The sequence below is a fragment of the Pseudomonas sp. C9D1 genome (assembly GCF_056491235.1).
Genome location: NZ_JBSZIE010000002.1, coordinates 57,672 through 958,985, shown reverse-complemented (window position 1 = coordinate 958,985; position 901,314 = coordinate 57,672). Strand labels below are relative to the sequence as shown.

Genomic DNA, 901,314 nt, shown 5'->3' with positions numbered 1-901,314 from the left:
GCTGGAGGCGAACCGGCGGGCGTTGTGTCGCCTGCTCTGGCAGCTGTGGTCACCAACCTGGCGCTTCGATGAGGCCACCTATGCCGCCAGCGCCGAGGCCTTCGACAACCCGGACTTCGTCGAGGTGGTGATCCATTCCTACCGCCATCGCTATGGCTACGCACCGGGCGACCCGGCGCTGGAGGCCATCGAGCGGCAGCTGGCGGCGCAACCGGTCATCGGCGTGCCAAGCATCTCCCTCAGCGGCCTGGACGATGGCGTCGGCCCACCGCCCGAGGTGGACGACAGCGCCGCGCACTTCACCGGCCCCTACCGACGCCAGCTGTTGCCCGGTGTCGGCCACAACATCCCCCAGGAAGCACCGGAGGACACGGTAGCTGCCGTGCTGGAGCTGCTGCAGCCCTGAGCCGACGAAGCGAAGGGCCCGTACGGAATATTGCAATCTGGCGGCAGCACACTGCCCGCATCCATTCCCAGGAGGCGTCATCCCGTGAGCCAGAATCCCCTTTCGCCGTACCGCCTGCTGGTCGTCGCGTTCATCGGCCTGCTGGGCCTGCAACAGGCACTGGCCGACGGTTGGCGCGAGGCTGTGCCGGATGCGCAGGTGGTGGGTAGCGGCGAGTTCAGCGCCTACGGCTTCCATATCTACGATGCCAGGCTGTGGGCCCCCGGCGCGGTGCTGGGGGAGGACCGGCCCTTCGCCCTGGAACTGGTCTACCAGCGCACCATCAGCCGCGACACCCTGGTGGAAGCCAGCCTCGACGACCTGCAGCGCCTCGGCGGCGAGGCGGTGGATGCGGCCCGGCTGGGTGCCTGGCAGGCGGAGATGGAGCGCGCCTTCGTCGATGTCGAACCCGGTCAGCGCATCACCGGCGTCTACCTGCCCGGCGTCGGCGGGCGCCTGTACGTGGAAGGGCGCGCGCCCTATGAGGTGCGCGACCCGCTGTTCGCACGGACCTTTTTCGGCATCTGGCTGGACCCACGCACCCAGGACCCCGAACTGCGCCTGCAACTGCTCGGCGGCCTGCGCTCGCCCTTCGAGCCGGGCACGGCGGTGGTCACCGGCTGCTGCCCCGTGCAGCCCTAGCGGCCGCCTGCCTTAGCGCAGGCCCAGCCTGCAGTCCAGCGACCAGGCGCCCGCGCCGCGCCCGACGAGCAGCAGCAGGAGCCCGGCCCAGCTGAGGTGGGTGGACCAGGCGTCGGGGTAGACGAACACCTGGATCACCAGCGTCATGCCCAGCAGCGCCAGGGCCGAGAGGCGGGTGCACAGGCCCAGCACCAGCAGCAGCGGGAACAGGTGTTCGGCATAGGTGGCCAGGTGCGCGGCCACTTCCGGCGGCAGCAGGGGCAGCGCGTATTCGCTGCGGAACAGCTCGTAGGTGCTGTCGGTGATACTCAGGACACCCTCCACCTTGGTGCGCCCGGAGAGGAAGAACACCCCGGCGATGCCCAGGCGTGCCACCAGCAACAGCAACGCGTCGGGGAGCAGGGCGTGCAGCCGCGCGGCCAGGCTGCGGGGGGCGATGGGGCCGGCCGAGATCGGCTGGGCGTGCGGGGTATCCATGGGCGGTGCTCCGGTCAGGTGTCGCGCGTGGCGAGCAGGGGAGTGAAGGCGCCGGCCGCCAGCAGGCGGCCGAGCAGGTCGATGAAATCGAGTGTGGGGTCGGCGGCCAGGGCCAGGCCGCTGGCCTCGTCCAGTGTCAGGCCCCGGGCGCAGGCGTCGAGGAAGGCGCAGCCGCCCGGGCCCAGGGGCTGCCAGGTCACCTGGCCGTCGCTGCGGCCGAGCAGGGCGCCTTCGCCGTGCCATTCCAGGCTGTCGGGCAGGGGCCGCTCCTCGCGCTGGTGGCGCCAGATGCTGTAGGCCGGCATGTCGGCGCACCAGAGCCAGCGCAGTGCCGGTCGTGGGCGCAGGCACAGGGCGCCCAGCGCCTCGGGGCCGAGGTCGGCGATGGCGCCGAGCGCGAGAGACGGCCGCTCCGCTGCGGCGAACACCTCGACCCAGAGCCGGTCCAGCCGCGCCACCGCGCCCAGGTAGGGCAGATCGCGGGCCGGCTCGAAGGCATCGAGGAAGTCAGCGAAGCCAAGGCCGTAGTCGAGCAACTGCACCGAGGCCGGGGGCGACTGGCGCACATGCAACGCCGCCGCCGCGCCGAACCAGTCGGCGCCCACCAGGCGCTCCACTGCTGGGAAGTTGGCCCGCAGCGCATCCACGCAGCCCTTCATCAGGGTGTTGCGGTAGAGGTCGAAACCGGCCTGGCCGGCGAGTTCGGCCACCAGCCGCCGCTCTGCGCTGTCCGGTGCCCCGGGGTTGCCACGGGCGGCGTCGATGAAGGCGTCCTGGAAGGCGCCGAGGGCGAGGCTCATGGCCGTGGCTCCAGGCCGTCGAGCAAGGCCTGGGCGGTGTCGCGCTCGGCCAGCAATTCGGTGAAGGGGGGGATGCGGTCGTCGCGTTCGATCAGGGTCGGGCGCGGGCCGATGCGGGCGATCAGGCGCCGATACAGTGCCCAGACCGCGGCGTCGATGGGGGCGTCGTGGGAGTCCACCAGCAGCCCGCTGCCGCCTTCGTCGCGGCTGTGCCCGGCGAGGTGCAGTTCAAGGATGGCCTCGGCGGGGAAGGCGTCCACGTAGGCGCCCGGGTCGAAGTCCAGGTTGTGCGCGCTGACCTGCACGTTGTTCAGGTCCAGCAGCAATCCGCAACCGCTGCGCCGGCTCAGTTCGGCGAGGAAGTCGATCTCCTGGCGTTCGTGGCCGTTCATGCGCAGGTAGTGGCTGGGGTTCTCGATGGCGATGCGCCGCCCCAGGGCGTCCTGGGTGCGGGCGATGTTGTCGGTGATGCGCTCCAGTGCCGCCTCGGTGCGGGGGAAGGGCAGCAGGTCCGGGTTGTAGACGCCGCGCCAGGTGGACCAGGCGAGGTGCTCGGAGACCAGGGCCGGCTGTACCCGATCCGCCAGGGCGCGCAGGCGCCGCAGGTGGTCCGGGTCGGGCGGGCAGTCCGCTGCCAGGGACAGCGAAACCCCGTGCAGCGACAGCGGGTGGCGCGCACCTATGGCTTGCAGCCAGTCCAGGCGCGGGCCGCCGTCGACCATGTAGTTCTCCGGGTGCACCTCGAACCACAGCCCCGGCGCCGTGCAGGCGTGAGCCTGTTCGTAGTGCTCGGGCTTGAGGCCCAGTCCGGCGCCCAGCGTCGCATGGCGTTCCATGGTCGACGGCCGGCGATCAGGACTTGATCGGGGTCAGCGAGCCCATGCCGTTGGGCGTCTTGATCGAGGTGCAGGTGCCGGCCGGGACGTTCTTCCAGGCGTCGCCCTGGTAGTCCTTTTTCGAGGTGCCCGCGCAGCTGGTGCCGGCGCCGGCCTTGCAATCGTTCTGCCCGGCCATGGCCACGCCGTAGCACTTCTCCATGGCGCCGGGCTTGGCGTCGGCGGCGACGGCACCGCCGGCGAGGGTGGCGAGGGCCAGGGCAGCGGCGGTGAGAGCGATGTTGTTCATGTCGTATCTCCAATGTCCGTTGAGGGTGGCGACCGGCCTTTCACCGGTGGCTCGATGGGTAATTCGCCGGCACCGGGCATTCGGTTACAGCCCACTGAAAATTTTTTGAGATTTTTTTCGCCGCGCCCTAACGTGTGTCGCCCGAACCCCGGCAGGTGCCGGTGGCGGGAAAATTTCATCCGGTGTGTAACCAGGGCGGTCGATGAAGCGAATTAGTGACCAAGAGGCGCTCGAAGCACGGGAAGCCGGATTGCAGGCCCTGCTGCTCAAGGGGCTGGCGGGTGAGGCGGCCGCGTACCGGGAGTTCCTCGGCCGGCTCGGCGCCCACCTGCGGGCCTTCCTGATGCGTCGCCTGCAGCAGCCGAGTGATTGCGAGGACCTGGTGCAGGAGGTGTTGCTGGCCGTGCACAACGCTCGCCACACCTACCGCGCCGACCAGCCGGTGACGGCCTGGGTGCAGGCCATCGCGCGCTACAAGCTGGCCGACTATTTCCGCGCTCGGGGTCGGCGCGAGGCGCTGCACGACCCGCTGGACGAGGACGACCTGTTCGATGAGGCCGACGCGCAGCCAGGCGAGGCCAGCCGTGATCTGGGCCGCCTGCTCGAGCAACTGCCCGACAAGCAGCGGCTGCCGATCATCCACGTGAAGCTGGAGGGCCTCTCGGTGGAGGAAACCGCGCAGCTCACCGGGCTTTCCAGCTCTGCCGTCAAGGTCGGCATACACCGCGGGCTCAAGGCCCTGGCGGACATGATTCGAGGTAAGCGATGAAGACCGATGACCTGATTTCCATGCTCGCTGCCGGCAACCCGGCCCCGCCACGGGCGCCTTCGGCGCGGCGTTTCGCCCTGGCGCTGTTCTGCGGCCTGCTGGGCGCATTGCTGCTGATGGCCTGCCTGTTCGGCGTGCGCAAGGACCTGGCCGAGGTGGCCGCCACTCCGCTGTTCTGGGCCAAGGTGGCGTTGCCGGCGGCCCTGGTGCTGGGGGCACTCTGGGCCAGCGGCCGGCTGGCGAGGCCAGGCGTGGCGGTGGGCGCGCGCTGGGCGGCCATCGGCGTGCCCGTGGCGCTGGTCTGGGGGGCGAGCCTGGTGCTGTTGGCGGCACTGCCCGCCGGGGACCGGTTGGCGCAGGTGCTGGGCACTACCTGGCGCACCTGTCCGTTGAACATCGCCTTGCTCTCGGTGCCGGCGTTCATCGCGGTGCTCTGGGCCATCCGTGGCCTGGCACCCACCCGGTTGCGCCTGGCCGGGGCGGCTGGCGGCCTGCTCGCGGGGGCGTTGGCGACCCTGGTCTATTGCCTGCACTGCCCGGAGATGGCGGTGCCGTTCTGGGGTGTCTGGTACGTGCTCGGCATGGCGCTGCCGACCTTCGCCGGCTGGCTGCTGGGGCCCCGCTGGCTGCGTTGGTGATCCGGCCTCGCCGGGCTTGCCCTGAAGCGCCGCGCTGGTGCAGGCTGCGCCGTCCCGTTTCGCAGCCTTCCGGAGCCTTGCCATGTCCGCCGATCACCGCCGCCCCGTTCCCCTGGCCAAGGCCTATCGCCTGATCAACCACGGCCCCACCGTGCTGGTCAGCGCGGCCCATGGCGGCAAGCGCAATGTCATGGCGGCGGCCTGGGCCATGGCCCTGGATTTCGAGCCGCCCAAGGTTTCGGTGGTGCTCGACAAATCCACCTGGACCCGCCGCCTGCTGGAAGCCTCCGGCAGCTTCGTTCTCAACGTGCCGGCGCGCTGCCAGGTCGACCTGGTGCAGACGGTCGGCTCCAGCTCCGGGCAGACCCTGGACGAGGCGGGGCACGACAAGTTCGACGCCTACGGCATCGCCACCTTTTCCAGCGAGCAGGTCGAGGCACCGCTGGTGGAAGGCTGCGTGGCCTGGCTGGAATGCCGCCTTCTGCCCGAGCCGCACATCCAGGAACGCTACGACCTGTTCCTCGGCGAAGTGGTGGCCGCCTGGGCCGATGCGCGGGTGTTCAGCGAGGGCCGCTGGAACTTCGAGGGGCATGACGACCTGCGCACCCTGCACCATGTGGCGGGCGGGCATTACCTGGTGATAGGCGAGTGTGTTGGCGGGAAGGAGTTGCCGCTCAAGGGGTGAGGGCTTCCCGTTAGGTGTGGGAGCGGTTTCAACCGCGAAAGACCTTGCGCAGGCACTCGGCTGCGAATGGCCGGGTAGCCCATTCGCGAATGAATTGGCTCTGTCTGCGTTAAGTGTTGCTAGAAGAATTGAGCCCAGCTGATTGCCGAGCTCTGGTGATGTTTCTGGTTTCGCCCCCCGGGCGAGTCTCTTTTGGCAGTCGTCGGGGTGCCGAACCACCCAAAAGAAACCAAAAGGGCTTGCCCCATCATCCGGCCCCGGCTTCGCCGGGGTTCCCTCACTCCATCGTCGTTACTCGCTACGCTCGCCCTTCGGGCCGCACTGAAGTGCGTTCGCCGCAAGCGTCGTCTGGGGGCCGGCGCGATGGGCCATCCATGGCCTGGCGCGCCTCTCGCGGCATCCATGCCGCTCGTCCCCCGGCGCAACGACTGCGTTCGGCCTCCTGGAGGGGCGTTGGCGGCTGCTCCAACTTCTTCGTCCAGCGCATCGCCATGTGGTGCGCACGGGCTTTCGTAGGATGGTGTAGAGCGAAGCGAAACCCATGCGGTGGAGGTGGAAGAAATCCATAAATGCCTGGAAAGCACCGTGCTTGAGCCCTTGCTTTAAAACCACAACAGCTAACGCCGACAGATCCAATGAATTCGCTCCCGCAAGGGGAGACGCCCCACCCGTGAGGGCGGGGCGCTTGCATCACTCGGCGGTGGCGGCCGGGGCGGCCTCGGGCTGGACGGGAGTGAAGTCCAGCTGCAGGCGCTCGTGGCTCCAGGCGCGGGTGGCGTTGGTCAGCTCGACGTCGTCGTTCAGCTTGCGGCCGTAGGAGGGGATGATCGCCTTCAGGCGGGCCTGCCAGGCATCGCTTTTCATCTTCTCGGGGAAGATCTTCTCCAGCACGCTGAGCATGATCGGCGCGGCGGTGGAGGCACCCGGGGAGGCGCCCAGCAGCGCGGCGATGGAACCGTCGGCGGCGCTGACCACTTCGGTGCCGAACTGCAGCACGCCGCCTTTCTCGGCGTCCTTCTTGATCACCTGCACGCGCTGGCCGGCCTGGATCAGTTCCCAGTCGGCGTCCTGGGCATCGGGGAAGTACTCGCGCAGGGCGGCCATGCGGTCGTCCTGGCTGAGCATCAGCTGGCCGATCAGGTACTGGCTGAGGTCCATGTTGTCGATGCCGGCATTGGTCATCGGGCCGATGTTGTCGGTGGTGATGGCACTGAACATGTCCATGTGCGAGCCATTCTTGAGGAACTTGGTGGAGAAGGTGGCGAAGGGGCCGAACAGCAGCACCTCCTGGCCATCGACCACGCGGGTGTCCAGGTGCGGCACGGACATGGGCGGCGAGCCGACCGAGGCCTTGCCGTAGAGCTTGGCGTGGTGGCGCGCGACGATGTCCTGGTTGCGGGTCATCAGGAACGAGCCGCCCACCGGGAAGCCGGCGTAGCCGTCGGCCTCGGGGATGGCGGATTTCTGCAGCAGCTTGAGGGCGCCGCCGCCGGCGCCGATGAACACGAAGCGGGCGTTGACCGCGCGCTCCTCGCCGCCCTTGGCCAGGTCGGCGACCACGACTTTCCAGGTGCCGTCTTCGTTGCGCACGATGTCGCGCACTTCATGGCTGAGGTTGAGCTTGAAGTTGGGCGACTCGGACAGCGAGCCGAACAGCTGGCGGGTGATCTCGCCGAAGTTCACGTCGGTGCCGATGGGCATGCGGGTGGCGGCGATCTTCTGGTCCTGGGCGCGGTTCTCCATCACCAGCGGTACCCACTGGTCGATCTGCGCGTGGTCCTCGCTGTACTCCATGCCGCGGAACAGCGGGCTGTGCTGCAAGGCCGCGTGGCGCTTCTTCAGGTAGGCGACGTTGTCGTCACCCCAGACGAAGCTCATGTGCGGCACGGTGTTGATGAAGGAGTGCGGGTTCTTCAGCACGCCCTGGTCGATCTGGTAAGCCCAGAACTGCTTGGATATCTCGAAGGATTCGTTGATCGCCACGGCCTTGCTGATGTCGATGCCGCCATCGGCGGTCTCGGGGGTGTAGTTCAGCTCGCAGAAGGCGGAGTGGCCGGTGCCGGCGTTGTTCAGGGCGTTGGAGCTCTCCTCGGCGACCTGGTCCAGGCGCTCGAAGGTTTCGATCTTCCACTCGGGTTCGAGCTCGTGCAGGTAGGTGCCGAGGCTGGCGCTCATGATGCCGCCGCCGATCAGCAGCACGTCCAGGGGTTTCTCGGAGGAATCGGGCTGGGAGCAGCCCATGACGCTCAGGCACAGGAGCGCCAGCAGTAGTTTCTTCATTTACCAACCGTCCAGATTTCGAGCATGGCCTGCCGCCCCGGGGGCACGCGGAGTGACGAACCCCGCTGGCTCGGTGGCGCTCGGGTGGTTCGTCTTCCTGGGCTGGCGGCCATGCATTCTCGTGGCCGGGGCGTGTGCGGCGCCCCGGTCAGGCGCCTCGGCGCCCTGCATGCGGTGGCTGTTCGCCACCGTGGGCGGCCAATAGAGCAAGGAGCGTGCCTGGCGGCTTCAGGCCAGGCGCTGTGCGGGTCATGCCGTCAGGCAGGGGGCTTGTAGTGGCGGGAGTCCGCCATTACAGGGGCACGCGTGGGGTGATCTAGGCGGAATTTCGCCCGACCGGCCGTAACCGAGCGCCCCGAGGCTGTTTTTACGCAGCATCACCGAGCGCAGGTATTTTTCAGCCCCGGGTGCGCGGGTCCACGTAGTAGGTCACCTGCTGCCGCGGGTCGAGGTATTCCAGCGCATCCGCTGGCACCTGCCCGGGGCGCACGCTGCGGGCGATGGTGATCGAGGGCTCGTGCTCGAGGTTGACGATCAGCGCCTCTTCCTTCGGCACCTTGGGGTCGAAGAGGATCAGCGTCGGCTTCAGCGGCAGGGTCGGGTGCATGCCCAGCACCAGGCCGTAGCGATCGTCCTGCAGCTGCACCAGGCTGCCCGGCGGGTAGACGCCCATGCAGCGGATGAAGGCCTTGAGCATCACCTCGTCGAAGCGCTGGCGGTACTGCCCGTACATGCGCGACAGGGCCTCATGGGGGCTGAGGCCGTCGCGCGGGTTGAGCGGGTTGCACAGGTTGTCGAAGTGGTTGGTGATGCACACCACCCGGCTCAGGCGGCCGATGCTCGCCTCGTGCAGCTGCTTGGGGTAGCCGCTGCCGTCGCAGTACTCGTGGTGCTCGTGGATGATCCGCTGCACCTCGTCATCGAGCATCAGCTGCTGGCTGCGGCGCAGGCCGAATTCGGTGTGCATCTGCAGCAGCTGCTGCTCGGGGCGGGTCAGGGGTTCGGGCTTGAGCAGCACCTTGCTGGGCACGTCCATCTTGCCCATGTCGTGGAGCAGGGCGCCGAGGCCGAGGCTGTGGCAGGCCTCGCTGTCGTAGCCGAGCTGGCGGCCGAGCATGACCGAGAGCACGGTGACGTTCAGCGAATGGAAGTAGGCGTCTTCGGCGGGCTTGCCGTTGATGCTGTGCAGAGCGGCGCCGTCTTCGCCGAGCACCGACGCCACCAGGTCGCCGACCACCTGGCCGGCCTGCTTGAGGGCCTCCTCGGGCTGGCTGCGCAGGGTCTGGTTGAGCTGCTTGACCTGCTGGCTGGCGAGGATGAACTTGCGGTCCACCTCCGCCAGGCGCTTGCGCAGCTTGCTGAGCTTGACCACCCGCTCCTGGCGGGCGATGTCCTCGGGGCTGGGCGCTGGTGCTTCCTCGGGTTCCGGCGGGTGCGGCGCGTCGGGTTCCAGCTCCAGGGGCTCGCAATCGCTGCGCGCCGGGTCGTAGCGCAGGCGCTTGAGGCCGAGGTCGCGCAGGGCCTTGATCTGCCCCTCGTCCTTGATCTTGAAGTTGCTGAAGGTGAAATCGTGCTCCCACCAGCCCAGTTCGAGCTGGATGTAGAGGCCGACGCAAAGCTGGTCCGGCGTGATGTAGGCAGGTGCTGCGGTCATTCCATGGCCCAGGTGCTGGCTAAGTGATGGCAGTCTAACGGTTTGCCTTCCTCGGAGCAGCCCTGTCATCCGTTCGGCCGCCCGTGCCCGGCCGTCAGGATTCGCGGGGTTGCATCGGCGCCGGTCGATGCCGCGATCCGCCCTCGTTTCCTTTGAGTGGCCAGGTTTCACGGGGTTCAGCATAGTTGCTCCGCAGGCGGCGCAAGGGCCGGCCGCCTGCGGGGCGTGCTCAGGAGAGGATCACGTAGTCGCTGCGCTGGGTGATGCCGCGGTGCTCGCCTTCCACCAGTTGCACGTAGCGGCCGTCCACCTGGTCGATGGGAACGCAGTCGTCGACGTCCAGCAGGGCGTCGGTGTGGGGTTTGTCCCAGCCGGCGAGCATGCGCCGCTTGCCCTTTTCCTTGGCCTCGGCCTTGTCCCGCGCCACCACCAGCAGGTAGCGATGGGCTTCGCCGAAGGCGCCCGGCTCGTAGCCGCCGAGGTTGAGGAAGAACAGGCGAGGCGCACCGGCAGCGGGGGCGGCATTGCCGAGGCTGACGCGGTAGCCGTCGACGCCTTCGATGGCCATCCACGAGTCGATGTGCAGGCCGGCGGGGCTGCCGAACCATTCGTGGCGCAATTGCGGGTGGGTGTCTTCGATGGCGTCGGCGAAGGCGAACACCACGTCATGGACTTCGATCTTGGCCCGGGGGTGCTTGCCTCCGAGCATCACGACGAACAGCATCTTGGGTCCTGGCAGGTCGATCGGGCCCGGCATCCGGTGCCGGGTGGGGGCGCCATGGTAAGGCGCCGCTTCGTTGGGTGGTAGCGCCGTCCGGCGCCCGGACGAAGCGTCGTCCCTCAACCGCGCCTGGCGGCGAGCCCGGCGATGCCGTCCACCGCTTCGGCGAGCTGGCGCTGGGTGAAGGGCTTGGACAGGCGCGGCAGGTCCAGGCGCACCCCGGTGGGCAGCTCGGCGTAGCCGGACACCATCAGCACCGGCAGCCCGGGGTGGCGCGCGCGAACCTCCAGTGCCAGCTGCGCGCCGGTCATGTAGGGCATCGCATGGTCGGTCACCAGCAGGTCGTAGCGCTCGCGCTCGAGCAGGTCCAGGGCTTCCTTGGCGGAGTGGGCGACGGCCACGTGGTGGCCGAGGTCCTCCAGCATCTCGGCGGTGTTGGTCAGCACCAGGTCGTCATCGTCCACCGCGAGAATCGCCAGGCCCGGCGCTGTCGAGGCACCGGCCGGTGCCAACACCGTGACCTGCCGCACCGGGGGCTCGCCGTGCAGCGCCTCTTGCGCGGGCAGCCAGATCTCCGCCGTGGTGCCGCGCCGTGGCGTGCTGTGCAGGCGCAGCACGCCGTCGGACTGCTGGGCGAAACCGTGGACCATGGACAGCCCGAGCCCGGTGCCCTTGCCGATGCCCTTGGTGGTGAAGAAGGGCTCGGTGGCGCGCTTGAGCGTGGCTTCATCCATGCCTTCGCCCATGTCGGTGACGGCCAGGCACACGTAGCGCCCGGGCCGCAGCCCGCTGTCGCCCAGGGGCACCGCCTCCTCGCGGGCGGCGATGACGATGCGGCCTTCGCCGCCCATGGCGTCGCGGGCGTTGACGGCGAGGTTGAGCAGGGCGGATTCCAGCTGGTTGGGGTCGGTCTCCACCGCCGGCAGCTGCAGCGGGAAGAGGGTCTCGACGGCGATGGTGGAGCCCAGGGCGCTCTGCAGCAGCTCGGTCATGTCCTCCACCAGCTGGCGCAGGTCGATGAGTTCGCGGCGCAGGTCCTGGCGCCGGGCGAAGGCGAGCATGCGCGTGGTCAGCGAGGCACCGCGTTCGGCGGCGCTGCGGGCGTTGTCCACCAGGCGCAGCAGCGGCGCCTCCTGTGGCATGCGCCGGCGCAGCAGTTCGAGGCTACCGAGCACCGCCATCAGCAGGTTGTTGAAGTCGTGGGCGATGCCGCCGGTGAGGCTGCCGATGGCCTCCATCTTCTGCACCTGCTGCAGGGCCTGCTCGGCCTTGACCCGTGCGGTTTTCTCCACCGCTTCGGGCACCATGGCGACCACCTCGCCGGTTTCGTTGAGCACCGGCCGCAGGGAGAAGTCGAACAGCCGGGTGCCGCCGGGCAGGTCCAGGGCCATGCCGAGGTTCTCGGTGGCGCCGGCGGCGACCCGTTGCACCGCCGCGCGGATCACCTCGGGCATGCCGGGCGTGCGGGTGAACCAGGGGGTTTCCCAGAAGGGCTTGCCGGCTACCTGTTCCAGGCTGGCGTCGATACCCGCCAGGGCGGTGGCGTTGAAGTGCAGCACCTCGCCACTGGCGGCGATCAGCCCCTGGTAGAGGTGCGAGGTTTCGAAGATGGCGCGGATGTTGGCTTCGCTCTGGGCCAGGGCGGCGGTGCGTTCGGCCACCTTGGCTTCCAGCTCCTCGCGGAAGCGGCGCTCGCCCTCGCGGGCCTCGGCCTCCGAGCGCACCCGTTCGATGTGGGCCCAGGAGCGCTCGGTCACCTCGGTGAGCAAGGCCAGCTCCTTGTGCGTCCAGTTGCGTGGGCGGCTGTCGTGGATGGCCATCAGTGCGGTGAGCCGGCCGCCCTTGACCAGGGGCAGGCAGAGGGTCGCCGCCAGGCCGATGGCGAGGTAGGTGGCGGCCTCTGCGGGCGCCAGTTGGCCACGGTTGTCGTCCAGCACCAGGGGCAGCCCGGCGCCGAGGCGCTGCACCGCCAGCTGGCCGAAATCGGAAAGGTGATAGTGGCCGACGATGCTCTGGCTGCCCGGGGCGGCCCAGTCGCCGCGGATGGTGAAGCCGTCGCCGTCGGGGTCCATGTCGGCGTAGGCGCAGACGGCCACGCCCAGGTGCTCGCCGAGCATGCGGGTGGTGATGGCGAGGATCTGGTCGGCATCGACGCTGCGGGAGGTTTCCTTGCCGAGGGCGTCGAGGAACAGCAGCCGCGCCTCATTCTCGCGCAGGGCGTCCTCGGCCAGGTGGCGCCCGGTCATGTCGCTGGCGGCACCGAACCATTCGCTGATCTCGCCGTCGGCATCCAGCAAGGGCACGGCACGGGAGAAGGTCCAGCCCAGGCTGCCATCGAGCAGGTACACGCGGTGCTCCAGCTGGAAGATGCCTTTGGTGCGTACGGCCTGGTCGATGGCCGCGCGTACCCGGGGCTGGTCCTCGGCGGGGATGTAGTCCTGCAGCCAGTTGGCGGTGGGGCGGCGGAGGTCGGCGATCAGGCCCTTGCCGTCGAGGCGGCGCATTTCGGTCCAGTGCGGGTCCATGCGAAAGAGCATGTCGGAGGAGGCGTTGACCAGCGCGCGGAAGCGCTCCTCGCTCTCGCGCACGCGGGCCTCGGCGGCGGCGCGTTCGGTGATGTCCTGGCCCTCGACGAAGATGGCGGTGACCCGGCCCTGGCCATCCACCACCGGCTGGTAGACGAAGTCGAGCACGCGCTCTTCCTCGATGCCGCCGGGTTCGCGCTGCAGCATGACGTGCACGCCGGTGCCGACATAGGCCTTGCCGCTGGTGCGGACCTGGTCGAGTAGCTCGATGAAACCTTGTCGCTCCACCTCCGGCAGGGCCTCGCGCAGGGGGCGGCCGATCAGGTCGCGGTCGCCCACCAGGCGGCGGTAGACGGGGTTGGCCAGCTCGAACACGTAGTCCGGCCCGGCGAGCAGCGCCATCAGTCCCGGGGCCTGTTCGAACAGGCTCTGCAGGCGGCTGCGCTCGGCCTGCATGTGGCGCTCGGCGCGGACCCGCTCGGTGGTCTCGACGACGATGGCGATGACCCCGGCGGGGTGGCCGCTCTCGTCGAGCACGGGTGAGTAGTCGAGGTTCATCCACACCGATTCGGGGCGGCCGTTGCGGTGCAGGGTGAGTTCCTGGTCCTTGTAGGCGAGGGTGCCGCCGGCCAGGCCGACCTTCATCACGTTGTCGTTGAAGTCGGCGACCTCGGGCCAGCCCTGGCGCACCTCGGAGCCCAGCAACTGCGGGTGGCGCCCGCCGGCGAACACCGAATAGGCGTCGTTGTAGATCATGGTGCCGGCCTCGCCCCACAGCAGCACGATGGGCACCGGCGAGAGCAACAGCATGCCGGTGACGGTCTTCAGGCTTTGTGGCCAGGCCTCGATGGGCCCAAGGGGCGTCGCCGCCCAGTCATGGGCGTTGATCAGCCGGCCCAGCTCGCCGCTGCTGGGCAGGAATTGCGGGCTCGGCGTGCCGGTTGGCGAGCGGGGCGCTTCATCGGTCATCGGGGCTGGATCCAGGGCGGCAAGGCTGTCGACGAGAGGGCATGGGCGGGCATGGCCCTGGCTTTCGGCAGCATAGCATCGGGAAAGTTGCGACCCTAAGGGGGCGCACGACGCAGCGCTATGGCCGCGCGGCGATCATGCAGTCGATGGTCGAGGCGATCGTGGCGTTGCGGGGGGCGCACCGGGCCGGTTGAACCGGCCCGGGCAGAGGGGGCTCAGTGCTTGCCGCTTTCGTCGGGCAGGGCGAGGAATTGCTTTTCCTGGTTCCAGTCGAAGGGCTCGTCGTTCTCTTCGGCTTCGAAGCGGCGCTCGTCGAGGCGCTGGAACAGGGCGATTTCTTCGTCGGGCATGAAGTGCAGGCAGTCGCCGCCGAAGAACCACAGCAGGTCGCGGGGGACCAGGTGGGCGATCTGCGGGTAGCGGTGGAACACCTGGCTGATCAGGTCCTGGCCCAGGTAGAGGCTGGCCTCGGGGTCGCGCGGCAGTTCGCTCATCAGCTCTTCGAAGCGTTCGACGAAGAGGGCGTGGTTCTCTTCGGGAACCTGCTCGGCTTCGCCCAGGGCGACCAGGATGCCGCGCAGGTGGGCGAGCAGGGCGAGGTGGTGGTCGAGGTAGGAGTTGGCCATGGCGTGGGTCCTGGAGCGGAATGAAAACGGGCGCGGAGTATAAGTCGCTCCGCGCCCGCTGTCCCGCCCACCGGGCCGGGTGGTGGCCCTAGCGGACCTGGCCTTCGTTGAGCAGCAGCTCTTCCTTGGCGTAGTCGTCGACGTCGATCACCTTGCGCCGCGCCACTTCGGCGGCGCGCAGGCGCTGGGCCTCGCTGGCGTCGACCACGCCGGCGGCCAGGGCGGCGTCGATCAGGTTCTCGCCGGCTGCGGGTTTCACCTGGCCTTCCTTGACGGCCTTGTGCAGCTTCTTCTGCAGCGGCTGTACGGCGGCCAGGGCGTCGACGGCGTGCTGCAGTGCGCCGACCGGGTCGTTTTCGGCCTGTGGGCGGAAGCAGCCGGCGAGCAGGTTTTCCAGCGCCGGGTCGCCACGGTCGCGGCCGATGATGGCGGCGATTTCCGCATCGAGTTCATCCGACGGCCCCTTGTGGCGGCGGCCGAAGGGGAACACCAGCACGCCGAGCAGGCAGCCGAAGATGCGGTTGGGGAAGTTGGCCAGCAGGCCGGCGAGGGCGTCCTCGGCCTTGCCCAGGCTTTCCTCCAGGGCCCAGCGCAACAGAGGGCGCAGGTGCTCGGGGCTGTCCAGGTCGTGGTAGCGCTTGAGCGCGGCGGAACCCAGGTAGAGGTGGCTGAGCACATCACCCAGGCGCGCCGAGAGGCGTTCGCGGCGCTTCAGCTCGCCGCCCAGCAGCATCATGCTGAAGTCGGCGAGCAGGGCGAAGGCGGCGGCCAGGCGGTTGAGGCTGCGGAAGTAGCCCTGGGCCAGGCGGTCACCGGGGGCGCTGCCGAGCTGGCCGAAGGTCAGGCCCAGCAGCAGGGTGCTGGCGGCGTTGCTGACGGCGAAACCGATGTGCTGCATCAGCAGGTCGTCGAACTCTTCCAGGGCGCGGTCGTGGTCCTCGCGGCCGGCGAGGGCCATTTCCTTGAGCACGAATGGATGGCAGCGGATGGCGCCCTGGCCGAAGATCATCAGGTTGCGCGAAAGGATGTTGGCGCCTTCCACGGTGATGAAGATCGGCGCGCCCTGCCAGGAGCGGCCCAGGTAGTTGTTCGGGCCCATGATGATGCCCTTGCCGCCGTGCACGTCCATGGCGTGGCCGATGCACTCGCGGCCGCGTTCGGTGAGGTGGTACTTGAGGATGGCCGAGAGCACCGAGGGCTTCTCGCCCAGATCCACCGCGTTGGCGGTGAGCATGCGCGCGGCGTCCATCATCCAGGCATTGCCGCCGATGCGCGCCATGGCTTCCTGGATACCTTCGAAGGCCGACAGCGGCACGTTGAACTGCTCGCGCACGCGGGTGTACTGGCCGGTGACCAGGCTGGTGTACTTGGCGGCGCCGGTGCCCACCGCCGGCAGGGAGATGGAGCGGCCGACGGAGAGGCAGTTCATCAGCATCATCCAGCCCTTGCCGAGCATGGGCTGGCCGCCGATCAGGTAGTCCAGCGGCACGAACACGTCCTTGCCGGAGTTGGGGCCGTTCATGAAGGCGGCGCCCAGGGGCAGGTGGCGGCGGCCGATTTCCACGCCGGGGGTGTCGGTGGGGACCAGCGCCAGGCTGATGCCGAGGTCTTCCTCGTCACCCAGCAGGTGCTCGGGGTCGTAGGCCTTGAAGGCCAGGCCGAGCAGGGTGGCCACCGGGCCCAGGGTGATGTAGCGCTTCTCCCAGGTCAGGCGCAGGCCGATGACTTCTTCACCCTCCCACTGGCCCTTGCAGATGATGCCGACGTCGGGCATGGCGCCGGCGTCGGAGCCGGCCAGCGGGCCGGTGAGGGCGAAGCAGGGGATGTCTTCACCACGGGCCAGGCGCGGCAGGTAGTGCTGGCGCTGCTCGTCGGTGCCGTAGTGCAGCAGCAGTTCGGCCGGGCCGAGGGAGTTGGGCACCATCACGGTGGAGGCGAGGTCGCCGCTGCGGGTGGCCAGCTTCATGGCCACCTGGGAGTGGGCGTAGGCAGAGAAGCCCTTGCCGCCGTATTCCTTGGGAATGATCAGGGCGAAGAAGCCGTTGGCCTTGATGTGTTCCCAGGCTTCCTGGGGCAGGTCCATGCGCTGGCCGATGTCCCAGTCGCTGACCATGGCGCAGAGTTCTTCGGTGGGGCCGTCGATGAAGGCCTGCTCTTCGGCGGTAAGCGCCGGGCGCGGGTAGTCGAGCAGCTTGTTCCAGTCGGGGCGACCGCTGAACAGTTCGCCGTCCCACCACACGGTGCCGGCCTCGATGGCGTCGCGCTCGGTCTCCGACATGGGTGGCAGCACGCGCTGGAACCAGGAGAACAGCGGGGCGGTGATCAGCTTGCGGCGCATCTCCGGCAGGGCCAGGGGCAGGGCGACCGCCAGCCACAGGACCCAGAGGATCGCCAGCAACCAGCCCGGCGAGTGGCTGAACACCCCCATCGCCAGGAGGTACAGGGCCACCGCGCCGAGGGCGGGCAGGGGGGCGGTACGGCGGTGCGCCAGCCAGGCGACCCCCAGGACCAGAACGAGCAACCAGACGAACACCATGTGTGATCCTCCTTGATGACGGTGCGGTAAGGGCGCGACCGTCACGAGCGTAGTCGTCGCCATGGAAGGTGGCGACATGGGCAGTGAGCTTGGCCGGATCGTCGTTAGGCGGGCGTCGGGGCCGCCCCTAGACTGGGAACGGTTCACCGAGGAGAAATGCCATGCAGCCTTACCTGCGATCCGGTCGCTTCGTTGATAGTGACCACCCCCTGGTGGTTGAGTTCGCCTCGCGAAACTGCGGCGGGAGCGCGCAACCGCGTGACCGGGCGGTCAGTCTGTACTACGCCGTGCGCGACTCCATCCGCTACAACCCCTACGCCTTCAGCCGCGACCCCGAGTCGCTCAGGGCCAGCACCGCCCTGGCGGTGGGCGAGTCGTACTGCGTGCCCAAGGCCATCCTCCTCGCGGCCTGTGCGCGGCATTGCGGCATCCCCGCGCGTATCGGCCTGGCCGATGTGCGCAACCACCTCGCCACCCCGCGCCTGCTGCAGTTGCTGAAGAGCGAGGTGTTCGCCATGCATGGCTACACCGAGCTGTACCTCGATGGGCGCTGGGTCAAGGCGACGCCGGCCTTCAACCTGGAGCTGTGCCGGCTGTTCGATGTCGCGCCGCTGGAGTTCGATGGGGCGACCGACAGCGTCTTCCACCCCTTCAACCGCCAGGGCGAGCGCTACATGGAATACCTCGCCGACCACGGCCAGTTCGACGACCTGCCGGAGGCGCTGTTCTTCGGCCACCTGGAACAGGTCTACCCGCACCTGTTCGAGGCCGATGCGGCCTTCATGAGCGGTGACCTGCACAGCGAGGCGGCTGCCGTAAAGACACCGTAGGTTGGCGCCGAGCGCAGCGAGGCCCAACGCATCGTGGTCCGGTCCCGCCGCATCGGGCTTCACCCCAAGCACGCCTTCGTCCATTCGCCACCCCGCTCCGGTCGATATGCGTTATCAACGCAAATCCTTGGCCAGGGTGGGGGGATTTGCCTCTAGAATCGACGCCTCATGAAAAGTCAGGACAATCACAGATGCTGAAGATCTGGGGCCGCAAGAATTCGTCCAATGTGAGAAAGGCGCTCTGGGCTGCCGAAGAGGCTGGTATCGCCTTCGAGGCGATCGATGCCGGAGGCGCCTTCGGCCTGGTCAACGACCCCGAGTACCGGGCCAGGAACCCCAACGGCCTGGTGCCGCTGATCGAGGATGGCGAGCTGGTGCTCTGGGAATCCAACGCCATCGTCCGCTACCTGGCCGCGCGTTATGCCGCGGGCCGTCTCTACCCTGAAGACCCGGTGCTGCGTGCCCGGGGCGACAAGTGGATGGACTGGACCACCTCGGCCTTCGCCCCGGTGTTCCGCGACCTGTTCTGGGGCACCCTGCGTACGCCGCCGGCGGAACGCGACCCGGCGAAGATCGCCGCCGCCCTGGCCCGTTGCAGCGAGCTGCTGGCGATGCCCGAGCGGGCCCTGGCCGAGCAGCCATTCCTCTCCGGCGAGCATTTCGCCATGGGTGACATCCCCTTGGGCAGCTTCATCTATGCCTGGTTCGAGATGCCCATCCAGCGCCCCGAGCTGCCGGCCCTGGAGGCCTGGTACGGCCGCCTCAAGGAGCGCCCGGCCTACCGCAAGGCGGTGATGACCGCCCTGACCTGATGCTAGGCTCAACCCATCAAGCGGCTTGATGGTTGCGTTTGCAGCCATCAAGACGAATTTCCATCTATTTGCACAAAGGCACGTCATGACATCTGCTCTGTCCATCCGGCAGCTGACCAAGACCTACGGCAACGGCTTCCAGGCCCTCAAGGGCATCGACCTGGAAGTGGCCGAAGGCGATTTCTTCGCACTGTTGGGCCCCAACGGCGCCGGCAAGTCCACCACCATCGGCATCCTCTCCACCCTGGTGAACAAGACCAGCGGCACGGTCAATGTCTTCGGCAACGACCTCGACACCTCGCCCTACGCGCTCAAGCGCTGCCTTGGCGTGGTGCCCCAGGAGTTCAACTTCAACCAGTTCGAGAAGGTCTTCGACATAGTCGTGACCCAGGCCGGCTACTACGGCATCCCGGCGAAGATCGCCAAGGAGCGCGCCGAGCAGTACCTCACCCAGTTGGGCCTGTGGGACAAGCGTGACGCGGCGTCCCGCGAGCTGTCCGGCGGCATGAAGCGGCGCCTGATGATCGCCCGAGCGCTGGTCCACGAGCCGCGCCTGCTGATCCTCGACGAGCCCACCGCCGGCGTCGACATCGAGCTGCGCCGCTCCATGTGGAGTTTCCTCACCGGGCTCAACGCCCAGGGCATCACCATCATCCTCACTACCCACTACCTCGAGGAAGCCGAGCAGCTGTGCCGCAACATCGGCATCATCGACCACGGCACCATCGTCGAGAACACCAGCATGAAGTCGCTGCTGAAGAAGCTCCACGTGGAGACCTTCCTGCTCGACCTCAAGGATTCCCTGGCCAGCCTGCCGCAGCTCGCCGGCTACCCGGCGCGCCTGGTGGACCACCACACCCTGGAGGTGCAGGTGGACAAGAGCCAGGGCATCACTGAGCTGTTCCGCCAGCTCTCGGCGCTGAACATCGATGTGATCAGCCTGCGCAACAAGACCAACCGCCTGGAGGAGCTGTTCGTGTCCCTGGTCGAGAAGAACCTGTCGAAGGTGGCCGTATGAGTTCCGAACTGCGCGCCAACCTGGTCGCCCTCAACACCATCGTCTACCGCGAAGTCCGCCGCTTCACCCGCATCTGGCCGCAAACCCTGCTGCCCCCGGGCATCACCATGGCCCTGTACTTCGTGATCTTCGGCAACCTGATCGGCCGGCAGATCGGCGACATGGGCGGCTTCAGCTACATGGAGTACATCGTGCCGGGGCTGATCATGATGTCGGTGATCACCAACTCGTACAGCAACGTGGTCTCCAGCTTCTTCGGCAGCAAGTTCCAGCGTTCGGTGGAGGAGCTGCTGGTGTCGCCGGTCTCGCCGCACACCATCCTCCTCGGCTACACCATCGGCGGCGTGCTGCGGGGCCTGGCGGTGGGGGTGATCGTGACCCTGCTGTCGCTGTTCTTCACCAAGCTGCAGGTGCACCACCTGGGCGTGACCGTGCTGGTGGTGCTGCTGACCGCCACCACCTTCTCCCTGGGTGGCTTCATCAACGCGGTGTATGCGCGCAACTTCGACGACATCTCCATCGTCCCGACCTTCGTGCTGACGCCGCTGACCTACCTGGGCGGGGTGTTCTACTCCATCAGCCTGCTGCCGCCGTTCTGGCAGACGGTGTCCCTGGCCAACCCCATCCTGCACATGGTCAACGCCTTCCGTTACGGCATCCTCGGTGTCTCCGACATCAACATCGGCATCGCCATCGGCCTGATGACGCTGACCACGGTGATCCTCTACATCGCCTGCATCCGCCTGCTGGTGAGCGGTCGGGGTATGCGCCAGTAAGGCATCGCTGATGAGGGCAAGGGTGCTCCAGCCGTAGGAGCGAGCTCTGCTCGCGAACCTTGAATGGCGGGGGCTGGATGGCATTGCTCTGTCATGGGAGCGAATTCATTTGAACTTGGAAAACCACGTCCTTAGGGCGTGGTCATCGGTTCTGCCTGTGACGATTTGAATTGATAGCCCTGCAGGATGAACGCGTGTCGTAGGGTGTGCCGTGCGCACCTCCGCGCGGTGCTTCCGGCGAGTCCGAGGTGCGCGCAGCACACCCTACGTCCGAAGTGAGCGGCGGCTGCTTGCTCCAAGGTCTGATTGCGCCCCTTCTAGGGGGCCAAAAGCAAAGCACGTTCTAAGAACGTGGATTTTTACTCGCGAATAAAGGCCCGTACCGGGCATCGCGGTTGAAACCGCTGGCCCGCCTCCGAATTGCACCCACTCCGATACAAAGCGTCACAGACTGCATCTATCTTTACGTGCCCCTGACAAAAGTCTGCCGATACTCTCGGTAGACTTTTTCATTTCCGACAAGAACGACTCGAAAAGAGGCTGTTGATGATCGCTCGTCGCCGCGCCTGGCCGTTGCTGCTGTGTGGATTGCTCGCCTGTCCGGCCTTCGCCGCCAATCCGCCCCTGGTGGAGGTGGCCGAGCCCCAGCGGGCGCTGGTGCGGGATGAGCTGGTGACCTTCGGCTCGTTGCGCTCCGACGAGTCGGTGACCATCCGCCCGGAGATCGAAGGGCGCCTGGCGCGCCTGCATTTCAAGGAAGGGCAGCAAGTGAAGGGCGGCGACCTGTTGGTCAGCCTCGACGACGCCATCGCCCGTGCCGAGCTGGACCAGGCCCGGGCCAACCTGGAGCTGGCGGAGAAGAGCTACCAGCGCGCGCAGATGCTGTTCAAGCGCGGCGCCAGCAATGCCCAGGCCCAGGACGAGGCGCAGTCCCAGCAACAAGCCGCCCGTGCCAGCCTGGCCTTGGCCCAGGCGCGCCTCGACAAGACCCAGATCCGCGCGCCCTACGACGGCTTCCTCGGCCTGCGCCAGGTGAGCACCGGCGACTACCTCAGCCCCGGCCAGGACATCGTCAACCTGGAGGTGCTCGACCCGCTCAAGGTGGACTTCCGCGTGCCGCAGAAGGCCGTGGCCCAGGTGCATGTCGGGCAAACCGTGGAGATCAGCGTCGATGCTTACCTGGGTGAGCGCTTCCGTGGCCGCATCATCGCCCTCAACCCGCGCCTGGACGAAGTCGGTCGCAGCCAGGCCATCCGCGCGCAGATCGGCAACGCCGACCACCGCCTCAAGCCTGGCCAGTTCGTCAAGGTTTCGGTCATCCTCGAAGAGCGCCCCGACGCGCTGCTGATCCCCGAGGAAGCGGTGATCCCCGTGGGCCAGCAGCTGTTCGTCGCCATAGTCGTGGACGGCAAGGTGGAGCGCCGGCAGATCCGCATCGGCCAGCGCCAGCGCGGCAAGGCCGAGGTGCGCGAAGGCCTGCAGGGCAACGAGCAGGTGATCACCGCGGGCTGGCAGAAGGCCGGGCCCGGGCAGGAGGTGCGCAGCGTGGCGCGGGGTGAGCTATGACCCTGTCCGACCTGTGCATCCGCCGCCCGGTATTCGCCACCGTCCTCTCCCTGGTGGTGGTGCTGCTGGGGTTGATGGCCTACCAGCGCCTGACGGTGCGTGAGTACCCGAACATCGACGTGCCCATCGTCACGGTCAACGTCATCTACCCCGGTGCCAGCCCGGAGATCATGGAATCCCAGGTGGCGCAGCCCATCGAGGACGTGCTCTCGGGCATCGAGGGGCTGGACTTCGTGTCCTCCATCAGCCGCTCCGAGAACACCCAGATCACCGCGCAGTTCCGCCTCGGCACCGACGCCGATGAAGCGGCCAACGACGTGCGCGACCGCCTTGGCCGGGTACGCGGGCTGCTGCCCACCGAGATCGACGAGCCGGTGGTGCAGAAGGTCGAGGCCGATGCCCAGCCGGTGGTGTGGATCGCCTTCTACAGCGAGCAGCACTCGGCGATGGAGATCACCGACGTGCTGGAGCGGGTGGTGCAGGACCGCCTGCAGACCATCCCCGGCGTCTCCGAGGTGCAGATCCGCGGCGCGCGCACCTACGCCATGCGCATCTGGCTCGACCCGGAGAAGCTCGCCGCCCACGACCTCACCGTGCAGGATGTGGAAGACGCCTTGCGCCGGCAGAACGTGGAGATCCCCGCCGGGCGCATCGAGTCGGTGCAGCGCGAGTTCAGCGTGCTCTCGGAAACCGACCTGAAGACCCCCGAGGAATTCAACGACCTGATCATCGACGATCGCCGTGGCTACCTGCTGCGCCTGTCCGATGTGGGCCATGCCGAGATCGGCGCCGCCGACGAGCGCTCGCTGGTGCGCTTCAACGGCCGCCCGGCGGTGTCCCTCGGCCTGGTGCGCCAGGCCACGGCCAACCCGCTGGAGATTTCCGACGGCCTCAACGCCGCGTTGCCGGATGTGCGCGAACTGCTGCCCGAGGGCATGCAAATGGCCATCGCCAACGACAACTCGCTGTTCATCCGCGAATCCATCTCCAACGTCTACGCCACCATCTGGGAGGCGGTGGTGCTGGTGGTTCTGATCATCTTCCTGTTCCTGCGCTCGCTGCGGGCGACGCTGATCCCGCTGGTGACCATCCCGGTGTCGCTGATCGGTGCCTGCGCGCTGATGGCGCTGATGGGCTTCACGGTCAACACCCTCACGCTGCTGGCGATGGTCCTGGCCATCGGCCTGGTGGTGGACGACGCCATCGTGGTGCTGGAGAACATCCACCGGCATATCGAGGCGGGCCTGTCGCCGGTACAGGCGGCCTTCAAGGGCAGCCGCGAGATCGCCTTCGCGGTGATCGCCATGACCCTGACCCTGGCCGCCGTCTATGCGCCCATCGGCTTCATGCAGGGCACCTCGGGCAAGCTGTTCACCGAGTTCTCCTGGACCCTGGCCGGCGCCGTGCTGGTTTCCGGCTTCGTCGCCCTGACCCTGTCGCCGATGATGTGCGGCCAACTGCTCAAGCCGCACCGGCCCGACCATCGCCACGGCCGCGTCTACAACCTGATCGAAGGCTTCCTCAATGGCCTCACCTACAGCTACCGCCACCTGCTGGAGCGGGTGCTGCGGGCCTGGGTGCTGATCGCCATCTTCCTGGTCGGCGTGTTGCTGCTGTGCGCCTGGATGTTCACCGGCCTGCGCAGCGAGCTGGCGCCCACCGAGGACACCGGCACCATAGTCGGCACCCTCAACGGCCCGGACGGCGCCACCCTGCAGTACACCAGCCGCTACGCGAAGATGCTCGAGGACGCCTACAAGTCCATCCCCGAGACCAACCGCTACATGGTGGTGGTGGGCTTCCCCACCGTGGCCCAGGGCCTGTCGTTCATGAAGCTGGAGGACTGGGACAAACGCAGCCGCAGCCAGTTCGAGATCCGCGACGAGCTCCTGCCCAAGTTGCAGGACATCCCCGGCGTGCGCGCCTTCCCGGTCAACCGCCCGCCGCTGGGGCAGAGCGCGCGCAACCAGCCGGTGAACTTCGTCATCCGCTCGTCCCTGGAATACGCCGAGCTGCAGCAGTACGTGGACAGGCTGCTGGAGCGCATCCGCGACTACCCGGGGCTGGAGAGCATCGACACCGACCTCAAGCTCAACACCCCGCAGCTCAAGGTCACGGTCAACCGCGAGCAGGCCACCGCCGTAGGCACCGACGTCGCCACCATCGGCCGCAGCCTGGAGAGCCTATTCGGCAGCCGCCAGGTGACCCGCTTCAAGCAGAACGGTGAGCAGTACGACGTGCTGGTGCAACTGGCCAACGTCGACCGCAGCAACCCCGACGACCTCAACCGCGTGTACGTGCGCGGCCGCGACGACAGCATGGTGCAGCTCTCCAACCTGATCGAGGTGAAGGAGACGGTGTCGCCGCGCGAGCTCAACCACTTCAACCAGCTGCGCGCTGTGACCCTCAGCGCCAACGTCGGCAGCGGCTACACCCTGGGCGAGGCGCTGACCCACCTGGAGCGCGTGGCCCGCGAGGTGATGCCGCCGGAGACCCAGTTCGACTACACCGGCACCTCCCGCGACTTCAAGGAATCCAGCGCCGGGGTGGCGCTGACCTTCGCCCTGGCCCTGGTGTTCATCTACCTGGTGCTGGCGGCGCAGTTCGAAAGCTTCGTCGACCCGCTGATCATCCTCTTCAGCGTGCCGCTCTCCATCGCCGGCGCCTTGCTCGCCCTGGAGCTGTTCGGCGGCACCCTGAACATCTATTCCCAGGTGGGCATGGTCACGCTCATCGGCCTGATCACCAAGCACGGCATCCTCATCGTCGAGTTCGCCAACCAGCTGCTGCGCGAGGGCCGCAGCCTGGACGAGGCGGTGATGGAAGCCTCGGTACAGCGCCTGCGGCCGATCCTCATGACCACCGGCGCCATGGTCCTCGGCTCGCTGCCCCTGGCCATCGCCACCGGCGCCGGCGCGGAAAGCCGCCAGCAGATCGGCATGGTGATAGTCGGCGGCCTGCTGGTGGGCACCTTCTTCACCCTGTTCGTGGTGCCGACCCTGTACCGCAAGCTGCGCCAATGGCGGCCGATGCGCCTGGAGGAGCCGGCGCTGGCGTGATGCCCCATGGGCTTGTAGGGGCGAATTCATTCGCCCGCTCTTGCCGTGGCACCGACTATCAAGGGGCGTAGGGTGGAGGTCGCTTTTTACCTCCACCAAGCGGAGTCGGGATTAGCACGCGCTTATGCCTTGAACCGTGGCCGAAACGATTGGCTATTTACAGGGGAGCGCCCCGGGCTGAAGCCCGGGCTACGGGGCCTTTGTGGGAGCGGATTCATCCGCGATGAGGCCCGTGCGGGCCGTAGGTCGGGTGCAACCCGACGGATTGCGGACCCTTCAATCGAACGCGTATTCCACACCCGCCGCGACATACCAGGCGCGCCCCGGACCGGGTTCGTAGTAGCGCTGGTTGCCGTCACCGACGATGACCGAGCCGATGTAGCGGCGGTCCAGCAGGTTGTCCAGGCGCAGGGTCTGGCTGAAGGTCAGGCGCTCGAGCGTCTGCTCGAAGCGGGCGCGCCAGTTGAGCAGGGCGTAGCCGGGGGCCGGGCGGGCGCTGTTGCTGTCTTCCACATAGAGCTTGCTGCGGTAGAGACCCTCCAGCGCGGTGCTGATGCCCGCGCGCGGGCGCCATTCCAGTTCGCCCCAGAGGCTGGTGGCGGGCACGCCGGGCAGGTGGCGCCCGGCGGGAATGTTACGACCGCCGCTGGTGAAGCCCTGGTCGTAGGTGGCGCTGAGGCGGGTGTAGGCGAGGCGGGTGTGCAGGGTTTCGCTCAGCGCGCTGTCCACGGACAGCTCCAGCCCGTGGCGCCGGGTGCGGGCGGCGTTCTGGTAACGGGTGCGGCCACCGCTGGCGGCATCCACCACCAGTTCGTCCTCGGTGTCGATGCGGAACAGTGCCAGGTTGAGGCGGGTGGCTTCGCCGACCAAGCTCTTGAGGCCCACTTCGTATTGCCGGCTGGTGGCCGCGCTCAGGTCGAAGCCAAAGCTGTCGCCGGGCCCGGAGTAGGACAGTTCGTTGAGCGTCGGCGTCTCGAAGCCATTGCCCCAACTGGCGTAGAGGTTCAGTTCCGGGGTCAGCGCGTAGCTGGCGCCCAGGGTCGGGGTCAGGTCGCGGTAGGTGACCGAGCCGCTGTCGTCGCCGTTGCCGGGGCGGATGTAGTGGTCGTCCACGTCGAACGCCACTTCGTTGTATCGCAGGCCGCCCTGCAGGTTGAAATCCCCCAGGCGCCAGCCGAGTTGCAGGTAGGGGGCGATGCTGCTGACTGCGTCGCGCTCGTCCCGGCGCAGGTTGCCGCGCACGCCCAGCTGGCTGCCGACGAAGTTCTCGTAGCCCTGGCGGTCGTCGCTGGACTGGTCGTAGTCCACCCCGGTGGTGAGGGTGAGGTTGCCCAGGCCGGGGTCGAAGTCCTGCAGCCAGCGGGTGCTGGCGCCATGGAAGCTGCGCTCGAAATCGATCACGCCGCCGGCGCTGCGCGGGCTGGCCTGGGCGGACGAGGGGATCGCCTGGTACTGGATCACCCGCCGCGTGCCGCCATAGAGGGTGGCCTGCCAGGTGCCGGCGGCAAAGGCGCGCTCGTAGTTGAGGCCGGCCTGGCGGTGGTCGATGGTCTTGCGCGTGTCGTAGTTCAGCGCCGTATCGACGACGCCGCGCGGATCGGCCTGGTAGCTGGCCCAGGTCAGGCCGAGCGGGTCCTGGGTGCCGTTCTGGTTCAGCTGGCTGAAGGTCAGCGCCAGCTTGCTGTCGTCGTCCGGGTACAGGGTCAGCTTGGCGAAGCTCTTGTCCAGGGTCGCGGCGCTGTGCTTGCGGTAGCCGTCGCTCTCGTAATGGGACTGGTTGACCAGGAAGCCGCCCCGGTCGTTGCCGCCCTCGGCGGTGATGCGGGTGCGGGAGGTGCCCCAGGCGCCCTGGGAGGTTTCGCTGGAGACCTTGGGCGCACCCTGGCCGTCGCGGGAGAACACCTGGATCACGCCGCCGGCGTTGCTGCCATAGATGCTGGCGAAGGGGCCGCGCAGCACCTCGATGTGGTCGAGGGTGTCGAGGTCGAAGGTGGCCGCCTGGCCCTGGCCGTCCGGGTTGGAGGCAGGGATGCCGTCGGCGATCAGCTTGATGCCGCGGATGCCGAAGGCCGAGCGGGCGCCGAAGCCGCGCGAGGACACTTGCAGGTCCTGCGCCTGGTTCTGGCGGTTCTGCACCACCAGGCCGGGCACGGCGTTGAGCGCTTCGGAGAGGTTGACCCCGGGCTGGCCGGAACTGGCCTGTTCGCGCTCGATGCGGTCGACGGAGAAGGGCAGCTCGAAGCCGCTGGCCGGGTAGCGGCTGCCGGTGATCACCAGCGGTTCGACCTGCAGCGTCTCGGCCTGGGCCAGCGGGGTGAGTGCCAGGGACAGCGCCCAGGCAGAACGGTAGGTCGGCATGGGGCGTCCTTGCGTGGCGGGTCAGGCTTTCTCGGCTTTTTCCGCGCGTTGCTCCTGGGCGGTAACCTGCTGGCAGATCTCGATCATCTGCTCGCGCATCCAGCGGTTGGCCGGGTCCTGGTCGGTGCTTTCGTGCCAGTAGAGGTGGGTTTCCAGGGAGGGCACGTCGTTCACCGGCAGCTCGACGTAGTGCAGCTCGTGGCGGCGGGCGAAGCGCTCGGGCACGGTCATCGCCATGTCGGTGTTCTGCATCACGGTGGAGGCCATCAGGTAGTGCTGGGAGCGCAGGGCGATCTTGCGCTGGATGCCCATCTTGCCGAGGGACAGGTCGATGTAGCCGAGGCCGCTGCGGCGGCTGGAGATATGGATGTGGGTCAGCGACAGGTATTCGTCGAGGCTGATCTTCTCCTTCGCCAGCGGGTGGCCACGGCGCATGGCGCAGACGTAGCGGTCTTCCATCAGCTTGACGTGGCGCACCTGCGGGTCGGTGTTCAGCGGGGCGTCGACGGCGAAGTCCAGGCGCCCGGCTGCCAGCTCCTTGGTGGTTTCGCGGCGCTTGGCCAGGAAGCTCTCGATCTGCACGTTGGGGGCGAGCCGGCGCAGGCGCTGGAACAGCGGCGGCAGGATCACCGTCTCGGTGAGGTCGGTCATGCTGATGCGGTAGGTCTTGTTGGCCTGGCTCGGGTTGAAGGTGCGGCTCTCCTGCACCGAGATGCGCAGCTGCTGCAGGGCGTTGCGCACCGGGCCGATGATGTTCTGCGCCATGGGCGTGGGCACCATGCCCTGGGCGGTGCGCACAAAGAGCGGGTCGTTGAAGGTCTCGCGCAGGCGGGCGAGGGCGTTGGAAACGGCGGGCTGGGTAATGCCTACGATCTGCCCGGCGCGGGTCAGGTTGGCCTCGGTATAGATGGCATCGAAGACGATGAAGAGGTTGAGGTCGACCTTGTTCAGGTTCATGTCCGAGTGCACTCCGTAGGCTGTTTTTATGGGCGGATCATATATCGGTGATGAATGTTTATACACGGTGAAAATAGGTTAGATAAATCTTAATCGCTGTTCTAGCATCATTTCCACACCTCACCCGTACCCAGAAAACATCCGTCAGAAGGTAGCTCCGCATGGATTTCGCCTACTCCCCCAAGGTCCAGGAACTGCGTGAACGCGTAACGGCGTTCATGGACACCTACGTCTACCCGGCCGAGCCGGTATTCGAGCAACAGGTCGCAGAGGGTGATCGCTGGCAGCCCACCGCGATCATGGAAGAGCTCAAGGCCAAGGCCAAGGCCGAAGGCCTGTGGAACCTGTTCCTGCCCGAGTCCGAACTCGGTGCCGGCCTGACCAACATGGAATACGCACCGCTGGCCGAGATCATGGGCCGCTCGTTGCTGGGCCCGGAGCCGTTCAACTGCTCCGCGCCGGATACCGGCAACATGGAAGTGCTGGTGCGCTACGCCAACGAAGAACAGAAGAAGCAATGGCTGGAGCCGCTGCTGCGCGGCGAGATCCGCTCTGCCTTCGCCATGACCGAGCCGGGCGTGGCTTCGTCCGACGCCACCAACATGGAAGCCCGCGCCGTGCGCCAGGGTGACGAGTGGGTGATCAACGGCCGCAAGTGGTGGACCTCCGGCGCCTGCGACCCGCGCTGCAAGATCCTCGTGTTCATGGGCCTGTCCAACCCGGACGCGCCGCGCCACCAGCAGCACTCGATGATCCTGGTCCCGGTGGACACCCCCGGGGTGAAGATCCTCCGCCCGCTGCCGGTATTCGGTTACGACGACGCGCCCCACGGCCACGCCGAAGTGCTGTTCGAAGACGTGCGCGTGCCCTATGAGAACGTGCTGCTCGGCGAAGGCCGCGGCTTCGAGATCGCCCAGGGCCGCCTCGGCCCAGGCCGCATCCACCACTGCATGCGCTCCATCGGCATGGCCGAGCGCGCGCTGGAGCTGATGTGCAAGCGCGCCGTCAGCCGCACCGCCTTCGGCAAGCCGCTGGCCCGCCTGGGTGGCAACATCGACAAGATCGCCGACTCGCGGATGGAGATCGACATGGCGCGCCTGCTGACCCTGAAGGCGGCCTACATGATGGACACCGTGGGCAACAAGGTGGCCAAGAGCGAGATCGCCCAGATCAAGGTGGTGGCGCCCAACGTCGCCCTGCGGGTGATCGACCGCGCCATCCAGATCCACGGCGGTGCCGGTGTCTCCAACGACTTCCCGCTGGCCTACATGTACGCCATGCAGCGCACCCTGCGCCTGGCCGACGGCCCGGACGAAGTGCACCGCGCGGCCATCGGCAAGTTCGAGATCGGCAAGTACGTACCGAAAGAGATGCTGCGCAGCGGTCATTGATCGCCGAGCAGTAATGAAGAGGCCCGCACGGGAAACCGTGCGGGCCTCTTTCGTTTCAGGCGGTGGAGGGGGTCAGCCGCGTGCGGCCATCAGGTGGCCCATGGCCTGGCGCAGGTAGTCCAGCAGTGCATCGCTGGCCCAGGAGCCGTGGCGCAGTTCCGGTTCGCTCACCAGCGCCTGGCGGATCTTCTGCTGGGTGCGCGGGTCGGCACCGGCGTAGGAGCGGAACAGCTCCAGCCAGCGCCGGGCGAGGGCCAGGGTCGCCGGGGCATCGGCTGGTGCGCCGGATTCCATCTGCTGCTGCACCTCGGCGATCAGCGGTGGCCATTCGTGCATGCGCTTGCCGTAGTTGGCCTTGAGGTAGGCGAACTCCTCGGGCGTCAGGTGGCGCTGGTAGATCGCCATCTTGGTTTCGCTGAAGGCCTGGACCACATAGGCCATGGTCTGCGGGGTGATGCCCGTTTCCTCGCGCAGCGCCGGCTCTGCCTCGTGCATGGCATTGAGCTTGGCGAACAGCACCGGGTTGCCGCCGGTATCCGCCTCCAGCATGGTCATCCAGGTACGCGACAACGCCTGTGCCTCCTCGGCCTGGGGTGGTACGCCCTGGGCGATCAGTGCCTGGACCCGGGCCACCAGCCCGGCCCATTCGCGCCGCCGCGCCTCGTCCGCATACAGGCGCAGTTGCTGCAGTTCTTCCGGGGAGAAATAGCTGTCGTACATATTCATCAACTCCAGAGTGGTGAGCCATTCGGAGAGCTCCGGCTCCTGGCCGCTCTTCAGCTGGCCACCGAGGGTGGCCAGGCGTTCGCGCAGAAGCTGCCGGTGGGCGATCTCCCGGTCGAGCTGGTGAATCTGCTGCTCGATGAGGGGGGAGAGCGATACCGGCGCCTCGTCCAGCCACCCGCCGATCTCCGCCAGGGACAGGCCCAGCTTGCGCAGGACCTGGATCTGGTGGAGACGGGCGATGTCCGAGCGGCCATAGAGGCGATAACCGGAACCCGAGCGCGCGGAAGGGCGGAGCAGGCCGATCTGGTCGTAGTGGTGCAGGGTGCGGACGGTCAGCCCGCAGCGCTTGGCCAGTTCACCGACTTTCAATGACATGTCCTTGTGTCTCCTCGCGTGCCTGGCGGCATCCTCGGGCCTGACGTTGCGTGAGGGTCAAGCGAGGGCTGGAATCAATTCTGATTCAATCCTGGTGAGGCAGGGAGGGTTCGTGAGAAAGGGGCGGCGCGGCGTCGCGCTGCTGGCGCAGCCACTCCAGGCGCATGTGCAGCTGGGCGGCGAAGGTACGCGCGGCGAGCTCCTCGTGGAAGCTCACCCCGCGTTGTCCCATCTTTACCTGCCAGATCACTCGACCCCGTTGTTCGAGCACTACGATCTGCACGTCTCGCATCGATTCTCAGTCTCCGGCTGATGAAGCCTGGGGGCGGTCGCGGGTCTTGAACAGCGACAGCAGCACGCCACCGGCAAGCAGGCCAAAGGTTACGCCAAGAGAGATCAGCGCGGGAATCTTGCCGATGAAACCGTGCAGGAAGATCTTGCCGCCGATGAAGATCAGCACCAGCGCCAGGGCGTACTTCAGGTAGACGAAGCGGTGCATCAGCGCGGCCAGGGCGAAGTACAGCGAGCGCAGGCCGAGGATGGCGAAGATGTTCGAGGTGTAGACGATGAAAGGGTCCTGGGTGATGGAGAAGATCGCCGGCACGCTGTCCACGGCGAACACCAGGTCGGCCAGCTCGATCAGCACCAGGGTGAGGAACAGCGGGGTGGCCCAGAGCAGGTGGTGCCCGGAGGCGTTCTGCAGGCGCACGAAGAAGTGCGCGCCGTGCAGGTCATCGGTGACCCGCATGTGCTTGCGCACGAACTTCAGCACGGGGTTCTGCGAGAGGTCGCGCTCGGCGTCCTCGCGGGCGAACAGCATCTTCACCCCGGTGAACAGCAGGAAGGCGCCGAAGATGTAGAGGATCCAGTCGAACTCTTTCACCAGCGCGGTGCCCAGGCCGATCATCAGCGCGCGCAGCACGATCACCCCGAGGATGCCCCAGAACAGCACCCGGTGCTGGTAGCGGCGGGGGATGGCGAAGAAGCCGAAGATCATCGCCATGACGAAGACGTTGTCCATGGACAGCGACTGCTCCACCAGGAAACCGGTGTAGAACTCCAGCGCGGCCTGGGAACCCAGCTCGTACCAGACCCAGCCGCCGAAGGCGACGCCCACGCAGAAGTAGCCGCTGTAGAGCAGCAGGCTCTCGCGCATCTCGATTTCATGCTGGTCGCGGTGCAGGACGCCGAGGTCGAACACCAGCAGGCCGAAGACGATGGCCAGGAACACCAGCCACAGCCAGGTGGCGGTGCCGAGGAAGTCGGCGAACAGGAACGTGTGCAGAGCTGACATGAGCCCCTCCTTGCTTGTCGTGTTGAATGCTCAACAGTGACTCCGACATGGCGGGTGCAAACCGTCAGAGGGGCCCGGCGTCACATAAGGGAAGGCTAGCGCAGCGGCGTCGCCGGTAAAACCGGCAACGTTTCATTTCATTGCGCGCGGTCAAGGTTATCGACTGCGGAAGGGGCGGGGAGTGCGAAGGGAATGTTCAGCCGTGCTTTCCGGGACGAGGTGCCCGGCTTTCCACGAGGTTCATCGATGCGGCGTTCCAGGCACGGTGACGTGCCGCGCAGGACTCCGTCTGGTGGAGGTAAAAAGCGACCTCCACCCTACACATCGGTCATGTCCGGCGTGGGGCATTCGCAAGGGCGATTGTAGGGGCGACTTCAGTCGCCAAGCGGCGCGCAGCGCCGCCATCCCCGCGGGAGCGAATTCATTCGCGAAAAGCGGCCCGTCCCGGGCATCGCGGTTGAAACCGCTCCCACACCTTGAGCCAAAAGAATCGCCCCCGTCCGGAGCGAACCGGACAGGGGCGACGATGACGCGGAAGGTCGGATCGGTCAGTAGACCCAGACTTCCACCCGGCGATTCTTGATGCGGCCTTCCTCGCTGTTGGCGGCCACCGGCAGTTCATCGCCCAGGCCGGTGATCTCGCGGAAGGACACGCCGGCCTTGGCCAGTTCGCGGCGCACGGCCATGGCGCGCAGCTTGGAGAGGAGGGCGGCACGGCCCGGGTCGGCCTTGGGGTCGCCGAAGCCCACCAGGGTCACCTGGTTGGACAGCTTGCCGCTCTCCTTGAGATAGTCCAGCACGCGCTCCACGTCGCGCAGGGCCTTGTTGTCGAGGTTGGCGCTGCCTTCCTGGAAGCGGAAGTTCACCGACAGGCGCTGGGCGTCGCGGGCCAGTTGCTGATAGTCCTTGGGCATGTCGGGCTGGGCGGCGACCTTCACCGCCTGCACCGTCTGCGCGACGAAACCGGTCTGGGCGACGATGGCCTGGCCGCGCGGGCCTTGGGCGAAGCGCACCAGGGCCTGGGCCCAGGGGTTCTTCTCGCCGGGCTTCATATAGAAGAACAGGCGGCGCGACAGCGGGTAGTCCTCGGTGGCGATCTGCGTCACCGACGGCGCCATGGCCTGGGACTCGCCATCGGCGATGGAGGCGGCGCGGGACTTGCCCACCGAGGCGAGGCCGACGAAGCCGATGCCGGCGGCGTCGGCGCTGACGGCTTCGGAGAGCTTGTCGTTGGATTCGAAGCGCTTGGCGCTGGCGGCGAGGCTCTTGCCGTGGGCGGCCAGCACCAGTTCCTTGAAGGTGTCGAAGGTGCCGGACTTGTCGTCGCGGGCGTACAGGTGGATGGCACCGCCCTTGCCGCCGATCTCCTCCCAGGTCTTCACCTCGCCGGCGAAGATGCGTGCCAGCTGCTCGGTGCCCAGGCTGGCCAGGGTGTTGCCTGGGTTGACGATGATGGCCAGGCCGTCGATGGCGATCACATGCTCGCCGTAGCGGCTCTTGAGGTCGCCGAACACCGAGAGGTCACTGGCTTCGGCGTCCTTGATCGGGCGCGAGGCGGCGGCCAGGTCGGCGCTGCCGTCCTTGATCGCGACGAAGCCGGTGCCCGAGCCGTGGGCGGCCACGGTGATGCGCACGTCGCGGCCGTTGGGCGCACGGCCCACCAACTGCACTTCGTTTTCCTGGGTGCCGGGCTCCTGGCGGATGCCGCCCAGGCCTTCCTCTTCCATCAGGCCGCGCACCAGCGCCGGGCCGAGCTTGGCGCCGATGGTGTTGGAACCCTGGATGCGCAATGCCGGGCTCTTGTCGGCGGGCAGGGGCAGGGCGGCGAACACCGACCAGGGCAGGGCGTAGCAGACGAAACCGAGCAGCAGCATGCTGAGGGTCCGGCTCCAGATATCTCGTTCACTGAGGTCGCGCATCATGCGGCGGGCCTTATCGCTAGGGGTGACTGGGAAGTGCCGCGAGATTAAGTCAGCGAGGTGACGGAGATATTACAAAGCGCTCTGCAATGGGCCTCGGGACCTTTCCCGCCCCGCGTATGGACCAGGGCCTACGACGGCTGCCCGGGCACCCCGACATACCGCTCGCGCGGCCATCGGTATGGTTCGCAACTTTGTCTGGCCGGGCGGCAGGCAAGGAAGCTCAAGCGTCCCTCGTCCGCCCGTGCCAGGCACCAAGCCCCGCTTTTTGGGGCATCCATCTGTGACTAAGGAGTTGGAAATGGCTGGCTGGTTCGAGCTGAAGAAGTACGGCAACGGTGAATATCGCTTCCGCCTGAAGACCCGGGAGGCGCAGGTCGTGCTGCAAAGCGGCCGCTACCCCTGCCGGGACAGCGCCGAAAGTGCCATCGCGCTGTTCCGCAACCACTGCGCCAATGAGGAGCGCTATGAGCGCCGCATGGCCACGGGTGGCAAGAACTACTTCCGCCTCAAGGCCGGTCGCGAGGTGATCCTCGAAAGCCACCTCTACGATTCGGAGCCGACCCTCGACGCCGCCATCGAAAGGATCATGACCCTCGGCACCACGCCCAAGGTCGAGCTGGCCTAAGCCCGGCGGATAGCAAAAAGCCCATCGCGAGATGGGCTTTTTTGTGCCTGATTGCCGGGAAACCCGGCGCGATCAGCTCAGTTCCAGCCAGATCGGCGCGTGGTCGGAGGGTTTCTCCATGCCGCGCAGGTCGTAGTCGATGCCGGCGTCCTTGATCCGTGCCTGCAGCGGGCTGGTGGCGAGGATCACATCGATGCGCAGGCCGCGCTTGGGGTCGTCCTCGAAGCCGCGGCTGCGGTAGTCGAACCAGCTGAAGCGGTCGTTCACCTCGGGGTTGAGGTGGCGGAAGCTGTCCACCAGGCCCCAGCTCTTCAGGGTCGCCAGCCACTCGCGCTCTTCCGGAAGGAAGCTGCACTTGCCGGTCTTCAGCCAGCGCTTGCGGTTCTCCTCGCCGATGCCGATGTCGCAGTCTTCCGGCGAGATGTTGATGTCGCCCATCACCACCAGCGGCTGATCCGGCTTGAAGTTGCCCAGCAGCAGCTCCTGCAGGTCGGCGTAGAAGCGTTGCTTGGCCGGGAACTTGGTCGGGTGGTCGCGGCTCTCGCCCTGGGGGAAGTAACCGTTCATCACCGTCACCGGGTTGCCCTGTTCATCGGCGAAGGTGCCGTAGATGAAGCGGCGCTGGGACTCCTCGTCGTCGTTGGGGAAGCCCTTGTGCAGGGACAGCGGCTCCTGGCGCGAGAGCAGGGCGACACCGTAGTGGCCCTTCTGCCCGTGGTAGTGCACGTGGTAGCCGAGCTTGCGGATATCCGCCTCGGGGAACTGGTCGTCGGAGACCTTGGTTTCCTGCAGGCCGATGACGTCCGGCTGGTGTTTGGCGATCAGCGCTTCGAGCTGGTGAGGACGGGCACGCAGGCCGTTGATATTGAAAGAAACGATCTTCATGACGGAGCCATCCTGGAAAAACGCCGATCCTAGCCCATCGTCGGCACGCCCTGCCACCCGTGTGGCGAGGCCTTTGGGGCGGTGCTACCTTGCCTGTGGGCCTGATAACCACATAACAAACGAGGTCACCGTGAATGCCTGGATACGTCCCCACCGCGCCGGTTGAAGTCCGCATGCTCGACGGCGGCTATGCCCGCGAGGCACGTTCGCTGCTCTACCACGCCTATCGCCACGAACCCACCTTCGCCTACCTCTTCGAGGCCGAGCGCGCCGGCTACGACCAGCGCGTGCGCGCCACGGTGCGCGAGCTGGTGCAGCAGCATTTCCTCGAAGACCTGCCGGCCATCGGCCTGCTCATCGAGGACCGCCTGGTGGGCATCGCCCTGATCGCGCCGCCGCAACGCCGGCTGGATATCACCGAAAGCTGGGGCTGGCGCCTGCGCATGCTGATGACCACCGGCTTCCGCTGCACCAAGCGCTACCTGGAGTACCACGACGCGGTGCTCGCCTGCCTGCCGCCGGGGCCTTACCACGTATTGCCGCTGCTGGGCATCCACCCGGAATTCCAGGGCAAGCACCTGGGCGAGAAGCTGCTGCAGGCCCTGCACGACTGGTGCGCCGAGGACGCCGGCTCCCAGGGCGTGGTGCTGGACACCGGCAACGCCCGCTACCTGGATTTCTACAAGCGCCAGGGCTACGAGGAGATCGGCGAGGTCGCGCTGGGGCCTGTGCTGGAACACGTGTTCTTCCATCCCAATCCGACGCCGGCGCTGCAAGCGAACGCGTAGGACGAGACTGTAGGCAACACGTGCTAGCATCCCGCGAATGAATTGGTGCCAAGGATTGCGTGGGCTACTCGCGCTCGGATTGTCGTGTCTCTGTTCGACCGCGCTGGCCAAGGCCTCGCTGGACGTCAAGGTGACCCCCGCCAATGCTGCCCTGAAGGCCAATATCGAGGCCTTCATCGGCAGCCTTGGCGACCGTGATGAAACCGCCCTGCGGCGTTATCGGCGTGCCGCCGAGGACCAGGCGCAGCAAGCTGTCCAGGCCCTCGGCTACTACCAGGCGGAGATCGACAGCCGTGTACTTCCCGGCAACGACCCCAAGCTGCAGCTGGAGGTCGTGCCCGGCGAACCCGTGCGCCTGCGCAACGTGCAGGTGCGCATCGAGGGCGAAGCGGGTGTCCTCAAGGCGTTCCGCGTGCCCCAGAGCAAGGCACTGCAGCCCGGCCAGCCGCTCAATCACGGCGCCTATGAAGACGCCAAGAAGCTCATCCAGAACCAGGCCCTGCGCTACGGCTTCTTCGATGGCAAGTTCCTCTCCCAGCGCCTCGACATCGACCCCCGCGCCGGCATCGCCGACATCGACCTGGTGTACGCCAGCGGTCCGCGCTACGACCTGGGCCGGGTCAGCTTCCAGGGCGATACCCCTTTCGACGAGGCGCTGCTCGCGCGCCTGGTGCCCTTCGCCGCCAACACCCCCTACGACGCCGACCTGGTGGCCAAGCTCAACCAGAACCTCCAGGCCAGCGGCTACTTCGACGAGGTGCGGGTGGATGCCCTGCCCGACCCGGGGGAGGGCCGGCGGATACCGGTCAAGGTCCAGCTCAGCGCGGTGAAGCCGCGCACCATGGGGCTGGGCGTCGGCTTCTCCACCGACGTCGGGCCGCGCGCGCGGGCCAACTGGACGCGCCACTGGGTCAACCCCCAGGGCCATCGCCTGGGCGCCGAGACCGAAGTCTCCGCGTCGCGGCAGAACGTCGGCGCCTGGTACGAGATTCCCCTCGACCCGCCGCTGACCGACAGCCTGCGTTTTACCAGCGGCTTCCAGCGCGAACAGCTGGTGGACGTCGAGAGCCGCCGCTTCACCCTCGGCACCCAGTGGCAATCGAAGCTGCCGGACGACTGGCAGCGGGTCGTCTCCCTGCGCTGGGAGCAGGAGAGCTATGACTTCGGCGACGGCAGCCCGGACGGGCGCAGCAGCTTCCTCATCCCCGGCATCGGCTACAGCGTCACCCGCAGCGACAACCGTCTCGACCCCAGCCAGGGCTACCACCTGCAGGTGGACCTGCGCGCGGCCAAGGAGGGCATCCTCTCCGACGCCGACATGACCTACGCCAGCGCCCTGGCCAAGGGGCTCTACACCCTGCCCGGCGGGCACCGGGTGCTGGCCCGGGCCCAGGTCGGCGGCATCGCCACCACCGACTTCAGCGCCATCCCGCCGTCGCTGCGCTTCTTCGCCGGTGGCGACCAGAGCGTGCGCGGCTATGACTACCAGACCCTGTCCCCCGAGGACCGCCAGGGCAACAAGGTCGGCGGCCGCTACCTGGTGGTGGGCAGCGCCGAATACCAGTACCCGGTGGCCGAGCGCTGGCGCATCGCCGCCTTCGTCGACCGCGGCAACGCCATGGACTCGCTCAATGCGGCGATGAAGACAGGCGCCGGCATCGGCGTGCGCTGGGTGTCGCCGGTGGGGCCGATCCGCCTCGACTTGGCCAAGGCGCTGGACGACCCCGGCGGCTTCCGCATCCACTTCTCCATGGGTCCCGAACTGTGAGGCGCGGGCTCCGGCTCGGCCTGTTCGCGGTGGCCGGCGTGCTGGTCCTGACGCTGGCGGGTGTCGGTGCGCTGCTGTTCAGCGAAGCCGGCGGGCGCTGGCTGCTGGCGCGGGTGCCGGGCATCACCGTGGAAGGCTTCAGCGGCACGCTTGGCGGGCGCTGGAGCGCCGAGCGCCTGGCTTGGCAACAGGCGGGCGACAGCCTGTCGATCACCGCGCCGGTGCTGGAATGGTCGCCAGGCTGCCTGCTGCAGCTGACCCTGTGCATCGACACGCTGACGGCCGACGACGTGGCCCTGAGCCTGGCCCCGGGCGGTGAGACCTCCGATGAGCCGCTGCAACTGCCGGCCCTCGAGCTGCCCCTGGCGATCCGCCTGGGCGAGGTACGCGTGCAGCGCTTCGAGCTGGACGGCAGCGAACAGCTCAGTGACCTGCACCTGCGCGCCCAATGGCTGGGCGACGGCCTGCATATAGACGAAGCCAGTCTGCGCCACGGCGACCTGGCCCTGGCACTCCAGGGCACCCTGCAACCCCGTGACGGCTGGCCGCTCGAGGCCAGCGGCAGCCTGCAATTACCCGCCGTCGAGGGCCAGCCCTGGTCCCTGGCCCTGGAGGCGAAAGGCGACCTGCAAGGCACCCTCACGGCCCAGGCGACCAGCAGCGGCTACCTGGCCGCCACCCTCGACGGCCAGCTGCAGCCCCTGGCGCCGCACCTGCCCGCCAGCGCGCGCATCCGCGCTGCCGCCTTCAAGGCCCAGGCCGGGCTGCCGGACACCCTCACCCTGCAACGCGTGGAGCTGGACGCCAAGGGCGACCTGCAACAGGGCTACACGGTGCAGGGCCGCGCCAACCTGCCGGGGCAGGGCGGTGATGTCGCTCTCGACCTGGCCGGCAAGGTCACCGCCGCCGGGGCCGAGATCCAGCGCCTGCTGCTCAGCGCCGCCGCCGAACAGAGCGTGCAGCTGCAGGGGCGCATCGACTGGCAGCAGGCCCTGGCCATCGACGCCCAGCTCGCCTGGCGCGACTTCCCCTGGCAGCACCTCTACCCCCAGGAGCAGGAGCCGCCCGTGGCGCTGCAACGCCTGGACGGCGAGGTGCATTTCAGCGAGGGCCGCTACCAGGGCCGCTTCGACGCCGCGCTCAAGGGGCCGGAAGGCGACTTCAGCCTGGCCAGCCCGCTGCAGGGCGACCTGGCCCGCGTCGAGCTGCCCGACCTGCAACTGAAGGCCGGGCAGGGCAAGGCCCGTGGCCGCCTGCAGCTGGGCTTCGCCGACGGCGTCGACTGGGACAGCGAACTGACCCTGAGCGACCTTGACCCGGCCTACTGGCTGGCCGAATTACCGGGCCGCCTGGCCGGCACCCTGGCGAGCAAGGGCAGCTTCCGCCAGCAGCTCGAACTCAAGGCCGATCTCGATCTCAAGGGCCAGCTGCGCGGCCAGCCGGCGCTGCTCAAGGCCGTGGCCGAGGGTGCCGGGCAGCGCTGGGACCTGGGCCAGCTGCAGGTCCGCCTGGGCGACAACCGCATCGATGGCAAGGGCCGCCTCGACCAGCGCCTGGACGGCCAGTTGGACATTGCACTGGGCCGCCTGGGCCAGCTCTGGCCCGGCTTGTTCGGCGGGCTGACCGGCAAGCTGGTGGTCGCCGGCAGCGCCGACGCACCCCAGGGGCAGCTGGACCTCAAGGGCGATCGCCTGGGCATGGGCGACCAGCGCCTGCGCCAACTGACCCTGCAGGCGCGGCTGGATGCACGGCAGAACGCCACCCTGCAGCTGGACGCCAGCCAGCTCCAGGCCGGCGACAAGGCCCTGGGCGACCTCAGCCTCAAGGCCTCGGGCGACAAACAGCGGCAGCAGCTGGAAACGCGCCTGCAAGGCCCCTTGCTCGACCTGCAGCTGGCCCTCGACGGCCTGCTGGACAAGGGCGACTGGCGCGGCCGCCTGAGCCGTGGCGAACTGCAAAGCGGCGGCCAGGACTGGCGCCTGGAGCAACCCGCGAAGCTGCAACGCCTGGCCGACGGTCGCCTGGAACTGGGCGCCCATTGCTGGCGCTCTGGCCCCGCCAGCCTCTGTGGCGGCGACCAGCGCCTGCTGCCCGAGCCGAAGCTCGACTACCGCCTGCGCGACTTCCCCCTCGATAGCCTGGCCGAATGGCTGCCGGACGATTTCGCCTGGCACGGCACGCTCGACGGCGATGTACAGCTCGAATTGCCCGCGCGCGGCCCCAGCGGCCGCGTGCAGCTGGATGCCAGCAACGGCGTGCTGCGCCTGCGCGAGGAGAGCAAGGACGGCAAATGGGTCGACTTCCCCTACCAGGCCATGCGCCTGGAAAGCACCCTGCGCCCGCAGAGCATCGACAGCCGCCTGCTGTTCCAGGGCGAGCGCCTCGGCCGCCTGCAGGTGGACGCCCGGCTCGACCCGCGCCCGCTGCGCAAGCCGCTGTCCGGCGACTTCCGCCTGGAAGGGCTGGACCTCGCCGTGCTGCGCCCCTTCGTCGCCGGTGTCGAGGAACTGGAAGGCCAGCTGGACGGTGCCGGCACCCTCGGCGGCACCCTGCTGGCGCCCAATGTGCTGGGCCAGGTGCGCCTGCACGGCGGCAAGCTGGCCGGCGGCGACCTGCCCACCCGCATCGAAGACCTGAACCTGGATGCCCGCATCGCCGGCGAGAGCCTGGAACTCAGCGGCGCCTGGCGCAGCGGCGAGAAAGGCAACGGCAACCTCTCCGGCACCCTGGCCTGGAGCCAGGGCCTGGACATGGACCTGGCCATCCGTGGCAGTTCGCTGCCGGTGGTGGTGGAGCCCTACGCCAACCTGGAAGTGGACCCCGACCTGCGGGTGCGCCTGGCCGACCAGCGCCTGGCGCTCACTGGCAAGGTGCGGGTGCCCCGTGGCCAGATCAAGATCCGCGAGCTGCCGCCCCAGGCGGTCAAGGTGTCGCCGGACGCGCACCTGGTGGGTGAGCAGGAGGACGAGCAGGCACCGCTGCAACTGGCCATGGACGTCGACGTCGAGGTGGGCCAGGAGCGCCTGTCCTTCAGCGGCTTCGGCCTCACCGCCGACCTCGTCGGCCACCTCAAGGTGGGCGACAACCTGGCCGGGCGCGGCGAGCTCAACCTGAAGAACGGCCGCTACCGCGCCTACGGCCAGCGCCTCGACCTGCGCCGGGCGCGCCTGCTGTTCGCCGGGCCGCTGGACCAGCCCTACCTGGACGTCGAGGCGGTGCGCAAGATCGGTGACGTCACCGCCGGCATCCGCCTCAACGGCCGCGCCGACGAGCCCACCACCCAGGTCTTCTCCACCCCGGCCATGAGCCAGGAGCAGGCACTGTCCTACCTGGTGCTGGGCCGTCCGCTGGAGCGCGGCAGCGACGGCAACGCACTGGGCCAGGCGGCACTGGCGCTGGGCCTGTCCGGCAGTGCGCCGCTGACCTCGGAGCTCGCGCAGAAGCTCGGCCTCAAGGACTTCCAGATCGGCGACGACGGCGCCACCGGCGTGCTCACCGACCGCCTGAGCATCCGCTACGGCCTCGGCGTGCTCGAGCCCACCAGCGTCGTCGCCCTGCGCTACGAACTCACCAAGCGCCTGTACCTCGAAGCCGCCAGCGGCCTCGCCAGCTCCCTGGACCTGTTCTACAAGCGCGACTTCTGATGGGGCAGGGGACGCAGGGGCGAATTCATTCGCCCATGGGCAACGGAGCGGCCCTGTTGGTGAGCGAAGCGGAACCCATGCGGATCGGCGCGGCTGAGGACTCGACAGGATGAGCGCGTGCCGTAGGGTGTGCCGTGCGCACCGCCGCCGCACGGTGTCTCCGGCGACCCCGAGGTGCGCGCAGCACACCCTACGTTCGGAGTCCGTAGGGCGGGTGAAACCCGCGAGCTTGTATTCGTCGGGTTGCACCCGACCTACATCCGATGGTTGTGCCTTGGGGAGGCTGGAAGGCCGCCGCAAGCGCAACGGCGCGGGTTTCAGGCGACTGACGGTGCTTTTCAGGGGCGGCGATGGGCCTCAGAATCCATACCGAACCCACCTCTCCGGGAATCGAAACGCGTGGAAGTTTCCGCCGCCTCCATCTCCGACGCCAGCTCCGCCCAACTCGCCATGAAGGTGCAGGTCGCCGTGCTTAAGCAGTCGATGGACATTCAATCCCAGAGCGCCCTTGCGCTGCTGGAGGCGGTGCCATCGCCGGTTTCCAGCAACCCGCCGAACCTCGGCAACACCATCGACGTAATGGCCTGAGCCGCTGCGCTCGGCGTCCCCGATCCGTCCGCTTTCCTCAGTCGCCGTTACCCGGCTCGCTGCACACACGGTTGCGCCCTGACTGCTTGGCCCGATAAAGGGCGCGGTCGGCGCGGGCGATCAGGCTGTGCAGGGTGTCGTCCGGGTGCATCTCGGCCAGGCCGATGCTCACCGTCACCTGCAATTCCTTGCCTTCGAACGGGTAGTGCTGCGCCTGCACCTGCTCGCGGATCTTCTCCGCCAGGAGGAAGGCCGTGGCGCTGCCGCTGTCCTTGAGCAGCAGGATGAACTCCTCGCCACCCCAGCGGCAGATGATGTCCGACTGGCGCAGGCCGGCCTTGAGGTTCTGCGCGAAGCCATGCAGCACATGGTCGCCGGCCAGGTGGCCATAGGTGTCGTTGAGCACCTTGAAGTGGTCGAGGTCCAGCAGCAGCGCCGTCAGCGGGCGCTGTTCGCGGCGGGCTTCCTGCAGCGCCTGGCCGGCGAGGATGTCGAAGCCGCGGCGGTTGGGCAGGTCGGTCAGCACGTCGGTGGTGGCCAGCGCGGCGATGCGCACCTGGTAGCGGCGCACCAGCAGGTTGAGCAGGGTGAGCACCACGGCGGTGACCACCAGGCAGATGAACAGGTTGAGGTAGAGCGTGTTGCGGATGTGCGAGAGTGCGCCGTCCTCGGCCTTGTCGACGAACAGGTACCAGTCCAGCTCGGGGATGAAGCGCACGTTCAGGTAGTGGCTGTCGCCCTGTTCGTTCCAGGTGAAGTCGCCGCCCTGGGGGCGCGGCAGCTTGGCCACCAGGTCGCGCATGCCGTCGATATCCGCCAGGTTCTGCCCGACCGTGGCCCCCATCGGCCCGCCCTGGGCGCTGGTCAGCACCAGCTTGCCGGTGGTGTCGACGAAGTAGATGGAACGCTCGTAGCGCTCCTGGTAGGCGTCGATCAGCTTGACCACCGCATCCACCGTCAGGCCCACGCCGGTGGCGCCGATGAAGCGGCCGTCGTAGTCCAGCACCTTGTAGTTGATGAAGATGGTCATGCGGTCCTGGTTGGCCATGTCGACGTCGACATTGATCTCGTAGGGCTCCTTCATGTCGCGCACACGGTAGTACCAGACGTCGCGCTGCTCGTCCTCGCTCACCTTCTTCAGCACGCCCTTGGCCTGGTAGTAGGTCTGGGTGCGCTCGGAGATGTAGAAGCTGGTGAAGGCGCCGTAGTGCTCCTGCACCTCGCGCAGGTAGCGGGTCATCTGCCCCGGGTCCTGCTCGCCCTGCATGGCCCAGTCGCGCAGGAAGGTGTCGCGGCTCATCATCGAGGAGATGAGGATCGGCCGCACCAGGTCCTTCTGGATCTCGGAATAGACGTTGTCCGAGGTCAGCGGCAGCTCGGTGTTGACGATGCTGTCGCGGATCGACTCCAGGGAGGCGTAGTAGCTCACCAGCGAAGTGACGAGAAAGCCGCTGGCGAGCAGCAGCACGAGCAACACCACCAGCAGGTGCTGGGTCTTTCTGGAGCGTGGGCTGGAAGGCATCGGGCGAGGAGGTCCCTGGTCAAGTGGCACTATGCTAGCCACTCGTCAGGGCGGCGTCACGGGTGATATGCCCGGCATTTCAGCCTTTGGGCACCACCACCTCGCTGATCCAGGGCTCCAGGCGCTTGCCGTAATTCAGTTGCAGTTCCAGCGGCCCGTTGGGCGGCATGTAGGCGCTGTCGCGCAACTGGCTGTCCAGCGCCTCACGCCAGTGGAGGGGCACCTGCACGGCCGGCACCGCGAGCCGCGAAATCTCGCCCACCATGCGCGTCTTGCCGTCGTCGGTGCGCAGCCAGACATAGACTTCGCCACGCACCACCGCCTGTCGCTGGCGGTCGGGGTGGCGTGCACGCAGGGCTTCGGCGTCCAGGCCGACGTCGACCACGAACAGGCGGCTGGCGGTATCACGTTCCTGCTCCAGCGCCTTGCGGGCGTCCGACTCGCGCTCCTTGCGTTCACTGTCGCCCGGGTCGCGGGCCAGGGCCTCGGTGGCCTTTCGCAGCCGCTGTTCGGCGCGCTGCAGCGCCTGCTGCCGGGCCGGGCCGTCCAGTTCCAGCACCAGGAAGGCTTCATGGGTGTTCAGGTCGATTTCATTGGCGGCCGGGTCATAGGGCGGGAAGCCGAGCTCCACCAGGCGGTCGTTCTCCAGCCATTCACCCCGGTATGGCTCGTCCTCGTCGTTGAGCGGCAGTACGCGCCAGTCCAGCCTCAGGGCCAGGGCGCTGTTTTCATCGCTGCCCCAGCCGAAGCTGGTGTAGTCGCGGTGCACTTCCCGTTCGCTCAGGCGCAGGCTGCTGTCCGGCTCGCCGGAGCGGTTGTACCAGGCGCCGCCGAAGACCACGGCATTGGTGGCTAGCACCAGGGCCAGGGCGGCGGGCAGGGCGTAGGTGCGGTCGAAGAGCTTCATGGGCGTTCCTCCCCATTGAGCCAGCTGCGGCGCAGGCGGCCCAGCACCAGCAGGATGAGCACGGCGATCAGGCCGAGCAGCAGGAAGAACAGGTACTTGGGCATCAGCTCCCACCACCAGTCGAAGAGCTTGGTGTAGAGGAAGATGATGAAGAAGGTCAGGGCGCCGTTGACCACTTCGGGCCAGTCGCGGCGGGTGCCCAGCCAGATGCCCAGGGCCGCGAGCACGAAGCCGGCCAGCTGGTAGCCGCCCTCGATCAGGTCGTGGCTGCCGGGCAGGTAGCTGCCGCTGCCCCAGTTGGCGAGGATCAGCAGGGTGAGGAACAGGGTGATCAGCCCCACCAGGCGGTAGGTGGCGGCGAAGCCGGCGTAGCCCGCCTGGGAGATGAACTGCGGGATCAGGAACACCCCCAGCGCGGCCGGGATGAAGTTTTCCGGGCGCTCGCCCACCTGCAGCCAGTAGCAGCCGCCCCAACTGCCGACCCGTGCCGAGACGAAGCCCATCAGGCAGATCAGCCCGGCCACCAGCAGCAGGCGTGCGTCACAGCCATAGGCCAGCAGCAGGGCGAAGGCACCCCAGGCGAGGAAGGCACGGTCGGAGGGGGTGATGTTGAAGATTTGCCCGAGCATCACCAGGTTCAGCACGAAGGCGACGAAGGTGAGCATCGCCGCCAGCTTGCTGAAATAGCCGGACGGGTCGCGGCGGCGCACCTGCCAGGTCAGCGCCAGGCCGAGCAGCGGCGCGCCGCCCAGGATCAGCACCTGCGCGCTTTCCGGCAGCAGGCCCCAGAACTGGTAGAAGAAGAACAGCAGGCTGGCGCCCAGGGCCAGGGCGCCCAGCAGCGAGGCGATGCGCATGCTCAGGGACAGGCGGCGGGTCTGCTTGTCGGGGTCGATATCGAAGCGGCCGTGGAAGTCGGCCAGCACCCGGCGATGGTGCTCGCCCAGGCGCGCCATCTGCGCGTCGTCCAGGGGCAGTGCCTGCTCCTGGCGCAGGCGTTCCGCTTCACGCTGAAAGGCCTGGATGTCGTCAGCGCGTTGCTGCGCCTGGTCGCGGTTTTGCGGCTGCATGGCGGGTCCTTTTGCGTGCGTTGCCGCCTCGCACTCTAGAACCGTCGCGGTGGATGGGCAATGCGTAGAGTGCGGGCGCGCGACATGGATCGCTTTATGGCAACGGGCACAGCCTTGTAGGAGCGGCTTCAGCCGCGAAAGACCCGCCGCCGGCACCTTGCTGCGAGCGGCCGGATGATCCATCGCGAATGAATTCGCTTCCACAAAATGGAGAGGGGCGTGCCGTGTGTGGCCCCTACGCCTCCTCCATCACCACCACCCGCTGCCCGGCGCGCACCGGGGAGCCGGGTTGCACGCGGACTTCGCGGACCACGCCGTCGCGGGGGGCGGTGAGGGGGATTTCCATCTTCATCGACTCCAGGATCACCAGCACATCGCCGGCCTTGACGCTGGCGCCGGTCTCCACCTGCACCTGCCAGAGGTTGCCGGCGATATGGCTTTCGATGGCGTGCTGGCCGGCGCCCAGGGGCGCGTCTTCGCCCAGGTCCGGCGCCAGCTCCTCGCTGTCGAAATGCGCCTGGCCGGAGGCGATCCAGCGTTCGCGCTCGGCGTTGAACGCCCCCTGCTGCTGGGCGCGGAAGGCGGCGATGCCCTCGGCTTCGGTGGCGAGGAAGGCCTGGTAGTCGGCCAGGCGCAGTTCGCTGTGCTCGATGCGCAGCGGGAAGCGCCCCAGGGGGAAGTCGCGGCGGATGCGCAGCAGCTCATCGGCGCTCACCGGGTAGAAGCGGATCTGGTCGAAGAAGCGCAGCAGCCAGGGCTTGCCGTCGAAGGCCGCGACGTCGCGGTAGCGGTTCCACATCTGCAGGGTGCGGCCGACGAACTGGTAGCCGCCGGGGCCTTCCATGCCATACACGCACATGTAGGCGCCGCCGATGCCCACCGAGTTCTCCGCCGTCCAGGTGCGCGCCGGGTTGTACTTGGTGGTCACCAGGCGGTGGCGCGGGTCCAGCGGGGTGGCCACCGGCGCGCCGAGGTAGACGTCGCCCAGGCCCATCACCAGGTAGCGGGCGTCGAACACCGTGCGCTGCACCTCGTCGAGGTTGGGCAGGTCGTTGATGCGGCGGATGAACTCCAGGTTGCTCGGGCACCAGGGTGCGTCCTTGCGCACGGTGGTCATGTACTTCTCGATGGCCAGCTGGCAGGCCGGGTCGTCCCAGGACAGCGGCAGGTGGACGATGCGCGATGGCACGGCGAGGTCGCCGGCGGCGCAGACGCCGTCCCAGAGCCCCGCGACCACCTGCAGCAGGCGTTCCAGGGGCAGGGTCTCCGGCTGGTAGTGCACCTGCAGCGAGCGGATGCCCGGGGTCAGGTCGATGACGCCGGCCAGCGCCTCGGCCTCCAGTGCCTGCATCAGCGCATGGCCGCGGAAGCGCAGCACCAGGTCCAGCTCCGCCGCGCCGATCTCCAGCAGCAGGTGGGTGTCGCCGGAGAGGCGGGCCACCAGGCGTGTGGCGTCCTGGCCCAGGTCGAGGACGATGGGGCTCGAAAGCTCGGCCGTACTTGTAGGAGCGGATTCATCCGCGATTTGGCTGCTACCCGCATCGCGAATGAATTCGCTCGTGCAGAGGGTGGTGCATTCGCGGTTGCGTGCCTGGGCCAATTCCCGCGCCGTGGTGATATCCACCGGCTCGAAGCGCACCTTGTCGCCGGCCTTGAGCTGGCCGAGTTGCCAGAGGTCGGCTTCGATGATGGTCACCGGGCAGACGAAGCCGCCGAGGCTGGGGCCGTCCGGACCGAGGATCACCGGCATGTCGCCGGTGAAGTCCACCGCGCCTATGGCGTAGGGGTTGTCGTGGATGTTGGAGGGGTGCAGGCCGGCCTCGCCGCCGCTCTCGCGCACCCATTCCGGCTTCGGGCCGATCAGGCGCACGCCGGTGCGGCTGGAGTTGAAGTGTACTTCCCAGGCGGTGGCGAAGAAGGTCTCGATAGAGGCCAGGGTGAAGTATTCCGGCGCGCCGTGGGGGCCGTAGATCACACGGATGCGGCGCAGCGCCGGCAGCGGCGGGCACAGCTCGGCGGGCAGGCTGGCGCCGGCTGCATGGTCGGCCAGGGGCAGCAGGTGCAGCATGTCGCCGGCGCGCAGGGCGCGGCCGCCGTGGCCGCCGAACTGGCCGAGGGTGAAGGTGCTCTTGCTGCCCAGGTAGTCCGGCAGCTGCAGGCCGCCGCGCAGGCACAGGTAGCTGCGCGCACCGGCGCCGGTGATGGTGCCGAGGGCCAGGATGGAACCGGCTGGCACCCGCAGCGCGGTGTTCAGCAGCTGCGGTTGACCGTCGAGGGTGAGCGGGATCGGCGCGCCGGTGACGGCCACCACCGCGTCGGTGTTGAAGCGCAGGCTGGGGCCGCTCATGGTGATTTCCAGCGCGGCGGTGCCTTCCGCGTTGCCCAGCAGACGGTTGCCCAGGCGCAGGGCGCGGCTGTCCATGGGACCGGACGGCGGCACGCCCACGGCCCAGTAGCCGAGGCGGCCGGGGTAGTCCTGCACCGTGGTTTGGGTGCCGGCGCCGAGCACTTCGAAGGTGTGGGCGCGGTAGGCGAGGTTTTCCAGGCAGCGGGTCCAGGGCTGGCCGCTGGCGAAGGGTGCGTCGATCAGGATCTGCCGCAGGTAGTCGCGGTTGCTTTCCACGCCGTAGAGCTGCGTGTCGGCCAGCGCGCGGTCGAGGGCGACGCTGGCCTCATCGCGGTCCGCTGCCCAGGTGATCAGCTTGGCGATCATCGGGTCGAAGTAGGGCGGGATCTCGCAGCCGGCTTCCACCCAGGTGTCGATGCGCAGGGCGCGGCCGTCCGCCTCGGGGAAGTGCACGGCGGTGAGCAGGCCGGGGCTGGGCTGGAAGTCGCGGCCCGGGTCCTCGGCGTAGAGGCGCGCCTGGATGGCGTGGCCGCTGGGCGCAAGGCCACGGGCCAGCTCGGCGAGCGGGGGCAGGGTGCCGGCGGCCAGTTCGACCATCCAGCGCACCAGGTCGACGCCCCAGACCTGTTCGGTAACGCCGTGTTCCACCTGCAGGCGGGTGTTCACTTCGAGGAAGTAGAAGCGCTCGGCCTCGCTGTCGTAGACGAATTCCACGGTGCCGGCGCTGCGGTAGCTGACCGCCTTGGCCAGCTGGATGGCGGCGGCGCAAAGGTCCTCGGCCATGCCGGCGGGCAGGTTGGGCGCGGGGGTTTCCTCTAGCACCTTCTGGTTGCGCCGCTGCACCGAGCAGTCGCGCACGCCGAGGGCGATCACCTCGCCACGGCCGTCGCCGAACACCTGCACTTCCAGGTGGCGGGCGCGCTGGATGTACTTCTCGATGAACACCCCGGCGTCGCTGAAGTTGTTCTGCCCCAGGCGCTTCACCGCGTCGAAGGCCTCGCTCAGCTCACTGGCCGAGCGGCATACGCGCATGCCGATGCCGCCACCGCCGGCGGTGCTTTTCAGCATCACCGGGTAGCCCACCTGCTCGCCAGCCACCAGCGCCGCGTCGAGGCTTTCCAGCAGTTCAGTGCCTTCGAGCATCGGCACCCCCTCGGCCTTGGCCAGGGCACGGGCGGTGTGCTTGAGGCCGAAGACGCGCAGCTGCGCGGGCGTCGGCCCGACGAAGGCGATGCCGGCCGCCTCGCAGGCCTCGGCGAAGGCGGCGTTCTCGGAGAGGAAGCCATAGCCCGGGTGGATCGCCTGGGCGCCGCTCTCGCGGGCCACGGCGAGGATCTTCTCCACCACCAGGTAGGTGCTGGCGGCTGGGCCGTCGCCCAGGCTGTGCGCCTCGTCGGCCTGCTGGACGTGCAGGCTGGCGACATCCGCCTCGGCGTACACGGCGACGCCGCGCACGTCGAGCTGGCGCAGGGTGCGGAGGATGCGGCAGGCGATGGCGCCGCGGTTGGCGATCAGCAATTTCTTGAACATGAGGTCGGCCTCATGGGTGGCGGGCCGTCCCGCCGGAATTGGGTCTGCGCCACGGTCGTCCGCGGAGCATCAGTTGGAAGCTGGAAGCTGGAAGCTGGAAGCTGGAAGCTGGAAGCCAGAAGCCAGAAGCCAGAAGCCAGAAGCTAGAGCGTCGGCTCCGATTTTTTCGGCGGTGTTTGCAGGCATTGCCCTGAGCGGCTCTGGCACAGGCGGAACAGCCAGCGCCGAAAGGCTTCCTGCTTCCGGCTTCCCGCTTCCAGCTGCTCTTTCACTCCCATACCAACACCTGCGCCGGGGTGGGGTTGTAGCCGTTGCAGGGGTTGTTCAGCTGTGGGCAGTTGGAGATGAGGACGATGATGTCCATGTGCGCGACCAGCTCGACGTATTTGCCGGGGGCGGAGATGCCGTCCTCGAAGGTGAGGCCGCCTTCGGGGGTGACCGGCACGTTCATGAAGAAGTTGATGTTGGCGCTGATGTCGCGCTTGGCCAGGCGGCCGTCATGCAGGCTGGCGCGCAGGAAGTTGTCGCGGCAGCTGTGCATGTAGCGGGTGTCCAGGGCGTAGCGCACGGTGTTGCTTTCCTGGGCGCAGGCGCCGCCGAGGGTGTCGTGGCGGCCGCAGGTGTCGGCGACGATGCTCAGCATGGGGTTGCCGAGGTTCGAATAGAGCACGCTGCCGGCGCTGAGGTAGACGCGGTTCTGCTTGCGCAGGGTGCGCTGCACGTCATAGCGCTCGCGGGGGTTCTGCGCGCTGTAGAAGAGGGTGTCCACCGCCTGGTTGCCTTCGAGGTCGAGCAGGCGCAGGGTCTGGCCGGCCTTCACTTCGGTCATGAAGGGTTCGCCGGCGGCGATCACGGCGGTGTAGACGGCGGCTTCGGGGTGCTTGTCGCTGGGAGTGGGGTTCATCGGGTAGCCCTCAGATGTACAGACGTTCGGTGTTGTGGAAGCCGCGGCCGTTTTCCGGGCGCGAGGTGCGGCAGAGCACGCTGATGCCGTCGCTCTCGACCTTGTGCCAGCTCAGGTTCACCGGCTTCGGGGCGTAAACGGGGTCGGGGTCCATGGGGTGCTGCAGGGCGGTGAGCACCACCAGGCTGTCCATCGGCGCGTAGAGCTCGACGTAGTCGTCGGCTTTCGAGTGGCCGGGCTGGAAGTGGAAGCAGCCGTCGGCGTCCACCGTGACCTTGCTGAACAGGTTCAGGCACATGAGCAGGTCCTGCAGGTTCAGGTCCCACTTGCCCATCTCCACCAGCAGGTTGTCGACGCCGTTGCGGAAGAAGCCGTTGCGCAGTTCCTGGTAGCGGCCGGCGCCGTATTTCTCCTGCACTTCATTGGCACTGAGCACGCCGCCGAAGCTGTCGTGCCAGCCGCAGCTGTCGGCGGTGATGGCGGCGAGCACGCGGCCCATGTCCGAGTACAGGCAGTGGCCGGCGGTGAGCTTGGCGGTGTGCTGGCACTTGAGGCTGTCCGGCAGGTTCAGGCGCTCGCTTTTCTCGGCGGCGTTGAACAGCAGCAGGCTGACGTTGGCGCCGCCTTCGATGTCGCTGATGCGCAGCAGCTGGCCGCGCTTGAGGACGAAGGAGGTGTGGCCGCCGCCGGGGACGGTTTCTTCATAAAGGGTGGGGCGCAGGGCCAGGGATGCGGTCATGGTCGGGCTCCTTTCAATGGGCCGGGGCGGGCTGCAGGGCGCGGGTGACGCGCTCCGGCAGGGCTTCGACGGCGGCGCGCGCGGCGCGGCGGTCGCTGTTCAGGGGGATGTCGTAGGTGATGCGTGCGCCATAGGCGCCGGGCGCCTGCGGGTCATGGCGGACCTTGTCGAAGACCATCAGCCGGGTGCCGAGGGTGAAGCCTTCGGCCAGGTCGTGGGTGACCATGAACACGGTCAGCCGGGTTTCCTGCCACAGGCCCAGCAGCAGCTCGTGCATGTCCTTGCGGATGCCCGGGTCGAGGGCGCCGAAGGGCTCGTCGAGCAGCAGCACGCGGGGCTTCATCACCAGCGCCTGGGCGATGGCCAGGCGCTGCTGCATGCCGCCGGAGAGCTGCGCGGGGTACTTGCCGAGGGCGTGGTCGAGGCCGACCTTCTCCAGCATCACGGCGGCCTGTTCACGGGCGGCGCGACGGGCACCGCCGAACAGGCGGCCGAACAGCGGCGCGCGGGGCAGCTCCAGGCCGAGGGCGACGTTGTCCAGCACCGAGAGGTGGGGGAACACCGAGTAGCGCTGGAACACCACGCCGCGGCTGGCATCGGGCTCGGCCACCAGGGGCTGGCCGTCCAGCAGCAGCTGGCCACGGCTGGGCGTTTCCTGGCCCAGCAGCATGCGCAGGAAGGTGGACTTGCCGCAGCCCGAGGCGCCGACCAGGGTGCAGAACTCGCCTTCGGCGACGCTCAGGCTGAGGTTCTCCAGCACCACCTGCTCACCGTATTCCTGCCACAGGTTCTTCACTTCGATGAAGGCGCTCATGCCTTGGCTCCTTCGTACCAGGGGAAGGCCAGGCGGGTGAGCTGGCGCAGGCCCAGGTCCATCAGCCAGGCGAGCAGGGTGATCCACACCACGTAGGGCAGGATCACGTCCATGGCCAGGTAGCGGCGGACCAGGAAGATGCGGTAGCCGAGGCCGTCGGTGGAGGCGATGGCCTCGGCGGCGATGAGGAACAGCCAGGCCGAGCCCAGCACCAGGCGCAGGGAGATGAGCAGGCGCGGCAGCAGCTGCGGCAGCACCACGCGCAGGATCAGGGTCCAGGTGTTGGCGCCCAGGGTCTGCGCCTTGATCAGCAGTTCGCGGGGGATCTCCCGGGCGCGCTGCTCCAGGTCGCGGGCGAGCACCGGGGTGATGCCGATGACGATCAGCATCACCTTGGACAGCTCGCCGAGGCCGAAGACGATGAACAGGATCGGCAGGATCGCCAGCGGCGGCACCATCGACAGCACCGTGAGCAGCGGCGACAACGGCGCGCCGAACAGCGGCAGGGTGCCGGCGGCGATGCCCAGGCACAGGCCCAGCAGGGCGGCGACGGCGAGGCCGATGGCCAGGCGCTTGAGGCTGGAGGCGCTGTCCTGCCAGAACAGGTATTGGCCGCTGCGCTTGTCTTCGGTGAAGGCCAGGCGTTGCACCGCGTCGACCATCTGCGTGGCGCTGGGCAGCAGCTTGTCGTTGGGGTTTTCCGTGAGCCGCGCCGCCGACCCGGTGAAGTAGGCGAACAGCAGCAGGGCGAAGGGCAGCAGGATCAGCAGCAGCCTTCCTGCACGGTCCGGGTGGCGGTTGATCAGGCGCATGGCGAGGTCTCGGTGATAGGGGGCGGGTAGGTTGGTGCCGAGGAACGAGGCCCAACGTTGGGCCGCGCTGCGCTTGGCACCAACCTACGGAACCGTGTCGGCGGTCAGAGCTTCCCTTCGGCGGCCATCTGCACGTAGGTCGGGTCGAAGCGCAGCTTGACGTTGGCCTTGTCGCCGGTGACCACGCCCTTGGCGAAGCTCATGCCCACCGCGTGGGCATCCTTGGCACCTTCACCCAGCAGGCCGTGGGCGAAGGAGAAGGTGGCCACCTTGTCCATGGTCGCCGGCAGCTTCGGGCGGGTGACGAACTCCAGGGCCTCGGCCGGTGTGGCGAACAGGCGGGTGGCGTCCAGCTGGGCCTGGTAACCGGCCAGGTCGGTGCCCGAGGCCTTGGCCATGTGCGTCAGTGCGGCGGTGCTCTCGGCGCTGCCGGCCTTCATCAGCGCGACGATCTCGAACCAGGCACCGGTCAGCGCCTTGCCCAGGGCCGGGTTGTCCTTCAGGGTCTCGGTGTTCACCACCATCATGTCCATGATCTCGCCGGGCACCTTGCTGGAGTCGAACACCAGGCTGGTGCCGGGCTTGGCCTTGATCTCGGCGAGCATCGGGTTCCAGGTGGTTACCGCCTGCACTTCGTCGGTGTCGAAGGCGGCGGCGATATCGGCATCGGAGGTGTTCACCACCTGCACGTCCTTCTCGGCCAGGTGGGCGCGCTCCAGGGCGCGGGCCAGCAGGTAGTGGGAGACGGACAGCTCCACCAGGTTCACCGGCAGGCCCTTGAGGTCGCCGAGGGTCTTGCCTTCACCCTTGAGCACGATGCCGTCGTTGCCATTGGAGAAGTCGCTGACGATCAGCGCGGTGCTGTCCACGCCGCCGGCAGCGGGGATGGTCAGGGCGTCCATGTTGGTCATGGTGCAGCCGTCGAACTGGCCGGCGGTGTACTGGTTGATCGACTCGACGTAGTCGTTGAGCTGGGTGACCTGGATGTCGATCCCGTACTTCTTCGCCCATTTGTCGACGATGCCCTGGGTGGCACCGTATTCCCATGGCATCCAGCCGGCATAGATGGTCCAGCAGACGTTGAAGCTGTCCTTCTGCGCTGCGTTGGAGTTGAAGCTGATGGCGGCGGCTAGGCCGGCAGCGAGTACGGCGAACAGACGGGGCTTGCGCATGGATGACCTCCAGTTCGGTTAGGGACAGCGGGAGCGGCGCGGCACTTCCCTGCATGCAGGGGCGCGTTCTCCCGGGCTTTTGTCCCGCCGTGTAACCTCGGAGGAGGTCGCCGGCTCTCGGACCAGCCACCCGCTTTCGCGAGCCGGAACCCTAGCCAGCCATTGCAAATTGTGGTGCCGCGGACCCCGGCTTCCACCGGGTTGCTCCTGCACGCCTGATCCTTAGCGAAGGCCGTGCCAACCCGGCGCGAGCCGCTGGCGGCGGGCGTTGTGGGGCAGGGCGGAGTGAATGCCAGCGCTGTAAAGGGGCGGGGCGTGCCCGTCTCTGGGGCGGGGCGCTTCATGCTGGTGCGCGGTAATAACTGGAAATGGATTTTGCCGACGGAGGGATGCACACCGGCCGTGTGAAACGGTGTCGAAGATTGTGGGAGAAATCCCGGGTGCCGACATTCGTTGGCGCCGTCCCAGCGGTTGAAGGAGGCCGCCATGTCCTATCGAACGATGTTGATCGCAGTACTGGGCCTGTCCCTGGGTGGTTGTGCCGTCTACGACTATGACGACGATTACCGTGGCTACCCGCGCAGCTATGGCGGCGGTGGCTATGTCGTGCAGCAGCCGGCCTATTACCAGGGTTCTCCGACCTACTACTACCGGACCGAGCGCATCTACCAGCCGCAGCGCTACTACCAGGTGCGCCCGCAGCCCTACCAGCCGCCGCGCCATGACCGCCGCTACGACGGGCGCAACGACCATCGCTACGACCGCCACGACGATCGCCATGACAACCGGCACGACTCGCGGCGCTGGGACAACCGCAACCCGCCGCGCCCGGACTGGAACGAGCGTCGCCACGACTACACCCCGCGCCTGCAGAACTGGGGCGGCAACCGCCCGCCGCAACGGGGCTGGAACCAGGGCGGCGGTCGCCCCAGCTACGCCGTGCCGCCGGCCTACCAGGTGCGCCCCCACGAAAACCCCATCCGCCCGCACCGCAGTGACTGGTCGCAGCAGAACCGTCGCTGACAAGCTTTCGTAGACCCATGCGAGGGCCGTGGCCTAAGGCGAGCGCTTCGATTCCGGTGTTTCGGTCAGCTCAAGCGCACTGAGATCTGAAACCTGGCTAGAGAGTTGGAGCGGCGACCAACGCCCCTCCAGGAGGCCGAACGCAGTCGTTGCGCCGGGGGACGAGCGGCATGGATGCCGCGAGAGGCGCGCCAGGCCATGGATGGCCCATCGCGCCGGCCCCCAGAGCGGCGATGAAGTGAGGGAACCCCGGCGAAGCCGGGGCCGGATGATGGGGCAAGCCCTTTTGGTTCCTTTTAAGGCGATTGTTAAAAGGGACTCGCCCGGGTGGGCGAAACAGGAAACATCACCCAAGCTCGGTAAAGAGCTGAGCTCAAATCTGTTGGCAACGCTAATAGCCGGTAATGGGCTGGGCGTCTTCTTCCAGCAAGTACTCCACCATCGCCCGCGCAGCCGGTGACAGGCTGCGCCCGGCGTGGCTGACGATGCCATAGGCCGAGCGGGCGTCGAGGTTGTCCACCGGCAGCAGCACCGCCAGGCGGCCGGCCGCGACGTCTTCGGCCAGTACGTCCCAGGGCGCCATGCTGATCACCTCGCTGTCGGCCACCAGGGCCTTGAGCACCATGAAGTTGTCGCACTCGATGCCCAGCGGTTGCGCCTTGTTGTTCAGCGCACCGAGGGTGCGCGCCACCTCGACGGGCAGCTGGGTGCCGGCCAGCGGGTAGACGGCCAGGTCCTCGACCCGCAGGCGGGGTCGCTGCAGCAGCGGGTGGCTGGGGCGGCAGAAGAGGGTGCCGGCGTGGCGGCGCAGGGGCGTGATGTGCAGCAGCGGGTCGCCTTCGAACTCGCGCACGTCCGCCACGAACAGCTCGATGGCGTCCCCCAGCAATTGGCTGCGCAGGCTGTGCCAATCCTCGATGCGCAACTGCACCTGCACGCCCGGGTGGGCCCCGGCGAAGCGGCCCAGCGTGCGGGGCACCAGGCGCGCGGCGGGGTAGGGGCCGGCACCCAGGCGCAGTTCGCCGCTGTCGAGGTTCTCCAACTGCGCCACGGCGCTGTGCAGGGCGCGGCGGCCGTCCAGCAGGCGCTGGGCATGCTCCAGCACCAATCGGCCGTGGGCGGTGAGGGCGATCTGCCGGGGGCCGCGGTCCAGCAGGCTGCAGCCGAGGCTGGCCTCCAGGGCCTGGATGCTGCGGCTGAGGGCCGGCTGGCTGAGGTTGACGGCCTCCGCCGCACGGGCGAAGTGGCCGTGTTGTGCGAGGGCGACGAAGTGGCGGAGCTGGCGTAGGTCGTTCATGCGTATCCCGCATCGATTTCGGCAGAGGAATGCATTGGAATTATTGACCGGTGCCTGCCAGCCTGTCTGCTCCCATAACAACAACGAGCCGACATCATGCGCATCACCACCCGCTTCGGCGGCCTGCTGCTGGCCGCCGCCCTGCCATTCGGCGCCGACGCGACGCTGCCCGACGAGACCCTGGAGCCGAGCATCAACGCCGAGCTTGCCGAGCACACCCGGCACTTTGACGAGAAGGTCTACAAGATCGCCGACAACGTCTGGTCGGCGGTGGGCTGGAACCTGGCCAACAGCGTGATGATCGAGGCGCCGGAAGGCCTGATCATCGTCGACACGGGCGAGTCCGCCGAGCAGTCGCGCAAGGTGCTGGCGGAGTTCCGCAAGATCAGCGCCAAGCCGATCAAGGCCATCGTCTACACCCACTTCCACCCGGACCACATCAACGGCGTGAAGGGCTTCGTCAGCGAAGAGCAGGTGAAGCGTGGCGAGGTGCAGATCTACGCCCAGGAAACCCTGCTGGACAACGTGGTGACCCAGGGCGCGCTGGTGGGTCCGATCCTCGGCATGCGCTCGGGCTACAGCTTCGGCGCGGCCCTGCCGGACAGCGACAAGCGCGACATGAACTCCGGCCTCGGCCCGCTGGCCCATCCCGGCGCCTCCACCTTCATCGCGCCGACCGTCACCTTCAAGGAAGCCCTGGATACCACCATCGCCGGGCTGAAGGTGCAGTTCCTCCATGTGCCCAGCGAGGCGCCGGACGAGATCGTCCTCTACCTGCCGGACAACCGCGTGCTGATCAGTGCCGAGGTGACCCAGGGGCCGACCCTGCCCAACGTCCACACCCTGCGCGGCACCAAGTTCCGCGACCCGGTGGTGTGGGTGCAGAGCCTCGACAAGCTGCGTGCCTTCAAGGCCGACTACATGGTGCCGCTGCACGGCCAGCCGGTGTCCGGCCGCGACAAGGTGGAAGAGGTGCTGCGCATGACCCGCGACGCCATCGCCTACATCCACGATCAGACCGTGCGCTGGATGAACAAGGGCCTGACCCCCGACGAGTTGGTGGAGAAGGTCAAGCTGCCGCCGCACCTGGCCGGTTACACGCCCTACCTGCGCGAGTACTACGGCACCGTGAAGCACAGCGTGCGGCAGATCTACCAGGGCTACCTGGGCTGGTTCCAGGGCGACCCGGTGGACCTCGACCCGACGCCGCCGGCGGAGAAGGCCAAGCGCCTGATCGCCCTCATGGGTGGGCGTGACAAGCTGCTGCTGGCCGCCGGCGACGCCTACCTCAAGGGGGACTGGCAATGGGCGGCCGAGCTGGCCAGCTACGCCATCCGCGTCGACCACGACGACAAGTTGGCTCGCGACATCAAGGCCCGCAGCTTCCGCCGCCTGGGCTACGCCAGCATGAACATCAACTGGCGCAACTGGTACCTGATGAGCGCCATGGAGCTGGAGGGCAAGCTCGAGGGCGATGCCGCGCTGCAGCTGTCCCAGGGGCTGCGCAACGCCTTCCTCTCGCCGGACATGCTGAAGAACCTGCCGGCGCGGATCTTCCTGCAGAACTGGGTCACCCGCATCGACCCGGAGAAGAGCGCCGACGTGAACCTCACCCTGGGCTTCGTCTTCCCCGATATCAACGAGCAGTGGGCGCTAGAGATACGCCGCGGCGTGGTGGAGATGCACCCGGGCATCCCCGAGGGCACCACGTTGAAGCTGACCTTCGACAAGACCTACCTCGACACCGTGATCAGCGGCGAGAACGGCCTGCTCAAGGGCGCGCTGCTGGGCGACGTGAAGGTGGACGGCAACCTGCTGGACATCAAGACCTTCCTCGGTTGCTTCGACTTCGAGGACGCCCCCATCGCCCTGACGGTGCGCTGACCCACCCCGAGCGCGCAGGCGGGCTGACCCACCGTCGCGCGCGCCGGCCAAACGAAAGTGCGGAAGGCGCGCGCGACCGGAGACGGCACACTGCAAGGCTCAACCTTGCAATGGAGAACCCCTATGCACGTCCTGTCGTTCGCCAAGGGCGCCCTGGCCATGTTCTGGCTGGTGGCGATCCTCAACATCGTCTACCCCTTCGGCGAGCCCCTGCACCGCCCCCTGCTGCTGGTGGCCGGTGTGATGCTGCTGGTCCACGTGGCCGAGGCCGCGCTGTTCAACCGCAAGCTCAAGGCCCGTCCCTTCCCCTGGCTGGAGCGCACCCAGGTGCTGCTGTTCGGCTTCCTCCATCTGCGCGGGCTGCGCTGATCCTGCCTCCACCGTTCCCGGGCTGAAGCCCGGGCTACGCCTGGGTGCTCCCGTCGCCACCGTCGGTGGAGTGCGGTGGTAGGGCGGGTGAAACCCGCGATGTTGTTGTGCGAAACCCTTGTCGGGTTGCACCCGACCTACACCGGCACGGTGGTTGGGTTGGGCATGGCGCCGTAGGTTGGCGCCGAGCGCAGCGAGGCCCAACGGAGCGAGGCCCGACCCTGCTGCGTTGGGCTTCGTCCCTCAGCCCAACCTACGGGGCTCCGTGTTTCCGATGGCACTGAAACCCTCACGGCGCAGGTCGGATAGGGGCACTGTGCCATTGTTTTTTCCGCTTCCAGCCCGCACCATTCGCGCCTCGTTATCGGGGCCGCCTGTCGGTTCCATTGGCAGGAAATCGGATTTTGCTCAGCAGTATCGGCAAATGGCGAAGCACGGGTAGGCCGGGGGTTATAGGCCCGGCGCTGCTGTTGCTGTTCGCCTTGCTGGCCGGTGCCCTGCAGGCGGATTGGGATTTCACCCTGATCAGCCGTCGCGCCGAATCCCTCTATGGCCCCCTGGGCGATGGCAAGCAGCGCATCGATGACTGGCAGCGCCTGCTGGCCAGCCAGGCGGGCGCCAGCGAGGCGGAGCAGTTGAAGGAGGTCAATCGCTTCTTCAACGCCAAGCTGCGTTTCACTGATGACCTCGCCCTGTGGAACCAGGTGGATTACTGGGCGACACCGGTGGAGGCGTTGCGCCGCGGGGCGGGCGATTGCGAGGACTACGCCATCGCCAAGTACATCAGCCTGCGTCACCTGGGGGTGCCGGCGGAGAAGCTGCGCATCACCTACGTCAAGGCACTACGCCTGAACCAGGCGCACATGGTGCTGACCTATTACGAGAAGCCCGACGCGGTGCCCCTGGTGCTGGACAACCTGATCGGCAGCATCCTGCCGGCGTCCCAGCGCAGTGACCTGTTGCCGGTCTACGCCTTCAACGGTGAGGGCCTGTGGCTGACCAACCAGGGCGGCGGCAAGAAGGTGGGCGACGCCAAGCGTCTGTCCCGCTGGCAGGACCTGTTGAAAAAGATGAAAGCCGAAGGCTTTCCCACGAGCGAATAGCGGAGTCGAGATGTCCCTGTTCAAACAGCTGTTGATCGCCATCTGCCTGTTCCTGGTCGTCGCCTTCAGCGGCAGCTTCATGGTCAGCCTGGAAAGCTCGCGCGAGCAGTACGTCAACCAGTTGCGTTCCCATGCCCAGGACGCGGCGACGGCCCTGGGCCTGTCGCTGACGCCGCACATCGACGATGCGGCGATGGTCGAGCTGATGGTCAGTTCGATCTTCGACAGCGGCTACTTCGAGCGCATCCGCGTGATCGACATGGCCACCGGCAAGGTGATCGTGGAGCGCACCGGCGTGCCCGATGCGGTGGCGGCCCAGGTGCCGCAGTGGTTCGTGTCGCTGATCGGCCTGGAGTCGGCCGGCGGCGATGCCATTGTCAGCCGTGGCTGGACCCAGGCCGCGCGGGTCGAGGTGCAGAGCCACCCGATGTTCGCCATCGCCAAGCTGTGGCAGAGCGCCCTCGGCAGCCTCGGCTGGCTGGCTCTGTGCGGCCTGGTCAGCGCCGGCCTCGGTGCGGTGCTGCTGCGCCGCCAGCTGCGCCCGCTGGACTACATGGTGGAGCAGTCCCACGCCATCGCCCGTCGCGAATTCCTCAGCCTGCCGCAGTTGCCGCGCACCCCCGAGCTGCGCCGTGTGGTGCAGGCGATGAACCAGATGGTGGAGAAGCTCAAGGCGCTGTTCCAGGAGCAGGCCGAGCGCAGCGAGCGCCTGCGTGACGAGGCCTACCAGGACAGCCTCACCGGCCTGGGCAACCGCCGTTATTTCGAGATGCAGCTCAGCGCCCGCCTGAGTGCCGAGGACCAGGCCAGCAGCGGCTACCTGCTGCTGTTGCGGGTCAACGACCTGGCCGGCCTCAACCAGCGCCTGGGTGGCCAGCGCACCGACCAGTTGCTCAAGGCCGTGGCCGAGCAGCTCGCGCGCAACAGCGCGGGGCAGGGCGCCGGCCAGTTGCTGGCGCGTAGCCGCGGTGGCGAGTTCATCCTGCTGGCGCCGGGCCTGGTGCGCGAGGAGGCCGAGCAACTGGCCACCCGCCTCGATGGCGCCCTGGGCAGCCTGGCCAGCACTGGTGCCACCGACACCCATCCCGTGGCCCATATCGGCCTGGTGCCCTTCGCCCCGGGCGAGTCGCAGCAGGACCTGATGATGCTCGCCGACGAGGCCCTGGCCCAGGCCGAGCGCCAGGCCGACCGCGCCTGGGCGTGCATCGAGCAGACCAGCGCCGGCAATGTCGGCGATGACCGTCACGCCTGGCACGCCTTGCTGGACAAAGCCCTGGCCCAGGGGCGCTTCCAGCTGTTCTTCCAGCCGGTGGTGGCCAGCCGCGAGCCGTCGCGGGTGTTGCATTACAAGGTGCTGTCGCGCCTGCCGGACGAGCAGGGCGAGAGCATCCCCGCCGGGCGTTTCCTGCCCTGGCTGGAGCGCTTCGGCTGGTCCACGCGCCTTGACCTGGTGATGCTGGAACTGGTGCTGGCGCAGATGGCCGGCCACGACCAGCCCCTGGCGCTGAACCTGTCCGGCGCGCTGCTGCGTGACGAGAAGGCGCTGAACCGTGCCCTCGACCTGCTGCGTCAGCATCCGCAACTGGGCCCGCGCCTGACCCTGGAACTGGAGGAAGACCAGTTGCCCGAGCAGGCGGTGCTGGAGAGCCTGACCCGGCGCCTGCGCGAGCTGGGTTTCGCCCTCAGCCTGCAGCACTTCGGCGGTCGCTTCAGCATGATCGGCAACCTGGCGCGCCTGGGCCTGGCCTACCTGAAGGTGGATGGCAGCCACATCCGCGCCATCGACACCGAGAACGACAAGCGCCTGTTCATTGAGGCCATGCAGCGCGCGGCCCATAGCATCGACCTGCCGCTGATCGCCGAGCGCGTCGAGACCGAGGGCGAGCTGCGGGTGCTGCAGGAAATGGGCATCCAGGGTGCCCAGGGCCAGCTGTTTGGCGTTCCTGCGCCCTGGCGTTGATCCCGGGCGGAGGCGGGCGCCACGGCCCCGCCTTCCGGCCGCTGCCTTGAACCATCCGGCGTTTCACCCGGTCCCCTGAAGTACGCCAGAACACGGACTTCAGGAGGCTCCATGCGCATCCACCTGCCGCGTATCGGGCTGGGCGGCGCACCGCTCGGCAATATGTTCCACTCCGTGGCCGAAGAGCAGGCCGACGCCACACTGGTGGCCGCCTGGCAAGCCGGTTTCCGCTACTACGACACCTCTCCCCATTACGGCGCCGGGCTGGCCGAGGAACGCTTCGGCCGCCTGCTGCGCACCCGCCGGCGCGACGAGTACCTGCTGAGTACCAAGGTGGGGCGGTTGCTGGAGCCGGCCGCCGCGCCGGAGAACGCCAAGCCCTTCGTCCATGAGCTGCCCAACCGGCGCATCCTCGACTACTCCGCCGCCGGCGCCCGGCGCTCCCTGGAGGACAGTCTGGTGCGCATGGGCGTGGAACGCATCGATCTGGTGTTCATCCATGACGTCTCCGAGGACCAGCATGGCCCGCGCTGGCGCGAGTACTTCGCCCAGGCCATGGCGGGGGCGGCGAAGGAGCTGACGGCCATGCGCGAGGAGGGGCTGATCCGTGGCTGGGGGCTGGGCGTGAACCGTGTCGAACCCTGCCGACTGGCGCTGGAACAGGCCGACCCGGACCTGTTTCTGCTGGCCGGGCGCTACAGCCTGCTGGACCACCGCGAGGCGCTGGAGAAGCTGTTTCCCGCCTGCCTCGCGCGCGGCGTGGGCATCGTCGTCGGTGGGCCGTTCAATTCCGGTGTACTGGCCGGGAGCGATCACTACGAGTACGACCGCATCCCGGCGGAGGTGAAGAGCCGGGCGCAGCGGCTGATGGCGCTGTGCGAGCGCTTCGGCATCGATTCGCGGGCAGCGGCGCTGCAGTTCTGCCTGGCCAACCCGGCGGTGCTGTCGGTGATTCCCGGCACCGCGACACCGGCACGCCCGGCGCAGTACATGGCGCAACTGCAGGCCGAGGTGCCTCGGGCGTTCTGGTTGGCGCTACGGGAAGAGGAACTGGTTGGCGCGGATGTGCCGTTGCCGGTGTAGGGCCCGGCGCAGCGGCGGCAAAGGGGGAGGCAGGGGCCGGGTCAGATGACGCCGGACTCCTCGTCGTTGATCAGGCGGTTCAGGCCGCCGAGGGCCTCGCGTGCCTGGTTACGGCTGAGCAGCTTGGATTGCGCGGCCTGGGGCAGGTCGGTGATGCGGATCACGCCCTTGGTCATCAGCAGGCCGATGAGGTCTTCCAGTACCCGGATCATTTCCTGGTCGCTCTGCTTGAGCTGCATCAGGCTGGCTTCGACGGTCTGGTTGGAATACCAGGCGAGCACGAGCTGGTCATCGGCGGGGAGCATGCCGGTGAAGCCTTCGAACTCTGCCGCTTCCACGCGCACCAGTTGACCCTGGTCGTCTTGCTGAACGTAAAGCATGGGGTACCCCCTTTCTGAGGACATGAAAAGACCTGCGCCAATCTACACGCGCAGGCCAGTGGGGAACATGGGGAAAGCGAACCGGCCGCCTCCCCGCCGCCGGTGTACGGCGACGGGGAGGGGCGTTGTCGGTGGATCAGTGGTGCTCGGTTTTCACCAGCGGGTCGGAGCCGGCCACCAGGGAGCTGACGATCTGCGAGGAGGTGGAACCGTACTGGGTCAGGTCCACGCCTTCGAGCTTGATGGTCACATCGGCGCCGCTGTTGACGTTGCCGGTGGTGCTCACCTGCAGGGTGCTGGTGGCGGTGTCGACCTTGAGGTAATCGAGGAGGTTGCCGGAGTGCGCGGCATCGGGCAGCAGGTCGCTGAGGTCGATGCGGTCGCCCTGGGTGGCGTTGAAGTCCTTGATCACGTCGTTGCCGACATCGCCCGCCTTCCACATGAAGACGTCCGCGCCTGCGCCACCGGTGAGGGTGTCGTTGCCGATACCGCCGATCAGCAGGTCGTTGCCGTCACCACCGTTGAGCAGGTCGTTGCCAGCGTTGCCGTAGAGCACGTCGTGGCCGTTGCCGCCGTTGATGATGTCGGAGTACTTGCTGCCATTGATCAGGTCGCTGGCTTCGGTGCCGGTGGTGGTCTGGATGGTGTGAACCGCCCAGCCGGTGCTGGTTTCCACGAATTCCTGGCCGCTGGACAGGGTGGTGGCCTGGAACAGCTGGTAATCGCCGGTACCGAGGGTCTTGTACGCCGAGTCATCGCTGCCGCTGGGCTTGAGCTCGATCTTCAGGGTGGCGGAGCCGCCCTGGTCCCAGTACAGCAGTTCCAGCGCCTGCAAGCCGCCGGTGAGGCTGACGTTCTTGTAGGTGTCGGTGGTGGTGGACTGGATCTTGTCGGCGTTGGCGACGTCCTGGCCGTCGATCAGCAGGCGGTAACCGTCGTCCGCCGTGATGCGGATGTCGTAGGTTCCGCCGTTGCCGACGTCGATGAAGCCGTGAGCGCGGATGATGGCGTCACTGGTGTCACCCAGGTTCGACCCGCCGGCCTTGAGGCTGGAGACGTTGCCGGTACTGGCTGCCGTGAGGAAGTCGTACAGGTTGTTCTGGCTGTTGTTGGATGTGCCGATGGTGGTGCCGTTGTTGACGGTGCGGTTGTCACCGAGGTCGTCGCTGAACACCGGGCTGCCGTTCTTCAGGCCGTAGTCGATGACATTGGCGATGAAGGTGGCATTGACCGAGCCGTTCGCCGCGTTGGTGTTGGAACCCACCAGGCTGCTGTTGTTGCCGGAACGGCCCTCGATGTAGTTCTCGACCTGGCTCAGGGTGGTGAGGTTCGGCCGGCTGGTGCCGTTCTCGCTGTAGCCCCAGTACTCGCCGGTCAAGCCGCCGCTCAGGCTGGTGGTGCCGGTGGCGTCGGCCATGGTGATGGTGTTGGTGGTGTAGCTGGTGTGCTCCACGCCGCCATCGACGATGTTCAGGGTCAGGTGCTGGGACGCCGTGCTGGCAGTGCTGCCGTTGGGTTCGGTGCTGACCGCCTTGACGTCCAGGCCGATGTCGCCGCGCACGTCACCGGAAACCTGCAGCTTGGCGGTGGCCAGCTGGGCCGCGGTGAGGGTGTACACGCCGTTGACCGCGCTGAGGGTGGTGCCGCCGACGACGATGCTCGAACCGTTGGACAGGTTGCTCAGCTGGTAGCTCAGGCTCTCGGAGCCGTCTGTGTCGGTCAGTGCGCCGCCAATGTAGTTGGCCAGGGCGATGCTGGTCTTGCCGCTGACGCCGCCATCGCCGGCCACCACGCCCTGGGACGAGGTGAGGGTGATGTTGTCGATCAGCGCGCCACGACCGCTGGAGTCGGTGGAGGTGCCGGCCAGCTTGATGGTCAGGGCCTCGGTGTTGCCGGTGCCGACGAAGCTGAAGTGGATGTTTTCCCAGTTCAGGCTGGTCTGGCTGCTGGTGGAGGCGTATTCGCCCACCAGGGTGCTGCCGAGGTAGACGGCGATCTTGGTGAAGCTGGCGTCGAAGCCCGAGCGACCGGCGTAGTCCAGGTTCAACTCGTAGACCTTGCCGACCTCGGTGGCGACGTTGCGGGTGACGCCCAGGGTCTGGGACATGCTGCCGCCCGCGTCGTTGAGTTCCAGCGCGTCTCCGTTGTTGGTGCCCGGCAGCTTGACGGTGACGTAGCTGCCGGCCTGGTTCTGCATGCTGTCGCCGTTGGCCCAGATCTCGAACACGTTGCTGCCGCCACTGCGCACGTCGCCGGTGGTGACCAGGCTCCAGTTCTCGAAGGTCGGGCCGGCCACGTCCTGGGAGGTGCTGTCGCTGTTGGGCGCCGATTCCCAGGTGGTGGTGAACAGCGTGCTGGCCGCAGCGGACTTCACGGTCAGGGTCGGCACGTCGGCCACCGGCGCGATATCGATGCTCATGGTGCTGCTGGCGGTGCTCAGGGAGCCGTCGCTGCCGCTGTACTTGAACTCGGCGTAGGTCTGCTTGTTCAGGCCGACACCGGTGTTGCTGAAGCTGTCGTGACCGGATTCGTTGGAATCCGGCACGAAGCGCAGGCCGCCGCCATCGATCACCGACTTGGTGACGGTGGTGTTGGCGCTGACATCGGTCCAGGTGTTGCCCACCTTGACCTGCAGCTTGCCTTCGCCCGGCAGGCTCTCGACCTTGATCGACAGGCTGCTGTTGGCGTCCACGTCGCTGACCTTGAAGTCGCTCCAGCTGAAGACGTAGTTGGTGTCTTCGTTGCCGGTGACCGCAGCGCCAGCGACCACCACGGGGGCTTCGTTGACGTTGGTCACGGCGATGGAGTAGGTCGCCGACTGGGTGCTGCCGTCGGAGCTGGTGGCCAGCACGGTGATGGTGTGGCTGGTAGCGGCCTCGTAGTCGAGCTTGCTGCCATCGGCCACGGTGACCACACCTGTGGTGGCATTGATGGCGAAGCGGCCGCCGGCGTTGTCGGTCAGCGCGTAGGTCACGCTGGTGCCGGCATCGCCGTCCACACCCAGGGCGGTGACGCCCACGCGGGTGCCGGTGGCGGCGTTCTCGGCCACGGTATTGGTGGCGCTGTCGGAGTCGCTGAGGGTCACGCCGTTGTCGTTCACATTGCTCAGGTTGATGGTGAACACCTGGGTGTTGGTGCTGCCATCGGAGCTGGTCACCTTGACGGTGATGTTGTGGCTGGTGGCGGCCTCGTAGTCGAGCTTGCTGCCATCGGCCACGGTGACCACACCGGTGGTGGCGTTGATCGCGAAGCGGCCACCGGCGTTGTCGGTCAGTTCGTACTTGGTGATGGTGGCGCCGGCGTCGCCGTCGGTGCCCAGTACGGTGAGGCCGACGGTGCTGCCGTTGGCGGCATTCTCGGCAACGGTGTTGGCGGCGGCGTTGCTGTCGGTGATGACCACGCCGTTGTCATTGACGTTGGTGAGGTTGATGGTGAACACCTGGGTGTTGGTGCTGCCATCGGAGCTGGTGACCTTGACGGTGATGTTGTGGCTGGTAGCCGCCTCGTAGTCGAGTTTGCTGCCATCGGCCACGGTCACCACACCGGTGGTGGCGTTGATGGCGAAGCGGCCACCGGCGTTGTCGGTCAGCTCGTACTTGGTGATGGTGGTGCCGGCATCGCCGTCCACGCCCAGTACGGTGAGGCCGACGGTGGAACCGTTGGCGGCGTTCTCGGCAACGGTGTTGGCTGCCGCGTTGCTGTCGGTGATGACCACGCCGTTGTCGTTCACATTGCTCAGGTTGATGGTGAACACCTGGGTGTTGGTGCTGCCATCGGAGCTGGTGACCTTGACGGTGATGTTGTGGCTGGTAGCCGCCTCGTAGTCGAGTTTGCTGCCGTCAGCGACGGTCACGACACCGGTGGTGGCATTGATGGCGAAGCGTCCACCGGCGTTGTCGGTCAGTTCGTACTTGGTGATGGTGGCGCCGGCGTCGCCGTCGGTGCCCAGTACGGTGAGGCCGACGGTGCTGCCGTTGGCGGCGTTTTCGGCGACGGTGTTGGCTGCCGCGTTGCTGTCGGTGATGACCACGCCGTTGTCGTTGACGTTGCTCAGGTTGATGGTGAACACCTGGGTGTTGGTGCTGCCGTCGGAGCTGGTCACCTTGACGGTAATGTCGTGGCTGGTAGCCGCCTCGTAGTCGAGTTTGCTGCCGTCAGCGATGGTCACGACACCGGTGGTGGCATTGATCGCGAAGCGGCCACCGGCGTTGTCGGTCAGTTCGTACTTGGTGATGGTGGCGCCGGCGTCGCCGTCGGTGCCCAGTACGGTGAGGCCGACGGTGCTGCCGTTGGCGGCGTTTTCGGCGACGGTGTTGGCTGCCGCGTTGCTGTCGGTGATGACCACGCCGTTGTCGTTCACATTGCTCAGGTTGATGGTGAACACCTGGGTGTTGGTGCTGCCATCGGAGCTGGTGACCTTGACGGTGATGTTGTGGCTGGTGGCGGCCTCGTAGTCGAGCTTGGTGCCATCGGCCACGGTGACCACACCGGTGGTGGCGTTGATGGCGAAGCGGCCACCGGCGTTGTCGGTCAGTTCGTACTTGGTGATGGTGGCGCCGGCGTCGCCGTCGGTGCCCAGTACGGTGAGGCCGACGGTGCTGCCGTTGGCGGCATTCTCGGCAACGGTGTTGGCGGCGGCGTTGCTGTCGGTGATGACCACGCCGTTGTCATTGACGTTGGTGAGGTTGATGGTGAACACCTGGGTGTTGGTGCTGCCATCGGAGCTGGTGACCTTGACGGTGATGTTGTGGCTGGTAGCCGCCTCGTAGTCGAGTTTGCTGCCGTCAGCGACGGTCACGACACCGGTGGTGGCATTGATGGCGAAGCGTCCACCGGCGTTGTCGGTCAGTTCGTACTTGGTGATGGTGGCGCCGGCGTCGCCGTCGGTGCCCAGTACGGTGAGGCCGACGGTGCTGCCGTTGGCGGCATTCTCGGCAACGGTGTTGGCTGCCGCGTTGCTGTCGGTGATGACCACGCCGTTGTCGTTGACGTTGCTCAGGTTGATGGTGAACACCTGGGTGTTGGTGCTGCCATCGGAGCTGGTGACCTTGACGGTGATGTTGTGGCTGGTGGCGGCCTCGTAGTCGAGTTTGCTGCCATCGGCGACGGTCACGACACCGGTGGTGGCATTGATCGCGAAGCGGCCACCGGCGTTGTCGGTCAGCTCGTACTTGGTGATGGTCGCGCCGGCGTCGCCGTCGGTGCCCAGTACGGTCAGGCCCACGGTGGAGCCATTGGCAGCGTTCTCGGCAACGGTGTTGGCGGCGGCGTTGCTGTCGGTGATGACCACGCCGTTGTCGTTGACGTTGGTGACGTCGATGGTGACGGTGGCGGTGACCGGGGTCTTGCCGTCGGTGGCGCTGACCTGCAGCTGGTGCTGGGTGGCGGTCTCGTAGTCCAGGGTCTTGCCGTTGGCGAGGGTGATCACGCCGGTGCTGGAGTTGATGCTGAACAGGCCAGCGTCGTTGCCACCGGTGATGCTGTAGAACAGCGGCTCGCCATCACGGTCCTGGTCGGTGCCGGTGAAGCGGTCGCTGAGGTCGGCGATGGTGCTGCCGGAGGCGATGTTTTCGGCGAAGCTCACGGTGCTGTTGGCCAGGCCTGGGGCACTGTCCAACGCCGCGACCTGGATGGTCATGGTGTTGGGCGTGGAGAAGGCGCCGCTCTGGTCCTGCACCGAGAAGCTGAAGCTGCTGTTGCCGTTGGCATTGGCTGCCGGGGTGTAGACCAGGGAGGCGATCTGCGCCGCGGTGATGATCATGCCGACGGTGACGGCTTCGTTGCCCAGGCTGAGGCTGCCGCTGGCCGGCAGGCTGTTGATGCGGATGCCCTTGAGGCTATCGCCGGTATCGACATCGTTGAAGGCGAAGTCGCCGCTGGTGAAGCTGCGCGGGGTGTCTTCGTTGGTGTTGACGGTGTTGTCGGCGCTGGTGGGCGCGTCATTCACGGCGTGCACGGTCACCGGCAGGGTCAGGTTGGTGCTGGCCTTGTCGCCGTTGGCCCCTTCGGTAGCGGTCGCGGTGACCTTCAGGTCGAAGGTGCCGTTGTAGTTGGCGGGCGGGGTGATGCTCAGGTTGCCCAGGTTCCAGCTGCTGATGTCCGTGCTGGTGCTGCCGCTGGTGGCGGTGAAGCTGTTCACACCGTCGGTCAGGGTGGCGCCCTCGGGGATCTGCGAGATGCCCACGGAGAGGCTTTCCGAGCCGTCGGTGTCCTTCAGCGAGGCGGTCAGGCGCGACAGCGGGATGCTGCTGTCCTCGTCACCTTCGTTGACGTTGTAGAGCTGGTAGTAGCCCTTGCCGTCGCTGCCATGCAGCTCCGACAGGTGCAGGCCGTTGCCGGCCAGGTCGCTGGGCTTGGTGTAGAGCTGCACGTTGGCGCTGGACAGGTCCTGCACCGGGCCGTTGCCGACCTTGACGTTGACGTCCAGGGTGCCCGGGCCGCTCTGGTTGTGCTGGTAGATGTCCAGGGTGTAGTAGCCGCTCTCCTGGGCGGTGTAGCTGCCGCTGAACTGGCCAGTGGAGCCGCCCCAGGTTGCGTTGGCCACGGTGGTGCCACCCACGGAGACGAGCACGCTGTCGTCACCCGAGCCGCTGAAGGTGTAGGTCTGGCCGGCTTCGAGGTAGATCAGGCCGGAAAGCTTGTTGGCCACGCCGGCGTTGACGCTGTCGATGTGGGCATCGGCCAGGTTGCCGCTGCTGGCGGGGGTGCCGGCGGCGTCGATGGTGCTCTTCAGGGTGGCCGGGTTGGCACCGTTGCCGCCGCTGCCCAGGGGCAGGTTGTTCCAGCTCTGTTGCAGCAGGCCGGTGGCCGCGGGGTTGCCGCTTGGGGCCTGGGCGCCGAGGTTCGGGGCATCGGCCACGGCCTGGATGCCGACCTGGACGGTGGCGGTGCTGTTGCCGCCCTTACCATCGGTGACGGTGTAGGTGATGGTGTCCGCACCGCTGTAGTCGCCGGTGGGGGTGTAGACCAGCTTGCCGTCGACGATGCTGACGCTGCCGTGCTGCGCGTTGGCGCCGGTCAGGGTCAGGCTGTCGCCGTCGGTGTCGCGATCGTTGGCCAGCACGTCGATGGTGACGGCGGAGTCTTCCAGGGTGCTGGCGGTGTCGTTGGCCGCAGTCGGGGCATCGTTGACCGGGTTGACGGTGATGTTGACCACGGTGTCGACCACGCCACCCTTGCCGTCGCTGACGGTGACCACGAAGCTGTCCGGCCCGTTGTAGTCGCCGTTGGGCTTGTAGGTGTACTCGCCGGTGTTCGGGTTGAGCACCAGGCTGCCGTTGGCGGTGCCGGTCTTCAGGGTGTAGGTGAGGCTGTCGCCTTCCGCATCGGTGGCGGTGATGCGGCTGGTCAGGGTGCCGTCCTCGTCCACGCTGGCGGTGCTGTCGGGCGCGACGGGGGCATCGTTGACCGGCTTGACGGTGACGCTGACCACGCTGGTGGTGGTGCCGCCGTTGCCATCGCTGATGGTGACGGTGAAGGCATCGCTGCCGTTGAAGTCCTTGGCCGGCTGGTAGGTGTAGGTGCCGTCGGCGTTGAGCGTGACGGTGCCGTGCTGCGGGCCGTTGCCGTTGGCGATGCTGTAGGTGAGGGTGTCGCCGTCGACGTCACGGGCGGTGACCTTGCCGTCGATCGGGGTGTCCTCGTCGGTGCTGACGCTGGACGGGCTGCTGGTCGGTGCATCGTTGACCGGGTTGACCTTGATGGACACCACGGAGTCGGCATAGCCGAGCTTCGGATCGTAGACCCGGATGGTGAAGGTGTCGGTGCCGTTGAAGTCCTTGTTCGGCGTGTAGGTGTACTCGCCGGTGACGGTGTTGAGCAGCAGCGAGCCGTGGTCGACGCCGGCCTGGATGACGTAGGTCAGCTTGTCGCCGTCCACGTCGCTGGCGACGATCTTGCCGCTGACGCTCTGGTCTTCATCGGTTTCCTTGGCCTGGTCGGCGGTGACCGGGGCGTCGTTGACCGGTTTGACGGTGACGCTGACCACGCTGGTGGTGGTGCCGCCGTGGCCATCGTCGATGGTGACGGTAAAGGCGTCGCTGCCGTTGAAGTCCTTGCCCGGCTGATAGGTGTAGCTGCCGTCGGCGTTGAGCGTGACGGTGCCATGCTGCGGGCCGTTGCCATTGGCGATGCTGTAGGTGAGGGCGTCGCCATCGGCATCGCGGGCGACGATCCGGCCGTCGATCGGGGTGTCTTCGTTGGTGCTGATGCTGGACGGGCTGCTCACCGGTGCGTCGTTGACCGGGTTGACCTTCACGCTCACCACGGAGTCGGCGTAGGCGCCTTTGGCGTCATAGACGCGGATGGTGAAGGTGTCGTTGCCGTTGTAGTCCTTGTTCGGCGTGTAGGTGTACTCGCCGGTGACGGTGTTGAGCAGCAGGGAGCCGTGGTCGACGCCGGCCTGGATGATGTAGGTCAGCTTGTCGCCTTCCACGTCGGTGGCGACGATCTTGCCGCTGACGCTCTGGTCTTCGTCGGTTTCCTTGGCCTGGTCAGCGGTGACCGGTGCATCGTTGACCGGGGTCACGTCGATGCTGATGAGGCTGGTGGTGGTGCCGCCCTTGCCATCGCTGATGGTGACGGTGAAGGCATCTGGCCCGTTGTAGTCCTTGTTCGGCCGGTAGGTGTAGCTGCCGTCGGTGTAGAGGGTGAGGGTGCCGTTCTGCGGGCCGTTGCCGCTGGCGATACGGTAGGTGAGGGTGTCGCCGTCGATGTCGCGGGCATCCACCTTGCCGCTCACCGGGGTGTCTTCGGCAACGCTCAGGTTGGCCGGGTTGGCAGTCGGCGCGTCGTTGATCGGGTTGACGGTGATTTGCACCACGGCGTCGACCACGCCGCCCTTGCCGTCGTTGACGGTGACGGTGAAGGAGTCCGGACCGTTGTAGTTGGCGTTGGGCTTGTAGGTGTACTCGCCGGTGGCGGTATCCAGGACCAGCGTACCGTTGCTGGTGCCGGACTTGAGGGTGTAGGTCAGGGTGTCGCCATCGGCGTCGGTGGCGTTCAGCTGGCTGGTGAGGCTGCTGTCTTCGTCCACGTTGACGGATGCGTCGTTCATCACCGGCAGGTCGTTCACCGGGTTCACGCCCAGGGCGACCTGGCCGCTGACGGTGACGGTGCCGTCGTTGACGCTGTAGGTGAAGCTGCCAACGGCCTGGCCGGCGCTGTAGTCGGCCGGAGCGTTGTACTTCAGGCCTTGCAGCTGGGCGCTGGTGAGGGTCTGGCCATTGGTGAGGGCGGTGCCGTCGGCCAGGGTCACGCTGCCGAGGGTGGGCAGGCCGGTGACGGTGATGGTGAGGCTGTCGCCATCGGCGTCGGTCGGGGCCTTGAGGCCCAGGTCGGTGCCGACGCTTTCTTCGTTGACGGTCAGGTTGGCGCTGTCGGCGACCGGCGCATCGTTCACCGGATTCACGCCCAGGGCGACCTGGCCGCTGACGGTGACGGTGCCGTCGTTGACGCTGTAGGTGAAGCTGCCGACGGCCTGGCCGGCGCTGTAGTCGGCCGGCGCGTTGTACTTCAGGCCTTGCAGCTGGGCGCTGGTCAGGCTCTGGCCATTGGTCACGGCGGTGCCGTCGGCCAGGGTCACGGTGCCCACGGTGGGCAGGCCGGTGACGGTGATGGTGAGGCTGTCGCCATCGACATCGCTCGGCGCCTTGAGGCCCAGGTCGGTGCCGATGCTTTCTTCGTTGACGGTCAGGTTGGTGCTGTCGACGACCGGCGCATCGTTCACCGGAGTGACGCCCAGGGTGACCTGGCCGTTCACGGTGGCGGTGCCGTCGTTGACGCTGTAGGTGAAGTTGCCAACGGCCTGGCCGGCGCTGTAGTCGGCCGGGGCGTTGTACTTCAGGCCTTGCAGCTGGGCGCTGGTCAGGGTTTGGCCATTGGTCACGGTGGTGCCGTCGGCCAGGGTCACGGTGCCGAGGGTCGGCAGGCCGGTGACCTTGATGGTCAGCGGGTTGCCGTCCACGTCGGTCGGGGCTTTCAGGCCCAGGTTGGTGCCGACGCTTTCCTCCGCCACGGTGAGGGAGGTGCTGTCGACCACCGGTGCATCGTTGACCGGCTTGACGCCTACGGTGACGGTGGCGGTATCGGTGCCGCCGTGGCCGTCGCTCACGGTGTAGGTGAAGGAGCCGGTGCCGTTGAAGTTCGGCGCAGGGGTGAATACCACCTTGCCGTTGACCAGTTCTACGGTGCCGTTCTTGGCGCCCTGGACGCTGAGGATGGTGAGGCTGTCGCCGTCGACATCGGTGTCGTTGCCCAGCAGGGTGGAGGGCTCGATGGTCAGCGGCTGGTCTTCGTTGGTGGTCAGTACGTCGTTGCCTGCCTGGGTCAGCTGGCTGCCGCCGACCACGGTGTAGGTGCCGCCTTCCGGACGCAGTTCGACCTTCAGCTGGGCCTGGCCGCCCTGGTCCCAGTAGACGATCTGGATATTGTGGGCGCCGCTTTCGGCAAGGGTGAAGGTGGCCGATTCGCGCGCGGTCGGGCCCTGGTTGCCGTTGTATTCGGCGACCACCTTGCCGTCGATGACGATGCTGAAGCCGTCGTCGGCGGTGACCTTGAACTGGTAGGTGCCGGCGGCGAGGCTGATCTGGCCGGTGAGCTGGATGATGGCGTCCGAGCTGTTCGCCGGGTCGGTGTTCAGGGAGCCGGCATCGGCGCCGAGGAATTTCTGCAGCTGCTGGTCGCCGCCCAGGTTGCTGGACACGCCGTTGCCGTAGTTCAGCTCGGTGGCGGTGAAGGTGGCGCTGGGGGTGCGGCCGGCGATGAAGGCGGTGACGCCCGCGAGGTTCTCTAGGTTGCCGCCGTCGGTGCCTTCACGGTAGGCGTAGTAGTTGCCCTTGAGGCCGGCGATGACACCGAAGTCGTCGTTGGCATCGGGCGCGTCGTTGATCGGGTTGACGCCCAGGGTGACCTTGCCTTCGACGGTGGTGGTGCCGTCGTTGACGCTGTACTTGAAGTCGCCAACCGGGTCGCCGGCCTTGTAGTCGGCCGGGCCGTTGTACTTCAGGCCCTGCAGTTCGGCGCTGGTCAGGGTCTGGCCGTTGGTCACCGGGGTGCCATTGGCCAGGGTCACGGTGCCTACGGTGGGCAGGCCGCTGACGGTGATGGTCAGGACGTTGCTGGTGTCGACGTCGGTCGGGGCGGCGATGTTCAGCGGAGTGCCGGTGCTTTCTTCGTCGACGGTGACGCTGGTGTCGGTGACCACCGGGGCGTCGTTGCGGCCCTCGATGGTGACCGAGGCGTTGGCGCTGGTGACGCCGCCGTGGCCGTCGCTGACTTCGTAGCTGTAGGTGAGGACGACCTTCTCGCCCACGGCCAGGTAGTCGTACTTGGACGGGTCGATCTTCAGGCTGTTGCTGGCGGCGTCGAAGCTGACGCCGGACGCATCGCCGCTGCCCACCTGCTGGACGTTGCCGACGCTGAGGACGTCGTTGGCGTCTTCGTCGGAGGCGTGCTGCAGCAGGTCGAGGCTGTAGGCGGACGCGTCTTCGTGGGTCAGGGTGGTGGCGACACCGCTCACCACCGGGGCGTCGTTGCTGCCGGTGAGGGTGATGGTGACGTCACGGGAGACCGGGGCGCCGCTGCTGTCGGTGACGGTGACGCGGTAGACCAGGGTGACGGTCTCGCCGGCGCCCAGGTAGTCCAGCGCGCCGGCGGCGACGCTGTAGTTCCAGTGCACGGAGCCCTGGCCGTCGCCCTGGGCGGCATCGCTGATGCTGGCGCTGAGGTTGCCCAGCACGTTGACGCTCTGGCCGTTGCCGTCCTTCGCGCTGACCAGCTCGGTGCCCACGGTGTGGGTGTTGCTCAGGTCGGCGTCGCTGAAGCCGAAGTCGCCGCTGGCGGTCAGGCTGCCGGCGTTCTCGCCGGGCACGCCGTCGGCGCGCTCGGTGATGCTGCCGCTCTGTACGGTGCTTTCCAGTACGGGGGCGTCGTTGCGGCCCTCGATGGTAAGGGTGGCGGTGGTGGGGGTGACGCCGCCGTTGTTGTCGACCACGTCGTAGCTGTAGGTGAGCACCAGTTTCTCGCCGGCGGCGAGGTAGTTGTAGGCGTTCGGGTTCACCTGCAGGCCGTTGCCGCTGAGGGTCACGCCCGAAGCGTCGCCGCTGCCGACCTGCTTGAAGTTGCTGATGCCCAGCACGTCGATGAGGTCGACGTCGCTGGCGTTGGCCAGCAGGTCGACGCTGAAGGAGGCGGCGTCTTCGTTGCTGTCCACGGCGATGGCGCTGCTGACCACCGGCGCGTCGTTGACGCCGTCGATGGTGACGGTGGCGCTGGTGGTGACCAGGCCGCCCTTGCCGTCGCTGACCTGGTATTCGTAGGTCAGGACCACGCTCTCGCCCTTGGCCAGGTAGTTGTACCGGGACGGGTCGACCACCAGGGTGTTGCCCTGGACGGTGACACCGGCGGCGTCGTTGCCGCTGGTCTCCCTGACGTTGACGGCGCTGAGCACGTCCTTGGCGTCGGCATCACTGGCCTTGGCCAGCAGGTCGATCACCTGGCCGGCGGCGTCTTCGTTGGTGCCGTAGGTGATGGCGCCGCTGACGACCGGCACATCGTTCACGCCGGTGACGGTGATGGTCAGGGTGTTGCCGCTGGACAGCGAGCCGTCGGTGGCGGTGAAGGGAATCTGGATGATCAACTGCTCGCCCTGGCCCAGGGCCTGGTAGGCGGCGTTGCTCGGGTCGAAGGTCCAGGTGCCGTCGGCGTTCAGGCTGAAGCCGGCCGGGGCGGGGTTGTTCAGGGTGAAGGTCAGGGTGTCGCCGTCGACGTCGGTGGCATCGAGCTTGCCGCCGATGGCCGGGGCGTCTTCGACGGTGGTGGCGCTGCTGGCGCTGGCCACCGGGGCGTCGTTCACCGGAGTGATGTTCAGGGTGATGCTGTCGGTGTCGCTCAGCTTGCCGTCGCTGGTGCTGATGGTCAGGGTGTCCTGGCCGTTGTAGTTGGCAGCGGGGACGTACTTCAGGCCCTGCAGGGCGGCGTTGATGGCCGCCTGGCTACCGGACAGGGTGATGCTGCCGGTGCCGTTGCCGCTGAAGGTCAGGCCGTTGGCGAGGATCGGGCCGAGGCTCAGCACGCCGTGGTCGACGCTGAGGGTGGTGGTCAGCTTGTCGCCGTCCACGTCGCTCACGGCGACGCTGTTGTTGCCGAAGAGGCTGAAGACCTTGCTGCCGTCCTCGGCCAGGGTCTGGGCGCCCGGGGTGCTGTTGACCGGGGCATCGTTGACCGGGGTGATGTCGAACTTGAGGGTGGCGGTGCTGGTGAGGCTGCCGTCGCTCAGGGTGTAGGTGACGCTCGGGACCGGGCCGTGGTAGTCCTTGGCCGGCTCGAAGGTGAATTCGCCGTTGGCCTTGATGGTCAGCTTGCCGGTGCCCAGCAGGTCGATGGTGCCGCCGGCATTGGCGCTGACGAGCGGGAAGCCGGTGATGTTGAACTTGGTGACCACCAGGGTATCGCCGTCCACGTCCTTGTCGTTGGTCAGGACGTTGCCGGTGGCGGTCTGGTCTTCGTTCAGGGTGACGCTGTCGTTGACGCCGACCGGGCGGTCGTTGACCGGGGCGACGGTGATGGTCGCGGTGGCCTTGTCGGCCGAGACGGCGCCATTGTTATCGACGGCGCTGTATTCGAAGGTGGTGGTGCCGTTCCAGTCCTTGGCCGGGACGAAGTACACCGGGCCGGTGACGCTGTCGCCGGCCTTCAGGGCGGTACCGCCGTTGGCGCCGGCGTACAGGGTGCCGTTGGCGGGCACGGAACCGATGGTGAAGCCGGTGACGCTGCCGTCGACATCGCTGCCGGACAGGTTCACCTGGATGCGTGCGGCCTGGTCTTCGTTGCCCGAAGCGCTGACGGCATTGGCCACCGGTGCGTCGTTGGTGCCGGTGAGGGTGATGGTCAGGGTGCTGTCGGCACTGGCGCCGTGCTCGTCGGTGACGGTGACCGGTACCGTGATGACCAGTTGCTCGCCACCTTTGAGGTAGTCGTAGGCGGCGTTGCTGGCGTCGAAGGTCCACTTGCCGTCGCTGCCCAGGGTCAGGCCGGCGACATTGGCGGTGGTGCTGAAGGCGAGGACCGCGCCGTCGTCGACGTCATTGGCGGCGATCTGGCCGTTGATCTGGCCGTCGCCTTCGCTGGCGGCAGCGGTGGCGGCGGTGATGGTCGGCTTGTCGTTCACGCCGGTGACGGTGATGGTCAGGGTGCTGCTGCTGGACAGCTTGCCGTCGGTGGCGGTGAAGTTGATGGTCAGGGTGGTGGACGCGCCTTCGGCCAGGTGCTGGTAGTCGGCGTGGCTCGGGTCCAGGGTCCAGGTGCCATCGGTGTTCAGGGTGAAGCCGCCGGGCAGGGTGCCCTTGGCGCTGTAGGTCAGGGTGTCGCCGTCGACGTCGGTGGCGGCCAGCTTGCCGCCGATGGCCGGGGCGTCTTCGGTGGTGGCCTCGCTGGTGGGGGTGGCCACCGGCGCGTCGTTCACCGGCTTGATGGTGAGGGTGACGCTGTCACTGTCGCTCAGCTTGCCGTCGGTGGTGTTGATGGTCAGGGTGTCCTGGCCGTTGTAGTCCTTGGCCGGAACGTACTTCAGGCCCTGCAGGGCGGCATTGATGGCCGCCTGGCTGCCCACCAGGGTGATGCTGCCGGTGCCGTTGCCGCTGAAGGAAACGCCGCCGCTCAGCGGGCCGAGGGTCAGCGCGCCGTGTTCGACGGAAAGGGTGGTGGTCAGCTGGTCGCCGTCGATGTCGCGGACCGCGATGCTGTTGCCGGTCAGCAGGCTGAAGCTCTTGCTGCTGTCTTCGTTCAGGCTCTGGGCGCCGGGCACGGTGTTGACCGGGGCGTCGTTGACCGGGGTGATGTCGAAGGTGAGGGTGGCGGTGCTGGTGGCGCTGCCATCGCTCAGGGTGTAGGTGATGGACGGCACCGGGCCGTTGTAGTCCTTGGCCGGTACGAAGGTGAATTCGCCGTTGGCCTTGATGGTCAGCTTGCCGATGAGCAGGTCGGCGGTCTCGCCGGCCTTGAAGCTGACGAAGGGCAGGTTGGTCAGGCTGAACTTGGTGACGGTCAGGCTGCTGCTGTCGACGTCGGTGTCGTTGCTCAGCACGTTGCCGGTGGCGGTGGTGTCTTCGTCCTGGGTGATCTTGTCGGCCACGCCCACCGGGGCATCGTTGGTGCCGTTGATGGTGATGGTGACACTGGTCTTGGTGCCGTCGGCAGCGGAGACCTCGAAGCTTTCGGTGCGCTTGTCACCGACGTTCAGCTCGTTGAAGGCCGAGTTGGCGACGAAGGTCCACTTGCCGTCGGTGCCGATGCTGAAGGTGCCGTAGTTGCCGGCGACGTTGTTCTGCGCCACGAAGGTGTTCGGGCTGTCGACGTCGCTGATGGTCAGGGTGCCGTTGGCGGTCACCGGGGCGTTGGTCTCGGTCAGCTGCACGTTGGCGCTGCTGAGGACGGCCGCGTCGTTGGTTCCATTGATGGTGACGGTGACGCTGGTCTCGGTGCCGTCGGCGGAGACGACCTTGAAGGATTCGCTGTAGGACTGGCCAACGTTCAGCTCGTTGAAGGCCGAGTTGGCGACGAAGCTCCAGTTGCCGTTGGCGTCGATGTTGAAGGTGCCGTAGGTGCCGGCAACGTTGCTCTGGGCAACGAAGGTGTTCGGGCTGTCGACATCGCTGATGGACAGGGTGCCGGCGGTGCTCAGCGGGGCGTTGGTTTCGGTCAGCTGCACGTTGGCGCTGCCGAGGATGGCCGGGTCGTTCACCCCGGTGACGGTCACGGTCAGGGTGTTGGTGGCCTGGGCGCCGTGCTCGTCGGTGACGATGTACTGGATGGTGACGGTGGTGGTCTCGCCTTCAGCCAGGGACTGGTAGGCGGCGTCGCCGGCGTTGAAGGCCCAGGAGCCGTCGGCATTCAGGGTGAAGCCGGCCGGGGCCTTGCCATCCACCGCATAGGAGAGGACCGCGCCCTTGTCGGCGTCGGTGGCCACCAGGTTGCCGGTGATGCTCTGGTCTTCGGTGACGTCCGCAGTGGTAGCGGTGGCGATCGGGGTGTCGTTGGTGCCGGTGAAGTTGATGGTGATGACGCGGGTATCGCTGGCGCCGGAGGGGTCCTTCACGGTGACGGTGAAGTTCTCGCTGGCGTTCTCGCCCAGGCCCAGGCCGTTCACGGCATCGGCATTGACGACATAGGTGTAGCTGCCATCGGCGTTGACGGTGAGCTCGCCGTAGGCGCCCTTGGCGCTGCCGCTCCAGGTCAGAACGGTGTCGTCGACGTCGGTGGCGGCCAGTTGGCCCTTGATGTCGGCGAAGGTGTCGGCGGCGGCGGTGTCATCGACATTGGCTTCATAGGTGCCGCTGGCGACCGGGGCGTCGTTCACCGGGTTGATGCCGACGTTGACGGTCAGCGGGGTGGAGGCGCCGCGGCTGTCGCTCACGGTTACTTCGAAGCTGTCGCTACCGTTGTAGTCCTGGCCCGGGGTGTAGGTCCAGGTGCCGTCCGGGTTCAGGGCGAGGGTGCCGTTGGCCGGTACGCGGGTGACGGAAAAGGTCACAAGGTCGCCGTTGGCGTCACGGCTGGTGAAGGTGCCGCTCAGCGGTACGTCTTCGTCGGTGGTCAGGTTGAAGGTGGTGATGGGGTTGCCGGAGCCGTCGACGAACTCGGGGGCGACGTTCTGCAGCGGGTCCTGGGTTTCGTCATCGCCGGCCGCCTGGAAGGCCAGGCCTTCGGTGTTGAAACCGACGGTGGGGTCGACGCGCTCGCCCGTGGCGTCCAGCAGCACGAAGCTGTGGCTGCCGCCGGCCGTGCCAGTACCGCCAGCACCGCCCGCAGCAGGGGCGCCGCCGGCCGCGGTGGCTTCGAAGGCTTGAGTCGGGTCGACGCCGGCGGCGATGGCTTTCTGCAGCTCATCGGCGCTGGGTGCCTGGGTGGCCGGCTTGTCGTCAGCGGCCTGGGGGGCGATCTCGGCGCTGCTCCACTGGGTGTCGCGGCCGAGGTCGAGCATTTTGCCGTTGGGCAGTTCAAGGGTCACCATGCCCGCAGCGCCGGTGATCAGCTGATCGCCCTGGAAGATGCGATCACCTTCTATGAGCTGGCGCTGCACACCCTCCGGAGAGACTGCAACTACTTGGCCGACAACGCTCTTGACGATTGCAACGACACTGCTCATGAGGGTGACTCTCCTGGTTTGGCTCTAGCTTCGGCGTGCTGCTTCGGTGCTCTTGCGAAGAGCCGTTTCGATGCAGGCATTCCCTTGTTTAATGGTGGTATTTTTTTGTCGTCAATTTATTGGCTTATCGCGTTTTGCTATTAAGTTTATGCCAATGTATTGACCAATTGGCATCCATCCTAAACAATCGTTTTCGTAATGTCACTTTGATATTCGATGGCCGTCCGGAATTTTTCAATGAGACTTGGATCACGGTTTTCTGCTCCGCGAGAGCGAGGTTGATGCCAATTTCATGACGGTGATTTCGGCCTTCAAACTACTGTCTCCAACACTCTGATAAGGATGCCAATCCATGCGTCTGCGTTTTGCTTGTGTCGTGCCTTTCGCTCTTGCTGCGAGTCTTCCGCTCCATGCCCAGACTCTTTCCGAAGCCATGCAGCGCGCACTGGATGTACACCCCGAAGTCCAGGCCGGCATCAATAGCCGGATGTCCGCCGATTACCAACTGAAGGCCGCCAAGGGCGGTTACCTGCCGAAAGTCGACCTGCTCGCCGGCTATGGCCGCGAGGGTTCCGACAACACCACCACCCGCGGCCAGGGCGACCACTGGAAGACCATGACCCGTGGCGAATCGTCGCTGCGCCTGCAACAGATGGTGTTCGACGGCTTCGCCACCTCCAGCGAAGTGGCCCGCCAGCAAGCCACAGTCAATTCCCGTGCCTACTCGCTGCTCGGTACGTCGGAAAGAACGGCCCTGGACGCAGCCCAGGTCTACATCGACGTGATCCAGCGCCAGGAGATGGTCCGCCTGGCGGAAAACAACCTGAAGAGCCACCAGCGCATCTATGACCAGATCAGCCTGCGCAGCAGCCGTGGTGTCGGTCGCCTGGCCGACCAGGACCAGGCCGAAGCGCGCCTGGCCCAGGCCCGCAACAACCTGATCACCGAGCAGACCAACCTGGCTGACGCCCGCACCAACTTCTATAGCGTAGTCGGCATCGACCCGGTGGACCTGAGCGAGCCGGCCGGCCTGGCGGGCCAACTGCCCACCGACATCGCCGAAGCCCGCCAGACCCTGTTGGCCAACAGCCCGATCCTGCGTTCCGCCGAGTCGGACGTCGCCGCTGCCGAGAAGCAGTACGACGCGGCCAAGTCCTTCTTCTACCCGCGCTTCGACGCCGAGCTGAGCCGTGGCGCCGACAACGACCTGGACGGCCAGAACGGCCACGTCAACGAATGGCAGGCCATGCTGCGCATGCGCTACAACCTGTTCGCCGGTGGCAGCAACAAGGCCGACCTGGAATCCAAGGCCTACCAGATCAACCAGGCGCTGGACATCCGCAACAACGCCCTGCGCGTGCTCAACGAAGACCTGGGTCTGTCCATGAACGCCCTGGCCAACGCCCGCGAACAAATCCCGATCGCCCAGCAATATGTCGACTACAGTACCCGGGTACGCGAGTCCTACCAGAAGCAGTTCAGCATCGGTGAGCGCACCCTGCTGGACCTGCTGGACAGCGAGAACGAACTGTTCACCGCGTCCCGCCGCCTGGTGGAAATTCGCTACGTCGAACTGTTTACTCAGTACCGGATCAAGGCGACCATTGGCGAACTGCTCAAGAGCCAGGGCGTGGTCGCGCCGATGGCCTCCGTCGTCCAGTCCGAACTCAAGCCCGAGGCGACCCTGCCGGGCCTGAACTGAGCCTTCACCCGTCCTAGAGAAAGAGTGTCCAAGCGTGGATCCAGAAGTCAGCCGAGTACCCTTCAGTCACGATCCACGCGGACAGCTTGACGATCCACTCCTGGATAGCCTGCTCTCCCTTTGCCTGCAGCATCAGCGTCCGGCCAGCCGAGCCATGCTCACCGCCGGCCTGCCGCTGCCCGGCCAGCGCCTGACCCCCGAGCTGCTGCCCCGTGCCGCAGCCCGTGCGGGCCTGCAGGGGCGGGTGCTGCAACGCAAGCTGGAGCAGATCCCGGCGATCGCCTTGCCGGCCCTGCTGCTGCTCAAGGAAGGGCGCTGTGCCCTGTTGCTGTCCTGGGAAGAAAATGGCGACGCGCGCCTGCTGCTCAGCGAAAGCGATGGTGGCGAGGTGCGGGTCAAGCGCGAACTGCTGGCCGAGGACTACAGCGGCCAGTCGTTCTTCGCCCAGCCGCAGCACAAGTTCGACCTCAACCACGGCAGCCTCATTCCCCGGGTCAGCCACTGGTTCCGCGACACCCTCAAGCGTTCCCGCTGGCTCTATATAGATGCGGTGGCCGCCAGCCTGCTGATCAACCTGATCGGCCTCGGCGCCCCATTGTTCGTGATGAACGTCTACGACCGCGTGGTGCCCAACCAGGCCGCCGCCACCCTCTGGGTGCTGGCCATCGGCATCTCCGGCGCCTACCTGTTCGACCTGCTGCTCAAGACCATGCGCGGGCTGTGCCTCGATCTTGCCGGCAAGAAGACCGACATGATCATCTCGGCCACGCTGTTCGAGCGCATCGTCGGCATGGCCATGAAGAACCGCCCGGCGCGGGTCGGCAGCTTTGCCCAGAACATCCACGAATTCCAGTCGCTGCGGGACTTCCTCGCCTCGCTGACCATGACCAGCGTGATCGACCTGCCGTTCACCCTGTTGATCCTCCTGGTGATCGGCATCCTCGGCGGCCACCTGGTGTGGATCCCCGTGGTCGCCTTCGTCCTTGCGATGACCATCGGCTGGCTGCTGCAGAAGCCCCTGGTGGAAACCATGGACCGCACCATGGCGCTGTCCGCCGAGCGCCAGTCCAGCCTGATCGAAACCCTGGCCGGCCTCGACGCGGTCAAGGTCAACAACGCCGAAAGCGAGCGCCAGTACCTCTGGGAGCAGACCATCGGCACCCTCGGCCGCCTCGAGCTGCGGGTGAAGATGCTCTCCAGCCTCTCGCTCAACCTCACGCTGCTCATCCAGCAGTTGGCCGGCGTGGTGATGATCGTCGCCGGCGTCTACCTGATCATTGCCGGCGAGCTCAGCATGGGCGGCCTGATCGCCTGCTACATGCTCAACGGCCGCGCCCTCGGCCCGATGACCCAGCTCTCGGGCCTGATCACCCGCTACCAGCAGGCGCGCCTGACCATGCTCTCGGTCAACCACATGATGGAGCTGCCCCAGGAGCGCCACGAGGACGAACGCCCGCTGACGCGCCAGACCCTGCAGGGCGCCGTCGAAATGCGCCAGCTGAACTTCACCTACCCGAACCAGCAGACCCCGGCGCTGAACAACATCAACCTGATCGTCCGCCCCGGCGAGAAGATCGGCATCGTCGGCCGCAGCGGCTCGGGCAAGAGCTCCCTGGCCAAGCTCATCGTCGGCCTCTACCAGGCCGACTCCGGCAGCCTGCTGATCGACGGCGTCGACGTGCGCCAGCTGGACGTCAGCGACCTGCGCCACAACATCGGCTACGTGCCCCAGGACATCCAGCTGCTGGCCGGCACCCTGCGTGACAACCTGGTGTCCGGTGCCCGCTACGTCGAGGACGAACTGGTGCTGCAGGCTGCCGAGCTGTCCGGCGTCCACGAATTCGTCCGCCTGCACCCCCAGGGCTACGAGCTGCAAGTGGGCGAGCGTGGGCAGAACCTCTCCGGCGGCCAGCGACAGAACGTCGCCCTGGCGCGCGCGCTGCTGCTCGACCCGCCCATCCTGCTGCTCGACGAGCCCACCAGCTCCATGGACAACACCGGCGAGGAACGCCTCAAGCAGCGCCTCAACGCGGTGATCACCAATAAGACCGTGCTGCTGGTCACCCACCGCGCCTCCATGCTCTCGCTGGTGGACCGCCTGCTGATCGTCGACAAAGGGCAGATCATCGCCGACGGTCCGAAGGACGCCGTGATGGAAGCGCTGAAAAAGGGGCAGATCAGTGTCGCGTAAGTCTCTGGGCCAATCGTTGCTGAGCTATTTCAAAGGCCGCGAAGACCTCTCCGGCCAGCCCCTGCCGGAAGTCAGCAAGGCACTGGTCGAGGACGCCCCCCGCGTGGTGCGCCTGACCATCTGGACGCTGATCGGCTTCACCCTGTTCCTCGGCTTCTGGGCGCATTTCGCCGAGATCGACGAAGTCACCCGTGGCGATGGCAAGGCGATCCCCTCGTCCAAGCTGCAGAAGATCTCCAACCTCGAAGGCGGCATCATCTCCGAGATGTTCGTCCACGAAGGCCAGGTGGTCGAAATCGGCGACCCGTTGTTGCGCCTGGATGCCACGCGCTTCCAGTCCAACGTCGGCGAAACCGATGCCGACCGCGTCGCCATGGCCCTGCGCGTCGAGCGCCTGAGCGCCGAGGTGGAGGGCCGCGAGCTGGCCATCAGCGAAGAGCTGCGTGCCAAGGCTCCCGGCCAGGCGCAGAGCGAGGAAGCGCTGTTCGGCAGCCGCCAGCAGCAGTTGCACGACGAAGTCGCCGGCCTCGAAGAGCAACTGGTGCAGAAACAGCAGGAACTGCGCGAATTCGCCTCCAAGCAGGGCCAGTACCGCAACAGCCTGGAGCTGCTGCGCCAGGAGATCGCCATCTCCGAGCCCCTGGTGGCCGACGGCGCCATCTCCAAGGTGGAAGTGCTGCGCCTGCGCCGCGCCGAAGTGGAGAACCGTGGCCAGCTCGAGGCCACCAACCTGGCCATTCCCCGCGCCGAATCGGCGATCAAGGAAGTGGAACAGAAGATCGCCGAAACCCGCTCGCGCTTCCGCAGCGAGGCGCTCACCCAGCTCAACGAGGCGCGCACCGACCTGAACAAGGCCGAGGCCACCGGCAAGGCGCTGGAGGACCGGGTCAACCGCACCCTGGTCACCTCGCCGGTGCGTGGCATCGTCAAGCAACTGCTGATCAACACCATCGGCGGCGTGATCCAGCCGGGCAGCGACCTGGTGGAAATCGTCCCGCTGGATGACACCCTGCTGGTGGAGGCGCGCATCCGTCCCCAGGACATCGCCTTCCTCCACCCCGGGCAGAAGGCCATGGTGAAGTTCACCGCCTACGACTACACCATCTACGGCGGCCTGCAGGCCGAGCTGGAGCAGATCGGCGCGGACACCATCACCGACGAAGAGGGCAACAGCTTCTACCTGATCAAGCTGCGTACCCGCAAAAGCCACCTGGGCACCGATGAGAAGCCGCTGCTGATCATCCCCGGCATGGTCGCCTCGGTGGACATCATGACCGGCAAGAAGAGCATCCTCAGCTACCTGCTCAAGCCCATCATCCGCGCCCGCGCCGAAGCCCTGCGCGAGCGTTGATTGCTTCACGCCGTGCCGCCCTCCGGCACGGCGTTCATCGCTTCGTCACATTGCCTTCACGCGCCAGTGGACAGCCCGCCGGCCATCTCGTAGCGTTCGCTCCATCGCCGCAACCGCGCAAGGAGCACCACCATGGACGCATTCATGCAGGCCGCCATCGACGAAGCCCGCCAGGGCCTGGCCGAAGGCGGCATTCCCATCGGCTCGGTCATCGTCCACAAGGGCCGTATCATCGGCCGTGGCCACAACCGCCGGGTGCAGGAAGGCAGTGCCATCCGCCACGGTGAAATGGACGCCTTCGAAAACGCCGGCCGCCAGCCCGCCAGCGTCTACCGCGAAGCGGTGCTCTATACCACGCTGTCGCCGTGCTCCATGTGCAGCGGCGCGATCCTCCTCTACGGCATCCCGCGCATCATCGTCGGCGAGAACCGCACCTTCCTCGGTGAGGAAGAACTGCTGCGCTCCCGCGGCGTCGAGGTCGAGGTGCTGCAGGACGCCACCTGCATCGCCCTGATGGAAGAATTCATCGAGGCCCGCCCGGAACTCTGGAACGAAGACATCGGCGAATAACGCCGCCCGGTACAGGGACGTACGCATGCCATCCACCTCCCTCCAGGCCCGCCGGTGCCGGTCATGAGCGCTCAGCTCCGCTCCCTCGGGGTGACGCTGCGCCTGCTCTGCTACCTGCTGTTCGGCGTGCTCGCCGCTCTGCCGCTGGCGCTGCTCTCCCTGCTGTTGCCCTGGAGCACTCATCTGTTCTCGGCGTTTCTGCTGCTGGGCGCCTGGGCGGGTACCGCCGGCCTGGTGCGTGCGTTGCTGATCGAACCGGCCCAGGCCTCGCTGCTGGGCAACCTGATCACCAGCGCGCTGCTGCTGATCGGCATACGGACCATGCTGGTCGGGCTGCTGCTCGATCCGGGCCAGGAAAGCCTGCGCCAGAGTGGCCTCGACCAGGACTTCGACCTGCGCATGCTGGGCCTGCTGGCGATGGTCTACGGGCCGATACTGGTCGCCCTGCATTACCTGGCGCGAGTGGCCAGGGCCTTCTACCGCGACGCCGATTGCCAGGGCCTGCGCCTGCTCGCCGGCCTGGCCCTGGTCATATTGCTGGTCCCGCAGCTGGTCAAGCTCGCCTGGCCCATGCTGCTTCCGGTGTTCATGCCGATCACCTAGTCCTCCCTTCTTTTCCCGCCCAAGGATCGACCATGAAACCCGCCTCGCTCGCCCTGACCCTCGCCACGCTGCTGCTCGCCACCCGCGCCGGCGCCGCCGATTACAGGCTCGACGACCTCTACGGCCCCTGGTGCCTCAAGGGCATGTCCCTGACCCAGGACGGCGAGCGCGAGCCCGACAACTCCACCTACGACTTCACCCGCGCAGGCACCCTCGACTACAGCATGGGCGGCTTCACCCAAAGCGGCGCCTACCGCGTCGAAGGCGACACCATCAGCACCGAAGGCATGGGCAACTACACAATCGTCTCCATCGGCAAGCAGGAGATGGTGCTGCACTACATGGGCTACTTCTTCTTCCAGCGCGGGGCGTGCGAGTAAGGGATGGACGAGATCTTTGGCGGGGTGTTGCGGGTTATCGGCTGGCTTCTCCGTGCAGTGCTCGAGGTGCTGGTGGAGGGGGTGCTGTTCTGGATTGGTTGGCCCTTCGTGAAAGCCTTCACCCTCGGCCGCTACCCACGGGGGCGCTTCCTGGATGACATGCCAGAATCCGCCTGGGTCTCTGCCGTCGGGCTGCTGGTCTGCGTACTCGTCGTGCTGCTGGCAATCTGGCTGTTGTAGGTCGGGTGCAACCCGACACCCCGGCACACGCGGGTTTCACCCGCCCTACGATGCGGTGCCTGGGACGTTCTTTTCATCCACTAATCGGTGTTGCCGGGAGGCACGCAAGGTGGACCGGTGAGGCGTGGTCCACCCTACACACGTGCCCAATCCCGGGCCACGGCGCCAACCGGTGCGTAGGGTGGATGACGCTCTTTTCATCCACCACTGGCGGTCCGTCCGGGCGGTGAGGGTTGGTCTCGCTGCGCTCCACCCATTTCGCGAATGAATTCGCTCCCACGGTCGGGGAGGGTGCCTGGCCGGGAGCGCTGCGCGCTCCTTGGCGACTGAAGTCGCCCCTACATCGGGTGCAACCCGACAGCTCGTGCCTGCATACACGCGGGTTTCACCCGCCCTACGATGCGGTGCCTGGGACGTTCTTTTCATCCACCACGCGGTGTTGCCGGGAGGCACGCAAGGTGGACCGGTGAGGCGTGGTCCACCCTACACATGTGCCCAATCCCGGGCCGCGGCGCCAACCGGTGCGTAGGGTGGATGGCGCTCTTTTCATCCACCACTGGCGGTCCGTCCGGGCGGTGAGGGTGGGTCTCGCTGCGCTCCACCCATTTCGCGAATGAATTCGCTCCTACGGTCGGGGAGGGTGCCTGGCCGGGAGCGCTGCGCGCTCCTTGGCGACTGAAGGCGCCCCTACATCGGTTGCAACCCGACGGCCCTGTGCCTGCATACACGCGGGTTTCTCCCGCCCTACGGCTCAACCGACGAACGACCCCGTGCAAACCCGGCGATCCTCCTGTCCAGATGCCCTGCAATCCATTCGACCCCGGGAGGTCAGCATGCACCTGGAAGGTTCCTGCCATTGCCAAGCCGTGTCCTTCAGCCTGGACAGCGCCCATCCCTATCCCTACCAGCGCTGCTATTGCTCCATCTGCCGCAAGACCCAGGGTGGCGGTGGCTATGCCATCAACCTCTCCGGGGATGCGCAGAGCCTGAAGGTCACCGGGCGCAAGCACATCAGCGTCTACCACGCGCGGCTCAAGGAGGAGGGCAACAAGCGGGCCCACGCCAGCACCGCCGAGCGGCATTTCTGCTCGCTGTGCGGCAGCGGGCTGTGGCTGTTCAGCCCGGAGTGGCCGGAGCTGATCCACCCCTTCGCCTCGGCCATCGACACGTCCCTGCCGGTGCCGCCGGAGCACACCCACCTGATGCTCGGCTCGAAAGCCGAATGGGTGGAGGTGGCGGCCGGCGCCAAGGACCAGCGCTTCGATCTCTACCCGCAGGAATCCATCGCCCAGTGGCACCAGCGCCTCGGCCTGGAGGGCTGATCAGGCCGTGCGCGGCACGTCGTCCACCTGGGACAGCGGCGCCGCCACGCTTTCCAGCGGCTGGCGCTCCGCTGCCACGCCCCAGAACGCCTGCACCAGGCCGGCGCCGACCATCAGTGCGGCGCCGATCAGGTAGCCGATGAATACGTTGCTGCGCTCGGCGCTCTCGATCAACTGGCCGAACAGCAACGGGCCGACGATGCCGCCCAAACCGGTGCCGAAGGCGTAGAACACGGCGATGGCCAGGGCGCGGATCTCCAGCGGGAAGGTCTCCGCCACCGTCAGGTAGGCCGAACTGGCCGCTGCCGAGGCGAAGAAGAAGATCACCATCCAGGCGATGGTCTGCTGGGTGGCGTCGAGCATCTCCTGCTGGAACAGGTAGCCGCTCAGGGTCAGCAGCACGCCGGAAATGATGTAGGTGCCGCTGATCATCACCCGCCGCCCCACATGGTCGAACAGCCGGCCGAGCAGCAGCGGCCCGCAGAAGTTGCCCAGGGCGAAGGGCAGGATGTACCAGCCCACGTTCTCGCTGGGCACGTCGTAGAAGTCGGTCAGCACCAGGGCATAGGTGAAGAAGATGGCGTTGTAGAAGAACGCCTGGCTGGTGAGCAGGCTCAGGCCCACGATGGCGCGGCGCCGGTGCACGTTGAACAGGGTGTGGAACACCTCGCTCAGGGGCGTGTGGTCGCGGCCGCGCAGGCGCATCTTCGGCAGGTGATCGATGCTGGAGAGCTCGTGGCCCTCGCGGCGGAAGCGCGCCTCGATGTCGTCGATGATCGCCAGGGCCTCCTTGGGCCGGTTGTGGATCATCAGCCAGCGCGGGCTTTCCGGCAGCCACAGGCGCATCAGCAGGATCACCAGGCCCAGGGCCGCACCGATGCCGAAGCACAGGCGCCAGCCCATGTCGCCACCGAGGATGTCCGGGTCCAGCAGGATCACCGAACCCACCGCGCCCAGGGCCGCGCCGACCCAGAAGGTGCCGTTGATGCCCAGGTCCACCCAGCCACGGAAGCGCGCCGGGGTGAACTCCTGGATGGTCGAGTTGATGGCCGAATACTCGCCGCCGATGCCGGCGCCGGTGAGGAAGCGGAACAGCATGAAGCTCCACATGTTCCAGGCGAAGGCGGTGGCGGCGGTGGCGCTGATGTACACGGCCAGGGTGAGGAAGAACATCTTGCGCCGGCCGATGCGGTCGGTGAGCCAGCCGAAGAACAGCGCCCCCAGCACCGCCCCGGCGATGTACATGCCGCCGGCCAGGCCCACCTCGGCGTTGGTCAGGTGCAGCACGGGGCTGTCCTTCAGCGCGCCGGCCACCGAGCCCGCCAGGGTCACCTCCAGCCCGTCCAGCAGCCAGGTGATGCCCAGTGCCATCACCAGCAGCGTATGGAAGCGGCCCCAGGGCAGGCGGTCCAGGCGCGCCGGCAGGTCGGTCTCGTAGCAGTGCGGGTCGTCGCCCGTGGTCGCGCGTTCCCGGGCGGCATCGGCGGGCAGGGTGGTCGAGTTCATCGCAGGCTCCCTTGATCTTGTTCTTGCAGGCCGTGGGCCTGGCCATTGATCAAGAGAGCGCGGTGTCTGGCGGGGAGTTCAGGTTGTTTGCCGACCGGCGCAGGGCGCGCCGGTGGCGGGGCGGGCGGTCACAGGCTGCTGAGGACCTTGGCTTTCGCGCTCTCGTACTCGGCGGCGGACAGCGTGCCCGCGTCGAACTGCTTCTTCGCCTCGGCCATGCCCTTGGCCAGCTTCTCGGCGCTGGCGGACGCGGTCGCCGGGTTCATCAGCTTGGCCATGCCGGCCAGGGCGCCGAAATCCCCCTTGCCCTGGAAGGAGAAGGAGTCGCCTTCATCCACGGTGCTTTCGACGGTGGTGCTGCTGGTGGTGCGCGGCGAGCCGACGGTCGTGTGGCTGACCGTGCCAGGCGTCGCACCGGAGAAGGCGGCGGAAAAGAGCGCGTCGAAGGCCGGGGTTCCCGGCATGGGGATGTTGGGCATGGGGGCGCCCGCCGTTCCGGCGGTTCCGGCAACGCCGGTGGTACCCGGCATGCTGGCAAAGCCGAACCCCGAGCGCTCTTCCATGCCGCGGACGCGGTTCTTTTCGCGCCACTCCTGTTCCTGCCGCTGGCAGTACACGTACAGGGCGCGGGCGCTCACCGGCTCCAGGCCGTCGATGCGCACCAGGGTGCCGTTGTACAGGCGCAGGCTCAGCACGGCGCCGAACAGGCCCGGCAGCAGGTTCTCGTCGATGGCGGCGTCCTGCAGGTCCTGCCAGCGGATGTCGTGCATGCGGTAGCCGCCGAACACGCGGCGGATGAATACGATCAGGCGCATGTTGGTGGCGACCACGATCTCCCGCCGGTGCTTCAGCGCCTTCAGGCGCAGCTGGTGCGAACTCTGGATGACGGTCTCGTCGGTGAGCAGCAGGGACTTGAGGGTGGTGAGGGCGGCCTCGATCCGGTCCATGGACATTTCCTGGGAAGTGGAGTGGCGGCAGATTGCCAGCTGGCGCCATGTCGGGCAAGCGCTCTGCGACGCACTTCACACGACCGTGTTGACAGCACGCGTGCTGCGGGTTTTCAATGCGCGCCTTTCCGATCCACCCCTCCATCCAAGTGGTGAAGCCAATGCCCCGCGCCAGCCAACACGCCTGATACCGACGACGGTTCACCGAGCCCTGTTGCTGGCCGCCCCTGGGTGGCTTCCACTGATTCCCCGCTGAAGCGCGTCGTCGGTTTTCCCTTTTTCACAGGAGAAGACCATGACGGATCATTCCTGCGCCCATGCGCAAAATCTCGAGCTGTTCAAATACCCGCGGACCCCGCACCTCGAATCCTCACGCCTGCAGGTCGGTGACAGCGATGCCGACCAACTGGCCTACCGCGAGCTCGCCGGCTGCCACCTGGTGGTGGAAGAGAAGCTCGATGGCGCCAATGCCGCCATCAGTTTTTCCGCCGGTGGCGAGCTGCTGCTGCAGTCCCGTGGGCACTACCTGATCGGTGGTGGCCGCGAGCGCCAGTTCAGCCAGTTCAAGCAGTGGGCCCGGGCCCACGAGCACCTGCTGCTGGAACGGCTGGAGGACCGCTACGTGCTGTTCGGCGAGGTGTGCAGCAAGCTGCATTCGGTGTTCTACGACCGCCTGCCGCACCTGTTCCTCGAGTTCGACATCTGGGACCGCCAGCAACGGGCCTTCCTTTCCACCCGGGCGCGGCGCGCGCTGCTGGCCGGCAGCCCGGTGCTGTCCGTGCCGGTGCTCCACGAAGGCGCACCGCCGCCCCGGCTGGCGGATCTGCTCAAGTTGGTGCGGCCGTCCCTGGCGCGCTCCGCCGGCTGGCGCGAGGCCTTTGAACACACCGTGCGGCGCGAAGGGCTGGACCTGGCCCGCGCCTGGGCCAACGGCGACAGCTCCGAGCTGATGGAAGGGCTGTACCTGAAGATCGAAAGCCCCGAACACACCCTTGGCCGGGTCAAGTGGGTACGGCCGGACTTCGTCCAGGCCATCCTCGACTCCGGCATCCACCATTCACAGCAGCCGTTCATTCCCAACCTGCTGGCTCCGGGCGTCGATCTCTACGCCCCCGAGCCGGTGGTGACCTGGGCTGATCCGGCCGCTGCACAAGGACGACACCCATGAACATGGAACACTTGCGGGCCCTGGTGCCCGCACCCGGCGGTGCAGCGGACTTCGCCGCCTGCCTGGCGCTGATCCCGGCGCTGGGCGAGCTGGCCAGCACCCCGCAAGACCCGGTCTACCACGCCGAAGGCGATGTCTGGACCCACACGCAAATGGTGGTCGAGGCACTGCTGGGGCAGGGCGCCTACGCCACGGCGGACGACGACGAGCGCTTCGTGCTGTTCATCGCCGCGCTGCTGCACGACATCGCCAAGCCGGCGACCACGGTGATCGACGACATCACCGGCAAGATCGGCCAGCCCGGCCATTCCCGGCGCGGCGCCATCGACGTGCGCATCCTGCTGTGGCGTGCCGGTGTGCCCTTCGCCTTGCGCGAGCGCATCTGCCGGATCATCGCCGTGCACCAGCTGCCGTTCTTCGCCCTGGCGGGGGACAAGAGCGGGCGTTCGGCGGAATTCATCCTGCACAAGCTGTCCTGGGAGCTGCCAGTGTGGATGCTCTGCGCCGTGGCGCGGGCCGATATGCAGGGCCGTCACTTCCACGGCAAGCAGGCGCTGCTGGACGATATCGAGCTGGTGGAGCAACTGGCCGAGGAGGAGGGCTGCCTGCGCGGGCCCAAGGCCTTCGTCGACGACTACACGCGGGTGCGCTACTTCCGTGGCGCGCGGGTGCTGCCGGACTATCCCCTGCACCGCGAGGTGGAGGGCTCCCAGGTGATCGTGCTGTCCGGGTTGCCGGCCAGCGGCAAGAACTCCTGGCAGGCGAAGCACCAGCCCGAGCTGCCGGTGATCTCCTTCGACGACGCACGCGAGGCGCTGGGCCTGCGCCATGGCCAGAACGAGGGGGCCGCTGCGCACTTCGCCATCGACCAGGCCAAGGCACTGTTGCGTTCGCGCCAGCCCTTCGTGTGGAACGCCACGCACCTGTCGGCGCAGATGCGCAAGAAGACCCTCGACCTGCTCTACGCCTACGACGCCCGCGTGCAACTGGTGTACCTGGAGGCCAGCGAAGCGGAGATCCGCCGGCGCAACACCCGGCGCGACAGCAGCCTGCGCAACCAGGACATCGCGCGGATGCTGTTCAAATGGGAAGTGCCGCTGCCCACCGAGGCCGAGGAGGTGGTCTACCCCGGCGCCTGAGGCGGCGCTCAGGGGTTGTCGAGGGCGCGGGCGAGATGGCCGAGGATCATGTTCCAGCCGTCGCGGGTGGCGGTGGCGTAGTGGGCCCAGGCCGGGCGCATCTCATGCTCCAGCAGCAGTTCGCAGCCCTCGCCCAGGGGGGTGAAGCTGAGGCTGATGCGGTCGCGTGAAGGGTCGTCGCGGTCGATGCCGAAGGTGAACACCAGGCGCGTCGGCCGCTCGATCTCCAGGTACTCGCCCAGGTGCTCGGCATCCTCCTCGCCGCGTCGCTCGATGATGCAGTAGCTGCCTTCGACCCGGGCGTCGATGTCCACCACGCGCATCTCGCCGTCCGCCGTGGCGAACAGGAAGCGCGAGGCGATCGCCGGGTCGAGCCAGGCGTCGAACACCTGCTCGGCGCTCTGGCGGAAGCGCCGCATGACGCTGATGGTGGTGGGGGCCGCTTCGGTCATCGGGTGGCTCCTGGGCCATGGCTTGCTGTGTTGGACCGCCTCAGGCGCCGATCTTCTTCCTCACCATGCGCAGAAGCTTCTCGCCGACCCGCTCGATGCCTTTGTTCTGCGAGACGATCTGCGCGCCCTCCATCAGGTAGGTCAGCTCCTCGGCCACGTCTTGCGCCTCGGCCAGGCCGGCCTCGACGCAGAGTGCGGCGAGGCGGCGGAACTGCGCCTGCTTGTGCGCCTCGATCAGCACCCGGGCGGGGTGCTGGTCGTCGGGTATCTCGGCGATCACGTTGGTGAACGAGCAACCCCGGTACGAAGAGGTGGACAGATCGTCGGCGATGAACTGGGCGAAGCCTAGCAGCTGCGCCCGGGCGTCGCCGGGGTGGGCCTGCGCCAGGCGCTCGAAGATGTCGCGGTACTGCTCGATGTGCAGGCGGATCCACTCCAGCACCAGGGCATCCTTGGATTCGAAGTGACGGTACAGGGTCATCTTGGTGGACTCGGCCTTGGCCGCGATGGCGTCCACCGTGACGCGGGTGATCCCCTCGTTGAAAAACAGCTCCTGCGCGGCATCGATGATGCGTTCGCGAGGGGGCAGGCGCATGACGCGCTCGGGTCGCATGGCGTTCTCCGCTTGACGGACGATACTGATGAGTATCATTGTATACCGAACAGTATCGCTCGATACTGGATGGTATCAATCATACCTGCTTCAGCTGGCAGGTGAACCTGGAGAGCCCCATGAATCTGTCTGAATACGCCGCTCAGGATGCACTCGGCCTGGCCGCGCTCATCGCCCGCCGCGAGGTGACCGCCGCCGAGGTCAGGGACGCCGCGTTGGCGGCTTTCGCGGCGCTCAACCCCGCGATCAACGCGCTGGTCGAGTACTGGGACGACGAGCCGGCACCTGCCGCCGGGCCGCTGCACGGCGTGCCGTTCCTGATCAAGGACGTGGGCGTGGCCATGGCCGGGCGCCGCAACGAGCTGGGCAGCCGCCTGGCCGAGGGGCTGATGAGCCCGGCTGATTCCAACCTGATGCAGCGCTTCCGCCAGGCCGGCCTGGTGACCCTGGGCCGCACCACGGTGCCGGAGCTGGCCGCCAGCACCGCCACCGAATCCCTGGCCAACGGCCCCACCCGCAACCCCTGGAACCCGCAGCACGGTGCCGGCGGCTCCAGCGGTGGCGCCGCCGCTGCCGTGGCGGCCGGCCTGGTGCCGGTGGCCCATGCCACTGATGGCGGCGGTTCGATCCGCGTGCCGGCGTCGGTCACCGGCCTGTTCGGCCTCAAGCCCAGCCGCGGGCGGGTGTCCATCGGCCCGGCGCTGGACGAGGTGTGGAGCGGGCTGGCGGTGCAGGGCGTGCTCAGCCGCTCGGTGCGCGACAGCGCCGCGCTGCTGGATGCCATCCAGGGCCACGCCACGGGCGACCCGTATCGCATCCCCGCGCCCGTGCGGCCCTACCTGGAGGAAGTGGGGCGCGAACCCGGCCCGCTGAAGATCGGGCTGCTGCTGCACCCGCTCGATGGGGGACGCAGCGCGGCGTCCATCGTCCAGGCGACGGAAGGGCTCGCCCGGCAGCTGCAGGAAATGGGGCACCGGGTCGAGGCGGTGCAGCCGGATATCGGTTTGAGCTGGGAGGCCTTCGTCGAACTCAATGCGCGCTTCTGGGCCGCCAACACCGCCGACTGGATCGACGCCCTGGCAGCGCAGACCGGCCGGCCCATCGACGCCAGTACCCTGGAGCCGGCCAGCCTGGCCCTCTACCAGCTGGGCCGTGGCCTCAGCGCCATCGACCTGCTCGGTGCCATGCACATGCGCAACACCGTGGCCCGGCGCATGGGCGAATTCTTCACCCGCTTCGACCTGCTGCTGAGTCCGACCCTGCCGCACCTGGCGCCGCCCATCGGCGAATACAACCGGGGCCAGGAGACGCTGGACGGCCGCGGCTGGATGCAGCGGGTGTTCCGGCAATCACCCTTCACCGCCCTGGCCAACGTCACCGGTGCCCCCTCCATGTCCGTGCCCCTGGCCCAGGACGCGGCCAGCGGGCTGCCCATCGGCCTGCAGTTCAGCGCCGACTGCGGCCGCGAAGACCTGCTGCTGCGCCTCGCCGGGCAACTGGAACGCGCACTGCCCTGGGCCAACCGCCGGCCGCCGATCTGGGTGGGGCGCCAGGCCTGAGGCGCGCTAGGCCCCAGCCTCCACCAGCAACCGCGCCCGTGCCTGGCCGTCGGGGCTGACCTCCAGCCCCAGGCTGGCGACCCGGGCGCCGGCCTGCTGCAACTGCCGCAGCCAGCCGATCAGGTCATCCAGCGCGCCCTCCAGGCCGAGGTTGATGCGCCCGGCGCCTTCATGGTCCATGCGCTCGATGTTCAGCCGCGCCTCGGCGCTGGTGCGTGCCAGCAGGCCGGGGAGGGCCTCGGCGGTCAGCTTTGCCTGCGGGCGCGCAGCCGGCAGGCGCGCCAGGTCGGCCTGCAGGGCCAGGGCCTGCTGGTAGTCCTGTTCAGCCTGGTGCAGGGCCTGGCGCTGGGGCTGCAATAGCAGCGTCCAGGCCAGCACCGGGCCAAGGAACAGGCCCAGCAGGAGCAGCGCCCGGCGCTCACGGGTGGGCAGCTGGCGCCAGCGGTTGTGCAGGGAGGAGAGCGGGTTCATCAGCGGGGTTCCTTGGTTTGGCGGGTGCCGGTTGCGGGGTTCATTCAGCGATGCGCAAGCGTGCGCTCACGCCCTGGGCGCCGCGCACGCTGGAGTCGGCCTGCACCTCCAGGCCCTGGCTGGCGAGGCCTTCGCGCAGGCGCTCGATATCGGCGAAGGAGTCGGCCTCCACGCGCAGGGTCCAGCCTTCGCCGGCTTGGTAGTCGAGGCGCTGCACTCGGGCCAGGCTGCCGCCACCGGCACTCCAGCGGGTGGCCAGGCTTTCCAGGCCGTTGGCCAGGCCCTGGGCCGGGCGTTGAGCTGCGGACAACCGTGCTTGCACCTGGCGGCCCAGGTCGACCACCCGAGGCTCCTCCGGGAAGCGCCGCTGCCATTCGTCGAGGCTGGCCTGTTGCAGCACAGCGCTGCCCTGTTCCAGCCAGTGGCGATGCAGCAGGTCCTGGGCCAGTTGGGCGCCCCCGGCGAGAACGGCGAGCAGCGCCAGAGCGCCGACGGGCACGCGCTTGCCGTTCCGTTGGGCGAATTCGCCCTGGCGCAGGTCGATGGCCCGTGGCGCGCCTTCCACCAGCAGTGGCCAGGGGGATTCCTCACGGCGCACGAGCCCCTCGGGCAGCAGCTCCGCGAGGGCGTCCCATTGCGCGTCGGGCAACGCCGAACACAGGCCCGCTCCGCCGCCCAGCAACCAGCGGCCCGCACAGTGCAGGGCACAGGGCTCGCCCGCTGGCAGGCAGTCGGCATCGAGGTGGATGCGGCTGGGCACCAGGCCGTGCTGGGCGAGCCGGGCCAGGCACCCCTGCAGCCAGGCACGGTCCAGTGCGATCACCCGGCAGCGGCGTCCGTCCAGCAGGGGGCCCCGGGCCAGGTGCAGGTTGTCGATGTCATCCAGCAGGCGCTCCTCCAGGGCGGAGCGCAGCGCCTGGCGCAGCCAGCGGCCGCTGCGGGCCGGCACCTCCACTTCATGGGCGCTGGCGGCTTCGGCGGGCAGCAACAGGGTCAGCCGCTGGCCGGCCAGCGCCGTGGCTGCCTGCTGCAGGTCGCCCTGTTCGGGGGCGTGGGCGTCCAGCCACCAGGTCAGGGGGCTGTCGTCGTCGAGGGTGGCGAGGTGGAGCCAGGCGTGCACGGGGGTTACTCCGGGTGTGAGAGGTCGGGCGCCAGCAGTTGCCGGCGCAGGACGTTGATACGGCCATCGCGCTCCAGGCGCAGGTCGCTGGCGAGGTACAGCTGCCGCTCGCCCAGGCGCACCTGCAGGTGGGCGCGGAAGTGCCGGCTGTCGACGCTCAGCTCCCGGCTGCTCACCTCGCGGCCGTGCAGCAGCGGCTGTTCCATGAAGGCCTGCACGCTGGCGTAGCCCTGGGGCGGTCGTGCCTGCACCAGGGTGCGGGCGATGGCCGGGTCGAGGCCTTCGAGGCTGGCCAGCTGCTCGGCCGAGGCGGTGTTGAGGTTGAGCGCTACGCCGCCGAGGGTGGCGACATGCGGGCGCAGGCGTTGCAGGCCGGCGGCGTCCAGTTGCCCCAGGCGCGCCAGTTCGCTGCTGTCGGCGAAGGGCTGCGGCTTGCCGTCGGCGCCGGGCCGTTGCGGCAGCAGCGCCGGGTCATGGTGGGGCAGGCCGAGGTTGGCCAGCAGGCGCTGGTAGCGTGCACGGGCCAGGCGGCTGGTGCCGCGCTGGGTGTCGAGGTCGAAACGCCCGGCCAGGTCTTCGATGCGGATGCGGATCTGCCCGCCATCGAGGTCGAACAGGTTGCCGTCCCGGGCCCAGCCCTGGCCGAGGTGCACGCGCAGCGGCTCCTCGCGCGTGGCGAGGTCATCGTGCAGCTGCTGGCGGGCCCAGGCCTCGCCGCTCAGGGCCAGTTGCCAGAGCTGTTGCTGCTGCAGCTGGTTGGCACTGCTGGCCAGGCTCAGGCGCTGACGGGCGAGCATGTCGCTGATGATCAGGGTGACCAGCGCCGTGACCAGCAGCACGCTGATCAGTGCCACGCCCCGCTGGCGGTGCCGTTCACTCATCGTCCGGCACCTTCAGGCCCGGCAGCAGGATGACCCGGCGCAGCTCCGGGTAGCCCGGCGCGTCCAGCTCGATCTCCAGCGCCCGGGGCAGGTTCAGCGGGCCGCCGCCTGCCGGCCAGGCGTCCATGGGCTGGCCGCGGTCATCGATGTAGCGCAGCCGGGTCAGCTCCACGCCTTCCAGCAGGCGCTGGCTGTGTTCCGCACCGTCGTCGCCCCGGTAGGCCCGCAGCCACTGGCCCTGCTCCCAGCGGTGCTCGACCCACATCACCTCGCTGCGGCGCTGCTGCAAGGGGTTGGCCCAGCCGCCGCGCATCAGCCGCAGTTGGTGGTCGCGGCCGATCAGCGCCTGGCGTCGGCTCGGGTCATCGTGCAGGGCGGCGGGGAGGGCCTGCCACAGGTCGCGCTGGAAGATCTCCAGCGCGCGCTGCAACTGGCGCAGTTGCTGTTCGTGCTGCTGGATGCGCCGCTCGCTGTGCAGCACCCGTTCCAGCAACTGGTAACTGGCCAGGCCGAGCAGGGCGAACAGGGCGATGGCGATCAGCACTTCCAGGAGGGTGAAGCCACGCTCGTTCATCGCGGCGCCTCGATGAAGCCGCTGAGCAGCGCGCGGGTCAGCGGTGGGTCGTTGGGCACCGCCACGTCCACCTTTACCTCCAGCAGGCGCGGGTCGGGGGCGGCGCTGATCTCGGTGCCCAGCAGCCATTGGCGGCCGGCGAAGGCGATGCGCTCCTGGCGGTAGCCGCGTTGTGGCTCGCGCATGCCGGCGCGCAGTTCGTTGAGGCGGTTGTCCGCCAGCCACTGGGCCAGGCTGCGCTCGGTGAGCCCGGCGTTGTTGCCGGCGATATGCCCGGCGGCGCTGTACAGCGCCACGGAGAGGGTGGCGAAGATGGCCAGGGCGACCATCACCTCCAGCAGGGTGAAGCCCTCACAGCGTTTCAATGCGCACCTCTTCCAGGCCATCGCTGGCCAGGGTCAGCAGCGGCTTGCCGCGCAGCTCCAGGTACAGGGTGAAGGGCGAGATCTCGTCGCTGGAGAGCACCAGCAACTGCGGCGCGCTGCCCCCGGGTGCATTGCCCAGCTGCGCGGCATCCTCGGCGGCTTCCATGCGCAAGCGCAGGGGCTCGGCCAGGTGCTGCGGGCGGTAACCGGGAGCGGGGGCCCAGCGGCCGTTGGGCTCCAGGCGCTGCACGGCGTAGCCGTCGGCGTCCACGCGCAGGCCGAACTGGCGCTGGGCGAGCAGCGCATCCTCGCGCAGCAGGGCGATCAGCATGCGCAGGCGCTCGGCCTCGCGGCGTGCCTGCTGGCCGCCGTGGTCGCCCTGGGCCAGGCCGGCCAATCCCGCCACCAGGCCGATCAGCAGGATGACCACGAGGATCTCCAGCAGGGTGAAGCCCCGCGCGCGGTTCATGGGTGGGCTCCGGTGTGGGCGGCATCGCGAATGAATTCGCTCCCACAGGGCCGCGAGGGAGTCACCTCTCTTCGTAGGATGGGTAGAGCGGAGCGAAACCCATGCGGCCAAGGTGATGGGTTTCCCGGCCCCATACGAAGCGGCGAATGCCCGGTGCGATGTGCTGGCGATGGCGTTGCCTTGGCTCCCTCGGTGCGGCAGCCCGCTTCGTAGGATGGGTAGAGCGGAGCGAAACCCATGCTGCCGAGGTGATGGGTTTCGCGGGGCTCTACCCATCCTACGGGAAGCGTTTTCACATGCTGCGGCATTTCAGCGATCCCAGTTGCCGATGTCGGCGTTGAGGCCGTCGCCACCGGCGCGGCCGTCGGCGCCGAAGGAGAACAGGTCATAGGCGTTGCCCTGGCTGCCGGGGGTGATGAACTGGTAGGGGTTGCCCCAGGGGTCCACGGGCAGGCGCTTGAGGTAGCCGTCGGGGTTCCAGTTGCGCGCCGGCGGGCTGCCGCTGGGCTTGCTCACCAGCGCATCGAGGCCTTGCTGGGTGCCGGGGTAGCCGTGGTTGTCGAGCTTGTAGATGTCCAGGGCCATGGCGATGGCGTTGATGTCGGCGCGCGCGGCGGTGACCTTGGCCTGGTCGGGGCGGCTCATGATCTGCGGCACCACCAGGGCGGCGAGCACGCCTAGGATGACCACCACGACCATGATCTCGATAAGGGTGAAGCCTGCTTGGCTGCGTTTACTGTGCATGGGGAGTCCTGCCGTTCAGGCGATGAGTTGGTTGAGGCTGAGGATGGGCATGAGGATCGCCAGCACGATCACCAGCACGCTGGCGCCCATGAACACGAGCATCGCCGGCTCGAACAGGCCCACCAGCATGGCGATGCGGGTGGCCAGTTGCGCTTCCTGCTGGCGCGCGGCGCGGTCGAGCATGGCGTCCAGTTCGCCGGAGCGTTCACCGCTGGCGATCATGTAAAGCATCATCGGCGGGAAGTGGCCGCTGCGTTCCAGGGCCCGTGTCAGCGGGCCACCTTCGCGCACGGCGCGGGCGACGTCTTTCAGACCGGTCCGAATCTGCCCGTTGGCCACCACTTCGGCGGCGATCTCCAGGGCATCCACCAGGGGCACGCCGCTGCGCCCGAGGATCGCCAGGGTGCTGGTGAAGCGCGTGCAGTCGCTGGCCCGCACCAGGCGCCCGAGCAGCGGTAGGCGCAGCAGCAAACGGTGCCAGGCGAGCCGCGTGGCGGGCCTGCGCAGGGCCAGGCGCAAGGCGCAGATGCCCCCGGCGCTGGCCAGCAGCAAGGCCAGGCCGTGGTGTTGCAACAGTTCGCTGGCGGCGATCAGGCCGCGGGTCAGCGCGGGCAGCTCCTGGCCGCTGTCGATGAACACCTTGACCACGTCCGGCACCACGAAGCCCAGCAGGAAGCCGACGATGCCGAAGGCGGCCAGCAGCAGGATGCTCGGGTAGAGCAGGGCCAGTTGCACCTGCTGGCGCGCAGCCTGGCGCGATTCGGTGTAGTCGGCCAGTTGCAGCAGCACCTGGCCGAGGTGCCCGGCGCGCTCGCCGGCTGCCACGGTGGCGCGGTACAGCGGCGGGAAGGCGCGGGGGAAGCCGGCCATCGCCTGGGCCAGGCCGTGGCCCTCCAGCACCCGCGCGCGGATGGCCAGCACCATGGCCTGCTGGCTGCGCTTTTCCGACTGCGCGGCGACGGCGGCGAGCACTTCCTCCAGGGGCAGGGCGGCCTGCACCAGGGTGGCCAGCTGGCGGGTCAGCAGGGCCAGTTCGGCGGCGCCCAGGCCACGCCCGGACGGCTTGCCACCGGCGCTGCGGCTGCCCTTGGCCAGGCGCAGGCGCAGCGGCACCAGCTGGCGTTCACGCAGCAGCTGGCGGGCCTGGCGTTCGCTGTCGGCTTCCTGCACGCCGCGCTGCTTGCCGCCGCCTGCATCCATGGCGAGGTATTCGTAGGCCGCCATCTCAATCCTCCCGAGTCACGCGCAGCAGCTCTTCGAGGCTGGTGACGCCGGCCAGGACCTTGTCCCGGCCGTCGGCGAACAGGCTCGGCCCGTGCTGGCGGGCATGGCGTGCCAGGTCGGCCTCGCCGCTGCCCTGGTGGATCAGCTGGCGCAAGGTTTCGTCCAGCAGCACCAGCTCGTAGAGGCCCTGGCGGCCCCGGTAGCCGCTGTGCTGGCAGGCCGGGCAACCGCTCGGCTGCCACAGCCGGGGCGCCGCGTCCGGGGCCAGGCCCAGCTGGGCGCAGGCAGCGGCGTCGGCGCGGGTTTCGACCTTGCAATGGGGGCAGAGCACGCGCACCAGGCGCTGGGCCAGCACGCCGAGCAGCGAGGTGCAGAGCAGGAAGGGTTCGACGCCCATGTCCACCAGGCGGGTGACCGCACCCACGGCGCTGTTGGTGTGCAGGGTGGAGATCACCAGGTGCCCGGTGAGGGAAGCCTGCACGGCGATCTCGGCGGTTTCGCGGTCGCGGATCTCGCCCACCATCACCACGTCCGGGTCCTGGCGGAGGATGGCGCGCAGGCCCCGGGCGAAGGTCATGTCGACCTTGGTGTTGACCTGGGTCTGGCCGATGCCGGGCAGGTGGTACTCCACCGGGTCTTCGATGGTGAGGATGTTGCGCGACTCGCTGTTGAGGCTGGAGAGCCCGGCGTACAGCGTGGTGGTCTTGCCCGAGCCGGTGGGGCCGGTGACCAGGAGGATGCCGTGGGGCCGCGCCAGGGCGCCTTCGAGGCGCGTGCGGGTGGCGGCGTCCATGCCCAGGCGGGCGAGGTCGAGGCGCCCGGCCTGTTTGTCCAGCAGGCGCATCACCACCCGCTCGCCATGGGCCGAGGGCAGGGTGGAGACGCGCACGTCCACCTCGTGGCCGGCGATGCGCAAGGCGATGCGGCCGTCCTGGGGGATGCGCTTCTCGGCGATGTCCAGCCGCGCCATGACCTTGATCCGCGACACCAGCAGGCCCGCCAGTTCGCGACGCGGCCGGAGGATCTCGCGCAGCAGGCCGTCCACGCGCATGCGCACCGAAAGGTGCTGCTCGAAGGTCTCCAGGTGGATGTCCGAGGCATGGGCCTTCACCGCCTCGCCGAGGATGGCGTTGATCAGGCGGATGATCGGCGCGTCGTCTTCCTGGTCCATCAGGTCGGTGGTCTGCGGCAGGTGCTCGGCCAGGCTGGCGAGGTCGTCGTCGCCGGCCATCTGCTCGCCCAGGCCGGCGGCCACCTGCTGGGCGTCGCCCTGGCCGTCCCGATAGTGCAGGGCCAGGCGTTCGGCGAAGGCGTCCTGGCCGAGCACCCGGCAGCGCGCCGGCTCGCCGTGCAGGCGGCGCACCTCGGTGAGGATGGCCAGGTGCGTGTCGGCGCGGCACAGCAGTTCGCCGTCGTCCAGCAGCACCCCGTGGCGCCGGGCGTAGCTGAAGGGCAGGCGGGCCACGGCGCTCATCGGCGGGCCCCGTCGCGCAGGTCGACGGCCGGCTCGGCGGTGGGGTCGAACAGCTGGCGCGGCGCGCTGGGCAGCAGCAGGCGGTTGGCCGCCGGGTCGTTGCTGCGCAACTGGCGCAGGTCTTCGTACTTGCGCTGGCCGAGGCGTTCGGCGGCTTCGCTGCTGCGCAACAGGGTGGGGCGCAGGAACACCATCAGGTTGGTCTTCTCCACCACCTCCTTGCTGGAGCGGAACAGCGCGCCCAGCAGCGGGATGTCGCCCAGCAGCGGCACCTTGCTGACCTGGGTCTTGACGTTGTCCTTGATCAGCCCGCCGATGACGATGATTTGCCCGTCGTCGGCGAGGATGGTGCTCTTCACCGCGCGTTTGTTGGTGATCACGTCGCTGGTGGAGATGCCCGCCGGCGCGGCCGCCAGCTCCGAGCTTTCCTGCTCGACCTTGAGCCGCAGGGTGTCGCCGTCGTTGATGTGCGGGGTGACCTTGAGGGTGATGCCGATGTCGCGGCGCTCCACCGTGGTGAAGGGGTTGGAGGCGCCGGCGCTGTCGGTGGTGTAGGAGCCGGTCTGGAAGGGCACGTTCTGGCCGACGAGGATTTCCGCCGCCTCGTTGTCCAGGGTCAGCAGGCTGGGGGTGGAGAGCAGGTTGTTGTTGGAGTCGCTGGACAGGGCGCTGATCAGCGCACCGAAGTTGCGGCTGCCGATGCCGATCAGGGTGCCGTCCGGCAGCGTCGGGCGCTTGCCGTCCTCCAGGGCGTTGATCACCGAGCCGATGGCGATGCCGTTGCCGCCGAACTGCACGGCGCCGGCGATATCGCCGCCGCGACCGGCCCACTGCACGCCGAGGGCTTCGTTGATGTCGCCGCTGACTTCGACGATCGCCGCCTCCACCAGCACCTGGGCGCGGGGGCGGTCGAGCTGGGCGATGATGCCGTCGAGCATCGCCAGTTGCGCCGGCTCGGCCATCAGCACCAGGGCGTTCTGGCTCTCGTCGGCACTGATGAGAATGGAGCCGGCCTGGCCTTCCTTGCCGCCACGCCCCACTTCCAGGCGCTTGCCGATGCCGCTGAGCAGCTCGGCCAGGCGCTTGGCGTCGCTGTGGTGCAGGCGGACCACGCGGGTGCCGTCGCTGGCGTCACCGGGCGTGTCCAGGGCGCGGGCCAGGCGCGCCATTTGCGCGCGGGCCGGCTCCGGGCCGATGAGGATCAGGCGGTTGCTGCGGGCATCGGCCACCGCCTTGGCGCCCGGTGCGCCGCCATTGGCCTGGTTGACGCTCTCGCTCAGGGTGCTGGCCAGGTCGCTGGCCCAGGCGTGCTTCAGGCTCAGGGTGCTGAAGGCACGCTGGCCGGAGTCGTCCAGTTCGCGGACCACCTGGCGGATGCGCTCGACGTTGCTGGCGCTGTCGGTCACCACCAGGGCGTTGGCGGTGGTGGAGGGCGCGATATAGGCGTCGGTGGCCACCAGCGGACGCACCACGGCGGCCACTTCGGCGGCGCTGGCGTTGTGCAGCGGCAGCACCTGGGTGACCACGGCTTCACCGGCGCTGCCGTCGTGTTCGCTGGCGCGGGTCTTGGCGTCGGCCACCGGCACGATGAGCACGCGGTTGCCCTGATCCAGCGCGGCAAAGCCCTGGCTGCGCAGCACGCTGAGGAACAGCGCATAGATGCCGGCCTGGTCCATGGCGGCGGCCGATTGCACGGTGACCTTGCCGCTCATGCGTGGGTCCAGGACCATGGTCTTGCCGGTGATCGCACCGACTTCGCTGACCAGGTCGCGCAGGTCGGCGTCCTTCATGTTGAGGGTCCACTGGCGCTGCTCGTCCTTGGCAGCGTATGCGGCGAGGGGGCAGAGCAGGGTGCCGAGCATCAGCAGGGCGCGGGTGGTGCGGGTGAGGTTCATGGCGTCGTCTCGGGCGAGGGCGCTGGCGCGGCCAGGGGCACCAGCAGGGTTTCGGCGGGGCGGGCGAAGCCCAGGCGCTGTTCGCGGCCATTGCGCAGGATGAGCACGTGGTCGGCCTCCACGCTGCGCAGCAGGGCGCCACCGGGCAGGCGCTCGCCGGGGCGGTGGAAGGCGCTGCCGCCGGGGGAGGCGATCAGCGCGCGGGAATCTTCAGGGTGGTCGGCACGCAGGCTGGCGAGCAGCGTCAGGAGCATGCCGGGGTCTTCCTCGTGGGCGTCCTGCTGCGGCGGCATGGCGCCGAACATCAGGGCGATGGTGGTGGCATCCAGGCTCGGCGCTGGCATGGCCGTCGGCAGCGACGGTCGGGTCGGCGGTGCGTCGGCTTGGGCCCGCAGGGCCTGGTGGTAGTCGCCGCTGCCCAGGCCCAGCCAGGCCAGCCAGGCGCACAACAGCAGCGCAGCCAGGCCATGCAGGGCTTGGGGCGGCAGCGCGCGCGGCAGGGTGGGGATGAGCGTCATGGCGGCAGTTCCGTCGGGGACGGGAACGGCCCGGCGGCTCCTGGCCGTCGGGCGTTCCGGTTCATCGGGGTGGGGGCTCGGGCGATGGCCCGGCCCCCGGTCGGGTTACTTGCGGTCCCAGGCCATGTTCCAGTGGGAACCCTTGCCCGGTTCGAACTGGTTCGAGCTCGGGGTCCACTGCTTGCAGTAGCCGCTGGCGGGGAAGGGCTTGCACTGGTAGACGTTGCCGTCCTTGGCCAGCACGGTGGTGCCGGCCTTGTAGCCGGCCAGGCCGTCCGGGAAGACGAAGTCGTACTTGGCGTTGCCCGGGTTTTCGCCTTCGCCCGGGTTCTCGCCACCGTTACCCGGTTCGGCGATCAGGCTGAAGCTGTGGGTCTGCTGCAGCAGCTCGCCCTTCTTCGGCGTGGCCACGACCACCAGGTCGTGCTTGCCGGCTTCGGCCTTCAGCACCGGGATGTGGAAGTGCGGGTTGTTGCCCGGCGCGGCTTCCTGGTGGGCGACGGTCTCGCCTTTGGCGTTGAGTACGGTGGCTTTCACCTGGTACTCGCCACCCTGGGCGATGGCGTTGAAGTGCAGGTCGGCCTGGCCGTTCTTGATCTCGTAGCTGCCCTGCAGGCCGGTGAGGTTCAGCGAGCCCGGCACGGTCGGCTGGTCCTTCTGCACCTCGACGCGCACCACCTTGCTGTCGGCCTTCACATGGATGCCGTTGCGGCCGTAGTTGGGCACCACGTCGCCGGTGGTGTTCAGCTCGCCCAGCTTGTAGCCGAGGTCGGCGGCGTTGACCTTCTGCGCCAGCAGGAAGGGCCAGTTGTTGGCCTGGGCCTGGTTGGCGTTCTCGATCTTCAGCGAAATGCTGTTGAGCTGCCCGGTCTTGGCGAAGGCGCGCAGGGTCACGGTGTCGCCGACGCTGAGGGGCTCGGGCTGCACGGCGCCGATCTGGTTCCATTCCGGTGCCGGCGGGGTGGTGCCGCCGTTGCCGGCGCCATCGTTGTCGATGTTGACGTCGACCGCCTGGTAGAAGGTGGCGTCGGTGTCGCCGATGCGCCAGGTGGCGAGGATCACATGGTAGCCACTGCGGTCAGCGGGAATGTTCAGGCGGTGGGTGCTGGAGCCTTGGGAAACCGGCTTGGCATGCCCGCTGGTGGCGAAGTCTTCGTGCAGCAGCGGGGCGGCTTCGAAGGAGGCGCGGGTCAGCGGCTGGTTGGGGTTCCAGTCCTTCTTGGTGATGTAGAACTGCCAGTAGGCGGTGGCGTGGCCAGCGGTGTACTTCCAGCGGAATTCCTGCATGCCCGACTTGATGGTGGTCTTGTGCCAGCGGGTGGCGGTCTGCTCGTTCAGCGGGCTGTAGCTGTTGTGGCCGCCGGCGGCGATGGTGCCGTCGGCCGGGCCGCACTCACGGAAGGTGCCGCCGCACCATTTGCCACCGAAGTGGTTCTGCGCGTCGGGGCGGTATTCCACGCTCTGCGGTTCCCACTGGATGGAGCCGCAGTTGGCGTTGAGGTTGCCGCCGCCCATGCTGCACATCAGCGAGCGGGATTTCGGGCTCTCGATGTAGCCATGGGAAAAGGCTTGCTGGGATGCCAGGGTGGCGAGGCCGACCGCGAGGGCCAGGGGCAGCTTGCGCAGGGTGCGCTTGGAAATGCTCATCGAAGTACCTTTCTGAGAGGGTGACGAAAATGGGCGCTCCGATACCGCCGCCTGCTGCGAGCAGGCCCGCCGCGACAGGTTGGCGGCGTTATCTGGAGCGGATTCAGGATGCCTCCGGGGAGGTTCCTGTCCCATCGGACGAGTCCGAGAATGGCGTTGTGAATACGCGGGGGTTGGGCGCGGCCAGGCGACGTCGATTTCGACGTCCGGGGCGGCGCCACGGCGATCGGGCTGCTTGAATCAAAGGTCGTCGAGGGCTGTCAGAGCCAAGGGTCCAGTCGTCGGGAGGACATATGGACGTAACCCCTCTCCCCACCAATGAAACCGAACGCCAGAACAGGGTCCGCGCGCTGCGGCCGCTGGAAAATCGACAGGACGAGGTCTTCGAGAAGCTGGTGCAGATGGCCACCCGGTATTTCGAGGTGCCCATCGCGCTGATCTCGATCATCGATGACAACCGCCAGTGGTTCTGCGCCAGGGTGGGCCTCGCCGTGAGCGAGACGCCCCGGCGTGACGCGTTCTGCGCCCACGCGGTGATGTCGGAGCAGTTGTTCCAGGTCGGCGATGCGCGCCTGGACGAGCGCTTTTGCGACAACCCGCTGGTCACCGGCGAGCCCGGCATCCGCTTCTACGCCAGTGTGCCGCTGCTCACCGAGGAGCGCCTGGCCCTGGGCAGCTTCTGCATCATCGACAGCGAGCCGCGCCCGCCGCTGTCGGCGCGCGATGCCGCCATGCTGGAGTCCCTCGCGGAACTGGCGATGCTGCGCCTGCGCAACATCCGCGAGGCCACCTTCATCGACCAGCCAACAGGCCTGTACAACCGCTTGCGCCTGGAGGAGGACGTGGAGGGCGCGCTGCGCGCCGGTCAGCGCATCACCGTGGTCGCGGCGGACATGATCGCGCCGGCCTTCCTCAACGACATCGTCAAGGTGCTCGGCTACCCCTTCTCGGCGGCGTTGATGCTGCTGATCAAGACCCGTCTGCAGCAGGCGCTGCCGGAGGGGCACCTGCTCTACAAGATCAGCCCCACGCGCTTTGGCTTCATCATCCACGGCGCCCGGCGCGAGGCCGTGGAAAGGCTCTCCCACCGCCTCGCCGACGTTTTCTCGGCGCCCATCGAGTGCGAGGGCATCCCGCTGCAGATCCGCTTCGGCGCCGGCATTCTCGATCTCGATCCGCAGACGGACAATCGCGACTGGCTGCGGTTGCTGGTCAGCTCCGCCGACAACGCCCGGGAAACCGGGGTGCGCTGGCGCTACTACGAGGCCGCGCTGGACCATGCCCAGCAGCGTGCCTTCATCCTCCTGTCGTCGTTGTCCAGGGCGGTGCACGCCGAGAACCAGCTGCGTCTGGAGTACCAGCCCCGTGTCGACCTGGTCAGCGGTCGCCTGGTCGGGGTCGAGGGGCTGCTGCGCTGGCGCCACCCGCAACTGGGAGGCATCAGCCCGGCGGAATTCATCCCTCTGGCCGAGCGCACCGCGCTGATCCGCCCGTTGAGCCTGTGGGTGGCCGAGCGGGCCATCGTGCAGGCCCGCGAATGGCAGCGGCAGGGCTGGGGCTGGAAGGTGTCGATCAACGTCTCGGCCAGCGACATGGACGATGCCGATTTCGTCGACCGCATCATCGAGCTGGTGCGCAGCCACCAGATCGACGGCTCATGCCTGGAGCTGGAGTTCACCGAAAGCGTGCTGATGAAGAACCCGGAGGAGGTGCGGCGCAACCTGTTCCGCCTGCGCGACCAGGGCATCGAGCTGGCCATCGACGACTTCGGCACCGGCTACAGCAACTGGTCCTACCTGCGCGACCTGCCCGCCAGTTCGGTGAAGCTGGACCAGTCGTTCATGCGCAACGTGCAGACCGAGCTGCGCGACCAGCGGGTGGTGGGCGCGGTGATCCAGCTCGCGCGGCAATTGGGCTATCGCGTGGTGGCCGAGGGCGTGGAGACCGAGGAGCTGTACCGCCTGATGCAGTGGTGGGGCTGCGACGAGGTGCAGGGCTACTACGTGGCCCGACCGATGTCACCGGAGCAGCTGGAGGAGTGGCACCGCTCGCGCAGCTGACCCGGGCCGGCGAGGGCCCGGGCAGGCGGAGCGATCAGGACAGGGCGGGCTGGCCTTCGGTGGCCGGGCCGGCCTGGGCGAGGATGAAGGCCTGGGGCACCAGCGGATGCAGCGCGGCATCCGTTTCCTGGCGCACGGCTTCGGCCTCGTCGAGCAGGTGGCGCCAGGTTTCCGCATCCAGCCCGGCGAAATCACGCAGCGCGTTGATATAACCCTGTGCCACGCCGAAACGGTAGGCGAGGGTGCGTCCATCAGCGGCGTTGCGCATGTGCTGCAGCCGTTCGCGGGCTTGGGACAGGGCCAGTTCAGGGGAAATATTCATCGAAGTTCGACTCCTTCGTAACGATATGGCGCTTCGATCGCCACCTGGCGCATCGATATGATGTTGATCTCATATCTATATGAAGGGTTCAGGTCAGTTTCGCGGTTTTTGCAGCGAACAGGGCAGGTGGGGGCGGTTTCATCCGCGAAAGGCATCGCGGATGAATTCGCTCCCACCGGGCCCGGTGCCTATCGGGGTGTAGGGTGGATGACGCTCTTTTCATCCACCAGGCGGGGGTGGGCGCGGCCCCGGGCTGAAGCCCGGGCTACGGTGCTGTCCTGGGCAACGGAAGTCGCCCCTCTCCCGCAGGAGAGGGGCGGTGCGTCACTCCTGCGGCTGTGCCTTGCGACGGGCGCGGCGGGACAGCATGTTGAGCGCTTCGATGGCGGCGGAGAAGGCCATGGCGGCGTAGATGTAGCCCTTGGGCACATGGGCGCCGAAGCCTTCGGCGATCAGGGTCATGCCGATCATGATCAGGAAGCCCAGGGCCAGCATCACCACCGTGGGGTTGTTGTTGATGAAGCGCGCCAGGGGATCGGCAGCCAGCAGCATCACGGTGACGGCGGCGACCACGGCGATGACCATGATCGGCACATGCTCGGTCATGCCCACGGCGGTGATGATGCTGTCGACGGAGAACACCAGGTCCAGCAGCAGGATCTGCACGATGGCCGAGCTGAAGCCGATGGCGGCGACCTGCTTGCCGACGAACATGTCGCCTTCCGGCGCCGGGTCCACCGAGTGGCGGATTTCCGTGGTGGCCTTCCACAGCAGGAACAGGCCGCCGGCGATGAGGATCATGTCCTTCCAGGAGAACGCGTGGTCGAACACCTCGAACACCGGGTGCACCAGTTGCACGATCCAGGCCACGGTGCCGAGCAGGCCCAGGCGCAGGATCAGCGCCATGCCGATGCCCAGGCGGCGGGCCTTGGCGCGCTGGTGCTCGGGCAGCTTGTTGGTGAGGATCGAGATGAAGATCAGGTTGTCGATACCCAGTACCACTTCCATGACCACCAGGGTGGCCAGGGCGATCCAGGCGGTGGGGTTCGACACGAGTTGCAGGAGGTAATCCACGTCGGCTATCCGAAGATTCAGGGAGGCGCCATTCTGGAGATTCGACCGAACGGCGGCGATGGAGGAATAGCAACAAGTCTTTTCAAAGCGCACGCCGGCGCAAGGCGCTGTCCCGGGTTCCCGACAGGCGGTGCAGCGGCGGCGCCAATGGGGGCTCGGGCGGAGGCGGGAAATTGTTCGCAGACAGTGTCCCAGAGCCTGTTCATACTGCCCACACCCTCCCTCGGAACGACCCTGCCGCTGCATGAAGACCGTTGCCATCCTGCTATTCCCCGACCTGCTGATGCTCGATGTGGCCGGCCCCATGGATGTGTTTTCCATCGCCAACCGCTACCTGCCGCCGCAAGAGGCCTATCGCATCGTCACCCTGGCCGCCGGCGAGCGCACGGTGCGCGCCTCCAACGGCCTGGCCATGCAGGCCGACCTGCTGATAGAGGACGCCGAGCCGACCTATGACCTGTTGCTGGTGCCCGGTGGCCCGGGTGCCTACAACGACCGCCAGGATGAGGCCGTGCTCACCTGGCTTGGCCGGGCCGCCGAGGCGTCGCGGCGCTATGGCTCGATCTGCACCGGTGCCTTCATCCTCGGCGAGGCCGGGTTACTCGAAGGCCGCCGCGTCACCACCCACTGGCACTACATCGAGCGCCTGGCCGCGCGCTGTCCGGGCGCCGAGATCGAGACCGACCAGATCTACATCCGCGACGGCAAGCTGTTCACCTCCGGCGGCGTCACCGCCGGCATCGACCTGGCCCTGGGCGTGGTCGCCGAGGACCATGGCCGCAAGCTGGCCCTGGACGTGGCCAAGGTGCTGCTGGTGGTGATGCAGCGCCAGGGCGGCCAGGCGCAATTCAGCCCGCTGGCGGCCGGCGTGGTGGGAGGTGATTCGCCCATTGCGCGCGTGCAGAACCACGTGCTGGAGCACCTGGACGAGCCCTTCAGCATCGAGCGCATGGCCACCCTGGTGGCCATGAGCCCCCGGCACTTCTCCCGGGTGTTCGCCCGCGAGGTGAAGATGACGCCCATGGAGTTCCTCCAGGGCGCGCGCCTCGACCGCGCCCGCCACCTGCTGGAAACCGGCGACCTGCCCCTGAAGACCGTGGCTTATCGCAGCGGTTTCGGCAGCGTGCGGCACATGAGTTTCCTCTTCGCCGAAAAGCTTGGCCTCAGCCCTGCACAGTATCGCCGCCAGTTCAGTTGACCCCGGGGTGCCGGGCCAAGGGCCTCGCCGGGGCCCGTGTCCGTCCTGGGCATCGCCTTGGCCGTTCTTATCCTCCCGTTGCCGTTGTCCTGTCGCATCAGGCTGGGATGATGGGAAGCATTCTCGAAAGGAGGGTGCACGGGCCCGGATCGGGGCCTTGCAGGCAGTTCGCAGGGTGCCCGCCGGTTGCCGGCATACAGTGACATGCACGACATCAGCACCACCCTGGATGAGCGGGTCCTGCGCTTCGGCGCGTTCCGCTTTCACGTTCAGCAGCGCCTGCTGCTCGAAGACGGCCAGCCGCTGCGCCTGGGCAGCCGAGCCCTGGACATCCTCCAGCTGTTGCTGGAGAACGCCGGCCACCTGGTCGGCAAGGACTGCATCATCGCCCGCGTCTGGCCGACCACTGTGGTGGAGGAAACCAACCTGCGGGTGCACATCGCCGCCCTGCGCCGCGCCCTTGGCGATGGTCGCGACGGGCGCCGCTTCATCGCCAATGTGCCGCAGCGCGGCTACAGCTTCGTCGCCGAGGTCGCCTGTGAAGGCAGTGTCTCGACCCCGGCGGCGCTACCGGCACACAACCTGCCCATACGGCTGACCCGTATCGAGGGGCGCGATGCCGTGGTCGGCACGCTGGTGAGCCAGTTGCCGGCGCGGCGCTTCTTCACCCTGGTGGGCCCCGGCGGCATGGGCAAGACCACCGTGGCCCTGCGCGTCGCCGAGTTGCTGCTGGAGCACTACGCGGACGGCGTGCACTTCATCGACCTGGCCGCCTGCGGGCCCGAAGGCGTGGCCGCTGCGGTGGCCACGGTGCTTGGCCTGGCGCCGGCCAACGGCGAGCCCCTCGCCGCCCTCGGCTGCCAACTGCGGCAGCGCCACGCGCTGCTGGTGCTGGACAACTGCGAGCACGTCATCGATGCCAGCGCGCTGCTTGCCGAAGGCCTGCTGCGCCGTGCGCCGCGCCTGGCGATCCTGGCCACCAGCCGCGAACCCTTGCTGGCCGAAGGCGAGTGCATCCAGCGCCTGGCGGGGTTGCCGGTGCCGCCACCACCGGGCGACTGCGGCGTGGACGAGGCGCTGGGCTGTGCGGCCATCCGCCTGTTCGTCGCCTGCGCCCGTGCGCGCCAGGACGGCTTCCGCCTGCGCCCCGGGACGTGCCGCTGGTGAGCGACATCTGCCGTCGCCTCGACGGCCTGCCCCTGGCCATCGAACTGGCGGCGGCCCAGGTGGATGGCCTGGGCCTCGAAGGCCTGCAACGGCTGCTCGATGGCCAGTTCCAGCTGTTGGCCCAGGGGCGTCGCACCGCAGCGGCCCGGCATCAGAGCCTGCGGGCGAACCTGGATTGGAGCTACGATCTGCTCTCTGCCCTGGAGCGTGTCGTGCTGCAACGCCTGGCGCTGTTCAAGCAGGCCTTCACCTTCGAAAGCGCCGTTCGCGTCATCGGCTGCGAGCGCCTCAGCGAGACACGGCTGTACGAGGCCATCAGCCATCTGGTGGCGAAATCCCTGCTGCTGGCGGAGCCGGAGGAGGAGCAGGTGTGCTACCGCCTGCTGGAAACCACCCGCGCCTACGCCCTGGACAAGTTGCACAGCGGCGGCGAGCTGCTGGAACTGCACCCCCCGCGTGCCCCCGAATGGCGCCAGGCGCTGCTGCTGCCCAGCCTCTGGCGCGGCGCACCGATGCCGGTAGTGCCCCATTGAGTCTGCAGGTTGAGCGAACCCTGCAGCGAGGCCGAACTTCGCACCGTTGGGCCTTGCTGCGCTTGGCGCCAACCTACGGCGCCGTGCCCCACCCGAACCACGGTGCCGACCGGTGTGTAGGGTGGATGACGCTCTTTTCATCCACCGAGCGATGCCGCCAGGGGCACCGTGTCAGGACAGCCCTGCGGCCTGCTTGGCGACTGAAGTCGCCCCTACATGGGTCGCGAGCCAGCCCGTAGGTCGAGCACGTAGGGCGGGTGAAACCCGCGGTGCATGGGCTGCGTCGCTGTCGGGTTGCACCCGACCTACATGAGGCACCAAGGGAACGAACTCATTGGGATCACTCGCCGATCAGCCGCCAGCTCATCGGGTTGACCCCTTCGGCGCGGGTGAAGAGGCGGGAGAAGTGGGCCTGGTCGTAGAAGCCGCATTCGAGGCCGATGCGGGTGAGGCTGAGGTCGGAGGTGCGGATCAGCTCCTTGGCGCGGGCCAGGCGTTGCTGGCGCAGCCAGTCCTGGGGCGTCATGCCGGTGCTGCACTTGAAGGCGCGGGCGAAGTGGCTGCGGGAGAGGGCGCAGGCCTCGGCCAGGCGGGCGACGGGGATGCCCTCGGCGAGGTGGTCGAGGAGCATCTGCTTGGCCAGGCGCTCGCGCCAGGGGGCGAGGCCGCCGGAAGTTCCGGCATCGACGGGCTGTTCGTGCTCGCAGGTGCTGTCGTGGTGGAGGCTGGCCATGGCGTTCATCCCGGTTCGCGGTGGCTGGCCCGTGGCCTGGTGGGGCCACGGGAGGATCACCGGGATTGTTCGGGGCGCCGCCCTGGGGCGCGAGTTAAACGTTGTTAATTCGCCTCAGAGCCCGTCTTCGCTCATGAACCGCACGATCTGCGTGCGCAGCCAGCGCTCGGCGGTGTCGTTGTCCTGGGCACCGCGCCAGGCCATCGTCAGCTTGGCCGGGACTATCTCGAAAGGTGGTGGCTCGGCGCGCAGGCCGCCACCGGCCACCAGTTCGCTGGCGGCGTAGTCGGGCACGGTGGCGATCAGCTCGGAGTTGGCCAGCAGCGCGCGCAGGCCGTTGAACTGCGGCACGGCCAGGGTCACGCGGCGCGAACGGCCGATGCGCGCCAGGTCCTGGTCGATGTTGCCGCACAGGTCGCCGGAGAAGGAGATCAGCGCGTGGGGACGGCTGCAGTAGTCGTCCAGGGTCAGCGGCTCGGGGCGCTTGTCGGCGCGCAGCACCATGGTCTGGATGCGCCGCAGGGTGCGGCACTTGGCGTTGGCCGGCAGCTCGGTGGTGTAGCTGACACCAACGGAAATCTCCCCCGAGGCCAGCAGGCTTGGCATCAGCAGGAAGTTGGCGCGGCGCACCACCAGCACGATGTTCGGCGCCACCTCGCGCAGGTGGTTGAGCAGCGGCGGCAGCAGGCCGCACTCGACGTCGTCGGAAAGGCCGATGCGGAACACCAGGTTGCTGGTGGCCGGGTCGAACTCGTGGGCGTGGCTTAGGGCGTTGGACATGGCGTCCAGTGCCGGGCGCAGCTGCTGGAGGATCTCCACCGCGCGGGTGGTGGGCTCCATGGCGCGGCCGCTGCGCACGAACAGCGGGTCGTTGAAATAGTCACGCAGGCGCGACAGGGCGGCGCTGATCGCCGGCTGGCCGAGGAACAGCTTCTCGGCGGTGCGGGTCAGGTTGCGTTCATGCATCAGCGTCTCGAAGACGATCAGCATGTTGAGATCGACGCGGCGCATTTCGCTGCGGTTCATGCGTGGGTTCCTTTATCCGTGCAGAGGGGCAGCGGGCCGTCAGCCTTGCACAACGGCCGGCGGCCGGCTTGTACGCATGTGCGCTTGTGCAGCGCCTGCGCGAGGGGGCGCGCAGGCGCTGCGATCACACGCGGAAGCGCGCCACCAGGCCATTGAGGTCAATGGCCAGGCGCGACAGCTCCTGGCTGGCGGAGCTGGTCTGGTGGGCGCCGGCGGCGGTCTGCTGGGCCAGGTCGCGGATGTTCACCAGGTTGCGGTCCACCTCGCGGGCCACCTGGGCCTGCTCCTCGGAGGCGCTGGCGATCACCAGGTTGCGCTCGCTGATGTGGCTGATGGCTTCGGTGATGGTGTCCAGCGCCTGGCCGGCGGCACGGGCCATTTCCAGGGTGGCGCGGGCGCGCTGGCTGCTGTTCTGCATGGCATCCACCGCCTGGTTGGTGCCCTGCTGGATGCCGCCGATCATCTGCTCGATCTCCTGGGTCGACTGCTGGGTGCGGTGGGCGAGGGCGCGCACCTCGTCGGCGACCACGGCGAAGCCCCGGCCGGCGTCACCGGCGCGGGCGGCCTCGATGGCTGCGTTGAGGGCCAGCAGGTTGGTCTGCTCGGCGATGGCGCGTATCACGTCCAGAACCTTGCTGATGCCCTGCACCTTGCCGGCCAGCTCTTCCACCTGGCTGGAGGTCTGGCCGACGTCACGGGCCAGGTCGCTGATGGAGTCCACCGTGCGGTTGACCTGATCCTGGCCTCCGCGGGCGGTGCGGTCGGATTCCCGCGAGGCCTCGGAGGTGGCGACGGCGTTGCGCGCCACTTCGTCCACGGCGGTGGTCATCTCGTTGACTGCGGTGGCGGCCTGCTCGATCTCCTGGTTCTGCTGGTGCAGGCCACGGCTGGAGTCTTCGGTCACCGCGTTGAGTTCCTCGGCGGCGGAGGCCAACTGGTCGGAGGAGCGGGCGATGTGCTCGATGGTGGTCTTCAGGCTCTGCTGCATGGTGCGCAGGGAGCCGAGCAGCAGGGCCGGTTCGTCGCTGCCGTGCACCTCGATGCGCTCGGTGAGGTTACCGGAGGCCACGCTGTCGGCCACCTTCATCGCCTCGTCCAGCGGGGTGACGATGCTGCGGGTGAGGATCAGGGCGAGCACGCCGGTGAGCAGGGCGGCGAGGATCATCACCGCGCTGACCACCAGCACCGCGCTGTCGTACTGGTCGATGGCGTGCTGCTCTGTCTCGGCGGCGTTGCGCTGGTTGATCTTCATCAGGGTTTCCAGCTGCACGCCCAGCTCGTCGGAGTACTTCTTGTACTCGCCGCCCAGCAGCGTGCGGAGCTCGTCGAGCTTGTCGGCATCGGAGAGCCGCACCAGTTGGTCGTTGACCCGGTAGTAGCCCTCCAGCACCGACTTGAAGCGGTTGTACTGGGCCAGCTCCTCGCCGTCGTCCACCAGCTTCTCGTAGTCGCCCTGGGCCTTGTGCAGCTGGCCGGTGAGCTCTGCCTGGCGCTGGTTGGTGGCGCGCAGCAGCGCCGGCTCGCGGTCCACCAGGATGCGGAAGGAGACGATGCGCAGGCGCAGCATCTTCTCGTTGATCGTGCCCAGTGCCGCGTAGCTGGGCATGCTGTTTTCGCTGAGCATCACGGTGGAGGCGCGGATGCCTTTCATCTGGTGCAGGGCGAACAGCCCGAGCAGGATCACCAGCAGCGCAACCACGGAGAAGCTGAAGATGGCGCGCGGCGCGATCTTCATACGGCGTAAAAGCATGGGGACGACTCCCGATTTGTTATGGATCGTTTTGGGGTAGCCAGTTGCAGACACGGCGCCGGCCCTGGGCTTAAGCGAAGCGCGTACCAGGCTATCGGCAGGGGCTGTGGGAAGCTGAAGGGTGAGGTGTGAGGTTGTTTACGGATGGGGGTGGCGTCTGGACGGTGTGATGCAGGGGGAGGGGGGGGTAGGGGCGACTTCAGTCGCCCACGTGGGCGAATTCATTCGCGAATGACCTTCACCGTGACGCCCCGGATCAGCCGGCCCCGTCCACAGGCGGATGCACCCGGTCACGCCCGGCGGCCTTGGCGCTATAGAGTGCTTCGTCGGCGGCGCGCAGCAGGTGGCTGTCCGGGGTGTTGTCGTTGGGGACGGGGATGTAGGCGTAGATGCCGGCACTGAGGGTGACCAGCCCCAGGTCGCTGCCTTCGTGGCGGATGCCCAGCTCGCGCACGGCGAGGCGCACCTGTTCGGCGACAGCGCGGGTTTCCGCCTCGCTGGTGTTGGGCAGCAGCAGGGTCATCTCTTCGCCGCCATAGCGGGCAGCCAGGTCGCCGGCACGGCGGGCGAAGCTGCCCACCACCTGGGCGACGGCTCTGATGCACTGGTCACCGGCGGGGTGGCCGTAGCGGTCGTTGTAGCGCTTGAAGTGGTCGATATCGAGCATGACGATGCCCAGCGGCGCGCCCTGGCGTCGTGCGCGGTTGGCTTCGATGGGCAATACGGCGTCGAGGCGGCGTCGGTTGGCCAGGCCGGTGAGGCCATCGACCATGGCCAGTTGTTCGAGGGCGTCGTGGGCCAGGCGCAGCTCCTCTTCGGCCAGGGCGCCGGATTCGATGCGGCGTATCAGCGCCTGGGCGAACAGCGCCAGGCCGACGATCATCGCCACCACCACCATGGCCGAGCGCGCCACCTGGTCCAGCCAGGGCGCGGTGATGGAGCGGGTGGCGATACCGGTTTCCACCACCAGCGGGTAGTCCGCCAACTGGCGGTAGCTGAACAGCCGCTCCATGCCGTCCACCTGGCCATGAAAGATCGCCGCGCCCGCCGGCGCCTCGCGCAGCAGCTCGCTGAACACCAGCCCCTTGGCAAGGCTGGCGCCGATGGATTCGGGGAGGAAGGGGCGGCGCACCAATAGGGTGCCGTCCTGCAGGGCGAGGATGATGATGCCCGAGTCGCCGACGTCGAAGCTGTCGTAGAAGCGCACGAAGTAATCCACCTTGAGCGTGGCCAGGGCGACGCCGGCGAAGCTGCCGTCAGGGTTGTCGATGCGCCGTGACACCGGGATGACCAGGTCGCCGGTGGAGCGGCTGCTGATCACCTTGCCGATGTACAGGTCGTTGTCTGCGTGTTCGCGGTGATGGATGAAGTACTCGCGGTCGGCGTTGTTGGCGCCGGGGGGGACGTGGTCCTTGTCGGTCACCAGCCAGTTGCCGTCCTTGTCGTAGATGAACAGGCCGTGTAACTGGGGCAGGTAGCGCTGCTGGCGCTTCATCAGGCCGCGCATGCGCTCCACCTGGAGCTTGTCGATGCCGTCCCATTCCACCCGTTCGATCAGCCCCACCAGCAGCGCGTCGGCCTGGCGTACCGCGTCGCGGGCATGCTGGGCGGCAGCGCTGGCGACGTTGGTGGCGTTGACCTCGGCGCGGCGGAACTCTTGCTGGTGGGCCTTCCATACCTGCCAGCTCTCCATGGCCAGGATCGCCACGATCACCAGCGCGGTGAAGCCGAACGCCAGGCGGCGTGCCTGGATATGGCCCTGGGGGTTCTCCATGGGGGGCGGCCTGTTCATGGCTGTCGGGCTCGACGATTACGCAGGGACGTCATGGTTATGACCATGGTCGCGGGAAAACCTCCGAAGAGTCGGGACACAGGCAGCCTAGCAGCGCTGCGGTTAGAATGCCGCGCCTCTGAACCAGGACTCCCTTCATGACCCCCGCCGCCCTCGACACCCTCCGCCTCCAGCTGACTGCCGCCCTGGGCGACCTGCCCACCGAGACCCGCCGCCTGTTCCACGGCCGTGGCCGGCGCTGGCCGGGGCTGGAGCATCTGGTGGTGGATTGGCTGGAGGGCGTGGTGCAGGTGGCGCTGTTCCGCGAACCGGAGGACGAGGCCCTGGCCGCGCTGAAGGCGATGCTCGCCGAGCTGGTGGCCAGCGACGCCTGGCGTGCCGCACCGGTGCGCAGCCTGCTGCTGCAGCGGCGCTACCTGCCGGGCAGCGAGACCGAGCTGCTGTGGGGCGAGGCGGTGGCGCAATGGAGCATGCACGAGGACGGGCTGGCTTACCGCCTGGACCTGATGCGCAACCAGAACATCGGCCTGTTCCTCGACATGCGCTACGGCCGCCGCTGGGTGCGCGAGCAGGCCGCCGGCAAGCGCGTGCTCAACCTGTTCGCCTACACCTGCGGCTTTTCCGTGGCCGCCATCGCTGGCGGCGCCGCGGCGGTGGTCAACCTGGACATGGCCCGCGCCGCGCTGAGCCGGGGCCGCGACAACCACCGGCTGAACGGCCACGACCTGACCCAGGTGATGTTCCTCGGCCACGAGCTGTTCAAGTCCTGGGGCAAGGTGAAGAAATGCGGGCCCTATGACCTGGTGATCATCGACCCGCCGTCGTTCCAGAAGGGCAGCTTCGAGCTGGACCGCGACTACCGCAAGATCCTCCGCCGCCTGCCGGAGCTGCTGGCCGAGGGCGGCCAGGTGCTGGCCTGCGTCAACGACCCGGCCACGGGGGCGGATTTCATCGTCCGCACCATGGCCGAGGAAGCGCCGGGGCTGGCCTTCCGCGAGCGCCTGGCCAACCCGCCGGAATTCGAGGACGTGGACCCGGAAGGCGGGCTCAAGGCCCTGGTGTTTACCCAGGGCGTGTAAGGCGTAGCCCGGACTTCAGCCCGGGAAGGCAGGGAATGCGGGATGCAGGGGCCGTCCCTGCACCCCTGCCTGGCTCCGCTGGCGGCTCAGTGGCCGCTTTCCACCACCCGGTAGCAGGGCACGTAGGCCGCGCCGCCGGGGAGCTTCATGCGGTGTTGCTCGACGAAGGCCTGGAGCAGACGGTCCAGCGGCTGCATCACTTGCGCGTCGCCGTGGATCTCGTAGGGGCCGTGTTCCTCGATCAGGCGGATGCCCTTGTCCTTGACGTTGCCGGCGACGATGCCGGAGAACGCGCGGCGCAAGTTGGCGGCCAGCTCGTGGGGCGGCAGCGAGCGGCTGAGCTGCAGGCTGGCCATGTTGGCGTGGGTGGGGTCGAAGGGGCGCTGGAAGCCTTCGTCGATCTTCAGTAGCCAGTTGAAGTGGAAGGCGTCGTTGCGCTCGCGGCGGAAGCGCTTCACCTCCTTCAGGCCCTGGGCCATCTGTCGGGCCACTTCGGCCGGGTCGTTGATGATGATCTGGTAGCGCTTCTGCGCCTCCTCGCCCAGGGTGGCGCCGACGAAGGCGTGCAGTTGCTGCAGGTAGGGCTCGGCGCTGCGCGGGCCGGTGAGGATGACGGGAAGGGCAGCTCGAGGTTGTCCGGGTGCATGAGGATGCCCAGCAGGTAGAGGAACTCCTCCGCCGTGCCCACGCCACCGGGGAAGATGATGATGCCGTGGCCGACGCGGACGAAGGCCTCCAGGCGCTTCTCGATGTCCGGCAGGATCACCAGCTCGTTGACGATGGGGTTGGGCGCTTCGGCGGCGATGATGCCCGGCTCGGTCAGGCCCAGGTAGCGGCCGCCGACGATGCGCTGCTTGGCGTGGCTGATGGTGGCGCCCTTCATCGGCCCCTTCATCACGCCCGGGCCGCAGCCGGTGCACACGTCCAGGCTGCGCAGGCCCAGCTCGTGGCCGACGCGCTTGGTGTACTTGTATTCCTCGGTGCTGATGGAGTGGCCGCCCCAGCACACGACGATCTTCGGCTCCACGCCCGGGCGCAGGGTGCGGGCGTTGCGCAGCAGGTGGAAGACGTAGTCGGTGATGCCCTGGGAGCTCTCCAGGTCGATGCGCAGGCTGTCCAGCTCGCTGGCGGCGTAGACGATGTCGCGCAGGGCGCTGAACAGCATTTCGCGGGTGCTGGCGATCATCTCGCCGTCGACGAAGGCATCGGCCGGGGCGTTGAGCAGTTCCAGGCGCACGCCGCGGTCCTGCTGGTGGATGCGCACCTCGAAGTCCTTGTAGGCGTCGAGGATGGTCTTGGCGTTATCGATCTGCGCGCCGGTGTTGAGGATGGCCAGGGCGCACTGGCGGAACAGCGTGTAGATGCTGCCGGAACCGGCTTCGCTCAGTTGCTGCACTTCGCGTTGGGAGAGGGTTTCCAGGCTGCCTTTGGGGCTTACTTCGGCGTTGACCACGTGTCTCGGGGGCATTCTCTATTCCATGAAAAGCGATGTCGGGCGGGCCGCTCGGCCCCCCGCATCGGGGTGATGAGCGCCGGGCGCGGATTCTGGCGTGGCACCGGCAGTCGTGTGACGCGCCGGGGGTGTGCTTCAGGCACTGTCGATCGGCGCACCGCAATCAGGTGGGTTCACGTAGATAGCGGGAACCCTTGGGCTCTGACAAGCATTTTGTGCGATCTGCTCCATGAGGAATGGGCACAATCAATGCCGTCGGGTTGCACCCGACCTACGGGGGCGCCGTACCTGTAGGGGCGAATTCATTCGCCCAGCAGACCGCAGGTCTGCCCCCGCTCAATGTCACAGGCCACCTCGTCGTGGGAGCGAATTCATTCGCGATAGATGCCGTGCCGGGCCCGCGGTTGAAACCGCTCCCACACTCGCCGGCCCACTCCGGCGACCCACCGGTCATTCGCCGTGGTGCGAGGGGCGATGGGGGCGTAGAATCGCCGCTTCCAGGCCGTACCCCCTCCCATTCCAAGAACAAACCCTGCCGCAGCCGTCCGCCCCGTGCCTTGCTCCCCGGGTGGCCCCTGGCATGCGCGGTGGAGGCGCATCGACCCTGTCCCGACCCCAGCCTCAGCCCCGGAACAGCCCTTGAGCCCTGAACGCCCCACCCTCGACCCGACACCCGAACCCCGCGCCGGCAGCTGGCTGAGCGTGATCGCCCTGGCCCTGGCCGCCTTCATCTTCAACACCACCGAGTTCGTCCCGGTGGGCCTGCTCAGCGACATCGGCCGCAGCTTCGAGATGCCCACCGCCCAGGTCGGCCTGATGCTGACCCTCTACGCCTGGGTGGTGACCCTGGCCTCGCTGCCGCTGATGCTGCTCACGCGCAATATCGAGCGGCGCACGCTGCTGGTGTGCGTCTTCCTGCTGTTCATCGTCAGCCACCTGCTCTCCAGCGTGGCCTGGAGCTTCGGCGTGCTGATGCTCAGCCGCATCGGCATCGCCTTCGCCCATGCGGTGTTCTGGTCCATCACCGCGTCGCTGGCGGTGCGCGTGGCGCCGCCGGGCAAGCAGGCCAAGGCCCTGGGGCTGCTGGCCACCGGCACCATCATGGCGATGGTCCTGGGCATTCCCCTCGGTCGCGTGGTGGGCGAGGCCCTGGGCTGGCGCACCACCTTCCTCGCCATCGCCGGGCTGGCGGTGCTCACGGCGCTGTGCCTGGCGCGCACCCTGCCGCTGTTGCCGAGCCAGAACTCCGGCTCCCTGCGCAGCCTGCCGATGCTGCTCAAGCGCCCGCCGCTGGTGGCGCTCTACGTGCTCACCGTGCTGGTGATCACCGCACAGTTCACCGCCTACAGCTACGTCGAGCCCTTCTCCCGGGACGTGGCCGGCATGAGCGGGCAGATGACCACCCTGTTGCTGTTGCTCTCCGGCGGCGCCGGCATCTTCGGCTCGGTGCTTTTCAGTCGCTACAGCGACCGCTTCCCCCGGGGGCTGCTGCTGGTGGCGGTCAGTACCCTGGCGGCGAGCCTGCTGCTGCTCCTGCCGCTGGCCCAGCACCATGGCTGGCTGCTGGGCATGAGCATGCTCTGGGGCATGGCGATCATGTGCTTCGGCCTGGCCCAGCAATCCAGCGTGCTGCGCCTGGCGTCCGACGCCACGGACGTGGCCATGGCGCTGTTCTCCGGGCTGTACAACGTCGGCATCGGCGGTGGTGCGCTGCTGGGCAGCCTGGTCAGCCAGCACATCGCCCTGCAGCAGGTGGGCAATGCCGGTGCGGTGCTCGCCGTGACGGGTCTGGTGCTGGCGCTGTTCGCCTGCTGGAAGTTCGCCGATGCCTTGCGGGGTGGGCGCTGAGCAGAAGGGGACCGGCTTCACGGCAACGGCGGGCGGCGCTTGCTAACGTGGCGCCGCTGGCACTCCGCCACCCACCCCACCGAGAAGGATTTCCCATGGCGCTCCGTTCCCTGCTGCTGATCGGCTCCCTGCTGCTGCCCGTCGCTGTGCAAGCGACCACCCTCGACGCGGATCAGTCGCGCTACCGGGGCGCGGTGTCCTGCATCGACCGACTGTTCTACGACGGCGGCTATGACGTTGGCGATGCCAAGCGCGAGGCGCTGATCACCGAATTCCTCGCCCACTACCAGCTGCCCGCCTATGACGAGGCCCGCTACGCCGCCGGCGAAGGCGCGGACATCGACCGGGACGCCTACATGGCGGGCTACATGCTGTGTGACGAGGATGTGGACTACGTCGACAAGCTCGGTGCCAAGCACGGCAAGCACCTGCCCAGCGAGTAAGGCGGAAGGCAGACGCGGTCTGCGTTAAGTGTGGCTGGGAGATTCGAACTCGGTTGATTGCCGAGTTCTGCTGATGCTTCTGGTTTCGCCCACCCGGGCGAGTCCCTTTTGACAATCGCCTCAAAAGGAACCAAAAGGGCTTGCCCCATCATCCGGCCCCGGCTTCGCCGAGGTTCCCTCACTCCATCGCCGCTCCGGGGGCCGGCGCGAAGGGCCATCCATGGCCAGTCGCGCCTCTCACGGCATCCATGCCGTTCGTCCCCCTACGCAACGACTGCGTTCGGCCTCCTGGAGGGGCGTTGGCGGCTGCTCCAGCTTTCTTCGCCCAACGCATCACGACGTGGTGCGCACGGACTTTCGTAGGATGGCGTAGAGCGAAGCGAAACCCATGCTGTGGGCGTAGAACGGTGGGCTCGGGAGTGGCGAGGCCGCCTCAATCGGCCGGCTTGGCCTCATCCAGCGTCTTCCTGATGCTCGCGCCGAGCTGGAGGGCGTTGCTGCAGGCGGGGTCTTCCTCGCCGTGCTTGCAGGACTTCTCCAGCACCTCCAGGGCCTTTGGCAGGTCCTTCTTCACGCCGATGCCGCGAGACAGGTACATGCCGAGCATGGTGCAGGCCCAGGGGTCGTCCTGGTCGCAGGCGCGGGTGAAGCTGCGGGCGGCACAGGCTTGCACGCGCTCGTTCTGCATGTCGGCGCGGTACAGCCCGGCGGCGTGGTTGGTGCAGCCGGAGGCGGCGCCCAGCTTGCAGGCGCGCTGGTACAGGGGTTCGAAGCCGGCGGGGTCGCCGCCGAGTTGCTGCAGGGTCACGGCCGTGCGCAGGCAGGAGTAGGCGTCCCCGGCGGTGCAGAGCGTGAGGCAGCCATCCAGCTGGTCGGCGGTATTGCAGTCATAGGCGTTGATTTCCAGTGCCCGGCGAGCGGGCATCAGGTCGGCCGGGCATTGTTCGGCCTCCTGGGTCCATTGCGCGTTGGCGCGGACCTGGGCGTCGATGCGTTCGACGATCTGCGCGTCCTCCTCGGCCACGGCGGTTTGCAGCAGCGAAAGTGAAACGGCGGCGAGAAGCATCAGCGTCCTGATGACCATGGGAATTCCTTTGCGTGAAAAGAGGGTTGTTGCACGCCCCGCAGTGGGGGCGTCAGGGACCGGGAATCAGCTCGACGCGTTCGCTTTCCAGGTCCAGCAGCACCAGGCCTTCCTGTCCGTCGGGGAGGGTGCCGAGGCAGTCGCCCTGGCGGTTCCAGGCGGCGGATTGGCCGGTGGTGAGGAAGTCTTCCACCGGGCCGATGCTATTGCTCATCAGCAGCGGCATGCCATGGCGGCGGGCCATGGCGGGGTAGTGCTGTTGCCCGGCGGCGATGCCGTTGGCCGATTTGGCGACACTGACCAGATAGAAGTCGGCACCCGCCGCGACGGCCTCGTCGGCGTGCTCGGGGAGCATGGATTCGTAGCAGATGGCCGGCGCCAGGTTGTGCTCGCCGAGGCGGATCAGCGCCTGGCCTTCGCCGGGGCTGAACCAGGGCAGCTCGTCGGCGTGCAGGTGCTGCTTGCAGTAGAGGCCGCGGGGCTGGTGGGCCTGGAAGATGACCATGCCGATGCGCGGCAGCGGCACGCCGGTCACCGGCAGGCCGGCGCAGATGATGATGCCGTGCATGTCGGCGAGGTGCTGCAGGGCGTCGAGGCGTGGGTCGTCGGGCGTGGTGGCCAGGCCCTGGGCCAGGGACGGCGCGTAGTGGGTCAGCGAGAGCTCGGGAAACAGGATCAAGGCGGCGCCCTGTTCCACCGCCCGCTGGATGAACGCGCAGTGCTTGCCGATATTGCCTTCGATGTCGCCCGTGATCGACGACAGTTGCGCGGCGCAAAGCTTCACGTGGTGTGCTCCTGCAGATGAGGGCGCCATGCTAAATCGCCGTGGCAGCCCCACGCCAGAGCCTTTTCGAAGGGTGGCCCATGCACCTGTACCGCGTGCACGTCATTCAGCGGCTGATTGATCCATGGCGGCATCTGGACGCGCTTCCGGCGCCTTTCTAGACTGGCTTTCCGCTGGCCGCCCACCCCACAAGGAATCGCCCCATGAGCACCTATCAGGAACTGCGGATCAACCGCACGCAGCTGGATGATTGCCAGTCCCACCGTCGCGAGCTGGCCGTCGAGCTGGATGAGGGACAGGTGCTGCTGGGCGTCGAGCGCTTCGCCTTCACCGCCAACAACATCAGCTATGCGGCGCTGGGCGATGCCATGGGTTACTGGCGCTTCTTCCCCACGGTGGAGGGCCAGGGGCTGATCCCGGTCTGGGGCTTCGCCGTGGTGCTGCAGTCGCGCTGCGAGGGTGTCGCCGAGGGTGAGCGCTTCTACGGTTACTACCCCATGGCCAGCCATGTGGTGATGGAGCCGGGGCGCGTCGATGCCCAGGGCTTCACCGACACCATCGCCCATCGCCAGGGCCTGCCGGCCATCTACAACCACTACCTGAACTGCGCCACCGACCCGCTTTACAGCGACGACAGCGAGGCCCCGCAGATGCTCCTGCGGCCGCTGTTCACCACGGCCTTCCTGCTCGACGAGTTCGTCGCCGGCAACCAGGCCTTCGGCGCGCGCCAGGTGATCATCACCAGTGCCTCGTCCAAGACCGCCATCAGCCTGGCCTACCTGCTCAGCCGGCACCGTGCCGAGCGTGGCCAGGACTACGAGGTGATCGGCCTGTCCTCGACGGCCAACCGCGCCTTCGCCGCCGGGCTGGGTTGCTATGACCGGGTGCTGGAATACGGCGAGGTGGAATCCTTGGCCGGTGATGTGCCGTCGATGGTCATCGACCTGGCGGGCAACAGCCAGCTGCTCGCTCACCTGCACGGCCATCTGCAGGCGGCGCTGCGCTACAGCTGCCAGGTCGGCGCCTCCCACTGGGACCAGCGCCAGGCACTGCCGAATGGCCTGCCCGGGCCGAAACCGGTGTTCTTCTTCGCCCCCAACGAGGGCAAGCGCCTGCACCAGTTGTGGGGATCGGAGGCCTTCGCCCGCACGCTCGCCGAGCGCTGGCAGGCCTTCAACGGCTTCGCCCGCTCGTGGCTGATCTTCGAGTACGGCCACGGCGCCGAGGTGGTGCGCGAGCGTTACCTGGCGGCCTTGCAGGGGCAACTGGAGCCGCAAGTGGGTGTGGTGCTTTCCCTGGCCGAGTGAGCCGCGGGGCAGGGCGCGCGGTGAGGGCGGAATGATTCTCGTCCCAGTAGACGCGGCCCGCGCGCCTGCTTAGACTGGCCAACTGCTATGACCGCCGCCCCGGCGGCATCCCAGGCAAAGCGCCCATGACCCTTCCCGAGTCCCCGACAGTACCGGCCCGGCACCGCCGAGGGCGCATTCCCGACGTGTTGCAGCCGGCGTTCCGCGCCTATGTGCTGGAGCACCACCGGGGCTTCCTGCTGGCGATCAACTTCATCGCGATGATCGCCTACGACTCATACGTGCTGGCCGACGCGGTGCTGATCCCGGACATGGCCATGGAGTCGCTGGTCACCCGTGGCCTGCTCAGCCTGCTCGGGCTGCTGAATATCTTCCTGGTGTTCCGCTACAGCCGCAGCGTGTTGCTGATGGACATGCTCATGCCGCTGCATGACATCGTCTCCACCGTCGCCTGGTTCGAGCTGCTCAAGCGCAGCGACTCGCCCGATGTGGCCACCTTCCTCTATGCCTCGGTGGTGTTCATCGTGCTGGGCAACCTGGGGGTGCGCTACTCGTTCCGGGGCATCCTGGCCTGCTCGCTGGTCATCTCCGGGGTGATCCTCTACAACGTCGCGCTGCTCCATCCCGGCGATACCAAGGCACTGCTGATCTTCACCCTGGTCTACCTGCCGGTGCTGGTCTTCAGCCTGTTCATCAGCTGGACCAATATCCGTGGCGTGCGCCAGGCCTTCCTCGCCGACCAGGAGGGCCGCCGCCAGCGCGCCGAACTGGCCACGCTGAACAGCCGCCTGCACGAACTGGCCAGCACCGATGCGCTCACCGGCGTGGGCAACCGCCGCGCCTTCGATCGCGTGCTGGAGGAGTACTGGTACCAGATGAGCCTGCACGGCCGGCCCTTCGCGCTGCTGTTGGCGGACATCGACTACTTCAAGCCCTACAACGACCACTACGGCCACCTCGCCGGCGACCGCTGCCTGCGCGAGGTGGTGGACAGCCTGGTGCACACCCTGCGCGACGGCCAGGCGAAGGTCTTCCGCTATGGCGGCGAGGAATTCGTCGTGCTGTTGCAGGTGAGCTGCCAGGCCGAGCTGGAGCACATCACCGAGCGCCTGCGGGTGCAGGTGGCGGGCCTGGACATGGAGCACCTGCACCGCCCCGATGGCCTGCGCCACCACACCATCAGCCTGGGCGCCTCGCTCTCCAGCGGCGAGGGCCTGGTCCAGGCCCAGGACCTGCTGGCGCGCTGCGACCAGCTGCTCTACCAGGCCAAGCAGGAAGGCCGCAACCGTGCCTGCCTGGCGGCCATGACGCTCTGCTGAGCGGGTTAGGCAATGCCCGGGTGAAGCAGCGCTGTGTTGGGCCTCGCTGCGCTCGGCGCCAACCTACGGGTACCGGGGCACGATCCCGTAGGAGCGAGCCCTGCTCGCGAAGCGCTTGCGGGAATCTGTAGGAGCGAATTCATTGGCGATGGAATAACCGGCCACCCGCAGCCTTGTGCCGGCGGCGAGTCTTTCGTGGCTGAAGCCGCTCCTACGGGGAACGCCTGAGCGAGGCCGGACATTGCTGCCCTCGGCGCCGCCAGGGCGACGAGGGCGAGCGCGCCGGATTGCCCGGCGCACATGCGGGTGATCAGAGGATGCTGATCGGGTACTCGACGAAGGCGCGGATTTCGTTCAGGTCCGGGCCCACGTTGTTGTCGGCGCGGTAGATCGAGTTGCGCAGCTTGAGGGACAGGTCCTTGGCCGGGCCGTCCTGCACCACGTACTTGAACTGGTTGAACAGCTCGCGCTCGGTGCCGTCGCTCTCGCCGCCAGCCTCGATGTTGCTGCCGCGTACGTAGGCGACCTTGTAGCTCAGGCCGGGTACGCCGTAGGTGGCGAAGTCCAGCTCGTAGCTCGCCTGCCAGGAGCGCTCGTTCTTCAGGTTGAAGTCGGAGTAGTAGGAGTTGGCTACGTATATGGTGCTGCCGCCGTCGCCGTAGTCGTACGCATAGCCGGCGTCACCGGTGTTGCGCTGGTGAGCGATGATGAACGCGTGGGCGCCGACGCTGTATTTGGCGGCCAGGCTCCACAGGGTGTTCTTGTCGTTGTTGCCGTCACCGCCGAAGTCCAGCGCGGCATCGGAGTTGTCGTCGTAGTCGGTGCGGTAGATGTTGAAGTCGAAGTTCAGGGCCTGTTCCGCGTTGAACGGAATCGTGTAGTTCACATTGCCGTAGTACTTCTTGAAGGTGTCTTCGACATCGGAGTGGTACAGGGCCACGGACAGCGCATCGTTGACGACGTAGCTGCCGCCGATCACATCGATGCTCTTCAGGCGATTGGGGTCGCGTGCCGGGTCGCCCATGGGGCTGTCGGCGGTGAAGCGGCCGACGTTCAGTTCCAGGCCTTCGATTTCCTTGCTGGTCACCAGGGTGCCGGTGAAAGCTTGCGGCAGCAGGCGGCTGTCGTCATAGGCGAGCACGGGCAGGGAGGGGAACTGGTTGCCGTACTTGAGCACGGTGTTGGAGAAGCGCAGCTTCACCGCGCCGCCGGCTTCGGAGAGGTCATCCACCGGGTGGCCGTCGCTGTCGGTGTCGAAGAAGGCGCTGTAGTTACGGCCCCGGCCGCTGTCCAGCTTGATGCCGAGCAGGCCGTACGCGTCCACGCCGAAACCGATGGTGCCCTGGGTGAAACCGGACTCGAAGGTACCGATGAAGCCCTGGCCCCAGACCTTGGCGTCGTTGGTTTTGTCCTTGTAGTCACGGTTGAAATAGGCGTTGCGCAGCAGGACCTTGAGGCTGGCGTCTTCGACGAAGCCCTTGGCGTCGGACTGCTCGCTGGCGTGGGCCTGGGCGATGCTCAGGGCCAACAGCGTGCAGGCGGCTATATAGTTTCGGTTATGCATGGATGCTCCCAGATATTGGTTTTTTTGATGGCTTGGAGTCGGCAGGAAGAGACCGCTTATTCAATTGCCGATCGACCGGGAAACTGTAGATTCCCAACCGTGACAGTGCGAACTAATTGTTGCTTATAAGGTCCGCAGAATAAGTGGCGGGTAACAGTTAACACGCGCGCGCAAGTAATCCGTAACTGATGAGGTTGATGATTAATATCAATGAAATTAATAGTTTGCGATTGGGTGTGGCGCGTATTCTGGCGGCGATGAATACCTCAGGGCGCTGCTCCAGTTCGTTGTCGGAGTGGCGCCTTGCTCCAGTTCATCATCCTTTGGTTTATTTGCCGCTTCTCTTGAAGCGGCTTTTTTTTTGGCCGCGATTTATAGGCGCGAGAAGAGGATTGCTGCACTCGCCAAGTTGCACTGTTGGAGTATCGGGCAATGGGTTAAATATCGGTTCGAGCGAAACGCGTGCAATGCATCTTACATATATAAGTCTGGGCAGTTGATTGCTCATTCACTTCCGCCCTATGCGTCATGGCGCCGCACAAGCTAACCGCATGGCCAGGTTTTTCGCCGCCTGGCGGGCAGGGTGGGTCGACTCCCCGGAGAGCCGGTCCGGCGCTTCACAAACCTCGTATCAGGGCCTGGCAGAGGTCTCGCCGGGCTAATGCCCCATCATCGACACGGCGAATGGCCAAGCGCCTCGTTGCAGTATCAGGCAATGCGTCGAGCGCTCTGGAATGCACCTTTCAAGGCGTTCGACGATTGGCAGGAATGGGCAATCACGCCGGAGTAGTCGGCTACCGGACAGACCCCGTCGACGCTTAATCTTCGCTCCTGGCCGGATTCCGGGCCCGCCTATCCCATCGAAGGCCGACGCGTCGGCTGATCCTCAACCCCTGGAGTACTGCAAATGTTCACAATCGGTTATGCCGCGCAAACCGCCGCTGCACCGCTCGCGCCCTTCAAGTTCGAGCGCCGCGAACTGCGCCCCAACGACGTGGCGATGGAAATCCTCTACTGCGGCGTTTGCCACTCCGACCTGCACCAGGCCCGCAACGACTGGGGCTTCAGCCTGTATCCCATCGTGCCCGGCCACGAGATCATCGGCCGGGTCATCGAAGTGGGCTCGGCGGTGACGCGCCACAAGGTCGGCGACAACGTCGCGGTGGGCTGCATGGTCGACTCCTGCATGCAGTGCGACCAGTGCCGCAAGGGCGAGGAGCAGCTGTGCCGCGAGCGCAACACCCAGACCTACAACAGCCGTGACCGCATCACCAAGGAAGTCACCCTGGGCGGCTACTCCAAGCACCTGGTGGTGCGCGAGGAGTTCGTCCTGCGCGTGCCGGAAGGCCTCGACCTGGCCAAGGCGGCGCCGCTGCTCTGTGCCGGCATCACCAGCTACTCGCCGCTGCGCACCTGGAACGTCGGCCCCGGCAGCCGCGTGGGCGTGATCGGCCTCGGCGGCCTCGGCCACATGGCGGTCAAGCTCGCCGTCGGCCTGGGTGCCGAAGTCACCGTGCTCAGTCGCAGCGCCGACAAGGCCGATGACGCCAAGGCCCTGGGCGCCGACCGCCTGCTGGTGTCCTCCGACAAGAAGGCGATGACCGCCGCGCAGTCCAGCTTCGACCTGATCATCGACACCGTGCCCTCGCGCCACGACGTCTCGCCCTACATGTCGCTGCTGGATATCGACGGCACCCTGGTGATAGTCGGGCAGATCGGCCCCATCGACGAACAGCTGACCATCCCCTTCGTCCTCGGCCGCCGTCGCCTTGCCGGCTCGCCCATCGGCGGCATCGCCGAGACCCAGGAGATGCTCGACTTCTGCGCCCGCAAGAACATCCTCCCGGACTGCGAAATGATCCGCATGGACCAGATCAACGAAGCCTTCGAGCGCATGGAGAAATCCGATGTGCGCTACCGCTTCGTGATCGACATGGCCTCGCTGTCCGAAGCGGGTTGATCGACGCAGGGGCCTGAGCCGCCAGGCCCAGGCACAGAAAAATGCCCGGCCATCGCATCAGCGGTGGCCGGGCATTTTCATAGGTGGGACCACCGGGTTTCGCGGTCAGAACAGGTGCGCGCTGCGGCTACCCCGAGCGGTCTCGATGCCTGCACCTTTGTCTCGGGAAGAAACCAGCCCTCAGTGCTGCACACCCGCCCGCTTGAGCAACTGCTTGCAACGCTCGGACAGGTGCACCACGCGCAGGTGCTTGCCGGCCTTGGTGTAGCGCTCGCGCAGGGTCATCAGCGCGGTGAGGGCCGAGTAGTCGACGAAGCTCAAATGGCGGCAGTCCAGGGTCACCTGGGCCGGGTCGCCCGCCGGGTCGAACTGGGCGAGGAAGGGCGTGGTGGAGGCGAAGAACAGCGTGCCGTGCACCTGGTACAGCTTGCTGCCGTCGGCTTCCAGGTGGCTGTCGGCGTAGAGCTCGCGGGCGTGCTGCCAGGCGAAGTTGATGGCGGCGATGACGATGCCCAGCATCACCGCGGTGGCCAGGTCGGTGAACACGGTGATCACGGTCACCGCGATGATCACCAGCATGTCGTTGACCGGCACCTTGTGCAGGACCCGCAGCGAGGCCCAGGCGAAGGTCTGCTGCGACACCACGAACATCACGCCCACCAGCGCGGCCAGGGGGATGCGCTCGATCAGCGGCGAGAGGAACAGCACGAAGAGCAGGATCATGCCCCCGGCCACCACGCCGGAGAGGCGGCCACGGCCGCCGGAGCTGAGGTTGATCACGGTCTGGCCGATCATCGCGCAGCCGCCCATGCCGCCGAACAGGCCCGAGGCCATGTTCGCCGCGCCCAGGGCCACGCACTCGCGGTCCGGGTAGCCCCGGCTCTCGGTGATCTCGTCGGTGAGGTTCAGGGTCAGCAGGGTTTCCAGCAGCCCGACCATCGCCATCAGCAGCGCATAGGGGGCGATGATGCGTAGCGTCTCCAGGCTCCACGGTACCTCGGGCAGCGCAAAGGCCGGCAGGCCGCCGGCGATATGCGCCATGTCGCCCAGGGTACGGGTGGGCAGGCCGATGAAGTACACCAGCAGGCCGACGCCAAGGATGGCCGCCAGGGCCGGCGGGATGGCGCGGGTCAGGCGCGGCAGCAGGTAGACGATGGCCATGGTCAGCGCCACCAGGCCGAGCATGGTCGCCAGGGGCATGCCCGACAGCCAGGTCTCGCCGGCCTTGAAGTGCTCCAACTGGGCCAGGGCGATGATGATCGCCAGGCCGTTGACGAAGCCCAGCATCACCGGGTGCGGCACCATGCGCACCAGCTTGCCCAGGCGCAGCAACCCGAAGGCCATCATGATCACCCCGCCCAGCAGCACCGTGGCCAGCAGGTACTGCACGCCGTGCTGAACCACCAGCGCCACGATCACCACCGCCATCGACCCGGCTGCGCCGGACACCATGCCCGGCCGCCCGCCGAACAGCGCCGTCAGGGTGCAGATGATGATCGCGCCATACAGACCCATCAGCGGATTGAGCTGCGCCACCAGGGCAAAGGCGATGCACTCGGGCACCAGGGCGAAAGAAGTCGTCAGGCCGGCCAGGACGTCGGCGCGAATGCGGGCTGGTTTCATGGATTACCGGAGGAGGGCGGGACAAGGGAAGGGGCGGCGGATTCTACGGAAACTCCCCTGCCCGGACCAGTTGCCCCGGTCGGCTGGCCCAACCCGGACCTCCACCTCGCTGCCCATCTCGTGGGAGCGAATTCATTCGCGATGGAATACCCGGCCGCTCGCAGCTGGGTGCCGGCGGCGAGTCTTTCGCGGCTGAAGCCGCTCCCACAGGGAGAGGCCGCCGCGAGACCGGACATGGCGGTGTTGGGCCTCGCTGCGCTCGGCGCCAACCTACGGCACCTTGCCCAATCCGGGCACGGTACCAACCGGTGTGTAGGGTGGATGACGCTCTTTTCATCCACCAGCGGTGCCATATGGAGCCCCGAAGCTGGGGCAGTCCTGCGGACTGCTTGGCGACTGAAGTCGCCCCTACAGTCGCCTCGACAGGTGGGGGCCGCCTTGGGGGAGGGCTTCATGCCTCCACGGGGCGGGCTGCGGGTGCCTGGGCGAACAGCGATTGGCCGAGGCTGCGGGCTGCCCGAAGGTAGTCGCCCGGGTCGCGGCTTTCCGATTCCAGCAGCAGTTCGGAGCTGAGCACCTGGGCCCCGCAGTAGTCGAAGATGCCGTGGTCGATCTGCGCCTTCATCGCTTCCAGGTAGCCGTGGCGTTCATAGGTGCCGGCATCGGCGCCGCCGACCCCGATCAGGTGCACCTTGAGGTGGCCGAGCTTCTTCTCGAAGCGCTGGTCGAGGACGAAGTCGAAGGCCCAGCCGTTGCTGAACACCCGGTCGATCCAGCCCTTGAGCAGGCCCGGCATCGACCACCAGTACACCGGGTAGACCAGCACCAGGGCATCGGCGCCGTCGATGCGTGCCTGCTCGGCGAGCACATCCGCCGGGGGTGTGGCCTGGTGGCGGTGCACGGCGTGGTCGGCGGTGTTGAAGCGGGGGTCGAAGCCTTCCTGGAAGAGGTCGGCGGTTTCACTGCCGTGGCCCGGCGCGGACTCGGCCACGCCTCGGGCGACTTCGGCGGCGATGGCGTGGGTGAGCGACTCGGGGTCGTGATGGGCGACAACGATAAGGGCGTGCATGTCGGTGGCTCCTGTGGCTCGATTGCGGGAGAGCTGAAAGCGCTTATATACTTTCAGTAAGTTACGATTGGTAAGTTACTTTTGGTAGGTTTCCCATGTCAAGCGATGAGAAGCAACAGGATTCCGCCGCGCAGCCGCGCCGTCGGTTGTCCCGCGAGGAACGGCAGAAACAACTGCTGGAAGCGGCCTGGCGCCTGGTGCGGGAGGAGGGCAGCGATGCGCTGACCCTGGGCCGCCTGGCCGAGCTGGCGGGTGTGACCAAGCCGGTGGTGTACGACCACTTCGGCACGCGGCAGGGCTTGCTGGCGGTGCTCTACCAGGATTTCGACGCGCGCCAGACGGCGGTCATGGATGCGGCACTGGACACCGCCGAGCCAACGCTCGAGGGCATCGCCCGGGTCATCGCCTCGTCCTACGTCGCCTGTGTGCTGCAGCAGGGGCGCGAGATCCCCGGGGTCACCGCGGCGCTGGCCGGCTCGCCGGAGCTGGAGCGCATCAAGCGTGAATACGAGGCGATCTTCCTCGCCAAGTGCCGCGCAGTGCTGAGCCCGTTCACCGGGCAGGGCGGCCTCGGCGCCCCTGGGTTGCGGGCCATGCTCGGCGCGGCGGAGGCGCTGTCCCACGCCGCCGCCGCCGAGGAAATCACCCCCGCCCAGGCCGAGGAAGAACTCTTCGCCACCATCGTCGCGCTGGTGCAGCGCAGCCAGCGGGCGGGTTGATCAAGTCGCGCGGCGCGGCCGGTCGGCGAGGGCGAGTAGCAGTGCGATGAGCACCAGACCCAGGGCGACGAGGAAGGTGCCGCGCATGCCGGCAGCGATGGCCTCGGGCGCCGCACGGGTGATGTCGTCGCTCGCCGCGCCCAAGGCGAACACCGCGCCCAGGGCCGAGGCACCGGTGACCAGCCCCAGGTTGCGCGACAGGTTGAGCAGGCCCGACACCAGGCCGCGCCGCTGTGCCGGCACCTCCGCCATCACCCGGGTGTTGTTGGCCGCCTGGAACAGTGCATAGCCCGCCGTCAGCCCGGCCAGCGGCACGATATAGCCGAGCACGCCCAGGCGCGTCGGCAGCAGCGGCAGGGCCAGGGTGGCCAGCGCCATGCCCAGCAGGCCGATGCGCACCATGGGCGCGGCGCCGAGGCGGTCCACCAGGCGCCCGGCGGGCACGCCCATCAGCGCCGACACCAGCGGCCCGCAGGACATGGCCAGCCCCACCTGGGCCGGCGCCAGATGCAGCGCGCCGGAGAGGTAGAAGGGCCCCACCACCAGGGTCGCCATCAGCACGCTGGTGACCAGCGCCCCCATGGCCAGCCCGGCGCGCAGCTGCGGGTCGCGGAACATCGCCAGGTGCAGCAGCGGTGAGGCGACGCGCCGTTCCACGCGGATGAACAGCGCCAGGCCCAGGCCCGCTGCCAGCAGCAGGGCGCCGTTGAGCGAGCCGAAGTGGCCGTGGCCCAGGGTCAGCCCCAGGGCATAGGCGGCCAGGGTCAGGGCCAGCAGCAGGGTGCCGGGGATGTCGAAGCGGGCGCCACCGTCGTTCACCCGGTCGCGCGGCAGGTGGCGGTGGGCGAGGGCGAAGGCCAGCAGGCCCAGGGGCAGGCCGACCAGAAACAGCGCCCGCCAGCCGGGCCCGGCCAGCAGCAGCCCGCCGAGGGAGGGGCCCAGCGCGGTGCCGATGGCCGACAGGGTGCCGAGCAGGCCCATGGCGCTGCCGGTCTTCTCGCGTGGCACCGTCTCGCCGATCAGGGCCATCGCCAGGGTCATCATCATCGCCGCACCCAGGCCCTGCAGCGCGCGGGCGCCGATCAGCCAGCCGAGGGACGGCGCCAGGCCGCACAGGGTGGAGGCGCCACTGAACAGCAGCAGGCCCGCCAGCAGCAGGCGACGGCGCCCCAGCAGGTCGCCGAGGCGGCCCGCACCCACGCTCAGTGTGGTGATGGCCAGCAGGTAGGCCAGCACCACCCACTGCACGTTCTGGAAGTGGGCGCCGAAGGCTTCGGCCAGGGTCGGCAGGCCGACGTTGGCGATGCTGGTGCCCAGGGAGGCGAGCAGGGTGGCCAGGGCAAGGCTGGCCAATGCCCATTTCGAGCCGCTCGCCTGTTCGGTGGTCGCTGGGTTGGCTGTGGGGGTCTGCATGGCGGGGCTCCGTGGGGTGGGTCGCCAGCACAGTCTGGGCGCGGTGCTGATAGGGCGGAAGGCGCAGCATTTGCACTTTATTCATGCATCCAACGCCATAGGTGAGCCGGCCGTGCTAGTTTTTCCGTCCATGAGCCATCCCGATTTCAACCTGCTGATCACCCTCGACGTGCTGCTCGCCGAAGGCAGCGTCGCGCGCGCTGCCAAGCGCCTGCACCTGAGCCCCTCAGCCATGAGCCGGGCCCTGGCGCGGCTGCGGGAAACCCTCGGTGACCCGCTGCTGGTACGCGCCGGTCGCGGTCTGGTGCCCACGCCCCGGGCGCTGGAGCTGCGCGAGCAGGTCAGCCAACTGGTGCTGGGGGTGGAGGGCGTGCTGCGCCCGGTGGAGCACCTCGACCTGCAGCGCCTGGTGCGCACCTTCACCCTGCGCGTGGGTGATGGCTTCGTGGAGAACTTCGGCCCGGCACTGATCGAGCGTATGGGGGCCGAGGCGCCGGGCGTGCGCCTGCGCTTCGTGGCCAAGACCGACAAGGACAGTGCGCCCCTGCGTGACGGCAGCGTCGATCTCGATACCGGCGTGGTAGGCGCCGACGCCGGCCCGGAGATCCGCACCCGTGCGCTGTTCCAGGACCGCTTCGTCGGCGTGGTGCGCCAAGGCCACCCGCTGACCCGTGGTGCCATCACCGCCGAACGTTATGCCGGTGGGCGCCATGTGCTGGTGTCGCGCCGTGGCAAGGACCGGGGCCCGGTGGACGACGCTCTCAAGGCTGCCGGCCTCGAACGGGATGTCGTCACCCTGGTGGGCGGCTTCTCAGCCGCCCTGGCGCTGGCCCGCGCCACCGACCTCATCGCCACGGTGCCCGAACGCCACAGCGGCAGCCTGCGCGCGGGGCTGTTCAGCTTCCCGCTGCCGCTGGATGTAGAGCCCATCAAGGTCTCCATGCTCTGGCACCCACGGATGGATGCCGACCCCGCACACCGCTGGCTGCGCGAGTGCGTGCGGGGCGCCTGTGGGGAGGGCGGTCAGCCCAGCGGGTAGACGCGGCTGCTGCCGTCGGCGTTGTACACCGTCAGCACCGGGGCGGCGCACTCGCTGCGCCGTTGTGGCGGGGTGCCGGCTTGGCGGCCGATCTTGCCGGGGCTGTTGCGCAGTGTGTGCAGGGTGGTGCAGACCATCACCTCGTTGAAGGCCCGGGCCAGCGGCCCACTCCGGGGCGCGGCGAGCTGGCGGCCGCTGAACTGCCGGGCGCTGTCTTCCAGCCCCTGCAGCACCACCACGCAGAGCAGGCGCTCGACGTTGCGGGGGATGCGCCGGCGGTGCGTCGGGTTGACCCCGAGCAGGTCCAGCAAGCGGGGCGTCTCCAGTTCGTCCAGCACCTGCGGTTCGTTGGCGATCAGCAACTGGCCGGTGGAGCGCAGCAGCGCCTGGTAGGAAGCCAGGTGCGCGTGCTGCGCGGCTTCGAGTTCCTTGAGGGTGTGGCGGGTGAAGGGCAGGTGCTCGCGCATGCGGCGGCGCTGGTCCCACAGCTTGCCCTGCTGCAGGTCGTGCTGCTGCGCCGCCTTGCGGATCGCCATGCGCGTCGCGGCCAGGCGGTTGGCCCAGCCCCGTTGCGGGTCATTGGCGATGCTCAGCAGCTTTTCGAAATATCCAGGTACCACGCTTCGGCTCTCCGCCTACTGACTTCAACCCCACCCCAGGCACCATCCGGGTGCCCGTTTCAGCCGCATAGACACCACGATCCAGGCCTTGCGCTCAAGGAGTTTATTGGCACCGAGTCAATTGCGCAGGGGGACATGGGTCGCTAGGGCGCTCAGGGGCGTTGCCCGATGTGCCGGCGCAAGGCGGCCTGGGCGATCAGCGATGCAGCCTGGTCGGAGCCGCTCTTCAGCGCCGAGGTGGCGATGCCCCGGGCGGCGGCGAGCAGGTCTTCGCGGTCCACACCGGCTTCTTCCGCGGCCGCCAGGGTGGCCTCCAGCGCTATCCACAAGGCTTCCTGCAGGGCTGCCGTCCGCACTGGGTTCATGTCCCGCTCCTCAGTTCAGGGTGACGATATTGAGCGTGCGCCCATCCTGGTAGGTGATCAGCCCCTCCACGCTGAGGCCGTTGGGCAGGGTGATGTGCAGCGAGTCGGCATCGCCCAGGTCCAGGTCGCAGGTGAGGCTGAAGATGCCGGGGATGGTTTCGTCGAGCACGACGGTGGTGCTGCAGGCGGTCGGCATGGTCGACCTGCCCTGGTGGCCGGGCGCGTAGACGAGGGTGGCCTGGCCTTCATAGTGGGTGTGCATGGTGCGGTCCTCCGAGGGGCATGCTGGAGTGACTGCGGCGGCTTCGGCGGAGTTCAGGCTATGGGATGACCGGGGCTGCCGAGGGCCGCCACCGGCCGACGGATTGACGGAACGACAAGCGGCGCGGGCGGCTCCACCGAACCTGAGCAACCCACTGGAAACGACCATGAACGACCTTCCCCGCACTCCCGATAACCAGAGCGTCGAATCGCGCCCGGGCAGGCGCGAGCTGACCTGACGGAGGCCTCCGGGATGATCCACGAGATCGACTGCCTGGGCATGGCCGCCGACGCGGTTACTTCGTCTATCCATTCCTGAGGGGCGTGGTCGCCGGGCCTGTCGGGTTGCACCCGACCTACAGGCCCGAGGCGGCCCATGGCAACCTGCGCCCGGCGGCATCTGGTGGATGAAAAGAGCGCCATCCACCCTGGGTCCCGGCATGACTGCGGAGTGGCTTTTCGTAGGGTGCACAACGCTCTTTTTGTCCACCAGCGGAGCCCCGTGCGTGCGCTCCAGCTGCCGCTGTGCGCGCGACGCTAGGACGCGGGCTGTTCCGGCTGTGCTGCCTCCGCCTCGCGCCTCTGGCGGTAGTAGGGCCCTGGGCGGGAGAACGTGATTGGCTGCTGCCCCGCTCGATCATCCCTCAGCAGGCTGATGTCCAGAATCTCCAGCCCGCAGCTGGCGAGCCAGACCATCGCGGACAGGTTGCCGAGCGGCCTGGGTGGCTTGTCGCCGAAGGCGTGTTCCACCACGCAGCGGGCAGTCGTCTTGTGGTTGGGCAGATGGTTCGAGCGAATGGTGACCGACTTATCCTGACCTTCAGCGTTGCGGTAGCTGATGAGCCAATCCATATCTCCTCCTGATAGCAATGACCCGCGGGAAGGGGCGGACAGCGCTATAGAGCAGAGTGGCCAGGGGAATGTTTCAACAAAAAAACAGGCGAACCGACGATCAGGATTTCGGCTCGGCCGCCTTGGCGAGCTCGTGCTCGATACGGTCGGTGATGCGCTGGATGATCTGGCTGTATTCCTCGCCCTCCACCAGCTCGCACAGCCGCATCGCCGTTGCCATGCCGATGGCCACGGAGTAGGAAATCTGCCGGGCGGGGAAGGGGCCGCCGCGCTGGGAGTCGAGGGTGGCCTGGATCGCGTCGTTGAGACGGTTCTTCATCTCGTCCTGGGTCATGGCGTTCTCCGCTGGCTGGGAAAACCAAGCATAGACCGCGTCCGCGCCCAGCCCATTTTCCTCGAGCCGAACGCGATGCCGATAACCGTCATCCCACCGCACCGGTACGAGGGAGATAGGCCGATGGCGGCCATCGTGCCCATGCCCTGCACGATGCAGTGGCCGCCTAACGCCTGCGCGCCCGCTACGGCTTGCGCGTCAGGCCTCGCGGGCGCCCGTGGCCTTGCCCTGCTCGGCCTCCAGCGCCTGCTGGATGCGCCGGTAGATCTCCTCGCGGTGCACCGGTACGGAGCGCGGCGCCCCGATGGCCATCTTCACCGAGAAGCCGCGGATCTCCGTAATGGTGATCACTACATCGTTGCCGATGTGGAACTGCTGGTCCTTCTCACAGGTGATGATGCGCGTCCGGCCCTCGGCAGCCTGCTCGGGCGGTACCGGCGCGGGCGTCATTGCGGGTCCCTCGAACCGTCGTCGCCCTGGATGTCCGGGTCGCCCGGGTGCACCTCGGGGTGGTTCCCGGGCCGTCGTTCGACGGCAGAGCCCGGGTCTTCGTTGCCGGGGTCGTTGATGGGATCGTCTTCGTCCTTGTGCATGGCGGGTTCCTCGTGTGCGGCGGGTGGCCCAGCCCCGACCCCGCCTGCGCGGAGCCCGGGCTGCGATTACGGCTTACGAGTTACGGTTGCCACCGCTGCTCTGGACGCCTTTACGGCCCGATTCGGAGGCTTTTTCACGGTCGCTGCTGAAGTTGCCGGGGTTCTTGTTGCTCATGATGGTGCTCCTTTCAGGCAGGCCGGGATTGGCCCTACCTGAACTCTGAACGGAGCCCGGCGGAATTGTTCGCCTCGCCTTGCGCTTCGCTAAGCGATTGATCGACAAACGGTTTTCATGATGACTCGGCGATGGCGCGGTGATGTTCGCGCGGTGGCGAAGGCCCACCCTGGTGGCTTCCCAAGGCTCGATTCCCTGAACCTGTGGGGTGGCAGGCTCTTCCAATGTTGCAAGGGGGAGCGCTGTGCGCGGCGGCTCCCCGTCATCGCCACCAGCGGAGGAGACGATCATGTCCGCACCCTTTTCCTATTTCTGGATCGCCATGGCGGCGATCCTGATCCTGCTCGATATCTGGGCCATCATCAGCGTCTTCCGCAGCGACAAGACCGTGGGCACCAAGGCGCTGTGGGCCCTGGGCATCTCGCTGTTCCCCATACTCGGCCTTGTCTACTGGGGCATCGCCGGGCCACGGGGCGTGGTGGAGGGGCCGTCGTCGCCGGAGCACAGCAAGTAGCCTGAACCTATCGAGCCGACCCGTCCTCCCACTAAAGGTGTGACCTTCACCTCTTCATCCACCCGGGTTTTCACTTGGCCCAGGTGGATTTTTTTTGGCTATGCCTGGATGTGTGCATCACCACCGGTATGCGCCGCGGCTGGCGGCTTTCGTAGGATGGTGTAGAGCGAAGCGAAACCCATGGGTGGGCGTTCCAGGAATCCAGAAAGACGCTTCAAGCACTGTTCTTGAGCCTTTTCATTGAATTCACAGCAGCGAACGCAGACAGAGCCATTTTTCTCCCACCTACAGGCATAGCCTGGGTGCGCCCCTGCCGTCAGCGCAGGCGCTTCCAGCTCGGTTCATCGCTCAGTGCGGGGTCATCGTGGGCGGCGAGGAACACCGGTAGGTCGCCCCGGGCGATCCACAGTTCGCCCTGCCACTTCAAGGCGTTCACCGAGTGTTCGGCCCACACCATGTAGGCCCGCCGTGGCGTGGCCTCGTCGTCGCGGTGCTGGTCGTACAGGTTGGGCACCACCTCTTCGCTGAGCCAGCGGCTGATGCCGCGATGCTCGGGGTGGTTGAAGCGGTACAGCAGGCGATAGGCACCGGCCTCGCTGATGGCCAGCACCTCCTCGCGGCCACCGCTGGCGTGGCGCAGCACCACGACACGGCGCTGGTGCGGGTCCACCAGGCGGGTCATGCGGTAGGGGCGCAGGGCGCCGATCAGGCGGGCGAAGTCGTGGGCGACGAACCAGGGCTGGTTGTCGACCATTACGGTGCGCAACTGATGGTTGTGGCGTTGGAAAACGATGGGGGTGGATGCGTCATGCATGGTGTGGCTCCTGGGCAAATTAAGGAGCTGCCGCCATCGCTGTCAGTCGAAAGGGCGGCAGACCGCGCGGGGTTGACAGACCGGGCCCAGAGAACCGGCAGATCACGAGGATCTCCCCGCGCGATCTGCCATAGAGCAGAGCAGCCAAGAAAGCTGCATGCGTGCCGATGCCTGCAAAAAACGTCCGCCGTTTTTCGCATGCACCTATAGGCGCATTCGCGCCTGGGCTTCGGGCTGTCAAACCCGGCCGCGGGATTGACCGCGACCGCCGCAGGATAGGGAGCGAAGCGGAGGAGGGCAAGGGGCCGGGCTCAGCCGGCCGCCTCCACCAGCCGGGCGAGGCGCTCGGCCAGTTCCGCGCGGCGGAAGGGCTTGCTCAGCACCTCGGTACCCTGGAGTTGCGCCGAGGTGAGGGTGGCGAAGCCGGTGATGATCAGTGCCGGCATGGCGATCTTGCGCTGGCGCAATTCCTCGACGAGCTGGGCGCCGGTCTGGTCGACCATGATGTGGTCGGTGACCAGCACATCCGGCAGCGGGCCCTGTTCGATGATGCGCAACGCGGCGCTGGCCGAACTGGCTTCGGTCACCTGGTAGCCCAGGTCCTGCAGTTGCAGGGCGACGGTCTGGCGGACCATCTCCTCGTCGTCCACCAGCAGCACATGGGTGGGTTTCTGTGGCGCTGGCGCGGCGTCGGCGAGGGGCGGCTCGTGGCTGCCCTGTTCGGCGCTGATGGGCAGCCACAAGGTCACCCGGGTGCCCTTGCCGGCTTCGGAGCCGATCGTGATACCGCCACCGGATTGCGCGGCCAGCCCCTGCACCATCGACAGGCCGAGCCCAGTGCCCTTGCCCACGCCCTTGGTGGTGAAGAAGGGCTCTAGGCAGCGGTCGAGGGTGACTTCGTCCATGCCGCTGCCGGTATCGCTGACGCTCAGGCTGACGTAGCGGCCCTCGGCGAGGCCCGGCACCCGGCCGGCGGGCACGGTGTCCAGCGCTGCGGCGAGGGTCAGCTGGCCACGGCCCTCCATGGCGTCGCGGGCGTTGACCGCGAGGTTGAGGATGGCCAGTTCGAGCTGGTGCGGGTCGACCACCACGGCCGGCAGGCGGCCGGGGATGTTCACCTCGACGTCTATCATCGGCCCCAGCGAGCGCTCGATGAGTTCGCGCATGTCGTTGACCAGCACGCTCAGGGCCACCGCCCGGGGGTTGAGCGTCTGCCGGCGGGCGAAGGTCAGCAGCCGGGCCACCAGCACCCGCGCGCGGTCGGAGGCCTGCAGGGCGCTGTCGATGAGGGTGCGGCTGCGCTCGTCATCCACGCGCCGGCGCACCAGTTCCAGCGAGGCCATGATCGGTGTCAGCAGGTTGTTGAAGTCGTGGGCGATGCCGCCCGTGAGCTGGCCGATGGTTTCCATCTTGCGGGCTTCGTGCAGTTGCGCCAGCGCCGTTTCGCGCTGCGCGACCATGGCCGTGACGCGGGCCTCCAGGCCCTCGTTCAGCTCCCGCAGCTGCGCCTCGGCCTGGATGCGCGAGCTGATGTCCATGCACACGCAGAGCATGCTGTTGACGGCGCCTTGCTCATCCACAAGGGGGGTGATCTGGCTGTGCACCCAGGCCGGTTCGCCGTCGGGGCGGGTGTAGCGCTCGGTCATCTCGAAGGGCGAGTCGGCGTCGAGGGGGTGCAGGTGCAGGTGCGCGGAGGGGCTTTCCGGGTGGGCGATTTCCTGCAGGCTCAGGCCGAGCAGGGCTTCGCGCGGGCGGCCGACGATCTGGCAATAGCGGTCGTTGACCAGGGTGAAGTGCCAGGTGCGGTCATACACGGCAATGCCGGCGCTGGCCTGGTCGAACATGGCCGATATCTGCGCCGAGCTGGCGTGCAGGGCGCGCTCGGCACGGGCGTGGCTGATCAGCATCCAGGCCAGCTTGGCGGTTTCTTCCACCAGCCGGCGTTCCTGTTCGGAAAACACATGGGGGTGCGCGTGGTGGATGACCAGCATCGCCTCCAGTTGCTCATGGCGCAGCACCGGTACGTGGAGCGTGGCGGCCAGGCCAAGCTCGTGGGCCAGTGCCCTTTCGCCGGGGCCCAGGCCGGAGTCCTGGTGGAGGTCGTCGCGCGCGACGCTTTCGCCCGCCTGCAGCGAGGCCAGCAGGTGGGCGCCGAAATTGCGGTAGCGGTGGTGGCCGGCGGCGGAGCGGGCGTCGCGGAGGTATTCATGGCGCACGCTGAAGGTCTGCCCGTCGCCGTTGTCCTCGCCGAACAGCACCCGCGCTGCGCCCAGCTCTTCGCCGAGGCGGCGCGCGGTGAGGATGGCGATGCGCTCGGGATCGGTGATCGAGGGCAGGGTGCGGCCCAGTTCGAGGAGGAAGGCCTGGCGGTGCTCGAAGCGCACCCGTTCGGTGGTCTCGTTGACGATGCACAGCACGCCGCCCACCGCGCCATCCTCCTCGCGCACCGCCGAGTAGGAGACGTCGAAGTACACGGTCTCGCCGTGGCCGTGGCGCTCGATGTAGAAGGGGCGGTCCTTGGCGTGAAAGGTCTCGCCGGTCTCCCGCACGCTGCGCAACAGGGGTTCGAGGTCGTCCCAGAGCTCGCTCCAGTTTTCCTGCGCCGGGCGGCCCAGGGCCCGTGGGTGTTTGGTGCCGATGCTCGGCGCGTAGGCGTCGTTGTACAGCGCCACGTAGTCAGGGCCCCAGAACAGCACGATCTGCGCCTTGGCCGGCAGCACCATGGCCATCAGCGTCTTCAGCGCTGGGGTCCAGTCTTCGGGCGTGCCGAGCGGTGAGTCCTTGCAGTGGCCGTGTTGCAGCAGCGCAGCGATCTCGCCGCCGTTGCGCAGGAAACCGGGGGTGGCCGGCAGGGCATTCTCGCGGGGGGTGTCTTGAGGCGATTCCATGTCGTGGGTCAGGTTCCGCGCGTGGGCTGGTCAACAACTATGAGCGGCGAAGTCGGCCAGGCGTTCAGTCCATCTGCGCCTGAAACGTGAGAAGAAAAGCAGCCGCGACGGCCGGCGGCAAGGCGGGGGAGCGGGGTTGCCCGACTGGTCTACCCTTTCCCTCTCTTGCAGAAGGACGAGACCGATGGAAGACATTCGCCACACCGCCGTGAACGACGCCCTCTGGGTGGCACTGGAGGCCGTGCTGGCTGCCGCCGTGGACGCGGGGCTGGACCGCGAACAGCTGGTTCGCGCGGCCAAGCGCGAAGCCGCCACCGGGCTGAGCGCCAATGCCGTGCAGGCGCCGGAGTTCATCGAACTGGCGGTGCTGCGCCGGCATATCGGCCCGAAGATCTGAGCGCCCACCGACGGGCGCCCAGGCTCAGTGCATGGTGGCGGCGTTACGCTTGCGTTCCTGTTTGATGCGGTACATCTCGCGGTCGGCGCGCTTGATCGCTTCCTCCGCGTCGACGCCCTCGGGCAGCAGGGCCACCACGCCGGCGCTGGCACCGCAGTAGTCGATGCTGTTCTCGCCGCTCAAGGTGTAGTGCCCGACGGTGGCACTGGCCAGACGCTGTTGCAGGTGCGTGGCGGCACGGCTCATTTCGCTGGCCAGGTCCTGTTGCTCGCCACGCGGGCCCAGGGCCACGACGATGAACTCGTCCCCACCGGTGCGGCCGAGCATGTCGCTGGTGCGTAGGCCGTTCTGCAGGTTGGTGGCCACCTGGATGAGGAACAGGTCCCCGGACTGGTGGCCGTGTTCGTCGTTGATGGCCTTGAAGCCATCCAGGTCCACCACCCCCACCAGCAGGTAGCGGTCCTCGCGCCGGGCCAGGGCCAGCAGGCGCGGAATCTCCGCGAGGATGGCGCGGCGGTTGTAGAGCCCCGTCAGCGCATCGGTCAGGGCCAGCCGGGCCAGCTCCGCATTGGTGCTTTGCAACTGCTCCACGAGGATTTCCCGCTCCAGGGAAAAGCTCAGCAGGCCGGACATCAGCAACAGTGTCGGTTCCACTTCCGGCGCGCGCGCCATCTGGCTGGCGCTGGCCGCGCACACGGTGCCCAGCAGCCGACCGTCGCGGGCCCGCAGCGGAGCACTGACATAGGTGCGGATGCCCAGCGCCTTGGCCGCCTCGGAGTCCCCCCAGCATTCGGAGACATTGTCCGAATACAGGCGGTTCTCATCGAGCGCGCGTTTGCACAGGGTGTCTCCCCAGGGCACGGCGAGCCCTTCGGGAATCTCCATATCCCCCGCGTTGCGGGCGAACTCCACCCGCTGGACGCCGGCATCGAGGTCGATGGTGGTGAGGTAGGTGGACTCCATCCCGGTGACCTTGCTGAGCAGTGTCAGCAACGGACGAGTGAGTTGCTCGACCGTCTTGGCGTCGGGAACGGTTTCAGAAAGCAGAGACAGTAGGTTTTCCATGCTGAACTTCACTGGCGCATGACGGCGAGAATTGTTGCTCAACCTCCTTCCCGGTGAGTAGCTCCGTAATGCCGCGGTCTTCGAATATGCAGATTAGTCGACTTTTCCAGCGGCTTCGCTTGGTGTCGACCAACGACAGAGCCCGGCCTCGCGGCGGGCTCCCTGTGGGAGCGGCTTAAGCCGCGAAAGACACGCCGCCGGCACTTGGCTGCGAGTGGCCGGAGGCTTAATCGCGAATGAATTGGCTCCCACGAGGTGGGCTGCGAGATCGTTTGGTGGATGAGAAGAGCGCCATCCACCCTACGCACCGGTCGGCACCCTGGTTCGGGTTGGGCACGGCGCCGTAGGTTGGCGCCGAGCGCAGCGAGGCCCAACGCAGCGATGTGTGGCCTCGCAGCGGCTTTCCCGTGGGAGCGGCTTCAGCCGCGAAGGACCCGCCGCCGGCACCCGGCTGCAAGTGGCCGGGTGTTCCATCGCGAATGAATTCCCACTTGGCTTCGTGGTTCGGGCTGGGCACGGCGCCGTAGGTTGGCGCCGAGCGCAGCGAGGCCCAACGGTGCTAGGCCAACAGATCCTCGTAGAACGCACCGAAGGGCCGCTGCGGGTGGGCCAGCTGGATTTCCAGGATCCACAGGCCGACGTTGGGGCAGGCGGCGAAATCGCCCAGGTCGCCGGCGCGGTAGATGGCGTGGGGGAAGTCGCTGACGCGGTGGCCCTTGATGTCCAGGTTGAGCATCCAGCCCATGGCCTCGGCCTGTTCGGCGGCGTAGCGGTACAGCTCCTGGCCGGCCACGTGTTCTTCGCGCCAGTAGCGCTCGACCTGGTCGAAGAGGGTCTTGCAGGCGGCGGCGCAGGCCAGCATCTCGGGGTCGTTGCCAGTGGTGAAGGTGGCGCCGGCGTCGCCTTCATGGCCGTCCCACACCGCGCCCAGGTCGATGAAGTAGATGTCGTGTTCGCCGAGCCGCAGGTCGCCGTCGGAGCGCTGCTTGAAGGTCTTCAGGGTGTTGGCGCCGAAGCGGATCAGCAGCGGGTGCCAGATGCGCTGCATGCCCAGCTCGGTGAGCACCTGCTTGCCGAGGGCGGTGGCCTCGGATTCCAGCATGCCGGGGCGAATCAGCTCCGAGAGCTGTTCGATGGCGCGCCAGGTCATGCTCTGCGCGTACTTCATGGCGTCCAGGCTGTAGAGCTCGCCCACGGCTTCCTTCGCTGCTGATGCAGTCATTCTTGCCCTCCAAGGCTGTATCGGCACGGTACCGAAGCGCAGTATTAAATTTTATACAGCGATGCCGATCAATGCTCAGTTGCGAACGGCCGGAGCGGTACACTTTGCCTTGCCCGCACCTCGGGTGCTGCTGTGCGTCGCAGGCCAAACGGGGTCGCCAGGCTCTATAGTTGCGCCCATCCCCGCCGTACCTGCCGAGCCCTATCCGATGATCACGCGTCCCCAGAATCCCTCGATCCCGGTCCTGCTGTTCTCCCTCAAGGGGTCGATCATCCCGGCCATCTGGCGCAAGGTGCTGTTCACCGTGCTGATCAGCTCGGTGGTGGTGGCCACCCACGGCACGCTCTATCACTACAAGGTGATCCTCACCGCCACGCCCTTCACCCTCTGGGGGCTGACCCTGGCGATCTTCCTCGGCTTCAGGAACACCGTGGCCTACCAGCGCTTCTGGGAGGCGCGCACGCTGTGGGGCGAGCTGCTGATCGTCACCCGCAACCTGACCCGCCAGTTGCTGAGCCTGACCCCGGCCATGGCGCCAACCGAGCGCCGCCGGCTGGTGGATGCGCTGGCCGCCTTCAGCCACGCGTTGCGCGACCACCTGCGTGGCGGTGGCGACGGTGCCGACGTGCAGCGCCTGCTGGACGAGCCCACCCGCGCGCAACTGGCCGGCAAGGGCAACGTGCCCAGCGCGCTGCTGGGCCTGATCGGCCAGCGGGTGATGGCGGCGAGCCGCGAAGCAGGGGCGGGGGAGATGGTCCAGGCCACCCTCGACGAGCAACTGACCCGGTTGTCCTACGTGCTGGGCGGCTGCGAGCGCATCAAGAACACGCCCATCCCCTATCCCTACATCCTCATGCTGCACCGCATCGTTCACGTGTACTGCTTCCTGCTGCCGTTCTGCCTGGTGGACGCCATCGGCTGGTTCACGCCCTTCGCGGTCTGCGTGCTGGCGTACACCTTCTTCGGCCTGGACGCCTTGGGCGACCAGATCTCCGACCCCTTCGACACCCAGCCCAACGACCTGCCGCTGAACGCCATGTGCCGCAACATCGAGATCACGGTGCTGGAGCTGCTGGACGAGCCGGCGCCCGAGCCGGAGCAGCCGATCAAGGGCGTGCTGCTCTGACTCCGGCGTCGTTCAGCTACCGGCCTCAGGCCGTCTGCTCGAAGGCCTCCAGGGCACGCAGCGAGTAGATGTAGGCGGCGCCGGCGTTGAGCGAGAGGGCGGTGGCCAGGGCCTGGGCCAGTTCGGCCTCGGTGGCGCCGGCCTTGCGCGCGGCCTCGGCATGCACGCCGATGCAGCCGTCGCAGCGGGTGGTGATGGCCACGGCCATGGCGATCAGTTCGCGGGTCTTGGCGTCCAGTGCGTCGCCATCGCTGGCGGCGGCACCCAGGGCTTGGTAGGCGGCGAGCATCTTGGGATGGGACTTGCCGAGCTTGCCGAAGGCTTTTTTAACGGCGGGAACGTAGTCGGACCAGTTGAACAGCATGATGGCTTCTCCTAGCTTTGCACGGGGCCGGTAATCGGCCGGTGAGGAGAGTTTCCCGCTGGCGCGCTCCCGGCGTTTTGCATTCCTGCCCATCCCTTTGCCGAAACGTCCCAATGCATGCATTCGACCACCTGATCGACCTGGCCAACCTGCGTGGCGTGCTGGACCTTCGCTGCCAGCTGCACGGCAACTGGGCCCTGGACCACCCACGCCTGCCGGCGGGCCAGGCCAGCTACCACATCCTGCTGCGCGGCGAGTGCCGCCTGGAACTCGCCGGCCAGCCGCCCCGACGCCTGCGCGCGGGGGAGATCCTGCTGCTGCCGCGTAGCGACTCCCACCTATTGCAGGCAGACCAGACGGGGCGCGTGCGCCCCCCGCCGCCCCCGTACCAAGAGCCCGGGCGCATCCCGCTGCTGCGCATCGGCCAGGGCGGGGAGGGCTTCGAGATGCTCTGCGGGCGCATCCACTACAGCCCGGGTGCGACCCTGCTGGAGGCGCTGCCGGATGTGCTGGTGGTGCCGGCCGGGGAGGCCATGCAGGGCCGGCTGGCCGCCGTGGTGGAACTGATGCGCCTGGAAGCTGAGGGCGAGGAGGTGGCCAACCAGGCGATGGTCGATGGACTGTCGGTGATCCTCTTCACCCTGGTGATGCGCGCCTACCTGCAGGAGCAGCATGAATTGCCGGGAATCTTCGCCCTGCTGCGCGACCGGCGCCTGGGCAAGGCGGCGCTGGCGCTGCTGGCGGACCTCTCGCGGGAGTGGCCGGTGGAGGCCCTGGCGGCCGAGGCGAACATGTCCCGCTCCAGCTTCATGCGCAGCTTCACCCAGCTCGCCGGCACCTCGCCCGGCGCCCTGGTCACGCGCCTGCGCCTGGAGCGTGCGCAACAGTTGCTGCTGGGCACGGCGATGAGCATCGGCGCCATCGCCTTGGAGGTCGGCTACCCGAGCCAGGCCTCCTTCAGCCGCGTGTTCCGCCAGCACCTCGGCGAATCGCCCGCGGCGTTCAGGCAGCGCAAGCGCGGGTGATCGGGCATCCACTGTGGGAGCGGCTTCAGCCGCGAAAGACCTCCAGTAGGCACTCGGCTGGGAATGGCCGGATGCTCCATCGCGAATGAATTCGCTCCTACAGTCATGCACGTAGCGTCATCGTGGCACCTTTAGGGTGGCGTAGAGCGCAGCACACACGTGCAATCCCATTGTTATCCGAGGAGGGGATAGTGCGGGCTTGAGCGGTTGCGCATGGCCCGCTCCAGCACCACCTATCCCAACAACGTTCAACTGGAGGTTTGCATGACCACGTTCTTAACCCGTGATGGCACCGAGCTCTATTACAAGGATTGGGGCAGCGGCAAGCCCGTGCTGTTCAGCCATGGCTGGCCGCTGGATGCCGACATGTGGGAATACCAGATGCAGTACCTGAGCAGCCGCGGCTACCGCACCATCGCCTTCGACCGCCGTGGCTTCGGTCGCTCCAGCCAGCCGTGGAATGGCTACGACTACGACACCTTCGCCGACGACATCGCCCAGCTGATCGAGCACCTGGACCTGCAGGACGTGACCCTGGTGGGCTTCTCCATGGGCGGTGGCGACGTCAGCCGCTACATCGGCCGCCACGGCACCGGCCGGGTCGCCAAGCTGGCGCTGCTGGGCGCGGTGACGCCGATCTTCGGCAAGACCGCCGACCACCCGCAGGGCGTCGACCAGGCGGTGTTCGACGGCATCAAGGCCGGCCTGCTGCAGGACCGCGCGCAGTTCATCGCCGACTTCGCCGCGCCGTTCTACGGCATCAACCATGGCCAGGAAATCTCCCAGGGCGTGCTCACCCAGACCCTGAACATCGCCCTGCTGGCGTCGCTCAAGGGCACTATCGACTGCGTGACCGCCTTCGCCGGCACCGACTTCCGTGGCGACCTGGCCAAGGTCGATGTACCCACCCTGGTGATCCATGGCGACGACGACCAGATCGTGCCCCTGGAGGCCACCGGCAAGCTGGCGGCGGAGCTGATCCCCGGTGCCGAGCTCAAGGTCTACGCCGGCGCACCGCATGGCTTCGCCGTGACCCACGCGGAGCAATTGAACGAAGACCTGCTGGCCTTCCTCGCGCAGTAGTTACACCGCTTCGAACATCGGCTCCGCGCCAGTAGGGCGTGGAGCCGATGAGCCTGATGGACCCGATCGGATGCTGGCGGCTGACAGAGCCAGGCTATCGACCCCCAATGCTCGCTCTATTAGACCTCCGGTGCAGGGGGTCTAGTCTTGATCTGGCGTTGGGCTTGGACCGACGCCAACTGATGAAGGGATAACAACAGAGTCCTGCTGCAACCGTGGTTGGAACACCCTGCCAGTCAGCGCTCCCGTGTGGCCGTGACGGCCTTGCGTCGGGTCTGCTCCTCGGTGTTCCGGCCTGCGCGGGTTGAGCAGATGGACCAACGCGACCCGAGGTGGATCAAAATGTCGACCGAATCGAAATGCCCGTTCAACCATGCCGCTGGCAGTGGCACCAGCAACCGTGACTGGTGGCCCAACCAGCTCAACCTGAAAATCCTCCACCAGCATTCCTCCCTGTCCGACCCGATGGACCCGGACTTCGACTACGCCAAGGCCTTCAAGAGCCTCGACTTCGCTGCGGTCAAGCGCGACCTGACCGCCCTGATGACCGACTCCCAGGACTGGTGGCCCGCCGACTTCGGCCACTACGGCCCGCTCTTCGTGCGTATGGCCTGGCACAGCGCCGGCACCTACCGCACCGGCGATGGCCGTGGCGGCGCCGGCACCGGCCAGCAACGCTTCGCCCCGCTCAACAGCTGGCCGGACAACGTCAGCCTGGACAAGGCGCGCCGGCTGATCTGGCCGATCAAGCAGAAGTACGGGCGCAACCTGTCCTGGGCTGACCTGATCGTCCTCACCGGTAACGTCGCCCTCGAATCCATGGGCTTCAAGACCTTCGGCTTCTCCGGTGGCCGCCCCGATGTGTGGGAGCCGGACGAGGACGTCTACTGGGGCACCGAGACCGTCTGGCTCGGCGGTGACGAGCGCTACGGCAACACCAAGGCGGTGCAGGAGCCGGGCGACGGCACCCTGGTGGCCGAACCCGGGAAGCACGCCCAGGAAGAGAGCCGCACCAACCAGGGCGAGCGCAACCTGGAGAACCCCCTGGCCGCCGTGCAGATGGGCCTGATCTACGTGAACCCGGAAGGCCCCGAAGGCAACCCGGACCCGCTCGCCTCGGCCAAGGACATCCGCGAGACCTTCGGCCGCATGGCGATGAACGACGAGGAAACCGTGGCGCTGATCGCCGGCGGCCACGCCTTCGGCAAGACCCACGGCGCCGGCCCGGCCGACAACGTCGGGCCCGAGCCCGAGGCGGCGGGCCTGGAAGAGCAGGGCCTGGGCTGGAAGAACGCCTTCGGCAGCGGCAAGGGCGGCGATACCATCACCAGCGGCCTGGAGGTGACCTGGACCTCGACCCCGGCACGCTGGAGCAACGAGTACCTGGAGAACCTCTTCGGCTACGAATGGGAACTGACCAAGAGTCCGGCCGGCGCCCACCAGTGGCGGCCCAAGGGCGGGGCGGGCGATGGCAAGATCCCCGACGCCCACGACCCGAGCAAGCGCCGCGCGCCGTCGATGCTCACCTCCGACCTGGCGCTGCGCTTCGACCCGATCTACGAGCCGATCTCGCGGCGCTTCCTGGCCAACCCGGACCAGCTCGCCGACGCCTTCGCCCGCGCCTGGTACAAGCTGATCCACCGTGACATGGGGCCGCTGTCCCGCTACCTGGGGCCGGAGCTGCCCGCCGAGGAACTGCTGTGGCAGGACCCGATCCCCGCCGTGAACCACCCGCTGGTCGACGATGCCGACGTCGCCGCGCTCAAGGCCAAGGTGCTGGGTTCGGGGCTGTCGGTGGCGCAGCTGGTGTCCACTGCCTGGGCCGCTGCTTCCAGCTTCCGTGGCTCGGACAAGCGCGGCGGTGCCAACGGCGGGCGCCTGCGCCTGGAGCCGCAGCGCTCCTGGGAAGCCAACCAGCCCGAGCAGTTGAAGAACGTGCTGGCGATTCTCGAAAGCATCCAGGGCGAGTTCAACGGCGCCCAGGCCGGCGGCAAGAAGATCTCCCTCGCCGACCTCATCGTCCTGGCCGGCAGCGCCGGGGTGGAGCAGGCGGCGAAGAGCGCCGGGCACAGCATCACCGTGCCCTTCACGCCGGGGCGCATGGACGCCTCCCAGGAGCAGACGGATGTGGAATCCTTCGGCTTCCTGGAGCCCATCGCCGACGGCTTCCGCAACTACCTCAAGGGCCGCTACAGCGTTTCCGCCGAGCAGCTGCTGGTGGACAAGGCGCAACTGCTGACCCTGTCCGCACCGGAGATGACCGTGCTGGTGGGCGGCCTGCGCGTGCTCGGGGCCAACGTGGGGCAGAGCAAACACGGCGTCTTCACCGACCGCCCCGGGGTGCTGAGCAACGACTTCTTCACCCACCTGCTGGACATGGGCGTGGAATGGAAGCCGGCCTCGGCCACCAGTTATGAGGGGCGCGACCGCAAGACCGGCCAGGTGAAATGGACCGGCACCCGCGTCGACCTGGTGTTCGGCTCCCACGCGCAACTGCGCGCCATCGCCGAGGTGTACGCCAGCGCCGATGCCAAGGACAAGTTCGTCAAGGACTTCGTCGCCGCCTGGACCAAGGTGATGAACCTCGACCGCTTCGACCTGGCCTGATCCACCCCCCGGGCTGAACCACGGCGCCTCCTTCGGGAGGCGTCGTGCATTCGGGCCATCGCGGTGCGGCATGGGGGGCATGCGCCTCTGGTATTGGCCGGCCCGCACCATGCTCCCTAGAGTCGGACGGCGACCGTTGCGGCCGCTCATTCCAACAAGACCAGAAAGAGCCCCTTCATGCCCATTTCCCGTCTCAGCGCCCTTGCCCTGGCGCTCCTGTCCTGCGGCGTCGTGTACGCCGACTCCGCCGCCACCGGCAAGCCCGCCACGGCCATCACCGCCGAGCTGAACCAGTCCTGGCTGCAGCACCTGCCGTTCTCCGACAAGACCGACTTCGACGACGCCCGGCGCGGCCTGGTGGAAGCCTTCGATGGCGTCATCGCCAACACCGAGGGCAAGGAGGTGTGGAACCGCCGGGCCTACGACTTCCTCGACGGCAACGAGGCGCCGGCCAGCGTCAATCCGAGCCTGTGGCGCATCGCCCAGTTGAACAACATCGCCGGGCTGTTCGAGGTCGGCGAGCGCATCTATCAGGTGCGCGGCATGGATCTGTCGAACATGACCGTCATCGAGGGCGACAGCGGGCTGATCCTCATCGATCCGCTGATCAGTGCCGAGACCGCCCGCGCCGGCCTGGAGCTGTACTACAAGCACCGGCCGCGCAAGCCGGTGGTGGCGGTGATCTACAGCCATGCCCACGTCGACCACTTCGGCGGTGTGCGCGGGGTGATAGACGAAGCCGACGTGAAGGCTGGCAAGGTGCGGGTGATCGCCCCGGAAGGCTTCTTCGAGCATGCGGTCAGCGAGAACGTGCTGGCCGGCCCGGCGATGATGCGCCGCGCCCAGTACATGTACGGCTCGTTGCTGCCGCGCGGCGTGCAGGGCCAGGTGGATGCGGGCCTGGGCAAGGGCACGCCGAGCAACGCCACGGTGACCCTGATCGCCCCCAGCGAGGTGATCAGCCAGGCGGTGGAGACCCGCACCGTCGACGGCGTGGAGATCGAGTTCCAGCTCACCCCCGGTACCGAGGCGCCGGCGGAGATGAACATGTACTTCCCGCAGTTCAAGACCCTGTGCATGGCCGAGAACGCCACCCACACCCAGCACAACGTGCTGACCCTGCGCGGCGCACTGGTGCGGGACTCCAAGGTCTGGGCGCATTACCTGGACGATGCGCTGGTGCGCTACGGCGACAAGGCCGAGGTGCTGTTCGCCCAGCATCACTGGCCGACCTGGGGCGGCGCGCGGATACGCGAGTACCTGGCCGACCAGCGCGACATGTACGCCTTCCTCGACAGCCAGACGCTGCGCCTGATCAACCAGGGGCTGACGCCCACCGAGATCGCCGCGAAGCTGACGACCCTGCCGCCGCGCCTGGCTGGCAAGTGGTACAGCCGTGACTACTACGGTTCCCTCAGCCATAACGTGCGCGCCGTGTACCAGCGCTACATGGGCTTCTACGACGGCAACCCGGCCAACCTCGACCCGCTGCCGCCGGAAGAAGCGGGCAAGCGCTACGTCGAGGCCATGGGTGGTGCGGAGGCGGTGCTGGTCCAGGCGCGCAAGGCGTACGAGGCCGGCGACTATCGCTGGGCGGCGCAACTGCTCAACCACCTGGTCTTCGCCGAACCCGGCAACCCGGCCGCCCACGCCCTGCAGGCCGACACCCTGGAGCAGCTCGGCTACCAGAGCGAGAACGCCACCTGGCGCAACATCTACCTCAGCGGCGCCCTGGAGCTGCGCCAGGGCGTGGCCCAGGGCAAGGTGCGCAACAGCGCGCCGGACATGGTCCGCGCGCTGACCCCGAGCCTGTTCTTCGACTACCTGGCGGTGCGCATCGACGCGATGAAGGCGGCTGACGAGGACCTACTGATCAACTGGCGCTTCAGCGACCTCGGCGAGGACTACGCCCTGACCCTGCGCAACGGCGTGCTCACCCACCGCAACGGCGCCCGCCATGCCGAGCCGGACGTCAGCCTGAGCATGACCAAGGCGCTGCTCGATCGTATCGCCCTCAAGGAAACCGGCTTCCTCAAGGAATCGATGATCGGCGGCATCGACATCGACCAGGGCCGCATCAAGCTGCTGCGCCTGCTCGGTGGCCTGGACGAGGCCAACCCGCAGTTCAACCTGGTCACCCCCTGAGCCCCCGCCATGCCCGCCGAGCCGGTGGGCATGGCGTTTGCGCACAGGGGAAACCCGTAGGCGCGCATTCATTCGCGATCGGGCCTGTCGGGTCGCACCCGACCTGGGGCCCTTCGCGCCGAAGGCTCGACAGGATGGGATCGTGCCGTAGGAAGTGCCGTGCGCACTGCCGCAGGGCGCATCCGCCGGCGTAGCCCGGGCTTCAGCCCGGGGAGGCGGGGCAGCCAGCCATCGCGGCCTTCGCCATCGCCAGCAACGTCATCACCCCCATCGCCAGGCCGGTACCGAGCACGGTGCAGGGCCGTGCCCGGCCGTTTTCGTCGCGCAGCATGGCGAGGCTGTGGCGGTAGCGCGGGTGCTGGCCGAGCCAGAGAACGGTGGCGCTGCCGAGGGCGACCAGCGCCAGTAACGGGTCGGCGCCGCGCAAGGCCAGGCAGGCGATCACCAGCAGCGAAAGCTGGGTGCGCCGCCAGGCGAGTTCGGTGCGTTCGGCCTGGGTTTCACCCATGCCAGCGCGGCCAGAACAGCCCGGCCAGGACCAGCGCCGCCACGCAGCAGCCGAGCGCCAGCAGCGGCACCAGGGCCGGCAGGGGCAGGGCGCGGCGGTGACGCAGGGCGCGCTCAAGCGCCAGCCAGCGCAGGCAGGCCCCGAGGCTGACCAACAGGCTCAGCGACAGCAGGCCGAGGGTGATGACCAGGCGCAGGCGCGGCTCGAAGGCCTGGCCGGCGAAGGTTTCCACGGCGATGCCGCCGCCCAGCAGGGCGAGGGCGGTGCGTATCCAGGCCAGGAAGGTGCGTTCGTTGGCCAGGGTGAAGCGCGGGTCGGGTTCGTCGCCGCCCAATAGGCGCTGGCTGAGCGGGGGGCGTGGTGCGGGTCTGGGCATGGCTACTCGGCGAATGTGAAGGACCGCCGGGCGGTCGCAGGGGGGGCTTCAGGGGATGCCGGCGGGCAGCGAGGCGTGGTCGGCGAAGGCGATCACCCGTAGACCTCGAACAGGCCGGCGGCACCCATGCCGCCCCCCACGCACAGGGTCACCACCACGTAGCGCACGCCGCGTCGACGGCCCTCCAGCAGGGCGTGGCCGACCATGCGCGCGCCGCTCATGCCATAGGGGTGGCCGATGGCGATGGCACCACCGTTGACGTTGAGCCGGTCGTTGTCGATGCCGAGTCGGTCGCGGCAGTACAACACCTGGCAGGCGAAGGCCTCGTTCAGCTCCCACAGGCCGATGTCATCCACCCGCAGGCCGTGGGCCTTGAGCAGTTTCGGCACCGCCAGCACCGGGCCGATGCCCATCTCCTCCGGTGCCAGGCCGGCCACGGCGATGCCGCGGTAGGCGCCCAGGGGATCGAGGTTGCGTCGTTCGGCCAGGCGCCCATCCATCAGCACGCAGGCGCTGGCGCCGTCGGACAGCTGGCTGGCGTTGCCGGCGGTGACGCAACCGCCGTCGATCACCGGCTTCAGGGCAGCGAGGTCTTCCAGGCGCGTCTGCGGGCGGTTGCCTTCGTCCTGGGTGAGGGTCACCTCCTCGAAGCCTGTGGCACCGCTGTGCTTGTCGACGACCTGCCTGCGCACCCGTACCGGAACGATCTCGCTGGCGAACAACCCGTCGCGCTGGGCGGCGGCGGTGCGCTGCTGGGACTGCAGCGCGTAGGCGTCCTGGGCCTCGCGGCTGATGCCGTAGCGCCGGGCGACCTGCTCGGCGGTCTGCAGCATGGGCAGGTAGGCGTGGGGCGCATGGGCGATGACCTGTTCGTCCTGGTACTCGGTGATCCACTCGTTGTGGCGATGCTGCACCAGGCTGATGTGCTCCTGGCCGGCACCGAGGGTCACCTGCATGCCGTCGCCGGTGATCTGCTTGGCGGCGGTGGCGATGGCCATCAACCCGGAGGCGCACTGGCGGTCGATGGTCTGGCCGCTGACCGAGACCGGCAGGCCGGCGGCCAGGGCGCTCATGCGGCCGAGGTTCCAGCCGGCAGTGCCGGCGGGCATCGCCGTGCCCATCACCAGGTCCTCGATCTCGCCGGCCTCTATGCCGGCGCGCTCCACCGCGGCGCGGATGGCGAAGGCCGCCATGCTCGGCGAACGGGTGACGTTAAAGGCGCCACGGAAGGCCTTGGCGATGGGGGTACGGGCGGTGGCGAGGATGACGGCTTCTGTCATGGTGCGTGCCCTCACTTGCCCAGGCGCTTGAGCTGCGCCGGGGTGAATTCGGCCTTGGACATGGACTCGCCGTACTGCGCCTTGCTGGTGACCTCGTTGGTCAGGTAGTTCACCGCGTAGCGGCCGGAGATCAGGTCGTAGGTGGCTTCGGCCACGGTCAGCGGCAACTGGATGTCATGCAGCATGGCCAGGTGCGACTCGTAGCTGCGCCACAACTCGCCACGGGCGTCGTACATGTCGGCGGCAAGGATCTGCCAGGTGTCCTCGTCGAGGTAGAAGCGGCGCTTGCCATAGACATGGCGGCTGTTGGGCTTGAGGGTGGCTTCCACCACCCAGACGCGGTGCTTCTCGTAGCGTGCGTAGTCGGGGTTGAGGTAGCCGGGCTTGAGCAGGTCGGCGTAGCGCACCTGCTTGCTGGCCATGCGGTAGGCGTTGTAGGGCACGAGCATTTCGCGCTTGCCGAGCAGCTTCCAGTCGTAGCGGTCGGGCGCGCCGTTGTAGCCGTCGACGCTGTCCGCCACCACCTGGCCGAAGCTGTAGCGCGCGCTGCTGTCGTAGGCCACGGTGGGGGCGCGGCGCACGCGGCGCTGGCCGGGGTTGTACTGCCAGGCCGAGCGCGGCCCGGAGACCTGGTTGATGGGCTCGTGCACGAGGGTCACCTCGCCCGCATAGCGCGAGGGCGCGGTGGTGCGCACGCGGTTGAAGAACAACAGGTTCTCGCCGGGTTCGAGGTCGCTGACCCGTTCGCGGAAGGCGGTCAGGCCGTCGGAATTGACCAGGGTGTAGTCGCCTCGCTCCTGCACGGTGGCCGAGGCGAACTGGCGGCGGATGGAGCCGCCGCGGTAGCGGGTCAGGTGGTTCCACATCACTTCCAGCCCCTCGGTGGGCTGGGGGAAGGGCACGCCGAAGTTGTAGCCGTCCAGGCCGTAGCCGCCATCGGTCAGGCTGACCTTGGCGAGGTTGGCACGGGTCTCGTCGAGGTAGGCCTGGGGCACGGCGGCGCTGCGGTGGCTGGGGTACACGCGCATGCGGTAGTCCGGGTAGCGGGTGAGCATGCCTTGCTGGCCCGGGCTGAGCTGATCGCGGTACTGCTCCAGGTTGGCCCGGGTGATCTCGTACAGCGGCTGCTCGGCGGCGAAGGGGTCGCTGTAGTCGCCGTTGGCGCTGACCGGTGCCGCCCCGGGTTTCATGCCGCCGTCCCAGGCGGGGATGCTGCCGTCGGCGTTGGCGGCGCGCTCGGCGCCCACCGGGGTGAGCGGGCCGTCCAGGCGGGCGGGGTCGTTTTCCTTGGCCTGGGCCAGGGAGCCGGCGGCCAGCAGGGCGATGGCCAGGGTGAGGTGCTTGAAGGCGGGAGTCATGGTCAGAAGCTCGCTTTGAGGGTGACCGAGGCGAAGTCGCGGTCATCGATGACGGAGAACTCGTTCGAGCCGAAGAAGCTGTTGTAGGCCAGCTCGAGGGAGTAGTCGTTGCGGTAGTCGAATGTGAGGGCGAGGCCTACGGCCTGCTGGCCTTCCTGGAAGCTGGGGCCATAGCCCTCGACGTCGTGGCGCCAGTTGATCGAGGGCGTGATGACGGTGGCCGGCAGCACGCCTTCGTAGTTCAGGCCCATGCGCAGGCGATAGCCCCAGGAGAAGGCGGTCATCACCCCGTGGGTGTTGCAGTGGTTGGCCGCAGCCAGTTCCTCGGCGGTGAGGCCCGCCGCGTTCTGTGCCGAGGGGGTGAAGCAGGGCGTGCCATCGGAGGTGGGCGTGCGGCCGAAGGCACCGGAGCGGCCGAAGCGCTCGTCCTGCGGGTCGAGCCCGCCGATCCAGTTGGCGCCGGCCTCCACGGCCCAGGCCAGGCGCTGGGCGCCGAGCACGTTGGACAGGCTGTCGGCGGCGCCGAGGCTGAATTGCCACACTTCCTTGCGCCGGTAGCCATCCACCCGGCTGCCACGGGCCTCGGCCAGCTGCGCCGCGTTCATGGGCATGATCCAGCTGTTGGCCTGGCCGGCGAGCAGGTTGACCAGGTCGGAGGAGTTGAGGTTCAGCGGCATGTTGGGGCGGTAGCTCAACTCGCTGAACACGGCGGTGTCGCCGACCACGGCGCTGAGGCTGGCGCCGAACAGGCGGATGTTCTCCGGGTAGACGGTGAAGTAGTCGCCGGTGTTGATGTTGGGGCCGGGGTTGCCGGCGGCGTTCGGCGCCTGGCGGGCGATCACCCCCGAGAGCACCGGTGTGCGGCTGTGGTAGTTCAGGTAGTAGAGGCCGAGGTCGGCGTTGTTCAGCGAGTCGATCAGGTAGTGCATGGCCAGGCCGTACTGGCCGTTGTCGCTGGCCCAGTCGGTGGCGGTGCGCTGCAGGTAGCGCTCGGAAGCCGGGCGCAGCGCCGCGGGCACGTCGAGGGCGTTCTCCACGCTGGAGTTGGCGGTGGTGGAGATGCCACCGGCGATCAGCTTGTCGGCCCCGCAGCCTTCCTGCAGCGAATCGTTGGAGCTGAAGAAGGTGCCGCAGCCTTCGAGCACCGAGGGGCGGAAGTTGTACTGCCAGAAGCCCTCGAGGCTGACGGCGTCGGTCAGGTCGTAGTTGAAGCTGAACATTTCCGCCGGCAGCAGGCCCTCCTTGAGCTCGGTGCCGGGGCGGTTGAAGGCGGAGACGTCCAGGGGGTTGATGGCGTTCACACCGTTCTGCAGGAACAGTGCCTCGCCCCAGCTCAGCACCTGCTTGCCGAGCTTCAGGCTCAGCGGGCGGCCGGCCAGCTCGAGGTCCTTCCAGAGGTAGGCGTCGAGGACTTCGAAGCCCTTGAAGCGGGCCAGGTCCTGCCAGCCGGAATCATCGAAGCGGGTGAAGTCGCCGTCGCCGGTCTCCATGGCGTGGTCGTACCAGTACTTGACGCGGACGAAGGCGCCCTGGGAGCCGTCGTTGAGGTCGAAGTCGGTCAGGCCCTTGAACAGGGTGGAAATAGTGTCGCCCTTGTCGTAGTTGAGCTTGCCGTCGTCACCGTTGTAGTTGGTGCCCGTACCGGTCTTGCCGATGGTCGCGGCGTCGGCCTTGTTCATCAGGTGCCTGTCGGCGTTCTCCAGCGACCAGCTGGTGCCCAGGGACAGCGAGGTGTTGCTGGTCAGGCTCCAGTCGTCGTCCAGCTGCCAGGTGGCGGCCTGGGACAGCGGGGCCGCTGCGGCCAGGGCGACGCCCAGGGCCAGGGCGGTGGGGCGGAAGGCGCGCCGGATGCGGTCGCGCTGGGGTGAGGTCGAACCGTTCATGAAACCCTCTCGTTGTTGTTGTCGGGTCGGTGGCCGGCCTGGGCTGTGCGCGGGCAAGGCGCCGCCCGGGCTGCGCAGTCGCCTGCGCAGCCTTTGGCGTGGCCGGGGGTGGGGTTTAGTGCGGCAGTTGGTCGAGCAGGGCGCTGACCAGGTTGTTGAAGGTGGTGGCCGAGTCGATGGCGCGGGTGCCGGCGCGGTCTTCGCCGCTGACGCTGGTGGCGCGACGGGCCTGGTCCGGCGTGGCCGAGAGCTTGACGATCACCAGCTCGCGCGCGGGGTTGATGTAGATCTTCTGGCCGAAGCGCCCGCTGGCTTCGAGGGAGCCGTCGCCATCGTTTTTCTGGAACCAGTAGTTGCGGTAGGTGTAGCCCGGGCGGCCGGGGGCGAGGTTGCCGCGGTCGAAGGCCGCCTTGTCACCGGATTGAAGGAGGCTGCGCACCGCCTGGTTGAAGCTGTCCCCGGGCGTCTCGCGGCCCAGTTCGCGGCGCACCAGCTCGGCGAAGCGCGCGGTGTCCCGCAGGTTGCAGCTGATGCCGCCGCTGGCCATCTCGGTGCCCAGTGGGTCCACCTGCACGTAGGCGTCTTCTTCGGCGAAGCGCGACCAGATGCGTTCCTCCACCAGTTCCGCCCAGGTCTTGCCGGAGATGCGCCGCAGCGCCCAGGCCAGGGCTTCGGGGGAGCCGTTCTGGTAGAAGAACGGCGCCGCGCTCGTGCCGTCGCCACTGCGCTGGGCCATCTTGAGGAAGGCGTAGATGTCCTCGGGCATGCCCGGCTTGCGAGGGATCAGGCCGGCGGCGGCGAACAGGCCGAGGTCCGGCGGCACGCTCTTCGGGTAGGCCACCTCCACCAGCATGTCGAGGTTGGCGCGCACGCTGCTTTCGCCGAAGGGCGTGCCTTCGAGCTCGTGCACGTAGTGGGCCAGGCGGGCCTGCGGGTCGAGGGTGCCCTCGGCGATGAACTGCGCGGCCAGCAGGCCGGTGACCGACTTGGTCATGGAGGCCCAGATATGCGGCTGGCGCTCGCCCAGGCCGTCCAGGTGGCGCTCGTAGATCACCCGCCCGTGGTGCAGGACGATGAAGCCGTCGGTGACGGTTTCCTGCAGGTACTGGTCGAGGACGAGGGTTTCATCGCCGGCCTTGAAGCTCAGCGCGGCCAGGTCCAGCGGTTGGCCGGCGGCCAGAGCCAGGGGTGTGCGTGCCCGGGCCAGGTTACGGGTGGCGGACACTTCGCGGGCATGGGTCATGGACCAGCGCAGGTACGGCGGCAGGAAGGCGTTGGCTTTGTTCACGCGGAGCTCCGGAGCGGGGGGGAAGCCCTGCATGACACCGGCGCTGGGCGCGGTGGTGGCGTGGGCCGGTTGCAGGGTGCAGGTGAGCAGGAGGCCGGTGCCCAGCAGCAGGCCGAGGGCGTGCCGCTGGCGCGACGGTGAGGGGCTTGGCGTCATTGTTGTTATCCCATTGGCGGGTTGTGCCCGGGGGGCTTTTTTGCGGATGTTAGGCAGCACCAGGCATAGATACAATGAACCGTTGAGGTCGAAGTCATAACCATAAGGAATGCCCTTTGGACACCCGTGATCTTGAATACGTCGTCGCCGTCCGCCACAACGGCTCCATCGGCAAGGCCGCCGAGGCACTGGGCATTTCCCAGCCCGCGCTGACCAAGGCGGTGCGCCGGGTCGAGGAGCAGCTGGGCCTGCAGCTGTTCGAGCGGGTGCCCCAGGGCATGCGCCCCACCCAGGCCGGCGAGCTGTTCCTGGAGCGCGCCCAGAAGCTGCGCCGCGACTACGACGACGCCATGGCGGAGATGCGCTGCCTGCTCACCGGCGAGCAGGGCGTGGTGCGCATCGGCTATTCGCTGACCTTCCCCGACCAATTGCTCCACACCGCCTGCAAGCGGCTGTTGCGCGAACGTCCGGCGGCCAAGCTCAAGCTCTGCTGCCGCATGGCCCAGGAACTGCTGAGCGCCCTGCGCGCGGGGGACCTGGACATCGTCTTCGTGCCGATCCAGGCCTTCGAGCCGGACCTGGATATCCAGCCCCTGTACCAGGATCGCCTGGTGGTGGCGGCGGACGCAGACCACCCGCTGTGCCGTCGCAAGCAACTGCGCCTTGAGGACCTTGTGGGCGAGGACTGGGCCCTGCCGGCGGGGCACATCACGGTACGCCGCATGCTCGACGAGACCTTCGGCCAGCGCGGCCTGCCGGTGCCCGCCACGCGCGTGGAGGCGGATTTCAGCAGCCCCAACGCCTACCAGCTGATCGTTGGCAGCCGCATGCTGACCCTGGCCCGCTACAGTCGCGAGTTCTTTGGCACCGGCATGGCGGCGCTGGACCTGGCGCCGGGAGAGATCAACCTGAACCGCCACATCGGCATGGCCACTCGCACCCACGGCTTTCTCTCGCCGGTTTGCCGCCGGGCCATCGAGCTGTTCGGGGAGGAGATCGCCAAGGGTAATTTCGGTGTCGAGGTGATGCACCCGGAGTGATTTGGAGTTATCCATCCAATCCTGTTATGGCATCCGGGCGAAGTCGATCCCGACGCCGGGGCTGCGATGTGCCGCCCGGGGCGTGAAGGTGTGTTGCCCGGGCAGGTTTTCGAAGTGTGCGCGGGGGCCGTGGATTTCCTTTCGCTGACTTGTGTCCATTGCGTGGCAAGGCTTTCAGCGCTTTATTTCGATAATGTGTTGGCTCGATGGGCCGGATGCTTTGTGCATGGGCATCCCGCCTTGCCGATTTTTCAGGAATACTAGGCGCGCCTCCAGAAACGCCGCCCATAGCGATTCCAGATGGCAGCCATATCAGTTCGGCATAGGTGAGACCTTCATGACCCTCAAGCAGCTCCGCTACCTGATCGCCATCGCCGAGGCGGGAAGCTTCTCTGCGGCGGCGCGCCGCTCGTTCATCGCACAACCGGCCCTGAGCCGGCAGATCGGCCTGCTGGAGGACGAACTGGAGGTGCAATTGCTGGAGCGCCAGCACGATGGTGTGGCGCTCACCGGTGCCGGGCGCCAGCTCTACGAAGTAGCCCGCTCGGTGGTGCAGAAGCTGGACACGGTGAAGGACGAGCTGGCCTCCACGCGGGGCGATCCCAAGGGCCAGGTGTCGATTTCCATCCCGGCGACGGCTTCGGCGCTGCTGCTGCCGGAAATCATCTCGCGGGCGGCACGGCAGTTTCCCAGCATCGCCCTCACCGTGTGCGATGGACTGACCCGCGAGGGCGGGCAGGCCATCGAGTTGGGCAAGGTGGACTTTGGCGTGCTGCCCAATGCCGAGGAATTGCAGCACGTGGCGGCCGAGCCGATCTTCGTCGAGGACCTCTACTGGGTCGGGCACGGCGAGGGGGATGAGACGCCCATCAGCCTGGCCGAAGCGGCGGCTACGCGCCTGGTGATGGCGCCTCGGGCGCTGCACCTGCGGCGGCGCATCGAGCAGGCGGCGATGGAGGCGGGGGTGGTGCTCAATGTCGCCTATGAACAGCAGTCGACGCCGGGCATCGCCAGCCTGGTGCGCAGCGGGCTGGCGGCGACCCTCATCAACTGGCCGCCGCTGCTGGAGCTGTTCCAGCCGACCACCGCGCGGCTGATCGTCGAGCCGCGCATCACCCGCACCGTGTCCATCGCCCATTCGGTGCACCGGCCGCTGTCCTTCGCCGCCTCGTGCATGCGTGACCTGGTGCGCGAACTGCTGGTGGAGGCCGTGCGCGACGGCCGCTGGCGCGGCAACCTGATCGAGCGCGATGGCATGGCGCTGGATCAGGCGCGGGAGCAGACCGCCGACGTGTCGTCCTGAGCCAGGCGCTCGCGCGAGCGTTGCGGGTTCATGGTCAGCAGACCGACCAGGCCGGCCAGTGCCATCACCCCACCGCAGACCAGGAAGCCCTGGGCGTAGCCCTGCGGGTGGGCGGCACCGGCGCCGCTCACCAGCAGGCCGGTGACCACCGGCGCCGAGAGCCCGGCCAATGAGGCCACGGCATTGCCGATGGCGAGGATGCCGCCGCGCTGGCTACTGGGGGTGAACTCGGCGAGCATCGCCGGCCCCACCGAATACATCACCAGGGCCATGCCGCCGCTCAGGGTCAGGTTGATGATGCGCACCACCACCGGCAGTTCCAGCATCAACGAGGCCGAGAACAACCCACCGGCGATCAGGCAGCCCGAGACGAAGGCGCCGCGCGCCAGGCGCGAGGGCAGGCCGCGGCGCAGCAGGCGTTGCGACACCCAGGCCAGGATCAGGCTGAGCGGGGTGGTGACCACCACGAAGAGCACGAACATGTGCCCGGTGCGCAGTGGGTCGATGCCCAGGCCGATCTGCAGGTAGCTGGGCACCCAGGTCAGGGTCAGCGCCAGCGACCAGTTGGCGGCGAAATGGCAGAGGTAGTTGCCCAGCACGCTGGGGTCGCCGAGCAGGCGGCGGTAGGGCACCCGATGGGCGTCGGGCGCCGTCAGCTGGCCACGGCGCAGGGTGTCGAGCGTGCCTTCGCGGCCCAGCAGCAGCCACAGCCCGCACCACACCAGGCCGATCACGGCGAGCACCGCGAAGTTGGTGCGCCAGCCGTAGTGCAGGCTGATCCAGGGGATCATCGCGCCGGCTACCAGCAGGCCCATGGCGCTGCCGGAGTGCAGCAGCGCCACCGGCAGGCTGCGGCGGTCGTCGGGGAACCACTTGTACAACGCGTGGGTGGCCACCGGGGAAGCGGGGCCTTCGCCGATGCCCAGCAGCACGCGGCAGGCGACGATCATCCACAGCGAGCTGGCCAGCAGCATCGGCAGCTGGATCAGCGCCCAGAACAGGCCCATGCCGAAGAGCAGGGTGCGGGTGGGGCGGCGGTTGGCGAGGAAGCCGCCGACCACGGCGGAGACGGCGAACAGCCAGTGCAGGGCGCCGCCGATCAGGCCGAACTCGGTGGGGGAGAGGCCCAGTTCCTGGGTCATGGGCACGGCGACCAGGCCGATGACGACCTTGTCGAGGAAGTTGACCAGCATCATGAAGGCCAGCAGGAAGGCGATCGTCCAGGCGGGGCCGGGGCGGAAGGCAGTGTCTTCTCGGGTCATGGCGAATCTCGTTGTTCTTGTTCTGAAGAGCCCGGCCGCTTCCTGGCGGACGGGCGCTGCGGGGCTTGGGCCGCGCAGGGCGTGAGGGTGCAAGGTGCGGCCCACGGCGACGGCCGGGTCGTGGCCGGCGTGCCTCCGGAGCCGCATGTCGAGGCTCAGCCCGGCATCAGGATGCCCTTGGCGATGGTGTTGCGCTGGATCTCGCTGGTGCCGGTGAGGATGCGCATCATACGGGTTGCACGGAACATCCACTCGACGGGATGCCCCTTGATCAGCCCGGCGCCGCCATGCACCTGCACGGCCTTGTCGACGATGCGGAAGGCGGTCTCCGAGGCGTACAGCTTGCACATCGGCGCCTGCACCTTGATGTCGCCGCCGGCGTCGTTATTGGCCGCCGTGGCGTACATCATGCTGCGCGCGGCATAGAGCTCGGTGGCCATGTCGGCGAGCATGTGGTTGACCGCCTGGAACATGGCGATGGGCTGGCCGAACTGCTTGCGGGTGCGGGCGTGGTCCAGCGACAGCTGCAGCGCCAGGCCGGCCATGCCGAGCATGGTGGGGCAGTGCAGCAGGCGGTTGAGGGTGATGCGCCCCATGGCCAGCTTGAAGCCTTCGCCCTCGGCGCCGATGCGGTTCGCCACCGGCACGCGCACGTCCTCCAGGACGATGTCGCCATGGGCGCCGCCGCCGGACATCACCGAATAGTCGCTGTCCACGCGCACGCCGGGCGCGGCGAGGTCGACGAAGAACGCCGAGATGCCCTGCGGGCCGCGACCGGGGCCGGTGACCGCCAGCAGCACGGCGAGGTCGGCGTAGGACGCGCCGGAGATGTAGCGCTTGGCGCCACGCAGCACATAGTGGTCGCCCTCGAGGCGCGCCTCGGTGGTGATGGCGGTGGCGTCGGATCCGGCCTCGGCCTCGGTGAGGGCGAAGCACACCGCCTTCTCGGCGCGGCAGACCGGGCGCAGGAAGGCCTCGACCTGGTGCTCGCTGGCCACGCGGAACAGGTGGCCGATACGCGGCGGGCCGGAGAGCTCGCCCAGTACGTGCGGGGCCAGGGGCGAGCCGGTGAGCACCGCCGCTTCCTTCACCGCGCACAGCTCGGCGACGTTGAGCCCGGCACCGCCCAGGGCTTCGGGCAGCATCGCGTTGTAGAAGCCCAGTTCGCAGGAGCGGCGCCAGATGTCGCGCAGCAACGGCCTGGCCACGGGCTCGCCCCAGAGGATGCCTTCGCGCTCGACGAACGGAGCCAGTTCGTCACGGACGAAGGCCTGGATGCCGGCGATGAGACGCGCGGCTTTTTCGCTTGGTTCGATCATGTGTGGTTCTCCCGTCAGATCCGTCGTTCGCTGTTCTGCCAGTACGCTTCGCGGATCAGGCGGCGCACGACCTTGCCGTTGGGGTTCTTCGGCAGTTCCCGGACGAAGTCCACCGCGCGCGGCTTCTTGAAGCCGGCCAGGGAGCGTCCGCAGTGCTCGATGACCTGCTCGGCGCTGAGGCTCTCGCCGGGCTTGAGCACGATGACCGCGCGCACCGCCTCGCCCCATTGCTCGTCGGGCACGCCGACCACCGCCGCCTCGAACACCTGGGGCAGGGTGTAGAGCACCTGCTCCACTTCGGTGGGGTAGATGTTGAAGCCGCCGGAAATGATCATTTCCTTCTTGCGGTCGACGATGAAGACGTAGCCGCGCTCATCCACCCTGGCCAGATCGCCGGTGAGGTAGTAGCCGTCGCGCATCACCTCGGCGGTGAGCTCCGGCGCCTGCCAGTAGCCCTGCATGATGTCCGGGCCCTTGACCACGATCTCGCCGATCTCCCCGGGGCGTACGTCCTCGAAGGCGTCGTTGACCACCCGCAGGTCGGTCTCGAAGTAGCAGCGCCCGCAGGAGGCCAGGCGATCAGGGTCGTCGCCCTCGATCAGGTGGTCGCGCTCGGTGAGCACGGTGACCAGCGAGCAGGTTTCGCCGGCGCCGTAGCCCTGGGCGAGGATCGGCCCGAACAGCGCGATGGCGCGCTTGACCAGGGCCGGGGCCATGGGCGCAGCGCCGTACATCACCAGGTTCAGGCTGGAGAGGTCGAAGCGCTCGACGCCGGGCACGTTGACCAGGCGGTTGATCATCGCCGGCACCAGGAACAGGCGGTTCACCCGCTCGCGCTGGATGGTCTCCAGCAGCAACTGATCGTCGTAGCGCTCCAGTAGCAGGTTGCAGGCGCCCACCGCCAGCAGCGGCATGATCTGCATGCCGCTGGCGTGGGTGATGGGGCCGACATGGGCCATCACGTCGCCCGGTGCGGCACGGCGGGTGGGGCTGGCGATGCTCTTGCGGATCAACGCCTTGCGGTTACCGAAGGAGAGCATCGCGGCCTTGAGCACGCCGGAGCTGCCGGAGGTGTAATGCAGCACCGCCAGGGCGTCGTCGGCCGGGTCGCAGTGCACCGGCGCCTCGCTGCCGCGCGCCAGTACGGCGGCGTATTCGGCGTCACCGGCGCTGCCGTCCAGGGAGACGATCAGGCGCAGCCGTGGCAGCTCGCCACGACGGGCGTGCAGGGCCGCGGCGAAGCGCCCGTCGGCGATCACCGCCTGGCTATGGGAGTCGTCGAGCACCTGGATGATTTCGTCCAGGGACAGGCGTGCATTGATCGGCACCTTGACCATGCCGGCCTTGTAGAAGGCCACCTCGGCCTCCACCAGCTCGATACGGTTGAGCGCGAGGATCGCCACGTGCGCGCCCTCGGCCAGGCCAAGGGCCTGCAGGCCGGAGGCCAGGCGGTTGGTGTGGCGTTCGAGCTGGGCGAAGGTGATGCGTTGCCGGCTGTCGATCAGCGCTTCCTGGTCGGGCCAGTACAGCGCACTGCGGCTGATGATCTTTCCTAAATTCAACGTGTTGTTCTCATCGGCAGGGAGAGTGCGCCGATGCTATCCAAGCGAACTATCGCGCCACCAATACAACAGTACGATGCGGGCCATATCGATATGGAATGGGTGGGGCGGGCGAGGTGCTGCATTCGACTCCGCCTGGTGGATGAAAGAGCGCCATCCACCCTACGCAGCGGTCATGTCCGCGCGGGGGCGGTTCCCCCTCTATCCCCGCGCGGCAACCGATTCCAGGTAGGCGCAGAGCATGTCGGCCATGGCGTCGGCGTAGCGCTCGATCTCCTCCGCCGTGCGCGTGCGCTCGGAGAATTGCTTGCCCACGGTGCCGAGGGTGGTGGTGACCAGGTCGCTGGCCAGGGTGCGGGTGGCGCCCGGGGCGGCGGGCAGTACCTCTTCCATGAAGGTTTCGAAGATGCGCCCGGCAGCGGCCTTGGCTTCCTGCGCCTCGGGGGCGTCGCGGTAGAGCGGGGCGGCGTCGTCGAGGGCGATGCGCATGTCGGCTTCCTCGCATTCGGAGCGGAGGAAGGCGTGGACCAGGGTGCGCAGGCGCGTCAGCGGCGGGGTGGCGAGGTCTTCGAGGATGCTGCGCAGCAGTTCGCTGGTCTGGCGCCACTCGTCGCTCTGCAGGCGGAACAGGATGGCCGCCTTGTTGGGGAAGTACTGGTACAGCGAGCCGACGCTGACGCCGGCGCGCTCGGCCACCCGCGCCGTGGTGAAGCGCTGCGCGCCCTCCTTGGCCAGAACCTGAATAGCGGCCTGCAGGATGGTGGCGACCAGCTCGGTGGAACGGGCCTGCTGGGGTTGCTTGCGCGAGGAGATACGCGGGTTCTGGCGTTCGGTCATGGCGGGGCCTGGCAATGCGAATAGTAAGACCTGACGGATTGATCGCATTCTATTCCGGCGCCGACGATGCGCTCAACGAAGCCTGGAGACCTTGCATGAACACCCTGACCCAACCCGCCCTCACCGCCTTGCTGGACCGCCTGTTCGCCGAGGCCGACACGGCCTGGCAGGCACTGGGGCCGAGCCTTGCCGAGCTTGCCGAAGGCGAAGTGGCGAGGCTGATGCGGAGCAAGACCGAATACCGCGAGTTCTACGCTCGCCTCAAGGACGTGGCGCTGCCCGTCTCCCGCGAGACCGGCCGCCTGCTGTACATGCTGGCGCGCAGCAGCGGTGCGCGGACCATCGTCGAGTTCGGCACCTCCTTCGGCATCTCCACGCTGCACCTGGCCGCCGCGCTGCGCGACAACGGCGGCGGCCGGCTGATCACCAGCGAGTTCGAACCCACCAAGGTGGCGCGGGCCCGTGGCAACCTCGCCGCCGGCGGGCTGGAGGACCTGGTGGAGTTCCGCGTGGGCGATGCGCTGAGCACCCTGGCGCGGGACCTGCCCGAGGCCATCGACCTGCTGTTGCTCGACGGTGCCAAGGCGCTCTACCCGGAGATTCTCGCCCTGGTGGAAAGCCGCCTGCGCCCCGGCGCGCTGGTGATCGCCGACAACGCCGAGCACAGCCCCGAGTACCTGGCGCGGGTGCGCGAGGCGGGCAGCGGCTACCTCTCCGTGCCCTTCGCCGAGGACGTGGAACTGTCGCTGCGCCTGGGGGCGTGAGCGTCGGTGGGCGGGTAGAGGACGACGGACGCACGCAGCTTGTTGCCGCCGAACAGGCGCATGCGCTGGAAGCGCGCATGGCTCACCGGCATGTGCTGGCAGTCCAGCGCCTGGCGGTGGCGGCTGTGGTCGATGTCCGGGTCGTGGAGGTAGACGAAATCCTCGTCGCAGCCGGTGACCAGCACCCAGTGCGGGGCCTTGGTGCGGGTCAGCTGGTAGCTGCTGATCAGCACCAGCGGCAGGCCGCCTTCGGCGAGTTGCGCGGGCAGGTCCTGGCGGCTGGCGGGCACCTGCTCGACGTCGCTCGCGCGCAGCTCGTCGCAGAAGGCCTCGTGCACCAGGCGCATGACCTCGCGCTTGCCTTCGCTGCGCACGCCGCTGAGGAACAAGGGGCCTGCGACACTGACCTGCAGGCGCACGCGAAAGCCCCGGCGCCAGGCGGCCAGGGCCAGCCCCTGGGGGCTGCAGCCGCCGTGGCCGGAGGTCATGAACACCGTGGTCGCCTCACGCCAGAGCTGCACTTCCTCGCGCCGCGTGAGCGGGCGTCCCGGTTGCAGGCCGGCCATGGCCATCATCAGGCAGGCGGGGCCGCAGGTGAACTCGGTGCTCTGCTGGTAGTAGGGCACCGCCCGCGCGGCATCGAGCGGGCGCTGGACGATGCGCTTTTCGTAGCGCAGCGCCTGGGCGTGGTCCTCGTAGTAGTCGTCGATGCAGGCGAAACGGCGGTAGCCGACCCGCTCGTAGAGGGCGATGGCGGGGTGGTTGTCCGGGCGCACCTCCAGGCGCAGGTAGGCGCAGTCGTGGTCGCGGGCGCGGCGCTCCGCCTCCGCCAGCAGCGCCTTGCCCAGGCCATGGCCACGGGCGTCGGGGGCGATGGCGATGGAGTACAGGCGGGCCAGCGAGGTGCCGCGGTGGAACAGCAGCAGCGCGTAGCCCATGACCTGGCCGGCGGCCTCGGCCACCGCCAGGCTGGCGTGGGCGCGGGCGATCATCCACTGGAAGCTGCGCGGCGACAGGCGATCGAGTTCGAAGCACTGGTTCTCCAGGTGGAGCAGGGCGTCGAGGTCGTCGGGGCGGGCATCGCGAAAGCTGAAATTCATGGCGCTTCCTGGCTCAGGCAGGGGGCCGGGCACGGTTGCGCCCGGCGCGAGGGGCTTAGCGGCGGGGTGTCCGTCGCGACGCCTTGTCGCGCGCCTGTCGCGCCAGGTCGCCGGGCTTCATGCGGCTGTCGACGTAGTTGATGGCGATGCTCAGGGCGACGATGGCGACGAGGACGCTGAGGGCGATGTGCAGGGGTTCCATGGGGCTTCCTTGGGGTGAGTGATGCCAGCGGGCGGGATGCCCGGCGGCGGTTGCGAGTGGGGGGCGTTGCGTCAGCTGGCCGGGGGCGATGCGCGGGCGGCCACCAGCCGGCGCAGGGCCAGCAGCATCAGGCCCGCCAGCACGGCGAGGGCGAGGACGAACAGCGGGTAGGAGAGCCACCAGGGGATGGCGGCGGTCATCATGCTGAACTCGGACATGCCGCCGATGCCGGCGATCAGGTTCAGCGGCAGGAACACCACGTTGATCAGGGTGAGCTTGCGCAGCATCTCGTTCATGGTGGTGTTCAGCAGGCTGCCGCGCGCCTCCATGAGGCCGGCCAGCACCGTGGAATAGATTTCCGCCTGCTTGATGCACTGGTCGTTCTCGATGATCAGGTCGTCGAGCAGCTCCAGGCTTACCGGGGGGAAGCCCAGGCGCTCGCCCTGGCTGCGCAGGCGTGCCAGCACCGCGCCGTTGCCGTGGATGGCGTTGAGGTAATACACCAGGCTTTCGCTGAGGCCGAGCATCTGCAGCAGGTGGCGGTTGTGCTGGCTCTGGTTGAAGCGCTGCTGCAGCTCGCGGGCGACCAGCTTGATCACCTTGAGGTGGCCCTCGTAGTGGTGGATGTTGCCCAGCAGGATGGCCAGCAGCACATCCAGCGGCTGGCGCAGGTCATGGCGCCCGGCGAGGCCGCCGAGCAGCGAGTCGGCGTTGGAAATGAGTACCAGTTGGCGCTCGTCCAGCAGCATGCCGAAGGAGGACACCTCGAAGGCGAAACGCTCGCCGCCGGAGTAGTTCTCCGGGCGCTTCCAGATGAGGAACAGCGAGCCGGCGCGGAACTCCACGCGGGCCACCTCGTCCGGGTCCAGGGCCGAGGCCAGGGCATGGGCGTCGAGGCCGAAGCGGCTGCGCAGCCACTCCAGCTCCTCGGCCTCGGGGGCGATGCACAGCTGCAGCGGCGCCGCGTCGTCGGTGCAGGGGCGCAGGGTGCCGTCGGTCAGCCTGTAGCTCTGGCGCATGGGCCGTGCTCCTTCAGTGGGCGCCGCCACGGCGCTTGAGTTCGAGGCGGCGGATGAAGTCTTCCAGCACCAGGCTATAGAGCTCATCGCGCAGGTGGGCGTCCTCGATGCCGGCGTCGAGGTTGGGGTTGTCGTTCACCTCGATGACCTTGACGCTGCCGTCCACTTCCTTGAGGTCGACGCCATAGAGCCCGTCGCCGATCAGGTTGGCGGTCTTCAGAGCCAGCTCCACCACCGCCTTCGGCGCCTGTTCCACCGGCAGGGTGCGGCATTCGCCGATCACCTCGGTGCCCTGGGCCTTGTGGTTGACGATCTGCCAGTGGCCCTTGGACATGAAGTACTGGCAGGCGAAGATCGGCCGGCGGTTGAGGATGCCGATGCGCCAGTCGTATTCGGTGAAGAGAAATTCCTGGGCGAGGAGCAGCACCGAGTGCTCGAACAGCCCGGCGCTGGCCTCGCGCAGCTGCTGCAGGTTCTCCACCTTGATCACCCCGCGCGAGAAGCAGCCGTCGGGGATCTTCAGCACCAGGGGGAAGCCCAGGCGCTCGCCGACCTTGTCCAGCTCCTGGGGGTTGTCGCGGTAGAGGATTTCGGTGGCCGGCATGCTCAGGCCGTGGCTGCGCAGCAGGTCGGTGAGGAACACCTTGTTGGTGCAGCGCAGGATCGACGCCGGGTCGTCCATCACGATCAGCCCCTCGCTCTCGGCCTTCTTGGCGAAGCGGTAGGTGTGGTCGTCGACGCTGGTGGTCTCGCGGATCAGCAGCGCGTCGTACTCGGCCAGGCGCGAATAGTCCTTCTTCTCGATCAGGTCCACTTCTATGCCCAGGCGCTTGCCGACCCGCACGAAGTTCTCCAGGGCGCGGGCATTGGAGGGCGGCAGCGGCTCGTCCGGGTTGTGCAGGATGGCCAGGTCGTAGCGCGCGACCCGGCGCGAGCGCGGCAGGCGCCAGACCTTGCGGTTGAAGCCGTCGAGGGCGCTGGCGAACTGGTCTTCCTGGGCCTCGCGCAGCTTGTGCAGCGAACCCGGGCGCAGGCCGGCGATGCGCCAGGTGTCGCCCTTGCGTACGTCCACCAGGAGGATGGGGCAGGGGAAGGCCTCGAACAGCTGGCGGGCGATGTCCTGCAGCGGCTCGAAGTCGGTGCGGCCGAAGTACAGGCTGAGGGTGAAGCCTTCGGTGTTGGCCCAGGGGTGCTGGGCGAGGGCCTCTTCCAGGGACTTCTCCAGGTCGTCCAGGGCCAGGCCGTAGAGCGACTTGCGCGCCAGCTCGCTGATGGTGCGCACCGAGGGGATGACCTTGTGCCCGCGCGCCTCGGCCAGCAGCGAGCAGTAGTAGCCGTGGCCCAGGTACTTGTAGTGACGGCACAGGTTGATGACCTGGACCTTCTTGTCCAGCTCACCGCCGCGCGACTGCTCGAGGTACTCCCGCGCGGTGAGCATCTCCTCGCTGGGGATGTAGGAGGACCAGTCCTCCCGGCGCTCGACGATGATCAATACCTGGCCGCCGTCGCGGCGCTGCAGGAGGTCCTGAGCGAGGCCGACGGCCTGGAGTGGGTCGGGGGGAATGCTGCTGAGACTGGCTTGAACCGAAGACATCTTCACGGGCCCGCTTGAGAGGTGGTGCGCCTCAATTAAGCAGCAAGCCGGGGCCCTGTCTCGCGTCGTTACGCAGGCTTTACGGGGGCTGTGGCGATCCTTATGCAAACGCTGCGCGGCGGGCGTTCTAGGGGCTTGGTGGTGGGCCGGCTTGGCAGCTGGCGGGAGTCTGCTAGCGTCAATCCAGCGTCTGCCGCTTCGCTTGGGAGCCTATCCGGGAAGGGGCGATGCATCCGGGGTTCCTCGCTAGCGCCTTGACCAGGAGTCATCGATGAAACACGCATTGGTATCTGCCGCCCTCGCGCTGTCCACCGCGCTGGTGGGCTGTTCGAGCACGCTGACCCAGCCGGACCAGTACTCCGGCTTCCTTTCCAACTACGACAGCCTGCAGCAAGCCACCACGCCCTCCGGCGCGGAGGTGATGCGCTGGATCGACCCCGCCGTGGACATCGGCCGCTACACCGCCGTCTACGTCGAGCCCACCCAGTTCTACCCACGCCCCCAGGCCACCGAGAAAATCCCCCAGAGCACCCTGGACGGCATCACCCGCTACTACGACATGGCGCTCAAGCGCGAAATCAGCAACAGCCTGTCGCTGGCCAGCAAGCCGGGGCCGGGCGTCATCGTCGTGCGCGCGGCCATCACCGGTGTCAGCAGCAAGACCGAAGGGCTCAAACCCTATGAGGTCATTCCGGTGGCCCTGGTGGCAGCGGCGGTGAGTACCGCCAGTGGCATCCGCGACCAGGAGACCGAACTGGCCACCGAGGCGCAGTTCCTCGATGGCGGCAGCAACAAGGTGATCGCCCAGGTGGTGCGCAAAGGGACCGGTACGCCGCTGGAGAACAGCGCCCAGGTGATGCAGCCGGCGGATGTCACGGGCGTTATCGACGGCTGGGCCAAGGACATGAACCAGAGCTACCAGAAGCTCAAGGCGAAGTAGCGCGCCCTCAGGCCGCCTGAACGGGTAGCTCCAGCTCCATGGTTTGGGCCAGCAGCGCGGAGCCTTCGCGCAGCGGCTCCGGCTCGCCGACGGGGCGGAAGCCCTGGGCGCGGTACAGGCCCATGGCCGGGCTCTCGGCCAGGGTGACGCCGAGACGCACGCGGCGCACGCCCAGGCTTTGCGCCCAGGCCAGGGCATCGGCCAGCAGTGCGCGGCCGGCACCTAGGCCACGGCGCGCCGGGTCGACCCACATCTGGTAGAGGTCGGCCACGGCGGGCTCGCTGGCCGAACGGCGGCACCAGAGCAGCCCGCAGGCGGCACCCTCATCGAGCGCGAACAGCACCCTGTCATTGCCGGAGGCAATCGCGTTGGCGATCCGGCTGGCCCAGGCGTCGTCCGACCGCGTGTGTTCCGCCGCGAAGGTGCTGCCGAAGGCCTCCGGCGAGTCGCGCAGGGCCTGCAGGCGCAGGTCGCGGTAGGCCGGCCATTCGCCGGCCTCTATCGGGCGTATGCGCAGCGCCGTCATTCGGCGGTCCACACCGCCAGCTCGTAGCCGTCCGGGTCGATGAAGTGGAAGCGACGCCCGCCGGGGAAGGCGAAGGTTTCACGGCTGATGGTGGCACCGGCGGCCTGCAGGCGGCTCTGGGTCTGTGCCAGGTCGTCGGCGTAGAGGATCACCAGCGGGCCACCCGGGCGCACCGGCTCACCCGTGGTGAAGCCGCCAGTGAGGCGGCCGTCGGTGAACTCGCTGTAGGTGGGGCCGTAGTCGGTGAAGGTCCAGCCGAAGGCCGCGCCGTAGAAGGCCTTGCTGCGGGCGATGTCGGTGACGTTGAACTCGATGTTGTCGATCTGGCGGTCGTTCCCTCGGGTGCCCATGGCGGCTTCCTTGACGTGTGTGGAGGGCCATCTTAGAGCCCTCCGCCCGCTATCGGAAGGGCGATCAGGGTTCGCCTTTGCGCTCCCGGGTGGCGTGCCAGCAGATCAGCGAGCCGGCGGTAACCAGCACCGCACCCTGCCAGAACTGCAGCGTCAGGCTGGCGCCGAGCCAGGCCGCGGCGAAGGCCGAGGAGAGCACCGGGGCGAAGTAGGAGGCGGTGGCCAGCAGGGTGAGGTTGCCGCGCAGGATGCCGATGTTCCACAACGCGTAGCCGCCGGCCATGGCGATGCCGGCGGCGAATAGTTCGGCGCCGCCACGCAGGGTGAACTCAGGCAGTGCCTGGCCGGCGAAGGCGAACTTCAGCCAGAGCACGGCCGCCGTGAGGATGAAGAAGAACGCCACGTGGTTCTCGCCCCGGGCATAGCGCCGGGTGACGTTGCAGTAGAGCGCGAAGGTGATGGCGCAGGCCGCCGCCAGGCTGTAGCTCAGCGGGTTGGATTGCACGTTGGCGATAAGGCTCGGTAGCGACAGCCCATCGGTGCTCACCACCCAGAGGATGCCGAACAGCGCGATGGCGGTGCCGGGCAGGATCAGCCAGCGCGCCGGCTGACGGTTCATGACGATGGCCAGCAGCACCGTGAGGCTCGGCCACAGGTAGTTGACCACGCCGAGCTGGATGGCCTGGTTGCTGTCGAGGGCGTAGCCCTGGGCCAGGGACAGGCAGATCTCGTAGGTGACGAACAGCGTCGTGCCGATGACCAGGTAGAAGCGCGAGCTGGAGCGCAGGCGCGGCCGGCCCAGCAGGGCGATGAGCAGGATGGCGCCGAGGCTGTAGATCAGCGCCGCGCCGCCGATGGGACCGAAGAAGCCGCTCACGCTGCGGATCAGCCCGGAGGCGGTGCTCCACAGGAGGATGGCCGCCAGTCCACACGCCGTCGCGCTTCGCCCACTGCTGATCCGCATCGTTCACCCACAGGAAAAAGGCGGTGATTCTACAGGCTCGGTTGGCCGAGGGGGCGGTTGGCGGCCGTCTCCGCCAGCCTCTGTCGGATGACAGCCAGGGCGTCGCGGAAGATCGGGTGCCATTCCTCGGTGGGGAGTTCGTCCAGCGGGTGCCAGAAGAAGCGGAACTCATGGCCGCCGTCGTCGGCCGTGTGGTGGCTCCAGGCATCCGCCAGGTCTGCGGCCGCCCGGCAGAGGTGGAAGGCCCAGGTGTGCCCGGTGGGGGTGGCTTGCCAGGTGCCCAGGTCGAGGATCGCCTCACCCTGGATGCCGGCCTCTTCGGCCAGCTCGCGAACGGCCGCCGCCGCGCTGCTTTCCCCGGGCTCGACGCTGCCCTTGACCAGCTGCCCGCCAGGGGGTGGAGGAAGGCGAGTACCTCCAGCCTGTCGCGCTGGCGCAGCACCACGGGGCAGGCCTTGTCGACCTTGATGGCGGCGATCACAGGGTCATGACCATCTCGTGCCAGGCCATGCCGCCATGGTCGGACGGGGAGGGCCGCACATAGGCGTAGCCCATGCGCCGGTACAGCTCGACGTGGCGCTCCTTGCACATCAGGTGGATGGTCGCCTTGCCCATCTCGCGCATGCGCTGCACGAAGGTGCGCATCAGCAGCGTGGAGAAGCCCTTGCCCTGGTGCGCCGGGTCGACCACCACCGACATGATCACCACGTTTGGCGCGGCGGCGTCATGGCCGACCAGCTCCTTGAAGGCCTCGTCGGACATCACCACCTCGTGGGCGCAGCCGCTGTTGATGAAGCCCACCACCTCGCCGTCCTGCTCCAGGATCAGGAAGCCTTCCGGGTACTGGGCGATGCGCGTCTCGATCTTCTCGCGGGTCGCAGCCTCGTCGCCTTCATAGGCGGAAATCTCGATCTGGTAGCAGCGGTCGGTATCGGACAGGGTGGCGGTGCGGAAACTGGGCGTGCTCATGGAAGACCTCGATGCAAGTGCGGCGCGGCATGGTAAAGCAGGCGCCGGAGCCTGGACAGTTGCGGGGTTCGGCCTCGCTGCGAGCGCCCCCGGTGGGAGCGGCTTCAGCCGCGAAAGACCCGCAGCCGGCACAAGGCTGCACGTGGCCGGATATTCCGTCGCGAATGAATTGGCTGTCTGCGTTAAGTGCTGCTAGAGGATTTGAGCCCAGCTGATTGCCGAGCTTTGGTGATGTTTCTGGTTTCGCCCTCCCGGGCGAGTCTCTTTTGGCAGTCGCCCCAAAAGAAACCAAAAGGGCTTGCCCCATCATCCGGCCCGACTGCGTCGGGTGCCCTCACTCCATCGTCGCTATCGGGGGCCGGCGCGATGGGCCATCCATGGCCTGGCGCGCCTCTCGCGGCATCCATGCCGCTCGTCCCCCGGCGCAACGATTGCGTTCAGCCTCCTGGAGGGGCGTTGGCGGCTGCTCCAACTTTCTTCGTCCAGCGCATCACCACGTGGTGCGCACAGGCTTTCGTAGGATGGTGTAGAGCGAAGCGAAACCCATGCGGTGGAGGTGGTACGAACTCTTGGGCGCCCGGAAATGGCCGTGCTTGAGCGCTTGCTTTAAAACCACAACAGCTAACGCAGACAGAGCCAATGAATTCGCCCACGAGGTGGGCGGCGGTGTGGGCTGCAAGATCCTTTGGTGGATGAGAAGAGCGCCATCCACCCTACACACCGGTCGGCGCCGTGGTGCGGGTTGCACTGTCTGTCGTCTTCGACGGGGGCCGGGCGCTAAGCTGTGGCCCTCTCGAAAATGGGGCGTGATGCCGGGCGGTGAGGGTGGACAGGTTCCAGGAAATGAAGGTGCTGCTGGCGGTGACCGAGGCGGAGAGCTTCGCCGGTGGCGCCAAGCTGATGGGCATGTCGCCACCCGGCGTGACCCGCGCCATCGCGGCGCTGGAGGCGCGCCTGGGCACCTTGCTGCTGGCCCGCAGCACACGCAGCCTGCGCCTGACCGAGGCCGGGCGGCGCTATGTGGAGGATTGCCGGCGCATCCTGCTGGAACTGGAAGAGGCCGAGGAGCTGGCCGCCGGCAGCCATGTGCGCCCGCGCGGGCGGCTGACGGTGACGGCGCCGGTGATGTTCGGCGAGCTGTACCTCATCCCGCTGATCGCCGAGTACCTCGACGCCTACCCGGAAGTGGAGATCAACGCGCTGCTGGTGGACCGCGTGGTGAACATGGTGGAGGAGGGCGTGGATGTGGCGGTGCGCATCGGCCACCTGCGCGAGGGCGAGCACGGGGCGCTGCAGGTGGGGCAGATACGCCCGGTGGTGTGCGCGGCACCCGGCTACCTCGACAAGGTGGGGCGGCCGCGCCGGCCGGAAGAGCTGCAGGACGCGCCCATCGTCATGTCGTCCGCCAGCGGGCTGTTGCGCCACTGGCAGTTCGAGGGGCCCGATGGCCCCTTCGGCTTCACGCCCACGCCGCGCCTGCTGGTCAGCTCCAACCAGGCGGCGATCAACGCCGCGCGCCTGGGCTGGGGCTACACCCGGGTGCTGTCCTACCAGGTGGCGGGCGCCGTGGCTCGGGGTGAGCTGGAAACCGTGCTGGATGCCTTCGAGACCGCGGCGCTGCCGGTGCACATCATCCAGCAGGGCGGGCGCCGGGAGTCGGCCAAGGTGCGCACCTTCATCGACCATTGCGTGACGCGCCTGCGGGCCGACAGCGCCCTGCGCGCGGCCGGGCGATGAGTAAACACCGCGAGATGCAGGTGTTCCTGGCCGTGGCCCAGGCGGGCAGCCTGGCGGCGGCGGCGCGGGCGCTGGAACTGTCCCAGGCTACGGTGATGCGCACCGTCGCCGCGCTGGAGGCGCGCATTGGCTCGGCCCTGCTGGTACGCAGCCCCCGCGGCGTGAGCCCGAGCCCGGCCGGCGAGCGCTTCGCCGAAAGCTGCCGGCGCATCCTCGAACAGCTCGGCGAGGCGGAGCGTTCCGTGGCCGGGTTGCACGCGCAACCCGTGGGGCAACTGACCCTGGCCATGCCGCTGCTCATGGCGCACCAGGTGTTCACCCCTATCGCGCTCGATTACCTCAATGCCTTCCCCGAGCTCTCGCTGAACATCCAGGCGTGCGAGGCCCTGCCCAGGTTGCTGGAGGAGGGCGTGGACGTGGCCCTGGTGGTCGGCCAGTTGCCGGATTCCTCCGGCTTCGCGGTGCCGGTGGGGCGGGTGCGACCGGTGGTGTGCGCGGCCCCGGCCTACCTGGCGCGCCGAGGGCGCCCGCAAAGCCCCGAGGCGTTGCAGGGGCACCGCACCATCGCGACCTCGTCCACCGGCCATGCGGGGGATTGGCGCTTCGCCGGCGGCGCGGTGAAGGTCGTGCCCCGCTTGATCTGCAGCACCCCCCAGGCGGCCATCCGCGCCGCCGTTGCCGGCTTCGGCCTGGTCCACTGCCTGAGTTACGAGGTGCACCAGGAGCTGCAGGATGGCCAGCTGCACAGGCTGCTGGAGCCCTTCGCCGCCGAGCCCGTACCGGTGCAACTCTTCTACCGCGAAGGACGCCGCGCCGCCGCCCGGGTGCGCAGCTTCCTCGACTTCGCCGTGCCACGGCTGCGCGCGCACCCTGCGTTCGAGGGCTGAGCCGGGTTGCACCCGACCTACAAGGGCACGGTGCCGTAGGTTGGCGCCGAGCGCAGCGAGGCCCAACACAGCGATGCATAGTCCCGCTGGTACCCCTCTGTGGGAGCGGCTTCAGCCGCGAAAGGCCCCCAGCCGGCACAGGGCTGCGCATGGGCGGGTATTCCATCGCGAATGAATCTCCCACGATGGTGCTGCTGGGCGAATGAATTGGCTCTGTCTGCGTTAGCTGTTGTGGTTTTAATGCAGACGCTCAAGCACGGCCATTTTCGGTCGCCAAAGGGTTCGTACCACCTCCGCCGCATGGGTTTCGCTTCGCTCTACACCATCCTACGAAAGCCGCCAGCCGCGGCGTACACCCGCAGGTGATGCGCACATCAATGTGGGGATTCGAGCGAAGAACGTTGGAGCAGCCGCCAAACGCCCCTTTCAGGAGGCCGAGCGAATCGTCGTGTAAGGGGGTGAGCGACATGGATGTCGCGAGAGCCGCGATGGGCCAGGGATGGCCCTTCGCGGCGTGCCCCTGGAACGATGATAGAGCGAGGGAAGTCTGGCGAAGCCAGACCCGTATGCAGGGGCAAGCCCTTTTGGTTCCTTTTAAGGCGATTGTTAAAAGGGACTCGCCCGGGTGGGCGAAACCAGAAGCATCACCAGAACTCGGCAATCAGCTGAGCTCAAATCCTCTAGCAACACTTAACGCAGACAAAGCCAATGAATTCGCCCCTACAGAAGGCCGCTGCACGGGTATGACCGCCTCATCCCGTTATTTCAGAAAATGAAAGAGTGGATTGCCTTTGATGGTGATTCTGCTCAGCGGTGCGTGGGCTCAACATGGCTCCATCGTCGTGAACGCCCAGCCGGGCGGTTCACGGTGAACCACCCGAACCCATAAGGAGTCACCGCCATGTCCCGTCCCGCCATCAAGCTGTACCGCCACCCGCTGTCCGGCCACGCCCATCGTGTGGAGCTGATGCTCTCGCTGCTGCAGCTGCCCACCGAGCTGGTCTTCGTCGACCTGGCCAACGGCGCCCACAAGCAGGCCGACTTCCTGGCCATCAACCCCTTCGGCCAGGTGCCGGTGATCGATGACGCCGGCACCCTGGTCAACGACTCCAACGCCATCCTCGTCTACCTGGCCAAGCGCTACGGCGAAGGCCGCTGGCTGGCCGAAGACGCCGTCGGCGCCGCCCAGGTGCAGCGCTGGTTGTCGGTGGCCGCCGGCCAGGTGGCCTATGGCCCGGCCGCAGCGCGCCTGATCACCGTGTTCGGTGCGGCGTTCAACGCCGATGAAGTGATCAACCGTGCCCACGTGCTGCTCACGGTGATGGAAGGCGAGCTGGGCTCGACGGCGTTCCTGACCGGCACCGAGCCCTCCATCGCCGACGTGGCCAACTACAGTTACATCGCCCATGCGCCGGAGGGCAACGTGTCGCTGGAGGCCTACCCGAATGTGCGTGCCTGGTTGGCCCGCATCGAAGCGCTGCCGGGCTTCGTGCCCATGCAACGCACCGCCGCCGGCCTGCAGGCCGCCTGAGCCGACCCGAGGCTGCCGGCCCGCCCGGCAGCCCTTTTCACAAGGAGGGCAAACCATGGAACCGATTCCCAGCCAGCGCCCCTCGCCCTGGCATGCCGGTGAAAAGCAGCTGCAGGAAACGGTCGGCGTGGCCGAGCGGATGGAAGCCCACGGGCAGAAGGTCATCCGCGACTACATGCCCGACCAGCACCGCGCCTTTTTCCATCAGTTGCCCTTCCTGATCGCCGGTGCGGTGGATGGCGAAGGCCGCCCCTGGGCCACCCTGGTCGAAGGCCCGGAAGGCTTCGTCACCTCGCCCGACCCCAAACGCCTGGTGCTCGACCTGGCCGCGCGCCCGCTGGACCCACTGGACCCGGCCACCCCCGGCCTCGGTGCCGGCGCCGCCCTCGGCCTGCTCGGCATCGAACTGCACACGCGGCGGCGCAACCGCCTCAATGGTTCGATCGGCCAGGCTTCGGCGCAGCAACTGGAGGTGCAGGTCGAGCATTCCTTCGGCAACTGCCCGCAGTACATCCAGCTGCGTGAATGGAGCAGTTCCCCCGAGCCCCGTGGCACGGTCCGCCAGGACGCCAGCGAGCTGGACGAGCGCGCCCGCGCGATGATCCTCGCTGCCGACACCTTCTTCGTCGCCAGCTATGTCGACCACGAGGAAGGCGGTCGCGCCGTGGACGTTTCCCACCGTGGCGGGCGCCCCGGTTTCGTGCGGGTGGAAGGCAACCGCCTGACCATCCCGGACTATGCCGGCAACCTGCACTTCAATACCTTGGGCAACCTGATCAGCAACCCGCGCGCCGGCCTGCTGTTCGTCGATTTCGAGCAGGGCAATGTGCTGCAGGTGCAGGGCCGTGCCGAGGTGATTCTCGACAGCCCGCTGATCGCCGCCTTCGAAGGGGCCGAACGCATCTGGACCCTGGATATCGAGCAGGTGGTGTTCCGCCCGGGCGCGATGTCGCTGCGTTGGGCCTTCGACGAATACGCCCCCACCAGCCTGATGACCGGCACCTGGGCCGAAGCGGAAGAGCGCCTGCGTGAAGGCGAGCGGCGTCGCCAGTGGCAGCAGTGGCGGGTGCTCAGCCAGCAGCAGGAGAGCGCCGATATCCGCTCCCTGGTCCTGGCCCCGGAAGACGAGGGCGAGGTGAATTTCACCCCCGGCCAGCACATTCCCCTGCGCCTGCTCACCGCTGATGGTGAGGCCCTGGTGCGCACCTACAGCGTCTCCAGCGCGCCGAGCGACGGTTACCTGCGCATCAGCGTCAAGGCGCAGGGCAAGGGCTCGCGGCACCTGCACGAACAGGTGCAGGTCGGTGATGTGCTGGAGGCGCGCCCGCCCCTGGGCAGCTTCACCCTGAAGACCGACAGCCAGCGCCCGGTGGTGCTGATCGGTGCGGGGGTGGGCATCACCCCGATGGTTTCCATGGCCCGTGAGCTGGTGGCGCTCAACGAGCGGCAGGCGCAGGGTCGACGCATCCACCTGTTCCAGGGCGCCCGGACGCTGCACGACCTGCCGTTCCAGGCCGAGTTGCAGGCCCTGGTGCAGCGCGGCAATGGCTTGCTGAAGCTGACCCGCGCCCTGAGTGCCCCCGAGGCCGAAGCACAGCCGGGGCGCGATTTCGAGCTGAGCGGCCGGCTGGGCCTGGCGCAGATCCAGGCCGCCCTGTCCTTCGATGACTACGACTTCTACCTGTGTGGCCCGGGTGGGTTCATCCAGGCCCTCTACGACGGTTTGCGCGGGCTGAATGTCGCCGACGGCCGCATCCATGCCGAAGCCTTTGGCCCCTCGGCTCTGCAGCGGCACAGCGAGGCCCAGGCCGCGGTGCCGTCCCAGCCGCCGGCAGCGACCACGGCGGTGCCGGTGTACTTCACTGCCTCGGCCAAGGAAGCGCGCTGGACGCCCGAGAGCGGCAGCCTGCTGGAGCTGGCCGAGAGCCGTGGCCTGACCCCCGAGTTCAGTTGCCGGGGCGGTTCCTGCGGTACCTGCAAGACGCGCCGGGTCAGTGGCCAGGTGCATTACCCCAACCCGCCGGCGGAGTTGCCGGAGGCGGACATGGTGCTGATCTGCTGCGCCGTACCGGCCGAGGGCGAGGATGGCCCGCAGCCCCTTGTGCTCGATCTCTGACGAGGTGATGACATGTTCGACAAACCGCAAGCCAATGCCCGCCCCGTCGCGCTCCTGCAGTGGAACGACGTCCCGGACCTACCCACCCGCGACGCCTCAGGTGTGCAGCGCTGGGCGGAGTCGGAGGCCGGTTACCTGCTGCCGCAGCTGCTGTTCCCCATGGAGTGCGTGGCGCCGGCCCAGCCAGGTTGCTCTGCGCCTTTCATCTGAGCCTGGTCATGGGCCCGCTGAGGGCTCGGCAGGATGTGCGCATGCCGTAGGGTGTGCCGTGTGCACCTCCGCACGGTGCTTCCGGTGAATTCCAGGTGCGCGCAGCACACCCTACAAGTGAGCTCAATCCACCCCGTCCCTGTCGCCAGTCCGCTGCCGGGCGCAGTGGAGCCTGTGCAGGGTGATCTTGCGCACCTCCGCCTTGCTCACTTCGATGTGCTCGCGCAGCAGTTGGCAGGCCGGCTCGGCGTGCCGTTGCAGGATGGCCTCGAGGATGCGCCCGTGCTCGTCGTAGGTGGCGGCGATGCGTGGCTGCTGGGTGAAATCCAGGCGCCGGATGATGCGGATCTTCTCGCTGATCTCGCGGTGCGTGAGGGCCATTTCGCGGTTGCCGGCAGCCGCTACCAGGGCGCAGTGGAAGGCCTCGTCCAGCTCCGATACCGCGCGCCCATCCGTTAGCCGCTGGTGCGCGTCCACCTGCCAGGTGCGGGTCAGCGCGTCCAGGCGCTGCGGCAGCTCGGTGCCCATCTCGCACAGGCGCCTGACCGCCGCCAGCTCCAGCACGATGCGCAGGTCGTAGAGCTCCTCGAAGCGCTCGAAGTCGAAGGGCCGGACCTGCCAGCCGCTGCGGAAGTGCACCTCCAGGTAGCCCTCGCGTTCCAGCCGGTGCAGGGCCTGCCGCACCGGGGTGCGGCTGACCGCCGTGCGCGCGGCGACATCGCCTTCGCTGAAGCGATCACCGGGCAGCAGGCGGAACTCGAAGATGTCGTCCTTCAACACCTGGTAGATGCGCTCGACCAGGTTGTCGGGCCGCTCCTTGGCGGCCCGGGTGGCGGTGGTGGCGAGTTGCATGGCGCCTCCTCAGGCCACGGGGTCGAGCAGCATCAGGGTGTCCCCAGGCAACACGGCCTTACCTGGCTGGCAACGCACGGCGCGTACGGTCCCGCTGACGGGCGCGGTAACGGCCAGCTCCATTTTCATCGCCTCGACGACGATCAGCGGCGTGCCTGCCTCCACCGCCTGGCCCGGCTGCACCAGGACCTTCCAGACGCTGCCGCACATATCGGCGCTGACCACGTGAGCGCTGCCGCCTTCGTCGGCTTCCTGCAGGTGCTGCACTGGTGCCAGCACCTGCTCGTCGTCTTCTTGCCAGCGCGCCACCTCCGCATCGAACGCAGCCTTCTGGTGCGCCTGGAAGGCGGCGATGTCGGCTGCATTGTCCTGCAGGAAGTGCTGGTACTCGGCGAAGTCGAATACGCCCTGTTCGATGCGTATCTCGGCGCGCCCTTCGCGGAAGGCTTCGCGGAAGTGCTCCAACTCCGCTTCGCTGACCGGGTAGAACCTGACCTGGTCGAAGAAGTGCAGCAGCCAGGGCTGGCCGTCCTTGAACTGGGCGTTCTTCGAGAAGCGGTTCCAGATCGGCAAGGTCCGCCCCACCAGTTGGTAGCCGCCGGGGGAGTCCATGCCGTAGATGCACATGTACATGCCGCCGATGCCCACGGTGCCTTCGGCCGTGAACGTCCGCGCCGGGTTGTACTTCGAGCTGAGCAGCCGGTGGCGCGGGTCCAGTGGAACGGCACAGGGTGCGTCGAGGTAGACATCCCCCAGCCCCAGGATCAGGTAGCTGGCATCGAAGAGGATGTCGCGCACCGCCTCGCGGGTGGCCAGGCCGTTGGCGCGCTGGATGAAGTCGACGTTGTTCGGCAGCCAGGGCGCTTCGCTGCGAACCGTCTCGCTGTAACGCTGGACCGCTCCCAGGGTGGCGCTGTCTTCGAACGCCATGGGCAGGTGAATGATCCGGGTCGGAATCCTGACCCGATCCACATCCGGCAGGGTGGCTTCCAGCTTCAGCAGGTGCTCGAGCAAGGCCGCCTGGTGCAGAACCCGGCTGTTGTAGCGCAGTTGCAGCGAACGCACGCCCGGGGCCAGCTCTTCCAGGCCGGGCAGGGCGGCGGCCTTGAGTGCTTCCATCAGCAGGTGGACGCGCAGCCGCAGGGCGAGGTCGAGCACGTTGTCGCCGTACTCCAGCAACAGGTAGGCATCACCGGCTTGGCGATAGGTGACGTGGGGCCGGTTGGCACTCGCGGGCAGCTCCGTCAGGACCGCAGCGGAGACCGTGTCGGCCGGAAGCAGGCTGGGCGCGGGCAGGGTGACGGCTGAAATGGCGGCCAGCGACGCGATGCTGCCGAGTTGGGCCTGCTCCAGGCTTTGCGCCTGCTGGAAGCTGATGGGGTGGAAGCGCAGCCTGTCTCCTGGCTTGACCTGGCCGACCTTCCACAGCTCGGCCTTGGCGATGGTGACCGGACAGACGAAGCCGCCCAGGCTCGGGCCATCCTTGGCCAGGATCACCGGGAAATCGCCGGTGAAGTTGATGGCACCGATGGCGTATTCGCAGTCATGGACGTTGGAGGGGTGCAGGCCCGCCTCGCCACCATCCGCGCGTGCCCAGCTCGGTTTGGGGCCGGACAGGCGAACGCCGAGCCGGTTGGAGTTGTAGTGCACCTCCCATTCGGCGGCGAAGAATTCGTCGATGGCCTCCTGGGTGAAAAAGTCCGGTGCGCCGTGGGGGCCGTACAGCACTCCGATGTTCCAGGTCTGGCCGTAGTGCGGGATCAGGCTGTCGTCCAGCGCCTGGGGGCTGCTCACCGGGGCCGGTGTGGTGCAGGCGGCCAATGCCGGCTGGGAAATGGCGAGCATGTCGGCGGGGCGCAGGGTGCGCCCCGCGTGGCCGCCGAACTGTCCGAGGGCGAAGGTGGAACGGCTGCCCAGGTAGACCGGTACATCCAGGCCATTGCGTACTGCCAGGTAGCTGCGGCAACCGGACCGTGCCCGGCCGAGCTTCAGCACCTGGCCGGCCTTGACGCTGATCGGCGCCCAGTACGGCATGGTTTCGCCATCCAGTTCCGCAGGGCAGTCGGCCCCGGTGAGGGCGATCAGGCAGTCGCTGTGGAAGCGCAGGGTCGGCCCCTGCAGGGTGAACTCCAGCCCGGCGGCGCTCTCGTGGTTGCCGACGATGCGGTTGGCGAGGCGGAAGGCGAAATCATCCATGGGGCCGGATGGCGGCACGCCGATATCCCAGTAGCCGAGCCGGCCCGGGTAGTCCTGCACGCTTGAGTAGGTTCCCGGCTCCAGTACCTCGATGACCTGAGGCCGGTAGTCGAAGGTGTCGAGCAGCCGCGTCCATACCGTGCCGTCGTGGAAACGCGGCTCCGCCACCACCTGGCGCAGGTAGTCGAGGTTGGTGGCGATGCCGTGCAGGCGAGTGGCCGCCAGGGCTTGCTGCATGCTGGCGATGGCCTGCTGGCGATCCTCGGCATGGACGATCAGCTTGGCGATCATCGGGTCGTAGAAGGGCGATACCTCGCTGCCGCTGGTGACCCAGCCATCGACCCGCACACCTTCGGGGAAGTGCACGTCGGTCAGCAGGCCCGGGCTGGGCTGGAAGTTCTTCAGCGGGTCTTCGGCGTAGATCCGTACTTCGATGGCCGCGCCGGTGGGCGCGCGCAGCAAGGCCGGCCAGTCGAGGCCGTCGCCAGCGGCGACCCTCAACATGCACTCGATCAGGTCGAGGCCGGTGACCATCTCGGTGACCGGGTGCTCCACCTGCAGGCGGGTGTTCACCTCCAGGAAATAGAAGTCGTCACGGGCGGCGTCGTAGATGAACTCGACGGTGCCGGCGCTGCGATAGTTGACCGACTCCCCGAGCTGGATGGCCGCCGCGTGCAGCCGGTCCCGGGTCGCTTGTGGCAGGTTCGGGGCGGGCGTTTCTTCCACCACCTTCTGGTTGCGCCGTTGCAGCGAGCAGTCACGTTCGCCGAGGGCGGCGACGCGCCCGTAGCCGTCACCGAAGATCTGCACTTCGACATGGCGGGCCTGGTCGACGAAGCGCTCGAGAAAGACGCCCGCATCACTGAAGAACTGCTCACCCATGCGCTTTACGCTTTCATAGGCATTGCGCAGGGCATCGGCGTCCGCGCAGCGGGTGAGGCCGATACCGCCACCGCCGGCGGTGGTCTTGAGCATCACCGGATAGCCGATCTGATCGGCGGCGGCGAGTGCATCCTCCAGGCTTTGCAGCAGGCCGGTGCCCGGTGCCATCGGCACCTGGGCGTCGGCGGCCAGCTCGCGTGCCCGGTGCTTGAGCCCGAACTCCCTGATCTGCTGGCCGGTGGGACCGACGAAGGCGATACCGGCCGCTTCGCAGGCGTCGGCGAACTCCGCGCTTTCGGAGAGAAAACCGTACCCGGGGTAGATCGCCTGGGCGCCGCTTTCCCGTGCTGCGGCGAGGATCTTCTCGATCCGCAGGTAGCTGTCGGCGGGCTTGTCGCCGCCGAGGGCGATGGCGATATCGGCATCGTGCACGTGCTGCGCGTTGCGGTCGGCGTCTGAGTAGACGGCCACACTTCTGACGCCGAGGCGCTTGAGGGTGCGGATGGCGCGTACGGCGATTTCGCCGCGGTTGGCGATCAGGACGGTATCGAACATGGCTCTCTCCTTAAGCGTTTAAGCGGGTTTGCGGCTGGCGATGAAGGCGCGCCAGCCACCGAAGGCGGTGATGTCTTCGGCGCTGTGCAGGGCCCAGGGCTCGCAGATGAAGCCCTTGACCCAGCGACCGTCCTCCAATTGCAGGTTGCCGATGCCCAGGGGCGGCGGAATCTCCGCCACGAACTCGCCGAAGCGGGCGAGGGGGATGTCCCACAGCTCGACGATGATCGATGCGCCCTCGGCGGCCCTGGCCAGCCCCGGCTTGGGCGGCACCGAGCCGGGCAGCGCGTAGAGGCGGTAGGTGGGGGCGGTGAGGGTCTGCTCCACCAGCACCGCATTGCGGCTGACCAGCTGGAAGTTCAGCGGCATGCCGGTGAGGTGCGCGCCGACCACGGCGACCCGCACGCTGCCGGGTGCCTGCACGGGCGCTGCGGCGGGCGGCAAGGGGCGGCCAGTGGCGCCCAGGGGCAGGCCGAGTGAGGCTTGCCAGCGCTTGCCCAGGGAGGCCAGGGCGTGGTCGTGCCAGGCCGGGGCGAGCAGGGTGATGCCGGCAGGCAGGCCGTCGTCGCGCAGGCCGGCGGGCAGCGCCAGGGCGCTGAGGTCGGCGAGGTTGGTGAAGTTGGTGTAGGTGCCGAACTGGCTGTTGAACAGCACGGGCTCGGCGGCCATTTCCTCCAGGGTACGTAGGGTGGGGGAGGTGGGCACCACCAGGGCGTCGAAGCCGGTCAGGGCGAGGTTGATGGCCCGGCTCAGCTCGGCCCGCAGGTACTCGGCGCGGTAGGCGTCGCAGGCGCTGTAGCCGAAGCCCTTCTCGACGATGCCGCGCACCACGGGGTCGACCGCCTCGGCGGCGTTTTCCAGCATGCCGGCCATGGCCACGGTGCGCTCGGCCACCCAGGAACCCTGGTAGAGCTGTTCGGCCAGTTGGCGGAAGGGCGTGAAGTCGATGGGCACCAGCTCGGCGCCGAGCCCGCGCAGGCGCTCCAGGGCTTGCTGGAAGACCGCCTGGTTGCGGCTGTCGCCGTGGAATTCGAGGGTATCGGGGATCGCCAGGCGCGGCCTGGCGCCGATGGCCACCGGGGCGCTGCCGGGGTTGGTGCGGGAGTAGGCGTCGGCGGCGTCGTAGCCCCCGGCGATGTCGACGACGCGCTCGGCGTCCTCCACCGTCAGGGCGAACACCGAGATGCAATCCAGGGTGCGGCAGGCGGGAACCAGGCCCTTGTTGGACAGCCAGCCCCGGCTGGGCTTGAGCCCGACGATGTTGTTGAAGCCCGCCGGCACGCGGCCGGAACCGGCGGTGTCGGTGCCGAGTGAGAAGGGCACCAGGCCGCGCGCCACCACCGAGGCGGAGCCGGAGCTGGAGCCGCCGCTGACGTAGGCGGCGTCGAAGCTGTTGGGCACCGCGCCGAAGGGCGAGCGCGTGCCCACCAGGCCGGTGGCGAACTGGTCGAGGTTGGTCTTGCCGATCAATACCGCGCCGGCGGCCTGCAGGCGCGCGACCACGGTGGCGTCCTCGCTGGCCGGGTAGGCGAACGCGGGGCAGGCGGCGCTGGTGGGCCAGCCGGCGGCGTCGATGTTGTCCTTGATGGCGAAGGGCACGCCATAGAGCGGCAGGCGGGCGAGGTCACCACCGACGGCGGCCAGCTGTTCGGCGAGGGCGGCGAGGCGCTCGCTCAACTGCTCAGGGCTGGCGAGGACGATCCAGGCCGGGTCTTCGTCCTGCAATTGCTGCAGCAGCTCGAAGAGGATGGCGGGGCTGAGGGTGGCGTCGCGGTAGGCGGCCTGCCATTGGCCGAGGGTCCAGCCGAGGCTGTGCGGAGTTGCGGATTGCATGAGGTGCTCCATCTTGTATCCAAGTTGGAGTGCAGGATTGCAACCGCCGGGCCAAGGTCCTGGAGCCCTTGTAGGGCCTGGCGCGGGTGGATTCGGGTAAGCGCTGGATGCAGCCTGGATGCTAACGATTGGTGCAAGCGTGCATGGATGTGGTGCGCAGGGCGCGCCTGCCGTGATGGCGGCAGGCGCGGGCCGGCATCAGACGCGGAAGCGGGTGACCATGCCGCTGAGCTCGATGGCCAGGCGCGACAGTTCCTGGCTGGAGGCACTGGTCTGGTTGGCGCCGGCGGCGGTCTGCAGGGACAGGTCGCGGATGTTGGTGAGGTTGCGGTCCACCTCGCGGGCCACCTGGGCCTGCTGTTCCGAGGCGCTGGCGATGATCAGGTTGCGCTCGTTGATGTGGGTGATCGAGGCGGTGATGCGCTCCAGTGCCATGCCGGCGTTGGCGGCCGACTTGAGCGTCTGCTCGGCCTGCCCGGCACCGGCGAGGAGGGCGTCCACGGTGCCCTGGGTGCCGGTCTGGATGTTGTCGATCATTTCTTCGATCTCCTCGGTGGAGCTTTGCGTGCGCTGCGCCAGGGAGCGCACCTCGTCGGCGACCACGGCGAAGCCACGGCCGGCCTCACCGGCACGCGCGGCCTCGATGGCGGCATTGAGCGCCAGGAGGTTGGTTTGCGCGGCGATGCCACGGATCACGTCGAGCACCGTGCTGATGTCGCGGGTCTGGCTGGCCAGTTCCGAGGCGCGGACGGAGGCCTGGGTGACCTGGCCGGCCAGGGTGCGGATCGAGGTGATGGCGTCGTTGACCTGGATGAAGCCCTGGCGGCCGGCTTCGTCGCTTTCCTTCGAGGCGGCGGCCGTGCTCACGGCGTTGCGCGCCACTTCTTCCACGGCGGCGGTCATCTGGTTGACGGCGGTGGCGGCCTGCTCGATCTCGGCGTTCTGCTGGTGCAGGCCACGGTTGGCGTCTTCGGTCACTGCGTGCAGTTCTTCGGAGGCGGAGGCCAACTGGTCGGACGAGCTGCCGATCTGCTGGATGGTGGCCCGCAGGTTGCCCTGCATGGTGCGCAGGGCGGCCAGCAGCATGGCCGGCTCGTCCTTGCCGATGACCGTGATGTCGCGGGTCAGGTCGCCGCTGGCCACGCGTTCGGCGAAGACCACCGCCTCGCCCAGCGGAGTGACGATGCTGCGGGTCAGCACCAGGGCGACGGTGACGGTGACGCCGAGGATCACTACCAGGGCGACCAGGGCGAAGAAGAAGGCGTCGTCCGATGCTTCGTCGCTGCGCTTGGCCGCTTCGGATGCCCCGGTGGAGTTGAAGCGGATCAGCTCGCCCAGCGCACTCATCATCGCGTTGGCGTAATCCACCAGGGGGCCATTGACCAGGCGGTCGGCCTCGTCGAGGTGGTCGTCATCGATGGCGTCGAGTATCTGCTCCTGCAGCCCTCGGTAGGTTTCGTAGGTGTGGATGAAGCGCTTGAAGAGTTCGCGATCCTGCGCCTGGGCGATGGTGCTTTCATAGGCGGCGAACTGCCCAGGCAGTGCGGCCTGGATGCCTCGGATGGTGGACACGGCGCGGAGCTGCTCGGCCCGCTCGTCGACGATGATGCCGCGCAGCGTCAGTGCTCGCCCATTACCGATGGCGGTGCCTATTTCGCTCAGTGCGATGATCCCGGGCAACCAGGTGCCACGGACCTCGATCGACGCGTTGTCCATCCTGTTGGTTTGGTACAGGTTGCTGCCGCCCATGGCCAGGACCAGCAGGGCCAGCAGTGAAAAGATAAGTCCCGCGCGTTTTCCGATGGCAAGGTTTCTCAACTGAATACTCCTTCAAACGACAGTTGGTGGTGGCTGAAAAGGCTGAAAGCCGGGTGCAGGCGAGCGCCAGCGGGTGGCCGGAATCGGTGATCAGCGATCAGGTGTCGCTGCGTGTGGCAGTGGGGCGCAGCTAGGGAACGGGCAGGGGGCCGGCGGCCGGGGTGGCTCGCGGGGCTTCTTCCAAGGGGCGCAGTGCCTGGGGCCGGGGCTGGCCCGAGCGCTGTTCCGCCAGGCGCAGCCATTCGTTCTCGCTGGCCAGGCTGTTGCTGAACTCGGCGAGGCCAACACGGATGCGCGCCTCCGGCAGCCCGGTGCCGCCGGCGAAACAGTGGGCGAAACCGTCTTCGATGCGGTCGGTGAGGGATTGCGCGCCGAGCCGCCTGGCCTGCAACAGAAGCACCAGGAATTCCCCCCGGCGCTTCATGCACAAGAGGTCGGTGCTGCGTATCCCGGCCTTGATCAGGTGCCCGAGCCGAACGCTCAGTGCGTCCGCCACCAGCGCACCGTGGCGCTCGCGCAGCAAGGGGAATTCATCGATGCGGATATGCGCCACGGTGGCCTGGCCGGAACCGCAGCGGCAGCGCAGGAAGACCCGCGCCAACTGGTACATCCAGCGGTTGTGGGAGGTGAGCATGCGCTCGTCGAAGCCGCTGACGATGGACAGCGCCTTCTGCTGCCTGACCAGCCGCTGCGTCAGGCTGTAGCTCGTCCAGCCGACCACGAAGGGGTAGATCACCAGCATCGGCAGGCAGGCCCAGACCACGGCCGGCGGGGTTTCCAGCGCCACTTCGAAGCCGAGGGCGGCCCCGGCCAGGGCCATCCCCAGCAGGTTGGCGGCCAGGCCGTAGAGCATGAAACGGATGCCCTTGGCGCTGACGCTGTTCATGGCGACCATCGACAGGAGCAGCAAGGATGGCAGCACGCTGAACTGCATCGCAGCGACCCAGCCGCCGGCGAAGACGCAATCGAGCAGAAGATTGCGCAGCTCGGTGCGGTAGGGCACGCGGGCTCGCACTGCCAGCTGGTACGCCAGGCAGGGCCAGATGAAGGCATTGAGCAGCATCAGCACCCAGAGCGGCGAGGGCCCGGGGTAGGTGGTGGTGGCGACGAAAATAAAGCTGAGCGCGCAGCCCAGGGCTCGTGGTTTGTAGACGCGGTTGGCAAAGCCGATACCCGTGCTCCTAGTACGATCAAAAGCCATGAGCCCTCGCGGATTGGCGGTAAAATTACCGCTGTATGCCTTGAATAAACCGGGGTGCGCGGGTGTGGGGTTCCCGAGGGAATTCGCCAGCGGTTCCGGTCGATGGGCAGAGGTGCATTCGTGCGCGCGTCGGAGCCTGGTCCTGTAACGGGCGAGGCACGTGCCATAAGCGGGATGGACCTCACTGTGAGCCCCGGTGAGGGGGTGGAAAATAAAAATACGATCGTATTCTAATTCGAGAAAGCCTGATGAGTAAACGCCCTGTGATCGACAGGAACCTGGTGCTGGATGCCGCCATATCGGTGGTGATGGACCAAGGCATTTCTGCATTGAGCATTGGTGAGGTGGCCAAGGCCGCCGGCATAAGCAAGGGCGGCGTGCAGTCCTGCTTCGGTACCAAGGACGGCCTGGTCGAGGCCATGGTCAACCGTTGGAAGGCCGACTACGAGGCGTCGGTGATGGCCCGGCTGGCACCGGATGCGGGGGTGCTGGAGTTGCTGACCGCGCAGATCCACATCATCGCCATCCCGGACGAAGAGCTGAGCAAGCGGGCGGCGGCGATCCTTATGGCGATGTTCAGCCAGGACAGTCTGCGCGCCCAGGCCAACGACTGGTACCGCTCCCTGCTGCTGGGCGGAGCGTTCGAAAGCGAGCGCGGCAAGCGTGTGCGGCTGGCCTTTCTCGCGGCCACCGGGGCCTTCTTCCTGCGCTCCTTCGGCATCATGGAAATCTCGGAAGCGGAGTGGAAAACCTTCAGCGAGGACATCGCCCGGTTGCTGCCCGCCGACGCCTCCGCGCCCTAGGTGACCGCCCCCTTGCCCCCTCCCAGGGGCTGGCCATTGCTCTTGTGCTGCGCTTGTTGACCTCAAGCTAGGTTGAGGTTTTAGAGTGCCGCTCGGCTCGCCTGTCGCTGCCCGCCCGGGTTCGCTTCAGGCGCTTCCGAACCCACGCACAAGGACCAGGAATGGATACCCAGACCTCACTGATGATTTTCCAGGGCACCTGCTTTCTCGGCTTCAGCCTGTGGCTGAGCGTTGCGCTGATCAACAACCTGCACGCCTTCGCCAGTTCGGTCGGGGCCATCGGCGCGACCATGTCCATGGCGCCCCTGCGACAGCCGCCGGTGATCGACATCCCGCTGCTGCGGCGTGGCTTGGATTCCCCCTTCATGCATCGCCTGGCGCTGCTGGTCATCGTGGTGTTGCAGGCGGCTGCCGTGCTCGCGGCCTGGGCCGGTTGCTACCAACTGCTGCTCGGCACCGGGCTGGAGCCCGCCCGGCCCTGGCTGAACCTGGCCCTGAGCGCTGCCCTGGGCTTTCTGTTCGCCATGCTGCTGGGCGGGCTCTGGTTCGGTTACTGGATACGCCAGGAAGGGCTGCAGCTGACCCACCTGGTGCTGGTCATCTGGGTGTTGCTGGATTTCGTCGTGCTCAACCTGCGTTGGGCCTAGCGGGCAAGGAACGGACAAGGAGCAATGGCATGAAGATGATGATCGTAGGGGCGAGCAGGGGGCTGGGCCGGGCGCTGGTGGAAGGGCTCGGCAAGCCGGGTGACGAGGTGATAGGTGTCTCGCGCAGGCGGCCGGAGCACCTGCCGCTGGCTCCGGGTGTCGAGCTCGGCTGGATCGAGGCGGACCTGGCCCGCCCCGTAGTGGCCGTGGCGCAGATCGAGGCCGGGGCGCCCGCCGCGCTCGATGTGCTGGTGTGCAATGTCGGCATCTGGGAAGAGCACGCCTTCAGCGAGCACTACGACTTCCTCGGCGACAGCGATGAGTCCATCAGCCGGCTGGTGGAGGTGAACATCACCGCCACGCTGTTGCTGCTCAAGCGGCTGGTGCCCCGGTTGCTGGCGTCCGCCAGGCCGCAGCTGATCCTGATTGGCTCCACCTCGGCCCTGCGCCAGAGCGGGCGCCCGGAAGTGGCGTTCGGCGCCTCCAAGTTCGCCCTCAATGGCATGGCCGATGCGTTGCGCGAAGGCTTCCGTGATCAGCGCCTGGCGGTGACCGTGCTGCACCCGGGCTACCTGAATACCGACGACCCGCTGTCCACGCCGCTGGCGGCAGCCGCCGCGCGCGGGGAGGGGCAGTTGGTGCCGGTGCATGACGTGGTGACGATGGTGGATGCGCTGCTGCGGCTCTCCGCCGCTTCGTTCGTGCGCGAGCTGACGCTGCCAGCGATCAGGGATGAGCGCTTCTGAACGGATGTAACCGGGAGCGGAGGGGCCGCCTTCCCTGACGCTTCCGGCTGTCGCTGAGACGCTGTAGCCATCCGTGTGACGTGCGTTAGCCATTGCCTATTCAATGGTGGCAGTATGCCTGCAAATAAAACAGGGACTGGTCACCTCATGAGACAGGCACTGCCGTTACTTTTCGTCGTCGCTGGAACACTGAGTGGTTGCATGCTGGACCCGATAACCTTGGCGATGAGTGCCGCCGATGCGGCCGGCCCCAGCGAGGCCGAATACCAGGCCGAGTTCGAGCGCTCCGTCCGCGAGTCGGTGATCGCCGACTTTCGCACCCAATCCTGCACGCAGCTCACGAATCTATGGCCTGAGGTCAAGGCGCTGCATCAGAAGGACGCTGAAAACGGGCAGATGTTCATCGAAACGCGTGAGCAGGTGATCGCCGAAAAAGGCTGCACAGTGCCAGCGCCCCTGGCAGAAAGCACTGCCCAGGCGAAGCCGGATGCAGGCAAGACTGCCGCCGCACCTGCGGCGGTCGCTGCGGCCCCGTCCACTCCCGTCTCTCCGGCGCCTGCTCCTGCCGTAACGCCCGCCAGCAGCGGGGCGTTGAGCACGTCGATTGCAGAGTACATCGCCATGGAAACGCCGGAGCGCTACCGCAACCGCTCCTGCGATTACCTGCATGCGCGGTTGATCGAAACCTCGCCGGGGTTCGCCAGCGAAGACCACGAAATCAGGCAATGGGTGCAGAAGGCACAAACTGTCGTAAACCAGACCCTGGCGGAAAAGCGTTGCGCACCGGCTTCCTGGGTGGGGGGCCGCATCGGGGCGAGGATATCCACCATCGACCCCGTCAAGGCGCCACGCCTGAGGCTTCCAAGCACCGGGGTCTGGGTTGAGGGAACCCTGCCCGGCAGCCCATCGGCAGCGGCCGGGCTGCTCCGTGGTGACACCCTGGTGGCGGTCAACGGCACGCCCGTCGCAGACGCTTCGGAGTTCTTCGTCATCGTCCTCAAGCAGCCCATCGGCTCGACCATTCAGGTGAAGTTCTGGCGCGTGAACGCCTTCCAGGAAGTCCCGGTCGTGATCGGTGCGCCGCAGTAGCGAGACAGGCCTGGCCTCTGGCTCGCGTGCCGTTGCTGTGGATCAGTCGTTCAGCATCGACTGCAGCGGGGCGGGGGCGTAGAGCGCGCTCTGGAAGCTCGGCACGTACTCGTATTTCATCATCGTGCCCAGGTCCAGGGCCTTGATGTAGGTCGACAGGCTGCCGTCGCCGAGCACCAGCTTCACTGTGCTCTCGTCGCTGCTGGAGGCGTGGCTCAACTGGCGGGAAACCGCGTAGCCGTAGGCCAGTTCGCCGTCGTGCCCGGTGTTGGTGAAGCTGTTGGTGACCAGTTCGGCCTCGCTGGAGAGGTCGCCCAGCTTGTCCGTTTCCAGGGTGACGTCGACCTTGCCCGTCTGGCTGTCGATGATCTCGTAGACCACCGTCTTGTCGTTGTCCTTGAGGTGGATACCGGTCAGCCACTTGGGCAGGTTGTAGCCCACCACGCCGCGCACCCTGGCGAGCTCGGTGTCCACCGGCAGCTTGAGCACGTAGCCCCAGAAGTCCTTCGACATCGACTGGCCGACCAGGGAGACCGGGCCCAGGTTGGCGTTGCCGGGCCGGTTGGTGACGATGGACAGCGAGACCTCGTTGTAGCTGTCGTTGTCGCAGTATTCATAGGTGTAGGCGGTCAGCGCCACCAGGCCGCGGCCGGGCCACACCTGCAGCGGCTGCACCTGCTCCAGCACCTTGGCAGGCATCAGCGACTTGAGCGTGGCCAGGTCGGCGGTGAACACCGCCGTCACCTTGCTGTTCTTGTAATAGAAGTTCGGCGAGTAGGACTCGAAGCCGATGTCGACCCTGGTTTTCTGCAGGGTCTTGAACCAGCTCAGGTCCACATCCGGCGCCTCGGAGGCGATGACGGAAAGCGGCGGGTTGGAGTGGAAGCGGTCATACAGGCCGCCCGCCAGCAGCGGCACCGTGTGGCCGGCGATCACGGTGCTGGCGGTCCCGACCGGATGCGTGGCCGGCACCTCGCTTGCCCATGAGGTCATCGCGATGGTGCTGAGGAAAATACCTGCCGCTGCTGCAACCCTGGTGGATCTCATGTCTGTCTGTTCTCCGCGTCGTGATGGGGTCCATGCCCCTGGAACCCCGGCGTATCTGCCCCCGGAAATAAGCCCGGGAGATGGGGTGCGGAAACCCTAACGTTCAACTCAACTTTAAGGTCAAGCGTCGTTTTCAGGCCGTTTGGCGTTCCCGTCGCGGTATCGATTGGCTGAATCCCTGGTAATAACCGGGAGGCGTATCGGGTTGCCCAGGACGGGCCCGGCAGGACGTGTTCGTGCCCAGTGCATCGCCGCGAGCGGACCTATTTGCGAAGCCTTGCCGCCGGCCAATCACGGACCAACACGCGGGGTGGGCATCTACGACTAGCCGCCTGTAGGTCGGGTGCAACCCGACAGATTCGGCGCTGGGGATTCGCGGGTTTCACCCGCCCTACGACGTGCCGCAACAGCCAGCACGGAGAGGGTCCATGTGTAGGGTGGACCACGCTTTATCGGTCCACCTTTCGGGCTCGCCGGACGCTCCGCTGGTGGATGAGAAGAGCGTCATCCACCCTACGCAAGGTCAATTCCGTGCAGCTGCACAGCATGGGTTTCGCAGAGCTCTACCCATCCTACGGGCCGTATTTGTGGGTGGGGCGGGCGGCGTTCCACGAGCGGAGCGAATCCCATCATTTCGCAGCCACGGCGATTATCCGGGCGTAGATACCGTCTTGATCCCTAGTGAGCAAGGGCCAGTTTTACGTCGTACGGCTGGCCCGATTTCAAGACGCCATAAGCGATGTTCAGCAGCTTACGCATCGCTGCGCAGATGATCTGCATGCCGGTCTTGCCCTTGGCTCTGAGGCGTTCTCTCATCGCTTTGATCGCCCCGTTGTGCTGCAGGGCGCAAACGGCAGGCATGTACAGCCCAGCACGCAGCCGCGATGAGCCCATCTTGGAAATGCGGGTCTGCCCCCGGTACTTACCAGACTCCTGCAAACGCGGGTTGAGCCCGGCAAAGGCGGTAATCGCGCGGCTGCTGGTGAAGCGATGAGGGTCGCCCAGCTCCGCCAGGATCAGGGCGGCTGTCTTGTCCGCGATGCCATCAATGCTGGTCAACAGATCACGTCTGCCGCGCAGATCCGGGTCATTGTCGATGTGGTTGTTGATGGCCTTGAGGGTTTCCTCGATCTGTTGCTCGATGTGCCGCAACACTGAGCGGATCGACTCCTGCACGCTGGTATCGGCCACCTCCAGGCGATTGCTCTCCATCTGCTGGATTTCCTGCAGATCCGCCAGGCGCCGCATCAGTGCTTTCAGGCGCCGTATGGCGCGAGGTTCAGGCTGCCAGGGCCGTAGCTCGTCCTGGTGGCGCTCGCCGTACTCGGCGATCAGCTTGGCGTCGACCTTGTCAGTTTTCACGCGCTGCAGCTGACTGCGGGCGTAGTGGGCGATCTGCGCAGGGTTGAGGACGCAGACCCGATAGTTCTGTTCCAGCAGCCATTCGGCCAGGGCTTCATGGTGGATGCCGGTGGCTTCCATCACGACCCAGGCACCCGCCTCGCTGTGCTTGTTCAGCCACTCCTGCAGCGTGCGAAAGCCCGCCTCGCTGTTGGCCAACTTGGCCTTGGTGCGGTACTTGCCGTTCGCCTGCAGGGTGGCGATATCGAACGTGTGCTTGGCAATGTCGATACCAATGACACAGGGCATGTGAGCTCCTCCTGATCTTTTCAGACACGATCATCACTGCACCCGGCCCAACCTTGTGAATGCGAGCTCTGGGCTCAAGATACCGTTCGGGCTGTTCGAGTGAGTGTGGAGGGGCGGAGCACTATCTACGTCGCAGGCTCAGGGCCTAAGGGTGGACACGACTTCCAGCCCCTCCCCCGATGATCAGTCGGGAACTATTACCCCTGATGGGGTAGTTAGTCGAGATACAAGGGTGGACCACGTGCTCAGCCGGGGGACATAGGTGACAGGTGTCGGGAGACATAGGTAACGCATTTAGGCTTACGGAATCCTTCGAAGAGGAGTTCGAGCGATGCCGTGGCAGGAGTGCACCACCATGTCGATACGACGTGAATTCGTATTGTTGGCCCAACACCCGCAGAGCAACATCCGGGAGCTCTGTCGACGCTACGGCATCAGCCCCAAGACGGCTTACAAATGGCTGGAGCGATATCAAGAACTGGGTGATTCCGCTCTGCAGGACCAATCCCGTCGTCCGCTGACGAGTCCTGGACGCAGCAGCGCCGAGCTGGAGCGAGAGGTGGTGCGCCTGCATCACCAATTCCCTTATTGGGGCGCTCGCAAGCTGCTCCATCTGTTGCCAAAGGCCATGGATCGCCCTCATCACAGCACCCTCGATGCGATTCTTCGGCGCCATGGCTGCCAGGTGCGCTATCACGCCGAAGACGCCCAGGCACCGGCCACCCAACGCTTCGAGCACAAGCAACCCAACGAGCTCTGGCAGATCGACTTCAAGGGCAACTTCCATCTTTCGGACCGTAACTCGCCACGTTGTCACCCGCTGACGGTGCTCGATGACCATTCACGCTTTGCGCTCTGCCTGCAGGGCTGTGAAGGGGAGCGCCTGGAACTGGTTCGCCCCAAGCTGGCCGCGGTTTTCCGTCGCTATGGGCTGCCATGCCGGATAACGGCCGATAACGGCCGACAACGGCCCGCCCTGGGGCTCAAACATCGAGGGCGGCCTATCTACGATGGAGGTCTGGCTGATGCGCCTAGGCATCGACGTCAGTCATAGCCGCCCTTACCACCCACAGACCCAAGGCAAGCTTGAGCGTTTCCATCAAACCCTCAAGCGTGAGCTGCTGCATCGCAGCTTCAGTGACATGGAGCACTGCCAGCGCGTGATGGACCAATGGCGAGACCAGTACAACCGAGGCACTGGGCCAGTTACCACCGATATCGTGCTATCAGCCAAGCCTAAGGGCGTACCCGGAGCAATTGCCGGAAATCGAGTACGAGCCGGAGGACAAGGTGCTCAAGGTAGGGGGAACCGGACAGGTGCAATTCAAAGGGAAAAGCCGGTTCGTCGGTGGTGGGTTATTGGGCGAGCGAATCGCAATACGCCCCACCGGTGTGGATGGTGTCTACGATGTGATTTTCATCCATAAGACAATCCGCCAGTTCGACCTGAGAGAGAAGAAGTAACGACCAGCAACCCGTTACCCCTGTCCCCCGACAAGCGTTACCCATGTATCCCGGCTGAACACCACGCTCCACCGGTCCACCAAGCGAGGCCAGGCGTGGCACCCAAGCCCGGCCCCAGCCCCCGATCGTAGGAGCGAATTCATTCGCGAAAAGCAGGCCGGCACCCGGGCATCGGTCCGGGGTCAAGATCAGCGCCGCCCCCGCCCGTCCCCCTTGGCGCAGCCCGCCCGCGAATGCGATTCTGTCGCCCGTCCTGCAGCAGTCATCGGGGGAGAGGCAATGGACGCGGCACGCATCGAAGGTTTCCTGCTGGATCTGGACGGCACCCTGGTGGATACCGAGAGCATCAACCTGGCGAGCACCGTGGCCGCCATCGAGGCCCTGGGCCTGGTGGGTGCCGCCGAGCTGTGCGAGGCGCTGGTGGGCATCGACTGGCCGGCCTACCGCCAGCGCCTGTTCGACCACTACGGAGCTGACTTCCCGCTCAAGGACTTCGGCGCCGCCTACTTCGCCCACAAGGCGAAGATCATGGAGAACGGTCTGCCGCTCAAGGCCGGCGTGGTGCCGCTGCTGGAGGCCATGCGCGCCAGCGGCCGGCCCATGGCCATCGCCACCTCCTCCGGCCGCGAGACCGCCGAGGAGCACCTGGAGCTGGGTGGCATCGCCCACTACTTCGATGCCGTCGCCACCCGTGACGACGTGCCCCTGGGCAAGCCCGACCCGGCCCTGTACCTGCTCGCCGCCCGGCATATCGAGCGCCGCCCCGGCCATTGCCTGGCCATCGAGGACTCCATCCCCGGCGTCGCCGCTGCCCACGCCGCCGGCGTGCCGACGCTGATGGTGCCGGACCTGCGCCAGCCGCCCGAAGCGACCCGCGCCCTGTGCCTGGACGTGCTGCCGAGCCTGGTGCAGGTGCTGGAATTGCTCAGGCGCCAGGGCGTGGTCTGAGATCACCTGAACAAAGCCCGCGCTACGCCGCTCTCAACAAGGGAAGTGCCGCCGGCCGGTTCCCGGTGGCCACCCACCCGGGAGCGAGCGATGCCTACCCACGACAGCGACCAGGTCACCTGGCTGGTCGAACATTCCATGCTCGAAACCGCGCGCCAGCGTGCGCGCCTCTACGCCGGCCAGCCGCGCCTGTGGCAGCACCCCTATGCGCAGACGCGCCCGCGCAGCGTCACAGCCGTGGCCTCGGTCTGGGTGACCGTCTACCCCGCCTCGATCATCACCGCCGAGGGCGGCTCGGTGCTCCAGGCGCTGGGGGACGAACGCCTTTGGGCGGCCTTCTCCGACCTGGGCATCCAGGGCATCCACACCGGGCCGCTGAAGCGCTCCGGCGGGCTGCGCGGGCGTGACTACACCCCCACCGTGGACGGCAACTTCGACCGCATCGGCCTGGATATCGACCCCAGCTTCGGCACCGACGAGCAGCAGGTGCACCTCAGCCGCGTGGCTGCCGCCCATAACGCGGTGACCATCGACGACACCATCCCCGCCCACACCGGCAAGGGCGCCGACTTCCGCCTGGCGGAGATGGCCTACGGCGACTACCCCGGCATCTACCACATGGTGGAGATCCAGGAAGCCGACTGGCCGTTGCTGCCGGAGGTGCCCGAGGGGCGCGACGCGGTGAACCTGTCGCCGGAGACGGTGGACGCCCTGCGCGACCGCAACTACCTGGTGGGCCAGTTGCAGCGGGTGATCTTCTTCGAGCCCGGGGTCAAGGAGACCGACTGGAGCGCCACGCTGCCGGTGAAGGGCGTGGACGGCAAGCGGCGGCGCTGGGTGTACCTGCACTACTTCAAGGAGGGCCAGCCGTCGCTGAACTGGCTGGACCCGACCTTCGCCGCGCAGCAGCTGATCATCGGCGACGCCCTGCACTCCATCGACGTGCTCGGCGCCCGTGTGCTGCGCCTGGACGCCAACGGCTTCCTCGGCGTCGAGCGGCGCGCCCAGGGCAACGCCTGGTCGGAGAGCCACCCGCTGTCGGTCACCGGCAACCAGTTGCTCGGCGGCATGATCCGCAAGGCCGGCGGCTTCAGCTTCCAGGAGCTGAACCTGACCCTGGACGACATCGCCGCCATGTCCCAGGGCGGCGCCGACCTCTCCTACGACTTCATCACCCGGCCGGCCTACCAGCACGCGCTGCTCACCGGCGATACCGAGTTCCTGCGCCTGATGCTCAACCAGATGCACGCCTTCGGCATCGACCCGGCCTCGCTGATCCACGCCCTGCAGAACCACGACGAGCTGACCCTGGAGCTGGTGCACTTCTGGACCCTGCACGCCAACGACACCTATGTGTTCAAGGGCCAGAGCCTGCCGGGGTCCATCCTCCGCGAGCATATCCGCAGCGAGATGTACGAGCGCCTGGCCGGCAAGGACGCGCCCTATAACCTCAAGTTCGTCACCAACGGCGTGGCCTGCACCACGGTGAGCATCATCACCGCCGCCCTGGGTATCACCGACCTCGACGCCATCGGCCCGGCGGACATCGCGCGCATCCGCCAGGTGCACCTGTTGCTGCTGATGTTCAACGCCATGCAGCCGGGCATCGTCGCCCTCTCCGGCTGGGACCTGGTGGGCGCCCTGCCCCTGGCGCCCGAACAGGTGGAGGCATTGCTGGCCGACGGCGACACACGCTGGATCCATCGTGGCGCCTACGACCTGGCCGACCTCGACCCCAGCGCCGAACGCTCCAGCGAAGGCCTGCCCAAGGCCCGCAGCCTCTACGGCAGCCTGGTGGAGCAGCTGCAGGACCCGGACTCCTTCGCCGCCCAGGCGCGGCGCATGCTGGCGGTGCGCCGCGCCTACGGGGTGGCGTCGAGCCGGCAGATCCTCATCCCCGAGACGCAGCACCCGGCGCTACTGGTGATGGTCCACGAGCTGCCGGCCGGTCGCGGCATCCAGGTCACCGCGCTGAACTTCGGCGCCGAGCCGCTGAGCGAGGTCATCGTCCTGCCCAACGTCCCGCCGGGCCCGGTGGTGGACATGATCAACGAGCGCCTGGAAGGCGACCTCACCGAACAGGGCGAGCTACGCCTGGAGCTGGATGGCTACGAAGGCCTGGCCCTGCGCGTGGTGACTCATGCGCCGTTGGGCATGTAGGGCGGGGCACGGCGCCTGCTCGGGCGTACGACGTAGGAGCCAGCGCTGCTCGCGAAGCGCTCATCCACCACCGCTCCCGGGCTGAAGCCCGGGCTACGGGCGACCTGTTAATCGCTGTGCGCGGGATCGTCGGGTTGCACCCGACCTACGCCACCAATGCTCTCCCGAGGCTCTGACGTAGGAGCGAGCTCTGCTCGCGAAGCCCTCACCCACCACCATTCCCGGGCTGAAGCCCGGGCTACGGGGGGCCAGCGACTCATCACGTAGGGCGGGTGAAACCCGCGACAGGGGGCTCGATCGTAGGGCGGGTATCGCTTGCCGGGCGCGCGGGCGCGTTTTTTTCGCCGCCATCCATGGCCGCGCACCCGGCGCTGGCATACCCTAGCGGCATTCCGGCCTCGCGCCTTCCCCTGTTGGAGATCCCCCATGTACCAGGACACCGTCACCCTGACCGTCAGCGCCGAACACCATGGCCGCGAGAACGAGGCGGTGGACAACGCCGCCGTGGATGTCGGCCTGGAGACCGTCACTTCCGGCGTGATGAAGGTGCACTTCAACGGCCAACTGGCCGCCCCGGACGAGCCCACCCATGTGTGCATCACCCTGAACAACGGCCTGTCCTACTACGGCCCGATCACCGGTGGCGACGCCAATGCCGAAGGCGGCTGGCTGAGCTTCGAATGCGACATGCTCGACCCCGAACTGCTGAAGTGACCACCCCGGCGCGCTGCTCCAAAAAAGGGACGAGCGCGCCGACCCGCCCCGTTATGGTTCAGCCAGGCGCCACCGCAGCGGGCTGAATCCACGCCATCGCCAGCGCCCCTCGCAACGCTGCATTCCTTGCCCCGCAAGGGCTGCATCCCCCTCGCGCACCCGCCGCCCCGGCACCTGGCATGCAACCTGCTTTTGCTCCCTCGGCACTGAGGGGACAGCCCCGCAGGAGCCTCCCGGGCGGTCGCCGATGACCCACCCACCGGGACGGAGGGCCAGGGCAACGACGCCCGCGCGGCCCTTCCGCACACCACACGAACACCAGGCAAAGGCGCCTGGAGCCGCTAGACGGTTCCAGGCGTTTTTTTTTGCGTTTTTTTCCGCACGCCCCGGCAGCGGCTTCGACAGAGGAAGGCACATGAACGCCATCGTCACCCCGATCAAAAGCGAGATCCTGGTCGTCATCGGCAACGGCATGGTCGGTCACCACTGCGTGGAACAGTTGATCGAACGCGGTGCGCTGGCGCGCTACCAGGTGCACGTCTACGGCGAGGAGCGCCAACGCGCCTACGACCGCGTGCACCTCTCCGAATACTTCGCCGGCAAGGATGCCGAAGCCCTGGCCCTGGGCGACGCCGGCCTCTATGCCCGCTACGGCGTGCACCTGCACCTGGGCGAGGCGGTGCTGGAGATCGACCGCGAGCGCCGCGAGGTGGTCACCGCGACGGGCCGCCAGCCCTACGACCGCCTGGTGCTGGCCACCGGCTCCTACCCCTTCGTGCCGCCGATCCCCGGAGCCGAGGGCCGCTCGCGCCTGGTCTACCGCACCCTGGACGACCTGGACGGCATCCGCGAGGCCGCCGCCAGCGCCCGCCGTGGCGTGGTGGTGGGTGGCGGCCTGCTGGGCCTGGAGGCTGCCAACGCGCTGAAGTCCCTGGGCCTGGAGGCCCACGTGGTGGAGTTCGCCCCCCGGCTGATGCCCGTGCAGCTGGATGCCGACGGCGGCGCCGCCCTGCGCGCCCGCATCGAAGCCCTGGGCGTGGGCGTGCACCTGTCGCGCGCCACCCAGGAGATCGTCGTCGGCGAGGAATACGCCTACCGCATGCAGTTCAATGACGGCGAATTCCTCGAAACCGACCTGATCGTCTTCTCTGCCGGCATCCGCCCCCAGGATGCCCTCGGCCGCGCCGCCGGCCTGGAGGTGGCGCCGCGCGGCGGCGTGGTGATCGACAACGACTGCCGCACCAGCGACCCGGCGATCTTCGCCATCGGCGAGTGCGCCTCCTGGAACGGCAGCGTCTTCGGCCTGGTCGCCCCCGGCTACAACATGGCGCGCAATCTCGCCGCGCTGCTGGCCGGCCAGCCCCACGAGCCCTTCACCGGCGCCGACATGTCCACCAAGCTCAAGCTGCTGGGGGTGGACGTGGGCTCCATCGGCGATGCCCACGCCGCCACCCCCGGCGCGCGCAGCTACCGCTTCATCGACGAAACCAGCGCCAGCTACCGGCGCCTGGTGGTGTCCGCCGATGGCCAGCACGTGCTGGGCGCGGTATTGGTGGGCGACAACAGCTACTACGACACCCTGCTGCAATACGCCCAGAACGGCATCAAGCTGCCGGCGGAGCCCTCGGGCCTGATCCTGCCCCTCGGCGACGCCGCGCCGACCCTGGGCGCCGACGCCCTGCCGGCCAGCGCGACCATCTGCTCGTGCCACAACGTCAGCAAGGGCGCGGTGTGCTGCGCGGTGGACGCCGGCTGCACCGACCTCGGCGAACTCAAGGCGCAGACCAAGGCCGCGACCGGCTGCGGCGGTTGCAGCGCCCTGCTCAAGCAGGTGTTCGAGCACGAGCTGAGCGCCCGGGGCGTGGCCGTGGACAAGAGCCTGTGCGAACACTTCGCCCACACCCGCCAGGAGCTCTACGCACTGGTGCGGGTGGGGGGCATCCAGACCTTCGAGGAACTGCTGGCCCGCCACGGCCGTGGCCACACCGGCTGCGACACCTGCAAGCCGGCGGTGGGCTCGATCCTCGCGTCCTGCTGGAACCAGTCCATCACCGACCCGGCACTGGTGCCGCTGCAGGACACCAACGACACCTTCATGGCCAACATGCAGAAGAACGGCACCTACTCCATCGTGCCGCGCATCGCCGGGGGCGAGATCACCCCGGACAAGCTCATCGTCCTCGGCCAGGTGGCGAAGAAGTACGACCTCTACACCAAGATCACCGGCGGCCAGCGCATCGACCTGTTCGGCGCCCAGCTGCACGAGCTGCCGGCTATCTGGGGCGAGCTGATCGCCGCCGGCTTCGAGACCGGCCACGCCTACGGCAAGTCCCTGCGCACGGTGAAGTCCTGCGTCGGCAGCACCTGGTGCCGCTACGGCGTGCAGGACAGCGTAGCCATGGCCCTGCACCTGGAGAACCGCTACAAGGGCCTGCGCTCGCCGCACAAGATCAAGTTCGCCGTCTCCGGCTGCACCCGCGAATGCGCCGAGGCACAGAGCAAGGACATCGGCGTGATCGCCACCGAGAAGGGCTGGAACCTCTACATCTGCGGCAACGGCGGCATGCGCCCGCGCCACGCCGAGCTGTTCGCCACCGACCTTGATGACGAGGGCCTGGTGCGCGCCATCGACCGCGTGCTGATGTTCTACGTGCGCACCGCCGACAAGCTGCAGCGCACCTCGGTGTGGCGCGAGAGCCTGGAAGGCGGGCTGGACTACCTCAAGGCGGTGATCCTCGACGACAGCCTCGGCCTGGGCGCCGAGCTGGAAGCGCAGATGCAGCTGGTGGTGGACCGCTACGAATGCGAATGGGCCAACGCCCTGAAGGACCCGGAGAAGCTCAAGCGCTTCCGCACCTTCGTCAACGACCGGCGCGGCGACCCGGACATCCACTTCGTCCAGGAACGCGGCCAGCGCCGGCCGCTCAGCGCACGCGAACTCCACTTGATCCCCGTCACAGAGGAGGCACTCTGATGAGCCCATCCAACGCCCTGCAACTCGACACCTCCACCGCCACCCAGTGGCGCCCGCTGTGCAGCCGCCACGACCTGGTGGCCAACTCCGGCGTGGTCGCCTGGCTCGATGGCGAGCAGGTCGCCCTCTTCCACCTGCCCCAGGCGGACGGCGAGCGCGTCTTCGCCCTCGACAACCGCGACCCGAAATCCGGCGCCAACGTCATCGGCCGCGGCATCGTCGGCCAGCTCAAGGGCGACCTGGTGATCGCCTCGCCGCTGTACAAGCAGCACTTCCGCCTGGAAGACGGCAGCTGCCTGGAATACCCCGAACAACGCCTGCGCACCTGGCCGGTACGGGTCAACGGCGATGCGGTGGAAGTGGCGGTAGACGCGTTGTAGGGGCGAGTTCATTCGCCCAGGGCGTGGGTCGGGTGAAACCCGGCAATCACAGCACCGCGCCACACGCGGGTTGCACCCGCCCTACGGGGCCACTCCTTGCCTCGACCTATCGTCGTGGGAATTCATTCACGAAATGGGTGAAGGCCGCTGCGTTGGAGGGACACCGCTGGTGGAGGTAAAGAGCGACCTCCACCCTACTGTGGTGAGGCTTTCGGGCGCGTGCATATCCGGTGCGGGTAGGGTGGATGACGCTCTTTTCATCCACCAGGCGGGGTCGATTGAAGCCCCGGGCTGAAGCCCGGGCTACGAGCCATCCACCGGCACGGATCGGCCGCAGGTCGACGGTGGTTTTCTAGCCCTCCAGCGCCGCGAAATAGCGGGCCGGCGGCATGCCCAGGGCCTTCTTGAACATGGTGATGAAGGCGCTCACCGATTCGTAGCCCAGCTCCCCCGAGACCCATTGCACCGAGGCGCCGCCGGCCAGCAGGCGCAGGGCGATCAGCAGGTGCAGTTGCTGGCGCCAGCGGCCGAAGCTGAGGCCGGTTTCCTTCAGCACCAGGCGCGCCAGGCTGCGTTCGCTCATGGCCACCCGCGCGGCCCATTGCGCCAGGGTGCCGCGGTCGGCCGGGTCGTCGGCCAGGGCCTGGGCGATCAGGCGGATGCGCGGGTCGTCGGAGATCGGCAGCAGGTGCCGCTCGCGGGGCATGCGCGCCAGTTCGGCGAGGAGGAAGCGCACCAGGTGGTCGGTGGCGCTGCCGGGCGGGTAGTCCCAGGGCAGCTCGGCCAGGTGGCGGATGCCTTCGCGCAGCAGCGGGGTGATGCTCAGGGTGCAGCACTCGTCCGGCAGCTCGGCGCAGCCGGGTTCGACGAAGAGGAACCAGATGTGCGCGTTGGCCGTGGCGCGGTTGCTGTGGGGCGTGCCGCCAGGCAGCCAGATGGCGCATTGCGGCGGCACCATCAACATGGCGTTGGGCACCTCGCAGGTGAGGCCGCCGCGCAGGGCGATGATCAGCTGGCCCTTGCGGTGGCTGTGCATGGGCGCTTCGCTGCGGCTGTCGGAGGTGTCCACCTTCATCGCCACGGCGGGGCTGTGGGAGAGGTCCGGGTCGATGCGCAGGGCGCGTTCCAGTGACATGGCGAATTCTGGCCGGATTTGAAAATAGATCGGCAATATATCCAGATTCAGCCGGCTGGAGTAGGCCGTAACGTAGCGGCTTTCCCTTCGTTGGCCCTGTCCATGAACACCCGCACCTTCACCGCTTCGGTCGCGCGCCCCGCGCTGCTGATCCTCGGCATCCTGCTGATCGCCGCCAACCTGCGTGCCCCCGTGACCGGCGTGGCCCCGTTGCTGGGGCTGATCCAGCCGGAGTTCGGCCTGTCCAACGCCGAGGCCGGCATCCTCACCACGCTGCCGCTGCTGGCCTTCGCCCTGATCTCGCCGTTCTCCGCCATGCTGGCGCGGGAATATGGCCTGGAGCCCACCCTGTTCGGCGCGCTGATCCTCATCGCCGGCGGCATCGTGCTGCGTTCGCTGGGCTCGGTCTGGTGCCTGTACCTGGGCACCTGGGTGATCGGCTCCGGCATCGCCGTGGGCAACGTGCTGCTGCCTAGCCTGCTCAAGCGCGACTTCCCCAACAACATCGCCAGCCTCACCGGTGCCTACGCGGTGACCATGGGCGTCGCGGCGGCCCTGGCCTCCATGGTCGCGGTGCCCCTGGCCGAGGGCGCGGAGCACGGTTGGCGCCTGGCGCTGGGCGCGGTGATCGTCCTGCCGCTGCTGGCGATGACGGTCTGGAGCCCGCAGCTCGCCCAGCACAGCGCGCCGGCCCAGGGCACGCCCGGGCCGCTGCATGGCGGGCCCATCTGGCGTTCCGCGCTGGCCTGGCAGATCACCCTGTTCATGGGCATCAACTCCTTCCTCTACTACGTGCTGGTGGGCTGGCTGCCGTCGATCATGGCCAACGCCGGCTATTCCCCGGCCGAGGCGGGCACCGCCCATGGCCTGCTGCAACTGGCTTCGGCGCTGCCGGGGCTGGTGTTGGCGCCGCTGGTCAACCGCATGAAGGACCAGCGCCTCATCGCCCTGGCCATGGCCCTGCTGGCCGCCGTCGGGCTGCTCGGCCTGATGCTGGCGCCGGGCTGGTCGATCCTCTGGGCCATGCTCTTCGGCGCCGGTGCGGGGGCGGTGATCATCCTCGGCCTGACCTTCATCAGCCTGCGCGCCGGCAACCCCCAGCAGGCCGCCGCGCTCTCCGGCATGGTGCAGTGCGTGGGCTACCTGTTGGCCGCCTTCGGCCCACCGCTGATGGGCCGCCTGCACGACGCTGCCGGCGGCTGGGGCCTGGCGCTGGCCCTGTGCCTGGCGCTGTCCCTGGCCATGGCGGTGGCCGGGCTGCTGGCGGGCCGGGCGCGGCAGATCGGCTAGGGCAGGGCGGTCGCCGCCGGTTTTTCCTTCCGCTGTGCAGCAGCCCGGTGCGGCGCCGGGCGTCGCGCGCTAGGATGACGCTCCCCGAGAGACGGACCTTTCCCATGCGCTTCAAGACACTCATCGGCACCTGCCTGGCACTCCTCATCAGCGGCCCGGTAGCGGCGGCCCAGACGGTCGACCCCAACAGCGTGCGCCTCAACGACCGCGTGCACGAGCAACTGCCGGCGCCACTGCTGGCGCGCATCCGTGCGGTGACGCAGGTGTTCGAGCCCATCGACGGCATCAGCTACGAGCGGGCGGTGGACCTCTACAAGCGCGACGCCGACCCCGAGGCCAACTTGGTCATCTTCGAGGAGATGGCGCGGGTCTACCGCCAGTTCTGCGCCAGCCGCTGCAGCACGCCGGAGGAACGCATGGACGTCTACCGGCTGGTGCTGCTGCGCTCGATGTACAGCTCCGAGGAGACCCTGCGCCAGGCGCAGCTCGACGTGCTATCGAAGGCGGAGGCGAAGGCCATTGTCGATGCCTATCGGCTCCGCGCTATCCCTATCACCGTAGAGAAACGCTAACCAGCTCGCTGTTTACTCCACCGGCTCACAGGGCAACCCCACGTAGTTCTCGGCGATGCTGGTGCGTCCGGCCTCGGAGCCGACGAAGTAGTCCAGCTCGGCCTGCTGCATGCGCCGGCTGAAGGCGTCGGTGTCGGGGAAGCGGTGCAGCATCGAGGTCATCCACCAGGAGAAGCGTTCGGCCTTCCAGATGCGTTTCAGGCAGATCTCCGAGTAGCGCGCGGTGAGTGCGTGGCGGCCTTCGCGGTACACCGCCAGGAGGATGCGGTGGAGGGTGCTGACGTCGCTGGCGGCGAGGTTCAGGCCCTTGGCACCGGTGGGCGGGACGATGTGCGCGGCATCGCCCACCAGGAACAGCCGGCCGTGCTGCATGGGCTCGACCACGAAGCTGCGCAGGGGCGCGATGCTCTTCTCGATGGACGGCCCGGTGACCAGGCTCGCGGCCGTCTCGGCGGGCAGGCGGCGCTTGAGTTCCTCCCAGAAACGCGCGTCGGGCCAGTCCTCCACCCGTTCATCCATGCCCACCTGCACGTAGTAACGGGTGCGGGTCGGCGAGCGCATGCTGCACAGGGCGAAGCCGCGTTCGTGGGCGGCGTAGATCAGCTCCTCGGCCACCGGCGGGGTGTCGGCCAGCACGCCGAGCCAGCCGAAGGGGTAGACCCGTTCGAACGCCTTGAGCACCCCGGCGGGGATGGACTGGCGCGCTACGCCGTGGAAGCCGTCGCAGCCGGCGATGTAGTCGCAGTCCAGGCGGTGCACCTCGCCCCCGTGGATGAAGGTGACGTGGGGGCTGTCGCCTTGCAGGTCGTGCAGGGCGACGTCGGTGGCGCTGTAAAAGGTCGGTGCGCCGCAGGCCTGGCGGGCCTCCATCAGGTCGCGGGTGACTTCGGTCTGGCCGTAGATCATCACCGTGCGGCCGCCGGTGAGGCCCTTGAGGTCGATGCGTTCGCGGCGGCCGTCGAAGGCCAGTTCGAAGCCGTCGTGGACCAGCCCTTCGCGGTCCATGCGCGCGCCGACGCTGGCTTCGCGCAGCAGCTCGACCATGCCCTGTTCGAGCACGCCGGCACGGATGCGGCCGAGCACGTGGTCGGCGGACTGGCGTTCGAGGATGACGTTGTCGATACCGGCCTTGTGCAGCAGTTGGCCGAGCAGGAGGCCGGAGGGGCCGGCGCCGATGATGGCGATGCGAGTCTTCATTGTTGTTGTCCTCATGGGGCCTCGGTCGACACGCCGCCGGGCCCGCTTGTTGTTGTGTGCCCCTGTATTTTTGGTGGATGGCGGGTGCCTTTGAAGGCACTATCCAGTTGGTTTCATGGACTTTCCGAGGGTGTCATGCCGCAGCATTCCCCGGTCCCGGTGTTCCGTCTCTACGGCGAGACCGATGCCTGGCCGACGCCGGACCTGATCCATTGCGAGTCGATTCCCGCGCGCAGTGCCCTGCACGACTGGGACATCCGCCCCCACCGCCATGGCGAGCTGGTGCAACTGCTCTACGTGCAGGGCGGCACCGCGGAGCTGGAAGTGGAGGGCGTGGTCAGCCGCGTGGAGGTGGCCGCGTTGCAGGTGGTGCCGGCGCTGTGCGTGCACGGCTTCCGCTTCTCGGAAGACATCCGTGGCTATGTGCTGAGCCTGGCGCTGCCGCTGGTGGAGCAGCTCGGCGCGGCCCTCGACGAGCCGCCGCTGGCCCGCGCCGCCTGCTACCCGGTGGCGGGGCAGAAGCGCTACCTGGATGCGCTGTTCGAATCCCTGGCCCAGGAATACGCCGAGCAGGCACCGGGGCGCGAGCTGATGCTGCAATCGCTGATCAGCGCGCTGCTGGTGTGGGTGGGGCGCCGCTCCCTGGCGCTGTCCCGCGCCGAGGCGCCGGTGCAGGACCGTGGCCGCGAACACCTGCAGGGCTTCACCCGCCTGCTCGAAGCCCATTACCGCGAGCACCGCCCCATCGACTGGTACGCCGCCACCCTCGGCATCAGCGCCGCCCACCTCAACGCCCTGTGCCGGCGCCTGGCTGGGCAATCGGCGTTGCAGATGATTAGTGCCCGCCTGCTGCTGGAGGCCAAGCGCTGCCTGGTCTACACGGCCATGACCATCAACCAGGTCTCCGACAGCCTGGGCTTCTCCGAACCGGCCTACTTCTCGCGCTTCTTCAAGCGCGGCACCGGGCAATCGCCCAAGGCATTCCGCATACGGCGGTAGGGGCGACTTCAGTCGCCAAGCAGGCCGCAGGGCTGCCCTGGCTCCGCGCCCCCGGTGGCACCGCTTGGTGGACGAAAAGAGCGTCGTCCACCCGCATGGGTCGGCGCGGTGGTTTGGGTCGGCACAGCACCGTAGGTTGGCGCCGAGCGCAGCGAGGCCCAACGCAGCGATGTTCGGCCGTGTCGCGTTGGGCTTCGTGCCTCAGCCCAACCTACGAAGAGGTGGGTGTTTCCCGGGCTCGCTGCAGGGCCAGTGCCATGGCCAGGCGTTCGAGCCCGATGCCGAAGCCGGCGCCTTCGGCATAGGCGCCGCCGCCCACCACCTGGCGCTGGTTCTCGAGCACCGGGCAGCGCACTTCGAAGCCCTGGCCACCCAGGTAGTAGGTCAGCCCGCGGCTGGCACGCAGGTCCAGTTCATACGCGAGCCCGAGCGAGTCGAGGAAGCCGATGCAAAGCGCCTGGCTGCGGGCCAGGCCGCGCTCGGGGTCGCCGAGCACCTCGACGCCCAGTTGGGTGAATTCGCGGTAGCGCAGGGCCTGGGGGCGCTCGTAGCGGTAGCAGCGCGCGGCGTAGAAGAAGGTGGCTTCCCGGCGCCCGGCCAGCAGGAGGGCGCTGCGCTCCTGGAACAGCGCGGTGGCTTCGGGGATCAGGCAGCAGGGGCGCCCGGCCTTGTCATCGAAGGCCCACATCTGGCCCATGATCTCGCTGCCGCCGGTCTTCTCGATGAAGGTGTCCTGGCCCCACAGCGCGGGGACTATCGCTTCCTCAGCCCCGGCGTCGATGAAGCCAGCTCCGGAAGCGGCCCTCGATTTCGCGCATGGTTTTGGCTTCTTCGCCGGTGATGATCCGGGTTCCTCGTAGCATGGTCATTTCTGGTTCCTCTCTGGTTTTCTACAGGCATGAAAAAAGGCGCCCTTGGGCGCCTTTGCGTGTCCATCGCAGCCGGTCAGTCGGCTTGCAACGGGCATGAGCAATCACGGCGCCCGGAAGGGGTGCCGTGATGATGGATGCGGTTGCTCGGGAAGCTGTTCATGGCGCGAATCCTGGCATGAGCCATCGTTCGCCGGCAAGGGGGTAGCTTGGAATTGATCGCCGGGTTGCACCCGACCTACAGGCCCCGCGCTTCCATGTGGCAGCCATGTGTAGGGGCGACTTCAGTCGCCAAGCAGTCCGCAGGGCTGCCCTGGCTCCGCGCTCCCCCGGCAGCACCTATTGGTGGACGAAAAGAGCGTCGTCCACCCGCGTCGATTGGCACCCTGTGGTTGGGATGGTGCAGTAGGGCGGGTGAAACCCGCGAGGTCAACTCGCCTGGCTGTGCAGGCCGTCGTCGATTGTCTTGGCCTTGATGCCGAAGCGGCGCTGGAGCTGGGCGCTGCCCTTGGGGGTGATGCGCAGGGCGCGGGAGTCGAGGTGGCGGGTGAGCCAGCCGCGCTTGAGCATCAGCTCCAGCAACAGCGCGCCGAGGGCGCCGGCCAGGTGCGGGGCGCGTTGGCTCCAGTCCATGCAGGGGTAGGCGAGGCGGCGGCGTTGCTGGTGCAGGGCGTCGAGGTCCAGGCCCAGTTCGGTCAGAGCGTCGGCGCCGCTGGCGGTGAGACGGTAGTCGCGGCCATCGGCTTCGATCCAGCCGGAGCCCAGCAGCACGTCGTGCAGTTTCACCGCCAGTTCGCCCGCGCAGTGGTCGTAACAGGTGCGCGCATAGCGCAGGGCGGATGGGGTGGAGGGCTTGAAAGTGGGGCGGGGCAGGTCGGAGACGATCAGCAGCGCCTCCAGCGCCGTGGCCACCCGGGCGTTGGCCAGCCGGTAGTAGCGGTGGCGGCCCTGCACCAGCATCTCCACCAGGCCGCTGTCGCGCAGGCGGGCGAAGTGGCTGCTGGCGGTGGAGGCGCTGATGTCGGCGACGGCGGCCAGCTCGGTGGCAGTGCGCGCGTGGCCGTCGAGAAGGCTGCAGAGCATCCGCGCGCGAGCAGGGTCGGCGATGGCCCCGGCGATGCCGGAGAGCTGGTGGTCGGCGGTCTGTGCATCCATGTTTCGATGGCCCTCGAAGTGTCCCTTTTGCGCCTGAGCATACTGCCATTCACTCACTGGACGGGAATGGAGTGTGCACATGAAAACCTCGGATTTTTTCGGCGCCAGGGTGGTACTGGCGACCTTCGTACTGGCCTTGTTCGGCTGGGGCATCGGCTTCTACGGGCCGCCCATCTACCTCTATGCGGTGATCCAGCGCACCGGCTGGTCGGTGGAGCTGTGCTCGGCGGCGGTGACCCTGCATTTTCTCGCCGGCACCCTGGTGATCGCCAACCTGCCACGGCTTTATGGGCGCTTCGGGATTCCCCGGGTGACTGTCACGGGCACCTTGTCGCTGGTGCTGGGGGTGTTCGGCTGGGCGGTGGCGGTGCAGCCCTGGCAGCTGTTCCTGGCGGCGACCCTGAGCGGCTTGGGCTGGGTGACGCTGGGGGCGGCGGCGGTGAACGCGATCATCTCGCCCTGGTTCGTGGCGAAGCGCCCGGCGGCGTTGGCCATGGCTTATAACGGCGCGAGCCTGGGCGGGGTGGTGTTTTCCTCGGCCTGGGTCTTCCTGATCGCGCGCCTGGGGTTCGCGCCGGCATCGCTACTGGTGGGCGCGCTGGCGTTGCTGGTGATCGGCTTCTGCGCCTGGCGGGTGTTCCGCTTCACGCCGGAACGCCTCGGCCAGCAGCCCGATGGCCTGGACGCGCCGAGCGCTGCTGTCGCCCAGGTCGCCCCGACGCGCACGCTGGCAGGACGCGCGCTATGGACTGACCGGCGCTTCCTCAGCCTGGCGGCGGGCATGGCCCTGGGGTTGTTCGCGCAGATCGGCCTGATCGCCCACCTGTTCCTGCTGCTGGTGCCCCGGCTGGGCGAGCAGCAGGCCGGGCTGGCCATGGGCCTGGCGACCCTGTGCGCGATAGTCGGGCGCACCCTGGTGGGCGCCTGCATCCGCCTCGGCACCAACCGGCGCACGGTGGCTTGCATGAGCTATGGGGTGCAGCTGCTGGGTTGCCTGGCGTTGCTGATGGCCGATGCCCATGTGGCGCTGGTGTGGTTGGGCGTGGCGCTGTTCGGGGTGGGGATCGGCAACGCCACCTCCTTGCCGCCGCTGATCGCCCAGAGCGAGTTCGAGCGTGGCGACGTGCCCCGCGTGGTGGCGTTGATCGTGGCCATGGCCCAGGGCTGCTATGCCTTTGCCCCGGCCATCTTCGGCGTGTTGCTGGCGATGGGCGATGCGGCTGCAGCGTCCAGTGCGTTGTTCATCGGCGCTGGCGCCGTGCAGCTGCTGGCGATCCTGGCGCTGAGCCTGGGCGGTGCCGCGCGGGGTGTGACGGCCGCCGCCCGGCAACAGGCATTGGGGCGCTGAATGGCCTTTGTCAGGCCCGCGCTCCCTGGTGGCACCGATTGGTGGACGAAAAGAGCGTCGTCCACGCTTCGGTCGGCACTGCGGTTTGGGCGGCCGTTTACCAGTGGAAGGAGACCGAGCCCAGCAGGCTGCGTTCTTCGCCCCAGTAGCAGCGCCCGGCGTTGTTGCAGCCGGCGACGTATTCCTTGTCGAGGAGGTTCTTGGCGTTCACCTCGGCGGACCAGTTGTCGTTGATGGTGTAGCCGACGGCGGCGTCCAGCAGGGTCACGTCGCCGGTGTCCAGGCGGCCGTAGAGCGAGGCGGCGGTGTAGGCGAAGGTGCTGTCGAAGTGGCGCACGCCACCGCCGATGCGCAGGCCCTTGAGAGCGCCGTCGAGGAAGCGGTAGCTGGCCCAGGCCGAGGCCTGGTTGCGCGGTACGCCGGTCATCTGGTGGTCTTCGAGCAGCGAGCCCTGGGCGTCCTTGGTGATGCGCGAGTCGGTGTAGGTGTAGGCGGCGGTGAGGTTGATGTTCTCGGTGACGTCGCTGTTGAGTTCCAGCTCCACGCCCTTGGCGCGGCTCTCGCCCACCTGGCGATAGTCGTTGGCGGCGCTGTCGAAGATCACGTCATCGGTCTTGCGCAGGTCGTAGACGGAGGCAGTGAAGGAGGTGTTCCAGCCCTTGGGCTCGTACTTGATGCCGGCCTCGTACTGCTCGGCGGTGGTCGGGTCCAGGGGGCCGGAGCGGCTGGAGGTCTGCTGGGTCGGGGCGAAGGCCGTGGAGTAGCTGACGTAGGGCGAGAGGCCGTTGTCGAACTGGTACATCAGGCCGGCCTGCCAGGTGAAGTCGGTGTCCCAGTAGTCGAGGTCGGCGGCGGCGTTGGTGGTGCCGGGCTTGTTGCGGTACTGGCTGTTGACCCGGTCGAGGCGGCCACCGAGCAGCAGCACCCAGTTGTCGTAGCGGGTCTGCAACTGGCTGTAGGCGGCGTACATCGACTGGTCGAGCTGGGCGTTCTGGATGTGCACCGGGGTGGTCGGGGTGCTGGTCCACACCGGGTTGAAGACGTTGATCAGGCCGCCGGCGCCGGCATCCCAGTTCTGGTTGAACGAGGTGCGGTCGAGGCTGGCGCCGAGCAGCACCGTGTGGTCGAAGTCGCCGCTGGCGAAGTGGCCTTCGAACTGGTTGTCCAGGGAGTAGGCGATGGATTTGTTGGTGCGGTCGTAGGCGGTGTAGGCGAGGGTGGTGCCGAAGCCGCCGGCGTTGAGGTTGCCGGGCCACATCTCGTGGCGGTCGATGCGCGACTGCATGTAGCGCGAGTTCTGGCGGAACTGCCAGGTGTCGTTGAGCTGGTGGGAGAACTCGTAGCCCAGGGTCCAGGTTTCGCGCTCGAACTTGTCCCAGTCGGGGTGGCCGAGCAGGGTGTCCTTGTCGATCTTGCCGTTGGGGTTGCGCAGCAGGGTGCCGGCGGCGGGGTAGCCCAGCTCCATCAGGGTGCGGTCGCGCTGGTAGGTCGACAGCAGCGTCAGCGAGGTGGCGTCGCTGAGGTTGAGGGTCATGGACGGGGCGATGTAGAGGCGATCATCCGGCTGGCCGTCGACCTGGCTGTCGGCGTTGCGGCCCAGCATCACCAGGCGGCCGAGGACGTTGTCGCCTTCGCTCAGCGGGCCGGAGACGTCGATGCCCAACTGGCGGCGGTTGTTGCTGCCGTAGGTGAATTCGACCTCGCCGTGCGGGTTGGCGGTGGGGCGCTTGCTGACCATGTTGACCACGCCACCCGGGGCGTTCTCGCCGTAGAGGATCGAGGTCGGGCCGCGGAACACTTCGACGCGCTCCAGGCCGTAGGGCTCGCTGCTGGTGTCGTAGCGGTTGCCCTGCACGCGCAGGCCGTCGCGGAGCAGGCCGTAGCCCCAGTCGGTGGCGTTGAAGCCACGGACGAAGAACAGGTCGCCGGCCTGGCCGTCACCGGCGGCGAAGGGCGGCGCGAAGATGCCGGGCACATAGCCGAGCACTTCGGTGAGGGTCTGGGACTTCTGGTCTTCCATGCGCTGGCGGGTGACCACGGACACCGAGCGCGGCGTGTCGGCCAGGGCGGTGGCGGTCTTGCCGGCGGTGCTGCTGACTTCGGCGCGGTAGCCACGGTCGGCCTGGCCCGGGCCGCTGGCGAGGCCGGCGCCGACGATGGAGGTCGGGTCCAGTTGCATCACGCCGTCCTGGAGGGCCGGCTGCAGGACGTAGCCGCCGTTGCCCTGGTCGATGGCGCGCAGGCCGCTGTCCTGCAGCAGCAGGGCGAGGCCCTGGGCGACGCTGTAGCGGCCGTGCAGGCCGGCGCTGGTCTTGCCGGCGGCCAGGCTGTTGTGGCCGGCGAGGTAGATGCCGGCCTGGCTGCTGAATTCGTTGAGCGAGGCGACCAGGGGGCCCGGGGCGATGTCGTACTGACGCTCGGCGACACCCTGTTGCGCGGTTTCGGCCTGGGCCAGCGAGGCGGGCAGGGCCAGTTGCGCGGCGCCGAGCAGGGTGACCGGGATGGCGAGCGCGAGCGGCCGCAGGGCGAAACGGAGGGTCGGGTTGGCGAGCAAGTGCATGGTGTCCCCTGGAAATGTTCGGTGGCGGATGGCGTTGTTGTCTGGTTGAACCGAACGAGAAATGGAAAAGGGAACCGCTCGCTGAAAATTATTTTCCGGGGCGTCGGCGTGACGGGTTCAGCGGGGTGTTCAGGCGGGCTCGACGCTGAGCCACCAGTCGCTGAGGCGGTGCACGCGGATGGGCAGGGCGGCGCTGAGCAGTTCCAGCGCCTGCTCGGTGTCGCCCAGGGGGAAGGCGCCCATCACCGGCAGTTGGGCGACCGCCGGGTGGCAGCCGAGGTGACCGTGGCGGTAGCGGGCGAGGGCGGTGATCAGCTCGCCCAGGGGCATGTCGTCGGCCACCAGCACCTGGCGGGTCCAGGATTCGCCGGCGAGTTGCACCGGGGCCGGGGTGCCGAGGGACAGGCTGTCGAAGTCGACCCGCTGGCCGGCCTCGATGACGCTGAGCTGGCCGCTGTCGGCGGTGCGCACTTCCACCGCGCCCTGGTAGACGCTGAGGCGGGTGATGCCGTCGTCCTGGCGCACGCCGAAGCGCGTGCCGAGGGCGCGCAGGCGGCCGTGCTGGTTTTCCAGCAGGAAGGGCCGCGTCGCATCCTTGGCGGTGTCGATCAGCACTTCGCCGAAGCGCAGCCGCAGCAGGCGTTGCTCGGTGTCGAAGGCGGCGTCCACGGCGCTCTGCGCGCGCAGCCACAGGTGGCTGCCGTCGGCCAGCAGGGTTTCGCGGGTTTCGCCGGTGCCGGTGACGAAGTCCGCCGACCAGCCGGCCACCAGGCGCGGCAGCGGCGTGGTGCGCCAGGTGCCCCAGCCGAGCAGTGAACCGGCGCCCACCACCAGCAGGGTCTTGAGGCCCTGGCGGCGGCTGATGCGGCGCGGGTCGTCACGGAGCATGCGGCTGGCCAGTTCGCGCTCGCCGCCGGTTTGCAGCGGGGCGAAGCGCTGGCCCACCCGCTCGACGTAGCGCCAGGCATCGCGGTGTTCGGGTTGCTGGTCGAGCCAGGCCTGCCACTGCGCCCGCAGCTGGGCGCTGGGGGCGTCGTCGTGCAGCAGCACATACCAGTTGGCGGCCTGTTGCAGGCTGGCGTGGCTGAGGGTGCGTTCCGGGCTGGCCATGCCGCTCATTCCACCAGCAGGCCGTCGAGCTCTGCCTCCAGTACCGCGCAGTGGAGGAAGGCCTGGGCCAGGTACTTCTTCACCATGCGTTCGGAGACGCCGATCGCCAGGGCGATCTCGCGGTAGGGCATGTCGTCCAACTGGGCCATGAGGAAGGCGCAGCGCACCTTGTGCGGCAGGCGCAGGAGCATGGCGTCGACTTCATGCAGGGTCTCGATGATCAGCGCCTGCTGTTCGGGGGAGGCTTGCAGCGGTTCCGGGCGGGCGGCCATGGCCTCGAGCCAGTCCTGCTCCAGCTGCCGGCGCCGCCAGTGGTCGATGCACAGGCCGCGGGCGATGGTGGCCAGGTAGGAGCGCTCGCCCGTGGCGCCGTCGAAGGTGCGGGGCCGCAGCAGCACGCGCAGGAAGGTGTCCTGCATCAGGTCGGCGGCATCGAAGCCGCTGCCCAGGCGACGGCGCAGAAAACCCAGCAGCCAGGCGGAATGGCTCAGGTAGAAATCGTGGAAGGGGGCGTTGGTCGACGGCATCGAGAGCGGGGTGTCCGGCGCGGGATGCGCTCGTTCGCGAATGAGAATTAGTGGCAACTATACGGATCGGCTTTACGCCCCGCAATCCGTCTTCGTCGTTGCCCTTCTCTCCGGGTTCGCTACCCCATGGCCTGGCGTCGGGCCCTTGCGGGCCCCGCCTGGGTGCCGCCGCTGGTGCTGGCGGTCAGCGCGACAGCCCGCGCCGTTCCATGCCGCGTGCGGTGTTGCCCAGTTGCAGCGGCGAGCCGATGAAGCCCGGCAGCTCGCCCAGCTTGCGCTGCTTGCACATGGCATCCACGCAGGCCACCAGGAGCATCTCCTCGGCCACCTCGCGGATCAGGCAGCGGATGCGCCGCTGGCTGAAGGCCGCCTCGCCATCGAACTCGCGGCTCAGCTCCTGCACGCCGCCCTTGCTCAGGGTCAGCAGCCACTTGCCGTCGCTGCGCGGGGTGATGGCGACGGCGTGGTCGGGAAAGGCTTCGTAGATTTCCTTGATGGCGGTGAACATGGGCTGTGCCTCCATTGTTTTAGTCAGCGCAGCAGCCTGTTGCAGCGGCCGTGCCAACCGGGCACGGGCCGCGAGCCCAGCAGAATCAAGCCATTGGCTATAAGCGCAGCGCCGGCTCCCGTGCAAAGTGCATGAGCGGCCCCTTCGGGCCTTGGCAATTTGCAAGGTGCGGGAGGGGTCAGTCGGCGTCGCGGGGCGGCGTTTCCACCAACTGCGGCTGCAGCAGCTCGGCGATGCGGTCGCGCACGCTTTGCTCCGGCTCGCGGTCGAGGGTGCGCCGCAGCAGTTGCAGGGCGTCCGCCGGCCATTGGTTGCGGCCCCAGGCGGCGAGGGTCTTGAGCGCCATGTGGCGGTTGCGCACCACCGGGCTGGCGAGGCCGGTGGCGACCAGGTCCCAGCCCTGCACGGGGAAGCGGCCGAGGTCCTGGAGGATGAAGTCCAGGGCGCTGTGCTGGCGGTACTCGGGGCCCAGGCCGAGGGCGTTGCTCGGGCCGCTGGCGATGTGTTCGAGGTCCAGCTGCTGGCGCGCGAGGTCGATGACCCGGGTGATGCGCTGCGGGTCGCTGGTCTGCATCAGCTGGTACCAGGCCGAGGAGCGCTGGCTGCGCTGGCGTTCGTACCAGGCGTCCCAGGGGTCGATGTCCAGGCGCTTGCCGGCGTGGGCGGCGAGCCAGAAGGCGCGTTCCTCTTCCTGCTCCAGGCCGGCGTGCACCAGCGCCGACCAGTGCGGGTCGTTGCGGATGGCCTCGGCGCGGCGGGCGATGTCGTCGCGGCTGGCCTGGGTCCAGCCGTGGCCGGCGAGGCCGTCCCAGTCCTGGTTGGGGTCGCGGACGAAATCGAGGATGCCTTCCACCGCGAGGAAGTGCCCCAGGTGGCGCGGCGGCCGCCGGGCCAGGTGGTCGAGCAGGTGCAGCACCGCTTCGGTGCCGTCGGCGTAGTCGTTGATGTCCCGCGCGGGGCCGCCGTTGATCAGCGCTTCGATCATTTCCACGGCGCCGTCGAGCAGGGCGTCGTCCACGTCCTGGCCGCTGAGGGCCGCCAGCAGGTTGCCGCCCACGGCGCAGGGGTAGGCGAGGTATTCCACCATCACCGAGTTCTGGTAGCCCTCGCGCAGCAGCCAGTCCTGCACGGCGGGCGAGGGGTTCTCGGCGAGGCGCTCCACCAGGTGGATGCGCCCCCAGCCCCGCACCTTGCGCGCCAGCGCCCACCAGGCGCGTTCGCGTTCCGGCGGCGCCAGGGTGTGGCCCAGGGCGATGGTGGCGAAGAGGGTGAATTCCTCGTGCTGGCCGAAGGTGAGGAACAACTCGCGCTGGCTGCCGCTGTCGAGCACGCCGAGCAGGGCCAGGGCGAACTTCACCGCGCCACGGTCCGGGCTGCTGCGCGCCAGCCACAGGGCCAGGGCGTGGAGCCGTGCGCGGGGCAGGCCGGGGCGCTGCTGCAGGCGCTCGACGAGCTGGTCGATGAAGCCGAGCACGCTGCCGTCGGCCACCAGTTGGTAGAGGCGGGCCATGTGCCGGGTGGGGTCGTCGAGGGTGGCGAGCAGGGCGGCCATCACCTCGTTGGCGGTGTCCATGTCATCGGCCGAGGCATGGTGGCCGAGCACGCCGTCGAGGGCACCGGGTGCCCAGCGCAGTTCGCTGCCTTCACCGGGCGGCGCCTCGTCGGGCAGGGTGAGCTCGCTGTCCGGCAGGCCCTCGGGGCTGTCGGCATAGGCGGCGAGGAAGGCGTACAGGCTGGGGCGCTCGATGGCCCAGGGAATGGGGTAGCCCTGCGTCTGGCCCTTGTCGTCCCTGACGATGCGGAAGAAGGTGGCGATCCAGTTTTTCATCGTGTGTGACGGCGACTGCGAAAAGAGCACCTCTTACCGCAACCACCGACTCGCGGCAATCGCGGCGCGTCAGGAGCACGACGCAGTCGACGCGGTTCAGGCGGCGTTGCGTTCACGCACCTCGCCGAGCATGCGCTGCAGTTCGGCCACCAGCAGCGCCTGGCAGCGCAGCAGGCGCGGGGCGTCGTCGCCGGCCTGGCGCAGCGCGTTGCAGGCACGCAGGAGCCCCGTTGCATCGACGGTGCAGGCGAGCCCGGAGAGGCGGTGCACGCATTGGCCGATAAGGTCCTGGCGCTCTGGAGACAGGGGCGTGGCCAGGCGCTGCAGCTCGTCTTCGAGGTTGCGTGCCAGCTCGCCGAGCAGGCGTTTGGCGAGCGTGGGGTCGAGGCCTTCCAGGTGGCCGAGGTCGAAGGCCGGGGCAGGGGGCTGTGCCTTGATGGCAGCCGGGTCGCCCCCGGCGAGGGCGGCTTCCAGGCGCGCCAGGGTCACGGGCTTGACCAGCAGTTCGTCCATGCCGGCCTCGCGGCAGCGTTCGGCCTCGCCGGCCAGGGCGCTGGCGCTGTAGCCGATGATCCGCTGGCGCGCGCGGCCGATCTCACGCTCACGCTTGCGCACGGCGCGGGTCAGTTGGTAGCCGTCCATGTCGGGCATGTTGCAGTCGGTGATCAGCAGGTCGAAGTCGTCTGCGGCCCAGGTGGCCAGGGCCTCGCGCGCGTCGGTCAGCACCTGGGCGCTGTGGCCGAGGCTGTGCAATTGCTGTTGCAGCACCCGGGCATTGATGGAGAGGTCGTCCACCACCAGCACGCGCAGCCGCGGGCTGTGCTCACCGGCTGGTCGGGACGCCGGGCGATGCTGCCCGGAGGGGGCGGGGCGCCAGTCCAGAGGCAGTTCGAGGGTGATGCGGCAGCCCTGGCCCGGTTCGCTGTCGAGGCCGATGCGGCCGCCCATCAGTTGCACCAGCTGGCGGCAGATGTGCAGGCCGAGCCCCGAGCCGCCATGCAGCTGGGTGACTTCGGCGCAGCCCTGGCGGTAGGGCTCGAAGATCCGCGCCTGCACGCTGTGGGGAATGCCGATGCCGTCGTCCACCACATAAAGGGTGAGCAGGCTGCTGCCCGGGGTGGTGTCCCGCAGGTGCCCTTGCAGACGCACGCTGCCGGCGCCGGTGAACTTGATGGCGTTGGCCAGCAGGTTATGCAGCACCTGGCGCAGGCGCAGGGGGTCGACGCGGTACAGGCGGTGGGCCGGCAAGGGGCAGTCCAGTTGCAGCGCCAGGCCCTTTTCCCGAGCGCGGGCGGCGAACAGTTCCAGGCACTCCCGCAGCAGCGCGGCCAGTTCCACCGGGCGCGGCGCCAGTTGCATGCGGCCGTTCTCGATGCGGTCGAGGTCGAGGATGTCGCCCACCAGGTCGATCATCGCGTCGGCGGACTGGCGGGCGATGCGCAGGTTGCTCGACTCCGGGCGGGCGCGGCTTTCCAGCTCCAGCAGGCCCACCAGGGCGTTGAGCGGGGTGCGCAGCTCGTGGCTCATGGTGGCGAGGAAGCGGCCCTTGGCCGCGCTGGCGTCCAGGGCCTGGCGCTGGGCGTCGCGCAGGCGGGTTTCCAGCTCCTTGCGGTCGCTGATGTCGATCCAGCCGCCGAGCACGCCGAGCAACTTGCCCCGGGCGCTGTAGAAGGGCACCTGCCACTGGTACAGGTGGCGCGGCTCGCCGGCCTCCTCGGTGCAGCTGTCGAAGAAGCGCGGCTGGCGGCTTTCCAGCACCTCCAGCATGCCGCCTTCTAGGGCATCCGCCAGGGCGCGGCACATGCCCTGCTGGCGCGGCGTGGTGCCGTGCATTTCCTCCTGGGAGCTGGCGAAGAACTGCTCGTAGGCGCGGTTGCAGCTGCTCAGGCGGCCTTGCAGGTCACGCACGTAGAGCGGCGTGGGCTGGCCGTTGAGCAGGGAGAACTGGAAGGCCAGCTGGTCGCTGAGCTGGGTCTGGGCCGCCTGGCGCTGGCGCACCTGGCGTTGCAGGCGCCAGTTCCACAGCAGCGAGAGGATGATCACCACCAGTACCAGCACCAGCAGGTGGCCGAGGTTCTCCGGCATCTCGTGGCGCAGGGGCGGTGAGGGCTCGGGGGTGTCCAGGGGCCAGGTGACCGAGTAGGCCCAGGCGTTGGACAGGGCGGTGAGGCACAGGCCGAGCAGGGCCAGGGCGCGCAGGGTGAGCGTGGGCATGTCGTGGTCCTCAGGCCAGGCCGTTTTCCTGGATGTAGAGGAACAGCGCGGCGTTGGTGTCCAGGCCGAGCTTGCGCATGGCGCTGGTCTTCTGCGCGCTGATGGTCTGCTTGCTGCGGCACAGGCGCTGGGCGATTTCGCCGATGGCCAGGCCGCTGCCGTACAGGCGCAGCACTTCCGCCTCGCGGGGGGAGAGTTCGTCGAAGCGCGCCAGGGGCTTGCCGTGGGCGGCTTCGCCTATCTGCAACAGGCGGCGCAGGGAGGCGGAAACGAAGGGGCGCGTGGCGCTGGCGGCCAGGGCGCGGGGCAGGTCGGCGAGCAGCCCGCGCTTGCTCACCAGGCCCTGGATGCCGAGCTTGAGCAGGGAGGCGGCGAGGGCCGGGTTGTCGAGCATGGTGACGACGATGATCGCCAGCTGCGGGTAGCGCCGGCGCAGTTGCTCGATCAGGCGCAGGCCGTCCGCCTGGTGGCTGTCCGGCATCATCAGGTCGGTGACCAGCAGCTCGCAGGGGTGGCTGGCGAGCTGGTCCAGCAGGCCGTCGGCGCTATGGGCTTCGCCGACGATCTGCAACGAGCTTTCGCGGCTCAGCAGGGCGCGCAGGCCGATCAGGGTGATGGGGTGGTCGTCGACTATCAGGGTACGTCTGTGCATCTGCTACCGGGGCTCGCTGGGTGGGGGCGGCGCACATGGTAGGGATGGCAGGGACGCAGAAAACGGACCCCGGCTGCAGTTGGGTAGGAATCGGAGCAATCCGACATTTGTCGTCGGGCGCTTCCCACCGGGGTGCTGAAGTCTTACGGAAAAGTGATGGGCGTCGGGAATGGGACGACGCCCATCAGGGAGGGCAGCGCTTACTGGACCTGCTGCTGGGGCGGCTGGATGGCATTGTCCAGCGCCGCGATCATCGAGCCCACCAGGCCCGGCTGCTGCTGTTCGGCGTTCTGCAGGATGGGCGCCAGGCCGGCGATGCGCTCGGCGGCGGGGCCGCTGCCGCGGTTGGCGGCCACGGCGAACCAGGTGTAGGACTCCAGCTCCGGCTGGGTCGAGGGGTATTCGCCACTGAGCAGCTTCTCGGCGTAGAGGACCATGGCGTCGAGATCGCCGGAGAGGGCGGCGAGCTTGGTGGCTTCGGCGGCGGCTTCGTTTTCGGCCGGCTCGGCGTTCAGGGCGATGGCGGTGGCGTCGCGCTCGGCCGGTGCGGCGATGCTCGACGCCAGGCACGGCAGCGGCTCGTGGGCCTGGGCCACCGAGGCTTCGATGGGCTGGCCTTCCTGCTGGCGCAGGGCGAGTTGGTAGAGCGGGCCGGAGATGCTGTCACCGGCGTCGCTGGCCACCTTGAGCAGGGCCAGGCCGCGTTCGGGGTTGTTGAGGAAGGGCTCGCAGGTGTTGAGGTAGAGCAGGCTGACTTCACGCAGGGCACGGTCGCTGCTGCGGGCGGCCTTCTCCATCAGGCGCGTGCCGTATTCCACGTCCTGCTGCACGCCGGTGCCGCGCAGGTAGTTCCAGGCCAGCACGCGGCTGGCCTCGGCGCTGCCCAGGGCATCGGCCTGGCTGAGGTGGTCGAGGGCCGCGGCCTGGTCGGTGGGCACGCCTTCACCGCTGAGGTAGTGGCGGGCCAGCTCATAGTGGGCGCGGGCGTTGCCGGCGTCGGCGGCTTCCTGCAGGCGCACCAGCATGGTTTCGGTGTCGCCGATCTGCTCGGTGACCATGGCCTGGGCCAGCGTTTCCTGGGCCGGCTCCGGGCGCGGCTCGATATTGCGCGTGCTGCCTTGCACCTCGTCCGGGTCTTCGGCGACCCACACCAGCGGCGCTTCGTAGCTGGGCACGCCATAGACAGGGTCTTCCGGCGGCAGGGGGTGATTACCCGACATGACGGCGGGCTTGGATTTGAGCGGCTGGAAGCCGGAGCTGCAGCCGGCGGCGAACACGGCGGCGAGCAGAAGCAGGGTAAAACGCATCTTCATGGGAACGTTCGGAGCCTTGAAACCATTGCGGGAGACGGGTCGGAGGCTGCATAGCATTCCAGAGTGCGGCGCCCGATCCAAGCTGCAGAGCGGAATTGAGGGTGCCGTACGTCAGGCTGGCGAGGCGGGGTGGGGGATTTGCGCATGGGTGGGCCAGTTGGTGGGCTGAAGCGGAACGCCGCCCGGCCCACCCTACGGCGCGCGTGCCCTTGTGGGAGCGGCTTCAGCCGCGAAAGACCTGCCGCCGGCACTGGGCGGTGAGTGGGCGGGTGCTCGCTCCCACCGGGGGGGCACGGCGGTGCCTGGCGGGGGCGCGATGGTGGGTTTCGCTGCGCTCTACGCCACCCTACGGGATTGGGATGGGGCGGATTGCTCGGCGTCAGGCGCCGAGCATGCCCGCGCGGGTGGAGGGGTTGAGCATGGCCCGCAGGCGCGGGTCTTCGGTGTTGAGGGAGACCAGGTCGACGCCGCGTTTGCGCAGCTCTTCTTCCTGCTGGATGGCGGCCAGCTCGGTCATGCGCTGGGCGATCTGCTTCTCGATCTGCTCCTGCTGCTCCGGCGGCATGGCGTCGATCTCTTCTTCGGTCAGGCCCAGCTCCTTGAGGATCTTGTCTCGCATCTTCTCGCCGGCGGACTTGTTCATGTAGTCATGGAATTCCTGGGCGGCGGCGCTTTGGGCGGGCGTGCCCACGCTGGCGGCGGCGCTTTCGGCATCGGCATAGACGTCGTTGGTGAGCGTGTCGGCGCCGCTGGCCGAGGTGCTGCCATCCACGCTGCCGCTCTGCATGCCCACGCGCATGCGGGCGAAGGCTTCGTGGTAGGCGGCGTCGCGCTGGGCGGCGGCCTGGTCGATCTTGGGCGTGGGCTTGGCCTGGGGCGGCTGCGGGGTGGCGGTAGGTTGTGTGGTTTGCGGGGGGACCGGACGACCGTCGCCATAACGCACGAGTTTGAGCGTGTGCGTCATGTCCTGCAGTTTGGAGCGATCGAGGCCGGAGAGGCCGGTACCGAAGAGGCTCATGCTGAATCCATCCCTAGGAAGTCCTTGTGGGCGGCTGTGCAGCAAGGCCTGTGCCAAGGGCTGGAACGCCCGTTCCAGGGCCTTCTGCCGTCGGCATGGCGGTGGCCGGGCGGCAAGGAATTGCCGCTCGCGCCCCTCCCTTTGCCGCCCCCTTGCCGCAACCTTGTAGACTGCCGCCCGATTCGCAACCGGAGCGGGAGAGGGAATGGAAGGCTTATCGCCACTGGCGGCCTATCGGCACGCGGTGGATGACCTGGGGTTCGCGCCCGATGCCGCGCAGCTGCACGCGGCCACGTTGCTGGAGGCCTGCCAGCGGGCCCTGCACCAGGGCGAGGACGGCATCGCCGGCGTCTATCTATGGGGCCCGGTGGGGCGCGGCAAGACCTGGCTGCTGGACCGCTTCCACCAGAGCCTGCAGGTGCCCGCCCGGCGCCTGCACTTCCACCACTTCATGCGCTGGGTGCACCAGCGCTTGTTCGCCCTGACCGGCACCGCCGACCCGCTGCGCGCCCTGGCCCGCGAGCTGGCGGGGGAGGTGCGGGTGCTGTGCTTCGACGAGCTGTTCGTCAGCGATATCGGCGACGCCATCATCCTCGGCGGCCTGCTGCAGGTGATGTTCGAGGAAGGCGTGGTGCTGGTGGCCACCTCCAACCAGCCGCCGACCCAGCTCTACGCCGACGGCTTCAACCGCCAGCGCTTCGTCCCGGCCATCGAGGCCATCGAACGGCACATGCAGGTGGTCGGGGTGGATGGCGGCCAGGACCACCGCCTGCACCCCGGCAAGGCGCAGCAGCGCTACTGGGTGAGCGAGCCGGGCCAGCCGAGCGTGCTGGCCAGGCTGTTCGCCGAACTCGAGGATGGCGCTGCGAGCCATGCCGCGCCGCTGCACCTGGGCCACCGCGACATCCCCGTGCACCGCCAGGGCCCGCAGGTGCTCTGGTGCGACTACGCCGCCCTGTGCGAGTCGCCCCTGGCCGCGCTGGATTTCATCGCCCTGTGCGACCGCTTCAGCACCATCCTCCTCGGCGCGGTGCCGCGCCTGGGGGCGGCACGCCGTGAGGGGCGCATCGCCCGGGGCACCGAGGATGGCGCCGAGCGCGTGGCGGCCGGTGACCGCCAGTTGCCGCAGCTGTCGCCCCTGGACGATGGCGTGCGCCGCTTCATCGCCCTGGTGGATGAGTGCTACGACCGCCGCGTGCCCCTCTATATCGAGGCCGAGGTGCCGCTGGAGCAGCTCTATACCGAAGGCTGGCTGGAGTTCCCCTTCCGCCGCACCCTCAGCCGCCTGCGCGAGATGCAGCTGGCGCGCTTCGGCCAGGGCTGAGCCCGCGCCTGCGATGGGCGGCCCTTGAGGGGCTGCCCGGCCGGCCGCATATTGGCCGGCATGAAGCCGACTTCCCCCACCGCCGCCAGCGCCCTGGCCGACTTCCACCCGGTCGTGCGGGCCTGGTTCGCCGGGCGTTTCGCCGCGCCCACCCCGGCCCAGGCCCAAGCCTGGCCGGCCATCCGCGCCGGGCGCTCGACCCTGGTGGCCGCGCCCACCGGTTCCGGCAAGACCCTCACGGCCTTTCTCGCCGCCATCGACGAGCTGGTGGAGCAGGGCCTGGCCGAGGGCGGGCTGCCGGAGGCCTGCTTCGTGGTCTATGTGTCGCCGCTCAAGGCGCTGTCCAACGACATCCGCATCAACCTCGACGAGCCCCTGGCCGGCATCCGCGAGGAACTGCAGCGCCAGGGCCTGGGCGACGTGGAGATCCGCACGGCGGTGCGCACCGGCGACACGCCCCAGGGCGAGCGCCAGGCCATGCGCAAGCGCGCGCCGCACATCCTGGTGACCACGCCCGAGTCCCTCTATGTACTGCTCGGTTCCGCCTCCGGGCGGGCCATGCTCGCCAGCTGCCGCAGCCTGATCGTCGACGAGATCCACGCCATCGCCGGGAGCAAGCGCGGCAGCCACCTGGCACTGAGCCTGGAGCGCCTGGAAAGCCTCTGCGGCCGACCGTTGCAGCGCATCGGCCTGTCCGCCACGCAAAAGCCCATCGAGGCGGTGGCGCGTTTTCTCGGCGGCAACCCCGCCAGCGGCGAGGCCCCGGCGCCGTCCCGTGATTGCCTGATCGTCGATGTCGGCTACAGCCGCGAGCGCGACCTGGCCATCGAGGTGCCGCCGCTGCCGCTGGAAGCGGTGATGAGCAACGACGCCTGGGAAACGGTCTACGACCGCCTGGCGCTGCTGGTGGCCGAGCACCGCACCACGCTGGTGTTCGTCAACACGCGGCGCCTGGCCGAGCGTGCCGCGCGGCACCTCTCCGAACGCCTGGGCAACGCCGCCGTCGCCGCCCACCACGGCAGCCTGGCCCGCGAGCTGCGCCTGGACGCCGAGCAGCGCCTGAAGCGCGGCGAGCTGCGGGTGCTAGTGGCCACCGCCTCCCTGGAACTGGGCATCGATATCGGCGATGTCGAGCTGGTCTGCCAGCTGGGTTCGCCGCGCAGCATCGCCGCCTTCCTGCAGCGTGTCGGGCGTTCCGGCCACAGCGTCGGCGGCACGCCCAAGGGGCGCCTGTTCCCGCAGTCGCGGGACGACCTGATCGAATGCGCGGCACTGCTCGACTGCGTGCGCCGCGGCGAGCTGGATAGCCTGGTGATCCCCCGGCAGCCGCTGGATGTGCTGGCCCAGCAGATCGTCGCCGAGGTGGCCAGCCAGGAGTGGGACGAGGATGCGCTGTTCGCCTTGGTGACCCGCGCCGCGCCCTATGCGCAACTGAGCCGGGCCCGCTACGAGGCGGTGCTGGCCATGCTCGCCGAGGGCTACAACGGCCGCGCCGGCGTGCGCGCCGCCTACCTGCACCGTGATGCGGTCAACCGCCGCCTGCGCGGGCGGCGCTCGGCGCGGCTGGTGGCGCTGACCTCCGGCGGCACCATCCCCGATGCCGGCGACTACAACGTGCTGCTGGAGCCCCAGGGCATGCAGGTGGGCACGGTGCACGAGGACTTCGCCGTGGAGAGCATCGCCGGCGATGTGTTCCAGCTGGGCAACCAGTCCTACCGCATCCTGCGCATCGAGGCCGGGCGGGTGCGGGTGGAGGATGCCGCCGGGCAGCCGCCGAGCATCCCGTTCTGGCTGGGCGAGGCGCCGGGGCGCAGCGACGAGCTGTCCGCCGGGGTCGCGCGGCTGCGCGGGGAGATCGAGCAGGCGCTGGTGGCGAGTGACGGCGAGCTGCAGCCGGTCATCGACTGGCTGGTGGCCGAGCGTGGCCTGAGCCCGGCAGCGGCCCGGCAGATGGTGGAGTACCTGGCCCGCGCCCGTGCCGCCCTGGGTCGTTTGCCGACCCGCGATTGCCTGGTGATGGAGCGCTTCTTCGACGAATCCGGCGGCATGCAATTGATCATCCATTCGCCCCTCGGCAGCCGGGTCAACCGCGCCTGGGGGCTGGCGCTGCGCAAGCGCTTCTGCCGCAGCTTCAACTTCGAGCTGCAGGCCGCCGCCACCGAAGACGCCCTGGTGCTGTCGCTGTCCACCAGCCACAGCTTCCCGCTGGACGAGGTGTGGCGCTACCTGCACTCCAACAGCGCCGAGCACCTGCTGATCCAGGCGCTGCTGGACGCGCCGCTGTTCGGCGTGCGCTGGCGCTGGAACGCCACCTGCGCCCTGGGCCTGCCCCGTGCCTCCGGGGGCCGCAAGGTGGCGCCGCAGCTGCAGCGCATGCGCAGCGAAGACCTGCTGGCCAGCGTCTTCCCCGACCAGGTGGCCTGCCAGGAGAACCTGGTGGGCGAGCGCGAGGTGCCCGACCACCCGCTGGTGGTGCAGACCCTCGACGACTGCCTGCACGAGGCCATGGACGCCGAAGCCTGGCTGGCCCTGCTGCGGCGCATGGAGAGTGGCGCCGTCGAACTGGTGGCCCGCGACCTGCCGGCGCCCTCGGCGCTGGCGGCGGAAATCCTCGGTGCGCGGCCCTACGCCTTTCTCGACGACGCGCCACTGGAAGAGCGTCGTACCCAGGCGGTACAGAACCGCCGCTGGAGCGACCCGGAATCCGCCGACGACCTCGGCGCCCTGGATGCCGAGGCCATCGTTGCCGTCGCCGAGGAAGCCTGGCCCCGGGTGCGTGATGCCGACGAGATGCACGAGGCGCTGCTGGCGTTGGGCTGCATCACCCCCGAGGAAATTGCGGCCAACGACGGCTGGGCGGGCTGGCTGGCGCAACTGGCCAAGGCCCGTCGCGCCGCCTGCATGCACCTGGAGGATCGCCCGGCGTTCTGGCTCGCCGCCGAGCGCCTGCCACAGCTATTGGCCCTGCACCCGCTGGGCTCGTTGAAGCCCGCCATGGTCGCCCCGGCGGGCCATGACCGGCCCTGGCAGGCCGAGGCGGCGTTGGTGGGGCTGGTGCGCTCGCGCCTGGGTGGGTTCGGCCCGCTGACCCTGGCACGCCTGGCTACCGACTTGCGCCAGGCGCCGGGGGATATCGCCTTCGCCCTGGCCGCGCTGGAGCGCGAAGGGCATGTGCTGCGTGGCCGCTTCAGCCCGGGTGTGGCGGCGGACGAGTGGTGCGAGCGGCACCTGCTGGCGCGCATCCATCGCTACACGGTCAAGCGCCTGCGGCGGGAGATCGAACCGGTGGAGCCGGCCGATTTCATGCGCTTTCTCTGCGATTGGCAGCACCTCTCGGCGGGCACCCGTCTGCGCGGGGCCGAAGCCCTGGGCGGGGTGCTGGGTTTGCTGGAGGGCTACCAGGCCGCTGCGGCGGCCTGGGAGGCCGAGCTGCTGCCGACGCGGGTGGCGGACTACGGCATCAACTGGCTGGACGACCTGTGCCGCTCCGGGCGCATCGCCTGGAGCCGCCTGGCCGCCCCGGCGCGTGCTTCCAGCGGGCCCTTGCGCAGCACGCCCATCCTGCTGCTGCCACGCAAGAGCCAGGGCACCTGGCGGGCCTGCGCCGGCGCCGGGCCGGTGGCCGAGCCGTCGCCCCGCGCGGCCCGTGTGCGGGAGGTGCTGGCCGGGCAGGGCGCGCTGTTCTTCGATGAATTGCTGGACGAGACCCGCCTGCTGCGCAGCGAGCTGGAGGACTGCCTCGGCGAGCTGGTGGCCCTGGGGCTGGCCAGCGCCGACAGCTTCGCCGGCCTGCGCTCGCTGCTGCTGCCCGCCGCACGGCGCAGCCGCAACGACCGGCGTGCGCGCCTGGCGCTGGCGAACATGCAGGACGCCGGGCGCTGGTCGCTGCTGCGGGGCCGGGGCGAGGAGGGGGGCGCACCGCCCGCCGAGGCCCTGGAGCATGTCGCCCGCACCTTGCTGCGCCGCTACGGCGTGGTCTGCTGGCGCCTGCTGGAGCGCGAGGCGGACTGGCTGCCCAGCTGGCGCGAGCTGCTGCGCGTCTATCACCGCCTGGAGGCGCGGGGGGAGGTACGCGGCGGGCGCTTCGTCGCCGGCGTAGCGGGCGAGCAGTTCGCCCTGCCCGATGCGGTCGGCCTGCTGCGCGAGGTGCGCAAGCGGCCGCTGACGGGCGAGCTGGTGGGGTTCTCCGCCTGCGACCCGCTCAACCTGCTGGGCACGCTGCTGCCGGGCGCCAAGGTGCCCGCCGTGGTGGGCAACCGCCTGCTGCTGCGCGACGGCGTGCCGGTGGCGACCCTGGTGGCCGGCAAGGTCAACCTGTTGCAGGCGGCCGATGGCTTCAGCGTCGCCGAGTGGCAGGCCGCGCTCATCCGCCAACCCACCGCCAGCGCCCTCCACGGCCATGGCGCCAGGCGCATGACGCTGCGGCCGTGAAACCGTCGGGTTGCATCTGGCCTGCTGTGGCACGGCACCGGTGATGACTGTAGGGGCGACTTCAGTCGCCCAGCAGCCCGCAGGGGTGCCCTGGCTCCGCGCTCCCATGACGCACCGCCGGTGGATGAAAAGAGCGCCATCCACCCTACGCAGCGGTCGGCTGCGTGTTCTGGGCCTGGGTTTTGCGCGGGAATGGGATCTATTCAGCCTTTTCATCGAACATTTTCAGACGTTACCGCTTGATAGGGCCTTGGTACTTTTCGGCGGCAGCTATGCTCTTTTTGGGCTCGTTCGAGGAGTAAGAGCAATGGATTTTTTCGCCACCCCCGCTTCGCCACCGTCCCCTTCACCCGCTAGCAGGTCATTGGCCCCCTGGTGCGTGCTGGTGATCGACGACGACCCGGAGGTCCACGCGGTAACCCGGCTGGCCCTGCGCGGCTTCGAGTTCCAGCAGCGGCCGCTGGAGCTGCTGTCGGCCTACTCGGCGGCGGAGGCGCGGGAGACCTTCCGCCAGCGCGGCGACATCGCCCTGGCCCTGGTGGACGTGGTGATGGAAACCGAGCACGCCGGGCTGGACCTGGTGCGCTACCTGCGCGAGGAGTGCGACAACCGCATGACGCGCCTGGTGCTGCGCACCGGCCAGGCAGGCCAGGCGCCGGAGGACCAGGTCATCCGCGAATACGAGGTGGACGACTACAAGGAGAAGACCGAGCTCACCACCCAGAAGCTGCGCACCCTGCTCTATTCCATGCTCCGCGCCTACCGCGACCTGGGGGTGATCGACGCCCAGCGCAAGGGCCTGAGCAATGTGCTGGAGGCCTGCGCCCAGGTGCAGAACGCCGCCACCCTCAAGCTGTTCTCCTCTACGGTGCTGGAGCAGCTCACCTCGCTGCTGTGCCTGGGTGACTCGGCGCTCTATTGCCTGATCCGCACCGACGACCACGAGCCACAGACCCGCACCCTGGCGGCCACCGGGGAGTTCGTCCACTACGAGCCGGACTCGGCGCTGGAGACGCTGCCGGCCATGGTGGTCCAGCGTTTCGACCAGGTGCTGCAACTGGGCGCTTCGCAGCACTTCGACGATGCCTACGTGCTGTTCCGCCGCAACGACCGGGGCGGGGCGAGCCTGCTCTACGTCACCCATGTGGAGCCGCTCAGCGACCTGGACCGGCAACTGCTGGAAATCTACGTGCGCAGCGTGGCGATCACCTTCGAGAACATCCACCTGATGGAGGACCTGCAAGCCACCTCCAAGGAGCTGGTCTACACCCTGGCCAACGCGGTGGAGGTGCGCAGCAAGGAGACCGGCGCCCACGTGCAGCGGGTGGCGCTGTTCAGCGAGCTGCTGGCGCGCCTGCATGGCCTGCCCGAGCGCGAGGTGCAGCTGATCCAGCACGCGTCTCCCCTGCACGACATCGGCAAGGTGGCGATCCCCGACGCCATCCTGCATAAGCCCGGCAAGCTCGACGAGGCCGAATGGGCGCTGATGAAGAAGCACGTCGACTTCGGCGTGGACATCCTCCAGCGTTCGCGCCGCGAGCTGATGCGCGTGGGGGCGGTGATCGCCGGCAGCCACCACGAGCGCTGGGACGGCCGCGGCTACCCGCGCGGGCTGGAGGGGGAGGACATTCCCCTGAGCGGGCGCATCGTCGCCCTGGCCGATGTGTTCGATGCCCTGGGGTCGCGGCGCAGCTACAAGGAACCCTGGACCCCCGAGCAGGTGCTGGAGCTGATCCGTGCCGAGCGCGGCGCCCACTTCGACCCACACCTGGTGGACCTGCTGCTGGCCAATCATGAGGAGTTCCTGGCCATCCGCGAGCGCTACCCGGACGAGCCCCATTCATGAACCCGGCCTTCCAGCGACCCGCGCCGTCGCGGATCGGCCGCAGCCTGTCTTCCAGCCTGGTACGCATCAACCTGCTGTGCGCCTGCCTGCTCGGCCTGGCCATCAGCGTGGTGCAGGTGGGCCTGGACTACTACCGCGCCCGCGCGCAGCCCGAAGACGACATGCAGGCCCTCTTCGACATGGTGCGCGAGCCGGTCACGGCGGTGGTCTTCAGCCTCGACCCGCGCACCGCCAGCGATCTGCTCAGCGGCATGCTCAAGCAACCGGCCCTGGCCTCGGCGCGCATCCTGCTGCCCGAGGGCAAGGTGTTCGCCGAGCACCACCGCGAGCTGGGCGCGCAGGAGGGGCGGCGCCTCAACGACCTGCTGTTCGGCGCCACCCTGCATTTTCAGTGGCCCCTGCAGGCGGACCTGCCCGGTGCCGGCCAGCGTGAGGAGCTGGGCACCCTGCAGGTGGAGGTGGACACCTACCGCTACGGGCGGGACTTTCTCGACCGTGCGCTGATCACCCTGCTGGGCAGCCTGTTCTACGCCCTGGCCATCTCCGCCATCCTCCTGCTGGTGTTCTACCTGTGGGTGACGCGACCGCTGCGCAGCCTGATCCTGTCCATCGCCCGGGTGGACATCGACGCACCGGAAACCACCCGCCTGCAGGAGCCCCCCGGCCACGCCGACAACGAGATCGGCGTGCTGGTGCGTTCCACCAACCAGCACCTGCAGGCCATCGGCGACAACCTGCGCCAGGTGCGCGAGGCCGAGGGCAAGCTGAAGTTCTATTCCGACCAGCTCGAGTCCACCGTCGCCGAACGCACCCGCGAGCTGTCCCAGAGCGTGCGCCAGTTGCAGGCGGCGCAGCGGCAACTGATCGAGTCGGAGAAGCTGGCGGCCCTGGGCGGCCTGGTGGCGGGCGTGGCCCACGAGGTGAACACGCCGCTGGGCATCGCGGTGACCGCGTCCTCGGTGCTCTCCGAGGCGCTGTCGGACCTGCGCACCCAGTTCCAGGCACAGACCCTCACCAGCGACAGCTTCCAGGCGCTGCTGGAGCTGGCCCACGACAGCAACGGCATGCTGGCCAACAACATCGGCCGCGCCGCCAAGCTGATCAGCGACTTCAAGCAGACGGCGGTGGACCAGGTGTCCGAGGCCCGCTGCGAATTCGAGGTGCGCCAGGTGCTGGAGGCGCTGATCGCCAGCCTGCACCCGGAGACGCGCAAGGTTCCGGTGGCGGTGCAACTGGACTGCGAAGCGGGCCTGCACATGCGCAGCCTGCCGGGGGTGCTGACCCAGGTGGTGGCCAACCTGATCATCAACAGCGTGCGCCATGCCTTCGCCGAAACGCCCGAGGCGCACATCGAGCTGCAGGTGCGCAGCGAGGGGGAGGGCATCGAGCTGGACTACCGCGACAACGGCTGCGGGGTGCCGGCGGAGCTGCACGAGCGCATCTTCGAGCCCTTCTTCACCACTCGGCGCGGCACCGGCGGCACCGGGCTGGGGCTGAACATCGTCTACAACCTGGTCACCCGCAAACTGCAGGGGCGCCTGGAGTTCCACTCCGAAGAGGGCGAGGGAGTGCGCTTCCTGCTGTGGCTGCCGCGCCGGCTGGCGATGGCCGATGAAGCCACGGCGTCCATCGACTCCGTGGAGGGTGAAGCATGAGAACCCTGGTGATCGCGCTGCTGTGCAGCCTGCTGTCCGTGCCGGCTTGGGCCGAGCGCGTGACCATCGCCGCCGAGGACGACTGGGCGCCGTACTCCTCCATCGGCACCGATGGTTCCTCGGCCCAGGGCTTCGCCGTGGACCTGGTGCGCGCGGCCCTCGGCACCCAGGACATCGAGGTGGATTTCCTCACTGTGCCCTTCTCCCGCTGCCTGTTCTACGCCCAGGGCACGCGCGCGGTGGCCTGTTTCGATGTGACCATCACCGAAGCCAACCGCGATCAGTACATCTGGCACCCGACGCCGTTGTTCGAAGAGGGGCTGGCGATCTTCGGCCCCGCCGACGACCCGCGCACCGACATGGGCGCCAAGGACCTGGCCGGCAAGGTGGTGGGCATCACCAATGGCTACACCTACCCGACCTCCTTCATGGAGGACCCGGCCATCCACCGCTACAACGCCAACTCCGACAGCCAGCTGCTGCAGATGCTGGTGGCCGGGCGGGTGGACTACATCCTGCTCAACACCATGCCGGGCTACATGCGCATCAACCAGGACCCGCACCTGCGCGGCAAGGTGAAGCTCACCGGCGTGCTGCAGACCGACGGCTTCTGGCTGGCCTTCTCCAAGGCCCACCCGGACGGCGCGCGCATTGCCAAGGCCTTCGAAACAGGCCTCCAGGCCCTGCACAAGAGCGGGCGCTACGCGAGCATGGAGGCGGACTTCCGCAAGCGTTACCAGCATTGATGGGGTGCCCGTCGGGTTGCACCCGACCTACAGATGCACGGCGTCATTGGTTGCTGTGTAGGGGCGACTTCAGTCGCCAAGCAGCCCGCAGAGCTGCCCAGACATAGTGTTTTCCGGTTGCACCATGGTCCGTTTCGGGCACGGCGCCGCAGGTGCCTCCCGTGGGAGCGGCTTCAGCCGCGCAAGACTTGCAGTCGGCACGAGTCTGCGAGTGGTCGGCTATTCCATCGCGAATGAATTCGCTCCCACCAGGCGTGGCATGCGTGTGGGCTGGAAGGTCGCTTGGTGGATGAAAAGAGCGCCATCCACCCTACACACCGGTCAGCGCCGTAGGGCGGGTGAAACCCGCGTGGCATTGCGCATGGTCTGTGCAGGAGCCCCGTCGGGTTGCACCCGACCTACAACGGCACGGCGTCGCTGGTGTCTCCTGTGGGAGCGGCTTCAGCCGCGAAAGATCTGCCGCCGGCACATGGCTGCAAGTGGCCGGCTATTCCATCGCGAATGAATTCGCTCCTACAGGGGAGGGCGGGGCATGACGGGGAAGGGGGATTTCAAGGGGGTTGCCGGCTCGTTAGACTGGCCGCCTCTTCCCGCTTCGATGGCCGATTCCCATGGCACTGCACACCTGGCTGATCTACCTACTGGCCGTTCTCGGCCTTTCCCTCACGCCCGGGCCGAATGCGTTGTTGGCGCTGTCCCACGGGGCGTTGCATGGCCACCGCCGGGCGCTGTTCACCATTGCCGGCGGGGCGCTGGGCTTCGTGCTGATCATGGCCTTGTCGATGTTCGGCATCGGCGCGCTGCTCAAGGCCTCGGCCGATGCGCTGACGGTGCTCAAGGTGGCCGGCGGGCTGTACCTGATCTGGCTCGGCGTGCAGCTCTGGCGGGCGCCGGCGGTGCAGGTTTCCACCGATGGCGAGGGCCAGCGCCGCAGCGGCGTCAGCCTGTTCCGCCAGGGCCTGTTCTCGGCGGTGTCCAACCCCAAGGTGATCCTGTTCTTCGGCGCCTTCCTTTCGCAGTTCCTCGACCCGGCGCAGCCGCTGTGGCTGCAGTTCCTGGTGATGACCCTGACCTTCGTGCTGATCGAGGCGTTGGTGGAGTACCTGCTGGCGCGCCTGGCCCACCGCGTGCGGCCCTGGCTGGCGCGCAGCGGCAAGGGCTTCAACCGCTGCTGCGGGGCGCTGTTCGCTGCCGCCGGGCTGGCGCTGCCGCTGACCCGCTAGGGGTCAGCCGGTACGTGCCGAGGGGCCCTGTCGCTCGCTGCGCTGGCGTGGCTGCACGCTTTTCTGCAGCAATCCCTTGACCCGTGAGGCGAGGGATTCGATGGCGAAGGGCTTGGCCAGCACCTCCATGCCCGACTCCAGCTGCTCGTTGTCGAACAGGCTGTTCTGCGCATAGCCGGTGATGAACAGCACCCGCAGGTCGGGGCGCAGGCGCCGGGCGAGCCGGGCCATTTCCTTGCCGTTCATGCCGCCGGGCAGGCCGACATCGGCCAGCAGCAGGTCGATGCGCTGTTCGCTGTCCAGCAGGGCCAGGCCCGAGGCGCCATCCACCGCTTCCAGCACCTGGTAGCCCAGGTCGCGCAGCACCTCGCCGATGAGCATGCGCAGGGGCGACTCGTCGTCCACCACCAGCACCGTGGCCTGGCGCTCGGCCCGGGGTGCGAATTCCGATCCGGTGTTGTGCTCGATGCGTTCCTCGCCGTGGTGGCGGGGCAGGTGGATATAGAGGCTGGTGCCTTCGCCCGGCTGCGAGGCGATCTGCACCGCGCCGCCGGACTGGCGGGCGAAACCGTAGACCATCGACAGGCCGAGGCCGGTGCCCTGGCCCGCCGGCTTGGTGGTGAAGAAGGGGTCGAAGACGCGGGCGATCACCTCTTCCGGCATGCCGGTGCCGGTGTCGGTCACGCAGAGCGAGAGGTATTCACCCACTGCCAGGCCCAGTTCGCCCGCACGGGGCTCCACCAGGCGGTGGTTGCAGGTGCCGATGCTGAGGCGGCCACCGCCGGGCATGGCGTCGCGGGCGTTGATGCAGATGTTGAGCAGGGCGCTTTCCAGCTGGTTGGGGTCCACCAGCACGGTCCACAGCTCGGGGCCGCTGAGCACTTCCACCTCGATCATCGGGCCCATGGTGCGGCTGATCAGCTCCTGCATGCCGGCCACCAGGCGGTTGACGTTGGTCGGCTTGGGGTCCAGCGCCTGGCGGCGGGAGAAGGCCAGCAGGCGATGGGTCAGGGTGGCGGCACGCTCGGCGGCGGTGCGCGCGGTGGAGATGTAGCGGTCCAGCTCGCCGGTACGGCCCTGGGATACCCGCAGCTTGAGCAGCTCCAGGCTGCCGCTGATGCCGGCCAGGAGGTTGTTGAAGTCGTGGGCGAGGCCGCCGGTGAGCTGGCCGACCGCCTCCATCTTCTGGCTCTGGCGCAGCAGCTCTTCGGTCTGGCGCAGGGTTTCGGCGCGTTCGCGCTCCTGGGTGATGTCGCGGCCGATGGCGCTGATATGGCCTTCGCCGGGGCTGGATGACCAACTGATCCAGCGGTAGCTGCCGTCCTTGTGGCGCATGCGACAGTCGAAGTCGCGCAGGGTTTCGCCCTGCATCAGGCTGTGGCTGGCACCCCAGGCGAGGGACAGGTCATCGCTGTGCACCAGGTCCAGGGAGCTGGTGCCCACCAGTTCCTTTTCGCTCCAGCCCAGCACCGGCCCCAGCGCCGGGTTGGCGGCGGTGATGGTCATGTCCAGGCGGGTGATCAGCATCACGTCCGGCGACAGGTTCCACAGGCGGTTGCGATCGCGGGTGCGGTCGGCCACCTGGCGCTCCAGGGTCTGGGTGAGCTGGCGCAGCTGCTGTTCGGCCACCCGCTGCGCCGTGGTCTCGATCACGGTGTCGAGCACGCCCACCACCTCGCCGCGCTCGTCGCGCACCGGGCTGTAGCAGAAGGTGAAGTAGCAGCGCTCCAGGCGCCCGTTGCGGTCGATCTCCAGCGGGAAGTCTTCGATGAAGGTGGCCTCGCCGGTGAAGGCGCGGTCGGCGATGGGGCCGATGCTGTACCAGGCCTCCCGCCATACATCGTCGAAGGGCCGGCCGAGGGCTTCGGGCTTGGCCCCGAGAATCGGCTTGAAGGCGTCGTTGTACAGGGTGATGCGCTCGGGCCCCCAGAACAGGCAGCTGGGAAAGTGCGAGGCGAGCATCATTTCCACGGCCACCCGCAGGCTGGCGGGCCAGGCGGCGATGGGACCGAGGGGCGTCCGTGCCCAGTCGAGTTCGCGTACCCGCCGGCTCATCGGGCCGGGGGCAGCGGGGAAGGATGTGGCGTCCATGGCGTTATCCGTTGGAACAGGCAAGCAATATCGGTCATGACGGCCGCCTTGGCCACCTTCCAGGCGATAAAAAACGCTGACTGGCGCACACCCAGGCGCTTCGTTCGTCGCTTGCCCGCCGGGGCGTTGAACGCTCGTACCCATACTGGCAGGGTGGTTGCCCCCGCTTCGTTACCGGACCCTGTCGATGAGCTTCGATCCCTCCCTGCTGGCCAAGGCCCGCCACCTCGTGGTGTTCACCGGCGCCGGCATTTCCGCCGAGAGCGGCATCCCCACCTTCCGTGACCGCCTGACCGGGCTCTGGGAGCGCTACGAGGCGAGCGAGCTGGCCAGCGCCGAGGGCTTCCGCCGTGACCCGGCCCTGGTCTGGGGCTGGTACGAGTGGCGCCGCACCCTGGTGCACCGCGCCCAACCCAATGCCGGGCACCTGGCCATCGCCCGCCTGGCGACCCTGGTGCCCAAGCTGACCCTGATCACCCAGAACGTCGACGACCTCCACGAGCGCGCCGGCAGCCGCGAGGCGCTGCACCTGCATGGCCGCCTCGATGCGCTGCGCTGCTTCGCCTGCACGCGGCCGGCGCTGGAGATACCCGAGCCCGACGAGCCGAACGAGGGGCGCCGGGTGGAGCCGCCGCGCTGCACCCGTTGCAACGGCAAGCTGCGCCCGGGCGTGGTGTGGTTCGGCGAGCAGTTGCCGGGGGACGTGTTGCGTGCGGCCTTCACGGCGGCCGAGGAATGCGACCTGCTGCTGTCCATCGGCACCTCTGGCGTGGTCGAGCCGGCGGCGCGCATCCCCCGCCTGGCGCTGAACGCGGGGGCTACGGTGTTGCACCTCAACACCCAGCCGGTGGCGGTGCAGGGCGAGCGCGAGTTCGCCCTGGCGGGCCCGGCCGGCGAGTTGCTGCCGGCGCTGTTGCGCCAGGCCTTCGGCGCTGACGCCTAGGCATCATCTCAACGGGGTGGCCAGCGGCTCATGCACTGCGCTGTTCGGCCTGTTCGAGCAGCGCCAGCAGGTCGTCGACCGTGGCTTCCAGGTAGAGGCCGGCCTTGTAGTCGCGCAGCACCTCGTCACCGGCGCCGATCACCGCTTGCGGGCGCTCGACGAACAGCCCCACCGGCGCGAACGCGGCGTCGAGCACCACCACCAGTGGGATGGACACCCTGTCGAGGTTCAGGCGCGCCTTGAGGTCGTCCTCGGCACGGCCCTTGGTGATCACCGCCAGGTCGATCAGCGGCTGGGTGCGGCAGATGAAGTCGAGCACCGAGACGTTGATCTGGCAGTCCGGGCACCACATCTCGCCCACCACCAGCAGGTGGTAGCGGCGCTCGATGCATTGCAGCCGGGTGAGCGCCGCCGGGGCGATGCAGCCGGGCGTCGCGAGCTTCTGCACCACTGCATTGGCGGCATCCCGCTCGGTGGGCAGGCCGCTGCGGAGGAAGTCGGCGAAGCCCTGGCCGATGTCGAACAGCTGCTGGTAAGACGCCATGGAAGGCCTCCTGGGAAAGATGGGAAGAGGCGGGCATCCCAGCAGAAAAGTGGCGCTCGCATCAAGTGTTGCTGCCGCTTTTGCCAGGTAGACGGGGCACCTTTGATCCAGCTTGCGGGGCTGGGTATCGCTCTGTTGGGACTCGCTGCGCTCGGCGCCAACCTGCGGCACTGAGCGCAACCCAAACCACTGTGCCGACCGGTGTGTAGGGTGGACGACGCTCTTTTCGTCCACCGGGGAGGACGCCGGGAGGCACGATGTTCCGTAGGTTGGGTTGAGGCACGAAGCCCAACGTAGCGGGGGCCGGGCATCGTTGCGTTGGGCCTCGCTGCGCTCGGCGCCAACCTACGGCACCTTGCACAACCCATCGTCGGGAATCACAGGATTATCTGGCCGCGTTCCGCATGAGCCTGCAAAATCCGCTCTCTTTCCACGGATTTCCCCTGGGCCCGCACCATGAACGACAGCCTTCTGAAACCGGCCGTGCTCGGCGTCGCGCTGCGGCGTTGGCGCCTGCTGCATCGGGTCAAGCAGGCCCATGCGGCGCAGCTGTTCGGCGTGGCGCAATCGACCATCTCGCGCTGGGAAAGCGGCGTGCAGGAAATGGAGCCCGCCGAACGGGCGCGGGTGGAGCAGATGCTGGCCGCCCGGCTGGAGGCCGCAGCCGACCAGGCCCTGGCGCGGCTGGTGAGCGACAGCCCGCGCGCCGTGCACCTGGTCTGCGACCTCAGCCACCGCCTGCTGGCCTGTTCCGCCACCCGCGCCGCCGAGTTCTCCGTGCCCCTGGCCGAGCTGATGGGGCGCTCGCTGTGGCGCTACGCAACGCCGGAGATCGCGCGCAAGGAAGCGGCCCTGGATGCCCTGGGCTGGCGCGACCTGCTGATGCCGCCGGCGCTGGAGTTCGGCAGCGGCGCCAATGACTCCGTCATCGTGCCCATCCGCCAGGGCCTGTGCCGCTGGACGCGCATGACCCTCTCCGACGGTACCGCCGCGCGCCTGGTGGAAACCCTCTGAGCCCCAGCCGCCCACGCATAATCCATGCGTGGACGTGGGATCGCCCCCGCGCCTAGGCTGTGCGTTTGCAAGGGCGCCCCCTGCGCCCCGACGGCCATATTCGCGGGTGAGAGATGAACATCGACAGGATCAAGGGACGGCTCGACTTCCTCCGCGAGGCGGAGCGCCTCAAGGACGTACTGCGCAGCGCCCACACCTCCAGCGGGCGCGCGGAAAGCACCGCCGAACACAGCTGGCGCCTGTGCCTGATGGCCATCACTTTCGCCGATGAGCTGGTCGGGCTCGACCTGCTGCGGGTGCTGAAGATGTGCGTGGTCCATGACCTGGGCGAAGCTATCAACGGCGACATCCCCGCCATCGAGCAGGGCGGCCATCCCGACAAGGGCGCCCAGGAGCGCGAAGACCTGCTGACCCTGACCCGCACCCTCGATGCCGGGCTGCGCGACGAGATTCTCGCGCTGTGGGATGACTACGAGAACGCCGCCTCCCCCGAGGCGCTGGCGGTCAAGGCGCTGGACAAGCTGGAGACCCTGCTGCAGCACAACCAGGGCGCCAACCCGGCGGACTTCGACTACGCCTTCAACCTCGGCTACGGGCGCCGCTACACCAGCGGCGAGCCGCTGTTCGCGGCCATTCGCGAGCAGCTGGACGCAGGCACGCGGCAGCGCATGGAAGCCCAGGCGGGCGAGTAGGGCGCTCCCTGGCGCCCCGCTCGAACCCCATCACATCTGCGCCCGGCATGACACGAAAACCCTGACGCTAGAGCGGCTGCCTATGGGACCATGGCGGCGTGCCGGTCGACCTCTCGGACGACGTGCGCGTTGCAGGAGCAACGCCGAGGCACGCCCTCGATCCCCGTCTGGTTCGTACAAGGCCGTATGAAAATCAAACCGTCGCTTATCGCGCTGCTGGGCGCGCTGTCACTCACCCAGCCCCTGTCCTGTCTTGCGGGTATCGCCAACGGCAAGACGCTCTACCAGCAGCGATGCGCCGTGTGCCACGGGGCGGACATCAAGGGCACCGGGCCCCTGGCCCATAAGAGCGACCCACCCACCCCCGACCTGACCACAGCTGCGTTCAAGCAGCGGCTCGCGGACTACCCGGGCGTCATCGTCTCGTCGGTGATTCTCCGCCCCAACGGCAACCTGATTCCCCGCACCCTGCAGGAGAACGGCGTGAAGATCCCGCCCCATGCCTGGAGCGTTCAGGACTTCCGCGACCTCAACCAGTACATGAGCGGCGTGATCCTCAAGGCGCGCTGAAGAGCGGCGCAGAGGCGAGCGGGGCGGCTGCCCACCTTCAATGAGCCGCGTGGCGCTGGCGACGGCAGCGCTCGGAGCAATAGCGCACCTCGTCCCAGCAATGCGCCCAGCGGCGGCGCCAGGCGAAGGGTCGGCCGCACACCGCGCAGGTCTTTTGCGGCAGGTGGGCCTTCTTCACAGCGCCTCGCCGGCATCCAGCCGCGCCAGCAGCCGTTCGCCGCGCTCCCAGAGCGCATCGACGCGGGCCTGGTCCATGCGCTGCAGGTTGCGATAGGGCATGGCCAGGCGCGGGTTGCGGCCCAGGCGCTCGCTGTGGCGCATCAGGAAGTGCCAGTAGAGCGCGTTGAACGGGCAGGCGTCCTCCTCGGTGGCGCGGTCCACGCGGTAGCGGCACGACGCGCAATGGTCGGACATGCGCTGGATGTAGCGGCCGCTGGCGCAATAGGGCTTGGAGCCGAGGTAGCCACCGTCGGCGTGCATCACCATGCCCAGGGTGTTGGGCAGCTCCACCCACTCGAAGGCGTCCAGGTAGACCGCCAGGTACCACTCGCAGATGGCCGCGGGGGCGATGCCGGCGAGCAGGGCGAAGTTGCCGGTCACCATCAGCCGCTGGATGTGGTGCGCATAGCCCAGCTCCAGGGTCTGGCCGATGGCCTGGGCCATGCAGCGCATCTCGGTGCGGCCGGTCCAGTAGAACGCCGGCAGCGGCCGGCTGTTGCCGAAGACGTTGAGCGTGGCGTAGTCCGGCATGCGCAGCCAGTAGATGCCGCGCACGTACTCGCGCCAGCCGATCAACTGGCGGATGAAGCCTTCCGCCGCGTTGAGCGGCACCTGGCCCTGGCGGTGGGCATTCTCCACGTCGGCGCAGAGCTGGCGCAGGTCCAGCAGGCCGATGTTCAGGGCGGCGCTGATACGCGCGTGGAAGAGGTAGGGCTCGCCTTCGGCCATGGCGTCCTGGTAGTCGCCGAAGGCGGGCAGGGCGAACGCCAGGAAGTGCTGCCAGAGCGCCTGGGCCTCGGCGTGGGTCACCGGGTAGTCGAAGCCCTCCAGGCGCCCGTAATGGTGGGCGAAGCGCTCGCCCACCAGGGCCACCACCTCGCGGGTGATGGCGTCCTGGCCGAAGCGCGCGGGAAAGGGGCCGCGCACGCCCTTGGGCAGCGCCTTGCGATTGTCGGCGTCGAAGTTCCAGCTGCCCCCCAGCGGCTGGCCGTCCGGCTCCAGCAGCAGGCCGCTGCGCTTGCGCATCTCGCGGTAGAACAGCTCCATGCGCAGTTGCTTGCGCTCACCCGCCCAGCGCGCGAACGCCTCGCGGGAGCAGAGGAAGCGGCTGTCGGCGTGCCAGTTCAGCGGCAACCCGGTGGCGCGCAGCGCCTCTTCCACGCGCCATTCGCCGCACTCGGTCAGGTGCAGCTCCGGCTCGCCCAGGGCGGCGTGCCAGCGGCGCAGCTCGCCCGCCAGGCTGCCGCTGTTGTCGGGCGCGTCGAGCCGGGTGTAGATCACCCGCCAGCCACGCTGCTCCAGTGCCGCCGCGAAGTGGCGCATGGCGCTGAAGACCAGCACGATCTTGTGCGGGTGGTGCGGCACGTAGCTCGCCTCCTCCTGGACTTCGGCCATCAGCACCGCGTCGCGGGCCGGGTCGAGGGCCGCGAACAGTGAAAGGTCGAAGCTGAGCTGGTCGCCCAGCACCAGGCCGAGCCGGCGAACGTGGCCGTTCACCATTGCGAGTCCAGCGACAGGGGCAGGCGCAGCGGTTCCAGCGGGCCCTCGCGGGCGCCGCACATCTCGTCATGGACGCAATGTTGCACCAGCTCGCAAGGCAGCCGTGGCAAACCCTGCAGCAGGTCGCGGAGCTGAGTCGTCGAGCGCAGGCGCAAGACCTTGCCCTGTTCGTCCAGCACCCCTTCGAGGCCCGAAGCGAGGCGCGCCTGGAGGATGTAGAAGCCGCCCTCCAGGGACACCACGTCGAGCCCTTCGATACGGCCCGCCAGTGCGGCTTCGCCAAGTTGTTGGAGATTCATCGCCCAGTCCTCCGGCTCACGCCCGGTCAGTCAGTGTTGCAATGCGGAGTCGCGGCGGAAGAACAGGGTCACCTGGCCCAGTTCGACGCCGAGCTTGCTCATGCTCGAGCGGTTGATCAGGGTGTCCTCGTCCATCAGGTACATCCAGTCGTCGAAATCCACTTCCCAGGTCGAGCCTTCCACCTCCAGGTTCAGCGTGTAGCGCCAGCGCAGGGCGTTGCCCGCCACCTCGCCATCCGCTTCACCGATCACGTCCGCCGCGCGGCCGCGCCAGCGTCCATCACCCAGCGGTTGCAGGGTCCACACCCGCTGCTGGCGGGTCCCGTCGCTGTAGAGGAAGCGTTCGTCGAGAATCAGCCGCTCGCCCTCGCGGCGGCTGGTGATGTCCACCTTGAAGCGCTTGACCACCTCGCCCGAGCGGTTCTGGAAGATGCCCCAGGCCTGCACCGGCCTGGAGAAGAACCCCGGCAGGTCCAGCTGCGGGCGCTCCTTGGCGTAATGATCGACCTCCACACCACCGCACCCGGCGAGCAGCAGGCAGCACAGCAACCCTATTACGGCACGCATCATCGGCCTCCTCATTGGTTTGTTTCATTGAGCCCGAGCAGCTCGCGGCGCAGCTCGGGATTACGGGTACGGGCATCCAGCCAGATGGCGAAGAACGCGTGGGCGAAATCGGTATCGGCCACCGCGTGGCGGAACTGGCCGTCGACGTAGAAGCGGCTTCCCCGGCCCGGCAGGTAGAGGCCGGTGATGCGCTGGCCCGGCTGCACATCGACGAAGGCCTGGCGCATCTCGCCGTCCCAGGCCGCCAGGCGCGCCTCGTCCAGCGAGGAACCGCCCAGGCGGCGCATCTCGTCCAGGCTGGCCTGCACCAGGGTGTCTCGCGACAGCTCGCGGCTGTAGATGAGCTCCAGGGCGAAGGGCTGCTCCCAGTCGATGGGCGCCGCCGGGCTCCATAGGCGGGCCTGGTACACCCGCAGGCCGAACCAGGTGAAATCGCCCTGGCCGACCAGCTCGGCCTTGGGAAGCTCGCCCCGCCAGTCGGCCCAGCACGGCGCGGCTATCAGAAGCAGGCATAGCAGGACGGCACGGCGTAGCGCCGAAGCGGGGGATATCGCCAGGCCCATGGTGGTCTCTCCCGGTCTGTGGGTGGGTGATAAAATTATACAAATATTAGCGTTGTATAAGTATTTGTATAGATTTATCGAGCGGCGACGCTGCAACAGCCCGCACGGAGTAGGCCCGTGTGTGGGGGACATCGCTCTACATGTCCACCAGGCGGTGCCAATCGTGAGCCCGATGGTGGATGAAAAGAGCGCCATCCACCCGACGAAGAGCCGCCTGTAGGTCGGGTGCAACCCGACAGCTGTGGGGCAGGGGACTCGCGGGTTTCACCCGCCCTACGGAGTGCCGCACGAGCCAGCACGGATCGGGTCCGTGTGTAGGCAGGACATCGCTCTTCATGTCCACCAGATGGTGTCGGACGGGACTTCGATGGTGGATGAAAGAGCGCCATCCACCCGACGAAGAGCCGCCTGTAGGTCGGGTGCAACCCGACAGCTGTGGGGCAGGGGACTCGCGGGTTTCACCCGCCCTACGGAGTGCCGCACGAGCCAGCACGGAGCGGGTCCGTGTGTAGGGTGGACATCGCTCTTCATGTCCACAGTGCGGTGCTGGACGGGACTCCGATGGTGGATGAAAAAAGCGCCATCCACCCTACGAAGAGCGGCAACGGTTCGAAGTGATCACCGGATCACGCTTAGTACAGCTGTACGAGTTGACCCTCGCGGGCGCACGTCGCTAGATTCCCGCTCCCTCTTCGCCGCGGGGCCCGTCGCCCCGCAGCGGTCACAGTGGCAAGGACCGGCCCTTCATGCACAAGATCACTCCCTTTCTTCTCACCAGCGCCCTGGCGCTGATCTGCCTGCCCAGCCACGCAGAGGACATCGAACCCTTCAGCTGCCGAAATGGCTATTTCCCCTCCGAGGGCAAGTTCAGCCAGCTGTACAAGGTCGTGAACAAGCACCAGACGCACTTCTTCAAGGACGACGAGCGCTGCCCCGAATCCGAGGGCTGCCAGCAGAAGGCGTACCTCATCGAGGGCGATGAGGTGCTGGTCAACAAGATCGAAGGCGGTTGGGCCTGTGCCTGGTACCAGGGCAAGAAGCGCGAAACCGTGGGCTGGATCGAGTTGGTGAACCTCGCTCCAGCCGCTGACCCCTTGCCGGAAACCAGCGATTGGCTGGGCACCTGGAAGGCCTGGGCCAGCACCCTCACCATCGAGCAGCAAGAGCAGGGGCCGGGCCTGCACGTGACCGGCGATTCGACCTGGGGCAGCGGCGCCAGTACCCACGTCGGGCAGATCGACGGCACCTTCAAGCCCAAAGGCCGCTACGCCATGACCAAGGACGGCGACGGCAAGTACGACTGCGCTGTCGAGTACACCCGTATCGGCCGCTTCCTGATCGTCGATGACAACAACAATTGCGGCGGCATGAATGTGAGCTTCGATGGGGTTTACGTCCGGGCGCAGTGAGCCGAGGGTTGCGGCTCAGCGGAGGCGATGATTGATCGTCTCCGGTTTGAGCAGTTCTTCTGCCCCCTGCGGCCCATAGAACCTCACGTCCTGAATTCCAAACCGGCTGGTGTTAACCACCGTAACGCCTGCATACATACCCACTACAAAGGTGTCGCCTCGCTTGACCAGGCTATTGGGCGCAAAGCGCGACCAGGGCGCTTTGTAGGCGATGATCTCCATCGACGCCTGCTCAGGGGATGGGTTTACGGCAATAAGGCTGTCGAAGGTCAGGATGTAGGCGACGCCTTTTTCAAAAAGGATCTTCTCCGGGGCGGAGGGAAGCAGGGTGACCCTGGTTAACTTCGGTTCGCTTGCGATATCCGTCAGCTCGTACATGGCGCCAACGTTGATCCCCATGTGGCTGAGCCCGGTAAACACGAAGATCGAGCCGTCGACTTTCTGGATGCTGACGACATTTTCCTTCAGCAAGGTTCTGGTCGTTCCATCCTGCGAGGTGACGGTCAGCTCACCTCCCCATTCACCATGGTCCGTGCCCATGATCTTCACGCCATCGACCTGCAACTCGGTCAGGGGCCGCTCCAGGCTCTGCTCATCGTGACTGATGAGGAGCCCGCCACCGTCGGCAGTAACCTGATAAGAGCCAAGGTCCAGTACTTTCTCGGTGATGCCGCTTTTCGGTATGGCCTGGGCTACCAGGCCGTTCTTTTGAAGTTCGCTTTCGAGGGTGCCTGCGACCGCCGTCATCGAGATCAAGGCTGAGAGTGCAGCGATTGCAATGCGTTGCATGGGAGATATCCGTTCTCTTTAGACCAAGGAGTGTGTGCAGTAGCGCTCGATCACTTCACACAGCTGATCGACCTCGCCCAATGGCACGAATCGGCTTAGCGACCAGCCGTTTTCACCGCGCTTCTGGCTGAAAACGCGATAGCCGACCACGGCGCCACCAAATCGATAGCGGGAGACGAGCAGCGTGTCTTCGCTATAGATGAAGTCGGGCCTGTGGGAGATGTGGAGGTATTGGAAGGGGTTACTCGGGTCGAAGTGAATCGATTCGAACAGGCCCTTTGCATCCAGCCGTTCGAAGGCTTTCTTGAGGTCATCCTCGAAGCAGGCGTGCCCCTTGCCAGCCCGCTCGCGGATAGTCGTGACGGGTACGGTGTTCACGGGCCAGCCGCTGAGTTCCGGCACCAGGTGATCCCAGCCCTTGGCCAGTGCAATCTCGCGGGGCGTCTCGCCATGGGCATTGGCCCGGAAGACATTCGCCATGCCCTGGAGCCCTTCGAGAATCTCGATGCGACGGGTAGCGCCCCAGCTGCCGGGCTTCTCGGCGAACGGTGCCTTGATCAAGGCGGTGATCAGGGTCTCTCCGTCCCGGGTGAACCCTTCCACCACGTCGTACGGAATGCTGTCCCAGTCGATGGAATAAACATTGCCGACCTGGATCAGCGTGGCCAGGGCATCGGTGCTTTGCGTGCTGAGCAGTTCGTTGTTCACCCGCTTGAATGCTTTCAAGGGTAAATACACCGCCTCGATGCTTTCCGCTTCCGACGTGAAGAGAAAGGTGCCGGGAAGCTTTTTCTTGCAGTGCTTGTGCAGCGCATCGAGAAAGCTCTGATCGATGTAGGTGCCGCCCTCGTGGGTGAACGTCAGCGAGTGGGTTTCCTGCTGCTGGGTGAAGGTCAGGGTGAGCTTGCCGGTGCGGCCGGCTTTGATCTGCACGTCCTCCGGCGCCAGATCGCCATTGCTGATGGCTGCCAGGCGAGCGAGTAGCACTTCGTAGTCTTGCGGCTCATCGATCACGTCGGGGTCCAGCGAGGCAACGTTCGCCGGAATCAGCTCGCGGAATATCTCCACGATAGTGGCCTTGTCCTTTGCGCTGTTGGGCACCCGGCCGGAGAAGGCCTTGGTTTTTCGCAGGATGTCGGTAAGCAGAGCGAGGGTGTTCATGAGATGTCCTTATCTCGGCAACCGAGCGGGTCAGGTGAACGTGAACGCGTGGGATACCGGGTAGAGCGCGTCGGCAGGCGAGCGCGCATGGCGACATCCATTTCCATGCAGCTGGCCGATAGTGCCACTGCCAATGCAGGTTGGAAATCGAGGCGGCACGGATCTGTGAAAGGGTGCTGGGATACGCCGAGGGTGACCGTAGGTGAGCCGTGCGGCTCCCCTCTGCGAACCCTTCGACAGGAACTCATTCCGGGGATTGACCTGGCGCGCGCGCCGTCGATGATGGCGCCCTGAGTACGCCCAACCGCAGGCAGGGAAGCCGCCTCGTCGGGCGTCGAGGATGATCCACACAAGGAGGTTGGCACATGCACGGCATGGCATTGATCGGGATGTTGCTGGTGGGCACGCTGCCCGCGCTGCTCCCTGGATGGCGAGCATTCCTGGCGGCCCTGGCCGGGGTGGCGGTGCTCTACTGGGCGCAGGTCGCCTGGTTCTTCTGGGCCGTGGAGCGGGAGGCGTCCGAAGGGCCCACCTTCATGGCAGGCATCGCCATCCTGGGCGTCGAGCAGGTGCTCGTCGTTGCCTCGGTCATCGGGCGGTTCATCGTCCACGCCCTGGCCCGCAGCCTGGGCCGGCGCGCGCGGGCCGGCCTGCTCTGGGGGCTTGCCGTGCTGGCAGCCAGCATCTGCGCCTTCTCGCTCAGCGGTTACGCGTCGACCCTGCTCATGGGGGCGGCGGTGCCGTTCGCCTGGTTGTGGCTGGCCTTGCTGCTGGCGCCTCGTCCGGCCCGGCCCCTGTCATACGCCTCGACATAACGGCCCTTGTCACCGGTCGCATCGAGCTGGAGCAGATCGTCGAAAGAGCTTCGAAGAGCTGGTGCACAACGAGGAGCGCAACGTGAAATCATCGTCTTTCCGCGTGCGGCCTGACCCCGGCGCCAGGCCAGGTTTTTTATGGGGGAGGGAAGGGCGGGGTGGGGGCGTTTGAAGGGTGAGTATCGGCCGATTCTGTTGAAAAAGTCGTATCAACGGCAGCCAGCCGTTCAGGTGTGCCTGCTGTAGAAGTGGCTGCAAGCCACTTCAGGTTACCTTTTGGTGTTTCGCTGAGCGTTCTGGCTCAGGTTTGAAGGTTAATTCGAGGGTTTCTGCTCACAGCAGGCGTACCTATCCCGTGAGTGGCGGCCCGTTAGGCAAAAGCTTGGCCATGCGTCGCAAGTTTTGCACGGTCGCGGCCAAAGTGAATTCGTCAGTCGCACCCGTCAGGCCACGCAATCGTAAACGGTCGAGTTTCATGATCCGTTTGAGGTGGGCGAAAAGCATCTCTACCTTCTTTCGCTCGCAGCGGGAGACGAGGTACTCCGGTGACTTGGCGATGCGTCGAGCTACGTCGCGGGCAGCCTCATGGACGCTGCGAACGATCTTCCGATTCGGTGTGTTGGGGCAGCACTTTTCTTTCAACGGACAGGTGGTGCAGTCGGTTTGGCTGGAGCGGTAGATGATGGTGTTGGCCTTGGTCACGCGCGATCTTTGCTGAGTGAAGGTGCGCCACTCACTGCGTAGCGGTTTGCCGGCTGGGCAGCGGTATTCATTGGCCTCCGGACTCCAGAGGAAGTCGTTACTGGAGAGGCTGTCGTCCTTGCGCTCGGTCTTGTCCCACACCGGCACATGCGGCTCGATGTTCTTTTCTTCGACCATCCAGGCCAGCATCGGGGCCGTGCCGTAGGCGGTGTCCCCGATGAGGCGTTCCGGCGTGAGGTCGAACTGCGCTTCGACACGCTCCACCATCGTCCTGGTCGAATCGACTTCGGCGGTACGGTGCGCCGGAGTCGCCTCCACATCCATGATCACGCCGTACTCAGTATCGATCAGGTAATTCGTGGAGTAGGCAAAGAAGGCCGGGCCGCCTGGTGCAGCAGTCCAACGGGACAGCGGATCAGTGAGCGAGATTTTCTTGGGAAGAGCTTCAGCCAGCGCCTCTTCATCAAGGGCTTCAAGGTACTCGCGCACAGCGCGGTTGCTGAGCGCTGGATCACGCCAATCGACTTCATCTCCCGCCACCCCACGTTGCCGGCTGGCATCCGCCTTGATGATGCTGGCGTCCACAGCGAAGCCTTCGCCTTTGACCAGGCCAGCCGCCATGCAGCGGCGCAGTACCTCATTGAACAACCAGCGAAACAGTCCGCTGTCACGGAAGCGGCCGTGGCGATTCTTCGAAAAGGTCGAGTGATTGGGGACTTCATCTTCCAGGCCCAGTCGGCAGAACCAGCGATAGGCCAGATTTAAATGCACTTCTTCGCACAGCCGTCGCTCGGAACGGATGCCGTAGCAGTAGCCAACGACCAGCATGCGCACCATCAACTCTGGGTCGATCGAGGGGCGTCCGATGGGGCTGTAGAAGTCGGTTAGGTGTGCACGCAGATCGCTAAGATCCAGGCAATGGTCGATGCTGCGCAAGAGATGCTGGGGAGGAACGTGGTCTTCCAGATTGAACGAGTAGAACAGGCGCTGCTGCCCTCCCGGTAACTGCCCCATCATGCTATTCGCCCCCGCGCTCGCTGACAGAGCAATTCTGCCGACGGCAGGGGGCGACAGCTACTTTTTCAACAGAATCGACCGGAAGCAGCCACTCGCGAGCACCAGCTTCTGCCGGCCTCTGCGCTTCATCGAATGTCGGACTGCTTCAGGTCAGGTGTCGTGACGGGACTGTTATGCGTAGTGGCCAGCAGCCGGGCCTTGGTTTTGTATGACGCCCGCCGTTAGCATCGAATCAAGCCTGCCCCATCCCGAGCTCTAGCCATGCACGACGATTACCCTCCATTCCACCTGTTCGGAGCCACCTTTACCTCTGACGCAGAGGCTGAGCGCTACGCCTTCGAACAGTGGGAGCCAGAACCTACCAGCAGTGCAACCGACGCCGATTACTCTGCCTGGGAGGATCGTAATCCGACCTGGCGGCTGGCCGAGGAACTGGAGTTCTACATGGATTCGGATTTTGTTGAGCTGTTGGGCAGCGTGGCGGATGTCGTCACGCAGATTCGGACGCCTGATGACGCTGCACGGATCAGCGCCGAATCAACAGGGTTCACTCATTTCATCGTCGTCATGGCCAATGCAGATGCGATCTGGGCTGACCGACGCGCTACGTCTGCCCAGGTCAAACCTGTCGTGCGTGCGCCTGAAAGCACCGCGACAGTCACCTACCTTGGCCGATTCAATTGAGCCGCAACATAACGCCAGGCGCGCGTCCTGTTCTCGAGTTCAGGGCGGCCAATCGGGCTCGTGGCGAGCGTTCGGAACGGCTTTGGCGAGTGCACGGCCTGTATCCCATTCATCGTCAATTCGTCTGGAATTGATGCTTACCGCGCTGTCCCATCGCCTACAGGCGACCGCATGGGATAATCTTGCGCCACGAAACAACCATGAAGCGGTGATTTGAACGATGGGTTTTGAGCAATTAGCTGAGCTACGGGACCGCCTGCGGGCTGAAAAGCAACAGGCACAGGGTGAGCGCCCCGAGCGCCCTGAACGCCCGAAACAGCGCAAGCGAGACGCCGCGCCCCAGCAGGCCAAGCCGCGTGAGCAGGACCCTGCGGTGGAAGCGATCTGGCGGTTGCAGAAGCACTTCCCCCTGGCCTTCCCGGTCAACCCCGCCCCCAAGGTGCCGCTCAAGGAAGGCATCCTCAAGGACGCCGAGCAACACCTGGCGCTGCTGGGGTTGAGCCTCGAACAGCTCAAGCTGGGCGTTGCCGCCTGGTGCACGAGCAGTCGCTACTGGGCAAGCATGGTGGAGAACGCGCCCCGTCTGGACCTCAACGGCCAAGCCGTTGGCACGGTGACGGCCGGGCAGGCGCTGCACGCCAGGCAGCAGGCTGCGCGCCAGCGTGGGCAAGCGCGACGCAAGCAGGCGAAGCGTAAAGAGGGCGCCAAAGAGAGCCCTAAAGAGCCCGTCGTCGTTGCCGAGGCGCAACAGCCCGAGAGCTGACGGCACCGGCCGGGCACGAACCTGCTACGGCGTCTGGCCAGTGGCAGCAGTGCCCGGCGCCAGCCAGGCGTAGAAATGGTCGAGCGCGCCGCTTTCATCCCGGCGCTGCTCCACCCGCCGCATGCCGGCCTTCAGCAGCACACGCTGCGAGGGCTGGTTCTCCGGCGCGACCGTGGCGATGATTCTGTCGAGCCCATGCCTGGCGTGCCCATAAGCCAGCAGCGCCGGAATGGCCTCGCTGGCCAGGCCATGCCCCCAGGCCGAGCGGAGCAGGGCGTACTTCACTTCGGGCTCGACCTGCCCACCAGGGTGAACCAGGCCGCAAAAGCCGATGACCGTCCCCGAGTCGATCCCTTCCAGCGCAAACATCCCATAGCCCCGCTCGCGGTAATTGGTCTGGGTGACCTCCAGCCAGTGTTCGCAGGCAGTGCGGCCGATCGGCTGCCCGTCGCCCACCCAGCGCATGGCCTCCGCGTCAGAATAGACCGCGTGAATCACGTCGAGGTCCTCGGCCGTCCAGTGCCGGCAGCGAAGGCGAGGGGTGGTGAACAGGAACCGGGTCATGGGGCGTATCAGCCTGCGCGTGGGTGGCTGCTGATCTTAGCAAGCAGGATTCCCCCGGGCGTCCTTCGCCTGCTCGTGCAAGGGTGGCAGAATCTGCTTCGATTACCTGGCCGGCCAGTCTGCGGCCCCTCTACTCCAACGGTCCCATCGCCATGAAAACCAGCCTGCCCTGGCTCGCCCCGCTGCTCGCCATCTGCCTGGGTGTGCCCCTGCCGTGCGCCGCTCAGCGCCTGGCTGCCGAAAACCATCGCGTCGGCGTGCAGGTGCTCGACCCCGATGCGCCCGCCGTCGGCACCTGGCGGGTCAAGGTGCACGCGACCTACCGGCCATTGGTGGAAGGCTCGCCGAACACCACGGAGACGACCACCTCCCGCGCCAACTGCCCGTCATCGCGCTTCAGCGTGCCGTCACTCAAGCGCTGTACCCGCACCTGGAGCCGGACGGTGTGGCTGAAGCTGCCCGCCGCGCAGGTCGTGACGGCAGGCCCGCACGCCCTGGACCTGGACTTCGCCCCGGTGATCGAGGACCACGGCGGCACCTTCCGGATCGACAGCCTGGCCCTGGAATACATGACCTGCGCCAAAGGCTGCGAGATCGAGCGCGTGGACATCCCGCTCAGTTGCTACGCCGACGACACCGAGCCGGGTGAGGTGCTCGCCGCCGGCCTGCTGCTCAGCTACTCACGCGGCGCCAAGGCTGCCCGGGAGGTGGCCGAGTGTGGGCTCAAGGTCGGCCGGGAAGTCGGCTGGGCCAACCGGGAGACGGTAATGGCGCGCGTGCGTGGCCACTTCGGCGACGAGCAGCGGATGGTCAGCAGCGAGCTGCTCAACGCATTCCCGGCAATCCCGGGCGCCGACCATCGCTGGCGGTGGAACCCGGCGACGGACCGCGATCTGCTCGACGATCGCTGCCCGTTGCCGGCCAACCAGAGCTACGTGAACAGCACCTACTTCGCCACGCTGCCGGTCGCCACGGGCTGGCCGTACCGGCATGAAGCCGAGGTTTACGTCACCAGCAAACCGAATGGCGAGGTGTGCAACATCTGGCTGACGGGCACCGGTGATGAGATGTACCTGCGCTACTTCTACAGCTACCAGGCGGGCACGCTGATACAGGCGGCCACCGACGGTGAGGCGGACCGGGTATCACGCGAGTGGCGCTGGGCGAACCGGGAACCCTGGGAATATACGCGGCGGCGGATGCCGGACTCGGTTGCCGGGCACGACGCCATCCTCTACTGGCACAGAACCGCTGCCGAGCAGTGGCCCAAGCGCATGGACTACACACCCGACTTCGAAGAGTTCAAGGCTCTGAACGCGTTCTCCCAGCAGTTGCTCGAACGTTTTCCGGCGAAGTAGAAGCAGGATCATCACAGGGGGCGTGTAGATTGCCCATGCCAGGATGCGGCGCGACAGCGAAGCAATACCCTGACACTTTCATCGGAATAACTTGAGGCGATTGATCGGGCTTTGCGATATTAAATGGCCATGCTGAAAGTGTAGGAAGCGTTCCTCAGCCCTTGGCACATACGCTTCCGTCATTCCTCCACCCCCTTGCCACTCCACTCGTTGTGCAACTACATGGTCGCTACCGTCATCCTCGGCATGCTCTGCGTGCACCTGCTGTGTTTTTGCGTGATGTTCCTGCTGATCAGCACACGGCTGAACAGCAAGAAGATGGGCATGGAAGTCTTCGCCCTGGGCAATTTCCTGCTTGGGCTCGCCTACATCCTGCAGTTGGTGGATGGCCCCGCGGGCTGGGGGCTGGTGAGTGTGGTCAATCACTCGCTGACGCTGTGCGCCCCTGTGGCCTATGTGCTGGGCGCCTTGCGCTTTTTCGATCGCCCGACGCCCGTGGTGCGCCCACTGCTGATCCTCGCCGGCACCTACACGGCGGCGCAGGTGCTGGTGCAGTGGACGCTAGGGGGCGAGGCGCGCCATGGGATGCTGGCGGGGACCTGTGCGTTGCTCTTCCTGGGCATGACGGGGACGTTGCTCTATACGGGGCGCACCATTGCCCGGGACCTGCGCGTCGAGATGGCCGTGTTCGCCGTCCTGGTCGCCGGCATCTGCGGCCTCAACGCCGTGAAGCTCGGCATGATCCTCAGCGGGGGCATGGCGGCGCTGGATATGAACACCGGCTTCCAGAAGATCTTCTACATCTACATGTCGTTCCTGGCGACGGTGCTGCCGCCATGCGCCGTGTGGCTGGTGCTGCGCCGCCTCACCGACGAGCTGCGCAGCATGGCCGCCCATGACCCGCTCACCCGCTTGCTCAACCGCCGGGGGCTGATGGAGGGCCTGGACGCGCATTTCCGCTCCCGCAGCGCCGGGCCTGCTTACCTGCTGATCGTGGATATCGATCACTTCAAGAACATCAACGATAGCCATGGCCACAAGATGGGCGATCTCGTTCTGTGCCGGGTCGCCGACGTCCTCAAGGCCACCGCCCGCCAGGGCGACCTGATCTGCAGGCTGGGCGGGGAGGAGTTCGTGATCATCACCCTGGACACCGACAGGGCGGGTGCCTTGCAACTGGCGGAGCGCACCCGCGCGGCCATCGAGAGCAGCGAGGTGCCCGGCACCGATCAGCAAACGCCGATCCGCTGCACGGCCACCATCGGTGTTTCGGAAGGCTTCACCCACTCGCAAGCCCTCGACGGAGTCATGCAGCAGGCGGACAAGGCCCTGTACCAGGGCAAGGCCTCGGGGCGCAATCGGGTCGAATGGGCGGGGCGCTCGATAGGTTTCTAGAGGTGCCCGGCTTCGGCGCCGGGCTGCCTCCGCTAGCGCGACACCTACGATAGGGCGTGAATGACCTTCGCCGTCATCGCCTCGGCGCTGCTCTCCCCGTCGACCCTCAGGATCGGTGCCGTTTGCCCGGCCAGCCACGCCTCGTGCCAGGCCCGGTTGCGCCCGTCGAACGCCGGGTTGTCGTATTGCGAAGCCCACTCGCGAAAGGCCACGTGTATGCCATGCATATCACCGCCGGGCGCGATCCGCTCGCCAAAGCGCTCCTTTTCACGGGCGGCCAGCCGCTCCAGGCGAATGGGCGTGGGCGTCACCACGAACACGATCAGATCGGCATGGGCAATCAGTGCATCGCCCCAGTTGATGCAGGAGCCGGTCAGCACCCAGTTGTCGTCACCGAGCTCATGCTGCATCAAGGAAACCCGCTCACTGGGCGGCCGCTTGGTCGTGAAGCGTGGGTCCGTGGGCATCCAGTAATAGTCATCGACATCCACCTGGCGGACGCCGAGCGGCGGCACGAGGTTCTGACCCAGGGTCGTCACGCCTGCACATGAGGCGCCTGTAATGTAGATCCGCAATTCATCCTCCATGAGCGCAAGTCGGTTTCGAATCGGCGAGGCCATCCCTGCCGGCCGACAGGATGAAGCATCTGCTTATTCAAGTCGCTGATTTTATTGGGTTATGGCTGCTCAGGCGGAGGCGGGGATGAACCGCCAATGCCAGGGCTCATAGTCGAACCCGTTCGGATTGCCTCGCGGGTACGACAACTGGAAGCCGAACGCCGCTGCGTGTTTTTCCAGCCAGGCGAACGCCGGTGTGTTTTCGAATTCGGTTTCCAATGTCGGACAGCCCGGCGTGCCGATGTCCACCGCCAGCCCCGTATGGTGCTCGCTGAAGAACGGCGGAGCTGATACGGCCAGGATCTGCTCGAGGCTCAGCCCGGCCTTGAGCTTTCTCTCGATGATCGACACCTGCCGCGCCACACTTCTGAAGGCCGAGACGATATGCAGGTCGACTCCATCTGTGCTGGCGCTGGATTTGAGCCTTGCCCAGGCTTGGGCGGCGGATGGGGTTAGCTGATGTTCCCTGCCATTCGCATCGACTTCGGCCACCTCCAGAACAGTCGCCTCGGTGAACTCCAGCAGGTCTTTGGCAATGATCAAACTGACGGGGATTCCCAGTCTGTCGAGCATGGCTAGGGCGGCGGTGGAATAGTGCATGTGATGGCCTGTGGGGGAGATGGCGTGGTTCGGTTGGTGCGGTGCTTGGTGCTGTGGATTGGTAGCTACGTTTGGTCAGAGCGAATGACCATTTGGATCAGTAGCCGACTCGATCAAGTATCGCTTTCCACCCACCTGTTTTGAAGGTCGCGGATATACACGGATGCCGGTTCGTCTTCATCGCAGTACAGCAGTCCGTTGTCCTTGAGAATCCCCTCGGCAATTAGCTGTTCGACATAGTGGCTCGTGCAGTCAGGCAGGCTATATGGATCAACCCCATGGCGGGCCAGTGAGGGCGGAAGAGTCCCCTCGGGCAGAATGGATATCTCGTCACCAGGGTTCTGAATCAAATACCAGGCCACAATCGCAGCCGCAGCGGGTTGACCAGCAATCTCCCGAGCCGTGCTTGCGTTGATGTGCATGAACGAGATGCGCTCTCGCTTGGTGGCATTCCAAAGGGTGTAGCTCACAGACATGGTCGTGATGCCTAATGCTTGTTTGATTCGTCCGCATAAACTACCTCCGAGAGGCCTGTTGGCAAGTGAGCCAACCCTTAGCGCTGCGATGACTAGGTGCACTCAACAGTCGAGTCACAAACCGGACAAATCGCTACCTTGGCAGCACATGAAATTAGAGAGTTGCAGTACCCGCATTTTCCCCCCTGGTAGTAGCGTCCTTCCCAGTTGACATGGCTTACACGGGGATGTTCTTTGCCAATGAAAGTTATCGTTGGCTCAGGGTCGTTAATCCCGTCATTACGCCCCCAAGAAACTTCCGCTAAGACTAGAGAGTACTCATAGAAATCCCCGCCTTGATAATTCTCACGAACTCTATTTTTCACGGCTACTTCGTGCATGACCTTGGCTAGTTCACGATAGCTAAGCGACAAGAGATTGTTGATGAGTTCTTCATTTTCTAACATTGGCTTTTCCGCGTGCATTGATAGGCCTTCTCAGGCGTGCATGGGCAGGTTTGCTTGCTTATGGGGCCGGATTGATTTAGCCCGCTAAAGGAACGAACAATTTGATTCAAGAGTCGTCGCTATGCAAAGGCTCGCGCACGCTACAGAAATTACCTTCATACAGTCCACTTGGCTTAAGCGCTTCTGAGTCCTTCACCCCACGTTGTCTTTAGCCAGAAGGAGGCGTGGCTCTAGATGCCACACCGACAGGCCTATACGGTCTGGGGCCTGTTGTTCCGGGATGTCCGAACAGCCCGAAACTCAATGTGATGACACAAAAGGTGACGGGCTCGTCGGCACCGGCAGCGCATAGGCCTGTTTCATCCACGCCACTTCCGCCAGCGGCGTGCGGCCGAACAGGCGCTTGAAGTCGCGACTGAATTGCGAGGCGCTTTCATAGCCCACCAGGAAGGCCGAATTGGCGGCCGTCAGGTCGTTGCGCAGCATCAGCAGGCGCGCCTGGTGCAGGCGTGTCGATTTGAGGTACTGCATGGGCGAGGTATCGGTCACCTTGCGAAAGTGCAGGTGGAAGTTGGGCACGCTCATCTGCGCTTCCCGGGCCAGGGCTTCCACATCCAGGTGCTCGTGGTAGCAGCTGTGGATCTTGTGGATGGCCCGCATCACCTTGCCGAACTGGCCCTGCTGGGCGATGGCCGCGCGCAGGGTACCGCCCTGTTCGCCGGTGAGGATGCGGTAGTAGAGCTCACGCAGCATCGCCGGGCCGAGGATCTGCGCGTCGTCGGGGTCGTCCATGACTTCCAGGAAGCGCAGGGTCGATTTGCGCAGCGGCTCGTCCATGGGCGAGGCGTACATGCCCATTGGCTGGGCCGCAGTGAAGCCCCGTACTGCATCCACCTGCTGGATCAGCTCGCCAGCCAGGGTGAAGTCCAGGCGCAGGTACACCGCCAGCATGGGCTCCGCCTCGCTGGCGTCGGTCTCCATGGTGAAGGGCACCGGCACTGACACCACCAGGTAGTGCTGGGCGTCGTAGACGTAGATCTCGTCGCCCAGGTAGCCGCGTTTCCGTCCCTGGCAGAGGATGACGATGCCAGGCTCGTACAGCACCGGCGTGCGCGTCAGTGGCCGGTCGGAGCGCAGGAAGCGCACATCGTTCAGCGGGCTCAGGTTGTAGCCTTCCTGCGGCGCCAGCCGGCCCATCAGCTGCACCATGCGCGCTGTGCTCGGGTCCTTGGGGCTTTTAGCCATCGACTGCACCGCTCTCCACCTTGCTGCTCAACCGTCGGTAGAACGGCTGAGTGCCTCCCATTGCTCAATACTCTCCACCGTGCGCTGCAGCTTGTCACGCACCAATGCCAGGGCGTCGCTGCCCAGCAGCAGATGGGCCGGTGGTGTGGGGCTGGCGATGATGCTCAGCATGGCGCGAGCGGCCTTTTGCGGGTCGCCCAGCTGATGGCCGCTTTTCTTCACGCGGGCCTGGCGCACCGGGTCGAAGCTCGCGTCGTAGTCACTGATGCTGCGTGGCGTGCGCTGCATGGAGCGGCCCGCCCAATCGGTGCGGAACGACCCCGGCGCCACGGCGGTGACGAAGATGCCGAAGGGGGCGAGCTCCTTGCTCAGGGTGTCGGAGATGCCTTCCAGCGCAAACTTGCTGCCGCAGTAGTAGGCGATACCCGGCAGGGTGATATGGCCGCCCATGGAGGTGATGTTGAGGATGTGCCCCGCTCGGCGTTGGCGGAAGTAGGGCACGAAGGCCTTGGTGATCGCCACCGCACCGAATACGTTCACATCGAACTGGCGACGCATCTCCTCCAGCGGCGACTCCTCCAGAATCCCCTCATGGCCGTAGCCCGCATTGTTCACCAGCACGTCCACCGGGCCGTGCCGTTCCTCGACGGCGGCGACCACCGCGTCAATAGCCTCGAAGTCGGTAACGTCCAGCATCACGCCGTGGGCCCGCTCGGGGCTGAGCGCCTCGAAGGTCGCCAGGGCGGCTTCGCTGCGAACGGTGCCGATCACGCGATGGCCCTGGGCGAGCGCCTCCCTGGCCAGGGCCTGGCCGAAGCCGCTGCTGACGCCGGTGATGAACAGGGTTTTTGCTGCATTCATGGTTCGCACTCCGGTCGATACGAGGTGCGGCCATGCTAGGGCGAGGGACGGAGATGGAGGATGCCGGATCGGATTTTAGTATTGCCTGTTCCTATTAGATCGATCGATTGGTATTCCCGGGCCCGGCAGCAGGCAACAAGGGCAGGGGAGGCGGGAAGCGGATTCATCGCCCTGTGAAAACTCCTGCCCCTACCAAGACTGCTGAACGGAAGCGCGGGATTTACGGCGGCTTTCAAGCAAGCATAGAATTGACAATCATTATCAATTGAATGTGCCAGCCATGGACGATACCGCCGATTTCCAGCGCCGCGCCCTGCATGAGCTTTATGCCGAGCACCATGGCTGGCTGCACCAGTGGCTGCGCAAGAAACTTGGCTGTCGCGAGCAGGCGGCGGACCTGGCGCAAGACACCTTCGTGCGCGTCATCACCCAGCGCAAGCTGCTCGAAGTCCGCCAGCCCCGGGCCTACCTGACCACCGTCGCCCGCAGCCTGGTGATCGACCTCTACCGTCGCCGCACCCTGGAGCAGGCCTACCTGGAGACGCTGGCGGCCTTGCCCGAGCCGGTGGAAATCTCGCCGCAGACGCGCTGCATCATCATCGAAACCCTGATGGAGATCGACGCGCTGCTCGATGGCATGGGCGCGCGTACGCGGGACATCTTCCTCATGGCCCAGCTCGATGGCCTCAGCTTCGTGGACATCGGCAAGCAGCTGGGCCTGTCCGCCAACACCGTGCGCAAGCACTTCGTACGGGCGATCACCCACTGCCTCGTGCTGCTGGACGACTGAGCCGATGTCCAGCCTCGACCTGAAGACCCTCGAAGCCGCTGCGGAGTGGTACGTGACCCTCAGCGAACAGGGCGACGCCGCGCGCGACGCCCACCGCCGCTGGCTGGCCAGCGACCCGCGCCATGCCCAGGCCTGGGCGCGGGTGGAGCGCCTGCAGGCGACGCTCGGCCGGGTGACGGCGGACATCGCCCGGCCGACCCTGAAGAGCTCCCGTCTCAAGCGCCGCGCGGTGCTCAAGGTGCTCTCGGTGCTGCTCGCGGCCGGCGGTACGGCGGCACTGGGCCTGCGCCATACCCCGGCGCGCAACGCCTTGGCCGACCACCGTACCGGCACTGGCGAGACCCTGGAACTGGCCCTGCCGGACGGCACCCGCCTGGTCCTCAACACCCGCACCGCCGTCGACGTGAAGTACGACACCCAGCTGCGCCAGCTCGACCTGCGGGAAGGCGAGATCTGGGTCAAGACCGCCCAGGACGGCCTCTCCCGTCCCTTCGTCGTGCATACGCCCTTCGGCAGTGTTCGCGCGCTTGGCACGCGTTTTCTGGTGCGCAGCGACGAGGCCGGCGCCCGCGTCGGCGTGTTGCAGCATGCGGTGGAGGTGCGCCCGCAACAGGCGCTAGCCCACGCCGTGCGGGTGGAGACCGGGCAGCAGCTGAGCTTCACCCGTGAGGCGGCCGGCGAGTCCGGTACGCTGCACAAGGGCGCGGATGCCTGGATGCGCGGGCAGCTGCAAGTCAGCGACTGGCGGCTGGACGACTTCATCGCCGAGCTTTCGCGCTACCACAACGGCTACCTGGGCTGCGACGACAAGGCCGCCGCCCTGCGCATCTCCGGGGTGTTCCAGTTGCATGAGGTCGACACTGTGCTCGACAACCTCAGCGGCACCCTGCCGGTTCGCACCCGGCGCCTTACCCGCTGGTGGGCACGGGTCGAAAAGCGCTGAGCATCGAGAACAGCCGCTGAGCGGGGCGCGGCAGTCTGCGTTGAAAAAATAATTTCGCCAGGTGTTGGTGATTCTGATTCTCGTTCGACAAGGACAGTAGAGGCGCAGAAGAGACGCCGTAATCTGCCATTGGAGAAAAGCACCGACATGTCAGGCACCCACCCGCAGTTCCGCCGAACCCGGCTCCACGCCATTCCTCTCGCACTCAGCGGCGCCTTGCTTGCCGCACCGCTGGCGGCCTTCGTCGCGCCCGTTGCCTGGGCGCAGGAAACGCAACAGGCGGAGTTCGCCTTCGACATTCCCGCCGGCCCGCTGGAAGACGCCATCGCCGCCTTCTCTGAAGCCGCCGGGGCCACCGTCTCCTACGAGCCGGGCGCCACCCAGGGCAGGCAATCGCCCGGTGTGCAGGGCCGCTTCGCCGCAACCGCCGCGCTCTCGCAACTGCTTGCGGGCAGCGGCCTGCAGGCCGTCGAGCGCCAGGCCGGTAGCTACACATTGCAGCCTTCCGCCAGCAGCGAAAGCGCCTTGGAATTGAGCCAGACCCTGATCATGGGGCAGGGCATGGGCGAGATGACGGAGGGCTCGGGCTCCTACACCACCGGGTTGATCAGCGTTGGGTCCAAAACCCCGGTGAGCTTGAAGGAGACCCCGCAAAGCGTGTCGGTGATCTCCCGCAAGATGATCGACGACAAGAAGATGACCACGCTGCCCGATGCCATGAAGTACACGCCCGGCATCACCCTGCGCAACGGCAGCTACAACACCCAGCAGTTCTATTCCCGCGGCTTCCCCATCGATAACCTGCAAATCGACGGTGCCGCGCCGATGGACATCGGCTCGGGCATCGGCACCTTCTACAGCAACCGCCAGTACGACATGGCCATGTACGACCATGTCGAGATCCTGCGTGGCGCCAGTGGCCTGCTGGGCGGTACCGGCGACCCCGGCGGCATCGTCAACCTGGTACGCAAGCGCCCCCTGGGCCACTACCAGCTCAAGCTGGAGACCTCGGCCGGCTCCTGGGACAACTACCGCAGCGAAGTCGACCTGACCGGCCCGCTGGCCCTCGACGGCCGGCTGCGGGGGCGCATGGTGGCGGCTTACACCGACCGCCAGTACTTCATGGACAACCGCAGCACCGAGCGGCCGCTGCTCTATGGGGTGCTGGAGTTCGATGTCAGCGACGACACCCTGGTGACGGTCGGTGGCAGCTACGACAAGGTCAAGGAGAACGGCACCGGCGACGGCCTGCCACGCTACAGCACGGGCGGCGACCTGCACCTGCCCCGGCACACCTGGTACACCACCAACAGTGCCTGGGGCGATAGCTACACCCGCGAGTGGTTCGCCAAGCTCGACCACTACTTCGACGACAACTGGAAGCTCAACACCTCCTACACATACTCCTATAACGGCTCCACCACCGAAGGCGTGATCCCTTACGGCTCGGTGGACGAAACCACCAATAACGGCCCCTACTGGTGGGGCAGCTACGTCGATAGCTGGAGCAAGCAGTCGGTGTTCGACCTGAACCTCTCGGGCCACTTCGACGCCTTCGGTCGCCAGCACGAACTGCTGGTCGGCGCCGACTACCAGAAGGTCACCAGCCAGTGGCGCAGCGCCCTGGGCAAGACCGGCAAGGGCGGGCTGATCGACCTGTGGAACCCCTCTGCCACGCCGCTGCCCACGGAAGACTCGAACCACAATTTCTGGCGGGACTACTCGCCCAACACCCGCGAGCAGTACGGCGTCTATTCGACCCTGCGCCTGCAGCTGACCGACCCACTGAAACTGGTGGCCGGCGTGCGCGCCCAGCGCTACAAGTTCGAGCAGGCTTACAGCATGCGTAACTCCGATGGCACGGGGACCTGGGCACTGCAGGACAGGGTGGGCGATCGTGAGCCCACCACCCTGACGCCGTTCGGTGGTCTGATCTATGCGCTGGACGATCAGTGGTCGACCTACGCCAGCTACTCGGAAGTGTTCAAGCCCCAGGCTCAGAAGCTCCAAGGCCCCCGAATTGCCATGGTCTCCATCGAACCCATGACCGGCAAGACCTACGAAACCGGCATCAAGGGCGAACTGTTCGAGGGCAAGCTGAACCTCAGCGCGGCGCTGTTCTACACCAAGCGCCAGCACCAGGCCGCGACCGACCCGAGATATCCCAACCCGGCGTTCAGTTACAGCGCCTCATGCTGCTTCCTCGCCCAGGACAAGGTGACCAGCAAGGGCATCGACCTGGAAGCCACCGGCGAGATCGCCCCGGGCTTGGAGGTCCTCGCCGGCTACACCTACAACCAGTTGCACAACGACACCGAGGAAACCCTCTACAGCACCGTCACGCCCAAGCACCTGTTCAAGCTCTGGACCACCTACACCCTGCCAGGAGATTTTTCCGCCTGGCGCATCGGGGGTGGCGTGACCACGCAGAGCCCGACCTATGTCAGCGGCAGCGCTTATCGCTTCGACTCCGGCGGCAACGTCATCGACAGCCGCGCCTACGACTTCAGCCAGTCCGGCTACGCGGTGTACGACGCCATGGTCGAGTACAAGGTCGACGACAACTGGACGGTGGCGGCCAACGGCAACAACCTCTTCGACCGCCGCTACTACGCCAGTGTCGGCACCTCGGAATATGGCAACTACTACGGCGAACCCCGCAACTTCACCCTGACCCTGCGCGGCACCTTCGACTGAGGGCGCCTACCGGGGCGCGCCAGGCGTCAGCCTGGCCGCCCCCTTCCCGGATCTGACGGATCCAACCGTCACACCAGTCTCGCACCCCCATCGATATTCAACGTCGCACCGTTCATGAAGCCGTTGCTCATCAGGAACAGGGTGGCCGCGCCGGCTTCCGTAGCGGTGCCCAGGCGATGCAGCGGCAGCGTCTGCTCCAGCGCTGCGACGAAGGCATCGCGGCCGTCTCCCAGTGCCTTGCTGAAGATGGGCGTGTCGATGGGCCCGGGGGATAGGGTGTTGACCCGGATCGGCGCCAGCTCCAGGGCGAGGCCCCGTGCCAGGGCCTCCATGGCGGCGGATGCGGCCGCCAGCACTGCGGTGCCGTGGGCGTTGGGACGCTCGGAGAGCATCCCGGAGATGAAGGTGATGGAACCGTCCTTCGCCATGCGCTCGCCCAGGGCGCGTATGGCATGCACCGAGGCCCACATGCGCTCGTCGAATGCCCGGTGGAGATGGTCGATCCCCGCATCCATCACCTTGCCCACCACGTAGGTGCCGGCCAGCAGCACCAGGTAGTCCACGTTCGGGATATCCGCCAGGGCGGCTCGGATGGCGTCGCTGTCGGTCACGTCGGCGGCGCGCCAGGCGTCCAGGCCGTTGTCGCGGGCGGCTTGTTCGGCGCGGGCGGCATCGGAGCCGATCACGGTCACCCGTGCGCCAGCGGCCTTGGCCTGGATGGCGGCGGCCAGGCCGATGCCGGACGTGCCGCCGAAAATCACCACGGTGCGACCGTGCAGGTTGGAGGGGAGGGCGGGTACAGAGGTCATGGTTTCATCTCCTTGAACGCCGGGATGGCGTCGATGGGAGAAGGCTAAAGCTAGGCCTCAGGATTGATAATAAGGTCATCTGTCGCTTTACTTATGCCATGAAGGAACAGATAGGGTTGGACCGCCTCACCGGTCTCATTGCTTTTGCCCGCGCCGCCTCCCTCGGCAGCTACACCGCTGCCGCCCGGGACCTCTCGGTGTCGCCATCGGCCATCAGCAAAAGCGTGCAGCGCCTGGAGCAGCATTTCGGGCTCAAGCTGTTCAGCCGCACCACTCGTTCGCTCACCCTCACGCCGGAAGGGCGTGACCTGTACGAGCGGGCGCTGCGCATCCTGCGCGAGGTGGAGGACATCGATCAGGCTGCCGTCGCCTCCCGCGCCGAGCCTTCCGGCACCCTGAAGGTCACCGCGCCGCCGCCCATCGGTCTGAACATACTGGCGCCGGCCATCCCCAGATTTCGCCAGCGCTACCCCAAGCTCGCCATCGACCTGCGCCTGGGCGACCCCTATGCCGACATCATCGAGCAGGGCATCGACGTCGCGGTACGCGTGGGCAACCCGGTGGACTCGCGGCTGATCTCGAAAACCCTTGGCCCCCATCGCATCGCCGCCTTCGCCTCACCGGCCTACCTGGCCAGGCGCGGCACGCCGCTGGAGCTCAGGGACCTGGCGAACCACGACTGCGTGAACTTCCGCTATCAGCGCTCGGGCCAGGCATTGCGCTGGCCCTTCAGCGTGGACGGCAAGGTGGTCGAGCTGGTGCCGGATGCGACCATCGTCATCGACGCCAGCGACGCGGTCGCCGCAGTGGTGGCTGCGGGTGGTGGAATCGGTATTTCACCCACCTATGTGGCTGCGCCCTATGTGGCCCGTGGCGAGTTGACGCCGCTGTTCCCGGAGTTCGCGGTGGACCGCTCCTCCATCACCGCGCTGTGGCCGGAAAGCCGGCGGGGCAGCCCCAACGTCAAGGCCTTCGTCGGTTTTCTTGAGGAGCTGTTCCCGAACCCCACGGCCTGGGACGAGATCGTTCGCAACGCGTGAGCCGTGCGCTAGGGCGCATGTGCTAATTGACCCCCTATCCCGTCACTTCTAGATTCCCAGCCTTTGTTCTTCGTGCGGGGAGGGCGCCTGCCCGAGTCTCCGCCGTTTTCTACAGGGAGTTGCACATGCCATTGCTCACTCGGATGTTCTCCGCCGGCCTGCTGTTGGCGCTGGCCGCCACTCACGTTGCCGCCGCCTCGGTGGATGAGATCTTCCGCTCGGAAGACACCGACGGCGATGGCGCGCTGTCCGTGGCGGAAGCCCAGGCTGCCGCCCCCAAGACCTTCCGCGCCATGGACAGCAACGGCGACGGCGTGCTCAAGGTGGACGAGATCGCTGCCTACAACGCTGCCGAGAGTGCCCCCGAGATGGTCTGGCCCGCCGAGGTGCTGGCGTCGGTTTCGCAGAAGACCCTGGAGTACTGGGACGGCAACCACGACGGCAAGGTGACCGAGCAGGAGTATGTGAAGGCTTCGGTCGACATGATGCTGCTGGCCGACTCAGACGGTGACCGCAAGGTGACCCGTGAAGAGCTGCAACGCTTCCGGGGTGAAGCCGTTACGCCTTGATGGTTCAAGCGCTTGGCTGTGGCGGCGTGAGCCCCGAGGCTCCAGGCCGACATGAGCCCCTGATGCAGCGTGATTCAGCACGCCGCAGGTGGAAGGCTGATCGGCATCAGCGGATGCGTTCGGGCCTCACCCCAGCAACCCGCCCAAGCCGCGGTAGGCCGGCTCATCGCTCGAGATCACCAGGGTCGCGGTCTGGCCCGTCTGGCAGAGCACCTTGCCCCTGTAGACCTGGCCGTTGGGCAGGGTCACCGTCACCTCGCCGGCTTGCCTGAGGTCGGCGCTGCAGGTGATGTCGTAGACGCCGGGCGCCGTTCGGTTCAGGAGGATGCGCGTTCGGCGCTGGAAGGTGCCGGCGAGCTCGCCATGGGTTCCCGTGTAGGTGAGGATGGCTTGTCCTTCGTACCTGGTCATCTGCAGCTCCTCCTTGCTGGCAGCGCTGCCTGCGCTATCCACGTTGCTCCTGGTGCCTGGCCTGCTCGGGGCGGCTGGGCGTGGTTTCCTGCCCGGTTGCCACCAGGGTCACGACCTGGCCTTGCTGTGCGGCTACCGTGCCGCTGATGTGCTGCCGCTCGGGCAGCGTGATGCGAACTTCTTCAGCACCCCTGAGGTTCAGCCCACAGGTGAGATTGAAGACGCCCGGGGCGGTTTCTTCGAGCCCGATTTCGGTTCGCCGGCTCTGGATGCCGAGCATCTGGCCCGCACGCCCGCTGAAGGAAACGATGGCCTGCCCGTGATAGCTGATCATGCTGGTCTCCACTGCGTTCCTGGTTAATTGGAGGCCTGTCAGCGGGTGCGGTTCAGCCCGGCCCGCCCCGGGGTGACGGGCGGGTTGGCGGGGTTCGGAGCGTTGCAAGGCGCGCACGGCCTGGCCTTGGCCGGAAACTAGAATCCATCGTCTATTTTTGTTGAACGGTTTTTCGCGCCGGCTTTCATAGTTTTGCGGCCCAGCCGCCTGCCCCTCGGAAGCCACTAAAAACAACCTGGAGCCCCCCCATGAAAGCCTCCGCTATCAGCGCGATGTTCGTCACTTCCCTGCTAGTTGCCAGCGGCGTGAACGCCGAAGTCTTTTCGCTGAAGGTCGAAAACGATGTATTCACTGGCGGCCAGGACGGCCACTACACCAACGGGATCGAGGGCTCCTTGGCTTTCGAACCCGAGCAGGCGCACTGGACGCGCAACCTGGCAGGCGTGCTGCCCGGCTGGTCCACCAGCGACCTGAGCTACGCCGCCTACCGCTTCGGCCACCAGCTCTACACCCCCGAGGAGATCGAGACCGCCGAACTGCAGGAGCAGGACCGCCCCTACGCCGGGCTGGTGTTCGGCGGGGTGACGCTGTTCGCCGATGAGCAGCGGGAAGGGCTGCGCATGAGCGACACCTTCACCCTCGACGCCGGCCTGGTCGGCCAGGGCGCGGGCGGCAAGCGATTGCAGCGGGCGGTGCACAAGGTCACCGGCAGCGATGCGCCGGAAGGCTGGGACAACCAGCTGGAGAACGAACCCTTCGTCAACCTGGGCTACGAGAAGCGCTGGTGGCTGCAGCATCAGCTGGGTGGCCTGGAGCTGGAATACGGCCCCAGCGTCGGGGGCGCGGTGGGCAACCTCTACACCTACGCCTCCACCGGCGCGGGCGTGCGCTTCGGCCAGGGGCTTTCGCGCAGCCTGAGCCAACCCGCCGTCACGCCGGCGCCCAGCGGCGCGCAGTACTTCAAGCCCGGCGAAGGTTTCGGCTGGTTCGTATTCGCCAACCTCGAAGGGCGCTTCATGGCCCACAACATGCTGCTGGACGGCAACACCTTCAAGGACAGCCACTCCGTGGACCGCGAGAAGTGGGTGGGCGACGCTCAGTTAGGGTTCGCCATGCTGTGGGACCGCTGGCAGCTGTCGTTCGCCAACGTCTGGCGCAGCCATGAGTTCAAGACCCAGCAGGAGCACGACCAGTTCGGCTCGGTCACCCTGTCCACCTGGCTGTGACGAGCGGGGCGCCTGCAGGCGCCCGGCACCTCAGGAGGCGTCGCGCCCCTGGCTCGCCTCGATGGCCTGGATGTAGGCGGTGAGCGCCCGGGGGATTTCCTCGTGCAGCACCGCGGCCCGCATGTCCTTGTCGTAATCCACCATCAGGTCGGTCACCAGGCCCAGGGGCAGGCCGAGCAGGGTGGCCGCATAGGCCTTCCTGGCACGCTCGTCGGTGCCTGGCAGGCGCAGCGTCAGGATGCGTATGCACAAGGCCTGCAGCAGGGGCTGGACGGGGGTGTCGGTGGGGGACTTGCCCGCTGCCCTGTCGAATCGGATCAGGGACAGCAGCACCGGGTTCTGCGCCACGTAGTCCAGCAGCGGCTTGACCAGCAGGGTGATCAGCCGCTCTGCGCTGGCGCCCTGCCAGGTGGCGTCGTCGATGCGGCCAATCTCCTCGGCGACCGCCTGGATGGCCAGCTCGTGGCGTTCGGAAAGGGCGAGAAGCATGCTCTGCTTGTTCGGGAAGAAGTGGTAGAGCGAGCCGATGGAGGTCTCCGCTTCCGCCGCGATCCGGTGCATGCCGAGCGCCGCTTCGCCTTCCTCCACCAACAGCCGCTCGCAGGCCTCCAGGATGGCCGTGACGCGCAGCTCGCCACGGCTTTGCCGGGGCTGGCGCTGGGCCTTGCGCCGGGGCGTGCAGGTGGGTTCTGTGACGAGAGGCATGGGGCACCCTGGGAGTCCGAGCAACTAGAGACAACGGCCTGGCCGATTTGTGCGCGCGCAATGCGTCGAACCCCCAGCGGCACAGGCACCTCGTGCAAACCGGCCTGGATTTTGGTCTGATGCAGGCGCACCCGATGCGACCCCTCCGTCCATCCAACACCACACGCGAGTACCGGACCCTGAACAACCTGACCCGAGAAGAACTGCAGGCCGAGGTCGCCCGCCTGCGCGCCGCGCTGGATGCGGCGCGGGCGGGTATGCGGCAACCCGCCGAACTCGCGCGGGACGAAACCCTGGAACGTTACCGCCTGGCCGCCAAGGCCACTAACGACGCCATCTGGGACTGGGACCTGCTCGCCAACCACGTGCTGTGGAACGATGCTCTGGAGCACGCCTACGGTCACCCCGCCAATAGCGTCGAGCCGACGGGCGACTGGTGGATCGCGCAGATCCACCCCGATGACCGGGAGCGCATCAGCGCCTCCATCCACGCGGTGATCGACGGCACCGGCACGGCCTGGTCGGACGGTTACCGCTTCCGCTGCCACGACGGTTCCTACGCCGAGGTGCTCGACCGCGGCCATGTGATCCGGGACGCGCAAGGCCGGGCGCTGCGCATGATCGGCGCGATGCTGGACCGCACCAAGGTACGCACCGCCGAGGCGGCGTTGCTGCGCAGCGAGGAGCGTTTCAGAACGGTGCTGGAAACCACCGAGGCGGCCTTCGCCATCGTGCAGGTGAAGTTCGACGAAAACGACGAGCCGGTGGACTACCGCTTCGTCGAGGCCAACGCGGCGTTCGAGCGCGAGTCGGGTGTGAACCTGCGCGGCAAGTGGGTCACCGAGTTCGCCCCCGATCTCGAGCGCTTCTGGTTCGAAACCTACGGCCACGTGGCCAAGACCGGCGAGCCGGCCAATTTCGAAAACTACGCCAAGGCCTTCGAGCGCTGGTTCGACGTACGCGCGGTGCGGATCGGCGAGCCGGCCGAGCGCCAGATCGCCATCATCTTCAGCGACGTCACCCAGCGGCGTGACGCCGAGGAGCGCCTGCGCATCAGCGAGGCCCAGGCCCGCGAGAACGGCGAGCGCGTGCAACTGGCCCTGGCGGCCGGCGCCATCATCGGCACCTGGCACTGGCACCTGCCCACCGACAGCTTCACCGTCGACAAGCCCTTCGCCGACTCCTTCGGCCTGGACCCGGCGCTGGGCCGCGAGGGCCTTGCCCTCGAACAGATCATTGCCAACGTGCACCCCGAGGACCGCGAAGGCCTGATCGCGGCAATAGACGAAGTCATCGCCCGTGGCGGCGCCTACGCCCACCAGTACCGGGTCCGTCGCAGAGACGGCAATTACTACTGGATCGAAGCGAACGGGCGCGTGGAGCTGGCCGATGACGGCAGCCCGCTCAACTTCCCCGGCGTGCTCATCGACGTCGAAGGGCGCCGCGCCGTCGAGGCCGAGCGCGACCGGGCGATCGCCGCCCTGCGTGCCTTCACCGACACCCTGGAACAGCGGGTCGCCGAGCGTTCGGCCGAGCTGATGCAGGCCGAGGAAAAGTTGCGACAGTCGCAGAAGATGGAAGCCGTGGGTCAGCTCACCGGCGGCCTGGCCCACGACTTCAACAACCTGCTGGCGGGCATCTCCGGCGCCCTCGACCTGATGGGCCTGCGCATCGCCCAGGGGCGCTGGCAGGACATCGAACGGTACATCGGCACCGCCCAGGGCGCGGCCAAGCGAGCAGCGGCCCTGACCCATCGGCTCCTGGCCTTCTCCCGGCGGCAGACGCTGGCTCCGCGGGCCACCGACGTGAACCTGCTGATTGCCGGGATGACCGAGCTGATCCAGCGCACCGTGGGGCCCAGCATCCGTGTCGAGACCTCCGGCGCGGCCACCTTGTGGCGTGCGCTGGTGGATGCGAGCCAACTGGAGAATGCGCTGCTCAACCTGTGCCTCAACGCGCGCGATGCCATGCCCGAGGGCGGCTCCATCACGGTTGAAACCACCAACCTGATGCTGGACCCGAGTGCGGCCCGCGCACTCGACCTCCCCGAGGGTGAATACCTGTGCCTGTCGGTGACCGACAACGGCATCGGCATGACGGCGGAAACCATGGCCAAGGCCTTCGATCCGTTCTTCACCACCAAACCCATCGGCCAGGGCACCGGCCTGGGCCTCTCGATGATCTACGGCTTCGCCCAGCAATCCGGCGGGCAGGTGCGCATCCACTCGACGCCGGGTCGGGGCTCCACCGTCAGCATCTACCTCCCGCGCTATCACGGCGACATGAGCGGGGAGGAGGCCGAGACGCCCGGCAACCCTTCCGCCCGTGCCGAAACCGGCGAAACCATCCTGGTGGTCGACGACGAGCCGTCGGTGCGCATGCTGCTGACGGAAGCACTGGGCGACCTGGGCTACACCCTGATCGAAGCGGCCGACAGCCTGGCCGGGCTCAAGGTACTGCGCTCGGATGTGCACATCGACCTGCTGATCACCGACGTCGGTTTGCCCGGTGGCATGAATGGCCGGCAGATGGCAGACGCCGGACGGGAGATCCGCCCCGGCCTGAAGACCCTGTTCATCACCGGCTACGCCGAAAATGCCGTCTTCGAACCCAGCTACCTCGGCCCGGGGATGGAGGTGCTGACCAAGCCCTTCACCCTCGAAGCGCTGGTGGCGAGGGTGCGTGGGTTGGTGGTGGGCTAGTCAAAGCACCCTGGGGCTGTGGTACTTCTTCTGGTTGAACGCCGGGGATCACAGCAGGCTGCTTGCGGCCCTGGCTGTGTAAAAACGCTGCGGCTGATGGATAGCTGCATATTGAATGGTTTTAGCCGCTGGCCAATCAGAACACCCCTGCAGCCGGCACTCTTGAAACACCTTGGCCAACAGGCGGTTCATTCATGCAGACATACTCCATAAACGCTGTTTCACCTGCCGACTTCGATGCGTTCATGGCCTATCTCGACGATCACCTGCGCGAGAACGGCTCGCCGGAAGTCGGCTATTTCCAGCCTTTGTCGCGCAGCGCGTCCTCCTACCCGCCTGAGCGGAAAGCGGCGTTCCGCGCTGGCTTGGTGATAGCGCTCGGCGAGCCCGGTTGGCGCCGGGCCTGGGTCGCGCGAGCCGAGGATGGGCAGATCGCCGGGCACATCGACCTCCGCAGCCACGCCGAGCGCTACGCGACTCATCGCTGCCTGCTGGGCATGGGTGTGCACTGCGCCCACCGACGCCGTGGGCTGGGCGCTTTGCTGATCGAGCAGGCTGGGCGATGGGCTGCATCCACGGCCCTGCTGGAGTGGATCGACCTGCAAGTGCTTGGCAGCAATGCAGCAGCCATTGCCCTCTACCGGCAGGCAGGCTTCATCCAGGTGGGAGAGGTGCCGCAGATGTTCAAGATCGATGGGCAGTCTTTCTCGTACACGACCATGACGAAGCGCTGTTCGAATCAGTAGTACCGCTCCTGGCCGGACGCCAACCGGGTGGGCGCGATGCCAATCCAACTTCCCCGGCCTTGCAAACACCTTGAACAAGCCGAGGGCACACGCGTCAGTTCTTATGAGAGGCGCCGGCATGAACCGGCCTCCACAACCGATGAGGACATGACCATGAATGCGATCGAACTGCTCAAGCAGGACCACGTCACCGTGAAAGCCCTTCTCGAACGACTCGGCAGCACCACCGAGCGCGGGGTGAAGACGCGCACCGAGCTGCTGCGCAAGATCGAGGTGGAGCTGCTGGTGCACACCACCCTCGAAGAACAGATTTTCTACCCCGCCTTCAAAGCCGCCGGTGGCAAGGACGAGACCATCATGTCGGCCGAGGCCAAGGAGGAGCACCGCACGGTCGACTCCCTGGTGCTGCCGGACCTCAAGCAGACCTCGCCGTCTTCCCTCGAATTCGCCGGCCGCGCCAAGGTGCTCAAGGAGCTGCTGGAGCACCACATCGAGGAAGAGGAAACCGAGATGTTCCCCAAGGCCGTCAAGCTGCTGGGCAAGCAGAAACTCGCCGAGCTGGGAGCCGAGATGGAAGCACTGAAAAAATCCATGAAGCAGGATCTGCAACGCCACGCGGCCTGAACCGCGACCAGCCTTTCACGCCGCAGCCCAAGACTGCGAAGCTGCTTTTCGGGTGGACAACGCTTTTTTGTCCACCAACGGAGCCCCGGTCAAACGCGCTTGGTGGATGTAAAAAGCGACATCCACCCTACCTCCAGGCATGACTGCGAGTGGCTTTTGTAGGGTGGACAACGCTCTTTTTGTCCACCAACGGAGCTCCGGTCGAGCGCGCGTGGTGGATGTAAAAGCGCCATCCACCCTACATTCAGGCATGGATGCGGAGTGGCTTTCGTAGGGTGGACAGCGCTCTTCCTGTCCACCAACGGAGCTCCGTTCGAGCACCCAGGCGGGATGTGAAACGCGACCGTCAGCCCACCACCGACAACGCCCAACCCGCCGCGCTGCTGGCGATCACCACCAGCCAGGGCGGCAGCTTCAGCCACGTCAACGCCAGTAGCGCGGGCAGTGCCAGGGCGAGGTCCGCCGGTTGGTGGATTGCACTGGTCCATACCGGGTCGTAGAGGGCGGCCAGCAGCAGGCCGACCACGGCGGCGTTGAGGCCCATCATCGCCGCCTGCATGCGGGTGTTGTGGCGCACCTGCTCCCAGAACGGCAGCGTGCCGGCCACCAGCAGGAAGGCAGGGAGGAAGATCGCCGCCAGGCAAACCAGCCCGCCCACCCAGGGCGACGGGAAGTGGCTCATGGCCGCGCCCAGGAATGCCGCGAAGGTGAACAGCGGCCCCGGAACCGCCTGCGCGGCCCCATAGCCGGCCACGAAGGTTGTCTCGCTGACCCAGCCCGGCGGCACCACCTCGTTGTGCAGCACCGGCAGCACCAGATGGCCGCCGCCGAACACCAGGGCACCGCTGCGGTAGAAGGCGTCGATGATGGCCAGCCAGGGGGCAGGGTAGAGCCGGCTCAACAGCGGCAAGGCCACCAGCAGGGCGAAGAACAGCCCCAGCCACAGCACGGCGGAGCGCTTGCCGATGCGGATCGGCAGCGGGTCATGGGCGGCACCCGGGGGCGGGCGGAACACCAGCAGCCCGAGCACCGCGGCGCCGAGCATGATCGCCACCTGGCTCCAGGCAAGGGGCGCCAGCAAGGCGAGCCCCGCCGCCACGGCCATGATCGCCACGCGCGGCGCGTCCGGGCACAGGTTGCGTCCCATGCCCCACACCGCCTGTGCCACCACGGCCACCGCCACCACTTTCAGCCCGTGCACGGCACCCTCGGGAATGGCATCGCCATGCTCCGTGATGCCCAGGGCAAGCAGCATCAGCAGCACCGCCGATGGCAGGGTGAAGCCCACCCAGGCCGCCAGTGCGCCGAGGTAGCCGCAACGGCCGAGCCCCAGCGCCATGCCCACCTGGCTGCTGGCCGGCCCGGGCAAAAACTGGCAGAGCGCCAACAGGTCGGCATAGCTGCGCTCGCTCAGCCAGCGCCGGCGCGTGACGAACTCGTCACGGAAATAGGCCAAGTGCGCCACCGGCCCACCGAAGCTGGTGAGCCCGAGGCGCAGGAAGATCAGGAAGACGGCCCAGGGCGTCGGGTCGCGGTGTGCAGGCGGTGTCATCTCATGGGGTTCTGGAAGCGGTGCGGCTGATTATGCGGCGCGGCCGTGTCGGTATTCCATGGGTTCCTGCGGCCCAGGCCGGAGCGATTCCAATCGCCCTGGGCAACGCCCTTGCGCGGTGGAACGGGGCCGCTAAAGCGCCAGCAGCTCGCGCACCCGGCTGCCGAGGGCATCCACGGAAAAGGGCTTCGTCAGCACGTGCATGGCCGGCTGCAGCGGGGTATTGCCGGTGAATACGCTCTCGGCGTAGCCGGTGATGAACAGGGTCTTGAGACCGGGGCGAAGCTCGCGGCCGGCATCGGCCATCTGCCGCCCGTTCATGCCGCCGGGCAGGCCGACGTCTGTGATCAGCAGGTCGATCAGCACATCGGAGCGCAGCAGCTTCAGCCCGGCAGCGCCGTCGGCCGCCTCGATCACCGTGTACCCGAGCTCGTTCAGCACATCGGCCATCAGCATGCGTACCGCCGGCTCGTCGTCCACCAGCAGCACCGTCTCGCCGTGCTGCGTGATCGCCGTGTCGGTTACGCAGGGCGCATGCTCATCATCGGGGGCGTCGCCGTCGTGGCGGGGCAGGTAGATCACCACCCGGGTGCCTTCACCCACCGTGGAGCTGATGCGCACCTGCCCACCGGATTGCTGGGCGAAGCCGTAGATCATCGAAAGCCCCAGCCCGGTGCCCTGGCCGATGGGCTTGGTGGTGAAGAAGGGCTCGAAGGCATGGGCCATCACATCGGGCGTCATGCCGGTGCCTGTGTCGCTCACGCACAGGCTGAGGTAATACCCCTCCGGCATGTCGTGGACCTGGGCCGCCTCGTGGTCCAGCACCAGGTTGGCCGTCCTGAGGGTGATGCAGCCGCCATCCGGCATGGCGTCGCGGGCGTTGATGCACAGGTTGAGCAGGGCGTTCTCCAGCTGGCTGGCGTCGACGAACGCCGGCCACAGCTCCGGGGCGTTTCGCGTTTCAAGCTGGATGGCGGGCCCCACGGTGCGGTTGATCAGCTCCGTCATCCCATGCACCAGTGCGTTCACATTGGTGGGGCGGGGCTCCAGCGTCTGCCGGCGCGAGAAGGCGAGTAGCCGGTGGGTCAGCGCTGCGGCGCGCTTGGTGGCGCTCTGTGCCATCGCCATGTACTTGTCGATGTCGTTGACGCGGCCCTGGCCAATGCGCTTGCCCATCAGCTCCAGGGAGCCTGCGATCCCCGCCAGCAGGTTGTTGAAGTCGTGGGCGAGGCCACCGGTCAGTTGGCCGACCGCTTCCATTTTCTGGGACTGGCGGAGCTTTTCCTCGGCATGCATCAGCTCGGCCGTACGCTCGGCCACGCGCTGCTCCAGCGTCTCGTTGAGGCCGCGTAGGTCGACCTCGGCCTGGCGCAAGGCCTCCTCGGCTATCGTGCGCTCCAGCAGGTCGGCCGCCTGCCGCGCCAGGATGTCGAGCAGGCGCCGGTCCCGCTGCGAGGGCTCGTGGGGCTCTCGCCAGTGCGTGGAGATCATCCCCAGCAGGTTGCCGCTGCGTGAAATCAGTGGCGTTGTCTGGGCGGAGCGGATGCCGGTGCGACGGAAGGCGAGCAGGTCTTCGGTGCCGGCGATGGCGTCCCATTGCTCGAAGTCGGGGATCACCGCCCGCTCGCCGAGCTTCAGCGCCATGGTGCAGCTGCTGTAGGCGTTGGGGCTCACCCATTGCCAAAAGCCAACTGCCTCGGGCGGCAGCCCGCGTGAACACAGAAGCTGGAGTTCACCCCCGTGCCCTGAAATGTGGCCATCAGGGCAAAGCCGCTGCATCGTCCCGAACTGCGAGCCGGTGATGGTCACTGCCGCGTCGACGATCTTGCCGTAGAGCGCTTCGCGATCCTGCTCGCCAATCAGGGCGATGCTGATCTGGTGCAGAAGTTCGATGTCGGAAAGGTCATTCCCCGAGCTGCCGGAAACGGCCGAAGAAGGCTCCGCCGAGGCGGTGGGATGCGGGGAGGGCATGGGGGCTCCTGGGGAGCTGGAGGCAGGTTGGCGCAGCCTAGCAATAAACGCCTTCCAGCGCGACGCAGTGGGCCGCTGCGTCAGCGTCATCAGTTGCAATAACTCCCACTGACGACGGCATGGTCGTGGTCGGAGGCCCGTCTGCCTATCGCTCTTTCTCTACAGGGGCAACGGGCATTCCAGAGCCTGATCATCCGGCCATTAAAACCCGTGGATGACGTCATGAGCGTGGCTAATGACCCGGTGAGATCATTTCATTTTCAATCAATTAATGGCGCTGCATAGAATGGTTTTACTTTCAGTGAATCTAAATATCGCTGAGCGGAAACAACCAGAAGAAAGCTGAAAAGTGCTGTGCAAGTACAGAGCAGACTCAGGTTTCTCTCAAGCATTCAGGTGCCGGATTGCGATGAACAACGACTTCACCTTTGCCATTAAGAGTATTCGTTTCGACGAGAACTACCACCCCTCCGAAAACACGCGCATCACTACCAACTTCGCCAACCTGGCCAGGGGCGAGAGCCGCCAGGAGAACCTGCGCAACGCGTTGAAAATGATCGACAACCGTTTCAATGCCCTGGCGCATTGGGACAACCCCAAGGGCGATCGTTATGCCGTCGAGCTGGAAATCATTTCCGTTGAAATGAATATCGATGTGGCGGGCAGCGACAATGCGCTGCCGCTGATCGAGATATTGAAAACCAATATCGTCGACCGCAAGACCGGCGAGCGTATCGAAGGCATCGTGGGGAACAACTTCTCCTCCTATGTGCGTGACTATGACTTCAGCGTACTGCTGCTGGAGCACAACAAGAGCCAGGCCGGCTTCAGCACGCCAGATGATTTTGGCGATCTGCATGGGAAGCTGTTCAAGTGCTTCCTGAACTCGGATGCCTACAGCGAGCACTTCAAGAAGCTGCCCGTCATCTGCCTGAGCGTTTCCAGCAGCAAGACCTACCACCGGACAGAGAACCAGCACCCCGTACTGGGCTTCGAATACCTGCAGGATGAGTACTCCCTGACGGATGAGTACTTCCAGAAGATGGGCCTCAAGGTGCGCTACTTCATGCCGCCGAACAGCGTGGCGCCGTTGGCCTTCTATTTCGCTGGCGACCTGCTGGGTGATTACACCAACCTCGAACTCATCAGCACCATCAGCACGATGGACACCTTCCAGAAGATCTACCGGCCCGAGATCTACAACGCGAACTCCGCAGCGGGCAAATCCTATCAGCCGAGCCTTAAGCACGAGGACTACTCGCTGACCCGGATTGTCTACGACCGGGAAGAGCGCAGCCGGCTGGCTATCGAACAAGGGAAGTTCGTCGAAGAGCACTTCATCAAGCCGTACCACAGCATTCTTCAGCAGTGGTCCGCCGGCTGCGCTCTTTGACTCATCAATCTACAAGGTCATCCATCGTGAAAAAATTACTCCCCACGTCGACTGCCGGCAGCTTGCCCAAACCCTCCTGGCTGGCGCAGCCCGAGACGCTCTGGTCCCCCTGGAAGTTGCAGGACGAGGCGTTGATCGAAGGCAAGCAGGATGCGCTGCGCCTGTCGTTGCAGGAACAACAACAGGCCGGTATCGACATCGTCAGTGACGGCGAGCAGTCGCGTCAGCACTTCGTCACCACCTTCATCGAGCACCTCGACGGCGTTGATTTCGAAAAGCGCGAGACGGTTCGGATCCGTGATCGCTACGACGCCAGCGTGCCGACGGTCGTGGGCGCTGTAAGCCGACAGAAGCCGGTCTTCGTGGAAGATGCCAAATTCCTGCGTCAGCAGACCCAGCAACCCATCAAGTGGGCGCTGCCAGGCCCCATGACGATGATCGACACGCTGTACGACGCCCACTACAAAAGCCGCGAAAAACTGGCCTGGGAGTTCGCCAAGATCCTCAACCAGGAAGCCAAGGAGCTGGAGGCTGCCGGCGTCGATATCATTCAGTTCGACGAGCCCGCCTTCAACGTGTTCTTCGATGAGGTGAATGACTGGGGCATCGCTGCCCTGGAACGCGCTGTCGAAGGGCTCAAGTGCGAAACCGCCGTGCACATCTGCTATGGCTACGGCATCAAGGCCAATACCGACTGGAAGAAAACCCTCGGGTCGGAGTGGCGGCAATACGAAGAGATCTTCCCCAAGCTGCAAGCGTCCAGCCTCGACATCATTTCGCTGGAATGCCAGAACTCCCGCGTGCCCATGGAGCTGCTGGAACTCGTGCGGGGCAAGAAGGTGATGGTGGGGGCCATCGACGTGGCATCCGACAGTATCGAAACCCCGGAGCAGGTCGCCGACACCCTGCGCAAAGCCCTGCAGTTCGTCGATGCCGACAAGCTTTGCCCGTGCACCAACTGCGGCATGGCGCCCCTGTCCCGTCGGGTTGCACGGGGCAAGCTCAATGCCCTGAGTGCCGGAGCAGATATCGTCCGCAGGGAACTCCTGGCCTAGTGCCGAATTGAATTCGGACGCGGTGCAGGGGAGGGCTGAAGCCCGTCGCCGCTCAAACCCTCCTTTGCACCTCCGAGCTGCACCCACTGTCCAGGACCTGCCATGTCACTCCCTCGTACGGCCATCGAGCCCTGCCGCTTTCGCGAAGCGCTCGGGCATTACGCATCCGGTATCACGGTGATCACCTCGCATCACGATGGCGAGCCGGTCGGCTTCACCTGCCAGTCGTTCTACAGCGTGTCGATGAGCCCACCGCTGGTGTCGTTCAGCGTCATGTGCAGTTCGGCCAGCTACCCCAGAATCCGCCAGGCCGGCCGCTTCCTGGTCAACATCCTCTCGGGTGAACAGGCCACCCTGTCCAACCAGTTCGCCCGCAAAGGCACGGACAAATGGCAGGGTGTCGAATGGCAGGAATCGCCGTTGGGCAACCCCATCATCGCCGGCAGCCTGCATTGGCTGGATTGCGAAATCCACGCCGAACATGCCGCCGGCGATCACCTGATCGTGATCGGTGAAGTGAAGGCGTTGAGCCTGCCGGATGCCGCGGCCACGCAGCCCCTGCTGTACTTCAAAGGGCAGTACCGCAACCTCGCCGGCCATAGCGCGGTGTGAGCGGCGCCGCGCTGTTCGAGTCGGTGCCGGGCACTGGTAAAGCCGGCACCTTCGATCAAGGCACGACGGTGAACATGGGCGATGGACTGAAGCGCAGGTTCCCGAGGATGCAGTCGCCAAAGAACTGGTTGGGCGAGAAGGAAAGTGTGTTGGAGGCGTTCGACCACGACCCGTTAAGCGTCGCGGAGGAAATGGTGCAGGACTTCCCTTGGACCAACAGCTTGACCCCCGAGAGGGTCGCCGCCGTGGTGCTCGTCGCTGTCCAGGTCCAGGGCAGCCAGGAGGCAGTGATGGCCGGGCAAAAGCCTGTGCCGGTAATGCTCACCGTGGTGATGCTTGCCGTGTTGCTGGTGCCCGTCGTGCCGGAGAGGCTGATGTTGCAGGTTGTGGTCGGGATGGTTCCGGACTGCAATGTAAACATGCCGTAGGCCGTGAACGGCGTGCTTGGCGGCAACAATGTCGCTGCTTGGGCGATGCTGCAAAGGGCTGCCAAAACGAAGGCGCATAGCGGTTTGAAATAGGCGTTCATGTCGTGTCCCTGTTCGCTCTGATCTTGCAGAGGTTCGCGCGTTCTTCCCTGCAAACTGCCGTTTGGGTAACTGCTCCTTCTCTCCAGCGTTGCTGGACAGTCCGTTGAGGCTAGGTGAGGCCTGCCGGCTGTAAGCCAAGCCAAAGGCTGGGGTGCGGCGCGCTCGCCTTCAGCGGCGGGCACCTGGGTAACAGGCGGGTTCGGGGGCGGCGGGCGAGTGTGTGCTGGAGACTCAACCGGGCCGGCGCGCGCATTCACGGACCACGCGATGTGCTCGCCAGTGGCACCGCTCGGTGGATGAAAAGAGCGTCATCCACCCTACACATGGGTGGGCATAGTGGGTGGTGCCAGCGCCGTAGGATGCGTCGGGCGGCGCTCCGAGAGCGCAGCGAAACCCATCATCACAAACGCCGGGTTGCACCCGACCTACAGGCCAATCACGATCGGCGCCATGTACTCCCGGCGGCACCCCGGTTGGGGTGTGCGTCGTAGGTTGGCGCCGAGCGCAGCAAGGCCCAACGGTTCGTCGGTGAAGCTGATCGCGGATGAATCCGCTCCCACAAAGAGGTGGCCCTGGCTCGCCGCCGTGACGTGCTCGGCGGCGCTCTTTGTAGACGATCAGGCCGCCTGCAGGGCCTTGCCGATGGCCGCGTTGAAGGCGGGCAGGTCGTTGGGGTTGCGCGAGGTGATCAGGGTCCAGCCCTTGCCCGGGCAAACCTTTACTTCTGCATCTACCCAGCTCGCACCGGCATTGACCAGGTCGATACGCACGCTGGAGTAGGAGGTCAGTGATTTGCTGTCGACCACGCCAGCGTCGATCAGCAGCCAGGGCCCATGGCAGATCGCCGCGACCGGCTTGCCCGCCGAGGCGAACTCCTGCACCAGGCGTTGGGCGTCCGCATCCTGGCGCAGCGTATCGGCATTCACCGTACCGCCCGGGATCACCAGCAGGTCGAAACCGCTCGCGCCCAGGCCCTTGAGGGTCGTGTCCGAATTCACCGTCACGTCTTTTTCACTGTCCTGGACCCAGGTCTGGGCTTCGCCACCCTTGACCGTCGCATGCATCACCTTGGCTCCCTGGGTCTTCAGGGCCTCCATGGGCTTGAGCAGCTCATCGCGCTCGATCCCGGTGTTGGCGGTGATGAATAGAACCTTCTTGCCTTGCAGATTCATGCTCATGATGGACCTCTTCGCAGAAGCGCCTCGCGAGGCGCGGGGACACGTGTTGGAGAACACGAGAGTCTTCTGAATGGGCAGAGGCCATGCCGATAAGTTCGAACGATTCGCCCGACGGATACCCGATACGGGCTTGAAGTGTTCCGTCGTGATCGCTACGCCCCCGGTATTCGCTTTTCGGGCGGGAGCGGCATCGCACGTTGGATGAAAGAGCGCCATTGCCCGCCGAGATGAACGCCCGCACCCGGCGATGCGCTGAAGTCACCCCTGCATCTGCATCTCTGCCAATGCCCTGCGCAAGGGGGCGTCCGATATCTGGATGGGGCCGTGGAAGGGGATGTCCATGTCCAGCACCAGATACACGGAGGTGGCGATCAGCAAGGAGGACACGGTGAACATGCCGATCACCATTGGGTTGCGTGGCGCCCGATAACCGAAGCTTGCGTAGATAAGCGTCAACCACGCGACGAGCATGCCTATCAGCGGCATCGGAATCGTGCCTTCGGATTGCTCCACGATTCTCCAGCGCTGCTCGATGAGCGAGTGATATTGGCGACGAAGATCGGTGAGCTGGGTTTCCTGATACCGGCTCCCGGGTGTGATGGCGGCAAGAGCCACGCCGATGTTGTCGAGAAACTGCGTGGCGGGGCTGTTCCGATGCTGGAGCGCCTCATCCCCACGGTAGGGATTGGCAATGGCGCGCTCCACATACGCAGCCAGGCGCAGGCGGGTTTCCTGTGCCGCTTCTCCGTAATTCTTCAAGGTGCGATCAAAGATGATCAGGCTGGTGGCGTAGGCGTGCATGTTGGTGTCGATGGCTTCGAAGGTGTTCTTTGCCGAATTGATCATGAGGCCGAACACCAGTGAGGTCATGACCACGAAGATATTGGCCACCAGGCGGACCACCGTGTTGGTTTCTTCGTCCTTGTGACGGGCCGAAAGCTTGGGATACCAATGCATCATCAGCAGGGAGGCCAGTATCAGGCATACGAAGACGCCCGCTGCGATCAGAACTGATTCCATAGGTACCGCCTTCGGTGTGTCGTGGACAGGTCGTGGCCCGGGAAAGCCGATTCACCCGCTTCATCGTCTCTCCAGCATCTGCTGCTATCGGAAGGTAGTTGGAAGACAGACTTTTCGCCCGCCCGCAATGGGGCCGACCGGTGGGGTGACAGCCGTTGCGCCATCGCACCGATGTGCTTGGATTGTCCTATCCAGCCAGGGATGGGCCCGCTGCAGAGGCTCGTCTGGCGTGTAGCCCGGATTGGGTACTGCCGCGCACGTCCCGGCCCCGGGCAACTGATGAACATCCACACGCGGAGAGGGAGAGTCCAATGCCGAGCGTAAAGGTAGGGTTGAACGAATGGGTCGTGCTCGACACAACCGGCCACAACGATCTATCACTCTGGACGGACGGGTTGTCCGGTTGCGTCGGGGTGGGGGTGATAGTCCCACCGAAGATCTTCGTGACCCATATCAGCAGTACGTTCAGTGCACAGAGCTGGACGCAGAGCGTCGAAGCCCCCTTCCTCCAAGCGTTGAGCAACCTCGGCAGCATCAAGACGGCCAAGGAAATCTCGGTCGTGATCGGCGATGACGATGAAACGCCGCTCTCCAAGGCTGTTCTCGCTACCTTGTTACAGCTCTGCGAGACCAACGATCTCGATTTCGAGCCCTCGCTGACCGACTCGCGAACGGGGCTGCGCATCTACCAACACTCGGTCTCCGGCTCCATCAGCCTGATGATCCAGTCGCTGGCGAAGATGGGGCACCTAAGCACATGGGGCACCAGCCAGAACTCCACCAATGGAACCGGTGTGGTTGCTCAGGGCTTCTTCAGCGGTGGCAGGGTCGCGGATATCTAGCGGTTGGGTAATAGGGAGAGGCCAGGTTTTTGAGCCCCGGCCTCTTGCAGGTGGACCCTGGCCCTAAAGCCACATCACCCTCAACGCAGCGGCAACTGCGCCAGCTTCGCCACGTGCTGGAAGTCTTCCTGGTTGCTGCGGCAGAGGTGAATCATTGCATCCATCAATGCACCCTCCCGTAAATCATCCAGGTAGGGCCCGGGTATGCCTTCGCGCATGGCGGCGTTGTCCAGGATGACCTCGGCGAGCACCTGGACGGTATTCAGGCGCGATTCCAGGCGGTCGACGAGTTCATGCAGGCGGCGGTGTTCGAGGTCGCTGTTCATGCCGATCTCTCCTTTTTGATGCGCAGGAGCGGCAGGTGCGGGTGGGGGAGTTTGATGGAGTTCATGGTCGTAGCCTCTTGGAGCCAAGAACCGCTCCCTGACGCCAATCAGGGTGGGCGGACCGTGCAGGTTGGCGTAACCGTCAAGAGAACCGGCGCATCCGAAGATGCCCTGCACGGTCCTCCCATGAAAAACACGGGTGCGACCATGCCAGGAGCTGAACCGAGGCCCATGCTCCTTCTCTTGATCGGGACGCCAATCCCGGCTGCCCAGGTTGGGCAGCGGGGCAACGTTATGGATTCGGGGGCGGGGTGTCAATCGGAGGGCCGGAGGCCAGCGGTGAGGCTGATCGCGGATGAATCCGCTCCCAAAAGAAAGGCAGCCCGGATCAGCGTAGGGCGGGTGTAACTCGCGAGTGCCTGGTACCGGCGTTGTTGGGTTGCACCCGACCGACAGGCCTGCCACGGCCCATGCAATGCGTTCGTCGGTAGCACCGTTTGGTGGATGAAAAGAGCGTCATCCACCTCGATCAGCTCCGCGCAGGGTCAAAGCGCACAATGCCGGCCGGGCGCACACCCTGCCGGCAGGTGGCAGCGTTGCGCACCTTTATCTTTTGCGTGATGTGAAAAGGCCGAGGCTTTTTGAGCCCCGGCCTTTGACCAGACGTACCTGCCAAGGAAACCGTCGTGTCACGGAAACGTTAGCACCCGGGCCTTTGACGGGCGAGATGCGACAACTTGCCACGCTCGTTGCGCAGGCGGGCGTCGAGCCCAGAGGCCGTCAGCTAGCTGCCATTGGGTGCGGCAGCCTGTCGCACCCCGCGCACAATAAAAAGCCCTCCGTGAAGAGGGCTGGTTTTGCAGAGCGTCCCCGCTCCTTGTCGCTGCTTCGGGCTAACCGTGGAAGCCTCTTTCCTGCATCCGCCCTCGGCAGTCGAACTCTAGGGGGCGGGCCTGGTTGCCGCCACTGCGACAGCCTGACACAGCCCCACCCGCCGTCGCGCGCCGTGACGCTTCGGGCGGCGGCTGCGGCGGGCTGTCGCAGCCGGCTCAGCCGGGAATCGGCAACCAGCGCCGGAACCCGTTCGCTCCCCGCCCGGCCAGCGGGCTCCAGGCAAAGTCCCAGTGGGGTGCGGGCAGCTCCTCCTCGGCCTCGACCATCGCAAGCGCCCGGGGCGCGACCTTCCAGTCGGTCACCGTCACCGCGGTTTCACGCCAGATGAGGATGAGCCCCCGGGCCTGGCTGTCGTCGGTGTTCACCCAGCGTGCCGCGGCGGCTGCCATGAACGCCTCCACATGCTCCTCGTGCACCTGTTGCCGGTACTCGGACTCCAGCAGCCAGCGGCAGACGCTCAGGTAGTAGGTCCAGTCCAGCGGGGGATGGCGGCGGTAGGCCCAGGTCATGAAGCTGCGGAACAGATTGAGGCCCTCCGGTGCGTCCAGCTTGAGCAGAGCCGGGCACACATCGAACAGGGTGTGCCAGTAGGGCAGCAGGCGTGCGTCCAGGTGCACGAAGCTGCGTGCGTTGCAGGGGTAGTCGGGAAAGGGCAGCAGAAAGTCGCCACGGTTTCCGCTTGGGCGGGTGGCAAGGGTCGGCGAGCGCATCTGTCCTCCTGCCCCTCGTTGGGGGCTGGGGAGGGATGGCGTCGGAAGGTCGTTTCTTCGGGTGGCAAGCCTGTTGTGGAGCATGTCGTGTCGTCCTTGCAGAGGCGTGGTCTACCTCGGGGCGGATGGGCGTTGAAGCCCGTGCCCGAGGGGTTGCTATCAGGGGCAGCCAGGCAGGACGGGAGAGGCTCGGGGGTTGATCGAGGGCCAGCGCTCGCGGGGCGAGACCGCGAAGGGATGGGCGGCGGGCGTCGGGCGCAGTGCCGCGAGCCGCCCCGGTGCAGCCAGAGGCGACGGCGGCAGGGGGGCCGCGCCGACGGATTGTGAGCAGCAGCAGTGGGACGTGCCACCTGCGTCGGGCGAGCCGGAACTGTCCTTGTCGAGTACCAGGGCGCTCTGCTGCAAACCACCCGACGAGCAGAAGCTCCCGGCCAGCAGTTGCTCCAGGCTGAGCGATCCGAAGGCCGTGGCCATCGGCAACGCCATGACCTTGAGCACGATCGCCAGGAATGCCGCCACCCAGGCATTGTGATGCGCCTCACGGCGCATGCCGCAGCAGATCATCGCGCGTCCCTAGGCCGCCCGGACGGCTCTGCAAGGCAGGTCGTCCTGGCGTACCTCCAGCAGGTGCAGGGCGTCCGGGAGTACGGCCGTGACCCGGTAGTAGCGACGCATCTTGATGCGCCCCTGCCGTTGGTAGGCGATGGCGAACTCGACGTAAGCCCCTTCCAGCAGATTCGCCACGAACAGCGTGCGGCCCTCGCGGCTGGAGGCGAGGTACTCGCGCAGCACGCCTCCCGGTTTCTCATGGTCTCGCCAGACGATCGCTCCCCAGCGTCTGATCCCGGCAATGCGCTGCGCCGTGGACGCGCGGGCGGGATTGCCGAAGGTGCCCTCGGCGATCGGCAGAACCAGTACCTTGGTGTCGTTCATGACCTGTCTCCTTCACGGTACCCGGCACCGTGCCTTCTCGGCGAAGGCGCGCGGGCTGGGTGTCAGTCGATCGGCAGTGGTCGCCGTGTAGTGGCGAGCGACTGCCGGTGCAGGGAAAGGGAAGGTCAGGCGGGGGACGCGCGGGGGTTGGCCGAGGGCCAGGTGAGGCGAGGGTGGGTATGGCCCTCGACAACGCCGGGGTGCGGTGGATGGCCGCCAGGCCTGCCAGGCAGCAACAGGCCGCCCAGCAGGAGGGTGGTGAGGGTGAAGGCGCTGCACAGCGGGCAGCCCATGGCCGGCATCGACGAAGCGCCGCCGGTGCCGGCCGGAGTCTTGCTCGGTGACGCACCCAGGTCGCCGTTGGCTGTGCAGTAGAGCCCGCCGATACCGCTCAGCGCCAGGCCGCTCTGCTGGCCATGCCCCAGGCTGCAGGCGAACGCGCTGTACAGGACGCAGGCGTAGAGCATCCAGGCGATCATCGAGCGGTGACGGCGTACGGCACTCATGGTCCAGGCTCGCAGGGTCGGTGGGTGGCGGCGAGAGCAGCGCTCGCATTGAGCATAGTCACGCCTGAGGCGTGCGCTCGCTGTCGCGTGCCCGTCGCTAGTGGCTGTGCTCGGCTCCGTGCTCATGCTCGCCATGGGCCTGGGGTGCGTCCTTCTGGACGGCGATCTCGACCTTGAGGTCGCCCGCTTTCTCGAAGTGCAGCGTCATGGGGAAGCGCTCGCCTTCCGCCAGCGGCTGTTTCAGGTCGAACAGCATCACGTGGTAGCCCATGGGTTCGAACCTCGCCTCGCCGTGGGCGGGCACCTCCACGGCCTGGACGTGCTGCATCTTCATCAGCCCGTCCTGGTGTACGTGCTCGTGCAGTTCGACGCGACCGGCGGCAGCCGTCTCGGCACCCAGGAGGCGGTCAGCAGCGGTTCCCTTGTTGTGGATGATGAAGTAGGCCGCCGCCGTCGGTGCGACCGGAGGCGTTGCGCGCGCCCATGGATGATCGACATGCAGGTCGCCCACGTCGTATTCGTGAGCGCCGGCCATCAGCGGCGATGCCATCAGAGCGCTGAGCAGAAGGGCCTTGAACAGTGTCATCGGGGTGTCTCCCTTGCGTTTGGAATGAATGGCCGCCCGCCTGGGCGGCCCGGTGTCAGAAGTCCAGTGTCAGCCCTGCATACAGGGCTCGGCCATCGCCTGGAGCGTGCAGGGACTGCTGGACGCCGGCGGTCGAGTCGTACCAGACGTACTCGTAGTAGCGATTGGTGACGTTCTTCACCTGCATGTCGAGGCTGAGGTTTTCGCTGACCTGGTAGGTCGCACCGAGGTTGAGCAGCACGAAGCCACCGAACGAGCCCGTGCTGTTGGTGCGCTCCAGGTAATAGTCGCTCTGGCCGTTGACCCAGGCGCTCAGTTGCAGCTTCTCGCTGGCCTGGTACTCGGTGCCCAGGGCGTAGAGGTGATGCGGTACGTGGTCCATCTCCTTGCCCTTGCTGTCCGGTAGGTTGGGGTTGGGCTGGAGGATTTCGGAGAACTGCCGCGAGTACGACAGCCAGATGCGGGTGCGCTCGTCCGGGTTCAGGTTCAGCTGCAGGTCATAGCCCCGGCGCAGGGTCTCGCCGACGTTCTCCGAGTCGCCGATGGCGTCGTTGAGCTTGCGCTGCACCTCGTCGGTGGCGTGCTGCTCCCAGTAGGCGATACGGCCGTCGAGCCACTGCACCGGGCTGAATTTCAGGCCGGTCTCCCAGCCTTCGTTGATCGAAGGCTTGAGGTCGTCGCTCTGGTTGGCCAGGCGATAGGCGCCGGAGCCGACGCCCACCTGGAAGGTGCGCCCCCAGTTGGCGTAGAGGCTCGCCTCGCGCCAGGGGCTGTAGACGATGCTGAACTTGGGTTGGCGGATGCTGCCGTAGTCGTTCACCTCGGCGCGTTCGCCGGTCAGGCCGTTCTTGTAGTCGCCATACAGGCGGTCGACCCGGTAGGCGGGTACCAGCCGCAGCGATTCCACCGGCTCGATCACCGTCTGCACGTAGGCGCCGTAGATGTTCAGGTCGAAGCGCTGATCGCGGGTCTGGGCCAGGCGTGTGCGCTGGCGGGTGCGGTAGCGCAGGCTCTCGTTTTCCTGCCGTTGGACTTCCGCTCCACCCTCCAGGGCGAAGTCATGCAGGCCGCTGACCACCGGGCGCCAGGTCAGGCTGCTGAGTGCGCCGTACTGGGTCTCGTCGGCGACCCGTTCCTGCTGGCTGACGGTGCGCCAGTACTGGGTCCAGCGCTGGTCCTTGAAGGTATTGACGTAGCTCTTGGCGGACCAGGCGAGGTCGTCGGCCAGGTCGGCGTCCAGGTGCAGGCTGAGCTGGTTCATTTCCCGGTTGCCCTGGTCGGTCGCGTTGTTGGCGTAGGACTGGCGCGGGTCGTCATGGGCGTCGGCGCGGCCAAGGTAGCCGGCTTCCAGGGCATCGGCGCTGTAATGGCGGGCGATCAGGCCGGCGCGCCAGCCCGCGTCGGCGGTGTAGAACCATTTGCCGGCAAAGCTCTGACGCTCGCTGTCGGCGTGGTCGCGGTAGCCACCGCTTTTCTGGTAGGCGACGAAGTAGTTTTGCGCCCAGTTGCCGGACTCGATGCCCGTGCTGGCCTGCAGCTCCTGGGTATCGAAGCTGCCGCTGCGCAGGCGCAGCTGTGTGTCGTTGCCGCCCATGCGGGTGCGGATGCTGGCATTGCCGGCGATGTTGTGCAGGCCATAGCGCGGATCATTGGTGCCGCGCACCACTTCGATGTCCTCGATGTCGGTGGGAAACAGCATGTCGATGAAGGGCATGTTGCCGTCGTTGGTGTTGCTGGGGATGCCATCGATCAGCAGCTTGACTGCGTTGACTTCACCCTCGCCGTTGAAGCCACGGAACGACAGCTTGCCGGAGGTGGTGCCCTGGTTGAACTGGGTGAGCATCACGCCGGGCGCGCGGTTGAACAACTCCCAGCTGTACTGGACCGGCTGTTGCCGCAGCACGTCGCTGCCGAGGATGTCCACGGAGCTGAGAATGTCACGGCTGGAGAGGGGGCCGCTTTGCTGGCCCGACACTTCGACCGTGCCCAGGGTGAGCGTGCTGTCGGCATGGGCGGATGGGCAGAGCAGTGCCGCGGAAAGCGCGGAGCAGGTGAACAGGCTGGCCATGAGGCCCGCACGGGAGTTGAACGGCATAAGGTCGATCAGCCTTGCAAAGGCGCTGATGGCGCCTGATACGAGCACGGGTGGGGCGCTCCCAATGGGGGATGCGCGCATGCCGCGTGTGCTTCGAGGGTAGGGACGACGCTTCAGCCAACGCTTTTGGCGCTGTGGTTGTTCTGGCGAAGCCGTGCATCCCCGCTGGGGGGCGTATCAGGCCAGGTGTGGCGAGGCTCGGGGGTTGGCGAGAAGCCAGGCCCGAGGCGGGCGGTGCAGGTGCGGGCGTCTGGGCAATGACCAGTCACGGGTGGGGGCGAGCAGGGCCAGCAGGCCGAAGAAGGCTGCAAGGATGAGGGCGCCAAAGGTGGAGCTCAGCGCGCAGCCTTCACCTGAGGCGAGGCTGCCGATCGGCATGCTGTCGTCACCGAGCGTCTTGCCGCTGCTGGTTCCATCGAGGGAGCAGAATTGCCCGTCGATTCCACTGAGGGCAAGGCCAGCCATCTGCCCGTGACCGATGGCGCACGCGAGCGCGCTGAGCAGGATGCTGCAGTAAAGCATCCAGGCGAGCAGCGAGCGATGTCGGCGGGCCAATATCATCGGTGGGTGTTCTCTGCTATTCCAAGTGCACTGTAGGACAGCGCGCCGGATGCTAGCAGAATTCCGGCTGTTTTGTGTGGGCTCTCTGCAGGGCTGCAAGGATGCAGAGCTCCGGCAGCAACAGGTGCACATAGGCCAGAAGCGGGCTGTTCATGGCGAGGCCGGCCAGCAGTGTCGGCAGCCCGATCAGCCACAGGAGCCCGGCGTCGAGCCGGCCGACGAGCGCGAACTGGCCGGCGGCCTGCCGCTGCGCTCGGCGGAGGTTGCCGAGCACGCGCACGGGCAGGGAGACGGCGAGGATCAGCACGTAGGTCGTCCACCAGGGGCCGGCCTGCCCGTAGAGCGCCCCCAGCCTGTGGACCGACAGTGCCAGCAGGGCCGCTACGGCAACGGCGACGGGCAGGGCGCGGTGGGTCACCTGGCGGATCGCCTCGGGATGGGTCTCGGCAGGCGAGGCGGCCAGGCGCATGCTCAGGAAGCGCAGCAAGGCACTGAGCGGCGCGAATACCAGCAGCGCCAGGGTCAGGGCGCTGGAGAAGGCGTCCAGGCGGCCAGGCGCTGGCGGCCAGAACCGCTCGGCGGCGAACAGCGCAACCGCCAGCAGGCCGAAGGCCTGAATGGCGAGCAGGCGCTGGCTTTCCCAGGCGCAGCCCCGCAGGGCCTGGGAACGCCAGTCGCGCCGCGGCCACCAGGGCTGGCCCGACGAGGCACGCGCCAGGTGCCGGGTAAGCCACAGAGCGGTGCCGAGGTTGAGCAGCAGCCCGGTGATGAAGCACCCGCCCAACCCCATTCCCAGGCCCTGGATCAGCGCCACGCCGAGCAGCAGCCTGGCCAGCAGCTCCACTGCCTTGCAACGCAGCGCCAGAGGCCCTTCTCCGCGTGCGTGCAACAGGAACGCGGCACAGCCGTTGAGCAGCCGCAGCGGTGCGGCGACAAAGAACCAGGGCAGTGCGGCCAGCGCCGTGACCACCTGCCCGGGGTCGCCGGACAACAGACGCGGCAGCAACAGGTAGCCGGCCAGGCCGCCGAGCAGGCCCAGCGGCAGTCCGACGCCGGCGGCGAGGAGCAGCGCGGGCCGCAGGCCTTCTCCAGGCTGCCCGGAGCGCTCGCCGCGGGCTGCCAGTACCGACAGGCTGGCGCCCAGTGCCAGGGTGATGACCAGTTCGAGGATCGCCAGCCGGGTCACCAGCACATAGAGCCCCGACACGCCCTGGCCGGCATGGGCCAGCAGCGCCAGGTCGAGCTGCGGCCCGAGCTGACCGGCGGCGAAGGCCAGCAGCAGGGCGCCGAAACCTCGCCAGAAGAGCGTTTTCATCGGGGCGTCTGGGTCCACCCGGGGAAGCCACCTGACAGGTCGGGCTGCTCGCAGGTGAAGTAACCATGGGCCGTGCCTGGCGTCGGCAGGGGCTCTTCCAGCTCCAGGCGCTCGACCTGGCGACCGGCCTCGAGGCTGGTGGCTTTCCAGCCGCATACCAGGTCGGGCAGGTCGGCCGCTCCCAGGACGATGCCCCGGTGGGACGAGCGATCACCCGTCGCCCAGCGGGCCGCCGAGGCCGCCATCAGGCTGTAGCGCAGCTCGTCTTCCACCTGCTGGTGAAAGGGCGACTGGCGCAGCCAGAGGTCGACCCACAGGTACCAGGCCCAGTTGAACGACAGCTCCTGCTCAACGGCCCAGGCCATGAAGGGGCGGAAGATCGCCAGGCCATCGGGGCCGGAAAGGGCGAGTAGGCCGGGGCAGATGTCGAACAGGCTGTGCCAGTAGACCCGCAGGCTGGTGTCGATGCGCACGAAGGCCTTGGAGTCTCGGGGGTAGTCGCCCTGGCGCTGCGGGTGGAAGAGTGCGTGCAGGAGCTGGCTGTCGGTACGCGGGCTGTCAGGCATGCAGGCGGGCCTCCGCAAAGGGGAACAGGGTGCGCAGGCGCTTCAGGTCGGCGTCGATATCCCGGTCGACGAAGGCGTCGTCGCGCTCGTAGGTCAGGGTGGCCCCGGGGTGCTCGAAGCGCGTGCGATAGCGCTCGATGAAGGCCAGGGTATCGTCCGACAGGGGCTGGTCGTGGGTGTCCAGCACCAGGTGCGGCTGGAGGATGGAGAGGTTGTAGCCGGCCACGTGGAAATGCCGGGACGCGTCGATCACCGGCAGCCAGGCGTCCAGGGGCAGGCCGCAGTTGCGGTGCGCGCAGACCGCATTGGAGATGTCGAACAGCACCCCCGCCCCGGTGTCCCGGCACAGGCGTTCGAAGAACCTTGGCGCATCGCGGCCGCCGTCCAGGATGGAGGGGTAGTTCTCCAGCAGCACCTGGCAGCCGAGCAACTGCTGCCAGTTATCCACGCGCCGGCGCACCTGCTCGTAGTCCGCGGCATAGTCGATTTCGGCGAGGTGGTAGAGCTGGCGGCCCTGGTGGCTGAAGCGCGCCACATGGTCGGAGACGTAGAGCGGCTGCACGCGGTCGATCAGCTGGCGCAGGCGCCTGGCCATGTCGGCGAGGGCGGCCTCTTCGGCTTCGATGAAGCGGGAGAACATGATGTGGAAGCCCATGGGCGCGGGAAACGCGGCGGCGATGGCGTCGGGCTCCAGGGTCAGGAAGTTGTCGATCAGCAGTTCCACGTAGTCGATCCGCCCTTCGGCCAGCAGGCGACGGACCAGGGGGGTGGTTTCCCCCAGGGTGAAGTTGAATCCCAGGCGCATGGTTTCTCCTTGGCGCGGCTTCCCTGGATGGACCGCGTCGGTGCGGGGCACCGACGCGGGCTGGGCTCAGTTCACCCCGACCGGGGCGCAGCAGGCGCCACAGCAGGCACCGGCACGGCCGGCGACGGTGAGGGTTTTCTTGCTGGCGATCTTGATGTTCATGGTGGTTCTCCTTGATGGATCAGCAATGAAGGGTGTTCGACGGCCAGGCCGTCATGGGTCCGTGGTGAAGCGGTTGGCTTTTTGGGGGTGCGCGACCTCCTGGGTGTGGGTGGGTAGGAACTCCGTGCCCGCCGGCCAGGGGTTGGCGTGGCGGGGGTCGTTGGGCAGGCTCAGGTCGGTGAGGCTGCCGAGAAAGGCTTCGAGGTCGCCCAGCTCCGCTTCGCTGAGTTCGATGCGGGCAATCAGCCCGCTCTTGTGCCGGTTGAGGCGACCGTCTCCCTTGAGCGGCCCGTCGGTGATTGCCCGGCCGCCGGCCGAGTAGATGCGCAGCACCTCGCGCAGGGTGGCGGCACTGCCGTCGTGGAAGTAGGGCGCAGTGAGGGCCACGTTGCGCAGGCTGGGGGCGCGGAAGGCGCCCATGTCCTGTGCCTGGGCGGTCAGCTCGAAGACGCCCCGGTTGGGGAAGGGGTAGGCGCCCTGGCCATCCAGGTCGTAGAGCCCGGTGTTGTGGAAGGGCGTTTCCACCTCGCGGGTGCGGGCGTGGACCACCTGGTCGTTGAAGTTGAAGCTGCCGTGGCAGTGGTGGCATTCGGCGCGCTCGCCGAAGAACAGGTTCATGCCGCGCTGTTCAGCGGCGGTCAGTTGCAGGCGACCCTGCAGGAAGCGGTCGTAGCGGCTGTCGGCCGACACCAGGCTGCGCTCGAAGGCTGCGATGGCGCGGATCACCGACGCCATGCGGATGGGCTCGGGATCGTCCGGGAAGGCCCTGGCGAACAGCGCCGGGTACAGGGGCTCGTCGCGCAGGCGCTGGAGAATCCGTGGGCGATTGGCATCGTTCACGCCCATCTCCACCGGGTCGTCGCCGAACAGCGGGCCTTCCATCTGCCGCTCCAGGGACACCACCGCCGGGTTGGCCCAGTTGTAAGTGGCGTTCCAGGCGACGTTGGTCAGGCCGGGTGCATTGCGATGGGTCGCGGCGCCGCTGCTGCCACGGGAGCGCGGCGTGCCGTCGCTGAAGGCCCGGGCCTGGTCATGGCAGCCCGCGCAGGCGAGGGTGCCATTGCCGGACAGGCGCGGGTCGTAGAACAGCCGGCGGCCCAGCTCCACCTTGGCGGCGCTCATGGGGTTGTCGGCGGGGACCCGTGGGGCCGGCACGTGGCTGGGCAGCCGCCAGTCCCATTCTTGCGCCTGTACGCCGGCCGACAGCAGCGCCATCACGGCCGCCAGCAGGGCGCGATGGCCCGGCTTCATGGGCGCGGCACCACGCGGAAGACCACCTGGCCGGCGGGCAGCGGCTGGCCGCTGGCCAGGTCGAGGCCGAGGCGGGTGAAGACGGCGGGGCATTCGGGGTCGTCCGGGCCGCTCATGCAGCCCATCGCGCCGCCCAGGTCGCGGCCGACCTGGCTGCCGGCCAGGAGGCTACCGAGGTCCAGGGCCACGGCGTCGCGCGCCGGGTCGAAGCGGGGCAGCGTCACCGGCACCCGGTTGCCCCGCAGGCAGGCGACCGTCTCGCCGGTGAGCGGGTTGCCGCTGCAGCCCGTGGAGCCCAGGTGCAGGTACCAGCTGGCGGCGCGTGAGCCGTCGGCCTTGGCCACGCCCCCTTCCGGGTTGACCTCGAGCTTGGCGAACTTGCGTCCCGCCTGCCAGCTCCAGCCCATGGCGGCGATATCCAGGGGCGGCCCCTGCAGTTCGGTGCTGGTGTGGTTGAGCGCCTCGGGCACGCCGAGGCTGAAGGCCAGCCCGACATAGTCGCCGGCCGCCACCTGGCCGCGTACCTGGTGGTGCGTGGCGGTCGTGCCGCCCTGGCAGGCGCCGCTGGCGTCCTCGAAGTCCAGCAGGGCCACCTGGCCGTCCTGCCAGTCGTCCCGCTCCAGCGCCACCGACTCGTGGCTGCCGTCCGCGCGGATCAGCGCCAGGTCCTGCACGTAGAAACGGGCATCGCGCAGGGTCGCCGGGCGGGCGTCCACCCCCAGTGGCCCCAGCGTGGCACCGCAACGGGCGGGTTGGCCGTTGGCCTGGAGGGCGAAGTCGATCACCACCGTGCGAGGGCCGGGCGGTGGAGGGCTGGCGCAGGCTCCGAGCAGGGCGGCGAAGGCGAGTAGGGTGAGGCGGGCGGCGGTCATGGCACGGTCTCTCAGAAGCGCGAGCTGAGGGTGAGGTTGACGCTGCGGCCTTCCTCGTAGGTGAAGGTATTGGCCTGGCTCTGCTGGTAGGTGGCGTAGGCCTGGTCGAACAGGTTGCTGACGCCCAGGTCCACGCGGTAGGGGTCCTGCTCCCAGGTCAGGCCGATATCGTGCAGGGCATAGCCGTCGCGGCGACGCAGCAGGGTGTCGTCGTAGTCCTGTGCGCGGACGAACTGGCTGCGGTAGTTGACCGACCACTGCTCATCCAGGCGGTAGTCCAGGGTGAGGGCGAGCTTGTCCGGTGGGGCGTAGAGGTCTGCTCCGGTCTGGGCGTTGCGCGAGCGCAGGCGTGAATACCCCAAGCCGAGGGTGAGGCGGTCGTACTCGTAGGCGGCCTCGACCTCTCCACCACGGCGCTCGGCCTTGGCGACATTGCGGCGCTGGAAGATCAGGCCGGTACCGGCGAAGGGCGCCTGGCGGGTGTAGGTGCCCACGGTCTGCTGGTCGATGAGGTCTTCCACCTCCTCGTCGAACCAGGTGGCCTTGAGGCGAAAACGGTCCTCGGGGGCCAGCAGCTGGCCGAAGTCCAGGGTGAAACCGCCTTCCCAGGTCTTGCTGGCCTCGGGCTTCAGGTTCGGGTTGGCGCGGAAGTTGAACAGCGCCCTGTTGGTGTTCAGGTTGCCGTACATCTCGGTCATGGTGGGAGCGCGGAAGGCTTCCCCGTAGCTGACGAACAGGCCCAGGGCATCCAGCGGCTGGTACTTGAGCGCCAGCTTCGGCGAGAGCCGGTCATGGTGGGTGCTGTCCTGCCCGGGGGAGGAGAGCTTGTAGTCGTCATGGCGCAGCGCCGCGATGAGCGTCCAGCGCTGGAACAGCTCCTGTTCGCTCTGCAGGAAGCCGCCGCGCGCGCGCATCTTGCCGTCCGGCAGCACCGAGTTGGCCTGGCCGGCGGAGGTGTTCTCGGCAGTGTCCTCGTAGTAGTCCAGGCCGTAGGTGAGGCGTTGGCGGTAGTCCTCGCCCAGTTCGAAGGTGGTGGTGTTCTGCAGGCTGCCGCCGTCCGTGCGGGTCATGCCCGAGGTGTCCGGCTGGGGCGGTGTGGAGCGGCTATGGCCCGACAGGCTATAACGGGTGCGATAGAGGGAGAGCCTGCCATCCAGCAGGGCCCGGTCGGCATCGTGGAACAGCCAGTTGCCGGTGTACTGCTCCTGGCGGCGGTGGCTGTCCTGATCGAAAGGGAAAAGCAGGTTGCCGCCGGGGTTGGTGGGGCCGGTGAAGTCGTCGTCGAAGGTCTGCCGGCCCAGCTCCAGGCGGTTCAGGTCCCCCAGGTTGAGCCCCGCCTTGAACAGGCTGGCGGTGAGGTCGCCATCGTTGGGGTATTCGGCATCCGTACCGCCCTTGGCAGTGTGAATGGTGCCGTAGTCGCGGTAGGTGGCGCTGGCGAGCACATCGCCCTGGTCGTTCAAGGCCGCAGCGGTGAGGTTGGTGGAGGCGGATTCGTCGCCGCTGCGATAGCTCACTTTGGCGCGGCCACCGAAGGTTTGCCCGGGGGCGACGAAGTCTTCCGCCGCCAGTGTCTCGAATGCCATTACGCCACCCAGCCCGCCGCTCCCGTAGGCGGCCGACATCGGGCCGCGCACCACGTCGATCTGGCGGATGAAATCCGGGTCGAGCAGCAGGGGGCTGTTCACGCCGCCTTCGTTGTTACGCCGGGCGCCATCCACGCTGAGGATGATGCGCGGCCCTTGCAGGCCACGGATGGCAGGGCTCTGCGAAGCCGGGCGCGGGCCGCCGCCGACGTTCACGTTGGGCAGGCTGCGCAGTACGCGGGAGAGGGTGTCCGCCTGGGCGTCGTCGAGGTTCTCGCGGTCGACCGTGGAGACCGAGGCGGGCAGGGCGAAGCTGCTGTTGGCGCTACGTGTGGCGGTGACCGTGGTGCTGTCGAGCACCAGCGTGGGGCGCTCCTCGGCCTGGAGTTGCCCGCATGCCGCCAGCAGCAATGGCCAGGCCGTGGCAGGCCCCATGGACAGCGTGCGGCGCAACCACAGGGGACGAAACGATGCAGAGACAACCATGCCTTTTCCCTTCTCTCGCAGACTCTCGGGCGCCCTTGCGGGTGCACCGGTTGATCCGGGAACGGCGGCGTTCCTTGAGCGCCTCGAGGTATCCGATCCCTGGATGGTGGCCGGGCACCCGAGGGGTGCCCGCATGCGGTCGGGCTGCCGATCCATGGGATTGGTCAGCCCGGGACGGGAAACTAGCAAGGCCGGCGCCGGGGCTTAACTGCGACGTTCCACCGCAGGCCGCCGTGCCGCTCGTCCCGAGCGACCGCCTCAGGCCCGGGGCGTGATGACCCTGTGGCGAGCTGTCGCACCCCCGGTGATCGGGGTTCAAGGATTTCTATGCCGCCGTGGCGGGAATCGGTACCATTTCCGCCGATGGTTTTCCGGGTGCCCCGGAACTAAGAGGGAACATGGTCGGCGAGATGCCCAAGCCATGGCTGCCCCCGCAACTGTGAGCAGAGCGCGATGCCCGATGTACCACTGGCGACGGCTGGGAAGGTGGGTTGAGCGGTGAACTGCGAGCCAGGAGACCTGCCATCAGCAAGCGGGCGAAAGCCCGGCCCCCTTAGTCATCCCTATCGTCGCGCGGTGGGCGCGGCACGGAGCACCACCCATGCATATCGAACCTGGCGTCGTAGAAGGCGCGAAGATCTTCCTCAGTTATGGCACGGCAGTAGCGGCTTTTGGCCTGACGGCCAAGATGGCCGTCGACAGCATCCGCCGCAACGGCGGTGTGACCGCGCTGGCGCTGCGCAGTTTGATCACCACAGCCCTGGTGTTCTGCTTCTTCGAGGTGCTGCCGCACCACGCGGTGGGCGTCTCCGAGGTCCACCTGATTCTCGGCTCGACCTTGCTGCTGATGTTCGGTGCGGGGGCGGCGGCGGTCGGGCTGGCTGCCGGGCTGCTCATCCAGGGCCTGTTCTTCGCGCCCTTCGACCTGCCCCAGTACGGCATGAACGTCACCACCCTGCTGGTGCCGCTGTGGGGCATCAGCCTGCTGGCGAACCGTCTCATTCCGTCTGCTACGCCCTATGTGGAAACGCGCTACACCCAGGCCTTGGCGCTGTCCACCGCCTATCAGGGCGGCATCGTCGCCTGGGTCGGGTTCTGGGCCTTCTACGGGCATGGTTTTTCCAGCGAGACCCTGGCCTCCGTCGGCACCTTCGGCATCGCCTACATGAGTGTGATCCTGGTGGAGCCCCTGATCGACCTGGGCGTGCTGGCTCTGGCCAAGGCGCTGTCGCGCTACAGCAAAGGCCCGCTGTTCAACGTGCGTTTGCACCACGCGGCTGCTTGAGTGCAAGCCGGGTGCATGTCCTCGCATGCACCCGGCCCCAGGTCAGTGTTGCGGGTCACCGTGCCCGGCGTGAGCATCCACGCGCACGATGCCCTTGAAGCGCGAGAACTGCCGGACCCGTTCCGGCGCTATCACCGACTCCGCCGTGCGTACGGCTCGCAATAGGTCGCTCGCTTCTCGCTGGGCCAGCCCGGCATCCTTCAGGGTCGCTTCGTCGAGCAGTCCGTCGCCCGCGCACAGCACCACTTTCCAGTGATCCTGCACGCGTGTGAGCAGGGCGCGCCCACCTCGTTCCGCTTGCGTCCAGCCCGCTATGGCGTAGTCGCCTTCCAGGGTCACCGGGCCGACGTCCAATGCCGCCTCCGGGCGCTCCCAGGTGTGTTTCATCAGGTGCTCGATGGCTTGTCGGTCCGCTTGGCTGTCGGCCAGTGCGTAGCCGCCGGTGAGCGCCCAGAGCACGATCAGGTGTCTTGTCCACTTCATAAGCTTGTCTCCTCGATGAGCCAGGTCGTGAAATTTCAGAAGCCCATCCTCACGCCCACCTGGGCTGAGGTGCCGGGCATGGGGTAGCCGGTGCGGTACGCGTAGTCACGGTCGAACAGGTTCTCGACGGCCAGGAACACCTCGCCCTCCTCGCCGAGCTCGGGCAGGGCATAGCCCAGGCGCAGGTTGACCACGGTGAAGCTGTCCACTTGCTCGAAGTTGCTCGCGCCCTCGACCCGCTCCTGTTGCAGCACATACATCCTGCTCTGGTACTGCGCGTCTGCGCTCAGGCGCCAGGGGCCGGTCGTGTAGGTGGTTCCCAGCGAGAAGGAGCGTCGCGGCGCGTAAGGCAGGTTGCGCAGGCTGGGGTCGAGCCAGGTGAAGCCGAGGAAGCTGCTCCAGCTCTCGTTCCAGCTCTGCTGCCAGGAGGCTTCGGCGCCCTTTATCTCGTAGTCGCCCAGGTTCACGTAGGCGGGTTGGGTCACGGCCGGGGGGAAGGCGAACAGGTAGCGGTTCTGCAGCTTGTCCTTGAATACGGCCAGGTCGAGGGTCGCGCTCTGGGTGGGGTTGAACTTGACCCCCAGTTCCCTGTGGTCCATGCGCTCCGGCTCCAGCTCACGCCAGCTTTCACCCAGGGCTGGAATCAGGTGCGAGAGAACGGAGGTTTCCAGGCCGGGGTAGTTGACGCCCCTGGACAGGTTCGCCCGGAACTCGAGGTCCTGGGTGGAAAGCAGCAGTCCGGCATGGGGTGCCGTTTCGCTCTTGTAGACGTTGTGGTCATAGCCACGGATGCCGGCCGAAGGCGTGAGCGTCCAGTCCGGGTTCAGTTCGATCGCCTGGCTGAGCCCCAGGTGCGGGGAGATGAGTCGCAAGGTGGGCGTATCGAAGTCGTCACGGGGAGCCGGCGCCAAGCGCTTGAAGGCCACCTGGCCTTCCATCTGGTCTATATCCAGCCCCATTGCGATCTCGCCGCCATTCCAGGGCATCAGGTTTTCGGACCAGCGCAGGCCCTGCATGCTGAAGTCGGTGATGGTGTCGCCGTCGAGTCCGGTCTGGTCGAGGGCGCTGCCGCGACCTTCGTTGTAATAGAGCTTGAGGCTGCCTCGGGACTGCTCGTGTTCGTGAGCGAGCGTCATCGATACCAGGCTGCCACGGGTATTGAACTCGCCGCTCCTGGTGTCGGGCCGCCCTTGTTGGCCGGGGTCGGAGGCACGGTTGTCCGCGTGCAAGGCGAGCAGCGCCACCGACCAGTTGTCATCGAGCTGGTAGCTGAAGTTGGCGAGGCCGTTGTTCAGGCGGCCGTCGCCATCGGCACGGTCACCGTCCGAGCGGGCGGTGCCTTGCGCCAGGCTGTAGCCCAGTGCGCCGCTGCGCCCGGTCAGGCTGGCCTGCTCGGTGAACGTGCGGAAGCTGCCTCCGGTCAATTGGAGTGTGCCGTTCTGGTGGTCACCCGCTGCGGCCGCGCGTGGCGTCAGGTCTATGGCGGCGAAGGTGTTGCCGAAGTTCTGCGGTTGCGGGCCCTTGTAGACGCTGATTCGCTCCATGCCATTGATGGGCAGCAAGTCCAGCAGCGGATGGTTCCAAACCGGCATGTAGAAGGGAACGCCGTCGATGAAGGTCTTGATCTCGCTGCCGGGGCGACTGGCCCCCATGCCCCGGATGTAGACCGCCCCACCTTCGGCTCCGCCGAACGAGCCGACCGGGTTGAAGCGCGACACCGTCACCCCGGGCGTGCGACGCAGCGCGGACGACAGGTCCAGCGCGTTGAGGTCGCGGATCTGCTCTTCGCCCACAAGGGTCGCCATGCTGGCGAAGGCGTCCACGGCGTTTTCATCGATAACCGCTTTCCCCGTCACCTTCGACTCGGGTAGCTCGATCGGGTTGACCTGGGCTGCGGTGGCACTGGCCGTTCCCCACAAGGCGAGGGAAATGCCGTAGCTCAGACGTTTGATCAACATGCCACTTACTCCTTGATTCTGCTTTTTATTCAGCCGCCGCCCGCACCGGGCTTTGCCGTCTGGTGGCGTGCAGGCTGTGTGCTTCTCTGAACGGGCGCCGGAGCACCTGCAGTGCCCGGCGTAGCGCAATGGATGTTCAGCAGGGTGCAGGCGGAGCCCGTGGGCTGGCGGGAGGCCACGTATGGCGGGGAGGTGCACCCGGACGGGGGCGCGGCCGTGGGTGAGGCGCATGGCCGCCGCGCAACAGCCAAGAGAGGCCCAGAAGCAGGCCGATGCCGAGTGGCACCGAGGCGCAAAGCGGGCAGGTGAAAGAGGCCAGCCAAGCAGCTGGCAGCGGGAGGCTCGTGCCTGAACCGGCAGATGGCTGGCCGTCGGCGCTGCACAACGGTGTCTCCAGCCCGCTCAATTGCAGGCCAGCCGCCTGGCCATGCTGGATGCCACAGCTGAATACGCTGTACAGGACGCAGGCGTAGAGCATCCAGGCGATCAGGGAGCCTGGGCTACTGCGGGCGCTCTTCAGGTGTGGGCGGGCAGGTCTCTGCATCGGGACGAGGGCGGTGGATGGGTTCGCCCGCCGGGAGCGAACCCAGGCACAGCGTTACTTGGCCATCCAGTGGATCACGGCCTTGTAGTCCTCGGGGCTGCAATCCATGCACAGGCCGCGCGGCGGCATAGCGTTGAAGCCCTGGGTCACATGCTGCACGAGTACCTCGTCACCCTTTTCCAGGCGGGGTTTCCAGGCCGCGGCATCGCCTTTTTTCGGAGCGGTGGGCAGTTGCCCGTTGTGGCACATGCCGCAGGCGCGGGTGAACACCGCCTCGGGTTCCTGGGCCGCCTGGGCCAGGGGAAGGGCCAGCAGGCAGGCTGCGAAGAGCAGGGATTTCTTCATGATCAACTCCTGTTTTTTCAATTGTCGGTTGGCTTTCAGGTGGAGCACGGCAGCCGACTCACGGATCGGCTGCGCGCGTGTCGCTTCAGAAACTCAGGTCGACCTTGGCCCAGAGGGTGCGGCCCGGCTCGTCGATGGCGACGCGTTCGGCGGGGTAGCCGAAGCCGGCGTCACCGGCGAGGTTGAGGTGTTCGGCATAGTCCTTGTCGAACAGGTTGTCGACACCCGCGCTCAGCTTGACGTTCTTGCTGACGCGATAGGCGCCGTTGAGCGAGAAGACGCCAAAGCCCGCGCTGCTGCCGAAGTCCTGGCCCACGACGTTGCCCTTGCCCTCGGCCACCCGGCCCTGTTGGGCGACCAGGCGCCAGAGCGCGCCGGCGCTCCAGTCATCCTGCTCGTAGGTCAGGCCGAGGCGGGCCTCCAGCGGCGGCATCTGCGGCAGCGCTTCGCCGTCGGAGCTGTTCTTGCCCCAGGCATAGGCGAGAGAGCCGTCGGTTTTCCAGTGTTGGCCCAGCTTGTAGCTGGCCCCCAGCTCGCCGCCCATGATGCGGGCGTCCACGTTGCCGGCCGAGGAGCTGGTCATGCCCATCATCCCGGTGTTGTAGCTGAACAGGATGTAGTCACGCACCTGGCCCACATAGGCGGAAGCCCAGGCGTCGAGGTTCTCGCCAGCGTATTGCACGCCGAAGTCGAGCTGGGTGGTCTTCTCGGGCTTGATGCCGTCAAAGGCGTTGGCACTGCCGGACGGGCCGCTTTCCGCCGAGAACAGTTCCCAGTAGTCCGGGAAGCGCTGCACATGGCCCAGGCCCGCATACAGGGTGGTGGGCGATTCGGCCAGGTCGTGCTCGTAGCGCACGAAGCCGCTGGGCAGTGTGTCGGCGCGGGTGGCCCCGGCGGTGGGGTTGGCGACGGTCATCATCCCGCTCCACTGGAACGAGCGGAAATCCTTGGCACTGGACCTGTCCAGGCGCGCACCGCTGACCACACGGTTGCGCTCGGCGAGGTACCAGGTGGCCTCGGCGAAGGCACCATAGTTGTGGGTGACGGCGTCCTTGTCCCAGGGCGACTGGTCGGTGTCGATGTAGTCGCCGGTCATCATGTCGGCGCTGGAGTTGCGCCAGCGGTGCTCGCTGCGCAGCGCGTCGACGCCGGTGACCAGCTCCACCTCGCCCAGGGCGAAGGTGGCGGCGAAGCGGGCGCCCAGGGTGCGGCGGTCGACCTGGGAAGCCATGGGCATCGGCATCATGCTGGAGGGGTCCGGGTCACGCAGGGTGAAGTTGTCCATGATGTGGTCGGCGTAGTTGTAGTAGACCTGCGCCTCCACTTTGGTCAGGACGTCGCCGAGGTTGCTCTTCTCGAAGCGCAGCCCGAGGCTTTCCCGGGTGAACTGGGCGCCGTCCATGCTGCGACCGGCGTAGCGCGCCTCACCGTCGCCCTTGCCGGCGGTCAGTTCCAGCAGGGTGTCTTCGTCGGGCGTCCAGCCGATGGCCAGGTCGCCGTTCCACTTCTTCCAGCGCGAGGGCACGGTATCGCCGTCGCCATCCTCGTAGTCATCCGACTGCGCCTGGTTGCCGGTGAAGCGCACATAGCCTTCGCTACCGCCGACCGCACCATCGAGCACCTTGTCGAAGCGGCCGTTGGAGCCCACCAGGAAGCTGGCGTCCAGGCGGCTGCCCAGCTCGCCGAAATGCTCCGGGCCGCGCTCGAACAGCACGGTGCCTGCTGAAGCACCTGGTCCCCAAAGCACGGTTTGCGGTCCCTTGATGACCGTCAGCTTGTCGTAGGTTTCCGGGGCGATGTACGAGCTCGGAGCATCCATCCGGTAGGGGCAGGCGCCCAGCATCAGGCCGCCGTTGGTGCGCAGGTTGATGCGCGAGCCGAACATGCCGCGCAGCACCGGGTCGCCGTTGCTGCCGCCGCTGCGGATGGCGGCGAAGCCGGGGATGGTCTTTAGGTAGTCGGTGGCATCGCTGGCCGGCACCGGCTGCCGGGCGTCCTTGGGGTTGGCCACGATGGTCAGCGGTGAGCTCTGCTGGACCGCGGTGATAACGGTGGGGGGCAGTTCGTCCTTATCGTGCTGTTGCTCTTCGGCATGCAGTGAGGGCATGGCCACGGCCAGGGCCAAGGCGTGAAGCAGGAAAGGCACGCGCAGGGCGGCGCGACCCGGAAGGGAAGGGATTGCAGACATGATTGTTCCTAAATGGATGAACAGCAGTACGCCTTCGCAGGAAGGCGCGCTTCAACGATTCAGGAAAACAACGGGGGCGCCCGGTTGGGGGGCGCGAGCAGGAAGGGCGGGGCATTGGCCGGGGGCGCAAGGTGCCGCGCGGGTTGCGTCGCCAGCGCGGGCGGTGGCGCTGGCGGGGTGAACGGCAGGCTCTGCAGCGCAATCGACTGCAGGCCGCACTGGGTGCAGGGCAGTTGCTGGCCGGCGAGCCCGTCGTCCTTGTCGCCGAGCTGCCACTGCATGCCCTGGGAGGTGCACATGAGCATGAAGCCGCCACCGCTCATCTGCGGTATCGCCCACAGCGGCATGGTCACGCGCAGCAGCATGCCCACCAGGGCAAAGGCGTAGAGCCAGTCGCGAAGGTTTCGGCTGAGTGGGTTCAGGGCGGGCATCCTCGAAGGTGCGCGGAGTATAGATTCATTTCGCCCCGGTTCAACACGGCGGATTGCCGCAGCGCCCGCGGCGAGGAGGCGTACTCCGCCTGGAAACGGTAAGCCCGACAATACGGTTGTAGAGCGACTTCATCGCGTCATTCAACGGCCATTTTCGGCGCAGGTCGCTTCAGCCAACCGAAACACTTGCAGCGACATGCCGGCGGGTAGCTTGTCGTGATTGTCATGCCGGCCCCTGCATATCGCAGCGTACAGCGTACTTTTTGTAGATGATCCGAATATTCGCACCATCTGGCCGCCAACAGCCAAGCGCACGGAGCCTATGCGCTCCCGTGATTTCATAGCGAAATTCAATTGGCTGCCCAGAGCTGGCTTGATGGCTAAATGATTTCACAGGTATCGCTTTCTTTGGAGTGTCCTATGGCTGAAGGCGCCGGGATGGACCACATCAAAGTCGAAGCAGCGCAGCTGACCATCGGCATGTATGTGGTGGAGCTGGATCGCCCATGGACGGACACCAATTTTCTCTTTCAAGGTTTTCGCATACGCCAGCAGCAGGAGATACGCCTGCTGCAGGAGATTTGCCGCTATGTCTGGGTGGATGCTCGACGCTCGCTCGACGTGCGTGGGCAACTTGTGGAGAACTACGCTCAGGCGGCTCCCTTGATCCCTGCCATTGCTAAGGTCGACTTCAATGTGGAGGTGGAACGGGCAACTCCTGTGTGGCATGCCGCGCGTGAGGAGTCGTTGCGAATCCTGCATACGCTGAGGATGGGGCAGGAGTTGGATGTGGCGGCTGTCAAAGTCGTGGTCAAGGAGTGCGTCGAAAGCATCTTGCGCAATCCTGCCGCGATGCTCTGGCTGGCTCGCATCAAGAACAGTGATCACTACACCGCTGAACACTCCTTGAGGGTGTCCATTCTGTCCATCGCCCTGGGCAAGGAACTGGGCATACCTCTTTATCAACTGGAGCAGATCGGTGTGTGCGGCATGCTCCACGATGTGGGCAAGATCAAGGTTCCCAACGAGATACTCAATAAGCCCGGTGCACTGACCGCAGAAGAGCTGCGGATCATGCAAAGCCATGCAGCAGAAGGGCGCAAGCTGCTGATGAGCAACCAGCAGATCACGCCGGCGACCGTCGATGTCGCCTATTCGCATCATGAGCGCTTGGACGGTAAAGGCTATCCACGTGGCCTGGACGCCAGCAGGATTCCCTACTTTGCCAAGGTCATTGCTGTGGCAGACAGCTATGACGCCATCAACAGTGATCGGGTCTACAGCAAGGGGAAGTCCAGCCTCGAATCCCTGCGTATTCTGCTGGACGCGGTCAATTGCCATTTTGATGAGGCGATTGTCGAGTGCTTTATCCGGCTGATCGGCCTCTACCCCCCAGGCGAGATTGCCGAGTTAAGCAGCGGGGAAGTGGGCATCATCATTGGATGCCCTCCGGGTAATAAACTCAGGCCCAAAGTACTGATCGTGCGTGATGCGGAAAAAAACGCATGTCAGGAAAGGGTCATTGATCTCGCCGACAAGGCCGTGAGAGTGCGTGAGGTACACGGGAGCGGGGCATTCGGTATCGATATAGAGTCCTACCGTCTCAAGGGATTGATGATTCCGGAGAATCTCTGAGCTCCAAGTAATCCTCACCCCTGCTTTGATCAGCGCGGCATGACGTGGCGCAGAGCAGGGTGTCCACTGGTCGAGTCAGCGACGCTCATCTGAAGGTGGGAAACCACGTCCCCAGCAACGGGGTCATGAGTCATCGGCTTTGTTTGTGGCGATTCGAACTGAGGATTCGAAAGGATGGGTTCGTGCTGTAGGGTGTGCCGCCTCTACGTCGCAAGCGTCCACGAAAGCGCCATTTCTGCTCAGGCTGACGCCGTTGCCCAAGAGGCTTCTCGCCGAGAGATTCCGCACGCCCGTGTCCCTCAGTGCATCCATCAAGGCGGTCTCTCGCACGTCATCCAGGTAGGGCCCGGGAATGCCTTCGCGCATGGCGGCGTTGTCCAGAATGATGTCGGCGAGCACCTGTTCTCGTTCGGGACGCCAATCCCGGCTGCCCAGGTTGGACAGCGGGGCAACGTTATGGATTCGGGGCGGGGTGTCAAGCGGAGGGCCGGAGGCCGGCGGTGAGGTTGATCGCGGATGAATCCGCTCCCACAAAAGAGGCCGCCCGGTTCGGCGTAGGGCGGGGGAAACCCGCGAGGTTCCGTGCAGGGGCCCTGTCGGGTTGCACCCGACCTACAACGGCACGGTGCCGTAGGTTGGCGCCGAGCGCAGCGAGGCCCAACGCCACCCTGTCCGGTCTCGCTGCGGGCGCTCTCTGTGGGAGCGGCTTCAGCCGCGAAGGGCTTGCAGCCGGCACATGGCTGCGAGTGGCCGGCTATTCCATTGCCAATGAATTCGCTTCCACGAGGCGGCGCCGTGGGATGCGCCGGGCGGCGCTCCGCGAGTGCAGCGAAACCCATCACCGCAAACGCCAGGTTGCACCCGACCTACAGGCCATACATAGCCCCTGTAGGGGCGACTTCAGTCGCCAAGCAGGCCGCAGGGCTGCCCCAACGCGGTGCTTCCCGGTGGCACCGTTTGGTGGATGAAAAGAGCGTCATCCACCCTACACATCGGTCAGCACCGTGGGTTGGGTCGGGCGTCGAAATGTCTTTTCTGGATATATGGAAATCCGTATATTCGATTTCCCATATGTTATGGCACTCCCATGATCACCCCGACCGACGTCTTCAAAAGCCTCGCCGATGAAACGCGCGCCCGCGCCACGCTGCTTATCGCCCACCTTGGCGAGTTGTGTGTCTGCGAGCTGATGTGCGCCCTGGATGACAGCCAGCCGAAGGTCAGCCGCCACCTTGCCCAACTGCGCAGCAATGGCTTGCTGCTGGATCGCCGCCAAGGCCAGTGGGTGTATTACCGCCTCAACCCGGAGCTGCCCGCCTGGGTGCACGAGATGCTGCAGGTGACGCTCAAGGCCAATGCCGAGTGGCTGCGGGAAAACGCCTCGCGCCTGCACAACATGGATGACCGCCCCGTCCGTGCGGTCGCCTGCTGCTAAGCCTGTTGGAGCGCTGGTTCATGCTTGTCGCCATTGCCGTGTTCGTCTTCACCCTGGTGCTGGTCATCTGGCAACCCAAAGGCCTGGGGGTGGGCTGGAGCGCCACCCTCGGCGCGGTCATCGCGCTGGGCGTGGGGGCGGTGTCGCTGCACGACATCCCCGTCGTGTGGGCCATCGTCTGGAACGCCACCGCTACCTTCATCGCCGTCATCGTCATCAGCCTGCTGCTGGATGAGGCCGGTTTCTTCGAGTGGGCGGCGCTGCATGTAGCCCGCTGGGCCAAGGGCAGCGGTCATCGCCTGTTCTGCTTCTGCGTGCTGCTGGGCGCCGCGGTTTCGGCGCTGTTCGCCAACGACGGCGCGGCACTGATCCTCACGCCCATCGTCATGTCCATGCTGCTGGCGCTGCGCTTCTCGGCGGCCACCACGCTGGCCTTCGTCATGGCGGCCGGGTTCATCGCCGATACCGCCAGCCTGCCGCTGGTGGTCTCCAACCTGGTGAACATCGTTTCCGCCGATTACTTCGGCCTGGGCTTCAGCGAGTACGCCGCGGTGATGGTGCCGGTGAACCTGGCCAGCGTCGCCGCCACGCTGCTGGTGCTGTGGCTGTTCTTCCGCCGAGACCTGCCCCGGCGCTACGCCCTGGAGGCGTTGCCGGCGCCGGAGACGGCGATCCGCGATCGCGCCACCTTCGTGGTGGGCGGGTGGACCCTGCTGGTGCTGCTGGCCGGCCTCTTCGCCCTGGAGCCCCTGGGCATTCCGGTCAGCGCCGTGGCGGCCGTCTGTGCGGCGACCCTGTTCGCCGTCGCCGCGCGCGGGCAGCGGATCGCCACCCGGCGCGTGCTGCGCGAGGCGCCCTGGCAGGTGGTGGTGTTCTCCCTCGGCATGTACCTGGTGGTCTATGGCTTGAAGAACGCCGGGCTGACGGACCTTCTCACCCAGGTGCTGGACCGCCTCGCCGCGCAGGGGCTGTGGAGCGCCACCCTCGGCACCGGCGTGCTTTCCGCTGTGCTCTCCTCGGTGATGAACAACATGCCCAGCGTGCTGATCGGGGCGCTGTCGATCCAGGGCAGCGGGGCTGAAGGCGTGGTGCGCGAGGCGATGATCTACGCCAACGTCATCGGCTGCGACCTCGGCCCGAAGATCACCCCCATCGGCAGCCTGGCCACGCTGCTCTGGCTGCATGTGCTGGAGCGCAAGGGTATGCGCATCACCTGGGGTTACTACTTCAAGGTCGGCATCCTGCTGACGCTGCCCGTACTGCTTATCACGCTGTCGGCCCTGGCGCTGCGCCTGAGCCTTTGATCGCCGCCCGGGGCGGCAGGAGCCATCGATGCGAGTCCTGTTCATGTGCACGGCCAACAGCTGCCGCAGCATCCTGTCCGAAGCCCTGTTCAACCACCTGGCGCCGCCCGGGTTCGAGGCGGTGAGTGCCGGCAGCTTTCCCAAGGGCCAGGTGCTGCCACGCAGCCTGGCCACCCTGCAGCAGGCGGGCATCGACACCCGGGGGCTGCGCAGCAAGGGCAACGAGGCCTTCGCCGACAACCCGCCGGATGTGGTCATCACCGTGTGCGACAAGGCGGCCGGCGAGGCCTGCCCGGTGTACTTCGGCCCGGCGCTGAAGGCCCACTGGGGGCTGGAGGATCCCTCCGAGACGGGGGGTGACGAGGGCCAGGTGGAGGCGGCCTTCCGCGCCACGCTGGCCTGCATCGAGCGGCGCTGCCGGGCCTTCCTGGCGCTGCCGTTCGCGAGCCTAGAGCGCGACGAGCTGCAGCGCGAACTGGCCCGTATCGGCACCTTGCCGTAGCGGCCGGACGGGGCGTTCGGGCCTCAGAAATCCTTAAGCTTCGGCGCGCAGAGTGAGGCCTCCATACCCCAAAGGAGCTTAACCATGCGCTTCATGCTGCTTCCCGCCTTGCTGATCGCCAGCGGCGCCGCCCTCGCTTCACCGCAATGCACCACCGCCGACCGCTCCACCTGGAAGGACCCCGAGCAGTTCCAGGCCCAGTTGAAGGAGCAGGGCTATCAGATCAACAAGTTCAAGATCACCTCCGGCAACTGCTACGAGATCTACGGCCTCGACAAGGACAAGCGCAAGGTCGAGATCTACCACGACCCGGTCACCGGGCAAGCGGTGAAGAGCCGGGTGGAAGACTGATGCGCGCGGCGACCATCCGCCTCTGGGACCCGCTGGTCCGGCTGTTCCATGTCTCGGTCGCCGGCGTCTTCTTCGCCGATTACTTCTTCACCGAGGAAGGCGACCCCTGGCACGCCTGGCTGGGCTACTACGCCTGCGCCTGGCTGCTGGTGCGCGTGGCCTGGGGCTTCATTGGGCCACGTAGCGCGCGCTGGCACGACTTCTGGCCGACGCCGCGACGGCTGGCGGCGCACCTGCGGGCACTGGTCAGCGGTGCGCCCTGCCACCGCCTGGGGCATTCGCCCCTGGGGGCGCTGGTGATGGTGCTGATGATGGGCGCCATCGCGCTGCTGGGGCTCAGCGGCTACCTGATGCAGGAGGTCGATGCGCTGTGGGGCGTCGACTGGCCCCAGGACCTGCACCGCTGGAGCGCCAACGGCCTGGCGTTGCTGGTGGCGCTGCACCTGAGCGCTGCGGTGTTGGAGAGCCTGCGCCTGCGGGACAACCTGCCGCTGTCGATGATCACGGGCCGGCGCCGCCCGCTGCCGGAGGAGGAGCAGGGGCCGGGCTAGGCCGGCCCGGCGGGCCGCTGGCGCAGGGGGAACATCAGGATGGCGCGCAGACCGCCGCCGGCTGCGTTCTCCAGGCGCACGTCGCCGCCCAGGTGCTCCATGATGGTCTTGACGATGGACAGCCCGAGGCCGGCGCCGCCCTCGTGGCCATCGCTGAAGAAGCGTTCGAAGACCAGGGCCAGGCGTTCTTCGGGGATGCCCGGTCCCTGGTCCTCCACCGCCAGCTCGATGTGCTCGGCGGCGTTGCGCAGGCTGATGGTCACCACGGCGTCGGCCGGGGAGAAGTCCACGGCGTTGCTCACCAGGTTCTGCAGGGCGATGCCGATGCTCATGGCGTCGCCACGCACGGGGTAGGTGCCGGGCTGGATGTCCAGCACCGGCTCGACGTTGTGCTCCAGCACCCAGGGGGTCATTTCCACCAGGGTGTCGGTGGCGACCTTGGCCAGGTCGAGGTCATCGCCCGGGTGTTGCCCCAGGCGCGGCTCGATCCGTGCCAGGGTCAGCAACTGGTTGACTACGCGGCTCAAGCGGTCGACGCCGCCGATCAGGTAGCCCAGGGCGCGCTTGCGGTCTTCCTCGGTCCTGGCCTGCTCCACGTTCTGCGCATGCAGGCGCAGGATCGCCAGCGGGGTGCGCATCTCGTGGGCGGCGTCGGCGATGAAGCGCTGCTCGCGGCGCAGCAGGTCGCTGACCTGGCCGAGCAGCCGGTTGATGGCCGCCTGCATGGGCTCCAGCTCGCTGGGTAGCGGGGCCAGCTGCAGGGGTTCGAGGGATTTGGCATGGCGGCCGCGGATCACGTTCGCCATGTTCTGCAGCGGTTGCAGCCCCCAGCCGATGGCGAACCAGACCAGCAGCGCCAGCACCAGCCCGCCCAGCAGGAATGGCAGCAGGGTGTGGCGCACGATGCGGTTGACCAGGTCGCCGCGCACGTCCTTGCGTTCGCCGACCCAGATCACCACCTGCTGCTCGCTCACCGGCAGCAGGAAGCCGCGCCACTGCTTGCCGTCGAGGGTGATGTCGGAGAAACCGGGGGTGCGCTGCTGGGGGCCGATGCGCGGGGCGCTGGGGGTGTTCACCAGCAGTTCACCGTCAGTGCTCCAGACCTGGAATGCCAGCTTGTTCTCGTAGGGGTGGCCGATGCCGGAGCGGCCTGCCTGGAGCAGGGCGGCGTCGAAGGCGCCGTAGAGCTTCTGGCGGTCGCCGGCGGCCAGCGGCAGGCTCATCACGCCCTGCAGCAGCCGGGCGTTCTGCGCCAGGTGGGCGTCGTAGACCTCGGCGATCTCGTGGCTGCTGTCGCGGTAGTTGTAGTAGGCGAGCAGGCTGGTGCCGGCGATGAGCAGGATGAACACCCGCCACAGGGTACGTTGACGCAAGGAGGTCATAGTTTGCTTTCCACCAGGTAGCCGATGCCGCGCACGGTGCGGATCAGCTCGCCGAAGAGCTTCTTGCGCAGGTGGTAGATGTGCACTTCGAGGGTGTTGCTTTCCGCTTCCTCGTCCCAGCCGTAGAGCAGCTGGGTCAGGCGCTCGCGGCTGAAGACCTTGCCCGGCTGGGCCAGGAGTTCGTGCAGCAGCATGTACTCCTTGGGCGTCAGCGAGACGGGCCGGCCCTGGTAGTGAACCTGCTGCGAGACCGGGTCGAGGCTGACGCCGCCGTGTTCCACCAGCACCTGCGCGCGGCCGCTGCTGCGTCGCAGCAGGGCACGCAGGCGGGCCTTGAGCTCGTTGAGGTCGAAGGGCTTGATCAGGTAGTCGTCGGCGCCGGCATCGAGGCCGGCGATGCGGTCCTCCATGCCGTCGCGGGCGGTGAGGATCAGCACCGGCAGCGCCGACCCCGAGCCGCGCAGGCGCTTGAGGACGTTGAGGCCGTCCAGGCGTGGCAGGCCGAGGTCGAGGATCACCAGGTCGAAACTCTCCTGGGTCAGGGCGTGCAGTGCGCTGGCGCCATCCTGCAGCCAGTCGATGGTGTAGCCCTCTTCGCGAAGGCCGGTGCGCAGGCCTTCGCCCAGCGCGCTATCGTCTTCAACCAGCAACAGACGCATGCTTGGTCCTAGTTGTCCTTGAGGTTCTTGAGTAAAGCATTGATCTCATCCCGTCGCCCCTGGTCAGCCAGCTCGCGCCCGGGGCGCGGGGGGGCCAGCAGGGCCTGTTCCAGGGCCTGGCGGGCTTCTGTCGGGCGGTCCTGGCGGTACAGATGATCACCCCAGAAGTACAGGCTGTCGATGCCGTGCGGGTTGATGCGCAGGGCTTCCTGCAGCAGCGCCTCGGCTTTCTTCGCGTCGCCGAAACCGATGGGCCAGCCGGGCACTCGGTCATAGAGCGCCGCCAGGCTGGTGTAGGCCGAGCCCTGCAGGGCTTGCGGGTCCAGCGCCAGGGCCTTTTCCAGGCTGGCGCGTGCCTCCTTGACCTTGCCCAGTGCGCCCAGGCCGCCCTCGGCCCCGGCCCAGCTGCTGGTGACGATACCGTTCCAGATCCAGGCTTCCGCCGCCGTCGGTTGCTGGCGGGCGAATACCTCGCTGTCGGCCGCCAGCTTGGCGAAGGCCGTCTCGCGTTCGGCCTCGGGCGTGCGGTACTGGATCTGCGCCCAGCGGGTCTGGATGTCGGCCAGGCGTTGCTGCCCGGCGTCGTCCAGGGACCAGGCCAGGGGCGAGGCGATGAGCAGTGCGATGAGCAGGAGTCGTTTCATTTGCTGGTTTCCCCGGTGGTTGCGCGGCTGTGCTGGCGGATGACGGGCAGCTGCTTGCGCAGCGCCCGGTCCACCAGCCCCGGTAGCAGGTGGTTGAGGCGCACGAAGAGCTTTTCCGGCCAGCCCAGGTAGAGCTCGCGGAGGTTGCGTTCGATCGCTTCGAGCACGGCGAGGGCGACGTCCTCGGGGGCGTCGGTGCCCACTTTCAGCGCGTCGTTCAGCGCGGTGGCGGCGGCGCCGTTCATGGCTGTGCGGGTGGCCCGTGGCGCCACATAGAGGACGTCCACCGAGGTGTCCGCCAGCTCCCGCCGCAGCGCCTCGGAGAAGCCGCGCAGGGCGAACTTGCTGGCGCAGTAGGTGGCGTAGCCGGGGTAGCCGATGGAGCCGTAGGTGGAGCCGATGTTGGTGATCAGCGCGTGCTCCTGGCGGCGCAGCAGGGGCAGCAGCAGGCGGGTGAGCTGCAGGGTGGCCTTGAGGTTGAGGTCGAGCAGCTCGTCCAGGCGCGCGTCGTCGATCTGCTCGAACAGGGCGAAGTGGTTCACCCCGGCGGCGTTGACCAGCAGGTTGACGCCGCCCAGCTGCCAGGCCGAGGTCAGCACCTGGTGGCGGTCGGCGCTCTGGGTGAGGTCGGCCTGCAGCCAGCGCAGCTGGTGCGGGTACTGCTGGCGCAGGGGCGCCAGGCTGCCCTCGTGGCGGCTCACCGCCAGGACCTGGGCACCGGCCTCGCAGAGTTGCCGGGCCAGTTGCAGGCCGATGCCGCCGCTGGCGCCGGTGAGCACCGCACGGCAATCAGACAGTCGCATGGCGCACCTCGGCACGGGGCAGGCCGCGGAACATGTCGGCATAGAGGCCGTAGACCACCTGCGAGGTGTGGATCACCGCGGCCTGGTCTTCGGGCTGGTCGAGGCGGTCCATCAGTTTGCGGTAGGTGGCCATGTGGTCCTGGTCCAGCTCGCCGTGGGAGCTGAGGTAGCTGAAGGCTGTCGGTGGCAGGCCGAGGGAGCTGCGGATGCTGCCGGCGGCATGGGTGGCCAGGGCGATGCTGGTGCCCTCCAGCACGTTGACCATGCCGAACAGCCCCACCGGGTTGTGCCGGGCGATGGTGTCGTAGAGGAAGGCCACCATCAGCTCGATGGACAACGATGGCCGGATGTCGCGCACGCGCTCGGGGTCGCCGCCGCAGGCCGCGATGTCGTTGAGGATCCACTGCTCGTGGCCGTACTCCTCGTCGATGTATTCGCACACGGCCTTGCGCAGCCACTCCAGGCGGCTGGGCAGACGCGCGCCGCAGGCCATCATCAGCGGCGCGGTGTGGCGTACGTGGTGGTAGGCCTGGGTGAGGAAGGCGATGTAGCCCTCCAGGCTGACGGTGCCGCCCAGTGCGTCGCGGATCACCGGTACGGCGAACAGCGCCTGGCGTTCGGTGTGGGTGGCGCTTTGCAGGGTGTCGAAGAAGGACATGGGAAACCTCAGGCGTTGGCGAGTTGGTTAAAGGTGGTCTGGTAATGGAGGAAGATCGCCTCGCGGCGCGGCCGGCCGTTGCCGGTGAGCATGCCGTTGGCGGTGGAGAAGGGCTCGGGCAGGCGCGCCCAGCGGTGCACTCGGGCGTAGTCCGGCAGCCCCTGGTTGCAGCGCTGCACGGCGGCTTCCAGCTCGGCGGCGGTGGTCTCGACGGCCAGCGGCCAGAGCAGTGCCAGGTTGTGGCTCAGGCCCTCGCCATGGACGAAGGCCTGGAGGATGGTGCCGTCCTGGGTCAGCTCGGCCTCCACCCATTCCGGGTTGACGTTGCGGCCGAAGCTGGTGATGAACTGGTTCTTCTTGCGCCCGAGGATGCGCAGGTAGCCGTCCGCATCGAAGTGGCCGAGATCACCGGTGGGCCACCAGGGCGAGGCGGGCGGCGGCTCGCCCAGGTAGCCGAGCAGGATGGCGCCGCGCACCAGCACCTCGCCGTCTTCGGCCAGGCGCACCTCGACGTGGGGCAGGGGCCGGCCCACCGTGCCGGGGCGGCTGTGCCCGGGCAGGTTGAGGCACACCACCGAGGCGCATTCGGAGAGCCCGTACCCCTCGTACACCGGCAGGCCGATGGCCTGGGCGCGAGCCAGCAAGGCCTCCGAGACCCGCGCGCCGCCGACGGCGACGAAGCGCAGCTCGCCGACCTGCATCAGGCCGCGCTCGATGGCGGTGACCAGGGCCAGCAGCAGTTGCGGCACCAGGATCAGGCTCTGCGCGCCGCTGAGCATGATGCAGCCCAGCAGGCGCTTGAGGTCGATGCCGCTGGCGCCGTTGAGGCCGAGCTGGGCCAGGGGCAGCAGGGTGACCTGGGCGCCGGCGATCAGCGCGGCGTAGGTACCGAGGTTCTCCAGCAGTACGCCCAGGGGCAGCACCGCCAGATACTGGCGCGGCGCGGTGGGACGGCTGGCGGCTTCCAGGGCCTGGGCGACCTCGAGCATGGCGGCGGCGGACAGGCACACGCCCTTGGGGGTACCGGTGCTGCCGGAGGTGTAGGTGATGCGCGCGGTGCCTTCCGGCAGGGCGGCGGCGTGGCTCGCCGGGCGCTGCCAGAGGCCGTCCGTATGCCGGTAGCCGGCGGCGGTCAGTTCCTCGCCGTGGGCGTCGTCGTCCGCCAGCACCAGGGTCGCCTGGCTTTGCTGCAGGCAATGGGCCCGCTGGGCGGGGCTGAAGAAGGGCGGCAGTACGATGCACGGGCGCTGGCTGAACAATGCCGCCAGGTCCCAGAACAGTGCGTCCGGCCCGTTGTCCAGGAGCAGCACCAACGGCCCCGCCGGCAGCTCGCCCAGGCGGGCCTCGCGCTGCGCGACCTCGGCAAGCAGCTGTGCATAGCTGAAGCGCTGCTGGGCGCCCCTGACGGCCGGGCGCCGGGCGTCGCTATCAGCGTGCCGTTGCAGGATTTCACGGAACCCCTTGAGGTCAGGCCGCATTGCCGTTCTCCCCGTGCAAGGAGGGGAGCCCCAGGCGGTGGAACACGCCGTGGCGCTCCAGCTTGTGGTAGCCGTTGCCGATGTCGCCGGCGAATACCTGCGGGCGTTGTGCGTAGTAGGTGCCCCAGTTGCTGCCCGGGTCGGCCAGGCGCTCGGCTTCGGCTCGGCCCAGGGAGATCGGCTCCAGGCCGAGGCGGTGGAAGCTGTTGACCAGGCTGGCGGTGCCGGTGAAGGCGACCCAGCGCAGCCCTCGGGTGGCCAGGAGCCAGGTCACGGCGATGATCAGCAGGCGGGCGCCGCCGGCGGACAGCGACGACAGGTTGCCGACCTCCACCAGGGCCGCGCGGGTGACGGCGGCTCCGGCCAGGCGGCTCACCGCCGCTTCCATGGGCTCGTCCAGGTACTGTTCGAGGAACAGCGGCCCGGTGTCGGCCAGGCGGAGGCCGACGGCGGCGTCCAGGTCGCCGTGGCGGTCATGGAGCCCGAGCATCTCCGGCAGGAAGTGCTGGACGTCGGCGTCGTGGGCCGCTTTGAAGCTGCGCTGGACGAAACCTTCCAGTGCCTCGCGGCCCGGGTCCCCTGGGCGTTGCAGGGCCAGGTAGGCGTGGCGTTGGCCCAGGCTGCCAAAGTGAAGTGGGAACAGCGTTTCCCATTGCGACTGGATCATGTCTTGCCCCCATCGTTGGTTCGAGTGGGGGCAGTATCCGCAGCGAATCTGAATGGAGTCTGAAGCCGGCCCAAACGTTCTGGGGGTTGCCTTCAGCCGTTATGCGCAGCCGCTCAAACGATGTGGGCGTGCAGGGCTTCTTCGCGGTCTTCCAGCAGGGCTTCGATGTCGGCGAAGCGGGTCTGCAGCGCCTCGACCAGCTGCGGGTCGAAGTGCCGCCCCGATTGCTCAAGGATGTGCGCCTGGGCGCGTTCGGGGCTCCAGGCGCGCTTGTAGGGCCGGTCCATGCGCAGGGCGTCGTAGACGTCGCAAAGCGCGACGATGCGGGCGGCGAGGGGGATGGCATCGCCGGCGAGGCCCCGGGGGTAGCCGCTGCCGTCCCATTTCTCGTGGTGGCAGTAGGCGATCTCCGCGGCCATGTCGATGAGCTCGGTGCCGCCTTCCTCATGCAGGATCGAATAGCCGATGCGCGGGTGCTCCATCATGGCGGTGCGCTCCTCCAGCGTCAGCGGCCCCTCCTTGAGCAGGATGCTGTCGGCGATGCCGATCTTGCCCAGGTCGTGCATCGGGGCAGCCAGGCGCAGCGTCTCGCACCAGCTTTCGGGCATGCCGATGGTGGCGGCCAGCAGGGCGGCGAATTCGCCGATGCGCAGGATGTGGTCGCCGGTGTCGTTGTCGCGGTAGCAGGCCGCGCGGCTCAGCGCGCGGATGCCGGCGCGGTAGCTTTCCTTCAACTGCGCGGTGCGGGTGCGCACCTTGGCTTCGAGGTCCTGGTTCATGTTCTCCAGGTGCTCGGTGGCGTAGGCGAGCTGCAGGCAGTTGCGGATGCGCAGCAGCAGCTCGGGCAGGTCCACCGGTTTGGTCAGGTAGTCGTTGGCGCCCAGTTCGAAGCCGCGGCGCCGGCTCTCCGGGTCGCCGAGCGCGGTGAGGATGATGACGGGCCGGCGCGAGCGGTTCCTGTCGCCGAGGCGCCGGAGGATCTCGAAGCCGTCCGGGGCGGGCATGTCCAGGTCGAGTATCAGCAGGTCCCAGGGGTTGTGGATCAGCCATTCCAGGCCTTCGGCCGAGTCGCTGAAGCCCTGGACGTGATGCAGCCCGAAGGCCCGGGTACTGGATTCCAGCAGGCGCATGTTGGCGGTGATGTCGTCGATGATGACGATGCGGGTTTCCTTGGGGATGCTAGTGAACATGAGGCTCCTCCTTGACCAGCAGCGAACTCGCCAGTTCGCGCAGCTCCTCGACGTCTATCGGTTTCAACAGCACGGCTCTGAAAGCATAGAAGCTCAACCACGAAGGGTCGGGTTTTGCGGTGAGCATGACGACGGGCACATCGGCCCCGCCTTCGATGCCGTTGAGCTGGCTGATCGCGGAGGCACCATCCACGCCGAGGTCCACGAGGAGCATGTCCGGCAGGCCTTGCTGCAGCGCCTCGGCCAGTTGCCCGCCGTGGTCCAGCGAGGCGACATCGGCGACGCCGGCCAGGGCCCTGGCGACCCTCCGTCGGCTGGGCTCGTCGTCATCCAGGTGGATGACCCTCGGTCGCCCCGAGCGCTCCACGCGGCCGACGCTGGAGGGCGTATTCGCGAGGGGCAGCTCGATCCAGAAGCGGCTGCCCACGCCGAGTTCGCTGTGCAGGCCCATGCGACCCTGCATCAGTTCCGCGAGCTCGCGGCACAGCGAGAGGCCGATGCCCGTTCCCTTGATCGCGGTGTTTTCCTTGCCCAGGCGCTGGAAGGGTTCGAACAGCTCCCCCTGCAGGGCCGGATCGACCCCCTCGCCGCCGTCCTCCACATAGATGCGCAGGTGCTCATCGCAAGGCTCGACGCCCAGCAGCAGGCGCCCGCCGGGGCGGTTGTACTTGATGGCGTTCGACAGCAGGTTGATCAGCACCTGGCGCAGGCGCCTGCTGTCCGCCATCACGTGCGTGGGGGCCTCGGGCAGCCGCACCTGCAGCTCCAGGCCGACGGTCTCGGCCTGCCCGCGCACCATCTCCGCGCACTCGTGCATCATCCGTCCGGCATTCACCGGGCGCAGGGTCAGCTTGGGTGCCTCGGCCTGGAGGCTGGACCAGTCGAGCAGGTCGTCCACCAGTTGGGAGAGATGACCGCTGGCCAGGAGTATCTCGTCCAGCGACTGGGTGTCTGCGCCCGTCTGGGTCGCCTGCATGTGCATCAACTGGGCGAAGCCGTGGATGGCGTTCAGCGGTGTGCGCAGCTCGTGGCTGATGCTGGAGATGAAACGCGACTTGGCCTGGCTGGCCGCCTGGGCCTCGCGGGTGCGCTGGAGCAGGTCTTCCTCCACCTGCTTGAGCTTTTCGATGTCGACGAAGGTGCCGGCCACCAACGTGTGGGTGGCCTCGCCTTCGAGTTCGAGCTTGCGCCCGCGGCACAGCACCCACACCTCCGAGCCGTCGGGGGCGAGGAAGCGCAGCTCCAGGTCGATGCGGCTGATGACGCCCAGGCGCAGGGCGTTCAGGGCCGAGTCCAGGCGCGGCGCATCATCGGGGTGGATGTGGGGGTGCAGCCGGTGGCGCAGGAGTTCGCAGCCGGGCAGGTTGAAGCGCGCCACGAACTCTCCCCGGAGGTGCAGGCGGTCCTGTTCCAGGTCGTACTCCCAGAGCCCGGCGGTGACGCTTTCGGCGACCAGCTCCAGGCGTTGCTGCGCGGCGTTGCGCTGGTTTTCGCTGATGCCCAGCTGTTGCCCCATCACCAGCACCGATTCGGCCATCCGGTCCAGCTCGAGAATGGGGGATTCGGCGCGTCTCGGCTGCCACTGGCCGAGGCCGATCTGCCGCAGCATGTCGGCGATGCCATCGATGGCGTCACGCAGCCGGTCGCTCAGGTGGCGGGCGCGCAGCCACATGTAGGTGAAGAAGCACAGGTAGAAGCCGACCAGCCCGGCGATCAGCAGGTAGCCGATATGTCGGTAGTGCCCGGCGAGGTTGTTGGTGGCGGCCATCACCTCGCTTCTGTCCGCCAGGGCCACCAGGCGCCACCCCGAGGGCTGGATCTCGTTCCAGGCCACCAGGTGTGTGCGCCCCTTCAGGTCGATCTCGGCGCGGCCGTTCGGCGCCTTGGCCAGCGTCTTGGCCAGGTCGGCCGTATCCGGGCGCATGCCCAGGTTGAAGTCGGCCGGCTTGAAGCGCTCGCTTTTCACCGCTTCCTGAGTGTCGTGGCCAGTCAGCTCCTGCAGGTCGAAGTCGTGCTCGGCGGCGTGGGGGAGGGCCATGATGTTCATGTCCTGGTTCACCAGGATCAGGTAGCCGCCCCAGCCGATGTGGAGCCGGGATATCTCCTCGAGAATGCCGCCCACCGTGACGTCCATGCCCACCACGCCTTCGAGGAAGTCGCCGCGGTACACAGGGGAGATGGAGGAGGTCATCCAGCCCTGGCCGGCCGGGTCGAGGTAGACGTCGGTCCAGCGTTGCAGGCGCCCCGGGTTATGCGCCGCATCCGCCAGGTAGTAGAAGCTGTACTCGGGGATGCGCATGTCGTGGGGATACTGCTTCTGCGTCTCGAACCAGGGGAAGATGCGGTTGTAGTTGTCCCAGCTGTTGAAGTAGAGGCTGGCCACCAGGGGCTGGTGGTTCTTCATCTCCTCCATGAGCGAATCGAGCGACGCCAGGCTGCCGACCTTGCCCAGGTCCTGCTTCTCCAGGGGCGTGGCGGCGGAGTAGAAGGAGGCCGCGCCGCCGAGGTTGCGCGGGCTGTAGCGCGCGCCATCGGCGGTGGTGGCGAAGCGCTCCGGCGGCGTGTGGGCGGGGTTGGCCAGGGCCTGCTCGACCATGTGGGCGAAGAGGTCGGTGTTGGCGGCCACATGGCCCATGTGGTCCTGGATGATCTGGGCGTTCTGGTCCGCCGTGGCGCTGAGGCTGTCCATCGCGTTCTGTTCCAGGTACTGCACCTGGGCGTCGCGGATGGCCTGGTTGCTGAGCAGGTAGCAGGCGATCAGCACGGTCTCCACCAGCACCAGGGGCAACAGTGCGCTCTGCACGTAGGCCCGCCAGAGCCATCGGCGCAGCCCGATCTTGTTGTGGAGTTCCGACATATCCGTATCCTCTTGCATCGCCTTGCGGCTGTCCTTGTCTAGAGCCGGAACGAGGTGACCACGGCATTGAGCTCCACCGCCAGGCGCGACACGTCACGCATGTTCACCAAGCTGCGGTCGACTTCCCGGGCGACGGCCGCCTGCTGTTCCGCCGCACTGGCGACCTGCACGGCCCGGGACAGAGGGCGGACGGCGCTGCGGGGCAGCACCAGCGCCATCAGCACCGCGCCGGCGAGGATGAAGCCCACCAGCAGATTGGCCCGCTGGTAAGTGGATGAACTGGCCGGTGCCGCATTTTGGGCGCCGTCCTCATTCAACTTCGTCAGCGCGGCCAAGTCCGTGCTCATTAAGTGGCCTTGTTCATTCAACTTCTGGTTGACGAGTTGTTCGGCGTCGGCAAGTTGGTTGGCGGACAGGTGCTCGATGATCGGGTTTTGAAGGCTGAGGTAGTTTCTCAGGTCCGCGTCGAACCTGTTGTGCAGGGGCTGCTCTTCGGGGCTGGATATATAACCCCGATAGGTGTCGCTGGCGCGTGCAAGTTCGGACTTTTCATTGTCCAGTTCTGCCGCCGTAGTGATGTCGAAGGACGCCAGCGCCCGAAGTGTCGAAGCGCGTATCTGCCAGGTGGCCTGGTCGAGGTGGCTGATGGCGATGATGCTGGGAAGCCAGTTTCCCTCGACCTCCGCTGAACTGCCGTGCATGCCCTGCATCTGCCGCAGCGACCCAGCGCCCACGGCCACCAGCAGCATTACCAGAGCGGCGAAACTCACGTTGATGCGGGTGGCGACACGCAGATTGCGGATGGACATGACGACTCTCCCGGTCCTGACTGCCACTAATTGGCGTTACGATCTTGCATGCCTGCCGGGTGCTAACTGAAGTGTGGGCCTGGCCCCGTTTTAATGCCGTGAACGGCCCGTCGCATTTATTCGTGCAGAGGCGAATCTGTATCAAATAAGTCCATTTTCTCAGTTGGATGTCGGCAGTGATATCAATATGCCTGTGCTGTTTATAGTCAGGCGCAGTGGGCGAGTCTTCAGCGAAGCGACGAGTGGTATTCGCCTTTGGTGGAAGTTTATTTAAAGGTTTTTTAATCCATCGGAAGTTGTGGTGAAAGTGTAGGGTTGATGTGAAATAAGTGTGAAAATAACGAGATTAAAGGGTGCGTGGTTATTGCCGATCGAAGTAACCATATTGAGGGATTATTGGCCTAACACCTTGCCTCGACCTGTCGGGGCGACTTCAGTCGCCAAGCAGGCCGCAGGGCTGCCCCGGCACCGTGCTCCCGGATGGCGCCGCCTGGTGGATGAAAAGAGCGCCATCCACCCTACCCATCGGTCAGCACGTGGTTGAGGGCAGCGTCGTAGGTTGGTGTCGAGCGCAGCGAGGCCCAACGTCAAAAGCGCTGCATGCTCGGCTGTTTTCGGACGGCGCCTATGCTAAAAAGCTGCCCAGGAATCCGCGGCCGTACGGCGCAGACAAAGGAGCAACGAGCATGGGCAACAGTTCAAGGATTGGCGTGGCATTGGCGCTGCTGCTGGGCGCGACCACGGTGTGGGCCGAAGAGCCGGCGGAAGACGCCAGCACCCTGAAGGAGTCGGCCAAGGCTGCCGTTTCCACCGCCATCTCCGCCGGCAAGAACCTGCTGGGTGGTGCCTCTCAGGGCATCACCGAAGGCCGCGAATCCGCCCAGGGCGCGGACGGTGCCATCGTCATCTCCCAGCTCGACCAGTTGGAAGGCAAGGTCGAGGTCAAGCTGCTCAAGGTCGATACCACCGACGAGAACTTCGGCGCCTTGCTGGGCTTCAAGAACCTCACCGACAAGCCCGTGCGCCTGATCAACCTGCAGCACAACGGCGCTTTGCTGGCCATCGATCAGGATGACTACTCCAGCAACCTGGTGCCCATGGAAAACCCCGAGGAAGTCACCGTGCCGCCGAAAACCGGCGTACGGCAGCGGTTCGTGTTCCAGGGCCCGGTGGAAGGGCCCAAGGCCGTGCGCCTGTGGGGCCGCGAGTACAGCGTGAAGTAAGCCGCTGCGCATGAATGCCTGCCTCTGCTGGAGGTGGGCGTTGGTGTACCGGAATAGTCACTGCAGCCGCGCCTTCCTCAGTCTTGAGCCCGGCGCGGCGGGCAATCTACGGTCCATTTCCCCCGCCGGTATTGCTCGACCAGACCGCCTGGGCCTCAGGCCTGCTTCCGTAGCGGCGGTGACGCTCAGCGCTTCACGCAGACGAACAGGGCATTGCCGGAGGTGCCAGCCCAGGGGGTGATCCGCTCGTAGTCGTGCTCGAACACCTGCACCTCGAAGTGCGGCTGCAACAGCTGCAGCAGCTCGGCGAAGGTCAGGGCGACCATGGGGTGTTCGTCCTGCCAGCTCTGGGTGATGCCGACGGTGGTTTTCTCGATGCTCAGGCGCAGTGCCTGGCGCTCGCCTTCGCCGCTGTAGTACCAGCCGGAGCCGAAGCTGAACCGGCTGCCGTCGTGCTCCGCGCTATGGCGCACGAAGGAGCGGTTGTCGATCTGCCCCTTGTCCACCGTGTTGAAGCAGAACACGCCGCCCTCCGCCAGCGCGGCGTGGACGCTGGCCAGGCAGGCGCGCAGCTGCTCCAGCCCGTGGTTGTAGTGGATGGAGTAGAGGAAGCAGGTGATCAGGTCCTGGGGCTCGTCGACGCGGAAGCTGGCCATGTCCTGGCAGCTGAACTGCGCGTCCGGGCAGCGCTGCTGGGCGAGGTCGAGCATGGGCTGGTTGATGTCCAGGCCGGCGCTGCGATAACCGAAATCGAGGAAGTGGCGCACATGCGGGCCGGTGCCGCAGGCCAGGTCCAGGTGGCGACGCCCCGGGGTGCCGAACAGTTGGTGCAGGCGGCGTACGCAATGGCTTTGCGCCTGGTAGTCGATGTCGGCGCACATCAGGTCGTAATAGGAGGACAGGTCGGTGTACAGCGCGTTGGAGGACATAAGCAGCCAGGGCGTGGGGAATTTCGGCGCGGCATGTTAACCCAGCTGCGGGCAGGGTCTGGCGAAAACCGGACGCGCCGTAGCGGCAGCCCGCCTGATCACGGGCGCCGCCGCGCCGGCATCAGCGGATGCGCGTCTCGAAGTGGCTGTCATAGTCGCCGGTGAGGGGCATCTCCAGCAGCGGCTGGGCTTCGATATCGGCGAGCAGCTGACGCCATTGGGCGAGGATGGCACCGCGCACCGCGTCGTCGAGGTAGGGCACGTGGTAGGCGAAGAAGGGCTCGAGCACGTCGAAGCCGGTGTAGCCCAGGGTGCCCTTGAGCAGCGGGCGGAACACGTCGCGCAGGTCATCGTGGATGCCTTCGGCGGAGAACATGCGCTCGCGCCCGCCAAGGGTGGCGCAGACTAGCGCACGTTTTCCGCGCATGCCGCCCTGGTCGAAGATGCGCCGCCCGCCGTAGAACAGACCGGAGATGAACACGCGGTCGATCCAGCCCTTGAGGATGGCTGGCATGGCGTACCAGTACACCGGGAAGCTGAGGACCAGCAGGTCGCAGCGGGTGATCTTGTCGATCTCCGCCTGGATGTCGGGGTGCAGCGCGCCGTTCTTGGCGGCGTGGCGCTGCTCCAGGGCATAGACCAGGTAGTTGGCGTCGGCGCGCTCGCTGAAGTCGCGCGCGCTGGCCACCGGGTCGAAGCCCATGGCGTAGAGGTCCGAGATCTCCACACTGGCGCCGAGGCTGCGGAAGTGCTCGGCCGCCGCCTGGGAGAGCGCCGAGGTGAAGGACGCCGGCTCGGGGTGGGCGTGCACGATCAGTACGTTCATGGCGAAACCTCTGGTGGAAATGGACGCCAGGGTAGGGGCCCCGGGCGGGCCGTCACAGAGGCAAAAATGACGCCCGATATGCGGATGCCGACAACCGCACGCGGTCAGTCGAAGCGGAATTTTTGCCGGTAGGCGGCAGGGGTGAGGCCGATACGCTCGCGGAACAGCCGCACGAAGGAGCTGCCGTCCAGGTAGCCCACGGCCTGGGCGATGTCCTCCACGCGCTGGTTGCCGGTTTCCAGCAGCGCTCGGGCCGCTTCGATGCGCAGGTTCTGCAGGTAGGCGAGGGGCGTTTTCTCCAGGGCGAGCTGGAAGCGGCGGATCAGCGTGCGCTCGCTCACCGCCAGGCGCCTGGCCAGGTCCGCCAGGCGGATGGGCTCGGCCAGGTGGCGCTCCAGGTATTCCTGGGCCTGCTGCACCAGCGCATCGCTGTGGGAACGGTGGGCGAGCAGCGGCAGGAAGGGCGTCTGCAGCGTCTGGCTGACGTCGATCAGCAGGCTCTTTGCGCAGCGCGCCGCCAGGGCCGAGCCGGAGTGGCGCTCGATGGTCTGGATCGACTGCAGGTGGTAGGACGACAGCGCGCCGGCGCAGAACAGCCAGTCGGCCTGGGTGAGGATCGGCGCCATCTGCAGGTCCACCGCCGGGAACCAGGAGCGGAACTGCTCCTCCAGCCACCAGGTGGTGGTGGCGACACGGCCATCGAGCAGGCCGGTGCTGGCCAGGAGGAAGGTGCCGGTGCAGGTGGCGATCAGCTCGGCGCCCAGCTCCCACTGGCGCACCAGCCACTTGCAGTGCGGCTGCTGCTGGTCGAGCAGTGCCTTGAACGCGTGGTAGCCCTGATAGTGCCCGGCGGGGAGGTAGACGATGTCGAAGCGCTCGTCCACCTCGGCGCGGCGCGACTTCAGCGGCAGGCCGTTGCTCGCGGTGACGCTGCGCGACCCGGCGATGAACGACCAGCTGTACTGCTCGGCCGAACCCTGCGCCGCCAGGTGCGCGTTTGCGACCTGCATCACATCGGCAAAACCGCTGACGCTGGAGGCGTAGCACTGCTCGTAGAGGTAGATGGCCACGCTGGGCATGCTGGCGGTATCCGCATGGAAATGGCGTGTTTTTACATCGGAGCGGGTATTGGCTGCAAAGGGTGTGACGCGCTCACTGATCGTCTGGGCCCGCTTCACTGGCCCCCGGGCAAGGTGGTGTCGCCCGATCCTGAACCGCGCCGCCCGCCCCTCGGGTTGCCGGGGAGCGGACGCGCTGCGAGCCAGGCTCAGCTCACTACGTGCAGGTAGTGCAGGTGCCGCTCGTACTGGTCGAGGATGTCTCCGATCACGTCGTCCCGGCTCCAACCCATGACGTCATAGTCCTGGCCGCCCTGGCGAAGGTGCACCTCGGCACGGAAGTACTTGCGCGCATCGGTGCCGTCCTCGGTATCGCGCATCACGAAACTGGGCGTGCTGAACGCGCGGGGCCGCACTTCATAGAGGAAGCGCCCCTCGCCGGCATGGGACACCTCCAGCGAGACACGGCCGTCATCGCGCTCATTCACGGCGACCTCATAGCCTTGCTTGCGCAGCTCTGCCGCCACTTCCTCGCAGGCAGGCTTGACCACCTCGGCAATGAAGCGGGAGACATGGGCGCGGCGCGGCAGCATGGCGATGTTGCGCAGGCGTCGCTGCCAGCCGCCGTGAGCGTGCCGTGCATGACGTGCTGCGGGTAGCGCCTGGTTGCGCAACCCTCGACGGGTCGCGTCGAGGTTCAATGCCTTGAACAGCCCCCAGATGGACACCAGGAGAATCGCCGCAAAGGGCAAGGCGCTGGCGATGGTGGCCGTCTGCAGGGCCTTGAGCCCGTTGGCCAGCAGCAGGGTGATGGCGACCACGCCGATGCTGACCGACCAGAAGATGCGTTGCCAGAGCGGGGAATGCGAGTGCCCCGAGGAGGCGAGCATGTCCACCACCAGTGCTCCCGAGTCGGCGGAAGTGACGAAGAAGACCACCACCATCAGCACGGCCACCAGGGATATCACGTCCGAGAGCGGGAAGTGTTCGAGGAAGGCGAACAATGCCAGCGAGCTGTCCTCGCCGACGATTCCGGCCAGGTCCTGCATGCCGTCGTTGAGGATCATGTGTATGGCCGTGTCGCCGAAGATGGTCATCCACAGCAGCGTGAAGCCGGCCGGCACGAAGAGCACGCCACAGACGAACTCGCGGATCGTGCGGCCGCGTGAGATGCGCGCGATGAACAGGCCCACGAAGGGCGACCAGGACAGCCACCAACCCCAGTAGAGCAAGGTCCAGCCACCGATCCAGTCGGTGGGCTCGTAGGCGTAGAGGTTGAAGGTCTTGTTGACGATGTCGGAGAGGTAGGCGCCCGTGTTCTGTACATAGGCCTGCAACAGGAAGACCGTGGGCCCGAACAGCAGGACGAACAGCATCAGGATCACCGCCAGGCTGAGGTTGAGCTCGGACAGTATCCGGATGCCCTTGTTCAGCCCGCTGGCGACGGAGATTGTGGCGAGGGCGCAGGTGGCGGCGATGAGCATGACCTGGATGCCCGGGGTGATCGGCAGGCCGAAGAGGTGGTGGAAGCCGCTGTTGATCTGCAGCACCCCGTACCCCAGGGATGTGGCTACGCCGAATACGGTGCCCAGGATGGCGAAGACATCGACCGCGTGGCCGATGGGGCCATGGATGCGTTCGCCAATCAGTGGGTAGAGTGCCGAGCGCAAGGTCAACGGCAGCCCGTGGCGGAAGCTGAAGTAGGCGAGGATCAAGGCGACCATGGCGTAGATCGCCCACGCATGGAGCCCCCAGTGGAAGAAGGTGATCTTCATCGCCTCCCGTGCGGCGGCGACCGTCCCGGCGTCCCCTACGGGCGGGGTGATGAAGTGCATGACCGGTTCCGCCACGCCGAAGAACATCAGGCCGATGCCCATTCCGGCGGAGAACAGCATGGCGAACCAGCTGCTGCTTCTGTATTCCGGTTCACTGTGATCGGGCCCGAGCTTGATGTCGCCGTAGCGGCTGGCTGCGATGAACACCACGCTGATGAGCACCAGGGCGACCGCGAGGATGTAGAACCAGCTGGCGTTGACGATGATCCAGTTCTGAACATCATCGAACACCGCTTGTGCGTGCTCCTGGAAAAGCGCGGCGTAGAGCACCAGCAGCAAGACGAGTACGGCACTGCTGTAGAACACGGGAGGGTTGAGCGTGCTCTTTGGCTTCGATGGGTCATTCATTGCGCGTGCGTCCTTGTGGGCAGCATTGGATAGAGTCGTGGTTCGTCCCGACAGCGAGGTAGACCACGGCTGGGGGTGTTTTGCTCTGGTGTTTCATCATGGATCCGGCAGCCGTGCGTATCTGCGGGCATTCACCCGCTGCATGTGCCTTGACCCGCAGTCTGCGGGGACGCCATCGTCATCCACTGGTTGAAAGGAGTGATGGCATGCCAAGCGTGAATCCCAGCAAGACTCAGCTCGACCGCTTTGACCAAGCGACGCCCTCGGCGAGCCCGATATTGATGCTCAACCTCCTGCGTTTCAGGGCGGCGGCCGACTATCCGCCGCACCTCGATCACGCGGCTTGCAGCGGCCGTGAGGCCTATGCCAGGTACTCCCGCACCGCCGTTGGGAAGGTCGCCGAGGTTGGCGGCGCGATTCAGGTGCTCGCAGCCGTTCATGCGGCGCTCATCGCCCCGGAAGGCGAGCAGTGGGACGAGATCATCCTGGTGCGGTATCCCTCGAAGGAGGCGTTCCTGGGCATGCTGGCCGACCCTGAGTACCGTGCGGCAACCGTGCACCGCACCGCGGCCCTGGACGATTCACGGCTGATCGCAAGTGTCGAGCGCAGTGCCTGAACGGAAGGCGCCAACATGGCCCTCACGCCTGCGGGGACACCGGCTCCCGCGGAGCGGGCTTCTGGCGTTGCACCTGCAGCGAGATGTCCTCTGGCAGTGAGGCCACATAGAGGGTCTGGGAAGGGAAGGCGAAGCTGACCCCCAGTTCTGCGAACTCTTCCATCAGGCCTAGATTGATGGCCTGCTGAATGTCCATGTAGGTTCCGTATCCGGGGTCGAGCACGATGTACACCGCCTCGAACTCCAGCGCGCTGTCGCCGAAGCTCTTGAAGTGCGCCCTATCGAAGCGGGTCTTCTCCTGGGCGCAGATGACCTTTTCCATTCTTCTGGGCACTTCCCTTGCCTGGGCGGGCGAGCAGTCATAGGTCAGCCCGATTCCGAAAACGATCCTCCGCTCCTGGAGGCGCTTGTAGTTCTGAATGGTGCTGCCGATCATTTCGGCATTTGCCATCACGATCTGCTCGCCCCCCAGGCTGCGGATGCGAGTTGTCTTGAGCCCAACGTGCTCGACCGTTCCCGAAAGCGAGCCGACGACGATGAAGTCCCCCACTTCGAACGGCTTGTCCACTGCGATGGACAGCGACGCGAAGACATCAGCCAGGATGTTCTGCACCGCGAGTGCGATGGCAATGCCGCCCACGCCGAGGCTGGCGATGAAAGCCGTGATATTGACACCCATGTTCGACAGCATCGCCAAGACGACGACGACCCAGAGCAGTACCTTTGCGCCCCATAGGCTCAGGGTGGCGAGAGCACTGCCCTGAAAGGTCTCGCTGGAGCCAGCGCGCCTGAAGTAACGCATCAAGGCCAGTGCGACAGCACGATTCGCCCACAGACCGACTTGCAGGGCAGCGACCGCGAACCAGAGACTGCTGACTCGGCTCAGCCAGCGGTCGGGCAAGTCGAGAAAGCCGACGCCAATCAATAACGAAGCAAGTAATAGCAGTGTGTTGCTGGTGCCGGAGAGCACCAGAACTGCAATATGGCTGAACGAGCCATTGGGTGTTTCGTTTGTCGTGCGGATTCGCTTGAGTGCATAGGCGATGACACTTCTTACCAGCACGAAACTGACAATCGAGACGCAGGCCGCCAGCATCCAACTTGCCAGCGATATGCCAAGGAACTGAGAGTCGACAATGAAGTTCATTAGTTCTTGCTGCATCCGGTTCTCCGATTTGAATAGGTCATTCAACGGGGGCTCACCGTAACAACATGCCGGCAATAAATGCAAAACGAATAGCCCGGCCGTAGCGGGCAATCTCCCGTCCCGCTAAATCCAGAACCCTTGTGGTCCGCGGCCTCGGTGCCACTAGAGCACGGTCGGCGAATAGGTTCTGGAACAGATGGAAAGCAGCCCGGATATCGTCTTCGACACGACTTGCGATCCACTGAAGATGGGAATGAGCCAAGGCTCTTCATTCAACGCCAAGTACCATTGCAAGGTTACCGTTCACACTCATGTAATGGCGTCGTTGAAAATCCCCCTCAATGCTGTAGGCTCACCGGCGCCTTTGTTCACGGCACTATTGGGCAGTGCGGCACTTACTTCGTCGTGCCGGTCGAGAAGACCATGGATAACTTCATAGGGATAAGCGTCTCTCATGCTTGACATCACCGCTGTATTTCTTTGCATCACCGCCTTGCTCGCCTACCTCAATCGACGTTATGTGGGCCTTCCCCCTGCAATCGGCGTCATGGGTATTGCCCTGGGCCTGTCACTGTTGAACATGGCGGCCGATGCACTTGGCTTTCACGCCTTTCATGCCCTCGAACAATCGTTGGTCGAGTCGATCGACTTCTCCGAGCTGCTCATGCAAGGCATGTTGTCCTTGCTGCTGTTCGCCGGCGCGCTGCATGTCAATCTGTCTGAGTTGCGAACGTACAGGTGGCAAGTCGCTTCGCTGGCCGTTGTCGGTACGACACTCTCTACGTTGTTCATCGGCTTTTCGCTCTGGGGAGTGTTATCGCTGATCGATCTTGAACTGCCACTTTCCTATTGCCTGGTATTTGGCGCGCTGATTTCCCCCACCGATCCTATTGCAGTGATGGGAATCCTGAAGTCTGCGGGCGCTCCCAAGAGCGTGGAACTGGTGATAGCGGGCGAGTCGTTGTTCAACGACGGCGTGAGTGTGGTGCTGTTTTCGCTGATTCTGGCCATGGTGCTCAGCGGGCAGGCGCCCACGGTCACTGGGGCGGCCCATTTGTTGGCATTGGAGGCCGGTGGCGGAGCACTACTGGGGGCGGTGGTCGGGTACGTCACCTATCGCATGCTCAAGAGCATCGACAGCTACCAGGAAGAAGTCCTCATAACCCTGGCAGCGGTTCTGGGGGGCTATGCCCTGGCGACGCACCTGCATGTCTCCGGGCCGCTGGCGATGGTGGTGATGGGGCTGATCATCGGTAACCAGGGGCGCTCCTACGCCATGTCCGAGCAGACCCAGAAGAACGTCGACATGTTCTGGGAGCTCATCGACGAGATACTCAACGCGGTGTTGTTCGTGCTGATCGGGCTGGAAGTGATCCTGATCCAGTTCTCGAACTCGTTGTTCGTCACCGGCCTGATGGTGGTCGTCCTCACCCTGCTCGCGCGCCTGCTGACCGTCGGCCTGCCGATTGCCGTACTGGGCAGTCGCTTCCGTCTTCCACAGGGCTCCTGGAGCGTGCTGACCTGGGGAGGGCTGAGAGGCGGCATCTCCGTGGCGTTGGCACTGTCGTTGCCGGCCGGCGAGTTCCGAGATGTGATCGTTTCGCTCACTTACCTGGTGGTGGTCTTCTCGATCCTGGTTCAGGGCCTGTCCATCGGTAGACTGATCAAACGCGTCATTCCCTGCACGGCCAGTCAATAGCGCCTTGGCCTGGACATCAGTTCCTGTAGGCACTCATTGCGCCTTAGGGGATTGGCATCCAGGGCTTTCTCGGACAGCTCGAATGCCTCTTCGCTCAGCATGAATAGCCTGCGGTCCCTGGTCATCTCTTCTGCGCGCTTGCAGGCCGCATCAAGGTTGGAGCCGGTTCGAACGGTGCCAAGCAATTGAGCCGCCGTATCGATCAGGTTCCTTTTCCTGGCGTCGGCCTGCATGTCCATGAGTAGAGGTTTGCTACGTTCCAAGGGGTTATTCATCAGTTGTACCTCTCGTGTCTTGCTCCGCTGGCTCTCTGCTTTTTGGAGTGTCCATTGCAGGGTGGGCGGGGCAAGAGGTCCGAACTAGCCCAGCCGACATCGCATGGCTCCTTAGTGGACTTGGTGACGGGCACCTGAAAGGCAACCTGACACAGCGCCGTAGCGACGGGCCGAAAAGGCTTTGGGCCCCGGTTCGCGCAAGCCGCTTCGCTTTGCTTTACTGGAACAACACCTCCTTGGAGAGGGTTGTGGTCGTGCTGGCTCGAATCCTGGGTTGCTGCTTGTTGTTCGCCGTAAGCGCCGCCAATGCCGATGGGGAGCGCCTGCGCTGGTTGATCAACGATTTCCCTCCCTTTACCGAGGTGGGGCCGCAGATGCCCGGCCCGGGCATCGCCGCCGACATGCTGCGCTACCTGCAGCAGCACATGCCGCAATACCACCATGAATTCGAGGAAGCCAGCTTCGCGCGTGCCTATGCGCTGATGGAGCGTGGCGAGCCGGTGTGCCACTCCACCACGCTCAAGTTGCCCGGGCGCGAGAAGGCCATGCTGTTCAGCCGTCCGGTGTTCTTCCTGTCGGCCCAGAAAGTGCTGGTCCGCGAGGACCGCATCCCCCAGGTGGCCCCTTACATCGATGGCGCGGGGCGGGTGGATGTGCGCCGGTTGCTCGCCGATACCCAGCTGGTTACCGCCGTCAGCGAGCGGCGTGGGTATTCCCCGAAGATCAACGCGGCGCTGCGCGAGGTGGGCTACCCGCCGCAGCTGCTCAAGGCCGGCGTCAACTTCGGGGCGCCGCTGCAGCAGTTGGCGGCTGGCTGGATCGACTACCTGTTCGCCTACCCGCTGGAGGTGGGCTGGTACCAGCGGCAGCACCCGGAAATGGCCGGTACCGCGCTGCGGCAGCTGGCGGTGGCGGGTGACCCGCCCTACACGCTTGGCTACATCGCCTGCGTGCGCAGCGAGTGGGGCGTGCGGGTGATCCGCGACATCGATGCGCAGCTGGTCAAGGCCGGGCCACGGCCCCCCTGGATAGACATGTTGATCGACTATCTCCCCCTAGAAGAGCGCCAGAGTTATGAGCAAGCTCTCGTTGAACACAAGCCTTTCGCGCAACCCTGAAACACCGGTTCGCCCCCTGGCGAGGCGGATGCTGGCCTGGGTGCTGCTGATCAGTGCAATCAACGCGGTACTGGCGACGTCCGTGCAGCTGTATCTCGACTATCGACGTGACCTGGCGGACCTCGAAGAGCACCTGAACTTCGTCCGCGACAGCCATCTGCAAGGGCTCGCGGCGGCTGCCTGGAACTTCGACCGCCCCCTGGTGGAGGCGCAGCTCAAGGGGCTGGTGGGCTCGCCCTGGGTGGCCGCCGCGGAGCTGCGCTACGGGCGCACCGATGAGCAGCGCCTGGCCATTGGCGAAAGCCTCGACGGCAAGGAGGGCGTGAAGGCGTTCCCCCTGGAGTACGACCTGGGCCCACGCACAGTGGTAGTCGGCCAACTACGGGTGCTGCCCAACCTGGCCCTGGTCTACCAGCGGACCCTGGATCGCGGGCTGATCGTCGTCCTCACCCAGGGGGTGAAGGCGTTCGTGTTCTCCATCGCGCTGCTGTGGCTGTTCCACTGGCTGGTGACGCGCCGGCTGACCCGCCTCAGCACCTTGTTGAGTGGCTTCAGCCCAGGGACGGCGGGCCTGCTGCCGCTGGTGACGGAGGAAGACCGGCGCGCGAACGACGAGCTCAGCGTGCTGGCCGGCACCCTGGAGGATGCGCAGACGCGGCTGGATGCGTACCAGCGCCAGGAAATCGCCCTGCGTGAGGCCTTGGAAGACGAGGTGGCGCGCCGCACCCTGCACCTGGACCAGGCGCTGCTGGAGCAGCAGGCGATCTTCGACAACTCCCTCACCGGTATCGCCTTCATCCGCCAGCGCGTGATCCTGCGTTGCAACGCCAGCTTCGAGCAGATGTTCGGCTACGGCCCCCGTGAGCTGACGGGCAAGTCGACGCGGGTGATCTTCACCAGCGACAAGGCCTTCGAGCAGGAGGCGTCCTTCTTCATGCCGGTGCTGCTGCGCGGCGGCACCTACGTCGGCGATTGCGAGCTGCTGCGCAAGGATGGGCGCACCCGCTGGTTCACCCTGCAGTTCAAGCTGCTGGATGTGGACGATCCCGAGCAGGGCGCGGTGCTGACGCTGCACGACATCACGGTGCGGCGTGACGCCGAGCAGGCCCTGGAGCGGCTGGCCCGGCTCGACGGCCTGACCGGCATCGCCAATCGGCGCACCCTCGACGAAGCGCTGCGGGTGGCCTGCCGCAAGGCCAGCAGGGATAGGAGCCCCTTGAGCGTCGCGTTGCTGGATGTCGACTTCTTCAAGCCGTTCAACGACCACTACGGGCATGCGGCCGGCGACACGGCCTTGTGCTCGGTGGCGGATGTGCTGCAGAGCGCCATGCGCCGCCCCTATGACCTGGCGGCGCGTTATGGCGGCGAGGAGTTCGCGATCCTGCTGCCGGCCTGCGAAGACCCCGCGCCCCTGCTGGAGCAGTTGCGCCAGGCGGTGGTGGCCCTGGCCATTCCCCACGGCCACTCCCAGGCCGGCACGGTGGTTTCGGTGAGCATCGGTGCGGTCAGCGTCAGTGGCACCGACCGCTGCGAACCGGGGGACCTGCTTGCGACGGCCGACGCCATGCTCTACAGGGCGAAGGAGGAGGGGCGCAACCGGGTGGTCTGCCAGCTTATGCCGGCAGAGGTGGCGTAGAGAGGCGCAGCGATACGGGACCATTGCGCGCCAACGCACGGCCCGACATAGTGGCCCGCCGCGGCTCGTGGAAGAGCCGCTCGCAACCCCATGAATAGCCTCTAAAGGACTAGCCCATGAGCCCCCGCATCGACATCACGGCAACCCCCAGCGAGGAAGACCGCGCGGCCATCCTCAGGCCGCTCCGGGCCCATAACACGGCCAGCGCCGGGGACCCGCAGCGCGCCACCCTGGCCCTGCTGGTGCGTGACGAGCACAGCGATGAGGTCATCGGTGGGCTCTACGGCGAGATCTTCTATGGCTGGCTGTACATCGAGCTGCTGGCCATCCCCGAACAGGCCCAGGGGCAGGGTACGGGGTCGCGGCTGATGGTCATGGCCGAAGAGGCCGCCCGCGAGAAGGGCTGCGTCGGCATCTGGCTGGACACCTTCGATTTCCAGGCGCCGGACTTCTACCAGAAGCACGGCTATACCGCGTTCGGCGAGATCGCCGACTTCCCGCCGGGGCACACGCGCTTCTACTTCCAGAAGCGCCTCGTTTGATTCGCGCCAATGCCCGTGCTTGAGCGGTGCGGGGGTTCCCTGCTGGCCGCTGCCAGTGGTTTACTCCAGCCCCCGGTGCGCAGGCCTGGCCCATGCACCGCTGACCCCATCAGCAGTAAGGACGACCGATGTCCCTGATTTCACAGCGTGTGGAAATGGCCCGCAATGGCACCAATGACAAGGTGATCTGCCGCATGCCATCCGGCTGGGCGGTGATGGGGGACGTGCAGTTCCTCACCGGCTATTGCCTGCTGCTGCCCGACCCGGTGGTGCCGAGCCTCAACGACCTGGATATCGAGGCCAGGACCCAGTATTTGCTCGACATGGCCCGTATCGGCGATGCGGTGCTGCAGGCCACCGGCGCCGCGCGCATGAACTACGAGATTCTCGGCAACTCCGAGCCGGAGCTGCACTGCCACCTGTTCCCGCGCTACCCCACGGAGCCCGAAGAGAAGCGCCGCATGCCCGTGTGGTTCTACGACTGGAAGAACGCGCCGCCCTATGACGAGAACGTGCATGGCGAGCTGCGTAAAAAGATCGCGCAATTGCTGCAGGCGTCTGTCTAGGGGCGAACGGAGGAGGGGAAGGGGCCGACTGCGCCATTGGGGCCGCTGGTCATCTGTGGTTCATGCAGCCTGGATGCCCGTGTAGAATCCCGCGCCCCGAAATCAGGAGACAACACGTTGGTAATTCACTACTCCTCCTCTCCAGAGACCGCCGCCTGCGGCCGCGCCACCACGAGCCAGAACAGCAGCGCTGATGCCGCCCAGGTGTCCTGCAAGCTTTGCCTCCGCTCCATCGAGAAACAGGCCGTAGAACCCGCACGCAAGACCCCGAGCCTCGCCGAGCTGCGGGCCGCCGCCAAGGCCGAGAAGGCTGCTGCGGCGCCGGTCGCTGCGCAAGCCTCCGTTGCTTCCGCTATTCCTGCCAAGCCTGCAAAACCCGCAACTGTCGTCGTTGCCGAAGTGGCGCAGCCCGCTTCCGTCAAATCGGCCCGCGCCGAATGGCAGCAGCGCCTGGCGCAGATGCCTGGTCGCAATCGCCTGCCGCGTGGCAAGGCCCGTCAAGCCTTCATCTGACCGGACCTTCGCTGGTGAGCGCCCGCTGCTGATCGCAAGCGGGTGCCCAGCATCGGAAGCACGCGGGCAGGCGTCGCCTTGCCTGCATGCCGACGGCTCCACTTTCGTTTTTATCCCTATCCGCGGCTTTCATCCTCGACCCCGCATAACACGAGCATTCTGCAGTCACCGAATCGAGCGCGCATGGGCCTCCATGCCGGCTACCCGGTTCGGTTGTGCGCAGTAAATCCTGCTGGCGAGTCTGTGGATCCGCGTCTAGATTGCTGGCTTCAATCCTTGCTTTGGAGCGGATTCATGGACGAGCAGCTCAGCACAATTATCCAATTCGCCGAAACCTACCTGGGGCGTCCGTTGACCGAGGCTGAGCTGCAGCAGCTCATCGCCTTCGTGCGCTCCAAACCAGAGCTCCAGTCCGGCAGGCTGCTTGGTGCGGCCGCCGAGGGGAGCCAGCCCGAGGATGCGCTCTCAGCGTTCCTGGGCACGCTTTAGCCGGTAGGTCGGGTGCAACCCGGTTTGCTGTGATGGGTTTCGCTGCGCTCGCGGAGCGCCGCCCGACCCATCCTACGGTGTCGATCCAACCCACGGTGCTGACCGATGTGTAGGGTGGATGGCGCTCTTTTCATCCACCAAACGATGCAGCCGACGGGCACATGGTTATGGCAACACTGCGGGCTGCTTGGCGACTGAAGTCGCCCCTACATGGGCTGTGGTGGGCGCGTGTGCAACCCGGCATTTGCTGTGATGGGTTTCGCTGCGCTCGCGGAGCCCCGCCCGACGCATCCTACGGGGCCGATCCAACCCACGGTGCTGACCGATGTGTAGGGTGGATGACGCTCTTTTCATCCACCAGGCGAGGCCGTCGACAGGCACGTAGTCCCATGGTTTTCGCGGGTTTCACCCGCCCTAGGGTTCAGTCCAGTACGTCATGCAGGACTTCGTAGATCACGCCCGTGGCGATGGTCACCAGCAGCAGGTCGGTGCCGGCTTGCTGCCACTCATAACCCTCGTAATGGGGCAGGCGGCCCAGCAGGCGGCCGTCGAGCTTCTTGGCGATGCCCGGTGGCAGCGGCTTGCCCCGCGCCAGGTTCTTCTGGATGCCGGGCGGCAGCGAGGGGCCGGGGTTCCAGTAGCCGCGGTTGTCGTTGAGGATGATCCGCACGCCGCCGATGTCGATCGAGGGGCTGCCCTGCCAGTTGTCCTGGCCATGCTGTCCCTGGTTGCCCTGGTTGCCCTGGTTGCCCTGGTTGCCGTGCTGGCCGCCCTTGTCGTGTTTGCCTTTGCCGTTGCCCGGGTCGGCCAGCAGCGCCGGCGCCGAGCCGACCAAGGCAAGGCCGAGAATCACGGATAACACTGCATTACGCTTGAACATCACATCACCTCCGAGGGCACCTGCTGAACGAACCGGCTCTTGCAAGTGTAGTGGGCGCGAGTTTGGTCAGCTATGGATCGCAGCGCGTAGGTCGGGTGCAACCCGGCATCTGTGGTGATGGGTTTCGCTGCGCTCGCGGAGCGCCGCCCGACCCATCCTACGGTGTCGCCCCAACCCACGGTGCTGACCAATGTGTAGGGTGGATGACGCTCTTTTCATCCACCAAACGATGCAGCCGACGGGCACATGGTTATGGCAACCCTGCGGGCTGCTTGGCGACTGAAGTCGCCCCTACAGGGGGCCTGTAGGTCGGGTGCAACCCGACGGTACGTCCACCAGCCAGCAGGCAGACCTCCTGTGTGGGCGCCATTGGTCTCTACCACAGTGGCACTTGGCCGCCTCACTCGGGTGAATGGGTGAAGGCGGCGTTGCGTGCGGGCTACAGGGTGTTGGCAGGTGCCGAGCCCCGGGCTAGAGCGGGGGAAGAGTCTGCGGGCGGGGCTGTCAAGTAAAAGCTGGCCTAGACCAAAAATATGCATCAGAAATGTGATTCCGTTGGCGTGAAGAGTTGTTGCAAAGCGTGTTGAAACCAAAGCGTCTTTTTCCACCACTAGCGTCGCCTGGGTTCGAACATCTCGCTGCCGGGCGTCATGGAAGCGCTCAGCAGCCTTATGCCACTCATACGACCTGGTGAGTTCCTCGATGATTTCGAAAAGCAGAAGAAGCTTCATCCAGCTGGCGGCCGGCACGGTCGGCGCCACCGTTGCCAGCAGCCTGTTGCCGGCCAGTATCCAGGCGGCGCTGGCGATCCCCGCGCACCGCCGGCACGGCAACCTCAAGGACGTCGAGCATGTGGTGATCCTGATGCAGGAAAACCGCTCCTTCGACCATTACTTCGGCACCCTCAAGGGCGTGCGCGGCTTCGGCGACCGCATGGCTATCCCGCTGCCCGATGGCCAGCGCGTGTGGCACCAGAAGGGCAGCAAGGGCGAGATCCTGCCGTACCACTTCGACACCAGCACCACCAGCGCCCAGCGCGTGGACGGCACCCCGCACACCTGGCCCGATGCCCAGCAGGCCTGGAACGAAGGGCGCATGGACAAGTGGCTGCCGGCCAAGACCGAGCGCTCCCTGGGCTACTACAAGGAGCAGGACATCGCCTTCCAGTTCGCGATGGCCAACGCCTTCACCCTCTGCGACGCCTACCACTGCTCCTTCCAGGGCGGCACCAACCCCAACCGCCTGTTCCTCTGGAGCGGCACCAACGACCCGCTCGGCCAGCACGGCGGCCCGGTGACCACCAACGACCACGACAGCAACGGCCCGGTGGAGCAGGGCTACACCTGGACCACCTACCCCGAGCGCCTGCAGGCCGCCGGCATCAGCTGGCGCGTGTACCAGGACATGGCGGACAACTTCTCCGACAACCCGCTGATCGGCTTCCGCCAGTACCGCGCGGCCGGGCCGGACTCGCCCCTGATCGTCAACGGCCTCAGCACCTGGAAGCTCGACGCCCTCAAGCGCGACGTGCTGGCCAACACCCTGCCGCAGGTGTCGTGGATCGTGGCGCCGGCCAAGTACTCCGAGCACCCCGGCCCCTCGAGCCCGATCTGGGGTGCCGAGTACACCGCCTGGGTGTTGGACGCGCTCACCGCCAACCCCGAGGTGTGGAGCAAGACCGCGCTGCTGGTGATGTTCGACGAGAACGACGGCTTCTTCGACCACATGGCACCGCCAGCCGCACCGAGCCTCAACGCCGACGGCACGCTGAACGGCAAGACCACCGCCGACGCCACCCTCGAATGGCACACCAAGGGCGACACGCGCTACCGCAACCAGCCCTACGGCCTCGGCCCGCGCGTGCCGATGTACGTGATCTCGCCCTGGAGCAAGGGCGGCTGGGTCAACTCCCAGGTGTTCGACCACACCTCGGTGATCCGCCTGCTCGAACAGCGCTTCGGCGTGATGGAGCCCAACATCAGCCCCTGGCGCCGCGCCGTGTGTGGCGACCTGACCTCGGCGTTCGACTTCAGCAAGCCCAACGACGGCGCCTTCCCAGGGCTACCGGACACCAGCCAGGCCGACGCCATCGTCGCCAGCCAGATCAAGCTGCCGAAACCCAAGCCGCCGGCCGTGGCCGCCATGCCCGTGCAGGAAATGGGCATCCGCCGCGCCCGCGCGCTGCCCTATGAACTCGGCGTGCACGCCCGCTACCGCGCAGGCGAGGAAGCCCTCAGCCTCACCTTCGCCAACACCGGCAAGGCGGGTGCGGTGTTCCAGGTGTTCAACCTGCTGGACAGCGTCAGCGCGCCCAAGCGCTACACCGTCGGCGCACACCGCCGCCTGCACGACAGCTTCCCGGGTAACGCCAGTGGCGACTACCACCTGGAAGTGCACGGTCCGAACGGCTTCCTGCGCGTATTCCGCGGCAACCTGCGCCGCGACGCGGCGGACCGCAAGGCACCGCTGCCGGAAGTGCGCATCGACTACCAGCCGCTGCTCGGCAGGCTGCAGGTGCAACTGATCAACCGTGGCCGCCAGCCGCTGAAGCTGACGATCAAGGACAACGTCTACTTCCGTGGCGAAAGCCATACCGTCACCGTCCCGCCGGGCCAGCGCAGGGAAGTGCGCTACTCGCTGCGCAGCAGCTGCAATTGGTACGACTTCAGCGTCCGCGCGCAAGGCGTGGAAGGCTTCCTGCGCCGCTTCAGCGGGCGCATGGAAGACGGCCGCACGGGCTTCAGCGACCCGGGCATGGGGCTGGGGTCGTTGACCTTCTGAGGGGGAGGCCTGGCCCGCTTTGGCGGGCCAGGTCGGGGAGGGCGGTTAGGGGTTTCCTGCGATCGGGAGTCACTGCGGTGGGCATTCGAGACTGGGCAAGGACCCTATCCGGAATGGCCCTCTTGAGGCTCTGCATCGTCCACGAACGTCCACATGCTCCCATCGAATTTCAGCGTGCCGCGAACGATCCCGCTCGGGCAGCACAGCGCATCTTCGCCTCTGAGGTTCCTGCCTTCGTAGCGCAGTGCGCCATCCTCCAGATAAAGCCGGTCGACGATTCTTGGGGGCCTATTCGCGATTCGGGAATGCTCAGGGCTGATATAGAGCTTGTCGTAGCTCCCATAGGTCACGACCGCTATCTGAGTTGCCTGCATCTGCGAGCCGCCGCTGCACCCCAGGTCCAAGGCATACAGCGCCACATGAACCCTCCGGTCGAGGGTGTAGGGCACGACGTTCTTGGGGTCCATCGCGTAGCTGCAGCCGAGGGTGCTGGCGTATCGCTCCACCAGTGACGGGATATTCTCGATCTCCTCGGCGATGCGCTGTTCCTGGAGGAGAACATATGCCGCCACGCTTTCCTCGGTATCCCCAAGCACCACCGGCGAAAGCAGGCTCAGCAATACAGCACAGGCTGCCAGGCGCTTCCGTTCAAACCTGCCCATCCGCAATTCCTTTGCCATGGTGGTGTGATCAATCCCCTCGAACTCGCTTCAGCCAGTTCCAGAACGGATCGCTCGACTCATCGTCGTCCATGCTCGCGGTGCTCTGGACGATCTCCTTCGCGCGCGTCGGGATGCTCAGCCCCAGCGTGCGCTCGACATGCTCGCGGAACAGCTGCGGAGGCGGTGGGTAGTCGGCGTCTTCGTAGTCGATATCCTTGATCTGCTGGGGCGTCACCCCGAACTGCTCCGGCCAGCAGAGCTCGTCGTAACCGATGGCCAGTAGACGCAGCAGGTCCTCCACGTTCTGCGTCAGCACGCACAGCATCACCGACCCGGAGCCCGAGCCCAGGTGCACGATGCGCTGCTGCCCCTCGTCGTCCAGCCACAGCCCCGCCCAGGAACCATCACCGCCGGTTCTCAGGAAAATCCGCAGACGCTCGTTCACCGCCGGGTCGTCGCTGTTGGTCCAGCTGGCGGTATCGGCCAGGTCCGGCACGTGGAAGGAAGTGGTGGAGATCTCGCTGTACTCGGGCTCCGGGTGCAGCGTCATATAGCGGGCACCGCTGTACTCGATGGTGCGCACACAACCGTGTGCCTCCATCAATTGCATGGCTTGCAGCATTAAAGCGGGCATCGGGTTGGCGGCCGGAAAGGCGGCTGCGACTTCATCGGAGAACTTCATTTCGTCCCTGATCCAGGTTTGTAGCGGGTGGGGGTAAGAGCGTGGGGGCAGATTAGCCTGAGTGCTGATCGGGGGGCGTTATGAGGCTCACATTTGTAGTGGCGGCCGCAACCGGAAGCGTTTGCGGCCGCCGTGCATGAGCAGGGAATCGGTACTGCGTGACTATGCGCAGTCGATCGTCATGGAGCCGCCACACAGGGTGACGGCATCCTTGAGCTCGATGGGTTGGCTGCTGGGGCGCTTGTTGTGGTACTGGCAGAACGGGACGATCCACACGATGCGCTTGTCATCGTCGTCCCGCACATGGGCGCCGACCTGGGTAACGTTTCCGCAGTACTTCGCTACGCATTTGGCGGGGAGAGTAAGGCCGGTTCCTCTCTCCCAGTGGCCTAGCCAGGTTTTTGGAATGGTTGAGCACTGGCACTTGCGCGAGGACGTGCCGTCGATGTTGTAGACAAAGTGGGGCATGGTCGTCGACTCCTTTTGACGTTTCAGATGCGGGTATTTCGCCTGATCGGTATAGCACGCGGCGTCGCCGAAGGTGATGCGGCATTCAGGGTTCTACAGCCAGCCACGGAGCTTCCAGGAGCGTGGGCTGATGCTCGACTCGACCTGATCAGCTCGGCAACAGGATGGCTATCAACCGGTGGTCTCGACGTAGTGCGATTCGCCACCACCTTCCGCACCGCTCAGCCAGCCCCAGACAAACGACAGCGTCGTTCGGCCTTCCGCGTCTTGGCCCACCTGGCCTTTTGACCACCCCGCCAGAAGCTCTCCGTCAATTGTCACGCAGTGGTAGAGGAGTTCGAAGGTGGTGTCGTCCGGTACATGGCCGATCTGATGACCCGCAGCGATACGACCGCCCTGGTAACTCCCGGTGATGCCCGCTTCAGTCACCTGATAGTGGAAAACGGTCTCGCTGCTCGACACCCCGTGCTTGTTATCGATGGAGCGGAAGTAGCGATTGTGAAGCCTGTCGTGAAGGAATTCGGAAACTACCGGGCGACTCATCGTGTGGCTCTCAATGGCTTTGGTGGCGCGGATTCTGTCGGTGCGTATAGGGGGATGCAAAGTCCCAAAAGTGCTGAGGATATGCTCGGCTGCGATGGTTGGTTTGTTGCTGCAAGCAGGAGGAGTCGATGCGTACACTGCGCCCCAATTCTGGTACCGCCGCTCGGGCAAAAGAATCGATAGGTGATAAGGAAATCGAGCGCTCCGTGAACGCATCAACCTTATATGGATTCCTCAGCAAAATGAAAGCAGTGATCTACCCATTGTTGCTCGCCCTGAGCGGTTGCTCCGTAACGCTAAGATGTCCTTCAAGAGATGTGCGCGTATGTTCATCGGTGCTCAACCGTATATTGGTGTTTATGAAAGCTGCAATGCTGGGTGAGCCAGCTTGAAGTTCAATGTCAACTCGATAGATTATGCAGAAAAATAATGATCACCATGCTTTATGCCGCAGTATGTGTGGGATGCGGTTGAGCTAAAAGTGCCAAAAAATGTGTGATAAAGTGCTTGTGCTCGGTTTCTGTTTTTTATATTTATCTTGCAGATTTGTTGGAGTCGTTTCTGTTAGGAAGAAGCTCCACGTTGATTTTTGGTCCCGTTTTTTTAGGGGTGGGTTGTTGGGTGGATAGTGCTATGAATCTCGATATGCCTGCTTCTAGATTGGCGATTGATGAATCTCCTGTGCTGCATTTGGTTTGCTGGTCTACTATTTTGATGGCAGCAATTGCCATCTGATATGTTTCCTTTGTGGCGATAGATTCGTACGCGACTGCATATATTTTCTCGTTAATATCTCGCGCTTTGGCGCATTTTATTTCTTTCTGCGTTATCTCTTCGACCAGTACGTCGGCTTGTGTATGACTACCTAGTGGTATGAGGGCTGAAGACGCCATAACTAATAGTAAGGTTTTCACTCGTGTTCACCGTTGTTGTTTGTGTTTTCTGGTTTAGTCGCTCTCTGTTTTGGAGGTGCCATCCCTAGGTCGGCTCCGCTTAATTGTGGTTTTTCCAGGTTCGATGCGAGATGAGTTGTTGCTGGGCAATCCAGTGAGGTGATTTTTATACTTGATATGGATATGATTATGCTCCCAAAAATCACAGCTACTATTCCTGGTGAATATGCACTGAGGGCAACTGCGGCGCTTGGTTTTGAAATGGCTCTCGGAATGGTAAGGGGTAGAGCCTGTGGGTTTTTTGGCTGATCTGCTGCCTGGTGAGTTTCTTGGCTAATATTCAAGGGGTCTGATGGTTTAATCGCTTCTTGACCATAAAATGCGTTAATCGTAGTGGATTTTTCATGCGCAAAAAATGAAATTGCAACGCCTGAGAAACATAGTCCGGCACCAACTAAAACAGAAACCATTTTGAGTACGGTAGAGGCCGCAAGTGCCATTCCGCACAGGAGAAAATCTGGGTTGTTTGTGCTTTTCTGTGTCCAGACTATGAGCAGAATTCCACCTCCAATCATGAAGAGGATAGCCAAGATGCCCAATGCCAACATCCAAAGATTACCGGCAGCTTTCGTCCATATAAGACTTTGCCATCTAGCTGTTTGGGGTTGATCAATGTTGGAAGGGGCCTGGCTCATCTTGCAGTCCTTGCATAAGGGAGGCGAGTTTTTTGTGTAGGTGAAAGGTCTTGCGATGTCAAGTTGTGGGTGATTTTGGCTGGTGAATATGTTTGTCGATTTTTTGGCGTTAATATTTGGGCGTCAATGATGAGCAAGCCAGCGTGGTGAGTACTCGTGTTTTTTTGAAGTGCACCTATAGTCTCCTGTGCCACAGCAGGGAGCTCAGGCAGGCTCCCGTATAGCGTGCCAAACAGGAGCCAAGGAATGAAAAAGTCGATTTTTTATATCAGTGCGGCAGGGGTCGTATTTGGTCTTAGTGGCTGTACGACAATAGTTGGAAGCGCTTCAAGTCAAACAGAAAAATCAGGCGTAGCATATATGCTGCCGAAGTCGTTGCTGCCAGTGGAGCTTACAGAGTCCTCTGGTGCATTTGTATTTAGTGTTAAGGCTCCTGAGTTGCTGGGGGACTCTTCAAGGCAGTTTGTTCTCACGCGATCTGGTAATTCATTTAGTAGTGATAATGTTCAGGTCACTATAGATGCGGCTTCAGGCTTGCTTGATGCGGTGAAGGTTGACTCGACGGACGAAACTTTAGTTGTTGTGTCGAAAATTGCAGGTATTTTCGCTCAGGAAAGTGGCGGGGTTGGCTCTGCGCAGAATCTTGTGTTTAGAGGTTTGCTTGATCCCTCTGAAGACCCAAGGCATATAAATCAGCAGATAAATGACGCTGTTCACAATTATCTGAGGACTCGCCAGAGATTGGCTTGTGCTGAGGAGGCAGAGGTGGAGGAGTGTAAGTCAATCAATAAGTTGGGTTTGCTTATCTCATCTGGTAGTTTTCGGATCGAAGTGGCCAGGCCGTCAGTTATGGGCGTGACCAGAAAAGCCAGTAGTGCTGTGGAGGCTATCGCTGTGTCTTCAAGTGGCACTTTAGAAGATGGGGTCGTCACTCTAGCAGATGAGGAGAAACTTTGCAGGACTGGCATTTGCTATAGGATAAATCAAAATTTCACTGTGACACTTTTCGGTCCGGATGGGACATCAAACTCAGTTTCCGCTGCCTTGCCTAACGCTTCGCCGACCTATGTATTGCCAGTTGATCGCTGGCCGTTTGTTAAGAATTCTCACGACATAAAACTTCAAAGTGGGGTGCTGAAATCAGTGACAACTGATCGCCCAAGTTCTGCTCTGGCTCTTGCTTCTGCTCCTCTGAATGTAGTTAAGGCTGGTTTTCAAACTATTGGTGAGGTGGTGCAGTTGAAGATTGATCTGAGCGGCAAAGAGAAGGCGCTTGCGGATGCCGAGATCGCAAGAATTAAAGCTCAGTCGGATTTAGACAAGCTGCGAGCTAAAGATGGAGTGGTCTCCGCTGAAAGTGGCCTCGTTGCGAACGCTGAAAAGAACAACGATCTCGTGAGCTTGCGTGTCGGTATTTCATCAGCCAAGCCTGTCAACGCTATTGAGGGAATAGCTCCTGAATCTAGCAGCTCTGAAGCTAATGACGGTCGGACGCGTGGTTCCAGCGATGGAGCAGAACCGGCCCGTTAATAGAAGATATTTTTGAGGGCGTCCAATATGTCAGAAGACTCTGTTAGATATCGCGAAGACTTCATGCTTCAGACAAATAATGGAGGGCGGCTTGAGTTTGTGCCGGGGTTCAACTCGTCTCGCGTTATAGCGCAGCAGTTTCAGCAGCGCCCTTTACCCCCTAGGTTGCGACAAGAGAATCTGGGCGACTCAAGTGGCTTTGAATTTGCGTTTCCACAGAGCGCAATTGGTAAGGATGATAGAGTTCCTGTTCCTAATGCCTCAGCACTTCCATGGAGGTGTATATGTCAGCTGGTTATCGAAGGGCTTCATGATCAACAGACACTTGGTACCGGCTGGCTGGCAGGTCCAAGAACTGTCATTACTGCAGGGCATAATCTCTATAGTTTCAGAAATAATCGTAAGGCTACGAGAGTATATGTAGTTCCCGGTAGGGAGGGTAATGTGGCGCCATTCAACTACTATCAGTCAACGCGCTTCGATGTACATGAAGGTTGGGGAGGGAAAGGCTTAGAGGTTCAAGACCTGGGGGTTATTTGGTTGGGCGCTCCAGTTGGAGAAAAGCTTGGTTGGTTCGGTATGGCGTCTTACAGTGATGATCAGCTTTCGGGGCTAATAGTTAATACGGCTGGATATCCAGTGGACAAGCGTCTTGGTACGCAATGGTTCAATGCTGGTAGAGTCGACAGTGTTGACCAGTATACGCTTCGTTATGGTCTTGATACTGAGGGTGGACAAAGCGGAAGCCCAGTATTTGAGTTTGACTCTGATAATCGCCGTATTACTCATGCAATACACGTATATGGCGGGCCGAGTAGTAATGCTGGCATCCGTATTAATAATGGTGTGTATGATTTGATTATGGCTTGGATGCAGTAGGGTGTTGTAATTTTGCTGGGGGATAATGAGCCTAGGTGTGAGGGAGCATGATTAGAGGATTCGTGGATGGTTGTGAGATTGTTGTTTCTTTAGGCTGCTAAAGCTCCAGCTTGATATGTAGTAGTTCGAGGCATGCATGGTCGACGTCGCTTTGCAATGTTTTCATTGACTGAGAAAGCGGACGCGCGTATTTGCTGTTGCGGAAAAGGTCGAGTATCAACTCGACCGATTCACTGCTTGAAGGAGCATGGAGCTGCTTGATGACTGGGCTGGTAAACGTTCTGGGGAGCTTAACTACCTTGCGGGCGGCCAATCTGTACTACTAGCTCTGCGCCGCAAAATGCTCTGCTTGTAGGATTGCGGCCTTGGGCAACTCCATGCGCAAGCTTTCGCGATACTGCTCGGCTGGTGCTTCGTGAGTAACCTCGACGGCGGCATCGTAGCTTTGTCGGATGACCGACTCGATCTCAGCTATGTCCGCTCGGAAGAATTCCTTGCGCCCGTTTACCTTGTTTAGGCGGCCCGCAGCAAAGCGTTCATGCAGTTTTGCCTCCAGCGCCGGGGCGTTATCAGAAAAGACCATTGCGTGCACGTCAAACCAGAACGGCACCGATGCATCTCCCAGTTCATCGACACGATCCATTGGTTCCAGGCGGCGTGTCATACCAATCTTGTAAATCCCCTCGCCGAATGCCCCGATATTCGAGATCACGTACACATAGCCGGCCTTGGCATTTTGTTCGCGATAGTCGATGAGCTTCTCTTCGCTTTCCAGCGCGGTCCGGCCAGCCTCAACTTCAGCAAGCTTGGCCAAAAGGGGTAGGCGGTCCTCTTCGGATTCTGCTTTATCCAGGCGCGCTTGTAGGTCACGCAATGCGGTTGTGAAGTGCTTGCGCTCTTTGGCGATTTTCTCCCGGGCTGCACGAATCTCCTGTTCAAGCTTCTGCTGCTCTCGCAACTCTTCTCGGGCGCGCTTGGCTTCTTCTTTTTCCTCTTGCTTCTTGATCTGAAATTCGTAAGCAAGGTGTAGCTCATCGATTTTTAGGCCTAGGTATTTGCGCGATATTTCCACGTCCATAATTTTGCCTAGGCGGTTGCAGGCTTCGAATGACTTGAGAATGCGCTTCTCGCCCAGCTCTACGTTGTCAAATTTGACGTTGTCTACGCAGTAGTCTGCTTCGTTATTAAACGATCGAATGACCAGCTTGATCATGTCGGTTACAAGCTTGCGCCCTTGGGCTTGGCTGCCATTGACGGTCCAGGCCATGTTTCCGGTAGCCGCCGTGCCAGCCTTTATCATCGTTTTTTGGTATTCACGGGTAGAGTCCAGCCGGGACTTGTACTCAAGGCTGGCATTCAGTTTGAATTTGGGTTCGTAGAGCGCGAAGCTCTCCAAAAGCAGCGTTTCCTCCCACACGAGGATCTGCCCTTGCAGATCAGTGGAGCGTTGCGCAAGCGCTGCTACTTCCTGGCCGGCACGTTGGACCTCCTGGCGGACAGCAGCAAGTTTGGCCTTCTCTTGTTCAATCAGCTTCTGGACGTCCAGCACGTCCATAGCACCGATCTTCCTATTGAGCACCTGCAACTGCGCATAGCGTGCCTGAAGTTCGGTAAGTTGGATGTCCAGATCATCAGCCCGCTGTTTATGCGCTGGACCATTCCAGTAGTCACTAAAAGACATAGGTTCCTTCCTCTTTTCTGAATTGCAGATTCTTCAGTTTCAATTGCCAAGAAGCGATTTATAACGCAATCCTGCGACGATAGTAGCTTCGCGAATTTCTACTGGTAACGCTGGGAAAGCCCCTCGCGGTGTCCACTCTGGTAAGTGATATCAATCGAGACGGGGCTCTGATACCGCGCTCCATATTACTGGTGTAACTCTGGTTGCTGCCTGGCGTCTTCTGAGCCTTCCCAAGCGGCAGTTTTAAAGCCTCGCTCAGAGACCCGCCTCGATAAGCAAGTCGGAAGGGCTGCACTGCATGGCTGTGGCGATTCGAACGATGTTGAGGAATGTCACATTGCGTTCGCCGCGCTCGATCTTGCCCATGTGCGAACGGTCGATTCCGGCGGCATCGGCGAGCGCTTCTTGCGAGAGGTCGAGCATCTTTCTGCGGGCGCGGACAGCGTTGCCCAGCTTCAAGAGGCTGCCTCCATCGTTAGCGTATTCCACCGACACTCTTTCCATGTAGAAACCTTGCAAGGGAATTGGCAGTTGGAGGTCTGGCTTCAGATCTCCTCAAGCTCCCGACGCAACTGCTCAAGCAGCTCATCCACACCCAGCTCCGGGTCTGCCAGCAGGTAGCTCTTGGCCAGAATCGTCAACGGGTGCACACCCATGTTCTCCGCCAGTTCTGCCAGCTTGATCACCGAAGGGCTTTTGATGCCGCGCTCCACATCGCTGATGTAGCTCTGGCTCGCTCCCACCGTTTCCTGCGAAAGATCCTTGCTCTTTCTCAGCTCCTTGATGGCTTGCGCCAGTGCTTGCTTCAGTTCCATCCCGCCTACTCGCAAAAAGGAACGATGAAGCCTTCCGTCCGGTCATTAATCTATACTCAAAGGAGTATCTTTGGTCGAGTGAGATTTCCTCTTACGTGTTACCTCTCCAGGCCTAGACAAGGAGATTGCCGGCCAATGCATCCCCACCCCAAAACATGGACCCACGCCATCACCACCATCCTCACCCAGTCCCCCGGCGAGCCACAGTTGCGCGCCCTGGCCAACTGGCTGCACGGCTTCGCTCCCACTGACCACTTCGTGCTGTTCCTCTACGAAGGCAGCCACCTGCCGTTGCCCCTGTTCCACACCTTGCCCGCCGAGCTGCGCGCGACCTTTATCGATGACTACCGCACCGGCCCCTATCTGCTCGATCCGTTCTGCCTCGGTTGCCTGTTCGATAACGCCGATGGGCTCTACGGCATGCGCGAGTTGGCGCCGGACAGTTTCCACAGCGGCCATTACTTCGATGCCTATTACCACCGCCTGCGGTTGAGCGATGAGCTGGGCTTTTTAACCACACCAGCGCCGGGCTGCCGGGCGGTGTTGTCGTTGATGCGCGGGGAGGGTGGGGTGCCGTTCGATGGGGAGGCGCTGCGGCTGCTGCGCGATGCGCTGCCGGTGGTGGAGGAAGTGGTGCGCATGGCTTGGGAGGCGCGGAGCCAGCCGCCTGCGGATGCCGTACTGCCCACGAGCCATGTGCGTGCGGTGTTCAGTTCCTTCGGGGAAGAGTTGCTGACGCGGCGTGAACACAAGATCGCGCAGTTGCTGCTGCAGGGCTATTCCAGCGAGCAGATAGCTGCGCAGTTGCGCATCACCCGGGGCACGGTGAAGGTGCACCGGCGCAACCTGTACGAGAAGCTGGAGATCAACAGCCAGGCAGAGTTCTTCGGGCTGTTCGTACGGGAGTTGATGACGGAGCCGACCTTCAGCCGACGCAGGCACTCGCGGCGCTAGGCGGCCGCGTGCGCAGCGCCGCGCTGTGCTTCCGGTGAAATCCAGGTGCGCGCAGCACACCCTACGTCCGGAGTGAGCAGTGGCTGCACGCTTCGAGATCTGTAGGAGCGAATTCATTCGCGATTGGCCAGGCACCGTGCCATTCGCGGTTGAAACCGCTCCCACAAATGCTCCCTGTTGTTTTTCTCGTGACGATACGAGTCTCGGGCCTAGCAGGATGAACGGGTGCCGTAGGGTGTGCCGCGTGCGCAGCGCCGCGCTGTGCTTCCGGTGAAATCCAGGTGCGCGCAGCACACCCTACGTCCGGAGTGAGCAGTGGCTGGGCGCTTCGAGGTCTGTAGGAGCGAGTTCATTCGCGATGGCTAAGCACCCTGCCATTCGCGGTTGAAACCGCTCCCACAAATGCTCCCTGTTGCCCCACACCTGTAGGGGCGACTTCAGTCGCCAAGCAACCCGCAGGGTTGCCGTGGGTGGTTGCAGGGTAACGCCATTGCCCATGGGCCAATGAATTCGCCCCAACCGATAACGGCTACCACCCCCGGCGCTTCTCATAACGCACATCCCGCTCATCCACGACCCCGGCCAGGGTCCAGCCATGGCGCTGGTAGAAGCCGTTGGCACGGATTTCTGCGTGGCCATCGGTCACCAGCCAGATGCTGTCGTGGGCCTGGAACAGCGCCTCTTCCGCTGCCTGCAGGAGCATGCGCCCCAGCCCCACGCCTTCGAACTCGGGGCGGATGAACAGGGCGAAGAGTTCACCCTCATCCAGGTCGATCATGGCGAAGCCGGCGGGCACGCCGTCCACCTCGGCGATCCAGCAGCAGGGCCCGGCGGTGATGGCGTCGGCCAGCACGGCCGGGGTGATGCCCAGCTCGGCCATCTGCTCGCGGGAGAGGTGGTTCTGCACGACGCTGGTGCGGATGGCGAAGAGCGCCTCGATATCACCGGTGGTGGCCAGGCGCAGGGTGCGGGTCATGCTGTCATTCCTTTGCGGGTTGTCCTGTGTGGGGGCGGTCGCCGATGCCGAGTTGCAGCACCTCGCCGGCCGGGCTGATCACCCGCAACCGTGCCGATTGTCGTTCACGCATGGAACGTCCTCTCCCTGGAACTTGGGCCGCTTCGAGCGGCAGAAAACGCGATCAGTGGATGGTCGGGAAGCGCTCTTTCACCAGCGCCTGGGCGTGGAAGGCCATCTGGTCGAGCAGGCGGTCGCGCTTGCTCTCGGCCTCGCTGAGGGCCTTCTGGCCGTTCTGCTTCACCAGGTAGGCGTGGATCTGCCGCACCTCCTTGGATTGGAAGATCGGCGCCAGGTCCTGCACCGCCACCATGCCGTTGGAGCGCTGGGCGCGGGTGTTGAGCAGCACGTGCGGCCCCTGCGCGGCCAGCACGCGGAAGCCCAGGGCCTCGAAGGTGGGCACCTTGCCCGCCGCACAGGCCAGTTCGGCGTGGGGGCGGTGTTCGAGCATGCGGTGCACCAGGGCGCGGGCGATGCCGTGGCGGCGGTGGCTGGCGGCCACCGCCAGGTAGGCCAGGGTGCAGGCCTCGGCATCGTCCTGGCTGGGCAGGTACAGGGCGAAGCCCAGCACCTGGGACGGGTCTTCGTCCGCCAGGGCGAGCACCAGCCGCGCGCCGCTGGCCTGGGCGCTGTCCATGGCCTGCAGGTACAGGTGCACCTCGTAGCCGATCACGTACTGGTACAGCTGGTAGAGCGGGTTGCTGGGCGTCAGCGGAACCGGGCTGATGTCGCTGAAGTAGTCCACCACCATCTGCAGCACCTGGCTCTTCAGGGACTCGGGCGGCGGGTTATCCAGGGTTACGAGGGTGAACATGTGCAGCTGACTCCGGGCGTGCCCGATCGGGGGAATCGGCGCGGGCGCCATTGTAGCGTCGCCCGCAGCGGGCGGCTCACTTGAAGAAGTTGCTGGGCGTGATGCCGAACTGCTTCTTGAACATGGTGGTGAAGGCGCTGGGGCTTTCGTAGCCGAGCTGGCCGGCCACGTCGATGATCTTCTCGCCCAGGGCGATGCGCTCCAGGGCGAGCAGCAGGCGGGCCTGCTGGCGCCATTGGCCGAAGGTCATCCCGGTGCCTTTCTGGAACAGGCGCTGGATGGTCTTCTCGTCCAGGCCCAGCCGGGCGCTCCAGTCCGCCAGGGTGGAGCCGTCGCTGGGGTCCTGCTGCAGCGCCGCGCAGATGCCCTGGATGCGCCGGTCCGCCGGTTGCGGCAGGTGCAGGGGGAGGGTGGGGAGGATCTTCAGCTCATCGAGGATGAGGCTCATCACCCGTCCTTCGCGGGAGTCCGGCGCATAGGACTCGGTGATGCCGATGGAGGCCTGGATCAGTTCGCTGAGCAGCGCCGAGATGCTCACCGCCTTCGATTCGAGGGGCAGGTCCGGGGCGATGTCCGGGCGTACGAACACGCTGCGCATCTTCAGCGCGCCCACGCAGCGGATGGCGTGCACCTGCCCGCAGGGCATCCAGATGCCGCGGCTGGGGGGCACCGTCCACTGGTTCATCGCCGAGTGCACCACCATCACGCCCTGGATGGCGTAGATCAGCTGGTGCTTGTTGTGCGAGTGGGGCTGGATGAACCAGTCCGCCGGGTAGTCGGTGGCGCTGCTGCGCAGGGGCCAGGGCGCGGCGTCGATCTCGCTCAGGAAGGTGTCGAGGGGCTTGATCATGATGTCTTTTTCGCGATGGTTGTTGACCGGATTGCGCGAGACAGGCGGTTGGGCGGGCCTTAGGATAGCGCCGAATCCTGAGAACCAGCAGCGTGATTTCACGGCCAAAGCGTCCGTGGAGCGGCGTTGCCTTTGCCTGGAAGCGTGCCATGTCCATCAGCTCCACCGCCTCCCCCCTGGCGGCCCCTTCGGTCGCGAGCCAAGCCAGCCCGCTGGTCATGCGCGTGATCGGTGCCTGCGCGCTGGCGCACCTGATCAACGACCTGATCCAGGCGGTGCTGCCGTCGATCTACCCCATGCTCAAGGCCAGCTACGGGCTGAGCTTCACCCAGGTGGGGCTGATCACCCTGACCTTCCAGCTCACCGCCTCGCTGCTGCAACCCTGGGTGGGCTACTACACCGACCGCCACCCCAAGCCCTGGCTGCTGCCGGTCGGCTCGCTGTGCACCCTGGTGGGTATCCTGCTGCTGGCTGTGGTCGGCTCCTTCCCGGCCATCCTCATGGCCTCGGCGCTGGTGGGCATCGGCTCGTCCACCTTCCACCCGGAGGCCTCGCGCATCGCACGGCTGGCCTCGGGCGGGCGCTTCGGCCTGGCGCAGTCCACCTTCCAGGTGGGCGGTAACGCCGGCAGCGCCTTCGGCCCCTTGCTGGCCGCCGCCATCATCATTCCCTATGGCCAGGGCCACGTGGCCTGGTTCGGGCTGTTCGCGGCCTTCTCCATCCTCGTGCTCTACGGGCTGAGCCGCTGGTACCGCAACCACCTCAACCTGTTCCGCCTCAAGCAGGGCGGCGTCGCCACCCACGGGCTGTCCAAGCGGCGGGTGACCTTCGCCCTGGTGATCCTGGCGTTGCTGGTGTTCTCCAAGTACTTCTACATGGCCAGCCTCACCAGCTACTTCACCTTCTACCTGATCGAGAAGTTCGACCTCTCGGTGGCCAGCTCGCAGCTCTACCTCTTCCTGTTCCTCGGCGCGGTGGCAGCCGGCACCTTCTTCGGTGGCCCCATCGGCGACCGCATCGGGCGCAAGAAGGTGATCTGGTTTTCCATCCTCGGCGCGGCGCCCTTCACCCTGGCGCTGCCCCACGTCGACCTGTTCTGGACCGGCGTGCTGAGCATGGTCATCGGCTTCATCCTGGCCTCGGCGTTCTCGGCCATCGTGGTCTTCGCCCAGGAGCTGGTGCCGGGCAACGTGGGCATGATCGCCGGCGTGTTCTTCGGCCTGATGTTCGGCTTCGGCGGCATCGGTGGCGCGCTGCTCGGACACCTGGCTGACATCCACGGCATCGAGCACGTGTTCTTCCTCTGCTCCTTCCTGCCGCTGCTGGGCATCCTCACCGTGCTGCTGCCCTCCACCAAGGGGGTGTAGGGCAGGGCGTGCGGCGCGGGTTCAGAGCCAGCGCCGCACCCGTTTGCAGTAGCCCGCGTACTCGGCGCCGAACAACTCGGCCAGGGCGCGCTCCTCCGGGGCGATCTGCAAGCGGTCGAGGTACAGCACGAAGCCGGCCACGCCGAGCAGGCTCAGCGGGGCGGCCAATAACGCCGCCCAGGCCAGCAGCACCAGGGCGAAACCCAGGTACATGGGGTTGCGCGTGTAGCGGTAGATGCCGCTCTGCACCAGGGCCGTGGCCTGTTCCGGCGCCAGCGGGTTGACCGTGGTCTGCGCCAGCCGGAAGCTCGCCACCCCCGCCAGGCAGATGCCCAGCCCCACCAGCAGCAACACCAGCGCCATCACCAGGCGCCAGGCCTGCGCCACCCCGATGGGCGGAACCGGTTGCGCCAGCAGCGCCATCAGCAGGGCGAAGGCGCCTGCGACCATCAAGGGGGGAACGCGTTTCTCCAGCCAATCCATCGTCGTTTCTCCTGTGGGCTTTCCGCGCAGCATGAAGGCTGTAGCTACTCCAGGGTCAAGCCTGCGGTCGGCCCACGCCCGCTCTAACTTGCGCTCCGGGGCTCAGCGTCTACGCTCGACCGTTCTGCTTTTCAGTGATCAGGACGAGTGATGGAACATTCAGGCGCGACGGTTTTCACCAAGGGAGAGTTCAGCGTGGTGCAGTGGTTGGCGGTGCGGCAGGACGGTTCGACGGAAATCCGTGGCTATCGCCTCAAGGGGCCGGGCGCCCCGCAAACCCTGCTGCCCACGGCGGTGATCGCCAGCGCGATGATCCAGGAGCTGACCCGGCGCCGGCCCGGCCTGCGCCTCTGAAACCACCCAGGGCCCTGCTGCGGAGGGACGGCACATGGAGCGATACAGCGGCGGCTGCCTGTGTGGCCGCGTAAGGCTGGTGGCGAGCGGGCGGCCCTACCGGGTCGGCCTCTGCCACTGCCTGGATTGCCGCAAGCACCACGGCGCGCTGTTCCACGCATCGGCGATATTCCCCGAAGCCGCCGTGGCCATCGAGGGCGAGGTCCACGACTACGCCGGGCGCTGCTTCTGCCCGCGCTGCGGCTCGTCGGTGTACTCGCGCACGGGCGATGAAATCGAGGTGAACCTCGGCTGCCTCGACGCCCCCGACCAGTTGCTGCCCACCTACGAGAGCTGGGTCACCCGCCGCGAAGCCTGGCTGCCGCCATTCCCGCTCGCCCACCACTACCCCCGCGACCGCGAAGGCACGGGCCGCTCCGAGGACTGACCGGCGTTTTTCTCCGGCACAAAAAAGCGCCCCGTGGGGCGCTTTTTTCCTGGACGCCGGCATCAGCTGCCATTGCGTTTCTTCTCCGAGGCGCTTGCCGGCGGCTCGCTGCGCTTGGCCGGCTGCTGGCCGGCGTCCGCCACCTCGGCGTTCTTCTTGCCCCACAGGCGCTGCTGGTCTTCGCGCACCTTCTGGTTGAACTGGTAGGAACGGTCGAAGCCGTCGCCCTTGGCGAAGGCGGGCGCGCTGCCGAGAGCGAGCAGGGCGATGAGGGCGTAATGGATCTTTTTCATGGGCAGGCCTCTTGAAGTTCGCATGTCGGATGGGAGTTGCGATGCGAAGTGGGCCTGATGCTACGGAGGTGAAACTAACAGGGGCATGAGCCGGACATTACATTGCTGCAATCTTCCCGGCGCGTGGTGAAGGCCCCGGCGTTCAGGGCCTGGGCGGGGTGTTGCCTTTCAGAATTGTAATCTTCCAATCATCCTGGCGTTAGCTCCCGGCAGTGACGATAAGGCGCGGTCGCATTCATTCGAACAATCCATAACGACTCGCCCAGATCAATAAGAACTGCCATTCGCCAGGAGCAATAGATGAACAGAAAAGCCAAGCTGTCGCTTGCCGTCGTGTCCGCCATTCTCGGGGTCAGCCCGCTCGTTCATGCCGAAGAGCAGAAGGAAGGTTTTATCGAGGGCAGCAGCCTGAGCGTCCTCAACCGCAACTTCTACTTCAACCGCGATAACCGCAACGGCGAGGAGGGTGCCGGCGGTGCGGGTTACTCCGAAACCTGGGCACACGCGGTGATCGGCAAATTCGAATCCGGCTTCACCCAGGGCACCGTCGGCTTCGGCGTGGACGCCTTCGCCATGCTCGGCCTGAAGCTGGACACCGGCGGCGGGCGCAACGGTGCGCGCAGTTCCTTCGATGTGCTGCCCGTGGACAGCGCGGGCGATGCCCGGGACGAGTACACCAAGGTCGGCGGGGCGGCCAAGGTCCGCGCCTTCGACACCCTGATCAAGGTGGGTGACGTCTTCCCGGTCACGCCGGTGGTGCAGTACGGCGACTCGCGGCTGCTGCCCGAATCCTTCCGCGGCATCACCCTGGCCAACAACAGCATCGATGGTCTGACCCTGCAGGGCGGTCGCCTGCATTCCATGAGCCAGCCTGTATCGAGCAACATGCGCGACAACTTCGCCACCTTCTATGCCGGTGGCGTCGATTCGCCCTGGGTCGGTTACTTCGGCGGCGACTATGTGCTGAACGACCACGTCAGCCTCAGCGCCTACAGCGCTCGCCTGAAGGATGTCTGGGACCAGTACTACGTCGGCACCTCGCTGAGCTACCCGTTGAACGACCAGGTGTCGCTGATCGGCGGCTTCAACCTCTACAAGGCGGTGGACGAGGGCAGCCAGCAGCTCGGCGAGTTCAACAACACCATCTGGAGCGGCAAGGTCGGCGTGCGTTTCGGCGCCCACACCGTGGCGCTGACCCACCAGCGCAACAACGGCGACGACGACTTCGACTACCTGCGCCAGTCGGATTCCATCTACTTGGACAACTCCATCCAGTATTCGGACTTCAACTCGCCGAAGGAGCGCTCGTGGATGGTGCGCTATGACCTGGACATGGCGGCCTTTGGCGTCCCGGGGCTGTCGTTCATGACCCGCTACGGCAAGGGCACCGACGCCGACTACAGCAACGCCAACGCCACTTACATGCGCCGCGACGCGGATGGTAATCCGCTCACCGACCAGAAACGCTGGGAGCGTGACATCGAGGCGAAGTACGTGGTGCAGAGCGGCTCGCTGAAGGACATGTCGTTCCGCATCCGCCAGGCCAACACCCGCGCCACCCAGTTCGAATCGGACCTGGACGAGTTCCGCCTCATCGTCGAATACCCGCTCAGCGTGCTGTAGCGGGCCTTGGCGAAGATGACGGATTTGTAATTCGCCGACCACGGTCCCGTCATTTTCGCTTTCGCATACTTCCACTCATTCACCTTTGAAGCAGTGATGCTCCTTTGGAAGAGGTGAATCCTTGGGCGCCCTGGTGGGCGCCTTTTTTATGGGCGGAGCATCCATCGGGCACGGCGTGGTAGGGCGGGTGCGGAGGTGTGCCGGAGCACATAGCCGCAGCCATTTCGATGCCCCCGTAGGATGGCGTAGAGCGCAGCGAAACCCATCAATCCAAGGCCCCCGTCCGCATCGTGCCCATTGGCAACCCCGGCAGCATGGGTTTCGCTGCGCTCTACCCATCCTACGGTTTGCGCTGGTCCCTGCTTATCCCCGTGCGGGAAACACCAGGCGGAACAGGGTGAAGCTGCCCGGCAGGCTGCTGGCTTCGACGCTGCCCTGGTGCAGGCTCATGATCGAACGCACGATGGCCAGCCCCAGGCCGGTGCCGCCCTCGGCGCGGGAGCGGCCGCTGTCCACCCGGTAGAAGCGCTCGAAGAGGTGCGGCAGGTGCTGGGCGGGGATGCCGATGCCGGGGTTGCCCACGGCGATGGAGACCTTGTCCGTGTGCCGTTCGATAACGATGGAGATCTGGCTGCCGGCCGGGCTGTGGCGGATGGCGTTGGACAGCAGGTTGGACAGGGCGCGCTGGATCATCAGCCGGTCGCCCCGGGTGGTGCCGCTGCCGGCGACGGCGATGTCGATGCGCCGCTCCTCCGCCGAGATGCTGAACAGGTCGGCCACGCGCCGCGCCTCGTCTTCCAGCGTGATGCTCTCAAAGGGCACCAGGGAGGCGGGGTGGCTGACGTGGGCGAGGAACAGCATGTCGGTGACGATGCGGGTGACCCGCCCCAGTTCCTCGGTGCAGCACTCCAGCACCTCCTTGTAGGCCTCCGGCGGCCGCTCGCGGGAGAGGGTCACCTGGGCCTTGCCCATCAGGTTGGTGATGGGCGAGCGCAGCTCGTGGGCGAGGTCGTCGGAGAACTGCGAAAGCTGCTGCACGCCGCCGTCCAGGCGGTGGAGCATGAAGTTGATGCCCTGGGCGAGGTCCGCCAGTTCCTGGGGCAGGCGCTCCACGGGGATGCGGTGGGTCAGGTCCTGGGTGGACACCAGCGAGGCCACCTTGCGGAACTGGCGCAACGGCCGCAGCCCACGCTGGACGATCCACCAGGCGCCCATGCCGATCACCAGCAGCAGCAGGGGCAGGGCATAGAGCGTCGAGCGCAGGTAGGCGTTGAGCAGCGTCTGGTCGGCGGTGCGGTCCATGGTCAGCTGGATGATCACCGGCGTGCCGTCATCCAGGCGCACCTTGGTGGCGGCGGTGAGGGTGGCGTGGCCGAAGTCGTCGCGGGCCTCGTGGTAGCGGATCACCTCCGTCACCGCCGGCAACGGGCCGCTGGCCAGGGCGCGGTCGCTCACGTCCAGCAGCAGGCGGCCGTTGGCGCCGGCCTGGTAGATGGCCAGTTGCAGGTTGTCGTGGCCGAGCACCAGGTCGAGCAGGCCGTGGGGCTTGCCGAGCAGGCCGGTGGGGGTGAGGCGGTCTTCCTCCAGGCGGTGTTCGATCTGCTCGATCTTGTCCCGCAGGCCGTCGCGGGCCAGGGACGAGAGTTCGTGGAGCAGCGCGAAATAGGCCGCCACCGCCAGCAGCACCACCAGCGCGGCGCCCATGAGCGCCACCGAAACCCCCAGGCGCAGCGACAGGCTGGCGGGCTTCATGGGCGGTCCTCCAGCACGTAGCCGACGCCGCGCAGGGTGTGGATCAGCTTGTTGTCGAAGGGGTCGTCGATCTTCGCCCGCAGGCGGCGGATGGAGACCTCCACCACATTGGTGTCGCAGTCGAAGTTCATGTCCCACACCAGCGAGATGATCTGCGTGCGCGACAGCACCTCGCCCGAGCGGCGCATCAGCAGGTGCAGCAGGGCGAACTCCTTGGTGGTCAGGTCGATGCGCTGCTCGCCGCGGAAGGCGCGATGGCGGCCCGGGTCCAGCTCCAGGTCGGAGACCTTGAGCACGTCGGGGATGGGCACCTGCTCGGTGCGGCGCAGCAGCGAGCGCACCCGCGCCAGCAGCTCGGGGAATTCGAAGGGCTTGACCAGGTAGTCGTCGGCGCCCAGGTCCAGGCCCCGCACCTTGTCCGCCAGGCGGCCCCGGGCGGTGAGCATCATCACCCGGGTGTTGCTGGTGCGGCGGATGCTTTCCAGCACGCCCCAGCCGTCGATCTCGGGCAGGTTCACATCCAGTATCACCAGGTCATAGGCGTGCTGGCGGACCAGATGAAGGCCATCGATACCGGTGGCGGCACGGTCGGTTACATAGCCACTTTCACTGAGGCCCTGGTGCAAGTAATCGGCAGTTTTAGGCTCGTCCTCGATAATCAGGATTCGCATGTTCAAGTTACCTGGAAGTTCGAGGTTCAATTGATTCAAGCGCGCGGCTTGTATGAATTCATCGCGAGCGGATAGAGGCCGCTTCGTTGTTGTTTTGCGGAGGTTAAAGGCTGTAGTTGCTGCAGGGTCAAGCCCCGCCTGATGCGGCTGGCACGGGTGCGGCAAGCGGTCGCACTGGTCGGCTGGGTAGCGCTGGATCGTCAGTCGCGGGGGCCGAAAAGTTGCGCGGTTATTTGTTACGAGTCATGACGAAGTTCAACGGTCAATCACTCGGCCGGCGAATGTTAATACAGGCACTTTGTTAAATGCCGGTTGATTACATATTTGTAATTTTGCAGTCACCTTGACGATAAGGCCTGCCCACTAGATTGCCCCTCCATTGCGTATCCGGCGTTCATCCACCCCTCGGGTGGCCGGTGCCTGTTCTGGGTCTTTGGAGTGGAGCGACCTGTGTCTGTCATCGATCAATTACCGGCCGGTTTCCGGCGCTGCGCCCTGGCGTGCACCCTCGGCCTGGGCCTTTCCCTGGGGCAGGCGCTCGCCGCCCCCACCGCCTTGACCCTGGCCGATGCGCTGGAGCAGGCGCAGCGCAACAACCCCGATCTCGCCGCGGCGGGCTGGGCCCTGGGCATCGCCGAGGGCGAGCGCCAGCAGGCGGCGCTGCTGCCCAACCCGGAGCTTTCCTGGGAGCAGGAAGACACCCGCAGCGCCACCCGTACCACCACCGTGCAGATCACCCAGCCCATCGAGCTGGGCGGCAAGCGGGGCGCGAGGACGACGCTCGCCGAGCGGGGCATCGATGCCGCCGGGCTCGAGCTGGAGCGCAGCCGCAATGCGCTGCGGGCGGAGGTCATCCAGGCCTTCCAGGGCCTGCTGCAGGCGCAGGTGCGGGTCGGGTTGGCCGAGCAGTCCCAGGCGCTGGCGGGGCGCGGCGTGGTCATCGCCGAGGGCCGGGTCAAGGCCGGCAAGGTGTCGCCCATCGAACTCACCCGGGCCCAGGTGCAGCGCGCCGAGATCGCCCTGGAGCTGCGCCGTGCCCTGCAGGAGCAGGCCCGCGCGACCACCCAGTTGCAGCGGGTGCTGGGCGCTGACGTCGCCGCGCCGGTGGCCCTGGCCGGCGACGCCGCCGCGCTGCCGGGCATCCCGCCTGGCGCCCGTCTGCTGGGCGCGCTGGCCGAGAGTGCCGAGCTGCGCCTGGCGCAGATGGGCATCGACCAGCAGGACGCCGCCTTCGAGCTGGAGAAGGCCCAGCGCATCCCCGACCTCAGCGTCAGCCTCGGCAGCCAGTACAGCGCCGAGGACCGCGAGCGGGTGAACGTGGTGGGGCTGTCCATGCCCATCCCTTTGTTCAACCGCAACCAGGGCAACGTCCTGGCGGCGGCCCGCCGTGCCGACCAGGCGCGGGACCAGCGCCGCGCCGTCGAATGGCGCCTGCGTGGCGAGGTGCGCGAAGCCCTGGAGCAATGGCAGGCGGCGAGCGCCGAGGTGGAAGCCTTCAGCGCCACCATCCTGCCCGCCGCCAGCAGCGCGGTGGACAGCACCAGCCGTGGCTTCGAGATGGGCAAGTTGGCTTTCCTCGATGTGCTGGACGCCCAGCGCACGCTGATCCAGGCACGCAGCGGCTACGTGCAGGCACTGGCCTCGGCCACCGAAGCCTGGGTGCGCCTGGAGCGCATCTACGGCGACGTCACCGCCCTTGGCGGCCCCGCCGCCTGAGGGCGCGGCCCATCCATCACCCGCGCCGCCCGGCGTGGGCCCTGTCTTTTGAATTTCGGGAGTACCTATGAGCAGGAAATTGGCCCTGGCGATCGCCTTCGCAACGGGGATCGGCGTGGTTGCCGGCGCGGTTGCATTCATGCCCGGTGGTGCGGTCGGGGAGGGCGCCAAGGCGCATGCCGGCCACGACGAGGCCGGGCACGACGAGGAGGACGGCCACGACGAGGAGGACGGCCACGACGATGCGAAACCCGCCGCGCGCGGCCCCAACGGCGGCGAGCTGTTCCGCGCCGACGACCTCGATGTCGAGCTGGTGGCGCCGGAAAGCGTCGACGGCCGCGTGCCCATGTCCGTCTACCTGTCCCGCGCCGGCAGCCGCATCGCCGCCGACGGGCAGAGCCGGGTGTCGATGAGCGTGCGGCGCGCCTCGGGGGAGACCCAGGTGCTGGCGTTCACCCCTCGTGACGGCGCCTTCGTCAGCCCGGCGGGCATCGCCGAGCCGCATTTCTTCAGCGCCACCCTGGAGGTGGAGCGCGAGGGCCGCACCGCGCGTTTCGAGTACGCCAAGGAGGAGGGCCTGCTGGCCCTGAGCGCCGAGCAGATAACCGCTGCCGGCATCCGCCTGGCCACCGCCCAGGCCCGCAGCCTGGATACGCGGGTGAAGCTGCCGGGGGAGATCCGTTTCGACGAGGACCGCACCGCCCACCTGGTGCCGCGCACGTCGGGGGTGGTGGAAAGCGTGGCGGTGAACCTCGGGCAGCAGGTGGAGAAGGGCCAACTGCTGGCGGTGATCGCCAGCCCGCAGCTGTCCGAGCAGCGCAGTGAACTGGCCGCCGCCGAGCGCCGCGCCGAGCTGGCCCGCACCACCCATCAGCGCGAGCAGCAGCTGTGGAAGGAGGGCATCTCCGCCGAGCAGGACTTCCTCCAGGCGCGGCAGGCCCTGCAGGAAGCCGAGATCGCCGTCGCCAACGCCCGGCACAAGCTGGCTGCGGTGGGCGGCGCCGGGCAACAGGCCCAGGGCAACCGCTACGAGCTGCGCGCGCCCTTCGCCGGCACGGTGGTGGAGAAGCACCTGGTGCCCGGCGAGGTGGTGAGCGAGGCGAGCAACGCCTTCACCCTGTCCGACCTCAGCCAGGTGTGGGCCACCTTCAGCCTCTCGCCCAAGGACCTGGGCGAAGCCCGGGTGGGCCGCGCGGTGAAGGTCATCTCGCCGGAGCTGGGCAGCGAGGTGCTCGGGCAGGTGGCCTATATCGGCAACCTGCTGGGCGAGCAGACCCGCACCGCTACCGCGCGGGCGGTGCTGAAGAACCCGGAAGGCGCCTGGCGCCCGGGGCTGTTCGTCAGCATCGAGCTGGCGACCGCTTCCAGCCAGGCCGGCGTCACCGTGCCGGAGCAGGCGGTGCAGAGCATCGAGGAGCGCCCCAGCGTGTTCGTGCAGGTGGCGCAAGGCTTCGTCGCGCAGCCCGTCAGCCTCGGCGCCCGCAGCGACGGCTTCGTCGAGGTGACCGAAGGCCTGGCCGCCGGCACCACCGTGGCCACCGAGGGCAGCTTCATCCTCAAGTCGGAGCTGGGCAAGGGCTCGGCCGACCACGCCCACTGACCGCCACCACGAGACCACGACATGTTCGAACGCATCATCCAGTTCGCCATCGAGCAGCGCATCATCGTGTTGCTGCTGGTGTTGGCCATGGCCGGGCTTGGCGTCGCCAGCTACCAGAAGCTGCCCATCGACGCCGTACCCGATATCACCAACGTGCAGGTGCAGATCAACACCGCCGCCGCCGGCTTCTCGCCGCTGGAAACCGAACAGCGCATCACCTTTCCCATCGAGACGGCCATGGCCGGCCTGCCGCACCTGAAGCAGACCCGCTCGCTGTCGCGCTCGGGCTTCTCCCAGGTCACGGTGATCTTCGAGGACGGCACCGACCTGTACTTCGCCCGGCAGTTGATCAACGAGCGCCTGCAGGTGGCCCGGGAGCAGTTGCCCGAAGGCGCCGAGGCGGTGATGGGGCCGATTTCCACCGGCCTCGGCGAGATCTTCCTGTGGACGGTGGAAGCCGAGGCCGGCGCCCTGAAGGAGGACGGCACGGCCTACACGCCCACCGACCTGCGGGTGATACAGGACTGGATCATCAAGCCGCAGCTGCGCAACGTGCCCGGCGTGGCGGAGATCAACACCATCGGCGGCTATGCCAAGGAATTCCAGGTCGCCCCCGATCCCAAGCGCCTGGCCGCCTACGGCCTGACCCTGGTGGACCTGCTCACCGCCCTGGAGCGCAACAACGCCAACGTCGGCGCCGGCTTCATCGAGCGCAACGGCGAGCAGCTGCTGGTGCGCGCGCCGGGGCAGGTGAAGGACCTGGCCGACATCGCCAACATCGTCATCGCCAATGTGGCGGGCACGCCGATCCGCGTCAGCCAGGTGGCCGAGGTGCAGATCGGCCGCGAGCTGCGCACCGGGGCGGCCACCGAGAACGGCCGCGAGGTGGTGCTGGGCACGGTGTTCATGCTCATCGGCGAGAACAGCCGTGCCGTTTCCCAGGCGGTGGCGGTGCGCCTCGACGAAATCAACCGCTCGCTGCCCGAGGGCGTGGTCGCGGTGCCGGTCTACGACCGCACCCAACTGGTGGACAAGGCCATCGCCACGGTGAAGAAGAACCTCATCGAGGGCGCCATCCTGGTGGTGGCGGTGCTCTTCCTGTTCCTCGGCAACATCCGTGCGGCGCTGATCACCGCGATGGTGATCCCGCTGTCGATGCTGTTCACCTTCACCGGCATGTTCGGCAACAAGGTCAGCGCCAACCTCATGAGCCTGGGGGCGCTGGACTTCGGCATCATCGTCGACGGCGCGGTGGTGATCGTGGAGAACGCCATCCGCCGCCTGGCCCATGCGCAGCAGCACCACGGCCGCATGCTGACCCGCTCCGAGCGCCTGCACGAGGTGTTCGCCGCCTCGAAGGAAGCGCGCCGTGCGCTGATCTTCGGCCAGCTGATCATCATGGTGGTGTACCTGCCGATCTTCGCCCTCACCGGGGTGGAGGGGAAAATGTTCCACCCCATGGCCTTCACCGTAGTCACGGCGCTGCTGGGGGCGATGATCCTCTCGGTGACCTTCGTGCCGGCGGCCATCGCGCTGTTCGTCACCGGCAAGGTCAAGGAGGAAGAGAACGCCGTGATGCGCCTGGCGCGCCGTGGCTACGAGCCGGTGCTGGGCTGGGTGATGGGCCACCGCGTGCCGGTGTTCGGCGGTGCCTTGCTGCTGGTGCTGATGTCCGGTGTGCTGGCCAGCCGCATGGGCAGCGAGTTCGTGCCCAGCCTCAGCGAGGGGGACTTCGCCCTGCAGGCGCTGCGGGTACCCGGCACCAGCCTCACCCAGTCGGTGGACATGCAGGCGCGCCTGGAAAAGGCGCTGATCGCCCAGGTGCCGGAAATCGAGCGGGTGTTCGCCCGCACCGGCACCGCGGAGATCGCCTCCGACCCGATGCCGCCGAACATCTCCGACGCCTACGTGATGCTCAAGCCCAAGGACCAGTGGCCCGACCCGGACAAGCCCCGCGAGGCGATCATCGCCGACCTGCAGCGCGTCGCCGCCTCGGTGCCGGGCAGCAACCACGAGCTGTCGCAGCCCATCCAGCTGCGCTTCAACGAGCTGATCTCCGGCGTGCGCAGCGACGTGGCGGTGAAGGTCTTCGGCGACGACATGGCCGTGCTCAACCGCACCGCCGGCGAGATAGCCCAGGCCCTGGAAGGCGTTGCCGGCGCCTCGGAGGTCAAGGTCGAGCAGACCTCGGGCCTGCCGGTGCTGACCATCAACATCGACCGCGACAAGGCCGCGCGCTACGGCCTCAATGCTGGCGACGTGCAGGACACCATCGCCGTGGCGGTGGGTGGGCAGAAGGCGGGCACGCTGTTCGAGGGCGACCGCCGCTTCGACATGGTGGTGCGCCTGGCCGACCCGCTGCGCACCGATATCGACGGCCTCTCGCGCCTGCTCATCCCGGTGCCGCCGTTGCCGGGCAGCGGCTCGGAGCGCATCGCCTTCATCAGCCTGGCGGAGGTGGCCAGCCTCGACCTGGTGCTCGGCCCCAACCAGGTCAGCCGCGAGAACGGCAAGCGCCTGGTGGTGGTCAGCGCCAACGTGCGCGGGCGTGATATCGGCTCCTTCGTGGAAGAAGCGGCCAGCCGCCTGGCGCGTGAGGTGAAGGTGCCCGCCGGCTACTGGACCACCTGGGGCGGGCAGTTCGAGCAACTGCAATCGGCGGCCAAGCGCCTGCAGGTGGTGGTGCCGGTGGCGCTGCTGCTGGTCTTCGTGCTGCTGTTCATGATGTTCAACAACATCCGCGACGGGCTGCTGGTATTCACCGGCATTCCCTTCGCCCTCACCGGCGGTGTGCTGGCGCTGTGGCTGCGGGACATTCCGTTGTCGATCTCGGCGGGAGTGGGCTTCATCGCCCTGTCCGGTGTGGCGGTGCTCAACGGCCTGGTGATGATCGCCTTCATCCGCAACCTGCGCGAGGAGGGCCGCCCCCTGCACGAGGCCGTTATCGAAGGTGCCCTGACGCGCCTGCGTCCGGTACTGATGACGGCGCTGGTGGCCTCCCTCGGCTTCGTGCCCATGGCCCTGGCCACCGGCACTGGCGCCGAAGTGCAGCGCCCCCTGGCGACGGTGGTGATCGGTGGGATTCTCTCTTCCACCGTGCTCACCCTGCTGGTGCTGCCGGCGCTGTACCGCTGGATATACCGCCGCGACGAAGACCCCGAGCCCGGCGTCGCGCCATGACCGGTAGGGTGGACGACGCTTCACCCGTCCACCATTCGGAGCCCGGCGCGGCACCGCAGTCATGCCCTGGCAGGTGCTGTGTAGGGGCGACTTCAGTCGCCAAGCGACGCGCAGCGCCGCCGCTTTTTGTAGGAGCGAATTCATTCGCGATCGAGAGGGCACCGCGCGCCGGGTTTCACCCGACCTACATGTCGCTCAACCATCGTGATCACCTGCGGCACCGCTGGTGGAGGTAAAGAGCGACCTCCACCCTACGCCCGGTGCGCGTCTGTGCCGGGTGGGAATGACGGTTTGGTAGGGTGGACGACGCTTCACCCGTCCACCATTCGGAGCCCAGCGTGGCACCGCTGGTGGAGGTAAAAAGCGACCACCACCCCACGCCCCGGGATGCGTCTGTGTTGGTGGGAACAGCTGTTGCTGGGGCAACAGCTGTTCAGCATTCCTGCCAGGCACCGAACAGCGCAGCTGTTGGCGGTTTTTCCTATCTGCTTGATTCTGCTGTGTTTCCTGCATTGGCACGACTACTGCTCTGACCCTCGTACATGCACGTCACCGTGACGAGAGGTTGGAATGAGTCGAACGATAAGAGTGGTGGTGGTCTCGGGCAGCCTGCGCAACCCGTCGCGCACCCATGGGTTGCTGCAGGCCCTGGTGGAGCGCCTGCAGGCGCGCCTGGCCATCGAGGTGCACTGGATACGCGTCGCCGATATCGCCGGGGGATTGGCCGGCTCGCTGGAGCGCGACACGGCCTCACCGGCGCTGCTGCCGCACCTGCAGGCCATCGAGAACGCCGAGCTGATCATCGCCGGCAGCCCCGTCTACCGCGCCTCCTACACCGGCTTGTTCAAGCACCTGTTCGACCTGGTGGACTATCAGGCCCTCAAGGGCGTGCCGGTGCTGCTGGCCGCCACCGGCGGGGGCGAGCGCCACGCCCTGGTGATCGACCACCAGCTGCGCCCGCTGTTCGCCTTCTTCCAGGCGCACACCTTGCCCTATGGCCTCTACGCCACCACCGAGGCCTTCACCGATCACCAACTCACCGACCCCGCCCAGTTCGAAGGCATCGAGCGGGCGCTGGAGCCGGTGCTCGCCTTCTTCCACCATGCGGCCGATCGCGCCGCCTGAATTCCCAAGCCCCGAGGAGTCAATGCCATGAGCCAGCAACCGATCCGCTTCGCCTACTGGGTGCCCAACGTCAGTGGTGGCCTGGTGGTCAGCAACATCGAACAGCGCACCAGCTGGGACGCCGACTACAACCGCAAGCTGGCGCAGATCGCCGAGCGCGCGGGCTTCGACTACGCCCTGTCGCAGATCCGCTTCACCGCCGGCTACGGCGCCGAGAACCAGCACGAATCGGTGGCCATCAGCCACGCGCTGCTGGCCGTAACCGAGCGGCTCAAGGTGATCGCCGCCATCCTGCCCGGCCCGTGGAACCCGGTGCTGGCGGCCAAGCAGCTGGCCACCATCGACCACCTCAGCAACGGCCGCATCGCCATCAACGTGGTCTCCGGCTGGTTCCGGGGCGAGTTCCACGCCATCGGCGAACCCTGGCTGGACCATGACGAGCGCTACCGCCGCTCGGAGGAATTCATCCGCGCCCTCAAGGGCATCTGGACCCAGGACGACTTCACCTTCAACGGCGACTTCTACCGCTTGCGCAACTACAGCCTCAAGCCCAAGCCGCTGCAGCAGCCGCACCCGGAAATCTTCCAGGGCGGCAGCTCGCGGGCCGCCCGCGACATGGCCTCGCGGGTGTCGGACTGGTACTTCACCAACGGCAACAGCGTGGAAGGCATCAAGGCGCAGGTCGACGACATCCGCGCCAAGGCGGCGGCCAACGGTCATTCGGTCAAGGTCGGGGTCAACGCCTTCATCATCGCCCGCGACACCGAGGCAGAAGCCCGCGCGGTGCTGCAGGAAATCATCGACAAGGCCAACCCGGACGCGGTCAACGCCTTCGGCGCCGAAGTGAAGAACGCCGGCGCCGCCAGCCCCGAGGGTGAAGGCAACTGGGCCAAGTCCAGTTTCGAGGACCTGGTGCAATACAACGACGGCTTCAAGACCAACCTCATCGGCACGCCCCGGCAGATCGCCGAACGCATCGTCGCCCTCAAGGCCGTGGGCGTGGACCTGATCCTCTCCGGCTTCCTGCACTTCCAGGAGGAGGTGGAATACTTCGGCCAGCATGTGCTGCCGCTGGTGCGCGAGCTGGAGGAAGAGAAGCGCGCGGAGAGGGCGGTGGCCTGACGGGGCGACTGGCGAATTCCGGGATGCGGCGCTTCACTGTTGAGTTGCCGGAATTCGCCAGAACCACCAGGTTCACCCGGGCATGGACCGGCCATTTCAGGAGCAGGGAAGATGCCGCAGGTTCATGACAGCAGCGCGTGGTGGTGCCTGGAGAATGGTGCGTTGGGCATCGGTGAGGACCACACCCAACCCGAGGGTCGCCAACTGGCCATCGACCTTATCGACTCAGGGCTGGTTACCCACCTCTTCATCGAACTGGCGGATGCGCATTACGGCGGCGTGCTGGCCAACGCGCAGCAGATCGCCACTAACGGTGGGACGCGTCAGCAAATCCAGGCGGCTTGCCCGGATGGCAACCTGTTCGTTTGTCCTATCAGCCTGAAACAGGTGATTACCGCCGCACTCAAGATCGGTGTCCCCGTTCATTTGGCGGACCACCCGATCATGGCTTCGCGATCTGGTGATTTCCAACGCAGGCACAATTCCATACTCCAGACGTTTCGCACCGTTACCAACCAGCCTGGCCCGGGGGCGGCACAGGCGGTAGGGCCTGCCAGCGTCGGCTGTCTGTTCCTGTGGGGAGGGGCTCATTTCGAGGGGGGAAGGGCATTGGATATCTTCATCCCGGGACTGCCCTTCATCATGATGGGCTGAGTCGCACCTCTTCTACCGGACTGTCGAGGTCCGCAGGTGCCGGAGCCTAAGGAGAGGCGGTGAAGGCCGTGGAACCATGGCGGGCGTGATCGCCGTATTTACGATAATCGCATCCGGCCATGGCGGGTAAGCCCGGGATGTGCAGCGCGTTTCTGTGCCGGGGTTGGCAATGTGCCATTGCAGCCGAGTCAGGTGTTCCGGTGGCGCGCTATCGTGGGTGCCTTCCCGGGCAACCCCCGCCCGCAGCCGCAAGGAGGCACTGCCACCCATGTCCGAAACCGCCATCACCCTGCGTGTGCAGTTCAGCGATGAGGCGCAGGCGCAGCAGGTGCTGCAAGCCCTCGGCGCTGCCGCCGAGGCCCACGGCCACGAGCTGACGGCCAGCCTCGCTTCATTGGCACCTGTCGGTGCCCACGGCGCGGAGCAGGGCATTGATATCGAGCGCCTGGAGCGCCAGGACTCGACGCTGATCGTGGCGGGCTATGCCGGGCGCATCGACCCGCCGCTGTGGCTGATCCCCGGCCTGGTGCACCTGGGCGCGACCCGCACGGTGTTGAGTGAGTCCCGTGACGAAGGCGGCCAGCGCCATCATTTCATCGGCCTGAAGCGGGTGTCGCAGAAGGCCTTCGAGGCCAGCGCCGCGCTTATGCCCAAGCCGCCGCTGAAGGCCAGTGCCGAGCTGTTCCTTCCCGAGGGCCGGGTGACGGTCAAGGCGACCTTGCTGAGCCACGAGTGGAAGGAGTCGTTGTTCGAGCGCTTCTGCGTGATGCGCATGCAGGCCGAGGACGGCCGCCTGTTTCTCTACAAGGGCGCGTCCGGGCTGACGGCGATGACCGCCGACGATCACGAGAAGACCTGCACCTTCTCCGCCACCTTCGAACTGGGCGAGTACGACGGTGAGACGGTGGCGTTCGCCCGTCGACCGACCAAGCTCCAGCTCGGCAGCATCAGCCCGGCCAAGGCCCGCAAGGTCAAGTTCAGCGGCCGCAACAAGGTCTTCATGGAAGGGCCGTTCGCGCCCCTTATCAGCCGCTACCTGCAGGAGCTGGAAGGCAAGCCCGATGCCTTTATCCAGCGCCTGGGCGCCGCCTCGTTGCTGGACGTGGGGTTCAGCGAACTGTTCGGCTTGCTGAAGAATCTCGACGCCTATTCCTTCGACGGCTTCGGCCACTACGTCTCGCTTTCGGACGGTAGCCGCGAGGCCTTCGAGATCTACACCGTGGGCGACGCGACGGTCGACCTCGAGGCCGCGCGCCAGCACCTGAATACGCTCGAGGTGGCCGCCACCTACAGGGACGACCACCCCAATGTGTACACGCTGCATTGGCTGCACGACGGCATCCGCGTGCGCTTCAAGGTGTGGGCGAAGGGGTTCGAATGCTACCTCGATCGGCAGGTGGAGTCCGCTTTCTAGCGGGGGGTGGCGCGGGGCGTCTTGGGATTCCTGGTACCGCCATCCCATGGGTTTCGCTTCGCTCTACGCCATCCTACGAATCATGCCTGCGTCGTGTGGACACGGAGCTGGAGGCGACTCCGGTTGCGTAGGATGGGTAGAGCCATGCGAAACCCATGCTGTCAGGGTTTCAGGCAATGGGAAGGCGTGGCGCCCTCGGCGTTCGTGGCCGGGTCGTAGGTTGGCGCCGAGCGCAGCGAGGCCCAACGGGGCGGGGCTCGATTTGGGGTGATGCTTGTAGCGCCGCTTGATGGGTTTCGCTTCGCTCTACACCATCCTACGAATCATCCCTGCGTCGTGTGGACACGGAGCTGGAGGCGACTCCAGTTGCGTAGGATGGGTAGAGCCGTGCGAAACCCATGCTGTCAGGGTTTCAGGCAATGGGAAGGCGTGGCGCCCTCGGCGTTCGTGGCGGGGTCTTAGGCCGGCCAGCCTGTATGTCGAAAATCGGGGCCGTCTGTATCTATCGGCTCTTGGGGGGCCATTGGTAGGGTTCGAAAACGCCCCATCCCCCCGGAAGCCCTGACCATGACCTACGCCTATTCCCTGCTGCTGATCAGCGGCATTTACCTGGCGGTGCTCGCCAGCCCCGGGCCGAACTTCTTCATCCTCAGCCAGATGGCCCTGAGCCAGCGGCACCGGGATGCGCGCTACGTCGCCTTCGGCATCACCACCGGCTCGGTGTTCTGGGTGGTGGTGTCCATCGCCGGGCTGGCGACCCTGCTGGCGCAGCACCCCTGGCTGGAGTCCGGCGTGCGCCTGGCCGGTGCCGCCTACCTGGTGTGGTACGGCGGGCGGCTGCTGCGGTCGGCCCTCCACCCAACGCCACGTCGGACGCCGGTGGAGCAGCCCGAGCTCGATGGCTCGCGCCTGGCCGCGTACCGCATCGGCCTGCTCACCTGCGTGACCAACCCCAAGGGCGCGGCCTTCTGGACCAGCGCCTTCGCCGCCATCTTCCCGGTGGGGGCGCCACTGTGGTTCTACCCGGTCACCGTGCTGCTCATCGGCGTGCTGTCGTTCGGCTGGCATATCGGGCTGGCCCAGGTCTTCGGCTCCGCCGCGCTGCGGTCGAGCTACCTGCGCATCGAGCGGGGCATCAATGGTTGCGCCGGTGCGGCGCTGGTGGCGCTGGGGCTGCAACGGATATTTGCGCGCTGATGCGCCAGGTCGAGGACGGCTTCGCCCGGGTGTTCTTCGATAAGCCGCTGGGCTGAGCCGTCGTCGGGCGCGAGCCTTCAACCTTCTGAGTCACCGCGTAGGGCGGGTGAAACCCGCGTTGGCTTCTGTGCTCCATCCCGTCGGGTTGCACCCGACCTACAGGAGCCCAGGCGGGCGCTGTGCACGGCCTGAGCTTGCGTGCCTCAGCCCAACCTGCGGGCGTGGGCGTTTTCCGCCATGGCCGCGATGCCGCTGCGGCGGTTGGCCTCGGCCGCCAGCTGGCGTTCTTCCTCGTTGGCGAAGTGCGCGTCCCAGGCCAGGACCTTGGGCGTCATCAGCTTGTGCCAGAGCGGCGGGATCATGGCGACCATGATGGTGGTGAGGTAGCCGCCGATCATCATCGGCGCGTCCGGGAAGGGGCGCAGGTCCTGGTAGGGCACTTCGCCCTGGGCGTGGTGGTGGGAGTGGCGGGTGAGGTTGAACATGCTCCAGGAGCTGATGCGCCGGTTGCTGTTCCACGAGTGACGGGGCTGCACCGGCGTGGCCGGGTTGCGCACCATGCCGTAGTGCTCCATGTAGTTGACGATCTCCAGCAGGGCCTTGCCCCACAGCGCGCAGGCGATGAAGAACAGCGCCACGCGCCAGCCACCGATGCCCCAGGCGGCGGCCACCAGCAGCAGGCTCATGGCGTGCCCGCGCAGCACTGCGTTGTGCCAGCCGAACAGGCTTTGGCCCTTCCTGGCGAGGCGGCGGCGCTCGATGTGCCAGGCGCTGAGGTTGCCCTTGAGGGTGGAGGCGAGCACGTGCCAGTAGACGTTGCGCCCACGCGGCGCGGTGGCCGGGTCTTCGGTGGTGGAGACGTAGCGGTGGTGGCCGTAGACGTGCTCGATGGCGAACACCGTGTCGAAGCTGAAGGCCAGCAGCCAGCGGCCGATGAGCATGGAGACCCGGTCCCAGGTGCGGTGGGTGAGTTCATGGGCGGTGATGGTGCCGATCATGCCGATCATCAGGCCGGTGAGCAGCCAGGCCGAGACGTGGTGGATGCCGGCGGTGGCGTCGCGGGCGGCGATCAGGTCATGGCCGCTGAGGCGGCTTAGGGCCGCGCCGAAGCCCAACGGGTCGCCTGCGCTGACGCTCCACAGCGCCGCGAAGACGATGAAGCCGAGCAGCGGCAGGGCCAGCCACAGCTGGACGGTGAGGATGCCGGGGTGCTTGAAGTGCGGGGTGCTGGTGTCGTCCCCCGCGATGGCATCGCCGACGAGGTAGAAGGCGAGGATCGCCAGCAGCCCGGCGCTGGTCCAGATGCCACCGGCCAGCAGGGACAGTGCGGCGAGCAGCCCGATGCCCTGGAACAGGAAGTACTTCAGGTAGTGCAACGCATTCATGGTGGTTTCTCTTGTTGTGGTGATCAGGCGTCGGCCAGGGCCGCCGGTGCGGTGGTGGTGAAGCGGTCGGCGTGGATGTGCTCGGGCGCCACGCCCAGGCCGCGCAGCAGTGCACTGGCGCTGTCGATCATCGCGGGCGGGCCGCAGAGGTAGGTGTGGGCGCCGGGCTCCAGCAGCGCCGGGATCTGCGTCGTGACCAGCCCGCGCGCGCCGCTCCAGGGCGTCTCGGGGGTGATATCGGAGAGCACCGGAACGAAGCGGAAGGGCGCGGGCCATCGGGCGGCGATGGCGGTGAGGTCCGCCAGGGCGTAGAGGTCGCGCTGCTGGCGAGCGCCGAACAGCAGGGCGGCCGGGCGGGTGACGCCAGCGGCCAGGGCCTCCTGCAGGATCGCCAGCAGGGGCGCCAGGCCGCTGCCGCCGGCGATCAGCAGCAAGGGCGCTGTTGCGGGGCGCAGGTGGAAGTCGCCCTGGGGCCCTTCGAGCACCAGGCCCTGGCCCAGCAGCGGGCGTTCGTCCACCCACCCGGTGAAGGCGCCGCCGGGCACCTTGCGGATGAAGAAACCGACCTGGGCATCGGGCTGCATCGGCGTGCAGAAGGAGAACGGCCGCGGCTGGCCGGGCAAGGCGTCGAGGGTCAGCGTCGCGTACTGGCCGGCCTTGTAGGGCAGGGCCTCGTCGAGCTGCACCTGCAGGTGGGTGATGTCGTGGGTGAGTCGTTGCTGGCCGACCACCTTGCCGCGCACGCGGCGCCTGGCGCTGTGCCGGGCGAGGTCGACCTCGATGCGCAGGTCCCCCTGGGGCACGCTCTGGCAGGCGAGGATGTAGCCCTGGTCCAGCTCCTCGTCCGTGAGCACGTAGCTGGCCTCGGTCAGCTCGCGCACGCGGCCGGACAGCAGCCTGCACTTGCAGGTGGCGCAACCGCCCACGCGGCAGCTGTGGGGGAAGTCGATGCCGTGGCGCAGGGCGGCCTGCAGCAGGGTTTCCTTCGGGTTCACCAGGATCTCGGTGGCGTTGATCCGCACCTGGCTGGGGCGGGATCGGGAGCGGAATGGAAACATGCGTCCTCCTGTTGTGATTGTTGGGTCGGACGGCTGAATCCTAGGGGCGTCGCCGGGGAGGAGGAGAGGGCCTCAATTGACATTCTGGGGGTCATTAAATGACACTTTCGCCCCCGCCCGATGCGAGCCACAGAGGCCCCCATGCCTGACTTCCGACTCCCCGTGCAGTACCTGCGACAGGTCGCGGAACAGCTGCGGGTGATGGGCGTGGCCCCGGGCGAATGGCTGGCCGATTGCGGCGTGGCCCCCGCGCTGCTGGACGACCCGGAGTACCAGCCCGGCATCGAGCTGTTCGGGCCGCTGATGCAGCAGGCACTGCGGCTCAGCGGCGAGCCGGCGCTGGGGCTGCTGATCGGTGAGCGGCTGGGTGTCGGCACCCACGGCGTTCTCGGTTTCGCCGCGCTGCAGGGCGGCTCCCTGCGCCAGGTCATCCAGCTGCTGGAGCGCTACCTGGCGGTGCGCACCACCCTGGCCCGGGTGCAGCTCGACGGCGAACCGGGCCAGGCCCGGGAGCACCTGCGCTTCGTGGCCGAGTACCCGCTTGGCGAGGTCGAGCAGACGGTGATGGAAGCGGTGATGCTGGCGGTGAAGAACATCTTCGACGCCATCACCCCGGCCGGGCGCTCGGCTAGCCGCATCAGCTTGCCGGCCCCGCAGCCCATCTACGCGGCACTGGCCGAGCAGCTCTTCGGCTGCCCGGTGGACTATGCGCAGTCCTGGGCCGGGTTCACCTTCGACACGGCGATGCTGGATACGCCGCTGCGCATGGCGGACCCTTCCGCCTTTCGCGAGGCGGAGCTGATCTGCCAGCGCGAGCTGAAGAAGCTGGGGGAGAAGAGCTCCCTGGGCGCGCGGGTGCGCCGGCTCATTCTCGAACGGCAGAACGCCTTCCCCAGCCTTGTGACCATCGCGCGCCTGCTCTACATGACGCCCCGCACGCTGCACCGCCGCCTGCTCGCGGAAGGCACCAGCTACAAGCAGATCCTCAAGGAAGTCCGCCACGTGCTGGCCATCGAGCACCTCCGCGCCGGCCGGCTGACGGTGGAGGAAATCGCCCAGGTGCTGGGCTACAGCGACGTGGCCAACTTCCGGCGCGCCTTCAAACAATGGGAAGGCGTGGCGCCCTCGGCGTTCGTCGCCCCGTAGGTTGGCGCCGAGCGTAGCGAGGCCCAACGTGGCGTGGTGCGCGCCTGTGGCTCAGCCTTGATGGGTTTCGCGGAGCTCTACCCATCCTACGAGGCATCTCCGCGTTGGCTTTTGTGCTTCGCCTTGTCGGGTTGCACCCGACCTACAGGGGTTCGTGCGGGCACGGAATTGGGGGCGAGGCCGGTTGCGTAGGATGGGTAGAGCCGTGCGAAACCCATGCTGTCAGGGTTTCAGGCAATGAGAGGGCGTGGCGCCCTCGGCGTTCGTGGCCCCGTAGGTTGGTGCCGAGCGCAGCGAGGCCCAAGGTGGCGTGGTGCGCGCCTATGGCTCCGCTTGATGGGTTTCGCGGAGCTCTACCCATCCTACGAAGCATCGCTTGCGTTGGCTTTTGTGCTCCGTCCGAGCGCCCTGGAGGCACTGCGGTGTGCTGCCGTTCTAGGCGCGCACCCAGCGCTGGCGCGTCCAGCCGCTGAGGGCGTCGACGGCGAACACCAACGCCAGCATGGCGAGGATCACGCTGCTGGCCTGGGCTTCCTGGAACAGGCTGAGGCTGACGTAGAGCATCTGCCCCAGGCCGCCGGCGCCGACGAAGCCGAGCACGCTGGCCATGCGGATGTTGTTTTCCCAGCGGTACAGCGAGTAGGCCAGCAGCTGCGGCCAGAGGTTGGGCAGGGTGCCGTAGCAGAAGGCGGCGACCTGCCCGCCGCCCTGTTGGCGGATGGCCTCGGCCGGGGCCGTGGGGGTGTTCTCCAGGGCTTCGGCGAACAGGCGGCCGAGCACGCCAGCGGTGTGCAGGGCCAGGGCCAGGGTGCCGGCGTTGGGGCCGAGGCCGGCGGCGAGCACCATCAGTGCGGCCCAGACCAGTTCGGGAATGGCGCGCAGGCCGTTGAGCAGCAGGCGGGTGAGGGCCTGCAGGGGCCTGCCGAAGCGCCCGGCGGCGGGCAGTGCCAGGAGCAGCCCGAGGAGAGCCGCCAGCAGGGTGCCGAGGGCCGACATGGCGAGGGTTTCCAGGGCGCCGTGGGCGATGGTCTGCAGGTGGGGGCCGCTCAGGTCCGGCTGCAGGAAGCGCGCGGCGTAGGCGCCCATCTGCTTGAGGTTGCCGACTTCGGTAAGAGCGAGCAGGTCCAGCCCCAGGTAGAGGAAGGAGGCGACCACGGCAGCGAGGGCCGCCAGCAGCAGGGCGGCATTGGCCAGGCGCTTCATGCCAGCCTCCCGCGCAGCATGCGGCTGAGCTGGTCGGCGAGCAGCACCAGGAGGAAGAAGGTCAGCAGCATGCTGGCCACCTCGCCGCCGGCGAACATGCGCAGCGACAGGTCGATCTGCTGGCCCAGGCCGCCAGCGCCGACGAAGCCCATCACCACCGAAGCGCGGATGGCGCATTCCCAGCGGTACAGGGTGTAGGAGGTCAGCTCGGCGGCGGCGTTGGGCAGCAGGCCATAGACGAAGGCGCCCAGGCGGCCACTGCCGGCCTGCAGCAGAGCGTGCATGGGGCGCTGGTCCACCGACTCGAGGATTTCCGCATAGACCTTGCCGAGCATGCCGGCGTAGGTGATGGCGATGGCCAGCACGCCCGCAGTGGGGCCGAGGCCGACGGCGCGGACGAAGAGCAGCGCCCAGACGATCTCCGGCACGCTGCGCAGGACGATCAGCAGCCCGCGGATGGGCCAGCGCAGGGCCTGGCCGAGGGCACTCGGGCGCCCGCCACGGGAGGCGGCGGAGAGCGACAGGGCACGGCTGGCGGCGAGGCCGGCGGGCACCGCCACCAGCAGCGCCAGGGCCATGCCGGCGGTGGCGATGGCCAGGGTCTGCAGGGTGGCGTCCAGCAGCAGGGCGAGGAAGTCGGGTGTATGCGCTGGCGGCCAGAAGCCGGCGACGAAGCGGCCCATCTCGCTCTGGCTATCGGCCTGCAGCAGCACGCCCGGGTCGAGCTCGGCCAGGCGGATGCCGGGCCACAGCAGCGCGACGGCCAGCAGCGTCAGCAGCAGGCGGGGCAGGGCAGCGGGGTCGCGGCTCAGCATCGGGGGATCTGCAGCGGCAGCGTCGCCGATGGCGGCTGCGGCGAGGCCAGTTGCTCGTTGGCGTAGAGCGCGTCGAGCAGGGGCTGGTCGACCTCGGCGGCGGGACGGTCGAAGGCGATGCGGCCCTCGCGCACGCCGATGATGCGCGGGAAATGCGCCAGGGCCAGGTCCACCGCGTGGAGGCTGGCGACCAGGGTCACGCCCTGGGCGCTGGCGTGGCGGCAGAGCACGCTGAGGGTGTGGTCGGCGAGCACCGGGTCCATCGCCGAGACCGGTTCGTCGGCGAGCAGCAGCTGCGGGGCCTGGTACAGCGCACGGGCGATGCCGACCCGTTGCAGCTGGCCGCCGGAGAGCTGCTGGCATTGGGCGAACAGCTTGTCGGCCAGGTCCAGCCGGGCGAGCACGGCGCGGGCGCCCGGGACATCCAGCGGGTGCAGCAGGTTGAGCAGGGCGCGGCCCAGCCCCCACTGGCCGAGCTTGCCGGCCAGCACGGCGGTGACCACCCGTTGCCGAGGCGGCAGGGGCGGTGCCTGGTGGATCAGGCCGATGCGCGCGCGCAGGCGTTGCCGGGCTGCGGCGGAGCAGGCCCAGGGGCGTTCGCCGAGCAGCTCCACCTCGCCCGAACTGGGGCGCACGGCGCTGGCCAGCAGGGACAGCAGGCTGGATTTGCCGGCGCCGGACGGGCCGATGATGGCGACCCGTTCGCCGCTGGCGATGGCCAGGTCGACGCCACGCAGGGCCTGGACGCCGGTGCCGTGTCGCAGGCCGGCGTCGGTGAGGCGCAGGCTCATTTCAGCAGGTCGGCGGCCCGGGCGGCTTCCTCGATGCCTTTGTAGTTGTCCGGCTGGGTCTCGATGAAGCGGCTGGCGGCCTGCAGGTCGAGGATGGCCTTGTGCTCGGGGTTGGCCGGGTCGAGGGCGAGGAAGGCCTTCTTGATCTTCTCGGCCAGCGCCGGGTCGAGGGTGCCGCGCACGGTCCAGTTGTAGTCGTAGTAGGCCGGGGTGGTGGCGAACACGCGAACCTTGCTGGTGTCGACCTTGCCGGCGGCGACCAGCTTGTCCCAGACGCTGGCGTTCAGCACGCCGCCGTCCACCTTGCCGGCCTGCACCCAGGCGGCGGTGGCGTCATGGGCGCCGGAATAGCCGATGCGGCTGAAGTAGCCCTCCGGCTTGATGCCGTCCTTGAGCATGAAGTAGCGCGGCATCAGGCTGCCGGACGTGGAGGAGATGGAACCGAAGGCGAAGGTCTTGCCCTTGAGGTCGGCCAGGGACTTCACCGCAGGGTCGGCGGTGATGAACTTGCTGGTGAACTGGGCGTCCTGCTCGCGCTGCACCAGGGGAATGGCGTTGCCGGTCTTCAGGCGCACCTGGACGAAGGTGAAGCCGCCCAGCCAGGCCAGGTCCAGGCGGTCGGTGGCCAGCGCCTCGACCACCGCCGGGTAGTCGGCCACCGGGACGAACTGCACCGGCATGCCCAGTTCCTTCTCCAGGTAGGCGCCCAACGGCTTGAACTTGCGCAACAGTTCGGTGGGGGCCTCGTCGGGGATGGCGCTGACCTTCAGCACCTCGGCGGCCTGGGTGGCCAGCATGGACAGGGACAGGGTGAGGCCGGCGGTGGCGGCCAGGATGCGCTTGAGCATGGGGATTCTCCGGTTCAATAGCGGAAAAGGTGCGCAGCGGTCGCGCGTCGGGCGCGCTTGCTGAGGGTAGACGAATCGGCGGCGATTATAGGGATGGGAGGCGCAAACGCCAGCTTTGCTAGAATCCGCCGCCATCAGAGTTGCGAGGTGTGTGATGAGCGAGCCGATCCGTTTGACCCAGTACAGCCATGGCGCCGGTTGCGGCTGCAAGATCTCCCCCAAGGTGCTGGAGGTGATCCTCGCCGGCAGCGGCGCGCAGAACCTCGACCCGCGCCTGTGGGTCGGCAACGCCTCGCGTGACGACGCGGCGGTGTACGCCCTGGACGACGAGCGCGGCGTGGTCTCCACCACCGATTTCTTCATGCCCATCGTCGACGACCCCTTCGACTTCGGCCGCATCGCCGCCACCAACGCCATCAGCGACATCTACGCCATGGGCGGCGACCCGCTGATGGCCATCGCCATCCTCGGCTGGCCGGTGAACCTGCTGCCGCCGGAAGTGGCCCGCGAGGTGATCCGTGGCGGTCGCGCGGTGTGCGACGCCGCCGGCATTCCCCTGGCCGGCGGCCATTCGATCGACGCGCCGGAGCCGATCTTCGGCCTCGCCGTGACCGGCGTGGTGGAGAAGCGCCACATGAAGCGCAACGACACCGCCACCCCCGGCTGCAAGCTCTACCTGACCAAGCCGCTGGGCATCGGCATCCTCACCACCGCCGAGAAGAAGGCCAAGTTGCGCGCCGATGACGTGGGCCTGGCCCGCGACTGGATGTGCACCCTGAACAAGCCCGGCAGCCGCTTCGGCAAGCTGGCCGGCGTGCAGGCGATGACCGATGTCACCGGCTTCGGCCTGCTCGGCCACCTGGTGGAGATGGCCGACGGCGCCGGCGTCACCGCGCAGCTGGATTACGCCAGCGTGCCGCGCCTGCCGGGTGTCGAGCACTACCTGGCCGAAGGCTGCGTGCCCGGCGGCACCCTGCGCAACTTCGACAGCTACGGCGAGCGCATCGCGCCGATCACCGATGCCCAGCGCGACCTGCTGTGCGACCCGCAGACCAGCGGCGGCCTGCTGGTGGCGGTGAGCCCGGAGGGCGAGGCGGAGTTCCTCGCCGTGGCAGCCGAGCTGCGGTTGACGCTGGCGCCCATCGGCCAGCTGATCGAGCGACAGCGCCACGCGGTAGAGGTGCTGTGATGCGCGACAACGCCACCGACTACCGCGAGCTCTTCCTCAACGACGTTCCCATGATGGATATGCGCGCCCCGGTGGAATACACCAAGGGCGCCTTCCCCAATACCGAAAGCCTGCCGCTGATGACCGACATCGAGCGGCAGAAGGTCGGCACCTGCTACAAGCAGAAGGGCCAGCAGGCCGCCATCGAGCTGGGCCACCAGCTGGTCTCCGGCAAGGTCAAGGCGGAACGGGTGGCGGCCTGGGCCGCCTTCGCCAGGGCCCACCCCGAGGGTTACCTGTACTGCTTCCGTGGCGGCCTGCGCTCGCAGATCGTGCAGCAGTGGCTGAAGGAGGCGGGCATCGATTACCCGCGGGTGATCGGCGGCTACAAGGCGATGCGTACCTTCCTCATCGAGACCCTCGATGCCGCGGTTGCGGAGTGCGATTTCGTCATCGTCGGCGGCATGACCGGCACCGGCAAGACCGAAGTGGTGGCGGCGCTGGCCAACAGCATCGACCTCGAGGGGCATGCCAACCACCGGGGCTCCAGCTTCGGCAAGCGCGCCACGGGGCAGCCCTCGCAGATCGACTTCGAGAACCGCATCGCCGTCGACCTGCTCAAGCGCCGCGCCCGTGGGCAGCAGCAGTTCGTGCTGGAGGACGAGAGCCGCATGATCGGCGCCTGCTCGTTGCCGCTGTCGCTGCACCAGGGCCTGCAGCGCTTCCCGCTGGTGTGGCTGGAGGACAGCCTGGAAGGGCGCATCGAGCGGATACTCAAGGACTATGTGACCGACCTGGCCGCCGAGTTCCGCACCGTGCAGGGCGAGGAGCAGGGCTTCGAGCGCTTCGCCGAGCGCCTGCTGCAAAGCATGGACAACATCCAGAAACGCCTCGGCGGCGAACGCTACCAGCGCCTGCGCGCGGTGATGCAGGAGGCCCTCGACGAGCAGCGCCGCAGCGGCGCGGTGGAGCTGCACCGCGGCTGGATCGAGGGGCTGCTGCGCGAGTACTACGACCCGATGTACGCCTACCAGCGCGAGGCCAAGGGCGCGCGCATCGAGTTCGCCGGCGACGCCCCGGCGATCCTCGCCTACCTGCAGGCGCGCCAGGCGCAGCGCTAGTCAGGGGTAGGCGCGCTCGAAGGCGCCGAGGTCGCAGTTGACCAGGCCATCGCCGTTGCCGTCGCGCTGGCGGTCGAGCCCGCGCTGGTCGTGGCTGGAACAGTTGCCCACGCCGGCGTCGATGGCGGCGCTGGTGCGGCGCAGCGGGTGCACCCAGGCACCGTTGTTTTCCTGCAGGGGGAACAGCTGGTGGGTGAAGGTCGCCTCGTCGGCGATGTAGTTCTCCGCCAGGCAGTTGCTGCCGTCCGTGCCCAGTAGCAGGCCACGGGCGCGGAAGTCGACGGCGCCCGGCAGGCCCTGGCAGTTGCGCACCTCGTCGAACTCCGTGGCGCGGTTGCCGGCGACGATGCTGTTGCGCAGCAGCAGGTCGCCCCGGTTGGTGACGCCCCAGCCGTCGTTGCCGGCGATGGTCACGTGCAGCAGCTCGGCGCGGGACTGGGCGGACAGCTGCGGCAGGAAGGGGTGGCCGTTCTCGAAGGCGCCCCGCTCGATGCTGCGGTTGCCGCTGAGGGTGCTGTTGGCCAGGCGCAGTTGCCCGGCATTGGCGATGGCCGCGCCGTAGCCGCTCCTGAGCACCTCGTTGGCCTGGAAGGTGGTGCGGGCGATGTCCGCCGAGCCCTGGTTGTAGAGCCCGCCACCCATGCCCCATTCGCCGTAGTCGGACGCCCGGTTGGCGTTGAACAGGCTGTCGCGGACGGTGAGCGTGCCCTCGTTGTACAGGGCGCCACCCTTGCCGGCGCTCTGGGCTTCCTCACCGAAGTTGCGGTTGTCGCGGAAGGTCGAGCGGTGCACCTCCAGCACGCCGAAGTTGGCGATGGCGCCGCCGTTGCCGGCCTGTGTGGCCGGGTAGGGCATGTAGACGAACACGCGGTTGTCCACCAACTCCACCTGGTTGAGCTGCACCTGGCCGTAATTGAGCAGGGCGCCGCCGTCGTAGATCTGCTGGCCACCGGTGAGGCCGAGGTTGCGCAGCTTCAGCTGGGCGCCGGCGTGCACGTGGAACAGGCGGTCCAGGCGGTTGGCGTTGAGGCGGGTCACCGTCGCGCCCCGGCCGACCAGGCTGACCTGGCCATGCACGTCGAAGTCGCCGATGGCGTTGGCGTCTTCTTCCACGGGCCAGTTGCCGGCCGGGTCGGGGTTGGCCTTCTGCAGCAGGTAGTCGCCGGCGCCGAGGAGGATGACGGTCTCCCCCGGCGTGGCATTGGCGGTGGAAATGGCCTCGCGCAGGGAGCAATGGGCCTGGGTGCACTGGCCGTCGTCTTCATCGGCGAAGGTGTTGACGCGCAGTTCCAGCGCATCGGCGGCCAGTGGGGCGGTGAGGGCGAAAACGAGCGACAGCGAACGGTGGCAATGGCCTGGCATGGGAAGGTCCTCAGTGTGGGGAATCAGCGCTCGATTGCACGACTGAGGCCGCTGAGGTACGACAGTGCGCCGCGAAAATGGTGCCCGACTCAATCGTTGCGCACAGCCCCCACGGCGGGGCTGCGGCTGTTCGTAGGATGGTGTAGAGCGCAGCGAAACCCATCACGGCACGCTCGGGACTATTCCACGGGATCGAAGCGCTCCTGGGCGTCCATGCGGATACCGCGCAGCTGCCGTGTGTCCAGGTACGAGGCGTAGAGGGGTTCGGCGCAATAGCCGATCAGCAGGGTGCGACGGCGGCCGCCGAGGGTGTTGAGGCTGCCGGCGTGCACCAGGTCGGCGTCGAACACCAGGATGTCCCCTGCGTTGCCCGAGAGCTGCAGGGTGCGGGTTTCGTCATTGACGTCGAGCGGCGGTTCTCCCGCTGCGGGGCGGTGGCTGCCGGGGACGATGCGCGTCGCGCCGTTGTCGGGGCCGTAGTCGTCGAGGTAGGCCAGGGCGTTGACGGTATCGCCGGGGCGCTGTGCCGAGAGATCACGGTGCAGTTGCTGGTAGCCGCCGCCGGCCAGGGGTTCGCGGCCTTCCACCTGGGCGAGGAAGAAGCGTTCGCCGATCAGTTCGCCCACCGCCGCCAGCACCGCTGGCAGGCGGCACAGGGCCTGGACCCTGGGCTCCAGGTCCTGCAGCGAATGGCGCCAGTCCCGGCCCCGGGGCACCGGCCATTGCTCCGAAGGCTTGACCCCCGCATCGAACAGGGTGCGCAGCTCGTCCAGCCACCCGGCGGGGATCGCCTGGCGCAGCAGGGCGTAGCCATCTCGATGGAGTTGTTCGCGGTCAGTCATGGCCTTTTCGATTTCCCTATCAGCCCGGCACCGTGCGGGACGGCAGAAGCATCAGGCAAGGGCAGGGCGATGGGCAAGTGCGCAGGGCTCGAATCTATGCTTGGATTACCGCTTCGGTCGTCAACCGCATGGAACGCCAGGCCGCCCCCGTGACCTATTCGAGACTCGGTGCAACCTTGCTGTGCCTGCTGCTCTGCCTCCCCGCAAGGGCGGCGCAGTACCAGGTCGTCACCGAGGAGTGGGCGCCCTACAACTACCAGCAGGATGGCCGGCTCACCGGCATGGCCACGGATATCGTCCGGGCCATCATGGCCTTGACCGGGGATGACTTCTCCGTGGCGGTGCTGCCGAGCATGCGTGCCGCTCTCGAACTGCGCACCCGCCCCAGGACCATCATGTATTCGATGTTCCGCACGCCGGAGCGCGAGCTTCTGTACAAGTGGGTGGGGCCGATCGTGGAAGAGAGCATTCACCCCTATCAGCTGGCCAATGCCGCCGAGCCGCTGGATTCCCTGGCGCAGTTGCGCCGCGCCCCGCAGATCACCACCCGCCACGCTGGCCTGGTGCCGCAGACGCTGGCCGCCCAGGGCTTCAACAACCTCGACCGCAGCGCCGCCGAAAGCCAGCAGCTCTACCGCATGCTGCTGGCCGGGCGCACAGCGGTGATCGCCGGCGACACCGACGCGGGGGTGGCCTACTACAGCGGCCAACTGGGCATCGCCCCCGGCACCTTGCGGCGCATTCCCGTGGAGCTGTATCGCTCATCGCTGTACATCGCCTTCAGCCTCGACAGTGACGACGCGGTGGTCGCCGCCTGGGGCCGTGCCCTGGAGCAGTTGCGCCGTTCGGGCGAGGTAGAGCGCATCCAGCGTCGTTATGAACAGGCCCCCGGGCGATGAAAAGGCCGTGCTGGCCCGCTGATGGCCGAGCCCCTATTGAGTGTCGAGCTTCATCAGCTGGCAGATGGCCTGGTACAGCGGGCTGCCCGGTTCGCCCAGTTCGAGCACGACATCGAAGTGGTTCTTGCCAGGCACTGCGAGTGTGCGGCCTTCGAACCCGTTCCGCCGCCAGGCGGCCAGGAACTCGGCCGATTGCCAGGCGAACTCCTCGCTTTCCAGTGCGCCGTAGCTGGCTACCAGCTCACCGCTGCCTGCGCTTGGCAGGTGGAACAGCGGGCTGTTGCGACGGGCGTAATCGGCGTCGAACTGCATCCAGTCGTTGACGTAGGTGCTGCGCAACGGGTCCAGGTCGAACAGGCCGCTGATGGGCAGGGCCCCGCGCAACACGTTGTCGGGCACCCCGTATGAGGCGTGCCAGCCACCGGCCAGAAGCATGCCGGTGAGGTGGCCGCCGGCGGAGCTGCCGCTCGCGTAGAGCCGCTGGGGGGCACCGCCGAATTCACCGACGTTCCGGTACAGCCAGGCCAGCGCACGGCGGGTCTGGTCGACGATATGGTCGAGCGTCACTGCCGGTGCCAGGTCGTATTCAAGCACCGCGACACAGGCGCCGGCAGCCGTCAGGGCCGGCGCCATAAAAGCGGAGTCGGCCTTGGAAAGCGCGCGCCAATAGCCGCCATGGACGAACAGCAGCACCGGCGCGTTTGGCTGGCTGCCGGGGAAGATGTCCAGCTTCTCATTCGCCCCGGGACCGTAGGGCACATCGCGGTGGCAGGGCAGGGAAGCGTGGGCGCTGTCGCTCAGTTCGCGGTACAGGAGCGGGTATCGCTCGTAGTTGTCGACGCTCGCGCGGGCGTTGTACTGGGCTTCGAAATAGGCGGCGAGTGCAGCTGGATCTTGGGGGCGACTCATGGCGTTGGGTTCCCTTCGGGTGGGGCGGAATGGTGGGGAGTGTGCTGGGTCGGCGCTGGCCCTGGGTTCAACTGCCTATGAATTTTTCGGCGAATATCCGAGCTCCGGTGACGCAATGGTCGGTGGCCCATTGCTTGATTGCGTCGACCATTGGAGGCGGCCCGCACACATAGAGGTCGAAGTTCTGCTCAGGCTCGAGGGGAACATCCAGGTGCTCGGGGATATAGCCCCGCTTGCCGCTCCAGGCCTCGCCGGGCTGGTTGACCACCGTATGCAGGGTGAACCCCGGGATGCGTTGGTGATAGCTGGCCAGGCGCTCCAGCTCGCACAGGTCGGCCTCCTGGTTGACCCCGTAGAACAGGGTGACCGGTTGCCCATGGGGGCCGCTCTCCGCCATTTCGTCGAGCATTCCGAGGAAAGCCGAAAGCCCGGTGCCGCCCGCCGCCATTACCACGGGGCGCTCCAGTTGGCGCAGGTAGAAACTGCCCAGGGGCGCTTCGAGCTCGAGGATGTCGCCGGGCTGCCAGCGCTCGCGCAGGTAGCGGCTCATCACCCCATCGGGCAGCAGCCGCACGAGGAACTGCAGCTGGTTGCTAGTGCCAGGTCGGTTGGCGAAGGAGTACGCCCGCCAGGTGTCGGTGCCCGGCACCCGCATGCGTGCGTACTGCCCAGGGAGGAAGTCCAGCTGGCGGGGTAACTGGCTGGCATCGAGCCACAGCAGTGCCGTGCTGTCGGAGACCTGCACGACCTCGCGCACAGTGGCCGTGATGCATTCGGGGCCAGCGGCATGGCAGACGCTGGAGTCGAAGTCGAAATAGAACCTGGCATCGGAGTGCACGCGGGTCTGGCAGGTGAGCATTCGGCCCTGGGCCAGGTCGGCCGGGCTCAGGGCTTCGTCATCTACATAGTCCTGGGTATAGCGGCCGCTTTCGCAGCGGCCCTGGCAGGTGCCACAGACGCCTTCACGGCAATCCAGGGGGATCTTGATGCCGGCGCGCAAAGCGGCGTCGAGGAGGATTTCATCGTTCTGCACGGGGCAGAACAGGGTCTTGCCGTCGGCGAAGCTGAAGGCAACCTTGTGTGTCATGACCTGGAGTCTCGTGCAGTCAGAGGTGGTAGAAATCCAGCACCGAGTTGATGGTGTCGTTGAGCAGCAGCACATGCTTGCGGCTGATCAACCAGCTGTCGCCATGGGGGCGCAGGTGGTAGGTGGCGTGGCCGTAGAACTGGTCGGTGCTGGCGAGGCGGTGGAACAGGGTGTGCCAGTTCGCCTTGACCTCGAGATCCCCGTTGGCGAGTGCGCTGATACGGACGTTGCCGACCTGGTGCAGGGTGCGCGGCATGGGCGTGGCCGAGGCGGCCTTGCCGGTGCGCAGGCGGAACACCCGGTCTTCCAGGCCGCCGCGGTTGGCGTAGTAGATCAGCGACATGCTGGTTTTCGGATCAGTGGTGTACACGTGCTCCGAGTCCCACTGTGGCAGGTGGAATTCGCTGTCTTCGCTGAACAGTGCCAGGTAGCGGTCCCAGTCCTGGGCGTCGCACAAGGCGGCCTTGTTGAAGAGGAATTGTTCGACCCGGTATTGAAGCTCGGCATTCATGATTCAGAGCTCCTGCACATCGATGAGCGCGGCGGCCTTGCGGGCCAGTCCGTCGAGTAGAAAACGCTGCCAGGCTCCATGTTGATTCACGTAGAGCCCTTCGTGGGTGAATTCGATGCCGGTCAGCACCGGGGCTATCCCCAGCGCCTCGCTGTTGGGCGTCGCCCCTTCGACCCAGTGACCCGCGCCCCGGGAGATGTCGCTCCAGCGTTCCAGGCGCGCCTGGAAGCCACGCTGGGCTTCGCGGAACTCCACGAGGTCATCCGGTGTGCCCATGCCGGAGACGTTGAAGAAGTCCTCGAACTGGCGGATGCGGTTTTCCCGGTCGGCGTCGGATTCGCCTTTCACGCCCAGGCAGAAGCTATGAACCTCGGTCTTGTTCCAGGCCAGGGGGCGGACGATGCGCAGCTGCGAGCTGATCTGGTCGATGAAGAACATGCTCGGGTAGACGTTGAGGTTGCGCAGGCGGTGCATCATCCATTCGGCGCGGCCTTGGCCGTATTCCTCCACCAGGCGCGGCATGATGCTCGCGTAGCCGGGGCGTACCGAGGGGTTGGGCATTTCGCTGAAGAGCACGCTGTGGCCGTTGTCGAAGGCGAACCAGCCGTCGTCGGTGGCGCTGTCTCCGGCGCCGAGCTTGCTGTAGTCGAGGGTGTCGCCAGCGGCGTGTCCTTTTTCGGCGTTGACTTGCTGCCGGTGCTGTACGGTGGCCACGTAGTTGTAGTGCACGGTGCTGACGTGATAGCCGTCGAGGCCGTTTTCGTTCTGCAGCTTCCAGTTGCCCTCGTAGGTGTAGCTGCTGCGGCCAGGCAACACTTCCAGCTCACCGGTGGGGGATTGGGCGGTCATCATGTCGAAGAACACCTTGGCATCGCCCAGGTAGCTCTCGAGGCTGTCGACACCTTCGGTGTCGAGGCTGACGAACACGAAGCCCTTGTAGCTTTCGATGCGTGCCTTCTTCAGGCCGCGGCTGGCCTTGTCGAAGTCGGCCGGGTATTCCCCCGGCGCCTTGACCTTGACCAGGCGCCCGTCGCTTTTGTAGCACCAGGCATGAAAGGGGCAGGTGAAGGTGCTCTGGTTGCCCTTCATGACCCGGGTGAGGGTGGTGCCGCGATGCTGGCAAGCGTTGATGAGGGCATTGAGCCGGCCTTCGCCGTCGCGGGTGATGATCAGCGGCTGGCGGCCCGCGCGGATCGTGACGAAGTCATGGGGCTTGGCGATTTCGCTTTCGTGGCAGGCGTAGATCCAGTTCTTCTCGAAGATCAGGTCCATCTCGAGGTCGAACAGTTCGGGTTCGGTAAACATGTCGCGGGCGATGCGGTAAATGCCTTCCACGGGGCGGAAGTCCAGGCACCCTTCGACGAAACGTTGCCATTGAGCGGGGGATCGGGAGGTCATCAGGCGTACCTTGTTGTTGTGGTCCGATGCCACCGAATTAGACCCAGCCCCTGTCCCGGCTTCTATCCGCTTTTGCATCCAACCCTGGCCGGTTTTCGTGGCGCCTATGGCGAAAGAGCGCCCGGCCGCCCTATGCTTTGCGGCATAACAACGATAAGCCGCTCTGCCTTGAGGAACTGACTATGCCGTTTTCTCACTCCTGTGCTTCGGGACTCAAAGCCAGCCTGCGCGACATCGGCGGTGCCCGTGATTGGATGACGGCGATCGCCGGCCCCCACAGCCTGTCGGTGAGTGCCGAGCACCCCTTGGCCTTCGAGCATGCCGCCAGTCGGCTGGGGCCGCTGTCCACCGTTATCGGGCGCATCCACTACGGCACCGAGGTGGTGATAGGCGTGGAGGCGCGCGAGGGGTTTGCCAGCTACAGCATCAGCCTGCCGCTGGATGGCGAGCAGGAAATCCGTCAGGGCCGGCAGGTGCATGGTTCCGATACCCAGACCGGGATCATCGTTTGCCCCCGTGAGCAGCAACGCCTGACCATCGCCGCTGACTGCCGCAAGCTGCAGGTGGTGATTCCTTGCCAATCGATGCAGCAGGTGCTCGAGCACTTGCTGCAGCAGCCGGTCGAAGCACCGGTGCATTTCGATGCCCGCGTCGATGCCGAGCAGGGGGCGACCGCCGGCTGGTGGCGAATGGTGCGTTACCTGGCCGATGAGCTGGAGCAGGCCAGCCCGATCACCAGTCAGTTGCTGTTGGCCCGCGACCTGGAGAGCAGCCTGATCAAGGGCCTGCTTCTGTCGCAACCCAATAACTATTCCGCTGCACTGGCCCAGGTCGGTGAGCCCCGTTGCCCGGCATACGTGGGCAGGGCTCGCGAGTTCATCGAGCGCAATGCCCAGAATGAGCTGACCCTGATGGAGATCCAGGCGGTAGCCGGTGTATCGCCACAGCGGCTGCATGAGGGCTTCAAGCGCCGGTTCGGGGTGTCGCCGCTGGGTTATCTGAAGCGCTTGCGCCTGAACGGCGTGCGTCGCGATCTGCTGGAGGAGCGCGGTGTCTACACGGTTGCCGCCACGGCCACCCGTTGGGGTTTTACCCACCTGGGCCGGTTCGCCAGCGATTATCAGCAGGCCTTTGGCGAACAGCCCTCGCAGAGCCTGGCGCGCGGCAAGGCTTCCTTCACTTCCTGAGCATCAGGTCGAGCAGGGTATTACTGTCCTTGATCCGCTGCAGCACGATCTCCGAGCGGATGTCGGTGATGCCTGCGGTGCGGTTCAGCGTGTTCACCACGAAGTCGGAAAAATGCTTGAGGTTCCGCGCCTGGACCCGCAGCACATAGTTGCTGACGCCCGTGACGACATAGCCGGAAACCACCTCGGGCCACTCCTGCACGCGCTTGATGAAGGTCTCGTGCCAGTCGTCCTGGTCCTGGCGCAACGACACATGGACGATCGCCTCGAACTCGACCCCCAATCGTTCGGCGTTCAGTTCCGCGCGGTATCCACTGATGATGCCTTCCTCCTCCAGCAGCCGCAGACGACGCAGGCAAGCCGACGGCGAGAGCGCGACCTTCTCGGCCAGGTCCTGGTTGCTGATGCGCCCGTCGTATTGCAGAACCTGAAGAATGCGCAGGTCGGTGGCATCCAAATTCATCAATGAAATTTCCTTCTGTTATTTCTCTGATTCTTAGAATTTTATGCTGTTTTCTGGTTTAAAGGGCGCGACTTTGCAGGAAAATTATGCCTCGGTTGGTTCATGATTTTTCGGTAGATGAACAACGGCAAGGACCTGTGATGACCCGCGAAATGTGCCTGGCAATGGACCAGAACGACTCTTTGGCTGCACTACGGGAGCACTTCGCTCTGCCGGGTGATGTGATCTATCTCGATGGCAATTCACTGGGTGCAAGGCCTCTCTCCTCGGCTGAGCGCGCCATGCAACTGGTGCAACAGGAGTGGGGGGAGGGCCTGATCCGCAGCTGGAACACCGCTGGTTGGCGCAGCCTGTCCCAGCGCCTGGGTGACCAGTTGGCGGGCCTGATCGGCGCTGGCAGGAACGAGGTGGTGATCACCGATACCACGTCCATCAACCTGTTCAAGGTGCTGGCTGCGGCGCTGACGGTGCAAGCCCGTCGCGATGAGCAGCGCCGGGTGATCGTCAGCGAAGCAAGCAACTTCCCCACTGACCTGTATATCGCCGAAGGCCTGATCGGCCTGCTCCAGCAGGGGTATGAGCTGCGCCTGGTCGATAGCCCGGAGGCGGTGATCGCCGCCATCGGCAGTGATACCGCCGTGGTAATGCTTACCCATGTCAACTACAAGACCGGCCACATGCATGACATGGCCGCAATGACTGCGCAGATCCACGCCTGTGGTGCGCTGGCGATCTGGGACCTGGCCCACTCGGCGGGCGCCGTGCCGGTGGATGTGCACCAGGCCAAGGCCGACTACGCCATCGGCTGTACGTACAAATACCTCAATGGCGGCCCGGGCTCGCCGGCGTTCGTCTGGGTCAACCCTGCGCTGTGCGACGAGGTCAGCCAGCCGCTGTCAGGCTGGTTCGGTCACGCGCGCCAGTTCGACATGGCCAGCTCCTACATGCCGCAACAAGGCATCGCTCGCTACCTGTGCGGCACCCAACCCATCGTCTCGCTCGCCATGATCGAGTGCGGCCTGGATGTTTTCGCGCGTACCGATATGGCCGCGTTGCGCAAGAAGTCCCTGGCGCTGACCAACCTGTTCATCTCGATCGTGGAGGACCGTTGCGCCGGGCACGGGCTGAAGCTGGTCACCCCGCGTGACCCCGCTCAGCGTGGCAGCCATGTGAGCTTCGAGCATGCCCATGGCTACGAGGTGATCCAGGCCTTGATAGCCCGCGGCGTGATTGGCGACTACCGCGAGCCGGGCATCATGCGCTTCGGTTTCACCCCCCTCTACACCCGCTTCGTCGATGCCTGGGACGCGGCTCAGATACTGGGCGAAATCCTCGATAGCAACGCATGGGCCGAACCGCAGTACCAAGTCCGCCACCAGGTGACCTGATTTTTCCAAGACTCATCCCGCCCCTCGTCCGAGGGGTGGGTTGTTGTGCGAGCCATGAACCTCACCAATAACAATTACAGTGGATCACTCGAAGATGAAATCAACGCTCTCCCCAAGGCAGCGGCTGCTGGGTTTGGCGCTGGCCGGCAGCCTGGCGCCATATGCGCAGGCTGACCTGGTCGAAGACAGTCACCTGACGCTCAATACGATCAACTTCTTCTTTTATCGAAACAACCTGAATAACCCCGATGGGCAGAACTACCGGAAGGAGTGGGCGCAGGGTCTGTCGTTGAACTTCAGCTCCGGCTATACCGCCGGGCCGATCGGTGTCGGCGTCGATGCCTATGCCCAGTTGGGGATCAGGCTGGACAGCGGCAAGGGCACCAGTGGCACCGGCCTGTTGCCCATCGGCGATGACGGGCGGGCGCAGGCGGAGTACTCCGAGGCGGGTGGCGCGGTAAAGGCGCGCCTGTCGCAGACGGTGCTCAAATTCGGCAACCTCACGCCGATGAACCCGGTGTTCGGCACCGGCTCGGCGCGCTTGTTCACCATGCAGGCGAACGGCTTCCAACTGACCAGTGACGACCTGGCCGGGCTGCACCTGGATGCGGGCCACTTCACCTCCGGCAACGACGGCGCATCGACCAACGACAGTGGCTCGATCAAGGCGCTGTTCGCCGGTGTCGACGCGCGCAGCGTGGATTACGTCGGCGGCCAATACACCTTCAGTGACCGCTTCAGCGTCAGCCTCTATGGCTCTCGCTTTGCCGATATCTGGCAGCAGTACTACGGCAACGCCAACTACCGCTGGCCCCTGGCGGACACGCAAAGCCTGGGGCTGGACCTCAACGTCTATCGCACCACCGACTACGGCAAGCGCCTGGCGGGGGAGATCGACAACACCACCTGGTCACTGGCGACCCGTTACCAGAACGGCCCTCATGGCATAACCCTCGCGTACCAGCAGGTGGATGGCGACGAGCCCTTCGACTACCTGGGCTTCGATCAGCAACCGGGCACGTCGATCTACCTGGCCAACTCGGTGCAGGTCGTCGACTTCAATGCGCCTAACGAGCGCTCCTGGCAACTCCGCTACGACCTGGATCTAGCGACCTTCGGTGTGCCCGGGTTGAGCTTCATGACCCGCTACATATCCAGCGATGGCATCGACGACAGTCATTACCGGGGCGGCGCCCATGCCGCTTATGGCCGTTACGGCGACGACGGCCAACGCTGGGAACGCGATATCGAAGTGCGCTACGTGGTGCCATCCGGCAAGGCGCGCGACCTCTCGTTGCGCCTGCGGCAGGCGACCCTGCGCTCAAGCCAGCAGGTGGCGAAGGCCGACACCGTCGATAACGACGAAGTGCGGCTGATCATCGAATACCCCCTGAGCATCTTCTGAAGGGACTGCACACATGACTCAACCATCTGGATTTGCTTCGATCTCCAAACGTGAACAGGGCCTTCACCGTCAGCTGAGTGCTGGGCAGATGAGCATGATCGCCATCGGCGGTGCCATCGGTACCGGACTGTTCATGGGCAGCGCCTTCGCCATCGGCTACGCCGGCCCCAGCGTGCTGCTCAGCTATGCCATCGGCGCCTTCATCACGCTGCTGCTGATGGGCTGCCTGGCGGAGATGACCGTGGCCCATTCCACGTCCGGCTCGTTCGGCGCGTACGCCGAGTATTACGTCAGCCCGATGGCGGGCTTCCTGGTGCGCTATGCCTACTGGGCGGCCATCGTGCTGGCCGTGGGCACCGAAGTCACCGCGATTGCGCTGTATATGAAGTACTGGTTCCCGGACGTGCCGGCCTGGATCTGGATCCTGTCGTTCTCCAGTGTGCTGGTGGCGCTCAACTCCGTCAGCGTGAAGACCTTTGGCCAGGTCGAGTACCTGTTCTCGGCGATCAAGCTGGCGGCCATCGCGGCCTTCATCCTGCTCGCCGTCTGGCTGGTGTTCGGCTCCAGTAGCGGGGAGTACGGCCTGCACCACTACACCGACCATGGCGGTTTCATGCCCCACGGCTTCAGCGGCATGTGGGTGGCGGTGATCATCTCGATCTTCAGTTACCTGAGCGTGGAGATGATCGCCGTGGCCGCTGGCGAAGCCGAAGACCCGGAGCGTGCCGTGCGCCAGGCGTTCCGCGCGACCATCGTGCGGCTGGTGGTTTTCTACCTGCTGACCCTGGCCCTGATGCTGGCCATCGTGCCCTGGGACGAGGCTGGGAAGACCCAGAGCCCGTTCGTCACGGTGATGCAGTACATCGGCATTCCCGGGGCCACCGGCGTGATGAACTTCGTGATCCTGGTGGCGGCGCTGTCGGCCATGAACAGCCAGCTGTACATCACCACCCGCATGATGTTCAGCCTGTCTCGCGCCGGCCAGGCGCCGGCCGGCCTGGGTCGCCTGACCCGCACCGGCATCCCGCTCAATGCGCTGCTGCTGTCATGCGTGGGGATTGCGGTGGCGACCGTGCTCAGCGTGTTCTACCCGGAGGAATCCTTCAGCCTGATGATGGCCATCTCGATGTTCGGCGCGATCTTCACCTGGCTGATGATCTTCGTGACCCACCTGTTCTTCCGCCGTTACTACGCCCGCAAGCAGCAGGCATTGACGTTCAAGCTGCCGCTCTACCCCTATGGGACCCTGATAGGGCTGGTGCTGATGGCGCTGGTGCTGGTCACGACCGTCTTCACCGAGGCGTTCCGGATGACGCTGCTGTTCGGTGCGCCTTTCCTGGTGTTGCTGGCCATTGGGTACGCGGTGTTCGTGCGGCCTCAGAGGGCGAGTGGTGCGTCTGAGAAGTGCGTCGATCCTTTGTAGCCCGAGCCGACCAACGGCAGCACATCCACCACCGGCAGGCCGCCGCGCAGGGCGGCCTCGATGCCCTGGGCGCTGTCTTCGAATACCAGGCAGCGTTGTGGCGGCAGGCCGAGGCGGCGGGCCGCCTCCAGGTGGATGGCCGGGTGGGGCTTGGCCTGGCCGGTGTCGTCGAGGGTGACGACGGCGTCGAACAGCGGCGCCAGGCCCAGGGCGGCCAGGGAGCGGGTGACGATGGCCCGCGAGCCGCTGGAGGCCACCGCCATGGGCTTGAGTCCGGCGAAGCGGCGGGCGATGGCGGTGATCGGGGTGATTTCCCGCAGGTGCGTGTCCAGGTGGGCCAGGTAGTGCTGGCGCATCCGTGCCGAGACCTGTTCGCGGTGCAGCGCCACACCGTGTTCGTGCTCGAAGGCGTCCATCAGCAGTGCTTCGGAGAGCCCACAGCGTGCGGCGTGCCAGGCCGGGTCCATGACCTTGCCGCATGCGGCGAAGCCGGCATTCCAGGCGCTGGCATACAGCGGCAGGCTGTCCACCAGGGTGCCGTCGCAATCGAAGATCAAGCCTTCGGCGCGCTGCAGCAGTGCGTCGAGCGGGCTCATGGCTGGGCCGGCTCCCCCGGGTAGCGGGTTTCCAGCACCACGGCGAGGGCGTCCGGGCGCCAGAACTCCTGGTCGAACTCCACCGGTTGGCCCTGCTCGCCGAAGTTGAGCCGCTCCAGGTAGAAGCTGCTGGAGCCCGGGGATACCTGCAGCAGGCCGGCCTGGGCCTCGTTCATGGTTTCGGCGTGCATCAGCAGTTCGCTGCGTGATTGCACCCGGCCGAAGCGCTCGCGCAGCAGGGTGGTCAGCGAGGTGTTGAGGTCGGCGGAGAGCAGTTCCGGGCACCAGTCCACCAGCACCACGTTGCATTCCAGCAGCACCGGGCGCTGGTCGACCCAGCGCCGCCGCTGGAGGACGAACACCGGCTCCTCGGGGTGCTCCAGGCCCATGCGCTTGGCCAGCCAGGCACCGGCCGGGCGGCGCTCGGCGTGCAGGCATTCTGTGCGTGGCGCGCGGCCCTGGCGGGCGACGTACTCCATGAAACCGATGATGCCGGTGGGGTCGTAGCGGATGCGTGGCGGGCTGACGTACCAGCCACGGCGGTTCTGCCGGTAGATCAGGCCGTCGCGCTCCAGCAGCTGCAGGGCCTGGCGCAGGGTGACGCGGGTGCAGGCGAAGCGCTCGGCCAGCTCGCGCTCCGCCGGCAGCTTGCTGTCGCCGGGGAGAAGGCCGGCGGCGAGGTCGGCCACCAGCTGGTCGCGGATGCGCAGGTAGTGCGGCAGCGAGGCGCGCCAGGCGCCCGGGGGCAGGGATTCGCTGACGAACGAGGGCCGCGCCGGGTTGAGGTTCACGAGGTGGCCCCGGCGCCCTGGGGCAGGGCGCGGTCCTGGGCGTCCAGGTCCTTGCGCCAGGCGTGCAGGCCGTAGGCGGCGAGGATCACGAAGCCGGCATAGAGCGCCGCGGTGAGCTGCAGGTCCTTGTAGAGGAACAGGCCGACGTAGGCGATATCCAGCACGATCCATAGGCCCCAGCTGGCCAGGTACTTGCGCGCGGCCCAGAAGCTGGCCACCAGGCTGAAGGCGGTGAGCAGGGCGTCGACCCAGGGCACGGCCGCGTCGGTGAAGTGGTGCATCAGGCTGCCCAGCAGCACCGCGCCGAGCAGGCCGGCCAGCAGGCTGACCCGGGCCACGCGTGGTGGCAGGCGCTCCACGCGGACCTTCCCGGCCACGCTCTGGCCGCTGCTCCAGCGCCACCAGCCGTACCCCTGCAGCAGGGCGAAGACCAGTTGCAGGAGCATGTCGGAGTAGAGCTTCACGCCGAAGAAGATCCAGGCGTAGAGCAGCACCGCGACGACGCTCACCGGCCAGCACCAGCGGATGCGTTGGGCGGTGAGCCAGACGCCGAGGATGTTGATGAGCACGGCGACGATTTCCAGCGTTGACATGGCGATGGCCTCGGCGGGTTCAGTACTGCGGTTTCAGCGCCTGGTGCTTGAGGGCGCGCTTCTGGGCGTCCGGCAGGTCTTCGCGGCCCTGGTAGGGCGCGCTGTACCAATGGCCGTAGGTGGGGTTGGGCAGCAGGAACCAGCGCTCGCCGAGCCAGCCGAGGTAGGGCGCGGCGGCGTGCTGCTGCTCGGCCTGGCTGCCCTTGGCGCTGATGAAGTCGCCGAAGCTGTCGCCCACCAGCATCAGTACGCGGGCCTGGCTGCCGACCCAGTTGCGCCGACAGGTCTTGTCCGAGCCCGCATCGGCGCAGCCGCCGATGGCGGTGCCGGCGGTGAGGATCTGCGCAGTGCCGTCGATGGGGAAGCCGGCGCGCCGGAGGTTGGCCAGGGTGGCCTGCTCCTGCCCGGGTTCGCGGTTGGTCAGGTAGTAGGGGGTGATGCCGCGCTGGGCCGCCGCCTGCATGAAGGCCAAGGCACCGGGCAGGGCTGGGGCTTCGGCACGGTCCACCCACTGGTACCACTGGGCATAGTCGTAGGGGGCGTCGGCGAGGATGGCGCGGGCGTTCAGCGGCACGTTGTCGAGCAGGGTCTCGTCGATGTCGACGATCAGCGCCGGTGGCAGCCCCTGGAGGCTGCGCGGGGTGCCGGCGAGGGCGTCCCAGGCGGGGTCGGCCAGGGCCTTGTCCAGCTGGCGGGTGGCGTTGGCGTAGACCTGGCGGAACAGCAGGTCGTGCTCGATGGAGGTCTGGGTCCAGAGCACGGCGTCCAGCTGGTCGTTGGCCGGCGGGTGCTGCTGGCAGCCGCCCAGCAGGGCGGCGAGCAGGGCGATGCAGGGCAGGGCGGGAATGCGCATGGCGGGCTCCTCAGAAGTTGACGGTGGCGGACAGCCGCGCGGTGCGCGGGGCGCCCTGGAACAGGTAGCCGTCGCCCATGTACTCGCCGGCATCGCGCCAGTAACGCGCGTCGAAGAGGTTGTCGACGGTCAGGCGCAGCACGGTTTCGTAGCCCTCGATCGCCAGGCTGTAGCGCCCGCCGATATCGAACACGGCGTAGTCGTCCACCTTCACGTTGCCGGCCTGGCTGGCGTATTTGCTGCCGCTGTATTGCACGCCGCCGAGCAGGGCCAGGCCGGGCACGCCGGGGATGGCGTAGTCGCCATGCAGGCTGGCGCGCAGGGTGGGCACGTTGATCGCCTGGTGGCCTTCGTAGGCGGCGGTGGCGGTGCCTTCGACCCGGGCGCGGATGGCCGCGGCGCTGGCCGATACCTGCAGGCGGTCGGTGACCCAGCCGGTGGCGGACAGCTCCAGGCCGACGTTCTTCTGCTCGCCCTGCTGGATGTAGGTGAAGAAGCCATCGCCATTGGGGCGCGAGTACTGGTAGGCCTTGGTGATCTGGAACAGCGCGGCGGTGAGGCTGAGGCGCTGCCAGTCACGCTTGATGCCCAGCTCCAGCTGGCGCGAGGTGGTGGGTGCGAGGATTTCGTCGGCGTTGGTGGCGAACCAGGGCGCTTCGCCGCCCAGGGACAGGCCCTTGCTGTAGCTGCCATAGAGGGAGATGTCCGCGCGCGGCTTGTAGATCAGCGCGGCGTTGGGCAGGAACTCCCAGCGCTCGGTGTGGCGGGTGGTGTCGCCGTTCTTGTCGAAGGCCTCTTCATCCAGGCGCACCTGGCGCCCGCCGATCACCGCCTGCCAGTGCTCGCCGTAGCTCACGCGGTCGGTGGCGAACAGGCCGTACTGGCGGCTGTCCAGGCGGCGGTAGGTGTGGCCGAGGGGCACGTCGGTGGGGTCGAAGGCGGGCGTGGGCTGATGGATGTTGCCGGTGCCGACCCATTCGTTGGTGGACTTGCGGCGGTCCAGCAGGCGGCGGAAGGCGCTGGTGCCGACGGTCAGCTCGTGGCTGAACGGGCCGCTGTCGAAGCGGCCGGCGAGGGCCGCCTGCAGCTCGTCGTTGCGGCGGGTGTCGCCGGGGTTGCGGAAGTCGTAGACGTCGTAGTCGCCTTCCGGGCTGAAGTAGTTGGGCACGGCGGAGCTGGCGCAGCTGGCCGAGCCGTAGCAGCCCCAGGCGAAGGAGCTGTAGTCGTCGATCACCACGCGGCTGCGGGCGGCGCTGAGGCTGCCGGTCCAGACGTCGTTGAAGCGGTACTCGAAGCGCCCGGTGAGGTTGAGCGAGTCGATGCCCACGGGCTTGGACCAGCTCTGGTCGGCGAGGCGGTCCTTGGGATCGATGCCGCTGGGCACCACGTTGCCGCCGAGCAGCTGGTAGCCGGGCACCGAGCGTTGTTCGCGGGTCTGGTATTCGGCGTCCAGCTGCAGCAGGGCGGCGTCGCTGATGTTCCAGTCGGCGGCCAGGGAGACGAAGTCGCGGGTGCCGTCGGAGTTGTCGACGTAGGAGCGGATGTCCTCGTGGGCGAAGTTGGCGCGCAGGCCGAAGCGCTGCTCGGCGTCGAGCCAGGCGCCGACGTCGGTGGCGATGTAGCGCTCGCCTTCCTCGTTGGTGGCCAGGGTCACCGAGCGCACGTCTTCCGGGCGCTTGGTGACGTAGTTGACCAGCCCGCCGGGCTCGGACACGCCGCTCTGCAGGCCGGAGAGGCCCTTGAGCACCTCGACCCGCTGCTTGTTCTCCAGGGCGACGTTCTGCTCGCCGGTGATGGTGCGGCCGTTGATCTTGTAGCTGCTGGCGGCGTTGAGGGAGAAGCCGCGGATGACGAAGTTCTCGTAGTAGCCGATGGGCGCGTAGCTGTCGCCGACCGAGGCGTCGTTGCGCAGCACTTCGCTGAGCAGCTTGGCCTGGCGGTCCTTGATCAGTTGCTCGGTGAACACCGAGACGGAGGCGGGGGTATCCAGCAGCGGGGCGTCGTCGAAGCCGCTTACCGAGGCGCTTTTCGCCTGGTAGCCGTCGCCTTCGTCGCCGTGCACGGTGACGGCATCCAGGGTGACGGTGTCGGCGGCCCGGGCCAGGGACGGGCTCAGTGACAGGGCCAGGAGCGCCAGTGCGAAGCCGTGGCGGTGCTGCAGGAACAGGGAAGGGACCATGAACGAACTCCTTGATGGACGCCGGCTGCTGAGTGAACCGCGCGACGGGAGGGCCCGGCGGGCGGCGCTGGCGTGCCTACTGCTGAAAGACGAAAGAAGAGGGTTGAATCTCAGGCCGGAGCTGCTCCGGTGGACATTGGCAAGGCTGGATCGGCCGCCCATTCCTGCAGCGAGCCGTCGTAGATCGAGACCTGTTGGCGGCCCAGCAGGGTCAGCGCCAGGGCGGTGGCAGCGGCGGAGATGCCGCCGCCGCAATAAAGAATCAGCGGCTGCCCGCCATCGAGCAGCGGGGCGCCCAGCGCCTGGGCCAGTTCAGCGGGCGGCAGGTAGCGGCCCTGTTCGTCGAAGAGGCTGCGGGCCGGGCTGTTGAGGCTGCCCGGAATGCGCCCGCGACGGGCGTAGCGGGTCACCGCGCTGCCGTCGAACAGGCCGGCGGAGAGGGCGCAGACCAGGGTGCCGGGGGCGCGGCCCTCGACCACGGCGAGCACCTCCTGGCGGTTGGCCCAGAAGCCCGCCCGGGCCTGCAGCGGCGCCAGGGGCGCGGTGTCGACGGCGGCGGGTTGGTCGCCCGAGGCGACGGGCAGGCCGGTGTGCCGCCAGGCCTTGAGGCCACCATCCAGCACACGGGCGGCGATGCCGAGGCTGCGCAGCATCCACCACAGGCGCGCGGCCCAGAAGCCGTCGTGGCGGTCGTAGAGCACGATCTCCCGGGCGGCGCCGAGGCCCAGGCGTGCCAGGGGCGCCTGCAGGGCCGAGGGCGTTGGCAGGGCGAAGCTGAAGCCCGCCTCCGGGTCCGCCAGGTCATGCAGCAGGTCGGCGTGGCGGGCGCCGGGGATGTGCTCCGCCTGCCAGGCCGCGTGCCCGCTGGCCACCCGGTAGTCGCCGTCGAACTGCGCGGCGGCCAGTTCCACGCTGGCATCGAGCAGCAGCAGACCGGGCGCGTGCAGGGCCTGGTGCAGGGCCTGGGGCGAGACGAGGGTGGCAGCGTGAAGCGGGGGCATGGCGGTCTTCCTAGTTGTTATGGGTGCGGGCGAGCCGCTCGAGGTGGTCGAGCAGGCGGGCGCCCTCGCTGTCGCCGAACCAGCGGGCGTGGCCGATCAGGAACGCGTGGTAGGCGATGTCTGCGCTGGCCCGCGAGCCGACGATGCCCTCGAAGTAGTCGACTTCGTTGAGGGCGAAGTCGGCGTGCACCAGGGGCAGCAGGGCCTTGAGCGTGAGCAGGTCGTGGCGGCCGAGGGGGCGCTGGCTGGCGTAGCCCGCCAGCAGTGCGTCGACCGCATCGAGATCGGCCGTTGCGCGGCCGCCATCATCCAGTTCCAGCCAGGGAATGCAATTGCGTTCCAATGCCGTTGCCAGGTCGAACAGGGCGAAGGTCCGGTCACTCAGGCCGAAATCAAGGACGCTCTCGACCTCCGCCGAGCCACCTTGCCCGCGCCACAGCAGGTTGGAAGCGTGCCAGTCGTTGTGAGTCCAGAGCGCCGGTAGTGCGGCCAGCAGCGGCAGCAGTTGGCGGTGGAAGGGCAGGTGCAGTTCTTTCAGCGCGTAGTGCCAGTCGTGCCCGGCCAGGTAGCGGGCCAGGGCCGGTTGCCCGGGCAGGGCCTGCTCGATGGCCCGCAGCGGGTCGGGCTGGCTGAACAAGCGCAGGTTGGCCACCAGCACCGGCGCCTGCCGGGGGGCGGCGTCGAAGCCTTCTGCGGCACAGTGCAGCCGGGCCAGGGCGGCGCCCGCCGAATGGGCGTGGTGGCGGTCGAGGAAGGGCGTCCAGGACAGGGCCTCGCGGTAGAGGTCGTCACCGGCGGCGCGGGGCAGCACCTCGTAGGTCCATTCGCCCAGGGCTAGCGCGCTGTGCCCGTCGCGGTCACGCAGGGCCGGGGTGACCGGTGCGCCCCGGTCCTGCAGCCAGCGCACGAAGCGGTGTTCCTCCTCCAGCCAGGCTGGTTCGCGCACGCTGCGGTGGTGGCGCTTGACGAACACCTCGCCGTGATCGGTGTGCACCTGGGCGGCGGCCGAGAAGGGCCGGGGGCTGTGCCAGCCGAGCTGCTGCACGGCGCCCAGCTGTGGGAAGCGTTGCAGCACCTGCTCCACATCCCGTTGCTGCAGGGCCGGCCAGTCGGCTTCCACCGGTTGCGCGCCCATGCCGTGGGCGATGCGTATCGGCTGGGTCACGGCCGTTGCTCCGTCAGGTACTGGTTGCTGGTGGCGCCGCGCCAGGCGTCCGCGTCGGCGAGCACGTCGTGGCTGTGCAGCCAGTGGGCGTAGGGGGCGAGCAGTTCCTCCCGCTGCTGGCCCCAGTGGCCGGCGTGCAGCCAGGTGGGGGCGATGCGCTCCAGGGACTGGCTGAGCAGCTCGGTGGGGAAGTAGGGGATGGCCGCCTCGTAGGCGGGCAGGGCGCTTTGCGGGTCGGCCGCCACGGCACGGAAGCCGCGCTCGGTGGCGGCGAGGAAAGCGCGGGCGCTGTCGGGGTGGTGCTCGAACCAGTCCTGGCGGCCGCCGAGCAGGTAGCTGTGGTAGCGCGGCGCGCCGATCGCGTCCACCGGCCAGACCACGCGACGCTCGGCGGGGATGGGGCTGTCCATCAGCGCTTCCCAGGCCCAGTAGCCGCCGAAGCTGGCGTCGGCGATACCGGCGGCCAGCTGCTCGGGGCGCAGTTCGCGCACCTGGCTGTCGACGATGATCACCGCGTCCGGGTCGCCACCGTCGGCGGCCACCAGGTGGCGCACCATGGCCAGGCCGCGCGGGGTGGGGTTGAGCGCCAGGCGCTTGCCGGCCAGGTCACGGGGGCGCTGGATGCCGAAGTCGGTCAGGGTCTGGATGGATTCCAGGCCGGCATGGTTGATGGCCGCCACGCCCAGCAGCGGCTGGCCGAGGGCGCGCCGCACTAGCAGGCGGTTGCTGGGGAACACGCCGACATCGGCGGCGCCTTGCAGCAGGTGTTCGAGGGTGTCGCCGCGATAGGGGTCCGGTACCTGCAACTGCACATCGAGCCCGGCGTCGCGGTACCAGCCACGTTCCCGTGCCACATAGAAACCCGCCGAATTCGGCCAGGGATGAAAATATTCCAGCACCACCCGTACAGCGATCATCCATCGTGCTCCGCATTGCCCACTGGGCCTGTGGGGGCGGATTTAACGGGCGGCGCCCTGGTATATACCAATATCGTTCCGCGCTATTGATATCTCCTGAAAGAATAAAAGGTCGGCTATTGATTCGATTTGGAACTAGCGGCCGGTCTGCCCGTGCAGCGCACGGAGGAAGTCGGCCGCCAGGTGGTGGGCCCAGGAGCGCGCGGTGAGGCCTGCCAGGTAGGCGCAGTGGCTGCCGCGCGTGGTGACGGCGAGCAGTGTGTGGGGCATGCGCGCCATGGCCTGCTGGTGGTCGCGCACATTGCCGAGCACGCAGACGGGGTCGTCCTCGGCGTTGAGCACCAGCAGCGGCACGGTGATGCGGTCCATCACCGTGATCGGGTTGCAGTTATCGAGAAAGGCCTGCTGGCTGGGGTAGCCCGCGCATTCGTAGAGGTGCCGGTGGAACTCGTCCAGGCTCTGCGCGCCTTCCAGGGCGGCGAGGCTGGGCAGGTGGGCTAGCGCCTGGCGGTTGGGGGTGACGAACTGGCGCACCAGCTTGCGCGCCATCAGCCGGGTGTAGGGCGCTCGGGAGCGGGCGAAGGCCACGCGTATGTCGTAGCCCGGGCAGTAGGCGAAGGCGCCCTGCAGCGGCGTGTCATCGCCCTGTTCACCGAGGTAGCGCACCAGCAGCCCGGTGCCGGCGGAGATGCCCGCCGCGTAGAGCGCGGACTGCGGGTAGCGCTCGCTGATCTGGCGCAGTTGCTCGCGCAGGTCGGCGGTGTCGCCCATGGTGTTGAAGCGCGGGCTGGTCAGCGACAGGTCGCCGTGGCCACGGCGCTGGCAGAACACCACGCGCCAGCCGGTGAGCCGCTGCAGGTCGCGGACGAAGCCGCGCATGCTGTGGGGCGAGCCGGTGATGGTGTGCAGCACCACCAGTGTGGGCACCTCCGGCGGCAGGTCGGCGCCGAGCCAGTGCAGGGCGGTGGTGCCGCCGTCGGCCATGAGCAGGGTGTCGACGCGGTCGTAGCGCAGGGCGGGGGAGAAGACCTTCTTCAGGCCCAGGCCGAGCAGTTGCAGGTGACCGTTGAACAGCCAGGGCGTGGCCCAGAAGCGCCGGGTGAGGCGCGGCACCTGCTGGATGAGGGCGTCGTTGTCGGGGTTGCGCTGGTAGATCAACTGCGGCTTGCACGCTGCCGTGCGCAGGTAATGGAAGCCCAGGCCGGTGGCGGCGAGCGGAAGCAGGGCGGTTAACCAGGTCGACATCGAACGTCCTTGGGTCGGAGGGCAGGCCGGTTGGACCCGCCAGGGGTTGAGTCAGGTGCGCAGCTGCGCCCGGAGGATCTTGCCGATGGGCGACTTGGGCAGCTGTTCGCGGAATTCGATGCGCTTGGGCACCTTGTAGGCGGTGAGCCGCTCGCGACAGTGACGGATGATCGCCTCGCCGTCGAGCCCCGGTTCATGCAGGGCGACGAAGGCGCAGAGGGCTTCGCCGGTGGTGTCGTCGGGCACACCGATCACCGCCACTTCGCTGACGTCCGGGTGTTCGGCGATCACCGCTTCCACTTCGTTGGGGTACACGTTGAAGCCGCTGACCAGGACCATGTCCTTCTTGCGGTCGACGATGCGGAGGTAGCCGTCCTCGTCCATCACCGCGATGTCGCCGGTGCGGAACCAGCCGTCGACGAAGGCTTCGTGGCTCTCCTCCGGGCGGTTGAGGTAGCGCTCGATGATGTGCGGCCCGCGCACCAGCAGTTCGCCGGGGGCGCCGGGTGCCAGTTCCCGGCCCTCGGCGTCGGCGATGCGCACGTCGCTGCCCGGCAGGGGCAGGCCGACGGTGCCGGGGCGCTCTTTCGCGCCGGGCGGGTTGAAGGCCACGAAGCAGCTGCTTTCGGTGAGGCCGTAGCCTTCGAGTATCTGCCCCACGGCGGCACGCCAGCGCTCGCCGGTGACCGGGCGCAGGGAGGTGCCGCCAGAGACGGCGAGCTTGAGCGCAGGCGGCCTGGCCTGGAACCAGGGCTCGGCCAGCAGGCCGGCGTAGAGGGTGTCCACCCCCGTCATCCAGCGCACCGGGAAGCGCTCGAAGGCCGGCTGGGCGTTGCTCAGCGGCCGTGGGCTGGGCACCAGCAGGTTGCGTGCGCCGCGGCCGAAGAACAGCAGGAAATTAAAGTTGAAGGCGAAGATGTGGTAGAGCGGCGGCAGGGTGACGATGGCCTCGCCCAGCTCGATCTCGGCGTCGAAGCCCTTGAGGTAGTCCTCGGCCATGCGCAGCACCGCCTTGAGGTTGGCGTGGGTGAGCACCGCGCCCTTGCTGCGGCCCGTGGTGCCGCCGGTGTACTGGTAGAGGGCGACGTCGTGGTGAAGCGGTTCCAGCGGCGCCGTTTGCCGGCCGATGTCCAGGGCCTGGGTGAAGCGCTGGAAGCCCACCTCGGGCGTGAGGTCGCCGCCGGCCTGTTCTTCGAGCTTCTGCTGGATGGCGCTGGCCACCGGCTCGGGGAAGAAGTCGCTGAGGCTGGCGAGCACCAGGGCGATGCCGTGCCGGGCGACCACCTGTTGGGCGCGCTTGGCGAACAGGTCGCAGGCCACCAGCAGCCTGGCGCCGCTGTCGGTCAGCTGCGCATCGAGCTCGCGCTCCGTGTACAGCGGGTTGACGTTGGTGACCACCAGGCCGGCCTTCCAGGCGCCGAGGACCGCGACGGGGTAATGCAGGCAATTGGGCAGCTGCAGGGCCACCACCTCACCCGGCTGCAAACCGCACGCGTGCACCAGGTAGGCGGCGAAGGCACTGGACAGCGCGTCCACCTCCGCGAAGGACAGGTCGGCATGCAGTCCGTTGGGCATCACCTGGGTGAAGGCCGGTGCGTCGCCATGACGCTCGGCGCCGTCACGGGCGCAATCGGCGAGGTTGCCCGACAGCGCCTCGGCGCCGAGCCGGTAGCCCCGCAACTGCGATGGATAGTGCTGTTCCCAGCGACGTGCGGTGGTCATCCCTTGTCTCCTGTTGTTGTTATGGGTGATGCGGTGGTGCCGGTGCCCGCCTAGAGCAGGACTTCGATATCGCCGGTGGGGAAGGCCACGCAGGAATAGATCCAGCCGAAGTCGCGGTCGGATTTGCGCAGGTGCGCTTCCTGGGGGTTGAACACCGGGCCGGAGAGCAGCTTGACCCGGCACAGGCTGCATTCGCCGGAGCGGCAGGCGTTCTCGGCGAAGTAGCCGTTGCGTTCCAGGGCGTTGAGCAGGGGCTCGCCGACCTGGCTGCGGAAGCTGCCACGGCCGCGCACGGTGACCTGCACCTCGTCTTCCAGCGCCACGCCTGCGGGCCAGCCCGGTTGCTGGTCCGGGGACTTGGGCGCGCCGTTGGCCTCGACGCGGATGCGCCGACGGGGCACGCCCAGCTCGGTGAGCAGCGCGACGCAGCTTTCGTTGAAGGGGGTGGGGCCGCAGATGTAGAACATCTTGCCGTCGACAGCGCCCAGTTGCGCCTGCAGCAGCTCGCGGGTCAGGCGGCCGGCGAGGCCCTGATAGCCGGCGGGCGGCCGCGAGATCACCTCGGTGAGGCGGACGTTTTCATGGTGCGCGGCCAGCTCGCGCAGCTGGTGTTCGAAGATTACGTCGTCCACATGGCTGTTCACGTAGACCAGGTGGAAGCGCTGCGGCAGGTCGCGCCCGAGCAGGTCCAGCAGGATGCTGCGCGCCGGGGCTACGCCCGAACCGCCGGCGAGGAACACCAGGTCGTCACCGTGGAAAAGCGGGTTGTGGTGGAAGGTGCCCATGGGCCCGGAGCTGGTCAGGTGCTGCCCCACGCTCACGTGGTCGAGCAGGTAGCTGGAGACGAAGCCGCCCTTGGCGCGCTTTACCGTGAGGTCATAGTGACCACGCTCGCCGGGCGGGGAGGACATGGCGTAGGGGCGGGCGGTGAGCACACCGTCGATCTCGACGAAGAGGTTGATGTACTGGCACGCCTGGAAGGGCGGCAGCGGCTTGCGGTCGCTCGCCTTCAGCCGCAGGGTCTTGGTGCTGGGCGTGTCGTCGATGATCTCGACCACTTCCAGCGACAGGCGCTTGGGGTGCAGCTGCACCACGGTGCTGCCCACTTCGCCGCGCACTTCCTCGAAGTCGCTGCCGCTCAGTTCCAGGGCCTGCTTGGCGGCGAGGGCTTCGGCGTAGCCGGCGATGCGGTTCATCGGGTTGCGGTCAGACATGCTCCACCTCCGTGGTCTTCAACTGCTTGAGCACGGCCCTGGCCGTGGATTCGCCCGCCATGTAGGTGGGCTGGAAGCCGCCCATGGAGGTCCAGGAACCCGCCATGTAGAGCCCGGGCACGGCATCCAGGCGTTCGCGCAGCAGGGCCGAGTCCTGGGCGCTTTGCTGGAAGCCGTAGATGGCGCCGCCGGGGGTGTTGAGGTAGCGCATCATGGTCAGCGGCGTGGCCACTTCCACCTCTTCGATGTACTGGCGCACCTTGGGGTAGACCTTCTCGATCACCGCGATGAGCTTCTCGGCGAATGCGTACTTGGTCTGCGCGTAGCGCTCGGGTGGCACGGCCTTCCACACCTCGCCGTATTGCAGGCAGACCAGCACCACCTGGCTCTTGCCCGCCGGCGCGGCGCTAGGGTCTTCGAGGTTGTAGCAGGTGAGCATGCCGCCGAGCGGTGGCTCCAGGCTGCCCATGCGCGCGTGGATCTGCTCCTCGTCGAGGGTTTCGTAGATGAAGCTGGAGGCGGTGGTGACCCCGAGTTCCCCGGGGGTGCAATCCAGCCCGAGGTAGATGACGAAGGCCGAGGTGCCCATGCGCCGGGATTTGAAGTCCTGCTGGACCTTCAGCGGCGGGCGTTCGAGGTCGAGCAGTTCGTTGAAGGTGATCAGCGGGCTGGCGTTGGACACCACCGCCTTGCAGGCGACCCGTTCGCCGCCTTCCAGGCTTACCCCGCAGATGCGCCCGCCCTGGGTGTGGATGCGCTCCACGCCGCAGTTGAAGCGCACCTCGCCACCGGCTTCGAGGAAGGATTCCACCAGGGCGCTGGACATGGCCTGGGAGCCGCCCTTGATGTGCCAGGGTTTGAACACCGCGTAGGCGTAGAGCATGGTCGCCAGGTCGGCGAAGGGCAGCATGGTCGGTGGCACGCCCAGGTAGAGCCAGTAGGTGGCGAGGATGTTCTTCAGCTTGGCGTCGGTGAAGAACTCGTCCAGCACCTCCCGCGCGGGGCGGAAGCCGTACTTCACGTAGTAGGGGCAGAGCGATTCGAGCATGGCCTCGCTGTTGGCGCGGCTGGCCTGGGGCAGGGTCATGAAGCTTTCCAGGGTGACCTTCTCGCAGACCAGCATGAAGCGCTCGATGGCCTCGCTCTCCGCCGGGTACATGCCCTGCAGCAGGCGGCGGATGCCCGACCAGCTGGCCGGCAGGGTGACGTCCAGTTCGTCGGGCACGGCCAGGCGGTACAGAGCGTGCTCCTGGATGAACTCGACCTTGTCCAGCACGCCGAGCTCGTCGAAGAACTTGCGCATCACGAAGGGCTTGTCCTCGGTGCCCAGGCCGCTGAGCTGGTGCAGCGCCACCTCGAACTCGAAGTCACCGCGCACGAAGGAGGTGGCGCAACCCCCGGGAATGTTGTGGCGCTCCAGCAGCAGGGTGCGGGCACCGCCGCGCTGCAGCGCGGTTGCGGCGGTCAGCCCGGCGTTGCCGGCGCCGATCACCACGGCGTCGTAATGGGTCATCGCTCACCTCAAACTTATCAACGATAAGATTTGGTCAAAAAAAGGGGGGGCTAGGGTTTGCACGAAAAGTCGTCGAGCGCAGGCGCTTTTTAGAAGCGGTCCTGCAATGCATGCAGGTCGTCGAACTGCGCCGGGGTGCCGCTGGCTCGTGCGCCGACGGCGCGGAGGATGTCCTGGCCGCTAAGGATGGCGCTCTGCAACAGCACCGTGTGCTGGAGGGATTCGTAGACGCCGTGGTCGCGGCTGTAGAGCATCGAGCGCTTGATGCCGTTGATGGCCACCGGCGGGCGCTCGGCGATTCTCCGCGCGGCGGCGAAGGCGCCTTCGAGCAGGGCTTCCGGGGTGGCGAAGACCTTGGCCAGCAGCCCCAGGCGATGGGCTTCGGCGGCGTCCAGGGTGTCGCCGGTCAGCGCCAGGTAGCGGGCCACGCCGGCCGGGATCAGCCGGGGCAGGCGCTGCAGGATGCCGAGGTCGGCCATCATGCCGATGTTGGTTTCCTCGATGCGGAACTTCGCCGCCTCGGTGGCGAAGCACAGGTCGCAGGCGGCGATCAGGTCGAAGCCGCCACCGATGCAGGCGCCCTGGACGGCAGCGATCACCGGGAAGCGTGCCTGTTCCAGGGCATTGAGCGCGCCCTGCATGCGCTCCAGGTTGACCTGCAGCACCTCGCGTTCCTGCGGGTTGTTGGCGTGGAATTCCTTGGCGGCGGAGAACATCTGCAGGTCCAGACCGCCGCAGAACACCTTGCCCTGGGCGGAGATGACCAGCGCCCGCACCGAGCCCGAGCGGCTCAACTGGTCGACGGCGGCGGGCAGTTCACTCCAGAAGGCGCGCGTCAGGCTGTTGGCCTTGTCGGGGCGATTGAGCTGCAGGTGGGCGACGCCGTTGTCGACGCTGACGGCGAAACACTCATAGGTTGGGGCCATGGAAACACCTCGGGGGCGGATAATCTTGGCGATGCTAAGATTCGATCTTTGCAGCGTCAAGATTTTTCCGAGTGCTAAGATCGCGACGCCCCGCCGCCCACGAAATCAAGGCCCCCGCCGCCCATGAGCAAGACACCTCAACGCGCCCGCGACACCTACCACGTCGGCAATCTCGCCCCGCAACTGCTCGATGCCGCGCGGGAGATGCTGGAGGAAGTGGGCCCCAGCAAGCTGTCGCTGCGGGCGGTTTCGGAGCGGGTGGGGGTGAGTTCGACGGCCGCCTACCACCACTACGCCAACCGCGCCGAGCTGGTGGGCCAGTTGGCGGCCCAGGGCTTTCGTGAATTGGGCGCCGTGCTGCGTATCGAAGATGGCGGCAGCACCGGCCTGCAGAAACTGCGTGACGCCAGCCTGGCCTACTTCAGCTTCGCCCGGGCCAACCCGGCGCTGTACCAGTTGATGTTCGGCCCGGAACTGGCCAGCGGCGAGATGCCCCTCGACTACATCGAGGCGCGGGACCGGGCCTTTGGCGAGCTGCGGCGGATCATCGCCGAGATCCTCGGCCAGGGCATGGACAGCGCCGAGGTCCGCCGCGCCGCGCTGGCGGGTTGGTCCTACACCCACGGCCTGGCGTCGCTGGTGATCCATGGCGTGCTGCAGTTCCCGGCCGGTACCACCGATGCACGCTTCGTCGACAGCACGCTGCAGGGCTTCGAGCACCTGTTCAATGCCGGCGGCGGCGTGGGTTCCGGAACGTGAGGGGCTGACGAGAGGGGCGCGGGCCCTTGCAGCGAGGCAAGGGCACGGCGAAGGGAGGCGGGATTATTCCAGGTGTTCGGGGTTGACCGGGTCGCCGGACTTCATGTTCAGCTGCGCGCGCACATCTTCGAACATCGCATCGTAGTGTTTGTGCATCGAGCCAATGCTGCTCATGGCTTTGGGAATGCCGTATTTTTCGGCGATCTTGGTGATGTTGCTGGCGAAGTTATAGGCCAGGTCCTTGGGCAGGAAGAAGGACTCCTTCAGTTCCTTGTTGAAGATGCTGCCATGGACGGTGAAGAGCATGCCTTTGCCTTCCTTGGGGTCCGTGGTGACCTCGTAGTCGATGCACAGGTTGTAACTGAAGTCGTGCTCGTTCAGCGCATGACGCTCGATATGCAGGTGGCCGGGTTCGAATGTCGCCATTGCTCTTTCTCCTTCATGAATAGCGTGAATCAGCTGCGTCCGCGCAAAGAATAAAGCAGAGCTGCGAGGCACTGAAAACTAGTTCCTTTTCAGGGTTTGTAAAGCCCGCGGGAGCGCCGGTACGGGCGTCCTGCGGGTATTGGACGCGCCTGCTCATCGGTCATTCAATGTGCTTCCATCGTTCCATGGCGGTGCCTGCCCGATCACCTAATGATCAGGGCCCGATCAAAGGCCGGGCGGGAGTAACGCCAACTAAGACAATGAGAAAAGAGGCGCGTCGAGTGTAAATAACAGCGATAAAACTCTGGGATCCAGTAAACTCTGCGTGCGCTTGCCTGTCAGAATCACTGAAGCAACCCACCCGAAGGTTTTCCATGTCCAAACTTGCAGAATTCAAGGCTCTCGAAGCCAAGCTGGCCGAACAACTGGCTCAACTCGATGCACTGAAGAACGATAAAGAACTCAAGCGTGAAATCGAATTCGAACAGAAGCTGCGTTCGCTGCTGGGCGAGTACAACTTCTCGCTGCGCAATGTGATCGCCATCCTCGACCCGAGCGTTTCGCGCAGCCCCGTTGCCGCTAAAGCCGGCGGTCAGCGCCGCGAGCGCGCGGTGAAGGTCTATATCAACCCGAAGACCAACGAGCGCGTCGAAACCAAGGGCGGCAACCACGGCGTATTGAAAGCCTGGAAAGCCGAACACGGTGCTGAAACCGTGGAAAGCTGGCTGCAGTAACCGCTTCTGCCCAGTTGCAAACAGCCCGCTTCGGCGGGCTTTTTGTTGCGGGTGAAAGAGCGATAACGTCGGCCTGGCTATTCGATCGTGTTTGAACAGGCAATGAGCACAGGAGGCCATTGCGTTGTTCTTATATCGCTCGCGGGATACCCGGATGGATTGATTGGTTACTCCGTTGCGATACCTCGCACTCCATCACTTGCCAGCGATAAGCTCCGCTCCCAGCACCGTTCAATAACACTTCAAACGATAGAACCCCATGAAATCCGATGGCTCCCTCAGTGCACGCGAGGTCTACCAACTGCTCAAGGACATCGCCCTGGGTGTGCGCCTTATGCGCCGTGGCACGGAGCAGGGCTGGAGCCGGGACCATCGCGGCGACGTCGAGCTCGCTGTCGATGGCTGGCGGCTGACGCTGTACAACGAATTCGGCCACCTCGACCACTGCAGCGCCTGCACCTCGGCGGACGGCCGGCAGGGCGCGCCCGAGGCCTGGGCGCGGTTCGGCACCGACCCCACTCAGCTGTTGAGCCAATGGGAGCGCAGCCAGTTGGAGGGCTTGCTGCATAGGCTCTAGGCGGCCGCTGGATGTTTTTCGCGGTTGAAACCGCTCCCACGGAACAGGCTTGATCGCGGTCAAGGCGCACGTGGATGGGCACGGTAACGTTGGGGCAACCCGTAGCCGAAGCCCGAGCGTCCACATGGCCAAGCCCTTTCCCCTCAACCCCAAGCACCCCGAGCGCATCTGCTGGGGCTGCGACCGCTATTGCGCGGCGAGTGATCTGGCCTGCGGCAATGGCGCGGACCGCACCATGCACCCGGTGGAGACCTTCGGCGAGGATTGGCACGAACAGGGGGAGTGGGGCATCGAGCCGGTGGCGGGGCCGGATGCCGTGCAGGAGGCGAAGCCGTGACCTGCCATCTCCCCCTGGCCCCGCACGCGAACTGCTATGGACAGAAACACCCGAACTGATACTGGCTGGCCGCCCATTCGCCGTTGCATAGTCGGAGTCTTTTTCTCGACGCGCACGGTAGCGGAGGCTGAGCATGGATGTGCTCATGGGGTTGCTTGCGGCCCTGCTTTGGGGTGGAACGGATTTCATGGTCGGGTTGAATGCCCGGGCCGTGGGCGTGCAGCGCGCGGTGTTCTTCAGCCAGACCCTGGGGCTGTTGCTGATGAGCCTGCTGCTCGTGGTGTTTCCCGCCTTCCTGCTCAAGCTGACCGACGCCGCGCCGGGGGACTGGGGCATGGGCGTGCTGGCGGCCTGCTTCACCCTGTGCGGCGCGCTGGCGCTGTCGAAGGCCTTCTCCATCGGCAAGGCGTCGATCGTCGCGCCGGTGGTTACCTCCTATGGCGTGGTCACCACCCTGCTTGCCTGGCTGGGTGGCGAGCGGCTCAGCGGGTTGCAGCTGGCGTGCATCGGCCTGTGCGTAGTCGGTGTGATCCTCTCCAGCATCACCCGTGGGTCCGACACGCCGCATCATGTCGAGCCGCGCCGCTCCATCGCCTATGCACTGCTCGGGGCGCTGCTGTACGGCACCAGCCTGTGGTTGCAGGGGCACTTCACCCTGCCGCGCCTGGGCACGGTGGGCATGCTTTGGCTGGGCTACCTGGTGGGCGTCAGCCTGTTGCTGGTACTGATGCTGAGCCGCGGTGGCAGCCTCAAGCCGCCCGCGCCCCGGCATGCCTTCGCGCTGGCGGGCACCAGCCTGATGAACCTGGGCGGTTTCTCGGCCTTCGCGTTCGGCGCCATGGCTGGCTCGGTGTCGGTGGTGACGGTGATCAGCACGCTGTCCGGCGGGATCGCGGCTATCCTCGGCTACCTGTTCTTCAAGGAGCGGCTGGCGCCCGTGCAAGTGGTTGGCGTGACCCTGGTGCTGCTCGGCGCCATGGTGCTGCACGTGAAGGCATGACGGTCATGTGGGCGGCGTAGCCTGCATCCGCCGGATGAAAAATGGATTAACGAATTCCGTGTTCCTGGCACTCCCTCCCGACCTTTATGCTCGGCGCGGAATTGCCCCTGGCCACTGACCTTCCCACCCCTGGAGAGCCCGATGTCCTTCGTCGATTCGATCGTTGAGCAGGTGTTGCGCATAGAGCTGGGGATTCACCACAGCAGCGTGCGCCTGTTGTGCCGGACCGATGGTGAAGCCCTGCATGACCTGCGCATCGGCCTGCGGCGGCTGCGCAGTCTGCTGCGGCCCATTCGCAACCTGGAGTCGGTGCGTGAGCTGGATACCGCGGCAGCGGAGGTGGGGCGGCTGACCACGCCGATCCGCGACCTGGAAGTGATGATCATCGAGCTGGAGCGTCAGGGGCTGCCCGACCTGGCGCAACTGCGCCGCCAGCGTCTGGAGCAGGGCTATCGCATGGTCGAGGACAGCCCCACCATTCGCACGCTGATGGCCAGCCTCGATGACTGGCCGGAGCAGTTCCGTGATGCCCAGCGTGCGGGCGAGCTGCGGGCGTTGCGCGACTTCATCCGCAAGCGCCTGAAGAAGCAGCGCGACACGCTGGTGGCCGCACTGCGCGACCCGGCCTACGACCGCCACGCATTGCGCATCCTGGTCAAGCGCATGCGCTACGCCCACGACGCCTACCCGAGCCTGTCGCCGGTCACCGCCAAGGCCGCCGCGTCCCTCAAGGCCGTGCAGGGCGCGCTGGGGGATTGGCACGACCACTTCCAGTGGTGCCTGAAGGTCGACAGCGAGCGTGACCTGGAGCCCCTGCGCCGCCCGTGGGAGATCGCCATGGAGGCGTCACTGAAGGCAGCGGAAGCAGAGTTGCAGAACCTGCTGGAGCGCCTCGAAGGAAACTGAAAACCCGCGATCAACCGTTGCCGGCGTGAGCGGTGAACTTGACGAACACCAGTTCGGGGTCGCCGTCATCCAGGTTGTCGATGCGGCCGCTGGGGGTGAAGCCATGCCGGGCCAGCAGGGCGAGCATCGGTGCGTTGGAGGCGTTGGTCGAGGTGAACAGCTTGGGCCCGGTGCACTGCCGCTCCAGCTCCGCCATCAGCGCTGAGGCGACGCCTCGGCGGCGTGCCCCGTCCTTCACCATCACCAGGGCGATGAAGTCGTGTTCGAAGAAGGAGCGGTCGAGCACGCCGTAGCCGAGCAGCGTCGAATCATCGTGGGTTTCCACCGCTACCCAGCATTGGTCGGCCGCTACCGCGTTGGCGATGAAGGCCTTGCGGCTCGGCTGCTCGCGGACTATCGGGTCCAGCGCCACGAGAGCTTCGGTATCCGCGCTGCGGGCGCGTCGCACGGTGGGGAGCGTCATGGTCGGCTCATGCCTGGGGAAGGGCGGCCAGTCTAACCACCGGCTCTCCCTCCGTCTTCCGATGCTTCCCGGAGAAGGCCCTGGCGGTACTGGTTGAGCGTGGTGCCGGTCCAGCGGCGGAAGGCCTGGCGCAGGCTGGAGCCGTCGTTGTAGCCGAGCAGCTCGGCGATCTGTTCGGTGGTCAGCTGGGTGCGCCCCAGCAGTTCCCGCACCCGCTGCAGGCGGGCCTGGTCGAGTATCTGCCGGTAGCTGCAGCCCTCGTCGGCCAGGCGTCGGCGCAGGGTGCGTTCGGTGAGCTTGAGGTGCTGGGCGATCTGGCCGATGTCCGGGTAACGGTCCGGCAGCGAGGCGAGCAGGGCGGTGACGCGCTGGCGGGTGCCGCCCATCTCGCTCTCCAGCAGCTTGTTGAAGCCCTCGCTGGCCAGCGCCAGGGCCGCCTGGAACACCGCCGGGTTGGCGGTGGGGATCGCCGATTCGAGCAGGCCCGCCGGCAGGTGGAAGACGATGTCGCTGCCACGGGAGCGTACCGGCATGCCGAAGTAGGCGAGGTAGGGCTGGGTGCTCTCCAGCCCGGCGGGCAGGGTCAGGCCGAGCCCCTGCAGCGGGCGGCCCATCAGTTGGTTGAACAGGTGATAGGCGGCGGAGGCCAGCACGTTCGCGTGGAACTGGCGCTGCCGGGCGTCCCAGCCCGCCCGGGTGCGGAAGCGGGTGGTGACGCGGACATCCCCCTGGCCTTGCGCCTCGACCAGGATGTCGGCGATGTCCGGGTTGAACAGCAGCATGTAGGCGCGGACCACCTTCAGGGCGTCGGCGAGGGTTTCCGCGCTCATCAGGGCGAGGCCGGCCATGCCGTAATCGGTGGCGCGGTAGTGCTCGCCCAGGCTCAGGCCGTCGATGGCGTCGCCGTGGTTGCGCACGATCCAGTCGTACAGGGCGTGGCTGGGCGGCTGCTCGTCGGGGCTGTCGGCGAGCAGCAGTTGCGGCGCCTCCAGGCCCCGGCCGTGCAGGTAGTTCTGCAGCGGTCGCCACTCGAAGTCGAAGGTCAGCGCTGACGGCGGCATGCCGGGCTCCTCAGGGATCACAGGTTGCGCGCGATGGCGCGGAAGGCTTCGAGCGATTCGTATTCCATGCGCGTGCCGTCCTCGTTGTAGCGTGCATAAGCGGAGGTCTTGGCGATCACCACGCGGCGCGTCGGGTTGACGTAGATGAACTGGCCATAGACGCCCACGGCCATGTACTCGCCTTCGTCGCCCTGCGGCACCCACCACTGGTAGCCGTAGCCGAGGTTCGGCTGGCCCTGCTCCTTATAGCGCCCGGGGCGGAGGAAATCCTTCGCGGGGGTGACCGATTGCTGCACCCACTGCCGCGGCACGATCTGCTCGCCCGCCAGGTTGCGGCCCTCGTGCAGGTACAGCAGGCCGAAGCGGGCGTAGTCGCGCAGGCACAGGTTGAGGCCGCCGAAGGCGATCTCCGCGCCGTCGTTGTCGGTCAGCCACTGGCCGTCGCACTCGGCGCCGAGGGGCGACCACAGCTTCTCGGCCATGTAGTCGGCGAGGTCGCGGCCGGTGGCGCCCTTGAGCACCATGCCCAGCACTTGGGTGTCCACGCTCACGTAGTGGTGCTCGGTGCCGGAGGCGCCGGCGCTTTTGAGCTGCGCCACCCAGGCGTCCACCGAGCCGCCGAGGGCGATGGTCTGGCCCAGCTGGTTGATGCCCGCCTCGGGGTCGGCGTAGTCCTCGTTGAAGGCGATGCCAGAAGCCATTTCCAGCACGTCCTGCAGCGGCACGCCGTCGTAGCCGCTGCCCTTGAGCGCGGGCGCGTAGTCGCTGACCGGGTCGCGGATATCGCGGATCGCACCTTCCTTCAGGGCGATGCCCACCAGGGCGGAAACGAAGGACTTGCCCACCGACCAGGAGATGGCTCGGGAATCCTCGCGGTTGCCCCGGAAGTACTGCTCGTAGACGACCCGGTCGGCCGCCATGACCAGCATGCCGGTGGTGCCCGAGGTCACCAGCCAGTCACCCAGGGCCTGGTCCCGGCCCTGGAAGTGGAAGCGCTCCACCAGCGCCTTGGGCGCCGTCTGCAGGGGGGCGCTCACGGGGCCCTTGGGGATCGGGCGCGCCTGGAAGATCGTCGGCATGGAGCGGAAGTTCTGGGTGATCCGCTCGGGGTCGAACAGGGTGTGGAAGTGCCACAGGCGCATGCCCAGTTGCGTGGCGAGCACCAGGACGATGCCGCCCACCAGCAGGGCGGATGCCAGCAGCAGGCGTTTTACCGAGAGGCGGCTCATCGGGCGGCCTCGGCGTATAGCGGTTGGCAGTCGGGGATGTAGATGAAGGTGGGGCGATACGCAGCGGTTCTTCTCATTGTTTTCTCTGCCGGGTGGAAGGTGTTTCACCGGGGTGCAGTGAACCAGCCGCCAGGCGTGGAGCGCGAGAAGCGCTCCGGACAAAAAACGATGGAAATCGGACAGGCCTGCTGCCTCAGGCCAGCTCCAGCACCTGACCGTCGGCGGGAATCAGCAGGCGCCGGGCCAGGCCGCTGGCGTGCGCTGCCTCCGCGAGCTCCTCGCGGGTGACCGGGCAGTGGTTGATGGCCTGCAGGTGATTGGCGACCACGATGCCCCGGCTGAGGCGGGTGAATTCGAGCACCTCGTCCAGGCCCATGATGATGTCGTCGCCGATATCGAAGCGCGCGCCACCGGCCGGTACCACGCACACCTGGGGCTGATGGTGCAGCACGAAGTCGCGCACCCCGGGCGTGAGGATGGTGTCGCCGGCCAGGTACAGGCTGGGTTCGCCGGGCATTTCGATCAGGTAGCCGACGCCGTGCTCCATCAGGCGCCCGACCAGGCCCTTGCCGTGGGTACAGCGCACGGTGCGGATGGTCCCGCCGAAAAAGGGCACCGGCTCCGCGTGCCCCTCCGGCAGCGGCTGCACGTTCAAGCCCAGCCGCGCCAGGTAGGGCGCGTCGTGCGGGGTGCAGATGACCGGGATCTGCCGCTCCCGCAGCCAGCGCGTACCGGCGCGGTCCAGGTGGTCGAAGTGGCCTTTCTGGCAGTGGGTGATCAGGCAATGGGTGACGGACTCCAGCGCCTGCGGGGCCGATTCGGGCAGCTCGACCGTGGGGTTGCGCTGCCGCCCGGCGAAGATGCGCAGCGAGGGCAGGGTGCCTTTGCGCGCCAGCATGGGGTCCACCAGGATGCGCTGCTGGCCCAGGTCGAGAATGATCGTTGCGTTGCGGAGTTGCTGGATCTTCATCATGTGTTCCTCCTAGGGTATGGCGCCATGGTGCCGAGGACCGGGTCTGGCGATAATGGCGGGAATGGACATAGTTCATTCATTTCCAGTCACGTCATTCTCCGCCACGGTGCCCCTATGAAGATCGGCCTGCTGTTGTTTCCCGGTTGCATGCCCGCGGGGCTGCTGGCTTTTGGCGACATGCTCCACGCGGCCAACCGCCTGGCCGGGGGCGAGTTGTTCGAAACCTGTTTCGTGGGCATGCACGGCGGCCCGGTGGAGTGCGCCCATGGGCTGGTGCTGGCGGCGAGCCAGGGCATCGCCGAGGGCGAGCTGGATGCCGTGCTGATTCCGGGCTTCTGGGCGGAGTCTCCGCAACAGGTCGAGGCGATGCTGGCCGGCAACGCCGCATTGCTGGGTGCCCTGGCTCGGCTGCACAAGCGCTGCCAGCTGTGGAGCTATTGCACGGGCGTGTGCCTGGTCGCCGCCAGTGGCCGCCTCGATGGGCAGCCCGCCACCGTGACCTGGTGGCTGGCGGATGCATTGCTCAAGCGCTACCCCAAGGTGCGCTGGCAGAGCGAGAGCAATTGCATCTTCAACACACGCAGCGCCACCGCCAGTGGTGTCAACGGTTACCTGCCGCTGGCCCAGGCCCTGATCGAGCGGCAGGTGAGCCAGAGCGTGTTCCACGACCTCGACCGTTTGATGGTGTTGCCACGCCCGGCCCAGGTGCACGATGCCTTCCAATCCCTCAGCCTGATCGAGCAGCCCAGCCCATTGCTGCGCCGCCTGCACGGCCTGGTGCAGGGGCTGCCGGCCGAGCAGATCACGGTGCAGAAGCTGGCGGCCGAACTGGGCATGTCGGAGCGCACCCTGGCCCGCAAGGTGCGCGATGAAACCGGGGTGGCGGCGGCCACCTATGCGCGGCGCATCAAGCTGAGCCAGGTCAGCGAGCGCCTGACCCTGACCTCCGCCCCGCTGAAGACCATCAGCGACGAGCTGGGCTTCAGCAGCGATTCGAACCTCACGCGCATGTTCAAGGAACTGACCGAACTGACGCCCGTGCAATACCGGCAGCGCTTCGGGCGGGTGCAGGGATGAAGACGGCGATGCGGACGAGGTGCGCTATGCCATGGAAACCCGGCCTGCTGCTAGCACTCGTGCTCAGCGCCGGTGCAGCGGTGGCACAACCTGGAGCGGATGAGCCGCCGCCCGCTCGCGTCGACCCCTGCGCCCTGAAGCGCGATGGCGCGGTCTGCAGCGAACAGGACCCGATCTTCCAGCAAGTGATGGATGAGCTGAACCGTGAGCGGCGGGAGGCGGAGTTGGTGCAGGGGGAGAGGGAAAGGGAGAAGGGGGAGTAGCTGTGGCTGTACAAGAGCAATGTCAAAACGCTTACCTCCGACCAGAGGCAATCTCATCGGTCGGAGGTGTTTCATAGGGGGAATGTGCATTTACCCAGTACCGGTTAGTTCGGTCTTCGCTCAGCAGTCTCGATTTCCATCTCTGCCTTGGTGAACGGCAGTTTCTCAAGGGGAACGGCTTGGGCATGGAGTGCGCGTAACTTGTTTAGAAACACCTGATCTTCAATTCTCATCCCAGGCACGATCTTCCCAACATCCATGTTGATAAGCGAAGCGACGATTACACCGGCAATTGCGCCCCCTGCCGCGGCTTGTCCGTAGTTGAGGTGGCTGCTGCCAACTACCGCTTGGCCAACGACTCCACCCAAAGCCCCTCCTGCCATGAAACCTATTAGGCTGACTTTTTCACTGCTTGGGTCGGCTATGTATCCAGCGGTGGAGCAGTTGGCCTCCTCTGGAGGTACCTGTACAGGTACCGAGCTTACCGAGTCGTAGTGATACAGGCGCGGTGGTCTGGTCTGATCATGGGGAATGATGAAACCACCGTCGTAGTTCATATGCGTTGAGACGCCTGGCGGACTGTCTTTCTGGCCTACCCGCTCGATGTAGACGCCGCCTGGCGGGGCTCTGTAGTACGTGCCTTCGGCATCTTCTTTCTCGGAAAGATAAGGGCCGCGCTCCAAGTGAATTTCCCACTCGATCTTGAGCAATCCGTATTTGCCGGATGCAACCAAGCGCTGAGGAATCTCTACGCACGTTGGTCGGCTGGGTGTAGAAAGATCTTCCGGTTTAATGGCGTTTGTACAGCCCGCCAGTCCCGTAAGCACCAATAAAACGGTGCCCAACCTTGATCGATTCAAGACCCATGTCACGTATCGCCAGCTCATTAAAACCTCCTGTAAGTGAGCCTTTCATTTATTGCGAGCGAGCGGATTCTACGTGACGTTTCTGCCCTTCAGCCAGGCAGCACCTTCGCCAACACCACACAGGCCACCACGAGCCCCAGCACCACCCAGCGCAGGCCGTTGGGCGGGAGGAAGCCGAACAGGTGCAGGGTGCGGGCGGTGAACACGTGCCGGCACTCGGGGCAGCGCACCTGCATCCTGGCGGCGAAGGCGATCTGGTTGACGCCCACGCCACTGGCGACGAGCGCCTTGCGCGCCGGGAAGAGCGCCGAGCAGGCGGGGCAGGCTTCCAGTTCCTTCATGGGGTCTTCTCCGTTCCAGGGGGCCAGGCAAGGTGGTTCTGCCAGCGAACATACAGGCTCGGGGCCAGGCGGCGCGCCCCTGTGATACCGCGCTGAGACCCCCTGCACATTCGCTGGTGGGAGGCGGTACCGGCCCGGTGCTCGCCGGGTTCGAGGGTTGTCTTGTAGACTTCCGCCCTGTCACGGTGCGACGGCCTGCGTTCGATGCGGCCGCCATCCGTGGCTCCCCTGGGCTCTGCTGGTACCTGGCCGCATGCATGCCATCCGCCTTTCCCGTCAGCTGTCTTCCTGGCTTCTGTTCGTACTGACCCTGCTGGCGCTGCCGGCCGGCGCGGGCGAGCGGGTGGTCGATGCCGCGGCGGTGGACAAGGCCGCGCTGTCCCTGACTCCCTACGTGTCGCTGCTGGAAGACCCGGAGCGGTCCTTCACCCTGGCCGATGTACAGGCCCCCGCGCTGGCGGCGCGCTTCCAGGGTGACCAGCCGCCCGGCAATGCCCTGGCGCTGGGTTTCACCCGCTCGGCCTTCTGGCTGCGCCTGATGCTGCACAACCCGGGTGATACGCCGTTGCGGCGCATGCTGGTGGTGGAGAACCCGCGCATTTCCCATGTCGAGGCGCATATCCCGGATGCTCATGGCGTCTACCACGCCACCGCCACCGGCTGCGACGTGGCGCCCTCGAGCAAGGCATACGCCAACCGCAACTTCGTCTTCCCGCTGCTGCTGCCGGCGCATTCCGAGCAGGTGATCTACCTGCGCGTGGCGTCCAGCGTGGGGCTGCTGGTGCCGTTGCAGTTGTGGCCGGTGGAGGCCTTCCACGCCTACGAGCGCGACGACTACGTGAGCAAGGTCTGGTACTTCGGCATCGCCACCGCCATGGTGCTGTTCAACCTGATGCTGTTCGTGGCCCTGCGCGACCGGGTGTACCTGCTCTACGTGGCCTTCGTTTCCTGCACCGCCTTCACCCTGGCGATCAAGAACGGCCTGGCGCCGGACTGGGCCATCGCCGGGCTGCCGCTCAACTCCAACGTCGCCTATTACTCGGGCGTGTCCCTGGCCCTCAGCGCGATGCTGCTGTTCACCCGGCGCATGCTGCGCACCGACCAACTGATGCCGAGGGTGGACCGGCTGCTGCTGGCGATGGTCGCGCTCTACCTGGTGACGCCATTGCTCTACGCCATCGCCTTGCCGCTGTTCTCGCGCCTGGCGGTCTACTTCAACCTGGCCACGGCCGTGGTGGTGCTGGGCGTGGCCCTGGCCGGGGTGATCAAGCGCCAGCGCAGCGCCTGGTTCTTCCTCGCGGCTTTCGCCCTGCTGATGTTCGGCGGTGCCATGACCACGCTGCGGGCCATGGGCCTGATGCCCACCAACATGTTCACGGTGGACGGCATCCAGTTGGGCTCGGCCATGGAGATGATCGTGCTGGCCTTCGCCCTGGCGGACCGTTTCAACGTGATGCGCCGCGACAAGGCGCGGGTGCAGGAGGCACTGCTGCAGGCCCAGGAAAAGCTGGTGGAGACACTGCAGGGCTCGGAGCGCGAGCTGGAGCTGCGCGTGGCCCAGCGCACCGACGAGTTGCAGGCGCTCAACAGCAAGCTGGAGACCCTGAGCCTGACCGACGCCCTGACCGGCATCGCCAACCGCCGCCACTTCGACGAGGTGCTGCAGCAGGAATGGCACCGCGCCCAGCGCACGGGTGAGCCCCTGGCGCTGGCGATTCTCGATGTCGACTGGTTCAAGCGCTACAACGACCACTATGGCCACCCGGCGGGCGACGCCTGCCTGCAACGCATCGCCCAGGTGCTGGCCAGCACCGTCAGCCGTTCCAGCGACCTGGTGGCGCGTTATGGCGGCGAGGAGTTCGTCTTCCTCGTGCCCATGACCGATGCGGCCGGCGCCCAGGGCATCGCCCAGCGCCTGGTGCAGGCCATCGAGGAGCTGGCCTTGCCCCATGAGCTATCCACCTTCGGCCGGGTCACCGTCAGCATCGGTGTCGCCGCCATGGTGCCGGGGCAGGGCGAGGCCGCCGAAACCCTGCTGCAACGCGCCGATGCGGCGCTCTACGAGGCGAAGAAGGCGGGGCGCAATCGCGTCGGGCGCTTCATCTAGGGCGCGCCTTCTGCGGGCCTGCTAGGCGGGCGTGGCCAGGTGGGCGAGCAGCTGCCGTGCATGGGATGACAGCGCCTCCTGGCCCTTGATGCACAAGCGCAACTCCCGTGTCGCCCAGGTGTTCTCCAGGCTGACGATGGCCACCGGCAGTTCCTGCGCCAGGCGTGTGGCGCCCGCTTCAGGGAGCATGGCGATGCCGGCGCGCTGGGCCACCAGCTGGGCGATGGCGTCGAAGCTCGGCGCACGCACCCGCACCTTCAGCGGCACGGCGTAGTTCAGCGCCATCTCCTCGATGAAGCGCTGCATGGCGCGCTCCGGCGGCAGGCAGACGAAGGCGAAGCCCAGGGCCTCGCGCATGTGCGCCTGGCGGCGGCCGGCCAGCGGGTGGTCCTGGGGCACCAGCAGCACCAGGCGGTCGTCGCGGAACGGCATGGAGACCAGCCCACCGGTGGGCAGGTTGCCGTCGTAGACGCCGATGTCGAATTCGCCGGCCTGCACGCCACGCAGCACGTCGCGGCTGTTCAGTTCGGTGAGCTGCAGGTCCACTTCCGGGTAGTCGGCGAGGAAGGGCCCCAGGGTGGCGGGCAGGAAGGTGCTGTTGGCCACGGTACTGGCCGCCAGGCGCAGGGTGATGCGGCGCTGGCCGGCGAGCTCCTGCAGGGTGTCCTTGAGCTTCTGCGCCTCGTGCAGCACGCCGTGACAGCCTTCCAGCACCAGCCGCCCCGTGGGTGTCAGGCTCATGCCATCGGCCTTGCGCACGAACAGGGCCAGCCCGCAGCGTTCCTCGAACTGGCGCAGCCGGGTGCTGGCCGCCGAGACGGCCACGGGGAAGGTGGCGGCGGCCTTGCTCAGGCTGCCGGTGGCGGCGATGGCGGTGAGCAGGCGCAGGTCGGCGAGATCGAAGTGCAAGGGCGTTCTCCTTTGAAGAAGGGGCCGTTCGGTAAAAAGCGATTCTAGCGCTGGCGCCTTCGCTTCAGAATAACGGTAGCCACCTTGCAGACCGGATACCTGATGAACGCCTTGCTCTCCCTCTATAAACGCAGCGCCGCCAACGGCAGCCTCTTCGCCGTGCTTTCGGCCGCCGGATTCAGCCTCAAGGCGATCTTCGTCAAGCTGTCCTATGCGGCTGCGCCCGTGGATGCGGTGACCCTCCTGGCGATGCGCATGGGCCTGGCGTTGCCCCTGTTCGCCTGGTTGCTGTGGCTGAGCCGCGGCACCGGTGAGGTGGCCTTGTCCGGCCGCGACTGGTTTCGCGTGCTGCTGCTGGGGATGTTCGGCTACTACCTGTCCAGCCTGTTCGACTTCTACGGGCTGGAATACATCAGCGCCGGCCTGGAGCGGCTGATCCTGTTCACCTACCCGACGCTGGTGCTGGTGTTCCAGGCGCTGATCTTCCGTGAGCGGCCGAGCGGGCGCACCTTGCTCGCCATGGGCCTGTGCTACCTGGGGCTCGGGGTCGCGCTGATGCACGACATCGGCAGCACCGACATGGGCACGCAGGTGATGATCGGCGCCGCCTGGGTGTTCGCCAGCGCGGTGACCTATGCGCTCTATTACCTGGGCACCGGCGTGATGGTGAAACGCATCGGCTCCATGCGCCTGGCCGGCCTGGCCGGGGGCGCCTCGGCGCTGATGGTGCTGGCGCACTACGGCGTGGCGGCCGACTTCACCCAGTTGGCCACGCTGCCGGCTTCGGTGTGGCTGTACACCGCGCTGATGGCGCTGCTCTCCACCGTGCTGCCGATCTACTGGATGGCGTTGGCGATCCAGCGCCTGGGCACCACCCACACCGCCGCCGTGGGCAACCTGGGGCCGGTGCTGACCATCCTGGCGTCCTGGGCGTTGCTGAACGAGGCCATCTCGGCCTACCAGCTGGTCGGGCTGGTACTGGTGCTGTTCGGTGTGTCGCGGCTCAAGGCGGCGCCGCCCAAAGCCGTTGTGGCCGAGGACGCGGCGCTCGCAGTGCCTGCCGTCGTTCCGGTGGGGGCGGGGCGCCAGAACGCCGACTGAGGCTGCGTTACGGCAGCCTAGAGCGGGAGCCGCCGACAGGCGCACGAAGCTGTTCTACTCTCCCAGCGTCGAGCCATCGTCCGGGGTGTAGAGCACATGGGAAGTAGCCACAAGGCAGTGGGGCCGAGCGCATGGCGCGGCGGGTTTTGGGGCTGGCTGGCGCTGTGCCTGTGCGCGCTGGCGCCAACCCTGGCGCAGGGGGTGGAGCCGGCGGCCGAAGGCGGCGCCCAGACCGCTGAACTCAAGGTGGTGAATCGCAGCATCCTGGTATTCCGCGCCGTGGTGCTGGGCGAGGGCCCGGAGCTGCGGGCCAGGCGAGCCAAGGCGGTGATCGGCGAGGCGCTGGAAGGCACCGAGCGGCTCGACGTCCGGGTCGACGCCGTGGGTGACGATTACCTGGTGCTGCTCGGCGACCGCCGTGCCTTTATCGTCGCGCCGGAGGATGTCGACCCGCTGGTGGCGCATTCCGTTCGTGAGGCCGCCCAGGACGCCGCCGAGAAGCTGCGCCTGGTGGTGACCGAGACGCAGCAGGCGCGCAGCCTGCGTTTCATCGCCGAGGCGGCGGGGTATTCCGCGCTGGCGACCCTGTTGTTCTTCGCCGCACTCAAGGCCATTCAGTTCGTCCGCAGCAGGCTGCTGGAGCGCTTGCCTGGCGTGATGACGCGCCATGCCCAGGCCTTTCGCGTCGGGCCGACGCCGGTGCTCGACCTGCGCTACCTGTACCCCCTGGTGGGCCGGGTGTTCTGGGCGATCCGCTGGGCCTTGATCCTGCTGTTGACCTATGAGTGGCTGAGCTTCGTGCTGTCGCGTTTCCCCTATACACGGCCCTGGGGCGAGAGCCTCAACAGCTACCTGCTGGAGGTGGCCGGTTATCTGTTGCAGGGCATCATCGGTGCGGTGCCGGGGTTGATCCTGGCCATTTCGATCTTCTTCATCGCCCGGGGCGTGACGGCGTTCAGCCGACGCGTGCTGCGGCGGATGGCGACGCCGGGAACCCTCAGCTGGCTGAACCAGGAGACGCTGCCCACCACCACCCGGCTGACCTCGCTGGCGATCTGGCTGTTCGCCCTGGCCATGGCCTATCCCTACCTGCCGGGGGCGGGTACCGAGGCGTTCAAGGGGCTTTCGGTGCTGGTGGGGCTGATGATTTCCCTCGGCGCCTCCAGCGTGGTGGGGCAGGCGGCGGCGGGGCTGATCCTCACCTACACGCGCACGTTGCGGGTGGGCGAGTTCGTGCGCATCGGCGAGCACGAGGGCACGGTCACCGAGCTGGGCATGTTCACCACGCGGGTGCGTACCGGGCTGGGCGAGGTGCTGACCATCCCCAACTCGATGATCACCAGCAGCGTGACCAAGAACTACTCGCGCGCCGTGCAGGGCCCCGGCTACGTGGTCGATACCACCGTAACCATCGGTTACGACACGCCCTGGCGCCAGGTGGAGGCGATGCTGCTGGAGGCGGCGCGGCGCACGGCGGGCATTCTCGAGCAGCCGGCCCCGCAGGTGTTCCAGACGGCGCTGTCGGACTTCTACCCCGAATACCGCCTGGTGGCGCAGGCCATCCCCAGCGAGCCGCGGCCCCGCGCCGAGCTGCTGAGCGAGCTGCACGCCAATGTCCAGGATGTATTCAACGAGTACGGCGTGCAGATCATGTCGCCGCACTACCTGGGCGACCCGCAGCAGGAGAAGTGGGTGCCGCGGGAGCAGTGGTTCGTCGCCCCCGCGCGGGAGCGGGACGAACCCTGAGACGTGGCGGTCAGCCTGGCAACCTGGCGATCACCTTGATCTCGAAATCGAAGCCATAGAGCCAGGTCACGCCCACGGCGGTCAGCGTCGGGTGCGGCGCGGCGCCCCAGAACTCCGGCACCACCTCCCAGATGGCTTCGAACTTCGCCTGCGGGTCGACCATGAACACGGTGACGTCGACCACGTCGTCGAAGCTGCAGCCGGCCTCGCCCAGGATCGCGTTGAGGTTGGTGAAGGCCTGGCGCACCTGGGCCTTGAGGTCCGGCTCGGGGGAACCGTCGGGGTTGCTGCCCACCTGCCCGGAGACGAACAGGAAGCCATTGGAACGGATGGCCGGCGAGTAGCGGTTGCGCTCATAGAGCGCCTGGCGGCCGGGCGGGAAAACGACGTCGCGTTGGGTCATGGGGAGGTACTCCAGTGGTGGGTCGATGCGACCCGGGGTCAACGATGGAGGCGACTCTAGGCCCTTGCGCAGGGGCGATAAACGCGCAAGCTTGTCCATCACTGTTTGCCGATCCCAAACAATCCGTCGGATATCTGGAGCGTCCATGGACCGTTTCGATGCGATGCAGGCCTTCGCCCGGGTGGTGGAGGCGGGCAGCTTCACCCGCGCCGCCGACACCCTGCACATGAGCAAGACCAGCGTCACCCAGCTGGTGCAGCAGCTGGAAGCGCGCCTGCGCGTGAAGCTGCTCAACCGCACCACGCGGCGGGTGGCGCTGACCGCCGATGGCGCTGCCTACTACGAGCGGGTGGTGCGCCTGCTGGCCGATATGGACGACGCCGAGACCAGCCTTTCCAGCGCCTCCGCTTCGCCCCGGGGACGCCTGCGGGTGGACGTGCCCAGCCCGCTGGCGAGCATGATCCTGGTACCGGCGCTGCCCGAGTTCCACGCGCGGCACCCGGACATCCAGATCGACATGGGCGTGAGCGACCGCATCGTCGATGTGATCGGCGAGAACGTCGATTGTGTGGTGCGCGGCGGCGAGCTGCGCGATCAGTCGCTGATGGCGCGGCGGGTCGGTGACCTGCGCCTGGGCGTGTACGCGGCGCCGGATTACCTCGCGCGCCTCGGCGTGCCGGCGCACCCGCGCGAGCTGGAGGATTCGCCCCACCGCATCGTCGGTTTCCTCTGGGCACGCACCGGCAAGCCGGTGCCCTACGCCATGCGCAAGGGCAATGAGGAACTCCGCGTGAACGGCCGCTACGTGCTGGCGGTGGATGACGGCAATGCCTACCTCGCCGCCGGGCTGGCGGGCCTGGGTGTGCTCTGGCTGCCGGAATACATGGCCCTTGCCAGCCGGGCCAGCGGCGCGCTGGTGCCCTTGTTCGAGGACTGGCGCCTGGACCCGATGCCGATGTACGTGGCCTTCCCGCCGAACCGGCACATCAGCGCCAAGCTGCGGGTGTTCATCGACTGGGTCGCCGAACTGATGGAGCGCCACGCGCCGGTGGTGACCCACCCGGGCGCGTGACGCGATGAGGGCATGACGACGGAGCCGCAACGGCCCCGTCGCCCGTGGCTCAGAACGCGACCCGTACCCCGGCCTCGACGCTGCGGCCGGCCGCCGGCACCTGATCCCGCAGGATCGAGCTGGCGTAGCGCACGGTCTGGTCGTTGAGGTTGTCGCCCTTGAGGAACACCAGCCACTCGCTTTCCGCCAGGTCGAAGCGGTAGCCGAGGCTGGCGTTGAGGGTGGTGTAGCCGTCGGTGCCGCGCTCTTCGGTCGGGACCCGGCGCTGGGCACTGGCGTGCTCGACGCCGACGCTGGCCTGCCAGCTCTGGTAATTCCACAGCAGGGCGCTGTTCAGGCGCAGGGGTGAGATGCGCGGCAGCGGTTCGCCGGTCTCCTTGTTCTTGGCACGGGTGTAGTCGGCGGAACTCTGCAGGGCGAACTCGCCGTAAGGGGTCTGCGCCAGGCGCCAGTGGTCCTGCGCCTCGACGCCCCAGAAGTCGGCCTTCACGCCGCTGTAGAGGTATTCCGGCAGGGCATCGTCGTCGCTCGGGGCGACTTCCTGGCCGTCCTCGTCCAGGTAGCGGCCGCTGCCCAGCAGGCCGATGTAGTTGGAGAAGCGGCTGTAGAACACGCCGACGCTGCCCTTGTGGGTGCCGTCGTCGAAGCGCAGGGCCAGGTCGGTGGACCAGGATTTCTCTTTTTCGGCATCCGCATCGCCCACCTCGTAGGTGCCGGTGGCGGCGTGGGGGCCGTTGGCGTAGAGCTCGTAGAAGGTCGGCGCGCGCTCGGTGTAGCTGAGGGTGCCGGCCAGGGACCAGATGTCGGTGAGGCGGTAGATGGAGCCAAACGACAGGCTGCCGGCGGTGAAGCTGTGGCTGTCGTCGGCGCCTTCGAAACGCTCGTTGCCCGCGGCGTCCGGGCGCAGGCGGGTGTGTTCCAGGCGCCCGCCGAGGGTGAGCTCCAGGCGCTCGGTGGCCTGCCAGCTTTCCAGGGCGAAGAGGGCGCCGCTGTCGGTGTCGGTCTGCGGCACGAAGGCTTCCTCGCCCAGGGCCTCGAAGCGGCTGCTGGCCACCTGCACGCCGACCACGCCTTCCAGCGGGCCGATGGGCGCGTGACGGGCTTCGAGGCGGGCCTCGTAGCCGTCGTTCTTGAAGGTGGTACCGACTTCGCCGTCCTCGATCTCGCGGTGCTCGTAGGTGGTGTGGCCGAAGTCCAGCTTCAGGGAGCTGAAGGGGCCTTCCAGGTCACGGATCTCCGAGGCCATGGCGTAGTGGCGCTGCTCCATGTCGATGCGCACGGCGTCTTCGGCGGGCGAGCCGTAGTTGCTGTCGTACTCGTCGTAGGAGAGGCCGACGTAGCCGTGGTCCCAGTGGTAGGCACCGCCCACCGCGCCGCCGTCCTGGCGGCCGTCGCTGTTGTTGACGCGGTGCTTGCTGTCGTCGCCGTCCTGGGCGCGCTGGTCACGGGAGCGGGCGTAGCCGGGGATGCGCGTGTCGTTGAACTGCCGCGAGTTGGCGTCCAGGTGCAGGGCGAAGTTGCCGTCGCCGGCCTCCAGCTTGCCGGCTGCGCTGCGGGTGGTATCGGCGCCGCCGTAGCGCAGCTCGCCGCCACCGTGCAGGCCGTCCACCGCCTCGCTGGGGATGCGGTTGTCGAAGGTGTTGACCACGCCGCCCACGGCGCTGCCGCCGTACAGCAGCGCCGCCGGGCCGCGTACCACTTCGATGCGCTCGGCGTTGGCCGCGTCATAGGGCACGGCGTGGTCGTAGGAGAGCGAGGAGGCGTCCAGCGCGCCGACGCCATTGCGCAGGATGCGGATGCGGTCGCCGTCGAAGCCACGGATCACCGGGCGGCTGGCGGCCGGGCCGAAATAGGTGGAGGAGACGCCGGGCAGGCCGTTGAGGGTTTCGCCCAACTGCGCGGCGCTGCGCAGGCTCAGCTCGTCGCCTTCCACCACGCTGGTGGGCGAGGCGAGGGCTTCGCTTTTCAGCGGGTTGGCGGTGATCACCTGCTGCTCGAGGACGATGGGCTGGGCGGCGAGGGCGTGCTGCGCCATCAGCAAGGCAGCAGCGATGGGGGTGTGGAGGCGGAGGAAGCGAGCGGACATAGGAGGCGGTTCCTGTAGGGTTGAATTGTAATGTTACAACATAACAATTCGTGCGCTACGGTTTTATAAGCCCGATGTAGAGCGCTCCGTGGGGATTGGAGGTTTTGCGTGGTCGGATATAACGCCCGTTGCGCTTATGCGGAACGCGACCTCGCCAGGGGGGCCGGCTGATCTACGCTGCTCAGGCTGGCGAATGCTTTCGACGTTCTTTCGATCCCCGTACCCGGCAGGAAGGCGCCTGTCCGCAACCTGCGGCAGCGCTCGTCTTCGTTTCTTTCTGCCGTGCCTGGACGCCGTTCGAGTCGTATTTCCCCTATGCCCCGTGATGCGCAAGGAGTGCTTCCCCGCGGGGGAGTCGTGCGCCGCTGGAGGGCACGGGAGTCGCCGGCTCCCATCCCATCTCATGCAAGGAAAGCGTCATGACCACATTCAACGAGGCCGCTTCGGCCGGTTACAAAAGCCTGCTGAACCTCTACCAGCCCGAGGTCTTCCCGGGGAACTTCTGGTTCGCCGGCAACACGCTGCATTGCTGCCTCGACTATCTCGTCAATTCGAAGCAGCACGACGACGGCGGGATCCTGCGCAAGGCCTATGGCATCTACCAGGACCTGAACGCCAGGGTCGACTGGTGGGTGGACGACTACGGCTGGTGGGGAAATGCATTCCTCATCGCCTTGTACAACTGGGAAGCGCTGGGCTACCAAGCCCCCCGTGACGATCAACTGCGAGAAGGCATCATCGGCGCCACGAAGCACTGCTGGGACAAGCTCGCCGGGCATTGGTCGGACGACAGCTACAACGAGGGCGGTGAGGATCATGCGGCGGGCAGTGCGCCTATCAGGGGTGGCACGTTCAACCTCAAGGACCCCGACCAACCCATGTCGGGTCGCAATACCGTCACCAACCTGGGGTTCCTGCTGCTCTCCCGGGGCCTGGCCCAGTTGAACCCGAACGATCCCGACGCGCCAAAGTATGCGGAGATGGCGACGGCTGAATTCCAGTGGTTCGACAAGTGGCTCGGTATCCCCGGGTCGCTGCGGACCGCGCAGGACCTGGTGCTGGAGCGGCCTCGTGGGAATGCGGGCAACCCTGAGTGGCATTGGACCGGCGACCAGGGGCAATTCGTCCTGGCGATGGGGTCGGGGAGTGAGGTTTCCCACAAGGTAGCGGCCGCCGTGCTGAAGCGGATGATCGACAACGACGGCATCCTCCACGAGTACGAGATTAGCGGTGCGCTGGGAGAGTTCATTGCCGACTATGCCACCGGGAAGGGCGTCTTCATGCGCTGCATGCAGGGCCTCTACGGTGCGTCGGGAGGCGGCGCGGTCTACAAGGATTTCGTCAGGAACAACGCCGCTTCCGTCTGGGCCACGGCCACCCGGGGCAGTGGTGGCGCTTGCCAGTTCAGGTTCAACTGGAGCCGCCGCCCCGGTGTCTGGGAGCCCGAGACCCTCTCTGGCAAGGACCCACAACTGTGCGACCTGATCCTGCAGACCGCCGGGCAGGACGCCCTGAACGCCGCGTTGGCCTTGGGTCTGGGGAACGAAACCATCAAATGATGGCTGTGCCCCGGGCCAGTGGGCCCGGGGTTTTCCTGGCGGCCCCGGTGGCCAATGCAAAATGCCGAGGGCTGTACGGGGCGATCTTGCAGATTGCAATTCGCCCCATCACAGGATTGTTTGTCAACTCGTTGTTTTAAAAGGGGCTTTACGAAAAGGCCAAGCTGGCATGTTGCGTGCTCCTTCTCTCGCTACAAGAAGGAGAACGCCCATGAATGTTTGTGTCAGAGAAATCATCGAAGCCTTTCCCGGTCGGGAAGTGTCCCTCACCACCCGCCCGGACGGTCGCCTGTCATTGACCATCGGCGGCGAGGCCCAGCCGGCCTTCCACCGGGTCATCGATTGCGAGAGCGTGCTGTCGCGGGCTCAGGTCGGCGGTCTGATCCGCGAGCTGGTGCACGATGTGCAGGCCAGCGGTGATCGTCAGCCGGGGCAGGGCGCCAGCTGGCTCGCCCGTGAACGGCCGGTTCACGACCTCGCTTCTCCCTTCGCCGCGCGGGCGCTCACCGCCCATGGCGACGACCCGCGCTCCACGCGCGCCTCCTGCTGAGGGCCCACGCCATGGAACACTTCCTTATCGTCAAGGACCACCAGGAATGGGCGTGCCGCCGCTTCGGCAGCCTGGACAACCTGTTCAGCTCCGACAGCAAGGCGGACGTCATCTGCATGGCCGCCGCCCAGGTCGGGCACCTGCAATCGTCGGTGAAGATCCACGGCGAGGACGGTTCGCTGGAAGAGGAGCGAATCTACCCGCTGCTCAGTGGCGATCCGCTGCGGTATCTCTGACGCGCGATAAGCGAGGCCCAACGCCTGATCACCCGGTAGCACCGGACGGCGTTGGGCCTCGCTGCGCTCGGCGCCAACCTACGGTCTGTGCCCGGGCTACAAAGGCGTGCTGCTACAGCTCGTTACCCAGGACCGGGAACTGCTCCCAGGTGCCGTCCGCTCGTTTCACGAAGACATGGTCGGCGCCGAATGACCACAGCTCCGAGCCGGTGGAAATGAGGCGATGGAACGAGGGGGAGGCGATGGTCTGGCTGACGATTTCCGGCTGCCACTTGTCCCGGTCACGCACCAGTAGGCGACCGGGTTCGCAGGCGTAGATCAGGTCCGCATGGCGTGTGACCGACCAGAGATTGCCCAGGGGCGCGTCCACGGACAGGTCCCAGATACTGCTGTCGTCCATCTCCAGCACGATCCCGTTGTTCCCGCACAGCAGGTGCCGTCCGGGGCCGTCGGCGACGATGGTGGAGAGGATCGCGTTGGTGGGGCAGTCGATGCGTTGCCAGTCTCGAGGCGTTCTGCGATAGGCCGCGCCCGCCCAGCCCACGGCGATGGGCAGGCCCTGGGCATCCAGGCCGACATCTTCGAAGTCCGGTGATTCGGCGATCGGGGCCGCAAAGCTCAGGTCCAGCCAGTTGCCGTTCCTCAGTTCGAGCAGCTGGCCTCCCAGGCCACACACCAGCACGCGGCCATCCAGCGCGCGAACCCTGAAGAGCTCGCCGCGCTCCTCCGGGTCGACGACCTCCTGCTGGCTAAAGGTTCCGGCTATCGCTGCCGGGGAAAAGTCGGGCCCCTTGCCGCCCAGGCTGTACATCACGCCGCTTTTGCCAAGCATGTACAGGGTGCCGCTGGCCGGGTCGAACGCCAGGGAGCGGATCAGGTCTTCGTCGAAATCAATGTAGGTCCACTGGCCCTGCAGCTTCAGCAGGACACGTGAGGCGTCCACATCCGGGTAGGCGTTGTATTGCGCGGCAAGCGCCACATCGCCCGAGCCCAGCGGCACGCCATCGAGGAAGAAGTAGTCGGGTTGGCGGGTCATCGATCGATCCATGTCCTATTTGGGGGGCGCCGGCGTCGCCAGGGGCGCGGCGGCGATCTTCGGCTTCTTGAACAGCGGAACATTGGCCTTCTGCTTGCTTTTGAAGGCCTTGTCGGTGGGCTTCACCTCCAGCTTCGTGTGGCCTGCCTCCAGCTGTTTGCGTACGCAGGCCTCGTCGCAGCCCATGGCGGACGAGACGGCTTGCGCTCCGCAGTCCAGGGCGATGCTGAAGTCGTATGGGTCGCCCAGTTTGGACTTTTTGGGAATCCGATCGTTGCGCAACTGGGCAAATTTGGCGCCCACCCGGCCATGCTCGTCCAGCTCGGTGGAGACCGGGTTGCGCGAGTCATGGTCCTTGCCTTCCACGCAGACGCAGGGGGCGGCGCCTTCGGAGTACTTGGGGTAGCGCGGTTGCCCGCGGGCCTCGCCGGCCTTGCGCTGTTCGGAAAGCTCGGCGACGGGAATGGGGTGGTGCGGTGTCTTGTCTCCACAGCCCACGCAGCTGTTCGGGCTGAAAGGCACGAGCACACAGCGGCGGGCCTTGCAGCAGTCATCGGAACAGTCGCTGGCGATGGGTTTCTTGCAATTGTCGTTGACCTTCTTGGCATCGCCGGACTTCGCGCAGGGGTGGTCATCCAGGGCAAGCGCCACTTCGTCCAGGTAGGGCCAGGGGACGGTGTTGCCTTGCGAGCCGTGGTTGTGGGTCGTCAGGTCGGACATGCGATCCACGTTCTGGCCTTCGAACTTCACATCCATGGACCAGGCGGTGAAATACACCTTGCCCTTGATCTTCGATGTGATGACGCCTTTCTTCGGGGCGCAGCCGGCTTCGTCGCCATAGCTGGTCTTGAAGTAGCTCTTGTCCTTGAGCATCACTTCCTTGCCGGAGATCTTCACGGTGCGCGACCCGTTCGAGGTGTCGCTGGCCATTCCGGTGTTGGGGTAGGGGATGGGGACGCCGGGTGGTGTCGCGGGCGTTTGTGGCGGGGTGAAGCACACATCGGGGAAGCAGGCGACGGACTTCCCCTCGGCCGCCTTGCAGGAAATCTCCAGCCCGTTCGCGAACACCTGATTAGCCATCTCTCCTCCTGAGCGTTCATCCATTCCCGGACTGGCTTCAATCTAGCAGCGGGTCGGTGACGCGCCAGGGCCGCTCGGCGGTTGAGGAAGTAGCGGCCTAGAGCCTCGGCGAGCAGCCTGGGGGGCACCAGGCCGCTTCGTAGTGGGGCATTACTCCGCAGGTGCAGTGCTGGCGCCGAACCGCTCGCGCAGCAGATAGCGCAGGGATTCGCCCAGGGCTTCGCCGTGACCCAGGCCTTCGAAGGACTGGAAGCGGGCATCGAGGCCGGGAACCTGGGCGAGGTCGTCCACCAGTTCGGTGGCGGCGCGTTCCGGGTAGGGCTCGGCGGTGCCGCGCGGATTGGCCGGTTCCGCGCTGCCGCGCATCAGCAGCAGGCGCGCCGGGTGGCCGGCGATGCGCTGTTCCAGCCCCGGGCGTTCGCCGAGGATGACGCCATCCCCCCACCAGAGCGACGGGCTGGCGGCGGCGAACTGGCTGAACTGCCGGGGCCGGGTGAACAGCGCATGCAACACCAGCAGGCCGCCGTAGGAGTGACCCCAGAGCGTTTGCCGGGTGGTGTCGAAAGGCGCTTGCGCGGCCACGGCCGGGCGCATCTTCTCCTGCAGCAGGTCGAGGAAGGCATCGGCGCCGCCGCTGGGCTGGCCGGTGAGCGGGTCGCGTTGGCCGGGCTTGTCGGGCTGCCGGGGCGTGTAGTCCAGGGTGCGGGCGTTGCGCTCGATGCGTTGCGGGGTCTGGTAGCCGATGGCGACCAGCAGCGGCGCATCGCCCTTGGCCAGGTCCTGCAGCAGGGGCGCGTCGAGCACGCCGAAGGCGGCATTGCCGTCGAGCATCCACACCACCGGGTAGCCGCCGGCCGGGGCCGGGCTTTTGGGCTTGGCGATCCACAGTTGGTAGTGGCGCTGGCCGTCGGCGGAGTCGAGCTTCAGGCTGCTGAAGGCGTAGGGCAGGTCCTGGCGCTGCAGCAGGCGCGTGTCCATCAGGGCGTTGGGGTCGGGTCGCGCCATGGGCGCGACTCCGGGAAGTGCCACTGCCAGGGCGAAGGCCAGGGCAGAAGTGAAGCGGGGCAGTCTCATCAGGCGGTCTCGACGGTCAGAACGAGGCGGTAATGCTGGTGTAGAGGGTGCGGCCGGGCTCGTTGTAGGTGGCGGCGCCGGCACCGTCGATGTTGTTCACGCCCTGGGCGTTGCCTTCGCGGTACAGGCGCTTGTCCAGCAGGTTGTCGACGCCCGCGGTGAAGCTGAGGTTCTCGCTCAGGTCGTAGGTGCCGCTCAGGCCCAGCAGTGCATAGGGCGAGAGCTGGTTGTTGGCGTTGCCGGTGACGCGGTTGCCCTGGTAGCCGTATTTCTTCGGCTTCTGCTTGCCGTACCAGGCGACGCTGGCCTGGAAGGACAGGTCTTCGCGGGCCTGCCAGTCGAGCATGGAGTTGAGGGTGTAGGCCGGGGTGACGGAAAGGGTGTCGCCGGTTTCCTTGTTCTTCGACTGCAGCATCCAGGTGAGGTTGTTGGTCCAGCTCAGCTGCTCGGTCAGCGGCAGGGTGAGGTTGCCTTCGATACCTTCCACCAGCGCCTTGGGCACGTTCTCCCACTGGAATATGCGGGCGTTGGCGTAGTTCACGCCGCCAACCACCTGGCCGCCGGTGGCGCTGCCGATGGAGGCCATGCCGGACTCGATCTTGTTCTTGTAGTCGTTGCGGAAGTAGGTCAGGCCGGCGACCAGGCCGTCCTTCTTGTACTCGATGCCCAGTTCCTTGTTGACGCTGGTTTCGGCGTCGAGGTCTTCGTTGCCGCGCAGGTAGCAGCTGGTGGTCTGGCCGTAGCAGCCCTGGCCACGGCTGTAGAGCAGGTAGTCGGAGTTGAGCTGGTACAGGTTCGGCGCCTTGTAGGCGCGGGCGATACCGGCCTTCAGGGTGAGGGTGTCGGTGAGCGCGTGGGACAGGTTGAGCGACGGGCTCCAGTTGTTGCCGACGATGTCGTGGTGGTCGAAGCGCAGGCCCGGGGTGAGCATGGTGCCGGGGGCCAGTTCGATGTTGTCTTCGGCGAACAGCGAGAAGATCTGCGCCTCGGAGGTGGTGTCGCGGCCGCTGTTGGTGAGGCCGCCGATGGCGCCGCCTTCGGTGGTGTTCTGGGTGTTGGAGCTCGGGTCGTCCAGTTGCTGGCGGGTCCATTCGCTGCCCAGGGTCAGGGTCTGCGGGCGGCCGGCATCCAGGGGCAGGTTGAGCTCGCCGTGGGCGGTGAGGTTGCGCAGGGTGGCGGTGTAGTAGCCGCTGTTGGCGAAGATGCCTTCGGTGCCGCCGGCCAGGCCTTCGTTGATGCGGTTGTTGCGGGTCTTCTCGTACTGCAGGTAGGCCAGGGAGCTGCCGAAGTCCCAGTCGCCACGGTGGGTGAGGGCGTAGGTCTCGCGGAAGGTGCGGTTGGTCTCGTGGCCGAGCATCTTCTTCACGGTGGCGTTGCTGTTGGTGTTCTGGGTGTCGCCGGTGTAGAGGTTGCCCTGGCGGCTGAAGCCGGTTTCCAGCTCCAGGGTCTGCTCGGGGGTGAAGTTCCAGCTGAGCAGGCCGTTGACGTCCTTGTTGCGCACGCCTTCGCGGCCGGCGGGCAGGGTGCCGGCCTGGTTGCCGGTGCGGGCGGATTCGTGGCCTGAGTTGATGTCCCAGTCGTCCGACTCGGTCTTGGCGACGTTGCCGTAGACGCGGTAGCTGAGGGTGTCGGTGAGCGGGCCGTTGAGGCCGAAGCTCAGGCGCTGGCTGGCGCCTTCGTCCTTGTGGGTGGGGAAGGAGGTGTAGACGGTGGCGTTGCCGTGGGTCTTGGCGCCGGCCTTCTTGGTGATGATGTTGACCACGCCGCCTGCCGCGCCGTTGCCGTAGCGCGCGGCCGCCGGGCCCCGGATGACCTCGATGCGCTCGACCTGGTCGGCCGGCACCCAGTTGGTGTCGCCACGGCTGTCACGCTCGCCACGCCAGCCGTAGCGCACGGCGTTGCGGCTGCTCACCGGCTTGCCGTCCACCAGGATCAAGGTGTTCTCCGGGCCCATGCCGCGGATGTCGATCTGGCGGTTGTTGCCACGCTGGCCGCTGGTGGAGTTACCGGTGAGGTTCACGCCCGGCATGGTGCGGATGATCTGCGACAGGTCGTTGGCCGGCGGGCGCTTCTTGATGTCTTCGGCGGTGATCACCGAAACCCCTGGCGCCTGCTTGGTCTCTTCCTCGGCGGTGGCGATGACGTTCTGGGCTTCCAGCTCGATGCCGGGGGCACTGGCGTCGATGTTGGCCGCGTGCACGGCGAACGACAGCAGGCAGCTGGACAGCAGCAGGAAGGGGATGGCGGTGGAAGACGGGCGAGGCGACATGGACGATCTCCGGTAATGCCTTGGGATGCGCGAAGATCACGAATGATATTAATTATTATTTGAGAGTAAAGCGCATTAACTTTCTAAACACTTCGTGAGGGTCCGTGTTGGGGGGATTCGCGAGCAGAGCTCGCTCCTACGGCAGGGTGCAAAGCCTGCGATTGAGCCCCGTAGCCTGGGCTTCAGGAGGGAGCACCCTGCCGTGTAGGGCGGGTGAAACCCGCGATTGGGTCGTGCGGGGCGCCGGGTGTGGGAGCGGTTTCAACCGCGAAATCGCATCGCGAATGAATTCGCTCCTACAGGTCGAGCGTAGGGCCATTGCGTCATGTGGCCGGCAGTTCCGTAGCCTGGGCTTCAGCCCAGGGGTTCCTGCACGGCGCCGCTCCCGGGCTGAAGCCCGGGCTACATGAGTGGGCATCGCGCCACCGGCAGCCGCAGGTGCAGGCACAGGCCGGGGTGGGCGTTGCTGGCCCAGAGCTGGCCGCCCTGCAGTTCGATGGCGCGGCGGGCGATGGCCAGGCCGAGGCCGAAGCCTTCGCCGGTGCCGCCTTCCAGGCGTTGGTAGGGGAGGAAGATGCGTTCCAGGTCCGCCTCGGCGACGCCCGGGCCCTGGTCGTGCAGGCGCAGGTGCCAGCAGTCGCCGTCGCGCTCGCCGTCGAGGCGCACCGTGCCCCCTTCAGGGGAGTGGCGGATGGCGTTGCGCAGCAGGTTCTCCAGGGCCTGGGCCAGGCTGTCGAGATGGACCTGCACGCGGCAGTCGGCATCCAGGGAGCAGGGCAGCCTCGCGGCATCCCAGCCGCTTTCGAAGCAGGCGTCCTCGCGCAGGGCTTCCCACACCGACAGCACCTGCACCGGCTCGGTGGGCAGTTGCGGGCGCTCGGTGTCCATCCAGGCGAGGTCGAGGGTGTCTTCCAGCAGGCGCTGCATGTCGGTGATCTCGCGGTCCAGCCGTTGGCGCAGCTGTTCGGGCGGTAGCTCGCTGTCGTGGGCGATGCGCAACCGGGCCAGCGGGGTGCGCATCTCGTGGGACAGGGTGCGCAGCAGCAGGCGCTGCTGGCCCAGGCTCAGGCGCAGGCGCTCGGCCATGTGCTCCAGGGCTTCGGCCAGCTCGCCCAGTTCGTCGCGGCGGTCGGCCAGGGGCGTGCCCAGGGGCGCGCTGTCCAGTTCGTCGGCGCGCAGGGCATCGGCGCGGTCGCGCAGGCGGTTCAGCGGCACCACGAGATGGCGGTAGATCAGCAGGCCGAGCAGGGCCGCCAGCAGCGTCGGCACCACGCCGTGGGTGAAGAGGTGGGTCCAGGGCGTGAGGCCGCCGGGCAGCAGGCGCTCGGGCAGTTGCAGCACCAGGCGGCCGTTCTCCGGGTGCTCGGGGAACTCGATGCTGACGTAGGGCAGCTCGTCTTGCAGGCGCCGGCTCATGGGCCAGTCGAGCTTGCGCATGAAGGTCAGGTGGCTGGATTCCTCGGCGTTCAGCAGCGTGCCGTCGAGGCTTTCCAAGCGCGGGCCGAGCACCGCCACCCAGGTGTCTTCGCGGCTGGCCAGGTCCTGCCGGAAGCGCGCGACGCCGGCCGCGCCTTCGTTCTCCCAGGCCTGTTCGGCCTGCTGCGCGTATTGCGCCAGGTAGTCGCGGTCGGCCGGGGCGAGGAAGTAGGTGCTGCGCTCCACCGACAGGCCCCAGGTGTAGATGAGCCAGGTGAGCAGCAGGCAGAAGCCGACCTGCAGAAGCGCCAGCTTCCACAGCAGGGGATGGCGGCGCATCAGGAGCGTTCCGTCTCGACCAGCAGGTAGCCCTGGCCGCGCACGGCCTGGATCTGCAGATGGTGGATGCCGATCTCGGCCAGTTTGCGGCGCAGGTTGCAGACGTGCACGTCGAGCCCGCGGTCCAGCCGCGTGTAGGCACGGTGCAGCACGCACCGGTAGAGGAAGGGCTTGCTCAGCGCCTCGCCGGGGTGGGCCTGCAGGGTGGCCAGCAGGCGGTATTCCGACGGCGTGAGCCCGGCCGCGCGGCCTGAGTGGGTCACGTCCTGGGCCTGCTCGTCGAGGTGCAGCGATGGACCCGGGCGTTGCGCCGCCTGGCGCCGGTCGAGGCGCACGCGGCGCAGCAGGGCATCGGTCCGGGCGTCCAGCTCGGCGAGGCTGAAGGGCTTGGGCAGGTAGTCGTCGGCTCCCCGGGTGAAACCCGTGATGCGGTCCTGCTCGGCTCCCAGCGCGGACATCAGCATCACCGGGGTGTCCTGCCGCCGGCGCAGGGCTTCGAGCAGCTGCAGGCCGTCGAGGCCGGGCAGCATGATGTCCAGCAGTACCAGGTCGAAGGGGTCGCGTTCGGCAGCGGCCAGGCCCAGGGTGCCGGTGGCGCAGGTGGTGACGGCGAAGCCGCGCTGGCGGAAGTGCAGGTCCAGGTCTTCGCGCAGCCGGGGGTCGTCTTCGACCAGCAGCAGGCGCGGGGAGGGGGCGGGTCGTTCGATATGAGAATGTTTCACATTTGAAAATATCTCATTGCCAGGGGGTTCCTGGCAATCGCGCGATGCTCGCAGGGGTCAGCGCGTGGCGGGCTCCACCACCACCTGGTTGCGGCCCTGGCGCTTGGCCCGATACATCATTTCGTCGGCCTGCTTGAGGGTGGCTTCCAGGCTCCGTCCGCCGGGTGTCCATTCGGCCACGCCGAGGGAGATGGTCACCTGGCCGACGCCTTCGGTACGCGCCTCCTCCACCGAGTGGCGCAGGCGTTCGGCGACTTCCGAGGCTTCCGCCAGCGTGGTGCCGGGCAGCAGCAGGAGGAACTCCTCGCCGCCCACGCGGCAGGCCAGGTCGCGGTCCCGCGAGCAGGCCTGCATCACCGTGGCGATCACCTTGAGCGTGCGGTCGCCGGCGTCGTGGCCGAAGCGGTCGTTGACCTTCTTGAAGTGATCGATGTCCAGGGCCACCACCGCCAGGTCGCGCTCGCCGCCCCGGATGGCCACCAGGGCTTCCTCCATCGCGCGGCGGTTCAGCAGGCCCGTCAGCGGGTCGGTCTGCGCCTCATGGTTGAGGCGGCCGAGCTTCTCCTGCATCAGGGTGATGCCGGTGATCAGGGCCTGCTTGATGTGCGCGGCCTCGAAGTACCAGGCGCGCACCGTGGCCAGGCGTTCCGAGCTGCCCGGCTCGCCCATCTGGCGGGCGCCGGCGGCCAGCTGGCGCAGCGGGTCGGCGATCAGCCGTGTCGTCCACCAGAGCACCGCGAAGCCCAACAGCGCCAGGGGCATGGCAGCGACGAGCACGTGCCGGACCAACCCTTCCAGCGCCACCAGGGTGGCCTGGCGTGGCTGCTGCGAAACCACGCCCCAGCCGGTTCCCGGGATGCCGGCATAGCCGGAGAGCATCTCCACGCCCTTGGAGTTCACATACACCAGGGTGCCGCTGCGCCCGCCCAGCACGGCATCGTCGACGGCGCTGGCACCGACCTGCTGGCCGATGCGCGCGGGGTCCGGGTGATAGAGCAGCCGGCGGTTGGCGTCGATCAGGTAGACGTATGCATCCTGGTGGAAGTGCAGGCCGATCAGGCCGTGCAGCAGGTTGTCCTTGCGCATGTAGATCGAGCCGCCGACCAGGCCCAGGTACCGGCCGTCGGCATCGAGTACCGGCTGCGAGACGAAGACCACCAGCCGCCCGCTGGCGGCGTTGAAGGGTTCGCTGATCAGCGGGCGGCGGGCACGCAGCGCCTCCTCGAGGCCGGGGGAGCGGCCGCTTCCATCGAGCTGAGGCGCCTCCGGCACGGCGGCCAGCACGCGGCCATCGGCGGCGACCACGGCGATGGCGTTGAAGCCGGCATCCTGCAGGTCGAGCCGGCGCGCTTCCTCGGCGAGCAACTGCGGGTCATCGAAGTGCTTGCCCAGCAGCGCCGCGCTGTACGCCAGCTGTTGCTGGGCCGCCTGCAACTGGGCGCCGATGCTGCTGGCCAGCTTCTGGGCGTAGGCGTGGTTGTTCTTCAGCGCGCCGTCCAGCAGCGAGGCCTTCTGCACCCGGTAGGCCGCATACAGGCCGTTGGCCAGCGTGGCGATGCTGGCCAGCAGGACGAGCAGCAGGATCAGGTGGCGGAGCCGTGTCGCGGGGAAGGGGGTGGGGTTCATCGACGACGACTCTCCTGCGACGCGTGGGGGGGCCGGCCGCGCGCCCAACGACGGCATGCAGCGGGGGCGGCGTCAGCAGTGTAGCCAAGGCGCAGGCGCGCGCCCCGGGACCCTGGCCCTCAGTCGAAACCCTTGAACACGGCGAACTCGTCCACCGGGGCGCGCTCGGAGCGCAACTGGTTGATCGGCGCGGAGCGGTCGGCGTGGCCCAGCGCCATGCCGCAATAGAGCAGCTCGTGCTCGGGCAGCTCGAAGTGGGCGTGCAGGCTCTGGCGCACCATGCCCCAGGCTTCCTGCATGCAGGTGGCGAGGCCGCGTTCCTCGGCCACCAGCGCCAGGGACTGCATGAACATGCCCAGGTGCGCCCACTGGCCGTGGCCCATGGAGCGGTCGATGACGAAGAACAGCCCCACCGGCGCGCCGAAGAACTGGAAGTTGCGCGACATGGCGCGCAGGCGCGCGGCCTTGTCTTCACGGGGGATGCCGAGCTTGGCGTAGAGCGCCTCGCCGATGGCGTAGCGGCGGGTGCGGTAGGGCTCGGTCAGCCCTTCCGGGTAGATGGGGTGCTCGCCGGCCTCGCCCACGGGGTTCTTCATCAGGGTTTCCAGGGCGACGCGCTCCACCGCGGCCTTGGCGGTGCCGCTCACGGCGATGACCTTCCAGGGTTGCAGGTTGCCGCCGGAGGGCGACCAGCGCGCGGTGTCCAGCAGTTCGCGTAGGGTGGCGGCGTCGACGGGCTCGGCGGTGAAGGCGCGGACGGAGATGCGTTGCTTGAGGGTTTCGGCTACGGACATGACGGCGCTCCTTGGCGGGTGATGGCGCGGCCGGGGCCGTGCGGACCCGGGCGAACTTAGCGAAAAGCCCGTCCTTGACGCCACAGGCAGAACTGCCAAGAACCATCACCCGGACGCCAGCCCGGGTGATGGCGCCGGTTACTGCGCGGTGCTGGCCGGCTGCTCCCAGAAGCGCGGGAAGGTTTCGTGGGGGTACTGCTTGCCGTCGAACTTGAGGGTCTTGCGCTCGGTACGCAGGTACTTCTCCCCGGCGGCCGAGTCGCCGGTCACCTTGGCCGCCAGCACCAGGTCGGCGAAGCCGTTGCTGCGGGTCTTGGCGATGTCGAGGGTGACCTTGGCGCTTTCGGTCATGAAGTCCGGGTCGTTGACGCAGAGGGTGCCCTTGATGGTGGTCCATTCGCTGAGGTAGGCCTTGAGTACCGGCTGCAGGGCCTTGCCGTCCGGGGCGAACAGGGTCAGCTCTTGGTCCGAGCCGCCGTCGGGGCAGCTGGCGCCGCGGGCGGTGCTGTCGAACACCAGGCCGAAGGCGCGCACGCCCGGCGCCAGGTGGTAGCGGGCGGTGTCCAGCCACAGGCTGTCGGCGCTCACCTCGGTGACGGCGTCTTCGTCCAGGGTCGAGTCGTAGCGCTCCAGGAATGCTCCGCTCTTGCCGTCCACCTTGGCCACTAGCAGGGCCAGGCTGCGTTCGCCGGCGGAGATGCCTTCATCGCCCGGGCGGACGTAGGCGAGGGCGACCACCGAGCGGGCCTTGTCGTCCGGCCAGGGTTTGCAGGCGGCGGCCACCAGTGGGCCTTCGTTGTAGGCGTCGGGCATCGCCCAGTCGTGCTGGCCCAGTTGCTTGGCCAGCGCGTCGATCAGTGGTGCGGGGCAGGGTTGCGGGTCGCGGGCCTGGGCCTGGCCGGCGAGGCAGGCGCAGGCGAGCAGGGCGAGGCGGGGAGCCCAGGAGGCGAGGCGGCGGTAACGCTCCATGTCGACGGTTCCGTGTGGGGGAAAGGCCGACATTCTAGCCGCCGCTGCGGGGGGCGGAGTGGCTGACCGGTTCGCATTTCTGCCGATTGGCCGTTGCCGGCCTAGCCAGCGTTGGTGGCCAGGGGCGCGCCGACCGGTTCGCGGGCCGGCTCGAACTCCAGGGCCGGGTCGGCGATGGGCTGGCGCAGCAGCATCTCGCGGTCGCGCTCGTAGTGGTTGAGCACCCGCCAGGGCAGGTGGCGGCCCTGGCGCGGCAGCAGGTCCCCGCCGCGCTGCACGTAGCCCGACTGCAGGGCGCCCATGACGCTGCCCGGCTCCATCTCGCCCTCCGGCGCGCGGGGTGTGCACACCTCCAGCTCGTGCTTGCCCATGTGGTTGAACAGGCGGCACAGGTAGCTGGAGGCGATATCGGCCTTGAGCGTCCAGGGCGCGTTGGTGTAGCCGAATATCGAGCCCATGTTGGGGATGCCGTGGGCCAGCACGCCCTTGTAGGTGAGGCGGTCGGACAGGCTCTTGCGCTGGCCGTCCACCACCATGTCGATGCCGCCCAGGGCCCGCAGTTGCAGGCCGGTGGCGCTGATGATGATGTCCGCCGGCAGCTCGGCGCCGGATTCCAGGGCGATGCCCTGCTCGGTGAACGTGGCGATGCGGTCGGTGACCACCGAGGCGCGGCCCTGGCGCAGGGCGGCGAACAGGTCGCCGTCGGGCACCGCGCAGAGGCGCTCGTCCCAGGGCATGTAGCTGGGGGTGAAGTGGCGCATGTCGACCTTGCCGCCGAGCTGCCTTTTCACGCTGCCCAGCAGCCAGGCGCGGACCTTCTCCGGCCAGCGCCGCGCGGCCTTGTAGATGACCCGCTGCAGCCAGATGTTGCGCGTGCGCGCCATGGCGTAGACCCAGCGCTCGGGCAGCACGCGGCGCAGGGCGGCGGAGACCACGTCCTTGCCGGGCACGCTGATGATGTAGCTGGGCGAGCGTTGCAGCATGGTGACGTGGCCGGCGCGTTCGGCCATGGCCGGCACCAGGGTCACGGCGGTGGCGCCGCTGCCGATGACCACCACGCGCTTGCCGCTGTAGTCGAGGTCTTCCGGCCAGTGCTGCGGGTGGATCAGGCGGCCCTGGAAGCGCTGCATGCCGGGGAAGTCGGGCTGGTAGCCCTGGTCGTAGTCGTAGTAGCCGACGCAGGAGACCAGGAAGCGCCCGGTGAACACCCGCTGCGCGCCGCTGGCCTCGTCACGGGTCTTGACCGTCCACAGCCGCTCACGGCTGGACCAGGAGGCCTCGGTGCAGGCCTGGCCGAAGCGGATCCTGCGGTCGACGCCGTGCTCGCGGGCGGTGTCTTCGATGTACTGGCGGATGGTGTCGCCGTCGGCCAGGGTCTTGAGCTGGTCCCAGGGGCGGAAGGCGAAGCCGAAGCTGAACATGTCGGCGTCCGAACGGATGCCGGGGTAGCGGAACAGGTCCCAGGTGCCGCCCACCGCCTGGCGCCGCTCGATGATGGCGAAGTCCATCTGCGGTGCCTCGCGCACCAGGTGGCAGCCCATGCCGATGCCCGAGAGCCCGGCGCCGATGATCAGCACGTCGTGATGGTCGTTCAAGGTCGGCCTTCCTTCTTGTTGTTCTTGTGTTGTGCAAGTCATAGCAGGCTTTGCCGCCGCTGCTCGCCGGCCCTTTGGCGGGTTGTCGGGCACGCGGGGGTTTTGTCCGGGTGTAGGGCGGGTGAAACCCGCGGGCAAAGTGATGCCGGGATGTCGGGTTTCACCCGACCTACGGGGGCGCGGCTCAATGCTCGCGTCGGTAGCTGAAGCGACAGCCGCTGGGATCGGTGAAGGTGAGGCCGTCGGCGTCGAGGCTGTAGCCGTAGCTCACCAGCGCATCGTTGGCGGTGGAGAGGGTGACGCGGCCGGGGCTCTCGATGTGCCAGGTGCCGCTGTCCCACCAGGTGAAGCCGCCGGGGGCGTCGGGGGTGCCGCTGTACAGGCCGTTGGCGTCGAAGCGCAGGCTGCTGGCGTACTTGGTGGCGCAGGGTGGGGACTGGCTCTTGCGCCATTGCCCCAGCAGTTGGTTTTCCAGGTCGGTCATGTCGTGCTCCGGTGGTTGCCGGTGCGGGGTGCCTGGGGGGCACCTCGCACCGGTCCTGTCGCCCCTACTTGGCGCCGGCCGCCAGGTTGGTAGGCCTGGCTCGGGCCTTCGGCGCCTTGCCGAGGTCCTTGAGCACACCACCGGCATCGCTGATGAGGGTGGTCAGCTTGCTGCGTTCGGCGTCGCTCATCACCGTATCGTAGTCAAGCAATGCGCTGGCGTTCTTCGGATCGGCCTTGCGTTTGTGGAAACGCTTGGCCAGCCGCTTGGCCGCGATGGCGGCGAAGTGCGGCTTGAGCACCGGCGAATCCAGTGCCGCCTGGATGGCGTCCAGGCCCTCGGTGAGGTGGTCGCCACCGATGGCCAGCACCAGGTGCGCGTCGGGGGTGGAGAGCACCCGATGGGCGGCTTCGGCGTGGCGTGCCTCGACCGCCGCGGTGACCATCACCGTGGCGCTGCCGGCGGCGTGGGCGACCATGCCGTCGATCTCCCAGTGCACTTCCACCTTCACCTCGTGCACGCCGGGGACGCCGAACAGCGCGCCTTCGGCGCCGCGCATCAGGGTCATGGATTCGCTGATGCGCTCACCCGGCTGCAGCAGGGCGTAGGGCTGGTCTTCGACGCAGTGCACCAGGGTGCGGTAGCTGCGCGGGGTGCCGGCGGGGTCGATGACGCTGCCACTGACGAAGTCGCTCTTCAGGCTCAGGTTGGCCGGTACCCGCACCGGCTGGTCGCCCCGGTTGACCAGGGCGATGCCGACCCGCACCGGCGCGCCCAGGGGCACTTCGCCGAGCAGCGGGGTGACGTCCAGGTCCAGGCCCAGCACCTCGGCTTCGAGGTCCGTCGGGGTGATGCTCGGCATCGCCGTGGAGGCGCTGCCGAAGGCCACCGAGCCGGGGCGCACGAAGGGGTCGGGGTAATGGCGCAGCTGCTTGAGGTTGTCCGGGTGGAAGGACCACTGGATGTTGCTGGGGAAGGGCGTGGCCGGGGTGCCGGCGGCGGCGATCACGTCGCTGGTGCACATGAAGCCGAAGTCCGCCGAGTTGTGGTACAGGCCCATGGCGTGGCCGATCTCGTGCACGGCGGTGCGGAAGTAGGGCGCCGCGGCGGTGCCGAAGCGCTTGCCGCTGACCGTTCCCCAGCCGGCTGCGATGGTCCAGTGGGAGGCGATGCCGATGCCCTCGCGGGGTACGTTGTTGGAGTCGGTGCCGCCGTTGTCGTACATGATCCCGCGCGGGGTGGAATCGATGTTCTCACCGCCAGCACGTGGTAGCGCCATTCGGTGTCGAGGTTGACCACCGCGCGCCGCGCCAGCATCGCCGCATGCATCTCGGCGTCGGACCAGGAGTTGCCGCTGGCCTCGGCGACGTTGGTGTCGCTGAGGTTCACCGCCACCTGCCAGCCCACGGCGTCCATCACCGTCTGCCAGGTGTGCCCGAGGCCGCTGTTGGTCGGCTGCTCGGAGCCGGAGACGGTGTCGATCTCCACGGTGCAGCGGCGGTAGTAGCTCGACAGCCAGCCCATGGTCATGCGCCCGATCACTGCGTTGGCGGCGTTCTTCACATCACCCTCGGCGTAGTCGGAGGGCGAGGGATAGCCCGCCGGCCCTGCCATGCGCACCATCTGCGTGGTCAGCTTGGAGTCCAGCGCCCAGCTGTTGGGGGCGGTGAAGCGCCACAGCTCGAAGCCGAGGTTGAAGCTGTTGCCCAGGTAGAAGTTCTCCGGCAGCGAGGTGACGCGGATGTAGTAGCGGTAGCGCGAGCGCGACAGGATCGGGATGCCCGAGGCGGGATTGGGCCCGGCCAGGAGGATGGGCTTCAGGCTGGTTTCCGGGCGGCTGCCGAGCAGCGGGATCGGCGAGGCGATGGGCAGCGGCAGGAAGAGGGTCGGGCGCTGATAGAGGTCGCCGCTGGCGGTGCGGCCGGCGCTGTGGGATTCCACGCGCAGGGTGCCGTCATAGGACACCAGCGGCGCGCCGGTGGGCTTGTAGTTGAGCAGCCAGCAACCGGGGCGGATGCTGCGCAGCGGCGGCACGATGATCGGGCCGGGCACTTGCCTGGGGAGTTCGCTGATAGGGGGAGGGCGCTGGCCGTTCGGGCGTCTTCCTGCTCGGGCGGCAATACATCAGGCATGGGTGGGGTTTTGTCGAGGCTGGACATCGTTGAACACTCCTATTCAACAAGGGGCGCACCCTGCCCGTACTCCGAACCACGCGAGCCATTGCATGACGCCGGTACGACACCCCTGGAAGGTTCCTTTTTAGGGTCGTGTCATGCGTACCACGTGCGCATGGCCCGGTGAGTATGCGACTGCGCCAGGCCCTGCATAGCGCCGCCCATCGCCCGCAGGCCGTGCGAAGCGACCGGTTGTCGGAGCGCCCGGGAGCCCTGTAAGGGCGCCGCTACAGAGCCCCGCGCAACCGAACTTTTCGTGCTTGTCGATATGCCGGAAAGGCGTTTGCGTTGGGGAGGGGGCGAGGGGTTTTGGTCGGCCATGTGCATCGGGAATTGGTGGGCTGAAGCCCACCCTTGCTATCTCGACTAACTACCCCTTCAGGGGTAATAGTTCCCGACTGATCATCGGGGGAGGGGCTGGAAGTCGTGTCCACCCTTAGGCCCTGAGCCTGCGACGTAGATAGTGCTCCGCCCCTCCACACTCACTCGAACAGCCCGAACGGTATCTTGAGCCCAGAGCTCGCATTCACAAGGTTGGGCCGGGTGCAGTGATGATCGCATTTGGAACGATCAGGAGGAGCACACATGCCCAGTGTCATTGGTGTCGACATTGCCAAGCACACGTTCGATATCGCCACCCTGCAGGCGAACGGCAAGTACCGCACCAAGGCCAAGTTGGCCAACAGCGAGGCGGGCTTTCGCACGCTGCAGGAGTGGCTGAACAAGCACAGCGAGGCGGGTGCCTGGGTCGTGATGGAAGCCACCGGCATCCACCATGAAGCCCTGGCCGAATGGCTGCTGGAGCAGAACTATCGGGTCTGCGTCCTCAACCCTGCGCAGATCGCTCACTACGCCCGCAGTCAGCTGCAGCGCGTGAAAACTGACAAGGTCGACGCCAAGCTGATCGCCGAATACGGCGAGCGCCACCAGGACGAGCTACGGCCCTGGCAGCCTGAACCTCGCGCCATACGGCGCCTGAAAGCACTGATGCGGCGCCTGGCGGATCTGCAGGAAATCCAGCAGATGGAGAGCAATCGCCTGGAGGTGGCCGATACCAGCGTGCAGGAGTCGATCCGCTCAGTGTTGCGGCACATCGAGCAACAGATCGAGGAAACCCTCAAGGCCATCAACAACCACATCGACAATGACCCGGATCTGCGCGGCAGACGTGATCTGTTGACCAGCATTGATGGCATCGCGGACAAGACAGCCGCCCTGATCCTGGCGGAGCTGGGCGACCCTCATCGCTTCACCAGCAGCCGCGCGATTACCGCCTTTGCCGGGCTCAACCCGCGTTTGCAGGAGTCTGGTAAGTACCGGGGGCAGACCCGCATTTCCAAGATGGGCTCATCGCGGCTGCGTGCTGGGCTGTACATGCCTGCCGTTTGCGCCCTGCAGCACAACGGGGCGATCAAAGCGATGAGAGAACGCCTCAGAGCCAAGGGCAAGACCGGCATGCAGATCATCTGCGCAGCGATGCGTAAGCTGCTGAACATCGCTTATGGCGTCTTGAAATCGGGCCAGCCGTACGACGTAAAACTGGCCCTTGCTCACTAGGGATCAAGACGGTATCTACGCCCATCCGCCCGCGCCGAGCCCACCTTTGCAGGTGCGAATTCATTTGAGCGTGGTCATGAGTCATCGGTGCTGCCTGTGACGATTTGAATTGAGGGCTCGACAGGATGAACGCGTGCCGTAGGGTGTGCCGTGTGTTCAGCCGGGGGACATAGGTGACAGGTGTCGGGAGACATAGGTAACGCATTTAGGCTTACGGAATCCTTCGAAGAGGAGTTCGAGCGATGCCGTGGCAGGAGTGCACCACCATGTCGATACGACGTGAATTCGTATTGTTGGCCCAACACCCGCAGAGCAACATCCGGGAGCTCTGTCGACGCTACGGCATCAGCCCCAAGACGGCTTACAAATGGCTGGAGCGATATCAAGAACTGGGTGATTCCGGTCTGCAGGACCAATCCCGTCGTCCGCTTACGAGTCCTGGACGCACCAGCGCCGAGCTGGAGCGAGAGGTGGTGCGCCTGCATCACCAATTCCCTTATTGGGGCGCTCGCAAGCTGCTCCATCTGTTGCCAAAGGCCATGGATCGCCCTCATCACAGCACCCTCGATGCGATTCTTCGGCGCCATGGCTGCCAGGTGCGCTATCACGCCGAAGACGCCCAGGCACCGGCCACCCAACGCTTCGAGCACAAGCAACCCAACGAGCTCTGGCAGATCGACTTCAAGGGCAACTTCCATCTTTCGGACCGTAACTCGCCACGTTGTCACCCGCTGACGGTGCTCGATGACCATTCACGCTTTGCGCTCTGCCTGCAGGGCTGTGAAGGGGAGCGCCTGGAACTGGTTCGCCCCAAGCTGGCCGCGGTTTTCCGTCGCTATGGGCTGCCATGCCGGATAACGGCCGACAACGGCCCGCCCTGGGGCTCAAACATCGAGGGCGGCCTATCCGCCCTGGAAGTCTGGCTGATGCGCCTGGGTATCGATGTCAGTCATAGCCGCCCTTATCACCCGCAGACGCAAGGCAAGCTCGAGCGTTTCCATCAAACCCTCAAGCGTGAGCTGCTGCATCGCAGCTTCAGTGACATGGAGCACTGCCAGCGCGTGATGGACCAATGGCGAGATCAGTACAACCAACAACGACCTCATGAGGCGCTGGGCCAGTTACCACCGATATCGCGCTATCAGCCAAGCCTAAGGGCGTACACGGAGCAATTGCCGGAAATCGAGTACGAGCCGGAGGACAAGGTGCTCAAGGTAGGGGGAACCGGACAGGTGCAATTCAAAGGGAAAAGCCGGTTCGTCGGTGGTGGGTTATTGGGCGAGCGAATCGCAATACGCCCCACCGGTGTGGATGGTGTCTACGATGTGATTTTCATCCATAAGACAATCCGCCAGTTCGACCTGAGAGAGAAGAAGTAACGACCAGCAACCCGTTACCCATGTCCCCCGACAAGCGTTACCCATGTATCCCGGCTAAACACCGTGCGCACCTCCGCTCGGTGCTTCCGGCGAGTCCCAGGTGCGCGCAGCACACCCTACATCTGAGCCACGTGCTGCTCTGGCTGTGCGCCGGCTTACTTCGACAGGCGCACCGCCAGCTCATCCACTTCCACGGCCCAGTCGGCGTCCTGGACCAGGGCGTTGCGCAGGAAGGCGCTCTGGGCCTCGTTCCAGAAGGGCGCGTCCTGGATCTTCTGGCCGTCGACGAGGGGGTGGTCGGCGATGAAGGCTTCGATCTGGCGGTGGTCGGACTCCAGGCCGAGCTGCTCGAACAGGGTGGCGAGGTTGTGCGGGGTCGTATCCATGGATGGGCTCCGGTACGGGTGGGAAAGGTGCAAGGACTATAGACCCGTGCCAGCCACTTTCGGTGCCACCGGAAGCTGCGCTAAGGTGGCGCGCCCCGCCCACGGAGGGCGGGCGATGGAGGAGGGAACCCATGCATTTCAATGCCCTGGTGCCGGAGCTGCTGGTGCGTGATTTCGCCCACAGCCTGGATTTCTACTGCCGCGTGCTGGGCTTCGAGGTCGCCTATCAACGCCCGGAGCACCGCTTCGCCTACCTGTGCCTGGGGGAAGCCCAGCTGATGCTGGAAGAGGACGACGGCGAGGCCTCGGAATGGCGCGTCGAGCCCCTGGAGGCGCCGTTCGGTCGTGGGCTCAACCTGTCCATCCGCTGTGCCGACGCGCTCGCCCTGATCGCGCGCATCGAGGCGGCCGGCGTGCCATTGCGGCGCGGGGCGCTGGAGCGCTGGTACCGCCAGGACGAGCAGGAGCACGGCGAGTGCAACTTCCTGCTGCAGGACCCGGACGGCTACCTGCTGCGTTTCCACCAGAGCCTGGGCATGCGCGTGTTCAGCGGGGTTCTGCCGGGGCAGGGGTGACGCGGGCCTTGAGCTGGGTTGCGGCTCCAGGATCAAGGGCTTCGCGAGCAGAGCTCGCTGCTACGGTTGGCGGCGGATGTGTGTTGCCTCGCGTGGCGGGAAATCTTCCGGCTCCAGGGAACCCGCGCCGCTGCGCTGGTTCAAATCGGCACGGATTCCCCCTCACATGCCGATTCCCGGAGCTGTCATGCGCGTGCACACCAAACTTCTGTTGGCAGGTCTCTGCTTCCTTCCCCTCGCCGGTTGCTTCAAGGGCGAGATCGATCAATCGTCCCTCTGCACCTACAGCTCCGACGCCGAGGCGCGCCAGTGCAAGGAAGGCGAGCTGTCCTGGTTCAAACCCACCCAGTGGAACAACGAGCAACTGCCGCTGAGCGTTGCCGCGGCCTACTGCAACTTCAATCACGAGGTGATGTACAACAACGCGGGCGTCATCTGCGTGTTCACCGAGAAGCGCATGAGCCTGGTGAAGAACAGCCAGTAACCCCGCCGAGCGCCCACAAAAAAGCCAGCATCAGCTGGCTTTTTTTGTGCCCGGGCGCCGGATCAGCGCTTGCCCATGGAGCGGCGCGAGCCGCGCGGTGCCGCGCCGGGGCGCTGGCCGCGGTCGTGGCCCTTGAGGGTCTGGTACCAGGGCACGTTCTGTTTCTTCACAGCCTTGGCGGGGGGCGCAGCCTCGGTGCTGCCTTCGGCTTGGGGCTGTTGCTCGGGGCTGGTGGGTTCGTTGGTGTTCATGGTCGGTCCGGGGGCGCCTGGGCGCCGGTTCGCTTGTGGTTGGCCGTGATTGAGGCGCGCAATCATACATCAACTCGATTTCGCCTGCCGTGGCTTCGGCCCGGTGGATTTCCGGGTTCCCAAGGCGGCCGAAAAGGGCCCTGAAAAGGCCTGACCTGACATGAGTCAAAGTGACTCATTGCCGATTGGCGGATGATTTCTTCCATCGAAATCCAGCCATTCGGGACACCAAGATGAAGCAGCCAAGCAAGCAGAAACTGACCTGGGCGGTGGCGGTGCTGGCCGCCGTGGCGGTCGCCGCCGGTGCCTGGTGGGTGTTGCGGCCCGCCGGCCTCGGCGAAGGCTTCGCCAGCGGCAACGGCCGCATCGAAGCCACCGAAGTGGATGTGGCCACCAAGCTGGCCGGCCGCGTGGCCGAGATCATGGTCGACGAGGGCGACTTCCTCACCCCCGGCCAGCCCGTGGCGCAGATGGACACCCAGGTGCTGAAGGCGCAACTGGCCCAGGCCCAGGCCCAGGTGCGCCAGGCCGAGAACGCCCGGTTGACCGCCCAGGCCTTGGTGGCCCAGCGCGAAAGCGAGCAGGCCACGGCCAAGGCGGTGGTCAGCCAGCGCGAGGCGGAGCTGGTGGCGACCCAGAAGCGCTTCGCCCGCACCGAAACCCTGGTCAAGCGCAATGCCATGCCCCAGCAGCAACTGGACGATGACCGCGCGGTGATGCAGAGCGCCCAGGCGGCGCTGGCGGCCTCGCGCTCGCAGGTGATTTCCGCCCAGGCCGGCATCGAGGCGGCCAAGTCCCAGGTTATCGAGGCGCAGTCGGCCATCGAGGCCGCCAACGCCAGCGTCGCCCGCCTGCAGGCGGACATCGACGACAGCCTGCTCAAGGCGCCCCGCGCCGGCCGCGTGCAATACCGCGTGGCGCAACCGGGTGAAGTGCTGCCGGCCGGCGGCAAGCTGCTCAACCTGGTGGACCTGGGCGACGTCTACATGACCTTCTTCCTGCCCGCCGGCCAGGCCGGGCGCGTGCACCTGGGCGACGAGGTGCGGCTGATCATCGATGCGGTGCCGCAGTACGTGATCCCCGCCAAGATTTCCTACGTGGCCAGCGTCGCCCAGTTCACCCCGAAGACGGTGGAAACCGCCAGCGAGCGCGAGAAGCTGATGTTCCGCGTCAAGGCGCGCATCGACCCGGCGCTGCTCAAGCAGCACATGACCGCAGTGAAGACCGGCGTGCCCGGCATGGCCTACCTGCGCCTGGACGCTGAGCAGGAATGGCCGCAGCAGCTGCAGGTCAAGGTGCCCTGATGGACGCCTCCAGCGGCAACGTCGCGCGCCTGGCCGGGGTCAGCCTGGGCTACGGCGAGACCTTCGCCCTGCGCGAGGTCGACCTGGCGATCCCGGCCAACCGCATGGTCGGGCTGATCGGCCCGGACGGCGTCGGCAAATCCAGCCTGCTGGCCTTGCTGGCCGGGGCGCGGAAGATGCAGCAGGGCGAGATCGAGGTGCTGGGCGGCGACATGCGCTCCGCCCGCCATCGCCGCGCCATCTGCCAGCGCGTCGCCTACATGCCCCAGGGCCTGGGCAAGAACCTCTACCCGACGCTGACGGTGTTCGAGAACGTCGACTTCTTCGGCCGCCTGTTCGGCCACGACCGCGCGGAACGGGAGCGGCGCATCGACGACCTGCTGCGCAGCACCGGCCTCGACCCCTTCCGCGAGCGCCCGGCGGGCAAGCTCTCCGGCGGCATGAAGCAGAAGCTCGGCCTGTGCTGCGCGCTGATCCATGACCCGGATTTGCTGATCCTCGACGAGCCCACCACCGGCGTCGACCCGCTGTCGCGCAACCAGTTCTGGGAGCTGATTGGACGCATCCGCCAGGGCCGCCCCGGCATGAGCGTGCTGGTGGCCACCGCCTATATGGAGGAGGCCGAACGCTTCGACAGCCTGGTGGCGATGGACGCCGGGCGCGTGCTGGCCACCGGCAGCCCGGCCGAGATACGCCGGCAGACCGGCACCGACAGCCTGGAAGCGGCCTTTATCGCCCTGCTGCCGGAAGAGAAGCGCCGCGACCACCGCCGCCTGGTCATCCCGCCACTGCCCGCCGGTGAGCGCGCGGTGGCCATCGAGGCAGACGGGCTGACCTGCCGCTTCGGCGATTTCGTCGCCGTGGACCGCGTCAGCTTCCGCATCGAGCGCGGGGAGATCTTCGGCTTCCTCGGCTCCAACGGTTGCGGCAAGTCCACCACCATGAAGATGCTCACCGGCCTGCTGCCCGCCAGCGAAGGCAGTTGCGCGCTGTTCGGCCAGCCGGTGGATGCCGGCGACATGGCCACGCGGCGGCGGGTAGGCTACATGTCCCAGGCGTTCTCCCTGTACCGCGAGCTGAGCGTGCGGCAGAACCTGGTGCTGCATGCGCAGCTGTTCCACCTGCCGGCCGAGCGTATCGAGGCGCGGGTGGCGGAGATGCTCCAGCGCTTCGACCTGGCCGGCGTGGCCGACGAGTTGCCCGACGCGCTGCCGCTGGGCATCCGCCAGCGCCTGTCGTTGGCGGTGGCGGTGATCCACCAGCCGGAGATCCTCATCCTCGATGAGCCCACCTCAGGCGTCGACCCGGTGGCCCGCGACGGCTTCTGGGAGTTGATGATCGACCTGTCGCGCAACGACGGCGTGACCATCTTCATCTCCACCCACTTCATGAACGAGGCCGAGCGCTGCGACCGCATCTCCCTGATGCACGCCGGCCGCGTGCTGGCCAGCGACACCCCGGCGGCGCTGGTGGCCGAGCGCGGCCTGCCGAGCCTGGAAGCCACCTTCATCGCCTACCTGGAAGAGGCTGCCGGCACCGCCTCGGCACCCGCCAGCGCGCCGAGCGTCACCGCCAAGGCCGAAGCCCCGCGTGACCAGCGCTTCAGCCCGCAGCGGCTGTTCAGCTATGCGCGGCGCGAAGCCATGGAGCTGCGCCGCGACCCGATCCGCCTGACCCTGGCGCTGCTCGGCACCGTGCTGCTGATGTTCATCATCGGCTACGGCATCAGCATGGACGTCGAGGACCTTTCCTATGCGGTGCTCGACCGCGACCAGAGCACCACCAGCCAGGCCTACGCACTGAACCTTTCCGGCTCGCGCTACTTCATCGAGCGCGCGCCGATCCAGGACTACGCGGAACTGGACCGGCGCATGCGCAGCGGCGAGCTGAGCCTGGCCATCGAGATTCCGCCGGGCTACGGCCGCGACCTCAAGCGCGGCGCCAGCCCCGCCGTGGGTGTGTGGATCGACGGCTCCATGCCCACCCGCGCCAACACCGTGGCCGGTTATGTCCAGGGCATGCACCTGGGCTACCTCGCCGAGCTGGCCCGGCAATCCCCGGAGGGCGGCGCCCAGGCTGCCGCCAGCGTCGAGGTGCGCTACCGCTACAACCCCGATGTGGAGAGCCTCAAGGCCATGGTGCCGGCGGTGATCCCGCTGTTGCTGATCATGATCCCGGCGATGCTCACCGCCCTGGGCGTTGTGCGCGAGAAGGAGCTGGGCTCGATCACCAACCTCTACGTCACGCCGGTCACGCGGCTGGAGTTCCTGCTGGGCAAGCAGCTGCCCTACGTGGCGATGGGCATGGTCAGCTTCCTGCTGATGGTGGCCCTGGCGGTGTTCGTGTTCGGCGTGCCGCTCAAGGGCAGCTTCGCCACCCTGGTGCTGGCGGCGCTGTGCTACGTCACGGCCGCCACCGGACTCGGCCTGTTCCTCTCCACCTTCATGCGCAGTCAGATCGCCGCCGTGTTCGGCGTGGCCATCGCCACCATGGTGCCGGCCATCCAGTTCTCCGGGCTGGTGCACCCGGTGTCGTCCCTGGAAGGGGCGGCGGCGGCGATCGGCCAGGCCTATCCCGCCACCCATTTCCTGATCATCAGCCGGGGCGTGTTCTCCAAGGCGCTGGGGTTCTCCGACCTGGCCTTCTACTTCGTCCCGCTGCTGCTGACCATTCCCTTGCTCACCCTGTTCAGCGTGCTCTCGCTGAAGAAGCAGGAGGCCTGACCCATGCGCAGCCTGGCCAATATCTTCCACCTGGGGCTCAAGGAGTTCCGCAGCCTGCAGCGCGACTACGCGATGCTGGTGCTGATCCTCTGGGCCTTCAGCCTGGGGGTGTACAGCTCCGCCACCGGCATTCCGGAAACCCTGCACCACGCGCCCATCGCCGTGGTCGACGAGGACCGCTCGCAGCTCTCCACGCGCCTGGTCAACGCCTTCCAGCCACCGTACTTCCGCGTGCCCGAGCTGATCGACCAGGGGCGCATGGACCGGGGCATGGACACCGGCCTGTACACCTTCACCCTGGACATCCCGCCCGACTTCCAGCGCGACGTGCTCGCCGGCCGCAACCCGGCGGTGCAGCTCAATGTCGACGCCACGCAGATCGGCCAGGCCTTCAGCGGCGCGGGCTACATCCAGAACATCGTTTCCACCGAGGTCAACGAGTTCGTCGCCCGCTACCGGGGGGCGAAGGCGATGCCGGCGGAGCTGACGGTACGCACGCTGTTCAACCCCAACCTGACCCAGGCCTGGTTCGGCGGGGTGATGGAGGTGATCAACCAGATCACCATGCTGTCGATCATCCTCACCGGCGCGGCCCTGATCCGCGAGCGCGAGCACGGCACCGTCGAGCACCTGCTGGTGATGCCGCTGTCGGCGTTCGAGATCATGCTGGCCAAGGTCTGGTCCATGGGCGCGGTGGTGCTGGTGGCCGCCGCGCTGTCGCTGGTGTTCGTGGTGCGCGGCTGGCTGGCAGTGCCCATCGAAGGCTCCCTCGGGCTATTCCTGGTGGCGGCGGCGCTGCACCTGTTCGCCACCACCTCCATGGGCATCTTCCTTGGCACCGTGGCGCGCTCCATGCCGCAGCTGGGGCTGCTGACCATCCTCGTGCTGATGCCGCTGCAGATCCTCTCCGGCGGCACCACGCCGCGGGAGAGCATGCCCGAGCTGGTGCAGCAGATCATGCTGGCGGCGCCCACCACCCACTTCGTCGCCCTGGCACAGGGCATCCTCTATCGCGGCGCGGGGCTGGAGATCGTCTGGCCGCAGTTCCTCGCCATCATCGGCATCGGCAGTGCCTTCTTCCTCGCGGCCCTGACGCGCTTCCGCCGCACCATCACGCAGATGGCCTAAGCGCCAGCAGCCCACCCTGTGCCGCGGTCATTTGGGCGCGACCGTAGGGCGGGGGAAACCCGCGTGGTTGTGTGCATGAACGTGTCGGGTTGCACCCGACCTACGGGGTGCTGGCGACTCCGCTCCCGGGCTGAAGCCCGGGCTACGCAATGCCCCAGCCCGATGCTACGGGCCCCATGGGAGCCCACCTTGTGTTGTGGTCATACAGGCGCGCATAACCGTAGGGCGGGTGAAACCCGCGTGGCGTTGTGCATGAACGTGCCGGGTTGCACCCGACCTACGTGGGAACGCCTTCAGTGCCCCAGCGCACGCGCCAGTTGCCAGGCGGCGAAGCCCAGCAGGAACAGCCCCGCCACCTGGTCGATGCGCCGCAGCAGGCGCCCATCCAGGCGGTGGCGCACGGCGGCGACGCCCAGCGCCAGGGCCAGCCACCACAGCGCCGAACCGCAGAACACCCCGGCGACCATCAACAGCGCGTTCGCCGTGCCGGGCGCGGCGCCGGCGCCCAGGCCGGCGAAGACCGCGACGAAGGCGAGGATGGTCATGGGGTTGGTCAGGGTCAGCGCGAAGACCGAGGCCAGCGCCCGCCAGCCACTGCCGGGCTCCGCCAGGCTGGCGGCTTGCCGAGCAGGCGCGGTGCGCAATAGGCGGATGCCCATCCACGCCAGGTAACCCGCACCCAGCAACGCCAAGGGCGTGGCCAGCGCCACGAAGCCCTGGATCAGCGCCTGCACCCCGAAGGCGCCCAGGGCACCGAAGCAGGCGTCGGCCAATGCAGCGCCGAGGCCACTGAGAAAGCCGATGCGCGCCCCATGAAGCAGGCTGCGCTGGATGCAGAGCAGGCCGACGGGCCCCACCGGCGCGGCGATGGAGAGGCCGATCAAGGCGGATTTGAAGAACAGCGCTAAGTCCATCGGGCGGTACCGGGCAGGTGGCGGGATGGCATTATTTTGCGGGCCACTGAAGCGGCTTTGAATGCAGAAGCTACGGTAGTTATCGTACTTTGCCTGAAATGCTCTCGTATTTACCCGTGAGGACCTTAATCATGGAGCTTGATGCCAAATCCTGGAAAATCCTCCAGGCCGTTCAGGCCGAGGGGCGGATTTCCCTTACCGAGCTGGCCAACCGGGTGGCGCTGTCGTTGCCGGCCACCTCGGAGCGCCTCAAGCGGCTGGAGGAAGCCGGGGTGATCGAGGGCTATCGCGCCTGCGTCTCCGCCGAGCAGGCGGGCTACGAGGTGATGGCGCTGATCGGCATGACCACGCCCCAGCCGGACAAGGCGCGGCTGGTCGCCTTGTTGCAGCAGATGCCCGAGGTGCTGGAATGCCTCCACGTCACGGGGCAGGACTCGTTCGTGCTGCGGGTGGTGACGCGCAATATCCGCCACCTGGAGCGCTTCGTCGGCAGCATCAATCACTTCGGCGAGACGCGCACATCCATCGTCATGTCGCAGCCGATTCCGTTGCGCCCACTGCAATCGCCGGAAGGCGTCGGGCAGGAATGAACGCGGGATAGAGAAAGAGGGAAGGGTAGATGCACTGAAGGCGCCTTATGGGCGCCTTCAGCATTTACGGGCTGGGTACATCGCTCAGACCTCGCGCGTGGTTCCTGGGTCGGGTTGCAAGCTGTGCAACGGCCTAATCAGGAGACGCGGAAGCCCGGGGTGCGGTCGGAGCCGTCTTCGGCAACACGGAAGCCAGGAGTGCGATCGGAACCGTCTTCAGCAACGCGGAAGCCCGGAGTGCGGTCGGAGCCATCTTCGGCAACGCGGAAGCCGGGAGTGCGGTCGGAGCCATCTTCGGCAACGCGGAAGCCGGGAGTGCGGTCGGAGCCGTCTTCGGCAACACGGAAGCCCGGGGTGCGGTCGGAACCGTCTTCAGCAACACGGAAGCCGGGAGTGCGGTCGGAGCCATCTTCGGCAACGCGGAAGCCCGGGGTGCGATCGGAGCCGTCTTCAGCAACGCGGAAGCCGGGAGTGCGATCGGAACCGTCTTCAGCAACACGGAAGCCCGGAGTGCGAGCGGAGCCGTCTTCGGCAACACGGAAAGCAGGGGTACGGGCGGAACCATCTTCGGCCAGGCGGTTGATGGTGCGCTCAGCGCCGCTGGCAAGGGTCTGCTGGGGTTGTGCGGCGTCCTGGGGCAGGGCGAACGCGGTAGCGGACAGGGAAGCGATGAACAGGCTGGCAAGGATTTGCTTTTTCATTTTGGGTGCCTCGTGGTTTCAAGTGGGGTTGAAAGTGAACACGAGGCCAATGTTACGGATGGAAAATCGATAAAAAAGTGGATACGGCTAATGGTCAACATCGATGCCGTCGATAGTTGTGTTTATTTTATTTAAAAACAATGAGTTAGATATATTTGTGGTGTGTTTTTAGGGTGCTGAAATGCACTGTAAAAGTCTTTTTCGTTAAATGACAATAATCAATTAATTCGATTGATTGGCCTGTTCAAGCGGATTGTTCGGCTTCCTGGCGTATCGAGTGTTCGAGGAAAACAACGCGTGTGATGGGCCCGCCGCCATCTCGTCGCGGTGTAAAGGGGCGGTCACTCAGGCTAGGCTATGGCCCTTTCCCACCATCGGATGGCGACATGTCCAGCGAGATCGAAACCCCCTTCAGCAACGAGCCCCTTTCCGCCGTCGAGGTCCGCCTGCTCGGCAGCCTCATCGAGAAGCAGGCCACCACGCCGGAGTCCTACCCGCTGACCCTCAATGCCCTGGTGCTGGCCAGCAACCAGAAGACCAGCCGCGAACCGGTGATGAACCTGACCGCCGGCCAGGTGGGGCAGGGCATGCGCAGCCTCGAAGGGCGCAGTTTGGCGCGCCTGGTGATGGGCAGCCGTGCCGACCGCTGGGAGCAACGTGCCGAGAAGACCCTGGAGCTGGTGCATGGCCAGCTGATCCTGCTCGGCCTGTTGCTGCTGCGCGGCCCGCAGACCCTCAACGAGCTGCTCACCCGCAGCAGCCGCATGCATGAGTTCGACGATGTCGAGCAGGTGCAGCACAACCTCGAACGCCTCGTCGCCCGTGGGTTGGTCACGCTGATTCCGCGCCAGGCTGGCCAGCGCGAAGACCGCTACATGCACCTGCTGGGCGAGAAGGGCGACCTGGAAGAGCTGCTGGCTGCGCGCCAGAGCGCCCCGGAGCGCAGTGAAAGCCGTGCCGGCAGCGATGCACGCATCGAACAGCTGGAAGCCCGCGTCGCCGAACTCGAAGAGCGCCTGGCGCTACTCGAGGCGCGTTGAGCCCCATCTGCGCAACTCTTTGTCGCTTGGCGCGTTTCCCAGGGATGGCCGACCTGCCATCCTTGCGCGCAACCCTGATCCACAGCCTTTGAGGTAGCCATGAAAATCAGCTCGGACTTCGATAGCGGCAATATCGAGGTAAAGGACGCCAGCAACCCCCAGCACGTACTGTTGGCGATGCGCCCGGACCTCAAGAGCCATCACTTCCAGTGGTTCCACTTCAAGGTCGAGGGCCTCACCCCCGGCCAGCGTCACGACTTCAGCCTGGTGAACGCCGGGCAGTCCGCCTATGCCCATGCCTGGACCGGCTACAACGCCGCCGCCTCCTACGACCACGTCAACTGGTTCCGCGTGCCCAGCCACTTCGACGAGAAGGGCTTGCACTTCGGCCTGCAGCCCCGTGAAGGGCAGATCTGGTTCGCCTACTTCGAGCCCTACAGCCGCGAGCGCCACGATCGCCTGATCGCCGACGCCCTGGCCAATGCCGGCGCCGAGCTGTTCGCCACCGGCAAGAGCATCGAGGGCCGCGACATCCAACTGTTGCGCGTCAGCCGCAACCCGGCGGCCCAGCGCAAGGTCTGGATCATCGCCCAGCAGCACCCCGGCGAGCACATGGCCGAGTGGTTCATGGAGGGCATCATCGAGCGCCTCAAGGGCAAGGCCGATGCCGAGCTGGAAGAGCTGCTGGCCAAGGCCGACCTCTACCTAGTGCCGAACATGAACCCCGATGGCGCCTTCCGTGGCCACCTGCGCACCAACGCCGCCGGCAAGGACCTCAACCGCGCCTGGCAATCGGCCAGCGAGGCCGAGAGCCCCGAGGTGTTCTTCGTCCAGCAGCAGATGCGCAAGGTCGGCGTGGACCTGTTCCTCGACATCCACGGCGACGAGGAGATCCCCCACGTGTTCACCGCCGGCTGCGAAGGCAACCCCGGCTACAGCAAGCGCCTGGAACGCCTGGAAGACGAGTTCCGCAACCGCCTGGTGGATATCGGCGCCGACTTCCAGACCCGCTACGGCTACCCGAAGGACGAACCCGGCAAGGCCAACACCACCCTGGCCTGCAACGCCGTGGGCATGGAGTTCGACTGCCTGTCGTTCACCATCGAGATGCCGTTCAAGGACCACGACGACAACCCCAACCCGGAAACGGGCTGGGACGGCAAGCGCTCCATGAAGCTCGGCCAGGACGTGCTCAGCGTCGCCGCCGCCATGGTCGACGGCCTGCGCTGACCGCCGCTGCGCCCCTGTAACAACGCCGCCTCCCCGTTGCTGGGGAGGCGGCGTTTTTCGTTGTGCGGCCCTCCGATCGCGAGTGCTGCTGGGGCGGTTCGCTCTTCGGTGGAGCTGGGGCAACCTGCGACCACTCTCGCCGTCAGGCGCGGGTCGGCGCCGCCGCACCGTGGAGGAAGATCTGCTCGAGGATCACCGCCGAGCCGGACCTGGCCATGCGGCCACGGCGTTCGGCGTCGACGATGCCGAAGATCAGCGAGAGGAACAGCTCCGAGAGCACTGCCGCGCTGATGTCGATGCGGAACACCCCCTCCTGCTGGCCGCGCAGGAAGAACCTGTCCAGGGCGACGCAATAGCTCTGCCAGCGATCGTCCTCGGCCTTCGGGTCGAGGGTGTCGGGGTTGTACTGGAACATCAGGAACACCAGCAGTTCGCGGTGCATCAGGTGTTCGCCGATCAGCCTGCGCAACGCGTCCAGCGGCTCGGCGTGCTGCAGGTCGCCGGCGGAGAGTATCTGGCCGATCACCGTTTCGCCGTGGGTGATGAGCATCTCCACCAGGTTGTCCCGGGTGCCGCAGAAGCGGTGCAGCGTGGCCTTGCTCACGCCGGCCGCTTCCGCCAGCTCCTTCAGCGTGGCGCGCGGCCGCTCGACGAAGGCGACGGCCAGCGCCTTGATGAGTCGTTCGTCTTGTGCTGTCAGCGCCATGGAAGGGTCCTGCGTTGATTTTCGGATTGGGCGCATTGTGCAGAAAAACCCTCGGGCTTCAACGGTGAAAGACATGATTAATAACAAAAGATTCAAATGAGACAATATTGACTCATTTAGATCTATGAAAGATCATGCGCGCCTTTCCAGTCTAGGGTCCGGGTGAAACATGGGCAGATTGCGTGCAGTAGGAACCGTCTCGGTATGGGTTGCAGCCATGGCGCTGGCCGGTTGCGGGGCATCGGGCGAGCCGGAAGCGGCTGCTGAAGTGGCCAGGCCGGTGGACGTCGTGGCGGTGGTGGCCGAGCCGCTGGTGCTGACCACCGAGCTGCCGGGGCGCATCGAGCCCGTGCGTGTGGCCGAGGTGCGTGCCCGGGTCGCGGGCATCGTGGTGCAGAAGCGTTTCGAGGAGGGGGCGGACGTCAAGGTCGGCGACCTGTTGTTCCAGATCGACCCGGCACCGCTCAAGGCGGCGGTTTCCCGTGCCGAGGGCGAGCTGGCGCGCGCCGAGGCGACCCTCTTCGAGGCCCAGGCGCGGGTCAAGCGCTACGAGCCGCTGGCCAGGATCGAGGCGGTCAGCCAGCAGGACTTCGACACCGCCACCGCCGACCTGCGCAGCGCCAGGGCGGCGGTGCGTACGGCCCAGGCGGACCTGGAGACCGCGCGCCTGAACCTCGGCTATGCCTCGGTCAAGGCGCCCATCTCCGGTCGCATCGGCCGCGCGCTGGTCACCGAAGGGGCGCTGGTGGGGCAGGGCGAGACCACGCTTATGGCGCGCATCCAGCAGCTCGACCCCATCTACGCCGACTTCACCCAGCCGGTGGCCGACGCCCTGCGCCTGCGTGAAGCGCTCAAGGGCGGCACGCTCTCCGCCGACGACAGCCAGGCGCTGCGCATCCACGTCGACGGCACCGACTACGAGCGCCAGGGCGAGCTGCTGTTCACCGACGTCTCGGTGGACCCGGGCACCGGCCAGGTGTCCCTGCGTGGCAAGTTCGCCAACCCCGACGGTGTGCTGCTGCCCGGCATGTACGTCCGGGTGAGCGCGCCCCAGGGCAGCGATGCCAACGCCATCCTGGTGCCCCAGCGCGCCGTGCAGCGGGCGGCCGACGGCAGCGCCCTGGTGCTGGTGATCGGCGCCGACGAGCGTGTCGAGGCCCGCCCCGTGCACACCGGTGCCATGCAGGGCGCGCGCTGGCAGATCAGCCAGGGGCTGGCCAGCGGCGACCGCGTGATCGTCGGCGGCCTCACCGGCCTGCAGCCGGGCGCCAAGGTCGAGGCGCGTCCCACCCAGGAGCAACAGGCAGCCCGCCAGTAAGGCCGGTATCGCCACGAGGAAACGTCCATGTCTCTGTTCTTCATCAAGCGCCCCAACTTCGCCTGGGTGGTGGCGCTGTTCATCTCCCTGGCCGGCCTGCTGGTCATCCCGATGCTGCCGGTGGCCCAGTACCCCAACGTCGCGCCGCCGCAGATCACCATCACCGCCACCTACCCGGGCGCCTCGGCGCAGGTGCTGGTGGACTCGGTTACCAGCGTGATCGAGGAGGAGCTCAACGGTGCCAAGGGCCTGCTGTATTTCGAGTCCACCAGCAACTCCAACGGCACCGGCGAGGTGGTGGTCACCTTCCAGCCCGGCGTCAACCCGGAGCTGGCCCAGGTGGACGTGCAGAACCGCCTGAAGAAGGCCGAGTCGCGCCTGCCCCAGGCCGTGCTCACCCAGGGGGTCGAGGTCGAGCAGACCAGCGCCGGCTTCCTGCTCATCTACGCCCTCAATTACAAGGAAGGTGCCCAGCGCAGCGACACCACCTTCCTCGGCGACTACGCCGCGCGCAACATCAACAACGAACTGCGCCGGGTGACCGGCGTCGGCAAGCTGCAGTTCTTCTCCTCGGAAGCGGCCATGCGCGTCTGGATCGACCCGCAGAAGCTGGTGGGCTACGGCCTGTCCATCGACGACGTGAGCGCCGCCATCCGTGGGCAGAACGTGCAGGTGCCGGCCGGTGCCTTCGGCAGTTCGCCGGGCAGCACCGAGCAGGAGCTGACCGCCACCCTCGCGGTGAAGGGCACCCTGGACGACCCGGCCGAGTTCGGTCGCATCGTGCTGCGCGCCAACCAGGACGGCTCCTCGGTGAAGCTGGCCGACGTCGCCCGCCTGGAAGTGGGCAGCGAGAGCTACAACTTCTCCTCGCGCCTCAATGGCAAACCCTCGGTCGCGGGCGCCATCCAGCTGTCCCCGGGCGCCAACGCCATCCAGACCGCCGAGGCGATCAAGCAGCGCCTGGCCGAGCTGTCGGTGAACTTCCCCGACGACGTGGAATATTCGGTGCCCTACGACACCTCGCGCTTCGTCGGCGTGGCCATCGAGAAGGTGATCCACACCCTGCTGGAAGCCATGGTGCTGGTGTTCCTGGTGATGTTCCTGTTCCTGCAGAACGTGCGCTACACCCTGATCCCGGCCATCGTCGTGCCGGTGTGCCTGCTGGGCACGTTCACGGCCATGTACCTGCTGGGCTTCTCGGTGAACATGATGACCATGTTCGGCATGGTGCTGGCCATCGGCATCCTGGTGGACGACGCCATCGTGGTGGTGGAGAACGTCGAGAGGATCATGGCCGAGGAGGGGCTGTCCCCGCGCGACGCCACGGTCAAGGCGATGGGCCAGGTGTCCGGCGCCATCGTCGGCATCACCATGGTGCTGTCGGCGGTGTTCCTGCCGCTGGCCTTCATGGCCGGTTCCGTGGGTGTCATCTACCAGCAGTTCTCCCTGTCGCTGGCGGTGTCGATCCTGTTCTCCGGCTTCCTCGCCCTGACCTTCACCCCGGCCCTGTGCGCCACGCTGCTCAAGCCGATCCCCAAGGGGCACCATGAGAAGCGCGGCTTCTTCGGCGCCTTCAACCGTGGTTTCACCGGTCTCACCCAGGGCTACACCCGCCTCAACGGCGGCCTGGTGAAACGTGCCGGGCGCTTCATGCTGGTGTACGCCGGCCTGGTGGCGGTGCTTGGCTACTTCTACCTGCGCCTGCCGGAATCCTTCGTACCGGTGGAAGACCAGGGCTACATGATCGTCGACGTGCAGCTGCCGCCGGGCGCCACCCGTGCGCGCACCGACGTCACCGGCCAGCAGCTGGAGCAGTACCTGGGCTCCCGCGAGGCGGTGGAGAACACCTTCCTGGTGATGGGCTTCAGCTTCTCCGGCATGGGCGAGAACGCCGCGCTGGCCTTCCCGACCCTGAAGGACTGGTCCGTGCGCAGCGACGAGCAATCGGCCGGTGCCGAAGCCATGCTGACCAACCAGAACCTCGCCGGTGTCAGCGACGGCGCGATCATGGCGGTCACCCCGCCGCCCATCGACGGCCTCGGCAACTCCGGTGGCTTCTCCCTGCGCCTGCAGGACCGTGGCGGCCTCGGCCGTGAAGCCCTGCTGGCCGCCCGCGACCAGTTGCTGGGCCAGGCCAACGGCAACCCGAAGATCCTCTACGCGATGATGGAAGGCCTGGCCGAAGCGCCCCAGCTGCGCCTGGAGATCGACCGCGAGAAGGCCCGCACCCTGGGTGTCGGCTTCGAGACCATCGGCAGCGCGCTGTCCACCGCGTTCGGCTCCTCGGTGATCAACGACTTCTCCAACGCCGGCCGCCAGCAACGCGTGGTGGTGCAGGCCGAGCAGGGCGAGCGGATGACGCCGGAAAGCGTGCTCAAGCTCTACGTCAGCAACGCCAAGGGCGAGCAGGTGCCGCTCTCCGCCTTCGTCACCACCCACTGGGAAGAAGGCCCGGTGCAACTGGTGCGCTACAACGGCTACCCGACCATCCGCATCGCCGGCGACGCCGCACCTGGCGTCAGCACCGGTGAAGCCATGGCCGAGATCCAGCGCCTGGTGAGCCAGTCCCCGGCCGGCATCGGTTACGAGTGGACGGGCCTCTCCTACCAGGAGAAGGTCGCCAGCGGCCAGGCCGTGCAACTGTTCGCCCTGGCCATCCTGGTCGTGTTCCTGCTGTTGGTGGCGCTCTACGAGAGCTGGGCGATCCCGCTGTCGGTGATGCTCATCGTGCCCATCGGCGCCCTCGGCGCGGTGCTCGCGGTGACCTCGGTCGGCATGCCCAACGACGTCTACTTCAAGGTCGGGCTGATCACCATCATCGGCCTGGCGGCGAAGAACGCCATCCTCATCGTCGAGTTCGCCAAGGAGCTGATGGAACAGGGTCGCGGCCTGCGCGAGGCGGCCATCGAAGCCGCGCGCCTGCGCTTCCGCCCGATCATCATGACCTCCATGGCCTTCATCCTCGGCGTGGTGCCCCTGGCCCTGGCCAGCGGCGCCGGTGCGGCCAGCCAGCGCGCCCTCGGCACCGGCGTGATCGGCGGCATGCTCAGCGCCACCGTATTGGGGGTGATCTTCGTGCCCATCTGCTTCGTCTGGGTGCTGTCGCTGCTGAAGCGTCGCTCCGCACCTGCTCAACAATCCACGGAGGCCTGAGCGCCATGCACAGACACGCCTTGACCGCATCGGCCCTGCTGATCGCCCTGACCCTGGGCGGCTGCTCCATGGCCCCCACCTACGAGCGCCCCGAAGCGCCGGTGGCCGCGCACTGGAACGGCCCAGCCGCCAAACAGGATCAGGCCGCCAGCGAGCTGGACTGGCGCACCTTCATCGTCGACGCCGACCTGCGTCGGCTGGTGGGGGAGGCGCTGGCCAACAACCGCTCCCTGCGCCAGACCCTGCTCGACATCGAGCAGGCCCGCGCCCAGTACCGCATCCAGCGCGCCGACCGGGTGCCGGGGCTTTCCGCCAGTGCCTCGGGCAATCGCCAGCGGGTGCCGGGGGACCTCTCCAGCACCGGCACCTCCGCCGTCACCAGCAGCTACCAGGTGGGCGTGAGCCTGCCGGAGTACGAGCTGGACCTGTTCGGCCGGGTCAAAAGCCTCACCGACTCGGCCCTGGAGCAGTACCTGGCCACCGAGGAAGCGGGCCGCAGCGCCCGCATCGCCCTGGTCGCCGAAGTCACCCAGGCCTACCTCACCTATGACGGCGCCCAGCGCCGCCTGGCCCTGACCCGGCAGACCCTGGAAAGCCGCGAGGACTCCCTCGACCTGACCGCCCAGCGCCGCGCCGCCGGTGCCGCCACCGCGCTGGATCACCAGGAAGCCCTCGGCCTGGTGGAGCAAGCCCGTGCCGAGCTGGAAGCCAACCAGCGGCAGAAGCAGCAGGCGCTCAACGCCCTGGTGCTGCTGATCGGCACGCCGGACGCCGCCAAGGCACTGCCCGAGGCCCCGCGTGACGAGCTGCTGCTGATCCAGGACATCGCCCCCGGTGCGCCCTCGGCGTTGCTGGAACGGCGCCCGGACATCCTCGCCGCCGAGCATCGGCTGAAATCGCGCAACGCCGATATCGGTGCGGCGCGCGCGGCGTTCTTCCCGCGCATCAGCCTCACCGGCAGCTACGGCAGTTCCAGCGCCGAGGTGTCCGGCCTGTTCGATGGCGGCTCGCGCTCCTGGAGCTTCATGCCGACCCTGTCGCTGCCGATCTTCGATGCCGGCCGCAACAGCGCCAACCTCGACCTCGCCGAAGTGCGCAAGGACGCCGCCGTGGCCGCCTATGAAGGCAGCATCCAGACGGCCTTCCGCGAAGTGGCCGACGCCCTGGCCGCCACCGACACCCTGCGCCGCGAGGAAGCAGCCCGCCGCGCCCTGGCCAACACCAGCAACGAGACCCTGAAGCTGGCCAAGGCCCGCTACGAAGGCGGTGTGGACAGCCACCTGCGCTACCTGGATGCCCAGCGCAGCGCCTTCCTCAACGACTCCACGCTGATCGAGACCAGCACCCAGCGGCAGCTCGCCCTGGTCGACCTGTTCCGCGCCCTGGGTGGCGGCTGGAGCGGTGCCGACGCCAGCCTGGAGAGCCGATGAGTTCGAGCCACCCTCCGGGCAACCGCTGGCTGATCCTGCTGGTGGTGGTCCTGGCCTACCTGCCCATCGTCATCGACATGACGGTGCTGCACATCGCCGTGCCGTCGCTGACCCTGTCCCTCGGGGCCAGCGGCGAGCAGGTGCTGTGGATCATCGACATCTACCCGCTGATCATGGCCGGCCTGCTGGTGCCCATGGGCACCCTGGCGGACCGCATCGGCAGCCGCTTCATGCTGCTCGCCGGCCTGCTGGTGTTCGTCGCCATGTCCTGTGCGGCGGCCTACGCCCCCACGGCAGCGGCCCTGATCGCCGCCCGCGCGGGGATGGCGGTGGGCGGAGCCATGGTGCTGCCCTGCACCCTGGCGATCATCCGGCGCGCCTTCGAGTCGCCCAGGGAGCGGGGCATCGCCCTGGGCCTGTGGGGCACGGTGGCCTCCGCCGGTGCGGCCCTGGGCCCGCTGGTGGGGGGCGCGCTGCTGGAGCACTACTGGTGGGGCTCGGTGTTCCTCATCAACCTGCCGTTGATGCTGCTTATCTGGCCCCTGGCCCATGTACTGGTGCCCCGTGATGCCGGCAGTGGCAGCGGTGGCTGGAAGATCGGCCAGGCACTGCTGCTGATCGCCGGCATCATCGCCACCGTGCATGCGCTCAAATCCGGCCTCACGCCCGGAGGCCCGTCCTGGGCCAGTGGCGCCACCTTGCTGCTGGGCCTCGCGCTGCTGGCCGACTTCGTGCGCCGCCAGCTCACCAGCGCCGAGCCGATGCTCGATCTCGGCCTGTTCGCGCGGCCCGCCATCCGCTCCGGCCTGATCATGGCGCTGGTGGTCTCCGGCGCCCTGGCCGGCACCGAACTCACCATCGCCCAGGAGCTGCAACTGGTGCTCGGCCGCACGCCGCTGCAAGCGGGCCTGTTCCTGCTGCCGCTGATGATCGCCGCCGGTGTCGGCGGGCCGCTGGCCGGCTACCTCGTCGCCCTGGTCGGCCTGCGCCGGGTGGCGACCACCGCCTTGCTGTGCTCGGCCATCAGCCTCGCCGGACTCGGGTTCAGCGATTTCCGCGAGGCGGGGCTGGCCGTGGTCGGTCTGCTGGTGTTGCTGGGCCTGGCCCTGAGCATCGGCCTCACCGCATCCTCCATCGCCATCATGGGCGCCGCGCCGGTCAGCAAGGCGGGCGCCGCCGGTGCGCTGGAGGCCACCGGCTACGAGATGGGCACCGGGCTGGGCATCACCGCCTTCGGCGTGCTGCTCTCCAGCGTCTACGGCGCCGCCATCCACCTGCCGGGCGGCGTGCCCGAGGCGGTGAAGGACCAGGCGATCCGCTCGCTGTCGGACACCCTGGTCACTGCCGAACGCCTCGACGCCACCCTGGCCGCCTCGCTGGCCCAGGCCGGGCGCGAAGCCTTCGCCGCCGCCCACGGTACGGTGCTGCTGTCCGCTGCCGTGCTGCTCGCCGGCCTGGCGCTGGTGGTGTTCCTGTCGCTGGGCAAGGAGGAGGGGCGCGAACCCGCCGCGGCAGGGCACTGACCCCGGCGTGGCCGCTGTTCAACGCCTGTCACAATTACGCCGCTGCCGGGCTTCACGCCTTGCGCTATCGTTGCGCGCTTTCCATCCACGACAGGCGGGTTCCATGCCATTCGTACTGCCCCAGAGCATCGCGCGCTTCATCGACGGCGCGCCCCTGACGCGGGATTGCGTCGGTGAGTCCCCGTGCGAAGTCCACGCCTTCAGCCGGGGCAACGACCGTTTCTTCCTCAAGCTGAGCGCCGCCGTCTATGCGCCCACCACCTACAGCGTGCTGCGCGAGGCCAGCGTCCTGCAGTGGCTCGACGGCAAGCTCCATGTGCCGGAAGTGGTGGCCTGCGCCGCCGGCGACGGGCACGAGTTCATGATCACCCGCGCCGTGCCCGGCCAGCCGCTCTCCGAGCTGATGGCGGAGGCGCCCACCGTGCACCAGGCCTTCGGTGAGGCCCTGCGCCAGCTGCAGGCGGTGCCGGTGGAGGGCTGCCCCTTCGACTCGTCAGCCTCCGTGCGCCTGCGCGAGCTGGAGTACCTGGTGGGCCAGGGGCTGATCGCCGACGACTGGGACCCGGAAACCTGGCCCGACCTGCCGACGCCCGAGGCGTTGATCGCCCACCTCCACGCCAGCGTGCCGGTCGAAGACCTTGCCTTCAGCCACGGCGACCTGTGCGACGCCAACCTCTTCCTCGATGCTAGGGAGCGCCTGCACTTCATCGACCTGGGGCGCGGTGGCCTGGCGGATCGCTGGCTGGATATCGCCTTCGCCCACCGCAACCTCGCCGAGGAGCTGTCGCCGGATGCGGCCGAGCGCTTCATCCGCCAACTGGGCATCCCCGACCAGCCGGCCAGGCGCCTGTTCTTCGAACAGCTGGACGAGATGTTCTAAGCCCCTCGCGGGCGCTGATCTAGCTCATCTGCACTATTTCGCCCCCATACCGTGTCGATGGAAAATGACCGGTCCAGGACCCGCTCCAGCCTCTATCAAGGATCGATGCATGCGACTGCCTCGCCCGCTTCTTGCCCTGCCTTCCGCCTTGCTGCTTGCCTTCTCCCTCGCCGGTTGCGTGCCCGAGCCCTACACCAGCGGCTATGGCATGGACGACCCGAGCAACGGGCCCCTGCTGGACAAGGTGGACGCGGCGCTCAAGGCGAACATGGCCGTGGTGCTGGTGGCCGACGTGATGCCGCACAAGACGCTGAACGACGCGCTGACCATGACCCAGTGGACGCCCACGGTGATCTGGCAGAACGAGAGCGACCCGAACATCACCTTCGGCCGCCGCTTCAAGACCAACGAGCTGCAGCGCGACCCCAAGCCCAACAACCTGTTCACGGCCTTCGAGGTGCACATCCTGCCGCCCGGCAAGTACCTGCTCACCGGGGGCGACGACTACCAGATCCGCGGGGTGCTCGACGAGGTCGGCGCCCGCAGCGGCCCGGTCGGCTCGGGTAAAGGCCCCAACGGCACCGCGTACCTGTCCACCGAGATGTACCGCGAGTACTACCGCGAAGAGGTGTGGAAGGACGCCACCTACGGCAGCGAGCTGAAGAGCGAGAAGGTCTGCACCGCCGTGCACGTGGCCAGCGGCGCCTGCGTGGCCTGGGGCGAGCAGCAGTACAGCCAGACCACCCAGGGCGCGGGGGCCGGCTACTACCAGCAGACCGACTCCCGCGACGTCCCGTCGATCAAGGTCCAGGCGCGCCTGCCGGCGGACAAGGCCCTCGCCAGCTTCACCGTCCAGGGCGGGCAGCTGGTGCTGGCTCCGCGCATGCACCTGAAGAGCCCCAGCGCCCAGTACCAGCGGGCCAAGTGCCGGGCGACCGACCCGACGAAGATCGAGTGCCCGCTGCAGAACTTCACCGTCTACACCTGGCCGGCACCCATGGATTTCGCCACCTCCGTCATCTCCCCGCGCTACCTGAGCGACAGGCACCAGGAGATGCTGTCCCGGCTCGTGCCCCTGCAGATCACCCCGCTGCGCCAGCAGGGCAAGGAAGACCCGCTCTGGGGCGTACCGCTGTCGTTGACCCCGTAAGCCTGGCCCCGCGGAGCTCCCAGCCCTAGAGCTTGGTTCCGCGCGCCTTGTGGCACACCAGCGCGTCCTTCACGTACTGCGTGTAAATGGCCATGTCGCTGTACAGCCACATGGCCTGTACGCCGCTGCAATAGATACCTTCCGATTGCGGGCAGGTCTTCACGTCATACAGCGGGCTGTCGCCGCCCCAGGTGTCCGATGCCTGTTGGGCTGCTTCGGTGGCGGCGCGGATGTATTCGTCCTTCTGGGCGCTGGTCAGGCTGATCGCCTGGTCGAAACCACCCGCTGACCTGGCCATGTCGACGATGGGTTTCTGCAGTTCGCCAGCATTGTCTCGTATCTCCGGGTGGCTCAGCTCCGGCAGCACGCCGCTCGCATCGGCGGGGCAGTTGCCAGCGAAGCTGTATGTCTTCTGCTGGGCCGCCACCACACGCGGGCTGGGGCCGCCCTGGGTGCCGGCGCCCGCCATTGAGCCGCCCGAGTAGGCGCCTGCGCTGCCAGAAGCACTGCTGGTGTCGATGCCCGCTGCATTGAACGCGGCCTGCATCACCTGCTGGCCCTGCGCGGCGTTGCCGGTGTCGTAGGCCACCTTGCTGCCCAGGGCGACGCCGGCGAGGGCGCCGATCATCTTCACCGTGTCCATGCCCGACTCACTGCCTTGCGAGGCGGCGGGCGATTCAGCAGGCGTCGAGGCGTAGCTAGGGGCTGCAGGTGCGGCGCTCGCTGTGACGGCGGGCGTAATGGGCGCCAGGGCGGTGCTGGTGACCGCACCGGAGAGGCTGGTGGGCCTGACCCGAGGCGCCACCTTGGCATTGGCGGGAGCCCAGTCGCCCATGTCCTTGTAGGACTCGGCGGTGAAGGTGCTCAGGTCGCCCTTCAGGCTGATGACCAGGTGCGCGTCGGGCTGGATGCCGGGCACCCGGGAAGGGATGGCGGCCAGCGAGGCCCGCAAGGTTTCGTAGCTGGAGGCCGGCACCTGGCCGACCACGCCCAGGCGGCCGTCCACCACATAGACCTCGAGGTAGCTGGCGGCGAGCAACTGGCTGACCTGCTGCTTGAGCCCGGCATCCTTGGCCAGCCGGGCGCTGGAGCCGTCCTGCCGGACCAGGGTGAAGGTGTAGACCTCCGCATGGGGGATCGCCGACACCTCGGCGAACACCGCCTGCTGGGCCTGGGCGCTGTCGACTTCGCCGGCCACCAGCACGATGTCGTCATAGGCCTTGAGGATCAGCTTCGGGTAGCGGCTTGCATACGCCTGCGACAGCCTGGCCACCGTCGGTGCGATGGCGGCCTTGTAGGGGCGGGCGGCTTCGTAGTCCTGCTGCTGTTGGCGCAGGGCGGCGTTGTCGGTGCTCTCGCAGCCGGCCAGCAGAAGTGCCAGGACGCTGAGGCATAAGGTTCTGTTCATGGGATTTCCCTATCGGAGCCGCCTCGCGACGCGGCAGAGCAAGCGGGTTTCGGGCATGGCGGGATAATGGCCAATCGCCGGCTTTCGCTCAATAGCCGGCAGCGCCTGGCCCGCCCGAAGGTCCGGCCCGGCGACACCCTCGCACCTGGGTGGACAGGGCGCTTCCATTGGCGCTGCGTGGATGATGCTCTTCTCATCCACCAGCGGAGTGACCGGCGAGCCCGGAAGGTGGACCGATGAAGCGCGGTCCACCCTACGCCTGGTCAATCGCCCCCATGCACCGGCCCCCGCGAATGCGAGGCCTCCGAACCGGCAACACGCCGCCCCCTGGCGAGCTCGAACTTATGGCCGCGTAGGGTGGATGACGCTCTTTTCATCCACCAGCGAAGTGACCGACGAGCCGAGAGGGTGGACCGATGAAGCGTGGCCGACCCCCGCCTGGTCAATCGCCCTTCATTGACCAATACCGAGACCCGAGGAGAGGGCGCGCCTGCTGCAACCTATGGCGCGCTGACGCTGGCTGGTATTCAATCAGCTCCCTGGCGCGAACCCCGACGCAATGGAGACAACCCCATGAGCAAGGACAGCAGCAAGGTGGAAGAGGGCGCCGTGGACGCGGCGGCGCTGATCGACGCCCGCATCGCCGAACTCGCCGACTGGCGCGGCGAAACCCTGGCCAAGGTGCGCGAACTGATCCGTGCCGCGGACCCGAAGGTGGTCGAGGAATGGAAGTGGCGCGTGCCCGTGTGGTCCCACGACGGCATCGTCTGCACCGGTGAAACCTACAAGAACGCGGTGAAGCTGACCTTCGCCAAGGGCGCCTCGCTGGAAGACCCGGCCGGCCTGTTCAATGCCAGCCTGGAGGGCAATGCCCGCCGCGCCATCGACATCCACCAGGGCGAGCACATCGACGAAGCGGCGTTGCAGGCGCTGTTCCTGGCTGCCGCTGCGCTCAACACCGCGCGCCCCGCCAAGGCCAGGAAGCGCGCCGGATGACCGAGCTGCCCGGCACGCGCGACTGGGTGCGGCGCAGCGACCACCCGGCGCGGATCGAACGCATCGAGGCCTACTTCGGCGGCCACGGTTACGACCCACACCGCCACGACACCTACGCCATCGGCCGCACCCTGTCCGGGGTGCAGAGCTTCAGCTACCAGAAGAGCCTGCGCCACAGCCTGCCCGGCGGCACCCTGGTGCTACACCCCGACGAACTCCATGACGGCATGGCCGGCACCGAGGCCGGCTTCCATTACCGGATGATCTACGTCGAACCGGTGCTGATCCAGCAGGTGCTTGGGGGCAGGGCGCTGCCCTTCGTGCCCGGTGGCCTCTCCGATGATCCGTGCCTGCGCCGGGCGACCGAAACCTTCATGCAGGCCATGGACCGCCCGCTGCAGGCATTGGAGGAACAGGACGCCATTTTCGACCTGGCCCAGGCGCTGCAGGCGGTGGGTGGCAGGCGGCGAGGGCGCCGGGCCTTCGACTTCGCCTCGGCCGAGCGCGCCCGGGACTACATCCACAGCCACCTCGGCAGCAACGTCACCCTCGACGAACTGGAGCGCGCCAGCGGCCGCGAACGCTGGAGCCTGTCCCGCGATTTCCGCGCGCTCTACGGCACCAGCCCCTACCGCTACCTCACCCTGCGCCGCCTCGACCGCTGCCGGCGCATGCTGCTGGACGGCTTCAGCCTTGCCGACGCCGCCCTGGCCGCCGGCTTCTTCGACCAGAGCCACATGACCCGCCACTTCACCCAGTGCTACGGCCTGCCCCCGGCGCGCTGGCTGCGCATGCACGGCCGCTGAAGCTGCAGGATCGTACAAGAGCGCTACGCCGTGCCTCGTTACTCTCGCGGCTCAATCCCCAGCCCGGAGCCGCACCATGGCCGTTCAGCCCAACCACCAGAGCATCAACCTGCTGCACAAGGTCTCGCTGTTCAGCGAGCAGTGGAACCCCAAGGTCGTCGCCGAAATGAACGACTACCAATTCAAGGTCGTGCGCATCGAAGGCGACTTCATCTGGCATGCCCACGCCGACACCGACGAAGCCTTCCTGGTGCTCGAAGGCCAGCTGCGCATCGATTTGCGCGACGGCGCCGTCCTGCTCGGGCCGGGCGAACTCTATGTTGTGCCCAAGGGCGTCGAGCACAAGCCCTATGCCGAAGGCGAGGTGAAGATGATGCTCATCGAGCCCCGTGGTGTGCTCAACACCGGCGAGGAAGGCGGCGAACGCACCGCGCAGAACGACGTCTGGATCTGATTGCCCGCCTGCATCGCACCTATTCGCGATAGGCCGTCAGGGTTCGAACCGAGCGCTGACAGGACAAACACCTGCCGTGGGGTGTGCCGTGCGCACCTCCGCTCGGTGCTCCCGGCGAAGCTGGAGCCCGGGCTACGCACGTGATCGCACGCAGGGTGTAGGGGCGACTTCAGCCGCCCATCGATGCCCGGCATCGCGCCTTCGTGGGAGCGAATTCATTCGCGATAGGCGGGGGCAGGGTGCAACCACGCCCCCCGCCACGTTGGGCTTTGTCCCTCAGCCCAACCTCCAAGACCATGCCTCAGGGAAGCTGGCACTCGTAATAAGCACCTTGGAGCGTGCTCGTAGGGCACCACTTCGCCATGTTGACCAGGTAAGCAGTGGGATTGAGCGTCTTGGCTTGAGCCAACGCCTGCTTGGCCTCGTCGTTGTCGAGGTAGACCTTCACGCTGCGGAACGAGCCGGCCCGGCGAAATATCTGCGCATCCAGTCCAACACGCTGTTTGATTGTCCCGACGGTTTTCTGCGCGTTATCCAGGGAGGTGTCTCCGCCCAGGATCACTCCCCAGGTATCCGCCGGGCTGGAGGAAGTGGTAGGAAGGGCGGTCGTAATGAACGCCTCCGCTGCATCCTGCGACATGGTGACCCCCGAATACGCGTCGAGTATCTTCACCGCCCAGCCTCTAATCTTCTTGTTCGCCTCTGGGTCTGTTTTGTCGCGTGGGTCCTCGTTCAGGATGGTGACGGCCAGCTCCACGAACTTCACTTCCGCGTCCCGCTGCTTGTTCGCGTTGGCAACGACATTAGCCAGGATGCCCAGCATGACGGGAATCAGCACAGCGGCGATGGCTTTGCTGATGTAGTCGAGTTTCTGCCAGTTGTTGATGGATTCCATTCCGTCGTCCTCGGTTGTGCCTATCCGATCACCTTGTGCCGCTTGCTACGGTGCGGGTTATCACGAGGGTAGTTCACTTGATCCCGACAGGATGGCCGTGTGCCGCGCGCTCCGCCGCACGGCGCTTCCGGTGAGGAGCGCCGCCGGCTCCCCGGGCTGAAGCCCGGGCTACACACGGAGCGCACGCAGGCTGTAGGGGCGACTTCAGTCGCCCAGCGATGCGCAGCATCGCGCTTGCGCAGGACCGAACTCATTCGCGACAGGCGGGGGCAGGGCGCAACCACGCCCCCGCCCTGTTGGGCTTCGTTCCTCAGCCCAACCTACAGGAGCTGCAAGCCCTTCCAGCTCGGCAGGTTGCGCAGTTCCGGCTCGTCATGGATGGCCAGGAACACCGGCAGGTCGCGCCGCGCGATCCAGATATCGCCCTGCCACTTGAGCACGCCCACCTGCTGGTTGGCCCAGTGCATCAGGGCCCGCTGCGGCGCCGCCTCGGCGTCGCGGTGGCGGTCGTGCAGGGTGGGCAGCACCACCTCGCTCAACCACTGGCCGATGCAGCGGTGCTCCGGGTGGCGGAAGCGGTACAACGCCTTGTAGGCCCCGGCATCGCTGATCACCTCCACCTCCTCGCGCAGCCCGGTGGCGTACTCCAGCAGCACCCAGCGCTTCTGGTTCGGGTCCATGCGTTGGGGCAGGCGATAGGGGCGCAGCGCACCGATCATCCGCGCGAAATCCACGGCGACGAACCAGGGCTGGTTGTCGATCATCACGGCGCGCAGGGGATAGGTGTTGCGGTGGAAGAAGAGCGGGGTGAGTGCTTCTTGCATGGTGTAGCTCCTAGCTGAGGTCTCTGGAGCCGTCACCACCCGCTGTCAAACGAAGGGTGACGGACCGCGCGGGGTTGACAGACCGGAGCTAGGGCCGGCAGACCCGAAGGTCTCCCCGCGCGATCCGCCATAAAACGGTGCAGTCATGAAAACTGCATGCGCACCGATGCCTGCAAAAAACATTCGCTGTTTCTCGCATGCACCTGGTGGCGCAATCGCGCCTAGCTCGTCGGGCTGTCAAACCCGGTCGCGGGATTTACCGCGACCGGCGAAGGATAGGGAGGTGGGGCGGGGAGGGCAAGTGTTAAGTCGCGCGTTACTACTGAGGATATGGTCAACAGAGTAGAGAGCGTGCGGTACTGGGGCATGAAAGAGTTAACCAGGATTTTTAATTTCGTTAGTTGAGAGAAGAAACTGGCTTGCGCAAGAAATATGCAAAATATGGATGAATGGTGCCTTGATAGGAACTCTAGGATGAGTTCTAACGTGATACTTCCGTTCCGTCGATGCCGTAAAGTTCCTTCTCTTCAATTACTGAGCGCCAAGCTGCTAGCGTTGGATTCGTAAGTGATTTGTCTGCGAGTCGTTTGCTGGCATGAGCCTTGAAGTCTTTCAGTGAACAGTAGGCTTCTAGTAGCGATATATTTTTGGGTAGGCTGTATGCGTGGCCATTTGATGAGTCCCAACTGCTGCCTAGATAATGCAATGCAAACTTATCTAACGTCGGATCGTTTTCTTTGAGGGTTTGGAATATTTCTGGGCATATAGATGGTATGAGTTGGGCCGAAATCCACAAAATTCGGCCTGGTGTACTTGTGTCTAGTAGTGTGTCTTGGTTTGCTGAATTTATTAAGTTGCTGCTGAGACTTGATAGTATTCTTTGTTTATTCTGGGTGGGGATGAGTAGGTTCTTGTAATCGACTCTGTAATCGTCAATGTAGCTCTGTGCAATTATTTCCACCGCGCATGAAAGAGAGCGAGAGTCTAGTGCGATTTTTTTGATTATGCTTCTTTCTCTGGATTTGTCTGTGCTTCTGATGATTTTTCCGACAGTTTGCAGCGCTGAGTCAACTATGTGGTGGTTGAAGGAGTTTGCTGTCTCACTAGGTTTTTCTATAAAAGGCGGTCGGTCTACGAGTCGGGTGATCGATGTGCAAAGTTCCTGAGGGTCAAAAATTCCTTCCCCTTTTATTGTTTGGCAAACATCTCCGAGGGAGATTAGAAAGTCTTCATAATTCTCAGGGTTGAGTCGGGATGTGATTTCTTGTCGCTGGCTTGGAGTCTGCAGATATTGACGGGCAAGTTTGATGCTAATGTCTCCATCTGTCATGCCCAGTTGAAGTGCAATGGCTAGTCTTCCTGGATGGCAGATACAGCCTTCGGCATATGTGCCCTTCCCAAGGGAGAAGCCCTCTTCTAAAGAGGCTACTTCGTTGAAAAGGAAGTGGACCAGTCGTTGTGTGGCGTTGCCTCTATTAGAAGCGACGTAGGCTACGCTTCTTTCTTCGGCTCCTGATTTTATTAATTCTTCAGATGACTTGTTTATGTGGTAGTTGTCCGCGAGTTTTCCAACAAAGAGATATGGTTTCTTTTTTATTAACTCAAATACTGCAGGAGCTTTAACGGATAAGGCGGATATCCCTAGGATGTCTGGTAGTACTACCTCGTCTCGCAATAGCGGTTCGAGTGTCTGGAGTGCGTTGAATACACGCGTTATATCTCTAGGTAATTCTAGAAGGTCTCGGAGCCCGGAGTTATAAAGGTGTCTGAGGCGTTCCCCTTGATTGGGGAAGCGTTGGTGTCTGGCCTCCGGGTCAAGCTTATCAAACGCATCATTCATCATTCTGCTTCGTGCACTTAAAGATAAGCTAGGCAGAGGCATCCTTACCTGTACTATTTTGTCTAGGTAGCTGTGTGCGTAAGGTACTCCGAGCTTTTCGAGTGAACTGCTGACATATGATGAGTCCCATGCTATTACATGGGCTATGTGTGGAAGGTTTCCGACGGATTTGATTATTCGAACCATTTCGAAAACTTCTGGTGGAAATAACCTGTCTATATCGTCAATGAAGATTACTATGGGGTGATTTAATTTTTGAAGTGCGCTTTTTACGTTGTCTTTGTAGGTTTCTAGATCGGGTGTTTTGTATTCTGATACCGAACCGCTTAGTTTGCCCACGGCATCGAAGACTGATTTGATTATTGTCGCCCACGGCTCCGCGCCCGGGATAAATTTAACCAAGTCAAAGGCGTTGCTGTAGGCTTTTATTTCTTGTGCGGCCTTTTTTGCGTTTTTGCTATGGTCGTTTAGCTTTATGGAGCTTGCTACTCGAGACAGAAAGTGGCGTAGAAGAGCATCCTTGTCTCCTATAAGCCATGGGTTGAAGTGTACGGCTAGAAATGGGTTGGTTTCATTCTTTAGTAGCTCTTCTATCATCGCTAGGGTTGAGGTTTTTCCGCTGCCCCATTCCCCCTCTATAGATAAAACTAGTCCGTCGGCTTTAGATGCGCTTTTTAGTGTCTCTACAGCAATCTCGGCGAAGCCCTTTCGGAATAGTTTGTCTTGCTCAAGGGCCGAGTCTGCTTGTAGTGGTGCATCAGAGTTGATGCTTACTTTTGCTTTCATGCTCTTCTTGCTGCAGCTCGCTGTTCTTAGATATGACGAGTTGATAGAGGGCGCGTCCCGGAGCATGCGAGCTATCTCATGAACTCCTTGGAGTTGCAGGCCAGCCAGCGCTCCACGCGCCAGCCGACCATCACATCACTCGCTCTCTTTCACCTCAGCCTGCGGCTGCGCCACACCATTCCGTTCATGCCGGTACACGCTCACCGTTTCGTACACCACCTTGCGCAGGCGGTTGATGCCGCCGATGGGGCGGTGTTCGGGGAGGGCGTGCCAGGGGTTGAAGGAGAGGTTGTCGCAGAATTCGTTCTGCTCGCGGCTATCGAAGTCCTGCGCGGGCACCTTGATGGTGGCGACGGTCTTGAAGGGGGAGACCTTCTCGCTCCAGGCCACGCTGGTGTCTTCGATGGGCATGTAGTACTGCGGGTTCTGCACCTGCACCTGGAGGGCGAAGCAGGCCGGTACGCGGTCCAGCGAGAGTTGCTGGTACAGGGCGTTGCGCAGGAAGTTGGGCAGGTCGGTGTTCTGCTTGGGCAGTGTGTACTGGGGGCAGGATTGCGGGTCGGGGATGACGCGGTACTTGATGTTGGCCTGGCCGAGCTTGTACGGCGCGACGGAGCTGTAGACGGTGTCGGTGGGGCTGTCCGGCGCCGGCGCGAGGGTTTGCAGGGCGATCAGCATGTGGCGGATCTCCCAGGTGCGCGGGTCAAGGCTGGGGAAGAAGGCACCGACCTTCTGGCCGTTGGCCTGTGCTTCGAAGTTGCTGCGGTATTCGGCCACGTCGCGGATGAAGAAGACGTCGTGGTTGAACATCACGAAGTCCTGCTCGGTGGCGTGGTCCGGGGCGTTCATGAGCTTCTGGCCGGGCACGTCGAGCAGCTTGATTGCCATGCCGCGGGCGTCGCGGGCGCTGTCGAACTGCGGGTAGGCGTTGCCGTTGGAGAGGCGCATCCAGGCTTGCCAGGTCTTGCCCGGTTCGGCGAGCACGCCGGCGCGCAGGTCGCTGGCCAGGTCCTGGGCCACGGTGACTTCGGCCTTCACGCAGCCGTGGGCCTTGGCGTGGGCGTCGCGCATGACGCGGGTGTTGTCGCGGTGCTGTTCGACCACGCGCACGGCTGATTCCATGATCGCCTTGGCGTCGCTGGCTTCGTTCGGCGGGATCTGTTCGTCGGCGGAGACGGGGCCGGAGAACTTCCAGCCGTAGTAGAGCGAGCCGATGCCCCAGCCGAGCAGGCCGACGACCAGGAGGATGAGGAGGAGCTTGCCGAGGAGGCGGCCGAGCCAGAGCCAGAAGCGCTTGAGCATGGGAGCTTGAGTCCTTGTTGTTCGTTCCCAGGCCCTCCCCGTGGCAGGGAGGGGTTTTACAGCGGTCTATCAGCCTTCGCAGGCGGGGCCGGGCGTCCAGGGTTTGGGCGCGACGGGGCTGAGCTTTTCCTCCAGGGGCTGGTTGCCCATGACCTTGAGGTACTCGATCAGCGCGAGGCGTTCGTCCGGCGAGAGGGCGCGGCCGATCACGCCGTTCTGGCGGCAGCCGTCGCGGAATTCATGGCCCTGGTTGCCGTTGCCGGTGACCGAGGTCTTGAACAGGAAGCCGCCGGGGAACTTGTCGTGCTGGAAGCCGGCGAACTGCGGGTCGTACTCGAAGTTGCCGACGTAGAACTCCTTGGCGCGTTCGGGCACGGGGGAGAGCAGCTGGAAGAGGGTGGGCACTGAGCCGTTGTGCAGGAAGGGCGGGGTGGCCCAGATGCCGTCCAGCGGGCGGGCCTTGTAGGCGCGCAGTTCACGCACGCCGATCTTCAGGCCGTAGCCGTCCATCTGCTTGCGTTCCTCGCCGCTGATGCCGGCTTCCTGGTAGGCGCGGTCTTCGACGAAGGCGGTGAGGTAGGCCAGGCCCTTGGCGCTGGAGATCTTGCTGAAGTCGAGGTCTTTCAGCGGCGGCTTGCTGAACAGTTCGACGTCGAGCTTGGAGAGCTGTTCCTTGGTCCAGCCGAGCTTGGTGATGTCGAAGCGGTGGTCGGCGATGTTGTCGGCGGTGGTGGGGTCGGTGCCGATCTTGTCGGTGGCGACCATGCGCATCTTCCATTCCGGGTCGCGGTCGGGAGCGAGGCGCTTGTCCACCGGTTGCGGGTTGGGGGCGTGGCAGTAGGCGCAGTTCTCGGCGAACAGGGCGCGGCCCTGGCTGGCGCGGGGCAGGTCGATCTTGCCGAAGACCTCTTCCGGCCAGGTCGGCGGCTTCAGGGTCTTGAGGGTTTCTTCCAGGGTGTGCAGGTCGCGCACGCGCACGCTGGAGGCGTAGCGCTGGTCCAGCGGCACCGGCTGGCCGTTTTCCTGGTGCAGGGTGAGGCTGGCGCCCACGCCGAGGGATTCGCCGATGTTGCGTGCCATGGGCTGCATGGCGGAGCCGTTCCACTGCACCCAGTCGAACTTCCAGATGTCCCACAGCTGCGGGTAGCTCACCGGGGCGTTGGCGATGCGGTAGTTGGCCGGGTCGATGGCGTCGCCGAACACGCTGTTGGCGATGCGGCCGAAGGCGTCGGTACGGCCAAAGCCTTCCTCGGTGGGGTAGAGGCCGCGGTGGGTGTCGTTCCAGGCGGTGCCGAGCAGGCGGTCGAGCACATCCTTGAAGTCGCTGCGCAGTTCGTCCTTGCCCTTGGGGTATTCCTCGCCGAGTACCGTCTTGGCGAAGCGGTTGAACTTGAGCGGGTTGTAGTAGGTGAAGGCCATGCTCATGCCCAGCGCCTGGCCGAAGCCGCCGCCCTTGAGGGTGGGCACGGTGGAGGCGAGGGAGTGCAGGGCGGCGCCGCCGTCGATGCGCACGGCCTGGCCCTTGTAGTGCAGTTCGCCGGTGTGGCAGGCGGCGCAGCTGATGTCGAGGTACTGCTGGCCTGTGTCGTCGTCCTCATGCCGGGCGAAGCCCACGGGCAGGTTGCCGGGGTTCAGCTCGGTGGGCTTCTGCTTGGGGTCGACGAGGAAGCCGAAGCGGCCGAGGTATTCCGGGCGGGCGAACTTGTCGCTGGAGAAGGGCAGCTCGAGGGCGGTGAACCAGTCGTAGCGCAGGCCCTTAACCGTGGTGCCCTGGGGGGTGTAGTAGTAGGTCTGACGCGCCTGTTCGTCCCACTGGTCGAGGTAGTGCAGCTGCTCGGGGGCTTTGTAGGTGGGCAGGTTGGGGTTGGCGACGTAATAGAGGACGACCGCCAGGCCCACGAGGACGAGCACGAGCAGAAGCACCAGGGTGCGACGCAGGATTCGCATCAGATACATCCTTGTAACCAGTGTGGAAAATCCTACGTTATGCCAATCAATAGGAATATTGGCAAGGTGCTATTACCAATGTCCTCAGATTGGGGTGTTTTGTCGGTTGCGTCATGTTTTTGCAATCCCATTTCCCACGGCCTTTTCGGCATAGACCCGCGCAATCTGACGGCGCTGTGGCTTTAAGAACTTTTCGCGATTTTTCCTATAAGAAATGGTTCCATACCCCGTCAAAGATATTGCTAGCGTTACAGTTAGAAGCGCCAAACCATTGTTTTTATTGCATTAATCAAAAAATTGGCGCCAAGGATGGGACATGTTGGACACCATCACCCCGACTGCTCGCCGCGTGCTGATGATCGACCCTTGTGAGGAGTGCCGACAGCTGCTGCCGCGCCTTCAGGCCAGCGGCTGGACGGTGGAGAGTCGCGAGTCGCAGCAGGCGCAGGCGGGCGGCTATGACGTTGGCCTCTTGTGCTTGCGGCATGAGCACCTGGACAACCCCGAACGCATCAAGACGCTCATCAGCAGCAGCGGCACGGAGTGGATCGGCCTGCTGGGGCGGGATATCGCGCCCCAGGAACGGGTCGAGGATTTCGCCGGCGAGTGGTTCTTCGACACGCTGGAAATCCCGGTGGATTCCACCCGGCTGCAGGGGCTGCTCGGCCGCGCGTTCGGCATCGCCCGGTTGCGCGGGTTGGGCAGCCGCCAGGGCGCCGAGCACGAGCTGCTGGGGCAGAGCCGGCCGCTGCGTGACCTGCGCAAGCAACTGACCAAGTTCGGCCCGCTGGACAAGCCGGTGCTGATCCTCGGCGAGAGCGGCACCGGCAAGGAGCTGGTGGCGCGCACGCTGCACCGTTACTCGCGGCGCGTGGGCGGCCCCTTCGTGGCCTTCAATTGCGGGCTGCTGGACGAGGCCGGTTGCAGCGCCGCGCTGTTCGGCCCCAATGGGCGCCTGCAGGCAGCGAGCGGCGGCAGCCTGTTCCTCGATGCGGTGGGCGAGTTGCCCCTGGAGGTGCAGAGCACGCTGATGCACTGCCTGCGCACCCGCAAGCTGCCGCAGCCCCAGGGCCCGGCGCGCAGCCTGGATGTGCGCCTGCTGGTGGCGTCCGACCGCGATATCGAGCTGATGGCCGAGCAGGGGCGCTTCCTCCCCGAGCTTTACCAACTGCTGGCGGCGCATCAGGTGCGCCTGACGCCCCTGCGGCGGCGCCAGGGCGATATCGCGCTGTTGGCCAATTACTTCGCCGACCTCTACAGCCTGGAGTCCGGGCACAAGCCGCGGCAGTTCAGCGAAGAGGCGCTGACGGCGATGGTCCGCCACCACTGGCCGGGCAATGTGCGCGAGCTGGCCAGCCGGGTGCGGCGCGGCTATGCGCTGGCGGAGGGGGAGCAGATAGAGGCGGGGGAACTGGGCCTGCACAGCGTGCCGATGGACAGCGTGCTGATCGGCACCCTGGACGACTACAAGCGCCGGGCGGAATACCAGGCGCTGTGCGATGCGCTGGCGCGCTACGGCAACAACCTCAGCCTGGCGGCGCGGGTGCTGGGCATCTCGCGGCCGACCTTCTACCGGCTGCTGCACAAGCATCAGCTTCTTTAAGCAGCCGGGCTCCGTGCAGGGAGCCGAGCCCCGCGCGCCGATGTGCTCTTGTAGGGTGTGCTGCGCGCACCGATCCCGCGCTCGGCCCGTCCGGCGAGCGCCGTAATGCTCCGTGCCGATCCGACCTTTGAGGCGCGCACACCCTACGGCACGCGTTCATCCTCTGGGGCTTCAATTCGAATGCTCACAACCTTTCCTCTTGGCAAGGGGGCTTGGCCAGACTTCGGGGTGTGGAAGTAGGGTGTGCTGCGCGCACCTGGGAGCCTACCGGAGGCACCGTGCGGAGGTGCGCACGGCACACCCTACGGCACGAGTTCGTCCTGCCGGGCTCTGAGGAGCAATGACTCCTGGCCAGGTCTCAAGCAAACGAAAAAGGCGCCGGGTAGGCGCCTTTTTCATGGGCATCACGCCGTCAGCTTTGCATCGCCCAGCCGCTGACATCCATGGCCGCCTGGCGCAGCGCTTCGGAGCGCGTCGGGTGCGGGTGGCAGATCAGCGCGATGTCTTCACTGGAGGCGGAGAACTCCATCGCCACGCAGTACTCGCCGATCATCTCGCTGACGCTGGGGCCGACCAGGTGCACGCCCAGCACTTCGTCGGTGCGCTCGTCCGCCAATACCTTGGCGAAGCCTTCGGTCTCGTGGTTGATCTTGGCGCGGCTGTTGGCGGTGAAGGGGAACTTGCCCACCTTGTAGGCGCGGCCTTCGGACTTCAGCTGCTCCTCGGTCTTGCCCACGGTGGCCACTTCCGGGCGGGTGTAGATGACGTTGGGGATCACCTCGTAGTTCACCTCGGCCTTGTGCCCGGCGATGCGCTCGATGCAGACGATGGCTTCGTCCTCGGCCTTGTGCGCGAGCATCGGGCCGGAGGTGACGTCGCCGATCACCCAGACGTTGGGCGTGGTGCTCTGGTGCTTCTCGTTGGCGAGCATGCCGCGCTTGTCGACGCTCAGGCCCACGGTTTCCAGGCCCAGGCCCTGGGTGTAGGGGCGACGGCCGATGGCTACCAGCACATAGTCGGCCTGGATGCTTTCCGCCGCGCCGCCGGCAGCCGGTTCGACGCTGAGTTCGATGCCGTTCTTGCCGCTCTTGGCATTGGTGACCTTGGAGGCGAGCTTGAACTTCATGCCCTGCTTGGCCAGGGCGCGTTGCAGGGTCTTGCCGGTTTCCACGTCCAGCCCGGGGCAGATGCGGTCGAGGTACTCCACCACCGTGACCTCGGCACCCAGGCGGCGCCAGACGGAGCCCAGCTCCAGGCCGATCACGCCGGCACCGATCACCACCAGGTGCTTGGGCACCTCGGGCAGGGACAGGGCGCCGGTGGAGTCGAGGATGCGCTTGTTGTCGATTTCCACGCCCGGTAGCGGGGTGGGCTCGGAACCGGTGGCGATGACGATGTGCTTGGTCTCCAGCACCTGCTCCTTGCCGTCGGCGCCTTTCACGGCGACGCGACCCGGGCCGTCGATACGCCCCCAGCCCTTGATCCACTCGGCCTTGTGCTTGCGGAAGAGGAACTCGATGCCCTTGGTCAGGGCGCTCACGCTGTCGGCCTTCTGTTTCATCATCTGGCCGAGGTTGAGCGTGGGCTTGACCTCGATGCCGAGCAGTTCGAATTCCTTGCCGCTGGCCGCTTCATAGAGTTCGGAGGCGTGCAGTAACGCCTTGGACGGCATGCAGCCGATGTTGAGGCAGGTGCCGCCCAGGGTCTCGCGGCCTTCCACGCAGGCCACCTTCAGGCCCAGCTGGCCCGCCCGGATGGCAGCGTTGTAGCCGCCTGGGCCACCGCCGATCACAACCACGTCGTATTGGCTCATGAAATTTCCTTCTGTCTCGATTGATGGCTATCAACCCAGCAAGCGTAGTGGAGCTTCACGGCGCGTCCATCGGCTTTGGATGACGGCCGTAATATCCTCGCGCCTGAATGATCGGTCAAGAAAAGATCGTGTTGGTCAGGGGGGGGGAGGGGCGGGGAGCGCTCTGGATTGTGGGAGATTCTATGTCAACCAGCCGTAGCGTCCCGGTGTCGGTACGGCTGTTGGCTGGTCATCAGGGCAAAGGCGATTCTGGCCAGTTTCCGGGCGAGGATCGTTAGGGCCTCGGTCTTCTTCAAACCCCGCTGCAAATAAGCTTGATAGCGTTCCTTCCAGGCGGCTGTGCGACTGGCGGCCATGGCGGCGTTATGCAGTAGCCGTCGTATCTCCGGATCCCCCTGCTTGGTCAGCTTGCGCCGGCCGATGTAGCGCCCCGACTCCCTGACCCGGACATCCAGCCCGAGGAAGGCGATGAATGCATCGCTACTGCGGAAGGTACCCCGCAGGAAGGCCAGGTTCAGCGCAGCAGCGGTGATCGGGCCAACCCCTTCGATCTCCTGGCAACGTTGTGCCTGCGCGCTCAAACCGGCCTCTTTCAGCGTGGATTGCAGCGCCCTGTTGAGTGTCCGCTCCAGGTCTTTCATCTGCTGCAGGACGGGCTTCAATGCCTCCGCCAGTTGGCGATCCTGGGCGAAGCTCAGGCGCAGAGCCGTCGTTACTCGCACCAGAGTGGCGCGACGGTGCAACAGGGCCTGCAGTTTGCGGTACAGGCGGCTCGGCGGCGCCCAGGGGTGCAACTGCTTCTGCTCATGGGCTAGATAGCGGGCCAGCAGGCGGGCGTCGCTCAGGTCGTTCTTGACCCGGCCACCGATGCCTTTGCGGTAGTTGCTCAGGCGGTAACCATCGATCACGTAGACCCTGTGGCCACGTTTGTGCGCCAGCGTGGCGACGGCAACGTGGTAGGTGTTGGTGGCTTCGATGGCCAGGCTGCAACCTGCAGGCAGGCTCTTGAGCCAGGTGGCGATAGCGTGCGGCTCATTGATGAGCTCGCTGGCCTGCTCCAGATCTGCTCGATACAGACTCAGACTGTCTTTGGCGACATCGATACCGATTACGGTGCTCTGCATTGTCATGACGAACTCCCAGGGCCAAGATGGAATGACCTGTCGGGGGCTCACGATGGCGCAGGCTTGCAGATATGGTCGGTCTCGGGGGCGGACCTGAGCCGATGGATTCCTTATCGGCGCTTGCAGTGAGGTGAGGGGCGGGAGAAATCTCCCACGGTCTGGCTTGCAGAAGCGATTTCGCTCCCTCCGCCCCCCGACAGGTTCCACCCTAGGACATACAAGCGAATTCATTCGCGATCGGAGCCCGGTCGGGGCTCCGGACGGCGGCGCGGTGCACCGCTGGGCGAATGAATTGGCTCTGTCTGCGTTAAGTGTTGCTAGCTTCTAGACTTGTCGTTACGGCATCTCTTTCAGGAGGTCTGCCATGCGTGCGACAGAGTTTCGGAGCTGGCTATCTCGCCTGACTCAGCTCAATCAAACCCAGCGGGATCAGCTTCAAACGCAGCTGTCCTGCCCTCAGGGCATGCTGGCGGAGGCGCTGGAGCCTCCCGAGCATTGCCCCCATTGCCAAGCCACGGCCTTATGCCCATGGGGTTCCAGTCACGGCTTGGCCCGCTACCGATGCCGAACCTGCAGGCGCACGTGCAATGCGCTGACGGGCACGCCATTGGCTCGACTGCGTCATCGGGAGTGTTGGGGGCGCTATGCCGAAGCCATGGTGAAAAGCCTGACGGTGCGCAAAGCCGCTGAACATTGCGAGGTTCACAAGAACACCGCATTCCGCTGGAGGCACCGTTTCTTGCGCTTGATCGCCGAGCATCGAGCACAGCATGAATCAGGGATTGTCGAGGCCGACGAGACCTTCTTCCTGGGGTCATTCAAAGGTCAGCGCAAACTGTCACGTCAGGCCCGCAAGCGCGGGGGCAGAGCACGGCGCAAAGGATTCACGGCCGAGCAGATCCCGGTCCTGGTGGTACGTGATCGGAGTGGGCAGCACGCCGACTTCCAGTTGAAACAACTCAATGCCGAGCACGTAGGTGAAGTGCTACGGCCGTTGCTCGATCCCGACGCGGTGCTGTGCACGGACAGCGCCGCGATCTACCAGAGCTTCGCCAAGGCAGAGGGCATTACCCACCATCGCGTGAACCTGCGCCAGAAGCGCCGCACCGATGGCGCCTTTCACATCCAGAACGTCAACGCCTATCACGGCCGCTTGAAGCTCTGGATGAAGCGCTTCAACGGTGTCGCGACCAAGTACCTGGAGAACTACCTGGGCTGGCGACGGCTGCTTGAGCGTTATGGAAATGATCTCAACCCTTTGATTTGTATGAAGGAATCGCTCGGCGACTATCCAGTGCAACAGCTAACGCAGACATAGCCAATGAATTCGCCCCTACAGGGTGCAAGCCGGTGGCGTGGGTGGGGCGATGGGGCTTTCGCGAATGAATTCGCTCCCACGGGGTAGGTTGGGCTGAGGCACGAAGCCCAACGCAGCGGAGCTCGTCGGGGTTAAGCGATATCCATCAGGCGCAGTTGGCTTTCAAAGCGCAGCGCCTCGCCGCTGATGGGGTCGACGAAGGCCAGCTCGCGGGCCAGCAGTTGCAGGGGGCGGGCGTGGTCGTCGGGGGCGCTGGTGTCGTGCAGGTCGGGGTAGAAGCCGTCGTTGAGGATGCCGGCGCCGAGGGCGGCCATGTGCACGCGCAGCTGGTGCTTGCGGCCGGTTACCGGGTGCAGGGCGTAGCGCCACAGCTGCGGGCCGCGCTCGATCACCTCCAGGCGGGTTTCGGTGTTGGGCTCGCCGGCCACCTGCTGCATGCGGAAGAAGGGCTCGCCCGCTTCCAGGCGGGTGCGCAGGGTGCAGGGGAACTCCAGCTGCGGCAGCGGCGCGGCCACCGCCTCGTAGCGCTTGTGCACACGGCGCTCGCGGAACAGCGCCTGGTAGGCGCCACGGCTGCCCGGGTCGCGGGAGAACAGCACCAGGCCGGCGGTGTGTCGGTCGATGCGGTGCAAGGGCACCAGGCCGGGGAGACCGAGGCGGCGGGTGAGGCGCGCCTGCAGCGTCTGCTCGACGTATTCGCCGGCGGGCATCACCGGCAGGAAGTGCGGCTTGTCGGCCACCACCAGGCGCTCGTCCTGGTAGAGCACGCGTTCTTCGAAGGGGATCTCCCGCTCCTGCGCCACTTCGCGGTAGTAGCGGATGCACAGCCCCTGCTGGTAGGGGCGCGTGGCGTCCACCGGCTGGCCTTCGCCATCGGTGACCCGGCCACGGGCCATGCGGTCGAGCCAGGTGGCGCGGTCGATGGCCGGGAAATGCGCGCACAGGCAGTCGAGCACCGTGGCCCAGGGGCCCTGGGGCAGGTGCAGCGTGCTGGGGCGCACATTGGGTTCGGTGCTCATGGCCATCTCCGGCAAAGCCTGGCGGGGCGCGCATTAGGCCGCAGCGGGGGCGGGCGGTCAAACCCCGGCGTGTTCGTTTTCCCATTGCCCAGTGGGGCTTCGGCTGGCAGCAGAAACGGACGGCCTCACCTGTCGAGCCTTTGAAACTTCAGCCTAGGATCACGGCCACTTCAAGCCACCGGGCCCCGCCATGACCGCCTTCGACATCGCCCCCTCCGCCCCGGCGCCAGCCGCCTCGCTCTCGCTGCGCGACGCCGCCTACAGGGCCATCAAGGCGCGGATCATCCGCTGCGAGTTCCGTCCCGGGGAAGTGCTCAACGAGGCCGCGCTGGCCAGCGGCCTGGGGCTGGGCCGCACGCCGGTGCACCAGGCGCTGCAACGCCTGGAGGCCGAGGGGCTGGTGTCGATCATCCCGCGCAAGGGCGTGCTGGTGACGCCGCTGTCCATCGACGAGGTGCTGGAGATGATCGAGGTGCGCCTGTGCAACGAGGTGCTCTGCGTGGGCCTGGCCATCGAGCGCGCCAGCCAGACGGAAATCGCCGCCATGGACGAGCTGCTGGCCCGCGTGCCGGCGCTGATCGCCGAGCGTGACGTGGCGGCGCTATCCGCCCTGGACCTGCAATTCCACCTGGCCATTTCGGCAGCCGCGCGTAACCGCGTGCTGGCCGATCTGCTGCGCAGCCTGCACGAGCGCCAGGCGCGCTTCTGGTTCCTCTCGCTGGCCACGGCCGGGCACCAGGAAGCGGTGCACCAGGAGCACCGTCGTATCCTCGAGGCCTTCCGCACGCGGGATGTGGCGGCGGGGCAGCGGGCCATGCGCGACCACATCGAAGCCTTCCGCAGCACCATCGGCAGGAGCATCTGAAGCCGGGGCAACGGGCCCCGGCGCCTTTTCATGCACGCAAGGAGAATGACCATGGCACTGGATTTCATCGTCGCGGGCGAGCGTCGCCTCGCCTTCGAACCCCGGGAACTGGTGATCGCCGGCTGGACCGGGCGCAACCGGGTGGCCGTCGACCGGCACATCGCCGAGCTGGAGACGCTGGGCATCCGCCCGCCCACGGAGGTGCCGTGCTTCTACCAGGTGGCGGCCTCGCTGCTGACCACCGCCGAGAGCATCCAGCTGCCCCGCGACCATTCCACCGGTGAGGTGGAATGCGTGCTGATCGCCGCCTGGGACGGCCTCTACGTCGGCGTCGGTTCCGACCACACCGACCGCCAGGTGGAGGCGCTGGACATCACCCTGTCCAAGCAGCTCTGCGCCAAGCCGGTGAGCCGCCAGCTGTGGTCCTTCGACGAGGTGGCCGGGCATTGGGACAGCCTGGTGATGCGCTGCTGGCGCGAGCGCGAGGGCCAGCGCGAGCTGTACCAGGAGGGCGAGGCCGGCAGCATGCTCGACCCGCTGGACCTGATCGAGCGGCGCAACGGTGGCATGACCCTGCCCCAGGGCAGCGTGATGTTCTGCGGCACCCTCGAGGCGCTATTGCCCATCGCCCCGGGCGAGGCCTTCTGCGTCGAACTGCACGACCCAGTGCTGGAGCGCACCCTCAGCCACCGCTACACAGTGGAGGTGCTGGAGGTGGAGGCATGAACGGCCTCGTCACCCTGGCGGAATGGTCCGCGCGCCTGTCCAACGGGCGCACCAGCAGCCGCGAGCTGACCGAAACCATGCTGGCGCGCGCCCAGGAGCACTTCGCCGGCGGCGGCCATGCCTTCATGGAACTGGACGAGGAGGGCGCCCGCGCTGCCGCCGCGTTCGCCGACCAGCGCCTGGCCCTGGGGCGACGGGTGTCGCCGCTCGATGGCCTGCCGGTGTCGATCAAGGACCTGTTCGACATCGCCGGCCAGGTGACCCGCGCCGGTTCGCGGGTGCTGGAATGGCAGGCCCCGGCCACGGTGGATGCGCCCGCCGTGGCGCGCCTGCGCGAGGCCGGCGCCGTGCTGCTCGGGCGCACCAACATGACCGAGTTCGCCTATTCCGGCCTTGGCCTCAACCCGCACTTCGGCACGCCCCTGTCGCCCGTGGGCGAGGGGCTGATCGCCGGGGGCTCCAGCTCCGGGGCCGCCGTCAGCGTGGCGCTGGGCATGTCGGTGGTTGCGCTGGGCACCGATACCGGCGGCTCGGTGCGCATCCCGGCGGCGTTCTGCGGCATCACCGGCTTCAAGCCCACGGCGCGGCGGGTGCCCGGCGAGGGCATGGTGCCCCTGTCGCAGAGCCTGGATTCCATCGGCCCGCTGGCGCCCACGGTGGCCTGCTGCGCCCAGGTGGACGCGCTGCTGACCGGCGCGCAGCCCTGGCGCGATGCCGGCCTGCCGTTGCAGGGGCAGCGCTTCTTCGTCACCCCCGACTACGTTTTGGAAGACCTCGCGCCGGAGGTGGCGCAGGCCTTCGACTGGGCCATCGCGCGCCTGGCGGAGCAGGGCGCGGAGATCGTCGAATTCCGCTTCCCCGAGCTGCTGCGCCTGCCGGAGATCAATGCCGGTGGCGGCTTTGCGGCGGCCGAGTCCTGGCATTGGCACCGCGAGCGCCTGCTGGCCGAAAGCGCCCGCTACGACCCGCGCGTGGCGGTGCGCATCGAGCGCGGCAGCCGGCAGAGCGCCTGCGACTACCTGGAGCTGCTGCTGGAGCGCGCCGAGCTGAAGGCCCGCGCGGCGGAGGTGCTGCTGGGGGCGGATGCCTGGCTGATGCCCACGGTTTCCATCGCGCCGCCGCGCCTGGCGGAGATCACCGATGACGACGCCTTCCAGCGCATCAATGCGCGGGTGCTGGCCAACCCCGCCGTCATCAACTTCCTCGACGGCTGCGCGCTGTCCATCCCATTGCCGGAACGCCCCGGCATCGCCCTGAGCCTGTGCGGGCTCGGCGGGCAGGACGCCAACATCCTGCAACTGGGGGCCGCGGTGGAGCGCTGCCTGGGCTGACCCTTCACCTCTGCGGGCGGCCTGGCCGCCCCGGGAGCGATCGCATGTCCATTTCCGATCCGGCCCGTTCATTCCTGCGCGAGCGGGCCTACCGCAGCATCACCTGGCGCCTGGTGCCCTTCCTGGTGGCGCTGTTCATCCTCGCCTGGCTGGACCGGGTCAACGTCGGCTTCGCCAAGTTGCACATGCTCGACGACCTGGGCTTCAGTGAAGCCGTCTACGGCCTGGGCGCGGGCATCTTCTTCATCGGCTATTTCCTCTTCGAGGTGCCGAGCAACCTGCTGCTGGAACGCATCGGCGCGCGGCGCACCCTGGCGCGCATCACCATTTGCTGGGGGCTGATCTCCACCGCCATGTTCCTGGTGACCACGCCGATGCAGTTCTATGCGCTGCGCTTTTTGCTCGGGGTGTTCGAGGCGGGCTTCTTCCCCGGCGTGGTGCTTTACCTCACCTACTGGTTCCCCACCGCACGGCGTGCCCGGGTCAATGGCCTGTTCATGACCAGCTTCGCCCTGGCCGGGGTGATAGGCGGGCCGCTGGCGGGGCTGATCATGACGGGCATGGCCGATGTCGGCGGGCTGGCCGGCTGGCAATGGCTGTTCATCGTCGAAGGCGTGCCCTCGGTGCTCGCCGGCCTGCTGGTATTGCGCTACCTGCCCGAGCGCCCGGCGGACGTGCGCTGGCTGAGCGCCGCGCAGCGCGCCCTGGTGAGCGCCGAAGTGGCCGCCGACGCCGCCGCGCCGGGCAAGGCTTCCGGCCTGCGCGACGCCTTCTGCAACCCCCATGTGTGGCTGTGCGCGGCCATCTACTTCTGCCTGGTGAGCGGCAATGCCACCATCGCCTTCTGGGTGCCGACGCTGATCCGCGACCTGGGTGTGCAGGGCAGCCTGGATATCGGCCTGCTGGCCGCCTTGCCCTTCGCCGTGGGCACGGTGGCGATGGTGCTCAACGGCATCCATTCCGACCGCAGCGGCGAACGGCGCCTGCATTGCGCCGGTGCTGCCGCCCTGGCCGGGGTCGGGCTGGCGGCCTGCGCCGCATCCATGGGCCACGGCGTGGCGGCGATGCTGGCGCTGACCCTGGCGGCGGTGGGCATCCTCGCTGCCTTCCCGGTGTTCTGGTCGCTGCCCACGCTGTTCCTCACCGGCACCGCGGCGGCCGGCGGCATCGCGGTGATCAACTCGGTCGGCAACCTCGCCGGCTTCGCCGCGCCCTACCTCATCGGCTGGGTGAAGGACCGCACCGGCGCACTGGCCGGCGGGCTCTATGGGGTGGCCGGGCTGGAGCTGCTGGCGGCGTTGCTGGTGGTGGTGTTCATCCGCAAGACGCGGCACGGCTAGGCCCTTGCATGGGAGGGCGTGCTGGTTACCCAGGGCCGAGCGGCAGGCCGCCACACGCTGTGCTCGCCCCGAATGCACTAGGCTCTAACTGCTAAATTCAGTATTTCGAAGATTATTGGCGCTACTCTTCAATAAGACGTGTTTTTATGAAGTTATAGGGCTTTCTGAATTTTCATATAACTCTATAATTATGCGTATTAAAGGCGATTTCTGGGTTTAACACTCGATATGATGAATTTAGGTTTGGTCAAACCGGCGGAAGTGGTCGAACTGCTCTGCGTGCGTCTGCGCCAGGAGCGCCTGATCCAGGGAATGACCCAGGCCGAGGTGGCCGCCCGTGCCGGTATCGGCGTTAGCACCCTGTCCAATCTGGAGGCCGGGCGCAGCGTCGCGTTCGACAGCGTGGTTCGCGTGGCCATGGTCCTGGGGCGTCTCGAGGAGCTGGAGCTGTTGTTCATGCCGCAACTGGAAAGCCTGGATGACATCCTCCGCTATGAACAAGGCGCCCAGCGTCAGCGGGTGAAAAGGAAAGCCGGCGATGTCTAAGCGGGTCGACGTCTACTACGACGGCTGGGGCGCGCATTGGCGCTGGGGCTCGCTGGTTTCCTCGACCGCGCTCACCGGCCGCCCGTTGATTGCCTTCGAGTACAGCGAAGAGGCGCTGGACTCGGGGCTGGAGCTGTCGTCCCTGCGTCTGCCCTTGAAAGGCCCACGGCTGCGCAGGGATTTCCCCGATCATCAGCTGTCGCTGCCGGGGCCGGTCTACGACTCGTTGCCGGATGGTTGGGGCATGTTGCTGATGGACCGCCTGTTCAAGCGCCGTGGGCTCAACCCCGCACATGTCGGCCCCCTGGAGCGCCTGACCTACATAGGCGCGCATGCCATGGGGGCGATGTCGTTCGAACCGGCGGCAGCAGAACCGCCGCTGCCCGCTGAAGAGATTCCCCTCGAGCAGTTGGCGGCGGAGGTCCAGGAGGTGCTCGACGGCGAGGGCGGGGAGTTCCTGCAGCAGTTGATGCTCATGGGCGGCTCGCCGCACGGCGCACGGCCCAAGGTCCTGCTCTATCGCGACCCTGCGTCCGGCCGCTTCAGCACCGCGGCGGCACCTGGCCTGGATGCCTGGCTGATCAAGTTCCCGGCGGCCTGGGAGCACCCCGAGGTGTGCGCCACCGAGGCGGTCTACGCGCACTGCCTGCGCGAATGCGCGATCGACACCCCGGACACCGAATACTTCGAGCTACCCAATGGGCGGGCTGCGTTCGCCAGCCGACGATTCGATCGGCAGCAGGGCATGCGCGTCCCCATGCAGAGCCTGGCCGCCTTCACCGGCGCGGACTTCCGCGCCCCCGGCGCATTGGATTACACCAGCTTCCTGCGGGCGACCCAGTTCTGCTGCAACGACGTGCGGGAGAAGGCGCGCGCCTTCGAGCGGATGGTGTTCAACGTGGTGTTCAACAACCGCGACGACCACCCGAAGAACTTCGCCTACCGCATGGCTTCCAGCGGCCAGTGGACCCTGGCCCCGGCCTACGACGTGACCTTCTGCGAAGGGCCGGGCGGCTACCACCAGATGGATGTGATGGGCGAAGCGCTGCGCATCACCCGCCAGCACCTGCTCAAGCTCGCCGTGGACGAGGCGGACCTCTCGGCGCGGGACGCCGCCGATGTCATCGCGCGGATCTGCGACGTGGCCAGTGGTTTTACCGCCTGCGCCGAGGGCCAGTTCCCTCAGGGCATCACCCGTGACACCGTGCGCACGATCCAGGGGCGCATCGACGACAACATCGCGCTGCTCGGCTGAGGCGCGTACCCCGCTACGGATGTGCTAAGCCTGCATAAGGCCGGCGCAGTGACATGCCGCAAGGATTTCACCGTGCAGCGCAACGGGCAGCGGGCCGGAGCCGCGCTACAATGCGCGCCTGCGTCGGGAACGGCGAGCCGGCGGTGCGTGTCCCATGCACGCGGCCCGGGCCTTCCCAGCCACCGATTTCAGCTTCGTTTTCACTTTGTATGAGGATCGCAGTATGTCTCGCACTTCCATCACCCTTGGCCTGGCGCTCGTAGGCGCTCTGCTGGCCGGTTGCAGCTCCACCGATGCGCCGGCGGAGAAACCTGCCGCCGCTGCCACCGAGAGCCTGCCGGCCGCCGCTCCTTCGGAAGACGGTCGCTGCTCGTCCGGCCCGGTGCGCTCGCTGATCGGCAAGGCCGCCACCCCCGAATTGGTGGAGCAGGCCAAGAACGCCGCCGGTGCCAGCGACGTGCGCGTGCTCAAGCCGGGCAGCGTGATGACCCTGGAATACAACTCCCGCCGCCTCAACATCGACACCGACGACACCAACCTGATCAAGGGCGTCAGCTGCGGTTGAGCTGAGCCACCTCCAGGGCCCGCGTCGCCGGGCCCTGTCCCTCCCGCTGCTGCCATAAGGCTCCGTCCACACCTGTGGTGGTGCCATCCTTCAAGGGTTACGGACTTCGCCCTCTGTGCCCGCAACGTCCCGCCCCCTAGCATCTGAGCTTCATCGCTTCCCGCCCGGCTGGATCGCACCCCCTGACGATTCGGCATCACCCCGCGCGGGAAACACCGCATCACCGCAATCGACAGGAGTTAGCCATGACACTGCACTTCACCGTGGCCGGTGGGGAGTCCCTCGCGTTCGACGTGCGCAGCCTGGTGGTCGCCGGCTGGACCGGGCGCGATGCCGACCAGGCCAGCGCCCAGGCCCGTACCCTGAGTGCACCGCCGCCGCAGGAGTTGCCCCGCTTCTTCGAGCTGTCTGCCGACCTGCTGAGCACCGATGAGGACTTTCAGGTGCCGGGCAACGACTCTTCCGCCGAGGTGGAGTGCGTGCTGTTCTCCACCGGCACCGCGCTCTACGTCGGCATCGGCTCCGACCATGCGGACCGCCGCGTGGAGGGCTACGACGTAGCCGTCTCCCGCCAGCTCTGCCTCAAGCCGGTGGGGCGCGAGCTGTGGCGCTTCCACGAGGTGGCGGGGCATTGGGACCAGTTGCTGCTGCGCTGCTGGCGCCATGTGGAGGGGCGGGACGAGCTGTCCCAGACCGGGCTGGTGGCGACGTTGCTGGACCCCCGCGAGCTCATCGCCCGGCGCACCGGCGATGCCAGCCTGCCGGCCGGCACGGCAATGTTCTGCGGCACCTTGCCTTTCATTGGCGAGCCGCTGCCGGGAGAAGGGTTCAGCGTCGAGCTGCACGACCCCGTCCTGGGGCGCAGCCTGCGTCACAGCTACCGGGTCAAGCCCCTCGCCTGAGGGGCTCAGCCCAGCTTCATCACCACCACGCCGAGGGCGATCACCGCGCACGCCAGCAAGCGGATCGGCTTCATGGGCTCCTTGAGGAACAACCAGCCGATCAGCAACGCGAACACCACGCTGGTCTCGCGCAAGGCAGAGACCAGCGCCACCGGCGCCCGCGTCATCGCCCAGATGACGATGCTGTAGGCCAGCAGCGACATGGCGCCGCCCGCCAGGCCGCTCTTCCAGTACGGGCCCAGTTGCAGGAATACGCGCGGCCCGCGCTGCACCGCGATCACCCCGGCCATCACCCAGCCATTCACCGCGAACAGCCAGGCGGCGTAGGACAGCGCATCGCCGTTGCTGCGTGCGCCCACCGCGTCGGAGAGGGTGTAGCCGGCGATGAAGGCTGCGGTCATCAGCGAGCAGAACAGCATCGAGCGATTGATCCCGCCCCCGGCACGCCCGCCGCGCCAGGCCATCAGCCAGATGCCGGTGACCAGGGTCAGCAGGCCGGCCAGTTCGGCGTGGCCGAGCCCGTCGTGGAGGAAGGCCAGGGACAGCAGCGCCACCATCAGCGGCGAGCTGCCCCGGGAAATGGGGTAGACCTGCCCGAGGTCGCCGTACTGATAGGCGCGGGCGAGGAAGTGGTTGTAGCCGATGTGCAGCACGGCGGAGAGGATGATCCAGGGCCAGGCGGCGGCCACCGGGAAGGCCACGAAGGGCAGGGCGCAGAGGGCGACCAGGCCGGCGGCCATCTGGATCAGGGTGGCGGTGAGCAGGCGGTCGAGGCCGATCTTCAGCAGCGCGTTCCAGCCCGCATGCAGGGCGGCCGCCGCCATTACCACCAGAAAGACCGAGGTTTCCACGCGCGAGGTTCCTTGTACCGACGGAGCGACGGCGCCCACGAGGGGCGCCGCGAAGGAGGCGCGATAGTGACACAGCCTCTTGCTCGCTGTGAAACCGCCGTCTCCTTCTTCGTAGCCCGGGCTTCAGCCCGGGAAGCTCGCCGAGAGCCTCAGTTGATCGGCAGCGCCACCGGGCGGATCGGCGCGGCATCGGCACCGCGGAACTTCAGCGAGGCGCCGATGAAGGCGAACTCATAGACCTTGTCCCGCGAGAGGCCTTCCAGGTCCACCAGCTCCATGATGGGCGCGCCCTGCTGGGCCAGCAGGTAGGTGTGCACCGGGATGTAGTTCTCCGGCACCTCGGTGGGGAAGGTCTCGAAGCTCAGGTTGTCCGCGCCTACCACCATGGCGCCGCCTTCCTCGATGAGGAACTTCGCTGCGTCCAGGCTCAGGCCCGGCGGGTTGGTCATGTAGCGCTGGGCGTTCTCGTAGTCGCGCATGCGCCCGGTGCGGATCAGCACCACATCGCCTTTCTCCAGGCGCACGCCCTGCTTGTTCAGGGCTTGGCGCAGGTCCAGGCGGGTGACGCGGTAGCTGTCCGGCAGCATCTCCACGCCCTTGGCGGCGGGCACGTCGATCAGCACGCCACGGGCGACGATGGGGGGCAGCTTCTCGGCGCCGGTCACGTTCCAGCCCCGGTCGCCCAGGTGGTCGGCGGCGGCATAGCCGTTCCAGATCTTGCCCTCCAGGCCGAAGTGGTTGAGCGCGTCGATATGGGTGCCCATGTGGGCGTACATGGACACCGCCGAGCCGGTGTAGCTGACGTGGCGGTTCATCGCCTCGCCCACGCCCATCGGGTCGGCCAGCAGATTGCCGTGGGGCGTGTGGGTCATCCACATCTGGTAGGGCGGGTCGCCGGCGGCCTGCCAGCTGGGCATGCCGATGAAGTACTCCACGGCCAGGTCGTAGGCCTTGCCACCGGCGAGGCGGCCGAGGATGGCGGCGCGGGATTCGGGGGTGATCAGGTTGAGGCGGCCGATCTCGTCCTTTTCGCCCCAAGGGCTCTTGCCGACTTCCTCGGCGGCGAGGGCGCCCTGGGCCAGGGCCAGCAGCAGGGGCAGGGCGGCGAGGCGGGAAAGGGGGTGGGGTAGGTGCATGGCGGAACTCCTGGGTGGTGATGAGTGCCGCGATGGTATTTGTTGAGTCTGAAGAGATAATCTGCGCATCCGCTGAAAGACATTCAACCCGAGGGAAAATATGGACCTGCTCGTTGCCATGCGCACCTTCCGCCGCGTCGTCGAGCTCGACGGCTTCAGCAAGGCCGCCCTCGACCTGGGCCAGTCCACCGCAGCGGTGAGCAAGCAGGTGCGCCAACTCGAGGCGCGCCTGGGCAACCTGTTGCTGCTGCGCACCACGCGGCGCATGAGCCTCACCGACACCGGGCGCGCCTACTTCGCCGAATGCTGCCGCCTGCTGGACGAGCTGGAGGCCCTGGAAAGCGCCACTGCCCAGGGTGCGGGCGAGGTCAGCGGGCGCCTGCGGGTGAATGCGCCGCTGTCGTTCAGCCTCAAGGTGCTGTCGCCGCTGCTGGCGGAGTTCATGGCGCTCTACCCGCAGCTGAATGTGGAGCTGACCCTCGACGACCACCTGCTGGACCCGGTCTCCGAAGGCTTCGACGTCTCCTTGCGCATCCGCTCCAGCCTGGCCGACTCCACGCTGATCGCCCGGCGCCTGGGGGAGGTGGAGCAGGTGATCTGCGCCTCCCCGGGCTACCTTGCCGCGCGCGGCACGCCGCAGCGGCTCGAAGACCTCTGCAGCCACGACTGCCTCGCCTACCGCCTGGCCGACAGCCCCGGCGGCTGGCGCCTGGACGGCCCCAAGGGGCGCGGCGTCGAGCTGCGCACGCGGCTCTCGGTGGACAACAGCCTGATGCTCGGCGACCTGCTGGTGGCCGGTGCCGGCATCGGTGCGCTGCCGTCCTTCATCGCCGCGCCGCTCCTGGCCAGCGGCCAGCTGCAACAGGTGCTACCGCACCAGCAGCTGGCCCGGCGCAGCATCTACGCCCTCTACGCCAGCAACCGCCACCTGCAGCAGAAGGTGCGGGTGTTCGTCGACTTCCTGGCGGAGCGGCTGGCGGGGTGAGGCCGTTTCACAGCGCGTTGCGGTGATCGTCTTAATGTAGGTCGGGTGCAACCCGACGGCGGTGCCGATCAAGTACGCGGGTTTCACCCGCCCTACGGAGTGCGGGCCTTGATCGCAATGAGTTCGCTCCCACTGACGGCATCACCCGCCTACCACCCGAAATGTAAGTACCGGTGTTTTTGTGCGTGCGACTTGATCAAGGTCAGGGTGGGCCTTCGACGCAGAGTGCCCAATAGAAAGAATTTCAGAAGACTCTTGCGGAGGAATCAGAAGATGTCCTCAGACACCCACCCAGTGCCGCATTCGGGCGCGCTTGATGCCCGCAGCGCAGTAAACGGCCTCGACAGCAGGATGCTGAGCCTATGAGCAGTTACGAGAAACACGGCAATCCGGGCCTGGATGCCGTCATGAAGGTGATCGGCGGCAAATGGAAGGCGCAGATCCTCTACAGCCTCGGCGACCAGACGCGTCGCTTCGGCGAGCTGCGTCGGCAGATCGGCGGCATCAGCGAGAAGATGCTGGTGCTGCAGCTGCGCGAGCTGGAGCTGGAAGGCCTGGTGCTGCGCCGCGACTACCAGCAGGTGCCGCCCCGGGTGGAATACCGCATCACCCCCCTGGGCGCCTCGCTGGTGGACGCACTCAAGGTGCTCGACGACTGGGGCCAGCGTCACGGCGGGCAGATCGGCCTGCCGCCCCGGGTGATGGAGGACGAGTAGCGGCACGCGGGCTTCACCCGCCCTACGGGATTGGGCATCGCATGTAGGTCGGGCGCAACCCGACACGCTTGCCGGAAACGCGGGCTTCACCCACCCCACGGAGCTTTGCCGGGCGTAGGGTGGAGGTCGCTTTTTACCTCCACCAGCGGTGCCGCGCCGTGCTGCGAATGGTGGACGGGTGAAGCGTCGTCCACCCGAACCGTCACTCCCAGTCAGCACAGACGCATCCCGGGATGTGGAGGTCGTTTTTTACCTCCACCAGGTGAGGTTGCAGGACTGCACCGACGGTACTGCCGGCTACTCCCATCGCGAATGAATTCCCACAGGTTGAGCGTCGGATGTAGGTCGGGTGCAACCCGACGTGGTTACCCCTGAATGCAAACGGCCCCGCATGTGCGGGGCCGTCGTTCATCCGTCGTCTGCGTCAGATGCGGAAGCTGCCTACCAGGTGCTTCAGGCGTTCGGCCTGTTGCTCCAGGTCGGCGCAGGCGCGCAGGGTGGCCTGGAGGTTTTCCACGCCTTCCTGGTTGAGGGTGTTGATCTCGGTGATGTCCATGTTCAGGGCTTCGACCACCGAGGTTTGCTCCTCGGTGGCGGTGGCCACGGACTGGTTCATGCCGTCGATCTCGCCGATGCGCTGGGTCACGCTGGAGAGGCGCTCGCCGGCCAGGTTGGCGATTTCCACGCTCTGCTGGCTGTAGCGCTGGCTCTCGGTCATGGTGCCCACCGCTTCACGGGAGCCGATCTGCAGCTCTTCGATCATCTTGTGGATTTCCTGCGCCGACTCCTGGGTACGGTGGGCCAGGTTGCGCACCTCGTCGGCGACTACGGCGAAGCCACGACCGGCTTCACCGGCGCGGGCCGCTTCGATGGCGGCGTTGAGCGCCAGCAGGTTGGTCTGCTCGGAAATGCCTTTGATCACGTCGAGGATCTGGCCGATGTTCACCGTCTTGCCGGCCAGGGTTTCGATCTGGGTGCTGGAGGCGCTGATCTTGGTGGACAGCTCGTGCATGGCGGTCAGCGTCTTGCCCACCACCTGCTTGCCTTCCTCGGCCAGCTCGCGGGCGTCGGAGGCCTGGTGCGAAGCGTCGGCGGCGTTGCGGGCGATTTCCTGGGCGGCGGCGCCCAGTTCGTTGATCGCGGCGGCGACGCTGTTGGTGCGCTGGGCCTGCTCGTCGGAGTTGTGCATCGAGGAGTTGGAGGCATTGACCACCAGCTTGGCCACTTCGTTGACCTGGATGGTGGCCGAGGACACCTCGCGGATCGACGCGTGGATACGCGACACGAAGCGGTTGAAGGCCTGGGCCAGCTCGCCGAACTCGTCCTGGGAATGCACGTCCAGGCGGCGGGTCAAATCGCCTTCGCCCTCGGCGATATCACCCATGGCGCGGCCCATCACCAGCAGCGGCTGCATCAGCACGCGGATCAGCATGCCCAGCAGGAAGAAGGTCACGACCACCGCGATGAGGGTGGCGATGACGGCCGAGGTGCGGAACTCGCCGAGCATGGAGAAGGCGGCGTCCTGGTCCAGCACCAGGGCGATGTACCAGTCGGTGGACGGCACGCCCTCGATGGGGGTGAAGGAGATGAACTGGGTGCGGCCGTCCACGTCGATTTCGGAAACGCCCGGGCGGATCACCGGGGCGGCGCCGGGGTAGAGGTCGCTGAGGTTCTTGAGGATGTACTGGTTCTGCGGGTGCAGCAGCACCTTGCCTTGGGCGCTGACCAGGAAGGCATGGCCATTGCCCTTGAAGTTCAGCGAGTTGATCAGGCGGGTGATGCTGTCCAGGTCCATGTCGGCACCGGCGACGCCGACGAAGCGGCCATCGACGCGCACCGGTGTGGCGATGGTGATCACCAGCTTGCCCGAGGAGGCGGCGATGTAGGGCTCGGTGAGGATGGTGCCCTGGGCGGCGCTGGCAGCCTTGTACCAGCCACGCTGGCGCGGGTCGTAGTCGGACGGGCGATTGCCCGCCGGCACCGAGAACATCAGGCCGTCTTCACCGCCGAAGTAGCTGAGCTGGAAGCGCTGGCCATACACCGGCAGGCCGATGGAGCGGGCCAGTTGTTCCTTCTCGGTGCCATTGGCAGCGACCTGCTGGCCGAGGGATTCGAGCAGCTGGATGCGGCCTTCGAGCCAGTTCTTGATGTTGCTGGTGGTGAGGGCGCCGAGGTCCTGCAGGGAGTTGTGCACGTCGGTGCGCAGGGTCTGGCGCTGGCGGTAATCGTTGAACAGCACGAAGCAGGCGAAGGCGGTGATCATCACCAGGGACGCTGCCAGGAGGATCTTGTGGCTGAACTTCAGGTTTTTGGGCATCGCAAGGGTATCCACGTGTTCTGGCAGCGGGTGTGCCTGTTATCGACAGCCGGGTTTTGCCAGGCTGCGGGATAGTCGTTACAGCGCGGAGTACGGGGTCGCCGTCTGGCCGCGAACACAGCCAGGGCTGGGCCGACGCACGAAGCGGGCCTTGGCTGGACGCTGTGAGGGTTCCGCAGGACGCGGAGAAGGGTCCGGGCGCCGTGGCGCTAAGGGACATGAGCCCGGGTTGCGGGCGTTGTATCTGCGGGCATTCCATCGCCGATCGGCCCGACACGGGAACGCATGGCGCCGGGCGGCGCGCATGATGTCATTTTGGTTGTGACGGGTGAATCCCCCTCGGTCATATTTACAGCGCAACGCGGACGGACGGGTGCAACCGGGTGCTACCCGTCCGCGGCCTAGGCGTGCTTCGCCAGGTCCTTCAGCAGCTCCGCCGGCGCCGTCCAGGGCAGGTTGTGGGCTTCGGCGACGCCGGCAATGGCCAGGCGGCCATGGGCGACGTTGAGGCCGTTGCGCAGGTGCGCGTCGTCCGCCAGGGCCTTGTACGTGCCCTTGTTGGCCAGGGCGATGACGAAGGGCAGGGTGGCGTTGTTCAGTGCCAGGGTGGCGGTGCGCGCCACGGCGCCGGGCATGTTGGCCACGCAGTAGTGCACCACGCCGTCGACCTTGTAGGTGGGCGCCGCGTGGGTGGTGGCGTGGGAGGTTTCCGCGCAGCCGCCCTGGTCGATGGCGACATCCACCAGCACCGCGCCTTCGGCCATCAGCGCCACCATCTCGGCGGTGATCAGTTTCGGCGCGGCGGCACCGGGCACCAGTACGCCGCCTATCACCAGGTCGGCACCCAGCACCTGCTCGCGCAGGGCCGCGTGGGTGGAGCAGAGGGTGACGATGCGGTTGCCGTAGAGGGTGTCCAGGCGGCGCAGGGCATCGACGCTGCGGTCCAGCACGGTAACGTCGGCGCCCATCCCCACGGCCATGGCCACCGCATGGCTGCCAACCACCCCGGCGCCCAGCACCACCACCTTGCCCGGGGCCACCCCGGGCACCCCGCCGAGCAGCACGCCGCGCCCGCCACGGGCCTTCTCCAGGCAGCTGGCGCCGGCCTGGATGGACATGCGCCCGGCCACTTCGGACATCGGCGCCAGCAGGGGCAGGCGGCCGAGGTGGTCGGTGACCGTTTCATAGGCGATACAGGTGGCGCCCGAGGCCATCAGTTCCTCGGTCTGCGGCCGGTCGGGGGCCAGGTGCAGGTAGGTGAACAGCGTCTGGTCCGAGCGCAGGCGCGAACGTTCCGTGGCCAGGGGCTCCTTGACCTTCACCAGCAACTGCGCGGTGTAGAAGAGCTCGTCGGCGCTGGCGGCGATATGCGCGCCGGCCTCCTGGTAATCGGCGTCGCTGAAGCCGATGCCGGCACCGGCGTGGGTCTCGATCCACACCTCGTGGCCGAGCCGGTGCAGCTCCGCGACCGATTGCGGGGTCAGCCCCACACGGTATTCGTGGTTCTTGATCTCCCTGGGCACGCCGATGCGCATGGCCATCTCCTCCAGTCGGAAGGGTTCCTGTCTGGAGTGTAGAAAAGCTTGGCTAATTCGTAGGATGGGTAGAGCTACGCGAAACCCATCAATTTGCACGGTGGGCGCGAATCCATAGGTGATTCGCGGCGCCGACAGGGGCGGAACGTAGGGCGGGTGAAACCCTCGTGGCCGGTATTCGTGTTGCGATTTGCAGGGCGTCCTGCAACTGCGCGTGATGGGTTTCGCTGTGCTCTACCCATCCTACGGGCGACGTGGGCATTTCGCGGTTCAGCTTGTAGCCCGGGCTTCAGCCCGGGAATGCCAGGCATCCGCTCTACGGCTTGCGCAACCACGGCAGAACGTAGGGCGGGTGAAACCCGCGTGGCCGGTATTCGTGTTGCGATTTGCGGGGCGTCCTGCAACTCCGCGTGATGGGTTTCGCTGTGCTCTACCCATCCTACGGGCTACGTGCAGCGCCCGGTCTACGGCTTGCGCAACCACTGCAGGAAGCCACCCTTGCGCAGGGCGGTGGGCTTTTGCAGCAGCAGGGAGTGGCTGGCCTGCTCGCGGAAGGCATGCAGGCGGTTGAGCGCGGTGCGGATTTCGCTGCGCTGCTCCAGGCAGGTGCGGATGTTGTCGCGGTCGATGCGGTACAGGCGGCAGGAGGTGAGGGCGGTGAAGCGGGCCCGGGAGGGCGTGTCATCGATGATGCCTTCCTCGCCCATGATCTCGCCGGGGCCCATGCGCCCGGCCTCGACCCAGGCGTCGCCGTCGGGCACCGCCGCCGAGATCACCCCGGTGCCGATCACCAGCAGGTGCCCGGCCACCTCGCCGGCATCCAGCACCACCTGGCCGGCCAGGTAGTCGCGGGCATCCATGGCCTGGGCGATCAGGTCCTTCTCCTCGTTGCCCAGGGCACGGAAGATCTTCACCTCGTCCAGCAGCAGGCGCTGGCGGGACTGGGGCAGGGCATCGGCCTTCCACACCACGCCGCTGGCCTCCAGGTGGCGATGGGCGAGGTCGAACATCAGGTTGCGCACCTCCACCTTGCTGGTCTTCGGGCCGACGAAGCCGCTCGCCTCGTAGACATTGACCGAGGCGCCGGCGCTCTTGATCGCCACCTTGGGCGCGGGGGCGGCGAGCAGGGCGCTGCAGCCCTGCAGGGTCTTCTCCAGGGCGTCCAGCACCCGGCGCGGGCGCACGCTGGCGGGCACCTCCAGGCTGATGGAGACCCCGTGGGCATCGTTGGGGCGGCTGCTGTTGAGGATCTTCGCCTTGGCCGCCACCGAGTTGGGGATCACCGCCGTGCTGCCCTGGCCGGTGAGCAGGTGGGTGGCGCGCCAGTCGATCTCGATGACCTTGCCCTCGGTGCCGTCGATGGAGATCCAGTCATCCAGCTGGTAGGGCTTGGTGGTGTTGAGGATGATCCCGGAGAACACGTCCGCCAGGGTGCTCTGCAACGCCAGGCCGACGATGATCGCCATGGCGCCGGAGGTGGCCAGCAGGCCCTTGACCGGCAGCTGCATCACATAGCCGGCGGCGGCGACTATGGCGACGAGGAAGATCACCGCGCCCATCACGTCCTGCAGCAGGCGCCCGGTGTGGCCGTTGCGCGAGATCAGCAGCAGGCCCAGCACCACGGTGAGGGTGCGTGCGCAGTACAGCCACCAGACGATCTCCAGCACCGTGGCAGTGAGCGCCTGGGCGGTGTCGGCACCGGGCGGTGGCAGCAGCGGGCTGAGCCCGGCACCGATGATCAGCGCACTGTAGGCGAGGAACAGCCCCAGGCGTGCCAGCACCCGCCAGGCCGGCGGATTGGCCGGCAGCAGGCGCCAGAGGACCAGGTCGAGGAGCACCAGGGCGACGCCGAAGATCAGCGGGTAGTTCTGCAGCAGGTCGGGCATTCGCGGGGGCCTCGGGGCGGTGGCGGTGTCGGGGGCGCGCAAGCATCTCGCTGGCACGCGCCCGGCGCAAGAGGGGCGATCACGGCGGTGCATTCTGGCCCAGCACGCGCCGTTCGAAAGCCCCTGGAGGTGCCGGAATAGACGCTTTGGTCATCACCAGCGCACATCGGCGCCAAGCCAGCACATGCATACAAGTAACCCCTGGCCCGGCGCGGCACCATGGTCGTCGATCAACGCTGCGGGACTCGCTGTTGGCACCCGCAATGGCTCGCCGTCGCCGGCTCATTCACAGGGCCCGTGCCGCGTTTCGGCGGGTACGGCGCAACGGCGCTGCTACGCTGAATTTCCCGGCGCCGGCCGCCGGCGCTCAACCCCTGGACAGGAGCTGGACATGCCCGATGAACTCACGCGGGAAGTCGTCACCCTGCTGGTACGCCACCGTATCCGCGCGGGCAGCGAGGCCGCTTACGAAGCCTGGCTGCGCCGCATCATCACCATCGCACGGGGTTATCCCGGCCACCTCGGCATCGACGTGATGCGCGGCCACGAAGCCGGCCTGGCGCTGTTCACCTGCGTGTTGCGCTTCGCCAGCACCGGGCAGTTGCAGGACTGGCTCGACTCCGGCGAGCGCCGCGCCCTGATCGCCGAAGCCGAGCCGCTGCTGGCCGACGGCGACCGCATCGAGGTGCAGGACGAGCGCGAGTTCTGGTTCACCCCGCAGGCACCGGATGCGCCCCAGCCGCCGCGCTGGAAGCAGGCCTGCGTCACCTTCCTGGTGATCCTGCCGCTGAGCCTGCTGGTGCCGCTGCTGTGGCAGCCGGCCTTCGCCCGCCTGCCCTGGCTGGGCAGCTACCTGGGCAGCAACCTGGTGATCACCGCCAGCATCGTGCTGCTGGTGGTGTACCTCTTCATGCCCCGCGCCACCCGGCTGTTCGCCGGCTGGCTCAACGCCCGCTGACCGGAGAACCCCATGGACAACGACGACACCAACCAGGGCCGCCGCCGCTTCCTCGCCAACAGCTCCCTGCTGGGCGCAGCGGGCGCGCTCTGGTCCGCCCTGCCTTTCGCCGGCATGCCCGGCGCCTCTTTCGCCGCCACTTCGGGAACCGACATGAAAGCCGACCTCATCCTCTTCAACGGCCGCCTGCACACGGTGGACCGTGACAACCCCAGCGCCACCGCCGTAGCCATCAAGGACGGCCGCTTCATCGCCGTCGGCAGCGACGCCGAGGCCATGGCCCTGCGCGGCGACGCCACCCGCGTCGTCGACCTGAAGAAGCGCAGCGTCATCCCCGGCCTCAACGACTCGCACCTGCACCTCATCCGTGGCGGCCTCAACTACAACCTGGAGCTGCGCTGGGAGGGCGTGCCGTCCCTGGCCGATGCCCTGCGCATGCTCAAGGAGCAGGCCGACCGCACGCCCACGCCGCAATGGGTGCGCGTGGTCGGCGGCTGGAACGAATTCCAGTTCGCCGAGAAGCGCATGCCGACCATCGAGGAGCTGAACAAGGCCGCGCCGGACACCCCGGTGTTCGTGCTCCACCTCTACGACCGCGCGCTGCTCAACCGCGCCGCGCTCAAGGTGGTCGGCTACACCAAGGACACGCCCAACCCGCCGGGCGGCGAGATCGTCCGCGACAGCCGTGGCGAGCCCACCGGCATGCTGGTGGCCCGCCCCAACGCGATGATCCTCTACTCGACCCTGAGCAAGGGGCCGAAGCTGCCGCTGGACTACCAGGTCAACTCCACCCGCCAGTTCATGCGCGAGCTCAACCGCCTGGGCATCACCAGCGCCATCGACGCCGGCGGCGGCTATCAGAACTACCCCGAGGACTACCAGGTGATCGAGCAGCTGGCCAAGGCCGACCAGCTCACCGTGCGCATCGCCTACAACCTGTTCACCCAGAAACCCAAGGAAGAGCTGGAAGACTTCAAGCGCTGGACCGGTTCGGTGAAATACGGCCAGGGCAACGACTTCCTCCGCCACAACGGTGCCGGCGAGATGCTGGTGTTCTCCGCCGCTGACTTCGAGGACTTCCTCGAACCGCGCCCGGACCTGCCGCAGACCATGGAGCAGGAGCTGGAGCCGGTGGTGCGCCATCTGGTGGAGCAGCGCTGGCCCTTCCGCCTGCACGCCACCTATGACGAATCCATCTCGCGCATGCTCGATGTGTTCGAGAAGGTCAACCGCGACATCCCCTTCAACGGCCTGCCCTGGTTCTTCGACCACGCCGAGACCATCACGCCGAAGAACATCGAGCGCGTGCGGGCCTTGGGCGGCGGCATCGCCATCCAGGACCGCATGGCCTTCCAGGGCGAGTACTTCGTCGAGCGCTACGGCTCCAAGGCCGCCGAGAAGACCCCGCCGATTCAGCGCATGCTCGCCGAGGGCGTGCCGGTGGGCGCCGGCACCGACGCCACCCGCGTGTCCAGCTACAACCCCTGGACCTCGCTCTACTGGCTGGTCAGCGGCCGCACCGTCGGCGGCCTGGAGCTGTACCCCCAGGGCCTGAGCCGCGCCACCGCGCTGGAGCTGTTCACCCACGGCAGCGCCTGGTTCTCCTCGGAGCAGGGCAAGAAGGGCCAGATCAAGGTGGGCCAGCTGGCCGACCTGGTGGCGCTCTCGGCGGACTTCTTCAGCGTCGAGGAAGAGGCCATCAAGTGGATCGAATCCGTGCTCACGGTGGTGGACGGCAAGGTGGTGCACGCCGCCGCCGAGTTCGACGACCTCGCGCCGCCGACCGTGCCGGTGCTGCCGGACTGGTCGCCGGTGGCCAAGGTGCCCGGCCACTGGCGCCCCAGCGCGCCGCTGGTGGCCCAGGTGCACCAGTGCGTCGGCCCGTGCGGCGTGCATGCCCACAGCCATGAGCGGGCGCGCCTTTCCAGCGTGCCGGTGAGCGACTTCCAGGGCTTCTGGGGCGCCTTCGGCTGCTCCTGTTTCGCCTTCTGACCACCCCGAATCCCTTCCGCCGGCCCACCAGGCCGGCGCCCAACCGAAGCAAGGAGCAATGCCATGGCTTACCGCTATAACCGCCTCGACAAGGACAACGCCGTCGTTCTGCTGGTCGACCACCAGGCCGGCCTGCTGTCGCTGGTGCGCGACTTCACCCCCGACGAGTTCAAGAACAACGTGCTGGCCCTGGCCGACATCGCCAAGTTCTTCAACCTGCCGACCATCCTCACCACCAGCTTCGAGAACGGCCCCAACGGCCCCATCGTGCCGGAGCTCAAGGCCCTGTTCCCGGACGCGCCCTACATCCCGCGCCCTGGCCAGATCAACGCCTGGGACAACGCCGACTTCGTCGACGCGGTGAAGGCCACCGGCCGCAAGCAACTGATCATCGCCGGCGTGGTGACCGACGTCTGCGTGGCGTTCCCCACCCTGTCGGCGCTGGAGGAGGGCTTCGAGGTGTTCGTCGTCACCGACGCCTCCGGCACCTTCAACCCGGTGGTGCGCGACGCTGCCCTCGACCGCATGAGCCAGGCCGGCGCCCAGCTGATGAACTGGTTCAGCGTCGGCTGCGAGCTGCACCGTGACTGGCGCAATGACATCGAAGGCTTCGGCGGCATCCTCGGCGGCCACCTGCCGGCCTATGCCAACCTGATCCAGAGCTACAGCCAGAAGTCCTGATCCACGGGCGGCCCCGCCAGGGGCCGTTTCTGCACAAATCTTCCAGACGCGCTTTTCCGACGACGGATAATGGCCTTTCACCCACGCCCGGTGCAGGCTTGCACCCTGGCCTTTGGAGAGCCCCGTGGAAAACCGCAACTGGATCGATCTCGCGCAGGACGGTGACACGGGCATCGAGACCATCCGCGCCCATTTCCAGGGCCACGCCTACGACCCCCATTGGCACGACAGCTACCTGGTGGGCGTCACCGAGCAGGGCGTGCAGCAGTTCAACTGCCGGCGCCGGCGCAACGTCAGCACACCGGGGCAGGTGTTCCTGCTGGAGCCGGGCGAGATCCACGACGGCCACGCGCCCACCGCAGACGGTTTCACCTATTCCATGCTCTACCTCGACCCGCAGTGGGTGGTGCGCGAGATGCACGCGCTGTTCGAGGACGCGCCGGCCGGCTGCCAGCCGAGCTTCGCCGACACCCTGGCCCACGACCCGACGCTGGCCCATGCCACCCTGCAGGCCTTCCACGCCCTGCATGGCAACGAGGTGCGCATGCTGCGCCAGGCCGCCATCGACCACCTGCTGGCGAAGATGACCGGGCACCTGCACTGGCGCCTGCGCCAGCAACAGGACCCACGTCTGCCCCAGGTGGCGCTGCGCGCGCGGGATTACCTGCACGCGCACCTGGACGAGGAGATCGGCCTGGACGACCTGGCCCGCGCCACCGGCGTCGACCGCTTCCGCCTCACCCGTGCCTTCAAGGCCGCCTTCGGCCTGGCGCCCCACGCCTACCTGATCCAGTTGCGCCTGGCCCGCGCTCGCACCCTGCTGGCCCGGGGCGACACGCCGGCGCAGGTCGCCAGCGCCCTCGGCTTCGCCGACCAGAGCCACCTCGGGCGCTGGTTCCGCCGCGCCTACCGGCTGACCCCGGCGGACTACCGCAAGCGCTGCTCAAAGCTTCCAGACTGAGCCGGGCGCGGCGGCGAACATGGGGCTCGTCTTCACAGGAGCCCTTGCCGATGCCCCGTTCCCTCTCGCTTCACCCTCGTTGCGGGGGCTGACCATGGAACAGCTGCTGCCTTTCCTGCTGTTTGCCTTCGTCGCCTCCATCACCCCCGGGCCCACCAATATCCTGGTGCTCAGCAATGCCTCGCGCTTCGGCCTGGGCGCGGCGCTGCCCATCGTCCTCGGCGCCTGCTGCGCCGCAGCGGCCATCGTGCTGCTGGTGGGGCTGGGCCTGGGCGAGGTGCTGGCCCGCCACCCCATGCTGCAACGGGCCATGGCCTGGGCCGGCATCGCCTGGCTGAGCTGGCTGGCCTGGCAGATCTTGTGCAGCGAGGCGCGTTCGCTGGACGACCCCGCCGAGCCCGGCACGCGCCTGGGCCTGGGCGGCGCCATCGGCCTGCAGCTGGTCAACCCCAAGGTGTGGATGATGGCCCTGGCGGTGGTCGGCGTATTCGTCGGGGAGGGCGCCGACAAGGCCGCGCGGGTGGTGACGCTGTCCCTGGCCTTCCTGCTGGTCTCCATCCCCTGCATGGGCGTCTGGGCACTGCTCGGCTTCGGCAGCGCCCGCCTATGGCGCAGCGCCGCCGCGCAAAAGCGCTTCAACCAGGCCATGGCCCTGCTGCTCCTGGCCTCCGCCTGGCTCAGCCTGGTGGTATGAGGCACAAACCCTTGTAGGGGCGAATTCATTCGCCCATCGGCCTCGCTGCGGGCTTCCCTTGTGGGAGCGGCTTCAGCCGCGAAATACTCTCAGCCGGCACCTGGCTTCGAATGGCCGGATGATCCATCGCGAATGAATTCGCTCCCGCGAGGCGTGGCATGCGTGTGGGCTGGAAGGTCGCTTGGTGGACGAAAGAGCGCCATCCACCCTACACAACGGTCGGCTCCGTCGATCAGGCAGGGCATGTAGGTTGGCGCTGAGCGCAGCGAGGCCCAACACAGCGATATCCGGCCTCGCTGCGGGCTTTCCCTGTGGGAGCGGCTTCAGCCGCGAAAGACCTACCGCCGGCAACTGGCTTCGAATGGCCGGATGATCCATCGCGAATGAATTCGCTCCCACGAGGCGTGGCATGCGTGCGGGCTGGAAGGTCGCTTGGTGGATGAAAAGAGCGCCATCCACCCTACACAACGGTTGGCCCGGCGTCGTAGGTTGGCGCCGAGCGCAGCGAGGCCCAACACAGCGATGTCCGGCCTTGCTGCGGGCTTTCCTTGTGGGAGCGGCTTCAGCCGCGAAAGACCTTCCGCCGGCACCTTGCTGCGAGTGAGCAGGCACTCCATCGGCTCCCACAATGGGCCACCGCAGCCCAATAAAAAGCCCGCCATGAAGGCGGGCTCGAAGGGGGCAGGGCGCTCAGTAGTCCATGCCGTCCTCGATGGGGATGCCCTGTTCGCGCATCCTCTCGATCAGCTCGGCGCGGGTGCCGGGCAGGTTGAGCATGCTGACCTTGCGCAGGCGGCTGACTTCCTCGGTGCTGTAGGGCTCGTAGCGGGCGGGCATGCTCTTGCCGGCCATGCCGTCCTCGCGCATCAGCCAGTTGAGCAGGTCGGCCAGTTGCGCGTCGTTGAGCGCGGACTGGGACATGCCCGGCACGCGCACGAGGAACTCGCGGCCACCCTCGACCTTGAGGAAGTTGCCGACGAAGCCCTTCATCCGGGGCGTGTCGTTGGCCTTGGAACCGGTGCCGTCGCCCAGGTGGCAGCCGGCGCATTGCAGCTGGTAGTTCACCGGGGTGCTGTAGCCCGCCTGGGAGATGGGCTTCTGCTCGGCCTCGTTGCCGGGCGCGGCCCGCTGGTGCGGGTCGGGGATCGCCCGGGCGAACGCCGGCGGGGCTGCCATGGCGCAGGCCAGCGTGACGATGAACAGTGCTCGCATGACAACCCCTCCGTTCATATCGCCACGCCGCGGATCACCGAGATGGTGCAGTGGTAGATGTGCGACTTGGCGGCCAGGCACCAGTTCACGTCGTTGTTGTTGAAGGGACGGTAGGCCGGCTCCTCGCTGTCGTTGCGGGTACAGGCGCACTGGGCGCAGCTGTGCTTACCGCAGCAGTCGTTGTAGGAAATGATGTAGTCCTTGCCGTCCGCCGGGTTGCGGCAGGTGCCGATCCAGGTCACCTGGGACACCTCGGTGCCCGGCGGGCAGGAGGTGACGGTGCCGCCGCAGCAACTGCACAGAAAGCCGTCGATGGAGCAGTAGCGCCAGTAGTCGCAGCTGGTGGGGTCGCCCGGGTCGCCGGCCTGGGGCGCCTCGGCGGCCAGGGCCTTGGCGGTGCGGTCGATGGGCAGCAGCACCGGCAGCGCGGCGCCGGCCACCATCAGCGAGCCGACGCGGGCCAGCAGCTTGCGCCGCGAGGTGGTGTCGGCAACGTGCCGGGCGGAGCGTTCGAACAGGAGATCGAGCAGTTTCATGGAAGTCTCCCTTCCTTATTGTTGTGCGGAGTGCGAGTGGCCATGGGCATGGCCAGCGTGCAGGTACTGCTGCAGGGTCGCGCTGCCCAGGTGCTCGGTCTCGAACAGGCTGTCCAGGTGCTCGCGGGAATTGACCAGGCCCTTGGCGCGCAGGGTGCCGGCCTTGTCGATCAGCGCGGCGTAGGGGAGCTTGCCGATCTGGTAGGTCATGCCCACTTCCGGGCCGACCACGTAGGTGGCGTCTTCCAGCTTGAACTCGCGGATCAGCGCGGCCTGGGCATCCATGTCGCCATCGCTGACGTAGATCACCTCCAGGCGGTCGGCCTGTTCCTTGGCGATGGAGCGGATGGCCGGCAGCAGCGATTTGCAGATGGGGCAGGTAGGCGAGAGGAAGAACAGCAGCTGGCTCTTCTCGCCGGCATAGCCGAAGTTCACCGGACGGCCGCTGCGGTCGGCGGCGGTCACCTTGGGTGCGGCGTCACCGACGGCGACGCCCTTGTCCATCATCAGCGCGCCGGCCGGGGCCAGGCGGGCATGGAGCACGCCGATCTGGCGCACCAGGCCCATCACGGCGAAGGCCAGGGCGAGCAGCAGGCACCAGAGCAGGATGTTGGAAACGATCAGGCCTTCCATATTTCACCTTCCAATGAGTTTGAGCAGACGGGGGCTGTTGGCCAGCAGGCCATCGGCCGCGGCATAGATGAGCAGGGCGACGGCGGCCGCGGCGATCACCACGAAGCCGTCGAAGGCGCCCAGTTCACGGGCGCCGGGGGTGAGGGTGGCGACCAGCGCCAGGGCCACCAGCACCGCGTTGCGCAGCAGCAGCTGCGGGCGGATGGGCTGGGACTGGTCCGGGCCGGAGCAGCCGCAATCGATGTCGCGACGGCCGCGCCACAGGTTCAGGCCGATGGCGCCGGCATAGGCAGCCAGCAGCAGGGCCGCGCCGAGGGCGGCGAGGCTGCGGCTGGCGGGCACCAGCAGGGCGAAGGCCAGGGCCACCTCCAGCAGCGGCAGCAGTCGGGCGAAGGGCTTGAGCAGCACCTTCGGCAACAGCTGGTAGGCCTCCACCTGGTCGCGGAACCGGGCCGGCGCGCGCAACTTGTGGGTCGCGGCGCTGGCCAGGATCACCGCGACGGCGAGGGCGCTGGCGATGACGAAGATCGGGTCGCTGTACATGGCGGACCTCCTAGTGGCTGAGGATCTGGATCGGCGTCTTGGCGATCTTTTCCATGGTGCCGGTGTGCTTGCCGCTGGCCAGGTCGAAGACTTCCAGCCCGCCGGTGATGTTGGTGCCCAGCAGCAACGGCTTGTCGTCATTGGTGGCGGCCAGGCTCCAGATCGGGTTGGGCGCTTCCAGGGTGGCGACCTTCTTGCCGGTCTTCAGGTCGTAGACCCAGACGAAGGGGCTCGGGTCTTCCCATTTCATCGGCTCGTGGGCGTCGTGCATCAGCACGTACAGGCGGTTGAGCTTGGGCGCCACGGCCAGCAGCTGCCAGCCACCCGGTGCCCAGCCGGCCTTGCGCTCGGCCTCGGTGGTCAGCGACCAGGGTTCGAGGAATTTCGGCTTGTCGCCGGAAACGTCCACGCCGCGCACGGTGCCGGTGGTGGTGGTGAAGTAGTAGGTGTCGCCCAGGGCGATGCCGCGCTCCACCAGCTTCTCGGCGTTGGGGTCGAAGAAGGCGGTCTGGGTGCGCGCCACTTCCTTGCCGTTGTCGTCGAGCTTGATCACCTGCAGCTTGCCGTCGCCGCACAGCGAGGCGAAGGCGCGCTTGCCCACCGGGTAGTTGAGCACGCAACCGGGGATGGCGATCTCGGCGGTCACCGCCTTGGCCTGGGTGTCGACCACGGTGACCGAGGTGGACGGGGTGAAGTTGTAGACGTAGACGAAGCGGTCGTCGCTGCTGGTGCCCAGGGAATAGCGCTGGGTGAGCATCTCGGCGCGCTTGGTGGGGATCAGCACTTCCCAGGACGGCGACAGGGTGGAGGTGTCCCAGGCGGTCAGCACGTCGGTGCGGGTGCCACGGGTGCCGCGCGAATAGAACAGGTCGGCGGTGTACAGGCGCTTGCCGTCACGGCTCAGGGTCGAGGGCGCGGCGAAGCCGGTGCTGACCATGCCGAGCATCTTCTTCTTCTCCGGGTCCACCACTGTCACGCGGCCGGCGACGAAGTTCTCGAACTCGACGTCGACGATGTAGGCGCGGTGCGGTTCGGGCGGGAAGGGCAAGGTCACCTGGCCGATGGTGTCGGCGGGAAGGTCCGCATGGGCGTTCAGCCCCGCCAGCGACAAGCCGAGGCTCAGCGCTGAGTGGACGAGGATCCTGTTTATTCGCATTAGGGGGGCTCCCTGAATTATTGGTCTGGCGGATCGCGGTGCGTTGGCAGATTTCTGCAGTCCCAGTCTGCCTCGTGGCTGCGCCAGGGAAATTGCTCTGTCTGCCAACCCGTTGTCTGCCTGTGCCAGCCATTGTGCCGCCGTGCCAGGGGCTTGCGTACAGGCACAGCGGGCAGGGGAAAGTGTAGTGCCGGCCACGCGGGTTTCACCCGCCCTACGGGGTTATGCCGGGCGGCGTGAAACCGATGCGCTGATGCCACCGGGATACGCCGCATCGCGAATGAATTCGCTCCCACGAAAGCAGGCCCTGTAGGTCGGGTGCAACCCGACGGCTCAGAGGCGGAAGCTGCCCACCAGCTGCCGCAGGCGTTCGGCCTGTTGCTCCAGGTCGGAGCAGGCGCGCAGGGTGCTCTGGAGGTTTTCCACGCCTTGCTGGTTGAGGGTGTTGATCTCGGTGATGTCCATGTTCAGCGCTTCGACCACGGAGGTCTGTTCCTCGGTGGCGGTGGCCACGGACTGGTTCATGCCGTCGATCTCGCCGATGCGCTGGGTGACGCTGGAGAGGCGTTCGCCGGCCAGGTTGGCGATCTCGACGCTCTGCTGGCTGTAGCGCTGGCTCTGGGTCATGGTGCCGACCGCCTCGCGGGAGCCGACCTGCAGCTCTTCGATCATCTTGTGGATTTCCTGCGCCGACTCCTGGGTGCGGTGGGCGAGGTTGCGCACCTCGTCGGCGACCACGGCGAAGCCACGGCCGGCCTCACCGGCGCGGGCGGCTTCGATGGCGGCGTTGAGGGCCAGCAGGTTGGTCTGCTCGGAGATGCCCTTGATCACGTCGAGGATCTGGCCGATGTCGACCGTCTTGCCGGCGAGGGTCTCGATCTGGGTACTGGAGGCGCTGATCTTGGTGGACAGCTCGTGCATGGCGGTGAGGGTCTTGCCGACCACCTGCTTGCCTTCCTCGGCCAGTTCTCGGGCGTCGGAGGCCTGGTGCGAGGCGTCGGCGGCGTTGCGGGCGATCTCCTGGGCGGCGGCGCCCAGCTGGTTGATCGCGGCGGCGACGCTGTTGGTGCGCTGGGCCTGCTCGTCCGAGTTGCGCAGCGAGGCGTTGGAGGCGGCCAGCACCCGTTGTGCGACCTCGTTGACCCGTCCCGTGGCCGAGGCCACCTCACCCAGGGAGGCGTGGATGCGTTCGACGAAGCGGTTGAAGGCGGCGGCGAGCTTGCCCAGTTCATCACGGGAGTGCACGGCCAGGCGCCGGGTGAGGTCGCCTTCGCCCTCGGCGATGTCTTCCAGCATGCGCGTCAGGCTCTGCAGCGGGCGGGTGATGCGGAAGGCGGCGAACCAGATCAGCAGCACGCCGAGCAGGGCGGCGCCGCTGCCGAGGCTGAACTCCAGCGCGGAGCTGGCCAGACGCTCGGCATCGAGTTCCTTCTGCAAGGCTTCGGCCGGGGCCAGCAGCACCTGCTGCGGCACGTCCACCAGCACGCCCCAGGGCGCGGCGCCGGTGATCGGCGGTAGCGGCTCCAGCACGCGGATGCGTTCGGCGTCCGCCTGGGTGATGGGCTGCCCCTGGCGCAGGGTGGCGAGCAGCGGCTCGGCACCCTTGGGCAGCACCTGGTCGAGGCGCTTGCCCAGTTGCGCGGCATCGGCGCTGTGCCCGGCGACCACGCCGCCCTGGCTGATGATGCTGACCCGGCCGGCGCCGTCGAACAGCTCGCGGCTGCTGTCCAGGCTGCTCTGCTGCAGGGCATCGAGGCTGATGTCGAGGCCGACCACGGCGATCAGCTTGCCGTCCTCGATCAGCGGGAAGGCGATGCTGGTGACCAGCCGGCGGGTGCCCGAGGCCTCGTCGAAGTAGGGCTCCAGCACACAGGCGCGGCGGCTGTCGCGGGGGCAGGTGTAGAAGGCGTTGTAGGGGCTGCCGCTGGGGCCGGGGGAGGTGTCGGTGAGGATCTGCTCCGGGCCCACCACCGGTTGCAGCTCACCCGGCTTGCCCTGCACCCAGTACAGGGAGAAGCGCCCGGCGTCGTTGCCGAAGGCCTGGTCCTGGCCGACGAACTGGCTGTCGGCGCCGTCCAGCGCGTCGCGCTCGAAGATGACGAAAAGCCCGAGCAGGTCGGGCTTGGCGAGGAGGCTGGTGCGCATCTGCTCGGCGACGCGCTGGCGCAATTCGGCGGCCGGCAATTCACCGCTGGCGCCCCGCGCCCGCAGGTAGAGGAGGAAGCGCGACAGGCCCTGGCCGTACTCGTAGGTCTGCAGGAAGGTGCGCTGGAGTTGCAGGGCCTGCACGCGGGCCTGGGCCTGCATGTGGGCTTCGGCGGCGCTAGCCAGCATGCGGCCGCTGGAGGCCTTGACGCGTTCGGTGCTGAGCCGGGTCTGGTACAGCGAAAGCCCCACCAGCAACGCCACTACCAGGATCAGGCAGGCGCTGGCGAGCAGGGTGATCCGGCTCTGGATGCTCAGGGAAGGTGTACGCATGGCGTGCTCGGGGGAAGGGCGGCGGGAGGCCCGCCGCCGGAGGCTCAGAAGTGGCTGGCGAACACCAGCTGGGTGTAGAGGTTGCGGTCGTTGCTGCCGATCTGGGTGCCGCCGTTGTCGGCGCTGCGGCTGGGCTCGTACACACCCACCACCGGCATGATCACCAGGTTGTCGTTGACCGCCCACTCGGCGTAGAGGTCCAGCTCGCGGCCGTCGAAGTTGCCCAGGTCGCGGTCGAGGGTGTCGAAGTCGAAGTACAGCGCGCCGATGCTCAGGTTCTCCAGCGGAGTGGCCTTGAGCGCGACGTGGTGGACGCGGGTGTTGCTGTTGAAGGGGCCGGCGTAGTTGGCCGCCACCTCGCCCTGGAACCAGGTGCCGTAGCCCCGGTTGAAGCCGAAGAACAGCGGGTCGAAGGCCTCGGAGAAGCGGCTGTAGCGGTAGCTGACGCTGGGGCTCCAGGGCGCATCGGCGAAGGTCCAGCCGGCTTCCAGGTACCAGGCGTCTTCGTTGTCGGCGGTTTTCTTGTCCTGCCAGGCGTATTCGCCGGAGAGGAACAGGTTCTCCACACCGGCATTGCCCTGGGCGCGCAGGCTGTAGGTCTTCATGCCGTCGCGGTCGAGCTGGATGGGGGAGGCGTATTCCTCGTCGACGTCGCGGATGTCGATCCAGGTCAGGCCGACGGTGCCTTGCTCGGCCACGTGTTCCAGGGTGCCGACGAACAGCTCGGGCTTGGCCTGGGAACGGTTGTCGGACTTCAGCCACATCAGGTCGCCGCGCCAGCCGTCCTTGCCGCCGATGCGCAGCACGGCGGTCTGGTCGAAGGCCTTGCGCGCCGCCAGCCAGTAGGCGCCGCCCCGGTCGAACTCGCCGTCGGCCAGGCCGTTGCCCAGGTTCAGGGCGTCGCCGTTGATCAGGAAGCCGTCGCCCACCGAGATGTTCTGGCGGCCGAAGGAGACGTCGATGCCGTCCTCGCCCAGGGCCTCGAACAGGGTGCCGGAGCGCCAGCCCAGGTAGGCGTCCTCGATCTTGGTGGTGCGTTCGTCACCGTCGGTGAAGCCCGCCGCGTCGCCATCTCCCCAGGTGGCGGAGCTGAGCAGGTTGAATGCGCCATAGCCGGTACCCGCGCCGCCCAGGCCCTGGTCGCCGCTGATGCCGTACTTGATGTAGCCCTCGCGCCAGCTGGAGGAGCCTTTCGACTTGGTGCCGGTGGTGGCGTAGTTCTCCTGGCTGTGGAAGACGCCGAACACGGCTTCCAGGTCGGCATTGAGGTGGGTGTCTTCGTCGGCGTAGAGCTCGTAGGCCCCGGCCTGGGAGGCGCAAGCCACCAATAAAGCGAGGGTGGACAGCCGGAACAGCGGCGTGACGCGGGTGAGAGTTTGCATGCGTGGGATTCCCGTTGTTGTTGGTGTTGGCGTGGGGGCTCTACGCGGATCGGCCCATGGGGCGATGGTACGTATCGCCCTCGCGCCAGCCTTGTGCCTGCTTGCCAACCGTTTGGCTGTGCATGCCAGATTGCGTGGGAATCGTTTGGGTGTAGGGCAGAGGGGTGAACCCGGGCTGAAGCCCGGGCTACCTGGAGTTGCGGGGAGGTGCTGCGCAATACCTGGCTCAGGCCGGGCGCTTGAGCACCAGGGTGAGGATGTCGTAGCTGGCCACCAGCTCGCCGTTCTGGTTGGTGACTTCCACGTCCCAGGCCACCACGCCCTGGGGCTCGCCCTTGGCGCTCTTCTTGCCCTGGTCGATTTTGCGCTTGCAGGTCAGGCGCGCCTGGATGGTGTCGCCGATGCCCACCGGGTTGACGAAGCGCAGGGTGTCGAGGCCGTAGTTGGCCAGCACCGGGCCGGGGGCCGGGGACACGAACAGGCCGGCGGCGGCGGAGAGCACGAAGTAGCCGTGGGCGATGCGCTTGCCGAACTGGGATTCCTTGGCCGCCAGTTCGTCGAAGTGCATGTAGAAGTGGTCGCCCGAGAGGCAGCCGAAGTTGACGATGTCGGCTTCGGTGACGGTGCGGCGGTGGGTGAGCAGGGATTCGCCGATCTGCAGCTCGTCGAACCAGCGGCGGAACGGGTGCACCTCGGTTTCGATCACCTTGGCGCCGCGCACGTATTCGCCGGTGACGGCGGCGAGCATGGTGGGCGAGCCCTGCACGGCGGCGCGTTGCAGGTAGTGCTTCACGGCGCGCAGGCCGCCCAGTTCCTCGCCACCGCCGGCGCGGCCGGGGCCGCCGTGCTTGAGCACCGGCAGCGGCGAGCCGTGGCCGGTGGATTCGGCGGCGGACTCGCGATCGAGGATGTGCAGGCGGCCGTGCAGGGCGGCGGCGCGCGGTACCACGTAAGCGGCGACGGCGGGGTCGTGGGTCACCAGGCTGGCCACCAGGCTGCCCTTGCCACGGGCGGCGAGGGCGATGGCTTCGTCGATGTCGTCATAGGCCATCAGCGTGCTCACCGGGCCGAACGCCTCGATGTCGTGGGCGCCGCCTTCGGCGTGCGGGTCGCGGGCGCGCAGCAGGGTGGGGGCGAAGAAGGCCCCTTCGGCCACGCCTTCACCTTGTGGGGCGAAGCCGTCGCGGGCACCGAACAGCAGCTCGCTGCCGGCCAGCAGGGTTTCCACCCGCGCGGCGACGTCGGCCTGCTGGGCATGGGAGGCCAGGGCGCCCATCTTCACGCCTTCCACGGCCGGGTCGCCGATCACCACCTTGGCCAGGCGTTCGCGCAGGCGCTCGGCCACGGCGTCGATGTGTTTTGCCGGCACGATGGCGCGGCGGATGGCGGTGCACTTCTGCCCGGCCTTCACCGTCATCTCCCGGGCCACTTCCTTGACGAATAGGTCGAACTCCGGGTCGTCCGGGGTGATTTCCGGGGCGAGGATGGCGCAGTTCAGCGAATCCGCCTCGGCGTTGAAGGGGATGGAATTGCGCACCAGGTTGGCGTTCACCCGCAGTTTGGCGGCGGTGTCGGCGGAGCCGGTGAAGGTCACCACGTCCTGGCCCTGGAGGCGGTCGAGCAGATCGCCCGTGCCGCCGATCACCAGCTGCAGGCTGCCCTCGGGGAGCAGGCCGGATTCGTGCATCAGGCGCACGGCGGCCTCGGTGAGGTAACTGGTGGCGGTGGCCGGCTTGACGATGCAGGGCATGCCGGCGAGGAAGCTAGGCGCGAACTTCTCCAGCATCCCCCAGATGGGGAAGTTGAAGGCGTTGATGTGCACGGCGACGCCGCCGCGCGGCACCAGGATATGACTACCGGCGAACAGGCCCTGCTTGCCCAGTTGCATGGCCGGGCCTTCGTGCACCACGTTGCCGGAAGGCAGCTCACGGGCGCCGACGCCGGCATAGGCGAACAGGGTGCCGCTGCCGCCCTCGATGTCGATCCAGCTGTCGGCGCGGGTGGCGCCGCTGTGGCGCGACAGGGCGTAGAGCTGCTCCTTGCGCTCGTTGAGGTAGAGGCCCAGGGCCTTGAGGCGCGCGGCGCGCTGCTGGAAGTCCAATGCCATCAGTGCGGGGATGCCGCGGCGGCGGCCGAACTCGACGGCTTCGGCGAAATCCAGGTGCTCTTCATGGGTGCGGCACAGCGCGCTGCCGTCGATGGCGCTGCGCAGGGTCTGGGCGCCGTGCTGGCCGATCCAGCGGCCGGCGATAAGGCTCTGCAGGGTGGTGACGTTGCTCATGGTGGTTCTCCTTGAGGCGGTGTTCGAGGGGGTGGGGCCGCCCCCGCTCGGGAGCTGGGGGCGGCCGAGGAGTCAGTGGCGGCTGGCGGCGGCTGCGCCGATGCCGGTCATGGAGCGGATGAACTGGGCCAGGTAGCGGCCGCGTTCCCGGGTGGCGCGTTCGGAACGGTCGGTGACCGAGAACAGCCAGGCGCTGGAGAAGGCCAGGGTCATGGAGAACAGCGCCGGGTTGGCGTAGGGGAACAGCGCTTGCTCGTGGTGCAGCACGTTGACCCACACCGCCGGGCTGGCCACCAGCAGGGCGATGGCCGACGCCAGGCCGGCCAGGCTGCCGGCGACGGCGCCCCGGGTGGTCAGGCCCTTCCAGAACATGGAGAGGAACAGCACCGGGAAGTTGACCGAGGCGGCGATGGCCAGCACCAGGCCGGAAAGGAAGGCGATGTTCTGCGACTCGAAGAGGATGCCGAGGATCACCGCCAGCACGCCGATGCCCAGGGTGGCGAGGCGTGATACGCGCATCTCCTCGCGCTCGCTGGCCTGGCCCTTGCGGATGACGCAGGCGTACAGGTCGTGGGACACCGCCGAGGCACCGGACAGCGCCAGGCCGGCGACCACCGCGAGGATGGTGGCGAAGGCGACGGCTGAGATGAAGCCGAGGAACAGGCTGCCGCCCACTGCGTGGGACAGGTGCACGGCGACCATGTTGCCGCCGCCGATGATGGCGCCGGCGGCGTCGCGGAATTCCGGGTTGGTGCCGACCATGACGATGGAGCCGAAGCCCACCACTATCAGCAGCAGGTAGAAATAGCCGATGAAGCCGGTGGCGTAGAACACGCTCTTGCGCGCTTCCTTGGCGTCGCTGACGGTGAAGAAGCGCATGAGGATGTGCGGCAGGCCGGCGGTGCCGAACATCATGCCGAGCCCGAGGGAGATGGCATCGACGGGGTTCGACAGCAGCCCGCCCGGCGCCATGATCGCGGCGCCCTTGGCGTGCACCGAGGCCGCGGCGGCGAACATCGCCTCGGTGCTGAAGCCGAAGTGGCGCAGCACCATGAAGGCCATGAAGCTGGTGCCCGAGAGCAGCAGCACCGCCTTGATGATCTGCACCCAGGTGGTGGCGAGCATGCCGCCGAAGGTGACGTAGCAGACCATCAGCACGCCCACCAGCAGCACCGCCTGCAAGTAGCTGAGGCCGAACAGCAGTTCGATCAGCTTGCCGGCGCCGACCATCTGCGCCACCAGGTAGAGCAGCGCCACGGTGAGGGTGCCGAAGGCGGCGGTGATGCGGATCGGGCTCTGGTCGAGGCGGTAGGACACCACGTCGGCGAAGGTGAAGCGGCCCAGGTTGCGCAGGCGCTCGGCGATCAGGAAGAGGATGATCGGCCAGCCGGCGAGCACGCCCAGGGCGTAGAGCAGGCCGTCGTAGCCGTTCATGAACATCATCGCGGAGATGCCGAGGAAGGACGCCGCGCTGATCATGTCGCCAGCGATCGCCAGGCCGTTCTGGAAGCCGGTGAGGCCACCGCCGGCGGTGTAGAAATCGGCGGTGGAGCGGGTGCGTAGCGCGGCCCAGCGGGTGATGCCGAGGGTGAACACGACGAACGCCAGGAACATGTAGATGGCGGGCCAGTTCAGCGGCCGCGCGCCGGCATCGGCGGCCAGGGCGCTGCCGGAGGCCAGCAGGGCGGCGAGGGCGAGGAGGGCCTTCATGGTGCGCACTCCTGCTTGAGCTTGTCGTTCAGCGGGTCGAGCACGCGATTGGTACGCGTCACGTAGATGCCGGTGAGGCCGAAGGCCAGGAGGATGATGACCACGCCCACCAGCATGCCGACGCTGGTGACCCCGCCACTGAGGGAACGACCCAGCAGGCCCGGGGCGAAAGCCACCAGCAGCACGAAGCCGTAGTAGATCGCCAGCATGGCGGCGGTGAGGGACCAGGTCAGGCGCTGCTTGCGCTTGACCAACTGGATGAAATCCGGGTGCTGCCGGATGCGATCGAGGTCTTGCGGGGTCATGGCTGCTCTCTCTTGTTGTGGTTGTAGAGACGGTGCGGCACGCAGGTGAAGCGGGTGGATCTCTTCTCGTAGGGTGGGCTTCAGCTCACCGATGGGGGCGCGTAGCGTGCTGGTGGGCTGAAACGGAGCGCCGCCCGGCCCACCCTACGGTTCGGGGTTGGGATCAGAGCTGGTCGAAGTCCAGGGTCACGTGTTCGCTGACGGGATAGGACTGGCACGAGAGCACGTAGCCGGCGGCCACCTCGTAGTCCTCCAGGGCGAAGTTGCTGTCCATCTCCACCTCGCCCTCGACCACCCGGCACTTGCAGGTGGAGCAGACGCCGGCCTTGCAGGAGTAGGGGAGTTCCAGGCCCTGGGCGTTGCCGGCGTCGAGCAGGCTCTGGCTGTTGCGTGCCAGCTCGAAGCTCACTTCGCGGCCGTCGCTGATCACCGTTATCCGGCTTTGCGCAGCGTTCGTTTCGTGGGCAGCCTCGCGGGCTTCGCGCTTGTGCTCGCTGCCGGCGGCGGCGAACAGCTCGAAGTGGATGCGCTCGGCCGGCATGCCGTTGGCGCGGAGCTGGTCGCGCACGGTCTCGGTCATCGCCTGGGGGCCGCAGATGAAGGCGGCGTCCAGGGCGCGCACGTCGATCCAGCGCTGGAACAGCTGGCCGCATTTGTCGGCGTCGATGCGACCGTTGTAGAGGTCCACGTCCTGCTGCTCGCGGCTGAACAGGAAGATCAGGTTGAGGCGCTGCAGGTAGCGGTTCTTCAGGTCCTCCAGCTGCTCGCGGAACAGTGCCGAGGCGCTGGAGCGGTTGCCGTAGAGCAGGGTGACGCGGCTGTTGGGCTCGGTCTCCAGGGTGGTCTTGACGATGGAGAGGATCGGCGTGATGCCGCTGCCGGCGGCGACCGCCAGGTAGTGGCCGTGGCGCACCGGGTCCAGCGGCACGTTGAAGTGGCCGGAGGGCGGCATCACGTCGAGGCTATGGCCGGCCTTCAGCTGTTCGTTGGCCCAGCTGGAGAAGCGCCCGCCCGCCACGCGCTTGACCGCGACGCGCAGCTCGCCGTCGTTGACGCCAGTGCAGATGGAGTAGGAGCGGCGCACTTCCTCGCCGTCCAGCTGGGTGCGCACCACCAGGTGCTGACCCTGGGTGAAGCGGAAGCTGTCGCTGAGACCCGCGGGGATGTCGAAGGCGATGGACACCGCGTCGCGGGTTTCCGGGCGCACGTCCTTGATGGTCAGGCTATGGAACTTGCTCATTGTTGTTCTCCCACGGCTGGGCCGTATGGAGGACGAATACAAACGTCACGAACGCAGTAGTTTGTCTTCGTCTTCCTAGATGCACTTGAAGTAATCGAAGGGCTCGCGGCATTCGACGCAGCGGTACAGCGCCTTGCAGGCCGTGGAGCCGAATTCGCTCAACTGTTCGGTATGCACGCTGCCGCACTGCGGGCAGCGGACTTCCGGGGTTTCGCCCAGCAGGGCGCGCTTGCTGGTGCTGCCGCTGGGCGGGGCGATGCCGTAGGCGCGCAGGCGCTCGCGGCCGTCATCACTGATCCAGTCGGTGGTCCAGGCCGGCGCCAGGCGGAGTTCCAGGTTCGGCGCGGCGAAACCGGCGCCTTCCAGCGCCTGCTCGATGTCGCGCTCGATCACCTCGGTGGCCGGGCAGCCCGAATAGGTGGGGGTGACCACCACGTGCAGGTGGCCGCCTCGCCAGTCGAGGTCCCGGACGATGCCGAGGTCGACCACGCTGACCACCGGCACTTCCGGGTCCATCACCTCGCCGAGCACCGACCAGGCGCGGGCCAGGTCGGCGGGCGCACCGGGGCGGGCGCCCCGGTCGCTGGCGATCAGCTCACCAGGACGCATCGGGATGGGCCCTTTGCAGGAACTGCATCTCGGCCAGCAGCAGGCCGAGGTGCTCGGTGTGCAGGCCACGGCGACCGGAGAGGTAGAAGTAGCTGGCCGGCTCCGGCAGCGGCAGGGTGGCGCTGGCGAAGGTGTCGGCGACCTTGGCCTTCCAGGCAGCGGCGACGTCGTCCGGCGCCGGAGTGATGCCAGCGGCGGCCAGGCGTTGCTCCACCTCGTCGCCGTTCACCAGTTCGACGGTGAAGCGCCAGGTGTCGCGGATGGCCGCCAGCATGCGGCGGTGGCTTTCCTCGGTGCCGTCGCCCAGGCGCTGCACCCACTCGGTGGAGCGGCGCAGGTGGTAGGTGACTTCCTTCAGTGCCTTGGCGGCGATGCCGGCGATGCGTTCGTCGCTGGAGCTGCTGAGGCCATGGAGCACCTGGAAGTGCCAGGCGTCATAGAGGAACTGCTTGGTGATGGTCACCGCGTAGTCGCCGTTGGGTTGCTCCACCAGCAGCAGGTTGCGGTAGGCGCGCTCGTCGCGGCGGTAGGCCAGGTGGTCGGCGTCGCGGCCGTCGTCCAGCAGCTCGGCGGCGTATTCCAGCCAGTTGCGGGCCTGGCCCACCAGGTCGAGGCCGACGTTCATCAACGCCAGCTCCTCTTCCAGGGCCGGGGCCTTGCCGCACCATTCGCAAAGGCGCTGGCCCTGCACCAGGGCGCTGTCGCCGAGGCGCAGCAGGTATTCGATCAGGTCGTGTTTGGCATTCATGGCGGGCGGCCTCACATGTGGCCGACTTCGGCCGGCAGCTCGTAGAAGCTGGCGTGGCGATAGACCTTGTCTTCGGCCGGGTCGAACAGCGGCTCCTTCTCATCGGGGGAGGAGGCGGTGATCAGCGCCGAGGGCACCACCCAGAGGCTCACGCCCTCGTTGCGGCGGGTGTACAGCTCACGGGCGTTCTCGATGGCCATGGCGGCGTCGGCGGCGTGCACGCTGCCGACATGCTTGTGGTTGAGCCCGTGCTTGCTGCGCACGAAGACTTCGTAAAGGGTCCACTCACTCATTGTGTTCTCCTGCTCATCAGGCATGAGCTGCTGCGCGTCGGCATAACGTCGTTGGAAACAGACCCGGGCTTGCTCATTTACAGTCGTAAACTCCGCGCCCGTGCCTGTTTCCGCCTAGTTCTGCTCTAGCTCGCGAGCTCAGAGGCGGAAGTTGGTTAGGCGGCGTCTTTCTTCTGTTGTTGTTTGCGGGCATGGGCCACCGCGGCTTCACGGACCCAGGCACCGTCTTCGATGGCCTTGCGGCGGGTGGCGACGCGCTCCTGGTTGCAGGGGCCGTTGCCCTTGAGCACCTCGTAGAACTCGTCCCACTGGATGTCGCCGAAGTCGTAGTGGCCGCGCGCCTCGTTCCACTTCAGGTGCGGGTCCGGCGCGGTGCAGCCGAGCAGTTCCAGTTGCGGCACGGTCTGGTCGATGAAGCGCTGGCGCAGTTCGTCGTTGCCCTGGCGCTTGATCTTCCAGGCCATGGACTGGGCGCTGTTGGGGGAGTGTTCGTCGCTGGGGCCGAACATCATCAGCGAAGGCCACCAGAGGCGGTTGATGGCGTCCTGGACCATGTCCTTCTGCGCCTGGGTGCCGTTGCGCATCATGTGCAGAAGGATTTCGTAGCCCTGGCGCTGGTGGAAGGACTCCTCCTTGCAGATGCGGATCATGGCGCGGGAGTAGGGGCCGTAGGAGGTGCGCTGCAGCACCACCTGGTTGACGATGGCGGCGCCATCCACCAGCCAGCCCACCGCGCCCATGTCGGCCCAGCTCAGGGTCGGGTAGTTGAAGATGCTCGAGTACTTGGCGCGGCCGCTGTGCAGCTTGGCGACTTCCTCGTCGCGGCAGGCGCCGAGGGTTTCCATGGCGCTGTAGAGGTACAGGCCGTGGCCGGCCTCGTCCTGGATCTTCGCCATCAGCTGCAGCTTGCGCTTGAGGGTGGGCGCGCGGGTCACCCAGTTGCCTTCCGGCAGCATGCCGACGATCTCGGAATGCGCGTGTTGGGAAATCTGCCGGATCAGCGTCTGCCGGTAGGCGTCCGGCATCCAGTTCTTCGGCTCGATCTTGATTTCCGCATCGATCTTTTCCTGGAAGGCGCGCTCTTCCGGGGACATCTCCTCCAGCGCCTTCACGCGCTTCACGCCGGTCTCAACCAATTGTGCGTACATGCCGTTCTCCAGCCATGCGGGTTCGTGGGGTGGCTTGGCCATGGCGCTAGTTTTAAATGATACAAAAACAAATATCAAATTAAAAAATAGGTGTCGGATTTGAAGGGCGGCAAGTGGCAAGCTTCAAGTGGCAAGCTAGGAGCTGGAAGCTGAGAGCCAGAGCCAGAGCCAGAGCCAGAGCCAGAGCCAGAGCCAGAGCCATAGTCGTGGGCTGGGGCGCTTGTTGGCTTTTTCTTCCAGCTTCAGGCTTCGAGCTTCCAGCTAAGGGGAAAGAGATTCAAAATTTCAGTAATGACTACGTTGTTTCGTTCCCTTTACTCTTTTTAACAATTGCCCTCCAAAGCTTAAAAGACCGGCGCGGCGCGCCTTTGCATACTGCTGGCCTGCCATCGGCATTGGAGGCCTTCATGTTCAGGCGCGTGTGTTCATCCTTCTGTTTCCATCCGGGTTCCGGCGCGGCGTTGGTGGCTTGGCGTGGGCCGAGGCCGTGGTCGTTCTCGGCGCCTTCGTCGGAGGCGTTCGGGCACTTGGCTCTGGCGTTGCTGGCTTGCGGAGTGGGTGTGGTGGCGCTGGTGGCTGCGCTGCGTCCGTTCCTCGCCTGCGCCGATGGCGGGCTGTGCCTGCCGCTGTTCTCGGCCGAGCTCGGTGAGCTGGTGGGCGTGCTGGTGGCGCTGGAGCTGATGGCCGTCGCCTGGCTGGTGAGCTCGCTGCGCGGGCTTGTGCGGGGCTGAGCGCCCTCACATTCCACTCGAACCCATCATTCAGGGGATGTTCGAAATGACCACGAAGGCGAAGGGCTGATGGGCGCGGGTCTAGAAGCCATCGAGGTGCTGCTGGTCACCCCGCGCGTTGCAGAACTGCACGCCCAGGCCCTGGCGGAAGGCGCCACTGAACTGGCCGCGCCCGCCCGCGAGGACTCCGGCCGCCTCGCTTCGCGCCTGCGCTGGGCCGACGGTGTGCTGGTGGCGCTGCAATCCCCGGCGCCGTAGCCCTGATCCGGTGGGCTACAGGCGGGTGGGCTTCAGCCCACCGTTCTAGATGCTCCGACTTCTTCGTCCAGTGGATGCTGCGCATCGACTCCCTGTGGGAGCGAATTCATTCGCGAAAAGAGTCCGTGCTGGGCACCACGATTGACACCGCATACGCACTTCACGGTGCTCTGACGCGAAGAAGTCCCCGGGCTGAAGCCCGGGCTAACCGGCATCAGGCGTCGACTATCACGTCGAAGCCGCCGAAAATCATGCGCTGCCCGTCGAAGGGCATCTTCTCGGGATCGGGGTGCAGGCGCGGGTCCTCCATGGATTTCTTCATGCCCTCGTCGCGGGCCTGGCGGGAAGGCCAGGTGATCCACGAGAACACCACCGTCTCGTCGTCCTTGCGTTTCACCGCCATGGGGAAGGAGGTCACCTTGCCCTCCGGCACATCATCGCCCCAGCACTCGACGACGCTGAGGGCGCCATGGTCCTTGAACACCTGGGCGGCGATGCGGGCGATGGCGATATAGGCCTCGCGCTTGGCGGTGGGCACGGGAACGACGAATCCATCTACATAGCTCATGAGCGATCTCCTGGTCGGTGGCGCGTGGCGGTCCACGTGCCGGTCTCATCCGGTAGTCGATTCAGGATTGGCGATTGAGACAATTCCTGGGCGAATGCCTGGGCTGTTCCGACGAGCGGCGCGGTGGCTGCAGGTTGTGAGGCAGTATCAAGGGCAATGACTATCGGCTGGTGGTGGCGGTTGCCTACCGCTTCGGTGCGCTCTATATCAAGTTCGTCGGTACTCACAGGGAGTACGACGCCATCGATGCCAACACTGTGGAGATGGACCCGGGACTATGAACATCCGCCCCGATTCGCACTGACGATGACTACCGCGCAGCGCTCGAGCTGGTGGCGCCGCTGTTCGAGAACGAGCCTGAGCCGGACACGCCCGAAGGCGACTTCTTCGAGGTGATGCTCACCTTGATAGAGGCGTACGAGGCGCGTCACTTCCCGGTCGACCTGCCCGGGCCGGTGGAGGCCATCAAGTTCCGCATGGAGCAGTCGGGGTTGACCGTGGCCGACCTGGTGCCCGCCATCGGGCGCCCGAACCGGGTCTACGAAGTGCTCAATGGCAAGCGCTCCCTCACCTTGCCGATGATCTGGAAGCTGCACGAGATGTTCGGTATCCCTGCGGAGAGCCTGATCAAGCCACCGACCCACGCCTGACCGATAGCAGCATGAAAAAGCCCCGCCTGTGCGGGGCTTTTCATTTGCGGCGGCTTACGCCTTGGCGCGGTTTTCGTAGGCGTGTCGGGTCCAGTCCACGGAGTGGCCTCCGTAGGATGGGTAGAGCTGTGCGAAACCCATGCGGTGGTGCGGCTCACGCCTTGGCGCGGTTGTCGTAGACGTGGCAGGCCTTGCCCTCGGAGCGCTTCAGGGAGTACGCCGGGCGCAGCACGATGCGCGAGCTGATGCCGATGTAGGTCTTGATGTGGCGGCCCAGCTCGCTGCACAGCGCCAGTTCCTGGGTTTCGTCCAGGGGCTCCAGGCCGTGGCGGGGTTCGACGTGGACTTCCATGCTGTCGAGGTTGCCGTTGCGCGAGAGGTGGATCTCGTAGGTTTCGGCCAGCTGGCGGACCTTGAGCACCTGCTCCTCGATCTGCGTGGGGAAGACGTTGACGCCCCGGATGATCAGCATGTCGTCGCTGCGCCCGGTGATCTTGTCGATGCGCCGCATGGGCCGCGCGGTGCCCGGCAGCAGGCGGGTGAGGTCGCGGGTGCGGTAGCGGATCATCGGCAGCGCCTCCTTGGACAGGGAGGTGAACACCAGCTCGCCCATCTGCCCGTCCGGCAGCACCTGGCCGGTCACCGGGTCGATGATCTCGGGGTAGAAGTGGTCTTCCCAGATGGTCGGGCCGTCCTTGGTTTCGGCGCATTCCATGGCCACGCCCGGGCCCATGATTTCCGAGAGGCCGTAGATGTCCAGGGCGGTGATGCCCAGGCGCTCCTCGATGGCGCGGCGCAGCTCGGCGGTCCAGGGTTCGGCGCCGAAGATGCCCAGGCGCAGGGCCAGCTTGTGCGGGTCCAGGCCCTGGCGCTCGATCTCGTCGGCCAGGTTCAGCATGTAGGAGGGGGTGACCATGATGATGTCCGGCTGGAAGTCGCGGATCAGCTGGACCTGCTTCTCGGTCTGGCCACCGGACATGGGGATCACGGTGCAGCCCAGGCGCTCGGCGCCGTAGTGCGCGCCGAGGCCGCCGGTGAACAGGCCGTAGCCGTAGGAGACGTGCACCTTGTCGCCCTTGCGGCCACCGGCGGCGCGGATCGAGCGCGCCACCACGTTGGCCCAGGTGTCGATGTCGTTCTGGGTGTAGCCGACCACGGTGGGCTTGCCGGTGGTGCCGCTGGAGGCGTGGATGCGCACCACCTCTTCCTGGGGCACGGCGAACATGCCGTAGGGGTAGTTGTCGCGCAGGTCGGACTTGCCGGTGAAGGGGAAACGGGCGAGGTCGTCGTGGCTTTTCAGGTCTTCGGGGTGCACGCCCAGTTCGTCGAAGCGCTGGCGGTACAGCGGCACGTTGCGGTAGGCGTGGTCGAGGCTCCAGCGCAGGCGCTCCAGCTGGTGCTGGCGGAGCTGGTCGACGCTGGCGGTTTCCATCGGGTCGAGCAAGGCGGCATTGGCGATCATGTTCATTTCATCACTCGTATTGTTCTTGTGCGTGGCGCTGGGCGCCTGAGTGCAGGAAGGCAGGATACTCCCGGCCTTCCCGGTCCGGTGTGGCGGTTACAGTTTTTCGATGATCAGGGCGATGCCCTGGCCGACGCCGATGCACATGGTGCAGAGGGCGTAGCGGCCGGCGCGGGCTTCCAGTTCGTGCAGCGCGGTGGTGACCAGGCGCGCGCCGCTCATGCCCAGCGGGTGGCCCAGGGCGATGGCGCCGCCATTGGGGTTGACCCGCGGGTCGTCGTCGGCCAGCTCCAGCTCGCGGAGCACGGCCAGGCCCTGGGCGGCGAAGGCCTCGTTGAGTTCGATCACGTCCATGTCGGCGAGCGACAGGCCGGCGAGCGCCAGCACCTTGCGCGTGGCCGGCACCGGGCCGATGCCCATGATGCGCGGCTCGACGCCGGCGCAGGCCATGGCGACCACGCGGGCGCGAGGTTTCAGGCCGAAGCGGCGGGCGGCATCGGTGCTGGCCAGCAGCAGGGCGCAGGCGCCGTCGTTGACCCCGGAGGCGTTGCCGGCGGTGACGCTGCCGCCCTCGCGGAAGGGCGTGCCGAGGCGCGCCAGCTGCTCCAGGGTGGTGTCGCCGCGCGGGTGCTCGTCCTGTTCGACCCACTTCGACGGCCCCTTGCGCTGGGCAATCTCCACCGGAACGATTTCCTTCGCCAGGCGGCCATTGGCCTGGGCGGCGACGGCCTTGAGCTGGCTGCGCAGGGCGAAGGCGTCCTGGTCGGCGCGGCTGATGCCGAACTGCTCGGCGACGTTCTCCGCCGTCTCGGGCATGGAGTCGATGCCGTACTGGCGCTTCATCAGACCGTTGACGAAGCGCCAGCCGATGGTGGTGTCGAACAGTTCCGCGCTGCGGCCGAAGGCCTGCTCGGACTTGCCCATCACGAAGGGCGCGCGGGACATGGATTCCACGCCGCCGGCCAGCATCAGCCCGGCCTCGCCGCAGCGCAGGGCGCGGGCGGCGCTGCCGATGGCGTCCAGCCCCGAGCCGCACAGGCGGTTTAGGGTGGTGCCGGGCACGGTGACCGGCAGGCCGGCGAGCAGGGCGGCCATGCGCGCGACGTTGCGGTTGTCTTCGCCGGCCTGGTTGGCGCAGCCGTAGATCACGTCGTCGATGGCGCCCCAGTCCAGCTCGGGGTGACGCTGCATCAGGGCGCGGATCGGCACCGCGCCGAGGTCGTCGGCGCGAACGGAGGACAGGGCGCCGGCGTAGCGCCCGATGGGCGTGCGCACGGCGTCGATGATCAGGGCGTCATTCATGCTGGGATTCCTCGTCGAGCAGGGTGCCGCGCACCTTGTAGGACTTGCCGTGGAACAGGGCGATCAGCTGCCCGTTCTGGTTCTCGATGCGTACGTCGTAGTTGCCGGTGCGGCCGCTGCGGCTCTGTTCGGTGGCCTGGGCGGTGAGGGTGTCCCCCAGGTGCGCCGGCGCCACGTAGTCGATGCTGCAGCCGATGGCCACGGTGACTTCGTTGTAGGTGTTGCAGGCGAAGGCGAAGGCCGAGTCGGCAAGGGCGAACAGGTGGCCGCCATGGCAGGTGCCGACGCCCTGCAGCATGTCGGCGCGCACGCTCATGCCGACCCGCGCGGCGCCGGGCGCCACCGAGAGCAGGCGCATGCCCATGGCCTGGCTGGCGGCGTCGCGTTCGTACAGGGTGCTGGCGCAGGCTTCGGCCAGCGACAGGGCTTCACGGTTGGTCATGCAGCGTCCTCCCTTCGGCCACCCGACGGCGCAGGGCCAGCGAGGGGCGGTAGCGCGGCTCGCCATAGGCGGCCTGCAGGTTGTCCAGGGTGCGCAGCACTTGCGGCAGGCCGATGGCGTCGGCCCAGGCCAGCGGGCCGCGCGGGTAATTGACCCCGGCGCACATGGCCAGGTCGATGTCGGCGGCGCTGGCGACCCCGTGGAGCAGGGCGTCGGCGCCTTCGTTGGCGAGCATGGCCACGGTGCGCAGCACGGCGAGGCCGGGGACGTCGGCCAGCGGGCTGGCGGCGATGCCGGCGCGGGCGAGCAGGGCGACCGCCGCGTCGATGGCGGCCTGGGTGGTGCCTGCCGCCCAACTGATGCCGAGGCGTTCGGCGCGGCCGTAGTCGAGGGCCAGGTCCAGCAGCACCAGGTTGTCGAGGCCGTCCTCGCGGGCGCGCTGGGCGGCCAGGCGGCCGTCGCTCAGCGCCAGGGTGGCGTCGCCGACCCGCAGCAGCCCGGCGCCGCCACGGCGGGTGACCTGCACGCCGGCGTTTTCCAGGCGCTGTACCAGCGGGGCTGCGACACCGAGGTCGCCTTCGATGGTGCAGGCGTCCACGGTGGCGGTGCTGGCGAGCGTCGCCGCCTGTGGGCGCTTGGCACCTTCGGCGTAGTCGTAGAAGCCCCGGCCGCTCTTGCGCCCAAGGCGGCCGGCTTCCACCAGCTCCTTCTGGATCAGCGAGGGCTGGAAGCGGAAGTCGCCGTAATAGGCGTCGAACACCGAGCAGGTGACGGCGTAGTTGACGTCATGGCCAATCAGGTCGGTGAGTTCGAAGGCGCCCATGCGGAAGCCGCCGGCCTCGCGCAGCAAGGCGTCGAGGGTGGCGCAGTCGGCGGCGCCTTCCTGCAGCAGGCGCAGGCTTTCGGCATAGAAGGGGCGCGCTACGCGGTTGACGATGAAGCCGGGGATGGAGCGCGCGTGCACCGGCTGCTTGCCCCAGGCGCGAGCGGTTGCGAACAGGCGGGCAGCCAGGGTTGGGTCGCTGGCGAGGCCGGAAACGACTTCCACCAGCGCCATCAACGGCGCGGGGTTGAAGAAGTGCATGCCGAGCACGCGGCCCGGGTGCTGCAGGCCGGCGGCGAGGCTGGTGATGGACAGCGACGAAGTGTTGCTGGCGAGGATGCAGTCGGGGGCGCACAGGGCTTCCAGGCGCTGCAACAGTTCGCGCTTGATCTCCAGCTTTTCGACGATCGCCTCGATCACCAGGCCGGCGTCGGCCAGTTCTTCCAGCGCATCGGCCGGGCGCAGGCGGGCGAGGGTGGCGGCCTGGGCGGCGGCCTCCAGCTTGCCTTTCTCCACCAGGCGGGCGAGCTGCCGGTCGATGCCGGCGATGGCCTGGGCCGCGGCGCCGGGGCGGGTGTCGTACAGGCGCACCGGGTGCCCGGCCTGGGCGGCGACCTGGGCGATGCCGGCGCCCATGGCGCCAGCGCCGATCACGGCCACCGGGGTTTCTCTGTTCAGGGCGTGCATGGGCTCAGCGTCCTTTGAAGCTCGGGGTGCGTTTCTCCATGAAGGCGCCAACGCCTTCGCGGTAGTCCTCGCTGCGGCCGGCGAGGCGCTGCAGGTCGCGCTCCAGTTCCAACTGCTGGTCGAAGCTGTTGTCCAGGCTGGCGTTGAGGGCGCGCTTGATCAGGGCCAGGCCGTAGGTGGGCTGGGTGGCCAGGTGGCGCGCCAGCTTCAGGGCCTCGTCGCGCAGCGCGGCGTCGTCCACCACGCGGTGGATCAGCCCCCATTGCTCGGCCTGTTCGGCGGTCAGTCGGTCGCCCAGCAGGGCCAGGGCCTTGGCGCGGGCCATGCCGACCAGGCGCGGCAGGCTCCAGGTGCCGCCGGAGTCGGGCACCAGGCCGATCTTGCAGAAGGCCTGGATGAAGCTCGCGGAACGCGCCGCCAGCACCAGGTCGCAGGCCAGCGGGATGTTGGCGCCGGCACCGGCGGCCACGCCGTTGACCGCGCAGATCACCGGCAGCGGCAGGTCGCGCAGGGCGCGGATCAGCGGGTTGTAGAAGCGCTCGATGGACAGCCCCAGGTCGGGCATTTCGGCGCCCGGCACGACGTTGCGGTCGGCCAGGTCCTGCCCGGCGCAGAAGCCGCGGCCCTCGCCGGTGAGCAGCAGTACGCGCACCTCCGGGTCCTTGCGCACGCGCTTGAGGGCCTCGCGGACCTCGCCGTGCATGGCGGCGTTGAAGCTGTTGAGCTGTTCGGGACGGTTGAGGCTGAGGGTGGCGACCCCGACCTCGATGGAAAACAGGATGTGCTCGAAATTCATGGCGTGCGCTCTATGGAGTCGAGTTATGGGGGCCGGGTCAGCGGCCGGTGAATTCGGGGGTGCGTTTCTCGCGGAAGGCGGCGAGGCCTTCTTCGCGGTCACGGGTGCCGGCCAGCAGGGTGAAGGCGTGGCGCTCGAAGCGCAGGCCGCTGGCGAGGTCGGTGTCCTGCGCCTTGAGCAACGCCTCCTTGGCCAGGCGCAGCGCCAGGGGCGCCTTGCCGGCGATGACGCGGGCGATGGCCAGGGCGCGTTCGACGGTGAATTCCGGCTGGGTCACTTCGCTGACCAGGCCGGCGCGCAGGGCGTGGCGGGCATCGATGGCCTCGCCGCTGAGCACCATCTGCATGGCCAGGGACTTGCCCACGGCGCGCAGTAGGCGCTGGGTGCCACCGGCGCCGGGCATGATGCCGAGGTTGATTTCCGGTTGGCCGAAGCGGGCGTCCTCGCCGGCGATGAGGATGTCGGCGTGCATGGCCAGTTCGCAGCCGCCGCCGAGGGCGAAGCCGTTGACTGCGGCGATCAGGGGTTTGGGGAAACGGGTGATGCGCTGCCAGTGGGCCTGGCGCGGGTCGTCGAGGATGCCCACCAGGTCGCGCTCGGCCATCTCGTTGAGGTCGGCGCCGGCGGCGAAGGCCTTGCGGCTGCCGGTGATCACCACCACGCGGGTCTGCGGGTCGTGTTCCGCATCGTCCAGTTCCTGGGCCAGTTCGCCCAGCAGCCGGGTGTTCAGGGCGTTGAGCGCCTCCGGGCGCTGCAGGGTGATCAGGCGCACGCCCCGGTCAGGGGGCAGGACGGCAAGAGTCTCGGGCATGGAACGGGCCCTCAGGGTGCACGCACGGCATCTGGGCCGGGCTTTGTTGTTGGATTGCCAGGCGTTCGTCCGTTGGGCGGGCTGGCGTTTTTCCGGAGTATACGCATGAAGCGATACAAAACAATAAGTATTGAATCGTATTTATGTGTCTCTAATGGAGTGGCTTTCCATGCTTCGATGGGTATCCGGGTGCTGGCCTGCTGCCTTTTCCTGGGAGGTTTATCCAGTATTTATGCGGGTTTCGCGAGGCGGGCGTGGGCCTCGCACCAACCGATACGCGATTGCCTGCTTTATCCGATAAAAATGATGTGATACAAGTTGCGTCATCCGTCGCATCGCTTTTCGTTGCGGCATCGCCCTGCGAGGACCGACCATGAGCCGCCTGTTCCCTCTACAGCCCGTCGCGCGGGGTGTCGCGCCATGACCTGCTACAGCCTCGACGGCCTGGTTCCGGTGGTGGACCCGAGCGCCTACGTGCACCCTTCGGCGGTGCTGATCGGCGACGTGATCATCGGCCCCAACTGTTATGTGGGCCCGCTGGCCAGCCTGCGTGGCGACTTCGGGCGGATCGTCCTGGAGGAGGGCGCCAACATCCAGGACACCTGCGTGATGCACGGCTTCCCGGAAAGCGACACGGTGGTGGAGCGCAACGGCCATATCGGCCATGGCGCGGTGCTGCACGGTTGCCGCATCGGCGAGGACGCCCTGGTGGGAATGAATGCCGTGGTGATGGATGGCGCGCAGATCGGCGCCCGTTCGTTCGTTTCCGCCGCTGCCTTCGTCAAGGCGCGCTTCGAGTGCCCGGAGCAGTCCCTGGTCATGGGCGCGCCGGCGCAGGTGAAGCGTCGCCTCAGCGACGAGGAGGTGGCCTGGAAGCAGCGCGGCACCCAGGAGTACCAGGCGCTGGCGCGGCGCTGCATGGCGAGCATGGTGGCCTGCGAGCCATTGGCGGCGGTGGAGGCCGATCGCCCGCGCAACCGCGTCGACGGCCTGCGTCCGAAGGGGGAGTCGGCATGAGTGCGACTGTGGTCAGCGCGCCGATGCGGCGGGTATATTCGGCAACTTTCCAGCGCCCGGTTCGCCCATGACGTCCCTCGCTCCCCTGCAGCACCTCATCACCCGCTTCCAGGAGCAGACGCCGCTGCGCGCCAGCTCGCTGATCATCACCCTCTATGGCGATGCCATCGAACCCCACGGCGGCACCGTGTGGCTGGGCAGCCTGATCCAGCTGCTGGAACCCATTGGCGTCAACGAGCGGCTGATCCGCACCTCGATCTTCCGCTTGACCAAGGAAGGCTGGCTCACCGCCGAGAAGGTCGGCCGGCGCAGCTACTACAGCCTCACCGGCACCGGGCGGCGGCGTTTCGAGAAGGCCTTCAAGCGCGTGTACAGCTCCAGCCTGCCGGCCTGGGACGGCTCCTGGTGCCTGGTGATGCTCTCGCAGCTGCCCCAGGAAAAGCGCAAACAGGTGCGCGAGGAGCTGGAGTGGCAAGGTTTTGGTGCGGTTTCTCCCATCGTGCTGGCCTGCCCGCGCTGCGACCGCATGGACGTGAACGCCACCCTGCAGGACCTCGACGCCCTGGAGGAAACCATCGTCTTCGAGACCACCGCCCAGGACGTCCTGGCGTCCAGGGCCCTGCGCATGCAGGTTCGCGAGAGCTGGAACATCGACGAGCTGGCGACCCACTACAGCGAATTCATCCAGCTGTTCCGCCCGCTCTGGCAGGCGCTGCGGGAACAGGAAGCGCTGCAGCCGCAGGACTGCTTCCTGGCACGAACCCTGCTCATACACGAGTACCGCAAATTGCTGCTGCGCGACCCGCAGCTGCCCGACGAGCTGCTGCCGGGCGACTGGGAAGGCCGCGCGGCGCGCCAGCTGTGCCGCAACATCTATCGCCTGGTGCATGCCAAGGCCGAGGAATGGCTCAATGGCGCCCTGGAAACCGCCGACGGCCCGCTGCCGGATGTCGGCGAAAGTTTCTATCGGCGGTTCGGCGGGCTTAAATAGGGCTCCTGTCTCGAAATGCCCTGGAGGGCGAAGTGCTTGGCGTGATCCGCCGGGCCGCACCGCAGGTTGCGGGATGGCACGGAGGAAGAATGAACGAAGGTCGCCTCGATGCGGCCTTGAATAACAATAAGAAAGCTAGCCAGAGGCTCCATGGCCATGACTGCACGTGCACTGAGAACCGACCGCTTCGACGAATGGTTGCAGCGGATCAACCAGGTTTGCGGGCGCTTCTGCGCCAAGACCCTCGGGGAGGAATTCTCCGGGGCGGTCCGCGAATACAAATCCGGCGCGATCAAGCTCAGCTTCGTCGACGTCGCCCAGGCCCGGCTCTACCGTACCGAGCATGAGGTGGCGCAGAGCGACAGCCGACACTTCTTCGCCGCCTTCCAGCTGCAGGGCGAGTCGAACATGGAGCAGGGCGGCAACCGCGTGCGCCTGGCCCCTGGCGACATCACCCTGATCGACTCCTCGCTGCCCAGCGACTTCACCTACGGCGCCAACTCCCGGCAGCTGTCGCTGATCCTGCCGCGCCACCTGGTGGAGCAGAACCTGCGCTACGGCAGTGTGCGCTGCGCGCAGAAGATCGCCGCCACCTCGCCCATCGCGCTGCTCACCCATCGGCTGATCCTCGAGGCCAGCCAGCACGAGTGCCTCAGCCAGCACGAGAGCGAGGCGACCCTGGAGGCGGTGGTCAGCCTGCTGCGCCCGGCCATCAGTGCCGCCGAAGGGGATGCCGATCCCCATGAGCGGGCGTTCCGCAAGACCCTGGACTTCATCGATGCGCACATCCGCTCCGAGGAGCTCTGCCCCGAGCTGCTGGCTCGCGAGGTGGGGGTTTCGGTGCGCGGCCTGTACCGCATGTTCTCGCGCAAGGGGCTGGTGGTGGCGCAGTACATCAAGAACCGCCGGCTGGATTTCTGCGCCGAGTCCCTGCGCCTGGGCGCCGCCGAGCACAAGCTCTCGGCCCTCGGCTACTCCTGGGGCTTCTCGGATTCCAGCTACTTCTCCACGGCCTTCAAGGCGCGCTTCGGCGTCTCTCCCGGCGAGTACCGCAAGCGCTACCAGCACTGATTGGCCTGTAGGCGCGACGCTGTAGGGGCGAATTCATTCGCCCAGGCAGCGCGCAGCGCTGCCACATGGCCCCAATCCGCTCCGTGTCGCCTGTCGGGATCGCGATTGCGCACGTTGGGGTGTGGGTGCGACGGGTATGGAGAGGGTGCGGGGGCGGGTGCCGCGAAGAGAGCGGGTGCGGGCGGGGGCACGACGGGCAACTGCGTTGCCCTTGGGCGAATGAATTCGCCCCTACGGGTGTTCCCGGGTGGGTTGGTGTCGGGTTCCTTCGCGAATGAATTCGCTCTGTCTGCGTTAGCTGTTGTGGTTTTAATGCAGGCGCTCAAACACGGTACTTTCCGGGCGCTTGAGGGTTTGTGCCACCGCCACCGCATGGGTTTCGCTTCGCTCTACACCATCCTACGAAAGCCTGTGCGCACCTGTGGTGATGCGCTGGACGAAGAAAGGTGGAGCAGCCGCCAACGCCCCTCCAGGAGGCCGAACGCAGTCGTTGCGCCGGGGGACGAGCGGCATGGATGCCGCGAGAGGCGCGCCAGGCCATGGATGGCCCATCGCGCCGGCCCCCAGACGACGCTTGCGGCGAACGCACTTCAGTGCGGCCCGAAGGGCGAGCGTAGCGAGTAACGGCGATGGAGTGAGGGAACCCCGGCGAAGCCGGGGCCGGATGATGGGGCAAGCCCTTTTGGTTTCTTTTGGGTGGTTCGGCACCCCGACGACTGCCAAAAGAGACTCGCCCGGGGGGGGGGGCGAAACAGAAACATCACCAGAGCTCGGCAATCAGCTGGGCTCAATTCTTCTAGCAACACTTAACGCAGACAGAGCCAATGAATTCGCCCCTACAAAAAGCCGGCATTTTCCGCACAAATGAAAACGGCAGCGCCAAGGCGCTGCCGTTGGGTGACCGTGCTTAGCGGATCACATGTTGTATTTGCTGTGGAACAGGGCGATCTGCTTCTCGGGCTTGGGCTCTTCCTTGGTCAGGACGTAGACCACGCGCTGACCTTGCGGGCCGCCGCCGATGTCGACGTAGCTGAAGGTGGGTTCGCCGATCTTGTACATGTCGATCATGTCGCCGTAGCGGCTGAATACGTAAATGATGCCGTCTTCGTCACGCAGCTCGCCGTAGAACGGCAGGGCCGGCGGCAGGCTCACGTCGAGGAAGCGCTGGGCGCTGGTTTTGGCTTCCTTGCCCTGGTCTTCGGCTTTGAGGATCAGGGTGATGTCGCGGTCGAAGCCGTCTTTCTTGCCGGTGGCCTTCTTCAGCGGGGCAGTGCCGTTCTCGATATAGCCGCGGTAGGTGGCGTAGTCATCGAAGACGAACAGTTCCTTCTCGGTACGGACCTGGTACCAGTCTTCGTTGTTCAGCGCCTCGACCTTGGCCGGAGCGGCCGGCGGGGTGCTGCAGGCGGAGATGGCGACGGCCAGCGCGGCCAGGGTCAGCGATTTGATCAGGTTTTTCTTGCAGGGCATTTCATGGTCCTCCCCAGGATTGGTGAGACGCGAATCTGCCCGAGTCGTGTGACGGCGAGATGACGGAGATATGCCAGAAGTATTACGGCGAGGTTTCGACGCCTGAATCGCCTGTTTTCAAGTGGATGACGGCAGAAGTTAAAGTAAATTCTAGGTTTTTCAATTTCATATGAATCAATGGGTTACGAGCGATTTGTAATCTTTAATGTGATGATTTGAGCGGCCTGCGGAGGCCCGCCTGTACCCGTTTTTGTGGGAGCGAATTCATTCGCGATGGTCGGGCACGGTGCAATTCGCGGTTGAAACCGCTCCCACAGGATCGCTCCGGTGCAAGGTCGTAGGTCGGGTGCACCCGACGCCGTTGCGCGCTGAACCACGCGGGTTTCACCCGCCCTACGCAATCCACCTCGACCCCCGCCCGTAGGAGCGAGCTCTGCTCGCGAACAACCTTGGCACCTTCCCATTGACCACCGTTGGGCCTCGCTGCGCTCGGCGCCAACCTACGGCGGTGTGGCACTGTTCGGGATTGGGTTGTGACGCCGGGCATCGCCGGTGGAGGTAAAGAGCGACCTCCACCCTACATTCCGGGATAGGCCCTGCCTTGGGTTGGAGTGCCGGAAAAAGAAAAGGCGGCGGTTTGCACCGCCGCCTTGAGGGCCCTGCTTCGGCTGGGGGAGCCTGCGGGGCATCGAGGGTGAAGCGTTAGCCGCGGTAGTAGCGCTGCGGCACGAAGGGGGTCTTGGCGACCTTCATCGCCACGCGCTTGCCGCGCACCACGGCCCAGATCTCGCTGTCGAGGGCGGCATGGGCGGCGTTGACGTAGCCCATGGCCACCGGGGCGCCCAGGGTGGGGCCGAAGCCGCCGCTGCTGACGCGGCCGATGACGGTGCCGTCGGCGTCGACGATCTCGGCGCCTTCACGCACCGGTACGCGCTCCTGGGGCAGCAGGCCGACGCGCTTGGCGGCGACGCCTTCGCGCTGCTGGGCAAAGATGCGCTCGGCGCCAGGGAAGCCGCCGGCACGCTCGCCATCGGCGCGACGTACCTTGGAGATGGCCCAGGCCAGGCTGGCGTCGATGGGGGTGGTGGCGGTGTCCATGTCGTGGCCGTAGAGGCACAGGCCGGCTTCCAGGCGCAGCGAGTCGCGGGCGCCAAGGCCGATGGCCTGGACTTCCGGTTCGGCCAGCAGGGCGCGGGCCAGGGCCTCGGCCTTGTCGGCGGGCACGGAGATTTCGTAGCCGTCTTCACCGGTGTAGCCGGAGCGGCTGACGTAGCACTCGACGCCCAGCAGGCGGGCGCTGCCGAACTGCATGAAGGTCATCTTCGCCACCTCGGGCGCCAGGCGTGCCAGCACGGTGACCGCCGTCGGGCCCTGCAGGGCGAGCAGGGCGCGTTCCTCGAACAGCGGCTCGATCTCGCAGCGGTCGCCGATCTTGGCGCGCAGGTGGGCTAGGTCCTGGTCCTTGCAGGCGGCGTTGACCACCAGGAACAGCTCGTCCGCACCTAGGCGCGCCACCATCAGGTCATCGAGGATGCCGCCGTTGGCATCGGTGAACACGGCGTAGCGCTGCAGGCCCACCGGCAGGTCGATGATGTCCACCGGCACCAGGCTCTCCAGGGCCTTGGCGGCGTCGCTGCCGCGCAGGCGGATCTGGCCCATGTGGGACACATCGAACAGCCCGGCCTGCTCACGGGTGTGCAGGTGCTCCTTCATCACGCCGAGCGGGTACTGCACCGGCATGTCGTAGCCGGCGAAGGGAACCATTTTCGCTCCGAGTTCGAGGTGGAGGCTGTGAAGCGGGGTTTTGGCGAGGGTCATGGGAATTCCTTCTGGTAGCTGGAAGCTGGGAGCCTGAAGCTGGAAGCAGGAGCCGGTGTGTTCTTCAGGCTTCCGGCTTTCGGCTTCAAGCTGCTCTTGATCAACACTCGATGATGTTCACGGCAAGACCGCCGCGAGCGGTTTCCTTGTATTTGCTCTTCATGTCGGCACCGGTCTGGCGCATGGTGCGGATGACCTTGTCCAGGGAGATGAAGTGCTGGCCGTCGCCGCGCAGGGCCATGCGGGCGGCGTTGATGGCCTTGACCGAGCCCATGGCGTTGCGCTCGATGCAGGGCACCTGCACCAGGCCGCCGACCGGGTCGCAGGTCAGCCCCAGGTTGTGTTCCATGCCGATTTCGGCGGCGTTTTCCACCTGCTGCACGGTGCCGCCCATGACTTCGCAGAGCGCACCGGCGGCCATGGAGCAGGCCACGCCGACTTCGCCCTGGCAGCCCACTTCGGCGCCGGAGATGGAGGCGTTTTCCTTGTAGAGGATGCCGATGGCGGCGGCGGTGAGCAGGAAGCGCTCCACGCCTTCGTCATTGGCACCGGGCACGAAGCGCGCGTAGTAGTGCAGCACCGCCGGGACGATGCCCGCCGCGCCGTTGGTGGGCGCGGTGACCACGCGGCCGCCGGTGGCGTTTTCCTCGTTCACCGCCAGGGCGTAGAGGTTGACCCAGTCGAGCACCGTCAGGCTGTCGCGCAGGGCGGCTTCCGGGCGCTCGCTGAGCTGGCGGAACAGCGCGGCGGCGCGGCGCTTGACCTTGAGCCCGCCGGGCATGATGCCTTCCTTGCGGCAGCCGGCCTTCACGCAGTCCTGCATCACCTGCCAGATGCGCTGCAGCCCGGCGCTGGTTTCCTCGGGGCTGCGCCAGGCCTTTTCGTTCTCGCGCATCAGCGCGCTGATGGAGAGGCCGCTGCTGGCGCAGTGGGCGAGCAGTTCCTTGCCGGTCTTGAAGGGGTGGGCGAGCGGGGTCTGGTCTTCGACGATGCGGTCGTGCCCGGCCGCTTCCTCGTCCACCACGAAGCCGCCACCCACCGAGTAGTACTCGCGGGAGCGCAGTTGCAGCCCGGCGGCGTCGAAGGCGCGGAAGATCAAGCCGTTGGGGTGGAAGGGCAAGGGCTTGCGGATCATCGCCAGGTGATCCTTCTCGACGAAGCGGATGGTCTTTTCGCCACCCAGGCGCAGTTCGCCGTTCTTGCGCATGTGCGCCAGGCGCTCGTCGATGCCGCTGGTGTCCACGGTGTCGGGTTGCTCGCCTTCGAGGCCGAGCAGCACGGCCTTGTCGCTGCCGTGGCCCTTGCCGGTGGCGCCGAGGGAGCCGTAGAGCTCCACCTTCAGGGTTTCCGTGCCCGCCAGCAGGCCTTCGCGACGCAAGCCGTCGACGAAGCGTGCGGCTGCCCGCATGGGGCCGACCGTGTGGGAGCTGGAGGGGCCGATACCGATCTTGAACAGGTCGAAGACGCTGAGGGACATGGTGTCGCTCCTGAGCCTGGATCGCGCTCGTTGTTATTTGGTCAGCGTAGACACTGGGAGGGAGCGGGCCTCGCGGCCCGACCGTTGAAGCGCAAGGCGATGCGTGGGGGCGAGTTCATCCACGAATGAACCCGCCCCACGATCACGTGCCGATCAGGCGTCCTGGTACGCCTCGATGGACGGGCAGGCACAGACCAGGTTGCGGTCGCCGAAGACGTTGTCGACGCGGCCCACCGGCGGCCAGTACTTGCCTTCCACCAGGCTGGCGGTCGGGTACACGGCCTGTTCGCGGCTGTAGGGGTGGGTCCACTCGCCGACCAGCTCCGCCGCGGTGTGCGGGGCGTTCTTCAGCGGGTTGTCGTTGGCGTCCAGGGCACCGGTTTCCACCGCGCGGATCTCGTTGCGGATGCGGATCATGGCGTCGCAGAAGCGGTCCAGCTCTTCCTTGGATTCGCTCTCGGTCGGCTCGATCATCAGCGTGCCGGCCACCGGGAAGGACATGGTCGGGGCGTGGAAGCCGAAGTCGATCAGGCGCTTGGCCACGTCGTCGACGCTGATGCCGCTGCTGTCCTTGAGGGGGCGCAGGTCGAGGATGCACTCGTGGGCCACCAGGCCGTTGGTGCCGGTGTAGAGCACCGGGTAGTGCTCTTCCAGGCGGCGGGCGATGTAGTTGGCGTTGAGGATCGCCAACTGCGAGGCGCGACGCAGGCCGGCGCCGCCCATCATGCGGATGTACATCCAGGTGATGGGCAGGATGCTGGCGCTGCCGAAGGGCGCGGCGCTCACCGCGCCTTCCTTGCGCTCCATGTGGCCGTGGCCGGGCAGGAAGGGCGCCAGGTGCGACTTGACGCCGATCGGGCCGACGCCCGGGCCGCCACCGCCGTGGGGGATGCAGAAGGTCTTGTGCAGGTTCAGGTGGGACACGTCGCCGCCGAACTGGCCCGGGGCGCAGAGGCCGACCATGGCGTTCATGTTGGCGCCGTCGATGTACACCTGGCCGCCGTTGGCGTGGATGATCTCGCAGATTTCGCGGATGCCTTCCTCGAACACGCCGTGGGTGGAGGGGTAGGTGATCATGATCGCGGCGAGGCGGTCGCGGTGCTCTTCGGCCTTGGCCTTGAGGTCGGCGATGTCGACGTTGCCGCGGGCGTCGCAGGCGGTCACCACCACGCGCATGCCGGCCATGTTGGCGGTGGCCGGGTTGGTACCGTGGGCCGATTGCGGGATCAGGCAGATGTCGCGCTGGTCGTCGCCGCGGCTCAGGTGGTAGGCGCGGATGGCCAGCAGCCCGGCGTATTCACCCTGGGAGCCGGCGTTGGGCTGCAGCGACACGGCGTCGTAGCCGGTGGCGGCGCAGAGCATGGCTTCCAGCTCGGTGGTCAGCTGCTGGTAGCCCTGGGACTGCTCGGCCGGGGCGAAGGGGTGCAGGTTGCCGAACTCGGCCCAGGTGACCGGAATCATCTCGCTGGCGGCGTTCAGTTTCATGGTGCAGGAGCCCAGCGGGATCATGCTGCGGTCCAGCGCCAGGTCCTTGTCGGCCAGCTTGCGCATGTAGCGCATCAGCTCGGTTTCCGAGTGGTAGCGGTTGAATACCGGGTGGGCGAGGATCGCCGACTCGCGCAGCAGCGCGGTGGGCAGGCGGCTGGGGATGGTGGCGGCCAGCTCGGCGAAGGCGGGCAGGGCCTGGCCATCGGCGAACAGGGTCCACAGCGCTTCGATGCTGGCCTGGGTGGTGGTCTCGTCGAAGGACAGGCCCAGGCGCTGGTCATCGACCACTCGCAGGTTGATGCGTTGCTCGCGGGCCTTGGCGTGCAGCTCGGCGGTGCGGGCGCCGGTGGCCAAGGTCAGGGTGTCGAAGAAGCTCTGCTGCTCGACGGTGACGCCCAGCTTGGCCAGGCCCTGGGCGAGGATGGCGGTGAGCTGGTGCACGCGCTTGGCGATGCGGGTCAGCCCCTGCGGGCCGTGGTAGATGGCGTACATGCTGGCGATGTTGGCCAGCAGCACCTGGGCGGTGCAGATGTTGCTGGTGGCCTTCTCGCGGCGGATATGCTGCTCGCGGGTCTGCATGGCCAGGCGCAGGGCCGGCTTGCCGTGGCGGTCGATGGATACGCCGACCAGGCGGCCCGGCATGTCGCGCTTGAAGGCGTCGCGGGTGGCGAAGTAGGCCGCGTGCGGGCCACCGAAGCCCAGGGGCACGCCGAAGCGCTGGGCGCTGCCCAGGGCGACGTCGGCACCGAACTCGCCCGGCGCCTTGAGCAGGGTCAGGGCCAGCAGGTCGGCGGCCACGGCCACCAGGGCGCCCACGGCGTGGAAGCGCTCCACCAGCTCGGCGTTGTCGAACAGGTCGCCATTGCTGGCCGGGTATTGCAGCAGCGCGCCGAAGTAGGGCGCGGCGTCGGTCAGCTCGCGCTCGTCACCTACGACCACTTCGATGCCCAGGGGCTCGGCACGGGTGCGCAGCACGTCGAGGGTCTGCGGGTGGCAGTGGCGGGAGGCGAAGAAGGCGTTGCTGGCCTTGTTCTTCGACAGGCGCTTGCAGAAGGTCATGGCCTCGGCGGCGGCGGTGCCTTCGTCCAGCAGGGAGGCGTTGGAGATCGGCAGGCCAGTGAGGTCGCTGATCAGGGTCTGGAAGTTGAGCAGCGATTCCAGGCGGCCCTGGGAGATTTCCGGCTGGTACGGGGTGTAGGCGGTGTACCAGGCGGGGTTTTCCAGCAGGTTGCGCAGGATGGGCGAGGGCGTGTGGGTGCCGTAGTAGCCCTGGCCGATGTAGTTGGTGAACAGCTGGTTCTTGCCAGCGATGGCCTTGATCGCGGCGAGGGCGTCGGCCTCGCTCTGGCCCGGGCCCATGTCGAGCACGCTGGTGCCCTTGATGCTGTCGGGGATGACGCTGGCGCTGAGGGATTCCAGGTCGGCGTGGCCGAGCAGGTCGAGCATGGCCTGGATGTCGGTCTCGCGCGGGCCGATATGGCGGGCGATGAACTCGTTGGCGGTGCCGAGGGCGTTGGTCTGGGTGGGCATGGTCAGGCTCCTCAGGCGTTCTTGATCAGGGCGTCGTACGCGGCGCGGTCCATCAGGTCGGCCAGCACGGCGTTGTCGGCCAGGCGCATGCGGAAGAACCAGCCCTTGCCGAGCGGGTCTTCGTTGACCAGTTCGGGGCTGTCGTTGAGCGCTTCGTTGATCTCGAGTACGTCGCCGTCCAGCGGCATGACGATGTTGCTGGCGGCCTTCACCGACTCCAGTACCGCCACTTCTGCGCCTTGCTCATAGGCCTGGAGCTCCGGGAGCTGCACGAAGACCACGTCACCCAGCGCCTCCTGGGCGTACTCGGTGATGCCCACGGTCACCTGGCCATCGGCCTCCAGGCGCAGCCATTCGTGTTCGGCGGTAAAACGCAACTCGCTCATTCGGAACTCCTCGGTGCTGTGGCCCGGTTCTTTGCCAGGCGCTCTATGGACCCCCGCACGGGGCGTCGCCCCGTGCTGTCTGGTCGGCTTCATAGCAAGGGCGGTGCCAGGATTCTTTCACCCAGTGAAAACAAGGGGTTGGGTGCTATTCGAGAAGTCTTTCGCGAAGAAGGCTGTAGCGAAAACGCTACAGAAGATAGGGTTTTTCCAAGGGGGGCGCGGGGAGTGGCAGAAACGGCGGGGTGCGTGGCGGGTTGTTACGGAGTCGTTACGCTGTAGCGAAATCGATACGGATTAGATTGATTTATAAATTAATTATTTATAAATCAATCTATTGGGTTGTTTTTATAGAAATTATATGAGGTTAGGCGCCGTAGGATGGCGTAGAGCGAAGCGAAACCCATGCTGTGCTGCAGCACATTCTCGATGGGTTTCGCGTTGCTCTACCCATCCTACGTGGTGGTTTTCAAATAAATAATCAATAAAAACAGATAGATACTGTTAGTTGTTGAAGTGCTATATCAGCTTTTGCCGGGTATCCCGTACTTGCGCAAACGGTGGGCGATGGCGGTGTGGGAGGTCTGCAGGCGGGCGGCCAGCTGGCGGGTGGAGGGGTAGCTGGTGAAGAGTTTTTCCAGCAGTGCGCGCTCGAAGTTCTCCACGGCTTCTTCCAGGCTGTTCACCTCGCCGTCGTTCTGCCGCGCCACGGCGGTGCCGGCGATGTCCAGGTCACCGATTTCCACCAGGCTGCTTTCGCAGATGGCGGCGGCGCGGAAGATCACGTTCTGCAACTGGCGCACGTTGCCCGGCCAGCGGTTGCCCAGCAGCGCCGGGTAGGTGCCCGGGGCCAGGCGGCACGGCGGGCGCTGGATCTGGGTGCAGGCCTGCTGCATGAAGAAGCGCGCCAGCATGAGGATGTCCTGGTCGCGGTCGCGCAGCGGCGGTACTTCCAGATTGAGCACGTTGAGGCGGTAGAACAGATCTTCGCGGAAGGTGCCTTCGGCCACCATCTTTTCCAGGTTGCGGTGGGTGGCGCTGAGGATGCGCACGTCCACCTTCACCTCGCGGTCGCCACCCACCCGGCGGAAGCAGCCGTCGCTGAGGAAGCGCAGCAGCTTGGCCTGCAGGTAGGGCGACATCTCGCCGATCTCGTCGAGGAACACCGTGCCCTGGTTGGCCAGCTCCAGCAGGCCCGGCTTGCCGCCGCGCTGGGCGCCGGTGAAGGCGCCGGGTGCGTAGCCGAACAGCTCGCTTTCGGCGAGGTTCTCCGGCAATGCCGCGCAGTTCAGTGCCAGGAACGGCTGGTTATGCCGCGCGCTGACTGCATGGCAGGCCCGTGCCACCAGTTCCTTGCCGGTGCCGGTCTCGCCATTGATCATCAGCGGCGCATCCAGGGCCGCCACGCGCAGGGCGCGGGCCTTGAGGGTGCGAATGGGCTGGGAGTCACCCAGCAGCGCATCGAAGCCTTCGGCATGGTCATGGTGCAGGGCCGAGAGGCGCTCGCCGATGCGGTTGGGCAGGTAAAGGGTGAGCAGGGCGCCGGCCAGGTGCTCGCCCTCGGTGATGGGCACGGCATCGAGCATCAGCGCCTGGCCCTTGAGGGTCACCTCGCGCAGCGGCAGGCGGAAGCCCTGTTCGCGCAGCACGTTGTGCAGGCTGTCGTCGGCGAACAGCTGGGCCAGGGTCGCGCCCTCCAGCTCGCCGCCATGCAGGGCCAGCAGCGCAGGGTTGGCCAGCAGCACGCGGCCGTCCTGGTCCACCGCCAGCACCGGGTCGGTCATCGCCGCCAGCAGGGCGTCCAGCTGCAGGCGGTGGCGCTGGCCGGGGAGGATGTCCACCACCGTCACCTCGCGCACGCCTTCCACCTTGTGCAGCGCACCGCGCAGCTCGTCCAGCACCTCGGCGCTGAGGGTCGGCGCATCGATGTAGACGTTCGGCGGGACCATCTCCACCGCATCCAGGTTGAGGTTGCGCCCGCCGAGCAGGGCGAGGACTTCCTGGGTGATGCCGACGCGATCGATGAAGGTGACGTGAATGCGCATGGAAAGCGGAGCCGCTGGATGAAAGCCGCAGATTATGCCCGCTCCGGGCACCGCCGGGCCATGGCTTGTGCCGCGTGATGGAACCCGGCACCGCGCTGGCCTTGTGCCAGAGCGCCACGGCAGCAGTGGCCCCTTGCGAAAGTTCGAACTTTTGCCCGCGCAGGGGGTTCGGAACTAGCACACCACTTCCGCAACCCGGCGCGGCCCCAGCCGGCCTCCATGCGCCGGTCAGAAGGAGCCAGACCGATGTCCCCGAGCACACCCGCCGAGTCCGCCGCGCGTCTTTCCGGAGCGCTGCAGCTGGACGAGGCCCTGGCATTCCCGCGTATCGCCATCGAATCCGTCGAGCCGCAGCTGGAAGGCGGCCGCTTCGCCGCCAAGGCCATCGAGGGCGAGACCCGTACCGTCACGGCGGTGATCTTCGCCGACGGCCACGACAAGCTGGCCGGCCAGTTGCTCTGGCGCCCGGTCGAAGACCCCGAATGGCAGCGCGTGCCCCTGGAATTCCTCGGCAACGACCACTGGCAGGCCAGCTTCGTGCCGCCCCGCATGGGCCGCGTGGTGTTCGCCGTGGAAGCCTGGTGGGACCTCTATGGCAGCTACTGCTACGAACTGTCGAAGAAACACGGCGCCGGCGTGCCCATCAATCTGGAGCTGCAGGAAGGCGCGCTGCTGCTACGCCAGGCCCTGGAACAGGCGCCGGCGGCCCAGGTGGACACGCTGCAGGCGCTGCTCGAACGCCTGGAGGCGGCCCAGTCCATCGACGAACGCGTGGCCCTGCTGCTGGCCCCCGAGACGGTGGCCGCCGTGACCCGCGTCGAGGCCCATCCCCATCGCGTGCGCAGCGCGCTGTACCCGTTGGACGTGGAGCGCAAGCTGGCCGAGTTCGCCAGCTGGTACGAGCTGTTCCCGCGCTCGGCGGCCAACGACGGCAAGCGCCACGGCACCTTCCGCGACGTCATCGCGCGGCTGCCGGATATCCAGGCCATGGGCTTCGACGTGCTCTACTTCCCGCCCATCCATCCCATCGGCCGCACCCACCGCAAGGGCCCGAACAATTCCCTCAAGGCCGGCCCGGACGATCCCGGCAGCCCCTACGCCATCGGCAGTGCCGAAGGCGGCCACGAGGCCATCCACCCGCAGCTGGGCAGCCGTGAGGATTTCCAGGCCCTGGTCCAGGCGGCCCGCGAGCATGGCCTGGAGATCGCCCTCGACTTCGCCATCCAGTGCTCCCCGGACCACCTCTGGCTGGCCCAGCACCCCGGCTGGTTCAGCTGGCGCCCCGACGGCTCCATCCGCCACGCCGAGAACCCGCCGAAGAAGTACGAAGACATCGTCAACGTCGACTTCTACGCCCGTGATGCCCTGCCCGACCTGTGGCTGGCCCTGCGCGACGTGGTCAAGGGCTGGGTGGAGCAGGGCGTGACCCTGTTCCGCGTCGACAACCCCCACACCAAGCCGTTGCCGTTCTGGGAATGGCTGATCGCCGATATCCGCGCCGCCCACCCCGAGGTGATCTTCCTCGCCGAGGCCTTCACCCGGCCGGCGGTGATGGCGCGCCTGGGCAAGGTCGGCTTCAGCCAGAGCTACACCTACTTCACCTGGCGCAACACCAAGGAGGAGCTCGCCCAGTACTTCACCGAGCTCAACCAGCCGCCGCTGTGCGACTGCTACCGGCCGAACTTCTTCGTCAACACGCCGGACATCAACCCCTTCCCGCTGCACGGCCAGGGGCGCGCCGCCTTCCTCATCCGCGCCGCCCTGGCCACCATGGGCTCCGGCCTGTGGGGCATGTACTCCGGCTTCGAGATCTGCGAGTCGGCGCCGGTGCCGGGCAAGGAGGAATACCTGGATTCGGAGAAGTACCAGCTGCGCCAGCGCGACTACCGCGCCCCCGGCAACATCGTCGGCGAGATCGCCCAGCTCAACCGCATCCGCCGCGCCAACCCGGCCTTGCAGACCCATCTGGGGCTGCAGGTCTACAGCGCCTGGAACGACAACATCCTGTATTTCGGCAAGCGCACCGCCGACCGCTCCAACTTCATCCTGGTCGCCATCAGCCTCGACCCGCACAACGCCCAGGAGGCCAGCTTCGAGCTGCCGCTGTGGGAGCTGGGCCTGCCCGAGGATGCCGCCACCCAGGGCGAAGACCTGATGAACGGCCACACCTGGACCTGGTACGGCAAGACCCAGTGGATGCGCATCGAGCCCTGGCACCAGCCCTTCGGCATCTGGCGCATCCGCGCCGCCACCTGAGGACAACGCCATGGCGAACCAACAGCGGCCCGAGCTGCACACACTGGTCATCGAGCAGGACCTGCAAGAGCTACTGCAGGGCGCCAGCGGCTCCCTGATGAAGGATTCCCTGGCGGCCTACCTGCCCAGGCGCCGCTGGTTCTCCGGCGACGCGGCGGGCGAGGTGCACCTGCTCTATGCCGTGCCCTTCGGCGAGGCGGACGAACTCTGCGTACTGGCCGAGGTGGAGTGCCGCGACGGCGAGCGCCGCGAGCATTACCAGCTGCCCCTGGCTTTCGTCACCGAGCACCAGGCCGGCAGCGCTGCGCCCGAACACCTGGCCCTGGCGCGCCTGCACCGGGGCCGCCAGGTGGGCCTGCTCACCGACGCCTTCACCCTGCCGGGCTTCGTGCGCCAGGTGGTGCGCCAGCTGAGCCGTGGCCAGGTGCTGCGCTGGCAGGGCAGCGAGCTGCAGTTCGTGCCCACCTCGCGCCTGGTGGACTTCATCGGCGACCTGGACGGCAACGTCAGCCTGGTGTCTGCCGAGCAATCCAACAGTTCAGCGGTGATCGGCGACAGCATGGTGCTCAAGCTGGTGCGCCGGGTGTTGCCGGGCATCCATCCGGAAACCGAGATGGGGGGCTATCTCACCGAACATGGCTTCGCCAACATCCCGCCCTTGCTGGGCGAGGTGCGCCGCGTCGATGAGGCCGGCACGCCGCATACGCTGATGGTGTTGCAGGCCTTTCTCAGCAACCAGGGCGATGCCTGGCAGTGGACCCTGAACACCCTGGAGCGCGCCGTGCGCGACGAACTGGCCGGCGGCGCATCCGGGCAGGAGAGCCCGCACCGCGCACTGGGGGAACTGGAAGCCTTCGCCCGCATGCTCGGCCGCCGTCTCGGCGAGATGCACGAGGTGCTGGCCCGCCCCAGCGACAACCCCGACTTCGGCTACCGGAGCAGCGATATCGCGGAAACCAACGGCTGGGCCCACAGCGTCGGCCTGCAGTTGCACGAGGCGCTGGAACGGGTGGCCGAGTCCCGCGAGGGCCTTTCCGAGTCCGCCCGGGCGCTGGCCGATTGGCTGGGCAGCCACCAGGCCGGGCTGCTCGAGGTGGTCGGCAAGCTGGCCCGGCACAGCGCCGGTGGCATCCGCATCCGCGTCCATGGCGACCTGCACCTGGGGCAGGTGCTGGTGGCCCGGGGCGACGCCTTCATCATCGATTTCGAGGGCGAGCCCACCCGCAGCCTGGAAGAACGCCGTGCCCGCCACAGCCCGCTGAAGGACGTGGCCGGCATGCTGCGCTCCTTCGATTACGCCGCCGCCATGGCCCTGCGCAACGCCCAGGGCGCCGATGCCTCCAGCGAGGCCGCCAGCGCCCGCCGGCGCATCGCCAGCACCTACCGCAGCCAGGCGCGCACCGCCTTCCACGAAGCCTACCGGCTGGCCGCCGCGAACCTGCCCCATGCCTGGCACGAGCGTGACGGCGAAGTCGCCGCCCTGGCGCTGTTCAGCATCGAGAAGGCCGCCTACGAAATCCTTTACGAAGCCCGCTACCGCCCCGATTGGCTGGATGTGCCGATGCTGGGGCTGGTGGAGTTGGGCCGTCATCTCCTGGGGAGCACGCAATGAACGATGTAGCCATGGGGCAGGGCGCCGACCGCGCCCAGATCGAGGCGCTGGTAAGGGCCGAGCACGGCGACCCCTTCGCCTTCCTCGGCCCGCACCAGGATGACCAGGGGCCGGTGATCCGCGCCTACCTGCCCGGTGCCCTGGGCGTCGAACTGCTGGATGGCGACAGTGGCCAGTCCATGGGCCGCCTGGTGGAATCCGCCACTCCCGGGCTGTTCATCGCCCGGCCCGAGCGCCTGCACCGCTACCGCCTGCGCATCCATTGGGGCGAGGGCTTCCAGGAAACCGAAGACCCCTACAGCTTCGGCCCGTTGCTGGGCGAAACCGACCTCTACCTGTTCGCCGAGGGCAACCACCGCGAACTGGGCAAGGTCTTCGGTGCCCAGCTCACCGAGCACGACGGCGTGCCCGGCGTGCGTTTCGCCCTCTGGGCACCCAATGCCCGGCGGGTTTCAGTGGTCGGGGCGTTCAATGGCTGGGATGGCCGCCGTCATCCCATGCGCCTGCGCCACCCGGCCGGGGTCTGGGAGCTGTTCGTGCCGCGCCTGCAGGCGGGCGAGGTGTACAAGTACGAGCTGCTCGGCCAGCACGGCGTGCTGCCGCTGAAGGCCGACCCGGTGGCCCTGGCCACCGAACTGCCGCCGGCCACCGGCTCGGTGGTGTCCGCGCCGCTGGATTTCCACTGGCAGGACCAGGGCTGGATGGACGGCCGCCAGCGTGGCCAGGCCCATGACCGGCCACTGTCGATCTACGAGGTGCATGTCGGTTCCTGGCGCAAGGAGGGCGGCAACGATGGCCGCGTGCTCAGCTGGCACGAACTGGCCGAGCAGCTGATCCCCTATGTGCAGGAACTGGGCTTCAGCCATATCGAGTTGCTGCCGATCATGGAGCACCCCTTCGGCGGCTCCTGGGGCTACCAGCCGCTGTCGCAGTTCGCGCCAACATCGCGCTACGGCAGCCCGCGCGACTTCGCCGCCTTCATCGACGCCTGCCACCGCGCCGGCATCGGCGTCATCCTCGACTGGGTGCCGGCGCATTTCCCCACCGACGCCCACGGTCTGGGCCGCTTCGACGGCACGGCGCTGTACGAGTACGAGCATCCCTTCGAGGGCTTCCACCAGGATTGGGACACCTACATCTACAACCTCGGCCGCACCGAGGTGCACGGCTTCATGCTGGCCTCGGCGCTGCACTGGCTGCGCGCCTACCACATCGATGGCCTGCGCGTGGATGCGGTGGCCTCGATGCTCTACCGCGACTACTCGCGCAAGGACGGCGAGTGGATCCCCAACCGCCACGGTGGCCGCGAGAACCTGGAGGCCATCGACTTCCTCCGCCACCTCAACGACGTGGTCGCCACCGAGGCGCCCGGTGCCCTGGTGATAGCCGAGGAATCCACCGCCTGGCCCGGGGTCAGCCGGCCCACCCGCGAAGGCGGCCTGGGCTTCGCCTACAAATGGAACATGGGCTGGATGCACGACAGCCTGAAGTACGCCAGCGAAGACCCGGTCAACCGCAGCCATCACCACCACCAGCTGACCTTCGGCCTGCTCTACGCCTTCTCCGAGCACTTCATCCTGCCCATCTCCCACGACGAGGTGGTGCACGGCAAGCGCTCGCTGCTGGACAAGATGCCCGGCGACCGCTGGCAGAAATTCGCCAACCTGCGCCTGTACCTCAGCTTCATGTGGAGCCACCCGGGCAAGAAGCTGCTGTTCATGGGCTGCGAGTTCGGCCAGTGGCGCGAATGGAGCCACGACAGCGAGCTGGACTGGTACCTGCTGCGCTACGGCGAGCACCTGGGTGTGCAGAGCCTGTTGCGCGACCTCAACGCCCTGTACCGCGCCGAGCCCGCGTTGCACCAGCTGGACGGCGTCGCCGAAGGCTTCCAATGGCTGATCGGCGACGACAAGGCCAACAGCGTCTACGCCTGGCTGCGCAAGGGCCAGGACGGCACGCCGCTATTGGTGGTGCACAACTTCACCCCGGTGCCGCGCCTCGGCTACCGCATCGGCGTACCGCTGCCCGGCACCTGGCAGGTGCTGCTCAACAGCGACACCGACGCCTATGCCGGCAGCAACGCCGGCACCCTCGCCGAAGCGCACGCCGAAGACGACACCAGTCACGGCCAACCCCACTCCCTGGTGCTCGACCTGCCACCCCTCGGCGCGCTGATCCTCAAACCCACCTCGCCATAGGTTGGCGCTGTTCCGTAGGTTGGCGCCGAGCGCAGCGAGGCCCAACGGAGCGGCATTCGGCTCTGCTGCGTTGGGCTTCGTACCTCAGCCCAACCTACACCCGTGCCAGGACGGCTCCAATTTTGTAGGGGCGACTTCGGTCGCCCAGCGATGCACCGCATCGCCGTAGGGCGGGTGAAACCCGCGTGGTGTCGTGCCGGGACGTCGGGTTGCACCCGACCTACAAGGTGGCGCTGTTCGGTAGGTTGGCGCCGAGCGCAGCGAGGCCCAACGGTGCGGGGCTCAGCTCTGCTGCGTTGGGCTTCGTGCCTCAGCCCAACCTACCTCCGTGCCAGGACGGTTCCACGTTGTGGGAGCGGCTTCAGCCGCGAAAGATCCGCCGCCGGCACAACGCTGCGTGTAGCCGGGCATTCCATCGCGAATGAATTCCCACAGACCTTGGCAAGAGCCTCGCGAGCAGAGCTCGCTCCCGCGGGGTGTGCCCCGGGGTTCATTCGAACGGCCCCATCACCTGGCGGTAATGCTCGGTGCCTTGTGGTGTCTGGCGGGTGAGGGTGAGTTCGAGGCCACGCGGGTTTTCCACCGGGGTGCCGGTGAGGGTTGCCCAGCCCTTGCCGGGGCGCCAGGTGCGCAGGTCGAAGTCGCTTACGCCGCTCATCACCGCCACGCCCTTGCCGGGGGCCGGCAGCGGGTAGCGGGTGCCGGGGGTGGAGGCGGCGCGGTAGAGGGTGTCGCCTTCCACCCACCAGCGCACCCGCAGCAGGCGGCCGGGGCGGGACGGGGCGACGCGCACCAGTTCCAGGCGCGGCGGGCCATTGCCTCCGCCGCGCAATACCAGGGCCGGCGGCCCGGAGCGGATCGGTTTTGCATCCGCGTCGGCGTCCGGGCGCAGGGGTTCCAGCAGTTCGGTGGTGGCGCGTTGGGCCAGGTCGCGCTGCAGCTGGTTGAGGGCGCGCAGCAGCTCGTCGTTGCGTTCGGCCGCCGCCTGCAGGTGGGCGTCGCTGCGGCTCACGCTGTCCAGCCCGCGCCAGGCCACCAGGGACACCAGCGCCATCAGCAGGATCGCCACCATCACCTCGATCAGGGTGAAGCCCCGTTGCTCCGTCATCACTGCACCTCGATACGGCCGGACGGCTCACGCACGACCAGGACGCTGTTGCGCCCATCGGACAGCTCGATGCGCGCCGGCTCGCCTATCCACTCGGCGTCGATCAGCAGCCAGCGGCCGCTGCTCAATCGCACATCCAGCGGGTGCACCTGCCAGGTACGCGGGCGCAGTTGCGGGTCGCCGGCGAACGCCCGCTCATCGGCGCCGCCGTCGCCCAGGCGCAGGAAGCGGTAGCCGCGCTCGTCCGCCTGCCAGGCGATGGCGCGGCCGTCGGCGCGGGCCTCGTCCTGGGCGGTCTGCAGCAGCAGGGCCAGGCGCTTGGCATCTTCCCGCAGCAGGCGCGCCGGGTCGGGGCGGATGCTCAAGGTCACCGCCGCCGTGGCGATGCCGACGATCACCAGCACCACCATCAGCTCGATCAGGGTGAAGCCCCGTTGCGTCCGCCCGGCAACCTCGGGAGGAGGTGAAATAAAACCGTGAAGATCGGCTGCTAGCGTCGGGGCCAGGAATTTTTGGAGGACCGCCGGATGCGCCTTATCAGCCGCTTCAACCCCGCCGCATGGGTCCAGGGCGCCGCGCTGGCGGCCACCCTGGCGGGCCTGGTCACCTGGGGGCTGTTGCTGGGGGACCCCACGCCGCAGCAGGCCCAGGCGCGCAGCGAAGCCCCGCAGCCGGTGCCGGCCGCTGCCCACGATGCAGCGCAATGGTTCGCCAGCCGCGCCAGCCAGCTGGACGTGCGCCTCACCGGGCTGTTCGCCGGGGAGCGCGGCGCCGTGGCCATCCTCGCCATCGACGATGCACCGCCGCGCGCCTTCCTCACCGGCGAAAGCCTGGGCGAAGGCGTGCGCCTGGACGCCATCGAAGGGGACGCGGTGATCATCGCCCGGGGCAGCGAAACCCAGCGCCTGTCCATCGCGCGCCTGCCCGAGGCGCCGCCGCTGCCATCCCTGCGCTGAGTTCACGGCGTCACCTGCAGGCGGTCGCGCGCTACCAGGGTTTCCAGGCGTGCCAGGGGCGGGCCGCCGCGTTCGCGGTCATGCACGCGGATGCTCAGTTGCAGCAGGTCGCCCACGGGGGTGATGCGCTGCTCGCAGCTCAAGCGCAAGCGCCCCTGATCACACTCCAGCACCTTGCGGCCGTTGCCCGGCGGCCCTTCCAGGCGCAGCTCCGCCATACGCCCCTGGGCCGCCAGCAGGGCGATGGAGCGGTCGCGCAGCAGGCCATCGGCCTGGGTCATCTGCCCGGCGGCACGCACCGCCGCCGACATGGCCACGGCGACGATGGCCAGCGCCACCAGCACTTCGATCAGGGTGAAACCGGACGCTTGCCGGTGCATCGCGTGGGCCTTGCGCATGGCGGGGGTCACAGGGCAGGGAAGAAGGCTCCAGCCTAGCGGCCGCGTCTGACGAAACGCTGACGGAAACACCGGAGAACGCGGCCGCCGCTCTCCGTGGCGCCGCGTCGCAGGCCCCATGGCGCGGGCATCGTGGCGCAGTGCGCGGGAAATTCTCCCGAGGATTTTCAATACCAGTGACATATGCGCTTGGAACAATCCGGGGCGAAAGGACAGGCCCGGCTCCCTGAGACGCGGCCCGATGCAAACCCAAGGAGTGTCGAGATGGATATCGCGCGGTTCAGCTCCCCGGTTCGCGGCCGGAATGGCCAGCAAGGCTTCACCCTTATCGAGATCATGGTGGTGGTGGTGATCCTCGGCATTCTCGCCGCCATGGTGGTGCCCAAGGTGCTCGACCGCCCTGACCAGGCCCGCGCCACCGCCGCGCGCCAGGACATCGGCGGGCTGATGCAGGCGCTCAAGCTCTATCGCCTCGACCAGGGCCGCTACCCCAGCCAGAACGAGGGCCTGAAGGTGCTGGTGGAGCGCCCGGCCAACGCCACGTCCAGCAACTGGCGCTCCTACCTGGAGCGCCTGCCCAACGACCCCTGGGGCCGCCCGTACAACTACCTGAACCCCGGCGCCAATGGCGAGGTGGACATCTTCTCCCTGGGCGCCGACGGCCAGCCCGAGGGCGAGGGCGTGAACGCCGATATCGGCTCCTGGCAGTTGTAGGCCGCGCCATGCATCCCCTGGCCAGCCAACGCGGCATGGCGGTGATCAGCGCCTTGCTGATCGCTGCCGTAGTGGCGGTGATCGCCGCCGGCATGATCGCCCGTCAGACGCGCATCACCCGCGCCGTGGAAAGCGAGAACCAGCGCCTGCAGGGCGCCTGGGCCGCGCGCGGCGCCCTGGAGTGGAGCCGCCAGCGGCTCTGGGAGGAGCGCCTGCGCGAACCCGCCACCCGGCTCGACCAGGCCTGGGCGCAGCCCTTGCGCAACCTCAGCCTGGGTGAGGGGACGGCCTTCGAGGGCGCGATCCTCGACGAGCAGGGCCGTTTCAACCTGCGCAACCTGGTGCGTGACGAGCAGCTCGACCCCCTGGAAATGGCCACCTTCGAGCGCCTCTGCGCGCTGCTGGGCGTGCCCCAGGAGGCCGCCGCACGCATCGCCCGCCGGGTGATCGACGCCTATGCCTACCGCATCTACCCGCCTCGCAGCGAACCGGCCAACAGCAGCGGCTTCGACAGCGGCCGGCTGACCTCACCGGAAGCGCAGAACCGCGCCTTCGAAGCCAAGCGCCCCATGCTGCGTCGCCTCGAAGACCTGGCCGACCTGCCTGGCGTGCCAGCCGATGCCCTGCAACGCCTGGCGCCCTTCGTCACGCTGCTGCCCATGCCCACCTGGGTCAACGGCAACACCGCCAGCGCCGAGGTGATCGCCGCGCGGGTGCCCGGCCTCGGCCTGGAGCGCGCCCGTGCCCTGATCGCCGAGCGCGACCGCGGCCAGTGGTTCATCAACAGTGGCGACGTGCTCAACCGTCTGCGCATGCCGGACATGACCACCGAGCTGGTGCGCATCGGCATCACCAGCGAGTGGTTCCTGGTGCGCGGCCTGGCCCGTGCTGGTGAGCGTCGCAGCCCGGTGGAGGCGCTGTTGTTCCGTGCCGAGGAAAGCCAGCCGCGCATTGTCTGGTCGCGGGTGGGCGCATGAGCGCGCTGCTGCGGATCGCCCTGCCAGCCCTCGACGGGCTGCGCCCCGAGGCCGAGGTGGAGTACGCCTGGCTGAACCGCCAGGGCCAACTGGATAACCAAGGCATTGCCAGCCTCGCCGAGCTGGGTCGCCAGGCCCGGGGCAAGGCCGTGGAACTGGTGCTGCACCCCGACGACAGCCTGCTGGCCAGCCTCGAACTGCCGCCGTTGCCCGCCGCGCGCCTGGGGGATGCCGTGCGTTGTGCGGCGGACGGCCTGGTGCTCGGCGGTTGCGAGGGGCTGCAACTGGTGCACGGCCCGCGTCAGGCCGATGGCCGGGTGCAGCTTGCCTGGCTGGAACGCGAGCGCCTGCAGCGCCTGCTGCACGGCCTGCGGCAATGCGCACTGGAACCCCGTGGCCTCTATGGCGCGCCGTTCTTCCTGGCGACGGACAAGGGCACGGCCTGTGCGCAGCTGCGCGACGGCCAGTTGCTGGTGCGCGACGGTGTGCAGGGTGGCTGGGTGCATCCCCTGCCTGAAGATTGCCTGCCGCGCCTGCTGGAGAGCGGCGTGGCGCCGGGCTGGCCCGGCGAGGTGCCCGAAGGCCTGCCGGGCGAGGCCGTGGCCGCCAGCCGCCGTTGGACTGGCGCGGTGCCCGCCTGCAACCTGCTGCAAGGGCTGACGGGCCCGGCCCAGGGGCCGCGGCGCTGGGGGCGGGCCGTGGCCTGTTGCGCCCTGGCTGCTGCCGTGTGGACCCTCGGCCTCAACCTCCATGCCTCGCAGATGGCCAGCCAAGGCCTGGCGCTCAAGCAACAGATGTCGCAGCGGGTGAAGCAGGTCTTCCCGCAGTTGCCGGTGGTGCTCAACCCCTTGCAGCAAGCCCGCCAGCAGCGCGACGCGCGCCTGGCCGGCGGCACCCAGGATGGCCCCGGCCGCTTCGCCGCCATGGTGCAGCAGGCCGTTGGCGCCATGCCCTTCGCCCTGGGCGCCATCGAGTCCATCGATTACGACGGCGAAACCCTGCGCCTGACGCCCCGCGCCGGCGCGCGCAAGCCCCCGGCGGACCCTGCCTGGCAGGCGGCCCTGGCCCAGGCCGGACTGCAAGCCGGCATCGGCGCCGATGGCTGGAGCCTGAAACGCCTGCCGGCGGATGCGCTGAAAAACGAGGCTGGCCGTGATGAATGAACGCCTGCTGAAACTGCGGGGCACCTGGCGCGAACAGACGGCCCAGGCCCGCCAGCGTTGGCAGCGGCTGGGCCCGCGTGACCGGCGCATCCTGCGCCTGGCCGCCCTGGTGCTGCCGCCGATGCTGCTGTGGTTCGCCCTGATCGAACCCTCCCTGGCGCGCATCGAGCATTGGCAGGCCGAGCTGCCGCGCCTGCGTGCCCAGGCGCAAACCCTCGAAGCGGTGCTAGCCGAGGTGCAGGGGCCCGCCGCCCTGGCGCCCGGCGCATCCCTGGAAGCGCTGCTGCGCCAGGGGCTGGATGACAACGGTCTGGCCGGGCACTACCAGTTGCGCGCGGAAGGCCCGCACTGGCGGCTGGAACTGCAAGGCGCCCCGGCGCAAGGGGTTATGGATTGGCTGCTGGGCGTGACCCCGGGCCTGCCGCTGGAGCTGCGCCAGGTGCAGCTGCGGCGCGACGGCGGGACACAGAGCGAACAGACGGACGCGCGGCTTTCCGGCGTCGTCGGCATGGAACAGGCGCCAGGCGCTAAGGAATCCTCATGAAGCGGTTCGATGGACAAGGGCTGCGGCGACCGCTGCGGCATGGGGTGGCGATTTCTCTCGCGGCGGTGCTCGCCGCCTGCAGCCAGTCCGGTGGCACGCCGCCGCCGGTGATCCCCGCCGAGAGCGAACTGGGCCGGCCCATGGCCCAGGTGGGGCAGGGCGATGCACTGGCGGAGCGCGAACGCATCCAGGCCCAGGCTGAGCGTCAGCAGCAGGTGGCACGTGCCCAGCGCGCGCAACAGGCCGCCCGCCGCACGGGCACGCCGCCCCGCCAGACCCGCAGCGCCGGGCTGGGCGACCAGCCGGTGCAGCTGAATTTCGTCGAGGCGGACATCCCCGCTGTGCTGCGGGCGCTGTCCCGCGCCACCGGCCGGCAGTTCCTCGCCGATCCCCGGGTCAAGGGCCAGCTGACGCTGGTGTCCGAGGGCGAGGTGCCAGCCCATACCGCCTACGACATGCTCCTGGCGGCACTGCGCATGCAGGGCTTCTCGGTGGTGGAAGTGGGCGGCGTCAGCCAGGTGGTGCCCGAGGCGGACGCCAAACTGCTCGGCGGCCCGGTGAGCGACGCCGACCGCCCCGGCGGCAACGGCATGGTCACCCGCACCTACCGCCTGCAGTACGAGAACGCGGTGAACCTGATCCCGGTGCTGCGGCCCATTGTCTCGCCGAACAACCCGATCAACGCCTACCCGGGCAACAACACGGTGGTGGTCACCGATTACGCGGAGAACCTCGAACGGGTTGCCGCGATCATCGCCAACATCGACGTGCCCGGCTCCATCGACACCGATGTGGTGCCGGTGCAGAACGGCATCGCCACGGACATCGCCGCCATGGTCTCCGAACTGATGGAGAGCCCCGGCAACGACGTTGCGCAGAAGGTCGCGGTGATCGGCGACCCGCGCTCCAACAGCATCATCCTGCGTACCGGCAGCCCGGAGCGCAGCGAGCTGGCTCGGCAGTTGATCGGCAAGCTCGACAGCGCCCAGGGCAACCCCAGCAACCTGCACGTGGTCTACCTGCGCAACGCCCAGGCCAACAAGCTGGCCCAGGCCCTGCGCGGCCTGCTCACCGGCGAGGGCGAGAGCGCCGGGCAGGGCGACGGCAGCCGCGCCCAGCTCAATGGCGGCAACCTGGGGGGCAGCACGCAGAGTGGCACCGGCAGCAGCGGTTCCAGCGCCGGCACCGCCACCAGCAGCAATGGACAGAGCGGCAGCTCCGGTGGCTACGGGCAGTCGGGCGGCGGGCTGCTGTCGGCGGCCAAGGGGCAGGGCGGCCAGGAGGGTGCGGTGGCCTTCTCCGCCAATGGCGTCACCGTGCAGGCCGACACCACCACCAACACCCTGCTGATCTCCGCGCCCGACCCGCTGTACCGCAACCTGCGCGAGGTCATCGACCTGCTCGACCAGCGCCGCGCCCAGGTGGTGATCGAGAGCCTGATCGTCGAAGTCAGCGAAGACGACACCAGTGAGTTCGGCATCCAGTGGCAGGCCGGCAACCTGGCCGGCAACGGCTGGATCGGCGGCGCCAACCTCGGCGGCGCGGGCATCAACACCGGCGCCAAGAACAGCATCGACGCGCTGCCGGGCGGCCTCAGCATCGGCAAGGTGGCCGGCGGCGTGGACATCCCCGGCATCGGCCGCGTGCTCGACCTCAAGGTCCTGGCCCGCGCGCTGAAGAGCAAGGGCGGCACCAACGTGCTGTCCACGCCCAACCTGCTGACCCTGGACAACGAGGCGGCGAGCATCTTCGTTGGCCAGACCATCCCCTTCGTCAGCGGCAACTACGTCACCAACGGCGGCGGTACCAGCAACAACCCCTTCCAGACCATCGAGCGCGAGGAGGTGGGCCTTCGCCTCAACGTGCGCCCGCAGATATCCGAAGGCGGCACGGTGAAGCTGGACATCTACCAGGAGGTCAGCAGCGTCGACGAGCGTGCCGACAACGATGCCGGCACCGTGACCAACAAGCGCGCCATCGACACCAGCATCCTCCTCGACGACGGGCAGATCATGGTGCTCGGCGGCCTGCTGCAGGACAGCTTCATCCAGAGCAGCGAGGCGGTGCCCGGCCTCGGCAGCCTGCCCGGCATCGGCGCGCTGTTCCGCGGCGACCGCCGCTCGCGGACCAAGACCAACCTGATGGTGTTCCTGCGGCCCTACATCATCCGCGACGACAGCGTGGGGCGCAGCATCACCCTGAACCGCTACGACTTCATCCGCCGTGCCCAGGGCGCCATGCAGCCGGAGCACAAGTGGCCCCTCACCGACATGCAGGCGCCGCAACTGCCGCCGGCCGAGCAGGCCATGCCGCTGAACCCGGCCGCGCCGTTGCCGGCCCCGCAGCCCCGGCCCATGCGCGCTGTACCGCTGCGCCCGGGCGAGCAGCCATGAGCGCGCTGCCCTACGCCTGGGCCCGTGCCCAGCGCCTGTTGCTGCAGGGCGAGGGGGAGGGCGCACGGCTGCTGGTGAGCCCGAACACCCCCGGCTGGGCCATCGGCGAGGTGCGCCGTCGCCATGGCGCCACGCCCATCCAGCGGGTCACCGATGCCGAGCTGGAAGCCCTGCTGGCCAGCGCCTACGCCGACACCGGCAGCGCCGCCGCGGTGGTCGGCGCCGCCGAGAGCGAGGTGGACCTGGACCGCCTGCTGCAGGACATGCCCGAGGTCACCGACCTGCTGGACACCGAGGACGGCGCACCGGTGATCCGCATGATCAACGCCCTGCTGACCCAGGCCTCACGGGACGAGGCCAGCGACATCCATATCGAGCCCTTCGAGACCCACTCGGTGGTGCGCTACCGGGTGGACGGCGCGTTGCGTGACGTGGTCGCCCCGCGCAAGGCACTGCACGCGGCGCTGGTGTCGCGGATCAAGATCATGGCGCAGCTGGACATCGCCGAAAAACGCCTGCCGCAGGACGGCCGCATCGCCCTGCGCGTGGCCGGCCGGCCCATCGACGTGCGTGTTTCCACCGTGCCCACCGGCCACGGCGAGCGGGTGGTGATGCGCCTGCTGGACAAGCAGGCCGGGCGCCTGCGCCTGGAAACCCTGGGCATGGCGCCGACGCTGCTGGAACAGCTCGACCGGCTGATCCGCCAGCCCCACGGCATCGTGCTCGTCACCGGGCCCACCGGCAGCGGCAAGACCACCACCCTCTACGCCGCCCTGGCGCGGCTGGACGCCGCCACCAGCAACATCCTCACGGTGGAAGACCCGGTGGAGTACGACCTGCCCGGCATCAGCCAGATCCAGGTCAACGCGCGCATCGACATGAGCTTCGCCCTGGCCCTGCGCGCCATCCTGCGCCAGGACCCGGACATCATCATGATCGGCGAGATCCGCGACCTGGAGACGGCGCAGATCGCCGTGCAGGCCTCGCTCACCGGGCACCTGGTGCTGGCCACGCTGCACACCAACGACGCGGTCTCGGCCGTCACCCGCCTCACCGACATGGGCGTGGAGCCCTTCCTGCTGGCCTCCAGCATGCTTGGCGTGCTCGCCCAGCGCCTGGTGCGCCGCCTGTGCAACCAGTGCCGCGAGCCCGACCCGGCCTTTCCCGGGCAGTGGCGCGCGGTGGGCTGTGCCGCCTGCAACAACACTGGCTACAGCGGCCGCACCGGCATCCATGAACTCTTCGTGATCGACGACGACATCCGCCGCCTGATCCACCAGGGCGAGGCCGAGCAGAGCCTGCGCGAAGCCGCCCGCGCCGCCGGCATGGCCAGCATGCGCGAGGACGGCGAGCGTTGGGTGCAGGGCGGCTTCACCACGCCCGAGGAAATCCTCCGCGTCACGAGGGACGCCTGATGAACCGCTACCGTTTCGAGGCCGCCGACGCCAGCGGGCGCATCGAGAGCGGCACCCTGGAGGCCGACAGCCCGCGCGGCGCCATGGGCCTGCTGCGCACCCGCGGGTTGACGCCCCTGGAGCTGACCGAGGAGGCCGCAGCCGGCAGTACCGGCGGCCTGTTCGCGCCGCGCCTGTCCGATGGCGACCTGGCCTGGGCCACGCGCCAGCTGGCCAGCCTGCTGGCGGCGGGGCTGCCGCTGGAGTCGGCGCTGTCGGCCACCGTCGACCAGGCCGAGCGCCGCCATATCGCCGAAACCCTGGGTGCGGTGCGCACCGACGTGCGCAGCGGCATGCGCCTGGCCGAGGCCCTGGCGGCGCGCCCGCGCGACTTCCCCGATATCTACCGCGCGCTGATCGCCGCCGGCGAGGAGTCCGGCAACCTGGCCCAGGTGATGGAGCGCCTGGCCGACTACATCGAGGAGCGCAACAACCTGCGCGGCAAGATCCTCACCGCCTTCATCTACCCGGCGGTGGTGGGGCTGGTGTCCATCGGCATCGTCGTCTTCCTGCTCGGCTTCGTCGTGCCCCAGGTGGTCAGCGCCTTCTCCCAGGCGCGCCAGGACCTGCCCGCGCTGACCCGGGTGATGCTCCAGGCCAGCGACTTCGTCCGTGCCTGGGGCGTGGTCTGCTTCGCCGGCATCGCCGGGGCATTCTGGGGCTGGCGGATGTACCTGCGCGACGCCGCCGCGCGCCTGGCCTGGCACACCCGGGTGCTGCGCCTGCCGCTGCTGGGGCGCTTTGTGCTGGGGGTCAACACCGCGCGCTTTGCCTCCACCCTGGCGATTCTCGGCAGCGCCGGCGTGCCGTTGCTACGCGCCCTCGACGCCGCCCGCGAAACCCTGGCCAACGACCGCCTGGCCGCCTGCGTCGCCGACGCCACCCTCGCCGTGCGCGAAGGCATCAGCCTGGCCAGCGCACTCAAGGCCGGCGGCGTGTTCCCGCCCATCCTCATCCACCTCATCGCCAGCGGCGAGAAGACCGGCTCCCTGCCGCCCATGCTCGACCGCGCCGCGCAGACCCTCTCCCGCGACATCGAACGCCGCGCCATGGGCATGACCGCGCTGCTGGAGCCGCTGATGATCGTCATCATGGGCGGCGTGGTGCTGACCATCGTCATGGCCGTGCTGCTGCCCATCATCGAGATCAACCAGTTGGTGCAGTAGGGCGGTCGTCTCCCCTGGGAGAGCCGCTTCACGGTTGCTCCGGTACGTTCCTCTTGCCGAGCCCATTCGCGAATGAATTCGCTCCCACAGTAAGCCTTGCCGCTCACTCCAGAGCCCCGTCTTCGCGCCACTCGGGTTCATCCTTCCGTCATGCAACGAGGGCCCGGCTCAGCAATGGCGGGAGAGGGCGATCCGCACCCCATGGAAAATGGCTGGAGGGATTGGCCGACATGTCAGGAAAGTTTCGCTAACTCCCGAGAAATACTGGAAAAAATCCGCACAAGCTCCCGAGGTTTTTTCCTTTCTCTGTCACCGGAAATTGAGAACGTCTATCTCGTGGCCAGCCCACCGACGAGCAGGGGAATGTTGCTCGGGGCCAGGCCGCAGCGTGATGCAAGAGCGAACCACTCAACGTCCAGACACGATGAAAGGAGATTCTTCATGTTCAAGCGCAATGTTCTCGCTGTTTCCATGGCCGTCGCCGGCCTGTGCTCCGCCCAGGCCATGGCTGCCGTAGTCGGTGGCGGCGCCACCCTGCCGCAGAACCTGTACAACACCGCTACCGTCCTGTCGTCGGGCTTCAACGCCTACATCGGCGTGGGCAGCGGCGCTGGCAAATCCGCCGTGCTGACCAACGACTCCACCAAGCTGGGCCTGGCTTCCGGCATCACCGTCGACTACGCCGGCAGCGATTCCATCCTGTCCGCCAGCGAGATCTCCACCTACCAGGCCGCTCACCAGTCCCCGGCCGTTCCCACCAGCAGCGCCGCCAACTGGGGCCCGCTGGTCCAGGTTCCCTCGGCCGCCACCTCGGTGACCATCCCCTACAAACTGACCCTGGCCGGTGGCGCCGCGCTGAACAACCTGGACCTGACCAGTGCTCAGCTGTGCGACATCTTCTCGGGCACCATCACTACCTGGAACCAGGTCAACGCCAGCTACCCGGCTACCGCCATCACGGTCGTCTACCGTGCCGGCAGCAGCGGCACCACCGAGATCTTCACCCGTCACCTGAACAGCCAGTGCTCGGCCAAGTTCACCACCAACAGCACCTTCACCACCGCTAACGTCGGTGCCGAGCCGGCTTCCTGGATCGCTGCCACCGGCAGTGCCAACCTGGCCAGCACCGTCGCTTCCACCGAAGGCGCCATCGGCTACGTCGGCCCGGAAGACGTCGATGCCACCAACAACGCCGTAGTGGCCAAGGTCAATGGCCTGCTGCCCACCATCGGCAACGTCACCACCGCCCTGAGCACCATCGCTCCGCCGTCCACCGCTGCTGACCGTGCCGACCCCTCCAAATGGGTACCGGTACTGGCCAACCCCGCCAGCGGCTACAAGATCGTCGGCTACACCAACCTGGTGTTCAGCCAGTGCTACAAGGACACCGCCGACCGCACTTCCATCCGTGATTTCGTTGGCCGTCACTACAACACCGATGACCTCAACAACAACGACGACGAGATCATCGCCAACAAGCTGATCCCGCTGACCGACGACTGGAAGACTGCTGTTCGCAGCACCTTCTACACCCCGACCAACTCCCTGGCCATCGGCAACACCACTGCCTGCAACCAGATCGGTCGTCCGCTCTAAGCCTCTCACCAGGCACCGCTCCAACGAACCGGCAATGGCCTCGCGCCATTGCCGGTTTTCCTGTTTCAGCCGCCTGCCGGGCAGATGAACTTTGCATGACAAAAGTTCGGTCGAGCGCGGCTGCTACCGCCTTGGGGTATAGCCATGGCGCGCACCTCAGGGGAGGGCGATGCGCCCGTCTTTCGCGAGAACACAAGGATCCGTAGTGATGCGTTCCCAGCCGAGCAAGCCCGCTTCCCGCACCGCCACCCGCCACGACACCTTCCTGCCGCTCAAGCCCCTGGCCCAGGCCATCGCTCTGATGCTGCTGACTGGTGGCGCCCAGGCGGAGCAGGCGTTCAGCTCATCCTGGTTCGCCTCCAAGGGCGCGGCGCAGGCATCGGGCGCCGTTCGGCCGACCACCCCGGCGCCGGGCACGCCGCCGCCCCTGGCCCAGCAGCAACGGGTGCAGGAGCGCCTGGGGCGCAGCTTCGCCAACATGAACAACACGGTGGCCGCCATCGCTGCGGCCCAGGCCGCGCAGGCAGCAGGCCGCGCCGCCGCCTCCAGCGGGCCGCAGACCCTGCATAACGGCCTGGGCGGCAACGGCCTCAATGTGGTGATTGGCCCGGACGGCAAGCCGCTGTTCATCAACGCCGAGGGCCCGGTGCAGACCGACGCTAACGGCAAGGTGCTGGTCTCCATCAAGCAGACCGCCGACAAGGCCATCCTCAACTGGGAGACCTTCAACGTCGGTCGCGACACCACCGTGGCCTTCCAGCAGGACGCCAGCTGGGCCCTGATGAACAAGGTCAACAACAGTACGGCGCCGAGCCAGATCCAGGGCCAGATCAAGGGCGACGGCACGGTGATGATCCTCAACAGCAATGGCGTGGTGTTCAGCGGCAGCAGCCAGGTCAACGTGCGCAACCTGGTGGCCGCGGCCACCGACTTCAGCGACGAGCAGTTCAAGACCGGCGGCCTCTACAGCGGCAGCACCCCGGCCTTCACCAACGCCCAGGGCGCCATCCGCGTGGAGCAGGGCGCGCAGCTCAACACCGCCGCACCGGCTACTTCCACTGCTGGTGGCGGCTACGTGCTGCTGCTGGGCAAGGAAGTGGACAACGCCGGCACCATCGCCACGCCCAAGGGCCAGGCGCTGCTGGCGGCGGGTGACAGCTTCACCATCCGCAAGGGCTACGGCACCGACGGCAGCCCAACCTCCACCACCCGTGGCAACGAGGTGACCGTCGGCGGCACCGGCACGGTGACCAACAGCGGGGTCATCCTCGCTGCCAGCGGCGATGTGACCCTGGCCGGCCACCAGGTGCGCCAGAACGGCGCGGCCCTGGCCAGCACCTCGGCCGATGCCCGTGGCACGGTGCACCTCACGGCAACCGGCGCCAACGGCAGCGTGACCCTGGGCGAGGGCAGCACCACCGCCATCCTGCTGGACGCCAGCGCCACGGCCCTGGACAGCCAGCGCGATGCGCTGATCGCGCCGGCGGTGACCCAGGACGGCAAGGTCATTCCCGGCGATGCCTACCGTCGCGACCTGTCCCTGGTGCAGATCGACAGCAGCGGCACCGTGGACTTCCAGAAAGGCTCCATCACCCTGGCCACCGGTGGCCAGGTAGCGGTCAACGCCGGCCAGCGCAGCCTGGTGCGCGATGGCGCGGTGATCGACGTCTCCGGCGCCACCGGGGTCAAGGTCGCGATGGCGTCCAACAGCGTCAAGGTCAACCTGCAGGGCAACGAGCAGCGCGATTCCTCGGTCAACCGCGACGGTGGCGGCCTGAACAACAATGACGTGTGGGTCGATGTGCGCGACCTGGTGTTCGTGCCCGCCGGCACCAACGGCTACGCCACCGACCGCTGGTACACCGCCGGCGGCCTCCTGGAAGTCAGCGGCTACCTGGGTACCCAGGGCCACAGCGTGGCGGAGTGGATGGCCCAGGGCGGCACCGTCAGCTTCACCGGCAACGAGGTGGTGACCCAGGCGGGCTCGCAGATCAACCTCTCCGGCGGCACCCTGGATGTGCAGGCCGGCACTATCAAGCAGACCTGGCTCAAGGGCGCCGACGGGCGCCTCTACGAGCTCTCCAGCGCGCCGGGGGACATCCTCTACACCGGCCTCTACAAGGGCTACGAAGACCACAGCCAGCGCTGGGGCCAGACCGATTACTACTACAACCCGCTGATCGCCTCGACCGAACGCAAGGAAGGCGGCTACACCGTGGGCCGTGACGCCGGGACCCTGGTGATCGGCACCCGCAACGCCGTGCTGGAAGGCACCCTGGCCAGTGACACCTACCAGGGCGAGCGCCAGACCCAAGGTGCCCAATCCGGCCTCGACGGCTACAGCCAGTCGCAGAAGGCCGTGGCCCGTGGCGCCCAGCTGGTGGTGGGCGGCTACACCCCCTGGTACGTGAAGAGCAGCGGCACCCTGGAGTACGCCCTGGGCGCCGATGCCAACACCCTGAAGAACGTGATCCTCGGCGAGGGCGGCGCCCGCATCGCCGATGGGCTGGACCTGGGCTCGGCCTTGCCGGCTGGCCGCCAGGGCACCCTGTACCTCGATAGCGCCCAGCTCAACGGCTTCAACCTCGGGGCGGTCAAGGTGGCCGCCAGCGAGGGCATCCGCGTCGATGGCGACCTGCAGGTGGCCCCGGCGGGCAATGTCACCCTGTTCGGTCCGAAGGTGGAAGTGAACGCCGACATCACTGCCCATGGCGGCAGCATCGAGCTGGGCAACGTGCTCAACCAAATCACCGCCAACGGCAAGGCCGATACCACCCTGGGCGGTGTGGCCTCAGTCACCCTCGGCGCTGGCGCCAGGCTCGATGCCAGCGGCCTGTGGAGCAACCAGTTGCTGGACCCGAACGACAGCCGTGCGCTGCCTTACCTCAACGGCGGCAGCATCTCCCTGCGCAGCAGCGGCAGCACCCTGCTGGGCAGCGGCAGCCTGGTGGACGTCTCCTCCGGCGCCGCCTTGCTGGCCAGCGGCAAGCTGCAAGGCGGCAAGGGCGGCAACCTGACCTTGGCGGCCAACGCCAACACCGACAGTGGCGCAGGTGTACTGGGCCTGGGCGGCGAGCTGCGCGGCCAGGGCGTCAAGGGCGGTGGCACCCTGGCGTTGCAGGCCGGCAAGGTGCTGATCAGCGACAGCGCCACCTCGGCCGATGCCGGCACCCTGCTGCTGCGTGGCGACTTCTTCGACAAGGGCTTCTCCGCCTACGAGGTGGCGGGCAACCGTGGCCTGGAAGTGGCCGATGGCACCCGGGTGGATGTGAGCATGCCGGTCTACCGACAGGGCGATGGGGCGACCAACCTGGCCGCGGGCGGCGCGCCCCGTGACGCCCTGGAAACCTGGACGCCCCCTCTCTACCTGGAGGACGCCGCCAAGGGCGTGCTGACCCAGCGCCAGGGCACCAGCCTGTCGCTGCGCGCCGGCAGCGGCATCACGGCGGCGGGTGATATCGCCACCACCCCTCTGCTGGTGGGCAAGGGGGCGATACTCAACGTCGACCCGGGCCAATCCATCGGCCTGGCCGGCATCGGCCAGGTGACGGTGGACGGGACCCTGAACGCCTGGGGCGGAAGGATCTCGGTCAACTCGATCATCGTTTCGGCCCCGGATACCGAGCTGCAAAAACCGCTGGAGACCTACCAGTCCATCTGGATCGGCGACAACGCCGTGCTGGATGCCGCCGCACGCGCCGTCACGGCCGTGGACAGTCGTGGCAACCGCTATGGCACGGTGCGCAACGGCGGCAGCATCGTCGTCGGCGGGGAAATCGATCACGCCAAGGGCGGCCTCACCGCCACCGACGCCTTCGTGGTGGTACGCCAGGGCGCGCGCCTGGACGCATCCGGTGCCCAGGCCGTGCTGGACATCCCGGGGCAGGGCGCCACCCCCGTGGCCAGCCATGGCGGCAGCATCGCCTTCGCGTCCACCGGCGGGCTCTATCTGGATGGCCAGTTCAAGGCCGAGGCCGGTGGCGCAGGGGCATCGGGGGGCAGCCTCTCCGTTGCACTCGGTGCCCCGTCCTATCGGATAAACGATCCCCGGGCGACCGATGCAGTACGCCAGGCGCGGGAGCTGGTCCTGGCACAGCAGCGGGGTGAATCGCTGCCGGGTACGGGTGAGCCGGGCCAGGGCGCAACGCTGCTGGAGTACGGCCACGGCCGCCTGGCGGTTGAGCAGGTGGAGGCCGGCGGTTTCGACAACCTCTCCCTGCTGAGCACCGGTTTGCTCAGCTTCGACGGCACTCTGAACCTGGATATGGCCAACGCGCTCAACCTCTATGCCGGTACCTACGCCCTGGCCGAGACAGCTGCCGCAGGTTCCGTGGTCGATCTGCGCGGTGGTTACCTGCGCCTGGCCGGGGCATTGGGGGCGCCTGCTGACAGCGCAAGTACGGACACCGCCATCCGCGTCGGCAGTTCGCAGCGCCCTGCCACGGGGCAGTTGAATCTATCGGCCAGAGGCCTGCTGGATGTGCGTGATGCCGTCAGGCTCGGCGCCCGGGGCAGCATCCTGATGCTGCAGGGGGGCGCACAGGTGGTAGACCGCCGTGCCTTCTCCGATATGCACCTGAGCAGCCAGGGGGACCTGCGGCTGCTGAGCACGGAGGACGCCCGCGCCATGCGCCTGCAAGTGCCCGGCAACCTGGCCATGAGCGCCGCCCAGATCTATCCGGGTACCGGTGTCAAAGGGCAGGTGAGTGCATCGAGGATCGACATCGCCCGCAGCGGTCAAGGCATGCCGTCCGCTCCCTACTCGGCCTTCGGCTCGATCAGCCTGCAGGCGGACGTCATCAACCAGGGCGGCATCCTGCGCGCGCCGCTGGGCGATCTGATACTCGGCTATCAGGGCGACGCCACCCGTCCTGCCAGCATCGTCAACCTGCTGCCCGGCAGCCTGACTTCTGTCAGCGGCGCCGGCCTGGTGATCCCCTACGGCGGCACGGTGGACGGCAAGACCTGGCTCTACGACGGTGTCTCCCTGTCCAACAGCCTGCTCAAGGAAGGGCAGAGCCTGATGCCGGGCAAGGTCGACCTCGTGGGGCAGGTGATCGATGTCGCCCAGGGCGCGGTGGTGGATGTATCCGGCGGTGGCGAGCTGGTGGGCGCGGGCTTCGTCTCCGGGCGCGGTGGCTCCACCGATGCGCGCTTCAATCCGCTGATGCAGTACGGTGCCGATGGCTTCCTGTTGCCGGCGCTCGGCAGCAACCCGGTCTACGCCATCGTCCCCGGCGTGCAGGCGGGCTACGCGCCCCAGGGCGGCGAGGGCGGCGCGGTCGACCCCAGGGTGGGCCAGCAGATCACCCTCGGCGCCGGCGTGCCGGGCCTGCCGGCGGGCACCTACACGCTGCTGCCATCCACCTACGCGCTGTTGCCGGGGGCCTTCCGCGTGGAGGTCAACGGCCTGGCCGGGCAGGGCGGTGCCATCACCACCCAGGCCATGCGCAATGGCTCCTGGTCCACCGCCGGCACCCTCGGGCTGGCCAGCGGCGCGCGGGACAGCCTGGCCAGCCAGGTGATCCTCACCCCGGCCGACGTGCTGCGCCGCTACTCCCAGTACAACGAGACCCGCTTCAGCCAGTTCCTCCAGGCAGACGCGGCGCGCCTGGGCATTCCCGCCGCGTTGATGCCCAGGGACGCCAAGGCCTTCAACCTGAGTTTTGCGAACAACACCACCGACCGGCCCAGCTTCAGCTTCGCCGGCGAACTGCTCAAGGCGCGCGGGGAGGGCGGGCGTGGCAGCACCTCCAGCATCACCCAGACCTCCACGGGCAACCTGGAGATCGTCAGGGCCGGGCAGGGCGCCACCGCTGGCTTCAACGGCGTGACCCTGACCGATGAATCCCTCAACGCCATCGGTGCCGGCAGCCTCAACATTGGCGCCTATGCGCGCTCCTTCTACGGCCAGGGCGGCAACTTCATCCAGTTCGACGACGGTGCCAGCAGCACGGGCGGTAGCGTGGCCCGCACCGCCAACCTGGTGCTGCGCAGCGGCGCGACCCTCAAGGCACCGGAAGTCTTCCTGGTCACCGCCGGGCCCACCGGCGGCATCACGGTGGAGCAGGGCGCCAGCATCGACACCCTGGGCCAGGGCGCGGCGCCCCGCGACTCCCGCGATGGCTACATCTACAAGCCGGGGCGCAACAGCGTGCTGGCGGTTTCCAACGGTTACCTGAACATGCTGGCCCCGGACGCTGCCAACCCGCAGGAGCCGCAGAAGGCCCCGGGCAGCATCCGCATCGGTGTGTGCGATGGCGTGTGCAGCGGCACCACCGGGCTCTACTCCGAGGGCACCATCGCCACGGCCACCGACAACGCTTTCGAACTGGGCGAAGCGGTGAACTATGGCACCCGCAACCTGGCTCTGGCAGTGGGCGGCATCAACGTCGGCAGCGCCGAGGCGCTGGCCGACCTCGCCGCCCGCAACCTGCTGCCCAGCGGCCTGACCCTCAACCAGCAGGTGCTCGACCGCCTGCTGCGCGGTGATACCAGCACCGGCGCGCCGGCCCTGGAAACCCTGGTGCTGGGCGCTCGCGACTCGCTCAACTTCTTCGGCAACGCCAGCCTGGATACCTACGGTGCCGACGGCAAATCGCGGCTCAAGGAACTGGTGCTGACCACCCCGGCCCTCTACGGCAAGGGCGAGGCGGGCGAGACCGCGCGCATCCACACCTCCAACCTGATCTGGAACGGCGCCCACAACGAGGCCGGTTCCATCATCACCGGCGGTGCCGGCACCGGTGCGGGCAACCTGGTGATCGACGCCGAGCGCATCGAGTTCGGCTACCAGCCGGACGCGCAACCCACCGCCGCGACAATTCGCGATCGCCTGGCCGTGGGCTTCGCCAACGTCAACCTCAACGCCAGCGAGCGCGTCACCGCCAACCACAAGGGCGGCCTGTCGGTGTACCAGCGCCAGGACGGCTACGTCACCGGCAAGGGCTTCCAGTACAGCGGCGGCAACCTGAACATCAGCACCCCGGTGATGACCGGCGGCGCCGGCTCGGTCAACCGCATCACCGCCGGCGGCGATATCCGCGTCAGTGCGCCGAGTGGCAGTGCACTGCCGGGCATCGGTGGCGATGCGCTGGGTGCCGAGCTGTCCCTCAGCGGTCGCAACCTGCTACTGGAGGGGGCCGTGGTGCTGCCCAGCGGCAAGCTGAGCCTCAAGGCCGAGGCGCAACTGAGCCTCACCGATGCCGCGCGCATCGACCTGGCCGGGCACAAGGTCACCTTCAACGACGTGAACAAGTACAGCTGGGGCGGCGACCTGATCCTGGAAAGCCGCAACGGCGATATCCGCCAGGCGTCCGGATCGGTGATCGACCTCTCGGCCACAAACAACCAGGCCGGCAGCCTCAAGGCAACCGCCCTGGCAGCGGGTGCCGGCAGCGTCGACCTGCGCGGCAGCATCCTCGGTGGCAGCAGCGGCTATTACGACGCTGGCGGCACCCTGGTGCCGTTCAAGGCCGGCAGCGTCGACATCCGTGCCCAGCACCTGGGCGATGGCAGCCTCAACGACGACTTCGCCGCCCTCAACCAGCGGCTCAACCAGGGCCAGGTGTTCGGGGCCCGCAGCTTCCAGCTCAAGCAGGGCGACCTGGTGATCGGCGACGGCCTCAAGGCCGGGGCGATCGACGTCTCGGTGGACGGTGGCACGCTCACCGTCAACGGCACCGTGGACGCCAGCGGAGAGCGGGTGGGCTCCATCCGCCTGGCCGGCAAGCAGGGGCTGACCATCGGCGGCCATGCGTTGCTGGACGCCCACGGCACCCGCCTGCGCGTGGACAGCTACGGCCAGATCATCGACTCACCCAACCGCGCTGTGGTGGAACTGGGCTCCGGCGACGGCCTGCTGACCCTGGCCGATGGCGCGCGCATCGACCTGCGCCACGGCACCGCCGCCACCAGCGGGCATGACGGCAAGGCCCGCGGCACCCTGGAACTGAACGCCCCGCGCCTGGGCGGCGCCACCGCCGGTGATATCGCCATCGACGCCAGCGGCAGCCTGGACATCCAGGGCGCCAAGCTGATCGCGGTGAACGGTGTGCAGCGCTACGACGATGCCCGCGAGGTCACCGACCCCGTCAACGGGCACCGCTACCAGGAGATCGACCAGAACTACCTGAACCAGAAACACACCGACAGCCTGGCCTTCATCGGCAACGCCCTGGCCAATGGCGCGCTGGTCAATGGCAAGCTGGCCGGCCTCAACAACGCCGCCTATGCCGACGCCTTCCACCTGCGCCCCGGCGTCGAGATCGTCAGCAAGACCGCTGACGGCGACCTGGTGGTGCAGGGTGATCTGGACCTCTCTGGCCATCGCTACGAAAGCCTCAATCCCAACACCCAGAAATCCAGCGCCGTGTATGGCTCGGGTGAAGTGGGCAACCTGGTGATCCGCGCCGGCGGCGACCTGAGTGTCTATGGCAGCCTCAACGACGGCTTCATGCCGCCGCCGGAAACCCAGGACGACGCCGGCTGGGTGCTGACGCCCGGCAAGCAGATGTTCAATGGCGATGTGGTGGTGCCGCGCGCGGGTATCGAGTTGCAGGATGGCACCGCCTTCCCGGCGGGGACCGTGCTCAACTACGACCTGCCCATCAAGGCCATGACCCTGGCGGCCGGCACGCGCCTGCCGATCGCTGCGACGCTGGATCAGCCTCTGACGCTGCCAGCCGGCACCGTGCTCTCCGGTGATATACGCAACGCCGACAACAGCCTGGCCTATGCGGCAGGTACGCGACTCTCCGCCGATATCACCCTGGCCAAGGACATGATCCTCGGCGCCGGCACGCTTTTGGTGGGCGACACGGCGGTCACGGGCATGAACTGGCCCAAGGGCGTGGCGTTGCCGAACAACCCGCTGCGCTCTGTCGACAGCAGCCATCCGGATGTGGTCGTCCAGTCCGGCAGCCTGACCCTGGCCCTGGGGGCGCTCATCCCAGCCGGAACCGACGTCAAGCTCGCCGCCGGTGTGGAGAAGATCAACCTGCGTGGCGGGGATGGCAAAGGGCGCAACTGGGCCGCCGCGCAGATGCTGGCCGAAGGCACTCAGTCCTGGTCGTTGCGCGCCGTGGCAGGCGCCGATCTGCAGGCGGCAGACACCCGCCTGGTGGACCCCTACGCCGAGCGGGGTGAGCTTCGCGTGGCTGATACGCACTACGGCTACCTGGTGACCGCCAAGCCCGGGCAGCCCACAGGTGGGCGAGTGCTCACGGCAGAAGGCTCGATGGTGTTCTATGGCGACGAGTCCCATGCCGGCAAGCCCGTTGCGGACGTGGCAGCGGAGTTCGCCATCTCCGAGGATGAGGTCTGCGCTTGGGACAGCCTGTGCAAGGCAACGACCGCTCCGCGCACGCTGACGGCCGAAGGCTCCATGACCTTCTACGGGGACGAATCCCACGCCGGTAAATCCGTGGCGGACGTGGCAGCCGAATTCGCCATCACCGAGGACGAGGTCTGTGCCTGGGCCAGCCTGTGCAATGCAGCGGCGTCACCGCGCCTGCTGACTGCCGAGGGCTCCACGGTGTTCTATGGGGACGCTTCCCAGGCAGGGAGGCCCGTGGCGGAAGTCGCGTTGGAGTTCGCCATCTCCGAGGACGAGGTCTGCGCCTGGGCCAGTTTGTGTAGCGGTGGAAATACGCAGGCGCCAACGGAATATGAATACGCACTGGGAACCAGTCGCTTCAGCGTGCTCCGGGTCGGTACCGGCGACCTGGACCTGATCAGTGCTGGCGATTTCAAAATGCAGTCCCTGTACGGCATCTATACGGCCGGCACCTCTTCCCTGGATCTGGCAGCGTCAGCAGTCTTCAATCAGCCACGGGCCTTCACTCAGCTTTCTAACGGCACGCTCGATACGACGGTACTGGGCAAGAACGGCGGCAGCTACGAAGCCCTGGTCAATGGCGGCTCCAGCAGCCTCTATCGCGCCTGGTACCCCGATCATGGCGGCAACCTGCTGCTTTCCGTCGGCGGCGACCTGACGGGCGATATCCTCGGTTCCAAGCTGGTGGGCAGTGGCGGACTCGACCAGCCTGAAAGCTCAAGCGTCGGCAGCTGGCTGTGGCGCCAGGGCGGTGGAGTCAACGGCGAGGTGCCCACCGCCTGGTGGATCAACTTCGGCACCTACATGCCCTTCCAGGACAACGTCGCCTTCACCGGCTTCACCGGGTTCGGAACCCTGGGCGGCGGCAACCTCGATGTACGTGTCGGCGGTGACGCCGGCATGCTGGCGGCCCGGGGCACCCTGTATAACCTCATCGCCACCCGCAGCCAGGGGCTGGTACTGGCGGTGGGCTCGACCGGGCGCATGGTGGACGGTGAACTGGTGCTTACCGGCGGTGGCGACCTCGATCTGAAGGTGGGCGGTGGGCTCAACCCGGCCTTGACGGCGCGCGCGATGCTGGACGACCGGAGCCGCCCGGTCGCACAACGCCATGACCTGAACGGCAGCCTGGCCAACCTGCGGGGCGCCATGCGTGCCAGCGCGGGCTCCTTCGGCGGCATCGAGCAGGTCAATGGGCCGCTGCAGTTGCTGCAGGATCCCCGTGAAAGCCGTGCCTACGACCCCTTCAAGGCCACCATGGCCAGCGCCACCGGCGGCCTGATACTGGTGCCGGGCGACGCCACCATCAGCCTGGGCGCCCGGGGTGACCTGGTGCTTGGCGGCGCGGCCGATGCCGGGCGGACCGACGCCCGCAATTGGCAGCCGGTGGATCTCGATGGCGGCAAGAGCATTGGCCGCTCATGGTTCAGCCTGTGGACCGACCATACGGCCATCGACCTGTTCTCCGCAGGCGGCAACCTCACTCCCTCGACGCAGGTCGGTGAGCTTCCTGCGGGCTCCAACGACAGTGTTCGTAGCGGCCTGGACTTCTCCGCCACCGATGGCCGCTTCGTCTACCCGTCGATCCTGCGTGCCACAGCACCGGGCGGCAGCTTCTACTACGGCCCATCGGCGTTGTGGACGGACAACAGCCTGAACACCACCCACTATTCGTTGTTGCTGGCACCCGGCAGCCGAGCGCAGCTGGAATTCCTGGCAGGCGACTCGATCTATGCCGGCGGTTATGCCGTCACGCCCAGCAATGCACCGGTTTCCAGCCTGGCCACTCCCTTCAACCCGGCGTTCTACTACCTCGATTCCAGAGGCGCCAATCAAGGAGACCTGTCGGGTGCCGGGGGCCTCGGGCGCAGCCTGTTCGCCTTTGGTGGCACGGGGACCCGCAGCGCCTACCGCGGTGCCGATGAGCCGGCCCGTTTCTACGCCCTGAACGGCGACATCATCGGCCTGCGTACCGGTGAGATCATCACCTTCGCCAGTGCACCGAGGGCGGGCGAGACCTGGTACGAAGCGTCTCGGCCGGCGCGCATCATGGCCGGCCGCGATATCGTCAACAGCGGCCAACTGACCGGCACCTTGCTGCCGCAGTTCGCAGGCCTGGCCACCAGCACCGGCAACCTCTTCATCCACGACGACCCGGCCGACATCTCCATCGTCTCGGCCGGCCGCGACATCCTCTACAGCACCTTCAACGTCGCCGGCCCCGGCACGCTGGAGATCAGTGCCGGGCGCAACATCCTGATGGAAGACAAGGCCGCGGTGACCAGCCTCGGCGCCATCGTGCCGGGCGACAACCGGCCGGGGGCGGACATCGTCATGCAGGCCGGCGTCGGCAGCGGCCCGGACTACCTGGCCTTCGCCCAGCGCTACCTGGACCCGGCCAACCGCGTCGAGGTGGGCGGCAGCCTGGCGGGCGGCGGGGTGGCCAAGACCTACGAGGTGGAGTTGGTGGCCTGGCTTGCCGAACGCTTCGGCTTCAGCGGCACGAGCGAGGAGGCGCGCGCCTACTACGCCGCGTTGCCGGCGGAGCAGCAGCGGGTCTTCGCCCGGGAGATCTACTTCGCCGAGCTGCGTGCTGGTGGCCGTGAATACAACGATGCGGAGAGCCCGCGCTTCGGCAGTTACCTGCGGGGCCGCAACGCCATCGCCGCGCTGTTCCCCAGCCACGACGTGGCCGGCAACCCGATCCTCTACCAGGGCGACATCACGATGTACGGCGGCGCCGGGGTGCACACCAACTTCGGTGGCGGCATCCAGATGCTCACCCCGGGCGGGCAGCAGGTGTTCGGCATCGAGGGCGAGGCGCCGCCGTCCACCGCCGGGGTCATCACCCAGGGCGCGGGGGACATCCAGCTGTTCGCCAATGGCAGCGTGCTGCTGGGCCAGAGCCGCATCATGACCACCTTCGGCGGGGACATCCTGGCCTGGTCCTCGGCCGGCGACATCAACGCCGGGCGTGGCTCCAAGACCACCCTGGTGTACACACCGCCGCGCCGGGTCTACGACAACTGGGGCAACGTCACCCTGTCGCCGAGCGTGCCCAGTACCGGCGCCGGCATCGCCACCCTGGCCCCCATCGCTGAGGTGCCGTCGGGCGACATCGACCTGCTGGCGCCCCTGGGCACCATCGATGCGGGGGAGGCGGGCATCCGCGTCTCCGGCAACGTCAACATCGCCGCGCTGCAGGTGGTCAACGCCGCCAACATCCAGGTGCAGGGCAAGTCCAACGGCGTGCCGGTGGTGGCTGCGGTGAACACCGGCGCGCTGTCCTCGGCCAGTTCGGCGGCCAGCTCCGCCAGCGACGCCGCCGAAGGCGTGGCCCGCGACCAGCAGGCCGCCTCGCGCCAGCGCCAGCCGTCGATCTTCACGGTGCAGGTACTGGGCTTCGGCAACGAGCGGGTGGAGCCCACCAACGAGGGCGCCAGCCGCACGCCGACCTACGACCCCGGCAGCAGCGTGCAGGTGCTCGGCGCCGGCCAACTGGACGACCAGGCACGCAACCAGCTGACCCCGGAGGAACAGCGCAACCTGACCCTCTGATCCCACCCCTTCACCGCCCTGCGGGGCGGTATCCCTTTCCCGAGGGCGGCAGGCGACTGCCGCTCTTTTTTTTAACGGCGAGAAGATAGGCCTTGCTCGGCCTCGTCTGCTTGGTTGGCTATTCGCTGGCCTGACGGACGGGGGGCGCATGGTTGGGAAAGGGCTTGAGCGAAGTTCCCGGCGCCATAAGTGAGGGGAGGGGCTTACGGCTATCGCCAGTTCCACGGCGACCTGCGTGAACGGGGTCGTCTATGTCACAGGGCCTCAATAAAAATTGAGAACCCCATGCGCCCTATCAGGAACACCAATAAAACCAGGAAGAAAATCCGAATGAATCCACTTCCATAACGAAGTGCTAAGAACACGCCGGTGAGGGCGCCGGCGATATTGCACAGGCTCACCATGCCACCGATAAGCCAGAGCACATTACCTGAGGGTACGAAGAAAAATAGCGCAGCACTGAAGGTGCCCAAATTAACGAGCTTGGCCGAAGCCGACGCATTAAGAAAATCGAAGCCGAAGTACTTTACAAAAACAAACAGCAAAAGACTCCCGCTGCCAGGGCCAAATACGCCGTCATAGAATCCCAATAACGCGCCAAAGAAAACGCCCAGCACAATCTCTTTTGGCCCATGTTCGACAGATCGATGAACTCGGCCTAAGTCCTTCTTGGCAAAGGTATAGACAGCCATCACTATCAACACCACAAAGACGACGTACTCCATTGCCTCTTTAGGTATCAATGAAACAGAGAAAGCACCTAGAAAAGAGAAAATAAAGGCAGCGATCATGGTTGGAAGAATTAATTTCCAAGCAATATGTATGCGCCTCAAATAGCGGGATATGGAAAAGCAATTCCCTAGCAGCACGGCCAGCTTATTGGTCCCGAAGACCGTCGCCAGGCTTTGCTGAGGGAGGGCATGAAGCAGGGCAGGCACCTGAACAAGCCCCCCACCTCCAACTGCTGCATCGATCAAACCGCCGCAGAATGCAAAAAAACCCAATGCGACGAGGGTGTATTCAACGGTCATGAAAAAATCTCTTCACCTTCCACTGTTCACATCATCTCCCGAAGCCGTATCCATGCAGAGATCAGATGAGCGAAACCGCTGATGCGCAGCCGCATCGCACCAGCGGCAAGCAGTTTTAAAACACGATCAAGCAGTCAAGGCCTCGTGCAAACTACGGAATGCCTTTCCAACACGGCCGTTATAATCAATCATGATTTCTTTCAAACGATTAATGTCAAACTCCAAGTCGGCGAATCGGCAATAGGCCTGAGCGGCGGCCAATGCATGCAATCCATGCCTGTTCTCCACCTCTCCTGAGTGGCCCATGACATAACCCTTGGCATTCCGAAGCGCCTTCACGTCAGCGCGAAGATCTGGATTGACGGCGTTTAGCTTCTCTTCGATATATTGCGCAATATAGTTGTATTCGCGACCATTCCAGAGCTCTGACGCCACTGACGTCATCATGGCCTCCAACATGGATCGCTTGTATTCATGGGAATTCAAAGGCGATTTGTTTTCTGCGATGCCTACTCTGTAGAGGAAGCCTGAGAACTCATTGCACCCGGGTACGACATATTGACTTTCGACCCAGCGCGAAGCGCCGAACGCGGACGTCATGTATCCGTACATGCCATCGTGCCCTTCATGGCCGAGACCGAAGTCATCCTTGGCCACTTCATGCATATGTGCCATGACATTGTTGTACAGGGATTGCTGATGAGCAGGAATCGCGCCTGCGTCAGCAGCCAGTCGCATGATTATTTTTGCTGAAACCAGGCTTGTGGTCTTATGGGTTTCATTCCAGCCATTGAAGAACTTCAACACACCTTCATCGACAAGCGCTTTCTCTAGAAACGCATTGAAGCTCTTCTCTGTCCACCCCTGCGACGCTTGAGTTGTTTCATGGCCTAGCACTTCATGCATCGCCAACTGGATAGCGGGAACCTGATCTACGTGTGCAGGAATTGCAGCTTTACGCTGATCGCCGCAAATTACCCGACCAGGAATCTTCAAGGCTGCGAAGTGCTTGGGAAGATCTTCAATAAATGCCTCGCCAAATTGCTGCATGGATAGTTGGTGCTGGGGCACAACTATATTGCCTTCCATAACAATAGAATTCATTGCTTAACCTTCTTCCATAAAGTGTGTGAGCGGACGTGTTGTCGCTTCAAGTTAAGGGCGGGCACGAAGCTAGGTCACTTGTACGCGCCAAACAAGTAATTTATAATCACGCCACTATTCACTTTAAATGAATCGTCGGTGCAGCAATGGAACTGTCGCAACTCAAAATGTTTAAAGTGACTGCAGAGCAGGGAAGTATTGTCAAAGCCTCCAAGATATTGCACTGCGTCCCCTCCAACATTACCAACAGGATAAAGCTGTTGGAGCAGGAACTTGGAGTGAGTCTTTTTATACGTAAAGGTCGGGGGCTGATCATAAGCCCTTCCGGTGAGTTGCTTCTCGGTTACGTGAACAAGATTCTCGATACTTGCCAAGAGGCGAAAAGAGCGCTTGACCCTGAGGCGACACCAGCCGGGGTGCTCAAGATAGGCGCTATCGAATCAGCCGCGACTGGCCGCCTACCTGCTCTACTGTCCCGTTACCATGTGCACTACCCGAGTGTGCACATGCAGTTCAGTACCGGCACGTGGTCACAATTAGTCGCCGAGATTATTGGGCACAAGTTGGATGGCGCAATCATCGCCGTAAAGAGCGACCACGCTGACATTGCCCAACTGGAAATATACAAAGAGCCCTTGATACTGATCGCATCAGAATCCATAGGCGAAATCACCTCTGCTGATGATGTCAACAATCTGAATATTTTTATGTGGCCTGAAGGCTGCCCTTATCGCCACGCCCTTGAGCGCTGGCTAAAGGCCGCACAGGTATCAACACCGATAACCAGCATCGCGAGCTATGGAACCATTCTTGGCTGCGTCAGTGCAGGTGCGGGGGTTTCTCTGGTTCCCTCTGGCGTGTTCGAGCAGTACAAGAAGATTGGCAATATAAAAGGCTATGCCTTCGACGACCTGACGCCAATACAGAATTACTTCATCTGGAACAAGAATATTGGATTGCATCGAGCACGGGATGCCTTTGCAGAATTGATAACGGATGAGTTCAGAAACATCAGTACATTCCAGGAACGGCCTGAATGAGCCCGGCATTTTCCACCGACCTCAGACTTCGCTGATATTGAAAGCAGCAAACCGATCAAAAACGTTCAGATCACCCGCTCACTCATGAATAGCGTGACCAGAAGAAGAGGCCCGGCATCAGCCGGGCTTCTTCATTTCGGGCGAGCCGTTTCTGCAGAAATGGCAGAGGTTCCGGGCGCCCCGGACAGCACGTTCCCGAGCGCAGCCCTTGGCGATCCTGGAAGGGTTGCGAGATCCGCCGCATGGGTTTCGCTGCGCTCTACCCATCCTACGAAAAGCTGAGCGAGGCGCGGGGCGGGGCCGTGCGTAGGGTGGATGCCGCTCTTCGCATCCACCAGGTGGAGGCGGGCATGGGCACTCTGTAATGCCCATTCCAGACGCTTTTCACCCTGTCAGTGGCTCGCCGGAAGCACCGTGCGGCGGTGCGCACACGGCACACCCTACGATCCTGTCGGGTCCTCCGATTGAATCCTCACAAGCAGAACCGATGACTCATGACCACGTCCTAAGAACCTGGCTTCCCACGCTCAAATGAAAACGCTCTTTCTGCGTTAGCTTTTTGTGGTTTTAAAGCAAGCGCTCAATCACGGTGCTTCCTCCACTCACATGCAAAGCTGCCCTTGCAGGCTTTTCCACTGCCTCATATAGTCCGCCCGTTGCGGTCAATCCCGCAGCCGATCTTGGCCGGTCGAACTCTCTAGGTGCACAGGCGCCGCCTATCCGATTGCAGGCGCCTTCTTCTCACACCAGGAGCATCACGTCATGACTCGCGCCGCTCTCGATAGCTTCATTTCTTCTGTATTCGCACCCAGCCACCGTTGCAGTGGTGGAGGTGTTCATCATGGCTGACCTGCGCCCGCTCTCCGCCAACCCTTCCGGTTCTTCTGTCCTCTTGCTCGATGGCAGCCGGTCATACATGGAACTCCAGGAGACAGCCGAGTACCGCCTGGTTGCTGCGCGAGATTTGCTCGCCAGTCTCTCGTGCATGGAGGGCTCCTGTGTCGATGGGCGTGATCTGGCCAATGTGGCCGACGCGGCCTATTTGCTGCTGTCGGATGCAAGCGACTTGTTCCGTGCCGCCCGCGAGGCGGTGCGGCGTGATCGCCTGGGCGTTCGTCGCTAAGCCCTTTACGTGCCCATGAAGAGGCCCGGCATCAGCCGGGCTTCTTCATTTCAGGCGAGCCGTTTCGGCCGAGATGGCAGAGGTTCCGGGTGCCCCGGACAGCACATTCCCGAGCGCAGCCCTTGGCGATCCTGGAAGGTGCTGCGAGATCCGCCGCATGGGTTTCGCTGCGCTCTACCCATCCTACGAAAAGCTGAGCGAGGCGCGGGGCAGGGCCGTGCGTAGGGTGGATGCCGCTCTTTGCATCCACCGGGCGGAGGTGGGCATGGGCACCCTGTAATGCCCGTTCCAGACGCTTTTCACCCCGCCAGGCCCTTCCCGCCGTTCTCCGTTCATGAAGATTCGATGACAAAAGTTCGGTGGTGCCGTCCGGCCCCGGTCAAGGTCATGTACGGAGCGTCAACGGCGAGGGATATCGCCGAGAGGGAACGTGTCGCCAGGGATGGCGACGACTTTCGCCCGCGGTTTGCGGGCGTGCCGAGGCCACTGGAACAAGGGCGATGGGGAATATGGACGGTTACTCGAAAGTGGGGATGCAGGAGCTCGACCAGCGGCTGTCGAAGATTGTCGAGGCGGCGCGCAAGAAGCCGGTCTCGGTCTACCGCTACGGCGCACCCTGGGTCTGGATCGTGTCCCAGGACGACTGGCAGAGCGCCCTCAAGGAAGTGTCCAGCTACATCCCGCCCGGCCATTCGCTGGTCCTGTTGCGACCGCAGATCGACGAGGTGATGGGCAAGGCCCTGGCCGAACTCCAGGGCTGGGCGGCCACCCAGCAGCTGCAGGTGCCGCTGCCGGCCTTGCTCCATGCGCTGCTGCTGCAACTGCTCTATTCGCTGCCCAGCGAGAAGCAGCTCTACGAGCAGCTCAATTACAACCTGCTGTTCCGCTGGTTCGTCGGCCTCGAGCTGAACCAGCGGGTCTGGGGCTTCGCCACCTTCGTCCGTGATCTCGGCGTGGTGCTGGACAACCCCCAGGCGGTACGCCTGATCGAGCGGGTGATAGGCGAGGTGTTCTCCGGCGGGTTGATGCAGATGCCGGAGTTCTCGCTGAACTTCGCCCAGTTGCACACCTGGCTGGCCCGGCCCGCCGCCGGCGCAAGGCAACGCTGAGGCGGCCTGCGAACCAACAACGAAACGTTCACTGATGCGGTGGGGTACGCGCGTTCGGCGCGGCCACGCCTGCACGGAAGGCAGCCCGGGATGCCGGGCGCCATTTCACGAGGGGGCTGTGTGGGTCATCTGTCATTCAACCAACGAGGCGTCGCCGCGTCCCTGAGCCTGCCGTTCGCGCCGGCCTGCCTGGCCCTGGCGATCCACGCCGCGCCGGTGTTCGCGGAGGAGGGGGCGCAGCCGGTGGCGAGCGCCGACGCTCCGGCGCGGCTGGTCGACGTCAACGAATACGTGGTGCGCGGCAACACGGTGCTGGAAGCCCGCGACATCGAGGAGGCGGTCTACCCCTTCCTCGGCCCGCAGCGCAGCCTCGCCGACATCGAGGGCGCCCGCGACGCCCTGCAGCAGCGCTACCAGGGCAAGGGCTACCAGTCGGTGTTCGTCGAGCTGCCGGAGCAGCAGGTCGAAGGCGGCGTGGTCTACCTGCAGGTCAGCGAAACCAAGGTCGGCCGCGTGCGCGTGGTCGGTGCCAAGCACTACTCGCCGGTGGCCATCCTCGATGACGTACCGGCATTGGAGGAGGGCAAGGTGCCCGACTTCGCCAAGGTCCAGGGCGAACTGGCGGCGATCAACCGCAACCCCGGGCGCCAGGTGGTGCCACTGTTACGCGAGGGCCAGCGCCCAGGAACCATGGACGTGGACCTGCAGGTGGAGGACAAGAACCCCTGGCAGGCCAGCGTCGGCCTGAACAACGACTACAGCGCCGACACCGAGAAGCTGCGCTCCGTGGTCAGCCTCGGCTACAACAACCTTTTCCAGCGCGGCCACAGCGCCTCGCTGACCTACTTCACCGCCCCGGAGGACCGCAACAACGCCGAGGTCTGGTCCGGCTCCTACGCCGCGCCCCTGGACGAGCGCTGGACGCTGCAGTTCTCCGGCTACCAGTCCGACAGCGACGTGGCCACCATCGGCGGCAGCAACGTGCTCGGCAAGGGCCACTCCTACGGCGCCTCGCTGATCTACGGCCTGCCGCCGGAAGGCCCCTGGGCCCACTCGCTGTCGGTGGGCGTGGACTTCAAGGATTTCGAGGAGTCGCTGCAGTTCGGCGGCGCCGAAGACAAGGTGCCGCTCAAGTACGCCCCCATCACCCTGGGCTACAACGGCTACCGCTACACCGAGGCCTCGCAGCTGGGCCTCGGCCTGTCGCTGGTGGCCGGCACCCGCGAGTTCCTCGGCTACGGCAGCGACGCCGAGGCGTTCGACTACAAGCGCTACCGCGCCAACCCCAGTTTCGCCGTGTTCAAGGGCGACGCCACCTACACCTTCGGCTTCGGCGCTGACTGGCAGTCGGCCTCCAAGCTGGGCTTCCAGCTGGCCTCCGGGCCGCTGGTCTCCAACGAGCAGTTCTCCGCCGGCGGCGCCACCAGCGTGCGCGGCTACCTGGCCGCCGAGCGCACCGGCGACGACGGCTGGCTGCTCTCCCAGGAGCTGCGCACGCCGTCGCTGGTCAGCTTCCTTGGCAAGGGCCTGGGCAGCCATGTCGAGGACTGGCGCTTCTACGCCTTCGCCGAGGGCGCGCACCTCTCCCTGCAGGACCCGCTGCCCGACCAGGAAGACAGCTACAGCCTCGCCAGCGTGGGCCTGGGCACCCGCGCCACGCTGCGTGAGTGGCTGTCCGGCAGCCTCGACTGGGGCTACCCGCTGAAAGACGGCCCCAACACCAAAAAACGAGACCCGCGCGTGCACTTCAGCGTGCAGGCGAACTTCTGACCCCACAGGCACAGACTTCGGAGTGACACACATGCAACGCTTGATCTTCACCGCGCTCATCAGCCTGGGGCTTATGTACCCGGCGATCGCCAGTGCCTGGTGGCAGGACGACTGGCTCTACCGCAAGCAGATTTCCGTTGACACCACGCCCCAGGGCGCGGCCATCGACCAGGCCGCCGGGCGCACGCCGCTGCTGGTGCGCCTGCACACCGGCAACTTCAGCTTTGACGGGGTCAACGAGAACGGCTCGGACATCCGCTTCGTCGCCGCCGATGACAAGACCGTGCTCAACCACCAGGTGGAAAGCTTCGACCCGCTGATGGGCATGGCGTTGATCTGGGTCGACGTGCCACAGGTGGAAGGCGGCCAGCGCCAGGACATCTGGATGTACTACGGCAACGCCAAGGCGCCGGCCACCGGCAACGGCCAGCTGACCTTCGATCCGGACTACAGCCTGGTCTACCACTTCGACGGCGCCGTCGGTGCGCCCCCCCGTGACACCACCGCCTACGGCAACCACGGGCAGACGCCCCCCGCCAGCAGCATCGACGGGGTGATCGGCCGCGCCGCCCAGCTCAATGGCCAGCCGTTGATGCTGCCGGCCAGCCCGTCCCTGGCCCTGCCGGCCGGTGGCGCCTTCACCTTCAGTGCCTGGGTGCGCGCCGACCAGTCCGCCGGTGACCAGCTGCTGCTGGCCCGTCGCGACGGCGGCAACACGCTGCTGCTGGGCCTGGCCCAGGGCCTGCCCTTCGTCGAGGTCAACGGCCAGCGCGCCCAGGCCACCCAGGCCCTGGCCGCCGGGCAGTGGCAGCACCTGGCCCTGAGCGCCGACGGCAGCGCCCTGCGCCTGTACGTCAATGGTCGCGAATCCGGCAGCCTGGCACTGTCGCTGCCGGCCTTCGCTTCGGTGATCGCCATCGGCGCCGACCTGCCGAACACCCAGGCTGCACCGGCTGCACCCGTCGAAGGCGCCACTGCCGAAACCCCGGCCCCGGCCGCCTTCGGTGCCTTCGCCGGCGCCATTGACGAGCTGCGCCTGTCCAAAGTGGCACGCCCGGCGGCGCTGATCCTCGCCGACGCCACCGCCCAGGGCGCCGAATCGCGCCTGGTGGTCTATGGCGTCGATGAAGAACAGTCCGGCTTCGGTTTCGGCAGCCTCGGCTTCCTGCTCAAGGCGGTGCCGGTGGATGCCTGGGTGATCATCGCCGTCCTGATCCTGATGATGATCCAGTCCTGGGTGATCATGATCCGCAAGAGCCGCAGCGTGGCCCGCGTGACCCGCGCCAACCAGCTGTTCCGCGAGCAGTTCGCCCGCGTCGGCACCCGCCTGGAAATGCTCGCCGACGACCGCGCCCTCAACGAGGGGCTGGTGGATTCCTCGCTCTGGCGCCTGTACCTGGTGGCGGTGAAGGAAATCCGCACCCGTCGCGACCAGGGCGCCGACACCTCGTCCATTTCCGCCGCCACCATCGAAGCCATCCGCGCCTCCATGGACGGCGTGCGCACCCGCGAGAACCAGCAGCTGTCCTCGCGCCTCTCCACCCTGTCCAACGCCATCGCCGGCGGCCCCTACATCGGCCTGCTGGGTACGGTGCTGGGCATCATGGTGGTGTTCCTCGGCACCGCCATGGCCGGCGACGTCAACATCAACGCCATCGCCCCCGGCATGGCCGCCGCGCTGCTGGCCACCGCCATGGGCCTGTTCGTCGCCATCCCCGCGCTGTTCGGCTACAACCGCCTGACCACGCGCAACCGTGAGGTCAGCGCCGACATGCGGGTGTTCGTCGACGAGTTCGTCACCCGCCTGGCCGAAGTGCATGGCGAATCCCAGTTCAGCGAAGCGGCTCACCGGCGGGGTTTCCATGCCGGCAGCGCACCGCTGACCGCTTGAGGACGCAGCCATGGCCAACCTGAGCAGCAGTCATGACGACGACGAGGACGCCGCCGTCGACAGCATCAACATCACACCCCTGGTGGACGTGCTGATGGTGGTGCTGGTGATGTTCATCCTCACCGCCACCGCCCAGGTCTCGGGCATCCAGATCAACCTGCCCAAGGCCAGCGCGGCCATCTCCCTGGCGCAGCCGAAGACCAAGGCCATCTCGGTCAACGACGGCGGCCAGGTGTTCCTCGACGCCTACCCGGTGACCCTGCCGGAACTGGAGGACCGCCTGCGCACCGAGAAGGCGCTGAACCCCGACTTCCCGGTGATCGTGCGCGGCGACGCCACGGTGCAGTACCAGAAGGTCATCGAAGTGCTCGACCTGCTGCGGCGCCTGGAGCTTTCCCAGGTCGGGCTGGTCACCGGCAAACCGAACCAGGGCTGACCATGACCACCTTTCCCAGCAAGGGCCCGGACAGCGGGCTCGCCGAAGTCCGCAGCGCCGAGCCGAAATGGCGCCGGCCGCTGGTCTGGGGCGTGGGGGCGCTGGTCGCCGCCGGCCTCGCCTGGCTGCTCTGGCAGTGGGCCAACGACATGAGCGGCATACGCCGCGAGGCGCCGAAGATCCCCGCGATCATCCCGCTGCCACCGCCGCCGCCCCCACCGCCGGTGCAGGAGAAGCCGCCGGAGCCGGAAACCCCGGTGGAGGAAAAGATCGTCGAGCCGGAGCCCACCCCCGAGCCCGAAGAGGTCAAGCCGGAGGAAGAAGCACCGCCGACACCCGCCGATGACCTGGCCAACCCCATGCAGATGGATGGCGACGCCCAGGCCGGTTCCGACGCCTTCAACATCGGCGCCGGCAAGGGTGGCGGCATGGCCGGCAGCGGCAGTGGGCGCCTGGGCAACGGCACCTACAGCCAGTTCCTCTCCTATGCCTTCCAGCGCCTGATGCGCGACAGCCCCGAACTGCGTTCGCTGGCGTTCCGCGTGAACCTGGAGGTGTGGATCAACCAGAGCGGCCAGGTCACCCGGGTGGAGCTGACCCGCTCCACCGGCGACCCGGAACTCGACGCCAAGGTGCTGGCCGCGCTGCGCGGCTCGCCGCCCCTGGAACGCCCGCCGGCCTCGATGTCGATGCCGGTCCGCCTCTCATTGCAAGGACGCCGGCCCAGCTAGGCCGCGCCACTCAAGAACAGCCAAGGAGTAGAACCATGATCTGCAGAATGAGCCGACTGGCGCTGGGGATTGGTGCCGTGGTCGCCGGCCTGGCCGGCCCGGCGCTGGCACAACCGCCGGCACCTTCGGAGAACGCCACCATCAACCTGATCCGCCTGCTGGTGCAGCAGGGCGTGCTCAAGCAGGAGCAGGCCCAGGCGCTGATCCAGCAGGCCGAGGCCGAGGCCGTGCAGGCCCGCCAGGCCGCTGCCTCGGCACCGGCGGCCCCGGCCGGCGTGCCGGGGGAGGTGCGTGTGCAATACGTGCCGGCCATCGTCCGCGACCAGATCCGTGATCAGGTCAAGGCCGAGGTCATGGCCCAGGCCAAGCAGGAAAACTGGGCTGCGCCCAACACCTTCCCCGACTGGGTGTCGCGCATCAGCCTGGAGGGCGACGTGCGCCTGCGCAGCGAGTCGCGCTACTTCGCCGACACCAACAGCGACCGCATCACCGACTTCGCGCGGCTCAACGACCGCGGCCCCTACGACGTCAACAAGAACACCAACACGCAACTGCCGCCGCTGCTCAACACCCGCGAAGACCGCGAAAACCTGCTGCGCCTGCGGGCCCGCCTGGGCATGCGCGCGGTGCTTTCGCCGAGCTGGACGGCGGTCATGCGCGTCGGCACCGGCTCCGACAGCGGCCCGGTGTCCACCACCCAGACCCTGGGCGGCGGCTTCGGCAAGAAGGACCTCTGGCTCGACCAGGGCTACCTCGCCTACAAGCCCGACGAACGCCTGACCCTTACCGGCGGGCGCATGCCCAACCCGTTCTACACCACCGACCTGCTGTACTCCGGTGACCTCAATTTCGACGGCCTGGCGGCGGTGTTCGACCAGCCGCTGGACCGCGACATGGCGCTGTTCGGCACCGTCGGCGCGTTCCCGGTGGAGTACACCTCCGACACCGCCAGCAGCAACGGCTTCGACAAGGAAAGCAGCGAGAACAACTGGCTCTACGGCGCCCAGTTCGGCGCCCGCTGGCAGTTGGACGCGGACAACAGCGTCAAGGGCGCGCTGGCCTACTACCGCTTCGACGATATCGAAGGCAAGCGCTCCAGCCCCTGCTCGCTGTACTCGGGGCAGCCGGCCTGCGACACCGACGAATCGCGCCCCGCCTTCATGCAGAAGGGCAACACCCTGATGCTGCTGCGCGACGTCGTCATCGACCCCACCCGGCCCACCACCACGCCGCAGCCGCAGTTCGTCGGCCTGGCCTCCGAGTTCAACCTGGTGGACCTCAACCTCGCCTGGGACACCGCGCTGTTCCACGACTTCAAGCTGCGCAGCCAGGCCCACTACGTGCGCAACCTCGGCTACGACGAAGGCGAGATGCGCAAGCGCTCCGCCGGCCAACTGGCCAGCAACGTCGATGCCAACGGCAACATCGAAAGCGGCGATACCGCCTGGATGCTGCAGTTCACCCTGGGCAACGCCCTGGACCTGAAGAAGCACGGCGACTGGAACCTCTACGCCGGCTACAAGCGCATCGAACCCGACGCTCTGCCGGACGGCTTCAACGACTCGTCCTTCCACCTCGGCGGCACCAACGCCAAGGGCTGGTTCCTCGGCGCCAACTACGGCTTCGACAAGAACGTGGTCGGCAGCGTGCGCTGGCTGAGCGCGCAAGAGGTGTACGGCGCGCCCTTCGATATCGACGTCCTGCAACTGGAGGTCAACACGCGCTTCTGATGCGCGTGTGGCCAAGGAGCGAGAGCATGAACACCCGATCGCACACACCGCTGAAGCTGGGCCTGGCCCTGCTGCTGGGGGCCTGCGTCGCCAACTCGGCCTCGGCCGAAGGCATGGAGGAACGCCTGCGCGCCCAGCTGCGCACCACCACCCAGCAACTGCAGGCGTTGCAGAGCGAACAGGCCCAGGCCGCCGCCGCGCGTACGGCGGCGGAAGGCCAGCTGACGGCGGCCCAGACGCAGATCAAGCAGCTCACCGCCGAGCTGGCCAAGGCCAAGGGCCAGGCCGAGCAACTGAGCGGCCAGCAGGACAGCCTGCGCAACGCTGCCCAGGCCCAGGTGGCTGCCAGCAACGAGCAGGTGGGCAAGTTCAAGCAGGCCTACGAAGAGCTGCTGGGGCGCGCCCGTGGCATCGAATCGGCCCGCGCCCAACTGGCCACCGACCTCGCCACCCGCGATGAGCAGGTGCAGCAGTGCACCACCAAGAACCAGCAGATGTACCAGGTGGCCAAAGGCATCCTCGAGGCCTACGAGAAGATCGACGTCGCCGAGGTGATGAAGATCCGCCAGCCCTTCGCCGGCAGTGCCCGGGTGAAGTTCGAGGAACTGGGGCAGGTCTACGGCGACGCGCTTTACAAAAATCAGTTCGACGCCGCCATGGTGCCCGCCACCGGGCAGTGATCCAGGGCGCCGGCAGTGCCGGCGCCAACCGCAGACAAGGAGTAGCGCAATGACCGCAATCGACATGATCCACAGCATCAGCCCCGACCAGCTCACCGAGCGCCTGCAGGCCGCCGGCTACCGCGTCAACCGCAGCGAACAGGGCGGCGTGGTGCAACTGCTCAGCGCCAGCCAGGGCATCGGCTTCGCCGTGCGCTTCGGCAACCCGGCCCAGGAGCCGGGCGCCTACCTCGACTACTGCTTCAGCTGCGCGCTGCGCATCCAGGGCGAGCTGCCGGCGGGCATGGCCGAGGTGTGGAACGCCACTCGCCGCTTCGCCCGCCTGTCGCGCCAGGGCGAATTCCTCGTGCTGGAGATGGACGCCATCGTCGCCGCCGGCGTCAGCCCGCAGCACCTGCAAAGCCAGATGGAACTGTGGGACCGCCTGTTGCAGGAATTCATCGCCTACCTGCGCGACTACAGCCAGGCCATGGCCCGCGAGCAGGCCGCGGCCACCCCGGCACCGGCCGAAACCGCGGACAACGAGGCGTGACGACCATGAGCACGAAGGGCCGTTGGCTCGGCATAGGCGCCATCGCCGCGGTGGCGCTGGCCGTGGGCCTGGCCCTCGGGCTGCGCCCGGGCAGCGGCCTCGAGGCGGCGGTGCAGGCCGTGCCCGAGGTGCAGCAGGCGAGGGCGGCCAGCCAGGCCGCCCCTGCCGAGCGGGCAGTGGCGCGCCTGGGTGAACTGGCGCTGGGCGAGGGCGAACTGCAGGCGCTACTGGATGGCCTGCCGGCGGCCAGCCGCGAGCAGCTGCGCGCCGACCGTGGCGCCCTGGAAGGCTGGATACGCGGGCGCCTGGCGGAGAAGGCCCTGTTGCAGCAGGCCCAGGCCCAGGGCTGGGAGGAGCGCCCGGAAATCCAGCGCATGACCCGCGCCGCCACCGAGCAGATCCTCCTGCGCACCTACCTGGAATCTGTGAGCCAGGTGCCTGCCGATTACCCCAGCGATGCCGAGTTGCAGGCCGCCTATGAGGCCGGCAAGGACAACTGGGTGACCCCGCCGCTGTACCGCGTCAGCCAGATCTTCCTCGCCGTCGGTCCCGGTGCGGCGGAAGAACAGGTGCGCAAGCAGGCCATCGAGCTGGCCCGCCGCGCGGCGGCGGCCAACGCCGATTTCGCTGCCCTGGCGCGCCAGTATTCCCAGGATGCCCGCACGGCCGAGCAGGGCGGCGACACTGGTCTGCAGCCGCTGCAGCAGTTCGTTCCGGCGATGCGCCAGGTGCTTGCCCGCCAACGCGTGGGCAGCGTCTCCGAGCCGCTGCGTAGCGACGCGGGCTACCACATCCTCAAGCTCACCGAGCAGCAGCCCGGGCGCAGCGCCAACCTCGACGAGGTGCGCGACCGCCTGCGCCAGGCCCTGCGTGCCCAGCGCCAGGAACAGGTGGCACGGGCCTACCTGGACGGCATGGTCAGCTCGGCGACCCTGAGCATCGACGGGGCGAGCCTCAACCAGGCACTGGAGAAGGGCCGCTGACACAGCGCCGGGCGGGAGGCCCGGCGCGCCGCAACCTTACGGAGGAGGGCATATGGCATTTCAGGAGAACGAACAGGCGACGACCCATAGCGCGGCCGTCGCAGGCGGGCATGCGGCGGACGACGGCTTCTTCGGCCTGGACGTGGAGGCGGCGCATTACTTCGTGGTGGCGGCCCGTTGCGGCTGCTTCATGCAGGCGGCGCGCAGCCTGAGCATCAAGCCGACGCTGCTGCGCAAGAAGCTCGGGTTGCTGGCCGCCTGGGCCGGGCACCCGTTGTTCCTGCACCAGGGCAACGCCCTGGTGCTGAGCCCCGAGGGCCGGCGCCTGCGCACCCAGCTGGTGGCGCGCCTGGCGGTGCTGTCGCCGGGCCTGGCGCAAAACGAAGACCAGCCCCTGGTGCGCATCGCCGTCGCCGAGCCGCTGCTGCACGACATCCTCGGCCGCGACCTGCTGGCCTTCCTCCGCCAGCACGCCAACGTGCGCCTGGAACTGGCGCGCCTGGACGAGGGCGAAACCCCCGCGCCGGACACCGACCTGCGCGTCTGGCTGGCCCCGCCCGACGACGTCGAACCCTGGCCGGGCTTCGCCAGCGCCCACCTGGAGTGCCTCGCCCAGCTGGAATACCTGCCCCACGTCGCCAAGCGCTACTCCCGCGAGACCAGCCGCCCGCGCAGCCTGGTGGAGCTGGAGGACTACATGCTCGTCGACCTGCAGGGCTACGCCGGCATCGATGCACTGCAACCCTGGAACCTGGCCATCGCCGACCGCCGCGCCGGGGTTACCCGGGTCAACTCCTACGAAATGCTCCGGCAGATGATCCAGTGGAGCGCCTGCATCGGCCTGCTGCCCCATTACGTCGGCCAGCTGGACAAGAACCTCATGGCCCTGCCGGCGCTGTTCGAACCGCGCATGGACATGCAGGCCTGGCTCGCCGTGCGCGCCGGCGAAGAAGAACGCGAGGAAGTCCGCCGCCTAATCGCCCTGGTGCATGCCGCCTTCGATGAGCGTCGGGATTGGTTCTAGCCGGGGAGACCGGCAGCATGGGTTTCGCTTCGCTCTACCCATCCTACGAAGCGTTATTCGACCCGCTGGCACGGTGCCCACGTAGGATGGGTAGAGGCACGAAACCCATCAATCGCCCGGGCTCCGACGCGTCCGGCTTGCTCGTGTGCGCGGATCTGCCTGGCGCGGTGTTCGCCCGGATCAGCATGGGTTTCGCTTCGCTCTACCCATCCTACGAAGCACCATGCCCGTAGGATGGGTAGAGGCACGAAACCCATCAATTCCCCGGCTCCGGGGCATTCGGCTTGCTCGTGTGGGTCCAATCGCGCTGGCGGATCTGCTTGGCGCGGCGTTCGAGCACGAGATAGACCACGCAGGCGATGGCCAGGGGCAGGAGGAAGTAGATGGCGCGGTAGCCGATCAGCGCGGCGAGGACGGTGCCCTTGGACATCTGGTGCTGCATCAGCGCGATGAACACCGCCTCCAGCACGCCGAGCCCGGCGGGGATGTGGGTGATGACCCCGGCGATGCTGCTGATCAGCAGGATGCCGAGGATGGAGGGGTAGAAGGCCTCCTTGGGCAGCAGGATCCAGATCAGCAGCGCCATCAGCGACCAGTTGAGCATGCCCAGGCCGACCTGGATCAGCGCCATGCGCAGGCTCGGCAGGGTCAGCTCCTGGTCGCGGAAGCGCCAGTTGCGGCGCTTGGAGAAGCGGCAGGCACCGAGGTAGGCGAGTGCGGCCGCGACCAGGGCGAAGCCGATCGCTTGCAGGCCGGTCTCGCCGATTTTCCAGCCCTCGGGCAGGTCCACCAGGCGCAGGGAGAACACGCAGCCGGCCAGCAGCATGTAGCCCAGCCAGTTGGTGATCAGGCTCAGGCTGAGCACCTTGGTGATGGTCGGCACATCCAGCCCCAGGCGCGAGTAGAGGCGGTAGCGCAGGGCGATGCCGCCGACCCAGGAGCTGAGGTTGAGGTTGAAGGCGTAGCAGACGAAGGTCACCGGGATGGTCTGCCAGGCCGGCAGCTTGTGGGCGGTGTAGTGGCGGCCCACCAGGTCGAAGCAGCAGTAGGTGGCGTAGCTCGCCGCGCAGGCCAGGCCGGCCAGGGCCAGGGTGGTGGCGCTGTAGTTGGTGATGGCCTGGCGCACTTCCTGCCAGTCGAGGTTCTTCACCAGCATGAACAGCAGCACCGGCACCAGGCAGAAGAAGAACGCGGTCAGGCCGCGCTTGGCCCAGGTCTTCCAGGTGGCCTTGCCTGCGCTCATGAGCTCTTCTCCTGCTCGTAGACCGGCTCGGCGCCGGCCTCTTCCAGGGGCTGCAGCGACTTGATGCGCGGCGAGTGGGCCGGGAACCAACCGGCGATCGCCGGGAAGTGACGCAGGAAGTGGAAGCTGAGGAAGATCAGCGGCGCCCGCCACCAGTGGCCGCGGGTGATGCGCTGCAGGGTCACGCGTTTGCACTTGGCATCGGCGAGCTGCTGCAGGTGGTCGTGCAACTGCTGGTTGAAGGCCGGGTCACGGATGATCAGGTTGGCCTCCAGGTTCAGCGACAGGCTCAGCGGGTCGAGGTTGCTGGAGCCCACCGTGGCCCATTCGCTGTCCACCAGCGCCACCTTGCCGTGCAGCGGCCGCTGGCAGTACTCGTGGATCACCACGCCGTCGCGCAGCAGGTAGTTGTAGAGCAGTCGCGAGCACAGGCGCACCAGGGGCATGTCCGGCTGGCCCTGCATGATCAGCGTCACCTGCACGCCACGGCGGGCGGCGTTGCGCAGCTCGCGCAGCAGGCGATAGCCGGGGAAGAAATAGGCATTGGCCACCACCAGCCGCTGCCGGGCCGAGCGCAGGGCGCGCAGGTACTGCTCCTCGATGTCGTTGCGATGGCGCTCGTTGTCGCGGATCGACAGCAGCATGCGCGCCTGCCCGGCCGCGCGGTTTTCCGGCGATTCCGGCAGCAGGCTATGCACCTCGCTGGCGCTGTGGGCCAGCAACTGGCTGCAGGCGTGGTGCAGGTCGCAGACGATGGGCCCGCGCACCGCCACGGCGTAGTCCTGCTTGGCCATGGGGCCGAAGTCGGCGAGGTGGTCGGCGCAGAAGTTGATGCCGCCGATGAAGCCCAGCTCGCCGTCCACCACCACCAGCTTGCGGTGCAGGCGGCGGAACAGGTTGGTGCGCAGGCCCAGTACCCGGGGGCGCGGGTCGAACATGTGCAGGTTGACGCCGGCCTCGGTCATCTCGCGGATGTAGCGGGTGCCGAGGTCGGCGGTGCCGTAGCCGTCCACCGTCAGCTCCACGCGCACGCCGCGCCGGGCGGCGGCGATCAGGGTCTCCTTGAGGCGCAGGCCGACCTTGTCCTCGAAGACGATGAAGGTCTCCAGCAGCACTTCGTGGCGGGCCTTGTCGATGGCTTCGAACACTGCGGGGAAGAAGTCCTCGCCATTGATCAGCAACTCGACCTGGTTGCCTTCACGCCAGTCGAATTTCACAGGTGCACCTCCACAAGCAAAGGGGCGTGGTCGGACAGGTGGGACCAGGGTCGGCGCAGCAGCACCTGGGGCGAATGGCTGGTGGCGTTGCGCACGTAGACGCGGTCCAGGCGCAACAGCGGCCAGCGTGCCGGGAAGCTGCGTGCCGGGGTGCCATAGGCATTGGTGAAGGCCTCGACCATGCCGCGGCTGGCGAGGATGTCGTCGGCGCGCACGCGCCAGTCGTTGAAGTCGCCGGCGACTATCACCGGCGCCAGGGGCGGCAGGCTGTCCAGCAGGCGGCAGAGCAGTGCCAGTTGCTCGCGGCGATGGGCTTCGCGCAGCCCGAGGTGCACGCACACGGTGTGCACCTCGCGGTGGCCGGGCACATCCAGCACCGAATGCAGCAGGCCGCGTTCCTCGTTGCCGGCGATGGACACGTCCAGGTTCTCGTAGCGCAGGATGGGGAATTTCGACAGCAGCGCGTTGCCGTGGTCGCCTTCCGGGTACACCGCGTTGCGGCCGTAGGCGAAGTCGGTCCACATGCTGTCGGCGAGGAATTCGTACTGCGGCGTCGGCGGCCAGTTCCTGAAGCGCCTGGCGTGGGACTGGTGGGTGCCGAGCACCTCCTGCAGGAACACCAGGTCGGCGCCCAGGGTGCGCACGGCGTCGCGCAGCTCGGGGAGGATGAAGCGCCGGTTCAGCGCGGTGAAGCCCTTGTGGGTGTTCACCGTGATGATGCGCAGCTGGTGCACGGCCGGCAGCAGGTCGGTGGCGGGCAGCGGGGCGGTGGTGACGGTATTCACAGGTCGGCTCCTTCCAGGGCCTGGCCGGGTTCGGTCTGCAGGTGCGTGGCCAGCTTGAGGGTCTCCAGCAAGTGGCGCGCGTCGTAGGGCGCGCGCACCTTGATGTCGTTGTCGAAGTAGCAATACACATCACGGCTGGCGCGTTTTGCGGGGGGCTCGGCGCTGATCAGCCGGGCGTCGTCGGGCTGGCTGCCCTGGCTCCAGGCTTCGATCCGTTTCTTCCAGGCCTTCAGCGCGGCGGGCGAGTAGCCGCTGGCGTAGAGCTGCTTGTCGCCGTGCAGGCGCATGTAGACGAAGTCGCTGGTGAGGTCTTCGGCGTAGGGCCACTTTTTCGCCGTGTCGGCGACCACCAGGGCCACCCCGTGCTGGCGCAGCAGGGCGATGAAGGCCTCGTCGCGGAAGCTGTCGTTGCGGATTTCCACCGCATGGCGCAGGGGCCGGCCCTTGGGAATGTCGAGGTAACCGGCCTGGTGCAGGCGCGCATCGCTGTGGCGGGCCAGGGTCCGGGCGGCGTCACTGTCCCTCGGCAGCAGGGCGAGGAAGTCGGCGAACAGCGCGGGGTCGAAGGCGAAGCTGGGCGGGAACTGCCAGAGCAGCGGCCCGAGCTTGTCGCCTAGGTGGAACAGCCCCGAGGCCATGAAGTTGGCCACCGGTTGCTGCACGTCGCGCAGGCGTTTCACATGGGTGATGTAGCGCGGTGCCTTGATGCTGAAGAGGAAGTCCTCGGGGGTGTCGGCGGCCCAGCCGGCGTAGCGCTCGGGCGTCTGCAGGGCATAGAAGGACCCGTTGATCTCGATGCTGTTGACCGCCCGCGAGGCGAAGCGTAGCTCCTTCTTCTGCACCAGGCCCTTGGGGTAGAAGTCGCCGCGCCAGGGGGCATAGCGCCAGCCGGAAATGCCGATACGGATCTCTGCCATCACCGCGTCCCCGTTAACGAGCCTGGCCCTTGGATGCGGACAGGGTCCGCTCCAGCTGTTCCTCGCCTTTGATGATCTCCTCGCCGCTGTCGCCGGCCGGCTGCTGCCGTTGCGGGTGCAGCTCCACCTTGATCCAGCCGTTCTCGCGGCGGTCGAAGGCCTTGAAGGCTTCGATGGCATCGCTCATGGGTTTGACCTGGGTGAGGATCTTCGCCGGGTCCACGCGCTTGTTCAGGGTCAGCTCAATGAGCGTGGGGATGTACTTGCGGTGGTGGCAGTTGCCCATGTTGAGGGTGAGGTTCTTGTTCATCGCCAGGCCGATGGGGAAGCTGCGCGCCTGCTGCGGGTAGACGCCGATGATCGACAGGGTGCCGGCCTTGGCCAGCCCCTCGACGGCCCACTGCAGCGCCTGGCTCGGGGCATCGCCGGGGTGCCAGTTATCGCCGTCGGGGTGGGTGCGCGGGGTCAGTTCGGCCATTTCCCGGCGCATGCGCCCGGCGCCGTGGTGGTCGTGGCAGGCGTGCTCGGCGTCCACGCCCACGGCGTCGATGGCGCGGTCGACGCCGATGCCGTCGGTGAGGCGACGCAGGGTCTTCACCGGGTCTTCCAGATCGAAGTTGATCACCTCGGCACCTTGCTGGCGGGCCATGCGCAGGCGGTCGTCGAGGTGGTCGATGGCGAACACCCGGGCGGCCCCCAGCAGCTTGGCGCTGGCGATGGCGAACTGGCCCACCGGGCCGCAGCCGAACACCGCCACTGTGTCGCCGGGGGTGATCTCGGCCATTTCCGCGCCGAAGTAGCCGGTGGGGAAGATGTCCGACAGCAGGATGGCCTGGTCGTCGCTGATTTCGCTGGGCAGCTTGATCAGGCCGATGTTGGCGTAGGGGATGCGCGCCTTCTCTGCCTGCAGGCCCTGGAAGGGGCCGGTGGCCTTGGGCCCGCCGTAGAAGGCGGTGCCGGCCTGCTTGCCGTTGGGGTTGGCCAGGTCGCACTGGGCGTAGTACCCGGCGCGGCAATAGGAGCAGTTGCCGCAGGCGATGGTGGAGGGCACCACCACCCGGTCGCCGATCTGCAGGTTGCGCACGTCGCTGCCCAGGGCCTCGACTATGCCGACGCCCTCGTGGCCAAGGATGGTGCCCTTGATCATGCCGCTGACGGTGCCGCGCACGAAGTGCAGGTCGGTGCCGCAGATGGCCGAGGCGGTGAGGCGGATGATGGCGTCGGTGGGAGCCTGGAGGGTGGGCTCGGGGACATCGTCGAGGCGAATGTCACCCACGCCATGGAATACGACTGCCTTCATGGAGGGCTCCTGTTCGGGGCCGGGCCGCTGTTCGTCGGCGACCAGGCATGGGAAACGGCAGGCGCCGGAGCGGCACCTGTGCTAGTTCCGACTGGGCGGCATAGGAGCGGTTCAGGTTTTCTGCCCGTTGGGCTCGTGGCGCAGCCCGGGACTGGGCCCGGTGACACCGAGCGCGAATGAATTGGCTCTGTCTGCGTTAAGTGTTGCTAGAAGAATTGAGCCCAGCTGATTGCCGAGCTCTGGTGATGTTTCTGGTTTCGCCCACCCGGGCGAGTCCCTTTTCCAATCGTTGAAAAGGAACCAAAAAACTTGCCCCATCATCCGGCCCGACTGCGTCGGGTTCCCTCACTCCATCGCCGCTCTGGGGGCCGGCGCGATGGGCCATGCATGGCCTGGCGCGCCTCTCGCGGCATCCATGCCGCTCGTCCCCCGGCGCAACGACTGCGTTCGGCCTCCTGGAGGGGCGTTGGCGGCTGCTCCAACTTCTTCGTCCAGCGCATCGCCATGTGGTGCGCACGGGCTTTCGTAGGATGGTGTAGAGCGAAGCGAAACCCATGCGGTGGAGGTGGCACAAACCCATAGGCACCCGGAAATCACCGTGCTTGAGAGCTCGTTTCAAAACCACAACAGCTAACGCAGACAGAGCCAATGAATTCGCTCCTGCACCAGGGAGGCGCGGTGCAGGGCCGTAGGGTGTGCTGCGCGCACCGGTGAAGATGACGCGCACATCACGGTGAGGCCGGGCATTGAGGGCTGAGCAGCCAAGCAGGTCGGGAGAAACCCGGCGCGCGGTGTGGATCCAGTTGCGAATGTTCGGCATGACCTCGAATGGTGGACCGATGAAGCGTGGTCCACCCATTTCGGGACGGTCCGAGGTGGCGGTGGCTACGGGGGCATGGGAGTGGAGCCTTGGGCCATTGCGCTGCTACAGCAACCCGCGCAGGAACTCCGCGAAGCCTTCCGGGGCGCGGGCGTCGAGGCGGGCGCTGGTGTGCACGGCGGGGCGGCTGCTCCAGGAGATGCGCGCGCCGCTGCGTTCGAAGGCGCGCACCAGGTGCAGGTCCTCGTGGGCGGCCAGGGGCGGGAAGCCCCCGGCGCGCAGGTAGGCCTCGGCGCTGAAACCGAGGTTGGCGCCGTGCACGTGGCGGTGGTCGTCGTGCTGCTGGTAGTGGGCGTGGTAGCGCGCCTGGGCGTCGAGGTGGATGCCGTCCCACTGGGCGATGCGCACGGTGCCGCAGACCACATCGGCACCCAGGGCCAGCTGCGCGGCCAGCCAGTTGGCGCCGGCGATGCTGTCGGCATCGGTGCAGGCGATCCAGCGCGCGCCCCGGTCCAGCAGCCAGCGCACGCCGGTGGCGCGGGCTTGGCCGACGTTGCGCGCATCGATGGCCAGGGTGGCGATGCCGGCGGCCTCGGCGATAGCGGCGGAGCTGTCGCTGCAGGCGTCCAGCACCGCCAGTACCTGGACGGCTTCACCGCCCAGATCGGGGTGTGCGGCGGCCTGCAGCACCGAGTCGATGCAGGCACCCAGAAGCTGTTCCTCGTCATGCACCGGGATGACGACGCCGATCATGCTTCGCGCTCCCGCAGCCCTTCGCGCTCGGCCACCGAGGTGGCGTCGTGGCACCAGACCTCCAGCAGCAGGTCGGGCTCCTCGTGGCGCAGCAGGCGCGGCATGCCGAGGCCTTCATGCAGGCGCGCGTGGACCTGGTCGCCGGTCAGCGGGCAGCCTTCGATCACCGGGCGCCAATGGCAGGCGAGCAGGGTGCCGCCACGGTTCAGGGCCCGTAGCGCGCATCCGATCAGGCGTTCGAGGTCGGCGGCGTCGAGGTAGTAGCACAGCTCGCTGAGGACGATCAGGTCGAAGCGCCCGCTGGGCCATTGCTCCGGCAGGCGCGCCTGCTGCAGGCGCACGTTGGGCTTGTTGGCCAGGCGCTGGGCGGCCAGCTCGATGGCGCGGCCGGAGGTGTCGCAGCACAGCAGGTCATGGCAGCGGTCGGCCAGGCGCAGGCTCAGCTCGCCGTTGCTGCAGCCGGGCTCGAAGACCTTGTCGTAGAAGCCGCGGGGCAGGGCGGCCAGCACCAGGTTGCGCTTGCGCTTTTCGTACCAGCGCTTGCGGAAGGCCCAGGGATCGCGGCTGTCCTGGTAGAGCGTGTCGAAATAGCTGTCGGCCACGCTCACAGGAAGACCAGCTCGAAGGGTTGCTGCAGGCGTTCCAGGCTGGCGGGGGTGAGCACCGGCTGGCCGCCGTCCGGGTCCGCGTACAGCTGGCTGGCGAAGGCCTGCACGGCATGGCGCTTGCGGGCCAGGGTCCAGTTGTCCAGCTCCACCTTGCGCGCACGTTCCCAGGGGATGCGCGGGTCCTCGGGGGCGGCCCAGTGCCAGGCCCAGATGGGCACTTCATGGACCAGCGCGCCGACTTCCATGCCGGCTTCGAGGGTGGCCAGGCCCACCGCCTCGTGATCGGCGTGGCCGTCCTCGCGCCAGGTGGTGAAGACCACGTCCGAGGGTTGCAGGTAGGTGGTGAGGAAGCGCTTGAGCTCGCCCAGGTGGCGCTCGACGCCGGTGTCCGGGAAGCCGCCGCGCAGCCATTTCAGCTCGGCCACGGGGATGCCCAGCCGGTGCAGCGCCTCGGCGCTCTCCTGGGGGCGCACGATGCCGAGGCGGTGCGCCGTCCAGTAGGGCGAGCCGGGGTGGCTGGCGCTGCCGTCGGTGACCGAGATCAGCAGCACCTGGCGGCCCAGCTGGAACAGCAACTGCAACAGGCCGCCGCAGCCGAGCACCTCGTCGTCCGGGTGCGGGGCGACGATCACCGCGCGGGCTTCCGGCGGCACCAGGCGCTCGCAATCGATGCTGGGCACCAGGCCCAGGTGGTGCGAGGCGTTCCAGGCCTGCAGCGGCGTTCCGTCGCCATGGATGAGGTGGGCTCTCATGGCATCCAGCTCCCTTGTGGGGCCAGGGCGGCGAGGCGACCGAGTGCGGCGAGGTCGCGCTCGGCGTGGCTCTGGCGGAGGTACACCGGCAGGTCGGCGAGCAACCTGGCCAGGTAGGGGTCGAGGCAATAGGGGGCCGCGCCCAGGGCGTGGCCGACATGCAGGAGGGCCGCTTCGGCCGCGCTTTCGCAGAGGGCGCGCAGGCGGCGCACCTGGCCTTCGGCGTCGGCGCGGGGGTGGCGGTCGATCCAGGCGGCGTACTCGCGCAGGGCGCAGGCCGCTCCATGCAGGTGGGCGTCCAGGGCGCCCAGGTGGGCCAGGGCGTGGGGTTCGTCATGCTTGGCACAATGGCGGCGCAGGGCCTCGCCCAGGGCCTGGGCGGCGCCGAACCAGCAGGCGGCGATGCCGGCGCCCCCGTGCCAGAAGCCGGGGCGCTCCAGGTAGCCTCCGGCGGCGCCGATGCAGTGGGCGCGGGCCTGCTCGAAGTGCACCGCGACGCTGCCGGTGGCGGCCATGCCCACCGCGTTCCAGCCGCCTTCGCCGACGCGCACGCCGGGCTGGTCCAGGGCCACGGCCACCAGTTGCTGCCGGCCTTCCTCGTTCCAGCCGGTGAGCAGCGCGTGGCTGAGCACGGCGGCACCCGAGCACCAGGTCTTGGTGCCATCCAGGCGCACGTCCTGCTGTGAGGTGCGGGCGTTGATGCGCACCCGCGCCTGGGGCGGTTCGGCGGCCCAGACGCCCCAGGTGCTGCCGGCCGGCGGAGCGTCGGCGCCCAGTTCATGGAGGATGGCCAGGGCGTCGGTGTGGCCTTCGTAGAGCTTGCACAGGCCCAGGTCGCGGGCAGCGACCCGGGCCAGGGCCTGCCAGCGCGCCAGGGTGGCGCCCGCGCCGGGCAACGGCAGGCGGTCGAGGCCCGCCGCCACCAGTGCGGCCAGGCGATGACCGAGTTCGCGGGCGTCGGCGCCCGGGCGCGGGTGTTCCGCCAGGCACCCTTCCAGGCGCTCGGCAGGAACGGCCGGGGCGCCCTGCATCAGCCGTTCTCCCGTTGCAGCTCGAAGAGCAGCAGCGAGCGGTTGGTGAGGGTGAACTCGGTGTCGAACTCGAAGCGCTCCAGGGAGCGTTCGTCGGGGCGGTTGGTGTCCAGCAGCAGGGTCCAGGCGGTGCCCTGGGCGACTTCCGGCAGGCGGAAGTTGACCACGTCGTGGTGGGCATTGAGCAACAGCAGCAGGGTGGCATCGGCACCGCTCTTGCGGATGCCGGTGGGTTGCGCGCGGCCGTCCATGAGCATGCCCAGGCAGCGGGCGTTGCCGTCCTGCCACTGTTCCTCGGTCATCTCGTTGCCGCAGGGCGACAGCCAGGCGACGTCCTTGACCCCGAGTTCTTCGTTGTACTCGCCCACCAGGAAACGGCCCCGGCGCAGGATCGGGTAGGCGCGGCGCAGGCTGATCAGCCGGCGGGTGAAGTCCAGCAGGCTGCGGCCCTCGTCGTCGAGTTCCCAGTCCACCCAGCCCAGTTCGTTGTCCTGGCAGTAGACGTTGTTGTTGCCCTGTTGGGTGCGGCTGAACTCGTCGCCCGCCACCAGCATCGGCGTGCCCTGGGAGAGCAGCAGCGTGGCCATCATGTTGCGCATCTGGCGCAGGCGCAGCGCGCGGATGTCGGCGTCGTCGGTGGGGCCTTCGACGCCATGGTTCCAGGAGTAGTTGTTGTCGCTGCCGTCGCGGTTGCCTTCGTCGTTGGCTTCGTTGTGCTTGTGGTCGTAGCTGACCACGTCGCGCAGGGTGAAGCCGTCGTGGGCGGTGACGAAGTTGACCGAGGCGTAGGGCCGCCGGCCGCGCTGGTTGAACAGGTCGCCCGAGGCGGTGAGGCGGCTGGCGAGCCCGGCGATCTGCCCGCCATCGCCGCGCCAGAAGGCCCGCACGGTGTCGCGGAAGCGGTCGTTCCATTCCACCCAGCCGGGCGGGAAGCCGCCCACCTGGTAGCCGCCGGGGCCGCAGTCCCAGGGTTCGGCGATGAGCTTGAGCTTGCTCAGCACCGGGTCCTGGCGGCAGGCGACGAGGAAGCCGTGGCGCTCGTCGAAGCCGTGGGGGTGGCGGCCGAGGATGGTGGCGAGGTCGAAGCGGAAGCCGTCCACGTGCATCTCGGTGGCCCAGTAGCGCAGCGAGTCGGTGACCATCTGCAGCACGCAGGGGTGGCTGAGGTCGAGGGTGTTGCCGGTGCCGGAATCGTTGATGTAGTGGCGGCGGTTGTCGGGCATCAGCCGGTAGTAGGTGGCGTTGTCGATGCCGCGCATGCTCAGGGTCGGGCCCAGCTCGTTGCCCTCGGCTGTGTGGTTGTAGACCACGTCGAGGATCAGCTCCAGGCCGGCGTCGTGCAGGTGCGCGACCATTTCCTTGAACTCGTTGATGTGGCCGCTGGCGAGGTAGACGGCGTGGGGCGCGAAGAACGCCAGGCTGTTGTAGCCCCAGTAGTTGTTCATGCCCTTTTCCAGCAGGTGCTGGTCGTTGACGAAGCCGTGGATCGGCAGCAGCTCGATGCTGGTGATGCCCAGGGAGCGGATGTGCTGCAGCAGCTCGGCGTTCATCAGCCCGGCGCAGGTTCCGCGCAGGTGCTTGGGCACGGCCGGGTGGCGCATGCTGGTGCCGCGCAGGTGGGCCTCGTAGATGACCGTGGCATCCCAGGGCACGCGCACGGACTTGTGCTCGGGCCAGGTGAAGGCCGGGTCGATGACCTTGGACTTGGGCACGAAGGCAGCACTGTCGCGCTCGTCGAACGACAGGTCGCCGTCCTTGTGGCCGATGGTGTAGCCGAACAGCGCCTCGGACCAGCGCAGACCACCCACCAGTTGGCGGGCGTAGGGGTCCACCAGCAGCTTGTTGGGGTTGAAGCGGTGGCCGGCGTCGGGCTCGTAGGGGCCGTGCACGCGGTAGCCGTAGATCTGCCCGGGGTGGGCGTCCGGCAGGTAGCCGTGCCAGATCTCGTCGGTGTATTCGGGCAGTTCGATGCGTTCCAGTTCCTGTTCGCCCTTGGCGTCGAACAGGCAGAGTTCCACCTTGGTGGCATGGGCGGAAAACAGCGCGAAGTTCACCCCCAGCCCGTCCCAGGTGGCGCCCAGGGGGAAGGGGTGGCCTTCGGTTATCCGTGAGCGTTGCCTGCTCATTGGGTGGTTCTCCTCATAGGGCGTTCAGTGCGGTTCAGGCCTTGGATGGCTTGGGTGCGGTTTTGGTGGCGCGGGGCTTCTTCAGCAACGCCGGTTTCTCTTCGGCGGCGGCCTTGGGCGCCCGGGGTTTGCGCGTGGGCGCCGGGGTGGCGACCGCTTCGGCGGGAGCGCTGGCCGGCACTTCCTTGGGCTTGTTCACCCGCCGTGGCTTGGGTGCCGGTGGGCGTTCGCCACGGGTTTCCGATTCGGCGAGCTTGCGCGCCATCTCCCAGTGGCGGGCGTCCTGGCCGCTGGGTTTGCCCTCCGATTCCCAGATCTGGTACGCGAGTTCGCGGATGCGCTGTTCATCTGCACTCATGGCTGCTGCTCCTGATGAGGTCTGAAACACAAGAGGTTGACGGGGAAGTCGGCCAGCGCCTCGGCCAGGGCGATGCACCCTTCGATGGGGTGCAGCGGCGCCCGGGAGAACACGCCGGTAAGCGGGCTGTCGCCGATGGCGGCGGGCAGCACCACGCGGGTGTCGGCCCAGCGCTCGGGCGGAATATGGGGGGTGACGGCCTCGCCCAGCAGCTCGCTGGCCAGGCGCGGGACCAGTACCACCAGGTAATCGCCGCCGTGGCTGCGGGCGAAGGCCAGCACCTGCCCGGCATGGGCGCCTTCCACCGGCAAGGGCTGATAGTCGCCCCGGGCGAACAGCTCGGCGCGGGCATAGCGCACCGACAGCACGGTCGCGATCAGTGATTGCTTGATGCGGCCGTCACGCCAGGACGCGATCAGCCCGGGCTGGTCGGCCAGCTCGGTGAGGGCGTCGATGCGCCGGGCGAAATCCACTTCGCGGCGGTTGTCCGGGTCCACCAGGCTGAAGTCCCAGAACTCGGTGCCCTGGTAGAGATCGGGGATGCCTGGCGTTGCCATGCGCAGCAGGCACTGGGCCAGGCCGTTGAGGGCGCCGGCGGGGGCGATGGCGTTGGCCGCCGCGGCGATCTCGATGCGCAGCTCGCGGGCGGTGTCGCGGGCCAGCAGGTCATGCAGGAAGGTGCGGCAGGCCACTTCATAGGCGGCGTTGGGTGCGCTCCAGCTGCTGTGCAGCTTGGCCTCGCGCAGGGCCTTTTCCTGCCAGCGCAGCAGGCGCTCCAGGTAGGCGTTGAGGGCGTGGCGGTCGTCGGCGTCCAGGTCCAGCGGCCAGCTGCCGAGCAGGCACTGGTAGAGCATCAGCTCGTCGGCCGCGCTGGGCGCGCCCTGGTTGTCCAGCACCTCGCGCAGCGGCGTGGCCAGGCGGCGCCAGTGCTCGCAGCGGGCGGCGAACCAGGCGGAGCGTTCGCTGAGCACTGCCAGGCGTGCGCGGTTGTCTTCGCCGCGCTTGTGGTCGTGGGTGGCGGTGGTCAGCAGGTTGCCGGGGAAATGCTGCGAGCGGGCCAGGCACTGGGCGTGGAAGTCGCCGACCGGGCCGCTGAACTGCTGCGGGTCGAAACCCACGTCGTTGCGCGAGAGCAGCACCGCTGAGCGGTAGCAGGCGGTGTCCTCCACGGCCTTGGCCGCCGCTGGCGAGGTGAGCTGCTGGAAGCGCGCCAGCACCTTGCGCCGCAGCGTGCGTTGCGGCCTCGGCGGCACCTCGCGCAGGGGCTGGCCGCCCAGCCAGCGGTCGAGATGCTGCATCAGGGGCTGGTCGGCTTCGCCCAGGGTGCTGCGGGCGCCGGCCAGGGCTTGCTCGAAGACCCGCCGGTCCTGTTCGGAGCGGCCGAGGGCGCCGGCGTAGGTGCGGTACACCGGGAAGTGCACGATGAGCTCCAGCAGCGCGCGGCGGATGGCGCCCAGGGTCAGGTCGCGGGTGGCGATGTCCTCGCGGGCCACCAGCAGCAGGTTCTGCGCGAGGTTCTCCAGGTCGCCCGCCAGGGAACTGGTGAGCACCAGTTGGCGGGCTTCGCGCACTTCGTCCTCGAAGCGCCCGGAGCGGCCGCTGAGGGTGCTCCACAGGGCCGTGAGCTGCAGTTCGCCGAGGGGCGAGTGCTGCAACAGCGACACCTGGTTCATGAATTCGTAGCCGGTGGTGCCGTCCACGAGCCAGTCGCGGGACAAGCACTCCCCGGGGCCGAGGATCTTCTCCACGTAGATGGGGAAGTGCTGGCCGAGCAGGGCGCGCGGACGCTTGTCCAGCAGGCCCTCGACGCGCCGGCGCAGGCGGCGGCAGTAGCCGCGCGGGTCGGCCAGGCCGTCGACGTGATCGATGCGCAGGCCGTCCACCAGGCCGGCTTCGATCAGCTCGAAGACCTTGGCGTGGGTGGCCTCGAACACCTCGGGGCGTTCCACCCGCAGGCCGCCCAGCTCGTTGATGTCGAAGAAGCGCCGCCAGTTGATGTCGTCGGCGGCGGTGCGCCAGCTGGCCAGGCGGTAGTGCTGGCGTTCCAGCAACTGGTGCAGGCGTTCCAGGCCCTCGGGCGTGTCGGGGTGGTAGCGCTCCAGGGCACGCAGCAGGGGCTCGTCGCTGGGCGCGGCGGCGGCCAGCTGGCGGCGCAGTTCAGCGGCCTGTTGCCAGGCCTCGGGCTGCCCCTCCAGGGCCTCGAAGCGCGCGGCCAGCTCGCTGAGCACGGGGGCATCGCTGGCTCGCAGCAGCTCGCCGTAGCTGGGCGGGGTGAGGGGGAAGCGGTGGTCGAAGTGCTGGGCATAGAGGCTGCCGCTGTCGGCGTCGTAGCGCAGGGCGATCTCCCCGGCGGCCAGCACCTCGCCATAGTCGCTGCGCAGGAAGGGCACCAGCAGCTGGCCGCGCAGCAGCGGATCGTGGGAGCGCCACTGGATGTCGAAGAACTGCGCGTAGGGGCTGCCACGGCCCCATTCGAGGACGTCGAGCCACCAGGGGTTGTCGTCGCCGCCTACGGCCATGTGGTTGGAGACGATGTCGAGGATCAGCCCCATGCGCTGTTCACGCAGGGCGGCGACCAGGCGCTTGAGCGCCGCCTCGCCGCCCAGCTCGGGGTTGACCCGGGTGGGGTCGACCACGTCGTAGCCGTGGGTGGAGCCGCTGCGCGCGGTGAGCAGCGGCGAGGCGTAGAGATGGCTGATGCCCAGGCGCGCGAAGTAGTGCACCAGGGGCACCGCGTCGTCGAGGGTGAAGCCCCGGTGGAACTGCAGGCGCTGGGTGGCGCGGATCTCATTCATGGCCCTGGTCCTCCACCTGGCGGCGTGCTTCGTCGAGGCGGTGCAGGCGTCGCTCGGCGGCGGGGCCGTCGAGCATGGTCGCGGCGGGTTCCGCCCAGCGCCGCCGCCAGTTGGGGTGGTGGTCACCGGGGCCGGGCAGGTTGGGCTGTTCGTCGCTGCCCATCACGTCTTCCAGGGGCAGCAGCACCAGGGGCGCAGGGGTGCGGCCGATGAAGCCGATGCAGGCATCCAGCTGCTCGTCGTTGTCGCGTTCGCCCTGCAGCGCCTGGGACTGGTCGCTGGCGTAGAGCGCGGTGGTCAGGGCGAGCTTTTCCCGGGCGCGGGTCTCGCGGTCGCCGTGGCTGTGCTCGGCGCTGCGCTGGCCGGTGATTTCGCGCCACTCGATATCGCGGCCAAGCAGCCAGCCGCGCATGCTCGGCAGGTCGTGGGTGGTGGTGGTGGCGAGGGCGTCGCGGGGCCAGCTGTGGGGCGGCAGGAAGCGGCCGTCGCTTTGCTCGAAGAGCAGCACGCGCATGCCGAGGATCATCCGCTGCGCCAGTTCCTCGCGAAGGCCGGCAGGCACGGTGCCGAGGTCTTCGCCGATGACCAGGGCGCGGTGGCGGAAGGATTCCAGCGAGAGCAGGCGCAGCAGGTCCTGCAGCGGGTAGTTGAGGTAGGCGCCGGCTTCCGGCGGCGCGCCCTGGGGCAGCACCCAGAGGCGCTTGAGGCCCATCACATGGTCGATGCGGATGCCACCGGCGTGGGCCAGGTTGGCCTGGAGCATCTCGATGAAGGCGCGGTAGCCGTGGCGTTGCAGCCCTTCGGGGGAGAAGGCCGAGACGCCCCAGCTCTGCCCGGAGCGGTTGAGGATGTCCGGCGGCGCACCCACGGTCACGGCGGGCAGCAATTCGGCCTGGCGCGCCCAGGCCTGGCTGCCGGCGCCGTCGGCTCCCACGGCGAGGTCGGCGATCAGGCCGATCTTCATGCCGGCGCCCCGGGCGGCGCTCTGCACCCGATCCAGCCCCCGGGCCACCAGCCACTGGCAGAAGGCGTGGAAGGTGACTTCCTGTTCGTGCTCGGCGGCGAAACGCTGCACGGCCTCGTGGTGGGGGTCGCGGTATTGCTCGGGCCACACGCGCCAGTCGGTGGGCAGGCCGCTGCGGCTCATGAAACCGTGCAGGGCCTCGAAGCGGCAGTGTTGCAGCAGGGCATCGCCGCCGTGCTGGCGGAAGCTGGCGAAGTCGGCGCTGAAGGCATTCTCCGGGCCGGCGAAGCCCGCGAACAGCTGGCGCAGGATGGCCTGGCGGCTGGCGGCCACGGCGGGCCAGTCGATCAGCGGCTCGGCCTCCAGGCGCGCCAGTTCGGCGCCCAGGCCGCTGGCGCTGATGGCTTCCTGCAGGGCGCGTTCACCGAGGATGCAGCCGGGGGCGGCGTGCAGCACGTTGAACAGCAGGCGGCTGGAAGGCGAGTAGGGGCTGTAGTTGTAGCTGTTGGCGCTGAACATGGCGTGCACCGGGCTCAAGGCGATGGCATCGGCGCCCTTGGCCGCGGCGCTGCGGGCCAGTTCCTCCAGGGCCTGGGTGTCGCCGAGGCCACCGTCGCCGGGGCGGCGCAGGGAGTACAGCTGGGCGGTGAGGCCCCAGATGTGGCGGCGCTGGTGGTCGCTGAGCTGGGCCACGCTCTGGCAGGCCGGTGGCGCCACGGCCAGGGTCAGGGCCTGGTCGCCGATCAGCAGGCGCTGGTAGCCGCAGGCGGCGATGGCGGGCAGGCGGCCTTCGTGGTCGAGGCGGGCGTCGATCCGGGCGCCATCCTCCAGTTGCAGCTGGAAGGGGGTGCCGGCCGCGAAGTGGCGGGCCAGGGACAGCGGCTGGCCCTGGTCCAGGGTTAGCAGCGGGGCGAGGGCGGCCTGGCTGCGCTGCTGTTCGAGGTGGGCCAGGGCGGCGTGCAGCTGCTGCTCGCTCTGCGCCGGGTAGCCGAGGGCTTCGAGCAGCGCGCGTTGGGCCTCGGGCGCCACCTGCTGGGGGCGGCCGTCGGCGTCGGTCCAGTAGATGCTGAGGCCGGCGGCACCGGCCAGTTCGGCCAACAGGGCGTCGCTCATGCGCTGTCCTCCAGGGTTACGGCGACGCTGCGCGCGGCCAGCAGGCCCTGGCGGTAGTCGTCCAGGGCCGTGCGGTGGGAAAAGATCACCCGCGCGCCTTCACGGGGCAGCGGGGCGCGTACCGGCTCGGCGGCCAGGTTGAGGTCGATGCGCAGCAGGCTGCCGTCGCCCAGGCGCCAGCTGGCCGAGACGGCCTTTTCCTCCAGCACCCGGGTGCCGATGGCCTGGCTGCCGGGCAGGCGCGGCACCAGATGCGCGTGGCGCAGTTCCAGCAGGCGCCGGTAGTACACGCGCCAGGCCTGCTGGGCGGGCTCGGTGCAGGTGGCGCAGTCGGGAATGGAGCCGGTGAAGGTGCCCAGGGCGTTGGGGTCGGGGATGCTCTGGCGGATCTGCTCGTCGGCGAACACCGTGAACTCGCGGAACTCGTTGCGCCGACCGTCGCGCACCGCGCGGCCCAGTTCCTCGTTGTGCGAGGTGAAGAACAGGAAGGGCTGGCGTGAGCCCCATTCCTCGCCCATGAACAGCAGCGGGATCATCGGGCTGAGCAGCAGCAGGGCAGTGGCGGCCTTGAGTTCGTCGGGCTCGGCCAGGCTCGCCAGGCGTTCACCAAAGGCGCGGTTGCCCACCTGGTCATGGTTCTGCAGGAACAGCACGAAGGCGGTGGGCGGCAGGTGCACGCTGGGTTCGCCGCGCAGGTGGCCGCGGCGGGTGGCCTCGCCCTGGTAGACGAAACCCTCGCCCAGGCAGCGCGCCAGCTTGCTGGTGGGGTCGCTGGCGAAGTCGGCGTAATAGCCCTCTTGCTCACCGGTGAGCAGCGCGTGCAGCACGTTATGGCCGTCGTCGTTCCACTGCGCGTCGTAGCCTTGTTCGAGCAGGCCTGCATCGTTGTCTTCGTTTTCCAGCACCAGGTGCAGGTGGCGGCCGTTGCCGGCGGCCGCGCGCAGGCGGCTGGCCAGTTCGGTGAGGAAATCCTTCTCGGCGATGGCGTGCACGGCGTCGAAGCGCAGGCCGTCGACGCGGTAGTCGAGCACCCACATCAGGGCGTTCTCGCAGAAGAAGTCGCGCACCTGCACCTGGCGGAAGTCGATGGCCGGGCCCCAGGGCGTCTGCCGTTCGGCATTGAAGAAGGCGCTGGCGTACTGGCCGAGGTAGTTGCCGTCGGGGCCGAAGTGGTTGTAGACGACGTCGACGAACACCATCAGGCCCAGGCCATGGGCGCTGTCGATCAGCCGCTTCAAGGCTTCCGGCGTGCCGTAGGTGCTGTCGGGGGCGAAGGGCAGCACGCCGTCATAGCCCCAGTTGCGCGCGCCGGGGAACTCCCCCAGGGGCATGAGTTCGATGGCGGTGACGCCCAGTTCCTTGAGCCCGGGCAGCAGGGCCTCGACCCGGTCGAAACCGCCCAGCAGGCCGACGTGCAGCTCGTAGATCACCGCCTCGTGCCAGGGCCGCCCGCGCCAGTCCGGGTGGCGCCAGCGGTAGGCCTCGGGGTCGACCACCCGGCTGAAGCCGTGGGGGCCGTCCTCCTGGGCCCGCGAGGCCGGGTCGGGCACGCGCAGGTGTTCGTCGATCAGGTAGCGGTACAGGGTGCCGGCGCCCACGGGCAGGTGGCAGCAGTGCCAGCCTTCACCGTGGGCACGCAGCGGGTGGCGACTGCCGTCGGCCAGTTCCACTTCGACGAAGCGGGCGTCGGGTGCCCAGAGGGCGAAGCGCGTGGTGCCGTCCTCCTCGAGCAGCGCCCCATGGCTGCGCGTGAGGGGAAACATCAAGCCGGGCCCTCCGCCTGCAGCGCCACCGAGGTGGCCTTGAGCAGCCGCTTGTAGAGCCGGTCGTAGGGCTTCACCGATTGCCGCCAGTAGAGCGGCGAGGCCATGGCCTGGCAGCGCATGGCGTTGAGCAGCTCGGGGTGGCGGTAGACGTTGAGGGCGCGCTGCACCGCATCCAGGTAGCTGGCGGCATCGGCCTCGCGGAACAGGAAGCCGGTGACACCATCCTCGATGGTGTCGGCCAGGCCGCCGGTGCGCCGGGCGATGGGCAGCGAACCGAAGCGCTGGGCGTACATCTGGCTCAGGCCACAGGGCTCGAAGCGCGAGGGCATGAGCAGGAAGTCGCTGCCGGCGAACATGCGCCGGGCGTCGGTTTCGTTGAAGCCCACGTGTACGCCGATGCGGCGTGGGTGGCGCTGGGCGAGGTCCTGCATGGCTGCTTCCAGGGCCGGCTCGCCACGGCCGATGATGGCCATGCGACCGCCGCCTGCGACGATGGCGTCGGCGATCTCCAGGGTCAGGTCGATGCCTTTCTGTTGCACCAGGCGCGAGACCACGGCGAACAGCGGGCCGTCCATGGGCTCCAGGTCGAAGAGCTTTTCGACGTACTCGCGGTTCTCGCGTTTGCCCTGCCACAGCTGGGCGCTGAAGCTGGCCACCAGGTGCTCGTCGGTGCGCGGGTCCCAGCTTTCGTCGATGCCGTTGGTGATGCCGCTGAGCTGGCCCTGGTCGACACGGTGCTTGAGCATGCCTTCCAGGCCGCAGCCGAAGTCTTCGGTGGTGATCTCGTGGGCGTAGTTCTCGCTCACGGTGGTCACGTGGTTGGCGTGGGCGATACCGGCCTTGAGGAACGACAGCTTGCCGTAGAACTCCATGCTCTCGTGGCTGCAGGCTTCCGGTGGCAGGCCCAGTTCGGGGCTGCATTGCGGGTCGATCAGGCCCTGGTAGGCGAGGTTGTGGATGGTGAACACGCTGGGTGTGGTCTGCCCGCGCCAGGCCATGTACGCCGGGGCGAGACCGGCGGGCCAGTCGTTGGCGTGGATCAGCTCCGGGCACCAGCTGAGGCACGCGGTGCCGGCGGCCAGCTCGGCGGCGGCCAGGCCCAGGCGGGCGAAGCGGATGTGGTTGTCCGGCCAGTCGCGGCCGTTGGCGTCGCCGTAGGGCGTGCCTTCGCGCTCGTAGAGCTCGGGGCAGATGATCACGTAGACGATCAGGCCGTCGGGCAGGTCCATGCGGCCGATGCGGCAGGCGGGCAGGGCGGCGTGCCCCGGCACCCGGCCGATCACGCGGATCGGGTGGCCGCTCTCCAGCACCTGTCGGTAACCGGGGATGAGGACGCGAACGTCATGTTGGGAAGCCAGGGCACGGGGCAAGGCAGCAGAAACGTCCCCCAGGCCGCCGACCTTGACCAGGTCGGCGAACTCCGAGGTGACGAAGAGAATTCTTTTCTTGTTGGTGTGCAGGCTTTCAACATGCAGCTGGGGGCGATTGGTCATGGAACTCAAACCCCCGAGCTGAGCGCTCGCTACAGCATTTCCCATATCATCCTCCGCTATCCGAGATTCCCTGATACGGGGATGCCGTCCTCGCCACCCATGCGCGGGCCATCGTTCCTGCATCGCACAAACGCCGATGCCAGTTGGAAAGATGAGTTTGAAAACCGGGCACAGACGTCACATCCCCACATAAACCCTGACTGGACGCAGCGCGGAGAAGTTTCGACTTTTTTTCCTTCCGGCCGGCTGTCGGGGAACTTTGGCGATGGCGGTTGTCGTCGAGAGCGGTGGGCTGAAGCAGAGCGCCGCACGGCCCACCCTCTGGAGCATCGTGGGTAAACATCCACGCCCTCAGGACACCTCGGAGCATGCAGCCGCCGCTAACTCACGCGCTCATCCTGTTGAGTCCTCACACAGGCAGAGCCGGTGACTCATGACCACGTCCTAAGGACATGCGCGCCCGTCGCCTGGGACGGTGGATTGGGGGAACTCGGGGACGCGGGGGTATTCCTAGCCTCTACAACAGGTACAGCGATACCCGGAGGCCGTCATGCAGAGCGTCGAGCAGGTTGTGAGTTTCCTCGAGAAGTACCAGCTGTCCCTGGTGACCGCCGAATCCTGCACCGGGGGGCTGATGGCCTCCCTGCTGGCCGGCGTGCCCGGCTGTGGCGCGGTGCTGGACCGCGGCTACGTGGCCTATTCGCCCACCGCCAAGCAGCAGTGCCTGGGGGTGGACCCGGTAACCATCGCCCGTTACGGGCTGACCAGCGAAGAGGTGGCGCGGGAGATGGCCCTGGGCGCCCTGGCCAACAGCGAGGCCAGCGTGGCCCTGGCCAACACCGGCATGGCCGAGGCTGAAGGCCCCCTGGACGGCCTGGTGTGTGTCGCCTGCGCCATGCTGATGGACGGCGAGCCCTGGGTGGTCAGCGAGCAGTTGCGCTTCGACGGTGACCGCAACCAGGTGCGCGAGGCCGCCGCCCAGCATGTGCTGCTGCAATTGCCCTATTACTACGAGCGCCTGCACCAGGCCATCGCCGCGCGGTTGCCGAGCGCGGCGGCCAACGGCTGAGTCAGACCGGCGGCTGGCGCTCGGGCTCGACGATGGGTTCCGGGTGCCGCCCGCCGAGTTCCGGCGCTTCGCTGCGGGTCAGTTCGGCGCGCAGCTGCGGCAGGCAATGCGGGTAGCGGTGGGCGATGAAGTTCAGCAGGTTCTCGCGCAGGTAGCAGCGCAGGTCCCAGTTGCGCGAGGAGTCGATGGAGCTGACCAGCACCCGCAGCTGGATGGCGCGTTCGGTGGTGTCCACCAGCTGCAGCACGCTGACGCGGCCGTCCCACAGCTGCGGCACTTCCTTGCACAGGCGGTCCAGCTCCTGGCGCAGCGGGTCCAGCGGCATCTCGTAATCGGCCCAGAGCACCACCGCCCCGGTGATCGACGAGCTGACCCGGGTCCAGTTCTGGAAGGGGTTCTCGATGAACCACTGCAGCGGCACCACCAGGCGCCGGTCATCCCAGATGCGCACCACCACGTAGGTGCCGGTTATTTCCTCGATGCGCCCCCATTCGTTCTCGACGATCACCACGTCATCCAGGCGGATGGGCTGGGTGATGGCGATCTGCAGGCCGGCGATCAGGTTGCCCAGCACCGGTTTGGCGGCGAAGCCCACCGCCAGGCCGGCGACGCCCGCCGAGGCCAGCAGGCTGGTGCCGAACTGGCGCGCGGTGGGGAAGGTCATGAGCATGGTGGCGGCGCCGAACAGCAGCACGAAGAAGCTCAGGGTGCGCACCAGGACGCGGGTCTGGGTCTGGATGCGGCGGGCGCGCAGGTTGTCGCTGATGTCCACCGGGTTGTGCAGCAGGATCACCTGTTGAACCGCGTCCACCGCACGCAGGCCGAGCCAGGTGAAGGTGCCGATGATGGCCATCGAGGTGAGCTGGCGCAGCGGGCCGATGAACAGCAGGTTGTCGGGGGCGGCGCTCCACACCGTCTGCAGGCCCAGCAGGGGCAGCAGCAGGTAGAGCGGCCGGCGCACGCGCTGCAGCAGTTCGCGCAGGAACAGCACCGGCTTGGCCAGGCGAACCAGCACGCGCATGACCCCGCGTGCGGCCAGGCTGAGGCCCAGCGTCACCACCAGGGCCGTGAGCAGGACCCTGAGTTCGGGCAGCGGCAGGTACGGTAGCCAGTTTTCCAACATGGGGAACCTCCGGATCACGATGACCCTGTTAGTGACCCGGTGCCTGGCGATGGGTTCGGGTGGATGTTCAGGCGGCCATGGCACGCTTGTAGGTTGGCGCCGAGCGCAGCGAGGCCCAACGGAGCGGGGCTCGACTCTGCTGCGTTGGGCTTCGTGCCTCAGCCCAACCTACGGCGCACATAAATCTCCTGAACCGCCGCGCCACGGCGGGGCCGAAGTAGATGAGCCCCCTGGATGGAGATGCCCATGAATGCCGAGATCCAAGCCTGTGCCGATGCCTGCCTGGTGTGTGCCGACGAATGCGCGCAATGCGTGACCGCGAGTCGCCTGGATGAGGGCGGGGAGTACCTGGAACGCTGCATCGAGCTGAGCCGCGAATGCGCGGACAGCTGCCTGCTGATGCAGGAGCTGGTGGAGCGTGAAAGCGCGCAGGTGGTGGGCTTCGGCAGGTTCTGCGCGAGTATCTGCCGGCTGTGCGCCGCCGAATGCCGGCGCCATGACCTGGCGCACTGCCAGCGGCTGGCCCAGGTCTGCGAGGACTGCGCGCAGCAATGCCAGGGCCTGGCCCTGGCTGCCTGAGGCTCAGGGCACGAAGCGCAGGGCGCTGGGGGCCGGGGTGCTGACCGTTTGCACCTGCTCCACCAGCAGGCCGCTTTGCGGGTCGCGGCTGAACACCACCAGGCTGTCGCTCTTCTGGTTGGCCACCAGCAGGAAACGCCCGTCCGGGGCGAAGGTGAATTCCCTCGGCTCATCGCCCCCGCTGGCGTGGCGCTGCACCTCGCTGAGGCTGCCGTCGGCGGCGCTCACCGCATAGACCACGATCTGGTTCTCCACCCCACGACGGGCGACGTAGAGGAAGCGCCCGTCCGGCGACAGCTGGAGGGCGCCCAGGCGGCGATCGCCCTGGGCGTTGGCACCGGGCGGGTCCAGGTCCACCAGGCCCTGCTGTTCCAGCTTGGCCTCGTCGCGGCCGAGGATGGCGATCTGGTTGGACAGCTCCAGGGTCAGGTAGGCGCGGTTGCCGCTGCGGTCGAACACCAGGTGGCGCGGGCCGCTGCCCTTGGGCAGGGCGAAGGCGCCGGGCTTGGCCGCCTGCAGCGGCTTCTTCGGTTTATCCCCGTCGTAACGGTAGGCGTAGACCTTGTCGGCACCCAGGTCGGTGACGAAGAGGAAGTCGCCGGCCGGCACCGCCGCGTGCATGTGCGAGGAGCCCTGGCGCTGCGAGCCGCGCCGGGAGAAAGGCTGGCGCACCAGCTGGGCGACCGGGCCGAAGGTGCCGTGGGCGCTGACCGGGATGGCCGCCAGGCTGCCACCGGGCGTGGGCTTGCTGCCGTAATGAGCGACGAAGAGGAAACGGCCATCCTCGCTGAGGCTGGCATGGGTGGGCTCGGCGCCCTTGCTCGCCACCTGGCTCAGGGGCGTGAGGCTGTGCTCGTCACCTTCGCCGATGGCGAAGCTGCTGACCTGGCCGGCCGGGTCGCGGCCCTTGGGCGGGTTCTCGTTGGTGGCGAACAGCTGGCGGGCATCCGGCGAGAGCACCAGCCACGAGGGGTTGGCGCTGGTGAGGGTCTGCAGCGGCTTCTCCGTCAGCCGGCCCTGGCTGCCGTCGAAGGCGAAGCGCTGGATGCCGGGGCAGGTCTCGCCACTACAGCCCACCAGCAGTTGGGAGGTGTCGACGGGCGCCCGGCCGGCACAGCCGGCGAGCAGGGTCATGGCGCAGAACAGCAGTGGGACGTTACGCGGCATCGATCATTCCTTGGGCAGGGCGAAGGCCAGGACGTAGTCGCCCTGGCGGGTGTGCAGGGAACCATGGCCACCGGCGACCACCAGCACGTACTGGCGGCCATCCTTGCCGGTGTAGCTCATGGGTGTGGCCTGGCCGCCGGCGGGCAGGCGGCCTTCCCAGAGCTGCTTGCCATTGCGCACGTCGTAGGCGCGCAGGTACTGGTCGAGGGTGCCGGCGAGGAAGGCGACGCCCCCGCCGGTCATCACGCTGCCGCCCAGGCTGGGTACGCCCATGGGCAGCGGGATGGGGATCGGCGAACTGTCGCGCACGGTGCCGTTCTTGTGTTTCCAGGCGACTTTCATGGTGGTCAGGTCCAGGGCCGCGACGTAGCCCCAGGGCGGCGACTGACAGGGCAGGCCGAGGGGCGAGAGCAGCGGCGATAACAGGGCGCCGAAGGGCGCACCCTTGTTCGGCTGTACGCCTTCGATCTCGCTCTTGCGCGCAGGTTCATCGGTGGCACTGCCTTCGGGCACCAATTTCGAGGTGAAGGCCATGTAGCTAGGGTTGAGGAAGGCGATCTGGCGCTCCGGGTCCACCGCGATGCCGCCCCAGTCGAAGACCCCGAAGTTGCCGGGGTAGACCAGGCTGCCCTGCTCGGAGGGCGGGGTGTAGATGCCCTCGTAGCGCAGGGAGCGGAAGGCGATGCGACAGAGCATCTGGTCGATCGGCGTGCCGCCCCACATGTCGCGCTCCTGCAGGGGCGGTGGCATCAGGTTGAGTGCGGACATGGGCTGGGTGGGGGCGGTGAAGTCGCCCTTGGCGGCGCCCTGGGGTACGGGGGTTTCCCTGACCGGGACGATGGGCTCGCCGGTGCGCCGGTCGAGCACGTAGAGGCTGCCCTGCTTGGTGGAGGCGATCAGTGCCGGGCGTGGGGCCTCGCCGGCCTTCTGCGGCGGCAGGTCCACCAGGCTCGGCTGGCCGCCGACGTCCATGTCCCAGAGGTCGTGGTGGGTCATCTGGAAGGTCCAGCGCACCTTGCCGGTGGCGATCTCCAGGGCGGTGACCCCGGCGCTGTAGGTTTCCGAGGCCTTGGTCCGGCGACCGCCCCATTGGTCCGGGGTCTGGTTGCCCATGGGCAGGTAGAGCAGGCCGAGCTTCTCGTCGAGGCTCATCACCGACCACATGTTCGGCGAGTTGCGGGTGTAGGTGCGGCCCTCGGGCAGCGGCGCGGTGTCGTCGGGGTTGCCGGCATCCCAGTTCCACACCAGGTGGCCGTCGTGCACGTCGTAGGCGCGGATCACGCCCGAGGGCTCGTCTTCTGAAATGTTGTCGGTGACATGGCCGCCGATGATCACCAGGTCGCGGCTGACGCCGGGTGGCGAGGTGGAGTAGTAGCCGCCAGGAGTGAAGCTGCCGATGCCACGGGTGAGGTCGATGGAGCCCTTGTCGCCGAAGCCCTCGCAGGGCTTGCCGTCATCGGCATCAAGGGCCATCAGGCGGGTGTCGGCGGTGGGCAGGAACAGGCGCCGCTCGCAGCGCTTGCTGTCACTGGGGCTGTCTTCCTGGTGGTAGGCGACACCGCGGCAGGTCATGTGCGCCCAGCCCTTGAAGCTGTCGGCGTTCTGGGTGCTGATCTTCGGGTCGAAGCGCCAGATCTCGCGGCCGCTGTCCGGGTCCAGGGCGATCACCTGGCTGTGCGGGGTGCACACGTAGAGCATGCCGTTGGCCTTGAGCGGGGTGTTCTCGGCGGTGGTTTCCTGCGGGTCGTCCGGGCCGGGCAGGTCGCCGGTGCGGTAGCTCCAGGCCAGTTCCAGCTTATGGGCGTTCTCCGGGGTGATCTGGCCCAGGGGCGAGTAGCGGTCGCCGGCGTTGCTGCGCCCGTAGGCCTGCCAGTCGCCTTCCGGCATCGGCGGCTCGCTCTGCACTGCCAGGGGGTTGCCGCGGCCAATCTCGCCTTCCAGGTTGTGGGGCTCGGTGAACTGGCTGAGCAAGGCCACGGCGCCGGCCAGCAGCACCGCCACCAGCAGCGCACCGCCATTGGCCCGCGAGGTGCCGCCGGCCAGGCCACCGCGCGCCCAGGGCAGCAGCAACAGCACACCGATGCCGAACCACAGGGCCAGGCGCGGCACCAGTTGCCACCAGTCCAGGCCCACCTCCCAGAGCGCCCAGGCGGTGGAGGCGGCCAAGGTCACGGCGAACACCAGCAGGGCCGAGCCGAGGCCTTTCCACAGCAGGAAGCCGGCCACCAGCAGGGCGCCACCGGTGAGCGGGTAGTACCAGGAGCCGCCGACCCAGACCAGGCGGATGCCGCCGATGAGCAACGCGAGGCCGAGCAGCAGCAGGAATAAGGCGAGCAGGCGGGCGAGGGGAGAAGGGCGGGCGCCGGGGGCGGACATGGGCAGTCCTCCGAATGGGGTTCTTGTGGGTGTAGTCGGGGGCGGCGGAACACGTGAATGGCGTGGCCTCGCTGAAGAGATCGAACCCCGCTGGGGTGAATAGTTCAGCGCCAGGCCGGCTGGATGGCATTTGGTCATCATTCCGTCATGGGCTTCGGGTTAGCTGTGCGCCACGCCTTCCAGCCTGGCTGGAGGGCCCGGCGTGCCTGGCCTGCGAATTTTCCCTGAACCGTCCTCGTCCAGCCTCTCTCTGAACCTCTGTGATCCCTTTCCTGGTGAGCAAGACCATGAACCAGTTATTCGCAATGCTGCTCGGCCTGTTCGGCGCGGGCGAAACCGTCGCCGATGAGCAGAAGTCCGTGCAGCCGCTCCCCGAGCCCATCAGCGTGCAGCAGTGGCAGGCGGCCTTCGACGAGGCACTGGCGTTGCCGGAGGTCCGCTACTCGTCGTCGGACCTGGTGACCATCGTCAAGAACGAGCGCGACGGCTCGGTCTACCTGTTCACCACCAGCAAGCACCCGGCCTACCCGGCGATGATCGAGCGGCGCCTGGTGGGGTCGGATGGCCTGCGCTATTCCAGCACCGGCAGCTACGCGGGAAATGGCCAGGCCTATGCGGCGTGGCTGGAGAAGTACCGCCAGTTCGACAACCGTCCCTATGAGTCGATGGCTGCGAGCAAGGGCACGGAGCTGTCTTCGGCCAACTGACGGGTGCCTCCAACAACGTAGGCGAAGCCGTCAATGCAAGGCAAAACAGGCGAAAAAGCGCAGGTTACGCCGTGTAAATGAGCATTTTGATCGGACTCGCGCACGAGCCTGTTCTTAACGCCGCGATGGCAACGCAGGTCGTTTCTAGAAGTGCCCAACGGGCCGGGCGGGGAATCAGGGTTCAGCCTTGAAGGCCGCGCCCCGGCGGGTGAGGGTGATGCCGGTGGCGCTGACCAGCAGCAGGCCCTGGCCGTCGCTCTGCTCACCGTGAGACAGCTGGCCGCTGATCAGGCCAAGCTCCGCGAGATCGCGCAAGCCGATCATGACCCGGGCAGGGTCGCCTTCCAGAACGGCGGCATCACGAGGGGCGTCCTCACTGAGCTGGGCAAGGAGGGAACGCAGGAGCAGGGTGCGGCTTTGGATATCCATGAACGGGACTGCGGTGGGGACCGTCGCTGATTCTAGATCAGCTTGGCCCAGCGTGGTGTGGCGATTGTCGGACATCCAGTGAAATGGCCTGTGCGCTGGGCTGGTGGGTGGGCTCCGCCGCATGGGTTTCGCTTCGCTCGCAGAACGCCGCCCGACCCATCCTACGAAAGCACGTCGTCACGTGCGTGCTGGATTCGCGATCGGTGATCGCCGCCAACCGACAAATTTTTCACGTCTTCTTGATCCAGCCTTTACGGGTGTTGCTCCAGGGTATGGCCATCTTCTGGAGGATGCGCGATGACGCCCGGACCCCGACTCTCGCTGTTTTTCGCAGGCCTCTTGGCCGTCGCTTCGCTGGCCGTGCCGCTGGCCCAGGGCAATAGCCAGGTGCCGGAGCCGGCGGCCATGCTGTCGCGCCAGGCCTGGGCGGTGTCGCTGGACCCGGGCTTCAACCTGTACCGCATGACCCCTTCGCTGTTCCGCAGCGCCCTGCCGGATGCCCGCGACCTGCCGCATCTGCAGCGCCTGGGCGTGCGCACGGTGGTGAGCTTCATCAAGGAGGACGACGCCGAGTGGCTGGGTGATGCCCAGGTGCACCGGGTGAGCATTCCGTTGCATGCCGATCGGGTCGATGACGTGGATGTGCTCCGCGTGCTGCGGGTGTTGCGCCGGGCCGAAGCCCAGGGGCCGGTGCTGATGCACTGCAAGCACGGTCGCGACCGCACCGGGCTGATGGCGGCCATGTACCGCACCGTGGTGCAGGGCTGGAGCCGTGCCGATGCGCTGGCGGAGATGAAGGCCGGCGGCTTCGGCGATGCGCGGCAGATGGACGATGCCATCGCCTATGTCGAGGGCGCTGATATCGACGCCCTGCGCCAGGCACTGGACAGCGGCGCCTGCAGCACCCGCGCCCTGGCCGCCTGCCAGGTGGGGCGCTGGTTGCGCGCCACCTTCGGCGAGGGTCCGGACGAAGAGGTGGCCCAGGGCGATGCCGTCCAGCAGGAGCGTGCCGACTCCTAACGGCGGCTTTCGCCGGATGCGTCGGGCGCACAACGGGTTCGCGAGCAGAGCTCGCTCCTACGCAAGCGGGTGCTGTGGCTGGGCTGAGGCGCAGCCGCTTTGCGGATGAATTCGCGCTTGCAGGGATGGCGAGAAGTGGCCAGCCCCGCCGTAGGGGGTGCTGCGCGCACCTGGAGGGGCGGGTGCACCCAAAAAGACAAAATGAGCGATGGGGCGAGGGCAGCGAGTTGGAGCAAGAAGAGCGGTGGGCTGAAGCGGAGCGCCGCCCGGCCCGCCCTACGAGGGTGCGTTGAGGGGCGTCGTGGCTCGGCGGCAATCCGTAGGTGCCGGCAGCTCCGTTTGGTGGATGTAAAAAGCGACATCCACCCTACACAGCCCTCACCATCGTGCGGCTGGGTTCAATCGTCCGGGCTGATGATGCCCTTGCGCACGGCGTAGAGGACCAGGCCGGGGATGTCGTGGATGTCCAGGCGCTTCATGATCTGGGCACGGTGGGCCTCCACGGTCTTGACGCTGAGGCCGAGGCCGTCGGCGATGGAACGGGTGGAGGCACCGCGGCTGATCAGGCGGAGGATCTCCACCTGGCGCTGGGTGAGGCCGGGGTCTTCGCTGCCGTGCTGGCGGGACAGGGCCTGGTCGATCACCGGCTGGGCGATGGCCGAGCTGAGGTAGCGCTGGCCACGGTCGACGGCCTTGAGGGCGAGGGCCAGCTCGACCATGGCGGCGTCCTTGAGCAGGTAGCCGTAGGCGCCTTTCTCCAGGGCGGAGAGCACCACCTCGGCATCGGTGTGCATCGACAGCATCAGTACGCGGGATTCGGGCACACGGGTGCCGAGGCGCTGCAGGGCCTCCAGGCCATCCACACCGTGCATGGAAATGTCGAGGAGAATGATGTCCGGCTTCAGTCGCTCGGCCATCTCGACGGCCTGTTCGCCGTCCTCCGCTTCTCCAACTACTTCGTAACCCTCCAGGTCGTTGACCATGGCGCGGACGCCAACGCGGATCAGTGCGTGGTCGTCGGCCAGCAACAGGCGACAGGTCATGGGCGCTCCTTGCGCAACGCGTCGTTTATGCATTACTCCAAGTGCAGGCTGCCCTAAAAAAGAGCAGGCCTACAGGTACGGAGTAGCATCCGACACGAAGGTTCGCCCGGATCGACCGGACGGACGGTAGCACCGGGCCAGCATTCTGCCGGCTCGTTTCAGGGGTTGCGGCCTTCTATTTGGCGGCTTCGGCGGTCTTGTCGGGTGTTTGCCCCCGTGAGTAGCGAATGATGACTTCGGAAAGTTTCGACAGGGGTTCGGTGCTTTGCGCGGCGCCCATGCGCAGGGCTTCCTTGGGCATGCCGAAGACCACGCAACTGGCTTCGTCCTGGGCCACGGTGCGGGCGCCGGCCTCGCGCATGGCCAGCAAGCCCCGCGCACCGTCGTCGCCCATGCCGGTCATGATCACGCCCAGGGCGTTGTGCCCGGCGTGGCGGGCGACGGAGCGGAACAGCACGTCCACTGAAGGTTTGTGGCGGTTGACGTGGGGTCCGTCGAGCACTTCGACGAAGTATTGCGCGCCGCTGCGCTTGAGCTGCATGTGGCGCCCGCCGGGGGCGACCAGGGCCAGGCCGGGGCGCACGCGGTCCATGTGCCGGGCTTCGCGCACGTCGATCTGGCAGACGGTGTCCAGGCGCTGGGCGAAGGCGGCGGTGAATTTCTCCGGCATGTGCTGGACGATGACGATGCCGGGGCAATCCACCGGTAACTGGCGCAGCACCACCTCCAGGGCCTGGGTGCCGCCGGTGGAGGTGCCCAGGGCCACCACCCGGTCGGTGGTGGCGTAGCCGGTGGGGCGTGCCGCCGGTTCGGCCGGCGCCGCTGCCGGCGTGGCCTTGGCCGGCGGTGGCGGCGGCGCGCTGCGCGGCATGGCGTGGGGGCGGCTGCGGGCGGCCAGTTCGATCTGCCGGATCAGGTCGCCGGAGAGCTGCTGCAGGCTGTCCTTGAGCCCCTGGCGGGCCTTGGTGAACACGCCGACGGCGCCGGCGGCCAGGGCTTCGAGGGTGATGGCGGCGCCGGCTTCGGTGAGGGTGGAGCAGATGATCGAGGGCGTCGGCCGCTCGGCCATGATCTTGCGCAGGAAGGTGATGCCGTCCATGCGCGGCATTTCCACATCCAGGACCAGTACGTCGGGCCATTGCTTGCGCATCTTGTCCAAGGCGAACAGCGGGTCGGCGGCCTGGCCGATGACCTGGATGCCGGGGTGGCTGTCCAGGCAGGCGGTGAGCACCTGCCGCACCAGGGCGGAGTCGTCGACGATGAACACCTTGATCGGGTTCGGGGCGGGTTTGCTGAGCGGGCTCATGTGCGTTGGAATACCGAGGGCCGCACTGCACGCAGCGGCAGGTTGAAGCCATGCAGGCTTTCCGCATGGCCGATGAAGAACAGGCCGTCCGGGCGCAGGCGCTCCACCAGGCGCGCGACCATGGCGCGCTTTTCCTCCTGGCCGAAGTAGATGAGCACGTTGCGCAGGAAGATTACGTCGAAGGGGCCGATTTCCTTGGGGATCGGCCGGGTCAGGTTGAGTTCGGCGAAGGCCACCCGGTGGCGCAGGGCCTGGCTCATGCGGAACAGCCCCTCGCTTTCCTCCACGCCCTTGAGGCAGTGGCGCTTGAGCCAGCCGGTGGGGAAGTTCTCCGCCTGCTCCATGGGGTAGGTGGCCAGGCGCGCCGTTTCCAGCACGCGGCGGCTGAGGTCGCTGGCGAAGATCGACCAGTCCTGGGTGCGGGCGTTCTCGGCCAGGGTCATGGCCATGCTGAAGGCTTCCTGGCCGGAGGAGCTGGCGGCGCTCCACAGGTGCAGCGGGCGGCGCTGGTGGGTGACCCATTCGCCGAGCTGCTTGAAGTGCTGCGGCTCACGGAAGAAGTAGGTTTCGTTGGTGGTGAGCAGGTCGATGACCGTGCGCCGCTCCTCCTGGGAGGCGGGGTCGTCGAGCACCTTCATGTAGTCGCCGTAGCTGGTCAGGTCGAGGGCGCGCAGGCGGCCCATCAGGCGGCCGGCCATCAGCGTGCGCTTCTGCTCGGCCATGCGGATGCCGGACGCCTCCAGCATCATCTGCTGCAGGCGGCGGAAGTCGCTGTCGCTGAGCTTGGGCAGGTGGCTGGTGGGCATCAGCCGGCCTGCTGGGCGAGGCTCAGCTGGCGGATGTCGTCCAGCGAGAGCACGCGGCGCACGTCGAGGATGATGGTGAAGCCACGCTCGTCGCGGGCCATGCCGGCGATGAAGTCGGTGCGGATGCCGGCGCCGAAGGGGGGAGGCTGTTCCACCTGGCCCGCTTCGATGTCCAGCACCGCGTCCACCGCATCCACCACCAGCCCGATCCGCTGGTGATTTTCGTCCAGGTCCAGCTCGATGATGACGATGCAGGTGCGCTTGTTAGGCACGCTGAGGTCCTGGCCGAAGCGCGCCGCCAGGTCCAGCACCGGCACCACGTTGCCGCGCAGGTTGATCACCCCGTGGATGAAGGGCGGCATCATCGGCACGGTGGTGACCTGGCCGTATTCGATGATCTCCCGCACCAGGTCGATGGGCAGCGCGTAGCGTGCGTCACGCACCCGGAACGACAGGTGCTGAACGCTTTCCGCTGCCTCGCTGGCCAGGATTGCCTGGAGTTCGATCATGCCGCTTCCCTCAGTTGAAGTTGACGAAGTGGCCTTCATCGGCCGGAGCCTGGGGTTTGCGGGCCACGGCCGTGCTGGGCCGACGTAGCTCGCGCACGGCGGCGGGGCGCTCCATGCGCACGGGCGAGATTGCCCGCACGGTGGTCGCTTCGAGCCGGAAGTAGCCGATCAGCTCCTGCAACTGGCTGGCCTGGGCGTTCATCTCCTCGGCGGTGGCCGCCAGTTCCTCGGAGGCGGAGGCGTTCTGCTGGGTGATCTGGTTCATCTGGCCCATGGCGATGTTGATCTGCGCGGCGCCAGTGGTCTGTTCCTGGGAGGCGGCGGTGATCTCCTGCACCAGGTCGGAGGTCTTCTGGATGTTCGGCACGATCTGGTCGAGCAGGGCGCCGGCCTGTTCGGCCAGGTGCACGCTGTTGCTGGCGACGCCGCCGATCTCCTGTGCGGCCACCTGGCTGCGCTCGGCGAGCTTGCGCACTTCGGCGGCGACCACCGCGAAGCCCTTGCCATGGTCGCCCGCGCGGGCGGCCTCGATGGCGGCGTTGAGGGCCAGCAGGTTGGTCTGGTAGGCGATGTCGTCGATGATGCCGATCTTGTCAGCGATCTGTTTCATGGCCTGGACCATCTCGCCCACCGCCTGGCCGCCCTGCACGGCGTCGTTGGCGGCCTTGCCGGCGATGCCGTCGGTGATCTGCGCGCTCTCGGTGTTCTGCGCGATGGAGGCGGACATCTGCTCCACCGAGGCCGTGGTCTCCTCGACGCTGGCGGCCTGTTCGGTGGCGGCCTGGCTCAGCGACTGCGAGGTTGCACTGACCTCCTCGGAGGCCGAGGAAAGCGAGTCGGCAGCGCTGCGGACGTCACTGATGACGGAGCGCAGACGCTCGGTCATGTGCTTCATGGAGGCCAGCAGGCGGCCGGTCTCATCGCGGCTATCGACCTCGATCTCGGTCGACAGGTCGCCCTCGGCCAACTTGTCAGCCACGACCACCGCACTGTTCAGCGGACGGGTGATGGACCGGGTGACGAAGATGCCGATGGCGAAGCCGACCACGGCGGCCAGGACCATCAGGATGATCATCTGGGTGCGCGAGCCGAGGTAGATCTCGGTGATGGTGTCGTTGGCCTCCTTGGCGCGGGCGTCCTTCTGGTTCACCAGGTCGGTGAACAGCTTGTCGGCGTCGTTGCCATGGGCACGCAGTTCGGGCATCAGCGCGGTGAACTCGGTGCTGCTGGCCAGCGGCACGTTCTTGCTCAGCTCGAGTATCTGCCGGACGACCTTCTCGTACGCCGCCAGGCTTGCCTCCATTTCCGCCAGCTTGGCCAGGGACTGTTCGCTTTTGAAGCTGTCCCGGGCGTTATTGATGTGCGTATGCACGCTCTGGAGCGCCTCCACGACCTGGTCGGCGGTGCGCTGGCGCTCCTCGAGGGTGGTGGCCAGCAGGTGACTGCGCAGGTGGCGACCGATGTAGATGAGGTCCATGTTGCCTTTCATCATGGTTTTCAAGGCACCGACTTCTCCCAGGTACATCCGGTCGGTGAGGTCGTTGACCTTGTGCAGGTTGACGATACCCAGCCCGCCCACTGCGGCGGTGAGCAGCACCACCAGGGAGAAGCCGCCGATCAGACGGGCTCCGATTTTCATGTTGCGGATGAGTTGCATGGTGAGTCTCTCCTACTGACCCGCAAGATCGGGTCGTGCTGGTACGGGGTTGGCGAGGGCGCGCGGTTCTGCGTCCGCGTTCTGTTGCAGGTGCTGGAGCAGGCTGGCGATGTCGAGGATCAGCGCCACCTGGCCAGAACCGAGGATGGTGGAGCCGCTGATGCCTCGCAGGTGTTCGAAGAGCAGGCCGAGGGGCTTGATCACCGTTTGCAGTTCGCCATGCAGTTCCTCGACTATCAGCCCGGCCTGGCGCCGGCCGAGGCTGACTACCACGATGTTGCGCCGGCCGCGGTTGCTGCTGGGCAGGTCGAAGTGGGCGGCCAGGTCGATGCAGGGCAGGGGGCGGCCGCGCAGCTCGATGTGGCCGTAGGCCCGCCGGCCGAGACGGGCCTCGTCCAGCTCCAGGCACTCGGTGACCATGTCCAGCGGCACCACGAAGTGTTCCTCGCCCAGGCTCACCAGGAAGCCGTCGATGATCGCCAGGGTCAGCGGCAGGCGGATGCGGAAGGTGCAGCCGAGGCCGGGGCGCGAGTCGATCTCGATGCTGCCGCGCAGGGCGTCGATGGCGCTGCGCACCACGTCCATGCCGACGCCACGGCCGGAGAGGTCGGAGACGTTGTCGGCGGTGGAGAAGCCGGCGGCGAAGATCAGCCGCTGGATATCGTGTTCGGGCAGGTTGGCCTGGGGGTCGATGAGGCCGCGGGCGATGGCCTTCTCGCGGATGCGCGCGGTGTTCAGGCCGTGGCCGTCGTCCGCCACTTCGATGACGATCATCCCCGACTCGTGGTAGGCGTTGAGGCTCAACCGGCCTTCGGCGCTCTTGCCGGCGGCCAGGCGCTGCTCGGCGGATTCGATGCCGTGGTCGATGGCGTTGCGCACCAGGTGGGTGAGGGGGTCGGCGAGCTTGTCGATCACCGACTTGTCCAGTTCGGTGTCGGCGCCGCGGATTTCCAGGCGGATGTCCTTGCCCAGCTGCTGGCTGACGTCGCGCACCACGCGGTGGAAGCGGTTGAAGGTGTCGCCGATCTCGATCATGCGCAGCTTCAGCGCCGCCTCGCGGATCTGCTCGACACGCTGGTTGACCGTCTGCGCGCCTTCCAGGCACAGGGCGTTGCCGTGCATCTGCGCTTGCAGCTGGGCCCCGGCGGCGCTGATCACCAGCTCGCCGACGAGGTTGATCAGCTCGTCGAGCTTGTGCGCAGCGACGCGGATCTGGCTGCTTTCCTGGACCTTGCGCTCCCGCGAGCTCTTCTGCTTGGCCAGGGCGGCATTGACCGCTTGCGGCGCGACGATGCCTTCCTCCACCAGCACCGCGCCGAGGGCCGGTTTGAGCTCGGCGGCAACGGCCTGCAGGGCCAGGCCCTGGGCCAGTTCGTGCTCGGTGAGCAGCCCGCTGGCGACGAGGATGGCGCCGATGCGCTCGTCGGTTTCGGGCAGTTCCTGGATCAGGCGGATGTAGTCGTCCAGGGCGCTGTTGGGCGGCAGGATGCGCAGGGTGCAGAAGTCGTGGATGAATTCGAAGACGTCCTCGATCTCGGCCTTGGCGGCGTCGCTGAGGAGGTCGATCTCCATGCCCAGGTAGCAGCTTTCCGGGTCCAGCTCGGCCAGGGGCGGCAGGGCGTCGTCGATCACCTGGAGGTTGAGCACATCGCCTAGGCGGCTCAGGTACTGGACGAAGGCGATGGGGTCGAAACCGTTGCGCAGCAGGTCGGCATGGAAGCGCAGGGAGATGTGCCAGGCGCCGTCTTCGGCGACGTTGCCATCGGCCGACGGCATCGTTTCACCCGGCACCTTGGCCGCCGGCGCGGCCGTGCCCAGGTGGGCGGCGAGGGCGGCGAGCAGTTCGGTCTGGTGTTGTTCGTCCACCGGCAGCTCGCCGGTTTCCGGGTCGATGAGGGCGATCATCGAGACGATTTCGTCGAGGCAGCGCAGCATCAGCGAGACCAGCGACGGGTCGAGCGCGCGCTGGCCGTCGCGCACTGCCATGAGCAGGTTTTCCAGGTGGTGGGTGAAGCTCACCAGGGGCGTGAGGGAGAACAGCCCGGCCGAGCCCTTGAGGGTGTGCATGGCGCGGAACAGGCCGTTGATGGCCGCCGCGTCCTCGGGCTGCTGGTCCAGCTGCAGCAGGTACTCCTCGGCCTGCTTGCCGAGGTCGCGGGCTTCCTCGATGAAGCCCAGCAGCAGCTGGCTCCACTGTTCGCCATTGAGCATGGGGGCGCCTCCGTTCAGGCCGCGGCCGGTTGCTCACCGGGCAGCAGCACGTCCAGGCGCAGCAGGCTGACGATTTCCAGCGCGGCGCCTTGCAGGTTCACCACTTCGACCGTGTTGCCGGCCAGCACCAGTTGCCGGCGCAGGCCGAGGAGCAGCTGCACGCCGGCGCTGTCCAGTTCTTCCAGCTCGGCGAGGTCCAGGCGCCAGGCCTCGACCCGCGCATTGGCCGCCAGCAGGGCCAGCAGCTCGCCGTGGGCCTGGGCCACCTCGTAGATGGTCAGGCTGCCGCTCAGGGCGAGCTGGGCCGGGGTGGCGGCGGTGTCGAAGGCGATGCCGAACATCTCAGCCCACCAGCTTTTCGACGGCCGCCAGCAGTTGCTGCGGCTGGAAGGGTTTGACGATCCAGGCGCGCGCACCGGCGGCCTGGCCTTCGGCCTTCTTGCTCTGCTCGCTTTCGGTGGTGAGCATGACGATGGGGGTGAAGCGGTAGTCCTTGTGGGCCTTGATTTCCTTGACCAGGCCGATGCCGTCGAGGTTGGGCATGTTCACGTCGCTGATGATCAGGTTGATCTTCTGGCCGTTGAGCTTGGTCAGGGCATCACGCCCGTCGACAGCTTCGATGACCTGGTGGCCGGCGCCGCCGAGGGTCATTTTCACCAGTTGGCGCATCGACGAGGAGTCGTCGACTATCAGGATGGTCTTGGCCATGGGGCCTCCAATGATCAGAAAAAGGTGACTTCGCTGTTCTGCGCAGGCTGGCCGTGGCGGCCGGTGCGCTCTTCGTCCGTGGTGAACTGCCGGCGCAGTTCGGTGAGCCAGCGCTGCGGCTGGCCGAGGATCGGGTCCTGCTCGCGCAGGGCACGTTGCAGGCGCTCCAGGTCGCCTTGCAGGTGGTCGAGCATCTGGTCGGAGCGGTCCTGGAATTGCAGGCTGACGATGATGTCCTGGATGTCCGCCTGGGTGGTGCGGGCGTCGCGCTGCAGGTCGCGGGAGGTGTCGGTGAGCTCGTCGAGGTTGGCGCTGAGGCCCTGCATGATGTCGCCGGCCACCTGGTCGAGGTAGCGCAGGTTGTTCTCCTCGCTGACCGAGAGTTCCTCGGCGGCGCTGACGGTGGAGCGGATCGCCTGGTTGATCTCGCCGACCTTCTCGACCATGCGCTGGCCGGTTTCGGCGGAGAGGCTGGAGAGCTTGCGCACCTCGTCGGCCACCACCGAGAAGCCGCGCCCGTAGTCACCGGCCCGGGCCGCCTCGATGGCGGCGTTGAGGGCCAGCAGGTTGGTCTGGCTGGCGATGTCCTGGACGTGCTTGGACATGCTCTGCAGCTCGCTGGCGTAGCTGTTGAGGTGGCCGATGGTGGCCAGCAGTTCGTTCTTGTGGGCGGTGGCGCCGTGGAAGGCGGTGGTGACCTCGTCCAGGCGTTGCTGGGCCTGGCGCAGGTTGTCGGTGACCCCGGCGCCGCCGATCACGCTTTCCGAGCGTTGCAGGGTCTGGTCGAGGCGCTGGGCCAAGCTGGCGAAGCGCTCGAACAGCTTGCTGACATTGCCGCTGACCAGTTGGCGCACCTGGCCGATGTTCTGCTCCCAGGCGGGCAACACGGCGCTGAGCAGGGGCTGGCAATCGGTGGTCGGCGGGGCCACATCCACCGGCGCCGCTTCCACCACCACCGGGGCGCGGGGGCGCAGGAGGAGGGCGGCGACGGCGGCGAGGGCGATGCCGGCACCCGCGACCCAGGGCATCTCCAGCCCCAGGCCGGCGATGCCGAGGAGAAGGGCGAACCAGAGAACGGAATAGGCCAGCACGGCAAGGTCCCGGTAGTGGATGGATACCCGGAACCATAGGAGGTGAAGCGCTTCGTCGAAATCGGGGTGGCCCCTAGGGGCGTCTAGGGGAATCCGGTCATAGCGGAAATGGCGCGGGCGATCAGGGCACGCAGTCGCTGATCACCAAGCGGTTGCGGCCCAGGGCCTTGCCTTGGTAAAGGCGCTTGTCGGCACGGCGGTAGAGCTCGTCGCCGCTGTGGCCGTCGACCTGCCATTCGGCCAGGCCGAAGGTGGCGGAGAGGGGGATGAGCTGTTCGCCGTAGTGCAGGGGCGACTGTTGCAGGTCGAGGCGCAGCGCCTCGACCAGGTGCGCGGCGGCGTCGCGGCGGGTTTCGCGCAGCAGCAGGCCGAACTCCTCGCCGCCCAGGCGGCCGATCAGGTCGGTGGCGCGCAAGCGTTGCTGCAGGCGCTGGCAGATGTGCCGCAGGGCCTGGTCACCGGCATCGTGGCCCCAGCGATCGTTGACCTGCTTGAAATCGTCCACGTCCAGCACCACCAGCACCAGGCTGAGACCGCCCCGTTTGGCCTCCTCGATGCTGCGCTCCAACGCACGCTGGAAGAAGTCGCGGCTGGCGACGCCGGTCAGCGCATCGCTGTGGGCCAGACGCCGCAACTGGGCGTGGGCCACTGCACGGCGGGCCTCGTAGATGTGCACGAAGGCCATGATCAGCAGCCCGCAGAGCATGGCGTTGCCCAGGTCGATCAGACCCCTGGCATCGGCTGCCGGGGGGAAGCGCAGCAGGTAGGCGATGACCGCCACGGCCAGATAGGGCATGGCCAGGAGAAAGCCACGCAGCTTGCCCAGCAACAGGTAGGAGAGCACCGGGATCAGGTAGATCCAGACGAAGGCCGTGGGCGAGGCGTCGGGCATGACGATGATGTAGATGAGGAAGCTGAAGGTGGGCAGCAGATAGGCATAGAGCCAGGGCGTGAGGACCTGGACGTGGCGGATGCGCTGGCAGGCCCAGCCGAGCAGGATCGCGGTGGCCATTTCCAGGAAGGACAGGACGAGGTTGCCGGCGATGAACTGCAGCACGGAGAAGCAGGCCAGGGTCAGGGCGGTGGAGCTGAAGATCAGCCGCACCAGGGCTCGCTGGTCGGCGTCTTCGAGGCCGGTGGCGCTTTCGTGGGGCTGCTGCATCGACGGGCTCATCCTGCATGCCGTGAGCGCCTAGGCTATCCCAAGGCATTGGCGCCCCGTTAGCCTTTCCTCCGGTTCCGCTCACTTTTTGTACAGGGCATTCGCGCCAGGGGCAGGCCGCCCGTCCTACGGCAAGTGGCGTGCATTGCCGTAGGAATAGGACTGGATTACTGTATATAAATACAGTTATTCATGCCGAGCCCTCCATGCCTGCCTCCTTTCCCCCTGCCGTAACGGGCGCTTCCAGCCGGAGCGACGCCTGATGGGCGCCGTGGTCGCCCTCGATGCGCTGCTGGACGAGCGCCGGGTCTGGAAAGGCCAGGCCAGCACCCAGCCGAGCGGTGCCCAGCCCACCGGGCATGCGGCCCTGGATGCGGCATTGCCGGCGGGCGGGTGGCCGGAGTCCGCGCTCAGCGAAATCCTCGTGCCGGGCACTGGCCTGGGTGAGCTGCAATTGCTCTGGCCGACCCTGGCGCGCCTCACCGCCAGCGCCGAGCGCGTGGCCCTGGTGGGCGCGCCGTACCTGCCGTATCCCCAGGCCTGGCAGGCCGCCGGGGTGGACCTGCGCTGGCTGGTGCTGATCGAGGCCGAGGGCCGCGATGGGCTTTGGGCCGCCGAGCAATGCCTGCGCTCGGGCAGCTGCGGCGCAGTGCTCTGCTGGCCACGCCAGGTGGATGACCGCGCCCTGCGCCGGCTGCAGGTGGCGGCGGAAACCGGGCAGACCCTGGCCTTCGCCTATCGCCCCCAGCAAGAGGCGCACAACCCCTCGCCGGCGGCCCTGCGTCTGGCCTTCGACGGCCCCGGCCGGGTGCGGGTGCTCAAGTGCCGGGGTGGCCTGGCGCCGGCCGCCAGCCTGGCCCTGGCGGGGCACTGACATGCGCTGGGCCTGCATCCTCCTGCCGCAGCTGGCCCTGGACGCCGTGCTGCGCCGCCGCGACGACCCTGAGGCGCCCCTTGCGCTGCTCACCGGTACGCCCCAGCGCCGCGTGCTGCAGGCGGTGAACCCAGCCGCCCGGGCCCTGGGCCTGCGCGCGGGCATGGGCCTGACCGCTGCCCACGCCCTGACCCGCGATTTCGCCCAGGCCGAGTACAACGCCGCGGAGATCGAGCACTGGCAGCGCTTTCTCGCTGCCTGGGGCTACGGCTTCAGTTCCCATGTGAGCCTGCGCTACCCCCGTGTGCTGCTGGTGGAGATCGCCTCCAGCCTCGGCCTGTTCGGCCCCTGGCCGCGTTTCGAAGCACGCCTGCGCGAAGAGCTGACGGCGCTGGGCTTCCGCCACCGCATCGTCGCGGCCCCCAACCCGGTGGCGGCGCGCATCCTGGCCAACGCCCACGACGGCCTGGCGGTGGCGGAGGGCACAGCCCTGCGTGAGGCCCTGGAGCGTCTCCCGGTAGAGCGTGCCGGCTTCGAGCCCGAGGTGGCCACGGCCCTGGGGCGCATGGGGTTGCGCCGCCTGAAACAGGTGATGACGCTGCCGCGCGACACCCTGGCCAAGCGCTTTCCTGCACGGGTGCTGCAGCACCTGGACGAACTGCAGGGCAGCCGTGCCGTGGTCCTGGACTGCTACCTGCCACCGGATGAATTCAATGGCCGTATCGAGCTGAACTTCGAGGTGGAATCCAACCAGGCGCTGCTGTTCCCCCTGCGCCGGCTCACCGCCGACCTGGCCGCCTTCCTCGCCGGGCGCGACAGCGGCGTGCAGCGTTTCGTATTGCATCTGGAACACGCCAGCCAGGCGGACAGCCAGGTGCCTGTGGGCCTGCTGGGGGCCGAGCGCGACCCGGCGATGCTCTTCGAGCTGGCCCGTGGCCGCCTGGAGCAGCTGCAGGTGGTGGCGCCGGTGCGCGGCATGCGCCTGCAGGCCCGTGACCTGCCGCGCTTCGTGCCCGAGCACCGCGAGCTGTTCGACCCGCGCCCGCAGCAGAACCTGCCCTGGGAGCAATTGCGCGAACGCCTGCGCGCACGCCTGGGGGATGACGCCGTGCGCGGCCTGCAGGCCCACGCCGACCACCGCCCCGAACATGCCTGGCGCCTGGGGGTGGACGGCCTGGCCGGGCCCTTGCTGCAGGGGCCGCCACGGCCCGGCTGGCTGCTGCGCGAGGGCCAGCCGCTGCGCGAGTTCGCGCCGCGCATCCTCGCCGGGCCGGAGCGGGTGGAATCCGGCTGGTGGGATGGCGACGACCAGCGCCGCGACTACTACCAGCTGGAAACCCGTGACGGCCGCCGCGCCTGGGCCTGGTGCCCGGCCGGGGAACTCGGCCCCTTCACCCTGCTGGGCTGGTTCGCATGAGCGCCGGGTACGCCGAGCTGCACTGCCTGTCCAACTTCAGCTTCCAGCGCGGGGCCTCCAGCGCCGCCGAGCTGTTCGAGCGCGCCAAGCAGCAGGGCTACGCCGCCCTGGCGATCACCGACGAATGCACCCTGGCCGGCATCGTGCGGGCCTGGCAGGCCGCCAAGGACAGCGAGCTGCCGCTGATCGTCGGCAGCGAGATGGCCATCGAGCACGGCCCGCGCCTGGTGCTGCTGGTGGAGAACCTGGCCGGCTACCAGCACCTGTGCCGGATCATCACCCGGGCTCGGCGCCGCGCCGCCAAGGGCGAATACCGCCTGCTGGCGGAGGACTTCGACGACGCCCTCGACGGCCTGCTGGCCCTCTGGCTGCCCGGCGAGGCGGCGGATGCGGAGGAAGGCCGCTGGCTGCGCGAGCGCTTCCCCGGCCGCCTGTGGCTGGCGGTGGAACTGCACCGCGGCGCCGATGACGCCAGCCGCCTGGCCCGCTTGCAGGCCCTGGCGGCGGAGCTGGGCATTCCCGCCGTGGCAGCCGGCGATGTGCACATGCATGCCCGGGGCCGCCGCGCCCTGCAGGACTGCATGACCGCCATCCGCCACCACTGCACCCTGGCCGAGGCCGGGCAGCGGCTGTTTCCCAATGGCGAGCGGCACCTGCGTTCGCGGGCGGTACTGGAGCGCTTCTACCCGTCGGCGCTGCTGGCCGAGACCCTTGTGATCGCCGCGCGCTGCCGCTTCGATCTGGGCGAGATCAACTACCAGTACCCCCGCGAGCTGGTGGCGGAGGGGCACACGCCGGTGAGCTGGCTGCGCCATCTGGTGGCCGAGGGCATCCCCAAGCGTTGGCCCAAGGGCGCCAGCCCTAAGGTGCTGGAGACGGTGGCGCACGAGCTGTCGCTGATCGAGGAGCTGGGTTATGAGAGCTACTTCCTCACGGTGCATGACATCGTCCGCTTTGCCCGCTCGAAAGGCATCCTCTGCCAGGGGCGCGGCTCGGCGGCCAACTCGGTGGTGTGCTTCGTGCTCGGCATCACCGAGCTGGACCCGAGCCGCTTCAACCTGCTGTTCGAGCGCTTCCTGTCCAAGGAGCGCAAGGAGCCGCCGGATATCGATGTCGATTTCGAGCACGAGCGCCGCGAAGAGGTGATGCAGTACGTGTTCCGCCGCTACGGTCGGGGCCGCGCCGCACTCACAGCCGTGGCCAGCACCTACCACGGCACCGGGGCGGTGCGGGATATCGCCAAGGTGCTGGGCCTGCCGCCGGACCAGGTCAACGCCCTGGCCGATTGCTGCGGCAGCTGGAGCGACCACGCACCGCCCGTGGACCGCCTGCTGGAGGCCGGCTTCGATCCCGAAAGCCCGGTGATGCGCCGCGTCCTGGCGCTGACCCATGAACTGATCGGCTTTCCCCGGCATCTGTCGCAGCACCCGGGCGGCTTCGTCATCTCCGAAGCACCGCTGGACACCCTGGTGCCGGTGGAGAACGCCAGCATGGCCGAGCGCACCGTGGTGCAGTGGGACAAGGACGACCTCGACGCCCTGGGTCTGCTGAAAGTGGATGTGCTGGCCCTGGGCATGCTCACCACCCTGCGCCGTTGCTTCGGGCTGATCGAGCGGCATCGGGGCAGGACATTGACCTTGGCGGGACTGCCTGAGAAAGACGCCGCCACCTACGAAATGATCAGCCGCGCCGACACCATTGGCGTGTTCCAGATCGAATCCCGCGCGCAGATGGCCATGCTGCCGCGCCTGCGGCCCAAAGAGTTCTACGACCTGGTGATCCAGGTGGCCATCGTGCGGCCGGGGCCGATCCAGGGGGATATGGTTCACCCCTATTTGCGGCGGCGGAACAAGGAGGAGCCGGAGGATTACCCCTCCGAGGAGTTGCAGACGGTGCTCCAACGCACCCTGGGTGTTCCGCTGTTCCAGGAACAGGTGATGCAGATCGCCATGGTGGCGGCCAAGTACACAGCGGAGGAGGCCGATGGGCTGCGCCGTTCCATGGCCGCCTGGAAGCGCCATGGCGGCCTGGAGCCCCATCGCATCCGCCTGACCGAGCGCATGCTGGAGAAGGGTTACAAGCCCGAGTTCATCGCGCGCATCTTCGAACAGATCAAAGGCTTCGGCAGCTACGGCTTCCCCGAGTCCCACGCCGCCAGCTTCGCCCTGCTGGCCTATGCCAGCAGCTGGCTCAAGTGCCACGAGCCGGCGATCTTCGCCTGTGCCCTGGTGAACAGCTGGCCCATGGGCTTCTACACCCCCGACCAGGTGCTGCAGGACGCCCGCCGCCATGGCATCGAGGTGCGCCCGGTGGATGTGCGCCACAGCGATTGGGATTGCGACCTGGAGCCCGATGCGCGCGGGCGCCTGGCCATCCGCCTGGGGCTGCGCATGGTCAAGGGCTTCAACGAGGAGGCGGCCATGCGTATCTCCGCTGCACGTGCCCTGCGCGCCTTCGACGACGTGGCCGACCTTTGCCACCGCGCCCGCCTGGATGCCCGCGCCCGTGAACGCCTGGCCGATGCCGGCACCCTGCGTGGCCTGGCCGGCCATCGGCATCGGGCGCGCTGGGCGGTGGCGGCGGTGGAGGAGGAGCTGCCGCTGTTCGCCGGCCTGCCGCAGCAGGCGGAACTGCCCGTGGACCTGCCGCTGCCCAGCCGTGGCGAGGACCTGTACGCCGACTACGACACCCTGGGCACCACCCTCGGTCCCCATCCCCTGGCCCTGCTGCGCGGTGCCCTGGCCAAGCGGCGCTGCCGCAGCTCGCGGGACCTGGCCGCCACCGAGCACGGCCAGGGGGTGAGCGTCGCCGGCCTGGTCAAGGGCCGCCAGCGCCCGCAGACCGCCAGCGGGGTGATCTTCGTCACCCTGGAAGACGAGTTCGGCATGGTCAACGTGGTGGTCTGGAACGACATCGCCGTACGCCAGCGCCGCGTGCTGGTGGGCTCGCAGATGCTGCAGGTGGATGGCCGCCTGGAGAGCAAGGACGGCGTGCGCCACCTCATCGCCCGCCGCCTGCACGACCTAACGCCCTTGCTGGCCGGGCTGGATGTGCGCAGCCGGGATTTCCATTGATCGTAGGCATCGTGAAAGCCGCCAGCCCGAGGGGGCTTGACCGCTGTGTAGGGTGGAGGTCGCTTTTTACCTCCACCAGCGGTGTTTCCGGCGAGCCCGGATGGTGGACGGGTGGGGCGTCGTCCACCCACGCCCAACCCGGCGACTGGCCTGCGAAGCCGGGTGTAAGGGAAATGAGACAGCTGTCACATGATGGCAACCTGGCACTGCTTGAATGGCGCCCATTCTCAGTGGAAGGAGCCTTGGATCATGGCAGCCGAAAGCAGTCTGGCGCGCCTGCTCAAACCCGTTGCGGGGCTGGAACCGGCAATGAGCATCAGCGATGTGGCCGACCGGCTGCTGACCCCGGAACACAAGACCTTTCTCTCCCTGCCGGTGGTGGACGCCGAGGCCCGGCCGCTGGGCCTGGTGAGCCGCTACACGCTGCAGGACATCTTCATGCAGCGCTTCGGTCGCGACCTCTGGGGGCGCCGCCCGGTGAGCGAGGTGATGAACGCCACGCCCCTGGTGCTGAGCCTGGAGATGAGCCTGGAGCAGGCCGCCAAGCAGATCACCGCCGAGCTGCAATACCCCATCACCGAAGATTTCATCCTGGTGGACGGCGAGGGTCGCTACCAGGGCCTGGGCACCGTGCTTGATCTGCTCAAGGCCATGGAGCTGCGCATCGCCCAGCGCAACCAGGTGCTGCGCAAGGCGCTGGTGGACCTCAAGGAATCCCAGGCCCAGCTGGTGCAGTCGGAGAAGATGGCCTCCCTGGGCCAGATGGTCGCCGGCGTCGCCCATGAGCTGAACACCCCGCTGGGCTACGTGAAGAACAACGTGCAGCTGCTCGACCAGCTCACCGCGCCGCTCACCGGCCTGGCCCGCAGCCAGGCGGCCCTGGCCGACTGCCTGCGTGACCCGGACTGCGACGAGCAGCGCCTGGGCGATGCCCTGGATGCCGCCGCGGCGATGCGCGAGCAGGTGGCGCCGGAGCTGCTGGCCGAAGACCTGCGCCAGCTCTATGGCGACACCCTCTATGGCCTGGAGCAGATCGGCGAGCTGGTGGCCGGGCTCAAGGACTTCGCCCGCCTGGACCGCGCCATGAGCGAGGAAGTGGACCTCAACGACTGCATTCGCAGCGCGCTGCTGATCGCCCGCAACCACATCAAGGACAAGGCCGAGGTGCAGCAGCAGCTGGGCGAACTGCCCCGCGTGGCCTGCGCGCCGTCGCAGATCAACCAGGTGCTGCTCAACCTGCTGACCAACGCCGCCCAGGCCACGGTCGGCTTCGGCCGCATCCAGATCAAGAGCTGGGCCGAGGCGGACTGGGTGTGCATCTCGGTGCAGGACAGCGGCTGCGGCATGGCACCGGACGTGGTGCGGCGCATCTTCGATCCCTTCTTCACCACCAAGCCGGTGGGCGAGGGCACGGGGCTGGGCCTGTCCATCAGCTACAAGATCATCCAGGACCACGGCGGCAGCATTCGCGTGGCCTCTGAAGTGGGGCGCGGCACGCGCTTCCTCATCCGCCTGCCGCGCGTGCAGGCCCGTGAAATGAAACGGAGCGCCTGACCCCATGACTTCGCCCATCCGCGTGATGTTCATCGACGACGAGGAACGCATCCTGCGCAGCCTCGCCATGCAGTTCCGCCGTGACTACGAAGTGCTCACCGAGAGCGACCCGTTGCGCGCCCTGGAGCGCCTGGCCAAGGAGCCGGTGCATATCGTCGTCAGCGACCAGCGCATGCCGCAGATGAGCGGCGCCGAGCTGCTGACCCAGGTGCGCGAGATGGCGCCGGACTGCCTGCGCATCCTGCTCACCGGCTACTCCGACCTGGATGCGGCGGTGGAAGCGCTGAACAGCGGCGGCATCTTCCGCTACCTGACCAAGCCCTGGGACCCGCAGGAAATGGCCTTCACCCTGCGCCAGGCGGCGGAGATCGCCGGGCGCCAGGTGCCGGCCCCGGTCGCACCCTTGCCGGCTGCCACGAAGACCGTTGCATTGAGCGTTCTGCTGCTGGACGACGACCCGGAAACCCTGGCCAGCGTCGCCGACTTCTGCATGGGCGGCGGCCATCGCCTGCTGCGCCCGCGCAACCTGGCCGAGGCGGTGGGCCTGCTCAACGACGAGCCGGTGGACCTGCTGGTGGGCGACCTGACGTTTGCCGGGGAAGACACCGCGCCCCTGCTCAAATCCCTGGCCCAGGCCCACCCGCGCCTGCTGAGCCTGGTGGTGACGCCGTTCCGCGACACCCAGGCGCTGCTCAAGCTGATCAACGAGGCGCAGATCTTCCGTTACCTGCCCAAGCCGATCCGCCGTGGGCTGTTCGAGAAGGGCCTCAAGGCCGCCGCCGAACAGGCCCAGGCCTGGCATGCGCAACCGCAGCAGCCCCTGGCCCGCAAGGCCGAAGCGCCCCGCGAGGAGCGCGAGCGGGAGAAGGTCGGCAGCTTGCTGGGGATGCTCGGGCGGCTGCGGGGGCGGTTGAGCGCTTGAGCCGGTTTGTTTCCCTGGGCTGAAGCCCAGGCTACGGCCCCGCCCAGGAATGCGGTGCAACCCGGTGCTACCCACAGAAACCGTGGATTATTCTGTGGATAACCTGGGTGCGGATGGGTGCAGGCCCCGGATTCCGGGCGCTGCACCGGGGTGGTGGATTTATGACCGCTCGTCAGGGATGAGCGGCCTGCACGTCACGGTTGGCGCGCAGTCGCCCTCGCAGGCACGCGGGAACGCACCGGCCTGCGCCTGGGGCGCAACCGGCGCCAACCGATCACCACGCCACTGACGCTGATGGCCAGGCCACCGAGGCTGAAGGCGATGATCAGCACCTCCCGCAACAACGGCCGCTCCAGCAGCGGCGGCCAGTCCCAGCTGTGCAGCAGGTTGAACAGCCAGCGACCGGCGCGGCGGTTGTCGTCCAGCACATCCAGCACCGCGCCGCTGTAGGGGTCGATATGCACCCAGCTGTGGCCGGGGTCGTCGAAGGCCAGGCGCAGCAGCGGCAGGCGCTTCGGCTGGCCGCCGTACATGCTGGCTTCGCCCCGAGGGTAGTAATAGGCGTCGTAGGCCTCCAGCCAGTCGGCTTGCGCCACGGGCTCCGGTGCGGCGGCTTCCAGGGTGCTGCGTGGCAGCATCGCCAGGGCCGGGCCAACGCCGTTCAGAGGCAGTACGCGGCTGTCGCCCCGGGCATCCAGGGCGCCGAGGTAGGCCGCGCCGCCGAGCATCCGCCATTGCAGTTCCACCGGCTCCAGGCCGGTTTCGCGGAAGCGTTGCAGGGCCTCGTTCACGCCCACATGGAAGGCGTCGCCTCGCAGCTCGCCGCCCTGGAAATCCCGCGCGGTGAGGGGCGAGCGGCCTTCGGTGAGGTGCCAGGGGCGCATGGACATCAGCCCGCTGAAGATCCAGGCGATCAGCAGCAGGCCGAAGCCCAGGCCGGTGAGGTGGTGCCAGCGGGCGAAGCCGGCCGGGTAGGGCGAGCGCGAACCGCTGCGGTAGGGCCTGGAGAAACGCCAGCGCAGCAGGCCGACCACCGCCCCCAGCACGGCCATCGCCGTGGCCGCCAGGGACAGGTAGATGACGATGTTGGCCCAGAGGCCATCCAGCACACCGCCGCGCAGTGGGTAGAGCCAGTGCAGCCAGGCGCCCAGGTAGTTCCAGCCGCGCTCCATGCGCCCGGCGTCGCGCACCACCTCGCCGGTGCGCGAGGACAGGTAGAGCAGGCTGCCGGCAGCGTCGTCCACCCGCACCTTGTGCAGGGGGCGGTCGGCATCCAGGGCGCGGCTGTGGCTCCACAGGTCTTCGTCCACCCCTTCCAGGTAATGGGCTTCGGCGCCGCTGAAGCTGCGCGCGCTGGCCAGGGCCTGCAGCGGCCCTTGGGCGCCCAGCAGGACGCCGTCGCGGGCGTCCACCGCCAGGTTGGCGTCACGGTAGCCGAGCAGGTAGCGCGGCTCGCCGGCGATGCTGACCAGGCGCAGGCTCGAGGGGGCTTCGCTGCGGCCGCTGGCCGCGAGCGCCACGCCGGGCTCGACGCAGCAGCCCGCTGCCAGGGGCGGCAGCGGGGCGAGGCGCTCGGCCTGGGTCAGCTTCGGGTAGCCGACGAAGAGCATGACCACGCCCGAGACGAACCACAGGGCCATGAACAGGCACAGGCCGATGCCCAGCCAGCGGTGCCAGAGGTACAGGTGGCGTTTCATCCGGCGGCCCTCAGAAGCGCATGTCCAGGGCCAGTTCCAGGCTGCGCGGCTCGCCCAGGTAGTACTGCGCACCGGTCTGGTGGATGAAGCGCGCGTAGACCTCGTCGGTGAGGTTGCGCAGGCGCGCGGTGACCTTGGTGTCGGCACTCAGGCGGTGTTCGACGAAGGCGCCGTAGAGGGTGTAGGAGGGCACCCACTGGGTGTTGGCGTTGTTGGCGTAGACCGAGGACACGTAGCGCGCGTCGACGCCGGTGCGCCAGTCCTCGGCCAGCTCGTAGCTGAGCCATAGGTTGGCCAGGCGATCGGGGATGTTGACCGGGGTCTTGCCCTTGCGCGAGACGTTGGCGCCGCTGACCACTTCGTTGAACTCGTCGAAGCGCGCGTCGACCCAGGCGAAATTGCCTTCGGCGGTGAGCGTGGGCGTGAGCCGGTAGGAGGCGGCGATCTCGATGCCGTCGGAGGTCTGCTGGCCGGCCTGAATGGTGCTGTTGGGGTTGGTGGCATCGGCTATGGGGAAGTCCTTGCGGACGATGCGGTAGGCGGCGACGGTGGCCGAGCCGCGCCCTTCGTCGAAGTCCAGCTTGCTGCCCACTTCCACCTGGCGGCCGGTGCTCAGGCCGTAGTCGCGCACCTGGGTAAAGCTGGCGCCGGTGAGGGTGCCGCCCGGCGGCTCGGCCGAGGTGCTGTATTGCACGTAGAGGTTGGCGTCGGAGGTGAACTGCCAGACCAGCCCGGCACGCCCGGTGACGGCGTCCCAGCGGCGCTCGAAGGAGGACGGGGCGTTGGCGCTGACGGCGCCGTGGTTGCTGGCGTCCAGCTCGATGTGGTCGTAGCGCAGGGCGGTGACCAGGGCCAGCTCGTCGGTGAGCTGCTGGCGGTTCTCGGCGAAGGCGGAGGTGGTCTTCACTTCGTTGCTGCGCGCCTTGACCAGGCTGGCGGCCATGCCGGGGATGTCGTCGAAGTGGCCGGGGTCGAAGGCGCCGGGTTGCACGGTGTCGAATATCGCCGAGGAGGAACGCGGGTAGACCGCCTGCTGGTTGACGCTGTAGTCGAGGCCGAAGGCCCAGTCGCTGGCCCGGCCGAGCAATTCGGCTTTGTGCAGGAACTCCACGCGGTTGCCGTTGAGCTCCTGGTCGTGGCGCTGCAGGTAGGCGCCAGTGCGCTGGATGGCACTGTTGTCGGCGGTGTAGCGGTAGGTCTCGAGGTTGCGGTAATCGCGCTGGCCTTCGTAGTGGTAGAAGGTGTTGCGCAGGCTGCTGGCGTCATCGAGGCGGTAGTCGGTGATGGAGCGCAGCCAGCGGGTGCGCTGCTCGTAGCGGCCGTCTTCGACGTTGTAGTTGGAGAAGCGGTCGTGGCGGTCGATCTTCAGTTCGCCGGCCTTGGGGTTGAGGGTCGGCGCGCCCCAGTAGGGGCTGTCTTCCTTCTCTTCCAGGTACTCGATGGCCAGGGTGTGGGAGAGGTTGTCGGTGAGGTCGCTGAGCAGGGAGAAGGCGAAGTTGCCGGCGCCGCGCTCCTGGCGATCGATGTAGCCGTTGCCGTCGTTGCGGCTGTAGTCGAGGCGGGCGTAGTGGTGCGGGCCGGGGCCGTCGTTGAGCACGCGGTTGATGCCGATGGAGACCTCGCGGTCGTCAAAGCGGGCATAGCGGATGCGCGCCTCGCCGCTGTTCTCGCGGCTGGCCAGGCGGGTGACGTAGTTGAGGCTGCCACCCACCGAACCGCTGCCGTGGAGGAAGGAGGAGGGGCCGCCGATCAGCTCGACGCGGTCGTAGATCCAGGCGTCCACCGGGCGGTTGGCACTGGTGTATTGCAGGCTGATGCCGTTGTACAGCTGGTTGACCTGGGCGCCGTTGAAGCCGCGGTAGGCGACGTAGCCGCCCCAGCCGGGCGGGGCCGAGGCGTTGACGCCGGGCAGGGCGTTGGCGACATCGAGGGAATTGCGCGCGCCGATGCGCTCGATCTTCTCGCGGCCGGCGATGGCCACCGAGGCGGGGTTCTCGCGGGGGCTGAGGCCCAGGCGCGAGGTGCCTTCGGCAGCGGCGTCGAGATCAAGGCCGGGCTTTTCCCCGGCGGCACTGATGGTGCTGGCGGGCAGTTCCAGGGCGTTACTGGCGTGTTGGGCGTAGGCGGGCGAGCAGGCACAGGCCAGCAGCACCAGGCAGGTGTGTTTCGGGTTCATCGGCTCTTCCTAGTCGAGCGTGCACAGGGGATCCGGCGCGAAGGCGCCAAGGGGTCAGGCGAGCGAGGAAGAGGTGGGGGAGGCGCGGGGGTTGAGGGAAGGCCAGAGTTCACGCGGCGGCGGTTGCGGCCAGCTGTGGGCTTCGATCGGTGTCGCGGGCACGCCGAGGAAGGCGTCGATCTGCCAGCCGATGCTGCTGAGGGCCACGGCCGGGGCGAAAGAGGAGCAGAGCGGGCAGCTGTACTGGGAGGCGAGCTGGGGCAGTTGCTTGCCGCTGTCGTCGATCCCGGCACCTTCGGCGTCGGTGGCCGAACAGAAGGCACCGCCCAGGCCGCTGAGGGCCAGGCCGCTCATCTGGCCGTGGTGAATACCGCAGGCGAACAGGCTGAACAGGACGCTTGCGTAGAGCATCCAGGCGATCAGCGGGCGTTCGGTGCGGGTGAATTTCATGGGCGGCGACTTTAGCAGGTCGATGGGCCGCTCGGGAGTGGCCGCTCGTGGCGTTTTGCCGCAGGGCCGTGCGGGCAGGAATAACCGGGAAAGTGGGCAATGGGCGCGCATCGGACCAGCCGACGGCGCCCTGGCTATCACTCGCTGTTGCAGCCCCAGCTGCGCACCAGGCAGGCGTTGCCGCCGCGGTCCTGGCATTCGGAAATGGCGCGGGACTGGGCGTTGCCGGCGTTGAAGTCGGCGCCCCAGCCATAGGCGGTGGAGCCATTGACCTGGTCGGCGGCGTAGGCGGCGCAGCCGCTTTCGAAATTCAGCACCACTTCGCAGTTGCTGCCGCACTCGCTCAGGGCGCGGTCCTGGGCCTGGGACAGGTCCGGGTAGTCGTAGGCGAAGCCGTATTGCAGGCCCTGGTTGCTGTCGATGGCCAGGGCGCCGGCAGCGTGCACCTGGGTGGCGGCCAGGCCGAATGCCAGGCACAGGGAAAGTTTGTGGGCGATAGCCAGGGTCCGCTGCATGGTGAGTCCTCGAAGGGCCCGCAGGATGGGAAGGTGGGTGCGGGTGGAGGGAGACTAAAGGGAAGGGATGACGATGGCTAGTATTTCGCCATCACTCGCTGCACTGACACCGTACGCGCAGTCCTCGCGTGCCAGTACTCATACTGCCCCCTATGAATAAGCAGACAATTAGGGGGGCTTTCCAAGTAAGTAAGTTCTTACGGCAAAACTTAAATTACTTACAACGCTCGCAATAAAAGATCACTTGGATATTCCACTGATATGACACTTGCCTGGCGCGGACAGGTAATTATCGGGCTGATTCACGTAGTGCCTCATTCATGGGCCTGATGGTTCTTGTTTAAGTTTGCCTGGACTTTAGCCTCGGTCTCGTCAGCTCAAGGCGTCATGCGGTCAATAAAACCCCTTAATGACCTGGAAATTGTCGAGCCAGAGTTACACCTCCACCTGCCGCGCAAGTGAATAAACCTGCAACGCTTCAATAAAAACGCCATACGTCGCCTTGCTCCAAGAACAACAATAAAAGAGGACGATGCAATGCTTTCAAGATGCTTGCCACTTCAAAGACGCAATTACTCGATCCTGCTGTGCACAGGGGCGCTGGCCATGCCGGCAGCGGCCGATCTGATCGACGACAGCAGCGCTCGGCTGGACCTGCGCAACTACTACTTCAATCGTGACTTTCGCGAGGGCCGTGTTGCCGACCGTGAGGAGTGGGCACAGGGTTTCATCCTGCGCCTGGACTCGGGCTTCACCGAAGGCAGCATGGGCGTTGGCGTCGATGCCATCGGCATGCTCGGCGTCAAGCTGGACTCGGCGCCGGGGAGCAGCGGTACCGGGTTGCTGCAGGTGGACCGCAATGGCCGTGCGAAGGATGACTATTCGAAGCTCGCCCTGGCCGGGAAGATCAAGTCCGGCAAGACCCAGCTCAAGCTCGGGTCACTCGCGCCGCCGGTCCTGCCGACACTCAAACCCAACGATGGTCGCCTATTCCCGCAGCTGTTCGAAGGCGGGCTGCTGACCTCCGCCGAGTTCGAGAACCTGGAGCTGACCGCAGGGCGTTTGAGCCGGGTCATGCAGCGCAACGCCACGCAGTACACGCCACTGCGGCTGAACACCCTGAACCGGCGCTTCCAGGGGCATGGCGCGACGGCGGCGCACTTCGACACGGCCGGGGTCGACTACCGATTCCAGGCGCACTGGCTGGGTCGCTACCACATCGCCCAACTGGAGGATATCTACCGCCAGCAAGTCTTCGTCCTGAGCCACAAGGGCGCCCTGGGTGCCGGAGCCCTGAGCAGCGACCTGCGCTTGAGCTACATGCGCGACCATGGAGGCGCCAAGGGCGGCAAGATCGACAACCGGGCCCTGCAGGGGTTTCTCGGGTATGCCTACGCCGGCCACAGTCTCGGCGTGGCCTACCAGCGGATGATGGGGGATACCGGCTATGCCTACCTCCTGGGCTCGGATGCCAACCTGATCAACTTGTCGATACTCGGCGACTTCGCCAATGCCAAGGAGCGTTCCTGGGCATTGCGCTATGGGTATGACTTCGCCGGCCTGGGATTACCCGGCCTTAGTCTCAATAGCCGTTATATGTTCGGCGACCATGCCGAGATCATCGGAACTCGCAAGATCGGCACGTCCTGGGAGCTGGATAATGAACTGCGCTATGTCGTGCAGAACGGTCCGCTGAAGGACGTCAGTGTTCGCTTGCGCAGTGCGGTCTTTAGTTCCAATCACGCGGTTAACTTCCAGCGCGACACCAACGATACACGCCTGATGTTCAACTACTCGTGGGTCATCCGGTAGTTAATTTCGGCGATTCAATAACGAAACCACTGCAATGGCTCGCACCTATAAATATAAAGAGGCTATTCCTATGCAACGTCACGTATCGAACTGTCTGGCCAGCCTGTTGTTGCTGACGCTCATCAACCCAAGCGAAGCCAGGCAAGCTGACCCGGAGCAAGCGATCCCGGAATTCCGCCCGGGTTACCTGGTGGGCTACCTGCAGAAGGAAGACCTGCCCAATAGCCTGGCGCTGCTACCGCCACCGCCTGCTGCTGGCACGCCGGCGTTTCTGTTGGACCAGACACTGGCCGCAAAAAGCCAGGCTTTGCGGGGCAGTGCGCGCTGGGAGCTGGCTATCCGCGATGCCGACCTGAAATTCCCCGCTGCCGCCGGGACCTTTTCCTGTGCCCTGGGTGCGCCCATCAGCGAGCAGCAGACACCGGCGTTGTACAGGCTGCTGCGCCGGACCTTGGCCGACGCCGGCCTGGCGACCTACAGCGCCAAGACGCGCTACAGCCGTACTCGGCCTTTCGCGCTGAACCAGCAGCCCAGTTGCACCCCGGAGGATGAGCCGAAGCTGGCAAAGGATGGTTCCTATCCATCCGGGCATAGCGCGATTGGCTGGGCCTGGGCACTGGTGCTGAGCGAACTGGCTCCGGAACATGCCGACGCCATCTGGGCCCGTGGCCGGGCCTATTCGGAGAGCCGCATGGTGTGCAACGTGCACTGGTACAGCGATATCCGTGAGGGGCGTGAGGTGGGTTCCACCGCCGTGGCACGCCTGCACAGCGATCCGACCTTCCAGGCCGATTTCGCCATGGCCCGAAAGGAACTCGCAACCGCGCGCAGCCAGGGTCTGGACAGCGGTCGCGACTGTGCCGCTGAGGCTCGAGCCCTGGCGGCGGGCATCGATTAGAGCGCCAGGGAGAAGACCTTGACGCTGTTGGGCCCGCTTCGGCAGGCGCGGCAACCACGCGGGAAGCGTGGTTGCCCGCAGGCTGGTCACTGGCTGCCGCTGGAGCCGCCGGTGGCGCTGCCGCTGCCACCCGAGGAACCCGAGCCGCCTGTACCGCCGGTGCCGGCGGGAGCGCCGGTACCCGTGCCCGCACCGCCAGTCCCGGAGCCGGTGCCAGCGCCGCCCGTTCCCGAACCGCCGGTTCCGGTGCCGCCGGGCGCGGTGCCAGTGCCAGTGCCGGTTCCTGTACCCGTGCCGGTGCCATTGGTGCCCGGCGTGGGGGCGCCGCCCTGGCCTCCGGTGCCGCTGCCGGCTCCGCCGGTCCCTGACCCGGTTCCGCCCGGTGCGCTCGGGCCGCCGATGCCATTGCCCGGAGACTGGGCGCCGGAGCCGGTCCCGCTGCCACTGTCGGTGGAAGGCGCGGTGGGCGAGCTGGGCGTGCTCGGGCCGGGCACGGTGGGGCCGGTGCCGCCATCGGTTTCGGCCAGCGCGGTGAGGGAGGCTCCGGCCAGGCAGCCGCTGAGCAGGAAGGCAGTCAATGTGTTCAGTTTCATGGGGTTCTCCAGAACAGTGGGGTTACAGGAAATACGGCCCATGGCGGCGGGAAGGGTTCGGGAAGAATGATCAACGGTGGTTCGGCGCCATTGGTCAGGGGAGCGGCAGCCGCAAGCCGGCGTGCTTGATCATGCGGGAGGGTGGCGCATAAGGTGTCACCCTCAAAAAAGGACGAGGCCCGTTCAACCGGGCACCCTGAACGGACAGGACTCCGCATGACCGCTCCCCGCAGTAGCGCCATCGACACCGAACGCTCCCAGGCGGTCGTCCGCCTGGTGATCACCAGCCTCGCAACGCTCTACACCGCGGCTGTCCAGCTCATGGGGCGCATGCCCGAAGAGCTGGCAGTGCCCATCCTCGTCTACAACTCGCTGTTTCTGGTGGTGTCCTTCGTGCTGCTGATGGCCATCGTGCGGCGGCCCGGCAACTACCCCGCGCGGCGGCTGTTCTCCATGGTCCACGACTACGCCGGCATCGGGTTTTCCATGGGCGTGGGCGGGGCGGCGATGCTGCCGGCCTACGGCCTGCTGCTGTGGGTGACGGTGGGCAACGGCCTGCGCTTCGGCTCGCGCTACCTGGCCGTTTCCACCCTGCTGGCACTGGCGGCGCTGGGGGTGATCACCCTGTTCAACTCTTACTGGCAGGAACAGCCCTATGTGGTGCTGACGCTGGTGGTGACCACCATCATCGTGCCGGCGTACGTGAACATCCTGCTGGGCCAGACCCGCCGCGCCACCGAGGCGGAGAGCGCCGCCAACCTGGCCAAGTCGCGCTTCCTCGCCCAGGCCAGCCACGACCTGCGCCAGCCGATCCACAGCATCAGCCTGTTCACCGCCTGCCTGCGCGACGCCGACCTTGGCCACGAGGAACGGCAACTGGTGGACAGCATCGACAAGTCGCTGCACAGCGTGTCGCAGTTGTTCCGCTCGATCCTCGACATGTACAGCCTCGACGGCGGCAAGGTGGTGCCCCGGGCGCAGCCGGTGGCGCTGGGGGAGTTGCTGGAGGACCTGGTGCAGCAGAACGCCGAGGCGGCGCGCTGGGCCGGGGTGCGCATCCGCCTGCGGGTGCCGCGCGGGCTGCATGTGCTGAGCGACCCGCATCTGCTGGCGACCATGGTGCAGAACATCCTCTCCAACGCCCTCAAGTACGCGCCGGGCAAGCCGCTGCTGATCGGCTGCCGCCGCCGTGGCGGGCGCTTCGTCATCCAGGTCCATGACCAGGGCCGGGGCATTCCCCCGCAGCACCTGGAGAACGTCTTCGACGAGTTCTACCGGGTGCGCCAGGTGCGCGACAAGGACATCGAAGGCGTCGGCCTGGGCCTGGCCATCGTCAAGCGCCTGGCCGAGCTGATGGGGCTGGAGATCCGCATCGCCTCGCGCCTGGGGCGGGGCACCAGCGTGTCCATTGGCGGCCTGATCGCCAGCGAGGCGCCGCGCCATGCACCGCTGCCGGCACGGCGCGCGCCACTGCGCATGCTCGACGGCCTGCGGGTGATCCTCATCGAGGACGACGGCAACGTGCTGCGCGCCACCGCCACGTTGCTGGAGAAATGGGGCTGCATCGTCGAGGCGCGGCCCTCGCTGCCGCCGGGCGATGTGCAATGCGACCTGGTGATCACCGACTTCGACCTGGACACCGAGCTGTCAGGGGCCGATTGCATCGACCAGGTCCGCGCCCGCAGCGGCTGGAAGGTGCCGGCGGTGGTCATCACCGGCCACGAAGTACGCCGGGTGCAGGAGTCGGTGGCCGACCCGGACATCCCCATCCTCTCCAAACCCATCCACCCGGCCGAGCTGCGCTCCGTGTTGATGGCGTTGAAGCTGGGCATGCCGGAGCAGGCCGCGGCTAGTTAAGCGGGGTGGTGTCGGGCCTCGCTGCACTCGGCGCCAACCTACGGCGCCGTGCCCAACCCGAACCACGGCGCTGACCGATGTGTAGGGTGGATGACGCTTTTTCATCCACCAAGCGGCCTTGAAGCCCACACACATGCCCGCCTCGTGGGAGCGAATTCATTCGCGATGGGGTGTCCGGCCGCTCGCATGGCCATGGGCTGGCGACAGGTCTTTCGCGGCTGAAGCCGCTCCCACAGGGAGAGCCTGAAGCGGGGCCGAACATGGTTGTGTTGGGCCTCGCTGAATTCGGCGCCAACCTACGGCGCCGTGACCAACCCGAACCACGGCGCTGACCGGTGTGTAGGGTGGATGACGTTTTTTTCATCCACCAAGCGACCTTGAAGCCCACACACATGCCCGCCTCGTGGGAGCCGAATTCATTCGCGATGGAATATCCGCCCACGCATAGCCAGGTGCCTGCAGAAGGTCTTTCGCGGCTGAAGCCGCTCCCACAGAGAGGGCCCGAAGCGGGGCCTGATATCGCTGCTCCCGGGCTGAAGCCCGGGCTACCTAGTGGCGATATCGGATAAGTGGGGTTTAGATCCCCGCCTTGGCGGCCTTGGCTGCGGCGGCGGCGCGGGTGTTGACGCCCAGGGTGCGCAGCAGCGAGGAGACGTGGATGCGCACGGTGAAGGGCGAGATGTCCAGCTCGCGGGCGATTTCCTTGTTCGACAGGCCGTTGGCGATCAGCCGCAGCACGTCCTGCTGACGCGGGGTGAGCTGGGTCAGTTCGGCGTCGTGGGCGAGCAGGCCGGTTTCGCCGAAGCGCACCACGAAATCCCCCTCGCGAATGGCCAGCAGCGCCTCGCCGACCTCGTCGGGGGCGATGGCCTTGCCGATGAAGCCGTCGGCACCGGCGGCCATGACTTCATCGACGGCCTTCTGGCTATCGACCATGGAAACGATGACGATGGAGCTGCGCTTGAAGGCCTGGCGCAGTGCGCCGATGGCCTCGACGGACTGGCCGGGGAAGAGCAGGTCGAGGATGAACATGCTGGGCGCGGCGCCCTCATTGGCCAGGGCGAGCACTTCCTCCATGCTGCCGGCTTCCTCCACCTGCACGGTGGGCAGTACACGCTGGACGATACGCCGCAGACCATCGCGGAATACGGGGTGATCGTCGGCAACGATGATGCGTTCGGAACTGTTTTCTTCGGACATCCGTTTCTTGTCTTGTTCTTGGGAAGCCGCAAGCCCTCGACGGCGTGTCGACCTGGCCCGCGTGCTTCGGATAATCGACTGCCTGCATCCTGCAGCCCGTGGTTCTTCCCTGAAAGTGTCTCAGGTTAGAGACAAATCGCCGGTCACGCCATCGAACAGATCGCCGCATCGACCATCGGCAATGTCCCTCGAAAGAGTGCTTTTCAGCCCTTCAGCGCTCGCAACTGTCACCGCCACCGCCGCATACCAGGCGCCCGAAGAGCGTGGCGGTGCGCTGACGGTAGGCGTCGATACGCCCGGCTGGCGCGCTGTCCATCCGCTTGCGGCGCGTACCTCCCTGGCTGGGGACGGGCATAGCCAGCTCGAGTCGCAGCTGCCTCCCTGTTCTGGCGATATCCGTGGAGTGGGCAAGAATGCATAGGCGTACATCCATCATTCATTGCGGCCAGGTGGTCGCCGCCATCGCCCCTGTGGGCGCAAGGAGCAGTACCCATGATCCGACGCATTGCCCTGGCCTTCGGCCTGTTGTTCGCCTGCCTGGCCCATGCCGACCCGGCGCAGGATGCAATGAAGGCGCGGGCGCTGCTGGACCGCGCCGTCGACTATTACCAGGCGCACGGTGATGCGGCGCTGGCCGTCTTCAGCCGCCAGGGCGAGTTCATCGAGGAGGACCGCTACGTGTTCGTGGTGGACACCCACGGCGTGATGCTGGCCAGCGGCGGACCCTCGGCGGTGCTGATCGGCCGCGATGTGTCCCAGGTGCTGGAGCCGGAGTTGCGCGACGCCTTCCAGAAGGTGCTGGCCACCACCGAGCAGCAGGGCGTGCAGACCGCCGAATACCGCTGGAAGAACTGGCGCGACGGCCATGTGGAGCGCAAGGAGGTGTATTTCCGTCGGGTCGGCGAGCGCATCATCGCCGTCGGTCACTACCTGCCCCGGGCCACGCCCGAGCAGGCCCACCAGTTCATGGCCCGCGCGGTGAAGGCGATGGAGGCCGACGCGGCAGGCAGCATCAAGGCGATCAATGCGCTGTCGCCCGATTTCCGCGAGGACGACCTGTACCTCTTCGTGATCGACCTGCAGGACCGCCGCTACGTCGCCCACGGCTACAACCTGCGCCTGGTGGGCGTGGACTTCGCCACCATCGACGACCCCGAAGGCAAGCCGGTGGGTGCGCCGATCCTTGAGCTGATGACCAAGGCCGACAAGGGCGACTACGAGTACCGCTGGAAGAACCCGGTGACCGGCAAGGTGGAGTACAAGCACGCGCTGCTGCGCAAGGTCGGCCATTACCTGGTGGTGACCGGCTACTACAGCGACTGACGGGCGCGCGGGGGCGGCCGGCGGGCAGCCCCCGCTGCGGGGCTAGCGGCTGGGGGCCTCGCCGACCACCGTGGTGCGGTACATCTCGCGGCGCATGCCGTGGTAGTCGGAAATGGGCAGGTGCCAGGTGCTGCGGTTGTCCCAGATGGCCAGGGTGCCGGGGCTCCAGCGCATGCGGCAGGTGAAGGTCGGCTGGGCGGCGACGCTGAACAGGTGGGTCAGCAGCGCCGTTGCCTCCGAGGACCGCAGCCCTTCGATGCCGCTGGTGTAGGCCGGGTTGACGAAGAGCACCCGCTGCCCGGTTTCCGGGTGGCGGGTGATCAGCGGATGGCGGCGCACCTCGCCATCGGTGGCTTCGCCGAAGCGGATGTCCATGTTCTCCAGCAGCTTGTTGTGCGCGGCGCCGACGCCATAGGCGCGCTCCGGGCTGTGGATGGCGTCCAGCCCCTGGAGGAAGGCCTGCAGCGGCGGCGACAGCCAGTCATGGGCCAGCGCCAGGTTGGCGAAGAAGGTGTCGCCGCCGAAGGGCGGGATGTCCTTGCCGTAGAGCAGGGTGAAGGCCGGCGGCTTCTCCTGGAACGACCAGTCGGTGTGCCAGGCGCCGCCGAAGACCACCGGGGTCTTCTCGTCGGCTTCCTTGACCACGTGGACCACGTTCGGGTGATCGGGCATGCACTTCACATAGGGCTCGCGGCCGAACTCGCCGAAGGCCAGGGTCACCCGTTCCAGGTCCTCGACTTCCAGCTGCTGGTCTCGGATGAACAGCACCTTGTGGTGCAGCAGCGCCTGGCGCAGTTCGGCGAAGCCGTCCTCGTCCAGCTGTTTCAGGTCGACCCCGCTGACATCCGCGCCCAGGGCGCCGGTGGCGGGAAGGGTCTGGAATCGGCGGGTCTGCAGGGTACGGTTGACGCTGGGATGGGCATGGTAGAACTCGAACACGGCGGCCACCTCTTATCGTTGTCATGGGCCTGCTCAGCATGGCCAAGGTGGCCGCGCCTTGCCACGGCGAGTCCGGCCAAAGTCCGGACGGGAAGGCATGAAAAAGGGAGGCGCTGGGCCTCCCTTTGTTCGAGCGTCCCGGGCTGAAGCCCGGGCTACATCACGAAAGTTCGCGGGCGAGGGTGGCTACCAGTTCGGCGGCGGGCAGTGCACGAGCCAGGGGCGCGCCCTGGCCGGCCCATTGCACGGCGTAGTCGTCGCAGCCCTTGGCCGAGGCAGCGGCGTGCAGCGCCTTGGCGGCGTCGTAGGTGATGGGGTAGTCGGGCAGGGCGGGGGCCTGGGGGTGGCCGACATCGCTGAACAGCCGGTTCGGCAGGCCCCGGGCGGCGCGGCCGGAAATGGCAGCGGTGAGGGCGGTGCGCTCGACCCGTGGGCTCTTCATGGCCTCGCGGTAGGCGGCGTTGGCGGCGGATTCCGGGCAGAGGATGAAGGCGGTGCCCAGTTGCGCGCCGCACGCACCCAGTTGCAGGGCAGCGCGGATGCCGGCGCCGTCCATGATGCCGCCGGCGGCGATCACCGGCAGGCGGGTCTGGCTGGCCAGGGTGCGGGTGAGGGCGAAGGTGCCGATCAGCGCATCCTGCTCGGGCTCGAACACGCCGCGATGGCCGCCGGCCTCCACGCCCTGGGCGACGATGGCGTCGACCCCGGCCGCTTCGATCAGCCGTGCTTCGGCCAGGCTGGTAGCGGTGGCGAGCAGGCGGATGCCGCGAGCCTTCAACGGGTCGATCCAGCCTTGTGGCGGTAGGCCGAAGTGGAAGCTGACCACCGCCGGGGCTTCTTCCAGCAGCACCTGGAGCATGGCCGGGTCATCGAGGAAGCTGCGGTAGATCTCCCGCAGGGTGGCCGGCGGCTCGGCGTCGAATTCGGCGAACAGCGGGCGCAGGTGCTCGAGCCAAGCCTGCTCGCGCGCCGGGTCGGCCTGGGCGGGCTGATGGCAGAAGAGGTTGACGTTGAACGGCTTGGCGGTGAGCGCGCGGGTGTCGCGGATCATCGTCCGCGCCTGGTCGGGCGTGCTGGCGCCGATGCCGATGGAGCCCAGGGCGCCGGCATTGGACACGGCGGCGGCCAGCTTCGGCGTGGAAACCCCCACCATGGGCGCCTGGATAAGGGGGATGTCGATCCCCAGCAGTTCGGTGAGCAACATGTTCGGCAGGCCTCTCGGTCGATGGTTGGCTTGACACAAAATCTCATAAAGAGAATATTTAGATCAACTTGTTCTCCAAAAGAGATTGAAAGTGGACCTGACCAGCCTCGAGATCTTCCGCGCCGTCGCCGCCGAGCAGAGCGTGACCCGTGCCGCCCAGCAGCTGCAACGGGTGCAATCGAACGTCACCACGCGCATCCAGCAACTGGAAGATGAGCTGGGCGTGCCGCTGTTCCAACGGGACGGCAAGCGCATGGCGCTGACCGACAAGGGCCGTGAATTCCTCGCCTATGCCGAACGCCTGCTGGCCCTGGCGGCGGAGGCGCGGCAAGCCATGCATCCGGACCTGGCTAGCGGCACGTTGCGCCTGGGCAGCATGGAGAGCACCGCGGCCAGCCGCTTGCCGGCGGTGCTGGCGCGCTATCACCGCGAGTGCCCGGCGGTGTCCCTGGAGGTGTCCACCGGCACCAGTCAGGCGTTGATCGAGGGGGTGCTGTCCAGCCGCCTCGATTGCGCCCTGGTGGCCCACCCCGATGCCTTGCACCGCGAAGACCTCGCCGGCCAGGCGCTGGAAAGCGGCCTGTGCGCCAGCCCGGTGTTCCATGAAGAGTTGGTGATGGTGCTGCCGCCGGACCACCCGCCAGCGGCCTCGCCGGGGGACATCCGTGTCGGCACGCTGGCCTGCTTCGCCCGGGGCTGCACCTACCGCCTGCTCGCCGAGCGCTGGCTGGCCGAGCACCGTAGTGAAGGTACGCCGTTGCAGGTGCGCGAGGTGGGTTCCTACCACGCCATCCTCGCCTGCGTCAGCGCGGGGGACAGCGCCGGCATCGTGCCGCGCTCGGTGCTCGCGCTGTACCGGGAGAGCCCGGCGCTCACCGCGCTGGCGGTGATTCCGGTGGATACGCTGCTGGTCTGGCGCGAGGGCTATGCCACGGCGGCGTTCGAGCGTTTTCGCGAGTCATTGCTGGCGCGCTAGCCAGGCGGCGGGGCGCTGCACACTTGCGGCTGGCCGCTCGATCGAGGGAGGCAAAGGCCTCCCTGCGCGTTTGCTGCCGTTCGCCCTCAACTGGGCTGGCTCTTGCGGTACTCGGTGGTGGTGACACCGGCATAGCCCCAGTTATCGGTGTCGATCTCCTCGATGACGATATGGGTGTATTCCGGTGCCTTGCCCAGGACCCGTTGCAGGGTCTCGGTGATATCGGCGATGACCTGGGCCTTCTGTTCGCGGGTGACGCCGTCACGGGTGATACGGACATTGACGAATGGCATCTGGAGCTCCTCTGGCGGTAGCGAATGGGACCGTAGCGAATGCTGCCGGCCTGGGGACTCTAGCGGCACATGTTCCCCTTCCGTGGATGAGTGCAGGGTCGGAATTTTCAGTTATCACCCGTGAGCGGGGCTTGCTAAGCGGCCTGGCCCTTGCCGGCACGGATGTCGAAGGCACCGCCGGTGAAGTTGCCGTCGACAGTGACCTTGCCCTTGCCGGGCAGCAACGGGAACACCAGCTCGGCGAAGCGGTAGGCCTCTTCCAGGTGCGGGTAGCCGGAGAGCACGAAGCTGTCGACGCCCAGGTCGGCGTATTCCTGCAGCCGCGCGGCGACGGTCTGCGGGTCGCCCACCAGGGCCGTGCCCGCGCCGCCACGTACCAGGCCGACGCCGGCCCAGAGGTTGGGCGCCACTTCCAGGCGGTCACGCCGGCCCTGGTGCAGGGCGGCCATGCGCCGCTGGCCTTCGGAGTCCATGCGCGCGTAGTTGGCCTGGGCGGCGGCGATGGTGGCGTCGTCCAGATGGCTGATCAGCTCGTCGGCAGCGGCCCAGGCCGCCTCCTCGGTTTCCCGCACGATCACGTGCAGGCGTACGCCGAAGCGCACGGTGCGCCCATGCCTGGCCGCGCGGGCACGCACGTCGGCGATCTTCTCGGCCACCGCCGCCGGCGGCTCGCCCCAGCTCAGGTAGGCGTCCACATGCTTGGCGGCGAGCTCGTGGGCGGCCACCGAGGAGCCGCCGAAGTAGAGCGGCGGGTAGGGCTTCTGCAACGGCGGGAAGAAGTTCTGCGCGCCACGGACCTTGTGGTGCTCGCCGTCGAAGTCGACGGTTTCGCCCTGCAGCAGGCGGCGCCAGATGGTGAGGAACTCGTCCGAGGCGGCGTAGCGCGCGTCGTGGTCAAGGAACACGCCATCGGCGGCCAGCTCGGTGGCGTCGCCACCCGGTACCACGTTGAGCAGCAGGCGCCCGCCACTGGCCTGGTCGAGGCTCGCGGCCTGGCGTGCGGTGGCGGTGGGGTTGCCGAGGGTGGTGCGCAGGGCCACCAGCAGCTTGATGCGCTGGGTGACGGGCACCAGGCTGGCGGCGGTTACCCAGGGGTCGAGGCAACTGGCGCCGGTGGGGATCAGCACGCCGTCGTAGCCGAGCTGCTCCGCCGCCACGGCGATCTGCCGCATGTAGGCGTTGGTGGCCGGGCGGCCAGTCTCGGAACGGCCCAGGAAACGGGTATCGCCGGACGTCGGCAGGAACCAGAAAAGGTCGAAGCTCATGGATCAATCCTCGTTGCAGACTAGCGTCCCGCAGGGGGCAGGGCGCATCGATGGTGTGCAACGCAGGGCAGGAAGGTGCTTGCTTGGGCAAGTCTCTGTAGCGGGCTGGGCCCGGTGGATCGACATATATCCTAAAAGCGCCAAACGACCTTGGATAAATAATTTCGGGGAATAAGCATGTGCCAAAAACAGGCTGCGACCGGGGTCGGCCGAGGGGGAGGGAGCCGGCAGGCCCGCGCCGGGCGGGCCTGCCGTGCATCAGGCCGGGTGCAGGGGCTGCCCCCAGCGGTTGTGACCCGCCAGCTGCGGGTCTTCGCCCGGGCAGCGCTCGGAACTCATGCGGGCTTTCTTCTCCACGTCGCAACCGCACAGCGCGCAACTGGCCCGGGTCTTCATGAGCTTTTGCAGGGCGCTGGGTGCGCTGTCCGAGGGCCGCAGGTTGGGGCAGGCGACGCAGGCCCCCAGGCGCCGCTCGAACACCTCGCTGTCGACCACCGAGAAGCCCACGGCGCTCCAGCTGGCCAGCGCAGTGGACGCCTGCTTCATCAGCTCGCGCGTTCCCTTGACGGGGACTGCTGCCGTTGTGGGCGCGACCGTCGGGTTGGCCAGCAAGGTGTCGAGGAAGGCCGGCGTGCGGCGGCAGACCAACAGGTTGCGGGCGTACTCCTCGGACTGCACTGCCGCGATCAGCACCGCGGATGCGACCGGGGCATCCAGCCCGAGGATGTCGGCCAGCTGGCGACAGCCGTCTTCGATGGAGCGCAGCCGGATACCGGCGATGGCCTGTAGTTCGCTCATGTCGGGCCTCCTGGCTACTTGGCCGCTGGGAAGTTGAAGTCCGCGCTGTTGTGCTCGCCCAGCACCGAGCCGTTCTCCGCGGCGACATCGGTCAGGGTGATGGTGAACGCCCTGCCGAGGGGCGCGCTGACGGTCAGCACAACCACCGAGGCGTCCTGCGGGTTGAGCTGGGCGGAGAGCACCTTGGGCGGCTTGGTCACGACTTCGCTCGCGCCGGCGGGGGTGAACTTGAAGTTGTAGAGGTCCTCGATGCTCAGGGGGTCGATGTTCTTGTTGAAGGACAGCGCGAGAAGCAGGTTCTTGGGGTCGCTGCCGTTCGGCGTGGCCGCCAGCAGCGCCAGGTCGTCGCAGGCGCAGGGCAGCACGTTGCCGCCGAAGATGCCGGTGTTGATGGAACCGATGCGGCACTTGATCGAGGGGTTGTTGGCCAGGTCGTTGTCGTCGCCGCCGGCATGGATCGGGAGGATGTAGCCGAACACCGTCTTGATCTGGTCCAGTGCGTTGTTGAACAGGTCGTCGGAGTCGAGGAAGAAGACGTTACGGAAGATCGACGAAACCGCATAGAAGTCGGCGGCCGCCGTATAGGTGAAGCCATTGGCGTCTTTCGGCGTGCTGCCCAGGAGCCGGGCGATGCCCTGGGCGATGATGAACTTGTAGCCATCGGCATAGAGGCCATTGAGCCGGGTGATCTCGCCACTGATCACCAGGTGCTGCTGCCCGTACATCTCGAAGGCGTAGGTGTTGAAGCTGGGGTTGGCGCGGTCGATGAGGACGTTGATCGAGGGGTAGAAAGCCTTGAACACCTTGATCAGGTAGTTGACGGCGTCGATGCCGGCTTCGCTGGTCAGGTCGCGGAAGCTGGCCTGCTTGCTGTTGACGATGTCGTCGGCCTGCTCCTCGGTGAGGAAGCGCGCGGCCCCGGCCGGAATGTAGATGTCACCCTCGGGGTTGAAGGCGCTGAAACCTGCGGGGGCAGCCACGCCCTCCAGGTTCTCGCCGGCATGCAGCGCAGCGGCACGGGTCACGCTGAGGTGCGGGTTGGCGGCGGCAAACGACTCGCTGCCGAGGACGGGGGTGTCGTCCGGGCCGTCCATCAGGCCCATCTTGGCCAACTCGTGCTGGTTGATCTGCAGGCAGTAATCGCCGGACACCACGCCCGCCGAATTGATCAGGTGGCCATCGAGAGTACCGGTGAAGTGCAAGCCGGTGGCGATGTGGTGCAGGCCTCCCCTCCATATGCCGATCTGGCAGCTGTTGATGTCGAGCGCGGTGCCCTCGGCGGTCATCAGCTGATCCCTGCCCGGGACCAGGCGATCCGCGCGCTTGAGCTTGCCGTTGCTCATCAGGAACAGGTGGTCGAAGGAGGCGACCCACTGGCGGTCACCGGCAGCGCGGATGTACACCATGGTGCTGTGCCCGCCAGCGTCGGTGCCGCTGGAGAATTTCACCGTGCCGGTTTTCCAGGACAGCTTCTGCGCGTCCCAGCCCCCCACCGTGACGTCGTCGCCGATGTTGAACTGCTCGATGGCCTTGACCCCGTTCGGGATGGCGATCGGCGTGCCGTTGGCCAGGCAGGAGCAGCAGCAGTAGCAGGTCTGGGTGGCGTAGCCGTCCGGGCAGCTGTAGCCCCAGGTGGGGTCGTAGTCCGGCTCCTTGATGTCGTGGGGCGGGTTCCTGTTGATGCATTGTGCGGTGGAGACGGGGTAGAGCGGGTGGCCCTTGCCGAAGGTGTTGCAGTCGTCGTGGAAGGTCTGCGACTCGGTGAAGTTGTCGCAATGCTGCTCGCTGCAGACCTTGGCGTTCGGATTCAGGTCATGCACGGAGTTTTCGCATCCCGGAAAGATCGATCCCATTTCAAGTCCCTCTGGTTCTGGTGGTTGTGCGGATAGGTTCTGTCGGTGCAACGGCCGGCTCAGGAACTCGAACTGACGCACCCCGGCAGCGCTTCACCGAAGATGCCTGCGGTGATGGCGCGGTAGCGGCAGGGGATGCCCGGGTTGGCCGCGAGGTCATTCGGGTCGGGCTTCTGGTTCTGGCTGGAGATGCCCTGCTGGAACAGGGTCTTGATCTGGATCTCGATGCCGCTGTTCAGGGCGCTGTTGTCGGAGACGGAGAAGAACACCCGCGAGAGCAGGGTGACGGTGGTGGTGTAGTCGGCCACCCCGACGTAGCTCAGGCCGTTGCCGTCCACCGGCGTCTGCCCGCTGAAGCGCGCCACGCACTGGCCGACGATGAAGCAGAAGGCTTCGTAGTACAGGCAGGTGATGCGTACCAGGCCACCATTGACCACGACCTTCTGCCGGCCGTCGATGTAGACGAAGCTGCGCGCATTGGCCGTGTCATTGGCCCAGTCGAGGTAGAAGTCGATGTTCGGGTAGACGCTCTTGAAGGCGCGGAAGATCGCCTCCATCAGTGGCGGCACCACCTCGTCGTCGATGGCTCGGGCCGGCATCTTGCCGAGGTCCACGGCCTGGGCGTCGGTGACGAACTGGGCGTAGTTGCTCTTCAGGTGGGGGATGCTCGTGCTGACGGCGATGCTCAGGGTGCTGGCGGCCACCTGCTGGGGCGCAGCGCCGTCCTGGCCACCCTGGAAGGCCTGCAGCTGGTAATGCGCGGACATGGAGATCGCCGGCAGGTCGACCGTCAGCATACCTTTGGCCAGGGCCGTGGCGTCCAGCTTCCAGCTGGCGCCGCTCTGCAGGCAACTGATGGTGGCGCTGGTCACGCTCTCGGCCACCCGCCAGTTGAGCACGACGCTGTCGCCGGGGGCGCCGACGCTTTCTGCGGCCCAGAACGCGGCGATGGCCGGGTTGACGGTGATGGGGTAGACGCTGGACTGGAAGGTGAACGAGGTGGTTTCGTCGCTCGCGGCGGTGACGTGCAGGTAGTAGATGCCCGAGGCCTCCACCGCATCCAGGGTGTAGATGTAGGTGCGCGCCGGGATGTTCACGAGGGTGCTCTGGCCATCCACGCTGTAGCTGATGCTGTAGTTGGCCAGGTGCAGGTTCTGCCCGGTCCAGACCAGGGTCACGCTGTCGCCCTGGTTGATGATCGGCGTGGCGCTGTAGAAGGCGTCGAGGCGGAAGTCCTGGGGGAACTTGGGCACCGCCAGGGAGCCGCGATTGGCCCGCGTCGAGCCGTCTACCTCGATGTGTTCGGTGATGGCGATCAGCGCGGTGCCGACCATGGGGCTGACCGTGAGGTCGAAGACGAAGATCAACCCGTCGCGGCCGATGCTGTAGGGCGCCGCTGGCGACATCGAGAACCTGCCGCCGCTGGGCGTCGGGTGCGACCAGCCGTCGGGCAGGCTGGGTGTGGTCGGGGCTACGCCGCTGGCGATGTCCCGCGCGCCGCTGCCCTGGGTCAGCACGAAGTCGATGCCATTGAGGGTGAAGGGCGCCCCGGCATTCGACACGATGATGGTCAGGCGCGCGGTATTGCCCGCCTGCAGCACCCCGGGCTCGGTGAGGAACGAGTAGGACAGCAGGAGCTCACTCATCGTCGGCATTCCTATCAAGGTGGGTCATGAACTTCAGCCAGCCGTCCTGGACCTGCATGGATGGAGCCGAGAGCTGGGCGTTGGGCGAGCTGAAGTCCACCGCCGAGGCGGTGAACTGGGTGGGGCTGGTGTGGCTGATCCACGACCACTCGCCGTTCTGCTCCGCCAGGCGCGGGATCTGGATCGACGCCGCCGAGGTCAGCAGCGAGCCGACGCTGAAGGTGATTTCCATATTGCTCAGGGTGTTTTCGAAGAAGCGGTTGGGCAGGGCGATGTTCTTGACCGGCAGGATGCCGGTGCTGCCGTGCAGGGTGCCGCGCGGGTCCATCAGCAGGGTGATGAAGGCCGGGGTGCCATCGGCGGTCAGCGACAGGTAGTTGCCGGCCTTGCCGCCGATGGCCTGGACGTAGCTGGAGCCGGTGTCGAGCCCGGCGGGGTAATGCACCGAGTTGAAGGTCTGGAAGGCCGGGTCGGCGTAGTAGCCGATCAGCCCGTCTTCGCGCACGGCCAGGCTGCCCAGGCGCAAGGCGAAGGCGGTCTGGCCCACGCCGTTGTCATTGTCGGTGAAGGTGTCGGCCCAGCTCTGGTTGGTGTAGCGCCCGCCGGCCAGCTCCAGGGCCAGCTTCAGTCGCAGCACGGCCAGGGGCCGGCCGATCAGCACCGCCATGTCCGGGTCGCTGCGGGGGCCGAGCGGGTCCACCAGCCACAGTGATTCGTCGATCACCGTGAGGAAGTTGTCGAAGGTGCCGCCGGCCTGGCGCTGCGCCGCCATCAGGCCGCTGACCACGCCACGCAGGTGCAGGTTGGGAATCTGCTCCGGGCTGGTGATGGGGTTCAGGCTATCGGGCGCCGGGAACCAGGCGACCGTCTGCCGGTTGGGGTCTTCACGCACCTCGCCCAGCAACTGGCCCTGCTGGTCGTAGATGGCCAGGGCGACGTCCAGGTGGTTGGGCAGTACCCAGCCGCACACGGGATCGGCGGAAGCCACCAGGCCGACCTCATCGCTGTCCTTGTCGGCGTCGACCCAGCGCATGCTCAGTTGCCCGGGCTGGACCAGGCCGAAGCGCTGCTGCACGAACTGCGCCGGCGTGTAGTCGCCGACGGCGATATTCGGGTTGGCCGGGGTGAGTTGCCGCGAGCGGATGGGGGTAAAGGTCGAGGCCTTGCCACCGGAGGGGTTGTTGTTGGCGGGCAGCAGGCTGACGGACTGGCCAAAGCTGTCGACCACCTCGATATCGTCGATCACGAAGAACCCGCCCAGCTGCGGGAAGAAGGTCGGCGACACCGGGCCGTAGTCATAGTCCTGGTCGCCTTTGCTGGGGTCGGGTGCGCTCTGGTACTGGTTCTGCACCAGGGCGGCGATATCGCCGATGGGGGGCCAGGACTGGCCTGCCGAACGGGTCGCGAACTCGCCATGCAGGCCGCTGAGGCGCTGCGACATCACCCCCCAGGAGCGGATCGCCTGGAGCAGGGCATCGAGCCTTTCCAGCTTCGGCTGCGGCGTCCTGGACTTGTCGATGTAGTCGCGCAGGCGGTTCTCGAAGTTGAACACCGAGTGCGACGACAGCAGCGTGCGCCCGGTATAGCCGACCATCAGGCTTTCGTTCAGGTGCACCCCGGTCCAGTTGTAGTCGTCGCCGTCGAATTGCCATTCATTGCGGTTGAACTGCCAGGGCGAGTCGCCATCCTTCTGGCTGTAGGTGGGGTACCACTTCAGGCTCCACTCCAGGAACAGCGGGTTCCAGGGTTGCACCCAGGCCGCCACCGAGAGCGCCAGGGGTCCCTGGGAGCCGGCGGCCGCCCAGGTGCCCTTGGCGATGGCCGTGCCTATGTCGGCCGCTTGCACGTTGCCCATGAACAGGTTGGCGGCGATGTTCGTCCAGTTCGCCGGGTCGAGGAAGAACGCCTCTTTGCACAGCGCGTAAAGCGCGGGTGGAATTCCCGTGTTGGCCAGGGGCAGGGGGATCAACGCTGCCGCGCCATCGGCGGTGACGGTCTTGCCGTCGATGCTCAGGCCGGTGACGACCTGGTCCAGGGTGCGGCACTGCAGGGCCGGGCCGGCGCTGTCGTTGTCGGGGTTGGCGATACCGGCAACCACCAGCACCGGGTCATTGGGCTGCCAGTAGCGGGGCGCGTTCCTGGGTTTGAGCACCAGTGAGGGCGGCAGCTTGAGCACGGTGCGGGCATAGGCCTCGATGGCCGTCTCGTCGCTGTAGAGCGGCACCTGGCCGCTGCTGAGGGTGACGCTGATGCTCTGCTGCAGTTGCTGGATCTGGCTGACCAGGGCCTGGTATTGCGCCGAGCTGGGGTCCAGTGCGCTGGCGATCTGGGCCATGTTGGCCGGCGGATTGGTCGGCCCCAGGCCGAGCACGTTGTAGTTCTGGTTCTTCCACCAACGCGCGTACAGCGTCCATTGCAACGACGTCAGCTGGCGCTGGTTGGCGTTGAGGAGGGCCTGGGCGCGATTCAGGGCGGCGAGGCCGGCGGCGTAGTCGGTGCTGTCGACAGGGGCGCTGGCATTCGTCGTGCCGGTGGTTTCCCGCGCGCGGACTTCCCAGGCCTGGCCGCCCGGGATGGCGCCGTAGCGGGCCTGGCGTGCCTTGTCCGCCACCAGGGTGCGGCCACCGACCTGGTCGAGGGTGTCCAGCGAGCCATATTGCAGGGCTTCGAGCAGGGTCAGGTCGACATCCTGGTCACCGCTGGTCACCCCCACCAGGGCTGCGAGGGCTTCCACCGAGGTGTTGCCGATGGCGACCTTCACGTTCTTGCCGATGTCGCCCGGCACTTGGGTCTGGTCGCCGGTCGGCATGGTCGCGGTTTGCCAGACCAGGGAATGGCGCATGCCGTGGACGATGCAGCGGTTGGCCAGCGCACCGGTGTACTGGCTGAGGTCGGGGAACCCGGCCAGGGCCCAGTTGAGGTCGCCGAGCTGTGCGCTGAAGGCGTCCAGCTGTGCGCCGGCACCCTGCAGCGGGTCGAAGTCCGGGTTGGCGTACCAGCCGGCCACCAGGTAGCTCAAGGCGGTGTTTTCCGGCAGGTTGGCGGCATCGCCGTCGACGAAACTGAAGACGTTCTGCGCGGCCGGGGCATAGGCGCTGAAGGTCACGTCCCCGGGGCCTATGGCGCGCAGGAACATGGCATTGCCGGCGGCCGTTTCGCTCCAGCTGGCACTGAGCAGCTGGGACTTGCCGATCTTGGTCACGGCATTCGGGCTGCCGAGGTTCTGCACCTTGGGATCGAGGAAGGACATCGAGCCATCCTTGCCGCTGAGGTAGTCGCTTTCGATGATCCAGGAGGTGGGGTCGATCTTGCTCGCGCCAGGCTGGAAGCGCACCACCAGCCAGCGGTTGGGCACCTGGGGAAAGCTGATCTGCGCGTCGCTGACGGCCAGGTAGGGCTGTTTCGCCGCATCCTGCCGGGGTTCGATCAGGTAGTGCCGGGCGTTGCGCCAGTCGATCAGTTGCCAGCCGGTGTCGCCGGTGTCCGCCTGGGGGGCGATCGAAACGCCACTGGCGGCCAAGGCCAGGCCGTTGCTGCTGAAGGCGGCGAGCAGCTCGGCGCTAGGCTGGTTCTGCTCCAGGGCACGGGTGATGGTGGCAACCGCGGCGGTGATGGTGAACAGCTGCGCGCCCGGCTGCCCATGCTTGAGGGCCTGGGGCAATTGCCAGTGCAGGTGGATGCCCGGTTTCGGTGGGTCGCCGCCGTCCTGGAAGGGCGCCGGCGTGGGGCTGTCCATGTTGTTGACCAGGTAGCTGTAGTTGTTCCGCCAGCGCCGGAACCTGCTGCCATTGAGCACGGGCTGGTTCACCAGCAGGGCTTGCAGCGCCATGGGGATCAGCAGTTGGGTCGTCCCTGTCATCGTTTTCACCTGGCCTTCTGTGCCTGATTGGTAAACACCATCTGCTCGGGCACCTTGACCAGTTGCAGCGCGAACTGCGCTGCATTCAAGGTGGTCTTGCCCAGCTTGGCGGCGAGGGCCGCGTTCAAGTGCTTGATGTTCAAGACGCGGTCGGCCTGCGGGCCGCGAAAGTCCGCCACGCCGTCCAGGGTGTAGGTCACGCCGGGCATGATTTCGCCGTTGTCCGGGTCACGCAGGTCGATTTCCAGGGCCTGCTGCACGGGCTCCACGCCAAAGCACAGGCCTTCGCTGGGCTGGTCGAACTCGATCCAGGCCGGGGCATCGGGGAACAGGCAGATCAGCACGTTGGGCGATAGCCGATCGAGCCGGAGGATCTGCATGCGGTCGATACCCAGCGGCGCGCCCTCATCGTCCTTTCCAACACTGCGGTAGCCCTTGATCTCGATGCCCGGGTATTGCACGAGCACGTCGGAGCGCAGGAGGAAGCCGGCGATCACCCCGTCAGTGGGGTCCTGTTGGGTGGCGGGCAGGCCCAGCAGCTGTTCGCGGATGCCCAGGGTCAGCCGGTCGAGGGCATCGCGGATGAGGTCCTTGGTGATGGTGTAGTAGTGGCTGTCCCTGGACGACTGCACGCCGATGCTCATGGCGCCGTCCACCAGGCTGTCGATCCAGGCGCGATCGAGGTAGAAAAAGCGGATCGATTCGATCGGCAGCAGGCGCGAGTCGGCCACCAGGTGGTCGAAGGGCACGTCGTACAGCAGCGAGGTGCGTGCCAGCCACTCGACGATGGTTTGCAGTTCCTGGCCCTCGACGGCGTTGAGCAGCGCCGTGACCTGGGGGTTCTGCATGAGCTTCTGCAGCTCCTGGAGCAGCTGCGGCGGCAGGTCGGCATCGGCCTGGATCAGGGTGCTGGGCGGCGGCGCGAAACTCACCGGGTTGGCGTTGAGGTTGGGCGCGATCAGCGTGGAGAACTCGCCGAGCATGAAGTCGAGGAAACCCTCGGTGATCAGCTGGTCATGGAAGAACTGGTTGATGTCGCCGGCGTAGGTGTCGAGGAAGTTCTGCAGCTGGTCTTCCTGCGCCAGGTTCGCCAGCAGGTCGACGATGTGGTTCAGCTTGCGGCGCCAGTCCATCAGGCTGGTGGCGAAGGCGCGGTTGCTCAGGGCCATGAGGCGGCCGGTCTGCCAGGCGACCGAGTAGGAGAGGTCGAACAGGCCGGTCTGGGGATCGAAGATCACCGCATCGGATGCCGACCTGAAGGGCTGCATGGTGGCGCCCCGGGTGAACTGGTCGGGTTTGCACGGTGCCAGGGGGCTGCGGTACCAGGACAGGGTCTTGTTGCCGTACAACGCGTTGTATTGCAGGGGCACGTAACCGTTGCCCAGGGCCTTGCTGGCGACCTTGCCGGGCGAGGCGTCCTGGGCGATGGCAGCGGGGGAGAGCGGCAGGCGCAGGCTCAGGCCGGTGTTCTGCTCGCTGTCGGCGGACACCAGGTTGAGCATGAAGCTGCTGAAGCTTTCGCCGTGATCGGGCAGGCAGGTGAAGGACCAGCTGTACAGCGAGATCAGCCGAACGCTGTCGATACCCGCCGGGAAGGTCGCGCCTTCGGCGAGGTAGGGCTTGAAGCCTTCCAGCGAGACCAGGTGGACGAGTTGCCGGGTCGGCTGCTCCGGGTTGATCGGGAAGCGGTTGCCGACGATCAGCGAGAACCAGCCCGAGTGCGTCATCTCGAGAATTTCCTTGTGCTCCATGTTCACCTGGCGCACGTGGGCCAGGCTGCACAGTTCGCTGGTGGCCGGAGCGGCATTGTCCAGGTGCGGCACGAGGGCGAGGAAGCTGGCACTGGAGATGTCGATGCTGTGCACGATGTCGTCATCGCTCTGGCCGTGGTCCAGGTGGGCGATGCTCGGGCCCAGCAGCCCGCCACTGCTGATATTGCGCACCTGGGACAGGGGCAATGCCGCCGCCAGGGTCTGGGTGGGAGGCGCCACACTGTTCTGCGGCACGCTGATTTGCGCAGTGTCGAGCACCAGCAGGGCCATCCAGGGCGCGCCGCTGGTATCGCCCGGCTCCAGGGTGTGTTCCCAGGCAGGGCGCGCTTGTTGAGGACGATCTGCGGCAGGTCGTTCTCGAACTTGCCACTGCTGCCGTTGGCGGGAAACACCGACTGCACGTCCTTGTCCGTCAGGCTGAAGCGTGGCGCCTGCACGGAGAAGTTCTGGGTGCGCTGCACCTTCTGCGTTTCGTTGTCGTACAGCAGCTCCTGGGAGAAGGCGATGCTGTAGTCGCCGGCCAGCAGGGGCGGCACGATCTTGTCGAAGAACTCGATGGTGCCGGGTTCGAGATCGGCACTGCGGCGAATCGGGATGGCGCTCTTCATCTCGTCTCATTCCACCTGGGCAAGGGGCAGCGGGCCGATCAGCGGATCGGTGGCGAAGTTCGATTGCGCATCGAAACCGGTCATGGATTCGTCCAGCACGGCGAAGCCGCACAGGGCATCGAGTGCCGCGACTATCTGGGTGCGCGCGCTCGCGGTCTTGTCGATGGCCGGGTTGATCACCGCGCTGCGTGCATTCGCGGTGATCGCCGCACTGTTGGGCACCTCTGGCGCGGCGGCGGAGATCGGCAGCCAGGGCAGGGTGGTGCTGCCGGTGGGGAAGAGGGTGAAGTAGGTGAAGGCCTTGGCGATGTCGATCTGCCCGGTGTGCGCCGGCTGGTAGGTGGCCAGTGCGGAGAGGCCCTGAACACCGACCAGGCAGCCGTCGATGAGCTTGCCGTTGGGGTCGACATCCGACGGCTTGGCCACCGGCGCGCCCCACAGGGCCTGCGGCAGGGCCCGGTTGAAGGGCTGTGGCGTGTTCCAGGTGATGGGGTTGCCGTCTTCCGAGGTGATGCTCAGGCTGGCCTTCGAGGAACCGATGCCGGTGACCTTCATCGGCCGGATCGCCAGCGGGCCGGCCTGGGATTGCAGGGTGCTGCCGGCCACGCTGAGCTGGGTCATGGGCACGGCCGAGGTGGCGTCGAAGACGAACTCGTCGGCGCGCACCAGCCAGCGGACGCTGCCATCGCTGTCCTGCACCTGGTTGAGCAGGCCATTGCTGATCGTCAGGTGGCACAGCTCGGCCTGGGCCTCGTTGTTGCTGGCCTGGGCTGCGAGCGAGAGCGCCGCGCTCTGCCGGGGCTGGGCCAGCATCGCCTTGAAGTCGTTCCAGGCCAGCTTCTGGTCCCCCGCGCCTTCGCTGGCGCCGAAGGGCACGCTGAAGGAGATGATCCACAGGTGGATATGCACGATGCCGCCGGTGGGCGGGCCGTACAGGGCCAGATTGGCGCCCAGTTCGAAGTGCAGGGTGGTGCTGACGAACAGGAAGTGCACGTGGTAGGACACGCCCACGTCGACGCCGATGCCGGCCGTGAAATAGAAGGGTTTCCAGTAGATGAGGAAGTCGGCGTAGGCGGTGAACCAGGCCCGCAGGTTGCCCGATTGATAGACCGCCTCGAGCCCGCCGCCGGCCATGATGCAGGAGGGGGTCAGGGCGAAGTAGGCACCGCCCTTGATCGACACTTCGCTCGACACCGCCCAGTCGAAGCCCAGGCGCGACACCACCGGGTAATAGTCTGGCGGCTTGAAGGCCGGGTGGTAGCCACCGACGGTGAAGACGAAGTCGCCGGCATGGGCGTTGCTGCCGAACCAGCTGTAGAAGGCGAAGCCGCCGGTCAGGTGGCAGTTCTTGTCCAGCACATAGGAGTTGGACGACAGCGCCGCTTCTGCCTTGAACAGCCCGGCATCGGGCTGGAACACCACTTCCAGATCCAGCTCGACGTAGCCGTAGGTGACGCCCGCCGGGGGAAAGGAACCGTAGGACTTGCCCAGGACCAGGATCTCGAACTCCTTGCCGACCTCCACCACCGCCACCACGTTGGAGTGGATCAGCTCGAAGGAGGTGAACTGGATACCGGCGGCGAACCAGTACTCGCCGAGGGCGGGCTGGATGTAGCGGTTGACCTTCCCCAGCACCTGCGCCAGCTGCGATGCCTGGGGCAGGCCACTGCCCGGCAGCCCCAGTTGCGACGGGTCGTTGAGCCCCGCCAGCAGGGGGAAGCTGCCAACGTCGGAGACCGCCGGCGGCTGCACCGAGCGGTTGTAGCCGAAGCCCGCCGACAGCCCGGTGACGAAGAACGCCGGCGGCCCGCCGATGGCGTGGTCAAGGAAGGCGAAGCCGAACAGCGAGTTGTCGGTGTGGCCATTGCTGGCGATGGAAGTGAAGGAGCCCAGGGCCATCAGCGCGAGGTCCGCGGTGCGGATCTGCAAGGCGCCGTCGTACTGCTGCTGGCCGTTCTGTTCGCTGATCAGCAGGCCGCCCTCGATGGTCAGGGCCGAGGTGGAGAAGGCGACGTCCAGGCCCTTGAGCCCCATCCTGATGTCATCGAAGCTGTTCAGGCCGAAGATCGGCACGGTTGCCGACAGGCCGCTGAGTTCGACGCTGAAGGAGGAGGTGGCCAGGCCTGCATCCAGCAGCACCTGGACGTCGTTGCCGATGCAGTTGAAGCCGATCCGGCCGATATGGATGGGGCCTATGGATTTCTGGATGTTGATCCAGAAGATCGAGTCCGGTGGCACGGTCTGCGGCGTGGCATCGGTGAGCGTGCCGGCCACCGCTGTGCCCTGGCCAGGGGGCGCGACCTGCGAGCCGGATGGCGGCGGGTTGGTCGAGCCCGACAAGGGCAGCTTCAACTGGCTGACGGTGTTGCCCCCCAGTACCAGCGTCAGCTCCAGCACGAACTGGTCGGTGGCGGTGCCGCCGATCGGGTGTTCGAAGGCCAGCTGGAAGTCCTTGAGCACCACGGCGGAGTCGGCGAAGTCCTGGCTCACCAGCGGCATATGCCGGGACAGCACCAGGTCCTCGACCTTGAAGCCGCCTTTGACCTTTAGTCCCTGATCGTCGTACAGCCCGAAGAACAGGGTGCCCGGGAGAATGACCGGAGAGACTTCGACCGAAGCGATCGTGGTCTCGGTTGTGGCTGCCAGCCTGGTGGAGGTGACCATCCGTGGGAGCTCCTGCATGAGTGGGCGTCGCGGCTAGGCGTCGTAGCGGATCCAGCCGCCCCAGCCCGGGACCCGGGGGAAGTTGTTCGCATCGAGCCAGGGATAGACCGGGGGCCGCCCGGCATACACGGTGGCATTGAGCTGCGTGGCCAGCGCCTGGCCGAGGCTGCAGCAGCCCAGGGGCAGGGCGCTGAAGCAGATCAGCAGCTTGACGATGGGCGTGCGGCCCTGGTTCCTGATGCCGCTGAGGTAGTTGGTGAGGTACCCCTGCCCGGCGAGGAACTGGGCGAAGTCGTCCTTGGCCATGGGCCGCGAGAAGTCCACCCGGTTGCCCAGTGCATCGAAATGGGTCAGGGCCGGGAACACGAAACGGCCGATGCCGTGCACGCCGATCACCAGGTCAGCCTGGCGGTCCGGTGCGGGGGCCGGTGCTGGAGGTGGGGCAGGGAGGGGAACGTGTTCGAGCCAGAACAGCCGCTCGCGCATGCCGTTGTAGCCGTTGTCCATCTGCTGGAACTCGCTCCACTTCACCAGGGCCAGGGACAGGCCGTTGGCGGGCGTCGCCGCCGGGTCGTTGAAGCGGGTGGCGTAGACCGCCATCGACCAGCCCGGCAAGGCGACCGGCAGGCCCGGGTTGGGCGGAGGCAGGGGCGCGGCATTGTTCATGACCGCCGGCTGCGCGGCGGCGAGGCCGTTCAGGGCGTGAAGGTTGGCCTCGGCCAGGGACAGCGGCACCGGCAGGCACGAGCCGCCACTCAGGCCGCCCATGAAGTGCAGGCCGCAGCCCATGGCACCGCCACCAAGCCCGCCGATGGCGCCGCTGGTAAGGGCCAGCGGCTGGTTGAAATCCAGCAGGCCGGTCTTGGCGTAGCTCTTCACCAGGGCCGACACCACCGCGCCACCACCGGCGCCCAGGGTCAGCACCGAGCCGAGCATGATCAGCCGCAGCTTCGGGATCCGCGCCGAGGGCGTAGCGCCGTTCTGTGCCCAGCCGGCGAACAGCTTGTTGCCCAGTAACGTGGAGACGAAGGCTCCGGAAAAACCACCGGCGAAGCCCGCGAGCAGGTCCCACTTCACGTCCTCGGTGTCGAGGTTCTGCAGCATGCCGAACAGCCCCTGGGAAAGACCGGCCGCCACGCCGCCGACCATGGGCGAGGCGATCAGCCCGGTGCCGAAATTGAGGACCCCGAAGGTGCCGATGAGCAGGGTCGTCACCCCCGACAGCGCCGAGGCGACGCCGACGCGCCAGGCCGGTGGCGCTGCGGCTGCGGCGGGCTCGGGTGCGGCGTCGGCGGCCAGCGCCACGAACGCGAGATCGGCAGAGGAGGGGGCCGGCGTGCCATTGATGAGGGCCACCAGGGTGGCCGGGGCGTTGGTGAACTCGGCGAAGCTCTGGGGATCGCCGAACACCGCCTGGAACTCGCTGGACTGCCCCTGGACCTCGAAGGCGATGAAGCCCAGCAAGGCGCCCAGGAAGGCGATGAAGTCGCCCAGGGTGAAGGTCTTGCCGGGGAAATAGTGCGCATAGAGGGCGATGAAGAAGGCGTTCTGCACGGGTTGCTGCAGGTAGGCCTTCAAGCCCAGTTGCCCGATCAGCGAGGAGAGCTGCCCGGAGCCGAACACCCCCTGCAGGGCGTTCATGGCGTCGTCGATCTTGAACAGCTGGAAGAAATCGCCGATCACGCTGGAAAACGGCTTGCTTCCGGATATCGCCTGCAGCAGGTCGGCGGCCCCCATGCCGGTCAGCGAGACCAGTTGCTTGGCGTTCAACAGCTCGGCGAAGGACGCGAACAGCTTGCCCAGGGCATCGAAGGGGTCGGAACCCTCGCCACTGTTGCGCACCGCACGCACCGGCATCGCCAGGGCTTCTGCCGGTATCGGGGAAAACACGTCGAAATAGCGCGGGATATTCAATTGCTGCAAGAGCACTCGGCGCAGCTCGGGGCCACCGCCGGCAGCTGCGGTACCACTCGCCGGCGAGACCAGCCCGATGGCAGCCTCCACCGATGAGCCCTGGAGGCCATTTTGGTTGTGCTGGGCAATGACGGTGGCCAGGGGTTTATCGAAAATCTTCTCCAGGTTCTGCTGCTGGGCCTTTATCTCCACACCCAGGGCGTCGAGTACCGCCGTGGTCGCTTGTTTCTCCACCGCTGCGGCGATGTTGGGCAACTGGTCGCAAAGGTTGTCGAGGAAGGTGGCGATGGCGTTCTTCGCGGCGAGCACCTCGGAGAGCGGGTCGTCGCCAGTTGCAGCGGAGCGGGTCAGCTGCAATGGCCGCGCAGCGGGTGTATCCAGTTGCACATAGCTCAGGGCCTGATCAACCGTACTGACCAGGACGCCGTCGCCGGTATGGGTGATCTTGCTGATCCGGGTCAAGGAGCGAAGCAGTGTGCGGAAGCGTCTCAAGTGCAGGCTTGGGGTGATGACAAGCTGCTGCTGATCCTCGACCTTCGCATGCACCACCCTGTGGTATTCGCCCTCGGCCACCACGAGGCACAGGTGCAACGAGCCGGACACGGGCCCCGGTGAATGGGTGCAGGAGATGACGTGGGGGTTTCCGGGCTCGAGGCTGATCCGGGTCGCTCGGGCCGTGGCGTCAGCCCTTAGCCAGAGCAGGCCGTCTTCGACGTGGAACAGAGACTCACTTGCGGCAGCATAGGCAACCATTTTGCCCTCCGATGGCAGTTGCTGTGCATCCATGCGGCCTTCGTACGACGTGAGCTGGCCATTTGCCTGCGGAAGCGTAGACGGCGACCTTTGTCCGTCAAGGACGCGGCTAAGGCCGATTCGGAATGTCGGCGGCCGGGTAACCGCGTAGATCGTTCCTGACCGTTTCGGGCAAAGGGGCGGCAGGCATACTCGGCCGGGGCCTCGCGCCCGGGGTTGTGCATGCGCGGTTGCCGCGTCCACGTGTCGGGAAGCGCTTAATGTCGAAGCAGAGGGGCGCAGGTCGTTTGGAATTTCCGCGCAATGGCTTAAAGTCGCCGGTCGCCGAAAGAACCGTCATGGCCATCGCCATGAAGGGCTTTCATCCTTTACGAAGCGCTGTGGTGAAGATGAACAAGCCTTTCATTTCGCTGTGCCCGGAAATCACTCGGGCCCATGCACTGACGTTGATGGACTGGTTGGAAGATGAGCGCGTCACCCGTTACCTGAGCGATTCCGATGATGTCTCACGCACCATCGAGCAGGCCATCGAGCGGACTCGAGCCCCGATGCTGACCCATCTGTTCAACCGCGACGGCCGCTTCTTCATGGCCTTCGACAGGCACGACACCCCGGTGGGCTTCGTCCGTCTCATCAAGACCGGCGCGGATTACGAGATGGTCCTGGCCATCGGCAACCGCGGCGAATGGGGCCGGAACCTTGGCGCCCAAGTACGATCCGCGAGGGCATGAAGCTGGCCTTCCTCGACATGCGAGCCCAGAAGCTCATCGCCAAGATCCACCCGGACAACACGCGGTCGTTGAACGCTTTTCTGCGCAGCGGCTTCCAGCTCGAGAGCGAAACGCCGGCATTGAATTCATTCGCCATGACGGCTGGGCGCTACCTGCAGCTGCTGCGCGAAGGTGCCCTTGGCGACGCGACGGGGATTCACATCACCGAAATCGACAAGGCCAGGCTCGAGAGCCTGATCGTGCTCGAGGAAGGCCCGGCCGTCGTGGAACTCGAGCATGAGATTGAGCGTGCGATTGTCGTCACGCCGCAGCAGGTGGCGCGCAATGTCGTGACGATGAACTCCAGGGCCTTGCTGCGACTGGACGACGAAGAGATCGAAGGTCCTGGTGTATCCCGAAGACGCGAACGCCAGCGCAGGGAAGCATTCCGTGTGTTCCGACATCGGCGCCGCCATCCTCGGTTACCAGGAAGGCCGACTGTAACCGATTTGGCGTGTGGCTGATCGGACGCGCCAGATCGAAATCAGGAAGGTGCTGTACCAGCCGGAAGCAGCGGGCGATTTCCATCTCTAGCATTCGTCCAGCTGGCGAGGATCCCAAGGACGGGAAATCGCCGATTTGATGAAGCAGGGAGGTGTCGGACGTCAGCTAAAGGGAGAATTTAAGTCACTGGAGAATCAATGACTTACGCAGCTAGCGTGAGATTTTCATTGCCCGAAAGCGTCAGCTATCGCGAGATTTTCATTGCGAAAATCGTCTAAGAGGAGAATTTGCAAGGCGCTGCTTTTACACGACCACGAGACAACGCACCGAATGGCTTCCTATGCGCTAAGAGTGGTCGCGCATTGACAACTTGTCAATACGAGCCAATTGGGGGGGGCGGGTCGATCTGGGGGCGCTTTCAATGATGGTCAGACAGGCAGTGTGACCAAATTGAAGTCGAGAGAACTTGAGGCTACGTAGCTGGCCTCAGCGTCCGGTGAGGCTATTGAGGTGGGACTCTAGCTCTTTTGTGCGCGTGTAAAGCACGCCATCAATGGCTGCATCGAAGTCTGATGCCTGGAGATCAGCTCGTAGCTGTCGAATGGGGATTCCGGCGATCTTCGACCACCGTTTGATAGAGGTATGGCCGGCGAGCAGCCGACTGATATCGCCACCCAGGAAGTAAAGCTCGCGCCTCCACCCCAAAGGCTTGAGCAGCCCCAACGAGCACGCCTGAGTGATTTCTTGCTTGTTCATCCCAATGATGGCGATAGTCTGCAAAAGAGGACATTGAGCATTCTCTAAGGAGGCGAGATGCCTCTCCATCCAAGCCAGCAGGGCAGCGGTGCCTACGCGAGCCCCATCAAGTAGAGAATTTCGCTCTGGATTGGGTTTGAATGGAACTTCGTTCAGCAGGATGCCTGCCAGCACATGTCCCAGATTGCCACCATGAGCTGCTGCGATGCGGGCTGCATGCTCCATATCGGTGAGCGAACCCGAAGCATCTGAATCCAGCTGTTCAATCTGCTTGGCCAATTCAACGAGATCAAAACGAGAATCCCGGACAGATTTGTGGCCGATAAGCCCTTGAATGGCAGCTGACTCAAGCAGCGGCAGGATTTCGGTTGCCTCACACCCAAGAACTTGTGACAGCAACCGATGATCAACGAGCGCCATTGGATTTGCGTTGTCTTCTGCGGGCTCATTGACCGAATGTCGCCCCGCAAGGCAATCGAAAACTCGTAGAGGCCATGGTAGTCCCAGCTTTTCTTTCAGCGCATAAATCGGCAGATAAATGGCTGATGCTCCAATTGAAGCAGTAGCCGATCTATGGCTCCGGCAAGCTTCGACCCATGACTCCATCGCCGTTGAATCATTGAGCAAGGCGTACGCCTGCTCCAGAAGCAGGGGCCAGCGAGCGACTTCTGTGGGCGGCCTCTCACGAGCAGACAGGTCACTGCTCAAAGGTTCAAGGACGCACTGAAGAGCTAGTAGTAGATCGCGAATAAAATTGTTGAGCCCGGTCGTGTCGATTAAACATGCACGAAGCGCTGAAGCATATGCCGGTAGTTGCACCGGCCTAGTAGAGTCTTTGAGGCCGACCCCGCACGAAGGGCATTTGCAATCGAACAGCTCTTCCGACCAGGTGAATGGGGCATTGCAGTACGGGCACGCATGGATCAGTTCATGGTCATGCTCATTGCAATGGGTGAACGGCAACTGGCCAAAGTACGACGGTATCCGCTTTTCTTTTTCATTCAGGCAAGCCGTACAGACCCTGGGGACGCGGAGCTCAAGATTGCGGTAAATCCGCGTGGAATCATGCGGTGTGACCTTCGCCAAAGTCTCGTCTCGCACGATCAGGCTTTCCAGTTCGGCACCGCTCAGTCCCAGCCACTGGGCCACGGTTATGAGGGTGTCCGAGGATTGATGGTTTTGTGCCCTGGTGCCCTTAATATTGAGCGTCGAGAAGAACTCTCGTACTGATCCCCGGCCATTCGCAATGGCTAGTCGCAGCAGATAAGCTGAGAAGTGCTCACCAGCATCTGGCCGAAGACGGACAGGCAGTAGTTTCTGATCAGACATTTGCCCGTAGCGCCAGTGCGCGCTCTACCTGTGGCATAGGCAGCAGAAACGGATTGCCCACTTTACTCAAGCTTCCAGTGGTGAACTCAAAGGCACGAGCAAGATGCTTAATGCAGACCTGCTCCTTTCCATCGGTTTCTTCGAGTGCGTGCTCCAGCAGGTTTGAAACGAAACCATGCAGACCACTGGTGGCAAGGTGAATGCGTTTCAGCATCTCTTCATCTGTCAGATTAATGCATGGCACTCCGATGATCTGCTGGTAGCCAGCCATCAAATTTTTCCAGGCCTTTGATCCTAGAGCGGCAGGCATGATCTCAACAGATGCATTGAAACGACGAAGGAGCTGATCCTCCTCATGCTTGCCCTTAATCGTATCAGTCAACAGTCGGCTAGCATGGGGCAATCCGACCAGCACGAATGGAATCTGCGTATCCCTAGTAATGCTTTTGATGGTGTCAGCGGCCTCTTGGGTGCGTCCATGCGTATGCTCGGGGAGCACATGCTGAATCTCATCGATGATGATCAACTTCACGCAGAGCGAGCTTGCAAGGCGATTAAATCGCCGAATCAGAGCGCGTGTGGTGCCTTTGTCAGGCTCAGGGTCGCCGCATGCATCTAGCAAAGCCGAGAGGATGTCGTTGACCCGAACACGAGCATGGAGCGACACATACAGAATCGGGCGCTCAATGCGATCCTCCCGTGCTACGTCGGGATAAAAATGCCGGTAGGTGTCAACGATGGTTGATTTACCGGCACCACTCGGGCCCAGCAACATCAGGCTTTTCGGGTTTTTCCCTTGGGTTGTCTTGTGGCTGCGCCTGATTGCCTCTGTAGCCTCATCGAATTGTTTGTTCCGAAACGTCCGCTGCAAGAATGCAACCGTATGGGGTTTACGCTGCAAGGGGTCAGTCAATGGTGACGACATAGTCATCATCCTCATCAGTCTGTGGCCGGCTCTCGTATCCAGTCGTGCTGGCCGCAATCGGTTTGCTGGGGGTACTCAGGATGAAGTCCAGGTCGACTGGACTATCGAAATCATCAAGTGGAACATCAGGGCCTTTACGCCGTTTGCTGCTATAGCCCTCACGAACACCGCCATCTATGACAGGGGCAGCTTGGGCAGTTGTCCGGGCCGTGCGCTTTGAACGCAACTCAGCGAACGAGAGACCTTCGGCCTCAGCAGCAAGAATGTTCGGCACCTCGAACAAACGATTAGTTTGGGGGTTAACCACGCTAATTGCAGATGCATCAAGCGGATCACGATAGATAGTGACTTTAATATCAGATCTGACCCCCGGCTTTTTTGAGGGCTCCAGATCGTGATAAAGGCGCTGCAATTCATCAGAATTAAATGCCTGGTAGTCGCAAGTAATCCCTGTCGCGTATTTGAGTTGTTTCTCTTCGCGCACTCCACGCAGCAACTGGGTATAGGGAATATCTTCGAGAATGATCGGCGGATGCGATTTTGCGCTTTCAGCCCAGACCTGGGCAGGGGTTTTCCCATTCAGACCACTGTGGGGAGTATTGTGATACTCAATAATGAACTCACTAAAGGCTTGACGAAACTCGGCGACGGTGTGAACTGCTGCCTGTTTGACGGTTTCATCAGACTGAAATCTTCTGTCACGCTTACCGAGGTAGCCATCAAAGCCACTGAAAAATCTCGTTCGGCATGTTCCAATGAAGCGCTCAATCATCGGCTTTCCCCATCCCATTCGTGTCGCCGTCTTCGCGATATTTACTTGGATACCTGCAAAAAATCTCACAGCATCCTCTGAAACATATGCTACTCCTTGATCTACTAAGACAGTGCATGGCAGACCAAAGAACGGGTAAAGAGGGTCATGTTTTTTAGAAATTGCATATCGAAGCGTGTGGATTACACAGCCTGATGATTCGCTATGCTTTCCGATATGAATCCCATAGCCCAGAACAGCGCGCGAATAGTCGTCCATTACAAAATAGATGCTTGGCATTCCAACGTATTGGCCAAGAATATTTTTCAGGCCGTAATTGAAGTGGGCTGCATCCATTGAAGCCAATTCAAGAATATGCCTGAGCTTCGTCTTTGCAGTGGCCGAGCGGCCTTCTTCACGCGCAGCACTTTCTCCGTACCTTTTTCTTATGGCAGACAATCGATCTAGTTTTTGGATTCTGCGTTCGAAGCTAGAGAGGGATGGGCACGGGCCCAAATATTGTCTATTAAAATAGGCTCTCGTAAATTCTATATAAGCCTTATAGATCGTCCATTTTGACTTTCTGAGGTATACAGACTGAATAACCTCGTCCATCAGATTAAAAAACTCATCTGGTATGACAGGGCGTCTGTGCCTTTGTTTTCCAAAAAGAACATTTGTCATGTTCTTTCCGTTGTCAATCCACTTCCTGTAAATTTTATGGATTGTCGATTTGCTTGGCGGGCTGGCGTCGCCAATATCCGCAGCTACTTTTGAAATTACGCGCTCTCTGACACCTTTCGCACAAGGCTTTTTCTCATTACTCAGTTCAATGCAGTACTTTTCAAGGCGAATAACCTCTTTCTTCTGCTCATCATCCAGCTGGATATGGCAGGGGTTATATGCTGCCCGCCTGACCAGGCTCATCTCGCCATCTCTATAGGCATCAGCCAAAGCCACGTGGGAGATTGAGAGCGCTGAACTATCTAGAAACTTAATGACAGCAATGCTGTTGTCATAGTAGTCAATTTCCCCAGTTTTCCCACGAAAAGAAATGGGGTCACCGACAGTGAGATATTGAAGGCTCATTGTTTTATAATCCTTGTGCTGCCCACTAGCGGTGACGTTATGTCAAAGGACAGGTAGCCGTGGGCCAGAAGAGCGAGTGGCGTAACGTCCCGAGCTCCAAGTCGCTTTGCGCAATCGATAAGGTCGCCATAACATAGCTCTTGAGGCAGGGCTTTCATTATTTCCATGGCGTCTGGCTTATTAACATCTACTCGCCTATACGAGTACAGAACCTTCAAATTATCGATCCGCTTTCCAACTCGAATATCACCATCAGTAATGATCTCTAGGCGCGAATCGTAAGACCTCATTATTTGCCTATTAATTAGCGCAAATTTTGCCTTGAGCTCTTCGTTAACGCGATTGCTCATCTTGACTTCACGAAAAACAAATTCAGCGGAGGATTTTCGCTTTAACAAAGAGTCTGGCGTATATCGGCAGACCTTCCCTATGGCATTTTTGTACTGTATTGAAATGGGCTGTGTTTTATAACGCTCAATGTCGTCATCAAACTCCATGACAAGCAGGGCATCGAGCTCAAGCATGCTTTCACACCAGCAATAGCTCTGGTTTTTCAGCGAGTAGAAGTAATGGATCGATTTCGACCACATCCCTTTTGGCAGCACCTTCGACTTCACAAGCAACCCACTAAAGGCATCAACGCGATGATGCAAATACTATGGGATCTCGGATGTCTGTCAAGAGAAAAAATAGCATCATCATGTTGATGTTAGTATCCCTGGCAGCTAGGATGAGTGATACGCACAAGAAGGAAGTGAGATGGTGACCCTCTCAGAAATCGCTGAAATCCGCGCAGGGCATGCGTTTCGCGGTGCTATCACGCCTGACTTTGAAGCACACAGCCGGGTGATCCAGATCCGCGACGCTGATCAACAGAGTGGGGTGGATTGGACAGGCTTGGAGCGCTGTACCATCGCTGCTCGCAAAGAGCCGGACTGGTTACAAGCTGGAGACATCCTTTTCCAAGCACGTGGACGTAAGAATTTCGCCGTGTGCGTGGCTGAGGTGCCTTACGCAAAGGTCATCTGCACGCAGCACTTTTTCGTAATTCGTGTTCATGACCAGCGATTCAACCCAACTTTCATCGAGTGGCAACTGAACCAATCAGGTGCTCAACGTCACTTCGAGCTGAACACACCGGACGTCAACACCCGGCACATCACACTGGCAACTCTGAGTGCGACCCCGGTCGTACTCGCTGATCAAGATACGCAGCAACAGCTGCATCAACTCGCCACCCTAGCTCGAAAAGAGCGGCTTCTCTTCGAGGCCATGATGAGAACGAGGCAACAGCAGATCTCGGCGGTAGCCAGCCAAATCCTTGGGAAGGGCATCGTATGAGCCAGATGTGCCTGATGGATTTAGTCACGGCTAATCCGGCCTACCGAAAGCTAGCGGCACACTTATTCCTTCTGATCTTGTGGAGCCGCGATTCGTCTGAGGAAGAAGTGCCAGAGTCGTTTGAAGACGGATTTTTTGAACGTGTCGCCTGGCAAGTCGGCGAGACCTCACCGTTGCTTGGGGATGCACTCCGCAAAAAGCTAGGAATATACAAGCTGGAGACCGGCTCGCTAGCCGCTCACCATGAGTATTTCCGTAAGATTGCACGCGGATTAGCTGAGGATGACTCGCTGAGACCAATGCTGCTGGAGATGCTCCTTCAATCGATTGAAGCTGATGGCTCTTATGACGGGGCGAGGCCTTGCCCTGGAGAGCTTATCCAAGTGATCGCAGGCATCTGCCAGCAGGCAGGAGGGCGCTCTTACTACGACCCCATCAGCGCGAATGGACGACTGCTTGCCCAGCTCGTTTCCAACTCAAGCCCATCAGCTTGGGGGCTGGGCCAATCCTCTGCTGACGAAGACATCCTGCATGGGCTGCTACGCGCTTTCTTCCAGCACAATTCTCTGACATTCGAAAAGGCCGATGCCCTGAAGTCCCCTCCGGTTGATGGAGTAGGGCTTCAGGTTTTTGATTCAGTGGTTTCTGACCTTTCAGGTGGTGCCGAGGCATGGGATCCAGAGCTTGGCGTTAGGGATCCATTTGGTCGGTTCAGATACGGTGCAGCCCCAAAAGGGAAAGGTGAGTGGCCGTTCATACAGCACATGCTCGCGTGCATGCGCCCAGACCACGGATTGGCAATTGCAGTTGTAGATCAGGCAGCACTGCTACGAGCGGGTAAAGATGCTGAAATCAGACGGGGCATCATTCAGGCCAATCTACTGGATGCAGTGATTTATCTCCCGCCAAAGCTTTATCGCAGTGACGCACGTCCGCTCGTGATCCTTGTCTTCAAGTCGTCACGACAAAGCCACTCGGTACTGCTTGTAGATGGCAGCAAGCTCTACACCTCTGAAAAAAGCCTCAACACGCTCACGCAAGCAGGTATCCAACAGATCCAGGAGCAGTACTCGCGACGTGAACCTGTTGACGGCACTGCTGTGCTTCTGAGTATCGCTGAGCTTGAAAGCAATAGCTTCGCGCTGAACCCAGGGCGATATTTCTTAGCCCGTGCTGATGAAGGACTACATGATCTCGACGCCCTGAGCCGTGAGCATGAGCACATTAAACGTGAGCTCTGGGATGTAGGTGCTCAGATCGACGAATTGCTCGGCAGACTAGCTGGGTAAGCCGCCCGATGAAAAGCCAGCGAAAGATGGCCATGCTCGCCGCCGCGATGCTCGAAGACTTCCCTGAGATCATCTCTGGTTATGTTGTTGATGCACGCATCGAGTCTCTCTGCCTGACGGGCACTGCGTTCAAAGCATTTGGCTATCCCAACGGTGCACACCTGGTAACCACCGAAATAATGCAGGTCACGCATTTTTCGCCGAACCGCTGGATGATCAAAACACAGGACGATGACTGTTTCGTAATCGCATCCTTTGCTCGCGGTGGTCGCCAGTCCGTGCAGATCTTGGCAGACAAGTTTGAAGCCGCACATCTCTCGCAATCCAACTGGTGCCTGCACTAAATGTGAGGAGGGCACATGGACGAGTTAGGTGCTGTGACGAACATGCTCTACGGCCCCGGAGAACCTATGCAGGGCTCCCCAATGACCGATGACCAGGCACTGGGCTACATGCGTGGACTACGCCCGTATTCTGAATTCTGTCTGGTCAGAGACTGGATCTGGATTGACCTAAATGTCACGCCGGCACAGCTTGCAGAGTTGGAAAAAACTCGCCGCCAGCCTGTGATCATCTTTTCTCACAGAGTGATATACGACTCCATGAGGCGCTGGGACGTTGGTGACCTTGTCCGAACCTCTCTGCTGCATGAGTTCCGTGATGGCTTTCTGTTTCAGACGTTGAACACGGATTATGTGCTCTTGGGTCAGGGCATGAGGAAAAGGGCCGCACTCGAAACGGTTGGCCGCATTGTCTTTTGATCTCGGTGACGCCTATGACTGATCGGATACAGAACGACTCATCGTGCGGGGTTTGCGGTAGCGGTACGCAGGTGCCTGGTTATGGTGAGCAATTCGGTACACTTTCTGCGCGCTGGGGCTATGGCTCGCGCCATGATGGCGAGCATTATCGCGTGAAGCTCTGCGAAGGCTGCTTTTTTGGAGTCCTAGCGTATCTCCGTGAGCAACGGCGGACTCAAACGATGTGCGATGAAGCCCAACCCAAGGACGATTGCGTCTTTGGCCTGACTGCGCGTGGCGATTACTTTGGTGAGTCATAACAGGCTCAGGACTTTATTTTGGAGCAGGCATGATCTCGGCCAATTCATCTCCCTTGCTTATCGGTTGGGACGTAGGTGCCTGGAACTGCGACAGGAACCCCAGCAGCCGCGATGCTTTGGTCGTTCTCGATAGCCAGCGGAAGCTCATGGGGAGGCCCTGGCGCGGAAGCCTTCGCCGGGTGATCAATCAGTCAGCGGGTACAGATGATTTTATCCATCGGCTCTTGGGACTTTGCAAGCTGGATGACCATGACCAATCAGCACCAGTGGTCTTGGCCATCGATACCCCGCTGGGCTTTTCTCAGGGGTTCATCGATCTACTGATAAACGGCCATGCAGCTGACACGATTGATCGGTCATCTGAGAACCCCTACCTGTTCCGTCGAACTGAGCGTTTTCTCTTTGAACGTGGGCTGAGCCCGCTATCAGCGCTGAAGGACATGATTGGTAGTCAGGCGACCAAGGGTATGCATGTGCTGGCTCGCTTCGCCCCTCAAATTGAGACCTGCGGGGTATGGACAGACGGTGCGCGGTTACGTGCTATTGAGGCATATCCCAGTGCCTGCAAGCATTCGGCCACCATGGCTGAATTGCACCAGGGATTCGGTATCAGGGGACAAGCCGGTGGTGGGCTGCCAGAGGGATTCCATCATGGCGATGAACTGGACGCATTGACCTGTGCCTTGATCGCCTGGCTATTTCACTTTCAGCCGGAAAAGCTGCTCCAGCCGGAGCCAAATGTACCCGTCAAGGAAGGCTGGATCTTCGCTCCAGTCGATGGCTTGGACGACCCGACGCAATGAATGCGAATTCTTCGACATATGAAGACAGTGTTCTGCTCAGCCAGGATGAATTATCAGAGTACCTTGCAGAATTTGGCGACAAAGAGGTTTACCTCCGTGAAGCGGTGCTGTTGCTTCCAGTGGAGAAGGTCTTTGCCTTGCTGGATATCAACCTCCGCTCTCTCTGGGAGGCAAGCAGGTCGATTCGCAGAGGGCTTCCAACGAGCAAAACTGCGCTGAAGTACCTTTCGCAACCAGCATCAGATATTTCCATCAAGGCGCAACACAGGTTCATCCGGGCTGTGCCTATACCCAGGCAGTCAGCAGAACTCTCCATAGCTCAATTAGAAAATGGGTTTACCGTTCCCACAATCACGAGCTGGCTTGGCTTTCTAGAGCTGTCTCGCCTTAACCCAGCAGTACTGAACTACTGGAAGGACAGGCTGTACTCACTCTCGGAGCTCAGCGGGCGAGTGATTCGCTCATTGCCAAATAAGCGTGATCGTTTTCTTGCCTACACCTCATCAGAGGTGGTTGATCTGCTCGGATGTCCGGCAAGCCGTCAGCCGATGATTGATCTGCTGCATGACCTCACCGAAGACGAGCTCGCGCAGAGCAGAGCACTTGCTCAGCTGATGTCTGCCGATAGCTGGGCGGCGCTACTCAGGCTGGCCGCATGGTTCATGGCAGATTCGCAGGTAGCTAACTGGGAGTTCGAAGTAGAGGAAGGGACGCAGAATGTCATCCGTGCATCTTGGGCAATACCGAAGTGGTGCGCATTAAGCCAGTCATGGTCAAACCCTATGGAGGCCGCACTTGAAAAGCTCGCATCCCTTGCAGGTTTAACTAAGAAAAGACCTGGGCCAGTCACTTACCTCGGAAAGCTCTGGGCTGCACACGATGGCCTGGGGCCAGAGTCAAGAATTCGCCTGCTCCGGAACTGGGTGCAACTCAAAGGGGGGCGTCCGTCTTTCCAGATGCTTCTGGATCTGATCAAAGTCAGTTATGACCTGCACATCAAGCAAAGAGGTGATCTGCCGCACGATGCACAAGCAAATTACTGGGAGGGAGCCTGCGTGTTTCGATTTGCCGAGACCATTTCCATACTCAATCGAGATTTGCAGCGCGCTGGTTGGCCGACTGAGTTACTGATTTCGCTCATGGGCGTGTATGAAGCTGAGTACCGGAAAGCTCGCTGCTTGTTGGGCAAGCCCATAGGAAACTGAAGGCGCCGTAAAGGCGCCTTCAATTCGGGTGATCAGATTCGATCCTCCCAGTCCTCAGGACGCTCATCGTACCCACGTGACTCCCAGTAGGAGTCATGGTTCGGGTTCAGCTGGTTAGCGTGGTTGTCTTGATCACTTTTCTGGCTCATGGCCGTCTCCCTCAGTTGAAGCCCGCAGGAATTTGCGTGCGGGGTCAGTATCGGAAACAGCCTGGTTCCGAAATAGGGAATTGAAATGGAAATTTTCTACTGGAAAATTCTAGCGGGGCAGGTGTAGTGGTCAGCCGTCAGTCTCGAATCCAGGTAATGCTTCATGGCATCAGGGTTCGTCGCGATTTTCTTAACAAATTTGATAATGCTTTCCTTACCAATAACCTGCCTCGATTGATGCCTGGTCGGCTTTTTCAAGCCACGGTGGCCGCAGCTCGACGCTTGTAGCGAACCAGTGGATGGTTGTTGATCCTCTTCATCTCGAACAAGTCGATGGCCGCGAACAGATCTACCAGCCGTGGATATCCATAGTTGCGTGAGTCAAAGGATGCTTGGTTCCCAATGCGACTACCTACCACGCTCAGGTGAGCCCAGCCGTCTTCGCTCTCGGCGTATGCCACTGCATTTCTCAGTAGGTTCAGTAGTTTGGTATCACCCTTGAGTTCCTTACCCGACTTCCTGCTCGGAGACATCGCGTGACCAGTGTCTTCAGCGGCCAGGCTTTTCTCCAAGTGAGTGATCAACGCAGTGGATTGGTCATCTGTTAACGCAGGTTGGTCGAAGTACAGAAACCTAGAGCAAGCGTTGACGAAAGGCTCTGGTGCCTTGCGCTCACCGAAGTCAACGACTTGTTTACCTTCAGCTCTGAGACGCATGACCAGCGGGGTAAAATCGCAGTCCGAAGAGACCAAGCAGAAAACATCGACTGGCTTGTTGAACAGCACGTCCATTGCGTCCACAGCCATGGCCATGTCAGTGGCATTCTTACCCTTAACCAGATCGAACTGCTGCATGGGCTGGATCGCATGCTCGTGAAGCACCTTACCCCAAGGCTCCAATGAAGCATTCTTCCAGTTGCCGTAGGCGCGACGGATCGAGACCGATCCAAAGGAAGCAAGCTCCGCTAGAACGTCACCGATCTTGCGGCTGGGCGCGTTGTCTGCGTCGATAAACATTGCGACGTTCAAATTCTGTAGCTGACCACCCATACAAACTCCCTAGAGCCTGGAAGGGAAAGCACTTCCAGGCTTTATTTCTATAAAACCAAGATCAAAGATCACTAGCCCTAAACAGGCCTCTCATTGCCAGCTCCAAGCGTCCTTTGGACTGCGCTGACACTTTTTGAAGGCCAATCTCTTTCGCCATGCCTTGAACCAACCCGTCACTGGAAGTTCCCGAATCAACCATGTGCCGGGCCAGAGATTCCAACTCGGGCAGACAGATTTCATCTACGGTGCGGAAACTATCCGCATCATCTGGACGCCGGAATCGCACTTGCCCATCCGTTTCGTAATGACTTGGCCAATAGAAGGCGCTATCTGCCTCTAAAGTGAGTCGATGATCGCGCCCAGCAATCTCAGTTACTCGGGCCAGAATTCGAGCACCAGTGCGAACCCAGCCATGAGCTCTGGCGATCCTTTGGGCCAAGATGCTATCCAGTACAGGGCCCTCCTGATGAATAACATGGGCGATCATGGCCGAGAGAACTTCGTCATACTCGGGATTGAAGAATGCATCCGGGTCAGCTACTGCTGCTTCAAGAGGGTTCGATTTCCGGTAGGAGACAGGGGCTAATACAGGCGCATTGACAGGGTCGATTGAGACCTTATGTGCATACTGACCCGCACGCTCACTATCAGTCTCGGTTTCGCAAGCTGACGGCAACTCAATGTTCTCCTCCATAGGGTTGACGCCATTGCCTTCGGTTTCGACGACAGTCGAGATCAGCTCCTCGCTTAATTCCAGCTTGGCTCGTTTGGCTCGACTTTCTGCAAGAATCTCTTCCAAACGAGCATGGACTTTCTCAGCTGTGCCGATGGGATTGATCCACCAGTCCGTCGACCAGATCCGCACAATTTCCCACCCCAGTCCACGAAGAACTTGTTCGCGGAGCATGTCACGGTCTCGGGCCGTTGCACTACGGTGATAGGTCGCACCATCACACTCAACCCCAGCCAGGTATCTACCAGGCGCATCAGGATCAATGACCCCGAGGTCGATACGGAAGGAGGAAACTCCGACCTGGGTCACGACATGCCAGCCTTTCTTGCTCAAGGCTCGCGCCACTTGTTCTTCGAAGGGGCTGTCGAAGCCACCGAGGCTGCCCACGTTTGCTTCCGCGATAGCGATAGCGCCGCGCTCAGCAAATTCGAGGAAGTGCTTCATGTCACGGACGCCGATTGAAGATGTCCGGGCAAGATCAATATCTTCAGGCTTAAAGGAAGCGAATACGCGCATCTCATGGCGTGCACGAGTGACCGCTACGTTGAGCCGACGCTCACCGCCTGCGAGCGTCATTGGGCCGAAGTGCATGGTCAAATGCCCAGCAGCGTTTTTACCGAAAGTCGTCGAAAAATAGATAACGTCGCGCTCATCACCCTGAACGCTTTCCAGATTTTTAACGAAGATTTTCTCGTACTGATTGTCGGCCAGGAAGCAATCAAGCCGTGGGTCTTTGCGGATTTCAGCCTCAAGTAGGTCTTCAATCAACCGACGCTGCTCACCGTTGAATGTCACGACGCCAAAGGACATTTTCTCTTCTTGGCCGGCTTCAACACGCAAGCGAGCGACAAGGTCGTCAACCAACGCTTGCGCCTCGATCCGGTTGGTGCGGGAGCCCCCCCGGTCGTAAACACCTTTGACGTGGTGCAAGGATACCGCTCGGTCATTGGTAACCGGTGAGGGAAAGGTCACCAGATCGCCGTTGTAGTAACGGCTGTTCGAAAACGCGATGAGACTTTCATGACGGCTGCGGTAGTGCCAGTTGAGGTTCATCGTTGGCATGTTCGCACTGAGACATTCGTCCAGAATGCTTTCCAAATCGGGCTCTACGTCTTCGTTGTCCTCGGCTGATTCAGCGCGGTCGAAGAACGAGGTTGGGGGCATCTGTTTCGGGTCGCCGACCATGATTACCTGACGGCCACGGGCGATAGCACCAATGGCGTCCCATACGGTGATCTGGGATGCTTCGTCGAAGATCACGATGTCGAACTGCTCGGCGTTCGCCGGCAAATACTGAGCAATCGATAGAGGGCTCATCAGCATGCAGGGAGTAAGCTTTGTCAGTGCCTGCGGAATAGAGGACATCAGTTCGCGCAGCGGCTTGTGCCGGGTCTTCTTCGAAATTTCGTGACGCAGAATCCCCCACTCAGAGGATTTGGTGACTTCATCTTGACCAGGCAGACCTGAGCAAATGCGTGCTCGCAGCAGATTGCGAGTCAGCTCATTGAAGCGCTTGTCTAGGGAGCGGAAGTCACGAATGCGCTGCTCATGTTCAGCACTTACAAAACCTCGAATGACTGGATTGTGATCGACCGTGATGTTGAGCCACCAGCGTGCATAATTGGTTTCAAAGACTTTACGGACGGTACCCGAATCAAGCAGGTTGGCTTCCATAGCATCAACCAGATTTTTCAGGCCGGCAGCGACAGCCTCTTCGCGGATTTTCCGCCAGGCACTCCAGTCACGCATGTTGTGCTCTTGAGCAATTATTGCTTCACATGCCTGACGTTGCTCGGTCAGGTTGAGCGCATCAGTGCTGTTTATGCCATCTTGCGAGAAGACCGCCACAGAGGAGAGTTTGTCTTTAGCGGACTTAAGGGCCGTCAACGCAGAGAGGTACTGAGTGCAGTTCTGACTCAGGACACCCTGAGGCTCTAACATGGCATTGGCATCGCCCAGCAACTTACTGAGCGCATCCTTGATGGTCACCATGGCCTCAGGAGTCGTGGCCACATTCGACAATGCTGCTGCAACCATTTCCTGAAAGCGGACGGCTGCCATGGCAATCGGTACTTTTGTAGACAAACCAGCCCACATATTGCTGGTCAGATCACGCAGGTCTTCGTATTCCTTTAGCGATGATTCCACCTGGGCCCGCTGTGTAAGCAGCTTGTGCTGCTCCTGAAGTTTGGCTCCACAACCGCCAGCACTAACGCGATCATGGGTTTCTTCTAAGGCGCCCTTGTCGGTGATGTTGCGACGCTCTTGTTGGAAGGCAATAGCCGCAGCCATGGCGTCTGTGCGTGTAGACAAACCATTCCATAAGCCATCGGTCGCACCAGACAGGTGTTGGCCCAAATCAGAGATTTCTACCTTGACCTTGGCCAGCTCGCGCAGCGCAAGCAAGGCTTGCTGCATTAAATCTCCGGCTTCACCAGCGGTGATTCGCTTGAATCCCTCGTCGACCCATCGTCCATCAGTCTGAAAGTTGGCGAGAGCCTTCTGAAAGCGCACTAGCTCTTCAGCTGCACCAGACGGGTCGGTGTTCGCACCTTCCCAGCATGTAACAGTTTCGACCGGGATCGCCAGTGAGTTGACTTGCTGGCACAGAGAACGAATAGACGACCAGCGTTTAAGGTCTTCAAGAACAGCGGGCTTGTCATCGCCTTCAGCAACTTGCGCCAATTGCTTGGTAATCGCTCGCTTACGTAATGCAGACTTCGGCCAGAATGTTTCCTCAGCTTTGAGCCACTCCGAGAGCAACTCATCCACATTGAGCGCCTCAATCGCCTCGGTATAGGGCACTGACATAGCACCCTTCATCGATTGAATTTCGGCGATCAAATGCAAGCCTTGATTCAAAGCCACGATGACTTGGATCGGCCAGAGAATCGGGAGCGACTCCATCAGTTGTATGTGACGGCTAAGCAGTTCGAGACAGCGCTGAGTTGCCGTCATGGTTGCAGCTGACCACGGGGCTGGCAGGGTCGCAGTAAGGAGTTGGTGCTGCTGAACAAGTTCACAGCCTTGCTTAAGTCGCGAGGCTATCTGTCGAGCATCTGGACGAAGAGCAAAGCGCCAATCCTGGCCAGCAGCAGTGGGGAGTGCCTGAGCCAGCAGGGAAAGTCCATTGCGGCCTTTTGCATCCTGGGTAATTTCCGAGAGGCTAGCGGACTGAATGAGCCTTGTCGCTGCTGATTCAACCGCATCAATAACCGGGAGCATCTCGCGTGACGCTTGAATGACTTGCTGCTGCCACGTCGGTGACCAGTCAACCTGACAGATGGCTGCCAGTGGGTGAGTGGCCAGTGCTTTGAACCCAACGCTTTGAGCATTCACTTCAAGGCGGTCGCTGAGCTCCAGAAGTACCTGCATAGTGGCCTGGTTGTGCATCAGGTGCGTTGGCCACGAAAGATCTACCAGCGGCAGGCCTTCACCTGAAATCGTTGAGCCAATGGCTTTGTAGATGCTCAGGCCATTGGGATAAACCTCATGGAGTTGCTCAACGTATACGTTAAGGCCCTTTCGCAAATTTTCTAGGCGCTCTGCCTCGATGGCCCACGCCTGTGGGTCAGCCTCTGCACTGGCTTTCCAGGCTTGGTTTAGCTTGGAAAGTACATCAACCTTACTCGCTTTGTTGGAGTGAACTTCTAAGCAGAAATCGCCAAGACCGACCTCATGAAGGCGGCGATGTACCACGTTAAGTGCGGCGATCTTCTCTGACACAAACAGCACACGCCGATTGTTCGCAATAGATTGGGCAATGATGTTAACGATGGTCTGGCTCTTGCCGGTACCTGGCGGGCCAATCAACACCATGTCCTGCCCCTGACTGCCGGCCAATACCGCCGACAGTTGGGATGAGTCGTAAGGGAGCGGGCAGAAGATCTGTTTAGGACTGAACTCGCTGTCGAGTCGTTTCTGATCAGGGAAGCGACCGGACTCAGCATTGCCTGTATAGACATCGCGCGGAGTATCCAGCAGATGCCGCACGACCCGGTTGTCACGCAGCTTGTCGCTGCGGTCGACTAGATCCTTCCACATCAGGTATTTGGCGAAGGAGAACATCGAAAGCACCACGTCGCCGACGACTTCCCAACCTTTAATATCGCGGATGGCGTGAGATACCTTGCGCCAAATCTCGACAATATCCAGGCCAGCCTCATCACGCGGCAGCTCGCTGTCAGACACCCCAAGGTGTAATCCGAAGTCCTGGCGCAGCATTTCGATCAGGGTCGGGTTGAAGCGCGGCTCGTCCGTATGCAAGGACATAGAGAAACCGGTGCGGATGCTTTTACGTTCGAGCTGAACCGGAATCAGGATCAGTGGTGCTCGGTATTTGACGTCTTCCCGATCTGTCGGTGACCAGGACAGGAACCCAACAGCCAGAAATAAGGTATTGGATCCACCTTCTTCCATGTTGGTTCTAGCACCCCGATAAAGCTCGACGAGGCGGCTGTCGAGTTCGGTTTGCGCCACGGCGATGTATACCTCGTTGCGCTTGAGAGCATCGGAAGCATGCTGTACTCGAATATTTGCATGCTCTCGCGTTTCATAAAGTTCCTTGTCACGAGGGTCGGCTCCATCCATCAAGTCCGGACGAGGCATCAGCTTGATCGGCTTGCCGCTGGAAAGAACATCTTCAAGGGCACCTGGGTCAGGTGCTTCCATCTTCAGGGACTTTTTCCCCGCGCGGAAATTCAGCAGGCTGTTGCGTAACGACAGATCGAGCAACTTCCGCTGCCAGCGTGCCAAGCGGTCTTCTGGATTAAGACTCGCAGCATCTATTTCAACAGGTGCCTCAGTGGGCAGCGCGATAGGCGCTTCGATCATCAGGCCAGTGAACTCTTGCTCTTCGTCCGCTGATTGCTCGTCTGGAGTAGTTGTAGGAACAGGTGCTGTGACTTGTTCGCCGCTAGCCAGTGGCTTGATCCGCTGCATGCGAGAACGGCGAATATCGAGAGCCATCTCGAATTTGTCTTCCAGGCCTTCGGCAAGGTGCTGGGTTCCGCGATCAATCGCATAGCGCAGGGATACCTTCTGCTGCTGCGCAACGAGTGTGGTTTCAAAGACGGCCAGCTCATTGAGCTTGATGCGCTTGCGAAGTGCGGTGATGTCAGTAACCGTAGCCGTCGTAAACTCTTCGTTCTTCAGCCAAACACCGACAAATGCATGACCTTCCGTGAAGATGGCCATGGGGTTAAGACCCGCCTGTTCAAGCGCTGCACAGAACAGCATGGTGGTGTCCATGCAGGTGGCTAGACCATTAGCTGCAATGTGGCTGGGGCTTCGTACCTTCTGACCGTTCAACTCGAAACTTGCCGGAGGCAGGGTGTAGTCGAGTCCCATCGCAAGTACGGCGTTCCAGATAGCCGACATGATTTCCCACGCATGTTCGGAGCCACTGCCGTAACCATCGAGAGATGAGCTCTTGCCGGCTTTGGTCAGTAGCTCGCAGGCCTTTTTGAGCAGAATTTCAATGGCCGGATCGTTGGGCTGGACAAATGCTGCGGTCATCTCTGGGATGTGCGAGAGCCCACCCCACTGATTGCGGGGAAGCATCTCCAAAGAGAGCTCACGCTTGGCTACTTCAACACGCGGGGCAGCATCGCTCGCGCCTGCGGCAGTCAGCTCAAAACTGAGTTTGGAGTACTCAGACTCGACTAGTCGTGTCAGTAGCGAGCTGTCGACCTCAACATCCAAACTTGGAATTTGCAGGAAGGCATTTGCGCTGAGGTAATCGATGTTCCAAGTCTTAGGCTTGAAGATGGCTGGTTCTGCCGACAGCGACAATGTCAGCGACCGGTAGTGGTGGGCAGTCTCGTTGCGAATTCTGAGCTCACGAATCACCGGAACGGCATTCATGTAGTCAGCCAGGTTAAGCTTGGCGACAAGGGTGGTGTCGATTATGACGGTTTTGGCTGGCTCTTGGACGGCCTCCTCGATGGTGGACGTGCCTTCTGCGATTTCTACCGGCTCAGAAGCAGCCAACTCGACGATACGCTCGTCACCTGAGGTACCGCCCAAAACTTCACTCATTTATGACTCCCTGTAATTCGAATTCTCAACCGGCTCAATCCCAGTCGGGTGTCCTCAGTGGGGCTGATCTGTATCAGGCATTAAATTCCAATGGCCGCCCCAGATATGTCAGCCACCGCCTGACACGGTGGCAACCAACTTACCATAGCCCAATGCCAGCAGCGTCAGGTGTGGAGCGCCATCAGCTCCAGGTCGAACATGCTGGCGCTACATGAGCCGATTCACCGACGGAGCCTTGACTGCGTATTACAAGCACTCCAGTCAACTATCCAACGCCCAGCGAGTCGCACGTTACGTGAAGGCACCGGTCAATTAGCTCGGGGTTAGCGCACCTCAGGGGAGACATATCCCGGTGCAAGGACAGCATTTTTGACACCGTATAGCGCTAATGGGTTAGACAGCCACAGTCTGTACTCCGGGCCCCTGAGGCTATGGTCAGGTGAGCAATCCACACTCCACTTACGCAAGGTGTAGCCTGCCGTCGCTGCTCGAAGTTTGAGCGACAGGACACCGTTGACCATGTCGTAATCCATTGAAGTGACTTCAGGTCGTGGTTGTTCTGGGTGGGGGATGAGTGTCAGCTCTACAATTCTCGTCCACTGGATATCATGATCACTAGCTTCATGAGGTTCTATCGCCTCGGCGGGCAGGGGGCTTGCCTTGCGGATTCGTGTGATGACGAAATCTCGGAACTCCTCTGACTTTCTGTCAAATCCCCGAACGTGCCAACGCAGCCCATTGTCGATCAAGGAAAAAGGCACGATGACTCGCTGGCTAGACCCACTTAGTGACTCGTACTCAATGTGAAGTGGGCATCGCTGATAAATCGCCTGAGTCACAGAGGCTAGGACATCTAGCTTCGGCCATGTCAGTTGGTCGGGGTATTCGACCGCAACCCCGGGCACCGTGTTCCTGGGCTCCCCATCACCCAGACCCTTGGTGACCCAAATCAGCGCATTTTCCGCTGTCGGCTCAAATAGGCTTTCGAAGGACTCGCTGGCCTTGTAGGAACGAGAGCTTGAGTCATACGCCAGATTGTTCATGGCAAGCGTTTTGTACAGCGCTATGTCACGACTGGCTGCCGCCTCCTGGATTTCGAAGCGCTCAATCAAGTGCTGGCGCCGTAGCTCTCCGAGCATTCGCAGTCTGAGGTCAATGAATGCAAGGCGGTCTCGTTGAGGCTGGCTGAGGTTCTCAAGCATGGGCAGAGTCGTTGCAGTGACTGGGATTGCCATACTACATCATTATCAATAGACTGCATGAGTGGTCATCAAATTGATAGCCACGTAAGATGGTGTTGGCAAGTTCACTTCACTCAACAGGCTAGAAGCCAAATGTCCAACGCAGAAAAGATGGGAGCAGCCGATCTTTCGGGTGACGCCAGAACTGAGCTGATTGACCTTTCCCCGCAATTGCGCAATCAGTGCCTGCTGGAGCCCCTTAATCAGCTCTATGGCGCTCGCAATCTCCATCAAAACGACGATGGAGAACCCCTATTTGAGGGGCTCGATACCCACTATCTATGCATGGCCACTCTCAATTTCATGATGGAAGGGGCTGCGGTCGATGCCGGGTACAGCATGGCGGAAGTGAATAACTACCTGGTTTCTCTGATCGGCCGAATTCAGCCGACCAAATCCAACGCCGACTGCATCAAGGCGGCAGAGGTCGTCATTGGGTGCTTGAGGAACAAAAGTGCCAACTGCAAGGACTTTGAATACCCATACTTTCATGCGCCTAGCCTAGAGACACGGATTTACCGTTTTAGCCTGATCAGTCTTGAGCCTGATGCGGATGACATCTATCGCTTCCAGCCAACGCCGGAAGGTTACCTGCTGCTATTGGGCATGTTAGATGTGGATGTTGAGGATCAGCAGATCCTCATGGAAAAAATGCTGCAAATTTTGATCGAACGCGGACGCTTTGAGCAGGCTGCCGATTTCGCTCGTCGTGCCATGGTGCTTTCTATTGAGCATCGCCAGTACATCAATGGGCATATTAAACAGGCTATCCGTGCACCGGGCACGGTGAAGTGGAGCAAGGACATCAAGCCCCGCCTGGATGACTCCCGAATACATGTAAAGGGCCGCCAAGACGAGGAGGGGCGTCTTCTCTTAGCAATCCGCCACAAGCTGGCTGAAATCGAGAACGTCAACAGCCGAGTGGAGCTTGAGAACCTGCATGACCTGCTGTCCAAAGCGGGTAACGTCAGAGCTCGTCTTCAGCTTGAAGTTACTACCGCCGAACCTCGCTTTATTGAGGCGCAGACAGCTGCCTTCCGCGCTCGAAAAGCTTCCGGGTTACCTGATCTTGAGGCCCAGCTGCTGCCGCAACTTTTGAGCAGTCCAGGCCCACAGCTAGCGCTAGCAGCGGAAGATTTCATTGTCAGCCTATTTCCTCCGGTGTTCCCGAAATCGCCGGATATATCCAACCTGTTGAGCATTCTGATGGAGCGTCGGCAGTTGCCTAGCCAGCTGGAAGACGACGAGGAAGATGATGAGCTCATGCCATTCGAGGCGTGGCCAGACCCTTTCCCGGAAACCTTGGTGACCAGCATCTCTTTCTGGCTATCCGCCAAGTTTTCGGAGAGCCGCTCGTGGCGGATTGATGAGCTACTCGAAGAGGCCGGCCATGAAGGCTTTAGCGCCATGGAACAGCAGTGCGTAGCTTTCTGCCTGTACCGCAGCTTCCCCGATAGTGAGTCGGAGTTTTATAACCACCATGCTGTGATCGATGGTCAATACGAAACCTGGGTGGTCAAGGGTGACAACCTCAGATTCGATATCAAGCCAAGCGAATAGGAGGCTCTGTTGGAAAACCCGAATACCGCTGCTGCACGTCTGATTTACCGTGCACTCAATCCTGGAGCCACTCCGAGCAATGATGTCGAATACCGCACCTTGCTAGCGCATTACCGCGCCAATCCCTCTATGCAGCAAACACTGGCCGAGATTGCTACTGGTATGGAATTAATGGTGTTGGACGTCAGTGAGCGCGGCCTAATCATTGCGCCTACAGGTAAGGACAGCCGTTTCTCGATCCGTCTGGGTGACCTGCGCAAGAACCTGTCAGAGGATCAGAAGGTGGCCTTGGCTCTGAGCTTCCTGACGATTTGCGCAGTGTTTTATCCGACTACTGCACTTATTGAGGATGATAGCAAATTTGCCATGCCAGCCACGCAGGCCATGTTTATCAACACCCTGATTGGCTTGGTTGGCCGCATTAGCATCCTCGAAGATACCGACGACTATTCCCGAGAAGAGCTCAGGCCCGGTTGGAGTTACATCCAGAGTCTGCCGCGCTCAATCCCTGAAAAGGATCGGGCCGCCCCGACTTCTGTTGAAGGCTTGATTCGGATGGCTCTCAATTATCTCGGCGACTATGGTCTGGTGAACAGCGTCGGTGCTCAGGATGAGGGTGAAACGGCGGAATATACCGCCACTCACCGGCTGCGCATTCAGCTGCGTGAGCGCACGTTACCCCGCCTCTTTGACTATGTCCGCTCTAGCGTACCGGCCTGAGGTATTTTGAATGCAAAAAATTACCCGCATTTATGTCAGTCATTTCGGCACCGATACTGCCTGGTATGGGCCGACAGTCCTGGATTTAACCTCTCCGGATACCCTTGTAGCGGTCAATGCCATCATCAACTTGGAAAACACCGGGGGTAAAACATCGCTGCTGTCGTATATCTTCAGCCTTTTCGACCCTAGCCAGGAAGTGTTTATTCAACACCTCCAAAACAAGAACCACCATTTCAGCGACTATTTTGCCAAGGATGGTAAACCATCGTTCATCATCATTGAGTGGTCGATGCCATCCCGGCACCCCGGTGGTAGTGACTATAAGCTGATTGTGGGTCAGGTTGTTGCTTCACGGAATGTCATTGAACGCAGCAGTGAATTGGAGCGGGTGTTCTTTGCTTTCGAGCCCCGCAATGGGATTTCTTTTGAAGAAATCCCAGCCCTAGGTCTCGCTATGCTGCCATTGGAGACGATGACGGAGTTCAGTCAATGGCTCAGCCAAATGGGTCGAAAACTCCCTGAGGATTTCTACCATACCAAGGTGCAGCGCGACTGGGTTACACATCTTTCTACCACCCGCCTGCTAGATATAGATTTGCTGGTCATGCAACGCCAGTTCAACAGTCAGGAAGGGGGCATGGAAAGTGGTTTCCTCGCCTTCAAGGATGAGGAAGACCTCGTGCGTAAGATCATGGTGCTGACCATGGATGCCGAGCGCGGACACATGGTGCGATCCACCGTTGTTAATGTAGTAGATAAGCTGAAGATGAAGCCGCGTATTGAAGCACGGCTGATTCAGTTGGCCAGAGTACTTGCGGCCATAGAGCCTCTGGGGCATTCAGCTAAAGCTTATGCATTGGCCCAAGACAAGCGCGAGGGGATTTCCCGGCGAGCAGCCGGACTCTCCGCTGCACTTGAGCTAGCTCGCGTTAAAACTGGGCAGCAACTTGAGGTTTGCTCCAGCACTATAAAGACACTTCAACCGCTGATCGAAGACAACCAGAAGCTGCTGGTAAATCATCAGCAGGCCTCTCTTGCCATGCAGGCCTTACAGCTCTGTAGAGTTGTTGAACGAGCCACGGCAGCATTGAACGAATCCCTGAACGCAAAGGCTGGCGCTAAGAAACGCTTGCGCGATCTCGAAGGGGCTATCTTGCTCAAGAAGGTCAGAGATGCACATTTGCGCGTGGAAAGCGAAGAGCAATCTTACGCTGAGGAGATGAAGGGCCTACAACCGATTCGCGAAAAAGTACTGAAGCAGGGGGCCCTGCTACGCGCTGCTATCGGTCGACTGCTCGATCAGAATGCAAGCAAACAAGTGGCTGCCCAGTTGGCTGAGCAAAGGGCCGCCAAGACAATTGAGCAGGCCAAAGATAGTGTCAAGTCCATCAACGCGCAGATTCAGCAACTGAATCTGGAGGTGGCCACGCTCACGGCAGCAATAACCAATGCCGAAGAGCAGCGTAACCTGCTGCTGGATGAAGGAGTTTTAGATCCATACGACCAAGATTCCTCTGTTGCCATCTCAAGGATCACAGCACTCATCGGTGAGAATGAAGCGCGTCTGGAGGCTTTGCGCACAGAGCGGACAGACTATGAACAACAGGCCAACGATCTACGTGACCAAGCTCATCAATACGAATTGAGCGCTCAAGATCAGGAGCATGCCCGCACGAGTCTGAAGAAGGAGTTAGGCTCGGCCAGGAATTTGCAGGAAGACTTACAGCAAGATCGCTTGCTGTGCTCTTTGGTGGATTCCGAGCTTTGTGACCCCGACTCCCCAAGTCTGGCCGGGGTAGTGAATGAGTTCATCACCGCCATGGATCTGGAGTTGCTTGAGCGAGATATCCACCTGGCAAATCTAGCGCGGGACAAAGAGTCGATCCTGCAAACCAAACTTGCGGGCAAAAGCGACGATGTCGATCAAGTCGTGCGCCTGCTGTCCACAGCTGGAATCGTCTCGGCGGCGGCTGCGAATGTCTATGTTGCCGATCTAATCCCAGATGCTACAGAAGCTCGACGCTTGGTGATGTCCGATCCCGCTAGATTCCTGGGCGTATGTGTGGCCAAAGGTGAGTGGGATAAGGCACTCAATGTTATCGATGGTTCGAACCTGCACCTTAGTAGACCGGTCACTGTCGCTCTGTCGACCTTGGATGCAGCAGAGCTAACTCAGGATCGCCTGGTGATCCCGCCAGAAGATGATTCGGCGTACAACCTGGCTGCTGCTGCTACCGCGCTGGTTGGCTTTGAGCAGAGAATCGAGGAGATTTCGGGTAAACGCGTCGAGTTTAAGGCGCGCCGGGACGAAGCTCAGCGTGCCTCCGCCAAGTTGGCCGAATACCAGAGCAAATGTGGAGCTGGCCGAATCGCCCAGCTTGAATGCGACATTCTGGCTCATGCAGACGCGGAAAAAGCGTTCCGCGCGCAACAAGCTGATTGCCTAGAAGAGTCCAAAGGGATCACTTCCAAGGCCAAGCTACTAGAGATCGATATCGCGCGTATCCCCAATGAAATTGCCGGCATGAAGACCTGGGTTAAGCGTCTGAAAGCCTATGCATCCCAGCATGAGCAGCCGCTGCCGGCGCGTAAGGCTCGGCTGCTGCAAGCCCAGGAATTGGGTCAAACAGCAGCAGATCAAGTGGTCTCGCTTGATCTGGAGATCGACGAACAGAACCAGCATCTAGATGATGCCAGGAGGGCGCAAATTGATCTGAAGGGTGAAGCTTCGCAGCTGGCAGCTCGGAAGGATGCGACAGAGATTTACGATCAGAACCACGACTGCCAGGCAGCTTTGGATGCAGGCTTCGACTTGCCAATGCTGATCAAAACATATGAAGCCGACAAAATGGTTTTTGATACCGAAGAGTCCCAGCGCCTTGGCGCCAGGCGCATAAGCCTTGGGCAACTGAGGGACGCCGAAGCCACGTTGCGCGCTGAGTATCGCAATGAATTTCCTGACCTCATGGAAGAGGAAGTGGCCGGCTTGCTCTCGCTAGATCTGGTCAGTGAACGCACTCTTCAGGTGAAAAAAAACGATGCGCTTGAGCTCGCGCATGTGTCTGCCAACTCCAGCTTGGCAATTGCGACTGACCAGAAAAAACAGTTCTACACCAAGCACAAGCCCGCTGCGCCTTCTGCGGAGATCCTGACGCTTAGCGATGATGATTTGAACCTAGGTATTGGCCAGATCGGGGAGGCAGTTACTCAGCTTGAACAAAACCTTGAATCCGATCAAAGCGATCTAAACAAAATACTCAAGGAGCAGGACACTGGACAAAATTTCCTCAATGAACTGACCAAAAACCAGCGCCTTCTCAGCAAGGCTATTCAGCATGCGGCCTATGTAGAAGAGTCCGTGGAGTTGACCGACTCGGGCGAAGCGCAGCTCAGTGAGCTGCTTGAGCTGAATACTCAACTGAGTGATGCGTTACAGCTTGTGCGGGCACGAGCTCAGGAAGATTTTGAAAGTTTTTCCAACGTCGTACGTTCAAAGACCGTCCAAGAAGCGGATCCAGGTCTATCGCATGAGCTGTCGAACAATACCTTTGACAGCACTTGCAGCGACCTTGAACGACTAATGGGATTGATTCAAGAAAGGATCGAAGCATCCCAGTCTGAGCTGGATGGCATGCAGCCTGACTTTGAAAACTGCGTCGGCGAAGTGCATCAGCTTGTTGAAGAGGGAATGAGCGTCCTCAGGAAAGCCTGTGAGGTCATAGTGCCCGAAGGTGCGCCGTATGTAGGCGGTAAATCGGTTATGAAGATGCGTCGTCCGGTGAAAGGCGTATCGACTGAAGCGGGTAAGGCCGCTATTCGGCATTATATGAACACCCTGATCGAAACCGGCGTCATCCCTGAAAATGGGGCAGATCTGGTTGCCGCAGGGATGATCAATCTGTCGCCGAGTCGTGAGTTCGGTTTGCAGCTTCTGCAAATGGAGCAGAACGCCGAACATCAATACCAGGATGCCGGGCGCTTGAAGAAATCCGGAGGGCAGGGCGTAGTAATTGCCATGTTCCTGTACCTGATGATGAGCCAGTTGCGCCGTGCCAATCAGGCGGTGACCAAGCGTGGGGGCGGTTGCCCGCTCATTCTCGACAACCCGTTTGCCAAAGTGCAGACACGAGCCCTGATCGATGTCCAGATCATGCTGGCCGAAGCCATCGGCGTTCAGCTGATCTTCTTCACCGCGATGAAGGACGTGAACATCCTCGCCGGGTTCGAGCGGATACTCCGGCTACGCAAGGCAGGCACCAAAAACGGTCGTTCGCACATCGAGTTGGTGTCGGCCACCTTCAACACTGCGGTGCAAAGGTCAGGTACAAATTGATGAGTGCTGCATTTTTCGAGGCTCTGCAAAATAGCCGTAAGAAGCGGGTAGAGCTGTTCAAGCTTAGGAGTCTCTGGATAGAGCATCATCCAGAGCTTCAACAGCACCCCAATCATGACCAGCTGCTTATGGCTGCCCTAGTGGCCGGTCATAAGCAGGGCATGCTCAAGCTGCCGTCTACCCGTAGCTTTGAGCGAATTGGCAACCCGGCCATGCCGCTGTTCATTACGGTGACGGTCGATGTGCCGCAGGCCATGAAAACCGATTGGGCGGCTATTTCATGGATGCCGGAACTGGGCTTTTGGATGTACCTGACGGAAAGCGAAAAGGTGACGGCCAAGGTCATTAACGACTGGCTCATCAACCGTAGAGGACAATTTATAACTGTGCCGTTACGGGAACGGTCTCTAGACATCTTTGGGGATGAGAAGTATCTCGATGGTCGGGTGCGTGCCAACGCACTCTTTAGCGGACGTTTGGCTCTCTCGGCAATTGGGGCCCGTAAAGTAGATTTACCCTTACCGTACCGTCATCAACCAGGCACGCCTGGTCGCCCCATACTGATCGTCGAGAATCATCACACGTTCTTCAGCCTATGCGAATGGAATACACAAGAGGCTCGTTACGCTGCGGTCGTGTATGGCTCTGGCAGTGCCATAACATCATCCGGGACGGCGCTCGATGAAGTGATCCAAGAGGTAAGTGGCAATGGTGCTGAGTACTTCGGGGATCTGGATCCTGAAGGCATCTCAATACCGATGCGCTACAACCAAAATCATGAGACCCAGCTTCAGCCGGCAACTTGGTTGTATCAGAAGCTGCTTTCTAGTGGTCGCTATAGGCCGTTGTCGGTCGCGTACACCGGCGAAAGCTCAGAGGTAAGTTCGTGGTTACCTGAACTTACGCAGGAAATCCACGGGTTATGGTGTGAAGGAAGATGGTTGCCACAGGAGGGCGTTGGGCTAGAGCAGCTACTCCTGATCACGCGTGCTAGCTAACTTGCATCAGGTTTGGTCGTGGAGGTCGAGTTCACGCCTATCAAGAACCCCAGGCAACGGACTCGTCCACCAAATTTTATGCTTAAGAAAGGTCTCTCATGTATCTACGCACCCTAGTTCAGCGATGGCTTCCTGTTTCAGACGTTGAACTCGGCTTATGTGCTGCTCGGGCACGGTGAGAAAAAGCAGGCCACGTTGGAGACGGTTGGGCGAATAGTGTTCTGACTTCCAGCCGACAGTCTCCAATCCAGGTAATGCCTCATGGCATCAGGGTTCGTCGCGATTTTCTTAACAAATTTGATAATGTTTTCATTACCAGTAGCCTGTTTCACGTGACTTGCGGCGGTTGCGGAAGCGACTCAGGTGCACAAGAACGCTTGTGCACCATCAGGGTAACGCGGCTGACTCCTATCCCTCTGCACCCGGCCGCTGCGTCGTCAGAACCAATGCAGCACCTTTTGAGAGTCCGCTGACGGACACCGAGCCTTTGGGTGACCAGGCGAGGGATGCTAGAGGGTTCACGTAGATCCTCATCTCAGTCTCGAAGCCTTCCTCCAGGCCTGAGACAATGATGAGATAGAACTTAGTTTTGCATTCGCGCGCTCGACGAAACTCGGCCTCGGTGAGGGTTATCTCTGACGGTGCTTCACGAGCGAAGGACTTCATCTCGACAAATGTCGACCAGTTGATCGCACCGTCTGCTCCAACACCCCGATGAGCTTGGAGATCCTCTAGAGGGAAGTCCTCCCTGTCGAAAGCGGCTTGGACATAGGCCCAGGCGCGTTCCTGGAGTTGTGCAGAGTTGTAATGGCAATACGAATTTGCTGGAGCCGGTGCACTGCTCTGACGATTCGGACTGGGCGTCTGATTCACCAAAGGCTTTTCGTTCTTCGCCTGCTTACCTTTTTTCGGCAGCTCGGAACCATCCACCACAGTGGAGTAGAAGCTGAAGTCTGGTGGTAAGGGTTTCAAATGCCGGCTCTGCGGAGGTGCCGCATTGTCACGTGCAGGCCACGTTGTTTCACCGGGACGTTTGGTAATTTTCTTGCGGCCGGAGCGTCCTAGCCGATCTTGTTCGGCAATCAGCGCGTCAAGGTTCGCCTCCTCGCTGTCACTCGCCAAATTGATTTCCGTAGCAAGCACGTGATCTTCGCTGGACGCCCAGGCGGATACCCAGGCAAGTGCAATCTCTCGCGTTCGACTCCCAGATGCACTTCCTGCTGCAAAGCGAGCGATCACTGCACCGCCATGTTCACTACGACCAATGACTTGGGGATGGTCGAAGTGGACGGCGAACTCCAATGGATCCGCATGCGCACGCACTTGCACTGGAACGGGGCGGATGCCTCTGGGAAGCGCCGCGACGATCAGTCCTCCTTCGGGATGAAGGTGGATCGCCAATTGATCAAGGCGACTCCAAGGTTCCATGGCTCTGTACGATGGTTCGTCGTCACGCGCGAGGTCGGCCTTTAGTATTTTCAGAGCGGTCTGGAACCGGAGGCGTATGTCATCAGTGGTAATCCAGGCCTGCCCCCGGGGTGAGTCTTCGAATTGCAGGCGTTCCAATCCAGCTGCCTCAATCAGGCGCGGGATGCTGTCCACGGCGCAGGGCGGTGCCCACAGGGTCATTTGCTCGGATGCAAGGTTCAAGTGATCCGAGAAGTACATCGGTCGTTTCTTCGACCACCTCCCACCGGATCGCAGCGGCAGTAGACTCAAGCTTCGTCGGTCAGCGGCGGTAGCTTTTTCCAGTTGTCGATCCATGTGCCTGTAAATATCGATCAGAATGGCGTCGGTTTCTGGCGTATAGGGTTCCGCTGCGATGGATTCAAGTTCCCGAATGCAGGCATTGAGATCGGCCCCCCCTATGTTCAGTGCATTCCACAGGGGAGTCAGATTTCTGTCTGCCAGGACAAAGGGCTGCCGGGTATGGAATATGTCCTTCCCGGCAAAGACCGAGCTCGGACTCAGCCATTCTTCGCAGGTAGGCGTGGTGGTGACGCATGGCGCGATGAGGCCTCTACGCTTGCGAGCAATTCCGAACTTGGCCCGAAGACTTGCGACTGGCATGTCACCAATCCACGTGTCCGGGGCGGGTACGGCGTGTCCCTGAGGGCAGTGCCCGGCCAGCGCTTTGAACAAGCGCATGATGCTGCCGGCATTGACTGTTTCTTGAGCATCGCGCTCCCGCTCCAGTGTGGCTACCAGTTGGGATACGGAAGGGTTCACCTCCATGCCTAATGCCCGAGCGAACGCGCTATCAGCGTCCGACTCGACTAAGCCGTTCGCGAAGTGGGTATGGTCGTCATACATTGCCTGCGTCACTTTCGTCTCAACGACGAGTTTGGACGGCTCGCAGAGGATACCCCTCGCATTCGGGAACCATGGAAAGTCAATCAGCCTGGCCAGCCAGGTAGTGGGGATGTCCTGGCTACTGCCTTTACCTTTTTCCCTTAACGCATATGTGGTACTGAGCGGCTCGATAACCGTCCAGTTGGAGTCAATACACCGGAATAATGCGACTGCACGCTCGTTGGCACTCGCGACGGTTGCTCGGGCGGCCCCTTTTCTTGAAGATTTCGGGACGGGGGCAGATTGCCGCAGGTTGTTCACGACCAAGTCTAAATCCGGGCAGATGTAGTCTTGTTTCAAGCAACCCCGCGCGCGACCTAAGAAGTGCTTGGCGGGGTATTGTGAGGGAAGGAAGGTGCTTGAGGAGTCTGTCTCTTGCGGAAGAAATCGTGGGATAGTCTCCGCGCCTAAGAGCATCAGGAAACGTTTCACGCCCCTCTTTCTGCTTGACGATTTGGGGTCGATGGCGCTTCGCCTGCGTACGTCTCTGCTGATCTTAAACATCTCCGCATAGCTGGTCGATGCCCACAGCAAGCCAGGAGTAAGGCCGGCGGCTCGTGGCCAGGTGTCGTGGGCATCCGCTATCGAAGGAGGGAGATAGAGCTTGGCTGGCGACGCGAGTTGTTTAATGGTTCTGCCACGGCCCGAGCCATTACCGTCATAGCTGAAGGCTTCAATCAGCAGGGCCGCGCCGACCTCACGGCCCAAATCCTTCTCACTCGGTTTGACGTACTCAAACAGGTCGCGAAGATCCAGTAGATCCTGGCGCTCTGCAACGAGAGGTGTGTCAGCGTAACGTCTGGAGAATGCTCGAAGCGTGTGCTCTGCCGTGACGTCTGGCAGATAGTTGGCATTTTCAGTAAGCCAAGTTAGTACTGTCTCATAGAGCGGGTTGGTTAGAAGGGGGTGAACGGCCTGGCAGAGATTATGGCGGTGGGCCAGGTCAAACTCAGGGAGCTGTGCGACGAGCCAGGTGTCGGCCTCGTGACTCGTTAAGGGCGCTGCACGGCCACCCTCTGCAAGGGGTACCCAGGTTGCGTCCAGCAGGAGGTCTTCGTCATAGGCATCTAGACAACGCTGGGCAACCTCCAGGAACCACTCTGGGGGATTCTGCTTAAAGCCTGTTCGACCACAATACTCCAGAACATCTGCCAATCCGAGCCTGGGCGATACGTCCAAGCTGTCCATCACTTCCCGCCATAGCCCTTTTTCATCTCTAAGCCAGCCAGGAAGCATGGGGGATCCGCAGATGCTGATGTGATCCGCTTCCGTCAACAACCCATCCACGGTTTCGTCGCAATACGAAACCTGCGCCAAGGCAAACTGGCCCTCGATCAGGGTTTGACACTCGAGGAACACTTCAATGGCCTTCGCCCATTGCCGTCTAAATTGTTGGTTAAGCGAGCCCGAACTGCTGTCCGTTTGCGCTGATACTGGAATGACGTACCAGGCTAGGGGCGATTTCTGCTGCGCCAGATAGACTGCAAGGGCCCCCATGAATTGAGCCGACGCCTCAATCAGCCACTGGTTCCAGCTGGTCGCAGTCAACTCCTCCCTTGAGGTTGAGGGGTCGAACTGGGCGTCGAGGGAGAACGCGGCATGGGTGAGGATTTTTGTGGGTAGTGCAACATGGATTCGCCCCTGTGTACCTCCATCAACGGGTAGCGCGATGCTGATAGGCGAGAAATCCCCTGTTGCCTTCGCTGTCCGTGCCAAGCCAGCGGGCACCTTGACCTGGCAGACGAATCGTACCCAGTTGCAGCCTGCGACGTAGAAAGTAGTCCGGCTAACTTTGCTCGGGAAACCGCTCACCGGAAGATGGAAGTCCTCGGGGCTCTGGGGCTGCTGAATCGACAGGACTTCGGGATCCGCATCCTGATCCACGTCGTGGAGGGTGACCGTGTGAACTCGATCAAGAAACACCAGATCGCTGGGCATCCAGCTCCCGAACCAGTCCTTCAGCGACTGATGGTCGTACTGTGGCTCTAGGTCGATGGTAAACAGCGTGTTCTCAGCTGACGGATCATAGAACCCTGGGATGGCGGAAGCCTCGTCAACCATCGCAGCATGGTCGTCCCTTGATCCGAAATGGAAAGGGGGACTATGGATAGTCAAATCGCTACCCAACTGGCCGAGGGTTTTGAGACCAATTCCGAAGCGCCCTTTGAGCTCGGCAGAATCTTGTTTAGTCGAGTAAAAGGGATAAATCATCGGTAGAACATGCGGGAGTTCCACCGGCGCACCATCATGTACGATCACCAACTGCTTGCGGCCATTGAAGGTGCGAGTACCGAAGCGAACGGTAGTGGCACCTAGGTCATCAGCGTTCTGTACGACCTCTCGCAACCCTTGAAAGGGGTCGGTATTAAGTAGCTTTGCCCCTTGGTTGCCGCCCTTGAGCAATTTTCGCAATATTTCAGGTTGGTCAACCTGCAACCTCTCGATCTCGGCCAGTGCGGCCAATGCGTACTCTCTGCTGCGCAGCGTCGGTTCATTGAAGGTCGAGGGGGAATTAAAGCAAGCAGCTGCATGCTCGCGTCCTAGCCGTGCATCCATGTCTACGATCCTACAAAGGCGCCTAGAAGAGTTGTTCGAGGAATTCTAGTCAGTCTGCCCCAGCCAAGGAAAATGCTCCCTGCTAAAGTTGGCGGATAGCGATACCAGAAATTTTCGACTACCGCCTGACGGACATGTGGGTGCTGCTGTCAGATTGGTGTCGACACCCAGGCCAAACACGTCGAACTCAAGGCAAGTTCCCAGGCACCAGCAAGGGCGCCTTCACGAAAAGAACCCCACTTCGGTTACTATCCCTGGCATGTCACTGCGTGCGCCTTTCGCACCAAAACCTTTTGCGACAGGAAAACATGGATGTATTTGTCAGCTCTCGTGGTCAATAACTTTCGGCAGTTTGGAGACGGCCAGCAGGAGTTGATGATTCGCTTCAACAAGGGCGTCACGGCGCTGGTGGGTGAGAACGATGCGGGCAAATCGTCCGTTATCGACGCGTTACGGTTGGTGCTACAGACCCGGGACGGAGAGTTCGTGCGCTTGCAGCCAGAAGACTTCCACATCCCGAAAGATGGCCCGCAAGCTCACCAAATCAAGATTGTCGCCAAGTTCTCCGACCTTTCGACTGCTGACCAAGGTGCGCTTTCAGAGTACATCACGTTCAATGGCCAAGAAGCAGTTGTATACGTTCACTGGACTGCACGTCGATTAAACGACGAACCGCTGGCTCGCCGCTGGGTGGATATCGCGGTTCGCAGTGGCCACTCCGGGGGAGGGCCTAGCTTGGACGTCAATGTGCGTCAGTTGCTAGCCGCCGCATACCTGCGACCGCTGCGCGATGCTGAGCGCGAGATGTCACCGGGCCGTGGGTCTCGCCTGTCTCAGGTGCTGAAAAACTTTCCAGACATCAAGCGCGGTGCTGACTTTGACGCTGCCCAGCTTCTCGCCGACTTGGATCCTGCGACCCTGAGCCTCGCAGGCTTGGCGGAGTACCTGCGGCACCTGGTCAACTTGCACGGAGGCGTGAAGAAGGCCCAGCGCACGATCAACGAAAACTACCTTTCGCACCTGGGGTTGGACGGCGATGACCTGCACAGCCGCATCAACTTTGTAGAGGGCGGGTCAGAATCATCGCGCTTACGCCAGATCCTTGAGCGCCTGGAACTCGGGTTACTGGATCAGCAATCCGGCGATGCGCAGGGTACCTACGGACTCGGCTCCAACAACCTGCTGTTCATGGCCTGCGAGCTGCTGCTTCTGGGCAGAGAGCCTGACGGACTCCCTTTGCTGCTTATCGAGGAGCCTGAGGCGCACCTGCATCCGCAACGGCAACTGCGGCTAATGGAGTTTTTGGAAGCGGCGGCTAAACCGATAGCACCCAAGCTTGAAGAATCCGAACCGGAAGAAGCCTCTCAGCAGCGCCCCGTGCAAGTCATCTTGACCACTCATAGCCCTAACCTGAGCTCCAAGATTGCATTGAACAATCTGGTGCTAATGCATCGGCACAAGGCGTACTCGCTCGCGGAGCAGCAAACCAACCTTGATGCCACCGATTACCGATTTCTAGCGCGGTTCCTGGACGTCACCAAAGCCAACCTGTTCTTCGCGCGAGGTGTGGTCATCGTTGAGGGGGATGGCGAGGCGATCCTGCTCCCGGCATTAGCGAAGATCATGGGCCGGGATTTCACCCGGCACGGGGTTTCCGTGGTGAATGTGGGCGGCACCGGGCTAGGTCGATACTCCCGCATACTGCAAAGGGCAAAACCGGAGGACGGTATGCTCCATATACCCGTCGCTCGGATTGCGGACATGGATGTGATGCCTGACTGCGCGCCCGCGATTCTGGGGCTGGTAGACGATGACAATGATCCCAGGTGGTTCGGGAAGCACCGTCGGTGGAAGGCCATGCGGCACTTCGGGGATAACGAGAAAACCCGTGATGACGCCCTAGCGGCTCGTCGTGCAATGCTCAAAAGCGACGATGCCCAGAGTGTTCAAACCTTCGTTGCGACTCACTGGACGCTCGAATACGATCTGGCATACGCAGGCCTGGCGAAGCAGCTTCTGGTAGCTGCCAGGCTCGCAGCAAATGATGACGCACTCAATTTGGAGCGGAAACAAGCCAACGAGGTTGTCCAGGCAGCGGAAGCAGAGTTTGAGCAGCTTCGCCAGTCAACGGACTCCCATGCGCACCTCTGTTCACATATTTACAGCCTGTTCACGTCCAAGACGGCGTCCAAAGCCATCACCGCGCAATACCTGGTCGAGGTGTTGGACGATTGCCTGAAACGCCAGGTACTCAGCTGCGAGCAGATTGTGGACTGGTTGCCAAGGTATCTAACCGAGGCGATCATCTACGCGACGACGCATCTGGAGTTGGCTCAAGAGCCGGCGGGCGAAGCATCATGACTGCCTTTCGAGAACTAGTTTCCGAGATCACGGAGGAGGACGTTGCCTGGGTCGCCGAACTCATGCAGCTCAAGAATCTCGATGCACCTCGAATCGAGTTCCTGCAATCGCGTGAGACGCTGGATGTCTCGGCCTGCCCCGGGAGCGGTAAAACAACGATGGTCGTCGCGAAGCTCGCCATTCTCGCGCGCAAGTGGACGAACCGCACCCGTGGGATCTGCGTCCTCTCCCACACGAACGTTGCGCGTCACGAAATCGAGCAGCGGCTCGGGAATACTGAGGTGGGACGGCGGCTGCTGAACTACCCACACTACATCGATACGATCCACGGCTTTGTCAGCCGATATCTTGCCACGCCATGGCTGCTCTCTGCCCGGTTCCGGTTCACAGCCATCGATGATGAGCTGACTCATCGCATGCGTTTCAATTGCATGACGTTCGCTGAAAGAAAAACAGTTCGTGCTTTTTTCGAGCACAGTAAGTTCAAGGCTGAGAGTCTGAGGCTGACCAGCACCGACTTCGCCGACCCGCTCAAGGGTAATAGTTTTCCCTGCGGCCCAGATGCTGACAGCTACAAGATCATGGCCGCCGCGATGGGTGAGGCAGCTAAGCGTGGTTACTTTTGCTATGACGAAATCTTCGTTCTGGGCAAGGCCCAACTCGCCGAACGGCCGGGCGTTGGGGCATCTTTGCGTCACCGTTTTCCCTGTGTACTCGTTGATGAAATGCAGGATACGTCTGATCTTCAGAACGAATTCCTTAGCACCATTTTCACCCGGGGAGATGGGGACATCTGCGTGACACGGGTGGGCGATCCCAACCAGGCCATTTTCGACTCTGATGCAAGCTCCCGGGGCAGCGATTTCCCCGATGTTGACCAGTCGCTGGACATCGCCAGCAGCTTCCGATTTGACGAGTCAATAGCGCTGCTCGCGAACTCTTTTGCGCTCCATCCCGTCGCAAAGGGCCTTAGGGGGCTTCGCGTTAGGGGTGAGGGGCAACAGCTGCCCCATACTATTTTCGTTTTCCCGGATGGAGATTGCGGCGCGGTGCTCGATGCCTATGGTCGCCACATACTGCAACACCTTCCTGCCGAGCTGCTTCATAAAGCGACGATCACTGCACTGGGCTTTACGCACAAGGATATCGACCCGGAAGACCAAGATGAGCATTACCCCAAGACCGTGGCTCACTACTGGGGGAAATACGACCGCAACGCCGGCGGCTCAGGCTACAAACCACCGACACTGGTGGAGCGGCTACGTTTGGCCAGGCGTCACCTCGCGAAAGGGGAAACGGCCCATCAGGCGGTAGAGGAGATGGCTCGTGCTTTGATCCACCTGGTGAACCTGACTGATCCTCGGATGAGGATCAAGGCTGGAGCGCGGCAGCACCTCCAGATCCAACAGTTGTTGATCCAGCCAGACGATCTAGAACGATACCAAAATCTGGTGGTAGAAGTTTTGTTCAGCCCCGAGCTGATCACTCAGCGTCGTTGGAAGGAGCTGAGACATCGCGTTTTGCTACTTGCGAAGGTGCTCGCGGGTACCGAAGAGTTATCGGAAGCTGGGACGGACTACTTGAGTTGGGTTGAAGACACTCAAGAGGTTATCCAGGAGGAAGCCGTCGCTCCGTCGCTCAATACGTATCGATGCGTGCACGAGCATAAAACGGTCGACATCAAGCTTGGCTCTGTTCATTCGGCCAAAGGTCAAACACACACCGCGACGCTGGTATTGGAAACCTATAACTACGGCCACGTGCTCCACAGCCTGATGCCCTGGATCCTAGGGCAGCAGTGCCATGGCGGAAAGTCTGTGAAGATTCGGCAGAGGAGACGGCTGCTGGCGATGTATGTCGCCATGACCCGACCAACGCACCTGCTGTGCTTGGCGATCAGCAGGCGATCACTGGGGGAGGGCGAGGCGTTCGAGCAGAGTCGTCAGTTGCTGGTCGACCAAGGCTGGAACGTTCATCTGATTCCACCCAGGAGCACGGGCTAGTCTATTACTGGCTGTCACATTTAGGGTTCTACCCCGGAAAGAGGGTGATCACGACGCCCTCCATGATGCGGTGTATCAAGCCAAGCTGTTAGGCTTATCTGCGCCCAATTGATGAGCGACTAGTGCTCCAGATCCACAGATGCTTTTGACTGTGCGCCCTGATACGTCAGAGAAAAAGCACAACTCTTTCCATGCTTTTACGCGCAGAACTAAGAAAAGATGGTTCCAGAGTATTGGGCAAGTGGTGCCAATCCTAGGCGTTACGGTCAGCGCCTGGGGCATCAAGCGTATGAAAACCAAATGGGGTGCGTGCAACATGGAAGCGCGGCGCATCTGGCTGAATCTGGAACTGGCCAAAAAGCCGGTGCGGTGCCTGGAGTCCATCCTAGTTCACGAGCTGACGCATCAGCTGGAGCGCCACCACAACGAGCGCTTTACCGGGTTGCTTGACCAGCACTTGCCGCAATGGCGAACGCTGCATGAGGAACTGAACGGGTCAGTGCTGGCAGAGTTCTAGGCTGATCGCGGCGACGTATCAACCCATGCGCAACGTCAATTTCAGCTAATCAGGCCGCCATGTCCCGCCAGCACATAGCAGTGTCCGTTTCGAGAAAAAATGCCCGTTCCCATGATTGGCCAACCAACGCTGAAGCGTAGGCATCTGATCTAGAAGGGCTTTTCAAATTCTCATCCTCGACGGAATTCTCCAGTTAGCTGACGTACGACAGAGGGCTGATGAGTTCATCGGCCTAACCTCTTAATATGTGATTTAACATAATCTACATTATAGGTATTTTCGTGTTTTCCCAGCAGGCGCCCAGGGCACAGATTTCAACGCTCAAAATGGCCACTTTCACCGTTTCGATCATTTCTGCTCCTCACTGCGTTTCGACAACCTCCATTGGTGATCTCACCACGTCGATCTGCTGATCCGAGTTTCCAGGTGCGCACTTCGCCATGTCGGCTCCTTGGTTTTCATCCGCGTCCATCGTTCGCATCTGCTGCTTCTGTAACGCCCCTGAGTCAGCCGCGCTGCAACTTTCTAGAGCCATTCCTCATCAGCGCTTCGCTATCCATAACCGGATACCTGACGCTGCGTTCCACAAACGAATTCGCGCTTCACCACAGGTCCCGGATTTCGTGGCCTGCATCTGCGCCCGCCATTTCCTGATCGCCCGGGCAGCTTTCAACGCGCCGTCTTCGGTCTTTGCCGCCGCCATCCGCTTGCTTGCAAAAATAACCCCACTGTCTACGTTGCAATTACGCAGTCGCCGTAGATAAGCGAAGCCAGCCGGGCATTAGGAAGTGAAGGCTGGCGCTGTTGAGGCATGGACCTCGACAGCGATAAGGAAATCAGCCTGAGCAAAGGGATCTTGATGAAGCGCCTGATGAGTCACGTCCTCTCGCGGAGAGGACCGCTGGAACACTTCTGCCTGTCGCTTGCCCTGTTCGCGGGGTTGGTGATCATCAGCTTCCTGCTCTTCGAAGAGCAGATGCAGCACCTGCTGGAAAGCCTCGGCCAGCATCCTGCCGACCCTGTCCGCGCATTCAATCTCGCCGTCCTGCTGGTGGCGCTGCTGGCCCTCGATGTGGTGCTGCCGGTGCCGTCGAGCATGGTGTCGCTGCTGGCAGTGGCCATGCTCGGGGCCGTCGGCGGCTACCTGGTGATCTTCATCGGCCTGTGCCTGGGCTCGCTGCTGGGCTACTGGCTGGGGGCCGGGTATTTCCGCATCGCCTCCGGGCTGCTGGATATCGAGGACTGGCGCAAGGCCGGGCGCCTGGCCAACCGGCTCAACACCCTGTCGCTGATCTGCCTGCGCGGCGTGCCCGTACTGGCGGAAACCTCGGTGCTGGCCGCCGGCATGCAGCGTTACCCGCTGGGCCGTTTCCTGGTCATCACCACCCTGGCCAACGCCGGCCTGGCCCTGGTCTACAGCGCGCTGGGCAGCTACATCGCCGAGGACCAGGCCATGCTCCTGGCGGTGCTGGCCAGCATGTTGCTGCCGGCGCTGTTCCTCGCCGGGCGCGGGCTGCTGGCATGGCGGCGCGAGCGCTCTGCCGCCACAGCGAAACCGGCCCACCTGGAAGGCGCCTTCACCGTCACCTACCGCTACCCGGTGCTGTTCACCGAGCACCTGTTCGCCGTCCATAACGACTGCCTGCAGCAACAGCTGATGGCCAGCGGCAAGCGCCCGGTGACCGTCATGGTTTTCGCCGACGAGGGCCTGCTGCGCAGCAACCCGGCCCTGGAGCAGCAGATCACCCGCTACTTCCAATCCCGCGCCGACGACTTGCGCCTGCTGGCCGGGCCGGTGGCGGTGCCAGCCGGCGAAGCCTGCAAGACGCCCGAGGTTCTGCAGCGCCTCTACGGGCAGATGCTCGAACAGGGCCTGGACCGCCACTGCTACGTGCTCGCCCTGGGTGGTGGTGCGCTGCTGGATGCCGTGGGCTATGCCTGCGCCACCTTCCACCGTGGCGTGCGGCTGATCCGCATCCCCACCACCGTGCTGGCGCAGAACGACGCCGGCATCGGGGTGAAGAACGGCATCAACGCCTTCGAGCAGAAGAACCTGCTGGGCGCCTTCCAGCCCGCCGATGCGGTGATCAACGACTTCCAGCTGCTGCTCGGCCTGTCCCGGCGCGACCAGTTGGCCGGGCTGGCGGAAGCGGTCAAGGTCGCGGCCATCAAGGACGCCGCGTTCTTCGCCTGGATGGAACACAACGCCGAGGCCCTCGCCGCCTTCGCCCACGATCCCAGCCGCCACGCCATCCGCCGCTGCGCCGAGCTGCACCTGGAGCAGATCACCCGGGGCGGCGACCCCTTCGAGCGTGGCAACGGCCGCCCGCTGGACTATGGCCACTGGGCCGCGCACAAGCTGGAAAAGCTCAGCCGCCATCGCCTGCGCCATGGCGAGGCGGTGGCCGTGGGCATGGCCCTGGATGCCCTGTACGCCAAGGCCCTGGGCCTGCTCGCACCCAGCGAAGCGCAACGCCTGCTGGACCTGCTGACCCGGCTCGGCTTCAACCTGTCGCCCCCGGAACTGACACTGGCCGATGACCAGGGCAACCTGCGCGTAGTGCAGGGGCTGGAGGATTTTCGCCAGCACCTGGGCGGCGAACTCTCCATCCCCATGCTGGAACGCATCGGCCACGCCGTGGACGTGCACCACATCGACATGCCCAGCATGCAGCAGGCGCTGCGCCAGCTGGCCCAGCTGCAGGTCGCCGAGCCCGCCTGGACCGAGGGCTGCGCACGATGAGCCAGCCAACCCCGAGCCTGCAGACCTGGATGACCCTCGGGCGCATCTCCAACCTGCCCACGGTCTGGACCAACGCCCTGGCCGCCGCCTTGCTGGCCAGCAGTGCAAGCGCCCTCGCCCCACCCTCCCCCCTGGCCTGGGCCCTGCTCCTGGCCGCTGCCTCGGCGCTCTACCTGGCCGGCATGCTGCTCAACGACCTGATGGACGCCGACTGGGACAGCCGCCACCACAACCCCCGGCCCATCGCCCTGGGGCTGGTCACCCGGCAACAGGTGGCCCTGGCCAGCGCGGCGCTCCTGCTGCTGGCAGCCGCCGCGCTGCTGGGCCTGAGCCGGCAACTGGAGCACCCCGGCTGGCTGCTGGGCAGTGCTGCGCTGCTGCTGGGGCTGATCGTCGCCTACAACCTGCTGCACAAGCGCCACGCCCACAGCGTCTGGCTCATGGGCGGCTGCCGCGCGGCGCTCTACCTCACCGCCGCCGCCAGCCTGGCTGCACCTCCGGCGCCGCTGTGGCTCTGCGCCCTGCTGCTGGGCACCTACATCAGCGGGCTGACCTACGTGGCCCGGCAGGAACACCTCAACCAGTTGGCCAGCCTCGCCCCCGTGCTGCTCATGCTCAGCCCGCTGGCCCTGGCGGTCTATGCCCAGGGCCTGTGGTTCTGGCCGCTGCTGGCGCTCTGGCTCGGCTGGCTCGGCCTCAGCTACCGCCGCCACCTGGCGAACCCCGAGCGGCGCAACGTACGGGCCTTCATCGGCGCCGGGCTCACCGCGTTGCCGCTGATCGACGCCATGGTCCTGGCCCTGGCCGGCCAACCCCTGGGCAGCCTGGCCTGCGTGGGTGTGTTCCTGCTGCTACCGCGCCTGCAGCAATGGGTGAAGCCGACATGACGACCACACTCCAACTCGGCACCGACCGCATCGCCGACCTGCGCCAGAGCCTGCTCGATGAGCTGAGCGGCGCATCCCTGGACTGGTGGAACCAGGCGCAACAACGCCTCGCCGCCCAGCCCGACGCCCAGACGCTGATGCTGCTCAGCGGCCCCTGCCGCCGCCATGTCGGCGACGCGCCCATGCCCGGCCTGCCCTGGACCCGGGCCGGACTGGCCCGTGCCCTGCTGCTGGCCCAGGCCCTGGAAGCCAACGCTGGCCCAGGCCGCGAAGCCTTGCTGCAACGCTATTTCGACTGGGGCGACGACCAGGAAAAGGCCGCCGCTCTGCGGGCCCTGGACTGGCTGGACGGCCACGGCGCCTGCCTGGAACTGGCCCTGTTCGCCGGGCGCACTAACAGCTGCAAGGTGTTCGCCGCCCTCGCCCTGCATAACCCCTACCCCGCCCGCCACTACCCTGAGCGGGCCTTCCACCTGTTGATGCTCAAGGGCGTCGGCATGGATCTGGACCTGCGCCAGGTCGAGGGCCTGGCTCCGCGCCGTGGACCCGCACTCAACCAGCTGGCCCTGGACATGCTGGAGGAACGCCTCGCCGCCGTCCGCCCCGCGCCGGCGGGCATCGCCCATCTGCTCGCCTGGCAGCAGCTGGACGCCGAACAGCTGCAACGCCTGGCCGAGCATCAGCGCCAGGGCCGCCTGCCGCCCGGCTGGCTGCCCAGTGATTTCCCGTTACGAACCTGACAAAAAAGCAAAAGGACGTCGCCATGCCCACGTATTTCGACCCGCACATCCACATGGTCAGCCGCACCACCGACGACTACCAGAACATGGCCGCCGCCGGCATCACCGGGGTGATCGAGCCGGCCTTCTGGCAAGGCCAGGCGCGCACCAGCCTGGGCAGCTTCGTGGATTACTTCGACACCCTGCTGGGCTGGGAACGCTTCCGCGCCAGCATGTTCGGCATCCACCATTTCTGCACCATCGGCCTGAACCCCAAGGAAGCCAACAACTACGGGCTGGCCAACGAGGTGCTGGACATTCTGCCCCGCTACCTGGTGAAAGACGGCGTGGTCGGCGTCGGCGAAATCGGCTACGACGACATCACCCCGGAAGAAGACCGCTTCCTCGCCCTGCAACTGGAATTGGCCAAGCAGTTCGAGCTGCCGGTCCTGGTGCACACCCCGCACCGCGACAAGATCGGCGGCACCAAGCGCACCCTGGCGGTGATCCGCGAGGTCGGCATCGCCGAAGACCGCGTGCTGATCGACCACCTCAACGAGCTGACCCTGCCCCTGGTGCTGGACAGCGACTGCTGGCGCGGGCACTCCATCTACCCCAACACCAAGATGTCCGAGCAGCGCATGGTCACCCTGCTGCAGCAGTACGGCACCGAGAAGATGGTGGTGAACAGCGCGGCCGACTGGGGCGTGAGCGACCCGCTCAAGGTGCCCAAGACGGGCGAAGCCATGCGCCAGGCAGGCTTCAGCGACGCCCAGGTGCAACAGGTGCTGTTCGACAACCCGGTGGACTTCTTTGCCCAGAGCGGCCAGCTGGATAAAACAGCCGTCGCCACCCTGCTGCCCATCGACCAGCGTCGCCAGTGGCAGGAAAACTCCGCCCTGCGTGGCCAGGAGCCCGTAGTGCGATGAGCCCCGCCATGGGATGGACCCCGACCCAGCTCGGCTACTGCGGCAACGTGCACCCGGCCCATGACCTGGCTGCCCTGCGCGCTTCCATCGCCGGGCCCTTCCAGGCCGTGCGCCGCCAGCGCGGGCTGCAGCGCCAGGACAGCGGCCTGTGGATCAGCGCCCAGGCCGCCGCCGAGCTGCAGCAACCCGCCGCCCGTGCCGCCTTCCTCGCGCTGCTGCGTGACAGCGGCCTGCGCCTGACCTCCCTCAACGGCTTCCCCTACGGGCGCTTCCACGGCGATGAGGTGAAGGCCGCGGTCTACCGGCCGGACTGGTCCCAGCCACAGCGCCTGGACTACAGCCTGCAACTGGCCGGGCTGCTGGCCGCCGCGCTGCCCGAGGACTGCGCCGAGGGGGTGATCTCCAGCGTGCCCCTGGGCTACGCCGCCGACTGGACGGACGAGCACCAGGCCCGGGCCGAGGCGCACTTGCTGCAGCTCACCGCGGCCCTCGCCGAGCTGAAGCACGGCACCGGCAAGACCATCCGCCTGTGCCTGGAGATGGAGCCCGATTGCGTGCTGGAACGCACCGACCAGGCCCTGGCCTTCTTCGCCCATTGGCAGGCGCTAGACCCGAACCACGCGCACCTGGCGCTGTGCTTCGACGTCTGCCACCAGGCGGTGCTGTTCGAGGATTGCCACGCTGCCCTGTCACGCCTGCACCAGGCCGGCATCGTCATCGGCAAGATCCAGCTCTCCAACGCCCTGGTGTGCCGCCTGCCCGTTGATGAGCAGCACCGCGACCAGGTGCTGGACGTGCTCGCCGGTTTCGCCGAAGGCACCTACCTGCACCAGGTCAAGGCGCGCCATCGCAGCGGCCAGCTGCTGGCCTGGGCAGACCTGCCCGCCGCCCTCCTCGACCCGGCCCTGGCCGGTTGCAGCGAACTGCGCGTGCACTTCCACGTGCCGCTGTTCAGCGAGCGCTTCCAGCTGCCGGAACTGGGAGGCAGCCAGCAGGCCCTGGGGCGCGTCTTCGAATACCTGGCCCAGCACCCGGACTTGCGCCCGGTACTGGAGGTGGAAACCTACAGCTGGATGGTGCTGCCCGAAGCCCTGCGGCCCGGCTCCGAACCCGCCCTGGCCCGGGGTATCGCCGCCGAACTGGAATGGGTGGAAGCCCAGCTGCAACGGCACGGCGCCCTCGCCGGCGAGCCGCTGCGGGAGGTGCAGCATGCTTGAGCCACGGCCCCTGCTGCTGGTCGACGTGGTCGGCCTCACGCCCTCCCTGCTGGGTGAGAACACACCGCACATCAACGCCCTGCTCGGCCGTGGCCGCATGGCCTGCATGCAGCCGGTGTTCCCGGCGGTCACCACCACGGTGCAGTCATCCATGCTCACCGGGCTGCCGCCTTCCGGGCACGGCATCGTCGGCAACGGCTGGTACTTCCGCGACCAGGCCGAGGTGCGCTTCTGGCTGCAACCCAATGCCCTGGTCCAGGGCGAGAAGGTCTGGGAGGTGCTGGCCCGCGAGCTGCCCGGCTTCCGCTGCAGCCAGCTGTTCTGGTGGTACAACATGTACGCCGACGTCAGCGCCTCTATCACCCCGCGCCCCCACTACCCCGCCGACGGGCGCAAGGAATTCGGCCTCTACTCCGCCCCCGATGGCCTGCACCAGGCGATCGAGCAGCGCATCGGCACCTTCCCCTTCCAGCACTTCTGGGGGCCGGCCGCCGGCATCGGCTCCAGCCGCTGGATAGTCGATTGCGCCATGGCCGAGTTCGAGATCAACCGCCCGCACCTGCAGCTGGTCTATCTGCCGCACCTGGATTACGACCTGCAGCGCCTCGGTCCCGCGCACCCAGGCATTGCCGCCGAGGTGCGCGCCATCGATACCGAGGTCGGCCGCCTGCTGGCCTTCGCCCAGGCGCGTGGCGCTGCGGTGATGCTGGTGTCCGAGTACGGCATCGAGGCGGTGCAGCGCTCCATCTCCATCAACCGCATGCTGCGCGCCGACGGCTGGCTGCAGGTGCGCCAATCCCTCGGCTGGGAGCTGCTGGACCCGGGCGCCAGCGCCGCCTTCGCGGTGGCCGACCACCAGGTCGCGCACATCTACCTGCGCCGCGAACAGGACCTGCCCAGGGTGCGCACGCTGCTGGAATGCGAACCGGGCATCGAACGGGTGCTGGACCGTGCGCAGCAGCGCGCCTGGCAGCTGGAGCACCCGCGCAGCGGCGACCTGGTGGCGATCGCCGCCCCCGGGCACTGGTTCGACTACCAATACTGGTTCGATGACGACAAGGCGCCCGACTTCGCCCGCACCGTGGACATCCACCGCAAGCCCGGCTACGACCCGCTGGAGCTGTTCATCGACCCTGCCATCACCCTGCCGAAACTCCGGGTGGCGCGGCGCCTGCTGCGCAAGAAACTGGGGTTCCGCTACTACATGGACTTGATCCCGCTGGATACCCGCCTGGTACGCGGGAGCCACGGCCGCCTTCCCCGCAGCGACCAGGACGGCCCGCTGCTCATCACCGATTGCGACTTGCCTTTACCGGACCGGCTACCGGTCACCGCGGTAAAACAGTTGCTCCTGCAGTACTTCCTGGGGCACCGAACTCTCGACAAGGCCATAGCCAAGGAGACCCCATGCAACGAGCCCTCCCCCTTGCAGTACTGAGCGCCCTGGCCGGATTGGCCCAGGCCCAGAGCCAACCCGCCTTCGACTGCACCGCCTTCTTCGAATACGGAGGCAAGCCCGAAGAGGTGCGCAAGGCATTCGAACAATCCCCCGAGACGATGGCCTGGAACTGGTTCACCTGCCTCAACCAGCCGGAGATCAAGGGCAGCACCGACCGTGTCTGGGAGGGCCTCAAGCCCACCGACCAGGTGTTCCTGCCCGACGGCAGCCAGCCGTTGCCCTATGAACAGCGCGAGCCCACGCCGGTGGCGGTGATCAAGGCCGCGCAGGCCATGGGCATGGACACCACGCGCACCTTCCACAACCTCGACAGCATCCAGCAGGTAGATGGCCTGGTCCTGGAAATGGGCGGCAATGTGCCGGCCGCACAAAGGGGCCAGCCGGTGCGTTTCCAACTGCTGATGGGCAAGGACACCTTCGGCTACATCCTCGACAAGGGGGTCTACAACGTCGACGGCCAGGCCGCGCTCACCGCCAACCTGGCCTTCCCCGCTGCCGCCTGGGAGCTGAAGACCTCATGGATCTGGATCGGCAACGACCAGGCCTTCATGAAGACCCTGGCCAATGACGGCTACTACATCGCCCAGGCCTACTACCTGCAGAACGGCAGCCAGTACCAGGTGGGCTACGCGGCCCTGAGCGGCATGCACGTGATCAACAAGCTCACCCAGGACTGGGCCTGGACCACCTTCGAAAACCGCAACAACAGCAAGTACACCGTCACCAACGACATCCCGCCCAAACCCATGACCAACAGCACCGGGCCTACCAGCGCCGCGCAACCGGTCAACGCCAGCTTCCAGGCGCAGTACCCGGCCCTCGCCCAGTACGAGCTGATCGGCGTGCAACACACCGCCGGCGGCGCGCCCAAGCTGCTGGCCAACTCCCAGCTGGAGTCGGCCTTCCAGAGCCAGTCCTCGTGCCTCGCCTGCCACGACACCGCGGCCTATTCGGCGAAGAAGGGCTACTTCAACTTCGCGTTGCCGCAGCAGGACGGGATCGTCTACCCCACCGAACCGCTGCCGGATTCGGCCTTCGCCGGCTACAACAAACTGGACTTCGTCTGGTCGCTGAAACGCGCCCAGTGGAAACGTCAAGGAGGACAGCAATGAGCGTCTTGAACTTCCCCCGCCTGTACCTCAACGGCCATATGTTCTGGAACCCGCCCACGGCCAACAACAACGACATCTACCCGCTCTACGATGCGGCGAAGATGGACCTGAACTGGCCCTTCCTGGAGAGCTTCGGCATCAACCCCGCCAACGCGCGGGACAAGGTGCTGCCCTGGATGATCACCCCGCTGCCCGAGTCCCAGGTGCCGGAGTACGTGCTGCAGGTGCCCAACAACAGCGCCAACAGCGGCTTGCCGCAGATCCCCGCGGAATGGGACCTGTTCGGCGACAACGCCTGCGGCACCGTGGACTACAACGACATCCGCTCGCTGATCATCGGCGGCGAACTGCAGGCCAACAGCTACATCGAGCAGGACCCCATCGTAGGCAAGGGCTTCCAGTTGCTGGGCAACCCCTTCGGCAGCGACAAGCCCACCCCGGCGCGTTTCGTCGACATCAGCCCCTGGCAGAACACCTTCACCGCGCTGTACTTCGACCGCCTGGTGCTGGGCGACGCCACCTGCGGCCTCACGGCCAAGCGCGCCTACCGCATGCTCGACCGCTTCCTCAACTTCAACTGGGGGGCCGTGCAGGGCCTGAACACGGTCACCACCACCTGGCAGACCTGCTTCCCCCGCGAGAACCTGCAGTGGCAACTGGGCGACTCGGCCCTGCTCAAGGCCCTGCAACAACAGATGGAGGCGCAGAACGCCAAGGGCCTGATGTTCCGCTTCACCACCTACCTGACCTACTACGACCGCAACGGCATCTTCAACGACTACCCGAAGGTGGTGACCCGCACCGGCGGGCCCGGCTCCAACACCTGCGCGACGGATCCCCAGTGCGCTGACTGCCAGCAGTGCCTGAAGGCCCTGGCCGTGCAGCAGCAGGCGCTGCAGGACATGTACCAGAAGGGGCTGGACAACGTTGCCGACATCTTCTTCAACCCGGCCTACAGCCGTACCGCCGGCGTGCTGGGCCTGTGGTTCGCCGATGAGTACCCCACGGCCCCTGCCGGTCGCCGGCTGGAGCCGGTGAGCAACTTCCCGATCCCGGCGGCAGACCGGGAGCGACTATCCAGTTGGGGGTGATCTCCGCCCAGGCCCAGGGCGACCTGCTGTCCCTGGACCTCGGTACCGGCTTTCCCTTCCAGCCGTTGAAAGCGACCGAGGCGACCGTGCCGGAATGCGAGAAGCTCCAGCTGGGCGATTTCCAGGTCGGCATCCAGCAGAACGGCCAGTTCCAGCCCCTGGCCGACCTCGCCTACACCCAGTACGCCCAGGCCGCCTTCGACAAGCGCGCAGGCCTGCTGGACCTGCCCGTGAAGGATGCCGTGGCCAGGACCCAGGCCGGCACCCTGGCCCTGCAGACCCAGGGCGCCAGCCCGGTGCTCGCCGCCCAGCAGCAGATGTGGACCGCCGAAGTGATCGAGAGCGGCACCTTCATCGACGTCGGAGACACCCGCACCCTGCAGATCATGGTGCAGTACGACGAGCTGCCCGCACCGGCCGGCACCACCCTGTGGGTGGCGGAATACAACAACCCCTACATGCTGACCACCAGCAGTTACTTCTGGCCTTCAGCAACGACCTGGACTTCGGGCTCATCGCAGACGACCCCGCGAACCGCAACAACAACGCCACGCTGCTGCCACAGTTCGCCGGCACCCAGGCGCCGGCGAGCCTGCTCAGCGAGGGCGCCGGCCGCAGCCTGCGGCAGGTGCTGCCGGCGAGCGACGCCCCGACGGCCACGATCAACTACCAGCACGTCAAGGCCACCCCGGCCGGCGTCAGCCTGGCGCCCTGCCTGCAGTTCGTCCCGTCCATCCCGCGCACGGGCGTGCTGGGTGACGGCACTACGGTGGACTACAGCCTCACGCAGATCACCACCGACGCCAACGGCATCGCCCAGGTGACGGTCAAGGCCATCGCCGCCGGCTTCCCGACCCTGCGCTTCTTCGTTCAGGACGGTCCCGGCGCGGCGCCTGCGGTGCCCTTCAGCTTCGACTACCCGACCGCCTACACCGACTTCCTCGCACCCTTGCGGGTGTCCGGACGAGCCCGGGCTGATGGGCGAATTCGTCGCGGCCTGGAACAAGGTGTGCACCCAACAGGATGCGCGGGTGCAGATATGGGAGGGCTTCATCTACCCGCGCATCTTCGAGCCGTTCTATTACCTCTACCCGATCATGGACAAGTACATGCCGCTGAACTCCCTGCAGCGCATCGAGGGCGCCATCGACCAGTTGATCCGCCTGGTCAGCAAGCCCTACCAGGAGGAAAACACCCTGCCATGCCCATCACCCGCGACCTGCCGCAGAGCCGGCGCGCGGTGCTGGAACGCTGGGCCAACGAGCTGGTGAAGCTCAACTACCCACCCCGGCCCCTGACCTGAACCGTCGATTACCTGGAACCCGCAGGCGGGCCGGCACCGCTCGCCCGCCCTGCCCATTACGAAGAGTGTTCTGATGAAGAAAGCCCGTTTGCTCGCCTGGCTGCTGCCCCTCGCCTTGCTCAGCCAGCCCCTCCTCGCCGCCGATGACGACGAGGCCGTGTACTTCACCAACGGCGTGCACAACACCCTTGGCTGCGACGCCAGCAATGGCAACTGCATCGCCGAGCGCAAGCCCGGCGAGCCCAGCGATCCGTTCTTCCCCGCACCTGGATCAGCGACTGGACCATGTTCCGCGTCACCCAGAACTACGAGAAGAACCCGCCGCCCTACAGCAACCCGCCCAGCACCCTGAAGCCCGCCGACTACACCGTATCCAAGGGCACCAGCTACTACGACACCACCTATATCCCCGCCGATGGCGACGGCTACGGCGCGATGATGGAGCACTACGAGAAGTACTGCCTGCCGATCTTCCCGATCAAGGACAACAACTACACCTGCTCATTCGTCTCCCTGGGCAACAAGGCCTTCTTCCTCACCTACGAGGACCGGCCCAAGGACATGCCCGAGTGCTGCTCCTTCTCGCCCATGAACCACCCGGCGCGCCAGGACTTCGTCCAGCACCTGCCCTACAGCCCGGCCGTAGCCAGAACCTGGGCGGCAGCCTGCAGGCCTATGCCCTGGACGTGCAGTCGCCCCAGGGGCCGATCCTGTTCTTCGGCTACGCCTTCTACAAGGACGCCACGCGTGCAGCCCCTGGCCAGCCGCTGTTCCGCCACCCGCAGTCGTTCTACTTCTCCGGCGACGCCAGCGTGGCCAACGCCCCCATCGTCAGCCAGAACTACGTCAACTTCCGCACCGACAAGCCCGACCCGGCGCAGACCTGGGACCAGGTGGCCAAGAAGTGCCCGGTGAACCCACAACCCTGCCAGCTGTTCGACCCGCCGGCGTCCCAGGACAACGGCGCCGAGGCGCAATGGAACAAGCTCCAGTCCCGCAAGCCCTGACCGGCAAGGAGAGCCGCCATGAATCAACGTTTCCGTCTCACCGGGCTGGCGCTGCTGGCCCTCGCCTGCGCCAGCTGCAACCTGCGCGAGCAATCACCCGCCCCTACCACGCCCGCACCGACCAACGCACAGTGCCAGCCCCCCACCAACGCCCCTGCCGCCACTGCCAGCCAGCAAGCCTTCGATGACTACAGCTGGCGGCTGTTCATCGCCCTCAACTGGCCCGCCATGGCCGGCCAGCGCGGGCAGCCGGATTGCAGCCAGCCAATCGGCGGTACCGGCCCCAGGGTCTGGCAGAGCTACAAGACGGTGAGCGAGATCTTCCTGCCCAACGGTGCCAACCCCGGTCCCTGGAATTCGCCGCTGGGCACGCGCAGCCTCGGCATCATCAACATCGCGGCCTTGAAGAACACCTCGGTGGTGCAGGCCGTGGACCAGGCCGTCGGTGGCTGGCTCATCGACCAGAAGGGCAACCCGACCTACTACGACATCTCCGCCAACCAGGCCTCCTACGACTACATCGTGGCGAACGGCTTCTACAACGCCAACACCGTGTCCAGGGCGCAAAACATCGCCTTCCCGGCCCAGGCCACCGAGGTCAAGGCCGCCTGGCGGGTGCTCACCAGCCAGGACGACGCCAGCCGCTACCTGACCACCCAGGCCCAGGTGGCGCAATTCAATGCCCAGGGCCAGCCCACCGGCAGCACGGCCCCGGCAACCCTGGGGCTGGTGGGGCTGCACATCATCGTCAAGGCGCCGGGCTACCCGCAGTGGATCTGGTCCACCTTCGAGCAGGTGGATAACGTCCCGGGTTCCACGGCCGGCAACGGCACCTACAGCTACTACAACGCCAGCGCGCCGGCGGCCAGCGTCAACCAGTCGCCCTGCAACTGGCAGCAGCAGGGCAGCCAGCTGGTGTGCACGCCCAAGCCCGGCGCTACCTTCCAGACCCCGGACCCGCTCAGCCGCGTCACCCCCATTGCCAGCACCACGGCCGCCGTCAACGGCCTCTACCAGCAGAACCTCGGCAGCAACGTGCTGCGCTACTACCAGTTGGTCACCACCCAGCGCCCGCTGATGCCGGACAACCCCAGCAACCCGCTGGGCCAGCCGACTCCGGCGCTGTCCGCCAACGTCACCATGGAGAGCTACATCCAGCCCAACAGCAGCTGCATGAATTGCCACTCCATGGCCACGCCGGTGCACAGCCCCTACAAATCGGACTTCTCCTACCTGTTCAAATTCGCCAAGGCGCCGGCAACGGCACCCCACAAGGACGAGGAATGACCCCATGAGCATCCTGAACGGACCCCGGCTGAACTTCTGGGGCGGCATCCGCACCGACGTGAGCCTGCCCAACAACTCGCCGACCATTCCCCAGGGCAATCGCAAGCTGCACCTGTTCGACCTGCCCAACTCCCAGATCGCATCCGAAGCCGCCGGCTACAGCGACGACCAGCTCAATGAATGGATCAACGCCCCGACCGGCGACTACTACACCGCCGGGGGCTGGAACCACTATGGCCAGCACGTGGTGGACATGCAGAACGTACTGATCAGCTCCCAGGGCACCCCGGGCGCCATCAGCACCACCGGCGACCTGGTGGGGCAACCGGTCTACCTGCTCGGCTCCAAGGACCCGGTGACCAACCAGCCGCCGGTTTCCGGCCCGATGATGGTGGACCTCGACCCCTCCAGCGGCATCACCACGCAGATCTACATCGGCGGCCTGCAGATCGGCAGCACCAGCAACCCGCAACTGGTGATCCAGGCCGACGTGGTGGCCAGCAGCTTCGACGTGGCCCCCCGGCTGCTCAACGGCGAGGATGACGCCCCGGGCTCATCGCCGCTGTCCGGCACCTTCCAGGTCACCTTCCCGTTGAGCGCCATCGTCAGCTGGAACCAGAACAGTGCGATGCTCAAGTCCATCATCCAGGCGCCCGGCGCCACCGGCATCGTGGTGCGTTTCGTGATGTTCGAGATGTGCCCGGGCATGACCACGCCACAACTCGATGCCGACTACGCCGCCGGCCAGTACACCCCCAACCCCAGCATTGGACGGGTCATCGGCACCCTGGCCCCGGCCTTCGCCGGCGAGCCGCTGATCTGCCCGGTCGGGCGCCAACTGGTGAACGGCGGCACCGGCGGCGCGGGCTATGCCCAGCAGTACAGCCTGAGCAGCCAGGCGATGCTGAGCCTGGACATGGTCAACCTGATCCCCAAGGCGAACTTCCGCGCGGTGCGCACCGACATCACCAGTCCCATAGGCCCGAACATCGACTACGGCCCGGTCAGCATCAGTGCAGGCAGCACCCTGCTGGCGACGCTGCCCGACACCAGCCCCTACCTGGTGAACTACTCCCTCTATGGCGGCATCGTCGACCTGCCGCTGACCTCCACCCAGTCGGCGGCAGCGCAGGCCACGGCCCTTTCCATCACGGCGCCGAACAGCGTCGATGGCACCACCCTGGCGGTAGCCGAAGTGACCTACCGGCTCTACAGCGACCAACGCAACCTGTACATGGACGAGTACCCGGAAGGCGTCACCCTCGACCTGCAGGTGCGCTACCTGGGAGGGCCGGTGCCGGCCAATGGCAGCATCGCCCTGAAAAGCACTTTCCCGGGAGCCCTCGTCGACCCGAACAACTGGAACCTGCTGCAGTACCACGCCAATGTCCCGATCAGCCAGGGCCAGACCAGCGTGTCTATTCCCCTCACGCGCAAGGAAGCAACCTCCGCCAAGGCCGGCTACACCAAGCTCGCCTTCTCCCTGGGCGATGGCAAAGGCTTCAGCAACTTCCGCTTCTACTCCATCACCGACTTCGGCATCCCCGCTGGCAGTGTTCCCACCTGGGACCAGGTCTACCCGGCCGTGCTGCGCTTCCACTACCTGGCCTTCCCGGCCATGTCGCGGTTCATCCCGCTGAACCAGCAGGACGCCATCTGGAACGCCCGCGCGGCCATCGTCGCGCGTACCGCCGATGCCTATCGCGGCACCACCCTGTACATGCCGGTGGTGCGCTCCATGTCGCCTAGCCAGCGGGCGCTGCTCAAGGCCTACCTCACCAGCACGCCCTGGCAGCCATGAGCAGGAGGCACCCATGACCGTGACCATCCCCCCCTCCCCACAGGAAGACCTGCGCCGCTCCACCGTGGTCGTCGAAGGCCTGCTCAACCCTCGGGGCCTGTGCCTGCAAGCCGACGGCAGCCTGCTGTTGGTGGAAGCCGGCTCGGGCCACCCGGACGCGCCCTTCAGCGGCCGTATAAGCCGCCTGCGCCCTGCACCGGGCAGCCCCGGCGCCTACCTGGCCGCCGAGCTCGTCGCCGAGGGCTACCGCTCCATGAACATGCAGGTGCGCATGCTGCGCGACGAGATCATGGGGCTCTCGGACATCGCCTGCGCCGACGGCCGCTGCCTGGCCAGCCTCACCGACTACGTCGAAGGCTCGCGGGTGCTCGACCTGGCGCAGCACCCGCCCACGGCGGTGTTCCACAGCCGTGGCAACCTCAACGCCCTGTGCTTCCACCCCAGGCGACGCACCTGGCTGTCGGTGAAGCCCGATACCAACCAGGTGGTGGAGTTCGACGACCAGGGTGAACGGGTGGTCGCCCAGATACCCGACATGGACCAGGGCCAGGACGCGGTGCCGGTCACCCTGGTGTACGAGCCCACCACCGGTGCAGTCCTGGTCACCCTGTTCTCCGGCGAGCGCCGGCTGAACCCGACGCGCCAAGGCGTCGACTTCGTCGAACGGGCCGGCCAGGTGATCCGCGTCTGGCCAGAGGACGGGCGCATCCAGCCGCTGATCACCGGCCTGCAACTGCCCACCGGCCTAGCCCTCACGCCGGGCGGCGGGCTGCTGATCCTCGAGCTGTGCCGCTCCCTGCTGCAGCCCCTCGGCCCGGACTGGCAAGGCGAAGCCCGCCACGGCGGCTTCGAGCGCTTCAGCGGCCGCCTGCTGCACTGCGACCTGGCCACCGGCACCACCCGCGTCCTCGCCACCGGCCTGGACACCCCCTCCAACCTCTGCCTGCTGGACGACGCCGTGCTGGTCAGCGAAGGCATGGGCCTCCACCGCCGCCCCCTGCCCCTCCCCGGCGGCGGCACCACCCCGCTGGATGGGCGCATACGGCGGGTGCCGTTGCAGGGGTATATCTAGAGGCGGATCTCCCGTGGCGGCGTGCCTGTCGCCACGGGACATTTTCGTTACGTAACGCTTTCTTTTTTCCGTTACGTAACTAGAATTGCGCCGTCTCCCCAGGAACGGCCCCATGAACACCCCCGAATCCCGCAGAACGCGGCCGCCCCGCCACCGGCAACGCCATGAGCAACGCCGAGCGCCAACGCGCCTACCGCGAGCGCCAGGCGAAAAAACGTAACGCCGAGGCCGTAACGTTAAATGAGCGAGCCCAGAAAACCCTCGAAAGCAGCGAACAGCTGCGCGCCCAGCGCGACCTGGCGCTTCTGGTTCAGGCCCAGGCGGAACAGAAGGCGCGGGAATGGGAGGCCAAGGCCAAGTCATTGCTCAAGCAGTTGCGCGAACTGGAACAGCGCAAGGACGCCCCGCTGGCCTGGTACCAGGACCCGGGCCTGGAGGCGGTCTATGTCCTGGAGTCACGCCTGCGCGAGGAGAAGAACTGGAAACGCGTCGCCTCCATGGGCGCATTCACCCGCAAGGAAGTGGCGGATGAATGGCTGAAATCCATGGTGGCCCACAGCAGCATGATCGAGTACCGGGTGAACCGGATCAGGTTCAAGACCGAATGAGTCAGGCCGCTCTCTTGAGCCGCCAGTAATACGCCAGGCAAGCCGCGATGCAGACGAGCGAGAGGATGCCGAACAGTTGCGAGGGGCGATCCACCGCTGTCGCCACGTCATACAGCGGGTAAGGCAGGCAGGCCAGGAGCAGCCACAGCGCCGACCGGCGTGAGAAAGAACAGCAGCGCACCGGCGAGGGTGAGGAGGAGCGCGAAGAGGTAGAGCCCGGCGGCCCCGAACAGGGAGATGCCCCCGGTCCTGAGCAGCTCCCAGATTTCCCCGCTGTGCCACAGCAGCACCAGGAACGGGATGGCGCCGGCCGCGATAATCGCCAGGCGCAGCGCAATGGGGTTCTTGCTCGATCCGTCGGCAGTCAGCTCCGCCGGGGAAGCCGATGAAGGGGATTGATAGGGGTTGTCCATGCCAGATGCTCCTTATGAGAGCTGCGAATCTACTGCCCTTCCGCCCAGGCCACCAGCTCGATTCCGATCTTTCGCTGGCCCGGCATCCGTGGCCTGCAGCCCTGCCGCCGCTTCGATAAACCGAACCACGGAACCCCATCCGCAGTCGAAAACCAGGTAGGACCCATTAACGTGCCAACCGTGGCCGAGGTATCGGCGCGGTGCGGCCGTACATAAGGAGACCCACCGATGGTCACTCACTACAAGGTCGCCGGCCACCTCGCCTGCGGTCATCACGGCAACAACCTGGTTTCCACCACTGAACTGGCACGGGTCAAGTGCCGCACCTGCCGCAACACCGAAGTCTTCAAGGAGGCCCGTCGCACCGCGCGCAATGCCGCACGGCGTGCCGCCCGCAAGGCCAAGGCCGAAAACGCCGCCAACGATTGGCGCAGCAGCTGGGAGCAACACCTCGCCGCCCTGCCCGGCCGCCAGCGCCTGCCCCGTGGTTTTGGCGAACAGGGGGCCATGCCGAGATAAGGCAAAAATTAGGACATTCGTTCTGTAAGTCTATGATTCTAAAATTTTTCTATCCACACCCCCAAACTGCTGATCACCCGCCGTCTGGCTAGCCGTCTATGCTGATTCTTTTGCCTTGCTTGGGGGATGTGCTCAATGGCTTCGGTGGAAAGAACAGCCTACCCGATCTTGCCCAGTCAGCTACCGACCAAGGAGCTTCATCGAAGCTATTCCCTGTCTGACTCAGAGATCGAATGGGTCAACAACACCGCTAAGAGTCCAGCGCTCTCGATTGGGCTGGCAATCCAGTTAAAGGTGTTTCAGCAACTGCACTATTTCGTTCCGTTCGAGGAGCTTCCTCAGGAACTCATCAGTCATGTCCGGCAATGCCTCCGCTACGGGGCACGAATAGCTCCGCGCTATAGCAATCCCCGCACCCTTTACCGGCACCAAGCAGCGGTACGGCAGTACCTGCAGGTGACCCCCTTCTACAGCAGCGACGGGCTAGTAGTCACTGAGCAGATCGCACGTGACTGCGCTGCAATTCTTGAGCAGCGAGTCGATCTCATCAATGCCATGCTTGATGAGCTTATTCAGCGTCGCTATGAGCTTCCGGCTTATTCGACGCTCAACAACCTCGCAGAAACCGCCTTGGCGAGTGCTCAGGAAGTTACCTTCAACCTAGTTGTAACTCGCGCGCCAATCGAGGTGATCTACAAGCTGAAGGAGCTGCTAGAAACCGACTTCGGCCGTCGCCAGAGCGATTTCAATGCCCTGAAACAGGCGCCCAAGAAGCCCTCCCGCAAACACTTGGAAGTACTGATCGATCACTTGGCCTGGCTGGAAAGCTTCGGGAATCTCGACGCTATATTTGAGGGCATCGTCGATACCAAGATCCGCCACTTCGCTGCCCAAGCAGCAGCATCGGACGTCTCCGAGCTGAAGGACTGCTCGCTACCGAAACGCTACACGCTGATGCTGGCTTTGATCTATCGCATGCGCGTGCGGACACGGGATCACCTGGCCGAGATGTTCATTCGGCGGATATCGACGATCCACAAACGTGCCAAGGAGGAACTGGAGCAAATCCATACGCGACAACGCCAGAAGCTGGAGCAGTTAGCGGCGACCCTGGACGGCGTGGTGCAGATTCTGGTTCAAGAACCGGATGACCAGGAAGCTGGCAGCCTGATTCGCGAATACCTCTCCCCCGATGGCAATCTGGATCGGTTGCGTGAGACTTGCGCCGAAGTCCAAGCTACCGGCGGTAATAACTACCTGCCGCTGATCTGGAAGCACTTCAGGTCCCATCGATCGCTGTTGTTCCGTCTCAGTCACCTTCTCCAACTGGAGCCCACAACTCAGGATCGGTCGCTGATTCAGGCACTTCAGCTGATCCAGGACAGCGAAAATCTACACCGTGAATGGATCGACGAGCACGTCGATTTGTCGTTTGCGTCGGAGCGCTGGGTCAAGGTCGTTCGTCGCCCTTCCAGTGAGGGGCCACCGACCAACCGGCGCTTTCTGGAGGTTTGCGTTTTCTCCTACCTGGCCAGCGAGCTGCGATCCGGTGACATGTGCGTACAAGGGTCGGAATCCTTCGCCGACTATCGCAAGCAGTTGCTGCCCTGGGACGAATGTCTCCAGCGACTACCGGCCTACTGCGAAAAGGTGGGGCTGCCTGGTACGGCGAAGGAATTTGTTGCCTCCCTTAAAACCCAGTTGGAGGAAACCGCGCAGCAGCTGGATGAAAAATTCCCAGCTTGCCGAGGTGACGTATCGATCAATGAAGCTGGCGAGCCTGTGCTGCGCCGAGTGACCGCGCGCGACATCCCGCCTTCGGCCATATCGCTGCAGACAGCGCTCATGCAGCGCATGCCGGCCAGGCACGTGCTCGACATCATGGCCAACATAGAGCATTGGATTCAGTTCACTCGGCATTTCGGGCCGATGTCCGGGAACGAGCCGAAGCTTAAAGATCCGGCCGAGCGTTACCTGATGACGATCTTCGCCATGGGCTGCAACCTAGGCCCGAACCAGGCCGCGCGGCATCTGGCCGGTAATGTCACGCCGCACATGCTCTCCTATACCAATCGCCGTCACCTCTCGCTGGAGAAGTTGGACAAAGCTAACCGCGAGCTGGTGGAGCTCTACCTGCAGCTCGACCTGCCCAAGCTCTGGGGCGACGGCAAAGCGGTGGCCGCAGACGGTACGCAGTTTGACTTCTATGACGACAACCTGCTGGCCGGCTATCACTTCCGCTACCGCAAGATGGGGGCTGTAGCGTACCGGCATGTGGCCAACAACTACATCGCAGTGTTCCAGCACTTCATCCCGCCGGGTATCTGGGAGGCGATCTATGTGATCGAGGGGCTACTCAAAGTAGACCTCAGCGTCGAACCCGATACGGTGTACTCGGACACCCAAGGGCAGTCGGCCACGGTGTTTGCCTTCACCCATCTGCTGGGCATCAACCTGATGCCGCGCATCCGCAACTGGCGCGACCTGGTGATGTGCCGGCCGGATCGCGGCGTATCATACAAGCACATCAACCGCCTGTTCACCGACACTGCCGACTGGCACCTGATCGAAACCCACTGGCAGGATCTGATGCAGGTCGCGCTATCAATCCAGGCCGGCAAAATCTCCTCGCCTATGCTGCTGCGAAAACTCGGTTCCTACAGCAGGCGCAACAAGCTCTACCACGCGGCACAGGCGCTGGGCAGCGTGATCCGCACGATATTCCTGCTCAACTGGATCGGTAGCCGCGAGCTGCGCCAGGAAGTCACGGCAAACACCAACAAGATCGAGTCCTACAACGGATTCTCCAAGTGGTTGTCCTTCGGCGGCGATGTGATTGCTGAGAATGATCCGGACGAGCAACAGAAGCGACTGCGCTACAACGACATGGTGGCCTCGTCGGTGATCCTGCAGAACACTGTGGACATGATGCGTATCCTGCAGAAACTGGCCCGCGAGGGCTGGCAGTTTACTGATGAGGACGTGTCGTTCCTAAGTCCCTACCTGACCAGCAACGTCAAACGCTTCGGCGAGTTCAACCTCAAGCTCAATCGGCCACCGGAGCCTTGGATCAAGGATTCGGTGTTTCAACAAGCCGCCGGCTCACTGCGGGTCAGCACGCCCCGCCAGGCCGATACCGAGTTGGCCCCATGATCAACATTCCTCCCGCATCCTTTCGCGTTACGCCGTGCGGCGAGGTGGACGCCGCCGCATTGGAGAAGCTACGCAACAGCTTCGATACGTCACAGCTACTCGGTTTGGTCGATCGACTCGACACTAGCCTGGCTGAACTGGGTGGGATGATTGCTATACGCGACGAGTTGCTGAAGCTGCATACGATGGCCCAGGCGTTGATCGAAGGCACTCTACCGCCAGTTACGACCGAGGAGTCCTCCGTCTGGGAGGTAGCCGAATCAGTGCTATTAGATCTCGAGACGTTGAGTTCCTGGATTCGCACTGCTCAGATGATGATCGCTCCGTTGGTCGATCTGGTTCCAGAACATAGAGTCAATGAGTTGCCAGATCGCGAAGGCAATTGAGCAGGTAATTACCTGAGATAGATCAGCGTTCTGGCTGACTCGGACTATTACACTGCGCAATCGGTCTGTTTGGAGTCCCTCAGTGGAAGCTCGCCCTGAAAATAAGTGGGATGTAGTCATCATCGGCGGCGGCCAAGCCGCGTTGGCCACCGCGTACTTTCTGCGGCGTACGGGGTTGTCGTTTGTGATGCTCGATGCCGAGGATGGCCCTGGCGGGGCTTGGCGTCATGGCTGGGACTCCTTGCGACTGTTCTCGCCGGCGACTTGGAGTTCGATTGCCGGCTGGATGATGCCGCCAGTTCAAGAGGGTTACCCGAAGCGTGATCACGTCATCGACTACCTGACACGCTATGAGGCGCGTTACCAGTTCCCGGTCGAGCGACCAGTGCGAGTCACCTCGGTCGAACGCATCAATGGCGCGCTGCGCGTCCATGCCGAGCAAGGGCATTGGGATGCCAAGGCAGTGGTCAGTGCTACTGGTACCTGGAGCAATCCCCATATCCCCAACTATACGGGTACCGAGTTGTTCCGCGGCCAGCAGTTGCATTCGGCCCACTATGTCGAGGCCCAGCCGTTCGCAGGCAAACGGGTGCTGGTGGTAGGCGGTGGAAACTCCGGGGCACAGATCCTGGCAGAGGTCTCCAAAGTGGCCGACGCCACCTGGGTGACGCCCACCGAGCCGCTGTTTCTGCCCGATGATGTCGATGGTCGTGTGTTGTTCGAGCGAGCGACCGACCGCTGGAAAGCCCTGCAGGAAGGTCGCGTCATCGAACAACCAGTGGGCGGGCTGGGCGATGTGGTGATGGTACCGCCCGTGGTCGAAGCGCGTGAACGTGGCGTCTTGCACGCAGTTCGCCCCTTCACACGCTTCACCCGTAATGGTGTGGTTTGGCCCGATGGCACGGAGACCATGGTCGATGCAGTGATCTGGTGCACCGGCTTCAAACCCGCGCTGGGCCACCTGACCAACCTGGGGCTGATCAACGATGAGGGGCGAGTCGAGGTTGAGGGGACTCGCGCCGTCCACGAACCCAGGCTCTGGCTGGTGGGCTATGGCGAATGGACGGGATCGGCTTCAGCAACCCTGATCGGGGTGACCCGTACGGCACGTAGCACCGCAACCGAGATCGAACAGTTTTTGGCAACGGCGGAGGCCTGAGGGCCTCCGCTCTGAGCCGCTTGATCAGGCCTGCGGAGCCGCATCGAGGTGCCTGGGCAAGGCGATGGAAATCAGCGCAGCGGCCAGCACAAACGCACTGGAAACCCACAGGCAGGCCTCCAGACCATAAGCCTGGAATACCCAGCCCGAGAGTAACGTACCGATCAGTCGCCCCAGCGCGTTGGACATGTAGTAGAAGCCCACATCCAGCGACACGCCATCCTCCTTGGCGTAGCTGACGATCAAGTAGCTGTGCAGCGACGAGTTCACAGCGAACAGAACGCCGAACAGCATCAGCCCACCCAGCAGCACAACCTGAGGCGACAACCCCGCCGAAAGACCAAGGGCAATAGCCGCAGGTAAGCCAGCCAGCAGTGACGCCCAAACAAAAGCAGCTCGCCCATCGGGGACATGACCACGTTTTTTCCCGGTGATGTTCGGGGCGAACGACTGCACGATGCCGTAGCCGATCACCCAGGATGCCAAGAAGCCGCCCACCAGCCAGAAGTCCCAGCCAAAAACGGTGCTCAGGTAGACCGGCAAGGCCACCACGAACCACACATCACGGGCACCGAAAAGGAACAACCTGGCCGCGGAGAGGATGTTGATCGCCCGGCTCTTGGAGAGGATGTCGCGAAACTTGGGCTTGGCTTTGGCCTTGCCCAGGTCTTTCTTCAGCAGGAACAGGCTGGCTATCCAGATCAGGGCCAGTACGGCGGCCATCGCCAGCACTGCACCAGTGAAGCCCATCAATGCCAGCAACGCACCGCCGAGAAAGAAGCCAACCCCTTTCAACGCGTTCTTTGAGCCGGTGAGGACCGCCACCCACTTGTAGAGCGTGCCTTGTTGGTTGTCAGGCACCAACAGCTTGATCGAGCTCTTGGCGCTCATCTTGTTGAGGTCTTTGGCGATACCCGACATGGCCTGAGCGCCCATCACCCACGGGATGGTCAGCCAGGCGGCGGGCACCGTCAGCATCAGCAAGGCCACAACCTGTAGGCCCAAGCCAATGTTCATGGTGCGATTCAGGCCCAGCCGAGCCCCGAGGTAGCCGCCCACCAAGTTGGTGATAACGCCGAAGATCTCGTAGAACAGGAACAGCGCAGCAATTTGCAGCGGCGTGTAGCCCAACGTATGGAAGTGCAGCACCACCAACATGCGCAACGCGCCATCGGTGAGGGTAAAGGCCCAGTAATTGCCGGTGACCAGCAAGTACTGGCGCACTTCCGGGGAAAGGGCTGACAACGCCTTCATGATCGCTCCCTGTTAACCGGCCAAGCCGACCAGTTTGGCCAGTTCGACAGCACGGTTGGCATATCCCCACTCGTTGTCATACCAGGCGTAGATCTTCACCTGGGTGTCATTGACCACCATGGTCGACAGTGCATCGATGATCGAAGAACGCGGATCGGTGCGGTAGTCGATGGAGACTAGGGGACGCACTTCGTAACCGAGGATGTTTTTCAGCGGGCCATCGGCGGCAGCTTTAAGCAGCGCATTCACCTCATCCGCCGTAGTAGCGCGTTCGACCTCAAACACACAGTCGGTGAGCGAGGCGTTGGCCAGCGGTACGCGCACGGCATAGCCGTTCAACTTGCCGCGCAGTTCGGGGAAAATCTCGGCAATTGCGGTGGCCGAACCCGTGGTCGTCGGAATCAGGCTCATGCCCGAGGCACGCGCACGACGCAGATCCTTGTGCGGCTGATCGAGGATGCTCTGGGTGTTGGTCAGGTCGTGAATCGTGGTGATCGAACCATGGCGAATGCCCAGGTTTTCATGAATCACTTTGACCACTGGGGCCAAGCAGTTGGTGGTACAGGACGCAGCGGTAACGATGCGGTGCTGCGCCGGGTCGAACAGGTGCTGGTTGACGCCCATGACGACGTTCAGCGCACCTTTCTCCTTGACCGGCGCACACACCACCACACGCTTCACGCCCTGATCCAGGTAGGCTTGAAGCACGGCGACGGTCTTCATCTTGCCACTGGCTTCGATGACCAGATCGCAGCCCGACCAATCGGTGTCAGCAATCGCCTTGTTGGCGGTCACCTTGATGCGCTTGCCGCCAATCACGACATCATCACCCTCGGCGCGGGCTTCGTTGTTCCAGCGGCCATGCACCGAGTCGAAGTTGATCAGGTGGGCGTGAGTCGCCGCATCACCTGCCGGGTCATTGATCTGCACGAACTCGAACTCTGGCCAGCTCCAGGCTGCACGCAGGGCGAGACGACCGATACGACCGAAACCGTTGATACCTACTTTGATGCTCATGTTGTTGTTCTCTCGGGGCGGCTGCTGCGGGCAATTACGACTTGGCGATGTCGAACTGGCTTATGTAGTTGATATGCGCGGGATGTTGAATCGCACGGGGGCGCAGCGCTTGCACTTCGCTTACTGCTTCGCGGAATGGAACGCCGCGCTCTATCAGCAGCTGTGCGGCAATCAGGCCGGTACGACCCGAACCGCCTTTGCAGTGAATGGCGATGTTCTTGCCTTCAGTGAGCAATCGCTTGATCCGCTCGCGGTTGGCGTCCCAGGCCGCCTGGAATGGTTCGCCGGGAGCATGGTCGTCTTCCACTGGCAGGTGGAACCACTCGATGCCGCGCTGCTGGCACTGCTCAGGCAGATTCTCGACTTCGTTCTGGGTCAGTTCTTCAGTGGGCATCAAGGTTAGCAAAGCCGAGGCACCTGCCCCCTTGAGGGTGTCCAGCGCCTCAGCGACCGATGTGTCTTTGGTGCCAGGGCACGGCGTGAAGATCAGCTGGCCCTTGATCTGCTCGGAGGTCAGCACGGAATACGGATGTTGTTGCACAATCAAAATCCTTCAGATGGAACGTTGATTAACGCGTTTGGAGAGTTCTTCCGCCGATTCCTTGCGCTCGGAATAGCGGTCAACCAGGTAGTCGGAGCGCTCACGCAGCAGCAGGGTGAACTTCACCAGCTCCTCCATCACGTCCACTACGCGGTCATAGAAAGCCGAGGGTTTCATCCGGCCAGCCTCATCGAACTCCAGGTAAGCCTTCGGTACGGAGGACTGGTTGGGGATGGTGAACATGCGCATCCAACGGCCAAGCACACGCAGCTGGTTAACCACGTTGAAGGACTGCGAGCCGCCACAGACCTGCATCACCGCCAGGGTCTTGCCCTGGGTCGGGCGCACTGCGCCCATGGCCAGCGGAACCCAGTCGATCTGCGCCTTGAACACTCCGGTCATCGAGCCGTGACGCTCGGGCGAGCACCAGACCTGTCCTTCCGACCACTGCATCAACTCGCGCAGCTCCTGCACCTTGGGATGGCTGTCCGGCGCATCGTCCGGCAGCGGCAAGCCTGCAGGGTGAAAGATGCGCGTCTCAGCGCCGAAGCGTTCGAGCAGGCGCGCGGCTTCCTCGGTCAGCAGGCGGCTGAACGAACGCTCGCGGTTGGAGCCGTAAAGCAGCAGGATGCGCGGTTTGTGGTTGAACTGCTGGGCGACGCCGAGGCGCTCGGCGCTGGGCAGTTCGGCCAGGTCAGCATCAAGTTGGGGGATGTGATCGTCGTTCATCGGCTTTGCTCCTGGGCCAGATCGGCCTGCTCGGTGTCGAACCAGCGGCGTTTGAGCCACAGCGCCACCCCGACCAGGGCAATCAGCACCGGCACTTCCACCAGCGGGCCGATCACCGTGGCAAAGGCCACCGGCGAAGCCAGGCCGAATGTGGCAATAGCTACAGCAATAGCCAGTTCGAAGTTGTTGCTGGCAGCGGTGAAGGCCAGTGCGGTAGTGCGTGGGTAGTCAGCCTCCAGCAGCTTGCCCATCCAGAAACTGATAAAGAACATCACTACGAAGTAGATCGCCAGCGGGATGGCGATGCGTAGCACATCCAACGGCAGCTGCAGCACCATGTCGCCCTTGAGGCTGAACATCGCCACGATGGTCAGCAGCAGAGCGACCAGCGTCAGCGGGCTGATGCGCGGGATGAAACGCTGGTTGAACCACTCTTCGCCTTTGCGGCTGATCAGGATCTTGCGCGTCAGGAAACCAGCCAGAAACGGAATGCCGAGGTAGATCAGCACGGACTCGGCGATGCTGACAAAGCTCACATCGATCACGCTGCCCTGTAGGCCGAACAAGGGTGGCAGAAGGCCGAGGAAGACCCAGGCATACAGGCTGAAAAACACGATCTGGAAGATGCTATTGAACGCGACCAGGCCGGCAACGTACTGGTTGTTGCCGCCTGCGATCTGATTCCACACCAGCACCATTGCGATGCAGCGTGCCAGGCCGATAAGGATCAGGCCTGTCATGTATTCGGGGTAATCGCGCAGGAAGATCACCGCGAGGGCGAACATCAGTACCGGGCCGATCACCCAGTTCTGGATCAGCGACAGCGCCAGAATGCGCTTGTCCTTGAAAACCTCGGGCAGCTCTTCATACCTGACCTTGGCCAACGGCGGATACATCATCACGATCAGGCCGATGGCGATCGGAATATTGGTCGAACCCACCGACAAGCTGTGGAGCCAGACCGGCAGGCCTTCGAACAGGCTACCCAGGCTGACGCCAATCGCCATGGCGAGAAAGATCCAGAGCGTCAGGTAACGATCCAAAAAAGAAAGGCGGCTTTTGCTCATCGTCATGCCTCCAGTGTCAGAGCGTGCCGATCAAGGCCAACTCGGCCTTGAGCTGCTCGGCATCCATCTGCTTGAGCGGTAATGCCAGGAAGGCTTCGATACGGGTTCTGATCTGCTCCAGGGTGGCGGCAAAAGCGGCTTCGATCTCCGCTTCGCTGCCCTGGTATTCCGACGGATCAGCCAGCCCCCAATGGGCCTTGGTCGCGGGGCCGAAAAACACCGGACAGGCTTCGCCGGCAGCCTTGTCGCAGACCGTGATCACGAAGTCTGGGGCTAAGCCCTCATGAACATCGCTGGACTTGCTGGCGAGCCCTGCGGTCGAGATGCCGGCGTTTTCCAGCGTTTTCAGGCTCAGTGGGTGCACAACACCTTTAGGCTGGCTGCCGGCGCTGTAGGCTTTCATGCCTGCCGGTGCCAAGTGGTTGAACACAGCCTCGCAGAGAATGCTGCGGCAGCTGTTGGCGGTGCAGAGAAACAAAATCTTCATCGAGCTATCTCGTAAAAGTAGAGTACGGCTCAGCAGCAGGCAGCGAGCCGCTGCGGGCGGTCGCCCATCACATCAAGGCGTTTGGCATCCGGGCTGAGCCAATGCTGATTGGCATCCAGAGTGGTTTTCAGAACAGCAATCACCCAGTCCGGCAGGCTGGGGTGCAGGCGGTAATAGACCCACTGGCCTTGCCGGCGATCTTCCAGCAGACCGCAGTTGCGCAGTTGTGCCAGGTGGCGGGAAACCTTCGGCTGGCTTTCATCCAGCGCGCAGGTCAGCTCACAGACGCACAACTCATACTCGCGAGTGATGAGGAGCATCAGGCGAATGCGGGTCTCGTCGGCCCAGGCATTTGAATACGGTGGTCGGTGTCAGGTGGTCAGCCATAGAGGTCTCAACGTTTGGTTTTCACCAGCACGAACATTTTGATGCGCTCGTGTATCTCGTGAAGGGTGTGGCGGAATGCGTCGGGCTGGGTGCTGGTCACCGGGTCTTCAAAGTTCCACGCCAGTACCTCACCAGCACCTGGAAGGGCCTGGCACTCCAAAGACGACTTATCGCACAGTGTGATGACGTATTCGAAACGCTCGCCGGCAAACTCATCGATGGACTTGCTGCGCAGTCCCTCGGTGTTTACGCCAAGGTGCTCAAGCGCATCCAGGGTGCGTGGATCAACCTCACCAGGCTCAGTGCCTGCGCTGAATGCCTCGAAGCGTTCGGAATCAGTGTGTCGCAGCAGCGCTTCAGCCAGCTGCGAGCGAGCAGCGTTAGCCACACAAACGAACAGCACGCGGGTTTTGTAAGCCATTGCTAAATCTCGAACCGAATATGGTTTCAGGAATATACGTTTTAGCGAATATTCAGTAAAGCGGAAATGATAGTCCAGGGGCTGCACCACCTACATGGACGCTTGAATGGCTCATCTTTGCTGGCCAACGGCAGCAAGCAGGGCGAAGCTAGGAGCCGGAAACACCCTGAAACATCTGATTAACCGCATATCCATATCTTGTAATCTCTCCGTCATCAGAAGGGCTTTAGGCTTCATCTCATCTCTAACCCAAGCAGGAACCTTGCGATGAAAAAACTGACTTTGACTGCAATGCTGTTGACCAGCCTGTTCGCCACCGCCGCCTTCGCGAGTCAGTACGATAAGCCTGGCTTTGTCACCGAGGTCGAAGATGGTCGCCTGTGGGTATTCCGAGAAGGCTCCAAGGAGCTGGAAGAGTTCAAGAAAACCGGCGAGCCGGCCAAGCAATTCACTGACATCGGTAGCGGTCCGAACGGCATGACGGTTAAAGCCGCTGATGATCAGACGCTGAAGGACTACCTGCAATCGCTGAAGAAGTAATCGGAACCAAGATCCGAGTGTTCAGAAAGGTCATCCATCTGTCGCTCAGTGCCGCCTTCGGGCGGCTTCTTTTTTGCATCCGGTTAGCGTCGCTCTCAGCCCAGCCCCTTCACGCCAGCATCGGCTATGTGCAGCAATCGCTCTCGATGCCGTAACGCTTTTCAGTCGCCAGGGTAATCTGCTTAAGCATGGCGATAGCTCCTTGTCGGATCGCCGGCGGCAGTCCGTCGAGCATCAGTTTTTCTTCGGCTATCAGATCGCGACGAATGTTTTCGCATAATGTTCTGCCGGCATCTGTCGCCTGCAGCTTTACCGCACGGCGATCTCCCGACTCCGCAAGACGAATTACATAGCTTTTGCGTTCAAGAGCATTGATAACGCGGCTTGCGGTGCTCTTGTCCAGAAAGAGCTCGTCAGCAAGGGCCTGCATGCGCATTGGCCCCTTCCTGACGAGCGTCTCCACTGCGTAACTCTGGGTGACCGACACGTCGTAGCAACAGATGCGGTCGCGATCACGGAATTGGTAGACCCGTACGAGCTGGTTCAAGGCCTCATGCAGCTCTTCGGCGTCACGCATCAGTTGATCGTCAGGTGGTACGGTCATAGTCAGTCCAGATTGGTTGCTCTACGCAACGGTAAGATCCTGCTCAGCACAGCGTCAATCGTTGACCATAGAGCTGTCACCCAGCTAAGTTGTTGTTACTGCCAACTAAATGCCGGATAGCGCCGACGATGCCTCTTACGGAAACCTCTCTCGCACAGGTCAGCCGAGTTCGTCTGGTGGGTGCCATGGGGATAGGCCAGATACTGGCCTGGAGTTCGACCTACTATCTTCCGGCCGTGTTGGTAAGCCCAATCTCTCAAGCAACAGGTTGGTCGGTCACCAGCGTGGTTATTGGTCTTTCCCTCGGCTTGCTGGTAGCCGGGGCGTGCTCGCCCAAGGTCGGAAGAATGATCGACCGCCACGGCGGCCGCTCGATTCTGGCGGCAAGCTCGCTTCTCATGGCACTAGGCCTTGCGCTCATGGGCACGGCTCAACATCTAGCAATCTACTACCTGGCCTGGACGATAATCGGATTCGCCATGGCGGCCGGCTTATATGACGCGGCATTCGCTACGCTCGGTCGCTTGATGGGCGAAACCGCTCGTTCCTCTATCAGTGGGCTCACGCTGCTGGGTGGCTTTGCCAGTACCGTGGGGTGGCCACTGCTTGCTTTCTTGAACATGAATTGGGCTGGCGAGGAGCCTGCTTCGTGCTGGCGGGAGCCCATCTACTGGTTGGGCTCCCGATTTATCTGGTTTTTGTTCCCAAGACCCAGACTTCCCACGCTCCAGTAGCATGCAGCACAGGCGTAAACACCGGAACCTCGAAGCTAACGACTTATCGCCAACTTTTCCTTCTGGTCGCATTGCTACTGACACTTCAATCATTGGTCACATCGACTGTGTCAGTGCACCTGCTGGATATGCTCAAGTTGCTCGGAATAGCGACCGCGACGGCCTTGGCTATCGGAATGGTCATAGGGCCAGCGCAGGTCGCTGGGCGCATTGCAGAATTCACCTGGGGACAAAGCCTTCACCCCACCTGGGCAACTCGCTTAGGGATTCTGCTTTGCCTGACGGGGATTGTTTTGCTGCTGCCCGCGCAACCATGGTTGGCATTCCTGGCAATAGCGCTGTACGGCGCAGGGAATGGCATCCTGACTATCACGCGGGGAACATTACCATTGGTGCTATTCGGCTCAGCCGGCTACGGCTCTCGCATGGGCCTGCTCGCCCGGCCGATGCTCGTCGCACAAGCAGTGGGACCGATAGGTGCCGCGATGATTCTAGATTCTTTCAGCGCCGAGACGTTGCTGATGTTGCTTGTAGGCTTTGCATTGTCAGGGCTAGTGGCGAGCAGTCAACTTCCAGCTCCAAAGCCAAGGCCGTAGTGCTTTGGGAGTACCTGATGCTTACTGTTGGGCCCACTTAACCTACAACCCCACCATGACAGGATTGCCACCTGCGATCAGGGCTTCCACCAGTGGTCATGTAAGAAGATTCTCAGGCTGATAGTGCTGGTCACAGAGTCGCGTCTTCGGTAACGGATTCATCGTAGACGTAGCAGACGCGCTGCCCGAGCCAAGCCTGCAGGAACGGCTGCTCCTGCCGAATAGTGTCCTCGATGGTGGCGATCCATGACTTGCCGTGCGAGAGCCCGTCGCGCTTGGCGTCTAGCAGGCTGCATAGTCGGCGCTGGCCCTGATAGGCCTCATTGAGGCTGGAGCGCAGCACACCAAAACCTCTGAGCAGGCGAGCTAGTCCGCTCACCTGCTCGAAACGTATCGGAGTCTCAGTGGCCTTCGCAACGTGCGAGAGGCAGACTTGCTCTACTGGATTGGGCCGGATCTCGAAACGTTCCTGCCAAGGGTTCTTGAAGGCCGTAGCGCAACGACTCTGGCTGTTCAGGACATCAGTGGGCTGCACCTGCGTCGCTTTGGTGAAGAACATCGACACGACGAAGAACCCGCTGACGAGCATGAAGATGGGCATGCTGATGTGCATGTCGAGGGTGCGGAGACTGGTGAGCACGACGAACTGCATCGCCCAGGAGCGCTTGATGCTCACCTTTGGCTTGATCCCGACAATGCACGCAAGATCGCTTCGCGTATGGCGAGTGATCTATCCAGCTCCGACCCAGCCTTTCGCGGTAGGCATTCTGGGACTTTTGGCCGGATGCGACCTGTTTTTTGATAGCGTTGGAAGGCAATGTGGAACTTTGTTGGCGCTTTGGAAGGCAATGTGGGACTCCACCTGTTTCTTGGAAGTCAATTTGGGACTTCACTCCTGATCTCTTCCATGAATAGTAACGGCTTGAAGTGGAGAAACCTCAGTCGACGCCCGCATCGTACGGGCTGTGCGTGCTAAGTGCTGCATTCTTCCCGATCAAACAACTCACCTCCGGGTTACTTGTATCCAGTATCTGACACATACATACAGCAACTAATCGGCTTTTTAGGTCGCTCCGGGCCCTCTAGAATGGGCTTTATAGTCGATTATAAAGTGATTATAGAGCGATTATAGAATTCGCTTTTGGTGCCTGATTGGGTACGCTCGAAGCAGGCCCCTACCTCAAGCGTCTAACCAACAGAATGTTTGACCTGGGGCCCCAACACCCACTTTGGACTCTACTGAACGGCCAGCGAGGTTGGTCCTGTGCTAGCTCGCCGAGTGGGTCTTGCGAGTCCTACTCGATTGAGAAACCCGCTTAAACGGAGCTACCAGTTGAGCCCGATACCCAGTCGGGTAGTCACGTTCTTGCAGTCCTACTTGGGCATCGCCGAGCTTGTCTGCCCTGTCATAGAAGGTTCTAAACAGGTGATCCCACAGAAGTAAAAACTCGCCGAAGTTGACCTGAGCATCTTCGAACTCCCGCTTGTGGTGCCAGCGGTGTGTCTCCGCGACGCCAATCACATTGCGCATCCAGCCTAGCGAGTAGTCCAGGTTGGAATGCTGAAATGCGAGATGCACTGTCAGGATGCCAAACCAGGTTGCGACGAGAGCTGAAGGTGTCCCCATCGCGAAGAGCACCAAGAGCCCCGGCCCCGCCATGATCGCCGCGTGTAGTGGATGTCGACGCTCGCCATTCATCCAATAGAGGCGCTCTGCACTGTGATGGGGCTCGTGTAAGCGCCATAGCCACGGCACATAGTGGCTGAGTCGGTGCATGGCATAGAGACTGAGATCCAAAACCATGGCTACGATGAGCAACTGGATCCAGAGCGGCCAAGTCGTTGGAAAGGTGCGAGCGGCATCAGGCACCCAATCGCCCAGTCGAGCCAGAATCGCAGCAGTGAACTGGATGACGGACAAATTCACGATCAGGTGAAGCAGATCGGTCAGTGTGTCACTGTGGTCGGAAAGCCAGATCTGACGGAACGGTTGTAGACGCTCCAACACAGCGACCGGAATAATTCCGACTACGGCAATCAGGGCTGTGCTGGGCCAATATGGCACGCCCTCGTAAAGTTGCCAGATCATCCAGCCAGCCGTACCGCCAAATATGACGGGATAGCTGAACCAGCGGATCATAAACTTTAAGCAATTGCTCATCATGCAGCCCCCTCTTCTTGATGCCCCTACGTTAGGCGGCCCCCAGGGTTCTGGCTTGAACAAAAAAGCTGACTTCAGCCGCTGAGACTGACTTGGCTCAGAGCTGACGAAGGATCGAGGCCAAATAGGCTGCGAAAGGTGCGGGAAAAGTGCGAGGAATCCGAGAATCCTGCAGCATGGGCGGCCCCTGTCAGACTTTGGCCAGCCGTAATGAGTTGTAACGCAGAGACCAGGCGAAGCCACTTACGGTAGCTGCGCATTGGCAAGCCAGTCTGTTCAACAAACCAATGAGAAAAGCGAGTCGTCGACAGGTGCATCAGATCTGCCAGTTCTTGTCTGCCATTGGTGGGCTCGTTCAAGGCTTCAAGGACAAGTTGCAGCCGTGGATCGATGATCGGCAGATCGGTGAGATCAAGAAATTGGCGAACCGCTCCCCGGATTTGCTGTGCGGTGATACAGGGGGTTGCCAACAGTCTCTGCAGAGACAAAATGCTTTGTACATCGATAGGCAAGATGCTCGTAGAGGCATTAAATGTTCGTGCCTCCTCAGAAAGTGCATCAAGGTAAATCGAAATAACCTCAACTGCTTCGATTCGATGAGTTACGCCTGCTTGAATGCAAATGGCTCGAGCCGTGACGTGGCTATCAGGTGTAGTCACCGTCAAGTCGTGGTTGATGCCAATGGTGATCTGGTGAGCCATGTGGCGATGCCAATCATGATTGCCTACCTGCCCTAAAAATACCCCGAAACCTGGAGATACCCAGGCTTTGCCGTGCCAGCTGGCACTCTGTGATGCAATCACCAGATAGCTCCTCTGCTTTCGGCACCCTACCCTGCATGACACTCTATTTGATCCAAATCAACGAAGTGCTATTATCGTCAAAACGAGCGTTCATGCCCCGGGGCAATCTGTTATCGTCGCCCTATCGCCCCGCCTGGTGAATTGCTGTGCGTCGGATTGGATTGATCCTGGTAATGATTGCTAGCCTCGTGCTGCCGACCTTCGGCGGTATGGCTTTCAGCATGCCTGCACAACCTTGCCCGATGCAGAGCGCCGATCATCAGGGCCATGCAATGGCCGATGCTCCGTGCTGCGAGCAAATGGATAAGTCTGATGGGATGGCCAGTAAGTCCCCCTGCAAATCCGGCCAGGAATGCAAGACCGGAGGACTTCTCCAGACCACCGTTATCAAGAGCATATCCCCTCTTCCCTCACGCCCCGAGATATTGCTGACCCAGTCGGTGATTAAGCGGGAGCCCGCAGGACTCTGGCGCCCTCCTCGCTTCGTCTAATGCAGTGATCTTCGCGCCTTTAAACCAGGCGCATCGTCGCGACCACGCTTTTGGTGGCGACCTCGATCAATCGCATTGGAGGCGAAAGCATGCACGCTTTCCTTTTCCTACACCGTGGCTATCTCGGTGTGTTTGCTGCCGCATTCTTGGCAGTTCCCTGGGTTGCTGCACAGGCGCAGCCCCTAACCTTCGAACGAGCGCAGGCGCTCGCCGAACAGCGCGCACCTGAGAACCTGGCACGACAAGCACAGGTCGCTTCGGCACAGCAGGCCGTAGTTCCCGCAGACGCCCTGCCCGATCCCAAGCTGATTCTCGGCATCGATAACCTGCCCATCGAAGGGCCTGATCGTTACACCCTGAATCGTGACTCAATGACCATGCGCCGCATTGGGCTCATGCAAGAGGTTCCCAATGGCGACAAACGCCAGGCCCGCCGCCAGTTGGCCGAAGCCTCCGTTGTCCGGGCCGAGGCCGAGCAGCGCGCCATGCAGCTTGAGGTCAAACGCCAGACGGCATTGAGCTGGTTGGATGTGTACTACGCCGAGCACAGTGTTGGTCTCTTCGATCAACTAGACCGTCAGATCGAGCTGCTCCGCTCGACAGTGCAATCGCTGATCGCCGGCGGCAGCGCTCAGCCTGGCGAACTGCTGCAGGCCGACCAGGAGGCTTTGGCTTTGCAGGATCGGCGGGATGAGCTGAATCGCGACGTGGCGGTAGCTCGGGCCAAGCTGCGCCGCTGGATAGGCAACGAAGCTGATCAGCTTCTGGCGGGAGATGTGCCCAGCCTGAGCTTGGATGTCCCCCACCTGCAGCACCGTTTGGCTCAGCATCCCGACTTGCGTGCCGCGTCTGCCCGGGTTGGCGAGGCCAGTGCAGAGTTGAATGAGGCTGTAGCCGAGAAGACACCTGACTGGGGCGTAGAGTTTGCCTACAACAACCGCGACAACCAGTTCGGCGACATGGTGATGGTGCAGTTCACCTTCGACCTGCCGTTGTTCGTCGGCACGCGTCAGGGTCCGAAGATCAACGCCAAGCAACAGAGCGTGTCGCAGATGGAGGCCGAGCAGGAAGTGCTACTGCGCGCCCATCAGGCTGAGTTGGAAAGCGGCCTTGCCGAGTTGGAGCAACTACGCAGAGCTCTGGCGCGTACCGAGAAAACCTTGATCCCTCTGGCGAGCAAACGTGCCGATCTTGAACTGGCCGCCTATCAGGCCGGCAACAGTCAGCTGGCATCCGTCATCACCGCCCAGCGCGAGCTGATCGAGGCTCAGCTGCGACAGATCGAACAGCAGCGCAAGCTGAGCCAGCTCTCCGCGAGCTTGTACTACGCCTATGTGGAGGGCCTGCAATGAAAATTTCAGCATTAGGTTTTTCCGCGGCCTTGTTGACCATGGGCATTGCCGCGGCAGGCGGTGGCTACTGGCTGGCCGAGAGGCCGGCCAACCATGAGGTGATGCCACCCCCCGCACCGACGGATGAGCGCAAAGTGCTCTACTGGTATGACCCGATGCAACCTGAGCAGCGCTTCGATAAACCGGGCAAGTCCCCCTTCATGGATATGGAGCTTGTCCCCAAGTACGCAGATGCAGGGCAGGACTCCTCGACCCTGAGCGTGCCCTCGCAAGCCGTGCAAAACCTCGGGATGCGCACCGCGCCAGTAACTCGCGGTGTGCTGCCTTCGGGTATCGAGGCCGTCGGTTCCCTGGCCTATAACCAGCGCGAGGTGGCGAACCTGCAGGCCCGAGCGGGTGGGTTCGTCGAGCGGGTCTACGGACACGCCCCTGGCGATGTATTGCCCGCCGGTACGCCCCTCGTCGACCTGCTGATTCCCGAATGGTCTGCCGCTCAGCTGGAGTTCCTGGCTGTGTTGCGTACTGCTGACACACGCTTGATAAGTGCGACCCAGGAGCGCCTGCGCCTGCTGGGCATGCCTCAATCGTTGGTCGAGCAGGTTCGTCGCAGCGGCCAGCCACGGGCGGTTCAGACCATCACCACGCCCATCGCCGGCGAGCTGCAGGCATTGGACGTGCGTACCGGGATGACCGTGGCAGCCGGCCAGGACCTGGCGCGGATCAACGGGCTGTCCACTGTCTGGCTCGATGCCGCAATCCCCGAAGACCAAGCTGGAGCGGTTCAGCTTGGCGCGAGCATCACCGCCACCCTGACCGCCTTCCCAGAACAGCCTCTGCAAGGTCGTGTCGTCGCCTTGCTGCCGAGTGCCGACTCGCGGACGCGTACGCTCACGGTGCGCAGTGAGTTACCCAATCCCGCCGGTAAATTGCGCCCCGGCATGTTCGCCGCCGTGCGCCTGAACAGCACCGTCGAACAACCCGCGCTACTGATCCCGAGTGAAGCGGTGATTCGCACCGGTAAGCGTGCGCTGGTGATGCTGGCCGAAGTCGATGGGCGCTACCGCCCCCTGGAGATCACTTTGGGCCGCGAGGCCGATGGGCGCCTGGAGGTGTTGTCCGGTCTTGAGGAGGGACAGTCGGTCGTTACCTCAGGCCAGTTCCTGATCGACTCGGAGGCCAGCCTCCAGGGTGTCGTGGCCAGCCATGCCAAGCAGGACAATGCAAAGAAACTCCATGAGTCCCATGGCGTGATTCGTGCCCTGGACGCCGAGGAGGTCACCCTGGAGCACGGTCCATTCGAGAGCCTGAACATGCCCGGCATGACCATGGCATTTCCGCTGGCCAGCCCTGAAGTAGCTGCGGGACTCAAGCCTGGGGATCACGTACGCATCGGTGCTCGTCAGACGGACTCTGGCTTGGAAGTAGAGCGGCTCGACAAGCAAGGAGAGCTGCCATGATCGCGCGCCTGATTCACTGGTCGATAGGCAACCGCTTCCTGGTGCTGCTGGCGACCCTGTTCATCACCGCTTTAGGGATCTGGTCGTTGCGCAACACGCCAGTGGACGCTTTGCCGGATCTCTCAGACACCCAGGTCATCATCAGAACCAGCTTTCCCGGCCAGGCGCCGCAGATAGTCGAGAATCAGGTGACCTATCCGCTGGCCACCACCATGCTCTCGGTTCCGGGGGCGAAGACGGTGCGCGGCTACTCGTTCTTCGGCGACTCCTTCGTCTACGTGCTGTTCGAAGACGACACCGATCTCTACTGGGCACGTTCGCGCGTGCTGGAGTACCTCAACCAGGCCCAGGAACGCCTGCCTGAGGGCGTCACCACCACTCTGGGCCCGGATGCCACCGGCGTGGGCTGGATCTACCAGTACGCGTTGGTCGACCGCAGCGGCCAGCATGACCTGTCCCAGCTGCGTGCGCTGCAGGACTGGTTTCTCAAGTACGAGCTCAAGAGCCTGCCCAACGTGGCCGAGGTGGCCACCCTCGGCGGCATGGTCAAGCAGTACCAAGTGCTGCTCGATCCGCAGAAGTTGGTGGCTTACGGGGTAACTCAGCAGGAGGTCGAAGCGGCGCTGAAGAGCGCTAACCAGGAAACCGGCGGCGCCATCTTGGAGCTGGCGGAGCGCGAGTACATGGTGCGGGCCTCGGGCTATTTGGAGAGCCTGGATGATTTTCGCAATGTGCCGCTGCGGGCTTCGGCAAGCGGAATTCCGGTGCTGCTAGGCCAGGTGGCCACCATTCAACTGGGGCCAGAGATGCGTCGCGGCATTGCCGAATTGGACGGCCAGGGTGAAGTGGTCGGTGGCGTGGTCATCCTGCGCTCCGGCAAGAATGCCCGGGACACCATCGCTGCCGTGAAGACCAAGTTGGACAGCCTGAAAGCCAGCCTGCCCGCCGGCGTCGAGGTGGTCACTACCTATGACCGTTCGCAACTGATCGACCGCGCCATCGATAACCTCAGCTACAAGCTGCTGGAGGAGTTCGTAGTGGTGGCCTTGGTCTGCCTGATATTCCTCTGGCACCTGCGCTCGTCGCTGGTCGCGATCATCACCCTGCCCCTGGGCATCCTGATGGCATTCATCGTCATGCGCTACCAAGGCGTCAATGCCAACATCATGTCGCTGGGCGGGATCGCCATCGCCATCGGCGCCATGGTCGATGCCGCTGTGGTGATGATCGAGAACGCGCACAAGCACATCGAGGCCTGGAAGGCGCGACACCCAAATGAGCCGCTTCAGGGTGAGGCGCACTGGCGAGTGATCGGCGAAGCCGCGGCCGAAGTCGGACCGGCACTCTTTTTCAGCCTGCTGATCATCACCCTATCGTTCCTCCCGGTCTTTACCCTGGAGGCCCAGGAAGGACGCCTATTCGGCCCACTGGCCTTTACCAAGACCTATGCCATGGCCGCCGCCGCCGGCCTCTCGGTCACCCTCGTACCGGTGCTGATGGGCTACTGGATTCGTGGGCATATCCCCAGCGAACAGCAAAACCCCTTGAACCGCTGGCTGATCGGCGCATACCGGCCGGTGCTGGAGTGGGTGCTGGCTTGGCCTAAGGTGACCCTAGCGCTGGCCTTGCTAGTGTTTTTGTCCAGTCTCTGGCCCCTCAGCAGACTCGGAGGAGAGTTTCTACCGCCGATGGACGAGGGCGACTTGTTGTACATGCCATCAGCCCTGCCCGGCTTGCCGGCCAGCAAGGCCACCCAGCTGCTGCAGCAAACCAACCGGATGATCCTCACGGTGCCCGAAGTGGCACGGGTATTCGGCAAGGCCGGGCGAGCAGAGACCGCCACCGATCCAGCACCGCTGGAAATGTTCGAGACCACGGTGCAGTTCAAACCACGCGATCAATGGCGCGCGGGGATGACACCCGAAAAGCTGATCGAGGAACTGGATCGCGCGGTAAAAGTTCCGGGGCTGTCCAATATCTGGGTGCCGCCCATCCGCAACCGCATCGACATGCTGGCGACGGGGATCAAGAGCCCCATTGGGGTGAAAGTGTCCGGAACCTCCTTGGTCGACATCGAGCGCATAACGCGCGATATCGAGGCCGTGGCCAAAGAGGTGCCTGGGGTGAGTTCGGCCTTGGCAGAACGCCTTACTGGCGGCCGTTACGTGGACATCCAGATCGATCGACTGGCCGCGGCGCGCTATGGCCTGAGCATCGCCGATGTGCAGGCGGTGGTATCGGGCGCCATCGGCGGCAGCAATATTGGTGAGACGGTTGAAGGACTGGCCCGCTTCCCGATCAACCTGCGCTATCCCAAGGAGTGGCGAGACAGTCCGCAGGCACTACGGCGTATGCCGATCCTCACGCAAGCCGGCCAGCAGATCACCTTGGGCACCGTCGCCCAGGTTAGCCTGACCGAAGGGCCGCCGATGCTACGCAGCGAGAACGGGCGCCTGTCCGGCTGGGTCTATGTTGATGTCCGTGGGCGCGACCTGGCATCGACCGTACGTGAGCTACAGCAACGCGTAGCTGAGCGGGTACAACTCGACGCTGGCATGACCGTTTCTTACTCCGGTCAGTTCGAGTACCTGGAGCGCGCCAATGCGCGGCTGTCCTGGGTGGTGCCGGCGACCTTGTTGATTATCTTCGTGCTGCTCTACCTGACCTTCAGCCGCTTCAGCGAGGCCCTTCTGATCATGGCCACCCTGCCCTTCGCCCTGTCGGGGGGCATCTGGCTGCTCTATTGGTTCGGCTTCAACCTGTCGGTGGCCACTGGGGTCGGTTTCATTGCCCTGGCCGGCGTCTCGGCCGAGTTCGGGGTGATCATGCTGCTGTACCTGAAGAATGCCTGGCATGCACGTATGGATGCCGGGCGCAGCGGTGACCCGGCACTACTGGAGGCAATTCGTGAAGGCGCAGTGCTGCGCGTGCGGCCCAAGGTGATGACGGTGGCCGTGATCATCGCCGGCCTGTTGCCAATCCTCTGGGGCGGAGGTGCCGGATCTGAAGTGATGAAGCGCATCGCCGCGCCCATGGTCGGCGGCATGATTACCGCGCCGCTGATGTCCATGTTGGTTTTGCCGGCCGCGTACTGGCTGATGCGAAGGCAGCGTACACAGAAGGTTCGCGCACCGCAGGAGCTATAGCTTTACAAACCCGGGCAAGCCACGCGCCAAGCTGACTCGCCCGGGTAACGCGGCAGGAAGCATTACGGCGATGTAACTTTGACTTCATTTTTATGACAGGTTGAGCGGATATATTTTAATCACCACCTTGAAGGAGTGATTAAACATGAAAAGCCTCAAAGTTATTGCAGCCCTTGCCGCTATGGTTGTTTCCTCTGCCACTCTGGCAGAAGGCGGCGCTGATCGTGTTTATGGTCGGATGATTCAGGCCAATGAGCAGGCCATGCAAGAGTATGCTGCCGCTAACGGAAAGAATCCGCCTGAAGTTATTCATTACCGCTACGGCATGAAGCTCGATATCGCCAGGGGCGTGGCCACTACCTCAACGGACTCTAGCTGCAATGTGATGCCAGCCCAGATGACCTACGAGGACTCCAACGGCGATCTGAATATTCTTGAATACCGTGCAGCCGGAACAGGTTGCCGGAACCAAAACTAATAAATGACATCGCGCTGACTGAAAAGTAATTTTCAAGTCACCCTGACGTTATTTGGCATGTGGAAATATGGCCAAGGCGCGCCTGGTTATGCCCGGCGCGCTTGGCACATATATGCGACCACACAATGACAACTGCCAATAACATCAGGAGCATTTATGAATAACAGAACCCTGTTAGGACTTTCTCTACTCGCTCTGAGCATCAGTACCGGGCAAGCTGCAATGGCCGCCGACGAGAAAGGCGAGGGATTTATCGAAGGCAGCAGCCTGACCATCCTCAATCGAAATCTCTACTTCAACCGTGACTTCCGCAAAGGCCAGTCCAGCAGCTCGGGTAATGGCTATTCGGAAGAGTGGGCGCATGGCGTGATAGGCCGATTCGAGTCTGGCTTCACCGAGGGCACCATAGGCTTCGGTGTCGATGCCTTTGCCATGCTAGGACTCAAACTTGACACCGGCGACGGCCGTTCAGGAGCCGGTGGCTCAGTCGATGTGCTGCCTTACAACAGCCTCGGGCAGGCTGAGGATAACTACTCCAAACTGGGTGGCGCGGTGAAAGCTCGGTTCATGGATACCGAGATCAAGGTAGGCGACGTCTTTCCTGTCAGCCCTGTCGTTCAATACGGTGATGCGCGGCTTTTACCGGAGAGTTTCCGAGGTATCACCGTGCTCAACAGCAGCGTGGAAGGACTGTCGCTTCAAGGTGGTCGCCTCCACTCGATGAGCCAACCCAATACCAGCAGCATGCGCGACGGCTTCGCTACCTTCTACGCAGGCGAAGTGGACTCGCCATGGATCGCCTATTTCGGTGGTGATTACACGCTTAATGACAACGTCGGCTTTAGTCTCTACACCAGCCGCCTCAAGGATGCCTGGAATCAATATTACGCGGGCACCACGCTGAGCTACCCGCTTGCGGACGATGTCGCCTTGATCGGCGGGCTGAACTACTACAAGGCGGTCGATGAAGGGAAGCAGCTCCTCGGGAGCTTCGATAACAACATCTGGAGCGGCAAGGTCGGCATCCAATTCGGCGCTCACACAGTGCTGGTGGGTCTCCAGCGCAACAATGGCGATGATGACTTCGACTACTTGCGCCAATCGGACTCCATCTACCTCGACAACTCCATCCAGTACAGCGACTTCAACTCGCCGAAGGAGAAGTCATGGCAAGTGCGCTATGACCTGGATATGGAGCCTTTCGGTGTGCCTGGGTTGAGCTTCATGACTCGATATGCCCAAGGCTGGGATGCCGACTACAGCAAGGCCAACGAAGTCTATATGCGCCGTGATGACAACGGCGATCCGTTGACCAACCAGAAGCGCTGGGAGCGGGACATCGAGGCCAAGTACGTTGTGCAGACTGGATCACTGAAGGATATGTCTTTCCGTGTTCGCCAAATGACCACTCGCGCGACCGATTACGAGTCGGATCTGGATGAAGTCCGCCTGATTGTCGAGTACCCGCTGGAAGTTCTCTAACCCTGGCAAGCGGGCGGGTTGATTGCCCGCTCGCGCCTTGGTCCTGCTGTCCCCTCGTAGTGCTCCTTTGGTTTGGAGACAGCCCTTGGCGCCCTCGGGCGCCTTTTTTACTTAGGTTAAAGGGCGTATGAAAAAGAGTCGGCCACTACACACAAGCGGCCGTGCTGGCAGGCAGTACTACTGAGCGGGATATTCTGCAACGACCTGATCAGACCCCGCCTTGGTCAAGCCAATGACCTGGTAGGCATGCTGTACGCCATCGACTTCCATACCGGGGGAGCCCGCCGGCATCCCGGGAACAGCGATGCCCACGAGATCATCGCGCTTGGTGAGCTCGATGACCTGAGCCGCCGGCACATGACCTTCGACGAACTTGCCGTCAATCACCGCCGTGTGGCAAGACGCCAACCGCGGCGCAACGCCCAGACTTTGCTTCACTGCCGACATGTTGCTTTCGACATGGTCGACGACTTTGAAGCCATTCGCTTCGAGGTGTGAGATCCACTTCTTGCAACATCCGCAATTAGCATCACGATGGACATCAATCGTCAGGGCATCAGCGGCTTGAACTCCAGTTGTGACGGAGAGAGCGGCCAGCAAGGCCAGATATTTAGCTTTCATGCACGTGCTCTTTGCCATCGGCGTGGGTGTGGGTCTTGGGCGAGGCATTCGGAGTTTGCTCGGAATGATGGTCTCCGCCGCTTGGGGCGGCCTCATCCCCGGCATGGTGATCATCGCCACTCATGTCCGAATGGTGACCTGCCTCAGGTGCGGAGCCACCCTCGCTATCAGTAGCCGCGGCATCGTGATGGCCAGGCTCTCCGGCATCACCTGTTCCATGATGGTCTTCGCCACCGCCGCTATTGCCATGATGGCCAGGCTTGTTGTCGCCGTGCTGACCTTCATGATTGTGCATTTGCGTTTCCCCACCACCATGCTGATGGCCGCCACTGGATGCGACGAGTGCTTGGTATTGCTTGGCATCCATCGTCGGCAATTGGTCAATGAAGGCAACCATGCCCCAGATGTACTCATCGCCCATGCTCTTGCCCCAAGCAGGCATACCCGTTGCCTTGATACCGTGCTTGATTACCCAGAAAGTCGCAGCGGGATTGCCATCGACACCGATCTTGGCGAGGTTGGGAGGAGCAGGATAAAGCGATTGGCTCAACTCGGTCTCCGCCACACCTGGCGCCAAATGACAGCCGATACACATGGAGTTGTAGTTGCCCGCACCGGCGCGAATAAGAGCTTGATCATCCAGGTTGGGAACCTCGATGTCCTGCGAACGGACTTCGATAGAGCGGTCGCGGGCCATCGTGAGAAACGCATACACTGCAGGAAAATGGGGATCATCGGCCCCCACGTTGACCACGCCAAAGTAGGCGCCGGCCAGGACAGCTGTGCTACCGACCACGCCGGCCGCCACCAAAGTTTTAATTGTTCTTTTCATGTCAGGTTCTCAAAACCACATCCGGATACCGGCGACAAAACGCGCCTCGTCTACATCACCGCCCTCGTCACGCACCATGTCTGCCGTGTTGCCATAGGAGCGGCTCCAGGAAACCCCGATATAGGGGGCAAACTGTCTGACAATCTCGTAACGCAAACGCAAACCGAGTTCGGTATTGGCCAACCCAGACCCCACACCTCGTTCAGGATCGTTCTTGCCGTAGAAGTTCATTTCGGCAGTTGGCTGGAGAATCAGCCGGTTGGTCAGCAGAATGTCGTACTCGCCCTCCAGTCGGGCAGCAGTTTGGCCATTCTCGCCGACGAAGGCCGTGGCTTCGGCCTCAAAGGCGTAAAGCGCCATGCCCTGGATACCGAAGGCGGCCCAAGTCTGCGGCGACTCCGGTTTGAAGTCCTGGCGAACGCCCGCGACGACATCCCACCAAGGGCCGATCGAGCGGCCGTACAGCAGCTGTAATTCAGCATCCTCGGTCACGCCGTTGGTACGCTCGCCTTCGGAGCGGAACCAGACCCGGTTGATATCACCGCCTACCCAGCCCGACGCATCCCAGGCCAGGGTGCTGCCCTCATCTGCGTCCTGGTATTCGAGCTGATCGAGCAGGAAAAAACTGTTGATGGCGCTGTCGTGAACCTTGTGGCCAGGTAATGGCGGGAAAGCCGCTTGGCGATCAGCATCCGTCAGAACGGGAATCGGCGTACGGCTGGTGGTTCTCGGGGCTTCAGCGGAGCCATGGTTCATCTTTGAATGATCCATGCCCTCCATCTGTCCTTGCATGGCGCCATGCCCCATCTTGCTGTGATCCATAGCCTGGGCCTTCTCTTGGCTCTGGCCGTGGCCCATCTGGCTATGATCCATGCTGCCCGAAGCACCCTGCATGGCACCATGGTCCATCTTGCTGTGATCCATGCCCTCCATCGGCGCTTTGGCGGAACCGTGGCCCATCTGGCTGTGGTCCATCGACATGGAGCCGTGCCCCATTGCCGAATGATCCATTTCTTCCGCAGCCTGGGTAACGCCGCCGCTGAGTGCACTCAGCGACACGACCAGCGCTATGAGGGACGGGCGTGAAAACCTAGTGGTCATGGTTCGAACCTGCTTCGGCTTCGGTGCCGCCATGCTTATCCATCATCTTCTCGTGCCCCATATCGTCATGGTTCATGCCCTCATGATCCATGGTGCCATGATCCATCTGCTGGCCAGCGGCCTTGCCTTTCGATTGATCTGCAGGCTTGTCACTGATGGCCTCGGGCGCAGCCGACTCGGCAGCATGTTGTTCGTGCTCGCTGTGCCCCTCACCTGCCAATGACGTCGGCGCGTACAAAGCAGCCAAAAAACTGAACATCGCTGCGCTGCCAAACAGGGCATTACGCTTTATAAAAGTACTCATCAGAAATCTCCTTTACTCATCCACACGGACTTCACGGAACATGCCCATTTCCATGTGGAGCAACAGGTGGCAGTGGTAGGCCCAACGCCCCAACGCATCGGCGGTCACCCGATAGCTGCGCTTGGAACCTGGCGGCATGTCGATGGTGTGTTTACGCACCAGGAAATTGCCGTTCGCATCCTCCAGATCACTCCACATGCCATGAAGATGGATCGGGTGAGTCATCATGGTGTCGTTGACCAGCGTGATGCGAACACGCTCGCCGTACTTGAGGCGTAGAGGCTCGGCGTCAGAGAACTTGATTCCATCGAAGGACCAGGAGAATTTCTCCATATGCCCGGTGAGGTGCAGCTCGATGGTGCGACTTGGCTCACGCCCGTCCGGATCAGGGAAGGTGCTGCGCAGGTCAGAGTACGTCAGCACGCGCCGGCCGTTATCACGCAGGCCGATACCTGGGTCGTCCAGCTTGTGCGTCGGCGTCATGGTCTGCATGTCGACCAAAGGATTGTTGGTCTCTGAGGCCGGGTGTGCCTGCATGTTGCCAGCCATGCCAGCCATGCCAGCCATGTTTGAATGATCCATTCCGGCCATCTGGCTGTGATCCATACCAGCCATGCCACCCTGCATGCTGCCATGATCCATTCCCGCCATATTGCCCTGATCCATCCCGGCCATGTTCCCGTGATCCATACCGCCCATGCTGCCGTGATCCATACCGCCCATGCTGCCGTGATCCATACCCATGTCGCCCATGGCAATCAGCGGACGCGGGTCGGGGCTGGGTACTGGTGCACTCAACCCCTCCTGTACAGCAAGGGTGCCGCGCGCATAGCCAGTGCGATCCATGGATTGTGCAAACACGGTATACGCCTGTTCGCTGTCTGGTTCGACGATCACGTCGTAGGTCTCGGCCACGGCGATACGGAACTCGTCGACGCTGACCGGTTTGACGTGCAGACCATCGGCCGCAACCACAGTCATCTTCAGGCCCGGGATGCGCACATCGAAATAGGTCATCGCCGAGGCGTTGATGAAGCGCAGGCGGATCTTTTCGCCTGGTTTGAATATGCCGGTCCAGTTGCCATTGGGTGCCTGGCCATTCATCAGGTAGGTGTAGGTGTAGCCACTGACGTCAGCGAGATCCGTCGGGCTCATCTTCATCTCGGCCCACATCTTGCGATCGGCTACGGCGGCGGACCAACCCATCTCGCTTACGTCATCGATGAAGTCACCAACGGTGCGTTTGTGCTGGTTGTAGTAGTCCGACTGTTTCTTGAGCTTGGCCAGTACCCGCGTTGGATTTTCATCCGTCCAGTCGCTCAGCAACACGACGTAATCACGGTCGTAACTGAAGGGCTCGGGCTCCTTGGCATCGATGACCAGCGCGCCGTATACGCCGACCTGCTCCTGCAGCCCCGAGTGACTGTGATACCAGTAGGTACCGTTCTGGTTGACCTTGAACTTGTACTCATACATGCCGTCAGGGGCGATGCCATGGAAGCTCAGGCCAGGAACACCATCCATGTTCGCCGGCAGGATGATGCCGTGCCAATGGATGGAGGTGTCCTCCTTGAGGCGGTTGCGCACGCGCAATGTGACGGTATCGCCTTCGCGCCAACGAAGAATCGGCCCAGGGAGCGAGCCGTTGATGGTCATGGCCGTGCGCGCTGCGCCGGTGATGTTCACCGGGGTTTCACCGATGAATAGGTCGAATTCGTTACCAGTCAGTACGTTGGGCTGGCCGGGGCTGTTCACCGCCCAGACCGGCGTGCGCCACAGGCCAAGTCCGCCGATAATACCGGTGGCTGCCAGGCCTTTGACGAAGGTGCGCCTTGTGGTTTTGCTTTGCATGCCGTTTTGTCCAATCCGTCAAATGAGCCGGTGATGGTGTGCCCGGTCTCGGGTTCATGGCTGCTTCAATGTCGGGGATTTACCCCTCAACTTTCCACGTCGGTGCATTGCACAAGCCTTACCGACGATGAGCAGTATGAAACTGCCATATCCCAACCATCCGGGTGATTACATTTCTGTAAGGTAGATGACTTCAGCAGTTGGTGTGCTCTGCTTGCTCGGTTGGACTGCTGGCTACAGGAGCCTCAACTTTCTGCTGCTGGGCCACCCGGTAGGCCTCCAGAGACGTCTGGCGTGCCTGCTCCATGCGCGCGAAGGTTCGGTCAGCACCACCTTCAGCCATTGCCAAGCTGGAGATGCTCAGAGCAGTAACTACAAGCAGAGCTTTGATCGATTTCATTTTGGGTATTCCTCGTAAGTTAAGTGGTCCCTGCAACTGCAGAGGCCGAGCTTTAGGCTCGATGTCACGTTAACTAAGAGGGCCTGTCAGCAACCTGAGCCGAACATTACAGTTCTGTCAGGTTGCTATTTCTTTCTTGTAGCCCATCCAGAAGGCTCGGTACTGTCTTTCATGCCCTCATAAAGCCTTGCGAATTTCTTGAGAGGGCATGCTCGGCAGCGATGCCTAAGCTACTCAGGGTCATTCGCACCCGCGGATAAGACCACCAACAATTAAGAGAGATTGTCACTATGTCGAATAAATCCAACGTCGCTACCGGTGCCGCTCTGGCTCTCGTGGCCGCCAGCCTGTTTGCTACCCTGCCTGTCCAGGCCGCCCAGGACACCAAAGCAGCTGAAGTGAAGTGCTTCGGCGTCAACGGTTGCAAGGGCCAGAACGACTGCATGACCGCCAAAAATGCCTGCAAAGGCCAGGGAGAATGCAAAGGCCAGGGCTTCAAGCTGATGACTCAGGCCAAGTGCGATGAGGCCGGTGGCAAGACCAGCGAATAATGCCGTTGCGGGGAGTGCCTGCCACTCCCCTGCTGGAGTCTTGAATGAGTAAGCGCAAAACACTGGGTTTCGGTCTTGGCCTTCGCAGTGAGTATTACCAGCAGATTCTTGAACAGCGACCTGCGGTCGACTGGTTTGAGATCATTTCCGAGAATTACCTGGTGGGAGGCGGCAAGGCTCTCTACTTCCTCGATGCGATCGGCGAGCACTACCCCCTGGTGATGCACGGGGTGTCTCTTTCGATTGGCGGCTCACATGCCTTGGACATCGACTACCTACGACAGCTCAAGCAACTGGCAGATCGGGTGCAGCCTCAGTGGGTGTCTGATCACTTGTGCTGGAGTCGAGGCAACGCCCATCAACTTCACGATCTGCTGCCGCTGCCGTTTACCCAGGAGAGCCTGCTGCATGTCGCGGCCCGGGTGCGCCTGGTGCAGGATGTTTTGGAGCGTCCCATCGTGCTGGAGAACGTTTCCTCCTACGTGCAGTGGACAACATCCAGCATGAGCGAGTCTCAGTTCCTCTCGGAGCTCAGTTACCTGACCGGGTGCGAGCTGCTTCTCGACGTGAACAACGTCTACGTCAGCTCGCGAAACCAGGGTTTCGACCCTTGGCAGTTCATCATGGAGTTGCCGCACGAGCGGATTCGGCAAATTCACCTGGCCGGGCACAGCGATTACGGGCAATACCTCATCGACACCCATGATCAGCCCATCGCTGATCCGGTTTGGTCTCTATACAGCAAGACGTTGAGCTACTTGGGCCCGACATCGACCTTGATCGAGCGGGATGACCAGTTTCCGCCGCTGGAGGAGCTGCTGTCCGAATTAGCACATGCCCGTGCTATCGCCAAAGCTGTGATATCGGGGGCCATCCCTTGAGCCTGATCGCCGTACAGACTGCATTTGAAACTTACCTGACAGGTGACAGTGCCCTGCCCTCCAACGAACTTTTGGAGCAGATCCGAGGTAGCACAGCGCTGAGTGCTCTCGAAGGCCTGCAGATCTACCACAATGCTTACCGTTCGCGCCTGCTTGCGGTATTGCGAGAAGACTTCCCTGCCCTGCTTCACTGGATCGGCAACGAATCATTCGAGCAGCTCGCACTGGCCTACTTGGCCGCCTGGCCACCACGACATTTCAGCATTCGCTGGCTGGGCGAGAAGCTGCCCGAGTTCATTGGCAGCTACGTCGAAGAACCCCAACTATCGCCGATGCGCGAACTCGCGGAGCTGGAGTGGGCATTTACACTGGCCTTCGACGCTCAGGATGTCGACACGCTTTCGCTGGAGACCATGAGTGAATTTTCGGCTGAAGACTGGATTTCACTAAGGGTTTCCCTGACTGCATCTGCCCGATGGTTGCAGCTGCAGTACAACACGCTGGAGTTGTGGAAAGCCGCCAAGTCCGGCAGCTTGCTGCCTGAAATTACCCGCCTACCAACGAACCTAGCCTGTCTTGTTTGGCGTCATGAACTCGTCTGCCAGTACCGGAGCCTGGAGCCAGCGGAGGCTTCTGCATTGCAGTTTCTCATCGAGGGCGGATCGTTCGCTGAACTCTGCGAGTCGTTGAGCGCCACGCATGGCGAGCAAGCTCCCTTGCAAGCCGCGACCTGGTTGAAGTTGTGGGTCAACGACGGTTTGCTAAAGCGCGGCCAGCTATTACACGAATGACCCGGAACCTTTAGGCTAGCGCTCTCTCTTTGGCCACTCCGAGCGCTTCTATGACTCACCGCATCATTCATTTCAAACAGCAAGCCTTGCTTGACCCGGAGACCTATCAGGCAATGCTGGCCGACGGCGTTGGTCACTGGGAGCGGCTTGCAGGAGAAGTCGTCGGCATAGAAGACGAAAAAAGCCACGAGTTCGCTGCATTGAAAAGCCTGTTCAAGCGCAAGCGGTACTCCTATGACACGCTGGAAATGCGCGAGCCAGGCGATCACTCAAACTGGCTTCGCGGCCGAGATGGTTCAGAAGGTATGACCAACGAGGTCACCAGTATCCCAGGGCTAAAAGAGCTCTCAGAACTGGAGATTTAGTGGGATAGCAGGTCAGCGCTCAAGCGCTGACCTGGGCCGAATAGCCAAGCTCCTGGATGAGTTCGCGGATCGATTCGGCACTTTCTGTGCTCTCAACGGTGACCTTGCCGGCCGCTCGATCCACTTCTACTCGTGCATCCTGATCCAGAGCTTGAATGGCCTTCGTGATTTTGCTCACGCAACTGCCACAGCCCATCCCCGCAACACTCAGACTAAACATGTCTTTCACCTCATTTCGTCCGCGGCTCAAGTTACCGCACGGACAGCATCGACCTTGACACGATGGCAAGGTCAAGTGTGCAAACGCCACAATAAGGCCCTGCCGTTGGCCAGTGGTATGGGAGCCTAGCCGATGTCCGTTGATTTCAATCTCAGAGCATTGAAGACCACCGACGCAGAGCTGACGCTCATCGCCAGCGCAGCAATCAAGGGCGACAGAAGATGCCCCGTGAGCGGGTACAGTAGCCCCGCTGCTAGCGGGATTCCCATCGCGTTGTAGAGGAACGCAAAGGCGAGGTTCTGCCTCATGTTCTTCACGGTCGCCACTGACAGGGTACGGGCTCGCAGGATGCCCATCAGATCTCCTTTGACCAGCGTCACTTGGGCACTGTTCATCGCCACATCGGTGCCCGTGCCCATGGCGATACCTACCTCAGACCTGGCCAGGGCGGGCGCATCGTTGATGCCGTCACCCGCCATGGCGACACGACGGCCATAGCCCTGCAAATCGGCGACGAGTTTCTCCTTATCCTGCGGTTTGACCTCACCATGCACTTCCTCGATTCCGAGCTGTTTCGCCACGGCCCTTGCTGTGGTGAGGCCATCACCAGTGGCCATGATGACCTTCACGTCTTCGCTTTGAAGCCTGGAGACAGCCTGTTGAGAAGTAGGCTTGATTGGATCGGAAACGGCCAGGAGTCCCGCCAGGCGGTCATCAGCGGCCAAATAAATAATGCTGATGCCCTCCAGACGCAGTTGTTCGGCGCGATTACGCAGCGGGGTAATGTCGACACCAGCCTCGTCCATCAGCGCGGTGTTGCCGAGCTGCAGTTGATGGCCATCGACTTGACCGCGCACACCAATACCCGAGCCAGACTCGAAAGTGTCCGGCTTGACCAGTGCAATGCCTTGACCACGCGCATGATCGACGATGGCATGAGCCAGCGGGTGCTCACTACCCTGGTCGAGACTGGCAGCCAGGCGCAGCACTTCGTTGGAGTCGTAACCGCCAGTCCCTTCCGCGCTATGGAATACCGGACGCCCTTCGGTCAGAGTTCCCGTCTTGTCAACGATGAGCGTGTCGATCTTGCATAGATTCTCGATGGCGCTGGCATCGCGGAACAACACACCGCTGCTTGCGGCCTTGCCGGTTGCGACCATGACGGACATCGGGGTTGCCAGACCCAGGGCGCAGGGACAGGCAATGATCAGCACCGCCACCGCATTGATCAGGCCAAATACCCAGCCTGGTTCCGGCCCAAATAGCCCCCACCCGAAGAACGTAAGGACCGCGATCAGGATCACCCCGACCACGAAATACCCAGCCACCGCATCAGCCATACGCTGCATGGGGGCCTTGGAGCGCTGGGCCTTGGCCACCATCTGCACGATCTGCGACAGCATAGTTTCGGCACCGACTTTCTGCGCCTCCATCACTAGGCTGCCGTGGGTGTTCAGGGTGGCACCGATAAGGGCATCGCCTATCCGCTTGGTAACCGGTACTGGCTCGCCGGTGAGCATCGACTCGTCGACTGCGCTCTCACCCTCCAGCACAGTACCATCTACAGGAACCTTCTCGCCTGGCCGGACACGCAGATGATCGCCCTGATGGACATGAGTCAGAGGAATGTCCTCTTCTACTCCATCGGGCCTGATGCGGCGCGCTGTCTTTGGCGCCAGTCCCAGCAGCGATTTGATTGCTGCGGACGTCTGCGAGCGAGCCTTTAGTTCGAGCATTTGGCCCAACAGCGTGAGTGAGATAATCACCGCGGCTGCTTCAAAATAGACGCCGATACGTCCGTCCTGAACAAAGGCCGCCGGAAACCACTGCGGAACCAAGGTAGCGGCCAAACTGTAGAAGTAGGCAGCAGCCGTTCCCAAACCGATCAGCGTCCACATGTTGGGACTGCGGTGCCGGATGGAGTCAATGCCGCGGACGAAGAACACCCAGCCACCCCATAGCGTCACGGGCGTCGCCAGAGCCAGCTCAACCCAGTTCTGGGTCGTGCCATGAAACAGTTGCAAGGAATGACCAGCCATCGCCAGCACGGTCACGATGACGGTCAGTGGTAGGCTCCACCAGAACCGCCGTGAGAAGTCCTTCAGCTCCGGGTTTTCCTCCTCTTCCAGTTCCGGGATGACAGGCTCCAGCGTCATGCCGCAGATCGGGCAGTTGCCAGGGGACGGTTGGCGAATCTCAGGATGCATCGGGCAGGTGTATGCGGCTCCTTCTGGTGCCGATATCGGGGGCTGACTCGTATGCTGATGTGCTTCATGAGACGAGTTGCCCATGTACAAGTGGGGATCAACTTGAAACTTCTCCAGGCATTTGGCACTGCAGAATCGGTAGGTCTTCCCTTCAACGCTCTCGCGATATGGGCTATCAGATTTCACCTCCATGCCACACACAGGATCGCGTTGACTTTCCGGTTGACCGTGCGAGTTGTGCCCATGTCCGTGATCGTGGCAGGAGGAATTTCGCATGTGATTTATTTCCTATCTTCGTCCTTAGAAACCGTGGCACCGCTAGCGTGGGAGTGCCCGCCATGATTGTGGCCAAACAGGTGCATAAGCGGGCATAGCAGCAGGATGAGGTATGGCAGGGCCTGCGAGATGTGACCGTAATGCTCGCGTGCCACATAGAAGATGCCGATTACGGCCAGCATGATCAGCGCAATGCCAATCTTGCTCTTCCAAAAAGGCGGTTCAGTGGTACTGGTGTGATGGGTATGGTCCATGACAATAGCCTCGTTTCAATGGCAGCTGGATCAGCATAGGTGTCCCAGACTGGGCGGAGTTGACGAGTATCAATAGACGTCAGCGTACGATCACCTTACCGACCATTCCCGACTGATAATGTCCTGGAATATTGCAAGCGAACTCCAGTTCGGTGGCGGCGGAGAAGGTCCAGATCAACTCTTCGCGTGCTCCAGGTCCGACAAGAACACTGTTGGGGTCATCGTGTTCCATACCAACCATCTTCATGCCGCCCATGGCATGGCCCATATTGCTCATGTCATGCGCACCCGTTGGGGACAGCGTGCCGTTCTGAAACATCGCAGCCATCTCTTTCTGATGTGCGGCATGGGATGCCGCTTTGCCAAGATTGAATTCGTGTAGCAGTGCACCGTCATTTTTCAGTACGAAGCGAACCGTCTCGCCTGCTTTGATCTCCATAGCTTTAGGTTCGAAGAAGATGTCCCCCATCCGTACTTCGATGGTGCGATCTACAGCCTGACTGTCTCCCGGTTGCCCGATGCTGTCTTTATTGTGGCCCGGGCTGGCCTGCGCATTGGCAGCACTGAGCAGCAAACCAAAGGCGGTGATAATGAAAGCGGGTCTGAGTTTCATGGTGTGCCTCTGGGGTATTGAGGAGGGATGAGTCCCGATTCTAATGAAGTGCAGTTGGCGGTACGCTGACGTGAAAATTACATCGCGGTAAGGTTCGTCCAATCGGTGCTACCCAGCTCGCGGCCGACGAGTAGCACCGGTGCTGGGCTAACGCAGAGCAAACTCACCGACCATTCCCGCCTGGTAATGCCCGGGCAATGTACAGGCGAAGCTCAAACTACCCGCCTGAGGGAAGGTCCACACGAACTCTTTGGTTGTGCCGGGCTCGACGAGAACAGCATTCGGATCGTCATGCTTGGCTTTGATGACTTCCGGATAGCCTGGAGGGTTGGAGTCTCCCGTGCCATAACGCTCATGCCAGACAATGCGTTCGGCCATGCCGGTCGGTGTCAATGTGCCGTCCTTGAACAAGGACGCCATCTTGCGCTGGTGCTCCAGCTGGGAAGCTGCTTGCCCGATGTTGAACTCGTGCATCAACGCGCCCTCGTTCTTCAAAACGAAGCGCACGGTTTCACCCGGTTTCACATCGATCGCTTTCTGGCTGTAGCTGATGTCGTCCATCTTCACGAAGATGGTACGAGTTGCTGGCGTCGCCTGGGTCTGCTGCCCAATGCCATTGCTACTGCCGCCGGTCTCGGCAAATGCCGGAAAAGTGGTGCTGATAAACAAAGTGCTGATCAGCAGCTTAAGGGGTATGCGGTTCATGGTGAGACCTCGTGATGGACGCTGGAAATCTCATGTTATTCCCCACTTGCTGCCAGGCCGCTGACCCCAAAACTACAATTGCGTCAGCTGGGAAAAAGCACGGCGCCTTAGAGGCGCCGCTAGGCCAAAGGAGCAATCACGAAAGGCCTGGAAGATGGGGGAAATCTTTACTGATGGCATTCCTTGTCGGCCATCATCAGCTTGTGCTCTCGAATCATTTGACCCAGCACGTCGTCTACGAGCTTGTCATGCTTTTCCATCCAGGCCAGATGCTCTTCGGTGGACATACCCGGAGCAGGATGTTCGTCGTGTAGCTGACCCATAATGTTTTCGAGCATTTTCATGTGCTCCTGCATGTGCACATGTCGCTCGCTGGCTGGGGCCTTCTCCGCCTGGATCAGCACAGCTTCTGCTTTGTCGCGCATCTGCTGGATGCGTTCGAATACTCGATCGCTGCCCCCTTCGGCCCAAGCCATAGAAGACAGCAGTAGCGAACCAACCAGAAATAAAGGTTTCAGCGATTTCATGGGGCAGTCTCCATCAGTGCAAACTATGGCCGGCACCTCTGTTTTTGGTCTGTCGAGGGCCGAGAGCACAACCCAGTGCTCATGCTTGCACCCTAGACAAGCCACCCTGTCAGTCACCTGAAGCCAGAATTACATTTTCGTAAGCTTCTGGTTGGGGGCGCGGTTTGCCTGCAAACTCAGGCCACCCGATTTTTGGAGTCTGCTCGCATGAAATTACTGGTAGCTGAAGATGAACCCAAAACCGGTGCATACCTGCAGCAAGGCCTCAGTGAAGCAGGCTTCAATGTCGACCGGGTTATGACCGGTACAGATGCTCTACAGCACGCGCTCAGTGAATCCTATGACCTCCTGATCCTGGATGTGATGATGCCTGGGCTGGACGGGTGGGAAGTGCTGCGCATGGTGCGCGCCGCCGGAAAAGACGTCCCAGTGCTTTTCCTGACCGCACGCGATGGTGTGGAGGATCGCGTTAAAGGGTTGGAACTGGGCGCGGATGACTACCTGATCAAGCCATTTGCTTTCTCAGAGCTTCTGGCCAGGGTCAGAACGCTGCTGCGCCGAGGCAATGGCTCACCCACGCAAACCACCATGAAAATTGCCGATCTGGAAGTCGATCTGATGAAACGGCGCGCTGTCCGGGGTGGGAAAAGAATTGACCTGACGGCGAAGGAGTTTTCACTGCTGGAACTGCTACTGCGCCGGCGCGGCGAAGTGCTCCCGAAATCGCTGATTGCTTCGCAGGTTTGGGACATGAACTTCGACAGCGACACCAACGTCATTGAGGTCGCTGTACGTCGGCTGCGCGCCAAGATCGATGACGATTTCGATCTCAAGCTGATCCATACCGCCCGCGGCATGGGGTACATGATGGATGCGCCGGAGTGAATATGAAGCACCTCTCGCTGACCGCTCGGATGAGCTTGATGTTCATGTCCGCGGTGATTGCCGTCCTGACAGTAGCGGGGCTGAGCTTCAACATGCTCAGCCAGCACCACTTTAAGATGCTGGACCGGCAGGCCCTGGTGGAAAAACTCGAATCAGCCAAACACATTCTCAACAACGCTCGCAGCGGAGCTAACCTCTCCGAGGAGTTACCGCAGTTGCGAGCCTTACTGGGGGCGCATCAGGATCTGGCCGCAACCATCCTGGCCAGCGACGGCGCAGTGCTCTTTTCCGACCCCAGAGCAGTCGAAGTGCCGGGACGCTTCAGGCGTGCCGATGAGCAGAGCATGTGGGAGTGGCAGAAAGACGAGCACATGTACCGGGGCATGACGGCTCAAATCTCTGTGACTGACCAACCCGAACCGCTTACAGCTCTGCTGATTCTCGATGTCACCAATCACACGCACTTTTTCGACACGCTGCAGCGATGGTTCTGGATTGGATTGGTCATCAGTGCCTTGGTCAGTGCGGCGCTTGGCTGGGTGGTTGCTCGCAGTGGTCTTAGGCCCCTGCGGCAAGTCACTGATGTAGCCTCCGGGATGTCCGCTCGCTCGTTACAGGAACGAATCCCTCTAGAACCAGTGCCGCGGGAACTTCAGCAACTGGTTCTATCCTTCAATGCGATGTTGGCTCGGCTAGAGGATGCCTTCGTTAGGCTCTCCAATTTTTCGGCCGACATTGCCCACGAGCTACGCACGCCCGTTAGCAACCTGATGACCCACACCGAGGTCGTGCTGAGCAAGAAACGCGATATCAATGCCTATGAAGAGAATCTGTACTCGAACCTGGAGGACCTGAAGCGCATGTCTCGCATGATCGATGACATGCTGTTCTTGGCCAAGGCTGATAATGGCCTGATCATCCCAGAGCAGGCCAGGATCGAACTGGCCGACGTAGTCTTCAAACTGTTCGACTACTACCACCTCCTGGCAGAAGAGCGCGACATTGAACTATCGCTCACAGGGAAAGGCCAAGTGCTAGGAGATCGGCTGATGCTTGATCGAGCGCTGTCCAACTTGCTGTCCAATGCGCTGCGTTACACGCCGGCGGGAAAGACAATTTCGGTTCTGATCCGCCAGACAGCGGACTCAACTATCTTCAGCATCGAGAACCCAGGTAACACAATCAGCTCGGAGCATCTAGAGAAGCTCTTCGACCGCTTTTACCGGGTCGACCCTGCTCGACGCGAAGGTAGCCCAAGCAACGCCGGGCTCGGACTTGCCATCACCCGATCCATAAGCGAGGCTCACAAAGGCCGCATTTGGTGCACTTCAGCGGCTGGCCTCACGGGCTTTCACATCGAATTCCCCCATCCCAGTTGATGTCGGTCTGCCGGTAAGTAGTCTACAGCCGACGGCGAGCCCAACTTGACAGAGCGAGCTCAGGTGCAATTCGACCGAGCGCAGATGGCTTTCGCCATCCAGGCAGGCAATGAGCGGTGAGCTGACACTAGAGCCCACCATTCGCTCTCGGGTTGTAGTAGTTTATGAAGCTTTGAAACGGCATCACCTACGCTTGCCTTGCCTTGCCTTGCCTTGCCCAGCCGATCCAATGCTCGAATGGCATCCCCCGCTCCAGTAGCGCCAAGAGCCATCAGCCATCTAGGCGCATGCCGAATCGATACGGTGGTCTTGCCAACCTGAAGCACCCTAGAACGTCCGGTGGTTAGGAAGACATACCGAACAGGAACCTGTGTTGTCAGCCCCCATATATTGGCGACGCTAGCCCCAGTGGCGACTGTCAGCTCACCTTGCACATTTGCCAATGAGCGGACGATCATCTCCGGTGCCGGTGTGCGCGCCGAACCGAGTTTCGACTGCAGCAACATAAAAGCCCCGAGCAACACGAAACAGCTTTCCACCGTCGACCAGGCGAGAGAGCCCTCGCTGCACAACATGACGAGATCCCTGGTGCACGAATCTGCCAGGTGTCAGAACTTCGCCTTCTGGAAGCTGTTGAATAATGTCTAGGATTTTCTCGGGAAGAGCCTTCATTGGCCGGCCAAATGCAGTGAGTGGCCCCTACCGAGAACCGAGAAAGCCTGCGCCCATCTTATGCGGGACAGATCATCGAACAATAGACCTGGCGCTTGGCTCCGTCCTGTGAGTACTGGCAGTCCCTGTGCGAGTAGGTCTGGCCTGATGCCGTTTTGAAGTCGTAGCCCAAGACTCGTTCGTCTGGATCATAGACCCTTACCAGCTCGGTCAGCCTCTCCATTGTCCAATCATTGGACCCATTTATCCTTGCGGGCAGCACAACCTGGACTGCCTCGACTAGCGTCCCCTCGGCGCGCTTTTCTAGCATGTGTTCCAGCTCTTCCTCAGTCGGAATCAGAAGCATCGTCCGCCATGAGGTGGTCTTCCGGCGGCGATTGATCACCACGTAAAACCAAGGGCGATGCTCCTCGAGCTCGACGAATCGCCACATTTGGAAGTCATTTCCAAACAACGGCGGATACGCGATTTCAGCGCGCTTGTACGTGAGAAACATCAGCACACCCCTTTTTAAGCTATATATAGCATAGCCCAAGAGACGCTAAAAAGGCTTCATCGTTCCTTTTGCGAGACAGCAAATGGAACTCAATGAAGCGCTTGGTCTGGTGATCAAGAATCTGAGAAATTTGAAGGATCTCCCCCAGGAAGGACTGGGCCCCAGCCAGAGCTATATCAGTGCAATCGAGCGCGGCAAGTGGAAGCCATCGATTGAAAAGGTTGAGCAGATTGCCGAGGTTGTCGGCATTCATCCTTTGACACTGCTGGTTCTGGCGTACCAACGGCAGACGCCTGGACTGAAGCCAGATGAGCTGCTGAAAAAGATCCAGCGAGAAATCATGAGCCTTAAGAACGGCCTGTCACCTGAGTAGGTAGCCGAACCAACGCTGGAAGGCCCCCAGGTTATCGAGCGCCTTGTACACCACCGAAAAGCCGATGATGGCGTCGATCACGTAGGGGCTGATGCTGATATTGCTCAGCACCCCGAACAGCAGGGTGATCGAGTGGCCGAGCGCGAACAGCGTGACGTACAGCCCCACGTCTTTCAGGCGGTAGAGGAAGAAGATCACCCCGAACAGGAACAGCAGATGGTCGTAGCCGGTGATCATGTGCTTGGCGCCCATGTACACGAACGGCATCAGCAGCACGCCGCTGCTTTCTTGGATGAAACCCTTGTCGCCTTCGGGCACGCCATGGGCGAGCGCCTCGGGCATGCCTATCAGCAGTAGAACGAAAGCCAGCAGGGGCAATAGAAACGGTCGACGCAGGGCGCCGTGACCGCAAAATGATAGCGATTGCATAAAGAGATCCTGAGTTGATGAGGTCTGGGCCACGAGGGCCAGAGTCAGAACACCCGTCAGGATCTTGGAGGGCGCTCTATGCGCGTGCGGGGGCCGTGGGCCAGCCGCTGGTCATAGGCAAACGCGGGCTGCCCTGCGGACACACGCCTAGGCGCTGGCAGCCAGGCGCTCAGGTGCGGCGTTTCATGCACATGATCGGCCATCAGCGATGAGTTCTGGTGGTCTCCCCACAGCTGGAAATCCTGCCCGAACGAATCGTCGTGACTGTGCGGATGGTCGTCGTAATTCGCTTGCGCAGCCGATCCATTGCCAGCGGCATAGCCCGCCAGCGCATGTCCCGTCCACAGCAATAGCGACAGCAGTGCCAGGACAGAAAGGGATCGACAGGTAGCGATTTGGATCAGCATCGACGGACTGATTACGACTCGACAGGGGAAAGCGTCTGGTTTGACGCATCCCCTCGGGGGGGATAGGATGCGACGGCAATTATCCTTGCATGAGACTCGGCGATGAGCAAGCACGAACACGAACATCAGCACCAAAGTCATAAGGAAATCATCAAAAGGTTGAAGCGTGCCGAGGGCCACCTGCGCAGCATCGTTGGCATGATCGAGGACGGCCGCGCCTGCGTGGACATTGCCCAGCAACTGCATGCGGTCGAGAAAGCGGTGTGCCAGGCCAAACGCACGCTGATCCAGGATCACATCGATCACTGCCTGGAACATACGGTCGGCGCCCTTACCAACGGTGAGCGGGCGCCACTGGAAGAGTTCAAGCAGATCACCAAGTACCTTTGAGCACCCTGCCATGTCGTCCTTCGCCGAAATTCTCCAGCAAGGGGCCTCGCAGGCCTGGCTGTATGTCCCCACCGCCATTCTGCTGGGCGCGCTGCATGGCCTGGAGCCCGGACACTCGAAGACTATGATGGCCGCCTTCATCGTGGCCATTCGTGGCACGGTGCGCCAAGCCATGCTGCTCGGTCTAGCCGCCACCGCCTCGCACACCGCCGTGGTCTGGCTGGTTGCCATCGGCGGCATGTACCTCGGGCAGAACCTCGACGCCCAGACCACCGAGCCTTACTTCCAGCTCGCTTCAGCGGTGCTGATCATCGCCATCGCCCTGTGGATGCTCTGGCGTACTTGGCGCGGCGAGCAGATGTGGCGTTTCGAGCAGGGCGATGATCACCATCACGCGCATGACCACACGCACGATGAAAGCCGACGCATCGACACCGGGCATGGGCGTATCGAGCTGTCGATCTTCGAGGAAGGTGTAGCGCCGCGCTGGCGGCTGCACACCCTCAGCGGCCACCCGTGGCAAGCCGCCGATGTCGGCCTGCAGACCACCCGCGAGGACGGCAGCATGCGCCGCTTCGCCTTTGCCCAACGTGACGGCTATCTGGAATCCGTGGATGAAATTCCCGAGCCGCACGCATTCAATGTGCGCCTGAGCCTCGGCCATGGCGGCCACTCCCACGACTACGACCTGGAGTTCCACGAGCATGAGCATGACCACACGCATGCTGAGCTGGAAGGTTTGGAGCTGTCTCTGGAGGGTTACCAGGACGCCCACGAACGGGCTCACGCCAACGACATCCGGCGCCGTTTCGCCAGCCGCAACGTCAGCACTGGCCAGGTCATTCTGTTCGGCCTGACGGGTGGGCTGATCCCCTGCCCGGCGGCCATCACCGTGCTGCTGCTCTGCCTGCAGGTCAAGGAAGTCACCCTGGGCGCCGTACTGGTGCTCTGCTTCAGCATCGGCCTGGCCTTGACCCTGGTCACCGTAGGCGTCGCCGCGGCCATCGGCACTCGCCATGCGTCCAACCGCTGGCCCTGGCTGGGCGTGGTGGCGCGCCGCGCGCCCTACCTGTCGAGCCTGCTGATCATCGGCGTGGGCATCTATGTCGGCCTGCACGGCTGGGCCGGGCTGAACGCCTGAGGTGTGGGACTTCTCCGCCTACCTGGGGCTGTTCGTCGCGGCCTTTGGTGCCGCCACCCTGCTGCCGATGCAGTCGGAGGCAGTGCTGACCAGCCTGCTGCTCGCCGCCAAGCAACCAGCGGCCATGCTGCTGTTGGTGGCCACGCTCGGCAATGTGCTCGGCTCGGTGGTCAACTGGCTGCTGGGGCGCTACATCGAGCACTTTCGCCATAAGCGCTGGTTCCCGGTGCCGGAGGACAAGCTGCAACGCGCCCAGCAGGCCTACCATCGCTACGGTCGCTGGTCACTGCTGTTGAGCTGGGCGCCGATCATCGGCGACCCGCTGACCGTCATCGCCGGCACCCTGCGCGAGCCGTTCTGGAGTTTCCTGTTGATCGTGCTGGCGGCCAAGGCAGGGCGTTATCTGGCGCTGGCCGCGTTGACGCTTGGGCTGCTGGGATGACGCGCGACGCCGGACTCGATCTGATCAAGTGGCTGGCCATGCTCAGCATGCTGATCGACCACCTGCGTTATCTGTGGCCGGACGCATATGCCCTGTTCGTCATCGGCCGCCTGGCGTTTCCGCTGTTCTGCTTGGGTATTGCCGCCAACGTGGCCAGAACCCGTCCAGGAGAATTTTTCTGCGAGGGCAATGCGCGCTACCTCGGCTGGCTACTGGCCTTCTCCCTGCTCTCGGAGCTGCCTTACCGTCTGCTCTCGCCGGAGAGCGCGACGCTCAATGTGATGCCGACCCTGTCACTTGGCCTGCTGGTGGCCTGGGGCGTCCACCATGCCGATCGAAACAGCCTGTTCCTGGCTATCGCTGCGCTGGTCGTCGCCCTGTTGCTGCACCGGCAGCTGATGTATGGGGTGATCGGCGTGGCGTTGCCGGCCGCCTTTGTTCTCGGGCTAAAGGGCCTACGCTGGTGGCCATTGCCTGTCGCCCTGGCGGTGTTGGCCAATAGCCGCAACCGCTGGCTGGTGGAGTGGGGAATAGTGCCGGAGACCCTGGCCATGTTCGCCATGGCAGGCGCAGCCGTGTTGCTTGGGTTAGCCCTGTTGCATCACCCCATGTCCTACAAGGTCTGGCCCGTTGGCCGCTGGGGATACTGGTTCTATCCAGGGCATTTAGCCGTGATATACCTCATGAAACTCTAGGCGCTGAGCAGCACGAAACCAGTCCGCTGTTGGCCTTACGCTGCCAGTCCTCAGTACAACAGGCGCTGGCTCCGACCTCATTTGCAGATCGAACCGCTGTCGGAACGAATTTTCGTCAGAGAAGGGTCTATAAATCGTGCCAAAAAATCAGATTCTATAATCGCTCTATAATCACTTTATAATCGTCTATAAAGTGCATTCTAGAGCGATCCGGCAGCCTACAGACCGGCAGAACCATAAGTCGTAATCTGCTTTCGCGCGGACTCGTTGAGTGCAATCAGCTATCGGGTTTGGCCTTCTTCACTGGCGGCAGAAAAAACATTGGCCTCTGCGGAGGGGCAATCAGTGTGTCAGTGGACTTGATACTTGTGCCCTTGCGACGTTTCGTTTTTCCACCCTTGTCGACCGCAAGCACATCACCTGTAGCGATCGCCATATCCAGGGCCTGCTTTACACGTAGCTCGTCCGCCATTGTGTAATTCGTCAGCCCGCTCATTAGGCCGCGGAACGGCTGTCGCTCACGGTCATAAATCTGCCTGGGGAGGAGCTCTGATAGCTCGCCACGGATACGGTCGTCCGTAGCATCGTCAAAGTGGTGCTCATCCAACAGCAGATCAGGCTGCCCAGTTACGGCGATATCGCGATTGGCGTCATAACCGAAAAAACTGGACGGTGACAGCATATGGGAAAAATTATTGCCGTACTTCCAGTGGATCTTCTTCATCACATCATTAGCACGGTAGTTGTTTGCCAGGTGGATAAACCAATAGGCCATCGGGTTGTTGCCGGCTGGGCGGATGAAAAAAACCGTCATGTACTCCGCGCCGCTTTCTTGCTTGATGCCCTCTGACAGAAAGCGCTGGATGATGTATTGCCAGTTTCGAGGCTGATGAGCCTTCAAATCCTTCAACGTGCTCCATGGCACATGGTGATCTAGGCCAATATTGGAAATGGCTTTGCGATTGGCTTGTCGGTCAGCAAGGTACGTCACCAGGAAGTCGACGTTGAACGTGAGCAGAACCTCGGCACTGCTCAGGTTCTGGAAGATCCATTTGATTCTGGGGAAAGGAACGTCGCCGTATCCGTACTGATCCAGCAGGAAGAGCACACGCTCACCTTTACCGAACTGTTTCAGCTTTTGCGCGATGATTGGCAGGGCCTGAGTGAATTCGGCGGTATGTAGGTGTACATCTTGACCCACTCGAGGAGCATGACCTCGAGTGGCCAGCACAGAATGCAGGCAAGCAATGTTCTCAGGCTTCACATCCACGAAGTGGTGCTGTGAGCGTATGGTGCGTGGCTTGATGCGGTCCTGGTTGTTACGCACCTCTGATTCTTGAATGGCTTCCAGTGCGATCACTGGAGAGCCGAAATGGGTTCCGCCAGCACCGTCGTGGTAGATGCCACCACCGCTGAAGCCATCAACGATGGACAGGCCCAGCTCTGGCATCAGTTGGTTCCGCATCAGTACATCGATGTAGGCCTGGATGTACTCATCAATAATCTGATGTTTGATCTTGCTGTGGGGGTCAATGGTGGGGAACGTCTGAGTTAACCAGTCCCAGCGATACTTCTCGTCATCCTTGGCCATCGCTATTCCTTATTTTTGTATCAGGCGAGATTGAGCAGCGGAATTTCATCCCAGGTCTGGCCGTTCAACAGCCGCCCGTTGGCCTTTTTCGAGCGCTTTACACCATCAGCGCCCCAGCCACCCCATTGCTTGAAGAAAAAGGCTGAGTCGAAGGCATCGCACTGCTTATGGATACTGTCGACCCACTCTTGCTTCATCGGGCGAGCTTTGGGGCCAGACTCACCACCAACAATCACCCAGTGGATGTCGGTCAAGTCCAACTCCCCCAAGTCTTCCAGTAATGGCTCAACAGAGAGGAAACGAATCGTAGCGTCAATACGGCGTAGGCAGTCGATCCTGGGCACTCCATATTCGCGATCCTCGACCGACACACCCAGCCACGCATTCGCAGGCGGAGTCCGAGTACTGAAATATGTGGCCAAGCGTTCAGCGCGCTTGGTGAGTATCTGGAATGTGTGCTGAGAGGCCTTTTGAATCACCTCGAAAACCTGATCGATGTAATCGTCTGGTACTTGTTCGTGGAACAGGTCGGACATCGAGTTTACGAAGTAGATGGTCGGCTTCTTGCGCTGCAACGGCTCCTGAAGCTTCTCCGGTCGCAGGGTCAGGCGAAAACCGTTTTCATATCCGGGCGTACCCATCGCCTGTAGACGGTGCGCCATATTTTCGGCGTAGCAATGCTTGCAGCCCGGCGAAACTTTGGTGCATCCCACTACGGGGTTCCAAGTCATTTCAGTCCATTCGATGCTTGTCTGTGTACTCATTGCACAGTCACTCCTGTCCTGCGTCGATGTTAGTGAGAAGCTGGCATATGAGTCAAAGTGCCAGCATTGATTTCAAAGGTGGCGCTTGCCGCTAGGCCACCAAAAGAAATGGCGGGATCGATATAGCGCATGGCTGACTTGATGTCCTTCCAGCCCACGTAGGTCATCAGTGCCTTGAGATCCCAACCATTGGCCGTTGCCCAAGTGGCGAAGCCGCGGCGTAGCGAATGACTGGTATACAGCTCAGCCGAGATGCCTGCGCGCTGCAATATCTGGCGTAACAGGCTGATCAGGCTACCGGGGTGCAGCGCTTTGTCGTTCAGGTGCCCCCAGCGATCCAGGCGGCGGAACACAGCCCCTCGCGCTATGCCGGCGACACTGATCCAGTCGAGATAAGCCTGTACTGGGCAGAGGCGTTTCAGGGCTGGGGTGTAATGGGTCGTGCCGAGGTTCTCCCGATCACCCTTGCTCTGCGGCAAGAACAAAGTCATGCCGGCGCCGGCCTCAACTTGGACATGCTCAACCTGCAGACGGCAGAGCTCGTCGCTGCGGAACCCCCGCCAGAAGCCAATCAGTAATAACGCCAAGTCGCGCCGGCTTCGCAGCAGGCTTGCCAAGTCGCCCGACTCCTGAGCGCGTTCGGCCTCCTGACTCAGCCACTGAACCGCCTTTTCTAAGTGCTGCAACTGCAGTGGGGCTGCCTGCTTAGCCTGCGCCGGATGCAGGGTGCGGATGCCTTTGAGTACCTGGCGCACTGTGGGTGTCTTGGTCGGATCGGGGAAGCCCTGGCTGATGTGCCATTGGGCCAAGGCGGCCAGACGCTGCTTCATCGTACTGAGGCTCAGGGTGTCGGCGTAGTCCACCAGGTAGCGCACGATACTGTCGCCGGTCGCCGGCAGGAAGCCGCCCCAGGTTACCTCGAAGTGTTCGACGGCCGACTGGTAGCTGCGGCGGGTGTTTTCCCGCGTGCCGGCTTGAAGGTAGCGCTCGACGTTCTTCATCGCCTGGGTTTTGCCCTATGTGTACTGGGAAACGACCGGGAAACAGCCATTTTCACCCATCTTATTGAATAAGCCTCCATTATTTTATCTGATTTATTTGCTTCTAACTGGCTTTACATCAATCAAATTTAATATGTAATTACATGGTATGTAATCCACTACGAAATCGTAGGAGCAGACCATGGCCCGTGGCGGCATCAACAAGGCGCTGGTTCAGAAGGCACGGCAGGCCATCCTGGCGCGGGGCGAGAACCCCAGCATCGACGCGGTACGGGTCGAACTGGGCAATACCGGCTCGAAAACCACCATTCATCGCTACCTGAAAGAACTCGAAGACGCAGACCACGGCCGGAATGCGACTGCAATGCCGCTCAGCGAACAGCTGGCCAACCTAGTGGCCCAGTTGGCGGATCAGCTCAAGGAGGAAGCAAAGGCCGACGTAGCTCAGGAGCGCGAGCAACTGGCACTCGAACGGCTCGATTACCAGAACCAGGCCCGGCTGGCCGAAAGCCGTGTCCAGCAGTTGGAAGGTCAGTGCGCTGGGTTCACGGAGCAGCTCCAAGCCGCCCAGCAAGCACTGCAGCAGGAGCAGCAGCACCGCCAGCAGTCCGATATAGAGAATGCCCGCCTGCAGCAAGCCAACCACGACCACGAAGCGCGCCTGCGGGACCGCGAAGAGCAGATTCGCTCGTTGGAAGATATGCATCAACATGCTCGCGATGCCCTGGAGCACTATCGCCAGGCCAACAAGGAACAGCGAGAGCAGGAGCAGCGCCGGCACGAGTCGCAGGTGCAGCAACTGCAACTGGAGCTACGGCAATTGCAGCAGACCCTGATCGTCAAACAGGACGAGCTGACCCAGCTGAACCGCGACAATGCGCGCCTGCTTGCCGAGGCGCGGCAGTTGCAAAAAGAGCAGCATGCGCAGCAACAGCTACTGGCGCAGAAGGTTCAGGCCTTGGAGGCCGCCCAGAGCACGTTAATCGGCGCTGAGCGCGCGAATGAAGCCCTGGAACAGCGCTGCAGCACATTGCAGGAGGAAGTTTCACGACTGAGCGAGACCTCCGCGACCCAGGCGCAGCAAGTGCAGAACCTGCAAGAGCGCTTGGCCGAAGCTGCCACGCACCTGAAGCTACTCGGGCATACGCCGCTCACTGGCAGCGGTAATGAAACCGGTACATGACCCAGTGTTTCCAGTTCGAAGGCCGCCCTCGGCAGGGATCAAACTGGCAGTCCATATTCAATCGCACGAATAGCCTGCCGCACGGCGCGCGTACCAAATCCGGTTACCAGTAGCTCGACCGGCCTCTCATTGGACAGCGCCACATTCGGCGCAGTTAGCCAGCGGAGCGTACCTCCTAGTTCACCCTCGTGCAGTTCCAATAGCGCATCGAGGATCTCGATAAGACGACAGAACACCTCGCCTGCCTGCATAGACATCACGGCACTGTCGGGGGACGCAGGGACCCAGTCCGCGATCTGCTCCGGCGATCGTTCCAGCTCGCGCGCCAAATCGGAGATCAACGAAAGCGGCAGGCCCGCCAGCACAGCGATGTGCAGATAGTAGTGGCCTTTCGGCAAACCCAGTTTTTCGTGGAGCCTGCCCATAACCGCCTCCTGAACCATTGGCCTCTTGATACTGCCATTTTGGCCACGACTGCTCACATGATGGTCGCCAGGCATTCGCACCGTAGCTTCAAGACAGACCAAATGAACACCCTAGCTGAAGTCGGCTCGGCAGGGCCAGGCCGCATTAGCAATGGCGCTTTCACCGGTGCTACCCTTGATTTCTGCCCAAGAGCTTCCTCTCCCGGGTACAGATACCGGTGATGAAACTTGGTTTGAGGCGGCCTCATTGAGGCCGCCTTTGGCGCTTCTGGGAGAGGCTTCAGTGCTAAGCAGCCCGCAGCTTTGTTGTACGCGTCGAAGCGTAAAGCCTCGACCAAAGCTGTTCGCAGGCCCTCTAACTCGGCATTTTCTCCAATTTTCTGGACTCGCGCAGGCAACGGATTGCGGGAATTATCTGCAATTATCTCGGCATAGATAATTGATCAATATTTAGCCGCCACAGGCAAGTTGCGCATCGTTTTTGACGTTCTTCCGCGAGTGCAACCAAGCGGCTGATCCATCCTTTTTCTCTGGATGGCTGAAGCGGCCTTTACTTGAGCAGCGCCTCTCAAAGTTATTCCTTTAGATACAGCAAGTTACAGAACGAATGTCCTAATTTTTGGCTTATCTCGGCATGACCCCAACAGGGCTTCGTCTGACCCGCACGCGGGGCCGCTGTCCTGGCGGCCCTGCCTTCGCTCCGCCCTTCCCTACAGCCTTTTGCCGCAACGCCGCTGGCCTCGCCAATGGCGCCTGGCCGACAATCCCCCGCAGCCCTGAGCCCATGCTTTCCTGGAACTGGAATCCGCGATGCAGAACGCTCATATCGGCCTGGTCATCATCGGTCTCATCATCGCTTTTGGCCTGGTGCTGTTCTATTTCGACCACCTGCGCGAGCCCCGCAAGCCGCCACCCGCGGAGGATGAAGCCACCTGAAACGCCAACGGCCCGGTTTATCCGGGCCGTTGCGTTGTTGGGGTGCACAAACCGTAGGTTGGCGCCGAGCGCAGCGAGGCCCAACGGTGCGGTGCTCGACATCGCTACGTTGGGCTTCGTACCTCAGCCCAACCTACGTGCTGCATGCGCGTGGCACCGATCAACTGAGCAGCACCACCCCGCCCGGCAGCTCGGTGACCGTGGCGCCGTAGGCGTCGCGGATCAGGGCAGCGACTTCAGCCAACTGGTCGAGGCGGAAGCGGGCCTGCACCTTGCGCCGGCCGAGTTCCTGGTTGACCAGCAGGATCATCCCCGGGCGGTAGCGGTTGATCTCGTCGATCACCGTGGCCAGGGGCGCGTCGTCGAACACCAGCAGTTGTTGGCGCCAGGCCATGACCACTGCCGGGTCGAAGGCGATTGGTTCGCTGCGACCGCCTGCGTCATAGGTCAGCTGGCGGCCGGGCGGCAGCAGCAGGCTGCGCCCGCGCACCTCCACCGCCAGGCTGCCTTCCAGGCAGGTGACGCAGATGGCCTCGCCCACGGCGCGGACGTTGAAGCGTGCACCGGCGGCATCCAGGGTGCCGGCCCCGGCCACCACGCGGATCGGCGCCTTGGCCAGCACTTCCACCTCGCCTTCGAGCAGTTCGATGCCCGCCACGCCGCCGCCCAGGGGGCGCCGGTTGATGCGGGTAAGGGTGTTGAGTTCGAGGGTCAGGCCCTCGGCGAAGTCCACACGACGCTGCTCGCCCACTGCGGTGCTGTAGTCGGCGCCCATGCCGGGAAGCGCGTCCGGCAACCAGGGGCGCGCCATTACCACGGCCAGGGACGCGGCGATGGCACCACCGAGGAAGGCACGCCGGCCGAAGCGCCGGGGCGGCAGGCTGGCCACCGGCGGCGCAGGCTGCTGCAACGCCAGCGCGGCGGGCGCCAGGGCCTGCCACAACTCCCGGGCACGGGTGAAGGCTGCGCTGTGGCGCTCGCTTTGCGAGCACCACAAGCGGAAGGCCTCGGCGTCACGGGTGGTGGCGCGGCCGGAAGTGAGGCGGAGCAACCAGGCTCGGGCTTCTTCCTCCAGCCGGGTCTGCCCGGCGGTGCCGGAATCGGGTGCTGTCATGGCGTCGTCGTTCAACCGCAGCTGTTCTCGGGAGTGATCGCGGGGCGCTCGTTCAGCCCCTCGACCCTATGACTGTTTTCCGGCGCCGGGACCGAACCGTTGCACCACTTTTCTTTCCAGGCGCGCTGCGCAATAGCCCAGCGCGGCCTTGAGCTCCTTCTCCACCATGCGCGTGGAGATGCCGAAACGCCGGGAAATCTCCAGGTGCGGCACCTCTTCCATGCGCGCCGCGATAAGGATCTGCCGGCGCCGTGGCGTCAGCTCCGCCAGCGCTGTGACCAGCGCCCGGATCTCGATCTGCCCGCCGACGATCACCGCCGGGTCGAGGTGCTCCTCGGCCAGGTGCAGCAGGTCCTCGACCTCCTCGCCGGTGAGCAGGCGCGCGTCCTGGGCACGGCGGTCGGCGGCGACGTTGAGGGCCATGCGATAGAGGTAGGCGCCAGGCTTCTGCACGCCTTCCGGCTCGTCCATGCGATCCAGGCGAAGGTAGGTTTCGTGGAGCACATCGTTGGCCAGGTCATCCGACCCCAGGCGCCGTCTCAGGCGCGTCCTGAACTCCTCGTAGGAAGCCAGAAACAGCCTGAGCATGGTGCCACGCTCCTTGTTATTCATGCCCCCGCAGCTCCTTCCCACTTGTTGCATTCCATGCTGGCGGCCGCCTCCGGAACCACCAGCACGGTGACCGGCTGGGGCAGGGATGACGGTGGCGCCCTGTCGATCATCAGGCCACGCAGGCTTTCCACCAGTGCCGCATCGCGCCGCAGGTTGCCGGTGGGCCCCAGCAGGCGGCTGTGCTCCACCAGGCCGACGGGGCCTATCCAGAGCTGCAACGCGGCGCGGTAGCCACCGGGCCGGGTCAGTGGTGAACGGCACAAGGCCTTCTCCAACGCGCCCTGCAGGGCCGCCGCGAAGCTGCCCTGTTCCCAGCGCGTCGCCGCGCCGTGGTTGCGCCCCGAGGGCGCCGTCGAAACCTTGGCCGGCAACACGGTGAAGGCCCGGCCTTCGCTGTGCTGGGCCATGAGCCCGGTACCGGTCAGCAGCCTGGCCAAGGCCTGGCGTGCGCCGAGCCGGCCGTTGACCGACGCCGAGCGCCGCCCGCGCGTCAGTTCGCGGTCCACCAGGATGGCCATCCCGGTCAGCTCGCTGAAGCGCTCCAGGGCCTGGGACAGGTCCTGCGCCGGCAGGTCGAACTCCAGCGGGCCTTCTTCGGCCCGGCCCTCACCCGCGGAAACCATGCAGGGCAAAGCCGCCAGGCAGCAGGCTGCGACGAGGAGGACGATCAGCACCGCTGGCGCGAGGCAGCCCCTCGCCACGGCTTCCATTGACATAGGCGGCTTCCGACCCGTACTGCGTGTCGATGCGTTGCTGGCTTGACCCAGGAAGGCAATCCTGAGGTCTGTTCATGTCGATTGTGTGACGGCCCCTGCAAAAAAGACTTCGCAGCGATGACGGCGCTTTTACCGTAGATTTCCCGGCAATGATCCAGCATCTGGAGGCAATCATGCCCGCACGCATCGCCCTCGCCGGCCTCGTTCTCGCCCTTGCGCCGCTGTTGGCCAGCGCCGATGAAGGCACCCCGCAAGGCAGTTGCATCAGCGCCGAAGTGAACGGCTACAAGGCCCTGTCCTATGACTGCCTGAGCCAGCGCCTGGCCAACCCGGAGGGCGCCGAGGCGGCCCGCCGCAACCAGGCCGCCCTGCAGGTGCCCATCGAGCGCCGCCCGGCCAACCAGCTGGGCCTCGCCACGCCGGCCGCTACCGGCGTGCGCATGGGCGCCAACTTCGGCCACTCGGTGCAGCCGCAACGCCCGACGCCCTGACCCCACGCCAGGCAACCGCTCTAGTCCGCCCTTTCAGCGCAGCCCGCGCCACTCCTGCTTATTCGTTTATCGAATTTAAAAAGACAAATTAATTCTTTTTTGTCCGCTCCAGCCCCCTGCCAGAATCGCCTCGCCAGCGGGCAACCCCCTCCGGCGAACGGCGGCGCTTCCCACCCGGAAGCGACCGCCCCCGACAGATGAGCGGAGCCCGGCCATGTGCGCCAGGGCCCGCCAAAGGAGCTGGATATTCATGAAGAAGCTGACTGCCCTCACCGCACTCGCACTCGCCCTTTCCACCCTTTCCGGCCTGGCCCAGGCCGACCGCCTCGATGACATCCGCAAGGCCGGCGTCCTGCGCGTCGCGGCCTTCGACAGCAACCCGCCCTTCGGCTTCGTCGATGGCGAGACCAAGCAACTGGCCGGCCTGGACGTGGACTACGCCCGCGCCATCGCCGACAAGCTCGGGGTCAAGCTGCAGCTGCAACCCACCAACCCGGCCAACCGCGTGCCGCTGCTGGTGGCCAACAAGGTCGACCTGGTGCTGGCCAACTTCACCATCACCCCGGAGCGCGCCGAACAGGTCAACTTCAGCATTCCCTACTTCTCCTCGGGGCAGCAGTTCATCGTCAGGAAAGGCACCCTGAAGAACACCGACGACCTGAACAAATGGCGCGTGGGCGTCGACAAGGGCACGGTCAACGAAGGCGTGCTGCGGGAGAAATTCCCCGGCGCCAAGGTGGTGGCCTATGACGACACCCCCTTCGCCTTCACCGCCCTGCGCAACGGGCAGGTCCAGGCCATTACCCAGGACGGCCCCAAGCTGATCGGCCTGCTGGCCAACGTGCCGGACAAGGACAAGTACGAAGTCCCGCCCTTCACCATCTCCAGCGACCTGATCGGCGTCGGCATCCCCAAGGGTGAAACCGCGCTGACCGAGTACGTCAACCAGACCCTGCAGGAGCTGGAAGACCAGGGCCGCGCCCAGACCATCTACGACACCTGGTTTGGCCCGGACACCAAGACCCCGCTGGCGCGCCTGTACAAGATCGGCACGGTGCACTGATCGCGCCATGAACCGGTGGGCCCGCGCCTGGAGCCCATCGACCACACCGCACGCCTTCCCTCCCCGATCCCCGCCTATGCGGGGATCACCCATTGAAAGACCTCGACAATGTTCGGCGACCTCCTCGCTCCCCGTTACCTGCATTGGCTGCTGGACGGCTTCCTGCTGACCCTCGGCACCTCGCTGCTGGTCTGCGTCATCGGCACCCTGCTCGGCGCCCTGGTCGCCGTCGGCCGCCAGTTGCCCGGCCGCCTGTCCTGGCCGGCACGCAGCTACCTTTCGGTGCTGCGCAACACACCGCTGCTGGTGCAGCTGTTCTTCTGGTACTTCGGCGTGCCCGCGCTGCTGCCGGAGGAACTGGTGTTCTGGCTCAACCTGCCCCATGAGCTGGCATTGGGCTCGGTCACGCTGGCCTGGCCCTCCTTCGAGTTCCTCGCCGCCGCGCTGGGCCTGTCGCTCTACACCAGCGCCTTCATCGCCGAAGAGCTGCGCGCCGGCATCGCCTCGGTGCGCCCGCAACAGCGTGAAGCGGGTATGGCGCTGGGCCTGCGACCGGGCCAGGTGTGGCGCTACATCATCCTGCCCCAGGCTTTGCACACGGCCTTGCCGCCGCTGTTCGGCCAGTACATGAACGCCCTGAAGAACAGCTCCCTGGCCATGGCCATCGGCCTTGCCGAGCTGTCCTACGCCTCGCGCCAGGTGGAGACGGAAACCTTCAAGACCTTCCAGGCCTTCGGCATCGCCACCCTGCTCTACCTGGGCGCGGCGATCGCCATCGAAGTGGCCGGCACGCTGATCCACCAGCATCGCCGCCACGTGCGCGGGGAGGCCTGAGATGGATTTCTCGGTAATCCTCGACAACCTCGATTACTTCCTGCTCGGCGCCTGGCCCGATGGCCCCCTGGGCGGTGCGGCGCTGACCCTGCTGCTGTCGCTGCTCTCGGGCATTGCCTCGGCGGCGCTGGGCCTGGTCCTGGGCATCGCCCTGGCGGTGCTCGAAGGCCGGCCGCGCCTGGTGCTGCTGGCGGTGCTGGGCTTCTTCCGCGCCATTCCGGTGCTGATGCTGATCTTCTGGAGCTACTTCCTGCTGCCGGTGCTGTTCCAGGTGGATGTACCGGCGCTGGCGACCGTGGTCTGCGCGCTGTCGCTGATCGGCGGCGCCTACCTGGCGCACTCGGTGTGCGCCGGCATCCAGAGCCTGCCGCACGGCCAGTGGGACGCCGGCCGCGCCCTGGGCCTGCGCCCCTGGCAGGTGCTGCGGCTGATCATCCTGCCCCAGGCGCTGCCGATCATGCTGCCGTCCTTCCTCAACCAGTGGGTGTCGCTGATCAAGGACAGCTCCCTGGGCTACGTCATCGGCGTCGGCGAGCTGTCCTTCGTCGCCACCCAGGTGAGCAACCGGGTGATGGTGCACCCGACCGAGGTGTTCCTCTTTGTGGCGTTGTTGTATTTCGTGATGTGCGCAGGGCTCGATCTGCTTGCGCGGGTGGCGAGCCGTAACCCAAGACGCCGTGCCACCTTGTAGGTCGGGTGAAACCCGACGCTCCGGCACGATCCCACGCGGGTTTCACCCGCCCTACGGTGATACGAGGTAGGACATTGCATCGTTGGGCCTCGCTGCGCTCGGCGCCAACCTACATGCCCGTATCCTGGCGACGTTGGCGGCGATTGATGGGTTTCGCGTAGCTCGCGGAACGCCGCCCGACCCATCCTACGGTCCAGGTGATGTGCTCTTCGTAGGATGGGTAGAGCACAGCGAAACCCATGCTGGCCGGCGCCAAGCAAACGCGAAGTCCCGATACGACCCCACGCGGGTTTCACCCGCCCTACACAACGTGGAACCGGGAGCTGCTAGGCGAAATGCCGGTTGGCGATGCGTTGCAGGCCGAGGTTTTCGCGCAGGGTGCGGCCTTCGTATTCGTGGCGGAACAGGCCCAGGCGCTGCAGCTCGGGGATCACCAGGTCGACGAAGTCCTCCAGCCCGCCGGGCAGGTGGGTGAACAGCAGGTTGAAGCCGTCGGCCGCACGTTCTTCGTACCAGCAGGCCATTTCCTCGACTATCTGGCTCGGCGTGCCCACCAGCAGGCGATGGCCGCCGGCGCCCAGCGTGCGCAGCAGCTGTGCGGCGATGGGTTTCTCGCGGCGGATCAGGTCGACCACCAGTTGCTGGCGGCTCTTGTGGCGCTCGGTGAGCGGCAACGGGTCAGGCAACACCACCGGCGCATCCGGAGGCAGGCGTTCCAGGTCGATGCCGATGTCCAGCAGAAAGGACAGCGCCTTGAGCGCCGCCTCCGGGTCCACCAGGGCCTGCAGTTCCTCGTGCTTTTCCTCGGCCTCGCTGGCCGTGCGCCCCACCACCGGGGCCAGGCCGGGGAACACCTTGAGCTCATCCTCCCCGCGCCCGGCCAGGGCCAGGCGGCGGTGGATGTCGGCATGGAAGGCCTTGCCCTCCTCCAGGGTCTGTTGCGCGGTGAACACCAGCTCGGCGGTGCGTGCCGCCAGGGCGCGGCCGGCCTCGGAGGAGCCGGCCTGGGCGATCACCGGCCAGCCCTGCAGGGGCCGTGGCGCGTTGAGCGGGCCGCGCACGCGGAAGTGCTCACCCTCGTGTTCGAGCACGCGCATGCGCGCCGGCTCCAGCCAGGTGCCGGAAGCCTTGTCGAGGGGGAAGGCGTCGTCCGCCCAACTGTCCCAGAGCCCGGTGACCACCTCGAAGAACTCCCCGGCGCGCTGGTAACGGTCGGCATGCTGCAGGTGCTCGGCGCGGTTGAAGTTCTCCCCGCCGATCAGCGCCGTCACCAGGTTCCAGCCGGCGCGCCCGCCGGACAGGTGATCCAGCGAGGCGAACTTGCGGGCGATGGTGTAGGGCTCGTTGTAGCTGGTGTTGGCGGTGGCGATCAGGCCGATGTGCTGCGTCGTCACCGCCAGCGCCGGCAGCAGGGTCAAGGGGTCCCAGCGCAGGCTGTAGGCGCTGCTGCGCAACACGCGCGGGTCCAGCTCGCCCACTGCCACGTTGTCGTTGAGGAACAGCGCATCGAAGCGCCCGCGCTCCAGGGTCTGGGCGTAGTGCCGGTAGCGCTCGAAGTTGATCGAGGCGTCGGCATCCGCCCGGGGGTGCCGCCAGCTGCCGGCGTGGGCGCCGGAGCCGGAGAGAAAGGCACCCAGGCGCAGGCGGCCGTCACGCCTTGCCATGGCTGGGCTCCTGCTCGGCAGCCGCCTCGACGGGCGCAGCGGCCTTGGCCCGCAGCAGCACGGCAACGCTGGCCCACACCAGCAGCACGCTGGCAGCGAGGAACAGCATCACCGCCTGGTAGCCCTGGAGGAAGGCGCCGTGTACCCAGCCCTGCAGCACCTCGGGGGCCTGCACCAGGTGCTCGCCCAGCAGTGCAGCGCCCTGCTCCGGCGCGGCGGCGGCACGGGCCAGCCAGTCGGTATCCGCCGGCACGCCCGTGGCGCCCGCCAGTTCGTGGGCGGCGAAGCCGCGGTAGATGCCCACGCCCACCGCCAGGCCAAGGCCGCCGCCGACGTTATGCAGGGTCATCAGCGAGCCCATGGCCACCGAGCCCACCTGCTGCGGCACCGAGGAGATGCCCAGCACCGTGGACGGCCCGAGGATGCAGGCCCAGCCCAGGCCCATCACCGCGAAGGCGCCGAGCAGGTGCGGCAGTGAGGTGCCTTCGCTGAAACCCGCCTGCAGCAATGCCGAGAGGGCGAAGAACAACAGCCCGGCCTGGATCAGCAGCGCCGGGCCCTTGCGGTCCACCAGCCGCCCCACCACTGGCGAGAGCAGCGCCACGCCCAGGGTGGTGGGCAGCAGCAACAGCCCGCTGGCCTGCACGCTCTCGCCACGGATCAGCGATAGGTACAGCGGCATTACGAAGAAGGCCACGCAGTAGAACAGCGCCAGGCCGAAGCTGGCGCTGACGGCCGCGACGAAACGGCGATTGGCGAACAGGCGCAGGTCGACGATGGGCGCACGCACCCGCAGCTCCACCGCGACGAAGGCGATGAAGGCCAGCACCGCCAGGCCGATCAACCCCAGGGTGGTGGCCGAGGCCCAGCCCCAGGCACCGCCCTGGACGATCACCAGCACCAGGCTCGGCAGCCCCACCAGCAGCAGTCCGGCGCCGGCCCAGTCGAGCCGGGCGCCATCCTGCTCGGCGCGGGACTCGTCCGCCGCCAGGGCGATGATCGCCAGGCTGAGCAGCACGAAGGGCACGTTGACCAGGAAGATCCACTGCCAGCCGAAGGCGCTGGTGATCACCCCACCCAGCACTGGCCCCACGGCGAGGCCGACGCCGTTGACGCCGAACAGCACGCCGAAGGCCTTGCCCTGTTCCTCACTGGCGAAGGTGGCCGAGACGATGGCGCCGGAGGCCGTGTAGAGCACCGCGCAGGCCAGCCCCTGGGCCACCCGCGCCGCCACCAGGGCGTCGATATCGGAGGCCAGCCCAGCGCCAAGGGACGCAAGGCCGAATACCGCGAGGCCGATGTTCAGCACCCGTCGGCGGCCATGCAGGTCGGCCAGGCGGCCCACCAGCACCATGGCGCTGGACAGCGCCAGGATGAAACCGTTGATCACCCATTGCAGCCCGCCCACCGAGGCGTTCAGGTCGGTCTGCAGGGCCGGCAGCGCGGTGTTCACGATGGTGAAATCCACGCAGCCGAGAAAACTGGCGATGCTCACACCGAGCAAGGCCCACCATTTGCGTTGCTGTTGCGCAAAAACGCTCATGGAAACTCCTATCCGTCATTCAGGTTGGAGGCCATCGTCCGTGTGGCGTGGGGCCGTTTTGGGTGCTGGGAATTTGTAGGGGCGAATTCATTCGCCCAGGCAGCCCGAAGGGCTGCGCTTTATTCGCGGATGAATCCGCTCCCACAGAAGAGCGCCGGGCTCACCTTGTGGGAGAATTCATTCGCGATGGCGGTGTAAGCCGCCCTCAGATCGCAATCGCACTCCCGGCCCAAGCCGGGTGCACGGCGCCCGGCAAGGTGAAGGGGATCGGAATGCCGCGCTTCTTGAATTTCAGCGGCAGCCAGTGCACGAGGTCCGGCGCGTGGGGTTCGATCAGCAGGCGCCGGGCGGTGGCCATGGCGTTGGTCATCTGCTGGGGGTAGATGACGTAGTCGTAGCCCTCCTCCGCCCATAGCGGGAGGATGATCGGCACCTCCTCGAGGATGTACTCGCGGCACTGGGCGGCGGCGCGCTCGGTGTCGGCGTCCGGGTCGCGCAATCGCAGGCGCTCGATGAACACGCCGATGGTGGCTTCGATGGCGCCGCGCAGGTCCTCGCTCTCGCGGTACAGCTGGTTCACCTGCTGGCGCAGTTCGGCGTAGCGGTCGGAGGCCAGCTCCTGGTTCCAGCGGCTGATGGTCACCGGCGCTTCCAGGCCGGCCAGGTACTTGCGGTTGCGCGCCAGCCAGGCATCGCCGTCGCGGATCGAGGCGGAAAGCGCCTCCCCCGGGGATTTGCCGTGCTTGTTGTGGCGCTGCAGGGTGTCGGCCACCACCACCTTCACCCGGCTGAAGCCGGACTTGTTGATCAGGTGCACGGTGGAGCTGAGCTTCTGCTCCTCGTGGTATTCCTGCCCCACGCTCACCGCCAGTACGCAGCGCTTGCCGGTGAAGTCCAGCTCCTCGCCGCCCTTGTTGAAATAGGCTTTCAGGTTGATCGCTTCCACGTCACTCATGCTGCTTAGCTCCAATAGGCCAGGGGCTGGTCGTCGCCGAAATAGCCGATGAATACACCGAGGGTGACCCGGGTGGCGGTGGCCGAGGGGCGCACCGCGTGGATCAGCCGGGGGTTGAGGAAGATCAGGTCGCCGGGCTCGGGCTTGATCACCAGGTCCGGCGGCGGCAGCAGGTGGCGCTCGATGCCATAGGCGCGCTCGCCACGCAGGCGGTCGTACTCGATCTCGTCGGGGTGGATGCCCCAGATCTCCAGCTCGCCGCCGTCTTCGGGTATCTGCAGGTAGATGTTGGTGGAGAGCTGGGTGAGCAGCTTCGGCTCGTGGTCCTGGGGCGCGTTGCGCTCCAGGTTGTCGGTGTGGGGCGTGAGGTCGACGCCATTGCCCTGGAAGCGGGCGATGCCGACGAAGCACTTCTCGCCGTTCACATCCAGCAGCCGCGCGCCCTTGGGCCAGGCCTCGTCGAGCAGCAGGCGCAGCTCGTCGATGGGCGACGCCAGGGGGCTGAACACGCTGCGGATCTTGCGGATGTTGGTGATGGCCTGGGCGTGGTATTCGACCCGGCTGGCCTCGTCGCCGATCTCGATATAGGCCTTGCCCAGGCGCACGAATTCGGTCTGCTCGCTGAAGGCGCCGCGCAGCTCGTGGCGGCTCAGGCGGTCGAGCGCCAGGGCCACGGTATCGGCCGAAGCGAAGCCTTTGATGAGAATGCCGTAAGTGCGGGCGTGGATAACATCGTGTATATGCGCTGCGGTCAATTCTTCGACCGTGGTAATGGTCAGCATGAAGACTCCTTGCGTATCCCTGAAAGTTGTCATTCGGATTAACAGCAGGCGTCCCTGCCTGTTATGTGTGCGTGATCGAACGATCACCTGGCTTGCATATTCAACAAGCCCCAAGGGCTTGTGAAATATCAATTTTCTCTAGCATCCAAACTTTGTTTCCAATTAATACTGGGTTGTTTCAAATCAAACCGAACAACTATTAACGCCACGCATGAAAATTATGAAAGTTACAGTTCAAAGTTTCGGGAAACAGCAACTTGAAATGCGATTTCGGCCAACTTATCGGGAACTGTTGAACTGTTGATCTACCTGGGTTTCGGCTTCGAATCCCGGGCCGATCACGCCCTCGTCCTGGTACAGCCGAGCGGTGTCGGCCAGGTCCCTGACCAGGGCCTCGTCCACGTCCACCCGCCGGGGCTGCGAGTAGCGGTTGGAGCGCAAATGCACCTCCAGTGGCAGGCCGCTCTGCTGCGCCTGGAGCGTCGAGAATTCCTCGACATGGGCATTGGCCCAGTCCCAGGCGCGGCCCACACGCTGGAGGAAGTCCCGCAGTTGCTCGGGCTTGTCGCGGATAGCCGCCGGGTTGGCCACCAGCAACATGTTGCCGGCGAACAGCCCCTCACCACTGACCAGCACCCGCGTGCCGCCCTCTATCTGCACCATGCTGGTGTAGGGGTCCCAAGTGGCCCAGGCATCCGCCTCGCCATTGGCCAGCAGGCTGCGCGACTCACCCGGCTGCAGGAACACGAACTGCGCATCGCGCCCGCTGCGGCCCACCGAACGCAGGGCGGCCAGCGCCAGGTAGTGGCCGATGGAGCCCCGCGTGGTGGTGATGCGCCTGCCCACCAGGGACGCCGCGTCGGTGAGGGGCGAGCCCTCGGGCACCACGATGGCCACGGCCGTGGGCGTGACCTTCAGGCGCACCACGCCCACCGTCTTCAGCCCGGCACCGGCCGAGGCGGCGAAGACGAAGGGCGCGACGCCCAGGGTGCCGATGTCCACCGCGCCGGCGCTCAGGGCCTCGGCCGTGGGCGCCGCCGCACCGAAGGAGGCGAACTCGATGGGGTACGGCACTTCGTCCAGCTCGCCAGCGGCCTGCAGCAGCACCTTCAGCGAGTTCTTCTGGCTCGACACCCGCAGCGCCTCGGCACCCAGCGCGGGGGCAGAACCCAGCGCCAGGCACAGCAGGCCCATCAGCACACGGCCCTTGCCCATCATCAGAACGCCAGGCTCACGCGGCCGTAGTAGTAGCCGCCACCCAGGCCGTAGGGCGAGAACATGCCGTACTCGTAGGTGCCGGCCCAGGGCACGATGCCGATGCTGTCCGGGTATTCGTCGAACAGGTTGTTGGCGCCCAGGGCCACGGTGAGGTTCTGGGTGACGTCGTAGGCGACGTCGATATCGGTGATCCACTTGGCGCTGTAGGTGCGGTCGTTGGCCGGGATGTTCGAGCCTTCGGTGTATTCGCCGTAGCGGGTCAGCGTCAGGTTCAGGGTCCAGTCGTCCACCTTGTAATTGGTGTTGAGGATCCACTTGTCCTTGGGCGTGGCCTTGGTCAGGTCGGTCTGCTGCTGGCGGTCGAACAGCACGTAGCCGGCGCCCAGGCTGGAGAGCTCGGACGGCGTCTCGGCGAGGTCGCGGATGGTGGTCTTGTTGTGGTTGTAGGCCAGGCTCCAGCGTACGGTGCCGTATTCGTCCAGCGGCTGGCGGTACTCGGCCACCAGGTCGACGCCCTTGGTGCGGGTGTCGGCAGCGTTGGCGAAGTACTGGCCGGAGAGGTTCGGCGACAGGCCGTTGGCGACCAGGATCGCCGACACCGCGGAGCCGGTGAGCACGCCGGTCTGCAGGATGCGGTCGTCGATGTCGATCAGGTAGAAGTCGGCGGTCAGGCGCAGGCGGTCGGTGGGTTCGGCGGTGAAGCCCAGGCTGTAGTTGCGCGAGGTTTCCGGCTCCAGGGTCTCGGCACCGAGGGCGATGGCTTCCGGCGAGCCGGGGCGCATCTGCTTGGTGCGCGCGGTGGTGGTGGAGCCGCCGCTGCCGAAGATGGTCACCGAGCTGGTGGAGGAGAACACGTTCTGCGCCAGGGACGGCGCGCGGAAGCCGTTGCTCACCGCCGCCCGCACCGCATAGCCGGGGGCGAACTCGTAGCGGGTGGTGAACTTGCCGCTGGTGGTCTCGCCGATGTCCTGGTTGTACTTCTCGTGGCGCAGGGCGAAGGCGGTGTACCACTCCGGCGTGATGTTGAGGCCGAAGTCCACATAGGCGGCGCCGCTGTGGCGGATCATGTCGCCGGCGTCCTCCGGGGTGGTGCCGTTGACCGAGAACAGGCCCGGGTCCGGACGTGTACCGGCGGTGGGGCCGCTGGGGATCACGTAGCTGCCGTAGTTGTAGGAGTTGGGTTCACCCTCGGTGAGCTCGTACTTCTCCCAGCGGTATTCGATGCCGAAGGAGGTTTCCAGCGGGCTGCTCCAGCCGATGTCCAGGGCGCGGCTGAAGTCCAGGTTGGTGGTCCACTGGTCGAAGATCTCGTCGGTCAGGTGGAAGCGGTGCTGGCTCCGCAGCGGGTCGTTGGAGAGGTTGATGTTGTTGTCGGTGTAGAGCTTGGCCTTGTCGCGGCCGTAGGTGGTGGAGAGGTCCCAGTCCCAGTCGGCGGCCAGGCCCTTGATGCCGCCGAGGAACTGGTAGTCGGTCTCCTCCACTTCGCGGGTGGCCTGGCCGCCCTTGGGGTACGGCGCGTTGGGCAGCCAGTTGGTGGCGGTGATGTCGGTGGGCGCGCGGTGGCCGAGCACCTTCTTGCCGTCGCGGTAGCTCAGGGTGGAGAAGGAATAGAGCTTGAGGTCGTCGCCCAGGGGCAGCTCCAGGTTATAGGCGCTGCTGTAGGTGCGGTCGCGGCCCAGGCCGTATTCCTCGCCCCAGCCGTGGCGCTGGGTGATGCGCGGGTCCGGCTGGCCGTTGGCGAGGGTGCCGAAGTTGCCGCGCACGGTGCCGGCGCGGTCGTAGGGTTCCTGCACCTTGGCGTCGAAGGAGAGGTTGAAGAAGCCGCCCTCCCCCAGGCCGAAGCCGAAGTTGGCCGCCTCGTGGCCGGTGGTGCCGTCGCCGCTGTAGTACTGGCCGAGGGAACTGTCCGAGGTGATGCCTTCCGCGTCCTTCTTGAGGATGATGTTGATCACCCCGGCGATGGCGTCGGAGCCGTACTGGGCGGCGGCGCCGTCACGCAGCACCTCGATGCGCTCGATGGCGGCGGTGGGGATCAGGTCCAGGTCCACCGGCACGGCGGCGGTGCCGACCCGGGCGTTGTTGTTGATCATCGCGGTGTTATGGCGGCGCTTGCCGTTCACCAGGATCAGCACCTGGTCACCGCCCAGGCCGCGCATGCTGATGCCGCGCACCAGGAAGGCGGTGCCACCGCCGTGGACAGGGTCGGGTCGCTGGCGGCGACAGCCTCGCCACCCAGGGCGAGAAGCAGCGCGGCGCTGATCGGGGAAAGCGAGAAGGTCTTGCTGAAGGCGTTACGCATCACGGGACTTCCTGTAGGCGACCGTAACCCGGCCGCATCTGGCTCGTTCAATGGGGAGGGAGTGGGTCAGCGGGCCTTGGCGGCCACCGCCTCGACCTCGATCAGCGCGCCGGGCAACACCAGCCCGGCCACCTGCACCGTGGTGCGGGTCGGCTTCAGCGGCTGCTTCTCGCTGCCGAAGAACTGCCGGAAACCGCGCTGCAGGCCCTCGAAGTCCATGCGCCCATCGAGCTTCGGGTCGCCCACCAGGTACACCCGCAGTTGCACCACATCGCCCAGGCCGAGGCCGCGCGGCGCCAGGGCGGCCTCCACCTTGCGCAGCACGGCGATGGTCTGCGCCTCGGTGTCACCGGCAGCGCGCAGGTCGTCCTTGGCGGCCTTGGGGTCGGCCGGGTCCGGGAGGATGCCGGAGACGAAGGTCAGCGCCGTGCCGGCCGGCAGAGTTGCAGATTGCAGGATCGGCGAGTTGGGATAGGTCGAAGGCACCCGCTCGATCTCCGCGGCGTGGCCAGCGGCGGCGAAAAGGACCCCCAACCCCAGAAGGGCGTGTTTGAAAGGCATCGCGAAAGCTCCAAGGTTTTCAACGCCAGCCTCGGAGGTCCGCTACCTGGCAACTAGGTTCTGGTTATGGATGCGGCGCGGCGTGGTTCAGGCCGTTTGCCGTTGTTGCGACGTGCCTTGCGCACGCTCGAAGATATTCCGCACTACGCGCCGGGCAGCACCGGCGGCGGCTTCCTGCCAGATGCCCACGCCGCTGTGGGCGAGGCCGTCGCTGGTCAGGTGCACGCGGCCCTGGGCCTGGTTGAGCAGGCCGTAGTCCGGCTCCGCCACCTCGTGGCTGATCCAGGGGCCGAGGCTGTGGGGAATGCGGTTCCAGGCGATGGCCAGCGGCTTGCGCAGGTCCTGCCCATGGCCGGGGTGCAGCAGCTCCACGGCCTGGCGCGACAGGGCGATCTGCTCGTCGATGCCCTTGTCGCCGAATTTGCGCGCCACCTCGCCGTTGTTGTACGCGGCGATGAGGATGCCCTCGGCCTGGTTGAAGCCGCCGCTGGGGTACCAGAGCCCGGAGGACTCCTGGTTGAGGAAGGACAGCCCGCCGTAGATCTGGTAGTCGGTCTCCCAGAAGCGCCGCGACTGCCAGGCCACCTTGTTGGCATAGCCGAACTGCACCGCCGAGATCGCCTGGCGCACCGGCGCGGTGAAATTGGCGTCGATCTTCGCCAAAAGCGGCAATGGCAGCGCGATCACCGCGTAGTCGCTGGTCACCCGCTGCTCGCGGCCGCCGCGGCGGTCCAGGTAGGCGATCTCCACGCGGTCCTCGTGGTTACGGATCGAACGCACCTCGGCGCCCAGGCGCAGGGAGGACTGCAGGTGACGCTGGAAGGCCGCCGGGATGCGGTCCATGCCACCCACCGGCTGGAACATGGTGGGCGAGAACTCCGGGTATTCGTCGATCATCAGCGCGGTGCCCAGGGCCGGGTTGAGCAACGTGCGCAGCGGCAGCGGCTCGTTCTTCTGCGCCAACTGGTCGCCGGCGCCGGGCCAGACCTTGTAGCCGGAACGGGCCGAGCCGAGGTACTCGAGCTTCTCCGACAGATCACCCCAGGTCTTGAGGAAGCCCAGCAGGTTGTGCCGGTCGTCCGCGCTCAGCTCCTGGTCCAGGGCCTGGCGATTGACCGCCTTGGCCAGCAGTTCGGCCAGGTGGCCGCGACTGTCGTTCACCGCCTGGCGGATCTGCATCGGCGGAGCGGAGAGGTCCGGGCGCACCAGGGCGTTGCGGCTGGTGTTGACCAGTACCTCCAGCTCCACACCCAGTTCGCGGCAGTAGCCGAGCATCAGCTGGTGGTGGCTGGGCAGGCGCGCCGGGCCGGCGTTGAAGTAGAAGCCCTCGTCGAACTCGGCGACCTGGGTGGTGCCGTCGGTGTACTCGACGCGATCGCCACGGCGCAGCGTCCAGTTGCGCCCGCCGACCCGCTCGCGCGCCTCCAGCAGGTTCACCGTGAAGCCCGCCTTGCGCAGCTCGTAGGCCGCCACCAGCCCGCCGATGCCGGCGCCGACCACGGTGACGCTGGCGCCCTGCCCCAGGCCGCTGGCCGGCTGCAGCGCCGCATAATTCTCCTGGCTCGCGCCCAGGGCCGGGCTCATCACCCCGAGCATGCCCATGGCCGCCGTGGCGGCCCGGTAGCCCCCCACGGCACCGATACGGGCGATGAGCTGTCGTCTGGTCAAAGGCATTGCAGGCACTCTCCTTGATTCCCTTCCACCGGGCACGGATCGCCCGATGGCGCCCTTCCCTGGCTGCTGCCGGATATCGCATCCGGTTATCAATCAATGCTGTCGAGCTACGAAATGGCTCTATGTGGAGCCATCCTATGGGGCGGAATTTGATAAGAGAAATACATTTTGAGCATATGCAAATATTAAAATGTTTCATGTTTTAAGATTCGCATACTGCGCAAAACGCATAATCATCTTGAAACATCATGCCCGCACGCCACAGGGCACGGGCAGCGCGGGGTTGGCTAGGTGGGAGCTGCGGAATGGGATGGCGGCCGTAGGATGGCGTTGAGCGCAGCGATACCCATCAACACCGGCACACGCCTGCAAATTGCAGCATGGGTTTCGCCACGCTCTACCCATCCTACGGGGTCATTCCTGGCACTTCGGAATCCAAATATTTCCCTTACATGAAAGATGAAAAAATCTTTCATGTAAGTAATTGCGCGCCGACGAAAATCGCAGTAATTTGCTCGCCACACCCTTGAGGAGGAATGCAGATGCCTCGCAAGACCACGACGGACAAAGCAGGCAAGAAGACCACCGGAAGCACCGGCAAGTCTTCGGCCGACTACGTCCGGGATATGCGCAACCGGCTCCGCGAAGCGGGACTGGTGAAACGTGAGTTCTGGATCCTTCCCGAGAACGTGAACGCCCTGAAGGGCATCGAGAGAGCTTTACGGCAGCCCTTCCTGGGTGGCCGAGTCAAACTGGAGGACTACATGACCGAGAACAGCAACTGGACCCTCAGCTCGCTGCACAACGCCCTCGCCGAACTGGCCCTGGTGGCGTCTGGCGAGATCCTGCTGAGCGTCATCGACGGCGAGCAGGCCGGGCTCAGGCTGACCATGAGCGAGTACGGCGACCTGCCGATCTACCTGGCAGTCGAGGGTGACCACATCATGGTCGACGCCACCCTGGTGCCGCTTGACCTGGTGAAGGATGCAAACGAATTCAACGCGCTGGTGCTGCGTACCCGCGACCTGTTCCCGCTGTCCTCGGTCGGCGTCGAGGTTATCGACGGCCAGGAGGTGTACTCCATGTTCGGCGCCCTCAGCGCCGCCTCGTCGCTTACCGTCATCGTCCAGGAAATCTACACCCTGGCGGAAAACGTGATCCGCGCCGTCGAAGCCTTCGAAGACCACTTCAAGGCTTGACCGAATCCATTCAAGGAGAAGTTTTCATGAGTATCTGGAAGAAGATCATCACCGCCGTTCGTGGCGGCGCCTCCGAAGTCGGCGAAGCCATCGTCGACGCCAACGCCATCCGCATCCTCGAGCAGGAAATGCGTGACGCCGACCGCGCGGTGCTGCAGGCCAAGAACGGCCTGGTGGACATCAAGGCCAAGCAGAAACTGTCGCAGCAACGCCTGGAAAGCCTCAACGGCGACGTCGCCAACTGGGAAGCCAAGGCCACCTCGGCCCTGAACAAGGGCGAAGAAGGCCTGGCCCTGGAATGCGCCAACCGCATCGCCGAGATCGAGGCCCAGCGTGACCAGGAGCGCAACCAGTCCGAGCAGTTCGGCAAGCAGGCCGACCTCCTCCACGCCCAGGTCAACAAGGCCGAAGGCCAGCTCAAGAGCCTGAAGCAGCAGATCGAAATGGCCAAGGCCCGCGAAGTGGTGCAAAAAGCCCGCGTCGCCACCGCCGAAGCCACCGGTGGCGCCAACGGCAAGGTCGAGTCCGCCCTGGACAGCCTCAACCGCCTGCGCCAGCGCCAGGACGAGCAGGATGCCCGTCTGGCCGCCGCCGAAGAGCTGCAGACCGCTGCCAACGGCGGTGACCTGGAGCGTCGTCTGCAGGAAGCCGGCATCGGCGCCCAGAGCGGCAGCGGCGCCGATGTACTGGCCCGCTTGAAAGCCAAGCAAACCCCGGACGGATCGCAGTAGAATCCGCGCCCGGCAGGCGACCCCGGTCGCCTGCCCACCACCTCTACCCGCAAATGGAGTTCGGGAAACGCAGATGGAAACCGGCAAGCGACTCAGGGTCATCCTGGCACTGGCGGCGATCATGGCCGTGGTCCAGGTGATCAATACCCTCACCGCCAACAGCCTGGTCCACCATGGCATCCTCCCGCGCACCCTTAGCGGGCTCCAGGGGCTGATCTTCGCGCCCTTCCTGCACGGCTCCTTCGGCCACCTGCTGAGCAACCTGCCGCCCTTCGTCATCCTCAGCTGGCTGGTGTCCACCGAGGGGCTCAGCCGTTATATCCGCGTTGCGCTGCTGATCAGCATCCTCGGCGGCGGCATGGTATGGCTGTTCGCCCGCAACAGCCTGCACATCGGCGCCAGCGGCCTGATCTTCGGGCTCTGGACCTACCTGCTGGCCCGCGCCTGGTACCAGCGCAGCATCGCCAGCCTACTGGTTGCCCTGGTGGCCCTCGCCGGCTACAGCGGCCTGGTCTTCGGCTTCATCCCCACCCCGGGGATATCGGTGGAATCGCATATCGCCGGAGCCGTCGCCGGCTGCATCGTCGCCTGGCTGATGCACTCGAAGTCGCTCCTCGAAACCGCCCACTGACCCCGCCCCCTGAACCACTCGAAAAGGATCAATGGAGTTGATTCCATGTCGCTGATCTTGCTGTTGCGGCACCAAACCTCGGCCTTCTTCCAGCGCTTCGGCTGGGCCGGCATCGGCTCGCTGCTGGCCATCCACTACCTGGCGTCCTACCTGCTCCTGGCGCTGGCCGGTGAGCAGCACCTGCTGCAAGGGCAGGACTTCACCTATTTCTATTTCACCACCGCGACGACCGTGGGCTATGGCGACCTCTCCCCCAAGAGCGCCTTCGGCAAACTCGTCACGGCACTGTGGATCATGCTGGGCGGCATCGCCCTGCTCACTGCGGTCATCGGCAAGGCATCGGCTTCGGTCGGCGAACTCTGGAGAAAGAACATGAAAGGCCTGGGCGACTACTCCAACCTCAAGGGCCACACCGTCCTCATCGGCTGGGAAGGCGAAGCCAGCGAGCGCATCGTCGAGCTGCTGTACCAGGACGAAGCTACGCGGGACGACAGCCTGGTGATCTGCGACGCGCTGATCGAGGAAAACCCTCTGCCCGGGCGCGCCTCCTTCGTCCGTGGTGATTCGCTGGACAACCCCGTGCTGCTGCGCCGCGCCGGCATCGAGAACGCCGAGCGCATCCTTGTGCACACCCGCTCCGACAGCCTGACCCTGGCCATCGTCCTCACCATCAAGGCGATCGGCACGCGCGCCCATGTGGTCGCGCACTTCAACGACTCCGAGCGCGCCGCCCTCGCCCGCCGCTACGCCCCCGAGCTGGAGTGCACCTCCAACATGGCCATCGAGATGCTGGTGCGCGCCTCCCAGGACCCGGGCTCCAGCGCCGTGGTCACCGAGCTGCTGTGCGTCGGCGACGGCGCCACCCAGTTCCGCCATGTACTGCCCGAGGGTTTCAGTGGTACCTGCGGCGAGCTGTACATCCGCCTGCGCCAGGACCACGACGCCACCCTCATCGGCTACCGCGCCTCAGGCTCCAGCCGCTTCGAGATCAACCCCGCCAACGCGCTGGAAATCCGCGGTGGGGAAATCTTCTACATCGCCAGTGAACGCCTGGAGGAGAACGCACTATGAGCAAACTCAAGCGCTGGCTGGGCCTGGAACCGCCGCTGCCCTCGGCCGACGCGCGCCGCCACCCCAGTGACAGCCGCCCCCTGGGGCTGGCAGCGGGCCGCATGCTCTGCCTGGACCCTTCGCTGGCGACACTGCTCGACGGCCAGTCCCACGTCACCCTCCCCGGCGACGAGAAGATCTGGGCCGTCGGTACCATCGAGCTCGGCCAGTCCACGCGGATCAAGCGCTACTACCTGGACAATGAGGATTACTTCCTGCAGGTGATCATGAACGGCCCGCAGGACAGCGATATCGAGGCGGTGATCCTGTTCGGCTACCACCAGGTCACCCCCATCGCCAGCCGTGAGGAGCTGCTGCGCCTCGCCGGGCCCAACGCGCGCATCGGCATGCAGGTCTACGAGCTGGAGGGCGAGGAATACGGCCGCCAGTGGGGCAGCGAGGATGGCCAGACCGAACTGGTGCCCTTGCACGAATACGTCGTCAGCCCAGACGCCAGCTACGGTGTCGAGCATCAAAGCATGCTCTACGCCCGCGAGATCGGCTTGCTCAACCGGAGGGAGTTCCTGCTCTTCTCGGTGGAGGAAGACGAAGAAGGTGCCATCGCCCTGACCACCGCCGTGGGCGTGACACTGCAGATCACCGACATCCACGTTCTCTGACCAAGGAAGATCCACCATGCTCGACGCGCTCCGCATGTCGCTCAACTCCACCGCCGTCATCGGCTTCGTCATCTACATCCTGGTCGCGGCGGCGCTGTTCGCCCTGTTCCAGTTCATCTACACCCGCGTTACGCCGCACCGCGAGTTCGCCCTGATCCGCGAAGGCAACAGCGCGGCCGCCATCGCCCTGGCGGGTTCGCTGATCGGCTTCGCCCTGCCGGCCAGCAACATCATCACCTACAGCGTCAGCGTCCTCGATTTCGTGGTCTGGGTGGTGATCGCCGCCATCGTCCAGCTGCTGGCGTTCTTCGTCACCAGCCTGGTGCTCAAGGACCTGCCCGGCCGCATCGCCCGTGGCGAACATGCCGCCGCCATCTACTCCGGCGCCGTGGCCATCAGCATCGGCCTGCTCAACTCCGCCTGCATGACCCCTTCGACCTGATCACCGGCAGCGCAAGGAGACCTTTATGAGAAAGCGCAATTCCATCCAGCTGGTGCTCGCCGGCACCCTGCCGCTGGCCTTGGCGGGGTGCAACGACCCGCAGGACACGATGCAGATCACTGCGACCAAGACGTTCAAGAACGTACAGGCCTGCGTCGCCGACAAGTTCCCCGTCGACGTTTGCTCGGACGCGTACATGACTGCCATGGCCGACCACAAGCAGATCGCCCCGACCTATGACAGCCAGGCCGCCTGCGACGCCGACTTCGTGCCCGACTACTGCCAGGCCATCTCCAACGGCAAGTTCATGCCGCGCCTGGCCGGCTTCGAGCTGTCGATGACCAACGAGGTGTCCCGCAGCACCTACGAGCAGGCCGAGCAGCAGGTGGTGCACAGCACCGGCCACAGCGACAACGGCCTGGTCACCGGCATCCTCATCGGCCAGATGCTGGGCAACGGCGGCAACCACTACTACTCGCAGCCGATCTACCGCTACCGCGATGCCCGGGGTAGCTACAGCACCTCCACGCTGTCCCGGCAGATCGAACAGGGCAAGACCTTCAGCCGCTCCAACCAGGCCCGTAACAGCCCGACCTCGACCTACACCCAGCAGACCCTGGGCAAGAGCCTGAGCAGCAAGGCGAGCACCAGCGGTTCGGCGGTGGCCTCCACCATCTCCCGCGGCGGTTTCGGCTCCCAGGCCAACGCCCGTGGCGGCTGGGGTGGCAAGACCGGCGGCTCGGGATTCGGGGGCTAAACACCGCTCATGAAGAAGATCAGCATCGAAGAACGTCCGGGCTGGCAGGCACAGGTCGAGCGTGAAGGCTTCCTGTTCCACACCATCGACGGCGAACGCTACTGGGACGAGCGCGGCTACTACCTGTTCACCCGTGAGCAGGTGACCCGCGATATCGAACAACCCACCCGCGAGCTGCACGAGATGTGCCTCGACGTGGTCGAGCGCGTGGTGGCGAGCGAGGAGCTGCTCACCGGCCTGGCGATACCGCCGGCGTTCTTCGATCTGATCCGCACCTCCTGGCGGGAAGGGCACCCGCACCTCTACGGCCGCATGGACTTCAGCTACGACGGCACGGGCCCGGCCAAGCTGCTGGAAATCAACGCCGACACGCCCACCTCCCTGCTCGAATGCGCCTCGGTTCAATTGCTTTGGCTGGAAGACCAGATACGCCGTGGCGTGCTGCCCGCCGAGGCCGACCAGTTCAACACCTTGGCCGAGGACCTGATCCGCGCATTCGGCACCTTCGGCAAGGAGATCCCCTTCCACTTCTCCGCCATCTCCGGCTCGGTGGAAGACCGGGGCACCACCGACTTCCTCGCGCAGATGGCGCGCCTGGCCGGCATCGACGCGCGGCACATCGACATCGAGGACATCGGCCTCACCGGCGACGGGCGCTTCGTCGACCTGCAGGGGCAGTGGATTCCCCGCCTGTTCAAGCTGCACGCCTGGGAGCACATCTTCAGCGAAGCCTTCGGCAAGGCCGTGCCGGGGTGCGACACCCAGTTCGTCGAGCCGGCCTGGAAGTCGATCATCAGCAACAAGGGCATCCTGCCGCTGCTGTGGAAATTCAACGAAGGCCACCCCAACCTGCTGCCCTCGCAAGTGGACGACGACCCGCGCGCGCCGGTACCCAAGGGCTGGGTGCGCAAACCCTTCTTCTCCCGCGAGGGCGCCAACATCGAGATCCGCACCCCGCAGGACGAAGTGGTGGCGCAGGACGGCCCCTACACCGACGCCCCCTACATCCTCCAGCAGTTCTCCCCCCTGCCCCGTTTCGACGACAGCTACACCCTGATCGGCTCCTGGATCGTCGGCGACACCGCCTCGGGCATGGGCATCCGCGAGGACGACAGCCTCATCACCAAGGACACCAGCCGCTTCCTGCCCCATGTGGTGATGGATTGAGCTGCCGAGGCTGGCGCGCTCCCTCGTAGGATGGCGTAGAGCGAAGCGAAACCCATCAGCGACGGCGGCAGCGTGGGTCGGGGTGGCGCCCGTAGGAGCAAGTTCTGCTCGCGAATGGCGTCGGCACCAACCTACGGTCTGTAGCCCGGACTTCAGTCCGGGGATGCCGAAGGCTTCGTTCCCGGGCTGAAGCCCGGGCTACCGTCTCGTCACCGACCGCCTTGAAGGCACCCGTAGGATGGCGTTGAGCGAAGCGATACCCATCAATAACGGCAGCAGCATGGGTTTCGCGGAGCTCTACCCATCCTACGGAGCTGCTCCGGCAGCTTCGGCTGCTGCGAGCACCCGCAATAGATTTCCGCCCCAGATGGCGGCGAGGTCCTGCTCGCTGTAGCCGGCGGCGAGCAGGCGTTGGCTGATGCGTGGCAGGTCGCTGACGTCGCGCAGGCCTTCCACGCCGCCGCCTCCGTCCCAGTCGGCGCCGATGCCGACGTGTTGCGGGCCGACCACGTCGAGGATGTGCAGCAGGTGGGCCATGAAGTCGTCCAGACGGGTGGGTGGCAGCGGGTAGCGGGCTTCGGTTTCGCGGATGCGCCGGGCGAGGTCGGCCACCTGCTCCGGGGAAAGGCTGGCGGCCAGGCGGAACTCGCGGTACAGCGGGCCGAGGGCCTTGTCGCGCTCGGGGTTCGGCGGGCGTGGGACCAGGTCGCTGGGGTAGCTGTTGACCTGCACCACCCCGCCCTTTTCGGCGAGCCTGCGCAGGCGGGCGTCGTCGAGGTTGCGTGGGTGCGGGCCGATGGCCCGGGCGCCGGAGTGGGAGGCGATGACCGGGGCGCGGGACAGCTGCAGCACCTGGTCGAACACCGCGTCGGAGGCATGGGACACATCGATGAGGATGCCCAGCCGGTTGGCCTCCCCCAGCAGCTCGCGCCCCGCCGGGCTGAGGCCGTGCCATTCCGGCAGCGCGGTGGCCGAGTCGGCGAATGAATTGTTCTGCGCGTGCACCAAGCCGAGCATGCGCAGCCCCAGGCGCCGGTAGGTGGCCAGGCGGCCGGGGTCGGCGGCCAGGGGCTCGGCGTTTTCCATGCTGATCAGCACCACGCGGCGGCCCGAGGCGACGATGCCGGGCACCTCCTGCGCCCGCGTGGCCAGGGCGAACTCACCGGGTCGCGCGGCGACCATGTCGCGGATGCGGGTGATCACCGCCAGGCCGTGTTCGCTGGCCAGGGTGCGCCCCTCCGCCGTGCGCGGGCCCTGGGGCGTGAACACGGCGAAGAAGCCGCCATCCAGCCCGCCCTCGCGCATGCGCGGCAGGTCGACCTGGGATAGGTCGTCGGCGTAGCGATGACGCTGGCTGATGTCCCAGCCCGGCCGCGCCAGTTGCATGGGCGTGTCGAGGTGGCTGTCGAGTAACAGCAGCCGCTCATGCAGCGCACGGACATCGGCCGGTACATCAGCGGCCTGGGCGCTGCTGCCGGTGAGCAGCGCCAGAGCGAACAGTGAGGGTTTGAAGGGCATGGAGCCAGGTCCTTGGCGGTTTGTAGGTCGGGTGAAACCCGGCGTGTTGCAGCGGCTCAATCCCAGCTGAAGCTCCGGTCCCACAACGGCGCCACGTCCAAGCGCTGCGGCAGTACGCCGGCCTCGAAGAAGGTATCGGCCACCTCCTGCTGCGAGCGCACGGCCGCATCGTCCACCGCCTGCAGCACGCGCGGCCCGCTCTGGGCCTTGTACTGGGCGAGGAACACTTCGCGGGGGATGCCGAGGATCTTCTCGCTCTTGGCCGCCCAGGCTTCCGGGTTGTGCTGCACCCATTGCCAGCTGCGGTATTCGCGCTGGACGTAGTCCTCGATGGCGGCGCGCTTGCCCGGGTCGTCGATGGCGCGCTGGTTGGCGGCGATCACGTAGTTGCCGGAGAGGTAGCCCTGCCCCGTGCGCAGCACCCGCGCACCGCTGCGCAGCTCGGCGAGCTGGATGAAGTAGCCGAAGGTCACCCAGACATCCAGGTTGCCGTTCTGGAAGGCGGCGAAACCATCCTGGGGCGTCAGCGCGAAGGGCTGGATGTCGGCCAGGGTCAGGCCCTGTTCCTTGAGCGCGCGCAGCAGCATGTAGTGCGAGGAGGTGGAGCGGATGTAACCCACGCGCTTGCCCGGCAGCTCCGCCAGGGACTGCATGGCCGAGCCCTTGGGCACCACGAAGGCCTGGTTGTTGACGTCGCCGGTGAGCACGGCGATGAGCTTCACCGGCGCCTGGTTCCTGATGCCGAAGATGGGCGGGATCTCGCTCATGGGCGCCAGGTCCAGGGTGCCGCTGATCAGCGCCTCGAAGCCAAGGTTGCCGCCGTTGAACTCGGCGTATTTCACCGCGTAGGGCGGGCGCTCGATGCCCGCCTCGTCGAAGAAGGTGGGCGCCGCGCCCTTGTAGGTGGCCACGTTGAGGCCCAGGCCGCTCCAGTCCCGGGCGAAGGCCGTGGGCAGCGTGCAGGCAAGCCCGGCCAGGGCGGAATACTGGAGGAAGTGACGGCGGTTCATGGATGCTCCTTGCAATCAGTCGAGGAAGTCGGGCTCGTCGCGCAACAGGCGGTCCCAGTACGGCTGGAAGCTGAACCAGCCGCCGAATTCGGTGCCCACCTGGCGCGCAGTGTGTTGCGCCACCTCCGGCGGGATGGGGCGCGGCGTGCCGGCGGCCTCGGCCAGCAGCTGGGCGTGGGCGGCGTTGTCCAGGGCGATGAAGCGCCAGACGGCGGCCTCCACGGTGCGGCCGACGGTGAGCAGGCCGTGGTTCTGCAGGATCAGCGCGACGTTGCTCGGCCCCAGGGTGGCGGCGATGCGTGCGCCCTCGCAGGCTTCCAGCACCACGCCGGTGAAGTTGTCGAACAGCGCGTGCTTGCCGTGGAAGGCGCAGGCGTCCTGGGTCAGCGGGTCGAGCAGGCGCCCGAGGCTGGACCAGGCCTTGCCGTACAGCGAATGGGCGTGGGCGGCGGCGACCACGTCCGGGCGGGCCTCGTGCAGCGCGGCGTGGATGGCGAAGGCGGCGAGGTTGAGCGCGCCCTGCCCTTCGACGATCTCGCCGTGTGGATTGACCAGCAGCAGGTCGGAAACACGGATATGGCCGAAGTACACGCCCACCGGGTTGACCCAGAAATGGTCGGGGAACTCCGGGTCGCGCACGGTGATGTGGCCGGCACCGCCCATGTCGAAGCCGTGGCGGGCGAACAGGCGGAAGGAACCGGCCAGGCGCTGCTTGCGCAGCAGGCGCTCGGCCTCGACCGTGGGTTGCTGGGGGGGCTCCTGCCAGCGGAAGACGGTGTGGCCGTCGCGGGGCAGCGAATAGGCCGTGGGTGGCGGGGTGCCGGTGAGTCCGGTCAGCCTGGCGGTCATGCGGTTTCTCCTTGAAGGGCCGGCGGGATCAGTAGCCACGCCCGGCCTGCACCAGGTTTTCCAGCGGTTGTCCGCTCTGGAAACGTTCGAGGTTGCGCGCCAAGAGCGCGGCGAGGTTGCGGTACACCTGCGGCGTGTTGGCCGAGGTGTGGGGGCTCAGCCGTACACGGGGATGGCTGTAGAACGGGTGCCCGGCCGGCAGCGGCTCGGGCTCGGTGACGTCGAGGCTGGCGAGCGCCAGGCGCCCTTCGTCCAGGGCCTGGAGCAACGCGGCCTGGTCCACCAGGGAGCCGCGCGCGACGTTGATCAGGTGCAGGCCGGGGCGGGCCGAGGCCAGGGTTTCGCGGTTCACCACCTGATGCGTCTCGGCGGTGGCCGGCGCCGCCAGCACCAGGTGGTCGGCGCGGGCGAACAGCTCGTGGATGTCGGCAGCGCGCTGCACGCCGTCCATGCCGAAGGGCTGCGCCGAGCGCCGCAGGGCGAGCACCTGCATGTCCAGCGCACGGGCCTTGCGCGCCAGCTCGCGGGCGATGCTGCCGAAGCCATAGAGGCCGAGGGTGCTGCCGGCGAGCGACGCCAGCGGGCGTTGCTGCCAGGCACCAGCGTTGTCGATCCACAGCTCGGGCAATTGCTTGGCGGCGGCGAAGATGGCCGCCAGGGCGAACTCGGCGATGCTGCTGGCCGTGGCGCCCCGGGCGCTGGCCACCGGCGGGCCGTCGAGCAGCCAGCGAGGGAAGAAGTCCAGCCCCGAACTCACCAGCTGCACGAAGCCCAGGCCGAAGGGCCAGCCGGGCGGCGGCTCGGCGGCGTCGCGCAGGGCCGGGTGCGGCGCGGCGAGCAGAGCCTGCACGCCGGCCGGCAGCGCCTGCGGCAGGCCACGGGGCAGGTCCAGCACTTCCACGCCCGGCAGGCGCTCACGCAGCAGCGCGTTGAAGCCGGCATCCAGCTGGCTGGCGATACGCGCTGCGGTCATGCCTGGCCTCCACGGCTGGGCAAGGCGAAGGCGGCACGCCCGGCGGCGCCGAGCACGGCGTCGTTCTGCGGGGTGTGGATGCGGCTGCAAAGCACGTCGCGGTAGTGCCGCTCCAGCGGGTTGCCCCGGGCCAGGGCCGGGTTGCCGATGGCTTCCACGCCCAGTTCCACGGCGGCGATGGCCTGGGTGGTGACCAGGTACTTGACCTGGGTCGCCTCGCTGGCGGGGATGCGGCCCTCGGCGGCGGCGTCGAGCAGGACGCGGTTGGACAGCAGCAGCGCGTCGATGCGCCCCACCAGTTCCTGGAAGCGCGGCAGGCTGGAAAGCGGTGCGCCGAGGTTGGCCGGGGTGCGCTCGGCCAGCCAGCCCACCAGCCAGTCCCGGGCGGCGCGGGCGACGCCGTCGTAGATGCTGGAGAGCAGCACGGCGAGCCAGAGCACGCCGCTGGAGTCCAGCTCCGAGGGGCGCGGCTGGCTGGCGGGGAGGATGTCCACGGCGTATTCGTCGGGCACCAGTACGTCGTCGAAGACCACGTCGTGGCTGCAGGTGGCGCGCATGCCCAGGTGGTCCCAGGTTTCCTCGATGCGGATGCCTGGCGTGTCGCGGTGCACCAGCCAGGTGCCGACGCGGGGCTCGGCCTCGTCGCTGCGCGCCCAGACCGACAACCAGGTGAGCCCGGGGATGCCGGTTGAGTAGATCTTCCGCCCGCTGATGCGCCAGCCCTCGGGCACGCGCCGGGCGATGGTGCCGGGCAGGCCACCCCGTGCGGGGGTGCCCAGGTCCGGCTCCACGCGCAGGGCGTTGATCAGCGCGCCCTCTTCCACCGCCTCGCGGGCCAGTTGCAGGCGCAGGTGCTCGGGCCAGGCCTGGTTGTTCTGCAGGCGCGCGTGCTGCAGGTATTGCATCACCAGCACCAGGGCGGTGGACGGCTCGCCCCGGGCCACGGCGGCGATCACCCGGCGCGCCTGGGCCAGGCTGGCCTCGCTGCCGCCGAGGCGGCGCGGCACGGTCAGGGCGACGAGGCCGTGCTCGTGCAGGCGGCGCAGGTTGGCGTGGGGGAATTCACCGTGGCGGTCGTAATGGGCGGCGCTGGCGGCGAATTCGTCGCTGAGCTGGGCCAGCAGGTCGGCGAAGGCCGGGGAATCGAGGTCGGGCACGCGGGCCGTCTCCTTGGCGGTTTTCAGGTCGATGCTCATCGTTGGGCGGTCCGTGCGAGGGTGTGGACGAAGGGGCTGGCCGGCGCTTCGACGCCGAGCAGGGTGAGCAGGTGCTGGCGCAGCTCCTGGAAGCCGCGGCTGGCCACCTCCCGCGGCCGCGACAGGCGCACGGGAATCTGCTCGGCGATGCGCCCGGTCTCCAGCACCACCACGCGGTCGGCCAGCAACACGGCCTCGTCGACGTCGTGGGTGACCAGCAGCACCGAGGGCTGGTGAGTGCGCCACAGCTCGATGATCAGTTGGTGCATGCGGATGCGGGTCAGGGCGTCCAGCGCGGCGAAGGGTTCGTCGAGCAGCAGCAATTGCGGCTCGCGCACCAGGGCGCGGGCCAGCGCCACGCGCTGCGCCTCGCCGCCGGACAGGGTGCCGGGCCAGGCGTCGAGGCGGTGGCCCAGCCCCACTTCCTGCAAGGCGGCCAGGGCGCGGGTCTGCGGGTTGGCGCCGCGCAGGCCGAGGGCGACGTTGCGCCAGGCGCGCTTCCAGGGCATCAGCCGGGGTTCCTGGAACACCGCCGCGTGGGCCTCGGGCACTTCCAGCGTGCCGCCGTCCACCGCGTCCAGCCCGGCCAGGGCGCGCAGCAACGTGGTCTTGCCGGAGCCGCTGCGCCCCAGCAGGGCGACGAATTCGCCGGCACCCAACTCCAGGTCGAGGCCGTCGAGCACGGCCTGGCCGGCGAAGCGACGGGTCAGCCCTCGCACGCGCACCGGCGGGCGCAGGCGTTGCAGCGCAACATCCATGGTCAGTTCCTTATGAAGGTGGGGCGCCAGGCCAGGGCCAGGCGTTCGAGCAGGCGCACCAGGGCGTCGATGGACAGGCCCAGCACGCTGTAGACGATGAGGCAGATGACGATCACGTCGGTGCGCATGAAGTCGCGGGCGTCGTTGACCAGGTAGCCGAGGCCGGCGCTGGCATTGATCTGCTCCACCACCACCAGGCCGAGCCAGCTGATGCCGAAGGCGTAGCGCAGGCCGACGAAGAAGGACGGCAAGGCGCCGGGGAGAATGACGTGGACCACCAGTTCCAGGCGGCTGAGGCCGAACAGGCGCCCCGCTTCCACCAGCTTGGGGTCGACGCCACGGATACCGGAGAACAGCGTGAGGTAGACCGGGAAGGTGGTGCCGAGGGCGATCAGGGCGATCTTCGGTGTCTCACCGACGCCGAACCAGAGAATGAACAGCGGCACGATGGCCAGGAACGGCAGCGTGCGCAGCATCTGCACCGGGGAGTCGATGATCAGCTCGCCCCGGCGTGACAGGCCGGCCAGCAGGGCCAGTACCGTGCCGAGGGAGACGCCTATGGCCAGCCCGCTGAGGGCGCGCTTGAGGGAGACCCAAAGGTGCCCGGCCAGCTCGCCGCTGGCGATCATCTGCCAGAGGGTGTCGCCGATGGCGCTGGGCGCGGCGATGATGCGCGCCGGCAGCAGGCCCGTGCGGGAGGCCAGCTCCCAGAGCAGGAGCAGCACCAGCGGGCTGACCAGGCGCAGGCCGAGGTTGCTCCAGCCCTTCCAGCGCAGGGGCGCCAGCAGGGCCGTCAGTGCGGTGCCCGGGGGCACCAGGGCGTTGCTTCGCCGGGACATTCCTTCTCCTCGCTCAGGGCCTTTCCAATGGTCGGGGGCCGCAGGCGGGAGGTTGGATCGAGCCCGCTGCAGCCTGGCTTGACCCACATGCTATCCATCTAAAAAACTGCCGTGAAATTCGATCTGGTTCTAATCTAATATACAAATTGCGCATCTAACCAATGCAGTTACATGCAAGATGCTTTGGTTATGGGCCTGCCGCAGCCCCCTCCTCCGCCTGGTGCGCCACGCGCTGGGCCACGGTTTCGCCGAACAGCGCCACCGGCGCCTGCAGGTTGCCGAGGAAGCGCGGGTGGATCAGCCACAGGTCGATCACCGGCTTGAAGTCGCTCACCGGCACCACCTCCAGGCGCTCGCGGTGGCGGCTGTTCTCCAGCAGCGGGCGCGGCACCAGGCCGAAGCCCAGGCCATTGGCGATCAGCCCCAGCTGCAGCTCGGTGCCGAAGGTCTCCAGGTTGATGCGCAGCGACAGCCCCTCGTCGCTCAGGGCGCGTTGCAGGCCGGCGCGGAAGCCGCAGCCATCCGGGTTCAGCACCCAGCCGCGCTGGTAGCAATCGGCGAGCTTGCAGGAGCGCTTGCGCACCTCGCCCTTGGCTGCGACCACCACCAGGTCCATGCGCGCCAGGGAGCGCCCGACTATGCCCTCGGGGAACACCTTGCCCGCCGGGAACAGCGCCGCCACGGCGTCCAGCTCGCCGTTCTCCATCTTGCCCAGCAGGTGGCTGCCCCAGCCGGTGGAGACCTGGGTCTGCAGGTCCGGGTAGAGGGCCTTGAGCTGGCTGAGGGCGTCCAGCAGCACCACGTCGCCGATGGTCTGCGGCACCCCCAGGCGCAGCGCGCCGCTGGGGGAGGAATCGCTCAGCACCAGTTCCCGCAGGGCGTCCATCTCGCGCAGCACCGAGCGGCACTGCTCGTACACGCGCATGCCCATGGGCGTGGGCTTCAGCGGCTTGGTATTGCGGTCCAGCAGGCTGACGCCCAGGGCCTCTTCGAAGTTCTGCACGCGCCGGGTGATGGCCGGCTGGGTGAGCTGCAGGGACTCCGCCGCCTGGCTGATCGACTGGCTGCGGATGACGGCCACGAATGCATCGATATCATCTATCTTCATTCTTTATTCGCATAATAAATGGCTGGAAGAATACGCAAGAAGAATAATATCTTTTGCCCCGGCACGGTAGCGGTTACCGCTGCGCACTCACGGACATCGAGGGAACCATGTCTCAAACGCCCAACCTCGGACGGCTACGCGGCTTCATCGTCGACCTCGCCGACCTCCTCGCCCAGGCACCGGACGAGCCGCGGATACTCGACCAGGGCGCCGCGCTGCTGCGCGACCTGGTGAGCACCGACGACTGGCTGCCCGACGCCTACGCCCAGCCCAGCCCGGAGCGCTACCAGCAGTACCTGCTGCACGCCGACTCGCGCCAGGCCTTCTCCGTCGTCAGCTTCGTCTGGGGGCCCGGCCAATCGACCCCGGTGCACGACCACCGCACCTGGGGGCTGATCGGCATGCTGCGCGGTGCCGAACTCAGCCAGGGCTTTGCCCGCAACGCCGATGGCAGCCTGCGGCCCCAGGGCGCGGCGGAATCCCTGCAGCCCGGCGATGTGGTCGCCGTGTCGCCCCGGGTGGGCGATATCCACCAGGTGCGCAACGCCTTCGAGAACCGCACCTCCATCAGCATCCACGTGTACGGCGCCAACATCGGTGCGGTGCGCCGCGCCGTCTATGCCGAGGGCGGCGTCGAGAAGCCCTTCATCTCCGGTTATTCCAACCTCCACCTGCCCAATATCTGGGACCTGTCGAAAGAGAGCCTGGCGCCATGAGCCGCATCCCCCTTCGCCGTTTTGCCGACATCCGCTCCGCCCTCCTCGCCCACGAGGAAGTCGCCCTCATCGACCTGCGCGAGGAGGCCCCCTTCGCCGAGGCGCACCCGCTGTTCGCGGCCAATATCCCGCTGTCCAAGCTCGAACTGGAAGTGCTCGACCGCGTGCCCCGCCGCGACACCGCCGTGACCCTCTACGACGACGGCGAAGGCCTGGCCCAGCGCGCCGCCGAACGCCTGCTGCAACTGGGCTACAGCGACGTGGCCCTGCTGGAAGGCGGCCTCGCCGGCTGGCGCGAGGCCGGTGGCGAGCTGTTCCGCGACGTCAACGTACCCAGCAAGGCCTTCGGCGAACTGGTGGAAAGCCAGCGCCACACGCCCTCCCTCGCCGCCGAAGAGGTAAAGGCGCTGCTGGATGCCAAGGCCGACGTGGTGGTGCTCGACGCCCGCCGCTTCGACGAATACCAGACCATGAACATCCCCGGCTCCATCAGCGTGCCCGGCGCCGAACTGGTGCTGCGCGTGCGCGAACTGGCGCCGGACCCGAGCACCCGGGTGATCGTCAACTGCGCCGGGCGCACCCGCAGCATCATCGGCACCCAATCCCTGGTGAACGCCGGCATCCCCAACCCGGTGGCCGCCCTGCGCAACGGCACCATCGGCTGGACCCTGGCCGGGCAGACACTGGAGCACGGCCAGCAACGGCGCTTCACCGACGTCAGCGTTGAAACCCGCGAACAAGCCGCACAGGCTGCCCGCGCCGTGGCCGACAAGGCCGGCGTGCGCCGCGCCAATCTCGCGCAACTGCACGACTGGCGCGCCGAGGCCGGCCGCACCACCTACCTGTTCGACGTGCGCACCGAAGAGGAATACCGCGCCGGCCACCTGCCCGGCGCCCGCTGGGTCGCCGGTGGCCAACTGGTGCAGGAGACCGACCACTACGCCAGCGTGCGTGGCGCCCGCATCGTCCTGGCCGACGACGACGGCACCCGCGCCAACATGACCGGCTCCTGGCTGGCACAACTGGGTTGGGAGGTGCATGTGCTCGACGGGCTCACGGCAGCTGATTTCAGCGAGAGCGGCGCCTGGCGTCCCGCCCTGCCCGGCCTGCCCCAGGTCGAAGCCATCGCCCCGCAGACCCTGGCCACCTGGCTGGAGCAAGGCGACACGGCGGTGCTCGACTTCACCACCAGCGCCAACCACGTCAAACGCCACATCCCCGGCGCCCGCTGGGTGCTGCGCGCCCAACTGCGCGAAGCCCTCGCCACGGCTCCGAAGGCCGAACGCTACGTACTCACCTGCGGCAGCGGCCTGCTGGCCCGCTTCGCCGTGGACGAAGTCGCGGCCATCACCGGAAAACCCGCCTTCCTGCTCGACGGCGGCAACACCGCCTGGGCCGACGCCGGCCTGCCGGTGGAAGACGGCGAAAACGGCCTACTGTCACCGCGCATCGACCGCTACCGCCGCCCCTACGAGGGCACCGACAACCCGCGCGAGGCCATGCAGGCGTACCTTGATTGGGAGTTTGGGTTGGTGGAGCAGTTGGGGCGGGATGGGACGAGTGGGTTCTTTGTGGTTTGAGTGACAGCCGAGGCAGGTGCTTGCAGGAGTACCTGCCTCAGCAGCGTCCAACTAGAAACGCGGACTCATCAGCTCAACGTTAAATAGAGCTGCTGTCGTATCCATTCACAGAGCTGAGCATCAAGGCAGGCAGGGATGCGCTCATCTCCACCCCAGGATCGATTGATCCGATGCTCCCACTCTATGGTTACATCCATCAGGGCTTGTGACTGCCCCCAGAAATGGGTCGCATGCACCGCAGCCTTCGCCACGCTGTACAGCTCGGGCAACGTACTGCCGCCCTCGACATAGCGTCGGCCAACAGCAAGCATTTGCCTGAACTCAATGATCGCTACGGTCATGCTGCTGCATCCCTTCTTGGCACAGTGCAACAATCCCCTCGCAACGCCTGAATGAATGCCTCAAACCTCTTTCCCATAAGGGCTGGGCAGATCGTTGCGTTCGAGCAGGTACTCCATCGAATTGTTGATCGCCCACACCATCAGCGCATCCAGCGTCATATCGAGGGGCTGGCCCTTCAGCAGCGGTTCGAGCCGCTGCACGGTGCCGGGATAGTCCTCGGTGTGGAAGCGGAACCGCCCGTAGTTGCCATGGCGGTCCACCAGGAGATAGGTGCAGTAGTGGTCATCGTCCGACCAGCGCCCGAAGCAGAAGTAGTTGGCGCTCAGGTGTTCGATCTGCTCCTTCGACAACTCCTCCTCGACGAAGTAATCGCCGAAGTTCCAGGCGATCGCCGGGCAGAACGCGTGCAGGCATTGGTAGGAGGTCGAGGTCGAACGCCCGTAGATCTCGAGAATGCGACGGTCACCCCAGCGGCCGCGATCCGCAATGACGTCGTAGATGGCGAAGCGCTTCCTGAACAGCGCCTTCAGCTCCCCCGGCATCGCGAACGCATACTGCGTCTCGGCGCTCAGCAGGTCCTCGTCGGATACGGCGCCCGGCCACTCGAACAGCGTGCCGTCCTGGAAGTACTCGTCGAAGTACAGCTCGTAGGTTTCCCCCTCCTCGTCGTAGAACGCATGCAAGCTCCGGCAGAACGACTCGAAACGGTTCAGGGCCTCAGGCCAGGTCTCGTCCGCACCACCACGGAGATGGTCGCCGTAGCTGTTTTCACCAGCGGGTTTGGGCTGGATGCCGAGGATGCCTTTGAGTTTCTTGAACACGATGGGGACCTGGTGAGGGATCTGGGGGATGCGAGGACATTAAATGAAAAGGACCTTGTCTGGATGGGCATGGTTATCGAATCGAGTACTGGCTAGCAGGATGGTTCATCGCCCTCCGCTAGGAAAAATAGACGACTCAGTAATAAATTTCCGCACAAAGTGTCTAAAGCTGTATAAGCAAACTACTAGCGGCGTTTTCAACTGGACTGCGACTAAAGTTTGTTTTTAGCAAAAATCAAAAAATATAACATAGTCGCGGTGACGCAAAAACGTTAAAACCCATTTAGGTGTTCGTGCCCAAGCTTAGCAACGAACGCCTCCTCTCAATCTCAAAGGAGGCGTCCGCAGCCTTACTCTCTTACATGGCCATTAAGCGTTCACAAAGTTTCGTTAGTGACTCTCGCCTGATACCCGCCAACTCCTTGTTTACTAGCGCCACCGCACTACTCTTCTGCCCTTTCATGGCTAAATACGTGGCCTTGTATCGAATATAAGTCCTGTAAGTTTGCTTGCTTCTAGTTTCCGTGGAATCCAATAACTTTATCGCATGCTCCAGCTTCGAAATTTGCTTATGCTGAATTGCAAGATCTGCTAATGTAAGAACTGGGTAGTTTACATCAGGATACCGCGCAATAGTCTCTTCAATGAGCTGAAATGCTCCGTGCAGGTCTCCGTCAAAATTAGCCAGAATCTTTGCCCTTGCTGAAGAATACATTTCCTGCGCGCGATTAGAAGAGTTGGATTGTAGTTTTTGTGCGATCTCTTCAAGCAAGTCACGATCCACGTCATGCCTATCCTTGTAGAAAAGGCATGACAGATAGTTGTTGGCATTTAACGGGTTATTTGGAATTCTTTCATAAACCTCTTTTGCTAAATCAAACGCCAATTCGTGTTCATCACTTTGCATGTACACAAGAACGATTTCACTTTTGGCTTTAAAATCATTCGGCTTACGCTGCAATACACGCTGATAACTGGCCAGTGCCTTCTCCTGCTGACCTGATATGCGATAGAAAAATCCGTGAAGAAATGAGTTGTCCGGCTCTGGTATATGCTTCACCTCAGAAAAGAAGTCCGCCTCTCTTAGTCGAGCCAAAGCTTGGCACTTCATAAATCGAATATGCAATACAATATCTTTGTGCAGATAGGCCTCATTAAGCAACACTCTGTCCGACAACCGTATAACTTCTTTGTAGCTTCTACTTACATCATATAAATTTCGAATGGTTTTCAGGAAATACGATGGAATTAAAATCCGCTCATCAACAGCAGCACCACTAATCAGCGCCTCTTGCATGGAAAAGATATATTCGGATATATCTTTGTTGTCATCCTGATAGGTTGCCAAAAAGTCCCGCACATACTCCTTAAGTTTCTCACTAAATGAAAGTGGCATGCCAAATCTATTTCGCGCAATATAGTCACGAACCACCTCATTAAGCCGAACATAATCACCATTAACCCCTAGGCGCTCGCACACCGATGATATAAGGAAAGAATTTAAAATTTCATAATACTCACTCTCGCCCACCAACCCAAAAATGAAATCAAAACTTACAAATTCAAATTTTGAAAGCAGATATAAAAAATCCAATGCTTTCTGATTATCTCTATACTGCTCCACGATAACGCGCGCTTTGTCTGATGCGTACTCTTGAATTATATGAGAGTTACGCTTTGCCTCAAAAACACTTGAGTCAGCAATAGTGTCAACGGTAAATATCACCTGATCAGGGTAGCCCGTCAATAAGTCAGAAAAAAACAAAAGGTCATTATTTTCAATTTCGAGCCTTTTAAATTTAGAGTATCTTTTTAGCAAGCCGGCGCGCTCCGACTTGTCTAACTCCGGAAGCTCTTCCATATAGTATTCTGGATGCTGGCGAGCGATACGCTTGTCTGCTCTAAACTTGCTTGAAATACAAAACAAAACATGATCTGAGCCCTTCATTTGTTCAATAATAGCTGCAAACCAGTCTACGACTTCGCCATTATATTGAATGATAGCCCCGCGATCCTCTATCAGCACCCGCTCTTTTTCTTTTGCAATATCCCGCGCCAAGTTAAGCGCTAATTGGATTTTCTTGTCCAAACGAGTATGCAGAGCATTTTTTAACGGTTTGCTTTCAGACAACCCCAAGTCATCAAGCTTTAAAATGAAATCTTCGATGCTATCTGTTGCCTCCAGCGAGATCAGGGGGAATTCATAGGATTCCCTCGTGACGTTCGCTTTCTTTAGCGCATTTTTAAGGAATGCCTTTCTTCCTATAGAATTAAGCCCGGATGCAATAACCACCTGCGGAGTAGGCAAGGCCAAATCATCAAGACGTTCTTCCAGTCGTTTAATTTGATCATTTCGCCCAACAAATATCTGCTCTCTTTCTTTAAGTGTGGGGTGCGTTTTCCAAGAGATCTCTCGCATTCTTGCGTTAATTTTACGCGCAGAAACCTTGGCCTGCCGGATGTGTTGAATATTGAACCCCTTTTTCATCCATTTGGGGATTCTTTTGTCCGAATAAGTAATATTTTCATCAATGATTATTGGATATATACGATCAATCAAACCCAACTCGACGCCTTCCTTCGCCTTTTTTAGCTCAGCCTTTACCCACGACGACTCTAGCGCGTTATGGGAGAGGAATATAACAAAAAGTGAAGTCTCATCGAGACCAGACAAAATCTCTTCAGATGGAGACATACCTTCCTCAAAGGTCATCTCATCAAACACTACACTTTCTTTGCGCAACTTCCCATAAACCTCTCTAACATACGGCTTATCGAGTGAGCTATGAGATAAAAAACACTTAATCATCTGAAGTCCTTTTTCTAAGTTTTTATTTCTGTTTCTTGTCTGAGTTATTTCTTGCCGGCGCGCACGCTCCTTTGGAAGACGATGAGCCATAACTCCTCCGGCTTAATATCTCATGATAGGGTGAAGATTCCGCGAGAACCCTTAGCGCGTTATCTCAGAAAAAAACATTAACAACAACCCCGTCTCTTCATTTTTTTGGGCTAACCAACTCCGCTTCAAATGTTCAGAGTCACACTTAGGAGGCTCTGGGATGCTCTCGCCTTGGAACTCGTCAGCGTCAGCGACTCCATCGACTTTTGGTTCCCAGATACCATCAGCGACCAGTCAGAGCGCTGTACTCAAGAGCTGTTAACAAAGATTCGGATGGCAAGACGCTGCTAGCCACCAAACTAGATCTTAAGAGCCGCAGCCACCCCTTGCCCTAAACCCTCCCCCTCCCTATCCTTCCCCCGCCACGGTCAATCCCGTGGCCGGGTTTAGCGACCCGAAAGACATTGGCGCGATTGCGCCAGCTGGTGCATGCGAGAAACGGCGGATGTTTCTTGCAGGCATTGGCACGCATGCAGTTTTTCTGCACCGCTCTATGGCGGACCGCGTGGGGAGACCCTCGGGTCTGCCGGATTCCAATGTCTCCGGTTCGCTAACCCCGCGCGGTCTGCCACCCTTTCGTTTAGCGACGTAGGTGGCAGCTCCTTAACCGACATTGGAGCTACGCCCATGCATGACGCATCCACCCCCATCACCTTTCAACGCCACTGCCATCAACTGCGCGCGGTGATGATCGACAACCGCCCCTGGTTCGTCGCTATCGATTTCGCCCTGATGATCGCCGCCGCCCGCCCCTATCGGCTGACCAAGCGCCTGTATCCCCACCAGCACCGTTTCGCGACGCTGCGTTTTGCCAGTGGCCACTGCGAAGAGCTGGAGTTGATCAGCGAGGCCGGGCTTTATCGGGCGTTGTATCGCTTCGGGCACCCGGAGCATTGCGCGTTGAGCCAGTGGATCAGCGATGAGGTGATCCCTGCGCTGCACGATTACCACCGCGAGGCCGATGCCAGCCCGCGGCGCATCCTGATGACCTGGGCTAATCAGCGCGTGGCGGCCCTGCTTTGGCAGGGGGAGTTGTGGATCGCGCGGCGGGACCTGCCGCGCTTTATGGCGGCGCACGATGACCCGGCGCTGAGTGATGGGCCTAGCTGGAAGCGGTTCTTCTAGGGCCAGGAGCGGGAACGCCGCATGGAGGTGCGGCGTTTCCGGCCTCGGCGGCACCCGCTGGCCAGCCAACTACCATTCAGCATGTTTATCTCCGCCAATCCGGCCGTGAATGGCGGTTCGGCGCGGCTTGACCTTGAACCGGACTTGAACCTTAGGGTTCGACCCAGCGCCCCGTGCCCTTCGTCTTCGGGCGCGCTACGGACTTGAGGAGACCCCATGCAAACCATCCTGGGTGCCACCGGCCAGATCGCGGTGGAGTTGGCGCGGGAGCTGAACCGCGCCTATACGACGGACCTTCGGCTGGTGAGCCGCAGCCCGCGCAAGGTCAATGACGCCGATACGCTGCTGCCGGCGGACCTGCTGGATGCCGGGCAGGCGGCCAGGGCGGTCGAGGGGAGCGACACCGTGTATTTCACGGCGGGCCTGCCGCCGGATACGCAGCTCTGGGAGACGCAGTTCCCGGTGATGCTGAAGAACGCTCTGGAGGCGACCCGTGCGGCCAAGGCCCGGTTTGTCTATTTCGACAACACCTATATGTACCCGCAGGACGCCCGCCCGCTGACCGAAGCGACGCCGTTCGAGCCGGTCGGCCGCAAAGGCCGGGTGCGCGCGAAGATGGCTTCGATGGTGCTGGAGGAGATGGCGCGGGGAGAGATCCCGGTGCTTATCGGCCGGGCCCCTGAGTTCTATGGCCCGGACAAGACGCAGAGCATCACCAACACCCTGGTCATCGACAAACTCAAGGCGGGCCAGACGCCGCATGTGCCGGTGCGGGATGACACCCGGCGCACCCTGATCTGGACCCCGGACGCGAGCCGCGCGCTGGCCGCCCTGGGCAATGCGCCGGATGCTTTCGGGCAGACCTGGCACCTGCCCTGCGATGACGACCGGCTGACCTACCGGCAGTTCGTGGCCCTGGCGTCCGAGCGGGTTGGCCGCGAGCCCTCCTATAAGGTGCTCGGCAAGTGGACCTTGCTGGCCGCCGGCCTGGTGTCCCGCCAGGTGCGCGAGCTGAGGGAGCTGCTGCCGCGCTACGAGCACGACAATCTCTTCGACTCCTCGAAGTTCAAGCAGCGCTTCCCCACCTTTGAGGTGACGACCTATCGCCAGGGACTCGAGCAGGTGCTCACCGGAGCGGACGGTCGGCCAGCCTGAGGAGTCGAACGAACGCCCCTGCGTCCCTCATGGAACATCGAGCACCAGGAAGAAGTTTGCTGTCGTGATTCACTCCGGTCGTAGGGTGTGCTGCGCGCACCTGGAGCTCGCCGGAAGCACCGAGCGGAGGTGCGCACGGCACACCCTACGGCACGCGTTCATCCTGCCGGCTCTTCCACTTGAACTCGAATGAGAAACGCCGCATGGGAATGCGGCGTTTTTTGTTGGATGCACCCCGCCTCAGGCCGCTCTGCCCTGCCCCGCGCGGCGGCGTGATGAGAGCGGGAGCAGGTGGCGCAGCTCCTCTTCGACGATGCGGTTGTCGAGGCGCATGTCGAGCATGGGGCAGCTCAGCTCCAGGCAGTCGCCGTGCTGCAGGTGGGTGGCGACGATCTCGCTGTCGAGGCGGCTGAACAGGTAGTGGACCATGCCCGGCTGGAGGAACTGCGGGTGCTGTTCCAACAGGGCCTCGCCGGCTTCCCGCGAGGCGCGCCAGGCTTGCGGGCCCAGGCGCAGGTGGGTTTCGCTGAAGCAGGCGCCATTGCGCTCGATGCGTTGCCGCAGGTGCAGGGGTTCGTCCAGTTCGCCCAGCAGCAGCTCCGACGCCACCGCGCATTCCAGCAGATGGGCGCGCGCGGACTGCCCCTGCAACGGGTCGTGCAGATCGTGACCGAGGGTGACGCCGACATAGAGCAGCTGGCCCCGCGACCCCACCAGGTAGACGGAGACCAGGCAGGCCTCCGCCGCGATGGCCTGCACGTGGTACGGCACTTCCAGGTCGTCACGATCGATGCGCATGACGCGGCCGTTGCCCTTGTAGAACCAGCCCGCATCATCCCGCGCCCCGAGCGGCAGACCGCTGACGTGGGTGAGCAGCGGATTGTCGGGCATGGCGGGCGGACGTAGGCGCGTTTCCTGGCGCAGGGCGGGCAGCGTCTGGGTCAGGCCCGGCAGGTGGCGCAGGTGCGCCAGGTGGTCCTGGTGGCGGCGCGCGCAGTCCTGCAGGGTCTGGTAGAGGCCGCTGCTTTCGCCGTGGACGCGCACCGTGTGCGCAGGGTCGTCGCCCAGCAGGCCGATGCGCGGCCCGCCGCTGTGTTCGATGTCGAGGACTTTCAGGTAGTCGCCCATTTCAATTACTCCCTAATAAGCAGTGCGGCGTTGGCCGGCGGTGTGGCTTCGCGGGGTGCCTGCGCGCGGCCTTCCTTGAGCCCGAGCGCCAGGCACAGGCCGGCGAGGCTGCCGGCCAGGGCCAGGTAGAGGATCGATGGCAACCCGTGGTGGGTGGCGAGGTAGCCGGCGAGGATCGGCGCCAGGCCGCCACCGAGGATTTCACCGAAGCCGATGACGATGCCGGTGGCCGCCGTGAGCAGGTGCGGTGCCACCGATTCGCCCGTGAGCGGGCCGACGGTGAGGCAGATGAGGCTGAAGTTGAAGAAGGTGATGAAGAACAGCACCCCGAACAGCAACCAAGGCTCGGCGGGGGTGACGATCAGCGTGGCGACCAGTGCGGCGCTGGCGCAGAACGAGAGCAGCACCACCGGTTTGCGCCCGAAGCGGTCGGACAGCCCGGGGATGATCAGTTGGCCGACGAAGCCGCCGAAGCCGATCGCCGAGATCACCAGCGCCATCGCCTCCAGCGACAGCCCGAGGTGGTCGGTGAGGTAGCTGGGCAGCAGCGCGCAGAGCACGAACTGGCAGGTGAGGATGCAGAACATGATGCCGATGTTGCGCCGCACGTTGCCGCTGCCGAGGGCCGCGAGCCACAGGCGCCAGGGTCGCTCCTGCCCGGCCTGGATAGGTGCGGGGACGGTGCGGTAGGTGCGCTGCAGCCACCAGGCGAGGATGAACCCGGGGATGGACACGCTGATGAACACCCAGCGCCAGGAGCCGAGCCAGGCCAGCAGGCCGGCGGCGATCAGCGGCCCGAGGCCGAGCCCGAGGATGGGGAACACCGCCTGTTGCACGCCGATGTTGAAGCCGGTGCGCCGGGGGTGCGAGACCTGGGTGGTGACGCTGATGCTGGTGGGGGTGAAGGCACCCTCCGAGAAGCCCATGAGGCCGCGCAGGAGGATGAGCCCGAGCACGCCTCCGGCCAGGGCGGAGAGCCCCGAGAGCAGTGAGAAGGCGAGCACGGAGACGACCAGCACGCGCTTGGCGCCGAGCCGCTCCACCAGGCAGCCCATGCCCAGGGCGGAGACGCCCCAGGTGAGGGCCAGGGCTGCGGAGATGTTGCCGAGGTCCTGATAGTCCAGCTGCAGGTCGCGCATGATCAGCGGGAACAGCGGCAGGATGATGAAGCGATCCAGCCCCACCAGGCCGAAGCTCAGCGACAGCAGGATCACCATGCGTGTTTCGTAGCGGGCATCCCAGCCCGTGTCGCTTGCCTGCTCGCGCATGGCCAGCCCTCCTCTTCTAAGGAGCCGAAAAAGGTGGCGCGGGTTACCCCGCGCCACCGTGCCCGAGGGTACTCAGGCTGCCCATTCACCGAGTGCCATTTCGGCGGTGAAGCCCGGCCCGAACGCGGCGAGCAGGCCTTTGCTGCCGGGTTTGGGGGAGCTGTCGAACTGCCGGCGCAGGACGTCGAAGACCACCACGCTGGCGATGTTGCCGGCCTCGGAGAGGCTGGTGCGCGAGAGCGAGACGCGCTCGGACGGCAGGTCCAGGTGGCGGACCAGTTCGTCGAGGATCTTGCGGCCGCCGGTGTGGAAGATGAAGAAGTCGTTCTGCGCGCAGTTCTGCTGGTAGCCGGCCTGGTTGAGGCGCTCGATCACCGGGGCGACGTCCTTGATGGAGTTCATCACGGCCTTGTCGAGGGTGAAGTGGAAGCCGGTGTCCTTCACGTCGTATTTGATGAAGTGCTCGCTCTTGGGCAGGAAGAACGAGTCGGTGGCCTTGATGCGGAAGCCCTTGGCCTCGTCGTCGGCGCGCAGCACGCAGGCGGAGACGGCATCACCGAACAGCGCCGCGGAGATGAAGGAGTGCAGCTTGGTGTCGTCCGGCTGGTAGCACAGCGAGGAGAACTCCAGGGAGACGATCAGCACGTGGTTGTCGGCCTTCAGGGTGGCGAAGTCGTGGGCGCGGTTGATGGCGGCGGCGCCGGCCACGCAGCCGAGCTGGGCGATGGGCAGCTGGATGGTGGAGTTCGGCAGGCCGAGGTCGTTGATCAGGTGGGCGGTGAGCGACGGCATCATGAAGCCGGTGCAGGAGGTGACGATGACCATGCGCACGTCCTCGGGCTTGAGGCCGGCGTTGTCCAGCGCCTGGCGGGCGGCGGCGGAGGACATCTCGCGGGCGGCACGCTCGTAGACGATGCTGCGGTGGGTGAAGCCGGTGTGGATCGCCAGCTCATCGATGGGCAGCACGAGGTGGCGCTCGTTGACCTCGGTGTTGAGGATCATGCGCTTGGCCAGGGCCATGCGCGGGTGGTCACCGTGGAGGTTCTCAAGGTGCTCGATCATCTGCTGCTGGGTGATCTTGTGTTGCGGGAACAGTACGTGGGGCTGGCAAAGAGTCGACATGTTGAATCCTCGTTGATCGTTCAAAATTTGTTCATTCAGTGGGTAAGAACCCGTTCTTCAGGCACAGCCAAGCCCGTCAGCGCTGGCGTGGGCCAGCACTTCCCGGGGGGCAGCGGCAGGAGAAAAGGGCGTAAACCGCACGCCGGAAAATGACGTTCTTGTTTTAGCTGCCACGGAGCCCTTCCGGGCCCCGCGGCAAGAGCCTCAGTGGTCGAGTACGAACTTGTAGGCGTACTGCCAGGCCAGGTTGCTTTCACGCACCTGCTTGCGCACCACCATCCTCACGCGGGCGCCGACCTTGAGCTGGGCCGGGTCGACGACGTCGACGATCTCGGAGGCGATCACCAGGCCGTCGTCCAGCCGCACCATGGCGATGTGCCGGGGCACCACTTCGCCGTAGCCCATGGCCGCGAGGATCGGGTTCTCGGCGTTGGCCATGACTTCGATATGGCCGGTGCGCTCGCAACGGTAGGCGCTGACCTTCAGCGAGTTGCAGGCGCCGCAGACGGTGCGCCGGGGGAAGAAGATCTCGTGGCATTCGTCGCAACGGCTGCCTTCGAGCCGGTACTTGCCGCCGTGCTCGCGCCATTCGCGGAGCATGCTGGCGGTGGTCATGCGGTGGATCTGTTCGGGGTAGAGAGACATGGTCGACACTCCTCAGTCGTTGGCCAGGACGATCACCGAGTTGTGGGCGGCATAGCCCCCCAGGTTCTGCGAGACGGCGATGCGCGCCCCGGGGACCTGGTTCTGGGACTCGCCGCGCAACTGGCGGAACAGTTCGGTGATGTGGAGGATGCCGTCGGCGCCCGAGGCGTGACCGCGACCGATGTTGCCGCCATCCGTGTTGAGCGGCAGTTGCCCGTCCAGGGCGATACCGCCCTCGCGCACGAAATCACCGGCCTGGCCGGGTTTGCAGGCGCCCATGGATTCCATCTGGATCAGCCCGGCGCCGAGCAGGTCGTAGACCTGGGCGACGTCGATGTCCTTGGCAGTGATGCCGGCCTTCTTGTAGGCGAGCTCGGCGCAGGCGATGGAGTTGGCCGATACCGCCATGCCCACGTCCTGGGGCAGGCCCGGGTACTTCAGCGTCGGGTTGTGGTAGCGGGTGCCGTAGTAGTGCGACACGCCGGTGTAGGCGCAGCCACGGATGAACACCGGCTTGTTGGTGTACTTGTGCGCCAGGTGCTCGGCCACCAGGATCGCGCAACCGCTCGCCTCGCCCCAGGCCAGCATCGAGCCGCAGGCCTCGGTGCGCTTGAGCTCCTCGAGGCTGGGAATCGGCTGGCCGAAGCGGGTGGCGCCCGGGGTGTTGTGGGCGTAGATGCGCATCTGCCGGCCGAAGCTGGCGAGCACGTCCGCCTCGCGGCCGGCATAGCCATACTTGTGGAAGTATTCGGCGGTGGCCAGGGCGAAGGCATCGGTGTGGGAGATGCCGAGGAAGTAGTCGTACTCGCACTCGGTGCTCGAACCGATGTACTCGGCGTAGTTGAAGTGGTCGGTCATCTTCTCGAAGCCGCCGCAGAGGACGATGTCGTACTCCCCGGAGGCGACCATCTGATGGCCCATCTGGAACGACACCGAGCTGCTGGTGCAGTTGGCGGTGCTCATGAAAGTGGGCGCCGGGCTGATGCCCAGGGCGTCGGACAGGGTCGGGCCGAGGCCGCCGTATTCGGAAATGCCCTCGCCGTGGTAGCCGTAGGCGACACCCTGGATCTCCCGCGGGTGCATCTTCGCGGCGTGGATGGCTTGGTAGGCGGACTCGACGATCATTTCCTTGAAGGTCTGCCGGACGCGGGAGTTGCCGGGTTTCGGCGTATGGGCGGCCGACACGATTGCAACGCGACGTGCAGTCATGGTTGTGCTCCTTGCAGGTACGGGCTGTTCTAGAGGTAGGCGGTCAGGGCGTAGTCGGCGCGCAAATACTTGAATTCGTATTTGATCGACGTGCCGTAATCCACGTACACCTTGTTCTCCAGGACCTTGCGCAGCGGCTTGGCGCGCTGCTGGTAGGCGAGGATCGCGTCGGTGACCGTCAGCGCGATGGCATCGCTGCCGGCGCCGAACCCATACGAGGAGAGCAGGATCTTCTGGCCCGGCCGCGCCTGGTCGAGCACGTTGATCAGCCCCAGCAGCGGGCTGGCCGAACCGGTGTCGCCAACGCTGCCGGCGTAGATGCCGGGCTCGATCTGGCGCGCCTCGAAACCGAGGTGACGGCCCAGCGAATACGGCGTCGAGACCAGGTTCTGCTGGAACACCACGTAGTCGTAGTCGCTGCTGGAGGTCCCGAGCTTCTTGAACAGGCCGTTCACGGCGCGGGCGGTCTGCTCTTCCAGGCCGATGCTGTTCTTGTCGGAGCCCAGCCCCATGCCGGAGCGGATGTAGCGTTCGCCCTGGGGGCGGATGTTGTCGGCGACGTCGGCGGCGCAGGAGACGCTGCCGTCGAACTCGGCGATCAGGTTGTCGCGGCCCAGCAGTATCGCGGCGGCACCGGCGCCGGCATAGGCTTCGGTGAGGTCGCCCGGGGCGGTGTTGCGGTTGATGGTGTCGGCGCCGATGGCCAGGGCGTTGCGGGCCATGCCCGAGGCGACCAGCGCGTGGCCGATCTGCAGCGCCGAGGTGCCGGACTTGCCGGCGAACTGGACGTCGGCGCAGAACGCGTCGTAGCCACTGCCGAGCATTTCCAGAATCACTGCCGCCGAGGCGCGGGATTCATAGGGGTTGGTGCAGGTGCCCAGATAAAGGGCTTCGAGTTCGGCGATGCCGCCCCGCTCCAGCGCCTGCTGTGCCGCCTGGGCACCCAGGGTGATGACATCCTCGTCCGGCTGCAGCACCGCACGCTCGGTTATTCCTAACTGCTCCTTGACCAATCTCAGGTCGGCATTGCGCCACACACTAAGCACGTCCTCGACTTTCAGGCGGCACACTGGCAACCCGTAGCCGTAGCTGACTATTCCTGTCTTTTGCACGGTCTATATCCTCTTGAGCACATTTTCATTGAGACGAGCCATCCCTTGCCGTCCGGGATAGGCAGCACGCAAATCACCTCGAAAAGAAAGTCTTGCTTGTTGTTGTTCTGATAGTCGGGAGCGAGAACTCCATTCGCTCGCCGCACGCGTCCACGGTGTCCGCTTTCACCCGGGCACCGATGTACATCACGCGAAGTCTCGCGCTTGCGCACGCTGTTTCAGCGCGGCTCAGGCCTTGAAGGCACTGCGCGGGTATCTACTGGTCTTTCTTACTCTCTCAACAAGATACGAAACGTACCGTATCTATTTTAGGAAACAATTTTTCTTCCGTTACCTATGAGATTGGGAAACCGGTAGCCTAGGGTCTATCTGCCTGTGATATGTGACCACCGACCTGGTCCCCTCATCTCAAGAGGGATTCTGTTACAGAATAACTACTCGAAACGGTCCGTATCGTTTCGTAAAAACGAGCCTATACCTTAGAATCCGTTTGTCAATACATTTTCTATGGGGACTTTGCCTTGACTCGAACCCGCTCCAGGAGCTCCATCGGCTCGCTGCGCAGCCCGCATGCGCACAAAGCCATCCTCAAATCGACGACGGAAATACTGATGGAAAGCGGCTATGCCGGACTGAGCATCGAGTCCGTTGCCCGACGCGCCAGCGCCAGCAAGCCGACGATCTATCGCTGGTGGCGGAACAAGGCCGCGCTGATTGCGGAGGTCTACGAGAAGGAAAGCGAGCAGGTCAGGGTCTTTCCGGAATTGGGCTCATTCCGCGAAGATCTCTCCTTTCTGCTGCACAATCTCTGGAATATCTGGCGGGAAACCATTTGCGGCCTGGCCTTCCGCAGCGTCATCGCCGAAGCCCAGCTGGACCCGGAGACGCTCGAAGAGCTCAAGGACCAGTTCATGGAGCGGCGCCGGGAAGTGCCCAAGCGCCTGGTGGAAAATGCGGTGAATCGCGGCGAGCTGCCGAAGGACATCAACCAGGATCTGCTGCTCGATATGATCTTCGGCTTCTGCTGGTACCGGTTGCTCACCGATCAGTTGCGTGCCGAACAGGACATCGACGATTTCATCAACTTGCTGATCAACGGTGTCTGCGCCTCCCCCACCGCTTGAGGCCAGAACGAGACCCGCAGGGATCGCGGGTCGCTCAAGCGTTAGGCCGGGTGGCCTGAAAACTCGCGGTAGAGTTCCGGCAGGAAGCTCGCCAGATGGTTGAACTCGCACAGGTCATGCACCGCGAACTCGAACGCCAGCTCCTCCAGCCCGGCGGCATTCAGCCCCAGCCCCGCCAGCAGCTGTTCCGCCCGCTCCGCCCCGGGGAACCGCGCCATCGATGGATGCGCACCGACCCAGTAACGGCTGGTCAGCCACATCCCCTCCTCCGTCTCCTTGAACAAATGGACCATTAGCGACACCGGCACATCCGGCTCCTGGGCCAGGCTCATCAATGCGCTGACGCTGCCATCGATCTTCGCCTCGCGGTACAACGCCGGGTCCAGGCCCAGCTCCGCCGGGTCGTGGAAGTCGATCTTCAGGTCCATCAGCCGCGAGCCGACGTATTCCGTGGCGCAGAAGCTGTTGCCATACAGCCGGTGCTTGAAGCAGCGGTCGGTGTCACAGAGCTTATGGGCGTTCAGGCAGGGGTTCTTCACATGGGCATAAGGGAACCAGAGCATGTAGCGCTCGGCTTCCAGCGGATGCCAGAGGAACCACCACTCGAACATCTGCGCCGTGCAGCCCGGAAAGAACTTGCGGCTCTGGACATAGGCCATCGGCCCGTCCAGCAGGGCGTACCCGGCCTCTGCGCTGGCATAGTCCGGGTCGAGCAGGCGATTGATGTCGTCCACCGAGGGGGTCAGCGTCTGCTCCAGGGGCAACGGCCCCTGCTGCAGCAGGCGCATGGCGGACAGCGGGACGCGCATATCGCCACTGAAGAAGCGCGCATAGGGCTTGCCGCGGATCGCCTCGCGATTGCGCAGGAACTGCTTCTGCATGGGCAAGGAAAAATAACTGAATGGCACCATCACACGTGTTTGCATTGAAGTTAACCTGCATCGTTGGGTTCGATGAGGACCAGGTGCGGGTGAATCACATATCTCACCGCCCAGGCAAGGCGATGTCGGCCCCAGAGACGCTAGGACAGGCCAAAAGCAAAGTCAAATTTGAATTTAAACTAAGACAAGAAGAGTCGGCTCCATGACAACTACCGAGCAGCAGGCCCCGAGCCGCGCGCCTCGCCAGGATGGCCAGGCCACGCGCCAGCAGATTCTCGAGATCGCCGGCCAGGTTTTCGCTGAACGCGGCTTCGCCAATGCCACCAGCAAGGAGATCTGCGCCCGCTCGCAGGCCAACGTGGCGGCGGTGAACTATCACTTCGAGGGCAAGGACGGCCTGTACACCGCCGTGCTGCTGGAAGCCCACCAGCGCATCATGACCCTGGAGACCCTGGAAGCCCTGACCGCCAGCGAACTCTCCGGCGAAGACAAGCTGCGTCGGCTGATCACCGAGCTGCTGGCCAGCCTCGGCAGCCCACGCCTGGCCTGGCCGGCCAAGGTGCTGGCGCGGGAGCTGCTCTCGCCCTCCCCGCTGCTGCCGGCCGTCCTGAAGAAGGAGTCTTTCCCCAAGGCACGCGCCACCCGCCGCATCATCGGCGAACTACTGAACCTGCCCGAGGACGACCCGGCCGTACTGCGCAGCGCGCTGAATATCTTCTCGCCGTGCCTGTTCCTGCTGATCGCCCACGACAGCCTCAGCACCACCGTGCTGCCCGGCCTCGACACGGAGCCGCAGCCGCTGCTGGAGCACATGCTGGTATACGCCCTGGGCGGGCTCGCGGCGATCGGCGAGCACCACCGCAAGGCCACGACCCCGTAGCCCGGGCTTTAGTCCGGGGCTTGGCTAGGAGCGTTCCCGGGCTGAAGCCCAGGCTACGTCCTGTTGTCGACACCGAATGGGTTTCGCGTTGCTCGCGGAACGCCGCCCGACCCATCCTACGCAAGGCTTCCCCGGAGTCTGCGGGCTACTCCGCCTCGCCATCCCAGGGCTTGCCGTCCAGCGGCCGCGCACGGGCTTCCTCGGCCTCGTCCAGGCCATCACCGGCGCCGATGTCGGCACCATCCACCACCGACAGGTCCTTGTCCGCCGGCAGCACACCGCCTTGACCACGACCGGTGCGGGTCTCGTTCTCATCGATCAGCGTCTCGGGGCTGAGGTCGTCGGCTGAAACACCGTCCTCGTGCAGGCTGCGCCCCAGGGTTTCGCCACCGCTCATGCCGGCTTCACGCACGCGACGGTCGGGGAACTCGCGCTCCACCTCTTCCTCGGGACGCAGGTCACCCACCCTGCCCTGGCGCTCGTCCTTGCGGTCACTGAAATCCAGTTGCTCCATCGAGCCCATGCGGTCCTCGATGTCATCGATCTCGCGGGGCGTATAGGGCTTGCGCTGGCTGCTGCTCATGGTGTCTCTCCTGTTCTGGCGTGTTCAGGGTGGACCAACCCATGCCCGCAAAGATTCAGGCTGTTCGACGGCCTGTGTTCCAAGCGCCAGCCCTTTTCCAGACAAACCTAGAATTCACATTAAGATTTTTATAGTCATATTTTTCATATAGTTACGGCATATATCTAAAGCCATTAGAGAGGAAATACGGTCTTTCCACCCGCGTTTCGGCTATTCCAGGTCCCATTTCGTGCAGGTGCCGCTCGCGGCCGTGGAATTCTGGCGAAAAGCGCATCATGCGCCGCCATAAAATCAAAATAAATCACCTATTTATCAATCAGTTAAATGATTTTCCTCGACATGAAATCAAGATTAGATCGACGCCCGTCATCCCTTGAATGGGCTCGACGAAAACCACACGAACTTTCTTAGAACCCAAAGCATCAGACCCTATAACCCCGTTCGGGGCCCGCCGCCCTGCCCGTCGCCTGGGCATCGCCATCACGCGCATCCAACAGTCCTGCCAACAGCACTGAAGAGAGAGGCCGATGAACAGCACCGCATTGCTCGATCGCTACCTGCAAGTCCGTCAGCACAGTGAATCCCTGATAGCCCCCCTGAGCGACGAAGACATGGTCGTGCAGTCCATGCCCGACGCCAGCCCGGCCAAGTGGCACCTGGCCCACACCACCTGGTTCTTCGAGACCTTCCTGCTGGCCCCGCGCCTGCCCGACTACACGGTCTTCGACCCCACCTTCGCCTACCTCTTCAACTCCTATTACGAAGCCCTGGGCCCGCGCCAGCCACGCCCGCAACGGGGCTTGCTGACCCGCCCACCGGTGGCCCGGCTGATGGCCTACCGGCGCTACATCGACGAGAACATGCATGTGTTGCTGCAGGGCGGCGTGACGGACGAGATCACCGCGCTGGTGGAACTGGGCCTGGCCCACGAGCAGCAGCACCAGGAGCTGTTGCTCATGGATGTGCTGCACCTGTTCAGCCTCTCGCCCCTGCAGCCCGCCTACTCCCCCCGCTGGCGCGAGCCGGGCAGTGATCGGCCCGCGCGTTTCGTTGCCCTGGCCGGTGGGCTGGTGGAGATCGGCCACGACGGCCAGGGTTTCGCCTTCGATAACGAAGGGCCGCGTCACAAGGTGTTCCTGCAACCCTTCCAGATCGCCGACCGCCTGGTGAGCAACGCCCAGTGGCTGGCCTTCATCGAGGCGGGCGGCTACTCCCGCGCCGACCTCTGGCTCTCGGAAGGCTGGGCGCGGGTGCAGGAAGAAGGCTGGGAAGCCCCGATGTACTGGCGACGCGGCGATGAGGGCTGGATGGAGATGGGCCTCGGCGGCCTGCACCCGCTGCAAGACGGCTCCCCCGTCACCCATATCAGCTACTACGAAGCCTGTGCCTACGCGGCCTGGGCCGATGCGCGCCTGCCCAGCGAGGCGGAGTGGGAAGTCGCCGCCCGCGCCGGCCTGCTCGGCCAGGTGGAAGATTGCGCCTGGCAATGGACCGCCAGCGCCTACACGCCCTACCCCGGCTTCCATCCCTCCGCCGGCGCCGTGGGCGAGTACAACGGCAAGTTCATGGTCAGCCAGATGGTCCTGCGGGGCGGCGCCAGCATCACCCCGGCCGGGCATGCGCGGCCCAGCTACCGCAACTTCTTCTACCCGGCACAACGCTGGATGTTCTCCGGGCTTCGCCTGGCCCGCGACGCCCGCACAGGTGAAGACGCCAGCGAGCACGAAGGCTTTGCCGAAGACGTGCGCAGCGGGCTGGGTGCACCGACCAAGAGCCTGCCACCGAAATACTTCTACGACGCCACGGGTTCCGAGCTGTTCGAGGCCATCTGCCGCACCCGCGAGTACTACCCCACGCGCATGGAGACGGCGCTGCTGCGCGAGATCGCCGAGGAGCTATCGACGGTCATCCCCCGAGGCGCGGCGCTGGTGGAGTTCGGCAGCGGCGCCAGCCTGAAGACCCGCCTGCTGCTCGACGCGGCGCCGCAGATCGGCCTCTACCTGCCCATCGACATCAGCGAATCCGCCCTGCGCAAGGCCACGACCATGCTCGAAGGCGCCTACCCCGAGCTGCGGGTGTTGCCCCAGGTCGGCGACTTCACCCACCTGCCGCACCTGCCCCCAGCAGCGGCCTCACGAGCGCGGGTGGCATTCTTCCCCGGCTCCACCCTGGGCAACTTCACCCCGGCGGAGGCGCTGCGCTTCCTGCGTTCGGTGCGGCGCTTCCTCGGGCGCGAGGCGAGGTTGATTCTCGGCCTGGACATGCAGAAGGACGTCGCCACCCTGGAGGCCGCCTACGACGATGCCGACGGCATCACCGCGCAGTTCAACAAGAACCTGCTCACCCGCATCAACCGCGAGCTGGGCGGCGACTTCGACCTCGACGCCTTCACCCACCTGGCTCGCTGGAACCCGCAGGACAGCTGCATGGAGATGTTCCTGGTCAGCCATCAGGACCAGGAGGTGCATGCGGCCGGCCGGCGCTTCCACTTCGCCGCCGGGGAACGCCTGCACACCGAGTGCTCCCACAAGTACAGCCTGGAGGGCATCGCCGAGATGGCGGCCGAATCCGGCTGGCACCTGGCCCGCCACTGGCTGAGCCCGGAGCCGCAGGTGGGGATATTCGTCCTGGAAGGGAGTTGATCCGCTCGGGGATCCTGAGGGAAGCCGGGGCGCGAACGGCCCCGGCGGCACGCGTCAGAGCGCCTGGCGAGCCTCAGCCTGCTGGGCGCTGGCGAGCTTGATGATGCGCCGGCTGCTGCTGCCGGCCTGGAGCAGCACCATGTCTTCGAACACCTGCTTGCCGAGGCGCAGCACGGCACCGAGGTCCTGGTAGTCCCCATGGTTGAGGCCGGCCACGGTGAAGTGCTCGTGGGTCGCGGGGTTATGCACCATCAGGTTGAAGGTGCCATCGGTGAGCGTCCTGCTCTCCACCTTGCAGCTGGGGATGGCACGCGCGAGCAACAGATCCAGTTCCTTGCCAGACAATGCAGCCTTCATCGCTTCACTCCTTGTTACGCCTTATGCCGGCCTCGTGAATTCGGGCCGTGCCCTATGCCGTGGGTCAGAGCATGCGCACCGGGAATACCGATGTGCCGTCCGCCCCCTTTGGCGATGGCCGTTCGACCATCACCTCGAAAATCGCCTTGTCCAGGCTGGGGTCCAGGGGCTCCAGTTCGATCAATCGCGTGCGGTTCCAATTCTCCGGTGTCGCACCCTCGATGCTGATATGGCCGCAAAGCCCATCCAGCGCAGCCCAGCCATCGAACTGCAGCACGCCGAAGTCCAGGGTCACGGAGCGGCGGTCGAGCCGCACGGCGCCCTCGGCGAGCGCGGGGGAGTACAGGGTCAGATGTGCAAGCGAAGTGATCATCCTGATACCTCCAGAAGCCTTGAAAACAGGCCTGGAAAAGGTCCGAAACACCCCAGGGGAGCACTAGCGGCTAGCGATAAGCATGCCAGTAGAAGTTATTCCGCCGCTCTTGCAGATCAGCGGCCTTTTTCACGATAAAAGTTGTACGTCTCGATATCGCGCTGATGGCAAACAACCCAAAAGATCGGTGAACCCGTGCATTTCAAACAGGTATTAGCTGTGCAATTTGCACGAGCAAAATGCACGATTCGGGCAACTTGCAATGCGTCTCGAGCGCGAGGGATTCAATGTGGTGCGTCGTGCGCGACAGGGGTGCAGGGCGCGATCCTGCAACATCGGCTGATCACCGCCCTTGCGGCACGGTACGGCGTCTGCAGGGGTGTACGCCAGGTTAACCCGGCACTTGAAGTGCCACCCCTAACAACTCCAAAGATGTATCTGCAACTGTTGCCGAGCGCCAGAAACAACCTGATATCAACGCGGCATCTCGATGATATTAAAAACATTCCAACAGACGAACGGGCCCGTCCGCCCCCCTATTCAAGCTGAACTCACACGGCCTCCCGGCCTTCTCAATTACTACTCACGTGTATACCAACTTGAGGCCCGGTCGCTGCGGCATGCGTCGGGCTTATTTTTTGGATGGATCAACTTGTACTTGGATGTAGCCATGGCGTTTCAACCTTCCGGCGAAGAGTTGCAGAAGAGGCTGGATGCACGGCTGGACAGCCATATGTGCGTGGTGAAGTTTCGCGACGATGAGGTGGTGCTCTCCCTCCGTGACCTGCGCAGCGGGCAACTGACCGTCGTCTCCGGCCTGTTCCCCCGGCACTGGGCGAGCCGCGAGCAGTTCGACACACTCTGCGGGCCGCTGATCGATGAACTGGAGCGGATGCTGGAAAACGCCACGGACGCCAATGACGAAGAGCGGCTCGAAGGCTTCTGAGCCCGCACGGCATCGCCATGCACAAAGATCGGAACCTGTGCGGCGTAGCCCTGCTCTATAGGTGCTTGGGAGGCGCCTGCGTGCGCGAACGGCGATAAGACCGTCGATTTGGAATGAACTGGAGATCTACATGGGCTGTTATCACATTTCCCCGACGGACAAGGGGTGGGAACTGCGCAAGGAAGGTGCAACGCGCCCGTCGAAGACCGCCAGCGAACGATCCGAGCTGCTCGATTGCATCGGCAACTTCATGCAGAACCGTGCGGGGACGGTAAAGGTCCACGGCGAAGACGGCAGCGTCGAACAGGAACTGCGCTATCCGCCCGCCCGCCGCTTTCACGACCAGGCGAGCGGCTAGCGCCGCGGTCAGGACCGCGAGATACCGGTCAGGGTGATGCCGTAGCGCTTGAGCAACTGCATCGCCGGCTCGCTGCTGGGGTCCTCGCTCTCCGCGAACTCACCGGCCTGCAAATTCGCGCGGGCCCACTCCAGCAGCTCGCGGTTGGCATCTTCCATGTCCGGCTTGTCCGTCGCCTTGCTGTCCAGCGTCGCGGTGTTGTTGTCCTTGCTGTAGGTGATGGTCCAGTGCGCCATGACGATGACCTCCGTTGGCGGGTATACCTGAGCTGACTGGCGCAAGCGCCCGCGAGTTCATTGCAATCCCCCGCTCTCGACTTGAACTTTCCTCCTGCCGTTTCCCTCGAAATGCCATCGACGCCGCCGCTTCGCTGCACGCTCGGCGCCATTCACGTCGCTTTCGCAACAGGAGGCTTGGTCCAGGGATGATCCCGCCGCATACCCCGTCACCGATGAATACCCGCATGGCCCCCGGCCTTCTGCTGGCCGCCGTGCTGCTTGCCGGCTGCCAGGAACACGAGCCCCCCAAGCCGGTGCAGCGCGTGCTGGTGCAGAGCATCGAGGCCGCCGACTTCAGCGCCGAGGTGCACCTCACCGGCGACATCCAGGCCCGCGTCGAAGCGCAACAGGCCTTTCGTGTCGGCGGCAAGATCATCGAGCGCCTGGCGGACGTGGGCGATCAGGTCAAGGCCCAGCAAGTGCTGGCACGCCTCGACCCGCAGGAGCAGCGCAGCAACCTCGACACTGCCAATGCCGCCGTGGAAGCCCAGCGCGCCCAGCTCAAGGAGGCCGAACTGAACTTCGAGCGGCAACGCAAACTGCTGCCCAAGGGCTACACCAGCCAAAGCGAATTCGACCAGGCCCAGGCGCAGTTGCGCGCCACCCGCAGCGCCCTGGAAGCGGCCGAAGCCCAGGCCGCCAACGCCCGTGACATGCTGGCCTATACCGAGCTCAAGGCGTCCGCCGATGGGGTGATCACCACCCGCCACGCGGAAGTCGGCCAGGTGGTGCAGGCCACGGTGCCGATCTTCACCCTGGCCCGTGAAGGCGAGCGCGATGCGGTGTTCAACGTCTACGAATCACTGTTCGACCAGCAGTTGGAAAGCCAGGACGTGGTCGTCGCCCTCCTCGGCCAGCCGGACATCAGCGCCAAGGGCCAGGTGCGCGAAATCACCCCCACCATCGATCCGCAGAGCGGCACCCTCAAGGTCAAGGTGGCGCTGGAGCAGGTGCCGCCGCAGATGAACCTCGGCGCCGTGGTTACCACGCTGCTCAGGCCCCGCAGCGGCGACGGTGTGGTGCTGCCCTGGTCGGCGCTGTCCAAGTCCGGGCGCCAGCCGGCGGTGTGGCTGGTGGATGCGCAGCAGCGGGTATCGCTGCACAAGGTCGGCGCGGTGCGCTACGCCAGCGGCAAGGTGCTGGTGGGCCAGGGCCTGGAGGCGGGCCAGAAGGTGGTGATCGCCGGTGGCCAGCTGCTGCACCCCGGCCAGCGCGTGGAAATGGCCCGGGCCGAACAGGCGGCAGAGCCCGACAAGGCCGCCGCAGTGCGTGAGGACCAGGCCGCACCGCAGCCCCAGGTCGAAGGGAGCGTGCCCCATGAATGACGCCACCCGCCGCGCCTGCCTGCTGCCCCTGGCCGCCCTGCTCCTCGCCGGCTGCGGCGAGAAGGAACAGCCACCACCACCGCCCCGCCCGGTGCTCAGCCTGGTGGTGCAGAGCCAGCACCAGCAGAGCGTCGGCCACTTCGCCGGCACCATCCAGGCACGCTACGAAACCACCCTGGGCTTCCGCACCAACGGGCGTATCGCCTCCCGCGCGGTGGATGTCGGCGACAAGGTGGCCGAGGGCGCCCTGCTCGCCACCCTCGACCCCACCGACCAGCAGAACCGCCTGCGTGCCAGCGAGGGCGATCGCGCCAGCGCCGAAGCGCAGTGGATAGACGCCCAGGCCGACGCCCGCCGCCAGGAGGAGCTGTTCACCCGGGGCGTTGGCGCCAAGGCCAACCTCGACGCGGCCCGCACCCGCCTAAAGACCACCCGCGCCAGCCTCGACCAGGCCCGCGCCGCAGAACAGCAGGCCAGCGACCAGCTCGCCTACACCCGCCTGACCACCGATTTCGACGGCGTGGTCACCGCCTGGCGCGCCGAGGCCGGCCAGGTGGTCGCCGCCGGCCAGGAGGTGGTGACCCTGGCTCGCCCGGAAGTGCGCGAAGCCGTGTTCGACCTGCCGGACGACCTCGCCGGGGCCATCCCCGAAGACGCCCGCTTCACCGTGGTCGCCCAATTGCAGGGTGAGGCCAGCACCACCGGCCACATCCGCGAAATGGCGCCCCAGGCCGACGCCGCCACCCGGACCCGCCGGGTGCGCCTGAGCCTGGAGCAAACCCCGGAAAGTTTCCGCCTCGGCACCACGGTGCGGGTGGAACTGAGCAGCCCCGTGGCACCTCGTGTCAGCCTGCCCGCCAGCGTGCTGGTGCGCGCCGAGCCCGGCGCCCCGGATGATCGTGGGCAGGTCTGGGTGGTGGACGAAAAAGCCGCCGTGGTGCACCGCCGCGAGGTGCAGGTGCTGCGCCGCGAAGGCGATCGCGTGCTCATCGGCAAGGGCCTCGCCGACGGCGAGCGGGTGGTCAGCGCCGGGGTCAACAGCCTCAAGGAAGGCCAAGCGGTAAAACTGGATGAAGGGGATCGGCCATGAGTGATGCCAAGGGCGGCTTCAACCTCTCGGAATGGGCGCTGCGGCACCAGTCCTTCGCCTGGTACCTGATGGCCGTGGCGCTGGTGATGGGGGTGTTCTCCTACTTCGAGCTGGGCCGCGAGGAAGACCCCGCCTTCACCATCAAGACCATGGTCATCCAGACCCGCTGGCCCGGCGCCACGGTCAACGACACCCTTGAACAGGTCACCGACCGCATCGAGAAGAAGCTGGAGGAGCTGGACAGCCTCGACTACGTGAAGAGCTACACGCGCCCGGGGGAATCCACCGTCTTCGTCTACCTCAAGGACACCACCGACGGCACCGAGATACCCGACATCTGGTACCAGGTGCGCAAGAAGATCGACGACATCCGCGGCGAATTCCCCCAGGGCCTGCAGGGCCCGGCGTTCAACGACGAGTTCGGCGACGTCTACGGCAGCCTCTATGCCTTCACCGGCGACGGCCTCAGCTACCGCCAGCTGCGTGACTACGTCGAGCGCGTGCGCCTGGACATCCGCAGCGTCAAGGACCTGGGCAAGGTGCAGCTGATCGGCGAGCAGGACGAGGTGTTCTACCTCAACTTCTCCACCCGCAAGCTGGCCGCCCTGGGCCTCGACCAGCGCCAGGTGATGCAGAGCCTGCAGGCACAGAACAGCGTCACGCCCTCGGGGGTGATCGAGGCCGGCGCCGAGCGCATTTCGGTGCGCACCTCCGGCGAGTTCCGCTCCCAGGCGGACCTGGAGGCGGTGAACCTGCGCATCAACGACCGCTTCTACCGCCTCGCCGACCTCGCCAGCATCCAGCGCAGCTACCAGGACCCGCCCACCTCGCTGTTCCGCTTCAATGGCGAGCCGGCCATCGGCCTGGCCGTGGCCATGCGCGACGGCGGCAATATCCAGACCTTCGGCGCGGCGCTGCATGCGCGCATGCAGGAAGTGACCAACGAGCTGCCCATCGGCGTCGGCGTGCACCAGGTGTCGAACCAGGCCGAGGTGGTGGAGAAGGCCATCGGCGGCTTCACCAGCGCGCTGTTCGAGGCGGTGATCATCGTCCTGGTGGTGAGCTTCATCAGCCTCGGCGTGCGCGCCGGCCTGGTGGTCGCCTGCTCGATTCCCCTGGTGCTGGCCCTGGTCTTCGTGTTCATGGAGTACAGCGGCATCACCATGCAGCGCATCTCCCTCGGCGCCCTGATCATCGCCCTCGGCCTGCTGGTGGACGACGCCATGATCACAGTCGAAATGATGGTCACCCGCCTGGAGCTGGGCGATTCGCGACACGACGCCGCCACCTACGCCTACACCTCCACCGCCTTCCCCATGCTCACCGGCACCCTGGTCACTGTGGCCGGCTTCGTGCCCATCGGCCTCAACGCCAGCTCGGCGGGGGAATACACCTTCACCCTGTTCGCGGTGATCGCCGTCGCCCTGTTGCTGTCGTGGATAGTCGCGGTGCTTTTCGCCCCGGTGATCGCCGTGCACGTGCTGCCCGCCACGCTCAAGCACAAGGAAGAGAAGAAGGGCCGCATGACCCGCTTCATGGACCGCGGCCTGCGCCTGGCCATGGGGCACCGCTGGGCCACCATCCTGCTCACCGTGGCGCTGTTCGGCGGCTCGCTGTTCCTCATGCAGTTCGTCCAGCAGCAGTTCTTCCCCTCCTCCGACCGCCCCGAGCTGCTGGTGGACCTGAACCTGCCGCAGAACAGCAGCATCGCCGAGACCCGCGCGGTGATGGACCGCTTCGAGGCCAAGCTCAAGGGCGATGACGACATCCAGCGCTGGAGCTCCTACATCGGCGAAGGCGCGGTGCGCTTCTACCTGCCCCTCGACCAGCAACTGCAGAACCCCTACTACGGCCAGCTGGTGATAGTCGCCAAGGACATGGACGCCCGGCAGCGCCTGTCCGCCCGCCTCAAGCAGCGCCTGCGCGACGAGTTCGTCGGCATCAGCGGCTACGTGCAGCCCCTGGAGATGGGCCCGCCGGTGGGCCGGCCGATCCAGTACCGGGTCAGCGGCCCGGACATCGACAAGGTGCGCGACTACGCCATGGCACTGGCCGCGCGGCTGGACGCCAATCCCAATGTCGGCGAGATGATCTACGACTGGAACGAGCCCGGGCGTGTGCTGAAGATCGATATCGCCCAGGACAAGGCACGCCAGCTGGGCCTCTCCTCCGAGGATGTGGCGCAGATGATGAACGGCGTGGTCACCGGCGCCACCATCACCCAGGTGCGCGACAGCATCTACCTGGTCAACCTGGTGGGCCGCTCCGCCGAGGGCGAACGCAACTCGCCGGAAACCCTGGAAAACCTGCAGATCGTCACCCCGAATGGCACCTCCATCCCGCTCAAGGCCTTCGCCACCTTGGGCTACGAACTGGAGCAGCCGCTGGTGTGGCGCCGCGACCGCAAACCCACCATCACCCTCAAGGCCAGCGTCCACGGCGACATGCAGCCCACCGACCTGATGGCCAGGCTCAAGCCCGAGGTGGACGACTTCGCCGCCAAGCTGCCCGCCTCCTACCGCATCACCCCCGGCGGCACGGTGGAAGAAAGCGGCAAGGCCCAGGGCCCCATCGGCCAGGTGGTGCCGCTGATGCTGTTCCTCATGGCCACCTTCCTGATGATCCAGCTGCAAAGCGTGCAGAAGATGTTCCTGGTGGCCAGCGTGGCGCCCCTGGGGCTGATCGGCGTGGTGCTCGCGCTGCTGCCCACCGGCACGCCGCTGGGCTTCGTGGCCATCCTCGGGGTACTGGCGCTGATCGGCATCATCATCCGCAACTCGGTGATCCTGGTGACCCAGATCGACGAGTTCGAGCGCGAGGGCGCCAACCCCTGGGACGCGGTGATCGAGGCCACCCACCACCGCACCCGGCCCATCCTCCTCACCGCCGCTGCCGCCAGCCTGGGCATGCTGCCCATCGCCCGCGAAGTGTTCTGGGGCCCCATGGCCTTCGCCATGATCGGCGGCATCATCATCGCCACCCTGCTCACCCTGTTCTTCCTCCCCGCCCTCTACGTCGCCTGGTACCGCATCCACGAACCGGACGACGCCACGCCCCCGGCCCAAAACCCGCAGGTGGCGTAGAACGGCAATGTGTGTAGGGGCGAATTCATTGGCTCTGTCTGCGTTAGCTGTTGTGGTTTTAATGCAAGCGCTCAAGCACGGCCATTTCCGGGCATCCAAGAGTTCGTAACACCTCCACCGCATGGGTTTCGCTTCGCTCTACGCCATCCTACGAACGTGCACTGGGTTACTGCGCACATCAATGTGAGGGTTCGAGCGAAGAAAGTTGGAGCAGCCGCCAACGCCCCTCCAGGAGGCCGAACGCAATCGTTGCGCCGGGGGACGAGCGGCATGGATGCCGCGAGAGGCGCGCCAGGCCATGGATGGCCCATCGCGCCGGCCCCCAGAGCAACGATGGAGTGAGGGAACCCCGGCGAAGCCGGGGCCGGATGATGGGGCAAGCCCTTTTGGTTCCTTTTAAGGCGATTGTTAAAAGGGACTCGCCCGGGGGGGCGAAATCAGAAGCACCAACAAAACTCGGCAATCAGCTGGGTCCAAATCTTCTAGCAACACTTAACGCAGACAGAGCCAATTCATTCGCCCATCGGTGCCATGCCGGCCCCCCCTGGTGGATGGAAAAAGCGTCATCCACCCCACAGGCGTGCACCCGCAAGGTCCGAGGCAGGGAAGGTTGTAGGGACGACTTCAGTCGCCCAGCGGTGCACAGCACCGCCGTAGGGTGGACCACGCTCCATCGGTCCACCAATCGGTGCCATGCCGGGCACCCCTGGTGGATGAAAAAAGCGTCATCCACCCTACAGGCGTGCACCCGCAAGATCCGAGACAGGGAAGGTTGTAGGGGCGACTTCAGTCGCCCAGCACCGCACAAGCGCTTCGCGAGCAGAGCTCGCTCCTACGGGCTGTGCCTCAACCCGTGGAATTCATTCGCGATGGGCCGACTCAGGCGTTGCGATGCAGCTCGGCCAACTTGGCAGCGGCCTCTTCGATGCGCGCCTTGAGCGCTTCGATCTCGTCGCGGCGTTCGGCGATCACCCGTTTCGCCGGGCACTGCCCCGTGAGGCCACGGGCGAGCACCACGCCGCCGGTGCCGGCGCGCAGCCAGCCCACCAGGCCACCCTGGCGCAGGCCGGTGCCGACCATCACCAAGCCACCGGCGATGCACAGGAAGCGTTCCCAGCCCTCGACGTTATGGGGGCGGGCAGCGTTTTCGCGGGACTGCGGTTCGAAAGCGACCATGGTGTTCTCCTGGCTCTATGGGGTTGTAGTAACGACTGGCCAGGTGCGTGCAGGGTTCAGAGTGCTGGACGAGCGGAGCGCGGCGCCGCCGGAAAGCGACGGCGCCGCACGGGTCACACGGGTTTGTGGCCGTGGTCGAGGCTCTGGTCCACCAGCCAGCGACCGTGGGCCAGGGACGCCCGCCGGGCGCTGTCTTCCTCGGCGAGGAAGGCGGAGTTGGCGGGCAGTGGGATACGCCGGGTGCGGCTGCCATCGGGCGCGGTGATGTGCAGCCCGCCGGCCCAGGGCGTGGGAATGCCCGGGTGCTCGATCAGGTGCGCGGTGATGATGTGATCGCGGTGGGTGAGCTGGTTGCTGCTGTTCATGGCTGTGCCTCCATTCGCGGGGCGGCCGCCTGGATGCAACGGCCGCTCCCTCGCAGGTGGATGCCCGACGGGCATGCGGACCTTCACCTTAGCGCAGGCCCGCCCCCTACCCGCCCGGCCCGACGAAACGCATCGCCACGGGGCGTGGAGAAAGCCTTCTCTCCACCCCGCCCCATGGGTAATCTCCCGCCACCACCCGCCGGAGTCACCATGGAACTGCACATCGTCATCAATGGCCGCAAGGACCTCGCCCAGCAGCTCTACCGCCAGTTGCGCGACGCCATCGAGGACGGCCGCCTCGCGAGCGGCGCCCGGCTGCCACCGAGCCGCCTGCTCGCCGAGCAACTGGGCATCTCGCGCAAGACGGTGGCCGACACCTACGCCCAGCTCACCTACGAGGACTACCTGGTGGGCCGCATCGGCAGCGGCACCTTCGTCAACGCCCGGGTGGCAACGCGGGTGCGCAGCCGCTTCGCCTCGGAACTGGCCGAAGCGGACGTCATCCGCCACTGGCAGGACGTCCCCATCCCCTTCCGCCACCCGACCCTGGAAGGCACCCTGCGCTACGACTTCATCGGCGGCGCCACCGCACGCAGCCAGTTCCCCCATGACGACTGGCGCCGCTGCACCCAGCACGCCCTGCGGCAGATGGCCTCCGCCCGAGGTTTCTACGGCCAGCCCGAGGGGGTGGAAGCCCTGCGCCAGGCCATCGCCCGGCACATCAGCTTCGCCCGTGGGGTGCGTTGCACGGGGGATGATGTGATCGTCTGCAGCGGCGCCCAGCAGGCCCTGGACCTGCTCGCCCGGGTCATGCTGCAACCCGGCAGCGTCGTCGCCATGGAAGACCCCGGCTACACCCCGGCGCGCCTGCTGTTCGGCATCCAGGGCGCCCAGGTGGCGAGCATCCCGGTGGACGCCGAAGGCATGCGCGTGGACGCCATCCCCGATGGCACGCGGCTGATCTACGTCACCCCCTCGCACCAGTTCCCCCTGGGCATGCCCATGAGCCCGGCACGACGCGAAGCGCTGCTGCAGCGGGCACGCGAGCTCGGCGCCATCGTCATCGAAGACGACTACGACAGCGAGTTCCGCTACGAAGGGCGCCCCACCGATTCCCTGCAAAGCATGGACGAGCACGGCGTGGTGGCCTATGTCGGCACCTTCTCCAAGACCCTGCTGCCGGAGCTGCGCCTGGGTTACGCCATCCTCCCCGGCGTACTGCTGGAGCCGCTGATCAAGGTCAAGCAGATCACAGACTGGCACAGCTCCACCCTGCCCCAATGGGCCCTGGCCAAGTTCATCGACGAAGGCTCGCTGCACAAGCACATCCGTCGCTGCCACGCCGTCTACAGCAGCCGGCGCGAACGCATCCTGGCGCGGGTGGCGGGGGATCTCGCGCCCTGGCTCGAAGCCGTGCCGGCGGTGGCCGGGGCGCACATGGCGCTGCTGTTCAAGGTGCCGATCGACCTGCCGCTGCTGATGGAACAGGCGCGCAAGGTCGAGGTGGGGCTCTACCCGCTGGCACCCTTCTATCACCAGCAAGCCCCCCAGGCCGGCCTGCTGCTGGGTTTCGGCGCCATCGAAACCCTGGATATCGACCCGGCCCTGGACCGCGTGCGCGACATCCTCCTGCGCATCGCCTGAAGCCCGCATGCTGTCAATGCGACAGCATTCGAGTCATCCCGACACTAGGTCGATATGACCGCACCCGCCTGCAGCCCAGTGACTGCGGGCGGCTGGCGCTGGCACGAAAACTGACAGGTAAAGGCAATTCCACTCGCTCACCGGAGGTGAGACATGCTTTTCGTCAGTGCCGGCCGCCACCAGCGGCTGCAACAGCAGAACCAGGCCCTCCTCGCCCGCCTCGACGCCGCAGAACACGAAGCCACGCAACTGCGTGATGCCCTCCAGGCCAGCCGCGACGACACCCGGCTGCAAACGGACCTCGCGTTCTACAAGGGCCTGGCCGGCAACCTGCTGAAATTCGGCCGCTCCATCGGCCATGTCGGCGACTCCTTCAGTTACCTCAACGCCCGCCTGGACGACAACCACCAGCGCGCCCAGGACGTCGCCAGCGCCGCCATCCACAACAAGCTCAAGTTCGGGGTGCTGCAGGAGCAATCCCAGCGCATGGAAAACGGCCTGGCCACCCTCAACCAGCGCATCTCGGAACTGGTGCAGCGCGCTGGCGAGATCGACCGCATCGTCGGCCTAATCGGCAGCATCGCCAGCCAGACCAACCTGCTGGCTCTCAACGCTGCCATCGAAGCGGCCCGCGCCGGCGAATCCGGTCGCGGCTTCGCCGTGGTCGCCGGGGAGATCCGTGACCTGGCCGAGAAAACCGCCAGCGCCACCCAGGACATCGTCCGCGAAACGGCGGACATCCAGGCGGTGATCCACACTGCCCAGGACGAGATCCGCCTCCATGTCGACAGCGCCAACCACTTCCACACCATGACCACCGAAGCCAGCAGCGCCATGCTCGACGTCCACGGCCAGGCCCAGCGCATGCACCACGAGATCGGCCAATCCTTCTTCCGCGCCGGCATCGAACTGGCCAACCTCGCCGAGCTCTCGCTCAAGGCCTCGGTCTACGACGCCATCCTCAGCGGCGAACCGGACGCCAGCACTCTGCCGACCGAGGAACAATGCCCCTTCGGCCGCTGGTACTACGGCAACGGCAACGCCGCGCTGCGCGGCAACCTCCAGTTCCGCCTGATCGAACGCCCCCACGAACAGGTTCACCACGCCGGCGCCGCCGCCATCGACGCCTTCGCCCAGGGCCGGCTCGACACCACCCTCGAGCAGCTGGCGCTGATGGAGGACTCCAACGTCGAGGTGATGGACATCGTCAAGAAGGTCCTGGCGGAGCATGAAAAGGGTTTGCAGGTACCGGCCCGCAGCTCGGCGGCGGCCCCCTTGCTGAGAGTTGTCGGCGCCGATTGACAGCCGCACAAGCCCCCCAGCACTATCGACGCCATGAACGCATCCGCACGCCGTACCGCCACCACCACTACCACCGCCATGTGCGGGGCGAGTGGGTGTGCGTAGCGGATAGCGCAAGGAACCCCAAAGGCCCCGCCAGCGATGGACGGGGCCTTTTCTTTTGCCCTGGCGGCGCTGGCATTCAAGGAGAAATGCCATGCACGACCCGCGCAAATCCGCCCTGCTGATCATCGACATGCAGGTGGCGCTCTATGAAGGACCCGACAAGCCCTGGCAGGGCGAGTTGCTGCTGACCCGGGTCAACCAGTTGATCGCCCGTGCCCGCGCTGCCGGTGCGCCGATCTTCGCCGCACGCTTCGCCGGGCCGGAAGGCTCGCCGGTGGCGCCAGGCAGCAAGGGCTGGGCACTGCACCCGCGCCTGGAGGTGGACCCTGCCCGCGACCGCATCTTCGACAAGAACCGCCCCAGCTGCTTCTCCGGCACCCGCCTGGACGACTGGCTGCGCGATGCCTCCATCGTCGAGCTGGTGGTCGTGGGCATGAAGACCCAGTACTGCATCGACAGCACCTGCCGCGCCGCCGCCGACCTGGGCTACCGCGTGGTGCTGGCGGAAGACGCCCACAGCTGCATGGACACCCCCGCGCTGGACGCCGCCGCGATCATCCGCCATCACAACCTGACATTGTCGGGGCCGTTTGCCAGGCTGATGAAGACCGATGAGGTGCGCTTCTAAGGAAAGCTGAAGCGACTGCGGGCGATGATTACAGAGGCGACTGTAGGGGCGACTGTAGGGTGGGCCGGGCGGCGCTCCGCTTCAGCCCACCAGCCCCACGCAGAAGCTTCGCGAGCAGAGCTCGCTCCTACGAGGCCGGCGTGGAGCGTGCAGAGTCACCCCAACAACGACGCCACCGTGCGCTCGCCCAGGGCCGGGCCGATGCTCATGCCGAGGCCGGTGTGCATCAGCACGGCGGTGACGCCGGGGATGGCCTTGAGCACCGAGAACGGGCCGGGGCCACGGGCGCCGTAGACGCCCTGCCAGCGCTCGAGCACCTGCAGGCGGGTGCCGAGGGTGTGTTCGGCGAGGTCGAGCATCAGGTTGTCCACGGCTTCGGCGTTGAAGGGCGAGGCGTCGCGGCCGTAGTCGTGGGAGTCGCCGATGATCAGCTCGCCATAGGGCGTGGGGCTGACCAGCAGGTGGATGCCGTGCTGCTCCAGCTCGGGCGTGTGCTGCTCGATCTGGCCACGGATGGCCTCGGCTTCCGGCAGGTCGGAGAAGGCGCCGTAATGCACGCAGCTGAGGCCGGTGAGCACGGCGTGCTGCAGGCCGATGTCCACCGCCGGGCGTGCGCGAAGCATCTGCAGGCGGCAGACGCTGGGCTGCAGCGGGGCGATCTGCTCGGCCAGCAGGGTCAGGTAGTCGTGGCCGGAGCAGACGATGATCTGCTCGGCGCGGCAGCTGCCGGCGCTGGTGTGCACGCGGTTCTGCTCGACGTCGCGCACCAGGGTGGAGAAATGGAAGGTCACGCCCAGTTCGTCGCGCAGGTAGTTCACCAGCGCCGGGATGGCTTCGCGGGAATACAGCTGCTGGTCGTCCAGGCCGTGCAGGGCCACGCGGTGGTGGCTGAACTGGCCCTGGTAAAGGTCGTGCAGGCGCTCGCCACGCAACAGTTCGACACGGTAGCCGTGCTCGATGGCGCGGGTAGCGCAGAAGGCCTCCAGCAGTTCCTCTTCCGCTTCAGTGCGGGCGAATAGCAGGGAGCCGTTGCGGCGGATATGGAAGCCGGCCACCTCAGCCAGCTCGGCCCAGAGGGTCCGCGCCTCACGGGCCAGGGCGAACATGGGGCCGGGGGCCTGGCCGGTGATCAGGGCCTGGCCGAAGTTGCGCACCGAGGCGCCCAGGGGCCGGTCGCTGCGTTCGAACACGCTGACCTTGAGGCCGCGCCGGGCGGCGGCATAGGCGTGGGACAGGCCGAGGATGCCGGCGCCGACGATGGCGATATCGGTGTCTTGGATGGGCATGGAGTTCTCCAGGAAAACAGGGCCGCCCCTGCCCTCCCCACAACCCTCTCCCCGCAGGGAGAAGGTGTGGAGCGGGTGGGAGCGGAGGTCGGGCTTGTTACTGCGGCAATTTCTCGGACTTACCGTCGTAACGCTTGCGCCACTCGGCCAGGATGCTGTCGCGGTTCTTCGACGCCCAGGCGAAGTCGTTCTTGATCAGGCGCTGCTCGTAGTCGGCAGGCAGTTCGGTCTGCGGCTTGGCGATGCCGGGCTGGGCGAGAACGGCGAAGTTCTCCTTGTACAGCTCCATGGCGGCGGGACTGGCGGAGAAGTCGGCGAGTTTCTTGGCGGCCTCAGCGTGCTGGGTGCCCTTGATCACGCCGGTGGCTTCGATTTCCCAGCCCAGGCCTTCCTTCGGCAGGACGATGTCCAGCGGCGCGCCCTGGCGCTTCAGCTGCACGGCCGGGTATTCGAAGGAGATGCCGATGGGGAACTCGCCGGCAGCGGCCAGCTTGCACGGCTTGGAGCCGGAATGGACGTACTGGCCGATGTTCTGGTGCAGGTCATCCATGTACTGCCAGCCCTGCTTCTCGCCGAAGGTCTGCAGCCAGGCGCTGACGTCGAGGAAGCCGGTGCCCGAGGACGCCGGGTTCGGCATCACGATCTTGCCCTTGTATTCCGGCTTGGTCAGGTCCTGCCAGCTCACCGGTTTTTCCAGGCCCAGCTTCTCGGCTTCGACGGTGTTGAAGCAGATGGTGGCGGCCCACACGTCCATGCCCACCCAGGCCGGCGGGTTGGCGGCGTCGCGGTAGTTGGCGCCGATGGCGTCCAGGTGCTTGGGCGCGTACTTCTCCAGCATGCCCTGCGCATCGAGGATGGCCAGGCTGGAAGCAGCCAGGCCCCAAACGGCGTCAGCCTGGGGGCGTTCTTTTTCGGCCAGCAGCTTGGCGGTGATGATGCCGGTGGAATCACGCACCCACTTGATCTCGATATCCGGGTTTTCCTTCTCGAACGCCTTCTTGTAGGCACTCAGCTGCTCGGCTTCCAGAGCGGTGTAGACGGTCAGCTCGGTGGCGGCCTGGGCCTGCAGGGAGAACCCGGCGACGACGGCGGCAGCGAGGGCGAGACGCTTGAACATGTGGAGCTCCTTGGTTGGTGTGCTGGGGTCAGGTTTGGCTTGCTGTGGTTATGCGTTGGCGGGGGTTTCGCCCTGCGCCAGGCGTGCGTTGATCAGGTCGATCACGCCCGGCAGGTCGGCGATGGTGTCGATCAGGTAGTGCGGGCGGCTCGACGCGAACAGCGCGTCGATGCGAGCGCGCTCCTCGGCCAGGCGCGCGGCCGGCAGGGCCTGGTAGGCGTCGAAATCCAGGCCGAGGAAGTTGCCGGAGAAGCGCAACGCCACGGTCCACATGCCGGCGCTGCGGCCTTCGAGGATGCCCGGCTCGGTGTCGTCCACCTTCACGCAGGCGGCGACGTCGTCCAGCCCCAGGGCGATGACGTTGGCCAGCGCCTGGGCCGGGCTCGGGCGGCCCTTGGGTACTTCGTCGGTGGCGACCACGTGGTCCGGGCGGTAGCCGGCTTCGGCGGCCAGTTCCACCACCTTGTCCATCACCACCTTGGGGTAGCCGGAGCAGGTGCCGATCTTCAGGCCCCTGGCGCGCAGGGCGGCGATGGCCTCCAGAGCGCCGGGGATCAGCGCCGAGTGCTCGCCGACCTTGGCGATCTGCAGGGGCATGAAGCGCTCGTAGAGTGCGGTCACGTCCTCGTCCGTCGGCAGGTGGCCGAAGCGGCGTTCGAAGCGTGCGGCGATGGCCGGCACGTCGCACAGGGTGCGGATGTGGTCCCACTTGCCCATGCCCATCGGGCCGCGCGCCTCCTCGAGGCTGATCTCCACATCGAAGCTGGCGAAGGCCTCGACGAAGATCCGCGTCGGCGCGAAGGAGCCGAAGTCGACCACGGTGCCGGCCCAGTCGAGGATGGCGGCCTGCAGGTAGGTGGGGGTCTGGTAATGCATGGTGTTCTCCGTGGATCAGTGGCCGGGCGCGGTCTGGCGCCAGGCCTGGGAGCGGCGCAGCAATCCGCGCGAGGCCCCGGCCAGCAGCAGCGAGACAGCGGCCGAGGTGAGCAGGATCAGGGTGGACATGGCAGCCGCGCCGCCGACGTTGCCGGCGTCGTCCATGTTCAGCACGGCGACGGCGGCGAGCACGCTGTCCGGGCTGTAGAGGAAGATCGCGGCGGACACGGTGGTCATGGCCGAAACGAACAGGTAGCGGACGATGTCCAGCAGCGCCGGCAGGCAGATGGGCAGCGTCACCTTCAGGTAGTGGCGGTACAGGGGCATCTTCAGCGACAGGGCGGCGGCTTCGAACTCGCCGTCCAGCTGACGCAGCGCGGTGGTGGCGGTCATCTGCGCGGTGGTGAGGAAGTGCGCGATGGAGCAGACCACCAGCAGCGTCATGCTGCCGTAGAGGCCGTGCAGCGGGTTGGCCGGCAGGTTGAAGAAGAAGACGTAGCCGAGGCCGAGCACCAGCCCGGGCACCGCCATGGGCACGAAGCTGAGCATGCGCAGCAGCGCGTTGAGGCCGGCCTGGCCGCGGGTCTTCTCCATCAGGTAGGCGCCGGTGAAGATCAGCGCGCCGCCGAACAGCGCGGTGCAGCTGGCCATGGTCAGGCTGTTGCGATAGGCCAGCCAGCCGCCACCGGCGCTCTCTTCGAAGGCGTAGTGACGCAGGGACAGCGACAGGTTGTAGGGCCAGAACTTCACCAGCGACGAGTACACCGCCATGCCCAGCACCGCCAGCAGGGCGAGGCAGACCAGCAGCACCAGGGCCAGGAAGCAGGCGTCGCGCAGCCGCGAGGGTTTCGGGTGGTAGACCTGGGCGCGACCGCTCATGGAGTCGCCCTGGCCGCGGCGCAGCCAGGCATCGACGCCGAAGCTGAGCAGCGCCGGCAGCAGCAGGATCATGCCGATCAGCGCGCCCCGGCCGAATTGCTGCTGGCCGACCACGGCCTTGTAGGCCTCAAGCGCCAGCACCTGGTAGTCGCCGCCCACCACCACCGGCACGCCGAAGTCGGTGATGCACAGGGTGAACACCAGGCAGAAGGCGGCGAACACGCCCTGGCGGGTGGCCGGCCAGGTGATGCTGCGGAAGGCCTTCCAGGGCCCGGCGCCCATGCTGGAGGCGGCGTCGAACAGGCGCGCATCGGCCAGGGACAGCGCCGACAGCAGGATCATCAGCGCATGGGGAAAGGTGTAGATGGCCTGCCCGAGGACGATGCCCCAGAAGCCGTAGATGTTGTCCGGCAACAAGCCGCGCAGCAGGCCCTGGTTGCCGAACAGGTAGATCAACGCGATGCCCGGCAGCATCGACGGCGCCAGCAGCGGCAGCAGGGAAATGCCCCGCCACAGGCCCTTGGCCGGAATCAGCGTGCGTTGCAGCGCATAGGCGAACAGGTAAGCCAGCGGCACCACGATGGCGGCGACGCTGAGGGACACCTTCAGGCTGTTGCCCAGCAGCCAGTGGAAGTTGACGCTGGCCAGCAGCTCACGTGCCGCCACCAGGCCACCGCCCTGCCCGGCTTCACCGCTGAAGCCGCGCCAGAAGATGGCCGCCAGGGGCAGCAGCACGGCAAAGGTCAGCAGCACCAGGAGCAGCAGCTTGCCGCCCACCACGAACAGGCTGTCACCCAGGTCGCTGCGTGCGGCCCGCACTGGAGCGGTCTTGAGCGATGCCGGCATTTCCATCACCCGCGCCATCTCAGGCGAACACCTGCAGGCTGCGCGACGGCAAGGCCACCCAGATATCGGCACCGCCCAGGCGCGGCAGCAGCGCCGGGTCCAGTTCCGCCAGCAGCGGATGGCCGGGCAGCTGTTCCAGCTCGAAGCTCAGGCGGCAGCGGTTGCCGAGGAAGGTGATTTCGCGCACCTGGGCGCGGAAGCGGTTGTCGTCGCCCTGTTGCGGGTCGATGGCGATGGCTTCGGGGCGGCAGAACAGGCGGCCCTGCTCGGCACCCCCTGCGGCTTCCGGCAGGCGCAGGCTCAGCTCGCCGACTCGCGCGTGGCCATCCTGGCGCCCCTGGAACGGCAGCCAGTTGCCCTGGCCGACGAACTCGGCGACGAAGGGCGTGGCCGGGCTTTCGTAAATTTCGCGCGGGGTGCCGTATTGCTCGACGCGGCCCTGGTTGATCACCGCGATGCGGTCGGCCATGAGCATGGCCTCGTCCTGGTTGTGGGTGACCATCAGGGTGGTGATGCCCAGGCTCTTCTGCAGCTGGCGCAACTCGGTGCACAGGTGCTCGCGAACGCGGGCGTCCAGGGCCGACATGGGCTCGTCCAGCAACAACAGCGATGGCGACGGCGCCAGGGCACGGGCCAGGGCCACGCGCTGCTGCTGGCCGCCGGACAGCTGGCCGGGGAATTTCTTCTCGCTGCCGGCAAGGCCCACCAGCTCCAGCATCTCCGCCACCCGCTGGCGGGCTTCGTCGCGGCTGGCACCGGCCAGGCCGTAGGCGATGTTCTGCTGCACGCTAAGGTTGGGGAACAGCGCGTAGGACTGGAAAAGAATGCCGTAGTCACGGGCCTGGGGCGGCAGGGTGGAAATGTCGCGCGGGCCGATGTGCAGGCTGCCGCTGTCCTGGCGCTCCAGCCCGGCGATGCAGCGCAGCAAGGTGGTCTTGCCACAGCCGGAAGGCCCCAGCAGGCACACCAGTTCGCCCTCGGCGATATCCAGCGACACCCCATCCAGGGCGGTGAAGCTGCCGAAGCGCTTGTGGATGTCGCGGACCTGAAGATGGGCGGCGTGATGCATGACATGACCTCGTAGAACGGTGGGCGTAACGCAGGAAGCGCGGTACGACTCGACGAGGCTGATGCTAGGGAGGCAATGCGAAATCTATGTGGCGATAACCCCAAGCCCACCGATAGTGGCATTGGTGGATTTGGTATAGGCCAGGTGAGAGAGCTGGAAGCCGAGAGCCTGAAGGTGGAAGGCGGCAGCGCTGGAGAGAGCGCCGTTTTGAGCAAGTCGCGCTGCGGCATGCGGCTATTTGCAACTGCCAAGATTTGCCGGCAGGAGCGAGCGGGTGAACACACGGCCCCCTGCGGCACCCCACTCATCCCGTCGAGCCTTTGCTCGAACGTCTCCGATGGAGCCGATGACTCCATGCCCTGGGACGTGATGCCCCAGGTACAGATGCAGCCGGCGCCCTGATCCGGGCGCCGGACTGCCGGCGTCAGAGCCGGTTGAGGCTGACGTTGTCCAGGTACAGCGACTGGTCGGCACGGGTGCTGAGCACCAACAGCTCCATGCGCCGGTAGGTCCCGGCCGGCACCTGGAAGCTCTGCTGCAGCTTGCCCCAGGCGCCGCCTTTGGTATTGACCACACCCAGGGACAGCAACCGGCCGTTGCCGGCGGTGTCTTCCAGGTAGAGGTAGGCATAGGCCAGCGCGGCCACGCTGGCGGTGCGGCTCACCATCACGTCGGCGGCGAAGCGGTAGGACAGCCCCGGCTGCACTTTGCCGGCCAGGAGCAGGCTGGCGCCGGTGCCGTCGGCCTTGCGGGCGTAGACCTCCAGGGACTTGCCGGTGGTTGCCAGGGCGGTCAGCCGGGTGCTGCCGTAGAAGCCCGTCCACTCGCCGATGGCACTGTCGAAGTTCCAGCCAAAAGCGGCCGCGGTCGTCGGGGTGATGGGCTTGGCGGGGGTCACTTCGCTGAGTTCCACCTCATCCAGCAGCACGGCCAGGCGGTTGACGCTGACCAGGCCCAGGTAGGTGTTGCGGATGACGCTGGCCGGCGGCTGGTAGACGAAGGTCATGTCGATGGGGGTGAACTCGCTGCTGGTCACCGACTTGATCACACCGTTGGCCGTGCTGTAGCTGATGCCGGCATTCTCTTCGTGGAGCATGCCCAGGTAGACGTTGCCGCGCACATTGGTGCCCTTGAGCATCACCTTGGCCTTGAGCCGGTAGGTGGCGCCGACCTTCAGTGCGCCCACCGAGGTGGCCAGCACATCGTCGCGGCCGGCCGGCAGCTCGAACTGCAGGGCGTCGTCACGGCAGGTCTTGCCGACGTTGAGGGTGCTGAGCTTGGCCAGGTTGAGCAGTGCCTTCCAGCCGTCCAGGGTGCGGAATTCACCGTTGGTCACCAGGCCCTTGAGGGCCGGCTTGTTGCACCAGGCCGGGGTCGGCGTGGTGGGCGGCGTCGTCGGTGGCGTGGTCGGGGTGGTCGGTGTGGTGGGGGTCGTGGGCGTCGAGGTCGGGTTGACCGTCTCGGGCACCTTGGTCGGGCGCAGGGCGGCGATCTGCGCGGCCATGTCGTTCAACGCGCGGGCGGCGTCGGCGAAGCTGGCACGGCCGCAGGCCTGGTTGGCGCAGGTGGTATCGACCACGGTAGGCGTGGAGAACAGCGGGGCCTGCACGGACGCGTTGAACACCTGGGGGTAGGCCATGATGGTGGAGAAGCGCCCCTGCACGCCGTAGCCACGGCCCCACTCGTAGGTGCCCTGATGGATGCCACGGGCCAGGTAGGTGTAGTAGCCCTCGGTCTGGTCCTGCTCATAGGAGTGGCGCAGGCCCATGTTGTGGCCGATCTCGTGGGCCATGGTGCTGAGGCTGCAGTCCACCCCGGTGATGCCGTAGGCACTGGCCCAGGCACCGTTCTGGAAGGTGCCGCTGTTCTTCGGTCCGGAGAGCACGTAGCCGATGCCGCACACGCCATAGCCCTGCCCTACCTGGGTGCGGCTGATCAGCTGCACCACGTCGGCGCCATAGGTCTCGCGCAGCTGCTGCACGCGGCTGTCGGCGGCGAAGGCGGAAAGGTCCTTGTCGGAGATGGTCGGGTAGCTGGCCCAGGTGAGCGGCTGGGCGTTGACCAGGCGCAGGCGCAGGTTGACGTTGCTTTTCTGGTAGGCGTTGTTGGCGAATTCGATGTAGCTGGCGATGCGGGCGTTGATGTCCCGCCCGTTTGGCAGCGCCTGGGCGTCCTTGGTGTAGAGCACCAGGATGTCGACGGTGCGCGGTTCGGTGGTGGCAGCTTGGGTGAAGGGGGCCAGCAGGAGCAGGGCCAGGCAGGCGAGCAGTTTCTTCATGGTCATCGTTCCTGTAGCGCTCAGCCGCGGGTCGGCGGCGGGAGGGGCTGCAACGGCGTGGAATCGGGGGTCACGAGGGCGTCCGGGGTGGCACGCATCAGCAACTGGTTCTGGTCGGTCACCAGGGTGCTGCCGGTGGCGTTGTCCACCACCATGGACAGGGTCTGATCGCGGGTGGCGAGGGTGATGTGGGTCTCCAGCTGGCCCTTCACCACGGTGAGGGTGTCTTCAGGCTGGCCACCCTCCACCGCGCCGCTCCAGACGGCAGCGCCGCCGGTGTTGTGGGTTTCGTCCAGCGTGGCGCGCAGCGGTGCCTGGCGGCCGGGCACACCCAGCTGCAGGGTCTTGCCGACGGCCAGTTCGCCCAGGGAGGTGGTCGCCACCTGGGTGCGGTAAAGGGTCATCTCCTGCTGCTGCTCGGGCACCAGGGAGTGGCTGTCCCAGAGTTCGACCAGGGTGTCGGCGGGGGCGTCCACCACCGGCACCGGGGCGACGTGGGGTGCCGGCACCACGTTCACGGCGGCTGGCATCGGGCTGGCCGCCACCGGAGCGCCCGCCATGGCCGAGGCGACAGGCAACGGAGCTGCCAGGGGTGTCGGTGATGGGGTGTGCTGGGTGACGGCCGGGACCGCTGGGGTGTCGCGCAGGAGGACGGCGAAGGTGACACCTGATGTGACCAGGGCAACCGCCAGGTAGAGGAGCGTACGGGGCATGACCATCTTCCCATGTTTCACCCGGCACAACCGGGTGGCAGCGAAACCACGGAAGAGCATCCCTGACGAACCGTGGAACAGGTTCGACCGTTGCGAGGGGTAACGGCCAGTTGTTCGATTTATTGACGCCAGAAAATTGATATCACAGTGCCTGCATGGGGCATAAATACGCTTTCGCTATTAGCCAGGCGCCGGATCACACCATTGCGCTGCTGTGCTGCCTGACGTCGATATTCGGGAGCGTGGGAACGTTGAGCGGCATAAATAAAGTTGAACGCGTTCAACTTCCGCAAGTGAACCAGCCGCCACCTTAACCCGCTACTCAATGGCCGTCGGAATAATTGGGATTTCTCGCACATTGCTGGTTTGACAGCCCCGGCGCCAATCGTGGGTAATTGCGAAATCCGGCGACATCCCGCAGCAAACAGCTGATAACCCGTCGCCATCACCGATGTAATTGTTCGACAAAATCCTTTGATTACAAACCGTTGCGAAACAGCTCCACTTATTGCGCCTGACTTTTTCACTGTGTTCGTTAGTTGAACTTGCGCAACTTAATACGCTGGCAATCTGATAGTAGAAAACACACTTTTCAATTCAAACCGACGTCACGCGTTTGAATAAGGAGTGCCCACCTGATCGGGGCGCTACTTCACTAACTCGACTGAACAGCCCCTGGCCTCGTCATTGAGTTCAATGGCCAGCCTGCCTGCTCGTCGACTGAACCCGCCTACGCATCACGGACGTGCCCAGGCGGATCACCACTACCCGGCCCAGGCCGGGTGCATGAAAGGAGAACCCATGCGGAAAATCTGGCTCTACCCGGCCGTCGCCCTGGTGACGGCCGGCACGACGCTCGCCGTCCTGCTGCAGGACACCCCCGCGCAGAGTGGGCAGGCGCCCGTCGCCTCGGCCCCGACCGGCGCGGGCAGCGTGTCCCTCCCGTCCTTGCCTGGCACAGCCGGGGCACAGGCTGCGGTCCAGACCAGCGGCCAGGCCACGGCAAATCCATCGTCCGCTGCAGCGCCGGACAGCGCCTCCGACGCGCCCCTGGCCCTGTGGACGGCTGATTCCCTGCAGGCCGCCGAGCAGGACGGGTTGGCCGTGTACCGCACCCAGGTCGCCCCCGAGCTGCTGGGCACCTTCGCCGTGGGCCGCACCCTGGAACTGGGTGTGCCGGGCCAGCAGGAGCCGCTGCGCGCCACGCTGGAGCAAACTCATAACACCGGCACCACCGCCGTGTGGACCGGCGCGGTGGAAGGCGGCAGCGACGCCGACACCCTGACCGTGGTCAAGGGCCGCCTGGAGACCCACATCACCCTCGCCACCACCGAGCAGACCCTGTCCTTCGTGGTGGACAACGCCACCGGCGCCACCCAGGTGACGGACCAGAACGAGCTGCTGATGCGTGCCACGCCGGACCCGATCATCACCCCCGACGCCAAGCAACTGCCGCCCCTGCCGCCGCCCGCCCAAGGCTGATCCCACAAGGAACGTCCCACCATGAAAAGACTCTTCATCGGCACCCTGCTGGCCGTCGCCGTACAGGCCGCCCATGCCGCCGAACCCCGCACCGTGGATCTGTTGGTGCTCTACACCAAGGACGCCCAGGCGCTGCCCAACGGCCGCGACATGGATGCGCGTATCGCCAGCTACATCGAGTACGCCAACAACGCCTACAAGAAAAGCAACGTCGACCTGCGCCTGCGCCTGGTGCACCGCCAGTTGCTGGACTGGGCCAGCTACCCCACCGTTTCCAGCCGCGACCTGGCCGCCTTCGCTGCCGACAGCCGCGTGCAGCAGCTGCGTGAAACCTATGGCGCCGACATGGTCCATCTCATCGGTCGCACCCAGGAAGGCCAGGGCTACGGCGTATGCGGCATCGGCTACGTGCTCTCCGGGCCGAAGAACAGCGGCACCTTCCAATCCGGCTCCGCCAACAGCGCCTACGCCATCACCGGCGTCGACTGCAGCCTGAGCACCATGGCCCACGAGATCGGCCACAACATGGGCCTGCGCCACTCCTACGAGCAGGACATGACCGAGGGCTACTACCAGTCCAGCTGGCACCAGGGCACCTTCGAATGGAGCCGTGGCTACGGCGTGCAGGGCCAGTTCTCCACCATCATGGGCTACCCCCACGTGTTCAACGCCCGCGTCCAGGCGCCGCTGTTCTCCTCGCCCCGCGTGGTCGACAGCAGCTGCGCCAACCAGGCCTGCGGCCAGGAAAACCAGGCCGACGCCGCCCGCGCGCTGAACGCCATGGCCACGCAGATCGCCGCACTGCGGGCCACCAAAGTGCCGGAGACGCAGAACCCCACCAACCCGGGCACCCCCACCACCCCGCCGACCACCCCGACCACACCACCGACGACGCCGCCCACCACGCCGACCCCGGCCTGGTGCAACAAGCCGGCCCTGAAGGGCCTGGTGGCCAACGGTGAATTCCGCACGGCGGACGGCTGGCAGGGCCTGCTGGGCAGCGCCAACATGAGCCTGGTGAACGTCGGCAAGACCTGCCGCGACAACGCCCTGCTGTTCGAGCTGGCCAAGGGCGGCAGCGACATCCTCGCCACCCCGGTCGCCGCCCTGCGTGAAGGCACCCGCTACCGCCTGCGCGCCAAGGTCATGCTCAAGGGCACCAATGCGCGCGGCAACATCTACCTGGGCGTCCTCCACGAGGCCAACGACCGCATCAGCTACAGCAACGCCTCGGGCCTGACCCAGTCGGTCACCAGCAGCGAGTTCACCACCCTGGAACGCACCTTCACCTACACCCGCGCCCAGACCCCGCCGCGCAGCACCTACGTGGGCCTGATCAGCCGCGACGGCCTGAGCGTGCTGGTGGACGAAGTGGAACTGACCGAAGTGGCCGAGCCGACGCCCACCAACCCGACCACGCCTTCCGTTCCCTCGAAGCTGGGCTGGAACTTCGAAAACGGCGCGGCCGGCTGGGCCGGCTTCCACGGCACCACCCGCCTGGTCGCCCTGGGTGGCAACACCGGCACCTCGCTGGAAAGCTACGCCCGTCAGTACGAAGGCAGCGGCGCCAGCATCCCGCTGCAGGGCAAGGTGCAGGGCGGCCTGAACTACCGCCTGGCGGCCGATGTGATGATCGGCCGCAACGCCGGCATCAAGGGCCTCACCTACGGCTACCTCTACCTGGAGGACGCCAGCGGCCAGGGTCGCTACCTGCCGCTGGGTGCAAGCCCCACCCTGGGTGGCACCTGGAGCCGCCTGCAGCAGGACGTGCAGATCCCCGCCGGCACCTACCGCCGCGTGGAGCTGCTGGTACTGGGCACCCGCAAGGACCAGTCCCTGTACCTGGACAACGTCAGCTTCAACCGGCTCTGAGCCAAGGCCCCCGGCGCCGCCGGGGGCTTCCCTTCTGCAGGGCCCTTCAGCGGCCCTCTTCGCAGGCCTCTCGCCCCAGGGCCATGAAGGCCGCCGGCAAACGCGCCTGGCGGCGGTCCTTGAGGCAGTAGAGGTATTCGTCGATCTGCGGCGCCTGTTCCAGCTCGATCACGCACAGCTCGGGGTTATCCGGCACTTCGTGGCGAGCGATGATGCTGATGCCGATATTGCGGATCACCGCCTCGCGGATGGACTCACGGCTGCCGATCTCCAGCAGCGGGCCGATGTCCAGGCCGGCCTTTTCCAGCAGCGCCTCGGTGAGTTGACGGGTGATCGACCCGCGTTCACGCATCAGCAGGTTGTGGCCCTTGAGGGCGGCGATATCCACCGACACGCGCCCGGCCAGCGGGTGACTGCGGTGCACCGCCAGCACCAGGGGGTCGCTGCCCAGCACCAGGCGGGTAAGGCGCTGGTCGTCGAGCTTCTGCGACGAGGCGGCCAGGTCCACGCGGTATTCCTCCAGCGCCTCCAGCACCTGCTGGGAGTTACCGATCTCCACCGAAACCTCGATCTGCGGGTAGCGCTCACGGAAGGTCCGCACCAGCCCGAGGATGTAATAAGGCGAGGTGGCACCGATGCGCAGGCTGCCCTGCATCTGCCCGCTGTTGCGCAGGAAGAACTCGATATCGGCTTCCTGCTGCAGCAGCACCTTGACCATGGGCAGCAGGCGCGCGCCCTCCTCGCTCACGGTCAGCCGGCGGCCACCGCGATGGAAGAGCTCGACGGCGTACTGGCCTTCCAGGTTGCGGATCTGGGTGGTGACGGTCGGCTGGCTCAGGCCCAGCTTCTTGGCGGCCTGGGTGATGCTGCCCAGGCGCGCGACCATGTAGAACGCCTTGAGCTCGGCACTCAGCATGAGGGCTGCTTTCCAATAGAAGGGAGGCGGCGATTATAAGCGCGACGGCGAACCGACTTCATGCAGGGCGTGACGCCCCCGAACCTTGGCCGAGACACGCAAAGTGGCTAATGGTTCACAAGCACTAGCACACCCGTACTATTCAAGCCTTTCGCCGCCCTCCCTAGACTCCCCTGCAGGCGCTATGGCCCGCCCGCCAGCTCCGGGTCCCGCGGCACTGTGCTGCCGCCACGCCGATAACGACACCTGCCGCCCCGGTAGGCCCGGATCACGCACCAAAGGAATGCCCCCATGAAACTCCAAGGAATCGCCGCCGGTTTCGCCCTCGCCTCCACCCTGCTCACCACCGGCTGCATCCCACAGAATGGCCAGACCCAAGGCCTGTTCACGCCCCCGGCTACCAACAATGCCGCCGCCGGCACCCAGGTCGCCTCGGCCAACGCCCCCTGCACCCCGAACGCCACGGCCGACCTGATCTCCACCGGCCGCAGCCTGCTGGAAATCGGCACCAGCATCATGCAGACCAAAGCCAACATGAATAACGCCAACAATGGCTATAACAGCTACACCATGCAGGACGTCGAGAACGCCCAGAAGATCAACAAGGGCAACGAGATCCTCAACAACGTCGAAACCATGACCGGCGGCCCCCAGGCCCCCTGCAGCTGATAGCGTTTCCCCCCGTCGCCTTGAGTACAGGGATGTACGGGGCGCCGGGTTTTCCCTCCCCGAGCAACGAGCCCGCGCCTGCGCGGGCTCGCTCGTTTCAGGGCCCCTGTCACTTCTGTGTCACAAAAGAGTCATAACCTCCGCAAAATCGATAAACCAAGGAGGTGGCAGATGAGCGTTGGCAACGACCTGCTGGCACAGCGCATCCATCGTGAGCTGCTGGACCACAGCGACGAAGAACTCGAACTGGAGCTGCTGGAAGACGGCCACGACCTGGACGCCTACTTCGACAACCACGTCGACGACAACCCCGGGCGCCAGGCACGGCGCAACTACTTCCAGGAGCTGTTCCGCCTGCAGGGTGAGCTGGTGAAGCTGCAGAGCTGGGTGGTCAAGACCGGGCACAAGGTGGTGATCCTCTTCGAAGGCCGCGACGCCGCCGGCAAGGGCGGCGTGATCAAGCGCATCACGCAGCGCCTCAACCCCCGCGTATGCCGGGTCGCCGCCCTGCCGGCCCCCAACGACCGCGAGCAGACCCAGTGGTACTTCCAGCGCTACGTCTCGCACCTGCCGGCCGCCGGCGAGATCGTCCTGTTCGATCGCAGCTGGTACAACCGCGCCGGCGTCGAGCGGGTGATGGGCTTCTGCAACGACGAGCAGTACGAGGAGTTCTTCCGCACCGTGCCGGAGTTCGAGCGCATGCTGGTGCGTTCCGGCATCCAGTTGGTGAAGTACTGGTTCTCCATCTCCGACCAGGAACAGCACCTGCGCTTCCTGGCGCGCATCCACGACCCGCTCAAGCAGTGGAAGCTCAGCCCCATGGACCTCGAGTCCCGCCGCCGCTGGGAGGCCTACACCAAGGCCAAGGAGATCATGCTCGAACGCACCCACATCGAAGAGGCGCCCTGGTGGGTGGTGCAGGCCGACGACAAGAAGAAGGCGCGGCTCAACTGCATCCACCACCTGCTCAGCCAGATGCCCTACGAGGAGGTGGAGCAGCCCAGCGTGCAACTGCCGCAACGCCTGCGCCACGCCGACTACGTGCGCAACCCGACGCCCAGGGAAATCCTCGTGCCCGACGTGTACTAACCGCCGTCCCTGCGTGACTCGCCCGCGCGTCAACGCATCGCAGACACACAACCCTCGCGGCGCGCGGCGTTTTCAGCGATAAAGGCCGCCGCGCTGCGCAATCGCAGCGATTCGAGGAAGCGATGCATGTACCACGGAGAACGATTCAACGCCTGGACGCACCTGGTGGGCGCGGTGCTCGCCGGCATCGGCGCCATCTGGCTGCTGGTCCTGGCGGCCCTGGATGGCGGCACGGCGAAGATCGTCAGCGTCGCCATCTACGGCGTGACGCTGGTGATGCTCTACAGCATCTCCACGGTCTATCACAGCGTCCGTGGGCGGGCGAAGGTGATCATGCGCAAGCTCGATCACCTGTCGATCTACCTGCTCATCGCCGGTAGCTACACGCCCTTCTGCCTGGTCACCCTGAAAGGCGCCTGGGGCTGGACGCTGTTCGGCATCGTCTGGACGCTCGGCATCATAGGCATGCTGCAGGAGATCAAGCCGCGCACGGAAGCCCGCGTGCTGTCGATCATCATCTACGCGGTAATGGGCTGGATCGTGCTCATCGCCATCAAGCCGCTGATCGCCGCCCTGGGCACCACCGGCTTCACCTGGCTCGCCGCGGGCGGGGTGTTCTACACCGTCGGCATCATCTTCTTCGCCTTCGACAGCCGCTTCCGCCACTGGCACGGCATCTGGCACCTGTTCGTCATCGCCGGCAGCCTGCTGCACTTCGTGGCGATCCTGCGTTTCGTGGTGTAGAAACCCGCAAAAACCGTGCGTCGCAACCGCCGGGTTGCACCCGACCTACGCGTGCAGTGCAGGGCGACCTTGGGGCAAATGTAGGGGCGAATTCATTCGCCCAGCAGGCCGCAGGGCTGCCATCGCTCGGTGCCTCCCGGCAGCACCGCTTGGTGGATGAAAAGAGCGTCATCCACCCTACACACCGGTTTGCACCGTGCCGCTGCTGACTCCCCCTCCCTGTGGGAGCGGCTTCAGCCGCGAAAGACCTGCCGCCAGCACATGGCCATGCGAGCGACTGGACACCTCATCGCGAATGAATTCGCTCCCACTGGGCAAAGGCTTCAATCCCGGCGCGAATAGGCCCGGGGCATGAGGCCGCCGGACATCAGGGCGTCGCCCATGGAGGCGGATGACGGCCGCGCGCCTGGCGTTCGGGCCGTGAGCAGGCCAGCCAGCAGCGGCGAGGATGGCCGCTCCGGGCCGTCGCAGCCCAGGAGCAGCAGTTCGATCAACGCGTGTGCGGATGCACAGTCCCGATTGTCCATGGGTGTTCTCCGGCAATGGCTTTGTCCTTACGCTACTGCCCGTCGCAGAGCGGAAATTGACCTGAGTCAGTCCCCTCCGCGACGCCCCTGCGACAACCCGGCGCAGGGCACCGTCCAGTGCATGTTGACTTCGATCAATCAAGCGTCCCGGCAGAAGGGTAAACAGGAGGCATAGGCGCGATGCGCCGCCCCTTTTCCCTTACCTGGAGACAGCCATGTCCGCACTCAACTCCGCCCTCGTCGCCAAGCCGCTGCACCAATCACCGCGAGGCGATTACTGGATCGAGCCCCTGGAAGACGGTACCCATGTGCTCATCCGGCCCTTGCGCGAAGAGGATCGCGAGCGCGAGCGCGCCTTCATCAACCGCCTGTCACCGGAGGCCCGTCATAACCGCTTCCTCGGTGAGTTCCGCGAAGTGGCTCCGGCACTGCTTAACCAACTCATGGATGTCAACGACAAGGACCGCGTCGCCCTGGTGGCCCTGGCCCATGTGGACGGCGAACTGCTGGAAGTCGGCATCAGCCGCTACGCCAAGGTCGGCGAGCTCGGCCAGTGCGAATTCGCCGTGACCGTGGCCGATGAATGGCTGCGTCGCAGCCTCGGCAGCATCCTCTTCGAACACCTGGCGGACAGCGCCCGGCGCAACGGCTTCCGCCAGCTCTACTCCATCGACTCGGCCAGCAACGCCGGCATGCGCGGCCTGGCCCGCAAGCTCGGCCTGCAGCGTCGCCGCGATGCCGAAGACCCGACCCAGGTGATCCACCGCCTGGACCTGTAACCCCTACCCACCTTCGCGCGCAGGCCCCTCAGCGGGCCTGCCGTCCCGGCGGCACACCATGGCCCGCACCTGTCAATGCAGCGAAACGCGGTTCCGCCAGGCGCGCCGACCAACCCAGCCAGCCCGCCGATGAACCGGCGCCCGTGCGCGCCACACTCAGCTGCACGTGGATATGCCCCACCATGCAGACGCTCATGCCATCCATGTTGAAGTAGGTGCACGCCTGCTGGGTGTCCTCGCAGCCGGCCGATCTGTCCTGGTAAACGGGCTCGCCCTGCTCCGTCGCATGGAACGCCAGGTCGGTGATCAGCCCGGTGCGTTCGGTACCGCTGCGCTTGCTCAGGTCCCACCCCATCTTCTTTCGTTGCCCTGAAAGCCGAAGGCCTGGTAGCGAACTGCCGACGTGACCGCAGCCCTCGCCAAGGGCGGCCGCGCCTCGCTGTGGTCGCCAGGCCTTCCGGCGTAGCGACTTGGTCATGAAAGAGTAGCCAGCCCTCGTGAGCTGACAAGCAGCAAGCGGCGAACTTCCCGGGCGTTCCGACGATCAACCGATACGCCAATCACCAGCGGAGTCGCCATGAACCAGGCCAAAGACGGCAAGACACCGGGGTTGTCCGCCCGGGAGAAACAGGACGTCGACGAAAACCAGCCACCCCGGGCCGCCGTCCTTCACGAGATCATCCGCACCCAGGGCGACCAGGAGCTGGAGCGCAACGCCGCTGCGCTCTGGTGGTCGGCCCTGGCCGCCGGGCTGACCATGGGCCTGTCGCTGATGGCCATGGGGCTGTTCAACGCGCGCCTGCCCGCTGGCGAGGCGAGCAAGGTGATCGCCAGCCTCGGCTACTCGGCGGGCTTCCTCGCGGTGATCCTGGCGCGCCAGCAACTGTTCACCGAGAACACCCTCACCGCCGTGCTGCCGGTGATGAGCAAGCCCACCCTGAACAACGTCGGGCGCCTGCTGCGCCTATGGAGCGTGGTGCTCGCCGGCAACCTGGCCGGCACCCTGCTGGTGGCCTGGGTGATGCTGCGCCTGCCGATCTTCGATGCCGCCACCGATGCTGCCTTCCTCGACATCGGCCGCAAGGTGATGGAGAACGACGTCAACCAGATGTTCGCCAAGGGCATCGTCTCCGGCTGGATGATCGCCACCATGGTCTGGATGATCCCCTCCCAGGAAAGCGCCAAGCTGTGGATCATCCTCCTCATCACCTACCTGATGGCCCTGGGCGACTTCACCCACATCGTGGTCGGCTCGGCCGAGGTCTCCTACCTGGTGTTCGCCGGGCACCTGGACTGGCGCGAGTTCTGGCTGACCTTCGCCGGCCCCACCCTGGCCGGCAACATCGTCGGCGGCAGCCTGATCTTCGCCCTGATCAGCCACGCCCAGGTGCGCAGCGACGGCAACAGCCCCCGGCCCACCCGGGATGCCGAGCCCACGCCCCGGCGCAAGGCCACCCGCCGCTGAACGGTTGTCGATCCGCCGCCACGCCAGACGATTATGGGCATGCCGGCTATCCTCGAACCGGCCCGCACTGGAGAACCGCCATGCCCATCCGCCCGCGCATCACCCCCTGCCTGTGGTTCGACCACCAGGCCGAAGCCGCCGTCGATTTCTACATCGGCATCTTCCCCGACTCACGGATCACCGCCGTCACCCGCTACGGCGAGGCCGGCAAGGAAATCCACGGCCGCCCCGCCGGCAGCGTGCTGACCCTCGCCTTCGAGCTGGACGGCCAGGCCTTCACCGCCCTCAACGGCGGCCCGCTGTTCCAGTTCAACGAAGCCCTCTCGCTGCAGGTGGATTGTCGCGACCAAGCCGAGGTCGACCACTACTGGCACGCACTGGGTGCCGGCGGCCCGGTGGAAGCCCAGCAATGCGGCTGGCTCAAGGACAGGTTCGGGCTGTCCTGGCAGATCGTGCCCCAGGTGCTGCCCGCCATGCTGCAGGCACCGGACGCGGTGAAATCCCAGCGCGCCTTCCAGGCAATGCTGGGCATGAAGAAGCTGGATATCGCCGCCCTGCAGCAGGCCTTCGACGGCCGCTGAGCGGAGCGAACGGCGCCTGGAGCCCCACGGGACGGGGCCTCCAGGCGATGGCGAGGGTGCGGGACGCGATCGCTAGCCGGCACCAATAAAACTGATTATCATTTGCGCCAATTTCCAGTGGCCGGATGCTGCAGTGACCCCCTCCAACCTCGACAGCGTATTCCTCGCCCAGCGCATGCCCCTGCTGCGTACCCTGGCCAGGATGGTGAAGAACCCCAGCGTTGCCGAGGATCTGGTGCAGGAGACCTACCTGCGCGTCGCCCGCACCCTGGCCGAACGCCCCATCGACCACCTCGAACCCTTCCTCTTCCAGACCGGCCGCAACCTGGCCCTCGACCACCTGCGGCACATGCGCATGCAATCGCGCACGCTGATGGACGATGTGCCCGACGACGTCATCCAGGCCGTTGCCGCACCCATCTCCTCGGCCGAGGACGGGCTCCACGCTGAGAAGCTCCTGCAGCGCCTGGGCAGCACCCTGTCCCAGCTGACCCAGCGCCAGCAGCGCATCTTCATCCTCAGCCGCCTGCACGGGAATGGCTACGCGGAGATCGCCGAAGAGCTGGATGTGTCGCCCAGCACGGTGCAAAAGGAACTCAAGCTGATCATGGCGATCTGCATGAACCTGCTCAGCCGCCTGGACCCGCCGACATGAAGGACTTCCGCTCGGCCTCGGGTTCGACAAGAATAGGCGCCCCCGAATCCGAGGTAGGCGCCGTGCCCCAGCCCGATCCCGTTCCGCCCGCAGCCGGCCCCGGTGCCGACGACGCGCGCCTGGGCGAAGCGCTGGACTGGCTGATCCTCCTCGACAGCGCCGACGCCGAATGCCGGGCCCGCTTCGAGGCCTGGATGGCCGCCTCGCCGGACAATGCCCTGGCCTTCCGCCTGGCCCAGAGCCTCTGGCAATCGCCGCTGCTCACCGCCGCCGCCGCTCGCCTCGACCGTGAACACAAGCGCCCGGTCCGCCGCACCCTGCTCAAGCCCCTGGCCGCAGCCGCCGTGCTGCTCCTGGCGGTGGGCGTGGGCCTGCAGAGCGACCTGCTGCTGCGCCTGCGCGCCGACCACCTTACCGAGGTCGGCCAGCGCCAGAACCTGGAGCTCGCCGACGGCTCGCGCATCCTGCTCAACACCGACACCGCCCTCTCCAGCCGTATCGATGACCAGCAGCGCAGTGCCCGCCTCTACCAGGGCGAGGCCTACTTCGACGTCGCCCACGACCGCAGCCGCCCCTTCGAGGTAGACGCCGGCCCGGTGCAGGTCTCGGTGCGCGGCACCGCCTTCGCCGTGCGCTACCTGGGTGACGAGGCCGAAGTCAGCGTCGAGCGCGGCGAAGTCGACCTGCGCTCGCGGGAAGACAACGCCCGCGTCAGCCTCAGCGCCGGCGACAGCATCCGCATCGGGCCTGCCGGCTTCGGTGACCGCCGCCACGGCCAGGCCGACCAGCTGGCCTGGGTCAAGGGCCGCCTGGTGTTCGAAGACTGCCCCATGCGTGAAGTGCTGGCCGAGCTGCGCCGCTACTACCCGGGCTGGATCATCAGCACCGACGAGCGCCTGGGCGAGCGCACCGTCACCGGCAACTACCGCCTGGACGATCCCCTGGGCGTGGTGCGCTCCCTCGCCCACATCACCTCGACCAAGCTCCACGAATTCCCTGCCCTGGTCATCCTCGACTGAATGGATGGGCCGGTTCAGCCGCGCCCACCTCGCTCGGAGCATGAGGGCGCTTCACCGGTCCACCATTCGGGCTCGCCGGTCACTCCGTTGGTGGATGAAAAAGCGTCATCCACCCTACGCAGCCATGAGTTCGAGTTCATCAGGGCGCAGCCCTGTACCGGTTCGGAGGCCTCCCGTTCGCAGGGGGTGCAGGTACATGAGGTCGACTGACCGGGCGTAGGGTGGACCGCGCTTCACCGGTCCACCATTCGGGCTCGCCGGTCACTCCGCTGGTGGAGGAAAAGAGCGTCATCCCCCCTACGCAGCCATGAGTTCGAGTTCATCAGGGCGCAGCCCTGTACCGGTTCGGAGGCCTCCCGTTCGCGGGGGTGCAGGGGCATGAGGACGACTGACCGGGCGTAGGGTGGACCGCGCTTCACCGGTCCACCATTCGGGCTCGCCGGTCACTCCGCTGGTGGATGAAAAGAGCGTCATCCACCCTACGCAGCCATGAGTTCGAGTTCATCAGGGCGCAGCCCTGTACCGGTTCGGAGGCCTCCCGTTCGCAGGGGGTGCAGGGGCATGAGGACGATGAACCGCGCGTGGGGTGGACCGCGCTTCATCGGTCCACCATTCGGGCTCGCCGGTCACTCCGTTGGTGGATGAAAAGAGCGTCATCCACCCTACGCGCCATGAGTTCGAGTTCACCAGGGCGCAGCCCTGTTGCCGGTTCGGAGGCCTCGCCCGACACGCGCCTACGGGCCTTGTCACCCCCCGTCGGAATAACCCCGACATTTTTTTTACGCGATTGCGTTTTCTCGTTCGTCTCGTCAAAAGCCAATGACACTGATTCGCATTAGAAATGCGATTAACGGACCGAAGAGAGCCGCTCCCATGACCACCCGCTCAAACCGCCCCACCCTGCGCCTGTCCGCCCCCACCGGCGTGTCGCTGCTGGCCCTGTCCATCGCCCTGGGCAGCCTGCCCGTCGGCATCGCCCAGGCCGCCGAAACCGGTGCTGCGCCGATCCAGCTGGCCAGCCAGGGCGGTTACAGCTTCGCCATCGCCCGCCAGCCCCTGGTGGAAGCGCTCAACGCCTTCAGCGCCGTGAGCGGCTGGCAGGTCGGCCTCTCTTCCGATCTCGCCGCTGGCGTGCAGTCCCCCGGCGTCAATGGCCGCCTGCCGGCCGAACAGGCCCTGCAGCGCCTGCTGGCAGGCACCGGCCTGGAATACCGCGCCGTCGGCGAGCGCAGCGTGGTGCTGGTACGCACCCCGGCCAAGGGCCTGGCCATGGAGCTGAACCCCACCACCGTGACCGCCACCCGCCACGAGCAGAGCGCCAGCACCGTGCCGGTCACCGTCAGCGTGAAGAGCCGCGAACAGCTGGACCGCAAGAACGTCAACAACATCCGCGACCTGGTGCGTGACGAGCCAGGCATCTCCGTCGGCGGTGCCGGCCAGCGCGCCGGCACCAGCGGCTACAACATCCGCGGCATCGACGGCGACCGCGTACTGACCCAGATCGACGGCGTCGAAGTGCCGGCCAGCTTCTTCTACGGCCCCTACGCCCAGACCCACCGCAACTACGTGGACCCGGAAATCGTCAAGCGCGTGGAAATCCTCCGCGGCCCGGCCTCGGCCCTCTACGGCAGCAACGCCATCGGCGGCGCGGTGAGCTACTTCACCCTGGATGCCGACGACATCATCAAGCCCGGCAGCGACGTCGGCGCCCGTCTGAAAACCGGCTACAGCTCCGCCGACGACAGCTGGCTCAACTCGGCCACCGTCGCCGGCCGCCACGAGCAGTTCGACGCCCTGCTGCACCTGTCCCAACGCAACGGCCACGAAACCGAATCCTTCGGCGGCCACGGCGGCACCGGCCTGGACCGCACGGAAGCCAACCCGGAAGACGTGCGCTCCACCAACGTACTGGCCAAGCTGGGCTGGAACTACAACGACACCGACCGCCTGCAACTGACCTACGAGAAGTACAAGGACGATCGCGACACCAACCAGCTCAGCGCCGTCGGCGGTCCCTTCAACGCCCCCACCATCGGCGTCGGCTCGGGTTACTACAGAGCGCGCAGCGGCAACGACACCATCACCCGTGAGCGCTTCGGCCTGGAACACACCGTCGCCCTCGACAGTCTGCTGGCCGACAACCTGAAGTGGAGCCTGAACTACCAGATCGCCAAGACCGACCAGAGCACCCAGGAACGCTACGTCCCCAGCAACCCCTTCACCGGCGTCATCTCCCGTGACGTGATGCGCTACCGCGACACTTACTACAAGGACCGTCTGTGGGTGATCGATGCGCAACTGGACAAGGCCTTCAGCCTGGGCGATACCGAGCACCTGCTGACCTACGGCCTCAACCTCAAGCATCAGGAAGTCACCGGCCTGCGCTCCGGCACGGGGATATGCCTGGCCACCTCCACTGGCTCGGCTTGCGCGGGTGGTCCCGGCTCGATCAGCAGCGGCGCCAACGACAATCTGGCCCCGCAGAGCGATTTCCCCGATCCCACCGTCAAGACCTATGCCCTGTTCGCCCAGGATGAAATCCGCTGGAACCAGTGGACCTTTCTCCCCGGCCTGCGCTATGACCGCACCGACCTCGAGCCCGAGCTGACCCCGGACTACCTGCGCACCATCGGTACCAGCACCTTCCGCCCGAGTGACGAAACCAAGCACTGGCAGCGTGTATCGCCAAAGTTCGGCGTGACCTATGCCTTCGACGACAGCTACACCTGGTTCGGCCAGTACGCCGAAGGCTTCCGTACCCCCAACGCCAAGGAAATGTACGGCCGCTTCGAGAACACCTCGCTGGGCTACATCGTCGAACCCAACCCGGACCTGGAGCCGGAGAAGAGCCGCAGCCTGGAAACCGGCCTGCGTGGCAACTTCGAAGGCGGCAGCTTCGACGTGGCGGTGTTCTACAACCGCTACCGCGACTTCCTCGACAACGATGCCGTCGGCCGCAGCGGCAGCCTGACCGTGTTCCAGAGCAAGAACATCGGCCGTGCCAGCATCCGCGGCATGGAGGTCAAGGGCCGCCTGGACCTGGAGCATTTCGGTGCCTTCCCGGGCCTCTACACCCAGGGTTCCATTGCCTATGCCCGTGGCCGCAACGACGAAACCGGCCAGCCGCTGAACAGCATCAACCCGCTGACCGGCGTATTCGGCCTGGGCTACGAGCAGGACGCCTTCGGCACCCAGCTGAGCTGGACCCTGGTCAAGCGCAAGACGCGCATCGACGAGGACAACTTCAACGCCCCGGATGGCAGCCCCAGCCAGTTCGCCACCCCGGGCTTCGGCATGCTCGACCTGACCGGCTACTACAAGCTGACCGACGACCTCACCGTCAACGCCGGCCTCTACAACCTGACCGACAAGAAGTACTGGCTGTGGGATGACGTGCGCGGCTACGACGGCGTCGGCGAGGCCGGCGTGACCGCCCCGGCCAACCTCGACCGCCTGACCCAACCGGGCCGCAACTTCTCCGTCAACCTCGTCTGGGACATCTGATCGCCGCCGGCCAAGCCTCCCTACCCGCTTCGGTGTGATGGGGAGGCCGCCAGGCGCGACACCCCCTTGCGGGCATTTTTTACGCGATGGACAGGCTCGTTCGTCTCGTCAACAGAAGCCAATTTTCAGGATGACTCCATGACCAGCACCCTCCGTTCCCAACGCATCAACCAGATCACCCACGCGCCCCACGCCGAACTGGACCAGGCGGTGAAAGCCAACGACCCCTTCGCCAACCGCGAGAACTTCTCCCGCTTCGTGATCGCCCAGTACCTGTTCCAGGCCGAGCTGCAGAGCCTGTACCAGGACGCCGCGCTGGTCGAAGTCTTCCCCGACCTGCCCGCCCGCTGCCGTGCCGAGCAGGCGCGCCTGGACCTGGCCGACCTGGACACCGACGTACCCGCCCCGGTCGCCGGCGCCGTGCAGAACCCCAGCTTCGCCGAAGCCCTGGGCTGGCTGTTCGTTTCCGAAGGCTCCAAGCTCGGCGCCGCCTTCCTGATCAAGCGCGTCGCCGCGCTGGGCCTGACCGAAGAAGTCGGTGCCCGTCACCTGGGTGAGCCCGCCGGCGGCCGCGCCGAAGGCTGGAAGAGCTTCACCCGTACCCTCGACGGCCTGGAACTGAGCGCCGAACAGGAAGCCGATGTGGACAAGGGCGCCCTCGCCGCCTTCAACCGCTTCCGTGAGCTGCTGCAACACGCCTACGCCAGTGCCGACACCCCCGCCTGAGTCCCTGGCCGGCGACCTCCCGGTCGCCGCGCCTGCTCCATCGCGTTCGCGCATCAGCCGCCTGCTCTTCGCCCTGCTGGCCTACACCAGCCTGGGCGTCGGCATGGTCGGCCTGGTGCTACCGGGCCTGCCCACCACCGAATTCGTCCTGCTCGCCGCCTGGGCCGCCTCGAAGAGTTCGCCGCGCCTGGCCAACTGGCTGGACAACCACCGCCTGTTCGGCCCCATCCTCAAGAACTGGCGCAACGGCCGCGCCATCGCCCGCCGCGCCAAGCTCGCCGCCAGCGCCTCGATGCTCCTGGCCCTGGTCATCATGCTCATCAGCCTGCCCCACGGCGCCTGGCTCTACCTGGTCATGGCCGGCATGCTGCTCGGCAACCTGTGGATCTGGTCGCGCCCGGACCGACGCTGACCCCTCTCCGCGTGGCTCCATAGCCGTCATCGTCGATTCGCACACGGCCTCCCCCCTCAGCCACGGGGCTGAGCCAGCAGGCGCGGTTTCAGCCCGGGCGCCGATCATCCCTGCAGCCTGCCTGGCGACAGCAGCCGCCATGGGGTACGGGGCACCAGCACGGGCTCGGGTGAAACCCGCATGGCTTCGTGCCCACTCCCACCGCGTTGCCTGCCGAAGACGCCCCCTACGAGAGTCGAGTTGCGCCGCTGCGGTTTCGGCACCACAGTTCAGGCATGCGGGCCCCTCGACGGGCACGGACAATAAATAGAAGAACCTCCCATGCGATTGCTTTCTGCCTTCCTGATCCTGCTGCTCCCGGTGCTGGCACAGGCCGACACCCTGCGTGTGGACCTGCGCGACCGCCCGCCCGAGATGTGGAGCATCGACGGGCGCCCCACCGGCCCCCTGGTCAAGGTGCTGGAAGTGGCCGCCGAGCGCGCCGGGCTGCAACTGGAGTGGCGCTATGCGCCGTTCGCCCGCAGCCTGGCGGACCTGCGTGAAGGGCGCATCGACGTGGTGCCCCGGGTACTGCCCGACCCGGAGCGCGACCACTACCTGCAGTACCTGCCGAGCATCGGCACCCAGGACAAGCAGATACTCTTCACCATCCGCCCCACCCAACGGGTGGAGCGTTACGAGGACCTGGCGCCCCTGCGCATCGGCGTCAAGCGCAGCACCCTGTACTTCCCGCGCTTCGACGCCGACACGGCCCTGCACAAGCAGCCGGCGGTGGACGACGACATCCTGGTGCGGATGTTCCGCGCCGGTCGCATCGACACCATCGCCGTCCTGGACAAGGCCGCCATCGACACGGCCTTTGAAAACATCCGTTTCAGCGACTACACCTACGCCGGGCTGCGCGAACCGATCCGCGTCGAAAACCGTTTCGCCGTCTCGAAGAAGCTCTACGAAAGCGACCGCGCGGCGATCTACGATCGCCTCGGTCGCGAACTGGAGGCCATGCGCCGCAATGGCGAGGTGGTGTCCATCTACCGCGAGCAAGGCGTCGAGCCCCCCACCCCCTGACCCCCACCGCGCCCGATGCACGCCGCCCCCGGCCGCGAGGTAGGACCCCGGGTGCGGCCATCTGCCCCCTGCATGCCCCGGAGCGCACCCTGTCACTGCAGCGTCAGTGACGGGCCTGAGCAAAAACCTGCCAGCATTTCGCCACTGATCCATACTCCGTCAGTCGCATCGCACGTGATCGGGGGAGTCATGGGCCAAAGCGCTGGGGGAGAGATCTTTCGTCGGGCATTCGAGTCGTCGTCGGTGGGGCTGGCCCTGCTGGAACTGGACGGCACCGTCCGCCACGTCAACCGAGCCTCGGAGGAACTGCTCGGGCGCTCCCGGCAGACCCTGATCGGCACGCCCCTGGACAGCCTGCTGCACCCCAGGGATCGCCAGGCACTGGGCGAGGCCCTTGACCGGGCACGTCGCCAGCACGACGACCTGTCCTGTGGCGAGATGCGCTTCATCACCGCGTCCGGCGAGCATCGCTGGCTGCACCTGGGCTTGAGCATGGTCGAGGACGGTCGCAGCCAGCCCACCCATTACCTGGTGCGCCTGCAACCCCTTGCCGGGCACCGGGAGCGGGCCGAGCAGACGCACCTGCTGAGCTTCGCCCTGGACTACACCGCCGATGGCGTCCTGCTGCTCGATGGCGAGCAGAACATCCGCTACCTGAACGAAGCCGCCTGCCAACTGATCGGCCAGCCGCGCCAACACCTCGTCGGGCAGCCGCTGGCACCGGTGCTGGCCCTGCTGACGGAGCAGTTCGCCGAACTGTTCGCCCGGGAGGATGGCCTGCAGGAAGCGTTGGACACCCAGCGCGTGCTCAGTTGCGAGCTGCACGTCCCGGGAGAGGATTTCCCCCGCTATGTGACGATGCAGTTCAACCGCTTCCGCTATGACCAGCGCCCCTACAGCCTCGTGCTGATGCACGACTTCACCGAGCGGCGGCGCATCGCCAACGCCCTGTTGCGCAACGAGCGGCAATTCCGCGCGCTGATCGAGAACACGCCCGACGCCATAGGCCGGCTGACCCCCGACTTCCGCCTGCTCTACGCCAACCCGGCCCTGGAAGCCCTGTGCCGCCTGCCTCTGGTGGAGGCCCGTGGCCGACCGGCACGGGAAGTCTTCGGCGACAACTCCCAGGTCGACATCATGGGCGACCTGGTGCGCGAGGTCGCCGCCACCGGCGAGTCCATGGAAGAGGAACTGATCCACGGCATCGACGGCCCCAGTGACCAGCAGATCCACTACCTCATGCAACTGGTGCCGGAGCGCAACGCCGAGGGCGAAGTGACCAGCGTCATCTCGGTGGCCCGCGACATCAGCGGCATCCGCAAGGCGGAACGCCGCCTGGCCGCCAGCAACCGCCAGCTGCGCGAGCTGTCCAGCCGCCGGGAAAGCGCCCGCGAAGAGGAGCGCAAGCTGATCGCCCGGGAGATCCACGACGAACTAGGCCAGCACCTCACCGCCCTGCGCATGGGCATTTCCCTTCTGCGCCTGAAGTACGGCGAGCAGGCCGCGGGGCTCGGTGAGGACGTGGAGCGGCTCATGGCCCTGTGCGACCGCACCATCGGCGTGGTGCGCTTCATCGCCACCAGCCTGCGTCCGGCGGCGTTGAACATGGGGCTCTACCCGGCCCTGGAATGGCTGATCGACGAATTCCGCAGCCACCACACACAGATCACCCTCGAGCTGGTGGCCCACAGCGGCGCACCGGCCCTGGACGACAGCCAGGCCACCACCGCCTTCCGCATCGTCCAGGAGGCGCTGACCAACATCGCTCGCCATTCCGGTGCCAGCCGGGCGGTGGTCAGCCTGGAGCAGGTCGATGACCGCTACGTGCTGGACATCACCGACAACGGCCACGGCTTCGACCCGGCCAAGGTCGGCAAGCGTTCCCTGGGCCTGGCCGGCATGCGCGAGCGCGGCACCAGCCTGGGGGGCGAAGTGGTGATCTTCAGCCACCCCGGCCAGGGCACCACGGTGCAGGCCACCTTCCCCATCAACGAGCCTACGGAGACGGTATGACCCGCATCCTCATCGCCGACGACCACGCCATCATGCGCGGCGGCCTCAAGCAACTCATCGAGTTCGACACCCGCCTGCAGGTGGCGGCCGAAGCGGAGAACGGCGCCCAGGTGCTGGAGCAGTTACGGCTGGGCGAGTTCGACCTGCTGCTGCTGGACATGAGCATGCCCGGCCTCAGCGGCGAGGACCTGATCAGCCGCGTGCACGGCCGCTACCCGCGCCTGCCGATCCTGGTGTTGAGCATGCACAACGAGGCACAGATCGCCCAACGTGCCCTGCGCGCTGGCGCCAGCGGCTACCTGACCAAGGACCACAACCCGGAGACCCTGCTCGCTGCCATCCACCGGGTGGCCGATGGGGGGCGTTACCTGGACCCGCGCATCGCCGAACAGCTCGCCTTCGCCAGCAGCAACCCCACGGACGATGCCGTCGCCCAACTCTCCGACCGCGAGTTCCAGATCCTCCGCCTGCTGGCCCAAGGCCTCAGCGTCAACCAGATCGCCGACCAGTTGGTGATCAGCAACAAGACCGTCAGCACCCACAAGACCCGGCTGATGGAGAAGATGGGCTTCACCTGCAACGCCGACATCATCAAATACGCCATGACCCACGGCCTGACGGCCTGAACCACAGGTCGCCACTCGATATTAGGGAGTGGCGCAACGCAGCCCCTCGGGAAATCCCTACAAAAAAGCAGGATGTCCCGATGCCATCACCGGGATAGGACGATAGGGCCGATGGCGCCCCGCGCTCATGCTGGACACACCCCCGCAACGTATCGCCGCTGCGGGCCCCGTGTCCTCAAGGAGCGCGACCGTGACCAGCCCGAACCCCACTTCCAGCGTCCCCTGGCTGCCCATCGCCCTCTGCGGCGCCGGTTGCGCGCTGCTGTTCTGGACGGCCAGCCAGTTCCCCTCCCCGGCCTGGGCCCTGGCGGCCGTGGCGCCCACGCTGCTGCTCTGGGTCGTCCTTGCCCACCGTGGCGGCGCCCACGAACAGGCACTCAAGCAGGCCCGCGACGAGGCCCTGGCCGAAGGTACCCGGCTCGAGGCCGAGCGCCACGTGCAGGGCCTGCCGGAGCTGTGCGTCAGCATCGCGCCGATCTGGTCGGCGCAGATCGAATCCGCCCGCCACCAGACCCAGACCGCCATCGAAGCCCTCTCCGAGCGCTTCGCCCGCCTCGCCGGCCGCATCAGCGAAGCCGTCTCCAGCGGCATGCAGGCCGACAGCGATGCCCTGGTCACCCTGCTGGCCCAGAGCGAAGTGGAACTCGAAGACATCGTCAGCCAGCTGCGCCTGGCGCTCTCCAGCAAGGAGAGCCTGCTGCAGGAGGTGGAGCGGCTGAACAGCTACACCGCCCAGCTGCGCACCATGGCCAAGGAAGTGGGCGACGTGGCCAAGCAGACCAACCTGCTGGCCCTCAACGCCGCCATCGAAGCCGCCCGCGCCGGTGAAGCCGGTCGCGGTTTCGCCGTGGTCGCCGACGAAGTGCGCAAGCTCTCCACCCTCTCCGAGGAAACCGGCAAGCGCATCGGCGACACCATCGAGACCGTCAGCGGCGCCATCGAGCGCACCCTGGAGGTCTCCAACGAGCACGCCACCCGCGATGCCGGGACCCTGGAAAACGCCAGCCAGGTGATCCGCCAGGTGATCGCCCAGTTCCGCTCCGGCGCCACCCGCCTGGTGGAGCACGGCAACGCCCTGCGCGATGACAACGCCGTAGTCGGCGAGGAAATCTCCGAGGTGCTGGTCGCCCTGCAGTTCCAGGACCGGGTCAGCCAGATGCTCGGCCACATGCGCGACGACATCGGCCGCCTGGCCCAGCACCTGGAGCAGGACGACGCCCGCCACCTGGACGCCCGCTCCTGGCTCGACGAACTCTCCCGCACCTACACCACCCCCGAACAGCACGCCATCCACCACGGCCGCCAGGGCGGCTCGGGCAGCGCGGGCGCCAGCCATTCCGCTTCCGACATCACCTTCTTCTGAGGACCCATCATGGCCAAGACCATTCTCATCGTCGACGACTCCGCCTCCATCCGCCAGGTGGTGGGCATGACCTTGAAAACCGCCGGCTACGACGTGCTCGAAGGCGTCGACGGCAAGGACGCGCTGACCCAGCTCGACGGGCGCAAGGTCCACCTGATCATCAGCGACGTGAACATGCCGAACATGGACGGCATCACCTTCCTGAAGAACGTCAAGCAGCTGGCGGCCTACAAGTTCACCCCCGTGATCATGCTCACCACCGAGGCCGGCGACGCCATGAAAGCCGAAGGCCAGGCCGCCGGGGCCAAGGCCTGGGTGGTCAAGCCCTTCCAGCCGGCGCAGATGCTGACGGCCGTTTCCAAGCTGATCCTGCCCTGACCGGGAGACCGCCATGAGCACCCTTGAATCCCTCGATGGCAGCCGCCGCCTGGCCCTGGACAGCGCGCTGACCATCTACACCGCCGCCGACACCAAGCTGCTGCTGGCCAACGCCCTGCAAGGGGCCGTGGACCTGCACCTGGACCTCAGCGCCATCGAGGAAGTGGATTGCGCCGGCCTGCAGCTGCTGCTGGCGGCCTGCCAGGAAGCCCGCCGCCAGCACGTCCACCTCAGCCTCGAAGGGGCCAGCCCGGCCATGACCGAGATCCTGCAACTGAGTGGCCTGCATGACCTGCTCCCCATCGGAGGGCTGCATTGATGAACCTCGACAGCGTGATCGGCACCTTCATCGCCGAAAGCCGGGAGCTGCTGCAGCAGATGGAAGACGCCCTGCTGCAGATCGAGCAATCGCCGGACGATCCCGAACTGATCAACGCCATCTTCCGCGCCGCCCACACCATCAAGGGCTCCTCCGGGCTGTTCGGCTTCGACTCCATCGTCGCCTTCACCCACGTGGCCGAAAGCGTGCTGGACCGCGTCCGTGCCGGCGAGCTGCCGTTCGGTGCCGACCTCAGCGCCCTGATGCTGCTGGTGGGCGACCACCTGGCCGGCCTGGTGGACCACCTCGCCGAGGGCCGCGACCTGGCCGAGCTGCCGGAGGTCATGGGCATCCACGAAGCCAAACTGGTGCAACGCCTCAGCCAGTACCTGAACGGCACCCCGGCCGCCGCTACCGAAGCGCCCTCCGAATGCGCAGCCGCGCCCAGCGAAGGCGTCGCCAGCCAGCACTGGCACCTGTCCCTGCGCTTCGGTGCCGACAGCCTGCGCGATGGCATGGACCCGGTCTCATTCCTGCGCTACCTGGCGACCTTCGGCGACCTGCTGCACATCGAGCCGGTGCTCGATCACCTGCCCAGCTTCGACGCCCTCGACCCCGAAGCCTGCTACCTGGGCCTGGAAGTGGCCTTCACCACCGAAGCCGACCAGGCGGTGATCGAAGGCGCCTTCGACTTCGTCCGCGAAGAGGGCCGCATCCGCATCCTGCCGCCCGGCGCCCCCTTCGCCCGCTACGCCGAGCTGCTGGCCGAACAGACCGACGAAGGCGACGCCCAGCGCCAGCGCCTGCTGCGTTGCGGCACCCTGAGCGAGGCCGAACTGGCCAGCCTCGATACCCCGCCGGCCAACGACGCCCAGGCCGTTTCCAGCCCCGAGGCACCGGCCGCCGCCGAACCGGGCGAGACCGCCGCAGTCGGCAAGGCCCTCAAGGAAACCGCCCGCGCCAGCGGCGAGGCCAACCTGATCCGCGTCGATGCCGGCAAGCTGGACCAACTGATCAACCTGGTGGGCGAGCTGATCATCGCCGGCGCCAACACCCGCATGCTCGCCCAGGGCTGCGGCCTGGTGAACATGAGCGAGTCCGCCGAGACCCTCTCGCGCCTGGTGGAGGAAGTCCGCGACTCCGCCCTGACCCTGCGCATGGTGCAGATCGGCGCCACCTTCAACCGCTTCCAGCGGGTGGTGCGCGACGTCTCCAAGGAGCTGGGCAAGGACATCGTCCTGCACATCAGCGGCGGCGACACCGAGCTGGACAAGACGGTGGTGGAGAAGATCGGTGATCCCCTCACCCACCTGGTACGCAACGCCATGGACCACGGCATCGAGCCGGCCGAGCAGCGTCGCGCCAGCGGCAAGCCACTGCAGGGCGTGGTGCGCCTGAACGCCTACCACGAAGCCGGCGGCATCGTCATCGAAGTGAGCGACGACGGCGGCGGCCTCAACCCCGAGAGAATCCTCGCCAAGGCCGTACAGCGCGGCCTGGTCACCGAAGGCCAGCAGCTCTCGGACAAGGACACCTTCAACCTGATCTTCGAGCCCGGCTTCTCCACCGCCGAGCAGATCAGCAACCTCTCCGGCCGCGGTGTCGGCATGGACGTGGTCAAGCGCAACATCACCGCCCTGCGCGGCACGGTGGAGCTGGACAGCCGACTGGGCGCCGGCACCTGCGTGCGCATCCGCCTGCCGCTGACCCTGGCCATCATCGACGGTTTCCTGATCGGCGTCGGCAGCTCCAGCTACGTGGTGCCCCTGGACATGGTGGAGGAATGCATCGAGCTGCCCAGCAGCGACCTGGACGACCTCGACCAGCTGGACCTGCGCGGCGACGTGCTGCCCTTCATCCGCCTGCGCAACCTGTTCGAGGAAGCCAGCCCGCGCCCGCGCCGGGAGAACGTGGTGGTGGTCAGCTACGCCGGGGTCCGCGCCGGCCTGGTGGTGGACCAGCTCCACGGCGAATTCCAGACCGTGATCAAGCCGCTGGGCAAGGTGTTCGGCCAGGTGCCGTCGCTCTCCGGCTTCACCATCCTCGGCAGCGGCGCGGTGGCGCTGATCCTCGACATCCCCGGCCTGCTCGCCCAGTTCGCGCAGCCTGGCCGCCCTGGCGTCAACGGCGCCGCCCTCAGCCAACGGAGTAGCCTGCAATGAGTACCGCCAGCCTGCCCCTGCCGGAATTCGTCGACGACGAGCAACGCCAGTACCTGACCTTCCGGGTCGGCCGCGACCTGTTCGGCGTCGCCACCCGCTACGTGCGGGAGATCCTCGAGTTCCACGCCATCACCCAGGTGCCGATGATGCCGCCGCTGGTGCGCGGGGTTATCAACCTGCGCGGCGCCGTGGTGCCGATCATCGACCTCGCCGAGCGCTTCGGCCTCGGCAGCACCGAACTGGGTGCACGCACCTGCATCGTCATCGTCGAGCTGCAGGACGGTGACGAGGCCCAGCTGATGGGCGCCCTGGTGGACGCCGTCACCGCCGTCGCCGAGATCGAGCCGCGCGCCCTGCGCCAGGCCCCCGCCTTCGGCAGCCGCGTGCCCCCGGAATACATCGAAGACCTCGCCCGTGTGGACGAACGCTTCCTCACCCTGCTGCGCATGGAGCAGGTGCTGAACGTCGACCAGATCGCCGCGCTGGCTGGCCAGCGCAACACCCCCCGACTGTCCCTCGTCTGATTGCGCAGACGCGCACAGGAGTCCTGAAAATGACCATCAGCAAGAAAATGATCCTCCTGGTGATGTCCGCCCTGCTCGGCATCCTCCTGCTCGCCGGGGTGTCCTACCAGCAAATGAACCAGGTCTACACCGCCGCCAACTTCGCCAACGAGAACTCGGTGCCATCACTGACGGCCTTGAACAAGATGCGCAACGCCGTCAACGCGCTGATCCAGCATGTCTACAGCCACATCCTGACGACCGATGACAAAGCCATGGCGGAGATCGAGGTCACCATAAAAGCCAACCGGGCTGATATTCAGGCAGCCATGGGCGACTACGAGAAAACGATAGTGGATGATGCGGACCAGCAACTCCTCGACGCTGATCGGAAGGCCATCACTGAACTCCTGCAAGCCTCGGATGAGGCGCTGAAGCTGTCTCGCGCCAATCAGAATGAGCAGGCCCGTGATGCCATGCTCCAGTTGCAGGAATCCCACGTCGAGACGCTGCGCCAGGCTCTTAACAAGCACCTCGATTACAACATCAAGATGGCCACCGACGGTGGGCTGCACGCAGAAGCCACCCGCCAGCAGGCCACGCTGATCTCCCTGCTGCTGTCTGCCATCACCTTGCTGGTAGTCGGTCTGCTGGGTGGCCTGATCACCCGCAACCTGCTGCGCCAGCTGGGCGGCGAACCGGCCTACGCCGTGGACGTGGTCAGCCGCATCGCCGCCGGCGACCTGACTGCCACCGTCGAGACCAAGCCCGGCGACACCGGCAGCATGCTGGCGGCCATCAAGACCATGGTGGAGAAGCTCAGCCAGATCATCGGCGAGGTGCGCAGCAACGCCGACTCGCTGACCAGCGCCTCGGAGCAGATTTCCGCCACCGCCCAGAGCATGAGCCAGGGCACCTCGGAACAGGCTGCCTCGGTGGAGGAAACCAGTGCTTCGATGGAGCAGATGTCCGCCTCCATCGCGCAGAACACCGAGAACGCCAAGGTCACCGACGGCATGGCCAGCAAGGCTGCCCGTGAAGCCGACGAAGGCGGCCAGGCCGTGCGCGACACCGTGGCGGCCATGAAGACCATCGCCGAGAAGATCGGCATCGTCGACGACATCGCTTACCAGACCAACCTGCTGGCCCTCAACGCCGCCATCGAGGCCGCCCGCGCCGGCGAGCACGGCAAGGGCTTCGCGGTGGTGGCCGCCGAGGTGCGCAAGCTGGCCGAACGCAGCCAGGTGGCCGCTCTGGAGATCAGCGAAGTGGCCAAGAGCAGCGTCTCCCTGGCCGAGCGGGCCGGCACCCTGCTGGACCAGATGGTGCCCTCCATCGCCAAGACCTCCGACCTGGTGCAGGAGATCGCCGCCGCCTCGGAAGAACAGACCTCCGGCGTCGGCCAGATCAACACCGCGATGAACCAGCTCAGCGAGATCACCCAGCAGTCCGCCTCCTCCGCCGAGGAGCTGGCCGCCACCGCCGAGGAGATGAGCGGCCAGGCCGAGCAACTGCAGCAGCTGATGGACTTCTTCAAGGTCGCCAGCGCCGGCAAGGCCGGCCGTGATGCCAGTGCCAAGGGCAAGGCCGGTGCGGCCCGCAAGGCCTCCCTCAGGGTGGTGGAGGACCGTGACGAGGCCTTCGACGACGCAGTGCCGGCCGGCTTCGTCCGCTTCCAGCACTGACCCGACCTTTCGATACCGTGACCGGGGCACCTGCCGGTGCCCCCAGGAGCGAAGCATGTCCAGCGTCTTCAGCCGCCCCGGCGACGCCGCCCAGCCGGATGCGCCCCAGCAGTACCTGACCTTCACCCTGGCCGACGAAGTGTTCGCCGTCGGCACCCGCAGCGTGCGCGAGATCATCGAGTACGGCCACCTGACCCCGGTGCCGATGATGCCGCCCTGCGTGCTGGGGGTGATCAACCTGCGCGGTGGCGTGGTGCCGATCATGGACCTGCGCCAGCGCCTCGGCGCCGGGAACACCGCCATCAGCCGGCGCAGTTGCATCGTCATCCTGGAGGTGGAACGCGACGACCTGCGCCAGGTGATGGGCATCCTCGTCGAGGCGGTCAACGCCGTGGTCGAGATCGGCACACAGGACATCGAACCGGCCCCCCGCTTCGGCGCCCGCATCCGCACCGACTTCATCCACGGCATGGCCAAGCTCGACGGCCGCCTGGTGGTGCTGCTGGACATCGGCCAGGTGCTGTCCCTGGACGACCTGCAGCGCCTGGCCGAGGTCGGCACCACCGCCGACCTGCAACAGTCGGCCTGACCGGGAGCCCACCATGACCGATCTCAGCCTCTCCAACCGCGAGTTCCAGCAGTTCCGCGGGATGATCCACGAGATCGCCGGCATCGCCATGTCGGAAGCCAAGCGCCAGCTCATCGCCGGCCGGCTCAGCAAGCGCCTGCGCCATTTCGGCCTGGGCTGCTACGGCGACTACTACCAGTTGCTGATGAAGGACAAGAGTGAGTTGCAGATCGCCGTCGACCTGCTGACCACCAACGAGACCTACTTCTTCCGCGAGCCCAAGCACTTCGAATTCCTGCGCGAGAAGCTGGGCACCGAGCTGCGCAGCGGCAGCGGCCCGCTGCGCATCTGGAGTGCCGCCTGCTCCAGCGGCGAGGAGCCCTACACCCTGGCCCTGCTGCTGGCTGACGCCGTCGCCGCCCGCCCCTGGGAGATCCTCGCCTCGGACATCAGCACCCGCATCCTCGACAAGGCCCGCGCCGGGCTCTACCCGCTGGAAGACGCCGAAGGCATCCCCGGTAACCTGCGCCAGCGCTTCTGCCTGCGGGGAACCGGGCGCAACGAAGGGCTGTTCACCCTGGACCCGGCCCTCAAGCGCCGCGTGCAGTTCCGCCAGATCAACCTCAACAACGCGCTGCCGGACGTGGGCGTGTTCGACGTGATCTTCCTGCGCAACGTGATGATCTACTTCGATGCCGACACCAAGCGCCAGGTGGTGCAGCGCCTCTGCGCACGCCTGCGCCCGGGCGGCTATTTCCTGGTCAGTCATTCGGAAAGCCTCAATGGCATCAGCGACGAGCTGCAATCGGTGCGCCCGTCGATCTACCGGAGGCCCCATGCGTAAGCCCCAGGGCGTCATCGAGGTGTTCCTGCAGCCGGGCGAGTTGTATTTCGGCGACCGCTACACCCGCTTGCGCACCCTGCTGGGCTCCTGCGTCTCCATCGTGCTCTGGCACCGCGAGGCGCTGCTAGGGGGCATGTGCCACTACATGCTGCCCACCTGCCGCCACCCGGGCCGCGAACCGGACGGGCGCTACGCCGACGAAGCCTTGCACCAGCTGCTGCAGGAGATCCGCGACAGCGGCACCCGCGCCACGGACTACCGGGTCAGCCTGTTCGGCGGTGGCAACATGTTCGGCAGCCGCGAGCGCCGGCACATCGGCCACAAGAACGTCGAGGCCGGCCTGGCCCTGCTGGCCGCCCACGGGCTCGCCTGCCACGCCCGCCACGTCGGCGGCGAGGGCTACCGCAACCTGATCTTCGACGTGTGGAGCGGCAACGTCGCGCTCCGCCACCCCAACCCGCAACAACTTGCCAGTCGGCGCTACGAGGCCTGCTCGCCATGAACAAGATCAAGGTGATGATCGTCGACGACTCCGCCGTCGTTCGGCAGGTACTGACCGGCAGCCTGTCCGGCCACAGTGGCATCGAGGTGATCGGTGCCGCCGCCGACCCGCTGTTCGCCCTGGAGCGGATGAACCGCAACTGGCCTGACGTGATCGTGCTGGACGTGGAGATGCCGCGCATGGACGGCATCTCCTTCCTGAAGAAGCTGATGGTGGAGCGACCCACGCCAGTGGTGATCTGCTCGACCCTGACCGAGAAAGGCGCGGCCACCACCATGGAGGCCCTGGCCGCCGGTGCCGTGGCCATCGTCACCAAGCCCCAGGGCAACCTGCGCCAGTTCCTCATCGAGGCCACCGAGGAGCTGGTGGGGGCCATCAAGGCCGCGTCACAGGCGCGCCTCAAGCGCTTGCCCGGCGCCCCCGCGTCCGCCACGCCGGCCGTGGCGCCCAAGCTCAGCGCCGACGCCATCCTGCCGGCCGGCGGGCCGGCCGCCATGACCCGCACCACCGAGCGCATCGTCGCCCTGGGCACCTCCACCGGCGGCACCCAGGCCCTGGAATACGTGCTCACCGCCCTGCCCCGGGTCTGCCCGGGGATCGTCATCGTCCAGCACATGCCGGAAAAATTCACCGCTGCCTTCGCCGCACGGCTGGACGGCCTCTGCCAGATCGAGGTGCGCGAGGCGCGCCACGGCGACCGGGTGATTCCCGGCCGCGCGCTGATTGCCCCCGGTGGCCGCCACATGCTGCTCAAGCGCAACGGCGCGCAATACGTGGTGGACATCGTCGACGGGCCGCCGGTGTCCCGCCACAAGCCCTCGGTGGATGTGCTATTCCGCTCCACGGCCCGCGCCGCCGGCGCCAACGCCACCGGCATCATCATGACCGGCATGGGCGATGACGGTGCCCGAGGCCTGCGGGAAATGTACGAAGCCGGCGCCTACACTTTGGGGCAGGACGAGGCCACCTGCGTGGTCTACGGCATGCCCAAGGAAGCCCGCAAGCTGGACGCGGTGCGACGTGAAATCCCCCTGGAGCAGATCCCGGCCCAGATTTTGAGGGGCGACCGCCCCTGAGTTCGTGGCCCGGCGATGCGCAGTCGGCGACTTCCCCACTCCGTCGCCGGTGCCGCTGGGCCCTTTTGAATCCGGGTGTGCGTGTAGCCCCCCACACGCCCGACGCCACCTTGGAGCGACGTGAAATGATCCTGTTCAGTGCAGCCCTGAAAAACGAACTGGCCAGGTGCCAGGATGAACTGGCCACGGCACGCGCCCTGCGCGACGCGCTGGACCGCTCCCAGGCCATCATCGAGTTCCTGCCCGACGGCACCATCGTCGCGGCCAACGACAACTTCCTGCGCACCATGGGCTACCGCCTGGACGAGATCTCCGGCCGGCACCACCGCCTGTTCTGCGAACCTACGCTGGCCGACAGCGCCGAATACCGGCGCTTCTGGCAGCGACTGGCCCAGGGCGAATTCATCCGCGAGCGTTTCCTGCGGCTGGACAAGCAGGGGCACGATGTGTGGCTGGAGGCCACCTACAACCCGGTACGCGACGCCAGCGGGCGGGTCACCAAGGTGATCAAGCTGGCCACCGACATCAGCGCCAACCTCATGCACGAACATGAGGAGGACGCGATCATCAATGCCCTCAACCGCTCCATGGCGGTCATCGAATTCAACCCGGCCGGCGAGGTGGTCGCCGCCAACGAGAACTTCCTCGCGGTGACGGGCTACCGCACGCAGGATGTCGTCGGCAAGCACCATCGGATCTTCTGTTCGAGGGAGGAAGCCGGCAACCCCGGCTACCAGCAGTTCTGGCAGCGCCTGAACCGGGGCGAGTACGTCAGCGGTCGCTTCGAACGGCGTAACAGCCACGGTGGCGTCATCTGGCTGGAGGCCAGCTACAACCCGGTCTTCGACACCCGCGGCAAGCTGTACAAGATCGTCAAGTTCGCCTCCGACATCACCACCGAGGTGCTCGAGCAGCAGGCCGAGTCCGAAGCGGCCCACGTGGCGTACGAGACCGCTCAGCAGACCGACGCCGAGGCCCAGGGTGGCGCAGAAGTGGTCAATCGCACCGTGGCGCTGGTCCAGGGCATCGCCGGGGAGCTGAACCATGCCGCCGAGCGCATCGGCGCCGTGAGCCAGCAGTCCGACGTAATCAACAGCATCGTGCAGTCCATCCGTGGCATCGCCGACCAGACCAACCTGCTGGCCCTCAACGCCGCCATCGAAGCGGCGCGCGCCGGTGAGCAAGGCCGTGGCTTCGCGGTGGTGGCGGACGAGGTGCGCAACCTCGCGGCACGCACCGCACGGGCCACCGAGGAGATAGTCGAAGTGGTCAAGCGCAACCATGAGCTGGCCCAGGAAGCCGTCGGCAGCATGCGCGAGAGCTGCGAGAAGGTGGACCAGGGTGTACGCCTGGCCAACGAGGCGGGCCGGGCCATCCAGAGCATCCAGGAGGGGGCCCAGCGGGTCGTGGACACCATCCAGCGCTTCACCCGCACGCTACGGGGCCACTGAGCAGGCCCGAGCCACCCGGCACGGTCCAGGGGCCACCCGGCGGCACGCAGCATCGCTCTCGGGTACGAGGTGAAAACAGGAAGGGTTGTCGCTGGAAGGCAATCACCCGCCCGGACGGGCGGGTGATGCAGGCGGCGGGCTGGAGGGGCCTGCCGAGGGGTCAGGCCTTGGAGGCGCAGCTGGCCGGGGCCCAGTCACCCATGTCGGGGCTGTTGCACACATCGCTGACCATGGTCTGGCCACGGCTGGCGACTTTCTGGCTTTCGGCGCGCTTGGCTTCGGCCTGTTGCAGGGTGCGCTCGGTGCTCACCGCTTCCTTCGGCACGGCCTTGGCAGTGGCGGTGGTCTTCTTCGGCGGCGTGGTGGTCTTGGACGTGGTGGTCTTGGTGTTGGTCTTGGTCGTGGTCTTGGTGGTAGCCGGGGTGACCGGCGTCTCGGCGGCGACGACCTGGCTCACGTCCTTGCGCTCGACACCGACGGTCTGCAGGTCTTTCTCGTAGGCCTGGGTGTAGGTGTTGATGTTCTCGCCGGCACGGCCGTCGACGGCCGCCATCAGGGCGTTGGTTTCGTTCAGCCCGCTGACGATCTCGGCCAGGCGCAGGCGGCCTTCGGTCTCGCTCACGGTCTTGGCCTTGCGCGAGGCCTGCAGCGAGGCGAACTCGCGCTGGTAGCAGTTCTGCGCGGCGCTGGCGTACTGGATGCTGCGGTCGATCTCGCCGCTGCTGCGATCGATGTCGCTGGCGTAGGAGGCAATGCGCGCGTTGTCGTCGGCGATCTGCTGCTGACGGGCGCTGTAGTAACCCGCTGCGCCGCCTACCAGGGCACCGCCCGCTGCGCCGATCAGCGCGTTGCGGCCGGCGTGGTCACCGCCGGAAAGGCCGCCCGCCAGGGCGCCGATCACGCCGCCGGCGATGGCACCGGTGGCGACCGACTGGGTCATCGCCTGGTCGGAGGCACGCAGCTGGCTGACCGGCTGGTAGCACTGCGGGTAGTACTCGGCCTTGGTGCTGGCCGCGACCTTGGAGCTGGGGGAGCCCATACCGGCGCAGCCGGTGAGCAGCACGCTGGTGCAGGTGACGGCGGTGAACAGTGCGGTGCGTACTGCGGAAAATGCGGGAATGTTACGTGGGGTTGCCATGGTCGATGCTCTCGTTCTTGAGTGTGTCTAACAAGCCGCTGAGAAGCTATCTGCGTTGCCATCGCAGCGTTGAAAACAGTCTCGAAATGCTCATCTACAGCTCGTAGACTCCGCTTTCTCACCTGCTTTCGCCTTGCGCTGGCGGCCTCGCTTACGCTTCTCAGTGGCTTGCCAATCCATTAAGGCTTCACGGAAGCCACCTAAAACGCCGTCCTTGTAGCGTGGCCTCAGGGGCCGAGCAGTTCTTTCAGAATCGCTTCCCGGGTCCGCCCTGCGCTGCTGACGATACTCGCCCACATGCTTGACGAAAAGCGTGGCGCGCGTCACGAGACTCTTGCCCAGCACCGGGTTGCGGTTGAGTTCTTCCTTGGTCCGCTGGAACTGCGCCTGGATCACCGCATCGGTATAGCGAGTACCGGTCGCCAGGTTGTCAATATAGATCGCCACGGCGCCGTCGAGTGCCGTTTACCGTTGGCCATCGCACTCTCGTAGAGCTTGACCGAGGCTTCGTCCTTGGCGGTCTTCGCCTGGTCACGGCTCTTCTTCAGGTTGGTCAGGCGGATGTTGTAGTTGTTGATGGTCTCGGCCACCAGGGCGGCAGACTGGATCAGGTTGCCCGCAGCCTCTTCGCGCTGCTTGGCGATCAGCGAAATGTTGCGCTTGAGCTCCTCGTTGACCAGCGCCAGGCGCCCTTGCAACTCGGTGTCGGTGCTGCCGGCGATGATGCTGTCGAGCAGTTGGGTCGGGTCCTGGTCGTCGGCGATCTCATCGGTGAGCGAGGAGGCGCGGCCCTCGGCCTTCCATTGTTCGAACAGGTCCTTGTAGCGCGAGCGCGGCGCCGACAGCGCGCCGATGGCGACGCGGAAGCCGGTGGTCTCGTTCTGCTGCTCAGTGCCGTCGGCGGCGAACAGCGGGTACTCGCGGCGCATGCCGGTGAACAGGGTCATCTCCCCTTCCAGGTAGTTGCCGCCCTTGACCACGAAGCCGCCGTAGGTGCCCTGCCGACGCCCGGCATGCACCAGCTGGAAGGACTCCTGGACCATCTCGGCGGCGTTGCCGATGACATCGAACAGGCCGATGGGGTTGGGCTTCTTCAAGCCGATGGGCAGCAGGCGCGCGGCCTGGCCGGTGCCACCGGCGACCTGGTTGTACACCGCCCAGTCGCCCAGCGGGCCGTCACCCTCGGCGCCTTCCTGCTTGCGTGGGAACAGCCGTGCTTCCAGCTCCTGGCGGCTCACCGCATGGGCGCCACGGGCGGCGAACTCCCATTCCACTTCGGTGGGCAGGCGCACGAAACCGACTCCGCCGTCCTCGGCCTTGCTGCCACGCCCGCTGATGGGCAGCAGGTCGCGGTGGTTCTTCAGCAGCCAGGCGCTGTACACGGCGCCGAAGCGCTCGGCCTCGAAGCGCGACAGCTTGACCTTGGGCAGGCGCGAAGCCATGCCCGCCGGTGCAGGCTCGCAGGCCGGCGCCTCACCCTGGCCGGCCAGGGAGGCCGCCTGGGCCATCACCAGGTCGTACTGGCGCTGGGTCACCTCGTACTTGCCGACGAAGTACAGCATCGGCTTCAGCGGCGTGCCCTTCTCCGGCTTCGGCAGGCTGCCGCCGAGCTTGGCCTGCCAGTCCTTGGACAGGTCGGACAGGGTGAACTGGCCGTTGATGAAGTCGCGGCGGTAACCGGAGATGAACGACTGCTGGTAGCCGGTCTCGCTCTCGCTGAAGGGGTAGCCGAGGCTCACTTCACGGTCGTCCAGGGTGCCCTTGGCCAGCACGTAGACGTAGCGGAAGACCATCTCGCCATCGCAGGGCAGCGGCAGGCTGACGTCGTCCGGCAGCGGCTTGGGGTTGTACAGCGGGTCCGGGTCGGCGTGCGCCGAGGCCACCGCCAGGGACAGTGAGAATGCGACTGTCAGCAACTTAAACATCACGTAATCCTTCCGAAGCTTCGATTCGGGCCGCACGCCAGCCACCGGTGGCCGCAGCCAATGCGCTGCAGGCCAGGGTCGCCAGCAACGCCAGCAGGTAATGGGAGAACAGCAGGCGGCAGGCGGATTCGCCCGCCGCCGACTGGAACAATTGGTTGAGCCCGGTCTCGGCGGCGAGGTACAGCACGCCCGCCAGGGCCAGGCTGAAGGTGCCGGTGTAGAGCGCCTGCAGCACCACGAAGCCGACCAGTGCGGCGGTGGAGAAGCCCAGCAGGCGCAGCGACCGAGAGTTCGCGGCGCTTGCGCTCCACCGCTGCCAGGGTGCTGGCGGCCATGGCGGCGAAGGCACCGGCCAGGGCCAGCCCGGCGATGATCCAGAACACCAGGGTGAGGTTGCGGCTCAATGAACGCACCTGGGCGATGGCTTCGGCCTGGGTGGCGACTTCCTGGTCGTGTTCGGCGAAGTGCAGGCGCAGGGTCTCCACGGCATCGAGGTCGCGGGCATAGAGGCGGAAGCCGGGGTAGACCCGCGCCCGTGTGCCGGCGGCTTCGCGGCCCGGCCAGCCGAAGCGCTCCACGGCCAGGCCGTCGCGGTAGTCCTCCACCGCTTCCAGCAGGTCCAGGCGGGCGAACAGGGCCTGGCGCTGGAAGACCTCCAGGGGCAGCACCGCCTTCACCTTCACGCGGGTGCGCTGGTATTCGGGCGTGCCGGAAACCGAGCGGCCGAAGGCAGCGGTGAGTTCGTCGCCCACCTTCACGCCCAGGCGCTCGGCGGCGCGCTGGCTGAGCACCACCTCGCCGCTGCCCGGGGCAGCTGCTCGGCTGGCACCAGCGGGTCGCCTTCGGCGGTGGGCACCATCTCCACGGTCAGTGGCTGGCTGCCGCCGTCGGCGTGCAGGTCGACGGTGGCGGCGATCTGCCGGGTACGCGGCACCACGAAGGCCACTTCGGGGCGCGCGGCCAGCGCGGCGATGCTGTCGAGGTTGTAGCGGGCACCGCCCAGGGGGATCACCTCGCGCACGGCGGGGTCGCGCTCCAGGCGTTCGGTCAGGGTACTGACCAGGCCGTGCTTGAGGCCGAAGAGCACCAGCAGCGGAGCCACCACGGCCACCAGCGCGAGCACCGCACAGGCCGAGAGCCGCGCCTCGTTGCGGTAGTCGTGCCAGGCCAGCGTGGCGAGCAGCCCCTTGCGCATCAGCCGGCCTCCGCCAGGGTGGCGGTGACGCCGCCGTCGACGCCGCGTTGCAGCGCCAGGGGCAAGGGGGTCAAACCGGCGCGGGCAGCCAGGGCTTGGTCGTGGGTCGCCACCACCAGGCACAGGTCATGGGCGCGGGCCTGCTCCACCAGCAGCTGCATCACCCGCTCGGCGTTGATGGGGTCGAGGGACGCGGTGGGCTCGTCGGCCAGCAGCAGGCGCGGGCGGTGGGCCAGGGCACGGGCGATGCCGACACGCTGGCGTTGCCCCACCGAGAGCGCCGAGGGGCGCTTGCCGAGCTGGTCGGCGATTTCCAGGTGGGTCGCCAGGTGGCGCACCGTGTCGTCGTCGGGCATGCCCAGCAACGCGCGGGACAGGCCGATATTGCCGGCCACATCGAGATAACCCAGCAGGCCGCCGGTCTGCAGCACGTAGCCGATGCCGCGACCGCGCAGGGCCGCCAGTTCGTCGTTGCGACCCTGCCGCCAGAGCGCGGTGACATCGCGCACGCGCCCGTCCAGCTCACACTCCATCACCCCGCCGGCATCCGGCGAGAGGATCAGTGCGAGCAGGTCGAGCACCGTGCTCTTGCCACTGCCGCTGGGGCCGACCAGGGCCAGGCGTTGCCCGGCGCGCAGGTCCAGCCTGGGGATTTCCAGGCTGTAGCGCTGGGCGCCCTGCCCCCGCGTCTTGCGCAGGTCGCGAAGCCTGAGCATCAGGGCAGCGTCGACAGCGGCACGCGGTAGAGGGCGTCACCGGGCGCCGCGTCGCCGAAGCGCACCCAGTTGGCGGTGTCGTTGTGGAAGGTTTCGTAGAGGCGGATCTTCGAGTCCAGCTCGTCGATGAAGTCCTCCTGCTCGGCCACCGACAGCGACAGCCACAGATCCTGGTTCATGTTCAGCGACTTGCTGCGGTACGGCAGCCCTTCCAGGTACTCGCCGAGGATGCCGCTCTGCGCCAGGTTGCTGCCACGGGCCAGTTTCGAGGGGTCGCGGGCCATGTGTGCACTGGCGCTGGCGATCTCCTGGAAGAAGTCCTTGGGCGAGCTCTGGGTGCGGCGCGCGGCGTCGACGATCACCTTCAGCGACTGCTGCAGGTCGTTGAGCTGCAGCTTGGTCAGCAGCACGCAGACCTGGAAGGCCGGCAGCTGCGGGTTGGTCAGGTCGCGGTCGGAGGTCCAGGCGGTCACCAGCTGCGGCGCACGGGCCTGGGACTTGTGGCCGAGGAAGTCCATGTGCATGGCGTAGCCGATGGCGGCGGTCTTGGCGGCGATGCTGTTGCCCGCCACCGGCGCCTCCAGCGGTGCGTCGCTGCGCACCTTGTGCACCAGGTCGGCGAAGACGCTGCCGATCTCGCCGATGCTGTCGCCGAACTTCTTCACGTCGCCGCCGGCCACCGGGATGTACAGGTCACCGATCTGCGGGTTGGCATCGGCGGTGAGGCTGCGGTACTGCTGCTCGGCGAAGCCGTGGTTCTTCTTGCCGGCGTCGGTCTTCAGGTGCAGGGCGTAGATCTTGATCTGCTTGCGCAGCGCCGCCTCGCGCACCTCGGCCTCGTTCATCTGGGTACGGCCCAGGGGGTCGTTCTTGCGGATCGCGCCGGCATCGCTGACCAGCAGGATCAGGCGCCCGCCGTAGCCGCTCCAGTCCATGCCGTCGACCGCTTCCATGACACCGGCGAAGGCATCCTCGTTGAAGTCGTGGCTGGAGACGTTGGTGGCCTTGACCTGTTGCGCCAGTTGCAGGAACTGGTCCGGATTGCGTCCCTCGTCCAGGCTCACCAGGGTCTTGGCGGTGTACTCCAGGCCCGGCGTCTTGTCGGTGTTGCTGCGGAAACCGACCATGCCGAAGCTGACGCTGTCCAGCTCGCCCCGGGCGGCGATCTGGTTGTGCAGCTCGTGCACCACATCGCGCACGCGGTCGATGTAGGGCTGCATGGACACCGAGGTGTCCACCACCAGCACGATGGCGGTACGGAAGGCATCGGTCTTCGCCGCCGGCGCGCTGCCCTCGCCCTTCACCTGGGGCGTGTCGCCCGGGTCGATGGAGGCGACGTTGAGCAGCTGCACCGGCTGGCCGCTGGCGTCGAAGCTCTCGCGGGAATCGAAGATCGGCAGCAGGTAGAACTGGTCCTGGGGGATGGCGCTGGCGGCCGGCTCGATGGCGACGATCTCCGGGTCGCTGCTGTCGCCGAACTGGGCCTGGTGCACGGCGTTGCGTGCCTTGTTGGAATCGGCGAGGAACAGCTCGACCTGCTCCGGGTCACGCAGGAACATCACCGGCGAGCGGCCGGAACGTTCGGTGAACTTCAGCACCAGGCTCTGCTTCCAGTCGCTGAGCTTGTCCAGGGGCAGCCAGCCATCGCGGTGGCCATCGCTGGAGGCGCCCACTTCCACCCAGGGCGTGCCGCCCACGACCTTGCGCGCGTACACGTAGAACACCGAGAACGCCGGCACCGGCGCACCGTCGGCCTGGGCGCCGGCGGCGCTGGCAAAGCGCGCACCGGGCTTGCTCAGCACGCGTTCGAAGAGGGTTTTCTTGCCGGCCATGATCAACGGCCGGCTGCCGCCGTCCTGGTTGCCCACGGGCTTGGCGTCAGTGCTGGAACCGCTGTCTGCCGGCTTGTCGCCTTCGCCGCCGGTGGTGCCGCTGGCACCGCCATCGACCTGGCCACCGTCGACCTGGGCCGTGTCAGGCTTGGCCGGCGACTGGTTCAGCCACCAGTAGGCACCGCCGCCGATACCGGCGAGGCCGAGCACGGCCAGGCCGGCGGCGGCGATCAGCGGTGCGCGGTTGGGGCCGCTGGAGGGCTGGGCGGCAGCGGCGCTGAGTTCGGTGTCCAGCACCGAGGCGCGCTTGCCCTTCTTGGGCGGCGTGGCCGGGGGTGTCGCCGGTGGCGGCACCTGGGTCGGCGGTGCGGGGGCGTCGAGGGGCGGCATGGTTACCGAGACCGGGGTCAGCCCGGTCATGCCGCTGCCGGTCTGCGCGGCGGGCGGCGTCGGCGGCAGGCCGAGGGGGCGGAACTGGGTGGCGCCGTCGTCGTCCGCCGGGGCCGCTGCGGGCAGCGTCGGCAGGCGGTCGAGGGCGGCGATCAGCGCGGCGGCGTCCGGGTAGCGGTCCTTGGGGTCCTTGGCCAACAGGCGGGTGAGGATCTCCTGGTAGCGACCCTGGGCGATGGGCAGCTCCGGCAGCGGCTCGGTGAGGTGCGCCAGGGCGGTGGACAGCGAGTCGGAGCCGACATAGGGCAGCTTGCCGGTGAGGATTTCATAGAGCACCACGCCCAGGGCGTAGAGGTCGGCGCGGCCGTCGATTTCCAGGCCGCGCGCCTGCTCGGGGCTCATGTAGCTGGGGGTGCCGACGGCGAAGCCGGCCTGGGTGAACTGGGTGCGGTCGTCCAGCGCCTTGGCGATGCCGAAGTCCGAGAGCACCGCGCCGCCGTCGGCGCGGAACAGGATGTTGGCCGGCTTGACGTCACGGTGCACCAGGCCCTGGGCGTGGGCATAGCCCAGCGCGGAGGCGATCTGGCGCAGCCAGACCAGGCCCTGCTCGGGGCTGAGGCCGGCGTTGATGCGCTCCTTCAGCGTGCCGTTGGGCAGGTACTCCATGGCCATGTAGTACAGGCTGCCGACGTTGCCGATGTCGTGGATGGTGACGGTGTGCGGATGCGACAGCCGCGCCAGGGTCTTGCCCTCGCGCAGGAAGCGTTCGCAGAAGCTGGCGTCGGCGGCGAGCGCCGCGGCCATCACCTTCAGCGCGACCTTGCGCTCCAGCGAACGCT

At 66.0% G+C, this 901,314-nt stretch carries 767 protein-coding genes, 20 pseudogenes and 2 riboswitches (2 of these 789 running past the window's edge); of the genes and pseudogenes, 353 read left to right on the top strand and 434 right to left on the bottom strand.

Translation table 11 applies throughout. The annotated features are described in order from the left end of the window. Both ACXI0U_RS12575 and ACXI0U_RS12570 read left to right on the top strand, forming a co-directional pair. Positions 1 to 406, top strand: the 3' portion of a protein-coding gene (locus tag ACXI0U_RS12575; protein WP_479550343.1) for an alpha/beta fold hydrolase. 491 nt of this gene lie to the left of the window's left edge; 406 of the gene's 897 nt are visible here — the last part of the coding sequence; the start codon falls outside the window, past its left edge; its stop codon occupies positions 404 to 406. A gap of 84 nt (positions 407 to 490) precedes the next feature. Further along, complete coding sequence (locus ACXI0U_RS12570) at positions 491 to 1,087, top strand: chalcone isomerase family protein (RefSeq protein ID WP_374980543.1); 597 nt, start codon at positions 491 to 493, stop codon at positions 1,085 to 1,087. Positions 1,088 to 1,099: 12 nt separating this feature from the next. Here the strand turns inward: ACXI0U_RS12570 and ACXI0U_RS12565 are convergent, their stop codons facing one another. The 4 genes from ACXI0U_RS12565 to ACXI0U_RS12550 are packed head-to-tail and all read right to left on the bottom strand — an operon-like array spanning position 1,100 to position 3,489. Next, positions 1,100 to 1,564, bottom strand: coding sequence for a DoxX family protein (locus ACXI0U_RS12565; RefSeq protein WP_479550342.1), 465 nt, complete (start codon positions 1,562 to 1,564; stop codon positions 1,100 to 1,102). A gap of 14 nt (positions 1,565 to 1,578) precedes the next feature. Then, entirely contained in the window at positions 1,579 to 2,364 is a 786-nt protein-coding gene (locus ACXI0U_RS12560; protein ID WP_374980544.1) for an HvfC/BufC family peptide modification chaperone, read from the bottom strand. Then, positions 2,361 to 3,200 (bottom strand): MNIO family bufferin maturase, encoded by an 840-nt coding sequence (gene bufB / locus ACXI0U_RS12555; RefSeq protein WP_431484798.1) that lies wholly within the window; start codon positions 3,198 to 3,200, stop codon positions 2,361 to 2,363. Before bufB (ACXI0U_RS12555) ends, ACXI0U_RS12560 begins: the two co-directional genes overlap by 4 nt. 16 nt (positions 3,201 to 3,216) lie before the next feature. After that, on the bottom strand, positions 3,217 to 3,489 hold the full coding sequence (locus ACXI0U_RS12550; protein ID WP_021217973.1) for a BufA1 family periplasmic bufferin-type metallophore: 273 nt from the start codon (positions 3,487 to 3,489) through the stop codon (positions 3,217 to 3,219). Between the two features lie 202 nt (positions 3,490 to 3,691). Between ACXI0U_RS12550 and ACXI0U_RS12545 the strand changes: the two genes are divergently transcribed. From ACXI0U_RS12545 to ACXI0U_RS12535, 3 genes are all read left to right on the top strand, one after another. Further along, the gene (locus ACXI0U_RS12545; RefSeq protein ID WP_431484797.1) at positions 3,692 to 4,258 is read left to right on the top strand and encodes a sigma-70 family RNA polymerase sigma factor; all 567 of its coding nucleotides are present in this window, start codon (positions 3,692 to 3,694) and stop codon (positions 4,256 to 4,258) included. Next, positions 4,255 to 4,896: a DUF1109 domain-containing protein gene (locus ACXI0U_RS12540; protein WP_265169023.1), complete on the top strand. Its 642-nt coding sequence runs from the start codon at positions 4,255 to 4,257 to the stop codon at positions 4,894 to 4,896. Before ACXI0U_RS12545 ends, ACXI0U_RS12540 begins: the two co-directional genes overlap by 4 nt. Positions 4,897 to 4,978: 82 nt before the next feature. Next, complete coding sequence (locus ACXI0U_RS12535) at positions 4,979 to 5,581, top strand: flavin reductase family protein (protein ID WP_431484796.1); 603 nt, start codon at positions 4,979 to 4,981, stop codon at positions 5,579 to 5,581. Between the two features lie 690 nt (positions 5,582 to 6,271). On the opposite strand, the gene ACXI0U_RS12530 is transcribed toward ACXI0U_RS12535, so the two are convergent. The 6 genes from ACXI0U_RS12530 to ACXI0U_RS12505 form a co-directional block, all read right to left on the bottom strand. Next, positions 6,272 to 7,861, bottom strand: a complete 1,590-nt coding sequence (locus ACXI0U_RS12530) for a malate:quinone oxidoreductase (RefSeq protein ID WP_479550341.1) — start codon at positions 7,859 to 7,861, stop codon at positions 6,272 to 6,274. A 397-nt stretch (positions 7,862 to 8,258) separates the two neighbouring features. Next, entirely contained in the window at positions 8,259 to 9,515 is a 1,257-nt protein-coding gene (locus ACXI0U_RS12525; protein ID WP_271658169.1) for an HD-GYP domain-containing protein, read from the bottom strand. A 229-nt stretch (positions 9,516 to 9,744) separates the two neighbouring features. Then, the gene (locus tag ACXI0U_RS12520) at positions 9,745 to 10,239 is read right to left on the bottom strand and encodes a DUF1543 domain-containing protein (protein WP_265169018.1); all 495 of its coding nucleotides are present in this window, start codon (positions 10,237 to 10,239) and stop codon (positions 9,745 to 9,747) included. Between the two features lie 116 nt (positions 10,240 to 10,355). Further along, positions 10,356 to 13,730, bottom strand: a complete 3,375-nt coding sequence (locus ACXI0U_RS12515) for a PAS domain-containing protein (protein WP_479550340.1) — start codon at positions 13,728 to 13,730, stop codon at positions 10,356 to 10,358. Between the two features lie 215 nt (positions 13,731 to 13,945). Further along, the gene (locus ACXI0U_RS12510) at positions 13,946 to 14,356 is read right to left on the bottom strand and encodes a PA2817 family protein (protein WP_021217964.1); all 411 of its coding nucleotides are present in this window, start codon (positions 14,354 to 14,356) and stop codon (positions 13,946 to 13,948) included. An 88-nt stretch (positions 14,357 to 14,444) separates the two neighbouring features. Continuing rightward, a complete protein-coding gene (locus tag ACXI0U_RS12505; RefSeq protein WP_431484792.1) occupies positions 14,445 to 16,892 on the bottom strand; it encodes an acyl-CoA dehydrogenase in 2,448 nt (815 codons plus the stop codon). Positions 16,893 to 17,053: 161 nt separating this feature from the next. On the opposite strand from ACXI0U_RS12505, the gene ACXI0U_RS12500 reads away from it, so the two are divergent. The 6 genes from ACXI0U_RS12500 (at position 17,054) to ACXI0U_RS12475 (ending at position 24,953) form a co-directional block, all read left to right on the top strand. Further along, positions 17,054 to 17,722 (top strand): transglutaminase-like domain-containing protein, encoded by a 669-nt coding sequence (locus ACXI0U_RS12500; RefSeq protein ID WP_431484791.1) that lies wholly within the window; start codon positions 17,054 to 17,056, stop codon positions 17,720 to 17,722. 191 nt (positions 17,723 to 17,913) lie between these two features. Then, positions 17,914 to 18,534, top strand: coding sequence for a glutathione S-transferase family protein (locus ACXI0U_RS12495; protein ID WP_021217961.1), 621 nt, complete (start codon positions 17,914 to 17,916; stop codon positions 18,532 to 18,534). An 85-nt stretch (positions 18,535 to 18,619) separates the two neighbouring features. Beyond that, the gene (locus ACXI0U_RS12490; protein WP_184488774.1) at positions 18,620 to 19,552 is read left to right on the top strand and encodes an ABC transporter ATP-binding protein; all 933 of its coding nucleotides are present in this window, start codon (positions 18,620 to 18,622) and stop codon (positions 19,550 to 19,552) included. Next, entirely contained in the window at positions 19,549 to 20,328 is a 780-nt protein-coding gene (locus tag ACXI0U_RS12485) for an ABC transporter permease (protein ID WP_021217959.1), read from the top strand. Before ACXI0U_RS12490 ends, ACXI0U_RS12485 begins: the two co-directional genes overlap by 4 nt. Before the next feature lie 546 nt (positions 20,329 to 20,874). Further along, the gene (locus tag ACXI0U_RS12480; protein WP_374980551.1) at positions 20,875 to 21,894 is read left to right on the top strand and encodes an efflux RND transporter periplasmic adaptor subunit; all 1,020 of its coding nucleotides are present in this window, start codon (positions 20,875 to 20,877) and stop codon (positions 21,892 to 21,894) included. Then, positions 21,891 to 24,953 (top strand): efflux RND transporter permease subunit, encoded by a 3,063-nt coding sequence (locus tag ACXI0U_RS12475; protein WP_479550339.1) that lies wholly within the window; start codon positions 21,891 to 21,893, stop codon positions 24,951 to 24,953. The genes ACXI0U_RS12480 and ACXI0U_RS12475 overlap by 4 nt, the downstream gene beginning before the upstream one ends. 276 nt (positions 24,954 to 25,229) lie before the next feature. On the opposite strand, the gene ACXI0U_RS12470 is transcribed toward ACXI0U_RS12475, so the two are convergent. Both ACXI0U_RS12470 and ACXI0U_RS12465 read right to left on the bottom strand, forming a co-directional pair. Beyond that, a complete protein-coding gene (locus ACXI0U_RS12470; RefSeq protein WP_479550338.1) occupies positions 25,230 to 27,311 on the bottom strand; it encodes a TonB-dependent receptor family protein in 2,082 nt (693 codons plus the stop codon). 21 nt (positions 27,312 to 27,332) lie between these two features. Then, entirely contained in the window at positions 27,333 to 28,268 is a 936-nt protein-coding gene (locus ACXI0U_RS12465) for a LysR family transcriptional regulator (RefSeq protein ID WP_043244817.1), read from the bottom strand. Between the two features lie 161 nt (positions 28,269 to 28,429). Here ACXI0U_RS12465 and ACXI0U_RS12460 point away from each other — a divergent pair, with 161 nt between their 5' ends. Beyond that, positions 28,430 to 29,659, top strand: coding sequence for an acyl-CoA dehydrogenase (locus ACXI0U_RS12460; protein WP_021221223.1), 1,230 nt, complete (start codon positions 28,430 to 28,432; stop codon positions 29,657 to 29,659). Between the two features lie 72 nt (positions 29,660 to 29,731). On the opposite strand, the gene ACXI0U_RS12455 is transcribed toward ACXI0U_RS12460, so the two are convergent. The 4 genes from ACXI0U_RS12455 to ACXI0U_RS12440 form a co-directional block, all read right to left on the bottom strand. Next, positions 29,732 to 30,760 carry a MerR family transcriptional regulator gene (locus ACXI0U_RS12455; RefSeq protein WP_431484789.1) on the bottom strand — a complete coding sequence of 343 codons (1,029 nt, stop codon included), beginning with the start codon at positions 30,758 to 30,760 and terminating at the stop codon, positions 29,732 to 29,734. A gap of 85 nt (positions 30,761 to 30,845) precedes the next feature. After that, positions 30,846 to 31,052 carry a hypothetical protein gene (locus tag ACXI0U_RS12450; RefSeq protein ID WP_021221225.1) on the bottom strand — a complete coding sequence of 69 codons (207 nt, stop codon included), beginning with the start codon at positions 31,050 to 31,052 and terminating at the stop codon, positions 30,846 to 30,848. 6 nt (positions 31,053 to 31,058) lie between these two features. Continuing rightward, complete coding sequence (locus ACXI0U_RS12445) at positions 31,059 to 32,054, bottom strand: TerC family protein (protein ID WP_021221226.1); 996 nt, start codon at positions 32,052 to 32,054, stop codon at positions 31,059 to 31,061. Positions 32,055 to 32,602: 548 nt separating this feature from the next. Further along, positions 32,603 to 33,973 (bottom strand): substrate-binding domain-containing protein, encoded by a 1,371-nt coding sequence (locus ACXI0U_RS12440; protein WP_184491804.1) that lies wholly within the window; start codon positions 33,971 to 33,973, stop codon positions 32,603 to 32,605. 301 nt (positions 33,974 to 34,274) lie between these two features. Between ACXI0U_RS12440 and ACXI0U_RS12435 the strand changes: the two genes are divergently transcribed. Beyond that, positions 34,275 to 34,601 (top strand): YegP family protein, encoded by a 327-nt coding sequence (locus tag ACXI0U_RS12435; protein WP_021221228.1) that lies wholly within the window; start codon positions 34,275 to 34,277, stop codon positions 34,599 to 34,601. Between the two features lie 72 nt (positions 34,602 to 34,673). On the opposite strand, the gene xthA is transcribed toward ACXI0U_RS12435, so the two are convergent. Further along, positions 34,674 to 35,486, bottom strand: coding sequence for an exodeoxyribonuclease III (xthA, locus tag ACXI0U_RS12430; protein ID WP_021221229.1), 813 nt, complete (start codon positions 35,484 to 35,486; stop codon positions 34,674 to 34,676). Positions 35,487 to 35,620: 134 nt separating this feature from the next. Here xthA and ACXI0U_RS12425 point away from each other — a divergent pair, with 134 nt between their 5' ends. From ACXI0U_RS12425 to ACXI0U_RS12410, 4 genes are all read left to right on the top strand, one after another. Then, entirely contained in the window at positions 35,621 to 36,274 is a 654-nt protein-coding gene (locus tag ACXI0U_RS12425) for a GNAT family N-acetyltransferase (protein ID WP_031288386.1), read from the top strand. Between the two features lie 37 nt (positions 36,275 to 36,311). Beyond that, on the top strand, positions 36,312 to 38,042 hold the full coding sequence (locus ACXI0U_RS12420; protein ID WP_423728902.1) for an autotransporter assembly complex protein TamA: 1,731 nt from the start codon (positions 36,312 to 36,314) through the stop codon (positions 38,040 to 38,042). Next, entirely contained in the window at positions 38,039 to 41,686 is a 3,648-nt protein-coding gene (locus ACXI0U_RS12415; protein ID WP_479550337.1) for a translocation/assembly module TamB domain-containing protein, read from the top strand. Before ACXI0U_RS12420 ends, ACXI0U_RS12415 begins: the two co-directional genes overlap by 4 nt. 399 nt (positions 41,687 to 42,085) lie before the next feature. Beyond that, the gene (locus tag ACXI0U_RS12410; protein ID WP_021218087.1) at positions 42,086 to 42,274 is read left to right on the top strand and encodes a YjfB family protein; all 189 of its coding nucleotides are present in this window, start codon (positions 42,086 to 42,088) and stop codon (positions 42,272 to 42,274) included. Between the two features lie 37 nt (positions 42,275 to 42,311). On the opposite strand, the gene ACXI0U_RS12405 is transcribed toward ACXI0U_RS12410, so the two are convergent. From ACXI0U_RS12405 to ACXI0U_RS12365, 9 genes are all read right to left on the bottom strand, one after another. Next, entirely contained in the window at positions 42,312 to 43,796 is a 1,485-nt protein-coding gene (locus tag ACXI0U_RS12405; protein ID WP_021218086.1) for a sensor domain-containing diguanylate cyclase, read from the bottom strand. Between the two features lie 79 nt (positions 43,797 to 43,875). Continuing rightward, positions 43,876 to 44,703: a DUF4824 family protein gene (locus tag ACXI0U_RS12400; RefSeq protein ID WP_021218085.1), complete on the bottom strand. Its 828-nt coding sequence runs from the start codon at positions 44,701 to 44,703 to the stop codon at positions 43,876 to 43,878. Beyond that, positions 44,700 to 45,773 (bottom strand): DUF2157 domain-containing protein, encoded by a 1,074-nt coding sequence (locus ACXI0U_RS12395; protein WP_374980559.1) that lies wholly within the window; start codon positions 45,771 to 45,773, stop codon positions 44,700 to 44,702. Before ACXI0U_RS12395 ends, ACXI0U_RS12400 begins: the two co-directional genes overlap by 4 nt. 235 nt (positions 45,774 to 46,008) lie before the next feature. Further along, on the bottom strand, positions 46,009 to 49,650 hold the full coding sequence (gene uca / locus ACXI0U_RS12390) for an urea carboxylase (protein WP_479550336.1): 3,642 nt from the start codon (positions 49,648 to 49,650) through the stop codon (positions 46,009 to 46,011). Between the two features lie 268 nt (positions 49,651 to 49,918). After that, positions 49,919 to 50,554, bottom strand: coding sequence for an urea amidolyase associated protein UAAP2 (locus tag ACXI0U_RS12385; RefSeq protein WP_479550335.1), 636 nt, complete (start codon positions 50,552 to 50,554; stop codon positions 49,919 to 49,921). A gap of 10 nt (positions 50,555 to 50,564) precedes the next feature. After that, positions 50,565 to 51,293 (bottom strand): urea amidolyase associated protein UAAP1, encoded by a 729-nt coding sequence (locus tag ACXI0U_RS12380; protein ID WP_184491786.1) that lies wholly within the window; start codon positions 51,291 to 51,293, stop codon positions 50,565 to 50,567. A 13-nt stretch (positions 51,294 to 51,306) separates the two neighbouring features. Next, the gene (locus ACXI0U_RS12375; protein WP_271658152.1) at positions 51,307 to 52,107 is read right to left on the bottom strand and encodes an ABC transporter ATP-binding protein; all 801 of its coding nucleotides are present in this window, start codon (positions 52,105 to 52,107) and stop codon (positions 51,307 to 51,309) included. Further along, the gene (locus ACXI0U_RS12370) at positions 52,104 to 52,919 is read right to left on the bottom strand and encodes an ABC transporter permease (RefSeq protein ID WP_263401918.1); all 816 of its coding nucleotides are present in this window, start codon (positions 52,917 to 52,919) and stop codon (positions 52,104 to 52,106) included. The genes ACXI0U_RS12375 and ACXI0U_RS12370 overlap by 4 nt, the downstream gene beginning before the upstream one ends. A 104-nt stretch (positions 52,920 to 53,023) precedes the next feature. Then, the gene (locus ACXI0U_RS12365; protein WP_479550334.1) at positions 53,024 to 54,091 is read right to left on the bottom strand and encodes a putative urea ABC transporter substrate-binding protein; all 1,068 of its coding nucleotides are present in this window, start codon (positions 54,089 to 54,091) and stop codon (positions 53,024 to 53,026) included. A gap of 66 nt (positions 54,092 to 54,157) precedes the next feature. Beyond that, a riboswitch (guanidine-I (ykkC/yxkD leader) is annotated at positions 54,158 to 54,257 on the bottom strand. A 320-nt stretch (positions 54,258 to 54,577) separates the two neighbouring features. Here ACXI0U_RS12365 and ACXI0U_RS12360 point away from each other — a divergent pair. Continuing rightward, positions 54,578 to 55,114 (top strand): hypothetical protein, encoded by a 537-nt coding sequence (locus ACXI0U_RS12360; protein ID WP_479550333.1) that lies wholly within the window; start codon positions 54,578 to 54,580, stop codon positions 55,112 to 55,114. A gap of 391 nt (positions 55,115 to 55,505) precedes the next feature. On the opposite strand, the gene ACXI0U_RS12355 is transcribed toward ACXI0U_RS12360, so the two are convergent. After that, positions 55,506 to 56,411, bottom strand: a complete 906-nt coding sequence (locus tag ACXI0U_RS12355; RefSeq protein ID WP_021218076.1) for a LysR family transcriptional regulator — start codon at positions 56,409 to 56,411, stop codon at positions 55,506 to 55,508. A 96-nt stretch (positions 56,412 to 56,507) separates the two neighbouring features. On the opposite strand from ACXI0U_RS12355, the gene ACXI0U_RS12350 reads away from it, so the two are divergent. The 5 genes from ACXI0U_RS12350 to ACXI0U_RS12330 all read left to right on the top strand — a co-directional run bounded on the left by ACXI0U_RS12350 (position 56,508) and on the right by ACXI0U_RS12330 (position 62,810). Continuing rightward, positions 56,508 to 58,295 carry an alkyl/aryl-sulfatase gene (locus ACXI0U_RS12350; RefSeq protein WP_479550332.1) on the top strand — a complete coding sequence of 596 codons (1,788 nt, stop codon included), beginning with the start codon at positions 56,508 to 56,510 and terminating at the stop codon, positions 58,293 to 58,295. 123 nt (positions 58,296 to 58,418) lie between these two features. Beyond that, complete coding sequence (locus tag ACXI0U_RS12345) at positions 58,419 to 58,664, top strand: DUF1145 domain-containing protein (RefSeq protein WP_021218074.1); 246 nt, start codon at positions 58,419 to 58,421, stop codon at positions 58,662 to 58,664. A gap of 470 nt (positions 58,665 to 59,134) precedes the next feature. Next, a complete protein-coding gene (gene lapG / locus ACXI0U_RS12340; RefSeq protein WP_021218073.1) occupies positions 59,135 to 59,767 on the top strand; it encodes a cysteine protease LapG in 633 nt (210 codons plus the stop codon). Between the two features lie 10 nt (positions 59,768 to 59,777). Next, complete coding sequence (gene lapD / locus ACXI0U_RS12335; RefSeq protein WP_374980567.1) at positions 59,778 to 61,727, top strand: cyclic di-GMP receptor LapD; 1,950 nt, start codon at positions 59,778 to 59,780, stop codon at positions 61,725 to 61,727. A gap of 111 nt (positions 61,728 to 61,838) precedes the next feature. Continuing rightward, complete coding sequence (locus ACXI0U_RS12330) at positions 61,839 to 62,810, top strand: aldo/keto reductase (protein ID WP_479550331.1); 972 nt, start codon at positions 61,839 to 61,841, stop codon at positions 62,808 to 62,810. 41 nt (positions 62,811 to 62,851) lie between these two features. Here the strand turns inward: ACXI0U_RS12330 and ACXI0U_RS12325 are convergent, their stop codons facing one another. Further along, entirely contained in the window at positions 62,852 to 63,190 is a 339-nt protein-coding gene (locus ACXI0U_RS12325; protein ID WP_021218070.1) for a hypothetical protein, read from the bottom strand. Positions 63,191 to 63,326: 136 nt separating this feature from the next. After that, a complete protein-coding gene (locus ACXI0U_RS12320) occupies positions 63,327 to 80,333 on the bottom strand; it encodes a retention module-containing protein (RefSeq protein WP_479550330.1) in 17,007 nt (5,668 codons plus the stop codon). A gap of 352 nt (positions 80,334 to 80,685) precedes the next feature. Here ACXI0U_RS12320 and ACXI0U_RS12315 point away from each other — a divergent pair, with 352 nt between their 5' ends. The 8 genes from ACXI0U_RS12315 to ACXI0U_RS12280 all read left to right on the top strand — a co-directional run bounded on the left by ACXI0U_RS12315 (position 80,686) and on the right by ACXI0U_RS12280 (position 88,692). Beyond that, complete coding sequence (locus ACXI0U_RS12315; RefSeq protein WP_031288730.1) at positions 80,686 to 82,035, top strand: TolC family outer membrane protein; 1,350 nt, start codon at positions 80,686 to 80,688, stop codon at positions 82,033 to 82,035. Between the two features lie 34 nt (positions 82,036 to 82,069). Then, positions 82,070 to 84,226 (top strand): type I secretion system permease/ATPase, encoded by a 2,157-nt coding sequence (locus ACXI0U_RS12310; RefSeq protein ID WP_043245966.1) that lies wholly within the window; start codon positions 82,070 to 82,072, stop codon positions 84,224 to 84,226. Further along, complete coding sequence (locus tag ACXI0U_RS12305) at positions 84,216 to 85,577, top strand: HlyD family type I secretion periplasmic adaptor subunit (protein WP_037022326.1); 1,362 nt, start codon at positions 84,216 to 84,218, stop codon at positions 85,575 to 85,577. The genes ACXI0U_RS12310 and ACXI0U_RS12305 overlap by 11 nt, the downstream gene beginning before the upstream one ends. A gap of 132 nt (positions 85,578 to 85,709) precedes the next feature. Beyond that, on the top strand, positions 85,710 to 86,147 hold the full coding sequence (locus ACXI0U_RS12300) for a nucleoside deaminase (protein ID WP_043245969.1): 438 nt from the start codon (positions 85,710 to 85,712) through the stop codon (positions 86,145 to 86,147). Between the two features lie 63 nt (positions 86,148 to 86,210). Further along, entirely contained in the window at positions 86,211 to 86,750 is a 540-nt protein-coding gene (locus tag ACXI0U_RS12295; RefSeq protein ID WP_479550329.1) for a hypothetical protein, read from the top strand. A 32-nt stretch (positions 86,751 to 86,782) separates the two neighbouring features. After that, on the top strand, positions 86,783 to 87,130 hold the full coding sequence (locus ACXI0U_RS12290) for a hypothetical protein (RefSeq protein WP_479550328.1): 348 nt from the start codon (positions 86,783 to 86,785) through the stop codon (positions 87,128 to 87,130). 3 nt (positions 87,131 to 87,133) lie between these two features. Further along, the gene (locus tag ACXI0U_RS12285; protein WP_021221978.1) at positions 87,134 to 87,370 is read left to right on the top strand and encodes a hypothetical protein; all 237 of its coding nucleotides are present in this window, start codon (positions 87,134 to 87,136) and stop codon (positions 87,368 to 87,370) included. Between the two features lie 833 nt (positions 87,371 to 88,203). Further along, positions 88,204 to 88,692, top strand: a complete 489-nt coding sequence (locus tag ACXI0U_RS12280; protein WP_479550327.1) for a GFA family protein — start codon at positions 88,204 to 88,206, stop codon at positions 88,690 to 88,692. On the opposite strand, the gene ACXI0U_RS12275 is transcribed toward ACXI0U_RS12280, so the two are convergent. Both ACXI0U_RS12275 and ACXI0U_RS12270 read right to left on the bottom strand, forming a co-directional pair. Beyond that, the gene (locus ACXI0U_RS12275; RefSeq protein WP_479550326.1) at positions 88,693 to 90,198 is read right to left on the bottom strand and encodes an MFS transporter; all 1,506 of its coding nucleotides are present in this window, start codon (positions 90,196 to 90,198) and stop codon (positions 88,693 to 88,695) included. Positions 90,199 to 90,326: 128 nt separating this feature from the next. Continuing rightward, positions 90,327 to 91,145 carry a PH domain-containing protein gene (locus tag ACXI0U_RS12270; protein ID WP_158545596.1) on the bottom strand — a complete coding sequence of 273 codons (819 nt, stop codon included), beginning with the start codon at positions 91,143 to 91,145 and terminating at the stop codon, positions 90,327 to 90,329. Between the two features lie 295 nt (positions 91,146 to 91,440). On the opposite strand from ACXI0U_RS12270, the gene ACXI0U_RS12265 reads away from it, so the two are divergent. After that, the gene (locus tag ACXI0U_RS12265; protein ID WP_479550325.1) at positions 91,441 to 92,313 is read left to right on the top strand and encodes an RNA ligase family protein; all 873 of its coding nucleotides are present in this window, start codon (positions 91,441 to 91,443) and stop codon (positions 92,311 to 92,313) included. Then, a complete protein-coding gene (locus ACXI0U_RS12260) occupies positions 92,310 to 93,452 on the top strand; it encodes an AAA family ATPase (protein WP_479550324.1) in 1,143 nt (380 codons plus the stop codon). The genes ACXI0U_RS12265 and ACXI0U_RS12260 overlap by 4 nt, the downstream gene beginning before the upstream one ends. An 8-nt stretch (positions 93,453 to 93,460) precedes the next feature. Here the strand turns inward: ACXI0U_RS12260 and ACXI0U_RS12255 are convergent, their stop codons facing one another. Together ACXI0U_RS12255 and ACXI0U_RS12250 are read right to left on the bottom strand one after the other, a co-directional pair. Further along, the gene (locus ACXI0U_RS12255; protein ID WP_271658135.1) at positions 93,461 to 93,904 is read right to left on the bottom strand and encodes an SRPBCC family protein; all 444 of its coding nucleotides are present in this window, start codon (positions 93,902 to 93,904) and stop codon (positions 93,461 to 93,463) included. A gap of 40 nt (positions 93,905 to 93,944) precedes the next feature. After that, positions 93,945 to 94,517 (bottom strand): TetR/AcrR family transcriptional regulator, encoded by a 573-nt coding sequence (locus ACXI0U_RS12250; protein ID WP_316925877.1) that lies wholly within the window; start codon positions 94,515 to 94,517, stop codon positions 93,945 to 93,947. Between the two features lie 119 nt (positions 94,518 to 94,636). Here ACXI0U_RS12250 and ACXI0U_RS12245 point away from each other — a divergent pair, with 119 nt between their 5' ends. Next, the gene (locus ACXI0U_RS12245) at positions 94,637 to 96,076 is read left to right on the top strand and encodes an amidase (RefSeq protein ID WP_479550323.1); all 1,440 of its coding nucleotides are present in this window, start codon (positions 94,637 to 94,639) and stop codon (positions 96,074 to 96,076) included. A 6-nt stretch (positions 96,077 to 96,082) separates the two neighbouring features. Here the strand turns inward: ACXI0U_RS12245 and gspM (ACXI0U_RS12240) are convergent, their stop codons facing one another. The 12 genes from gspM (ACXI0U_RS12240) to gbpA all read right to left on the bottom strand — a co-directional run bounded on the left by gspM (ACXI0U_RS12240) (position 96,083) and on the right by gbpA (position 107,458). Continuing rightward, positions 96,083 to 96,547, bottom strand: coding sequence for a type II secretion system protein GspM (gene gspM, locus ACXI0U_RS12240; RefSeq protein WP_479550322.1), 465 nt, complete (start codon positions 96,545 to 96,547; stop codon positions 96,083 to 96,085). Positions 96,548 to 96,587: 40 nt separating this feature from the next. Further along, entirely contained in the window at positions 96,588 to 97,667 is a 1,080-nt protein-coding gene (gspL, locus tag ACXI0U_RS12235; protein WP_374980577.1) for a type II secretion system protein GspL, read from the bottom strand. Between the two features lie 5 nt (positions 97,668 to 97,672). Further along, complete coding sequence (gene gspK / locus ACXI0U_RS12230) at positions 97,673 to 98,548, bottom strand: type II secretion system minor pseudopilin GspK (RefSeq protein WP_479550321.1); 876 nt, start codon at positions 98,546 to 98,548, stop codon at positions 97,673 to 97,675. Continuing rightward, positions 98,541 to 99,122: a type II secretion system minor pseudopilin GspJ gene (gene gspJ / locus ACXI0U_RS12225; protein ID WP_479550320.1), complete on the bottom strand. Its 582-nt coding sequence runs from the start codon at positions 99,120 to 99,122 to the stop codon at positions 98,541 to 98,543. The genes gspK (ACXI0U_RS12230) and gspJ overlap by 8 nt, the downstream gene beginning before the upstream one ends. Beyond that, on the bottom strand, positions 99,119 to 99,487 hold the full coding sequence (gspI, locus tag ACXI0U_RS12220) for a type II secretion system minor pseudopilin GspI (protein ID WP_431484767.1): 369 nt from the start codon (positions 99,485 to 99,487) through the stop codon (positions 99,119 to 99,121). Before gspI (ACXI0U_RS12220) ends, gspJ begins: the two co-directional genes overlap by 4 nt. Continuing rightward, complete coding sequence (gspH, locus tag ACXI0U_RS12215) at positions 99,474 to 99,956, bottom strand: type II secretion system minor pseudopilin GspH (RefSeq protein WP_479550319.1); 483 nt, start codon at positions 99,954 to 99,956, stop codon at positions 99,474 to 99,476. The genes gspI (ACXI0U_RS12220) and gspH (ACXI0U_RS12215) overlap by 14 nt, the downstream gene beginning before the upstream one ends. 309 nt (positions 99,957 to 100,265) lie before the next feature. After that, positions 100,266 to 100,700: a type II secretion system major pseudopilin GspG gene (gene gspG / locus ACXI0U_RS12210; RefSeq protein WP_043247302.1), complete on the bottom strand. Its 435-nt coding sequence runs from the start codon at positions 100,698 to 100,700 to the stop codon at positions 100,266 to 100,268. 15 nt (positions 100,701 to 100,715) lie between these two features. Next, a complete protein-coding gene (gene gspF / locus ACXI0U_RS12205) occupies positions 100,716 to 101,924 on the bottom strand; it encodes a type II secretion system inner membrane protein GspF (RefSeq protein WP_271658127.1) in 1,209 nt (402 codons plus the stop codon). A gap of 1 nt (position 101,925) precedes the next feature. Beyond that, complete coding sequence (gspE, locus tag ACXI0U_RS12200) at positions 101,926 to 103,398, bottom strand: type II secretion system ATPase GspE (RefSeq protein WP_184491721.1); 1,473 nt, start codon at positions 103,396 to 103,398, stop codon at positions 101,926 to 101,928. Continuing rightward, positions 103,395 to 105,293, bottom strand: a complete 1,899-nt coding sequence (gene gspD / locus ACXI0U_RS12195; RefSeq protein ID WP_479550318.1) for a type II secretion system secretin GspD — start codon at positions 105,291 to 105,293, stop codon at positions 103,395 to 103,397. The genes gspE (ACXI0U_RS12200) and gspD (ACXI0U_RS12195) overlap by 4 nt, the downstream gene beginning before the upstream one ends. Next, on the bottom strand, positions 105,290 to 105,811 hold the full coding sequence (locus ACXI0U_RS12190; RefSeq protein ID WP_052351289.1) for a type II secretion system protein N: 522 nt from the start codon (positions 105,809 to 105,811) through the stop codon (positions 105,290 to 105,292). The genes gspD (ACXI0U_RS12195) and ACXI0U_RS12190 overlap by 4 nt, the downstream gene beginning before the upstream one ends. 105 nt (positions 105,812 to 105,916) lie before the next feature. Beyond that, entirely contained in the window at positions 105,917 to 107,458 is a 1,542-nt protein-coding gene (gbpA, locus tag ACXI0U_RS12185) for an N-acetylglucosamine-binding protein GbpA (RefSeq protein WP_479550317.1), read from the bottom strand. 293 nt (positions 107,459 to 107,751) lie between these two features. On the opposite strand from gbpA, the gene ACXI0U_RS12180 reads away from it, so the two are divergent. Continuing rightward, a complete protein-coding gene (locus ACXI0U_RS12180) occupies positions 107,752 to 109,518 on the top strand; it encodes a putative bifunctional diguanylate cyclase/phosphodiesterase (protein WP_479550316.1) in 1,767 nt (588 codons plus the stop codon). 34 nt (positions 109,519 to 109,552) lie between these two features. Here ACXI0U_RS12180 and ACXI0U_RS12175 read toward each other — a convergent pair whose 3' ends face one another. Together ACXI0U_RS12175 and ACXI0U_RS12170 are read right to left on the bottom strand one after the other, a co-directional pair. Then, positions 109,553 to 109,840, bottom strand: coding sequence for a hypothetical protein (locus ACXI0U_RS12175; protein ID WP_021222435.1), 288 nt, complete (start codon positions 109,838 to 109,840; stop codon positions 109,553 to 109,555). 324 nt (positions 109,841 to 110,164) lie between these two features. After that, positions 110,165 to 110,914 (bottom strand): TerC family protein, encoded by a 750-nt coding sequence (locus tag ACXI0U_RS12170; RefSeq protein WP_184491709.1) that lies wholly within the window; start codon positions 110,912 to 110,914, stop codon positions 110,165 to 110,167. 244 nt (positions 110,915 to 111,158) lie between these two features. Between ACXI0U_RS12170 and ACXI0U_RS12165 the strand changes: the two genes are divergently transcribed. The 3 genes from ACXI0U_RS12165 (at position 111,159) to ACXI0U_RS12155 (ending at position 113,812) form a co-directional block, all read left to right on the top strand. Then, on the top strand, positions 111,159 to 112,112 hold the full coding sequence (locus tag ACXI0U_RS12165) for a GlxA family transcriptional regulator (RefSeq protein WP_431484763.1): 954 nt from the start codon (positions 111,159 to 111,161) through the stop codon (positions 112,110 to 112,112). A gap of 204 nt (positions 112,113 to 112,316) precedes the next feature. Then, positions 112,317 to 113,279, top strand: coding sequence for a winged helix-turn-helix domain-containing protein (locus ACXI0U_RS12160; protein ID WP_479550315.1), 963 nt, complete (start codon positions 112,317 to 112,319; stop codon positions 113,277 to 113,279). Then, on the top strand, positions 113,276 to 113,812 hold the full coding sequence (locus ACXI0U_RS12155; protein ID WP_479550314.1) for a winged helix-turn-helix domain-containing protein: 537 nt from the start codon (positions 113,276 to 113,278) through the stop codon (positions 113,810 to 113,812). Before ACXI0U_RS12160 ends, ACXI0U_RS12155 begins: the two co-directional genes overlap by 4 nt. 340 nt (positions 113,813 to 114,152) lie before the next feature. Here the strand turns inward: ACXI0U_RS12155 and ACXI0U_RS12150 are convergent, their stop codons facing one another. The 5 genes and pseudogenes from ACXI0U_RS12150 to ACXI0U_RS12130 all read right to left on the bottom strand — a co-directional run bounded on the left by ACXI0U_RS12150 (position 114,153) and on the right by ACXI0U_RS12130 (position 119,113). Beyond that, on the bottom strand, positions 114,153 to 114,545 hold the full coding sequence (locus tag ACXI0U_RS12150) for a helix-turn-helix domain-containing protein (protein WP_031288907.1): 393 nt from the start codon (positions 114,543 to 114,545) through the stop codon (positions 114,153 to 114,155). Positions 114,546 to 114,659: 114 nt separating this feature from the next. Continuing rightward, positions 114,660 to 115,571 carry a LysR family transcriptional regulator gene (locus ACXI0U_RS12145; RefSeq protein ID WP_021222430.1) on the bottom strand — a complete coding sequence of 304 codons (912 nt, stop codon included), beginning with the start codon at positions 115,569 to 115,571 and terminating at the stop codon, positions 114,660 to 114,662. A 124-nt stretch (positions 115,572 to 115,695) separates the two neighbouring features. Next, the gene (locus ACXI0U_RS12140) at positions 115,696 to 116,559 is read right to left on the bottom strand and encodes a methyl-accepting chemotaxis protein (protein ID WP_371877166.1); all 864 of its coding nucleotides are present in this window, start codon (positions 116,557 to 116,559) and stop codon (positions 115,696 to 115,698) included. Further along, positions 116,554 to 117,306: pseudogene (locus ACXI0U_RS12135) on the bottom strand (MCP four helix bundle domain-containing protein); the annotation flags it as partial. The gene ACXI0U_RS12140 and the pseudogene ACXI0U_RS12135, both read right to left, overlap by 6 nt. 271 nt (positions 117,307 to 117,577) lie before the next feature. Further along, the gene (locus ACXI0U_RS12130) at positions 117,578 to 119,113 is read right to left on the bottom strand and encodes a sensor domain-containing diguanylate cyclase (protein WP_479550313.1); all 1,536 of its coding nucleotides are present in this window, start codon (positions 119,111 to 119,113) and stop codon (positions 117,578 to 117,580) included. A gap of 137 nt (positions 119,114 to 119,250) precedes the next feature. Between ACXI0U_RS12130 and ACXI0U_RS12125 the strand changes: the two genes are divergently transcribed. Further along, entirely contained in the window at positions 119,251 to 120,192 is a 942-nt protein-coding gene (locus ACXI0U_RS12125; protein ID WP_479550312.1) for a class I SAM-dependent methyltransferase, read from the top strand. A gap of 86 nt (positions 120,193 to 120,278) precedes the next feature. Here ACXI0U_RS12125 and ppnN read toward each other — a convergent pair. Further along, positions 120,279 to 121,660: pseudogene (gene ppnN / locus ACXI0U_RS12120) on the bottom strand (nucleotide 5'-monophosphate nucleosidase PpnN). A 624-nt stretch (positions 121,661 to 122,284) separates the two neighbouring features. On the opposite strand from ppnN, the gene ACXI0U_RS12115 reads away from it, so the two are divergent. Next, complete coding sequence (locus ACXI0U_RS12115) at positions 122,285 to 123,493, top strand: sugar transporter (RefSeq protein WP_271658115.1); 1,209 nt, start codon at positions 122,285 to 122,287, stop codon at positions 123,491 to 123,493. Between the two features lie 95 nt (positions 123,494 to 123,588). Continuing rightward, the gene (locus tag ACXI0U_RS12110) at positions 123,589 to 123,936 is read left to right on the top strand and encodes a hypothetical protein (protein ID WP_431484759.1); all 348 of its coding nucleotides are present in this window, start codon (positions 123,589 to 123,591) and stop codon (positions 123,934 to 123,936) included. Positions 123,937 to 124,369: 433 nt separating this feature from the next. Here the strand turns inward: ACXI0U_RS12110 and ACXI0U_RS12105 are convergent, their stop codons facing one another. Next, positions 124,370 to 125,020, bottom strand: coding sequence for a tetratricopeptide repeat protein (locus ACXI0U_RS12105; RefSeq protein ID WP_479550311.1), 651 nt, complete (start codon positions 125,018 to 125,020; stop codon positions 124,370 to 124,372). 52 nt (positions 125,021 to 125,072) lie between these two features. Beyond that, complete coding sequence (locus ACXI0U_RS12100) at positions 125,073 to 125,804, bottom strand: carbon-nitrogen hydrolase family protein (RefSeq protein WP_479550310.1); 732 nt, start codon at positions 125,802 to 125,804, stop codon at positions 125,073 to 125,075. A gap of 203 nt (positions 125,805 to 126,007) precedes the next feature. On the opposite strand from ACXI0U_RS12100, the gene ACXI0U_RS12095 reads away from it, so the two are divergent. Both ACXI0U_RS12095 and ACXI0U_RS12090 read left to right on the top strand, forming a co-directional pair. Further along, positions 126,008 to 127,111, top strand: a complete 1,104-nt coding sequence (locus ACXI0U_RS12095) for a DUF2855 family protein (protein WP_479550309.1) — start codon at positions 126,008 to 126,010, stop codon at positions 127,109 to 127,111. Between the two features lie 125 nt (positions 127,112 to 127,236). Next, the gene (locus tag ACXI0U_RS12090; protein ID WP_316925912.1) at positions 127,237 to 128,430 is read left to right on the top strand and encodes a GGDEF domain-containing protein; all 1,194 of its coding nucleotides are present in this window, start codon (positions 127,237 to 127,239) and stop codon (positions 128,428 to 128,430) included. 310 nt (positions 128,431 to 128,740) lie between these two features. Here ACXI0U_RS12090 and ACXI0U_RS12085 read toward each other — a convergent pair whose 3' ends face one another. After that, complete coding sequence (locus ACXI0U_RS12085; RefSeq protein ID WP_316925913.1) at positions 128,741 to 129,994, bottom strand: OprD family porin; 1,254 nt, start codon at positions 129,992 to 129,994, stop codon at positions 128,741 to 128,743. Positions 129,995 to 130,901: 907 nt separating this feature from the next. Here ACXI0U_RS12085 and ACXI0U_RS12080 point away from each other — a divergent pair. Then, positions 130,902 to 131,954 (top strand): NAD(P)-dependent alcohol dehydrogenase, encoded by a 1,053-nt coding sequence (locus ACXI0U_RS12080; protein ID WP_021220015.1) that lies wholly within the window; start codon positions 130,902 to 130,904, stop codon positions 131,952 to 131,954. A gap of 180 nt (positions 131,955 to 132,134) precedes the next feature. Here ACXI0U_RS12080 and ACXI0U_RS12075 read toward each other — a convergent pair whose 3' ends face one another. Next, entirely contained in the window at positions 132,135 to 133,577 is a 1,443-nt protein-coding gene (locus ACXI0U_RS12075) for a SulP family inorganic anion transporter (protein WP_350448388.1), read from the bottom strand. Between the two features lie 451 nt (positions 133,578 to 134,028). Continuing rightward, positions 134,029 to 134,646, bottom strand: a complete 618-nt coding sequence (locus ACXI0U_RS12070; protein ID WP_479550308.1) for an NAD(P)H-dependent oxidoreductase — start codon at positions 134,644 to 134,646, stop codon at positions 134,029 to 134,031. A gap of 95 nt (positions 134,647 to 134,741) precedes the next feature. Between ACXI0U_RS12070 and ACXI0U_RS12065 the strand changes: the two genes are divergently transcribed. Next, positions 134,742 to 135,365 (top strand): TetR/AcrR family transcriptional regulator, encoded by a 624-nt coding sequence (locus ACXI0U_RS12065; protein WP_431484754.1) that lies wholly within the window; start codon positions 134,742 to 134,744, stop codon positions 135,363 to 135,365. Here the strand turns inward: ACXI0U_RS12065 and ACXI0U_RS12060 are convergent, their stop codons facing one another. Then, complete coding sequence (locus ACXI0U_RS12060; RefSeq protein WP_479550307.1) at positions 135,366 to 136,778, bottom strand: MFS transporter; 1,413 nt, start codon at positions 136,776 to 136,778, stop codon at positions 135,366 to 135,368. A 130-nt stretch (positions 136,779 to 136,908) separates the two neighbouring features. Between ACXI0U_RS12060 and ACXI0U_RS12055 the strand changes: the two genes are divergently transcribed. Beyond that, a complete protein-coding gene (locus ACXI0U_RS12055; RefSeq protein ID WP_271658107.1) occupies positions 136,909 to 137,817 on the top strand; it encodes a LysR family transcriptional regulator in 909 nt (302 codons plus the stop codon). On the opposite strand, the gene ACXI0U_RS12050 is transcribed toward ACXI0U_RS12055, so the two are convergent. The 8 genes from ACXI0U_RS12050 to ACXI0U_RS12015 form a co-directional block, all read right to left on the bottom strand. Then, positions 137,802 to 138,437, bottom strand: coding sequence for a hypothetical protein (locus ACXI0U_RS12050; RefSeq protein ID WP_431484751.1), 636 nt, complete (start codon positions 138,435 to 138,437; stop codon positions 137,802 to 137,804). The two genes, ACXI0U_RS12055 and ACXI0U_RS12050, sit on opposite strands and share 16 nt — an antisense overlap. A 152-nt stretch (positions 138,438 to 138,589) precedes the next feature. Then, positions 138,590 to 138,802, bottom strand: a complete 213-nt coding sequence (locus ACXI0U_RS12045; RefSeq protein WP_021220022.1) for a hypothetical protein — start codon at positions 138,800 to 138,802, stop codon at positions 138,590 to 138,592. 10 nt (positions 138,803 to 138,812) lie between these two features. Beyond that, positions 138,813 to 139,064 (bottom strand): hypothetical protein, encoded by a 252-nt coding sequence (locus ACXI0U_RS12040; protein WP_431484750.1) that lies wholly within the window; start codon positions 139,062 to 139,064, stop codon positions 138,813 to 138,815. Positions 139,065 to 139,600: 536 nt separating this feature from the next. Continuing rightward, positions 139,601 to 139,915, bottom strand: coding sequence for a hypothetical protein (locus ACXI0U_RS12035; RefSeq protein WP_374980593.1), 315 nt, complete (start codon positions 139,913 to 139,915; stop codon positions 139,601 to 139,603). Positions 139,916 to 140,015: 100 nt separating this feature from the next. Further along, positions 140,016 to 140,249 (bottom strand): hypothetical protein, encoded by a 234-nt coding sequence (locus tag ACXI0U_RS12030; protein WP_350448395.1) that lies wholly within the window; start codon positions 140,247 to 140,249, stop codon positions 140,016 to 140,018. A 198-nt stretch (positions 140,250 to 140,447) separates the two neighbouring features. Beyond that, positions 140,448 to 140,699, bottom strand: coding sequence for a carbon storage regulator (locus ACXI0U_RS12025; protein WP_374980594.1), 252 nt, complete (start codon positions 140,697 to 140,699; stop codon positions 140,448 to 140,450). Beyond that, positions 140,696 to 140,842, bottom strand: a complete 147-nt coding sequence (locus ACXI0U_RS12020; RefSeq protein WP_350448397.1) for a hypothetical protein — start codon at positions 140,840 to 140,842, stop codon at positions 140,696 to 140,698. The genes ACXI0U_RS12025 and ACXI0U_RS12020 overlap by 4 nt, the downstream gene beginning before the upstream one ends. A gap of 73 nt (positions 140,843 to 140,915) precedes the next feature. Further along, positions 140,916 to 141,017: a KGG domain-containing protein gene (locus tag ACXI0U_RS12015; protein ID WP_374980595.1), complete on the bottom strand. Its 102-nt coding sequence runs from the start codon at positions 141,015 to 141,017 to the stop codon at positions 140,916 to 140,918. 289 nt (positions 141,018 to 141,306) lie between these two features. On the opposite strand from ACXI0U_RS12015, the gene ACXI0U_RS12010 reads away from it, so the two are divergent. Next, positions 141,307 to 141,531, top strand: a complete 225-nt coding sequence (locus ACXI0U_RS12010; protein ID WP_021220040.1) for a PLD nuclease N-terminal domain-containing protein — start codon at positions 141,307 to 141,309, stop codon at positions 141,529 to 141,531. A gap of 316 nt (positions 141,532 to 141,847) precedes the next feature. Here ACXI0U_RS12010 and ACXI0U_RS12005 read toward each other — a convergent pair whose 3' ends face one another. Both ACXI0U_RS12005 and ACXI0U_RS12000 read right to left on the bottom strand, forming a co-directional pair. Further along, positions 141,848 to 142,345: a BRO-N domain-containing protein gene (locus ACXI0U_RS12005; protein ID WP_431484748.1), complete on the bottom strand. Its 498-nt coding sequence runs from the start codon at positions 142,343 to 142,345 to the stop codon at positions 141,848 to 141,850. A 311-nt stretch (positions 142,346 to 142,656) separates the two neighbouring features. Continuing rightward, entirely contained in the window at positions 142,657 to 145,233 is a 2,577-nt protein-coding gene (locus ACXI0U_RS12000) for a PAS domain S-box protein (protein ID WP_479550306.1), read from the bottom strand. Between the two features lie 184 nt (positions 145,234 to 145,417). Here ACXI0U_RS12000 and ACXI0U_RS11995 point away from each other — a divergent pair, with 184 nt between their 5' ends. Beyond that, positions 145,418 to 145,630: a hypothetical protein gene (locus tag ACXI0U_RS11995; protein ID WP_021220043.1), complete on the top strand. Its 213-nt coding sequence runs from the start codon at positions 145,418 to 145,420 to the stop codon at positions 145,628 to 145,630. A 24-nt stretch (positions 145,631 to 145,654) separates the two neighbouring features. Here the strand turns inward: ACXI0U_RS11995 and ACXI0U_RS11990 are convergent, their stop codons facing one another. Both ACXI0U_RS11990 and ACXI0U_RS11985 read right to left on the bottom strand, forming a co-directional pair. Continuing rightward, positions 145,655 to 146,695 (bottom strand): GGDEF domain-containing protein, encoded by a 1,041-nt coding sequence (locus ACXI0U_RS11990; protein ID WP_479550305.1) that lies wholly within the window; start codon positions 146,693 to 146,695, stop codon positions 145,655 to 145,657. Between the two features lie 559 nt (positions 146,696 to 147,254). Continuing rightward, positions 147,255 to 147,917, bottom strand: coding sequence for a M24 family metallopeptidase (locus ACXI0U_RS11985; RefSeq protein ID WP_374980599.1), 663 nt, complete (start codon positions 147,915 to 147,917; stop codon positions 147,255 to 147,257). Between the two features lie 208 nt (positions 147,918 to 148,125). Between ACXI0U_RS11985 and ACXI0U_RS11980 the strand changes: the two genes are divergently transcribed. Further along, positions 148,126 to 149,043, top strand: coding sequence for a bestrophin family protein (locus ACXI0U_RS11980; protein ID WP_043242100.1), 918 nt, complete (start codon positions 148,126 to 148,128; stop codon positions 149,041 to 149,043). Between the two features lie 25 nt (positions 149,044 to 149,068). Here ACXI0U_RS11980 and ACXI0U_RS11975 read toward each other — a convergent pair whose 3' ends face one another. Then, entirely contained in the window at positions 149,069 to 149,407 is a 339-nt protein-coding gene (locus tag ACXI0U_RS11975) for a carboxymuconolactone decarboxylase family protein (RefSeq protein WP_479550304.1), read from the bottom strand. A gap of 113 nt (positions 149,408 to 149,520) precedes the next feature. Between ACXI0U_RS11975 and ACXI0U_RS11970 the strand changes: the two genes are divergently transcribed. The 4 genes from ACXI0U_RS11970 (at position 149,521) to ACXI0U_RS11955 (ending at position 156,267) form a co-directional block, all read left to right on the top strand. Continuing rightward, complete coding sequence (locus ACXI0U_RS11970; protein WP_374980610.1) at positions 149,521 to 150,432, top strand: AraC family transcriptional regulator; 912 nt, start codon at positions 149,521 to 149,523, stop codon at positions 150,430 to 150,432. Positions 150,433 to 150,696: 264 nt separating this feature from the next. Next, positions 150,697 to 151,515, top strand: coding sequence for an alpha/beta fold hydrolase (locus ACXI0U_RS11965; protein ID WP_479550303.1), 819 nt, complete (start codon positions 150,697 to 150,699; stop codon positions 151,513 to 151,515). Between the two features lie 342 nt (positions 151,516 to 151,857). Continuing rightward, on the top strand, positions 151,858 to 154,122 hold the full coding sequence (gene katG, locus ACXI0U_RS11960) for a catalase/peroxidase HPI (RefSeq protein ID WP_479550302.1): 2,265 nt from the start codon (positions 151,858 to 151,860) through the stop codon (positions 154,120 to 154,122). Positions 154,123 to 154,299: 177 nt separating this feature from the next. Next, positions 154,300 to 156,267: an alkyl/aryl-sulfatase gene (locus ACXI0U_RS11955; protein ID WP_021220051.1), complete on the top strand. Its 1,968-nt coding sequence runs from the start codon at positions 154,300 to 154,302 to the stop codon at positions 156,265 to 156,267. 202 nt (positions 156,268 to 156,469) lie between these two features. On the opposite strand, the gene ACXI0U_RS11950 is transcribed toward ACXI0U_RS11955, so the two are convergent. From ACXI0U_RS11950 to ACXI0U_RS11925, 6 genes are all read right to left on the bottom strand, one after another. After that, a complete protein-coding gene (locus ACXI0U_RS11950; RefSeq protein WP_021220052.1) occupies positions 156,470 to 156,775 on the bottom strand; it encodes a DUF202 domain-containing protein in 306 nt (101 codons plus the stop codon). Next, a complete protein-coding gene (locus ACXI0U_RS11945) occupies positions 156,768 to 157,151 on the bottom strand; it encodes a YidH family protein (RefSeq protein ID WP_031287948.1) in 384 nt (127 codons plus the stop codon). The genes ACXI0U_RS11950 and ACXI0U_RS11945 overlap by 8 nt, the downstream gene beginning before the upstream one ends. Before the next feature lie 92 nt (positions 157,152 to 157,243). After that, positions 157,244 to 158,431: an acetyl-CoA C-acyltransferase gene (locus ACXI0U_RS11940; protein WP_021220054.1), complete on the bottom strand. Its 1,188-nt coding sequence runs from the start codon at positions 158,429 to 158,431 to the stop codon at positions 157,244 to 157,246. Between the two features lie 11 nt (positions 158,432 to 158,442). Then, positions 158,443 to 159,789, bottom strand: a complete 1,347-nt coding sequence (locus ACXI0U_RS11935) for a DUF1329 domain-containing protein (protein WP_431484743.1) — start codon at positions 159,787 to 159,789, stop codon at positions 158,443 to 158,445. Between the two features lie 2 nt (positions 159,790 to 159,791). Continuing rightward, positions 159,792 to 161,672: a DUF1302 domain-containing protein gene (locus tag ACXI0U_RS11930; RefSeq protein WP_374980614.1), complete on the bottom strand. Its 1,881-nt coding sequence runs from the start codon at positions 161,670 to 161,672 to the stop codon at positions 159,792 to 159,794. Positions 161,673 to 161,787: 115 nt separating this feature from the next. After that, positions 161,788 to 163,116: a serine hydrolase domain-containing protein gene (locus ACXI0U_RS11925; protein WP_479550301.1), complete on the bottom strand. Its 1,329-nt coding sequence runs from the start codon at positions 163,114 to 163,116 to the stop codon at positions 161,788 to 161,790. A 116-nt stretch (positions 163,117 to 163,232) separates the two neighbouring features. Here ACXI0U_RS11925 and ACXI0U_RS11920 point away from each other — a divergent pair, with 116 nt between their 5' ends. Both ACXI0U_RS11920 and ACXI0U_RS11915 read left to right on the top strand, forming a co-directional pair. Continuing rightward, a complete protein-coding gene (locus ACXI0U_RS11920) occupies positions 163,233 to 164,156 on the top strand; it encodes a LysR family transcriptional regulator (protein WP_479550300.1) in 924 nt (307 codons plus the stop codon). A gap of 337 nt (positions 164,157 to 164,493) precedes the next feature. Next, positions 164,494 to 165,459, top strand: coding sequence for a LysR family transcriptional regulator (locus ACXI0U_RS11915; RefSeq protein WP_374980617.1), 966 nt, complete (start codon positions 164,494 to 164,496; stop codon positions 165,457 to 165,459). On the opposite strand, the gene ACXI0U_RS11910 is transcribed toward ACXI0U_RS11915, so the two are convergent. From ACXI0U_RS11910 to ACXI0U_RS11895, 4 genes are all read right to left on the bottom strand, one after another. Then, positions 165,423 to 166,721, bottom strand: coding sequence for an MFS transporter (locus ACXI0U_RS11910; protein ID WP_374980618.1), 1,299 nt, complete (start codon positions 166,719 to 166,721; stop codon positions 165,423 to 165,425). The two genes, ACXI0U_RS11915 and ACXI0U_RS11910, sit on opposite strands and share 37 nt — an antisense overlap. Positions 166,722 to 166,876: 155 nt before the next feature. Next, entirely contained in the window at positions 166,877 to 168,040 is a 1,164-nt protein-coding gene (locus ACXI0U_RS11905) for an acyl-CoA dehydrogenase family protein (RefSeq protein ID WP_479550299.1), read from the bottom strand. Positions 168,041 to 168,054: 14 nt separating this feature from the next. After that, complete coding sequence (locus ACXI0U_RS11900) at positions 168,055 to 169,602, bottom strand: AMP-binding protein (RefSeq protein ID WP_374980620.1); 1,548 nt, start codon at positions 169,600 to 169,602, stop codon at positions 168,055 to 168,057. A gap of 201 nt (positions 169,603 to 169,803) precedes the next feature. After that, a complete protein-coding gene (locus ACXI0U_RS11895) occupies positions 169,804 to 170,439 on the bottom strand; it encodes a TetR/AcrR family transcriptional regulator (RefSeq protein WP_479550298.1) in 636 nt (211 codons plus the stop codon). A gap of 95 nt (positions 170,440 to 170,534) precedes the next feature. Between ACXI0U_RS11895 and ACXI0U_RS11890 the strand changes: the two genes are divergently transcribed. Further along, positions 170,535 to 171,203: an O-methyltransferase gene (locus tag ACXI0U_RS11890; RefSeq protein ID WP_479550297.1), complete on the top strand. Its 669-nt coding sequence runs from the start codon at positions 170,535 to 170,537 to the stop codon at positions 171,201 to 171,203. Here ACXI0U_RS11890 and rimI read toward each other — a convergent pair. From rimI to ACXI0U_RS11870, 4 genes are all read right to left on the bottom strand, one after another. Further along, on the bottom strand, positions 171,146 to 172,303 hold the full coding sequence (gene rimI, locus ACXI0U_RS11885) for a ribosomal protein S18-alanine N-acetyltransferase (protein WP_479550296.1): 1,158 nt from the start codon (positions 172,301 to 172,303) through the stop codon (positions 171,146 to 171,148). The two genes, ACXI0U_RS11890 and rimI, sit on opposite strands and share 58 nt — an antisense overlap. Positions 172,304 to 172,358: 55 nt before the next feature. Further along, positions 172,359 to 172,505, bottom strand: a complete 147-nt coding sequence (locus ACXI0U_RS11880) for a hypothetical protein (RefSeq protein ID WP_021220067.1) — start codon at positions 172,503 to 172,505, stop codon at positions 172,359 to 172,361. A gap of 71 nt (positions 172,506 to 172,576) precedes the next feature. Then, positions 172,577 to 173,524 (bottom strand): magnesium transporter CorA family protein, encoded by a 948-nt coding sequence (locus ACXI0U_RS11875; protein WP_479550295.1) that lies wholly within the window; start codon positions 173,522 to 173,524, stop codon positions 172,577 to 172,579. Positions 173,525 to 173,537: 13 nt separating this feature from the next. Further along, complete coding sequence (locus ACXI0U_RS11870) at positions 173,538 to 175,118, bottom strand: RimK family protein (protein WP_350448412.1); 1,581 nt, start codon at positions 175,116 to 175,118, stop codon at positions 173,538 to 173,540. A 271-nt stretch (positions 175,119 to 175,389) separates the two neighbouring features. Here ACXI0U_RS11870 and ACXI0U_RS11865 point away from each other — a divergent pair, with 271 nt between their 5' ends. Continuing rightward, positions 175,390 to 176,058, top strand: a complete 669-nt coding sequence (locus ACXI0U_RS11865) for a DUF3313 domain-containing protein (protein WP_350448413.1) — start codon at positions 175,390 to 175,392, stop codon at positions 176,056 to 176,058. A gap of 7 nt (positions 176,059 to 176,065) precedes the next feature. Here ACXI0U_RS11865 and ACXI0U_RS11860 read toward each other — a convergent pair whose 3' ends face one another. From ACXI0U_RS11860 to ACXI0U_RS11840, 5 genes and pseudogenes are all read right to left on the bottom strand, one after another. Then, positions 176,066 to 176,584, bottom strand: a complete 519-nt coding sequence (locus tag ACXI0U_RS11860) for an N-acetyltransferase family protein (RefSeq protein WP_479550294.1) — start codon at positions 176,582 to 176,584, stop codon at positions 176,066 to 176,068. After that, on the bottom strand, positions 176,581 to 176,934 hold the full coding sequence (locus ACXI0U_RS11855) for a VOC family protein (protein WP_435635508.1): 354 nt from the start codon (positions 176,932 to 176,934) through the stop codon (positions 176,581 to 176,583). The genes ACXI0U_RS11860 and ACXI0U_RS11855 overlap by 4 nt, the downstream gene beginning before the upstream one ends. Before the next feature lie 64 nt (positions 176,935 to 176,998). Then, complete coding sequence (yddG, locus tag ACXI0U_RS11850) at positions 176,999 to 177,898, bottom strand: aromatic amino acid DMT transporter YddG (protein WP_479550293.1); 900 nt, start codon at positions 177,896 to 177,898, stop codon at positions 176,999 to 177,001. A 29-nt stretch (positions 177,899 to 177,927) separates the two neighbouring features. Further along, positions 177,928 to 178,367, bottom strand: a pseudogene (locus tag ACXI0U_RS11845) (NUDIX hydrolase). 8 nt (positions 178,368 to 178,375) lie between these two features. After that, positions 178,376 to 178,867, bottom strand: coding sequence for a GNAT family N-acetyltransferase (locus tag ACXI0U_RS11840; protein WP_374980625.1), 492 nt, complete (start codon positions 178,865 to 178,867; stop codon positions 178,376 to 178,378). 825 nt (positions 178,868 to 179,692) lie between these two features. Between ACXI0U_RS11840 and ACXI0U_RS11835 the strand changes: the two genes are divergently transcribed. The 5 genes from ACXI0U_RS11835 (at position 179,693) to ACXI0U_RS11815 (ending at position 185,348) form a co-directional block, all read left to right on the top strand. Beyond that, positions 179,693 to 180,604 carry a LysR family transcriptional regulator gene (locus ACXI0U_RS11835; RefSeq protein WP_431484730.1) on the top strand — a complete coding sequence of 304 codons (912 nt, stop codon included), beginning with the start codon at positions 179,693 to 179,695 and terminating at the stop codon, positions 180,602 to 180,604. After that, a complete protein-coding gene (locus ACXI0U_RS11830; RefSeq protein ID WP_431484729.1) occupies positions 180,601 to 181,491 on the top strand; it encodes a LysR family transcriptional regulator in 891 nt (296 codons plus the stop codon). The genes ACXI0U_RS11835 and ACXI0U_RS11830 overlap by 4 nt, the downstream gene beginning before the upstream one ends. Positions 181,492 to 182,392: 901 nt before the next feature. Further along, positions 182,393 to 183,022, top strand: coding sequence for a glutathione S-transferase family protein (locus ACXI0U_RS11825; RefSeq protein ID WP_021220081.1), 630 nt, complete (start codon positions 182,393 to 182,395; stop codon positions 183,020 to 183,022). A 55-nt stretch (positions 183,023 to 183,077) separates the two neighbouring features. After that, on the top strand, positions 183,078 to 185,138 hold the full coding sequence (locus ACXI0U_RS11820) for a pyridoxamine 5'-phosphate oxidase family protein (RefSeq protein ID WP_431484728.1): 2,061 nt from the start codon (positions 183,078 to 183,080) through the stop codon (positions 185,136 to 185,138). A 12-nt stretch (positions 185,139 to 185,150) separates the two neighbouring features. Then, positions 185,151 to 185,348 (top strand): hypothetical protein, encoded by a 198-nt coding sequence (locus ACXI0U_RS11815; protein WP_431484727.1) that lies wholly within the window; start codon positions 185,151 to 185,153, stop codon positions 185,346 to 185,348. Positions 185,349 to 185,471: 123 nt separating this feature from the next. Here the strand turns inward: ACXI0U_RS11815 and ACXI0U_RS11810 are convergent, their stop codons facing one another. From ACXI0U_RS11810 to ACXI0U_RS11785, 6 genes and pseudogenes are all read right to left on the bottom strand, one after another. Further along, positions 185,472 to 186,200 (bottom strand): GntR family transcriptional regulator, encoded by a 729-nt coding sequence (locus ACXI0U_RS11810; protein WP_479550292.1) that lies wholly within the window; start codon positions 186,198 to 186,200, stop codon positions 185,472 to 185,474. Positions 186,201 to 186,209: 9 nt separating this feature from the next. Further along, positions 186,210 to 189,833: an urea carboxylase gene (uca, locus tag ACXI0U_RS11805; RefSeq protein ID WP_374980630.1), complete on the bottom strand. Its 3,624-nt coding sequence runs from the start codon at positions 189,831 to 189,833 to the stop codon at positions 186,210 to 186,212. Between the two features lie 18 nt (positions 189,834 to 189,851). Next, on the bottom strand, positions 189,852 to 191,666 hold the full coding sequence (atzF, locus tag ACXI0U_RS11800) for an allophanate hydrolase (RefSeq protein ID WP_374980631.1): 1,815 nt from the start codon (positions 191,664 to 191,666) through the stop codon (positions 189,852 to 189,854). A gap of 198 nt (positions 191,667 to 191,864) precedes the next feature. Continuing rightward, positions 191,865 to 192,728, bottom strand: a complete 864-nt coding sequence (locus ACXI0U_RS11795; RefSeq protein WP_371877165.1) for a methyl-accepting chemotaxis protein — start codon at positions 192,726 to 192,728, stop codon at positions 191,865 to 191,867. Further along, positions 192,720 to 193,484, bottom strand: a pseudogene (locus tag ACXI0U_RS11790) (MCP four helix bundle domain-containing protein); the annotation flags it as partial. The gene ACXI0U_RS11795 and the pseudogene ACXI0U_RS11790, both read right to left, overlap by 9 nt. 130 nt (positions 193,485 to 193,614) lie before the next feature. After that, positions 193,615 to 194,685, bottom strand: coding sequence for an MASE2 domain-containing protein (locus ACXI0U_RS11785; RefSeq protein ID WP_431484723.1), 1,071 nt, complete (start codon positions 194,683 to 194,685; stop codon positions 193,615 to 193,617). Between the two features lie 248 nt (positions 194,686 to 194,933). Between ACXI0U_RS11785 and ACXI0U_RS11780 the strand changes: the two genes are divergently transcribed. From ACXI0U_RS11780 to ACXI0U_RS11765, 4 genes are all read left to right on the top strand, one after another. Continuing rightward, entirely contained in the window at positions 194,934 to 195,488 is a 555-nt protein-coding gene (locus ACXI0U_RS11780; protein ID WP_431484722.1) for a TetR/AcrR family transcriptional regulator, read from the top strand. A 161-nt stretch (positions 195,489 to 195,649) separates the two neighbouring features. After that, positions 195,650 to 196,135: a DUF2165 family protein gene (locus ACXI0U_RS11775; RefSeq protein WP_350448421.1), complete on the top strand. Its 486-nt coding sequence runs from the start codon at positions 195,650 to 195,652 to the stop codon at positions 196,133 to 196,135. A 29-nt stretch (positions 196,136 to 196,164) separates the two neighbouring features. Next, complete coding sequence (locus ACXI0U_RS11770) at positions 196,165 to 196,881, top strand: SDR family NAD(P)-dependent oxidoreductase (protein ID WP_431484721.1); 717 nt, start codon at positions 196,165 to 196,167, stop codon at positions 196,879 to 196,881. Between the two features lie 201 nt (positions 196,882 to 197,082). Continuing rightward, positions 197,083 to 197,970, top strand: coding sequence for a S1C family serine protease (locus tag ACXI0U_RS11765; RefSeq protein ID WP_431484720.1), 888 nt, complete (start codon positions 197,083 to 197,085; stop codon positions 197,968 to 197,970). A 42-nt stretch (positions 197,971 to 198,012) separates the two neighbouring features. Here the strand turns inward: ACXI0U_RS11765 and ACXI0U_RS11760 are convergent, their stop codons facing one another. Then, positions 198,013 to 198,963 (bottom strand): acetoacetate decarboxylase (ADC), encoded by a 951-nt coding sequence (locus ACXI0U_RS11760; protein ID WP_431484719.1) that lies wholly within the window; start codon positions 198,961 to 198,963, stop codon positions 198,013 to 198,015. A 732-nt stretch (positions 198,964 to 199,695) separates the two neighbouring features. Next, complete coding sequence (locus tag ACXI0U_RS11755) at positions 199,696 to 200,667, bottom strand: IS110 family RNA-guided transposase (protein ID WP_479550291.1); 972 nt, start codon at positions 200,665 to 200,667, stop codon at positions 199,696 to 199,698. 331 nt (positions 200,668 to 200,998) lie between these two features. Here ACXI0U_RS11755 and ACXI0U_RS11750 point away from each other — a divergent pair. The 6 genes and pseudogenes from ACXI0U_RS11750 to nirD all read left to right on the top strand — a co-directional run bounded on the left by ACXI0U_RS11750 (position 200,999) and on the right by nirD (position 209,307). Then, positions 200,999 to 202,131 (top strand): annotated as a pseudogene (locus tag ACXI0U_RS11750) (IS481 family transposase). Between the two features lie 279 nt (positions 202,132 to 202,410). After that, a complete protein-coding gene (locus ACXI0U_RS11745; RefSeq protein ID WP_350446418.1) occupies positions 202,411 to 203,079 on the top strand; it encodes an HAD family hydrolase in 669 nt (222 codons plus the stop codon). A gap of 90 nt (positions 203,080 to 203,169) precedes the next feature. After that, the gene (treS, locus tag ACXI0U_RS11740) at positions 203,170 to 205,239 is read left to right on the top strand and encodes a maltose alpha-D-glucosyltransferase (RefSeq protein WP_431484718.1); all 2,070 of its coding nucleotides are present in this window, start codon (positions 203,170 to 203,172) and stop codon (positions 205,237 to 205,239) included. Positions 205,240 to 205,665: 426 nt separating this feature from the next. After that, positions 205,666 to 205,953, top strand: a complete 288-nt coding sequence (locus tag ACXI0U_RS11735; RefSeq protein WP_021222891.1) for a hypothetical protein — start codon at positions 205,666 to 205,668, stop codon at positions 205,951 to 205,953. A 415-nt stretch (positions 205,954 to 206,368) separates the two neighbouring features. Then, positions 206,369 to 208,927 carry a nitrite reductase large subunit NirB gene (nirB, locus tag ACXI0U_RS11730; RefSeq protein ID WP_479550290.1) on the top strand — a complete coding sequence of 853 codons (2,559 nt, stop codon included), beginning with the start codon at positions 206,369 to 206,371 and terminating at the stop codon, positions 208,925 to 208,927. Beyond that, the gene (gene nirD, locus ACXI0U_RS11725; RefSeq protein ID WP_021222893.1) at positions 208,927 to 209,307 is read left to right on the top strand and encodes a nitrite reductase small subunit NirD; all 381 of its coding nucleotides are present in this window, start codon (positions 208,927 to 208,929) and stop codon (positions 209,305 to 209,307) included. Before nirB ends, nirD begins: the two co-directional genes overlap by 1 nt. A gap of 352 nt (positions 209,308 to 209,659) precedes the next feature. On the opposite strand, the gene ACXI0U_RS11720 is transcribed toward nirD, so the two are convergent. Further along, positions 209,660 to 210,442 carry an AraC family transcriptional regulator gene (locus ACXI0U_RS11720; protein ID WP_021222888.1) on the bottom strand — a complete coding sequence of 261 codons (783 nt, stop codon included), beginning with the start codon at positions 210,440 to 210,442 and terminating at the stop codon, positions 209,660 to 209,662. A gap of 102 nt (positions 210,443 to 210,544) precedes the next feature. Between ACXI0U_RS11720 and ACXI0U_RS11715 the strand changes: the two genes are divergently transcribed. Together ACXI0U_RS11715 and ACXI0U_RS11710 are read left to right on the top strand one after the other, a co-directional pair. Beyond that, positions 210,545 to 211,732 (top strand): MFS transporter, encoded by a 1,188-nt coding sequence (locus ACXI0U_RS11715; protein WP_431484716.1) that lies wholly within the window; start codon positions 210,545 to 210,547, stop codon positions 211,730 to 211,732. Between the two features lie 104 nt (positions 211,733 to 211,836). Then, complete coding sequence (locus ACXI0U_RS11710) at positions 211,837 to 212,304, top strand: hypothetical protein (protein WP_021222886.1); 468 nt, start codon at positions 211,837 to 211,839, stop codon at positions 212,302 to 212,304. A 12-nt stretch (positions 212,305 to 212,316) separates the two neighbouring features. Here ACXI0U_RS11710 and pobA read toward each other — a convergent pair whose 3' ends face one another. Continuing rightward, positions 212,317 to 213,501 carry a 4-hydroxybenzoate 3-monooxygenase gene (gene pobA, locus ACXI0U_RS11705; protein WP_431484715.1) on the bottom strand — a complete coding sequence of 395 codons (1,185 nt, stop codon included), beginning with the start codon at positions 213,499 to 213,501 and terminating at the stop codon, positions 212,317 to 212,319. A 135-nt stretch (positions 213,502 to 213,636) separates the two neighbouring features. Here pobA and ACXI0U_RS11700 point away from each other — a divergent pair, with 135 nt between their 5' ends. Further along, a complete protein-coding gene (locus ACXI0U_RS11700; RefSeq protein ID WP_431484714.1) occupies positions 213,637 to 214,500 on the top strand; it encodes a helix-turn-helix domain-containing protein in 864 nt (287 codons plus the stop codon). A 211-nt stretch (positions 214,501 to 214,711) separates the two neighbouring features. On the opposite strand, the gene ACXI0U_RS11695 is transcribed toward ACXI0U_RS11700, so the two are convergent. Together ACXI0U_RS11695 and ACXI0U_RS11690 are read right to left on the bottom strand one after the other, a co-directional pair. Next, positions 214,712 to 215,281, bottom strand: coding sequence for an ATP phosphoribosyltransferase regulatory subunit (locus ACXI0U_RS11695; protein WP_479551095.1), 570 nt, complete (start codon positions 215,279 to 215,281; stop codon positions 214,712 to 214,714). A gap of 517 nt (positions 215,282 to 215,798) precedes the next feature. Then, positions 215,799 to 216,524, bottom strand: a complete 726-nt coding sequence (locus ACXI0U_RS11690; protein ID WP_479550289.1) for a metalloregulator ArsR/SmtB family transcription factor — start codon at positions 216,522 to 216,524, stop codon at positions 215,799 to 215,801. A 79-nt stretch (positions 216,525 to 216,603) separates the two neighbouring features. Here ACXI0U_RS11690 and ACXI0U_RS11685 point away from each other — a divergent pair, with 79 nt between their 5' ends. After that, positions 216,604 to 217,872, top strand: a complete 1,269-nt coding sequence (locus tag ACXI0U_RS11685; RefSeq protein WP_479550288.1) for an MFS transporter — start codon at positions 216,604 to 216,606, stop codon at positions 217,870 to 217,872. 97 nt (positions 217,873 to 217,969) lie between these two features. Here the strand turns inward: ACXI0U_RS11685 and ACXI0U_RS11680 are convergent, their stop codons facing one another. From ACXI0U_RS11680 to ACXI0U_RS11640, 9 genes are all read right to left on the bottom strand, one after another. Next, positions 217,970 to 220,432 (bottom strand): TonB-dependent siderophore receptor, encoded by a 2,463-nt coding sequence (locus ACXI0U_RS11680; protein ID WP_479550287.1) that lies wholly within the window; start codon positions 220,430 to 220,432, stop codon positions 217,970 to 217,972. A 129-nt stretch (positions 220,433 to 220,561) separates the two neighbouring features. Further along, the gene (locus tag ACXI0U_RS11675; RefSeq protein WP_479550286.1) at positions 220,562 to 221,542 is read right to left on the bottom strand and encodes a FecR domain-containing protein; all 981 of its coding nucleotides are present in this window, start codon (positions 221,540 to 221,542) and stop codon (positions 220,562 to 220,564) included. A 5-nt stretch (positions 221,543 to 221,547) separates the two neighbouring features. Then, the gene (locus ACXI0U_RS11670; protein ID WP_374981403.1) at positions 221,548 to 222,069 is read right to left on the bottom strand and encodes a sigma-70 family RNA polymerase sigma factor; all 522 of its coding nucleotides are present in this window, start codon (positions 222,067 to 222,069) and stop codon (positions 221,548 to 221,550) included. Between the two features lie 184 nt (positions 222,070 to 222,253). Beyond that, the gene (locus ACXI0U_RS11665; RefSeq protein WP_374981402.1) at positions 222,254 to 222,577 is read right to left on the bottom strand and encodes a hypothetical protein; all 324 of its coding nucleotides are present in this window, start codon (positions 222,575 to 222,577) and stop codon (positions 222,254 to 222,256) included. A 178-nt stretch (positions 222,578 to 222,755) separates the two neighbouring features. Continuing rightward, positions 222,756 to 224,405 (bottom strand): hypothetical protein, encoded by a 1,650-nt coding sequence (locus ACXI0U_RS11660; RefSeq protein ID WP_479550285.1) that lies wholly within the window; start codon positions 224,403 to 224,405, stop codon positions 222,756 to 222,758. A 96-nt stretch (positions 224,406 to 224,501) separates the two neighbouring features. Beyond that, positions 224,502 to 226,619 (bottom strand): ATP-binding protein, encoded by a 2,118-nt coding sequence (locus tag ACXI0U_RS11655; RefSeq protein ID WP_479550284.1) that lies wholly within the window; start codon positions 226,617 to 226,619, stop codon positions 224,502 to 224,504. A 10-nt stretch (positions 226,620 to 226,629) separates the two neighbouring features. Beyond that, on the bottom strand, positions 226,630 to 227,271 hold the full coding sequence (locus ACXI0U_RS11650) for a response regulator (RefSeq protein WP_021220942.1): 642 nt from the start codon (positions 227,269 to 227,271) through the stop codon (positions 226,630 to 226,632). Positions 227,272 to 227,471: 200 nt separating this feature from the next. Continuing rightward, the gene (locus ACXI0U_RS11645) at positions 227,472 to 228,584 is read right to left on the bottom strand and encodes a tetratricopeptide repeat protein (RefSeq protein ID WP_479550283.1); all 1,113 of its coding nucleotides are present in this window, start codon (positions 228,582 to 228,584) and stop codon (positions 227,472 to 227,474) included. Between the two features lie 379 nt (positions 228,585 to 228,963). Continuing rightward, entirely contained in the window at positions 228,964 to 229,602 is a 639-nt protein-coding gene (locus tag ACXI0U_RS11640) for a hypothetical protein (RefSeq protein ID WP_479550282.1), read from the bottom strand. A 205-nt stretch (positions 229,603 to 229,807) separates the two neighbouring features. On the opposite strand from ACXI0U_RS11640, the gene zapE reads away from it, so the two are divergent. The 6 genes from zapE (at position 229,808) to ACXI0U_RS11610 (ending at position 240,827) form a co-directional block, all read left to right on the top strand. Then, positions 229,808 to 230,926 carry a cell division protein ZapE gene (gene zapE / locus ACXI0U_RS11635; protein WP_043245916.1) on the top strand — a complete coding sequence of 373 codons (1,119 nt, stop codon included), beginning with the start codon at positions 229,808 to 229,810 and terminating at the stop codon, positions 230,924 to 230,926. Between the two features lie 60 nt (positions 230,927 to 230,986). Continuing rightward, positions 230,987 to 235,357 (top strand): DEAD/DEAH box helicase, encoded by a 4,371-nt coding sequence (locus ACXI0U_RS11630; RefSeq protein WP_479550281.1) that lies wholly within the window; start codon positions 230,987 to 230,989, stop codon positions 235,355 to 235,357. Between the two features lie 385 nt (positions 235,358 to 235,742). Continuing rightward, positions 235,743 to 237,203 carry a DUF3369 domain-containing protein gene (locus tag ACXI0U_RS11625; protein WP_479550280.1) on the top strand — a complete coding sequence of 487 codons (1,461 nt, stop codon included), beginning with the start codon at positions 235,743 to 235,745 and terminating at the stop codon, positions 237,201 to 237,203. Beyond that, positions 237,200 to 238,858, top strand: a complete 1,659-nt coding sequence (locus ACXI0U_RS11620) for a sensor histidine kinase (protein ID WP_479550279.1) — start codon at positions 237,200 to 237,202, stop codon at positions 238,856 to 238,858. Before ACXI0U_RS11625 ends, ACXI0U_RS11620 begins: the two co-directional genes overlap by 4 nt. Next, complete coding sequence (locus ACXI0U_RS11615; RefSeq protein WP_479550278.1) at positions 238,855 to 239,604, top strand: substrate-binding periplasmic protein; 750 nt, start codon at positions 238,855 to 238,857, stop codon at positions 239,602 to 239,604. The genes ACXI0U_RS11620 and ACXI0U_RS11615 overlap by 4 nt, the downstream gene beginning before the upstream one ends. Before the next feature lie 611 nt (positions 239,605 to 240,215). Then, on the top strand, positions 240,216 to 240,827 hold the full coding sequence (locus ACXI0U_RS11610) for a LysE family translocator (protein ID WP_265168351.1): 612 nt from the start codon (positions 240,216 to 240,218) through the stop codon (positions 240,825 to 240,827). 3 nt (positions 240,828 to 240,830) lie between these two features. Here the strand turns inward: ACXI0U_RS11610 and ACXI0U_RS11605 are convergent, their stop codons facing one another. Further along, a complete protein-coding gene (locus ACXI0U_RS11605; RefSeq protein ID WP_374981393.1) occupies positions 240,831 to 242,918 on the bottom strand; it encodes a hybrid sensor histidine kinase/response regulator in 2,088 nt (695 codons plus the stop codon). 187 nt (positions 242,919 to 243,105) lie between these two features. On the opposite strand from ACXI0U_RS11605, the gene ACXI0U_RS11600 reads away from it, so the two are divergent. Further along, entirely contained in the window at positions 243,106 to 243,861 is a 756-nt protein-coding gene (locus ACXI0U_RS11600) for an SIR2 family NAD-dependent protein deacylase (protein ID WP_479550277.1), read from the top strand. A 28-nt stretch (positions 243,862 to 243,889) separates the two neighbouring features. Here the strand turns inward: ACXI0U_RS11600 and ACXI0U_RS11595 are convergent, their stop codons facing one another. Beyond that, the gene (locus ACXI0U_RS11595; protein ID WP_479550276.1) at positions 243,890 to 244,405 is read right to left on the bottom strand and encodes a thioredoxin family protein; all 516 of its coding nucleotides are present in this window, start codon (positions 244,403 to 244,405) and stop codon (positions 243,890 to 243,892) included. Between the two features lie 456 nt (positions 244,406 to 244,861). Between ACXI0U_RS11595 and ACXI0U_RS11590 the strand changes: the two genes are divergently transcribed. From ACXI0U_RS11590 to ACXI0U_RS11580, 3 genes are all read left to right on the top strand, one after another. Continuing rightward, entirely contained in the window at positions 244,862 to 245,419 is a 558-nt protein-coding gene (locus ACXI0U_RS11590; RefSeq protein WP_479550275.1) for a transcriptional regulator, read from the top strand. 113 nt (positions 245,420 to 245,532) lie between these two features. Continuing rightward, positions 245,533 to 246,111: an HD domain-containing protein gene (locus ACXI0U_RS11585; RefSeq protein WP_043247001.1), complete on the top strand. Its 579-nt coding sequence runs from the start codon at positions 245,533 to 245,535 to the stop codon at positions 246,109 to 246,111. Between the two features lie 186 nt (positions 246,112 to 246,297). Further along, positions 246,298 to 246,681, top strand: a complete 384-nt coding sequence (locus ACXI0U_RS11580; RefSeq protein WP_271660846.1) for a c-type cytochrome — start codon at positions 246,298 to 246,300, stop codon at positions 246,679 to 246,681. A 37-nt stretch (positions 246,682 to 246,718) separates the two neighbouring features. Here the strand turns inward: ACXI0U_RS11580 and ACXI0U_RS11575 are convergent, their stop codons facing one another. Genes ACXI0U_RS11575 through ACXI0U_RS11555 form a run of 5 tightly spaced genes read right to left on the bottom strand, consistent with a single transcriptional unit; the run spans position 246,719 to position 249,829 of the window. Next, a complete protein-coding gene (locus ACXI0U_RS11575) occupies positions 246,719 to 246,859 on the bottom strand; it encodes a DUF2256 domain-containing protein (RefSeq protein ID WP_081711661.1) in 141 nt (46 codons plus the stop codon). Beyond that, complete coding sequence (locus ACXI0U_RS11570) at positions 246,856 to 248,400, bottom strand: cryptochrome/photolyase family protein (RefSeq protein ID WP_479550274.1); 1,545 nt, start codon at positions 248,398 to 248,400, stop codon at positions 246,856 to 246,858. The genes ACXI0U_RS11575 and ACXI0U_RS11570 overlap by 4 nt, the downstream gene beginning before the upstream one ends. Then, positions 248,394 to 248,699 (bottom strand): DUF6482 family protein, encoded by a 306-nt coding sequence (locus tag ACXI0U_RS11565; protein WP_021220926.1) that lies wholly within the window; start codon positions 248,697 to 248,699, stop codon positions 248,394 to 248,396. The genes ACXI0U_RS11570 and ACXI0U_RS11565 overlap by 7 nt, the downstream gene beginning before the upstream one ends. A gap of 30 nt (positions 248,700 to 248,729) precedes the next feature. Then, a complete protein-coding gene (locus tag ACXI0U_RS11560) occupies positions 248,730 to 249,266 on the bottom strand; it encodes a DUF3833 domain-containing protein (RefSeq protein WP_431484701.1) in 537 nt (178 codons plus the stop codon). 11 nt (positions 249,267 to 249,277) lie between these two features. Next, positions 249,278 to 249,829: a chalcone isomerase family protein gene (locus ACXI0U_RS11555; protein ID WP_271660849.1), complete on the bottom strand. Its 552-nt coding sequence runs from the start codon at positions 249,827 to 249,829 to the stop codon at positions 249,278 to 249,280. A 746-nt stretch (positions 249,830 to 250,575) separates the two neighbouring features. Between ACXI0U_RS11555 and ACXI0U_RS11550 the strand changes: the two genes are divergently transcribed. Beyond that, the gene (locus ACXI0U_RS11550; RefSeq protein WP_431484700.1) at positions 250,576 to 251,238 is read left to right on the top strand and encodes a hypothetical protein; all 663 of its coding nucleotides are present in this window, start codon (positions 250,576 to 250,578) and stop codon (positions 251,236 to 251,238) included. A 15-nt stretch (positions 251,239 to 251,253) separates the two neighbouring features. On the opposite strand, the gene ACXI0U_RS11545 is transcribed toward ACXI0U_RS11550, so the two are convergent. After that, positions 251,254 to 252,027 (bottom strand): hypothetical protein, encoded by a 774-nt coding sequence (locus tag ACXI0U_RS11545; protein WP_111261590.1) that lies wholly within the window; start codon positions 252,025 to 252,027, stop codon positions 251,254 to 251,256. 18 nt (positions 252,028 to 252,045) lie between these two features. After that, complete coding sequence (locus tag ACXI0U_RS11540; RefSeq protein ID WP_431484699.1) at positions 252,046 to 253,188, bottom strand: hypothetical protein; 1,143 nt, start codon at positions 253,186 to 253,188, stop codon at positions 252,046 to 252,048. A gap of 365 nt (positions 253,189 to 253,553) precedes the next feature. Here ACXI0U_RS11540 and ACXI0U_RS11535 point away from each other — a divergent pair, with 365 nt between their 5' ends. Continuing rightward, positions 253,554 to 254,003, top strand: a complete 450-nt coding sequence (locus ACXI0U_RS11535) for a hypothetical protein (RefSeq protein ID WP_431484698.1) — start codon at positions 253,554 to 253,556, stop codon at positions 254,001 to 254,003. A 348-nt stretch (positions 254,004 to 254,351) separates the two neighbouring features. Here ACXI0U_RS11535 and ACXI0U_RS11530 read toward each other — a convergent pair whose 3' ends face one another. Next, positions 254,352 to 255,722: a transposase gene (locus tag ACXI0U_RS11530; RefSeq protein ID WP_374980510.1), complete on the bottom strand. Its 1,371-nt coding sequence runs from the start codon at positions 255,720 to 255,722 to the stop codon at positions 254,352 to 254,354. 261 nt (positions 255,723 to 255,983) lie between these two features. On the opposite strand from ACXI0U_RS11530, the gene ACXI0U_RS11525 reads away from it, so the two are divergent. Both ACXI0U_RS11525 and ACXI0U_RS11520 read left to right on the top strand, forming a co-directional pair. Continuing rightward, positions 255,984 to 256,406 (top strand): hypothetical protein, encoded by a 423-nt coding sequence (locus ACXI0U_RS11525; protein WP_431484695.1) that lies wholly within the window; start codon positions 255,984 to 255,986, stop codon positions 256,404 to 256,406. Positions 256,407 to 256,626: 220 nt separating this feature from the next. Beyond that, positions 256,627 to 257,169: a ProQ/FinO family protein gene (locus ACXI0U_RS11520; RefSeq protein ID WP_431484694.1), complete on the top strand. Its 543-nt coding sequence runs from the start codon at positions 256,627 to 256,629 to the stop codon at positions 257,167 to 257,169. A 24-nt stretch (positions 257,170 to 257,193) separates the two neighbouring features. Here ACXI0U_RS11520 and ACXI0U_RS11515 read toward each other — a convergent pair whose 3' ends face one another. Next, on the bottom strand, positions 257,194 to 257,733 hold the full coding sequence (locus ACXI0U_RS11515) for a GNAT family N-acetyltransferase (RefSeq protein ID WP_431484693.1): 540 nt from the start codon (positions 257,731 to 257,733) through the stop codon (positions 257,194 to 257,196). A 152-nt stretch (positions 257,734 to 257,885) separates the two neighbouring features. On the opposite strand from ACXI0U_RS11515, the gene ACXI0U_RS11510 reads away from it, so the two are divergent. Together ACXI0U_RS11510 and ACXI0U_RS11505 are read left to right on the top strand one after the other, a co-directional pair. Beyond that, positions 257,886 to 259,091: a hypothetical protein gene (locus ACXI0U_RS11510; RefSeq protein ID WP_431484692.1), complete on the top strand. Its 1,206-nt coding sequence runs from the start codon at positions 257,886 to 257,888 to the stop codon at positions 259,089 to 259,091. A gap of 222 nt (positions 259,092 to 259,313) precedes the next feature. Next, a complete protein-coding gene (locus ACXI0U_RS11505) occupies positions 259,314 to 260,486 on the top strand; it encodes a GGDEF domain-containing protein (RefSeq protein WP_479550273.1) in 1,173 nt (390 codons plus the stop codon). Positions 260,487 to 260,530: 44 nt separating this feature from the next. On the opposite strand, the gene ACXI0U_RS11500 is transcribed toward ACXI0U_RS11505, so the two are convergent. The 5 genes from ACXI0U_RS11500 to ACXI0U_RS11480 form a co-directional block, all read right to left on the bottom strand. Continuing rightward, positions 260,531 to 261,061: a P-loop NTPase family protein gene (locus tag ACXI0U_RS11500; RefSeq protein WP_431484879.1), complete on the bottom strand. Its 531-nt coding sequence runs from the start codon at positions 261,059 to 261,061 to the stop codon at positions 260,531 to 260,533. Between the two features lie 111 nt (positions 261,062 to 261,172). Beyond that, positions 261,173 to 261,703 (bottom strand): M15 family metallopeptidase, encoded by a 531-nt coding sequence (locus ACXI0U_RS11495; RefSeq protein ID WP_431484690.1) that lies wholly within the window; start codon positions 261,701 to 261,703, stop codon positions 261,173 to 261,175. Between the two features lie 113 nt (positions 261,704 to 261,816). Then, positions 261,817 to 262,179 carry a hypothetical protein gene (locus ACXI0U_RS11490; protein ID WP_431484689.1) on the bottom strand — a complete coding sequence of 121 codons (363 nt, stop codon included), beginning with the start codon at positions 262,177 to 262,179 and terminating at the stop codon, positions 261,817 to 261,819. 746 nt (positions 262,180 to 262,925) lie between these two features. Then, the gene (locus ACXI0U_RS11485) at positions 262,926 to 263,870 is read right to left on the bottom strand and encodes an AraC family transcriptional regulator (RefSeq protein ID WP_431484688.1); all 945 of its coding nucleotides are present in this window, start codon (positions 263,868 to 263,870) and stop codon (positions 262,926 to 262,928) included. Positions 263,871 to 263,897: 27 nt separating this feature from the next. Continuing rightward, a complete protein-coding gene (locus tag ACXI0U_RS11480; RefSeq protein WP_431484687.1) occupies positions 263,898 to 264,731 on the bottom strand; it encodes an oxidoreductase in 834 nt (277 codons plus the stop codon). A 280-nt stretch (positions 264,732 to 265,011) separates the two neighbouring features. Here ACXI0U_RS11480 and ACXI0U_RS11475 point away from each other — a divergent pair, with 280 nt between their 5' ends. From ACXI0U_RS11475 to ACXI0U_RS11465, 3 genes are all read left to right on the top strand, one after another. Beyond that, a complete protein-coding gene (locus ACXI0U_RS11475; RefSeq protein WP_021220122.1) occupies positions 265,012 to 265,521 on the top strand; it encodes a sigma-70 family RNA polymerase sigma factor in 510 nt (169 codons plus the stop codon). A 4-nt stretch (positions 265,522 to 265,525) separates the two neighbouring features. Further along, positions 265,526 to 266,464, top strand: a complete 939-nt coding sequence (locus ACXI0U_RS11470; RefSeq protein WP_431484685.1) for a FecR domain-containing protein — start codon at positions 265,526 to 265,528, stop codon at positions 266,462 to 266,464. A 147-nt stretch (positions 266,465 to 266,611) separates the two neighbouring features. After that, positions 266,612 to 269,161 (top strand): TonB-dependent siderophore receptor, encoded by a 2,550-nt coding sequence (locus ACXI0U_RS11465; protein WP_479550272.1) that lies wholly within the window; start codon positions 266,612 to 266,614, stop codon positions 269,159 to 269,161. 68 nt (positions 269,162 to 269,229) lie between these two features. On the opposite strand, the gene ACXI0U_RS11460 is transcribed toward ACXI0U_RS11465, so the two are convergent. Next, entirely contained in the window at positions 269,230 to 269,970 is a 741-nt protein-coding gene (locus ACXI0U_RS11460; protein WP_431484683.1) for an SDR family oxidoreductase, read from the bottom strand. Between the two features lie 98 nt (positions 269,971 to 270,068). On the opposite strand from ACXI0U_RS11460, the gene ACXI0U_RS11455 reads away from it, so the two are divergent. Together ACXI0U_RS11455 and ACXI0U_RS11450 are read left to right on the top strand one after the other, a co-directional pair. Continuing rightward, complete coding sequence (locus ACXI0U_RS11455) at positions 270,069 to 271,010, top strand: LysR family transcriptional regulator (protein ID WP_479550271.1); 942 nt, start codon at positions 270,069 to 270,071, stop codon at positions 271,008 to 271,010. Between the two features lie 125 nt (positions 271,011 to 271,135). Next, positions 271,136 to 271,579 (top strand): EF-hand domain-containing protein, encoded by a 444-nt coding sequence (locus tag ACXI0U_RS11450; protein ID WP_148304223.1) that lies wholly within the window; start codon positions 271,136 to 271,138, stop codon positions 271,577 to 271,579. 126 nt (positions 271,580 to 271,705) lie between these two features. Here ACXI0U_RS11450 and ACXI0U_RS11445 read toward each other — a convergent pair whose 3' ends face one another. Beyond that, complete coding sequence (locus ACXI0U_RS11445; protein ID WP_431484681.1) at positions 271,706 to 271,990, bottom strand: hypothetical protein; 285 nt, start codon at positions 271,988 to 271,990, stop codon at positions 271,706 to 271,708. A gap of 34 nt (positions 271,991 to 272,024) precedes the next feature. Further along, complete coding sequence (locus ACXI0U_RS11440) at positions 272,025 to 272,324, bottom strand: hypothetical protein (RefSeq protein ID WP_423499901.1); 300 nt, start codon at positions 272,322 to 272,324, stop codon at positions 272,025 to 272,027. 248 nt (positions 272,325 to 272,572) lie between these two features. Here ACXI0U_RS11440 and ACXI0U_RS11435 point away from each other — a divergent pair, with 248 nt between their 5' ends. Beyond that, complete coding sequence (locus ACXI0U_RS11435; protein ID WP_271658013.1) at positions 272,573 to 273,550, top strand: lipid A deacylase LpxR family protein; 978 nt, start codon at positions 272,573 to 272,575, stop codon at positions 273,548 to 273,550. A gap of 30 nt (positions 273,551 to 273,580) precedes the next feature. Here ACXI0U_RS11435 and ACXI0U_RS11430 read toward each other — a convergent pair whose 3' ends face one another. Beyond that, on the bottom strand, positions 273,581 to 274,255 hold the full coding sequence (locus ACXI0U_RS11430) for a TetR/AcrR family transcriptional regulator (protein ID WP_479550270.1): 675 nt from the start codon (positions 274,253 to 274,255) through the stop codon (positions 273,581 to 273,583). A 257-nt stretch (positions 274,256 to 274,512) separates the two neighbouring features. Here ACXI0U_RS11430 and ACXI0U_RS11425 point away from each other — a divergent pair, with 257 nt between their 5' ends. Next, positions 274,513 to 276,957 (top strand): PAS domain-containing protein, encoded by a 2,445-nt coding sequence (locus tag ACXI0U_RS11425; RefSeq protein ID WP_423728549.1) that lies wholly within the window; start codon positions 274,513 to 274,515, stop codon positions 276,955 to 276,957. A gap of 48 nt (positions 276,958 to 277,005) precedes the next feature. Here ACXI0U_RS11425 and ACXI0U_RS11420 read toward each other — a convergent pair whose 3' ends face one another. Beyond that, the gene (locus ACXI0U_RS11420; RefSeq protein WP_479550269.1) at positions 277,006 to 277,149 is read right to left on the bottom strand and encodes a hypothetical protein; all 144 of its coding nucleotides are present in this window, start codon (positions 277,147 to 277,149) and stop codon (positions 277,006 to 277,008) included. 2 nt (positions 277,150 to 277,151) lie between these two features. Here ACXI0U_RS11420 and ACXI0U_RS11415 point away from each other — a divergent pair, with 2 nt between their 5' ends. Together ACXI0U_RS11415 and ACXI0U_RS11410 are read left to right on the top strand one after the other, a co-directional pair. After that, a complete protein-coding gene (locus ACXI0U_RS11415; RefSeq protein ID WP_479550268.1) occupies positions 277,152 to 277,703 on the top strand; it encodes a GNAT family N-acetyltransferase in 552 nt (183 codons plus the stop codon). 153 nt (positions 277,704 to 277,856) lie between these two features. Then, positions 277,857 to 278,327, top strand: a complete 471-nt coding sequence (locus tag ACXI0U_RS11410) for a hemerythrin domain-containing protein (protein WP_431484676.1) — start codon at positions 277,857 to 277,859, stop codon at positions 278,325 to 278,327. 346 nt (positions 278,328 to 278,673) lie between these two features. On the opposite strand, the gene chrA is transcribed toward ACXI0U_RS11410, so the two are convergent. Both chrA and ACXI0U_RS11400 read right to left on the bottom strand, forming a co-directional pair. Beyond that, positions 278,674 to 279,879: a chromate efflux transporter gene (gene chrA / locus ACXI0U_RS11405; protein WP_479550267.1), complete on the bottom strand. Its 1,206-nt coding sequence runs from the start codon at positions 279,877 to 279,879 to the stop codon at positions 278,674 to 278,676. Positions 279,880 to 280,011: 132 nt separating this feature from the next. Next, positions 280,012 to 281,850, bottom strand: coding sequence for an ATP-binding protein (locus ACXI0U_RS11400; protein ID WP_479550266.1), 1,839 nt, complete (start codon positions 281,848 to 281,850; stop codon positions 280,012 to 280,014). A gap of 409 nt (positions 281,851 to 282,259) precedes the next feature. On the opposite strand from ACXI0U_RS11400, the gene ACXI0U_RS11395 reads away from it, so the two are divergent. From ACXI0U_RS11395 to ACXI0U_RS11385, 3 genes are all read left to right on the top strand, one after another. Beyond that, complete coding sequence (locus tag ACXI0U_RS11395; protein ID WP_043245576.1) at positions 282,260 to 283,243, top strand: DUF1852 domain-containing protein; 984 nt, start codon at positions 282,260 to 282,262, stop codon at positions 283,241 to 283,243. 26 nt (positions 283,244 to 283,269) lie between these two features. Further along, positions 283,270 to 284,298: a methionine synthase gene (locus ACXI0U_RS11390; protein WP_431484673.1), complete on the top strand. Its 1,029-nt coding sequence runs from the start codon at positions 283,270 to 283,272 to the stop codon at positions 284,296 to 284,298. A 102-nt stretch (positions 284,299 to 284,400) separates the two neighbouring features. Beyond that, complete coding sequence (locus ACXI0U_RS11385; protein WP_374980666.1) at positions 284,401 to 284,910, top strand: flavin reductase family protein; 510 nt, start codon at positions 284,401 to 284,403, stop codon at positions 284,908 to 284,910. Positions 284,911 to 284,965: 55 nt separating this feature from the next. Here the strand turns inward: ACXI0U_RS11385 and ACXI0U_RS11380 are convergent, their stop codons facing one another. From ACXI0U_RS11380 to ACXI0U_RS11370, 3 genes are all read right to left on the bottom strand, one after another. Next, positions 284,966 to 285,439 carry a hypothetical protein gene (locus tag ACXI0U_RS11380; protein WP_374980667.1) on the bottom strand — a complete coding sequence of 158 codons (474 nt, stop codon included), beginning with the start codon at positions 285,437 to 285,439 and terminating at the stop codon, positions 284,966 to 284,968. A gap of 618 nt (positions 285,440 to 286,057) precedes the next feature. Next, entirely contained in the window at positions 286,058 to 286,618 is a 561-nt protein-coding gene (locus tag ACXI0U_RS11375; RefSeq protein ID WP_431484672.1) for a type 1 glutamine amidotransferase domain-containing protein, read from the bottom strand. 258 nt (positions 286,619 to 286,876) lie between these two features. After that, the gene (locus ACXI0U_RS11370) at positions 286,877 to 287,638 is read right to left on the bottom strand and encodes a bestrophin-like domain (protein ID WP_021220142.1); all 762 of its coding nucleotides are present in this window, start codon (positions 287,636 to 287,638) and stop codon (positions 286,877 to 286,879) included. 347 nt (positions 287,639 to 287,985) lie between these two features. Between ACXI0U_RS11370 and ACXI0U_RS11365 the strand changes: the two genes are divergently transcribed. After that, positions 287,986 to 288,480 carry a hypothetical protein gene (locus ACXI0U_RS11365; protein WP_184490082.1) on the top strand — a complete coding sequence of 165 codons (495 nt, stop codon included), beginning with the start codon at positions 287,986 to 287,988 and terminating at the stop codon, positions 288,478 to 288,480. Between the two features lie 80 nt (positions 288,481 to 288,560). Here ACXI0U_RS11365 and ACXI0U_RS11360 read toward each other — a convergent pair whose 3' ends face one another. The 15 genes from ACXI0U_RS11360 to ACXI0U_RS11290 form a co-directional block, all read right to left on the bottom strand. Continuing rightward, positions 288,561 to 288,806: a hypothetical protein gene (locus ACXI0U_RS11360; protein WP_184490081.1), complete on the bottom strand. Its 246-nt coding sequence runs from the start codon at positions 288,804 to 288,806 to the stop codon at positions 288,561 to 288,563. A gap of 1,049 nt (positions 288,807 to 289,855) precedes the next feature. Continuing rightward, positions 289,856 to 290,410, bottom strand: a complete 555-nt coding sequence (locus ACXI0U_RS11355) for a putative natural product biosynthesis protein (RefSeq protein ID WP_184490080.1) — start codon at positions 290,408 to 290,410, stop codon at positions 289,856 to 289,858. A gap of 159 nt (positions 290,411 to 290,569) precedes the next feature. Further along, a complete protein-coding gene (locus ACXI0U_RS11350; RefSeq protein WP_081711603.1) occupies positions 290,570 to 290,974 on the bottom strand; it encodes a DUF2946 family protein in 405 nt (134 codons plus the stop codon). A 9-nt stretch (positions 290,975 to 290,983) separates the two neighbouring features. Continuing rightward, entirely contained in the window at positions 290,984 to 291,343 is a 360-nt protein-coding gene (locus ACXI0U_RS11345; protein WP_374980669.1) for a hypothetical protein, read from the bottom strand. 125 nt (positions 291,344 to 291,468) lie between these two features. Then, positions 291,469 to 291,849, bottom strand: coding sequence for a DUF2946 family protein (locus ACXI0U_RS11340; protein WP_271658002.1), 381 nt, complete (start codon positions 291,847 to 291,849; stop codon positions 291,469 to 291,471). A 97-nt stretch (positions 291,850 to 291,946) separates the two neighbouring features. After that, positions 291,947 to 292,435, bottom strand: coding sequence for a copper chaperone PCu(A)C (locus ACXI0U_RS11335; protein ID WP_479550265.1), 489 nt, complete (start codon positions 292,433 to 292,435; stop codon positions 291,947 to 291,949). A gap of 55 nt (positions 292,436 to 292,490) precedes the next feature. Beyond that, on the bottom strand, positions 292,491 to 294,530 hold the full coding sequence (locus ACXI0U_RS11330) for a TonB-dependent receptor (protein ID WP_479550264.1): 2,040 nt from the start codon (positions 294,528 to 294,530) through the stop codon (positions 292,491 to 292,493). A 177-nt stretch (positions 294,531 to 294,707) separates the two neighbouring features. Next, positions 294,708 to 295,091 carry a DUF2946 domain-containing protein gene (locus ACXI0U_RS11325; protein ID WP_316926010.1) on the bottom strand — a complete coding sequence of 128 codons (384 nt, stop codon included), beginning with the start codon at positions 295,089 to 295,091 and terminating at the stop codon, positions 294,708 to 294,710. A 52-nt stretch (positions 295,092 to 295,143) separates the two neighbouring features. Beyond that, positions 295,144 to 296,406, bottom strand: a complete 1,263-nt coding sequence (gene mbnM / locus ACXI0U_RS11320; RefSeq protein ID WP_479550263.1) for a methanobactin export MATE transporter MbnM — start codon at positions 296,404 to 296,406, stop codon at positions 295,144 to 295,146. Continuing rightward, positions 296,403 to 296,972 carry a methanobactin biosynthesis protein MbnC gene (gene mbnC / locus ACXI0U_RS11315; RefSeq protein WP_479550262.1) on the bottom strand — a complete coding sequence of 190 codons (570 nt, stop codon included), beginning with the start codon at positions 296,970 to 296,972 and terminating at the stop codon, positions 296,403 to 296,405. The genes mbnM and mbnC overlap by 4 nt, the downstream gene beginning before the upstream one ends. Continuing rightward, positions 296,965 to 297,777, bottom strand: coding sequence for a methanobactin biosynthesis protein MbnB (gene mbnB, locus ACXI0U_RS11310; protein ID WP_479550261.1), 813 nt, complete (start codon positions 297,775 to 297,777; stop codon positions 296,965 to 296,967). The genes mbnC and mbnB overlap by 8 nt, the downstream gene beginning before the upstream one ends. A gap of 66 nt (positions 297,778 to 297,843) precedes the next feature. Beyond that, entirely contained in the window at positions 297,844 to 297,939 is a 96-nt protein-coding gene (gene mbnA / locus ACXI0U_RS11305) for a methanobactin (RefSeq protein ID WP_236234024.1), read from the bottom strand. Between the two features lie 51 nt (positions 297,940 to 297,990). After that, the gene (locus ACXI0U_RS11300; protein ID WP_479550260.1) at positions 297,991 to 299,190 is read right to left on the bottom strand and encodes an MbnH family di-heme enzyme; all 1,200 of its coding nucleotides are present in this window, start codon (positions 299,188 to 299,190) and stop codon (positions 297,991 to 297,993) included. After that, positions 299,187 to 300,062 (bottom strand): MbnP family copper-binding protein, encoded by an 876-nt coding sequence (locus tag ACXI0U_RS11295; RefSeq protein ID WP_479550259.1) that lies wholly within the window; start codon positions 300,060 to 300,062, stop codon positions 299,187 to 299,189. The genes ACXI0U_RS11300 and ACXI0U_RS11295 overlap by 4 nt, the downstream gene beginning before the upstream one ends. A gap of 11 nt (positions 300,063 to 300,073) precedes the next feature. Further along, positions 300,074 to 302,134 (bottom strand): TonB-dependent hemoglobin/transferrin/lactoferrin family receptor, encoded by a 2,061-nt coding sequence (locus ACXI0U_RS11290; protein ID WP_479550258.1) that lies wholly within the window; start codon positions 302,132 to 302,134, stop codon positions 300,074 to 300,076. A gap of 347 nt (positions 302,135 to 302,481) precedes the next feature. After that, positions 302,482 to 302,675: riboswitch (cobalamin riboswitch) on the top strand. Positions 302,676 to 302,735: 60 nt separating this feature from the next. On the opposite strand from ACXI0U_RS11290, the gene ACXI0U_RS11285 reads away from it, so the two are divergent. Continuing rightward, complete coding sequence (locus ACXI0U_RS11285) at positions 302,736 to 303,419, top strand: energy-coupling factor ABC transporter permease (RefSeq protein ID WP_350448501.1); 684 nt, start codon at positions 302,736 to 302,738, stop codon at positions 303,417 to 303,419. A 42-nt stretch (positions 303,420 to 303,461) separates the two neighbouring features. Here ACXI0U_RS11285 and ACXI0U_RS11280 read toward each other — a convergent pair whose 3' ends face one another. The 6 genes from ACXI0U_RS11280 to ACXI0U_RS11255 all read right to left on the bottom strand — a co-directional run bounded on the left by ACXI0U_RS11280 (position 303,462) and on the right by ACXI0U_RS11255 (position 309,368). Then, positions 303,462 to 303,902: a copper uptake system-associated protein gene (locus ACXI0U_RS11280; protein ID WP_431484663.1), complete on the bottom strand. Its 441-nt coding sequence runs from the start codon at positions 303,900 to 303,902 to the stop codon at positions 303,462 to 303,464. A 35-nt stretch (positions 303,903 to 303,937) separates the two neighbouring features. Further along, positions 303,938 to 305,860 carry a TonB-dependent receptor plug domain-containing protein gene (locus ACXI0U_RS11275; protein WP_479550257.1) on the bottom strand — a complete coding sequence of 641 codons (1,923 nt, stop codon included), beginning with the start codon at positions 305,858 to 305,860 and terminating at the stop codon, positions 303,938 to 303,940. 136 nt (positions 305,861 to 305,996) lie between these two features. Beyond that, positions 305,997 to 306,338, bottom strand: coding sequence for a DUF2946 family protein (locus ACXI0U_RS11270; protein ID WP_236234017.1), 342 nt, complete (start codon positions 306,336 to 306,338; stop codon positions 305,997 to 305,999). A 120-nt stretch (positions 306,339 to 306,458) separates the two neighbouring features. Beyond that, positions 306,459 to 306,749, bottom strand: a complete 291-nt coding sequence (locus tag ACXI0U_RS11265; RefSeq protein WP_236234016.1) for a c-type cytochrome — start codon at positions 306,747 to 306,749, stop codon at positions 306,459 to 306,461. 85 nt (positions 306,750 to 306,834) lie between these two features. Further along, on the bottom strand, positions 306,835 to 308,937 hold the full coding sequence (locus tag ACXI0U_RS11260) for a TonB-dependent copper receptor (RefSeq protein ID WP_374980679.1): 2,103 nt from the start codon (positions 308,935 to 308,937) through the stop codon (positions 306,835 to 306,837). Positions 308,938 to 308,996: 59 nt separating this feature from the next. Then, positions 308,997 to 309,368 carry a DUF2946 family protein gene (locus ACXI0U_RS11255; protein ID WP_479550256.1) on the bottom strand — a complete coding sequence of 124 codons (372 nt, stop codon included), beginning with the start codon at positions 309,366 to 309,368 and terminating at the stop codon, positions 308,997 to 308,999. A gap of 420 nt (positions 309,369 to 309,788) precedes the next feature. On the opposite strand from ACXI0U_RS11255, the gene ACXI0U_RS11250 reads away from it, so the two are divergent. Next, complete coding sequence (locus ACXI0U_RS11250) at positions 309,789 to 311,003, top strand: HD-GYP domain-containing protein (protein WP_043245598.1); 1,215 nt, start codon at positions 309,789 to 309,791, stop codon at positions 311,001 to 311,003. A gap of 123 nt (positions 311,004 to 311,126) precedes the next feature. Here ACXI0U_RS11250 and ACXI0U_RS11245 read toward each other — a convergent pair whose 3' ends face one another. Continuing rightward, on the bottom strand, positions 311,127 to 311,402 hold the full coding sequence (locus ACXI0U_RS11245) for a hypothetical protein (protein WP_021220154.1): 276 nt from the start codon (positions 311,400 to 311,402) through the stop codon (positions 311,127 to 311,129). A gap of 688 nt (positions 311,403 to 312,090) precedes the next feature. Here ACXI0U_RS11245 and ACXI0U_RS11240 point away from each other — a divergent pair. The 5 genes from ACXI0U_RS11240 to ACXI0U_RS11220 all read left to right on the top strand — a co-directional run bounded on the left by ACXI0U_RS11240 (position 312,091) and on the right by ACXI0U_RS11220 (position 315,146). Further along, positions 312,091 to 312,438, top strand: a complete 348-nt coding sequence (locus ACXI0U_RS11240; protein WP_431484659.1) for a metalloregulator ArsR/SmtB family transcription factor — start codon at positions 312,091 to 312,093, stop codon at positions 312,436 to 312,438. A 20-nt stretch (positions 312,439 to 312,458) separates the two neighbouring features. After that, on the top strand, positions 312,459 to 313,742 hold the full coding sequence (locus ACXI0U_RS11235; RefSeq protein WP_271657986.1) for an arsenic transporter: 1,284 nt from the start codon (positions 312,459 to 312,461) through the stop codon (positions 313,740 to 313,742). A gap of 28 nt (positions 313,743 to 313,770) precedes the next feature. Continuing rightward, positions 313,771 to 314,244, top strand: coding sequence for an arsenate reductase ArsC (locus ACXI0U_RS11230; RefSeq protein WP_479550255.1), 474 nt, complete (start codon positions 313,771 to 313,773; stop codon positions 314,242 to 314,244). Positions 314,245 to 314,328: 84 nt separating this feature from the next. Then, positions 314,329 to 314,595, top strand: a complete 267-nt coding sequence (locus ACXI0U_RS11225; protein ID WP_043245602.1) for a PepSY domain-containing protein — start codon at positions 314,329 to 314,331, stop codon at positions 314,593 to 314,595. Next, a complete protein-coding gene (locus ACXI0U_RS11220; RefSeq protein ID WP_021220159.1) occupies positions 314,595 to 315,146 on the top strand; it encodes a cytochrome b/b6 domain-containing protein in 552 nt (183 codons plus the stop codon). The genes ACXI0U_RS11225 and ACXI0U_RS11220 overlap by 1 nt, the downstream gene beginning before the upstream one ends. Here the strand turns inward: ACXI0U_RS11220 and ACXI0U_RS11215 are convergent. The 10 genes from ACXI0U_RS11215 to ACXI0U_RS11170 all read right to left on the bottom strand — a co-directional run bounded on the left by ACXI0U_RS11215 (position 315,143) and on the right by ACXI0U_RS11170 (position 326,293). Beyond that, positions 315,143 to 316,528, bottom strand: a complete 1,386-nt coding sequence (locus ACXI0U_RS11215) for a sensor histidine kinase (RefSeq protein ID WP_479550254.1) — start codon at positions 316,526 to 316,528, stop codon at positions 315,143 to 315,145. The genes ACXI0U_RS11220 and ACXI0U_RS11215 overlap by 4 nt on opposite strands. Next, positions 316,525 to 317,187 (bottom strand): response regulator, encoded by a 663-nt coding sequence (locus ACXI0U_RS11210; RefSeq protein WP_021220161.1) that lies wholly within the window; start codon positions 317,185 to 317,187, stop codon positions 316,525 to 316,527. The genes ACXI0U_RS11215 and ACXI0U_RS11210 overlap by 4 nt, the downstream gene beginning before the upstream one ends. Before the next feature lie 8 nt (positions 317,188 to 317,195). After that, positions 317,196 to 317,831 (bottom strand): tetratricopeptide repeat protein, encoded by a 636-nt coding sequence (locus tag ACXI0U_RS11205; protein WP_316926040.1) that lies wholly within the window; start codon positions 317,829 to 317,831, stop codon positions 317,196 to 317,198. Beyond that, positions 317,828 to 318,634 (bottom strand): SDR family oxidoreductase, encoded by an 807-nt coding sequence (locus tag ACXI0U_RS11200; protein WP_031287995.1) that lies wholly within the window; start codon positions 318,632 to 318,634, stop codon positions 317,828 to 317,830. Before ACXI0U_RS11200 ends, ACXI0U_RS11205 begins: the two co-directional genes overlap by 4 nt. After that, positions 318,621 to 319,292, bottom strand: coding sequence for a TenA family transcriptional regulator (locus ACXI0U_RS11195; RefSeq protein ID WP_479550253.1), 672 nt, complete (start codon positions 319,290 to 319,292; stop codon positions 318,621 to 318,623). Before ACXI0U_RS11195 ends, ACXI0U_RS11200 begins: the two co-directional genes overlap by 14 nt. Positions 319,293 to 319,300: 8 nt before the next feature. Beyond that, positions 319,301 to 320,770 carry an AMP-binding protein gene (locus ACXI0U_RS11190; protein WP_431484657.1) on the bottom strand — a complete coding sequence of 490 codons (1,470 nt, stop codon included), beginning with the start codon at positions 320,768 to 320,770 and terminating at the stop codon, positions 319,301 to 319,303. After that, a complete protein-coding gene (locus ACXI0U_RS11185) occupies positions 320,760 to 321,437 on the bottom strand; it encodes a thermostable hemolysin (RefSeq protein ID WP_431484656.1) in 678 nt (225 codons plus the stop codon). Before ACXI0U_RS11185 ends, ACXI0U_RS11190 begins: the two co-directional genes overlap by 11 nt. 113 nt (positions 321,438 to 321,550) lie before the next feature. Then, complete coding sequence (locus ACXI0U_RS11180; RefSeq protein WP_479550252.1) at positions 321,551 to 322,627, bottom strand: HD domain-containing phosphohydrolase; 1,077 nt, start codon at positions 322,625 to 322,627, stop codon at positions 321,551 to 321,553. Further along, positions 322,617 to 325,484 carry a hybrid sensor histidine kinase/response regulator gene (locus ACXI0U_RS11175; RefSeq protein WP_479550251.1) on the bottom strand — a complete coding sequence of 956 codons (2,868 nt, stop codon included), beginning with the start codon at positions 325,482 to 325,484 and terminating at the stop codon, positions 322,617 to 322,619. The genes ACXI0U_RS11180 and ACXI0U_RS11175 overlap by 11 nt, the downstream gene beginning before the upstream one ends. A gap of 38 nt (positions 325,485 to 325,522) precedes the next feature. After that, positions 325,523 to 326,293 carry an MCP four helix bundle domain-containing protein gene (locus tag ACXI0U_RS11170; RefSeq protein WP_479550250.1) on the bottom strand — a complete coding sequence of 257 codons (771 nt, stop codon included), beginning with the start codon at positions 326,291 to 326,293 and terminating at the stop codon, positions 325,523 to 325,525. A gap of 686 nt (positions 326,294 to 326,979) precedes the next feature. Here ACXI0U_RS11170 and ACXI0U_RS11165 point away from each other — a divergent pair. Next, complete coding sequence (locus ACXI0U_RS11165) at positions 326,980 to 327,516, top strand: hypothetical protein (protein WP_271657979.1); 537 nt, start codon at positions 326,980 to 326,982, stop codon at positions 327,514 to 327,516. A gap of 185 nt (positions 327,517 to 327,701) precedes the next feature. Here ACXI0U_RS11165 and ACXI0U_RS11160 read toward each other — a convergent pair whose 3' ends face one another. From ACXI0U_RS11160 to betT, 4 genes are all read right to left on the bottom strand, one after another. Next, a complete protein-coding gene (locus ACXI0U_RS11160) occupies positions 327,702 to 328,445 on the bottom strand; it encodes a class I SAM-dependent DNA methyltransferase (protein ID WP_479550249.1) in 744 nt (247 codons plus the stop codon). A gap of 121 nt (positions 328,446 to 328,566) precedes the next feature. After that, positions 328,567 to 329,271 carry an NAD(P)H-dependent oxidoreductase gene (locus ACXI0U_RS11155; RefSeq protein WP_374980707.1) on the bottom strand — a complete coding sequence of 235 codons (705 nt, stop codon included), beginning with the start codon at positions 329,269 to 329,271 and terminating at the stop codon, positions 328,567 to 328,569. A gap of 104 nt (positions 329,272 to 329,375) precedes the next feature. After that, positions 329,376 to 330,350: a GlxA family transcriptional regulator gene (locus ACXI0U_RS11150; RefSeq protein ID WP_479550248.1), complete on the bottom strand. Its 975-nt coding sequence runs from the start codon at positions 330,348 to 330,350 to the stop codon at positions 329,376 to 329,378. A 188-nt stretch (positions 330,351 to 330,538) separates the two neighbouring features. Beyond that, a complete protein-coding gene (gene betT, locus ACXI0U_RS11145) occupies positions 330,539 to 332,512 on the bottom strand; it encodes a choline BCCT transporter BetT (RefSeq protein ID WP_431484650.1) in 1,974 nt (657 codons plus the stop codon). A gap of 206 nt (positions 332,513 to 332,718) precedes the next feature. Between betT and ACXI0U_RS11140 the strand changes: the two genes are divergently transcribed. Beyond that, entirely contained in the window at positions 332,719 to 333,129 is a 411-nt protein-coding gene (locus ACXI0U_RS11140) for a DUF1330 domain-containing protein (protein ID WP_184490046.1), read from the top strand. Between the two features lie 22 nt (positions 333,130 to 333,151). Here ACXI0U_RS11140 and ACXI0U_RS11135 read toward each other — a convergent pair whose 3' ends face one another. Then, positions 333,152 to 334,291: a mechanosensitive ion channel family protein gene (locus tag ACXI0U_RS11135; RefSeq protein ID WP_374980709.1), complete on the bottom strand. Its 1,140-nt coding sequence runs from the start codon at positions 334,289 to 334,291 to the stop codon at positions 333,152 to 333,154. A 439-nt stretch (positions 334,292 to 334,730) separates the two neighbouring features. On the opposite strand from ACXI0U_RS11135, the gene ACXI0U_RS11130 reads away from it, so the two are divergent. Beyond that, positions 334,731 to 335,975 carry a cation:proton antiporter gene (locus ACXI0U_RS11130; RefSeq protein WP_271657974.1) on the top strand — a complete coding sequence of 415 codons (1,245 nt, stop codon included), beginning with the start codon at positions 334,731 to 334,733 and terminating at the stop codon, positions 335,973 to 335,975. Here the strand turns inward: ACXI0U_RS11130 and ACXI0U_RS11125 are convergent. Then, positions 335,969 to 336,250 (bottom strand): type II toxin-antitoxin system TacA family antitoxin, encoded by a 282-nt coding sequence (locus ACXI0U_RS11125; RefSeq protein WP_374980710.1) that lies wholly within the window; start codon positions 336,248 to 336,250, stop codon positions 335,969 to 335,971. The genes ACXI0U_RS11130 and ACXI0U_RS11125 overlap by 7 nt on opposite strands. A gap of 281 nt (positions 336,251 to 336,531) precedes the next feature. On the opposite strand from ACXI0U_RS11125, the gene ACXI0U_RS11120 reads away from it, so the two are divergent. From ACXI0U_RS11120 to ACXI0U_RS11095, 6 genes are all read left to right on the top strand, one after another. Beyond that, positions 336,532 to 337,368 (top strand): TIGR02285 family protein, encoded by an 837-nt coding sequence (locus tag ACXI0U_RS11120; protein WP_479550247.1) that lies wholly within the window; start codon positions 336,532 to 336,534, stop codon positions 337,366 to 337,368. A gap of 28 nt (positions 337,369 to 337,396) precedes the next feature. Next, positions 337,397 to 339,004 (top strand): diguanylate cyclase domain-containing protein, encoded by a 1,608-nt coding sequence (locus tag ACXI0U_RS11115; protein WP_184490042.1) that lies wholly within the window; start codon positions 337,397 to 337,399, stop codon positions 339,002 to 339,004. 116 nt (positions 339,005 to 339,120) lie between these two features. After that, complete coding sequence (locus ACXI0U_RS11110) at positions 339,121 to 339,546, top strand: GNAT family N-acetyltransferase (RefSeq protein WP_043245332.1); 426 nt, start codon at positions 339,121 to 339,123, stop codon at positions 339,544 to 339,546. Positions 339,547 to 339,674: 128 nt separating this feature from the next. Beyond that, positions 339,675 to 340,112, top strand: a complete 438-nt coding sequence (locus ACXI0U_RS11105) for an HIT family protein (RefSeq protein WP_021220176.1) — start codon at positions 339,675 to 339,677, stop codon at positions 340,110 to 340,112. A gap of 117 nt (positions 340,113 to 340,229) precedes the next feature. Further along, positions 340,230 to 340,625: a hypothetical protein gene (locus ACXI0U_RS11100; RefSeq protein WP_043245336.1), complete on the top strand. Its 396-nt coding sequence runs from the start codon at positions 340,230 to 340,232 to the stop codon at positions 340,623 to 340,625. A gap of 294 nt (positions 340,626 to 340,919) precedes the next feature. Further along, positions 340,920 to 341,114, top strand: coding sequence for a DnaD domain-containing protein (locus ACXI0U_RS11095; protein WP_184490039.1), 195 nt, complete (start codon positions 340,920 to 340,922; stop codon positions 341,112 to 341,114). Between the two features lie 421 nt (positions 341,115 to 341,535). Here the strand turns inward: ACXI0U_RS11095 and ACXI0U_RS11090 are convergent, their stop codons facing one another. Beyond that, on the bottom strand, positions 341,536 to 341,994 hold the full coding sequence (locus tag ACXI0U_RS11090) for an anti-virulence regulator CigR family protein (protein WP_316926047.1): 459 nt from the start codon (positions 341,992 to 341,994) through the stop codon (positions 341,536 to 341,538). A 702-nt stretch (positions 341,995 to 342,696) separates the two neighbouring features. Here ACXI0U_RS11090 and ACXI0U_RS11085 point away from each other — a divergent pair. After that, a complete protein-coding gene (locus tag ACXI0U_RS11085) occupies positions 342,697 to 344,775 on the top strand; it encodes a phosphocholine-specific phospholipase C (RefSeq protein WP_479550246.1) in 2,079 nt (692 codons plus the stop codon). Between the two features lie 104 nt (positions 344,776 to 344,879). Here ACXI0U_RS11085 and ACXI0U_RS11080 read toward each other — a convergent pair whose 3' ends face one another. From ACXI0U_RS11080 to ACXI0U_RS11065, 4 genes are all read right to left on the bottom strand, one after another. After that, on the bottom strand, positions 344,880 to 345,455 hold the full coding sequence (locus tag ACXI0U_RS11080) for a hypothetical protein (RefSeq protein ID WP_479550245.1): 576 nt from the start codon (positions 345,453 to 345,455) through the stop codon (positions 344,880 to 344,882). Between the two features lie 10 nt (positions 345,456 to 345,465). Beyond that, positions 345,466 to 346,119 (bottom strand): hypothetical protein, encoded by a 654-nt coding sequence (locus ACXI0U_RS11075; protein WP_479550244.1) that lies wholly within the window; start codon positions 346,117 to 346,119, stop codon positions 345,466 to 345,468. A 162-nt stretch (positions 346,120 to 346,281) separates the two neighbouring features. Next, complete coding sequence (locus tag ACXI0U_RS11070) at positions 346,282 to 346,587, bottom strand: hypothetical protein (RefSeq protein ID WP_479550243.1); 306 nt, start codon at positions 346,585 to 346,587, stop codon at positions 346,282 to 346,284. 171 nt (positions 346,588 to 346,758) lie between these two features. After that, positions 346,759 to 347,130, bottom strand: a complete 372-nt coding sequence (locus ACXI0U_RS11065; RefSeq protein WP_479551094.1) for an avidin-fold protein — start codon at positions 347,128 to 347,130, stop codon at positions 346,759 to 346,761. A 128-nt stretch (positions 347,131 to 347,258) separates the two neighbouring features. Here ACXI0U_RS11065 and ACXI0U_RS11060 point away from each other — a divergent pair, with 128 nt between their 5' ends. Next, entirely contained in the window at positions 347,259 to 347,522 is a 264-nt protein-coding gene (locus ACXI0U_RS11060; RefSeq protein ID WP_479550242.1) for a hypothetical protein, read from the top strand. Positions 347,523 to 347,663: 141 nt separating this feature from the next. Here ACXI0U_RS11060 and ACXI0U_RS11055 read toward each other — a convergent pair whose 3' ends face one another. Together ACXI0U_RS11055 and ACXI0U_RS11050 are read right to left on the bottom strand one after the other, a co-directional pair. Beyond that, complete coding sequence (locus ACXI0U_RS11055; protein WP_479550241.1) at positions 347,664 to 348,044, bottom strand: hypothetical protein; 381 nt, start codon at positions 348,042 to 348,044, stop codon at positions 347,664 to 347,666. Then, positions 348,041 to 348,718 (bottom strand): hypothetical protein, encoded by a 678-nt coding sequence (locus tag ACXI0U_RS11050; protein ID WP_479550240.1) that lies wholly within the window; start codon positions 348,716 to 348,718, stop codon positions 348,041 to 348,043. Before ACXI0U_RS11050 ends, ACXI0U_RS11055 begins: the two co-directional genes overlap by 4 nt. A gap of 246 nt (positions 348,719 to 348,964) precedes the next feature. On the opposite strand from ACXI0U_RS11050, the gene ACXI0U_RS11045 reads away from it, so the two are divergent. Together ACXI0U_RS11045 and ACXI0U_RS11040 are read left to right on the top strand one after the other, a co-directional pair. Then, the gene (locus ACXI0U_RS11045; RefSeq protein ID WP_479550239.1) at positions 348,965 to 350,248 is read left to right on the top strand and encodes a hypothetical protein; all 1,284 of its coding nucleotides are present in this window, start codon (positions 348,965 to 348,967) and stop codon (positions 350,246 to 350,248) included. Between the two features lie 27 nt (positions 350,249 to 350,275). Continuing rightward, complete coding sequence (locus ACXI0U_RS11040; protein WP_479550238.1) at positions 350,276 to 351,127, top strand: trypsin-like serine peptidase; 852 nt, start codon at positions 350,276 to 350,278, stop codon at positions 351,125 to 351,127. A gap of 322 nt (positions 351,128 to 351,449) precedes the next feature. Here the strand turns inward: ACXI0U_RS11040 and ACXI0U_RS11035 are convergent, their stop codons facing one another. The 3 genes from ACXI0U_RS11035 to ACXI0U_RS11025 form a co-directional block, all read right to left on the bottom strand. After that, positions 351,450 to 352,808 carry an SNIPE associated domain-containing protein gene (locus ACXI0U_RS11035; RefSeq protein WP_043245356.1) on the bottom strand — a complete coding sequence of 453 codons (1,359 nt, stop codon included), beginning with the start codon at positions 352,806 to 352,808 and terminating at the stop codon, positions 351,450 to 351,452. A gap of 255 nt (positions 352,809 to 353,063) precedes the next feature. Continuing rightward, entirely contained in the window at positions 353,064 to 353,312 is a 249-nt protein-coding gene (locus ACXI0U_RS11030) for a helix-turn-helix domain-containing protein (protein ID WP_021220193.1), read from the bottom strand. A 41-nt stretch (positions 353,313 to 353,353) separates the two neighbouring features. Continuing rightward, the gene (locus ACXI0U_RS11025) at positions 353,354 to 353,623 is read right to left on the bottom strand and encodes a helix-turn-helix domain-containing protein (RefSeq protein ID WP_021220194.1); all 270 of its coding nucleotides are present in this window, start codon (positions 353,621 to 353,623) and stop codon (positions 353,354 to 353,356) included. A 135-nt stretch (positions 353,624 to 353,758) separates the two neighbouring features. On the opposite strand from ACXI0U_RS11025, the gene ACXI0U_RS11020 reads away from it, so the two are divergent. Beyond that, positions 353,759 to 354,577 (top strand): helix-turn-helix transcriptional regulator, encoded by an 819-nt coding sequence (locus ACXI0U_RS11020; protein ID WP_479550237.1) that lies wholly within the window; start codon positions 353,759 to 353,761, stop codon positions 354,575 to 354,577. Between the two features lie 529 nt (positions 354,578 to 355,106). Here the strand turns inward: ACXI0U_RS11020 and ACXI0U_RS11015 are convergent. The 3 genes from ACXI0U_RS11015 to ACXI0U_RS11005 all read right to left on the bottom strand — a co-directional run bounded on the left by ACXI0U_RS11015 (position 355,107) and on the right by ACXI0U_RS11005 (position 357,256). Then, the gene (locus ACXI0U_RS11015; RefSeq protein WP_271657936.1) at positions 355,107 to 355,553 is read right to left on the bottom strand and encodes a GNAT family N-acetyltransferase; all 447 of its coding nucleotides are present in this window, start codon (positions 355,551 to 355,553) and stop codon (positions 355,107 to 355,109) included. 163 nt (positions 355,554 to 355,716) lie between these two features. Beyond that, on the bottom strand, positions 355,717 to 356,406 hold the full coding sequence (locus ACXI0U_RS11010; protein WP_431484633.1) for a GNAT family N-acetyltransferase: 690 nt from the start codon (positions 356,404 to 356,406) through the stop codon (positions 355,717 to 355,719). Positions 356,407 to 356,482: 76 nt separating this feature from the next. Next, on the bottom strand, positions 356,483 to 357,256 hold the full coding sequence (locus tag ACXI0U_RS11005) for an AraC family transcriptional regulator (RefSeq protein ID WP_021220198.1): 774 nt from the start codon (positions 357,254 to 357,256) through the stop codon (positions 356,483 to 356,485). 149 nt (positions 357,257 to 357,405) lie between these two features. Between ACXI0U_RS11005 and ACXI0U_RS11000 the strand changes: the two genes are divergently transcribed. Then, positions 357,406 to 358,623 (top strand): MFS transporter, encoded by a 1,218-nt coding sequence (locus ACXI0U_RS11000; protein ID WP_316926061.1) that lies wholly within the window; start codon positions 357,406 to 357,408, stop codon positions 358,621 to 358,623. Positions 358,624 to 358,644: 21 nt separating this feature from the next. Here ACXI0U_RS11000 and ACXI0U_RS10995 read toward each other — a convergent pair whose 3' ends face one another. Then, positions 358,645 to 359,106, bottom strand: coding sequence for a methyltransferase family protein (locus tag ACXI0U_RS10995; protein ID WP_184490017.1), 462 nt, complete (start codon positions 359,104 to 359,106; stop codon positions 358,645 to 358,647). 150 nt (positions 359,107 to 359,256) lie between these two features. Between ACXI0U_RS10995 and ACXI0U_RS10990 the strand changes: the two genes are divergently transcribed. Both ACXI0U_RS10990 and ACXI0U_RS10985 read left to right on the top strand, forming a co-directional pair. Continuing rightward, a complete protein-coding gene (locus ACXI0U_RS10990; protein WP_021220201.1) occupies positions 359,257 to 359,460 on the top strand; it encodes a hypothetical protein in 204 nt (67 codons plus the stop codon). A gap of 34 nt (positions 359,461 to 359,494) precedes the next feature. Further along, positions 359,495 to 359,887, top strand: coding sequence for a GFA family protein (locus tag ACXI0U_RS10985; RefSeq protein WP_431484632.1), 393 nt, complete (start codon positions 359,495 to 359,497; stop codon positions 359,885 to 359,887). 62 nt (positions 359,888 to 359,949) lie between these two features. Here ACXI0U_RS10985 and ACXI0U_RS10980 read toward each other — a convergent pair whose 3' ends face one another. Next, positions 359,950 to 360,180 carry a hypothetical protein gene (locus tag ACXI0U_RS10980; RefSeq protein ID WP_021220203.1) on the bottom strand — a complete coding sequence of 77 codons (231 nt, stop codon included), beginning with the start codon at positions 360,178 to 360,180 and terminating at the stop codon, positions 359,950 to 359,952. A gap of 300 nt (positions 360,181 to 360,480) precedes the next feature. Between ACXI0U_RS10980 and ACXI0U_RS10975 the strand changes: the two genes are divergently transcribed. Beyond that, entirely contained in the window at positions 360,481 to 361,803 is a 1,323-nt protein-coding gene (locus tag ACXI0U_RS10975) for an OprD family porin (RefSeq protein ID WP_431484631.1), read from the top strand. Positions 361,804 to 362,166: 363 nt separating this feature from the next. Here the strand turns inward: ACXI0U_RS10975 and ACXI0U_RS10970 are convergent, their stop codons facing one another. Both ACXI0U_RS10970 and ACXI0U_RS10965 read right to left on the bottom strand, forming a co-directional pair. Continuing rightward, positions 362,167 to 363,555: a heavy metal sensor histidine kinase gene (locus ACXI0U_RS10970; RefSeq protein ID WP_316926065.1), complete on the bottom strand. Its 1,389-nt coding sequence runs from the start codon at positions 363,553 to 363,555 to the stop codon at positions 362,167 to 362,169. Beyond that, on the bottom strand, positions 363,552 to 364,226 hold the full coding sequence (locus ACXI0U_RS10965) for a heavy metal response regulator transcription factor (protein ID WP_021220206.1): 675 nt from the start codon (positions 364,224 to 364,226) through the stop codon (positions 363,552 to 363,554). The genes ACXI0U_RS10970 and ACXI0U_RS10965 overlap by 4 nt, the downstream gene beginning before the upstream one ends. A 450-nt stretch (positions 364,227 to 364,676) precedes the next feature. Between ACXI0U_RS10965 and ACXI0U_RS10960 the strand changes: the two genes are divergently transcribed. The 8 genes from ACXI0U_RS10960 to ACXI0U_RS10925 all read left to right on the top strand — a co-directional run bounded on the left by ACXI0U_RS10960 (position 364,677) and on the right by ACXI0U_RS10925 (position 376,234). Beyond that, positions 364,677 to 365,942 (top strand): TolC family protein, encoded by a 1,266-nt coding sequence (locus ACXI0U_RS10960; protein WP_431484630.1) that lies wholly within the window; start codon positions 364,677 to 364,679, stop codon positions 365,940 to 365,942. A 91-nt stretch (positions 365,943 to 366,033) separates the two neighbouring features. Then, positions 366,034 to 367,542, top strand: a complete 1,509-nt coding sequence (locus ACXI0U_RS10955; protein ID WP_431484878.1) for an efflux RND transporter periplasmic adaptor subunit — start codon at positions 366,034 to 366,036, stop codon at positions 367,540 to 367,542. Positions 367,543 to 367,563: 21 nt separating this feature from the next. Next, on the top strand, positions 367,564 to 370,722 hold the full coding sequence (locus tag ACXI0U_RS10950) for a CusA/CzcA family heavy metal efflux RND transporter (RefSeq protein WP_431484629.1): 3,159 nt from the start codon (positions 367,564 to 367,566) through the stop codon (positions 370,720 to 370,722). 570 nt (positions 370,723 to 371,292) lie between these two features. Further along, positions 371,293 to 371,847 (top strand): FMN reductase, encoded by a 555-nt coding sequence (gene msuE / locus ACXI0U_RS10945; protein ID WP_479550236.1) that lies wholly within the window; start codon positions 371,293 to 371,295, stop codon positions 371,845 to 371,847. Between the two features lie 27 nt (positions 371,848 to 371,874). Beyond that, positions 371,875 to 372,969: a dimethylsulfone monooxygenase SfnG gene (gene sfnG, locus ACXI0U_RS10940; RefSeq protein ID WP_043244002.1), complete on the top strand. Its 1,095-nt coding sequence runs from the start codon at positions 371,875 to 371,877 to the stop codon at positions 372,967 to 372,969. 111 nt (positions 372,970 to 373,080) lie between these two features. Then, positions 373,081 to 373,623, top strand: coding sequence for a hypothetical protein (locus ACXI0U_RS10935; RefSeq protein ID WP_043244000.1), 543 nt, complete (start codon positions 373,081 to 373,083; stop codon positions 373,621 to 373,623). A gap of 268 nt (positions 373,624 to 373,891) precedes the next feature. Then, a complete protein-coding gene (locus tag ACXI0U_RS10930; protein WP_431484627.1) occupies positions 373,892 to 375,037 on the top strand; it encodes a hypothetical protein in 1,146 nt (381 codons plus the stop codon). A 567-nt stretch (positions 375,038 to 375,604) separates the two neighbouring features. After that, positions 375,605 to 376,234: a LysE family translocator gene (locus tag ACXI0U_RS10925; RefSeq protein ID WP_479550235.1), complete on the top strand. Its 630-nt coding sequence runs from the start codon at positions 375,605 to 375,607 to the stop codon at positions 376,232 to 376,234. Between the two features lie 203 nt (positions 376,235 to 376,437). On the opposite strand, the gene ACXI0U_RS10920 is transcribed toward ACXI0U_RS10925, so the two are convergent. Together ACXI0U_RS10920 and ACXI0U_RS10915 are read right to left on the bottom strand one after the other, a co-directional pair. Further along, entirely contained in the window at positions 376,438 to 377,619 is a 1,182-nt protein-coding gene (locus ACXI0U_RS10920; RefSeq protein WP_316926084.1) for an alkane 1-monooxygenase, read from the bottom strand. Between the two features lie 23 nt (positions 377,620 to 377,642). Continuing rightward, positions 377,643 to 378,677, bottom strand: coding sequence for a 2Fe-2S iron-sulfur cluster-binding protein (locus tag ACXI0U_RS10915; protein WP_479550234.1), 1,035 nt, complete (start codon positions 378,675 to 378,677; stop codon positions 377,643 to 377,645). 141 nt (positions 378,678 to 378,818) lie between these two features. Between ACXI0U_RS10915 and ACXI0U_RS10910 the strand changes: the two genes are divergently transcribed. Continuing rightward, positions 378,819 to 379,823 (top strand): AraC family transcriptional regulator, encoded by a 1,005-nt coding sequence (locus tag ACXI0U_RS10910; protein ID WP_043243997.1) that lies wholly within the window; start codon positions 378,819 to 378,821, stop codon positions 379,821 to 379,823. A gap of 435 nt (positions 379,824 to 380,258) precedes the next feature. On the opposite strand, the gene phnE is transcribed toward ACXI0U_RS10910, so the two are convergent. Genes phnE through ACXI0U_RS10890 form a run of 4 tightly spaced genes read right to left on the bottom strand, consistent with a single transcriptional unit; the run spans position 380,259 to position 383,480 of the window. Beyond that, positions 380,259 to 381,026 carry a phosphonate ABC transporter, permease protein PhnE gene (gene phnE, locus ACXI0U_RS10905; RefSeq protein ID WP_479550233.1) on the bottom strand — a complete coding sequence of 256 codons (768 nt, stop codon included), beginning with the start codon at positions 381,024 to 381,026 and terminating at the stop codon, positions 380,259 to 380,261. Then, positions 381,023 to 381,841 carry a PhnE/PtxC family ABC transporter permease gene (locus ACXI0U_RS10900; RefSeq protein ID WP_479550232.1) on the bottom strand — a complete coding sequence of 273 codons (819 nt, stop codon included), beginning with the start codon at positions 381,839 to 381,841 and terminating at the stop codon, positions 381,023 to 381,025. The genes phnE and ACXI0U_RS10900 overlap by 4 nt, the downstream gene beginning before the upstream one ends. After that, entirely contained in the window at positions 381,835 to 382,632 is a 798-nt protein-coding gene (locus tag ACXI0U_RS10895) for a phosphonate ABC transporter ATP-binding protein (protein ID WP_043243987.1), read from the bottom strand. The genes ACXI0U_RS10900 and ACXI0U_RS10895 overlap by 7 nt, the downstream gene beginning before the upstream one ends. Next, entirely contained in the window at positions 382,629 to 383,480 is an 852-nt protein-coding gene (locus ACXI0U_RS10890; RefSeq protein ID WP_043243985.1) for a putative selenate ABC transporter substrate-binding protein, read from the bottom strand. The genes ACXI0U_RS10895 and ACXI0U_RS10890 overlap by 4 nt, the downstream gene beginning before the upstream one ends. Before the next feature lie 154 nt (positions 383,481 to 383,634). Between ACXI0U_RS10890 and selD the strand changes: the two genes are divergently transcribed. Together selD and mnmH are read left to right on the top strand one after the other, a co-directional pair. Then, entirely contained in the window at positions 383,635 to 384,669 is a 1,035-nt protein-coding gene (gene selD, locus ACXI0U_RS10885; protein ID WP_479550231.1) for a selenide, water dikinase SelD, read from the top strand. Then, the gene (gene mnmH / locus ACXI0U_RS10880) at positions 384,669 to 385,769 is read left to right on the top strand and encodes a tRNA 2-selenouridine(34) synthase MnmH (RefSeq protein ID WP_435635839.1); all 1,101 of its coding nucleotides are present in this window, start codon (positions 384,669 to 384,671) and stop codon (positions 385,767 to 385,769) included. The genes selD and mnmH overlap by 1 nt, the downstream gene beginning before the upstream one ends. Here the strand turns inward: mnmH and ACXI0U_RS10875 are convergent, their stop codons facing one another. Both ACXI0U_RS10875 and ACXI0U_RS10870 read right to left on the bottom strand, forming a co-directional pair. After that, positions 385,770 to 387,131: a choice-of-anchor Q domain-containing protein gene (locus tag ACXI0U_RS10875; RefSeq protein ID WP_479550230.1), complete on the bottom strand. Its 1,362-nt coding sequence runs from the start codon at positions 387,129 to 387,131 to the stop codon at positions 385,770 to 385,772. 179 nt (positions 387,132 to 387,310) lie between these two features. After that, entirely contained in the window at positions 387,311 to 387,973 is a 663-nt protein-coding gene (locus ACXI0U_RS10870) for a phytanoyl-CoA dioxygenase family protein (RefSeq protein WP_479550229.1), read from the bottom strand. Positions 387,974 to 388,122: 149 nt separating this feature from the next. Here ACXI0U_RS10870 and ACXI0U_RS10865 point away from each other — a divergent pair, with 149 nt between their 5' ends. Then, positions 388,123 to 388,872, top strand: coding sequence for a substrate-binding periplasmic protein (locus ACXI0U_RS10865; RefSeq protein WP_479550228.1), 750 nt, complete (start codon positions 388,123 to 388,125; stop codon positions 388,870 to 388,872). A gap of 33 nt (positions 388,873 to 388,905) precedes the next feature. On the opposite strand, the gene ACXI0U_RS10860 is transcribed toward ACXI0U_RS10865, so the two are convergent. From ACXI0U_RS10860 to antA, 4 genes are all read right to left on the bottom strand, one after another. After that, complete coding sequence (locus ACXI0U_RS10860; protein ID WP_479550227.1) at positions 388,906 to 389,781, bottom strand: alpha/beta hydrolase; 876 nt, start codon at positions 389,779 to 389,781, stop codon at positions 388,906 to 388,908. A gap of 67 nt (positions 389,782 to 389,848) precedes the next feature. Further along, positions 389,849 to 390,868: an anthranilate 1,2-dioxygenase electron transfer component AntC gene (antC, locus tag ACXI0U_RS10855; protein WP_316926098.1), complete on the bottom strand. Its 1,020-nt coding sequence runs from the start codon at positions 390,866 to 390,868 to the stop codon at positions 389,849 to 389,851. A 19-nt stretch (positions 390,869 to 390,887) separates the two neighbouring features. Beyond that, the gene (antB, locus tag ACXI0U_RS10850; protein ID WP_043243972.1) at positions 390,888 to 391,379 is read right to left on the bottom strand and encodes an anthranilate 1,2-dioxygenase small subunit; all 492 of its coding nucleotides are present in this window, start codon (positions 391,377 to 391,379) and stop codon (positions 390,888 to 390,890) included. Between the two features lie 3 nt (positions 391,380 to 391,382). Continuing rightward, positions 391,383 to 392,777, bottom strand: a complete 1,395-nt coding sequence (antA, locus tag ACXI0U_RS10845; RefSeq protein WP_374980762.1) for an anthranilate 1,2-dioxygenase large subunit — start codon at positions 392,775 to 392,777, stop codon at positions 391,383 to 391,385. A 182-nt stretch (positions 392,778 to 392,959) separates the two neighbouring features. Between antA and ACXI0U_RS10840 the strand changes: the two genes are divergently transcribed. Next, the gene (locus ACXI0U_RS10840; protein WP_374980763.1) at positions 392,960 to 393,964 is read left to right on the top strand and encodes an AraC family transcriptional regulator; all 1,005 of its coding nucleotides are present in this window, start codon (positions 392,960 to 392,962) and stop codon (positions 393,962 to 393,964) included. Here the strand turns inward: ACXI0U_RS10840 and ACXI0U_RS10835 are convergent. Further along, positions 393,954 to 394,427 carry an Lrp/AsnC family transcriptional regulator gene (locus tag ACXI0U_RS10835; RefSeq protein ID WP_184489850.1) on the bottom strand — a complete coding sequence of 158 codons (474 nt, stop codon included), beginning with the start codon at positions 394,425 to 394,427 and terminating at the stop codon, positions 393,954 to 393,956. The genes ACXI0U_RS10840 and ACXI0U_RS10835 overlap by 11 nt on opposite strands. 137 nt (positions 394,428 to 394,564) lie before the next feature. Between ACXI0U_RS10835 and kynU the strand changes: the two genes are divergently transcribed. The 3 genes from kynU to ACXI0U_RS10820 all read left to right on the top strand — a co-directional run bounded on the left by kynU (position 394,565) and on the right by ACXI0U_RS10820 (position 398,643). Next, positions 394,565 to 395,815 carry a kynureninase gene (gene kynU, locus ACXI0U_RS10830; RefSeq protein WP_184489851.1) on the top strand — a complete coding sequence of 417 codons (1,251 nt, stop codon included), beginning with the start codon at positions 394,565 to 394,567 and terminating at the stop codon, positions 395,813 to 395,815. 94 nt (positions 395,816 to 395,909) lie between these two features. Then, on the top strand, positions 395,910 to 397,220 hold the full coding sequence (locus tag ACXI0U_RS10825; protein WP_479550226.1) for an OprD family porin: 1,311 nt from the start codon (positions 395,910 to 395,912) through the stop codon (positions 397,218 to 397,220). A 13-nt stretch (positions 397,221 to 397,233) separates the two neighbouring features. Beyond that, positions 397,234 to 398,643 (top strand): amino acid permease, encoded by a 1,410-nt coding sequence (locus tag ACXI0U_RS10820; RefSeq protein WP_479550225.1) that lies wholly within the window; start codon positions 397,234 to 397,236, stop codon positions 398,641 to 398,643. Here ACXI0U_RS10820 and ACXI0U_RS10815 read toward each other — a convergent pair. The 13 genes from ACXI0U_RS10815 to ACXI0U_RS10755 form a co-directional block, all read right to left on the bottom strand. After that, complete coding sequence (locus ACXI0U_RS10815; protein ID WP_479550224.1) at positions 398,598 to 399,239, bottom strand: HAD family hydrolase; 642 nt, start codon at positions 399,237 to 399,239, stop codon at positions 398,598 to 398,600. The two genes, ACXI0U_RS10820 and ACXI0U_RS10815, sit on opposite strands and share 46 nt — an antisense overlap. Then, the gene (locus tag ACXI0U_RS10810; RefSeq protein WP_479551093.1) at positions 399,236 to 399,961 is read right to left on the bottom strand and encodes a UTRA domain-containing protein; all 726 of its coding nucleotides are present in this window, start codon (positions 399,959 to 399,961) and stop codon (positions 399,236 to 399,238) included. The genes ACXI0U_RS10815 and ACXI0U_RS10810 overlap by 4 nt, the downstream gene beginning before the upstream one ends. A gap of 65 nt (positions 399,962 to 400,026) precedes the next feature. Further along, on the bottom strand, positions 400,027 to 400,623 hold the full coding sequence (gene pnuC, locus ACXI0U_RS10805; protein WP_021220236.1) for a nicotinamide riboside transporter PnuC: 597 nt from the start codon (positions 400,621 to 400,623) through the stop codon (positions 400,027 to 400,029). Between the two features lie 19 nt (positions 400,624 to 400,642). Next, a complete protein-coding gene (locus ACXI0U_RS10800) occupies positions 400,643 to 401,476 on the bottom strand; it encodes a 5'-nucleotidase, lipoprotein e(P4) family (protein ID WP_374980767.1) in 834 nt (277 codons plus the stop codon). A 10-nt stretch (positions 401,477 to 401,486) separates the two neighbouring features. Next, entirely contained in the window at positions 401,487 to 403,655 is a 2,169-nt protein-coding gene (locus ACXI0U_RS10795; protein ID WP_479550223.1) for a TonB-dependent siderophore receptor, read from the bottom strand. Positions 403,656 to 403,765: 110 nt separating this feature from the next. Continuing rightward, on the bottom strand, positions 403,766 to 404,656 hold the full coding sequence (locus tag ACXI0U_RS10790; protein WP_479550222.1) for a sulfurtransferase: 891 nt from the start codon (positions 404,654 to 404,656) through the stop codon (positions 403,766 to 403,768). Between the two features lie 10 nt (positions 404,657 to 404,666). Then, positions 404,667 to 405,821, bottom strand: coding sequence for a phosphotransferase enzyme family protein (locus tag ACXI0U_RS10785; RefSeq protein ID WP_479550221.1), 1,155 nt, complete (start codon positions 405,819 to 405,821; stop codon positions 404,667 to 404,669). Further along, on the bottom strand, positions 405,818 to 406,738 hold the full coding sequence (locus tag ACXI0U_RS10780; protein WP_479550220.1) for an ABC transporter substrate-binding protein: 921 nt from the start codon (positions 406,736 to 406,738) through the stop codon (positions 405,818 to 405,820). The genes ACXI0U_RS10785 and ACXI0U_RS10780 overlap by 4 nt, the downstream gene beginning before the upstream one ends. 135 nt (positions 406,739 to 406,873) lie before the next feature. After that, a complete protein-coding gene (locus tag ACXI0U_RS10775; RefSeq protein WP_479550219.1) occupies positions 406,874 to 407,983 on the bottom strand; it encodes a YheT family hydrolase in 1,110 nt (369 codons plus the stop codon). Positions 407,984 to 408,034: 51 nt separating this feature from the next. After that, positions 408,035 to 409,705, bottom strand: coding sequence for an AMP-binding protein (locus tag ACXI0U_RS10770; RefSeq protein ID WP_479550218.1), 1,671 nt, complete (start codon positions 409,703 to 409,705; stop codon positions 408,035 to 408,037). A 50-nt stretch (positions 409,706 to 409,755) separates the two neighbouring features. Further along, positions 409,756 to 410,919 carry an FAD-binding oxidoreductase gene (locus ACXI0U_RS10765; RefSeq protein WP_479550217.1) on the bottom strand — a complete coding sequence of 388 codons (1,164 nt, stop codon included), beginning with the start codon at positions 410,917 to 410,919 and terminating at the stop codon, positions 409,756 to 409,758. Continuing rightward, positions 410,912 to 412,432, bottom strand: coding sequence for a phytoene desaturase family protein (locus ACXI0U_RS10760; RefSeq protein WP_479550216.1), 1,521 nt, complete (start codon positions 412,430 to 412,432; stop codon positions 410,912 to 410,914). Before ACXI0U_RS10760 ends, ACXI0U_RS10765 begins: the two co-directional genes overlap by 8 nt. 89 nt (positions 412,433 to 412,521) lie before the next feature. Continuing rightward, a complete protein-coding gene (locus ACXI0U_RS10755) occupies positions 412,522 to 413,358 on the bottom strand; it encodes an enoyl-CoA hydratase-related protein (protein WP_479550215.1) in 837 nt (278 codons plus the stop codon). Positions 413,359 to 413,481: 123 nt separating this feature from the next. Here ACXI0U_RS10755 and ACXI0U_RS10750 point away from each other — a divergent pair, with 123 nt between their 5' ends. Beyond that, positions 413,482 to 414,117: a TetR/AcrR family transcriptional regulator gene (locus ACXI0U_RS10750; protein WP_043243951.1), complete on the top strand. Its 636-nt coding sequence runs from the start codon at positions 413,482 to 413,484 to the stop codon at positions 414,115 to 414,117. 63 nt (positions 414,118 to 414,180) lie between these two features. Here the strand turns inward: ACXI0U_RS10750 and ACXI0U_RS10745 are convergent, their stop codons facing one another. Then, the gene (locus ACXI0U_RS10745) at positions 414,181 to 414,543 is read right to left on the bottom strand and encodes a DUF5064 family protein (RefSeq protein WP_021220248.1); all 363 of its coding nucleotides are present in this window, start codon (positions 414,541 to 414,543) and stop codon (positions 414,181 to 414,183) included. Positions 414,544 to 414,917: 374 nt separating this feature from the next. Between ACXI0U_RS10745 and ACXI0U_RS10740 the strand changes: the two genes are divergently transcribed. From ACXI0U_RS10740 to ACXI0U_RS10720, 5 genes are all read left to right on the top strand, one after another. Beyond that, complete coding sequence (locus ACXI0U_RS10740) at positions 414,918 to 415,277, top strand: histone-like nucleoid-structuring protein, MvaT/MvaU family (RefSeq protein WP_021220249.1); 360 nt, start codon at positions 414,918 to 414,920, stop codon at positions 415,275 to 415,277. A gap of 259 nt (positions 415,278 to 415,536) precedes the next feature. Further along, entirely contained in the window at positions 415,537 to 415,854 is a 318-nt protein-coding gene (locus tag ACXI0U_RS10735) for a DUF7693 family protein (protein ID WP_479550214.1), read from the top strand. A gap of 124 nt (positions 415,855 to 415,978) precedes the next feature. Then, positions 415,979 to 416,191: a DUF3079 domain-containing protein gene (locus ACXI0U_RS10730; protein WP_043243945.1), complete on the top strand. Its 213-nt coding sequence runs from the start codon at positions 415,979 to 415,981 to the stop codon at positions 416,189 to 416,191. A gap of 133 nt (positions 416,192 to 416,324) precedes the next feature. Beyond that, positions 416,325 to 417,191: an EamA family transporter gene (locus tag ACXI0U_RS10725; protein ID WP_479550213.1), complete on the top strand. Its 867-nt coding sequence runs from the start codon at positions 416,325 to 416,327 to the stop codon at positions 417,189 to 417,191. A 141-nt stretch (positions 417,192 to 417,332) separates the two neighbouring features. Beyond that, the gene (locus ACXI0U_RS10720) at positions 417,333 to 418,097 is read left to right on the top strand and encodes a CHAD domain-containing protein (protein ID WP_431484597.1); all 765 of its coding nucleotides are present in this window, start codon (positions 417,333 to 417,335) and stop codon (positions 418,095 to 418,097) included. 10 nt (positions 418,098 to 418,107) lie between these two features. On the opposite strand, the gene ACXI0U_RS10715 is transcribed toward ACXI0U_RS10720, so the two are convergent. The 4 genes from ACXI0U_RS10715 to ACXI0U_RS10700 all read right to left on the bottom strand — a co-directional run bounded on the left by ACXI0U_RS10715 (position 418,108) and on the right by ACXI0U_RS10700 (position 421,823). Then, positions 418,108 to 418,560 carry a GNAT family N-acetyltransferase gene (locus tag ACXI0U_RS10715; protein ID WP_431484596.1) on the bottom strand — a complete coding sequence of 151 codons (453 nt, stop codon included), beginning with the start codon at positions 418,558 to 418,560 and terminating at the stop codon, positions 418,108 to 418,110. A gap of 32 nt (positions 418,561 to 418,592) precedes the next feature. Next, the gene (locus ACXI0U_RS10710; RefSeq protein ID WP_431484595.1) at positions 418,593 to 419,621 is read right to left on the bottom strand and encodes a helix-turn-helix transcriptional regulator; all 1,029 of its coding nucleotides are present in this window, start codon (positions 419,619 to 419,621) and stop codon (positions 418,593 to 418,595) included. Between the two features lie 17 nt (positions 419,622 to 419,638). Then, on the bottom strand, positions 419,639 to 420,850 hold the full coding sequence (locus ACXI0U_RS10705; protein WP_431484594.1) for a serine hydrolase domain-containing protein: 1,212 nt from the start codon (positions 420,848 to 420,850) through the stop codon (positions 419,639 to 419,641). 193 nt (positions 420,851 to 421,043) lie between these two features. After that, positions 421,044 to 421,823 carry an MBL fold metallo-hydrolase gene (locus tag ACXI0U_RS10700; RefSeq protein ID WP_431484593.1) on the bottom strand — a complete coding sequence of 260 codons (780 nt, stop codon included), beginning with the start codon at positions 421,821 to 421,823 and terminating at the stop codon, positions 421,044 to 421,046. 114 nt (positions 421,824 to 421,937) lie between these two features. On the opposite strand from ACXI0U_RS10700, the gene ACXI0U_RS10695 reads away from it, so the two are divergent. Together ACXI0U_RS10695 and ACXI0U_RS10690 are read left to right on the top strand one after the other, a co-directional pair. Further along, positions 421,938 to 422,900 (top strand): GlxA family transcriptional regulator, encoded by a 963-nt coding sequence (locus tag ACXI0U_RS10695; protein WP_316926118.1) that lies wholly within the window; start codon positions 421,938 to 421,940, stop codon positions 422,898 to 422,900. 26 nt (positions 422,901 to 422,926) lie between these two features. Then, positions 422,927 to 423,163, top strand: coding sequence for a hypothetical protein (locus tag ACXI0U_RS10690; protein WP_431484592.1), 237 nt, complete (start codon positions 422,927 to 422,929; stop codon positions 423,161 to 423,163). Between the two features lie 104 nt (positions 423,164 to 423,267). On the opposite strand, the gene ACXI0U_RS10685 is transcribed toward ACXI0U_RS10690, so the two are convergent. Beyond that, positions 423,268 to 424,050: a hypothetical protein gene (locus ACXI0U_RS10685; protein ID WP_431484591.1), complete on the bottom strand. Its 783-nt coding sequence runs from the start codon at positions 424,048 to 424,050 to the stop codon at positions 423,268 to 423,270. A gap of 68 nt (positions 424,051 to 424,118) precedes the next feature. Beyond that, complete coding sequence (locus ACXI0U_RS10680; protein WP_431484590.1) at positions 424,119 to 424,370, bottom strand: MJ0042-type zinc finger domain-containing protein; 252 nt, start codon at positions 424,368 to 424,370, stop codon at positions 424,119 to 424,121. 253 nt (positions 424,371 to 424,623) lie between these two features. Here ACXI0U_RS10680 and ACXI0U_RS10675 point away from each other — a divergent pair, with 253 nt between their 5' ends. After that, positions 424,624 to 426,477 (top strand): diguanylate cyclase, encoded by a 1,854-nt coding sequence (locus tag ACXI0U_RS10675; RefSeq protein WP_431484589.1) that lies wholly within the window; start codon positions 424,624 to 424,626, stop codon positions 426,475 to 426,477. A 21-nt stretch (positions 426,478 to 426,498) separates the two neighbouring features. On the opposite strand, the gene ACXI0U_RS10670 is transcribed toward ACXI0U_RS10675, so the two are convergent. Further along, positions 426,499 to 427,386, bottom strand: coding sequence for a LysR family transcriptional regulator (locus ACXI0U_RS10670; protein WP_021220262.1), 888 nt, complete (start codon positions 427,384 to 427,386; stop codon positions 426,499 to 426,501). A gap of 102 nt (positions 427,387 to 427,488) precedes the next feature. Between ACXI0U_RS10670 and ACXI0U_RS10665 the strand changes: the two genes are divergently transcribed. After that, positions 427,489 to 428,487 (top strand): DMT family transporter, encoded by a 999-nt coding sequence (locus ACXI0U_RS10665; RefSeq protein WP_431484587.1) that lies wholly within the window; start codon positions 427,489 to 427,491, stop codon positions 428,485 to 428,487. A 96-nt stretch (positions 428,488 to 428,583) separates the two neighbouring features. Then, positions 428,584 to 430,233: a mechanosensitive ion channel family protein gene (locus ACXI0U_RS10660; RefSeq protein WP_431484586.1), complete on the top strand. Its 1,650-nt coding sequence runs from the start codon at positions 428,584 to 428,586 to the stop codon at positions 430,231 to 430,233. 10 nt (positions 430,234 to 430,243) lie between these two features. Here the strand turns inward: ACXI0U_RS10660 and ACXI0U_RS10655 are convergent, their stop codons facing one another. After that, the gene (locus ACXI0U_RS10655; RefSeq protein WP_265170579.1) at positions 430,244 to 430,636 is read right to left on the bottom strand and encodes a RidA family protein; all 393 of its coding nucleotides are present in this window, start codon (positions 430,634 to 430,636) and stop codon (positions 430,244 to 430,246) included. A gap of 145 nt (positions 430,637 to 430,781) precedes the next feature. Between ACXI0U_RS10655 and ACXI0U_RS10650 the strand changes: the two genes are divergently transcribed. After that, positions 430,782 to 431,708 carry a LysR family transcriptional regulator gene (locus ACXI0U_RS10650; RefSeq protein ID WP_431484585.1) on the top strand — a complete coding sequence of 309 codons (927 nt, stop codon included), beginning with the start codon at positions 430,782 to 430,784 and terminating at the stop codon, positions 431,706 to 431,708. Between the two features lie 49 nt (positions 431,709 to 431,757). Here the strand turns inward: ACXI0U_RS10650 and ACXI0U_RS10645 are convergent, their stop codons facing one another. After that, the gene (locus ACXI0U_RS10645) at positions 431,758 to 433,794 is read right to left on the bottom strand and encodes a TonB-dependent receptor (RefSeq protein WP_479550212.1); all 2,037 of its coding nucleotides are present in this window, start codon (positions 433,792 to 433,794) and stop codon (positions 431,758 to 431,760) included. Positions 433,795 to 434,213: 419 nt separating this feature from the next. Between ACXI0U_RS10645 and ACXI0U_RS10640 the strand changes: the two genes are divergently transcribed. From ACXI0U_RS10640 to ACXI0U_RS10630, 3 genes are all read left to right on the top strand, one after another. After that, a complete protein-coding gene (locus ACXI0U_RS10640; protein ID WP_431484583.1) occupies positions 434,214 to 435,353 on the top strand; it encodes a hypothetical protein in 1,140 nt (379 codons plus the stop codon). 211 nt (positions 435,354 to 435,564) lie between these two features. Continuing rightward, entirely contained in the window at positions 435,565 to 435,903 is a 339-nt protein-coding gene (locus tag ACXI0U_RS10635) for a hypothetical protein (RefSeq protein WP_184489880.1), read from the top strand. A gap of 11 nt (positions 435,904 to 435,914) precedes the next feature. Next, the gene (locus tag ACXI0U_RS10630) at positions 435,915 to 436,139 is read left to right on the top strand and encodes a DUF2188 domain-containing protein (protein ID WP_021217713.1); all 225 of its coding nucleotides are present in this window, start codon (positions 435,915 to 435,917) and stop codon (positions 436,137 to 436,139) included. A gap of 112 nt (positions 436,140 to 436,251) precedes the next feature. Here ACXI0U_RS10630 and ACXI0U_RS10625 read toward each other — a convergent pair whose 3' ends face one another. The 12 genes from ACXI0U_RS10625 to ACXI0U_RS10570 form a co-directional block, all read right to left on the bottom strand. After that, entirely contained in the window at positions 436,252 to 437,175 is a 924-nt protein-coding gene (locus ACXI0U_RS10625; protein ID WP_271657878.1) for a hypothetical protein, read from the bottom strand. A 15-nt stretch (positions 437,176 to 437,190) separates the two neighbouring features. After that, the gene (locus ACXI0U_RS10620; RefSeq protein WP_021217711.1) at positions 437,191 to 438,255 is read right to left on the bottom strand and encodes a PAAR-like domain-containing protein; all 1,065 of its coding nucleotides are present in this window, start codon (positions 438,253 to 438,255) and stop codon (positions 437,191 to 437,193) included. 150 nt (positions 438,256 to 438,405) lie between these two features. Further along, positions 438,406 to 439,329, bottom strand: a complete 924-nt coding sequence (locus ACXI0U_RS10615) for an alpha/beta hydrolase (protein ID WP_431484582.1) — start codon at positions 439,327 to 439,329, stop codon at positions 438,406 to 438,408. Positions 439,330 to 439,345: 16 nt separating this feature from the next. Then, positions 439,346 to 441,598 carry a TonB-dependent siderophore receptor gene (locus ACXI0U_RS10610; protein WP_479550211.1) on the bottom strand — a complete coding sequence of 751 codons (2,253 nt, stop codon included), beginning with the start codon at positions 441,596 to 441,598 and terminating at the stop codon, positions 439,346 to 439,348. A 402-nt stretch (positions 441,599 to 442,000) separates the two neighbouring features. Then, complete coding sequence (locus ACXI0U_RS10605) at positions 442,001 to 443,353, bottom strand: HAMP domain-containing sensor histidine kinase (protein WP_479550210.1); 1,353 nt, start codon at positions 443,351 to 443,353, stop codon at positions 442,001 to 442,003. Continuing rightward, on the bottom strand, positions 443,353 to 444,075 hold the full coding sequence (locus ACXI0U_RS10600) for a response regulator transcription factor (protein WP_111263209.1): 723 nt from the start codon (positions 444,073 to 444,075) through the stop codon (positions 443,353 to 443,355). Before ACXI0U_RS10600 ends, ACXI0U_RS10605 begins: the two co-directional genes overlap by 1 nt. A gap of 57 nt (positions 444,076 to 444,132) precedes the next feature. Next, a complete protein-coding gene (locus tag ACXI0U_RS10595; RefSeq protein WP_374980791.1) occupies positions 444,133 to 445,701 on the bottom strand; it encodes a sensor domain-containing diguanylate cyclase in 1,569 nt (522 codons plus the stop codon). 119 nt (positions 445,702 to 445,820) lie between these two features. Continuing rightward, positions 445,821 to 446,495 (bottom strand): nitroreductase family protein, encoded by a 675-nt coding sequence (locus ACXI0U_RS10590; protein WP_374980792.1) that lies wholly within the window; start codon positions 446,493 to 446,495, stop codon positions 445,821 to 445,823. Positions 446,496 to 446,633: 138 nt separating this feature from the next. Beyond that, on the bottom strand, positions 446,634 to 447,464 hold the full coding sequence (locus ACXI0U_RS10585) for a PA3715 family protein (protein ID WP_374980793.1): 831 nt from the start codon (positions 447,462 to 447,464) through the stop codon (positions 446,634 to 446,636). A gap of 101 nt (positions 447,465 to 447,565) precedes the next feature. Continuing rightward, positions 447,566 to 449,059, bottom strand: a complete 1,494-nt coding sequence (locus tag ACXI0U_RS10580) for a flavin-containing monooxygenase (protein ID WP_350448572.1) — start codon at positions 449,057 to 449,059, stop codon at positions 447,566 to 447,568. A gap of 184 nt (positions 449,060 to 449,243) precedes the next feature. Beyond that, a complete protein-coding gene (locus ACXI0U_RS10575) occupies positions 449,244 to 449,543 on the bottom strand; it encodes a hypothetical protein (protein WP_265168784.1) in 300 nt (99 codons plus the stop codon). A 64-nt stretch (positions 449,544 to 449,607) separates the two neighbouring features. Beyond that, complete coding sequence (locus tag ACXI0U_RS10570) at positions 449,608 to 450,768, bottom strand: hypothetical protein (RefSeq protein WP_479550209.1); 1,161 nt, start codon at positions 450,766 to 450,768, stop codon at positions 449,608 to 449,610. A gap of 1,534 nt (positions 450,769 to 452,302) precedes the next feature. Between ACXI0U_RS10570 and ACXI0U_RS10565 the strand changes: the two genes are divergently transcribed. Both ACXI0U_RS10565 and ACXI0U_RS10560 read left to right on the top strand, forming a co-directional pair. Next, positions 452,303 to 453,274: an IS110 family RNA-guided transposase gene (locus ACXI0U_RS10565; protein WP_479550208.1), complete on the top strand. Its 972-nt coding sequence runs from the start codon at positions 452,303 to 452,305 to the stop codon at positions 453,272 to 453,274. Positions 453,275 to 453,516: 242 nt separating this feature from the next. Beyond that, positions 453,517 to 454,653 carry an IS481 family transposase gene (locus ACXI0U_RS10560; protein WP_431482418.1) on the top strand — a complete coding sequence of 379 codons (1,137 nt, stop codon included), beginning with the start codon at positions 453,517 to 453,519 and terminating at the stop codon, positions 454,651 to 454,653. Between the two features lie 155 nt (positions 454,654 to 454,808). On the opposite strand, the gene ACXI0U_RS10555 is transcribed toward ACXI0U_RS10560, so the two are convergent. Next, positions 454,809 to 455,039: a DUF2789 domain-containing protein gene (locus ACXI0U_RS10555; RefSeq protein WP_431484308.1), complete on the bottom strand. Its 231-nt coding sequence runs from the start codon at positions 455,037 to 455,039 to the stop codon at positions 454,809 to 454,811. Positions 455,040 to 455,170: 131 nt separating this feature from the next. Between ACXI0U_RS10555 and ACXI0U_RS10550 the strand changes: the two genes are divergently transcribed. After that, the gene (locus tag ACXI0U_RS10550) at positions 455,171 to 455,614 is read left to right on the top strand and encodes a bleomycin resistance protein (RefSeq protein WP_479550207.1); all 444 of its coding nucleotides are present in this window, start codon (positions 455,171 to 455,173) and stop codon (positions 455,612 to 455,614) included. Positions 455,615 to 455,801: 187 nt separating this feature from the next. Further along, positions 455,802 to 456,098 carry a hypothetical protein gene (locus tag ACXI0U_RS10545; RefSeq protein ID WP_184489109.1) on the top strand — a complete coding sequence of 99 codons (297 nt, stop codon included), beginning with the start codon at positions 455,802 to 455,804 and terminating at the stop codon, positions 456,096 to 456,098. Between the two features lie 62 nt (positions 456,099 to 456,160). Here ACXI0U_RS10545 and ACXI0U_RS10540 read toward each other — a convergent pair whose 3' ends face one another. After that, the gene (locus tag ACXI0U_RS10540) at positions 456,161 to 456,349 is read right to left on the bottom strand and encodes a hypothetical protein (protein ID WP_184489192.1); all 189 of its coding nucleotides are present in this window, start codon (positions 456,347 to 456,349) and stop codon (positions 456,161 to 456,163) included. 233 nt (positions 456,350 to 456,582) lie between these two features. Between ACXI0U_RS10540 and ACXI0U_RS10535 the strand changes: the two genes are divergently transcribed. Genes ACXI0U_RS10535 through ACXI0U_RS10525 form a run of 3 tightly spaced genes read left to right on the top strand, consistent with a single transcriptional unit; the run spans position 456,583 to position 461,504 of the window. Next, positions 456,583 to 457,653, top strand: coding sequence for an HlyD family secretion protein (locus ACXI0U_RS10535; protein ID WP_021217297.1), 1,071 nt, complete (start codon positions 456,583 to 456,585; stop codon positions 457,651 to 457,653). Next, complete coding sequence (gene rbbA / locus ACXI0U_RS10530) at positions 457,653 to 460,376, top strand: ribosome-associated ATPase/putative transporter RbbA (protein ID WP_479550206.1); 2,724 nt, start codon at positions 457,653 to 457,655, stop codon at positions 460,374 to 460,376. The genes ACXI0U_RS10535 and rbbA overlap by 1 nt, the downstream gene beginning before the upstream one ends. Before the next feature lie 3 nt (positions 460,377 to 460,379). Next, positions 460,380 to 461,504, top strand: a complete 1,125-nt coding sequence (locus tag ACXI0U_RS10525) for an ABC transporter permease (protein ID WP_479550205.1) — start codon at positions 460,380 to 460,382, stop codon at positions 461,502 to 461,504. 293 nt (positions 461,505 to 461,797) lie between these two features. Here ACXI0U_RS10525 and ACXI0U_RS10520 read toward each other — a convergent pair whose 3' ends face one another. Continuing rightward, positions 461,798 to 462,418, bottom strand: a complete 621-nt coding sequence (locus tag ACXI0U_RS10520; protein WP_479550204.1) for a LysE family translocator — start codon at positions 462,416 to 462,418, stop codon at positions 461,798 to 461,800. Between the two features lie 98 nt (positions 462,419 to 462,516). Between ACXI0U_RS10520 and ACXI0U_RS10515 the strand changes: the two genes are divergently transcribed. After that, complete coding sequence (locus ACXI0U_RS10515) at positions 462,517 to 463,008, top strand: Lrp/AsnC family transcriptional regulator (RefSeq protein ID WP_443096611.1); 492 nt, start codon at positions 462,517 to 462,519, stop codon at positions 463,006 to 463,008. A 137-nt stretch (positions 463,009 to 463,145) separates the two neighbouring features. On the opposite strand, the gene ACXI0U_RS10510 is transcribed toward ACXI0U_RS10515, so the two are convergent. Then, positions 463,146 to 463,709, bottom strand: coding sequence for a hypothetical protein (locus ACXI0U_RS10510; RefSeq protein WP_043244782.1), 564 nt, complete (start codon positions 463,707 to 463,709; stop codon positions 463,146 to 463,148). 386 nt (positions 463,710 to 464,095) lie between these two features. Here ACXI0U_RS10510 and ACXI0U_RS10505 point away from each other — a divergent pair, with 386 nt between their 5' ends. Both ACXI0U_RS10505 and ACXI0U_RS10500 read left to right on the top strand, forming a co-directional pair. Then, positions 464,096 to 464,749 (top strand): YceH family protein, encoded by a 654-nt coding sequence (locus tag ACXI0U_RS10505; RefSeq protein WP_263404470.1) that lies wholly within the window; start codon positions 464,096 to 464,098, stop codon positions 464,747 to 464,749. A gap of 99 nt (positions 464,750 to 464,848) precedes the next feature. Beyond that, positions 464,849 to 465,979, top strand: coding sequence for a M14 family metallopeptidase (locus tag ACXI0U_RS10500; protein ID WP_479550203.1), 1,131 nt, complete (start codon positions 464,849 to 464,851; stop codon positions 465,977 to 465,979). A 142-nt stretch (positions 465,980 to 466,121) separates the two neighbouring features. Here the strand turns inward: ACXI0U_RS10500 and ACXI0U_RS10495 are convergent, their stop codons facing one another. Continuing rightward, entirely contained in the window at positions 466,122 to 466,685 is a 564-nt protein-coding gene (locus ACXI0U_RS10495; RefSeq protein ID WP_111262674.1) for a TetR/AcrR family transcriptional regulator, read from the bottom strand. Positions 466,686 to 466,854: 169 nt separating this feature from the next. Between ACXI0U_RS10495 and ACXI0U_RS10490 the strand changes: the two genes are divergently transcribed. The 6 genes from ACXI0U_RS10490 (at position 466,855) to ACXI0U_RS10465 (ending at position 476,139) form a co-directional block, all read left to right on the top strand. Then, positions 466,855 to 468,003, top strand: a complete 1,149-nt coding sequence (locus tag ACXI0U_RS10490; RefSeq protein WP_479550202.1) for a MexC family multidrug efflux RND transporter periplasmic adaptor subunit — start codon at positions 466,855 to 466,857, stop codon at positions 468,001 to 468,003. 27 nt (positions 468,004 to 468,030) lie between these two features. Further along, positions 468,031 to 471,156, top strand: coding sequence for a multidrug efflux RND transporter permease subunit (locus ACXI0U_RS10485; RefSeq protein ID WP_479550201.1), 3,126 nt, complete (start codon positions 468,031 to 468,033; stop codon positions 471,154 to 471,156). A gap of 5 nt (positions 471,157 to 471,161) precedes the next feature. Then, positions 471,162 to 472,586 carry an efflux transporter outer membrane subunit gene (locus ACXI0U_RS10480; protein WP_479550200.1) on the top strand — a complete coding sequence of 475 codons (1,425 nt, stop codon included), beginning with the start codon at positions 471,162 to 471,164 and terminating at the stop codon, positions 472,584 to 472,586. Then, positions 472,583 to 474,109, top strand: a complete 1,527-nt coding sequence (locus tag ACXI0U_RS10475) for an MFS transporter (protein ID WP_479550199.1) — start codon at positions 472,583 to 472,585, stop codon at positions 474,107 to 474,109. Before ACXI0U_RS10480 ends, ACXI0U_RS10475 begins: the two co-directional genes overlap by 4 nt. 103 nt (positions 474,110 to 474,212) lie before the next feature. Continuing rightward, on the top strand, positions 474,213 to 474,989 hold the full coding sequence (locus ACXI0U_RS10470) for an APH(3') family aminoglycoside O-phosphotransferase (RefSeq protein WP_479550198.1): 777 nt from the start codon (positions 474,213 to 474,215) through the stop codon (positions 474,987 to 474,989). Positions 474,990 to 475,098: 109 nt separating this feature from the next. Then, positions 475,099 to 476,139: a hypothetical protein gene (locus ACXI0U_RS10465; RefSeq protein WP_479550197.1), complete on the top strand. Its 1,041-nt coding sequence runs from the start codon at positions 475,099 to 475,101 to the stop codon at positions 476,137 to 476,139. A gap of 25 nt (positions 476,140 to 476,164) precedes the next feature. On the opposite strand, the gene ACXI0U_RS10460 is transcribed toward ACXI0U_RS10465, so the two are convergent. Then, positions 476,165 to 477,547: a hypothetical protein gene (locus ACXI0U_RS10460; RefSeq protein ID WP_479550196.1), complete on the bottom strand. Its 1,383-nt coding sequence runs from the start codon at positions 477,545 to 477,547 to the stop codon at positions 476,165 to 476,167. Positions 477,548 to 478,120: 573 nt separating this feature from the next. Between ACXI0U_RS10460 and ACXI0U_RS10455 the strand changes: the two genes are divergently transcribed. The 3 genes from ACXI0U_RS10455 (at position 478,121) to ACXI0U_RS10445 (ending at position 479,803) form a co-directional block, all read left to right on the top strand. Further along, on the top strand, positions 478,121 to 478,543 hold the full coding sequence (locus ACXI0U_RS10455) for a DUF1801 domain-containing protein (RefSeq protein WP_431484322.1): 423 nt from the start codon (positions 478,121 to 478,123) through the stop codon (positions 478,541 to 478,543). After that, positions 478,540 to 479,349, top strand: coding sequence for an AraC family transcriptional regulator (locus ACXI0U_RS10450; protein ID WP_431484323.1), 810 nt, complete (start codon positions 478,540 to 478,542; stop codon positions 479,347 to 479,349). The genes ACXI0U_RS10455 and ACXI0U_RS10450 overlap by 4 nt, the downstream gene beginning before the upstream one ends. 76 nt (positions 479,350 to 479,425) lie before the next feature. After that, positions 479,426 to 479,803 carry a cupin domain-containing protein gene (locus ACXI0U_RS10445; RefSeq protein WP_236208344.1) on the top strand — a complete coding sequence of 126 codons (378 nt, stop codon included), beginning with the start codon at positions 479,426 to 479,428 and terminating at the stop codon, positions 479,801 to 479,803. Between the two features lie 301 nt (positions 479,804 to 480,104). Here ACXI0U_RS10445 and ACXI0U_RS10440 read toward each other — a convergent pair whose 3' ends face one another. The 5 genes from ACXI0U_RS10440 to ACXI0U_RS10420 all read right to left on the bottom strand — a co-directional run bounded on the left by ACXI0U_RS10440 (position 480,105) and on the right by ACXI0U_RS10420 (position 487,397). Further along, positions 480,105 to 480,698 (bottom strand): hypothetical protein, encoded by a 594-nt coding sequence (locus ACXI0U_RS10440; RefSeq protein ID WP_431484324.1) that lies wholly within the window; start codon positions 480,696 to 480,698, stop codon positions 480,105 to 480,107. Positions 480,699 to 481,018: 320 nt separating this feature from the next. Beyond that, positions 481,019 to 481,522: a BRO-N domain-containing protein gene (locus ACXI0U_RS10435; RefSeq protein ID WP_431484325.1), complete on the bottom strand. Its 504-nt coding sequence runs from the start codon at positions 481,520 to 481,522 to the stop codon at positions 481,019 to 481,021. A 481-nt stretch (positions 481,523 to 482,003) separates the two neighbouring features. Further along, complete coding sequence (locus tag ACXI0U_RS10430) at positions 482,004 to 484,148, bottom strand: KAP family P-loop NTPase fold protein (protein ID WP_431484326.1); 2,145 nt, start codon at positions 484,146 to 484,148, stop codon at positions 482,004 to 482,006. A gap of 135 nt (positions 484,149 to 484,283) precedes the next feature. Next, a complete protein-coding gene (locus tag ACXI0U_RS10425; RefSeq protein WP_431484327.1) occupies positions 484,284 to 485,450 on the bottom strand; it encodes a catalase family protein in 1,167 nt (388 codons plus the stop codon). A gap of 69 nt (positions 485,451 to 485,519) precedes the next feature. Beyond that, positions 485,520 to 487,397, bottom strand: coding sequence for a di-heme-cytochrome C peroxidase (locus ACXI0U_RS10420; protein ID WP_479550195.1), 1,878 nt, complete (start codon positions 487,395 to 487,397; stop codon positions 485,520 to 485,522). A 316-nt stretch (positions 487,398 to 487,713) separates the two neighbouring features. Between ACXI0U_RS10420 and ACXI0U_RS10415 the strand changes: the two genes are divergently transcribed. Continuing rightward, a complete protein-coding gene (locus ACXI0U_RS10415; protein ID WP_431484329.1) occupies positions 487,714 to 489,000 on the top strand; it encodes a sigma-54-dependent transcriptional regulator in 1,287 nt (428 codons plus the stop codon). Positions 489,001 to 489,412: 412 nt separating this feature from the next. On the opposite strand, the gene lpdA is transcribed toward ACXI0U_RS10415, so the two are convergent. Then, positions 489,413 to 490,813 (bottom strand): dihydrolipoyl dehydrogenase, encoded by a 1,401-nt coding sequence (gene lpdA, locus ACXI0U_RS10410; protein WP_479550194.1) that lies wholly within the window; start codon positions 490,811 to 490,813, stop codon positions 489,413 to 489,415. 185 nt (positions 490,814 to 490,998) lie between these two features. Then, positions 490,999 to 491,943 (bottom strand): IS110 family transposase, encoded by a 945-nt coding sequence (locus ACXI0U_RS10405; protein ID WP_431482168.1) that lies wholly within the window; start codon positions 491,941 to 491,943, stop codon positions 490,999 to 491,001. A gap of 358 nt (positions 491,944 to 492,301) precedes the next feature. Between ACXI0U_RS10405 and ACXI0U_RS10400 the strand changes: the two genes are divergently transcribed. Next, positions 492,302 to 493,255 carry an IS1595 family transposase gene (locus tag ACXI0U_RS10400; protein ID WP_431484331.1) on the top strand — a complete coding sequence of 318 codons (954 nt, stop codon included), beginning with the start codon at positions 492,302 to 492,304 and terminating at the stop codon, positions 493,253 to 493,255. A gap of 131 nt (positions 493,256 to 493,386) precedes the next feature. On the opposite strand, the gene ACXI0U_RS10395 is transcribed toward ACXI0U_RS10400, so the two are convergent. Next, on the bottom strand, positions 493,387 to 494,274 hold the full coding sequence (locus ACXI0U_RS10395) for a pseudouridine synthase (RefSeq protein WP_431484332.1): 888 nt from the start codon (positions 494,272 to 494,274) through the stop codon (positions 493,387 to 493,389). 190 nt (positions 494,275 to 494,464) lie between these two features. On the opposite strand from ACXI0U_RS10395, the gene ACXI0U_RS10390 reads away from it, so the two are divergent. The 8 genes from ACXI0U_RS10390 (at position 494,465) to ACXI0U_RS10355 (ending at position 501,804) form a co-directional block, all read left to right on the top strand. Continuing rightward, positions 494,465 to 495,139, top strand: a complete 675-nt coding sequence (locus ACXI0U_RS10390; protein WP_431484333.1) for a GntR family transcriptional regulator — start codon at positions 494,465 to 494,467, stop codon at positions 495,137 to 495,139. A 51-nt stretch (positions 495,140 to 495,190) separates the two neighbouring features. Further along, the gene (locus tag ACXI0U_RS10385) at positions 495,191 to 495,865 is read left to right on the top strand and encodes a DUF2848 domain-containing protein (RefSeq protein WP_263404447.1); all 675 of its coding nucleotides are present in this window, start codon (positions 495,191 to 495,193) and stop codon (positions 495,863 to 495,865) included. Further along, positions 495,862 to 497,196, top strand: a complete 1,335-nt coding sequence (locus ACXI0U_RS10380) for an amidase (protein ID WP_479550193.1) — start codon at positions 495,862 to 495,864, stop codon at positions 497,194 to 497,196. The genes ACXI0U_RS10385 and ACXI0U_RS10380 overlap by 4 nt, the downstream gene beginning before the upstream one ends. A gap of 44 nt (positions 497,197 to 497,240) precedes the next feature. Beyond that, entirely contained in the window at positions 497,241 to 498,536 is a 1,296-nt protein-coding gene (locus ACXI0U_RS10375) for an MFS transporter (RefSeq protein WP_431484336.1), read from the top strand. A 228-nt stretch (positions 498,537 to 498,764) separates the two neighbouring features. Next, a complete protein-coding gene (locus tag ACXI0U_RS10370; RefSeq protein ID WP_479550192.1) occupies positions 498,765 to 499,082 on the top strand; it encodes a helix-turn-helix domain-containing protein in 318 nt (105 codons plus the stop codon). Then, positions 499,075 to 500,337 carry a type II toxin-antitoxin system HipA family toxin gene (locus ACXI0U_RS10365; RefSeq protein WP_374981100.1) on the top strand — a complete coding sequence of 421 codons (1,263 nt, stop codon included), beginning with the start codon at positions 499,075 to 499,077 and terminating at the stop codon, positions 500,335 to 500,337. Before ACXI0U_RS10370 ends, ACXI0U_RS10365 begins: the two co-directional genes overlap by 8 nt. 223 nt (positions 500,338 to 500,560) lie before the next feature. Next, positions 500,561 to 500,902, top strand: a complete 342-nt coding sequence (locus ACXI0U_RS10360; protein WP_021217265.1) for an I78 family peptidase inhibitor — start codon at positions 500,561 to 500,563, stop codon at positions 500,900 to 500,902. 245 nt (positions 500,903 to 501,147) lie between these two features. Beyond that, on the top strand, positions 501,148 to 501,804 hold the full coding sequence (locus tag ACXI0U_RS10355; RefSeq protein WP_021217264.1) for a DUF2848 family protein: 657 nt from the start codon (positions 501,148 to 501,150) through the stop codon (positions 501,802 to 501,804). A gap of 5 nt (positions 501,805 to 501,809) precedes the next feature. Here the strand turns inward: ACXI0U_RS10355 and ACXI0U_RS10350 are convergent, their stop codons facing one another. Both ACXI0U_RS10350 and ACXI0U_RS10345 read right to left on the bottom strand, forming a co-directional pair. Then, a complete protein-coding gene (locus ACXI0U_RS10350) occupies positions 501,810 to 502,655 on the bottom strand; it encodes an EamA family transporter (RefSeq protein WP_431484337.1) in 846 nt (281 codons plus the stop codon). 149 nt (positions 502,656 to 502,804) lie between these two features. Then, positions 502,805 to 503,791: a cyclase family protein gene (locus ACXI0U_RS10345; protein WP_431484338.1), complete on the bottom strand. Its 987-nt coding sequence runs from the start codon at positions 503,789 to 503,791 to the stop codon at positions 502,805 to 502,807. Between the two features lie 100 nt (positions 503,792 to 503,891). Here ACXI0U_RS10345 and ACXI0U_RS10340 point away from each other — a divergent pair, with 100 nt between their 5' ends. Beyond that, entirely contained in the window at positions 503,892 to 504,776 is an 885-nt protein-coding gene (locus ACXI0U_RS10340; RefSeq protein WP_021217261.1) for a LysR family transcriptional regulator, read from the top strand. 362 nt (positions 504,777 to 505,138) lie between these two features. Continuing rightward, the gene (locus ACXI0U_RS10335; RefSeq protein ID WP_263404633.1) at positions 505,139 to 505,492 is read left to right on the top strand and encodes a winged helix-turn-helix transcriptional regulator; all 354 of its coding nucleotides are present in this window, start codon (positions 505,139 to 505,141) and stop codon (positions 505,490 to 505,492) included. 424 nt (positions 505,493 to 505,916) lie between these two features. Here ACXI0U_RS10335 and ACXI0U_RS10330 read toward each other — a convergent pair. The 4 genes and pseudogenes from ACXI0U_RS10330 to ACXI0U_RS10315 all read right to left on the bottom strand — a co-directional run. After that, a pseudogene (locus ACXI0U_RS10330) lies at positions 505,917 to 506,516 on the bottom strand (methyl-accepting chemotaxis protein); the annotation flags it as partial. 258 nt (positions 506,517 to 506,774) lie between these two features. Continuing rightward, positions 506,775 to 507,755: pseudogene (locus ACXI0U_RS10325) on the bottom strand (HAMP domain-containing protein); the annotation flags it as partial. Positions 507,756 to 508,210: 455 nt separating this feature from the next. After that, positions 508,211 to 509,344 carry an alanine dehydrogenase gene (ald, locus tag ACXI0U_RS10320; protein ID WP_021217258.1) on the bottom strand — a complete coding sequence of 378 codons (1,134 nt, stop codon included), beginning with the start codon at positions 509,342 to 509,344 and terminating at the stop codon, positions 508,211 to 508,213. A 464-nt stretch (positions 509,345 to 509,808) separates the two neighbouring features. Then, positions 509,809 to 511,230 (bottom strand): mechanosensitive ion channel domain-containing protein, encoded by a 1,422-nt coding sequence (locus ACXI0U_RS10315; RefSeq protein ID WP_479550191.1) that lies wholly within the window; start codon positions 511,228 to 511,230, stop codon positions 509,809 to 509,811. 391 nt (positions 511,231 to 511,621) lie between these two features. Between ACXI0U_RS10315 and ACXI0U_RS10310 the strand changes: the two genes are divergently transcribed. The 5 genes from ACXI0U_RS10310 to ACXI0U_RS10290 all read left to right on the top strand — a co-directional run bounded on the left by ACXI0U_RS10310 (position 511,622) and on the right by ACXI0U_RS10290 (position 516,516). Continuing rightward, positions 511,622 to 512,188, top strand: a complete 567-nt coding sequence (locus ACXI0U_RS10310) for an antibiotic biosynthesis monooxygenase (RefSeq protein ID WP_479550190.1) — start codon at positions 511,622 to 511,624, stop codon at positions 512,186 to 512,188. 153 nt (positions 512,189 to 512,341) lie between these two features. Beyond that, the gene (locus tag ACXI0U_RS10305; protein WP_263404641.1) at positions 512,342 to 514,180 is read left to right on the top strand and encodes an amidohydrolase; all 1,839 of its coding nucleotides are present in this window, start codon (positions 512,342 to 512,344) and stop codon (positions 514,178 to 514,180) included. Between the two features lie 63 nt (positions 514,181 to 514,243). Further along, positions 514,244 to 514,861: an isochorismate family cysteine hydrolase YcaC gene (gene ycaC / locus ACXI0U_RS10300; RefSeq protein WP_479550189.1), complete on the top strand. Its 618-nt coding sequence runs from the start codon at positions 514,244 to 514,246 to the stop codon at positions 514,859 to 514,861. A gap of 124 nt (positions 514,862 to 514,985) precedes the next feature. Beyond that, positions 514,986 to 515,822 carry an AraC family transcriptional regulator gene (locus ACXI0U_RS10295; RefSeq protein ID WP_479550188.1) on the top strand — a complete coding sequence of 279 codons (837 nt, stop codon included), beginning with the start codon at positions 514,986 to 514,988 and terminating at the stop codon, positions 515,820 to 515,822. 94 nt (positions 515,823 to 515,916) lie between these two features. Then, a complete protein-coding gene (locus ACXI0U_RS10290; protein ID WP_479550187.1) occupies positions 515,917 to 516,516 on the top strand; it encodes a LysE family translocator in 600 nt (199 codons plus the stop codon). A 690-nt stretch (positions 516,517 to 517,206) separates the two neighbouring features. Here the strand turns inward: ACXI0U_RS10290 and ACXI0U_RS10285 are convergent. From ACXI0U_RS10285 to paaA, 15 genes are all read right to left on the bottom strand, one after another. Then, entirely contained in the window at positions 517,207 to 517,728 is a 522-nt protein-coding gene (locus ACXI0U_RS10285) for a cytochrome c family protein (RefSeq protein WP_271661162.1), read from the bottom strand. A gap of 14 nt (positions 517,729 to 517,742) precedes the next feature. Then, positions 517,743 to 518,264, bottom strand: a complete 522-nt coding sequence (locus tag ACXI0U_RS10280) for a methylamine dehydrogenase light chain (RefSeq protein WP_479550186.1) — start codon at positions 518,262 to 518,264, stop codon at positions 517,743 to 517,745. Between the two features lie 15 nt (positions 518,265 to 518,279). Further along, on the bottom strand, positions 518,280 to 518,897 hold the full coding sequence (gene mauD / locus ACXI0U_RS10275; RefSeq protein WP_021217249.1) for a methylamine dehydrogenase accessory protein MauD: 618 nt from the start codon (positions 518,895 to 518,897) through the stop codon (positions 518,280 to 518,282). Between the two features lie 3 nt (positions 518,898 to 518,900). Beyond that, the gene (locus ACXI0U_RS10270; RefSeq protein WP_021217248.1) at positions 518,901 to 519,440 is read right to left on the bottom strand and encodes a MauE/DoxX family redox-associated membrane protein; all 540 of its coding nucleotides are present in this window, start codon (positions 519,438 to 519,440) and stop codon (positions 518,901 to 518,903) included. Between the two features lie 10 nt (positions 519,441 to 519,450). After that, positions 519,451 to 520,596 carry an amine dehydrogenase large subunit gene (locus tag ACXI0U_RS10265; RefSeq protein WP_031286963.1) on the bottom strand — a complete coding sequence of 382 codons (1,146 nt, stop codon included), beginning with the start codon at positions 520,594 to 520,596 and terminating at the stop codon, positions 519,451 to 519,453. Positions 520,597 to 520,929: 333 nt separating this feature from the next. Next, positions 520,930 to 523,074, bottom strand: coding sequence for a methyl-accepting chemotaxis protein (locus ACXI0U_RS10260; RefSeq protein ID WP_479550185.1), 2,145 nt, complete (start codon positions 523,072 to 523,074; stop codon positions 520,930 to 520,932). Between the two features lie 44 nt (positions 523,075 to 523,118). Further along, positions 523,119 to 524,456, bottom strand: a complete 1,338-nt coding sequence (locus ACXI0U_RS10255) for an alginate export family protein (RefSeq protein WP_021217245.1) — start codon at positions 524,454 to 524,456, stop codon at positions 523,119 to 523,121. 226 nt (positions 524,457 to 524,682) lie between these two features. Then, positions 524,683 to 526,737, bottom strand: coding sequence for a phenylacetic acid degradation bifunctional protein PaaZ (gene paaZ / locus ACXI0U_RS10250; RefSeq protein ID WP_479550184.1), 2,055 nt, complete (start codon positions 526,735 to 526,737; stop codon positions 524,683 to 524,685). Between the two features lie 72 nt (positions 526,738 to 526,809). Further along, a complete protein-coding gene (locus ACXI0U_RS10245) occupies positions 526,810 to 528,447 on the bottom strand; it encodes a cation acetate symporter (RefSeq protein WP_479550183.1) in 1,638 nt (545 codons plus the stop codon). Continuing rightward, positions 528,444 to 528,752 carry a DUF485 domain-containing protein gene (locus ACXI0U_RS10240; protein WP_043246341.1) on the bottom strand — a complete coding sequence of 103 codons (309 nt, stop codon included), beginning with the start codon at positions 528,750 to 528,752 and terminating at the stop codon, positions 528,444 to 528,446. The genes ACXI0U_RS10245 and ACXI0U_RS10240 overlap by 4 nt, the downstream gene beginning before the upstream one ends. A 163-nt stretch (positions 528,753 to 528,915) precedes the next feature. After that, positions 528,916 to 529,992, bottom strand: a complete 1,077-nt coding sequence (gene paaE / locus ACXI0U_RS10235; protein ID WP_479550182.1) for a 1,2-phenylacetyl-CoA epoxidase subunit PaaE — start codon at positions 529,990 to 529,992, stop codon at positions 528,916 to 528,918. A gap of 75 nt (positions 529,993 to 530,067) precedes the next feature. Further along, on the bottom strand, positions 530,068 to 530,601 hold the full coding sequence (gene paaD, locus ACXI0U_RS10230; protein WP_479550181.1) for a 1,2-phenylacetyl-CoA epoxidase subunit PaaD: 534 nt from the start codon (positions 530,599 to 530,601) through the stop codon (positions 530,068 to 530,070). Beyond that, positions 530,588 to 531,349 carry a 1,2-phenylacetyl-CoA epoxidase subunit PaaC gene (paaC, locus tag ACXI0U_RS10225; RefSeq protein WP_184489023.1) on the bottom strand — a complete coding sequence of 254 codons (762 nt, stop codon included), beginning with the start codon at positions 531,347 to 531,349 and terminating at the stop codon, positions 530,588 to 530,590. Before paaC ends, paaD begins: the two co-directional genes overlap by 14 nt. A gap of 11 nt (positions 531,350 to 531,360) precedes the next feature. After that, the gene (gene paaB / locus ACXI0U_RS10220) at positions 531,361 to 531,642 is read right to left on the bottom strand and encodes a 1,2-phenylacetyl-CoA epoxidase subunit PaaB (RefSeq protein ID WP_021217238.1); all 282 of its coding nucleotides are present in this window, start codon (positions 531,640 to 531,642) and stop codon (positions 531,361 to 531,363) included. A 155-nt stretch (positions 531,643 to 531,797) separates the two neighbouring features. Continuing rightward, positions 531,798 to 532,790, bottom strand: a complete 993-nt coding sequence (gene paaA / locus ACXI0U_RS10215) for a 1,2-phenylacetyl-CoA epoxidase subunit PaaA (protein ID WP_184489022.1) — start codon at positions 532,788 to 532,790, stop codon at positions 531,798 to 531,800. A gap of 572 nt (positions 532,791 to 533,362) precedes the next feature. Between paaA and ACXI0U_RS10210 the strand changes: the two genes are divergently transcribed. Together ACXI0U_RS10210 and ACXI0U_RS10205 are read left to right on the top strand one after the other, a co-directional pair. Further along, positions 533,363 to 533,521: a hypothetical protein gene (locus tag ACXI0U_RS10210; RefSeq protein WP_479550180.1), complete on the top strand. Its 159-nt coding sequence runs from the start codon at positions 533,363 to 533,365 to the stop codon at positions 533,519 to 533,521. Positions 533,522 to 533,590: 69 nt separating this feature from the next. Next, positions 533,591 to 533,779: a hypothetical protein gene (locus ACXI0U_RS10205; RefSeq protein ID WP_021217235.1), complete on the top strand. Its 189-nt coding sequence runs from the start codon at positions 533,591 to 533,593 to the stop codon at positions 533,777 to 533,779. 214 nt (positions 533,780 to 533,993) lie between these two features. Here the strand turns inward: ACXI0U_RS10205 and ACXI0U_RS10200 are convergent, their stop codons facing one another. Beyond that, complete coding sequence (locus ACXI0U_RS10200; protein ID WP_021217234.1) at positions 533,994 to 534,347, bottom strand: DUF1428 domain-containing protein; 354 nt, start codon at positions 534,345 to 534,347, stop codon at positions 533,994 to 533,996. Between the two features lie 143 nt (positions 534,348 to 534,490). Here ACXI0U_RS10200 and ACXI0U_RS10195 point away from each other — a divergent pair. Then, positions 534,491 to 534,628 (top strand): annotated as a pseudogene (locus ACXI0U_RS10195) (type II toxin-antitoxin system HigB family toxin); the annotation flags it as partial. Continuing rightward, a pseudogene (locus ACXI0U_RS10190) lies at positions 534,625 to 534,997 on the top strand (helix-turn-helix domain-containing protein). The pseudogenes ACXI0U_RS10195 and ACXI0U_RS10190, both read left to right, overlap by 4 nt. A 154-nt stretch (positions 534,998 to 535,151) precedes the next feature. On the opposite strand, the gene paaK reads toward ACXI0U_RS10190, so the two are convergent. From paaK to paaF, 6 genes are all read right to left on the bottom strand, one after another. Continuing rightward, positions 535,152 to 536,465 carry a phenylacetate--CoA ligase PaaK gene (gene paaK, locus ACXI0U_RS10185; RefSeq protein WP_184489018.1) on the bottom strand — a complete coding sequence of 438 codons (1,314 nt, stop codon included), beginning with the start codon at positions 536,463 to 536,465 and terminating at the stop codon, positions 535,152 to 535,154. Between the two features lie 90 nt (positions 536,466 to 536,555). Next, on the bottom strand, positions 536,556 to 537,761 hold the full coding sequence (gene pcaF / locus ACXI0U_RS10180) for a 3-oxoadipyl-CoA thiolase (RefSeq protein WP_021217230.1): 1,206 nt from the start codon (positions 537,759 to 537,761) through the stop codon (positions 536,556 to 536,558). Then, entirely contained in the window at positions 537,754 to 538,203 is a 450-nt protein-coding gene (paaI, locus tag ACXI0U_RS10175; protein WP_431484354.1) for a hydroxyphenylacetyl-CoA thioesterase PaaI, read from the bottom strand. Before paaI ends, pcaF begins: the two co-directional genes overlap by 8 nt. After that, a complete protein-coding gene (gene paaH / locus ACXI0U_RS10170) occupies positions 538,190 to 539,713 on the bottom strand; it encodes a 3-hydroxyacyl-CoA dehydrogenase PaaH (RefSeq protein WP_431484355.1) in 1,524 nt (507 codons plus the stop codon). Before paaH ends, paaI begins: the two co-directional genes overlap by 14 nt. A gap of 4 nt (positions 539,714 to 539,717) precedes the next feature. Next, positions 539,718 to 540,509 carry a 2-(1,2-epoxy-1,2-dihydrophenyl)acetyl-CoA isomerase PaaG gene (gene paaG / locus ACXI0U_RS10165; protein ID WP_431484356.1) on the bottom strand — a complete coding sequence of 264 codons (792 nt, stop codon included), beginning with the start codon at positions 540,507 to 540,509 and terminating at the stop codon, positions 539,718 to 539,720. Between the two features lie 37 nt (positions 540,510 to 540,546). Further along, a complete protein-coding gene (paaF, locus tag ACXI0U_RS10160; RefSeq protein WP_431484357.1) occupies positions 540,547 to 541,320 on the bottom strand; it encodes a 2,3-dehydroadipyl-CoA hydratase PaaF in 774 nt (257 codons plus the stop codon). Between the two features lie 420 nt (positions 541,321 to 541,740). On the opposite strand from paaF, the gene paaY reads away from it, so the two are divergent. The 3 genes from paaY to feaR all read left to right on the top strand — a co-directional run bounded on the left by paaY (position 541,741) and on the right by feaR (position 544,399). Then, positions 541,741 to 542,337 (top strand): phenylacetic acid degradation protein PaaY, encoded by a 597-nt coding sequence (gene paaY / locus ACXI0U_RS10155; RefSeq protein ID WP_043247186.1) that lies wholly within the window; start codon positions 541,741 to 541,743, stop codon positions 542,335 to 542,337. A gap of 67 nt (positions 542,338 to 542,404) precedes the next feature. Then, positions 542,405 to 543,328, top strand: coding sequence for a phenylacetic acid degradation operon negative regulatory protein PaaX (gene paaX, locus ACXI0U_RS10150; protein ID WP_316925334.1), 924 nt, complete (start codon positions 542,405 to 542,407; stop codon positions 543,326 to 543,328). A gap of 156 nt (positions 543,329 to 543,484) precedes the next feature. Then, positions 543,485 to 544,399 carry a transcriptional regulator FeaR gene (gene feaR / locus ACXI0U_RS10145; protein ID WP_031286962.1) on the top strand — a complete coding sequence of 305 codons (915 nt, stop codon included), beginning with the start codon at positions 543,485 to 543,487 and terminating at the stop codon, positions 544,397 to 544,399. Between the two features lie 915 nt (positions 544,400 to 545,314). Here feaR and ACXI0U_RS10140 read toward each other — a convergent pair. The 6 genes from ACXI0U_RS10140 to ACXI0U_RS10115 form a co-directional block, all read right to left on the bottom strand. Further along, positions 545,315 to 545,869: a hypothetical protein gene (locus ACXI0U_RS10140; protein WP_263401865.1), complete on the bottom strand. Its 555-nt coding sequence runs from the start codon at positions 545,867 to 545,869 to the stop codon at positions 545,315 to 545,317. Between the two features lie 702 nt (positions 545,870 to 546,571). Then, entirely contained in the window at positions 546,572 to 547,687 is a 1,116-nt protein-coding gene (gcvT, locus tag ACXI0U_RS10135) for a glycine cleavage system aminomethyltransferase GcvT (RefSeq protein ID WP_431484358.1), read from the bottom strand. Between the two features lie 100 nt (positions 547,688 to 547,787). After that, on the bottom strand, positions 547,788 to 549,164 hold the full coding sequence (locus tag ACXI0U_RS10130) for an L-serine ammonia-lyase (protein WP_431484359.1): 1,377 nt from the start codon (positions 549,162 to 549,164) through the stop codon (positions 547,788 to 547,790). Positions 549,165 to 549,317: 153 nt separating this feature from the next. Beyond that, on the bottom strand, positions 549,318 to 552,182 hold the full coding sequence (gene gcvP, locus ACXI0U_RS10125) for an aminomethyl-transferring glycine dehydrogenase (RefSeq protein WP_431484360.1): 2,865 nt from the start codon (positions 552,180 to 552,182) through the stop codon (positions 549,318 to 549,320). Between the two features lie 11 nt (positions 552,183 to 552,193). Beyond that, on the bottom strand, positions 552,194 to 552,568 hold the full coding sequence (gene gcvH / locus ACXI0U_RS10120) for a glycine cleavage system protein GcvH (RefSeq protein WP_431484361.1): 375 nt from the start codon (positions 552,566 to 552,568) through the stop codon (positions 552,194 to 552,196). 521 nt (positions 552,569 to 553,089) lie between these two features. Next, positions 553,090 to 554,610 carry a sigma-54-dependent transcriptional regulator gene (locus ACXI0U_RS10115; protein ID WP_043246906.1) on the bottom strand — a complete coding sequence of 507 codons (1,521 nt, stop codon included), beginning with the start codon at positions 554,608 to 554,610 and terminating at the stop codon, positions 553,090 to 553,092. 246 nt (positions 554,611 to 554,856) lie between these two features. Here ACXI0U_RS10115 and ACXI0U_RS10110 point away from each other — a divergent pair, with 246 nt between their 5' ends. Genes ACXI0U_RS10110 through glgB form a run of 3 tightly spaced genes read left to right on the top strand, consistent with a single transcriptional unit; the run spans position 554,857 to position 560,676 of the window. Further along, positions 554,857 to 556,866, top strand: a complete 2,010-nt coding sequence (locus ACXI0U_RS10110) for an alpha-1,4-glucan--maltose-1-phosphate maltosyltransferase (RefSeq protein WP_431484362.1) — start codon at positions 554,857 to 554,859, stop codon at positions 556,864 to 556,866. A gap of 10 nt (positions 556,867 to 556,876) precedes the next feature. Next, positions 556,877 to 558,478: a putative maltokinase gene (locus ACXI0U_RS10105; protein WP_431484363.1), complete on the top strand. Its 1,602-nt coding sequence runs from the start codon at positions 556,877 to 556,879 to the stop codon at positions 558,476 to 558,478. Further along, positions 558,475 to 560,676 carry a 1,4-alpha-glucan branching protein GlgB gene (gene glgB / locus ACXI0U_RS10100; RefSeq protein ID WP_431484364.1) on the top strand — a complete coding sequence of 734 codons (2,202 nt, stop codon included), beginning with the start codon at positions 558,475 to 558,477 and terminating at the stop codon, positions 560,674 to 560,676. The genes ACXI0U_RS10105 and glgB overlap by 4 nt, the downstream gene beginning before the upstream one ends. A 490-nt stretch (positions 560,677 to 561,166) precedes the next feature. On the opposite strand, the gene ACXI0U_RS10095 is transcribed toward glgB, so the two are convergent. Both ACXI0U_RS10095 and gspH (ACXI0U_RS10090) read right to left on the bottom strand, forming a co-directional pair. After that, the gene (locus ACXI0U_RS10095) at positions 561,167 to 561,784 is read right to left on the bottom strand and encodes a PulJ/GspJ family protein (protein ID WP_184492235.1); all 618 of its coding nucleotides are present in this window, start codon (positions 561,782 to 561,784) and stop codon (positions 561,167 to 561,169) included. Then, a complete protein-coding gene (gene gspH, locus ACXI0U_RS10090) occupies positions 561,784 to 562,254 on the bottom strand; it encodes a type II secretion system minor pseudopilin GspH (protein ID WP_431484875.1) in 471 nt (156 codons plus the stop codon). Before gspH (ACXI0U_RS10090) ends, ACXI0U_RS10095 begins: the two co-directional genes overlap by 1 nt. 57 nt (positions 562,255 to 562,311) lie before the next feature. Between gspH (ACXI0U_RS10090) and ACXI0U_RS10085 the strand changes: the two genes are divergently transcribed. After that, positions 562,312 to 562,740: a type II secretion system protein N gene (locus ACXI0U_RS10085; RefSeq protein WP_263401857.1), complete on the top strand. Its 429-nt coding sequence runs from the start codon at positions 562,312 to 562,314 to the stop codon at positions 562,738 to 562,740. A 2-nt stretch (positions 562,741 to 562,742) separates the two neighbouring features. Here the strand turns inward: ACXI0U_RS10085 and gspI (ACXI0U_RS10080) are convergent, their stop codons facing one another. Continuing rightward, the gene (gene gspI / locus ACXI0U_RS10080) at positions 562,743 to 563,138 is read right to left on the bottom strand and encodes a type II secretion system minor pseudopilin GspI (RefSeq protein ID WP_316927539.1); all 396 of its coding nucleotides are present in this window, start codon (positions 563,136 to 563,138) and stop codon (positions 562,743 to 562,745) included. A gap of 264 nt (positions 563,139 to 563,402) precedes the next feature. Between gspI (ACXI0U_RS10080) and gspG (ACXI0U_RS10075) the strand changes: the two genes are divergently transcribed. The 9 genes from gspG (ACXI0U_RS10075) to ACXI0U_RS10035 all read left to right on the top strand — a co-directional run bounded on the left by gspG (ACXI0U_RS10075) (position 563,403) and on the right by ACXI0U_RS10035 (position 586,040). Continuing rightward, positions 563,403 to 563,852: a type II secretion system major pseudopilin GspG gene (gene gspG, locus ACXI0U_RS10075; protein WP_021217637.1), complete on the top strand. Its 450-nt coding sequence runs from the start codon at positions 563,403 to 563,405 to the stop codon at positions 563,850 to 563,852. Positions 563,853 to 563,860: 8 nt separating this feature from the next. After that, entirely contained in the window at positions 563,861 to 564,829 is a 969-nt protein-coding gene (gspK, locus tag ACXI0U_RS10070) for a type II secretion system minor pseudopilin GspK (RefSeq protein ID WP_431484365.1), read from the top strand. Continuing rightward, a complete protein-coding gene (gspL, locus tag ACXI0U_RS10065) occupies positions 564,826 to 565,992 on the top strand; it encodes a type II secretion system protein GspL (protein ID WP_431484366.1) in 1,167 nt (388 codons plus the stop codon). Before gspK (ACXI0U_RS10070) ends, gspL (ACXI0U_RS10065) begins: the two co-directional genes overlap by 4 nt. Beyond that, a complete protein-coding gene (gspM, locus tag ACXI0U_RS10060) occupies positions 565,985 to 566,536 on the top strand; it encodes a type II secretion system protein GspM (protein WP_316927536.1) in 552 nt (183 codons plus the stop codon). The genes gspL (ACXI0U_RS10065) and gspM (ACXI0U_RS10060) overlap by 8 nt, the downstream gene beginning before the upstream one ends. Next, a complete protein-coding gene (gene gspD, locus ACXI0U_RS10055) occupies positions 566,533 to 568,929 on the top strand; it encodes a type II secretion system secretin GspD (RefSeq protein ID WP_431484367.1) in 2,397 nt (798 codons plus the stop codon). The genes gspM (ACXI0U_RS10060) and gspD (ACXI0U_RS10055) overlap by 4 nt, the downstream gene beginning before the upstream one ends. Further along, the gene (gene gspE / locus ACXI0U_RS10050) at positions 568,926 to 570,344 is read left to right on the top strand and encodes a type II secretion system ATPase GspE (protein WP_431484368.1); all 1,419 of its coding nucleotides are present in this window, start codon (positions 568,926 to 568,928) and stop codon (positions 570,342 to 570,344) included. The genes gspD (ACXI0U_RS10055) and gspE (ACXI0U_RS10050) overlap by 4 nt, the downstream gene beginning before the upstream one ends. Continuing rightward, on the top strand, positions 570,344 to 571,549 hold the full coding sequence (gspF, locus tag ACXI0U_RS10045; RefSeq protein WP_431484369.1) for a type II secretion system inner membrane protein GspF: 1,206 nt from the start codon (positions 570,344 to 570,346) through the stop codon (positions 571,547 to 571,549). Before gspE (ACXI0U_RS10050) ends, gspF (ACXI0U_RS10045) begins: the two co-directional genes overlap by 1 nt. A gap of 441 nt (positions 571,550 to 571,990) precedes the next feature. Next, a complete protein-coding gene (locus tag ACXI0U_RS10040) occupies positions 571,991 to 573,145 on the top strand; it encodes a substrate-binding domain-containing protein (RefSeq protein WP_043245897.1) in 1,155 nt (384 codons plus the stop codon). Between the two features lie 208 nt (positions 573,146 to 573,353). Further along, entirely contained in the window at positions 573,354 to 586,040 is a 12,687-nt protein-coding gene (locus ACXI0U_RS10035; protein WP_479550179.1) for a filamentous haemagglutinin family protein, read from the top strand. A gap of 254 nt (positions 586,041 to 586,294) precedes the next feature. Here the strand turns inward: ACXI0U_RS10035 and ACXI0U_RS10030 are convergent, their stop codons facing one another. Together ACXI0U_RS10030 and ACXI0U_RS10025 are read right to left on the bottom strand one after the other, a co-directional pair. Further along, positions 586,295 to 587,071, bottom strand: coding sequence for a sulfite exporter TauE/SafE family protein (locus tag ACXI0U_RS10030; protein WP_479550178.1), 777 nt, complete (start codon positions 587,069 to 587,071; stop codon positions 586,295 to 586,297). A gap of 126 nt (positions 587,072 to 587,197) precedes the next feature. Beyond that, the gene (locus tag ACXI0U_RS10025) at positions 587,198 to 588,175 is read right to left on the bottom strand and encodes a hypothetical protein (RefSeq protein WP_479550177.1); all 978 of its coding nucleotides are present in this window, start codon (positions 588,173 to 588,175) and stop codon (positions 587,198 to 587,200) included. A gap of 146 nt (positions 588,176 to 588,321) precedes the next feature. Between ACXI0U_RS10025 and ACXI0U_RS10020 the strand changes: the two genes are divergently transcribed. From ACXI0U_RS10020 to ACXI0U_RS09965, 12 genes and pseudogenes are all read left to right on the top strand, one after another. Further along, positions 588,322 to 589,215, top strand: a complete 894-nt coding sequence (locus ACXI0U_RS10020; protein ID WP_350446207.1) for a LysR family transcriptional regulator — start codon at positions 588,322 to 588,324, stop codon at positions 589,213 to 589,215. 841 nt (positions 589,216 to 590,056) lie between these two features. After that, entirely contained in the window at positions 590,057 to 590,338 is a 282-nt protein-coding gene (locus tag ACXI0U_RS10015; protein ID WP_111264383.1) for a hypothetical protein, read from the top strand. Positions 590,339 to 590,838: 500 nt separating this feature from the next. Then, positions 590,839 to 591,244, top strand: a pseudogene (locus tag ACXI0U_RS10010) (transposase); the annotation flags it as partial. 365 nt (positions 591,245 to 591,609) lie between these two features. Continuing rightward, the gene (locus tag ACXI0U_RS10005) at positions 591,610 to 593,217 is read left to right on the top strand and encodes a ShlB/FhaC/HecB family hemolysin secretion/activation protein (protein ID WP_479551092.1); all 1,608 of its coding nucleotides are present in this window, start codon (positions 591,610 to 591,612) and stop codon (positions 593,215 to 593,217) included. A 31-nt stretch (positions 593,218 to 593,248) separates the two neighbouring features. Beyond that, positions 593,249 to 595,108 carry a DUF2341 domain-containing protein gene (locus ACXI0U_RS10000; protein WP_431484374.1) on the top strand — a complete coding sequence of 620 codons (1,860 nt, stop codon included), beginning with the start codon at positions 593,249 to 593,251 and terminating at the stop codon, positions 595,106 to 595,108. Between the two features lie 10 nt (positions 595,109 to 595,118). Next, positions 595,119 to 595,544 carry an ExbD/TolR family protein gene (locus tag ACXI0U_RS09995; RefSeq protein ID WP_021221719.1) on the top strand — a complete coding sequence of 142 codons (426 nt, stop codon included), beginning with the start codon at positions 595,119 to 595,121 and terminating at the stop codon, positions 595,542 to 595,544. Positions 595,545 to 595,546: 2 nt separating this feature from the next. Beyond that, positions 595,547 to 596,275 (top strand): energy transducer TonB family protein, encoded by a 729-nt coding sequence (locus tag ACXI0U_RS09990; protein WP_184492168.1) that lies wholly within the window; start codon positions 595,547 to 595,549, stop codon positions 596,273 to 596,275. Positions 596,276 to 596,310: 35 nt separating this feature from the next. Next, complete coding sequence (locus ACXI0U_RS09985; protein ID WP_479550176.1) at positions 596,311 to 598,005, top strand: putative porin; 1,695 nt, start codon at positions 596,311 to 596,313, stop codon at positions 598,003 to 598,005. Between the two features lie 26 nt (positions 598,006 to 598,031). Next, positions 598,032 to 598,685 (top strand): DNA repair protein, encoded by a 654-nt coding sequence (locus ACXI0U_RS09980; RefSeq protein ID WP_479550175.1) that lies wholly within the window; start codon positions 598,032 to 598,034, stop codon positions 598,683 to 598,685. Positions 598,686 to 598,734: 49 nt separating this feature from the next. Next, a complete protein-coding gene (locus ACXI0U_RS09975) occupies positions 598,735 to 599,217 on the top strand; it encodes a YbjN domain-containing protein (protein ID WP_350446203.1) in 483 nt (160 codons plus the stop codon). A 5-nt stretch (positions 599,218 to 599,222) separates the two neighbouring features. Beyond that, positions 599,223 to 600,200: a peptidylprolyl isomerase gene (locus ACXI0U_RS09970; protein WP_479550174.1), complete on the top strand. Its 978-nt coding sequence runs from the start codon at positions 599,223 to 599,225 to the stop codon at positions 600,198 to 600,200. A gap of 52 nt (positions 600,201 to 600,252) precedes the next feature. Then, positions 600,253 to 601,224 (top strand): LysR substrate-binding domain-containing protein, encoded by a 972-nt coding sequence (locus ACXI0U_RS09965; RefSeq protein ID WP_374981045.1) that lies wholly within the window; start codon positions 600,253 to 600,255, stop codon positions 601,222 to 601,224. Positions 601,225 to 601,480: 256 nt separating this feature from the next. Here the strand turns inward: ACXI0U_RS09965 and ACXI0U_RS09960 are convergent, their stop codons facing one another. The 15 genes from ACXI0U_RS09960 to glgA form a co-directional block, all read right to left on the bottom strand. Further along, complete coding sequence (locus tag ACXI0U_RS09960; protein WP_479550173.1) at positions 601,481 to 602,467, bottom strand: lysylphosphatidylglycerol synthase domain-containing protein; 987 nt, start codon at positions 602,465 to 602,467, stop codon at positions 601,481 to 601,483. Next, the gene (gene clsB, locus ACXI0U_RS09955) at positions 602,464 to 603,684 is read right to left on the bottom strand and encodes a cardiolipin synthase ClsB (RefSeq protein ID WP_043245504.1); all 1,221 of its coding nucleotides are present in this window, start codon (positions 603,682 to 603,684) and stop codon (positions 602,464 to 602,466) included. The genes ACXI0U_RS09960 and clsB overlap by 4 nt, the downstream gene beginning before the upstream one ends. Beyond that, on the bottom strand, positions 603,681 to 604,469 hold the full coding sequence (locus tag ACXI0U_RS09950; protein ID WP_350446200.1) for an endonuclease/exonuclease/phosphatase family protein: 789 nt from the start codon (positions 604,467 to 604,469) through the stop codon (positions 603,681 to 603,683). Before ACXI0U_RS09950 ends, clsB begins: the two co-directional genes overlap by 4 nt. Continuing rightward, positions 604,466 to 605,386 (bottom strand): DUF72 domain-containing protein, encoded by a 921-nt coding sequence (locus ACXI0U_RS09945; RefSeq protein ID WP_350446199.1) that lies wholly within the window; start codon positions 605,384 to 605,386, stop codon positions 604,466 to 604,468. Before ACXI0U_RS09945 ends, ACXI0U_RS09950 begins: the two co-directional genes overlap by 4 nt. 13 nt (positions 605,387 to 605,399) lie before the next feature. Then, positions 605,400 to 606,686 carry a zinc-dependent alcohol dehydrogenase gene (locus tag ACXI0U_RS09940; protein WP_479550172.1) on the bottom strand — a complete coding sequence of 429 codons (1,287 nt, stop codon included), beginning with the start codon at positions 606,684 to 606,686 and terminating at the stop codon, positions 605,400 to 605,402. 925 nt (positions 606,687 to 607,611) lie between these two features. Continuing rightward, positions 607,612 to 608,259, bottom strand: coding sequence for a glycosyltransferase family 2 protein (locus tag ACXI0U_RS09935; RefSeq protein WP_374981040.1), 648 nt, complete (start codon positions 608,257 to 608,259; stop codon positions 607,612 to 607,614). Continuing rightward, entirely contained in the window at positions 608,256 to 608,867 is a 612-nt protein-coding gene (locus tag ACXI0U_RS09930) for a class I SAM-dependent DNA methyltransferase (protein WP_021221706.1), read from the bottom strand. Before ACXI0U_RS09930 ends, ACXI0U_RS09935 begins: the two co-directional genes overlap by 4 nt. Beyond that, positions 608,864 to 609,619, bottom strand: a complete 756-nt coding sequence (locus ACXI0U_RS09925; protein ID WP_271661208.1) for a PIG-L deacetylase family protein — start codon at positions 609,617 to 609,619, stop codon at positions 608,864 to 608,866. The genes ACXI0U_RS09930 and ACXI0U_RS09925 overlap by 4 nt, the downstream gene beginning before the upstream one ends. Continuing rightward, complete coding sequence (locus tag ACXI0U_RS09920) at positions 609,616 to 610,650, bottom strand: acyl-CoA dehydrogenase family protein (protein WP_479550171.1); 1,035 nt, start codon at positions 610,648 to 610,650, stop codon at positions 609,616 to 609,618. Before ACXI0U_RS09920 ends, ACXI0U_RS09925 begins: the two co-directional genes overlap by 4 nt. Next, positions 610,650 to 612,776, bottom strand: coding sequence for a glycogen debranching protein GlgX (glgX, locus tag ACXI0U_RS09915; RefSeq protein ID WP_479550170.1), 2,127 nt, complete (start codon positions 612,774 to 612,776; stop codon positions 610,650 to 610,652). The genes ACXI0U_RS09920 and glgX overlap by 1 nt, the downstream gene beginning before the upstream one ends. 34 nt (positions 612,777 to 612,810) lie before the next feature. After that, the gene (locus tag ACXI0U_RS09910) at positions 612,811 to 613,134 is read right to left on the bottom strand and encodes a DUF2934 domain-containing protein (RefSeq protein ID WP_043245528.1); all 324 of its coding nucleotides are present in this window, start codon (positions 613,132 to 613,134) and stop codon (positions 612,811 to 612,813) included. Continuing rightward, positions 613,131 to 615,929, bottom strand: coding sequence for a malto-oligosyltrehalose synthase (locus tag ACXI0U_RS09905; protein WP_479550169.1), 2,799 nt, complete (start codon positions 615,927 to 615,929; stop codon positions 613,131 to 613,133). Before ACXI0U_RS09905 ends, ACXI0U_RS09910 begins: the two co-directional genes overlap by 4 nt. Beyond that, a complete protein-coding gene (gene malQ / locus ACXI0U_RS09900) occupies positions 615,922 to 618,006 on the bottom strand; it encodes a 4-alpha-glucanotransferase (RefSeq protein ID WP_479550168.1) in 2,085 nt (694 codons plus the stop codon). The genes ACXI0U_RS09905 and malQ overlap by 8 nt, the downstream gene beginning before the upstream one ends. Next, on the bottom strand, positions 618,003 to 619,769 hold the full coding sequence (gene treZ / locus ACXI0U_RS09895; RefSeq protein ID WP_479551091.1) for a malto-oligosyltrehalose trehalohydrolase: 1,767 nt from the start codon (positions 619,767 to 619,769) through the stop codon (positions 618,003 to 618,005). The genes malQ and treZ overlap by 4 nt, the downstream gene beginning before the upstream one ends. Then, entirely contained in the window at positions 619,769 to 621,310 is a 1,542-nt protein-coding gene (gene glgA, locus ACXI0U_RS09890) for a glycogen synthase GlgA (RefSeq protein ID WP_031288567.1), read from the bottom strand. The genes treZ and glgA overlap by 1 nt, the downstream gene beginning before the upstream one ends. 505 nt (positions 621,311 to 621,815) lie before the next feature. Here glgA and ACXI0U_RS09885 point away from each other — a divergent pair. Then, on the top strand, positions 621,816 to 622,334 hold the full coding sequence (locus ACXI0U_RS09885) for a CinA family protein (RefSeq protein WP_043245536.1): 519 nt from the start codon (positions 621,816 to 621,818) through the stop codon (positions 622,332 to 622,334). A 1-nt stretch (position 622,335) separates the two neighbouring features. Here the strand turns inward: ACXI0U_RS09885 and ACXI0U_RS09880 are convergent, their stop codons facing one another. Then, positions 622,336 to 623,457: a mechanosensitive ion channel family protein gene (locus ACXI0U_RS09880; RefSeq protein ID WP_479550167.1), complete on the bottom strand. Its 1,122-nt coding sequence runs from the start codon at positions 623,455 to 623,457 to the stop codon at positions 622,336 to 622,338. A gap of 246 nt (positions 623,458 to 623,703) precedes the next feature. Here ACXI0U_RS09880 and ACXI0U_RS09875 point away from each other — a divergent pair, with 246 nt between their 5' ends. After that, complete coding sequence (locus tag ACXI0U_RS09875) at positions 623,704 to 624,036, top strand: four-helix bundle copper-binding protein (RefSeq protein WP_479550166.1); 333 nt, start codon at positions 623,704 to 623,706, stop codon at positions 624,034 to 624,036. 3 nt (positions 624,037 to 624,039) lie between these two features. Here the strand turns inward: ACXI0U_RS09875 and ACXI0U_RS09870 are convergent, their stop codons facing one another. Further along, positions 624,040 to 625,203, bottom strand: coding sequence for a lactonase family protein (locus ACXI0U_RS09870; protein WP_374981029.1), 1,164 nt, complete (start codon positions 625,201 to 625,203; stop codon positions 624,040 to 624,042). Positions 625,204 to 625,206: 3 nt separating this feature from the next. Then, a complete protein-coding gene (locus ACXI0U_RS09865) occupies positions 625,207 to 627,579 on the bottom strand; it encodes a glucose/quinate/shikimate family membrane-bound PQQ-dependent dehydrogenase (protein WP_479550165.1) in 2,373 nt (790 codons plus the stop codon). A gap of 287 nt (positions 627,580 to 627,866) precedes the next feature. On the opposite strand from ACXI0U_RS09865, the gene ACXI0U_RS09860 reads away from it, so the two are divergent. Continuing rightward, positions 627,867 to 628,286, top strand: coding sequence for a hypothetical protein (locus tag ACXI0U_RS09860; protein WP_148304340.1), 420 nt, complete (start codon positions 627,867 to 627,869; stop codon positions 628,284 to 628,286). 174 nt (positions 628,287 to 628,460) lie between these two features. Here the strand turns inward: ACXI0U_RS09860 and ACXI0U_RS09855 are convergent, their stop codons facing one another. Then, on the bottom strand, positions 628,461 to 628,715 hold the full coding sequence (locus ACXI0U_RS09855) for a hypothetical protein (RefSeq protein ID WP_021221691.1): 255 nt from the start codon (positions 628,713 to 628,715) through the stop codon (positions 628,461 to 628,463). Positions 628,716 to 629,012: 297 nt separating this feature from the next. Here ACXI0U_RS09855 and ACXI0U_RS09850 point away from each other — a divergent pair, with 297 nt between their 5' ends. Then, a complete protein-coding gene (locus ACXI0U_RS09850; RefSeq protein ID WP_479550164.1) occupies positions 629,013 to 629,735 on the top strand; it encodes a phosphatase domain-containing protein in 723 nt (240 codons plus the stop codon). A gap of 398 nt (positions 629,736 to 630,133) precedes the next feature. On the opposite strand, the gene ACXI0U_RS09845 is transcribed toward ACXI0U_RS09850, so the two are convergent. From ACXI0U_RS09845 to ACXI0U_RS09800, 10 genes are all read right to left on the bottom strand, one after another. Next, complete coding sequence (locus ACXI0U_RS09845; protein WP_021221689.1) at positions 630,134 to 630,778, bottom strand: response regulator; 645 nt, start codon at positions 630,776 to 630,778, stop codon at positions 630,134 to 630,136. A 175-nt stretch (positions 630,779 to 630,953) separates the two neighbouring features. Continuing rightward, a complete protein-coding gene (locus ACXI0U_RS09840) occupies positions 630,954 to 632,084 on the bottom strand; it encodes a protein-glutamate methylesterase/protein-glutamine glutaminase (protein WP_479550163.1) in 1,131 nt (376 codons plus the stop codon). Continuing rightward, the gene (locus ACXI0U_RS09835; protein ID WP_479550162.1) at positions 632,081 to 632,890 is read right to left on the bottom strand and encodes a CheR family methyltransferase; all 810 of its coding nucleotides are present in this window, start codon (positions 632,888 to 632,890) and stop codon (positions 632,081 to 632,083) included. Before ACXI0U_RS09835 ends, ACXI0U_RS09840 begins: the two co-directional genes overlap by 4 nt. Further along, positions 632,890 to 633,399, bottom strand: coding sequence for a chemotaxis protein CheW (locus tag ACXI0U_RS09830; RefSeq protein WP_184490392.1), 510 nt, complete (start codon positions 633,397 to 633,399; stop codon positions 632,890 to 632,892). Before ACXI0U_RS09830 ends, ACXI0U_RS09835 begins: the two co-directional genes overlap by 1 nt. A 10-nt stretch (positions 633,400 to 633,409) precedes the next feature. After that, positions 633,410 to 635,056 (bottom strand): methyl-accepting chemotaxis protein, encoded by a 1,647-nt coding sequence (locus ACXI0U_RS09825; RefSeq protein ID WP_374981023.1) that lies wholly within the window; start codon positions 635,054 to 635,056, stop codon positions 633,410 to 633,412. A 12-nt stretch (positions 635,057 to 635,068) separates the two neighbouring features. Beyond that, positions 635,069 to 637,267 carry a chemotaxis protein CheA gene (locus ACXI0U_RS09820; protein ID WP_479550161.1) on the bottom strand — a complete coding sequence of 733 codons (2,199 nt, stop codon included), beginning with the start codon at positions 637,265 to 637,267 and terminating at the stop codon, positions 635,069 to 635,071. A gap of 14 nt (positions 637,268 to 637,281) precedes the next feature. Further along, on the bottom strand, positions 637,282 to 637,608 hold the full coding sequence (locus tag ACXI0U_RS09815) for an STAS domain-containing protein (RefSeq protein WP_479550160.1): 327 nt from the start codon (positions 637,606 to 637,608) through the stop codon (positions 637,282 to 637,284). 1 nt (position 637,609) lies between these two features. Beyond that, positions 637,610 to 637,975, bottom strand: a complete 366-nt coding sequence (locus ACXI0U_RS09810) for a response regulator (protein WP_021221682.1) — start codon at positions 637,973 to 637,975, stop codon at positions 637,610 to 637,612. A gap of 14 nt (positions 637,976 to 637,989) precedes the next feature. Further along, positions 637,990 to 639,003 (bottom strand): methyl-accepting chemotaxis protein, encoded by a 1,014-nt coding sequence (locus ACXI0U_RS09805; protein ID WP_374981912.1) that lies wholly within the window; start codon positions 639,001 to 639,003, stop codon positions 637,990 to 637,992. A 184-nt stretch (positions 639,004 to 639,187) separates the two neighbouring features. Continuing rightward, the gene (locus ACXI0U_RS09800; protein ID WP_271661223.1) at positions 639,188 to 640,228 is read right to left on the bottom strand and encodes a GGDEF domain-containing protein; all 1,041 of its coding nucleotides are present in this window, start codon (positions 640,226 to 640,228) and stop codon (positions 639,188 to 639,190) included. Between the two features lie 262 nt (positions 640,229 to 640,490). Between ACXI0U_RS09800 and imuA the strand changes: the two genes are divergently transcribed. The 5 genes from imuA to ACXI0U_RS09775 all read left to right on the top strand — a co-directional run bounded on the left by imuA (position 640,491) and on the right by ACXI0U_RS09775 (position 648,069). After that, positions 640,491 to 641,102, top strand: coding sequence for a translesion DNA synthesis-associated protein ImuA (gene imuA, locus ACXI0U_RS09795; protein ID WP_271661224.1), 612 nt, complete (start codon positions 640,491 to 640,493; stop codon positions 641,100 to 641,102). A gap of 1 nt (position 641,103) precedes the next feature. Then, positions 641,104 to 642,519: a Y-family DNA polymerase gene (locus tag ACXI0U_RS09790; protein WP_271661225.1), complete on the top strand. Its 1,416-nt coding sequence runs from the start codon at positions 641,104 to 641,106 to the stop codon at positions 642,517 to 642,519. Beyond that, positions 642,516 to 645,593: an error-prone DNA polymerase gene (locus tag ACXI0U_RS09785; RefSeq protein WP_479550159.1), complete on the top strand. Its 3,078-nt coding sequence runs from the start codon at positions 642,516 to 642,518 to the stop codon at positions 645,591 to 645,593. Before ACXI0U_RS09790 ends, ACXI0U_RS09785 begins: the two co-directional genes overlap by 4 nt. A 249-nt stretch (positions 645,594 to 645,842) precedes the next feature. Then, complete coding sequence (locus tag ACXI0U_RS09780) at positions 645,843 to 647,147, top strand: sensor histidine kinase (RefSeq protein ID WP_479550158.1); 1,305 nt, start codon at positions 645,843 to 645,845, stop codon at positions 647,145 to 647,147. A 4-nt stretch (positions 647,148 to 647,151) separates the two neighbouring features. After that, positions 647,152 to 648,069, top strand: a complete 918-nt coding sequence (locus ACXI0U_RS09775; protein ID WP_374981016.1) for a response regulator — start codon at positions 647,152 to 647,154, stop codon at positions 648,067 to 648,069. A 194-nt stretch (positions 648,070 to 648,263) separates the two neighbouring features. Here ACXI0U_RS09775 and ACXI0U_RS09770 read toward each other — a convergent pair whose 3' ends face one another. The 4 genes from ACXI0U_RS09770 to ACXI0U_RS09755 form a co-directional block, all read right to left on the bottom strand. Then, the gene (locus tag ACXI0U_RS09770) at positions 648,264 to 649,766 is read right to left on the bottom strand and encodes a PepSY domain-containing protein (protein WP_479550157.1); all 1,503 of its coding nucleotides are present in this window, start codon (positions 649,764 to 649,766) and stop codon (positions 648,264 to 648,266) included. Positions 649,767 to 649,776: 10 nt separating this feature from the next. Beyond that, a complete protein-coding gene (locus ACXI0U_RS09765; RefSeq protein ID WP_479550156.1) occupies positions 649,777 to 651,942 on the bottom strand; it encodes a TonB-dependent receptor in 2,166 nt (721 codons plus the stop codon). Positions 651,943 to 651,996: 54 nt separating this feature from the next. Beyond that, positions 651,997 to 652,392, bottom strand: a complete 396-nt coding sequence (locus tag ACXI0U_RS09760) for a DUF2946 domain-containing protein (RefSeq protein WP_021221672.1) — start codon at positions 652,390 to 652,392, stop codon at positions 651,997 to 651,999. A 137-nt stretch (positions 652,393 to 652,529) separates the two neighbouring features. Further along, entirely contained in the window at positions 652,530 to 652,907 is a 378-nt protein-coding gene (locus ACXI0U_RS09755; protein WP_479550155.1) for a DUF4189 domain-containing protein, read from the bottom strand. A gap of 537 nt (positions 652,908 to 653,444) precedes the next feature. On the opposite strand from ACXI0U_RS09755, the gene ACXI0U_RS09750 reads away from it, so the two are divergent. Then, positions 653,445 to 654,719 carry an OprD family porin gene (locus ACXI0U_RS09750; protein WP_479550154.1) on the top strand — a complete coding sequence of 425 codons (1,275 nt, stop codon included), beginning with the start codon at positions 653,445 to 653,447 and terminating at the stop codon, positions 654,717 to 654,719. Between the two features lie 34 nt (positions 654,720 to 654,753). Next, positions 654,754 to 655,617: an acid phosphatase gene (locus ACXI0U_RS09745; RefSeq protein WP_479550153.1), complete on the top strand. Its 864-nt coding sequence runs from the start codon at positions 654,754 to 654,756 to the stop codon at positions 655,615 to 655,617. An 86-nt stretch (positions 655,618 to 655,703) separates the two neighbouring features. Here ACXI0U_RS09745 and ACXI0U_RS09740 read toward each other — a convergent pair whose 3' ends face one another. After that, the gene (locus tag ACXI0U_RS09740; protein ID WP_479550152.1) at positions 655,704 to 656,210 is read right to left on the bottom strand and encodes a hypothetical protein; all 507 of its coding nucleotides are present in this window, start codon (positions 656,208 to 656,210) and stop codon (positions 655,704 to 655,706) included. A gap of 216 nt (positions 656,211 to 656,426) precedes the next feature. Here ACXI0U_RS09740 and ACXI0U_RS09735 point away from each other — a divergent pair, with 216 nt between their 5' ends. Beyond that, the gene (locus tag ACXI0U_RS09735; protein ID WP_021221667.1) at positions 656,427 to 658,067 is read left to right on the top strand and encodes a hybrid sensor histidine kinase/response regulator; all 1,641 of its coding nucleotides are present in this window, start codon (positions 656,427 to 656,429) and stop codon (positions 658,065 to 658,067) included. Positions 658,068 to 658,643: 576 nt separating this feature from the next. Here the strand turns inward: ACXI0U_RS09735 and ACXI0U_RS09730 are convergent. Beyond that, positions 658,644 to 659,267, bottom strand: a complete 624-nt coding sequence (locus ACXI0U_RS09730) for a LuxR C-terminal-related transcriptional regulator (protein ID WP_184490411.1) — start codon at positions 659,265 to 659,267, stop codon at positions 658,644 to 658,646. 211 nt (positions 659,268 to 659,478) lie between these two features. Continuing rightward, positions 659,479 to 659,622, bottom strand: coding sequence for a hypothetical protein (locus tag ACXI0U_RS09725; protein WP_423728283.1), 144 nt, complete (start codon positions 659,620 to 659,622; stop codon positions 659,479 to 659,481). A gap of 137 nt (positions 659,623 to 659,759) precedes the next feature. Here ACXI0U_RS09725 and ACXI0U_RS09720 point away from each other — a divergent pair, with 137 nt between their 5' ends. Then, positions 659,760 to 660,590: a cache domain-containing protein gene (locus ACXI0U_RS09720; protein ID WP_374981010.1), complete on the top strand. Its 831-nt coding sequence runs from the start codon at positions 659,760 to 659,762 to the stop codon at positions 660,588 to 660,590. Between the two features lie 42 nt (positions 660,591 to 660,632). Here ACXI0U_RS09720 and ACXI0U_RS09715 read toward each other — a convergent pair whose 3' ends face one another. Together ACXI0U_RS09715 and ACXI0U_RS09710 are read right to left on the bottom strand one after the other, a co-directional pair. Next, the gene (locus ACXI0U_RS09715) at positions 660,633 to 661,529 is read right to left on the bottom strand and encodes a TauD/TfdA dioxygenase family protein (RefSeq protein WP_479550151.1); all 897 of its coding nucleotides are present in this window, start codon (positions 661,527 to 661,529) and stop codon (positions 660,633 to 660,635) included. 160 nt (positions 661,530 to 661,689) lie between these two features. Then, complete coding sequence (locus ACXI0U_RS09710) at positions 661,690 to 662,733, bottom strand: NAD(P)H-dependent flavin oxidoreductase (RefSeq protein WP_479550150.1); 1,044 nt, start codon at positions 662,731 to 662,733, stop codon at positions 661,690 to 661,692. A gap of 91 nt (positions 662,734 to 662,824) precedes the next feature. On the opposite strand from ACXI0U_RS09710, the gene ACXI0U_RS09705 reads away from it, so the two are divergent. Continuing rightward, positions 662,825 to 663,709, top strand: coding sequence for a LysR family transcriptional regulator (locus ACXI0U_RS09705; RefSeq protein WP_479550149.1), 885 nt, complete (start codon positions 662,825 to 662,827; stop codon positions 663,707 to 663,709). A gap of 86 nt (positions 663,710 to 663,795) precedes the next feature. On the opposite strand, the gene ACXI0U_RS09700 is transcribed toward ACXI0U_RS09705, so the two are convergent. From ACXI0U_RS09700 to ACXI0U_RS09660, 9 genes are all read right to left on the bottom strand, one after another. Next, on the bottom strand, positions 663,796 to 664,002 hold the full coding sequence (locus ACXI0U_RS09700; protein ID WP_431484406.1) for a tautomerase family protein: 207 nt from the start codon (positions 664,000 to 664,002) through the stop codon (positions 663,796 to 663,798). A 134-nt stretch (positions 664,003 to 664,136) separates the two neighbouring features. Continuing rightward, positions 664,137 to 665,267 carry an FMNH2-dependent alkanesulfonate monooxygenase gene (ssuD, locus tag ACXI0U_RS09695; RefSeq protein WP_271661240.1) on the bottom strand — a complete coding sequence of 377 codons (1,131 nt, stop codon included), beginning with the start codon at positions 665,265 to 665,267 and terminating at the stop codon, positions 664,137 to 664,139. A gap of 258 nt (positions 665,268 to 665,525) precedes the next feature. Further along, positions 665,526 to 666,065, bottom strand: coding sequence for a hypothetical protein (locus tag ACXI0U_RS09690; RefSeq protein ID WP_271661241.1), 540 nt, complete (start codon positions 666,063 to 666,065; stop codon positions 665,526 to 665,528). 14 nt (positions 666,066 to 666,079) lie between these two features. After that, complete coding sequence (locus ACXI0U_RS09685) at positions 666,080 to 667,885, bottom strand: Hint domain-containing protein (RefSeq protein WP_431484407.1); 1,806 nt, start codon at positions 667,883 to 667,885, stop codon at positions 666,080 to 666,082. Positions 667,886 to 667,977: 92 nt separating this feature from the next. Continuing rightward, complete coding sequence (locus ACXI0U_RS09680; protein ID WP_431484408.1) at positions 667,978 to 669,564, bottom strand: hypothetical protein; 1,587 nt, start codon at positions 669,562 to 669,564, stop codon at positions 667,978 to 667,980. Continuing rightward, positions 669,557 to 673,423 carry a hypothetical protein gene (locus ACXI0U_RS09675; protein ID WP_431484409.1) on the bottom strand — a complete coding sequence of 1,289 codons (3,867 nt, stop codon included), beginning with the start codon at positions 673,421 to 673,423 and terminating at the stop codon, positions 669,557 to 669,559. Before ACXI0U_RS09675 ends, ACXI0U_RS09680 begins: the two co-directional genes overlap by 8 nt. Positions 673,424 to 673,428: 5 nt before the next feature. Further along, positions 673,429 to 675,465 carry a hypothetical protein gene (locus tag ACXI0U_RS09670; protein ID WP_479550148.1) on the bottom strand — a complete coding sequence of 679 codons (2,037 nt, stop codon included), beginning with the start codon at positions 675,463 to 675,465 and terminating at the stop codon, positions 673,429 to 673,431. Between the two features lie 344 nt (positions 675,466 to 675,809). Beyond that, on the bottom strand, positions 675,810 to 678,467 hold the full coding sequence (locus tag ACXI0U_RS09665; RefSeq protein WP_271661245.1) for a DUF6603 domain-containing protein: 2,658 nt from the start codon (positions 678,465 to 678,467) through the stop codon (positions 675,810 to 675,812). A 33-nt stretch (positions 678,468 to 678,500) separates the two neighbouring features. Beyond that, complete coding sequence (locus tag ACXI0U_RS09660) at positions 678,501 to 680,843, bottom strand: hypothetical protein (protein WP_479550147.1); 2,343 nt, start codon at positions 680,841 to 680,843, stop codon at positions 678,501 to 678,503. Between the two features lie 629 nt (positions 680,844 to 681,472). Here ACXI0U_RS09660 and ACXI0U_RS09655 point away from each other — a divergent pair. Next, positions 681,473 to 682,438 (top strand): annotated as a pseudogene (locus ACXI0U_RS09655) (bifunctional GNAT family N-acetyltransferase/nucleoside diphosphate kinase regulator). A gap of 396 nt (positions 682,439 to 682,834) precedes the next feature. Here ACXI0U_RS09655 and ACXI0U_RS09650 read toward each other — a convergent pair. From ACXI0U_RS09650 to ACXI0U_RS09635, 4 genes are read right to left on the bottom strand one after another with little or no spacing between them, the layout of a single operon-like run. Then, on the bottom strand, positions 682,835 to 684,433 hold the full coding sequence (locus tag ACXI0U_RS09650; RefSeq protein WP_479550146.1) for a TniQ family protein: 1,599 nt from the start codon (positions 684,431 to 684,433) through the stop codon (positions 682,835 to 682,837). Continuing rightward, positions 684,426 to 685,358, bottom strand: coding sequence for a TniB family NTP-binding protein (locus ACXI0U_RS09645; protein ID WP_397487563.1), 933 nt, complete (start codon positions 685,356 to 685,358; stop codon positions 684,426 to 684,428). Before ACXI0U_RS09645 ends, ACXI0U_RS09650 begins: the two co-directional genes overlap by 8 nt. Next, positions 685,339 to 687,198, bottom strand: a complete 1,860-nt coding sequence (locus tag ACXI0U_RS09640) for a hypothetical protein (protein WP_479550145.1) — start codon at positions 687,196 to 687,198, stop codon at positions 685,339 to 685,341. Before ACXI0U_RS09640 ends, ACXI0U_RS09645 begins: the two co-directional genes overlap by 20 nt. Continuing rightward, complete coding sequence (locus ACXI0U_RS09635; protein WP_397487566.1) at positions 687,195 to 687,722, bottom strand: Tn7 transposase TnsA N-terminal domain-containing protein; 528 nt, start codon at positions 687,720 to 687,722, stop codon at positions 687,195 to 687,197. Before ACXI0U_RS09635 ends, ACXI0U_RS09640 begins: the two co-directional genes overlap by 4 nt. 235 nt (positions 687,723 to 687,957) lie before the next feature. Between ACXI0U_RS09635 and ACXI0U_RS09630 the strand changes: the two genes are divergently transcribed. From ACXI0U_RS09630 to ACXI0U_RS09605, 6 genes are all read left to right on the top strand, one after another. After that, the gene (locus ACXI0U_RS09630; RefSeq protein ID WP_397487567.1) at positions 687,958 to 688,539 is read left to right on the top strand and encodes a hypothetical protein; all 582 of its coding nucleotides are present in this window, start codon (positions 687,958 to 687,960) and stop codon (positions 688,537 to 688,539) included. Next, positions 688,536 to 689,828 carry an N-6 DNA methylase gene (locus ACXI0U_RS09625; RefSeq protein ID WP_479550144.1) on the top strand — a complete coding sequence of 431 codons (1,293 nt, stop codon included), beginning with the start codon at positions 688,536 to 688,538 and terminating at the stop codon, positions 689,826 to 689,828. The genes ACXI0U_RS09630 and ACXI0U_RS09625 overlap by 4 nt, the downstream gene beginning before the upstream one ends. A gap of 26 nt (positions 689,829 to 689,854) precedes the next feature. Beyond that, the gene (locus ACXI0U_RS09620; protein ID WP_479550143.1) at positions 689,855 to 690,172 is read left to right on the top strand and encodes a hypothetical protein; all 318 of its coding nucleotides are present in this window, start codon (positions 689,855 to 689,857) and stop codon (positions 690,170 to 690,172) included. A 15-nt stretch (positions 690,173 to 690,187) separates the two neighbouring features. Continuing rightward, positions 690,188 to 690,589 (top strand): DUF6957 family protein, encoded by a 402-nt coding sequence (locus ACXI0U_RS09615; protein WP_397487570.1) that lies wholly within the window; start codon positions 690,188 to 690,190, stop codon positions 690,587 to 690,589. Between the two features lie 328 nt (positions 690,590 to 690,917). Next, complete coding sequence (locus ACXI0U_RS09610; RefSeq protein ID WP_479550142.1) at positions 690,918 to 691,691, top strand: hypothetical protein; 774 nt, start codon at positions 690,918 to 690,920, stop codon at positions 691,689 to 691,691. Continuing rightward, positions 691,688 to 692,896 (top strand): hypothetical protein, encoded by a 1,209-nt coding sequence (locus tag ACXI0U_RS09605; protein WP_479550141.1) that lies wholly within the window; start codon positions 691,688 to 691,690, stop codon positions 692,894 to 692,896. Before ACXI0U_RS09610 ends, ACXI0U_RS09605 begins: the two co-directional genes overlap by 4 nt. Positions 692,897 to 693,299: 403 nt before the next feature. Here ACXI0U_RS09605 and ACXI0U_RS09600 read toward each other — a convergent pair whose 3' ends face one another. The 3 genes from ACXI0U_RS09600 to ACXI0U_RS09590 all read right to left on the bottom strand — a co-directional run bounded on the left by ACXI0U_RS09600 (position 693,300) and on the right by ACXI0U_RS09590 (position 702,068). Further along, entirely contained in the window at positions 693,300 to 694,094 is a 795-nt protein-coding gene (locus ACXI0U_RS09600) for an NYN domain-containing protein (protein ID WP_479550140.1), read from the bottom strand. Positions 694,095 to 694,155: 61 nt separating this feature from the next. Beyond that, a complete protein-coding gene (locus tag ACXI0U_RS09595) occupies positions 694,156 to 700,866 on the bottom strand; it encodes a DUF3320 domain-containing protein (protein WP_479550139.1) in 6,711 nt (2,236 codons plus the stop codon). 323 nt (positions 700,867 to 701,189) lie between these two features. After that, positions 701,190 to 702,068, bottom strand: a complete 879-nt coding sequence (locus tag ACXI0U_RS09590; RefSeq protein WP_479550138.1) for a BrxR family transcriptional regulator — start codon at positions 702,066 to 702,068, stop codon at positions 701,190 to 701,192. A gap of 132 nt (positions 702,069 to 702,200) precedes the next feature. Here ACXI0U_RS09590 and ACXI0U_RS09585 point away from each other — a divergent pair, with 132 nt between their 5' ends. From ACXI0U_RS09585 to ACXI0U_RS09565, 5 genes and pseudogenes are all read left to right on the top strand, one after another. Further along, positions 702,201 to 703,667 carry a hypothetical protein gene (locus ACXI0U_RS09585; RefSeq protein ID WP_479550137.1) on the top strand — a complete coding sequence of 489 codons (1,467 nt, stop codon included), beginning with the start codon at positions 702,201 to 702,203 and terminating at the stop codon, positions 703,665 to 703,667. A 9-nt stretch (positions 703,668 to 703,676) separates the two neighbouring features. Further along, positions 703,677 to 704,387 carry a hypothetical protein gene (locus tag ACXI0U_RS09580; RefSeq protein WP_479550136.1) on the top strand — a complete coding sequence of 237 codons (711 nt, stop codon included), beginning with the start codon at positions 703,677 to 703,679 and terminating at the stop codon, positions 704,385 to 704,387. Positions 704,388 to 704,397: 10 nt separating this feature from the next. Continuing rightward, positions 704,398 to 708,723 carry a hypothetical protein gene (locus tag ACXI0U_RS09575; protein ID WP_479550135.1) on the top strand — a complete coding sequence of 1,442 codons (4,326 nt, stop codon included), beginning with the start codon at positions 704,398 to 704,400 and terminating at the stop codon, positions 708,721 to 708,723. Then, positions 708,723 to 709,721 (top strand): Wadjet anti-phage system protein JetD domain-containing protein, encoded by a 999-nt coding sequence (locus ACXI0U_RS09570; RefSeq protein WP_479550134.1) that lies wholly within the window; start codon positions 708,723 to 708,725, stop codon positions 709,719 to 709,721. Before ACXI0U_RS09575 ends, ACXI0U_RS09570 begins: the two co-directional genes overlap by 1 nt. 129 nt (positions 709,722 to 709,850) lie before the next feature. Further along, positions 709,851 to 709,946: pseudogene (locus tag ACXI0U_RS09565) on the top strand (DUF6957 family protein); the annotation flags it as partial. Positions 709,947 to 710,129: 183 nt separating this feature from the next. On the opposite strand, the gene ACXI0U_RS09560 reads toward ACXI0U_RS09565, so the two are convergent. Beyond that, positions 710,130 to 714,629 (bottom strand): hypothetical protein, encoded by a 4,500-nt coding sequence (locus ACXI0U_RS09560; RefSeq protein ID WP_479550133.1) that lies wholly within the window; start codon positions 714,627 to 714,629, stop codon positions 710,130 to 710,132. Positions 714,630 to 714,941: 312 nt separating this feature from the next. Between ACXI0U_RS09560 and ACXI0U_RS09555 the strand changes: the two genes are divergently transcribed. From ACXI0U_RS09555 to ACXI0U_RS09480, 16 genes and pseudogenes are all read left to right on the top strand, one after another. After that, positions 714,942 to 716,990: an ATP-dependent nuclease gene (locus ACXI0U_RS09555; protein WP_479550132.1), complete on the top strand. Its 2,049-nt coding sequence runs from the start codon at positions 714,942 to 714,944 to the stop codon at positions 716,988 to 716,990. Beyond that, a complete protein-coding gene (locus tag ACXI0U_RS09550) occupies positions 716,987 to 718,993 on the top strand; it encodes a UvrD-helicase domain-containing protein (protein WP_479550131.1) in 2,007 nt (668 codons plus the stop codon). Before ACXI0U_RS09555 ends, ACXI0U_RS09550 begins: the two co-directional genes overlap by 4 nt. A 139-nt stretch (positions 718,994 to 719,132) precedes the next feature. Beyond that, positions 719,133 to 719,510, top strand: a complete 378-nt coding sequence (locus ACXI0U_RS09545) for a M48 family metallopeptidase (protein ID WP_479550130.1) — start codon at positions 719,133 to 719,135, stop codon at positions 719,508 to 719,510. An 859-nt stretch (positions 719,511 to 720,369) separates the two neighbouring features. Continuing rightward, on the top strand, positions 720,370 to 722,253 hold the full coding sequence (locus ACXI0U_RS09540) for a 3-dehydroquinate synthase (RefSeq protein WP_479550129.1): 1,884 nt from the start codon (positions 720,370 to 720,372) through the stop codon (positions 722,251 to 722,253). Continuing rightward, a complete protein-coding gene (locus ACXI0U_RS09535; protein ID WP_021221922.1) occupies positions 722,250 to 723,140 on the top strand; it encodes a UbiA family prenyltransferase in 891 nt (296 codons plus the stop codon). Before ACXI0U_RS09540 ends, ACXI0U_RS09535 begins: the two co-directional genes overlap by 4 nt. Further along, positions 723,137 to 723,880: an EboA domain-containing protein gene (locus tag ACXI0U_RS09530; protein ID WP_479550128.1), complete on the top strand. Its 744-nt coding sequence runs from the start codon at positions 723,137 to 723,139 to the stop codon at positions 723,878 to 723,880. Before ACXI0U_RS09535 ends, ACXI0U_RS09530 begins: the two co-directional genes overlap by 4 nt. A gap of 23 nt (positions 723,881 to 723,903) precedes the next feature. Further along, positions 723,904 to 724,788, top strand: a complete 885-nt coding sequence (locus ACXI0U_RS09525) for a TatD family hydrolase (RefSeq protein ID WP_479550127.1) — start codon at positions 723,904 to 723,906, stop codon at positions 724,786 to 724,788. Continuing rightward, positions 724,785 to 726,005 (top strand): metabolite traffic protein EboE, encoded by a 1,221-nt coding sequence (eboE, locus tag ACXI0U_RS09520; protein ID WP_479550126.1) that lies wholly within the window; start codon positions 724,785 to 724,787, stop codon positions 726,003 to 726,005. The genes ACXI0U_RS09525 and eboE overlap by 4 nt, the downstream gene beginning before the upstream one ends. Further along, on the top strand, positions 725,998 to 727,443 hold the full coding sequence (locus ACXI0U_RS09515) for an alkaline phosphatase family protein (protein WP_479550125.1): 1,446 nt from the start codon (positions 725,998 to 726,000) through the stop codon (positions 727,441 to 727,443). The genes eboE and ACXI0U_RS09515 overlap by 8 nt, the downstream gene beginning before the upstream one ends. Next, a complete protein-coding gene (locus ACXI0U_RS09510) occupies positions 727,413 to 728,576 on the top strand; it encodes a hypothetical protein (protein ID WP_043242863.1) in 1,164 nt (387 codons plus the stop codon). Before ACXI0U_RS09515 ends, ACXI0U_RS09510 begins: the two co-directional genes overlap by 31 nt. Beyond that, a pseudogene (locus ACXI0U_RS09505) lies at positions 728,573 to 730,970 on the top strand (hypothetical protein). Before ACXI0U_RS09510 ends, ACXI0U_RS09505 begins: the two are co-directional and overlap by 4 nt. Before the next feature lie 73 nt (positions 730,971 to 731,043). Then, positions 731,044 to 731,977: pseudogene (locus ACXI0U_RS09500) on the top strand (hypothetical protein). 18 nt (positions 731,978 to 731,995) lie between these two features. Beyond that, a complete protein-coding gene (locus ACXI0U_RS09495; RefSeq protein ID WP_479550124.1) occupies positions 731,996 to 733,264 on the top strand; it encodes a hypothetical protein in 1,269 nt (422 codons plus the stop codon). A 4-nt stretch (positions 733,265 to 733,268) separates the two neighbouring features. Continuing rightward, the gene (locus tag ACXI0U_RS09490) at positions 733,269 to 735,065 is read left to right on the top strand and encodes a hypothetical protein (RefSeq protein WP_479550123.1); all 1,797 of its coding nucleotides are present in this window, start codon (positions 733,269 to 733,271) and stop codon (positions 735,063 to 735,065) included. Between the two features lie 13 nt (positions 735,066 to 735,078). Next, a complete protein-coding gene (locus ACXI0U_RS09485; protein ID WP_479550122.1) occupies positions 735,079 to 736,137 on the top strand; it encodes a hypothetical protein in 1,059 nt (352 codons plus the stop codon). Positions 736,138 to 736,301: 164 nt separating this feature from the next. After that, positions 736,302 to 736,745: a hypothetical protein gene (locus ACXI0U_RS09480; protein WP_479550121.1), complete on the top strand. Its 444-nt coding sequence runs from the start codon at positions 736,302 to 736,304 to the stop codon at positions 736,743 to 736,745. 107 nt (positions 736,746 to 736,852) lie between these two features. Here ACXI0U_RS09480 and ACXI0U_RS09475 read toward each other — a convergent pair whose 3' ends face one another. Then, a complete protein-coding gene (locus ACXI0U_RS09475) occupies positions 736,853 to 737,158 on the bottom strand; it encodes a hypothetical protein (RefSeq protein ID WP_479550120.1) in 306 nt (101 codons plus the stop codon). 228 nt (positions 737,159 to 737,386) lie between these two features. Here ACXI0U_RS09475 and ACXI0U_RS09470 point away from each other — a divergent pair, with 228 nt between their 5' ends. The 4 genes from ACXI0U_RS09470 to ACXI0U_RS09455 all read left to right on the top strand — a co-directional run bounded on the left by ACXI0U_RS09470 (position 737,387) and on the right by ACXI0U_RS09455 (position 742,375). Beyond that, on the top strand, positions 737,387 to 737,677 hold the full coding sequence (locus ACXI0U_RS09470) for a hypothetical protein (RefSeq protein ID WP_479550119.1): 291 nt from the start codon (positions 737,387 to 737,389) through the stop codon (positions 737,675 to 737,677). 135 nt (positions 737,678 to 737,812) lie between these two features. Further along, the gene (locus ACXI0U_RS09465; protein WP_479550118.1) at positions 737,813 to 740,830 is read left to right on the top strand and encodes a Tn3 family transposase; all 3,018 of its coding nucleotides are present in this window, start codon (positions 737,813 to 737,815) and stop codon (positions 740,828 to 740,830) included. Continuing rightward, positions 740,827 to 741,216, top strand: a complete 390-nt coding sequence (gene tnpC, locus ACXI0U_RS09460; RefSeq protein ID WP_479550117.1) for a Tn3 family transposase post-transcriptional regulator TnpC — start codon at positions 740,827 to 740,829, stop codon at positions 741,214 to 741,216. Before ACXI0U_RS09465 ends, tnpC begins: the two co-directional genes overlap by 4 nt. Before the next feature lie 82 nt (positions 741,217 to 741,298). Next, positions 741,299 to 742,375, top strand: a complete 1,077-nt coding sequence (locus ACXI0U_RS09455) for an ArsO family NAD(P)H-dependent flavin-containing monooxygenase (RefSeq protein WP_038409898.1) — start codon at positions 741,299 to 741,301, stop codon at positions 742,373 to 742,375. Between the two features lie 24 nt (positions 742,376 to 742,399). Here the strand turns inward: ACXI0U_RS09455 and arsJ are convergent, their stop codons facing one another. From arsJ to ACXI0U_RS09415, 8 genes and pseudogenes are all read right to left on the bottom strand, one after another. Continuing rightward, positions 742,400 to 743,629, bottom strand: a complete 1,230-nt coding sequence (gene arsJ, locus ACXI0U_RS09450) for an organoarsenical effux MFS transporter ArsJ (RefSeq protein ID WP_058019637.1) — start codon at positions 743,627 to 743,629, stop codon at positions 742,400 to 742,402. A 12-nt stretch (positions 743,630 to 743,641) separates the two neighbouring features. Continuing rightward, a complete protein-coding gene (locus tag ACXI0U_RS09445) occupies positions 743,642 to 744,646 on the bottom strand; it encodes an ArsJ-associated glyceraldehyde-3-phosphate dehydrogenase (RefSeq protein WP_058019638.1) in 1,005 nt (334 codons plus the stop codon). A gap of 34 nt (positions 744,647 to 744,680) precedes the next feature. Further along, a complete protein-coding gene (locus tag ACXI0U_RS09440) occupies positions 744,681 to 745,187 on the bottom strand; it encodes a cyclin-dependent kinase inhibitor 3 family protein (protein WP_479550116.1) in 507 nt (168 codons plus the stop codon). Between the two features lie 12 nt (positions 745,188 to 745,199). Continuing rightward, on the bottom strand, positions 745,200 to 745,916 hold the full coding sequence (gene arsH, locus ACXI0U_RS09435) for an arsenical resistance protein ArsH (protein ID WP_058019640.1): 717 nt from the start codon (positions 745,914 to 745,916) through the stop codon (positions 745,200 to 745,202). Further along, complete coding sequence (gene arsB, locus ACXI0U_RS09430) at positions 745,913 to 746,983, bottom strand: ACR3 family arsenite efflux transporter (protein ID WP_058019641.1); 1,071 nt, start codon at positions 746,981 to 746,983, stop codon at positions 745,913 to 745,915. Before arsB ends, arsH begins: the two co-directional genes overlap by 4 nt. Before the next feature lie 16 nt (positions 746,984 to 746,999). Beyond that, entirely contained in the window at positions 747,000 to 747,470 is a 471-nt protein-coding gene (locus ACXI0U_RS09425; protein WP_058019642.1) for an arsenate reductase ArsC, read from the bottom strand. A gap of 29 nt (positions 747,471 to 747,499) precedes the next feature. Continuing rightward, positions 747,500 to 747,857: pseudogene (locus tag ACXI0U_RS09420) on the bottom strand (metalloregulator ArsR/SmtB family transcription factor). A 7-nt stretch (positions 747,858 to 747,864) separates the two neighbouring features. After that, positions 747,865 to 748,278: an arsenate reductase ArsC gene (locus ACXI0U_RS09415; RefSeq protein ID WP_058019644.1), complete on the bottom strand. Its 414-nt coding sequence runs from the start codon at positions 748,276 to 748,278 to the stop codon at positions 747,865 to 747,867. 267 nt (positions 748,279 to 748,545) lie between these two features. Here ACXI0U_RS09415 and ACXI0U_RS09410 point away from each other — a divergent pair, with 267 nt between their 5' ends. Continuing rightward, a complete protein-coding gene (locus ACXI0U_RS09410) occupies positions 748,546 to 748,818 on the top strand; it encodes a hypothetical protein (RefSeq protein WP_058019645.1) in 273 nt (90 codons plus the stop codon). 124 nt (positions 748,819 to 748,942) lie between these two features. Here the strand turns inward: ACXI0U_RS09410 and ACXI0U_RS09405 are convergent, their stop codons facing one another. After that, positions 748,943 to 749,395, bottom strand: a complete 453-nt coding sequence (locus tag ACXI0U_RS09405) for a MarR family winged helix-turn-helix transcriptional regulator (protein ID WP_242490387.1) — start codon at positions 749,393 to 749,395, stop codon at positions 748,943 to 748,945. Between the two features lie 155 nt (positions 749,396 to 749,550). On the opposite strand from ACXI0U_RS09405, the gene ACXI0U_RS09400 reads away from it, so the two are divergent. After that, positions 749,551 to 750,156, top strand: coding sequence for an MFS transporter (locus tag ACXI0U_RS09400; protein ID WP_479550115.1), 606 nt, complete (start codon positions 749,551 to 749,553; stop codon positions 750,154 to 750,156). A gap of 113 nt (positions 750,157 to 750,269) precedes the next feature. Next, the gene (locus ACXI0U_RS09395; protein ID WP_479550114.1) at positions 750,270 to 750,752 is read left to right on the top strand and encodes an MFS transporter; all 483 of its coding nucleotides are present in this window, start codon (positions 750,270 to 750,272) and stop codon (positions 750,750 to 750,752) included. Between the two features lie 130 nt (positions 750,753 to 750,882). Here ACXI0U_RS09395 and ACXI0U_RS09390 read toward each other — a convergent pair whose 3' ends face one another. After that, complete coding sequence (locus tag ACXI0U_RS09390; RefSeq protein WP_479550113.1) at positions 750,883 to 751,095, bottom strand: hypothetical protein; 213 nt, start codon at positions 751,093 to 751,095, stop codon at positions 750,883 to 750,885. A 75-nt stretch (positions 751,096 to 751,170) separates the two neighbouring features. Here ACXI0U_RS09390 and ACXI0U_RS09385 point away from each other — a divergent pair, with 75 nt between their 5' ends. Next, positions 751,171 to 751,554: a metal ABC transporter solute-binding protein, Zn/Mn family gene (locus ACXI0U_RS09385; protein ID WP_479550112.1), complete on the top strand. Its 384-nt coding sequence runs from the start codon at positions 751,171 to 751,173 to the stop codon at positions 751,552 to 751,554. Positions 751,555 to 752,019: 465 nt separating this feature from the next. Here ACXI0U_RS09385 and ACXI0U_RS09380 read toward each other — a convergent pair whose 3' ends face one another. Further along, positions 752,020 to 752,916: a sterol desaturase family protein gene (locus tag ACXI0U_RS09380; RefSeq protein WP_479550111.1), complete on the bottom strand. Its 897-nt coding sequence runs from the start codon at positions 752,914 to 752,916 to the stop codon at positions 752,020 to 752,022. Between the two features lie 71 nt (positions 752,917 to 752,987). Next, complete coding sequence (locus ACXI0U_RS09375; RefSeq protein ID WP_479550110.1) at positions 752,988 to 753,716, bottom strand: AraC family transcriptional regulator; 729 nt, start codon at positions 753,714 to 753,716, stop codon at positions 752,988 to 752,990. 580 nt (positions 753,717 to 754,296) lie between these two features. Between ACXI0U_RS09375 and ACXI0U_RS09370 the strand changes: the two genes are divergently transcribed. The 5 genes from ACXI0U_RS09370 to ACXI0U_RS09350 all read left to right on the top strand — a co-directional run bounded on the left by ACXI0U_RS09370 (position 754,297) and on the right by ACXI0U_RS09350 (position 762,122). Continuing rightward, positions 754,297 to 755,559 carry a TolC family protein gene (locus ACXI0U_RS09370; protein WP_150609630.1) on the top strand — a complete coding sequence of 421 codons (1,263 nt, stop codon included), beginning with the start codon at positions 754,297 to 754,299 and terminating at the stop codon, positions 755,557 to 755,559. After that, positions 755,556 to 757,016 carry an efflux RND transporter periplasmic adaptor subunit gene (locus ACXI0U_RS09365; protein ID WP_150609632.1) on the top strand — a complete coding sequence of 487 codons (1,461 nt, stop codon included), beginning with the start codon at positions 755,556 to 755,558 and terminating at the stop codon, positions 757,014 to 757,016. Before ACXI0U_RS09370 ends, ACXI0U_RS09365 begins: the two co-directional genes overlap by 4 nt. Next, positions 757,013 to 760,162 (top strand): efflux RND transporter permease subunit, encoded by a 3,150-nt coding sequence (locus ACXI0U_RS09360; protein WP_479550109.1) that lies wholly within the window; start codon positions 757,013 to 757,015, stop codon positions 760,160 to 760,162. The genes ACXI0U_RS09365 and ACXI0U_RS09360 overlap by 4 nt, the downstream gene beginning before the upstream one ends. A gap of 145 nt (positions 760,163 to 760,307) precedes the next feature. After that, positions 760,308 to 760,640, top strand: a complete 333-nt coding sequence (locus tag ACXI0U_RS09355) for a DUF2790 domain-containing protein (RefSeq protein ID WP_479550108.1) — start codon at positions 760,308 to 760,310, stop codon at positions 760,638 to 760,640. 156 nt (positions 760,641 to 760,796) lie between these two features. Beyond that, on the top strand, positions 760,797 to 762,122 hold the full coding sequence (locus ACXI0U_RS09350; protein WP_003452303.1) for an OprD family porin: 1,326 nt from the start codon (positions 760,797 to 760,799) through the stop codon (positions 762,120 to 762,122). A 177-nt stretch (positions 762,123 to 762,299) separates the two neighbouring features. On the opposite strand, the gene ACXI0U_RS09345 is transcribed toward ACXI0U_RS09350, so the two are convergent. From ACXI0U_RS09345 to ACXI0U_RS09320, 6 genes are all read right to left on the bottom strand, one after another. After that, positions 762,300 to 762,743, bottom strand: coding sequence for a DUF411 domain-containing protein (locus ACXI0U_RS09345; RefSeq protein WP_004574337.1), 444 nt, complete (start codon positions 762,741 to 762,743; stop codon positions 762,300 to 762,302). Next, entirely contained in the window at positions 762,733 to 763,575 is an 843-nt protein-coding gene (locus ACXI0U_RS09340) for a c-type cytochrome (RefSeq protein ID WP_479550107.1), read from the bottom strand. Before ACXI0U_RS09340 ends, ACXI0U_RS09345 begins: the two co-directional genes overlap by 11 nt. Before the next feature lie 9 nt (positions 763,576 to 763,584). Further along, complete coding sequence (locus ACXI0U_RS09335) at positions 763,585 to 764,676, bottom strand: copper resistance protein B (protein WP_279902415.1); 1,092 nt, start codon at positions 764,674 to 764,676, stop codon at positions 763,585 to 763,587. Beyond that, positions 764,666 to 764,980: a hypothetical protein gene (locus ACXI0U_RS09330; protein WP_479550106.1), complete on the bottom strand. Its 315-nt coding sequence runs from the start codon at positions 764,978 to 764,980 to the stop codon at positions 764,666 to 764,668. Before ACXI0U_RS09330 ends, ACXI0U_RS09335 begins: the two co-directional genes overlap by 11 nt. Before the next feature lie 12 nt (positions 764,981 to 764,992). Then, positions 764,993 to 766,831 (bottom strand): copper resistance system multicopper oxidase, encoded by a 1,839-nt coding sequence (locus tag ACXI0U_RS09325; RefSeq protein ID WP_479550105.1) that lies wholly within the window; start codon positions 766,829 to 766,831, stop codon positions 764,993 to 764,995. 193 nt (positions 766,832 to 767,024) lie between these two features. Next, a complete protein-coding gene (locus ACXI0U_RS09320; RefSeq protein WP_003139535.1) occupies positions 767,025 to 767,231 on the bottom strand; it encodes a co-regulatory protein PtrA N-terminal domain-containing protein in 207 nt (68 codons plus the stop codon). 290 nt (positions 767,232 to 767,521) lie between these two features. Here ACXI0U_RS09320 and bufA2 point away from each other — a divergent pair, with 290 nt between their 5' ends. Genes bufA2 through ACXI0U_RS09300 form a run of 4 tightly spaced genes read left to right on the top strand, consistent with a single transcriptional unit; the run spans position 767,522 to position 769,819 of the window. Continuing rightward, a complete protein-coding gene (bufA2, locus tag ACXI0U_RS09315) occupies positions 767,522 to 767,782 on the top strand; it encodes a BufA2 family periplasmic bufferin-type metallophore (protein ID WP_004577564.1) in 261 nt (86 codons plus the stop codon). Positions 767,783 to 767,826: 44 nt separating this feature from the next. After that, positions 767,827 to 768,663, top strand: coding sequence for an MNIO family bufferin maturase (gene bufB, locus ACXI0U_RS09310; RefSeq protein WP_043242877.1), 837 nt, complete (start codon positions 767,827 to 767,829; stop codon positions 768,661 to 768,663). Continuing rightward, the gene (locus ACXI0U_RS09305) at positions 768,660 to 769,454 is read left to right on the top strand and encodes an HvfC/BufC family peptide modification chaperone (RefSeq protein ID WP_479550104.1); all 795 of its coding nucleotides are present in this window, start codon (positions 768,660 to 768,662) and stop codon (positions 769,452 to 769,454) included. The genes bufB (ACXI0U_RS09310) and ACXI0U_RS09305 overlap by 4 nt, the downstream gene beginning before the upstream one ends. 50 nt (positions 769,455 to 769,504) lie before the next feature. Beyond that, entirely contained in the window at positions 769,505 to 769,819 is a 315-nt protein-coding gene (locus tag ACXI0U_RS09300; protein WP_004374672.1) for a hypothetical protein, read from the top strand. A gap of 19 nt (positions 769,820 to 769,838) precedes the next feature. Here the strand turns inward: ACXI0U_RS09300 and ACXI0U_RS09295 are convergent, their stop codons facing one another. The 6 genes from ACXI0U_RS09295 to ACXI0U_RS09270 form a co-directional block, all read right to left on the bottom strand. After that, the gene (locus ACXI0U_RS09295) at positions 769,839 to 770,039 is read right to left on the bottom strand and encodes a heavy-metal-associated domain-containing protein (RefSeq protein WP_003246756.1); all 201 of its coding nucleotides are present in this window, start codon (positions 770,037 to 770,039) and stop codon (positions 769,839 to 769,841) included. 125 nt (positions 770,040 to 770,164) lie between these two features. Next, positions 770,165 to 772,522: a heavy metal translocating P-type ATPase gene (locus tag ACXI0U_RS09290; protein WP_179573115.1), complete on the bottom strand. Its 2,358-nt coding sequence runs from the start codon at positions 772,520 to 772,522 to the stop codon at positions 770,165 to 770,167. A 5-nt stretch (positions 772,523 to 772,527) separates the two neighbouring features. Beyond that, entirely contained in the window at positions 772,528 to 772,776 is a 249-nt protein-coding gene (locus ACXI0U_RS09285) for a DUF2933 domain-containing protein (protein ID WP_129482714.1), read from the bottom strand. Between the two features lie 79 nt (positions 772,777 to 772,855). Continuing rightward, entirely contained in the window at positions 772,856 to 773,389 is a 534-nt protein-coding gene (locus tag ACXI0U_RS09280) for a cupredoxin domain-containing protein (protein WP_179573116.1), read from the bottom strand. Positions 773,390 to 773,536: 147 nt separating this feature from the next. Next, complete coding sequence (locus tag ACXI0U_RS09275; protein ID WP_479550103.1) at positions 773,537 to 774,094, bottom strand: cupredoxin domain-containing protein; 558 nt, start codon at positions 774,092 to 774,094, stop codon at positions 773,537 to 773,539. Between the two features lie 167 nt (positions 774,095 to 774,261). Next, positions 774,262 to 774,621 (bottom strand): co-regulatory protein PtrA N-terminal domain-containing protein, encoded by a 360-nt coding sequence (locus ACXI0U_RS09270; protein ID WP_179573118.1) that lies wholly within the window; start codon positions 774,619 to 774,621, stop codon positions 774,262 to 774,264. A gap of 207 nt (positions 774,622 to 774,828) precedes the next feature. Between ACXI0U_RS09270 and ACXI0U_RS09265 the strand changes: the two genes are divergently transcribed. Together ACXI0U_RS09265 and ACXI0U_RS09260 are read left to right on the top strand one after the other, a co-directional pair. After that, the gene (locus ACXI0U_RS09265) at positions 774,829 to 775,506 is read left to right on the top strand and encodes a heavy metal response regulator transcription factor (RefSeq protein ID WP_179573119.1); all 678 of its coding nucleotides are present in this window, start codon (positions 774,829 to 774,831) and stop codon (positions 775,504 to 775,506) included. Between the two features lie 2 nt (positions 775,507 to 775,508). After that, on the top strand, positions 775,509 to 776,885 hold the full coding sequence (locus tag ACXI0U_RS09260; RefSeq protein ID WP_179573120.1) for a heavy metal sensor histidine kinase: 1,377 nt from the start codon (positions 775,509 to 775,511) through the stop codon (positions 776,883 to 776,885). 59 nt (positions 776,886 to 776,944) lie between these two features. On the opposite strand, the gene ACXI0U_RS09255 is transcribed toward ACXI0U_RS09260, so the two are convergent. From ACXI0U_RS09255 to ACXI0U_RS09245, 3 genes are read right to left on the bottom strand one after another with little or no spacing between them, the layout of a single operon-like run. Then, positions 776,945 to 777,343 carry a DUF6088 family protein gene (locus ACXI0U_RS09255; protein ID WP_479550102.1) on the bottom strand — a complete coding sequence of 133 codons (399 nt, stop codon included), beginning with the start codon at positions 777,341 to 777,343 and terminating at the stop codon, positions 776,945 to 776,947. Further along, positions 777,309 to 777,557 (bottom strand): DUF6088 family protein, encoded by a 249-nt coding sequence (locus tag ACXI0U_RS09250; protein WP_479550101.1) that lies wholly within the window; start codon positions 777,555 to 777,557, stop codon positions 777,309 to 777,311. Before ACXI0U_RS09250 ends, ACXI0U_RS09255 begins: the two co-directional genes overlap by 35 nt. A gap of 58 nt (positions 777,558 to 777,615) precedes the next feature. Then, positions 777,616 to 778,053, bottom strand: coding sequence for a hypothetical protein (locus ACXI0U_RS09245; RefSeq protein WP_197738837.1), 438 nt, complete (start codon positions 778,051 to 778,053; stop codon positions 777,616 to 777,618). Between the two features lie 82 nt (positions 778,054 to 778,135). On the opposite strand from ACXI0U_RS09245, the gene ACXI0U_RS09240 reads away from it, so the two are divergent. Beyond that, on the top strand, positions 778,136 to 778,426 hold the full coding sequence (locus ACXI0U_RS09240) for a helix-turn-helix domain-containing protein (protein WP_150609654.1): 291 nt from the start codon (positions 778,136 to 778,138) through the stop codon (positions 778,424 to 778,426). Here the strand turns inward: ACXI0U_RS09240 and ACXI0U_RS09235 are convergent. Both ACXI0U_RS09235 and ACXI0U_RS09230 read right to left on the bottom strand, forming a co-directional pair. Further along, positions 778,427 to 778,855 (bottom strand): annotated as a pseudogene (locus ACXI0U_RS09235) (HupE/UreJ family protein); the annotation flags it as partial. It abuts the gene before it with no gap. A gap of 56 nt (positions 778,856 to 778,911) precedes the next feature. Then, positions 778,912 to 779,262, bottom strand: coding sequence for a hypothetical protein (locus tag ACXI0U_RS09230; protein WP_150609656.1), 351 nt, complete (start codon positions 779,260 to 779,262; stop codon positions 778,912 to 778,914). 102 nt (positions 779,263 to 779,364) lie between these two features. Between ACXI0U_RS09230 and ACXI0U_RS09225 the strand changes: the two genes are divergently transcribed. From ACXI0U_RS09225 to ACXI0U_RS09210, 4 genes are read left to right on the top strand one after another with little or no spacing between them, the layout of a single operon-like run. Continuing rightward, on the top strand, positions 779,365 to 779,652 hold the full coding sequence (locus ACXI0U_RS09225; RefSeq protein ID WP_003116626.1) for a metal-sensing transcriptional repressor: 288 nt from the start codon (positions 779,365 to 779,367) through the stop codon (positions 779,650 to 779,652). A gap of 10 nt (positions 779,653 to 779,662) precedes the next feature. Further along, positions 779,663 to 780,793, top strand: coding sequence for a nickel/cobalt efflux protein RcnA (locus ACXI0U_RS09220; RefSeq protein WP_150609658.1), 1,131 nt, complete (start codon positions 779,663 to 779,665; stop codon positions 780,791 to 780,793). Between the two features lies 1 nt (position 780,794). Then, on the top strand, positions 780,795 to 781,235 hold the full coding sequence (locus ACXI0U_RS09215) for a YqaA family protein (protein ID WP_150609660.1): 441 nt from the start codon (positions 780,795 to 780,797) through the stop codon (positions 781,233 to 781,235). Further along, positions 781,232 to 781,930, top strand: coding sequence for a TraX family protein (locus tag ACXI0U_RS09210; protein ID WP_150609662.1), 699 nt, complete (start codon positions 781,232 to 781,234; stop codon positions 781,928 to 781,930). The genes ACXI0U_RS09215 and ACXI0U_RS09210 overlap by 4 nt, the downstream gene beginning before the upstream one ends. 277 nt (positions 781,931 to 782,207) lie before the next feature. Here ACXI0U_RS09210 and ACXI0U_RS09205 read toward each other — a convergent pair whose 3' ends face one another. Genes ACXI0U_RS09205 through ACXI0U_RS09195 form a run of 3 tightly spaced genes read right to left on the bottom strand, consistent with a single transcriptional unit; the run spans position 782,208 to position 785,286 of the window. Beyond that, positions 782,208 to 783,521 (bottom strand): three-Cys-motif partner protein TcmP, encoded by a 1,314-nt coding sequence (locus tag ACXI0U_RS09205; RefSeq protein WP_150609664.1) that lies wholly within the window; start codon positions 783,519 to 783,521, stop codon positions 782,208 to 782,210. A gap of 20 nt (positions 783,522 to 783,541) precedes the next feature. Continuing rightward, positions 783,542 to 784,285: a phage Gp37/Gp68 family protein gene (locus ACXI0U_RS09200; RefSeq protein WP_150609666.1), complete on the bottom strand. Its 744-nt coding sequence runs from the start codon at positions 784,283 to 784,285 to the stop codon at positions 783,542 to 783,544. A 29-nt stretch (positions 784,286 to 784,314) separates the two neighbouring features. Further along, positions 784,315 to 785,286 carry a site-specific integrase gene (locus ACXI0U_RS09195; RefSeq protein ID WP_150609668.1) on the bottom strand — a complete coding sequence of 324 codons (972 nt, stop codon included), beginning with the start codon at positions 785,284 to 785,286 and terminating at the stop codon, positions 784,315 to 784,317. A 181-nt stretch (positions 785,287 to 785,467) separates the two neighbouring features. Between ACXI0U_RS09195 and ACXI0U_RS09190 the strand changes: the two genes are divergently transcribed. After that, positions 785,468 to 786,469 (top strand): DNA-binding protein, encoded by a 1,002-nt coding sequence (locus tag ACXI0U_RS09190; RefSeq protein ID WP_479550100.1) that lies wholly within the window; start codon positions 785,468 to 785,470, stop codon positions 786,467 to 786,469. Positions 786,470 to 786,507: 38 nt separating this feature from the next. On the opposite strand, the gene ACXI0U_RS09185 is transcribed toward ACXI0U_RS09190, so the two are convergent. Further along, positions 786,508 to 786,894, bottom strand: a complete 387-nt coding sequence (locus ACXI0U_RS09185; RefSeq protein WP_479550099.1) for an antitoxin Xre/MbcA/ParS toxin-binding domain-containing protein — start codon at positions 786,892 to 786,894, stop codon at positions 786,508 to 786,510. An 810-nt stretch (positions 786,895 to 787,704) separates the two neighbouring features. Between ACXI0U_RS09185 and ACXI0U_RS09180 the strand changes: the two genes are divergently transcribed. Further along, the gene (locus tag ACXI0U_RS09180; protein WP_021221908.1) at positions 787,705 to 787,830 is read left to right on the top strand and encodes a hypothetical protein; all 126 of its coding nucleotides are present in this window, start codon (positions 787,705 to 787,707) and stop codon (positions 787,828 to 787,830) included. A 160-nt stretch (positions 787,831 to 787,990) separates the two neighbouring features. Here ACXI0U_RS09180 and ACXI0U_RS09175 read toward each other — a convergent pair whose 3' ends face one another. The 3 genes from ACXI0U_RS09175 to ACXI0U_RS09165 form a co-directional block, all read right to left on the bottom strand. Then, the gene (locus ACXI0U_RS09175; protein WP_051241916.1) at positions 787,991 to 788,944 is read right to left on the bottom strand and encodes a FecR family protein; all 954 of its coding nucleotides are present in this window, start codon (positions 788,942 to 788,944) and stop codon (positions 787,991 to 787,993) included. Between the two features lie 66 nt (positions 788,945 to 789,010). Then, entirely contained in the window at positions 789,011 to 789,556 is a 546-nt protein-coding gene (locus tag ACXI0U_RS09170; RefSeq protein ID WP_021221906.1) for an RNA polymerase sigma factor, read from the bottom strand. Further along, positions 789,553 to 790,272, bottom strand: coding sequence for an STN domain-containing protein (locus tag ACXI0U_RS09165; RefSeq protein WP_316925034.1), 720 nt, complete (start codon positions 790,270 to 790,272; stop codon positions 789,553 to 789,555). The genes ACXI0U_RS09170 and ACXI0U_RS09165 overlap by 4 nt, the downstream gene beginning before the upstream one ends. A gap of 173 nt (positions 790,273 to 790,445) precedes the next feature. Between ACXI0U_RS09165 and ACXI0U_RS09160 the strand changes: the two genes are divergently transcribed. From ACXI0U_RS09160 to ACXI0U_RS09145, 4 genes are all read left to right on the top strand, one after another. Next, complete coding sequence (locus ACXI0U_RS09160; protein WP_479550098.1) at positions 790,446 to 790,763, top strand: hypothetical protein; 318 nt, start codon at positions 790,446 to 790,448, stop codon at positions 790,761 to 790,763. 250 nt (positions 790,764 to 791,013) lie between these two features. Continuing rightward, positions 791,014 to 791,826 (top strand): ABC transporter substrate-binding protein, encoded by an 813-nt coding sequence (locus ACXI0U_RS09155; RefSeq protein WP_479550097.1) that lies wholly within the window; start codon positions 791,014 to 791,016, stop codon positions 791,824 to 791,826. A 108-nt stretch (positions 791,827 to 791,934) separates the two neighbouring features. After that, complete coding sequence (locus tag ACXI0U_RS09150) at positions 791,935 to 792,660, top strand: amino acid ABC transporter permease (RefSeq protein WP_350446161.1); 726 nt, start codon at positions 791,935 to 791,937, stop codon at positions 792,658 to 792,660. Between the two features lies 1 nt (position 792,661). Next, positions 792,662 to 793,351: an amino acid ABC transporter permease gene (locus ACXI0U_RS09145; RefSeq protein WP_479550096.1), complete on the top strand. Its 690-nt coding sequence runs from the start codon at positions 792,662 to 792,664 to the stop codon at positions 793,349 to 793,351. Between the two features lie 326 nt (positions 793,352 to 793,677). Here ACXI0U_RS09145 and ACXI0U_RS09140 read toward each other — a convergent pair whose 3' ends face one another. The 9 genes from ACXI0U_RS09140 to ACXI0U_RS09100 form a co-directional block, all read right to left on the bottom strand. Further along, on the bottom strand, positions 793,678 to 795,015 hold the full coding sequence (locus ACXI0U_RS09140; protein WP_479550095.1) for an LLM class flavin-dependent oxidoreductase: 1,338 nt from the start codon (positions 795,013 to 795,015) through the stop codon (positions 793,678 to 793,680). Beyond that, complete coding sequence (locus tag ACXI0U_RS09135; RefSeq protein WP_479550094.1) at positions 795,002 to 796,558, bottom strand: DHA2 family efflux MFS transporter permease subunit; 1,557 nt, start codon at positions 796,556 to 796,558, stop codon at positions 795,002 to 795,004. The genes ACXI0U_RS09140 and ACXI0U_RS09135 overlap by 14 nt, the downstream gene beginning before the upstream one ends. A 205-nt stretch (positions 796,559 to 796,763) precedes the next feature. Next, complete coding sequence (locus tag ACXI0U_RS09130; protein ID WP_479550093.1) at positions 796,764 to 797,513, bottom strand: tRNA-dependent cyclodipeptide synthase; 750 nt, start codon at positions 797,511 to 797,513, stop codon at positions 796,764 to 796,766. Between the two features lie 5 nt (positions 797,514 to 797,518). Continuing rightward, entirely contained in the window at positions 797,519 to 798,295 is a 777-nt protein-coding gene (locus ACXI0U_RS09125) for a 2OG-Fe(II)-dependent halogenase WelO5 family protein (RefSeq protein ID WP_479550092.1), read from the bottom strand. 279 nt (positions 798,296 to 798,574) lie between these two features. Further along, positions 798,575 to 799,510 (bottom strand): aliphatic sulfonate ABC transporter substrate-binding protein, encoded by a 936-nt coding sequence (locus ACXI0U_RS09120; RefSeq protein ID WP_479550091.1) that lies wholly within the window; start codon positions 799,508 to 799,510, stop codon positions 798,575 to 798,577. A 2-nt stretch (positions 799,511 to 799,512) separates the two neighbouring features. Beyond that, positions 799,513 to 801,669: a TonB-dependent receptor gene (locus ACXI0U_RS09115; protein WP_479550090.1), complete on the bottom strand. Its 2,157-nt coding sequence runs from the start codon at positions 801,667 to 801,669 to the stop codon at positions 799,513 to 799,515. Next, positions 801,639 to 801,812, bottom strand: a complete 174-nt coding sequence (locus ACXI0U_RS09110; RefSeq protein ID WP_479550089.1) for a hypothetical protein — start codon at positions 801,810 to 801,812, stop codon at positions 801,639 to 801,641. Before ACXI0U_RS09110 ends, ACXI0U_RS09115 begins: the two co-directional genes overlap by 31 nt. Before the next feature lie 66 nt (positions 801,813 to 801,878). Beyond that, a complete protein-coding gene (locus tag ACXI0U_RS09105) occupies positions 801,879 to 802,373 on the bottom strand; it encodes a RidA family protein (protein ID WP_021221894.1) in 495 nt (164 codons plus the stop codon). Positions 802,374 to 802,460: 87 nt separating this feature from the next. After that, positions 802,461 to 804,047, bottom strand: a complete 1,587-nt coding sequence (locus tag ACXI0U_RS09100) for a flavin monoamine oxidase family protein (RefSeq protein WP_479550088.1) — start codon at positions 804,045 to 804,047, stop codon at positions 802,461 to 802,463. Positions 804,048 to 804,589: 542 nt separating this feature from the next. On the opposite strand from ACXI0U_RS09100, the gene ACXI0U_RS09095 reads away from it, so the two are divergent. The 8 genes from ACXI0U_RS09095 to ACXI0U_RS09060 all read left to right on the top strand — a co-directional run bounded on the left by ACXI0U_RS09095 (position 804,590) and on the right by ACXI0U_RS09060 (position 810,704). Continuing rightward, entirely contained in the window at positions 804,590 to 805,246 is a 657-nt protein-coding gene (locus ACXI0U_RS09095) for a YjfI family protein (protein WP_031288674.1), read from the top strand. Between the two features lie 26 nt (positions 805,247 to 805,272). Beyond that, complete coding sequence (locus ACXI0U_RS09090) at positions 805,273 to 805,977, top strand: PspA/IM30 family protein (protein ID WP_021221891.1); 705 nt, start codon at positions 805,273 to 805,275, stop codon at positions 805,975 to 805,977. A gap of 73 nt (positions 805,978 to 806,050) precedes the next feature. Beyond that, the gene (locus ACXI0U_RS09085; protein ID WP_374980955.1) at positions 806,051 to 806,608 is read left to right on the top strand and encodes a rhomboid family intramembrane serine protease; all 558 of its coding nucleotides are present in this window, start codon (positions 806,051 to 806,053) and stop codon (positions 806,606 to 806,608) included. A 45-nt stretch (positions 806,609 to 806,653) separates the two neighbouring features. Beyond that, a complete protein-coding gene (locus ACXI0U_RS09080; RefSeq protein ID WP_271657709.1) occupies positions 806,654 to 807,679 on the top strand; it encodes an ion channel in 1,026 nt (341 codons plus the stop codon). Beyond that, positions 807,676 to 808,338, top strand: a complete 663-nt coding sequence (locus ACXI0U_RS09075; RefSeq protein WP_431484436.1) for a DUF2491 family protein — start codon at positions 807,676 to 807,678, stop codon at positions 808,336 to 808,338. Before ACXI0U_RS09080 ends, ACXI0U_RS09075 begins: the two co-directional genes overlap by 4 nt. A gap of 16 nt (positions 808,339 to 808,354) precedes the next feature. Further along, positions 808,355 to 808,780, top strand: coding sequence for a DUF350 domain-containing protein (locus ACXI0U_RS09070; protein ID WP_021221887.1), 426 nt, complete (start codon positions 808,355 to 808,357; stop codon positions 808,778 to 808,780). 25 nt (positions 808,781 to 808,805) lie between these two features. Next, positions 808,806 to 809,537 carry a DUF1190 domain-containing protein gene (locus ACXI0U_RS09065; protein ID WP_431484437.1) on the top strand — a complete coding sequence of 244 codons (732 nt, stop codon included), beginning with the start codon at positions 808,806 to 808,808 and terminating at the stop codon, positions 809,535 to 809,537. A gap of 9 nt (positions 809,538 to 809,546) precedes the next feature. Then, positions 809,547 to 810,704 (top strand): glutathionylspermidine synthase family protein, encoded by a 1,158-nt coding sequence (locus tag ACXI0U_RS09060; protein WP_479550087.1) that lies wholly within the window; start codon positions 809,547 to 809,549, stop codon positions 810,702 to 810,704. 306 nt (positions 810,705 to 811,010) lie between these two features. On the opposite strand, the gene ACXI0U_RS09055 is transcribed toward ACXI0U_RS09060, so the two are convergent. The 8 genes from ACXI0U_RS09055 to ACXI0U_RS09020 form a co-directional block, all read right to left on the bottom strand. Next, positions 811,011 to 812,222, bottom strand: a complete 1,212-nt coding sequence (locus ACXI0U_RS09055; protein WP_479550086.1) for a dipeptidase — start codon at positions 812,220 to 812,222, stop codon at positions 811,011 to 811,013. Between the two features lie 56 nt (positions 812,223 to 812,278). Further along, complete coding sequence (locus tag ACXI0U_RS09050; protein WP_479550085.1) at positions 812,279 to 813,232, bottom strand: ABC transporter substrate-binding protein; 954 nt, start codon at positions 813,230 to 813,232, stop codon at positions 812,279 to 812,281. A gap of 15 nt (positions 813,233 to 813,247) precedes the next feature. Next, positions 813,248 to 814,081 (bottom strand): class II aldolase/adducin family protein, encoded by an 834-nt coding sequence (locus tag ACXI0U_RS09045; protein WP_479550084.1) that lies wholly within the window; start codon positions 814,079 to 814,081, stop codon positions 813,248 to 813,250. A 28-nt stretch (positions 814,082 to 814,109) separates the two neighbouring features. Further along, on the bottom strand, positions 814,110 to 815,054 hold the full coding sequence (locus tag ACXI0U_RS09040) for a D-isomer specific 2-hydroxyacid dehydrogenase family protein (RefSeq protein WP_479550083.1): 945 nt from the start codon (positions 815,052 to 815,054) through the stop codon (positions 814,110 to 814,112). Further along, positions 815,051 to 816,250 carry an acyl-CoA dehydrogenase family protein gene (locus ACXI0U_RS09035; RefSeq protein WP_479550082.1) on the bottom strand — a complete coding sequence of 400 codons (1,200 nt, stop codon included), beginning with the start codon at positions 816,248 to 816,250 and terminating at the stop codon, positions 815,051 to 815,053. The genes ACXI0U_RS09040 and ACXI0U_RS09035 overlap by 4 nt, the downstream gene beginning before the upstream one ends. Continuing rightward, positions 816,247 to 817,008: an ABC transporter ATP-binding protein gene (locus ACXI0U_RS09030; RefSeq protein WP_479550081.1), complete on the bottom strand. Its 762-nt coding sequence runs from the start codon at positions 817,006 to 817,008 to the stop codon at positions 816,247 to 816,249. The genes ACXI0U_RS09035 and ACXI0U_RS09030 overlap by 4 nt, the downstream gene beginning before the upstream one ends. 2 nt (positions 817,009 to 817,010) lie before the next feature. Next, positions 817,011 to 817,847 carry an ABC transporter permease gene (locus ACXI0U_RS09025; protein ID WP_083422403.1) on the bottom strand — a complete coding sequence of 279 codons (837 nt, stop codon included), beginning with the start codon at positions 817,845 to 817,847 and terminating at the stop codon, positions 817,011 to 817,013. Positions 817,848 to 818,034: 187 nt separating this feature from the next. Then, positions 818,035 to 818,955 carry a LysR family transcriptional regulator gene (locus ACXI0U_RS09020; RefSeq protein WP_374980945.1) on the bottom strand — a complete coding sequence of 307 codons (921 nt, stop codon included), beginning with the start codon at positions 818,953 to 818,955 and terminating at the stop codon, positions 818,035 to 818,037. 107 nt (positions 818,956 to 819,062) lie between these two features. Here ACXI0U_RS09020 and ACXI0U_RS09015 point away from each other — a divergent pair, with 107 nt between their 5' ends. Both ACXI0U_RS09015 and ACXI0U_RS09010 read left to right on the top strand, forming a co-directional pair. Beyond that, the gene (locus tag ACXI0U_RS09015) at positions 819,063 to 819,671 is read left to right on the top strand and encodes a cysteine dioxygenase family protein (RefSeq protein ID WP_431484444.1); all 609 of its coding nucleotides are present in this window, start codon (positions 819,063 to 819,065) and stop codon (positions 819,669 to 819,671) included. Beyond that, positions 819,668 to 821,251, top strand: coding sequence for a rhodanese-related sulfurtransferase (locus tag ACXI0U_RS09010; RefSeq protein WP_479550080.1), 1,584 nt, complete (start codon positions 819,668 to 819,670; stop codon positions 821,249 to 821,251). The genes ACXI0U_RS09015 and ACXI0U_RS09010 overlap by 4 nt, the downstream gene beginning before the upstream one ends. A gap of 68 nt (positions 821,252 to 821,319) precedes the next feature. Here the strand turns inward: ACXI0U_RS09010 and ACXI0U_RS09005 are convergent, their stop codons facing one another. The 3 genes from ACXI0U_RS09005 to ACXI0U_RS08995 form a co-directional block, all read right to left on the bottom strand. Next, complete coding sequence (locus ACXI0U_RS09005) at positions 821,320 to 821,592, bottom strand: hypothetical protein (RefSeq protein WP_479550079.1); 273 nt, start codon at positions 821,590 to 821,592, stop codon at positions 821,320 to 821,322. A 60-nt stretch (positions 821,593 to 821,652) separates the two neighbouring features. Next, positions 821,653 to 822,414: a hypothetical protein gene (locus ACXI0U_RS09000; protein ID WP_479550078.1), complete on the bottom strand. Its 762-nt coding sequence runs from the start codon at positions 822,412 to 822,414 to the stop codon at positions 821,653 to 821,655. A gap of 358 nt (positions 822,415 to 822,772) precedes the next feature. Continuing rightward, positions 822,773 to 825,313, bottom strand: coding sequence for a TIR domain-containing protein (locus ACXI0U_RS08995; RefSeq protein ID WP_479550077.1), 2,541 nt, complete (start codon positions 825,311 to 825,313; stop codon positions 822,773 to 822,775). Between the two features lie 627 nt (positions 825,314 to 825,940). On the opposite strand from ACXI0U_RS08995, the gene ACXI0U_RS08990 reads away from it, so the two are divergent. Together ACXI0U_RS08990 and ACXI0U_RS08985 are read left to right on the top strand one after the other, a co-directional pair. After that, positions 825,941 to 826,438 (top strand): BRO-N domain-containing protein, encoded by a 498-nt coding sequence (locus ACXI0U_RS08990; protein ID WP_479550076.1) that lies wholly within the window; start codon positions 825,941 to 825,943, stop codon positions 826,436 to 826,438. Positions 826,439 to 826,654: 216 nt separating this feature from the next. Beyond that, the gene (locus ACXI0U_RS08985) at positions 826,655 to 827,593 is read left to right on the top strand and encodes an NAD-dependent epimerase/dehydratase family protein (protein WP_479550075.1); all 939 of its coding nucleotides are present in this window, start codon (positions 826,655 to 826,657) and stop codon (positions 827,591 to 827,593) included. A gap of 240 nt (positions 827,594 to 827,833) precedes the next feature. Here ACXI0U_RS08985 and ACXI0U_RS08980 read toward each other — a convergent pair whose 3' ends face one another. The 6 genes from ACXI0U_RS08980 to ACXI0U_RS08955 form a co-directional block, all read right to left on the bottom strand. Continuing rightward, on the bottom strand, positions 827,834 to 828,721 hold the full coding sequence (locus tag ACXI0U_RS08980) for a fumarylacetoacetate hydrolase (RefSeq protein ID WP_479550074.1): 888 nt from the start codon (positions 828,719 to 828,721) through the stop codon (positions 827,834 to 827,836). Between the two features lie 5 nt (positions 828,722 to 828,726). Then, a complete protein-coding gene (locus tag ACXI0U_RS08975) occupies positions 828,727 to 829,989 on the bottom strand; it encodes an MFS transporter (protein ID WP_416639422.1) in 1,263 nt (420 codons plus the stop codon). Positions 829,990 to 830,061: 72 nt separating this feature from the next. Continuing rightward, entirely contained in the window at positions 830,062 to 831,111 is a 1,050-nt protein-coding gene (locus ACXI0U_RS08970; RefSeq protein ID WP_044402893.1) for a type III polyketide synthase, read from the bottom strand. Positions 831,112 to 831,315: 204 nt separating this feature from the next. Beyond that, entirely contained in the window at positions 831,316 to 831,756 is a 441-nt protein-coding gene (locus tag ACXI0U_RS08965) for a Zn-ribbon domain-containing OB-fold protein (protein WP_044402896.1), read from the bottom strand. Between the two features lie 12 nt (positions 831,757 to 831,768). Next, entirely contained in the window at positions 831,769 to 832,965 is a 1,197-nt protein-coding gene (locus ACXI0U_RS08960; protein WP_479550073.1) for a thiolase family protein, read from the bottom strand. Positions 832,966 to 832,994: 29 nt separating this feature from the next. Further along, the gene (locus tag ACXI0U_RS08955) at positions 832,995 to 834,077 is read right to left on the bottom strand and encodes a hydroxymethylglutaryl-CoA synthase (protein WP_479550072.1); all 1,083 of its coding nucleotides are present in this window, start codon (positions 834,075 to 834,077) and stop codon (positions 832,995 to 832,997) included. A 521-nt stretch (positions 834,078 to 834,598) separates the two neighbouring features. On the opposite strand from ACXI0U_RS08955, the gene ACXI0U_RS08950 reads away from it, so the two are divergent. After that, positions 834,599 to 835,201: a TetR/AcrR family transcriptional regulator gene (locus ACXI0U_RS08950; RefSeq protein ID WP_031288662.1), complete on the top strand. Its 603-nt coding sequence runs from the start codon at positions 834,599 to 834,601 to the stop codon at positions 835,199 to 835,201. 41 nt (positions 835,202 to 835,242) lie between these two features. On the opposite strand, the gene phlG is transcribed toward ACXI0U_RS08950, so the two are convergent. Further along, positions 835,243 to 836,127, bottom strand: a complete 885-nt coding sequence (phlG, locus tag ACXI0U_RS08945) for a 2,4-diacetylphloroglucinol hydrolase (RefSeq protein ID WP_374980933.1) — start codon at positions 836,125 to 836,127, stop codon at positions 835,243 to 835,245. Between the two features lie 157 nt (positions 836,128 to 836,284). On the opposite strand from phlG, the gene ACXI0U_RS08940 reads away from it, so the two are divergent. Then, entirely contained in the window at positions 836,285 to 836,962 is a 678-nt protein-coding gene (locus ACXI0U_RS08940) for a TetR/AcrR family transcriptional regulator (protein WP_021221859.1), read from the top strand. Between the two features lie 145 nt (positions 836,963 to 837,107). On the opposite strand, the gene ACXI0U_RS08935 is transcribed toward ACXI0U_RS08940, so the two are convergent. Beyond that, positions 837,108 to 837,545, bottom strand: a complete 438-nt coding sequence (locus tag ACXI0U_RS08935) for a phosphotransferase system, HPr-related protein (RefSeq protein ID WP_271657731.1) — start codon at positions 837,543 to 837,545, stop codon at positions 837,108 to 837,110. Between the two features lie 527 nt (positions 837,546 to 838,072). On the opposite strand from ACXI0U_RS08935, the gene egtB reads away from it, so the two are divergent. Further along, positions 838,073 to 840,187 (top strand): ergothioneine biosynthesis protein EgtB, encoded by a 2,115-nt coding sequence (gene egtB / locus ACXI0U_RS08930; RefSeq protein ID WP_479550071.1) that lies wholly within the window; start codon positions 838,073 to 838,075, stop codon positions 840,185 to 840,187. A 54-nt stretch (positions 840,188 to 840,241) separates the two neighbouring features. Here egtB and ACXI0U_RS08925 read toward each other — a convergent pair whose 3' ends face one another. Both ACXI0U_RS08925 and ACXI0U_RS08920 read right to left on the bottom strand, forming a co-directional pair. Beyond that, positions 840,242 to 840,544 (bottom strand): hypothetical protein, encoded by a 303-nt coding sequence (locus tag ACXI0U_RS08925; RefSeq protein ID WP_021221856.1) that lies wholly within the window; start codon positions 840,542 to 840,544, stop codon positions 840,242 to 840,244. A 64-nt stretch (positions 840,545 to 840,608) separates the two neighbouring features. Then, positions 840,609 to 840,917: a hypothetical protein gene (locus ACXI0U_RS08920; protein ID WP_021221855.1), complete on the bottom strand. Its 309-nt coding sequence runs from the start codon at positions 840,915 to 840,917 to the stop codon at positions 840,609 to 840,611. Positions 840,918 to 841,587: 670 nt separating this feature from the next. Here ACXI0U_RS08920 and ACXI0U_RS08915 point away from each other — a divergent pair. Next, entirely contained in the window at positions 841,588 to 841,863 is a 276-nt protein-coding gene (locus tag ACXI0U_RS08915) for a hypothetical protein (protein ID WP_148304376.1), read from the top strand. A gap of 130 nt (positions 841,864 to 841,993) precedes the next feature. Further along, positions 841,994 to 842,221, top strand: coding sequence for a DUF2188 domain-containing protein (locus tag ACXI0U_RS08910; protein WP_263402598.1), 228 nt, complete (start codon positions 841,994 to 841,996; stop codon positions 842,219 to 842,221). Between the two features lie 8 nt (positions 842,222 to 842,229). Here the strand turns inward: ACXI0U_RS08910 and ACXI0U_RS08905 are convergent, their stop codons facing one another. Then, positions 842,230 to 842,457 (bottom strand): hypothetical protein, encoded by a 228-nt coding sequence (locus tag ACXI0U_RS08905; protein WP_479551120.1) that lies wholly within the window; start codon positions 842,455 to 842,457, stop codon positions 842,230 to 842,232. A gap of 215 nt (positions 842,458 to 842,672) precedes the next feature. Between ACXI0U_RS08905 and ACXI0U_RS08900 the strand changes: the two genes are divergently transcribed. From ACXI0U_RS08900 to ACXI0U_RS08890, 3 genes are read left to right on the top strand one after another with little or no spacing between them, the layout of a single operon-like run. Further along, positions 842,673 to 843,824 (top strand): efflux RND transporter periplasmic adaptor subunit, encoded by a 1,152-nt coding sequence (locus ACXI0U_RS08900; RefSeq protein WP_479551090.1) that lies wholly within the window; start codon positions 842,673 to 842,675, stop codon positions 843,822 to 843,824. Then, positions 843,817 to 844,914, top strand: a complete 1,098-nt coding sequence (locus ACXI0U_RS08895) for an efflux RND transporter periplasmic adaptor subunit (RefSeq protein WP_479550070.1) — start codon at positions 843,817 to 843,819, stop codon at positions 844,912 to 844,914. The genes ACXI0U_RS08900 and ACXI0U_RS08895 overlap by 8 nt, the downstream gene beginning before the upstream one ends. Next, a complete protein-coding gene (locus ACXI0U_RS08890; protein ID WP_479550069.1) occupies positions 844,911 to 847,997 on the top strand; it encodes an efflux RND transporter permease subunit in 3,087 nt (1,028 codons plus the stop codon). The genes ACXI0U_RS08895 and ACXI0U_RS08890 overlap by 4 nt, the downstream gene beginning before the upstream one ends. Positions 847,998 to 848,876: 879 nt before the next feature. Here ACXI0U_RS08890 and ACXI0U_RS08885 read toward each other — a convergent pair. Together ACXI0U_RS08885 and ACXI0U_RS08880 are read right to left on the bottom strand one after the other, a co-directional pair. Continuing rightward, on the bottom strand, positions 848,877 to 849,173 hold the full coding sequence (locus ACXI0U_RS08885) for a YgaP family membrane protein (protein WP_021221848.1): 297 nt from the start codon (positions 849,171 to 849,173) through the stop codon (positions 848,877 to 848,879). A 113-nt stretch (positions 849,174 to 849,286) separates the two neighbouring features. Then, positions 849,287 to 849,538 (bottom strand): hypothetical protein, encoded by a 252-nt coding sequence (locus ACXI0U_RS08880; protein WP_021221847.1) that lies wholly within the window; start codon positions 849,536 to 849,538, stop codon positions 849,287 to 849,289. A gap of 210 nt (positions 849,539 to 849,748) precedes the next feature. Between ACXI0U_RS08880 and pdxR the strand changes: the two genes are divergently transcribed. The 4 genes and pseudogenes from pdxR to ACXI0U_RS08860 all read left to right on the top strand — a co-directional run bounded on the left by pdxR (position 849,749) and on the right by ACXI0U_RS08860 (position 853,217). Beyond that, the gene (gene pdxR / locus ACXI0U_RS08875; RefSeq protein ID WP_479550068.1) at positions 849,749 to 851,182 is read left to right on the top strand and encodes a MocR-like pyridoxine biosynthesis transcription factor PdxR; all 1,434 of its coding nucleotides are present in this window, start codon (positions 849,749 to 849,751) and stop codon (positions 851,180 to 851,182) included. A gap of 153 nt (positions 851,183 to 851,335) precedes the next feature. After that, positions 851,336 to 852,004 (top strand): annotated as a pseudogene (locus tag ACXI0U_RS08870) (methyl-accepting chemotaxis protein); the annotation flags it as partial. Then, positions 851,993 to 852,484, top strand: coding sequence for a CZB domain-containing protein (locus ACXI0U_RS08865; protein WP_434086330.1), 492 nt, complete (start codon positions 851,993 to 851,995; stop codon positions 852,482 to 852,484). The pseudogene ACXI0U_RS08870 and the gene ACXI0U_RS08865, both read left to right, overlap by 12 nt. A gap of 196 nt (positions 852,485 to 852,680) precedes the next feature. Then, positions 852,681 to 853,217 carry a cysteine hydrolase family protein gene (locus ACXI0U_RS08860; protein ID WP_431484461.1) on the top strand — a complete coding sequence of 179 codons (537 nt, stop codon included), beginning with the start codon at positions 852,681 to 852,683 and terminating at the stop codon, positions 853,215 to 853,217. A gap of 155 nt (positions 853,218 to 853,372) precedes the next feature. Here the strand turns inward: ACXI0U_RS08860 and ACXI0U_RS08855 are convergent, their stop codons facing one another. From ACXI0U_RS08855 to bamI (ACXI0U_RS08825), 7 genes are all read right to left on the bottom strand, one after another. After that, on the bottom strand, positions 853,373 to 854,503 hold the full coding sequence (locus tag ACXI0U_RS08855; protein ID WP_350448676.1) for a TIGR03364 family FAD-dependent oxidoreductase: 1,131 nt from the start codon (positions 854,501 to 854,503) through the stop codon (positions 853,373 to 853,375). A 97-nt stretch (positions 854,504 to 854,600) separates the two neighbouring features. Beyond that, complete coding sequence (locus tag ACXI0U_RS08850) at positions 854,601 to 855,620, bottom strand: putative 2-aminoethylphosphonate ABC transporter substrate-binding protein (RefSeq protein ID WP_431484462.1); 1,020 nt, start codon at positions 855,618 to 855,620, stop codon at positions 854,601 to 854,603. A gap of 48 nt (positions 855,621 to 855,668) precedes the next feature. After that, positions 855,669 to 856,496, bottom strand: a complete 828-nt coding sequence (phnX, locus tag ACXI0U_RS08845) for a phosphonoacetaldehyde hydrolase (protein WP_431484463.1) — start codon at positions 856,494 to 856,496, stop codon at positions 855,669 to 855,671. Positions 856,497 to 856,511: 15 nt separating this feature from the next. Further along, the gene (locus ACXI0U_RS08840; protein ID WP_431484464.1) at positions 856,512 to 858,227 is read right to left on the bottom strand and encodes a putative 2-aminoethylphosphonate ABC transporter permease subunit; all 1,716 of its coding nucleotides are present in this window, start codon (positions 858,225 to 858,227) and stop codon (positions 856,512 to 856,514) included. A gap of 13 nt (positions 858,228 to 858,240) precedes the next feature. Continuing rightward, a complete protein-coding gene (locus ACXI0U_RS08835; protein WP_316925081.1) occupies positions 858,241 to 859,290 on the bottom strand; it encodes a putative 2-aminoethylphosphonate ABC transporter ATP-binding protein in 1,050 nt (349 codons plus the stop codon). 424 nt (positions 859,291 to 859,714) lie between these two features. Next, positions 859,715 to 861,568, bottom strand: a complete 1,854-nt coding sequence (mep72, locus tag ACXI0U_RS08830; protein ID WP_479550067.1) for a biofilm-associated metzincin protease Mep72 — start codon at positions 861,566 to 861,568, stop codon at positions 859,715 to 859,717. A gap of 20 nt (positions 861,569 to 861,588) precedes the next feature. After that, on the bottom strand, positions 861,589 to 862,281 hold the full coding sequence (gene bamI / locus ACXI0U_RS08825; RefSeq protein ID WP_435635744.1) for a biofilm-associated metzincin protease inhibitor BamI: 693 nt from the start codon (positions 862,279 to 862,281) through the stop codon (positions 861,589 to 861,591). 801 nt (positions 862,282 to 863,082) lie between these two features. On the opposite strand from bamI (ACXI0U_RS08825), the gene bamI (ACXI0U_RS08820) reads away from it, so the two are divergent. Both bamI (ACXI0U_RS08820) and mep72 (ACXI0U_RS08815) read left to right on the top strand, forming a co-directional pair. Beyond that, positions 863,083 to 863,763, top strand: coding sequence for a biofilm-associated metzincin protease inhibitor BamI (bamI, locus tag ACXI0U_RS08820; protein WP_423728329.1), 681 nt, complete (start codon positions 863,083 to 863,085; stop codon positions 863,761 to 863,763). Positions 863,764 to 863,784: 21 nt separating this feature from the next. Continuing rightward, positions 863,785 to 865,635, top strand: a complete 1,851-nt coding sequence (gene mep72 / locus ACXI0U_RS08815) for a biofilm-associated metzincin protease Mep72 (protein WP_479550066.1) — start codon at positions 863,785 to 863,787, stop codon at positions 865,633 to 865,635. A 46-nt stretch (positions 865,636 to 865,681) separates the two neighbouring features. Here the strand turns inward: mep72 (ACXI0U_RS08815) and ACXI0U_RS08810 are convergent, their stop codons facing one another. Then, on the bottom strand, positions 865,682 to 866,551 hold the full coding sequence (locus tag ACXI0U_RS08810) for a LysR family transcriptional regulator (RefSeq protein WP_265168665.1): 870 nt from the start codon (positions 866,549 to 866,551) through the stop codon (positions 865,682 to 865,684). Between the two features lie 291 nt (positions 866,552 to 866,842). Here ACXI0U_RS08810 and ACXI0U_RS08805 point away from each other — a divergent pair, with 291 nt between their 5' ends. The 3 genes from ACXI0U_RS08805 to trhA all read left to right on the top strand — a co-directional run bounded on the left by ACXI0U_RS08805 (position 866,843) and on the right by trhA (position 869,053). Further along, positions 866,843 to 867,220, top strand: a complete 378-nt coding sequence (locus tag ACXI0U_RS08805; RefSeq protein ID WP_021217465.1) for a hypothetical protein — start codon at positions 866,843 to 866,845, stop codon at positions 867,218 to 867,220. Positions 867,221 to 867,391: 171 nt separating this feature from the next. Then, positions 867,392 to 868,309, top strand: a complete 918-nt coding sequence (ppk2, locus tag ACXI0U_RS08800) for a polyphosphate kinase 2 (protein WP_184490485.1) — start codon at positions 867,392 to 867,394, stop codon at positions 868,307 to 868,309. Positions 868,310 to 868,435: 126 nt separating this feature from the next. Continuing rightward, positions 868,436 to 869,053, top strand: coding sequence for a PAQR family membrane homeostasis protein TrhA (gene trhA, locus ACXI0U_RS08795; protein WP_316925085.1), 618 nt, complete (start codon positions 868,436 to 868,438; stop codon positions 869,051 to 869,053). Positions 869,054 to 869,376: 323 nt separating this feature from the next. On the opposite strand, the gene ACXI0U_RS08790 is transcribed toward trhA, so the two are convergent. Further along, positions 869,377 to 869,580: a hypothetical protein gene (locus ACXI0U_RS08790; RefSeq protein ID WP_021217469.1), complete on the bottom strand. Its 204-nt coding sequence runs from the start codon at positions 869,578 to 869,580 to the stop codon at positions 869,377 to 869,379. A 215-nt stretch (positions 869,581 to 869,795) separates the two neighbouring features. On the opposite strand from ACXI0U_RS08790, the gene ACXI0U_RS08785 reads away from it, so the two are divergent. Beyond that, complete coding sequence (locus tag ACXI0U_RS08785; RefSeq protein ID WP_479550065.1) at positions 869,796 to 870,359, top strand: N-acetyltransferase family protein; 564 nt, start codon at positions 869,796 to 869,798, stop codon at positions 870,357 to 870,359. Between the two features lie 28 nt (positions 870,360 to 870,387). Here the strand turns inward: ACXI0U_RS08785 and ACXI0U_RS08780 are convergent, their stop codons facing one another. Further along, on the bottom strand, positions 870,388 to 870,837 hold the full coding sequence (locus ACXI0U_RS08780) for a hypothetical protein (RefSeq protein ID WP_479550064.1): 450 nt from the start codon (positions 870,835 to 870,837) through the stop codon (positions 870,388 to 870,390). Between the two features lie 99 nt (positions 870,838 to 870,936). Between ACXI0U_RS08780 and ACXI0U_RS08775 the strand changes: the two genes are divergently transcribed. From ACXI0U_RS08775 to ACXI0U_RS08670, 22 genes and pseudogenes are all read left to right on the top strand, one after another. Continuing rightward, the gene (locus ACXI0U_RS08775; RefSeq protein ID WP_479550063.1) at positions 870,937 to 871,824 is read left to right on the top strand and encodes a formate/nitrite transporter family protein; all 888 of its coding nucleotides are present in this window, start codon (positions 870,937 to 870,939) and stop codon (positions 871,822 to 871,824) included. A gap of 80 nt (positions 871,825 to 871,904) precedes the next feature. Further along, positions 871,905 to 872,405 (top strand): VOC family protein, encoded by a 501-nt coding sequence (locus ACXI0U_RS08770; RefSeq protein ID WP_479550062.1) that lies wholly within the window; start codon positions 871,905 to 871,907, stop codon positions 872,403 to 872,405. 175 nt (positions 872,406 to 872,580) lie between these two features. Continuing rightward, complete coding sequence (locus ACXI0U_RS08765; RefSeq protein ID WP_479551089.1) at positions 872,581 to 873,060, top strand: RNA polymerase sigma factor; 480 nt, start codon at positions 872,581 to 872,583, stop codon at positions 873,058 to 873,060. Beyond that, positions 873,057 to 874,079, top strand: coding sequence for a FecR family protein (locus tag ACXI0U_RS08760; RefSeq protein WP_479550061.1), 1,023 nt, complete (start codon positions 873,057 to 873,059; stop codon positions 874,077 to 874,079). The genes ACXI0U_RS08765 and ACXI0U_RS08760 overlap by 4 nt, the downstream gene beginning before the upstream one ends. Positions 874,080 to 874,952: 873 nt before the next feature. After that, complete coding sequence (locus ACXI0U_RS08755) at positions 874,953 to 877,583, top strand: TonB-dependent receptor (RefSeq protein WP_479550060.1); 2,631 nt, start codon at positions 874,953 to 874,955, stop codon at positions 877,581 to 877,583. Between the two features lie 138 nt (positions 877,584 to 877,721). Next, positions 877,722 to 878,309 (top strand): biliverdin-producing heme oxygenase, encoded by a 588-nt coding sequence (locus tag ACXI0U_RS08750; protein ID WP_479550059.1) that lies wholly within the window; start codon positions 877,722 to 877,724, stop codon positions 878,307 to 878,309. Then, complete coding sequence (locus ACXI0U_RS08745) at positions 878,290 to 878,721, top strand: YbaN family protein (RefSeq protein WP_021217478.1); 432 nt, start codon at positions 878,290 to 878,292, stop codon at positions 878,719 to 878,721. The genes ACXI0U_RS08750 and ACXI0U_RS08745 overlap by 20 nt, the downstream gene beginning before the upstream one ends. 321 nt (positions 878,722 to 879,042) lie before the next feature. Beyond that, positions 879,043 to 879,789: a substrate-binding periplasmic protein gene (locus tag ACXI0U_RS08740; RefSeq protein WP_479550058.1), complete on the top strand. Its 747-nt coding sequence runs from the start codon at positions 879,043 to 879,045 to the stop codon at positions 879,787 to 879,789. A gap of 189 nt (positions 879,790 to 879,978) precedes the next feature. Beyond that, entirely contained in the window at positions 879,979 to 881,802 is a 1,824-nt protein-coding gene (locus ACXI0U_RS08735) for a PAS domain-containing sensor histidine kinase (protein ID WP_479550057.1), read from the top strand. Beyond that, a complete protein-coding gene (locus ACXI0U_RS08730) occupies positions 881,799 to 882,428 on the top strand; it encodes a response regulator (protein ID WP_479550056.1) in 630 nt (209 codons plus the stop codon). Before ACXI0U_RS08735 ends, ACXI0U_RS08730 begins: the two co-directional genes overlap by 4 nt. Positions 882,429 to 882,555: 127 nt before the next feature. Then, positions 882,556 to 883,791: a methyl-accepting chemotaxis protein gene (locus ACXI0U_RS08725; RefSeq protein ID WP_479550055.1), complete on the top strand. Its 1,236-nt coding sequence runs from the start codon at positions 882,556 to 882,558 to the stop codon at positions 883,789 to 883,791. 9 nt (positions 883,792 to 883,800) lie between these two features. Beyond that, complete coding sequence (locus tag ACXI0U_RS08720; RefSeq protein ID WP_479550054.1) at positions 883,801 to 884,169, top strand: response regulator; 369 nt, start codon at positions 883,801 to 883,803, stop codon at positions 884,167 to 884,169. A 13-nt stretch (positions 884,170 to 884,182) separates the two neighbouring features. Beyond that, entirely contained in the window at positions 884,183 to 884,488 is a 306-nt protein-coding gene (locus ACXI0U_RS08715) for an STAS domain-containing protein (RefSeq protein WP_021217484.1), read from the top strand. Then, the gene (locus tag ACXI0U_RS08710; RefSeq protein WP_479550053.1) at positions 884,488 to 886,650 is read left to right on the top strand and encodes a chemotaxis protein CheA; all 2,163 of its coding nucleotides are present in this window, start codon (positions 884,488 to 884,490) and stop codon (positions 886,648 to 886,650) included. Before ACXI0U_RS08715 ends, ACXI0U_RS08710 begins: the two co-directional genes overlap by 1 nt. Then, positions 886,647 to 887,174, top strand: a complete 528-nt coding sequence (locus ACXI0U_RS08705; protein ID WP_350448661.1) for a chemotaxis protein CheW — start codon at positions 886,647 to 886,649, stop codon at positions 887,172 to 887,174. Before ACXI0U_RS08710 ends, ACXI0U_RS08705 begins: the two co-directional genes overlap by 4 nt. 29 nt (positions 887,175 to 887,203) lie before the next feature. Continuing rightward, positions 887,204 to 888,838 (top strand): methyl-accepting chemotaxis protein, encoded by a 1,635-nt coding sequence (locus tag ACXI0U_RS08700; protein WP_479550052.1) that lies wholly within the window; start codon positions 887,204 to 887,206, stop codon positions 888,836 to 888,838. 55 nt (positions 888,839 to 888,893) lie between these two features. Beyond that, a complete protein-coding gene (locus ACXI0U_RS08695; RefSeq protein WP_431484476.1) occupies positions 888,894 to 889,427 on the top strand; it encodes a chemotaxis protein CheW in 534 nt (177 codons plus the stop codon). A 13-nt stretch (positions 889,428 to 889,440) separates the two neighbouring features. Further along, entirely contained in the window at positions 889,441 to 890,250 is an 810-nt protein-coding gene (locus ACXI0U_RS08690; RefSeq protein WP_021217489.1) for a CheR family methyltransferase, read from the top strand. Further along, a complete protein-coding gene (locus ACXI0U_RS08685; protein WP_111264215.1) occupies positions 890,243 to 890,752 on the top strand; it encodes a chemotaxis protein CheD in 510 nt (169 codons plus the stop codon). Before ACXI0U_RS08690 ends, ACXI0U_RS08685 begins: the two co-directional genes overlap by 8 nt. Continuing rightward, positions 890,749 to 891,828: a protein-glutamate methylesterase/protein-glutamine glutaminase gene (locus tag ACXI0U_RS08680; protein ID WP_021217491.1), complete on the top strand. Its 1,080-nt coding sequence runs from the start codon at positions 890,749 to 890,751 to the stop codon at positions 891,826 to 891,828. The genes ACXI0U_RS08685 and ACXI0U_RS08680 overlap by 4 nt, the downstream gene beginning before the upstream one ends. 125 nt (positions 891,829 to 891,953) lie before the next feature. Beyond that, a pseudogene (locus tag ACXI0U_RS08675) lies at positions 891,954 to 892,733 on the top strand (PAS domain-containing protein); the annotation flags it as partial. Beyond that, a complete protein-coding gene (locus ACXI0U_RS08670) occupies positions 892,731 to 893,279 on the top strand; it encodes a methyl-accepting chemotaxis protein (RefSeq protein ID WP_374981908.1) in 549 nt (182 codons plus the stop codon). The pseudogene ACXI0U_RS08675 and the gene ACXI0U_RS08670, both read left to right, overlap by 3 nt. 160 nt (positions 893,280 to 893,439) lie before the next feature. Here ACXI0U_RS08670 and tagQ read toward each other — a convergent pair whose 3' ends face one another. The 5 genes and pseudogenes from tagQ to ACXI0U_RS08645 form a co-directional block, all read right to left on the bottom strand. Then, positions 893,440 to 894,417 carry a type VI secretion system-associated lipoprotein TagQ gene (gene tagQ, locus ACXI0U_RS08665; RefSeq protein WP_021217493.1) on the bottom strand — a complete coding sequence of 326 codons (978 nt, stop codon included), beginning with the start codon at positions 894,415 to 894,417 and terminating at the stop codon, positions 893,440 to 893,442. A 227-nt stretch (positions 894,418 to 894,644) separates the two neighbouring features. Next, positions 894,645 to 896,342, bottom strand: a pseudogene (locus ACXI0U_RS08660) (formylglycine-generating enzyme family protein). After that, positions 896,335 to 897,537: pseudogene (locus ACXI0U_RS08655) on the bottom strand (FtsX-like permease family protein). Before ACXI0U_RS08655 ends, ACXI0U_RS08660 begins: the two co-directional pseudogenes overlap by 8 nt. Further along, positions 897,537 to 898,253: an ABC transporter ATP-binding protein gene (locus ACXI0U_RS08650; RefSeq protein WP_184490496.1), complete on the bottom strand. Its 717-nt coding sequence runs from the start codon at positions 898,251 to 898,253 to the stop codon at positions 897,537 to 897,539. Before ACXI0U_RS08650 ends, ACXI0U_RS08655 begins: the two are co-directional and overlap by 1 nt. After that, positions 898,253 to 901,314: the 3' portion of a serine/threonine-protein kinase gene (locus tag ACXI0U_RS08645; protein WP_479550051.1), read on the bottom strand. It continues 79 nt past the right edge of the window; only the last 3,062 of its 3,141 coding nucleotides appear in the window; its start codon lies beyond the right edge, outside the window; it ends in the stop codon at positions 898,253 to 898,255. The genes ACXI0U_RS08650 and ACXI0U_RS08645 overlap by 1 nt, the downstream gene beginning before the upstream one ends.

What these genes read in the sequence shown, in the direction of transcription:
- ACXI0U_RS11435 (WP_271658013.1), top strand. Translation starts at nt 272,573, where the DNA reads ATGAAAGCCTCCGCTATCAGCGCGATGTTCGTCACTTCCCTGCTAGTT.
- ACXI0U_RS09980 (WP_479550175.1), top strand. Translation starts at nt 598,032, where the DNA reads ATGAACACCCGATCGCACACACCGCTGAAGCTGGGCCTGGCCCTGCTG.
- ACXI0U_RS10980 (WP_021220203.1), bottom strand. Translation starts at nt 360,180, where the DNA reads ATGAAAAAGATCCATTACGCCCTCATCGCCCTGCTCGCTCTCGGCAGC.
- ACXI0U_RS10475 (WP_479550199.1), top strand. Translation starts at nt 472,583, where the DNA reads ATGAGTTCGAGCCACCCTCCGGGCAACCGCTGGCTGATCCTGCTGGTG.
- ACXI0U_RS11530 (WP_374980510.1), bottom strand. Translation starts at nt 255,722, where the DNA reads ATGATGGGGCAGTTACCGGGAGGGCAGCAGCGCCTGTTCTACTCGTTC.
- ACXI0U_RS09910 (WP_043245528.1), bottom strand. Translation starts at nt 613,134, where the DNA reads ATGAGTGCAGATGAACAGCGCATCCGCGAACTCGCGTACCAGATCTGG.
- ACXI0U_RS10625 (WP_271657878.1), bottom strand. Translation starts at nt 437,175, where the DNA reads ATGACCCGCCAACCCGACTACTTCTTCCTCGATGGCGTGCCGCTGGGC.
- ACXI0U_RS09575 (WP_479550135.1), top strand. Translation starts at nt 704,398, where the DNA reads ATGCAAAAAATTACCCGCATTTATGTCAGTCATTTCGGCACCGATACT.
- ACXI0U_RS08905 (WP_479551120.1), bottom strand. Translation starts at nt 842,457, where the DNA reads ATGGCGCACTGGACCATCACCTACAGCAAGGACAACAACACCGCGACG.
- gspF (WP_431484369.1), top strand. Translation starts at nt 570,344, where the DNA reads ATGAACCGCTACCGTTTCGAGGCCGCCGACGCCAGCGGGCGCATCGAG.
- ACXI0U_RS11795 (WP_371877165.1), bottom strand. Translation starts at nt 192,728, where the DNA reads ATGCAGGGCAACCTGCGGGCCACCATCCAGCAGATCGGCAGCTCGTCC.
- ACXI0U_RS10470 (WP_479550198.1), top strand. Translation starts at nt 474,213, where the DNA reads ATGCCATTCGTACTGCCCCAGAGCATCGCGCGCTTCATCGACGGCGCG.
- ACXI0U_RS10675 (WP_431484589.1), top strand. Translation starts at nt 424,624, where the DNA reads ATGCATGCCATCCGCCTTTCCCGTCAGCTGTCTTCCTGGCTTCTGTTC.
- ACXI0U_RS09425 (WP_058019642.1), bottom strand. Translation starts at nt 747,470, where the DNA reads ATGAAGATTTTGTTTCTCTGCACCGCCAACAGCTGCCGCAGCATTCTC.
- ACXI0U_RS11065 (WP_479551094.1), bottom strand. Translation starts at nt 347,130, where the DNA reads ATGAGTCGCCCGGTAGTTTCCGAATTCCTTCACGACAGGCTTCACAAT.
- ACXI0U_RS12545 (WP_431484797.1), top strand. Translation starts at nt 3,692, where the DNA reads ATGAAGCGAATTAGTGACCAAGAGGCGCTCGAAGCACGGGAAGCCGGA.
- ACXI0U_RS11780 (WP_431484722.1), top strand. Translation starts at nt 194,934, where the DNA reads ATGAGTAAACGCCCTGTGATCGACAGGAACCTGGTGCTGGATGCCGCC.
- paaH (WP_431484355.1), bottom strand. Translation starts at nt 539,713, where the DNA reads ATGCACGCCCTGAACAGAGAAACCCCGGTGGCCGTGATCGGCGCTGGC.
- ACXI0U_RS11095 (WP_184490039.1), top strand. Translation starts at nt 340,920, where the DNA reads ATGGACGAGCAGCTCAGCACAATTATCCAATTCGCCGAAACCTACCTG.
- ACXI0U_RS10535 (WP_021217297.1), top strand. Translation starts at nt 456,583, where the DNA reads ATGAAGCAGCCAAGCAAGCAGAAACTGACCTGGGCGGTGGCGGTGCTG.
- ACXI0U_RS09335 (WP_279902415.1), bottom strand. Translation starts at nt 764,676, where the DNA reads ATGACCACTAGGTTTTCACGCCCGTCCCTCATAGCGCTGGTCGTGTCG.
- ACXI0U_RS09020 (WP_374980945.1), bottom strand. Translation starts at nt 818,955, where the DNA reads ATGAAGATAGATGATATCGATGCATTCGTGGCCGTCATCCGCAGCCAG.
- ACXI0U_RS10105 (WP_431484363.1), top strand. Translation starts at nt 556,877, where the DNA reads ATGGCGAACCAACAGCGGCCCGAGCTGCACACACTGGTCATCGAGCAG.
- ACXI0U_RS09180 (WP_021221908.1), top strand. Translation starts at nt 787,705, where the DNA reads ATGCAGAACGCTCATATCGGCCTGGTCATCATCGGTCTCATCATCGCT.
- ACXI0U_RS09640 (WP_479550145.1), bottom strand. Translation starts at nt 687,198, where the DNA reads ATGAGCCTTCAATATCTCACTGTCGGTGACCCCATTTCTTTTCGTGGG.
- ACXI0U_RS12460 (WP_021221223.1), top strand. Translation starts at nt 28,430, where the DNA reads ATGGATTTCGCCTACTCCCCCAAGGTCCAGGAACTGCGTGAACGCGTA.
- arsH (WP_058019640.1), bottom strand. Translation starts at nt 745,916, where the DNA reads ATGAACGACGATCACATCCCCCAACTTGATGCTGACCTGGCCGAACTG.
- ACXI0U_RS11135 (WP_374980709.1), bottom strand. Translation starts at nt 334,291, where the DNA reads ATGCAGCAAGAACTAATGAACTTCATTGTCGACTCTCAGTTCCTTGGC.
- ACXI0U_RS11945 (WP_031287948.1), bottom strand. Translation starts at nt 157,151, where the DNA reads ATGCCCAGACCCGCACCACGCCCCCCGCTCAGCCAGCGCCTATTGGGC.
- ACXI0U_RS12295 (WP_479550329.1), top strand. Translation starts at nt 86,211, where the DNA reads ATGAGCGCTCAGCTCCGCTCCCTCGGGGTGACGCTGCGCCTGCTCTGC.
- ACXI0U_RS09490 (WP_479550123.1), top strand. Translation starts at nt 733,269, where the DNA reads ATGAGCATCCTGAACGGACCCCGGCTGAACTTCTGGGGCGGCATCCGC.
- ACXI0U_RS09205 (WP_150609664.1), bottom strand. Translation starts at nt 783,521, where the DNA reads ATGGCCAAGGATGACGAGAAGTATCGCTGGGACTGGTTAACTCAGACG.
- ACXI0U_RS08980 (WP_479550074.1), bottom strand. Translation starts at nt 828,721, where the DNA reads ATGGGCGACTACCTGAAAGTCCTCGACATCGAACACAGCGGCGGGCCG.
- ACXI0U_RS09860 (WP_148304340.1), top strand. Translation starts at nt 627,867, where the DNA reads ATGAACCAGTTATTCGCAATGCTGCTCGGCCTGTTCGGCGCGGGCGAA.
- ACXI0U_RS08855 (WP_350448676.1), bottom strand. Translation starts at nt 854,503, where the DNA reads ATGCCCATCCAAGACACCGATATCGCCATCGTCGGCGCCGGCATCCTC.
- ACXI0U_RS09945 (WP_350446199.1), bottom strand. Translation starts at nt 605,386, where the DNA reads ATGGCAGAGATCCGTATCGGCATTTCCGGCTGGCGCTATGCCCCCTGG.
- ACXI0U_RS12020 (WP_350448397.1), bottom strand. Translation starts at nt 140,842, where the DNA reads ATGCACAAGGACGAAGACGATCCCATCAACGACCCCGGCAACGAAGAC.
- ACXI0U_RS08735 (WP_479550057.1), top strand. Translation starts at nt 879,979, where the DNA reads ATGGGCCAAAGCGCTGGGGGAGAGATCTTTCGTCGGGCATTCGAGTCG.
- egtB (WP_479550071.1), top strand. Translation starts at nt 838,073, where the DNA reads ATGAACAGCACCGCATTGCTCGATCGCTACCTGCAAGTCCGTCAGCAC.
- ACXI0U_RS08760 (WP_479550061.1), top strand. Translation starts at nt 873,057, where the DNA reads ATGAAGGACTTCCGCTCGGCCTCGGGTTCGACAAGAATAGGCGCCCCC.
- ACXI0U_RS11485 (WP_431484688.1), bottom strand. Translation starts at nt 263,870, where the DNA reads ATGGCTAAAAGCCCCAAGGACCCGAGCACAGCGCGCATGGTGCAGCTG.
- ACXI0U_RS11430 (WP_479550270.1), bottom strand. Translation starts at nt 274,255, where the DNA reads ATGCCTCTCGTCACAGAACCCACCTGCACGCCCCGGCGCAAGGCCCAG.
- ACXI0U_RS10550 (WP_479550207.1), top strand. Translation starts at nt 455,171, where the DNA reads ATGCATTTCAATGCCCTGGTGCCGGAGCTGCTGGTGCGTGATTTCGCC.
- ACXI0U_RS09625 (WP_479550144.1), top strand. Translation starts at nt 688,536, where the DNA reads ATGAGCCAGATGTGCCTGATGGATTTAGTCACGGCTAATCCGGCCTAC.
- ACXI0U_RS11470 (WP_431484685.1), top strand. Translation starts at nt 265,526, where the DNA reads ATGTCCAGCCTCGACCTGAAGACCCTCGAAGCCGCTGCGGAGTGGTAC.
- ACXI0U_RS09555 (WP_479550132.1), top strand. Translation starts at nt 714,942, where the DNA reads ATGTATTTGTCAGCTCTCGTGGTCAATAACTTTCGGCAGTTTGGAGAC.
- ACXI0U_RS11000 (WP_316926061.1), top strand. Translation starts at nt 357,406, where the DNA reads ATGTCCATCAGCTCCACCGCCTCCCCCCTGGCGGCCCCTTCGGTCGCG.
- ACXI0U_RS11265 (WP_236234016.1), bottom strand. Translation starts at nt 306,749, where the DNA reads ATGAAGAAATCCCTGCTCTTCGCAGCCTGCCTGCTGGCCCTTCCCCTG.
- ACXI0U_RS11410 (WP_431484676.1), top strand. Translation starts at nt 277,857, where the DNA reads ATGAATGCGATCGAACTGCTCAAGCAGGACCACGTCACCGTGAAAGCC.
- ACXI0U_RS11650 (WP_021220942.1), bottom strand. Translation starts at nt 227,271, where the DNA reads ATGCACAGACGTACCCTGATAGTCGACGACCACCCCATCACCCTGATC.
- ACXI0U_RS10995 (WP_184490017.1), bottom strand. Translation starts at nt 359,106, where the DNA reads ATGGATTGGCTGGAGAAACGCGTTCCCCCCTTGATGGTCGCAGGCGCC.
- ACXI0U_RS11820 (WP_431484728.1), top strand. Translation starts at nt 183,078, where the DNA reads ATGGAACCGATTCCCAGCCAGCGCCCCTCGCCCTGGCATGCCGGTGAA.
- tagQ (WP_021217493.1), bottom strand. Translation starts at nt 894,417, where the DNA reads ATGGCAACCCCACGTAACATTCCCGCATTTTCCGCAGTACGCACCGCA.
- ACXI0U_RS09600 (WP_479550140.1), bottom strand. Translation starts at nt 694,094, where the DNA reads ATGGGTGGTCAGCTACAGAATTTGAACGTCGCAATGTTTATCGACGCA.
- ACXI0U_RS10505 (WP_263404470.1), top strand. Translation starts at nt 464,096, where the DNA reads ATGTCCAGCGAGATCGAAACCCCCTTCAGCAACGAGCCCCTTTCCGCC.
- ACXI0U_RS10420 (WP_479550195.1), bottom strand. Translation starts at nt 487,397, where the DNA reads ATGCGAATCCTGCGTCGCACCCTGGTGCTTCTGCTCGTGCTCGTCCTC.
- paaG (WP_431484356.1), bottom strand. Translation starts at nt 540,509, where the DNA reads ATGAATTTCGAGCACATCCTGTTTTCCATCGAGGTCGGGGTCGCCACC.
- bufA2 (WP_004577564.1), top strand. Translation starts at nt 767,522, where the DNA reads ATGTCGAATAAATCCAACGTCGCTACCGGTGCCGCTCTGGCTCTCGTG.
- ACXI0U_RS08750 (WP_479550059.1), top strand. Translation starts at nt 877,722, where the DNA reads ATGACCAGCACCCTCCGTTCCCAACGCATCAACCAGATCACCCACGCG.
- ACXI0U_RS11985 (WP_374980599.1), bottom strand. Translation starts at nt 147,917, where the DNA reads ATGACTGCATCAGCAGCGAAGGAAGCCGTGGGCGAGCTCTACAGCCTG.
- ACXI0U_RS10915 (WP_479550234.1), bottom strand. Translation starts at nt 378,677, where the DNA reads ATGTTTCCATTCCGCTCCCGATCCCGCCCCAGCCAGGTGCGGATCAAC.
- gspG (WP_021217637.1), top strand. Translation starts at nt 563,403, where the DNA reads ATGGATATCGCGCGGTTCAGCTCCCCGGTTCGCGGCCGGAATGGCCAG.
- gspD (WP_431484367.1), top strand. Translation starts at nt 566,533, where the DNA reads ATGAAGCGGTTCGATGGACAAGGGCTGCGGCGACCGCTGCGGCATGGG.
- ACXI0U_RS10715 (WP_431484596.1), bottom strand. Translation starts at nt 418,560, where the DNA reads ATGACGCTCCCCACCGTGCGACGCGCCCGCAGCGCGGATACCGAAGCT.
- ACXI0U_RS09360 (WP_479550109.1), top strand. Translation starts at nt 757,013, where the DNA reads ATGATCGCGCGCCTGATTCACTGGTCGATAGGCAACCGCTTCCTGGTG.
- ACXI0U_RS11535 (WP_431484698.1), top strand. Translation starts at nt 253,554, where the DNA reads ATGCACGGCATGGCATTGATCGGGATGTTGCTGGTGGGCACGCTGCCC.
- ACXI0U_RS09065 (WP_431484437.1), top strand. Translation starts at nt 808,806, where the DNA reads ATGAGAAAGCGCAATTCCATCCAGCTGGTGCTCGCCGGCACCCTGCCG.
- ACXI0U_RS10340 (WP_021217261.1), top strand. Translation starts at nt 503,892, where the DNA reads ATGGACCTGCTCGTTGCCATGCGCACCTTCCGCCGCGTCGTCGAGCTC.
- ACXI0U_RS12065 (WP_431484754.1), top strand. Translation starts at nt 134,742, where the DNA reads ATGTCAAGCGATGAGAAGCAACAGGATTCCGCCGCGCAGCCGCGCCGT.
- ACXI0U_RS10455 (WP_431484322.1), top strand. Translation starts at nt 478,121, where the DNA reads ATGAGCAAGGACAGCAGCAAGGTGGAAGAGGGCGCCGTGGACGCGGCG.
- ACXI0U_RS12360 (WP_479550333.1), top strand. Translation starts at nt 54,578, where the DNA reads ATGTCCTATCGAACGATGTTGATCGCAGTACTGGGCCTGTCCCTGGGT.
- ACXI0U_RS11605 (WP_374981393.1), bottom strand. Translation starts at nt 242,918, where the DNA reads ATGGACGCCACATCCTTCCCCGCTGCCCCCGGCCCGATGAGCCGGCGG.
- ACXI0U_RS12350 (WP_479550332.1), top strand. Translation starts at nt 56,508, where the DNA reads ATGCGCATCACCACCCGCTTCGGCGGCCTGCTGCTGGCCGCCGCCCTG.
- ACXI0U_RS09850 (WP_479550164.1), top strand. Translation starts at nt 629,013, where the DNA reads ATGACGCCCGGACCCCGACTCTCGCTGTTTTTCGCAGGCCTCTTGGCC.
- ACXI0U_RS08935 (WP_271657731.1), bottom strand. Translation starts at nt 837,545, where the DNA reads ATGAGCAGCAGCCAGCGCAAGCCCTATACGCCCCGCGAGATCGATGAC.
- ACXI0U_RS09345 (WP_004574337.1), bottom strand. Translation starts at nt 762,743, where the DNA reads ATGAAAGCTAAATATCTGGCCTTGCTGGCCGCTCTCTCCGTCACAACT.
- ACXI0U_RS09135 (WP_479550094.1), bottom strand. Translation starts at nt 796,558, where the DNA reads ATGAGCGTTTTTGCGCAACAGCAACGCAAATGGTGGGCCTTGCTCGGT.
- ACXI0U_RS09475 (WP_479550120.1), bottom strand. Translation starts at nt 737,158, where the DNA reads ATGGACAACCCCTATCAATCCCCTTCATCGGCTTCCCCGGCGGAGCTG.
- ACXI0U_RS09015 (WP_431484444.1), top strand. Translation starts at nt 819,063, where the DNA reads ATGTCTCAAACGCCCAACCTCGGACGGCTACGCGGCTTCATCGTCGAC.
- ACXI0U_RS11230 (WP_479550255.1), top strand. Translation starts at nt 313,771, where the DNA reads ATGCGAGTCCTGTTCATGTGCACGGCCAACAGCTGCCGCAGCATCCTG.
- ACXI0U_RS12330 (WP_479550331.1), top strand. Translation starts at nt 61,839, where the DNA reads ATGCGCATCCACCTGCCGCGTATCGGGCTGGGCGGCGCACCGCTCGGC.
- ACXI0U_RS12405 (WP_021218086.1), bottom strand. Translation starts at nt 43,796, where the DNA reads ATGCCTTCCAGCCCACGCTCCAGAAAGACCCAGCACCTGCTGGTGGTG.
- ACXI0U_RS10800 (WP_374980767.1), bottom strand. Translation starts at nt 401,476, where the DNA reads ATGCGCATTCCCGCCCTGCCCTGCATCGCCCTGCTCGCCGCCCTGCTG.
- ACXI0U_RS09990 (WP_184492168.1), top strand. Translation starts at nt 595,547, where the DNA reads ATGACCACCTTTCCCAGCAAGGGCCCGGACAGCGGGCTCGCCGAAGTC.
- ACXI0U_RS11880 (WP_021220067.1), bottom strand. Translation starts at nt 172,505, where the DNA reads ATGGAACCCCTGCACATCGCCCTCAGCGTCCTCGTCGCCATCGTCGCC.
- arsB (WP_058019641.1), bottom strand. Translation starts at nt 746,983, where the DNA reads ATGAGCAAAAGCCGCCTTTCTTTTTTGGATCGTTACCTGACGCTCTGG.
- ACXI0U_RS09865 (WP_479550165.1), bottom strand. Translation starts at nt 627,579, where the DNA reads ATGTCCGCCCCCGGCGCCCGCCCTTCTCCCCTCGCCCGCCTGCTCGCC.
- ACXI0U_RS08705 (WP_350448661.1), top strand. Translation starts at nt 886,647, where the DNA reads ATGAGTACCGCCAGCCTGCCCCTGCCGGAATTCGTCGACGACGAGCAA.
- ACXI0U_RS08920 (WP_021221855.1), bottom strand. Translation starts at nt 840,917, where the DNA reads ATGATCACTTCGCTTGCACATCTGACCCTGTACTCCCCCGCGCTCGCC.
- ACXI0U_RS11775 (WP_350448421.1), top strand. Translation starts at nt 195,650, where the DNA reads ATGGATACCCAGACCTCACTGATGATTTTCCAGGGCACCTGCTTTCTC.
- ACXI0U_RS10030 (WP_479550178.1), bottom strand. Translation starts at nt 587,071, where the DNA reads ATGACCGTTGAATACACCCTCGTCGCATTGGGTTTTTTTGCATTCTGC.
- ACXI0U_RS12145 (WP_021222430.1), bottom strand. Translation starts at nt 115,571, where the DNA reads ATGAACCGCAGCGAAATGCGCCGCGTCGATCTCAACATGCTGATCGTC.
- ACXI0U_RS11075 (WP_479550244.1), bottom strand. Translation starts at nt 346,119, where the DNA reads ATGAAGTTCTCCGATGAAGTCGCAGCCGCCTTTCCGGCCGCCAACCCG.
- paaK (WP_184489018.1), bottom strand. Translation starts at nt 536,465, where the DNA reads ATGAACATGATCGCCAATGCCGCCTTGCTCGACCCGATGGAAACCGCC.
- ACXI0U_RS10305 (WP_263404641.1), top strand. Translation starts at nt 512,342, where the DNA reads ATGAAAGCCGACCTCATCCTCTTCAACGGCCGCCTGCACACGGTGGAC.
- ACXI0U_RS11380 (WP_374980667.1), bottom strand. Translation starts at nt 285,439, where the DNA reads ATGAACGCCTATTTCAAACCGCTATGCGCCTTCGTTTTGGCAGCCCTT.
- ACXI0U_RS09710 (WP_479550150.1), bottom strand. Translation starts at nt 662,733, where the DNA reads ATGTTGCTCACCGAACTGCTGGGGATCGACATCCCCCTTATCCAGGCG.
- ACXI0U_RS10690 (WP_431484592.1), top strand. Translation starts at nt 422,927, where the DNA reads ATGCCATGGAAACCCGGCCTGCTGCTAGCACTCGTGCTCAGCGCCGGT.
- ACXI0U_RS11510 (WP_431484692.1), top strand. Translation starts at nt 257,886, where the DNA reads ATGAAAACCAGCCTGCCCTGGCTCGCCCCGCTGCTCGCCATCTGCCTG.
- ACXI0U_RS09105 (WP_021221894.1), bottom strand. Translation starts at nt 802,373, where the DNA reads ATGCCTTTCAAACACGCCCTTCTGGGGTTGGGGGTCCTTTTCGCCGCC.
- ACXI0U_RS09540 (WP_479550129.1), top strand. Translation starts at nt 720,370, where the DNA reads ATGAAGCGCCTGATGAGTCACGTCCTCTCGCGGAGAGGACCGCTGGAA.
- ACXI0U_RS09965 (WP_374981045.1), top strand. Translation starts at nt 600,253, where the DNA reads ATGGCATTTCAGGAGAACGAACAGGCGACGACCCATAGCGCGGCCGTC.
- uca (WP_479550336.1), bottom strand. Translation starts at nt 49,650, where the DNA reads ATGTTCAAGAAATTGCTGATCGCCAACCGCGGCGCCATCGCCTGCCGC.
- ACXI0U_RS09155 (WP_479550097.1), top strand. Translation starts at nt 791,014, where the DNA reads ATGAAGAAGCTGACTGCCCTCACCGCACTCGCACTCGCCCTTTCCACC.
- ACXI0U_RS11990 (WP_479550305.1), bottom strand. Translation starts at nt 146,695, where the DNA reads ATGGAAAACCTACTGTCTCTGCTTTCTGAAACCGTTCCCGACGCCAAG.
- ACXI0U_RS12040 (WP_431484750.1), bottom strand. Translation starts at nt 139,064, where the DNA reads ATGCACACCCACTATGAAGGCCAGGCCACCCTCGTCTACGCGCCCGGC.
- antC (WP_316926098.1), bottom strand. Translation starts at nt 390,868, where the DNA reads ATGACACACAAGGTTGCCTTCAGCTTCGCCGACGGCAAGACCCTGTTC.
- ACXI0U_RS11125 (WP_374980710.1), bottom strand. Translation starts at nt 336,250, where the DNA reads ATGAATAACCCCTTGGAACGTAGCAAACCTCTACTCATGGACATGCAG.
- ACXI0U_RS09095 (WP_031288674.1), top strand. Translation starts at nt 804,590, where the DNA reads ATGCCTCGCAAGACCACGACGGACAAAGCAGGCAAGAAGACCACCGGA.
- ACXI0U_RS09010 (WP_479550080.1), top strand. Translation starts at nt 819,668, where the DNA reads ATGAGCCGCATCCCCCTTCGCCGTTTTGCCGACATCCGCTCCGCCCTC.
- ACXI0U_RS11840 (WP_374980625.1), bottom strand. Translation starts at nt 178,867, where the DNA reads ATGAGCACGCCCAGTTTCCGCACCGCCACCCTGTCCGATACCGACCGC.
- ACXI0U_RS10400 (WP_431484331.1), top strand. Translation starts at nt 492,302, where the DNA reads ATGCGTGCGACAGAGTTTCGGAGCTGGCTATCTCGCCTGACTCAGCTC.
- ACXI0U_RS12480 (WP_374980551.1), top strand. Translation starts at nt 20,875, where the DNA reads ATGATCGCTCGTCGCCGCGCCTGGCCGTTGCTGCTGTGTGGATTGCTC.
- ACXI0U_RS11720 (WP_021222888.1), bottom strand. Translation starts at nt 210,442, where the DNA reads ATGTCACTGGAACGCGCCCTGCGCATCGACCCGGACCTCTCCCACAGC.
- ACXI0U_RS12465 (WP_043244817.1), bottom strand. Translation starts at nt 28,268, where the DNA reads ATGAACCTGAACAAGGTCGACCTCAACCTCTTCATCGTCTTCGATGCC.
- ycaC (WP_479550189.1), top strand. Translation starts at nt 514,244, where the DNA reads ATGGCTTACCGCTATAACCGCCTCGACAAGGACAACGCCGTCGTTCTG.
- ACXI0U_RS09085 (WP_374980955.1), top strand. Translation starts at nt 806,051, where the DNA reads ATGGAAACCGGCAAGCGACTCAGGGTCATCCTGGCACTGGCGGCGATC.
- ACXI0U_RS12485 (WP_021217959.1), top strand. Translation starts at nt 19,549, where the DNA reads ATGAGTTCCGAACTGCGCGCCAACCTGGTCGCCCTCAACACCATCGTC.
- ACXI0U_RS12015 (WP_374980595.1), bottom strand. Translation starts at nt 141,017, where the DNA reads ATGAGCAACAAGAACCCCGGCAACTTCAGCAGCGACCGTGAAAAAGCC.
- ACXI0U_RS09185 (WP_479550099.1), bottom strand. Translation starts at nt 786,894, where the DNA reads ATGGGCAGGCTCCACGAAAAACTGGGTTTGCCGAAAGGCCACTACTAT.
- ACXI0U_RS09805 (WP_374981912.1), bottom strand. Translation starts at nt 639,003, where the DNA reads ATGCCCTGGGTCGCGGGTGCCGGCATCGCCCTCGCCGCCGTCGCCGCC.
- ACXI0U_RS09815 (WP_479550160.1), bottom strand. Translation starts at nt 637,608, where the DNA reads ATGTTCGGCATCGCCTTCGACACCGCCGCCACCCCGGCCCAGCTCGCC.
- ACXI0U_RS10555 (WP_431484308.1), bottom strand. Translation starts at nt 455,039, where the DNA reads ATGGATACGACCCCGCACAACCTCGCCACCCTGTTCGAGCAGCTCGGC.
- ACXI0U_RS10920 (WP_316926084.1), bottom strand. Translation starts at nt 377,619, where the DNA reads ATGAATGCGTTGCACTACCTGAAGTACTTCCTGTTCCAGGGCATCGGG.
- ACXI0U_RS12400 (WP_021218085.1), bottom strand. Translation starts at nt 44,703, where the DNA reads ATGAAGCTCTTCGACCGCACCTACGCCCTGCCCGCCGCCCTGGCCCTG.
- paaZ (WP_479550184.1), bottom strand. Translation starts at nt 526,737, where the DNA reads ATGAGCAACGTCACCACCCTGCAGAGCCTTATCGCCGGCCGCTGGATC.
- ACXI0U_RS10615 (WP_431484582.1), bottom strand. Translation starts at nt 439,329, where the DNA reads ATGAGACTGCCCCGCTTCACTTCTGCCCTGGCCTTCGCCCTGGCAGTG.
- rimI (WP_479550296.1), bottom strand. Translation starts at nt 172,303, where the DNA reads ATGAATTTCAGCTTTCGCGATGCCCGCCCCGACGACCTCGACGCCCTG.
- ACXI0U_RS10485 (WP_479550201.1), top strand. Translation starts at nt 468,031, where the DNA reads ATGTCTCTGTTCTTCATCAAGCGCCCCAACTTCGCCTGGGTGGTGGCG.
- ACXI0U_RS12505 (WP_431484792.1), bottom strand. Translation starts at nt 16,892, where the DNA reads ATGGTGTTCGTCTGGTTGCTCGTTCTGGTCCTGGGGGTCGCCTGGCTG.
- ACXI0U_RS12090 (WP_316925912.1), top strand. Translation starts at nt 127,237, where the DNA reads ATGACCCTTCCCGAGTCCCCGACAGTACCGGCCCGGCACCGCCGAGGG.
- ACXI0U_RS09830 (WP_184490392.1), bottom strand. Translation starts at nt 633,399, where the DNA reads ATGATCGAACTCCAGGCAATCCTGGCCAGCGAGGCAGCGGAAAGCGTT.
- ACXI0U_RS12055 (WP_271658107.1), top strand. Translation starts at nt 136,909, where the DNA reads ATGAGCCATCCCGATTTCAACCTGCTGATCACCCTCGACGTGCTGCTC.
- gspE (WP_184491721.1), bottom strand. Translation starts at nt 103,398, where the DNA reads ATGAGCGCCGTGGCCCGCCTGCCCTTCAGCTACGCCCGGCGCCACGGG.
- ACXI0U_RS11350 (WP_081711603.1), bottom strand. Translation starts at nt 290,974, where the DNA reads ATGATCTGCTGCGGCATGCGCCGTGAGGCGCATCACAATGCCTGGGTG.
- ACXI0U_RS11340 (WP_271658002.1), bottom strand. Translation starts at nt 291,849, where the DNA reads ATGAGTGCCGTACGCCGTCACCGCTCGATGATCGCCTGGATGCTCTAC.
- ACXI0U_RS09960 (WP_479550173.1), bottom strand. Translation starts at nt 602,467, where the DNA reads ATGAGCGCAGGCAAGGCCACCTGGAAGACCTGGGCCAAGCGCGGCCTG.
- ACXI0U_RS11965 (WP_479550303.1), top strand. Translation starts at nt 150,697, where the DNA reads ATGACCACGTTCTTAACCCGTGATGGCACCGAGCTCTATTACAAGGAT.
- ACXI0U_RS08985 (WP_479550075.1), top strand. Translation starts at nt 826,655, where the DNA reads ATGCAAACCATCCTGGGTGCCACCGGCCAGATCGCGGTGGAGTTGGCG.
- ACXI0U_RS12000 (WP_479550306.1), bottom strand. Translation starts at nt 145,233, where the DNA reads ATGGAATCGCCTCAAGACACCCCCCGCGAGAATGCCCTGCCGGCCACC.
- ACXI0U_RS12315 (WP_031288730.1), top strand. Translation starts at nt 80,686, where the DNA reads ATGCGTCTGCGTTTTGCTTGTGTCGTGCCTTTCGCTCTTGCTGCGAGT.
- ACXI0U_RS11815 (WP_431484727.1), top strand. Translation starts at nt 185,151, where the DNA reads ATGTTCGACAAACCGCAAGCCAATGCCCGCCCCGTCGCGCTCCTGCAG.
- ACXI0U_RS09605 (WP_479550141.1), top strand. Translation starts at nt 691,688, where the DNA reads ATGAATGCGAATTCTTCGACATATGAAGACAGTGTTCTGCTCAGCCAG.
- ACXI0U_RS08695 (WP_431484476.1), top strand. Translation starts at nt 888,894, where the DNA reads ATGTCCAGCGTCTTCAGCCGCCCCGGCGACGCCGCCCAGCCGGATGCG.
- ACXI0U_RS09445 (WP_058019638.1), bottom strand. Translation starts at nt 744,646, where the DNA reads ATGAGCATCAAAGTAGGTATCAACGGTTTCGGTCGTATCGGTCGTCTC.
- paaB (WP_021217238.1), bottom strand. Translation starts at nt 531,642, where the DNA reads ATGAGTGAGTGGACCCTTTACGAAGTCTTCGTGCGCAGCAAGCACGGG.
- ACXI0U_RS10015 (WP_111264383.1), top strand. Translation starts at nt 590,057, where the DNA reads ATGGCTGACCTGCGCCCGCTCTCCGCCAACCCTTCCGGTTCTTCTGTC.
- ACXI0U_RS12290 (WP_479550328.1), top strand. Translation starts at nt 86,783, where the DNA reads ATGAAACCCGCCTCGCTCGCCCTGACCCTCGCCACGCTGCTGCTCGCC.
- nirB (WP_479550290.1), top strand. Translation starts at nt 206,369, where the DNA reads ATGAACGCCATCGTCACCCCGATCAAAAGCGAGATCCTGGTCGTCATC.
- ACXI0U_RS09495 (WP_479550124.1), top strand. Translation starts at nt 731,996, where the DNA reads ATGAATCAACGTTTCCGTCTCACCGGGCTGGCGCTGCTGGCCCTCGCC.
- ACXI0U_RS12280 (WP_479550327.1), top strand. Translation starts at nt 88,204, where the DNA reads ATGCACCTGGAAGGTTCCTGCCATTGCCAAGCCGTGTCCTTCAGCCTG.
- ACXI0U_RS10970 (WP_316926065.1), bottom strand. Translation starts at nt 363,555, where the DNA reads ATGAAGCCCGCCAGCCTGTCGCTGCGCCTGGGGGTTTCGGTGGCGCTC.
- ACXI0U_RS08710 (WP_479550053.1), top strand. Translation starts at nt 884,488, where the DNA reads ATGAACCTCGACAGCGTGATCGGCACCTTCATCGCCGAAAGCCGGGAG.
- ACXI0U_RS09230 (WP_150609656.1), bottom strand. Translation starts at nt 779,262, where the DNA reads ATGCTGATCCAAATCGCTACCTGTCGATCCCTTTCTGTCCTGGCACTG.
- ACXI0U_RS09570 (WP_479550134.1), top strand. Translation starts at nt 708,723, where the DNA reads ATGAGTGCTGCATTTTTCGAGGCTCTGCAAAATAGCCGTAAGAAGCGG.
- ACXI0U_RS11450 (WP_148304223.1), top strand. Translation starts at nt 271,136, where the DNA reads ATGCCATTGCTCACTCGGATGTTCTCCGCCGGCCTGCTGTTGGCGCTG.
- mbnB (WP_479550261.1), bottom strand. Translation starts at nt 297,777, where the DNA reads ATGCGCCTGGGATTCAACTTCACCCTGGGGGAAACCACCCCCCTGGTC.
- ACXI0U_RS09885 (WP_043245536.1), top strand. Translation starts at nt 621,816, where the DNA reads ATGCAGAGCGTCGAGCAGGTTGTGAGTTTCCTCGAGAAGTACCAGCTG.
- imuA (WP_271661224.1), top strand. Translation starts at nt 640,491, where the DNA reads ATGGGCGCCGTGGTCGCCCTCGATGCGCTGCTGGACGAGCGCCGGGTC.
- ACXI0U_RS10395 (WP_431484332.1), bottom strand. Translation starts at nt 494,274, where the DNA reads ATGAGCACCGAACCCAATGTGCGCCCCAGCACGCTGCACCTGCCCCAG.
- ACXI0U_RS08940 (WP_021221859.1), top strand. Translation starts at nt 836,285, where the DNA reads ATGACAACTACCGAGCAGCAGGCCCCGAGCCGCGCGCCTCGCCAGGAT.
- bufB (WP_431484798.1), bottom strand. Translation starts at nt 3,200, where the DNA reads ATGGAACGCCATGCGACGCTGGGCGCCGGACTGGGCCTCAAGCCCGAG.
- mep72 (WP_479550067.1), bottom strand. Translation starts at nt 861,568, where the DNA reads ATGAAGAAACTGCTCGCCTGCCTGGCCCTGCTCCTGCTGGCCCCCTTC.
- ACXI0U_RS09005 (WP_479550079.1), bottom strand. Translation starts at nt 821,592, where the DNA reads ATGACCGTAGCGATCATTGAGTTCAGGCAAATGCTTGCTGTTGGCCGA.
- treZ (WP_479551091.1), bottom strand. Translation starts at nt 619,769, where the DNA reads ATGTTTCCCCTCACGCGCAGCCATGGGGCGCTGCTCGAGGAGGACGGC.
- ACXI0U_RS11385 (WP_374980666.1), top strand. Translation starts at nt 284,401, where the DNA reads ATGTCACTCCCTCGTACGGCCATCGAGCCCTGCCGCTTTCGCGAAGCG.
- ACXI0U_RS10415 (WP_431484329.1), top strand. Translation starts at nt 487,714, where the DNA reads ATGTTGGACACCATCACCCCGACTGCTCGCCGCGTGCTGATGATCGAC.
- ACXI0U_RS10990 (WP_021220201.1), top strand. Translation starts at nt 359,257, where the DNA reads ATGGAACATTCAGGCGCGACGGTTTTCACCAAGGGAGAGTTCAGCGTG.
- paaF (WP_431484357.1), bottom strand. Translation starts at nt 541,320, where the DNA reads ATGCCCGAGACTCTTGCCGTCCTGCCCCCTGACCGGGGCGTGCGCCTG.
- ACXI0U_RS11855 (WP_435635508.1), bottom strand. Translation starts at nt 176,934, where the DNA reads ATGGGCACCCGAGGGAACGACCGCCAGATCGACAACATCGAGTTCAAC.
- ACXI0U_RS12380 (WP_184491786.1), bottom strand. Translation starts at nt 51,293, where the DNA reads ATGACCGCATCCCTGGCCCTGCGCCCCACCCTTTATGAAGAAACCGTC.
- ACXI0U_RS12510 (WP_021217964.1), bottom strand. Translation starts at nt 14,356, where the DNA reads ATGGCCAACTCCTACCTCGACCACCACCTCGCCCTGCTCGCCCACCTG.
- ACXI0U_RS09195 (WP_150609668.1), bottom strand. Translation starts at nt 785,286, where the DNA reads ATGAAGAACGTCGAGCGCTACCTTCAAGCCGGCACGCGGGAAAACACC.
- ACXI0U_RS12440 (WP_184491804.1), bottom strand. Translation starts at nt 33,973, where the DNA reads ATGCGCGACCTCAGTGAACGAGATATCTGGAGCCGGACCCTCAGCATG.
- ACXI0U_RS11870 (WP_350448412.1), bottom strand. Translation starts at nt 175,118, where the DNA reads ATGTCTTCGGTTCAAGCCAGTCTCAGCAGCATTCCCCCCGACCCACTC.
- ACXI0U_RS11585 (WP_043247001.1), top strand. Translation starts at nt 245,533, where the DNA reads ATGAACATCGACAGGATCAAGGGACGGCTCGACTTCCTCCGCGAGGCG.
- ACXI0U_RS08850 (WP_431484462.1), bottom strand. Translation starts at nt 855,620, where the DNA reads ATGTTCAAGCGTCTCGCCCTCGCTGCCGCCGTCGTCGCCGGGTTCTCC.
- ACXI0U_RS08965 (WP_044402896.1), bottom strand. Translation starts at nt 831,756, where the DNA reads ATGTCTCTCTACCCCGAACAGATCCACCGCATGACCACCGCCAGCATG.
- ACXI0U_RS09485 (WP_479550122.1), top strand. Translation starts at nt 735,079, where the DNA reads ATGACCGTGACCATCCCCCCCTCCCCACAGGAAGACCTGCGCCGCTCC.
- ACXI0U_RS08915 (WP_148304376.1), top strand. Translation starts at nt 841,588, where the DNA reads ATGGCGTTTCAACCTTCCGGCGAAGAGTTGCAGAAGAGGCTGGATGCA.
- gspJ (WP_479550320.1), bottom strand. Translation starts at nt 99,122, where the DNA reads ATGAACGAGCGTGGCTTCACCCTCCTGGAAGTGCTGATCGCCATCGCC.
- ACXI0U_RS11560 (WP_431484701.1), bottom strand. Translation starts at nt 249,266, where the DNA reads ATGCGTGCCGTAATAGGGTTGCTGTGCTGCCTGCTGCTCGCCGGGTGC.
- ACXI0U_RS10770 (WP_479550218.1), bottom strand. Translation starts at nt 409,705, where the DNA reads ATGACCACCGCACGTCGCTGGGAACAGCACTATCCATCGCAGTTGCGG.
- ACXI0U_RS10790 (WP_479550222.1), bottom strand. Translation starts at nt 404,656, where the DNA reads ATGCCCCCGCTTCACGCTGCCACCCTCGTCTCGCCCCAGGCCCTGCAC.
- ACXI0U_RS11630 (WP_479550281.1), top strand. Translation starts at nt 230,987, where the DNA reads ATGAAGCCGACTTCCCCCACCGCCGCCAGCGCCCTGGCCGACTTCCAC.
- ACXI0U_RS09780 (WP_479550158.1), top strand. Translation starts at nt 645,843, where the DNA reads ATGGCAGCCGAAAGCAGTCTGGCGCGCCTGCTCAAACCCGTTGCGGGG.
- ACXI0U_RS09880 (WP_479550167.1), bottom strand. Translation starts at nt 623,457, where the DNA reads ATGTTGGAAAACTGGCTACCGTACCTGCCGCTGCCCGAACTCAGGGTC.
- paaA (WP_184489022.1), bottom strand. Translation starts at nt 532,790, where the DNA reads ATGTACGCACAATTGGTTGAGACCGGCGTGAAGCGCGTGAAGGCGCTG.
- ACXI0U_RS09670 (WP_479550148.1), bottom strand. Translation starts at nt 675,465, where the DNA reads ATGGCCCTGCTGGTGCTCGACACTGCGCAAATCAGCGTGCCGCAGAAC.
- arsJ (WP_058019637.1), bottom strand. Translation starts at nt 743,629, where the DNA reads ATGAAGGCGTTGTCAGCCCTTTCCCCGGAAGTGCGCCAGTACTTGCTG.
- ACXI0U_RS10765 (WP_479550217.1), bottom strand. Translation starts at nt 410,919, where the DNA reads ATGTCTGACCGCAACCCGATGAACCGCATCGCCGGCTACGCCGAAGCC.
- ACXI0U_RS09985 (WP_479550176.1), top strand. Translation starts at nt 596,311, where the DNA reads ATGATCTGCAGAATGAGCCGACTGGCGCTGGGGATTGGTGCCGTGGTC.
- ACXI0U_RS10265 (WP_031286963.1), bottom strand. Translation starts at nt 520,596, where the DNA reads ATGCGAATAAACAGGATCCTCGTCCACTCAGCGCTGAGCCTCGGCTTG.
- ACXI0U_RS09225 (WP_003116626.1), top strand. Translation starts at nt 779,365, where the DNA reads ATGAGCAAGCACGAACACGAACATCAGCACCAAAGTCATAAGGAAATC.
- ACXI0U_RS09210 (WP_150609662.1), top strand. Translation starts at nt 781,232, where the DNA reads ATGACGCGCGACGCCGGACTCGATCTGATCAAGTGGCTGGCCATGCTC.
- ACXI0U_RS11955 (WP_021220051.1), top strand. Translation starts at nt 154,300, where the DNA reads ATGCCCATTTCCCGTCTCAGCGCCCTTGCCCTGGCGCTCCTGTCCTGC.
- ACXI0U_RS10285 (WP_271661162.1), bottom strand. Translation starts at nt 517,728, where the DNA reads ATGCGAGCACTGTTCATCGTCACGCTGGCCTGCGCCATGGCAGCCCCG.
- ACXI0U_RS10435 (WP_431484325.1), bottom strand. Translation starts at nt 481,522, where the DNA reads ATGCAAGAAGCACTCACCCCGCTCTTCTTCCACCGCAACACCTATCCC.
- ACXI0U_RS09785 (WP_479550159.1), top strand. Translation starts at nt 642,516, where the DNA reads ATGAGCGCCGGGTACGCCGAGCTGCACTGCCTGTCCAACTTCAGCTTC.
- ACXI0U_RS11255 (WP_479550256.1), bottom strand. Translation starts at nt 309,368, where the DNA reads ATGCCCGCCCTGAACCCACTCAGCCGAAACCTTCGCGACTGGCTCTAC.
- ACXI0U_RS09750 (WP_479550154.1), top strand. Translation starts at nt 653,445, where the DNA reads ATGCTTTCAAGATGCTTGCCACTTCAAAGACGCAATTACTCGATCCTG.
- ACXI0U_RS09280 (WP_179573116.1), bottom strand. Translation starts at nt 773,389, where the DNA reads ATGAAACTCAGACCCGCTTTCATTATCACCGCCTTTGGTTTGCTGCTC.
- ACXI0U_RS12060 (WP_479550307.1), bottom strand. Translation starts at nt 136,778, where the DNA reads ATGCAGACCCCCACAGCCAACCCAGCGACCACCGAACAGGCGAGCGGC.
- ACXI0U_RS11995 (WP_021220043.1), top strand. Translation starts at nt 145,418, where the DNA reads ATGGAAGACATTCGCCACACCGCCGTGAACGACGCCCTCTGGGTGGCA.
- ACXI0U_RS11670 (WP_374981403.1), bottom strand. Translation starts at nt 222,069, where the DNA reads ATGCCGTCGACCAACGCCCCCTTCCACGATTTCTACCTGAGCCATTCC.
- paaI (WP_431484354.1), bottom strand. Translation starts at nt 538,203, where the DNA reads ATGACCAACCGTGAAGCCCTGTCGCTGGCCGAAGCCTGCGCCAGCACC.
- ACXI0U_RS09790 (WP_271661225.1), top strand. Translation starts at nt 641,104, where the DNA reads ATGCGCTGGGCCTGCATCCTCCTGCCGCAGCTGGCCCTGGACGCCGTG.
- ACXI0U_RS11520 (WP_431484694.1), top strand. Translation starts at nt 256,627, where the DNA reads ATGGGTTTTGAGCAATTAGCTGAGCTACGGGACCGCCTGCGGGCTGAA.
- ACXI0U_RS09140 (WP_479550095.1), bottom strand. Translation starts at nt 795,015, where the DNA reads ATGGCAAGGCGTGACGGCCGCCTGCGCCTGGGTGCCTTTCTCTCCGGC.
- ACXI0U_RS09175 (WP_051241916.1), bottom strand. Translation starts at nt 788,944, where the DNA reads ATGACAGCACCCGATTCCGGCACCGCCGGGCAGACCCGGCTGGAGGAA.
- ACXI0U_RS12255 (WP_271658135.1), bottom strand. Translation starts at nt 93,904, where the DNA reads ATGACCGAAGCGGCCCCCACCACCATCAGCGTCATGCGGCGCTTCCGC.
- ACXI0U_RS12385 (WP_479550335.1), bottom strand. Translation starts at nt 50,554, where the DNA reads ATGAACCCCACTCCCAGCGACAAGCACCCCGAAGCCGCCGTCTACACC.
- ACXI0U_RS10610 (WP_479550211.1), bottom strand. Translation starts at nt 441,598, where the DNA reads ATGTCGCCTCGCCCGTCTTCCACCGCCATCCCCTTCCTGCTGCTGTCC.
- ACXI0U_RS10780 (WP_479550220.1), bottom strand. Translation starts at nt 406,738, where the DNA reads ATGATCGCTGTACGGGTGGTGCTGGAATATTTTCATCCCTGGCCGAAT.
- ACXI0U_RS12455 (WP_431484789.1), bottom strand. Translation starts at nt 30,760, where the DNA reads ATGTCATTGAAAGTCGGTGAACTGGCCAAGCGCTGCGGGCTGACCGTC.
- ACXI0U_RS12075 (WP_350448388.1), bottom strand. Translation starts at nt 133,577, where the DNA reads ATGAAACCAGCCCGCATTCGCGCCGACGTCCTGGCCGGCCTGACGACT.
- ACXI0U_RS11765 (WP_431484720.1), top strand. Translation starts at nt 197,083, where the DNA reads ATGCTGGACCCGATAACCTTGGCGATGAGTGCCGCCGATGCGGCCGGC.
- ACXI0U_RS10085 (WP_263401857.1), top strand. Translation starts at nt 562,312, where the DNA reads ATGCGCCTTATCAGCCGCTTCAACCCCGCCGCATGGGTCCAGGGCGCC.
- ACXI0U_RS10650 (WP_431484585.1), top strand. Translation starts at nt 430,782, where the DNA reads ATGGACCGTTTCGATGCGATGCAGGCCTTCGCCCGGGTGGTGGAGGCG.
- ACXI0U_RS09855 (WP_021221691.1), bottom strand. Translation starts at nt 628,715, where the DNA reads ATGGATATCCAAAGCCGCACCCTGCTCCTGCGTTCCCTCCTTGCCCAG.
- ACXI0U_RS09825 (WP_374981023.1), bottom strand. Translation starts at nt 635,056, where the DNA reads ATGCAACTCATCCGCAACATGAAAATCGGAGCCCGTCTGATCGGCGGC.
- ACXI0U_RS10445 (WP_236208344.1), top strand. Translation starts at nt 479,426, where the DNA reads ATGGCCGTTCAGCCCAACCACCAGAGCATCAACCTGCTGCACAAGGTC.
- ACXI0U_RS12495 (WP_021217961.1), top strand. Translation starts at nt 17,914, where the DNA reads ATGCTGAAGATCTGGGGCCGCAAGAATTCGTCCAATGTGAGAAAGGCG.
- gcvP (WP_431484360.1), bottom strand. Translation starts at nt 552,182, where the DNA reads ATGCCCACCCAGACCAACGCCCTCGGCACCGCCAACGAGTTCATCGCC.
- ACXI0U_RS11090 (WP_316926047.1), bottom strand. Translation starts at nt 341,994, where the DNA reads ATGTTCAAGCGTAATGCAGTGTTATCCGTGATTCTCGGCCTTGCCTTG.
- ACXI0U_RS09255 (WP_479550102.1), bottom strand. Translation starts at nt 777,343, where the DNA reads ATGATCGTCCGCTCATTGGCAAATGTGCAAGGTGAGCTGACAGTCGCC.
- mbnM (WP_479550263.1), bottom strand. Translation starts at nt 296,406, where the DNA reads ATGAAAACGCTCTTCTGGCGAGGTTTCGGCGCCCTGCTGCTGGCCTTC.
- ACXI0U_RS08890 (WP_479550069.1), top strand. Translation starts at nt 844,911, where the DNA reads ATGAGTGATGCCAAGGGCGGCTTCAACCTCTCGGAATGGGCGCTGCGG.
- ACXI0U_RS12450 (WP_021221225.1), bottom strand. Translation starts at nt 31,052, where the DNA reads ATGCGAGACGTGCAGATCGTAGTGCTCGAACAACGGGGTCGAGTGATC.
- pcaF (WP_021217230.1), bottom strand. Translation starts at nt 537,761, where the DNA reads ATGAATGACGCCCTGATCATCGACGCCGTGCGCACGCCCATCGGGCGC.
- ACXI0U_RS09835 (WP_479550162.1), bottom strand. Translation starts at nt 632,890, where the DNA reads ATGCCCACCAGCCACCTGCCCAAGCTCAGCGACAGCGACTTCCGCCGC.
- ACXI0U_RS10390 (WP_431484333.1), top strand. Translation starts at nt 494,465, where the DNA reads ATGACCGCCTTCGACATCGCCCCCTCCGCCCCGGCGCCAGCCGCCTCG.
- ACXI0U_RS11045 (WP_479550239.1), top strand. Translation starts at nt 348,965, where the DNA reads ATGAAAAAGTCGATTTTTTATATCAGTGCGGCAGGGGTCGTATTTGGT.
- eboE (WP_479550126.1), top strand. Translation starts at nt 724,785, where the DNA reads ATGAGCCCCGCCATGGGATGGACCCCGACCCAGCTCGGCTACTGCGGC.
- ACXI0U_RS12140 (WP_371877166.1), bottom strand. Translation starts at nt 116,559, where the DNA reads ATGCAGCAGAGCCTGAAGACCACCATCGAGCACATCGCCCGCTCCTCC.
- ACXI0U_RS10260 (WP_479550185.1), bottom strand. Translation starts at nt 523,074, where the DNA reads ATGCGTACACCTTCCCTGAGCATCCAGAGCCGGATCACCCTGCTCGCC.
- ACXI0U_RS11155 (WP_374980707.1), bottom strand. Translation starts at nt 329,271, where the DNA reads ATGAACGTACTGATCGTGCACGCCCACCCCGAGCCGGCGTCCTTCACC.
- ACXI0U_RS11105 (WP_021220176.1), top strand. Translation starts at nt 339,675, where the DNA reads ATGTCCCTGATTTCACAGCGTGTGGAAATGGCCCGCAATGGCACCAAT.
- ACXI0U_RS12530 (WP_479550341.1), bottom strand. Translation starts at nt 7,861, where the DNA reads ATGAAGAAACTACTGCTGGCGCTCCTGTGCCTGAGCGTCATGGGCTGC.
- gspH (WP_479550319.1), bottom strand. Translation starts at nt 99,956, where the DNA reads ATGAACCGCGCGCGGGGCTTCACCCTGCTGGAGATCCTCGTGGTCATC.
- tnpC (WP_479550117.1), top strand. Translation starts at nt 740,827, where the DNA reads ATGATCAACATTCCTCCCGCATCCTTTCGCGTTACGCCGTGCGGCGAG.
- ACXI0U_RS09040 (WP_479550083.1), bottom strand. Translation starts at nt 815,054, where the DNA reads ATGACCGCAGCGCGTATCGCCAGCCAGCTGGATGCCGGCTTCAACGCG.
- ACXI0U_RS08700 (WP_479550052.1), top strand. Translation starts at nt 887,204, where the DNA reads ATGACCATCAGCAAGAAAATGATCCTCCTGGTGATGTCCGCCCTGCTC.
- ACXI0U_RS11715 (WP_431484716.1), top strand. Translation starts at nt 210,545, where the DNA reads ATGAACACCCGCACCTTCACCGCTTCGGTCGCGCGCCCCGCGCTGCTG.
- ACXI0U_RS09080 (WP_271657709.1), top strand. Translation starts at nt 806,654, where the DNA reads ATGTCGCTGATCTTGCTGTTGCGGCACCAAACCTCGGCCTTCTTCCAG.
- ACXI0U_RS10575 (WP_265168784.1), bottom strand. Translation starts at nt 449,543, where the DNA reads ATGACCGACCTGGAAAACCAACTGCTGGGGCAATGGCGCAAGAGCCAG.
- ACXI0U_RS11300 (WP_479550260.1), bottom strand. Translation starts at nt 299,190, where the DNA reads ATGAAGCCGGGCCATCGCGCCCTGCTGGCGGCCGTGATGGCGCTGCTG.
- ACXI0U_RS08840 (WP_431484464.1), bottom strand. Translation starts at nt 858,227, where the DNA reads ATGGAAATGCCGGCATCGCTCAAGACCGCTCCAGTGCGGGCCGCACGC.
- ACXI0U_RS11180 (WP_479550252.1), bottom strand. Translation starts at nt 322,627, where the DNA reads ATGTTCACTAGCATCCCCAAGGAAACCCGCATCGTCATCATCGACGAC.
- ACXI0U_RS10115 (WP_043246906.1), bottom strand. Translation starts at nt 554,610, where the DNA reads ATGCGCATTCACGTCACCTTCATCGATCGCGTCGGCATCACCCAGGAA.
- ACXI0U_RS11335 (WP_479550265.1), bottom strand. Translation starts at nt 292,435, where the DNA reads ATGACACTGTTCAAGGCCCTTCTGCTCAGCGCTCTGATGGCATCGCCG.
- ACXI0U_RS08650 (WP_184490496.1), bottom strand. Translation starts at nt 898,253, where the DNA reads ATGCTCAGGCTTCGCGACCTGCGCAAGACGCGGGGGCAGGGCGCCCAG.
- ACXI0U_RS09470 (WP_479550119.1), top strand. Translation starts at nt 737,387, where the DNA reads ATGGTCACTCACTACAAGGTCGCCGGCCACCTCGCCTGCGGTCATCAC.
- ACXI0U_RS11495 (WP_431484690.1), bottom strand. Translation starts at nt 261,703, where the DNA reads ATGCACTATTCCACCGCCGCCCTAGCCATGCTCGACAGACTGGGAATC.
- ACXI0U_RS11660 (WP_479550285.1), bottom strand. Translation starts at nt 224,405, where the DNA reads ATGAAAAACTGGATCGCCACCTTCTTCCGCATCGTCAGGGACGACAAG.
- ACXI0U_RS09125 (WP_479550092.1), bottom strand. Translation starts at nt 798,295, where the DNA reads ATGCTGACCATTACCACGGTCGAAGAATTGACCGCAGCGCATATACAC.
- ACXI0U_RS11185 (WP_431484656.1), bottom strand. Translation starts at nt 321,437, where the DNA reads ATGATCCAGTCGCAATGGGAAACGCTGTTCCCACTTCACTTTGGCAGC.
- ACXI0U_RS09075 (WP_431484436.1), top strand. Translation starts at nt 807,676, where the DNA reads ATGAGCAAACTCAAGCGCTGGCTGGGCCTGGAACCGCCGCTGCCCTCG.
- ACXI0U_RS11875 (WP_479550295.1), bottom strand. Translation starts at nt 173,524, where the DNA reads ATGCGCCAGAGCTACAGGCTGACCGACGGCACCCTGCGCCCCTGCACC.
- ACXI0U_RS10205 (WP_021217235.1), top strand. Translation starts at nt 533,591, where the DNA reads ATGGGCGCGGGTCTAGAAGCCATCGAGGTGCTGCTGGTCACCCCGCGC.
- yddG (WP_479550293.1), bottom strand. Translation starts at nt 177,898, where the DNA reads ATGCGGATCAGCAGTGGGCGAAGCGCGACGGCGTGTGGACTGGCGGCC.
- antA (WP_374980762.1), bottom strand. Translation starts at nt 392,777, where the DNA reads ATGACCTCCCGATCCCCCGCTCAATGGCAACGTTTCGTCGAAGGGTGC.
- ACXI0U_RS10640 (WP_431484583.1), top strand. Translation starts at nt 434,214, where the DNA reads ATGACCACATTCAACGAGGCCGCTTCGGCCGGTTACAAAAGCCTGCTG.
- ACXI0U_RS10240 (WP_043246341.1), bottom strand. Translation starts at nt 528,752, where the DNA reads ATGACCCCGCAAGACCTCGATCGCATCCGGCAGCACCCGGATTTCATC.
- ACXI0U_RS10965 (WP_021220206.1), bottom strand. Translation starts at nt 364,226, where the DNA reads ATGCGAATCCTGATTATCGAGGACGAGCCTAAAACTGCCGATTACTTG.
- ACXI0U_RS10270 (WP_021217248.1), bottom strand. Translation starts at nt 519,440, where the DNA reads ATGTACAGCGACCCGATCTTCGTCATCGCCAGCGCCCTCGCCGTCGCG.
- ACXI0U_RS12110 (WP_431484759.1), top strand. Translation starts at nt 123,589, where the DNA reads ATGGCGCTCCGTTCCCTGCTGCTGATCGGCTCCCTGCTGCTGCCCGTC.
- ACXI0U_RS08880 (WP_021221847.1), bottom strand. Translation starts at nt 849,538, where the DNA reads ATGAACAGCAGCAACCAGCTCACCCACCGCGATCACATCATCACCGCG.
- ACXI0U_RS11150 (WP_479550248.1), bottom strand. Translation starts at nt 330,350, where the DNA reads ATGCCCAGCGTGGCCATCTACCTCTACGAGCAGTGCTACGCCTCCAGC.
- ACXI0U_RS10705 (WP_431484594.1), bottom strand. Translation starts at nt 420,850, where the DNA reads ATGAGCCGCCTCTCGGTAAAACGCCTGCTGCTGGCATCCGCCCTGCTG.
- ACXI0U_RS11325 (WP_316926010.1), bottom strand. Translation starts at nt 295,091, where the DNA reads ATGATATTGGCCCGCCGACATCGCTCGCTGCTCGCCTGGATGCTTTAC.
- pobA (WP_431484715.1), bottom strand. Translation starts at nt 213,501, where the DNA reads ATGAAGACTCGCATCGCCATCATCGGCGCCGGCCCCTCCGGCCTCCTG.
- ACXI0U_RS09920 (WP_479550171.1), bottom strand. Translation starts at nt 610,650, where the DNA reads ATGCAGGGCGCCCCGGCCGTTCCTGCCGAGCGCCTGGAAGGGTGCCTG.
- msuE (WP_479550236.1), top strand. Translation starts at nt 371,293, where the DNA reads ATGAGTCGAACGATAAGAGTGGTGGTGGTCTCGGGCAGCCTGCGCAAC.
- bamI (WP_423728329.1), top strand. Translation starts at nt 863,083, where the DNA reads ATGCGGAAAATCTGGCTCTACCCGGCCGTCGCCCTGGTGACGGCCGGC.
- ACXI0U_RS12565 (WP_479550342.1), bottom strand. Translation starts at nt 1,564, where the DNA reads ATGGATACCCCGCACGCCCAGCCGATCTCGGCCGGCCCCATCGCCCCC.
- ACXI0U_RS10425 (WP_431484327.1), bottom strand. Translation starts at nt 485,450, where the DNA reads ATGCTCAAGCGCTTCTGGCTCTGGCTCGGCCGCCTCCTCGGCAAGCTC.
- ACXI0U_RS11595 (WP_479550276.1), bottom strand. Translation starts at nt 244,405, where the DNA reads ATGGCGTCTTACCAGCAGCTGTTCGACATCGGCCAGGGCTTCGCCGAC.
- ACXI0U_RS09645 (WP_397487563.1), bottom strand. Translation starts at nt 685,358, where the DNA reads ATGTCGTCACCATTGACTGACCCCTTGCAGCGTAAACCCCATACGGTT.
- ACXI0U_RS11570 (WP_479550274.1), bottom strand. Translation starts at nt 248,400, where the DNA reads ATGGTGAACGGCCACGTTCGCCGGCTCGGCCTGGTGCTGGGCGACCAG.
- ACXI0U_RS11195 (WP_479550253.1), bottom strand. Translation starts at nt 319,292, where the DNA reads ATGTCCTTCTTCGACACCCTGCAAAGCGCCACCCACACCGAACGCCAG.
- bamI (WP_435635744.1), bottom strand. Translation starts at nt 862,281, where the DNA reads ATGCCCCGTACGCTCCTCTACCTGGCGGTTGCCCTGGTCACATCAGGT.
- gbpA (WP_479550317.1), bottom strand. Translation starts at nt 107,458, where the DNA reads ATGAGCATTTCCAAGCGCACCCTGCGCAAGCTGCCCCTGGCCCTCGCG.
- ACXI0U_RS09820 (WP_479550161.1), bottom strand. Translation starts at nt 637,267, where the DNA reads ATGCTCAATGGCGAACAGTGGAGCCAGCTGCTGCTGGGCTTCATCGAG.
- ACXI0U_RS12095 (WP_479550309.1), top strand. Translation starts at nt 126,008, where the DNA reads ATGAGCACCTATCAGGAACTGCGGATCAACCGCACGCAGCTGGATGAT.
- ACXI0U_RS11035 (WP_043245356.1), bottom strand. Translation starts at nt 352,808, where the DNA reads ATGTCTTTTAGTGACTACTGGAATGGTCCAGCGCATAAACAGCGGGCT.
- ACXI0U_RS09270 (WP_179573118.1), bottom strand. Translation starts at nt 774,621, where the DNA reads ATGAAATCGCTGAAACCTTTATTTCTGGTTGGTTCGCTACTGCTGTCT.
- ACXI0U_RS09535 (WP_021221922.1), top strand. Translation starts at nt 722,250, where the DNA reads ATGAGCCAGCCAACCCCGAGCCTGCAGACCTGGATGACCCTCGGGCGC.
- betT (WP_431484650.1), bottom strand. Translation starts at nt 332,512, where the DNA reads ATGAATGACCCATCGAAGCCAAAGAGCACGCTCAACCCTCCCGTGTTC.
- ACXI0U_RS09775 (WP_374981016.1), top strand. Translation starts at nt 647,152, where the DNA reads ATGACTTCGCCCATCCGCGTGATGTTCATCGACGACGAGGAACGCATC.
- ACXI0U_RS12550 (WP_021217973.1), bottom strand. Translation starts at nt 3,489, where the DNA reads ATGAACAACATCGCTCTCACCGCCGCTGCCCTGGCCCTCGCCACCCTC.
- ACXI0U_RS11895 (WP_479550298.1), bottom strand. Translation starts at nt 170,439, where the DNA reads ATGACCGAACGCCAGAACCCGCGTATCTCCTCGCGCAAGCAACCCCAG.
- ACXI0U_RS10495 (WP_111262674.1), bottom strand. Translation starts at nt 466,685, where the DNA reads ATGGCGCTGACAGCACAAGACGAACGACTCATCAAGGCGCTGGCCGTC.
- ACXI0U_RS11770 (WP_431484721.1), top strand. Translation starts at nt 196,165, where the DNA reads ATGAAGATGATGATCGTAGGGGCGAGCAGGGGGCTGGGCCGGGCGCTG.
- ACXI0U_RS12250 (WP_316925877.1), bottom strand. Translation starts at nt 94,517, where the DNA reads ATGCGACCCGAGCGCGTCATGCGCCTGCCCCCTCGCGAACGCATCATC.
- ACXI0U_RS09245 (WP_197738837.1), bottom strand. Translation starts at nt 778,053, where the DNA reads ATGTTTCTCACGTACAAGCGCGCTGAAATCGCGTATCCGCCGTTGTTT.
- ACXI0U_RS08865 (WP_434086330.1), top strand. Translation starts at nt 851,993, where the DNA reads ATGACCACCGAAGCCAGCAGCGCCATGCTCGACGTCCACGGCCAGGCC.
- ACXI0U_RS09690 (WP_271661241.1), bottom strand. Translation starts at nt 666,065, where the DNA reads ATGAGCGAACTACAGGCCATCGCCGGTATCCGGCTGCGCTCCATCGAA.
- ACXI0U_RS12375 (WP_271658152.1), bottom strand. Translation starts at nt 52,107, where the DNA reads ATGAGCGCCTTCATCGAAGTGAAGAACCTGTGGCAGGAATACGGTGAG.
- ACXI0U_RS09160 (WP_479550098.1), top strand. Translation starts at nt 790,446, where the DNA reads ATGCCCGCACGCATCGCCCTCGCCGGCCTCGTTCTCGCCCTTGCGCCG.
- ACXI0U_RS08860 (WP_431484461.1), top strand. Translation starts at nt 852,681, where the DNA reads ATGCACGACCCGCGCAAATCCGCCCTGCTGATCATCGACATGCAGGTG.
- gcvT (WP_431484358.1), bottom strand. Translation starts at nt 547,687, where the DNA reads ATGACCCTCGCCAAAACCCCGCTTCACAGCCTCCACCTCGAACTCGGA.
- ACXI0U_RS09380 (WP_479550111.1), bottom strand. Translation starts at nt 752,916, where the DNA reads ATGATGAGCAATTGCTTAAAGTTTATGATCCGCTGGTTCAGCTATCCC.
- ACXI0U_RS11415 (WP_479550268.1), top strand. Translation starts at nt 277,152, where the DNA reads ATGCAGACATACTCCATAAACGCTGTTTCACCTGCCGACTTCGATGCG.
- paaE (WP_479550182.1), bottom strand. Translation starts at nt 529,992, where the DNA reads ATGAGCAAGTTCCATAGCCTGACCATCAAGGACGTGCGCCCGGAAACC.
- ACXI0U_RS09045 (WP_479550084.1), bottom strand. Translation starts at nt 814,081, where the DNA reads ATGACCGCCAGGCTGACCGGACTCACCGGCACCCCGCCACCCACGGCC.
- ACXI0U_RS10585 (WP_374980793.1), bottom strand. Translation starts at nt 447,464, where the DNA reads ATGGAGCGTTACCGCCGCCTCGCCTCCTGGGCTCCCCGCCTCGCCCTG.
- ACXI0U_RS09515 (WP_479550125.1), top strand. Translation starts at nt 725,998, where the DNA reads ATGCTTGAGCCACGGCCCCTGCTGCTGGTCGACGTGGTCGGCCTCACG.
- ACXI0U_RS11175 (WP_479550251.1), bottom strand. Translation starts at nt 325,484, where the DNA reads ATGTCGGAACTCCACAACAAGATCGGGCTGCGCCGATGGCTCTGGCGG.
- ACXI0U_RS11190 (WP_431484657.1), bottom strand. Translation starts at nt 320,770, where the DNA reads ATGCGGCCTGACCTCAAGGGGTTCCGTGAAATCCTGCAACGGCACGCT.
- ACXI0U_RS10775 (WP_479550219.1), bottom strand. Translation starts at nt 407,983, where the DNA reads ATGTCGACCTGGTTAACCGCCCTGCTTCCGCTCGCCGCCACCGGCCTG.
- ACXI0U_RS11690 (WP_479550289.1), bottom strand. Translation starts at nt 216,524, where the DNA reads ATGGATGCACAGACCGCCGACCACCAGCTCTCCGGCATCGCCGGGGCC.
- ACXI0U_RS11645 (WP_479550283.1), bottom strand. Translation starts at nt 228,584, where the DNA reads ATGAAGATGCGTTTTACCCTGCTTCTGCTCGCCGCCGTGTTCGCCGCC.
- ACXI0U_RS10935 (WP_043244000.1), top strand. Translation starts at nt 373,081, where the DNA reads ATGCCGCAGGTTCATGACAGCAGCGCGTGGTGGTGCCTGGAGAATGGT.
- ACXI0U_RS10290 (WP_479550187.1), top strand. Translation starts at nt 515,917, where the DNA reads ATGGAACAGCTGCTGCCTTTCCTGCTGTTTGCCTTCGTCGCCTCCATC.
- ACXI0U_RS11115 (WP_184490042.1), top strand. Translation starts at nt 337,397, where the DNA reads ATGCTGGCCTGGGTGCTGCTGATCAGTGCAATCAACGCGGTACTGGCG.
- ACXI0U_RS08715 (WP_021217484.1), top strand. Translation starts at nt 884,183, where the DNA reads ATGAGCACCCTTGAATCCCTCGATGGCAGCCGCCGCCTGGCCCTGGAC.
- ACXI0U_RS10840 (WP_374980763.1), top strand. Translation starts at nt 392,960, where the DNA reads ATGCCGTTTTCTCACTCCTGTGCTTCGGGACTCAAAGCCAGCCTGCGC.
- ACXI0U_RS11060 (WP_479550242.1), top strand. Translation starts at nt 347,259, where the DNA reads ATGCGTACACTGCGCCCCAATTCTGGTACCGCCGCTCGGGCAAAAGAA.
- ACXI0U_RS10820 (WP_479550225.1), top strand. Translation starts at nt 397,234, where the DNA reads ATGACTCAACCATCTGGATTTGCTTCGATCTCCAAACGTGAACAGGGC.
- ACXI0U_RS10110 (WP_431484362.1), top strand. Translation starts at nt 554,857, where the DNA reads ATGTCCCCGAGCACACCCGCCGAGTCCGCCGCGCGTCTTTCCGGAGCG.
- ACXI0U_RS11975 (WP_479550304.1), bottom strand. Translation starts at nt 149,407, where the DNA reads ATGCTGTTCAACTGGTCCGACTACGTTCCCGCCGTTAAAAAAGCCTTC.
- mauD (WP_021217249.1), bottom strand. Translation starts at nt 518,897, where the DNA reads ATGGAAGGCCTGATCGTTTCCAACATCCTGCTCTGGTGCCTGCTGCTC.
- ACXI0U_RS08685 (WP_111264215.1), top strand. Translation starts at nt 890,243, where the DNA reads ATGCGTAAGCCCCAGGGCGTCATCGAGGTGTTCCTGCAGCCGGGCGAG.
- ACXI0U_RS09635 (WP_397487566.1), bottom strand. Translation starts at nt 687,722, where the DNA reads ATGCTTGAGCTCGATGCCCTGCTTGTCATGGAGTTTGATGACGACATT.
- ACXI0U_RS09415 (WP_058019644.1), bottom strand. Translation starts at nt 748,278, where the DNA reads ATGGCTTACAAAACCCGCGTGCTGTTCGTTTGTGTGGCTAACGCTGCT.
- uca (WP_374980630.1), bottom strand. Translation starts at nt 189,833, where the DNA reads ATGTTCGATACCGTCCTGATCGCCAACCGCGGCGAAATCGCCGTACGC.
- gspE (WP_431484368.1), top strand. Translation starts at nt 568,926, where the DNA reads ATGAGCGCGCTGCCCTACGCCTGGGCCCGTGCCCAGCGCCTGTTGCTG.
- ACXI0U_RS09650 (WP_479550146.1), bottom strand. Translation starts at nt 684,433, where the DNA reads ATGTCTGATCAGAAACTACTGCCTGTCCGTCTTCGGCCAGATGCTGGT.
- ACXI0U_RS10890 (WP_043243985.1), bottom strand. Translation starts at nt 383,480, where the DNA reads ATGCTCAAGCGCATCCTGGCCGCCACCGCCGGCCTCACCCTGTCCCTG.
- ACXI0U_RS11685 (WP_479550288.1), top strand. Translation starts at nt 216,604, where the DNA reads ATGAAAACCTCGGATTTTTTCGGCGCCAGGGTGGTACTGGCGACCTTC.
- ACXI0U_RS11280 (WP_431484663.1), bottom strand. Translation starts at nt 303,902, where the DNA reads ATGAAGTGGACAAGACACCTGATCGTGCTCTGGGCGCTCACCGGCGGC.
- ACXI0U_RS10540 (WP_184489192.1), bottom strand. Translation starts at nt 456,349, where the DNA reads ATGAACACCAACGAACCCACCAGCCCCGAGCAACAGCCCCAAGCCGAA.
- ACXI0U_RS11580 (WP_271660846.1), top strand. Translation starts at nt 246,298, where the DNA reads ATGAAAATCAAACCGTCGCTTATCGCGCTGCTGGGCGCGCTGTCACTC.
- ACXI0U_RS11110 (WP_043245332.1), top strand. Translation starts at nt 339,121, where the DNA reads ATGAGCCCCCGCATCGACATCACGGCAACCCCCAGCGAGGAAGACCGC.
- ACXI0U_RS12080 (WP_021220015.1), top strand. Translation starts at nt 130,902, where the DNA reads ATGTTCACAATCGGTTATGCCGCGCAAACCGCCGCTGCACCGCTCGCG.
- ACXI0U_RS09595 (WP_479550139.1), bottom strand. Translation starts at nt 700,866, where the DNA reads ATGAGTGAAGTTTTGGGCGGTACCTCAGGTGACGAGCGTATCGTCGAG.
- ACXI0U_RS09665 (WP_271661245.1), bottom strand. Translation starts at nt 678,467, where the DNA reads ATGGTCACCTCCACCAGGCTGGCAGCCACAACCGAGACCACGATCGCT.
- ACXI0U_RS11860 (WP_479550294.1), bottom strand. Translation starts at nt 176,584, where the DNA reads ATGACGGCGCTGCGCATACGCCCGATAGAGGCCGGCGAATGGCCGGCC.
- ACXI0U_RS10245 (WP_479550183.1), bottom strand. Translation starts at nt 528,447, where the DNA reads ATGAAGGCCCTCCTCGCCCTCGCCGCCCTGCTGGCCTCCGGCAGCGCC.
- gspI (WP_316927539.1), bottom strand. Translation starts at nt 563,138, where the DNA reads ATGCGCAAGGCCCACGCGATGCACCGGCAAGCGTCCGGTTTCACCCTG.
- ACXI0U_RS10795 (WP_479550223.1), bottom strand. Translation starts at nt 403,655, where the DNA reads ATGGTCCCTTCCCTGTTCCTGCAGCACCGCCACGGCTTCGCACTGGCG.
- ACXI0U_RS09405 (WP_242490387.1), bottom strand. Translation starts at nt 749,395, where the DNA reads ATGCGTGACGCCGAAGAGCTGCATGAGGCCTTGAACCAGCTCGTACGG.
- ACXI0U_RS11890 (WP_479550297.1), top strand. Translation starts at nt 170,535, where the DNA reads ATGAACACCCTGACCCAACCCGCCCTCACCGCCTTGCTGGACCGCCTG.
- ACXI0U_RS10895 (WP_043243987.1), bottom strand. Translation starts at nt 382,632, where the DNA reads ATGAGCCTGCGCCTCACCGACGCCGGCCTGCGACACGGCACCGGCGTC.
- ACXI0U_RS10480 (WP_479550200.1), top strand. Translation starts at nt 471,162, where the DNA reads ATGCACAGACACGCCTTGACCGCATCGGCCCTGCTGATCGCCCTGACC.
- ACXI0U_RS12365 (WP_479550334.1), bottom strand. Translation starts at nt 54,091, where the DNA reads ATGCGCAAGCCCCGTCTGTTCGCCGTACTCGCTGCCGGCCTAGCCGCC.
- ACXI0U_RS12355 (WP_021218076.1), bottom strand. Translation starts at nt 56,411, where the DNA reads ATGAACGACCTACGCCAGCTCCGCCACTTCGTCGCCCTCGCACAACAC.
- ACXI0U_RS11935 (WP_431484743.1), bottom strand. Translation starts at nt 159,789, where the DNA reads ATGACTCCCGCCTTCAAGCACCTCACCCTGGCCATCGCCCTGCTGGCC.
- ACXI0U_RS11565 (WP_021220926.1), bottom strand. Translation starts at nt 248,699, where the DNA reads ATGAATCTCCAACAACTTGGCGAAGCCGCACTGGCGGGCCGTATCGAA.
- ACXI0U_RS09770 (WP_479550157.1), bottom strand. Translation starts at nt 649,766, where the DNA reads ATGAAACGCCACCTGTACCTCTGGCACCGCTGGCTGGGCATCGGCCTG.
- ACXI0U_RS09320 (WP_003139535.1), bottom strand. Translation starts at nt 767,231, where the DNA reads ATGAAATCGATCAAAGCTCTGCTTGTAGTTACTGCTCTGAGCATCTCC.
- ACXI0U_RS09240 (WP_150609654.1), top strand. Translation starts at nt 778,136, where the DNA reads ATGGAACTCAATGAAGCGCTTGGTCTGGTGATCAAGAATCTGAGAAAT.
- ACXI0U_RS10630 (WP_021217713.1), top strand. Translation starts at nt 435,915, where the DNA reads ATGGAACACTTCCTTATCGTCAAGGACCACCAGGAATGGGCGTGCCGC.
- ACXI0U_RS11615 (WP_479550278.1), top strand. Translation starts at nt 238,855, where the DNA reads ATGAGAACCCTGGTGATCGCGCTGCTGTGCAGCCTGCTGTCCGTGCCG.
- ACXI0U_RS11250 (WP_043245598.1), top strand. Translation starts at nt 309,789, where the DNA reads ATGGCTGAAGGCGCCGGGATGGACCACATCAAAGTCGAAGCAGCGCAG.
- ACXI0U_RS12260 (WP_479550324.1), top strand. Translation starts at nt 92,310, where the DNA reads ATGAACATGGAACACTTGCGGGCCCTGGTGCCCGCACCCGGCGGTGCA.
- ACXI0U_RS11825 (WP_021220081.1), top strand. Translation starts at nt 182,393, where the DNA reads ATGTCCCGTCCCGCCATCAAGCTGTACCGCCACCCGCTGTCCGGCCAC.
- ACXI0U_RS12320 (WP_479550330.1), bottom strand. Translation starts at nt 80,333, where the DNA reads ATGAGCAGTGTCGTTGCAATCGTCAAGAGCGTTGTCGGCCAAGTAGTT.
- ACXI0U_RS09200 (WP_150609666.1), bottom strand. Translation starts at nt 784,285, where the DNA reads ATGAGTACACAGACAAGCATCGAATGGACTGAAATGACTTGGAACCCC.
- ACXI0U_RS10750 (WP_043243951.1), top strand. Translation starts at nt 413,482, where the DNA reads ATGAGCAAGACACCTCAACGCGCCCGCGACACCTACCACGTCGGCAAT.
- rbbA (WP_479550206.1), top strand. Translation starts at nt 457,653, where the DNA reads ATGGACGCCTCCAGCGGCAACGTCGCGCGCCTGGCCGGGGTCAGCCTG.
- ACXI0U_RS09760 (WP_021221672.1), bottom strand. Translation starts at nt 652,392, where the DNA reads ATGAAATTCACCCGCACCGAACGCCCGCTGATCGCCTGGATGCTCTAC.
- ACXI0U_RS10025 (WP_479550177.1), bottom strand. Translation starts at nt 588,175, where the DNA reads ATGAATTCTATTGTTATGGAAGGCAATATAGTTGTGCCCCAGCACCAA.
- ACXI0U_RS08770 (WP_479550062.1), top strand. Translation starts at nt 871,905, where the DNA reads ATGCCCATCCGCCCGCGCATCACCCCCTGCCTGTGGTTCGACCACCAG.
- ACXI0U_RS09285 (WP_129482714.1), bottom strand. Translation starts at nt 772,776, where the DNA reads ATGGACCATACCCATCACACCAGTACCACTGAACCGCCTTTTTGGAAG.
- ACXI0U_RS08970 (WP_044402893.1), bottom strand. Translation starts at nt 831,111, where the DNA reads ATGTCGACTCTTTGCCAGCCCCACGTACTGTTCCCGCAACACAAGATC.
- ACXI0U_RS11950 (WP_021220052.1), bottom strand. Translation starts at nt 156,775, where the DNA reads ATGGGTGAAACCCAGGCCGAACGCACCGAACTCGCCTGGCGGCGCACC.
- ACXI0U_RS10910 (WP_043243997.1), top strand. Translation starts at nt 378,819, where the DNA reads ATGCCTGACTTCCGACTCCCCGTGCAGTACCTGCGACAGGTCGCGGAA.
- ACXI0U_RS10280 (WP_479550186.1), bottom strand. Translation starts at nt 518,264, where the DNA reads ATGAAACTGCTCGATCTCCTGTTCGAACGCTCCGCCCGGCACGTTGCC.
- gspM (WP_316927536.1), top strand. Translation starts at nt 565,985, where the DNA reads ATGAATGAACGCCTGCTGAAACTGCGGGGCACCTGGCGCGAACAGACG.
- ACXI0U_RS09190 (WP_479550100.1), top strand. Translation starts at nt 785,468, where the DNA reads ATGGCCCGTGGCGGCATCAACAAGGCGCTGGTTCAGAAGGCACGGCAG.
- ACXI0U_RS11270 (WP_236234017.1), bottom strand. Translation starts at nt 306,338, where the DNA reads ATGCTCTACGCCTGCGTCCTGTACAGCGTATTCAGCTGTGGCATCCAG.
- ACXI0U_RS09680 (WP_431484408.1), bottom strand. Translation starts at nt 669,564, where the DNA reads ATGAGTGAGCTCCTGCTGTCCTACTCGTTCCTCACCGAGCCCGGGGTG.
- ACXI0U_RS11295 (WP_479550259.1), bottom strand. Translation starts at nt 300,062, where the DNA reads ATGACCGCCGCCCGCCTCACCCTACTCGCCTTCGCCGCCCTGCTCGGA.
- ACXI0U_RS09940 (WP_479550172.1), bottom strand. Translation starts at nt 606,686, where the DNA reads ATGAAGGCAGTCGTATTCCATGGCGTGGGTGACATTCGCCTCGACGAT.
- ACXI0U_RS12105 (WP_479550311.1), bottom strand. Translation starts at nt 125,020, where the DNA reads ATGGTCATCAGGACGCTGATGCTTCTCGCCGCCGTTTCACTTTCGCTG.
- ACXI0U_RS09150 (WP_350446161.1), top strand. Translation starts at nt 791,935, where the DNA reads ATGTTCGGCGACCTCCTCGCTCCCCGTTACCTGCATTGGCTGCTGGAC.
- ACXI0U_RS11700 (WP_431484714.1), top strand. Translation starts at nt 213,637, where the DNA reads ATGCCGCAGCATTCCCCGGTCCCGGTGTTCCGTCTCTACGGCGAGACC.
- ACXI0U_RS08775 (WP_479550063.1), top strand. Translation starts at nt 870,937, where the DNA reads ATGAACCAGGCCAAAGACGGCAAGACACCGGGGTTGTCCGCCCGGGAG.
- ACXI0U_RS09840 (WP_479550163.1), bottom strand. Translation starts at nt 632,084, where the DNA reads ATGAGCCCGCTCAGCAAACCCGCCCCGAACCCGATCAAGGTGTTCATC.
- ACXI0U_RS11050 (WP_479550240.1), bottom strand. Translation starts at nt 348,718, where the DNA reads ATGAGCCAGGCCCCTTCCAACATTGATCAACCCCAAACAGCTAGATGG.
- glgB (WP_431484364.1), top strand. Translation starts at nt 558,475, where the DNA reads ATGAACGATGTAGCCATGGGGCAGGGCGCCGACCGCGCCCAGATCGAG.
- pdxR (WP_479550068.1), top strand. Translation starts at nt 849,749, where the DNA reads ATGGAACTGCACATCGTCATCAATGGCCGCAAGGACCTCGCCCAGCAG.
- ACXI0U_RS11030 (WP_021220193.1), bottom strand. Translation starts at nt 353,312, where the DNA reads ATGGAAAGAGTGTCGGTGGAATACGCTAACGATGGAGGCAGCCTCTTG.
- ACXI0U_RS12325 (WP_021218070.1), bottom strand. Translation starts at nt 63,190, where the DNA reads ATGCTTTACGTTCAGCAAGACGACCAGGGTCAACTGGTGCGCGTGGAA.
- ACXI0U_RS11905 (WP_479550299.1), bottom strand. Translation starts at nt 168,040, where the DNA reads ATGATCGAACCAAGCGAAAAAGCCGCGCGTCTCATCGCCGGCATCCAG.
- ACXI0U_RS09340 (WP_479550107.1), bottom strand. Translation starts at nt 763,575, where the DNA reads ATGAAAAGAACAATTAAAACTTTGGTGGCGGCCGGCGTGGTCGGTAGC.
- ACXI0U_RS08755 (WP_479550060.1), top strand. Translation starts at nt 874,953, where the DNA reads ATGACCACCCGCTCAAACCGCCCCACCCTGCGCCTGTCCGCCCCCACC.
- ACXI0U_RS11240 (WP_431484659.1), top strand. Translation starts at nt 312,091, where the DNA reads ATGATCACCCCGACCGACGTCTTCAAAAGCCTCGCCGATGAAACGCGC.
- ACXI0U_RS10405 (WP_431482168.1), bottom strand. Translation starts at nt 491,943, where the DNA reads ATGACAATGCAGAGCACCGTAATCGGTATCGATGTCGCCAAAGACAGT.
- ACXI0U_RS09610 (WP_479550142.1), top strand. Translation starts at nt 690,918, where the DNA reads ATGATCTCGGCCAATTCATCTCCCTTGCTTATCGGTTGGGACGTAGGT.
- gspD (WP_479550318.1), bottom strand. Translation starts at nt 105,293, where the DNA reads ATGAACCTCACCCGCACCACCCGCGCCCTGCTGATGCTCGGCACCCTG.
- ACXI0U_RS09970 (WP_479550174.1), top strand. Translation starts at nt 599,223, where the DNA reads ATGAGCACGAAGGGCCGTTGGCTCGGCATAGGCGCCATCGCCGCGGTG.
- ACXI0U_RS12275 (WP_479550326.1), bottom strand. Translation starts at nt 90,198, where the DNA reads ATGAACTCGACCACCCTGCCCGCCGATGCCGCCCGGGAACGCGCGACC.
- sfnG (WP_043244002.1), top strand. Translation starts at nt 371,875, where the DNA reads ATGAGCCAGCAACCGATCCGCTTCGCCTACTGGGTGCCCAACGTCAGT.
- ssuD (WP_271661240.1), bottom strand. Translation starts at nt 665,267, where the DNA reads ATGAGCTTCGACCTTTTCTGGTTCCTGCCGACGTCCGGCGATACCCGT.
- ACXI0U_RS10870 (WP_479550229.1), bottom strand. Translation starts at nt 387,973, where the DNA reads ATGACTGACCGCGAACAACTCCATCGAGATGGCTACGCCCTGCTGCGC.
- ACXI0U_RS11915 (WP_374980617.1), top strand. Translation starts at nt 164,494, where the DNA reads ATGACCCTCAAGCAGCTCCGCTACCTGATCGCCATCGCCGAGGCGGGA.
- ACXI0U_RS11040 (WP_479550238.1), top strand. Translation starts at nt 350,276, where the DNA reads ATGTCAGAAGACTCTGTTAGATATCGCGAAGACTTCATGCTTCAGACA.
- ACXI0U_RS08910 (WP_263402598.1), top strand. Translation starts at nt 841,994, where the DNA reads ATGGGCTGTTATCACATTTCCCCGACGGACAAGGGGTGGGAACTGCGC.
- katG (WP_479550302.1), top strand. Translation starts at nt 151,858, where the DNA reads ATGTCGACCGAATCGAAATGCCCGTTCAACCATGCCGCTGGCAGTGGC.
- mbnC (WP_479550262.1), bottom strand. Translation starts at nt 296,972, where the DNA reads ATGCCTGACAGCCCGCGTACCGACAGCCAGCTCCTGCACGCACTCTTC.
- ACXI0U_RS09115 (WP_479550090.1), bottom strand. Translation starts at nt 801,669, where the DNA reads ATGCGCGGCCTGGGCGGTGACCAGGTGCTGATCCTGGTGAACGGCAAG.
- ACXI0U_RS10985 (WP_431484632.1), top strand. Translation starts at nt 359,495, where the DNA reads ATGGAGCGATACAGCGGCGGCTGCCTGTGTGGCCGCGTAAGGCTGGTG.
- ACXI0U_RS12160 (WP_479550315.1), top strand. Translation starts at nt 112,317, where the DNA reads ATGCACGACATCAGCACCACCCTGGATGAGCGGGTCCTGCGCTTCGGC.
- ald (WP_021217258.1), bottom strand. Translation starts at nt 509,344, where the DNA reads ATGCGCATCGGCGTGCCCAGGGAGATCAAGAACCACGAATACCGTGTG.
- ACXI0U_RS08680 (WP_021217491.1), top strand. Translation starts at nt 890,749, where the DNA reads ATGAACAAGATCAAGGTGATGATCGTCGACGACTCCGCCGTCGTTCGG.
- ACXI0U_RS12125 (WP_479550312.1), top strand. Translation starts at nt 119,251, where the DNA reads ATGACCCCCGCCGCCCTCGACACCCTCCGCCTCCAGCTGACTGCCGCC.
- ACXI0U_RS10655 (WP_265170579.1), bottom strand. Translation starts at nt 430,636, where the DNA reads ATGACCCAACGCGACGTCGTTTTCCCGCCCGGCCGCCAGGCGCTCTAT.
- ACXI0U_RS09295 (WP_003246756.1), bottom strand. Translation starts at nt 770,039, where the DNA reads ATGTTTAGTCTGAGTGTTGCGGGGATGGGCTGTGGCAGTTGCGTGAGC.
- ACXI0U_RS12045 (WP_021220022.1), bottom strand. Translation starts at nt 138,802, where the DNA reads ATGAACCCAGTGCGGACGGCAGCCCTGCAGGAAGCCTTGTGGATAGCG.
- ACXI0U_RS11200 (WP_031287995.1), bottom strand. Translation starts at nt 318,634, where the DNA reads ATGCGACTGTCTGATTGCCGTGCGGTGCTCACCGGCGCCAGCGGCGGC.
- ACXI0U_RS12150 (WP_031288907.1), bottom strand. Translation starts at nt 114,545, where the DNA reads ATGGCCAGCCTCCACCACGACAGCACCTGCGAGCACGAACAGCCCGTC.
- ACXI0U_RS10745 (WP_021220248.1), bottom strand. Translation starts at nt 414,543, where the DNA reads ATGGCGACATTCGAACCCGGCCACCTGCATATCGAGCGTCATGCGCTG.
- ACXI0U_RS09925 (WP_271661208.1), bottom strand. Translation starts at nt 609,619, where the DNA reads ATGAGAGCCCACCTCATCCATGGCGACGGAACGCCGCTGCAGGCCTGG.
- ACXI0U_RS10620 (WP_021217711.1), bottom strand. Translation starts at nt 438,255, where the DNA reads ATGGCTAATCAGGTGTTCGCGAACGGGCTGGAGATTTCCTGCAAGGCG.
- ACXI0U_RS09730 (WP_184490411.1), bottom strand. Translation starts at nt 659,267, where the DNA reads ATGTCCGAAGAAAACAGTTCCGAACGCATCATCGTTGCCGACGATCAC.
- ACXI0U_RS09170 (WP_021221906.1), bottom strand. Translation starts at nt 789,556, where the DNA reads ATGAATAACAAGGAGCGTGGCACCATGCTCAGGCTGTTTCTGGCTTCC.
- ACXI0U_RS08780 (WP_479550064.1), bottom strand. Translation starts at nt 870,837, where the DNA reads ATGACCAAGTCGCTACGCCGGAAGGCCTGGCGACCACAGCGAGGCGCG.
- gspF (WP_271658127.1), bottom strand. Translation starts at nt 101,924, where the DNA reads ATGGCGGCCTACGAATACCTCGCCATGGATGCAGGCGGCGGCAAGCAG.
- ACXI0U_RS09755 (WP_479550155.1), bottom strand. Translation starts at nt 652,907, where the DNA reads ATGCAGCGGACCCTGGCTATCGCCCACAAACTTTCCCTGTGCCTGGCA.
- ACXI0U_RS10380 (WP_479550193.1), top strand. Translation starts at nt 495,862, where the DNA reads ATGAACGGCCTCGTCACCCTGGCGGAATGGTCCGCGCGCCTGTCCAAC.
- ACXI0U_RS10545 (WP_184489109.1), top strand. Translation starts at nt 455,802, where the DNA reads ATGCGCGTGCACACCAAACTTCTGTTGGCAGGTCTCTGCTTCCTTCCC.
- ACXI0U_RS11290 (WP_479550258.1), bottom strand. Translation starts at nt 302,134, where the DNA reads ATGGTTGTCTCTGCATCGTTTCGTCCCCTGTGGTTGCGCCGCACGCTG.
- ACXI0U_RS11420 (WP_479550269.1), bottom strand. Translation starts at nt 277,149, where the DNA reads ATGAACCGCCTGTTGGCCAAGGTGTTTCAAGAGTGCCGGCTGCAGGGG.
- ACXI0U_RS10335 (WP_263404633.1), top strand. Translation starts at nt 505,139, where the DNA reads ATGAGCAGTTACGAGAAACACGGCAATCCGGGCCTGGATGCCGTCATG.
- ACXI0U_RS12130 (WP_479550313.1), bottom strand. Translation starts at nt 119,113, where the DNA reads ATGAACAGGCCGCCCCCCATGGAGAACCCCCAGGGCCATATCCAGGCA.
- ACXI0U_RS09290 (WP_179573115.1), bottom strand. Translation starts at nt 772,522, where the DNA reads ATGCGAAATTCCTCCTGCCACGATCACGGACATGGGCACAACTCGCAC.
- ACXI0U_RS10095 (WP_184492235.1), bottom strand. Translation starts at nt 561,784, where the DNA reads ATGACGGAGCAACGGGGCTTCACCCTGATCGAGGTGATGGTGGCGATC.
- ACXI0U_RS12395 (WP_374980559.1), bottom strand. Translation starts at nt 45,773, where the DNA reads ATGCAGCCGCAAAACCGCGACCAGGCGCAGCAACGCGCTGACGACATC.
- ACXI0U_RS09510 (WP_043242863.1), top strand. Translation starts at nt 727,413, where the DNA reads ATGCAACGAGCCCTCCCCCTTGCAGTACTGAGCGCCCTGGCCGGATTG.
- ACXI0U_RS10020 (WP_350446207.1), top strand. Translation starts at nt 588,322, where the DNA reads ATGGAACTGTCGCAACTCAAAATGTTTAAAGTGACTGCAGAGCAGGGA.
- ACXI0U_RS09675 (WP_431484409.1), bottom strand. Translation starts at nt 673,423, where the DNA reads ATGACAGGGACGACCCAACTGCTGATCCCCATGGCGCTGCAAGCCCTG.
- ACXI0U_RS11165 (WP_271657979.1), top strand. Translation starts at nt 326,980, where the DNA reads ATGGGCAACAGTTCAAGGATTGGCGTGGCATTGGCGCTGCTGCTGGGC.
- bufB (WP_043242877.1), top strand. Translation starts at nt 767,827, where the DNA reads ATGAGTAAGCGCAAAACACTGGGTTTCGGTCTTGGCCTTCGCAGTGAG.
- ACXI0U_RS11355 (WP_184490080.1), bottom strand. Translation starts at nt 290,410, where the DNA reads ATGCGCTCGCCGACCCTTGCCACCCGCCCAAGCGGAAACCGTGGCGAC.
- ACXI0U_RS11010 (WP_431484633.1), bottom strand. Translation starts at nt 356,406, where the DNA reads ATGTTCACCCTCGTAACCCTGGATAACCCGCCGCCCGAGTCCCTGAAG.
- ACXI0U_RS12005 (WP_431484748.1), bottom strand. Translation starts at nt 142,345, where the DNA reads ATGCATGACGCATCCACCCCCATCGTTTTCCAACGCCACAACCATCAG.
- ACXI0U_RS10130 (WP_431484359.1), bottom strand. Translation starts at nt 549,164, where the DNA reads ATGTCCCTCAGCGTCTTCGACCTGTTCAAGATCGGTATCGGCCCCTCC.
- ACXI0U_RS09355 (WP_479550108.1), top strand. Translation starts at nt 760,308, where the DNA reads ATGAAAAGCCTCAAAGTTATTGCAGCCCTTGCCGCTATGGTTGTTTCC.
- ACXI0U_RS09545 (WP_479550130.1), top strand. Translation starts at nt 719,133, where the DNA reads ATGCTTTTGACTGTGCGCCCTGATACGTCAGAGAAAAAGCACAACTCT.
- ACXI0U_RS11980 (WP_043242100.1), top strand. Translation starts at nt 148,126, where the DNA reads ATGATCACGCGTCCCCAGAATCCCTCGATCCCGGTCCTGCTGTTCTCC.
- pnuC (WP_021220236.1), bottom strand. Translation starts at nt 400,623, where the DNA reads ATGTCAACGCTGGAAATCGTCGCCGTGCTCATCAACATCCTCGGCGTC.
- ACXI0U_RS11205 (WP_316926040.1), bottom strand. Translation starts at nt 317,831, where the DNA reads ATGAAACGACTCCTGCTCATCGCACTGCTCATCGCCTCGCCCCTGGCC.
- ACXI0U_RS09550 (WP_479550131.1), top strand. Translation starts at nt 716,987, where the DNA reads ATGACTGCCTTTCGAGAACTAGTTTCCGAGATCACGGAGGAGGACGTT.
- ACXI0U_RS11555 (WP_271660849.1), bottom strand. Translation starts at nt 249,829, where the DNA reads ATGGGCCTGGCGATATCCCCCGCTTCGGCGCTACGCCGTGCCGTCCTG.
- ACXI0U_RS08810 (WP_265168665.1), bottom strand. Translation starts at nt 866,551, where the DNA reads ATGCTGAGTGCCGAGCTCAAGGCGTTCTACATGGTCGCGCGCCTGGGC.
- ACXI0U_RS09275 (WP_479550103.1), bottom strand. Translation starts at nt 774,094, where the DNA reads ATGAACCGCATACCCCTTAAGCTGCTGATCAGCACTTTGTTTATCAGC.
- ACXI0U_RS09370 (WP_150609630.1), top strand. Translation starts at nt 754,297, where the DNA reads ATGCACGCTTTCCTTTTCCTACACCGTGGCTATCTCGGTGTGTTTGCT.
- ACXI0U_RS08725 (WP_479550055.1), top strand. Translation starts at nt 882,556, where the DNA reads ATGCTGGACACACCCCCGCAACGTATCGCCGCTGCGGGCCCCGTGTCC.
- ACXI0U_RS09055 (WP_479550086.1), bottom strand. Translation starts at nt 812,222, where the DNA reads ATGCCCTTCAAACCCTCACTGTTCGCTCTGGCGCTGCTCACCGGCAGC.
- ACXI0U_RS10515 (WP_443096611.1), top strand. Translation starts at nt 462,517, where the DNA reads ATGCTCTCGTATTTACCCGTGAGGACCTTAATCATGGAGCTTGATGCC.
- ACXI0U_RS12435 (WP_021221228.1), top strand. Translation starts at nt 34,275, where the DNA reads ATGGCTGGCTGGTTCGAGCTGAAGAAGTACGGCAACGGTGAATATCGC.
- ACXI0U_RS10835 (WP_184489850.1), bottom strand. Translation starts at nt 394,427, where the DNA reads ATGAATTTGGATGCCACCGACCTGCGCATTCTTCAGGTTCTGCAATAC.
- ACXI0U_RS10665 (WP_431484587.1), top strand. Translation starts at nt 427,489, where the DNA reads ATGAACGCCTTGCTCTCCCTCTATAAACGCAGCGCCGCCAACGGCAGC.
- paaY (WP_043247186.1), top strand. Translation starts at nt 541,741, where the DNA reads ATGACCTGCTACAGCCTCGACGGCCTGGTTCCGGTGGTGGACCCGAGC.
- ACXI0U_RS08720 (WP_479550054.1), top strand. Translation starts at nt 883,801, where the DNA reads ATGGCCAAGACCATTCTCATCGTCGACGACTCCGCCTCCATCCGCCAG.
- ACXI0U_RS11210 (WP_021220161.1), bottom strand. Translation starts at nt 317,187, where the DNA reads ATGCGTCTGTTGCTGGTTGAAGACGATAGCGCGCTGGGCGAAGGCCTG.
- ACXI0U_RS11970 (WP_374980610.1), top strand. Translation starts at nt 149,521, where the DNA reads ATGCATGCATTCGACCACCTGATCGACCTGGCCAACCTGCGTGGCGTG.
- ACXI0U_RS10200 (WP_021217234.1), bottom strand. Translation starts at nt 534,347, where the DNA reads ATGAGCTATGTAGATGGATTCGTCGTTCCCGTGCCCACCGCCAAGCGC.
- paaC (WP_184489023.1), bottom strand. Translation starts at nt 531,349, where the DNA reads ATGAATGCCAAACACGACCTGATCGAATACCTGCTGCGCCTCGGCGAC.
- ACXI0U_RS08925 (WP_021221856.1), bottom strand. Translation starts at nt 840,544, where the DNA reads ATGAAGGCTGCATTGTCTGGCAAGGAACTGGATCTGTTGCTCGCGCGT.
- ACXI0U_RS10735 (WP_479550214.1), top strand. Translation starts at nt 415,537, where the DNA reads ATGAAATCCGATGGCTCCCTCAGTGCACGCGAGGTCTACCAACTGCTC.
- ACXI0U_RS10825 (WP_479550226.1), top strand. Translation starts at nt 395,910, where the DNA reads ATGAAATCAACGCTCTCCCCAAGGCAGCGGCTGCTGGGTTTGGCGCTG.
- ACXI0U_RS09720 (WP_374981010.1), top strand. Translation starts at nt 659,760, where the DNA reads ATGATCCGACGCATTGCCCTGGCCTTCGGCCTGTTGTTCGCCTGCCTG.
- ACXI0U_RS11440 (WP_423499901.1), bottom strand. Translation starts at nt 272,324, where the DNA reads ATGATCAGCTATCACGGGCAGGCCATCGTTTCCTTCAGCGGGCGTGCG.
- ACXI0U_RS09050 (WP_479550085.1), bottom strand. Translation starts at nt 813,232, where the DNA reads ATGAACCGCCGTCACTTCCTCCAGTATTCCGCCCTGGCCGGGCTTGCC.
- ACXI0U_RS11025 (WP_021220194.1), bottom strand. Translation starts at nt 353,623, where the DNA reads ATGGAACTGAAGCAAGCACTGGCGCAAGCCATCAAGGAGCTGAGAAAG.
- ACXI0U_RS11140 (WP_184490046.1), top strand. Translation starts at nt 332,719, where the DNA reads ATGCCAAGCGTGAATCCCAGCAAGACTCAGCTCGACCGCTTTGACCAA.
- ACXI0U_RS11925 (WP_479550301.1), bottom strand. Translation starts at nt 163,116, where the DNA reads ATGACGCCAAGCCCCTCACCGTCGCGCCAGCGGCACGCCCTCGGCCTG.
- ACXI0U_RS11865 (WP_350448413.1), top strand. Translation starts at nt 175,390, where the DNA reads ATGAAACACGCATTGGTATCTGCCGCCCTCGCGCTGTCCACCGCGCTG.
- ACXI0U_RS08975 (WP_416639422.1), bottom strand. Translation starts at nt 829,989, where the DNA reads ATGCGCGAGCAGGCAAGCGACACGGGCTGGGATGCCCGCTACGAAACA.
- ACXI0U_RS09975 (WP_350446203.1), top strand. Translation starts at nt 598,735, where the DNA reads ATGACCGCAATCGACATGATCCACAGCATCAGCCCCGACCAGCTCACC.
- ACXI0U_RS09585 (WP_479550137.1), top strand. Translation starts at nt 702,201, where the DNA reads ATGTCCAACGCAGAAAAGATGGGAGCAGCCGATCTTTCGGGTGACGCC.
- ACXI0U_RS11515 (WP_431484693.1), bottom strand. Translation starts at nt 257,733, where the DNA reads ATGACCCGGTTCCTGTTCACCACCCCTCGCCTTCGCTGCCGGCACTGG.
- ACXI0U_RS12345 (WP_021218074.1), top strand. Translation starts at nt 58,419, where the DNA reads ATGCACGTCCTGTCGTTCGCCAAGGGCGCCCTGGCCATGTTCTGGCTG.
- ACXI0U_RS11455 (WP_479550271.1), top strand. Translation starts at nt 270,069, where the DNA reads ATGAAGGAACAGATAGGGTTGGACCGCCTCACCGGTCTCATTGCTTTT.
- ACXI0U_RS09120 (WP_479550091.1), bottom strand. Translation starts at nt 799,510, where the DNA reads ATGGGCAAGGGCCGTGTGCTGATGGGCCTGCTGTGCCTGGCGCTGGGT.
- ACXI0U_RS08790 (WP_021217469.1), bottom strand. Translation starts at nt 869,580, where the DNA reads ATGGACAATCGGGACTGTGCATCCGCACACGCGTTGATCGAACTGCTG.
- ACXI0U_RS10315 (WP_479550191.1), bottom strand. Translation starts at nt 511,230, where the DNA reads ATGCCCGACCTGCTGCAGAACTACCCGCTGATCTTCGGCGTCGCCCTG.
- ACXI0U_RS09735 (WP_021221667.1), top strand. Translation starts at nt 656,427, where the DNA reads ATGACCGCTCCCCGCAGTAGCGCCATCGACACCGAACGCTCCCAGGCG.
- ACXI0U_RS10605 (WP_479550210.1), bottom strand. Translation starts at nt 443,353, where the DNA reads ATGCGCCGCCATCCCCTGCTGTGGAAGCTGGCGCTTCTGCAGGTCGGC.
- ACXI0U_RS11475 (WP_021220122.1), top strand. Translation starts at nt 265,012, where the DNA reads ATGGACGATACCGCCGATTTCCAGCGCCGCGCCCTGCATGAGCTTTAT.
- ACXI0U_RS10500 (WP_479550203.1), top strand. Translation starts at nt 464,849, where the DNA reads ATGAAAATCAGCTCGGACTTCGATAGCGGCAATATCGAGGTAAAGGAC.
- ACXI0U_RS09265 (WP_179573119.1), top strand. Translation starts at nt 774,829, where the DNA reads ATGAAATTACTGGTAGCTGAAGATGAACCCAAAACCGGTGCATACCTG.
- ACXI0U_RS11755 (WP_479550291.1), bottom strand. Translation starts at nt 200,667, where the DNA reads ATGCCCTGTGTCATTGGTATCGACATTGCCAAGCACACGTTCGATATC.
- ACXI0U_RS08740 (WP_479550058.1), top strand. Translation starts at nt 879,043, where the DNA reads ATGCGATTGCTTTCTGCCTTCCTGATCCTGCTGCTCCCGGTGCTGGCA.
- ACXI0U_RS09400 (WP_479550115.1), top strand. Translation starts at nt 749,551, where the DNA reads ATGCCTCTTACGGAAACCTCTCTCGCACAGGTCAGCCGAGTTCGTCTG.
- phnE (WP_479550233.1), bottom strand. Translation starts at nt 381,026, where the DNA reads ATGAAGCGCCTGGCCAATGCCGCCCTGCTGCTGGCGGCCCTCGCTGCC.
- mep72 (WP_479550066.1), top strand. Translation starts at nt 863,785, where the DNA reads ATGAAAAGACTCTTCATCGGCACCCTGCTGGCCGTCGCCGTACAGGCC.
- selD (WP_479550231.1), top strand. Translation starts at nt 383,635, where the DNA reads ATGAGCGAGCCGATCCGTTTGACCCAGTACAGCCATGGCGCCGGTTGC.
- ACXI0U_RS08785 (WP_479550065.1), top strand. Translation starts at nt 869,796, where the DNA reads ATGTCCGCACTCAACTCCGCCCTCGTCGCCAAGCCGCTGCACCAATCA.
- ACXI0U_RS08895 (WP_479550070.1), top strand. Translation starts at nt 843,817, where the DNA reads ATGAATGACGCCACCCGCCGCGCCTGCCTGCTGCCCCTGGCCGCCCTG.
- ACXI0U_RS12270 (WP_158545596.1), bottom strand. Translation starts at nt 91,145, where the DNA reads ATGGACCGGATCGAGGCCGCCCTCACCACCCTCAAGTCCCTGCTGCTC.
- malQ (WP_479550168.1), bottom strand. Translation starts at nt 618,006, where the DNA reads ATGAGCGACGCCCTGTTGGCCGAACTGGCCGGTGCCGCCGGCCTCAGC.
- ACXI0U_RS11260 (WP_374980679.1), bottom strand. Translation starts at nt 308,937, where the DNA reads ATGTCTGCAATCCCTTCCCTTCCGGGTCGCGCCGCCCTGCGCGTGCCT.
- ACXI0U_RS11590 (WP_479550275.1), top strand. Translation starts at nt 244,862, where the DNA reads ATGAACGACAGCCTTCTGAAACCGGCCGTGCTCGGCGTCGCGCTGCGG.
- ACXI0U_RS10595 (WP_374980791.1), bottom strand. Translation starts at nt 445,701, where the DNA reads ATGAACCCCACCCCCTTCCCCGCGACACGGCTCCGCCACCTGATCCTG.
- ACXI0U_RS09070 (WP_021221887.1), top strand. Translation starts at nt 808,355, where the DNA reads ATGCTCGACGCGCTCCGCATGTCGCTCAACTCCACCGCCGTCATCGGC.
- ACXI0U_RS09995 (WP_021221719.1), top strand. Translation starts at nt 595,119, where the DNA reads ATGGCCAACCTGAGCAGCAGTCATGACGACGACGAGGACGCCGCCGTC.
- ACXI0U_RS09060 (WP_479550087.1), top strand. Translation starts at nt 809,547, where the DNA reads ATGAAGAAGATCAGCATCGAAGAACGTCCGGGCTGGCAGGCACAGGTC.
- ACXI0U_RS10975 (WP_431484631.1), top strand. Translation starts at nt 360,481, where the DNA reads ATGAACAGAAAAGCCAAGCTGTCGCTTGCCGTCGTGTCCGCCATTCTC.
- ACXI0U_RS11400 (WP_479550266.1), bottom strand. Translation starts at nt 281,850, where the DNA reads ATGCCCTCCCCGCATCCCACCGCCTCGGCGGAGCCTTCTTCGGCCGTT.
- ACXI0U_RS09365 (WP_150609632.1), top strand. Translation starts at nt 755,556, where the DNA reads ATGAAAATTTCAGCATTAGGTTTTTCCGCGGCCTTGTTGACCATGGGC.
- ACXI0U_RS09100 (WP_479550088.1), bottom strand. Translation starts at nt 804,047, where the DNA reads ATGCCTTTGACCAGACGACAGCTCATCGCCCGTATCGGTGCCGTGGGG.
- ACXI0U_RS09875 (WP_479550166.1), top strand. Translation starts at nt 623,704, where the DNA reads ATGAATGCCGAGATCCAAGCCTGTGCCGATGCCTGCCTGGTGTGTGCC.
- ACXI0U_RS11345 (WP_374980669.1), bottom strand. Translation starts at nt 291,343, where the DNA reads ATGAACGACACCAAGGTACTGGTTCTGCCGATCGCCGAGGGCACCTTC.
- ACXI0U_RS09530 (WP_479550128.1), top strand. Translation starts at nt 723,137, where the DNA reads ATGACGACCACACTCCAACTCGGCACCGACCGCATCGCCGACCTGCGC.
- ACXI0U_RS11425 (WP_423728549.1), top strand. Translation starts at nt 274,513, where the DNA reads ATGCGGCAACCCGCCGAACTCGCGCGGGACGAAACCCTGGAACGTTAC.
- ACXI0U_RS10635 (WP_184489880.1), top strand. Translation starts at nt 435,565, where the DNA reads ATGAATGTTTGTGTCAGAGAAATCATCGAAGCCTTTCCCGGTCGGGAA.
- ACXI0U_RS09870 (WP_374981029.1), bottom strand. Translation starts at nt 625,203, where the DNA reads ATGCCGCGTAACGTCCCACTGCTGTTCTGCGCCATGACCCTGCTCGCC.
- ACXI0U_RS10365 (WP_374981100.1), top strand. Translation starts at nt 499,075, where the DNA reads ATGTCTAAGCGGGTCGACGTCTACTACGACGGCTGGGGCGCGCATTGG.
- ACXI0U_RS11640 (WP_479550282.1), bottom strand. Translation starts at nt 229,602, where the DNA reads ATGAGCCTCTTCGGTACCGGCCTCTCCGGCCTCGATCGCTCCAAACTG.
- chrA (WP_479550267.1), bottom strand. Translation starts at nt 279,879, where the DNA reads ATGACACCGCCTGCACACCGCGACCCGACGCCCTGGGCCGTCTTCCTG.
- ACXI0U_RS08995 (WP_479550077.1), bottom strand. Translation starts at nt 825,313, where the DNA reads ATGGCTCATCGTCTTCCAAAGGAGCGTGCGCGCCGGCAAGAAATAACT.
- ACXI0U_RS11220 (WP_021220159.1), top strand. Translation starts at nt 314,595, where the DNA reads ATGCGCGCGGCGACCATCCGCCTCTGGGACCCGCTGGTCCGGCTGTTC.
- ACXI0U_RS08730 (WP_479550056.1), top strand. Translation starts at nt 881,799, where the DNA reads ATGACCCGCATCCTCATCGCCGACGACCACGCCATCATGCGCGGCGGC.
- ACXI0U_RS10560 (WP_431482418.1), top strand. Translation starts at nt 453,517, where the DNA reads ATGCCGTGGCAGGAGTGCACCACCATGTCGATACGACGTGAATTCGTA.
- ACXI0U_RS11130 (WP_271657974.1), top strand. Translation starts at nt 334,731, where the DNA reads ATGCTTGACATCACCGCTGTATTTCTTTGCATCACCGCCTTGCTCGCC.
- ACXI0U_RS11225 (WP_043245602.1), top strand. Translation starts at nt 314,329, where the DNA reads ATGCGCTTCATGCTGCTTCCCGCCTTGCTGATCGCCAGCGGCGCCGCC.
- ACXI0U_RS09525 (WP_479550127.1), top strand. Translation starts at nt 723,904, where the DNA reads ATGCCCACGTATTTCGACCCGCACATCCACATGGTCAGCCGCACCACC.
- ACXI0U_RS10565 (WP_479550208.1), top strand. Translation starts at nt 452,303, where the DNA reads ATGCCCAGTGTCATTGGTGTCGACATTGCCAAGCACACGTTCGATATC.
- ACXI0U_RS11460 (WP_431484683.1), bottom strand. Translation starts at nt 269,970, where the DNA reads ATGACCTCTGTACCCGCCCTCCCCTCCAACCTGCACGGTCGCACCGTG.
- ACXI0U_RS10510 (WP_043244782.1), bottom strand. Translation starts at nt 463,709, where the DNA reads ATGAAAAAGCAAATCCTTGCCAGCCTGTTCATCGCTTCCCTGTCCGCT.
- ACXI0U_RS10465 (WP_479550197.1), top strand. Translation starts at nt 475,099, where the DNA reads ATGCGACTGCCTCGCCCGCTTCTTGCCCTGCCTTCCGCCTTGCTGCTT.
- ACXI0U_RS09740 (WP_479550152.1), bottom strand. Translation starts at nt 656,210, where the DNA reads ATGAAACTGAACACATTGACTGCCTTCCTGCTCAGCGGCTGCCTGGCC.
- ACXI0U_RS09845 (WP_021221689.1), bottom strand. Translation starts at nt 630,778, where the DNA reads ATGACCTGTCGCCTGTTGCTGGCCGACGACCACGCACTGATCCGCGTT.
- ACXI0U_RS11235 (WP_271657986.1), top strand. Translation starts at nt 312,459, where the DNA reads ATGCTTGTCGCCATTGCCGTGTTCGTCTTCACCCTGGTGCTGGTCATC.
- ACXI0U_RS08835 (WP_316925081.1), bottom strand. Translation starts at nt 859,290, where the DNA reads ATGCATCACGCCGCCCATCTTCAGGTCCGCGACATCCACAAGCGCTTC.
- ACXI0U_RS12420 (WP_423728902.1), top strand. Translation starts at nt 36,312, where the DNA reads ATGAATTGGTGCCAAGGATTGCGTGGGCTACTCGCGCTCGGATTGTCG.
- ACXI0U_RS12025 (WP_374980594.1), bottom strand. Translation starts at nt 140,699, where the DNA reads ATGACGCCCGCGCCGGTACCGCCCGAGCAGGCTGCCGAGGGCCGGACG.
- ACXI0U_RS09480 (WP_479550121.1), top strand. Translation starts at nt 736,302, where the DNA reads ATGAGCAACGCCGAGCGCCAACGCGCCTACCGCGAGCGCCAGGCGAAA.
- ACXI0U_RS11360 (WP_184490081.1), bottom strand. Translation starts at nt 288,806, where the DNA reads ATGAACAGCGACCTCGAACACCGCCGCCTGCATGAACTCGTCGACCGC.
- ACXI0U_RS10950 (WP_431484629.1), top strand. Translation starts at nt 367,564, where the DNA reads ATGTTCGAACGCATCATCCAGTTCGCCATCGAGCAGCGCATCATCGTG.
- ACXI0U_RS12285 (WP_021221978.1), top strand. Translation starts at nt 87,134, where the DNA reads ATGGACGAGATCTTTGGCGGGGTGTTGCGGGTTATCGGCTGGCTTCTC.
- ACXI0U_RS12520 (WP_265169018.1), bottom strand. Translation starts at nt 10,239, where the DNA reads ATGCTGTTCGTCGTGATGCTCGGAGGCAAGCACCCCCGGGCCAAGATC.
- ACXI0U_RS11480 (WP_431484687.1), bottom strand. Translation starts at nt 264,731, where the DNA reads ATGAATGCAGCAAAAACCCTGTTCATCACCGGCGTCAGCAGCGGCTTC.
- ACXI0U_RS10345 (WP_431484338.1), bottom strand. Translation starts at nt 503,791, where the DNA reads ATGCACCTACCCCACCCCCTTTCCCGCCTCGCCGCCCTGCCCCTGCTG.
- gspK (WP_479550321.1), bottom strand. Translation starts at nt 98,548, where the DNA reads ATGAGTGAACGGCACCGCCAGCGGGGCGTGGCACTGATCAGCGTGCTG.
- ACXI0U_RS11830 (WP_431484729.1), top strand. Translation starts at nt 180,601, where the DNA reads ATGAGTAAACACCGCGAGATGCAGGTGTTCCTGGCCGTGGCCCAGGCG.
- ACXI0U_RS09465 (WP_479550118.1), top strand. Translation starts at nt 737,813, where the DNA reads ATGGCTTCGGTGGAAAGAACAGCCTACCCGATCTTGCCCAGTCAGCTA.
- ACXI0U_RS11745 (WP_350446418.1), top strand. Translation starts at nt 202,411, where the DNA reads ATGGACGCGGCACGCATCGAAGGTTTCCTGCTGGATCTGGACGGCACC.
- ACXI0U_RS12180 (WP_479550316.1), top strand. Translation starts at nt 107,752, where the DNA reads ATGGACGTAACCCCTCTCCCCACCAATGAAACCGAACGCCAGAACAGG.
- ACXI0U_RS11015 (WP_271657936.1), bottom strand. Translation starts at nt 355,553, where the DNA reads ATGACCCGCACCCTGCGCCTGGCCACCACCGGTGATATCGAGGCGCTC.
- ACXI0U_RS10685 (WP_431484591.1), bottom strand. Translation starts at nt 424,050, where the DNA reads ATGAGCTGGCGATACGTGACATGGGTCTTGAATCGATCAAGGTTGGGC.
- paaD (WP_479550181.1), bottom strand. Translation starts at nt 530,601, where the DNA reads ATGCGTCCTGGTGAGCTGATCGCCAGCGACCGGGGCGCCCGCCCCGGT.
- ACXI0U_RS09905 (WP_479550169.1), bottom strand. Translation starts at nt 615,929, where the DNA reads ATGAATGAGATCCGCGCCACCCAGCGCCTGCAGTTCCACCGGGGCTTC.
- ACXI0U_RS12010 (WP_021220040.1), top strand. Translation starts at nt 141,307, where the DNA reads ATGTCCGCACCCTTTTCCTATTTCTGGATCGCCATGGCGGCGATCCTG.
- ACXI0U_RS12525 (WP_271658169.1), bottom strand. Translation starts at nt 9,515, where the DNA reads ATGACCGCAGCACCTGCCTACATCACGCCGGACCAGCTTTGCGTCGGC.
- antB (WP_043243972.1), bottom strand. Translation starts at nt 391,379, where the DNA reads ATGAATGCCGAGCTTCAATACCGGGTCGAACAATTCCTCTTCAACAAG.
- ACXI0U_RS10710 (WP_431484595.1), bottom strand. Translation starts at nt 419,621, where the DNA reads ATGCCGCCGTCAGCGCTGACCTTCGACTTCGAGTGGCGACCGCTGCAG.
- ACXI0U_RS10860 (WP_479550227.1), bottom strand. Translation starts at nt 389,781, where the DNA reads ATGAGTCGCCCCCAAGATCCAGCTGCACTCGCCGCCTATTTCGAAGCC.
- trhA (WP_316925085.1), top strand. Translation starts at nt 868,436, where the DNA reads ATGTACCACGGAGAACGATTCAACGCCTGGACGCACCTGGTGGGCGCG.
- ACXI0U_RS12070 (WP_479550308.1), bottom strand. Translation starts at nt 134,646, where the DNA reads ATGCACGCCCTTATCGTTGTCGCCCATCACGACCCCGAGTCGCTCACC.
- ACXI0U_RS11005 (WP_021220198.1), bottom strand. Translation starts at nt 357,256, where the DNA reads ATGATCAAGCCCCTCGACACCTTCCTGAGCGAGATCGACGCCGCGCCC.
- ACXI0U_RS11810 (WP_479550292.1), bottom strand. Translation starts at nt 186,200, where the DNA reads ATGCAACTCGCCACCACCGCCACCCGGGCCGCCAAGGAGCGGCCCGAC.
- ACXI0U_RS10760 (WP_479550216.1), bottom strand. Translation starts at nt 412,432, where the DNA reads ATGACCCATTACGACGCCGTGGTGATCGGCGCCGGCAACGCCGGGCTG.
- ACXI0U_RS12490 (WP_184488774.1), top strand. Translation starts at nt 18,620, where the DNA reads ATGACATCTGCTCTGTCCATCCGGCAGCTGACCAAGACCTACGGCAAC.
- ACXI0U_RS10385 (WP_263404447.1), top strand. Translation starts at nt 495,191, where the DNA reads ATGGCACTGGATTTCATCGTCGCGGGCGAGCGTCGCCTCGCCTTCGAA.
- gspK (WP_431484365.1), top strand. Translation starts at nt 563,861, where the DNA reads ATGCATCCCCTGGCCAGCCAACGCGGCATGGCGGTGATCAGCGCCTTG.
- ACXI0U_RS11545 (WP_111261590.1), bottom strand. Translation starts at nt 252,027, where the DNA reads ATGCAACGCATTGCAATCGCTGCACTCTCAGCCTTGATCTCGATGACG.
- ACXI0U_RS10725 (WP_479550213.1), top strand. Translation starts at nt 416,325, where the DNA reads ATGGATGTGCTCATGGGGTTGCTTGCGGCCCTGCTTTGGGGTGGAACG.
- ACXI0U_RS09410 (WP_058019645.1), top strand. Translation starts at nt 748,546, where the DNA reads ATGAAAAAACTGACTTTGACTGCAATGCTGTTGACCAGCCTGTTCGCC.
- ACXI0U_RS10355 (WP_021217264.1), top strand. Translation starts at nt 501,148, where the DNA reads ATGACACTGCACTTCACCGTGGCCGGTGGGGAGTCCCTCGCGTTCGAC.
- phlG (WP_374980933.1), bottom strand. Translation starts at nt 836,127, where the DNA reads ATGCAAACACGTGTGATGGTGCCATTCAGTTATTTTTCCTTGCCCATG.
- zapE (WP_043245916.1), top strand. Translation starts at nt 229,808, where the DNA reads ATGGAAGGCTTATCGCCACTGGCGGCCTATCGGCACGCGGTGGATGAC.
- ACXI0U_RS09165 (WP_316925034.1), bottom strand. Translation starts at nt 790,272, where the DNA reads ATGTCAATGGAAGCCGTGGCGAGGGGCTGCCTCGCGCCAGCGGTGCTG.
- xthA (WP_021221229.1), bottom strand. Translation starts at nt 35,486, where the DNA reads ATGAAGATCGTTTCTTTCAATATCAACGGCCTGCGTGCCCGTCCTCAC.
- ACXI0U_RS11490 (WP_431484689.1), bottom strand. Translation starts at nt 262,179, where the DNA reads ATGTCTGTGAGCTACACCCTTTGGAATGCCACCAAGCGAGAGCGCATC.
- ACXI0U_RS11275 (WP_479550257.1), bottom strand. Translation starts at nt 305,860, where the DNA reads ATGTTGATCAAACGTCTGAGCTACGGCATTTCCCTCGCCTTGTGGGGA.
- ACXI0U_RS08990 (WP_479550076.1), top strand. Translation starts at nt 825,941, where the DNA reads ATGCATGACGCATCCACCCCCATCACCTTTCAACGCCACTGCCATCAA.
- ACXI0U_RS11785 (WP_431484723.1), bottom strand. Translation starts at nt 194,685, where the DNA reads ATGGCTTTTGATCGTACTAGGAGCACGGGTATCGGCTTTGCCAACCGC.
- ACXI0U_RS11655 (WP_479550284.1), bottom strand. Translation starts at nt 226,619, where the DNA reads ATGCCCACGCTCACCCTGCGCGCCCTGGCCCTGCTCGGCCTGTGCCTC.
- ACXI0U_RS11675 (WP_479550286.1), bottom strand. Translation starts at nt 221,542, where the DNA reads ATGGCCAGCCCGGAACGCACCCTCAGCCACGCCAGCCTGCAACAGGCC.
- ACXI0U_RS12165 (WP_431484763.1), top strand. Translation starts at nt 111,159, where the DNA reads ATGAAGACCGTTGCCATCCTGCTATTCCCCGACCTGCTGATGCTCGAT.
- ACXI0U_RS11930 (WP_374980614.1), bottom strand. Translation starts at nt 161,672, where the DNA reads ATGAACGGTTCGACCTCACCCCAGCGCGACCGCATCCGGCGCGCCTTC.
- ACXI0U_RS11465 (WP_479550272.1), top strand. Translation starts at nt 266,612, where the DNA reads ATGTCAGGCACCCACCCGCAGTTCCGCCGAACCCGGCTCCACGCCATT.
- ACXI0U_RS12540 (WP_265169023.1), top strand. Translation starts at nt 4,255, where the DNA reads ATGAAGACCGATGACCTGATTTCCATGCTCGCTGCCGGCAACCCGGCC.
- ACXI0U_RS08900 (WP_479551090.1), top strand. Translation starts at nt 842,673, where the DNA reads ATGAATACCCGCATGGCCCCCGGCCTTCTGCTGGCCGCCGTGCTGCTT.
- ACXI0U_RS10440 (WP_431484324.1), bottom strand. Translation starts at nt 480,698, where the DNA reads ATGGAATCCATCAACAACTGGCAGAAACTCGACTACATCAGCAAAGCC.
- ACXI0U_RS08690 (WP_021217489.1), top strand. Translation starts at nt 889,441, where the DNA reads ATGACCGATCTCAGCCTCTCCAACCGCGAGTTCCAGCAGTTCCGCGGG.
- ACXI0U_RS10460 (WP_479550196.1), bottom strand. Translation starts at nt 477,547, where the DNA reads ATGAACAGAACCTTATGCCTCAGCGTCCTGGCACTTCTGCTGGCCGGC.
- ACXI0U_RS11760 (WP_431484719.1), bottom strand. Translation starts at nt 198,963, where the DNA reads ATGACCTCATGGGCAAGCGAGGTGCCGGCCACGCATCCGGTCGGGACC.
- ACXI0U_RS09250 (WP_479550101.1), bottom strand. Translation starts at nt 777,557, where the DNA reads ATGAAGGCTCTTCCCGAGAAAATCCTAGACATTATTCAACAGCTTCCA.
- ACXI0U_RS10360 (WP_021217265.1), top strand. Translation starts at nt 500,561, where the DNA reads ATGTCTCGCACTTCCATCACCCTTGGCCTGGCGCTCGTAGGCGCTCTG.
- ACXI0U_RS10680 (WP_431484590.1), bottom strand. Translation starts at nt 424,370, where the DNA reads ATGAAGGAACTGGAAGCCTGCCCCGCCTGCTCGGCGCTCTTCCCGGCG.
- ACXI0U_RS09810 (WP_021221682.1), bottom strand. Translation starts at nt 637,975, where the DNA reads ATGGCCAAGACCATCCTGATAGTCGACGACTCCTCGTCGATGCGCCAA.
- glgX (WP_479550170.1), bottom strand. Translation starts at nt 612,776, where the DNA reads ATGAGCAGGCAACGCTCACGGATAACCGAAGGCCACCCCTTCCCCCTG.
- gspM (WP_479550322.1), bottom strand. Translation starts at nt 96,547, where the DNA reads ATGAACCCGCTCTCCTCCCTGCACAACCGCTGGCGCCAGCTGCCCACC.
- ACXI0U_RS09725 (WP_423728283.1), bottom strand. Translation starts at nt 659,622, where the DNA reads ATGCCCGTCCCCAGCCAGGGAGGTACGCGCCGCAAGCGGATGGACAGC.
- ACXI0U_RS12190 (WP_052351289.1), bottom strand. Translation starts at nt 105,811, where the DNA reads ATGACGCTCATCCCCACCCTGCCGCGCGCGCTGCCGCCCCAAGCCCTG.
- ACXI0U_RS08805 (WP_021217465.1), top strand. Translation starts at nt 866,843, where the DNA reads ATGAAACTCCAAGGAATCGCCGCCGGTTTCGCCCTCGCCTCCACCCTG.
- ACXI0U_RS09025 (WP_083422403.1), bottom strand. Translation starts at nt 817,847, where the DNA reads ATGTCCCGGCGAAGCAACGCCCTGGTGCCCCCGGGCACCGCACTGACG.
- ACXI0U_RS12245 (WP_479550323.1), top strand. Translation starts at nt 94,637, where the DNA reads ATGAATCTGTCTGAATACGCCGCTCAGGATGCACTCGGCCTGGCCGCG.
- ACXI0U_RS10660 (WP_431484586.1), top strand. Translation starts at nt 428,584, where the DNA reads ATGGGAAGTAGCCACAAGGCAGTGGGGCCGAGCGCATGGCGCGGCGGG.
- ACXI0U_RS11285 (WP_350448501.1), top strand. Translation starts at nt 302,736, where the DNA reads ATGCATATCGAACCTGGCGTCGTAGAAGGCGCGAAGATCTTCCTCAGT.
- ACXI0U_RS09090 (WP_021221891.1), top strand. Translation starts at nt 805,273, where the DNA reads ATGAGTATCTGGAAGAAGATCATCACCGCCGTTCGTGGCGGCGCCTCC.
- ACXI0U_RS09300 (WP_004374672.1), top strand. Translation starts at nt 769,505, where the DNA reads ATGACTCACCGCATCATTCATTTCAAACAGCAAGCCTTGCTTGACCCG.
- ACXI0U_RS10730 (WP_043243945.1), top strand. Translation starts at nt 415,979, where the DNA reads ATGGCCAAGCCCTTTCCCCTCAACCCCAAGCACCCCGAGCGCATCTGC.
- ACXI0U_RS10490 (WP_479550202.1), top strand. Translation starts at nt 466,855, where the DNA reads ATGGGCAGATTGCGTGCAGTAGGAACCGTCTCGGTATGGGTTGCAGCC.
- ACXI0U_RS12370 (WP_263401918.1), bottom strand. Translation starts at nt 52,919, where the DNA reads ATGCGCCTGATCAACCGCCACCCGGACCGTGCAGGAAGGCTGCTGCTG.
- feaR (WP_031286962.1), top strand. Translation starts at nt 543,485, where the DNA reads ATGACTGCACGTGCACTGAGAACCGACCGCTTCGACGAATGGTTGCAG.
- paaX (WP_316925334.1), top strand. Translation starts at nt 542,405, where the DNA reads ATGACGTCCCTCGCTCCCCTGCAGCACCTCATCACCCGCTTCCAGGAG.
- lpdA (WP_479550194.1), bottom strand. Translation starts at nt 490,813, where the DNA reads ATGAGCCAATACGACGTGGTTGTGATCGGCGGTGGCCCAGGCGGCTAC.
- ACXI0U_RS11505 (WP_479550273.1), top strand. Translation starts at nt 259,314, where the DNA reads ATGGTCGCTACCGTCATCCTCGGCATGCTCTGCGTGCACCTGCTGTGT.
- ACXI0U_RS10900 (WP_479550232.1), bottom strand. Translation starts at nt 381,841, where the DNA reads ATGCTGAGCCGCGACCCCGCTGCCCTGCCCCGCCTGCTGCTGACGCTG.
- ACXI0U_RS10520 (WP_479550204.1), bottom strand. Translation starts at nt 462,418, where the DNA reads ATGGACTTAGCGCTGTTCTTCAAATCCGCCTTGATCGGCCTCTCCATC.
- ACXI0U_RS11910 (WP_374980618.1), bottom strand. Translation starts at nt 166,721, where the DNA reads ATGACCCGAGAAGACACTGCCTTCCGCCCCGGCCCCGCCTGGACGATC.
- ACXI0U_RS09030 (WP_479550081.1), bottom strand. Translation starts at nt 817,008, where the DNA reads ATGGATGTTGCGCTGCAACGCCTGCGCCCGCCGGTGCGCGTGCGAGGG.
- ACXI0U_RS09935 (WP_374981040.1), bottom strand. Translation starts at nt 608,259, where the DNA reads ATGATCGGCGTCGTCATCCCGGTGCATGACGAGGAACAGCTTCTGGGT.
- ACXI0U_RS12445 (WP_021221226.1), bottom strand. Translation starts at nt 32,054, where the DNA reads ATGTCAGCTCTGCACACGTTCCTGTTCGCCGACTTCCTCGGCACCGCC.
- ACXI0U_RS11665 (WP_374981402.1), bottom strand. Translation starts at nt 222,577, where the DNA reads ATGTTCACCGCCATCAAGGAAATCTACGAAGCCTTTCCCGACCACGCC.
- phnX (WP_431484463.1), bottom strand. Translation starts at nt 856,496, where the DNA reads ATGCATTACCAGACCCCCACCTACCTGCAGGCCGCCATCCTCGACTGG.
- ACXI0U_RS11370 (WP_021220142.1), bottom strand. Translation starts at nt 287,638, where the DNA reads ATGGAATCAGTTCTGATCGCAGCGGGCGTCTTCGTATGCCTGATACTG.
- ACXI0U_RS11620 (WP_479550279.1), top strand. Translation starts at nt 237,200, where the DNA reads ATGAACCCGGCCTTCCAGCGACCCGCGCCGTCGCGGATCGGCCGCAGC.
- ACXI0U_RS11710 (WP_021222886.1), top strand. Translation starts at nt 211,837, where the DNA reads ATGCGCTTCAAGACACTCATCGGCACCTGCCTGGCACTCCTCATCAGC.
- ACXI0U_RS09035 (WP_479550082.1), bottom strand. Translation starts at nt 816,250, where the DNA reads ATGAGCATCGACCTGAAAACCGCCAAGGAGACGGCCCGCGTGCCCGAC.
- ACXI0U_RS12470 (WP_479550338.1), bottom strand. Translation starts at nt 27,311, where the DNA reads ATGCCGACCTACCGTTCTGCCTGGGCGCTGTCCCTGGCACTCACCCCG.
- ACXI0U_RS11170 (WP_479550250.1), bottom strand. Translation starts at nt 326,293, where the DNA reads ATGTCCATCCGCAATCTGCGTGTCGCCACCCGCATCAACGTGAGTTTC.
- mbnA (WP_236234024.1), bottom strand. Translation starts at nt 297,939, where the DNA reads ATGAACATCAAGATCGCCAGCAAGAAAACCCTCACCGTCGCCGGCCGT.
- ACXI0U_RS10570 (WP_479550209.1), bottom strand. Translation starts at nt 450,768, where the DNA reads ATGTACGACAACGGCGGCACCGACTCCAACAACGTACCCCGCGAGGGC.
- ACXI0U_RS09220 (WP_150609658.1), top strand. Translation starts at nt 779,663, where the DNA reads ATGTCGTCCTTCGCCGAAATTCTCCAGCAAGGGGCCTCGCAGGCCTGG.
- ACXI0U_RS10720 (WP_431484597.1), top strand. Translation starts at nt 417,333, where the DNA reads ATGTCCTTCGTCGATTCGATCGTTGAGCAGGTGTTGCGCATAGAGCTG.
- ACXI0U_RS12175 (WP_021222435.1), bottom strand. Translation starts at nt 109,840, where the DNA reads ATGAATATTTCCCCTGAACTGGCCCTGTCCCAAGCCCGCGAACGGCTG.
- ACXI0U_RS09145 (WP_479550096.1), top strand. Translation starts at nt 792,662, where the DNA reads ATGGATTTCTCGGTAATCCTCGACAACCTCGATTACTTCCTGCTCGGC.
- ACXI0U_RS11525 (WP_431484695.1), top strand. Translation starts at nt 255,984, where the DNA reads ATGCACGACGATTACCCTCCATTCCACCTGTTCGGAGCCACCTTTACC.
- ACXI0U_RS12475 (WP_479550339.1), top strand. Translation starts at nt 21,891, where the DNA reads ATGACCCTGTCCGACCTGTGCATCCGCCGCCCGGTATTCGCCACCGTC.
- ACXI0U_RS10140 (WP_263401865.1), bottom strand. Translation starts at nt 545,869, where the DNA reads ATGCCCTGCAAGAAAAACCTGATCAAATCGCTGACCCTGGCCGCGCTG.
- ACXI0U_RS09800 (WP_271661223.1), bottom strand. Translation starts at nt 640,228, where the DNA reads ATGCAGCAGCCCCACGAAAGCGCCACCGGCCTCGAAGACGCCGACCAG.
- ACXI0U_RS10000 (WP_431484374.1), top strand. Translation starts at nt 593,249, where the DNA reads ATGCAACGCTTGATCTTCACCGCGCTCATCAGCCTGGGGCTTATGTAC.
- ACXI0U_RS09620 (WP_479550143.1), top strand. Translation starts at nt 689,855, where the DNA reads ATGGCCATGCTCGCCGCCGCGATGCTCGAAGACTTCCCTGAGATCATC.
- ACXI0U_RS12085 (WP_316925913.1), bottom strand. Translation starts at nt 129,994, where the DNA reads ATGCATAACCGAAACTATATAGCCGCCTGCACGCTGTTGGCCCTGAGC.
- ACXI0U_RS11445 (WP_431484681.1), bottom strand. Translation starts at nt 271,990, where the DNA reads ATGACCAGGTACGAAGGACAAGCCATCCTCACCTACACGGGAACCCAT.
- ACXI0U_RS11680 (WP_479550287.1), bottom strand. Translation starts at nt 220,432, where the DNA reads ATGCACTTGCTCGCCAACCCGACCCTCCGTTTCGCCCTGCGGCCGCTC.
- ACXI0U_RS08765 (WP_479551089.1), top strand. Translation starts at nt 872,581, where the DNA reads ATGCCCCTGCTGCGTACCCTGGCCAGGATGGTGAAGAACCCCAGCGTT.
- treS (WP_431484718.1), top strand. Translation starts at nt 203,170, where the DNA reads ATGCCTACCCACGACAGCGACCAGGTCACCTGGCTGGTCGAACATTCC.
- ACXI0U_RS10450 (WP_431484323.1), top strand. Translation starts at nt 478,540, where the DNA reads ATGACCGAGCTGCCCGGCACGCGCGACTGGGTGCGGCGCAGCGACCAC.
- ACXI0U_RS11085 (WP_479550246.1), top strand. Translation starts at nt 342,697, where the DNA reads ATGATTTCGAAAAGCAGAAGAAGCTTCATCCAGCTGGCGGCCGGCACG.
- atzF (WP_374980631.1), bottom strand. Translation starts at nt 191,666, where the DNA reads ATGCAATCCGCAACTCCGCACAGCCTCGGCTGGACCCTCGGCCAATGG.
- ACXI0U_RS10700 (WP_431484593.1), bottom strand. Translation starts at nt 421,823, where the DNA reads ATGATGAAGATCCAGCAACTCCGCAACGCAACGATCATTCTCGACCTG.
- ACXI0U_RS10740 (WP_021220249.1), top strand. Translation starts at nt 414,918, where the DNA reads ATGTCCAAACTTGCAGAATTCAAGGCTCTCGAAGCCAAGCTGGCCGAA.
- ACXI0U_RS09325 (WP_479550105.1), bottom strand. Translation starts at nt 766,831, where the DNA reads ATGCAAAGCAAAACCACAAGGCGCACCTTCGTCAAAGGCCTGGCAGCC.
- ACXI0U_RS10370 (WP_479550192.1), top strand. Translation starts at nt 498,765, where the DNA reads ATGATGAATTTAGGTTTGGTCAAACCGGCGGAAGTGGTCGAACTGCTC.
- ACXI0U_RS11070 (WP_479550243.1), bottom strand. Translation starts at nt 346,587, where the DNA reads ATGCCCCACTTTGTCTACAACATCGACGGCACGTCCTCGCGCAAGTGC.
- ACXI0U_RS12535 (WP_431484796.1), top strand. Translation starts at nt 4,979, where the DNA reads ATGTCCGCCGATCACCGCCGCCCCGTTCCCCTGGCCAAGGCCTATCGC.
- ACXI0U_RS09615 (WP_397487570.1), top strand. Translation starts at nt 690,188, where the DNA reads ATGGACGAGTTAGGTGCTGTGACGAACATGCTCTACGGCCCCGGAGAA.
- ACXI0U_RS11940 (WP_021220054.1), bottom strand. Translation starts at nt 158,431, where the DNA reads ATGACAGAAGCCGTCATCCTCGCCACCGCCCGTACCCCCATCGCCAAG.
- gspL (WP_431484366.1), top strand. Translation starts at nt 564,826, where the DNA reads ATGAGCGCGCTGCTGCGGATCGCCCTGCCAGCCCTCGACGGGCTGCGC.
- ACXI0U_RS11160 (WP_479550249.1), bottom strand. Translation starts at nt 328,445, where the DNA reads ATGTCCTCCAACGCGCTGTACACCGACCTGTCCTCCTATTACGACCTG.
- ACXI0U_RS11020 (WP_479550237.1), top strand. Translation starts at nt 353,759, where the DNA reads ATGCATCCCCACCCCAAAACATGGACCCACGCCATCACCACCATCCTC.
- ACXI0U_RS11550 (WP_431484700.1), top strand. Translation starts at nt 250,576, where the DNA reads ATGCACAAGATCACTCCCTTTCTTCTCACCAGCGCCCTGGCGCTGATC.
- ACXI0U_RS10930 (WP_431484627.1), top strand. Translation starts at nt 373,892, where the DNA reads ATGTCCGAAACCGCCATCACCCTGCGTGTGCAGTTCAGCGATGAGGCG.
- ACXI0U_RS12265 (WP_479550325.1), top strand. Translation starts at nt 91,441, where the DNA reads ATGACGGATCATTCCTGCGCCCATGCGCAAAATCTCGAGCTGTTCAAA.
- ACXI0U_RS10040 (WP_043245897.1), top strand. Translation starts at nt 571,991, where the DNA reads ATGTTCAAGCGCAATGTTCTCGCTGTTTCCATGGCCGTCGCCGGCCTG.
- ACXI0U_RS11080 (WP_479550245.1), bottom strand. Translation starts at nt 345,455, where the DNA reads ATGGCAAAGGAATTGCGGATGGGCAGGTTTGAACGGAAGCGCCTGGCA.
- ACXI0U_RS10375 (WP_431484336.1), top strand. Translation starts at nt 497,241, where the DNA reads ATGTCCATTTCCGATCCGGCCCGTTCATTCCTGCGCGAGCGGGCCTAC.
- ACXI0U_RS10925 (WP_479550235.1), top strand. Translation starts at nt 375,605, where the DNA reads ATGACCTACGCCTATTCCCTGCTGCTGATCAGCGGCATTTACCTGGCG.
- ACXI0U_RS12425 (WP_031288386.1), top strand. Translation starts at nt 35,621, where the DNA reads ATGCCTGGATACGTCCCCACCGCGCCGGTTGAAGTCCGCATGCTCGAC.
- ACXI0U_RS10875 (WP_479550230.1), bottom strand. Translation starts at nt 387,131, where the DNA reads ATGCCAGGCCATTGCCACCGTTCGCTGTCGCTCGTTTTCGCCCTCACC.
- ACXI0U_RS11610 (WP_265168351.1), top strand. Translation starts at nt 240,216, where the DNA reads ATGGCACTGCACACCTGGCTGATCTACCTACTGGCCGTTCTCGGCCTT.
- ACXI0U_RS10430 (WP_431484326.1), bottom strand. Translation starts at nt 484,148, where the DNA reads ATGAAAGCAAAAGTAAGCATCAACTCTGATGCACCACTACAAGCAGAC.
- ACXI0U_RS11540 (WP_431484699.1), bottom strand. Translation starts at nt 253,188, where the DNA reads ATGAACACCCTCGCTCTGCTTACCGACATCCTGCGAAAAACCAAGGCC.
- ACXI0U_RS09260 (WP_179573120.1), top strand. Translation starts at nt 775,509, where the DNA reads ATGAAGCACCTCTCGCTGACCGCTCGGATGAGCTTGATGTTCATGTCC.
- ACXI0U_RS10255 (WP_021217245.1), bottom strand. Translation starts at nt 524,456, where the DNA reads ATGCAAACTCTCACCCGCGTCACGCCGCTGTTCCGGCTGTCCACCCTC.
- ACXI0U_RS09330 (WP_479550106.1), bottom strand. Translation starts at nt 764,980, where the DNA reads ATGAGTACTTTTATAAAGCGTAATGCCCTGTTTGGCAGCGCAGCGATG.
- ACXI0U_RS10590 (WP_374980792.1), bottom strand. Translation starts at nt 446,495, where the DNA reads ATGTCCGTAGCCGAAACCCTCAAGCAACGCATCTCCGTCCGCGCCTTC.
- ACXI0U_RS11735 (WP_021222891.1), top strand. Translation starts at nt 205,666, where the DNA reads ATGTACCAGGACACCGTCACCCTGACCGTCAGCGCCGAACACCATGGC.
- ACXI0U_RS10815 (WP_479550224.1), bottom strand. Translation starts at nt 399,239, where the DNA reads ATGAGCCCGCTCGACGCACTGCTGCAGCGCGCCGAAGGCTTGATCTTC.
- ACXI0U_RS08960 (WP_479550073.1), bottom strand. Translation starts at nt 832,965, where the DNA reads ATGACTGCACGTCGCGTTGCAATCGTGTCGGCCGCCCATACGCCGAAA.
- ACXI0U_RS09700 (WP_431484406.1), bottom strand. Translation starts at nt 664,002, where the DNA reads ATGCCATTCGTCAATGTCCGTATCACCCGTGACGGCGTCACCCGCGAA.
- ACXI0U_RS12560 (WP_374980544.1), bottom strand. Translation starts at nt 2,364, where the DNA reads ATGAGCCTCGCCCTCGGCGCCTTCCAGGACGCCTTCATCGACGCCGCC.
- glgA (WP_031288567.1), bottom strand. Translation starts at nt 621,310, where the DNA reads ATGGGAAATGCTGTAGCGAGCGCTCAGCTCGGGGGTTTGAGTTCCATG.
- lapD (WP_374980567.1), top strand. Translation starts at nt 59,778, where the DNA reads ATGTCCCTGTTCAAACAGCTGTTGATCGCCATCTGCCTGTTCCTGGTC.
- ACXI0U_RS12030 (WP_350448395.1), bottom strand. Translation starts at nt 140,249, where the DNA reads ATGACCCAGGACGAGATGAAGAACCGTCTCAACGACGCGATCCAGGCC.
- ACXI0U_RS11330 (WP_479550264.1), bottom strand. Translation starts at nt 294,530, where the DNA reads ATGCCGTTCAACTCCCGTGCGGGCCTCATGGCCAGCCTGTTCACCTGC.
- ACXI0U_RS12515 (WP_479550340.1), bottom strand. Translation starts at nt 13,730, where the DNA reads ATGACCGATGAAGCGCCCCGCTCGCCAACCGGCACGCCGAGCCCGCAA.
- ACXI0U_RS09350 (WP_003452303.1), top strand. Translation starts at nt 760,797, where the DNA reads ATGAATAACAGAACCCTGTTAGGACTTTCTCTACTCGCTCTGAGCATC.
- ACXI0U_RS09110 (WP_479550089.1), bottom strand. Translation starts at nt 801,812, where the DNA reads ATGCGTAACGCCTTCAGCAAGACCTTCTCGCTTTCCCCGATCAGCGCC.
- ACXI0U_RS10035 (WP_479550179.1), top strand. Translation starts at nt 573,354, where the DNA reads ATGCGTTCCCAGCCGAGCAAGCCCGCTTCCCGCACCGCCACCCGCCAC.
- ACXI0U_RS11600 (WP_479550277.1), top strand. Translation starts at nt 243,106, where the DNA reads ATGAGCTTCGATCCCTCCCTGCTGGCCAAGGCCCGCCACCTCGTGGTG.
- ACXI0U_RS11375 (WP_431484672.1), bottom strand. Translation starts at nt 286,618, where the DNA reads ATGAGCATGAATCTGCAAGGCAAGAAGGTTCTATTCATCACCGCCAAC.
- ACXI0U_RS11395 (WP_043245576.1), top strand. Translation starts at nt 282,260, where the DNA reads ATGAACAACGACTTCACCTTTGCCATTAAGAGTATTCGTTTCGACGAG.
- ACXI0U_RS10645 (WP_479550212.1), bottom strand. Translation starts at nt 433,794, where the DNA reads ATGTCCGCTCGCTTCCTCCGCCTCCACACCCCCATCGCTGCTGCCTTG.
- ACXI0U_RS10525 (WP_479550205.1), top strand. Translation starts at nt 460,380, where the DNA reads ATGCGCAGCCTGGCCAATATCTTCCACCTGGGGCTCAAGGAGTTCCGC.
- ACXI0U_RS09765 (WP_479550156.1), bottom strand. Translation starts at nt 651,942, where the DNA reads ATGAACCCGAAACACACCTGCCTGGTGCTGCTGGCCTGTGCCTGCTCG.
- ACXI0U_RS12500 (WP_431484791.1), top strand. Translation starts at nt 17,054, where the DNA reads ATGCAGCCTTACCTGCGATCCGGTCGCTTCGTTGATAGTGACCACCCC.
- ACXI0U_RS12035 (WP_374980593.1), bottom strand. Translation starts at nt 139,915, where the DNA reads ATGGATTGGCTCATCAGCTACCGCAACGCTGAAGGTCAGGATAAGTCG.
- ACXI0U_RS09560 (WP_479550133.1), bottom strand. Translation starts at nt 714,629, where the DNA reads ATGGATGCACGGCTAGGACGCGAGCATGCAGCTGCTTGCTTTAATTCC.
- ACXI0U_RS08885 (WP_021221848.1), bottom strand. Translation starts at nt 849,173, where the DNA reads ATGGTCGCTTTCGAACCGCAGTCCCGCGAAAACGCTGCCCGCCCCCAT.
- ACXI0U_RS12300 (WP_043245969.1), top strand. Translation starts at nt 85,710, where the DNA reads ATGGACGCATTCATGCAGGCCGCCATCGACGAAGCCCGCCAGGGCCTG.
- ACXI0U_RS09745 (WP_479550153.1), top strand. Translation starts at nt 654,754, where the DNA reads ATGGCTCGCACCTATAAATATAAAGAGGCTATTCCTATGCAACGTCAC.
- nirD (WP_021222893.1), top strand. Translation starts at nt 208,927, where the DNA reads ATGAGCCCATCCAACGCCCTGCAACTCGACACCTCCACCGCCACCCAG.
- ACXI0U_RS09130 (WP_479550093.1), bottom strand. Translation starts at nt 797,513, where the DNA reads ATGAGTGACGTGGAAGCGATCAACCTGAAAGCCTATTTCAACAAGGGC.
- ACXI0U_RS10755 (WP_479550215.1), bottom strand. Translation starts at nt 413,358, where the DNA reads ATGGCCCCAACCTATGAGTGTTTCGCCGTCAGCGTCGACAACGGCGTC.
- ACXI0U_RS10310 (WP_479550190.1), top strand. Translation starts at nt 511,622, where the DNA reads ATGCCCGATGAACTCACGCGGGAAGTCGTCACCCTGCTGGTACGCCAC.
- ACXI0U_RS10695 (WP_316926118.1), top strand. Translation starts at nt 421,938, where the DNA reads ATGAAGATCGGCCTGCTGTTGTTTCCCGGTTGCATGCCCGCGGGGCTG.
- gcvH (WP_431484361.1), bottom strand. Translation starts at nt 552,568, where the DNA reads ATGAGCGAGTTGCGTTTTACCGCCGAACACGAATGGCTGCGCCTGGAG.
- gspG (WP_043247302.1), bottom strand. Translation starts at nt 100,700, where the DNA reads ATGCACAGTAAACGCAGCCAAGCAGGCTTCACCCTTATCGAGATCATG.
- ACXI0U_RS09590 (WP_479550138.1), bottom strand. Translation starts at nt 702,068, where the DNA reads ATGCTTGAGAACCTCAGCCAGCCTCAACGAGACCGCCTTGCATTCATT.
- ppk2 (WP_184490485.1), top strand. Translation starts at nt 867,392, where the DNA reads ATGAGCGTTGGCAACGACCTGCTGGCACAGCGCATCCATCGTGAGCTG.
- mnmH (WP_435635839.1), top strand. Translation starts at nt 384,669, where the DNA reads ATGCGCGACAACGCCACCGACTACCGCGAGCTCTTCCTCAACGACGTT.
- ACXI0U_RS09630 (WP_397487567.1), top strand. Translation starts at nt 687,958, where the DNA reads ATGGTGACCCTCTCAGAAATCGCTGAAATCCGCGCAGGGCATGCGTTT.
- ACXI0U_RS11215 (WP_479550254.1), bottom strand. Translation starts at nt 316,528, where the DNA reads ATGACCTCCTTGCGTCAACGTACCCTGTGGCGGGTGTTCATCCTGCTC.